This window comes from Massilia sp. PAMC28688 (genome assembly GCF_019443445.1).
GTDB lineage: Bacteria > Pseudomonadota > Gammaproteobacteria > Burkholderiales > Burkholderiaceae_D > Telluria_A.
The window spans coordinates 3,266,227-4,188,972 of record NZ_CP080378.1; the positions used below are offsets into that span (position 1 = coordinate 3,266,227).

A 922,746-nucleotide genomic window follows, 5' to 3' on the forward strand; every position below is an offset into this window, starting at 1 on the left:
ACAAGGGCGCCATGCTGGTCAACCTGGGTGCCTCGTTGGCGCGCGCCGGCAACGATGTCGTCATTGTCGACGCCTGCGAACAGGATTACGGCGTGGCCCAGCGCCTGGGCGTGGACCGCGGTGCCAGCCTGCTCAACGTGGCGCGCCAGGAATGTGGCCTGAACCAGGTTATCAGCCAGGTGCCGCAGGGCTTTAACGTGGTGTCCATGAAGCGCACCCGCAACGCCCACGCCAGCCTGGACGACACGCGCCGCCTGGCCAAGACTTTCGACGTGCTGGTCAAGCAGAGCGGCATCGTGATTGTGGACGGCGAATTCGACGCCAGCGACAGCTTCCCGATCCCCATCATGGGCAACTCCGAAATCGTGGTCCAGGTCTCGACCTCGGCCACGTCGATCACCAATGCCTACGCCCTCATCAAGCGCCTGTCCCAGCAGCTCGGGCGCCGTCCTTTTGGTATTTTAGTCACGGGCGCTACCGAAGCAGAGGCGAAAGTGGTATACGATAATATGTGTGCTGCGGCAAGTCGTTACCTGGCTGTCCATCTGACGTCGATGGGCTCGGTGCCAGCCGACGAATACCTGCATCGCGCCGCGCGCCTTGGGCGGGCGGTGGTCGATGCCTTCCCGCTGGCTGGGGCGTCGGTTGCGTTCCGCCAGCTGGCAGGGCGTTTTGCCATGCAGCGCGGCCGCGCCGGGGGCAGCACGCATTTCGGCACCTAACACTTACGGTGAACATGTACACGGTCAAAGGCAAGAAGACAGACAAGAATGACCTGCTGACGGAACACATGCCGTTGGTGAAGCGCCTCGCCCACCACATGAAGGCCAAGCTGCCGCCATCGGTGGAGGTGGACGACCTGGTACAGGCCGGCATGATCGGCCTGCTCGACGCCATCAGCCGCTATGAGGAAAACCATGGCGCCCAGTTTGAAACCTACGCCGTGCTGCGCATCCGCGGCGCCATGCTCGACGAACTGCGTTCGTCCGACTGGCTGCCCCGTTCGATGCGCCAGAACATGCGCAAGATCGAGGCGGCCATGAGCGCCCTGCAGCAAAAGCTGGGCCACGCGCCGAGCGAATCGGAAGTGGCCAAGTCGCTCAAGCTGTCGCTGTCGGATTACCAGGACATGCTGTCCGACGGCGGCGGCCACCAGCTGGTGTACTACGAAGACTTTCACGGTGAAGAAGGCAATGACAGCTTCCTCGACCGCTACGCGGTTGACGATGCCGATCCGCTGCGCAGCCTGATGGATGGCGACTTCCGCCAAGCCGTGGTGGACGCCATCGAGGCGCTGCCGCCGCGGGAAAAAATCCTCATGGGCCTGTACTACGAGGAAGAACTCAATCTCAAGGAAATCGGCGCCGTCATGGGTGTGTCGGAATCGCGCGTGTCGCAGCTGCACACCCAGGCGGTGGCACGCTTGCGGGCCACCTTACGGGAGCAGGCGTGGACCGGGCCAGCGTAACCGGCATCATTTTCGGCATCGGCGCCCTGATGGTGGGGCAGGTGCTTGAAGGCGGGAGCCTCGGTTCCCTGGTGCAGCCGGCCGCGTTTGCGATTGTCTTTGTCGGCACGGTGGGCGCGGTACTGCTGCAAACCGAGATGCCGACCTTCATGCGCGCCATGCGCATGGCGCGCTGGGTGTTCCAACCGCCCCCTTCGCAGCGCACCAAGCTCGCCGGTGACATCGCCAAATGGAGCCTGCACGCGCGCCGCGACGGCCTGCTCTCGCTCGAACAATTCATGCTCGCCTCGAAGGACGCCTTTATCCAGAAGGGCCTGCGCCTGGTCATTGACGGCATTGCGCCGGACAAGGTACGCAGCCTGCTCGAAACTGACCTGTCGGCCTACGAATTTCGCGAGCGCCAGGGCGCCAGGGTGTGGGAAGCGGGCGCCGGCTATGCGCCCACCATCGGCATCCTGGGCGCGGTGCTCGGCCTGATCCACGTGATGGAAAACCTGGGCGACCCGTCCAAGCTGGGCAGCGGCATTGCGGTGGCCTTTGTGGCGACCGTGTATGGCGTGGGCCTGGCCAATCTGCTGTTTTTTCCGATGGCGAACAAGCTCAAGACCATCATCGCCGACAACGTGGCCCAGTACGAAGTGCTGACCGACGTTTTCCACGACATCGCCGGCGGCGACCATTCGCGCGTGATCGAAGAGCGCGTGGTCTGCCTGCTGGCCCGCGCCGACTGAAGGCGCGCACACCATGGCGCGCAAAAAGTACGAGGAAGAGCACGAGAACCACGAGCGCTGGCTCATTTCCTACGCCGACTTCATCACGCTGCTGTTTGCCTTCTTTGTCGTGATGTACGCCATTTCCTCGGTCAACGAAGCGAAATACAAGGTGTTTGCGGAGTCGCTTGGCAAGGCCCTGTCGGGACGCGGCGCGGTCAACGTGGCCCCCACCACGGCGGCGGTGGCGCCGGCTCCCACCGTGTCGCTCTCGACCCTGGTGCAGCGGCGCCGCGCCGAAGCACTGCGGCGCGAGCGCGAAGTGATGCGCAAGCTGGCCGTCAAGCTGGCCGACACGCTCGCGCCCCTGGTCAAGGAGGGCAAGGTGCGCGTGACCCAGAGCAGCCGCGGGGTGTCGGTGGAGATCAATGCCAGTGTCCTGTTCGATCCGGGCGATGCCACCCTGGCGCGCGAGTCGGACCGCGCCCTGCGCGCACTGGCCGTGCTGCTGCGCGACGATCCGCACGCCATCCAGGTCGAAGGCCACACCGACACCACGCCCATTTCAAGCGGCATTTTCCAGTCAAACTGGGAATTGTCCGCCGTTCGCGCCAGCAGCGTGATACGCTTGTTCAATGAAAGCGGCGTGGATGCGTCGCGCCTGACGGCGGTGGGGCATGCGGCCAACGTGCCGGCCGCAAGCAACGACACCCAGGAAGGCCGTGCACGCAATCGCCGCGTGACGGTCATGATCCTGTCGGCCCTGCCCGATACCACTACCGAAATATCGGCCCGCTGATGCCGATATCCGGACAAGGAGACGAGCATGAAGAAATCTGCAATGACCCTCTCGGCTGTGCTGTTGCTGGCGGCAGCCGCCTGCAACAGCAGGACTGAATCGACGACCAGCCTTGACAACCAGACCCCGGTCACCGCCGGCATCACCGCGGTCACCACAGATAACAAGGGTAGCGCAATGACCGACAACGCGAGTGTGCGCCAGCAGCTGCAGGTCGATGCCAGCGGCGGCAAGGTGGTGGTGAACCTGAAAGTGGAAAACGGCACGGCCAGTCCCGTCTTCGTGCCGAAGGCCGTGTTCGTGGACGATGAAATCTTCCGGCGTGAGTTTGAAGTGACCAACAAGGCCACCGGCGCCGAGGTCGATTACATTGGTCCCATGGTCAAGCGCGGCCCGTTTACGCGCGATGACTTCGTTGCCGTACCACCTGGCCAATCGCTGGCCAACAGCATTGACATCACGCGCAGCTACGACTTCAAACCGGGCACCACGTACGAACTGAAATACGCAGGTGCTTACCTGGGTGATGTGGCGCAGCTCGATGTCACCAGCCCGGTGGCGGTGGCACCGGTCACCTTTACTTTCAACAAGCCCTAAGCCTCCTCATAGCCTCGCATTGCAAAGATGCCGGGTTGCTGCACAGGGTGGGGCTGTTAGCGCTTCAGCACTCTTCAAGTCGCGCTGCCTCAACAAGCGCGCCGCGCCTGGGGACATGCCAGGCAGAGCCGACCCCACCGACTCTCACTTTCCCTGACCGTTGACACCGGGCCTGAGTTGGCCCTTACAGGTCAGCGGTGCCACTGCGCGCCACGCTGGCTGCATGGTGAACACGACAGAATGCACTTGCCTTGCGGTGTAGTTCTACTACGAACGTCGGTTTTTAGCGATATTTTGCGGTCATTCGGCTTGTTATGCACACTAGGTTGGTGTATCTTTGCTACAAACCAAGAATTACACACCACCTGGAAGAGACATGCAGACCGCACTGAAAGCCGAAATTCCGCAAGCCAGCACCTCAATAAAAAAGCCTGCCCTGTCGTTCTGGCAAATCTGGAACATGAGTTTCGGCTTCCTTGGCATTCAGTTTGGCTTTGCATTGCAGCAAGCGAACGTCCCTCGGATCCTCCAGACCATGGGCGCGGAGCCGGACAAGATTGGTTACCTGATGATCGCCGCGCCTTTGGCCGGACTGCTGGTCCAGCCCATCATTGGTTACATGAGCGACCGGACCTGGGGCCGTTGGGGCCGCCGTCGTCCTTACTTCATTCTTGGCGCGGTGTTCTCTGCCCTGGCCCTGTGCGGCATGCCCAATGCGTCCACGTTGTGGATGGCGGCTATCATGCTGCTGATTCTTGACGTGGCGATCAACGTCGCGATCGAACCATTTCGCGCCTTCGTGGGCGATCTCTTGCCAAAGGAACAGGTCACGAAAGGCTTCGCGTTTCAAACCTTCTTTATCGGCATTGGCGCAGTGATTGCCTCGGCCCTGCCTTTTATCCTGACCCATGTGTTTGGGGTGGCGAACACTGGCCCGGCAGGCGAGGTCTCACCGTCGGTGACGCTTGCCTTTTACCTCGGTGCTGGCGCGTTTTTTGGTGCGGTTGCGTGGACCGTGTTCCGCACCAAGGAGTATTCGCCCGAGCAAGTGCGCCTGTATCACCCGGAGGCGGAATCCGTCGAAAAAAGCGGCGGCGGCGTGGCCGGGTTCTTTAGCAACTACCGCCATATGCCCAAGATCATGCAGCAACTGTCTCTGGTGCAGTTCTTTACGTGGTTCACCTGGTTTTCCATGTGGACCTATGCTACCGCGGCCATCACCCAGCACATCTACGGCACCACCGATACCACTTCCGCCCTGTTTAATGAAGGCGCAGACTGGTGGGGCGTGTGCAGCGCCGTCTACAACGCGGCCTCGATTGCCTTTGCCTTCCTGCTGCCGGTGATCGCACGCAAGACCAGCCGCAAGGCAGCCCATGCCCTGGCACTGGCGGTGGGCGGCATGAGTTTTATCGCCATGTATTTTGCGACCTCGCCCGCCATGCTGGTGCTGCCCTTTATCGGCATTGGCCTGGCCTGGGCAAGCACGTTGTCGATGCCTTATGCCGTTCTTGCCTGCGCCATCCCGGCACATAAGATGGGCATGTTCATGGGCATGTTCAACATGTCGATTGTCTTCCCGCAGTTGGTGTCCGGCTTGACGCTGGGATTTTTTCTGACCTACGTTTTCGATGGCCAGGCGATCATGATGCTGATTCTTGCTGGCGTCTCGATGCTGATTGCCGCAATCCTGTCCATGGTTGTGGTCAAGGAATTGGATTGAGCGAATCGTCACAGTGAGCGCCCAGCGTGCTGGCCCCACGCTGCGCTGATCGGCGATTGGCGTTCAGCTAGCGCCAGAAGCGCCACCATGGCCGCGCGTGCGGCCCTGCCGGGTCGCACTGCCAGCCCCCGTAGGTGCCGCCGTGCTGCTCCGACAAGCGCGTGAGCAGGGCGGTGATTTCGCTCATGATGGTGAGCGTGGGGGTCTGCGCGCGCTGGTAGTGCAGCGCGAACGGATGGCTGTCCTGCGCGCTGCCGTCGTCCAGGCTCGCCACCGCAAATCCCGCATCCTCGACCGCCTGCATGAACGCGGCGCGGCCGGTGGCATCGGCAAAGCGCGACACATGGGTCACCGGGCGCGCAATGGCCGGCAGGTCGCCGCGCCTGCCCAGCGCTTCCACCTGCTCCTTGTCGGCCATGAAGCGCAGCGCGCGCCCGCGCGGATAAAGCACCTCCAGATACTGCGTCCACTGGGCGTCGGGCTGGGCCCAGGCATCGACCACATAGCCGGGAAAGGGCGACATGGCCGCCCTGACCACCGCTTCGAGCTGGCTGGACGCGACCGTGTAGAAATAGAATTCGCGCCGCCCTTCGGTGGTGACGCGGCCTGCATACACGGCGCCGTACTGCTCCTTGAAGGTGATGGTGAGGCGGTCCTCGATCTCGGCCAGCACCTCGAATTCGGCATCGGTCGACATGCCGTGGGTGGGGTCGGGCTGGCGCAGGTACAGCCACAGCACCACGATCACGGGGCGCTTGATGTCCGGGGCGCCGGCCTTCAGGGCCAGGTCCAGGTAGACCGAGGCGCTCTTGCCGCCGACCGTACTTTGATAAAAATCCCAGTTGCTCATGCAGCGTCCCGATGGCTCAGGCCTCCATTGTAGCCTTGCATGCCTGGCGCACCGATGAAAAAAGGCGGCACCCCGTTTGCACGAGGCACCGCCCGAAATCCCCAAGCCGGGAAAGAAAAAACGATTAGTTCAGGAAAGGCGTGTTTTCCGCGAAGTATTCGTGGTTGTCCGCATTGTCGAGCGCGCGGGTCGGGTTGCTCGTGGCCAGGCTGGCAGCGGCCGACTGGCCGTAGGCATGATCGTCGGTAGCGGCAACGATGTTGAAGTGCGACAGCTCATGGACCATGGTTCCGCCCTTGGAGTCGGTGCCCGTCATCGGTGCCGACCAGAAGGCGTTGCACACGTAGATCTTGTACGGCTGGGTTGGATACACGTAGGCAAAGTAGGATTGCTTGCAGCTGCAGTCCACCACCACCGGCTTGGTGTCGAGCGCGGCCTTGATGTTGGCAAAGTGCGAGCGTGCCGTGCTGTAGCGCGACGAGGTGTAGCTGCCGAACCATTTCTTGTAGCGGTTACCCACGGTGCCGGCGTTGAGGTAGTTGACGCTGTTATTGGCCATGGTCTTGGCCGCGCTGATGGCCGACGACACGGTGCTGGCCTGGGACGAGGTGCAGTTCGAGAACGACAGGCCCATCGGGCTTGGGTTTTGCTGGTGCTTGGCCATCTCGAACGGAGTGCCGATCTTGGTGCCGCGTGCGTGCAGGCCGTCAATCCACAGCGATACCGGTGCCGATTCGATCTCACCGACTTCGGCGCTGGTGGCAACCACGCCCTTGGCGTCATAGGACCGGGTAAACAGGTTGGCCGACGCTGCATGGTACTTGATCGAATAGTCGCCGGTGACGGTCATGTCGTACAGCGACGAAATTTCCACGCGGGCGGTGTGGGAAGCGCCCGGCTTGAGCAGGAAGTAATCCTTGGCCGTCGGGGCAGGACGCTTGTAGTGGGCGCCCAGGTAAGGCACGTCCACGCCATCGCGCTTGACTTCGAAGATATGCTCTTCGATGCCGGCAAACGGCGTATGCCACTTCAGGACCATCTGCGGCTGGGCCGAAGTATTGGTGATGGTGACTTTCAGGACGACGTCATCATCTTTTTTCAGCGATTGCTTGTCGGCGGCGACGGTGACGGTCACGCCATTGGATCCGGCCTGCGCGGAAAAACATGCAGCGATTGCTGCGATCGATACGCCAGCCTTCACGAATTTCTTAAGGTTCATTTCTGCTCCGATAGATGATCTAGTGGTTTTTATGTGCGCCGGGCCCCTATCAGCATCTCCACATGCCTGAACAAGCGAGCTCGACAAGTCATCGTCACACATTCCGCCAAGCCCGGTAAACGTTGAATCATCGGAAAATGTGACATTTCGACGAATGTTGCACGGATTTGTCTTTTGTTGGTTCTCGAAAGAAACGTTCACGCTTCTCCTATGACGAGAAGATTGTTTTCCTTGAAATTGCGTAAGCACTCTGACAATGGATTGTTAAATTCTGCACAGTTGGTTGGCCAAATAAACTTTTGTTGGTCGATGATGCTGTATGGCATTTGTATGCTTACAACACTGGCCCATTGGACGAAAAAAAACCGGCGCCTTGCGGTGCCGGTCTGGTCTTGATGCCCGTCATTGGCGGGCATTTGGGGGCAGATTTGCTTAGTTCAGTGCCGGGGTGTTTTCGGCAAAGTACTCGTGCGAGTCGGCATTGTTGACCGCCTTGTTCGGATCGCTGATGGCCAGGCTGGCCGCACCCGACTGGCCGTAGACCCAGTCATCGGTGCCGGCAACGGCGGTGAAGTGGCTCATTTCGTGCACCAGGGTGCCGCCCTTGGAGTCGGTGCCGGTCATGGGTGCCGACCAGAATGCCTTGCACACGTAGATCTTGTACGGCTGGTTCGGATACACGTAGGCGTAATAGGTCTTCTTGCAGCCGCAGTCCACCGTTACCGACTTGTTGTCAAACGCATCCTTGATGGCGGCAAAGTTGTTGCGCACCGTGGTGATGCGGCCGGAATCGGCCGCGCCGAACCACTTGGTATAGCGCGCGCCCAGCGTGCCGCCCATGTAGCTGCTGGAATTGTCGGCCATGGTGCTCGCTGCGGCCATGGCACTGGTGATGGTGTTTTGCTGGGTGGTGGTGCACTTGCTGAACGTCAGCGGGCCGGAAGGGGCCGGGTCGGTGGGACGCTTGGCCAGCTGCGACTCGCTGCCGCGCGGCAGGCGGCCATCGATGAAGATGGTGGCGACGTCGGACTTCAGTTCGCCAACGCTCTTTTCATTGGTGCCGAACAGGTTCAGCGACTTGGCGCTATAACGGACCGTGTACTGGCCCGTGATGCTCATGTCGTAGATGTCCGACAGCTCGACCTTGACGGTGTGCGAGGCGCCTGGCTTGAGCAGGTAGTAGTCCGACGCTTTTGGCGCGGGACGCTTGTAGTGGGCGCCAAGGTAGTCCACTTTCTTGCCGTCGCGGGTTACTTCAAACAGCGACTCTTCCACTTCGCCAAAGGCAGTGTGCCATTTCAGGATCATCTGCGGCTGACCCGAGGTGTTGGTGATCGTCAGGCGCATGGTGACGTTGTCGTTCTTACCCAGCATGTTCTTTTCGGCGGCGACCGATGCCGTCACGCCTTTCGATCCTGCCTGAACGCCGGCGCATGCTGCGACGGCCATGAGTGCAACGCTTGCCTTGGCTACGTGATTCCAGTTCATTGTTTTCTCCGAGAGATTGATAGTATGAATTGCGGCGTCCTCCCTGCATCCTGCAACAGGGTGCGCCACTTTTTATATGTAGTTTCCGTGTATAAATATTACTTGTATATACCGGTAACTCATGGGTAATACTCGGACATTCATGCCGATAAGTAAAGTTGATTTGTGTGAATTTGTGATTATTTGCTGAGATTGCCTGTTTTATGGGCGTTCTACAACGCGCGGCTGGCGCCCGGGCGCGTTGCGTGCTAGGCCGTGCGCCGATCGGGCCCTGGGCCCTTGCTCAGGCGCGCACCAGCTTGCGTATCACGCGCTTGACGCTGTCGACGGCCTGGCGCGCCGGCCCGGGCGTGGCATCGGTGAGGCGGCGATTGAAGTGGGGCGTGTCATCCTCTTCCACGCCAAAGAGCTGTTTGCGCTGGCGGCAGGTAAAGCGCCCCAGGTCGGCCGGAATCGCGCTCTTGTACTGCTTCATCCAGAAATGCGAAAACGCATAAATGATGGACTTGCGCACGGTGGCGCTCTTGTTGTCGAGCGCCATGTGCATGACGTGGGTATTGAAAATGATGGCGTCGCCTGCCTGCGGCACGATCTTGACCACGGCCGCCGAATGCTCGTCGCGCAGGCTGGCCGGGCGCGGGTAGCCTGCCGGCAGGCGGTGGCTACCGGGGATGAAGGCCAGGCAGCCCTGGTCCGGCGCCAGGTCTTCCAGGTAGTAGTGGACCTTGGTCAGGAAGTTCAGGCTGTGCTCGTGCGAAAAGCCGGTGACATGCGCCAGGTCGGAGTGAAAGGGCGCGGTAAACGTCACGCCCGGATAGAACAGGCGCGCCGCCGTCTGGGTCAGCTGGATGTCGTCGCCCACCAGTGCCACCAGCAGGGGGAAGATGCTGTCCATGTCGACCAGGTCGACAAACGCCGGGTCCTGGTCGAGCACTTGGGGAATGTCAAAGTAGCCCATGCCAACCTTTTTCGCCTGCGCTGCCGTGGGCGCGCGTGCGCGCACGGCAGCCTGGCCAAAGGCGGTGTGCAGGCGGCGCAGCTGGGCGTCGGGAATGATCTGGCGCAGATGCACGAACCCATGAGTGTCGAACTGCAGCTTGAGGACTTCAATTTCCTGGGGCGTGAACACGTGCGTCTCCTGCTCTCTGGCGGCTCAGGCAGCGCGCCGGCCGCCGGCTTGCGCCCCCGGCACGGCGCGGGCGTGGGATGCGGCCAGCACCGACTGGTACAGCTCGGCCTGGGCAGCCGACGGCGCGGCCCAGGAAAATTGCTCGGCATAGCGGCGCGTGGCGGCGCGGTCCGGATAGGCGGCGCGCAGCTGGCGCAGTGCCGCGGCGAGGCTGGCAGCGCTCAGCTCAGGAAACAGCAGGCCGGCGCAGGGTTCCTGCACCACCTCGACGGTGCCGGGAATGGCGCTGGCCACCACCGGCGTGCCGCAGGCCATGGCTTCGAGCAGCACATTGGCCCAGCCTTCGCGGCGCGAAGCGAGTACCAGCGCGTCGGCCGCCTTGTACAGTTCTGCCAGCTGCGGTTGCCGGACGGAGCCGGCAAAGGTGACGCGCTCGTGCACGCCCAGTTTTTCTGCCAGCTTGCCCAGGCGCGATCGTTCCGGACCATGCCCGGCAATGATGAGCTTAACGTCCGGCATGGCGGCCAGTACCTCGATGGCCAGGTGGTGCCCCTTGGCCTCGATCAGGTTGCCAACTGACAGCAGCGTGAACGATGCCAGCTGCAGCGCCGCCCGTGCCTGTTCGCGCCCGCCCGGGTGGAACAGTGACAGATCCACGCCATTGCGCAGCACCGTGATCTTGTGTTCATCGACGCCCAATTCCACCAGCGCCTGCTTGAGCGAACCCGACACCGTGGTGACGGCACCGGCGTGGCGCGCGGCCCAGGCGATGGCGCGCCGCGACGAGGGCATCTGGCCAAAGACATTGATGTCCGAGCCCAGCGCCTTGATCACGACCGGCTTCTTGAAGTGGCGCCCCAGCATGATGGCGGCCACGCCGTCCGGGTAAAAATAATGGGCGTCAATCACATCGAAGTCGTAGCCCGAATCGATGACCTTGCGCACGGCCGGGATGGCGGCCATGGCCAGCAATTGCGGTGCCAGGCGCTGGCCCACCTTGGGCAGTACCGGGTAGCGCGGATGGCTGATCTGGACACCGTTTTCCTCGCGCTCGCGGACCGAGCGGGCCATGGCGCCATACTTGCCAAACAGGCTGGCCTGGAATGGAAACCAGGGAATCGGCGCGACCACGCGTGCACTGACGGGACTGCTTTCCAGCAGTTTGCCCAGGCTCGTTTTGGTGAAGATGCCGTGCTGCGGCGTTTCGGAATTCGGGTACAGCGTGGTGAAAGTGAGGATTTTCAAGGTCATTCTTCGGCGCAGGGTGATGAGCGGTGCATGCTTTGACCACGCCTGCGCCCGAACGATCAGTGGCCCGGCAAGTTTTCATCAACCGGGTGGCAATTATTTTTTTGATAAGTATGCCTGAAAACCGGAAAAATAGCACGGGGCAAATGCCGATATCGGCGCCATGAGCCCGGGGGGTAGCGCAGGCGAGCGCACGCCTGCCGCTGGCAGCCGGGAAGAAAGGGGGGGAAGGGGGGAAGGGTCAAACAGCGCTGGCGTGGCCAGCGCCGGGTTAGCCGACGACCAGTGGCCGCTTGTTGTTCGCCGAGCTTGTCTGGCCCTTGGGGCCGTACACGCCCATGTCGGCTGCATCGGCAGGGGTGCGCATGGCGGTGATGAGATTTTGATTGTGCGTCATCTGCTTGTTGATGAGCATGCCGTTCACACGGTTGAGTTCCTTGGCTTCGCGCATGCGCGCCAGCGCCTCCTGCCACACGGCCTGCATCGCAGGCTCGTTCTTGGCAGCCAGCCAGCTGTCCATGCCAGCTTCCGAGCCGGGCAGGCCGGCGCCGGCCAGGGCCGCGTGGCGCTGTCCGGCCAGTAGCGCCAGCTGGGAAATATGCGCGGTCTTGACGGGCGTGAGGCTAGCCAGGGTGTCGGTATCGGCCGCCACCAGGCATTGCTGCTCCTGCTTCATCAGGTCGATCAGCGCATCGATCAGCGCCAGTTCGTCATGCAGGGTGGTGTGCGGACTAGTTGCCATGATCAAGCCTTCTATCGCCGGGGTCAGCGCTTACGGGAATGCAGCAGGTCGCGTACCGTTTCCAGCAAGCCGTCCGCCACCTTCTCTGAATTTACCTGGAACTGGCCATCGGCGATGGCCATCTTGATGCGTTCAACCTTCTTGGTGTCGAACACGCCCGTGCTGGTGCCGGCCGCGCTGCTGGCCAAGGCCTGGCCCTGGGAAGACAGGCGCACGCTGTCGGTCGCCGCCGGGGTGGCGGTCGTTGCCTTTTCGGTATTCTTGGCGCCCGCGGCAGGCGTATTGGCCTGCGGCAGGGTGGGAGTACCTTTGATGGGGTCGTTGATTTTCACAGCATTATCCTCTCAGCCTGGAGTGGGAAACTCCTCGTTCTGCTACCAGTAACGGCGTGGCCACCGTAAACTTTAGCGCAAGCTGCAGCATTCTGCACCAATCTGGCTGTCCCGCCTACAAAGCCACTTCGACCAGGCCGCCGGCCCGGGCCACGCCGCTGATGATGGCCCCGCCCGGTGTGCGCACTTGCACCACCTGGCCATCGCTGGCCGTGCCGATGGCCTTCGCTTCGGCCGTGACCTTGAAGCCGGCGCCGCCCGACACCACCCGTACCGATTGTCCCTGCTGCACCACGGGTTTGCTCTTTAACATGTCCGAACGCAGCGGAGCGCCGGCCGCCAGCGACATGCTGCTGGTGCGGCCAATGGCCTGGGCCATGTCGGTGACCACGCCGGCGGGCAGGGCGCCCAGGTCGCCCTTGGCCATGACCAGCTGCGACGCTTCGATGGGCTGGCCCTGGGCCAGCGGCATGGCGGCGGCCACGTAATTGGCCATCACGCTCACCTGGGCTTGAATATACACCGTCCACGCCACCGGCGCCGTACAGCGTACGCCCACTGTCGTTTTTCCCATCACGCGCGCGCCCGGCTGCTGGAACGCTTGCGGGGCCGGGCAGGCAGCAAGGCGCATGCGCCCGTCCACCGCCCCCACCGTGACCGTGACCACGCCGGGCAGCCCGGCACTCTGGGTTTGCAGGTGTTGTTCGGCAATGCTGCGCAGGGCAGACAAGTCCTGGGCCGGCGCTGCCTGCCGGGCAAAACCGGGCTGGGTGGTGAGGCATAACAGGAGGGCGAGAGCAAGTTTCATGGCAGGTGTCCTTGAAGAATGCAGCCATGATAGGCCTCGCGCGAGGCGACCGAACCCATGAATAGCCCCCTTTTAGGCATCCTTATCGCTGGATGAAGATGCCACAAGGCACCGTATTATGAATCCTGTGAGAAAGACTTTATCCGGGAGGCCGACATGTTAGGCAAGCTCAACGAACACATGCGTTTTAATGAAACAGCCCTGAGCCTGCGGGCCCAGCGCCAGCAGCTGCTCGCATCGAACATTGCCAATGCCGACACGCCCAATTACAAGGCGCGCGACATTGATTTCGCCAGCGCCCTGAAAAACGCCGTGGCCCAGAAGGCCGGTGAAGCCAGCGCGCCGCCGGCCGTCATGGCCCGGACCCAGGCTGGCCATCTTGGCAACACGGGCGCCAGCGCCGACTTCCTGCCCAACGGCACGCCGATCCAGTACCGCATGGCAGCCCAGGGCAGCGCCGACAACAATACGGTGGACATGGATGTCGAGCGTAACCAGTTTGCCGACAATGCCCTGCGTTATGAGGCTGCCGTGACGTTCATCAATTCGCAGATCCGCGGCATGATCACCGCCATCCAGGGACAATAATCATGTCGCTCTTTAATATCTTTAACGTTTCCGCCTCGGCCATGAGTGCCCAGGCCCAGCGCCTCAATACCGTGGCCAGCAACCTGGCCAATGCCGACAGCGCCACGTCCGCCAGCGGCCAGGCTTACCGCGCCAAGCAGGTGGTGTTCGAGGCGGTCCAGAGCCAGGGCGGCGGCACCGGCGTGAAGGTGCAACAGGTGATCGAGGATGCCTCGCCCCTGAAGCAGGTATATGACCCCAAGCATCCGTTGGCCGACGACAAGGGTTACGTCGCCATGCCGAATGTGAATGTGGTCGATGAAATGGTCAACATGCTGTCGGCCTCGCGCTCGTACCAGACCAACGTCGAGACGATGAATGCAGCCAAGACGCTGCTGATGAAGACCCTGCAGATCGGTCAATAAGGAACGCCATGAGTACCATCCAGAACGCCCCCGCCTTCGTGTCGCAAGACCTGCTCAACTCGGTCAACGTCAAGAAAAACGCCCCGGCCGCCGGCAGTGTCGAAGCCGACCAGGACAAGTTCATGACGCTGCTGGTCACGCAGATGAAGAACCAGGACCCCTTGAATCCGCTCGACAATGCCCAGGTCACCAGCCAGCTGGCCCAGCTTTCCACGGTCACCGGTGTGAACAAGCTCAACACCACGCTGGAATCGCTCAAGTCCAGCTACCAGTCGTCGGAAGCGCTGCAGGCGGCCAACCTGATCGGCCACGGCGTGCTGGTGCCGGGCGACCGGGTCCAGCTCACCGACGGCAAGGCCATCATGGGCATTGATCTGGCCACCGGCGCCGACAGCGTGCAGGTGGTGGTCACCGATCCCCGTACCGGCAAGGAAGTGCAGACCATCAACATGGGCCCGCAGCAGGCAGGCACCGTACCGATTGCCTGGGATGGGGTGCCCGACCCGAGCCAGGTGGGTGCCGATGGCAAGCCGGTCACCCTGCGCAACGGCAATTACCTCATCAAAGTGGTCGCCGAGCGCGGCGGCCAGGCGCTTACCGATGCCAAGACCTTGTCCTTTGACAGCGTCGGCAGCGTCACCACCAATGCCAAGGACGGCGTCAAGCTGAATTTGCCCAACCTGGGGACTGTTTCCCTGGTTGACATCAAACAAATTCTGTAAGCCCGCATTTACTTTTATTCAGGAGATTCACCATGTCTTTCCAACAAGGTCTTAGCGGCTTGAACGGCGCTGCAAAATCGCTCGACGTCATCGGCAACAACATCGCCAACGCCAGCACGGTCGGCTTCAAGGGGTCGCAAGCCCAGTTCGCCGACGTGTATGCCAACTCGCTCAATGGCGCCGGCGGCAACCAGGCCGGTATCGGCACCAAGGTCTCGCAGATCGCCCAGCAGTTCACCCAGGGCAATATCGAAGCGTCGAGCAATCCGCTCGATATCGCCATCAATGGCGGCGGCTTCTTCCGCACCTCGGCCAACGGCACCACCCAGTATTCCCGCAACGGCCAGTTTTCGCTGGACAAGGAAGGCTTTATGGTCAACGCCCAGGGCGCCAAGCTGACCGGCTTTAGCGCGGGGCCGACCGGCGCCATCCTGGCCGGCTCGCCCGTGCCGATCCAGATCAACACGGCCGACCTGCGGCCGGTTGCCACCACCCGCGTCGACACTGAAATCAACCTTGATTCGGGCAGCCTGGTGCCGGTCACCTCGCCCTTCAATGCGACCGACCCGACCAGCTACAACAAGCAGACCCCGGTGGACGTCTACGACAGCCTGGGCAATCCGCACGTGATGTCGACCTTTTACGTCAAGACCGATGGCGGCGCCTGGGATGTGTACACGGCCGTGGACGGGGTGGAAGTGACCAATCAGCAGGTTGCCGCCGCTGCCCAGGGCGATGCCGCCTCGGTGGCCGCCCGCGCCGCCTACCAGGTCGCCTCGACCACGCCACCGGGCAATACCACCACCCAGGCCATCGCTTACGCCCAGGCCGCGTCCAACGCCGTGGTCGCTGCCGCCACGGCCGCCGGTGCCTCGCCGGCCACGATCACGGCCATCCAGACCGCCGCCACCAGTGCCGGCACCACGGTCGGCATTTCGCCCGATGAAATCGACGCCCTGATTGCCGACGCGGTCAGCGTGCCGCCCGTGCGCACCGGCTACCTGCGCTTTGACAGCGCCGGCGCCCTGTCGACCTCGCTCATGTCGCCACAGACCCTGCCGCTGTCGATCTCGCTGCCGATCTTCCCTTCGACCGGTTCCAACAACACGCTGACGCTGAACATGAACTTCGCCAACTCGACCCAGTATGGCGCGGCAACGAGCGAAAAGAAGACGACCCAGGACGGCTACACCGCCGGCAGCCTGCAGCGCTTTTCCGCCGGCGCCGACGGCATCATCCTGGGCCAGTACAGCAATGGCCAGTCGCACGCGCTGGGCCAGATCGTGCTGGCCAACTTCGCCAACCCCAACGGTCTGTCACCGCTCGGCAACAACGCCTGGGCCGAGACCTCGACCTCCGGTTCGCCACTGGTCGGCACCCCCAACTCGGGCAGCCTGGGCGTGCTGCAATCGTCGGCGGTGGAAAACTCGAACGTCGACCTGACCGCGGAACTGGTCAACATGATCACGGCGCAGCGCGTCTACCAGGCCAATGCGCAGACCATCAAGACCCAGGACTCGGTCCTGCAGACGCTGGTGAACCTGCGCTAATCTGACGTCACGGGCAAGGAAGAACATGGACAAGTTAATCTACACCGCCGCCTCCGGCGCCAAGCACATCCTGGAAAAGCAGGCGACGGCGTCGAACAACCTGGCCAATGTCAATACCACCGGTTTTCGGGCCCAGATCGACGCCTTCCGCGCCGTCCCGGTCGTGGCCGAGGGTACCTTGCCCACCCGCGCCTTTGTCGTCAACAGCGAAGCGGGCACCGATTTTTCGTCCGGCCCGCTGCAGATCACGGGGCGCGACCTGGACGTGGCCATCAAGGGCAAGGGCTGGATCGCGGTGCAGATGGCCGACGGCAGCGAAGCCTACACCCGCCACGGCGCCCTGCAGATGAACCCCAATGGCCTGCTGCAGACGGCCCAGGGCCAGACCGTGCAGGGCGACGGCGGCCCCATTACCGTGCCGCCGGAAGTGTCGGTCACCATTGGCGGCGACGGTACCATTTCGACCATTGCCAGCACCACCAAGCCGGGCGCGCCGACCGTGCTGGGGCGCCTGAAACTGGTCAATCCCGACGAGAACGACCTGGTACGGGGCGACGATGGCATGTTCCGCCTGAAGAGCGGCCAGCCGGCACCGGCCGACCCCGGCGTGGTGGTGGCCGGGGGCGCGCTGGAAGGGTCCAATGCCAACCCGATCGATGCCATGGTGGACATGATTTCCCTGGCGCGCGCCTTTGAAATGCAAATGGGCCTGCTCAAGAACGCCGAGAACAACGCGGCGAAAGCCGACCAGATCCTCGCTTTGAATTGACACCGCAGCGCGCATAATCTTCTCATCGACCGGTGGATCGCGACATGCGCGCTCACCGTAACTGGAGAAGACCATGATTCGTTCCCTGTACATTGCCAAGACCGGCCTGGAAGCGCAGCAAACCCAGCTCGACGTCATCACCAACAACCTGGCCAACGTCAGCACCAACGGCTTCAAGCGTTCGCGTGCCGTGTTCGAGGACCTGCTGTACCAGAACGTGCGCCAGCCCGGCGCCCAGTCATCCCAGCAAACCAATCTGCCGTCAGGCGCCCAGATCGGCTCCGGTGTGCGTACCGTGGCCGTGGAGCGCATCCACACCCAGGGCAACCCGCAGGCAACCGGCAACGCCAAGGATGTCATGATCAACGGCGCCGGCTTCTTTTCGGTGCTGCTGCCGGACGGCACCGCCGCCTACACGCGCGACGGCTCGTTCCAGAGCGACGCCAACGGCCAGCTGGTGACGTCATCGGGCTTTGTGGTGCAGCCTGCCATTACGGTGCCCGCCAATGCGCAATCGATCACCGTGGGCCGCGACGGCACGGTCTCGGTCACGCTGCCCAATACCAGCGCGCCATCGCAGATCGGCACGCTGCAGCTGTCCACCTTTGTCAACCCGGCCGGCCTGGAATCGAAGGGGGAAAACCTGTATGTGGAAACGGGCGCCTCCGGCAGCCCCGGCACCAATACCCCGGGCACCAATGGCGCCGGCGTGCTCATGCAAGGCTATGTGGAAACCTCCAACGTCAACGTGGTCGAAGAGATGGTCAACATGATCACCACCCAGCGCGCCTACGAGATCAACAGCAAGGCCATCACGACGTCCGACCAGATGCTGCAAAAGCTGGCCCAGCTCTGATCACGCCTGACCCATTTTTTCGGAAGAACTCGATGAAACCATTGATGATTGTTGTCCTGCTGGCGCTGGCCGGCTGCGCCGCCACCCCGAGCACCATTGTCGACCGCCCCACCAGCGCGCGCCCGCTGTATCCGGAGGCGCAGGCGCCGGCCAATGGCGCGATCTACCAGGCGGCCGCCTACCGGCCCCTGTTCGAGGATCGCCGCGCCCGTCATATCGGCGACATCATGACCATCAACATCATCGAAAAGACGGCCGCCGTCAAGGCTGGTGCCAGCTCGGGCAACAAGTCCGGCAGCGCCGGCTTTGCCGCGCCCGGCATCATGCGCGGCGTGTTCGGCGCCCAGGTGGCAACGGAAGCGGCCACCAAGTTCTCCGACGCCGACAACCAGAGCGCCAGCAATACCTTCAACGGCACCATCACCGTCACCGTCACCGAGGTGCTGCCCAACGGGAACCTGATCGTGGCCGGCGAAAAGCAGGTGGCCATGAACAAGGGCGTGGAGTTCATCCGCTTCTCCGGCATGGTCAGCCCCGACACCATTGGCGCCGGCAATACCGTGGCCTCGACCCAGGTGGCCGACGCCCGCGTTGAATACCGTACCAACAGCCAGATCGACCGCGCCGAGCTGACCGCCATGGCCTCGCGCTTCTTCCAGTCGCTGCTGCCTTTCTGATGCGAGCCTCCATGAAAATTTCGATCCGCCGACTGTTCCACGTACTGACCCTGGGCGCCATCTGCCTGGTCATGGCCGCGCCCCAGCTGGTGCAGGCCGAGCGCCTCAAGGACTTGACCAGCATTGCCGGCGTGCGCCAGAACCAGTTGTCCGGCTACGGCATCGTGGTCGGTCTGGACGGCAGCGGCGACCAGACCACCCAGACCCCGTTTACCGTGCAGTCGATCGTCTCCATGCTGCAGGCCAAGGGCGTGAACATGCCGCCCGGGACCAGCCTGCAGCTCAAGAACGTCGCGGCCGTGATGGTGACGGCCTCGCTGCCGGCCTTTGCCCAGCCGGGCCAGACCATCGACATCACGGTGTCCTCGATCGGCAATGCCAAGAGCTTGCGCGGCGGCACCCTCATCATGACGCCGCTGCAGGGCGCCGATGGCCAGGTCTATGCCATGGCCCAGGGCAATGTGCTGGTGGGCGGCGTGGGCGCCGCGGCCGGCGGCTCGCAAGTGCAGGTGAACCACCTGGCGGTAGGCAAGATTTCGTCCGGCGCCACGGTGGAGCGCGCCGTGGCATCCAACCTGGGCGAGAACAACCAGATCCGCCTGGAACTGAACACCACCGACTTTGCCACCGCCAGCCGCGTGGTGGAAGCGATCAACAACCACTTCGGTCCCGGCATCGCCACCGCGCTCGACGGGCGCGTGGTGCGGGTACGCTCGCCGTCGTCGTCGGACGCGCGGGTGGCCTTCATCGGCGTGCTGGAAGGGCTGGAAGTGTCGCCCGCCCGGGGCGCGGCCAAGGTCATCCTCAATGCCCGCACCGGCTCGGTGGTCATGAACCAGTCCGTCACGCTCGATTCGTGCGCCATTTCGCACGGCAACCTGTCGGTGACGATCGGGGCCGACAACCAGGTCAGCCAGCCCAATGCCCTGGCCGGCGGCCAGACCGCGGTGACCCAGAACGCCAGCGTGGAAATCAAGAAGGACCCGGGCAAGGTCGTGATGGTCAAGGGTGGCGCCAGCCTGGCCGAAGTAGTCAAGGCCATGAATGCCATCGGCGCCTCGCCGCAAGACCTGCTGTCGATCCTGCAGGCGCTCAAGGCGGCCGGCTCGCTGCGCGCCGACCTTGAAATCATTTAAGCAGCACCGGAAATTCTGAAGGGGAATGCCATGATCGGTCCAAGCAGTGACATGTCCAGCAAGTTCGCGCTCGATACCAAGGGCCTGGGCGAGCTGAAACAGTCGGCCAAGGCTGGCTCCCCGGAAGCCTTGCGCGGCGCCGCCACCCAGTTTGAAGCCATGTTCATCAACATGATGATGAAGAGCATGCGCGATGCCACGCCCCAGGAAGGCATGCTCGACAGCCAGCAGAGCAAGATGTTTACCGGCATGCTGGACCAGCAGATGAGCCAGAACATGGCCAAGCGCGGCATCGGCCTGGCCGACGTCCTGATCCGCCAGCTGTCGGCCCAGGCGGCCGGTGCCCAGGCCCTGGCCATCGGCGCCGAACCTGGCAGCGGGCAAGATCCCCTGGCCATGCCGGAACTGCCCCTGAACCGCATCGGCAGCGAGCCGCTCAAGGCGCCGCCCGTGCACCTGGCCCCATCGACCCCGGGCATCGCGGCCAATGGCCGCCCGCAGGCGCCCCACGTCAGGCAATTCCAGGAAAAACTGGGGGTGCATGCCGATGAAGCCGAGCGCGCCACCGGCATTCCCGCCAAATTCATGCTCAGCCAGGCAGCGCTGGAGACGGGCTGGGGCAAGCGCGAAATCCGCAATGCCGATGGCTCGGTCAGCAACAACCTGTTTGGCATCAAGGCCGGCCCTGGCTGGAAAGGCAAGGTTGCCACGGCTGTCACGACCGAATTCATCAATGGCGTGCCGCGCACCCGGGTGGAAAAATTCCGCGCCTACGATTCTCCGGCCGACAGCTTCAAGGATTACGCCCGTCTCATCACGACCAATCCGCGCTATGAAAAGGTGCTGGCCAATGCCAAGGATGCGGCCGGTTTTGCCCAGGGCTTGCAGAACGCCGGTTACGCCACCGACCCGCAGTACGCAGCGAAATTGACGCGTATTATCAGGAATAACCTGGCGTAAGCATTGCGCCGCGCGCCGGCTGTCTTCAAGTTTTCGGATTTGCTGCCGTAGACAGAGGTACACCAAAGAAAGAACGCTATCATGGCTGGAAATATTCTCAATATTGGCAAAAGCGGATTGTTCGCAGCGCAAGCGGGCATGTCGACGACCGGCCACAATATCGCCAACGCCAACGTGGCCGGCTACAGCCGCCAGCTGGTGCTGCAGGGTGCCGGACCGGGCCAGAATATCGGCAACGGCTTTATCGGCAGCGGCACCCAGGTCACCGACATCAAGCGCTATTCGGACAATTTCCTCAACAGCCAGGTGCGCACGGCCACGGCCTCGAAGGCTTCGCTGGACGGCTTTTACAGCCAGATCAGCCAGGTGGACAACCTGCTGTCGGACACCACGTCCGGCCTCTCGCCCTCGCTGCAAGACTTCTTCAAGGGCGTCCAGGATGTGGCCTCCAATCCATCGTCGGCCGCCTCGCGCCAGGCGCTGCTGTCGAACGCCGACTCGCTGGCCTCGCGCTTCCAGGGCCTGAACGGGCGACTGCAGGAAATCCGCGAAGGCGTCAATAGCCAGATCACCGCCAACGTCACCCAGATCAATTCCTTTGCCGACCAGATTGCCCAGCTCAATGAGCAGATCGGCAATGCCAGCTCGGCAGGGCAGGGCATGCCCAATGACTTGATGGATGCGCGCGACCAGCTGGTGCTGGAATTGAACAAGCAGGTCAAGGCGACCGTGGTCGCGGCCGGCAATAACAGCATCACCGTGTCGATCGGCAACGGCCAGCCCCTGGTCGTGGGCAAGAAGTCGTTCGACCTCACCACCATGAGTTCGCCCACCGACCCCACCCGGGTGGAAGTGGGTTACATCACCGGCAGCAAGGTCGTGCCGCTGGCGGAAAGCTCGCTCAAGGGCGGCGAACTGGGCGGCCTGTTTGAATTTCGCTCCACCTCGCTTGACCGGGCCCAGAATTCGCTGGGCCGCATTGCCATTGGCATAGCCTACAGCGTCAATGAGCAGAACCGGCTGGGCCTGGACCAGGATGGCAACCCCGGCACCAATTTTTTCAAGGAGCCGCAGCCCTTCATCAGCGCCAGCCGCGACAACAACCTGACCAGTACCGCCACCGTTGGCGCCACCATCCTTGATCCCGGCAAGCTCACCCAGAGCGACTATAAGGTGGGCTACGACGGCAGCAGGTACACCATCACCCGCCTGGCCGACAGCAAGCAGACCGTGTTCGTGCCCGATTCGAACGGCAAGCAGTCAATTGACGGGCTGGAGTTTTCCATCAGCGGGCTGTCGGCGGCCGGCGACAATTTCCTGGTGCGCCCCACCATCAATGGCGCTTCGGCGTTCGGCGTGGCCCTGTCCGACCGTTCCAAGATCGCCGCGGCCGCGCCGATCACCACCAATACGCCCAACAGCAATGCCGGCAGCGCCAGGATTTCGGAAGGCACGGTCAGCAAGGATTACCTTGCCAGCCCGCTGTCCGCACCGGTGACCCTGTCCTACAGCGCCGGTACGGGCGGCCTGTCGGGCTTTCCGCCAGGGCAGGGCGTGAGCGTGACGGCCAATGGCGTGACCACCGCGTACGCGGCGGGCACGGCCTCGATTCCCTTCACCGAAGGGGCCACCTATACCTTTGGCGGCGCCAGCGTGAGCTTTACCGGGGCGCCGGCCGACAGCGACAAGTTCACCGTGGGACCGAACGTGAGCGGCGTGGGCGACAACCGCAACATGCGCCTGATCGGTAACCTGCAAACACGCGGCAGCCTCGATGGCGGCACGGCCACCTACCAGTCGGCCTATGCGGAAATGGTGAGCTTTGTCGGCAACAAGACACGCGAAGTGCAGGTCAATGCCAAGGCCGGCGACGCGCTGCTGACCCAGGCCCGCAATGCCCAGCAGAGCGTATCGGGCGTGAACCTGGACGAAGAAGCGAGCAACCTGCTCAGGTACCAGCAGGCCTACCAGGCTGCGGGCAAGGTCATGCAGATGGCCAGCACCCTGTTCGACACCTTGCTGTCGCTGGGCCGCTAACGGATTATCGGGAAAACTATCATGCGTATCGCCACTTCCACCATGTACGAAGCAGGTACCAGCCAGCTCGGTACCCTGCAAAGCAAAATGGCCAGGACCCAGCAGCAACTGGCCACCCAAAAGCGCATGCTCACGGCGGCCGACGATCCGATCGCGTCGGCGCGCGCGCTGGAAGTGACGCAGTCCAAATCGGTCAACAGCCAGTTCGCCGTCAATCGTCAGAATGCCCGCTCGTCGCTGTCGGAAGTGGAGCTCTCGCTCACCAGTGCGACCACGCTGCTGCAGGATGTGCAGTCGCTGGCGGTGAAGGCCAACAATGGCGTGCTGTCCCAGGCCGACCGCGAATCGCTGGCGGTGGAGCTGGAAGGCCACCTGGAAGACATGTTCGGCATTGCCAACAATACCGACGGCTCGGGCAATTACCTGTTCGCCGGCTTCAAATCGAACACGCCGCCGTTTGCCAAGGTGCCCGGCGGGGCCCAGTACATGGGTGACCAGGGCGGGCGCCAGCTGCAGGTGTCGGCCGCGCGCCAGGTCGGCGTGAGCGACTCGGGCAGCGCCGTGTTTGAAAACAACCGCACCGGCAATGGCACGTTCGTCACCAGCGCGCGCGCCGCCAACACCGGCACCGGCGTCATTTCCTCGGGCGCCGTGGTCAATGCGGCCGCCATGCCCAGCACCGCCTACGAAATCACGTTTGCCGGCAGCGGCAGCGCCACCACCTACAGCGTGATCGACAAGAAGACTGGCCTGCCGCCGCCGGATGCGGTCGGTCCCCAGCCGTATTCGCCGGACCAGCAGATTGCCTTTGGCGGCCTGTCGTTCAGCGTCAAGGGCAATCCGGCCGCGGGCGACAAGTTCGACCTCGACCCGAGCAGCAAGCAGTCGGTGTTCAAGACCATGAGCGACATGATCGCCACGCTGCGCGCGCCGGCCGGCAATGCAGCGCAGCTGGCGCAGCTGTCGAATGGCTTGAACAAGGCCACCGAGAACTTGAGTTCCGCGCTCGACAATGTGCTCGGCATCCGCGCCTCGGTGGGCGCGCGCCAGAAGGAACTGGATACCCTCGACGCCGCCGGCGAAGACCTCGACATCCAGTACGCCGCCACGCTGTCGAACCTGCAGGACCTGGACATGGTGGCCGCCATCACGGAATTTACCCAGCAGCAGATGACGCTGGAAGCGGCCCAGAAGTCCTTCAAGTCGATGTCGGGGCTGTCGCTGTTTAACTACATCGGCTAGGGCAGTTCACCCGGCCGCAACGGGCGTGCACAGTTCCACCAGCGTGCCGTCCGGACAGCGCACATACGATACCGATTGACCCCATGGTTGTTGCTGCGGCGCGGCCAGCTCGGTGGCGCCCGCGGCCAGCGCCCTGGCATGGGCCAGTCCCACATCATCCGTCACCAGCGCGATTTCCATGCCGAGCGGCTGGACCGATTCGGATGCGGCCACGTGACCGTCCGGGAAATGCATCTTTCCCAGCGCATGGTCCGCAAAGGCCAGGGTCGTATCCCCCGTCTCCAGTTCGCCGTAGGTGCCCGAGGCATGCAGCATGCGGCGCCGCAGGCCGAAGGCGGTCTCGAAAAAGCGCAGCGAGGCGTCCACCGCGGGGACATAGATGATCGTATAGCCGAATTTCATTGCCACCATCCTGTGTCGTGAAAGACCACACTGTAAGGCCGGCGGCCGCCCTGAGCAAGGGCCTGATGCCGGGATTGGATGCCGCGCCGCGATGGCAGCATGCGCCTTACTGCGCCGGGGGCAAGGGCGCGGGGACACGCGGCAGGGTGGGCGGGGTACGCTCGAATGCCGCGCGCGGCACGCTGCGGCTTTGCTCGATGCCCCGGTTGAACAGGTTTTGCAGCGGCATCGACAGGTAGGGCAAGGTCTGGCTGAGCAGCAGCAGGCCCACGCCGAGCGAGACCGGAAAGCCGATACCGAAGATGTTCAGCTGGGGCGCGGCGCGGGTGAGAATGCCCAGGGCCACGGTGGTGATCAGGAGCGCGGCCACGATCGGCAGCGACAACTGCAAACCCACTGAAAAAATCGTCGCGCCCCATCGCACCACCTGCAGCGACATGCCATTGGCCACGGGCGTGGCCGAAATGGGCAGGCTGTAAAAGCTCTCGGCCAGTACTTCCAGCAAGACCAGGTGGCCATTGACGGCCATGAAGGCCATGGTCGCAATCAAGGCGAGGAACTGGCTGACGGAGGTGGAGCGTCCCCGCGTTTGCGGGTCAAAGGTCGCGGCAAAGCCCAGGCCCATGGTCATGCTGGCCACTTCGCCTGCCATTTCGACGGCGGCAAACACGATGCGCATCGAAAAGCCCATGGCCGCGCCGATCAGCAGCTCCTGGATCAGGATCAGCAAGCCTGCCAGCGACATCGGATCGGCCGCCGGCGCAGCCGGAATGGCGGGCGCGATGGCCAGCGCCAGCATCACCCCCAGCAGTACCTTGGCGGTGCGCGGAAAGCTGGTATTGCCATACAGGGGAGAGGCGGCGATCAGGCCGAGGATGCGCGTGAGCGGCCACAGGACCGAGGCGATCCACATGTTCATCTCGGCAGTGGTAAACGTGAGCATGGCTACGCCGCGGCGGCCCCTAGCCGATCAGGCCGGGAATGCTGGTAAATACCTGGCGCATATAGTCCAGCATGACCGACAGCATCCAGGGACCTGCCACGATCAGGGCGATGAAGATGCCGACCAGTTTTGGAATGAAGGACAGGGTTGCTTCGTTGATCTGGGTGGCGGCCTGGAAGATGCTGACGACCAGGCCAATGATGAGCGCCACCAGCAGCAGGGGCGCGGCCACCATGAGGGTGATCTCCATGGCGTTGCGGCCGAGGGTCATGACGGTTTCCGGAGTCATCGCGCCTCCTAGTAAAAACTTTGCGACAGCGAGCCGAGGATCAGCTGCCAGCCGTCGACCAGCACAAACAGCATCAGCTTGAAGGGCAGGGCGATCACGGCCGGTGACATCATCATCATACCCATCGACATGAGGACGCTGGCCACCACCATGTCAATGATGAGAAACGGTATGAAGATCGCAAAGCCGATCTGGAATGCGGTTTTCAGTTCGCTCGTGACAAAGGCGGGAATGAGCACGCGCAGCGGAATGTCGTCGGGCGTCTGCAGCGCGGGCGAGCGCGAAATCTTCACGAACAGGGCCAGGTCGGCCTGGCGTGTCTGGCGCGTCATGAATTCCTTGAGTGGCTTGACGCCGCGGTCCATGGCCTCGCTCATCTGGATCTGGTTGTCCTGCAGCGGCTTGTAGGCTTCCACATAGATCTTGTCGAAAGTGGGGCCCATGACGAACAGCGTCAGGAACAGCGCCAGGCCGATGATTACCTGGTTCGGTGGCGACGACTGGGTGCCGAGCGCCTGGCGCAGCAGCGACAGCACGATGATGATGCGGGTGAAACTGGTCATCATCAGCAGGGCGGCCGGCAGGAAGGTGAGCGAGGTGAGCAGCAGCAGCGTCTGCACCGGCAGCGAGTAGGCCGTGCCGCCGCCAGGCGCAGGCTGGCTGTTAAAGGCGGGAATGCCCGTCTGGGCCGCGGCCAGGACCGGCACGGCCAGCACGGCCAGGAGCAAGAGCGCGCGGGCGCTGCGTTGGAGTTTATTTGGCATTGCGCTTGTCGATCGTCTGTTTGAGCCACTCGGAAAAACTGGTGGCCGAGGGCGCATAGGGATGGACGGTGGCGCCGGCGCTGCCCCCGGCGCCTGCTTCCGGTTCCTGGCGCGGCATGGTGGCCAGCGCATTGACGCGGCCGGGCGAGGCACCGACCACGATCCACTGGTCGCCCACTTCCACCACCATGATGCGTTCGCGTCCGCCCAAATTGAGCGCGCCGACAATGCGCAGGCCGGCCGCCCCGGACGCGGGGCGCGGGCCGAAGCGCTTCATGGCCCAGGCGAACAGGGCCAGCGTGGCCAGCACGATCGACAGGCCGATAATGGTCTGGATCAGGCTGCCGGCTGAGGTGGCCACGGCGGGCTGCGCCGGTTGCGGCAGCGCTGGCGCCGTGCGCAGGCGCGGCTCGGCGGGCAGGGTAACGGGTGCGGCGGCAGGTGCGTCGGCAGGCGCGGTGGCCGCGGGCAGTGAGGAAGGAGGGGCGGCCGGCGGCGCCTGAGCAGCCGGCGCGGCCGGCACGGCGGCGGCGGGCGCCGGCTGGCGCGCCAGCGCCGGCGCCGCCAGGACGGCGGCGGCAAGCAGCAGTGCCGGCAGCGCCCGCACCATCATTTGTTCAGTTTTCGAATCCGTTCGGACGGCGTGATGATGTCCGTCAGGCGAATACCGAATTTGTCGTTCACCACCACCACCTCGCCCTGGGCAATCAGGCAGCCGTTGACCAGCACATCCATCGGCTCGCCGGCCATGCCGTCCAGTTCCACTACCGAGCCCTGGGCCAGCTGCAGCAGATTCTTGATGGCGATCTTGGTGCGCCCCAGTTCCACCGTTAGCTGGACCGGAATATCGAGAATGAAGTCGATATCGTTGGGCGTTTCGTTCTTGGTGCCCTTGTTCGAGAAATCCTTGAACACGGCCGCGCTGGCCGTCTGGCTTTGCAGGGCTTCGGCTTCCGCCTTGGCCTGCTCGGCAATGGCCGCACCCCAGTCGTCGTCCATGCTGGTGTCGTCTTGGTTGTCGGACATCATTTTCTCCTGCGATTATTTGATTTCGGCATTCGCCAGTAATTTTTCCACTTTTAGCGCATATTGGCCGTTCAGTACGCCATATGTGCAATCCATGACGGGCACGCCGTCCACGGTGGCCTGGATTTCCTCGGGCACTGTGAGCGGAATAATGTCGCCCACCTTCATGTTCAGGATCTCATCGAAGGATGCCTTGCCGTGGCCGAGCACCGCCACCAGTTCCACTTCCGCCACCTGGATTTGCTGCGTCATCAGGCGGATCCAGCGCTTGTCGATTTCCAGCGCCTCGCCCTGCAGGCTGGAGGTGAGGGCGTCGCGGATCGGCTCGATCATCGAGTACGGCATGCAAAAGTGAATCTGGCCCGACACCGAGCCCAGTTCCACCGTGAAGGTCGACGACACCACCACCTCGTTGGGGGTGGCGATGTTGGCGAACTGGGTATTCATTTCGGACCGGATGTATTCAAACTCGACCGGATAGACCGGTTCCCACGACTTGGTGTAAGCCTCGAACACGATATCGAGAATGCGCATGATGATGCGCTGCTCGGTCTGGGTGAAGTCGCGGCCCTCGACCCGGGTGTGGAAGCGGCCGTCGCCACCGAAGAGGTTATCTACCAGCAAGAACACGAGGCCCGGGTCGAACACCATCAGGGCCGTGCCGCGCAGCGGCTTCATGTGCACCAGATTCAGGTTGGTCGGCACCACCAGGTTACGGATGAATTCGGAATACTTCGATACCCGCACCGAGCCCACCGAGACTTCGGCGCTGCGCCGCAAGAAGTTGAACAGGCCCACGCGCAACAGGCGCGCGAAGCGCTCGTTGATGATTTCGAGCGTCGGCATGCGGCCGCGCACGATGCGTTCCTGGGTCGCCAGGTTATAGGTGCGAACACCGGTGGCCTCCTCCGGCGCGGCAGCGTCGTCCTGGTCGCCGTTGACACCCTTGAGCAGGGCATCGACTTCTTCCTGGGAGAGAAAATTATCGGCCATGATCTACTGGATGATGAAGGAGGTAAACATCACGTCCGACACTTCCTGAGGCGGCCCCTTGTCGAAAAAGGGTTGCTTGACCGCCTCGATGATCTCCTTGGACAATTGCTTCTTGCCTTCCACCGTGCTGATTTCCGAAGCCTTTTTACCGGACAGCAAAAGCAGCATGCGGTTGCGCACATGCGGCATATTGGTCTTGATGAGTTCCACCTGTTCCACGCTCGACACCTGCAGCGTGAACTGGATTTGCAGGTACTGCTCCCCATCCTCCGGCTGCAGGTTGACCGTGAACGGTTCAATGACCACGAACTCGGGCTTTTCGGCTTTCTTCACTTCCTTCTGGCCGTCGGATTTACCCTGGGTGAAGAACCAGGCAGCAGCGCCACCGAGGCCAAGCGCAAGCACGGCCGCCAGAATTATGATCAACATTTTCTTGGACGACTTCGGCGCGGCATCTGCCTTGGGATCAGCTTTCATTTTTGGATTCGCTTTCAAGTGACCTCAACGTGCAATGGAATGGAACGTTTCCTCATTATGTCATTATCAGGAAAAAGTGCGCAGGTGCATTCGTTGAAAAGAAGGAAGAAGCCACCTTAGCTCGTGGCTTGAAAGCAGCATAAGATTCCTGGCAGCCAGTTTTTGGCCCGGGTGCTCAGGCGAAGGTGTTGACCAGGCCGGGCAGTTCACCCACGCGCAGCGGCCGCGCCGCCAGCTGGGCTTCCGCCTCGGCCGCGCTGCCGTTGGCCTGTGCCTGGCCGCTGCCGCGGGCCGTGCCTGGCGCCTGATCCTGGGCCTGCTGGCGGGAGCCGTCATCGACGCTCGCGTTGCCAAGCGAAATGCCGCTCTCGCTCATCATTTCGCGCAGCCTGGGCAGGGCGTCTTCCAGGGCCTGGCGTACTTCCGGCTGCGCCGCGCTGAACATGACGTCGGCGTGATCATTGTTCACATTCAGCACCACCTGCATCGGACCCAGGTCCGGCGGGTTAAGCGTGAGTGAAGCGCTCATCTCTTCGCCACCGACCATGTAAATGATCTTCTGGGCCACCTGGGTGTCCCACAGCGCGGTGCCGACGCGGGCGGCAATCTTGTCGCCGGCGGCGGGGTTGACCGCCTGGCTGACGGCCAGGGATGCCTGCTGCACGGCGCCGGTCAGGGGCGCGCTCACCGGCGCCTCGCCCAGCATGCTCTTGAAGCTGTCGTCGCGGCGCAAGCCTGGCGCCAGGTCCGGGGCGGCGCGGGTGAGCGCGGCAGCCGCGTCGGCCGAGGCACGGGCAGGCGGCTCGTCTGCTGCCGAAGTGCGCGCGAACAGCCCCTGATCCGGGTCGGACGCCAGGTCCGCATCGTCAAGCGCTGTCGTGTCCATGCGCGCCATCATGTTGAAAAACTTGCCGTCCTGCGTGCCCTCGGCCGCCAAGGCCGTGCCCTGCGCGCCAGGCATTGCCGCCTGCGCCGTGCCAGGGACGCCGGCCAGTGCCGCCAGCTGGCCTTCCAGGGCCTTGCCGGCGCCGCCAAGGAGCTTGTCGGCGCTGCGCTGGGATGCCTGAGGCGGCTGGTTGAAACTGGCCACCAGGGCCAGCATGTCCACCACCGGATTGACGGCGCCCTCGGCTGCCTTCTCGGCTGCACCCTCGGCTGCACCCTCGGCTGCACCCTCGGCCTCGCCCCGGCGCGCTTTTCCTTCTGCCTTGCGGCCCTGCTCGGCTGCGGCTGCCTGCCTGGCCGGCGCGGCCTTTTCTGCCTTTTCCGCCTTCTCGGCCTTCTCGGCCGCCCTGGCGGTAGCAGGCTTGGGCGCCGGCTCCGTCTTGGCGCTCGGGGCAGGCTGCTGGCGCTGGGCCACTTCCCGGTTCAAGGCTTGATTGAACGAGGGGCCATCCTTGTCCACGGCACCCTGCTTGCCGCGCGCGGGGCTGGGCACAGGGTTGGGGCTGGAAAAATTGATTGAGATCGGCTTTTGCATGGTGTCGGTAGGTGGTCAGCGTTTGTGATAGGCCTGGCGGGCGGCGTGTTCATCCATCTGTTTCTGGTCGCGCTTGTTCTCGAGCTTGAGGGCCTGCTGGGCCGCGCGGTCGTGCAGCGTGCGGTAGGAAAGGCGCTTGCGCTCGCTTTCCTGCCAGGCCGCCTTTTCCTGCGTACTCTTGTACTGCGCATGCTTGATGACTTCGCGCTGGCCATTGATGGCAATGTCGAGCTTGTCCATGAAGGCGATAAAATTGCGGTAAGCCATCGGCGTCATGCCCGCCACCTGGGCACCCTCGAGCCGCATCGCGTAATCATTGCGAAAGCCGTCGAGCATGGTCAGCTTTTGCTGCGCCTCCTCGACCGCCTTCAGCGCCGCGCCCAGGCGCTTGGCGGCGTCGTCCACTTCGCGCTGGGCCAGCTCGATCAGGGTGTCAAGTGCGGAGGTTTTTGCCATAGTGCATTATTGCACTGGCCGGGGCCCGGCAATTACTCGAATAGCGAGGTAAGTTGCCCCAAGCTCTCGAGCATGCCGACCCGTTCGCCGATTTCCTGGGTCAGGAAGGCTTCAATCTTGTCAATCTTGGCAATGGCCAGGTCCAGGGTGGGATCGGTGCCGGGGGCGTAGGCCCCCACGCTGATCAGGTCGCGCGCGCGCTCGTAGCGCGAATACAGCTGCTTGAGCTTGCGCGCCGCCTGCTGGTGGGCCGGCGAAGTAATGCCGTGCATGGCGCGCGAAATGGACTGCTCGATATCGATGGCCGGATAGTGGCCCGCCTCGGCCAGGCGCCGGTTGAGCACGAAGTGGCCGTCCAGGATGGCGCGCGCCGAATCGGCGATCGGATCTTGCTGGTCGTCGCCTTCGGTAAGCACCGTATAGAAGGCGGTGATGGAGCCGCCGCCCACCAGGCCGTTGCCGGCCCGTTCCACCAGCACCGGCAGCTTGGCAAACACGGACGGCGGATAGCCCTTGGTGGCGGGCGGCTCGCCAATGGCCAGGGCGATCTCGCGCTGCGCCATGGCATAGCGGGTAAGCGAATCCATGATCATCAGGACATTCATGCCCTTGTCGCGGAAGTGTTCGGCAATGGCCGTGGTATAGGCCGCGCCCTGCAGGCGCATCAGGGGCGGGGTGTCGGCGGGCGCGGCCACCACCACCGAGCGCGCCAGGCCTTCCTCGCCCAGGATCTGCTCGATGAATTCCTTGACCTCGCGGCCCCGTTCACCAATCAGGCCCACCACGATGATGTCGGCCGTGGTGTAGCGCGCCATCATCCCGAGCAGCACCGACTTGCCGACGCCGGAGCCGGCGAACAGGCCAAGGCGCTGGCCGCGGCCCACCGTCAGCATGGCATTGATGGCCCGGACGCCGACGTCAAGCGTGTCGACGATGGGGGCGCGGTCGAGCGGATTGGCCGGCCGTGTGTTGATGGGGCCACTGTCGCTCGTGTTCAGCGGGCCCAGGCCGTCCAGCGGGCGGCCCGCGCCATCGACCACGCGGCCCAGCATGCCGATGCCGACCGGCAGGTGGCGTGCGCGGTCGCTGGGGCGGCGGCGCGGGTGCATCACGGCGCCGGGGCGGGGAATCGGCGCTTCGACCGGGAACACGCGGGTGCCGGGGACAATGCCCTCGACGTCCGACTGCGGCATCAGGAACAGGCGCTCGCCGTCGAAGCCGACCACTTCGGCCTCCACGTGGGCGCCGCTGGCCATGGGAATGGTGCAGGCCGCGCCCACGGCCAGGCGCAGGCCCACGCATTCCATGACCAGGCCGGCCACGCGCGTGATGCGGCCTGACAGCTGCATGGGCTCGACGAATCCGGCCAGCACCGTGCAGTCGCGCAGGTAAGCGCTCCAGCGGCCGGTGTGGGGATCGCGCTCTTCCCCGGCCATGCTCAGGCCAGCCACTCGACGTCGTTGCGGCCCAGCGAATTGGCCAGGCGCTGCCAGCGCGACGACGCCTGGGCGTCAATCTGGTTGCTGGCCGTGTCGACCTTGCAGCCGCCGCGCTCGATGTGGCTGTCTTCCACGATGCGCCAGCCGCTTTTTTCGAGGTCCTCGCCAATGCCTTCCTTGACGATGTCGGCGTCGAGCGGATGGAGCAGCAGCGTGGCCGGCTGCTGCACCACCGGCAGGTAGCCGACGGCCTCGCGCACCAGCGGGATGATCAGTTCCGGCTTGACTTCCAGCGCCGTGCGCAGCATGCCCTTGGCCAGCTGCAGTGCCAGCTCCAGCACGTCGGTGGCAATGGCCTGGTCGGCCTGGGCCAGGGCGCCGCTGAAGCTCTGGGCTACCGTCTTGAGATGCTCGAGCTCGACCTGCGCCTCGGCCCGGCCGATGGCCAGCCCCTCGGCGTAGCCGGCCTGCACCCCCTGGTCGTGGCCCTGGAGACGGGCCTGCTCGCGCAGCGCTTCCAGTTCGGCCTCGCTGGGTGGCTCGGGCGGGGGCGGGGCGCGCTTGGCCAGCGCGCTGGGGCGGTCGTCGCCGAAGGAATTCATCTCCCAGCGCTGGTAGGCGGTCTGCATCTCTTTTGGCGTATCAGACAAACGAATCCTCTCCTTTTCCGCCCAGGACGATCTGGCCTTCGTCGGCCAGGCGGCGCACGATCTGCAGGATCTGCTTCTGCTGCGCTTCGACTTCCGACAAACGTACCGGGCCCTTGGACTCCAGGTCTTCGCGCATCATCTCGCTGGCGCGCTGGGACATGTTCTTGAAGATCTTCTCGCGCAGGTCCTGCGAGGCGCCCTTGAGCGCGATGATCAGCATTTCCGATTGTACTTCGCGCAGCAAAAGCTGGATGCCACGGTCATCGATATCGATGATGTTATCAAAGACGAACATCTCGTCCATGATTTTCTGGGCCATGTCGTTATCATAGTTCTTGATGTTGTCCATCACAGAACCTTCCTGCTCGCCGCTCATGAAGTTGAGGATTTCGGCCGCTGCGCGCACGCCGCCGAGCGACGACTTCTTGATGTTCTCGTTACCCGACAGGAGCTTGGTCAGCACATCGTTCAATTCGCGCAGGGCGGCCGGCTGCACCCCGTCCAGGGTGGCGATGCGCAGCACCACGTCATTGCGCAGGCGGTCGGTGAAGTTGCCGAGGATCTCGCAGGCCTGGTCGCGTTCCAGGTGGACCAGGATGGTGGCAATGATCTGGGGGTGCTCGTTGCGGATCAGTTCAGAGACCGAGGACGCATCCATCCACTTCAGGCTCTCGATGCCGGAAGCGTCCTTGCCGCCCAGGATGCGCGACAACAGGACCGACGCCTTGTCGTCGCCCAGTGCCTTGGTGAGCACCTGGCGGATATATTCGTCCGAATCGAGGCCCACGGTCGAATTGAGCTCGGTCTGCTGGCGGAACGAATCGAGCACCGACACCACCTGTTCGTGCTGCACCGCCTTCATGGTGGCCATGGCCGCACCGAGCTTCAGGACCTCGCGCGGACCGAGGAACTTCATCACCTCGGCCGCCTCAGTCTCGCCCAGGGCGAGCATCAGGATGGCTGCCTTCTGGATACCATTATCATTCATTCGCGCCTACCCATGCCTTGACTACATTAGCGACGACCCGCGGGTCTTCCTTGGCCAGGTTCTTGGCCATCTGCAGATTCTCGCGATAACCCTGGGCCTGGCCGGCCTCCATTTCCTCGAGCTGGGTGCGGGCGATTTCAGCCTGCACTTCCTCTTCCGGCGTCTGCACGCGCGGCGGCGGCAGCGGCGGCACATCCGAAATCTCGTCCAGCTTGCGCAGCACCGGGCGCAGCATCGGGCGCAGGATGCGGAAGAACAGGTAAGACAATACCACCAGTGCGGCCAGAAACTTCAATCCTTCCTTGATCTTGGCAATGGTGTCGGCATCCTTCCACCACGGGATCGGCTGGGGCGGCGGCACCGGCTTGTCGACGCCATCGAACGGCGCGTTGGTTACGTTGAGCGTATCGCCGCGCTCCTTCGAGTAGCCCATCGCTTCGCGCACCAGGTCATTGATCTGGGCCACCTCGGCCGCCGACAGGGCCTTGACCGTCACCTTGCCCGTCTTTTCATCGACGATGCGGCGATAGTTCACCAGCACGCCGACCGTCAGGCGCTTGATGCCGCCCATGGGTTTCTGCTCGTAGCGGATAGTCTTGTCGACTTCAAAATTGGTGGTCGAATTCCTGCTGGTCGGCCCGGCGGCGGCAGCGGCGCCCGGCTCGGCGGCGCCGCCATCGACCGGTGCCGTGGCAGCGCCCGGAGGCTGGTTCGACAGCGCGCCCGGCACGCCGGCGGCGGCCGTGGCCGACAGGCCCGCTTCCGACGTGGTCTGGCTGCGGATCGACTGCGGCTCGGGCGGCGAATTGGGCTTGTAGCTTTCGGCGGCCGTATCGACCTGCGCGAAATCGATCTCCGCAGTCGCCTCGGCGCGCACATTGCCCTGGCCGACCAGGGGCGTGATCAGGGACTCGACCTGGCGGATGATGCCCTGCTGGATCTGGGTCACATATTTGAGCTGGTTCGGATCGAGCTGCTTGGCCCCATTTTGCTTGCTGGTGTCCGACAGCAGATTGCCGTTCTGGTCCACCACCGTCACGTTCGACACCGGCAGTTCCGGCACGCTCGAGGCGACCAGGTGCACGATGGCGCTGACCTGGGCATGGTCGAGCACGCGCCCGGTCTGCAGGTTGAGCAGGACCGAGGCGGTCGGCTTTTGCTGGTCGCGCACGAACACGGAAGGCTTGGGCAGGGCCAGGTGGACGCGGGCCGAACCGACCGCGCCCAGCGACTGGATGGAGCGCGCCAGTTCGCCCTCGAGCGAGCGCTGGTAGTTGACCTGTTCGTGGAACTGGGACACGCCCAGCTTCTGGTTTTCCATCAGCTCGAAGCCGACATTGCCGCCCTTGGGCAAGCCTTCGGCGGCCAGCTTGAGGCGGGCATGGTGGACCTGATCGGAGGCGACCAGGATGGTGCCGCCGCCCTCCGAGAATTTGTAGGGAATTGCCATCTTGTCGAGGGACGCGGTGATGGCGCCGCCATCCTTGTCGCTGACGTTGGCAAACAGGACACGGTATTCGGGTTGCTGGCTCCACATCCACACGCCGGCCATGATGGCCAGCACCACGGCAATGCCTATGCCGAGCAGGAAATTCTTGCCCATGCTCGTCTGCAAGAACGAAGGACGGGTGTTGCCTGCGAAGTCATCTGCGGTTGCTGCTGCGGCCATAATTGCTTTCCAGGGGCAATGTGCCCAACGAGTCGGTGGATCCCACGGCGCAAGGGCGCATGCAATGGGGCTCAGTGGCAATTATGGCGGGCCTGGTCCGAAATCAAATCCTCAAACAGAGAGGGCTTTCACCCCTTGCTCCAGCGAAATTGTAGCGTAGGGACTGCTATTCTGGCAGCCTGAGATTGCATGTATGGAGAGTGTACATGCGGGTGGAGGCAGTTGTCGCGTCCGCCAGGGCCATGGAACGGGAGAACGACATGAATGTAGGCGCGATCGACAAAGGGCGGATTGAAGCGATGATCGCCCAGCTCAAGGCGGCGGCGACCAAGCCGACCGGTGCGCCGGAGATCGCCCCGGTTGCCGGGGAAGCGGGCACGGCCAAGGTCAACTTTGCGGACGCCCTGAAGAATTCGCTGGGCGAAGTGAGCGAAGCGCAGAACAAGGCCAGCGCCATGGGGCGCGCGTTCACGATGGGTGACGACTCGGTCAGCCTGTCGGACGTGATGGTATCGATGCAAAAAGCGAGCATCGGCTTCCAGGCCACGGTACAGGTGCGCAACAAGATGGTATCGGCGTACAACGAAATCATGAACATGTCGGTATAACAAGCACCCAATCAATTTCCCCACACCAGGGTCAGACCACTTAAACGCACCAAAAACAATTTCCTCACGCCAGGGTCAGACCACTTAAACCTACGAAAATCAATATTTCACGTCAAAATCCACCCTATGTTTGCTGCTCAACGGCATGTTCGTTGCAATCTATTCAGTCGTCGACGGTAGGTGCAGGTCACAGTTGCCGGCTTGCAGTGGCTATGAACCGTTTCCTTGATATGCAATATCTTTTTACTGTCCAGCAGTGAGCCGCCGGCACTAAAAGTGAGTAGGGGAATCGATTTTCGCGGTGGTCTGACCCTGCAGTTGGGATATTTCTTTTGGTGCGTTTAAGTGGTCTGACCCTGGTGGTAGGAAAGTAGTTGGGGTGCGGGCAGTTGAATGCGGTGGGGGCAAGTGTTATGGTTGAGGCGAACTTTCTTCAAGGCGAATATGGCAGAGAAATTGCAGGCAAACGCGCTCGACAGCAGCTGGCTGCCGTCCCATCAGAACGTGAAGGTCTTGTCGCTCGATTGCTTCGATACGCTGCTGTGGCGTAAAGTCAGCGCACCAACCGATGTGTTTTTCAGCCTGGCCCGGAGCGAGGTGTTCACCCGCATGGGCCTGAGCGCGCCCCTGCGTGCCAAGGCCGAGGTGGCCGCGCGCCGCATCAGCTGGATCAATTTTCAGACCGCCGAGGTCTCCCTCGAGCAGATTTACCGCCAGGCCGTCCCCCACGCCAGCGAAGCCGAGCTGGCCGAACTGGCCGCCGCCGAGCTGGCCTGCGAGATCGCCCATTGTTTCGTCTATCAGCCAGTCCATGACCTGATCGTGCAGGCCAAGACGCGCGGCATGAAGGTCATTGTTGTCAGCGATACCTACCTGTCCGAGCAGCAGCTGCGCACCCTGCTGTTTTCCTGCATGCCCGCGCTCGAAGGGCTGATCGACGCCGTCTACGTCTCGAGCGCCCACCTGCTGTCCAAGGGCGACGGCATCTTTCGCAAGATCCTGCCGCAGCTCAAGGTCAAGCCGGAGCAGGTCCTTCACCTGGGCGACAACAAGGATGCCGACCTCCTGAGCCCTTTGCGCTTCGGGATGCAGGCCGCCCACTTCGTGCACCACCACGAAGACACCCGCCGCATCCTCAGCGCACGCCTGCAGGTGGCGGCCCAGCTGCTACCCGAGTTGCATCACCGCGAGCCGGTGCCGAACTACTATCAGGCGCCGGTCGCTTCGTCGCGCCAGCCCGACCAGCTCAGCACCTTCGGCTACGTCAGCCTCGGCCCCATCCTGTATGCCTTCGCCGACTTCGTGCTGCGCGAAGCGGCCCGCCGCGGCGCCGGCGGCCAGGCGGTCAGGATCGGCTTTCTGCTGCGCGACGGCTTCTTGCCCAGCAAGGCCTGCGCCACGCTGGCCGGCGCGCCAGTCGGCACGGAACTCAATATCAGCCGCTTTACCGCCATCGCCGCTTCGCTCGCAACGCGCGAGAGCGTGGTCAGTCTCCTTTCCAAGACTCTGAACCGCGACAACCTCGATGTGCTCACGCGCCAGCTGCTGCTGCCCGGCGCACTGGCCGACAGGATCCTGCGCCAGGCCGCCAAAGCCGACCTCCCCGAACGCGAATTTTCGCGCCTGGTACTGCAGCAGGAAGCGCTCAATACCATCTTTGCGCAGTCGCGCGCGTTTCGCCGGCGCCTGGTCACCCATGTGCGCAAGGTCACCGGCGTGCAGCCGGGCGACACGCTCATGTTCGTCGACCTGGGCTACAGCGGCACTGCCCAGACCCTGCTCAAGGAAGTGTTCAAGCAGGACCTGGACGTGGAGCTGACCGGCTGCTACCTGATCGCCGATGAAGTCATGCCGCATCAGAGCGACCGCAAGGGCCTGATCGACGCCGCCACCATGGATGGCCGCATCGTGCAGGCATTGACGGGCAATTACATTGCCGGCTTCGAGATGCTGTGCACGCAGGACGCGCCAAGCACCGTCAATTACACCGAGGACGGCGACCCGGTATTTTCCAGCACTGCCCTGGGCGGCGCCCAGCAAAGCGCGGTGACCCGCATCCAGCAGGCCTGCCTGCAGTTCATCGCCGACATGCGCGACACGCCGGCCGCCCACAAGCCACGCCCTGAGCCGCGCCAGATGGCACAGGGAGCGGCCATCGACCTGGCGCGCCTGCTGTACTTCCCGACGCCGATGGAACTCGATTGCCTGAACAGCTTCCAGTTCGATTTCAATCTCGGCACCGACAAGACGATGGCACTGTTCGATGCCGACGCCGGCCTGCGCGCCATGCGCACCCAGGGATTTGGCTACATGAACGCGGGCCTGGACGACATGCGCACCAATTACACCATGGAGCTGCGCGCGCTCGATCTGTCGCTGTCGGTGATGCTGTTTTCGCAGAACCGCTTCGGCTTTGACATGCAGCCGGCCAGCGCCTCCTATCGCCAGGAAAAGCTGCAGGTGATGGTCGCCAACGCCAGCGAGCACACCATGCAGGAGTTGGTGGCCACGGCCACCTACGATGGCTTCTTTTCGCTGATCGTGCCGCTGTCGCCATCGTTCAACGTGGGGGTCATGATGGGACAGAATTATGCATGGGTGCAGATCGACAGCGTCCAGCTCATTACCGATAATAATCTCACCCGTGGCACGGACATGGAGCCGGGCGACGCCGTCCTGTTCGACCAGATGCAGCATGCCGACAATGGCCTGTTCCAGGTCGACGCCGGTGGCCTGGTGTACCTGCCCGGCAAGTTCACCTATGGTCCCAAAATGATGTGCCGGATTATCTTCCGCCCCATCGCCTACGTGGCCCGGACCAGCTGAAGGAGCGACGATGGCAACTTCAGACGTGCAGCAGCTGGTGGCAATGTTCGGAGCAGGGCGCGTGCTCTGCGTGGGTGGTAACGATCCGTCCCTGGCCTCGCAGTTGCTCCAGCGCGGCGCCCAGGTAGCGACGGCCGCCGGCATCGAGCAGCTCACCGGCTGGGACAGCGCCGCGCGCTACGATTACATCGTGGTCGAAGCGACGGCCATGATGGAGGTCGGCACGCTGCAGTCGTGCTTCGAGGTGCTCGCGCACGTGCAGGCGCGCTGGGTGGTGGTGCGCTTCGCGGAGCATCGCCAGCTGATCCTGGCCAGCCGCGAAAGCGCGCGCGCGTCATGGGAAAATGCTGCCATCAAGTCCGGTTTCCGGCGTGCCCCGCAGGCGGTGGCGGTGGAGCGCTACCGTACCGAATGCGAAGACGTGCAGGTGCCGATGCTGCTCGAGTTCGAGGTCATTCCCCGCCAGGCACTGGAAGCTTTCCCGTTCGAGCAGCTCATGGCAGAGCGCGATCTGCACATGGACATGTCGCGCGAAGCCGGTGCCCGGGCCGACGCCCACATGGTGCGCTATGCGCTGGCCGCCAGTCTGGTACGCGAGGGCGACACGGTGCTCGACTGCGCCTGCGGGCTGGGCTACGGCAGCGCCATCCTGGCCGCGCAGTCTGCCGGCAGCCGTTTCATCGGCGTGGATATCGACGCCGGGTCCTCGGCCTACGCGAGCGCCAATTTCTCGCAGCAGTATGGGGTCCAATACGTGACCGCCAGTGCCACCGACCTGGCCTTCCTGGAAGACGACAGCGTCGACCTGATCGTATCGTTTGAAACCATCGAGCACTTGCCCGACTATGCCCCGTTCCTGGCCGAAGCGCGCCGGGTGCTGCGTCCCGATGGCCGCATCATCGCCAGTGTTCCCAACCTGTGGGTCGATGAAACGGGGGAGGATCCCAATCCCTGGCACTTCCACTGGTTCGATTACCCCAAGTTCCGCGACACGATGGGCCAGTACTTCCTGCTCGAGGAACGCTGGGACCAGGTGGCGCCGGGCGGCTTCAAGCTGTGGGATTGGCCACGCAGCATGAACAAGCTGGCCCTGGATGCACCGGCGGCGGAAACCGAGTGGCTGATCCTGGTCGGCTCGGTCGACCCGCTGGTCAAGCAATCGGCACGCCCTTTCACCAATCCGGAGGCATGGGGGCGCGACGCCCCGGCCGGATGCGCGGTGGTGGATATCGCCACCCACTACGACAATCCCTGGCTGTACCGCACCCTGGTGCGCATGGGCGACCGCCTGCGCGACCGCGACGCGCTGACCGACCTGGCCGCGCGCGCGCTGGGGCAGGTGCCCATGGCCAGTGCCGACTTTGGCGGCGCGCTCACTGTCCTTGGCTACGCCTTGCTCGATCATCCGCGCTCCGAGCACGTGGCCGACGTTTTGGGGCTGATCGATGCCTACCTTGAACAGGATATCGATAATCCGCACCTGAGGCGCTGGCAGATTTCAGCCGCCTTTGTCGCCGGCCGCCTGGCGATGGCGCGCGGCGAGCGGGATCTGGCGCGCGCCTACCTGGGCGCCGTGGCAGGCGCCGATTTCATGGCCTTCGGCCCGCTCCTGGCCACCAAGACCATTGCCGCTTCTTTCCACCTGGGCGCGATGGCGCTGGCCGACGGCGACGAGGCGGCCGCATCGCGCCATTTCCTGGACGGGACCGAGGCGTGCCGGCGCGCCCTGCACGCGCCTGATCTGAATGCCATTGGCGACCCGGCCGCGCCGTATTCGTTCGGCTTCACAGAGCTGGGCGAAGTGGCCGACATGGGCGCGCAATGCGCCATGGCGGCCAAGCTGCTGCCGCTGCATGCGCGCAGTCCGGGACTGTTCTGGCAGAAGGTCGATACCCGCAAATTCGGGCTGGTGTCGTGGGCGCTGGCGCTGGAAAAGGAAGTGGCGCGCCTGCGCCGGCAGGGCTGATTACGACAGTCCGGCCACGCGCGCATTGCGCTCGCGTTCGAGTTTGGTGATGTAGCGCTGCACCATGGCCAGGTTGCCGCGCGAAATATCGATGAATTCGCAGCCCAGGCGGCGGTTGGTCTTGTTGTTCAACAGTGTCATTTCCAGCGCATTGCGCACCTGCAGGCCGGTGCTGACCATGCCGATTTCCGGCAGGTCGATCTTGCAGTCGCGGTAGGTCAGGCCCATGGTACTGCCCAGCACCAGCTTGTTGTCGAGGATGGCGATGCCGCCGCAGCTGATGTCGGCCAGCGGCACGATGGTGCTGCCACCTCCCAGTTCCGGCGGCAGCGGGATGATGGCGCGCACGGGATTGCTGACCGGCGTGGCCATGCGGTAGAACTCGCGCCGCTGCAGGCGGATCAGCGTGGGCGGAATCTCGGCCACCAGCGCCGGGCCACCGTTATGGGTGGTGCTCTGCATCTGGCCTTCGGTGGAAAACAGGATGCGGATCTTGTCGAGCGTGGTTTCGTACTGCAGTCGCTTCGATTGCAGGATGCGGCGGTTTTGCTCCGGGTCGATCGAGCAGTCGAAATAGACGGTGTTGCTGTCCGGGTCAACGTCCAGGATCGAGGTCACGCATACGTCGGCTTCGCCATGGACCAGCATGCGGATGAGCTGGTTCTTCTCGCCGATGGCGCGCAGCAGGGCCACGATTTCGCGGCGCGAATCGACTTCAAAATCGTGCCAGTTTTCCAACCGAGTATCGTCTGGTGTCTGCATCGGCTCGGCCGCTATGGTGTATCAATGAATCGGGGTGCATCGGTGAGCTTGCTGCCAAGCATTCCTTGTGCGGATTCAACATGATATAGCCAGGCCAGCAGTTCCGCAATCGCGCGGTACAGTGCCGGGGGAATCTGTCGGTCCAGATCAACATTCATTAGCAGCGCGACAAGTTCCTTTGATTCGTGCACGAACACCCCGGCCGCGCCGGCGCGCTCGATGATTTGTTCGGCGATCAGGCCCTTGCCCTTGGCCACCACCTTGGGCGCGCTTTCGCCCTCGCGGTAGGCCAGGGCCACGGCGCTTTGCTGCTTGCGGACGGTCCTGGCGTCAGTCATCATCCGCCCCGCTGCGCGCCATGCCGATCGACAGCGATGACAGCGGCGTGCCGGCCGCCTCCATGGCGCTGGTCAGGCGCGCCGCATGCGCCTTGAGCAGGCTGCCAATGTCGCTTGAGCCGGTCTGGATCTCGATCTGGCACTGGCCACCGGCCATCACCACCGTGGCTTCGATCTCGCCCAGCAGCGGCAGCCGAAAGCGCATGCCGCTGCGCCAGGTGGCCGCTTCTTCCTCGTCCTGGCCGCCGCGCTGTTCGGGCGCATCCTTTTCGATTTCCCAGCGCATGTCCTGGCCCGGCACCAGCTGCCCCTGCCACAGCACGCGCGACTGTTCCTGGCTGGTGAGCTGCAGGTTGATGAACTGGGCGGTGGCCGGGTCGGTCGGCGCCGTGGGCGCGCGCGTGGTCTGGGGTTCGCGCAGCAGTTCACCCATGGTGCGCGTACCCTCGGCCCATTCGGCCAGGTGCGACTCGTAAAACAGGCCGCTCTGGGCCACTGTCTGCTGCAGGCGCGAAGCCAGCTGCGCCGGGTCGGGCGTGCCCTTGGCCATGAGCGGCTCGGTACCCTGCACGGCCCCGCTCTTGTCGCTCGCCTGCTGGGCGGCGGCGAGCACGCTGCTGATGATGCGCCCGGCCGCCGAAATCGCCGGCCCCTGCGTGCCGGGGCCGCCTTCGGCCAGGGCCTGGCCTTCGGTGAGGCTGGCCGCGGCCTGCATGGCGGCGGCCTGCGCCAGTCCCGCCGCCGCGCGCCCTGCCAGCATCTGGCCGGGGGGCGTGTCGGCGCCGTCGCCCTGGGCGCCAGGTGGCAGGTAGATGGTGGCGGGCAGCGCTTCGCCGTCACCGGCGGTGATCTGGAAAGTGGGGCGGGGATTGGTGCTGATCAGGGTGAGCGGCACCTCGGTGCCGACCTGGGAGCCGGGCGGGAGCATCATACGCACCGGGTTGCCGGCCACCTTGACGACAAACTGGCCGTCGGCCAGGCGCGCCAGTACGGCGCCTGTCATCGACTTGCCCAGCAGCGGCGTCATGGAGCGCTGGAAGGCTTCCTGGCGCGCGTCGGCGACGCCGTCGGTGCGCGCGGTGGCGTCAACCTTGCCGACCGGGCGGACAGTGGAGGCGGCGTTAAAGTCCGAACGCAGTTGCATGCTTCAGCCAGCCGCCCGCAGCGGCGTCAGGCGCCGTACGCGCGCGAGAGCTTGCGCTCGGTGCCGGCGTTGTTCATGAGGGCCGCCAGTTCGGCCATCCAGGGTTCGGTCAGACTGCGGATCTCGCGGTCATGGGCCATGATCTGGTGAATGATGCGGATCTTTTTGGCGCGCGATTCGCCCGTCAGGGGAGCGGCAGGCTCGGACGCTTTCAGTGTCTGCACGTGGCCGGCGCAATGGGTTTCCAGTTCGGCCAGGTTTTCCCAGTCGCGCGCCTGGGCCGCGGCCAGCATGCGCCCGGTGATGTCGGACATGGCTTCGTAGATGGCGATGATTTTTTCGGTATTCATCATGGTCAAGCACTCACGAAAGAACTGGCACGTGGGGTGAGGGAATCGAAGGCCGCCATCGGGCGCGGTGCCGCTGCCGCCTGGGCGCCCGGGCCGACCTTGTCGCCAATGGCGTCCCAGGCCGACTTGAGGTCCGACAGCAGCTTGTGCGCTTCCTCGAGCTGGGCCTGGTCGTTGCGCAGATTGGCGCGCAGCAGGCACTGGATGATGTAGCCATACAGGGCGTCGAGGTTGACCGCGATCTCGCCGCCGGCCTTTTTGTCGAGGCTGGCGCGCATGCCTTCATCGACAATCAGGATGGCCTTGGTGATGGCGCGTCCCTTATCTTCAAACTGGCCAGCCTTCATGTGGGTCATGCCGTTGTTGATGGCCGTGAGGGCGCCTTCAAACAGCATGACAATGAGCTTGTGCGGGCTGGCGGCGATGACGCCGGTTTCCAGGCCAACCTTGGCGTAGGCATTGGCGCCACTGCGCGACGATCCAAACATGGCAAATCCTTTCTGTTTACTTCAATTACAGATTGCTGAGCTGTGCCAACTGCTGGGCCAGGTAAGCGCTCGTTGAGTTCATGCGGCTGATGGTCACATCGAGCGCGGTGTACTGGGTGCGATAGCGTTTCTCCACGTCGCCCAGGCGATCGACAATGCGCAGCCGGTTTTCTGCCAGCTGCTTGATGGAGGCGTTGATGCCGTCGGTACGCAGGGTCAGGGGCCCTTCGGTGCCGAGCAGCTTCTCGGTAAATTTGTTGAACTGGTAGGCGTAGCCCTGCGAATAATTGATCGACCCGCGTGCGCCCAGGCCTTCGGCAGTCAGGGACAGGCCTTCGGCCGCGCCAGGGCCGGCCGTGAGCGTGCGCCCGGCGCCGGTCGCTGCCAGCCCGCCAATGGTGCCGGCAATGTCCACCCCCGCCGTGCTGGTCGCGCCTGCCCCCATCAGGTTGGCGCCGCCGGCGTCGCCGGTGATGCTCACGCCCGAGGCGGCGCCGTAACGGTTCGAGGTAATGACCATCTTGCCCGCGTCCTGGGTCACCGTGACGGCCGACCCGGCGCCCGAGAACAGCGCGGTGCCGTTGATCCTGGACTGCACTTCCTTGGCCAGGGCATCGGCATCGGCGTAAGTGCCTTCGCCCAGCGTGACACTGGCCGTTTTCCCATCCAACAGCACTTCGATGGTCTTGTTGGAGGCGTCGATGGTCAGGCCGGCCAGCGTGCTGCCGGTGCTGCGGCCCATGGTGGCCAGCTGCGTGATGGTGACAGCGTAGGAGCCGGCCGTGGTCTTGTCGGTGGCACCCTTGAAGCTGACCAGGCTGTCGGTCGGCTTGCCCACCGATGCAAACAGGGTGGCGATGTCGTCGAAGTTGGTCTCGATGGTTTTCTTGAGCTTGGCCTCGTCCACCGCCATGATGCCGGCCTTGACGGTCACGCCAATTTCGGAGAGCACCGAAAACGCGCTGCTGCCGTTTTCCACGGGCGAGGTAAGCAGGCCGCGCAACTCGGTCTGGATGCTGCGCGCGGTGGCGTCGCCATTGAGGATCGCGCCGGTCTTGGTCGCCTCGTTGTAGGCAGTGAGGTCCTTGAGCGTCTTGTTGATGGCGTTGTAGGCGGTGACAAACTTGTTGACCGATTCGGTCACGGCGGTCGTGTCGCGCCCCACCGTCAGGCTGGTCGGTGTTCCCACATTGGTCTTGGCCAGGTTGAGCGTGACGCCTTCAATCACGCCGCTGGCGTTGTTGCTGGCCGTGCTGATGGCCAGGCCATCGAGCTTGAACTCGGCATTTTGCGCGGCCACCGTTTGCTGAAAGTTCTGCACGCCGGCCGGGTCGTGATTGAGCAGCGACTGCAGGGCGGCGTCGCCGTCCACCGAAATTTTCATGCTCGACGCCTGGCCGGTCGCCGTCTGTGTCAGCAGCAGGCGGTTGGGGGTGGCGCTGCCGTCATTGACGATGGAGGCGGTCACGCCGATGCCGGCCTTGTTGATGGCGTCGCGGATGCCCGACAGCGAAGTGTTGGCAGGGTCGATGGTAACGCTCTTGGCACCCGCGCCCGACGAGGTAAAGGCGGCGCCCGTGTACTTGCCGGTGGCCGCGTCAAGCGTGCCGCCGGTGACGGTGCCAAGGTCAATCGTGATGGTCCCCGCACCGATGGCCGCGCTGGTGCTCACCTGGCCGCTGGACGCCAGTTTCTGGGCCTGGGCCAGCTTGCTGATTTCGAGGGAATAGGTACCGGCTGCGGCGCCCGGGCCGGCGCTGGCTGAGGCGACGGTGGCGTCGCCCATGGCCGCGGTCATGCCCATGAACTTGCGCATGTCGGCCAGGCCCTTGACGGCGGTCTGGAAGGTCGACATGGCGCCCTTGAGCGTGCCCAGGGCCGACAGTTTGGCCTGGAAGGTCGATACTTTTTTGTCGAGCGCGTTGAGAGGCCGCTGCTCGATCGACATCAACTGGCTGACGATCGAGTCGACAGGCAGATTGGAGCCGAGACCAGCTGAGGAAAGACCCACGATTGCCTCCTACGTAAAATTAGAATATAACTTGTTATCGGCAAGTTCCAACCTTACTTTAGAGGGGCATTTACCCGCCATTTCCGCGGCCTTGGCGATTTGTCACGGTTGTCCCCGGCGCGACCGTGACGGCGTGGTCAAGGTGCTATCCATTGCCTGCCTCCCAAAAAGCAAAAACCCGGCCCCAGAAAGGGCCGGGTCGCGGCGTTGCGTCGATGTTGCTGGCGCTCTAGTTGCTTGCGCTTTTTAGTTGCTTGCCGCTGCCGTGATTAGCCGCGCAGCAGGGACAGCACGCCGTTAGGCAGGGAGTTGGCCTGGGCCAGCATGGCGGTACCGGCCTGCTGCAGGATCTGGCTGCGCGTCAGGCTCGCCGTCTCGGATGCGAAATCGGTATCCATGATGCGGCTGCGCGAGGCCGACTGTGATTCGATCGATACCTGCAGGTTGGCCACCACGGCTTCAAAGCGGTTCTGGGTGGCACCGTAGGTGGCGCGCTCCGAGTTCACGGTCTTGAGCGCGGCATCGATGTTGTCGACCACGGTGGCGGTGGCGGTGGCGTTACCGGTCAACACTGCGCGCCCTGCTGCCGTGTTGTCGGTGCCGGCAACAGCGGTAATGGTCGAATCGGTCGACATGTTCTTGGTGACGACAGTCACGCTGTCGTTGGAAGAGGTGCCAGCACCGACCTGGAACGAGAAGCCGGCCGAGGTGGCGTCTGCACCCAGGATCTTCTTGCCGTTAAAGTCGGCGCCGCCCGTAATGCGCTGCACTTCTTTGGCCAGTTCGCCGAATTCCTGGTCCAGGGCTGCCTTGTCGTCCGTGCCGTTGGTGCTGTTCATGGACTGGATCGCCAGCTCACGCATGCGCTGCAGATTGTCGCCGACTTTGGACAGCGAACCTTCGGCCGTCTGGGCCAGGGAGATGCCATCGTTGGCGTTGCGCATGGCCACCGTGTTGCCGCGAATTTGGGACGTCATGCGGTCGGAAATGGCCAGACCTGCAGCGTCATCCTTGGCGCTGTTGATGCGCAGGCCCGACGACAGGCGCTGCAGCGAGGTGGCAAGGGCGCCCTGCGACGAATTGAGGTTGCGCTGGGCGTTCATCGACGCGGTGTTGGTATTGATAAATGCGGCCATGGTAATTCTCCTGACGGTACTGCTATTACTGGGTGGGCGACTGTGCCTGGTTCACTTTGGTGTGCCCTGCTGCTGCCAGGACAGTGACACCGTAGTTATTCAAGGTAACGGCGCGCGCTGCTGAAAGTTTATGGTGGGCAGGCAAATATTCTTGAAGCGGTTAACGAAAAACAGCCCGGCCGACGTCTCGGACCGGGCTGCTGAAGACAGCGTGAAACGGTGATTAGCCGCGCAGCAGGGACAGCACGCCGTTAGGCAGCGAGTTGGCCTGGGCCAGCATGGCCGTACCTGCCTGCTGCAGGATCTGGCTGCGGGTCAGGTTCGCCGTTTCGCTGGCGAAGTCGGTATCCATGATGCGGCTGCGGGCAGCCGATTGCGACTCGATCGACACCTGCAGGTTGGACACGACAGCTTCAAAGCGGTTTTGCGTGGCACCGTAGGTGGCGCGCTCCGAGTTGACGGTCTTGAGTGCGGCATCGATGTTGTCCACCACTGTACCGGTGGCCGTTGCGTTACCGGTCAGTACTGCACGGCCGGCGGCGGTGTTATCGGTGCCGGCAACTGCGGTAATGGTGGAATCGGTCGACATGTTCTTGGTCACGACGGTGACGCTGTCGTTGCTGGAAGTGCCGGCGCCGACCTGGAAGCTGAAACCTGCCGACGAGGCATCGGCGCCCAGGATCTTCTTGCCGTTGAAATCTGCGCCGCCGGAAATACGCTGGACTTCCTTGGCCAGCTCGCCGAATTCCTGGTCGAGTGCAGCCTTGTCGTCCGTGCCGTTGGTGCCGTTCATCGACTGGATCGCCAGTTCACGCATACGCTGCAGGTTGTCGCCAACTTTCGACAATGCACCTTCAGCCGTTTGTGCTAGCGAGATGCCGTCGTTGGCGTTACGCATTGCTACGGTGTTGCCGCGAATTTGCGACGTCATGCGGTCCGAAATGGCCAAACCGGCGGCGTCATCCTTCGCACTGTTGATGCGCAGGCCCGACGAGAGGCGCTGCAGCGAGGTAGCGAGGGCACCCTGCGATGAATTCAGGTTGCGCTGAGCGTTCATCGACGCGGTATTGGTATTGATAAATGCGGCCATGGTAATTCTCCTGACATTACTGCTTGTACTTCTGAGTTGGCAACTGTGCCGTGTGCACCTTGGTGTGCCCCGCTAACTTGGGACAATGACACCGTAGTTGCTCCTGGTAACGACCAGTTTCCCAAAAAGTTTATGGAGAGCATCAAAAAAAATCGCAGCCGGGCCGAAATAGCGGCCGGGCTGCGATGTTTGCATGGCGAAGGAACAAGCTTTCAGCGTGTTCCGGGCGAGCGATCAGCCGCCGCGCAGCAGGGACAGCACACCATTGGGCAGGGAGTTGGCCTGGGCCAGCATGGCCGTGCCGGCCTGCTGCAGGATCTGGCCGCGGGTCAGGCTTGCCGTTTCGGCAGCAAAGTCGGTGTCCATGATGCGGCTGCGGGAAGCGGCCTGCGATTCGATGGAAATCTGCAGGTTCGAAACCACCGCTTCAAAGCGGTTCTGGGTGGCGCCGTAGGTGGCGCGCTCCGAGTTGACGGTCTTCAAGGCCGCGTCGATATTGTCGACCACGGTGGCCGTTGCGGTGGCGGTGCCGGTCAGCACGGCGCGGCCGGCGGCGGTATTGTCGGTGCCGGCAACGGCGGTAATGGTGGCATCGGTCGACATGTTCTTGGTCACGACCGTCACGCTGTCGTTGGTCGAGGTGCCCGAACCGATCTGGAACGAGAAGCCGGCCGAGGTGGCATCGGCGCCGAGGATTTTCTTGCCGTTAAAGTCGGCGCCGCCGGTAATGCGCTGCACTTCCTTGGCCAGCTCGCCAAATTCCTGGTCGAGGGCAATCTTGTCTTCGGTACCATTGGTGCTGTTCATGGACTGGATCGCCAGTTCCCGCATGCGCTGCAGGTTGTCGCCCACTTTCGACAGCGAGCCTTCGGCCGTCTGTGCCAGCGAAATGCCATCGTTGGCGTTGCGCATGGCTACCGTGTTGCCGCGAATCTGGGAAGTCATGCGGTCTGCAATGGCCAGGCCGGCCGCGTCATCCTTGGCGCTGTTGATGCGCAGGCCCGAGGACAGGCGCTGCAGCGAGGTGGCAAGGGCGCCCTGTGAAGCGTTCAGATTGCGCTGAGCGTTCATCGACGAGGTGTTGGTATTGATAAATGCAGCCATGGTCATTCTCCAGATTCTTTAGTACGGGGTGGGCAGCGGTGCCTGGTCACCTTGGTCTGCCTCCGTTTTCCGAGACAATCAAACCGCAGTTATTTCTGGTAACGGTATGCCGGTGGGATAACATGAGCGAGAACAGAAGGGTGTTTACCCCTCAATTCCGGGGATGGCCCCAAGATGCCAAGACAATTACTGAAGGAATGCCTTGCCGACGCTTGTACTTTTGCCGGGGATGGATGGGAGCGGCGACTTGTTTGCGCCATTCATTGCCAGTCTTGACCCCGGCATCACACCCATCGTGGTGCGCTACCCGGACGCGCCCCTCGCCTATGACCAACTGGCCCAGTACGCACGCCGTTTCCTGCCGGAAGAGGGCGAATTTTTCCTGCTGGGCGAGTCTTTCTCCGGCCCCGTGGCAGCGATGCTGGCCGCCCGCTGCGACCACCGCCTGCGCGGGCTGATCCTGAGCGCCGCCTTTATTCGCAATCCCTTGCCCTGGACCGCCCCCGCCGCCTCCCTGGTGCGGGTACTGCCCGTCACGGGCGCGCCGGCCGCCCTCATGACGCGCCTGCTGCTTGGCCGCTTCAGTACGCCGGCCCTGCGCACCATGATTGCTGCATCGCTGGCACAGGCGTCGGCGGCAACCATCCGTGCGCGCCTGCTGGCCATCAGCGCCGTGGATGTATCGCACCAGATGGCCGCGGTGCAGGTCCCGGTTCTCTATCTGCAAGCCTCGCACGACCGCGTGGTGCCGAAGTCGGCCGGGCGCCTGATTGCCCGGCTCCAGCCTGGCGCCACATGCCAGACGCTGCAGGCGCCGCATTTCCTGCTGCAGGCAGCTGCCGGGGAAGCGGCGCGCGCCGTGTACTCGTTCATGCTCGCGCGCCGCGCCCCCGGCTTGCTGCCGCACTACCGGGATTAACCGCCGCGCAGCAGGGACAGCACGCCATTGGGCAGGGAGTTGGCCTGGGCCAGCATGGCGGTGCCGGCCTGCTGCAGGATCTGGCCGCGGGTAAGGCTTGCCGTTTCGGCAGCAAAGTCGGTGTCCATGATGCGGCTGCGGGAAGCGGCCTGCGATTCGATGGAGATTTGCAGGTTCGAGACCACCGCTTCAAAGCGGTTCTGGGTGGCGCCGTAGGTGGCGCGCTCCGAGTTGACGGTCTTCAAGGCCGCATCGATATTGTCGACCACGGTGGCCGTTGCGGTGGCGGTGCCGGTCAGCACGGCGCGGCCGGCGGCGGTATTGTCGGTGCCGGCCACGGCCACGATGGTGGCATCGGTCGACATGTTCTTGGTCACGACCGTCACGCTGTCGTTGGTCGAGGTGCCCGAACCGATCTGGAACGAGAAGCCGGCCGAGGTGGCATCGGCGCCGAGGATTTTCTTGCCGTTGAAGTCGGCGCCGCCGGTAATGCGCTGCACTTCCTTGGCCAGCTCGCCAAATTCCTGGTCGAGGGCAATCTTGTCTTCCGTGCCATTGGTGCTGTTCATGGACTGGATCGCCAGTTCCCGCATGCGCTGCAGGTTGTCGCCCACTTTCGACAGCGAGCCTTCGGCCGTCTGTGCCAGCGAAATGCCATCGTTGGCGTTGCGCATGGCTACCGTGTTGCCGCGAATCTGGGAAGTCATGCGGTCTGCAATGGCCAGGCCGGCCGCGTCATCCTTGGCGCTGTTGATGCGCAGGCCCGAGGACAGGCGCTGCAGCGAGGTGGCAAGGGCGCCTTGTGAAGCGTTCAGATTGCGCTGAGCGTTCATCGACGAGGTGTTGGTATTGATAAATGCAGCCATGGTCATTCTCCAGATTCTTTAGTACGGGGTGGGCAGCGGTGCCTGGTCACCTTGGTCTGCCTCCGTTTTCCGAGACAATCAAACCGCAGTTATTTCTGGTAACGGTGGTTCGCGCGGAATATTGAGCCGACTGATCTTGTGGAATGCCCGTCTTGAGGCAGCTCAGTTGTCTGTTTGAGCTTTCCCTAATCGACGAGAAAAAAGCATGCATTAGTCCGAATAGCGGGGTAATAGTGCTTCTGTTTGACGTTTAAAATCGACGAAAAAAAACCCGGCCGCAAAAGCGGGCCGGGTTGCTGGCGCCAGGCCAGTTGTTACATTAGCCTCGCAGCAGCGAGAGCACGCCGTTTGGCAGCGAGTTCGCCTGGGCCAGCATGGCGGTACCGGCCTGCTGCAGGATCTGGCTGCGCGTCAGGCTGGCCGTCTCGGAAGCGAAGTCCGTATCCTGGATCCGGCTGCGGGAAGCACTTTGCGATTCAATCGACACTTGCAGGTTGGCGACCACGGCTTCAAAGCGGTTCTGGGTGGCACCGTAAGTGGCGCGCTCGGAGTTGACCGTTTTCAGGGCCGCATCGAGGTTGTCGACCACGGTGGCGGTGGCGGTGGCATTACCGGTCAACACTGCGCGCCCTGCTGCCGTGTTGTCGGTGCCGGCAACAGCGGTGATGGTCGAATCGGTCGACATGTTCTTGGTCACGACGGTCACGCTGTCGTTGGAAGAGGTGCCTGCACCGACCTGGAACGAGAAGCCGGCCGAGGTGGCGTCCGCACCCAGGATCTTCTTGCCGTTAAAGTCGGCGCCGCCCGTAATCCGCTGCACTTCTTTTGCCAGTTCGCCGAATTCCTGGTCCAGCGCTGCCTTGTCGTCCGTGCCGTTGGTGCTGTTCATGGACTGGATCGCCAGCTCACGCATGCGCTGCAGGTTGTCGCCCACTTTCGACAGCGAACCTTCGGCCGTCTGCGCCAGGGAGATGCCGTCATTGGCGTTGCGCATGGCCACGGTGTTGCCGCGGATTTGCGACGTCATGCGGTCGGCAATGGCCAGTCCCGCGGCGTCATCCTTGGCGCTGTTGATGCGCATGCCCGACGACAGGCGCTGCAGCGAAGTGGCAAGGGCGCCCTGCGATGAATTCAGATTGCGCTGGGCGTTCATCGACGCGGTGTTGGTATTGATAAAAGCAGCCATTTTAATTCTCCTGACAAATTACTTGGGTGGGCGACATTGCCGCGATACACCTTGGTCTGTCCCGCCGGGTGAGGCGAGCCATTGAAACCGCAGTTGAATCTGGTAACGGTGATGTGCGTCAGAAGTTGATGGTGGGCCCGGCAAATAAAGCCGGCAAATAGTGCTCATGGTTACCCGCGGCGGCTCGCTAAAGCGGCAGGGAAGTGGCATTCTTGATGGCGAAAATAATTTTATTTTTTGCGGGATGAGGCGGGGCAAGCGGGCGCCCGGGTGCCTTGCGCACCACGGGCGTGGTCATTCAGACCAGGTCAGGGCGCGACCACGACCCGGTTCTTGCCGCTTTTTTTCGCTTCATACATGGCCTGGTCGGCCCGTTTGATCAGCGAGGCCTGGTCTTCATTGGGCTGGCGCAGCGCCACCCCGGCCGAGAAGGTGATCAAGAGTTTTTCATTATCGTGCAGGAAAAAATGCTTGGTCAGCTCGCGCTGCACCCGCGTCATGGTCTGGGACGCCGCTTCCACCGTCGTTTCCGGCAGCAGGATCAGGAATTCTTCACCGCCAAAGCGGGCAATGACATCCATGGTGCGCACCGTATCCTTGACGATATTGACCAGGTGCCTGAGCGCATTGTCGCCCGCCTGGTGGCCATACGTGTCATTCAGGCGCTTGAAGTCGTCCAGGTCCAGCAGCGCAATGCACAGCGGCGTGCCGCGGCGGTCGGCGCGCGCGCTTTCGCGCTCGTAGACATCATCGAGCCCGCGCCGGTTGAGGCTGCCCGTGAGCTGGTCTTCCCGCACCAGTTCGCTCATATGCTGCAGTTTCGCTTCCAGTGAATGGATGCGCTGCTCGGCTTCCTGCACTTCCTGGCGCGCCTGGACCATGCGGTCGCGCGCTTCCAGCGCTTCGGCCTGGATGGCGCGCGTTTCCTTGAGCAGCTCGTCGAGAATGCTGTTGAGGTCGTCAATATTGGTGGCCGTGCTGATCTGTTCCGACAAGCCGCCTATCCTGGCCGAAAAGTCTCCCGTGGAACTGGCCACGGAACCGAGGCGGTCGATGAAGGTCATCATCATGTTCTTGACCGTGACTTTTACATCCGACAGGCTGTGCTTGAGCTGGCCTTGCTTGTAGATGACTTCCTTGAGGCTGCGGGTGGCGTCTTCCAGCTGGCGCGGGTCGATCGGGCCGGCAATGAGCGTCTGCACCACGTCGACCTGGCCGCGGATCCAGCTGCCTTCGTCCAGCAGTTCGCTCACGTTTTCCAGCAGCAGGCGCAGCAGGCGCATGAGCAGGTCGTGCTGTTCGGCCACGTCGCCGCTCTTGATCTCGATCTGGTAGCACAGTTGCTTGAGGCGCGCGTTCAGGTCGGCCAGCGCTTCGTCGGAATGGGCCTGCTTGGCCGCCGCGCCCAGCGCCTCGGCTTCGGCCACGATGGCGGGCGAGCCTTCGGCCAGGGCGGCCACGGCAAAGCACAAGGTGCGGCTGAGCATGTCGCGCAGCTGGCGGCTGCCGGCGTTTTCGCCCGGCGGCGCCGCATCGATCAGGCTGGCCTTGCGGAAGTGCTTGTCCACCAGCTGGGCCAGGGTGCGTCCGTAGGAATCCCAGTCGCGCACCTTGCCGGCGCGCTGCAGGCGGCGCCCGAATTCGTGCAGCTCGCCCGGGGTATCGTGCAGGCGGGTGGCAAACTCGGCCAGCATGGCGTCGGCGCCATGGTCCGCCTCAGGCGCCGGCGCGGCAGGCGGCTCGCTGATGCCGGCAATCTCGTTGTAGATGACGGCGTAGTTCTGCGGCGTGGGCGCAATGCGCCCTGCGGCCAGGCGCCGGAAGGCTTCGCGCGCTATCTCGACCGGGTTGTCGGCGGATGGCGCGCCCGCGGGCGCAGCTGGCGGTTTGATAGTTGACATTGTAGTACGCAAGCCTTGGTCAATATGCAGCGATTCTTGCAGAATCGGCGAAAGGCCAGTGTAGCATTGCTTGGGAAAAAGCAATAACGCTTGCGGATGGCTGTGCGCCGCGCCCCTATTCGATCAGCTGGTTCTTGATGGCGTAATGGGTCAGCTCGGCACTGTTTTTCAGTTTCATCTTGACCAGCAGGCGGGCGCGGTATTCGCTGACGGTCTTGACCGAAAGCGACAATTCTTCGGCGATGGCGCTGACCGTCTTGCCGGAGGCGATCATGGTCAGGGTCTGGTATTCGCGGTCCGAGAGCGCGTCGTGCAGCGGTGCTTCGTGGTTGTCGCCAATCGAGCTGGCCAGTTCCTGGGCCAGGGCCGCGCTCACATATTTCTGTCCCGTGGCCACCTGGCGGATGGCCGTGACGAGCTCGCGCGGGGCACTCTGCTTGGTCAGGTAGCCCGAGGCGCCCGCCTTGAGCGAGCGGATCGCGTACTGGTCTTCGCGGTGCATCGACAGCATCAGGACGGCAATGTCCGGGTTTTCCTTCTTGACCTGCTTGAGCACCTCGATGCCGCTGCGGTCGGGCATGGAAATATCGAGCAGCATCACGTGGCATTTCGATTTGCGAAACAGCTGGATGGCATCAATGCCGTTCTCGGCTTCGCCGGCCACGATGATGTCGGGCGACTCGGCAAGGATCTGCTTGAGGCCTTCGCGCACGATGGCGTGGTCGTCGGCAATAAAGACGCGGATGGTGGCTTTTTGTGTCATTGGGACAAGTTACCCGTTTCAGTGGCTGGCTGCATTATCGCCGCTGGCGGCGCATCCAGGCCAATTTTGATGCACACCCGGGTGCCGCCGCCGGCCGCATCTGACAGCGTCATGGTGCCGCCCAGCGCGCGCGCACGCTCGTTCATGCCGCGCAGGCCAAACGAGCCGGGCTTCTTGCGGTCGTCTTCAGCGATGCCTACGCCATTGTCGGCAATATCGAGCACCACGTGCTGGTCCTGGCGGGCCAGGCGCACCGTGACCTGGCTGGCGCGCGCATGCTTGGCGATGTTGGTCAGCGCTTCCTGGAAGATGCGGAACAATGCCGTGGCACGGTCGACGTCCAGTTCAATGTCGGTGCCGCTGCTGGAAAACGCGCACGATATGCCATTTTGTTTTTCAAACTCGCCGCTTTGCCATTCGAGCGCGGCCACCAGGCCAAAGTCGAGCATGGTGGGGCGCAGGTCCAGCGCAATGCGGTGCACGGCGTCAATGGTACGGTCGACCAGGGCATCGACATAGGCGGCGCGCTCGGCCAGCTGCGGTTCGTCCGGCGGCAGGCGCTGGGTCAGCATCATGAGCGCCATCTTGATCGCGGTGAGGTTGCCACCCAGGTCGTCGTGGATCTCGCGCGCAATGCGGGTGCGTTCCTGCTCCTTGACCCGCTCGATGTGGGCCGTCAGTTCGGCCAGCCGCGCGCGCGAGCGCGTCACTTCCAGCTGCTCCAGCTTGCTCGCAGTGATGTTGGTCATGATGCCTTCCCAGTGCACGCTGCCCGGTGGCGAGGGCAGGGCGCGCGGGGTCGAGCGCAGGTTGATCCATTTCTGGTCGCCATACTCCTGCACCCAGATGCGGCCTTCCCAGTTCCAGCCTGTCAGGGCGCGTGCGGAGGCATGCATGGCATCCAGATAGCCCTGGCGGTCTTCCGGCACAATCAATTCCAAAAAGCGTTCGGGATGCTGCTGCAGTTCGGCAGCAGGCAGGCCGAGCAGGGCGGCGCAGCCTTCCGACAGGTAGGGAAAGGATACCGTGCCGTCCGCTTGCAGGATGAACTGGTAGACCAGGCCCGGCGTATTGCTGACGAACAGCTGCATCAGGTCGGCAATATTGGGCGGGACAGGGGGCATCTTGGCTCGATGAAAAGGTGATGCAAGCGATCATACGATAAACTGGCGTGGCCATCCACAGCAAGGAAGCCTGGAATGAAGCGTGTATTGCTGACACTACTGTTATCCGCCCTGGCCGCCGCTGGCAGTGCCAGCCCGGCACGCTATACCGTGGTGACGGTCGATACCAGCGAAGATCAGCTGCAATTGTTTTGGGGCGACGCGGCCGGCAAACCGTTTCGCGGTTTTGCGCCGCTCAATGCCTGGCTGGCGCAGCAGGGCCGGGAGCTCGTATTCGCCACCAACGCGGGCATGTACCATCCCGATTTCTCGCCCGTCGGCTTGCTTGTCATCGAGGGCAGGGAAGTGTCGCCCCTGAACCTGGGCAAGGCGCGTGGCAATTTCTTTCTGAAGCCCAATGGCGTGTTTCTGGTCGGGCCCGATGGCCCCCAGGTGGTGGCCTCTTCCGAATACCCGGCGCTGGCGCGCGGCGTGCGCATTGCCACCCAGTCCGGTCCGCTGCTGCTGCGCCACGGACGGATACACCCCGCGTTCAAGAAAGATTCCAGGTCGCGGCATATCCGCAACGGCGTGGGCGTGGTCGGCAACAAGGCCATCTTTGTCATCAGCGACGATCCCGTGACGTTTCATGAATTTGCCCTGTTCATGCGCGATGAGCTTGGCTGCCGCGATGCCCTCTACCTCGATGGCTCCATCTCCAGCCTGTACGACAAGGAGCAGGGGCGCCAGGATCTGCGCGGCTTGCTCGGGCCCATGATTGCCATTACCGCGCCTCTGGGCGCTCAAGTGATACGGTAATTGCATTGTGCTATTGAAATCCGTATCAAAACGACGCTGCTGCTGCGCGCCGGTACAATGGTGTTATGAATAAAGCATTTGTCAAAGAATCCGATCACGATGACGACGAGGAAGCGCTCGCCCTGGCGCAAGCCATTCCTGCTGGCGCCAAGAATTACATCACGCCGGCCGGCTATCAGCGCATCAAGGATGAGCTGCTCGAGCTGATCGATGTCGAGCGGCCCGAGGTCGTCAAGGTGGTCCACTGGGCCGCGTCCAATGGCGACCGCTCGGAAAACGGCGACTACATCTACGGCAAGCGGCGCCTGCGCCAGATTGACGGGCGTATCCGCTTTCTCACCAAGCGCATGGATTCGGCTGCCGTGGTCGACCCCAGCCTCCATCACGGCAATGACCAGATCTTTTTTGGCGCCACCGTTCAGTATCGCAATGCCGCAGGCGAGGAGCACACCGTCACGATTGTCGGCGTCGACGAACTCGATCCCCTCAAGGGCAAGATCAGCTGGGTTTCGCCCGTGGCACGCGCCCTGACCAAGGCCCGTGAAGGCGACCTGGTCACCTTGCAGACCCCGCTCGGAGCCGAAGAGCTGGAAGTGATCAGCGTGAGCTACCCGGCACCGTCGGCCTAGGCTGCCCGCTGCGGGCAAAAAAACTTGCTCGTTTTGAATCCGAATCGGCAAGCGCTGCGAATAAGTAGTCATACCAATAATATTTGATCTGACTATGACCACTTTACACATTGTACGTCCCGTGATGACACTCCTTGCTTTTGCCTGCGCCTCCGCCTTTGCCGCAGAGGAAACGCAGGAGCCGGCCAAGGTCGTCATTGCCGCCTCCCGCATCAGCCAGATCGGCGTGGCCGATTCCGCCAACAGCGGCGTGGTGACACAGCAGCAAATGGAGGCGCGCACCGTGTACCGCCCCGGTGAACTGCTCGAAGCCACGCCCGGCCTGATCGTGAGCCAGCACAGTGGCGAAGGCAAGGCCAATCAGTTTTATCTGCGCGGCTTCAATCTCGATCACGGCACCGACCTGCGCACCACGGTCGACGGCATGCTGGTCAACCAGCGCAGCCACGCCCATGGCCAGGGCTGGACCGATCTCAATTTCCTGATCCCGGAACTGGCCACGCGGCTGGAATACCGCAAAGGCCCCTACCACGTGGACGAGGGCGATTTTGCCGCCGCCGGGGCGCTGGCCGTGCGCTACGCCGACACGCTGCAAAGCGGCGTGGCCAGCATCGGCGTGGGGCAGAACGGCTTTCGCCGCATGCTGCTGGCCGATTCGCCCAGGGCCGGCAAGGGCAACCTGCTGTACGCGCTCGAGCTGTTCCACAATGATGGCCCGTTCACGCGCGGCGACAACTTCAACAAGGTCAACGCCGTGCTGCGCTACAGCCAGGGCACGGGCGCCAACGGGCTGGATGTGACGGCCATGGCCTACAAGGGCCGCTGGGACGCGACCGACCAGATCCCGCAGCGTGCCGTGAACGACGGCCGCCTGGGGCGTTTTGACGCGGTCGACTACACCGACGGCGGCTCGGCGCACCGCTACAGCCTGTCCGGCAACTGGCGCGCCGATGGCGGGCGCGGCGCGAGCCGCGTGAACGCCTATGTGGTGGCCAATGAGCTCGATCTGTACTCCAACTTCACCTACTTCCTCGACGATCCGCTCAATGGCGACCAGTTCGCCCAGCCCGACCGGCGCGTGACCACGGGTCTGAATGCCGACCATCGCTGGGGAGCGCACCGGATCGGCTTCCAGCTCCAGAACGATAATATTTATAACGGTTTATATGATACCGTCGCGCGCCAGCGCCGCGCCACCACGCGCGAAGACCACATCGTCGAGACCAGCGCCGCCGTGTTCTATGAGGCCAGCAACAAGTGGAGCGACAAGTTCCGCACCGTGGCCGGTCTGCGCATGGACCACTACCGCTTTGACGTATCGAGCGACCTGGCCGCGAACTCGGGCCGCAGCCGCGCCAGCAAGGCCAGTCCCGCCGTGAGCCTGATCTTCGGACCCTGGGCCAGGACCGAGCTTTACGTTAATGCGGGACGCGGGTTTCACAGCAACGATGCACGCGGCACCGTCATTGCCATCGATCCCAAGAGCGGTGAAGCGGTGGACCGCGTGACGCCGCTGGTGCGCGCCACCGGCATGGAGCTGGGCCTGCGCAGTGAATACATCGACGGGCTGCAAAGCTCCTTCTCGCTGTACCGGCTCGATTTTGATTCCGAGCTGGTGTTCGTGGGCGACGCCGGTACTACCGAAGCAGGGCGCCCCAGCCGTCGTACCGGCTTCGAGTTTTCCAACTATTACAGGGCCAGCCGCTACCTCACCATCGATGCCGACCTTGCGTTTGCGCGCGCCCGCTTTCGCGATGCCGATCCGGCCGGCCGCCGCATCAGCGGCGCCGTCGAGGGCGTCGCCTCGTTCGCGCTCGCGTTCGACAATGTGGGCCCGTGGTACGGCGCCCTGCAGTGGCGCTACTTCGGGCCGCGTCCCCTGATCGAATCGAACGCCGTGCGTTCGCGAGCCACCTCCACCATCAACGGGCGCATTGGCTACAACATCAGCCCACGCATGAAAATTGAAGTGGAAGGCTTCAACCTGGCCAACCGGCGCGATTCGGCCATTGACTACTTCTACGAGTCGCGCCTGCGGGGCGAGGCCGAGGCGGTGGAAGACATCCACTTTCACCCGGTGGAGTCGCGCTCGTTCCGCGTGACCTTGAACACGGCGTTTTAGCCTTGCCCCGCGACGGGGCTGATAAACTACGCCTCTTCGATGTTTAGCGGAGTTACCCATCAAGCCCTCGTCCGATCAGGCGCCAGACGACGTTCTGGCCTCCCTTCGCCTTGCCACCGCCGAGCGCCACGCGCTGCTCGATAGCGGCCTGGCCATCGCCAGTGCCGACGCCTCGCTGCAGGACTACCAGCAGCATTTGCGCATGCTGCTGGCGTGGATCGCACCGCTGGAAGCGTGGCTATCCACGTTTGCCGACGGACCGCAGGCCCATCCCATGCTGCCGCCACTGGCGCGCGCGGCGCTGCTTGCCAATGATCTGGCTCACCCGTCCATGCCGCCTGCGCAACCGATGCCATTTGATGACCGGCCATGGCCTGCCCGTGCCAGTGCCGCCTATCGCTGGGGTGTCTGTTATGTGGTGGAGGGATCGCAGCTTGGCGGGGCAGTACTATATCAGCGCCTGAAACAGCAACTGGCGCCCCATCCGCTGTCTTACCTGCAGGGCGAACGGCACGGCCCGGGGCCACGCTGGCGGGCATTCATGCTCGCCCTGCGCGAACAGGTGCAAGGTGAACATGCCATCGCCGAGGCCTGCCGTGGCGCGCGCGATGCGTTTGACCGCATTCTGGCGCTGCGCGCGCCGCAAGATTGCCGTTTCAGCAACGGATGAACACTCCAATGCTGGAAAACGGCTATTAGTTTGACAGCAAATTCCCTGTCAGGATACTCTTCGCTACTGTTCCTATATTAGAACAAGCATAGACAGGCGAACACATGTCCGATGAATTGGCAGCTCCTGGCCAGCCACTGTGGTGCGACACCCCGACCGCTGGCCTGCAGATCAACTCCGTAGCGATCAGTGATGATGGGCAGCGCTGTATTGCCGGCACCTCCGACGAACGCGGGTCCGGCCAATTCGGCGTAGTGTGCTACAACGGGGACGGCAGCTTGCGCTGGCGCGCGCCTTTCGGACCGGCGCAAGGTTATCAAGGCGTGTTCTGGGTGGCGGTCAGCGGCAATGGTGCCGTGGTGGCCGCCGGTGGTGAGATCAGCCAGGGTGGTTCAACCCCAGGCCTGCTCGCCATCTACGATGGCGCCAGCGGCGCCGTGTTGTTCAGTGTCGCGCAGGCCTGGCGTATCAATCAGCTTTGCTTGTCCGCGGACGGCACTACGCTGCTGGCCTGCTACGGCAACACGCTTGCCCTTTACCAGCGTGGCGCCAACGGCTATGCCCTGACCTCGTCGCACGACTTTTCTCCGTTCTCCTGCAATAGCTGCGCCCTGTCGGCGGACGGCACGATGGCCGCTGTCTCATGCCGCAACTACGACAGCGGCCAGGGCCAGGTGGCGGGACTGTCCATCAGCGCAGGTCAGATGAATGTGGCTAGCAGCGTCCCATTTACCACTGGCGCCATGCGGGTAGCCATGCTCCCCAACGGCCAGGCCTGGGCAGCTGCGTTCCGCGATGGCAGCTGCGCGCTGTTCACACAGACCAGCGCTTCCACACCCTTGTGGCATTACCAGCCGTCGGAGCCGGGGCTGGACATCGCCTACGGCATCGATTTGACCCTGACCACGGACGGGCGCGTGCTGCTCGCCTGCGGCGCCAATCTGAATCTGCCGTCGCCATCGCCGCATCTCGGCCTGTTGTACGTGGTGCAGTCGATTGATGGCAGCGACGGCCCGGCAGCGAAACCGCTGTGGCAAAGCTATTTGCAGTACGCCGCCAATCCGGGCGTTTCGCTTGACACCGAAGCTAAATTCGTCACGGCCACCGATGGCAGCCCTGGCAGCGCAAGCAGTGAGTCGCCCGGTAATTTCTACCTCTTCGATGGGGCAAGCGGCGCCGCCGTCTGGACCTGTCCCACCGCGACCATGAACTGGCCGATGGTGATCACTCCCGACGGCGCTGCCATCCTGGGCGGCAGCGATACCGGCAGCGTGTATTACTGGAGCCAGGCTAGCTGATGACCGCAAAAGAGTTTCCGGACGGTGACAATGGCGGACATGACTGGTTAAAACGCTTGCAGGGATCGGCCCTCCTGCGCGCCGTGATGCGCTCGGCGGTGCTGCGCAATATCGCCCTGACCGTACTGTGGCTCGGCGTGTGGCAGCTTGGGCTGCTGGTTGAATACACCGAACATGCCAGCGTCTGGTTTCCGGTGGCGGGTCTGACGTTCTCCGTATTGCTTCTCGACGGCTTGCGCTCGGCGCCCGGCCTGGTCGCCGCCTGTGTGCTCATCACCCTGTGGGTAGGTGACCATTACCAGCTGCCCTTGAGCCACGCGGAGCTGGTGCGAGCGGGCTTGCTGTGGTCAGTGGTCCATATCGGCTCCTACTATGCCGGTGCAAGGTTGCTGCGTACGATTGCGGGGCGGGGCAGCCGCGAACTGCCGATGCTGGTCGTGAGCTTTTTGGGGATCGCTGCCCTGTCGTCGCTATTGGCCACTGTCACAGGCCTGTGGGTGCTGGTGGCAACCAACATGATGCCGGCCACTGATGTGGCGGCGGCGTGGCTGCCATACTGGATCGGGGACCTGGCCGGCGTCATCGTTCTGGCGCCATTCTTCGCCGCTGCCTTGAGTACGCTGAATCCGCAGGCCGCGGTGCGACTGGGCGCCACGTTCACGCTGCAAAATGAACGGCCCACGCCCCGTTTCAAGTACAAGCTGCTGCTCAATCTCGTGCTGATGTTCGGTTCCATGTGGCTGGCGCACGTCACCCGCTCGCCCAACAGCGCCTTTGCGATCTTCTTCCTCGTCATTCCCTACATGTGGATTGCCTGCACCGAGCCGGCGTTCTACAACGTTCTTGGCGTGGCCGTGGGCAGCTTCGTGATCGCGCTGCTGGTCAACGTGTTCGGCCTCAAGGAGTTTTCGATGGTGTATCAGTTCGCCATCAACGTCATCGCGGCCAATACGCTGTTCGGGCTCGCGCTGCCAACGCTCATTGCCGACAATATCAAGCTGCGGCGCGTGGCCGAAGTCGACGCACTGACGGAAGCGGCGTCGCGCAGTTCGCTCGAGCGGCGCGCGCGTACCGATATCGCGCGCTGCCGGGATGCAGGCGAACCGCTGACGCTGATCGTATTCGACATCGACCACTTCAAGCAGATTAACGACTTGTATGGCCACAGCATGGGCGACCGTGCGCTGCGCCAGGTCAGCCTGCTGGCGCAGCAGTGCCTGCGGCCTGCCGACATGCTGGGACGGGTCGGCGGCGATGAATTCGTCGCACTGCTGCCGGGGATCACCGGCGAGGCGGCGCTGGCGATTGCAGAACGCATCCGCGTGCACGTGCACGAGACGGAGCTCGAAGGCGCCCCCTTGATGACGGCCAGTTTCGGGATCTCGCAGATGCATGCCGGCGACAGCTACGGGACCATCTTCGAACGGGCCGACCGGGCGCTGTATCTGGCCAAGCAGCAGGGGCGCAACCGCGCCGCGGTCATCGCCGCCTAGCGTCCGATTTCGGGCCAGTGTACCGTCTGGTGCTACCGCTCGCACCGTCTCACGCTACTGTCTGTTTTTCTCTACCAGTGGCGTGACCACCCAATACAATCGACCACATCCCGTCTGCGCGCGAGCGACATCCTCCACACACCCGACCTATGACAATTCGACATGCCATTGGCAGCCTCTTTGCAGTCTTTTGCACGCTGTCGCCCTGGCTGGCGGCCCAGGAAAGCCAGCCCCACGGTGACGGCGAGGCGCCTATCCAGTCGATCCAGGTCAATGGCGTGCGCGACCCGGCCATGTTGCCGTACGAAGCCATTTACAGCATGCTGAGCAAAGTGGCACAGGTCAGTGACGGCAAGGTAGACATGGCCATCAAAGTGGTCTCTGCCAAGACCATGCAGCCGATGCCCGATCTTGAAGTGGCGCTGCAAGGCGACAAGGATTTCGAAAAGCTGCCATCGACGCCCGATGGTTTCTTGACCGTGCCCCTGAGCCAGGCCCGGGTGGATGACAAGGCGGTGTTTCTGACCAATAAAAAGAAGGGATCGCTGAAGGTCGAATTTTTCTTTGTGCCGCGCCTGCCGGCCGGCCCGCTGCGACTGGGCGACATTGCCGACAGCATCGCCGCGGTCAGGCAGTCTCGCAAGCTCGTGGTTCCGTGGTACTTGCGGCCCTTTTTCCCGTCCATCAGCGAAGTAAGGCTGTGCTATCCCGATGGCAAACAGCACGTCACGATTGCTGACGGCACTCCCGTCGTCCGTCGCGCAGACATCGAGCAAAAGAGCTATATCACCCGTGAACAGATGTTTTGCGCCAGCTTCAACATTGCCGAGGCATCTGCCGCGCGCGATAAGCTGATCACCCTGCCACAGGGATTCAGCGCGCTGTTCCATTAGTCGCCGTCTGCGCTCACAACTTTGATTCATCGCAAATTGCAGTTCTTGCAGCGGGATAGTCTACCGTTGCCACAGTGCATTGTGTGCGGCTTGGTAAGCATGGGTTGGAGGATTGAAATCGAGCATCTGGGGGCAGCACGACCGTGACACCAAGTCTGACATCGGCAATTTTATGTGACTACTGATCCACTGATTGAAGTTCCGTGCAATTACCATTCATATCGTTCATGTCAATGATGTACAATTGTCAATTGTGACGAAATGTTTCGTTAATCGGGCCTGGTGCGTGGCACCCATTTTCTTTAGATATGAACGAAACCGTCGACCAAATCAGCAATGCTCTTGCCGCTATTTCCAGTGCCAGCCGGCTGTACGCACTGCAGATTGGGGATCACGACCAATCCGGGTTCGCAGCTTTAACGGTTGAAGCCTTCTCAGCCCAAGACGCGGTCAACAATATTGCCATCCGTGACGTCATTGCCGTCTCCACCAGTGCCTATATCGATCTTTCCACACTGCTTAGCCAAACGGCTCGGCTGGAAGTCAGCCTGGCGGACGGCAGCCGTACCACGTTTGGCGGCGAGGTCATTGAGGCGCGCATGCTCGGCAGCGAAGGCGGCCTGGCGCGATACGGCTTGCGCCTCGCGTCATGGATGTGGCGCCTGACGCAGGCAAGGAACAGCCGCGTGTGGCAAGACAAGACGGTGATTGACATCGTCGAAGCAGTGTTCGCACCTTACCTGCCAGCCGCGATCTGGCGTTGGAGCGAGGAAGTCGCTGCGTTCATGGACGTGGTCGGACAGCGCAGCTACTGCTGCCAATACCGCGAAACCGACTTCCAATTCGTGCGGCGACTGCTGGCAGAAGAGGGCTTGTCCTGGCGTGCAGAAGATACGGAAGACGGTCCGGGCATCGTGCTGTTTGCCGACAGCACTCAGGATAGCGCCATTGGTGAGGATGCCAGCAGCGCGGCCGATGGTGGCATCCGCTTTCACGGCATCGGTCCTGCCGAACGTCAGGACACGGTGCAGGCGGTGCGCTCGCTGCGCAGCATGGGCGCGTCAATGACGACGGTGCTCAGTTACGACTACAAAGCCAAGAAAATTGTTTGCGCCAGTTCGGCGTCGCGCCTGCAGACGAGCGCACGCCTGCCGTCACTTGAATCGTATGACGTGCCGGGCCAGTATGGCTTTGCCAGCAACGAGCTCGCGCAGCGTTATGCCGACCTGCAGATGGAAGGACGCGAGGCGCGCTGCCAGCTTTGGCAAGGACGTTCCACCGTGCGCACGCTGCGCGCAGGAACCCGCGTCACCATCCATCACATGCCGCTGCAGGACCTGGGTAGCGCCAGCTTCACGGCGCTGCGGGTTTGGAGCGTGGGCGTGAACAACCTGCCGTCGAAGGCAAGGGAGGGGCTGGCGGAATTGTTCGGACCCATCCCGGAGCTGCTCACCAATGTAATGCGGGGCCATGAGGTGCCCGATTTCGAGCTGGTCGTCGCCCAAGCCTACAAGACCGGCTACGCCAACGCGTTCGAGGCGGTGCAGGCCCTTGTACCGTGGCGCCCGCAGCTGCCGGCCAGCGACGGCCGCAGCCACCCGCGACCGACAGCGTATGGCTCGCAAAGCGCAATTGTGGTGGGCGCAGACGGTAGCGACACGCCCACCGGAGCCGATGAACTGTACTGCGACCACCTGGGGCGGGTGCGCATCCGCTATCACTGGCAGGACCACGGCGACGCAACGTGCTGGGTGCGCGTGGCGCAGCGGTCCGCTGGTGGCGGCATGGGTAGCCAGTTCCTGCCGCGCATTGGTCAGGAGGTGCTGGTGCAGTTCATTGACAATAATATCGACAGACCTGTCATCGTCGGAGCGCTCTACAACGGCCAGGGCGAAGGCGGCATCGTGCCCACGCCTGGCGGACAGCCCAATACAGATAATCAAGCCTCGCAGTTTGAGACAGCCGCCGACCATACGCCGTCCGCGCAGGGCAATATCGCTGGAGGTAATAGCCCCGTGTGGCACGGCGCGTCGGCCGACAGCGCAGGCCATCGCAATGCCGCGGCGCAGTGGGGCATTCGCAGCAAGGAGTTTGGCGGCAATGGCTATAACCAGCTGCTGTTTGACGATACGGATGCGCAGGGACGCATTCAGCTCAAAAGCAGCCATGCCGGGACCGAGCTCAACCTGGGCCATCTGATTCACGCGGCCGACAATTACCGCGGCAGCTTCCGTGGACAGGGTGCGGAATTGCGGACCGATGACTATGGCGCGGTACGGGCTGGCGGTGGGCTGCTAATTACGAGCTACAAGCTGGCGCACGCGGCAAATGCGCGCGATCCCGCCGGCGACAACGCACCGGGTATCGCCATGCTCAAGCAGGCGGTGACGATGGCGAAAACGTTCAGCGACGCGGCGGTGAGGCACAAGACCGTGGCACTGGCGACGCATCTGGGAGCGGCGAAAGCGAACAGCAGCGAACTTGATGAGAAGGCGGCGCCCATAGCGGCGTTGATGACTGCAGTATCGGGCATGGTGGGCAGCTATAGCGTGGACGCAGCCGGGGCAGATGCCCACAACAATAGCACCGAACCAACCGACAATAAACTGCCGCATGTGACCGATCCCATTATCGCTATTGCCGGAAAGGCAGGTCTGGGCATGGTCGCGGGAGAAAGCGTCCAGCTGGCAAATGGCGAGGCAGCATCGCTGATGAGCGGCAAGGATAGCCAGTTCGTGACTGGCGGCCAGATGCGTGTGCACAGCGGCCAGGCCATCGGTGTGCTTGGTGGTGCCATGAAAGCGGGGGCGAACGTTATCGGCTTGCAGGTGGTTGCTGCGAAAGATGCCATCAATCTTCAGGCGCAGGGCGACTCGCTGACCGTGCAGGCGCGCGATGAAGTCAACGTTGTGAGTGCGAACGGCCATATTGACTGGGCAGCCGCAAAAATAGTAAGTTTGTCGACCGCTGGCGGCGCCAATATCAAGATCGAAGGTGGCAATATTACCGTCCAGTGTCCTGGGACGATCACAGTGCACGCCGGCGCGAAGAAATTTACCGGTCCGGAAAGGTTGGACTACCCGCTGGCGTCGCTGCCGCGTTCTATATGCGTTGAATGCATGCTGAATGCACGTGCGTCCGGCTCACCATTTGCCATGAAGTGATATGGACCTAAATGACCAAAGTGTTTTGGCGCTACGGGCGCCCGAGACTGATGGAAGCAGTGAGGGCACGCTCTACGGGCTGATTGACCACGCTGCGATTCCGATGCTGACTAGAACGTTGACCCGGATGGGCGTCAGCTGGCAAAGTCTTTTCGAGGGTTCTCGTAACGCCGGTGCTTTGGAGGTGGCACCAATTCTCGTGCCAATTCGCTATCGCGACAATCAACTTATTCCGCATAGCGCGCTGAAATGGGTATGTCAGCGGGGGCAGTTCACCTCATCGCTTTTGTTTTTGGAGTCCAGATTGAGCGCGCCGGAGTTAGCACGACGGCTCGCCTTTCGAATAGATGTGACTTTGCCCGATGATTTCGAAGTTGTCTTTCGCTATTTCGACAGCCGTGTGTTTGAGACAGCAATGGGAATTTTGGACGGTTTACAGCGCAACAATTTTTTGAGCATTGCGACCGCATGGTGGTACGTTACACGGTCCGGGGAGTTAGTAAAGGTTAGTCAGGATTCGGTGGAACCTACTCAAACGGATCAGCCGCTACTACTTAACGTGGCGCAAGAGTCGAAATTTCTTGAGATGAGTGAAGTGGATAATGTGATAGGACTGATTCGAGAATATCTAAACCATCAGTACGAGGCCATTCTTCCTAAAGACCGACATAACGTAATCTCGCGTCACGTCCACGCGGCCCATCAACATGGAATTCAAGCTCCACATGAGCTCGCCCTCTATTGCTGCCTGGTTCTCGAGAATGGCGATGATTACTTTGAATGCGGGCGGGGAAAGGCAGTTTTGATGGAAATGCGGGAAAAATCAATTAATTTGACAGAGGTCGTACAAAATTGCTGAATGTGTCGCGTCGAAATATTGGGCAGTGGCGAATAAGTAAATGTCTTTTTGTGAGTGCAATTATGAATAATAGCCGTGTGCACGTATGGGGCACACCAGTGGTCGTGTCTTTACTTTCATTAGTGGCTGGCTGTGAGCCCGGGGACTCGGAAAACAGGAGCGTTGCCTCGGTAAAGCCGGTCAGTCTGTCAATTGTTGGCTTTAATTATACTAATAGGCCGATCAACGAATTCTTTGTAAACGAAATTGGCGGGGGGAACCTGCATCTTAGTTCGCCTGCGGACGGAGGCGGGGGATCTGTTTGTTGTTTCGACTACTCCCCTGCGTACGGTAAGCGGCCAGTTGAAATCAGATGGACTGTGGGTGCGTGTCTTTATAATACGAGACGGGACCGGTTTGGCGAAAAATTTACAGATATTCATTACTATTTTCGGACTGTCCAGGCACCTATAGCCAAGTACCCGTCTAATCCTCATTTTTTGGAGGTTCATTTTTACCCTGATAATAAGGTAGAAGTAGCTTTGACTGAAAAGCTCTCGTCCCCACGACTTATACTTGCCGAGACCCGTGGAAATCTTGATTCCTCCGAACACTGCGAAAATGACAAAAAGCCGAACTAACCCTGCCTTGGGGGAGAGGTTGCAGCCATCCATGCAACAGTCAGCGACAAATCTTGAGCTTGCCGCAAACTCTAGCTCCCCTGGCCCAGTGTCCCCAACCAAAAAAGTCACTTTGGTTACAGCTGAGGCTAATCTGGCAAAGACGCTCTCGAATAAGGCAGCATTATCGCCTCCGCGAGGTACCTGCTATCAGGTGATCTGGTTCTCTTTCTTTTTCGATGGTACAGGAAACAATCTTACCTATGACGTGGAGAATGGTAAGCACAGCAATGTCGCAAAGTTGTATCGTGCACATGAAGGAAAGAGTAACGTCGGCGGAGTAAAAGATCCCAAAGATCCGAAAAACCCGACAAATTCGATTCACCGCGTTTACATCCCCGGGTTGGGCACATATTTTCCAAAGGTTGGGGATGCGGGTGGTTCAGAGATCGGCTTGGGGACAGGTTTTTATGGGATCGAAAGGTTAAGATTCGCACTGGATGAGTTTGATCTGTACATGGCGGCTCATCTTGCTCTTGCCGCTGATCCGAAAAATAAGATTACGGAAATAAATGTCGCAGCTTTTGGTTTTAGTCGAGGAGCCGCAGCAGCGAGGGCATTCATGAATCTGTTCATTGAGGAAAAATGTGTGCGCAGGAGGGGGAAACTATTCACGGCGGAAGGTGGGGCGCCTGTGAGATTGAGATTCCTAGGGATCTTTGACACTGTGGCATCTGTCGGAGCTCCAATGTCCACAAATAATATGGTCGGTACCGATGCATTAAGGGGAACGACGCGTTCACATATTGATATTCGTCTGAAAAAGTATCCAACGCTTGCGCCACGTATGTTAGCTTTCTCGCACCGGGGCGAAGCAGGGGCTGATCCCGCGCCGGGGCCCTGCAATGGACATTTGGACTGGGGTGACAGACTTAAAATACCCCACGACGTGGAGCATGTTGTTCACTTTATCGCAGGCCATGAAACCAGGAATTCCTTTCCAGTCGATAGCATTTGCGTGGCGGGATCAAATGGAGTCTGGACTAAACCGTCTCACTGGATGGAGTTTGTTTACGCCGGAGTGCATTCCGACGTAGGCGGTAGCTATAGCCCTGGTGAGGGCGGTAAGAACGAATTGGCTGAGACGAAATTTGGCCTTTTAACTTTGGCCCAAATGTACGACTTGGCAATCTTTAAGGGCGGTGTTCCTTTCTTGCCCAGAAAGGCGTGGATGGAAGACCAGCGTAGAGATTTTGCAATGTCACGCGAAGTCATTGAAGATTATCAATACTACATTAACGCTATGAATCCAGCGCAAACCTTGGGAGAGTCGATCATTGAACATATGCGGTTGTATTATGCTTGGCGATTTCACAAAATATATAATAAATATATTGGTCGGGAAAAGGATGATAACGAGTCCAGGAAGATTGATGAGCTGGATAAACGCCTTTTCAAGCGAAAACGGGATAATTTCGCGCAAAGCGAGAAGGAGCTCGAGCAGGCTTATAACCATGCGCGAAGTAATGTTGTTCAAGCAGCCAGGCCCACCCGCTTATTTGAACTGCAGTCGGAAATTCGACGGCGGGTCGTGGCAGCGCAGGCCGAGGAGCGGCAGGCCTACGAAAAGTACCGCAATGTGGCCGCGCGCAACTTTTCCGTTCCAAAAACCGAAGCATTAGAAGACATGATCGACTTCTACGACAAGCAGTTGCTTACTGATGTGCAGTCAATATACGATGCGGTCAGGCACCCGGAGAATGCAGGCCGCAGAGGGTTCACTACCGCATGGGGAACGATGCGCCCATTTTATATTGCTATGGTGCAGGCATACGAGAATGAATTCGTCAGGAGAAAAGGATTGTCCGATGACCGGATCATCGCGTTTTTCGATAAATATGTACATAATTCCATCGCTGGTTTCGGGGCTGACGCGACACTTCCATCTGATCCCCGCGTTGTATATGTGGGAGAAGACTTTAAAGTTAAGTACGCGCTAAACAATTTTCCCCAGGATGTTGCAATGGCCTAAGGTATATCTTCTCGGAGGTATTTGAAATAAAGTTAAGACCAATAGCTGATTCGACCACCGGACTATTCGCATAATCGGCGTGAGCGTCGCCTCCTGCATCCGATGGCGAACCGGGACGGATTGAAGAAATTATTACGAGAATTGAAAAATCCGTTCAAGCCGATCCGCCATTATGACTCGGCGATACATCAGGGCAGGAGCACGTCGAGGAGTTCAGCTGCAGTTCAATTCCGCTCGCGCTCAACCCGCGTCACGCCACTCACCCTGCGCAGATTGCGGATCAAGTGCGCCAGATGCACCCGGTCCTGGACCTGGATCGTAAAGCGCAGCTGGGTCATGACGTGTTCTTCATCCTCGTCCATCCCCACGTAGGAAATGTTGGCGTCGGACTCGCCGATCTCGGCCGCCACGCGGGCCAAAATGCCTCGTTCATTGTTGATGAGAAGGCGGATGCGGCAATCGAAGCGCCGGTTCAGTTCCGCTCCCCACTGCACGGGTATCCAGCGGTCCGGCTCCTTGCTGCGCACGCGCTTGGCGCCGCTGCAGTCGCCCGTATGGACGATCAGGCCCTGGTCACGCCGCAACTGGCCCGTGATCTGGTCGCCCGGAATCGGCAGGCAGCAGGGCGCCAGCTGCACCGCCACGCCTTCGCTGCCGTAAATGGTGACAGGATCGAGTCCCCCGCTCGGCGCACTGGCGCTAGACGGCATGGCCGCCAGATTGTCGTCGATGAGGCCGAAAATGTGGCGGGCAACCAGCGCGGCCATGCGCTTGCCGATGCCAATGTCGGCATACAGCTCATCCATGGACTTGGCGGACGATTCGTTGAGCAGCCTTTCGATCGTCTCGTCCGTCAACTCCGGGTTGATGTTCAGCGTCGTCAACGCCTGGGCCAGCAGTTCCTGGCCCAGCTCCACCGACTCGTTCAGATTGATCGTGCGCAAATGGTGGCGAATGGCCGAGCGCGCCTTGCCTGTGCGAACGAAGGCCAGCCAGGTGGGGCTTGGCTTGGAATCCGGGTCCGTCACGATTTCGACAATGTCGCCGTTGTGCAGTTCCGTGCGCAGCGAGGCTTCTTCGTGATTGATTTTCACCGACACGGTATGGTCGCCAATGCCGGTGTGAATCGTGTACGCGAAGTCGAGCGCCGTGGCGCCGCGGGGCAGGGCGATGATCTTGGACTTGGGCGTGAACACATAGACCGAATCGGGGAACAGGTCAACCTTCACATGCTCCAGGAACTCGGCCGAGTCGCCGGTCTGCTGCTGGATATCAAGCAGCGATTGCAGCCACGCATGCGTGCGCTGCTGCAAGTCCGACAGGTTGGAGTCGCCAGTCTTGTACAGCCAGTGCGCGGCCACGCCTGATTCGGCGGTGCGGTGCATTTCCTGTGTGCGAATCTGGAACTCTACCGGCGTGCCGTAGGGACCAATCAGGGTCGTATGCAGCGACTGGTAGCCATTTAACTTGCGGATCGCGATGTAATCCTTGAACTTGCCAGGCATCGGCTTGTACAGGCCGTGCAAGGTTCCCAACGCAACGTAGCAATTGGCAAAGCTGTCCACGACGATGCGAAAGCCGTACACGTCGAGCACCTGCGAAAACGACAGGCGCTTGTTGCGCATCTTTTTATAGATGCCATACAGCGTCTTTTCGCGCCCATACACTTCGGCCGGCAATTCTGCCGTGGCCAGCGTGTTCTTGACTGACTCCAGGATTTTCTTGACCACTTCACGCCGGTTGCCGCGCGCCGCCTTGACGGCCTTGGACAGCGTGCGATAGCGCAGCGGATACAGGTGCGAAAACGCCAGGTCCTGCAGTTCGCGGTAGATATTGTTCAACCCCAGGCGGTGCGCAATAGGCACATAGACTTCCATGGTTTCGGAAGCAATGCGGCGCTTCTTGGAGTCCGCCATGTGCTCAAGCGTGCGCATATTATGCAAACGGTCGGCCAGCTTGATGAGAATCACGCGCACGTCCGATGCCATGGCCAGCAGCATCTTGCGGAAGTTTTCCGCCTGCGCCTCGATCAGGCTCTGGAATTCGATTTTTTCCAGCTTGGACAGGCCGTCCACGAGGGAGGCGACGGGGGCGCCAAAGCGCTCGATCAGCTCATCCTTCTTGACGTCCTGGTCTTCCATCACATCATGCAGCAGCGCGGCCATGATGGCCTGGGCGTCAAGCTTCCAGTCGGCACAGATTTCGGCGACGGCAATGGGATGGGAAATATACGGTTCGCCCGACTTGCGGACCTGGCCAAGATGCATCTCGTCCGAAAAACGATAGGCTTCCTTGACTTTCTTGAGTTCGGAGGGGCTGAGGTATTCCGCCAGTTTGGCGTTCAGCTGGGTGACTGATGCAACGCCGGGCGCCAATGGCGCGGCGGCATCAGGTTTGTCGGCGGAACGTCGGTTCCGCGACTTGGGCGTGCCTGGGAGTGTCATATCCGTAGGGAAGTTCATACTAGAAGGCTACCAGATAACGGGGGAACACTCTTGTTGCACGCGACAACAAATTACATTGGCACCTTTTTCAGCATTTCGATGCCGACTTTACCGGCGGCGATCTCGCGCAGGGCGACAACGGTAGGCTTGTCCTTGGCTTCGACTTTCGGCGTGTGGCCTTGCAGCAACTGACGAGCGCGATAGGTCGCGGCCAGGGTCAGCTGGAAACGGTTAGGGATACTCTTCAGACAATCTTCAATGGTAATGCGGGCCATGCGGACTCCTAGTGTTTGACAAATTGCGCCGGTCACGATTGTTGCGCGTGGATACCCAGTTGGGCAAAAAGCGAGGCGTTGCGGGCCGCCTGCTGGGCAAAACGGCTGCGTGTCGCTCTGACAATCGCGCTCATCTCGGACAAGGCGACGTTGAACTCTTCATTGATAATAACATAGTCGAACTCCGGAGCGTGAGAGATCTCGCCGCCGGCGGCAAGCAGCCTGCGCTCGATCACGTGCGGTTCGTCCTGGCCGCGCTTGTGCAACCGCTCCGACAGGGCTGCAATCGACGGCGGCAAGATGAAGATGCCGGCCGCTTGCGGAAACTGCTTTTTCACCTGGCGTGCGCCTTGCCAGTCAATTTCCAGCAGGATGTCGGTTCCCGCTTTCATTTCCTTTTCCACCATCAGGCGCGAGGTGCCGTAGTAGTTGCCATGTACTTCGGCCCATTCGAGGAACTCCCCGCGGCCGGCGCGGGCCACGAAATCCTCGGCGGTGGTGAAATGGTATTGCTTGCCATCGGTCTCGCCCGGGCGCGGCTGGCGCGTGGTGGTCGAGATCGACAGCTGGATGCCCGGTTCCTGCGCCAGCAGGGCGTTGACCAGGGTGGATTTGCCCGCGCCCGACGGGGCAGCGACAATAAACAGGCTGCCGGAAAAGCCGTTCGTGACCATAGTGATTTCCAATCTTTACTCCAGGTTTTGCACTTGCTCGCGCATTTGTTCGATCAGCAGCTTCAGTTCCATCGACGCATCGGCCAGTTCCTTGACCGAGGCCTTGGCGCCGAGCGTATTGGCTTCGCGGTTGAGCTCCTGCATCATGAAGTCCAGGCGCTTGCCGACCTGGCCGCCTTTCTTCAGAATGTGGCGCGTCTCCGTCAGGTGCGCCGTGAGGCGCGACAGTTCTTCCGACACGTCGATACGGATGCCGTACAGCGTCACTTCCTGGCGGATGCGCTCGAACGCTTCCTGGCGCGTGAGGGTGGACGGGGTGCCGTGGCCCGCCAGGCCCAGGGCATCCTGCATGCGCTCAATGGCTTTTTGCTGGAACTGTGCAATGACTTGCGGGATCAGGGGAGTGATCCGTTTGACAATGACGTCCATCGCGTCAATACGGGAAATGAGCATGGCTTCCAGGGCCGCGCCTTCGCGCCGGCGGCTGTCGACAAAAGCGGCGACGGTCTTGGCGGTGAGGGCGGCCACGTCGGCCTGCAGCGATTCCTGGCCAACCTGGGCTTCTTCGATCACGCCGGGCCAGCGCAGCAGTTCGGCCACCGTCATGAGGGGAGCGGAAACGAAGTGCTTGGTCACTTCCGACTGCAAGCGCGCCAGGTCGGCGAGCAGGGCGGCATTGAGCGCTTGCGAGCCGCCCGCGACCTTGCGTCCGAACGACAGGCGTGCTTCGACCTTGCCGCGCGTGATTGCGCCCATAATGGCGGCGCGCAGGTCCGGCTCCAGGGCGCGCAGCTCGTCGTTGATGCGAAATTGCAGATCCAGAAAGCGTGAGTTGACACTCTTGATTTCAATCGTGAGGGTGCCAGCCGCGCTTTCGCTCGTGGCTACCGCGTAACCTGTCATGCTAGAAATGCTCAATGGAGTCCCCGGTTTTTATCTTTTCTTTACAAAGCACTGATTTATCCACACAATCGCCGTGTTAAGCAAGGAACCCTCATGGCTGCACAAAATAACGCTCCCTTGCCCGATGGGCTTGAAATTGCCGGATATCGCATTGTAAAGAAAATTGCGTCCGGTGGGTTCAGTATTGTATATCTCGCTTATGACGCCGATGGCAACGCCGTGGCGATCAAAGAATACCTTCCCAGCGCCCTGGCATTGCGGCAGCCGGGCGAGCTCGTGCCGGTCATTTCCAAGCCCAATCTGGCGGTGTTCCGCATTGGTCTCAAGTGCTTTTTTGAAGAAGGCCGGGCCCTGGCCCGCATCTCGCACCCCAACGTGGTGCGGGTATTGAATTTCTTTCGTGGCAACGAAACGGTGTACATGGTCATGGCCTACGAGTCGGGCCACTCGCTGCAAGAGCAGATCGCGCGCCTCGGCGTGAAGGGCAGCCGCCTGAACGAGGCCTTCATCCGCCAGATTTTTATCGGCGTGTGCGCCGGCCTGCGTGAAGTCCATACCAACAAGCTGCTGCACCTGGACCTCAAGCCGGCCAATATTTACCTGCGCACCGATGGCACGCCCATCGTGCTCGACTTCGGTGCGGCGCGCCAGACCTTCAATGCCGACGTACCCAAGCTCACCCCCATGTACACGCCCGGCTTTGCACCGCCCGACCTGTATTCCAAGACCGCGACACTGGGGCCATGGTCGGATATATATAGTATTGGCGCTTCCATGTTCGCGTGCATGGCAGCCTCGCCGCCGCAAGCGGCCGACCAGCGCAAGATTGACGACAAGATGCCCGGCTATTACGAAAAGCTCGCTGCCAATTATTCGCCTGAGCTGATCGACATGGTGCGCTGGTGCCTGGAACTCGATCCGCTGGCGCGGCCGCAAAGCCTGTTCGCGCTGCAAAAGGAATTGTCGCAGCCACGCAAGGCGCCGGCGCCGCCTGCGGCAGAAAAATCCGCAGGTGGCTGGCGCGGCCTGGCCGACCGCTTCGGCATTGGCCGCAAGAAGACCGTAGATTGAATACCTGATCAGAAAGAACAACATGCAATTCTCCGTATATCAGGAAAGCCAGATCGGCGGGCGCAAGATCAACCAGGACCGCATGGGTTACAGCTTCACGCGCGATGCGCTGCTGCTGGTGCTGGCCGATGGCATGGGTGGCCATTTGCGCGGCGAAGTGGCCGCCTCCATCTTCATGCAGACCATGTCGAGCGCGTTCCAGAAGGGCGCCACGCCGTACGTGAAAAAGCCGGAACGCTTCCTGGAAGAGGCGTTCATGGAAGCGCACCAGGAAATCCATCGCTACCGCGCCACCAACAACCTGCCCGACACGCCGCGCACCACGGCCGTGGCGTGCCTGATCCAGCATAACATCGCTACCTGGGCCCATTGCGGCGACTCGCGCTTGTACTGGATGCGGCGCGGGCAGATCCTGGGCCGCACGCGCGACCATTCGCACATCGAGCACATGATCGACAAGGGCATGGCCGATCCGTCCGAGCGTTCGACCCACCCGGACCGCAACAAGCTGTATAACTGCATTGGCGCGTCATCGCTGCCCAAGGTGGACGTGGCGCGGCCTGCCAGCCTGCAGTCGGGCGATGTGCTCATGCTGTGTTCCGACGGGCTGTGGTCGATGCTGTCGGACGAGGAAATGGTCCATCGCCTGAGCACCCAGACCATCGTGCGCGCCATCCCTGACATGATCTCGACCGCCACCGCGATTGCCGGCGACAAGGGCGACAACGCGACCGCGCTGGCCATCATGTGGCAAGGCTCGCCCGAGGTCGAGACCCCGAACGCGCTCAGTGCCGACATGGCCACCGTTATCTCGACCATGATGCTGCCTGAGAACCTGGTGAGCACCACCATCCAGACCAGCACCGAGCCGGAAAACCCGAGCGAGGTCGATGCCTTTAACGACGACGAAATTGAAAAGGCGATCGCGGAAATCCGCGGCGCCATCGAAAAATCCTCCAAAATCATCAATTAAGGTTTCACATGACGTTTGAATCACGCCCCAGCGGCCGCGCCGTAGACCAGCTGCGCGATGTGCGCCTGACGCGCCAGTACACCCGGCATGCCGAAGGCTCGGTTCTGATCGAATGCGGCGACACCAAGGTCATTTGCACCGCCAGCATCGAAGACAAGGTGCCGGGATTCTTGAAGGGCAAAGGGCAGGGCTGGATGACGGCCGAATACGGCATGCTGCCGCGCTCGACCCACACCCGCATGGACCGCGAGGCTGCGCGCGGCAAGCAGTCCGGCCGCACCCAGGAAATCCAGCGCCTCATTGGCCGGTCGCTGCGCGCAGCGTTTGACCTGAACGGGTTTGGCGAGCGCACCTTGCAGATTGACTGTGACGTGCTGCAGGCCGACGGCGGCACCCGTACCGCATCGATCACCGGGGCCATGGTGGCGGCCTACGATGCCTTCAACAAGCTGGTCGAGCGTGGCGCCATTGGCGCGGTGCCGGTCAAGAGTTTTGTGGCAGCCATTTCGGTCGGCGTGTATCACGGCATGCCCGTTTTGGACCTGGATTACATCGAGGACTCAGGCTGCGACACCGACATGAACGTGGTCATGACCGACGCCGGCCACTTCATCGAAGTGCAGGGCACTGCCGAAGGCGTGGCCTTTGACCGCGCCGGCATGAATCGCCTGCTCGACCTGGCCGAAGGCGGCATTGCAGACCTGATCAAGCTGCAAAAATCATCCCTGGGGCTGTAAGGCCTTGTCGGTGAGCGTGATCGTCACGCTCCTGAATTCCTGCTTGTCTTCGGCGGTCGACTTGACATGTTCGCCGCCATCGTCGCTCAGGATCTGCAGGCGATTGGTCTCGGGAATCGCAAACAGCGCTTCCGGGCGCACATCGGCCAGTTCCTCGCGCAGCAGCAGTACCGGCTTGTCTGCCGGCTCGCCGGTCCAGGTGAACAGCGCAAAGCTGCCTTCATCCGCAGGTGGCCCGGCCACGACCAGGTAGCTACCGTTCAACTGTTCCAGGCTGCGCACGGCCAGCCCTTCCAGGTCCAGTTCAATGGCCTGGCCAAACTGCGCGTGTTCGCCTTCGATCACGTCATCGGGATTGAGCAGCGGGATCACCAGTGCCATGCCGTGCGGGACCGGATTGCGCAGACCAATCAGGAGCGTGCCTTGGGGCGTCGCAGCCAGGCCCTCGATATTGAATGCACCATCAGCCTCCGGCGTCTTGCTGGACGCGCCAGCCAGATCGTAGTGCTGCAGGTGCTCCGTGGCCAACATGTCGGCCAGCAGCTCGCGGTACGGTTGCCCCACCGGCTTGACCGTGCCATCGACGATATCGGTGGCAAAAAAGCGGTGGCGCCGGCCCTGGAACTTGCCCTTCTTGTTGCGCCCATGCGAAGAGATCCAGTAGATGCGCTCGCCCACGGTGGCCGTGCCCTCGAGGTCCGATTCCTTGTCCTTTTTGGTGCCCAGGAATTCCGACAAATCGATGACGTCTACCGGATCGCGCTTGCCGCGCTGGTACACCTTGAGCTGGTTGCGCTCGTCGTTGGCGGCCACGAAGCAATCGGGGCCGAGGGGCGCGGCGGCGGAAGCGTCGCACATGCCGCGGTACGTGAACGGCTTTTCAACGCGGGCATGGAATGCTTTGGCGAGAAGCGAAGCGCTGCCGGATGGATGTGTTTTCATAATGACAAGCATACTCCAGATCGGGCGGCGGCCCACGCACCGGTTAAAATACGCACTTCAGATTTTTTAGCGCCCATCATGACCCAACGCCTCGTCCTCGCCTCCAACAACGCCGGCAAACTGCGGGAATTCCAGGAAATCCTGGGTCCCATCGGTTTCACCTTGCATCCGCAGGGAGAATTCAATGTGCCGGAGGCGGAAGAGCCTCATGCCACCTTCGTGGAAAACGCGCTGGAAAAGGCGCGCCACGCGTCGCGCCTGACCGGGCTGCCGGCACTGGCCGATGATTCCGGCGTATGCGTCAATGCCTTTGGCGGCGCGCCGGGCGTGTATTCGGCGCGCTTTGCGGGCGAGCCGAAATCTGACGCGCGCAATAACGAGAAGATGATCGCGGACCTGGCGTCGCACGACGACAAGTCGGCCTATTATTACTGCGTACTGGTATATGTGCGCCACGCAGGCGACCCGCAGCCGGTCATTGCGGACGGACGTTGGAACGGCGAAATCACGCCAGAGGCGCGCGGCTCCAACGGCTTTGGCTACGATCCCCATTTCTTCATCCCGTCACTGGGCAAGTGCGCCGCTGAACTCACACCGCTGGAAAAGAATGCGCTGTCCCATCGCGGCCAGGCCCTGCGCGCACTGGTCGACAAGCTCAAATGATTCCGATCAAAGTCGTCAGCGGCGACAAGGCGCCCGAGCCACGCTCACCGGCGGCAAGCGCGCTGCAGTATCTGCAGCCCGGCACCCTGAACCTGACGGCGTTGCCGCCGCTGTCGCTGTACATCCACTTTCCATGGTGTGTGCGCAAGTGTCCTTATTGCGACTTCAACTCGCACGAAGCCAGGGGCGAGTTCCCGGAAGAAGAATACCTCGCCGCGGTCAGGCTCGACCTGGAGCAGTCGCTGCCCCTGATCTGGGGCCGCAAGATTTATACGATTTTCATCGGCGGCGGTACGCCCAGCCTGATGTCGGCCAAAGGGCTGGACCGATTGATGTCGGACGTGCGCACGCTGCTGCCGCTCGATGGGGCCTGCGAAATCACCATGGAAGCGAACCCCGGCACATTCGAGACCGAGAAGTTCAAGTCCTTCCGCGCCAGCGGCATCAACCGCCTGTCGATTGGCATCCAGAGTTTCAACGCGCGGCACCTGAAGGCGCTGGGACGCATTCATGACGATGGCGAGGCGCGCCGCGCGGTGGAGATCGCGCACGCCAATTTTGATAACTTCAACCTCGACCTGATGTACGCGCTGCCATCGCAAACGCTGGAAGAGGCGCGAGAGGACCTGGCCACGGCCATGGCGTTCTCACCGCCGCACCTGTCGCTCTACCACCTGACGATGGAGCCGAACACGGTCTTTGCCAAGTACCCACCGGCGCTGCCGGACGACGATACCAGCGCCGACATGCAGGACATGATCGCGGTCGCTACCAGGCAGGCTGGATTTGAACAGTACGAGATCTCGGCCTATGCGCAGCCAGGACGGCGCGCACGCCACAACCTCAATTACTGGGAGTTCGGCGACTACCTCGGCATCGGCGCCGGGGCGCACTCCAAGATATCGTTCCCCCACCGCGTGCTGCGCCAGGCGCGCTTCAAGCAGCCAAAGTCGTTCATGGAAGCTGCCGTGAAGGGCAATCCGGTGCAGGAAGAGTACGAGATTTCACGCGCCGACATGGGCTTTGAATTCATGCTCAACACGCTGCGCCTGACCGGCGGTTTCGATCCCAGGCTGTTTGGCGAGCGCACCGGCATGAGCATCACAGCCATCGACAAAACCCTCAATGCGGCGGAGGCCAAGGGCCTCCTGTACCGCGACCACAAGATCATCCGCCCGACCGAACTGGGACTGCGCTTCCTCAACGATCTGCAGCAGATGTTCCTGGGCGAGTAGGCCTGGCGCCTACCTTGACGCGCCAGGCTCGGCGCTCCAGCCGCCACCAAGCACGCGGTACAGCGTCACCTGGTTCTGCAGGCGCTGCAGGTTGGCCTGCACCGCCGCCTGCTGGGCCGCGAACAGCGAACGCTGGGCGTCGAGCAGGTCGAGATAGCTCGAAGCGCCGCTCTGGTAGCGCAGGTCCGACAGGCGGAAGCGTTCCTGCTCCGCTTCAGCCACTGCGCGCTGCGCCCGCAATTGCTCGCTGAACGTGGCCTGGCCGGCCAGTGCATCCGCCACTTCGCGGAACGCAGCCTGGATGCTGCGCTCGTACTGGGCTACGGCGATGTCGCGCCCGGCGCGCGCGGCGCCGAGGTTGGCGCGGTTGCGGCCATAGTCAAAGATCGGCAGCAGCAGGTTTGGCGCGAAACTCCAGCCGTACGAGCCACTCTCGAACAGACCGCTCAGTTCCGTGCTGGCGCTGCCGGCGCTGCCGGTCAGCGTGATGCGCGGGAAGAAGGCGGCGCGCGCCGCGCCAATGTTGGCGTTCGCTGCAACCAGCTGCTGCTCGGCGGCGCGAATGTCCGGGCGTACGGTCAGCAAGTCGGACGGCAGGCCGGCCGGCAGCTCGGTCAGTTCGGTGGACCTGAGCGTGGCATTGGGCGCCGGATTGGCCGGCAGCGTCTGGCCAACGAGAAGGGTCAGCAAATTGGTATCGAGTGCCAGCTGGCGCTGCTGCTGCGCCAGCGTGGCGCGCGCGGTATCGACCAGCGAGACGCCCTGCTGCAGGTCGAGATTGGACACCACACCGTTGTCGTACTTGAGCTGGATGAGCCGCAGCGCATCCTCGCGCGCCTTCAGGGTCTGCTGCGTCAGTGCCAGCAGTTCCTGGTCGGCCAGCGTGGCCAGGTAGGTGTTGGCGACCGAGGCGATCAGGCTGATATGGGTGGCCTTGCGCGCTTCCTCCGTGGCCAGGTACTGGGCCAGCGCGGCATTACTGAGGCTCTTCACGCGGCCAAACAGATCGAGCTCGAAAGAGCTTACCGCCAGCCCTGCGCTGTAGGTGCTGATGGTCGAGTCATTCGGGCCCGGCGTGCGGCTGCCGCTCACGCCAACGCCAACCGTGGGCAGGATATCAGCGCGGCGCACCTGGAACTGGGCACGCGCCTGTTCGATGTTGGCAATTGCCACCCGCAGGTCGCGGTTGTTGGTCAATGCCAGGCCGATGAGCTGCCTGAGGCGCTGGTCGGCAAAGAAGCTTTGCCAGTCCAGGTTGGCCGCCGCCTGGTTGCTGGTGCTGTCGGCCAGCGGGAAGGTGGCCGCCACCGGCGCCGCCGGGCGCTGGTAAGTGGGCGCCAGCGACATGCAGCCAGCCAGGGTCAGTGACAGCGCCAGCGGCCCAAGCTTGTAAATCGTCTTAATCATGCTTTACCTCGACTGCGGGATGAGCGGCACCGTCTTCGTGCGCATACTTCTGGCGCTGACGCTCACTGCCCTTGAAAAGTTTGCGGACGATCACGAAGAACACGGGCACAAAGAACACGCCAAGTGCAGTAGCGGTGATCATGCCGCCCATGACGCCGGTGCCGATGGCACGCTGGCTGGCCGAACCCGCGCCGCTGGCAATCACCAGTGGCAGCACGCCGAGGATAAAGGCGAGCGAGGTCATGATAATCGGGCGGAAGCGCAGGTGGCACGCTTCCAGCGCCGCTTCCACCAGCGTGCGGCCCTGCGCCTGCAGGTCCTTGGCAAATTCGATGATCAGCACCGCGTTTTTCGCGCCCAGGCCAATGATGGTGATCAAGCCCACCTTGAAGTACACATCGTTGGGAAAGCCGCGCAGGTTCGCCGCCAGCAGCGCGCCAAGCACGCCCAGTGGCACCACCAGCAGCACCGCCACCGGAATCGACCAGCTTTCATAGAGTGCGGCCAGGGCCAGAAATACCGCCAGCATGGCAAAGGCGAGCAGGATGCCGACCGTGGAGCCGGACAGCTTTTCTTCGCGCGACTGGCCGGTCCATTCAAACGCGAAGCCGGGCGGCAGCTGGCCGGCGAGGCGCTCCATTTCGTCCAGCGCCTGGCCGGTACTGTAGCCGGGCGCCGCGTCGCCCGAGAGGCGAATGCTCGGGTAGCCGTTGTAGCGCACCGTTTGCATGGGACCTGTCACCCAGCGCGTGGTGGCAAAGGCCGACAGGGGCACGGGCTGGCCGCGCGCATTCATGGCGTTTAAGCGCAGCAAGTCTTCCGGCTGCATGCGCGAGGGCGCATCGGCCTGGACCACCACGCGCTGCAGGCGGCCCGCATTCGGGAAGTCATTGATGTAGGCCGAACCGAGCGACGTCGAAATGGCCGCATTGATCGCGTCGAACGTCACGCCCAGTGCACTGGCCTTGTCGCGGTCAATGTCGAGCTGAACCTGCGGCGCGTCTTCCAGGCCTTCCGGACGCACGCCGGCCAGGATCGGGCTCTGGCCCGCCATGCCCAGCAGCTGGTTACGCGCAGCCATGAGCGCGTCGCGCCCCTGGCCGCCCCGGTCCTGCAGACGGAAGGAGAAGCCGGTGCCGCGTCCGAGCTCCGGGATTGGCGGCGGGCTGATGGCGAAAATGATGGCGTCGCGTACCTGCGACAGGCGGCCACTGATGCGGCCTGCCACCGACGTCGCGTCCTGGCCCTCGCCCTTGCGCTCGTCCCAGTCCTTGAGCGTGATGAAGCCAAGCGCCATGTTCTGGCCCTGGCCCGAAAAGCTGAAGCCCTGGACTGCCACCATGCTGGCCACTTCCGGCTGCTTGAGGATGAATTCCTCGGCCTCGCGCAGGGCACGGCCGGTGCGCTCGAGCGTGGCACCGGGCGGCAGCTGGAAGTTGGCGATCAGCGAACCCTGGTCTTCGTTGGGCAGGAAGCTGTTTGGCATGCGCACAAACAGCAGGCACACCACGCCTATCACGGCCACGAACACGATCAGCGAACGGCCGGTGTGGCGCAGCATTTTGGCCACGAAGCCTTCGTAGTTTTTTGCAGTCTTGCTGAAGCCGCGGTTGAACCAGCCGAAGAAGCCGGTCTTGGCATGGCTGTGGCCAGCTTCCACAGGCTTGAGCAGGTGGGCGCACAGCGCCGGCGTGAGTGTGAGCGCGAGGAAGGCCGAGAACAGGATGGACGAGACCATCACGGCCGAGAACTGGCGGTAGATATTGCCCACCGCGCCGGCGAAGAACGCCAGCGGCACGAATACCGACACCAGCACCACGGTCACGCCGATAATGGCGCCGGAAATCTGGCCCATGGCCTTGCGCGTCGCTTCCAGCGGCGGCAAGCCTTCTTCGCTCATGATCCGTTCCACGTTTTCGACCACCACGATGGCGTCGTCGACCACGATGCCGATCACCAGCACCATGCCGAACATGGTCAGCACGTTGATGGAGTAGCCCAGGGCCAGCAGGGTGCCCAGCGACCCAAGCAGCGCGACCGGCACCACGATGGTGGGAATGATCGTGTAGCGGAAGTTTTGCAGGAACAGGAACATCACCAGGAACACCAGTACCACCGCTTCAATCAGCGTTACCACGACCTGTTTGATGGAGATGTCGACAAAGCGCGAGCTGTCGTATGGGACCGCGTAAGTCATCCCCTTGGGGAAGTAGCGTGCCAGCTCGTCCATGCGGGCGCGCACCAGCTTGGCCGTCTCCATCGCATTGCCGGTGGGGGAGAGCTGGATGCCGATACCGGTGGAAGGCTTGCCATTAAGGCGTGCCGCCGTGGCGTAGCTCTGGGCGCCAAGTTCGATGCGGGCCACGTCGCGCAGGCGCACGCTGGAGCCGTCCGGATTGGCGCGCAGGATGATGTTGCCGAATTGCTCGACGGTGCTCAGCTGGCCCGATACGACGACCGTGGCGGTAATGGCCTGGCCGCCGACGTTGGGCAGGTCGCCAATGGTGCCCGACGATACCTGGGCGTTCTGCGAGCGGATGGCTGCGTTCACGTCCGTGGGCGAGAGGTTGAAGCCGACCAGTTTGGCCGGATCGATCCAGATGCGCATGGCGCGCTCGGTGCCGAACAACTGGGCCTGGCCGACGCCCTTGATGCGCTGGATTTCAGGCAGCACGGTGCGCGAAGCATAGTCGCCAAGCGCGATCGGATCCCATTTCGGGTCGCTCGACGTGAGAATGGTAAACATCAGGAAGTTGGCGCGCGCCTTGTCCACGCGCACGCCCTGCTGCACCACCGCCTGCGGCAGGCGCGGGGTGGCGCGGGCCAGGCGGTTCTGCACGTCCACCTGGGCCAGGTCATCGTTGGTGCCGGTTTCAAAACTGAGCGTGATGGAGCCGGTGCCGTTGGCCTGGCTGATTGACTCCATGTAGATGAGGCCCGGGGAACCGTTCATTTCGCGTTCGATCACGCTGATGACGCTGTCCTCGAGGGTCTGGGCCGACGCGCCGGGGTAGGCGGCATTGATGACGATGGATGGTGGGGCCACTGCCGGGTATTGCGCCACCGGCAGCTGGGTAATGGAGACCGCGCCCACGACCATGATGAAGAGCGCGATGACCCATGCGAAGATGGGGCGGTCGATAAAATAGCGAGCCATTGATAGTCCTGACTAAAATTCGTTAGCGGCTGGCCGCTGGCGCAGGGGCGGCGGCCGCTGGCGCGGGAGCTTGCGCAGTCGCCGGCGCCGACCATGGCACCGGCTTGACCTCGGCGCCCGGTCCCTGGAGCTTCTGGAAGCCGTCGACCACGACCTGCTCGCCATCCTTGAGGCCTTCGAGCACCACCCACTGGCCATCTTGCTGGGAGCCGACGCGGATCGTGCGCGGCTGCGTCTTGCCGTCGGCGCCTACCACCACCACCGTGTCGCCGGAGCTGCCGCGGGTGACTGCCTGCTGGGGGATGAGAATGGCTGCCGGAACCTGGGCCTGGGCCACGCGCACGCGCACGTACTGGCCAGGCAGCAGCATGTTGTCATTGTTGGGTACCTGGGCGCGCAGGGTGACCTGGCCCGAAGTCGGGTCGACGGTCACGTCCGAAAACAGGAGCTTGCCCTTGTGCGTCAGTTCCGAGCCGTCATCCATGATGATCGATACGGGCACGGCCTCGCCTTGGGTCACATTGACGCCGGCCGCGCGGCGCAGGCGCTGCAATTCCGAAGCCGATTGCGTGAAATTGACAAACACGCTGTCGGTCTGCTGGATCACGGCCAGCTGGGTGGCCTCGGCTGCGCTGACCAGGGCGCCTTCGGTGACCAGCGCCCGCCCGATGCGGCCCGCAATGGGAGCGGTCACGCTGGCGTAGCCGGTATTGATCTGCGCGATCTGTACCAGGGCGCGCTGGGCCGCGACGTCGGCCTGGGCGGTGCGCTGGGCCGCGACCACATTGTCGTACTCCTGCTTGCTCACGGCATTGGCTTCGGCCAGCGGCTTGTAGCGGTTGGCCTGGGCGGTGGCCTGGCTCAGGTTGGCTTGCGCCTTGCCAAGATTGGCACGGGCGCTTGCCAGTTGGGCCTGGTAAGGGGCGGGATCAATCTGGAACAGCACCTGTCCCTGCTTTACCTCGCTGCCTTCGGTAAACAGGCGCTTGAGCACCACGCCATTGACGCGGGCGCGCACCTGCGCCACCCGTACCGCTTCCACGCGCCCAGGCAATTCGGACTGCAGCGCCACCGGCGCAGTCTTGACGGTGATCACGCCCACCTGGGGTGGCGGTGGCTTGCCGCCCGGACCACCGGCACCTGGTCCACCGGGAGCCGCATTTTTGTCGCCGCATGCAACCAGCATGCACAGGACGGCGGTCGCAGCGACTGCGCGCGTGGCGAAGGAGGATAATGAACGCATTCGGAAGTTCCTTAAGAATATTGTTGTATTGACCGGACAGATCGGCTGCACGCTGTAATAAGACCCCCGCCACGGTCGATTTGAAATATACTATCACGAATGTATGTTTAATGTTTGGCGCAGGTAATTTGGAGCAAAAAGATGGTTCGCAGAACGAAAGAAGAGGCACTGGCAACACGGCACAGTATTCTGGATGCAGCTGAACAACTGTTCGTGAAACAGGGCGTCTCGGCGACTACCCTCCAGCATATCGCAACGGCCGCCGGCGTGACGCGGGGCGCCATTTATTGGCATTTTGAGGACAAGGGCGAGATGTTCAACGCCATGATGGAGCGCGTCAAAATGCCGCTCGAAGCGGCGCGCCAGCAGATGGAAGAAGCCAACCCGCTCGAACCGCTGCAGGCGCTGCGCGAGCATATGCTGGCGTGCTTTCGGGTGACGGTGGAAAATCCGCAGGCGCGTCGCGTGTTCGAGATCGCCACGCTCAAGATGGAATTTACGGACGAGCTCAATTCGGTGCGCATCCGCCGCAAACAAAACCAGGAAATGTGGATGGCACGGACCGAGGCTGCGCTGCGCGACGGGATCGCCAAGGGCAGTGTGAAAAAGGATGCCGACCCGGTGGCGGTGGCGCTGGGGCTGTGGGCCATTCTCGATGGGCTGCTGCGGCTGTGGCTGCTGGACCAGAGTTTCGACCTGCTCAAGGTGGGCGGGCAGGTGGTCGATACCCACCTGGCCTGCCTCGAAGCGTAAGCGCGGGCGGCCCCGGTGCTCGCCTGCCGCCTGATCAGCGCATGCCGCTGATGATCTGCTTGAGCTTGCCCGAATCGGCGCAGAATGCGCGGATGCCTTCGGCCAGCTTGTCGGACGCCATGGCGTCTTCGTTCATCATGAAGCGGAAGGTCTTTTCGTCGAGCGCGACTTTTTCAATCGACACGGCGCCGCCCTCGCCGCCCAGCTTGCGTTCGACCTTGCCTTCGGTATTGGCCAGCTGCTGCAGCAGTTCCGGGCTGATGGTGAGCAGGTCGCAGCCGGCCAGTTCCAGGATTTGCGAGGTATTGCGAAAGCTCGCGCCCATTACCTCGGTCTTGTAGCCGAACTTGCGGTAGTAATTGTAGATGCGCTTGACCGACTGCACGCCCGGATCTTCCGCCCCCATGTAATCGACGCCGGTCTGCTTCTTGAAGTAGTCGTAGATGCGGCCGACGAAGGGTGAAATGAGCTGGGCGCCGGCTTCGGCACAGGCAATGGCCTGGGGCAGGGCGAACAACAGCGTCATGTTGACGCGGATGCCTTCCTTTTGCAGGATCTCGGCGGCGCGGATGCCTTCCCAGGTGGAGGCGATCTTGATCAGCACGCGCTCGCGGCCGACGCCTTCAGCCTCGTACAGGGCAATCAGTTCGCGGCCCTTGGCCACGGTGGCGTGGGTGTCGAAGGAAAGGGCGGCATCGATCTCGGTGGAGACCCGGCCCGGGATGATCTTGAGGATTTCCATGCCAAAGGCGACCAGCACGCGGTCGATTATTTCACCGGTGGAGAGCTTGGGATGATCCTTGATGGCCTTGTCCAGGATGTGCTTGTACTCAGGCTTTTGCACGGCCTTGAGGATGAGCGAGGGATTGGTGGTGGCGTCTTGCGGGGTGAATTGCTTGATGGACTGGAAGTCGCCGGTATCGGCGACGACCGTGGTGAATTGTTTGAGTTGTTCGAGCTGGTTCATGTTCGCGCCGGTGCAATGAGGTCAAAAAAACATTGTACCTCCGCGCGCGCAAACCGGCGCGCGTATCAGAAGTCGGTGGCGGCCATGAAGGCGGCAACCAGCGATTCCAGGCCGGCCTGGTCCTCGGCGCTGAAGCGGTTCAGCGTGGGGCTGTCGATGTCGAACACGCCCAGCACTTCGCCGTTTTTCAGCAAGGGAATGACGATTTCGGCGTTGGAGGCCGAATCGCAGGCAATGTGGCCAGGGAAGGCATGCACGTCAGGCACCAGCTGCGTGACGCGCTGCGCGGCGGCGGCCCCGCACACGCCGCGGCCAAAAGGAATGCGGGCGCAGGCCACCTTGCCCTGGAACGGGCCCACCAGCAGTTCCTTGCCGTCGCCCTGCTTGTTCGGGCGCGTCAGGTAGAAGCCTGCCCAGTTCAGTTCGGCGATGGTGTCGTAGATGAAGGCGGAAAACTGCGAGGCATTGGCCACCAGATCGCGCTCGCCGTCGAGAATGCTCTCGACCTGGCGGCGCAGCATGGCGTAATCGGGCTTGAGGGCGGCTGCGGGAGTGATGTGCATGGTTGGCCTGGGATAGAGGAAAATGAGGAAAATACAAAGGCCGTATTTTACAAGCTAGCCGATGAACGAATCGAACTGCATGTCGAATTCCTGCAGCGCCTTCTGGGCGTTTTGCATTTTCTTGCGAAATTCCGGACCGCGCTGCAGCGCCAGGCCCACGGCCAGCACGTCGATCACCACCAGGTAGGCCAGGCGCGCCGAGATGGGTGTGTAGGGATCGGTGTTGAAGACCAGGTCGATGGGAATGAGCACTGTGGCCAGGTCCGCCAGCGGGGTGCCGGAGGGCGCCAGCACGATGACGTCGGCCCCGCCGCGGCGCGCCAGTTTGACCGAACGCACCAGGGCCGGGCTGTTGCCGCGCTGCGAAATAGCCACCACCGCGTCGCCTTCGCGCAGCAGCGCAGCGGCGATGCTGTGGATGTTGGGATCGGCGTAGGCCACCGTGGGCACGCCCGAGCGGAAGAACTTGTGCTGGGCGTCGGTGGCGACGATGCCGGACGTGCCCTGGCCGTAGAACTCGATCTTGCTGGCACGCGAAAGGATATCGAGCGCGCGCTGCACGGCTTCGGGATTCAAATTATTGCGCAGGTCCAGCAGCGTGTTGATGGAGCGGCTGCAGATCTTGTTGACCAGGTCCGACGCCAGGTCGTCCTGGGCCGGTGCTTCGTTCACGCCGGGCAGGGCCAGCGCCAGGCCCTGGGCCAGCTTGAGCTTGAACTCGTGCCAGCCATCGTAGCCGAGGGTGCGGCAAAAGCGCACCACGGTCGGCTCGGACACCTGCGCGCTGCGGGCCAGCGCGGTAATGTTCTGGCTGACCGTGGCGGCAGGATGTTCGAGCACTGCCATGGCGACCTTTTTCTCCGATTTGGAGAGCGAGTCGAGCTGGGTGCGGATGGAATCTAACAGCACTGGATTGCGGCCTTTGGCGAAGAGCTGTTGTCAGTCTTCAGGCAGCGCTTCTTCGCGCCACTGAAGACCATCGCGCCCGATCAGGGCACTGGCTGCGGCAGGGCCCCAGGTGCCGGCCGAATACGGGATCGGCACGCTGTCGTCCTCTTCCCAGTGGTCGAGGATTGGTTCAACCCATTCCCACGCCGCTTCCAGCTCGTCGCCGCGCATGAACAGGGTAAGCTGGCCGCGCAGCACGTCCAGCAGCAGGCGCTCGTAGGCGTCCATGCGCGGGGTCTTGAACTGCTCGCGGAAGTCAAGTTCGAGTTCTGCCTGCTTCAGGCGCATGCTGTCGCCCGGCGTCTTGGCCATCAGGTTCATCGACAGGCCTTCGTCCGGCTGCAAACGGATCACCAGGCTGTTTGGCTGGAAGCTGCTGGTTGGCTGGTTGAAGATGGAATGCGGGATCTGCTTGAAGCGCACCACGATTTCGGCCAGGCTGTCCGCCATGCGCTTGCCGGTGCGCAGATAGAACGGCACGCCGGCCCAGCGCCAGGTATCGATTTCTGCCTTGATGGCGACAAAGGTCTCGGTGCTTGACTGCTGCGGCGCATCCGGCTCGTCGCGGTAGCTCGGCACTGCCTTGCCGTCGACATGACCGGAGCGGTACTGGCCGCGCACGATGTTCTGCGCCAGCGTGGTGGGCGTAAAGCGCTTGAGCGAGCGCAGTACCTGCAGCTTGGCGTCGCGCACGGCGTCTGGCGCAATCGAGGTAGGCGGTTCCATGGCCACGATGCAGAGCAGCTGCAGCAAGTGGTTCTGCAGCATGTCGCGCAGTGCACCGGACGTATCGTAGTAACCCATGCGGTTGCCCACGCCGATTTTTTCGGCGATGGTGATCTGCACGTCGGAGATCCATTCACGGCGCCACAGCGGCTCGAACAGGATGTTCCCGAAACGCAGCGCCAGCAGGTTCTGTACCGTTTCCTTGCCCAGGTAATGGTCGATGCGGTAGATCTGCGATTCGGCAAAGACCTTGCCTACTTCGGCGTTGATCTGCTTGGCGCTTTCGAGGTCGCGGCCAAGCGGTTTTTCGAGCACCACGCGCGAATTGGGCGTGGCCAGGCCCGCTTCCTTGAGGTTGTCGCAGATTTGCGCGAACAGGTGGGGCGGGGTGGCCAGGTAGTAGACGCGGGTGAGCTTGTCGTCTGCGCGCAGGGCCTCGACCAGCGGCGCGTAGGTGGAAGCGTCGGTGGCGTTAAGCGAGGCGTACACGATGCGCTGGGTGAAGCGGCTCCAGCCCTTGTCATTGATGGCTGCCTTGATGTGCGGCTTGGACGTGCTCTCGACGGTGGCCAGGAATTCTTCCTGCGACCACTCGTGACGGCCCACGCAGATGATGCGCGCCGTCGGCGGCAGGTCGTTGGCGATATCGCGCGCGTACATCGCAGGGAGCAGCTTGCGCATCGCTAAGTCGCCGCTGCCGCCAAAGAGAACGAGGTCAAAATCGGTAAGAGCCATGGTGTGATCGCAGAGTAGAGGTGCGTGAATGAATGAGTGATAAATGATGCCGCCATCATGCCGATCCTGGCGCACGCAAGGGTGCGGCGCACGCGAACCGGGGTGCCGGCTGGTTGTGTAAATTTACTACATAAATATGTCGCACGCAAGTAATTTTACTACGCAACTGCGGCTCGATCGTCAGGTAAGGGGCAGGCGGATGGTGAAGGTGCTGCCCTGGTCCCGGCCCGGGCTGGTGACGGTCAGGGTGCCGCCATGCAGTTCCACGATGCGGCGGGCGATGTACAGGCCCAGGCCGAGGCCGGTGGCATTGCCCTCGGTCTGCAGGGTAAAGGCGCCGAAGACGTGGTGGATATCGGGTGCGGCTATGCCCTGGCCGCTGTCGATCACGGCAATTTCCACATGCGTCGCGCCGCGCGCGATGGCCAGGCGCAGCGAGCCCCCGGCCGGCGTAAATTTGATGGCATTTAGCAGCAGGTTCCACAGCACCTGCTGCAGGCGGCGGCCATCGGCGGCCAGCGTGATGCTGTCGCCGCGGTCGGCCGGGGTGATGGTAAACAAGATCGCCTTTTCGTGGGCATGGCCCTCGATGGTGGAGACCGCGTCGCGCACCACCCGGCCCAGCGACAGCGCTGTGCGCTCGATCGACATCTGGCCGGTCAGGGTGCGGGCGGCGTCGATCAGGTCATCGATCATGGCCGCCTCCTGGCGCACATGCACGCGCATCGCCCGCAGCGCGCTTTCCACAGGTTCCGGCAGATCGGCGTGGGTCTTCAAGAGCAGCTCCACGCGCATCGACAGCGCCGACAGCGGGGTGCGCATTTCGTGCGATACCGTGGCCAGGAACAGGTCGCGCGTGCGGTTGACGCGCGACAGTTCCCCGATGGTTTCGCGCTGGCGGTCGATGGTATCGACCAGGGTATGAAGCAAGGCGGTATAGGTCTGCATGCGCGCCTGCGAGACCGGCGGCTGCAGGCGCACCTCGTTCCACAGGCGCTGGCCCGAGACGCCAGCCTTGAGCGCGAGCTGCTCGCACTCCATGGGCGAGCTGAAATCGGCAAACACCCAGCCAAAGGTCACCACGCCGTACACCTGCCCGAGCAGCTTGAGGGGAATGGCGTAAACACGCATGCCGCATATGCTGTCCTGCGCCGGCTGGTCGCTGGCCAGCACGCTCACCACCAGGCGCCGTTCGAGCGCAGTGGCTGCACCATCGTCCTTCCAGAACAGGCCACTTTCCAGCAGGCGCGAGGTGCGTGAGGTCATGAAGGGGCCCACCTGGCGGCCGCACTGGATGTCGTAGGCGCACACCGTCAGGCCCGACGCCTGCGCAAACTGGTCCAGCGGCGTGCGCCAGCTGTTCCAGTCGGTTAAGGTATCGTCGGGCAGGGCAATGCTGATCACGGGTTGTCTTGGGTGGGCAGGTCGATCGATTCAGGCATTTTGGTGCCGTTGGCAACGGCGTCCTCGATCGCCGGACTCTGGCGCGAGGGTGAGCGCGACAGCAGGCCATAATACGACGAAAACGGCAACTGCGGGACGGCATCTGAGGGATTGGCGCCCATATCTTCGGGCAGCAGGGACAAACCGCCTTCTCCGATGAGGTATTCGCGCGTGACCTGGCGATTGCGGCTGCCGCGCACCTTGGGAATGGCGATCGCGCGCCGCAAGAGCGTGGAGATCTCCACATAGTTGAGCAGGATGATGTTGTCGACCAGGTGCGAACCCTTCAGTTCCTGGCTGATCTGCGACAGGCCAAGCAGTTCCGGGCTTTCGTAATTGAAGAAAACGGTGGCCAGCCGGTCCTTGCAGTAGGTGGCGATCGCGTAAAGATAATCGGCCACTTCGGTCGGGCTGGTCATTTCGTACACGGCGCAGGAATCGAAGACCACGCAGTCAATCCCATGTTCCTCGATCAGCTTGACGATGCGGTCGAAGTGGACATCCAGTTCCAGTTCCAGGGGTGACTCGTAGTGCACGAACAATTCGCCGCGCTCGATCATGCCCGTCATGTCCATGCCGAGCGAGTCGGCATTGCGCATCAGCTGGCGCGGGTGTTCGTCCAGGCTCACCAGCAGCGTCTTGTGGCCGGCGGCGATGGCCGAGCGCAGGAACTGCACCGACAGTACCGTCTTGCCGGTGCCGGAAATGCCGCTGACCATGGTCACGGAGCCTTCATACAGTCCGCCATCCATCATCTCGTCAATGGCTTCGCAGCCGGTGGACAGGCGCTGGCCGGACGTTGGCTGGTCTTGCGAGACCATGGGACGCGACTGGGCGCGGCGGTAGACGTGAATGCCCTTGCCGCCCTCGATGCGCATGGTGTGGCTGCCGGCGATGAAATCGTGGCCGCGCGACTTGAGCACCGTGAGGCGGCGCTGGACGCGGCGGTTCTTTTCCTCGCGCGTGAGCGAGATGATGGTGTCGAACACGAAGCGTTCGTGGGCCGGCACGGTGCCAAGCGACTCATCGCGTTCGGCCGTCACCAGCGTGGTCACGCCAAGGCGGTTGATGCCCTCGATGAGCAGGTGCAGGTCTTCGCGAAACGGCATGTCATGCATCTCGGCGTACAGGCGCATGGGGGTGAGGCCATCAATGAGCAGGCGCCGGGCGCCCATGTTGCGCAGGGCATCGGCAAAGGCGCCGTCGGGGTTGCGAAATTCGTTGAGCAGCACCGCGGGCGAAGTCTGGATGACCTTGATGCGCCCGGCGTCGATGTGCTTTTGCAGGTCCCAGTTAAAGCCCGCGGCGTCGCGCAGCAGCTTGGCGGCATCGAGTTCGAACGAGACAATCGCCCCGGGTTCGCCACATTGCTCGGCGCCTGCATAAATGAAGCCCAGTCCCAGCGTGGTCTTGCCGGAACCGGGCGCCCCTTCGACCATGAGATTGTTCTGGCGCGGCAGGCCGCCGCGCAGCACTTCATCGAGGCCGGTAATCCCTGTTTTCAGGATCGTGTCCATGTTTAAGTCCTTAAAATGCCGGTGCATCGCGGCAGTGCGATCGGGTGGTCGAGCGGCCTGGCTGGTCCGTCCCGTAAAGTTGCCAGTTTAACAGTTCAGTGTGTTCGCTCGCGCACGTATGACCGCCGGTTACCAGGGCAGGGTAACTGCCGGATCGGAGGCCGGGTGGCGGGGCAGGGCCGCTGCCATGAACTGGGCAAGGCGCTCTTCGTCGAGGGGGCGGCTGTACAAGTAGCCCTGGTACTCGGCGCAACCGGCGCCGGCGATGAAATCATGCTGCTCGCGCGTCTCCACGCCTTCGGCCAGCACCGACAGGCGCAGTGTGCGCCCGAGCGCCAGGATGGTGTGCGCGATGGCCGCGCCCTGCTGGCCGCCGATGGCATCGCGCACGAAGCTCTTGTCGATCTTGAGCTGGCTGAGGGGCAGCCGGTACAGATAGGAGAGCGACGAATAGCCGGTGCCAAAATCGTCGAGCGAAAAGCGCACGCCGGCGGCCTTGAGCTCCACCATCTTGGCAATGGTGCCCTCGACATCGTTGACCAGCAGGCTCTCGGTCAGTTCCAGCTTCAGGCGATGGGGCGAGGCCCCGGTAGCGGCCAGCACCGTCATGACCTGGGCCACGAAGTCGGCGCGGTACAGCTGGTGGGCGCTGACATTGACAGCCATGGTCAGGTGCGACGTGGCCGGGTCGGCGGCCCAGGAGGCGAGCAGGCTGCAGGCCGTGTGCATGACCCACTGGCCCAGGGGCAGGATCAAGCCGCTTTCTTCGGCCGGCGTGATGAAGTCGTTGGGCGGGACCAGGCCGCGCACCGGATGGTTCCAGCGCACCAGGGCTTCGACCCCGGTCATGGCCCCGCCCACCCGGGCCAGCGGCTGGTAATGCAGCAGGAACTGGCCGCTGGTCAGGCCGCGCCGCAGGTCGTGCTCGAGTGCCACACGGTCGGCCAGGCGTGACGCGATTTCGGGGCTGAACATGGCAAAGCCGTTGCGGCCCGCGGCCTTGGCCTGGTACATGGCCAGGTCGGCGCGCTTGAGCAGTTCGTCGGGGGTGAGTGCTTCGCCATCGAACACCGTGACGCCGATGCTGGCGCTGCTGTACAAGGCGATGCCATCGATGTCGAAGCTGGCCGCAAAGCAGGTCAGCAGCTGCCCGGCTGCGTGGCGCGCTGCCTTGTCGGCAGCCTGCGCTTCGGTGCCCAGGTCATCGAGCACGATCACGAATTCATCGCCGCCGAAGCGCGCCACCAGATCGGTGTTGGTGATGCAGCGGCGCAGGCGTGATGCCACCAGCAGCAGCAGCTGGTCGCCCTTCTCGTGGCCCCGGGTGTCGTTGATGCTCTTGAAGTTATCGAGGTCGATGATCAGGAGGGCGCGGTGGCGCTGCAGCTCGCGGTTGGTGCTGACCGCTTCTTCCAGGCGCGCCAGCAGCAGCTCGCGATTGGGCAGGCCGGTGAGCTTGTCGTAGTAAGCCAGGGCGTGGATTTTGTCCTGCGCCATCTTGCGCTCCCGGATATCGAGGAAATAGATGGCCAGGCCCTCCTCGGACGGATAGGCGCGGATTTCTGTCCACAGGTCCAGGGGCGCGTAATACTCCTCGAACGAGGTGGAGCAGTTGGTGGCGATGGCGCGGTGATATTCTTCGTAATAGCGTCCGCCCACGGCCTCGGGAAAGCGGTCCCAGAGACTGGTGCCCAGCACCTGCTCGCGCGGGCTGTGGAGCAGGCGTTCTGCCACCGAGTTAATGAAGGTAAAGCGCCACTGGCGGTCCACCATCACCACGCCGTCGGTGATGCTCTCGAGCGTGGTGGTGAGGCGGTTGGCGAGCAGGCGGCGTTCGTGGTCGGCGTGCTTGGCCGCATCGATATCCTGCAGGGCGCCTTCCAGGCCGGTCACATTGCCATCGGCGTCGCGCACTGCGTGGGCGGTGGCGCGGATCCATTTACGGGTGCCATCGGTGCGCAGGATCTGGACCTCCTCGTCAAAGGCGATGCCGCGTTCGGCGCAATCGAGATAGACCTGGGTGGCGCGGGCGCGCCATTCGGGTGGGTAGTAGGCCAGGGTGTCGGCGGGCGAGGGCGTGGTCCCGTGCGGCACGCCGTAAATATCGCAGACCTCGTTGGACCAGAAGACGCGGTCGGCCGCCAGGTCCACGATGAAGCCGCCCAGGTGGGCAATGCGGCCGGCAATCTGCACCAGCGTGTCATCGGGAATGCGGGGTATCGCGGAACTGGCGCTGGCGCCTTGCTCGGTCATCTGCATATCCTTGGGGGTAGCGTCCGTACATTGTAACGTTCATTGGGTAATGCTGTTCTTTGTTCAGCGCGCCGCCGCCCCCCAATCAATTTCCTCCCACCAGGGTCAGACCACTTAAACGCCGAAAAATCAATTTCCCACAGGCGGGGTCAGACCACTTAAACGCTGAGAAAGCAACGATTTCAGCAACATTTCATGCCGTGGCGACATAGCGAGCGGCGGAAATTGATTGAGGAATATTGCCTCCGGGCAGCCGGAGGCGAAAGCAGACTTGCGCGGGTCCAGCAGAAGCAGGCTTCCAGGGGCGAACTGTGGCCCCGAATGCGGCCCTCGCCCAGTGACATGGCCGGAGCACGCCGCGAAAAATTGCTTTTCGCGGTTTTAAGTGGTCTGACCCTGGCGGTAGGAAATTGATTTTGGTGCGTTTAAGTGGTCTGACCCTGGTTGGAGGAAATTGATTTGGGATGTTGCCTAAGGGACGTACATCGGTTCTTCGCGGCCGGCCACGTCCACCGCCAGCGACAGCACGCATCCTGTCAGCGGATAGGCGGCGCGCTCGGCGTCGCTGCGGCCATGGCTGGCGCTGGTGATGTACAGGCGCCGCAGGTCGTCCCCGCCAAAGGCCACCATCGTCGGGCAGCGTAGCGGCAGCACGATTTCACGCAGCAGTTCGCCGTCCGGCGAAAAGCGCAGCACGCGCCCGCCCTCGAACATGGCGCACCAATAAGCGCCTTCGCTGTCGACCGCGGCGCCGTCTGGACGCCCGCCATAATTGCTGGTCTTGTCGGCCGAGAACTGGTGGAATGCCTGGCGCTCCGATGCTACGCCGCGCGCGGCATCAAAGGCGTAGCGGTCGACCCGGTGGCTGGTGGTGTCGGCATGGTACATGCTGCGCCCATCCGGCGAAAATCCAAGCCCGTTGGAGTTGGTCATGCCGCCTTCCCACTTGAGGCTGACTTCACCCCTTTCGAGGCAGTACATGGCCGCCGCCTGGCGGTCGCGCGGCTCGTAGATGGTGCCGGCCCAGAAGCGCCCGGCCGGGTCGACGCGCCCGTCGTTGAAGCGCGCCACGCTGCTGTCGTACGGCGCCGGGGCGATGGTGGTGACTTCGCCACTGGCCGTGTCAAGGTGGACGAAGCCGCGCCGCAGCGCCACCACCAGGCCTCCATGCGGATGTAGGGCCAGCGCCGATGGTTCGCTGTCCATCCGCCAGGCGCGGTGTTCGCCCGTCAGCGGGTGCACACGGTGGACCGCAAAGCCGCCTATGTCGACCCAGTAGATGTTGCGCTCGGCCGGGTGCCACAGCGGGCATTCGCCGACCTGCATCGGCGCGGCGTGGACTACTTCAAATTCGTCGCTCATGTTCGTGTTCCTGGTATCAGACGGCAGCCTTGGCCATCTGGATCAATCCGTTGGTGGAACTGTCATGCTGCTCCGGCCGCGCAGTGCCCGTCAATTCCGCTTCGATCTGCTTGGCCAGCACCTTGCCCAGTTCCACGCCCCACTGGTCGAAGCTGTTGACGTCCCAGATCACCCCCTGCACAAAGGTCTTGTGCTCGTACAGGGCAATGAGCGCGCCCAGGGTGTACGGGTTCAGGTACTCCATCAGGATGGTGTTGCTGGGCCGGTTGCCGGGGAAGGTCTTGTGCGGCACCAGGCGCTCGATCTCGTCGCCGGAAAGGCCCTGGGCCCGCAGGTCCTGGCGCACTTCGTATTCCGTTTTGCCGCGCATGAAGGCTTCGGACTGGGCGAAGCAGTTGGCCAGCAGCGCGCTGTGATGGTTCGCATATTCGTGCGCGGGGCGCAGGGCGGCGATGAAGTCGATCGGCGTGATGTCGGTCCCCTGGTGAAGCAGCTGGAAGTAGGCATGCTGGCCATTGGTGCCGCAGTCGCCCCACACGACCGGGCAGGTGGGGGTGTCGACCGGTTCGCCGCCGCGCGTGACACGCTTGCCGTTGCTTTCCATGTCGAGCTGCTGCAGATACGCGGGGAAGCGGTTCAGGTCCTGGTGATAGGGCGCGATCGAGAGCGAGCCGCAGCCGAGGAACTGGCGGTTCCAGAATCCGACCATGGCCAGCAGGACCGGCATGTTCTGCGCCAGCGGCGCCTCCTTGAAATGGGTGTCCATGGCGTGGGCACCGGCGAGCAGGTCGCTGAAGTAGCCGTAACCGACCGACAGCGCCACCGACAGGCCGATGGCAGACCACACCGAGTAGCGCCCCCCCACCCAGTCCCAGAATGGGAACATATTGGCCGGATCGATGCCAAAGGCCTTGATCGCGTCCACATTGGTGGAGACGGCCACGAAGTGGCGCGCCAGCGCATCCTCGGACGCGTGCTGCAGGAACCAGGCGCGCGCGGTCTGCGCGTTCATCATGGTCTCGGTGGTGGTAAAGGTCTTGGAGGCGACAATGAACAGCGTGGTTTCGGGGTTGACCCGGCTCAGCGCCGCATCCATGTCGTGGCCGTCCACATTCGATACAAAGTGCATCGCCAGGCGCGGGTGGGCGTACTGGCGCAGCGCCAGGCACACCATCTTGGGGCCCAGGTCCGACCCGCCGATGCCGATGTTGACAATGTCGGTGATCGGCTTGCCCGTATGCCCGAGCCAGGTCCCGGCGCGCACGTCGTCGGTAAAGCTGCGCATCCGCTCCAGCACTGCGTGAATGTCGTCGCTGATGTTTTTGCCGTCCACGACCAGAGCTTCGCTGCGCGGCGCGCGCAAGGCGGTGTGCAAGACAGCCCGATTTTCGGTAAGGTTGATGCGTTCGCCCCGGAACATCGCGTCGCGCCGCGCTTCCACGCCACGCTCGCGCGCCAGTCCAATGAGCAGTTCAAGCGTGCGCGCGTCGATCCGGTTTTTTGAATAGTCTAGAAACAGTCCGGCGGCATCCACCGTCATGCCCGGGAAGCGGTTGGCGTCGGCGGCGAACAGATCGCGCAGTTGCCACTGGCGGGCAGCGGGGGCAAGCTGGTCAAGCGCCTGGTAGCTGGCGCTGGCGGTAAGGGGGCTGTTGAGCATGGCAGTGTTGAGCTGTTAAGAGATTGTCGAATGATACAGGAGATTTACGTAAATTCACTACAAAACGAATGTAGCTCAATCGCGGATCGCTATCCGAGCAGGAAGAGCTCAGCCAGAGCGATACGGGGTTCGGTGATCCTGTGAGCAGTTGAACGCCGTCATGATCGGTAAAAAAATCCGTGGACTGGCATTTTTGTAGTAAAATTTCACAAAACATATTCATAAGGAATGGCCATGGCCTTGCATCCCGTAGTTGAAGCGGTCACCACCCGGATCATCGAGCGCAGCCGACCGTCGCGCGCTGCCTACCTGGCGCACCTGGACGCGGCGCGTCTGCAGGGGCCGCAGCGCGGCGCGCTGTCGTGTACCAACCTGGCCCACGGTTTCGCGGCCTTTCCTGCCAATGACAAGCTGGTGCTGCGCCAGGTGAAGCAGCCTTCGGTGGCCATCGTGTCGTCGTATAACGACATGCTCTCGGCCCACCAGCCGTTCGAGTCCTTCCCGGCCATTATCAAGAATGCCGTGCGCGAGGTAGGCGCTGTGGCGCAATTTGCCGGCGGCGTGCCGGCCATGTGCGACGGCGTGACGCAGGGACAGCCGGGCATGGAACTGTCGCTGTTTTCACGCGACGCCATCGCCATGGGCACGGCCATCGCGCTGTCGCACAATATGTTCGACTCGGCCCTGTACCTGGGCGTGTGCGACAAGATCGTGCCGGGCCTGTTGATCGGCGCGCTGCACTTCGGCCATCTGCCGGCCGTGTTCGTGCCGGCGGGCCCGATGACGAGCGGGATCTCGAACAAGGAAAAGGCCCGCATCCGCCAGTTGTACGCGCAGGGAAAGGCCACGCGCGAAGAGCTGCTCGAGTGCGAGGCCGGGTCCTACCACGCCGCCGGGACCTGTACTTTCTACGGCACCGCCAACAGCAACCAAATGCTGATGGAGATCATGGGCCTGCACCTGCCCGGCGCCGCCTTCATCACGCCCGGCACGCCGCTGCGCGAGGCGCTCACCGCGGCCGCCGCCAGGCGCGCAGTCGAAATTTCGCAGCAGGGCGGCAGCTACACGCCGGTCGGCCATGTGGTGGACGAGAAGTGCATCGTCAACGCCGTGGTGGGCCTGCTGGCCACCGGCGGCTCCACCAACCATACGCTGCACCTGGTGGCCATCGCCAAGGCAGCCGGCATCATCATCGACTGGAATGATTTCGATGAATTGTCGGCCGTGGTACCCATGCTCACCCGGATCTACCCCAACGGCGACGCCGACGTGAATCACTTCCAGGCCGCCGGCGGCCCGGGCTTTGTCATCCGCGAACTGCTCGACGCCGGCCTGCTGCACGACGATGTGACGACGGTACTGGGCAAGGGCTTGCGCGCCCACTGCGCCGAGCCATTCCTCGATGGGGACCAGGCTTACTGGAAGCCGGTGCCCCAGCTGACCGGCGACGACTCGGTACTGCGGCCCGCCGCGGCGCCGTTCGCCCCGGACGGCGGCATGATCCTGGTTAAGGGTAACCTGGGCCGCGCGGTGATGAAGGTCTCTGCCGTCAAGGAGCAGCACCGCATTGTGGAAGCGCCGGCGCTGGTGTTCAATTCGCAGGAAGACTTCATGCACGACTACCAGGCCGGCAAGCTCGATCGCGACTTCGTGGCCGTGATCCGGTTCCAGGGCCCGCGCGCCAATGGCATGCCCGAGCTGCATGCGCTCACCCCTGCGCTGGCCAACCTGCAGGATGCAGGCCGCCATGTGGCACTGGTGACCGATGGACGGATGTCGGGCGCGTCGGGCAAGGTGCCGGCCGCCATTCACGTGTCGCCCGAAATCCTCGCCGGCGGTCCACTGGGCCTGGTGCGCGATGGCGACATCATTCGTCTCGATGCCACCACCGGCACGCTCGAGGCATTGGTGCCGCAGGCCGTGTGGGCGGCGCGCACCCCCGCCGCGGCCGACCTGACCCCGAATCACATCGGCATGGGCCGCGAGCTGTTTGCGATGTTCCGCTCGGCCATCAGCGAGGCGGAAAAGGGCGCCACGACCTTCCCGCTCCCGTCACCGATCCAGACCACTGTGCAGCTGCACGAAGGCACCGATGTGGGCGACATCGTGCCAGGCTCCGACGAAGACTTCCTCATCAAGAACCCAAAATGACCATGACCCTACTCGACATCATGCGCTCGGCGAGCGTTATCCCGGTAATTGCCATTGACGATCCGGAGCATGCCGTGCCGCTGGCGCAGGCACTGGTGGCAGGTGGTATTCGCGTGCTCGAAGTGACGCTGCGCACCGCGCACGGCCTCGGTGCCATCCGCGCCATGGCGCAGGTGCCGGGCGCCATTGTCGGCGTCGGTACGCTCACCCAGGCCGAGGAATTTACCGCCGCGCGCGACGCCGGTGCGGTGTTCGGCGTCTCGCCGGGCCTGACGCCGGCATTGATCGCGGCGGCGCGCAGCAGCGGCTTGCCGCTGCTGCCGGGCGTGATGACGCCGTCCGAAGTCATGGCCGCGCGCGAAGCCGGTTTCCGCCAGCTCAAGCTGTTCCCGGCAGTGCCGGCCGGCGGCGTGGGCATGCTCAATGCCATTGGCGGCCCGCTGCCCGACGTCACGTTCTGCCCCACGGGCGGCATTTCGATCGAGACTGCGCCGCAGTTTTTGGCTTGCAAGAACGTGGCCTGCGTGGGCGGTTCCTGGCTCACGCCAAAGGACGCGATCCAGGCCGGTAACTGGGCCCATATCACGGAACTGGCACGCGCGGCATCGGCCTTGCGCGCCTGAGTCTTAAGGCGTGGCACCACGGCCGCTGGATAGGATGGACCAGATGCCAGGGCCGCAGCCGGCCTTGCATGCTTCACCCTGGCCACTCGCTGCTGCGGCGGCGGGCGGCCGGGGCTGGTGCCAGTCCCACCTGACTCCCAGTAGCAGGATGGCGCCATGATCTTGCCTGTTCGCCGCCGGCGGGTTCCCGGCTGGCGCTTCCTGACCGAAGGCGAAGTCGCCATGGCGTCGCTGCTGTTCAAGGATGCCGTCGACTACAGGCGCGTGCGCATCCACCGCCGGCGCTACATGCCTTTCCAGCCCAGTAACTGCGCGATGACGCCGAACGGTGCCATGTACTTTCATGGGTCGTGCTTTCTCGATGATTTTGCCGTGGGCACGGAACATGCGCGCCACTGGTTCATGCACGAGATGGTGCATGTCTGGCAGCACCAGCTGGGCTATGCCGTGCGCGCCCGCGGGGCGATTCGCCTTGGCCTGCCCTATCACTACGACCTGGACCCCGGCAAGACGCTGGCCGACTACAACATGGAAGCGCAGGGTGACTTGCTGGCCGACTTTTTCGTGCTGCGTCATCTCGGTTCGGCAGCTTCCATGCGCCAGCGGCGCTATGCGGACAGCCTGGCGTTGTACCAGCAGGTACTTGGCCATTTTCTTGCCCACCCCGCCAGCAGGGACAATCTGCCGCGCGATTGTGGACGCCTCCTGACTTTCTTCAAGCGTTCGACGCGGCACGCCCCATAGTGCCGATGCTTCCCCACGGGCCGAAGTGATTGCTCCTGCCGCAACGGGTGCAAGAGGTGCACGAGGTGGTCATCGCGCCCTGCCGCCCGCCCCACCTACTTACGGCAGCAAGTTCCATCCGAGCGGGCGCGGCGTGATCGACTGCGCCCGCCGCAGGCCCTGGCCTGCTCAGCTTTTCAAGGTGGCCAGCTGCGCCTGGGCATCCGATTTTTGTTTGGGGTTCAGCCCCGGCGTGGCGGCCAGCGCCTTTTCAAAGGCGGCAACTGCCTTGGCTTTCTCGCCCAGTGCCTGCTGCGACTGGCCCAGCCGGTAGTGAATGTAGCCGCGCGCATGCTTGGCCAGCAGCGCTTCGAATGCCACCACCGCTTCGCGATGGCGCCCTTGTTCCTGGCGCACGCGCGCCGTCATGAAGGCCGCCTGCTCGCTCTCGGGATACAGGCGCGCCGTTGTCTGCACGATGCGTTCGGCGTCCGCCAGTTTTTTCTCGCTCATGAATTTGCCGGCGATCGAGACCAGCAAGCCTTCGTGGCGCTCGGCCAGCTCCTCGTCGCCGCCCGGACGCGCAGCATTGGCGGTGGCTTCAGCCTTTGCCAGGTTGCCGCCGTGGAGGTCGATCATGCCCTGCATGATGCGCGCGCCTTCAGGCGACAGCGCCGCGGTCTTTCCCGCCAGGTCCACGGCTTTGCTACTGCCGCCGCCCGCAATCGATGGCGCCATCAGGTAAAACTGGAGCAGCGAAAAACGGGCGTCGAGGTTGCGCGGGTCCAGTTCGACCGCTTTCTGGAAGGCGCCGCGGATGTCGCCAGCGTAGCCGATGGCCGACAGGATGCCGCCGGCCATGGCTTTCCAGCCGAGCATCTGGCCCAGCGCCAGATGGCACGGGGAGTGGGATGGATGGCGGCGTACGCACTGCTCCGCATAACCGATCGCTTCCGGGATGCGGGCCTGGTTGCCGCCGCCGGCAATGGCGGAACTGCGCGCTACCAGCGCGTCGGCGTTGGCCGGTTCCCTGGCCAGCCTGGCTGCGGCCGCGCGTTCGACGTCGGCATATTTGCGCGCTTTCATGAGCGCGCTGTATTCATTGGTGCCGGCGCTGGCGCTGGCGGTGGATAACAACAGGACGGTGGCGGCGAGCAGGGAAGGGTTCATGGGCCTTGAAAGTAGCGAGGACGATGCGCGGCCAGGGTGGCCGCGCTGCGGCCTTCAGGATACTGTACTAACGCGCTTGCGCGCCAGTAGCAGCAAGCCCACGCCCATCAGTGCCAGGCTGCCGGGTTCCGGCACTTGCACGGGAGGCGGCAGGCCGCCCGCGCCGGCGCGGGTGACATTGTCGAGGATAAGGAACTGGGCCGGTGTGGAAAACGACACCGAGGTAAAGGCGGTGTCCGATACCCAGCCTCGGAAACGCAGATTTCTGCGCGCTTCGGTGCGCACGACTGTGTCGATGCCGTCGATGGTGACAGTGACCGCAGCGCCGGGATTGAGGGTGCCGAAATCGGCCGCAAAGGCGTGGGTGGGCGCGAAGGACAGGGTCGCGACATTGCCCAGTAATAGCACGGCGCCGCTGTTCCACTGGTAGAGATCGGGCGCATATCCGGGGTCGACCATAAAGGCCAGCTCAGGATAGCGGATGCCGTTGAAGGTCGCTTCGCTCAGCGACAGGAAGCTATTTTCGGGAGCAATATAAGGCTCGACGATTTGCGACGTGGTGGCATCGTTAAATGCTGTTTTGCTGTCATAGACAACCAGGGCGGCATTGGCGCTGCACATGAACAGGGCGCCAATAGCTGCGCATAGGAAATTTCTTGTTTTCATGGAATGGCCTGCGTAAAGTGAGTACCGAGACTAAGCAATCTCCGTACCAGTCGACGCGATGGCCCTGTTTAAGCCGATTTGCCTTGTTGAGGCGCAATCGATGATAAAGAAATGTAAAGCTATTCGACAGTCACTCGGCATAACTCATGCACTCCGATAATGTTGTTGAGTCTCAATTCAAACAGATCCAGCAAGTGGGGATCTCCCACTCGCACCCGCAAATGCACAGCGTTGTTGCGCTCCTTGTTATGCACGCGCAGTGCGCCAAGGTGCAGGCCGCCCCGTCTGGCCGTGGCCAGCACGGCCTCCAGGATATCGAGTGTACAGTCCGGTTCTAGCAAAAAAGTCAGGTCAGCATTCATGAGGAAAGGATACGGCGGCCGCGCCGGAATAGGCTTTCAAAACCTGTGTCGATGCCCAGAAAATAGAGAAGGAGGTTCTGCCGTTGCGGTAAACTGAAGAAGGATCTTCTTTTTAGGGAAAAGGAATGGAAAAAACTGTCGATCTGGACGAAATAGATAGAAAGATATTGCGAGAGCTGCGGCGCGACGGGCGCCTGTCCAATGCCGGCCTGGCCGAAAAAGTGGGCTTGTCGGCCTCCCCATGCTGGAACCGCGTGCGGCGGTTGGAAGAGCAAGGCGTGATTGAGGGTTACACGGTGCTGCTCAATCAGCAGGCGCTCGGGGTGCCGGACACGGTCATGATCGAGGTGACGCTGGACCGCCACGACGACGACACCTTCGCGCGCTTTGGCCAGGCGCTGGCGGACATGCCCGAGGTGCTGGAAGCGTATCTGCTCACCGGCGAATACGATTACCTGATCAAGGTGGCCGTGGCCGGCACGGCCGGCTATGAAGAATTCTTGCGCCGCAAGCTGTACAAGCTGCCCGGCTTGCGCCACAGCCGCTCAACGTTCGTGCTGCGCAGGCTCAAACAGGCCCATTCGCCGGAACCGTAACGCCCCGCGCGCCCGGCACGCCGGGCATGCCTGGTGCCGGGCCCACGGCGTGCAAGACTACACAGTTGCGCCCGGCATGCTTGGCAGCGTACAGGGCCCGGTCGGCAGCGCCGAGCAGGGCGGCGGTATCGGCCCCGTCCTCGCCACTGGCCCGGGTGGCCACGCCCACGCTGATGGTCACGTGGTCGGCATGGCCAGCCATGTCGTGCGCGATATTGAGGCTGACAATCTTGCGCCGCATGGCTTCGGCCATGGCCACGCTCTGCTCGGCATCCATTTCTGGCAGGATCACGGCAAACTCTTCGCCGCCGTAGCGGGCGATCAGGTCGAGCGGGCGCTGCAGCATGGCCGCCAGCGCCGTGGCCACGCGCACCAGGCAGGCGTCGCCCTGCTGGTGGCCATAATGGTCGTTATAGGCCTTGAAACTGTCGATGTCGAGCATGAGCAGCGACAGCGGCGTGCCGGCCCGCTTGGCGCGGCGAATTTCCTTGTCCATGGCGACGTCGAAATGGCGCCGGTTGGCAATGCCGGTCAAGCCGTCGGAAAACGTTTGCGAGCGCAGTTCCAGCGCCTGGTCGCGCAGCAACTGTTCGCGGTGAACCGCCACGCTCACATCGGTGATCTGGATCAGGCACAGGCGCCCGGCGCCGGCGCTGCTGAGCGGGGTGACGGCCACGGCCTGCTGCATGCGTTCGCCACTGGCGGCCGCTGCCGCGCTGCTGTAGAGCTCGAACGGTGCCTTGTGCAGGGTTTGCGACAGCAGCGAGGGCAGGTTGTCGCGCAAGGCCTGGCGCACGGCCCCTTCGATGCGCTTGCCTTTGAGGGCGGGGAAGGTGGCGAAAAAATCCTGGCCCAGCACGGCGTCGGCCCGGTGCGTGGCATGCCGGTCCATCCAGCTGTTCCACAGCACCACCCGGCCCTGCTCATCGAGTCCGATGATGCCCAGGTTGACGGCATCGAGCACGTCTTCCAGCACGCCCAGGCGTGTGGTGTCGCTGTCCCCCATCAGCCCGGTCCCGTGATCGTGGCCAGGTAAATGTCGAGCTGCTCCTGCAAGTCTTGTAGCGCCGTCATGTCGAGGATGAATGCCACGTAGCCGTGGATCTGGTGCGTTTCCAGGATGAAGTCGATATGCAGCATGAGCACGATGGTGTCTGGCTGCTGCCCGTGCACGCCGATGATTTCTTCGCTCGTGCCCACGTGGTACTGGGGGAGCGAGCCGGACAGTTCCTGGGACAGGATGTTGGCCAGCGTGCCCACGCAGGAATTGAGAATGATGTTGCCGATCTCGCTCATGGCCTCCTGTTCCATTTCGGTCAGCTCCTTGAGGGGAACTGATTCGCCCACCATGAGTCGAACGATATCGAGGCTCTTATCCTCGGGGAACATGAGCATGGCTTCGGTGGAAAAGGCACCCTGGTAGCGCTGGCTCACGCCGCACACGCGGGCGCGCTCGCGGTGCCCCAGCATGGCCGCCGCATCTGCCCGGCTCAGGAAGGAAATGGACGGCACCGACATCGTGACCGGCTCGTTGACGATTTCGCTCATCGCGCTGGCAGCGTGGCCGACGCCGATATTGAAAATCTCAACCAGGGCGTCGTGCTGGAGTTCGGTGAGCTTGAACATGGCTAGTCCGGGGCAAGGGCGCCAATGAGGGCGTGAATGCGGCTTTCAGTGATCGGCTTTTCCATGAAGGCGATGCCCAGGTCGGCGGCGCGGTTGCGCGTGGCGTTCTGCACGTTGGCTGTGACAAGGGAAATATGCGCCTGCGGGCACAGGCTGCGCAATTGCTCGGCTGCGGCCATGCCGCCCATGCCGGGCATGTTCACGTCCACCATGATCAGTGTGGGCGCCATGCCCGCCACCTTTTCCAGCGCTTCTTCGCCGCTTGCCGCTTCCTCCACCGTCCAGCCCGGACGGGCGCTGAGGATGAACTGGCGCGCCATCATGCGCGACACCCGGCTGTCGTCCACGACCAGAACTGTCTTGTTGTCGCTCATTGTGCAATCCCCGCATATTCTTTGTGCATGACACATTTTCGCATAAATTTCCCCGCGTGAATGGCTAAAACCCCATCGCTTGCCCGGCCCCGTGTGACGTTCATGCATCTAAGAAAGCGAAATTGCCGCCGGAATGTGATCGGGCGGTGTCCAATCCGCTAAAATGGCGCATTCTGCATTTTTTTTGGCATACGGCCAGCTGATCATGACTCAAGACGAACTCAAGCAAGCGGTAGCGAAAGCTGCCATTCAGTATGTGATCGATGGCGAAATCATCGGCGTGGGCACCGGCTCTACGGCCAATTTCTTCATAGACGAGCTTGCGAAGATCAAGGACCGGATCAAGGGGACGGTGGCCTCGTCCGAAGCAACGGCGGCCCGCCTGCGCGGCCACGGCATGACCGTGTATGACCTCAATGAGGTGAGCGAGATCGCGGTCTACATCGATGGCGCGGACGAAATCACCCCTGCCGGTGCCATGATCAAGGGCGGCGGCGCCGCGCTCACGCGCGAGAAAATCGTGGCCTCGGTATCGCGCCAGTTTATCTGCATTGCCGACGGCTCCAAGCTGGTCGATGTGATGGGCAGGTTCCCGCTGCCGGTGGAAGTGCTGCCGATGGCGCGCAACGCCGTCATGCGCCAGTTGACGGCGCTGGGCGGCCAGCCGCGCCTGCGTCTGAAGGCGGGCAGCGACCAGGCTTTTATTACCGATAACGGCGGCGAGATCCTGGATGTGGCCGGTCTGCACATTACCGATCCGGCCGCGCTGGAAACCGGGATCAACCAGATCGTTGGCGTCATCGCCAACGGCTTGTTCGCGCGCCGCGGCGCCGATGTGTGCCTGCTTGGCACGAGCGAAGGCGTCAGGACGCTGACCTTCGCCTGACCGTGCTGTAACCTTTACTGTAGCCCTTTATTTTCCGGGAAAAACCATGAAGCGATTGATCGTCCTGATGTGCGCCGTCTTACTGGGTGGATGCGCCATGCGCTCCGGCCCCATGCCGGTCTGGGATCCTGCTCTCAAGAGCGCGATGGAAGCGACGCAAAAGGATGGCATCGAACGGGTTCCCTACCGTTCGGGCGTGTCGTCAGTAACGGTGGAGCGCATGGCAGCAGCGGTCGGCTGCAAGGGCGGGCAGGGCGCCGGCCTCATGACCAAGCCGGGTCCGGTTGAAATCTATCGCATGATTTGCGACAACAAGCAGGTGTACATGGCCCGCTGCGAATTCCGTCAGTGCCGGCCGATGATGGCCAATTCGCGCGGATAGCAAAAACGCCGCTGCCCGCTAAGCGCTCGGGCGTGGTCCGACTGCGACCGTCACCGGGATGGCCGTCTTCATGGCTCCAGAGTGGCAGGGCGTCCATGCGTTTCGCACGGTGTTTCATTGGCGCTGAGTGCCCGCTGGCGGCAGCCTGCCTGGCCAGATCGGTCAAGCGTCAAGGGTCAAGGGTGCCAGGGACCTGTTCAGTCACGCCGGGACCAGCAGGTAATTCATGCTTTATTGATTGCCCGGGCCGGGTTGCCCGCCACGGTCACGCCGTCGGCCACGTCGCGCGTGACGACCGCGCCGGCGCCAATGATGGCGTGGTCGCCAATCGTCACGCCCGGTAATATCAGCGCTCCTGCGCCAATCCACACGTTATTGCCAATGACAACCGGGCGGCCGTACTCGAGGCCCTGCATGCGTAGTGCCGGCTCGCGCGGATGGTCGGCGGTCAGGATCTGCACCCCGGGCCGATCAAGGTCATGTCGCCAATGGTCACGGCGACCACGTCCAGGATCACGCAATTGAAATTGATGAAAACCCCGTTGCCCACGCTGATGTTGTAGCCGTAGTCGCAATGGAAAGGCGCTTTGATGATGACGTCGTCGCCCACGCGGGCGAAGCGCTCGGTGAGCAGGGCGTACGCCTGGTCGCGCGTGAGGCCGGCGCGCAGGTTGTAGGCGTCCATCCACCCAGCGGCAGCGGCCTGGTCGGCGCGCAATTCGGGATCCGTGGCCGAGTAAAACTCGCCGCGCAGCATTTTTTGCTTTTCAGTCGAGGTCATCGAGGTTGCATTCAACAGTCGAGCATTGGCCGCGCGGCGCGGCAGATTTACTCTGCCGGCGGGACGTAACCCATGGCGGCGTCGGCCCCTTCGCCAAAGAAGTGCTTTTCCATTTGCGTGGCCAGGTACTTGCGGGCGCGCTGGTCGGCCAGGTTCAGGCGGTTTTCATTGACCAGCATGGTCTGGTGCTTGAGCCAGGCAGCCCATGCTTCTTTCGAGACCGATTCGTAGATCCGCTTGCCCAGTTCGCCCGGGTAAGGGGGGAAATCGAGGCCTTCGGCTTCCTTGTTCAGTTTGATGCATTGAACGGTGCGCGCCATGTGTGCTCCTAAAGCTTGGTGTGAAAAGCCATGATTATAAAGCCATGTGCCGCTGTGCCTATAAGGACTTGATCAGTACCTGGGACTTGCGCTGCCAGTTGTACATGTGCTGGCGGTCCTTGGGCAGTGCATCGACCGTGGCGGGCATGAAGCCGCGCTTCTTGAACCAGTGCGAGGTGCGGGTGGTGAGCACGAACAGCTGCTTGATGCCGAGCGCGCGCGCGCGGTTTTCCACGTGCTTGAGAATACGCTCGCCGTCGCCCTGGGCCTGTACTTCCGGGTTCACCGTCAGGCACGCCATTTCGGCCATCTTTTCGGCCGGGAATGGGTACAGCGCGGCGCAGCCGAAGATCACGCCATCGTGCTCGATGACGGAGAAGTTATCGATTTCGCGCTCGATCAGTTCCCGTCCGCGTTTGACCAGCGTGCCGTCGGCTTCGAGCGGTTCGATCAGTTTGATGATGCCGCCCACGTCTTCAATGGTCGCCATGCGCAGCGACTCCAGGTTCTCGTGCGAGATCATGGTGCCCACGCCGTCGTGGGTGAACAGTTCGAGCAGGGCCGAGCCGTCCATTTCAAACGGCAGGATGTGGGCACGCGGCACACCGCTGTTGCAGGCCTTGATGGCGTGCTGCAGGTAGAACGCGGCGTCGGACGGCAAAAAGCCCGCCTGCAGCACGGCTTCCGCCTGGTGCGACGACAGCTCGCGGATTTCCACCTCGGCCTCGTCGCGCATCATCGGCGTTTCGGTAATGAAGACGATTTTGTCGGCGTGCAGGGCAATGGCGGCCGACACGGCCACGTCTTCCATGGTCAGGTTGAAGATCTCGCCGGTCGGCGAAAAGCCCAATGGCGAGAGCAGCACCACGCTGTCGGTGGCCAGGATGGCGTGGATGGTCTCGGCGGCGACCTTGCGCGTCATGCCGGTCAGTTCGAGGTCGACCCCGTCGATCACGCCAAGCGGGCGCGCGGTGACGAAATTACCTGAGATGATGCGGATGGCAGCATGGGCCATGGGCGTGTTGGGCAAACCCTGGCTGAACGCCGCTTCAATGTCCAGACGCAGTTCGCCGGCGGCTTCCTTGGCGCATTCGAGCGCCGCGGTGTCGGTAATGCGGATGCCGTTATGGAAGCGGCCTTCGACATTACGCAGCGCCAGCTGCTCGGCTACCTGGGGACGCGAGCCGTGCACCACCACCACGCGGATGCCCAGGGCCACGAGCAGTGACAGGTCCTGCGCCAGGACGGGCAGGGCGCCGGCCGTGACGAGTTCTCCCGGGAAGGCGATGACGAAGGTCTTGCCGCGAAAGGCGTGGATATACGGCGCGACGGAGCGCAGCCACTGGACGAATTGGTTAAAGGTTTCCATTTGGCGCATTATAATTCGCTGCGCGTCTTGCGCACCTAAATACGTAAAAAACAATGTCAGAACAGAGCAAGAAGCCACCTTCCGCCACAGCGCAGCCACAACGGTCCGGCGCCACCCGGCCTGCCGGCGCTGCCAAGACGCCCGCTCCGGGCGGGCGGCATGGCGAAGTCCGCGCGCCGCAGGCCAGCACCTCGCCCGTGGTCCGGGACGGTCTGCGCGCACCGGCACGCTCGCCGCAAGGTGCGACCTCGCACGCGGCCAAGGATGGCCAGCGCGCCGAGTCGCGCCCACCGCAGGGCGGCAGCGGCGGCGGGCCGCGCGATGACCAGCGTGGGCAGCGGCCAGCCAGACATGGTGGCACGGGCCCGGCGGAGCGGCAGCCGGGGGGAGGGGCGATCAATCCCGTGATCGCCGAGCGCCTGGCCGAAGCGCGCGCTGGCCTGGCGCGCGGACCGCAGGAGCCGGCTGCATCCGGCGACGCGCCGGCGCCGGCTGGCGCAGGTCAGCAGCGCCCGGGCGGCGCGCGTGGGGCGCGCGAGCGCCAGGGCGGTACGCCCGCAGCGGGCGAGCAGCCGGCGCGCGATGGTGGGCGCGATGGTGGGCGTAATGGTGACCGCAATGGTGACCGCAATGGTGGCCGCGAAGGCCGGGCGCCCCGTACCCGGGCGGCGGGCGAGAGCGCCGCGCGCCAGGTGGTGCGCACGCCGCTGCCACCGATTACCTTTCCGGAAGACTTGCCCGTCTCCGGGCGCCGGGCCGAAATCGCCAGGGCGCTGACGGAAAACCAGGTAATCATCGTTTCCGGCGAAACCGGTTCCGGCAAGACCACCCAGCTGCCCAAGATTTGCCTGGAGCTGGGGCGCGGCCAGAACGCGCTGATCGGCCACACCCAGCCGCGCCGCATTGCCGCGTCTTCCACTGCCAAGCGCATCGCCCAGGAACTGGGCACGGCGCCGGGCGAGCATGTGGGCTTCAAGGTGCGCTTTACCGATACGCTCAAGCCGGGCGCCTGGGTCAAGCTCATGACCGACGGTATCCTGCTGGCTGAAACGCAGACCGACCCGCTGCTCAAGAACTACGACACCATCATCATCGACGAAGCGCACGAGCGCAGCCTGAATATCGACTTTTTGCTTGGCTACCTCAAGCAGCTGCTGCCGCGCCGTCCTGACCTGAAGGTGATCATCACCTCGGCCACCATTGACGCAGAACGCTTTGCCCGCCATTTCGGCACGCCCGGCAAGCCGGCACCGGTCATCGAGGTATCGGGCCGCCTGTACCAGGTGGAGGTGCGCTACCGCCCGGTGGACCGCGACCCAGTGCTGACCGGTGCTCCCGACAGCGGCAAGCCCATGCCCAAGGCCCAGGCGGCGCGCGAAAAGCGCGACCTGATGGATGCGGTGATTGACGGGGTGGACGAAGTGGCGCGCCTGGGTTCCGGCGACGTGCTGGTGTTCCTGCCGGGCGAGCGCGAGATTCGCGACTGCGCCGAAGCGCTGCGCAAGCACCACCCGCCCCATGTCGAAATCCTGCCGCTGTTTGCCCGCCTGTCGGTGGAAGAGCAGGAACGGGTTTTCAAGATCACCAATGCGCGCCGCATCGTGTTGGCTACCAATGTGGCCGAGACTTCGCTCACCGTGCCGGGCATCCGCTACGTGGTCGACGCTGGCCTGGCGCGCGTGAAGCGCTACAGCTTCCGCAACAAGGTCGAGCAGCTGCAGATTGAGCCGATCGCGCAGTCGGCCGCCAACCAGCGCGCCGGCCGCTGCGGCCGCGTGGCCGACGGCGTGTGCATTCGCCTGTACGAAGAAGACGACTTCAATCAGCGGCCCAAATTTACGGAGCCGGAAATTTTGCGCTCGTCGCTCGCTGCCGTCATCCTGCGCATGAAGTCCCTGCACCTGACGGACGTGGAGACCTTCCCGTTCATCGAGCCGCCCCAGGGCCGGGCGATTGCAGACGGCTACCAGCTGCTGCAGGAGGTGGGCGCGGTGGACGAATATAACCAGCTCACGCCACTTGGCACCAAGCTGGCACGCCTGCCGCTGGACCCGCGCGTAGGCCGCATGATCCTGGCGGCGCTGGACAACGCCTGCCTGACCGAAATGCTGATCATCGCCGCTGCGCTGTCGGTGCAGGACCCGCGCGACAGGCCGCTGGAACACCAGCAGGCTGCCGACGAAGCGCACAAGAAGTTCGCTGACGAAAAATCCGAGTTCACGACCTACCTCAAGATCTGGCGCTGGTTCGAGGACGCCATCGAGCACAAGAAAACCAATCGGCAGCTGCAGGAAACCTGCCGCAGCAATTTCCTGTCCCAGGTGCGCCTGCGCGAATGGCGCGACGTGCATTCGCAGCTGCTCACCATCGTCAAGGAGCAGGGCTGGCGCCTCAATGAGATCGCGGCCACGTATGAAAACCTGCATACGGCGCTGCTCACGGGCCTGTTGGGCAATATCGGCTTCAAGTCGGACGATGAACCGGGCGCCGGCTACCTGGGCGCGCGCGGGATTCGCTTTCATGTGTGGCCCGGTTCATCGCTCATCAAGAAGCCGGGCAAGTGGATCATGGCCGCCGAGCTGGTGGAGACGACGCGCCTGTATGCGCGCTGCGTGGCCAACATCCAGCCCGAGTGGATCGAGCGCGTGGGCGCCCATTTGCTCAAAAAATCGTGGGGCGAGCCGCGCTGGGAGAAGCGCCAGGCGCAGGTAACTGCGTCCGAACGCGCCACCTTGCACGGCATTGTGATCTACAGCCAGCGCCGCATCAATTACGGCCAGATGAACCCTGCCGAGTCGCGCGAGATTTTCATCCGCGACGCGCTGGTGGGTGGCGACTACGACACGCGCGCCCCGTTCTTCGCCCACAACCACAAGCTGATCAAGGAAATCGAAAACCTTGAGCACAAGTCGCGCCGGCTTGATGTGCTGGTCGATGATCAGCTCATTTTCGCGTTCTACGACAAGCTCGTCCCTAAGGATATCGTCAATGGTGCCGGGTTTGAAAAGTGGCACAAGGACGCGACCTTGGCAGAACCGAAGCTGCTGTTTTTGAATCGCGAAGAATTGATGCGCCACGAAGCTGCGGGCGTGACCACGGAGCTGTTCCCGAAGATGATGTCGGTGACCGGCATTGAGATGCAGCTGACGTATCACTTCGAGCCAGGCAGCGTGCGCGATGGCGTGACGCTGTCAGTGCCGCTGTTTGCGCTCAACCAGCTGCCACGCGAGCGCATGGAGTGGCTGGTGCCGGGCATGTTGAAGGAAAAGGTGCACCTGCTGCTCAAGTCCCTGCCGCAAAAGCTGCGCCGCCATTGCGTGCCGCTGCCCGACTACGCGGCCAGGTTTTGCGAGCGGGTACACGAAGCAGGCACATTCGGCCGGGGTGACCTGATCGATGCCATCATCGCCGACATCCGCGCACAGACCTCGCTGATGGTGCTCACCAGCGACTTCAAGGCCGAGACCCTGCCGCCGCATCACTTCATGAATTTCAAGGTGATCGATGAACACGGCCGCCAGCTGGACATGGGGCGCAACCTGGCCACGCTGCAGGCCGAATTTGGCGGTCAGGCGCGCCAGAGTTTCCAGAAGCTGGCCGAGGTGTCGGCACCGGCACAGGGCACGCCTGCCGCTGCTGTCTCGGGCAAGGTGAAGCCTGCCGCGCCCGGCGCATCGGCCCGGCCGGAGACGGTCAAGGCCAGCGCGCCCAATGTCAGCCAGCACGTTGGGCTGACATCGTGGACGTTTGGGGAACTACCGGAACTGCTGGAAATCGTGCAGGGCAAGCTGACGCTGATCGGCTTTCCGGCGCTGGTGGACAAGGGAACCCACTGCGACCTGGAAGTGTTTGACGACCCCACTGTGGCCGCGCGCACCCACCGCATCGGCTTGCGGCGCCTGTTCGCGCTGCAGTTCAAGGAACAGCTCAAGTTTGTGGAAAAGAACATACCGGGCATGCAGCAGATGGGCATGCAATTCATGGCCATGGGTTCGCAAGAGGAACTGCGCGACCAGATCATCCAGAAAGCGATCGATATCGCCTGCCTGCAAGATCCCCTGCCCACGGACGCAGCATCGTTCAACAAACGCAAGGATGAAGGCAAGGCGCGTTTGACGCTCCTGGTCAATGAAATCGCGCGCCTCGTGTCGCAGGTGCTCACCGAGTTCCACGGTCTGCCCAAAAAGCTGCAAAACATTAATCCCCAGGCCGCCGCGGATATTCAGTCACAGCTGCAAGGGCTGGTGCACAAACGTTTTCTCATTGAAAACGAGTATGCGCAGCTGGCGCATTTCCCGCGCTACCTCAAGGCGATTAATGTGCGCCTTGAAAAGATGCGGGGCGACGTCAGCCGCGACACAAAACTGATGGCGGAGTGGACGCAATCTGCCAGCCATTTCATGCGCGCAGTCAAGGATCGGATGGCAAGCAAGAATACCGATCCGAAGATGGTGGAGTTTCGCTGGATGCTCGAAGAATTGCGCGTCTCCTTGTTTGCCCAGGAGCTGCGTACGCCAATGCCGGTGTCGGGCAAGCGCTTGCAGAAGGTGTGGGAGTCGATGCAGCGCTAGTGTCAGCGCGTCCTTAACCGGCCAGCGGCAGTGCAGGCGCCGACCAGGCGCCTGGGTTGGTGCCGGCACCCGCGCTCGCGCTGCCGCGAGCCGTCATGCTCGTTCCCTGCGTGGCGTTTAATGCCGCGCCCCCATGCCTGATCCGGCGCCGCCCCGCGTGCCGGCGCCGGTCCTGGCCATAGGCATGCCGCTGCTCGTGGCGTCGGTCCCGTAAAACGCATGGACCTGGCTGGACCAGCCCATGTCGCTCATGTCTGGCCACGCGTCGGGGTCAAAGCCCGGTGCGTTCTGGAGCCGGTCCTTGTCGACGTTGAGCACAAAGCGCTTGTTGACGGTGTCGAGCTGCAAGGCTTGCCATGGAACGGCAAACAGTTTTTCCCCCAGGCCGAGAAAGCCGCCAAAGGCCAGCACCGCATAAGCTACCTGACCGGTGCGCATGTCGAGCATGATTTCTTTGATGTCGCCGAGGTTTTCATCCTGGGCGTTGACCACGTTGTCCCCGATGAGGGTGTCAGCCCCCATCAATGCCGGGCCCGGCCCGTCCCCCATCTTACTGTACATGCCGTAGCGATCGCGTTCTGCATAACTCATCTTGCTCTCCCGAGTGGTTGGTTGTAGTGCCTACACTAGGCGCACACCCCGGGCCGGGTTTGAGATAGCTCAATCGGGCGGGGTAGGCGCGGGCGCGGGCGGCGGTGGGCTCGACCATTTGGCATAGCGCTGCCCACCACGCTGTTGCTTTATTGCAGAATTGGCAGCTTATGCGTGATAGCGCACAGTTGCGCTCATTTCCTTCGAGATATTCTTGATCAAACCCTGGAGAACTTCATGCAATTCGTGTCCGCTCGCTGCAGCAACCCTGGCCCCCTGGCCAAGACCATTCCTACCACCTCGTTTGTCGCGTCGCTGCTGGCCCGGCTGTCTGCGGCCAGGTTTCGATGGTAAAGAAGGCTGCCAATCCCTGGCTGCGCGGCTTGCTGCGTGCCGGGAAGCAGCAACAGCGCGCATTGAGTCGCGTGTTCACGGCCATGGCGGCGGCGCCCAAGCCCGCGCGTGCCACGGCCCGGCCGATACCAAAACCGAAGGCGAAGCGAGTGGCCACTGCGCCGCCGCGCGCGTCTGGCACGGCTGGCGGCGCTGCTGCCGGCACGGCCACCGGTGCGCCTGGCGCCTCGGCTCCACCGATCGGCAAATGGCTTGCGTCCCATTTCACGGGCCCGGCCGACAATAATGCTGTACGACGCCTCAGCTACTGGCTTTACCTTCCCGACAACCCTCCCACACCGCAGGCGCTCCCGCTGATCGTCATGCTGCACGGTTGCGACCAGAGCGCCACCCAGTTTGCCGATGGCACAAGGATGAACCAATGGGCGCAAAAGCTTGGCTATGCGGTGCTGTATCCGCAACAATCACGCGCCGGCCATCCGCACCGTTGCTGGAAATGGTATGACCGCGCCACCCAGCAGGGCGGCGGCGAAGTGGGCTTGATTGTGGGGATGATTGGCAAGGTCATGGCCCAGTATCCTGTCGACCGCCAGCGCATTTATATTTCCGGACTCTCGGCCGGTGCCGGCATGGCGCACATTGTCGCGCTCCATCATCCGGACCTGTTCGCCGCCATTGGCTTGCATTCCGGCCCCCTGTTTGGCGCGGGACACAGCACGCTGGGAGCCCTGGGCGTGATGAAGCATGGCGCCAGCCACCGGGTGGACAGTGCCATCGAGGAAATCCTGCTCAAGAGGCCCGGCTTCCCCGCGCTGCCCACCATGCTGATTCAGGGCGAAGACGATGACGTGGTCCGCCCTGTCAATCAGATCCAGCTCATGCGGCAGGCCCAGCTGGTCAACCGCATGGACCCGGCGCAGCTGCAGTTTGTCACCGCCACCCGGGCTGCCACCCGGGCCAGCAATCCGCACAGCATCCATGACACCCGCCGCGGCAACAAGACGATCCTGCGGGTGGCGCGCATTGACAAGCTCAAGCACGCTTGGAGCGGGGGCGACGCGCGCCTGAACTACAATTGCGCAACCGGTCCCGACGCCAGCAAGATGCTGCTCGATTTTTTCAGCCGCCACCGCCGCGCCTGACACCGGCCCCCTCACTGGGCACGCAGCACCAGCCGGCTGATGCGCTCACCCTTGCCGAAATTGATTTCCACCAGCAACGGCCTGCCACCGCATGGTGCGCGGTATATATACATGCGCTCTTCGCCTTTGGTCCGGCGGCTGAGCAGCTGAAGCTGCGGCATGGCGCCACAACTGCGCAATGCCACACCCATGGCCTGCAGCTGCGCCGGGGGCAGGGCGCCAAGTGCGTTGTCGGTCAGTGCTGAGCGCGGCAGCTGCTCCTGCGCCACGGCCTCCAGCACCGATTGAACCTGCCGGGTGACATCGGGTTCCCTGTCTTCGATTGAGGCAGGTGCCAGCGCCACTGGCTTCTGGGCTTGCGCGCAGGCAGCCAGGACCAGGGATGCCAGCAGGGCCGTAGGTAGATGTCGCATGCCATGACCTTGTCGGAAGAAACACCCATCCTAGTACACATGGCAGGCGATTCGCTTGCCATGTCTTAAATTCGACACCCAACGGTACTTTTGTCCAAATTCAACTTGTTTAGACAACTTTGGGAAAGGCCGTCCTATACTCGCCGGATGCGAGCGCAGCTGTGCTCGATACCCCAATAATTGATCGAATACCTCGACAGGAGACCTTTCAGCATGCGCACCGCTTCTACCCTTATTGCTTCCCTGATCGCGCTGCCTACGCAGCGCCGGCGTGGTCCGCCAGTACCGTGGTGGACAACCTGACCTTGTTTACCAAAACGACGGCAGGTTCGCCGCAGGATGTCTTGCGCAAGCATGCCCACCGTTTCGGCCTGCCTGCCTCGCTTGGCAACCTGGTCCTGACCAAGACCCAGGAATCACTTACGGGCAAGCATTACACGTACCAGCAAATGCTGCGCGGCATTCCCGTGGACCGGGCCGAGATCATCGTATCCATCGGCCATGACGGCAAGCTGCTGAAAATCTTCAATGAAACCAGGCACATTCCCGATGCGGTAGAGGCCAATGCCGTCAACCAGCTGTTCAACCAGGCCCAGATCACGACCGAGCAGGCGCTGGACAAGGGCTGGGCCAATATGAAAGTGCAGCATCCCCTGGTGGCTGTGCCGGCGAGCGACCTGGTGTGGGTGCCCACCAAGGCTGGCGTGCAACTGGCGCGCAAGGTCATTATCGAAGCGCAGATGCCCACCGGCGGCTTTGTGCAATTTTTAGATGCCCACGACGGCAGCCTGATCGATTCCTACTCCACATCGCTGCCACGCACCAACAAGGGTGGCGAGCGCAGCATTGCGGCACGCCAGCGCATGGCCGGGCCGCTACTGGAACGCCGGAGTGCCACCGAAGCGGCGAGGATGAAAGCTGCAGCCCAGCCAGTAGCGATGGGGGCAACTGCCATGGCCGCGTCCGGCATCAACGGCTCCGGTTATGTGTTCGATCCGGACCCGCGCACGGCGCTCAACAATGAGAGCCTCTCCGACAGCTCGCCCGCCTCGGCGTTTGAAGGCGCGTACGCCACCAGGTCGCTGCGCGACCTGACCGTCACGAGCGGCGTGTACCGGCTGACCGGACCTTACGTCAACATCAAGAATATCAAATCGCCCGCCACGGGACCGAGCACCACCACCAACGGCATCTGGACCGCCAAGCGCGGCAACAATGCCTTTGACGACACCAATGTCTACTATCACCTGGATAACAATCAGCGCTACATCCAGTCGCTCGGGTTTACGGGCACGAAGTCGATCATCAACCGCCCGCTCGATGTGGATACGGATGGCGTGAACGGCGACGACAATTCGCATTACAGCAGCGGCACCACCGACTACCTGGCCTTCGGCCACGGCTGCGTGAATGACAGCGAAGACGCGGACGTGATCCTGCACGAATACGGCCATGCCATTCATCGCAACATCAATTCGAGCTGGTCGGGCGGCGATACCGGCGCCATGGGTGAAGGCTTTGGCGACTACTGGGCGGCGTCCCATTCGTACAGCGTGGCCAATGGCAACACGTTCCATCCCGAGTGGGCGTTCAGCTGGGACGGCCACGGTGCCTGCTGGGGCGGCCGCCTGCTCAATCGCACCAATACCATGTACAACAGCAGCAAGACTTACGGGGCACACCAGTCGGTGACGGAAAACGCTGTCACCTTCCAGTCCGACGAGCTGTGGTCGGCGCCCCTGTACGAATCCATGCGGGCGCTGCTGGCAGCTGGCAAGCCACGCGGAAATATCGACAAGATTATTCTGGAAGCCCATTTTGGCCTGGGCAGCAATGTGAAAATGCCGGTCATGGCCACCGCCATCGTTAATGCTGCCAAGAATCTGTTCCCCGCAGACCTGAGCTATGCCAACACCTTCCAGGCCAAGTTTGAGGCGCAAAAAATCCTGAGCCCGGTCATTGTGGGCCCGACCATCAACGAGGTGGAAAGCAACAACACGATTGCCACGGCCAATGCCGTCACCACCAGTGGTACGACCGTCAATGGTGTCATGGGTTCCAGCACCGACGTTGATTTCGTCAAAGTTACCCTGCCGGCTGGCAAAACGCTGACCGCAAAGATGACGCCGAATGCAACGTCGGACTATGACCTTGAGCTGTACAGCGCCAGCGGCACCAGGCTCAGCTCCAGCACGGCTGGCACCGGCGCGGTGGACACCGTGTCGCGCACCAACACCGGCACCACCGCGCTGGTACTGTATGTGAAAACCTACTACTACAGTGGCGGCACCGGCGCCACCAGCGGCAAATACGCGCTGCGCGCCAGCTGGTAACAACCCGTGGAAGCTTGAGTAGTGGCTCAAGCTGCAGTACCTTATCCCCGCTTCGGCGGGGTTTTTTTCGGGCTTGCCCGCCATTTCGGGGCAGTGCGAAGGCCTGACCGGCAAAACGACTGCCGCGCCACCCTCAAGCGGCGCACCGTTGTCTGGACGGGCGATGTAGTGGATAATTCCACCCATGAACGATACCACCACACTTCCCCCCCTCCCGGACCGGCTCTCGATTGATCCGCGCAGCCCTTTTCACAATCCCGACGCGTTTCAGCGTGAAGTAGGCATCAAGCTGAACGACAAGGAACGCACCAATGTCGAGGAATACTGCATCAGCGAAGGCTGGATCAAGGTTGCCGCCGGCAAAACTCTCGACCGCAAGGGCAATCCCATGCTCATCAAGCTCAAGGGCAAAGTCGAAGCGTTTTACAAGTAGATATTGAGAAAGAAGACGTAAAAAAGCCGGCTGGCGCACATGATGGCGCCAGCCGGCTTTTTACTGGGTGGGCCCTCAGTGACCGTGCTCTTCCTCGTACTTGTCGGCCTCGGCCTTGGTCTTGTGAACGATGCCGTCCGGATGCTCCGGCGGCATGTACAGGGTGTACAGGCGCAGCGGCGCCGTCTGCGACTTGTTGATCACATTGTGCTCGGTGCCCGCCGGAATCACCACTGCCGTACCGTCTTCGAGCTTGTGCTCCTCGCCATCGAGAATGGCGACACCATCGCCTTCTTCCACGCGGATGAACTGGTCATGGCCGGTGTGGTGTTCCATGCCGATTTCTTCGCCAGGCTGCAAAGTCATGATGACCAGCTGGCTGCGCTTGGTTGTGTACAGCACTTCGCGAAAATTATTGCCTTCGAGCGTTTTCTGTTCGATGTTGATGCTGTATCCGGACATGCTTCCTCCAAAAGTTGAACTGGTCACATGATTGTATAAGAGCGGGGCCAATGGTGCTGGCGCGCGCGTGTAGCGCGACCTTTCCGGGTCAAACCTTGGCCATCAGTTGCTTTCGTGCCCCTGAGCGAGCGCTACCGGCTGCACGGGCATTGCCTGCCTGCCGACGCTGCAAAAGCCGGCAGCCTGATTCAGCTTGCGCTGGCCACCGGCAGGCGCGCATCCACCCAACCGGTAATGCCGGCCGACATGACCCGGACATCGGTGTAGCCGAGCTGGCGCGCACGGCGCGCAGCCCTCGGCGCCTTGGTGCACAGGGGATTGGAGCAGTAAAACACCAGGCTGGTGTCCAGATCCGCAGGCAGGGCGCTGGCCGCATGGTCCGGCGCCAGGTTCAGCGCGCCCGGCACGTGTGCCTTGCGCCATGCGGCCGGCGCATTGAGGTCAATGATCGTGGGGCTGGCCTCGCGCATGCGTGCATGCAGCTCTCTTGGGGCAATGGTTTTCAATCCCATCAGCATGGCAAACATGGCGCCTCCTATCCGTTAATGCGCACATAGCGCAAGATGGCAGCAAACAGGGCAATGGCCAGCAGGACGCCACCGACCACGCTGGCGTGTTCCAGCGGCGCGAGCAGGGAAGCGAGCATATAGGCCAGGCCGCCCAGGACCAGGCTCCAGCCGGCGAAGCGGCGCGCGGCCTGCTCCTGCGCCGGCGTGCAGCGCACACTGGCCAGCGAGGCGAGGGCCTTGGGGATGGCGTTGGCATATACCACCACCACCGCGCCCAGCAGCGTGCCCATGAGGCGCTGCGACCATTCCACGCTCAAGTGGGCGGGGCTGAGCCAGTTGAGCAGGGCGGCGCCGCCGAGGATGAAAACGGCGCCCAGGACGGAACGGCCAATCGGGTTGGTAGCGGTCATGATTTCTCCTTGTGTGAGGGAACATCCTTGGTGTCCGTTGCAGGCCGGGTGACCTGCAGGCCAAACGCCTGGGCAAAACCGAGCAGCGCGTCTTCCAGCACCGACATCTTGAGACGGTAAGTGATGGTGCGGCCTTGCTTGTCAGCTTCGATGAGGCCGGCACCGACCAGCACGGCAAAGTGCGCCGACATGGTGGGCTTGGACACATCGAACATGTCGGCCAGCTCGCCCGCGCCGATCGGTCCCTTCTGCAAATGCTGGAGGACCGCGCGGCGGGTAGGGTCTGACAAGGCTTTGAAGATTGTGCTCATGCGTCGATTATTAGCTAATCATCGAACAATGTCAATGCTATTTCTCACGCCACCCGCTCATGCAAGACCGGTGGCATTGGTGCGCCGTTCTACGTGCGCTATCGGTACCGGGTGTACCGGGTGCAAGCCCGCTGCCAGCCGCTGCCTGGACACGCGGGCCTGGCCGGCGCCAATGTCACCGGCCGGCCGTCAGGCTGCCGAGGGCTTGATGCCGGAATGGCGAAATTGGCGTTTCTCGACTCAGCGCTGATGCGCGCCGCTTTTTACCGCCGCCTCGTGGGCCGCGGCCAGCGCGGCGTCGCGTTCTGCCACCCTTTGTGCGGCCGGGCGGGCGGTGATCTGCGCTGCATACTCCGCGAACACCGCGCGTTTTGGCACGATGCCAAAATCCATGCCCCAGCGCAGCGCCACGCCCCACAGCACATCGGCCGCCGAGATGGTGTCGCCGAGCAGGTAGGGCGATGATGTCAGCTTGGTTTCCAGCACGCCGAGCATCGTATCGAAGTCGCCATAGGGGGTGTGCATGGGTTCCACCGGTGGGCGCTCCAGAAATCGGTCCACCAGCGCCGGCTCGTAGCAGGCCGCGTAATAGACAAGCCAGCGCAGGTAGGCGCCGCGCCGGGGATCGTCAAGCACGGGCGACAAACCGGCGTCGGGAAAACGATCGGCCAGATGGATGAAGATGGCCACCTGTTCGGTGACCAGCGTGTCGCCATCCAATAAGGCTGGCACTTTTCCAAGCGGATTTATGGCAAGGAAAGGTGGCTGGCGCTGCTCGCCTGCCTTCATGTTCAGGACCCGCAGTTCGTACGGCGCGTTGAGCTCTTCGAGCAGCGTCAGCACGCCGGACGAGCGGCTATGGGGCGCATGAAACAGGGTGATGGGACGATGTGATGTCATGGTTTTCTCCTTCAATGGTTATTCTCGGGGCGGCCGGCGGCGGCCGGTTGAAGACAGAATACGACGACCACCCTGACATCTTTTGTCAGGTATGCGATAGACTGGCTGCATGCGCGCCAGCCGACTCCTTTCCATCCTCACCACGCTGCAGGCGCGCGGCCGTGCCAGCGCGCGGGCGCTGGCCGATGAGTTCGGGGTATCGCTGCGCACCATCTACCGGGATGTCGATGCCCTCAGCGCGGCCGGCATTCCCATCTACAGTGAGCGCGGCAATTTGGGTGGCTATCGTCTGCTGGACGGTTACAGGACACGCCTGAACGGGATCTCGGCCCTGGAAGCGGAGTCGCTATTCTTGAGTGGCTTGCCCGGGCAGGTGGCCGACCTGGGGCTGGGCGCAACGTGTGCCAGCGCACAGGACAAACTGCTCGCTGCACTGCCGGCCGCGATTCGGGCAGGCGCGGGCCGGATGCGGTCGCGTTTTTATTTGGATGTGCCGGGCTGGTTTGACCAGAGCGAACGCCCTGCCTGCCTTTCCCGCTTGGCCGAGGCGGTCTGGAGCGAGCGGCCGATTCATATCCGCTACCGCAGCTGGACGGCCGAGAAAGAACGCGTGCTCGATCCGCTCGGCATTGTGCTCAAGGGCGGCGCCTGGTATCTGGTGGGCCGGACCGGGGCCATTATCCGCACCTACCGTGTGTGCCGCATCCTGCAGCTCGAACTGCTCGAAGGGCGCATCGATACGAGCGAGCAGTTTGACCTGGCATCGTACTGGACCGACAATGCGCGCCGCTTCGTGCAGGAGCATCACCCGGAACAGGCCACGCTCCGTCTCTCGCCGCGGGGCTTGAAGATGATGGCGGCTTTGCTGCCGCCGTTTGCCGTCGCTGGCGCGGCCATCTCGCCACCGCACGAAGACGGATGGTGTACGGTGTCCCTGCCGGTTGGGCCGTTTGAATACGCCGCTCAGGATGTGCTCCGATTTGGCGCAGAAGCGCAGGTGCTCGCACCCGAGCAATTGCGCCAAAAGGTCATGGGAATCGTCGGGCAGCTGGCGGCGGCCTACGCGGTAGCCCAGCCATTGCACACGGGGGAGGCGCAACGGGAAGCTTCGTGAATCGCAGCACTTGGCACCTGCCGGCCCTGCTGCGCATGGTGCGGTTATTCGTCGGGACGCAAGGTCAGTACCCGCACACCGTTGCGCGTCACGGCCACCGTGTGTTCGAACTGCGCGGACAGCTGGCCGTCGCAGGTAACGACGGTCCAGCCGTCCGCCTCGGTCTGCACCTCGCGCTCGCCCTGATTGATCATCGGCTCGATCGTAAATACCATGCCTTCCTTTAGCACCAGGCCCGTTTTCGGCTTGCCCCAGTGGAGGACCTGGGGCGGCTCGTGCATCTCGCGCCCGATGCCGTGGCCGCAGTATTCTTCGACCACGGAGTAGCCGTGCGCCTTGGCGTGCTTTTCAATGGCGTGGCCCACGTCGCCAAGACGTGCGCCGGGTCGCACAGCCTTGATGCCTTTCCACATGGCGTCGTACGTGACTTGTACCAGCCGTTTGGCCGCGGGCGAGACTTCGCCGACCAGGTAGGTCTTGCTTGAATCGGCGAGGTAGCCATTCTTTTCCAGCGTGATGTCGAAGTTGACGATATCACCGCTTTGCAGGATGTCGGCGGTGGAGGGGACGCCGTGGCACACCACGCTGTTGCGCGACGCGTTCAGCGCGTACTCGTAGCCGTACTGGCCCTTGCTGGCAGGGCGCGAGGCGAGGTCGTTCACGATGTAGCGATCCACCAGGTCGTTGACGTCCATGGTCGACATGCCGATCAGGTTCAGCTGGTCGAGGTGGCTGAAGACACGGGCCAGCAATTTGCCCGACTGCGCCATGAGCGCGATTTCTTGCGGACTTTTCGTCATGTCGCCGCGACCCTGACCGCCTGCGGCGCCATGCCTGCCGTTCTCAGCTCGCGGGCGACAATCTCGCTGAAACTGAGCGATGGATTCATTTCGCACAGCATGCCCATCCTGATCCAAAAGGCGGCCTGGCCGTTGATGGAGCGGCAGGTGACGGCGCTGGCCTTGCGCAGCTGGTCGTGCAGCTCTTCATCGATATTGACGATGCCCATACTACCTTTCATATATAAATCGTATATGGATTATATATTGCTGATGAGCTGCGGCGCAATGGAGCATGCGGTAATGGAAAGTGAACCGGTTATTCCGATCCGTTGTCCTTAGCTGCGAGGGGAGGGGCCACGGGTGTCATCACACTTTCTCCAATAGCGGCAGCGCCGTTTTCACCTGCATGATTGACTTTGAGGATGCGGCTGCCAAGTGCGGTGCCGGCGTGGAGGGACATGATTGCCTTGACAGAATGATTTCAGTTTCGTGAATGAACAAAGAGTAACATTCTATGCTGCGGCGGCAGACATTCAGAAAATAAATAGACCCGGCTGTCATAGGGAAAACCCGTGTTTTCCACGGTCATTGCCAGCCTCTTCCGCACAAAACCACCTTGCCAAAAGCGGGTCGGGATAGTACTGTATATCCATACAGTACTTTTCAAGTTGACATCATGAGCACACCCGCATTATCCGCTTCTCCGGAGGATTTGCATCCCTCCCTCTGGCGCGCTTCCCAGCTGGCGCATGCGACCGCGCGCTGTGTCGATACCGGCCACGCCACGCTCTCGTCCCAGCTCCCCGGTGGCGGCTGGCCCACCGGCACCCTGATCGACTTGCTGCCCCAGCAGCCCGGCATTGGCGAACTGCGCCTGCTGCGTCCGGCCCTGCTCAAGGTGGCCAAGCGCCGCATCGTGCTGCTGCAGCCGCCCCATCCACCGCAGGCGCTGGCGCTGGCGGCCATGGGCCTGCAGCCGTCACAGCTGATCTGGATCCGCAGCAGCCGCAGTACCGATGCCCTGTGGGCCGCCGAGCAGGTGCTGCGCAGCGGCAGCTGTGGCGCGCTGCTGTTCTGGCAAAGCCACGCGCGCGGCGAATCGCTGCGCCGCCTGCACCTGGCCGCCCAGGGCGGCGAGACCCTGTTTTTCATGCTGCGCCCGCTGGCGGCGGCCCAGGATTCCTCGCCCGCGCCGCTGCGCCTGTCGCTGCGCCCGGCCGTGGGCGGCCTGGAGATCGGCTTCGTCAAACGCCGGGGACCGCAGCGCGATGCGCCGCTGTTCCTGCCCCTCACACCTTCTTTACTGCAGCGCCATGCGACTTTGGATCGGGCTATCCCTGCCCCAGCTCCCGCTCGAAGTGTTCAGCCCGAACTGGTCGGCTGACAGCGGCAGCGTGGTCCTGGAACAGGAGCGCGTACTGATTGTGTCGGCCGCTGCACGCGCCGCCGGCGTGCAGCCGGGCATGCGCCGCGGCGGCGTGCTCATGCTCATGCCGGAGGCGCGCCTGCACGAGCGCTTGCCCGAGCATGAAGTCCGGGCCATGCACGATGTGGCCATGGCCCTGCTGCAGTACACGCCGCTGGTGGCGCAGGCCGAGGAATCGACCCTGCTGATGGATATCGGCGCCAGCCTGTCCCTGTTTGGCGGCATCCGCGCCTTGTGCCGGCGCATTCGCGCCAATTTGCGTTCGCTCGGTTTCACCGCCTCGCTCAGCTGCGCGCCCACCGCGCGCGGCGCCTGGATGCTGGCGCGGCGCGGTGCCGGCCGGGCGCTGACCATGGCCTCCATGGTGCGGCGCCTGGACCGCCTGCCCAGTGCGCTGCCGCCACCGGCACGCGCCTTTGCCGCCTGGTTCGAAGGCATTGGCTGCTACACGCTGGGCGACATGCGGCGCCTGCCGCGTCCCGGCCTGCAGCGCCGCTGCGGCCGGCCCTTGCTCGACCTGCTCGACGCGGCCTATGGCATGACGCCCGAACTGTTTGACTGGATCGAAGCGCCCACCACCTTCAGCGCCAGGCTCGAATTGTTCGACCGCGTGGAAAACGCCGAGGCGCTGCTGTTCGGCGCCCACCGCCTGCTGTTGCAGATGACGGGCTGGCTGTGCGCGCGCCAGCTGGCCGTGGAGCGCATCGTGCTGCAGCTCGAGCACGAGCGCGGCAAGGTGGCGCGTCCGCCCACCATCATCGAAATCGTGCTGGCCGAAGCGACCTGGCGCGACGAGCACCTGGTGCGTCTGCTCAAGGAGCGGCTGGGCAAGGTGGAGCTGGTGGCGCATGTCATCGGCCTGGTGCTGGAAGCGCCCCAGGTGCAGGCCATGGCGCCGCCGTCGGATTGCCTGTTTCCCGATCCCGGCGGCAGCGAGGATGACCAGCAGCGCATGCTGGAACTGCTGGTGGCGCGCCTGGGGCCGGACAATGTGCTGCAGGCCGCGCCCCAGGCCGATTATCGCCCCGAGCTGGCCAATATGTGGGTGCCGGTGCAAAAGAAGGTGACGATGCGCGCCATGGCGGCCCAGATGCCCCCGGACGTGCTCAGTTTGCCGCGTCCCAGCTGGCTGCTGGCCAAGCCGATTGCGCTCTTGATGCGTAACCACCGGCCGTTCTATGGCTCGCCCCTGAAAATGGCGTCCAACCCGGAACGCATCGAGGCCGGCTGGTGGAGCCAGTCACAGACGCGCGACTATTTCATTGCGGAAGGGCAGGACCACGCCCATTACTGGGTGTACCGCGAACGCATCGTGGGCGCGGCCGAGGATGCCGAGCCGCGCTGGTTTTTGCATGGCTTGTTTGGGTAGGGGCTGTTTTTCCGCCAGCCGGTGCGCCGGCAGCGAGCATGTCGTACGCCGAAAGATCCGAAGCGGCCATGGGAGCCGCCCGGCCATTCGGCGAACAGCGCACTTACTTGACCTTCTCGATTCGCTCCACTTCCACTTTCGGTTTGCCCACCAGGTCCTTGTCAAATTCGCCCAGGATGCGTACTTCCATCTTGTCGTCAATCGGTGTATTGGCAGGCCAGATGTCGTCATCGATCTCCAGGTCGATCTCGCCGCTGCTGTCGGCAAAGCGATAGTCCTCGTCACTGGTGCGACGCACGATGCGCCCTTGCAGGCTCACCATGGTGTCATCTTTTCCCGACGCCATCAGCGCGCGCACGGTGGTCGGGGCAACGGTGGCTGCTGCCTTGTTGGTGGTCACCACCGCGCTCCTGGCGCTGCCCGGCCCGGTGTACTGGGCATACGCTGCGCTGCTTGCGGCGCCAATGAACGCCATGCCAATGATGGTAGCTAATTTCATGTGGTCCTCCTTGGTCGTGTAGGAGCGTCAAGATTACCCTTTTTTCACTTAACCTTCACTTAACGGATCCTCCCGTGCCGGCCTGCTGCGGCACGCCTCGGCCAGCAAGCGCTATGATGTGCTTTTATGGCTTCTGGAAAGTTGTTGTGGTCCCACCGTTTCGGATTCGCACCCTGGGTTGCCTCGAATGGCCGCTATACCGGCGCAGCCGCCTGCGGGCGCTGGCCGAGGCACCGCATGCCTTTGGCAGCACGCTCGCGGCCGAGCAGCACCGGCCGGACGCGCTGTGGCAGGCGCGCCTGATGGCAGCCAGCCCGGCCACCGATTGCCCGCTGGTGGCCGAGCTGGACGGCATGGTAGTTGGCATGGTCTGGGGCAAGATTGACGCCGCCGATCCTTTTCTGGCCCATCTGTATCAGATGTGGGTGGCGCCCGAAGCGCGCGGGCGGGGCGTGGGAGCGGCCCTGATCGAGGCCGTGCTTGGCTGGGCACGCGGTAACGGCGCGCGCGTGGCCCAGCTGGCCGTGAGCGAAGGCAATGAAGCTGCGGCCCGGCTGTACCGGCGCGCCGGCTTTGTTGGCAGCGGCAAGTTCGAGTCCCTCCACGCCGGCTCGGCCATGCGCTCTCAAGTCATGCAGCTGGCGCTCAGCGCAGTGCCCGCGCAGCACGCGCCCGGCCGCTAGCCCGAATATTTCATCAGTAGAGGTCGGCGGTACGTGCCGTAGCGCGTTATTACTGGTATCTGACGCCATTAATAACCGGAGACCGCCGATGCCAAATTGTACCGAAGAACCGATTGAATTGGGGAAAGTTGGGCGGCGCGTGATTGAAGCCGCTTTCGATGGTGGCGATATCGTCAGTGATGGTGGCGCACTTCTGCTTCGGCAGGTCGATCAACGCATCGGTTTGACCAAGGCGATTGCACGGGTATTTGATGACCGTCGTCGCCGTGCCAGCGTGGCACATAGCATGCGCGATCTGTTCGCGCAGCGGATATACGGCCTGTGCTGCGGTTGGGAGGATGTGTGCGACCACAACGTGCTTCGGCGCGATCTGGCGCTGCAAACTGCTGTTGGCCGGGTCAATGACCTGGCCTCGGCACCGACCTTAAGCCGCCTTGAGACTTCGGCGACGCGAGAGCATGCTGCAGCCTTGCACGGCGTACTGCTCGATCAGTTCATCGCCAGCAAATCCGGGCGGCCCAAAGAACTAATCCTCGATATCGATGCCACTCACATGCCATTGCATGGCGCGCAGGAAAAGGCGCATTTCCATCGCTACTACGACAACTACTGCTACCTGCCACTGTACGTCTTCTGTGGCCAGGACATCCTGGCCTGCGTCCTTCGCCCGAGCAGCCGCGACCCGGCCAGCATCCTCAGTGCGTTGATAAAACTGATCACGCGCCGCTTGCGCCAGAAATGGCGCGCGTGCGCATCATCGTGCGCGGCGATTCTGGTTTCTGCCGACCGCAAGCCTTGCGGCGCTTTGAGAAATGGGGCCTGCTCTACATCATCGGCCTGCAGAAGAACGCCGCCTTGCTGCAGCGCGTGGAACTGGCCGAACTGGCTTTGGGCGACATGTATCAAAAGGCCGGCAGCAAGCAACGCATGATCGGTGAATTCGACTACGCCGCCCGTAGCTGGGACCGCGAACGGCGCGTGATCGCGCGGCTCGAACACGACGCGCACGGGCGCAATCCGCGTTTCGTCGTCACCAACCTTAAGGGCGGCCCGAAGGCTTTGTACGAACGCGTATATTGCGCCCGAGGCGAGGCCGAAAACCGGATCAAGGAAGCCCAGCTCGACCTGTTCGGGCGGCGCGCCAGTTGCCACAAGTTCCAGGCCAACCAACTGCGCCTGTTGTTGGCCGCGTTCGCCTATACCTTGATGATCAATCTGCGCCGCCTCGCCCTGGTCGGTACAGAGCTGGCGCGCGCCTGCACGAACACGATCCGCACCAAGCTACTGAAGATCGGTGCAGCGATCGTGCGCAACACGCGGCGTGTGCGTGTGCTACTGGCCTCGCACCACCCTCTTCAACACGTCTTCATCGGCGCCGCCCGCGCGCTTGCTCCGTAGATTCCGTCAGTGCTGTCCACGGCACGCTATAAACAACGTGGGGTAGGGGAAATTGCGTCCTGCGTCGCAGCTTGACACTACAATCGCCCCCCATTCTGATCAAACTAGCGCCAAACCCGTATTCGCGTCGATTTCGCCAACCGCGGAATTCACTGATGAAATATCCGGGCTAGCACGCCGGTAACGCGCGGGCACGCAGGGCGCCAACGTGGCATGATGGCGTTTTGCCCACCAACGCCGCCCATGCCCAGCCAGCGCCACGACTTTCCCGCCGCCGACGGCCAACTGCTTGCCGCCAGCCTGGACTTGCCTGAAGGCGAGGTGAAGGCCTACGCCCTGTTTGCGCATTGCTTCACCTGCACCAAGGATGTGTTTGCAGCGGCCCGCATTGCCCATGGTCTGGCGGCGCGCGGCATTGCCGTGCTGCGCTTCGATTTCACCGGCCTGGGCAGCAGCGAGGGCGAATTCGCCAACACCAATTTCTCCTCGAATGTGCAAGACCTGGTGGCGGCGGCTAACTTCATGCGTGCCGAACTGACCGCGCCGCGCCTGCTCATTGGCCACAGCCTGGGCGGGGCGGCAGTGCTGTCGGCAGCCGGCGCCATACCGGAAGTCAAGGCCGTGGTGACGCTGTGCGCACCCAGCGATCCCTCCCATGTAACGCGCCTGTTTGACGAGCACCTCGATACGATTGAAGCGAGCGGGCAGGCCCAGGTCCAGCTGGCAGGCCGCGCCTTCACGATCAAGCGCCAGTTCCTGTTGGACGCTTCCGAGCACAGGCTGGACGAGAAAATCGCCCACCTCAAACGTGCCCTCCTTGTCATGCATTCGCCCCAGGACAGCACGGTCGGCATCGACAACGCCCTGCACATCTTCAAGGCGGCCATGCATCCCAAATCGTTTGTGTCGCTCGATGACGCCGACCACATGCTGACGGGGCGCGAAGACGCCCAATGGGCAGCGGCCATCATTGCCGCCTGGTGCAGCCGCTATGTGGCATGAGGCTATGTGGCGTGAGGCTATGTGGTGTGAGGCAATCTGGGTAAGGCAATGCGCCCTGCGGCAGTGCAGGGTGGGGCGGGGGCGCAACTAGCAGCCGGCTTCGACCCGCACACCCTGTTCATTGTGGCTGCCCCGGCGCCGGCCGTTGGGGTGCAGGATGCGCGCCGTGACGTGCTGGGCCACCCGGTGCTTGTGCAAGTATTCGCTGGCGGCACTGTCGCCGAGCATGGCATGCAGCACGATGGCCACTTCCACGCGCTGGGCGGTGAGCGTATCGGGGCGGCCGACCGAGCGCAGGGGGCGCGCCACCTGGGCCAGCGCCTGGCGATCATCCTTGGTCAGAATCGAATGCTTCATGGGCGGGGCGAGACGCTTCCTAGCTCAGCACGGCGGCGTCATCATCGCTGCGATGGCGGCCGCCTTCGCTCAGCACGCGCTGGGCAATGCGGGCATCCACGGCCTGGCGCGCCAGATAGGCGGAGGCGGCCGACTGGCCCAGCATGGCGTTGAGAACCAGCCCGACCTGGACGCGCTGGGCAGTAGCGCTGTCCGGGCGCCCGACAGGGCAGGCCGACGGAGAAGCCGCCGAGCCGGAGCTGGCGCCTTGGTCAGCACGCGCGAGAGCGCTGCTGAGGGAGTGGATTAATTGGCTCATGGAACATATATTGCCGAACTCGACAATATGCATCTGTGCGGCATGTCACATAAGCCCGCGCCTGGGAGATTTTCTCGCCGTTTTCGGCTCAATCCTCGTCAAATTCTTCGGCCAGGTTTTTCCAGCCTTTCTTTTTGGCAAAAGCCGCAAATTCCTCCGGCGCTTCCAGCACGATCAGCTTGCGGTCCTGCAGGCCGGGATCGCTGTGCGAGAAGTCAGGACCGGCATAGCCGAGCGCGCGCAGGCGGTCGATCACTGCCTTGACCAGCGTGCGGTCCTTGTACAGGCCGGGCTCGATGTTGGCGGCAAAGTCCACGTATACATCAATGATGCCGTAGCCCTCGTCAAAAATGCGGATGGCCTTGATCTCGTGGGAACGGCCGCTGCTGTCGCTGGCCTTGAACGGGCCGGAGAGCGTAATGTCGGTATCGGTAGTCATGGAAGAAGCATAGCATCAACCCGGCGCGTGCGTCAGCGCTCCACGCGGTTGCGCCCGCCATGCTTGGCGCGGTACAGGGCCTGGTCGGCGCGCTCGTAGGCGTGCTCCAGCGCTTCTTCCTTGTCGGGCCGCAGGAACGCCAGTCCGAGCGACATGGTCACCACCCCGTGCCCGGGATTATGCTCGTGCGCAATGGCCTGCTGCACCAGCAGCTCGCGGATGCGTTCGGCCAGCTCCATGCTTTCGCGCTCCACGCTGGTGACGAACAGGCAGGCGAATTCGTCGCCGCCGATGCGGAAACACAGGTCGCCCGGCCGGTTCAGTGCCCCGCTCAGGGTCGCGCCCACCTGGCGCAGCACCACATCGCCCTGCGGGTGGCCATAGTGGTCGTTATAGCCCTTGAAGCAGTCGATATCGGCCACCAGCAGTGTCAGGGTGCGTCCTTCGCGGTGGGCGCGGCGCTGCTCTTCCATGAACAGCATGTTGAAGTAGCGCCGGTTCTTCAGGCCGGTCAGCGCGTCCGTGATGCTGTCAATCTGTGCCAGGCGGGTGTCGGTGATGTCGGTCGAGACGGCGCAGGTGGCGTACACCTCGCCGCTGTCATCGAACAGGGGGAACTTGACGGTGGCATAGGTGTGCGCGCTGTGGTCGCGGTGGTACACGGTTTCTTCTTCCGTGACGACGCGCCGCTCCCGGGCAGCGCGCTGGTCATTGCGCCACAGCTGGGCCGCAATGTCAGGCGGGAACAGATCGAACACATTATTGCCCACAAACTTGCCCGGCTCGTAGCCTTCGAGCTTGTTGAAATAGCGGTTGGCCATCAACACATTGCCTTCCAGGTCCTTGGTGGAAATGAGCAGGGGCGCGTGGTCGAGGATGGCCGCGTGCAGGCCGGCAGTCGCGCGCAGCGCTGCCAGCTCGCCTTCGAGACGGGTGATTTCATCGAGTGCTGCAGCCAGGGTGGCAGGCGGGACAGTGGCGGTCATGGCGGCGTGAGCAAAAACATAATGGTGCAAGCATAGCCCCAAAGAAGGCCGCACAAAATATTTTTCGGTCCATGGGGCAAAAAATCGTATTTTTCAAGGTCTTGAAAAGCCCTTGTGCTGCCAATAGATTGGACTCAACGGATGCTCCACGGAGGTCCGTCAACTTATCGCTTAACTTTTACAAGGATATTTATCATGCGTACTTTTGACCTTACTCCTCTCTATCGTTCCGCTATCGGCTTTGACCGTCTGGCCAACATGCTGGAATCCCAGCGCGCCGACGCCCAGCCCAGCTATCCACCCTACAACATCGAACTGGTCAGCGAAGACAAGTACCGTATCGTCATGGCGCTTGCCGGCTTTGACCGTTCGGAAGTCGAGATCGTGGCCGAGCGTGACACGCTGCACGTCACGGGCCGCAAGCAGAAGGATGACACGCAGCGCACCTATCTGCACCGCGGCATCGCGGCGCGTGACTTCGAGCAGCGCTTCCAGCTGGCCAACCACGTCAAGGTCACCACGGCCTCGTTTGACAACGGCATGCTGACCATTGAACTGGTGCGCGAAGTGCCCGAGGCACTCAAGCCGCGCAAGATCAATATCGACGGCGTGGACAGCAGCAACAGCAATGTGCAGAAGCTGGAAGAACGCCAGGCTGCATAAGGTAGCGTAAGGCTGCATACGGCGCCTGAGGCGCACGCAGGCCCGCAAGGGCTGCGCGATCAGCAGGAATGACTACAGCAGCAATGACGGGGCGCTCGCAGCATGGGGCGCCCCGTCCCGCGTCGGCTGTTGCGTCGCGTCCCATGCGGCATCGGCTGGCATACAACTTAAGCAAACTCTAAGACTGGTCTTGCATCATAGAACCCATCAGCAAACCCTTTTCACTCCAGGAGCAAGTCATGCGTAACGAAGGTGCTACCACTGTCATCACCGCCAAGCGACTCGTACTCGCACTGTGCGCCGCCGGCGTCGTAGGCGGGGCGGTTGGCGCAATCACGGTTAATCACAACAGCGCTGTGGCCCAGGCGGCACCGGCCGTGTTGGCCGCGGCCCCTGCCGCCGCAGCTTCGGCACCGGTGCCCGGTGCACCTGCTCCGCTGGCAGCCGGCGTGGTCCTGCCTGACTTTACCGCCATCGTTGCGCGCAATGGTCCGGCAGTGGTCAACATCCGCGTGATGGGCAGCACCAAGACGGCCATGGGCCGCCAGGGCATGCCGCAACTGGATGAAAGCGATCCATTCTACGAATTCTTCCAGCGCTTCCAGGGCCCGCAAAATCCGCGTGCCCAGCGCGACAGGCCCGTTTTTGGCGCCGGTTCCGGGTTCATAATCAGCCCGGACGGTGTCATCCTGACCAATGCGCACGTGGTGCGCGATGCCACCGAAGTGACCGTCAAGCTGCAGGACCGCCGCGAGTACCGCGCCAAGGTCCTCGGTTCGGACCCCAGGACCGACGTGGCCGTGCTCAAGATCGACGCCCGCAACCTGCCGGTAGTGCCGGTGGGCCGCTCGAGCGACCTCAAGGTGGGTGAATGGGTACTGGCCATCGGCTCGCCGTTTGGCCTGGAGAGCTCGGTCACGGCCGGGGTGGTCAGTGCCAAGGGGCGCTCGCTGCCTGACGACAGCAAGGTGCCTTTCATCCAGACCGACGTGGCTGTCAACCCCGGCAATTCCGGCGGTCCCCTGTTCAATACCAAGGGTGAAGTGATCGGCATCAACTCGCAGATTTACAGCCAGACCGGCGGCTACATGGGCCTGTCGTTTGCGATTCCCATTGACCTCGCGTTCCGCATCAAGGACCAGATTGTTGCCACCGGCAAGGCGCAGCATGCCAAGCTCGGTGTCGTGATCCAGGAAGTGAACCAGGCCTTTGCCGACTCGTTCAAGCTCGATTCGCCCGAAGGCGCACTGGTGTCGAACGTGGAAAAGGGTGGCGCTGCCGACAAGGCAGGGATCAAGTCCGGCGACGTGATCCGCAAGCTCAATGGCCAGCCGATCATTGCTTCGGGCGACCTGCCGGCCATGCTGAGCACATCCAAGCCGGGCGACAAGGTCACGCTCGATGTGTGGCGCGATGGCCGCATCGTGCGTCTCGATGCACGCCTGGCCAATGCCGACGACAAGGTGGCCGCGGCCGATGTGCCGGACGCGCTGTCGCCCGACAGCAGCTCGCGCCTGGGCCTGGCCCTGCGTCCGCTCGAACCGATGGAGCGGCGCCAGAGCGGCATCAGCGGCGGCCTGGTGATCGAAGATGCCGGTGGTGCGGCAGCGAACGCCGGGGTGCAGCCAGGTGACGTACTATTGTCGGTAAATGGCCGGCCGGTCAATTCGGTGGGCGACGTGCGCGATGTGGTGAGCAAGTCCAGCAAGTCGGTGGCCTTGCTGATCCAGCGCGGTGGTGACAGAATCTTCATTCCGGTGCGGATCGGCTAAGGTCGTTTCCACCCGCAGTGATCAACAAACGGGATAGCGATGCGGTTATTGCTGGTGGAAGACGATACGATGATTGGCGAAGTAGTGCTCGACCTGTTGCGGGCCGAGCACTACGCAGTCGACTGGGTCAAGGATGGCGAAATGGCCGACACCGCCTTGCGCCAGTCGCAAAGCTATGACCTGGTGGTGCTCGACCTGGGCTTGCCCAGGAAAGATGGCCTTGACGTGCTGCGGGCCATGCGTTCGCGCAAGGACCGCACCCCGGTCCTGATTGCCACCGCGCGCGATGCCATCGAGCAGCGTATTGCCGGGCTCGACGCCGGCGCCGACGATTACGTGCTCAAACCCTACGACCTCGATGAACTGCTGGCCCGCCTGCGCGCGCTGTTGCGGCGTGCTGCCGGCCGCGCCGAGCCCGTGTTCGAGCACAATAATATTTCCATCAATCCCGCCACGCGCGAAGTGCTGGTCGATGGCGCCGCCGTGACGCTGTCGGCGCGCGAATGGGCCGTGCTCGAAGCGCTCATTGCCCGGCCCGGCGCCGTGCTCTCGCGCGCCCAGCTCGAAGAAAAGCTGTACAGCTGGCGCGATGAAGTGAGCAGCAACGCGGTGGAAGTGTATATCCATGGCCTGCGCAAAAAGCTGGGCAGTGAACTGATCCAGAACGTGCGCGGGGTCGGCTACATGGTGCCGCGGCCATGATGGTGTCGCATTCGCTGCGCGGACGGCTGCTGTGGTTCCTGCTGGCAGCCATCAGCATTGCCGCCGTGGTCCAGGCCTCGGTGGCGTACCGCACCGCGCTCGACAATGCCGACCAGATCTTCGACTATCACATGCAGCAGATGGCGCTGGCGCTGCGCTCCTCGGTGCCGCTGTCTAACAGTGAAGTGCAGGCCGGGCTGGAGGCCGAGGCCGAGAACAACGAGCTGATGGTGCAGGTGTGGACACCGGACGGGGTGCAGGTGTTTCGCACCGATTCACGCACGCGCCTGCCCCAGCACGCGGTGCTTGGCTTTTCCAACGTTCACCAGAACAAGACCACCTACCGCGTGTTCTCGATCCAGACGCCCACCCAGACCCTGCAGGTGGCCCAGGACATGGCGGTGCGCCGCAATATGGCGGGCAACATGGCGCTGCGCACGGTGGGGCCGATTGCCATCATGATGCCGGTGCTGATGCTGGTGGTGTGGTGGGTGGTGAGCGGCTCGCTGGAACCGGTGGCGCGGGTGCGCTCGCAGGTGGCGGCGCGCCAGGCTGACGATCTCTCGCCCGTGTCCGATGCCGGGCTGCCGGATGAGGTCTTGCCGCTGGTGCAGGAACTGAACCTGCTGTTCGGGCGCGTCAAGACCGCGTTCGACGCCCAGCAGCATTTTGTGGCGGACGCCGCGCACGAACTGCGCACGCCGCTGGCTGCACTCAAGCTGCAGGCGCTGTCGCTGGAACGGGCCGAGAGCGCGGACGCGCGCAGTGTGGCCATCGCTCGCCTGACCGCTGGTATCGAACGCGCTACCCGGCTGGTGGAGCAGCTCCTGATCCTGGCGCGCCAGGAGGCGAGCGATGTGAGCGGGGCCAAGGCGGCGCCGGTGGCGCTGGCCGACCTGGCGCGGCGCGCGGTGGCCGACATGGCCGCGGCGGCGCAGTCGCGCGGCATTGATCTGGGCCTCAAGCGGGCCGATGACACCATCGTCACGGGGCAGGCCGATGCGCTCATGATTCTCATGCGCAACCTGGTCGACAACGCGGTCAAGTACACGCCGCCGGGCGGCACGGTGGACGTGGAAATCGAGCAAGGGACGCTGGGGCCGGTCCTGTCGGTGGAAGACAGTGGGCCCGGCATTCCCGCCGAGGAGCGCGAACGCGTGTTCGACCGCTTTTACCGGGTGGCCGGCAGCGAAGCCAATGGCAGCGGGCTGGGCCTGGCCATCATCAAGGCTATTGCCGAGCGCCACGGGGCCACCCTGACGCTGGGACAATCGGCACGGCTGGGCGGGCTGCTGGTGCAGATCCGCTTTCCAGCCGATGACAAGATTACTTCTTTGAAATCGTCTGCAGCAGCTTGAAGGCTTCAGCCTGGATGGCCGGCTCGGCAGCGTCGAATTCCTTTTTTGCCTTCAGGTAGGCCGGGTTTTTCAATTCCTTGCGTTCGGCCGGCGTCGGCACCGGGCCGCTCGGTTCGCCGTAGCCGCCGCTGCTGTTGTACATGGCGTACACCACCTTCTTGCCGTAGCTGCTGTTGAAGAAGCGTGCCATTTCATTGGCCGTTTCCACGCTGATGACCTTGGCTAAAGGATAGGCCAGGCGCGCGTGGATCTCGGCCGCAGGGACCTTGTCCAGCTTGGCGAACACGGCGTTTTGCTGTTCCGCACTGGCGTAGCGGCTGGTGCCGGCCACGGTGCGCATCATTTTTTCGGCCTGCATGGCGGCCAGCATGTCCTTGAGTGCCTTGACCATGCCGTTGGTCACGACCACTGTACCCGGCTTGGCGGCAGGGGCCGGCGCCTGGGCGTATGAGGGGGAAGAAGCGGCCAGCAGCGTGGCCAGGCCCAGCGTTGTCATCAATTTCATCGTGTTCCTTCAAGTATGCGGTGGCGCGAAGAGCGCATGATAGCAAAACCATCAAGCCGGTGGCCGCGCGGGCGGCGAGTGTGCCACCTCGTGTTAGCGCCTGACGGTACTGTCCGGTTGACAGTGATGCCGGTTGGTAAAGCTGCCTGGATTGCTCCGATGACCACACGGTCATGCCGTTCAGTTGGGCAGCGGCATGGTGCCGCCTGCCACTTACTCCAAACAATAAGTCACTCGAAACAGTCGAGAACAAGTTTTTATTCCGTTTCAGGGCCGCATCAGATAGCTTCATCGGACGCAAAATCCATTCACAAATATTGCCCCATGGCTACATACTTGCTCCACGAGATCAACCAAAGGAGCTTTCATGCCATCTCAAGGCCATCCCTTTCTTTTGCGTACAATTGTGGCAGCCCTGCTCACCTGCGCAGCGTCGGCCCAAGCGGAACAGGGCCCCAGCATCACCATCAGCGGCTTCGGCACTGCAGCGGCAACCATGACCGATAATGCGGACGTGGAATTTGCCCGTGCCAACCAGGTTCGCGGCGCTTCCGACCAGCCGCGCAGCTATATCGATTCCAACCTTGGCCTGCAGGCGACGGCCACCATCAACGAGCGCCTCTCATTGACGGCCCAGGGCATGGCCCGCCAGTACGGTGAGCCAGGCTTTGGCGCCGACCTCACGCTGGCGTTTGCCAAGCTGAAGGTCAGCGACGACTTCGCCGTCCGCGTGGGCCGCCTCGGCTTGCCAGTCTATATGGTGTCGGACTTTCGCAGCGTAGGCTACGCCAACACCATGCTGCGCCCTTCCGGCGAAGTGTATGGCCAGGTGGTCAACGATACCGTCGATGGCGTCGACGTGCTGTATCAGCACGCCTTCGGTGACACCGCGATTACCGCGCAGCTGGGCTTTGGCCACAGCAATGCCGACCTGCGCGATGGCGCCGAGTTCATCCTGCGCAAATCGCTGGTGTTCAATGTCCTTGCCGAGCGCGGCCCCTTTACCGTGCGCGCCGCTTACAGTCAGACCGACGTGACGCTACGCGGCATCACCCCGCTTGACGGCCTGGTCGCGACGCTGCGTGAGGTGGGCATGGCGCAGGTGGCAGACGACCTTGATTTCACCCATGTGCCCGGCAAGTTCAGTTCGCTCGGCTTTACCATGGATCACAACAACGTGCTGATCCAGGCAGAATTGGCAAAGCGTGAGGCCAAGTCGCGACTGCTGATTGAATCGACGACGTCGTGGTACACCATGCTCGGCTACCGCATGGGCAAGTTCACGCCGTATTACTACTACGGCGACACGCGCCAGAATGGCGGGCGCGATTACGCGGGTGTGCCCACCGACGGGCCGCTGGCCGGGCTCGGCTTTGCCGTGCAGTCGCTGGTCAAGGCGCCGCAGCAATCGTCGCATGCCGTGGGCCTGCGCTGGGACTTCCACAAGTCGGCGGCCCTGAAGGTGCAGATCGACCGGATCACGCCGCGCGACGGCGCTGGCCTCTTGACACCGATTAAGCCTGACTTCCACAACACGCCCGTGCACGTTGCCGCCGTCGGCATCGACTTTGTATTTTAAGGAATTAGGATGAGCAAGAACATGTTCAAATTATTGCTGGCGACGGGCCTGTGCGTGTCTACCCTGCCGGCGCTGGCGGAGATCGTCGTCATCGTCAATCCGAAGAATCCCGCAACGCGCATGCTCAACGACCAGGCTGCGCAATTTTTCATCGGCAAATCGTCGGTCTTCACGCCGGTCGAACTCAGCGAAGGCAATGCGCTGCGCGCCGAGTTTCACAGCAAGGTCTTGCAGAAGGATTCGGCACAGATCAAGGCAATCTGGTCAAAGCTTGTCTTTACTGGAAAAGGCGTGGCGCCGCGCGAATTCGCGTCGGTGGCAGAAGTAAAGAAGGCGGTGGCGGCCGATCCGAAAGCCATTGGCTACATCGACAAGTCGGCGGTGGACGACAGCGTCAAGGTCGTACTCAGCGTGCAGTAAGGCGGCACATTCTGCCCCGCACATCCGGCCGCGTGCACCTCAATGTGTGGCGTGCGAGCGGCGCACAGCGCGCTCATACATGATGGCGACCACGCCGCCTGCCACCGGAATCAGAAACCAGGGCAGCAGCAGCCAGATGCTATTGAAAGCGGCAAGGATGGCCCGGCTGGCGAGCCATGCCGCCAGGGTTGCGGCCGCATACGTGCACAGCAGGGTGACAAACCATCTGGTTTTGGCAATCCGGCCGCGCAGGGCGATGAACACCGGCGGTGGCAGCAGCAACAGGCCGATGATGGGACCAAAGATGGAGAAGAGCATGGCGATGACGTCCATGTTGCTCATCGTGGCCCCGCCGGTGCATGCGGCGGCGCATCTGCGGCACCAGGGCGCTGCCCGTCCTGCGCCACGGTGGCGCCTCCCACCAGCACAGCCTGGCCATCGATGCGGGCCAGGAGTGTACACGGGTTGCCGAGATGGGCTCCCTGGTGCACCACGATGTCGCGTTCGAGCCAGGCGCACAGGGCACCGGCGGCAACGCCGGTGGCCGCATCTTCGCGCGCCGGATCGAGGTGGTTGAAGTTGCGGCCCTCAAATTCACTGTCGCCCACGCGGCAGTACACATAGCAGCCGCCCACGCCCTGTTCCTTGCCCCAGTCGACGATGCGCCCGAGCGGCGGCGTCAGCGCGTGCAGAGAAGCGCGGTCGGGCACTTCGATCAGCAGCTTGGTGCTGCCGACCGATGAGAGCAGGGGCGGGGAGGCAAGCCGCAGGCCCGGTTCGCCCAGCAGGAAAGCCGGCAGGCCCGGTTCAATGCCGATCGGCGCCACCGCCTGCTTTCTGACGCGTGCAAAGGTGCCCGCCACCTCCTGGGTCAGCTCCATCATCTGGCCGCGCATGGCGCTCTTGAGCGTGACCGGGCCGCCGTGGCGCTGGCACAGCACGTGGGCGGCCGCCAGGGTGGCGTGCAGGCACAGGGGACTTCTGGCATGGGGATAGTAAAAGTCGGCTTCCCACGGCCCGGCGCCGTCAATGAACACGCAGGCCGGGGCGCCGCTGGCGTCGGCAAAGGCGAGCCGATCGGCCACTGAGGCCGGCCCGTCCTCAATCACATCGGCCACGTTGCCGGCATCCGGCGTGGCCCCGAAACAGCGTACGCGGTGAACCTTCATTGCCCGTTCCTCACAATTTGCGGACACGCCGCGATAGGTTATACTGTACACCCATACAGTAGTCTTTTATGCAACTTACATTGTACGCTTCCCATGCCTTCCGCTACCGTGGCCCAGAGCTTGCCGGATTATGCCCAGCTGTTCTGCCTGACCAATTTTTCCTTTCTGCATGGCGCCTCCCATGCCGAGGAGCTGGTCGCGCGTGCCGTGCAGCTGGGCTATGCCGCTTTGGCCATCACGGACGAATGTTCGCTGGCCGGGGTGGTACGGGCCCATGCGCAAGCCAAAAAGGCGGGCTTGCCGCTGCTCATAGGCGCGCATTTTCATCTGGTCAATGCCGACGGCACGCCGGCCCTGTCGCTGCTGGTGCTGGCGCAAAACCGCAATGGCTACGGCAACCTCTCGGAACTCATCACGCTGGGGCGCACCCGCAGCGAGAAGGGGAACTATCTGCTCACGCCGGGCGACTTTGCCTCGCCTGCGCCGGCCTATGACCATCTGAAGGGCTTGCCGGACTGCCTGGCCATATTGCTGCCGGCCTATCCGGGCTATGACACGGCCGATGTCGACCGCCTGCATACCCAGGCCGCCTGGATGGCGGCCACCTTCCCCGGCCGCTGCTGGCTGGGCCTTAACCTGCTGCACCGCGCCTTTGATGACGCCCACCGCGCCACGGTGGAAGAAGTCGGCTGGCAGCACGGCCTGCCCATCACGGCGCTGGGGCATGTGTGCATGCATGTACGCTCGCGCAAGCCGCTGCACGATACGCTGTGCGCCATCCGCATCGGCAAGCCGGTGGGGGAGTGCGGCTATGCCCTGTCGCAAAATGCCGAGCAGCATTTGCGCGCGCGCCTGCGCCTGGCCAATCTGTACTCGCCGCAGGTGCTGGCCGAAACGCTGCACATCGCCAGCCAGTGCACGTTTTCGCTGGACGAGCTGCGCTACGAGTACCCGGACGAACTGGTGCCGCCGGGCGAGACAGCGGCCGGCTACCTGCGCAAGGAAACCTATATCGGTGCCCATCACCGTTTCCCGCTGGGCATACCGGCGCGGGTGCAGGCCCAGGTCGAGCACGAGCTCGAACTCATCGCCCACCTGCGCTACGAACCCTACTTTCTCACCGTGTACGACATCGTGCGCTTTGCGCGTTCAGCGGGCATTCTGTGCCAGGGGCGCGGCTCGGCGGCCAATTCGGCCGTGTGCTACTGCCTGGGCATTACCGAGGTCGATCCGGCGCGCGGCAACCTGCTGTTCGAGCGCTTCATTTCCAAGGAGCGCGACGAGCCGCCGGACATCGATGTCGACTTTGAACACCAGCGGCGCGAAGAAGTCATCCAGTACATCTACAGCAAGTACACGCGCAGCCGTGCGGCGCTGGCGGCGGTGGTCATCAGCTACCGCCCCAAGAGCGCGCTGCGCGACAGCGGCAAGGCGCTGGGCATTGACCTGGCCATTGTGGAAAAGGTGGCCAAGACCCACCACTGGTTCGACAGCAAGGATGACCTGGTCAACCGCCTGGCCGAATGCGGGCTCGACCCCGATTCCGCCCTGGCCCAGCAGTGGGCCACGCTGGCCCAGCGCCTGCTGGGTTTTCCGCGCCACCTCTCGCAGCACCCGGGCGGCTTTGTCATTGCGCGCGGCAAGCTGTCGCGCCTGGTGCCCATTGAAAACGCCACCATGGCCGAGCGCAGCGTCATCCAGTGGGACAAGGACGACCTGGAGGAACTGGGCCTGCTCAAGGTGGACGTGCTGGCGCTGGGCATGCTGTCGGCGCTGCGCCGCGCGCTCGACCTGGTCAGCCAGCAGCGCGGCAGCGTGTTTTCCATGCAGGACATCCCGGCCGAAGACCCCGCTACCTACGACATGATTTGCGCGGCCGACACCATCGGCGTGTTCCAGATTGAATCGCGCGCGCAAATGAGCATGCTGCCGCGCATGCTGCCGCGCACCTTTTACGACCTCGTCATTGAAGTGGCGGTGGTGCGGCCCGGTCCCATCCAGGGCGGCATGGTCCACCCCTACCTGCGGCGGCGCCAGGGACTGGAGCAAGCTGTCTATCCCAAGCCGGAACTCAAAGTCGCGCTCGAACGCACGCTGGGCGTGCCCATCTTCCAGGAGCAGGTCATGCAGGTGGCCATGGTAGCGGCCGGCTTTACGTCCGGCGAGGCAGACCAGCTGCGCCGCGCCATGGCGGCGTGGAAGCGCAAGGGCGGCCTGGAGAAATACTATGACCGCATTGTCAGCGGCATGCTCGAACGCGGCTACGACCTGGCCTTTGCCGAATCCATCTTCAGCCAGATCCAGGGTTTTGGCGAATACGGCTTTCCCGAGTCGCACGCGGCCAGCTTTGCGCTGCTGGCCTATGCCAGTTCCTGGCTCAAGTGCCACGAGCCGGCGGCCTTCCTGTGCGCGCTGCTCAACAGCCAGCCCATGGGTTTTTACAGTGCCTCGGCACTGGTGCAGGATGGCCAGCGCCACGGCATTGAAGTGCGGCCGGTGGACATTGCCATCAGCGGCTGGGACTGCACGCTGGAACCGAGCGGACGGCCGCAGGCGGCGGTGCGGCTGGGCCTTTCCCTGCAGCGCGGCATGCGGCGTGAAGTGGCGGCCCGCATCGAAGACGCGCGGGCCATCCGTCCCTTTGACAGCGTGCCGGACCTGGCGCGGCGCGCCCAGCTCGACCGCCACGACCTGCAGGTGCTCGCCGCTGCCAACGCCCTGCGTTCGCTGGCCGGCAACCGGCGTGAAGCCCTGTGGCAGGCGGTGGGGGCGGTGCCCGACAAGGACTTGCTGCGGCCTACCTCGCCGGTGGAAGAGGCGCCGGTGCTGGCCGCGCCCAGCGAAGGCGAAGATATCGTGGGCGACTACCGTTCGCAGGGATTGACGCTGGGCCGCCATCCGCTGGCGCTGCTGCGCGCGCGCCTGCTGGAAAAGCGTTTCATGCCGGCATCCACGCTGGGCGAGTACCAGGATGGCCAGCTGGCGCGGGCCTGTGGCATTGTCACCGTGCGCCAGCGCCCGGGTACCGCCAAGGGCGTCCTGTTTGTGACTATCGAAGATGAAACCGGCAACGTCAACGTGATCGTCTGGCCAAGCCTGGTGGAGCAATACCGCAAGGAAGTGCTGGGTGCGACGCTGCTGGGCATTTACGGGGTGTGGCAGCGCCAGGGCGAAGTGCGGCACCTGGTGGCCAAGCGGCTGGTGGACTTGTCACCCATGCTGGGCAGGCTCGATACGTCGAGCAGGAACTTCTGCTGACGTGAACACGGCAGCGGTGCTGTGACAATAAGCCCGGGCGCTTGCCCGCTAAAGAGATGGACGCTTGACAGCCTGTGCCCCGGCGCAAATCCAGACCACGGCAGCCAGGATGGACAGCGCCGCCCCAAAAATCAAGGGGACGGCCAAGCCAGGATTGCGCGACAGGCTATAGGCGCACATGGCCGTTGAGAAAGCGGGCAGCAGCATATGAACGGCCGCGAAGCGATTAAGCGCCTCGACGTTGCCGACGGTCGCATAGTCAATCATGTTCAGCAGCTTGGGACGCAACATGGGCAGCGTGGCACGAATGCAGCGCGGGTTCAAACCGATGCGGCAACTTGCAGCCTGGCGCAGCAGTGCCCTGTCGCGTGCGCCGGCAGGGTGCTGAACAAGCTTCGGCACGCGACCGAGGCAGATGCCATGGCGCTGCGGCCGTGGCACCTGCCTCATTGCGAACCCCACCGTCAGATATTGATGCCGTAATAGCTGTGCACCTGGCTCTTCCACTGCGGATTGGCCATATCCGGCCAGTTGTCGGTATCGAAACCGGGTGCATTGTCGATGCGCTCTTTCTCGATATCGAGCGTGAAGCGCTTGTGCTCGGTATCGAGCTTGAGCGCCTCCCATGGCACGGCAAACAGCTTTTCGCCCATCGACAGCACGCCGCCGCTCGACATCACGGCATACGCAATTTTCCCACTGCGCATGTCGAGCATGATTTCCTTGATTTCGCCCAGGTGTTCGTTCTTCAGATTATGGACATGGTCGCCAATGAGGGTATCGGCACCCATCAGTTCAGGGCCCGGGCCCTTGTGGTTCTTGTCCACATACATGCCATAGGCGTCGCGTTCTTCGTAGGACATGTCGACCTCCACTCGTTAAAAATGCCAGCATGAATCACGGCGCCGCCCCGGTCTGTACGGTGAGTCACGCAGCCATGCACCATGCAGTCTATGCCCCGTTTTTGGCGTTTCGTCGCAAGCAGGCAATCCAACGGGACGGTATTTACTACAGTGGCGCCTGGCTTATACAACAACCTATACCGCAAGGAAAAACATCATGGGCAGAAATCACCTTCACTCCGCACTTGGCACCCTGTGCCTGCTGGGCGTCATGGCCGGTGCCTGGGCTGCGCCCTCGATGCCGGTGACCGTGTCGGTCCACCCGGCCCAGCCGCTCATCGAGCAGGGCAAGGGCGCGCAGCTGCTCAATATCGACTTCAGGATCGACAACCACAGCGCGGACCAGATCGAACTGTCGGAGATCGAAGTGAGCGTCCTGGGCCGCGCCGACAAGCTCGTCGCGCAGTACCGCGTGGGCGCCAACGGCAAGAGCGTGCTGGTGGTGCCGAACCGCCTGGTCGCGCCCGGCAAAAGCGAACTGGTCTTCAATCCCCTGCATAGCTTTCCTGCTGGAATGGACCTGTCGCGCCTGCGGTTCGACTTCAAATTTGATGTGGGCAACGACACCAAATATGAAGTACGCACCCTGGTGTCGCCCAAGCCCTACACGCCGCGCGTCAAACTGTCGCTCCCGCTTGCCGGGCCAGCGCTGGTCCACGATGGCCATGACTTCTACGGCCACCACCGGCGCCTGCCCCTGCTCGATCCCATGGCCCAGGCGCTCAAGTGGCAATCGAATTTCATGCGCTACAGCTACGACTTCGTCATCACGGACGACCAGGGCCGCATGTACAAGAACGACGGCAGCAAAAACGAGGACTGGTACGGGTGGGGGAAACCGGTCCTGGCGCCTGCCGCAGGCAAGGTCATTCGGGCGGTGGCGAATTTGCCCGACAATGCCAAGGGCAAGCGCCCGCCCTTCACGCGTGAGCAGTTCATTGCCGACCCCTCCCTCATGTGGGGCAACCACGTGGAGATAGACCATGGCAATGGCGAGATCAGCATGCTGGCCCACCTGAAAAACGGCAGCGTGACGCTCAAGCCGGGCGACCAGGTCAGCACGGGCCAGAAAATTGGCGAGATGGGTTTTTCCGGCGACGCCTTCCTGGTTCACCTGCATTACGACCTGAAAAACGGTCCCGGCTTTGAGGCTGACGGCTTGCCATCCCCATTCCATGGCGTCGAGCGGCTGCAGGGAGCAGCCTGGAGCGGGGCGCCACACGGCCATGTCGACAGTGGCGATATCGTCAGGCAGCGCCGCCGTTAAGCACCGGCCGCCCACCACTTGCGAGGAAACCATGCACGCCATCACATTGATTATCACCGCCGCTGTCGGCGCCAGCGCAGTGCCTCTTCTGAACGTCCGTGCCAACCAGGCCGGCCGCCATTCTGAAATGCATTGAACGCCGCCTTTGATCCGGCGCCCACGCTGGCCCGGGTCAAGGTGCCGGTCCTGTGGTTCCTGGGCGAGCTGGATCACAATGTGCCGTCGGCGCGCAGCTGCTCGCCGCTGCACGCAGCGCTTCCGCTAACGGCGATATCACGGTCCAGATGCTGCCCGGCACTGGCCATTCTTTCATTCAATCGCGCACCGGCAAACAACAAGGAGTTTGCCACCCACCCATATGGTGGCGGGCTACTGGCGCGCCTTGCAAGCCTGGCTCGGCCTGCGTGGATTTTCACGCAAATAGAGCGGTCCCGGGACATGGCTGGGCGCCATGCGCACAGTGGGCAGTTTCCCGACATTTTTTTGAATGACGTTATCAAAGCAGTAAGCGAATATGCTCAAAGCATGGTTTTTTCGCTATGATTGACGGGTGTCGGGATTTCCCCATGGGCTCACCCATCAATGGATCGGAATCGTATGGATGCCAGACGTCTGCTATGCATTTCAGGGAAATCATCAGGCGCGCACGGCTGCCCGCCGCTGCCTGGCTGGGACGTGGTCAATGTGCACTCGGTCGCATCGGCCCGCAATGCCTTGCGCGAGCGCGGCTTTCGCATCGGGCTGGTGGTGGCCGACGGCCCGCCCGATGTCGATGAACTGGCCGGCTTTCTCGGCGCCCAGCGCGACATGTCGTGGATCGGCCTGTTCGACTCCACCACGCTCGACTCGCCAGCCTGCCGCGATCTGGTGGCCGAATACTTTCACGATTTCCATACCTTTCCTGCCGATCCCCAGCGCCTGAGCCACACGCTGGGCCATGCGCTTGGCTGGACCGCCCTGCGGTCGCGCCGCGAAAGTGGCGTGGCCGAGCGGGCCGGGCCCGCCAACTGCCTGTCCGGCAAGAGTCCGGCCATCCAGACCCTGCGCAAGCACATCGCCAAGATTGCCAAGAGCCGGGCGCCGGTCCTCATCTGCGGCGAGAGCGGCAGCGGCAAGGAATTGACGGCCAACGCCGTGCACGCCATGTCCGAACGTGCGGCCGGCCCTTTTGTCGCCCTCAATTGCGGGGCCATGCCCCCGGCCCTGATCCAGTCCGAACTGTTCGGTTACGAACAGGGCGCCTTCACCGGCGCGGCCAAGGCCCGCGCCGGCTTGATCGAATCGGCAGAAGGCGGCACCATCTTTTTCGATGAAATTGCCGACCTGCCGCTGGACCAGCAAGCCAACCTGCTGCGCTTTTTGCAGGAAGGGACCATTTACCGCATTGGCGCCACGCGCAGCATCAAGGTCAATGCCCGCGTGGTGGCCGCCTCGCATGTGGATTTGCACACGGCCGTGACGGCCGGGCGCTTTCGCGAAGACCTGTACTACCGGCTGCACGTGCTGCCGCTGCAGGTGCCGCCGCTGCGCGAGCGCAAGGCCGACCTGGCCGACCTGGCCTGGCATTTTTTCGAGCTCTACGCACACGAGAAAAATCCCCTGCTCAAGGGGTTCAGCAATAGCGCCCTGGCGGCCATCACCGATTATGGCTGGCCGGGCAATGTGCGCGAACTGATCAACCGGGTGCGGCGTGCCATGGTGCTGGCGGAGGGGCGCCTGATCACGCCGCAAGACCTGGGATTCAAGCCACCGCGCCTGCCAAACGGCGACGCGCTGGGCGATACACGCGTGCGCGCCGAGCGCCAGGCCATCTGCGCCACGCTCGAACAGGCGCGCTACAACGTGTCGCAGGCCGCGCGCGAACTGGGCATTTCGCGCATGACCCTGTACCGCCTGATTGCCAAGCATGGCATTGCAATGAGCCCGTGAGAATTGTCTCAGCCATGTGACACCTCCTTGGGTGACGGAAAAATGGGAATGTCACAGCTACCGTGGGTCACTCCAAGGCTGTCACAACGTGCGCACGGCGATTCTCACTGGCCTGTCTCACTGCTGTTACACCGCATTTCGCTGCAAAAACCTGGCTCTGGTTTGCTGAGTCTGCCTTCATCGCTTTTTCTTTTCAATTCAAACACTTGAGCTCGCTTGGGGCAGGCGGGCATGGTTGATGCTCTTACGTTCTCGCTAGACAAAAAGCGCGGGCCCAACCCGCTTGAATATCTTCTGAAAAATGTGAGGGAACTTCCATGAAACGTACCATCATCACCACCGCGATTGCCCTGGCTTTCGGTGCCCAGGCCTACGCTGCCGACCCTGACAACCGGGTCCGCAATGTCAGGGGTGACAACACCCAGACCCTGACGGCCAACAGCAACCAGTCCGCTGCCGGCGTTGCCGCCAACGACAATTCGAGCGCCAGCCAGGACAACAGCACCCGCGACGACTCCGGCCAAAACAACAGCTCGGGCAATGCCAATGCCAGCGCCATGGGCGCGGCGGCTGCCAACAATGGCGCCACCGCCACCTCCAGCCTGGCCGATTCCTTCAATACCTCGTCGGCCACGGCAACGAGCAGCCTGGTCGGATCGGTCAGTGGCAACACCATCAACCGCATTGGCAACACGGCCACCAACAATGGCAGCAACAATGGCGGCACCGGAAACGGCGGCATGGGGGCAGCCGCCGCCGGCGGCTCGGCCAGCGGCAGCGGCGGCAATGGCGCCAGCGCGACCGGCGGCTCGGCCTCGGCCGGTTCGGCCGGGGGCGCGGCCATGAACGGGCCTGCCAGCACCGGCAGCAGCGCGGTGGGCTCGGCCGCGGCCGGCAGCGGCGGCGATGGCGGCCTGGCATCCGGTGCCATGAGCGGCGCCGGGGCGGCCGGCGGCGCCGGCGGCAGTGGCGGCGCCGGCGGCATGAGCGGCTCGGCCGCAGGCGGGATGACAGGCGCCGGTGGCGCCGGTGGTGCGGCGGCCGGTGGCAACGGCGGCCTGGGCGGGCTGGCACTGGGCGCTGGCGGCGGTGACAGCGGTGCCAACACCACCGGCGCCGGCGGCGCGGGCGGCGCGGCTGGCGCGGCCACGGGCGGCAGCGGCGGGGCCGGCGGCGCCGGCATGGCAGCCGGCGGCGCCGGTGGCGTGGCTGGTGCGGCCATGGGTGGCGCCGGCGGTGCCAGTGGTGCGGCGATGGGCGGCGCCGGCGGTGCCGGAGGCGCCAATGGACCCACCATGGGCGGGGCGGCTGCCACCGGTGCCGATGGCGGCGCCGGCGGCAGTGGCGGCGCCGGCGGCGCGGCCATGGGCTCGTCGGCCTCGGGCAATAACGGCGCCAGCGGCGGCGCCAGCGCCAGCGGAGCCAGCAGCGCCACCACCGGCGCGGCCGGCTCCGGCGGTTTGGGTGGCACGCCCGGCACCAGCGGCAATGCCGATGCCGGCGCGGGCCACAACAGCACGGGCGGTGCCGGCAGCAGCGGCAGCAATACCGTGTCGGCGGGCGACGCCATGGGCGGGGGCGCCGGCAGTGGCGCTGCCGGTGGCAATGGCGGCACCGGCGGCGCCGGTGGCATGGCCAGCAGTGCCAGCGGCGCCGGTGCTGCAGCCGGCGACGGCAGCAGCGGGGCGGCCGGCAGTGGCGCCTCGGCGTCCACCGCGGGCGGCAGCGGGGCCGCCGGCACCAACACCAGCGGCGCCGGGGCCAGCGGCGGCGACGGCACCGGCGGCACCGGTGGGGCCGGCGGCGGCAGCGGCAGTGGCACCTCGGGCGCGGGCGGGGCCGGCGGCACGGCCTCCAGCATGGGCGGCGACGGCGCCGCCTCGACCGCAGGCTCGGGCGGCGCGGCCGGCACCAGCGATGGCGGCACCAGCAATGGCGGCGCGGGCGCCTCTGGCGCGGCAGGCGGCATGGGCGGCTCGACCGGTTCGGCCTCGAATACGGCCGGCAGCGGCGCGGCGGGGGGCAATGCCTCCAATGGCAATGCCGAAAGCGGCGCTGCCACCGTCGGTGACGCCACCGGCGGGGCCGGCGGCGCCGGTGGCAGTGGTGGTGGCGGCAACATCGGCGGCAACGGCGGCGACGGCGGCACCAATACTGCCGGCGACGCCATGGGTGGCGATGGCATGGGCGGCACTGCCGGCGACGGGGGCGCGGTCACGGTCGATGCCGGCACCTTCGACATGTCGCAAACCATGTCCAACGTGGGTCAGTCGGCCGCCGGCATTATGGTCGTGAGCCAGAACAATGGCTTCTCGTCCCTGATCCAGCAAAGCGTCAATGTCCAGTCCAATCTGGCCGTAGGCAAGTAAGGCGACGCTGCGATGCGGGTCCTGGATCCGCATCGCAGTTCTTCAAGGAGACGTGCATGAGAACGCTGATCTTGTTTGTCCTGGCCTTAGGCGTACTGCCCGCCGCCGGTGCCAGCGAGGATGGACCCGGGGCCGCCCCGGGCGGCCCGCTGGCCATACCCGCGCTGCCTTTCCTCGATAGTGTCGCGGCCGAAGGTGAATTGGGCCAGAGCACCGCGGCCAGCATCCTGGCCGCCACCCGCGGCCGGGAAGACACCGCCAGTGCCGTGCTTGGCGGCGTCGTCACCGGCAACAGCGCCACCCAGGTCAGCACCGGGGCCAATACCATTACCGGGGGCGCGTTCGCGAATATGAGCGGCCTGCCCGTGGTAATCCAGAACAGCGGTGCGAACGTGCTGATCCAGAACGCCACCGTCATCAACCTCCAGCTCAGGTGAGCTCATGCGTGCAGCAATCCTCCTGTTTGTTGCCACGCTTTCGTGCCCGCCCGGCCAGGCAATGGACGTGCCCATGCCGGGCGTGGCACATTTTTCCGTCAAGGTCAGCAGCATCGCGGCCCAGCGCTTTGCCACCACGGCGCGCCAGCAGTTCGATTTCAGCTGCGGCTCGGCGGCCCTGGCCACGCTGCTCACCTACCATTACGGCACGCCCGCCACCGAGGCGGCCATCTTCCAGCGCATGTACCAGGATGGCGACCAGGCCCGCATCCGGCGCGAAGGCTTTTCCCTGCTCGACATGAAACGCTATCTGGCCAAGCGCGGCCTGACTGCCGACGGCTTCCAGCAGCCGCTTGACAAGCTGTTCGCGAACCGCCTGCCGGCCATCGTGCTGCTGTCCGAAAACGGCTACAACCACTTTGTCGTGGTCAAGGGTGGCGACAGCGAGCGCGTCCTGCTGGGCGACCCGTCCATTGGCACGCGCAGCCTGCCGCGCGCCCGCTTCGAGGCGCTCTGGCCCAGCAAACTGCTGTTCGTGGTGCACGGTTACAAGGGCCCCGTGACCTTCAACGGCCAGGCCGACTGGCGCGCCGCCCCCGCCGCGCCCCTGGCCCAGGCCGTGGACCGCAACACGCTGACCAGCCTGACCTTGCCACGCCATGGCCCGGGAGAATTCTGATGCCTGCCCTGAATAAAAAAAATGGTTTGCAAAGCTGCTGCACCGCGTTGCTGGCGCTGGCCTCGGCCGGAGCCGCGGCCCAGGACTGGGTGCCGGTCGGGCCAGAGCGCCTGGACGGCCTGCGCGGCGGATTCATCACGCCCGCCGGCCTGCAGGTGTCGCTTGGCATCGAGCGCATCGTCAGTATCAATGGCGACGCCGTGTCGCACGTGACCCTGTTTGCGCTCGGCACGCCCGGCGCGGGCTTGGCGGGAGGCGACGCCGCGCGCCTGGTCCAGCAGGGCGGCAACAACGTGTTTGCCGGCGCGCTGGATCAGGCCGGCGCCACCTTTGTCCAGAATTCCCTGCACAACCAGACGATTCGTACCGATACCCTGATCAGCGCCAACGTCAACAGCGCCGGCCTGCTGCGGGAACTTAATTTCAGCCAGGCCCTGAGCCAGGCAGCCATTACGGCGGCGGGGTCCCGCTGACGCGCTTTTGACGGAGGATAGGCATGCAGGAACAGCGGAGCATTCTTTTGGCCGGCCTTGGCGCCGGCCTCACCCTGGCCGCCGGCTGCCAGGCGGCCGGCCAGGACAGCCAGGACAGCCAGCTACAGGCCCTGGAACAGAAGCTGGCCGCCCAGGCCGGTCAGATCGCACAGCTGGCGCGCGAACTGGCGGCGCAGCGTGCCCTCGTCGAGGAGCAGCGGGCCGCCCTGGCGCGCCTGACGCCGCCGGCGAGCACAGCGCCTGAAGCGCCGCAGGTGGCGGCCACGGCGCCGCAGGAGCTCGACGAGCAGCGAGCCACCGGCGCCCAGGTGGCCGCGGCTCCTGCCCAGCCGGCCCAGCCGGCCCCGCGCCCGGCCCAGCCGGTGGGCCGCACGCCGCCGCGCCGCGACCGCCCACCCGAGGTGCCGCCACTGTTCGAGCAGCCGGGCGTGCTGACCGCGCCCGACAAATACGTGGTCGAACCTGCCCTGCAGTTCGGCTACGCTTCAAGCAACCGCGTGGCCCTGGTCGGCTATACCGTCATTCCCGCCCTCCTGATCGGGCTGATCGATGTGCGCGAAGTCAAGCGCAATACGGTGACCGGCTCGCTGTCGCTGCGCACGGGATTGAGCAAGCGGCTGGAAGTGGAGGCCAAGCTGCCTTATGTGTACCGGTCCGATGCGACCGTCAGCCGCGAGCTGTTTACCGGCACCGCGGTGGAGCGGGTGTTCGATACCAGCGGCAAGCACGTGGGCGACATCGAGCTGGCGGCACGCTACCAGCTCAACCAGGGCGGCGCGGCACGCGCCTATTACATTGGGGGGCTGCGCTTCAAGAGCCGTACCGGACGCGACCCGTTTGACGTCGTCACCGACTGCACCACCCGCTGCGTGGGCGAGAACGTGACCGGCACCGGCCTGCCGCTGGAATTGCCCACCGGCTCGGGCTTTTATTCGCTGCAGCCAAGCCTGACCTGGCTGTTCCCGTCCGACCCGGCCATTTTCTTCGGTTCCGTCAGCTACCTGTACAACTTCGAGCGCAAGAACGTGAGCCGTACCGTGCTCAATGGCGAACGCGAGCGGATTGGCGACCTGAAGGCGGGCGCCGTGGCCGGCTTCAATTTCGGCATGGGCATCGCGCTCAACGATAAAACCTCCATCAGTTTCGGCTATGATCATAGTTCCGTAGCAAGAATGCAACAGAATGGGGCGCCGGTTCCGTCATCCGTGCGCACACAACTGGGCACCTTGGTGATAGGCTACTCTTACCGGCTCGATGCCACACGTACGCTCAATGCATCGGTCGGGGTCGGCGTGACGCGCGACACGCCCGATGTCTCACTCACACTGCGCATGCCTTGGAGCCTCTGAGGAACAATAAATGATGGCAGTGCAGGAGGAAGATGACCTGCTGGCGTACGCCGCCGTGGCCCCCTGGGAGTCGCGCGCCGGCACGTCTGTCGTACTGAGCGCCGGCGGCGCCCTCATGGCCGGGCTGGACGGGCCCGGCACCCAATCCCTGGCCGACTTCATGGCCCTGGTCCATCCGGGCGACCGCGCCCGCCTGGCCGAGTACCTGGGCAGCGAAGCGCGCGCCGGCCACTTTTCCGTCTCGTTCCGGGTCTGCCCGGGAACGGCCGGTCCGCGCTGGCTGACCCTGCGCGGCAGCGTGCTCGATGCCACCGGCGGCGAACTGCCCCTGATCCGCGGCCTCATCGGCGAACGGGCCGACCAGATCCACACCGATACCATTGCCGCCCGCACCCTGAAGGCCATTGACGAAGGCATCCTGACCAGCGATGCCAGCGGACGCATCACCTACATCAACCCGGCCGGCGAAGCCTTGACCGGCTGCGCCGGCCATCAAATCCTGGGCCTGATGGTGGACCGCGCCCTGCATTTTGTGCATCCGGACGGCTCGCCCGAATTCGAATGCGCGGTCCAGCGCTGCCTGCGCCTGCGCCAGACCGTCACCCGCGCGGCCGACTGCATCCTCTCCACCTGCGACGGACGGCGCCTCGTCATCGAGGAAGCCGCCTCGCCCATCATGGGCGCCGACGGGCAGGTCACCGGCGCCGTCATGGTCTTTCGCGACGTGAGCCACGAGCGCCACCTGCGCCAGCAACTGTCCTGGCGCGCCACCCATGACGCACTGACGGGCCTGCTCAACCGGGCCGAGTTCGAGGCCCAGCTCGCCAGCGCCTGCCAGAGCGCGGCTGCCGACGACCATCTGCACGCGCTGCTGTTCATGGACCTGGACCGCTTCAAGATCGTCAATGATACCTGCGGCCACGGCGCCGGTGACCAGCTGCTGCAAATGCTCACCAGGCTCTTGCTGGCGCACCTGCGCGAGAGCGATGTGCTGGCGCGCCTGGGCGGCGACGAGCTGGGCTTGCTGCTGCTGCACTGCCCCATGGACAAGGCCGAGCACGTGGCCAACAATTTGCGCCAGGCAGTGCGCGACTTCCGCTTTCAGTGGGAGGAGCATGTGTTCCAGCTTGGCATCAGCATCGGCATTGCCGGCATCGTGCCGGACGGCTGTCCCGCCCGCGACATCATGAGCCGGGCCGACCAGGCCTGTTACGCCGCCAAGCAGGCGGGGCGTGACTGCGTGCGCATCTACGAGCCGAGCGCCGCCGAGCGCGCCGCCCATGCGGGCAAGGCGGCCTGGATGGCCAAGCTGCGCAGCGCCTTTGAACATGAGCGCTTCCGCCTCTATACCATGCCGATCCGGCGCCTGTCGGCGCCGGGCGACGGCAACGGGGAGGGCGGGCACGAAGAGATCCTGGTGCGCATGTCCACCGAAAGCGATGGCGTGCTGCTGCCCGGCGCCTTCCTGCCGGCGGCCGAACGGCACGAAATGATGACGGCGATCGACCGCTGGGTGATTGACGCGCTATGCCGCTACATGCACCAGCAGCAGCTGGCCGACCCCGGGTGGGGCGCGCTGTGCTCGGTCAACCTGTCGCCGGCTTCCATGAGCGAGCCGGGCATGGCCCGCTTCGTGGCCGACTGCTTTGCCCGCCACGCCGTCACGCCATCCATGTTCTGCATCGAAATAGACGAATCGGCCATGGCGGCGGCGCCCCATGCGGCGCGCGAACTGGTGCAGGAACTGCGCGGCAGTGGTTGCCGCTTTACGCTTGACAATTTTGGCGGTGCCATGTCGTCCTTTGCCACGCTCAAGCAGGTCCCGGTGGACTTCTTGAAAATTGACGGCATGCTGGTACGCGGCAGCGCGAGCGACCCCATGTGCCGGGTGATGGTGCGCGCCATCAGCGATGTGGCCCATACGATGGGCATGCAGACCGTGGCCGGGCATGTGGAAAATGACGACATCCTGCACGCCCTGGATGATTTGGGCATCGATTTCGTGCAGGGGTATGCCATCGGCCAGGCGCAGCCGCTGCCGGAGCGGCGCTACCTCATGCATTGAGGGCTATCAGCGCGGCGCCAGGCCCAGTTGATCAAGCCGCAGCACGATGTCGGCGCGCCGCTCGCGCTTGATGTCCTGCCAGTGGCGCCCTTCGATCGCGCCGATGATCGCGTACAGGGCCAGGATATTGACGCCCGGGATGCGCGCCTTCAGTCTGGCATAGACGTCAAACGGCTCGGCCGCGCGCAGTTGGGCGGGGCAGAGAATCCCGATTTGTTCCAGCCAGGCCGCGGTCACGGGACCGAGTCCCTGCATGTCGATCAGCCGCTCTTGCGCATCCATTGTCATGGCGCCATTCTAGGCCAGTCCCAGGCAATTGTCATGGCGCGCAGCCCGCGCCGGGAACCAAGCCGGGGCAGGGCGGTCCAACCCGGATCACAACCGGTGGTGTGCAGTCATGGCAATCGCCCAATTTATCCGTGCCCACATCGCGGCCATCCTGGACGAATGGGAGCAGTTTGCGCGCAGCCTGCCCATTGCCCGCAAGCTCAGCCGGGAAGCCCTGCGCGACCATGCGCGCGGCATTCTCCTTGCCATTGCCGATGACCTCGAGCGCGAGCAAAGCGCGGCGCAGGCCGAGGTCAAGTCCAAGGGGGGCGGCGTGCCCGTGTCCCCTTCGAGCGCGGCCGGCCTGCATGGGGCCGACCGCCTGGTGGAGGGCTTCACGGTCAACGATGCCATGTCGGAATACCGGGCCCTGCGGGCCTGCATCGTGCGCCTGTGGACGCAGCAGGCAGGGACCGGGCGCGATGGCGCCTGCGCCGACCTGATCAGGTTCAACGAAGCCATCGACCAGGCCTTGACGGACTCCCTCGACGGCTATTCCGATGACCGGGAGCGCCGGGGCCGCTTGTACGATACCTTGCTGTCGGTCTCGCCCGACCTGTCGTTTGTGGTCGATCACGAAGCACGCCTTGTGTACGGCAATGCCGCCCTGGCCAGCGAGGTGGGGGCGCCGCTGAGCGCGTTGCGCGGCCAGCGCCTGGCCGATCTGAACGGCTTTCGTCAGAGCATGCTCGCAGAACATGTGGCGGCCGTGTTCCGCACGCGCGCGGCCACGCTGGGCGAATTCACGCGCCAGCGCAGCGGGCGCCCGGTCACGTATGAATACCTGCTGGTCCCGGTGGGCGGGGCCGAGGAAGCTGTCGAGGCGGTGGCCGGCATTGCGCGGGACATCTCGCAGCGCAAGGCAACGGAAGAAAAATACCGGCGCGGCGCCCATTATGATGATCTGACGGGGCTGCCCAACCGCAACCTGTTCAGCGACCGGCTGCATCACGAAATCGAACGCGCGCGCCGCCTTGGTCTGCCGCTGGCGCTCATGTTCATCGATCTCGACGGCTTCAAACAAGTCAACGATCTGCTGGGCCACCAGGCCGGCGACGAATTGCTGCGCCAGGCGGCGGCCCGTCTGCGGGGCTGCGTGCGCGGCGCCGACACCGTGGCGCGCCTGGCCGGCGACGAATTTACCGTCATCCTCAGCGAAATCCGGCACATGCCCCATGTGTACGTCCTGGCCCAGCATATCCTTGATGAGCTGGCGCGCGAATTCACCCTGGGCGAGCGCAAGGTCGTCATTTCCGCCAGCCTCGGCGTTGCCATCAGTCCCCAGGATGGGGCGGATGCCGCCGTGCTGCTGCGCCATGCAGACCAGGCAATGTATGCGGCCAAGCAGGCCGGCCGCAACCGCTATTGCTTGTTCACGCCCGAAATGCGGCACGCCGCATGGCAGCGCCGCGCCCGCGTTGCCGAACTGCGCCAGGCGATGGCCCTGCATCAGCTCAAGGTCTTGTATCAGCCCATCGTGGCGCTGGCTGACAGAGCCGTCATCGGTGCCGAAGCGCAGCTATGCTGGCAGCATCCGCAACAGGGCCTGCTGGCCTCGTCCAGCTTTGCGGATCTTGCCGCCGAGGCAGGCCTGACGGGCGAGCTGGACGGCCTCGTGATGGCCGACGCACTTTCTCATGCAAAGCAGTGGGCGGACAGCACGGGCACGGCATTTCCCATCAGTATAGAAAGCGCGTCCTTTGTGTTCGATGGGGCAGGCAGCGGGCCGCAGGTGCGCGCCATTATGGACCAGCTGCCCCAGGCGGGCGCCCCGGTGGCGCTGGAAGTGACCGAGGACATGCTGCTCAGCGACGCGCCCGGCGGCCGGGCCATGCTGGCCCAGCTTGCCAGCGCCGGCGTCATGCTGACGCTGGATAATTTTGGCAGCGGCCGTTCGGCGCTGGCCAGCCTCACCTCGTTGCCTCTGGCCGGCCTGCGCCTGGCGCCGGCACTGGTACGCGACCTCGCCCAGACCATGCCCCGATCCCTGGCGCTTGGCATCATTGCCGCCTGTCATGGCATGGGATTGATGGTGGTCGCCGAAGGGGTGGCCACCCCGGAACAGGCGAATTGTTTGCTGGAACTTGACTGCGATTATGCCCAGGGCGACCACTTCTACCGGCCGATGGCGCCGGAGGCGCTGCACAGCCTGATCGTGGGGCCGCAGCCTTGAGGGCAGAAAATACCCGCGCCCGCCGGAGCCTTCGGTGGACGCTTCGCGGCGCGCGCAAGGGCATCAACTGCAGGGTGGATTCCGGATCGCCGGCGCGGGCAAGATAGTTCTGAGTAGAAATAGTGTTGTCGCCGTCGAGACGGCATCCCACTGGCGCGGCGGTGGAAGTTGCCTTGTTTTGCACCAAGGTTTCACGCTTTTAAGGTATAATTTCAATTTCCCGCACGTGCCGTTCGGCACTATCAGCAATGACCAAATTTGTCTTCGTCACCGGTGGCGTCGTGTCTTCCCTTGGCAAAGGGATTGCCGCCGCCTCTCTCGCCGCGATCCTCGAATCGCGCGGCCTCAAAGTCACCATGCTCAAGCTCGACCCGTACATCAACGTCGACCCTGGCACGATGAGCCCCATGCAGCATGGTGAAGTGTTCGTGACCGATGACGGGGCCGAGACCGACCTCGACCTCGGCCACTATGAGCGCTTCATCAGCACCCGCATGCGCAAGGTGAACAACTTCACCACCGGCCAGATTTATGAGTCCGTCATTCGCAAGGAACGGCGCGGCGAGTATCTGGGCAAGACAGTGCAGGTCATTCCGCACATTACCAATGAAATCCAGGATTACATTTACCGCGGCGCCGAAGGCGTGGACGTGGCGCTGGTGGAAATTGGCGGCACGGTGGGCGACATCGAGTCGCTGCCCTTCCTGGAAGCGGCGCGCCAGCTGTCGCTGCGCGCGGGTCGCAAGTCGTCGGCCTTTGTGCACCTGACCCTGGTGCCGTACATCGCATCGGCCGGCGAACTGAAAACCAAGCCCACCCAGCACAGTGTGCAAAAGCTGCGCGAAATCGGCATTTCGCCCAACGCGCTGCTGTGCCGCGCCGATCGCCCGATTCCGGATGACGAGCGGGCCAAGATTTCGCTGTTCTCCAACGTCGAAGAGCAGGCCGTGATCTCGGTGTGGGACGCCGACACCATCTACAAGGTGCCGCAGATGCTGCATGACCAGGGGCTCGACGCCATCATCCTGGAAGCGCTGGGCCTGGAAGCGCCGCCGGCCGACCTGTCCATGTGGACCAAGCTTATTTACGCGCTGGAGAATCCGAAGGAATCGGTCACCATCGGCATGGTCGGCAAGTACGTGGACCTGACCGAGTCGTACAAGTCGCTCACCGAAGCGCTGCGCCACGCCGGCATCCATACCGAAAGCCGCGTCAACATCGAGTACCTCGATTCGGAAGACATCGAAACGCGCGGCTGCGACCACCTGGCCAAGTACGACGCCATCCTGGTGCCGGGCGGCTTCGGCAAGCGCGGCGTGGAAGGCAAGATCATGGCGGCGCGCTACGCCCGCGAAAACGGCATTCCCTACCTGGGCATCTGCCTGGGCATGCAGGTGGCGCTGATCGAATACGCGCGCCACAAGGCCGGCATGGTCAACGCCAATTCGACCGAATTCGATACCGAGACCGACCAGCCGGTCGTGGCCCTCATCAACGAGTGGCAGAACCATGACGGCAAGGTCGAAAAGCGCGACGCCTCGTCCGACCTGGGCGGCACCATGCGCCTGGGCGCACAGACCTGCGCGGTCAACCCCGGCACCCTGGCAGCGGAGATCTATGGTTCCGTGGTCACCGAGCGTCACCGTCACCGCTATGAAGCGAACAACCACTACCTCTCAAGGGTGGAAGCGGCTGGCCTGATCGTATCGGCCCGCACGCCGACCGAAGACTTGTGCGAAATCATGGAACTGCCGCGCGAGGGCGAAAACGCCCACCCGTGGTACATGGGTGTGCAGTACCACCCTGAGTTCAAGTCCACCCCGCGCACCGGCCACCCGCTGTTCATTTCGTTCATCCAGGCCGCCTTGGCGCACAAGGCAGCCAACGCCCACCCGGCAGCGGCCAACAATGGTGCCGCTGCCCTGCAAGGAGATGCAGCATGAAGCTTTGCGGATTCGATGTAGGCCTTGACCACCCGATCTTCCTCATCGCCGGTACCTGCGTGATTGAATCGCGCCAGATGGCGATGGACACTGCCGGCACGCTCAAGGAAATCACCTCCAGCCTCGGCATCCCGTTCATCTACAAGTCGTCGTTCGACAAGGCCAATCGCTCCTCGGGCACCTCGTTCCGTGGTCCCGGCATGGACAAGGGCCTCGAGATCCTGGCCGACGTGCGGCGCGAAATCGGCGTACCGGTGCTCACCGACATTCATTCGATCGAAGAAATCGCCGCCGTGTCCTCAGTGGTCGACGTGCTGCAGACGCCGGCCTTTTTGTGCCGCCAGACCGACTTCATCGTCGCCTGCGCCCAGTCGGGCAAACCGGTCAACATCAAGAAGGGCCAGTTCCTCGCGCCCGGCGACATGAAGAACGTGATCGACAAGGCGCGCCTGGCAGCGAAGGAAGCGGGCCTGAATGAAGACAACTTCATGGCCTGCGAGCGCGGCGTCTCCTTTGGCTACAACAACCTCGTTTCCGACATGCGCTCGCTGGCGATCATGCGCGAATCGAACTGCCCGGTCGTGTTCGATGCGACCCATTCGGTACAGCTGCCGGGCGGACAGGGCACCTCATCCGGTGGCCAGCGCGAGCACATTCCCGTGCTCTCGCGCGCAGCCGTGGCAGCCGGTATCGCCGGCCTGTTCATGGAGACGCACCCCAATCCTGCGCAGGCGCTGTCGGACGGCCCCAACGCCGTTCCCCTTGGCCGCATGAAGGAACTCCTGACCACGCTGGTGCAGATCGACCGCGTCGTCAAGCAGACCGGTTTCCTGGAATCGTCCTTCACCTGATGCGCGGCCCGTCCGCACACGCCACTGCCCATACTTCGGCGGTTCCCCCGGGAGCCGCCCACCATTTTGCTTACCCTTTTGGAGAATAATAATGAGTGCTATCGTTGATATTATCGGCCGTGAAATTATCGATTCGCGCGGCAATCCAACCGTCGAATGCGACGTGCTGCTGGAGTCGGGCGTGATGGGCCGTGCCGCTGTCCCTTCGGGCGCGTCGACCGGTTCGCGCGAGGCGATCGAACTGCGTGACGGCGACAAGAACCGCTACTTCGGCAAGGGCGTGCTGCAGGCCTGCGAGAATATCAATACCGAGATCTCCGAAGCGATCATGGGCCTGGACGCCAACGAACAGGCTTTCCTGGACCGCACCCTGATCGACCTCGATGGCACTGAAAACAAGAGCCGCCTGGGCGCCAATGCCATGCTGGCCGTATCGATGGCCGTGGCCAAGGCAGCCGCTGAAGAAGCAGGCTTGCCGCTGTACCGCTACTTCGGCGGTTCGGGCGCGATGCAGATGCCGGTGCCGATGATGAACGTGATCAATGGCGGCGCCCACGCCGACAACAACCTGGACATCCAGGAATTCATGATCATTCCGGTTGGCGCGCCAAGCTTCAAGGAAGCGATCCGCTACGGTGCCGAGATCTTCCACACCCTGAAAAAAATCCTGCACGAAAAGAAGCTGGCCACCTCGGTCGGCGACGAAGGCGGTTTCGCGCCCAATGTGGCCAACCATGAAGAAGCCATCAAGCTGATCATGCAGGCAATCGAGCAGGCCGGCTACGAGCCAGGCGTGCAGGTGGCCCTGGGCCTGGACTGCGCCGCCAGCGAATTTTTCAAGGACGGCAAGTACCACCTGGAAGGCGAAGGCCTGCAGCTGACCTCCACCGAGTTCACCGACATGCTGGAAACCTGGTGCGACAAGTACCCGATCATCTCGATCGAAGACGCGATGCACGAGGGTGACTGGGAAGGCTGGAAGATCCTCACCGACCGCCTTGGCAAGAAGGTGCAGCTGGTGGGCGACGACCTGTACGTCACCAACACCAAGATCCTGAAAGAGGGCATCTCGAAAGGCATCGCCAACTCGATCCTCATCAAGATCAACCAGATCGGCACCCTGACCGAGACCTTCGCCGCCATTGAAATGGCCAAGCGCGCCGGCTACACCGCCGTGATCTCGCACCGCTCCGGCGAAACCGAAGACTCGACCATCGCCGATATCGCCGTTGGTACCAACGCCCTGCAGATCAAGACCGGCTCGATGTCGCGCTCGGACCGCATGGCCAAGTACAACCAGCTGCTGCGCATCGAGGAAGACCTGGGCGACGTTGCCAGCTACCCTGGCCGCGCCGCGTTCTACAACCTGAAGTAAGCCAGGCTGCGGGCCGGGCAACCGGCCTGCATACGCTCATGCGCCTCATCACGCTCGCCCTCGCGGCACTCCTGATCCTGATCCAGATTCCCCTGTGGCTGGGGAAGGGCGGATGGCTGCGCGTGGCCGAGCTGGAAACCCAGGTCAGCAAGGCGAAGATCCATACCGAGGAGCTCAAGGCGCGCAACGCCAAGTTCGACTCCGAAGTGCGCGACCTGCGCGACGGTACCGGCGCCGTGGAAGAGCGCGCGCGCCTGGAACTGAACATGATCCGCGAAAACGAAGTCTTCGTGCAGTTCCTGCGTCCTGAAGACCCCAAGGAATCGGCCACGCCGCCGCCGCCTCCACCGCCTGCAAAGCCGGATAAGCCCAAGCAATAATCAAGCATCTGTCTGAATGTCGTTGACATTCATGTCATTTCGGCGTTTAATTTCTGTGTTGACAGAAATTGCAGAAATGAGGGAAATATGGCGCTGGGTCCGACCGAACAGAAATTCATCCTGCACTGGGGCGAGATGGGCACGCGCTGGGGTGTCAATCGCACCGTGGCCCAGATCCATGCGCTGCTGTTCCTGGCCAACCGGCCTTTGAGCGCGGAAGACATTGCAGAAGCCCTGGGCGTGGCACGCTCCAATGTCAGCAACAGCATCAAGGAACTGCAAAGCTGGAAGCTGATCCGCGTGACCCACCTGCTGGGCGACCGGCGCGACCACTTCGTCGCCCTGCAGGATGTGTGGGAAATCTTCCGCGTCATTGTGGAAGAGCGCAAGCGGCGCGAAATCGATCCGACCCTGACCATGCTGCGCGAGTGCGCGATTGAAGGCGGCAGCGACAGCGCGCTGGAGCCGGCGTCGCTGGCGCGCATGAATGAGGTGCTTGGTTTCCTTGACATGCTCGGCGCCAGCTACGACGACTACAAGCACCTGCCGCCGGCCACCTTGCAGCGCTTCCTGAAAATGGGCGGCAAGGTGGCGCGCTTGCTGGGCAGCGACGACAAGGAGCCATCATGAGCGATCCTGCGCTGACCCTGTACTACGACGGCAAGTGCCCCTTTTGCCTGGCTGAGATGACCCGCCTGGCGCGCTGGGACCGGGAGCAGGGCAGCGTGCTGGCCTTTGTCGACATCGCGCAGCCAGGCTTCGATCCATCGCCGCTCAAGGCTGGCATGGCCGAGCTCAATGCGCAGCTGTACGCGCTAAGGCGCGATGGCCGGGTGCTGGTGGGTGTGGACAGCATGCTCGCTGCCTACACGCTGGCCGGCCGTGGCTACCTGGTGTGGCCGCTGCGCGCGCCGCTGCTGCGCAGTGTGCTCTCGTTTTTCTACCGCGTCTTTGCACGCCATCGCTACACCATGTCGCGGCTGCTGGGCTACAAGCCGGCATGCGGCACGGACGTGTGCACGCCGGGTAACCCCTTCCTGACCAAACGGAGCAAGCCATGAAGCGCGATAACGTGCGTACCTGGGCGGTGTACCTGACTTATGCCAGCATTGCCGGGCACCTGCTGGTAGGGGCGCTGCTGCCCCTGATCGTGGGTCTGGGCATGTTCGACAGCTACCACCGCGGCATCGAGGCCGCGTTTTACGGGGCCGCCATTCCGCACGGCGCGCGTGCCCATCAGAGCTGGTGGATCTCGCTGTTCGGCCCCACCGTGCAGGCAGCGGCAGTGTGGATGGCGGCCCTGGCCTACCTGGGCGCGCGCCAGCGAAGTGCCTTTGCCTGGGCCGCGCTCATTGCCGGCATCGTGCTATGGGCGCCGCAGGACATGTACATTTCGCTGCTGGCCGGCGCCTGGGCGCATGTGTGGATTGACAGTGCAGCGCTGGTGATCATGCTGCCGCCGCTGGTGGCCCTGTATATCATCGACCGGCAGGTGGCCACGCCATCGGCATCCCATCCGGACGCGAGTGGCTGTCATGGATTCAAGTGAGCTATCGGGCCATGGTTCGCCTGAGCCGCACCGGTGCCAGTGGTCCTGACGACTTCACGGGCTCCATGGACTGGCGCCCGTGCGTAGTTTGCCGCCTCGCCGCACGCATGCTGCGCCCTCGGCGGCTGGCCGAGGCCTGGCCCCTGCGGCTGGCGCCCGGCGAAGTGGCTGGCCTGCTGCCGGACGGCCAGCGCATTTGCCCGCGTAGACGGACCGCGTACGCCTGCGTGTTCAGCCATCCCACGCTGGAGGGCGCTTCGCAGTCTTGCCAATTGAGATACCTCTCGTAACACTTATTACGTGGTGGCGATATCCCTGGGGCAGGCAATAGGGTCTAATGAACTCATGGAAAAAGAAAACGTTCTCGTCCATGTCCCTGAAACGACCCGTGGCAGGGACTTAGCAGTAGCCACTCAAGACAGGAGTTCATATGTTTAACAAAGCCCTCGCATTCGCCGTTACCGCAGCCTGCCTTACGGCCGGCGCCGCGCACGCCCAGTCATATGATTCCCGTCATGACCAGCGTTCGCAGCATTACGACCGTAACGGCAGCTACAACGATGGCAGCCGCCATTACGACAGCCGCCGCGACTATCGCCGCGACCAGCGCCGGGCCGACCGCTACTACGGCAGTCGCGATGGCTACCAGTCGCACTATGACAGCCGCGACTATCGCTATCGCAACAATGGTTACAGCAACGGCCAGCGCTACCACCTGCGCCGCGGCGAGCGCCTGTCGCATCACCACGGCCGACACGTGATGGTCAGTGACTGGCGCCGTCACCGTGGCCTGTACGCCCCGCATCGCGGCCATCAGTGGGTGCAGGTGGGTGGGGATTACGCCCTGGTCGCCATTGCAACCGGCCTGATTGCCTACGTCCTGACCAACTAAATCTCATCCCGCAACCGTGGCGCCCTGCTGGCTCCACGGTTGACTTTGTTGGCACACGTAAATGACAATGCGTCAACTTCATTCCGACTGCCTTCCATGTCACTTGCGCGCGCGTTCCTTCTCTCCTGCCTCCTGCCGGCCAGCGCGTTCGCGGCCGATGCCATCGATCTCAAGTCGCTGGGCGAGAAGGAAGTGCGCGTTGTCGATGTGAGCAAGACCGGCAGCCCCGGCAAGTCCTTCGTGGCCGCCACCATTGTCAATGCGCCTCTGCAGGAAGTGTGCAAGGTTCTGCAGCAGTATGAAAGCTACCCGGCCTTCATGCCCAATACCCACTCGGCCAAGGTTTCACACAGCGCGGCCACGCATGCGCTGGTGGACGTCACGCTCAAGCTGCCGATGGGGAAAATCAAAAAATACCGCCTGCGCATGGAACCAGCTGTCAGCAGCACCAGTTGTGTACTGGCGTGGAAACAGGTGCCTTGGCCTGGCCTGAAGCAGGAAGAAACCATTGCCGATACCACTGGCCAGTGGCATTTGACGCCTCATGGGGCGGGCAGGACTGCCGTGCGCTACAGCGTCTATACCGACCCTGGGCCAATTCCGTTCGGACTGGGCTGGATTGTCGATAGCCTGAGCAAGGACAGCATTCCGCAGACGCTGGAGGGCGTGCGCCGCCGCGTGGTCAAACTGTAAGGAAGGTGATAAGGGCAGTGCGCAGCCGTTGAATTGAAGCGTTGCAGTGGCGAGTGAAGCAGAGAATTCGGATGACCAGTCTGACGCGCTGCAAGCCACTGCACAAGAGGGCGTTGACTTTGTTATCTACTAGATTACACTGTGATTCCAGGGGCGGCGCCAATTGATCACTTCGATTCGTCACAAAGGACTGCGGAAATTTTACGCCGATGGAGACCATCGTGGCATTCCTGCGGAATTCGGCCCTCGAATTGAACGCATGCTCGACCGACTAGAAAGTTGTGTCAGGCCGGAAGATATGAATGTGCCTGGCTTTAGGTTCCATCAGCTCAAAGGTGGGCGTAAAGGCAGCTATGCTGTGTCGGTATCCGCAAACTGGCGTATTACGTTCAAGTTTGAAGGTGAAAATGCGGTAGATGTGGATTTGGAGGACTTCACTGATGAAAACGCTGCGCAATCCTGACCGGCGGCCCACACATCCTGGGGCAGTGCTGCGTGAAGATATTTTGCCGGCATTGAAAATGACACAAACCGAGCTGGCTGAACGGCTTGGTGTCAGCCGCTTGAGCATTTCGGAACTCGTCCACGAGAAGCGCGCCATGTCGCCTGAAATGGCGGTGCGGATCGCGACCTTGCTGAACACATCACCCGAAAGTTGGCTGCGGATGCAGGAAGCTGTAGAGCTGTGGACGGTGAGGCAGAATACAAGCAAATTGGCGTCGATCACGCCGTTGGACCAATCCCGACTGGATCTGGCTGCATAAAGATACGCCTGTCTCCTTGCACTTAACGCAGTCTGACTGTGAACGGTTGGGCTATCGCTGGGACATCAAAGAACCGCCAAGTGGGTGGCTCAAGGAGTTCTTTGATCGACGTGTCGAGTAAGGCCATAAAGGCGGCTCTCGGGCCGATTGCCGTCGTTCAAGTAATCAAACCAGCCAAGCTACGTCCGGCTTCCCGTCAGGGCCGATCACGTAGTCGCCGTGTTGCCACGAATGGTTTCAAGCACACTGCGCACCGGCGCTGGGATCGGCACGGAGCGATTGCTGCTGCGCTCCACGTAGACATGCACGAAGTGGCCAGCGGCGGCCGGCATTTGCTCGTCGTTGCGGTAAATCCCGATCTCGTATCTCACGCTCGAGTTGCCCAGCTTGGCTACCCGAATCCCCACATGGATTGTGTCCGGGAAGGCGACCGGACTGAAATACGAGCAACCCGAGTCGACCACGAAACCAACCACCTCGCCCTTGTGGATATCGAGCACGCCGCGCTCGATCAGGAACTGGTTGACGGCCGTATCGAAGTACGAGTAGTACTGCACGTTGTTGACGTGGCCGTACACATCATTGTCCATCCAGCGCGTGCTGATGGTCACAAAGTGCGGCCAGTCCGAGCGGGGCACGGCGCGCATCTCAGTGCTTCACATCGCTGGCCGGCAGCAGGGCCTGCACCGGTTCATCGCTGGCAAACAGCTGGGCGCAATCGACCTTGTCGAAGTCGTAGTGCTTGCCGCAAAAGTCGCAGTTCACGCCCAGCTGGCCCAGTTCCGCCAGGGCCGAGTCCACCTCTTCGCGGCCCAGCATCTTGAGCATGTTCCCGACCTTTTCGCGCGTGCAGCTGCAGTGAAATTGTGGATGGGCCGGATCGAACACGCGGATGGTCTCTTCCCAGAACAATCGCTCCATCAACGTGTGGATGCCCGTCGAAAGCAGTTCCGGCTGCTTGAGGGTGGAGGCCAGCATCACTGCGCGATTCCACGTTTCCAGGTCTTCCGCTTCGCTTGCCTGCACGGTCTGGTCATCCTTGCCGCTGTGGCGCGGCAGCTTTTGCAGCAGCAGCCCGCGCGAGACCTGCTCGTCGGCGGCCAGCCACAGGCGCGTGTCGAGCTGCTCGGAACGCAGCATGTAGTTTTCGATGACAGTGGCCATGTCCTCGCCGTCGAGCGGGACGATGCCCTGGTAGGGCTGCTGGCCGGGCACCTTGTCGATCGGGTCGAGCGTGATGATGAAGCGCCCGTGCCCGCTTACATTGAGCAGGTCGGTCAGGCTGGCGTCATCGGCAATGACACTGCCCTCGGCCACCTTGGCCGTGGCGCGCAGGCGCAGGTCGGAGTCGCATTCGACCACCAGCAGCCGTACCGGGCCGTCACCATGGATCTGCATGATGATGGCACCATTGAACTTGAGGTTGGCCGAGAGCAGGGCGGCCGCGGCCACCATCTCGCCCAGCACCGTCTTGACGGCGGGCGGGTAGGCGTGGCGGGCCTGGATTTCGCGCCAGGTATCGGATATTTCCACGAACTCGCCGCGCACGGCGGCATTATCGAAGATGAATTTTTGCAGGGTATCTGTGGTATCAGTCGTCATGTCTTATCCGATCTTTTTCAATTCTGTCTTGAACAGCTTGCCGCGCGCCACGTAGCTCGCTGCCGACAATTGCAGGCGCGCCAGGTCGTCCGGCCCCAGCGTGCGCACTGCCTTGGCGGGGGCCCCGATGATGAGGGAGTGATCGGGAAATTCCTTGCCTTCCGTGACCAGCGCACCGGCACCGACCAGGCAACCCTTGCCGATCCTGGCGCCATTAAGGATCACGGCCTGGATCCCGATCAGGGAGCCGTCACCCACCGTGCAGCCGTGCAGCATGGCCTGGTGGCCGATGGTGACGTTCCCGCCGATGGTGAGGGGAAAGCCCATGTCGGTATGCATGACCGTGCCTTCCTGTACATTGCTGCCTTTGCCAATGGTAATGCGCTCATTGTCGCCGCGAATCGTCACGCCGGACCACGCGGAGGCATCTTCTTCCAGCGTGACCTTGCCAATCAAAGTGGCCGAATCGGCCACATAGGCGCTCGGGTGGATGTCGGGGGCATGCTCGCCCAGCTGATAGATGGCCATGGTGTTTTTCTGTCGTAGCGCGGAAATGCGCCATTTTACGCCGTCCGGACAATCCAGACTGACTCTGCGATGTGGGGACACATGCGCCGATCACAATGGGCACCAGTGTGGCCCTGGCGCCTCACCAGCTTATTGTCGCGCGCCTGCTCCGGTATAATAGAACGATCGTACTTTTTTGTTAAGGTCTTGTCATGCTTGCCTCCCGTTCTGAATTCATCACCGTGCGCGGCTTGCGCACCCACGTGCGCCACTGGGGCCGGGAAGGGGCGCCCAAGATCTTCATGGTGCATGGCTGGATGGACGTGGCAGCCTCGTTCCAGTTCGTGGTCGACTGCCTGCAGGGTGACTGGCACGTGATTGCGCCCGACTGGCGCGGCTTCGGCCTGTCCGAGCGCACCCAGTCCGACACGTACTGGTTTCCCGACTACGTGGCCGACCTGGATGTGATGCTGGGCCATTATTCCCCGGATGAGCCGGTCAATCTCCTCGGCCACAGCATGGGCGGCAATGTGGTGAGCCTGTATGCGGGCGTGCGGCCCCAGCGGGTGCGGCGCCTGATCAACCTGGAAGGCTTTGGCCTGCCTGCAACGAGCCCGGAGCAGGCGCCCAAACGCTGGTCCAAGTGGCTCGACGAACTGCACGCGCCGCCCACCTTGCGCACCTACCCGAGCCGCGAAGCGGTGGCGGCGCGCCTGCAAAAGACCAATCCGCGCCTGCCCGACGCGCGCGCGGCCTTCCTGTCGCAGCACTGGGCCGCGCCCAACGCGGCCGGCGAATGGGAGATTCTGGGCGACCCGGCCCACAAGAAGCCGTCGCCGCTGCTGTACCAGGTGGAAGAAGTGCTGGCCTGCTGGCGCCAGATCACCGCGCCCGTGCTGTGGGTGGAGGCCGACGACACCAATATGTGGCAGTGGATGGGCCCCAAGCCGGAAGCGCGCATTGAAATCGACCGCCGCCTGGGACACCTGGCCAAGGTCGATGCGCGCATGATGCCGGACGCGGGCCACATGCTGCATCACGACCAGCCCGAACTGCTGGCAGCCATGCTGGAAGAGTTCCTCGCGGCCGACTGAGCTTGCGCCTGAGCATTTTCTGCAAGCAGCGTACAATGGAGGCTTCTTATTTGTGACGCTGGTAACCGGGTATGAATGTCGATTTGCACTGCCACTCCAATGTTTCTGACGGCGTCCTGACGCCGGAGGCGGTAGCGACATACGCGCACCAGGCCGGGGTCAATGTCTGGTCGCTGACCGACCACGATGAAGTGGGCGGCACCGAGCGCGCGCGGGCCGCGGCGACCGAACTGGGCATGCGGTATGTGCCAGGGGTGGAAATATCCGTCACCTGGGCCGGCAACACCATTCATGTCGTGGGCTTGCAGATCGACACTGCCCACCCGGCGCTGGTGCAAGGACTGGCGGCAACCCGAAGGGGGCGTGACGCGCGCGGGCGCGAAATTGCCGAACAGCTGGCGCTGGCAGGCGTGCCGGGCGCTTATGAAGGCGCACGCAAATACGTGGACAATCCAGACCTGATGTCGCGCACCCATTTCGCCCGCTTCATGGTCGAAACAGGCGTGTGCGCCAGCATCCCGGAAGTGTTCCGCAAGTTCCTGACCGAAGGCAAGCCGGGCTACGTGCCGCACCGCTGGGCCAGCCTGCCGGAGGCGGTCGGCTGGATCAGGGGGGCAGGGGGCATTGCCGTCATTGCCCATCCTGGCCGCTACAAGCTGAGCCAGACTGCGCACGGCGCCCTGTTTGATGAATTCAAGCAGCTGGGCGGGGCGGCCATCGAGGTGGTCACGGGCAGCCATACGCCCGACCAGTATGAAACCTATGCCGAACAGGCGCGCCGCTATGGCTTTCTTGCTTCGCGCGGGACCGATTTTCATGCACCGGGCGAATCGCGCGTCGAATTTTCCCTGCTGCCGCCCTTGCCGCGGGGCGTTACCCCGGTCTGGCACGACTGGTTCTGACCCGCCGCGGGGGCGCCCGCGCTAACGCGCGCCCTTGTAATTTCGCTGACCCAGCCTTATCTTAACGGCCTGACAACTCACTTTCCCGAGCCCGGAGGCTTGCCATGAAACGCATTGTCCTGTTTTTGATGACCAACCTTGCAGTCTTGCTGGTGCTGTCGGTGGTGCTCACCGTCTTTGGCGTGGGCCGCGGCGTGAGCGCAGCCGGCATCAATGTGGGCGAGCTGCTGGTGTTTTCGGCCATTGTCGGCTTCACCGGTTCCATCATCTCGCTTTTGCTGAGCAAGTTCATGGCCAAGATGTCGACCGGCGCGCGCGTCATCGAGCAACCGGCCAATGCTACCGAACAATGGCTGGTGGCCACCGTGCGCAAGCAGGCGGAAAAGGCCGGCATCGGCATGCCGGAAGTGGCGATCTACGAGGGCGAACCCAACGCCTTTGCCACGGGCGCGTTCAAGAATTCGGCCCTGGTGGCCGTATCGACGGGCCTGCTGCAATCCATGAACCAGGACGAGATCGAAGCCGTCCTGGCGCACGAGGTGGCGCACGTGGCCAATGGCGACATGATCACGCTCACTCTCATTCAGGGCGTGGTCAATACCTTTGTCGTGTTCATGGCGCGCGTGGTGGGCTTTTTTGTCGACAAGGTGCTGTTGCGCGGCAATAGCGACCGGGGGCCCGGGATTGGTTACATGGTCACCGTGTTCATCTGCGAAATTTTGTTTGGCCTGGTGGCGTCGATCATCGTGGCCTGGTTTTCGCGCCAGCGCGAGTTCCGCGCCGATGCCGGCTCGGCCAAGCTGCTCGGTTCGGCCGCGCCCATGAAGCGGGCCCTGATGCGCCTGGGCGGCATGCAGCCGGCCGGCCTGCCGTCGGCCATGGCGGCCTTTGGCATTGCCGGCGGTGCCAAGAGCTTTGGCGCGCTGTTTTCCACCCATCCACCCATGGAGGAGCGCATTGCCGCCCTCGACAACCTGCGCCAGTAAATCCTGATGCGCCTAGACCCATGACCCAGTTTTTCCAGATCCATCCCGACAATCCCCAGGCGCGCCTGATCAAGCAGGCGGCCCAGATCATCCATGGCGGCGGGATCGTGGCCCTGCCCACGGACTCCTGCTATGCGCTGGTGTGCCATCTGGATGACAAGGCGGCGGTGGAAAAGTTGCGGCGCATTCGCGGCATCGATGACAAGCATCATCTGACGCTGCTGTGCCGCGACCTGTCGGAGATCGGCAATTACGCGCGGGTGGACAACAAGCAATTCCGTTTTCTCAAGGCCGCCACGCCGGGGCCGTTCACGGTGATCCTGGAAGCGACGCGCGAAGTGCCGCGCCGCCTGTCCCACCCTTCGCGCAAGACCATCGGCCTGCGGGTGCCGGAAAACGCCATTGCCCACGCCCTGCTGGCCGAGCTGGGCCAGCCGCTGATTGGCACCACCCTCATCATGCAGGGCGAGGAAGACGCCATTACCGATGCCGACGCCATCCGCGAACGGCTGGAAAAGCAGCTCGATCTCATCATCGATGGCGGCGCCTGCTCGATGGAGCCGACCACCGTCATCGATCTCACGGCCGAGGCGCCGCAGCTGGTGCGCCAGGGCCGCGGCGACGCCGCCGTGTTCGGCCTGTGAGCCGCCCCGCGGGGCGCCCAGGGCGGCTCTGATAGAATCACCTCCATGACTATCCAAGAGACCGTGTCGACGGTCATCAACGTCGCCATTCCATTGCTGTTCGCCATTTCCTTGCACGAGGCGGCGCACGGCTATGCGGCGCGTTACTTTGGCGATCCGACGGCGGCCAACGAAGGGCGCCTGTCCCTCAATCCCCTGCGTCACATCGACCCCTTCGGCACCGTGATCCTGCCACTGGCGCTGTATCTGACCACCCAGGTGGCGGTCGGTTTTGCCAAACCGGTGCCGGTGGAGGTGAACCGCCTGCGCAACCCGCACCGGCAAATGGCGTTGGTCGCCCTGGCCGGTCCCATGGCCAACTTTGTGATGGGACTTGGCTGGACGCTGCTGGGCCTGATTTTGCTGGCCCTGCGCGTGCCCAGTCCCGACCTGGCCGAAATGATCCGCGCCGGCATCGTCATCAATGCAGCCATGTTTGTGTTCAACCTGATCCCGGTGCCGCCGCTCGATGGCGGGCGCGTGCTGACCGCCATGCTGCCCAAGCCGCTGGCGCTGCGCTTTGCTGCCATCGAGCGCTACAGCGTGGTGCTGCTGGTGATCCTGGTGGTGCTGATGTATAGCCGCGTGCTCGATGGCTTCATGAGCACCGGTATTAGTTTTGTGGCCAAGATATTTCGTCTGATTCTCACTCCCTTTAATATTTTTCTGAACTGAGTCTTTATGTATCCCGATCGTGTCGTTTCCGGTATGCGCCCTACGGGCACCATGCACCTTGGCCACTATCATGGCGCCCTCAAGAACTGGATCAAGATGCAGGCCGAGCAGCCCTGCCTGTTCTTTGTGGCCGACTGGCATGCATTGACCACGCATTACGACGATCCCACCATCATCGAGCGCAGCACCTGGGACATGGTGATCGACTGGCTTGCCGCCGGCGTCGACCCGTCGCAGGCCACGCTGTTCATCCAGTCGCGCGTGCCCGAGCATGCCGAGCTGCACCTGCTGCTGTCCATGTGCACGCCGCTGGGCTGGCTCGAGCGGGTGCCGACCTACAAGGACCAGATCGACAATCTCAGCAACAAGGACCTGGCCACTTACGGCTTTCTGGGCTACCCCCTGCTGCAGGCGGCCGACGTGCTGATCTACCGCGCCACCCAGGTGCCGGTGGGCGACGACCAGGTGCCGCACATTGAAATGATGCGCGAGATCGCGCGCCGCTTCAATCACATGTACGGCAAGGAACCCGGCTTTGAAGAAAAGGCCCTGGAAGCGGTGAAAAAGCTGGGCAGCAAGCGCGCCCGCCTGTACACCGAGCTTCGCACCGAGTACCAGCAGGAAGGCAAGGAAGAGGCACTGGCCCAGGCCAAGGCCATGCTCGACGATGCCGGCAGCCTGTCGATGATTGACCGCGAACGCCTGTTTGGCTACCTCGAAGGCAGCCGCAAGTTGATCCTGGTGGAGCCCCAGGCCAAGCTGACGGCCGACTCGCGCCTGCCGGGCCTGGACGGGCGCAAGATGTCCAAGAGCTATGGCAACTCGATCTCGCTGCGGGAAGACAAGGAATCGGTCACCAAGAAAATCCGCACCATGCCGACCGACCCGGCGCGCGTGCGCCGCACCGATCCGGGCGACCCGCGCCGCTGCCCGGTGTGGCAGCTGCACGAAGTCTATTCCGACGAAGCGACCCGCGAATGGGTGGTCAAGGGCTGCACCACGGCCGGCATTGGCTGCATCGAATGCAAGCAGCCCGTGATCGACGCCGTGCTGGCCGAGCAGGAGCCGATGCATGAACGCGCCCAGCAATACCTGGACGACCCTTCGCTGGTGCGGGCGATTGTGGCCGATGGCTGCGAGCAGGCCCGCAAGCTGGCCCAGGAAACCATGCGGGACGTGCGCGAGGCCATGGGCCTGTCGTACACCTGATGCACGCCGCTGAGCACAAGCCGGCCGAAGCGTCGGCCTGGGTGCGGCGCTGGGCCCTCATGGTGGGCAGCGGCGAAGTGCTGGACCTGGCCTGCGGCTCGGGGCGCCATGCGCGCCACTTCGCCGCGCTCGGTCACCCGGTGCTGGCCGTCGATTGTGACGACGACGCGCTGGCGCGCGCCGCCGGAACCGGCATTACGGTCTTGCAGTACAACCTCGAAGATGGTTCGCCCTGGCCCTTCGAGCCGGAGCGTTTTGCCGCCATCGTGGTCACCAATTACCTGCACCGTCCCCTGTTCAAGAAAATGGCCGCCAGCCTGGCGCCGGGTGGCGTCTTGATCTATGAGACTTTCGCGATGGGCAATGAACGCTTCGGCAAGCCGAGCAATCCCAATTTCCTGCTCGCGCCCGGCGAACTGCTGGCGCTGGCCTCGGCCAACGGCTTGCAGGTCATTGCCTTTGAAGATGGCGTGGTGCAGCAGCCCAAGGCAGCCATGGTGCAGCGCATCGTGGCGGTGGAGCGGGGCTTTGACCGCGAGCGGGCCAGGCTCGACAGCGCTAACGTCTTGTAACAAGGGCGCGGGCGCTATTCTGGGCAAGAATGAACCATATTGGCGGGCGATCCGCTACAATCAGGCTTTTAGTTAACAGCAGCGTAAGAACTTTATGATCAAGGGCAGCATAGTAGCAATCGTCACGCCAATGAACGCCGATGGCAGCCTGGACTACCCGGGCCTGGAAAAGCTGATCGACTGGCACATCGCCGAAGGAACGGACGGCATTGTCATTGTCGGTACCACGGGCGAATCGGCCACGGTCAGCGTGGCCGAGCACTGCGCGCTGATCAAGTTTACGGTCGATCACGCCAGGGGCCGCATCCCCATCATCGCCGGCACCGGGGGCAACTCCACCGCCGAAGCAATCAAGCTGACGGAGTCGGCCAAGGAATCGGGCGCCGACGCGGCCCTGGTGGTGGTGCCGTACTACAACCGTCCTACCCAGGAAGGCATGTACCAGCACTTCAAGGCCATTGCCGAGGCGGTGGACTTGCCCATCATCCTGTACAACGTGCCCGGGCGGACCGTGGCCGACATGTCCAACGACACCATCCTGCGCCTGGCGGCTATCAGCAATATCGTGGGCGTGAAGGATGCAACCGGCAATATCGGGCGCGGTCTGGAACTGCTGCGTAATGCGCCGGCCGACTTTGCCGTGTATTCGGGCGACGATCCGACCGCGATTGCCCTCATGCTATGCGGCGGCGCCGGCAATATCTCGGTGACCGCCAATGTGGCCCCGCGCGCCATGCACCAGATGTGCGCCGCGGCCATGGCAGGCGAGATTGCCAAGGCGGTCGAGATCAACAACAAGGTCATGCCCCTGCACCAGAAACTGTTCATCGAACCGAATCCGGTGCCGGTCAAGTGGGCGCTGGCCGACATGGGCATGATGCCGCCCGGCCTGCGCTTGCCGCTTGCGGCCCTGTCCGCAGAATTCCACGACACCGTGCGCGGCGCCCTGCGCGACGCCGGCGTCCTTCCCGTGGCCTGACCGTAGGTCGGGATCATTTTTCAGACACCAGCTGCTTTTCAGCCCTAACCCAGTTACGACATGACTATTCGCAAGACCACTACATCGGCCCTGGCCATCGCCACCACCTCCGCACTGGTTGTCAGCCTGTCCGGCTGCGGCATGATCAACTCGGTACTGGAACAGGACAAGCTCGACTACCGCGGCGCCAAGAAGCAGCCCAAGCTGGAAGTGCCGCCCGACCTGACCCAGCTCGAGCAGGATAACCGCTACAGCGTACCCGATGGCCGCGGCGTGGCCAGCGTGTCCACCTTCCAGCAGCAGCGCGCCGGCACGGCACCGGCTGCCGCACAAGAAGTGGCAGGCGCCCCGATTGCCCCCCTGACCCTGGACGGCATGCGCGTGGAGCGCGACGGCAACCAGCGCTGGCTGGTGGTCAACCGCACCCCCGAGCAGCTGTGGCCTGAGCTCAAGCGCTTCTGGACCGACAATGGGTTCACGCTCGTGTCCGAGTCGGCATCGGCCGGCACCATGGAAACGGAATGGGCCGAAAACCGCTCCAAGATTCCGCAGGACGCGATCCGCCGCACCATTGGCAAGGTGGCGCCCAACCTGTACAGCGCTGCCGAGCGCGACAAGTACCGCACCCGCGTCGAGCGCACCGCCAACGGCACCGAAATCTACATCAGCCACCGCGGCGCCGAAGAAGTCTTGACCGGCCCGACGCGCGAGTTTGCCACCTGGACCACCCGCCCCAACGATCCCAACCTGGAAGCGGCCTACCTGAGCAAGCTCATGGCCAGCCTGTCGGGCGCGCCTGACGCCAAGGCTGCGCCGGCCATCGAAGCGAAAGTGGCCCAGGCAGTGGCCGCGCCCCAGCGCGCGAAGGTGGTGGGCAATATGGTGCAGGTGGACGAAGGCTTTGACCGCGCCTGGCGCCGCGTGGGCCTGGCACTGGACCGGGTCGGCTTCACGGTGGAAGACCGCGATCGTGCCCAGGGCGTGTACTTCGTGCGCTTTGTCGACCCCGATTACAAGGCAAAGGGCGGTTTCCTCAAGAACTTGTTCAGCTTTGGCGACGCCGACAAGGCCAAGGAAGCGCAGCGTTATCGCGTGGTGGTCAAGCCGGTGGCCGGCAGCGCCAATGCCAGCCAGGTCACGGTGCAGGGCGCCGATGGCGCGGCCGATACGGGCGTGACGGGCACCAAGATCCTCAACCTGCTGTCGGACGAGCTCAAGTAAATCGGGCAGCACGATAAAAGAACCGGCCAAGGCCGGTTTTTTTACGCCCCTGCGCAGCGTGTGACAGGAGGACTGCACCGAGAGGCGGACTGCACGGAGACTGCAGGCGAAAAAAAACCGGCCCCGCAGGGCCGGCTTTCTCAAAGCATTTGCTGAATTACTTGACAGCGTCAGCAGCGGCCGAAGCAGCGGTCGAAGCAGCAGCCGAAGCGGCAGCAGCAGCGTCAGCAGCGGTCGAAGCAGCCGAAGCGGCAACAGCAGCGGCGCCAGCAGCTTCAGTTGCTGGAGTTGCTTCAACAACTGGAGCAACTTCAGTGGTGGTGGTGGTGGTTGCTGGCATTTCGGTTGCAACTGGGGTTGCTGGCGTTACGGTCTCTTCGGTTTTTTTGGTGCAAGCGGTCAGGGCAACAGCCAGCAGGGAGACGATCAGCAAAGATTTTTTCATGGGTTTTTCCTTAATTATCACTAAAAATGAAACGTTGTTGCGATGAATAATTACCGGTAATTATCGCTCGTTAGGGAATTCTCGGTGGCTTTCGTACCTGTTATGGATCCTTACAGACAACGGAAACTTCCTAACCCGATATTATAGCGAAAGATTGTGCTTCGCAATAGCACAATAATGCATATTTGGAAGGTGTTTTCCTAATAATTACGTAAATAAGTTGACAAAGGACGGAGGCTTAGACTTTTTACCAATAAACAGGTATCTGGCCGAATTTTATTCGGCAACTTTCTAACAATTTCTTACAATCCCGTCGTAGTCGCTTGTACTCCGGGCAACGATTCCGCCCAGATCCCGTCAAATCTTTCGCGGCTGATTTCGCAGGCCTGGGCCAAGTCAAACACGGCTTCGCCCCGCATATGGTCGCTGTGAAAGCGGCGTACGATGTGCACGTCGTCGGCAATGCAAAACGAATCGGTCAGCTGGCGCAAGGGGCGGCTGGTGAGGCGGCATTCGATGCGGTGGCTGTAATCTTGCAGAAGGCGCATGAAGCGGGGGCAATTGCGCTCGATATGGCTGCTCTCATGCATGGCCAGACGCAGGTGACCACCGCGCCGCAGGAATTGGCGCAGGGCGGCGTCGGTCTCGCTGCTGCCCAGGGGGAAGACCTCGAAATCCGGGTCGAACATGGTGAGCGTGGCCGTGGCCCGCTCCAGGCATTGCTGGAAGCGGGCGGCGAACTCGGCCCGGCTGTTAAAACGGTGGTCGGAAGCGTCGTCGATCATGGTATCCCCTGTTTGCGGTCAAGTTAAGGCAGTTCCAGCCAGCCGTCCTGATACCAGGTGTACAGTGCTTCCATGACATCGTCGGAGGCGGTGGCGGCCGTGGGGCCGTCCAGGCGCCGCTCATCGGCCAGGATGGCCAGCAGGCGCTTGTCGGCGCGGCTGACGTCGAATGATTCGCCATTGATGAACACGTTCGAGCCGCGGTACAGCATCTGGGTCTTGAGCGACAGGGCCACGCCTTTCCGGGCCACGGCCTGCATGAAGCGGCCCATGGTCAGCGGCGTTTCCGGTCCCGTGAAAAACACATTGTGCTTCGGTTCCGACAAATACTCGCCGACGAAGATCGTCACGTCTTCTTCCGTGAAGCGCACCTTGTTCAATTCTTCGGCAATGGTCGAGAGCATGTGGCGCGGGATTTCGGCCGAATGCTTGGCCGGCTCGAGCTGCGGGTCGGCGTAGCGGCCCGGCAGGTCGATCGAGTCGGCCATAAATTGCAGGAAGGCTTCGCCCAGCTCCTGGTAGGCCGGCGAACGGAAGCCGATCGAATAGGTCATGCAGTCGCCCTCGGCCACGCCGTCGTGCGCGTAGTGGGGGGGCAGGTACAGCATGTCGCCCGGTTCCAGCACGAATTCTTCCTCGGCTACAAAGCCCGACAGTATCTTCAGCGGCAAGCCTTCCACCAGCGTCAGGTCCTGTTGTGCGCTGATACGCCAGCGCCGCTTGCCCTGGGCTTGCAGCAGGAACACGTCATAGGAATCGAAATGGGGGCCGACCCCGCCGCCATCGGTGGCAAAGGAAATCATCAGGTCGTCCAGGCGCGCGTCCGGGACAAAGCTGAACTGGCGCAGCAGCGCGTCGGCGCTCTTGTGGTACAGGTTGGCGCCCTGGACCAGCATGGTCCATTCGCGCTGTGTTGCCGGCGGCAGCGCGTCGAGCGGGCCGTGCTGCATGTCCCACTGGCCATCGGACCGGGTGATCAGGCGCGATTCCACATGATTGAGCTTGGCCATGTCGGCCAGGGTGGCGAGCGGCAGCAGCGGCTTGAAGCCGGGGATGGCCTGGCGGATCAGGAGCGGCTTCTTGTGCCAGTAGTCGCGCAGGAACTCGGCGGGCGTCAGATTGCCCAATAGCGGTAATTTTTTCATGCGTCATTATAACCAGTCCTTATCGGGCCCTGGCGCCTGGGGTTATAATCCGGCGACACACCATTACGAGGAAAGCGCGATGAAGATTGCCAAGAATACGGTCGTGTCGGTCAAATACAAACTGTCCGATGCCCAGAACAACCTGATCGACGACGGCCAGCAGCCGATGGTCTATCTTCACGGCGGTTACGAAAACACCCTGCCCAAGATCGAGGAAGAGCTCGACGGCAAGGAAGAGGGCTACAACGCCACCATCCAGGTTGAACCGGACGATGCCTTTGGCGACTACGACCCGGCCCTGGTCAAGGTGGAGCCGCGCAACCGCCTGCCCGAACCGCTGGAAGTGGGCATGCAGTTCGAAGGCATGCCAGACGCTAACGACGCCGACGAAGAAGCCATGATCTTCACCGTCACCGACATTGCCGACGACAAGGTCGTACTCGATGGCAATCACCCGCTGGCCGGCATGGCCTTGCGCTTTGAACTGACGGTGGTGGGCGTGCGCGCGGCCACCGATGAAGAAATCGCCCACGAGCACGTGCACGGCGCCCATGGCCACCACCATGGTGAAGAAGATGACGGCGACGACGCGGACGAGTTCCGCAGCCATCCCGTGCATTAAGCAGCTAACGGCGCCTCGGGCGCCGTTTGTCGATGGACGGCGAGCCTAGCGTTCGTCCAGTTCAAACATGGGCTCGGCCTCGGGCCTCACCGTCACATGCATCACGCGCGAACCGACGCTGATGTGGCCAATGTTGTCACGCCAGGCGACGGCCGGCTCGGTGCCGTCGGGCACCTTGGCCGTATCGATCAGCAAGACCTTGCCCTGAAATTTCCTGGCCAGCGACACGATCTGCTTGCGCGCCGGCGCAAAGCCATCCTGCACGGCCGGGGCGGGGCGGCCAAAGCGGGCCAGCAATCCAGGTTCTTGCTTGAGAATGTTCACATGGCCTTCTGAGAACAGCACAATGCCGTCCAGCTTTTTACGCCGGGCCTGGCTGAACAGGCGGTTGAGCCAGAAACGGTTGGCCACGGTGCGGTCTTCGTATTCGCTGTTGCGGCCCGCTTCCGGCCGATAGTGATTGTTGTTGGACGGCAGATTGACCGTGGCGTACAGCACCGTGTCCTTGATCCAGTAGGCATTTTCCGCGTAGCTGCGGAACTTGGCGCTGTTGGACAGGCGCGAGAGCTTGAGCGGGCGCGCGCCGACGGCGCTGGTTTCTTCGTACAGCACTTCGCGCAGCCGGTTCATGCGCTCGATCCCGATCGGTCGTCCGGCCGCATTGCGGCAATCCTTCCAGTCGCTGGCCGCCGGCACCACCACCACCGGGCGCCGCGCCGCCACCAGCATGTCGCGCCGGTGCGTGTACAGCTCGTCCGTGCACGGTTCGTTCGCCGCCTTGATGCCCGTGGCCACCACGAACGACAGGTCGGACTTGCGCGTGTTGGCCAGCGCCTCTTCCAGCACCTCGTCGCCCTTGGCACTGGCATACACGTGGCCGATGATGGCAAAGCGATGTTCCCCGCGCGAAGCGGCCGCTTCCGTCCTGGCCTTGGCCTTGGCTTTGTCCTTGTGTTTGTCGTGTCCGGCACCGGCGGCGTGGGCGACCAGCAGGCAGGCGCACACGATCAGCGCCCGCCGCAGCTGCAAGCGGCCTGTCATGACGCCGCCATCCGTTTGAGCTGGTACAGCTGTTCGAGCGCTTCGCGCGGCGACAGGGCATCGGGATCAATCGCTGCCAGCGCCTCGGCCAGGGCCGCACCGGCATCGCCAGCCACCGGCATGGCCGGTTCCGGTTCCACGCAGGGCAGGGCGAACAGGTCGAGCTGCGGGGTGGTGTCGAGCGCCTGCGATTCGAGCCGTGCCAGGTGCTTGCGCGCGGCCTTGATCACGCCCTGCGGCACGCCGGCCAGCTGGGCCACCTGCAGGCCATAGCTCTGCGAGGCCGGCCCGGCCTGCACCGCGTGCAGGAACACGATGCTGTCCTTGTGCTCCACCGCCGACAGGTGCACATTGCTGGCACTGGGGTGGCTCTCGGGCAGCTGCGTCAGTTCAAAGTAATGGGTGGCAAACAGCGTGAAGCTGCGGCTGACATCGATCAGGTGGCGCGCAATGGCCCAGGCCAGGGCCAAGCCGTCAAAGGTGGAAGTGCCGCGCCCCACTTCATCCATCAGCACCAGCGAATGCTCGGTGGCGCCGTTGAGAATGGCGGCCGACTCGGTCATCTCCACCATGAAGGTGGAGCGTCCGCCGGCCAGGTCGTCGGTGGCGCCGATGCGCGTGAAGATGCGGTCAATCGGGCCGATGCAGGCACTGGTGGCCGGCACGTAGCTGCCCACGTAGGCCAGCAGGGTGATCAGGGCCACCTGGCGCATGAAGGTGGACTTGCCGCCCATGTTGGGGCCGGTGATCAGCAGCAGCCGCCGTTCATCCTTGAGCTGGCAGTCGTTGGCGATGAAGCGCTCGATCTGGTTTTCCACCACCGGGTGGCGCCCTTCACAGATATCCAGGCACGGTTCGGCCACCAGGCGCGGGGCGGTCCAGTTATGGCGCACCGCATGCGTGGCCAGGGCGGTGAGGGTGTCGAGCTGCGCCAGGCCCGTGGCAATGGTCTGCAGGCAGGCGATGTGGGGCGCCAGGTCGGCCAGCAGCTGCTCGTACAGCAGCTTTTCGCGCACCAGCGCCTTGTCCTGGGCCGACAGGGCCTTGTCTTCGAACACCTTCAGTTCCGGCGTGATGTAGCGCTCCGCATTCTTGAGCGTCTGGCGGCGCCGGTAGTCCTCGGGCACCTTGTCCGTCTGGCCGTGCGTCACCTCGATGTAAAAGCCGTGCACGCGGTTGTATTCGACCCGCAGGTTGGCAATGCCGGTGCGGGCCCGCTCGCGGATTTCCAGGTCGAGCAGGAACTGGCCGGCGTTTTCGGACAGGCCGCGCAGTTCGTCCAGTTCGGCGTCGAAGCCGCGCGCGAACACGCCGCCGTCGCGCACCATGGCGGCCGGTTCTTCGGCCACCGCGCGCACCAGCAGATCAAGGCAGGCCTCCGGCGTGGCGATGGCTTGGTACACCTGGGGCAGCAAGCCCGGGTCGCCCGGCGCAAAGGCGCGCTGCAGGCTGGCGCGCAATGCCGGCAGCTGGCGCAGGCCGTCGCGCAGGCTGGCCAGGTCGCGCGGGCGCGCCGTGAGCAGGGCAATGCGGGTGGTGATGCGTTCAATGTCCGGCACCTGGCCCAGCGTGGCGGCCAGGGCGCCGTAGGTGTCGCTGTGCGCCAGCGCGCCAATGGCGGCGTGGCGCGCGCGAGCCACGTCCTGGTCGCGCCTGGCATGGTGCAGCCAGTGGCGCAGCATGCGTGAACCCATGGCCGTGCGGCAGTGGTCGAGCAGCGAGAACAGGGTCGGCGACTCCTGGCCGCGGATAGTCTCGGTCAGCTCCAGGTTGCGGCGCGTGGCCGCATCCAGGCCAATGAATTCGTTTTCGGTTTCGGTAATCAAGCCGCGCACATGCTGCAGGCCGCGGCCCTGGGTCGATTGGGCATAGCGCAAGAGGGCGCCGGCCGCGCCAAAGGCAGCGCCCAGGCCATCGGCGCCAAAGCCGGTGAGGGTGGCCACGGCCAGCTGGTCGAGCAGGGCCTTGTGGCCGGCCACGACATCGAAATGCCAGTCCGGCACGCGCTGGGTGTGGGCCAGCGGTTCGTCTTCAAACAGGTCGGCGCCGTCGGCGCGCAGGATTTCTGCCGGGGCGATGCGTTCGAGCTCCTGCTGCAGGCGCAGGCCCACGGTGCGGCTGTCGCCGGAAAACTCCATCAGCTTCAATACGCCGGACGCGAGCGACAGCCAGGCCAGGCCGGCAGTGGCCACTTTGCGCTGGTGCAGCACGCACACGGCCAGCAGGGGACGCTCGGCCTTTTCCGGCAGCAGGTCGGCGTCGGTCAGCGTGCCCGGGGTGACCACGCGCATGACCTTGCGCTCGACCGGCCCCTTGCTGGTGGCCGGGTCGCCAATCTGCTCGCAGATGGCGCACGATTCGCCCAGCTTGACCAGTTTGGCCAGGTAGGGGTCGAGCGAGTGGAACGGCACGCCGCACATCTTGATCGGGTTGCCATTGGCAGTGCCGCGCGCGGTCAGGGTAATGCCCAGGATGCGCGCCGCCTTTTCGGCATCGTCGTGAAACAGCTCGTAAAAGTCGCCCATGCGGTAAAACACCAGCATGGTCGGATAATCGGCCTTGATGCGCAGGTATTGCTGCATCATCGGCGTGATCTTTTCAGCGGCGCTGGCCTTGACCGCGCCAGGGCTGATTTCTTTCGGTACTATCGTCATTGAAGTATTGTGCAGGGGACGGCTTTGATAGCCGCCATTCTACCGCCTCGCGCCGGATGTGTGCCCGTCGTTGCCAGCCGGAATGCGCTGGAATGCCGTTCCCGGGCCTGCAGACCGGCCCCGGCAGCATCCTGTGCCCGAATCGTCAAGCAGTCACTGGCCGGCGGCGCCACTGTTGTACTGAAAGTCATCGCGATTGATTGATTGCGGGATTTCAGGGATACTTGCGGGAAAAAATTGCAGGTACGATCACGATCGGGAGACATGAGCGCAGCAACCACAAGGCAGGCCCGCCGACTAATGGCCATCGCGGCCTTGCTTGCCAGCGGCGCGGTCCTTGGCCAAAGCGGCCAGAGCGGTGCGGCAGACGCGCTCGACCTGCTGGCCCAGGAAAACCAGGTCTATTCGGCCGCCCGCTACACCCAGACCCTGGCCGAGACGCCGGCCAATGTATCGATCATCAGCCGCGATGACATCCGTAGCTACGGCTACCGCACGGTTTCCGACGCGCTCAAGTCCCTGCCCGGCGTGTACGACGCGGCCAGCCAGTGGCCGGCCCTCGGTGTCTCGGGCTTTGCCGTGCCGGGCGACTTCAATTCGCGCATCCTGTACCTGGTCAACGGCATGCCCGTGTACGAGCCGACCTATGGCGGTTTTTTCCTGGAATACCTCGATATCGACAGCGTCGAGCGCATTGAATTCGTCAAGGGCGCCGGTTCGGCCCTGTATGGCAGCGGCGCGGTGCTGGGCATCGTCAACCTGATCACCCACAGCGGCAAGGATGCTGCCGGCAGTACCGCCTCGATCGAGGTGGCCAGCCACCGCTCCGGCAAGCTGTACTATTCCAGCAATGTGCATGGACCGCGCGTGAGCAGCTTTGTCGCCGCCAGCGTGGCCTACACCGGCGGGCGCGATGTCTACCTGCCCGAGTTTGACAACCCGGCATTTAACAATGCCCGCTTTGGCGGTGTCGCGGCCGACAACGACAATGGCCGCACGGCGCGCCTGTTCGCCCGCTATACCATGGGCCGCCACTGGCTTCAGGCCATGCTGGTGGGCGGCAGCAAGCGCGATCCGCTGGCCAGCTATGCCACTGTTTTCAACGGGCGCCTGATGCTGCGCGAGTCGCTCGCCACACTGGAAGCGGGCACCACGCGCGACCTGGGGGAGGGCGGCAAGCTCGATGCGCGCGTGTTCGCCTTTGCCGCCACCGAGCGCGGGGATTATCCGTATGCCACGGCCGGTGCGCGCGGACTCGATGCGCGCTATATCAACGTGTCGGACCTGGCCAGCCGCCAGATTGGCGCCGAAGTCCGCTATGACCGTTTCATCTCGCGCGACCATCACATCCTGGTCGGTATCGAGATCAAGCATATCGGCTACAGCCACCAGGTGGGCGACCAGCCGGGCCTGACGCGCGACGGGGTGTTCAGCGTCGACCGCAGCGACAGCTACATGCAGTGGGCCCTGTTTGCCCAGGATGAAATGCGGCTCGGACCCGGCACCGTGTTTTTGGGGGCGCGCCTGGACAGCTACCACGGCTTTTCAAAGGGGGTGACGTCGCGCCTGTCGCCGCGCATCTCCTATGTGCAGGAACTGTCCCATGGGGTGAGCGGCAAGCTCATTTACGGCGAGGCCTACCGCGCCCCGACCATCTACGAATCGCGCTACCAGGATGGACGGCCGGCGGCGTCGACCATCTGGGCCAATGGCGCCCTGCAGCCGGAGGTATCGCGCTCGCTCGAGGCAATGCTGATCGCGCAGTCGGCCAGCGGCCTGCAGTGGCGTCTGTCCGGCTTTTTCAAGCACCTGCACCGCACCCCGGTACAGGTGTCGACCCCGGTACTCGATCGCGTGGCCTGTAACCTGGGGCCGACCGGCTGTATCCAGTACCGCAATTTCGAGCCGCACCAAAGCACGGTGGGGGTGGAACTCGACATGCGGGTGCGCCAGGGCGACTATGGCGACTACTATGCCTCGCTGGTGCTGCAGCGAGGGCGCGGCGCAGCTGGTGACCTGCCAAGTTCGCCGCGTCAGCTGTTCAAGGCCGGCTACAGCCGCGCGCTCCCCTGGCCCGATCTCGATGCCGGGGTCGAGCTGCAATACACCGGGTCAGTGTATGGCCGCAAGGATGAAGACATTGCCGTGCGCGACCACATTCCCGGCTACCTGCTGGCCGGCGCTGTCGTCAATGCCGTGCGCCTGGGGGACGGCTGGCGCGCGTCGCTGCGCGTGGACAATCTCTTCGACCGCCATTACGACACGGTGGCCTCGCGCGAACTGCACCCCCTGCGCCGCGTGCCAGCCGATGGCCGCCGCTTTTCCCTGCAGCTGCTGCGCGAGTTCTGATGCTGTTGTCGCTGCACCGCCTGTTCGCTTTGCCGCCAGCGCTGATGCTGGTGCTCTCGCTGCTGTGCGGCGGCGCCCGCGCCGACATCATCGTCCTGGCTTCGGATGACAAGGGGGCGGTCGCTGCCGCCACCGTGGCCTTGCAGGGCGCCTACAGCGGCCGGGTGACGGTGCACAACCTGGCCGGCAGCCGGGAACGGGAAAGCCAGATTGTCAGGGACATCAAGGCCTCCAGCGTACAGCAGGTGGTGGCGGTGGGCCTGCTCGCGGCCCAGGTGGCGCGCCAGCGCCTCGACCAGAAACAGGTGGTGTTCTGCCAGGTACTCAACATCGAAGAATTCAACCTGGTGGCGCCGTGGATGAAGGGCGTCAGCGGCATTCCGTCCTTGCCCCGCCAGTTCGCGGCGTGGAAGGCGCTCGATCCCGGCCTGCGCCGGATCGGCCTGATCACGGGCCACCACGCCAGCTACATGGTGAGCGAGGCGCAGGCCGCCGCACGTGCGCTGGGACTGGAACTGGTGCACGTGGCCGTGCCCTCGGACCGCGCCGTGCTCTCGGCCCTGCAGGAGCTGCGCGAACGGCGCATCCAGGGCCTGTGGCTGGCGCCCGACAGCACCATCCTCAGTCAGCGCGCCATTCTGGACGTAATGGCCCACAGCGTACGCCACAACCTGCCGGTGCTGGCTTTTTCCCCGGCCCTGCTCAAGGAAGGGGCCCTGCTTGCCGCCACGGCAGACACGCGCGAAATTGCCAGCGCGACGCTCGACCGGCTCAGGCGCGCTTCGCCCGGCGCCGATCATGTCCCGGGCGAAGCGCTCGAACCCTTGTCGGGTGCCCGCATTACCATCAGTGCCGCCGCGGCGGCGCGCTTCAATCTGACGGTTCCTGCCAGACTGCGCGAGCAAGCCGATGTCCAGTGATACCGGCCAGCGTCCCAGCCTGGTGCGGCGCATGGCGGCCATGCTGTGGTTCGCCGCCGTGCTGGCCTATGTGACCACGCTGGTGTCCATGGTCGCCGGCGCCAACTACCTGATCGAACGCAACCTCGACCAGCAGGCGCGCCAGCTGCTGCCGGTGTTCGACGACTTGAGCGCCCAGGTATTGCTGTCGCCCGAAAGCAGCGCGCGCTCGCGCATCAGCAGCTATGCCTCGCGCATCCCCGACATTGGCCTGGTGCGCGTGTATGACAAGCGCGCTCTGGCCGTGCTGGCCGAATACCGCAAGCCCGGCGGGCCGCATTTCCCCAGGCTCGACGCCAGGCGCGCCGCGCTCATGGCAGCCAGCGGCAGTACCGTCACCGATGTGGACCGCCTGCTCGGGGTAGGGCGCGCGATCCAGGCCTTCGCGCCGGTGCGCCAGGTTGTGCAGCGCAGCGAGCTGCTCGATTTTGGCGTGACGCCGCAGCAGGAGACCAGCGAAACGGTGGGCTACATCGAGATTGGCATGGACTTCGCGCCCTCGCGCAACAGCGTCTACGCCGCCGCCCTGGTTACCCTGGGCGTATTGTCGCTGGTATTGTTCGCGGCCCTGTCGGCCATCATCAGCCGCATGCGCAGCGCGCTGCGCCCCCTGCACAGTCTGCAGGATGCGCTGGCCCGCATTGCCGAGGGCGACTTCGATGCCAGCGTGGGGGATGGGCCGGCCGACCGCGAGGTGGCCACCATCCGCGACGCCATCGGCACCACCATCGTGGCGCTGCGCCAGCGCGAGGCCGAGCGCAACGAGGCAGTACGGGCCAAGGTGCTGGCCGACGAATCGAACCTGGCCAAGGGCACCTTCCTGGCCAATATGAGCCATGAAATCCGCACTCCCATGAACGGTGTGATCGGCATGCTGGAGCTGCTGCTCGGGACCGGCCTGACCGATACCCAGCGCAAGTTCGCCGGGGTGGCGCACAGCAGTGCCGAAAGCCTGCTCTCCCTGATCAACGACATCCTCGACTTCTCCAAGATCGAAGCCGGCAAGCTTGATCTCGAAGCCATTCCTTTCGACCTGCTGCACGAACTGGAAAACGTGGCCAGCGCACAGGCATTGGCGGCCCAGGAAAAGGGCCTTGAGCTGGTGGTCAACTACCCCAGCAGCCTGCCGCACATGCTGGTGGGCGACCCGGTGCGGGTGCGCCAGGTGGTGGCCAACATGGTCAGCAACGCGATCAAGTTCACGCGGGCCGGCCATGTGCTGGTCGATGTGCGCGAGGTGTCGCGCGGCGCCCAGTGCTGCCGCCTGCGCATCGCGGTTACCGATACCGGCATTGGCTTGGCGAGCGACCAGCTCGAATCGATCTTCGACAAGTTCACCCAGGCCGACGCCAGCACCACGCGCCGCTATGGCGGCACCGGGCTGGGACTGTCGATCTGCAAGCTGCTGGTGGAGATGATGAAGGGGACGATCGGCGCCAGCAGCGAGCCTGGCAAGGGCAGTACCTTTTGGTGCGAACTTGACCTGGGCCTGGCCAATGGCGCCGAGCCGGTGGCCGAGGCCGGGGCCCTGGCGGGCCTGCGGGTGCTGTGCGTGGACAGCCATGATGCCCAAAGCGCCGTGCGCATCGAGCATCTGGCCCAGCACGGGATCGTCGCCGAGCGCGTGGCCAGCGGCGCGGCAGCGATGCAGGCGCTGGCCGGGGCGGCGCTGGCCGGGCGGCCCTACAGCGTGGCGCTGGTTGATCACCACCTGCACGATATCGATGCCGAGCTGCTGGGCGAGCGCATCAAAGCCTACCGGGACTGCGCCTCCACGCAGCTGGTGGTGATCAGTTCCCTGTCGGACGCCGCCACCGGCGAGCGCTATGCCAGGGCAGGCTACTCGGCCTTTTTGTCCAAGCCGGTGGCGCAGCAGACGCTGATCGATACGCTAAGAGCCCTGAACGCGTCGCTGGCCATCGGCATTGCGCTGCCGTTCATGCATTTCGGTAGCCCGGCCGGCGGCCCCGGCGTCGACGATGCCGGCGTGGTGGATGATCATGTGCTCGCCGGCTGCACCATCCTGGCCGTGGACGACAATCCGGTCAACCTGCAGGTGGTCAGCCACATGCTCGAGCGCCTGGGCGCGCAGGTGGACGTGGCTGAAAATGGGCGCATTGCCGTGCACATGTTCCTGGCGCGCCAGTACTCGCTCATCCTCATGGATTGCCAGATGCCGGAACTGGACGGCTACCAGGCGGTGGGCGAGATCCGGCACCTGGAAGGCGCCATGCAAGCCACTGCCGGCGGCCAGGGGCGCATTCCCGTGATTGCCCTCACTGCCCACGCGCTGGCCGGCGAACGGGAAAAGTGCCTGGAGGCGGGGATGGACGACTTCCTGACCAAGCCGCTGCGGGCCGCTGAATTGCGCGACAAGCTCCTTGCCTGGCTGCGCCCCGGCGTGGCGGTCACGGCGCCGGTCGACGCACCGGCGCCCGCGCAGGACCCGGTGGCAGAGGCGCGCGCCATGTTCGGGGCCAAGTTCCCCAAGTTTGCGCAGCTGTTTTTGGCCGATGCGCCGCGCCGCGTCGCCGTCCTGACGCAAGCCGTGGGGCGGCACGATGCCGGCCAGGTATCGGAGCTGGCGCACGCCCTGGCCGGCAGCGCCGCAGCCATGGGCGCGCTTGCCCTGTCCGAGCAGTGCAGGGCGCTGGAACTGGCGGCGCGGGCCGGAGACCTGGCGGGCGCCGGCCAAAAGTGCGCGGAAATAGCCGATGAATACGATAAGATCGACGCCCGGCTGCGTGCCATGATGGCAGCGGCGAGCTAATACGGTTATCAATCATGCTGCGACTATCCTTGTTTACTATGTGCGCCCTGCTGGCGGCGGTCCCCGCATCGGCCGAGAAATTCCGGGATGCCGACCTCAAGGCGCTGGTGCCCCAGATCCGCGCCACCTGCCTCAAGCCGAGCGATCGCCAAAGCTGGATGACGGCCCGGCAGCAGGAAAGCGTCTGCGGCTGCGTGGCCGGGAAGATGCATGCCAGCCTGCGCAAGGCCAGTTTCGTCAACACCAGGGCGCCCACGGCAGCGGACAAGAAAAAGTACATGGCGTTTCAGGATGCCGCGCAGCTGGCCTGTACCCAGCCCGTATTCAGGCAGCAGACCTTGCGCAAGGTGCGGCAGGAATGCGTCGCCAAGGCGCCCGGTATCCCCGTCATGCAGGGTCTGAAGCGCCAGCGCCTGGACAAGGTGTGCGGCTGCGTGTCCGAGCGATATGCCCGCACCTGGACACTGGAACTGGTGGCGAAGTATCCCGATACCCGCTCCACCATGGAAGGCTCGCGCGGCCTGTTTGCAGAATCGATTGCCCTGTGCAACGCGCCGCCCGCACGCAAGACGCCCGCACGCAAGAATTAACGGCGCCCGCAGGCGCCGTCTCGCATCGGCCGGGCTGGCCTAGACGCCGCAGTAGGCCGTTTTCACGGTCGTGAAAAACTCGGCCGCGTAGGTGCCCTGCTCGCGCGAGCCATAGCTCGATCCCTTGCTTCCGCCGAAGGGCACGTGATAGTCCACGCCAGCCGTGGGCACGTTCACCATGACCATGCCGGCCTGCGCGTGGCGCTTGAAGTGGGTGGCGTGCTTGAGCGAGGTGGTGACGATCCCGCTGGACAGGCCAAATTCGCTATCGTTGGCAAGAGCGAGGGCGTGCTCATAGCTGTCAGCCTCGATCACGCTGGCCACCGGGCCAAAAATCTCTTCGCGGCTGATCCGCATGTCGTTGCTGCAGTCCGTGAACAGGGCAGGCTGCAGGAAAAAGCCGGGCGTGGCGCACTCCATTCGCTCGCCGCCCCAGGCCAGGGTCGCTCCTTCATCGCGGCCAATGCGGATGTATTCCAGGTCCTGGTCAAGCTGGCTCTGGTCGACGACTGGGCCGATGTCGATGCCCTCACCAAGAGCGTCGCCCACCTTGAGCGTGGCCAGCTTGTCCTTGACGCCCGCAACGAAAGCGCCGTAGATGTTCTTGCCCACGATGATGCGGCTCGATGCCGTGCAGCGCTGGCCGGTGGAGTAGAACGAACCTTGCACCGCGCAGTTGATGGCGGTAGCCAGGTCGGCGTCGTCGAGCACCACCAGCGGGTTCTTGCCGCCCATTTCAATCTGTACTTTGGCCATGCGTCCAATCGCGGCCTGCGCCACCTTGGCACCGGTGCTCACCGATCCCGTGAAGCTGATCGCGTTCACGCGCCGGTCATTGAGAAAGGCCTGGCCCACCACGCTGCCGCGGCCCATCACCAGGTTGAATACACCATTGGGCAGGCCCGCGCGGCTGATGATTTCGGCCAGCGCCCACGCGCTGCCTGGCACCAGCTCGGCCGGTTTGATCAGCACGCAGTTGCCATAGGCAAGCGCAGGGGCGATTTTCCAGGCCGGGATCGCGATCGGGAAGTTCCATGGCGCGATGATGCCGACCACGCCTACCGGCTCGCGCGTGATCTCGATGTCCAGGTTGGGCCGCACCGAAGGCAGCTTGTCGCCACGCAGGCGCAGGCATTCCTGGGCGAAGAATTTGAAGATGGCGCCGGCGCGCGCCACTTCGCCTATGCCTTCCACGCGTGTCTTGCCTTCTTCGCGCGAGAGCAGTGTGCCCAGTTCTTCCTTGCGGGCGATGATTTCGGTGCCGATCCTGTCCAGCGCGTCGGCACGGACCTGGATGTTCGACAGGGCCCAGCCGGGAGCGGCGGCGGCAGCGGCGGCAATGGCCATCTCGGCCTGCTGGGCGTCGGCCTGCGCATAGTGGCCGATGATGTCGGCGGTGTTGGAAGGATTGATGTTGGCCGACGACGTGGCGCCGTCCACCCAGGCGCCGTTGATGTAATTCTGTTTCATGGCTCTCGCTTGGCTATTTGAGAAAAACGAGAGCTTACCACTGACGCCGTCATGCGGCCATGGGACTGTCTGCCCTGTGCCGATTTGGTGACTGAAGGCCGGGCAGGCCGCGCAGCCGCCGGGCGAAAAAAAAGCCGCCTGAAGGAGCAGGCGGCCCAAGAACGGATAACTTTTCTTGTTAGTTCGAACGCTGCACGAAGACCACGGTAGTGCGGGCCGGGATGGTGAAGGTGCCGCTGGCCATGTGGAACTTCGAGGTGCGGGCGACCGGGTCACCTGTCGAATTGATATGGACCGGGTGCAGGCTCAGTTTGTAGCCGCGCAGTTCCGGCACCGGTACCTGGCGCGCCACCTTGTCGGCATTGAACATGACGGTGATGGTCTTGTATTTGGCGTGCTGGTAGCCGCGCCCTTCGAGATGCATGGCGATCACGCCAGGAACCTGGTCCGGCCCCACGTTGAAGAACTTCACGCGCTCGGTCACGTCGGCGGCGGTACGCAGGCGGAACAGCGAGCTGTCGTTGCGGATCTTGAGCAGGTCAATGAAGTAGTCACGCGCCTGAATGATGGCCGCGCTGTCCGGCTTGATCAGGGGGTTCACCAGGATTGGCGAGATGAACTCGTAGTTGGCCCCGTTCACGCCCTGCATCGGCATGCCCACGCCGAAGTTATTGGACTGGTAGGAGTAGTCAAGCTTGTTGAACCAGTCGCCTGCATTGTAGCTGTCGCGGTCCATCGACTTCGAGCGCAGGATTTCCTGGCCCGCGTGGAAGAAGGGAATACCCTGCGACAGCATGTTGATGGCCGTGCCCAGGTTCTGCACACGAACGCGCTCGGCCAGGCTGGTCGATTGCGGCAGCTTGTAGGCGTTGAGATCGAAGAGGGTCTGGTTGTCGTGCGCTTCGACGTAGTTGATGGTCTCCTGCGGGCTGGCCGAGAAGCCGGCACGCTGGCCGAAGTAGTCGATCTCGCTGCTCTTGCGCAGTACGCCGAAACGGTCGGTGAAGCTGTAGTCGCGCAGGGTGCCGGACAGGCCCACCTTGACCAGGTCACCTAAGCGCAGCAGGTCGTCCTTGGACTGATTGCTCATGGCGTTCGGATCGTAATACGCGCCATTGATGAAGCCCTGCTGGCCAACCAATGCCTGGCCACTGTCGCAGCAGCCGCCACCGCGCACTGCATCGCGCAGGCGGTCGTTGAAGGAGCCGATGCCGGTGCCGAACATGTTGGCCTGGCGTGCCTGCACGAAGCGGGCGTCGTTGCCGACGGTGCCGAAGTTCCAGGCTTCGCCATACAGATAGATGTCGCGGCCGGCGGCAGCATCGACTTCGGTCTTCAGGCGGGTGAGCACCGACAGCGGAGCCATGCCCATGATGTCGAAGCGGAAGCTGTCAACCTTGTAGTCACGGGCCCAGGTGGCGACCGAGTCCACCATCAGCTTGGCCATCATGGCGTTTTCGGCGGCGGTGTCGGCGCAGCAGCTGTCGTTGAGGATGGCGCCGCTGGCGTTGAGGCGGTAGTAATAGGTCGGTACGATCTTGTCCAGCACCGACAGCGGGCCTTGCTGCGAGCCGCTGGTGTGGTTGTAGACCACGTCCATGACCACGCTCAGCTTTTGCTCGTGCAGCGATTTGACCATCGAACGGAATTCGCGCACGCGCACTGCGCCGTCGTTGGCATTGGTGGCGAAGCTGCCGTCAGGCGCGGTGTAATGCACCGGGTCGTAGCCCCAGTTGAAGCAGTCGCTGTTCTCGGTGGCGGCGACCGCTGCCTGCTGCTCGGTCGAATTGGCGGCGGCGTTGGGGATGGCCGGCGTGACGCATCCGGTTTCGTCAACGCTGGCAATGTCGAAACTTGGCAGCAGGTGGATGTGGGTCATGCCGGCCTTCTGCAGGGAACGCAGGTGGCGCATGCCGTTCGATTCCAGGTTGGTAAAGGCCATGAACTTGCCGCGGTGGCTTTCCGGTACCGTCATGTCGCTGGCGCTGAAGTCGCGTACCTGCAGCTCGTACAGCGAGATGTCGGTGGGGTGGTCCAGCCTTGGCGTTTCGTGGCTGTCCCAGCCAGCCGGCTTGAGGGCGGGGCTGTCGAGGTTGGCGACAAAACTGCGCTTGCCGTTGGCGTTCAGGCTCAGCGAATACGGATCGGTCACCACGTTGTTTACCAGGGCGTTGCTGGCCCAGCGCGAGATCACGTTGACGTTGTACGTGTAGTAGGCGCGGTTGGTCCAGCTGGCGTCCGGGGCGCGCAACGACCATACGCCGCTGGCGGCATCGCGCGCCATTGGGTAGGTGACAGCGCTGGCAGTGTTCGCATCCGCGTAGATATTGAGCGACACCGATTTGGCCGTTGGCGCCCACAGGCGGAAGGTCGGCACGCCGGCGGCATCGAAGGTGGCGCCAAGTTTTGCGTTGGCGGCAGCACCTGCGAACAGCGAATCGAGCATGCCGGCATGCTGCAGCGAAGTCACCTGCAGCAGGGCGCCGGACGCGTCGAACTGGGCGATGGCAAACTGGCCGGTGACCTTGTCGGCCAGCGAGGCCGCGTCGGCTGCCGACAGGGTCAATGCCGTGTTCGCTGCCAGGTGCGGGAAGGCCGTCTTGAGCGCGTCGGACAGCTGGCCGCCGGAGGCCAGGGTAAAGCTGCCGTCGGCGCCGGTGACGCCTTCGGCCGAGGAGCTGATGCCGCCATTGGCAGCGTAATACAGCTTGTAGGTGCTGGTGGCGGGAGTGCCCGGCCACACCAGGGTGTTGGCCGACAGCCAGTGCGCCTTGGCTTCCGAGAGGTTGCCGAAGATGATCGCAGGCGGGGCGTTGTAGATACGGCAGTCGCCTTCCAGCATCCAGATTTCCTGGCCGCGAGCGGCGATGTCGGCGGCAAAGTCCAGGCCCTGGTCGTTGCCGCAGTTTTTGTTACCGTAGCCGTCGGTGACGAGAAACCAGATGCTGCTCTTGGCGGTGTCGATGGGGATGTCGACGTAGCCGCCAAAGGAATCGGTGCCGGTCATCATGAAGCGGCCGCTGATCCATGCCGGGCTCGGGTTGACGGGACCCCACCACGAATACACGCCCCATTCGGCTTCGTCGCGCTGGGCGCGGCGAAAGTGCATGCGCACGGTGGCTGGCGCTACCGCGGGCACGGAGGCGACGGTAGTGGCCAGGGTACGCGGCTGGGCGGCCTGGGATGAATCGGTAGTGCTGCTGTCACCGCCGCAAGCGGCGAGCAGGGCGGCGCTCGCGCCAGCGGCAAAGATCAGCCGCAGGCGTGAAGTAATACTACGTACGCTACGCATGGAAAGACTCCTCGAAGAGTGATTGGCAAGCGGCGTCCTGTCCTTGATCGTTCGTTTTTGTGACGCCGCCGCTGGGAATGAAGATCCCCTGCATGTAATATTACTACACATCATTTTGAGTTCGGGTGAGTGTTGTAAAAATATGATTTCCGCATGGCATCACAGAAACGCGCTGCGACAGGCGCAGGCAGTGGAAACGGGGCACGGGAAAGGGGGCGGCACAGCAGCATGGCTGTGACCGGGCAAGTCCGGGTGGCTTGCGGGCCACGCGGAAGCGCTCATGCGGCGCAGGAGGAAGGGGCACGTCCGCGCGGGACGTGCGTGGTTCAGCCTTGGGCGATACGCTTGGCGATATGGGCCAGCGCTTCTTCTACCTGATCAATCAGGATCAGGCACAGGTCGCCGTCCTGCAGGCGGGCCAGGGCGGTGTCGATGGCGACGAATTCGCCATTGATTTCGTCGATGTGGGTGGTACGGCTGGCGCCCTCCAGTCCCTGGCGCAGCAGGCCGATCACTTCACCATCGGCGCGGCCGCGCTGGCACTGGTCCTGGTACAGCAGCACATCATCAAAGGCGGCTCCCAGGATTTCAGTCTGCTGGCGGATGTCGACGTCGCGGCGGTCGCCCGCACCGCTGATCACCACCAGGCGGCGCCGGGCCGGCATGTTCTGCACCGCGCCAACCAGGGCGATGATCGCATCCGGATTGTGGCCATAATCGGCAATCACGGTGGCGCCGCGATAGCTGAACACATTGAAGCGCCCGGGTGCATTGTCGCTCTCGCCCTTGAAGTTTGCCAGGCCCGCGCAGATGCGCTCCCACGGCAGGCCCACGGCCCAGGCGGCCGCTACGGAAGCCATGACGTTTTCGACCTGGAAGCCTACCGTGCCGCCGCGGGTGATGGGAATGTCGGCCAGCGCAATCTCGCGTACGATCCCGCCCTCGGCCGCCACCAGCATGGCGCCGTCGACGTACACCACGCGCTGTCCTTGTGCGCGGTGGGTAGACATGATGGGATGGTCGATGTCGGCTGCGAAGAAGGTCACCGCGCCGCGGCAGTTGGCCGCCATCGCTGCCACTACGGGATCGGCCGCATTGAGCACGGCCATCCCGCCATCGGCCACATTTTGCACGATGACGCGTTTGAGCACGGCCAGGTCTTCCAGCGTGGTGATGTAGTTCAGCCCCAGATGGTCGCCCGAGCCGATGTTGGTCACAACGGCCACCTGGCAGCGGTCAAAGGCCAGCCCTTCGCGCAGCATGCCGCCGCGCGCGGTTTCAAATACCGCCGCGTCCACGTCCGGATGGAGCAGGACGTTGCGGGCGCTGCGCGGTCCGCTGCAGTCGCCGCTGTCGATCCTGCGCCCTTCAATGTACACGCCGTCGGTATTGGTCATGCCGGTGCGCAGCCCGGCGGCCGTAAGCAGGTGGGCAATCAGGCGCACCGTGGTGGTTTTGCCGTTGGTGCCGGTGACGGCAACGACCGGAATGCGGCCATCATCGCCCTCGTTGAACAGGGTCGAGATGATCGCTTCGCCCACCGCACGGCCCTTGCCGAATGATGGCGACAGGTGCATGCGCAGGCCCGGGGCGGCATTGACTTCCACGATGCCGCCGTTTTGCTCTTCGATCGGCTTGAGCACGCTGTCGCACACCAGGTCCACGCCGCAGATGTCCAGGCCCACCATGTGGGCGGCGGCGATGGCACGCGCGGCCACTTCCGGGTGGACGTCGTCGGTGACGTCGGTGGCGGCCCCGCCCGTGGACAGGTTGGCATTGTTGCGCAGGATGACGCGCTCGCCCTTGGCCGGCACGGATTCGGCCACGTAGCCCTGGTTGGCCAGGCTTGCAAGCGCAATGTCGTCGAAGCGGATCTTGGTCAGGGAGGTGGCATGGCCATTGCCGCGGCGCGGGTCGAGATTGACCTGGTCGACCAGCTCGCGCACGGTGTGCAGGCCATCGCCCACGACGGTGGGCGGATCGCGCCGCGCCGCTGCAATGAGCTTGTTGCCAATGACCAGCAGGCGGAAGTCGTTACCGGGAAGGTAGCGCTCGACCAGGATGTTGTCGCGGAATTCAGCGGCGGCCGCGTAGCCGGCATCGAGCTGCTCGCGCGTGGTGATGTTGACGGTGACACCCTTGCCCTGATTGCCATCCTTTGGCTTGATCACCACCGGCAGGCCGATTTCCAGCGCCGCCGCCCACGCGTCGTCCGGGCCGGAGACGGTGCGGCCCATCGGCACCGGTACACCGGCTGCGTGCAGCAGCTTCTTGGTCAGCTCCTTGTCCTGGGCGATCGCTTCGGCAATGGCGCCGGTGCGGTCGATTTCGGCGGCCTGGATCCTGCGCTGGCGGCTGCCCCAGCCGAACGTGACCAGGCTGCCGTTGGTCAGGCGCCGGAACGGGATGTTGCGGGCCAGGGCGGCCTGCACGATGGCGCCGGTGGAAGGGCCGAGGCGCACGTCTTCATCGAGCTCGCGCAGTTCGCTCAGGGCCGCTGCCAGGTCGAACGCGGTGTCGGCGGCGGCACTGGCGCACAGTGCTTGTGCCATTTCCATGGCGCGGCGGCCGACCGCTTCCTCGGAATATTCCACTACAACCTGGAAGATGCCCGGTTCCAGCGTGGCCGTGGTATTACTGAAGGTGACGGGGCACCCGGCCTGCGCCTGCAGGCCCAGGGCCGCCAGTTCCAGCACGTGCGCCATGGGAATGGTGTCGTCGTGGCCGGTGGGCTGGAACGGCCCCATGTCCGGGAAGCGCTCGCGCAGGCGAGCCTCGAAGCCGGGCATGTTGCCGACGCATCCTTCCTGCGCGGTGCAGGCGACAACTGCCTCGATCGAGGTGTGGTGGCTCCAGAGGTTAGGGCCACGCAAGGCCCTGACGCGAGATACTTCCATAAACCGTTCATCCTATGAGGGTAAGGCCCACCGCATACCGGTGCTGCCCGCGCCTGGCTTGCCGCCGGGCGTACTAATCTTGACCAGCGCGCTTTATCGGTTGGGCGCCCTGGCGCGCGGATCGAAGGAACGCAGGCCGGCGCCGATCAGGTCCAACGGCACACCGAGCGCCCACGTAGCCGCCACTGCTGCCAGCAGGCTGTCGGGATGCTCGATCACGCCGGGCTTGAGGCTCGCCAGGCTCAGAATGACCGTGTCGCTGCCGCCTTCTATCACCACCAGCTTGCCGTCATGGAGAGTGACCGCCTTGCCGCCTGCGCCTGTGTGCGCCGAGAGCACGGGCAGCGCCGGGTCGAGGCCATAGAAGATCACTTCGCCATCGCACAATTCGGACAGGGCGGCCACCGCAGCATTGGCTGCGTTGAGCACCGCCACGCCCTGGTCGGCAATGACATCGACCTGGGTGCGCACCACGTTGGCCATGGCGTCGGCGTCGTGGATGTAGAATTCGCCCAGCTGCTCAAAGCCGTCCATGTCGGTGACGACGCCGACGCTGCACTTGTCGTAGGCCAGGCCTTCGGCCAGGATCATGCGCGCATTGCTCTCAAAGACGGCCGCCTGCACGGTGCGATTGATCAAGAGGCGCTGGCCTGCTTCCCAGTTGACGGCATTGGCCGCCGTGACCAGGCGCTGATCGAGGAACAGGCCTTCCGAGCTGACCACGCCAGTATGCTTGCCGGTCAGGTGCACCAGGCAGCCCACCAGCTTGGCGATGAGCGCCGTGCCCCGGCTGCCGGTGATGCCGACGATGGGTATGCGGCCGCTTTCCGCCTGGCCGAACAGGTGACCCACGATGGCCGCGCCAATCGGACGAGGTTCGCCCGCGGCCGGTTTGATGTGCGCGAGCAGCCCGGGACTGGCGTTGACTTCGATGATCGCGCCGCGCTGCTCGCTCAGTGGCCGGGTGATGTCTTCGGCCACCAGGTCCACGCCCGCAATGTCCAGGCCAACCACGCGCGCGGCCAGTGCCGCGGCCTGGGCGATGGAAGGATGGACCTTGTCGGTGACGTCAATGGCGACGTTGCCGTTGGGCTGGATCAGCACCTTCTGGCCCGCCTGCGGCACCGAGTAGGCGGTCAGACCCTGGCGTTCGAGCTCCAGGATGATTTCGGCCCCGTGCTGCGGCGCGAGCGCGTTCAAGGGCGCGTCTTCGGTGGTGCCGCGGCGCGGGTCGGTGTTGATCTGGCTGTCCACCAGGTCGATGATGTTGCCCACGCCGTCGCCCGTTACCCACAGCGATTCGCCCTTGGCCGCGGCCACCAGCTGCGAGCCCACCACCAGCAGGCGATGCTCGTCGCCGGCGATGTAGCGTTCCACAATCACCGCTTCGCTGTCGCCCTTGCGCGCGGCCAGGTGGTAAGCCTTGACCACGTCGGCCTCGGTCATGAGGTTGAGCGACACTCCGCGTCCGTGGTTGCCGTCGTAAGGTTTGACCACCACCGGCAGGCCGATGTCCTGGGCTTCTTCCCACGCCTCGGCGGCGCTGCGTACCAGCGCGCCTTCCGGCACCGGTACCCCGCATGCCTGCAGCAGCGTCTTGGTAAGGTCTTTGTCAGAGGCAATCGATTCGGCAATCGCACTGGTACGGTCGGTTTCGGCCGTCCAGATGCGGCGCTGCGCGGCGCCGTGGCCGAGCTGCACCAGGTTGCCGTCAGTGAGGCGCAGGTGCGGAATGCGGCGCTCGGTGGCCGCTTCCACAATATGGTTGGTGGAAGGACCCATGCAATGGTCGTCCACCTTTTCCTTGAGTGCGGCCACGGTGGCGGCCAGGTCGAACGGGGTGTCGTCGATGGCCGCCATCAGCAGCGCGCGGCCCGCCTCAAGCGCGGCGCGGCCCACATGCTCCTCGCGCGTGCGAAAGGCCATCTTGTATACGCCAATGTCGCCGGTGGAACGGGTCTTGCCGAAACCGGTGCGCATGCCGGCCAGGTTTTGCAGCTCCAGCACCACGTGTTCCAGCACATGGCCCGACCAGGTACCTTCCTTGAGACGCTCCAGGAAGCCGCCCCGTTCGCCCACCCCGCAGCGATGCTCGATCAGGCCCGGCAGCCAGGCCACCAGCCGCTCGTACAGGCCCGGCAGTTTGTTGGACGGAAAGTCTTCCAGCAAGCCGATATCGAGCCACGCTTCGATCACGGGGCGGTAGGTCCAGATGTTCGGCCCACGCAGGTGCGTCACGCGCAGGAAATCGATTGCTTTCTTCTTTGTCATTAGATTATTTCTTGATAACAGCGACTGTCACGGTGGTAGCCGCACGGTCTCCGCGCGCCCAAATTGCAGCCTGTCATGTTGTATACTTGCCCTACCGAAGCTTACCGCGCCAAACCAATTTCTGCCAGTATCGAATCCCGGATTGCCTGCCGGGGCATGGCTTACTTTCCCCAGACGATGACATCTACACAATTAATTTCTTCTTCGACAGCTGCCCCCGTGCTCATTTCCTTGTCCGAGGAATGGCAGGCACAAGTCGCGCAGCAGCTTGCTCCGGGGGAAAACGTTCTGGGTGGCATGCAGGTTGACCTTGATGCCCGCCTGCGGTTTAAAAAAGGGATGCTGGTCGTCACCGACCGCCGGCTGCTGGCCCTCGATGCCGGGCAGTCCGCGTGGCAGACGTTTTCATTCCGGCCGGGCCTCGCGCTGCGCCACCACGATCATGCCGGCGTCGGTCACCTGGAACTGTTTGATGACCATGGCCGGCTTGGCGCCTGGCGCTTCACGCTGGGCCAGAACCTGCAAGCGATCCGGCTGCTGGACCATTTTCGCGAGCAGCTTGAAAGCCATCTGACCGGCCGGCCGGTGCACGTGCCCGAGCACCATGTCTGCCCGAGCTGCAAGGCGCCGCTGGCACCGGACGAAGAAGAATGCCCGATCTGCACCAAGGTCCTGTACACGCCGCCGTCCACCTGGACCCTGCTGCGCCTGTGGCGTTTCGCCAAACCGTACAAGTGGCAGCTGGCGCTGGGCTTTTTCCTCATGCTGGCCAGTACCGCGGCGCACATGATCCCGCCCTATCTCACCATGCCGCTGATGGACAATGTCCTGATCCCGTTCCAGAACGGTGAGCAGGTCAATGAACGGCTGGTGTGGCTGTACATGAGCGGCCTGTTTGGCGCGGCGGTGCTGGCCTGGGGGCTCGGGTGGGGCAAGACCTACATCCTGGCACTGGTGTCGGAACGGATGGGGGCCGACCTGCGTTCGGCCACGTATGAACACTTGATGAAGCTGTCGCTTGAATTTTTTGGCGGCAAGCGCACAGGTGATCTGATGTCGCGCATCGGCAGCGGCAGCGACCGCATTTGCGTGTTCCTGTCGCTGCACCTGCTCGACTTTGCCTCCGACGTCCTGATGATCATCATGACCGGCGTGATCCTGTGTTCGATCAATCCGTGGCTGGCCGTGATCACGCTGGTGCCGCTGCCTTTCATCGCCTGGATGATCCACATCGTGCGCGACCGCCTGCGCACCGGCTTTGAAAAGATCGACCGCGTGTGGGGCGAGGTCACCAACGTGCTGGCCGATACCATCCCCGGTATCCGCGTGGTCAAGGCGTTTGCCCAGGAAAAGCGCGAAGCGACGCGGTTTCGCGAAGCCAACCGCCATAACCTGGCCGTCAACGACAAGCTCAATCGCGTCTGGTCGCTGTTCTCGCCAACGGTATCGTTCTTGACCGAACTGGGGTTGCTGGTGGTGTGGGTATTCGGTATCTGGCTGGTGTCGAGCAACGACATCACGGTCGGCGTGCTGACCCTGTTCATCACGTACAGCAGCCGCTTTTATGGGCGACTTGATTCCATGAGCCGCATCGTGTCGGTGACGCAGAAGTCGGCGTCGGCGGCCAAGCGCATCTTCGACATTCTCGACCACGTATCGAGCGTGCCGGAACCGGTCAACCCGGTAAAGCTGGACAAGATCGAAGGGCGCATCGACCTGCGCGAAGTGGGTTTCCGGTATGGCAACCGCGCTGTCAACCGCGGCATTTCACTCAATATCAGGGCCGGTGAATTCGTGGGCCTGGTCGGTCACAGCGGCTCGGGCAAGAGCACCCTGGTCAACCTGATCTGCCGCTTCTACGATGTGAGCGAGGGCGCGATCCTGCTCGACGGCGTCGACATCCGCTCGTTCGCGGTGTCGGACTACCGCCGCAACATCGGACTGGTGCTGCAGGAGCCGTTCCTGTTCTTTGGCACGATTGCCGAAAATATCGCTTACGGCAAGCCGGGTGCCACGCGCGAAGAAATCATCGCCTCGGCGCGCGCGGCCCATGCTCATGAATTCATTCTGCGCCTGCCGCAGGGTTACGATTCGATGGTGGGAGAACGGGGTCAGGGCCTGTCGGGTGGCGAGCGCCAGCGCATCTCGATTGCACGCGCGCTGCTGATCGACCCGCGCATCCTGATCATGGATGAAGCCACGTCGTCGGTGGACTCGGAAACGGAAAAGGAAATCCAGAAGGCGCTCGACAACCTGGTGCAGGGCCGCACCACGATCGCCATTGCGCACCGCCTGTCGACGCTGCACCGGGCCGACCGCCTGGTGGTGCTGGACCGCGGCGTGGTGATGGAAGAGGGCAGCCACGACGAGCTGATGGCGCGCGAGGGCGCCTACTTCCGGCTATACGAAGCGCAGGCGCGCAACGTGGATACCGACATGGACGACAAGGACGAAGACTAGATGGCAGAGACGAATTTTCAGCTGGTGCGCAACAGCTTTGGCAGGCTGGTGCTGACCAACAGCGCCGGCGAAGTATTCGAGGGCGTGTCGCCGGTGCGCGCGTTCCCGATCCAGTCGCCCGACAACGGCATCTCGCTGGTGCTGGGCGATGGCAAGGAAGTGGCCTGGATCGACGAGCTGGCCGCGCTGCCGGCCCAGGTGCGCGAGTTGGTGCACGAAGAACTGGAAGGGCGCGAATTCATGCCCGAAATTATCCGGGTCAAGGATGTGAGCAGCTTTGCCACGCCCTGCACCTGGTATGTCGATACCGATCGTGGCAGCACCGAATTCACCCTCAAGGGTGAAGAAGACATTCGCCGCATCGGCGCCGCTTCGCTGCTGGTGGCCGACAACCACGGCATCAATTTCCTGATCCGGGACATGTTCACGATCGACAAGCACACGCGCCGCATCCTCGACCGCTTCCTGTGATGCCGGCCTTACGTTGCTCACGCTATTAACGGAGAAACTATGCATTACCTGTTGTGCTATGAGCTGGCCGACGATTACCTCGAACGCCGCGGCCAATACCGCGACGAGCACCTGCGCCTGGCCTGGGAAGCGCAGGAACGCGGCGAAATCGTGCTGGCCGGCGCGCTGCCCGATCCCTTCGACAAGGCCATGCTGCTGTTCCAGGGCGACTCGCCCGAGGCGGCCGAGCGCTTCGCCAGGAACGATCCTTACGTGAAGCACGCTCTGGTGACGGCTTACCGGGTGCGCCTGTGGAACACGGTGGTGGGCGACCTGGCCGCCACGCCGGTCCGTCCCTGATCGAAGCTGGCGGGCCTGTTCGCCAAGGCCTGCCCCCGATGCTTCGGCGTGGCCGCGCTGGCGGGCGTCGCCATCGCGCACGGATTGTTATGATCGGTTTTCCGCAAGCCTGGAACCGTGATGCGCATTCTCTGGAGTTATCTGCGGCCGCACTGGCCGCTCGGATTGCTGGCGCTGCTGCTGGCAACTGTCAGCCAGGTGCTGGCCCTGGTCGACCCCATCATCTTTGGCTGGATCATCGATGATTACGCCATCAACCGCGGCACCAAAAGCGATCAGGAGCTGGTGGCCGGGGTGCTGCGGCTGCTGGGCCTTGCGGTGCTGGTGGCGGTGCTCTCGCGCGCGGCCAAGGCGCTGCAGGAATATGTCACGCGCCTGATGGTGCAAAAGCTCGGTACCCAGATGTTCGACGATGGCGTGCGCCAGGTGCTGCGCCTGCGCTTCCAGGAGTTCGAGGACCTGCGCAGCGGCGAGACCCTGTCGCTGCTGCAGAAGGTGCGCATCGACTGCGAACGCGTGATCAATGCCTTCATCAACACCCTCTTCGCGGCGCTGGTCGGGATCAGCTTTCTGACCTGGTACGCGCTGGCGCGCCACTGGCTTTTGGTGCCCGTGTTTTTGGTGGGCGTGCTGGTCATGGGCAGCCTGACGGGCATCCTGAGCCGCGAAATCAAGGGTCAGCAGCGTTCCATCATGCGCGAGACCAACCGCAACTCCGGCTTCATCACGGAGTCGTTTCGCAACGTGGAGCTGATCAAGAGCCTGGGCCTGACGTATCCTGAAATCCGGCGCCTGCAGGCGCAAACTGCCGCCATCTTCAGCCTGGAAATGCGCAAGGTCAAGCGCATCCGTCTGCTCTCGTTCCTGCAGGGTACCACCCTGAGCCTGCTGAAACTGTCGATCCTGTTCGCGCTCCTGTGGCTGATTTTCCGCGACGTGCTCACTACCGGTGAACTCATCGCCATGCAATTCATTTCGGTGGCGATTTTTGCCCCCTTGCAGGAGCTGGGCAACATCATCATTGCCTGGCGCGAGGCTGATGCTTCGCTTGCCAATTTTGCCGCCCTCATGGCCAAGCCGGTGGAACGGCGGCCCGCAGAGCCGGTCGACATCGGGCCGGTCACCACGCTACGTTTCAGTCATGTGACCTTTCGCCACAAGGGGGCCAGCGACGATGCGGTGCATGACGTGTCGTTCGAGGCCGCGCTTGGCGACACCATCGCCTTTGTGGGGCCGTCCGGCTCCGGCAAGTCGACCCTGGTCAAGCTGCTGGTCGGGCTGTATCAGCCGGCAGCGGGCGGGGTGTTCTATAACGATATGCCCACGGACGACTTCCGCTACAACCTGGTGCGGCGCCAGATTGGCCTGGTCACCCAGCAGACCCACCTGTTCGCCGGTACCATCCGCGAAAACATCTGCTTCGTCAAGCCCGATGCCACCGATGCCGACGTGGTGCGGGCCATGGAGCAGGCAGCCTGCGCCTACCTGCTGGACAAGTCGCCGCTGGGACTCGATACCGTCATTGGCGAAATGGGCATGAAGCTCTCGGGCGGCGAGCGCCAGCGCCTGGCCATCGCCCGCGCGCTGATCCGCAAGCCACCCCTGCTCATTTTCGACGAAGCCACGTCGGCCCTTGATTCACTCACCGAAGAACAGGTCAGCAGCACGGTACGCAGCATTTCGCGCCACGGGAGTCAGATCACCATCCTGATTGCGCACCGCCTGTCGACAATCATGCATGCCAACACCATTGTGGTGCTCGAAAAGGGCCGCATTGTGGAGCAGGGGACCCATGCCGACCTGCTGGCCCAGAAGGGCCTCTACTTTGCCATGTGGCGCCAGCAAATCGGTGAGCGGCCCGCGCCGCAGCCTGCCCATGCAGTTGACGACACGCTTGATTAGTCGGGTCGTTGTATCTTAAAATGCCCAAATGAATACTATTGTGGACGACACGGGCCGCCAGCTGGCGGTGCGGATCCGCCTTGAGCGCGATGCGCGCGGCTGGTCGCTGGCCGAGCTGGCCCAGCGCGCGGGGGTGGCCAAGGCAACGGTGAGCAAGATCGAACGGGGGGAGGTCAGTCCCACCGCCGTCATCCTGGTGCGCATTGCGTCGGCATTCGGGCTCACGCTGGCCGGGCTGCTGCTGCGGGCCGAGGGCCATGGGAACGGCGAGCGCGTCTCGCGCGCGGCAGCGCAGCCCGTATGGCGCGACCCGGCCACGGGCTACGTGCGGCGCCAGGTGCTCAGCCGGCCGGATCACCCGCTGGAAATCGTGCAGGTCCAACTGCCGGCCGGCGCCGCGGTGACCTTGCCGGCCGCCTCGTATGTCCATATCCGGCAGGCGGTGTGGGTGCGGCAGGGATCGCTGGTGATTGCCGAAGGGGGTGTGCGCCACAGCCTGGACGAGGGCGACTGCCTGCCGTTCGGGCCGCCATCGGATGTGGAATTTTTCAATGAAACAGCGCTGCCCTGCACCTATGTCGTGCTGCTGGCGCGCAGTTAGGTGAGATCATGGACATTCAAATTCGGCAATTGTGTCAAGGCGATGCGGCCAGCGCGCAGCTGGCACCGCTGCTGGTGACGGTGGTAGCAGGGGGCGGCTCGGTCAGCTTCATGCATCCGCTGCCATTGGAAGAGGCCCGGCATTTCTGGGACGGGGCGCTGGCCTCGGCCGCGCGGGGCGAGCGGGTAATCCTCGGTGCCATGGAGGGCGAGCGCCTGCTCGCTACCACCACCGTATTGCTGTCATGTCCGCCCAACCAGCCGCACCGCGCTGAAATTGCCAAGATGATGACGCTGCCGGCTGCGCGCCGGCGCGGACTTGCCGGCCAGCTGCTGCGCGCCGCCGAAGTACTCGCTGCCCAGCGCGGCAAGACCCTGCTCATGCTCGACACGGCCAGTGAAGGCGGGGCCGCGCGCCTGTATGAAGCGCACGGCTATGCGTTGGCCGGCACCGTGCCCGATTTTGCCCTGAAGCCGCATGGCGGCCTGACGGGTACCATGTTTTACTGGAAGCGCATCGGGGCGCAGGGGCCGTCGGCCTAGCACTGGCGCAGTCTTTTCCCGGTCTTGCCCGCCGCCTGCCGCGATCCATTTGAAGTAGGGAGCACAGCATGGACACTGAATTCCTGTTCGTCACCACCGGCTCGGCTGGCGACCTGTTTCCCTTCCTGCGCATGGCGCAGTCGCTGCGCGCGCGCGGCCACGCGGTGCGCCTGATGGCACCGGCGCTGCATGAGCCGATGGTGAGGCAGGCAGGGATTGACTTTCATGGCACGGCCGCCGACCCGGCCGTGCTTGACGATCGAAACTTGTGGCATCCCATGCGCGGCTTTGGCGTGGTCTGGCGCGCCGTGCGCCCCGGCCTGCGCGAACTGCCGGAGGTGCTGGCACGGTTGACACAGCCAGCGCAATCGGCGCAATCGATACAGCCGGCGCAATCAACACAGCCGGCGCAATCGGCGCAATCGGCCCCAGCGCGCCGCTGCGTCATCATTGCCCATCCGCTGGCCGTGCCCGATGCCGTGCTGGCCCGCGACGGCGGCAGGCAGGGGCAGACGCCGGTCGTGCCAAGTGGCGGCCAGGACAAGCCCGTCGTGGCAGTGGTTGCCGCCTATCTGGCGCCGTCCAATATCGCGACCATCCATGATCCGCTGGTGCTGGGACCCTACGGCGTACCGCGCTGGCTGCCCCACCCGCTGCGGCGCTGGCTCTGGTCAGTGGTCGGAGCACGGGTGATCGATCCCGTGGCCCTGCCGGAGATAAACGCCGCGCGCGCTGCAGCCCGGCTGCCGCCGGCTGCCAGTCTGTTGTCCCTTTTGCGCGATGAGCCGGATTTGTCGCTTGCCCTGTTTCCCCCATGGTTTGGGCCACCCAAGCCCGATTGGCCAGCACCGCTCGTTTGCGGTGACTTTGCCTTGTTCGATCCCGATCCGGATGCCGGGTTCCCGCCTGAGGTAAAACAATTTTTGGCGGAGGGCGAATCGCCCCTGATTTTCACCCACGGTACGGGCAATCGGCAGACCGCCCATTTTTTCGCCTGTGCGCTGGAGGCCACGCTGCAGCTGGGCCGGCGCGCCATCTTCCTCACGCCCCATCGTGACCAGGTGCCGGCGCAGCTGCCGCCGCAGCTGCTATGGCAGTCCTATCTGCCGCTGAAACGCTGCCTGCCGCGCAGCGCCCTGATTGTCCATCACGGCGGCATCGGCACCACGGCCGAGGCACTGCATGCCCGCGTCGCGCAGCTGGTTGTGCCGCTGGCTTTTGACCAGTTCGACAATGGCGCACGGGTGGCCGCGCTCGGCGCCGGCAGCGTCCTGCCGCACGCGCGGCTCACCGCAAGGCGATTGGCCGCAGCCCTTTCCGCGCTGCTGGCGGCGCCGCCACCGCATCTGCCTGGCAGCAGCGGCAACTGGGAGGGCATGGTGGATGCGATCGAACGCCTGGGGGCGGGCAGGGCAGGGAACTAATGAGCAGGCGCGCGAGTCGATAACCAAGTGCGCAGGTGCGCAGGTGCGCAGGTGCGAAGGTGCACCCTGTGTCGCAAGGGGCGTCGCTGAACGAAAACCGAAAGGCAGGCCGAGCATGTCGGCGCGGGAATCTGGTAACAATTTGGCCATTTTCCCGGCTCGGCGAATGGTGCTTATCGGCCATGTTCCAGATCTAACTAGAAAGAATAATTACCGAAATCCAAGTTTTTTGTAACGTTCTTAGCAGTTTGGACATCATGTCACATGCAAAACGCCAGCTTTTGGTATGATGCGCTCAGCAGGACGATTGGAACATGGCTGGAGCTGCATTCCCTAAAGCGAGCCCAAAAGGCTACAAGAAATAGCAACTTTTTGCGAAGACTGTTAAAAGTGTTGTTTTTCCGCGAAATCGACGCATGATCAATTCGTTATGTTCGGTAACGAACCGAGTGCAAGTTGATAAGAAGGAATAATATGTACTCAGCTACGAATTAGTCCTAGCGAGCCATCCCCAAAAACCAATTAGCGAGAGAAAAATATGAAATTTACAAAGCAAGTTGCATCGATGACCGCGATCGCTGCAGCAGCGGTTCTGATGAGCCAGAGCGCTTCTGCTCAGGAATTTGTCAATCCTGACTGGGCTAATAAAGCTATCTATGTCGGCACTGCCATGGGCCAGACGCGCGCCAATATCAATAATGAAGATACCATCCGCGCGTTCAACGCTGCTGGCGGTGCTGCTGTCAATTCGTGGGTCAGTGACGAGAAGGACGTCGGTTTCAAGCTGTTCGTTGGTAAGCAGCTCAACCGTTACTTTTCGGTTGAAGCAGGCTTCTTCGACCTCGGCGATTTCTCGTTCAGCACCAATACCCCGACTGGCACCACCGGCGGCGCGAACCTGAGCTATAAGGGCGTGAACCTGGACCTGATCACTCAGATCCCATTCACCGAGCGTTTCTCTGCCTACACCCGCCTGGGCGTGCAATATGCACGTTCGACCACGGAATTCACCGGCAGCCGCTTTCCGACCAACACCCGCGTGACCGACAAGAACACCAACGGCCGCGTCGGCCTGGGTCTGGAATACAAGTTCACCGAAGCGCTGGCAATGCGCGCTGAAGTAGAGCGCAACCGCATGGACGACGCCATCCGCACCAAGGCCAACGTTGACCTGTACTCCCTGGGCCTGGTCTACAAGCTGGGCCGTCCAGCAGCCGCGCCAGTGGTCTACACCCCGCCGCCAGCCGAGCCAGTCGTAGAAGCACCAGCACCGGCACCAGCACCAGCACCGGCACCAGCACCAGCGCCAGTGCCAACGTCGGAAAAAGTCACCTTCGCAGCTGAAACGCTGTTTGACTTCGACAAGGCTGTCCTGCGCCCAGCCGGCAAGGCTGAGCTGGACAAACTGCTGACCAACCTGCAAGGCATGAACACTGAAGTGATGGTTGCAGTCGGCCACACCGACTCGATCGGCTCGAACGAGTACAACCAGCGTCTGTCGATGCGCCGTGCCGAAGCTGTCAAGGCTTACATCGTATCGAAGGGTGTTGATGCATCGCGCGTGTACACCGAAGGCAAGGGCGAGACCCAGCCAGTTGCGACCAACGCAACCGCTGAAGGCCGTCAGCAAAACCGCCGCGTGAACGTGGAAGTTGTTGGCACCCGTACCGTTACCCAGTAATCGGTCAAGCGTCACCAAGAACCGCCGGGCATTGCGCCCCGGCGGTTTTTTTTTGCCTGTAGATTTATCGGCAATGTTGTTTTGTAAGCATCGGCTTACAGAAGCACAGGATGCGCTTCCCTTCCGTCGCCATGCTCCTGGCTGCGATACTGCATTGTTTATAAAAATGCATATTCAACAGAGGAAACAGCAGATGGGCGAGCGCCTGGGTGACCTGCTTGCGGACTGCGCACACTGCTGCGCCTGCCCGGCGCGCCGGCTGTGCTTTCCCTGGACAACTCCTCATCAACCATCATCGACAGGATCTTCACCAGCATGAACATCACCGAGCAGCGCCTGCTTCGAGGCCGCAATCTCTATTCCGCGCACCCATGTCTTCTCACCGTCATCGATCTGGGGCCGATGCGCGCGTTGTCCACCAGCGCCATCGAAGGCTTTTGCGACACCCTGCTCGAGCTGCTGCCCTCCCTGTACGATCACCGCTGCTCGGCCGGCAAATACGCCGGCTTCGTGCAGGCACTGCGCGCCGGCACCAACCTGGCCCATGTGGTCGAACATGTCACCATCGCGCTGCAGTGCCTGGCGGGTACACCGACCAGCACGGGCCGCACCCATGAAGTGGCCGGCCAGCCTGGCTGCTACCGCGTGGTGTGTTCCTATGAAATCGAGCAGGTGGCCGAGGATGCGTGCGATGCCGCCATCGCCCTGGTCAGCGCACTGGCCCAGGGCAGCCCGGCGGTGCGCGAGCAGCTCGCGCAAGAGCTGGTGCAGCTGCGCCAGACGGCCGAAGACCAGGCCATCGGCACCAGCACCGGCGCCATCGTCCGCGCGGCTGCCCGGCGCGGCATCCCGTACAACCGCCTCACGCCCGAAGCGAACCTGTTCACGCTGGGCTGGGGCGCGCAGCAAAAGCGCCTGCAGGCCACCATCACCGGCGACACCAGCCATATCGCCGTCAACATCGCCTGCGACAAGGAGCTGACCAAGGCGCTGCTGGAAGACGCGGCGGTACCGGTCCCGGAAGGCAGCGTGGTGCGCACGCTGGAACAGGCGCAGCGCGCCGCCGCCCGCCTTGGCGGCCTGGTTACCCTCAAGCCGCTCGACGGCAACCATGGCCGCGGTGTAACCACCCGCTGCGGCACCCCGGAAGACGTGGCGGTGGCCTTTGCGCGCGCCCGCGAACATGGACGCAGCATCATTGTCGAGCGCTTCATCGTCGGTGACGACTACCGCATTCTGGTCGCCGGCGACAGGGTGGTGGCCGCGGCGCTGCGCCGGCCACCCACCGTGGTGGGCGACGGCGTGGCCACCGTGCGCGAACTGGTGGCGCTGGAAAACCGCAACCCGGCGCGGGGCGAGGGCCACACCAACATCCTCACCTTGATTCCCACCGACGGCCTGACCGACACTGCCCTGGCCGGGCAGGGCCTGAGCCTGGACAGCGTACCCGAGGCCGGGCGCCGCGTCATATTGCGCGGTAACGCCAACCTCTCGAGCGGGGGCACGGCCGAAGACGTGACCGACATCATGCACCCGTCCACGCGCGACATGTGCGTGCGCGCGGTACGCAAGATTGGCCTGGATGTGGGCGGCGTGGACCTGGTATGCGCCGATATCTCGGTGCCGCTCGATGGCCGCAACGGCGCCATCATCGAAATCAACGCCGCCCCCGGCATCCGCATGCACGAATACCCGAGCGCCGGCACGCCGCGCGACGCGGGCGAGGCTATCGTCGAGTCCATGTTCGGCGACAGCGACGGCCGCATCCCCGTCATTGCCGTCACCGGCACCAACGGCAAGACCACCACCACCCTGATGATCGATCACGTAGTGCGCACGGCAGGCATCGTTGCCGGCTGCACCACCACCGAAGGCGTGCATGTCAACGGTGTGCGTATCGCGGAAGGCGACTGCAGCGGCTACTGGTCGGCGCGCACCATCCTCGGCGCGCCCGAGGTGGAGTTTGCCGTGCTGGAAACGGCGCGCGGCGGCATCCTCAAGCGCGGCCTGGCCTTTGACCGCTGCGACGTGGCGGTGGTGCTCAACGTGAGCGCCGACCATCTCGGCATGGACGGCATCGATACGCTCGATGACCTGGCCCGTGTCAAGGCCGTGGTCGCGGCCTCCGCTTCGCGCGCCGTGGTGCTCAATGCCGAAGATGCGCGCTGCGTGGCCATGGCAGCCGGCCTGGCCGAAGGCGTCGAGACGATTTACTTCGCCTGCGACAGCGGCAATGCGGTGCTGCAAGCCCATCTGGCCCAGGGCGGCAAGGCGGCCTGGCTGCAGGATGGCTTCCTGATGACGGCCGACGGCGCCGCGCACCATCAGCTCATGCCGGTAGTGGACCTGCCTTCCGCGCTGGCGGGCTGCGCGCGCCACAACGTGGCCAATGCACTGGCCTCGGCCGCCGCCCTGCTGGCAACCGGACTGACGCGCGAGCTGGTCGTGCATGGCCTGCGCAGCTTTGTCAGCGATGGCAAGGGCAATCCCATGCGCACCAATCTGTACGATGTAGGCGGCATCCAGGTCATCGTCGACTATGCCCACAATCCGGCTGCCTTTGCGGCACTGGCCCAGACCACCCGCGCCATGACGGGCGGGCGCACGCATGCCGTGGTGACGTCGCCGGGCGACCGCCGCGATGAAGACTTGCGCGCGATCGGCCAGGTGTGCGGGGCCGGGTTCGACGAAGTGGTGTTTTACGAGTGGCGCAGCGAGGACCGCGGCCGCATACCGGCCCAGCGCGCCATGCTCATGTACGACGCGGCCTGCGAAGCGCGCGAGAGCACCGGTGGCGTCCTGGTGGAACTGGACTGCGGACGCGCCGTGCGCCATGCCCTGTCACGCTGCCAGCCGGGCGACGTGCTGCTGTATGCCTGTGGTTCGTCGGCCCATGAACTGGTACAGGCCATCGCACCGGTTGACCCGGACAGCGCCGCCCGCATTTCTGCATTGATCGACTGAGCGCGGGGCAGGCCTACAGCATGGGCAGGCGCAGCAGGTCCACCGTCTTGCGGATCAGGTAATTGCGCCGGCTGGTATACGGCGGGAAGAACAGCTTGATCAGCATGAGTGGCGAAGATTTCATTACCGCGCGCTCATGCGAGAAAGCCTTGAAGCCAAACACGCCGTGCGCATTGCCCATGCCGGAATTGTTCACGCCGCCAAAGGGCAGGTTGCCGTGCGCGAACTGCGCCACGCAGTGATTGACGCAGGCGCCACCGGAACTGGTGCGCTGCAAGACCTTGTCGATAGTGCCCTGCTGGCGGCTCCAGATGTACAAGGCGAGCGGCTTGGGGCCGGCATTGATGGCCGCCAGCACCTGGTCCAGATTGTCGTAACCCATGATGGGCAGCAGGGGGCCAAAGATTTCCTCGTCCAGGATGGCACTGCCGGGAGCGATATTGTCGAGCAGGGTAGGCGCGATGTAGCAAGCAGCCTCGTCCACCTGGCCGCCGGCCTGGACACGCGCGCCCTTGCCCAGTGCATCGGCCAGCAGGGCCGCCAGGCGGCCCGTATGGCGCCGGTTGACCACGCGCGTCAGGTCGGCGCTGCTTTTTTGCGCGTCCGCACTGTCGCCATAGCGTTCGGCCAGCACTTGCCGGCAGTGCGCGATGAATGCCTCCTTGACCGCGTGGTGAACGTGGATATGGTCCGGTGCCACGCAGGTCTGCCCATTGTTGATGAACTTGCCCCACATGATGGTCTCCGCTGCCAGGCGCAGGTTGGCTGTCTCATCGATGATGGTTGGCGACTTGCCGCCCAGTTCCAGCGTAACGCTGGTCAAGTTCTTCGCGGCAGCGGCCATCACCACCTTGCCGACCGCAGGCGAGCCGGTAAAGAAGATGTGATCGAAAGGTAACTCCAGCAGTGCGCTGGCCGTGGGCAGGCTGCCTTCGAACAAGGCCACCTCATTGCTGGGGAAAACCTCGGCAATGATGCCGGCCATGAGGGCGGAGACGGCCGGCGTCATCTCGGACGGCTTGATGATGGCGGTGTTACCGGCCGCCAATGCCGAGACAAGCGGGCCGAAGCACAGGCTGAGGGGGTAATTCCAGGGCGCAATGATGAGAACGCGCCCGCGCGGCTGGTACTGCACCCAGCCGGACGTGCCGAGCATGGTCGTGGTGGGCCACACGCGCAGTGGCTTCATCCAGCGCCTGAGCCGGCCCAGCACGTGGCGTATCTCTTCCATGACCGGCAAGAATTCCGTCGCCTCCACTTCCGCCGGCGACTTGCGGTAATCCTGGGCAAAGGCGGCGTAGAATTGTTCCCGTCTGGCCATCATGGCGTCGCGCAGCCGCTTGACGCGGGCGATCCGCTCGGCCGCGGTCGATGCGCGCCAGCGCAGGGCCGTTTCCTGCTGGGCGTCGAAAGCGGCGCGCATCTGCACTGCCGGCGCTTCGGCAAGGGGGTGGAGCTGGGCGGCGGTAGCGGGCGAATTCATGCTGGCAATCCAAGTGAAAAAACGGAGGTTCTCAGCCTACCATGCCCTTTGCCCGGAAATTGACAGGATTATTCTAATCCCGGAGGTGTGTCACCTAACGGTTGACATTGCCTCGGGCACGTTAAATGGTGGTATGCGCAAACATCCATCGTCCCCATCCGCCCCCGCCCAGCTTGCAGAGCGTCCGGGATACGTCCAGGTGCGCGGTGCGCGCGAGCATAACCTGAAAAACGTGTCGCTTGACATCCCGCGCGACGCCCTGGTGGTATTTACCGGCGTATCCGGCTCGGGCAAGTCCTCGCTCGCCTTTGGCACCCTGTATGCGGAAGCGCAGCGGCGCTACCTGGAATCGGTCTCGCCCTATGCGCGCCGGCTGTTTCACCAGATGCCGGTACCCGAGGTGGACGATATCGATGGCCTGCCGCCGGCCGTGGCACTGCAGCAGCAGCGCGGTTCGCCCACCACCCGCTCCTCGGTGGGCAGCGTGAGCACGCTGTCGAATTCCCTGCGCATGCTCTATTCGCGCGCCGGCACCTACCCGCGCGGCCAGGAACTGCTGTACGCGGAGTCGTTCTCGCCCAATACCCCGGAAGGCGCCTGCCAGCAGTGCCATGGCCTGGGGCGCGTGTATGAAGTGACTGAAAAGTCGATGGTGCCGGACGACTCGCTCACCATCCGCGAGCGCGCGGTGGCGGCCTGGCCCACCGCGTGGCACGGCCAGAACCTGCGCGACATCCTCGTCACCATGGGTTACGACGTCGATACGCCCTGGCGCGACCTGCCGAAAAAGGTGCGCAACTGGATACTGTTTACCGAAGAGACGCCCACCGTGCCCGTGTACGCGGGCTTCACCCCGGAAGAGACCAGGGACGCGCTCAAGCGCAAGGAAACGCCCAGCTATCAGGGCACGTTCACCGGGGCGCGCCGCTACGTGCTGCAAACCTTTGCCACCACCGAAAGCGCGTCGATGAAAAAGCGCGTCGCGCGCTACATGGTCAGTTCCGAGTGCCCGCTGTGCCGCGGCAAGCGGCTGCGCCAGGAGTCGCTCTCGGTGACTTTCGGCGGGCATGATATTGCCGACATCTCGCGCATGCCGTTGGAACGCCTGCACGCCCTGCTGCTACCCTTTGCCCATGGCGCTGCCGAGCAAAGCAAGAAGGATGCACAGGCCCACCCGGAAAAGCTGATCGTCACACGCCGCATTGCCGAAGACCTGGTAGCGCGCCTGGACGTGCTGCTGGCGCTGGGGCTGGGCTACCTGGCCCTGGAGCGCAGTACGCCGACCCTGTCGCCGGGCGAACTGCAGCGCCTGCGCCTGGCCACGCAGGTGCGCTCCAATCTGTTTGGCGTCGTGTACGTGCTCGATGAACCGTCGGCCGGCCTGCATCCGGCCGATACCGAAGCGCTGCTGACGGCGCTGGCCCAGCTCAAGGCGTCCGGCAATTCGCTGTTTGTCGTCGAACATGCGCTCGATGTGATCCGCCACGCCGACTGGATCGTGGATGTGGGGCCGGACGCGGGCGAACAGGGTGGCAGCATCCTGTACAGCGGCCCGCCCGAGGGCCTCAAGGACGTGCAGCAGTCGCATACACGGCGCTACCTGTTCGACCAGGCGCCGCCGCCGCCGCGCACCCCGCGCCTGCCAGCGGGTTGGCTCAAGCTCGCGGGAGTGAGCCGCAACAATCTCCATGGGCTCGATGTGGACCTGCCGCTGGGGGTGCTGGCCAGTGTGACCGGGGTGTCCGGCTCCGGCAAGTCGACCCTGGTGTCGCAGGTGCTGGTGGATCTGGTAAGCGCCGAACTGGGGCACGAGCCGCCGCCGGAAGTGGAGGAGGGCGACCCGCTTGAACACGTGGAGGTGATTGAGACGCAGGGCCGCATCGTCCACGGCCTGGGCGGCATCAAGCGCCTGATCCGGGTCGATCAAAAGCCCATCGGGCGCACCCCGCGCTCGAACCTGGCAACCTACACGGGATTGTTCGATCACGTGCGCAAGCTCTTTGCCGCGACCAAAATGGCCAAGGCGCGCCGCTACGATGCGGGCCGCTTTTCCTTCAACGTCGCCAAGGGACGCTGCGAACACTGCGAAGGCGAGGGCCAGGTGATGGTGGAGCTGCTGTTTTTGCCGAGCGTGTACGCGCCATGCCCTACCTGCAGCGGCGCGCGCTACAACGCCAAGACGCTGGAAGTGACCTACAAGGAGCGCAACATCGCCCAGGTGCTGGCAATGACGGTGGATGCGGCAGCGGCGTTCTTTGCCGACGAAACCGCGATTGCGCGCTCGCTGGAAGTGCTGCGCGAGGTGGGGCTGGGCTATCTGCGCCTGGGCCAGCCGGCCACCGAACTGTCGGGCGGCGAAGCGCAGCGCATCAAGCTGGCCACGGAACTGCAGCGCGCCACACGCGGCAACATGCTGTACATCCTCGATGAACCGACAACCGGCCTGCATCCGTCCGACGTCGACAAGCTGCTCACGCAACTCGATCGCCTGGTCGAAGCGGGCAACAGTGTCATTACGGTCGAACACAATATGCGGGTGGTGGCCGCCAGCGACTGGGTGATCGATATTGGCCCTGGGGCGGGCGAATCGGGCGGCAAGGTGGTGGCAGCGGGGCCGCCGGGCCAGGTTGCGAAAGACAAGACCAGCAGGACGGCGCCCTATTTGCGTTCGGCCATGAAGGCAGTCGGCAAGTAGGACCAAGGCTAGCCGGTCCGCATGGCACGGCAGGAGGCTTAGGGCGTTCTTAGTGAATCAGCAGGAAGCTGGAATTTGCCAGGACATCGGTGGCCACGAGCAGATAAGTTGCTGCGCTGGCAACGCCAATGTGCAGCGCTGCGATGGTGAATGGGATTAAGCGCATGATGTCCTCCGGTTGTTCTAGCACGTTTCTTGATCGTATGAGCTCATCATAATGGCTATTCTGCAAAGCAACTATCGGTGAACCGTCCGTCGCGCTGTAGGACAAACGCCTGTGGCCCGGCTTTTGGCTGCTTCCTACGTCATTTGTAGGCTGCGTCCTATGGTAGAGCCCAATCGTGCGCCCTACAGTGGTGGTATGACTACACATGACCCCATCCTCCTGAACAAGGGCGTACGTGCCGCCCGCCGCAACAAGATCAGCAAGCTGTTGCGTTCCATTTTTGGCGTCGAGCGTTTGCGCGATGGCCAACAACAAGTGATTGACAGTGTGCTCGATGGCCGGGATACGCTGGCGATCATGCCCACCGGCAGCGGTAAATCGCTGTGCTACCAGATTCCCGCCCGCATGCTCGCGGGCACCACGATCGTCGTGTCGCCGCTGATTTCCCTGATGAAAGACCAGCTCGAGAAGCTGGAAGACATGGGTATCCGCGCCGCCCAGGTCAACAGTAGCCTCAACAAGGAGGAAGAGGACGCGGCCATTGAAGGCATTCGCAACACCACCCACGAAATCGTGTTCTGCACCCCCGAGCGGCTGACCAGTCCTGCATTTCTTGCCGTGCTGCGCGAGATCCAGATTGCCCTGGTCGTCATTGACGAAGCCCACTGCATTTCCCAGTGGGGGCACGACTTCCGGCCCGCCTACCTGGAGATGGCCGCCGCCATCGATGCCCTTGGCAAGCCACCGGTGCTGGCCCTGACCGCCACGGCCACCGACGATGTGGTGGCCGATATCGGCCGCCAGCTGGGACGGCGCGGCATGCATGTCGTCAATACCGGCATCTACCGCCCCAACCTTCACTACAGTGTGGTGCAGGTGACCAATAATGATGAGCGCTACGCCCGTGCGCGCGAGCTGGTGCAGCAGCACGAGGGCACCGGCATCGTCTACGCGGCCACGGTCAAGGCGGCCGAGGAAATGCTGGAAGTGCTCGAAGGCGCCGGCGAATGTGTCACCATTTATCATGGCAAACTGGCCGCCAGCGAGCGCAAGACCAACCAGGACCTCTTCATGTCCGGCGAGCGGCGCGTGATGGTGGCCACCAATGCCTTCGGCATGGGCATCGACAAGCCGGACACGCGCTTTGTCATCCACCTGCAGCTGCCGGCCAACCTGGAGGCCTACTATCAGGAATCGGGGCGGGCCGGGCGCGATGGCGAGAATGCCGACTGCACTCTGCTGTACTTTCAGGATGACAAGCGGGTCCAGCAATTCTTCCTGGTCAAGCATTATCCGACGGGGAATGACCTCAAGATGTTGTATGACAGGGTGTGCGCCCTGGCCGAGGAAAACAAGCTGACCACCGATGACATTGACGAAGCACTGGGCGAGGAGCTGCCCACGGCCAAGCTCAAGGTATGCCTCAAGCTGCTCAAGGATGGCAAGCTGCTGCGCCAGAACCGCAAGCTTGAATTCATCGTCACGGCCAAGGCGCCCACGGCAGCGATCTTCGAGGAGCTGGCGGCCATCTACGCGCAAAAACAGGAACGCGACCGCGAAGCGCTGGAACAGATGGTATCGTACGCGGTAAGCGGCTTTTGCCGCTGGAAGGTACTGCTGGACTACTTTGACGATGAAGTCGACGGCTTTGAAAAGTGCTGCCGCTGCGATAACTGCCTCAATCCCCCGGTGGTTGCCGACATCGCCATTCGCGATGACGAGTTCGAGGTGAGCACGGAGCCCGACGACGCGGGACCGCAGTTCAAGGAAGGCGACAAGGTCAGGGTGCCCAAATATGACGAAGGCACCGTGCTCGGCGTTGCCGGCGACCAGGTCACGATCAGCTTTCCCGACCAGAGCGAGCGCACCTTCCTGATCGACTTCGTCAGCCCAGCCTAAGGAGAATGCCGCGCATGTCAGACATGGTTGTCGTTCGCAAGGAAGGGCTGTACTGCGTGCCGGGACAGTTCTATATCGATCCCTGGCGCCCCGTGGAGCGCGCTGTCATCACCCACGCGCACGGCGACCATGCCCGCGTGGGCCATGGCCATTATCTGTCCACCGCCAGCGGGGTCGGCGTGCTGCGCTCGCGCCTGGGCGAGATTCATATCGACGGGATCGAGTACGGCCACACGGTGGAGCACAATGGCGTGCGCATTTCACTGCACCCGGCCGGCCACGTACTTGGCTCGGCCCAGGTGCGCATGGAGCACAAGGGCGAAGTGTGGGTGGCCTCCGGCGACTACAAGGTGGAACCGGACCGCACCTGCGCGCCGTTCGAGCCGGTGCGCTGCGATACCTTCATCACCGAGTCCACCTTCGGGCTGCCCATCTACCGCTGGCAGCCGGAGCAGGAAATTTTCGACGACATCAATCGCTGGTGGCGCAAGAATGCCGACGAAGGGCGCGCCAGCATCATATTTGCCTACGCCTTCGGCAAGGCCCAGCGCATCCTGTCGGGGCTCGATGCCTCGATTGGCCCCATCATCTGCCATGGCGCGGCCGAACCCCTGAACCGGGTCTACCGCGAAGGCGGGGTGAACCTGCCGCCCACGCGCATGGTGACCGACGTCGACAAGGCCGACATCAAGCGCGCGATCGTGATTGCCCCGCCCTCGGCCGGCGGCACCACCTGGATGAAGCGCTTCGGCGACTACAGCGACGCTTTTGCCAGCGGCTGGATGCAGCTGCGCGGGGCACGCCGGCGGCGCGGCGTGGACCGCGGCTTCATCCTGTCTGACCATGCCGACTGGCCCGGCCTCATGACGGCCATCCGCGCCACCGAAGCGCCGCGCGTCATCGTCACCCACGGCTCGATTCCGATCATGGTCCGCTGGCTGCGCCAGGTGGGACTGGACGCCTCGGGCTTTGATACTGAATACGGCGACGAGGACGACGCGGCCGCCGAGCTGGCGGCGCCGGCGGACAAGGTTCTGGAACCGGAGCCGGGTACGGAAGCGGCGGGCCAGGAGAGCGAGGTGCGCGATGCGTGAATTCGCCCGCCTCTACACCGAACTTGACGAAACCACCGCCACCAACCGCAAGCTCGAAGCGCTGCAAAACTACTTTGGCCGCGCCGCGCCGCAGGACGCCGCCTGGGCCGTGTACTTCCTGGCTGGCGGCAAACCGCGCCAGGCGGTGCCCACCAGGCTGCTGCGCGAATATGCCATTGAATACGCCGCACTCGACGAATGGCTGTTCGACGAGTCGTACAACGCCGTGGGCGACCTGGCCGAGACCATTGCCCACATCCTGCCGCCGCCCACGCGCCGGAGCGATGTGGGCCTGGCCGAGTGGATGCAGGAGCGGGTGGGACCGCTGCGCGGCGCCGATCCCGCCACCATCCGCGCGGCCCTGTTCAGCTATTGGGATGAACTGGAATGGCGCGAGCGCTTCCTGCTCATGAAGCTGATCGGCGGCGGCTTTCGGGTGGGCGTGTCCAAACTGCTGGTCACGCGCGCGCTGTCGGCGCTGGCGGCGGTGGACAGCAAGCTCATTGCGCAGCGCCTCATGGGCTGGACCGACAATACGGTGCGCCCGACCGCTGCCAGCTTTTTGCAGCTGATCGCCGAGCAGTCCGACGAAGAACACAAGCTGCGCGGCGGCCAGCCATATCCTTTCTTCCTGGCGCACCAGCTCCAGGGCGACCCCACCGCGCTGGGCGAGATCGCCGACTGGCAGGTGGAGTGGAAGTATGACGGCATCCGCGCCCAGCTGGTGCGGCGCGGTGGCCAGAATTACCTGTGGTCGCGCGGCGAAGACCTGATCACGGAGCGCTTTCCCGAGCTGGCCGGGCTGCCGCTGCCGGAAGGGACGGTGGTCGACGGCGAAGTGCTGATCTGGACCGAGGTCGATACGCCGGCGCCCTTCGCCGATCTGCAAAAGCGCATTGGCCGCAAGACGCTGTCGGCCAAGCTGCTGGCCGAACTGCCGGCCGTGCTGGTGGCCTACGATCTGCTGGAAGAAGAAGGCGTGGACTTGCGCACCCTGCCGCAGCACGAGCGGCGCACCCTGCTCGAAGCGCTGGTGACCCAGACCGCACGGCCGCAGCTGAAAATTTCCCCCCTGGTCAAGGCCAGCAGCTGGGAAGAGCTGGCGCTGGTGCGCACCGAATCGCGCGCACGCGGGGTGGAAGGGATGATGGTCAAGTCCATGAGCGCGCAGTACGGCGTGGGCCGCACCAAGAACGTGGGCACCTGGTGGAAGTGGAAGGTGGACCCGTACAGCATCGATGCGGTACTGATCTATGCCCAGGCCGGCCATGGCCGCCGCGCCTCGCTCTACACCGACTATACCTTTGCCGTGTGGGATGGCGAGGGCGGCGAGCGCAAGCTGGTGCCGTTTGCCAAAGCCTATTCAGGCCTGACCGACAAGGAAATCGCGGTGGTGGACAATGCGATCCGCAAGACCACGGTGGAAAAGTTCGGCCCGGTGCGCTCGGTGAAGCCGACCATGGTCTTTGAGATCGGCTTTGAAGGCATCCAGCTCTCCACCCGCCACAAGGCCGGCATCGCGGTGCGCTTTCCCCGTATTTTGCGCAAGCGCGATGACAAGCTGGTGGACGATGCGGACTCACTCGACACCCTCAAGGGCCTGCTGGCCGCCTCCAACGCATGAGCAAGAGCGAGATGGCGAAGAGCGTGGACGACTGGTTCGCTGCGCGCGGCTGGAAGGTGTTTCCGTTCCAGCGCGCGGTGTGGAAGGCGGCCGTCAAGGGCGAGTCGGGCCTGCTGCATGCTAATACCGGCGCCGGCAAGACGTATGCAGTCTGGTTCGCGGCCCTGCTGCGCGGTTCGCTTCTCAAACAGCGCAAGGCGGCAGGCTTGCGGGTACTGTGGATCACGCCCATGCGCGCGCTGGCGGCCGACACCCAGCGCGCGCTGGAAGAGTCCAGCCGTGCGCTGGCCCCTGCGTGGACCATCGGCGCGCGCACCGGCGACACCACCTCGGCCGAGCGGGCGCGCCAGTCCAAGCTCTTGCCCTCGGCCCTGATCACGACGCCCGAGAGCCTGTCGCTGCTGCTCAGCCATGCGGCAGCGGCCCAGCAGTTTGCCCATCTGGACATGGTCATCATCGATGAATGGCATGAACTGTTGGGCAGCAAGCGCGGCGTGCAGGTACAGCTGGCGCTGGAGCGCCTGCGCCACTGGCGCGCGGACCTGGTGGTGTGGGGCCTGTCGGCCACCATGGGCAACCTGGCCCAGGCCCAGGACGTGCTGCTGGGGGAGGGCAGAGGCGTACTGGTGGAGGGCGACACGGGCAAGCAAATCGTGGTCGACTCGCTGATCCCGCCAAACGTGTCGCGCTTTCCCTGGGGCGGCCACCTGGGCATCGCCATGCTCGACCCGGTGATCCGCGAGATCGAGGCGTACAGCGCGACGCTGGTGTTTACCAACACGCGCTCGCAGTCCGAGCTGTGGTACCAGAACATCCTCGACGCGCGTCCCGACTGGGCCGGCGTGATCGCCCTGCATCACGGTTCGCTCGACCGCGAGGTGCGCGAATGGGTGGAACTGGGACTGAAAAAGGGGGAGCTCAAGGCCGTCATCTGCACCGCCAGCCTGGATCTGGGCGTGGACTTCCTGCCGGTCGAGCGGGTGCTGCAGATCGGCAGCGCCAAGGGCATTGCGCGCCTGTTGCAGCGCGCCGGGCGCAGCGGGCATGCCCCGGGCCGGGTCTCGCGCGTGACCCTGGTGCCCACCCACAGCCTGGAAATCCTGGAGGCTGCCGGCGCCAAACAGGCCGTGGCCAGCCGCAACATCGAGGCGCGCCTGGTCCCCAACAAGCCGTTTGACGTGCTGGTGCAGCACCTGGTGACGGTGGCCCTGGGTGGCGGCTTCGAATCCCAGGCCTTGTTCAATGAGGTCAAGGGCGCATGGTCGTATCGCCACCTGGCGTGGGAAGAGTGGCAGTGGGCGCTCGACTTCGTGGCGCGCGGCGGCCAGAGCCTGGTCGCCTATCCCGAATACCAGCGCGTGGTGCCCGACGAAGCGGGCGTGTACCGCGTGCCCAATATCGCACTGGGGCGGCGCCATCGCATGGGCATTGGCACCATCGTCTCCGATTCGACCATGCACGTGAAGTACATGAGCGGGGGACGCATCGGCAGCGTGGAAGAGTCGTTCATCTCGCGCCTCAAGCCCGGCGACCATTTCCTGTTTGGCGGGCGTATCCTGGAATTCGTGCGGGTCAACGAGATGACCGCCTTCGTCAAGCGCGCCACCGGTGCGCGCGGGGCCGTCACGCGCTGGCAGGGCGCCAAGATGCCCATGTCGTCGGAACTGGCCCACGCCGCGCTCGAGCAGCTGCGCCTGGCCGCGGCGGGCACATTCATCGGCCCCGAAATGCAGGCCATTCAACCGCTGCTGGAGATCCAGTGCCGCTGGTCGGCCCTGCCCACCATCGACACGCTCGTGGTCGAGAGCATGAAGAGCCGCGAAGGCTACCATTTGTTCATGTATCCGTTTGCCGGGCGTTCCGTGCACATGGGGCTGGCCTCGCTGTTTGCCTACCGTATCGGGCGCACCCAGCCAATCACCTTTTCGATTGCGATCAACGACTATGGTTTCGAGCTGCTGGCAGCCGAACCGGTGGACTGGAAGCTGGTTTTTCGGGGCAAGAGCGGGGCCGATGTGGACTTGTTCTCCACCGCCCGCCTGCTCGAAGACGTGCTCGAGAGCCTGAACGCCACCCAGCTGTCGCAGCAGCGCTTTCGCGAAGTGGCGCGCATTGCCGGCCTGGTGTTCCAGGGCTATCCCGGCCAGCCCAAGAGCGCGCGCCAGATCCAGGCGTCATCCTCCCTGTTTTTCGAAGTCTTCCGCAAGCACGACGCGGGCAACCTGCTGCTGACCCAGGCCCAGCGCGAAGTCATGGAGCAGGAGCTGGAACTGACGCGCCTGCGCGATACGCTCACCGAGCTGCATCAGCGGCGCGTGACTCACTGCGAGGTGGCGCGGGCCACGCCGTTCGGCTTTGCGCTCATGGTCGAGCGCTTCCGCGAAAAGCTGACCACCGAAAAACTGTCGGACCGCGTCAGCCGCATGCTGCGCGAACTGGAAAAGGCGGCCACGCCTTGAGCGCGCGCGAGATCGACCTGGCCGGCGAGCGGGTGCTGCTGCTGGCGCAAAAGGCGCTGTACTGGCCCCATGCCAGCATGCTGGTCATTGCCGACATCCACTTCGGCAAGGCCGCCTCGTTCCGCGCCCAGGGCGTGCCGGTGCCGCGCGGGACCACCACCCAGAACCTGGAGGGGCTCGATGCCCTGATGGCGATCTATCCGACCAGGGAAATCGTTTTTTTGGGGGACTTTCTGCATGCCCGCGCCGCCCATGCCTCCGCGACCGTGGCGGCCATGCTGGCCTGGCGCCGGCGCCATCCGGCACTGCGCCTGACCCTGGTTCGCGGCAATCACGACATGCGCGCAGGCGACCCGTCGGCAGCGCTCGGCATTACCATGGTGGACGAACCGCACACGGTCGGCCCCTTCAGCTTTTGCCACCATCCCGATGTCGCCGCTGCCGGCTACGTGCTGGCCGGCCATGTCCACCCCGTCTATCTCCTGGCCAGCCGCCTCGATTCGCTGCGCCTGCCATGCTTCCTGGTCGGGCCCACCCGCATGATTTTGCCATCCTTCGGCGCCTTTACCGGCGGTTACGTGATTTCCCCCGACGTCCATGAGCGCGTGTACGTTACCTCAGGGGAAGCCATGCACTGCGTACGGTAACGCACGGTGCAGCCTGGCCGTCAGCCGTACCTTGCTGTTTAGAGCTGGCAATGAGTGTTGGACAGTCCCGTGGCCGGCGTTGAACCAACCCTTGAGGAGAACATCATCAAAACCGCTCATACCCTCTTCGCCGCTGTGATGGCCGTCACCCCCTTCCTGTCCCTCTCGCTCGTGACGGCGCCAGCACAGGCGCAGCAATACCAGACAAGTGCGACAGCGGTAACGCCGCGCATCCGTGGCTTCGAGGTCGACGAGGTGCGGCGCCTGCGGCCGGGCACGGAACTGACCTTCAAGCTGTACGGCACCCCGGGCGGGCGCGCCAACCTGAATATCAAGGGCGCGCGGCGCAACCTGGCCATGGCCGAGATCGAGCCGGGCGAATACGAGGGCACCTACACCATCGGGACCCGCGACCGCATCACGCCCACCAGTTCGGTGACGGCCAATCTGCGGGTGGGAAACCTGGTCACCAGCGGCGTGCTGGCCGAGTCGCTGGTGCGGGGCAATACGGTGGCCAGCAATGGCAATCCCCGCATCGAGCGCTTTGATGTGCGGGGTGACAATGACTTAAGCCCTGGCAGCGAGTTGAACTTCACCGTGTACGGCACCCCGGGTGCCAAGGTCGACATGGCGATCCAGGGCGCACGCGGCATCTTCTTTTTGCCCGAGATAAAGCCGGGCGAATATGCGGGCGAATACACGATCCGCCGCGCCGACCGCATTGTTCCCAACAGCGCCGTGACGGCCAATATGCGGATCGGCAACCGCGTCGCCACCACCAAGCTCAACAAGCCTTTGATGGTGGCGTCGGCGCCTCCCGTGCGGGCGGCCAGCACCACCCGTTATTGCCCTGACTGCGCCGTCGTGGAAGCGATCAATGTGGTGCAGGTCGATGGCGAAGGCCACTACCTGGGCACCATCGGTGGCGGCCTGATCGGGGCGGCACTGGGCAGCCAGGTCGGCGATGGCAGCGGCAAGACGGCTGCCCAGATTGCCGGCGCGCTGGGCGGGGCTTACATCGGCCGCAATATCGAGCGCAATTCCAAGCGTACCCAGGTCTATGAAGTGGTGGTGCGCTTTCCTAACGGTGGCACCCAGACCGTGACATACGAAAACGAACCGGCCTTGCGTGTGGGCGAAAAAGTGCGCATCAATAATGGCGTGCTGGAACGGCAAGCCCAGTAGCGCGGCAAGAAAAAACGGCGCCGGATGGGCATCCGGCGCCGTTTCTGTGGAGAGTGCCGTACGGCGTCAGGCCGTGGTGGTGCCGGCCAGTGCCGCGGTGGCGGCTTGTTCTGCAGCATCGGCCTTGGCCTTGTTTTGCTTGGCGCGCGAGCGTGATGGCGGCAGGCGGCGCAGTGTCTTGAGCGCTTCGGCATCCTTGATGCCGATGGTGCGCTGGTCAACGGTGATGAGGCCGATTTCGTTGAATGCCGACAGCGTGCGGCTGACCGTTTCCAGCGTGAGGCCAAGGTAGCTGCCGATCTCGTGGCGCGTCATGCGCAGGTTGAACAGCTTGCTTGAATAGCCCATGGCGGCGAAGCGCTCGGCCAGGGTGACGAGGAAGCGGGCCACCCGGGCTTCGGCCGAGAGGGCACCCAGCATGCCGATCATGGCTTGCTCGCGCACCAGCTCGCGGCTCATGACGCCGTACATGACGTTTTCCAGTTCCAGGTGAACACGCCCGAGCGCGGTCAGCTTTTTAAATGGCAGCAAGATCAGGTCGCAGTCCGACAGCGCCACCGCTTCCGATGCGTAGTGGCGGGTGTGGATGCCGTCCACCCCGAGCATGTCGCCCTTCATGGGGAAAGACAGCACTTGCTCGTTGCCGAATTCGTCGATCAGCACGGTCTTGAGGAAGCCCGAGTTGACGATGTACAGGGTATCGAATGCCTGGCCGATGGTGTGCACCCGCTGGCCGGTCTTGAACTGTACGTGCTGGAACAGCAGTTCTTCGGAATTGACCGAGACCGCTGCGGTAATGTGCAGCAAGTCGCACACTTCCTTGAGATTGGACCAGAGACGGCCCTGGCGCTGGCGGCCTGCTTCCATGGTGGAGGAATGCAAGGTCGACGAAGGGGTGTTGCGGTTGTCAAGCGTTGGCGTGGACAGCATGCTTATCTCCAGGTGAAAAATCTCGTGGGTTCAGGCTGCGGCAAACACGTTGTGGCGGCGGTAAATGGAGGCAACACGCCAGGGCCAACATGATGGGACAGCACGGCTGGGATTAGCTTGCGTCTTCTAGAGTGAACCGCAGGAAAGCCCGAATCGTTGGATTGAGTATGCCAACACGAGTCCGGCATTGATATCAGCGATGGCTGAATCTACCGGTAGGATAGGGCGCGCCACCGTAGGAGTAATCCTAGAAATGCAGCGTGCGCTCATAGGGGAAATGGCGGAAAGGACGATGCCGGAAGGCTGCCTGCAATCGTCGCAGGAATGGCGCTGATTGACGCTTGTCCGCACGAATTTGCTGCAGCGTTGTCTAAAACTATTGGCCTCTTGAACGGGAAGGCTTCAAGAACGAAATGGCGACAGCAGGCGATGCGCCACCGCGTACTGCACCATTTCCGACAGCGAGGTCATGCCCATCTTTTGCATGATGCGGGTCTTGTGCGTGCTCACCGTTTTCACGGACAGGTGCAGGCTGTTGGCAATTTCGGTAATCGACTTGCCGCCCACCAGCAGGGAAAACACTTCAAACTCGCGATCAGACAATTGCTTGTGCAACAGTTGCTCGTTGGGCGTCATGATGTTCAGGGCCAGCTGTTCGGCCACTTCGGTACTGATGTAGGGCCGGCCGGAGGCCACCTTGCGGATTGCCCCCACCAGCTGGGTGCCCGCGCTTTCCTTGGTGAGGTAGCCCTGGGCCCCGGCCCGGATGGCGCGCACGGCGTATTGCTCTTCTTCGTGCATGGTGAGAATAAGGATGGCCAGCTTGGGCGACTCGCTGCGGATCTGGCGGATCAGGTCCACCCCGCTGCGCCCGGGCATCGACAAGTCCAGCAAGAGCAGGTCGAAGCCGCCCTGGCGCACGTGGCTGAGCACTTCAAAGCCATTGATGGCCTCGCCGACGATATCGATGTCAAGCGCGCCGTCGAGGATGCGCTTCAAGCCTTCGCGCATGATCGTGTGGTCGTCGGCAATGACTATTCGTATCATAGGGCAGCAATCAGTGAAAACAGGTTAATGGAGCGAAGCAACAGCGCGCAGGCGCAGCCATAGCCTACTGAACAGCCACCGGTTGCACTACTAGCAGAAATGCTAGCTTGACGGCGCCGCGACCAGGCGGTGGACCAGCACAGGCCTGCTGGTGTGCGACAGCACCTTGTTGGTCACACTGCCGAGCAGCAGCTGGCCCCAGCCGCTGCGCCCGTGTGATCCGATGAAGATGAGGTCGCAATTTTGCTCCTCAGCCACCTCCACGATCTTGAGCGCGGCGCCATCGGCAAAGGCGGTGATGCCCGCGCTTTCCAGGCCCGCATCCCGCGCGGCCTGCACAATGGGCGCCGTGTGCTGATCGCCGGCCTGTTGCATGTGCGCGAAATATTCCTCTTCGCTGGGATAAGCGGGCGGGACAATTTCAACATAGACAGGGTACTGGTAGGCCGGTGCCACATACAGCACCAGCACGCGCGCCTGCAGCTGGCGCGCCAGTTCCACGCCCGCCGTAGCGGTATGCCTGGAGACGGCCGAGCCGTCCGTCGTAATGAGTATTTTCTGGTACATGGCTTGCTCCCGGGCAGACTGCCGACGTATTTTCTGTCAGTGCTGCTTTTTTGCCTATTGATAGAACGCAAACGTTTGATCTGCCTCAAACTTCGTGACAGTTACAAGGTGTTGTTTTGCGCGAATAAAAATTGCCTCAAAGGACTAAAACGCTTGATCTGGCGTTGATTAGATAACAAAATACAACACTCGAACCGTGGAATGCGCCTAGTTGATTGTCGGCCTCGCAAGTTTCGCACACCAATGCAGCGGTCGCCGCGCGCAATGATTTACCTGCGTACGATTGCACTGCTACACTCGCGTAAACGCGGCCTCATTGCCCCGGTTCATGCTCTGCCAAAAACTCGCACGGCACACATTTAGTCAGATCGTAAGATCGTAAAGATTGCGAAATTTTAAATTTATGGAGAAGCAGGTATATGACGGACGCCGCTGATGATTTCGACGCACTATTTGAGGAAGTGTCTGCGCAGCGCACCGCCGGTGCTGCCGCCGCCCCCGCCCCGGCTGCCGCGGAAGATGACATGGAAGCCCTGTTTGACCAGGTCGCTTCCACCCGGCCCCAGCTGGTAGCGGCGCCCGCGCCTGCTGCTGCACCAGAGCCGCCCGCGGCCGGTGGCGATGGCAGCGCCGGCGAAGCCGAGCGCTCGGACAATCCCATGTTTGAACGCCTGGGCGGCATCGTGCGCCTGCTGCACGACTCTCTGCGCGAACTTGGCTACGACAAGGCCCTGACCGAAGCGTCGAGCCAGATCAATGATGCCCAGGACCGTCTCGAATACGTGGCCAGCCTGACCGAACAGGCGGCCAACAAGGTGCTCAATACCCTCGACGAGGGCATGCCGGCGCAGGACGTCTTGTCCAAGCAGGCGCGGGAAATGGAGCAGCGCTGGGATGCCCTGTTTTCAGGCAAGCTCAGCATTGACGAATTCAAGGCCCTGGCCGGCGACGCACGCAGCTTTGCCAAGGCCGTCAATGACGCCACCGAAGCGGAAAAAGCGCGCCTGCTCGACATCATGATGGCGCAGGACTTCCAGGACATTACCGGTCAGCTGATCAAGAAAGTGGTGACCATCACCAAGACCGTGGAGCATGAGCTGGCCGAACTGTTGCGCGACAACGCTCCGCCATCGGTGCGCGAAAAGCTGTCCAAGCCGGCGCTCATGTCCGGCCCCGCGCTGCCGTCGGTGGCCCTGGACCAGGACAATGTGGACGACCTCTTAGCCGATCTGGGATTCTAATGGACGATATGCTCAAGGATTTCGTCGTCGAGGCGATGGATCTGGCAGTCAACGTTGAAGAGCATTTGCTGCGCCTGGAGCGCGATCCGAACAACAAGGAAACCCTCAACGCCGTCTTCCGCTCGTTTCACACGATCAAGGGTGGCGCCGGTTTCATGAATCTGCCGGCGCTGGTGGCGGCCTGTCACCTGACCGAAAACCTGTTCGACGCACTGCGCACCGGCGCTGCGCCGGTGACCCCGCTGGCCATCGAGGCGGCGCTGCAGGCGTCCGGCTTCGTGGCCGACCAGCTCACCGACTTGAACAACGGCGCCTTGCCCGAACAGCTGGCATCGATGCCGGACGCGCTCGAACGCATCCTGGTCGATGCCATCGAAGGCAAGGGCCAGTCGGCGCCGGCGCCAACGCCGGCCCCGGCGGCCCCTGGTGCCTCGGCCCCCGCTGCCATGGCCGCGGCCGCACCAGCGGCGCCCGCCGCCATGGCAGCGGGCGCTGACGGCCTCGATTGGGAAGCCATGTTCGTGGCCGTGGTCCCGCCCGGGACCTATGTCCCCGCGGCCACGGTGGCTTCGGCGGCACCGGCCGCCGCAGCCCCTGCGCCCCAGGCAGGCAGCGCCGCAGGCGACGCTGCCGCAGGCGCGAAGCCGGCCGGCTGGGATGGCGTGGATCGGCGCGAGGAACGGGTGCAGGAATTCCGCGCCGCTTCCGCGCCTGCCAAGGAAGACAGCATCCGTGTTGACGCGGTCAAGCTCGACGCGCTGCTGGAAGTGGCGGGCGAATCGGTGCAGGCAGCCAACCAGGCCGCCGTGCTGCTCGAGCGCCTGCTGCAGTTCAAGTTTGAAGGCGCGGCTGCGACCCTCATGACCACGCTGACCGAAACGCTGGAACGCGCCTCGCGCTATTCGGCCGAACTGCAGCGTGCCACCCTGGCCACGCGCATGCAGCCGGTGGGCCGCCTGTTCCAGAAATTCCCGCGCCTGGTGCGCGAGCTGGCCAAGGACCTGGGCAAGGACGTGGAACTGACCATCGAGGGCGCCGAAACGGAAGTGGACCGCGTGGTGGTCGACAGCCTGTACGACCCGCTGGTGCACATGCTGCGCAACGCCCTCGATCACGGGGTGGAGTCGCCCCAGGACCGCGCCGCTGCCGGCAAGCCGGCCAAGGCCTTCATCTCGCTCAAGGCATGGCAGGAAGCGAACAGCGTCATGATCGTGCTGCAGGATGACGGCAAGGGCATGGACCCGGCCAGCCTGCGGCGCAAGGCGATCCAGAAGGGCCTGATCAACGATAATGCGGCCCAGAGTGACGAGGAAGCCTACCAGCTGGTGTTCCTGCCGGGCTTTTCGACCAAGGAAGTGGCCTCTTCGGTGTCCGGGCGCGGTGTGGGCATGGACGTGGTGAAGACGGCCGTGGAAAAGAACCGCGGTGCGATCCATATCGAATCCTCGCTTGGCCACGGCACCAAGTTTGCCATCCGCCTGCCGATCGAACTGTCGATTGTGCCGACCATGCTGGTGTCGACCTCGGGCGCCGCACTGGCGCTGCCGATGGCCGTGGTCCAGCGCGTGGTCGAACTGCCCGACGAGTTCATGAACGTCGGCGGGGCGCCGGTGCTCAAGGACCAGGGCCGTCCGCTGCCGGTGCGCTCCCTGGCCGCCTCGCTCGGCTACGAGGATTGTTCGGAAAAAGTGGGCATCGTCATCAATGCCCCGCAGCCTTACATCCTGGCCGTGGCCGCGGTGGACGGCACCGCCGACCTGGTGATCAAGCCAATGACGGCCATTGCCGTCGAAGGCATCACCGGCACCGCCCGCTCCGCCGAGGGCGAACTGGTGCTCGTCATCGGCCTGTCCTTCCTGATGGACGGCTGCCGCAGTACCCTGCGCGCCGCGGCGTAAAGCCTTGCACGCCCCCGCGGCCACAGCCGGCGGGGGCGCTGTCCTTTCCTGTCCTGATTCCCGTCCTGTTCCTGCCTGCCCGGCCCGGTGCGCCTGCGTCGCAGCCGCCCGCGTCCTTGACTTCGTTCGCTCACATGATACATATGGCGAACAAAGTTCATGAAAATCGTATCAAAAATTACTAAAGTATCAAAAAGGGGGGCGGCTTACTGCATTGCACAAATATGGCATAATCAACTGAAGAGGCCATTTTTGCGCCGTGACACCGTAGTTCCTTGCCGCCCCCGCCATGATAAAAACGCTCTACGACAAACTCTGGGAATCGCACGTTGTGCGCGCCGACGACGACGGCACCACGGTGCTGTACATCGACCGCCACCTCGTCCATGAAGTGACCAGCCCCCAGGCCTTCGACGGCCTGCGCGCCGCCGGCCGCCCCTTGTGGCGTACCTCGGCCAACCTGGCCGTGGCCGACCATAATGTGCCCACCACCGACCGCAAGGACGGCATCGCCGATCCCACCTCGCGCCTGCAGGTGGAAACGCTCGACGCCAACGCGAAAAGCTATGGCCTGACCTACTTCAACATGAACGACAAGCGCCAGGGCATCGTGCATGTCATCGGTCCGGAGCAGGGCGCCACGCTGCCCGGCATGACGGTGGTGTGCGGCGACTCGCACACGTCCACCCACGGCGCCTTTGGCTGCCTGGCGCATGGCATCGGCACCTCCGAAGTGGAGCACGTGCTGGCCACCCAGACCCTGCTGGCCAAGAAATCGAAGGCCATGCTGGTGCAGGTCGACGGTGCGCTGCCGCCGGGCGTGACCGCCAAGGATATCGTGCTGGCCGTGATCGGCAAGATCGGCACCGCCGGCGGCACCGGTTATGCCATCGAGTTTGGCGGCTCCACCATCCGCGCCCTGTCCATGGAGGGGCGCATGACCATCTGTAACATGGCCATTGAGGCGGGCGCCCGCGCCGGCATGGTGGCGGTGGACGACACCACCATCAACTACGTCAAGGGCCGCCCGTTTTCGCCAGCCGGCCCGCACTGGGACCGCGCGGTTGACTACTGGCGCACGCTGCACTCCGACCCCGGTGCAAAGTTCGACCTGGTGGTCACGCTCAACGCCGCCGACATCAAGCCGCAGGTCACCTGGGGCACTTCGCCCGAGATGGTCACGGCCATCGATGGCCGCGTGCCCGACCCCGACCTCGAAAAGGACGCGGTACGGCGCGACGCCATGGAAAAGGCGCTGGTGTACATGAACCTCAAGCCCAACACGCCGATCGAAGACATCCGCATCGACAAGGTCTTTATCGGCTCGTGCACCAATTCGCGGATTGAAGACCTGCGCGCCGCCGCCGCTGTTGTACGCGGCAAGCACCGCGCCCCGAATGTGCGCCTGGCGCTGGTGGTGCCCGGGTCCGGACTGGTAAAAGACCAGGCCGAGCGCGAAGGGCTGGACAAGATTTTCCGCGATGCCGGCTTTGAATGGCGCGAGCCGGGCTGCTCGATGTGCCTGGCCATGAATGCCGACCGGCTCGAGCCCGGCGAGCGCTGCGCTTCCACCTCGAACCGCAATTTCGAGGGCCGCCAGGGGCAGGGCGGACGCACCCACCTGGTGTCGCCGGCCATGGCAGCTGCTGCCGGCATCACGGGTCACTTTGTCGACGTGCGCGCACTGCGCTGATGAACAACCACCGACGGCGCCAGGCGCCGTCCACCTAGCGAAGTCCATGGAAAAATTCACGATTTACGAAGGACTGGTGGCACCGCTTGACCGGGCCAATGTCGACACCGACGCCATCATTCCCAAGCAGTTCCTCAAGTCGATCCATCGCACCGGCTTTGGCCCCAACCTGTTCGACGAGTGGCGCTACCTGGACCACGGCGAACCGGGGCAGGACAACAGCAGCCGTCCGCTCAACCCGGATTTTGTGCTCAACCAGGCGCGCTACCAGGGTGCGTCGATCCTGCTCACGCGCAAGAACTTTGGCTGCGGCTCCTCGCGCGAACACGCGCCATGGGCGCTCGACCAGTACGGCTTTCGCGCCATCATCGCGCCCAGCTTTGCCGACATTTTCTTTAACAACTGCTACAAGAGCGGCCTGCTGCCCATCGTACTGCCGGAGTCGCAGGTCGATCAGCTGTTCAATGAAGTAAAGGCCTTTCCCGGTTTTCGCCTGGTGGTGGACCTGGAAGCGCAGCGCATTGCCACCGCCAATGGGGCGCTGTCGTACGAGTTCCAGATCGACCCGTTTCGCAAGTACTGCCTCATGAACGGGCTGGACGACATCGGCCTCACGCTGCGCCACGCCGACGAGATCCGCGCCTTTGAAGAGCGCCACCTCGCCGCCCAGCCCTGGCTGGCCAACTCCATCTGATGATACGAACATGAAAATTGCTATTCTCCCCGGTGACGGAATTGGTCCTGAAATCATGGCGCAGGCAGTCAAGGTGCTTGGCGTGCTGGGCGAACGCTTTGAGCTCGAAAGCGCGCAAGTGGGCGGCGCCGGTTACGCAGCGCACGGCCACCCGCTGCCGCCGGCCACGCTGGCGCTGGCCAAGAGCGCCGACGCGGTGCTGTTCGGCGCCGTGGGGGACTACCAGTACGACAAGCTCGAACGCGCCCTGCGCCCGGAGCAGGCCATTCTTGGCCTGCGCAAGGAGCTGGGCCTGTTCGCCAACCTGCGCCCGGCCATCCTGTATCCGGAACTGGCCGGCGCCTCCACGCTCAAGCCTGAGGTGGTGGCGGGCCTGGACATCCTGATCATCCGCGAACTGACCGGCGACATCTACTTCGGCAAGCCGCGCGGCGTGCGCGAATGCCCCGACGGCCCGTTCCAGGGCCAGCGCGAAGGCTTCGACACCATGCGCTATGCCGAAGGCGAGATCCGCCGCATCGCCCACGTGGCCTTCCAGGCCGCGCAAAAGCGCGATCGCCGCGTCACCAGCGTGGACAAGGCCAATGTGCTGGAAACGGGCCAGTTCTGGCGTGATATCGTCACCGACGTGCACAAGGAATACGCCGACGTGGAGCTCGAACACATGTACGTCGACAACGCCGCCATGCAGCTGGTGCGCGCGCCGAAAAAATTCGACGTCCTCGTCACCGGCAACATGTTTGGCGATATCCTGTCCGACTGCGCGGCCATGCTGACCGGCTCCATCGGCATGCTGCCATCGGCCTCGCTCGACGCCAGCAACAAGGGCCTGTACGAACCCTCGCACGGCTCGGCCCCCGACATCGCGGGCAAGGGCATTGCCAACCCGCTGGCCACGATCCTGTCGGCGGCCATGATGCTGCGTTTTTCGCTTGGCAAGGCCGAGCAGGCCACGCGCATCGAAAACGCCGTCAAGGCGGTGCTGGCGCAGGGACTGCGCACGGCCGACATTTACGAAGCGGGCACCACCCGCGTGGGCACGGCGGAGATGGGCGACGCGGTGGTCAGGGCGCTGGCGTAGCGCCGTTTCAAAGAATTTTTTAACCAGAGAGAAGATGATGACTTTAGTTGGCTTGGTAGGTTGGCGCGGTATGGTCGGTTCGGTCCTGATGCAGCGCATGCAGGACGAGGGTGATTTCGCCCACATTGAACCTGTGTTCTTCACCACCTCGAACGCGGGCGGCAAGGCCCCGGCGATGGCGAAAAACGAAACCACCCTGAAGGACGCGACCGACATTACCGAGCTGTCGAAATGCGAGATCATCATCTCCTGCCAGGGCGGCGACTACACCAGCGAGGTCTTTCCGAAGCTGCGCGCGGCCGGCTGGAACGGCTACTGGATCGATGCCGCATCGACCTTGCGCATGAACGACGACGCCGTCATCGTGCTCGACCCGGTCAACCTGGACGTGATCAAGAACGCCATGACGCGCGGCGTGAAGAACTACATTGGCGGCAACTGCACCGTGTCGTGCATGCTCATGGGCCTGGGCGGCCTGTTCCAGCACAAGCTGGTGGACTGGATGACGTCCATGACCTACCAGGCGGCCTCCGGCGGCGGCGCCCAGCACATGCGCGAACTGCTCACGCAATTTGGCACCATCAACGCGGCCGTGCGTCCGCTGCTGGACAACCCGGCTGCCGCCATCCTGGACATCGACCGCGGCGTGCTGGCCACCCAGCACGGCTTTGCGCCGGACGAGATCAAGCAGTTCGGCGCGCCGCTGGCAGGCAACCTGATTCCCTGGATCGACAAGGACCTGGGCAATGGCCAGTCCAAGGAAGAGTGGAAGGCCGGCGCCGAGACCAACAAGATCCTCGGCCTGGGCGATGCTTTCGGCAGCGCCCCGATCCCGGTCGATGGCCTGTGCGTGCGCATCGGCGCCATGCGCTGCCACTCGCAGGCACTGACCATCAAGCTGAAAAAGGATGTGCCGCTCGACGAGATCGTCGACATCATCGCCCAGAACAACCAGTGGGTAAAAGTGGTGCCGAACACGCGCGAAGACTCGGTGCGCGACCTGTCGCCGGCCGCCGTCACCGGCAGCCTGACCATTCCGGTGGGCCGCCTGCGCAAAATGTCGATGGGTGGCGAATACCTGTCCGCTTTCACGGTCGGCGACCAGCTCCTGTGGGGCGCGGCCGAGCCGCTGCGCCGCATGCTGCGCATCATCCTCGACAAGTAACATCGCGCCAGCTGTTCGAGCAAATCCGACAACTAACTCCGACAAGTTAGTTGTTTCGCCTGCCAGATTCTTTGTGATTTTTTCAAGATGACGGACCGGCCACATGTTGTGGCCGGTGTGCGAAAGTCGCCAGCAAAATGCGCGTTTACAGGGACTTACGGGTCACATGTCATCCAAAAGCTTGCATGCCTTAGAGCATGATGATATGTTGAGACTTCCGGGAAACCCTGCTTTCTCGCCAGTCAACTCATAATGCCCCCAACTATGCATTTAAACACTCGCTCCAAGATAACCTCGTTCGCGTTGAAGACCCTCACCAGCGCGGTCGCCAGTGCAGTGTTTCTGTCGTCCGCCGCGTACGCCGCCGGCCTCGGCAAACTCACCGTCATGTCCGGACTCGGACAGCCGCTGAACGCGGAAATCGAGCTCACGTCTGTGTCTGCCGAAGAAGCCAGGAGCCTGTCGGCCCGGCTCGCCCCGGCCGAAGCCTTCCGCCAGGCCAATATCGAATTCAACCCGGCCCTGGCTACCCTGCGCTTTAGTGTGGAACAGCGCGGCAACCGCCAGTACATCAAGATCACCTCGTCGCAACCGGTCAATGAACCGTTTGTGGACCTGTTGCTGGAACTGACCTGGAGCAGCGGCAAACTGGTGCGCGAATACACCTTCCTGCTCGATCCGGTGGACCTGCGGACCACCCAGTCGGCCCAGGTGGCGCCACCGGCGGCCCGCACCCCGGCACCGGCCGCGCCGCGCCCGGTCGCGCGCGCCACGCCGCAAGATGCGGCGCCCGCACCAGTGCCACAGCAGCAAGCCCAACAGCAGCAAGCCCAGCAGCCGCGCCCTGCCACCCAGCAAGCCAATCCGACGCCACAGCGCAGCGACAGCCCGAGCCAGTACAAGGTGCGTCCAGGCGATACCCTGGGCCGCATTGCGTCCGAACTCAAGCCGGTCGAAGTCTCGCTCGACATGATGCTGGTGGCGCTGTACCGCGCCAATCCGGACGCATTCTCAGGCAACAATATGAACCGCCTGAAATCGGGCCAGATCCTGTCGGTGCCCGATACCGCTGCCATCAAGGGCACGGGTGCCGGCGAAGCGCGTGGCGTGGTGGTGGCCCATGCGGCCGACTTCAATGCCTACCGCAACAAGCTGGCAGGGCAGGTGGCCACGGCAGCGCCGGACCGCGCGCCGGAAACCACGCAAAGCACGGGCGGCAAGATCACGTCCAAGGTGGAAGAGCGCCGCACCCCGGTCAATGAATCGAAAGACCAGCTGCGCCTGTCCAAGGCCACCGACGACACCAGCAAGGCCGCCGCCGCGCGTGAAGAAGAGCGCATCGCCAAGGAAAAGGCGCTGGCCGATGCCACCGCCCGCGTGCGCGAACTGGAACGCAACGTCAGCGAGCTGGAAAAGCTCGTCACAGTCAAGAGCCAGGCCGGCGCCGGCGCCCAAAAGCCGGCAGCAGTCGCACCTGCGGCCACGCCGCCAGCGGCGACACCGGCCGCGACGGCCCCGTCCCGGCCTGCCGCCACAGAGCCGGCGCCTGCCGTGACCGAAACGGCCACGCCGGCTGCACCGGCAGTCGTGGCCGAAACGCCGCCAGCGGCCGCCGAAAAGCCGGTCCGCACCCGCAAGAGCGCCAAGCCGGCAGCGGCCGCGCCGGCCGAGCCAACCCTGTTCGACACCCTGGCCGACAACCTGTGGCTGATCCTCGGTGTCCTGGCCGCGCTGGCCCTGGCCGCATTTGCCTTCGTGACCATGAAGAAGCGGCGCGAAGCGGATACCGGTACCAGCAACGAGCCATCGATCCTGGGCGCGCCGACCGACCAGGCCCATTCGCTGTTTGCCGAAACGGGCGGCCAGAGCGTGGACACCAGCAACAGCGTGTTCAACTCCAGCTTCGCACCGTCGGCCAGCCAGCTCGACACCAATGAAGTCGATCCGGTGGCCGAAGCGGACGTGTACATTGCCTACGGCCGCGATGCCCAGGCCGAGGAAATCCTCAAGGAAGCCCTGCGTACCCATCCGGAGCGCTACCCTGTCCGCCTCAAGCTGCTTGAAATCTACGCTGCCCGCAAGGATACGCGCGCCTTCGAAGCCCAGGCAACCGACCTGTACAGCATGACCAAAGGGCAGGGCGACGAGTGGGCCCAAGCCGCTGCGCTGGGTCTGGCCATCGATCCGCTCAATCCGATGTATGCCAGCGCTGCCAATTCCGGTCCCTCGACCGTGATCCCGGCTGCCGCTGCTTCGTCGGTCAGCCTGAACAAGCCTGACGTCATGCCCGATGTGCCGACCGACATGGCCGTTCCTGCCGCCGCCGCGCCGGTCGCTGCCGCCGCCGCCCCCGCTGCCGAAGACCATACCCTGGACTTCGACCTCGGTGGTCTCGGCTTCCAGAACGTTGATGCGACGGCCCAGCCGGCACCGGCGGCCGATGCCAACGACATGGACTTCACCCTGCCCGACGCGGTGACCCCGCAGCCGGTGGCCAAGGCCGATGCGCCGGTGGACATGGATTTCAACATGGACTTCGACGCGCCGGCCGCGCCGGCCGCCCAGCATGCCAAGGCCCTGGACGACATCAGCCTGGACCTGTCGAGCAATGACTTCACCATCGACAGCAAGAATGACCTCGATGGCATGGGCGAGCTGGCCAACTCCTTCATTCCTGGTTCGCCACCGGTCTCGGCCACGCCAGCCGCCGCCGCACCGGCGTCCGGTGACCTCGACCTGTCGGACATGAACTTTGACCTGCCCCAGTCCACGCCGCCTGCACAGCCAGCGTCAAGCTTTGACATGGGCAGCATCGATCTGGACCTGCCGGCCGACAACAACGCCACCGCGCTGCCGGACTTTGGCAGCACCATGCTCGACTCGGGCGACCTGTCGGCCCTGCACACGGAAATGGAGACCAAGCTGGACCTGGCGATCGCTTACCAGGAAATTGGCGACAAGGAAGGTGCACGTGAACTGCTGGACGAAGTCATCAAGGGCGGCAGCGCCGAGCAGGTGGGCAAGGCCAACGCCATGCGTGCCCAGCTGGCATAATCGTCACTGATCATCGTCACTGATCATCGTCACTAAGCACCGTCACTTCGCATGAGAGTACTGGACGCACTTTGAAACGGATAGCATTGGGTGTCCAGTACGACGGTACTGCCTGGAACGGGTACCAGAAACAGCCAGATCGACAGACAGTCCAGGACCAGCTTGAAATCGCGCTCGAACAATTCGGGCGCGTTCCCCTTTCCACCACCTGCGCGGGCCGCACCGATACCGGTGTCCATGCCCTGGAGCAGGTCATTCACTTTGATACCGAACTCGACCGCGCCATGGCATCGTGGGTGCGCGGCGTCAACGCCTTCCTGCCGCCGTCAATTGCCGTGCGCTGGGCCAGCGAGATTCCCGCCCTGCCCGGGCAGGAATTCCATGCCCGCTTTTCCGCCTTTGCGCGCACCTACCATTACGTGCTCTACAATCATCCCGTGCGCTCGCCCCTCTTGGTGGGCCGCGCCGGCTGGACCTTCCGCCCGCTCGACGTCGAGCGCATGCACGCCGCCGCCCAGTGCCTGGTCGGCACCCATGATTTTTCCGCCTTCCGCTCGTCCCAGTGCCAGGCAAAGACGCCGGTCAAGCAGATGCATTCGGTCACTGTGGAGCGGCGCGGTGAAGCGATTGTCTTCACCTTGCGCGCCAGTGCTTTCCTGCACCACATGGTGCGCAACCTGATCGGCTCGCTCATTTACGTGGGCCAGGGCCGCCACGACCCGGCGTGGCTGCGCGACGTGCTCGACGGGCGCGACCGCAATGATGCCGCGCCGACATTCATGCCGGACGGGCTGTATCTGGCCAAAATAGATTACGATCCCAAGTGGGGACTGCCGCAGGACGCGACCAGCCCGTTACCCTGGTTTTGACCATGCCACGCACCCGTATCAAGATTTGCGGCCTCACGCGGCCGGAAGATGTGCGCGCCGCCGTTGCCAGCGGCGCCGATGCGCTCGGCTTCGTGTTCTACCCGAAGAGCCCGCGCTACGTCACGCCCGCCCAGGCCGGCGCCCTGATGGCGGCCGCGCCGCCCTTCGTGTCCACCGTGGCCCTGTTTGTCAACGCGAGTGTGGAGGAAGTGCGGACCGTGGCCCTGGTGGCCCCGTTTTCGCAGCTGCAATTCCATGGCGATGAGACGCCCGAGCAGTGCGCGGCCATTGCCGGCGCCGTCCACCGACCGTTTTTGCGGGTGTTTCGGGTCAGGCCGGACACGACCGGCGCCGATTTGCTAGAATACGAGCAGAAATATCGCGCTGCCAGCCGGCTGTGTTCGGGCCTTTTGCTCGACACCCATGTCGAGGAATATGGCGGCGCAGGAAAGGTGTTCGATTGGTCTCTCATTCCAAAAGATCTCGCGCCTCGGGTCGTTTTAAGTGGTGGCTTGAGCGTAAGCAGCGCGACTGACGCGGTGGTCTCCGTTCGTCCCTATGCCGTCGACATCAGCAGTGGTGTCGAAGCGAGCAAGGGTATCAAGGACGCCCGCAAGATTGCCGCTTTTGCCGCGGCAGTGCGGGCTGGCGACAGCACCATTGAAAGCGAGAATTTCCATGAAAGACGCACCTGAGCGCGCCGCGGCCGCTCCCCTGTTCCAGACTCCCGACTACCAATTTCCCGACGCGCGTGGCCATTTTGGCCCGTATGGGGGCTCTTTTGTGGCTGAAACGCTCAGCCACGCCCTGGCAGAACTGAACGAGGCGTATGCCCGCTATAGCCAGGACCAGGCATTCCTGGATGAATTCCGCTACGAGCTCAAGCACTTCGTTGGCCGTCCCTCGCCCATCTATCACGCCAGGCGCTGGTCCGAGCAGCAGGGCGGGGCCCAGATCTTCTTCAAGCGCGAAGACCTCAACCACACCGGCGCCCACAAGATCAACAATGTGATCGGCCAGGCGCTGCTGGCCCGGCGCATGGGCAAGCCGCGCATCATCGCCGAAACCGGCGCCGGCCAGCACGGCGTGGCCACGGCCACCATCTGCGCCCGCTTTGGCCTGGAGTGCGTGGTGTACATGGGCAGCGAGGATGTCAAGCGCCAGGCCCAGAACGTGTACCGCATGAAGCTGCTGGGGGCCACGGTGGTGCCGGTGGAGTCGGGCTCCAGGACGCTCAAGGATGCACTCAACGAAGCCATGCGCGACTGGGTCACCAACATTGAAAATACCTTCTACATCATCGGCACCGTGGCAGGTCCCCACCCGTATCCGATGATGGTGCGCGACTTCCAGTCCGTGATCGGCGAGGAATGCCTGGTGCAGATGCCGGAAATGACGGGGCGCCAGCCGGACTACGTCATGGCCTGCATTGGCGGCGGCTCCAACGCCATGGGCATTTTCTATCCCTACATCGACGAGAAAAACGTCAGGCTGGTGGGCGTGGAAGCGGCCGGCGAGGGCCTGGACTCGGGCAAGCATTCAGCGTCGCTTACGGCCGGCATTCCCGGCGTCTTGCACGGCAACCGCACCTACCTGCTGCAGGATGAAAACGGCCAGATCATCGAGACCCATTCGGTGTCGGCGGGCCTGGACTATCCGGGCGTGGGGCCGGAACACGCCTGGCTCAAGGATTCGCTGCGCGCCGAGTACGTGTCGGTGACGGACGAGGAAGCGCTCAAGGCTTTCCACGACTGCTGCCATATCGAAGGCATCATCCCGGCGCTGGAGTCGTCGCACGCGATCGCGTACGCGGCCAAACTGGCGGCCACGCTGCCCAAAGAGCAGACCATCCTGGTCAACCTGTCGGGGCGCGGCGACAAGGACATGCACACGGTGGCCGAACGCATGGGGCTTAACTTCGGTTAGACCCGGCGCCTGGCCTGCAGCGTTCCCGCTGTGCGCGGGGACGCATTCACGACGCTCATTCGTATAAACCGTTTGCAAGAATCATAAAATCATCATGTCCAGAATCGCTCCAACCTTTGCCGCGCTCGCGGCCCAGAACAAAACCGGTCTCGTGACCTTCATTACCGCAGGCGACCCGGGTCCTGAAATGACCGTGCCGCTGATGCACGCACTCGTTGCCGGCGGCGCCGACGTGCTCGAACTTGGCGTGCCGTTTTCCGATCCGATGGCCGAAGGCCCCGTCATCCAGCGCGCCTGCGAGCGGGCCCTCGCTTTTGGCGTGGGCATGAAGGACGTGCTGGGCTTCGTGCGCCAGTTCCGCGAAACCAACCAGCACACGCCCGTGGTGCTGATGGGCTATGCCAATCCCATCGAGCGGATCGGCACCGACAACTTCATCAAGGCGTCAAAAGAGGCCGGTGCTGACGGCGCCATCGTGGTCGACTATCCGCCCGAGGAATGCGAAGAATTCGCCGTGGCCATGCGCGCGGCGGAACTGGACCTGATCTTCCTGCTCGCGCCAACCTCCACGCCGGAGCGCATCGCGCAGGTGGCGCGCTTTGGCAGCGGCTTTAGCTACTACGTGTCGCTCAAGGGCGTCACGGGCGCCGGCAATATCGATACCGATGATGTGGCGCGCCGCCTGGCGGCCATCCGCCAGCATGTGAAGCTGCCCATCGGTGTCGGTTTCGGCATCCGCGACGCGGCCACCGCCAAAGCCGTGGCGGCAGTGGCCGACGCGGTCGTCATCGGCAGCCGCATCATCCAGGAAATCGAGGCCACCCCGAAAGAGCAGGTGGTGCAAGCGGTGACGGCATTCGTGGGCGGCATTCGCCAGGCACTGGACAGCTGACCGGCAGGCCAATACTTTCCGCGCTTAAACGGAACGCCACCTCCGCCTGCGCGGGAGTATCATCGGCCCCTGTCGCCCTGCTTAAGTAATTGCCATAAGGCAATGTTTCCGCCTTTATGTTCGACAAGCACGACCTTAACCGCTACACTACCGACCACGAAAGATTTGCCGCAGAGGAGAATGTATGAGCTGGTTGGAAAAACTGCTGCCCCCACGAATCCAGCGCAACGACGCTGCCTCCCGCAAGACCATGCCGGAAGGCCTGTGGGTGAAATGTCCGTCGTGCGAAGCGGTGCTCTATCGCACCGACCTCGAGTCCAATCTGCACGTCTGCCCCAAATGCGACCACCACATGCGCATCCGTGCGCGCGAGCGCCTCGACGGCCTGCTCGACGAAGGCGGGCGCTATGAAATCGGCCAGGAAGCACTGCCGGTCGACACGCTCAAATTCAAGGACAGCAAGAAGTATCCTGACCGCCTCAAGGCTGCCATGGATGCCACCGGCGAAACCGATGCCCTGATCGTGCTGGGTGGCTCCATCATGAGCCTGCCGGTCGTGGTGGCCTGCTTTGAATTTGAATTCATGGGCGGCTCCATGGGCTCGGTGGTGGGCGAGCGCTTTGTGCGCGGCGCCCAGATCGCGCTCGAGCAGAAGGTGCCGTTCATCTGCATTACCGCTACCGGCGGCGCGCGCATGCAGGAAGGCTTGCTGTCGCTGATGCAGATGGCAAAAACCACCGCCATGCTGACCAAGCTGTCCGAAAAGAAGCTGCCCTTCATCAGCGTGCTGACCGATCCCACCATGGGCGGCGTGTCCGCATCGTTTGCCTTCATGGGCGACGTCGTCATTGCCGAGCCGAAGGCGCTGATCGGCTTTGCCGGCCCGCGCGTGATCGAGAATACCGTGCGTGAAAAGCTGCCGGAAGGCTTCCAGCGCGCCGAATTCCTGGTCACCAAGGGCGCAGTCGACATGATCGTTGACCGCCGCAAGATGCGCGAAGAAATCGCGCGCCTGCTGGCGCTGCTGCAAGACCAGGCCGCAGAAGTCATCGCTTAACGGCTCGGCTAACTGCTTGTCCCGGGCGGCGCCTTTCACGGCGCCGCCTTTCCTTCTTGGCTTCAATCCTTCCCATGTCCACACTGCCCACCACCTTGCCCGACTGGCTTGCGCTGCTCGAATCACGCCACGCCGAAGTTCATATCGACATGGGCCTGGAGCGGGTGCGCACCGTCAAGGAGCGCATGGCGCTGGCGTTTGCCTGCCCCGTCATCATGGTGGCCGGCACCAATGGCAAGGGTTCCACCTGCGCCATGCTGGAAGCAATCCTGCTGCGCGCGGGCTACAAGGTGGGCCTGTACATCAAGCCGCACTTCCTCGACTTTAACGAGCGCGCCCACGTCAACGGCGCATTGGCCACTGACGAGGCACTGGTGGCCAGCTTTAACGCCGTCGAAGCGCAGCGCGGCGAGATCGACCTGACCTATTTTGAATTCACCACGCTGGCCATCATGCATCTGCTCTCCGGCGCCGGCATGGACGTGGTGATCCTGGAAGTGGGCCTGGGCGGGCGCCTGGACGCGGTCAATGTGATCGACGCCGATGTGGCCATCGTCACCTCGGTCGACATTGACCACACCGACTACCTGGGCGACACGCGCGAGAAAATCGGCTTTGAAAAGGCCGGCATCTTCAGGCCGGGCAAGGCGGCCATTTGCAGCGACCCGGTGCCGCCGGCGTCGCTCGTGGCGCATGCCGAAGCCATTGGCGCCGACCTGTGGCTGCTGGGCCGCGACTTCAACTACAGTGGCGACAAGCAGCAGTGGAATTACGGTGGGCGCGCACTGCGCCGCAATTCGCTGGCCTACCCGAGCCTGCGCGGTGCCAACCAGCTGCTCAACGCCTCGGCCGCCCTGGCCGCGCTGGAAGTACTGCGCCTGGAGTTGCCCACCGGCGCCCAGGACGTGCGTACCGGGCTGGTGGTGGTGGAGTTGCCGGGCCGCTTCCAGGTGCTGCCGGGCCGCCCCACCGTGGTGCTGGACGTGGCCCACAACCCCCACGCGGCCGCTGCGCTTGGCCAGAACCTGGGGAATATGGGTTTCCATGCCTACACCTACGCCGTGTTCGGCATCATGCAGGACAAGGACATTGACGGCGTGATCGCCCCCATGACCGCCCATGTGGATCACTGGTGCCTTGCCGACTTGCCATCGCCGCGTTCGGCAAACTGTGCTGATCTTGCCGCGCGGCTTGAAGCCTTGCCGGACGGCGACAGCAAGCCGGGCGAGCGCAGCGTGACCAGCTTCCCCGATCCTGCTGCCGCTTTTGCAAATGCGATGAGCCGGGCGGGGGAGAATGATAGAATTGTGGTCTTTGGCTCCTTCTACACCGTTGCCGGCGTGATGGCAGCACGAAAAACCTCACATCACTGAAGATAAACGCATGGGCTTGTTCTCGTTCCTCAATAAAAACAAGCAAGAAACCGCCGGCGATGAAGGCGAGTATGTTTCCCGCGACGATGATGCGCTCGCCGCCAAGGCCCGCTCCAAGCGTGCCTCCAGCGCCAACGAGCCTGCGGCCCGCCGCGGCAAGGAAGGGCGCGCCGCCGCCGATCCTGTCCTGCCCGAGAAAAAACGTGCACGGCGCCGCCTGGTAGGGGCCATTGCGCTGGCGTTGGCAGTCGCCATTGGCCTGCCCATGGTGCTCGATTCCGAACCGAGGCCGCTGGCCACCGACATCGATATCCGCATCCCGTCCAAGGAAAAGGCGCCGCCCCAGCAGTTGCCGGCGCCCGAATCGGCGGCTGCGCCCGTGCCCGCCGCCGAGGCCCTCGACACCAGCGAAGAAATCGTGGACCCGGCCGCCAGCGGGGGAACGCCCTCCCGTGCCAAGCCGGAAACCAGGCCTGACACCAGGCCAGGCCCGAAACCGGACATCATGCCCGAGCCGCGCATTGTCGAAAAGCCGCCGGCCAAGGTGGCGGAAGCCAGGCCTGCCGAGCCCAAGCCGGAAGTCAAGCCTGCTGCCAGGACGGACTCGGAACGGGCGCTGGCGATTCTGGAAAACAAACCCGTGCCCGCGCCGGCAGCGGCCAACCAGAAATATACGATTCAGGTCGTTGCCCTGAGTAATCAGGACAAGGTGGCAGAACTGCAAGCAAAGCTGAAGGCGGCCGGTGTGCCGTCCTTTACCCAGAAGGGCAGCGGCGACCTGGTGCGAGTGAAGGTGGGGCCATTTACCAAGGATGAGAGCGACGAGATTCGCGCCAAGCTGGGCAAGCTGGGTCTGTCCGGCGCCATGGTGGCCAATTAACTTTCGGGAGCGGCCACGCGCGTGACGATTTTCGATTATCTGGTGCTGTTTGTGCTGATTGCCTCGATCGTCATCAGCACCTTGCGCGGGCTGGTGAAGGAAATCCTGTCGCTGGTGAGCTGGATCGTGGCCTTCGTGGTGGCCAATATGTACGGCGCCACGCTCGCGCCCATGCTCCCCGACATCATTCCCGGCGACATGATGCGCCTGATCCTGGCCTTCGTGGCGCTGTTCATCGGCGTGCGGCTCTTGATGGCGCTGTTGATGCTGGCAGTGGACGCCATCATCAAGGCCAGTGGCCTGTCGCTGGCAGACCGCGGCCTGGGCGGCCTGTTTGGCCTGGCGCGCGGCATCATATTTGTACTGGCCGGCGTCATGGTGGCCGGCATGACCGATTTACCGAAACAGGCATTCTGGACCAACGCGCTGCTCAGCCCCATGGCCGAGACTGGTGTGCGCACCGTGAAACCGTTTCTGCCGCCGGCACTGTCGCGGCACGTGACCTTTTGAATTTTTAAAATCAGCAGTACCTACTCCCAGGAGCGCAGCATGTGTGGCATCGTCGGCGTCGTCTCGCATAATCCCGTCAACCAGCTGTTATATGATGCCTTGCTGCTGCTGCAGCATCGCGGTCAGGATGCAGCTGGCATCGCAACCAACCACAGCAGTATGTTTTCCATGCACAAGGCCAACGGCCTGGTGCGCGACGTGTTCCGCACGCGCAATATGCGTTCACTGCAGGGCAATTCGGGCATCGGCCACTGCCGCTATCCCACCGCCGGCTCGTCGAGCGAGGAAGAAGCGCAGCCGTTCTACGTCAATGCGCCGTTTGGCATCACGCTGGCGCACAATGGCAACCTGACCAATCAGGCGCAGTTGAAGTCGGAGATGTTCAAGAACGACCGCCGCCACATCAATACCGATTCCGACTCCGAAGTGCTGCTCAATGTGCTGGCGCACGAAATCCAGGAATCGACCACCGGCTTCACGCTCGATCCCGATTCGGTGTTTACTGCCGTAGCCCAGGTCCACCGCCGGGTGCGCGGTGCCTACGCCGTGGTGGCCCAGATTGCCGGTCACGGCCTGCTCGCTTTCCGCGATCCCTTTGGTATCCGCCCCCTGTGCATTGGCCTGAACGAGACCGAGCATGGCACCGAGTACCTGGTGGCCAGCGAATCGGTGGCGCTCGAAGGCATGGGCTTTCGCTTCCTGCGCGATATCGCGCCGGGCGAGGCGATCTTCGTCGACAACGATGGCAAGCTGCACGAGCGCCAGTGTGCCGACAATCCATCGCTTAACCCGTGCGCGTTCGAGTATGTCTACCTGGCGCGTCCCGATTCGATTCTCGATGGCGCTTCCGTCTATGCCACGCGCCTGAAGATGGGCGAATACCTGGCCGACAAGGTGCGCGCGCAATTCAAGTCCGGCGAAATCGACGTGGTCATGCCGATCCCCGATTCCTCGCGCCCGGCCGCCATCCAGCTCGCGCTCAAGCTGGGCGTGGAGTACCGCGAAGGCTTCATCAAGAACCGCTACATTGGCCGCACCTTCCTGATGCCGGGGCAGGCGATCCGCAGCAAGTCGGTACGCCAGAAGCTCAATGCCATCAGCTCCGAATTCAAGGGCAAGAACGTGCTGCTGGTGGATGACTCCATCGTGCGTGGCACCACCAGCCGCGAGATCGTGCAGATGGCGCGTGAAGCGGGCGCGCGCAATGTGTTCTTCGCCTCGGCCGCGCCGCCGGTGCTGTTCCCGAACGTGTATGGCATCGACATGCCGACGCGCGAGGAATTGATTGCCTACGGCCGCAGCAACGAGGAAGTGTGCCGCGAGATCACCGCCGACGCCCTGGTATACCAGGACGTGGACGCGCTCAAGCGCTCGATCTCGGACGTCAATCCTGCGCTCACCAATTTCGAGGCGTCGTGCTTTGACGGCATCTACGTCACCGGCGACGTCACGCCGGCTTACCTCGACGGCCTGGAGCTGGCGCGCCACAACCCAAGCAAGAAGGCACCGGCCGAAGACGCCGCGCGCACGCAGTTGAACCTGAACCTGGCCAACGCAGAATCGGCTGAATAAGGTGACGCAGGCATGAGCGAGAAGACCAGTTACGGCTTTACGACCACCATCTTGCACAGCGACCGCCAGAAGCCGATCGAGCACGGGTCGCTGCACAAGCCGCTGCATACCTCCGTCACCTATGGCTACGAGGATGCGCGCCAGCTGGCGTCCGTGTTCCAGGGCCGGGAGCCGGGCTTTCGTTACGGGCGCCAGGGCAATCCCACCATCTCGGCGCTGGAGGAGAAAGTCACGCGCATGGAAGGCGGGGTGGCGAGCATCTGCTTTGCCACCGGCATGGGGGCCATTGGTGCCGTATTCCAGGCCTTGCTCAAGGCGGGTGACCACGTGGTGTCGTCGTCCTTCCTGTTTGGGAATACCAACAGCCTGTGGCAGACGGTGGCCGGGCAGGGGGTGGGGGTGGCCTTTGTCGACGCCACCGACGTGGCCAACGTGGAGGCGGCGCTCACCAGTGCCACCCGCATCGTGTTCGTGGAAACCATCGCCAACCCGCGCACGCAGGTAGCCGACCTGGCGCGCATTGGCCAGCTGTGCCGGGAACGCGGCATCCTGTACGTGGTCGACAACACCATGACCACGCCCTACCTGTTCCAGCCAAGATCGGTGGGCGCGGGACTGGTGGTCAACGCCCTGACCAAGGCCATCGGCGGCCATGGCAATGCGCTCGGGGGCAGCCTGACCGATACCGGCGTGTTCGACTGGAGTACCTACCCCAACATCGCCCCGAACTACAAGAAAAATGCCCCCGCCATGTGGGGCATGGTGCAGCTGCGCGCCAAGGCCCTGCGCGACTTTGGCGCGTCGCTGGGCCCGGAAGCGGCCCATCACATCGCGGTGGGGGCCGAAACACTGGCCCTGCGCATGGAGCGCGCCTCGGCCAATGCACTGGCCATTGCCGCCATGCTGGAGGCGGACGAGCGGGTGGCGGCCGTCCATTATCCGGGCCTGCCATCGCACGCCCAGCATGGCGTGGCGCGCGAACTGTTCCGCGCCTTTGGCTCGCTGTTCAGCTTTGAACTGAAAGAGGGCATTGACTGTTTCGATTACCTCAACCGGCTTCAGATCGGCATTTCGGCCAGTAACCTGGGCGACACGCGCACGCTCGTCATTCCGGTGGCGCACACCATCTTTTTCGAGATGGGTGCCGAGCGCCGGGCCAGCATGGGCATTGCCGAATCGCTGATCCGGGTATCGGTCGGCATTGAAGACGCGGCGGACCTGCTGGCCGATTTCGAGGGAGCGCTGCCATAAAGAGGGCGTGGCCGTGGGTTGCGCTGATGCTGGCGGTGCTGCTGGCCTCCTGCGCCGCACCACGCTCGGCAAAGCGGCCGATGGCGCCCAGGGAGCCTGCGATCGCCTTGCTCGGTGACGCGGTCCTCTATGAAGGCACCCTGCGTCCCGATAGCCTGGACCGTATCCGGGCCGTGGTGGGGCGGGCCAAGGTCACAAAGCTGATGATTCGCTCAGGGGGCGGGGAAGTGACAGGCGCCATCCGGGTGGCGCGCTGGGTGCGCGACGCAGGCCTCGATGTGGAAGTCGATGGCGTGTGTTTCTCTTCGTGTGCCAATTATATTTTCCCCGCCGGGCGCAATAAGCACATTGTCGGCGAGGGAATCGTGGGCTGGCACGGGACCATTGAACACTTGATGTACAAGCACGATCAGGGTATTGACCTGGTCGACGCAGAGAGCTTGCCATTCTTTTTCGGGAGACCTTGGCACAGGAGCGCGCGTTTTATGCCGATACGGGCATCAACGGCTTTGCCGGCTGGTTTGGCAAGGTGGCGCCCTATCATGTCGACAATCTGTATTTCATGTCGAAAGAAGACATGGCGTATTTTGGCATGCGCAATCTGCACGTGCGGCCCGATTACCTGGCTACTGACCTGAGCAAGTATCTCAAGCACGATCGGCGCACGATCCGTTTGCTGTCCGTCGACAGGGCCGTGACCAATTCGTCCGACCCACGCTGGCAAGGGAAGGCGCCGGCGCCGTGACCACATGGCATGCGCCGCCGCCACCAGATTGCCGATTCACGCTATGATTTCCCATCACTGTCCGATATCCTGAGGGTTCACTTCATGAAGAAATACCTGCTGTGCCTGAGCCTGCTGATGTGCACTGTCGCGCACGCCGATGATCTGGCCGACGCCAAGGCCTTGTTTGCCAAGAAATCCTATCCCGAAGCGCTCAAGCTCTATACCAAGGCCGCCAATGCCGGCAGCGCCGAAGCGCAGTTGCATCTGGGCGAAATGCACTTGTATGGCGAAGCCGGTGCCATCGACCTGGCCAAGGCCGAGGCCTGGTTCAAGAAGGCCGCAGCCAAGGGCAACAAGACGGCCGTCGCCGCCCTGGAGATGATGAAACAGCGCGAGGTGCGCAAGGACGACATCGCTTACTGGATGTCCAAATACGATGGCGCCGAGCTCAAGTCCGGAAAGTTCCGCTGCCCGGCGCCGCGCATTCCTGCCATGTCCAAGCAGAACGATGAAATCAGCGCCGTGGCCGAAAAAGTGCAGGGCTGGCAGGCGTGCTACAACGGCTTTGTGGAAAACATCAATGCCTCGTCTCCGCTCACCAAGCTGATTCCCAAAGATGTGGCAGACCTGATGACCAAGGACGAAATGGACGCGGCAGGCAAGCACCTGGAAGGCGTGCAGGCACGGATCGTGGAAGAAGCCCGGGTCGGGTCCAAGATGCTGCTGGCCGATTACGCCGCCTGGCGCGATGCGACCGATGCCTATGTCCGCGAGCACAACAAGATGGTGGAAGGCGCCCGCAAGTAAAGCGCCTCCGGGTGCCGGTTTCAGCCGGGCGCCGTCTTGCTGTCATACTCGGCCAGCACCCGTTCAATCGCATCCATGTCGACCGGCTTGGTCAGGTGGCGGTCGAATCCGGCCTGTTCCGACAGGCTGCGGTCACTGTCGGTGCCCCAGCCCGTCAGTGCCACCAGCATCATGTCTGCCAGTTCCGGCATGGCGCGCATGGCCCGCGCCGTGTCGTAGCCATTCATGCCCGGCATGCCGATGTCGAGGAATACGAGCGCCGGCTTGAAATCGGCCGCCACTGCGATCGCCTCGCGGCCGCCATGCGCCATGCGCGTGCTGTCGCCGCCCAGTTCCAGCAGCATGCACAAGGTCTGGGCGGCGTCCACATTGTCGTCCACCACCAGTACCCTGCGCGGACCGGCACCGGCAGCGTCGCCGTGGGTGCGCACCGCCTCGCCGCCCTGGCCGGCACCGGCGCCGGCCAGCGGCAGGCGCACGGTGAACGTGCTGCCCTGGCCGGCCCCGGCACTGGCCACGCTGGCGCTGCCGCCGTGCATGTCCACCAGGCGCCGCACCAGTGACAGTCCGATCCCCAGCCCGCCCTGTGACTGGCCCAGGCTTGCCCCCACCTGGCTGAACATGTCAAAGACACTGTCGAGCGCTTCGGGCGCAATGCCGATGCCGGTGTCGGCAACCTCGATGACGGCGCAGTCACCCGCAGCTGCCATGGACAAGGCAATCCGGCCGCCCGCGGGTGTGTATTTGGCGGCATTGTTGAGCAGGTTGGCCACGACCTGGGCGATGCGCATGTGGTCCACCTCCGCATACAGGGCGCTGGCGGGCAGGTTGACGGCCACCTGATGGTGGCCGGCCTCGATGGCGGGCATGCTCGTTTCCATCGCGCTCGACAGCACCGTGCGCAGGTCGGTGCGGGCTTTTTTGAGATCGAGCTTGCCGCCACTGATGCGCGCGATATCGAGCAGGTCGTCGATCAGGTGCACCATGTGGCCGACCTGGCGCTCCATCATCTCGCGCACCCGGGCCAGGGTGGCCGGATTGTCGCCCGCCATGCGCAGCACGCCCAGGCCGCTGCGGATAGGCGCCAGGGGATTGCGCAGTTCGTGCGCCAGGGTGGCCAGGAAGACGGTCTTGCGCCGGTCCGCTTCCTCCAGGTCTGCCGCCAGGCGGCGCTGGCGTTCGTCGGACTGCCTGCGCGCCGTGACATCGCTAAACAGCAGTGCGACCCTGGTACTGCCTGGCCCGCCAATGCGGGTGGCATACACATCGAACCAGCGCTGCATGGCCTTGGCCTCGCTTTCAAAGCGCACCGCTTCCCCGGTCAGCGCCACCTGCCCGTAGGTATGGATCCAGAACGGGTCGAGGTCGGGGACCAGTTCGCGGACGGTCCTGCCGGTCGCGTTGCGCAGCCCGGTATGCTTTTCGAACATGCTGTTCATCTGCACAAACCGGTAGTCCGCGGGCTGGCCGGCATCGTCAAGCAGGATATCGATAATGCCGAAACCCTGGTCCATGGCTTCGAACACGGTGCGGTAGCGCTCTTCGCTGGCGCGCAATTCCTGCTCGGCCAGTTTGCTTTGGGTGGTGTCGAGCACGATCGCGACCATTCCCTGCACCTCGCCGCGCGAATCGCGCAGGGCGTTGACGCTGCTGGTGGCCGGCAGCAAGGAGCCGTCCCGGCGCAGGTAATGCTTGTCAATCACAAAGCCGATGCCGTCTGATAACAGCTGCTGCATGGCCCTGGCTGTGGCCGCTACCGCGTCAGGCGCCGTGACGCTGACGATGTTCATGCCGATCACTTCCGACAGTGGATAGCCGAGCATTTGCGCAAAGCGGGCGTTGGCAAAGGTGATGCAGCCGGTGGTGTCGAGCTGCACGACGCCGGTGGCGGCCTGGCTGACGATCTTTTCAAAGCGCTCGCGGCTGTCGTACAGGGCAATTTCTGCTTCCTTGCGTGCCGTGATATCCCGTACCGTGCCTGCCAGCTCGGCCGGCGCATCATCGCGCTTTGCCATGGCGCGGCCAAAGAACTCCACCCAGCGCAGCACGCCGTCCGGCCGCCTGATGCGGCCCTGGAAGAAGAAGCGCGCACCGACCACGCCGGCCTGGCTGATTGCCTGGCGAAACCCGGCGGCATCGTCAGGGTGGAGGAAGTCGCTCAGCAGGCGCGCCGCGCTCACCGGGCCGTCGCCCGGCGCCACCCCGAAGATTGCGTAGGGACGGGCATTCTCCCACGTCACGGCGTCGGTCTCGGGCGTCCAGCTCCACAAGCCAAGCTCGGTGGCTTCCGTGGCCAGCAGGAGGCGCTCATGACTGGCGTGCTGGGCTGCCTCCGCAATCTTGCGGTGCGTCTGGTCCACGCCATGGGCGAGCAGGCCGGTCACCCGGCCATCGGCGTCGCGCAGCGCCGCCAGCACCAGGTCCATGAAGCGCTTTTCGAGCGGCATGTCGGGCTTGCGCTGTAGCATCACGGGCATGTCGAACCCGAAAAACGGTTCACCGCTCTGGTACACAGAATCGAGCATTTCAAAGTAACCCTGTCCGGCCACTTCCGGCAAGGCTTCGCGGAAGGGCCGGCCTTCCAGGTTGCGGTTGCCCACTAGCTGGAGGTAGCGTTCATTGATCAATTCAACGATGTGCTCGGGACCGCGCATCACGCAGATGAAGGCAGGGGTCTGGCGCAGGATGTCATTCATTCTTTGATTGGCCGCCTGCACTTGCTTGAACAGTCGTTCGCGTTCCCGGCTCGCTTCGATCTCGGCCGTCACGTCGACGTGCACGCCAATCCATTCAGTTACCTCGCCGTCATCGCCCACTACCGGCACGCCCTTGACATCCATGTCGCGGTAGTGGCCATCGGCACGGCGCAGCCGGTGGCGGGTCTGGAAAACAGTACCCGTCGTCCATGCCCGCTCCCAGTCGCGCAGGGTGCCGGCGCGGTCGTTGGGATGGACCGCTTCCAGCCAGCCTTCGTGCAAGTACTGCGCCGCCGTCTGACCGGTAAAGGCGGCCCAGCTGGGCTGCTCGGTGACCAGGCCACCGGCAGCGGCGCGGTTCCAGACAATGGCGCTGGTGGCAGTGACGAGCGAGCGAAAGCGCGCTTCGCTGGCATGCAGTTCGCGTTCGGCCTGATGGGTGGCCGTCATGTCGCGCGACACGGCCAGCAAATGGTGCGTATGGCCATCGGGCGCCGTCACCTGCGTCACCACCACGTCCCACCATCGGGGGGCGCCCCTGGCAGTGGGGCAGAATGCCTGGAAGTGCCCGGTGCCGCCGGCGGCCGCCAGCGCTAGTGCCGATGCAATTTTCTGATGGCTCTCCGGCGGCCACAGCGACTTCCACTCAGCCCCCAGCAAGCGGGAGACATCGTCAATCTCCATGGCGCACAGGCCGTTCTGGTTCATGGACACGACACGGCCGTCGCAGCTGAGCAGCTTTACGCAGTCGGGACTGCTTTCAAACAGTTGCCAGCCGAGGCTCTGGGCGTGGAGGGCAGGCGGCTCGTGATCGCTCGGCATGGGTGGTGGAATCGCCAGGATAGAGCCGCATGACGCTATCGATCAGCATGGGGATTGATGACATGCCGATAATACATTGCCTGTGCCGGGAAGGGCGCGCCGCAGCGCGCCGGCAGACAAAAAAGGCCGGCATGCGCCGGCCCGTTGGCTGTCAGTGCCAGCTGCGCATCAGGCCGACGGCCAGGCCTTCGAGGGCGAAGTCATCCAGCTCGGGATCGACCTTGATGACCTTGAAGTCGGGATTTTCCGGCAGCAGCTCAATGAGGCCATTGGTTTTCTTGTAGCGCTTGACGGTGACATCCTCGCCAATCCGGGCCACCACGATCTGACCGTTCTTGGCACTGTCGACTTTTTTGACCGCCAGCAGGTCGCCATCCATGATGCCGGCGTCGCGCATGGACCAGCCGCGTACCTTGAGCAGGAAGTCCGGCTTGGCCGAAAACATGGCCGGGTCCACGCTGTAGGTCGCTTCCACATGTTCCTGCGCCAGGATGGGCGAACCGGCGGCCACGCGGCCCACCAGCGGCAGCGCCATCATGAGGGTAGGGGGCACCAGGGGAATGGCTTCCACGCTGGCGCCGACCAGGCGGATGCCGCGCGAGGTGCCGGGCGAAATCTCGATGGCACCCTTGCGGGCCAGCGCCTGCAGGTGTTCTTCAGCCGCATTGGCAGATTTGAAGCCGAGCTCGTTGGCGATTTCCGCGCGGGTGGGAGGAAAACCGGTGTTGTCGATCGCATCCTTGATCAGGTTGAGGATCTGTTCCTGGCGTGGCGTGAGCTTGATCATGGGCTGGGGTGGCTGTTTGTATGAACAGACTGTATTTTTGTACAGTATTTCGCCCAGCGCAAGTGTTAAATGCGAATTTGCCTGAATTTTTTGCAGATTCGGCGGTCCAAAGGGCGATGGAGGCAGAAATGAACCTGAACGATAGGCCAGAAGTCCATGACAAGGCCGATTACGAAGCCGATTTCACCTTGTGGCTGGAGGCCCAGCTACTGCTGCTGCGTGAGCGTCAGTTTGACAAACTTGACCTGGACAACTTATTCGAGGAAGTCGGAGGGATCTTGCGCAGCGAACGTCGTGAGGTGCGAAGCCGACTGGACCTGATTGTTGTGCATCTCCTGAAGTGCCAGTATCAACCACAACGCAAGAGCAAAAGTTGGCTTGCAACGCTGCGGACGCAACGCACCCGGCTGGGAAGGGTGCTGCAAGACAGCCCCAGTCTGCGCCGGCACATTCTCGACTTCGCTCACGAGAACTATCGTGGCTCAGTTGAGCAGGCTGCCGAACAGACCGGACTGGCCAGAGCGATATTCCCGGCAGCGCTTCCTTACAGCGAGGAGCAACTGCTTGACGCTGATTTCGTGCCCTGACCGACCCATAACCTGGAAGCAACACAGGCATTGCCAGCGGTGCGCGAATCGGGTTATAATCGCCGGCTTTCCCTTCCCACACTCGTCTTGACGCCGAGGTGGGCATTTGTTTAAACGTCCCTAAGGAGTGTTGCATGCGTCATTATGAAATCGTTTTTATCGTCCACCCGGACCAAAGCGAGCAAGTCCCGGCGATGATCGAGCGTTACAAGGCCAGCGTGACCACGCGCGGCGGTAATGTTCATCGCGTTGAAGACTGGGGCCGTCGTCAGATGGCTTACTCGATCCAGAAGCTGCCAAAGGCACACTACATCTGCATGAATATCGAATGCGACAACGAGACCCTGGTGGAACTCGAAACCGCGTTCAAATTCAATGATGCCGTGCTGCGTCACCTCACCGTTAAGATGAAGAAGGCTGAAACCACGCCATCGCCGATGATGAAGTCGGTACAACGTGAAGACGCAGCCAAGAGCCACCGCGCTGAAGCCCCGGCTCCAGCAGCAGCGCCAGCAGCCGCGGCCTAATTGTTGTACAGAATCCTGAACCTGATGTGATCTTTTGAATCAACTTCAGTTCGTAGCCCAGATTTGCGAGCGCGATGTCTTGCGCTACACCCCGGCCGGCGTGCCGATCGTGTCCGCCACCCTGATGCACAGTTCGCAGCAGGTCGAAGCAGGGGTGCCCAGGTTGGTCGAGTTTGAAATTGCTGCCTTTGCGGCAGGTGAAATTTCAGGACGATTCAGCCAGGCCGAACTGGGTGCCGTACATCAGTTCACAGGATTTCTGGCCAAGAAGAACCGCAGTAGCAAAAGCCTGGTGTTTCACATCATTGATTTTAGTGCCGCCGCTTAAGCGGAGCACATTTTAGATACAGGAGCCTCAAATGGCATTCGGTAAAAAGTTCGACAAAAACAAGCTCAAGCTGAAAGAAAAGCGCAAACAACAGAACCCACTGTTCAAGCGTAAGAAATTCTGCCGCTTCACCGCCGCCAACGTAGAACAGGTCGACTACAAAGACGTCGATACGCTGAAAGACTTCGTCCAGGAAAACGGCAAGATCATGCCAGCACGCCTGACCGGCACCAAGGCGCACTACCAGCGCCAGGTGGACACCGCCATCAAGCGCGCCCGCTACCTCGCGCTGCTGCCTTACACCGATCTGCACCACGCTTAATTGCTGGCAGACCTACTGGAGAAATCTATGCAAATCATTCTGTTGGAAAAAGTCATCAACGTCGGCAACCTGGGCGACGTGGTCAAGGTCAAGGACGGTTACGCACGTAACTTCCTGATCCCGCAAAAAATGGCTCGCCGCGCGACCGCCTCGGCTGTTGCCGAGTTCGAAGTCAAGCGCGCCGAACTGGAAAAAGCAGCAGCTGCCAAGCTGTCGGCTTCCCAGGCCGAAGGCGAGAAGCTGGGCGGCATGACCATCAGCATCGCGCAAAAAGCCGGTGTGGATGGCCGTCTGTTCGGTTCCGTGACCAACTTCGACATCGCTGAAGCCCTGTCCAAGCAAGGCTTCGCTGTTGAAAAAGCCCAGGTCCGCATGCCTAACGGCCCGCTCAAGACCACCGGCGAGCACGCTGTATCGGTTGCCCTGCACACCGATGTCGTGGTGGACATCACCATTGCCGTGACGGGCGAAGCTGCGTAAGTAAGCTGCCTAAGCAAGCTGTCTGTTGCAATGCACAAAAAGCCGGGTTCGCCCGGCTTTTTTGCGCTTATCTTCCCGTAAATCTGCGCGAAAACTCACCCTTTTATTACAGCCTCTTGACACGAAGCAGGTATAATTCGCGCCATGAATGCCCCATCCGATCCGCAAGTCGACGCCCTCCGTATCCCGCCCCATTCGATTGAAGCAGAACAGTCTGTGATCGGTGGTTTGCTGCGTGATAACGCCGCGTTCGACCGTATTGCGGACATGATGCACGCCGACGATTTTTACCGCTACGACCACCGCATCATTTTCGAGCAGGTCGTCAAGCTCATCAACGCCTCGCGCCCGGCCGACGTGATTACCGTGTTCGAGGCGCTCACCAACATCGGCAAGGCCGACGACGTGGGCGGGTTGCAGTACCTCAATGCGATGGCGCAGAATACGCCGTCGGCGGCCAATATTCGCCGCTACGCCGAGATCGTGCGTGACCGCGGCGTGCTGAGAAAGCTCATCACCGTGGCCGACGAGATTTCCGGCCAGGCCTTCAACCCCCAGGGCAAGGAAGTCAAGCAGATGCTGGACGAAGCCGAGTCCAAGATCTTTGCCATCGCGGAGCAGGGCGCGCGCGGCTCGCAGGGCTGGGTGGCGGTGCAGCCGCTGCTCACGCAGGTCGTGGAACGCATCGATGAGCTGTACAGCCGCGACAACCAGAGCGAGATCACCGGTGTGCCGACCGGCTTCATTGACCTGGACCGCATGACGTCCGGCCTGCAGCCGGGCGACCTGGTGATTGTCGCGGGCCGTCCTTCGATGGGCAAGACGGCGTTCTCGGTCAATATTGGCGAAAACGTCGCCATCGAGGCCGGCTTGCCGGTGGCCGTGTTTTCGATGGAGATGGGCGGCGCCCAGCTGGCCATGCGTATGCTCGGTTCCGTCGGACAGCTCGACCAGCACCGCCTGCGTACGGGCCGCCTGAACGATGAAGACTGGCCGCGCCTGACCCACGCCATCCAGAAGATGAATGAAGCGCAGCTCTACATCGACGAGACGCCGGCGCTCAACCCCATCGAACTGCGGGCCCGCTCGCGCCGCCTGTCGCGCCAGTGCGGCAAGCTTGGCCTGATCATCGTCGACTACCTGCAGCTCATGACCGGCAGCCAGCCGGGCGACAACCGCGCCTCGGAGATTTCCGAGATTTCGCGTAGCCTCAAGGGCCTGGCCAAGGAATTGCATTGCCCCGTGATCGCCCTGTCGCAGCTGAACCGCTCGCTCGAGCAGCGCCCCAACAAGCGTCCCGTGATGTCCGACCTGCGCGAATCGGGCGCGATCGAGCAGGATGCGGACGTCATCATCTTCCTGTACCGCGACGAGGTGTACAACCCCGATTCGCCCGACAAGGGCACGGCGGAGATCATCATTGGCAAACAGCGTAACGGCCCGATCGGCGCGGTGCGCCTGACCTGGATTGGCCAGTACACGAAGTTTGGCAACTACAGCGGCAATCTGGCCCTGTACCAGGGCGACTAAACCACCAGTATCAGTTCATCACGCCGCCGGCACGAGCGGCGAAATCTCAGCAGTATCAATTCGCTTTTAACGGAGAAAGCCATGTTTGGACGTTTGATGCCCACCGAGGGTAAGTTCTTTGAGCTGTTTAACGCACACGCCGATCTGTGCGTGAAAGGAGCGCAGGAAATGGTCGCGCTGATGACCAATTTCGACGACCTCGAAATGCGCACCCACGCCATTGAAGGCATCGAGAAGGAAGCCGACAAGATCACCTATGCGTGCGTCGACATGCTGCACAAGACCTTCATCACCCCGATCGACCGCGACGACATCCATAAGCTCATCACGCGCATGGACGACATCCTGGACTTGATGGAAGACGCGGCCCAGACCGTGTCGCTGTACGACCTCAAGGCCGTCACGCCGGAAGCAAAGCGCCTGGCCGAACTGTCGCTGGCGTGCTGCGAAAAGGTGCAGGCCGCCGTCGCGCTGCTGCACAACATGGACAACTCGCAAAAGATCGTCGCCATCTGCGAAGAAATCGACCGCCTGGAGTCGGACGCCGACCACGTCATGCGCGCTGCCATGTCCAAGCTGTTCCGCGACGAGCCGGACGTGCGCAACCTCATCAAGCTCAAGGCCATCTACGAAATCCTGGAGACGGTGACTGACCGCTGCGAAGATGTGGCGAACATCATCGAAGGCATCATCGTCGAGAACGCGTAAGAAGACAGCGAATGGAAACTATCACCATCAGTATTTATGTGCTGGGAATGCTGATTCTCCTGGCGCTGCTGTTCGACTTCATGAACGGTTTTCACGACGCGGCCAATGCGATTGCGACGGTGGTCTCCACCGGCGTGCTCAAGCCGCAGTCGGCGGTGGCCATGGCCGCCTTTTTCAACTTTATCGCCATTTTCGTGGTGGGCCTGAAGGTGGCCTCGGCAATCGGCAAGGGGACCATTGATCCGGCCGTCATTGACCATTACGTCGTCTTTGGCGCGCTGGTCGGCGCCATTGCGTGGAACCTGATTACCTGGTACTACGGCATTCCGTCGTCCTCTTCGCACGCCCTGATCGGCGGCCTGGTGGGCGCCGCAGTGGCCAAGGCGGGGACCGGCGCCCTGATCGCCGGTGGCCTGTTCAAGACCGTCATCTTCATCGTGGTGGCGCCGCTGCTCGGCTTTGTCCTCGGCTCGGTGATCATGCTTCTTGTGTCCTGGCTGTTCGTCAAATCCACGCCACGCAAGGTCGATACCTGGTTCCGGCGCATGCAGCTGGCATCGGCTGCCGCCTACAGCCTCGGTCACGGCGGCAACGATGCGCAAAAGACGCTCGGTATCATCTGGATGCTGCTGATCGCCTCCGGTCACCTGTCCAAGGATGCGGCCGCGCCGCCGCAATGGGCCATCATTGCCTGCTACGCCATGATCAGCTTTGGAACGCTGTTCGGCGGCTGGCGCATCGTCAAGACCATGGGCCAGAAGATCACCAAGCTCAAGCCGGTAGGTGGCTTCTGCGCCGAAACCGGGGGCGCAATCACGCTGATGATGTCGAGCTTCTTGGGCATTCCAGTGTCGACCACCCATACCATTACGGGCGCCATCGTCGGCGTGGGTTCGGCGCAAAAGATGTCGGCGGTGCGCTGGGGCGTGGCCGGCAACATCGTGTGGGCCTGGATCTTTACCATTCCGGCGTCGGCCTTCATGGCGGCAGTGGCATGGTGGATCGGCAAGCAAATCATGTAAAGGCTGTCGGCCTTGACCCAGAAAGCCGTCCGCTTATCCCGGGCGGCTTTTTTTTGGCCGCTATTTTGCGCACACCTGGCGCACTGTGCGCAGGTCGATCAGGCCTTGCAGCGCCTTTTCGATGCCGTCCATTTTCAGTGTCAGCATGCCCTCTTCCAGGGCGGCGCATAGCAGTTCCGTCACCGGCGCGTGCGACAGCACCAGCTGCTTGACCGGGTCGCTGCCGATCATCAGTTCGTGCAGTCCGATGCGGCCGTTGTAACCCAGGTTGCAGGACGCGCACCCCACGGCGCGGTACAGCGTGTAGCGTCCCTCGGCGTCGGCGTGGCGCTCGCGCCAGCTGCGCAGTACCTCCTGGCGCGCCTGTTCCGCGCCAGCCCTGAAGCGCGCCGTGGGTGTCAGTTCGGCGCAGTATTCCCGCACCAGCAGGTCCATTTCGGCGCCATCAGGGTGATAGGGCTGGCGGCACAGCTGGCACAGACGCCGCGCCAGGCGCTGCGCCAGGATGCCGAGCATGGCGTCGGCAAAGTTGAACGGGTCCATCCCCATGTCGAGCAGACGCACGATCGATTCCGGCGCGCTGTTGGTGTGCAGCGTGGCCAGCACCAGGTGGCCCGTGAGCGAGGCTTCAATGCCGATGCCGACCGTTTCCCTGTCGCGCATTTCGCCGACCATGATAATGTCCGGATCGGCGCGCAGGAAGGCGCGCATGACAGTTGCAAAATCAAGGCCCGCCTTGCGGTTGACCTGCACCTGGCGCAGGCCCTTCTGGGTGATTTCGACCGGGTCCTCGGCAGTCCAGATCTTGGTGTCCGGGGTGTTGAGGTACTGCAGGATGGCGTGCAGCGTCGTGGTCTTGCCGGAGCCGGTTGGGCCACACACGAAGAACAGGCCGTAGGGTTTTTCGATGGCGCGGCGCAGGCGCTCCAGATTGGCGGGCAGAATGCACAGTTGGTCGAGCGGCAGCGCGTCGCCGGCGGCCAGGATCCGCATGACCACGTCTTCCACCCCGCCGGCCGAGGGAATGGTGGCCACGCGCAGTTCGATGTCAAGTGGCCCGTATTTGCTGAATTTGATCTTGCCATCCTGCGGCTTGCGCTTTTCGGCGGTATCAAGGTCGCACATGATCTTGACCCGCGCCACCAGGGCATTGCGGTAGCCCGCAGGGATGTCGATGTAGGGAATCAGGGCGCCGTCCTTGCGAAAGCGGATGCTGGTGCGGCCCGCGCCCGGAAGCGGCTCGATATGAATGTCGGACACGCCCTGGCGGTAGGCATCCATGATCACCTTGTTGACCAGCTTGACCAGTTCCGTCTCCACGGCATCGGCCTCCACCGCTTCCACAGGATCGTCGTCGCTCATCCCGGACAGCAGTTCGCGCAGTGAGCTGCCGTCAATGCGCGCGGCAGTGCCAAAGTACTGGTCCAGCGTGAGCTTGAATTCCGCGCGCGTGGTGACGCAATAGCGCACGGTCGACTTGGGGAAGACATGGTGGACGATACGGCTGGCAGCGGTGCGTTCCGGGTCCAGCGAGAGCACCAGCATGCCATGCTTGTCTTCGTCGAGCGGCAGCCATTGGTTGTCTTCCACGTACTGTGGCTTCAGGTGCCGCAGCAAGGCCACCGGCTTGATGCGGCCGGGCCGGAATGGCTCGTACGGGACCTGGTAATGGCGTGCCAGCGCGCCGCCGATCTGGTCGGGCTTGAGGCTGTAGTCGCGCACCAGCACGTCCTCGATGTGAATGAGCTGCGCGTGGGAGGTTCGCGCGGCCTGCTGCAGCTCAGTTGCCTCAAGCAGCCCGTCTGCCACCAGGCCGTCGTACTTCATCGAAGACACCATCGCTAGCCCGCCGTCAGGTTCCATGTCATGGCTGCCATGATGTGGCAGGGCTGACAAGAAGCCTTGAGCTTAATCACCAGTGCGCGGGTCCGGCTCTCCGTCGTCGTCGACCACTTGCAGGCCTGGCAGACCGTGGGCGTCGAGCAGGTCGAACACGATCTGCGGATGCTGGCGCATGCAGCGCCGAATCGCAGCCGGCACCGACTCGCGGGTGCGGCGGCACAGCCCTGGCAGTTCAACAAGCTCGATGCCCAGACCGAGCACCGTGCGCACGCCGCGGACGCTGGGCGTGATGCGCAGTTCGATGCCAAGCTGGTCGAACATCAGCTTTTGCACGTGCAGCAATTGCCCATAGCTGTCGATGCGGGCAATGCGATCGAGCAGCTTTTTTTCCTGTTCGCGCGTGAGCATGAGCACGCGCTTGTCCGCTGCCGGGTCGCCCAGCAGCAGCTCGCGCTTGCATTCACACAAGCCAGGAGGACATTCAACGCGGATGGGGAAGGGCAGTTCTTGCAGCATGGTCAGGGACAGCAATGCGGAAAAAGCCGATGGAGTGACAGGGTAGCGCCGGGCCGATCCTGCTGTCAAACAATCGCGCAATAAAAAAACCCTGCGCGCCTTGGCGGCGGCAGGGTTGTGGCAGCAGGAACGGCTGCGTGTGCTTTACAGCACTTCGCTGGCGTGATCGGCCAGGCGCGACCGTTCGCCGCGCGCCAGGGTGACGTGGCCGCTGTGCGACCAGCCCTTGAAACGGTCGACCACGTAGGTCAGGCCGCTCGAGCCTTCAGTCAGGTAAGGCGTATCGATCTGCGCGATGTTACCCAGGCAAATGATCTTGGTGCCCGGTCCGGCGCGCGTGACGAGGGTCTTGACTTGCTTTGGCGTCAGGTTCTGCGCCTCGTCAATGATCAAGAACTTGTTCACGAAGGTACGGCCGCGCATGAAGTTGAGCGACTTGATCTTGATGCGTGAGCGAATCAAATCCTGGGTGGCGGCACGGCCCCATTCGCCGCCATCGGAATCGGACTTGTTGAGCACTTCCAGGTTGTCGTCAAATGCGCCCATCCATGGCGACATCTTTTCTTCTTCGGTACCAGGCAGAAAGCCAATGTCTTCACCGACGGGCACCGTGACGCGGGTAACGATGATTTCGTTGTACAGCTTGGTTTCCAGCACTTGCGCCAGGCCGGCTGCCAGGGCCAGCAGGGTCTTGCCGGTACCGGCCTGACCCAGCAGGGTGACGAAATCGCATTCCGGATCCATGAGCAGGTTCAGGGCAAAATTCTGCTCGCGGTTGCGCGCCGTGACACCCCACACATTGTTCTTGTTGTGGCTGAAGTCGCGCAGGGTTCGCAATACGGCAGTCTTGCCATTGAGCTGCTTGACCTGGCCGTAGAAGGGCGCTTCGCCATTTTTCGGCTCGAGGAACACGAACTGGTTCACCAGCAGGCTGGGAATGGTGGGCCCGGTCACGCGGTAGAACGTGGACGAGGTGCCATTCTTGTTTTCCTGCCAGGACTCCATGTCCTTGCCATTCTTGTTCCAGAAGTCGTCAGGCAGCTGCACGATGCCTGAATACAGCAGGTCCGTGTCTTCCAGTACATGGTCATTGAAATAGTCTTCTGCCGGCAAGCCCAGCGCGCGCGCCTTGATGCGCATGTTGATGTCTTTCGACACCAGCACGATGGCGCGGCCCGGCAGTTCCGATTCCAGGTTGCGTACCACGCCCAGGATCTGGTTGTCGGCCTTGCCTTGCGGCAGACCTTCCGGCAGGGTGGGACCATTTTGCAGGCGGGTCTGGAAGAACAGGCGGCCCTTGGCATCCTTGTTGCCCAGCTTGGACAGGGCAATGCCGTCTTCAATGGCGCCATCTTCCAGCGTGCCGACCAGGGCGTCGAGCGTGCGCGATACCTGGCGCGCATTGCGGGCCACTTCCGACATGCCCTTCTTGTGGTCGTCCAGCTCTTCCAGCGTCATCATGGGCAGATAGACGTCATGCTCTTCAAAACGGAACAGCGAGGAGGGGTCGTGCATCAGCACATTGGTGTCGAGCACGAACATTTTCGTCTTGCCAGCCTGGTCTGCAATGCGGCTGGCCTTGCTCTTGACACCGGGCTCGACCGGTTTGTGGCGGGCCGGCAGCGGCGACTCGAGGTCAAGCGGCTGCTTTTCCTTGCCGCGGGCGGCCGGGCGGGCGGCCGGGGCGGGGGCCTGGACCGGCGCTTCCATGGGCGTCAATGCGCCTACCGGTTCCAGTGCCGGCACCGGCACGATTGCCGGTACCACGACAGCGGACGCAGCCTTGGCACGCGAACGGGCCGGCTTGGGCGCTTCGGGCGCTGCTTCCGTGACGGCGGCCAGCTTGGGCTTGACGCTCTTGCCTGGCTCGGCTTTTGGGTAATCTTTGGCCAGCAGTAATGCGGCTGGCGTCGCGGGGAGTTTTGGCAGTGGCATCAGGGTCTCAATCTAAAAGTTTCTTGGAGGATAGCCCGGCGGCGTCGCCGGCAGCAGACGCTGCAGGCAAAGGTCGATGCGGCTTTGCGGATGACACGGGGCTGAACAGGCGCGGCAGGATGCCGGGGCCAGATTGGAGTGATGCAAAAATGCTGACTGTTTGACTCAAAATGGACGGGTCGTCTCGGGTTGTGCTGGGTTGATCAAGGCTGGCTCTGGACAAAGGCCAGCACTTCTTCGGCGTGTTCAGGTACCTTCACGCCACGCCATTCTTTCACCAATTTGCCAGTAGCGTCAAATACAAACGTGCTGCGCTCCACACCGCGCACTTGCTTTCCGTACATATTTTTGTTTTTCATCACGCCAAACTGGTTGCAGACGGCTTCGTCCGGGTCCGAGATGAGCTGGAACGGCAGGCCGAGCTTGGCCTTGAAGCCATCGTGCGAGCGCATGGAATCGCGGCTGATGCCGTAGATTTCCGTGTTCGCCGCGAGGAATTGCTCATGCAGTTCGCGGAAGGCAATGCTTTCGGTGGTGCAGCCGGGCGTGTTGTCCTTGGGGTAAAAATACAGGACGGTGTACTTGGCCGGCCGTCCCAGGAACTGGAATGGCGTACCTCCCGTCATCGCTGCCGTGAAGTCATTATAGGTTGCTGCAGTTGGGCTATCCGCCACGGGTTTCTCCACAAGGGTGCGTCGGCGCTGATTCTATACCCCGCAGCGCAACACGGGTAGGCCATTTATGCCCCGGCAGGATTGATAATCAGGGCCAGGGTGACCTTGCGTCCTTCGCCCATGAGCACGTTGTAAGTGCGGCAGGCGGCCTTGCTGTCCATCGATTCGACGCCAATGTGGCGGCTCGACAGTGCCGCGATCAGGCGCGGGTGCACGAAGCGCTGGCGCTCCCCGGTACCGAGAATGACGACATCGGGCTTGTCAGCCTCGATCTGTTCAAAATGCTCGGCGGTGAGCGATTCAAAATCGGGCGCATCCCAGCGCCGCGGCGGCGTCTCGGGCATGACAATGACGCTGTAGTCATAGCGCTCGGCATTGATTTCGACCCCCTGGTCATCGTAACCGGTGACAGTCTGGTATTGTTTGGTTGTGCTGGCGTGAAGCTTCATGGCGAATACATCGATATGGGAGACGCCAGCATGCCACAAACATCATTAAAGCGCGAATTTTCACGAATCTGCCGCCAAAAGCGGTACAAAGCTGTGCTTCGCGTCCATCGAGAAACTCGGCGGTTGATTAAATGCCCTCCTTTCGGCAGAATGGTATTTTTCGCACTGCAACATAAGCAGGGCATGCCGCTGCCTTAACTTCGCTCTGGACAGGAAACCAACTTGCGACCGATTTTAAAATCGAACAAATTAGACGACGTGTGCTACGAGATTCGCGGGCCTGCGCTGATCAAGTGCAAGCAGATGGAAGAAGACGGCCACAAGGTCATCAAGCTCAACATCGGCAACCTGGCCGTGTTCGGCTTCGATCCGCCGGACGAAATCGTCCACGACATGATCGTCAACATGCATGGCGCGGCCGGGTATACCGATTCCAAGGGCATGTTCGCGCCGCGCAAGGCGGTGATGCATTACTCGCAGAGCAAGAACATCAGCGGTGTCGGCATTGAAGACATTTACCTTGGCAATGGCGCGTCAGAATTGATCGTGATGGCCATGAATGGCCTGTTGAATACCGGCGACGAAGTGCTGGTACCTGCGCCGGACTACCCGTTGTGGACGGCAGCCGTGAGCCTGTCGGGCGGCAACCCGGTGCATTACATCTGCGACGAGCAGGCCGGCTGGTTCCCCGATATCGACGACATGCGGCGCAAGATCACCTCCAATACCAAGGCGATCGTTGTCATCAACCCCAACAACCCGACCGGCGCCCTGTATCCGCGCGAGATCCTGCTGGAGATCGTGGAACTGGCACGCCAGCACCAGCTGATCATCCTGGCCGACGAGATTTACGACAAGGTCCTGTACGACGGCGCGCAGCACGATTCCATCGCCTCGCTGGCCGACGATGTGCTGTTCATTACCCTCAATGGACTGTCGAAGAATTATCGCTCGTGCGGTTACCGTGCCGGCTGGATGGTGGTGTCGGGCGAAAAGCGCCATGCCAGGGATTACATCGATGGCTTGAACATGCTCGCCAGCATGCGCCTGTGTGCCAATGCACCGGGCCAGTTCGCGATCCAGACGGCCCTTGGCGGCTACCAGAGCATCGATGACCTGGTGGGACCGGGCGGGCGCCTGCTCAAGCAGCGCGACCTGGCCTACCAGCTGCTCACCGATATCCCGGGTGTGACGTGCGTGAAGCCAAAAGCGGCGCTGTACATGTTCCCCAAGCTCGACCCCGTGATGTATCCGATCGCGGACGACCAGCAGTTCATCTACGAACTGCTGTCGGAAGAAAAAGTACTGATCGTCCAGGGCACTGGCTTTAACTGGGGTACGCCGGATCACTTCCGCCTGGTGTTCTTGCCCAACTCCGACGACCTGACTGACGCCTGCGGGCGCATTGCGCGCTTCCTTGACGGTTACCGCCGACGCCACGGGCGAGGCTGATATTTACTTACACGAACAGACTATGAAACCCATCAAAATCGGCCTGATTGGCTTAGGTGTCGTCGGCAGCGGCACCTTCAACGTCCTTAAACGCAACCAGGAAGAGATCCGGCGCCGCGCCGGCCGCGGCATCGAGATCGCCATGATCGCCGTGCGCAATGCCGAACGCGCCGAGGCACTGGTGTGCGGCGACTGCGAGATCGTCACCGATCCGTTCCTGGTGGTGGACCATCCGGAGATCGACATCGTGGTCGAACTCATTGGCGGCTGCGACACGGCCAAGGAGCTGGTGCTGCGCGCAATTGGCAATGGCAAGCATGTGGTCACGGCCAACAAGGCGCTGCTGGCGCTGCACGGCAACGAGATTTTTGCCGCGGCCCAGACGCGCGGCGTGACGGTGGCGTTTGAGGCGGCAGTGGCCGGCGGCATCCCCATCATCAAGGCGCTGCGCGAAGGCTTGACCGCCAACCGTATCGAATCGGTATCGGGCATCATCAACGGCACCACCAATTTCATCCTGACCGAAATGCGCGACAAGGGCCTGGATTTTTCCACCGTCCTCAAACAGGCGCAGGCCCTGGGCTATGCGGAAGCCGATCCCACTTTCGATATCGAAGGCGTGGACGCCGCGCACAAGGCCACCATCATGTCGGCCATTGCCTTTGGCATCCCGGTGCAGTTTGAAAAGGCGCACGTGGAGGGCATCAGCAGCCTGCAGGCAATCGATATCAAGTATGCGGAGCAGCTGGGCTACCGCATCAAGCTGCTGGGCATCACCAAGCGCACCGTGGTCGACGGCGTGGAAGGTATTGAACTGCGCGTCCACCCGACCCTCATTCCCGCCAAGGCGCTGATCGCCAACGTGGAAGGGGCCATGAACGCGGTGCTGGTGCAGGCCGACGCCGTGGGCGCCTCGCTGTACTACGGCCGGGGCGCAGGGTCCGAGCCAACCGCGTCTTCCGTGATCGCCGACCTGGTCGACATCACCCGCCTGGCCACGGCGGACCCGGAATACCGCGTGCCGCACCTGGCCTTCCAGCCCAACCAGATGACGGACGTACAGATCGTGCCGATGTCGGAGATCACCACCAGCTACTACCTGCGCGTGTACGTGAAGGACCAGCTGGGCGTGATGGCCGATCTCACGCGCATCCTGGCGGACGCCCGCATTTCGATTGACGCCGTGCTGCAGAAGGAACCGGGCGAAGGCGAAACCCGCACCGACATCATCATGCTCACGCATCAGACGCAGGAAAAGAATATCGATGCGGCGATCGCCAAGATCGAGGCGCTGGAGACCGTGGTGGGCAAGGTGGTGAAGATCAGGCTCGAAAACCTGGCCTGACTGACCGCGGCCAAGTGATGCATGTGATGCACAAGGCGCGCTGGTGACAGGGCGCCTTGTGCGTTTACCGCACCAGGATTTCGCGCGCTTGCGGGTCGCGCCGCTTGACGAAGTCGAGCACCGACTCCACCGTCACCGTATCAATCTGGCCCGCCATCCGGCGCCCGAGGGGATGGTCGTCAAACGAGATGTTGACGGTGAACATGCGCGCGCCGAGGCGCTTGCCGGTCCACACCCGGATGGCCTTTGGCTGATAGCCAGCCAGCTTGAGCCAGCCCTGGGCCGCCGTGCGGCTGGCCGCAGCCAGCGGATCCGAGCTGGCTGCATAGGTCTCCAGCACCCACTGGTTCGAGTTCTGGTACATGGTGGAGAAGGGAAAAGCCAGCATGTTGTAGCGCGGCGAATGCATGCGCGATGCCACCGGCGAGGACAGCGCTTGTGCAATCCGCGCCTGGCTCTCGGGTGAGGGCACCACGATCTTGGCCTCGAACGCAAACAGGTCGTCCAGGAAGAAGTTGGCCAGGCCTTCGTTGAACAGGGCAGATGCATCGGTGCCGCACCGGTTCAGTTCATGCACCACCAGCCAGCGGCCCTGGGGATGGTCGCGCCAGGCAAAAGCGAGGTGCGAGTAGCGCAGGCCGTAGCTGGACAGGTCCTGTCCCACGCGCGCCAGCAGCGCCACCTGGGCACCTGACGCCTCCAGCGCCGCCCGGGTTTTTTCGGCCACCTGCATGGCACTGACAAAGGTGGCAGCGCTGGCCGGCCTGGTCTCGCAGGCACGGCCCGCATGGGCCGGGAAGATGGCGCAACTGAGTATCAAGGCGGCGAACAGGCGCTTCATTTGATCACCGGTGCCTGGTAACGCGACTGGTGCATCAATGCCTTGCCCGCTTCGTTAGGCAGGAAGGCAATCACATCGCCGGCGGCGATCAGTGCATAACCACTGGACATGGTAAGAATCTCCACAGTGCCGCCAACTGCGAGCGATGCCTTGCCAAGCACCGCGCCACTGCCCCTGATCGCGGTACGGCTGGCGTTGGACGCGCCCTTGAGCACGACGGTGACCACGTCGCCGGTTTTCTCGACACTCTCGACCACCGCGGTGCCGGCGGCGCTCAGGGCTTCGCCACTGCCCCAGACAACGAGGACCGATCCAAATACGGACATGTCGGACGGCGTCGAGTTGTTGAGCGCCGTGTAATTTTCGGCGCGGGCGCTGCAGACGGTACACGCCAAGACCAGGCAAACGAGCATTTTCATTGCGACTTCCTTGTATGAGGGAACGGGAGTGATTGTGGCGGGTCGTTTGAGGCAACTCAACAAAATGCTCTACGGTATCGCTTTTATCGAAAAACGGTATTAATATCTGCTACCCAAACAAGAAAGTTCAAATGCATGCCGCACGCAATTACACTGATTGACACCTTGAAGCGCCTGCTGAAGGCCCGTGGACTGACCTACGGCGAACTGGCCGCACGGATTGATATGTCGGAAGCGAGTGTAAAACGCATGTTCTCACAGAAAAATTTCACCTTGCAGCGGCTCGATGAAATCCTCACCGCCAGCGGCATCGAGTTTGAGGAACTGAGCGCCGCGCAGGCGGCACCGGCCATGCTCCAGCATCTCACGCTGGCGCAGGAGCGCGAAATCATTGGCGACCCGCGCCTGCTGGTGGTGGCGGTGTCGGCGATGAACCATATTGGTTTCGACGACATCGTGCGCTACTACGACATGACGGAACTGGAAGTGACGAAGTACCTGCTGCGGCTCGACAAGATCGGCTTTTTGGAGCTGCTGCCCAATAACCGCGTCAAGCTGCTGATCGCGCGCACCTTCAGCTGGATTGCCAATGGCCCGATCCAGACCTACTTCCGGCACGAGGCGGCAGGCGACTATCTGAACTCGCGCTTTGATGGCCCCGATGAAGTGCTGCGGCTGGTGAACGTGATGCTGTCGAAGCAGTCGAGCGTGGCGCTCCTGGAACGGCTCAAGCAGGTGGCGGCAGAATTCGCGCAGCAGCACCAGCACGAGGTGCGCCTGCCCTTGGAGCAGCGCCACGCGATCAGCTTTATCGTGGCCGCGCGGCCGTGGGTGCCGCAGGCCTTCAAGACTTTACTACGCAATCCCTGACTTTTCCTTTATTATTCGTCAACTTTTGCATCCCAACCGACCGAGACCGACATGAGTCAACCAAGCCAGTTCGCCCTGATGGGCCAGCGCCGCTTCGCCCCGTTTTTCTGGACCCAGTTCCTGGGCGCCTTTAACGACAACGTATTCAAGACCGCGTTCCTGGTGGTGCTGACCTACGATGCCGTCAGCTGGACCACGCTCGACCCCAAGATGCTCACCAGCCTGATCCCGGGCCTGTTCATTTTGCCGTACGTGTTTTTCTCGGCCACCGCCGGCCAGATCGCGGAAAAGATGGAAAAGGGGCGCCTGGCGCAGTACGTCAAGATGATCGAGATCGCCATCATGGCGATCGCCGGCTTTGGCTGGCTGACCAAGTCGCTGCCGCTGCTGCTGTTCGCGGTGGTGGGCATGGGCGTGCATTCGGCCCTGTTCGGACCGGTAAAATATGCCTACATGCCGCAGCATCTCAAGCCGGAGGAACTCACCGGCGGCAACGGCCTGGTGGAGATGGGAACCTTTGTCGGCATCCTGCTTGGCCAGGTGCTGGGCGCGGCCCTCGTCCAGTACGCGGGCATTGGCGTGCAGCTCGTTGCCGGCGGCACGCTGGTGCTTGCGATACTGGGCCTGCTGGTCAGCTACCGCATCCCGCATTCGCCGGCCCCCATGCCGGACCTGAAAATCAACCCCAATCCCTTTACAGAAACCATCCGCAACCTGTCGTTCTCGCGCCAGAACCGCACCGTGTTCCTGTCCATGTTGGGCAACTCGTGGTTCTGGTTTTATGGCGCCATGATCCTGTCGCAGTTCCCGGTGTACGCCAAGGATTACCTGCATGGCGACTACAGCGTGTTTGTCGGCCTGCTGACCGTGTTTTCGGTGGGCGTGGGTACCGGCTCGCTGCTGTGCGAAAAGCTCTCCGGCCACAAGGTGGAAATCGGCCTGGTGCCATTTGGCGCCATCGGCCTGTCGATCTTCGGCATTGAGCTGTACCTGGCCAGCATCGCCTATGCCGGCACGGCGGCGGTCAGCATGGCCGGCTTCGTGGCCACGCCGGGCGCGCTGCGCATCCTGTTTGACATCGTCATGCTGGGCGTGTTCGGCGGCCTGTTCATCGTGCCGCTGTTCGCGCTGATCCAGACACGCTGCGACCCGGACCACCTGTCGCGCACCATCGGCGGCCTGAATATCCTCAACGCGCTGTTCATGATCGGCGCGGCCGGTGTGGCCATGCTGATGCACGCCTATGGCTTCACCATTCCGCAAATGTTCCTGGCCACGGCCATTCTCAATGCGCTGGTGGCCGTGTACATCTTCACGCTGGTGCCGGAATTCCTGATCCGCTTCCTGGCGTGGATGCTGATCCATACCATCCACCGGGTGAAAGTGGAGGGCGCCGAGCGCATTCCCGACGAAGGCCCGGCGGTTTTGGTATGCAATCACGTCAGCTACGTCGATGCGCTGGTCATTGGTGCGGCCAGTCCTCGTCCGATCCGCTTCGTGATGGACCACCGCATTTTCAAGACGCCGTTCCTGGGCTGGTTCTTCCGCACCGCGCGCGCCATTCCCATTGCGCCGGCCAGGGAAGACCAGTGGCTCATGGAGAAGGCGTACATCGACATTGCCCAGGCCCTGCACGAAGGCGACCTTGTTTGTATTTTCCCGGAAGGTAAGCTGACCAGCACCGGCGAGATGAGCGAATTTCGCGGCGGGATCGCCAAGATCCTCGAACGCAGCAAGGTGCCCGTGATTCCGATGGCCCTGCGCGGCCTGTGGGGCAGCCTGCTCACGCGCGACCCGGCCAACCTGTTCGAGCGATCCTTTGCGCGTGGCCCGCGTTCGCGCCTGTCGCTGGCCGTTGGCGCACCGGTGGAGCCGCAGCAGGCTACGCCCGAATACCTGCACCAGCAAGTGAGGACGCTGCGCGGCGACTGGAAGTAAGCGCCGCACAAACGCGGCAGCCGCAGCCATGCAAATTGGCTTATCATGTGACAGTCGGGCTGACGCCCCTTTCACGCAAAGGCTGCCGCATCCTCATGAATCGACACGTCCCCGCTGGACCATGAAAATCCGCGCCTATCTCGCGTTGATGGTGGCGGCAATTCTCATTCCCGTCATCTTGTTCTCCACCATTTCGCTGAGCATGCTACTCAAGTCGGAACGCGATGCAGCGCTCAAGGGTGTGCGCGAGACGGCCCGCATCACCCTCGTCAGTGTGGACCGCGAACTGACCAACTCCGAAAGCGCGGTGCGCATCCTGGCCAACTCGCCTTACCTGGAAAGCGGCGACCTGGAAGGCTTCTACCGCCAGGCCCACTTTGCGGACAAGAAAGGCAGTACCTGGACGGCGCTGCTCGACGAATCGGGCCAGCAGCTCATCAACACCAACGTCCCATACGGTACCGTATTGCCGCCGCCGGATGCCGCCAGCGTGCGCGTGCGCCAGGTGCTCGATGCGGGCAAGCCGATGGTGTCGAACCTGATCCGCGGTGTGGTGAGCAAGGTTTTGCTGGTGGCGGTCGACGTACCTGTGACCACCCGCAGCGGCAAGCGCTACATGATCTCCCAGGGCTTTCGGGTTGACCATTTCAACCGCGTGCTGCGCCAGGTGAGTGCGCCGCCGGGCTGGCTGGCCGCGGTATTTGACCGCAACGGATTGACCATTGCGCGCACCAAGGGCGGCGAGATGATGGAGCGGGGCGACGCCCGGCCCGATCTGCGCCAGGCCATCGCCAACCAGACCGAAGGCGTGATCCGCAATGCCAGCGGCTCCAACAAGCGGCTATACACAGTGCTGGAGCGCTCGGCGCTCTCGGGATGGACGGTGGCGGTCGGGGTGCCGGAGGCCGAAATCGAAATGGCGGCCCAGCGCGCGCTCAAGGTATCCATGCTGGGGCTGCTGGCCGCCATCCTGTGCGCGGCGGCGGCCGCCGTGTTCTTTGCACGGCGCCTGTCGCATTCCATCGCCCTGGCGGCGCGCTCGGCCAAGGCCCTCGAACGCGACGAGCCGGTGGGGCCGCCATCGGTGTCCGGCGTGGCCGAAGTGGACCAGGTGCAGGCCGCCATTGCCGCGGCAGCCGTCGTGGTGCGTAATGAAAAGCTGTCGCGCCAGCGCGCCGAGGACCAGCGCGAAGTGCTGTTCGAGCTCGAACACGAGGCTCGTACGCTGGCCGAACAGCAGAACCGCGCCAAGGATGAATTTCTGGCCATGCTCGGACATGAACTGCGCAATCCGCTCGCTGCCATCGTCAACGCCACCAACGTCATGGCGCACAAGGGCATGAGCGAACAAGCCACCGCGCGTGCGCGCGACATCATCACGCGCCAGAGCGGGCACCTGACGCGCATTGTCGACGACCTGCTCGACATGGGGCGCCTCCACTCCGGCAAGATCCTGCTCGAACGGCGCCCCTTGCGGATGGACCTGGTGGTGGAGGCTTACATGGCGGCCTTGGCTGGCACCGCGCGCGCCCAGCCCTATGCGCTGGCGCTGGAGACTGCTCCGGCGTGGGTCGATGCCGATCCCACCCGGCTCGAACAGATCATTGCCAACCTGCTCGACAACGCGCTCAAATATACGCCCGCCGGCGGCAGCATCCATGTCTCGGTCGCGGTCGATGGCGCCGAAGCGGTGCTGGCGGTGGCCGACTCCGGCGTGGGCATCGGCCCGGAATTGATGCCCTATGTATTTGACCTGTTCGTCCAGGGTGCCCGGGCGCTGGACCGGGCCCAGGGTGGCCTTGGCGTGGGGCTGGCGCTGGTGCGGCGGCTGGCCGTCATGCACGGCGGGCGCGTGACGGTGCACAGCCAGGGTACGGGTCTGGGCAGCCGCTTCGAGCTGCGCCTGCCCGTGGTGGACGAGCCGGCTGAAAGCAATGACCTTCCCGACGCGGTACCGGTTTCGCGGCAGAAGGTCTTGCTCATCGAAGACAACGAAGATGCGCGCGAGATGATGTCGATGATGCTGGCGGCCCAGGATTACGAGGTGTCGAGCGCGGTGGACGGCTACGACGGCCTGCGTCAGGCGGCGGAAAACCTGCCGGACGTGGCGCTGGTGGACATTGGCCTGCCCGGCATCGACGGCTACGAAGTGGCGCGCCGCATGCGCGACAGCGAAGCGACGGCCGGCATCCGGCTGGTGGCGCTGACCGGGTACGGGCAGGAGAGCGACCGCGCGCGGGCGTTGGCTGCGGGATTTGACGCCCACCTGGTCAAGCCGGTGGACATGAATCTGCTGCTGGCGGTGCTGGAAGAGGGGAGCGCTACACCACCCGGCGCAGTGCCGGAGGCTTGCCCAAGCGATCACTCGCCAGCCGTTTGATTTCGTCGAAGTCTACTGGCTTGATCAGGTGGTGATCGAAGCCCGCTTCCATGGTGCGCTGGCGCGCGTCGCTCTGGCCCCAGCCGGTGAGGGCAATCATCAGGATGTTTTGCGTGCCGGCCTTGTCGCGGATGCGGCGCGCGGCCTCATAGCCGTCCATGCTCGGCATGCCGAGGTCCATCACGACCAGCTCGGGCATGAATTCGTCCACCGCCTGCACCGCCTCGAAGCCGTCGTAGGCGGTGGCGACGTTGCAGTTTTCGATTTCAAACAAGGCTTGCAGCGAGTCGGCTGCGTCGCGGTTGTCGTCCACCACCAGAACCCGTGGGCGGCGGTCGGCCAGGCTGAGCGCCGTCTCCGGGGCCGGCGTGGCCGGCAGTTTTTCCTCGCTGACCACGGGCAGCGACACGGTAAATTCGCTGCCCTTGCCCAATCCTTCGCTGGTCACACTGACACTGCCACCGTGCATTTCGGCGAACTGCCGTGACAGCGACAGGCCAATGCCAAGGCCGCTCGTGATCTGGCCGGATGGCGGGCGGCTTTGCTCGAACATGGCAAAGATGCGGCTTAACGCTGCCGGTTCCAGGCCGATGCCGGTATCCTTGATATAGATTTTGAGGCAGCCTTTTTCAACCAGCGCGCGTACCGAGATATAGCCGTCGACCGGCGTGAACTTGACCGCATTGGACAAAATGTTGGCCACGATCTGCACCACGCGCGCATAGTCGGCGTTCAGCATGACTTCTTCGTCCGGCATCGCCAGATCAATCTTGATACGGCGCGCTGCGGCAGGCGCGGAGCACAGTTCCATCACGTGATTCATGATGGACGTGAAGCTGGTGACTGCGCGCTGAAGCTCTATCTTGCCGCTATTGATGCGCGCCACGTCGAGCAGGTCGTCAACCAGGCGCGTGAGGTGGGTAACCTGGCGCTCCACTACATCGCACACCTTCTTTACGGGCGCCTGGTCCGGGTACATGTGATTGAGCACGCCCATGGACGTGCGGATGGGCGCCAGCGGGTTGCGCAGCTCGTGGCCAAGGCTGGCGAGGAATTCATCCTTGCGGCGGTCTGTCTCGCGCACCTGGTACTGCTTTTCGCGCGCGCGCAGCACCGATTGCAGCGAGGTGATGAGCGTGAGCGTGCGCACCGGGCGCTCCAGCAAGGTGACGTTGCCCAGCACCCCAATGGCCTGGCGCACCGACAGTGAATCCGGTCCGCGATTGGTCAGCAGGACGATGGGCAGATCCGACCAGTTGGGCTGATGCTGCGCGAATTCGCCCAGCACTTTCAGGCCGCCGTTGGACAGCGCTTCTTCCACCGTGAGCACGGCGCCCACGCCGCGCAGCAGCTCCTCGGCCAGCTGGGCGGCGGTGCCCGTGACCAGGTTGTCGACCCCGGCGAGGGTGAGCATTTTGGAAGCCAGCATGGCATCCTGCCCGGTAGGGGCGTAAATGAGAACGCGTTTTTCCATGGGGCGGTCCGGTCAGTCGTCCAGCACGCCGTCGGCCTGCGAGTCGTCGAAAGTGGGTACGCCGGTGAGGATGCCGTGGAAGTTGGTGAGCACGTCGCCCACCGCGATACCCTGGCTGCTCATGCTGAACAGGCGGATGGTGCGCTCGTGCGGGCCGGCGCGCTTCTTGAAGACCGAGATCGCCTGGCGCACCTTGCCGCGCGCTTCAAAGTAGCGCAGCATGATCACGCCGTCGGCAATGTAGCTGGCGTCCACCGAGGTCGACATCGACATGCCGATCACGCCCGGCTGCACGCCCACCAGCAGCGTTACCACGCCGCGCTGGCCGAGGTAAGTGAGCAGCTCGTGCATATGGGTGGCCAAGAAGCGTTCATCCGGCATGGCCTTGAGGTAGCCGTTCAGGCTGTCGATTACGATTACTTTGGCGCCATCGGCCGCTGCGTCGGTGACCGACTGCATGAATTCACCGGGTGCCATTTCGGCCGGGTCGATCTGCTGAATCTTCAGGCGCCCGCTGTCGAGCGCACCCTGCAGGTCGATGCCAAGGCCGGTGGAACGCAGCAGCAGATTGTTGGCAGCTTCCTCGAACAGGAACATGGCAGCCTTGTCGCCACGCTGGGTGGCCGCGTACACATATTGCGCGCACAAGGAGGACTTGCCGGTGCCGGGTGGACCGGAAATCAGGGTGCTGGTGCCTTCTTCGAGGCCGCCGCCGGTGAGGGCGTCCAATGCGGCGATCCCGCTCGAGAGCTGGCTGCGGGTGGCCGTGACGCGCGACGAGGCGGCGATCAGGCGCGGATACACGCACAAGCCGCCGGTGACGATCTTGTAGTCATGCGAACCGCCGCGAAAGGCGATGCCGCGGTACTTGACGATGCGCACCCGGCGCCGCTCGGAGCCGTAATCCTGGTTGATCAGTTCAAGTGTGATGACGCCATGCGCCACGCTGCGCACCTGCAGGTCGCCGGACAGTGCGGTGCGGTCATCGAGGAACAGGGTGGTGCAGCCTTTGCCGGCCAGGTACTGCTTGAGGGCCAGCACCTGGCGCCGGTAGCGCAGGGGACTTTCGGCCAGCAGCTGCAGTTCGGACAGCGAGTCGAGCACCACGCGCGTTGGCTTGTACTTTTCGATGGCGTCGAGAATGCGCTGGGTGGTCATGCCCATTTCCACTTCGGACGGATGGAAAATGGTGAACTGCTGATCGGGATGAAGGATGTTCTCGTTAGGGATGATGTCCTCGACGTGAATGCCGTCCATCGACCAGCCGTGCGACAGCGCGACGGCCTTCAGTTCGACCATTGTCTCGGCCAGGGTGATGTAGATGACCGACTCGCCATTGCGCACCCCTTCGTGCAGGAACTGCAGCGCGAGGGTGGTCTTGCCCGTCCCCGGCTCGCCTTCGATGAGGAACAGCCGGTCGCTGGTCAGGCCGCCGCCCAGAATGGTGTCAAGGCCCGGCACGCCTGTGGACAGGAAGCGGTTGGTTTCGCTGTTTTGTTGCTCCATGTAACGGGCCTTTGCGACGTGAGGTTTTATATATGCAACTATTCTAATGGGATACTACTGAAACAGGCGCGCGAGAACGGTGCGCTTGTGAACATAACAATACACTTTGTCCTGCTCAGCTGATGGGAGACATCTGCGCAGACTTCTGATTTGGCGCAAGGCGCCAAGGGAATTTTTTCTCAGGCAGATTTTCCGCTTCATGACAGCGCCAAGCTCTGATATAATTCGCAACTCGTCGGGGCGTAGCGCAGCCTGGTAGCGTACTTGCATGGGGTGCAAGGGGTCGGAAGTTCGAATCTTCTCGCCCCGACCAATAGAATCAAAGACTTAGGCCAGCCTCCGTGCTGGCCTTTTTCTCGTTGTAAAGTTTTGATGTGGCTACCCCTACGCATCGGGTAAGTTGTGGCGCCTCTTGATTGGACTCCGGTTTCTCGATGATGAGCAGGTCATCAAGGTAGACTTTGACAAAGAAGAGGTAAGGCAACTATCACGCAACCTTCCCCTTTGTAGAGCAATGCGGCACCGGGATTAACAGCACTGAAACCGTTGGATTTGCGGCAAGAACAGCCAAGCAGAATCCTAGAACATGGCGGTCAGTGGCTTTTCCGAGTTCAGACCTTGAAAAAATGTCTTCTTCTCAAGCTGGTAATTTTCCCAGTTGAGGGACCTGCGGATGATGGCCCACGCAAGAACGCTTTTAAAGAGATCACCGACGAAATGACGAGTGCAGGAGCGGCGGTAAACGACTACGCTGACAAAACATCAATTTTGCAGAAGATCTCGGTCCACTGATTTGCTGTGAGGCTTGCCACCCTTTTACTTCACCATGGTGCGCAAAGGCTCATCGTACTCGACGAACAGCCTCCCGTTGCGAGCCAGCCAGCATTCAGTGAGGCGCTTTGCTTCGAGAGGATTATCGTGAAAAATGCGAACTCGCATGGCGAACACTTTGTCAAACCGCTGGAGTCCTGGATCGAAGGACTCCAGGGACGCCAAAACGAAGGCGGCACGCGATACGTTAACGAACTCTGCGTTTCGCTTGGCCGCTACGGCGATCATTTTTGGTGAGCGGTCTATTCCAACGTAAATGCCGTTTTTGAGCTGCCGACAAATCAGGGAAGCGGCAATGCCATGCCCACAGCCAATCTCGAGAATCCGGTCGTTTGGCTGGACATGCATCGCCTCCACAAACTTTTGAATGCGATTTGACACGGGATGTCTCCTCGTCTCGGCCAGGCGTGGACGTACGCGATCATTGCCCAGTCAAAGGTGGGAAAGATGAACCAGGCAGTACCGCTGTGGTAGAGCTGGTGACTGCCCGGCCTGATCGTCAAGCGTTGCTCGGAAGCAGGACCAGAAATACCAGCGACAGGCCGGCCAACAAGGCCCCCTGAAGACTGAGCACGATTGCGGGAATACGAAGCTCTGTAGGGATTTTCATATCGACCTCACTTTCGTTAGGAGTGCCACCATGTTAAGCCCGGGCCGTTGCGCGATGATGTCGGTGAAAGCTAGACGAATTTGTAGGATCAGTCTGAATTTGCGGCCACGGGAGCGAATGCTTGGCCTCTCGGTATCGAATGTGGGGCGCCGCACAGAGCGCAGCATCAGGGCCTCGTATCTTCGCATGACCAATCAAAGTCAAGGAGCAGCCCATGCCAACCGGATCAAGCCCCAAGCGCGAGCGCGAGTTCAAGGAACTGGAAAGCAAATTCAAGAAGGAACACCGCTACCCCGGCCGGGAAGAGGAGGTGGCCGCACGCATCGTTAACAAGCAGCGCGCGGAACACGGTGAAACCAAGGACGCCAAAGACAGTAAGAAGTAACTCAGGCCGCTATCGCGATATTGTTCTGCGCGGCCCATGCCGACATATCCTGCTTCTTGATGGCCGAGGCCATCAGATCGGGGAATTTGTCTGGCGTGCAGGCAAAGCACGGAATGCCCAGCTGCGCAAAATGGGCAGCGTGGCGCCGGTCATAGCTCGGCGCGCCGCTGTCGTCGAGCGCAAGCAGGGCGATCATCTGCATGCCGCTGGCGGCCATAGCGGCGGCGCGGGAGAGCATCTGTGCAGCGTTGCCGCCCTCGTAGAGGTCGCTGATCAGCACGAAGATCGTTTCCTGGGGGCGTTTGACCAGCCCCTGGCAGTACGCCAGCGCCTTGTCGATATCGGTGCCGCCCCCAAGCTGCGTGCCGAACAGCACCTCCACCGGGTCTTGCAGCAGCGGGGTCAGGTCAACCACGGCGGTGTCGAACACCACCACCTGCGTGCTGACCGCCTTGATGCTCGCCAGGACCGCCGCGAACACGCTGGCATACACCACGGATGGGGCCATTGACCCGCTCTGGTCCACGCACAGCACAATGTCGCGCAAGCTCTGGCTCTTGCGCGCAAAGCCCACGCGCGTTTCGGGAATGATGGTCTGGTAGTCCGCCTGGTAATGCTTGAGGTTGGCGCGAATGGTACGCAGCCAGTTGATCTCGTTGTGCCGCGGACGGTTGTTGCGCGCCGCCCGGTTCAGACTTCCGCTCACGGCTTGCCGCAACGGATTGGCCAACTTGCGCTCCAGCTCTTCCACCACCACGCGGACTACCTGGCGTGCCGTGTCCTTGGTCTTGCGCGGCATCATGTGATTGAGCGAGAGCAGGGTGGCCACCAGGTGCACGTCCGGCTGCACGCTGCGCAGCATTTCCGGCTCCAGCAGCATGCGCTCCAGGCCGAGGCGCTCCATGGCGTCCTTTTGCATCACCTGCACCACGCTGGAAGGAAAATACTCGCGGATGTCGCCCAGCCAGCGCGCGACGTTCGGCGCGGACCCACCCAGGCCGCCCCGTCCCTCCTGCTTGTCGTACAGGGCCGACAAGGTGCGCTCCAGCGCCGCATCTTGTGGCGGCAGTGGCAGGTTGTCCGCTTCGCTCCCCAGCAGCAGGCGCCAGCGCCGTGCCAGCGCCTCCTTTGTGATCTCGGTACTCATGCTGCTTCCTCGGTTGGTGCGCGCGGTCCTGTCAAGAGATGGAGGATGGGCAGCACGAGCGCGGCGCGCTGCTCATCTACTTCGCTGGCCACGGCCGCCTGCGGGAGCGCGGCGCTGCCGTGCACCACACGCTCGCCCAGCTGGCGTCGCTCGGCCGCTTCAAAGGTGGAAAAGGTGCGGCGCAGCAGCGGCAGCAGTTCCACAAAGGCGTCGTCGCTCAGGCCAGCCACCCAGCCGTGCAGGATTTGCCATAAGGCGTCGTTAACGATCAGGAGCAGGCCGCTGCCGCGCAGGAAGCCTTCGAGCCACTCGGCTGTCGCACTCGGGTTGACGGGATTGGTACAGGCCAGCGACAGCGCCTGCGCGCACTGCTCCACGCTCCAGTACTCCTGCTCAAACAGCAGGCGCACGGCGCGCCCGGCGATGAGGGCGTGGGCCTGCAGCCGCACACACTCGGCCAGGGCCGCGTGCCATGCGGCCTTGTGCTCGGGATGTTGCAGCAGCGACAGCGCACTGTCAGCCTGGATCATTTTGCCAAGCAGTGCCTGCGCCGCTTCTTCATTGATGCCGCGTGCGGCCACCGGCAGGGCGATGCAGGCGCGCTGCACCAGACCATCGACCACCGTGCCGACGCTGCCTGTGTCGGTGCCGCGCACATTCCCGTAGCGAAGAACGTTGGCCAGTGGCGCCACCGCAGCGAGCAGCATGCCGGCGTCATGGGTGCCGGCAGCGATGGCTTGCATGCGCTCCATGAGCACCGGTACGGCCAGGCGCACGTCGGCCAGCAGCATGCCTTCGACCAGCGCGGTCAGCTCCGGCAGCTGCTGCACCTGGCTGGCCTTGTGGCGCAAGAAGCCGTCGCACGCCAGTTCCAGTGTCGCGCCCCAGACATTGGCCTCGATGAGTTTCAGTTCGAAGTCCGGTTCCCACGCCAGCACCCAGCGCTCGTGAAAGCTGCCGCTCTTGCCGCTGACGGTGCGGGTCTTGCCCCAGTCGATGCCCAGCAACTGCAGGCGATGCAGGAAGGTGCTTTTTTCGAGCTGGCTTGTCTGGCGCAGGTCCAGGTCCAGGTCCACCTGGTCAGCGCGCGGCGCCATGCGCAGGCGCTTTTGCAGCTGGCGTACGTCCTGCGTCAGGGGCAGCGTGGGCGTGGCCGCGGGCACCGCTCCCAGCCTGTCATTGACGAGCAGCTCGCGCTCGATCAGCCGCAAGGGTGCATCGCTGTCGCCGAACAGCACGCTTTGCAGCGCTTCGAGCAGTTCGCCCAGGCCAGCGCGCGAGCGCTCGCGCAGGCTGGCCAGGGTGTCAGCCAGGCGCAGGGCCTCGATCACGTGCGCCGACGACGCGTCGAGCCCGTGATTGCGCAGCAGGCGCACAGCGTCCGTCAGCCAGTAGATCGATGCCTTGTGCGGCGTGTGCCACAGGTGGTGATACCAGCCCGGCGCCTGCACGCCGGCACCGTAGCCACTGTCAAGACTGAGCCGCCCGTAGGTCCAGGGCGTCCAGGTGGCTGCCACCTTCGCCTTGGGCAGGTCGCTCAGCAGGTCCTTGTCATGTTTGGCGGTCGGCATCTGGCGCAATGCCGGCACGTGCCAGGCGCCGCAGATGACGGCGATGTTCTGGTGCCCCTGCTTGACGGCTTGCCGGATCATCTGGCGCATGTGGGCTTCGCGCTGTGCTTCGCGCGCAGGCAGCGGATCGTTCAGCGCATGGCGGGCCACCGTCATCATTTCTTCGATGGCCGCGAACAGTTCCAGGCTGTCGTGGCGCTGTTCGACCAGGTGGTCCCACCAGGTCTCGGTATCGGCAAAGCCGGCTGCCTGCGCCAGTCCTGCCAGGGCGTCGCCGCTGGAGGAGACCTGGCGCGCCATTTCTTCGTCAGGCTCGTGCACCGTCATGCCGGCGGCCAGCGTGTGCGCCATGGGCAGGTCGATGAAGCGGGTCGGCACGCCATGCGCCTGGCCATATGAGATGGCTTGCCATTCGGGGGAGAACTGCGCGAACGGGAAGTACACGGCGTGCTGCGGCATGGCCGGTACGTAGACCAGCAGGGCCACCGGCGGCTTCATGTCTGCGTCGGCGGCGAGGCAGAGCAGGTCGTCGGCTTCCGGCGGGCCTTCGATGAGGATGGCGTCGGGCTGCAGCTGCTCGAGTGCCTGCGCCAGGCTGCGCGCGCAGCCCGGACCATGGTGGCGGATGCCGAACAGGTGGACCGTCATGTCACAGGACGGCGTGGCAGGCGCGGTACAGGTCTTTCCAGCCTTCGCGTTCCTTGACCACGGTCTCCAAATATTCGAGCATCACCAGGCGGTCCTGCACCGGGTCCTTGACGATGGCGCCGACCACTGACGACGCCATGTCGGCGCCGCGCAGGGTGCCGTCGCCGAAGTGCGCCGCCAGCGACATGCCGTTGGTGACAACCGAAATGGCTTCGGCCGTGCTCATGCTGGCCGATGGTGACTTCAGTTTGATCTTGCCGTCGTCGGTCTGGCCGGCGCGCAGTTCGCGGAAGATGGTGACGATGCGGCGAATCTCCTGCAGTGCCGGTTTTTCGATCGGCAGTTCCAGCGCGCGTCCCAGGCTGGCCACGCGCGTTTCCACGATCTGGACTTCTTCATCGGCGTTGTCGGGCAGGGGCAGTACCACCGTGTTGAAGCGCCGCTTGAGGGCGCTCGACAGGTCGTTGACGCCGCGGTCACGGTCATTGGCGGTGGCGATGACGTTGAAGCCTTTCTCGGCCTGCACGTACTGGTCCAGTTCCGGGATCGGTAGCAGCTTTTCCGACAGCAGGCTGATGAAGCTGTCCTGCACTTCCGACGGGATGCGGGTCAGTTCTTCGATGCGGGCCATCTTCCCGGTGCGCATGGCGCGCATGACGGGGCTGGCGACAATGGCGTCCATGCTCGGGCCCTTGGCCAGCAGCTGGGCATAATTCCAGCCGTAGCGGATGGTTTCTTCCGCAGTGCCGGCAGTGCCTTGCACCACCAGTGTGGAATTGCCGCTGATGGCGGCGGCCAGGTGTTCGGACACCCATGATTTCGCCGTCCCCGGCACGCCCAGCAGCAGCAGGGCGCGGTCGGTGGCCAGGGTGGCCACGGCAATCTCGATGATGCGGCGCTTGCCGATGTACTTGGGCGTGATCTCGACGCCGTTGTCGAGCTTGCCGCCGAGCAGGTAGGTGGCCACCGCCCAGGGCGACATTTCCCAGTTGGGCGGCCGCTGGCGCTGGTCCATGTCTTTCAGCGCGGCCAGTTCATGGGCGTACTGCTGCTCGGCCTGCTGCCTCATGACCGTGTTGCTGTGGGGAGTGCTCATGCGTCGTCCTTTTCCAGAAAGCTCTTTTGCATTGTGTGTCGGAATTCGATGGTGTCGATCAGGGCATCCACCGGGCTGCGCCATTGCGGCCAGCGCTCCCAGCTGTCTTCGGGCCAGCCCTGGCGCACGTAGGCGGGGTCGCTGGCGTCGAGTACCCGCGCCAGCGTGCCGAAGTAGCCGCTGGCGGCAAACGATTGCTGCGGGTTGTCGCGCATGACGCGCTGGGCCGCCACCAGCATCGCGTGCGACAGGGCGGGCGGGAGCGCGTGGCCCAGCGTCTGCGCCCATAAGATGGCGTTGGGCATGCTGGCGCGGTTGTCGTTGCAGTCGTCAAGCCAGGTGCGCACGATGGCTTCCTGTTGTTCCAGCGGCAGCTGGTGAATGGCCGGCATCAGTGCGGCGCCGGGCAAAATGCCGGGATCGTGGCGCGTCACGCCGCCAATCAAGGTGGTCAGCCAGGCGCGCGATTCGTCGCGCGCGGCGCTGAAGGTGTTGGCGCAGGCGTTGACCAGGCCGTGCAACAGCGCGCTGCGAAAGTCGCTTGCGGCCATGATCGCGAGCACCTGCTCGGGCGCCATGTGCCAGTGGCGGCTCCAGTACTCCGGTGGCACGGATTGCATGAGGTCTGCGAGCCATCCGGCCTTCTCGCCCAGCAGGTGATAGCTGCCGCTCCCGGCGCCGTCGCGCTTCATGGCTTTGTCGGCTTTCTCCGGCAGTGTGATCTCGAGCGCAGGCTGCGCAAGGCCGAGCAGGCGTGGCTTGAGGGTGAACAGGGCGCCCAACCGTGCGGCGCAGCGCTGGCTCAGCTGCGAACCGGGCAGGCTGGCCAGCAGTGCCAGCGCGACCGTGCGTACTTCCTTGCGCTTGTCGTCCAGCGCCGACTCCAGGAAGGCTTCATCGTGCTGCGACAGGCCGTGGCGCAGCATGGGCAGCAGCGCGGCGCGGCTTTCGGGCGGTTCCTGGGGCCAGCCTTGCTCGAGCAGGTGCAGGCCGGCGGCGGCATCACGCAGGCGCAGCTGGCGCAGCGCGTCGGTGCGGCGCGCCAGGGTGCCCAGTTCCCATTCACGCTCGAGCGCCTGGTGGGTGCAGGTGGCGGGCGCGTAGGCGTCGCGCCACTGCGGGTGCTGGGCGGTGAGCCACGCACCTCGCGCGCCCAGCACGGCGCTGATGGCCGGCCGCAGGGCGGACGTGCGCACGCCATGGTCGAGGACCGCTGGCAGGGCGCTGTGCGGCAGTGGCACTGCATGCCTGTGCGCCAGGGCCAGCCAGTTTTCCAGCAGCTCCGGGCGAATGCCGCGCAGGATCAGGTGTAACTGGTGCTCCGCAGCGCGGGGGCAGGGTGTTTCAGGTGCGGCTGGCTGGCGCGTCGCCACGCCAGTGTGCGGCTGCAGGCCGGCGCGCTGCCACAGCCTGACCGCGGCCACGACATGCCACAGGCGGTTATCGCGCTGCAGCGGTTCCAGCAGCGCTTGCAGGGCGGGGGCGGAGACGTGGCCGGCCAGCGGCACGCGCTCGGTGCCGGCCAGTATCGCCTTGTGAAGATCGATCTCAAAGCTCATGCGGCACGCTCGACGTCAAGCAGGTGCATGCGGCCGGCGCTGATGACCGACAGTGGCAGCAGCGCGTTGCCGTTCCACAGGCCGAACAGCGTGACGGGATGGCCCCCGGCGATGGCATGCAAGTGCCAGATCTTGCGAAAGGAGGTCGCCAGCGGCACGATCTCGCCGTCTTGCGTGTGCAGGGTCATCTGTTCCTCCGGTTGCAGCGCGATGGCCGGGGTGACCTGGGCCAGCAGCATGGGGCAGCTGTCCAGAAACGGGTTGAGCGCAAGCGCCTGGGCATGGTGCTGCAGGCACGCGGCCAGAGCGGGCGGGTCAAGCGAAAGCGCATGGGCTGGTGCCAGCTGTACGTCGTCGCCCATCACGGCGCGCAGCGGCACCGCGCCCGGGTAGAAATGGAACGTGCCGGCTTGACAGGTGCCCGGCAGAAGCGGCGGGGGCAGCGGCTGGGAGCCGGCCGCGAACTGCAACAGCATGGCCCAGCGGCCCGTGGTGCGCCCGCGCAGGTAGCACGCCCGGCGTGCAATCCGCCCATCGTCCTGGGTGTGGTTGCCCCACACGTCCCAGCTGTCGTGGATGCCGGGCTGGGCCAGCACTTCCTCGTGGCTCATGGACCAGCCGATCGCGGTCTTGACGTCGTGCGCCAATGCCTCGGGTAATTGTGGCAGGCGGCGGTAGGCATCGGCCAGCAAGGCTAGTTGGCCGAGTTCGCCGGCTACTTCCGGCTCCCAGCCGCTGGTGCTGGAACCATAGATCAGCATGCCGACGCGGCGCACGCGTGAAGCAAGGCCCGGCGCTTGTGTATCGACCAGGCGCGCGGCGATGGCTTCCCAGTCGCGTGCGCTTTTGCTGCGCAGACCTGCCAATCCTTCGCGTGCCAGGTCGGCCAGCCAGATATCGAGCACGGCAAGGCCCGATTCGACATTGCCCTGGCGCTTTTCTTGCCGCTTTTGCTGGCTCTGGACCTTGGCGGCCAGTTCTTGCGGCGACAGGTCGGCATGCTGCGTTTCTTTGGCGGCTTTTTTCTCAGAGCGCTGTTCGCGGCTCTTGAACCAGTCGCTCACCCAGGCGGGGAGTGCTGTTTCCGTGAAGGCAGCGCCGTCCGCAGCATACAAGAGGTAAAGGCCAAGCCCGTGCTTGCAGGGGAACTTGCGGCTGGGGCAGGTGCATTTGAATGCCGGACCGGCCAGGTCTATCTGCGCCCGGTAGGGTTCTTTGCCGCTCCCCTGGCACAGTCCCCACAGCGCTTGCGCGTGGCCGCCGAGGCCTGACCATTTGGCGCGGCTGGCCTGGGCACTGCCGGCCTTGGCCGACGAGGCGTCTGGCGCCAGGGCGAGAATCTGGTCTGCGGTGAGAGACATTGCAATACGGGAAAAAAACGATCGCTGATTCTAGCACCATGGTTGAGCAAAAGATAAGGTTTTGTTGCCCATGGCCGAACGTGGCGTTTGGCAGGGTCAAGCGCATGCCAGGCCCGGCTGTAAAGGCTGCTGTGGCAGAACACGCTGCGCACCGTGGCAGCGCCTGGAGCCCATCTGGCGCCGCAGGTCGAGAACGCCACGCCGGATCCAGGTCTTGACCGTGCCCAGCGGCTTTTGAAGCTTTGCCGCCACTTCTTCGTGGGTCAATTCCTGCATGTACGCCAATTCGATCGCCTGGCGTTGGGTAGCGAGCAGTTGGTGCAGACAGCGCGCGACTTCCGAGGTGCGTTGGCGCGATTCCAGCAGGCTACAGGGTGAGTGAGCAATGTTTTCTTCATGCGTGCAGTCGAAGAAAAAATGGTCGTCGGCATTGGCACGCACGCGCTGAGCACGAAAATGATCAAAGGTTTTGTGGCGCACGATGGCGCTCATCCAGGTCATCGGGCTGGCGTGATGGAATTCGTAAGTGTGGGCTTGGCGCCAGATGGCAATCAGGCTTTCCTGCACGATATCATCCACGATGTCGTGCTGACTGGTCAGGCGCATGACGCAGCGCCGCAGACGGGGCGCAACCAGGGTGTACAGTTGGGCAAATGCGCGCGGGTCGGCCCGGGCGCAGGCGGCCAGCAGCGCGGCGAGTTCCGCACTGGCCCGGCCGCTGGCTTGCGGGTTCGTGCGCAACCGGACAAGCGGTTGGATAAGGTCAATCTCGGGTCGCATGGGTGGTTGGTCCTGTTGCGGCGCAGGGCACGCCTGGATAGCCTCCCTGTTATAGGCGGTGTTCCGAATCGCGTATGTGGGGTAGCTAACGTTTGTAAGTAAATGTGAGCGCAACTCCGGGATGCAGGCGGGTCAGTAGCGGGTCGTGAGCGGTATGCCGCATCCATCCTGAAGCATGCGGTACGGATACTGCTGAATGACACGCCATCGCCTTTTCCACTAAGATTGCAGCAGAGGTGATTGATATGACTCCGCAGATTCTCGCTCTCGATATTGCCGGCAATCCGTTTGACTGGATTTCGGCCCAGGACGCTGTCCACTACTACGCCACCAACAAGGTGGCGTGGGAGCTTGGCGACCGTGAATTCCTGTTCCGTGGTGGCGTCTCGAATGCCGGTGTGCTGTCGACGCTGACGGTCAAGCCCATCATTGCCATCTCGGGCAGTGAGCGCATGGCGCGCATTTTGCGGCAGGAGTTGCCACTGGGCGATGACAACAGCTTATTGTTTGCCCGTGACCGTCATACCTGCGCATTCTGCGGCAACGTGTTCGCACGGCAGCATTTATCGCGTGATCATGTGCTCGCACGCAAGCATGGGGGAAAGGATACCTGGACCAATTGCGTGACCGCCTGCAAGACATGTAATCAGGCCAAGGGATCGAAATTCATCCACGATTTCAGGCCGCTGCTGTACGTGCCATACGCGCCATGTCGCTTCGAACATTTCATCCTCAGCGGCCGCCATGTGCTTGCAGATCAGCACGATTACCTGTCGGCCAAGCTTCCCAAGCATTCGCGTTTGCTGGCGTGAGCGCTCCATGTCGGCGCATCCGCCCAGGCGCCGGACAAAAAAGAGGTATTTTGCACAAGAGAATCTGTCCCTGCCCGGGGCGGGGAGTGTCTGCCGCATCCGCCGGGCGAAGGGTCGCGCACGACGTTGGCGGTACTGCGCAACTTGCGTCCCCGTCTGACGGTCCAATGATTGAAACGCTATCGAAGGAGTGCATATGACTAAGAAATTGTTGGTCGGGTTGGCTGCGTTGGCAGTGAGCAGCGTTGGGTGGGCGCAGACGCCGCCTGTTCCTGGCGATCCAAAGACACCCAAGACCATGGCGCTGGAAGCTGGTGCCAAAGTGTTGCAATCGAACACGCCGCTGAAGCCTTTCGATGTCTACATAGTCGGGTTTCATCCGATGAAAGAGCAGCCCGAGCATCAAATGGAGGCGCATCATTACTGTCACCAGGTCAATGAGGATTTTGCTCAGTGCGCCCTGTTTGACAGCAGCACAAAAAACGCGCGGCTCAACGGCGTGGAATACATCATCTCGGAAAAGCTGTTTGCCACCCTGCCGGCAGAGGAACGGGCATTCTGGCATCCTCATAACGGCGAAATTCTTTCTGGCCAATTGATCGCGCCGGGCATTCCTGCCGCTGCCGAGAAAGCCTTGATGCGCCAAAAGATGAACAGTTACGGCAAAACGTGGCACCTGTGGAATACCGGGCACGAAGGCATGGCGGCTGATCAGTTGCCACTGGGACCAGCAAAGCTGGCCTGGTCGTTCAGCCGGGATGGGGAAGCCATTCCCGCGATGATTGAAAGGCGCGACCGGCGAATGGATGTGAGCACGGCGAAAAAGCGCCAGCAGCGTGCCGATTTGCAGCAACTGGCCAAACCGCAAGACGGTGTGGATGCTTTGAAGGGCAAGTTCGGGCGGCCCACGACAGACATTCCCGGGGTGCGAGCTGCCACGGCAGGTGGCAATCCTTGAAGGGGCCGTCCGGGACCGGTGCCTGACTGTGCGACGGCCTCGCGATCGGGCTCCGGCCGCGGACACGGGCTTGCGCCTGGCGAGCGCTGGCAGGTGACTGTTCTCGCCGATGTGCTTGCCCCTGATGTTGGCGCTGCACGGGACGCAGTGGGCGGGTGCACCGGAGAGCCAGGACGGGTGCCTGGACCAGCCAATGCCCCGCGCTGTGCAGGCTGACGGAACCGGCAGGGCAGCGGCGCGCTTATCGCGCAGGCAGCGGCTGGGCCAGCAGTTCTTCCACTGCCGCAATCACGCGCACGGGCGCGACCTTTGCCAGGCAGTCCTGGTGCCCTTCCGGACACACGCTTTTGTGGCAAAGGCGGCAATGCACGTCATGGAACAGGACGCGGCTGGGTACCTGCCACGGTGTGTGCTGGGGATTGGTGAGGGCATACAGGCTGACGATGGGCGTGCCGAGTGCGGCCGCCATATGGGCCGGCCCCGTGTTATTGGCCACCATGACCCGCGCCATGCCGATGACCGCGCCCAGCTGTCCAAGGTTCAGTTCGCCGGCCAGGACGATGACACCAGCGCGGCACTGGGCCGCAATCGCACTGACCAGCGCGCGTTCGGCAGCGTCGCCGCTGAGCAGAATGGGGCACTGCAGGCGTTCATACAAGCCATTGACCAGTTCCACCCACAGATGGGGCGGGTAGCGGCGGGATGGTGCGCTGGCGCCCGGGTGCAGCAGCACGTACCCCATATGCGGCAAGATGCCATGGCTGGCCAGGAGCGCCTGTGCCTGCACCATGGCGGCACGGGGCACCATGAAGGACAGGCTGCTGTCATGCGTTTGCCAGCCCACGCTGGCCACCAGGTCGAGCTGGCGCTGGACCTCGTGGCGCACCATCTGGTCAGGCTCGGCATCCGGAACGCGGTGGGAGATGAGGTGGTAGGCGTTTTCGCGGCAATGTGCCAGGCACAGGGGAATGCCGGCGAGGCGGCACAGCATGGCTGCCGGCAAGGGACTCTGGCTGTAGGAAGTAAAGATCACGGCAGCATCAAAACGTTCGGCCCGCATTGCTTCGATGATGCGCAGATCGTGCGGCAGCCCTGCGCAAGGTGGCTTCATCCAGGGCGCTTCGTAGCGCAGCACGGCGTCAATGTCGGGGACGAAGTCGGCACCGGCAGCGCCGCCAGCGGAAGTCAGGAGCGTGAGCGAGCGCTTCGGGCTGGCTTCCTTGATGGCCCGCAGGGCAGGCGTGCACATCAATACGTCGCCGAGCGAGTCGAGCCGCACCGCCAGCACGTGGCGCGCCTGTTGCCAGTCGGGGGCATTCACCTGGATGCTCCTGCTGCGCCCGCCACAATGCACGCGGCGGCGTAAATGTCGGCCACCACCCGGGTCGGCACGCGGTGCTGGCTGAGCCGCCATTCGGTCTCGTTGCCGCTGTCGATGAGGATGGTGCGGCAGCCCGCACGGTTGCCCGCTTCCACATCGTGCAGGATGTCACCCAGCATCCATGACGCCTGCAAGTCAATGTCGTGCTCGCGTGCTGCCTGGATCAGCATGCCTGGCATGGGCTTGCGGCACAGGCACTCGACCGCGTATGCGGTCACGCGTCCCTGCGGGTGGTGCGGACAAAAGTAAAAGCCGTCCAGTGAAACCCGCTCGCGGAACAGGAGGTCGCCCAGGCGATTCTCTACGGCCACCAGGGCCGTTTCTTCGAAATGGCCGTGAGCAATGCCATCCTGGTTGCTCACCACGAACAGGCGGTAGTCCAGCCTGGCCAGCAGGCGCAGGGCGGCACCGGCACCATTGCACAGTGAAATCCTGCGCGGGTCGGTGTTATGGGGCACGTCTTCAATCAAGGTGCCATCCTTGTCCAGGAAAATCGCGCGGATGCTCATGGCCAGGAAGTCTCGCGCATGGGCAGGACGGTCAGCTCCGCAACAACGCTACCGGCCGACATGAGCAGCACCGCCTGAATGGCAGCGGCCACGTCCAGCGGGTCTTGCAGCGCCGCGGGATCGAGTTCGGGGAAGCGCTCAAGCAGGAAGGGTGTGCGCATCCCGCCGGCCACCACGGCCGTGACCTTGATGCCATGCGGACGCAGTTCTGCATGCAAGGCGTGTGACAGGCCCAGCAACCCCCACTTGCTCGCATGGTAGGCACTGGCATTGGGCCAGGCGCGCTTGGCGGCGGTGGAGGCGATATTGACGATATGGCCGCCCCCGGCCGCGCGCAGATAGGGCGCTACATGCTTGGACAGCAGGAACGGCCCGTTGAGGTTGGTATTGATGACGCGCTGCCACTGCTCGGCAGTAAGTTCCTCGAGCGGCAGGGTCTTATCGGTGCCGGCATTGTTGATCAAAATGTCGAGCCTGCCGAAATGGTCGAAGCCGGCGGCCACGGCCGGTGCCGCGGCAGCAGCGTCACCCACGTCCAGCACCAGTGGCCAGGCCCGCGCGCCCTGCGCGTGCAGGCGTTCGGCCATGGCGGCGGCGCCGGGTTCGTCAATGTCAGTCACGATGATGGCGGCGCCGGCGCCAGCCAGCACCTGGGCCAGTGCGGCCCCCAGGCCGCTTGCAGCGCCGGTGATCATGGCAACCTTGCCGGCCAGCCCAGGCATTTCAGGATGCGGGGGAAACATGGTTTTTTTCCTTCAGGACGTCAATTGCGATGGGAGGGAAGCAACGCCGGCGGCAGTGGCGTAGATGGCTGCCACCTGTCGTGCCACCGTGCGCCAGGTGAAGTACTGGAATGCGCGCCGCATGCCTTCGTCGCCCATATTGCTTGCCAGTTCAGGATTGCTGTGCAGTTGTGCGAGCCGCTCGGCGACGGCCTGCGGGTCGCGCGCGGGAACCAGGAAGCCGGTGCTGCCGTCGACCACGGTGCTCTTGATGCCGCCCACCGCGGCGCCGATGACGGGCCGCGCGCATGCCATGGCTTCCACCGGGGTAATGCCAAAAGGTTCGTACCATGGCGTGGTCACGAACACGTCGGCGGCGCTGTAGAAGTAGCGCAGTTGCGCGCGCGCCTGGCGGCCCAGGAATAGCACATCGCCGCTCACATCAAGCGCGCATGCCAGTGTCCGCAGCCGGCCCAGTTCGGCCGTGTCGGCCTGCTGGGCGCCGCCTTCACCGCCCACCACCAGCAGCAATGCGTCAATGCCGTAGCGCCGGCGCAGCAGGGCCAGGCTGCGCACCACCGTATCGATGCCCTTGCGCGGGACGATGCGGCCCAGCTGCAGCACAATGAAGCGGGCACCGGGCAAGCGCAGGCGCTGGCGCGCCAAGCGCGCAGTGACCGGCCACAGCTCTTGCGGATCGAAGCCGCAGGGGGCGATATCAATCCTGGCGGGGTTGGCGCCGTATAGCTGCACCATGTCTTGAAGGTCTTGCGGGCACTCGGCGATGATGCGGCTGGCGTCGCGCATCAGTGCGCGTTCAATGCCAAGGCGTGCGTTCGGGAAGGCATCGGCCGCGCCCTGCGCCTTGCGCCGCACCTGGTCGAGTGCGTGAAAGGTGATGACGAAGGGTAGGCCAAGTTCCTGGCGCAGGCGCTGCGCCACCATGCCGGACATGAAGAAATTGGCGTGAACAATGTCGTACGACGAATCCTGGCGGCGCGCAAACGCGCTGACGAAACGGGCAAACGCGTCCATGTAGGGCAGCAAGTCCTCCTTGGGTACGTGGTGCGCGGGACCGGCCGGCACATGGATCACCCGGATGCGCTCGCCCCACTGCACCACCTGCGCATTCACCATGCTGTCGCGCCGCGTGAAAATATCCACCTGGCAGCCCGACAGCGCCAGCTCGCGCGCCAGGTGGGCCACATACACATTCTGGCCGCCGCTGTCGATGCTGCCTGGCGCTGCCAGCGGCGAGGCGTGATCACTGATCATGGCGACACGCCGCACCAGGGCTGCGCCAATGCTGGCCGGCAGCGGCTTCTCATTGGGTAACATGCTTGCTCCTTGAGATGTTCTTGTTATTGCAGGATTGACGAGCCACTCAGCCGGAGCCCGGCCGGGCCGGGCCGGTCGCCCCCGTCACTTCGCGCAGGAGGGCATCCCATTCGGCCACAAAGCGGCCAATGCCGAAGCGTTCGCGCGCATACAGGCGCCCCCGTTCGCCCAGCTCACGCGCCAGCCCCGGGTCGCGCAGCAAGCGCTGCATACAATCGACAAGGCGGTCCGGATTGGTGTCAGCAAAGCCGGTCTCGCCGTCACGGATGACAGTGGCGATTTCGGTGGTGGCCAGTGCCACCACCGGCAGGCCCACCATCATGGACTCGATGACAGCCAGCCCCATGCTGGTGTAACGGATGGGATTGAACAGGAATCGGTAGCGCGCGCTGACGGCCGGCAGCCGCTCGTGCGCGATCTCGCCCGGGCCGCCGAGTGCTTCGGCGCCCATGCCGACCAAGTCAAGGGGCACGCGCGCTGCTGCCCCGGCAAAGATGTCGGCGCCCAGGCGCCGTCCGCGCTGCGCCAGGTGGTTGATGACGACCAGGCCGCGCGCGAGCGAACCGCTGTAGCGCACCTGTGGCGGCACCGGTACGCCATGCTCGATCACCCGCACCGGCGAGCGGCCGGTACGCCACATGAGCCGGTTAAAGTGCGACACATGCACCAGCACCACGTTTGGGTCGTCTACCAGGTGTGGCATGTCGGTCGGATGCGCGCGGGGCGGATCGTGCTCGATGTAAATGCGCGGCAAGGCGCGCTGGCCCGCACCGAGCAGCTCGTACTGGTCTTTTTCGTACTGCGGATCGTCCTGGTAAATAATGCAGTCGAAATGATGGTGCCGCACATGGCTGGCAGGCATGTCATGCACATTGGGGCCCCATGCCACGCCAGGCGCCCGGCCGCCATAACCGGGTGGACGGCCCGGCCGGGAGAGGATGTGGAAATGGTGGGGCACCTGGCTCAGGTAGTACAGGTAGCTGCCGTGCGTGTTCCAGGTAAGAATGTGCAAGGGCCGCATGGCTACTCCCGCCACGCCCGACGATGGCAGCACACCCAAGCACTAATTTGTGACGTGCGCATAGTGTTTCCTTATCCTGCCCGGCCGGATGACCCTGGTGATATCAATGATCGCGAGAAAAATTCTCATGTCGCCGGCCCACGTTCCTGCTGCAGGTTCCACAGGCGCGCGTACAAGCCTTTTGTGGCCAGCAATGCGCGGTGGCTGCCTTGTTCGACAATGCGCCCGGCATCCATGACGATGATGTGGTGGGCATGCACGATGGTCGACAGGCGGTGCGCGATGATGAGAGTCGTTCGATCACGCGACAATCGTTCCAGTTCCCGCTGAATGGCGCGCTCTGAATCTGAATCAAGTGCTGACGTGGCTTCGTCAAAAATGAGAATGGGCGGATTCTTGAGCACGGCACGGGCGATGGCGATGCGCTGCTTTTCGCCGCCTGACAACTTGACCCCGCGCTCGCCCACGAGCGTGGCGTACTTGTGGGGCAGGGCATCGATGAACGCATGCACGTGCGCGGCCCTTGCCGCGGCAATGACGTCGGCCTCGGCACTGCCCGGACGGCCGTATGCAATGTTGTAGCCGATGCTTTCATTGAACAATGCCGTTTCCTGTGGCACCACGCCGATGGCAGCACGCACGCTGCCTGGCGACAGCTGCGCCAGGTCCTGTCCATCGATGAGAATGCGGCCGTGCACCGGCGCGTAAAGGGACAGCAGCAAGCGCGCCAGGGTTGACTTGCCGGACCCGCTACGGCCCACCACGGCCAGCGTGCGCCCCGGCGCAATACGGAAGCTGACGTCGCGCAGGATGGGGCGCGACAGTTCGTAGTGAAAGCTGACGTGCTCGAACACCACATCCCCGCTGCGCGGGTCCAGGCGGGGCAGGCCCGGCGGGTCGGGCCGGTCGGGTCGCTCGCGCAACAGGGCAAACAGGCGTTCCGCATTGACCCAGGCGTCGCGCGCTTCGCGGTACACAAAACCGAGGGCATTCAGCGGCAGGCACACCTGCAGGGCATAAGCATTGATGAGGACCAGGTCGCCCACGCGCATGGCGCCGCGCCACACATCGCGTCCGGCCATGAGCATGATGGCCGCCACCCCGCACCCGATGACGGCGCTCTGCCCGACATGCAGGACGAACAGGGCGCGCTGGTTGCCCATGCCCGCGTGTTGCCAGCGTCGCATGATGATGCGGAAACGATCGGCTTCCAAGGTTTCGTTGGCGAAGTACTTGATGGTGTCATAGTTGATAAGACTGTCGGCCAGGTGGCTCTTGGCGCCGGAATCGAGCTTGTTCACCCGCCGCTGATAGATCACGCGGCGGGCCGTGAACACCAGCGTGAAGCCGGCGTAGCCGAGGAACATGAGCACGATGATGGCGCAATACCAGGCGCTGTAGCGGTCGAGCATGACCGCCAGCACCAGGCCGATTTCCACCAGGGTGGGCACCATCGTAAACAAGCCCACGCCCAGCAGGAAAGCAATGCCGCTGGTCCCGCGGTCAATATCGGGCAGCAGGCCGCCGATCTGGCGCCGCGCATGGAAGCCCGCACCCAGCGCATGCAGATGGGCAAACGTCTTTTGCGCGTAGACCGATACCGTGTGCAGCGTCACCCGGGCGAACAGCAGGTCGCGCAGTTCGTTGAACAGGGTGGACAGAAAACGCAGCAGGGCGTAGCCCGCCAGCAGGTACACGGGAAGGCGCAGCAGTTCCTGGGGCTGGGTGAACGCATCGATAATGCGTTTTAACAGCAGCGGTACCGCCACGGTGGCGACCTTGGCAATGATGAGGCAGGCCAGTGCCAGGCCGATGCGCCCGCGATGGCTTTTCAGAACTTGCCACAGGTCGGCTGCCATGCGCGTGCCGGTGCCGCTCGCTTGTAAAGTGTTTTCCATGCCACTTCGACCGCGTCCGCGCGTGCAAGATCCCGTAACTGTGCTGTATCAAACTTTGTGTGAAAAGGCGGCGATTGCCGCGCGCTGCGCTTGAATTTTTTGCGCCAGCTTGTAAGGTGAGCGTCTGCAAGCGGCCGCGCAGGACAGGGAGCTATCATGGTCATACTGGAAATGAACAAGCCAGATGCTGCGCAAAAGGCGCGGCCTGCGGGGCTGTTTGCGATTTTTCTGAACCGCTGGCTGACCGTGCTCGTTACGCTGCGCGATGCCATCGCTTTCGCATACGGCGCGGCGCTCGATGCGCTGGGCCTTCAACAAGCCGGCTGGCGGCGGGCCCCGCACATTGCCGTGACGGCGCGGTCAGCGCGCCGCTGCAGCGGTGCCGCTACCAGGATTGCGGCCCGCATCGCTGCCGACGAAGGTGTCGATCACATCCAGCGTGGGTGCGAGGCTGCGCAGGGGCGCCGCCAGCGAGGCCACCAGGGTCGTATGACTGACGCCATCAAAATACACCTCCTGCACCGTCACGCCCTTGGCACGCAGCTTGTTGGCCAGCGCGCCTGTGTTGCGCCTGGCATTGACCAGATCGTCATCGTTGGCGGCAATCAGCAGGGCAGGCGGCGCAGCCTTGCTGACATGGTGAATGGGCTGCGACGCCGGCGGCGTATTGGGGAAATCAAACACCGGCTTGGTGGTCGGGTTATGAATCGGCAGGAAGTCATAGGGGCCGGCCAGGCCGATCAGGCCGCGCAAGGCCGAGGCGCGCATGCCAAATTTTGCCAGGTAGCGCGGATCGAGCGCCACCATCGCTGCATTGTAGGCCCCGGCGCTGTGGCCCATGACATACAAGCGACTGGGGTCGCCGCCAAAGCGGCTGATCTCGCGCGCGGTCCAGGCCACGGCCCCGGCCGAGTCGTCCAGAAAATCCGGATAGGTCACCTCCGGGTAAAGGCGGTAGTCGGGTATCACCACGACATAGCCGCGCGCGGCCAGGGCCCGCCCGACAAAGGCGTAGTCGCCCCGTTCCCCCTTGACCCAGTTGCCACCCATAAAAAACACAATTACCGGTGCATTGGCTACGCTCTGTTCTGGCGTATAAATATCGAGCTTATGACGCGGGCTGGCACCGTAGGGCACACCCGCACTGGTGCGCAGAGATTTTCCCGGGGACAGGGCATTGAGCGCGCCGAGGGGCGAGCAGGCGGCAAGGGCGCCCAGTACGATGCCGGCGGCAGCCAAGCCCAGCAAGGTGGTTTTCAGCGTGGTCATCGTATTCCCGAAACATAAATTGTCTTGAATTTATTATATCGGTGCAATCGATTGTGCCGCGCTCGGCTGGGTGGCGCTGGCGCGAAGCATGGCGCGGTATTGCACCGGACTCATGCCTGCATGGGCCTTGAACTGGCGGCTGAAGGCGCTGTGGTCCGTGTAGCCACAGGCATAGGCGATGTCGGCAATGCTGTGCTCGCCATCCGATTCCAGCATGGCCATGGCCCCTTCCAGGCGCGACTGCAGCAGCAGCTGGCGCGGCGAAAAGTGGAAGACGCGCTGGAACAGCCGCTCCACGCGCGACAATGACAGGCCCGCCTGGCAAGCCAGTGCTTCCATCGAAATCGGCGTGTGGTAGTGCTGCCGGATATGCTGGGCAATGGCGGCAATCTTGCGGTAGACGGGATGCAGTTCGTCGGCCAGGCCCAGGTCCTGGGAGGTTCCAGCCAGGCCGACGACCGTGCCCTGCTCGTCGCGCAGCGGCACCTTGTGGGTCAGGCACCAGCCGCGCGCGCGGGTGGGATACAGGTGCAGCTCGAGGTGCTTGCACAGGGCGGTTCCGCTTTCCATGACGGCATGGTCCTGTTGCAGATAGGTGTGGGCCAGGTGGGCCGGGTGCACTTCCAGGACGGTCTTGCCGATGATGTCACGCTTGGAGCGCAGGCCGCAGCGGCGCACCAGCGTCGTATTGACGCTCAGGTAGCGGCCTTCGCGGTCCTTGACGAAAAACGCGACATCGGTGAGGGCATCGAACAAGCTCTCCATGGCCGGCAGGTCGACTGAACGCAGCGCGGGGCGCTGATTGAACACGGTACGCATATCCATCGCGAAGCGGCTCCACTGTGGTCAAAACAGCCAGTATAGTTCGGGCGCGGCCATAATGGTCATTGTGCCGATTTGGGCGTTGTATGCCGCGCGGCCGCCGCAAGACTGCGCCGGTAAACCAGACTATGCTGATTGCCTTCTCCATTGAACCTGAAGGATCACCATGTGGCAAGGCGTCATCCCCGCGGTAACCACCAAATTTGACGAAGAGGGCGAGCTGGACCACGCCGAGATGGCGCGTTGCTTTGGCCTCATGATGGACGCCGGCTGCGATGGCTTGATTGCCTGCGGCTCGCTGGGCGAAGGCCCCATGCTGTCGCACGCCGAGCGCCTGGCCGTCCTGCGCCTGGCGAAGGAGGCAGCGGGCAAGCGTCCTGTGTTGCTCACCATCGCGGAAGCGGCCACCCGCGACGCCTGCGCCCTGGCCGCGCAGGCAGCGCGAGCCGGCGCCGATGGCCTGATGGTCGTGCCCAGCACCATCTATCACAGCAACCATCGCGAAACCGTCGCGGCCCTGCGCGCCATCGCGGCGGCAGGAGACCTGCCCGTCATGATCTATTCCAATCGTCTGGCCTACCGGGTTGACGTCAGCTGCGACATGCTCGCTGAACTGGCCGACGACGCCCGCTTTGTCGCCATCAAGGAGTCGTCCGACGATATCCGCCGCAGCACCGATATCATCAACCGCTTTGGCGACCGGTTTGCCCTGTTGACGGGCGTGGATAACCTGGCGTACGAAGCATTGTCCGTGGGCGCGGTCGGCTGGGTGGCCGGCCTAGTGGTGGCCTTCCCGCATGAAACCGTGGCCATCTGGCGCCTGATGCGCGCCGGACGCCAGGCCGAAGCGCTGGCCATCTACCGCTGGTTCCGTCCTTTGCTGGACCTGGATGTCTCGACCTATCTGGTGCAAAACATCAAGCTCGCCGAGGCCCTGGCCATTGGTTCCAGCGAGCGGGTGCGGGCACCGCGTCTGCCGCTGGACGGGGCGCAGCGCCAGCATGCCGAGCGCATCATCCGCACCGCGCTCGAGACCCGTCCGGTGCTGCCTGCCGTCTGACGCGCCAACGTGGACAAGCCCGGCGTGCCGGGCGGGTCTGACGGACGCCCGCGACAGGCGTCCTCATTCAGGCGTGCTCATTCATGCGTCCTCAGTCACGCGTCCTCAGTCACGCGTCCTCAGTCAGCCGTCCTGATCACTGCTTGCGGCCGGCATTGCTGTGCTCACGCTCCTGACGGATCTGGTCCACCTGGCGCGGCTGGTTGACGGTATTGGACAGGCCCGTATCCTCATCCATCTTGCGGTCGGCCGACAGGCTATTGGTGGCGGGACTCATGGGGTAGCTTTCGCCTGCCGCATTCGACTTATTGTTCACCTGCGGCCTGGCCTGCTGCTCATTGCCGGTCTGCGAGCCGGTGCGGCCGGTGCTCTCCGGGCTGTCCGCCCCGCGCTGCTGCGAGCCGATCGGATCCTGGCGCTGGCTGCCCTGCTGGGAGCCGACATTGGTCGAGCCGTTCAGGGTGCCCGATTGCTGTGACTGGTTAAGGTTGTCTTTCTCAACGGTACCGCCGCGCGAGGAAGACACGGATTTTTCATTGCCGCCGTTGTCGGACTGATTGTTTCCCTGGCTGCGCTGGTTCGAATTCATGGTGCCTCCGGTTCTGATTGGTGAAAGGTGGCAACGCCTGCGGAGGAGGGCGCTTGCACCACTCAGTCCGCACAATCCGACCATAGTCGGCGTTGCCAGGGTTCCATCATGCGCTTGCACTCGTCACGCCACCATCAGAACACTACCGGCATGCCTGTAGGACAACGGGCCAGTGGGACAAGCCTGCGGCAGCATGTTTCCCCGTCCACGACGTTCTACATTTCTTCCTAGGCTCTCCGCGGAATTTTCCTATGGCAGTGCCGCCCAATGCTTCCTAAGATGAGTATTGGTCCGGCGTCCGTTCCGGGCTTTGTCCAAGGAGCACATCATGGCAACGAACAAGGAAGGCAATAAGCAAGGCGGCACCAGCAGTCGCGGCTTTGCATCGATGGACCCGCAGCGCCAGCGCGAGATTGCCAGCGAAGGCGGCAAGGCTGCCCATCAAAAAGGAACTGCGCACGAGTTCACATCCGAAGAAGCGCGCCGCGCCGGCAGCATGAGCCATGGCAACCGCCAGGCCGACGACAGCGCTGCCCGCACCGGCGCCAGCAAGCAAGGCGGGCGTGCCGAAGCCGATGCGCAGGGCAAACCCGGGCACGCCGGCCGCCAGCAGGCCGGCAAGCCGTCTGCCGCCCGGAAAAGCGAGGGTGGCGCCAAGCCGCGTTGACAGCCTGGGAGCAACTGCTCCCTTGGCCGCGCTTTGCTTCCGACCTTTGCAATAGGGTAAAATTGCGACGCGTTTTTCAACTTTTGAGGTCAAGTCGTGGCAAAACAAGCGGGTATCCGTGAAGTCAAAGGTCTCACCGTCGCGTGCGATCCGATCGGCAACATGTTGTTGGTAAAGTTCAGCGTTGCTGGCGGCAGCGATGCCTGTGTATTTTTCCCCGCGCATATCGTGTTCTGGCTGCTCGAGCACATGCCGGTCAACCAGGACCCCGATTTGCCGCCACCGGTGCACTATCCGCAGATCGCCCAGCGCGACTGGGATGACCACATTACGCCGCGCGCCGTGAGCGTCAAGTGCCACCAGCACGCCGATGCAGTCACCATGCAGCTCGAGCTGGACCACAAGAGCCCCATGCGTCTTTTGCTGAACCGGACTAACGTGGAAGCCATGCGCCAGTTTCTTGCGAACTACCGGGGCGACCTGATGGACCTCGGGGTGTTCTGACTTCGACTTGCGCGTGAATGCGGGTATGATGCTCTTCTTTGTGAACCACTGACAAAAGGATCATTTCATGCCCATCAAAATCAGCCAGCATTTCGACTCAGGCGCCATCGAGGTTGTCCAGGCCGACAATGCGCGCCAGATCGACCTGAACCTGCGGGCCGACTCGCACGCCGACATCCGCCAGTGGTTCCATTTCCGCCTGCAAGGCGCGCGCGGCGAAGAATGCACCATTCGCTTTCTTAACGCCGGCAAGGCTGCCTATCCCAGCGGGTTCCGTGGCTACCAGGTGGCGGCGAGCTATGACACGGAAAACTGGTTCCGCGTGCCCACCAGTTTTGACGGCCAGATCATGACGGTGACCCACACACCGGAACTCGACAGCGTCTACTACGCCTATTTCGAGCCCTACTCATGGGAGCGCCATTTGCGCCTGCTCGGGGAAGTGGCAGAAAATCCCATCGCCCGGGTGCACGACATCGGCACTACCGTGGACGGTCGCGACATGAACATGGTCGTCATCGGCAACCCTGCGGCGGAGAAAAAGATCTGGGTCATCGCGCGCCAGCACCCGGGTGAAACCATGGCCGAATGGTTTGTCGAAGGCCTCATGGATGCGCTGCTCGACAATGCCAATCCCATTTCGCGCAAGCTCTTGCAGCGCGCCGTGTTCTACATCGTTCCCAACATGAACCCGGACGGCGCGGTGCGCGGCAACCTGCGTACCAACGCCGCTGGTGCCAACCTGAACCGCGAATGGATGACACCGTCGCCCGAGCGCAGTCCGGAAGTGCTGTGCGTCAAGACGAAAATCCATGAGGTTGGCTGCGACATGTTCTTCGACATCCACGGTGATGAAGATCTGCCCTACAACTTCGTGGCGGGCAATGAAATGCTGCAAAATTTCACGCCCGAACGGGACGCCATGCAAAAGGCATTCGTGGACCAGTACATGCTGGCGAGCCCCGATTTCCAGAACGTGCACGGCTACCCGATCAGCAGGTACAAGGAAGACATGCTTACGCTTGCGTCCAAGTACATCGGCCACCACTTCGGCTGCCTGGCGCTGACGCTGGAGATGCCGTTCAAGGATAACGCCAACCTGCCCGACGAGTACACCGGGTGGAACGGCGCCCGCAGCGCCGAATTGGGCAAGGCGCTGCTGCAGCCCATCCTCAGTGCGCTCGCTTAAGCGATGGGCATTGAAATCGAGCGCAAGTTCCTCGTTGTCAGCGATGCCTGGCGCACCCTGGGCCAGGCCGTGCTGCTGCGCCAGGGTTATCTCTCGTCCAATCCGGACCGCACGGTGCGCGTGCGCATTGAAGGCGACACTGGCACCATGACCGTCAAGGGGCGCAGCGAGGGCGCCACGCGCGCCGAATGGGAATATGCGATTCCAGTCACGGAGGCGGCAGAACTACTTGACCGATTGTGCGAGCAGCCCTTGATTGAAAAGTACCGGCGCCGCATTCCCGTGGGCAGCCACGTGTGGGAAGTGGACGAGTTCCTGGGCGCCAATCTGGGCCTGGTGGTTGCCGAAATCGAACTGGGGGCGGAAGACGAGGCGTTCGAGCGGCCGGACTGGATTGGCGCCGAGGTCACGCACGACCGGCGTTACTTTAATTCCAGCCTGATCCGCGCCCCCTATTCGCGCTGGTAGCCGGTTCAGCTGCACCGACGGAAAAAAGGGGAAAGCTTGCTTTCCCCTTTTGTATTTAATGGAAGTGCTCGTTCCCGGGTGGCGCATCTTCCGGCATCTCTGCGTGGACCAGCTCGCCCACGGGATCGGCAAACAGCGGCCCGCCACAATCGTCGCAGTATTCCGCGATGAAGCGCTCGTGATGGCGCTTGATGTGGGTGATGCCCGCTTCGTTGAGGTGGCCCAGGATTTCATCGAGCGGCGCCTTTTGCAGCTCCATCTCCATGCCCGCCGCCAGCAAGCCTTCCACCGGCGTGCCATCCTCGTCCTCCTGTCCGTACAGCGGCCACACAATGCCGTAGATGACGTCGGTTGTCTGGCGCATGGTGAATGCCACGCGGTACTCGTCGATCTGGCCGTCGGCTGCTTCCTCGCCAAAGCCGGCGACCACCGCGCGCAGGTCCGAGGCCTGCACGCCGAGCGTGTTGGTCAGGTAGTGCACGGCGGCGCGGATCGACACCGGGCGGATCAGCTTGTCCGCTTCGCGGCAAGCCACGTAGTAGGCTTCCGGCAGCAGCAGTTCGATGCCGCAGCCTGGCATCAGGCGCGACACGGTGTCGCTGGCCTGCGTCTGCCACTGTTCCAGCGAATTGGCGCGCTCGATGGTGAAATTCATCTGGTGCTGCGGCTCCTGCCAGCGGAACAATGGCGCGCCCAGCGGGGCCACGATGGCCACCAGCAGGTAGCGCGTATCGGCCAGGAAGGGCGCCGTTTCAGCCGCCTTGGCCAGGGGCTTGATGGGCGTGCCCTTGTAGGCTGCCTGGGCCAGCTTGTGGGTGGCGGCGTAGGTTTCGGCATGGCTGCGCGGCAGCTGGTCGATGGCGAACAGGGTGGGCGCCATCGACATGCGCACGCCGTCGGCCAGAAGGTGCGCGCTGAAGTGGGCTGACAGCGTGGCCAGCGTGTCCGGCGGGATGGTGCCGGAGGCAATCGCAAAGCGGGTCCAGGCCAGAATGGGGGCGGCCACGAGCAGCGCCTGGTAGGTGGTATCGACGCCGTCGACCGAGTCGACCATGATGGACGATTCGCTGACCGCTTCCACGCCTTCCATCAGCGTGTCATAAGCGTTGAGGTCTTCCTTGAACAGGGTATTGAGGGTGGTGTCGATGGTGTCCTGGTGCCCGGTCTTGAGCAGCTTCTGGAGCTGGGCATCAAGCTGGCGCTCCAAGGCTCGTTCCTCGACGCGGCTGGCCGCCTGTACGATGGCCTGGCTGATGCTGACCAGGCGCTGGCTCTCGGCCGACAGTTTGGGGGATGAATCTTTCGATGGACGGCGCATGAGGTATAAGGATCTTTAAGTTAAGCATGAGCAGAACTCATGCGGGATCAGTAAATTAGGAACAATGATAAACCCTTATCAGCCCTATTGTAGTGCATTCCGATTCCGGACATGAAACCGCGCGGCGCTGTGCCATTTTGTACGAGTGTGCCTGCATAGGGAGCCCTCAAGCAATGAAAAACGCCAGACAAGCTGGCGTTTCAAATGGGCATTTGCGCTGGCGCAATCAGGTCGAGATTCAGGCCGCGGATTCTTCGGGCACGGTGATGATGGTCTTGCCTGCAAATGCGTTCATCACTTTGGCCTTGCCCTCGGCATCAACCCTGGCCCGCAAGGTGAGCTGTTTGACGCCTTCGACGATGTCGGCGCCATCATCGTCTTCGATGGTGATGTCGACCATCTCGCCAGGGGCATAGTTTTCCGTCGTGACGTGCACATTCAGATCGACATAAAAGCGGGACGCGCCGCTGACAGGCGTTTCGTCTTCGCCATATGACCAGGAGATCGCCGTGCCCTTTTTTTCCTTGTTGCCGGTCTTCTCGTTCGGCGCTGCGGTTTGGCCGGCAGCGCTGGCGGCACTAGCTGCTGCGGCAGTGGCCGGCGCCGCGGAAAATGGCTCAACGAGCGCTTGCGAGGCCGCGGCAGCAGTCGAAGAACCGCCGCCTGTTTCCACGATATCGGTGAACTGGGTTGCAATCAGCGTGGCGCCGCAGGCAGTCTTCAGTAAGCGGCCAGCCCAGCCACCTTCTACCAGCGTTTAAGTCTGTGTAGAGTTTGCGAACGGTAGCAGCGAGTCGATTTTGCTGTTGGGGCAGGTGGGAAGCTTTGCGAGGGTGTCGGCGAGCCAGCGAGCCGGGTCCAGGCCGTTAAGCTTGGCGGTAGCGAACAGGCTCTGGATGGCAGCGGCGCGGCGGCCCGCGCGCTCGGAGCCGGCAAACAGCCAGTTCTTCTTGCCGATGGCGATGGGGCGTATCGCATTCTCGACCGGATTATTGTCAATCGGAAGGCTGCCCGAGCTGGCATAGCACTGCAGCGCCGCCCAGCGCTTGAGAGCATGCTCGATGGCCTTGGCCGTGCCACTGCCAGCAGCGACGCTGCGCTGGGTCGCCACCAGCCAGCCATGCAAGTCGGCCAGCACTGGCATGGCGAGCTGCTCACGCAACGCTGCGCGCTGTTGCGCCGTCATCCCCGCCGCTTGCTGCTCGATGGCGTACAGCTGCCCAATGCGCCGTAGTGCTTCCTCGGCCACCGGGCTGCCGCTAGCAGCGTGGACGTCGAAGAACTTGCGCCTGATGTGGGCCAGGCAAGCGAGCTCGGTGGGGCCTGCCGTAAACAGCGCCTTGTAGCCGACATAGTCGTCCACCATTAGATGGCCGCGCCATTGCTGCAGGAAGGCGCGAGCGTGCGCCCCAGCGCGACTGGTCTGGTAATCGAACACGACGATGCCCGACCCGTCATCGAGTACGTTGGAGCGGTAGGCCCACAGATAGGCGTGTTTGGTCTTGCCGCTGCCAGGATCGAGCTGGCGCACCGGGGTTTCGTCGGCATGCAGGCAACTTCGTTGCCTGAGCAGTTCGGCCAAGCGGTCAGCCAGCGGCTGCAAGGCCACACCGATGCGCCCGATCCATTCGCCGAGCGTAGAGCGGGCCAGTGGCACGCCGTCACGCGCGGCAATCTGTTCGATGCGGTAGAGGGGCAAGTGGTCAAGGTACTTGCACACCGCGATCCAGGCCAGCAGCCCGACAGCGGCCATGCCGCCGTCGATGACGGCTGGCGGGATAGGCGCCGCCGTCACCGTCTCGCAAGGACGGCACGCATACTGCGGGCGGATGTGGCGATGCACGAAGAAGCGCGCCGGTTCCACGTCCAGCTGTTCGCTTACGTCTTCGCCGATCTTGACCAGGTCGGCGCCGCATTGACCGCACAGGCACGACTCGGGCTCATGACGGTGCTCGATGCGTTCCAGATGCGCTGGCAGCGGTTGGCGCCCGGCGCGCTTGCGCTGCCGATTTACGGGGGCCTGCGCTTGAAGTTCCTCGTCGATGGCTGCCAGGTCCGTATCGACCGTTTCTTCAAACAGCAGCCGCTGCGCGCCGACGAGTGCTTCGCTGGCCTTGCCGAAGCGAACCCGCTTGTAGTACGCCAGCTCGTGCGTCAGCGCGGTGATCTTGAAGTCCTTCTCAGCGAGCACAGCGTCGCGCTGTGCCAGCTTGGCCTGCTGCTGCTCGAACAATGCCTGCACCTTCGCCAAGGCGGCAGGAGCGATATCCAGATCGGCGAGTTCGTTGAGCAGGTCCATGGCTCAGTAGTTTACAGAGCACGGACGATGTTTACAAGCGAAACAGTTTACGTCCTCACAGTCGCCACTGCGCTGGTGCCGGTGCCGACAGGCGTTGCCAGTCCACGCCAGCGACCAGCCATTGCCATTGTTCGGCGCTGATCTGCCAGCAGGCGTCGTCAACTTGGGGCCAGACAAACTGGCCCCGGTGCAGGCGGCGCAGGCACATCCACACGCCCGTGCCATCCCAGCAGACCATCTTCAGGCGCGTACGGCGACGGTTGGCAAACACGTATGCCGTGCCATCGCATGGCGGCCGCCCCAGCGCCTGCTGCACATGCAAGGACAGCCCGTCGATGCCGATGCGCATGTCCACCGCTGCCGTCGCCAGCCAGATTGCATTGGCCGACAGCTGCATCAAAGCGCCCGCATCACTTCGGCCAGCCAGCTGGCCGGTATCGCGCCGGGCAGCGTCAAGGTCCAGCCGCGCTCACTACGTAGCGTGATCGTCGGCATCGCCGCCGGCACGCCCACCACCCGCACCGGTAGCAGCGCCGACGTTTGCACACCCGTCAATCGCCGCACCCAGTAGCCGACCTGGCGCGCTGGGAAACCATGTTGGATTGCGTAGGCGCGCTGGGACAAGCCGCTTGCCTGCCATTGAGCTACCCGCTCCTGCCATACCTGCTCGCGTTCCACGTTGTTCACACTGTCCTCCTAAAGTACGAGGGATGCAGTGTGGCCAGTGTGATTAGGAATTCATAGGTGGGCCGGCTGGCCGCTTACAGTCTTCATGCCGGCTACGGCGACACCCTTGCCGTAAAAGGTCGTCGTCAAGACGCCTTCCACGATAGGATACGTGCCCTTGCACTGCGGGCAAGACACCTTGTGACCCATGTAAGCGATGGGTTGGCCATGACAGATATCGGTCAGCGATCCTTCCAGCACCGTGCCGCCGTGATTGGTCGGGTCGCCTTTGCGAATGATTTCACCAGCCATGTGTTGTTCCTGCAAAGTAATCGGCAAGCCGAGAGTGAGGATTATTGTTCCAATGGGACCCGGCAGTTAATGCCTGCCCGAATGGGGCTACCCTTACTGCTGCATAGCGGCAAAGCAGGCAATTCGACCTCTTCAAGAACTTCGTTTTTATCGTTGATGATGTAGCCTTGGCCACCCACGAAATCAGAATCATGGCAGTCTCCGCTGTCACACTGGGAAGTACATCCAATGCACACCAACGCATGCCCGTCCTTGAATGATTTGCACTGGTCGTAGATTGGCGGGACGAGGACGCGGAACGGTGCGCGTTCGTAGTAGCCGCACTTGGAAATCGTCTCATTGTTGGCATCCTTCGCTAAATACCCGAACCGGCCAGTTTCGCCATCAGTTGGCTCGAAGTCGAATTCTAAAACTTGCCCATATCTGTGGCGTAATACCGTTCCATTCCTCAAAATCGTAACCAGTTCCGGCGGATTAGAGATGACAACGGACGTGGAACGCTCGCGACCTATCACTAAGTTTTTCCTGAATTCCTTCTTTACCGTCCTAACCGCGCGCGTCGTGTCGAAGCATTTTCCAGACCACACGCGGTTTACGTTCGTGAGCGGGCATTTGTGCGCTCCTGATGCCGTCGCGACTTGCAGCAGCATGACAAAAATAAAAACGACCCTCATATGCATGGGAGTGCTCATTTCAGTTCCCAAAATTGGATATGTTGAACCTGGACCAAAAACTTCTTCTTAGTTTCCTTGTTTATGCCTACAGTGGTTAGCCAAGGATAGAAGCTACGCGACTGGGGGTCGTCATGATCATTTGCGAAGGCAAGCTTTCGAGCCGTGCCATCCCAAAGAGTGAAATGCCCGGTCGCATTGCTCCAACCTTCCACCTTGAAAACAATAATTCCGTTTTTTGATAGGAGATGCGTCTTGAAAAACTCCGTCGCCTTGGCTTTACGAGCCTCGAACTGGACCGTTAGAGCGTCTTCATCCTCGGCCAGTGCGGTGTCGAGTAATTCGAATGACAACTCCGCGTCAAACCCCTTGAAGCGCGCAACTAACTCGGCACGCAAGTCTGCCACGCGCAGCCAATACCATCGCTTGTCAGCCCCCAATTTGCTCGCCGCGGGATCCGACGTTCTGGATAACCCAAATCCACTTCGAAGGAGGGCATAGGACATTCGAACCGCGCACGTATTCTCCATCCAGGAATGCTTATGGGCGCCCTTAAATTGGTTGCCGATCTTTGTATACAATTCCTCGGTTTCGATTTCCTTTCCTGGATAATGAGTATGCATGTCTGCCCAAGAAGGTCGCCGTGGAGCGATCGATCCGGTGGCGTTGCCTGCGGTCGCTGTAATAGCCAAGTTAACCTTTCGCCTGAAATCCGATATTCAAAGATTAATCTTGTCGCGATTGTAAATGTTTTGCTCTCGACATAAAAAAAGCGCCGGGACGACCGGCGCTTTTAACTTTGCACAAGATTGCGTTAAGCCGCAAGCAGTTGGCGCAAGACAAACGGCAAAATACCGCCGTGCTTGTAGTAGTCGACTTCGATCGGGGTATCGATACGCAGCAGAACCTTCACCTCCTGCACATCGCCATTGGCGCGGTGAATGACCAGGGTAGCGAGCTGCTGTGGCTTGATCTCGCCTTCCAGGCCTTTCAGGTCGAACGTCTCGTTACCGGTGATGTTAAGCGTCTGCACGCTGTCCTCGCCGATAAACTGCAGCGGCAGCACGCCCATGCCAACCAGGTTGGAACGGTGAATACGCTCGAACGAACGGGTGATGACCGCCTTCACGCCCAACAGCTGCGTACCCTTGGCCGCCCAGTCGCGCGAGGAACCAGTGCCATACTCTTCACCGCCAAATACCATGGTCGGCACGCCGTCGGCCACATATTTCATGGCCGCGTCGTAGATCGACATCTGCTCGCCGCTCGGCTGGTGAATCGTAATGCCGCCTTCGACCGCCGAACCATCAGGCTTGGCCGGAATCATGCGGTTCTTGATACGCACGTTGGCAAAGGTGCCGCGCATCATGATCTCGTGATTGCCGCGGCGCGAACCGTACGAGTTGAAGTCTGCCTTCTGCACGCCGTTCGCGAGCAGCCACTTGCCCGCCGGGCCGCTTTCCTGGATCGAGCCTGCCGGCGAAATGTGGTCGGTGGTGATCGAGTCGCCGAACACGCCCAGTGCGCGTGCGCCGGTGATGCCGGTGGCCGCTGCCTTTGGCGTCATCTCGAAGCCTTCAAAGAAGGGCGGCTCGGCGATGTAGGTCGATTTTGGCCAGTTGTACACCTGGCCTTCGGTCGACGACACGTTTTGCCACAGCTTGCCGGGGTTGCCCTTGACGTCGGCGTAGTTCTTCTTGAAGACTTCCGAATTCATGGCGAACTTCATCAGCTGGCCGATTTCCTTCGAGGTCGGCCAGATGTCGCCCAGGTAGACATCCTTGCCGTCCGTGCCCCGGCCGACTGGCTCGCTCATCAGGTCGCGCGTCATATTGCCGGCAATGGCGTACGCCACGACCAGCGGCGGCGAGGCCAGAAAGTTCGAGCGGATGTTCGGGTGAATACGTGCTTCGAAATTGCGGTTGCCCGACAGGACAGCCGACGCGACGATGTCGTGTTCCACGATGGCGGCATTCATTTCCGGCGTCAGGTCACCGGCATTGCCGATGCAGGTGGTGCAGCCGTATGCGGCCACGCCAAAGCCCAGCTTTTCCAGGTATGGCAACAGGCCGGCGGCGCTCAGGTACTCCGTCACTACGCGCGAGCCAGGAGCCAGCGACGTCTTGATGTGCGGAGCCACCGTCAGTCCCGCTTCGACGGCCTTCTTGGCCAGCAGGCCTGCGGCCAGCAGCACGCTCGGATTCGAGGTGTTGGTGCAGGAGGTGATAGCGGCAATCAGGACGTCGCCATTGCGCACCTGGACGCCATTGGCGGTGGTGTAGTGCGACGTCAGGTCCATCGGGTTCTTGTTGAAACCGTTTTCCGTGGTCGGCTTGGAGAACAGTTCCGTAAAGTTGTTCTTGACGTTGCCGATTTCAATGCGGTCCTGTGGGCGTTTCGGGCCTGCCAGCGACGGGGTGACGGTGGCCAGGTCGAGCGCGACGACGCGGGTGTAGTCGATCTCGCCTTCCTGTGGCACGCCGTACATGCCCTGGGCCTTGAAGTAATTCTTGAATGCGACGATTTCTTCTTCGGTGCGGCCGGTACCTTCAAAGTATTCGATGGTCGCGTCATCAACCGGGAAGAAGCCCATCGTGGCGCCGTATTCCGGTGCCATGTTGGCGATGGTCGCGCGGTCGGTCAGCGACAGCGTCTCGGTACCGGCACCAAAGAATTCAACGAACTTGCCAACCACTTTTTCACGGCGCAGCATTTCGGTGATGGTCAGTACCAGGTCGGTGGCGGTGCAGCCTTCGCGCAGCGCGCCGGTCAGGTTCACGCCGATGACGTCGGGAGTCAGGAAATAGACGGGCTGGCCCAGCATGCCGGCTTCAGCTTCAATGCCGCCCACGCCCCAGCCAACCACGCCGATACCGTTGATCATGGTGGTGTGCGAGTCGGTGCCGACCAGGGTGTCAGGGTAGTAGGTGTCGCCGGCCTTGTGCACGCCGCGCGCCAGGTACTCCAGGTTCACCTGGTGAACAATGCCGAAGCCTGGTGGCACCACGCCAAAGGTGTCGAAGGCTTGCATGCCCCACTTCATGAACTGATAGCGTTCCTGGTTGCGCGAGAACTCCAGCTTCATGTTCAGGTCGAGCGCTTTAGGATCGCGGTAGTGGTCGATGGTGACGGAGTGGTCAACCACCAGGTCCACCGGGACCAGCGGTTCGATGTTCTTCGGGTCCATGCCCATCTTGTTGGCGACATTGCGCATCGCTGCCAGGTCGGCCAGCAGCGGCACGCCGGTGAAGTCCTGCAGCACAACGCGCGCAACGACGAACGGGATCTCGTCTGTACGGTCGGCGTTGGGACCCCAGTTCGCCAATTGCCTGACGTGTTCTTCAGTGACCTTCTTGCCGTCGCAATTGCGCAGCACGGATTCGAGAACGACACGGATCGACACCGGCAGGCGCGAGACGTTGACACCCAGGCTTTTCTCCAGCGCGGGCAGCGAGTAGAACTTGCCTTTCTGGCCGGCCGACAGTTTGAAATCCTTGAGCGTGTTCAGTGTGTTGCGGGACATGACCTCTCCTTCAGTGGGGTATTTTGTTATTGACTGCTTGATGACTATTGCTTGATCTCGGGTTCCGTCGCCACGGGCTTGCCTGCAGCAGGCTTGGCATCGGCCGCACCAGGCGGCACACGCGGCTCATACGTTTTGTAGACAGGCTGCGCTGCCGGTGCCGGAGCCGCTGGCGCTGCCGTAGCAGCAGGCGCCGGCACTGCAGGCTGCGCTGCGGGCAACTGGGACGATGCTGGAACCGGCGCTGCTTGCGCTGGCGCCGCCGCAGGGGCCGGCGGCGTAAGCGGAGCGGCTACAGGGCCGGCAGCGGGAGCAGCAGCAGGAGCGGGAGCCGCAGCAGGGGCAGCAGGGGCAGCAGGGGCAGCAGGGGCAGCAGGGGCAGCAGGAGCGGCAGGAGCGGCAGGAGCAGCGGAAGCGGCAGCCGCCGGAGCCGTCGCAGGACGTGCTGGCGCGGCGGGCGCTACCACCGCTGCCGGAGCCGCCGGAGCCGCTGGCGTTACCGCTGGGCTTACCGCGGGCGTGACACCGTTCGCAGGCGCAGCCGCCGGTGCGGCAGGAGCCGCAGCTGGCGCTGGAGCAACCGCAGGCCGTGCAGCTGGTGCAGGAGCAGGCGACACCGGCACAGGCGCCGCCGAGCCGGCCGGCGCCGCGATCAAGGGCTTCACTTCCGGCAGCACGAACTGCATCGGTGCTGCGGCGATAACTGGTGCCGCCGGTGAAGCAATCAGCGGTTTTACTTCTGGCAGCGCACCAGAGGCGAGAGCAAGCGGTGGGGCCACGGCAACCGGGGCAGCCGCCACGGCAACCGGCGCAGCAGCTGTTACAGGCGTAGCTGCAGTCACAGGTGCGGCTGCTGGCACAGGTGCAGCTGCGGCGGCTGCCACCGGCGCCACCGCGACGACCGGAGCGGAAGCCACAGTTGCAGCGACGGGGGCGGCAGCGGCCACCGGGGCCGCAGCAGTAACAGGTGTCGCCGCAGCGGCAGCCAGCGGCGCGGCGGCAATAACCGGCACAGCCGCAGTGACCACCGGTGCAGCCGGCGCAGCACCGGCAAGGAACATCGGATTATCCTGGTCAGTCTTGCACTCGTTCGCCAGCTGGCGATTGAGCTTGGAGTCAAGCAGCATGCCCTTGGCAGGAATGCCGATCCACACCAGGCCGTAATTGCGATTCTCGTAGCGCTGGGCGCCTGTGGTGGTGCCCACCCGCGTCAGGCGGTGCAGGCGCTTGCGCCAGCGAACCGCGATCGAATCGACCTGACTGTCATGACTATAGACCGTCACCACGTTGCCAAGTTCGCAGTTAAACTGCACTACCTTGTTGTCCGTGATATCGGGTTCATCTTCCGGCGTCGTGGCTACTGGCGCGTCGTCATCGACTGCCTTGGCTTTGGCCTTGGGTTTTGCTTTCGGTTTGGCCTTGGCCGTTTTCTTTGCCTCTTGTGCCTGCGCGGGGAGCGCGCATAGCGAACTGCCCGCCACGGCAATGCCAAGGGCGAGCAGGGTTTTGCTAATCAGGTGAGCCATCAGGTGGATTCCGTGTGTGTGTCGTGATTGACAAGTGCGATGGCGGCGTCGGGCAGGGCCAGGCCAGCCAGCTTCGCGCGCTGGAGAACACTCCAATAATAGCGATAGCTGGCGCGGTCGTGCAAGCGCCCGTTTTGGGCGGTCGGACCCCAGTTTGCCTTGATGGCTTCGGTCAGTATGTTGGTGGCTTCGTGTACTTCCGACAAGCGTGGTGTAAAAGCTTTAATGATCGGCTTGATCTGGTCGGGGTGGATGCTCCACATCCGCGTAAAGCCAAACTCGGCCGCGGCGCGCTGGGCATCGTTGGCCACCACGGCCGTATCCTTGATTTCGGTGGTCACATTGTGCGACGGAATCTTGCCATGCGCATGGCAGGCAGCAACGATTTCCAGCTTGGCGCGCACTACCAGCGGGTGCTGAAACTGGCCCGGCGTGCGCATCGCATTTGCGGGAATGGCGCCGTAGTGGGCTGATACAAAATCCATAATGCCAAATGACAGGCATTCAACTTGCGGCAGGGCGGCGATGGCATAGGCATCGCGCAGCGCGCCGTGCGTTTCAATCAACACGTGTACCGGCAGCATGGCCGTGCGTCCGCCCTTGGCGGCATGCTTGTTGATCAATTCGATGGCGCGTGCGACGTCTTCCACGCTGTCGGCTTTTGGCAACACAACATACGCCAGCTTGCTCGCGGCGCCGCCAACGATGAAGGCCACATCGCCTTCGAAAAATTCGCTGGACTGATCGTGCACACGCACGCCGATGCGGTTATGGCAATTGCTCTCGTCGTTGAGCAGGCGCACCACCAGCTGGGCGTGCTCAAGCTCTTCGCCGGCGCTGGCGCCGTCTTCGCAATCGAAGGTGATGTCAAACAGGGGGCCAAGCTCTTGTTGCAGAGCCATCGACTTGCGCATCAGCTTTTCCGAACCGGCGTAGTGATCGCAGGCGGGAAGCAGAAGGGGCTGTCGTTTGCCCTGGAATAAAACCTCGGAAGGATGCATTTTTCTCTTTTCAGCCGTGACGGCGAACGTGACAGCGCCCATGCCGCCTTTGCAAGCGGCACGGGCGCATCCTTACTTAAGCGAGCAGGTGGGCAACGCCCTCGCGCTCTTCGGTCAGTTCCTTGAGCGTGAGGTTGATGCGCTCTTGCGAGAACTCGTCGATGGCCAGGCCCTGGACAATGCTGTACTCGCCGTTGGCTACCGTGACCGGGAAGCCGAACATGGTGCCTTCAGGGATGCCGTACGAGCCATCCGAAGGAATGCCCATGGTGGTCCACTTGCCGTCGGTGCCGACGTGCCAGTCGTGCATGTGGTCGATGGCGGCATTGGCTGCCGAGGCGGCCGAGGACAGGCCGCGCGCTTCGATGATGGCGGCGCCGCGCTTGCCCACGGTTGGCAGGAAGGTGTCGCGGTTCCAGGCGTCGTCGCCGATCATGTCCTTGACCGAGGCGCCGTCAATGGTGGCAAAGCGGTAGTCGGCGTACATGGTTGGCGAGTGGTTGCCCCACACGCACAGCTTTTCGATCGATGCCACTGGCTTGCCGGTCTTGGCCGCAACCTGCGACAGGGCGCGGTTGTGGTCCAGGCGCAGCATGGCGGTGAAGTTCTTGGCCGGCAGCGACGGCGCCGATTTCATGGCGATGTAGGCATTGGTGTTGGCCGGGTTGCCCACCACCAGGACCTTGACGTTGCGCGAAGCAACCGCGTCCAGGGCCTTGCCCTGTACCGTGAAGATCTGGGCATTGGCTTCCAGCAGGTCCTTGCGCTCCATACCGGGGCCGCGCGGGCGGGCGCCGACGAGCAGGGCGAAGTCGGCATCCTTGAACGCGGTCATCGGGTCGGAATGGGCAGTCATGCCGGCCAGCAGCGGGAAGGCGCAGTCGTCGATTTCCATCATGACGCCCTTGAGCGCTTTCTGGGCCTTTTCGTCGGCAATTTCCAGCAATTGCAGGATGACCGGCTGGTCCTTGCCCAGCATGTCGCCGTTAGCGATGCGGAACAGCAGGGAATAACCGATTTGACCGGCCGCGCCGGTGACGGCAACGCGCATTGGGGTTTTAGCCATGTGAATCTCCAAGTGGGAATGAAAACTGTGAAGCCGGTGTCTGCACACCTGTACGCTTGTTCGGAAAACCATAATGATACCAAAACCGGAACCGATACAGCTCTCAGTCAGGGCACCTGCATGGCCGCGCGCGCGTAGGCCGGATGGACCGGGAGTGTAGGCGTGCATGGCCCATCTGTCAATTCATATCATATGTCTTATATAAGACACATAACGTAGAGGGTTTATTACTAGACTGCATCGGTCATTTGTGGTGAAATCAGCGTCTATGAATCCAGTCACCACGCTCCCGAAAGACGCCAATGGTACACCGGCCAGCGGGACCGGCGCACCCGCTACGGGCATGCCCGCTGCCGGTACGCCCGCCGGTGCTGGCGCTGGCGCCGCTGCCATCGCCGCCAGTCCCACCTTCAGCCCCCTGTACCAGCAGATCAAGGCCCTCATCACCCAGGGCCTGCAGTCGGGCGAGTGGAAGCCCGGCGAGATGATTCCGAGCGAAGTGGAGCTGGCCGGGCGCTTCAAGGTCAGCCAGGGCACGGTGCGCAAGGCCATCGATGAACTGGCGGCTGAAAATCTGGTCTCGCGCCGCCAGGGCAAGGGCACGTTTGTGGCAACGCACCATGAGGCGCGGGCCCATTTCCGCTTCCTGCGCCTGATGCCCGACGAAGGCGTGCCCCATCACCCGGAAAACCGCATCATCGAAGTGCGCCGCATGCGCGCGCCGGCTGAGGTGGCGCGCCTGCTGGACTTGAAATCCGGCGACGCGGTGGTCTACATCAAGCGTGTCATGGCCTTTGACGGCGCCCCCACCATCCTGGAAGAGCTGTGGCTGCCGGGCCTGCTGTTCAAGGGTCTCACGGCAGAGCGCCTGGTGGAATACAAGGGGCCCATGTACGGTCTGTTTGAATCGGAATTTGGCACCCGCATGATCCGCGCCAGCGAAAAGATCCGCGCCGTGGCCGCCGATGCCGCCGCAGCCCAGTATCTGCAGGTGGAAGAGGGTACGCCGCTATTGTGCGCCGAGCGCGTTTCGTTTACCTATGGCGACAAGGCGGTGGAACTGCGGCGCGGCATTTACCTGACGGCGCACCACCATTACCAGAACGATCTGTCGTGAGCGGCCTTCGGCGAACCGCGATTGTCCCGCCTTGGTATTGACATCCGGCCCGGCGGTCAGCACGAAATATGCATAGCGATTAAACTGTTTGCTGCTCAAAAATCACACAAAGTTGCGCAATCAGCCGATATTTTTCCTTAAGTGCAATTTAGATATTGGTGCGGCACACAAAAATTGGCGATAATGTCGAGTTGTACATTTACAAGTCAGTCAAGGGGAGGTCTCTTATGTCCGAAGCCGTGAAAGAAGTTCCAAAAAAAGAGCGGCGCGAGTTCCGTAATATTCACATCACGGAATTACCGAATTACCGTTTGCCGCCAGCCGGCTGGGTATCGATCCTGCACCGCGTCAGCGGCGCCGGCCTGTTCCTGGCACTGCCGTTCCTGCTCTACCTGTTCCAGCAGAGCGTGCAGTCCGAAATGACTTACGCCTACATCCGCGGCGTGATGGAAAACCCGCTCGTCAAGCTGGTCCTGCTGGGCCTGATCTGGGCCTATATGCAGCACTTCTGCGCCGGCTTCCGCCACCTGTTCATGGACATGCACTGGGCGCTGGAAAAAGAATCCTCGCGCAACAGCGCCATTGCCGTGCTGGTCGTCAGCCTGTTGCTGACCGCACTGGCCGGCCTCAAACTGTTTGGAGTATTTTAATGGCTAAGAATAACATCGGGCAAAATCGCCTGGTCGTCGGCGCCCACTATGGCCTGAAAGACTGGCTGGCCCAGCGCATCACCGCCATCGTCATGGCCGTCTACACCTTTGTCCTGCTCGGCGCCTTCCTGACCGGTCAGAATTTCACTTACGAAGGCTGGGCTTCCCTGTTTGCCCAGCAGTGGTTCAAGCTGTTCAGCCTGGTCACCTTCCTGGCGCTGTATTACCACGCCTGGGTTGGCATGCGCGACATCTGGATGGATTACGTCAAGCCGGTCGGCATTCGCCTGACCCTGCAGATCATCACCATCCTGTGGCTGGTCGCTTGCGCCTTCTACACCGTACAAATTCTCTGGGGACTGTAATCGTGTCGGCAATTAAAAAAGGTTTACCAACACGCCGCTTCGATGCGGTCATCATCGGCGCCGGCGGCTCCGGCATGCGCGCCTCGCTGCAGCTGGCCGAAGCAGGCCTCAATGTCGCGGTGCTGTCCAAAGTGTTCCCCACCCGTTCCCACACCGTGGCAGCGCAGGGCGGCATCGGCGCATCGCTCGGCAACATGAGCGAGGACGACTGGTACTGGCACATGTTCGACACCGTCAAGGGTGGCGACTATCTGGGCGACCAGGATGCGATTGAATTCATGTGCCGCGAAGCGCCCAAGGTCGTCTACGAGCTTGAACACTTCGGCATGCCTTTCGACCGCAACCCGGACGGCACCATTTACCAGCGTCCGTTCGGCGGCCACACCGCCAATTTCGGCGAAAAGCCGGTGCAGCGCGCCTGCGCCGCGGCCGACCGTACCGGCCACGCCCTGCTGCACACCCTGTACCAGCGCAACGTGCGCGCCCGCACCCACTTCTTTGTCGAGTGGATGGCCATTGACATCATCCGCGACGCCGAGGGCGATTGCGTGGGCGTAGTCGCCCTTGAGATGGAAACCGGCGAATGCATGATCCTGGAAGCGAAGACCACCATCTTCGCCACCGGCGGCGCCGGCCGCATTTTCGCCGCCTCCACAAATGCCTTCATCAATACCGGCGACGGCATGGGCATGGCGGCACGCGCCGGCCTGCCGCTGCAGGACATGGAATTCTGGCAGTTCCACCCCACCGGCGTGTCCGGCGCGGGCGTGTTGATCACCGAAGGCGTGCGCGGCGAAGGCGGCATCCTGATCAACAGCGAAGGCGAGCGTTTCATGGAGCGCTATGCGCCGACCCTGAAGGACCTGGCGCCGCGCGACTTCGTGTCGCGCTCGATGGACCAGGAAATCAAGGAAGGCCGTGGCTGTGGTCCCAACAAGGACCACGTGCTGCTGGACCTGCGCCACATCGGCGCCGACACCATTGAAAAGCGCCTGCCGTCGATTCTCGAAATCGGCCACAAGTTCGCCAACGTGGACGCGACCAAGGAACCGATTCCCGTTGTGCCGACCATTCACTACCAGATGGGCGGCATCCCGACCAACATCTACGGCCAGGTGGTCGCGCCCAAGGATGGCAATCCAGTCGCCATCGTCAATGGCCTGTATGCGATTGGCGAATGCGCCTGCGTGTCGGTCCACGGCGCCAACCGCCTGGGCACCAACTCGCTGCTGGACCTGATCGTGTTTGGCCGCGCCGCGGGCAACCACGTGGTGGCATCGAACCTGAAGCAGAAGGAAAACAAGCCGCTGCCGAAGGATGCCGCCGATTTCGCCATGGAGCGCATGAACCGCCTGGAGACCTCCACCGGTTCGGAAAAAGTGCAGGGCGTCGCCAACGACATCCGCGCCACGATGCAGAAGTATTGCGGCGTGTTCCGTACCGACGCGCTGCTGCAGCAGGGCTACAAGGAAATCATGGTGCTCGACGAGCGCCGCAAGCATGTCTCGTTCAAGGACAAGTCCAAGGTCTTCAACACCGCCCGCGTGGAAGCGCTGGAACTGGACAACCTCATTGAAACGGCCAAGGCCACCATCGCATCGGCCGTGGCACGCAAGGAGTCGCGCGGCGCCCACGCGCACAGCGACTACCCTGAGCGCAACGATGAAGTCTGGATGAAGCACACGCTGTTCTACTCGGAGGGCAACCGCCTTGAGTACAAGCCTGTGATCACCAAGCCGCTGACGGTCGATACCTTCAAGCCGAAACCACGTACTTTCTAAGGTCAGCCATGACACGCACCGTAAAACTGAAAATCTACCGTTACGATCCGGACCGTGACGCCAAGCCGTACATGCAGGACGTGACGGTGGAGCTGCAGGACACCGACAAGATGCTGCTCGACGCCCTGCAGCGCATCAAGTCCGATGTCGATGACTCGATCGCCCTGCGCCGCTCGTGCCGTGAAGGCGTGTGCGGTTCCGACGCCATGAACATCAATGGCAAGAACGGCCTGGCCTGCACCACCAACCTGAACGAACTGACCCAGCCGATCGTGCTGCGGCCGCTGGCCGGCCTGCCGGTCATCCGCGACCTGATCGTGGACATGACCCAGTTCTTCAAGCAGTACGATTCGATCAAGCCCTACCTGATCAATGACTCTATTCCGCCGGAAAAAGAGCGCCTGCAGACCCCGGCCGAGCGCGAAGAGCTCGACGGCCTGTACGAGTGCATCCTGTGCGCCTGCTGCTCCACTTCGTGCCCGTCGTTCTGGTGGAACCCGGACAAGTTCGTCGGCCCGGCCGGCCTCTTGCAAGCCTACCGCTTCATCGCCGACTCGCGCGACGAAGCCACCGGCGCGCGCCTGGACAACCTGGAAGACCCGTACCGCCTGTTCCGCTGCCACTCGATCATGAATTGCGTGGATGTGTGCCCGAAGGGCTTGAATCCCAACAAGGCAATTGGCAAGATCAAGGAATTGATGGTGCGCCGCGCCATTTAAGCGCGGCGAGCTGTTGTTCCAGGCTGTCCCCGCGCGTTCCTGTGCGAACGCGCGGTTTCGTTACCGTAAAAGTACTGTACTGCCGAAATCCGGCAGCGGGAGTATGATGTTGACAAGACGACGGGCTCAAGAGTGACCTCAAGTGTAACTACGCATCAATCCGATCCCGCCAACCGCTCCCGGCTGCGCTGGCGCAGCCGCCGCGGCCTGCTCGAGAACGACATCCTGCTCACCCGCTTCCTGGATGCGCATGAGGAAAGTCTTACCGACGAGGAAGTAGATGCGCTCACGCGCCTGCTGGATCTGGCGGACAACCCGCTCCTGGATCTGATCCTTGGCCGCAGCGAGCCCGAAGGTGACGTCGACCTGCCGCATGTGCGCGCCTTGCTGGCACGCCTGCGCCAGGCTTAACCAAGTTTCGTAATTTTTATTTTGAAGACCTCACCTCCCAAGAAGGAAGTGCCATGAACATCTCTGATACAAAAGCAACACTGTCCTTTTCCGATGGCAGCGCGCCCATCGACATGCCGATCTACAAGGGCACCGTCGGCCCGGACGTCATCGACATCCGCAAGCTGTACGGCCAGACCGGCAAGTTCACGTATGACCCAGGCTTCATGTCGACGGCGGCGTGTAACTCCAGCATCACCTACATTGACGGCGACAAGGGCGAGCTGCTGTACCGCGGCTACCCGATCGAGCAGCTGGCCGTCAATTGCGACTTCCTGGAAACCTGCTACCTGCTGCTGAATGGCGAACTGCCGAACAAGGCAGAGAACCAGAAGTTCAGCGACACCGTCACCAAGCACACCATGGTGCACGAGCAGATGCAATTTTTCTTCCGCGGCTTCCGCCGCGACGCGCACCCGATGTCGGTGCTGGTCGGCACCGTGGGCGCGCTGGCCTCGTTCTACCACGATTCGCTCGACATCAACGACCCGCATCACCGCGAAGTGTCGGCCATCCGCCTGATCGCCAAGATGCCGACCCTGGTGGCCATGTCGTACAAGTATTCGATCGGCCAGCCGTTCGTCTATCCGCGCAACGACCTGTCGTACAGCGCCAACTTCATGCGCATGATGTTCGGTAATCCGTGCGAAGAGTACGTTGTCAACGACGTGCTGGTACGGGCTCTGGACCGCATCCTGATCCTGCACGCAGACCACGAGCAGAACGCCTCGACCTCGACCGTCCGCCTGGCCGGCTCGTCGGGCGCCAATCCGTTTGCCTGTATCGCTGCCGGTATCGCCTGCCTGTGGGGCCCGGCACACGGCGGCGCCAACGAAGCGGCACTGAACATGCTCAAGGAAATCGGCACCGTCGAGAACATTCCTGACTTCATCGCCAAGGTGAAAGACAAGAATTCCGGCGTCAAGCTGATGGGCTTTGGCCACCGCGTGTACAAGAACTTTGACCCACGTGCCAAGCTGATGCGTGAAACCTGCCACGAAGTGCTGGCAGAACTGGGCCTGCAGGATGACCCGCTGTTCAAGCTGGCCATGGCGCTGGAAAAGATCGCCCTGGAAGACGAATACTTCGTCTCGCGCAAGCTGTATCCAAACGTGGACTTCTACTCGGGTATCGTGCAGTCGGCACTGGGTATTCCGGTATCGCTGTTTACCGGTATTTTCGCCATGGCCCGTACCATCGGCTGGATCGCCCAGTGGAACGAAATGATTTCGGACCCGGAGCAGAAGATCGGCCGTCCGCGCCAGCTCTTCATCGGCGCCACCACGCGCGACGTCAAGCCGATCGAGCAGCGTTAAGCGGTACCGGCACTGAGAAAAAAGCGAGCTTCGAGCTCGCTTTTTTCATGGGACGCACTTGCCGCGCAAGAAGGCGACCGGGATGAATGGCAGGGCCAGCAGACCGCCGAAGATGAAGGTGTTCTGGTGCTTGAGGCCATCCTGGCTCAGGCAGCCGGGTTTCTTGGCTGCGATGAAGCCTTTTTCAAAGCGCTCATATTTGTTGAGCTTCATGTCCGGGTTCGAACTCATGGTATAGCGCTCGGGAATGGCGGCCGCCTTGGCTGCGGCCTTGGCCTGCGCGGCTTCGCGCTCGTCGTCGACGATCAGCGTTTCGCGCACGGCGCGCCGGATCACAGTGTCTGACGGCACTACCGGTTTGGCCCAATTGGGTGAAAGCGGCACCGGTTCGCCCGCCGCAGTAGAATCCCCAGTGGTCTCCCGCGTGCCGCCTGGGGCCGGTGCTGCCGGTGCTGCCGGTGCTGCCTGTGGCGGCTGGAGGGGCGCCCTGGCAACGGCGGCTGCCACGTCCTGCGCGCCCAGCGCTGCGGCGAGAATGCCGATGGCAAGATGATGGGACATGAAGATCCTTGGGTGGTGGTGTTGGCCTATTGACACAGATACTACAGGTGACCATGAACAAATGCCCATGTTTTTAAAATAGTTACATTTTTGCGTGAGTGTACAATCAATCGTCTTCCGAACAGGCAATAACAATGAAAAAATTTATTCTTACTCTTTTGCTGCTGGCCGTCAGCGTTGGCGCTCAGGCGCAGAGTGTGCCTCTTGACACGGCTTATCGCAAGCAGATCAACGCCTTTATCGATGAATGGCACGATGATGCGGCCCATGCCCGCATGGCGTACTTTGACAAGATTGCGCCCAACGGCATTTATATCGGCACCGACAAGACCGAGCTGTGGAACCGCGAGCAGTTCAAGGCATGGGCCAAGCGCTTCTTTGACCGCAAATCGGCATGGTCGTTCAAGGCGACCAAGCGCAACGTCTACATGTCGGCTGACAAAAAGTTTATCTGGTTCGACGAACTGCTTGATACCCAGATGGGGCCGTGCCAGGCCAGCGGGGTCATTCGCAAGACCGACAAGGGTTTCGAGATCGAACATTATCAGCTGTCCATTGCCGTTCCCAACGAGGTGGCGGACCAGGTCACCAAACTGGTCAAGGAATTTGAATCGCGCCCGGCGCAAGCCAAGCCCGCGGAGGGCAAGCCAGCTGCGGCCAAGACCGTGCCGAAGGGTTGATGCAGGTGCAGCCGGAGCGGTACGTCGGGCGTTTCGCGCCATCGCCATCCGGCCTGCTGCACGCCGGTTCGCTGGTGGCGGCCGTGGCCAGCTACCTGGACGCCCGGGCCCACCATGGACAATGGCTGGTGCGCATGGAAGATGTGGATGAAGGGCGCGTGGCCGCGGGTGCCGCCGACGCCATCCTCGACCTGCTGCCGCGCCTGGGCATGCAGTGGGATGGCGAGGTGGTGTGGCAGAGCCGGCGCAAGCACCTGTACCAGGCTGCGTTCGAGCGCCTGGGCGCGCATGCCTATCCGTGCGGCTGCAACCGGCGCGAGATTGCCGATTCGCGCCTGGGCGTGGCGCCCGACGGCGCGGCCATCTATCCCGGCACCTGCCGCCACGGCCTGCCGCCGGGGCGCAGCATGCGCAGCCTGCGGGTGCGCGTTCCCGAACCGGGGATGGACGCTATCTCGTTTGCCGACCGTCTGGCCGGCCCGGTCATCCAGCATTTGGCGCGCGATGCAGGCGACTTCGTCCTCAGGCGTGCCGACGGCTTCTGGGCCTATCAGCTGGCAGTGGTGGTCGATGATGCCCAGCAGGGCGTGACGGACGTGGTGCGCGGCGCCGACCTGCTCGACTCCACGCCGCGCCAGATCTACCTCCAGCGCCTGCTGGGCGTGCCGACGCCGCGCTACCTGCACGTGCCGGTGGTCAGAAATGCCGATGGCGACAAGCTGTCCAAGCAGACCGGCGCCACAGCCGTCACCGTCAACAGCGCCGGCGAAGCGCTTGCCGTGCTGCAGCAGTGCGCCCGGTTCCTCGATCTTGACGTTTGCTCCTGCGCCGATGTCCCATCTTTCTGGGCTGCTGCGGCGGCGGCGTGGGCCCGCCGCTTCGTGGCTTAGGCTGCTGCCTTAGCGCTTGTTCGTCCCTTTCTCGTCGTCACTGTGGGACGCTTCCTTCTTCTGGATAGTGATGTTGCCGTCAGCTTCCAGGTAGACGTGGCCCATCTCTTCGAGCTTGCAGTCTGCTTCACGCAGCGCCTCGCTCACTTCCGTATCCGACAGCCGGCATTTCTTGAGCACGTCCTTGAAGATCTTGCCGTTTCGTCCCAGCAGGACCGCCGTGCCGTCGAGCGCGTCGGACATGATCTTGCTGCGGGAAGTCAGCCAGGCCGCGCCCATGTTCAGGCAAACCAATGTGGCGGCCAGGATCAGGCCCCCGCTGACGGATTCCTCGCCGGCCGTGAGCGAGCCTGTTACTGCTTCACTGAGCAGCATCACCACCAGCAGGTCGAAAGGCGTGAACTGGCCGATGGTGCGCCGGCCCGACACCCGCACCATCAGCAGCAGGGCGCAAAAGACCAGCGCAGCCCGGACCACAAGTTCCCACCATGGCGTATCGAGTTCGAACATGACCTGCTCCTGACCGTTGTTGATGTCATATTGTAGAGATCTTCCGGGCCCAACATGCTTTCCCTGGACCAATCGCGCGTGCCAGACTGCGCGTCGCCACGCGGCTTGGTAGCCAGCAAAAGTCGTAAATAATTTGTAAAAAAGCAACGCGTAGCGCAAATATCTTGTGCAATTAATAACGATCAGCAATCATTGATTCGATGTACCTGCCGCGCAGTTTTTCGTGAAAACTCAAGCAGAAGGGGATTGTATGAGACGGTTAATCTTTGTCAGCTGCACCGCGCTGCTTGCCGCAGTGTGCTCATCGGCAATCGCGGTCGAGTGCGCCATGTCAGAAGCGTTCAAGCAGCCAGACAGCAACGCCAGGAAACAGTTGACCTCGGTATGGCAAGACAGTGACGCATCGTCGCTGCTGTTCGTTGAATCGCTCAACGTCAACACCGATGGCACGCGCCGATCCTACAAGGTGGATGATTTCTGGGGCGAAAAAGAAGCCTTCAACAATCTGTGCAATGCGATGAGTGATGCCTGCCGGGGACTCAAAACAGAAGCAGAGCAGCGCGGCCGGCGCATCATCACCCAGACAGCGGCCGCCAACGGGTGGCCCCGTGACCAATTGGCGCTTACGAAAATCTCTTCCTCCATTATTCCCTTCAGAGACGGCAAACCATGCCCGCCCAAAGACGGTTACCTGATATCGGCAACGTCTTTGCACAACCCGGAGGTCCAAGACGTATGCGATATCGACCGCTATGTCGACGCACTGGTCACGCCGGCCCTGGTCCTGCCGAAACCGCCTAAAGGAAAAAACCTGTCGCGATTTGGCAAGCTCAACGCGAAGATTGGCGATCTGGTGGTGGCCATGGTGCCAGGATCGCTGCAGCCGGTGTTTGCCGTGGTGGGCGACCACGGTCCGGCAGACGCCCTGGGCGAGGGATCGATCGCGCTGAACGGTCAGTTACTCGGCAAGACGGCGCTGCCCGTCAATTATCGCGAAATCCGGGGCAGGGCGCCGTATCGGGGGCAGGGCTGGACCGTGCCGAAATCGATTGTGCTGATTTTTCCCGGCACGCGCGACCAGAACGCGCCTTACCTGACGCCAGAGCGCATCAACGCCGCAGCCCGGGAACGCTTTGAATCGTGGGGCGGAGTCGGGCGCATGTACGCGTGCGCGGCAGCCTATCAGGACTGAGTATCGCGCGCTGACGGCTTAACGTCGCTGGCCTGCCTTTGCTGATGGCGCGCCTGCCATGCCCGCAGCCGGGTTTGATAGCGCTCCAGCGCGTCCTCATAGAGGTCCAGGATGCAGGGCGTGCATCCGCTGCGGCAGCAGTCCTCCAGCGCGGGCGGCGCCGGAGGCAGCGGGCAGGGGTCCGTTGCCGGGGGCGGCGGAGCGGGCATTTTTCGTGGTGGTCTGCTCATCGCCACAACTTAATCCACGGCGCTCGGAAAGTCCAGGTGCACCCGGTTAGGAACGGTCCTGCATCGATGTCACGTCAAAATACATGCCGCGTGCATCCTGTTCGCAGCTGCCCGTCATTGTCACGCCTTTCTTGGGCGTCAGGGTCAGGACCGTCCCCACCGCTTTACCGGCACAAGCGGCGTGCGCAGATTCCGGCACCCGGGGTGGCTCCGGTGGCAGCGGCGGAGCTGGCGGCGGCGGTGGCAGAGGAATGGATGCGCCCATGATGGGCGGCGGCGCGGGCGGGGTGGGGGGCGCAGGCAGCGCCTTGCAGCGGCCACGCTCGCTGCCGGTGCTGCACTCTGCGCGCTCGTGCGCCTGGCCCTGCGCGGAAAGGACGAGGGTGGCGCTGATGACGAACATGGTGACATATTTCATGGTGTTTCTCCTGTGGTGGGTGAACTGACAGGAAGCAGTGTGCAGCCCAATTGTGGAGAAATCGTGGGGACGCTATAAATCGAAGCGGTAGCCCAGGCCGTAGACGGACGCGATGGCTTCCGCTTCCGGTAAGACAACGCCAATTTTGCGCCGCAGGTTCTTGATGTGACTGTCAATGGCGCGGTCGGTCACGTCCAGGCTGTCGTGGCGTGCCAGGTCCAGCAGCTGGGCGCGCGAAAACACCTGTCCCCGGCGCCGCGCCATGCCTGCCAGGATGGCGTATTCGCTGGGCGTGAGCTCGAGCACCCGGCCGCCAATCATGATGCGCTGGGCCGGCTCATCCACGTGGCATACGCCGGTCGCAGCGCCGGGCTGGACGCGCCGCAAAATGACCTTGATGCGGGCCATCAGTTCGCGCGGGCTAAATGGCTTGCACAGGTAGTCGTCGGCGCCGCTTTCCAGGCCGAGCAGCCGGTCAATTTCTTCCACGCGCGCCGTGACCATGATGATGGGCACTTGCGAAACGGCGCGCACCGCGCGGCAGACGGCCAGGCCGTCCATCCCCGGCAGCATGAGGTCGAGCACCAGCATGTCCGGCGCCTGCGCGTGCACGGCGGCCATCGCTTCGCGGCCATCGACGAACACGGTTGGCAGGTAGCCGCTGGCGCGTGCATAGTCGGCCATCACGGCTGCCAGTTCCGCCTCGTCCTCGACGATGTAGACGCGCGCGCTCATGGCGCCGCCAGTGTCAGGCGCGCCTGCAGGCCGCCCAGCGGCGAGCGCGCAAAGGCCAGCGCTCCGCCATGCGCCATGGCGATGCGCAGCGACAGCGACAGTCCCAGTCCTGCGCCGCCATGCTGGCGGCTGCGCGACGCATCGACCCGGTAAAAACGCTCCGCCAGATGCTCGAGTGCCGCTTCCGGCACGCCCGGGCCGCTGTCGTCGATCAGCAGTTCCAGCTGGCCGCCATGGCGGCGCGCGCTCATCACCACGCCGGTGCCCGGGCCGCAGTAGCGGATACAGTTTTCAAACAGGTTGGTGAGAATCTGGCGGATGCGGTCAGGATCGGCCACCACGATGCATGGCGCCGCTGCGGTAGCGGCGCTGAACGTCATGGAAGCGGCGGCAAAGCGCTCGGCGAAGCCCTGCGCGTGATCGCAGGCCAGTTGCCACAGGTCGAGCGGGACGGCTTGCAGATCCAGTTCGCCCACATCGGCGCGCGCCAAGGTATAGAGCTGGTCGATCAGCTTGTTCAAGGCCAGCACCTGGCGCAGCATCGCTTCAATGTTTTGCTCACTGGCGGGCCGCACGCCATCCTGCATCGCTTCGAGCTGGGCGCGCAGTACCGACAGCGGGGTGCGCAGTTCGTGCGAGGTGTCGGCTACCCATTGGCGGCGCGACGACTCCACCTGGTCCAGCCTGGCGGCCAGTTGGTTGAAGCTGGCGGCCAGGTCGCCCAGTTCATCGCTGCGCGCGGCGTCGAGCCTGGTCTCGTAGCGCCCCGCCGCCAGTTCACGCGCGCCATGGGCCAGGCGCAGGATCGGCTTGCGAAAGTGGGCCGCCAGCAGCACGGCGGCCAGTGCGCTCAGTCCCACGCTGGCTGCCACGATAATCCACAAGCTGTTCTTCATCCGTTCCATGAATGCGCCCGCCATGGCGTCGCTCGGCAGCGTGGCCTTGGTCACGGCCAGATGGCCAACGACCACACCCGCGGCGACAATGGGCCGCCGCGCGCTGGCGTCGGCGGCCGCCTCTGGCCGGCCGGCCAGGTAGCCGCCGCTGGCGTCGAGCAGCGTCACGCGGTCCTGCAGACCAAGCTCGCTGGCGTTCTCAGGCGCTTGCAAGGGGATCACCGGTGGCGGCAGCGGTGGCGCGACAAAGGCGCCCGGCGGCGGGGGCGGGGGTGCCGGCGCCTCTGGCGCTGGTGGCGGAGGCGGTGGTGCGGGAAGGCCCCGCGCAACCTGCAGGCGCCCCAGTTCCTCGGCAATCCAGCGCTGCCGGGATGGCAGGGCCGATGGCAGGAATTGCCAGCCTCCCGCTTCGCGGTAGCGGCGGCTCAGGTCACCGGAGAGTTCATCGAGCCGATCGAGTTCGATGCCGACCGCGTAATCCGAGAAGCCGCTCATGACGTTGTGCCGCATCAGCATGACCGCTGCCGCCGCCACGGCCACGATGGCCAGCAGGACAGACAGGAACAGGCGATGGCCGATGGACAGTTTCAAACGATTTACCGGTAAGGTCAAATCGCCAGTGTAGCCGGTTTTACAGCTCCGCCCACTGGCGCAGCAGGTTGTGATAGTGGCTGGTCAGTGTGATGACCTCGTCAGCGTCGCCAATGCGCATGCGCAGGCGCTGGATGGTTTGATCCAGTTCATGCAGCATCGACCGCTTGGCGTCGTCGCGCACCATGCTCTGCACCCAGAAGAACGAGCATACCCGGGTGCCGCGCGTGACTGGTTCCACTTTGTGTACGCTGGAGGAGGGGTACAGGATCATGTCGCCGGCCGGCAGTTTCACTTCGTGGGTGCCATAGGTGTCGGTGACCACCAGTTCACCGCCGTCATAATCTTCGGGATTGGCCAGGAACAGGGTGCAGGAAAGGTCGGTGCGCAGGGGCAGGGGACTTCCCGGAACGCTGCGGACCGACCCATCGACGTGGGCGCCGTAATGTTCGCCACCGGCGTAGCTGTTAAAGAGCGGCGGCACGGTGCGCAGCGGCAGCGCCGCCGAGATGTAAAGCGGGTGGCGCTGCAGCGCCGCCAGAATCACCGCGCCCAGTTCCGCGCCCAGTGCCGATGCTTCCGGCAGCTGGCGATTGCGCTTGACCTGGGCACCCTGCGGTCCCACTGTCGCGCGCCCGTCGGACCAGTCGGCGCCATCGAGGGTGCGCCGCATGGCAGCGACCTGGTCGCGGGTCAACACGTCGGGAATATGCAGCATCATGATCAACTACCTTAATAAACGTCGCGCCGGTAACGGCCCTGGGCATCGAGCTGGTCGAGCGTATCCTGGCCCAGCGCGTCAATGAGGACTTCGTGCACGCCGCCGGCCATGCCCTGCAGGCTGCCGCAGACATAGATGGCCGCGCCGTCAGCGATCCAGGCGCGCAGCATGGCGGTGCGCACGGCCAGCAGGTGCTGCACATAGGTGTGTTCGCCGCCGTCGCGCGAGTACGCCAGGTCCAGCTGCTCAAGCGAGCCGGCTTGATGCCACTGGCGCAGTTCATCGCCAAACAGCGCGTCATGGGCGGCGCTGCGCTCACCGAACAGCAGCCAGGTGCGCCCCTGCGGGCGGTTCTTGATGTGCGAACGCAGTCCTGCAATGCCCGTGCCGTTTCCGATCAAGATCATGGGCCGTGTTGCGTTGTCGCCGGCCTGGAAGCGCCGGTGTTCGCGCACGCGCATCCTGATGGTGTCGGCCTCCGCCGCGCCGCTGCACAGCCAGCCGGAGGCCGCGCCGTGCGTGCCGTCTTCATGAACATGCAGTCGCACCACCAGCTCGATGCGTCCGTCGGCCGGAAGGGAGGCAATGGAGTACTCACGCGGGTAATCCGGATCGGCCGGCGCGCTGACCTGTACCAGGTCGCCCGCCTGCCACTGCGGCCGGCTGCCATCGACAGGTTTGAGCCCAAGCAGATACACCGGCGCACCGGCACTGCCGGCGTTGAGCAGCGTGCGTTCCGTGATGCGCCACTGGCCGTAGTCAGGCGCGCTCCAGTCAGGGGCGTCGCTGGTGCCGGCCAGGTGGCTCAGGTGGTGCTGCCAGGTTTCGATGGCCGCCGGCGCCACGCGGTCTGCTTCCACGCGCTCGAACAGCGCCTGGGCGCCCAGCCCGGCCAGTGCGCTGTCGACCCGGCGGCCGAAGCCGCAGTAATGGGAATAGCTGCTGTCGCCCAGGGCCAGCACGCCGTAGTGCAGGTGTCCCAGGTTGGCACGGGTAGTGCTGATCATGCGGGCAAAACGTGCGCCGCTGTCCGGCGGGTCGCCTTCGCCGTACGTGCTGACAATGAACAGGACGCGCTGCGCCGCGCGCAGTTGTTCTTCGTCGAGTGCGTCGAGGCTGGCCACATGCACGCTAAGGCCTCCGGTGGCGAGCGTGTCGCGCGTGCGCGCGGCCAGGTATTCGCCGGTTCCGGTCTGGCTGGCATGGAGCACCAGCCAATCGGCCGTGCCGGTGGCCGTGGCCACGCTGCGGCGGCTGCGCCAGATGGCGGCGCACATGCCGCCATAGGCAAGCAGCATGGTGGCCACGATGGCCCAGCGCGTGGGATCCAGGTTCATCATTGCAGCATGTCGTCAAAGGCGCTGCTGGTGACTTCATGCAGGCCGCCGTCAGTTCGCACGATGAAGCGCGCGGCCAGCTTGCGCGCTTCCGCAAAGCGCAGCCCTGCCTCCGGACCGAGCACCGACAGGGCCGTGGAGAGGGCGTCGGCCGCCATGCATTCGGCATGCAGCACGGTGACCGAAGCCACCTGGTTGCGGATCGGGTAGCCGGTGCGCGGGTCGAGCGTGTGCGAGGCGCGCGCGCCGGCGTATGAAAAGTGCTGGCGGTAGTCGCCGGAGGTGGCAATGGCCAGTCCGTGCAGGGCCGCCACGGTGTCGAGTTGCTGGCCGGCGTCGGGCACCGCTTCCAGCTGGACCCACCATGGCCCGCCATCGGGCTTGACGCCGGCGCCGCGCAGCTCGCCGCCTACTTCCACCAGGTAGTGGTGCACGCCATTGAGTTCCAGGCAGTTGGCCAGCTGGTCCACGCCATAGCCTTTGGCCACCGACGACAGGTCAAGCTGCACGCCCCCGGGCTGCAGGGCCTGGCGGCCGGCCGGATCGAGCTTGAGGCGCGCGCGGTCCTCGCGCGCCAGGATGGCGTGGACGATGTCTGCCGGCGGGGCATAGAAGCCGGCCTCGGTGTAACGCCGCTGCGCGCCGAAACCCCAGCAGTTGACCAGGGCGCCGGCGCAAGGGTCGTAGGCGCCGCCGGAGGCGTCTGCCACCTCCAGCGCGTAACTGAGCACCTTGTAAAAGGCCGAGGGGAGATGGTGCCAGCTGCCCGCTGGCGCCGCGTTAAAGCGGCCCAGGTCGGAGCCGCTCTCCCAATGGCTCATCTGGGCGACGATAATATCGAGCTGGCGCTGCAGCTGCTGCGCCATGCTCTCGCGCAGCCCCGCCTGGGCCGGCGCCAGCACCGCCTGCACCTGCCAGGTGGTCCCCATGGTGTATCCCGACGCCTGCGCCACGGCGCTGCCCGGGGCGGGCAGCTCGGGCGCAATCGACAGCGGAACGAGGACGCGGCGCATGGTGCGTGCTTACTCGGGCAGGATTTCGAGCGTGGCGGCGTAGCTGTAACGGCGGCTCTCGGCCGGGCCGTCTTCCGGCATGCCTTTTTCGGACGTGACCGGGTAGCCCGCGTGCAGCCAGTACATGCCCGGCTTGGGCAGCTTGAGCGACGCTTCGCCCTTGGCGTCCGTGGTCAGGCGCTGCTCACCCAGCACACCGCGATAGCGCACCCCGCCGGGGGTCAAGCTGAACTCGAAATTGGGCAAGGGCTTGCCGTCCAGCTGGAAGCGCCAGGTCGCCGTTTCGCCTTCGCGCATCTCGGTGGGATGTGTCACCGGTACCAGTTCCAGGCCCACACCTGACGGCTTGAGGGCGCCGGTGCTGGCGCGGTTCATGGTCACGAAGGTTTCCAGGCGCGCGTGCGTGCGCATGGTGCGCAGGCCGCTGGCACCGGCCGGTACATCCTTCGCGTAGTCTTCCTCGCTGCCGCGAAAGCGCTTGGTGGCGCCCGCTGCATCCTTGTAGCTGCCCATTACCGCCTTGGTGACCATGGCCACCTTGTAGGTGCCAGGCTTGGTCAGCTTGAGGTCGACGCTGCTGCGCTGCTTGCCCATCAGGGGCGTGGGCACCGGGGTCACCACGCCGTCCGGATCGGTGACGGTGGCGCTGTCCATTTTCAGGGCCACGTGGTCGATGTCGAACAGGCCTTCCGACACGGCGCCGTCAATCGTCACCCACGCTTCCTTGCCTTCGACATTGGTGACCTGGGGCAGCAGCCACGGGCGGTGTGCTGCCGCGTGCAGCGACAGGGTGGCCAGCGCGAGCGCCAGCAGGGTCTTCTTGATCGTCATGTCAGGCCTCAGGGAGTAATTTGCAAAGTAACGGCGCCGAGTTCTTCCTTGCCCTTGGCGCTCAGGGTCTGCTTGCCGGTCAGCGGCAGCTTGAACGGCACGCGCACCAGTTCGCGGCCGCCTGCCTCGCGCGCCGCTTCGATGACCATCTGGTAGTCGCCGGCCGGCAGCTTGTCCAGCTTGGCCAGTTCAGGGCCAAAGCTCAGCTTTTGCTCGCCGGGCGCGCGGGTGGCGCCGCTGACGCCGTCCATGGGCAGCGTCATGTCGCGGCCGGCCTTGCGCCACCAGGTGCGCATGTCCTTGACCCACTTGGTGCCGGCGTTGTCCTTCTTTTTCACGTCATAGAGTACGGCCAGCGTGTTGACCGCCGGCTGCGCCGCGCTTTCGACCCAGATCGCCACATAGGGGCGGTGATATTCCGCCACCTTCAGGCGCGGGATCTCGAATTTGACGGTCATGTCGGCGCCAACGGCCCAGCCGCTGATCATCGGCAGGCTGAGGACGGCCAGGGTGTGATGTAGTTTCATGGAGACTCGGGTAAGTAGGGCTAGTGGGTAAACAAGAGCGCAAGCAGCACCGGCACCAGGATGCCGAAGCCAATCACGGGCCAGGTGGACGGCCGGTTGGCCGCGTGCAGTTTCATGATGAGGAAACCGGTCAGGGAAAACACGATGCAGGCACCGGCAAAGATGTCGATGAACCAGCTCCATACGGGGCCGGTATTGCGGCCCTTGTGCAGGTCGTTCAGCCACGACACCGTGCCCCGGCTGGTGACTTCGTATTCCGCGCTGCCGTCGGCCGACAGCCGCAGCCAGCCATCGCCGCCGGGACGGGGCAGGGGAATGTAGGCTTCGCCGTCGCTCCATTCCGCTTCCAGGCCGTCGACCTTGATGTCAAACGCGGTCGGCACCCAGCCCGCGATGGCCGGTGGCAGCGGCTTGCGTGCGTCTTCATTGGCGTCGGCAAAGGCAGCGAGCCGCGCGGCCAGCGGCGCGGGCAGGGTGGCCTTGCGGTTGACGACCTTGGGGGCCGCCTCGATCTGCGCTGCGTGGTTGAGCGTGATGCCGGTGACGGAAAACATCAGCATGCCCAGCAGGCTGAGGGCCGCACTGATCCAGTGCCAGCGGTGCAGATTCTTGAGCCAGATTGCTCTGCTGGCGCTGGGAATGTGCGGCGTTGGGGTGGGCATCGGGACCTTGGTTGGATTATGCAAAAGTAAATGATAACGATTATCATTTGCATCGTCAACGGTTGGCGCGTTTAATTTTCAATTGGTAACAAGTCCTTGCGTTCATGAATGAGAACTATTATCATTCGCATTCATTTTTCGGCAAGCCACGCTCCCGGCGCCCAGTTCAGGCGGCGCCCGCCCAGCCAGCCCATCGCTTTTTTCATCTTCGCTGGGAGTCATCTTGTCTTACATTCGCAACCGCAAGCACGTATCCGTTCGCCAACCTATTCTGTCGCACTCGCTGATCGCCCTGGCCGCGCTTGCGCCCTTCGCGGCCCATGCGCAGGACGCCGCTGGCCAGGAAAAGAAGCTCAAGGAGCTGACCGTGACCGCCACGGCCGATGTGCCGTTCAAGGCCGACAAGGTGTCCTCGCCCAAGCTCACCGAGCCTCTGCTGGACACGCCCCAGACCATCGCCGTGATCAAGAAGGAACTCATTGCCGAGCAAGGCGCGACCTCGATCATGGAAGCGCTGCGCAATACGCCGGGCATCACGCTGCAGCTGGGCGAAAACGGCAATACCAGTGCCGGCGACACCTTCCAGATGCGTGGCTTTGCCACCCAGACTTCGGTGTTTGTCGATGGCGTGCGTGACCTGGGCCCGGTCAGCCGCGACGCCTTTAACGTGGAGCAGATTGAAGTGTCAAAAGGGCCTGCCGGCGCCGACATCGGCCGCGGCGCCACCTCGGGCTACGTCAATTTGGTCAGCAAGAGCGCGCAGGCCGACAATTTCAACCTGGGGACGGTCAGCATCAACAGCGGCAACAACAAGCGCGTCACGGCCGACATCAACCGTTCGCTCAGCCCGACCAGCGCGGTGCGCCTGAACGTGATGGGCTACGACGGCGGCGTGATCGGGCGCGACCATATCGAAGCGAGCGGCATGGGCGTGGCGCCCTCGCTGGTGTTTGGCCTGGGTACGCCCACCCGCGTCACGCTTGGCACCCAGCACATCCGCCAGGACAATGACCCGGACGGCGGCTTGCCCAGCATTGGCCTGCCGGGCTTTAACAATGTGCGCGATCCGGCCGTCAACGGCGGCCCCCGCGTGCGCACCGAGAACTACTACGGCCTGGCCAGCGACTACGAAAAGATCGACGCCGACATGGCTACCGTGAAGATCGAACACGATTTCGCCGGCGGCGCCAAACTGTCGAACATCTCGCGCTTCGGCAAGTCCAATATGGACCGCATCCTCACCGGCATCAATATCATTTCGGCCGAAGGCCAGCCCGCCAACCCGGCAGCCTGGGTGGTGAGCCGCAGCCGCCAGTCGGTGTTGCAGGATAACGAGATCATGGCCAACCTGACCAACGTCGTCAGCGACTTCACGATCGGCAATGTCGCCCACACCGTGTCGGCCGGCCTGGAACTGCTGAGCGAAAAGCAGCTCTCGACCAACCGCGGCGGCCTGGGCGTGCCCCCACCGGCCAATCTGTACAAGCCCAATGTCCATGATGTGGCGGTGGACCTGGCGCCCGCGCCCAACGGCGCCTACACCCGCGGCAGCACCACCACCGCCGCCGTGTACGCGTTTGACACGGCCAAGCTTACCGAGCAGTTTCACCTCAACGGCGGGCTGCGTGTGGAGCATTACAGCACCGACACCAACAGCGCGGCATTTACCAACAATGCGGTGGTCCCCGGCGACTTGCTGGAAAACTCCGATACCCTCGTGAGCTGGAAGATTGGTGCGCTGTACAAGCCGACCGTGGACAGCAGCATCTACGCGGCCGCGGCATCGTCGAAAACGCCGCCCGGCAGCGCCAACTTTGCCCTGAGCGCCTCGCCCAACAATGTCAACCGCCCCAACACGGCGCCGCAAAATGCGCGCAACGTTGAAATCGGCGGCAAATGGGACGTGCTGGCGAAAAAGCTGGCCCTGACCGCCGCTGCCTACCGCACCGAAAACACCAATGAAATCGTGACCATCGATGCGCAGGCCGGCATCTACGCCCAGACCGGGCGCCGCCGCGTGCAGGGCGTGGAGCTGGGCATGGTTGGCCAGTTCACCCGCGCCTGGAACGTGACGGCCGGTGTCGCCACAATGAAGTCGAAAGTGCTCGAAGGCGGTGTGAGCGGCCTGAGTGCCCAGAATTCGCTGACCCGCTGGTCGCCCGACCTGACCGCCACGCTGTGGAGCAGCTACGCCGTCAACGACAAGTTCACCATTGGCGGCGGCGCGCGCTACGTGTCCGAGCAAAAGCGGGTGGTCGACCCGAACCTGTCGCTGGCGACCCAGAACGTGCCGGAGATCCCCTCCTATTCAGTGCTCGACGCCGTGCTGTCGTACAAGGTGAGCCCGCATCTGTCGCTGCAGCTCAATGTGTACAACCTGGCTGACAAGTTCTACTTGAGCACCCTGAACAATGGCGGCTCGCGCTTTGCGCTCGGCACCGGCCGTTCGGCCCAGCTGACCGCCAATATCGCTTTTTAAGGCGTTCCTGCCTGGCGCGGTCTGTAGCGGCACCGCGTCACTTTTCAGCGCCGTCCTTTCGACGGCGCTTTTTTTTTCTGCAGCGCCCGATGCAAAAAAATCTCCCATTTAGTGGCAGGGCGCCAACGATATTCGCAACAATCCGTGATGCGGTACAATATCGCGTGCTATTCTCACGTGCTCCTCACAGAGTTGACCTGAGCAGTATTAGTCCTTCCCCACAACTTGATGTGCAATCCGCTAACCGGTCAGGCCGTGTCGCGGAAGGTTAGATTAACCCGCCAAACTCGCGAAGCGCGAAGAAAGGTGAGCAAGATGATGAAAGAATCCACCGCGAACTCCTATTTGTTCGGGGGTAACGCGCCGTACGTTGAAGAGCTGTACGAATCCTACCTGGCCAATCCAGGTTCGGTGCCGGACAACTGGCGTGCCTATTTTGACTCCATGCAGAACGTTCCGGCGGTCGATGGCTCCAACAAGCCCGACGTCGTGCATTCCTCCGTCATCGCTTCGTTCGCCGAGCGCGCCAAGCAGGGCCCGATCCGCGTCGTCACCGCCTCGACCGACCCCGACATGGGCCGCAAGCGCGTCGCCGTCACGCAGCTCATCGCCGCCTACCGCTTCCTCGGCTCCCAGTGGGCCAACCTGGACCCCCTGCAGCGCCAGGAGCGCCCCAGCATTCCCGAACTCGATCCCACGTTCTACGGCTTCTCGGATGCCGACATGGACATCGTGTTCAACATCAGCAATACCTATTTCGGCCCCGAGACGGCGTCCCTGCGCGACCTGCTCAACATGCTGCGCGATACCTACTGCCGCGCCATCGGTGCCGAATTCATGTACATCAGCGATCCGGCCGAAAAGCGCTGGATGCAGGAAAAGCTCGAGTCGATCCGCTCCACCCCGACCTTTTCGGCCGAGAAGAAAGCCCACATTCTTGAGCGCCTGACTGCCGCTGAAGGCCTGGAGCGCTATCTCCACACCAAGTACGTTGGCGCCAAGCGCTTTTCGCTCGAGGGTTCCGAATCGTTCATCGCCGCCATCGACGAAACCATCCAGCGCGCCGGCGAAAAGGGCGTGCAGGAAATCGTGATCGGCATGGCCCACCGCGGCCGCCTGAACGTGCTGGTCAACACCCTGGGCAAGTCGCCGCAGGAGCTGTTTGAAGAATTCGAAGGCAAGCACGCCGAAGACCTGCCGTCGGGCGACGTCAAGTACCACAAGGGCTTTTCGAGCGACATCTCGACCGCCGGTGGCCCGGTCCACCTGTCGCTGGCCTTCAATCCATCCCACCTTGAAATCGTCAACCCCGTGGTCGAGGGGTCGGTCAAGGCGCGCATGGAGCGCCGCGGTGACAAGGATGGCAAGCAGGTGCTGCCGATCCTGGTGCACGGCGACGCCGCATTTGCCGGCCAGGGCGTGGTCATGGAAACCCTGAACCTGGCCCAGACGCGCGGCTACGGCACCGGCGGCACGGTCCACATCGTGATCAACAACCAGATCGGCTTCACCACGTCCGACCCGCGCGACGCCCGTTCCACCCTGTACTGCTCGGACGTGGTCAAGATGATCGAAGCGCCGGTGCTGCACGTGAATGGCGACGATCCTGAAGCGGTGGTACTGGCAACGCAAATCGCGATGGACTACCGCGTCGAATTCCAGAAGGATGTCGTGGTCGACATCATCTGCTACCGCAAGCTGGGCCACAACGAGCAGGACACGCCGGCGCTGACCCAGCCGCTGATGTACAAGAAGATCGCCAAGCACCCCGGCACGCGCAAGCTGTACGCCGACAAGCTGGCCGCCCAGGGCACGCTGCCGGCCGACACCGGCGACAAGCTGGTGGCCGCCTACCGCGACGCGATGGACGCTGGCAAGCATGCCATCGACCCGGTCATCACCAACTTCAAGAACAAGTTTGCCGTCGACTGGCTGCCATTCTTGAACCGCAAGTGGACCGACTCTGCCGATACCGCAGTGCCGATGACGGAACTTAAGCGCCTGGCCGCCCGCATCACCACCGTGCCGGAAGGCTTCAAGGTCCACTCGCTGGTCGAGAAGGTCCTGGCTGACCGCGCCGCCATGGGCCGCGGCGAAATGAATCTGGACTGGGGCATGGGCGAACACCTGGCCTACGCTTCGCTGGTCGCATCCGGCTACGCCATCCGCCTGTCGGGCCAGGATGCAGGCCGCGGCACCTTCACCCACCGCCACGCCGTGCTGCACGACCAGAACCGCGAGCGCTGGGACGCCGGCACCTATATCCCGCTGTGCAACGTGTCGGAAAGCCAGGCACCGTTCACCGTGATCGACTCGGTGCTGTCCGAAGAAGCGGTCCTGGCCTTTGAATACGGGTACTCGACCGCAGAGCCAAACGCGCTGACCATCTGGGAAGCGCAGTTCGGCGACTTCGTCAACGGCGCCCAGGTCGTGATCGACCAGTTCATCGCCTCCGGCGAAGTGAAGTGGGGCCGTGCCTCCGGCCTGGTCATGATGCTGCCGCACGGTTACGAAGGCCAGGGACCGGAACACTCGTCGGCCCGTCCCGAGCGTTTCCTGCAGCTGTGCGCAGACAACAACATGCAGGTGGTGCAGCCAACCACCGGCGCCCAGATCTTCCACCTGCTGCGGCGCCAGATGGTACGCCAGTTCAGGAAGCCACTGGTGATCCTCACGCCCAAGTCGCTGCTGCGTAACAAGGACGCGTCGTCTCCACTCACCGACCTGGCCAAGGGCGCCTTTGCCACCGTCATCGGCGAAGTGGACGAGAAGATCGACGCGCGCAAGGTCAAGCGCGTGATTGCCTGCTCCGGCAAGGTCTATTACGACCTGGTCGCGGCGCGCAAGACACGTGCGGCAAACGATGTTGCCATCATCCGTATCGAGCAGCTCTATCCATTCCCGCACAAGTCGTTCGCGGCCGAACTGAAGAAGTTCCCGAATGCGACCGAGCTGGTATGGACCCAGGATGAACCGCAGAATCAGGGACCATGGTTCCAGATCCAGCACAACATCTTCGAGAGCCTGGAAACCGGCCAGCGCCTGGCATATGCGGGCCGTCCGGCTTCCGCGTCGCCAGCCGTCGGTTACGGCGACAAGCACAACGCGCAGCAGAAGGAACTGCTGGATACCGCGTTCTCGAAGCTCAAGGGTTTCATCCTGACGAAATAAGCTCGCCGGCGCCGTGCAGACAGCGCGGCACCCACCAGTTCATTTATCTGCCACCCTGCAATCCAGGGGGGCGCTAAAAATAAGATACGGAGTTTCACATGGCACAAATCGAAGTTAAAGTCCCAGTCCTGTCCGAGTCGGTTGCCGAGGCAACGCTGCTGGCATGGCACAAGAAAATTGGCGAGCAGGTCAGCCGCGACGAAAACCTGATCGACATCGAAACCGACAAGGTGGTGCTGGAACTGCCGGCGCCGGCCGCCGGCGTCATCACCCAGATCGTCAAGGGTGACGGCAGTACCGTGGTGGCGGGCGAAGTGATTGCCATCATCGACACTGAAGCATCGGCCGGCGTGTCGCCGCAGACCGTATCGTCGGCACCGGTGGAAGCGGCACCGACCGCACCGCAAGCTGCCGCGCCGGCAGCACCTGCCGCCGGTGGCAGCAAGGGCGACGTTGCCATGCCTGCCGCTGCCAAGCTGCTGGCCGAGAACAACATGAGCGCTTCAAGCGTGGCCGGCACCGGCAAGGATGGCCGCGTGACCAAGGGCGATGTGCTGGGCGCCGTGGCCGCCAAGCCTGCGGCCGCGCCGGCACCTGCCGCTGCCAAGCCTGCGCTGCAGCAGGTGGCCGCACCGTCGGTCAACCTGGGCGACCGTCCGGAAGAGCGCGTGCCCATGAGCCGCCTGCGCGCCCGGATCGCCGAGCGCCTGATCCAGTCGCAGTCGACCAACGCCATCCTGACCACGTTCAATGAAGTGAACATGCAGCCGGTGATCGACCTGCGCAACAAGTACAAGGACAAGTTCGAGAAAGAGCACGGCGTCAAGCTGGGCTTCATGTCCTTCTTTGTCAAGGCAGCTGTCGCCGCGCTCAAGAAGTACCCGATCATCAATGCGTCGGTCGACGGCAATGACATCGTCTATCACGGTTACTTCGACATCGGTATCGCTGTCGGTTCGCCGCGCGGCCTGGTGGTGCCGATCCTGCGCAATGCCGACCAGATGTCGATCGCTGAAATCGAAAAGAAGATCGGTGAATTCGGCGCCAAGGCCAAGGAAGGCAAGCTGACGCTGGAAGACCTGACCGGCGGTACGTTCTCGATTTCCAACGGCGGCACCTTCGGCTCCATGCTGTCGACCCCGATCATCAACCCGCCGCAGTCGGCCATCCTGGGCGTGCATGCGACCAAGGACCGCGCCGTGGTGGAAAACGGGCAGGTTGTGGTGCGTCCGATGAACTACCTGGCCATGTCGTACGACCACCGCATCATTGACGGCCGCGAAGCCGTGCTGGGCCTGGTGACGATGAAGGAAACGCTGGAAGATCCATCGCGCCTGCTGCTCGATCTTTAATTGACGGGCGCGCTGCCGGTGCGGCGTGCCATTGCTGTGCATTTTGAGAGGTGAATCATGAATATCTCGGACGAAATCAAGCGTTTGCACGACCTGCACCTGGCCGGTGCGCTCACGACGGCAGAATACGAACAGGCCAAGGCCAAGCTGCTCAACGCCTCGGTGGACTTGAGCAAGCCACGTCCCTCCGGCAGCGCGGGCGACGACTTCGTGAGCGAAGTGTCGCGCCTGCGCCGCTCGCGCAGCGACCGCTGGCTCGGTGGCGTGTGCGGGGGGCTGGGCAAGGTCTCCGGCGTCGATTCCTGGATCTGGCGCGTGGTGTTTGCATTCTGTGTCGTCTTTGCCGGCTTCGGCTTCCTGATCTACCTCTTGATGTGGATCTTCGTACCAGAAGAATAAAAGGATTATGTAATGAGCTCTTCAAAACAATTCGACGTGGTCGTCATTGGTGCCGGCCCTGGCGGCTACATCGCCGCCATTCGCGCAGCGCAGCTGGGTTTTTCGGTTGCCTGCATCGATGAATGGGCCAACGCCAAGGGTGGTCCCGCTCCCGGCGGCACCTGCACCAACGTCGGTTGCATCCCGTCCAAGGCGCTGCTGCAGTCGTCCGAGCATTTCGAGCATGCCGGTCACGCGTTCAAGGAACACGGCATCGATGTCGCCGGCCTGTCGCTGAACCTGCCGCAAATGCTCAAGCGCAAAGAGACCGTCGTCAAGCAGAACAATGACGGCATCCTGTACCTGTTCAAGAAGAACAAGGTCAGCTTCTTCCACGGCCGCGGCTCGTTCGCCGGCGCTGCCGACGGTTTGTACACCGTCAGCGTGGCCGGCGCCGCCGCCGAGACGCTCACGGCCAGGCATGTGGTGGTGGCCACCGGTTCCAACGCGCGCGAACTGCCGGGCGCACCATTTGATGAAAAGCTCATCCTGTCCAATACCGGCGCGCTTGCCATTGACGCCGTGCCGGCCAAACTGGGCGTGATCGGGGCCGGCGTCATTGGCCTCGAAATGGGCAGCGTATGGCGCCGCCTGGGCGCGGAAGTGACCGTGCTCGAAGGCCTGCCGACCTTCCTCGGCGCCGTTGACGAGCAGATCGCCAAGGAAGCGCACAAGCTGTTCACGCGCCAGGGCTTGAACATCAACCTGGGCGTGAAGATCAACAGCGTCACCAGGACCGACGCCGGCGTGACGGTCGACTACGCCGACGCTGCCGGCGCGGCGCAAAGCGCTACCTTCGACAAGCTGATCATCTCGATTGGCCGCGTGCCCAATACCATTGGCCTGAACGCCGAAGCGGTGGGCCTGCAGCTGGACGAGCGCGGCTTCATTGCCGTTGACGGCGACTGCAAGACCAGCTTGCCGAACGTATGGGCAGTGGGCGACGTGGTGCGTGGCCCGATGCTCGCGCACAAGGCCGAGGAAGAGGGCGTGGCGGTGGCCGAGCGGATCGCCGGCCAGCATGGCCACACCAACTTCAACACCATTCCGTGGGTGATCTACACCTCGCCGGAAATCGCTTGGGTTGGCCAGACCGAGCAGCAGCTCAAAGCTGCCGGCGTGGCATACAAGGCGGGCACCTTCCCGTTCATGGCCAATGGCCGTGCGCGCGCGCTGGGCGACACCTCCGGCATGGTCAAGTTCCTGGCCGATGCCACCAGCGATGAAATCCTGGGCGTGCACATCGTGGGCCCAATGGCGTCCGAGCTCATTTCGGAAGCCGTGGTGGCGATGGAGTTCCGCGCGTCCGCCGAGGACATCGCCCGCATCTGCCACGCCCATCCATCGCTGTCCGAGGCGACCAAGGAAGCGGCACTGGCGATCGACAAGCGTTCGCTGAACTTCTAAGTCAAAGCAGTACCGCGCCGTCCTCGCGCCGGCGGGAATCTTCGGATTTCCGCCGGCGCGGGGACGCTGCGTTTCAGGATCATCAAGATGAATGTCCAGCAGTTCTACCAGCATGCGCTGGCCCAGCGCGGCTACCAGTCGGACGTGGCCCAGCAAAAGGCCGTGGACCGGTTGCAGCGCGCCTATGAGGAGTGGGCCGCCTACAAGGCCCGACGCTCGTCCACCTTCAAGCGCCTGATCAACCGGCCCGAGGTGCCGCGCGGCGTGTACCTGTGGGGCGGGGTGGGGCGCGGCAAATCGTTTTTGATGGACAGCTTCTATTCGGTGGTGCCGGTGGTGCGCAAGACGCGCGTGCACTTCCATGAATTCATGCGCGACGTCCACCGCCAGCTCGACGACATGAAGGGCGTGGCCGATCCGCTTGACGACGTGGCGCGCAATATCGCGAAAAAATACCGCCTGATCTGCTTTGACGAATTTCACGTCTCCGACATTGCCGACGCCATGATCCTGTACAACCTGCTCTCGGCGCTGTTTGCCAATGGCGTGTCCTTCATCATGACGTCCAATTATGATCCCGACCTGCTGTACCCGGACGGGCTGCATCGCGACCGCATGCTGCCCACCATCGCTCTGCTCAAGGACAGGCTCGATGTGCTCAACGTCGATGCCGGTGTCGACTACCGCAAGCGCGCCCTGGAGCAGGTGGACAGCTATTACACGCCGGTCAATGCCGCGTCCGACGCGGCCCTGCGCGCCGCTTACGCCCGGATCGCCGAGACGGCCGATGAAGATCCGCACGTGCGCATCGAGGGGCGCGAAATCCATTGCCTGCGCCGCGCCGGCGGCATCATCTGGTTCGATTTCCAGACCCTGTGCGGCGGTCCCCGCTCGCAGAACGATTACCTGGACCTGGCCAGCCGCTTCCACACCGTGATCCTGTCGAACATCCCGGCCATGTCGGCGGCCCAGTCGTCCGAGGCGCGCCGCTTCACGTGGCTGATCGACGTGTTCTATGACCACAAGGTCAAGCTCCTGATGTCGGCCCAGGTGCCGCCGGAGGAGCTGTACACGGCCGGTACGCTGTCGAACGAGTTTCACCGGACTGTCTCGCGTATCATCGAGATGCAGTCGCGCGAGTACATGGACACCCAGCGCCGCGGCGCTGCCGAGTCGCTCTCCTGATCCACCACGAGGAACCAGATGATCAACGCTATCCTGACCCGCTTAGCCGCCGCTGCCGCCGCGGCGATGCTCGGCGGCTGCACCAGCATGCTGCTGCCACCCAATGTGACGCCGGTGGTGGCCCCCACCACCAGCATGGCAGAGGCCGAGCGCAAGCTGGCCAGCGTGGCGGCACAGCGCGCCGCCATCGAGGCGCAGTTTGCCGCCAGCGAGCAGGAATGCTACACCCGTTTTTTCGTCAACAGCTGCCTCGGCAAGGCCCGCGAGCGGCGCCGCAGCGCCCTGGCCTACCAGAAGGCGATTGACGTCGAAGCCCAGCACTTCCGGCGCAAGTACGCTGCCGACGAGCGCGACCGCGAGGTGGCCAGGGCAGTTGCGCAATTCGAGGCGGAACAGGCGCAGGTGGCGGCCGAGCAGGCCAGCGCACCGGTGGCAGCGGCGCCGGAGAAGATGCCCAAGCCGGGCCGCCCCACGCTGCAGGAACGGCGCGCAGAACGCGATGCCAGGCTGGCCGAGCGCGCCCGGCGCGAGCGCGAACAGGCGCCGGCACGCGCGGCGCGCGAAAAGGAACTGGAACAGAAGCGCCGCGATTCGGTGCAGCGGCAGCAGGAAATTGCAGACACTATTGCGGAGCGCGACGCGAACAAGGCTCCTCCGGCCGAGGCACGGCCGGCCGGCGCCAATCCGGTCAAAAAGTAGGTTGCCCGGTCAGACGGCGCGGCGCATTTTTTCCACTTTGTAGATCGGCACTTCCTTGGGCGGCTTCACGAACTTGATGATCGCCATGGTGCAGTTGTCGCCCTTGCCCTGGGCCCGCTCGGTAGCCTTGTTGATCAGCATCTCGGAGGCCTGGCGTGGCGTGGTCTTGGTGGTCACGGCGCCCAGTTCGGTATCGGTAAAGAAATGCCACAGGCCGTCGCTGCACAGCAGGAAAGTGTCGCCGGCAACAATGGTGTCGTGCACGCCAATGGTGGTAAACGGGTCCTTGCGGCTGTTGCCCAGCACATTGACAAGCAGCTTGGAATGGCGGTGGTTCTTGGCCGCCTCGGCCGGCAGCTTTTCGCTGGCGACCAGGTGCTCGATGTAGGCCGCGTCGCTGGTGCGCGCCAGGCAGGCACCCTTGACGAAGTGATACAGGCGCGAGTCGCCCACGTGGGCCCACACGGCGCGCCCGTCCGGCGTGATGATCAGGCCCACAAAGGTGCAGTGCGATTCGGTCTTGGTGGTAAACGCATTCATCTTGATGATCATGTGCGTTTCCTGCACGATCTCGCGCAACAGGTTGGCCAGCCGTTCGGTGCTCGGATTGTCGCCCGGCTTGAATTCATCAAACAGCTGCTTGGCCGTATGCAGCACCTGCTCGGAACCGGAGGCGCCACCGAGCAGGCCATCGGACAGCACGGCCAGCACGAAGCCGGGCGCACGGGCACCGGTAAACAGGGCGGTACGGTCATTCTGTTGGGCGCGGCCACCGATGTGCTGGGCGGTTCCCGCTTCGAGCTTATATGGTGTCATAAAGGTCAATTGCTTCCTGGCTGCGTTACCATAGTGCTTTCTGGACTGATTTTCAATCTGTGTTGGCTGCGAGGTCAGCGTATATTAAACTATGCACCGGGAAAGCAAAATGTTGCAAGTGCAAACTATTTACCTACGAACACTTTCCTGTTATCGATTGTAATGCGCTTAGGCCTTGACGCCCCGCGCTTTTGAAATAAAAACCTGTTTGGAACACCACACTATGTCAGACGTCCAGGAAATCCAGCGCCGCCTCATCGAGCTCGACGTGGAACATCGCGACCTCGATGCGGTCATAGACATGCTGACGCTTGACGGACACCACGACCAGTTGCAATTGCGCCGCCTCAAAAAGCGCAAGCTCCAGCTGAAAGACCATATCACCCTGTTGAAAATGCAATTGGTGCCGGACGTTCCGGCCTGATCCGTCTTCGCTCCACCTGATCCGACCTTGACTGATCCTACACTGGCGCCGCAGGCGCCACTCCCCGGCAATGACAGCGCGGCCGCGCCCGCCGTGCCGGCGTCCCCGCCGGGCAAGTACGATGCCGACATCGAACGCCTGTTCGGCGCCGGCGGCCCGCTCGCGCCCGCCGTGGGCAGCTTCAGCCCGCGCCGTTCGCAAACGGAGATGGCCAAGGCCATTGCCAGCGCGATCGCCGACCAGAAAACCCTCATGGCCGAGGCCGGCACCGGCACGGGCAAGACCTTTGCCTATCTGGTGCCGGCACTGCTGTGGGGCGGCAAGACCATTGTTTCCACAGGCACCAAGAATTTGCAGGATCAGTTGTTTCTGCGCGACATACCCACCGTGCGCGCGGCCTTGCAGGCGCCGGTCTCGGTGGCGCTGCTCAAGGGCCGCTCCAATTATGTCTGCCACTACCACCTGGAACGCACGCTGCAAAACGGGCGCATGACCTCGCGCGATGACGTGGGCCACCTGCGCGAAATCTCGCGCTTCATCAAGATGACCAGTTCCGGCGACAAGGCGGAATTGACCAAGGTGCCGGAAAACGCCTTGATCTGGAACCTGGTCACCTCAACGCGCGACACCTGCATGGGCGCCGAGTGCCAGTATTACCAGGATTGCTTCGTCATGAAGGCGCGCCGCGAAGCCCAGCAGGCCGACGTGGTGGTGGTCAATCACCACCTGTTCTTTGCCGACGTGGCGCTCAAGGATACCGGCGTGGCCGAGCTGCTGCCGTCCGCCAACACCATCATCTTTGACGAGGCGCACCAGCTGCCCGACACCGCCACCCTGTTTTTCGGCCAGACCGTGTCCACTTCGCAAGTGCTGGAACTGTGCCGCGACGTGCTGGCCGAGGGCCTGGCCCACGCGCGCGGCGGGCCGGACTGGGCCAAGGTGGTGACGGTGGTGGAAAAGGCGGCGCGCGACCTGCGCCTGGCCTTCCCGCAGGACATCATGCGCCTGTCACTGGCCCAGATCATGCCCTCGTCGGACTTTTTCCCGGCCCTGGCCACGCTCAAGGAAAAGCTGGCCGAGATGATCGATGTGCTGGAGCAAAACGCGCAGCGCGCCGAGACACTGGAACAAGTGCGGGTGCGGGCGGTCGAACTGGCGGCTGCACTGGACGGCTGGAAGGCCGATGGCAAAGGCAAGCTGGTCGAAGGCGACCAGGCCGTGCTGTGGGTGGAAGCTTTTTCATCATCGCTGCAGCTGCACAAGACGCCGCTGTCGATCGCGCCCATCTTTACCAACCAGCGCGAAGGCACGCCGCGCAGCTGGATCTTCACGTCGGCCACGCTGGCCGTCAAGAATGACTTCAAGCATTTTTCCAACCAGATGGGCTTAACGGGCGAACATGCCCAGACCTGGCCCAGCCCCTTCAACTACGAGCAGCAAGGCTTGCTGTACGTGCCGACCGGGCTGCCGGACCCGAACGCCTTTGGCTATACCGATGCCGTGGTCGACTGCGCGCTGCCGGTGATCGAGGCGGCGGGCGGGCGCACCTTTTTCCTGTGCACCACCATCCGGGCCGTGAAGCTCGTGGCCGAGCGCCTGCGAGACGAGTTTGCCAAACGGGGGCTGGACTATCCCCTGTTCGTGCAGGGCGAGCGCGGCCGCACGGAATTGCTGGATTCCTTCCGCAACGCCGGCAATGCCGTGCTGGTGGGCAGCCAGAGCTTCTGGGAGGGCGTGGACGTGCGCGGCGACGCGCTCTCGCTGGTCATCATCGACAAGCTGCCGTTTGCCCCACCGGACGACCCGGTGCTGGCCGCGCGCATCGATGTGATGGAAAAGCAGGGCATGAACGGCTTCATGCACCACACCCTGCCCGAGACCATCATCAACCTCAAGCAGGGAGCAGGGCGCCTGATCCGTGATGAAACGGACCGCGGCGTGCTGATGATCTGCGATCCGCGCCTGATCACCAAATCCTACGGCCGGCGCGTGTGGCAAAGCTTGCCGCCTTTCAAACGCACCCGGCTCGAAGCGGACGTGGTGGCGTTCTTCAGACCACCACAACCATAGAGGCCGACGATGGCAGCGATCCGAACAATTTTCCTGGCCGCAGTGCTGGGCAGTACATCGATCGCGGCCAGTGCCGCCGCCCAGGCGGAGAAGCCGGTGGCGGCGGTGCAGGCCGCCAGCGCCGCCCGGCAACTCGCTGCCATCGCCGAACGCTACTACGACGAGAAGGCTCGCATGGAGCCGCTCAATGCGACGTTTTTCGGCGACAACCGCTTCGACCATTTGTTGCCCATGACGCTGGTGCCGGCGCAGCGGGCGCGCATGTTCGCCTTCCTGCACGACACGCGCGAGGCCCTGATGGGGGTGGACCGCAGCAAGCTGGACGGCACCGATGTCACCAGCTTTGACTTGCTGGTGTACGAGATCAATGACGCGCTGCGCTTCGAACCATGGCGCGATCACCTGATGCCGATGAACCACATGGACGCGGTGCCGGTGGTGGTGGCCAACTTTGGCGGCGGGCAGGGTTCGCAGCCGATCAAGACCGTGGCCGAGTATGAGGCCTACCTGGCCCGCGTGGCGGCCTTGCCGGAATGGATCGATGCAGCGATCAGCAATATGCGTGTGGGCATGCAGGAAAAGCTTGTCCTGCCGCGCGCGCTGGTCGTTTCACTACTGCCTCAAATAAAAACGCTTGCTGCCGCCACGCTGGAAAAGAGTGATTACTACACGCCCATCCACAACATGCCGGCCGGAGTCGACGTGGGCGAGAAGGCACGCCTGAAGGGCGCCTATGGCCAGGCCATCGCGGGCAAGGTGCTGCCGGCGCTGGGCCGGCTGGCGCGTTTCCTGGAAAACGAGTATCTCCCGGCCGCGCGCGACAGTGCCGGCTGGGGTGGCCTGCCCAACGGGGCCCAATGGTACCGCGCCTGGGTTGCCTCGAATACCACCACGGCCATGTCGCCGGACGAGATTCACCGCATCGGGCTGGACGAGATGGCGCGCATCAATGCCGAGTTCAAGAAGGTGGGGCGCAGGATTGGCTACGTCGGCAAGCCTCAGCTGCTGACGAGCTGGATGCTGGCGCAGGAGCGCTATCGCCCGTTCAAGAGCGAGGAGCAGGTGCTGCAGGCCTACCGCGATATCAATGCCAGGGTGGTGCCAAAACTGCCCCAGCTGTTTGCGACGCTGCCCAAGGCGCCGCTCGAGATCCGCCCCGAGCCGCCACTGTCGCGCGCGACGGCGTCCGATCACTACACGCTGCCGGCGGTGGATGGTTCGCGTCCCGGCATCTTCTGGGCCGTCATCAATGATCCCACCCGTTATGGCAGCACGCTCATGACCTCGCTGTTCCTGCATGAAGGCCATCCGGGCCACCATTTCCAGCTCGCCAAGCAGCAAGACCTGCCCCTGCCAAGGTTCCGCAAGAATGGCGGCCACAACGCCTATGTCGAGGGCTGGGCCTTGTATGCAGAGACGCTGGGCAGGGAAATGGGACTGTACGACGATGCCAACGCCTACGCCGGCCACCTGATGCTCGACATGCGCCGCGCCGCGCGCCTGGTCGTCGACACGGGCTTGCACGCCAAAGGCTGGACGCGCGAGCAAACCATCACATTCCTGATGGAGCAGGCCGGCGACAGCGAGGCGGACGCGCGCAACGCGACCGAGCGTTACATGGCCTGGCCTGCCCAGGCGCTGGGCTACAAGGTCGGTGCCATGAAGATCATGGCACTACGCCAGCAGGCCGCCGCCGCGCTGGGACCGCAATTTAATCTGGCCCGCTTCCACGATGCCGTGCTGGCCGAAGGCAGCCTGCCGCTGGGCATGCTGGAAGCGAAAATGCATGCCTGGATTGCGGAGCAGGGCAGGTAATCCACGGCGCCTGGCAGCGGCACGCCGCGGCCTATTTCTGGGGCTGGATCACCACCTTGCCCGTCACCTTGCGCGCTGCCATGTCATCAAGCGCGCTGGCGGTCTCGGACAACGCATAGCGGCCCGAGATGTGCGGCTTGACCTTGCCTTCGGCCATCCAGCCCAGCAGCTGGCGCATGGCTTGCATGTTGGCCTTCGGTTCACGCTTGGCAAACTCGCCCCAGAACACGCCCATCAGCGAGGCGCCCTTGAGCAGCGTGAGGTTGAGCGGCAGCTTGGGAATCTCGCCATTGGCAAAGCCCACCACGAGGTAGCGGCCGCGCCAGCCAATCGAGCGGAAGGCCGGCTCGGCGTAGATGCCGCCCACGGGGTCGTATATCACGTCCGGGCCCTTGCCATCGGTGGCGGCCTTGATCGCCTCGCGCAAGTCCTCGGTGGAATAGTTGATTGTGGCGTCGGCCCCATGCGCGCGGCACACGGCCAGCTTTTCCTCGCTCGAGGCCGCCGCGATCACGCGCGCACCCAGCGCCTTGCCGATTTCAATGGCGGCCAGGCCCACGCCGCCGGCCGCGCCCAGCACCAGCATGGTTTCGCCTGCCTTGAGGGCCGCACGGTCCACCACCGCGTGGTGCGAGGTGCCATAGGTGAGGGTGATGGCCGCTGCCGTATCGAAGTCCATTCCCGGCGGCATGGGCATGATGGCCTGGGCCGGGGCCAGCACCTGCTGGGCAAAGCCGCCCTGCGCAATGAAGGCAATCACCTTGTCGCCCACATTGACGTGGCTGACGCCGTCGCCCACGGCGCGCACCACGCCCGACACTTCGCTGCCCGGTGTAAATGGCAGCTCCGGCTTGAACTGGTACTTGCCCTGGATGATGAGCACGTCAGGGAAATTGACGCCGGCCGCCATCACGTCAATGGCCACCTGGCCCGCGCCCGGTACCAGGTCTTCCAGCTCTTCCACCACCAGTGTGTCCGGCAATCCCCACGCTTTGCAAACTACGGCTTTCATTTGGCGTCTCCCTGTTGTGTTTTGCGAAAATAGTACGACCGTTTCTTTTTTGATTATGCCTGACTTTTCGCGATCTGGCCAAGCCTTCCTTGCCCATTTGCGCGTACGCAAAGCGGTGAGTGACGAGCTTGTTAAAGTCAACGACGCGAGCGCGCCAGTTAGCATTTTGGAAAGGGAGGCTGAAATGGCAATCCGTTACGGCTGTTTCTTCAGTTATGCGCATGGCCGCCACGAACTCATGAACAAGTTCAAGACGGCCATGTCGGAGGCCATCAGCTGCTACCTGGAGCCGCACCTCGACAACGAAGACGAATTATTCATCGACACCGAACAGCTCGGCGGTGGCGACGACATCGATCGCCGCATTGCCCGTGCCATGTGTGAAAGCGTGGCCATGATCCTCATCTACACGCCCAAGTACGAGGCGCACGGCTACACCCGGCGCGAGTACGAGGCCATGCGCATGCTCGAGCAGGAACGCGGCCAGTGGTATCCCATGCCCAGCCAGCTGATCATTCCAGTGATCATGACCATGCACCCGGCCCGGCTGCCGCCGCAAATCACATCGAGTTTCTACGTGGATTTTTCGCATTTCACCATGGCGACGACTGACCTCAAGGCCAATCCCGAATTCCTGCCGGGCATCCAGAGGATTGTCGAACGCATCGTGCTGCACTACCAGTGCCAGAAAAAATTCACGCCGGTGGGTCATGACTGCAACCAATTCGTGCTCCCCGATGTCCCACCTGAATGGCGCGATCTGCCCGATCTTGCCTTCCCCAAAAAATAATAAGGAGCACCAATGGAAATCAAACGACTGTCGCTTCCGCCCATTAATGCGCCGGGCCAGGTGACAAGCTTTTACGCTTACGAAAGCGGTGTGGCGCGCAGTGTTGCGCTGTCCAATACCGCCGTCGTGCTGGCGGGGCGCAACAACGGCACCAGTCCGGTGCTCATGATCGACTGGGACACCGAGGCGCCGGGCCTGCATCACCACTTCGGCCGCGGCGGGCAGCACGATGGGCTGGTGGAATATTTCCAGGCCTGCCGCGACTATCTGGCCACGCTGGGCCGCACCTCGGCCGCGCCGGAAGACACGGCCCTGGCACGCCAGGTGCTCGAGGCCGTGGACTGGGAACCGTACGTGGAGCGGGTGGACGAGAGCCGTCCCCTGTATCTCATGCGCGCGGGCCGCTTTGACGACACCTATGGCGAACGGGCTGCCCAGATGGACTGGGACGGCCTGTTCCAGGCCTGTCCGGCCCTGTTCCGCCAGTTTGGCGAGCACCTGGCGCGGCGCTTCCGCCATGTCCTGATCGATGCGCGCAGCGGCCGCTCGGCCGTGGCCAGCATCTGCACCACCTTGCTGCCGGCCAGGCTGGTGGCCGTGTTCACGCCCAACCAGCGCAGCGTGGAAGGGGTGTGCGGCGTGATCGAGCGCGCCGTCGAGTACCGCTGCAGCCACGAACATGCGCAGCAGCCCTTGCTGGTGTACCCCTTGCCCTCATCGATTGACAGTGCCGACTGCGAGCGGCGCGCCCTGTGGCGCCGTGGCGACGCCTGGCGCAACATCGCGGGCTACCAGAGCGTGTTCGAAGCACTCATGCGCAAGAGTTACAGCCTGGCCAGCGTATCGCTGGACAGTTATTTTGACGAAGTGCAGCTGCAGCAGACCGCTGCCATCGCCGGTGGCGACCATCTCGCACTCGCCCCGCGCCGCGACAGCGACCGCTTTTCGCTGGCGCGCACCGTGGACGCCCTGCTTGAGTGGCTCGAAGAAGGCAGGTTCCCTTGGCAGTCACTGACCGAAGTACGCCTGACGGGCGCCATTGCCGCCGCGCGCGCGCTGGACCATCGCGCCAGCGACAATGCCGTGGCCGTGCCGCTGGCCCGCCACCTGCACGAACTGGGCTGCCTGCAGCGCGACCAGCGCTGCTTTGCCCAGGCAATTGCCTGCTTTGAAGAGAGCTTGTCCATGCGCCAGCACGTGCTCGGCGACGAACACGGCGACACCCGTGCCAGCCGGGCCGAGCTGGCCGCCATGCTGCGCGACAGCGGCAAGCTGGCCGAGGCAGGATTTCTCCACGAATTGCTGTACGAAGACTGCTACCGCCTGCTTGGCGCCGACCACCCCGACACGCTGGCCGCGCGTGCTGCACTGGCAGCGACCTTGTCGGCACTGGGCGAACACGAGCGCGCGCTGGCCCTGCATGAGCAGGTCGTCAGCAGTGCCGAACGCCTGTATGGCAGCAACAGCGCCGCCACCTTCGACAGCCTGGCGGGACGGGCCCGGGCCCTGGCCGCCGGCGGCGAGCCGGGCCGCGCGCGCATGGTCTACGAACGCGTGCTGGAAGGGCGCGAGCGCCTGCTTGGCAGCGAACACACGGCCACCCTCGATTGCGCCAGCGAGCTGGCGCTGGTGCTGTACCACATGGGCGAACATCACCATGCCCGCAAGCTGCAGCAGGATGTGGTGGCCGCGCGCGAGCGCCATTGCGGCCACGACCACCCCCTTACGCTGCAGGCGCGGGCGCAGCTGGCACAGACCCTGGCCGGGCAGCGCGACATCGCCAGCGCGCGCGATGTGCTGCAGGCGCTGTCGGCGGGGCGCGAGCGGGCGCTGGGCAACGAGCACCCCGATACCCTGTCGAGCCAGCTGCAACTGGCCGCAGCCCTGGGCGAGAGCGGCCAGCATGATGCGGCCCGCCTGCTGCAGCAACAGGTGGTGGCCCTGCAGGAAAAAATGCATGGCAGCCATGACTCTTTGACACTGGAGAGCAAGAAGGCGCTGGCAGCGACCTTGTCGCACCAGGGCCACAGCGTCGATGCGCGGCGCCTGGAAGACGCGGTGCTCGACGGCGCGGCCCGGCTCGACGGCTATCCGGCCATGGCATCGGGTCCCCATGATTCCCACGCGGCGGCGGCCGGCCTGCGCCAGGCCATCGAGCAGCAGCGCGACCACCTGGGCCAGGCGGAAACGCTCAGCCAGAAGCTGCAGCAATTGCAACAGCTGATCGATAACCGCAGCGAACGCGAAGCGCGCGAACTGGCCGACAGCCTGCGCAAGTTCGTGCTCAAGCCGGGCGCTTCGCATCCCTTGCGGCTGCAAGGCGTTGAGCTGATCAAGCAAGTGTATCTGCGGGACAACGACAAGGATGCCTTGCTGTCTTTCACGCAAGACCAGGTATCCGCCCTGCAGGAAGCACTCAAGGAAGCGGCCAACGGACGCCCCATGAGCACCTTGTGAGCGCTGCCGGGCAAGAATTTGTGCGCATCGGCGAGCGATCCAACCGTTGCTTCAGGTAAAATCGCTGCATGAGAATTCTTATCAGTAATGACGACGGCTATCTCGCGCCGGGACTGGCGGCGCTGGTCGATGCCATGGCCTCGATCGCCGATATTGTCGTCGTCGCGCCTGACAGCAACCGCTCGGGTGCGTCCAATTCCCTGACGCTGGACCGCCCCCTGTCGATTTACCAGGCGGCCAACGGATTCTATTTTGTCAACGGCACCCCCAGCGACTGTGTGCACGTGGCCCTGACCGGCATGCTCGACTTCCGACCCGACCTGGTCGTGTCCGGCATTAACAATGGCCAGAACATGGGCGACGACACCCTGTATTCCGGCACCGTGGCTGCCGCCACCGAGGCTTATCTGTTCGGCATCCCGGCAATCGCCTTTTCGCAAGTGCATCATGGCTGGGAGCATGTCGACAGTGCCGCGCGCCTGGCGCGCGATATCGTGCTGCGCCGCTTTGACGCGCTGCCGTCGCCCTATCTGCTCAACGTCAACATTCCCAATTTGCCGTATGAAGCGCTGGGGAAATGGATCCCGACCCGGCTGGGCCGCCGTCACCAGGCCGAACCCGTCATCCGTGCCAAGGACCCGCGCGGGCGCGATATTTACTGGATCGGCCCGCCGGGCGGCTGCTTCGATGGCGCCGAAGGCACCGATTTCCATGCCACCGCAAATGGACATGTATCGATCACCCCCTTGCAGGTGGACCTGACCCACAAGACCCAGCTTGAACTGCTGGCCCGGGGCCTGGCATGACGGACAAGCGCAGCACTTTTCCGCTGCCGCTGTCGTCGGTGACCGGCAACGGCAACCAGCCCGGCAGCAAGCCCGGCATCTATGCGCCGGCCAAGGTGGCCACGCCCCAGACCGCCACCCGCAATGCGGCCCACACGGCCGTCATCCAGCCGTATAGTGCGCCCGTGCGCGCCGCCTCGCCTTCCAAATCGCACAGTCAGGCCATGGCGCGCGCCCAGCCGGCGCCGATCGCGTCGCCGCGCCCGGACCTGATGGTGTCGGACGCGATCCGGCGTGCCATGGTGGCGCGCGTGGCCAAACAGGGCGTGCAGGACAGCATGGTGCTGGGCGCGCTGGAGGCGGTGCCGCGCCACCGCTTCATTGACGAGGCGCTCTCGGCCCAGGCATATATTGACGCTTCCTTGCCGATTGGCCATAGCCAGACCATTTCCCAGCCCTATATCGTGGGGCGCATGATTGAAGTGATGCGCAATGGCGGCAAGCTGGGCCGGGTGCTGGAAATCGGCACCGGCTGCGGCTATCAGGCAGCCGTGCTGTCCTGCCTGGCGCAAGATGTGTACTCGATCGAGCGCATCAAGCCGCTGCACGAACTGGCCAAGAACAACCTGCGCCCCATGCGCATCCCCAATCTGCGCCTGCACTACGGCGATGGCATGCTCGGACTGCCGCAGGCGGCGCCCTTTGACGGCATCATTCTCGCTGCCGCGGGTCTGGAAGTGCCGCAGGCGCTGCTGGACCAGCTGGCCATCGGGGCGCGCCTGGTGGCGCCGGTGGGCGAGCGCGTACAGCATCTCCAGCTCATCACCCGCATCGGCAAGGCCGAATGGACCACGGAAACGCTGGAAGGCTGCCATTTCGTGCCCCTGCGCTCCGGCACCATCTGATTGTCCGCTTGACGCCGGGTGCCGCTTGCGCGCCCGAACCGTCCTATATAATGTTGAGATGAAACGAATAAGCCATATTTCCCTCCTGATCATCGCGCTTGGCCTGCTCAGCGCCTGCACCAGTAGTCAGCGCCGCGCTCCGGTGGTCGAACGCAGTCCCCACACCCGTACCATTCCTCCTGCTGCGCCCGAGGCCAAGGATGAGCGCGGATTTTATACCGTCAAAAAGGGCGATACCCTGCTGCGCATCGCGCTGGACTATGGCCAGAATTACCGCGACCTGGTCACGTGGAACAACCTGTCCAATCCGAATGACATCAAGGTGGACCAGGTGCTGCGCGTGGCGCCGCCCGAACAGGTGGCCGGGGTGCAGACCATGCCCGTGCTGACCCCGCCGCCAAGCGAAAAAGTGCAGCCGCCCATTCCCAAGAAGACCAGTCCCAAGGGCGAAAAGCGCCCTTATTCGGATGCGGCCCTGGCCGACCTGCGCGGCGACGGCGCCCCCAAGGAGCCGCGCGCGGCCGACAAGAATGATGCGCCCGATGCGCCACCGGCCAGGCCCGTGGCCAGTGCCACGCCGGGCGCGATTGCACCGGGCGCGGTGGTGACTGCCACCGACGATGAAAAGCTCAGCTGGATGTGGCCGGCCAACGGCAAGATTGTTGCCACCTTCGATGAAGGCAAGAACAAGGGCATCGACATTGCCGGGCGCGCGGGCCAGCAGGTCATGGCTGCCGGTGCCGGTAAAGTCATGTATGCGGGCAGTGGCATCCGCGGTTATGGTAATCTGGTGATTGTGAAGCACAGCAATAGCCTGTTGTCTGCCTACGCCCACAACCGCAGCATCGTGGTCAAGGAAGGCGACACGGTGAGCAAGGGCCAGGTCATCGCCGAGATGGGAGATTCGGACGCCGATTCGGTCAAACTGCATTTCGAGATTCGCCAGCAGGGCAAGCCCGTTGATCCGACGAGGTTCTTGCCCAGCCGTTAGTCTGGCCGTAGTTCGCCGGTTACCGGGGTCCAAGATGACGCATTCGCCGCACCAGTTTGATGAAGATGCCGCTTCGGAAGATGCCATGCTGGACGCTGGCGCAGCGGGCGATGATTTTCCCGACCCGCCGCTGGACGATGCCGACATTGGCGATGACGAGGCGCCCGGCCCCGGCGTGCCGGCCGTCGGCGGCCCGGCCCTGGAGAGTGTCGACGAACTGAAAAAGGTCCTGGCTGCCGAACTGTCCACCGACGCCACCCAGCACTACCTGAACCAGATCGGCACCCGGCCACTGCTCACCCCGGCCCAGGAAGTGCACTATGCCACCCTGGCCAAGGCCGGCGACTTCCCGGCCCGCCAGACCATGATCGAGCATAACCTGCGCCTGGTGGTCTCCATTGCCAAGCACTACATCAACCGCGGCGTGGTCCTGCTTGACATGATCGAGGAGGGCAATATTGGCCTCATGCGGGCGATCGACAAGTTCGAGCCCGAGCGCGGCTTTCGCTTTTCCACATACGCCACCTGGTGGATCCGCCAAAGCATCGAGCGTGCCATCATGAACCAGGCACGCACCGTGCGCCTGCCGGTGCACATGGTCCGTGAGCTCAACCAGGTGCTGCGCGCCAAATACCATCTCGAAGCCCAGCACCACGACGGCAAGGATGCCAGCGCCGAAGACATCGCCCACCTGGTCGGACGCCCGGTGGAAGAGGTACAGGACATCCTGGCCCTGTCCGAACACGCCACGTCACTCGACGCACCGCTCGACAACGATCCCCAGTCCAGCCTCATGGACCTGCTGCCATGCGAATCGGAGGACAGTCCCGACGCCCGCGCCGAGCAGCACGAAATGACGCTGCTGGTACGCGACTGGCTCACCCGCCTGCCGGACAAACAGCGCATTGTCGTGATGCGCCGTTTCGGGCTCGATAACGATGATCCGGCCACGCTGGAAACGCTGGCCGAAGAGATGGGCGTAACGCGCGAACGCGTGCGCCAGATCCAGCAGGAAGCACTCGTCAAGCTTAAACGGGCCATGGCCGCCCGTGGCGTGGTGCGCGATTCGCTGTTATGATGCTGCGGGCTGACGCACTCCCAGCCTTCCCCTGACTCCCTTTTTCGCTCTCATTGCACGCCCGCGCGCGTGGTTTTCGCTATGCACGACACCATCATCGACATCAAATCCCTCGACATGGACGCCCGCGGCGTCGGCCACCTCGCCAACGAGGACGGCTCGCCCGGCAAGGTGATTTTTGTCGAAGGGGCGCTGCCCGGCGAGCAAGTGAGCTACCAGACCTTCAAGAAAAAGAAGAACTGGGAAGCGGCGCGCATGACGGTGCTGCACAAGGCCTCGTCGATGCGGGTTGCGCCTTACTGCCCCCATTTTGACTATTGCGGCGGCTGCTCCATGCAGCACCTGGAACCCTCGGCCCAGGTGGCGATGAAACAGCGCGTCCTGGAAGACAACCTGTGGCACATCAGTAAAGTCAAGGCCGAGAACATCATGCGGCCCATGTACGGGCCTACCTGGGGTTACCGCTACCGCGCGCGCCTGTCGGTGCGCCACGTGGTCAAGAAGGGCACGGTGCTGGTGGGCTTTCACGAGAAGCGTTCGCCCTTTGTGGCCGACATCAGCGACTGCAAGATCCTGCCGCCGCACGTGGCGGCCATGCTGCTGCCGCTGCGCGCCCTCATCGGCGCCCTGAGCATATTCGACCAGGTGCCGCAGATTGAAGTGGCCATTGGCGAAGAGACGGTGGCGCTGGTACTGCGCATCATGGCGCCTCTGGCTGCGGCTGACGAAGTGCTGCTCAAGGCCTTTGCCGACCAGTGGAACATTCAATGGTGGCTCCAGACCAAGGGTCCGGAAACGGCGGCGCCTTACTATCCGCTGGACCGCGAACTGTATTACACGCTGCCCGAGTTTGGCGTGAAGATGCCGTTCAAGCCGGTCGACTTCACCCAGGTCAACCACATGATCAACCGCGTGCTGGTGGCCAAGGCGCTCAATTTGCTGGAGGTGCAGCCGACCGACCGCGTGGCCGACCTGTTCTGCGGCCTTGGCAACTTCACGCTGCCGCTGGCCACCCAGGCGCGTGAAGTGGTGGGCATCGAAGGCAGCACCACGCTCACCGAACGGGCGCTGTTGAATGCCCGCGCCAATGGCCTGTCGGACAAGACCACCTTCTCGACGCGCAACCTGTTCGAGGTCACGGTGGAAGACCTGGTCGCCCTCGGCAAATTCGACCGCATGCTGATCGACCCGCCGCGCGATGGCGCCATGGCCCTGTGCCAGGCCCTGGCCGGCCTGCGCGCCACGCTTCCGGAGCTGCTCCCGAGCCGCATCGTGTACGTGTCCTGCAGCCCGTCCACGCTGGCGCGCGACGCCGGCATCCTCACGCACGAAGGCGGCTATGTGCTCAAGAAGGCGGGCGTGGTCAACATGTTCCCGCATACCTCGCACGTGGAATCGATGGCGGTGTTTGATAAGATTAATAATATATAAATCAATATGTTATGCGCAAAGGCGACGAAAGAACCGCGTCTCCCAAATTGACGGGATTGTCTCCCATAAATTTAAAGTGGGAACATGAAGACCAAAGATACTGTCCAGCCGGGCTTTTTGCTGACCGCTCACAGTATCGACGCCGCCCTCAAGACAGGGCGGCGTCGTCTCTACTGCGTCGAATGCAAGGGACTGGAACTCACCCAGCGCCAACGAGCCAAGCCCCAGTTCCACGATTACTGGAAAGATTGAGGCGGCCAGACCCCCAGGAACTGCCGGTCTGGCTGGGCGAATACGACAAGCACACGCCGCATCTCCTTGCCGTGGTGAGAAAGCTGTGGGAGCAGGCGCATACGCTGCGCAAAGCAGGCGAGCCGGTGTTGCTCGCATACCCAGTCGTTTTAGAAGTTGCTTGAGGTATACCCATTGAGAACCGACCTCTACAGCGAAGTTCGCATGTATCGCTTACGGAGACATTCGTCTCCCAATAGGAGTCAAACGTCTCTTTTTGTGATACAATTTCCCAATGCTCGCAGATTTCCTACTTGGCCAATTCCGTACACGTGTACTGTCGGCCCTACTATTACACCCTGATACAGCATGGCATGTCAGGGAGCTCGCGCGTCGTCTTGATGCTCTGCCGGGTAGTATTAATCGGGAATTGGTCAAGTTGGCAGACGTGGGCATCCTGTCGCGGCAGCACATCGGCAATCAGGTTCACTATCGTGCCAACCGTGACTGTCCTGTGTTTGATGAACTTGCCAGCCTCTTGCGCAAGACCTCGGGGATGGCCTCAGTGTTGACAGAGGCCCTTCAGCCTTTGGCTGACCACATCCAATGCGCGGTCATATTTGGCTCGGTTGCGCGAGGTGAAGAGACGGCCCATTCGGACGTGGACGTGCTTGTTTTGGGGGACATCGGTTTCGGTGATGTAATCGAGGCTCTGCATCCTGCGCAGGATGTAGTGCGGCGCGAAATTAACCCGGTTGTCTACAAAACAGAGGACTTCTGTGCGAAGCTTGCCTCGAACAACACATGGGCGCGTGAAGTAGTTGAGAAGTCTAAACTTTTTCTAATCGGGAATGCAGATGACTTTGCAAAACTTGTTGGCCATCCAGAGTCTCGTTGAGTTCACGGCCCAGCGTGAAGACATTCAGCGTCTGTTGCTTGCGGCTGAACGAAATCTCAACGATGCTGCCGTAACAGCCATCAGTGACGAGAACCGTTTTGATGCTGCATACAAATGCGTGATGCAGTGTGCAATGGCCAGCCTGATGGCAAATGGCTATCGCACCTCAACCAGCAAGCCCGGTCATCACCAGACGGCGATTCAGGCTTTGAGGTTGACAGTCGGCCTGGATGCGAAGAAGGTCGTGGTGCTCGATGGCCTGCGCAAGCAGCGCAACATCAACGACTATGACGGTGACCCTATCAGTCCGACAGTGGTCGAGGAATGTCAGAAGCAGGCCGGCATGCTGTTGACTTATGTCCGCGAATGGCTCAAGGCCAACCACCCGGACTTCTGTTAAGATGAGCCAAGGGATGGGTACGCTCTAAGCCTTGCTCAAATGTCTCCCAATCCAGGTGCTTTGTCTCCCATGATGTAACGGTTAGCTTATGCAATAGTCGTTACTAAACAGTGAGATACAAGTATTTGCGCCATGTTCCCGCACAAGGGGGGCGATTCCCATGCCAGGCTCGATTGTGCGCATGGCCAAGGTGGTGAGGCGACTGGCGCCGTCACCAGGCTCTGCGAAGCCACGCAAAAAAAAGCGGGCGACATGCGCAAGCCTTTGCCTTGTGCCATACTTGCATCTTCCATAACGGGAGGAACATGGCTTTCGAGATCCAGTTGCGGCCCTGCGTGGCCGGCGATGCAGAGGCGCTCGCCCTGATCGGCAGTGCGACGTTTGTGGAGACGTATGCCGATGTGCTACCCGGCCCGCACATCATTGCCCACTGCAGGAAGGCGCACAGCCAGGCGCAGTACAGCGCGTGGCTGGCCGACCCCGCCTACCAGATATGGCTGGCCGAGCTGCAGCCCAACGGTTCGCCGGTCGGCTTCATGGTGGTGGGGCCGCCCGACCTGCCCATGGAGACCACGGACGCCGACCTTGAAATCAAACGCATCTACCTGCTCAGCAAGTTCCAGGGCAAGGGCAGCGGGCGGCGCATGGTGGAAGCGGCAGCCGCCCATGGTGCCAGCCGCAAGGCCGCCCGGCTGCTGCTGGGCGTCTACACCAGGAACCACCCGGCCATTGCCTTTTACCAGCGCACCAGCTTTGGCATTGTTGGCAGCCGCACCTTCAACGTGGGCGGCCACGATTACGACGACCACATCATGGGCCGCCTGCTCTGAGCGGCCCCGGGAGACCTATGCTCAACGCTGCCGCTGTCATACTCTGCCTGCTCGCCATTGCCCATTCGGTGCTGGGCGAGCGCTACATCATCACCCGATTGCTGCGCCGGGACGAGGTCCCCAAGCTATTTGGCAGCAATGTCTTTACCAAGCAGACCCTCCGCTACTGCTGGCACCTGACCACGGTGCTGGGCCTGGGCATGGCCTTGCTGCTGGTGCAAATCGAAAATGGGCAGGGTACGCCGGCCGTGGTGCAGACACTGGCGGTCACGCTGCTGGCCGCGAGCGTCCTGGCAATCGTCGTCACGCGCGCACGTCACCTGTCGTGGGTGGGGTTCGTGATGGCCGGCGTCATCTGCATCCGCTACGCCGGGATGCCAACTTTGTAGGGGCAGGCATGGATCGCGACCTCAGCTGTACTTGTGGCCGTCTGCGCGGCAAACTCAGTAACACGGAGCAATGCACGCGCATCAAGTGCTATTGCGATGATTGCCAAGCCTTTGCCGTATTCCTGGGCAAGCCGGAACAGGTGCTGGACGCCGAGGGCGGCTCTGACATTGTCCTTGCCCATCCGCGGCAGCTGAGCGTGACCGAGGGCGCCGGAGCGCTGGCCTGCATGTCCCTGTCGGACAAGGGCATGTTGCGCTGGTACGCGGCCTGTTGCAATTGTCCCATTGGTAATACGACACGCAACAGGAAGCTGGCCTTTGTGGGCTTGAGCAGCGCCTTTGTCGCCGCCACGCCGCAAGCCATGGATGCCGGCTTCGGCCCGGTCCGGATGCTGGGCTACACCGAACACGCATGGCGACCGGTGCCGGCGCGGCGCTGGCGTGACCTGCTGCCAACGCTGCAATTTGGCGTCAAGCTGCTCAAGGCGCGCCTGTCGGGCAGTTACCGCAACACGCCGTTTTTTGACGCGGCGGCGGCGCCCGTCGTGGCGCCGGTTGTCCTCAGCCCGGCCGAGCGCGCGGCGCTGGCCCGGCCGCGCCCATAAAAAAAGCCGACCCGCAGGTCGGCTTTTTCTCTAGCAACAAACTTAGTCGTTGTTGCCACCCAGACCCAGCAGGCTGAGCAGGTGCGAGAAGATCAGGTACACGTCCAGGTACAGGGCCGTGGCAGCGCGGATGTAATTGGTCTCGCCGCCGTTGACGATCTTTTGCACGTCATACAGGATGTAGGCCGAAAAGATACCAATGGCCATAACCGAGATGACGATCGACAGCGCCGGCATCTGGAACACGAAGTTCGCCAGCGACGCCAGGATCAGCACGATCACGCCGGCAAACAGCCACTTGCCCATCATGGAGAAGTCGCGCTTGGACACGGTGGCGATCGATGCCATCACTGCCAGTACCGAAGCGGTACCGCCAAAGGCCATCATGATCAGCGAGGCGCCGTTGGAAAAGCCCAGCGTGCGGGTGAGCAGGGGCGTGAGCCACAAGCCCATGAAGAATGTAAAGCCGAGCAGCATGACCACGCCCATGGCCGAATCCTTGGTCTTTTCAATGGCGTACATGAAGCCCCAGGCAATGGCCAGGAACAGGATGAAGCCCATGAAGCCGCCAGGAATTGGCAGATTGAACATGACACCCATGGTTGCGCCCAGCACTGTCGGGATCATCGACAGAGCCAGCAGCCAGTAAGTGTTACGCAGGACGCGCTGGCGCACATCCGTCACCGGCATGGCCGGGGTGTATTGTTTATCGAAACTAACTGACATAGTGCCTCCGTAGATAAAAAATGACGCTTTCGTAAAGAATAGCACGGCTGGCGAAAACGGTGCAGAATTGCCGCCAATGCCCACTCTTTGCCGGCGCCACTCTAGCACTTCCCTCTCCCCCGGTGCAATATCCTTCAAATGGGGTGTTCTATGGTAAAATTCAAGGTTGATTGAGTCTTACACTCGACATTAAACCTTTCTTTTTATTGGAGTTTTTACAAATGGCAATCGAACGCACCCTGTCGATCATCAAACCAGACGCAGTTGCAAAAAACGTCATCGGCCAAATCTATAGCCGTTTCGAAGGCGCTGGCCTGAAGATCGTCGCTGCACGCATGATGCACCTGTCGCGCGCTGAAGCAGAAGGCTTCTACGCCGTACACGCTGCCCGTCCTTTCTTCAAGGACCTGGTCGACTTCATGATCTCCGGCCCAGTCATGGTGCAAGCCCTGGAAGGCGAGAACGCGATTGCCAAGCACCGCGACCTGATGGGCGCGACCGATCCGAAGAAGGCAGAAAAAGGCACCATCCGCGCCGATTTCGCTGACTCCATCGACGCCAACGCCGTTCACGGTTCCGACGCTGCCGAAACCGCAGCCGTGGAAATCGCTTACTACTTCCCAGCCCTGAACGTGTATTCGCGTTAATTCGCGTGAATGACTGGCGTCAGCGGCTTTGGCCGGCTGACGGCAAGATGCAGCAACCGCTTGCCCCTGGCTCCAGGCCCCGGCAAGCGGGCTTTTGAACCAACCGGGATTACTATGACGACCCTCACCAACCTGCTGGACTTCGATCCCGCGCAACTCGTCGCTTATTGCGCCGAATTGGGTGAGAAGCCGTTTCGCGCCAAGCAATTGCAGCGCTGGATACACCAGTTCGGCGCCAGCGATTTCAATGCCATGACCGACCTGGCCAAATCCTTGCGCGACAAGCTGGCCACGCGCGCCGAAGTGCGCTCGCCGGCCGTCATCAGCGACAACACGTCCAGCGACGGCACCCGCAAGTGGCTGGTGGATGTGGGCAACGGCAATGCCGTGGAAACCGTGTTCATTCCGGAAGAAAACCGCGGCACGCTGTGCATTTCCACCCAGGCCGGCTGCGCCGTGAACTGCCGGTTCTGCTCCACCGGCAAGCAAGGCTTCAACCGCAATCTGACAGTGTCGGAAATCATCGGCCAGTTGTGGATGGCGGAATTTGAACTGCGCAAAACCCGTGGCATCGAGCCTGGCCCCAAGGGCGAGCGCCAGATCACCAATGTGGTCATGATGGGCATGGGCGAGCCGCTGCTCAACTTTGAGCCGACCGTCACCGCCCTCAAGCTCATGCTCGACGACAACGCTTACGGCTTGTCGCGCCGCCGCGTCACCCTGTCCACCTCGGGCGTGGTGCCCATGATGGACAAGCTGAGCCAGGAAGTGCCGGTGGCCCTGGCCGTGTCGCTGCACGCGTCCAACGACCCGCTGCGCGACGGCCTGGTGCCGCTCAATAAAAAATATCCGCTGCGCGAACTCATGGCGGCCTGCCGCCGCTACCTCGAATTCGCACCGCGCGACTTCATCACGTTTGAATACTGCATGCTCGACGGCGTCAACGACAGCGACGAGCATGCGCGCGAACTGGTGGCCCTGGTCAACGACCCGGTCGTGGGCGTGTCCTGCAAGTTCAACCTGATTCCCTTCAATCCCTTCCCGGAGTCGGGCTTGCTGCGTTCCAAGAATCCCCGGATCAAGGCCTTTGCCCAGGTGCTCATGGATGCCGGCATTGTGACCACCATCCGCAAGACCCGCGGCGACGATATCGACGCCGCCTGTGGCCAATTGGCCGGCGAAGTGCAGGACCGTACCCGCGTGCAGGAGCGCATGGAAAAAATGGCTGAATATAAAGCTAAGTTTGGCGCCGATTTCGGGCGCATTGTGGAGATCCGCTCGTGACGGCGCGGCGCGCCTCGCCCCTGGCGCTGCTGCTGTGCGCGGCCCTGCTGGGCGCCTGCGCCGGGACCGGCAAGCAGCCGCTGCCAGGCACCTCCAGTACCGAACTGAAAACCGCGTCCGACGCCACCGATACCGACAAGCTGGCCTCGATCCGGCTTGAACTGGCCATTGGCTACTACCAGACCGGCAATTACGATGTCGCCCTCGACGAAGTGAAAAAGGCCCTGGCCGCCAGCCCCGACCTGGCCGATGCCTATGGGGTGCGGGCCTTGATCTACACCGCCATGGATGAAATGGTGCTGGCCGACGAAAACTACCAGCGCGCCATGCGCCTGGCACCGAACAATCCGGAGCTACGCAACAACTACGGCTCCTTCCTGTGCCAGAACGGCCGCTACGACCAGGGCCTCGCCCAGTTTCAGGCGGCCCTCAGCAATCCCCGCTACCATTCGCCCGTCAAGGCCATGGTCAACGCCGGGGGCTGTGCCAATCTGGCCAAGAAATTTGACCTGGCCGAGCGCTATTTTCTCGAGGCCCAGAAGCTCGAGCCGGAACTGCCGGCCATTTTTTCCGGCCTGGCCCGGGTGTACTTCCAGCGGCGCGACTACCAGCGCGCCGGATTTTTTATCAACCGCCTGACGCAGCTAAGCAAGCTCGATACGCTGTCAGCCGATGTACTGTGGCTGGCGATCCGGATCGAACGCAAGCTCGGGAACCGCCCCCTGGAGACCAGCCTGGTCACCCAGCTGAGCCGCCGCTTCCCGAACTCGGCCGAGTTTGCCGCGTTCCAGCGTGGTGCATACGATGAGTGAGACAGGAACCACAATGAGTGCAGATCGGGTAGACCAGCCGGTGCCGAACCACGGTATTCCGGGCAAGACCCTTGCGGCCGAGCGCGAAGCGCTGGGCTGGACAGTGGAACAGGTAGCCGACCAGCTCAAGCTGGCCGTGCGCCAGGTAGTCGCGCTGGAAGAGGGTGATTACGCCAGCTTGCCGGGACCGGCCGTGGTGCGCGGCTTCGTGCGCGCGTACGCCAAGATCGTCAAGCTCGACGCGGCGCCCCTGGTGGCCCAGATCGCGCTGGATACGGGCGAAACGGGCGATACCATGTCGACGGCGCCGCGCCGCGACAGCAAGCCGGCCACTTTTTCCCAGTCGCGTTTTCCAACCAATGGCAAGCGCTCCAGCAAGATGCCGCTGCTCGCCATCGGCGGCGTAGTGTTGCTGGTGGCAGCGGCTGCCGGTGCCTGGCAGGCCGGCCTGATCCCGTCTTCGCTGGTGGCGCGCACCGCGCCGGCAGCGCCCGCCGCCGGCGACGCGGTGCTGACACCATTGCCCCCGCCTGTGCAGGACGGCACGCTTACCGCTCCGGCGCCCGCTGCCGTGCCGGCCGATGCCCATCCGCCCGTGATCAACAATGCCGTGCCACTCATTTCGGTGCCGCCGGCCACCCAGCCGGGCGGCACGGCGCCGGTCCCCGGTACCACGCCCGCCGCCCCGGCCGCCGGCGTGCCTGCTGCGGCCGCCCCTGGCGCCCCTGCCGCGGCTCAGGATGCCCTGGTGCTGTCGGTGCGCGAAGACTCCTGGATCGAGGTGCGTCCGGCTCAAAAAGGCCGTCCCCTGTTCTCGGGCCTGGTCAAGGCAGGCACCATTGAAACCGTCACGGTCAAGGAGCCGGTCATGCTCGTCGTTGGCAAGCCCGCTGCCGTCAGCGCCACCCTGCGCGGCGCCCCGGTCGCGCTGCCGGAAGCGCCGGGCGGCCGCGTGGCCCGCATCAACCTTCAGTAAAGCAGGCCCGTAACATGTCTTCATCGAATTTAGCGATTCCTTCCGGCCCCCTGGCGCGCCGCAACAGCCGCAGCGTGCTCGTGTCGCACGGCGAACGCAAGGTGTGGGTGGGCGGCGACGCCCCGGTGGTGGTGCAGTCCATGACCAATACCGATACCGCCGATGTGATCGGCACTGCCATCCAGGTCAAGGAACTGGCGCGCGCCGGCTCTGAAATCGTGCGTATCACGGTCAACAATCCCGAGTCGGCCGCCGCCGTGCCTTACATCCGCGAGCAGCTCGACCGCATGGATATCGACGTGCCGCTGGTGGGCGACTTCCATTACAACGGCCACACGCTGCTGCGCGATTATCCGGACTGCGCGCGCGCACTGTCGAAGTACCGCATCAATCCCGGCAATGTGGGGCAGGGCGCCAAGCGCGACACCCAGTTTGCCCAGATGATCGAAATGGCCGCGCTGTACGACAAGCCGGTACGCATCGGGGTGAACTGGGGCAGCCTGGACCAGGCCCTCCTGGCGCGCATCATGGATGAAAACGCGCTGCGCGAGCAGCCCTGGAGCGCCCAGGCCGTCATGTACGAGGCGCTCATCACCTCGGCCATTGAAAACGCCGTGCGCGCCGAAGAGCTGGGCCTGGCGCGCGACAAGATCATCCTGTCGTGCAAGGTCTCGGGCGTGCAGGACCTGATCGCCGTGTACCGCGAACTGGCGCGCCGCTGCGACTATCCGCTGCACCTGGGCCTGACCGAAGCGGGCATGGGCAGCAAGGGCATCGTCGCCTCCACGGCGGCGCTGTCGGTACTGCTGCAGGAAGGCATTGGCGACACCATCCGCATTTCGCTCACGCCCGAACCGGGCGGCGACCGCACGCGCGAAGTGATCGTGGGCCAGGAAATCTTGCAGACCATGGGCCTGCGCAAGTTCGCACCGATGGTCATCGCCTGCCCGGGCTGCGGGCGCACCACCTCCACCACGTTCCAGGAACTGGCCGACAATATCCAGAGCTATCTGCGCGAACAGATGCCCGAGTGGAAAAAAGCCTATCCCGGCGTGGAAGGCATGAACGTGGCGGTGATGGGCTGCATCGTCAACGGTCCTGGCGAATCGAAGCACGCCAATATCGGCATCAGCCTGCCCGGCACGGGCGAGTCGCCGGCCGCGCCCGTTTTTGTCGATGGCCAGAAAGTGGTCACGCTGCGCGGCGAAAACATCGTGCAGGAATTCCAGGCCATCGTGCTGGCCTACGTGCAAAAAAATTACGGCAAGACAGCGGTCACGGTCTGAGCCGGCTGCGCCTTCACATTCCAAGAACATAAGAGCAATCATCGATGTCCGATAATAAGAAACCTGAAAAGATCACCGCTGTCAAAGGCATGAACGACATCCTGCCGGCCGATGCGCCGCTGTGGGAACTGTTTGAAAACACCGTTCACTCGGTGCTCAAGAGCTATGGCTTCCAGAAAATCGTCACGCCCATCGTGGAAGACACGGCCCTGTTCAAGCGTGCCATCGGCGCCGTGACCGATATCGTGGAAAAGGAAATGTATTCCTTTGAAGATTCCATGAACGGCGACGCCCTCACGCTGCGCCCGGAAGGCACGGCCGGCGTGGTGCGTTCGGTCATCGAACATAACCTGGTCTATGAAGGCCCCAGGCGCGTGTGGTACAAGGGACCGATGTTCCGTCACGAAAAGCCCCAGCGTGGCCGCTATCGCCAGTTTTTCCAGGTGGGCGCCGAAGCGATCGGCTTTACAGGGCCGGACATTGACGCCGAACTGATCATGCTGTGCCGCCGCCTGTGGGATGACCTGGGACTGGAAAACATCGCGCTCGAGATCAATTCCATTGGCGACGCAGCGGAGCGCCAGCGCCACCGCGCCGACCTGATCGCCTACTTTGAAGCCAACATCGACCAGCTCGATACCGAGGCAAAAAACCGCCTGCACGCCAATCCGCTGCGCATCCTCGACAGCAAGAATCCTGCCATGCAGGAGCTGGTCAACAATGCGCCCAAGCTGCTCGACTACCTGGAAGGCGAATCGGTGGCCCACTTCGAAGGCGTCAAGCGCATCCTGGACCACAACAATATTCCCTACAAGGTCAATCCGCGCCTGGTGCGCGGGCTTGACTATTACAACCGCACCGTGTTCGAGTGGGTCACGACCGAACTGGGTTCGCAGGGCACGGTCTGCGCCGGCGGGCGCTACGACCCCTTGATCGAATCGTTCGGCGGCAAGCCGACGCCGGCCGTCGGGTTCGCCATGGGCATCGAGCGCCTGATCGAACTGATGAAGCAGGCCGGCGACATGAGCGAGCCGGCTGCCTGCGACGTCTACATGGTGCACCAGGGCCAGGCGGCGCAGATGCAGGCATTCGTGCTGGCCGAGAGAATTCGCGATGCCGGCCTCGATGTTGTGCTACATTGCGCGGCGGCGAGCGGTCCTGGCAGTTTCAAGACCCAGATGAAAAAGGCGGACGGCGCGGGCGCGGCCTTTGCCGTGATCCTGGGCGACGATGAAATTGCCAACAACACGGCGGCGGTCAAGGCCATGCGCGGCAAGGAAGGCGCGGGCCAGCAGGCCAGCGTGGCGTTTGACGATGTGGTCGACTACCTGGTCGGCCAGATCGTGGGCGATCATGACCACGATCACGAGCACGTGCATTATCATCCGTAAGCGCGCCGCCGGCAGCACCGCATTATTTTAATTACCTCATTACCGACATCAAAGAAGACCATGGCATACGATCACGAAGAACAGGAACAACTAGCAACGCTGCAGGATTTCTGGAAAAAATGGGGCAATCTGATCATGACGGTCCTGATCCTCGTGTTCGGTGCCTACGCAGCCTACAATTACTACAACTACTACCAGCGCAAGCAGGCAGTGGAAGCGTCGGTGCTGTACGACCAGCTGCAGGCCTCGCTGGCCACCAAGGACAACGCCAAGGTGCAGCGCATGGCAGCCGATGTGCAGTCCAAGTACAAGAGCAGCGCCTACGCCCAGATGGCTGCCCTGGCCGCGGCCAAGAGTGCGTTCGACATCAACGACCTCAAGACCGCCAAGGCCCAGCTGCAGTGGGTGATCGACAACGGCAACGATGAATACAAGTCGCTGGCCAGGATCCGCCTGTCCGGCGTGCTGCTGGACGAAAAAGCGTACGATGCAGCCATGCAGCAGCTTGGCACCGGCATCCTGCCACAGTTCGCAGGCGCCGTGTCCGACCGCAAGGGCGACATCCTGGTTGCACAGAACAAGATCGCCGAAGCGCGCGCCGCCTACCTGGCCGCGCTCAACGCGATGGATGACAAGAACCCGGGCCGCCAGCTGGTGCAGCTCAAGCTGGAAGCCATTGGCGGCACCGCCCCCGCGCCGAAGGCTGGTGCGGCCGCTGCGGCTGCTGCATAAGCTGCGCAGCCAGTTCGATTTTCCCAGTGCGGCCCGCCCGTGCCCAAGGTACGGGCGGGCCGTATGCGCTAATCACCGAGTCTGAAACAAGGTACAACACTATGCGTATTACCCAGAAGCTTGTCGGAGTAGGTATGCTGGCCCTGATGGCCGGTTGCTCGACCTTAAATTCGCTCAACCCCTTTGCCTCCAAGAGCAAGGCCACGCCACCGTCGCCACTGGTCGAACTCAAGGCCACCATGGCCGTGCGGACCGCCTGGAAGCTCGACATGGGCAAGTCCGACAACTACGCCTTTACCCCGGCCGTGGTGGGCAATACCGTGATCGTGGCCGGCGCCCCCGGCGCCCTGGCGCGGGTGGAATCGGCCACCGGCCGCCCGCTGTGGCGCATCAAGACCGCCGTGCCGCTGACGGCCGGCGTGGGCTCGGACGGCAATTTCATTGCGGTCGGCGGCGTCAAGGGCGCGGTGCTGGCCTTTGACATGGACGGCAAGCAGCTGTGGAAGCAGCAGGCGTCCAGCGAAGTGCTGTCCGCGCCGGCGGTGGGCGAGGGCGTGGTGGTGGTGCGTTCGATCGACAACCGCATCGTCGGCTATGACGCCAAGACCGGCACCCAGAAGTGGACCGTGCAGCGCGTGGCCCCGCCCCTGACCCTGCGCGGCGCGCCGGGCATGACGGTGAAGGGCAAGGAAGTCATCATCGCCCAGCCGGGCGGCAAGCTGCTGGCCCTGAACCTGGCCACCGGCGCCCCACGCTGGGAAGTGGCGGTGGGCGAAGCGCGTGGCGCGACCGAGCTCGAGCGCGTCACCGACATCGGCGGCGCGCCGGCGCTGCTGGACGACGACGTGTGCGCCGCTTCCTACCAGGGCCGCGTGGGCTGCTTTGACGTGGCCACGGGCGCGCCCCGCTGGACCAAGGAATTGTCTTCGCACGTGGGCGTGGCGCTAGACCAGCGCTTCCTGTTTGCGGTCGACGACAAGGGTGCCATTTCGGCATTCAACCGCGAAGGCGGCTCCAGCGTCTGGAAGAACGACAAGCTGGGCTACCGCAGTGTCTCGACCCCGGTCTCGTATGGCCGCGCCATCGCCGTGGGCGACTACCAGGGCATCGTCCACTTCCTCTCGCGCGAAGATGGCGCCTTTCTTGCCCGTGCGGCGACCGATGGCAGTGCGATCACCTCGCAGCCCGTGGTGGCCGGCACGAATCTGATCTTTCAAACACAATCTGGGACTGTGACCGCGATCGCGGTCGAATAACACCATGAAGCCGGTAATAGCATTAGTTGGTCGCCCCAACGTCGGAAAATCGACTCTTTTCAATCGCCTCACCCGCTCGCGCGATGCGCTCGTGGCCGACCTGCCAGGTCTCACGCGCGACCGCCACTATGGTGAAGGCCGCGTGGGCGAGCGTCCCTTCCTCGTCATTGACACGGGCGGCTTCGAGCCCGTGGCCAAGGAAGGCATCATGTTCCAGATGGCGCTGCAGACCAAGCAGGCCGTGGCCGAGGCGGACGTGGTGGTGTTCATCGTCGACGGCCGCCAGGGCCTGACCCCGCACGACAAGACCATCACCGATTTCCTGCGCAAGTCGGGCCGCAAGGTCATGCTGGTGGTGAACAAGGGCGAGGGCATGAAGTACACGAGCGTCGTGGCCGACTTCTATGAACTGGGCATGGGCGACCCGTATGTGATTTCGGCCGCCCACGGCGATGGCGTGGCCGACCTGGTCGAGGAAGCGCTCAACGAAGCATTTGCCTCGCGCCCGGACGAACCGGAAGAGCTGGAGAAGGCCGACCGCGGCGTCAAGATCGCCATCGTCGGCCGCCCCAACGTGGGCAAGTCGACCCTGGTCAATACCCTGCTGGGCGAAGAGCGCGTGATTGCCTTCGACATGCCGGGCACCACGCGCGACTCGATTGAAATTCCGTTCGAGCGCGATGGCCGCAATTACACCCTGATCGACACGGCCGGCATCCGGCGCCGCGGCAAGGTGTTTGAAGCCATTGAAAAGTTTTCAGTCGTCAAAACACTGCAATCGATTTCGGAAGCGAACGTCGTCATCCTGCTGCTGGACGCCCAGCAAGACATTTCCGAGCAAGATGCCCATATTGCCGGCTTCATCCTCGAATCCGGCCGCGCCCTGGTGGTGGCGGTCAACAAATGGGATGGCTTGCAGTCGGACGAGCGCGATGAAATCAAGATCGACCTCGACCGCAAGCTGGACTTCCTGTCGTTTGCCAAGACCCATTTCATCTCGGCCTTGAAGGCCTCCGGCATTGCCCAGATGATGAAGTCGGTCGATGCGGCGTATGCGGCCGCCACGGCCGACCTGTCCACGCCGCGCCTGACGCGCGCCCTGATCGAAGCGGTGGAAAAGCAGGAACCGAAGCGCAAGGGCTCGATCCGTCCAAAAATGCGCTATGCTCACCAGGGTGGCCAGAATCCACCAATTATCGTGATTCACGGCAACGCCCTCGATGCGATTGGCGAGCCGTACAAGCGCTACCTGGAAAAGCATTTCCGCGATACCTTCAATCTGGTCGGTACGCCGCTGCGGATCGAATTGCGTGTTGGTAAGAACCCGTTTGCCAGAGGGGCAAAATAAGGCCGCCGGCTGGCTGGCCGAACGACAGAAATTTGTAAAACAGGTTACAGTACCCAGGTGACATCATTCGCCTTTTAAGAATGATGGCCTGGGCACTTGAAAACAAGCGAGTCGCCTCCAATTTTTAACTACAACAACATCACGGAGCTGTTATGAGCAACAAAGGGCAATTGTTACAAGACCCATTCCTTAATGCCTTGCGCAAGGAGCACGTACCCGTCTCGATCTACCTGGTCAACGGCATCAAGCTCCAGGGACACATTGAATCGTTCGATCAGTATGTTGTCCTGCTGCGCAATACCGTCACCCAGATGGTTTACAAGCACGCAATCTCCACCGTGGTACCAGCTCGCGCTGTCAATCTCAATCTTGATTCCGAAGCTGAATAAGGCGATGGGCCTCAAGTTAAGCGCGGGAGGCCTATGCGCGCAGCACTAGTTGGCATCGATTTTGGTGCTGGCGACTTCAACGCCAGCGTGGAAGAGCTGGCGCTGCTGGCGCGTTCGGCCGGTGCCGAGCCGATTACCACCATCACTTCCAAGCGCAGCAGCCCGGACGCAGCCTACTTCGTGGGCAGCGGCAAGGCCGACGAAATCGGCCAGGCCTGCGCCGACGACAATCTCGAAATCGTCATCTTCAACCATGCGCTGTCCCCGGCGCAGCAACGCAACCTGGAAAAACGGCTCAATGTGCGCGTGCTCGACCGCACCAGCCTGATCCTCGATATCTTCGCGCAGCGCGCCCAGAGCCACGAAGGCAAGCTCCAGGTGGAACTGGCGCAGCTGCAGCACCTGGCCACGCGCCTGATTCGCGGCTGGACCCACCTTGAGCGGCAAAAAGGTGGTATCGGCCTGCGCGGCCCTGGTGAAACCCAGCTTGAAACCGACCGCCGCCTGATTGGCGAGCGCGTCAAGGCCTTGCGCACCCGCCTGTCCAAGCTACGCAAGCAGCACGCCACCCAGCGCCGCCAGCGTGGCAAAAGCCATACCTTTTCCGTCTCGCTGGTGGGCTACACCAATGCCGGTAAGTCGACCCTGTTCAATTCCCTGACCAAGGCCGGCGTGTACGTGGCCAACCAGCTGTTCGCCACGCTCGACACCACCTCGCGCCGCGTCTACCTGGGCGAGGAAGTGGGCAATGTCGTCTTTTCCGACACCGTCGGTTTTGTGCGCGAGCTGCCGCACCAATTGGTGGCGGCCTTCCGCGCCACGCTCGAAGAAACCATCCATGCCGACCTGCTGCTGCACGTGGTCGACGCGGCCAGCCCGGTGCGCATGGAGCAGATCGAGCAGGTCAATCTCGTGCTGCGCGAAATCGGCGCCGATCATATTCCGCAGATCCTCGTGTGGAACAAGATCGACGCGGCGGGCCTGGAGCCGGCCGTCGAGCGTGATGAATATGATAAAATCAGCCGCGTTTTCATCAGCGCCCATACCGGCGCTGGTCTCGACATGCTGCGCGAGGCAGTCGTTGAAATGGCCCGCACGGCCCCGGGCCAGTCGCATCTGTACCAGGACCAGGATGCAGCGCGGGCCCAGGATGACGATGACGAAGGCGCCCACGATCAAGAGCAGGACGATGCCGATGCCGGAATGACGCCCGACGTCGAACCGGTTGCAATTCAAACCTCCACCAATGCCGGACCACGATAGATGCTTGCTTCAATCATTCAACGCGTCAGCACCATGCTGACGCCCAAAGGGCAGGGCGCCCCGCTGCGCCAGGATGGCAAACGCCCGGGCGAAGGCCCACCGGACCTGGACCAGATGTGGCGCGACTTTAACGCCCGCATCGGCCGCATGTTCGGCGGCAGCGGCGACAACAACAGTGGCCCTGGCGGCTACCGTCCCGACAGCAAGGGCGCTGGCATCACTGCCGGCGTCATTGCCGGTATTGCGGCCGTCATCTGGCTGCTCTCGGGCACCTTCATCGTGCAGGAAGGCCATACGGCGGTGGTCACCACCTTCGGCCGCGTGACCCACAGTGCTCCGGCAGGCCTGAACTGGCGCTGGCCGGCACCGTTCCAGTCGCACGAGACGGTCAATGTCTCGCAGGTGCGCACCGAGGAAATCGGCTACCGCGGCACGGCCCGTACCAAGCAGCCCAAGGAAGCGCTGATGCTGACCGACGACGCCAACATCATCGACGTGCAGTTCGCCGTCCAGTACACCATCAAGGATCCCATTGCCTGGCTGTTCGTCAACCGCGAGCAAGAAGAAACCGTGCGCCAGATCGCCGAAACCTCGATCCGCGAAGTGGTAGGCCGCAACCAGACCGACTTCGTCCTGTACGCGGGCCGCGAAAAGGTGGCCTTCGATACCCAGCAGCTGATGCAGTCGCTGGCCGACGAGTACAAGCTGGGCGTGCAGTTCACCAACGTGACAATGCAGAACGTGCAGCCGCCGGAGCAGGTGCAGGGCGCCTTTGAAGACGTCAACAAGGCAGGCCAGGACAAGGCCCGCGCCAAGAACGAAGGCGAAGCCTATGCCAACCAGATCCTGCCGCAGGCCGAGGGTACGGCCAAGCGCCTGGTGCAGGAGGCCGAAGCCTACCGCACCATGGTGGTAGAAAACGCGACCGGTAACGCGGCGCGCTTTAACCAGGTGTATGCCGAATACCAGAAGGCGCCGGCCGTCACGCGCGACCGCATGTACCTCGACACCATGCAGCAGGTCTTCACCAGCGCCAGCAAGGTGCTGGTTGACGCCAAGTCGGGCAGCAACCTGCTGTACCTGCCGCTGGACAAGCTCATTGCCCAGACCGCAGCCAATGATGCCGCAGTCGGCGCCAAGTCCGGACCGGTGCAGGTGGCACCGTCGGCGGCCGACATGCTGCCGCTGGACCAGGTGCGCCAGCGGGACAACCGCAGCCGCGATGCATCACGTGATCGGGAGAGCCGTTAATGAATCGAGTTGTAACCCTGGTAGTGGCGGGTTTTATCGCCATCATGCTGCTGTCGTCCACCCTGTTCGTGGTCAACCAGAAGCGTCACGCGATCCTGTTCTCCTTCGGTAAGGTGAGCGAGGTGTACAGCGAGCCTGGCCTGTACTTCAAGCTGCCGGCGCCGTTCCAGAACGTGGTTTTCCTCGACAAGCAGGTGCTCACGCTCGACACGCCCGACGCCGAGCGCTTCATCACTGCTGAAAAGACCAACATCCTGGTCGATGCCTACGTCAAGTGGCGCATCGCCGTGCCGCTCAAGTACTACGTGAGCTTCAACGGCGACGAGGCGCGCGCGCGCGACCGCCTGGCGCAGATCGTCAAGGCTGCGCTCAACGATGAAATCACCAAGCGCAGCGTGCGCGATGTGATTTCAGGCCAGCGCGCGGCCGTCATGGCGGCGATTCAGAAAAAAGTGGTGGGCGAGGCGGCGCTGGTGGGCATCGACATTGTCGATGTGCGCCTCAAGCGGGTCGATTATGTCGACGAGATCAATGCCTCGGTCTACGAGCGCATGAAGGCAGAACGCGTCAAGGCTGCCAACGAGCTGCGCTCGACCGGTTCGGCCGAGTCGGAAGGCTTGCGCGCCGAAGCGGACCGCAAGCGCACCGAGATCCTGTCGCGCGCATTCCGCGCGTCCGAGGAAATCAAGGGCCAGGGCGACGCCCAGGCGTCCAAGATCTACGCTGAAGCGTTTGGCAAGAGTCCCGAGTTCTACAAGTTCTATCGTTCGCTCGAGGCGTACCGCGCCTCCTTCAACAGCCATGGCGACGTCATGGTGGTCGACGCGAACTCGGAATTCTTCAAGTACTTCCGCAGTCCGGGTGGCGCCGCGGCGCCGGCCAAGGCCAAGTAAGTACAAGCCGGCACTACAAGCCGGCACGAACACGCACAAGTGAGCAGTGCGAAAAAAAAAGGCGCATGGATTCGATCCCTGCGCCTTTTTTGTCGTCGTTTTATGTGGGCCGCGCCGCTGGGCGCTTATGCCTGCTCTGCCGCCTGGGCCTGCCAGCCGCTGAGAAACGCCGGCGAAGGCAGCGGCCGCGCATACCAGTAGCCCTGCGCTTCGTCGCAGCCCATCGACTGCAGCAGCTCGCCCATGGCGGCGGTCTCGATGCCTTCCGCCACCACCCGGTAGTTCAGCTGATGCAGCAGCACGATCATGGCCTTGACCAGGGCGCCGTCCGGGTTCTGTTCAAGCTGCTGGATGAAGGAGCGGTCGATCTTGACCACATTGGCGGGCAGCTTTTGCAGGTAGGCCAGGCTGCTGTAGCCGGTGCCGAAATCGTCGATGGCCAGGCTGATGCCGGCCGCGCTCAGCGAGCGCAGGGCTTGTTCGGCCTGCACCGGGTTGGTCATGACCGCGCTTTCCGTGACTTCGATTTCCAGCAGCCGTGGCGGCAGGCCATGGCGCTGCAGGCGCGCGATAACGCCCTCTGCAAAGTCAGGCTCGATCAGGTTGGTGGCTGAGACATTGACCGCAACCTGGACCTCCATGCCGGCGTCGCGCCATGCTGCCAGCTGCAGCATGGCCGCTTCCATCACCCATTCGGTGGTGGCGCGGGCGATCGACGTTTTTTCCACGATCGGGATGAACTCCGCCGGCGACACGGGGCCGAGGGTAGGGTGGGTCCAGCGCAGCAGGGCCTCGGCGCCAAGCCAGCGGCCCGTTGCCAGGTCCACCCGCGGCTGGAACACCAGCGAGAGCTGGCCCTCGCTTTCGAGGGCTGCGCTGAAGGCATTGAGCAGCGTGAAACGGCGCTGGTAGGTTTCGTCCTGCGCCGCCGAATACCAGCCCACATCCTGTTCGGCGTCTTCCGCGTCCTGGGCCGCGTTGTGGCAGCGCCGCAGCACGTCCAGGCCATCGGCGGCGCCGGGCACGAAGCTGGCCAGGCCAAAGGTCACCGTGGTGACATAGCGCGCCGCGCCCCACTGGCGGCGCTGCACCAGCCACTGCTTCGCCACGGCGGTGAAGGTGCTGATCTCGGTTCCCGCGTCGGCCACGAAGGCGAACTTGGAGGTGCCCACGTGATAGAGCCGGGTGCCCGGTCCGATACATTGCTTCAGCCAGCCGGCAGCCTGCTCCAGCAAGCCGTCCAGGTAAGACGAGCCCATGACGCGCACCGCGCTGTCGAGCTGCTGGGGCGTGGCCAGGTTGACCACCACGGCCAGCCGCACCGGGCTGTGCGGGTCGAGCCGGGCCAGTTCGTCCACGTCTTCCCGGAACTGGTTGCGGTTGGGCAGGCCGCTCATGGAATCCATGCGCCCGATCGCGTGCTGCAGTTCGATCTGTGTCATCACCATGGCCGCCATGTCCTGCAGCGATGCCAGTTCCTGGGCCGTCACTTCGCGCGGCTCCTGGCCCAGCACGCAGACGGCGCCGAGGCAGTGCCCGTCCGACGTGGTCAGGGGCGCGCCGGCGTAAAAGCGGATGCCCGAGCGCGCCAGCGTGCTGTCGCAAAATTCGGGGTCCTGCAGCAGGTCCGGCACCACCACCACACGGTTATGGTCGGCCACCTGGGCGCAGGGTGCGCGGTAGCGCGGAATCGCATCATGCTCCACGCCGACCTTGGACTTGAACCACTGGCGGTCATGGTCGGTGAGCGACACGGCCGCTATCGGCAGGCCAAACAGCTGCGCGGCCATGCGCGTGATCCGGTCCAGCGAGTCGCTGGGCACGGTGTCGAGAATATTCAGTTTGCGCAGCGCCTCCAGCCTCTGGATTTCGCGCGGCAGGCAGGCTGCATTGGTGGTGGACATGGTGGGAATTTCGGCTCCAGGCAGTTCTCGATGGTCACTCTCAACCTGGAACTGTCAATTTCACGAATAAGTGCAGTAGGGCAATACACTATACCACTGCCTGGAAAACGTTACCTGCCACACCGGAAAAGTGTGGCGGGCGTGCCGCAGAATGTTCCTTCTAATGGGGGCAGGCTTGTCTGGCAGATAAAGCAGGGGTGGGCCGGGGCGCCGGCTGCGATTGTCCGCTTACCAATTTCCTAGGTTGTCTGTTTCAATTTCGGGTAAAATTGATGGTTCGGCGCAGCATTTTGGCCGCCAAACTTTTTTAACCATGCCTTCCGCTTATGCCAAATTGGCTACTGCCTGAACATATCGCTGACGTCCTGCCTTCGGAAGCGCGCAAGATCGAAGAGCTGCGCCGCCTGATGCTGGACAACTTCCGCCTGTACGGATACGAACTGGTCATGCCCCCGCTGCTCGAGTATGTCGACTCGCTGCTTACCGGTGCCGGCCAGGATACCGACCTGCGCACCTTCAAGCTGGTGGACCAGATCTCCGGCCGCATGCTGGGCCTGCGCGCCGACATGACGACCCAGGTCGCGCGCATCGACGCCCACCTGCTCAATCGCGATTCCGTCACGCGCCTGTGCTACGCCGGCAGCGTGCTGCACACGCGCCCGAGCGGCCTGCATGCCACGCGCGAGCCGCTCCAGATCGGCGCCGAAATTTACGGCCACGCCGGCCTGGAGGCCGATGCCGAGATCCAGGAGCTGGCCCTGGCCTCGCTCGCCATGGCCGGCTTTACCGAAGTGCGGCTGGATCTGGCGCACGTGGGCGTGGTGCGCTCGCTGCTGGCAGATGATCCGATCGCTGCCAGGGACGAAGCGGCACTGTACGCGCTGCTGCGCGCCAAGGATACACCGGGGCTGGACGCGATCAGCGCGCACTATGCGCCGGCCACGCGCGCGGCCTTCCTGGCGCTTCCCGGCCTGTACGGCGACATCGATGTGCTGGCCCGCGCGCGCGAGGTGCTGCCGGCCTCGCCCGGCATCACGCGCGCCCTGGCCGAACTGGCGGCGCTGGCCGGATCGGCCCTGGGCCGCGCGCAAGTCGCCATCGACCTGGCCGACCTGCGCGGCTACACCTATGAAAGCGGCGCCATGTTTGCGCTGTACGTGCCGGGCCTGCCCAATTCGGTGGCCAATGGCGGCCGCTATGACCATGTCGGCGAAGCGTTTGGCAGGGCCCGTCCCGCCACCGGCTTTTCGCTCGACCTGCGCGAACTGGCGCGGCTCCTGCCGACTGCCGAACGCAAACATTCGATCTGCGCACCCTGGGGCAATGCGCCCGAGCTGCGCGAGGTCATCGCCGGGCTGCGCAAGGCAGGCGAAGTCGTGATCCAGAGTTTGCCGGGTCATGACAACGAGCAGGACGAGTTCGAGTACGATCGCGTACTTGTCCTCGAAGACGGTAACTGGATTCTTAAAAACTTAGGTTGAGTGTGATGTCAAAGAAAAACGTGGCAAAGAACGTGGTTGTCATCGGTACCCAGTGGGGCGATGAAGGCAAGGGCAAGATCGTCGACTGGCTGACCGATAACGCCCAGGGCGTGGTCCGCTTCCAGGGCGGTCACAATGCAGGTCATACGCTGGTCATCAAGGGCCAGAAGACGGCCCTGCAGCTGATCCCGTCGGGCATCATGCGCGAAGGCGTGGCCTGCTACATCGGTAACGGTGTGGTGGTATCGGTGCCGGACGTGATGCGCGAAATCGACAAGCTCCAGGCCATCGGCGTGGAAGTGGTGTCGCGCCTGAAGATCTCCGAAGCTTGTCCGGCCATTCTGCCGTACCACGTCGCCATCGACGTGGCGCGCGAGGCGGCGCGCGGCGTGAACAAGATCGGCACCACCGGCAAGGGCATTGGCCCGGCCTACGAAGACAAGGTCGCGCGCCGCGCGATCCGCATCGCCGACATGCTCAACGAGACCCGCTTCGCCGAGAAGCTGCGCGAAAACCTCGACTACCATAACTTCGTGCTGACCAACTACCTGAAGGCCGACGCGGTTGACTTCCAGAAGACATTTGACGACGCCATGGCCCTGGTGCCGCGCCTCAAGCCGATGGTCACCGATGTCTCGTCGGCCCTGTACGCGGCCCACAAGGCCGGCGGCAACCTGCTGTTTGAAGGCGCCCAGGGTTCGCTGCTCGACGTCGATCATGGCACCTATCCGTTCGTGACCTCGTCCAACTGCGTGGCCGGCAATGCCTCGGCCGGCGCCGGTGTCGGTCCTGGCATGCTGCACTACATCCTGGGCATTACCAAGGCCTACACCACGCGCGTCGGTTCCGGTCCGTTCCCGTCCGAACTGCCGACCGATGCCGGCGTTGGCCACCACCTGTCCTCGGTCGGCCACGAATTTGGCACCGTCACGGGCCGTGCCCGCCGCTGCGGCTGGTTCGATGCCGCGCTGCTGCGCCGTTCGGTCCAGATCAATGGCGTGTCGGGCATGTGCCTGACCAAGCTGGACGTGCTCGATGGCCTGGAAACGCTGCGCCTGTGCACCGGCTACAAGATCGACGGCAAGGATGTCGACATCTTCCCGGTGGGCGCCGAAGACGCGGGCCGCTGCGAGCCAGTGTACGAAGAGATGCCGGGCTGGAAAGAGAGCACCGTCGGCGCCAAGTCGCTGGCCGACCTGCCTGCCACCGCCCGTGCCTACATCAAGCGTATCGAAGAACTGGTCGGCATCCCGATCGACATGGTGTCCACCGGTCCTGACCGCGTCGAGACCATCGTTCTGCGCCACCCGTTCGAATAAGAGGAGCTGTTCATGACCACCCCACAATCGACTGAAAACGACCTCTGGGTATCCTGGGACGAGTACCACCGCCTGATCGAGCGCCTGGCGCTCAAGGTCTACGAGTCGGGCTGGAAGTTTGACCAGGTGCTGTGCCTGGCGCGCGGCGGCGTGCGTCCGGGCGATGTATTCTCGCGCATTTTCGACGTGCCGCTGGCGATCCTGTCGACCAGCTCCTACCGCGAAGAAGCGGGCACCGTGCGCGGCGACCTCGATATTGCCAAGTACATGACCATGACCCGCGGCCCGCTGGAAGGCAAGATTTTGCTGGTGGACGACCTGGCCGATTCGGGCGTGACGCTGCAGAAGGTCACGCGCCACCTGTCGGAGAATTTCCCCGGCGTGACCGAGGTGAAGTCGGCCGTCATCTGGCTCAAGGGCTGCTCGTCGATCCGTCCTGACTACTACCTGGACGAACTGCCGCACAACCCGTGGATCCACCAGCCGTTCGAGGATTACGATGGCCTGCGCCCGCACCAGCTGGCCGCGTGGATGAAGAAGTTCGACAAGACCGCCTGACTGGCTGCGCTTGCGTGACGTACCATGGAACCGGGCCTGTGCGCCCGGTTTTTTTATACCCGATCCTCTTGACCTGCCATGACCCAGACCTTCATCCAGACCTTCATCCTGCTCATTCTCGTCACTGACCCATTCGGCAACGTACCGCTGTTTGTCAGCGCCATGCAGCAGGTGGCGCCCGAGCGCCGCTGGAAGGTGGTGGTGCGCGAGTGCCTGATCGCCTTTGCGGTGCTGCTGCTGTTCATGTTCTTTGGCCGGCACCTGCTCGCGGCCATGCACCTGTCCGATATTTCGCTGCGCATCGGCGGCAGCGTGATCCTGTTTCTGATCGCGCTGCGCATGGTGTTCCCCCAGCCGGGTGGCCCGTTCGGCACCAGCGAAGATGGCGGCGAGCCGTTCATTGTGCCGCTTGCCATTCCCGCCATCGCGGGACCGTCGGCGCTGGCCACGGTGCTGCTGTTTGCATCCGATACCGCCGCCGACATCATGGTCAATGTGGGCGCGCTGACGGCGGTGGCCGTGGTGTGGCTGGCCGTGTTCCTGTCGGCCGAGCGGCTCCAGAAAAGGCTCGGGCCCCAGGTCATGACGGCCTTCGAGCGTCTGATGGGCCTGATCCTGTCCGCGATCGCCGTCGAAATGTTCCTCGCCGGTCTGAGGGAATTCATCAAGTCGTTGTAGGAGTGCGCAACATAGAGAGAATTTCAACAAGTTATAGATTTTGCATTGTCTTTCTTGTTAGAATTCTCTCTTTGCAACTCTACAAGACGAACATGAAATCCGGACTGCCACTCTTTGCCGCCCTGGCGCTTGCCAGCTCTTGCGCCCATGCCCAGGAGACCTCCAGCAATGTCGAACGTTGCGAGCGCCCCCTTGGCACCATCGCCGTCAGCGAAAACCAGGGTGCCAGCCAGCACCAGCTGCAAAGTTATGGGCTCGGTTCGCCCGTATCCCTGCTGCGCATCATGATCCAGCAGTCGAACTGCTTCACCGTCGTCGAGCGCGGCGTGGCCATGCAAAACCTGCAGGAAGAACGGGCCCTGGCTGCCAGCGGCGAGATGCTCGGGGGCAGCAATATCGGCAAGGGCCAGATGCAGGCGGCCGATTTCGTGATGACCCCCAGCGTGCAGTTCACCGCCGGCGACACCGGTGGCGTCGGCGGCGCGCTCAGCACCTATGGCGGCAAGTTCCTTGGCGGACTGGGCGGCATCGTGGGCGGCATCGCCGGCAATATCAAGTTCAAGGAAGCCCAGACGGCGCTGCTCATTGCCGATGTCCGCTCCGGCATCCAGGTGGCTGCGGCCGAAGGAATGGCCAAGAAGACCGATTTCGGCGTGAGCGGCTGGAACTGGGGTGGAGCAGGGTACTCCAGCCTGGGCGGCTACACCAGCACGCCGGAAGGCAAGATGGTGGCCGCCAGCTTGCTGGACAACTACAACCGCATCGTGGGCACCATCCGCGGCCAGGCCAGCCTGGTCAAGACGCGCAGCCACGCCAGCGGCGTCAACGCATCGGCGTCGACCCGCGAAGGCGTACCGGTGGCAGCCGGCGCCAGCGTGTTCGCGCGCCTGGCAACGGTGAAAGTATTCACCGAGCCGCGCGCAAGCAGCAAGCTCATGGGGACGCTCAAGCGTTCGGAAGAGGCCATTGCCACGGGTGAGGAACGCGATGGCTTTGTGCGCATCGATGGCGAGAACGTGGCGGGCGGCTGGGTGCAGCGCACCCTGGTATCGACAGCGCCGGCCCAGCAATAAATCTGTTTCGCGCGCAAGCGGAGCGCCCTGCAACAGCAGGGCGTTTTTGCTTGCGGCTGCCGGACCTGCCAGTGCGTGACTTTCGTATGGCACACATAATTGCTATGTCATAGCAAATTTATCTTCTCATAGTGGATGTTTCCTCGTATAGTCTTTGGAAGTTATTCAAATAACGTTTAAAAACTATAAAGGAGACATTCATGCGATCCATCTGGCCTGCATTATTGCTGCTGTGCTGTACCGGGGCTGCTGCCCAGAGCATTACCAACTCACTGCGCATTGTCGCGCCGGACGGCGAGTCCACCGTGGCATACGACGCGAACGCCGCCGGGCAGGTCGCTGCGGTGCTGGAAGACGAGCTTGGGCGCCAGCATGGTGTCCTGTTCGAAAAAGGCAGGCTCACCGAACTGAGCCTGCAGGGCGGCTACAGCGATGCCAAGGCGATCAACCAGGACGGCGTGGTGGTGGGTTCTGCCCAGACCCCTGGCCGCCAATGGCGCGCCTATCTGTACGACAAGGCGCACGGCATGCGCCAGCTCGGCACGCTCGGCGGGGCAAGCAGTTTCGGCATGGCCCTTAACCGCGCCGGGCAGGCCGTCGGCTTTGCCGATACGGCGCAGGGTGACTATCATGCCTTCAAGTACATCAAGGGGGAACCGATGCAGGACCTGGGCACCCTTGGCGGCAAGATCAGCTACGCCAGCGGCATCAACAACCTGGGGCAGGTGGTCGGCACCTCTGCCATGCACGACGGCTACCGCCACGCTTTCCTGTACGACGACACGCGCGGGATGATTGACCTGGGCACGCTGGGCGGCCTGTCCAGTTCTGCCGCGGCCATCAACGATGCAGGCGTGATCGTGGGGGCATCGCAGACCCGTGACGGGCGCTGGCACGCCTTTATCCATCAAGATGGGAAGATGACCGACCTGGGCGCGGTGATCGGGCCGGGTGCGAGTTTTGCCACCGATATCAACAACGCCGGCCACGTGGTGGGCACCGTGCTGCGCGGCGACGAGCGCCAGTCGTTTGTCTGGCGCGACGGCCGGCTGACCGTCCATCGCGGCGGCAAGGGTCTGCATCTGACCCATTCCATCAATGACAGCGAGGTGGTGGTCGGGGCCACTTTTGACCGCAAGCTCGATGCAGCCACCATGCCGTCGAAGGCGCGCGCCCTGGTGGTGAGCGGCGGTTATGAGCTGCTGACCCTGATTTTCTCGGTCGTGTTGACCGCCGCTGCCGCGGTGGGCATTGTGTTCTACATCCGGCGCGAAAAACCGCTGCCAAGGCCCGCTTGATGCGCGCGCCAGTCCGGGCGCTGGCCCGGACTGGTCGCCCACGCCGGTCACGCTATTTGCCGAGCATCGACACCACGTTGTCTGCGCCCGGCGCGCCAAAGGCCTGCGTCTTGAGCACATGGAGCTGGTCGCGCACCTGCGCCGCCTTTTCGAACTCCAGGTTCCTGGCGTGGTCCACCATCAGCTTTTCCAGCCGCTTGATTTCCTTGCCAATCTGCTTTTCGCTCATGGACTCGATCTTGGCCGTTTCCTTCGCTTCTTCCAGGGTCTCGCGCGCCTGCTGCGGGCTGTAGACGCCGTCAATGAGTTCCTTGATCTGCTTCTTGATGCCGACCGGCGTGATGCCATTGGCGGCATTAAAGGCAATCTGCTTGGCGCGCCGGCGCTCGGTTTCATCGATGGCCTGGCGCATGGAGTCGGTGATCTTGTCGGCGTACAGGATGGCCACGCCATTGAGATTGCGCGCAGCGCGGCCGATGGTCTGAATCAGGCTGCGCTCGGAGCGCAGGAAGCCTTCCTTGTCGGCGTCCAGCACGGCCACCAGCGACACCTCGGGCAAGTCCAGGCCCTCGCGCAGCAGGTTGATGCCAACCAGGACGTCAAAGGTACCCAGGCGCAGGTCGCGCAGGATTTCAACCCGTTCCACCGTCTCGATATCGCTGTGCAGGTAGCGCACCTTGATGCCGTGGTCGCCCAGGTAATCGGTGAGCTGCTCGGCCATGCGCTTGGTGAGCGTGGTGACCAGTACCCGTTCATCCTTGGCGATGCGGTCCTGGATTTCCGACATCAGATCGTCCACCTGCGACAGCGCCGGCTTGACGATCACTTGCGGGTCGACCAGGCCGGTGGGCCGCACCACCTGTTCCACCACGTTGTCGGCATGGGTACGCTCGTATTCCGCCGGGGTGGCCGAGACAAAAATCGTCTGGCGCAGCTTGCCCTCGAATTCCTCGAACTTGAGCGGGCGGTTGTCCAGCGCCGACGGCAGGCGGAAGCCATAGTCCACCAGGTTGGTCTTGCGCGAGCGGTCGCCGTTGTACATGGCATTGAGCTGGCCTACCAGCACGTGGGACTCGTCCAGGAACATGAGCGCGTCCTTGGGCAGGTAGTCGACCAGCGTAGGTGGTGGCTGCCCCGGCATGGCGCCCGACAGGTGGCGCGAGTAGTTCTCGATGCCCTTGGTGAAGCCGATTTCGGCCATCATTTCCAGGTCGAAGCGGGTGCGCTGCTCCAGGCGCTGCTCTTCAATGAGCTTGTTCTCCTTGCGGAAGAATTCGAGCCGGTCGCGCAGTTCGAGCTTGATCGATTCGATCGCGCGCAGCACCGTGGAGCGTGGCGTGACATAGTGCGAGCCCGGATAGACGGTAAAGCGCGGGATCTTCTGGCGCACGCGGCCCGTGAGCGGATCGAACAGCTGCAGCGACTCGATCTCGTCATCGAACATCTCGACCCGGATTGCCAGCTCCGCATGCTCGGCGGGGAAGATGTCGATGGTGTCGCCACGCACGCGGAAGGTGCCGCGCCCGAAGTCCACTTCGTTGCGCGTGTACTGCATCTGGATCAGGCGCGCAATCACGTCGCGCTGCGCGACCTTGTCCTTGGCGCGCAGCGTGAGGATCATCTGGTGGTATTCGTTGGGATTGCCGATACCGTAAATGGCCGACACGGTGGCCACGATCACCACATCGCGCCGCTCCATGAGCGACTTGGTGCACGACAGGCGCATCTGTTCGATATGCTCGTTGATCGACGAGTCCTTTTCGATGAACAGGTCGCGCTGCGGTACGTAGGCTTCGGGCTGGTAGTAGTCATAGTAGCTGACGAAGTACTCCACCGCGTTCTGCGGGAAGAACTCGCGAAACTCCGCGTACAGCTGCGCCGCCAGCGTCTTGTTGGGTGCGAACACGATGGCCGGCCGGCCCGCCTGCGCGATCACGTTGGCCATGGTGTAGGTCTTGCCCGAACCGGTCACGCCGAGCAGGGTCTGGAACGACAGGCCGTCGTTGATGCCTTCTACCAGGCCGGCAATGGCCGTAGGCTGGTCGCCCGCGGGCGGGAAGGGCTGGTGCAGCTTGAACGGCGAATCGGGAAAGGTGACAACGGTCGGTGCCGGGTCATGTGCAACGGATAGTTCAGCCATACGATCAGACCTTTGTTGGGTTAGAATGGTAGTCCCGCAAGCAGCCCAGTGTTTATAAGGGCCGCTGTCTATACAACTTCAGCCGACAACCAAGTTTATCAGATGACCTCCTCAGCTTCCGCCACCCTTTTCTCGGCCATCGACATGGCCCCGCGCGACCCTATCCTGGGCATTACCGAGGCATTCAATGCCGACACCAACCCGGAAAAAATCAATCTGGGTGTCGGTGTCTATTATGACGACAACGGCAAAGTGCCGCTGCTCGCCTGCGTGCGCAAAGCGGAAGAGATCCTGATGGAGCAGCAGGCGCCGCGCACCTACCTCCCGATCGAAGGCCTGGCAGCCTACGACAAGGCGGTGCAGGAACTGGTATTTGGGGCCGACAGCCAGATTATTCAAGACAAGCGTGCAGTCACGGTGCAGGCCATCGGCGGCACCGGCGCGCTCAAGATCGGCGCCGACTTCCTGCAGCGCTTTTCGCCGGACTCGCAGGTCTACATCAGCGATCCGAGCTGGGAAAACCACCGCGCCCTGTTTGAAAGCGCCGGTTTTACGGTCAACAACTACCGTTACTACGATGCGGCCACGCGCGGTGTCGACTTTGCCGGCATGCTGGCCGATATCCAGGCCATGCCAAAGGGTGCCATCGTGCTGCTGCACGCCTGCTGCCATAATCCGACCGGCGCCGACCTCACGGCCACCCAGTGGGACCAGGTCATTGCCGCCGTGCGTGCGGGCGAACTGGTGCCGTTCCTGGACATGGCTTACCAGGGCTTTGGCAGCGGTATCGCCGAAGACGGCGCGGTGGTGGGCAAGTTTGCCGCCGCCGGCGGGCCGCTTTTGATTTCCAATTCGTTTTCCAAATCGTTCTCGCTGTACGGCGAGCGCGTTGGCGCGCTGTCGGTGGTGGGCGAGAGCGCCGAGGAAGCCGCGCGCCTGCTGTCGCAGCTCAAGCGCGTGGTGCGCACCAATTACTCCAACCCGCCGGTCCATGGCGGCAAGGTGGTGGCCACCGCGCTGACCACGCCGGAACTGCGCCAGCTGTGGGAAGACGAGCTGGCCGGCATGCGCGTGCGCATCAAGGAAATGCGCAACACCTTCGTCTCCAAGCTCAAGGAAAAAGCGCCGGAGCACAACTTTGATTTCGTGCGCGAGCAGGTTGGCATGTTTTCCTATTCGGGGCTGACCAAGGAACAAGTGGGGCGCCTGCGCACCGAGCATTCGATTTATGCGGTTGATACGGGACGCATCTGCGTCGCTGCCCTGAATTCGAAAAATATCGATCGTGTCATTGACGCGATCGCGAAAGTCCTCTAATATCTTGCTTCTTCGGATCGCGCGAATCGTGTGATCCGGATGGCTTCAGGAAATGCGAAGCAGCGGTGCCAGGCTTGACGGCGCCCACTGCAGCGTAGATAATGTTGCCTCTTTTCCCTGATAGCTCAGTCGGTAGAGCGACGGACTGTTAATCCGCAGGTCCCTGGTTCGAGTCCAGGTCGGGGAGCCAGAATACAAAAGGCCACGTTGAAGAACGTGGCCTTTTTCAATTTCCGCTCAGTTTTTCCTCGCCGGCCGCCGCCGCAGCAGGGCGAGCGCGCCCAGGCCGCCGGCCATCAGCAGCAGGCCCGCCGGCTCGGCCACAGCCACCGGTGCCGCGCTGTTTATCATGACGTTATCCATTACGAAGTACTGAGGCAGGTCGGCCATCACGCTGACCCTGTCCACCATGCCGCCATACCCGCTGGCGAGGAAGGCGGCGCTGCCGTTGGTGGTGAGCGAGTCCGAGACCGCTACCAGGCTGCCGTTGAGGAACATGTGAAAACTGACAGTGGCATAGCCGGCGAAATGGGCGCCCTGGAACTGGAAGGCGGTGACGGCCGCGAAAGCATTGTCATTGCTGATATTGAACAGGCGCGTATTGCCCGAGGCGGGCGAGTAGGGCGCTTCCTGGGCGTCTGCATGCTGCCAGCCGGTCCAGCTCAGGCCCCCATATTCGCGCATGCTGCCGCTGCCAGCCAGGTCGTCAAAGGTCAGGATGGCCGCCTGGGCGCCGGGCAGGCACAGCGCGCCGGCGCAGGCGAGGAGAAGGGAAGAAAAAGTCGTCATGGCAGATCCGCAGGAAAAAGTGTGGGCGGACTCCAGCATGCAATCTCGTGCGGCGGAGCAGGATGGCAAACCGGGCCATGTTGCGCTTCCTCAATTGGGCTGTGGCGCCCGGCTGACGCCTGCGCGGCGCAGCATCGCATCTCCCCGCTAGAGTAAACATTCTCCAACAATTCCCTATATAAACTTTGATGAATTGGCAGTAGCTATCTATGATGACGCCTTCGACATAGGCGCAGGGGCGCTTGTCTTGCCAAAATGAGTATCGACCATGAAAAAAATCGCAGTAGCTGCCTTCGCCCTGGCGCTGGCTTCCATGAGCGCGCACGCCCAGACTTATGTCCTGGTCGAGCCAAAGCCTTACCGTTTCCTCGCTGGCGCCGGCCTGACCTTCGGCGGTGACCGCCTTGCCACGGCCGAGTTTGAAGACGGCGGCGAGATCGATATCCGCGCCGGTTCCATGGTGGCGCTGTACGCCGGAGCGGAGTTCGCGGTCAATGACCAGATGGCCTTGCAAGCCAACATCGGTTACCACGTCGATAGCGCAACGGCTTACAATGGCGATATCCGCTTTGGCCGTTATCCTGTCGAACTGCTGGGGTACTACAAGGTGTCGCCCCAGTGGCGCATCGGCGGCGGCGCCCGCTTCGTCAACAGCCCCAAGCTGAGCAGCAGCGGCGCGGGCGACATTGGCGACTTCGAGTTCAAGAACAGCACGGGACTGGTGCTGGAAGGCGAGTACAGCATCAACCCGAGCCTGGGTGTGAAAGTGCGCTACGTCAGCGAAAAATACGAAACCAGGGACTTCGTCAGCAAGCACGATGGCAATCACGTGGGCGTCCTGCTGAATTACTACTTTTAGAATTACTACTTTTAAATAATTGCGCGGGCCGCTATAATGCGGCCTCTTTTCCCTGATAGCTCAGTCGGTAGAGCGACGGACTGTTAATCCGCAGGTCCCTGGTTCGAGTCCAGGTCGGGGAGCCAGAATCATATTTCCTGCGCCAATGCGTGTGAAAGCCGAAAGCCCGCCTCCCTGTGGAAGAGCGGGCTTTTTGCATTCACGGGCGGTCAGCATGACCGTTGCGCAGACCGCGCCTGATATTGTGATGTGCCTGCCGCTGCCCTGTGCTGCCTCATGCCGGCGCGCCGGCACTGGGCTAGCCTGTACGCAGGAGGCCGACCGCAATGAAACTCATCTCTTGGAACATCCAGCGTGGGCGCTGGCACCACGGCACCTGCAACCTGGAGCGCGTGGCGGCCAGCCTGCGCCAGATGGCTGATGCCGATGTGCTATGCCTGCAAGAAGTATCGGCCGGCTACACGGATTTGCCAGGGTCCGACGGGCGCAATCAGTTCATCGAACTGGCGGCGTTGTTGCCGGAATACACGGCGCTGGCCGGGATCAATACCGATACCCGGGTCGCGGGCGGCACCCGCCGGCTGTTCGGCAACATGACCTTGTCACGCCATCCCGTGCTGCAGGTATTGCGCCATGCACTGCCCTGGCCGGTGGACGCCGCCGCCATGAGCATGCAGCGCGGCGCCATCGAGGCCACCATCGATACGCCGTGCGGCCTGTTGCGGGTGGTTAATACCCATCTGGAATACTTTTCACCAATCCAGCGCGCAGCCCAGGTGGAGCGCCTGCGCGAGCTGCACCGCGATGCCCACCTGCAGGCGCTGGCCACGCCGCCTGGCGAGCGTGACAACGGGCCCTTTTGCGCCGTTCCCCGGGCCGCCATGGCCCTGCTGGCAGGCGACTTCAACTTCCTGCCGCAGTCGGCGCAATACTGGCGCCTGCAGGCGCCGTTTGACGAGGGCGTGCCGGCCTGGCAGGACGCGTGGGGCCTGACACATCCGGGCCAGCCCCACGCACCCACGGTATGCGTTCATGACGACACGGCCATTCCATACGCGTTTGACTTCGTGTTCGCCAGCGCCGGCCTGGCCCGCCACGTGCGCAGCATGCGTGTGGTGGAAGGGCACTTTGGTTCGGATCATCAGCCGCTCTTGATCGAGCTGACCTGACAACAAAAAGGCCACGCTTCAACGTGGCCTTGTCGGCTCAGCCCGTCAAAGACGGGCCTGCTTCTGGTCGATCAGCGGCTCAGGTCTTCGTCGTCATCCTGCGGACGCTGCGAGCCTTGGGCCGAACCCTGCGAGCCCGATTGCTGGTTGCCCATTCCCTGGCCGGTGCGGCCGCTCTGGCTTTGCTGGCCAATCTGGCTGTCGCGGTCGCTCAGCTCGTCGCGCTGCTGGCCCTGGCGGCTGCCTGGCTGGGAGCCGGACTGCTGGGAGCCATACTGCTGCGAGCCGGGCTTCTGATTGGCCGACTGCTGCGACCCTTGCTGCTGCTGGCCGCTCTGCTGGGAACCTGTCTTCTGATTGCCCAGGGTGCTGTCCTGGCGGCTGTTGTCCGACTGCTGGTCACGCTGGCCGCTCTGGCCGGCCTGGTTGCCCGAGCCTTTGTTACCGGACTGCTGATTTTGACTCATCTTGTCTTCACCCGACGAGCCCGACTGGTTACCGCCCTGGGGGGTATTGTGGCCGCCTGCTTGGTTCTTGTTCATGATGATCTCCTTGTGTAATTAGAGGCTGAACAAGACATTCGCGATTGAACGTCTGCTCAGGTGAACTCATCTTATCGGCGCCGCCGGCCAGTGTGGTCAGACATTCAGCCTCGCTTTCGTAGGAGTCGCAGCTAGGGGTCTGTAGGAATCGGTCTAGATTTTCTGAGGAAATTGACAGGAAAAATGCCCTGTTTTTGTGCAGCAATCTGCGGTGATTCCCTTGTGCAATGCTGCACGGACAGCTTTATGCGGTGCACAAATTCCCCCCGCAGTGGAGTGACGTTTTACCAGGCGCACGCTTGGATGAACTGAGGAAAATGTCACTACCCTCATGTAGAATACGTGAACATTGTCCTATTGAAATTAGTAATGATTGACGACGCCTCTTCCTGCTCTGTACTGCTGATTGACGACGAGCCGTTCACGCAGGATTTCGTGGCGCACTGCCTGCACGGCTGCACGGGCGTCTCCACCCATTACGATCCGCATTCCGAGCGCGTCGTCGAGCTGGCCCTGGAAGTGGCGGCCACGGTCGTGCTGGTCGATTTGCGCATGCCCGGGGTCGACGGTTTCGACGTGGTGCGCATGCTGCGCGCCCATCCCGACACCGAGCACCTTCCCGTGATCCTGCTGTCGTCCGAAGAAGATGCCGACATCAAGGCCAAGGCCTTTGCCTGCGGCGCTAACGATTACCTGGTCAAGTGGCCCGACGGGCGCGAGCTGGCCGCCCGCCTGCGCTACCACAGCGATGCCTACGTGGCGCGCCAGCAGCGCGACAAGGCCTTCATCTCGCTGCGCCGCAGCCAGGAGGAACTGGCGGCCAGCCAGTCGGCCCTCCACCAGGCCCAGAAAATGGAAGCGATCGGCCAGCTTACCGGCGGCGTGGCGCATGACTTCAACAACGTCCTGCAGATCATCGGCGGCAACCTGCAGCTGATCAAACTGCTGGGTGGCGTGAGCGACAATGCGCGCGCCCGCATCGACATTGCCCTGGCCGGGGTGGAGCGCGGTGCCAAGCTGTCGGCCCACCTGCTGGCATTTGCCCGGCGCCAGCCGCTGCAGGCGGTGGTGGTCAATCCCGGCAGCGTGCTGCGCGACATGGATGAAATGATGCGGCGCGTGCTTGGCCCGCGCGCCATCATCGAGACCGATATCGAAGACCGGCTGTGGAGCATCAATGTCGACCCGAGCCAGTTCAACAACGTCATCCTGAACCTGGCCATCAATGCGCGCGACGCCATGAGCGATGGCGGAACCTTGACCATCCGCGCCGTGAATGTGCCGGCCGGCTCGCCCCTGCTGCCCAAGCAGGCCTGCGGTGACTTCGTGCTGGTGGAAGTGGCCGATACCGGCTGCGGCATGGCGCCGGAGGTGCTTGAGCGGGCCTTTGAACCCTTCTTCACCACCAAGCCCACCGGGCAGGGAACTGGCCTGGGCCTGTCCATGGCCTACGGCTTCGTCAAGCAGTCCGGCGGCGAGATTGTGCTCAAGAGTGAACCCGGCGCAGGCACCAGCGTCAAGATCTTCCTGCAGCGTAGCGAGGCCGAAGCCGACCGCATGGAAGACAGCACCCCGGCGCCCCTGTTCGGCGGCCTCGAATCGATCCTGGTGGTGGAAGACGAGCACGATGTGCGCAGCACCACCGTGGAGCTGCTCTCGGCCCTGGGCTACCAGGTGTACCAGGCAGAAGACGCGGCCAGCGCGGTCGAGGTGATTGACTCGGGCGCCAAGATCGACCTGGTGTTTTCAGACGTAATGATGCCGGGGAAGATGAGCAGCCTGGAATTGTCGAAGATCGTGCGCGCCAAGCTGCCGCAGGCGCAGATCCTGTTCACGTCCGGCTACGCCGAGGGTGTGCTCACGCATGACGGACGCCTGGACCCGGGTGTCAACCTGCTGCAAAAGCCCTACAACGCCGATGTGCTCAGCGCGCGCATCCGCCACCTGCTGCGCCGCCGCAAGCCGGCCAGTGCCACCTCGCACTGACGCCCGCGGCGCCTAGTGCGGCTTGATGTAGCGGTAGGACCCTGGCGGCGGTTCATTGAGCACCGCCCAGAAGATGCCCAGGTCCGCGATGGCGCGCACGAATTCGCCGAAGTCGACCGGCTTGACCACGTACGCATTGACCCCCAGCTCATAGCTGCGCAGCAGGTCCTGTTCTTCCCTTGACGATGTCAGCATCACCACCGGCACGCTCTTGAGCGAGGGCGTGGACCTGATCACCTTGAGCACTTCCAGGCCGTCGACCTTGGGCAGTTTGAGGTCGAGCAGGATGACGGCAGGATTGCCGACCTGGCGCTTGGCAAAGTCTCCCTCGCAGCGCAGGTAGTCCAGGGCTTCGGCGCCGTCGCGCGCGATGATGACTTCGTTGGCCAGCTGGCTTTTTTCCAGCGCGATCAGCGTCAGTTCCAGGTCGTGGGGATTGTCTTCGACCAGTAAAATGGGCTTGAGCATAATGATTTAATCGTTGAGTTCTTTGGGAATACTGAAGGAGAAAGTGGCACCCTGGCCAGGCTGGGACTGCGCCCACACCCGCCCGCCGTGCCGCTCGATGATCCGCCTGACATTGGCCAGACCGATGCCCGTCCCCTGGAAGTCTTCCATCCGGTGCAGGCGCTGGAATACGCCAAACAGCTTGTGGACGTAATCCATGTTGAAACCGGCCCCGTTGTCGGCAACCGAGATGACCCATTCGTGGTCGTTATCCTGCGCGCTGACGCGAATCACGGCCAACTCCTTCTGGCCCGTGAATTTCACCGCGTTCGACAGCAGATTATACAAGGCCAGCTGGAGGAAGCTGGGGTCAGCCTTCAGGGTCGGCAAGGGGCCGATGTCCCATTCGATATTGCGTCCGCGCGTTTCGATGGACAGCTTGTCGAGGCAGGAGCGCACCATGTCGGCCATCGCGATCTCAGTCGGGCGCAGGGCCGCGCGCCCCATCTGCGAAAAGCTCAGCAGGTCGTCCACCAGCTTGCCTGCCAGGCGCGCCGATTCCTTGATGTTCTTGAGGAAGCGCTGGCGCTTCTCCAGGCTGTCGTTGCCGGCCGCTTCGAGCAGCAGGTCGGAAAAGCCGACGATGTGGCGCAGCGGGGCGCGCAGATCGTGCGAGACCGAATACGAAAACGCTTCCAGCTCCTTGTTGGCGCGGCCCAGGTCTTCGGCCAGTTCGGCCATTTGCTCGGCGCGTTCCAGGGCAAGGCCCAGCAGGGCGCTGCGAAACTCCACAGCCATCTCGATTTCGCCGCTGTGCCATGGGGCGCTGGTGCCGTGGATGGTTTCGCGCCAGCTGTCAAAGCTGGTGCGCGGCGAAAGCTGCGGCGGCGTACCGTTCGCCGCCGCCTTGTCGTACGGGTTGCCGGCCCAGTCGATGGTGTGCACGGTCTCGGGCCGGAACCACAACAGATAATGCTTGTGGATGCGCGAGATCGGCATGGCCAGCAGCCCGCTGGCCACCTTGGTGTAGGCCGCCGCCGGGGCGAACACGCGGCTCAGCTTATCGGTGTGGAAGACGTCGGCGTGGGTGTTCATTCCCAGCCATGCCACCAGCTCCTCGATCTGCGCTTCGCCCGGCGCGTCGCCGTGCACCAGCAGGCGGTCGTCGTACAGAACGGCCACGCCGCCGGCGCGCGCGAACTGCAGCAGCGAAGGAAGGACGCTGCTCATGTTGTCGATGAAGTCGGCGCCATGGGTCAGGCCGCCCAGCATCGACACCATCACGCGCCGTACCTCGAGGCGGAACTGCAGTTCGTCCGCGTCTTCACGCGAGCCGATGCACATGGCCAGGATCTGGCCCAGCTGCTCGCAGGCGGTGCGCTTGTCAAAGGCCACCGGGCTGGGCGTATCATGGTGGCACGAGATCAGGCCCCACAGCTTGCCCTTGACGATCAGCGAGACCGACATCGAGGCCATGGTACCCATGTTGCGCATGTATTGGAGGTGGACCGGCGAGACACTGCGCAGCGAGGCGAAGGACAGGTCGGTGGCCTTGCCCGTGACGGGGTTGAGCGGCGGGACCAGGCGCGCCGGCGTGTAGCTGGCGTCCTGGATCAGGCGGATCCGGTTGAGCAGGTACAGTTCGCGCGCCTGGCGCGGGATGTCGGTGGCCGGGAAGCGCTGGCCGAGATAGGAGTGGTAGTCATCGCTGCGGCATTCGGCCAGCACGTGGCCGTGGCCTTCCGGGTCAAAGCTGTACACCATCACCCGGCCGTAGCCGGTCACCGCGCAAATGTCCTGGGCCGCCAGGCGCGCCATTTCCACCACCGTCGACGCATTGTTCAGCTTGAGCAGGAAGTCGCCCACCTTGCGGTACAGGTAGCGCAGATCGGCCGGCCCTTCCTGTTCCGCCTTCTCGAATTCCAGCATCAAGAGGCCATCGTGGTGGTGCGCCAGGACGTCGAAGCGGGCCCCGCGCGCCAGTTCCACGGTACACAGAAAGATGGGACGCTGGCCAACTTCGGACTGGGCCAGTGCGGCCTTGATGCGCTCGGCCAGGCCCGCCCCGAGTAAGTGTGCCAGCGGCTGGCCCAGTAAATCTTCAACGCACACGCCCGTGAGGCTGGACAAATTGTCGCTCGCTTGAAGAACTGTCAACTCTTTTGATAGTGCCAGCAGGAACCCGTGCGGCTGGATGCTGCCGGGGGTGTGGATCGGTTCCTTGTCGCAACTGGACAAGTCAAGATCGTGGGAGGTCGTTGTTACCACTGTCATGAGTATTGCGCGTCGCTCCGAGGCCAACTGCTATTGTTTGTAAAGCGACAAGAACCAGGACTCCAAGGCGATATGGCGGCTTTTTCGGAGAGGGAATTTTACTAGAACAACAGTGTCTGGATCGCACGTTTGCCCGGTTTTTTTGCAAGATGGTGAAGAAAAAACCAGTAGTTATTCTTAAGTTGTGAGTTTCAATGCAGGAGCATCTCGATTGGCAAGGCATGCTACGCTGTGCGGCCCTGTACTTTCACTGCAGCCCATGACCACCTTGCGCCTCATTTTGGGCGATCAGCTCAATCCTCTTCACAGCTGGCTGCAAGAGCGGCGCAGCGATGTCATCTACACACTGATGGAGGTGCGTCAGGAAACCGATTATGTGGTCCACCACGCGCAAAAGGTCATCGCCATCTTTGCCGCCATGCGCGACTTTGCGCGTGCCTTGCAGGAGCAGGGGCACCGCGTGGACTACCTGGCCATTGACGATCCGCGCAATACCCAGTCCATCCCGGGCAATCTCGATCTGCTGCGCGCGCATTACCAGGCCGTTCAGGTGCAGTACCAGGCTCCCGATGAGTGGCGGCTGGATCAGCAGCTGGCCGATTACGCCGTCGCAGCGCCACCCGTGTCGATGGCCGACACGGAGCATTTCCTGACAGCGCGTGATGAGGCACAGCGGATTTTCGCCGGCCGCCACCAATGGCTGATGGAGTATTTTTACCGCCAGATGCGGGTAACGCACCAGGTGCTGGTGGAAAAGGACAAGAAGCCCGCGGGCGGGCAGTGGAACTTCGATCACGACAACCGCAAGCCGTGGCGTGGCGATCCGCCCGAGCCGCTCGACACGCGCGCTCTGCACGATCACTCGGCGCTGTGGGAGACCATCGTGGCAGCCGGCGTGCAAAGCTTTGGCCGGCCGGACGCGGCGCGCATCGTGTGGCCGCTCAACCGCGCCGAGGCGCTGGGACACCTGGACGCCTTTATCCAGCACGGCCTGCCGCATTTCGGCGACTACCAGGATGCCATGAGCAGCAAGGCTTCGCGCCTGTTTCACTCGCTGCTCTCGTTTGCGCTCAACACCAAGATGCTGCATCCGCGCGAAGTCATCGACGAAGCACAGGACGCATGGCGCCGGGGCCAGGCGCCGCTGCACTCGGTGGAAGGCTTCATCCGCCAGATCCTGGGCTGGCGCGAGTACGTGCGCGGGGTCTACTGGGCCAACATGCCGGGCTACCAGGAGCACAATGTGTTCGGCCACACCCAGGCCCTGCCATCCTGGTTCTGGGACGGTAAGACCAGGATGAACTGCCTGCGCCACGCCATCGGCCAGTCGCTCGATGACGCTCACGCCCACCACATCCAGCGCCTGATGGTGATCGGCAATTTCGCGCTGCTGGCAGGCCTCGATCCCAAGCTGGTGCACCAGTGGTACCTGGGCGTCTACGTCGATGCCTTCGAATGGGTGGAGATGCCCAACACGATTGGCATGAGCCAGTTTGCCGATGGCGGCCTGCTGGCGACCAAGCCGTACGTATCGAGCGCCGCCTACATTGATCGCATGAGCGACTACTGCAAGGGCTGCCACTACGACAAGAAAGCGCGCCTTGGGGACAAGGCCTGCCCGTACAATGCGCTGTACTGGGATTTTTTCGAGCGCCATGCCGGCCGCCTGTCGGGCAACCAGCGCCTGGGCATGGTCTACAAGAACCTGGGCAGGATGGATGACGAGGCACGCGCCGCCTTCCGGCTGCGGGCGACCGAATTGCGCGCGCGCCTCGACCAGCTTTGATCAACTCACCGGCATCAACATGACACTGCATATTCAAACGCCATTGATTGAATTGGCCGCGCTCGCCGGCGGCGCCGCGCACCGCACGGTGTGGCTCAAGATGGAAGCGCTGCAGCCGCCAGGCTCGTTCAAGATCCGTGGCATCGGCTTTGCGTGCCAGGAGTATGTGCGGCGCGGGGCGCGCCGCTTCATCTCCTCATCGGGCGGCAATGCCGGCATCGCCGCCGCCTATGCCGGCAGGCGCCTGGGCGTGCCGGTTGTGGTGGTGGTGCCGGAAACGACCACGGCCCGCGCGCGCGACCTGATCGCCCGCGAGCAGGCCGAGATCATTGTCCATGGCGCTTCATTCCAGGAGGCCAATGCGCTGGCCCAGACCATGGTGGGTGCGCACGATGCCTTCATCCACCCCTTTGACGACCCGCTGCTGTGGGAGGGCCATGCCGGCATGATCGACGAAGTGGCAGCTGCCGGTGTGAAGCCCGACGCAGTGGTGCTGTCGGTGGGCGGGGGCGGTCTGCTGTGCGGGGTGGTGCAGGGGATGCGCCGCAACGGCTGGCACGACGTGCCGGTCGTGGCAGTGGAAACGCAGGGTGCCGATTCGCTGGCCCAGGCCATGCAGGCCGGGGCGCCCGTGGAGCTGCCGGCCATTTCAAGCATTGCCACGTCGCTCGGCGCGCGCCGCGTGGCCGGCCAGGCACTGGCCTGGGCCGCCGGCGCGCATCCGGTCCACAGCGTGGTCGTCAGCGATGCCGCGGCGGTGGCCGCGTGCCTGCGCTTCATGGACGACCAACGGGTGGTGGTGGAGCCGGCCTGCGGCGCATCGCTGGCAGCCGTCTACGACGGCGCGCCCCAGCTTGCGGCCTGCTCGAACATTCTCGTTATCGTGTGCGGCGGCGTGACGGCCAGCGTGGCCCAGCTGCACAAGTGGGCAGGCCAGTCCTAAAGGCGATACAGGATGGCCGCAATGCCATCGTAGATCGGATAGGCGCGCTCGCCCGAGCGCGGCCAGCCGAGGACATCGAAGTGGTCGTAGGTGCGGTAGTGGCCCAGGAAATTCCACGTGCCGCGCACTGCGGTGCCGTCGTAATTGCGCACCGGTTGCCCGGCCGGTGAGCGCATGCTCACGGCATTGACCACGCCGTCATTGGGAAACCAGGCGCTGTCCACCGGCACCCGGCCGGGGCCGGACTGGGTGTAGGAACCCAGGCCCCGGCGCGCCAGCGATGGCACAATCCATTCGCCTGCGTACGGTTTGGTCAGGGGCGCCATGTCGGCCCTGGGGTAGTGGTACTGGCGCTGCTGCAGCGGCGCGATCAGGCGGTCGGTCTGGTTGCAGCACCAGGCGCCAGGCTCGGTGGCCGAATTGGCGATTGAAAAATAGTAGACGTGGGGCGAGGTCTTGACCCAGCTGTTAAATTCGCGCGCGCCGTCCGGCCCCATCTCCCACTGCGCCGAATCGAAATTATCCTGGTTCCACAGGCGCGGCGAAAACAGCGGCTGCAGGTAGCTGCGTGCGGTAGGAGCGGGCGCGCGTGCGGGCAGGGGCGTGGGCGCCGGGTCGGCCACGCGCGCAATGCCGGCCGCAAGGTCCATGGCGACCGGGCCAAAATGGCCAATGGCGTCGCGCAGGCTGGTGCCGTTGTGGGGGGCGGAAATGGAAGTGGCGCTGATGACCCAGCCGATCTTGCCGCCCTTGTACAGCTCGCCGTCGCCTTCGTCGCCGTGGGGTGAACCGTTTTCCAGCAACTGGATCAGCGAGCGCATGGTCTGCCCACCCTGGCTGTGGCCGATCAGGTGGATGGGATGCTCGGCATCCCATTGCGGATACAGGGCGGGCGGGTAGTTCCCGGGATTGTTGGCAGGGTCGGCAGCCCAGCACTTGCCGGGTGGGCGGCGCTCTTCGAGGTGCTGAAAATGAATGGTGTGCAGGCGGCCATAATCGACGCAGCCGCCCTTGATTTGATAGTAGAGTTCGGCTGAACGGTCCCAGCTCGAACTGATGGAACCGACTGTCGCCACCAGGATGGTGTGCTGGCCATGGTGCTGGCGCATGTGGCCGGCAATATCGCCGAATCCGCCCCAGTACTTGAAACCGCTGCGCGTAAATTGCTCGGGCCCGAAGCCGAGGAAGCCATGCACCAGCACGATGGGGTAATTATTGGCAGCGCAGGCATCTGGCACCATGAGGGACAAGATGCCCGCCAGAACGATGTTGACGATGCGAAGCATGACGAACTTCCGGACAAAGAGGTCGCCACGATCTTAACGATATTTTTGGGCCCGGTCTTGAAGTAAAACAAACTTTGGCTGAGCCGGGCACCGCTTATGGCGCAGCGCCTTCGGCGTTGGCGGCCATGGTGTCGCTGCCTGCAGTGGCGGCGATGGCACCGGGCGCCCGCGGCTCGCCCTGCCAGACGACATAATCATCCACCGAATATAGCTGGCAGGGCTGGCCGCTTTTTTGGGCGCAGGTAGCCAGGGCGCGCGTGTCCGGCTCTTCGCCTTCCTCGGCCCAGCACCAGGCGCCGCTGGCCGAGACGGCAAACGCGCGCGGCGTCATCTTGCCCAGGTATTCGCGGTAGGCTGCGCGTCCCTGCTCGCTCAGGTAAGGGACGGCGTCGATGTCGTCGACGCGCGCAAAATCGGTGCGCACCGGGCCGGGCAGTTGCGTGACCACATATTTTTCGCGGGTCGGCATGCCCACCTGCTGCAGGAAACGCTCGGCTTCCGGCCACCAGATCTTTTCGCCATCGCGGCTGGCCAGCATGCCATGCGAGTCGCGCTTGAAGATGCCGAATTCGTGCAGGCGCGCGCGCCCGCCGGCGCGGACGAAAGCGGTGTGCATGCGGGCCACGAGGTCGGGCCCGAACAGGGAATCGTTGATCCCGTACATCCACAGGCTGGGCACCTTGTTCGCCTCTCCATAGACACCAAAGGCGCGCACCAGTTCCGCGCGCCAGTCGCATCCGGCCCCATCATCGCGCAGGCCGCCGGCAAAATTGATCAGGCCGCGCACGCCCGGCACCGCCTGCGTGCCCAGGGCAATCGTGGCCAGGCCGCCGTAGGACTGGCCAGCAATGATGATGCGCTGTTCATCAATCCAGGGTTGCGTGCGGGCGAAGGCGATGGTGGCAAGCACGTCCGCCGCCTGCGCCATGCCATTGGCCGTCATGTTGCAGCCATGGTCAGCATAGGTGCCGGTGGAGTTGGCAAAACCCTGGCGCATGGGAACCAGCACCGCGTAGCCGCGCTTGACGAAGGCCGTTGCCATGAAGATGAAGCGGTCGCGCGACTGGTAGCGCGGGTCGCCTGCTTCCTTGCCATGGTTAATGACCAGCAGGGGGAAGGGCCCGGGGCCATTCGGGCGGAACACGGTGGTTTGCAGCCGGGCGCTGTTGGCGGCGCCGGCCGGAATCATGATGACGTGCTCGTTCAGACGAAAATCAATGGGAAGTTCTTGTTCGATCGCCAAGGCCGGGAGCAGGGTGAAGCCGACAACGGAGAAGGTCGCGATGCGATGCGCAACACGGCGCAGGTGGGTCAGTGCGGTACGAATGATGGCTCCCGATAAATTGGATTGCCTGAAGGAATGCATTCGATTCTATGCATGAGTAAATTCATGGGCAATACCCGTTTTGATAATTTTCGCGTAGGAAATCAAAAATAATGATCGTTATCGGTGTTTCGCTTGTGCGTCTGGCAAGCTGCATGGCGCGACAAGCTTGTCCGGCATGGCAAGCTGGTGGAAACTTGCGCGGTGTCATGAGCCGGAGATGGGCGGGCACGGAAAATGCCGAGACACGTCATTCTTTGCCCACACCATGGACACGCCGATCTGCAACGACCCTCAACTGGACAATGGATGCGCGCCCCGCGACACTGGACACAGCTTGTCCAGCCCGTGGACGGTACAGATCGCCACCGGGCGCGCCGGCGACCCCGCTTTCCGCGCCCAATGGCTGTCCCTGGTGGAAGGAGGGCAAAGTGCCCAAAAGCTGTATCAGTTGCCGGCATTTTTCGACGCTATCGCCGACTCGGACGGCGGCCAAGCGCCGGTCGAGCTGGTCACTGTCACCCGGGCCGGGACCTTGCTGGCGGTGGTGCCCGTCCGGTTCGGCGTGCTGGAACTGGCGTTCAATATCGGACCGCTGGTGTTGTGGCGCAAGCAACTTGCAACAATGAGCATGCTGGGCAGTCTCCCGGCCCAGGGCAGCCATCAGGTCCCGCTCGCCCTGGTGGCAAGCGAGGTCCTGGCCTTGTATCCGCAGGCCGCCGCCGTATTCCTGCAAGCATTGCCGCGCGAGGGCGGCCATTGGCAGCAATTACTGGAGGGAAGGGCCCAGGGTGTGCAGCCGGCAATGGTCAGCGACTGGCGCGCCTGCCACACCATGCCGGTACCGCCGTCGGTGGAGGCCTACATGCAGCAGTTCACCAGCAAGAAGCGCTATAACATCAGGCGCCAGGTGCGCCAGTTGGCCGATGCCTGCGGGCCGGTCAGCCTGTCGCGGATCGCGCAGGCGAACCAGATTGATGCCTTGTTTGACGCGCTGGCGCACTTGCTCGACCGCGACGCCGGGGCGGCCCTGCAGCGCCGGCTGACGGTAGACGCCCTCGCGCGCCATAGCTTGCTGTTATGCTACGTGCTGCGCGCGGGCGAAGCGGTGATGGGCGTGATCGTCGCCACTCGCTCATCGAGCGTGCTGCATATTCACAACATCTTTACCAATGAGGGCTACCGTCACCTGTCCGTGGGGGCGACCGTCATGCAACTGGCGATGGAAGATCTAATTGGCATGAACTGTTTTAAACTGATCGACTTCGGTTACGGAACGCCTAAGCATGCGTTCAGCTCATCGCAGCTTCTGGAGATGCGGGCCCAGGTCGCCGTGGTGCGCCGCAGTCAAGCCATCCGCCACCTGTTCGCCGCCCATCAGGCATGTCAAGCCGTGGCCGAACAGCTGGTCGGCCTCGCCAAAAAGATGCGCTCAGCCTGGCGCCGGGCGCGCCGCGCCAGCCAAGCACGGGTGAGCATGTTCCGATGAGCCGGCGTGCCCATTGCCCCCGTTGTACCCGCCCGCTGTCCGCCTGCATCTGCCGCTGGATTACACCGGTGCACAGCGCGGCGCCCTTGCTGATCCTGCAGCATCCGCTGGAAGTGAACAATGCCAAAGGCAGCGCACGCCTGCTGCAGCTCAGTGTCGACCAGGCCGCGCTGGCGGTCGGCGAAAGCTTCGACCCCCAGGCCCTGGCCGCCATGCTGTCAGAGGGTGGCCGCCTGCCCGTGCTGCTCTATCCGGACCTGCCTGGCGAGCGGGAACTCGGCCTGCCGGCGCCGCCGGCCTGCGAACCCGCGCAGATGGCCGACCCCGCCCGTGTGCGCCTGGTGATACTGGACGGGACCTGGCGCAAGAGCCGCAAGATGCTGTACCTGAACCCGGCGCTGCAAGCCCTGCCACGGCTGGCACTGGCGGCAGTGCCGGCAACGCATTACACCATCCGCAAGGCGCACGCGCCGCACCAGCTATCGACCTTGGAAGCTGCCTGCCACGCGCTCGGCCAGCTGCACGGGGACGACACGGCCTTCCTGCCGCTGTTGCAGGCCTTTGATGACTTTGTTGCGCATTTCCATGCTACCTCGGGCAAACTTGCACTATCGGCCAGACACGGATTGGCGAATCGCGCTTGAATCGCCGGAGCGGTGGCCGTAGAATACTGTATGTTTATACAGTTCAGAGGCAGCCGTGAGCGATCCCAACAATCAGTCTGAAGAACGCGTCATGCTGCCGCCGCGGCCGCTGTCGGCTACCAAGGGCAGGGGCGCCGTATCCAATCTCCAGGGGCGGTACGAAGTCAACGGCCGCGAAAGCTTTGACGACGGCTGGACCCATGACGATGAACAGGCCCCACCTTTCAAGACCCAGGTTACGGACGAGTTCGCAAAAACCATCCTGAGCCGCAATGCCTCGCCCGACATTCCATTTGATGTCTCGCTCAATCCCTACCGCGGCTGCGAGCATGGCTGCATTTACTGTTTCGCCCGTCCCACCCACAGCTATCTGGGCCTGTCCCCGGGCCTGGACTTTGAAAGCCGCCTGTTTGCCAAGGTAAATGCGGCCGATCTGCTGCGCCGTGAACTGGCCAAGCCTTCCTATGTGCCGCAGTCCATCGCCATTGGCGTCAACACCGATGCCTACCAGCCTTGCGAGCGCGAATTGCGCATCACGCGCCGGGTGCTGGAAGTGCTGCACGACTGCGAGCATCCGGTGGCAATGATATCCAAGTCATCGCTCATGGAGCGCGATATCGACCTGCTGGCGCCCATGGCGGCCAAGAACCAGGCCATTGCCGCCATCACGCTCACCACGCTTGACCCCGCTATCTCCCGCACGCTCGAGCCACGGGCCGCGGCGCCCGCGCGCCGGCTACGCACCATCCGCACGCTGGCAGAGGCAGGCATCCCGGTCCGCGTGAGCGTGGCGCCTGTCATTCCTTTCGTGACCGAGCCGGAACTGGAGCGCGTCCTGGAAGCGGCGCGCGATGCCGGTGCCGTCAGCGCCCACTACGTGGTGCTGCGCCTGCCGTGGGAGGTCAACCCCCTGTTCCAGCAGTGGCTGGAGGCGCACTTTCCGGAGCGGGCCCAGCGGGTGATGAACCGCGTGCGCGACATGCGGGGTGGCAAGGACTACGACAGCGACTTCAGCAAGCGCATGCACGGTGAAGGCGTATGGGCTGACCTCATCCGCCAGCGCTTCGTCAAGGCTTGCGAGCGCCTGGGCATGGGGTTGCAGGGCAGCCGTTTCGGACAGCTTGATGCGTCCCGCTTCAGGCGGCCGCAAGTGGTGCCGCCCGCCAAGGTCAAGCAGTGTGGCAACGCTACCGGGCAGCTCGACCTGTTTTCCTGACGCGCGCACGCAAATGGAGGCTATAGCGAACCGAGAAAGGCTTCAATAGCAAACACGTGTGGATCGTCCTTGCCCATGGCGCGCAAGGCTTGCGCCAGTTCCATCAGATAGTCACGGTTCGGGCCGCTGGGTCCGTGCGAGGCAGCAATGTGGACGGCAATGTCGTATTCGCTGGCCGGACCGAGGAAGGCGGCGTTGTCGGCGGTGGCAATGTAGACCAGGCCTTCCGTGGTGGTGGCGTCATCAAAGGTGATGTCCGTGGCCAGGCGCAGATAGCCGTTCTTTTCGCGATGATCGAGGTGGGCGAATACCTGCGGCGTGATCAGGTAGGCCATGCCGTCGCAGACGGCGCCGGCCGCGTGCACCAGGGTCACCACCCGGCCGGGAGCCGCTTCGGTTCCCCGGTGGTCGTGCGAGCCCTGCCAGAAGCGGCGCGTCCAGTTGGCAATGCTGGCGGGGCGGCGCTCAATGAATGGGAAGTCCGCCTTGTAAATCAATGAGCCATAGCCGAACAGCCACACGCTGTGGTGGCCGTCGAATTTGTCCATGCGCTGGTTGATGGCGATGGTGTCGTGGGACATGGGTGCCTCTGCAACAATCGTAGGGACATTATAGATGGGGTGCCAATCCGGCGCTGGGCGGTAATCTGCCTGCGGCCAGTGCGGCGCCGTTCTCCGGGCGCCGCGCGCAGGGATTCGATCACTGCAGCGGCAGGTGCCCGCTGTGGCGCTGTGCCGCTGTGCCGCGCTGCCTATTGCCCGGCGCTTATTGCCAAGCCTGCCACCTTCATGCCGCAGTCTCGTTCGGGCGCGGCTGTGGCACCGGAACATTCCAGTCGTGCGCCAGCATGAACTGATGCAGGAATGCGATAAAACTTTCTGCTGCAGGCGAGAGCGAGCGGTTATCACGCCGGTACACAAAAAAACGGCGCGTCAGTTCCGGCTCGTGCAGCTGGCGCATCTGCAGCTGGTGCAGCCTGACAAGCGGTTGCGCGTACGGCAGGCATACCGTAATGCCCAGTCCGGCGGCCACCATGGCCAGGGCCGTGGTCATGAAGGTGACTTCGTTGGCCGGATCAATCTGTACGTCGCGCAGTGCGCCATGCATGTCACTGAGCAGGCGTTCGGTGAACTGGCCCTGCAGCGAGATGAGGGGATAGCCAGCCAGGTCATGCCAGGCAAGCCGCGTGCGCTGTTCCAGCGCATGGCCGGCCGGGAATACCACGGCAAAGGGCATCTCAAACAGCACCGTGGCCGCGATCTGCGCGAGCGCATCGCGTTCCGGTCCAATGCCCAGGTCCACTTCGCCGCTGAGCACCCGTCCCGTCACCTGTTCCACCGCACAATCGACCAGGCGCACCTGGATATCCGGATGGGCCCGGCGATAGCTGGCAATGATCTCCGGCAGCAGTGTGCACGACATCAGTTGCGGCGCGGCCACCCGCACAACGCCTTTTTTTAATTGCGTATGATTGGCGATATCGAGCAAGGCACCATCGAGGTCGTCAATGGTCTTGGAAAACAGCGGGTAGAGTTCGCGCCCAATGTCGGTCAGTGCAATCTTGCGGGTGCTGCGGTCCACCAGCCGGATACCGAGCGTCTGCTCCAGTTCCTTGATCAGGCCCGACAACGCCGCCTGCGTCACGTGCAGGTACTCGGCAGCAAGCGTGAAGCTGCCGGTGCGGGCGAGGGCGACGAAGGCGCGCAATTGGCGCAAAGTGGGATTCATAAGATGATCTGATATATAGCTTTGAAAATATTGTTTGTATGATAGTTCGTTTTGGCCTTTAATAGTGGCAATTACACTGGGAGCACAGCATGCAGATCCAACGAATTCACCATGTAGCCTATCGCTGCAAGGACGCCAAGCAGACCGTTGAGTGGTACGTCAAATATCTCAACATGGATTTTGTGCTGGCCATTGCCGAAGACACGGTGCCCTCGACCGGCGCCTACGATCCTTACATGCACGTCTTTCTCGACGCCGGCAACGGCAACGTGCTGGCTTTTTTCGAACTGCCGTTGCAGCCATCGATGGGCCGGGACGAAAACACCCCGCAATGGGTGCAGCACCTGGCGCTGGAAATCGGCTCCATGGATGAACTGCTGGCGGCCAAGGCGCGCCTGGAGGCGGACGGGATCGACGTGGTCGGGCCCACCAACCACACCATTTTCCAGTCGATTTACTTCTTCGACCCCAACGGCCACCGCCTCGAGCTGTCGGTCAATACCGCCACCGACGAGATGAAGCAAAAGCTCGATGCCGTGAAGTGGGACATGCTCAATGAATGGGCCGAGACCCGCAAGGCGCCCAAGCATGCGGCCTGGATGCACGAGAAGCACTAAGCACACACACGCATCACCAAGGACAGAACAATGAAACTCGCTACACTCAAAAATGGCACGCGCGATGGCGCGCTGGTGGTGGTCAGCCGCGACCTGACGCGTTACCAGAAGGTCCCCAAAATCGCGGCCACGCTGCAGTTCGCGCTCGATAACTGGGACAGCGTGGCTGAACGCCTGCAAGCCGTCTACACGGCCTTGAACGACAACGCCACCTGGGACGCCCAGCCCTTTGCCGAGTCGCTGTGCCACTCGCCGCTGCCGCGTGCCTACCAGTGGGCCGACGGCTCGGCCTACATCAACCACGTGGAACTGGTGCGCAAGGCGCGCAATGTCGATGTGCCGGCTTCGTTCTATACCGATCCCCTCATGTACCAGGGCGGCTCCGACTCGTTTGTGGGCCCGCACGATCCGATCTACGCCTTGTCGGAAGAGTGGGGCATTGACCTGGAAGCGGAAGTGTCGGTCATTACGGGCGACGTGCCGATGGGCGCTACCGTGGAAGAGTGCGCCGGCGCGATCCGGCTGGTCATGCTGGTCAACGATGTCTCGCTGCGCAATCTGATCCCGGGCGAGCTGCTCAAGGGCTTCGGCTTTTTCCAGTCCAAGGCGGCCAGCGCCTTTTCGCCGGTGTGCGTGACGCCCGACGAACTTGGTGGTGCGTGGCAGGACAGCAAGCTGCACCTGCCGATCACCGTTCACATCAACCAGCGGCCCTTCGGCAAGCCCAATGCGGGCGAGGACATGACCTTCAATTTCGCGCAGCTGGTCGCGCATGCGGCCAAGACGCGCGAGCTGGCCGCCGGCACCATCATTGGCTCTGGCACGGTGTCGAACAAGCAGGGCGACCTGCACGGTTCGAGCATTGAAAACGGCGGCGTCGGCTACTGCTGCCTGGCCGAGGTGCGCATGTACGAAACCATCGAGCAGGGCGCGCCCAGGACGTCCTTCCTGCAGTTTGGGGACAATGTACGCATCGAGATGTTTGATGCCGATGGCGCCAGCATCTTTGGCGCCATCAATCAGGATGTGGCCAGGTACGAGGGGCCCACGCGATGAAGCTGTACGACTATTTCCGCAGCTCGGCTGCGTACCGCGTGCGCATCGGCCTCAATCTCAAGGGGCTGGCCTATGACGCCGTGCCGGTACACCTGGTCCGCGACGGCGGCGAGCACCTCAAGCCCGAGTACCGCGCCATCAATCCCAGCGCACTGATACCTGCGCTGCAAGATGGCGGCGCCACCATCACGCAGTCGCTGGCCATCCTGGAGTATCTCGACGAGGTTCATCCGCTGGTGCCAATCCTGCCGCGCGACGCCCTGGGCCGCGCGCGCGTACGCTCGCTGGCGCTGGCCATCGCCTGCGATATTCATCCACTGAACAACCTGCGCGTGCTGCGCTACCTGGTCAAGGAAGCCGGCCTGACCGAAGAGGCGAAAACCGCCTGGTACGTGCACTGGGTGCGCGAAGGCTTTGCCGCGCTCGAAGCGCAGCTTGCAGCGTCGGCGGACACGGGGCGTTTCTGCCATGGCGACATGCCCACCCTGGCCGACATCGTCCTGGTGCCGCAGGTGTTCAACGCCGCGCGCTTCAATGTCGACATGAGCGCCTATCCCACCATGGCCCGTATCGATGCCGCCTGCCGCGCTTTGCCCGCATTTGAGGCGGCCCATCCTGCCAAGCAGGCGGACGCCGAATAGCACACGCCAAGCCCACGCAAAAACGCCGTCCGTGCGCAAGGCAGGGACGGCGTCGTGACAACGGCCGGTGTCAGTGTCAGTGCTTGGCGGTCGACATGTCCGGCTCGGACGGCGTCGAAATCTCTTCCAGCGCCTGTTCGATGCCCTTGGACTGGCTGGTTGCCATGTCGCCCAGCGACACGATGCCAATCAAGCTGTGCGACTGCTGGTCTACAACCGGCACGCGGCGAATCTGCACGTCGCCCATCTGGCCCAGGACTTCATCGACCGACTGGCCTGCGTAGCAGGTGCGCACGTCGGTGCTCATCACGTCGCCCACGCGCGTGCTTTCAGGCGCCTGGCCGGCTGCGGTGGAGCGTACGGTAATGTCGCGGTCGGTGATCATGCCCACCAGCTTTTCGCCGTCGACAACCGGGATCGAACCGACATTGAATTCATCCATCATCTGCGCGGCGCGGCGCACGGTCTCTTCCGGCGAAATGCATTGAACGTCGCGGGTCATTACTTCTTGAATCGTTTGCATCATGAGCCTCCATAGCTAAATGAATATCGAACTGCGATTTCCCTGCGTGGCAGGGTTTTGTCAATAATGCACTTTTTTCGTAAAGTCTGACGCGTGGTTGAAATGGCATTTACAATCGATGCCTTTGGATCGCCTCATCACCGATGTCTTCCAGCATTCCCGCTCCCATCCTTGATGCCTTCGCGCGCGCACATTCTTCGTGGCATCCCCATTTGACCGCTGGCCTGGAAGCAATGATGCGGGCGCAGCCGTCGTACCTGCCGCAGCTTGCCGGGGACGCCTATCTTCCGACTGAGCAGCGCCTGTTCGCCGCCTTTGCGCTGCCGCTCGACAAGGTACGCTACGTGCTGGTGGGCGAGGGGCCGTATCCGCGTGCGGAAAGTGCGACCGGCGTGTGCTTCATGGACGGCGCCGTGGGCGAGTTGTGGTGTGCCTCCGGCCTGTCCAAGCCAGTCAACAAGGCAACGTCGTTGCGCAATTTCATGAAGATGCTGCTGGTGGCCGATCAGCGCCTGCAGTCGGGCAACACCGGCGGTGCTGCCCTGGCGCCCATTGCGGCGCAGCTTGAGGCGCACGGAAATATCAAGACGCTGGCGCAGTTGCAGGACAACCTGATGGCCCAGGGGTTCTTATTGCTGAACGCCTCGCTCGTGTTCCGCCACCATGTTGCGCCGGCCATTGATGCCAAGGCCTGGCTCCCCTTTCTCGACACCGTCTTGCAGGCCCTGCTGCCGGTAGCGCCAACCCTGGTTTTGTGGGGCAAGATTGCCGAGCAGCTCAAAAAGCTGCCCTGTACGGCCGGCTTCCCGCAGGTGGCGTCGGAACACCCCTACAACCTCAGCTTCATCGACCACGTGGACATGCAGAATTTGTTCCGCCCGATGCGCTTGCTGCACTGCGGCGAAAAATAGGGCGTCCGAGACAGGACCCGGCAAATTTGATATACTTGACTAAATCGTTCAACTAATCAGGGCTTTATTTTTCCCTGGCAGGCATCGTGAATGCGCTGCGTGAATGAATTTAGGCAATATTTTAACATGACCGGGGTTGAGATGCGTCTGACCACTAAAGGCCGTTTTGCTGTGACTGCGATGATCGATCTTGCCCTGCGACAGGGCAAGGGACCGGTTACGCTCGCCGGCATCAGCCAGCGCCAGGCCATTTCCCTGTCCTACCTGGAGCAGCTGTTCGGCAAGCTGCGCCGCCACGAGATCGTGGAGTCCATCCGCGGACCGGGTGGCGGCTACAGCCTGGCGCGCCGCGCCGACAAGGTGACGGTGGCCGACATCATCATTGCGGTGGACGAGCCGCTCGATGCGACCCAGTGCGGCGGCAAGGAAAACTGTCACGGCTCGGACGCTGCCACCGGCGCGCGCTGCATGACGCACGAGCTGTGGGCCACGCTCAACGAAAAAATGGTCGACTATCTCGATTCGGTCTCGCTGCAGGACCTGGTCGACCAGCAGAATCACAAGCACGCCGAGCAGGTTGTGGTGGTACACCGCACGCCCGCTGCAGTCGGACAAAATTGAAGCATATTGGAGCAGACCTGATGAACGCACCTCTGGACAAAGAACTCGAGCAGACCTTCGTGACTGCGCCGCACTTCCCCATCTACATGGACTATTCGGCCACCACGCCAATCGATCCGCGGGTGGCGGACAAGATGATTCCCTACCTGCGCGAGCAGTTCGGCAATCCGGCGTCGCGCAGCCACATGTATGGCTGGACTGCGGAAAAGGCAGTGGAGGAGGCGCGCGCCCACGTGGCAGCGCTGGTCGGTGCCGATCCGCGCGAGATCATCTGGACCTCCGGCGCCACCGAGTCCAACAACCTGGCGCTCAAGGGCGCGGCGCAGTTCTACAAGACGCGCGGCAAGCACATCATCACGGTCAAGACCGAGCACAAGGCGGTGCTGGACACCGTGCGTGAACTGGAGCGGGTTGGCTTTGACGCCACCTACCTGGAACCGCAGGACAATGGCCTGATCACAGTCGCTCAGCTCGAAGCTGCCATGCGCCCGGATACCATTCTGGTCTCGGTCATGCTGGTCAATAACGAGATCGGCGTGATCCAGCCAATCGAGGAACTGGCCGCGCTGTGCCGCTCCAGGAATGTCATCTTCCATTGCGACGCGGCCCAGGCCACCGGCAAGGTCGCCATCGACCTGGCCAACAGCAAGGTGGACCTCATGACCTTCACCGCCCACAAGACATATGGTCCCAAGGGCATTGGCGCCCTGTACGTGCGCCGCAAGCCGCGCGTGCGTCTCGAAGCACAGATGCACGGCGGTGGCCACGAGCGCGGCCTGCGTTCGGGCACGCTGCCAACCCACCAGATCGTGGGCATGGGCGAAGCCTTCCGCATCGCCAAGGAAGAAATGGACAGTGAAATCGCCCGTATCACGGCGCTGCGTGACCGCCTGGCCAAGGGCCTGCAGGAAATCGAAGAAACGTACATCAATGGCGACATGGATCACCGCGTGCCGCATAACCTCAACGTGAGCTTCAATTACGTCGAAGGCGAGTCGCTGATCATGGCCATCAAGGACATCGCCGTGTCGTCCGGTTCGGCCTGCACCTCGGCCAGCCTGGAGCCATCCTACGTGCTGCGCGCCCTGGGCCGCAGCGACGAGCTGGCACACAGCTCCATCCGTTTTACCATCGGCCGCTTCTCGACCGAAGCCGACATCGACTTTGCAGTGGACCTGCTCAAGTCGAAGGTCCACAAGCTGCGCGAACTGTCGCCGCTGTGGGACATGTTCAAGGAAGGAATCGACATCAATTCCATCCAATGGGCAGCCCACTAACCGTATTGAATATTCAGGAGTTCTAAAATGGCATACTCGGACAAAGTGTTGGATCACTACGAAAATCCACGTAACGTTGGCGCCTTTGACAAGGGCGACGAGACAATCGGCACCGGCATGGTTGGCGCGCCGGCATGTGGCGACGTCATGAAGCTGCAAATCAAGGTCGGCGCAGATGGCCTGATCGAAGACGCAAAGTTCAAGACCTATGGCTGCGGTTCGGCCATTGCGTCGTCGTCGCTGGTGACCGAATGGGTCAAGGGCAAGACGCTTGACCAGGCGCTGTCGATCAAGAACACCCAGATCGCTGAAGAACTGGCGCTGCCGCCGGTGAAGATTCACTGCTCGATCCTGGCTGAAGACGCGATCAAGGCTGCCGTGTCGGACTACAAGGCCAAGCACCCAACCGCGGCGTAAGCCGGGGTTTCTGCATCACAGCTGGAGAAACTATGGCAATCACACTGACCGAAAAAGCGGCCAAGCACATCAACCGCTACCTGGAACGGCGCGGCAAGGGCATTGGTTTGCGTTTTGGCGTGCGCACCACGGGCTGCTCGGGCCTGGCCTACAAGCTCGAATACGTTGACGAATCGGCGGCCGAAGACAATGTCTTCGAGTCGCACGGCGTCAAGGTATTCGTCGACCCGAAAAGCCTGCCGTACATCGATGGCACCGAGCTCGATTTTACGCGCGAAGGTTTGAACGAAGGCTTCCGCTTCCGCAATCCGCAGGTCAAGGACGAATGCGGCTGCGGCGAGAGCTTCCGCATTTAACGCCTTGACGATGCAGAACCACTTCGACCTGTTCCAGCTTCCCGCGGCCTTTTCCGTGGACATGGCCGCGCTCGACGCGGCATACCGCGATGTGCAGGGCCAGGTCCACCCGGATCGCTTCGTCGGTGCCACCGATGCAGAAAAGCGCGTGGCCATGCAGTGGGCCACCCGCGCCAATGAGGCCTACCAGACGCTCAAGAACCCGCAGAAGCGCGCGCAGTACCTGTGCGAGCTCAATGGCGTGGACCTCGCCACCGAGTCCAACACCGCCATGCCGATGGAATTTTTGATGCAGCAGATGGAATGGCGCGAGGCGCTGGGTGAAGCCCGCTCCGGCGCCGACCTGCCTGCGCTCGAAGCGCTGTCGGCAGAAGTGAAGGCTGACCGCAAGACGCGCACCGCCAGCATCGGCAAGCAGCTCGATGCGGGCGACTTTGAACACGCCGCGCAAGGGGTGAGGGCGCTCATGTTCCTCGACAAATTCGACGAGGAACTGCGTCACGCCTTTGACGCACTCGATCACTGACCGGCCGCACGCGCCGGTCACACCATCGCAGTACTTCCACTTCCGCAGTGGGCCGACTACATAAGAATATATGGCACTTCTCCAGATTTCAGAACCAGGCATGTCCACCGCTCCGCACCAGCACCGGCTGGCCGTGGGCATCGACCTTGGTACCACCAATTCGCTGGTCGCCACCGTGCGCAGCGGCATTCCGGAAGTGCTCAGCGACGAGGACGGCCGCCCGCTGCTGCCGTCCATCGTGCGCTACCTGCCCAATGGCCATGCCAACATCGGCTTCAAGGCGCAGGCGCACCAGACCACGGATCCGAAAAACACCATCGTGTCGGTCAAGCGTTTCATGGGGCGCGGGCTGAAGGACATCGCCTACGCCGAGAACATGCCGTATGCGTTCCAGGATTCGCCCGGCATGGTGCAGATCAAGACCGTGGCCGGCGTGAAAAGCCCGGTCGAAATCTCCGCGCAAATCCTCGCCACGCTGCGCCAGCGTGCCGAAGATTCGCTGGGCGACGACCTGGTAGGCGCGGTCATCACCGTGCCGGCCTATTTTGACGATGCCCAGCGCCAGGCCACCAAGGACGCTGCACAACTGGCCGGCCTGAACGTGCTGCGCCTGCTGAGCGAGCCGACGGCGGCCGCCATCGCCTATGGTCTCGACCACGGGTCCGAAGGCGTGTACGCCGTCTATGACCTTGGCGGCGGCACCTTTGACATCTCCATCCTCAAGCTGTCCAAGGGCGTGTTCGAGGTCCTGTCCACCGGCGGCGACTCTGCCCTGGGTGGCGACGACTTTGACCATCGCCTGTTTTGCTGGATTAACGAGCAGGCCAAGCTGGCACCGCTGTCGGACGAAGACACGGCCACGCTCATGGTCAAGGCGCGCCAGGCCAAGGAACTCTTGTCAACCAATGCCGAGACCATGGTCGACGCCATCCTCAATTCCGGCGAAATCGTGCACGTCAAGGTGACTGCGGAGATTTTCGCCGACATCACCAAGCACCTGGTGGGCAAGACCGTCAACGCCATCAAGAAAGCCATGCGCGACGCCGACGTGTCGGTGGACGACGTGGACGGCGTGGTCATGGTCGGTGGTGCCACGCGCATGCCGCACGTGCGCCGCGCCGTGACAGAATTCTTCAAGACCATCCCGCACGCGAATATCGATCCGGACAAGGTGGTGGCGCTGGGCGCGGCCATCCAGGCCAATCTGCTGGCCGGCAACCGTGCGGCGGGCGACGACTGGCTGCTGCTCGACGTGATTCCGCTGTCGCTTGGCATCGAGACCATGGGCGGACTGGTTGAGAAAATCATTCCGCGCAATTCCACGATTCCCTGTGCCCGTGCCCAGGAATTCACCACCTTCAAGGATGGCCAGACTGCGCTGGCAATACACGTGCTGCAGGGCGAGCGCGAGCTGGTGTCCGACTGCCGTTCGCTGGCGCGCTTTGAGCTGCGCGGCATTCCGCCAATGGTGGCCGGTGCGGCCCGCATCCGCATCACCTACCAGGTCGATGCCGATGGCCTGCTGTCGGTCTCGGCGCGCGAGACGCGCTCCGGCGTCGAGGCGTCCATCGTGGTCAAGCCCTCGTATGGGCTGGCCGACGACGAAGTGGCACGCATGCTGCAGGATTCCTACACCTCGGCGCAGGTGGACATGGTGGCGCGCGCGCTGCGTGAAGAACAGGTGGAGGCCGAGCGCATCCTGCTCGCTACCCAGGCCGCTCTCGATGTGGACGGCGCGTTGCTCTCGCTCGACGAGCGCATGGCGGTCGACGCTGCAATGGCGCAGCTCAAGGAAGTCGCTGGCAGCGATGACGCCGGCGCGATCCACGCGGGCGTGGAAAAGCTGGCGCAGGTGACCGAGGAATTTGCATCGCGCCGCATGGACCAGAGCGTACGCACGGCACTTGCCGGCAAGTCGCTGGACGAAGTTTAAGCATCACGAAAGAGGTTACCCGTGCCACAAATCGTATTTCTTCCCCATCCCGAGTTCTGCCCTGAAGGCGCAGTCATCGAGGCGCCATCCGGCAAATCGGTGTGCGACGTCATGCTGGAAAACGACATCGAAATCGAGCATGCGTGCGACCGCGTGTGCGCCTGCACCACCTGCCACGTGCTGGTACGCGAAGGCTACAATTCGCTCAACGAGCCTGAGGAAAAAGAAGAGGACATGCTCGATCGCGCCTGGGGACTGGAAGCCGTGTCGCGCCTGTCGTGCCAGGCCATCGTCGGCACCGAAGACCTGGTCGTGGAAATTCCGAAGTACACCATCAACCACGCGGCAGAGAAAAATCACTGATCGGAGATGATCATGAGATGGAGCGATATTTCCGCCATTGCGGAAGCGCTGTACGAAAAATATCCCGACGTCGATCCCACCGCCATCCGCTTTACTGACCTGCATAACTGGGTGGTGGGGCTGGACGGCTTTGATGACGACCGCACCCGCGGCGGCGAGAAAATACTCGAAGCGATACAACAGGCATGGATCGATGAAGCGCAATAACGACAGCAAGGCAGCGGAACTGGCGCCGGAAATCCGACCCGGGCAGTCCATCGCGCTGCTGCAGGAACTGCACATCCTCACGCGCGACGGCAAGCTCAATCAGGACAGCCGGCGCAAGCTCAAACAGGTCTATCACCTGTACCAGTTCATCGAGCCGCTGCTCAAGGAACTCTTGCAGGATCATCCCGGCATCTCGCTGGTGGACCACGGTGCCGGCAAGTCCTATCTTGGCTTCATCCTGTACGACCTGTTCTTCAAGAATCTCAACGACGGCTCGCGCATCTACGGCATCGAGACACGCGAAGAACTGGTGCAAAAGTCGACCGAGCTTGCCAAGAAGCTCGGCTTTCCCGGCATGAGCTTCCTGAATTTGTCGGTGGCGCAGGCCACCACATCAAGCCTGCTGCCGGAGCAGGTCGATATCGTGACCGCGCTCCACGCCTGCAACACCGCCACCGACGACGCCATCGACTTCGCGCTCAAGAAGCGTGCCAAATACATGGTGCTGGTACCGTGCTGCCAGGCCGAAGTGGCGACCGTCCTCAAGAAAAACAAGGGCAAGGACCTGGGCAAGAGCGCGCTCACCGAAATCTGGCGCCACCCGATCCACACGCGCGAATTCGGCAGCCAGGTCACCAATGTGCTGCGCTGCCTGCAGCTCGAGGCGCACGGCTACCAGGTCAATGTGACGGAACTGGTGGGCTGGGAGCATTCAATGAAAAATGAGCTGATCATCGCCAGCTACAAGAACCTGCCGCGCAAGCGCCCGTCCGAGCGCCTGCAGGAAGTATTGTCCACGCTCGGCCTCGAAGAAATGGGCGAGCGCTTTTATACCCGGGAATTGACGACATGAGCCACGACGACCAGCAGTGGATTGACCTGCGCAGCGACACCGTGACCTTGCCGGGCGAGGCCATGCGCGCCGCCATGGCCGCGGCGCCCGTGGGCGACGACGTGTACGGTGATGACCCCACGGTCAATCGCCTGCAGAGCGTGACGGCCGAAATGTTCGGCTACGAGGCCGGCCTGTTCGCGCCATCGGGCACCCAGAGCAACCTGATCGCGCTGCTGCTGCACTGCGCGCGCGGCGACGAATACCTGGTGGGGCAGGAAGCGCACACCTACAAGTACGAAGGCGGTGGCGCGGCGGTGCTGGGCAGTATCCAGCCGCAGCCCATCGCCAACCAGCCTGACGGCAGCATCGCCCTGGCGGACATTGAAGCCTACATCAAGCCGGACGACATGCACTTCGCCCGTTCGCGGCTGCTGGCGCTGGAGAACACGATCGGCGGCCGGGTGCTCAGTGCCGAGTACATGGCGGCGGCAACCAGCCTGGCGCACGCGCGCGGACTGGCTACGCACCTCGATGGCGCCCGTGTTTGCAACGCCGCCGTCAAGCAGGGCATCAGCCTGCGCGACGCCGCAAAGGGCTTTGACAGCATATCCGTGTGCCTGTCCAAGGGCCTGGGCGCACCGGTTGGCTCGGTGCTGTGCGGTCCGCGTGAGTTCATCAACGAGGGCAAGCGCTGGCGCAAGATGCTCGGCGGTGGCATGCGCCAGGCGGGCCTGCTGGCTGCTGCCGGCCTGTACGCGCTTGAACACAATGTGCAGCGCCTGGCAGACGATCATGCCAACGCTGCAGAACTGTCGCGCGGCCTTGCAGCCATTCCACAGCTCAAGGTGGCCACGCCCCAGACCAATATCTTTTACGTCGAAGTGCCCCCTGCAGCGGTCGACGCACTGCGCGCGACCTTGCTGCGCGAGCGCATCCGCGCCACCGTTGGCCAGCACACGCGCCTAGTCACGCATCTGAACGTGTCGGACCGGGACGTGGCACGAATCATCTCGGTATTCACCGCATTTTTCCAGGATTGGCGCCCTAGCGCATGAACGACGACTCCACCATCCGCCTCGCCAAACGCGTGGCCGAAATGATTCCCTGCTCGCGCGGCGAAGCCGAACAATACATCGCGGGCGGCTGGATCAGCATTGATGGCGCCGTGGTCGAGGAGCCCGGCGCGCGTGTCGCGGACGAACAGGATGTGACGATCCATCCCGATGCGACGCTGGCCGAAATCCTGCCAGTGACGATCCTCTTGCACAAGCCAGCCGGCGTCAATGCGGGCGTGGGTAGCACCGGCAGCGATCCCATGGCGCTGCTCACGGCCGACACGCTGCTGCAGGCCGAATACGGCAAGCAGCGCTTCCTGCGCCGCCACCTGCACAAGCTGACGCTGTGTGGTCCGCTGGAGACGACGGCAAGTGGGCTGGTGGTGTACACCCAGGATTTCCGCATCGCGCGCAAACTGGTCGACGAAGGCAACCGCGTGGAGCAGGAGTACATCGTCGAGGTCAGCGGCGATATCCGCGAAGGCGGGCTGGCGCACTTGAACCACGGCCTGACCTTCAACGGCAAGGAGATCCCGCCCATGAAGGTGAGCTGGCAGAATGAAACGCGCCTGCGTTTCGCGCTCAAGGGCGTCAAGCCGGGGCAGATTGCCCACATGTGCCGCATGGTCAACCTGACGGTAGTGAGCATGAAGCGCATCCGCATTGGCCGCGTGCCCATGGCCGGACTGCCGGTTGGACAGTGGCGCTATTTGCTTGATCACGAAAAGTTTTGAGCACGCCGCTTCATCTACCGCCAATTGCGCTGAACTGAATTCCCGCGTACCTGTCTTAGCTGTATGGCTAAGACGGAGGCGCCGTGGACCAGATTCAATCAGCCCGACAACACTCACCGGGAATCGTCCGGTTTCCATGGTCTGCAGATTTTCCGCATGTTGTCATCCACGCTGCCGAGTCGGCTGTGAAACAACATCCGGAATATTCCGGTGCCAAGTCAGGCGACGTTACCGCTGCTGCCAAACTTGTTTCTGGAACGATCTCTGCCTTGGCAGTGGACCAACTGCGACAACTCTCTACTGGTTTGACGCCAGTTCTCATCAGCATTCATGCCAAAGAGCGCACAGGCATCAACACCTTGCCGCAAATGCTTGCTGAGTTCTTGGGGGACAAGTTGGGGTGGCAGGTCGAGCAGAATGTGGTGCAGGAAAACGTTGTCAACCATACGGGGGCAGACGGATTTTCGCGCCTGGCGCGTCAGGCGCAGTTTTCCGGGAACGTGCAACCTGGAGACTATGTCATGGTGGACGACTTCATTGGCCAGGGTGGCACGCTCGCGAATTTTCGCGGGCACCTGCTCCGCTATGGCGCAAACGTGCTTTGTGCTACTGTGTTAACAGGCAAGCCGCACTCGGCCCGGCTCCAACAAAGTGCAGAAGATTTAATGCGTTTAAGGGAAAAACATGGCGACCTTGAAACCTGGTGGATTGAGCGCTTCGGTTTCGGATTCGATTGCCTCACCGCTTCCGAAACCCGATACCTCGTCAACACCGCAACTTCACAGCGCATTCGTGAGCGAATCGAACACGCAGCCTGAAGGCCTGCTGGCTGAACGATTCGTCGTCACCTTGTCCAGGGAGCCAACGGTCGAGGACACACCGCGCCTGCTCAGCATGGAAGAGATTGAGGCACTTCGCGCCACCAAACATGCAGTCTCCGAATATGCCGCTCGGCTGCGTGCTGAACGAAAACATGCAAACGAATAAGCGCCTATCTTAGCGCCTGCTCCGCTTGCTGTTACTCGTAAAAGTCTTGGTAAAAAATCCGGGATCCTTGTTGGCGACCCAGCCAATAAAAGTGCGGATTTCTTCCTGCTCGCGCAGCGATTCCCAGGTATGAAAGCGCTGCGCCAATTCCTTTTCGGTAAAGGCGCTGTGGATCTTCCTGTGGCAAATCTTGTGAATCGGAAATTGCTCGCGGCCCTTGAATGATTTGGGCACAAGATGATGCCGGTCGATATTTTCCGTCCCCAGTGCGCGCCCGCATAAGGGGCAGAAATGTTCAGTTACCAAATTTTCCGCCATTTCCCCTCTCCGGCAACGAAGCGCCCTTTACAATGCGGCGTGCATTCCTTTAACCCACATTGAGGCTCAACATGAAATTTCAACAGATGTGCGTGCTGGCGGTCGCTGCGCTGGGCGCGCCTGCTTTTGCCGACGATCTCGACAACGTTCGCAACCTGACCCAGGCCGAATTCGCGCGCCTGTCGAAAGACTTTACCGCAGCGGCCAGCTACAAGGCCGTGGCACCGGCCGAGCCGCTTGGCATTACCGGTTTCGACGTGGGCCTGGAAGTGACTTCGACCAAGATGGAACATGGTGACATCTGGAAGAAGGCGGGCGCCGACAGCTCCACCATCTACATTCCCAAGGTCCATGTTCACAAAGGTCTGCCGTTCGGTATCGATGTCGGCGCCAGCCTGTCGGCCATCTCGGGCACCGACGCCAAGCTGGGCGGCGCGGAAATCAAGTATGCCCTCATCGAAGGCAACACCGCACTGCCGGCCGTGGCCGTGCGCGCGGCGGCCACCCGGCTGTTCGGCGTGGACGAGCTTGACCTCACTACCCGCAGCCTGGAGTTGACGGTATCCAAAGGTTTCTTGAACTTTACGCCATACGCGGGCGTGGGCAAGGTATGGGGTACGCTGACGCCTGACTTTGCCAGTCTGACGGAAGAGACGCCAACGGCGACCAAGATGTATGCAGGCCTGAACATGAACCTGGGTCTTGCCAACCTGGCAGCAGAAGTGGACCGCACCGGCGGCAACAAGTCGGTCAGCGTCAAGCTCGGCTTCCGCTTCTAAGCGTGATGCGCGGCGCGGTTGTCGCGCCGCGTGGACAGTGCCTTGCAGCCGGGCCAATAAAGCTTGATCGTGGGTAACTTGGACGGTAAGCTTTGCTTACTAGCCAAACTACGAGGATTTGATGAGCTCACATTGCGACGGTTGCCCGGCCTGCGAACCACTGAAGGCGGAACTGGCCACCAAGGACCAGGAGATCGCCCGCCTGACGTCGCTGATGCGGCACGATACCTTGACCGGCGTGTTGAACCGGCGCAGCCTGGCTGAACTTGTCGGTGAAGAACTGCAGCGATCCTCGCGCACTGGCCAGCCGTTCTGCTTTGCCATCATTGGCGTCGATCACCTGACCGATATCAATTCCCAACTGGGAAGCAGCACGGGTGATTCGGTCCTGCAAACGATTGCCCGCGAATCTTGCCTGCTGTTGCGTACGCTCGACCGTTTTGGCCGCGTGGAAGGCGACACCTTCGGCATCATCCTGCCCGCCACCTGGCTCCATCAAGGCGTGCTGGCCATGAACCGCTTGAATGCCTTCGTTGCTGCCTTCGACTGGAATACCGTCACCCCCAACCGCACCGTCACATTCTCCACCGGGCTGACCACCAATGCCCCGGCCGAAAAAGCCGAAGCCATGATTGCCCGCGCTCAGGAGGCGCTGGCCATGGCCAAGAAAGAAGGCCGTAACAAGGTAGTCACCTTGGAGCAGGAGTTGCCGGCCAGTTTGTTTGCCGCGATGGATGATTAAACCCTGAATGGGCCAAGGATGATTGGCCAAACGGGCGTGCTTGCACGACGTTGAGGGGAGAGAACAAGAGGCTCAATCCCGCTTCACATTCCCCGGTCCTTTCGTCAGGAAGTGCGTCGCCCCCATCCTTGATGGCCCCCAACGGGTGCTCGAGGGTGCAACGCCGGGATACGCATTGCGTTCCACACTTCGGTCAAGCTAGGCCTGCGTGTCATCCAGCATGCCCTGATGGCCCAACGCGCGGCGCAGCAGCGACCATGAGGCGGTCGATGCACTTTCCACCAATTACTGCACCATGACGATCTCGCACTCCTACCTGGCCGCCTCTCATCCGGCAATTGTAATGGTCGTCCCGCCAGGGAATTCATGGATGCCTCCCACCCACGGCGACCAACTTCTGACCGTCGGGCATACGGGGAAGCTGGAGCTGGGAGCTCACTGGTCAACGGCGTCAAAAGTCCTAAAGTGAAAGCACGTCATAACTTTGGCGGCCCAATGGGAGGAGCCACATCATGACTACTACGTCCGAAAAAATGGTGTTGGTGTGGATACTGCAGAAGCGGTGCGTCCACAGGCCGCCTGAATGGTATCTCCCTTAAGCTAACCGTCAGCTAAGTGTGAAGAGCGATGATGGAACTACGGCTGCAGTAAAGCAGTCGTATGGCAACCGCTTCAAGAATTTCGATCCGTCCTTCTGCAACAACCCAAAAGGAATTGAGATGAAATCACTACTGCGAATCACTTTGCTGGCTTCCGCGGCGACCGTATCCAGTCTGAGCATGGCGCACGAAGCCAACATGCAGAGCAAGAAACCCATCGTCAAGACCACGTGCCAGGACTATTTGGCAATGGACGAGGTGCTCAAGCCAAAATTCATTTATTACGTCGTCGGTAATGCGAAGCGCGGCAAGCCTGAAGCCGTATATTTCGACGTGGATTATGTCGAGAGGATTGTCCCCGCGATTGAAAAGTACTGCCGCGTTCATTTGACGGCTTCGGCCTATCAGAGAGTTATTGCCGAGAGCATTGCGTCGGAGCCGGACAATCTCGGCGCTGAGATAGCAAAGCCGAAATAAGTGCGTTGCCGGGGCGGTCGATCCATCCATTTGGATAGCGGCGGCAAGCCCCTGAACCGTTCATGCGCCCGAAGAATAGCGGAGCGTCGTTCCCTTGCTAACCCCGGGCCAGTATGCAGGCCGGTATTGATGACATGGGTTTCCTGGTGCTTTCCATGGTTCGTTGCCACCCATGCGACTGCGCATGAATTCGGATCAAGTAATTGGAATATCAACCAAATTACATGGAGGATTTATGAACATTATCAGCTCGAGCAAAATTATTAGCGCAACCTTGACAGGCCTACTGCTGGCGTCGGCTCCCGTTTACGCATTCGCGGATGGCATGATTCCCGAAGAGAAACGCACGTCGGCGCCCCCCAAACAAGCGAAAACCGCGGCGCCGGGCAAAGCAGTTGCCCCAGTGTTCGTGTACATGATGGTACCGGTCGAGGTGGCTAACAAGGAGGCTGCCAAGTCTGGTTGTTGGGCGCGAATTTATTCTGGAGCCAACTATTCCGGCGACACCATGACACTGACGGGCCCGCTTGCCATCGCCGACATGAGCGGCCCGTATGGTCTTGATTGGGACGATAAGGTTGACAGCGTGGTAGTCGGCCCAAAAGCGACGCTCACTGTGTACGACAACGAGTCCTTCCGCGATCAGGTAGCGGTATTCGGGCCAGGGCGCAGCGTGCCCGACATCAGCAAGCCTTTGGGTTTCTTTGACGAGTTCGCATCAGTCAAACTGACCTGCGCGCGTTGACAAGCGCGTGGCGCCGGCGTCGCCCTTCTGGACTGTACCCTTGGCAATCATATCCCCTCGGGTCTCAGTTGAGGGATCTGGGGCTGTGAACCGCCAGGGGGCTGCCTGAAAGGTCGCTGCTTAGCCTTGGAAAGGAGCTGTCGGGCGCTCAATCAGCTGTCCAGCAGCGCTGTATCGGTATCGGTCTCGGTACAGCGAGCGCCCACATACTAAAGGATAACGGTTATGACATTCCCTCGCTCCAGTTGTCTGGCCATGGCGCTCACCGTGCTCGGCCTTGGTTTCGCGGCACCCGCCTGGTCGCAAATGCACCAACAGCAATCCGGATCGTATACTGTGCGTAGTAGTACCGTCGGGTCGGATACGCTCTCCGAAGCCTCGGCCAGGGTGCATGGCATCGAACGGTCCCCTACCCGTGGCGTTCTGAATGTAACGGTCACGAAAGGCGGGCAGACCGTGCCTGCAACCGTGGCAGTGGTGGCGCGCAACCTGACCGGGCGAACTCGCCCGATCGGGGTCAAGGAGACAAATGCGAATGGCTATGTTTCCTACACCGGCGTATACGACTTCGTTCATGGGGAAGTTCTGGACTTCACCGTCCGCGCCACCCCGTACGACAGCAAGGAAGTCATCGTCCTAACCTTTCGCGACCGCATGTGGGGCCGTGGCGATCTGCCGGAGACAGCCACGCATCGCTAAGCGTTTAGCCCACGACCGGCTTCCCCTGGTGGAGGGACTGGCGAAATCAACGATTTATCGTTGGCCAGTCCGACCGACCTTAATGTTTCAAGTGAAGGTGGTTGGCGCGCCCTGGGTGATCAACCCACCCTTGGCCAGCTTCGGCAAGGCAATGAGACGGGTACCGGCGAGCCTGTCATGCAGGAACTGGCGATCCTTGTCCAGCAATGCCGTCAGCGCCCACGCCAGCACGTTGGCGCCCAGCAGGGCCAGCTTCATCTTCAGGCTCATGGTCACGAAAAAGCCGATCAGGATGGCCGGCAGCACAAAGCCCCATGCCAGCACATAGCGCAGGATCGCGGTCTTCATCGGCACCGTGGCGTAGCCCACCTTGACCAGCTTGATGCGCCAGGTTTTCATGGCCAGCGTGAAACCGCTGCCTGCCCAGGCATGCACAAAATACGCGCCCAGCACGAGGAACAGGGTGATGGCGCCCGCAGCGACCCGAAATTCCGCAGCCAGGCGCAAGGTCGCAAACGTGAACACGGTCATTCCCAGCAAGGCAACGGCGGTCGCCAGGAAAGTATCGTAGAGCATGGAAATCAGACGGCGTTTGATGCTGGGTGTTTCAACAGACGGCTTACTATTTGACATTGTTTACTGGGGCAGGCTTGATCGGTTCAACCGCGTTCGGCTGGGTTTTTGACGGCAGGTTGGTAACCTGTTTTCTGGCGGCAGCCTCGGCGGCCAGGCGGCGCTTTTCTTCTTCCGGCAACTGCTGATACTGTTCCCACTGGACCGATTTGGCGCTCTTGTCGAGCTTTTTGGTGTTGGTGTAGTTCTCGCGTACCACGCGCCGTTCTTCCGGCGTCAAGCGGATCCAGGCGCGCATGCGCTCGTGCACGCGCTGCTGTTCGTCCGGCTTCATGGTGGAAAAGCGGCTGGCGATGTCCAGCCACTTTTGCTTGCGCAAGCCGTCCATGGCGTCCCATTCCTTGTGCAGGGGTTCCAGCGCCACCTGCTGGGTACGATCAAGTTCTTTCCACAGGGGCTTGTCCAGCGTGACGGTGGCAGGCGCTGCCTGCCGCGCGGCTGCGGGAACAGTCGTGGCGGCGATCAAGGTGCCCAGGGCAATGACCAGGAAGGGGAGGCGGAAATTCTTCATCCTTATTGCGTGCGCTTTTTCTGTTGTTCGAGGTAGGCGTTAAAGCCGGTATCGAGGTAGGCGGTCAGGGGCAGTTCGTCGGACAGCACGGCGGCGTCCAGTTCTGCCAGCTCGGCAATACGCTTTTGTTCTTCGTACTGGTAGATGCCGGCCAGGCCCGTCACCAAGGCAATCAGGGGAACGGCCACGGCCATGCGGCCAAACATGGACAACGAAAAGAAGGAACCCAGGTTGCCGGCCAGCCTGCGTTCAGCAATCATGGCGGGCATGTCGGCTTTCTTGCGGGCCAGCGCCGCCTTGCGCGCTGAAGCGAGGCGTTCGCAAGTTGATGGCGGCAAATGATCGGCATGCTCGTTCAAGGCGTGGCGCACCTTGTAAGCGAAGTTGAGGTCGTCGGAGTTCATAGTTTTATTCCCTTGGCTTTCAGCGCTTCGGCCAGTGCATGCGTTGCACGCGAACAGTGGGTTTTCACACTTCCCTGCGAGCAGCCCATTGCTTCGGCCGTTTCAGCCACGTCCATATCTTGCCAGTAACGCATAAGGAAGGCTTCCCGTTGACGTGTCGGCAGCTTTTGTACTTCCGCGTCAATGATGGTGAGCGTTTGCATGCGTTCGACCAGATCGGCGCTTGATTCCGCAGCGGCCGAGCCGTCCTCCGCTTCCAGCGATTCGAGTATATCAAAGTCCTCCTCGCCTCCATCCTTCTTGCCCATGTTGCCAAAGAGGCTGACCCAGGTATTGCGCACTTTTTCGCGCCGGAAGTAGTCAAGGATGGTGTTTTGCAGGATGCGCTGGAACAGCATGGGCAGCTCGGCCGCCGGCTTGTCGCCGTATTTTTCGGCAAGCTTGATCATCGCGTCCTGGACGATGTCCAGGGCAGACTCGTCCTTGCGCACGGCGTACACGGCCTGCTTGAAGGCGCGCCGCTCGACATTCTCAAGGAAATCGGAAAGTTCTTTGTCTGTGGCCATGCGACGCAGGGTAGGGGTGGTGCTGCTCGGAAAACTGACGCATGCTAGCAAAGAACGGGTCTTTTTGCATTGAATTTAGATATAACTTGACCAAAATGGTGCAGCGCGGTAAGGTTAAGACTGCTTTGCCACCCCGAAGCTGTATGGTCACAACGCGACCGGCACATAAGGCCATCCGCTGCGTGACGTGCTTTCATATGTAGGCAGTTTGCTCCAACCCGTGCCACAAGCGCGAGAGGTTCGCAGTATTCGCTACAGAAACTCACGCCAAACGAGTTGCGCTGAGCGCCGGTTCGTAATTGTCCCTACGGGAAGTGAAAGATCGACGTGACCGCAGAAAAAGGGGAGCTTGAGCATTGTAGCCAGTACGCGTTCGTCGTCAGGAAAGAGCATCCGATCACCTCCCAATGGGTTTTGAAAGGAATGTATCATGAACAACGAAACAACAGCTCCCATCACGGGCGCTGAGATTGTAGTGCGTTGTCTGGCAGAAGAAGGCGTCAAACACGTCTTTGGCTATCCGGGCGGAGCCGTCCTCTACATCTACGACGCCATTTTCAATCAGGATAAATTTCAGCACGTACTGGTCCGCCACGAACAGGCCGCCATTCACGCTGCCGATGCCTATTCCCGCAGTTCCAATACCGTCGGTGTTGCCCTCGTGACCTCCGGTCCGGGCGTGACCAATGCCGTCACCGGCCTGTCCACGGCCTACATGGACTCGATTCCGATGGTCGTCATTTCCGGCCAGGTACCCAGCCACGCGATTGGCCAGGATGCCTTCCAGGAATGCGATACCGTGGGCATCACGCGCCCCGTCGTCAAGCACAACTTTCTCGTCAAGGACGTGAAAGACCTGGCCGCGACGATGAAAAAAGCATTCTTTATCGCCAGAACGGGCCGTCCCGGCCCCGTGCTGGTCGATATTCCCAAAGATATCAGCATGCACAAGTGCGTCTACGATTATCCGAAGGAAATCGAGATGCGTTCCTACAAGCCGATCGACAAGGGCCACGCCGGCCAGATCCGCAAGGCGGTGCAATTGCTGCTGCAGGCCGAGCGCCCCATGATCTACACGGGCGGCGGCGTGATCCTGGCCAATGCGTCGCCCGAGCTGAACAAGCTGGTCGACAAGCTGGGCTTCCCGGTCACCAACACCCTCATGGGCCTGGGCGCCTATCGCGCCTCGAGCGACAAGTTCGTGGGCATGCCGGGCATGCACGGCACCTACGAAGCAAACATGGCGATGCAGAATTGCGACGTCCTGATTGCCATCGGCGCCCGCTTTGATGACCGGGTAATCGGCAACCCCAAGCACTTTGCTTCCAACCCGCGCAAGATTATCCACGTGGACATTGATCCGTCATCGATTTCCAAGCGCGTCAAGGTTGACATCCCCATCGTGGGCAATGTCAAGGAAGTGCTCGTGGAAATGCTGTCCCAGCTCGACGCGGCCGACGCCAAGCCCAACCCGGCCAACATCCGCGACTGGTGGAAGCAGATCAATGAATGGCGCGGCCGCGACTGCCTCAAATATGCCGATTCCGACCTTGTCATCAAGCCGCAGTCAGTGGTGGAAAAGGTATGGGACATTACCGGCGGCGATGCCTTTATTACCTCCGACGTGGGCCAGCACCAGATGTGGGCGGCCCAGTACTACAAGTTCGACAAGCCGCGGCGCTGGATCAATTCCGGCGGCCTGGGCACGATGGGCGTGGGCTTGCCCTACGCCATGGGCGTGCAGATGGCCAACCCTGACGCCACGGTGGCCTGCATTACGGGCGAAGGCTCGATCCAGATGTGCATCCAGGAACTGGCTACCTGCAAGCAGTATCACCTGACGCCCAAGATCATCCTGCTCAACAACCGCTTCCTCGGCATGGTGCGCCAGTGGCAGCAGATCGACTACGGTTCGCGCTATTCCGAGTCCTACATGGATTCGCTGCCGGACTTTTCGATGCTGGCCGAATCCTTCGGTCACGTGGGCATGAAGATTGAAAAGCCGGGCGACGTGGACGGCGCCCTGCGCGAAGCATTCGGCATGAAGGACCGCCTGGTGTTCATGAACTTCATCACCGACCAGTCCGAAAATGTCTGGCCGATGGTCAAGGCAGGCAAGGGCCTGTCCGAAATGCTGCTCGGATCGGAGGACCTGTAATGCGCCATATTATTTCTGTCTTGCTTGAAAACGAAGCCGGTGCGCTCTCGCGTGTGGTGGGCCTGTTCTCGGCACGCGGCTACAACATTGAGACGCTGACCGTGGCCCCGACCGAAGACGCCACCTTGTCGCGCATGACCATTGTCACCACGGGTTCGGACGACATCATCGAGCAGATCACCAAGCACCTGAACCGCCTGATCGAGGTGGTGAAAGTGGTGGACCTGACCGAAGGTGCGCACATCGAACGCGAGCTCATGCTGATCAAGGTGCGCGCCGTGGGCAAGGAACGCGAAGAGATGAAGCGTACGGCGGACATCTTCCGCGGGCGCATCATTGACGTGACCGAAAAGACGTACACGGTGGAGCTGACCGGCAACAAGGGCAAGCTTGACGCGTTCATCGATTCGATCGACCGCGCCTCCATCCTGGAAACGGTGCGCACCGGCGGCTCCGGCATTGGACGCGGCGAGCGCATCCTCAAAGTATAAATAATCTATTTTTGCGCCAAAAAGCGCATAAACAATCTAAAAATTACAGGAAAATAACATGAACGTTTTTTACGACAAAGACTGCGACCTCTCCCTCGTTAAAGGCAAGAACGTTGCCATCATCGGCTACGGTTCCCAGGGCCACGCCCACGCGCAAAACCTGAACGATTCGGGCGTCAACGTGACCGTCGGCCTGCGCAAGGGCGGCGCCTCGTGGAACAAGGTAGAGCAGGCTGGCCTGAAAGTGGCGGAAGTTGACGAGGCCATCAAGGCCGCCGACATCATCATGATCTTGCTGCCGGACGAGAACATCGCCCAGGTCTACAACGAGAACGTGGCCCCCCACGCCAAGCAGGGCGCGGTACTGGCCTTTGCCCACGGCTTTAACGTCCATTACGGCCAGGTGGTCCCGCGCGCCGACCTCGACGTGATCATGATCGCGCCCAAGGCCCCGGGCCACACCGTGCGCGGCACTTACGCGGCCGGCGGCGGCGTGCCGCACCTGATCGCCGTCTACCAGGACAAGTCCGGCGCGGCCCGCGACATCGCCCTGTCGTACGCCATGGCCAACGGCGGTGGCCGCGCCGGCATCATCGAGACGAACTTCCGCGAAGAAACCGAGACCGACCTGTTCGGCGAGCAGGCCGTGCTGTGCGGCGGCGCCGTGGAACTGATCAAGGCCGGTTTCGAGACCCTGACCGAAGCGGGCTACGCGCCGGAAATGGCGTACTTTGAATGCCTGCATGAACTTAAGCTCATCGTCGACCTGATCTACGAAGGCGGCATCGCCAACATGAACTACTCGATCTCGAACAATGCCGAGTATGGCGAGTACGTGACGGGCCCGAAAGTGGTGACCTCCGCCACCAAGGACGCCATGCGCCAGTGCCTCAAGGACATCCAGACCGGCGAATACGCCAAGAGCTTTATCCTGGAAAACAAGGCCGGCGCACCGACCCTGATTTCGCGCCGCCGCCTCACGGCCGAGCATCCGATCGAAGAAGTGGGCGCCAAGCTGCGCGCCATGATGCCGTGGATCGCCAAGAACAAGCTGGTCGACCAGTCGAAGAACTAAGCAGTCCCTGTGCTGTCACCGTCCCTGGCCCGCTTTTCGGCGGGGCAGGGCGGTTCCCGACGGCTAAATTTGCAACTTTTCATGTCAATTAAGCGGCCGAGCCGCAATTCCGGGTAACCTTGGTTCATTGCCAACCATCCGGAGAACCAGAATGTCGCCTAAAAAAGTCGCCCTTATTGCCAGCATGCTGCTTGCCACCACCCAGGTGCAGGCACAGACGCCGTCCGGCACCCTCGTCATTGTGCCCGCCTTTGGCGAAGTCACCCAGGCCAACGACCAGGCCGTTGCGACCTTCATGATCGAGGAGCAGGACAAGGACAAGACCGCGGCCGCCTCGCGCGTGAACCAGAAAATGAAGCAGGGCACCGAGATCGTGCGCCGCGAGGATCCCCAGGCTAAGCTCAAGACCATGGGTTACTACACCTATCCCGTGTATCCGGAAGACCAGCCGCTGCCCCATGGCGTGCCCGCCAACCAGAAGCGCGTGGCTACGGGATGGCGCGTGGGCCAGTACCTGGAAGTGAAAACCACGAATATCGGCAACCTGCCCAAGATGACCGCGGCCGTGCAGAAAGTGCTGGGCTTGAACGGCATCCAGTTTGGCCTGTCCGATGCGGCCACCAGGCAGCTGGACGACAAGCGTATTGCCGCCACTTACCAGAATCTGAACGAGCGCATCGCATCGATTGCCCGCGCCATGGGCCGCAAGCCCGGTGAAGGCTTGATCGAAACCGTGGACTTTGAAGGCAGCGGCAATTATGCCGGCGGCGGCGCCAACGAAGACCGTCCGCAAATGATGGCTGCCATGCGCGGTGCCCCGCAGCAGGAACAGCAAGTGGCCGAACCGAGTTTCGAGCCCGGTGAAACGACCTTGCAGATGCGTGTGGTCGGCAAGGTCCGCTTCAAATAAAAATGATTAAGGGAAAGGTAGAGCTCAAGTAATAGTATCCATTCGCTATCGTCCGGTGCGCCCTCTATAATGGGGGCACATGCAAGCGGCCAGCCCAACCGAAGCGACACCATTACTTGAAACGGATATCTATGCCTACCTTTCCACGACGCAGGAAGCCCGGCCAGCCCAAGCCGAAGACCGGCAAGTTCGCGCGTTTTCGCAGCATTGGGCGGCGCAAGTTCGACGCCGAAGGCAATCCCATCCGCCCGCGCGGCATTTACCTGCTGCCCAACGCGTTCACCACGGCGGCCCTGTTCTGCGGCTTCTACGCCATTGTGCAGGCCATGAACCAGCGCTTTGAATACGCCGCCTGGGCCATTTTTGTCGCCATGATCCTCGATGGCCTCGATGGCCGCGTGGCGCGCCTGACCAACACCCAGTCCGAATTCGGCGCCCAGTACGACAGCCTGTCCGACATGGTCAGCTTCGGCGCCGCGCCGGCCCTCGTGATCTACGAATGGTCCCTGCGCTATCTGCCCGGCAAGTGGGGCTGGATCGCCGCCTTTGTGTACTGCTCCGGCGCCGCACTGCGCCTGGCGCGCTTCAATACCAATATCGAAGTGGTCGACAAGCGCTTCTTCCAGGGCCTTCCCAGCCCGGCGGCAGCGGCCATGGTCGCGGGCCTGATCCTGTTCATCATGGACCTGGGCGCCAGTCCGCGCGAACTGGGCTGGGTTGCCTTTGGCATCACCCTGTTCGCCGGCCTGACCATGGTCACCAACGTACCGTTTTACAGCTTCAAGGACGTCAACTTCCGCAAGTCCGTCCCCTTCATCGTGGTCTTTCTCATCGTGCTGGCGCTGGCGCTGGTATCGATCGACCCGCCCAAGGTGCTGACCTCGATTTTTGTGTTGTATGCCCTGTCCGGTTACGCGGTGTATTTCTGGCGCCTTGCAAAAGGCAGGCCGGTATCGATCGTGCAGACCGACGAGCACCCACTCGACCCGAGCGAGCGCCGCTGACCGACTGCGATGTCGTCTGGCGGTGCCTGCGTTTATTTAGCTTGATCTAGCTACTGGAGCCTGGAGCCGCCATGACGAATTCGAACCGTCTCATCATTTTCGACACCACCCTGCGTGACGGCGAGCAGTCGCCGGGCGCCTCGATGACCCGCGACGAGAAGGTCCGCATCGCGCGTCAGCTCGAACGCATGCGGGTCGACGTGATCGAGGCCGGGTTTGCCGCCGCCTCGCCGGGCGACTACGAAGCCATCCGCGCCATCGCCTCGGCCATCAAGGAGTCCACCGTCTGCTCGCTCTCGCGCGCCAATGACCGTGACATCGAGCGTGCGGCCGAAGCGCTGGCGCCGGCGCCGCGCAAGCGCATCCACACCTTCATCGCCACCTCGCCGCTGCACATGAAAATGAAGCTGCGCATGGAGCCCGAGCAGGTGCTGGAGCAGGCCATGGCGGCAATTCGCTGCGCGCGCCGCTTCACCGACGATATCGAATTCAGCCCGGAAGACGGGAGCCGCTCCGACGAAGACTTCCTGTGCCGCGTGCTCGAAGCGGTGATTGCCGAAGGCGCCACCACCATCAACTTCCCCGACACCGTCGGCTACGCCGTGCCCGAAGTATTTGGCGCCACCATCGCGCGCCTGCGCTCGCGCATCCCCAACTCCGACAAGGCCATCTGGTCGGTTCACTGCCACAACGATCTGGGACTGGCGGTGGCCAATTCGCTGGCCGGCGTGACCATTGGCGGCGCGCGCCAGATTGAATGCACCATCAATGGTCTGGGAGAGCGCGCCGGCAATACCGCGCTGGAAGAAGTGGTGATGGCCCTGCGCACCCGCAGCGACCACTTTGGCCTGCAGCTTGGCATCGACACCACCCAGATCGTGGCCGCTTCCAAGATGGTGTCGCAGATTACCGGCTTTGCGGTGCAGCCCAACAAGGCCGTTGTCGGCGCCAATGCGTTTGCGCACGCCTCCGGCATCCACCAGGACGGTATCCTCAAGGCGCGCGAAACGTACGAGATCATGCGCGCCGAAGACGTGGGCTGGGCCGCCAACAAGATCGTGCTGGGCAAACTGTCGGGCCGCAACGCCTTCAAGGGGCGCCTGCAGGAACTGGGCATCGAGCTCGAATCCGAAGCCGAAGTCAATGCCGCCTTTGCCCGCTTCAAGGAGCTGGCCGACCGCAAGAGCGAAATTTTTGATGAAGACATCATGGCCCTGGTCTCGGCCGAAGATCACGCGCACGAGGGCGAATACTACCGCTTCGTGTCGCTGTCGCAAAAATCCGAGACCGGCGAGATCCCCACGGCCAAGGTGGTGTTTGCCATCGACGGCAAGGAGTACACCTGCGACGGCGAAGGTGATGGCCCGGTCGACGCCACCGTCAACGCCATCGAAAAGGAAGCGGCCAGCGGCGCCGAGCTGGTGCTGTTCTCGGTCAACGCCATCAGCAACGGCACCGAGTCCCAGGGCGAAGTGACCATGCGCCTGTCGCGCTCGGGGCGCATCGTCAATGGCGTCGGTTCCGATCCGGACATCATCGTCGCGTCGGCCAAGGCTTATCTGTCAGGTTTGAACAAGCTCCATTCGAAGATCGAGCGGGTCAATCCGCAGCAGTAATCGCGCCCGCGCATTGCCAGGGCGCGCCTTTACTGATTAAATCGACGTTTTCGTTTTTTGGACACCTTGTGACATCAATCGAGACGATCAGGCGCGCCGTGCTGCGCGTGGCGCCGCGCGCCGCTGCGCTACTTCTGGTGCTGCCGGTGCTGGCCGCCCTCCTCACCGGCAACACGCTGCAGCGGCAGGATGCCGCGTTCAAGGCGGCGATGCAGGGCCAGGATGGCCAGTCCGTCGAAAGCCGCGCGGCCGCGCTGCAGGCATTTGGCGCCACGCCACCGGCCAGCGTGTGCACCACCAGCGGCGACAAGACGCTTGACGCCTTCCGCGCCACCTATTGCCAGCGCTGGTCGGCGCAGTGGCAGCTGGTCATGGCACACAAGGTGGCGCTCGGCATCGCTTATGCGGGGCTGGCCCTGCTGCTGGCAATGGCAGCCGTTTCCCTGTACGTCGCGCGGGCGCGCAATGGCCGCCATGCCGGCGTGGTGACTGCCTTGCGCCTGGCCGCGGGCGGTACGGCGTGCCTGCTGACCATGCAGGCAGCGCTGCTGGCATGGCTGGCGGGGATGGTGCCGGCGCGCCTGTGGCAATTGCCGGCCGCGCCGTTTTCCATCGTGATTGCTGTGGCCTCGATCGTGACGCTCGCCGTGGCGCTGCAGCGCACGCGCCGCGCCGTGGCGCCACCCCTTGCCCTGCATGGCGAGGTGCTCATGCCTGATGATGCGCCAGCCTTGTGGAACCGCATGAAAGACGTGGCAGGGCGGGTTGGCACGGCGCCGCCACGCCAGCTCATTCTCGGCACCACCAGCCAGTTTTTCGCGACCGACGTGCGCCTGGTCGTCAATGGCAAACCCGTGCTGGGCCGGACACTGTTCGCCAGCCTGCCACTGCTCATGCAGCTCGACGCCGACGAGGCGGACGCGCTGTTGGCGCACGAGCTGGCGCAGCTCAAGGACAGCGATGCGGCCATCTGGCCCACGCTGCAGGTGGCCGACCGCTGGCTGGGGGCCGCGTCGCCGTTCACGACGGTGCTGGCGGCGCCGGTCGCCCTGCAGCGCCTGCTGCTTGACCTTGCCCTGCACCGTGTGCAGCGCGAACGCAGCCTGGGTGCCGATGTCGCCGCCGCGCGTGTCACCTCGCCCACGGCCATGGCACAGGCCCTGGTCAAGGCTGCGGGATACAGCGCCTACCGTGCTGGCGCGCCCCACGGGGAGGCGCAGGAGCTGGCCGCAGGGTTGCCCGCGTTTGCCAATGCGGACGATTTTCCGGCCGTGGTGGCGAAAGCTGCTCCGGCTCATCTGTTTAATACCTATCCACCGCTGGCCGAGCGCATCGCCAGCATGGGCGCCTCGCTCACCGCGGCCGGGTACAGCCATGCGATGCTCGCGCGTGGCGCCGGCTGGTGCGATGACATTCCCAATCTGTCCCGGGTCGAGCAGCGCACCTGGGGCCGCGCGCAGGCGGCCTAAGGCTGGACGGTGGGCGCTTGCTCGTCCGGGTCGCACGTGGTGGGGATGGTCGTCGCGCTGCGCTTGAAGACATCATTGCCGCCCATATGGCGGTTGGGCGCGTAAGTCAGGCAGTAGGTGCGGTTGGCCGTGATGACGCGATAGCGCCTGTTTCCCCATCCACCCGGGTCGATGATTTCCTTGATCTTGGGTGCTTCATACCATCGTGGCGGCGCCAGCTCGGCAGCTTCCTCCACGCCTTTGACAAAGCGCTTGTGCGCCGTCATCACCGGCGCGCGTACCAGGCCTTTGGGAATCTGGCCGCGCATATCGCGCTCAATCGCCCCGATGTCGGCGCGGGCCCGCTCCAGCATCTCTCCCGCGCCGGGCGCCTCAAGGGAAGGGGTAAGCGCCGCCGGCGCGGGGGGGATTGACTCGCCCTTCCCGGGCGCGGGCGGCCTTGGCGTCAGCGGCGCAGGTTTGACAGCCCGTGCCGGCGCACGGGGCGCCGCCGGCTGCGCGATGGCCGATGGCGGCGCAGGCGCGGGTTTCTCCTGCACGAACATGAAGACCATGCGCCGTCCCTCGGCAATCTGCTCAGGTTGGGGGCGGCTGAAGAACAGGGCGCCCAGCAGCACGGCATGCATGCCGAGCATGAGCGCAATGGCGCTGTGGCGCTGGTGCCTGTCAGTGGGGGCGAGGGGGAAAGCCATCGCCGGACTATAGGCCAGCGTGTTGTTTTTACCACCCGACAAATAGAAAGTAGCGCCAGGCAAGCCTGGACGGCCCGCGTGACGCTCTTTACGCCAGGCGCTTAGCCGGCCTTGGGCTTGTCTGCTGCGGCGCTGCTGCAGGCCGCGCTCTTGTTCATGCGCGACTCTTCGTCGGCGCCGCGTCCGAGCGAGAGGCCAAAGCCAAAGCGCGTCATGCCGCTGGGGAAAAAGCGGCCTTCGCCGGCCTTGGCCATGTCCATGTCGGAGTTGCCGGCACCGAATTTTGCGTACCTGGCCTTGAGCTGGTTGCTGATTTCCGCACGTGACTCGTTGCTCACGGCCGATGGGAATTCGCGCACGATGGTCGTCACCGTCCAGGCCTGCCTGGACGGGTCGGCCAGGCTCGGCATGAGGCTGATGCCGACGCGGGTGGGCGTGCTGCCGCCGGCGCCGTAGGTGCCGATCAATTCGTTGGAGTGGCAGGCGGCGGCCACTTTGGCCAGGCCGGGGAGGGCGGCGGCGTCGAACTGGTTGGCATGCAAATAGGGCGCCACTTCCGCTCCGGCGCCCGGGTAAGACGACTTGATGACGCGCAGCTTGTCCTCCGACAGCTTCATGCTGCCGGTCGCCTCGGCCTTGTTGTTGATCTTGAAGGCATTGTGGGCAGGTGCCCACTGGATCTTCGACAGTTCTGCAATGCCGTCGCCAAGGCACAGCTCGGTCACGCACGGCAGGCCGCGTTTTTCAAGCTCCTGGCCGCTGGCGGTCGTTTGCAGGAAGAGTAACGGTAGTGCAAGGGCGAGTACTTTGATGGACATGGCAGCTTTCAGGAACGTTGAATGGACGCCGCCGGGGCGCGTCGGCGCGTGTGAATACACATTGATTTAACGTTGTTTGTTGACGCATGTCAACATTTTGAACGGCGGAAGACGTCGCGCGGCAAGGACTGTGGCGCCATCCGTACAAAGCGTTTTTGTTCACATAACGGTAGTGAAAACTTTGCCAAGGCACTTGTGAAAACGCTACCGGGCGAAGGGCGAGGTTCAATCGCGAAAGAAACGCTTTTCTTCGAACATGGGATCGGGCCCGTTCTGCATCATGCGCAGCGTACCACCGCGGTCGAAATGCAGGTGCATCATGGAATTCCACACGCCGCTTTCCTTGTAGCGGTAAGACCAGACTTCCAGGTCCGGCAGGCGCAGCCAGGAGCGTTCGGCCGGGCGGCCGATGGCATGCAGCACGTCGTCCCGCCTTGCCACGCCAATCTGCAAGGTCGCAAATTTTTCTCCTGTTAATACCTGTTCAAACAGCGCCAGCCTGCCGTCCGGCCCCAGCCGGGCCATCCAGGTGAACTGGCCGAAAGGACTGGTGGCGTATTCGAGCACCCGGCCCCGGGCAGACTGGTAGACGGCCGTCGGCTGGCCGAACTTGGCGCGGATGAGCTCGACCGTATCGCCCGGCACCGGCGCCTCGCGCAGCATGCCCGCGCAGCCGGACAGTGCCAGCCCAGCCGCAACCATAGTCGTGAGCAATACTTTTCGCATAAAAACCACCTTTCGCACCATGAATGCCCCATGATGCCCGAGCAAAATGCATTGCGCACTGGCCGCACACGGGGATTTGCACTATACTTGCGGGTCTGGCCATTTTGGCCGGGCTATTAATCGAAGTTCACGGTGCGCAGGGTTGCGACTCTTGCACCGCATGTGAAAGGTAATATCATGACCGTAGAAAACATCAACAAAGCCGCCATCATCGCGGACAATGCCCGTGCTCAAAACGACACCGGCTCCCCGGAAGTCCAGGTCGCTCTGCTGACCGCACGCATCAACGAACTGAACGGCCACTTCAAGGCTCACCAGAAGGATCACCACTCGCGCCGCGGCCTGATCATGATGGTCAACCGTCGTAAGAGCCTGCTGTCCTACCTGAAGAGCAAGGACGCAACCCGTTACCGCGATCTGATCGCCAAACTGGGCCTGCGTAAGTAATTTTTGCGGTCTTAAGGTTTATTGAAAGTGCCTGCGCAGCTTGCTGTGCGGGCATTTTGCATTTGTAAGTCGAAATTATGTAGGAAAGGCAAGAAGTGTTGCCTGTGGTGAGGTGAACGACAGCCCCTGAAAATCTGTCGGCAAATAGAAAGGGATTACCCATGTTTAATAAAGTTACGAAAACCTTCCAGTACGGCCAGCATCAAGTGACCCTGGAGACGGGCGAGATTGCGCGCCAGGCTTCCGGCGCCGTCATGGTGTCGATCGAAGACACCGTCGTCCTGGCTACCGTGGTGGCGCGCAAGGACGCCAAGCCAGGCCAGGATTTCTTTCCGCTGACCGTAGACTATGTAGAGAAAACGTACGCTGCGGGTAAGATCCCTGGCGGCTTCTTCAAGCGCGAAGGCCGTCCATCGGAAAAGGAAACCCTGACCAGCCGCCTGATTGACCGTCCGATCCGTCCGCTGTTCCCGGAAGGCTACCTGAACGAAGTGCAGGTCATCATTCACGTGCTGTCGGTCAACCCTGAGATTGACCCCGACATCGCCGCCATGATCGGCGCCTCGGCCGCCCTGTGCGTGTCGGGCGTGCCTTTCAACGGCCCGGTTGGCGCGGCGCGCGTCGGCTACGCCAACGGCCAGTACATCCTGAACCCGACCACAACCGAACTGAAGACATCGCAGATGGACCTGGTTGTTGCCGGTACCGAAACCGCCGTGCTGATGGTGGAATCGGAAGCCCAGCAACTGTCCGAAGAAATCATGCTTGGCGCCGTGGTCTTTGGCCACGACCAGATGAAGGCCGTGATCGAAGCCATCCACGAACTGGTGCGCGATGGCGGCAAGCCGGAAGTCGAATGGACGGCCCCGCCGAAAAATGAAGCGCTCATTTCGCGCGTGCAGGCACTGGCGGGCGACAACATCAACGCTGCCTACCAGATCCGCGACAAGGTTGCCCGTACCGCCAAGCTGAAGGCCACCTACGCCGAGCTGTATGCCACCCTGGCCGCCGACGCTGCCGCCAGCGGCACCTCGGCCCCGGACAATGCCGACGTCGGCAACGTCCTGTTCGACATGGAGTCGAAGGTCGTGCGTTCGCAGATCCTGTCGGGCGAGCCACGCATTGACGGGCGCGATACCCGCACCGTGCGTCCGATCGCGATCCGCACCAGCATCCTGCCGCGCACCCACGGTTCGGCCCTGTTCACCCGCGGTGAAACCCAGGCCCTGGTTGTGGCCACCCTCGGCACCGCCCGCGACAGCCAGAAGATCGACGCGCTGATGGGCGAGTACACCGACGACTTCATGATGCACTACAACATGCCTCCGTTCGCCACCGGCGAAACCGGCCGTGTTGGCACGCCGAAGCGCCGCGAAATCGGCCACGGCCGCCTGGCCAAGCGCGCGCTGATCGCCGCGCTGCCCAGCCCTGAAGACTTCAGCTACTCGGTGCGCCTGGTATCCGAAATCACCGAGTCCAATGGTTCCTCCTCGATGGCGTCGGTATGCGGCGGCTGCCTGGCACTGATGGACGCCGGCGTGCCGATGAAGGCACACGTTGCCGGCATCGCCATGGGCCTGATCAAGGAAGGCGGCAAGTTCGCCGTGCTGACCGACATCCTGGGTGACGAAGACCACCTCGGCGACATGGACTTCAAGGTAGCCGGTACGCCCGAAGGCATTACAGCGCTGCAGATGGACATCAAGATCATGGGCATCACCAAGGAAATCATGCAGGTCGCGCTGGCGCAAGCGAAGGAAGCGCGTCACCACATCCTCGGTGAAATGCAAAAGGCCATGCCGCACGTGAAGACCGAACTGTCGGACTTCGCACCGCGCCTGATCACCATCAAGATCAATCCGGAAAAGATCCGCGACGTGATCGGCAAGGGCGGCGCCGTCATTCGCGCGCTGACCGAAGAGACGGGCACCCAGATCGACATCAGCGACGAAGGCGTGGTCACCATCGCTTCCGTCGACGCTGCTGCCGGCCAGGAAGCCAAGCGCCGCATCGAAGAGCTGACCGCCTCGGTCGAAGTAGGCAAGACCTACGACGGCGTGGTGCTCAAGCTGCTCGACTTCGGCGCCATCGTCCAGGTCATGCCGGGCAAGGACGGCCTGCTGCACATCTCGCAGATCGCCAACGAGCGTGTGAACGCCGTTGCCGACTACCTGAAAGAAGGCCAGGCAGTGCGCGTCAAGGTCCTCGAGACCGACGACCGCGGCCGCCTCAAGCTGTCGATGAAAGCTGCCGACGGTGTCGAAGGCGCGCCAGCTGCCGTGTAAGCACCACAAGGCTCCGGCCTGAAAAAGACCGCCAGCGCGCAAGCCCTGGCGGTTTTTTTGTCAGCAGATATGTCGAGCAGCTAGACGTCCGGCGGGGCAGCCCGTGTGGCTGCGCTGCGCGCCGCATGCAAAAACCGCGTGACCTCTGGTATATTGCACCCATGCCTGCCATTGACCCCCGCATTGACGCCTATATCGGCGCTGCCCCGCCGTTTGCCCAGCCCATCCTGCATCATATTCGCGCCGTCATCCACCAAGCCTGTCCGCAGGTGGAAGAAACCATCAAATGGAGTCGCCCGCATTTCCAGTACAAGGGGATGCTGTGCCAGATGTCGGCTTTCAAGGCCCACTGCGCACTCGGGTTCTGGAAGGGCAAGCTGCTGTTCCCCGACTCGCCGCAAGAGGGCATGGGCCACTTTGGCCGCATCACCGCCATTACCGACCTGCCGTCTGAAGAAGCGCTGGGTGACATCATCAGGCAGGCCATGAAGTTCAATGACGAGGCAGAGAAGGCGCCGGCGCGCGATCGGCCGGCAGCGCGCGCGCTGGTGGTGCCTGAAGCGATGCAGACAGCGCTGGCGGCCAACGCGCAAGCGCAGGCCAGCTTCGACAAGGGCAGCGCGAGTTTCAAGCGCGAATACGTCGACTGGGTGGCCGGCGCCAGGACGGAGGCAACGCGCGCGCGGCGCCTGCAGCAGGCCGTGGAATGGCTGGCCGAGGGCAAGGCCCGCAACTGGAAATACGAAAAGTGACAAGCCGCTGACACGGCCATGAAAAAGCCGCCGGACCGACATGATGTCGGCCGGCGGCTTGTTTGTTGAACCAGTGCTTACTTGCCTGCTGGTGCTGGCAGGGCGCCGCCCGGTGCGGTGACGGTGAACTGGCCAAACGGCTTGAGCTGCTCGGCCACGGCCGACGGGTCGCCAACCACGACGATCGACTGCTTCTCGGGAGCGAAATACTTCTTGCCCATCTCGCGCACCTGCTCCGGCGTGACCTTCTGAATCATTGGCACGTACTTGCCCAGGAACTCGGGCGGCAGGCCCACCAGCCAGTTCTGCGCCAGCGTTGAAGCCACGGCGTTCTGCAGCTGGTTGCTGAGCAAATAGGTGCCGGCGATGTAGCGCTTGTTCATCTCCATTTCCGGCGCCGGCACCAGCTCGGTGCCGAGGCGGCGGTACTCGCCCTGGAATTCCTTGAGCGCGGCCCCGGTGACCTCGTTGCGCACATCGGCGCCGCCGACGATGCTGCCGCCGTTGCGGTAGGTGCGCGCTCCTGCATACGCACCGTAGGTGTAACCCTTTTCTTCACGCAGGTTCAGGTTCACGCGGCTGCTGAAGCCGCCGCCAATGATGGTGCTGGCCAGGCGCAGCGGCACCAGGTCGTCGGTGGTGGCGGCCATGCCGGGGCTGCCCAGGCGCACGGTCGACTGCACGCTGCCCTCGCGCGGCAGTACCAGGCGGGCCGGCGCCACGCTTGGCGCGGCACTTTGCGGCTCGGGCAGTGCTTCGCCTTCCGCCTTCCAGTCGCCAAACTCGGCCTGCGCCAGCTTCATGGCTTCGGCCGACGTGATGCGGCCGGTGACCACCAGCAGCGCGCGCTCGGGCCGGAAGCGCTTTTTGTGTTCGGCCGCCAGCAGCTGTGCGCTGTTGGCATTGATCGACTCCACGGTCGGCGTGGTGGTGGCGTACGGATGGTCACCGTAAATGGCCTTGTTCAGGGCGCGCTCGGCCAGGTAGCCCGGCTGCGCTTCGGCCGCCTTCAGTCCCTGCAAGGCGTTGGCCTTGGCCAGTGCCACTTCCTTGGCCGGGAACGACGGCGTGCGCGCCACTTCAGCGAGCAGGTCCATCATGGGGGCAGCCTGCGATGCCAGGGCATTGGCATAGACGATGATGCCATCGTGGCTGGAGCCGGCACCGACCGAGCCGCCCATGCCTTGCGCCGCTTCGGCAATGGCGCGCGAATCGCGCTTGACCGTGCCTTCGTTGAGCATACCGGCCAGCATGTTGGCAAAGCCGGCCTGCTGCTTGTCATCGGCGCTGTGGCCGGCGCCGCGTACCGCGAGCACATAGTCGACACGGGGCAGGCCGTCACGCGGCATGACCCAGACCGTCAGGCCATTGGCCAGGGTCTTCTTGTCGATTTTCGGCGCCGGGATCGCCTTGTCCGGGCCAAACTTGGGAACCTGCGAGGCGGCCGGCGCGGCGGGCTTGGTGGTTTCGGTGGCTGCCGCGGCGCCGGCACCATCCTGGGCAAACGCGGCCGGTGTGAACAGGGCGCTGATCGCCAGTGTGAGCATCAGTTTTTTCATGGATGCGCTCCTTATTTCTTTGCAGCGTCAGCCACTGGCGCTGGGGCGGCCGGTGCTGCAGGTGCGGTTTTAGGTGCGACCTTGCGGTCGATGACGGTGCGGTTGGCGCGCGTGAGGTAGGTCGCTGCCACACGCTGCAGGTCGGCCGAGGTCACGCCTTCGATCCAGCCTGGCACCTTGTTGACCACATTCGCGTCGCCCCATACCGTTTGCAGGCGCGCGACGGTGTCGGCGCGGCTCATGAAGCTCTCGAGCGAGTTGTACCAGTCGGCCAGCATCTGGGTCTTGACCCGCTTGAGGGTGGCGGCATCCACGCCGTTCTTGACGACCTTGGCGATTTCCTCGTCCATGGCGGCCAGCAGCGCGTCGGCCGTGGTGGTGGGCTTGTACAGCGCAAAGATGGTAAACAGGGTCGGGCCGTCGTATTCCCATGGGCTGACCAGGCCGAACATGCTGTTCACGTTCAGCGCCAGCTCGCGGCCCTTGACCAGGCCCTGGTACATGGTGGAGGCGTCGCCGCCGGCCAGCAGTTCGCCCAGCACCGCCATCGGGGCCTGGTCGCGGCTACCGCGCGCCGGCATCTTCCAGGCGGCGGCCACGGCCGGCACCTGGGCCAGCGTGTCCTGCTGCTCGATGCGCTTTTCAGCCGTGCCAAGCGGCTCGCTGAAGTCGCCCGATGGCGGGGTGGGGCGCTTGGGGATGGCGCCGAAATACTTCTGGGCCAGGGCAAAGCCCTTGGCCGGCGTCACGTCGCCGGCAATGGCGATCACGGCATTGTTGGGGCCATAGTAATCGCGGTGGAAGGCGCGCACGTCTTCCACGGTGGCGCCTTCGAGGTCCTTGAAGCTGCCGTAGCCGTCGTGGTTGTTCTCCCACTTGTCAAACGCCAGCTGCCCGATGTCGAGCCACATGAAGCCGCCATAGGGCTGGTTCTTGACGTTGACGCGGATCTCTTCCTTGACCACGTCCTGCTGGTTCTTCAGCGTTTTCTCGTTGAAGTCGAGCGTCTTCATGCGGTCCGCTTCGAGCCACAGGATCGAGTCGATTGCCGATACCGGCGCCGCTTCGATGTAATTGGTGAAGTCGGGACGGGTCGAACCATTGTTGCGGCCGCCGCCGCCGGTGATGGTGCTGTCGAACACGCCCTTCGGTGCATTCGGGGTTCCCTGGAACATCAGGTGCTCGAACAGGTGCGCAAAGCCGGTGCGGTTCTTCGGCTCAAGGCGCATGCCCACGTGGTACACCACCGACACGCCAATGGTGGGCGACGAGTGGTCGGGCGAGACGATGACGGTCAGGCCGTTATCGAGTTTCTTGACGCTGACGGGGATCTTCCAGCTGTCGCTGGCGGCGCTGGCCGCGAGCGACAGGGACAGACCTGCCAGTAACAGGGTAATCTGACGCATGTGCATGTGTACCTCTAAAGTGGCCTGGAAAGGTTCGGGCAATGTTCTCGCTTCGCCCGGCGGGAAATCTTAACCGAAGACGCCCCTTGCCGAGCAACTATCGTATATGTATGTTCCCCGCATGAAAAAGCCGCCGGGGCCAGGGCGCCGGCGGCTGAGGTGTTGAGGCGTGCTGCCCGCATGGGGCGCGCAGGCAGTTAGGCTGACCTGGCGCGGCGCCGCACGCTAAAGCCCAGTACGCCCAGGCCGGCCAGCATCAGCCCCACCGGAGCCGGTTCCGGCACGGCGGCAATGGCCGATGGTCCCAGCATCAGGTTGCCGTAGTACTTGCCTGCGGCATTGGTGCTGAGCGCGCCGCTGACCTGCACCGTGTAGCTGCCAGATGCCAGGTTGTCGACATCGAGCAGCCAGCCGGTGCCGGCAGCGGTGGAGCTGCCCACGGTGTTGCCTTTGCTGTCGAGCAGGGTGAAGCCGGTAATGCTCAGGCTCTTGTTGGCACCGTTGCCGAGCGAAAGATCGGCGTTGAAGTCGCCCATCTCGCCGAGCGTGAATTGATAGCGGTTGTGGAAGGTCGCGCCGGCATTGCCGCCGGTGAGGACTTGCTCAAAAGACGCTTTGTTGTCCACCAGCGTGATATCGGTCGTGGTGCTGGCGATCGGTCCCGCAAAAGCTGACTGCGACATCAGCGTGGCCGAGGCCAGTGCGATCGCAGACAGGAAGGCTCTGGATTTATTCATGGTTTGACACCTCAATGAGGGCCTTCAGACGAAGGCTGGGGTTATGCAAGTGAGTGTAGCATTGCGGGTGCCAATGTAGCATCGCCGCCAGGTCCAGCAAGGAGGATGAGGCCGCCTGCTTACAACTTGTAGCAAATTGCAAGGAGTAAAGAGAAGATGCCTGCTGAACAGGCAAGGCGCGCCGTTCATAGGGGACGGCGTCCATTGTCATTTCCGCTAGTAAACGGAATGGATACTCGGGTGCACCGATGTAGGATAATTCCTATCTTTACAGGAGAAACTCAGGCAAGCGCCTGGCCCAGCCGCTTGCCCAGGCATAGCAGCGTGAGCGTGGGCGGCAAGCCCCAGGCGGCGGGAATGACGGAGGCGTCGCACACATACAGTCCCTCGGTCCGGGTGCGCAGGTTGCCGTCCACGCCGTGGCCGATGCGCACACTGCCGCCGGGATGGGCGGCGAAATGCCAGGTCTTGAAGATGTTGCGCGCGCCGCAGGCACGCAGGATGTCGCGCGCCATGCCGATGCCCAGGGCCAGGCGGGCGCGGTCGGGCGCCTGCAGGGTCTTGTCGGCCCAGCGCGGCCCGGTACTGCCGGAAATCTCATCGCGAATCTTGACCATGATCGACAGCGTGCGGCGGTGCGCAAACAGGCGGTCGAGCCGGCCCACCTGCGCCGCGAACGCCTGGTACATGGGTGCCGGCAGGGTGAGGTCGGCCAGCGAGACGCCTTGCGCATCGAGCCGCATGCCGCACGCCATGGGCACTTCGGCCCCGCCCTCCACATCGGGTACGCTACCCATGACGGCCACCACCGGGTCGCTGAAGAATGGGCTGGTGCGGGGCCAGATGCCGGACGCGTGCAGCAGGCGTGGACTGCCGATGCCCCCGGCGGCCAGGACGACCAGCGGTGCCTGCGCCTGCAGCTGCTGGCCGCCGCGCGTGTACTGCACGCCCGCCGCCCGGCCATTGTCGATGATCACCCGCGTGGCGCGGGCGCGATCGATCAGGACGGCGCCATGGCGGCACGCTTCATCAATGAAGTCGCGCGCGCTCCACTTGGCACCAAAAGGGCAGCCGTACACGCAGCGCCAGCAGCCGCTGCGGCAGCTCTGTGGACGGATCATTTTTTCCAGCTTGTGCCAGGTGAAGCCGGCCTCGCGCGCGCCCTGGGCAATGCGCGTGGCCATGGGGCCGATCAGCTGGTCGGGCAGGGGGGCGATGGGCAGCTCGGCGCGCAGTGCGGCCAGGGCGGGGCCCAGGTCCACGCCCAGCGGGGCGAACATGGCTGCCGGGGGATCGGCCGCGGTGGCGAAATTGATGGTGGAGCTGCCGCCGGCGCCCGTGCCCTGGACCAGCAATGAAGCGTCGCGGTGCACAAAGGCGCCGCGCCCCGGCACCGCGGCGTAGCGGGCCATCTGTCCCAGCGTGCCGGTCACCGCTTCTGCGCTGCCTTGTTCCAGGATCAGTACGTGGCGCCCGCGCAAGGCCAGTTCGCGCGCCACGGCCGAGCCGCCCGGACCGCTGCCCACCACGATGGCGTCGTAGAAATCTGGGGTGACCGGATCGGGCATGGGAGCTCTGCAAGGTGAAAGTGCGCCAGTATCGCCTGATCCCCGCTTTTCGTCGACTGGGTGGCCAAAAATGCAGTTCGTCGCAATCCGGTGGAGGCGCGCGGGCGGCGTGGCTATAGTGACTACATCGGCGCACCAGCGCGCACACTTCTTCGGGATTACCATCATGAACATCGCCAACAACATGGAAGCCATCTTTGTCGCCGCCCTGGCCCTTGCAGGCATGAGCGGCATTGCGACCGCCTCGCGCCCCGTGACCACGGAGTCAAGCGTCCAGTCCGGCAAGGTGCAGGCCGTCACCATCAGCGCCAGCCGCCTGACGCTTGCGGAAAAAGCTGCCGCACAATAATCTGGAAAACCCCGCGTGATGCTGGTAGTGTCAGCACCAGCGCGCGTGAATTTGCAACGATAACGATAGCGCAATCGCTGTCCGGAGAGTGTATGACGTATTTATCCCGCCTTGTGCTGGCGCTGGCCGTGTTTGGCTGGTCCGGGGGCTGCCTGGCCGGTGCCGACGATACCGTGTCGCAGTCGCGCACGCTGGACCTGCGCGTGGCGCGGGTCAAGCTCGAAGGCCTGGTCGACCTCAAGCTGCGCCAGGGGCCGGCAGCCACGCTGGTCATCTCGGGCGACCAGGCACTGATGGCCAGGTCCAGCACCCAGGTCGAGGGCGACACCATCACCATCGCCACCGAGGGCAGCGTGATGCGCTTGTCGCGGCGCCAGTTGCTGCGCGCCGAGCTGACCCTGCCACAGTTGCGCGAAGTGGCCTCCGACAGCGTCGGCACGGCCGAGATCCATGGCTTTTCCGGCGACGAACTGGACCTCAAGCTCGATGGTGCGGGGGCCATGCAGGTCCACTGCGCCTATCGCCTGGTCAACGCCGTGCTGGGCGGGGTGGGCAGCATGGAGATCCACGGCACCATGGCCGAAGGCATCGACCTGAACCTGCGCGGCGCCGGCGTGCTTCGCCTGCGCGGCAGCGGCAAGTGGCTCAGGGCCAGCCTGAGCGGACTTGGCAACCTGGACGCCAGGCACTTCCCGGTCGACAGTGCCCAGCTCGACCTGTCGGGCCTGGGCAATGCCACGGTATGGGCGCGCCAGCACGTCCGGCTCGATCTGTCCGGCATGGGATCGGTCACGGTCCATGGCAAGCCGGTGGCCCGCAGCGTCAACGTCAATGGCCTTGGCTCGGTCAACTGGAAGTAAGGCGACCCTGGCACCCTGGCCCCGACACCGAGACATGAAAACACTATTTGTTGCGGTCACCATCGCAATCTGCCTTGCCGGCAACGCATGGGCAGGCTTCAAGGAAGGCGCCCAGGCGTACAACGCCAGGCAGTACGCGCGCGCGCTCAAGGAAATCACCCCGCTGGCCAAATCCGGCCACGCCGACGCCCAGCATCTGCTGGGCCTGATGTACTACATGGGGCGCGGCGTGGCGCGCGACTACCGCCAGGCCCTGCACTGGCACCGCAAGGCGGCCGAGCAGGGCAAGGCCGACGCCCAGTATGTGGTGGGCGCCATGTATTACACGGGCAATGCGGTCGCGGCCGATCAGCGCCAGGCCGTGGCCTGGTTTCGGCGCGCCGCCGAAAAAGGCCATGCCGGGGCCCAGCACGCACTGGCCCTGATGTACCGCTATCACGCGGCCGGGCTGCCCCAGGACAAAGTGCTCGCCTACATGCTGTGGAGCCTGGCCGCCGCCGGCGGCAACACCAGTGCGCTCGAGCAGCGCGCCGAGATCGCCAAGCGCATGACTCCCGAACAAATCGAAGAGGCGCTCGGCATGTCGCGAGCGTGGCGCCCCGGCACCCCCTTACCCACCCGATCACGTACCGGAGAAAATGCATGAGGCGTTGTTTGACACAGTGGACCATCCTGGCGGCGCTGGCAGCGAGCATGGCGCCGGTCCTGGCGCAGGCGGCGAACGCGCCGGCGCCGCTGGCCGACCATCACCAGCACCTGTTTAGCCCGGCAATTGTGGCCGTGGTGGGCCTGCCGCCGGGCAGTCCCAGTTATCTGGGTGCGGCCGATATTGTGGGCTTGCTCGACCAGGCCGGGACGCGGCGCGCAGCCGTGCTGTCGGTGGCTTACATGTATGGCAGCCCCAAGCGCAAGATCGAGAACGAGTACGACAAGGTCAAGGCCGAGAACGATTGGACGCTGTCAGAAACCGAGAAGTTCCCCGGGCGCCTGAAGGCCATGTGCGGCGTTAATCCGCTCAAGGACTACGCCCTGGCCGAATTGGCGCGCTGCGCCGGCGAGGCGCGCTTTGGCCGCGCCATCAAGCTCCACTTTGGCAATTCGGACGTGGAAGTGGACAAGCCGGAACACATGGCCAAGCTCAAGCAGTTCTTCAGCGCCGCCAACGGGCACGGCATGGGTTTGATTGTCCACATGCGCGCGTCGATTTCACTCAAGCGGCCGTACGGCGCGGACCAGGCCAGGGTGTTTTTGGAGCAGCTCATGCCGCTGGTGCCGGACGTGCCGGTGCAGCTGGCCCACATGGCAGGCACCGGCCCCGGCTACGATGACCCGCCATCGGACGCGGCCATGGCCGTCATGGCCGATGCTGCCGCGGCGCGCGATCCGCGCACCCGCAATCTGTGGTTCGATGTGGCGTCGGTGGCTGACGCCGAGATTGCGCCGGCCCATGCGGCCAAGCTGGTCGAACGCATCCGCCGTGCCGGGGTGGGGCGCATCCTGTACGGCACCGACGCGGCCGTGGGCACCAACCTGCGCCCGCGCCAGTCGTGGGAAGCGTTCAGCAAGCTGCCGCTGACGCCAGCCGAGCTGCGCACCATTGCCACCAACGTCGCGCCCTACCTGCGCCAGGATTGAGGCGGCAATGCCGGGTTCCGCCGCCACCTTGGGGCAAAGGAAGGCGACCGGCAGGCACCAAAAAAAAGCCGCTCAATGAGCGGCTTTGTGCATGCTGCCAGAACTATCAGGCGGCGCGCTTGCGGCGGCGTGCCATGGCCAGGCCAAGGCCGCCAACGGCCAGCAGGCCCAGGCTTGCAGGTTCCGGTACTTCACCGATCTGGCCGGCGATTTCATACTGGAAGTTGCCCATCCAGGTGGTATCGGTGCCGGTCCATGCGCTGCACGAGCCGGTCAGGCTGGTGCTCGAGCAGTAGGTGTAGCCTTGCCAGGTCAGGCCAGGGGCGCTGGTGACCGGGGACGTGTAGGTGTAGGCGTCCGAGCCGCTCACTGCCACCAGGCGGTAGCTGGTATTGGCCGACAGGGTCACTGGTGCCACCGAGGCGTAGCGATAGAAGCCGTTCAGGGTGTCGCCGCTCTGGACGCTGGTCGATGCCAGCAGGGTGTTGCTGCCTTCGAGATACAGGCCAACCTGGATGCCACCGGCGGTCACAAAACCATCACCGCCTGCATCGTAGGCGCCCAGGGACAGCACGCTGATGTCTTCCGCGCCCACGGTGAAGCGCTCGCCGAAGGCCCAGCTGCCATTGGTGTAGGCATTGACGTTGCTGACTTCAAAAGCGGTGACGGGTGCTGCGTGCGAGGATGCGGCTGCGCTTGCGCACAGGGCCGCTGCAATAATGTACTTTTTCATGGAAACCCCTTGATTGTTATGGTGTACATACGGGATAGCAATTAGCATGCCACAAAGAAAAACTTTTTAAAAATCAATTACTTGAAAATTCATAATAACAATTGCCTATATAGAATGTAAGGTTTCCCGACATCCAGCTTGACGCGCGCGGAAAACACGCGCGCCGCGCCATCGCCGTACAATCATGGTTTTGACGTGAGCAACCATGCGTGCGATTGAAATCAAGCAATCAGGCGGTCCGGAAGTCTTGCAGCTGTGTGAGCGTCCCCTCCCGCAGCTGGCAAGCGGCGAAGTCCTGATCAGGGTGCATGCGGCCGGCGTCAACCGTCCGGATGTGCTGCAGCGCCTGGGGCACTACCCGGTGCCGGCCGGCGCCTCGGACCTGCCGGGCCTGGAGGTGGCAGGCGAGATAGTCGACGGCGACCTGTCCAGGAGCCCGTTCAAAAAGGGTGACCTGGTGTGCGCACTGGTGCAGGGCGGTGGCTACGCCGAATATTGCGCGGCGCCCCTGCAGCAATGCTTGCCGGTACCGGCCGGCCTGTCCGCCCTGGAAGCGGCCTCGCTGCCGGAAACCTTCTTTACGGTCTGGAGCAATGTCTTCGACCGCGCCCACCTGTCCGGCGCCGACACCCTGCTGGTGCAAGGCGGCACGTCCGGCATCGGCGTGACGGCCATCCAGATGGCAGCTGCCCTCGGTCACCGCGTATTTGCCACCGCCGGCAGTGACGAGAAAGCGCGCGCCTGCGAAGCGCTGGGCGCCGAGCGCGGCATCAACTACCGCACGGAAGATTTCGTCACCGTGGTCAAGGAGCTGACCGGGGGCAAGGGCGCCGATGTCATTCTCGACATGGTGGCCGGCGACTACATCGCACGCGAAATCAATTGCCTGGCCGACGATGGCCGCATTGCCCTCATTGCCCTGTTGGGCGGCGCCAAGGCCACCCTGGACCTGGGCCAGGTGCTGCGCCGGCGCCTGTCGATCAGCGGCTCCACCCTGCGTCCGCGCCCCGTCGCCTTCAAGGCAGCCATTGCCTGGCGCCTGCAGGAAAAAGTCTGGCCCTTGATCGAAGCCGGCCAGATCCGTCCCGTCATTTTCCGCACCTTTGGGCTGGAGCAGGCGGCCCAGGCGCACGCGCTGATGGAAACGTCGACCCATATCGGCAAGATCATGCTCCAGGTTTTGCCTATTGTTTGACCAGCCCTCGCGCGGGAGTTAAAATAGCGGGTTAATTAAATTTGGATTGGTATGCGCCGCAAACTCGTCGTAGGTAACTGGAAAATGAATGGCAGCCTTGCAACGAATGCAAGCCTGCTCGCTGGCATTGCCGAAGGCCTCGGTGAGAACAGTGCTTACTGCGCCGTGTGCGCACCGGCGCCTTACCTGGCGCAGTGCCAGGCGCTGCTTTCGGGCAGCGAAATCGGCTGGGGCGCGCAGGATGTGTCGGCGCACGCTGCCGGTGCCTATACCGGCGAAGTGTCGGCATCGATGCTGGCCGACGTTGGCTGCGGTTACGTCATTGTGGGTCACTCCGAGCGGCGCGCCTATCATGGCGAAAGCAGCGAACTGGTGGCCAACAAGACGGTCGCCGCGCTCGAAGCGGGCCTGACCCCGATCGTCTGCGTGGGCGAAACACTGGCCGAGCGCGAAGCAGGGCAGACCAGCGCCGTGGTGGCGGGCCAGCTGCAGGCCGTGCTGGACGCCATTGGCGAGCGCATGAGCGATATCGTCATTGCCTACGAGCCCGTGTGGGCCATCGGCACCGGCAAGACTGCCACGCCCGCGATGGCGCAGGAAGTGCACCAGCAGCTGCGCGCGCAGTTGGCCGGTCAGAACAAGGAAGCGGCCGAGGCCGTGCAGATCCTGTACGGCGGCAGCATGAAGCCGGACAATGCGGCCGAACTGATGGCGCAGCCCGACATTGACGGTGGCCTGATCGGCGGCGCGGCGCTCAAGGCGTCCGACTTCCTGGCGATCATCGCGGCCGGCAGCGCGCCGGATCAGTAAGCGCAATGGTCATTCGACAAGTAATTAGAAACGCAGTTAACCCTGGAATGGAATTGAAATGAACTCGTTGCAAAATCTGGTTGTTCTTGTGCAGGTTATCTCCGCCCTGGCGATCATCATCCTGGTGTTGCTCCAGCACGGCAAGGGTGCGGACATGGGCGCTGCCTTCGGTTCGGGCGCCTCGGGCAGCCTGTTTGGCGCCAGCGGCTCGTCGAACTTCATGTCCAAGCTGACCGGCGCGTCGGCAGCCGTGTTTTTCGTCTCGACCCTGATCCTGGCCAACTTTGCCAGTGAGCGCGACACCGGCGTGGATGGCGGCATCATGGAGCGCGCGGCCCAGCCAGCACCGGTTACCGGTCCGGCTGCCATTCCCCAGGCCGCTCCCGTAGCACCGGCGCCGGCCGCAGCGGTGCCCCCGGCGCCGGCGGCCACGGTTGCCCCGGCCACCACCGACGTGCCGGCTGTTGCACCGGCCCCGGCCAAGTAAGCTGCCCGGCATTTAGGCAAGCAATACAGCAGTAGCGCCGCGCATGCGGCCAGCGGTAAAAAGAATCAAAGTTTTTAAGTTTTATCCTTGTTATATCGCAAGTTCGCATTGAATACAGCACTGTAACAATGTACAATAGCGGACTTCAATGCCGACGTGGTGAAATTGGTAGACACGCTATCTTGAGGGGGTAGTGGCGCAAGCTGTGCGAGTTCGAGTCTCGCCGTCGGCACCAAGAATGCAAGAAGAAGCCAGCAAGGAGACTGAGTGGTAACTCATGATCTGAGCTGGCTTTTTCACGAGATCAGTCGCTGCGGTCACGGTGCCAGGCTCGATGCCCGGATCGCGCAACCAGGCCCTGCGCAGTCGCTGCGCAGCGTTTATCAACCGATCATTCAATATGGGCTCATCCGTGATCCTCGAAAATTACTTCCCCGTTTTAATGTTTATCCTGGTGGGCATCGGTGTCGGCGTGGTGCCGCAGGTGCTGGGCTATCTGCTGGGCCAGAACAAGCCGGATGCGGCCAAGCTGTCGCCTTACGAGTGCGGTTTCGAAGCCTTCGAAGACGCCCGCATGAAATTCGATGTCCGCTACTATCTGGTAGCGATCCTGTTCATTTTGTTTGATCTGGAAACGGCGTTTTTCTTCCCATGGGGCGTCTCCATGCAGGAATTGGGCTGGTCCGGCTATGTGACGATGATGGTCTTCATCGCCGAGTTCGTGGTCGGTTTTTGGTATATCTGGAAGAAAGGTGCCCTTGATTGGGAATAAGCCATGTCAATTGAAGGCGTATTAAACGAAGGTTTCGTCACCACGACGGCAGACAAGCTGATTAACTGGGCGCGCACCGGGTCAATGTTCCCGATGACGTTCGGCCTGGCGTGCTGCGCGGTCGAAATGATGCACACGGGCGCTGCCCGCTACGACATGGACCGTTTCGGTGTCGTGTTCCGTCCATCCCCGCGCCAGTCCGACGTCATGATCGTGGCCGGCACGCTGTGCAACAAGATGGCCCCGGCCCTGCGCAAGGTCTACGACCAGATGCCCGAGCCGCGCTGGGTCATCTCGATGGGTTCCTGCGCCAACGGCGGCGGCTACTACCATTATTCGTACTCGGTGGTGCGCGGCTGCGACCGCATTGTGCCGGTCGACGTCTACGTGCCGGGCTGCCCGCCGACGGCCGAGGCGCTGCTGTACGGCATTCTGCAGCTGCAGAACAAGATCAAGCGCACCAACACCATCGCTCGCTAATTTATGACAAGCAAAATCGAAAACCTGGCCGCGACGCTGGCCAATGTGGTGGGCGAGGGCGCCGACATCAAGCTGGCGCTGGGCGAAATCACGGTCGTGGTCAAGTCCGCCGCCTACGCCGCCACCATGCTGGCGCTGCGCGACAATGCCGCCACCCGCTTTGACACCATGATCGACCTGTGCGGCGTGGACTACTCGACCTATGGCGAAGGCACGTACGACGGCCCGCGCTTTGCGGTCGTGGTCCACCTGCTCTCGACCGAACTGAACCACCGGGTGCGGGTGCGCGTGTTCGCCCAGGACGACGACATGCCGGTGCTGGCCTCGATCACCTCGATCTGGCGCGCCGCCAACTGGTACGAGCGCGAAGCGTTCGACATGTACGGCATCCTGTTCGAAGGCCACAACGACCTGCGCCGCATCCTGACCGACTACGGCTTCATCGGCCATCCGTTCCGCAAGGATTTCCCGATCACCGGCTTCGTCGAAATGCGTTACGACCCGGAACAGAAGCGCGTCATCTACCAACCCGTGACGATCGAGCCGCGTGAAATCATTCCGCGCGTGATCCGCGAAGAAACCTACGGGATGAAATAATGGCAGAGATTAAGAACTACACCCTGAACTTCGGTCCCCAGCACCCGGCAGCGCACGGCGTGCTGCGCCTGGTGCTCGAGCTCGACGGCGAAGTGATCCAGCGCGCCGACCCGCACATTGGTCTCTTGCACCGCGGCACCGAAAAGCTGGCGGAAACCCGCACCTACCTGCAGTCAGTGCCCTATATGGACCGTCTCGACTATGTGTCGATGATGGCCAACGAGCACGCCTACGTGATGGCGATTGAAAAGCTGCTCGGCATCGAAGTGCCGATCCGGGCCCAGTACATCCGCGTCATGTTCGATGAAATCACGCGCCTGCTCAATCACCTCATGTGGCTGGGCGCGCACGCGCTTGACGTGGGCGCCATGGGTCCCTTCCTGTACGCCTTCCGCGACCGCGAAGACCTGTTCGATGCCTATGAAGCGGTGTCGGGCGCGCGCATGCACGCGGCCTACTACCGCCCGGGCGGCGTGTACCGCGACCTGCCGGACGCGATGCCAAAGCACAAGCCATCGATCATCCGCAGCGCCAAGGCCATCGACGAACTGAACGAACACCGCAAGGGCTCGCTGCTGGACTTCCTGGAAGACTTCAGCCACCGTTTCGTCAAGTACGTGGACGAATACGAAACGCTGTTGACCGACAACCGCATCTGGAAACAGCGTACCGTCGGCATCGGCGTGGTCTCGCCGGAAGACGCGAAAGCGATGGGCTTTACCGGCGCCATGCTGCGCGGTTCGGGCGTGGCCTGGGACTTGCGCAAGACCCAGCCCTACGCCGTGTACGACAAGATGGATTTCGATATCCCGGTCGGCACCAATGGCGACTGCTACGACCGCTACCTGGTGCGCATTGAAGAAATGCGCCAGTCGAACCGCATCATCAAGCAGGCCATTGCCTGGCTGCGCGCCAACCCGGGTCCGGTCATGACCGACAACCACAAGGTGGCGCCGCCTTCGCGCACCGAGATGAAGTCGAACATGGAGTCGCTGATTCACCACTTCAAGCTGTTTACCGAAGGCTTCCACGTCCCGCCGGGCGAGGCGTATGCCGCGGTCGAGCATCCGAAAGGGGAGTTCGGCATCTATATCGTGTCCGACGGCGCCAACAAGCCCTACCGCCTGAAGATCCGCGCCCCGGACTACGCTCACCTGCAGAGCCTGGACGAAATGTCGCGCGGCCACATGATTGCCGACGCCGTCACCATCATCGGCACCCAGGACATCGTATTCGGCAGTATCGACCGGTAAGTATTTGCACGTTGCACTATTGAGGCAAAAAACATGTTGTTATCAGAGCAGTCATACAAAAAAATCGACCGCGAAGTCGCCAAGTTCCCGCCTGACCATAAAGAGTCGGCCGTGATGGCGGCGCTCGCCATTGCGCAGGACGAGAAGGGCTGGCTGCCGCCGGAAGTGATGCAGGACGTGGCCGACTACCTCGGCATGCCTGCCATCGCCGTTCAGGAAGTGGCCACTTTCTACAATATGTACAACGTCAAGCCGGTCGGCAAGTACAAGATTTCCGTCTGCACCAACCTGCCGTGCCAGCTGTCCGGCGGCGAAAAGGCGGCCCAGTATCTGAAGGAAAAGCTCGGCATCGGCTTTCGTGAAACCTCGGCCGACGGCCAGTTCACCCTGGTCGAAGGCGAGTGCATGGGTGCCTGCGGCGACGCCCCCGTCATGCTGGTCAATAACAAGCGCATGTGCAGCTGGATGTCGAACGACAAGATCGACGCCCTGGTCGAGGAACTCAAGAAATGACATCACTCCACAACCGCCACATCGCCCCCTTGATTCTCGCTGGCCTGGACGGCAAGAACTGGCATTTGCAGGATTATGTGAACCGCGGCGGCTATTCCGCCCTGCGCCGCATCCTGGAAGAAAAGATCACGCCGGAACAGGTCATCGCTGAACTGAAGGCATCGTCGCTGCGCGGCCGCGGCGGCGCCGGCTTTCCCACGGGCTTGAAGTGGAGCTTCATGCCACGCCAGTTCCCGGGCCAGAAATACCTCGTCTGCAATACCGACGAAGGCGAGCCGGGTACCTTTAAGGACCGCGACATCATTCGCTACAATCCGCACGCGCTGATTGAAGGCATGGCCATTGGCGCCTACGCCATGGGCATCACCGTGGGCTACAACTACATCCACGGCGAAATCTTTGCCGACTACGACCGCTTTGAAGAAGCGCTGGAAGAGGCGCGCGCCGCCAATATGCTGGGCGATCGCATCATGGGCAGCGACTTCACGTTCCAGCTGCACGCCTTCCACGGCTACGGCGCCTACATCTGCGGCGAAGAAACGGCGCTGCTGGAGTCGCTCGAAGGCAAGAAGGGACAGCCGCGCTTCAAGCCGCCTTTCCCCGCTTCCTTCGGCCTGTATGGCAAGCCGACCACCATCAACAACACCGAGACCTTCGCGGCCGTGCCGTTCGTGATGAACCTTGGCGGCGAAAAGTACGCGGCGCTGGGCAAGCCCAACAATGGCGGCACCAAGATTTTCTCGATGTCGGGCGACGTGGCATTGCCGGGCAATTATGAAGTGCCGCTCGGCACGCCGTTTTCCAAGCTGCTGGAACTGGCTGGCGGCATGCGCGACGGCAAAAAGATCAAGGCAGTCATTCCTGGCGGCTCGTCCATGCCAGTGCTGACGGGCGAGGTCATGATGGCGACCGACATGGATTACGATTCGATCGCCAAGGCCGGCTCCATGCTCGGCTCGGGCGCCGTGATCGTCATGGACGAAACGCGCTGCATGGTCAAGTCGCTGCTGCGCCTGTCGTACTTCTATTACGAAGAATCCTGTGGCCAGTGCACCCCATGCCGCGAAGGCACGGGCTGGCTGTACCGCATGGTCCACCGCATCGAGCACGGCCAGGGCCGCGCCGACGACCTGGACATGCTCAATTCGATCGCCGACAACATCCAGGGCCGCACCATTTGCGCGCTCGGCGATGCGGCGGCGATGCCGGTACGGGCCATGATCAAGAACTTCCGCGAAGAATTTGAATATCACATCGAGCACAAGCGCTGTATCGTGCCCGCTTATATCTAAGGCCAGAGAAATCTCATGGTTGAAATTGAAATTGACGGTAAAAAAGTTGAGGTCCCACCAGGTTCGATGGTGATGGACGCAGCCAACAAGATCGGCACCTATATCCCGCACTTTTGCTATCACAAGAAATTGTCGATTGCCGCGAACTGCCGCATGTGCCTGGTCGAAGTGGAAAAAGCACCCAAGCCTTTGCCTGCCTGCGCCACGCCGGTCACGGCCGGCATGATCGTGCGCTCCAACAGCGACAAGGCCGTGCAGGCGCAAAAGTCGGTGATGGAATTCCTGCTCATTAACCATCCCCTCGATTGCCCCATCTGCGACCAGGGCGGCGAGTGCCAGCTGCAAGACCTCGCTGTTGGCTACGGCAAGTCCAATTCGCGCTACGCGGAAGAAAAGCGCGTGGTGGCGCCCAAGGAAGCCGGTCCCCTGATCTCGATGAACGAGATGACCCGCTGCATCCACTGCACCCGCTGCGTGCGCTTTGGCCAGGAAGTGGCCGGCGTGATGGAGCTGGGCATGCTGGGCCGCGGTGAACATGCCGAAATCACTTCCTTCGTCGGCAAAACGGTGGACTCGGAAGTATCGGGCAACATGATTGACCTGTGCCCCGTGGGCGCACTCACGTCGCGCCCGTTCCGCTACACGGCCCGTACCTGGGAATTGTCGCGCCGCAAGTCGATTTCTCCGCACGATTCGCTGGGCACCAACCTGATCGTGCAGGTCAAGGGTGGCAAGGTCATGCGCGTGCTGCCGCTGGAAAACGACGAGATCAACGAATGCTGGCTGTCCGACAAGGACCGCTTCTCGTATGAAGCGCTGGACAACGATGCGCGCCTGACCAAGCCCATGCTCAAGCAGGGCGGCGTCTGGGCCGAGACCGACTGGCAGACGGCGCTGGAATACGTGGCCCATGGCCTGCGCAACATCAAGCACGAGCACGGCGCCGACAGCATTGCCGCCGTCGCCACCGCCCAGTCGACCGTGGAAGAGTTGCACCTGCTGGCCAAGGCCATGCGCGGCATCGGTTCCGAGCATGTCGACTTCCGCCTGCGCCAGACCGACTTCGCGCTCGACGGCCACATCACCCCTTGGCTGGGCATGCCGATCGCCGCACTGTCCACCGTCAAGCGCGCGCTGGTCATTGGTTCCTTCCTGCGCAAGGATCACCCGCTGGTGGCAACCCGCCTGCGCGCCGCCGTGAAAAATGGCGGCAAGCTGTCGGTGATCCACGCGTCCGACGACGAACTCTTGATTCCTACCGCCAACAAGATCATTGCCGCGCCAAGCGACTGGCTCGCCGCGCTGTCCGACATCGTGTCGGCCGTATCGAGCGCCAAGGGCGTGGCCGCGCCTGCCGGTTTTGACAGCAAGCCATCGGATGCGGCCAGCGCGATTGCCGCCAGCCTCAACACCGGCGACGAGAGCATGCCTGCCGTGATCCTGCTGGGCAACGCTGCCATGCACCACCCGCAAGCGTCGAGCATCTACGCCGCCGCCCAGTGGATTGCTGAGCAGACCGGTGCCAAGCTGGGCGTGCTGACCGAGGGCGCCAACACGGTTGGCGGCTACCTGGTCGGCGCCACCGCCAGGAATGCCAAGGAACTGTTTTCCGAGCCGAAGAAAGCCTACCTGCTGCTCAATGCCGAACCGGAACTGGACGCGGCCAACCCGCAGCAAGCCCGCGCCGCGCTCGACGCCGCTGAAATGGTGGTCGTCATGTCCGCCTTCCAGCATGGCTTTGACTATGCCGATGTGCTGCTGCCGATTTCGCCCTTCAGCGAAACCTCGGGCACCTTCGTCAACTGCGAAGGCCGCGCTCAAAGCTTCAATGGCACCGTCAAGCCGCTGGGCGACACGCGCCCGGCCTGGAAAGTGCTGCGCGTGCTGGGCAACCTGCTGGGCGTGTCCGGTTTTGACTACGACACCTCCGAAGCCGTGCGCGACGAACTGTTCGGCAAGGGCGTGACCGACCTGCGCGACAAGCTCAACAACACCGGCAAGGCGGCACTCAAGCCTGCCACCTTCGGTAGCGCTGCCTCGCTCGAACGCATTGCCGATGTGCCCATCTATTTTGCCGACCCGATCGCGCGCCGCTCCGAGCCGCTGCTGCGCACGGCCGACGCCAACCAGCCGCTGGTCAAGCTGCCATCGGCCCTGGCCGCGCAGCTGGGCGTGCAAGCGGGCGACAAGGTGAAGGTGTCGCAGGGTAACGGTTCGGCCATCCTGATGGCCGGTATCGATGCCAGCCTGCCGGCCAATACCGTGCGGGTATCGGCAGCCCACGCCGCCACCTCGACGCTGGGCGCCATGTTCGGTGCCATCCAAGTAGAAAAAGCAGGGGAGAGCGCTTAATGAGTCTGCCTGAAATGATTGATAGCGTGTATCTCTGGGGCGCTGCCAACACTGGCGTGGTATGGCCCGTCATCTGGACCCTGGCCAAGATCATGTGCGTCCTGTTGCCGCTCATGGGCCTGGTCGCTTACGCCACCCTGTGGGAGCGCAAGCTGATCGGCTGGATCCAGATCCGTATCGGCCCCAACCGTGTTGGACCTGCGGGCCTGCTGCAGCCGATCGCCGACGCCTTGAAGCTTTTGTTCAAGGAAATCGTGGTGCCGGCCAAGGCATCGTCCGGCCTGTTCGTGCTCGGTCCCATCATGACCATCATGCCGGCCCTGGCCGCATGGGCGGTGGTGCCGTTCGGCCCCGGCCTGGCGCTGGCCGACGTCAACGCCGGCCTGCTGCTGCTGATGGCGATCACTTCCATCGAGGTGTACGGCATCATCATTGCCGGCTGGGCATCGAACTCGAAGTACTCGTTCATGGGCGCCATGCGCGCCTCGGCCCAGATGATTTCCTACGAAATTCCCATCGGCTTCGTGCTGGTGGTGATCCTGATGGTGTCGGGCAGCCTGAATATTTCCGATATCGTGGCCATGCAAAACCGCGGCACCGGTGCCGAGATGGGCCTGTCCTTCCTGTCGTGGAACTGGCTGCCCCTGCTGCCCCTGTTCGTGGTCTACCTGACCTCGGGCCTGGCTGAGTGCAACCGCAGCCCGTTCGACGTCGTCGAAGGCGAGTCCGAGATCGTGGCCGGCCACATGGTGGAATACTCGGGCATGTCCTACGCCATGTTCATGCTGGCCGAATACGCCAACATGATCCTGATCGGTACCCTGGCATCGATCCTGTTCCTTGGCGGCTGGCACGCGCCCCTGGCCATCCTCGAAGTCGGTGGCGTGCTGGGTGGCTTCCTGGGCTTCTTCTGGCTCTTTGCCAAGGCCTTCTTCATCGTCTCGCTGTTCATCTGGGTACGCGGCACTTTCCCGCGCTACCGTTATGACCAGATCATGCGCCTGGGCTGGAAAATCTTCATCCCCGTGACGCTGGTCATGCTGGTGGCCGTGGCCACCTTGATGCAGACCCCCTGGAATATCTGGGCCAAGTAAGGAACTTTGAACAATGACTCGTATTAAAGATTTTGTAAGCAGCATGCTGCTGGTGGAGTTGTTCAAGGGTCTGGCGCTGACGGGCAAGTACATGTTCGCGCGCAAGATCACTGTGCAATATCCAGAAGAGAAAACCCCGATGTCGCCCCGTTTCCGTGGCCTGCATGCGCTGCGCCGCTACCCCAACGGGGAAGAGCGCTGCATCGCCTGCAAGCTGTGCGAAGCGGTGTGCCCGGCCATGGCGATCACGATCGAATCGGAACAGCGTGACGATGGTTCGCGCCGCACCACGCGCTACGACATCGACCTGACCAAGTGCATCTTCTGCGGCTTTTGCGAGGAATCCTGCCCGGTCGACTCGATTGTCGAGACCCACGTGCTGGAATACCACGGTGAAAAGCGCGGTGACCTGTACTACACCAAAGAGATGCTGCTCGCTGTCGGCGACCGCTACGAAGGCGAGATCGCCGCCGCCCGCGCGGCCGATGCTCCTTACCGTTAATCCGCACCGCCTGGGATAGTCATGGAATTTAAATCTGTTTTGTTTTACGTGTTCTCGGCGATCATGCTGTTCGCCGCAGTGCGCGTCATCACCGCCAGGAACCCGGTGCACGCCGCGCTGTTCCTGGTGCTGGCGTTCTTCAACGCTGCCGGCATCTGGATGCTGCTGATGGCCGAGTTCCTCTCCATCGTGCTGGTGCTGGTCTATGTGGGCGCCGTCATGGTGCTGTTCCTGTTCGTGGTCATGATGCTCGATGTGAACATGGACAAGATGCGGGAAGGCTTCTGGTCCTATCTGCCGCTCGCCCTCGGCATTGGCCTGTTGATCATCTTCGAGATGGCTGCCGTCCTGTGGCGCGGTTTCCTCGATTTCGAGCAGGCCCCGGCCGCCCTGGCCGCCAATATCGGCGGTACCAAGGAACTGGGCCTGTTGATCTACACCCGCTATATTTATGGCTTTGAAATTGCTGCTGCGATCCTGCTGGTTGCCATCATTGCTGCCGTGGCCCTGACGCTGCGTACCCGCAAGGACACCAAGGCCTTCAATCCGGGCGATGCCGTGCGCGTCAAGCGCAATGACCGCCTGCGCATCGTCAAGATGGATGCCGTGAACCAGCCGGCCATCGACGCCGACAACAAGGCAAAAGCCGAGGCAGCCCTGGCCGCCGCCGAAGCGCAAGACGCTGCCAGCAAGGAGACCAAATGATCGTTTCGCTCCAACATTTCCTGATCCTGGGCGCGATGCTGTTTGCGATCGCGATCGTGGGCATTTTCCTGAACCGCAAGAACGTGATCGTGCTGCTGATGGCCATCGAGCTGATGCTGCTGGCCGTGAACATGAACTTCATCGCCTTTTCGCATTACATGGGCGACGCGGCAGGGCAGATCTTCGTGTTCTTCATCCTCACCGTCGCTGCCGCCGAGGCGGCCATTGGCCTGGCGATTTTGGTGGTGATGTTCCGTAACCTGGACACGATCAATGTGGAAGACCTGGATCGCCTCAAAGGCTGATCGGCTCCTTCGCACTGCTCACACATTCGCTCACACATTCGAATACATAACGATTAAGGTTCAACATGGCGGGTCAACTTCTTAACCCTAACCTCCTTCTTGCCGTACCCCTGGCGCCGCTGGCCGGCGCCATGATTGCGGGCTTGTTCGGTACCAAGTTTTTTGGCAATGTCGTCGGCCGCAAGACTTCGCACACCGTCACGATCCTGGGCGTGCTCATTGCCCTGATCCTGTCGGTGCAGACCCTGATGGCGGTCATGGATGGTGCCAGCTTCAACGGCACCATCTATAACTGGATGACGGTCGGCTCGCTCAAGATGGAGGTCGGCTTCCAGATCGATGCGCTGTCGGCCATGATGATGTGCGTCGTCACCTTCGTCTCGCTCATGGTCCACATCTACACCATCGGCTACATGGCGGAAGACGAAGGCTACAACCGCTTCTTTGCCTACATCTCGCTGTTTACGTTCTCCATGCTGATGCTGGTCATGTCGAACAACTTCCTGCAGCTGTTCTTTGGCTGGGAAGCAGTGGGCCTGGTGTCTTACCTGTTGATCGGTTTCTGGTACAAGCGACCCACCGCCATTTTCGCCAACATGAAGGCCTTTCTGGTCAACCGCGTGGGCGACTTCGGCTTCATTCTGGGCATCGGCCTGCTGCTGGCCTATGCCGGCTCCATGAATTACCAGGAAGTGTTTGCCCGCAAGGATGAACTGGCGCTCCTGACCCTGCCCGGCACCGACTGGATGCTGCTGTCGGTGGCCTGTATCTGCCTGTTCATTGGCGCCATGGGCAAGTCGGCCCAGTTCCCGCTGCACGTCTGGCTGCCTGACTCGATGGAAGGCCCGACGCCAATCTCGGCCCTGATCCACGCCGCGACCATGGTCACGGCCGGCATCTTCATGGTGGCCCGCATGTCGCCCTTGTTCGAATTGTCCGACACGGCGCTCTCGTTCGTGCTCGTCATCGGCTCGATCACCGCGCTGTTCATGGGCTTTTTGGGCATCATCCAGAACGACATCAAGCGCGTGGTCGCCTACTCGACCCTGTCGCAGCTGGGCTACATGACCGTGGCGCTGGGCGCCTCGGCCTACTCGGTGGCCGTGTTCCACCTGATGACGCACGCCTTCTTCAAGGCGCTCCTGTTCCTCGGCGCCGGCTCGGTCATCATCGGCATGCACCACGACCAGGACATCCGCAACATGGGCGGCCTGCGCAAGTACATGCCCATTACCTGGATCACCGCGCTGCTCGGCTCCCTGGCCCTGATCGGGACCCCGTTCTTCTCGGGTTTCTACTCCAAGGACAGCATCATCGAGGCGGTCCATGCCACCACGCTGTGGGGCGCGGGCTTTGCCAACTTTGCCGTGCTGGCCGGTGTATTCGTGACCGCCTTCTATTCCTTCCGCATGTACTTCCTGGTGTTCCACGGCGAAGAGCGTTTCGGAAAAGCGCATACCCATGACCACAGCCATGGCAAGGAGTCGGATGGCCACCACGAAGAAGACGAGCATGGCCACGACGACCATCACCACGGCCTGGCCCCTGGCCAGAAGCCGCACGAGTCGCCGCTGGTGGTGACGCTGCCGCTGATCCTGCTGGCCATTCCTTCGGTGATCATTGGCTTCATCGCGATTGAGCCAATGCTGTTCGGCGACTTCTTCAACGGCGTCATCACCGTGGGCGAAAACCACGCGGCGATGGCCACCCTGAAGGCCAACTGGCATGGTCCGGTCGCGATGGTCATGCACGGCCTGGTGACGCCACCGTTCTGGCTCGCGCTGGCCGGCGTGGCCGCTGCCTACTACTGCTACATGGTCAATCCGCGTGTGCCGGCCTGGTTCTATGCCAAGGGCAAGGCCATCCACACCCTGCTGGACAACAAGTACTACATGGACAAGTTCAACGACGTGGTGTTCGCCGGCGGCGCGCGCCTGCTGGGCAATGGCCTGTGGAACGTGGGCGACAAGGGCCTGATCGATGGCCTCATCGTCAACGGCAGCGCGAAAGTGGTTGGCTGGTTCTCGTCCATCGTGCGCGGCGGCCAGACCGGCTACATCTACCACTACGCGTTTGTGATGATCGTCGGTGTGCTGGCTGCATTGATGTACTTCGTTCCGATCTGGCCTCAATAACAGACACGCAAAGATAAAGACAACATGATGCAGTCTACGATTTCTACTCTTCCTCCGTATCTGAGCCTGGCCATCTGGCTCCCGATCGTGTTCGGTGCGCTGATCCTGTTCATCGGGCGCGACGAAAAGCCGGGCATGACGCGCTGGCTGTCGCTGGCCGGCGCCATCGCCAGCTTCGCCGTCACGCTGCCGCTGCTCCAGCACTTCGACAATGCCGCCCACGGCATGCAGTTTGTCGAGCTGGCGCCGTGGATCGGCCAGTTCAACATTTTCTATTCGCTCGGCGTGGACGGCCTGTCGCTGTGGTTCGTGCCGCTGACCGCCTTCATCACCGTGATCGTCGTGATCTCGGCCTGGGAAGTGATCGAGCGCCGCGTGGCCCAGTACATGGGTGCCTTCCTGATCCTGTCCGGCCTCATGATCGGCGTGTTCACCGCCATGGACGGCCTGCTGTTCTACTTCTTCTTCGAGGCGACCCTGATCCCGATGTACATCATCATCGGTATCTGGGGTGGCGATAACCGCGTCTATGCCTCGTTCAAGTTTTTCCTGTACACCTTCCTCGGTTCGCTGTTGACGCTGGTCGCCATCATCTATCTGTACAACGCTTCGGGCAGCTTCAGCATCCTGGACTGGCACCAGCTGCCGCTCTCCGGGACCGAGCAGACCATGATCTTCCTGGCCTTCCTGGCAGCGTTCGCGGTCAAGGTGCCGATGTTCCCGGTCCATACCTGGCTGCCGGACGTGCACGTGGAAGCGCCAACCGGCGGCTCGGCGGTGCTGGCGGCGATCATGCTCAAGCTTGGCGCCTACGGCTTCCTGCGCTTTTCGCTGCCGATCACGCCGGACGCCTCGATCGCCATGGCCCCGTTCATCATCACCCTGTCGCTGATCGCCGTGATCTACATCGGCCTGGTGGCCCTGGTCCAGAAGGACATGAAAAAGCTGGTGGCTTACTCGTCGATCGCGCACATGGGCTTTGTGACGCTGGGCTTTTTCATGTTCAACCAGATGGCTGTCGCCGGCGGCATCGTGCAGATGATCTCGCACGGCTTCATCTCGGGCGCCATGTTCCTGTGCATCGGCGTGCTGTACGACCGCATGCACTCGCGCCAGATCGCCGACTACGGAGGAGTGGTCAACACCATGCCCAAGTTGGCCGCCTTCATCGTGCTGTTTTCGATGGCTAACTGCGGCCTGCCGGCGACCTCCGGCTTCGTGGGCGAATTCATGGTGATCCTGGGCGCGGTGGAATACAACTTCTGGATTGGCATGCTGGCCGCCACGGCCCTCATCTTCGGCGCCGCGTACTCGCTGTGGATGGTCAAGCGCGTGGTGTTCGGCGAAGTGGCGAACAAGCACGTGGCCGAACTGGTCGACCTGAACAAGCGCGAATTCCTGATGCTGGGCATCCTGGCAATCGCAGTGATCGCAATGGGCGTGTATCCGGCGCCATTCACCGATACGATGCAAACGTCGGTCGCGGACCTGCTCAAGCATGTCTCCGTGTCGAAACTGCCGCAATAAAGACAGATCATGAACGAAACTATTGTTATCACCAATCCCAACCTGGTCCCGGTCTATGCCGAGATCTTCCTGCTGATCGCGGCCTCCGGCATCCTGCTGATCGACATGTACATGTCGGAAGCGCGCCGCTCGCTCGCCTATTACCTGTCGCTGGCGACGCTGGGCGTGTGCGCCTACCTGTCGTGGGTCGACTATTCGGCCGGTACCACCGTCTACACCTTCAATAACATGTTCGTGTCGGACCCGATGGCCAACCTGCTCAAGCTGTTTACCTACCTGTCGGTGGGCATGACCTTGATCTATTCGCGCCAGTACGTGGCCGAACGGGGCATGTTGTCGGGGAACCTGGGCGGCGAGTTCTACGTGCTCGCGCTGTTCGCCATGCTCGGCCAGATGATCATGATCTCGGCCAACAACATGCTGATCATCTACCTGGGCCTGGAACTGATGTCGCTGTCGCTGTACGCGCTGGTGGCACTGCGCCGCGATCATGCCGCCTCCACCGAAGCGTCGATGAAGTACTTCATCCTCGGTGCGCTGGCCTCGGGCTTTCTCCTGTATGGCATCTCCATGCTGTATGGCGCCACCGGTTCGCTCGACATCACGGAAATTGCCAATGCCGCCGCCGCCGCTACCGCCAACCGCACCATCCTGGTGTTCGGCGTGGTGTTCGTGGTGGCCGGCCTGGCCTTCAAGCTGGGCGCCGTGCCATTTCACATGTGGGTGCCGGACGTGTACCACGGTTCACCCACGGCCGTCACGCTGCTGCTGGGCGCCGCGCCCAAGATCGCCACTTTCGCCATCTGCATCCGCCTGCTGGTGGAAGGCCTGCGTCCCATGGCCATCGACTGGCAGCAGATGCTCATGGTGCTGGCCGTGCTGTCGCTGGCCATCGGCAACCTGACCGCGATTGCCCAGACCAACCTCAAACGCATGCTGGCCTATTCCACCATCGCGCAAGTGGGCTTCGTGCTGCTTGGCCTGCTCTCGGGCGTGGTCGCCGGCAGCAGCATCGACCCGGGTGCGCTGGCCATCGGCGCCTACAGCTCGGCCATGTATTACATCATCACCTACGTGCTGACCACCCTCGGCACCTTTGGCCTGATCATGCTGCTCGCGCGCAGCGGCTTTGAAGCCGACGAACTCAATGACTTCAAGGGCCTGTCCAAGCGCAGCCCGTGGTTTGCGGCCGTCATGTCGATCTTCCTGTTTTCGCTGGCCGGGGTGCCGCCGATGATGGGCTTTGCCGCCAAGTTCGCGGTGCTGCAGGCGGTGCTGACTACCGGCGCCGTGTGGCTGACCGTGCTGGCGGTGCTGTTCTCGCTGATCGGCGCTTTCTACTACCTGCGCGTGGTCAAGGTGATGTGGTTCGACGATCCGGTCGACACCAACAGCATCGCCGTGCCGTTCGACATGCGCGCTGTCCTCACCATCAACGGCATCATGGTCGTGGTACTGGGCGTGTTTGCCGGTCCGCTGCTCGCTGCCTGTGCGCGCGCCATGGCCGCCACGCTCGCCACCTGATGCGCCGCTGATGGACGTAACACTGTCGTCCTGGTTGGTGATCGTGATCTCGATCGCGCTCGCCAACCTGCCGTTCTTCACCGAGTCCCTGTTCGGCGTCATTCCCCTCAAGGGCGGACGCAAGACAGCGTGGACGCGCGTGTTTGAGCTTGTTGTTCTATACTTTGCCGCAGGTGCCGTCGCTTACGCGTTCGAAGCCCGGATCGGCAATGTCTTCACCCAGGTCAAAGAGTTTTACATGATCACGGTGCCTCTGTTTGTCGTGCTGGCGTTTCCCGGATTCGTGTGGCGGTACCTGCGCAAGCAGCATCCGCGCGTTGACTAAACACGATTTTTCCGGAGCATGCATGGATTCACTGACAGAGACCCGTATTGACGGACGGGTGGCCTATGATGGCGACTTCCTCAAGGTCTCGCGCGACATGGTGCGCCTGCCCGACGGCTCGCACGCCTCGCGTGAATTCATCCGCCATCCCGGCGCGGTGGTCATTCTTCCCGTGTTCGACGATGGCAGCGTGCTGCTCGAACGCCAGTTCCGCTATCCACTGGGGCGCGTCTTCATCGAATTCCCGGCCGGGAAAATCGACCCGGGCGAAGATACGCTCGCTTGCGCCAGGCGCGAACTGCGCGAGGAAACCGGCTACACGGCCAGTGAATGGCACTTTGTGTGCACCATCCACAACGCCATTGCCTACGCCGACGAACACCTTGACCTGTTCATCGCGCGCGGCCTGACGGCCGGTGAACGCAGCCTTGACGAAGGCGAATTCCTCGAAACCTTCACCGCCACCGTGCCCGACATGCTGGAGCTGATCCGGCGCGGCGAGATCACGGACGTCAAGACCATCATCGGCGCCTTCTGGCTGGAGAAATTCGCCTCCGGCGCCTGGACGCCAGGTTAGCAGCATGAAGGCGCTCCTGCTGCTGGCGGCGGTGTTCTGGCTCGATGATGCCAGCGCCGCCCGCACCCTGTTCCAGGTGCGCTGCGAAGAGACCATGCAGCCGGCCGTGTCGGTGGTGACGACGCGCCAGAACGGTTATACCGTCAACAACACCTACTCCTACCACGACATCACCGCATTCAAGGGCCGCGCCCCCAGGAACGCCTACGTGCTCGGGCTGACGCGCACCGAGTCGCAGATGGACCTGACGATAAACGGCTCGCTGCTGCAGGACCGGCTCTCCGGCTATGAGTGCATCTCGCCCCAGATCACGGTGGCGCTCAAGTACGCGCCCATCATCATCTACATCGGGCGCGAGTTCAAGCCGGGCACCTGCTCGTACGATGAAATTCTTGCGCATGAAATGCGCCATCTCAAGACCTATCTTGAGCATTTGCCGAAAGTGGAGTCAGTGGTGCGCAAGGCGCTGGCCGACCGTTTCAATAACAAGCCCCTGTATGCCATGGCAGGCCAGGCCCGGGCCGCGCTGCAGCGCGAGATCGATACCGGTTGGGTGCCGTACATCAAGCGCGAGCTGCGGCAGGTCGAAATTGCCCAGGCCCGTATTGATACGCCCCAAGAATATGCGCGCCTGAGCAGAGTTTGCAAAGGTGAGGTACAGTCCCTTATCGGACCGGCCAAACGAGCGAGAAGATGACCATGACCGTGCAAGATCCCCGTTATATTGCCCTCATTCCCGCTGCCGGTGTCGGCGCGCGCATGGCGGCAAACGGTCCCAAGCAGTACATGGCCATTGGCGGCAAGCCCATGCTGCGCCATACCATCGATGCCTTCCGCGCCAGTCCCCTGATCACGCACGTGTATGTGGTGGTCAGTGCCGGCGACCCTCACATCGACCAGGTCGCCCCAGGCGAGGGCGTGACGGTGCTGCGCTGCGGCGGCGCCAGCCGCCTGGAATCGGTGCGCAATGCCTTGCGCCAGCTGGGCGAGGTACTGGACGACCACGACTGGGTGCTGGTGCATGACGCCGCGCGGCCGGGCCTGACGCCCGCACTCATTGAAAAACTGATCACCACCGTTGGCGAGCATGCCGTCGGCGGCCTGCTGGCCCTGCCCGTGGTCGACACGGTCAAGCGCGCCGGTGGCAGCGGACAGGCAGCCGCGGTGGGCCCTTCGGTGGCCGCCTCGGTTGCCCGCGACGGCCTGTGGCTGGCGCAGACCCCCCAGATGTTCCGCTACCGGCTGTTGGGCGATGCGCTCGCTGCCGCCACCGACGCCAGCATCATTACCGATGACGCCAGTGCGGTCGAGGCCATGGGGCTGTCCCCGGCGCTGGTGGAAGGTCATCCCTGCAATCTGAAAGTGACGCTGCCTGCCGACATCCGCATCGCGGAAATGTATCTGGCGGCATCCTAGCTACCGTCAACATCTTATTCGAGCACATATCATGGCACTTGCTTCCTACAATCCCACTCCACCGTTTCGTATTGGCATTGGCTACGATTGCCACGCGCTGACCGAAGGGCGCAAGCTCATCGTGGGCGGCGTCACCATTCCCCACAAGACCGGCCTGTTCGGCCATTCCGATGCCGATGTGCTGCTGCACGCCATCATTGACTCCATGCTGGGCGCGGCCGGGCTGGGCGACATTGGCAAGCATTTCCCGGATACCGATCCCATGTTCGCAGGCGCCGATTCGCGCACCTTGCTGCGCGAAGTGGCGCACCGGGTGGTGGCCACCGGCTACACCATCGGCAATATCGACGCCACCATCATTGCCCAGCAGCCCAAGATGGCGCCGCATATCCCGCAAATGGTTTCGCGCATTGCCGAAGACATTGGCGTGTCGCCGCAGCAGGTCAACATCAAGGCCAAGACCAACGAAAAGCTGGGCTACCTGGGGCGCGAGGAGGGCATGGCGGCCGAGTCAATCTGCATGCTGATCAAGAGCGCCTGACAGGTCGCAGCGCACTAGCCGGTGAACGGGCTTGGAACAGAAAGTTGCCGGCGCCGGCAGGCATGCGAGCGCCGTTCGGCCAGCTCCGGTATCATGATCGTTTGCTAACGATCAAGGATGCTCATGCTGGTCTACCTCATTGCCGTCGCCGTTGTTATCCTGCTGCTGGCGGTGCTCGCCGCGCCGGAATGGGTCACCTCCCTCGGGCTGGCCATCGAGCGCCGCATCAGTGGCCTGAAACTGCGCAAGGCGCACGTGGACGGCTTCGATATTCCCTACCTCGACGGCGGCAAGGGCGAAGTGCTGCTGCTGATCCACGGCTTTGGCGGCGACAAGGATAACTTCACCCGCATCGCGCGCTTCCTGACGCCCCATTACCGTGTCATCATTCCCGACCTGCCAGGTTTTGGCGACGCCTCGCGCAATCCCAAGGCCAGCTATACCATGGCCGACCAGGTGGGGCGCATGCACACTTTCGTGCGCCAGCTGGGCATCGAGCGCCTGCATCTGGGCGGCAATTCGATGGGGGGCTTCATCAGCGCCCAGTTCGCCGCGCCCTATGCCCACATGGTCGAGAGCCTGTGGCTGCTCGACCCGGCCGGCACCGCCGCCTCGGTCGACACCCCCATGATCCGCCACTACATGGAAACGGGCCGCAATCCGCTGCTGGTGGAGCGGGTGGAAGATTTTGAAAAGACCATCAGCGCCACCACCCACAAGCGGCCCTTCATTCCCGGCGTCGCCCGTACCGCCATGGGCCGGCGCGCGGTGCGCGACTTTGAGCTGCATACCATGATCATGCGTGCGATGAAACATGAGTCGCCGCTGCTGGAAGTGGCGTTCAAGCCGATGCCCACGCCGGCCCTGATCGTATGGGGTGCCGAGGACCAGGTACTGAGCCCTGCGGGTGCCGAATCGTTCCGCCAGCTGTTTCCCCAATCGCGCGTGATCATCATGCCGGGCATCGGCCACCTGCCCATGCTGGAGGCACCGCGCCAGACGGCGGCCGATTATCTCGCCTTTCGTGAGCAGCTTGCGCGCACCGGCGCAGTACAATAAGGCCACTTGAAAGCACCATACCAGAAAGGACCCGCCATGCCAGTTGATAGCCTGCCGCCCCAGTGCGAGGTGCGGCCGTACGACAAGCCGCTGTTTGCCGATGCCCGCCGCACCGCCAAGGTCAATCTGCCGCCGGGCGCCACGCTGCGCCGCTGCCCGTCCGGCCCCGAGGGCGCCCAGATCATCACCGCGCCCGACAGCGGTGGCACCGAGATGTGTGTCATTTACGAATACGGCGTGGACAACAAGGTCGTGGACGTGGTGCTGCGCATGCAGCGCACCGGGGTGGCAAAATCGCGCGCCGACAAGAGCTGTCCGCCACTCGACTTCAGTGGCCAGGGCTACCCGGGCAAGGACTGGTTCTTCATGTCCGACAATCTGCCGCTGCCCAATGCCTTCAAGGTCAAGGAAACGGTGGAGAAGGGTGGCCTGGCGTTCCTGAACGAGGAAAAAAAGCAGGTCAAGGAGCGCGCCGCCATCGACTATGGCAGCACGCCGCTGCAGGTGGAAAGCATCGCTCCCACCGAGCAGGTGGAATGCCGCCAGACGGCCGGCTTCTTCCAGGGCCGCTATGCGGCCTGCTACCGCGCCAAGGTGTATAACCAGACCATTCGCGGCAACTGGTGGCTGGTGCTGGGCCTGACCAAGGATAACGAGTACAAGATCCTGCAAAGCCTGCGCACGCCGCCCGTGGTACCGGTCAGGCGCAAGCTGCGCTAGTACTACAGGTCAAAGATCAGGCAGGTGGTGGTGGCAAAGGCCAGCAGCTTGCCGTTGGCGTCGGTGATACGGCCTTCGGCAATGCCCACCTGGTTGCCGACATTGACCACCGTGCCTTCGGCCCGAACCGGCCCGGTCTTGTCGGTCATGGCCCGGATATAGTTGACCTTCAGTTCCAGCGTGGTATAGCCCTTGCCGGCGGGGAGCATGGTGTGGACCGAGCAGCCAACCACGGTATCGAGCAGGGTTGCGGCATAGCCGCCGTGCACCACGCCGCTCGGGTTGTAGTGCGCCAGCGTGGGCGTGCCCTGGAATACGACGCTGCCGCGCTCCACCGAAATGGGCACGATGCCCAGCAACTCGGCAATTGGCGCCGGCGGCAGCACGCCTTCGGCAATCGCGCCCATGAATTCCAGGCCGGTGCGTGATTTCAGATCGTCCCGCGTCACCACGCCCGCCGGGGCCAGGCGCGCGCGCATGGCTTGTTCCTGCGCCAGCCACTGCTGGCGCTTATCGCTGTTTTCCATAGCTTCCTCAATTGTCGGTTCAGAGCTGCGCATTTTGCGTGCATATGCACTATAATCGATTTTCGATCTGTGTAGTTGCACCTGAAAGATTCCGCCCGTGCCCCGACCTTCGCCCCAGCCGCTGGAAAAGCCGCTTGGCTGCACCTGCTTCAAGCTGCGCAAGCTCACGCGCGCCATGTCGCGCCTGTACGACCAGCACCTGGCGCAGGCGGGCCTCAAGACCACCCAGTACAGCGTCCTGGTCAACGCCGCCCGCGCCGCCTTGCCGGTGGCCGACATGGCCGATCTGCTGGGACTGGACCGCACCACGCTCACGCGCAACCTGAAGCCGCTCATCGAGTCCGGCTGGGTGGTGTTAAAAAGTGGCAGCGACAGCCGCCAGCGCATTGTCACCATCACCGCCGCCGGCCGCAGGAAGGTGGAGCAGGCTTACGTGGCATGGCGCGCGGCCCAGACGGCCTTTGAACAGCTCATGGGCCGCGAAGCCGTGCGCAGCCTGCACCGGCAGCTTGATACCACCATGCTTCATCTCACCCCCTTGCTCAAGGAAGCCAGCGATGCATAAGCCCGCCCAGGATGCAGTCATGACGCCGCGCGCAGCCTGGTTGTTGATCCTGGCGGCAGCGGCCATCCTCATGATCACCATGGGCGCGCGCCTGACCACGGGCCTGTTCATGTCGCCCATTAACACCGCGACAGGCCTGGGCATTGCTTCCATCAGTTTTGCGATGGCGATCGGACAGTTCGTCTGGGGCGCGGCGCAGCCGGTGTTTGGCGCCGTGGCCGACAAGTGGGGTTCGTCGCGCGTGATCATCGTGGGCGCCTTGCTGCTGGCGGGGGGCACCGCACTGACGCCCTTTGTCGACTCGCAATGGGGCCTGATCCTGTGCATGGGGATCTTGTCGGCGGCCGGCGCCGGTGCCGGCAGCTTTTCGATCCTGATCGGCGCCACCGCCCAGCGCCTGCCGCCCGAGCGGCGCCCGTTTGCGGCCGGCTTCATCAACGCCGGCGGCTCGTTTGGCCAGTTCGTGTTCGCACCCGTCATGCAAGCCATTATCAGCAGTGCCGGCTGGGTCATGGCCATGCTGACCATGGCCGCCACCACGCTGCTCACCATCCCGCTCGCGTGGCCGCTGCGGCGCGGGGCAGGGGTGGCCAAGACCGATGCGCCCAAGCCCGCCCCGGCGCCCGGCATCGGCCTGGGGGCGCAGATCCGCATTGCCCTGCGCGACCGCAACTACCTGCTGCTGCATGCCGGCTTTTTCACCTGCGGCTTTCACATCGCCTTCCTGGTCACCCACCTGCCCGGTGAAGTCGCCCTGTGCAATCTGTCGCCGGAAGTGTCGGCCACCGCGCTGGCCCTGATCGGCCTATTCAATATCGCAGGCAGTTTGAGCGCCGGTGCCCTGTCCACGCGCTACCGCATGAAGTCCCTGCTGGCCCTCATGTACGCCAGCCGCGCCGTCATGATCGCCCTCTACCTGGTGGCGCCCAAGACCGCCATGACCTTCTATGTGTTTGCCGCCGCCCTGGGCTTTACCTGGCTGGCCACGGTGCCGCCCACCGCGGGCCTGATCGGCAAGCTCTTTGGCGTGCGCTACCTCTCCACCCTGTTCGGCCTGACGCTGCTGTCGCACCAGACGGGCGGCTTCTTCGGCGCCTGGCTGGGCGGCCTGTCGTTTGTCACCTACGGCGACTACACCTGGATGTGGTATGCCGACATTGTGCTGGCCCTGGCGGCAGCGCTGCTCAACCTGCCCATCCGCGAGGCGCACGTGGTTCGCGCGCCAGCCGTGGCGGGAGCCTGACATGGCGCGCGACAGCTACGCTTACCGCGAAGTGGCAGTGCAGTCGGTGGCCGATGCCGCCAGCGGCAGGCTGCGCATCCATCCGATTCCCGGCCAGGCTTTTGCACCCTCGCTGCGGGTGCGGTGCGCCAGCGCCATGCGCGATGCGGCCCGCTTTCCGGCCGGTACCCGCTTTCTGGTGTCGGCCAAGCTGACCGACCGGCTGGGCGGCACGCCCTACCTGTACGTGCACCATGGCGACCCGATCGTGGTGCTCAGCGCTGCCGGGGCCAGGAAGTTTCTCGCGCAATTCCGGCGCGGGCGCATTTGAGGGCTTGCACGGCACGCGCAACACGATCATATGAAAGTTGCTACTATCTTCAGCTGAACGCTTTGTCACCAATACGAAAGGAACGTTATGGCTACGAGAAAGATCGCGGTAATCGTCGGCAGTCTGCGCAAGGAGTCGTGGAACCGCAAGGTCGGCAAGGCACTGATCATGCTGGCGCCACCGACTCTCGAGATGGAGATCGTCGAGATCGGCCAGCTGGCCATGTACAACCAGGATGACGACGACGCACCGCCGGCCACCTACACCGAATTTCGCGAAAAGCTCAAGCAGTACCACGGCGTGCTGTTTTGCACGCCCGAGTACAACCGTTCCATCCCCGCCGTGCTCAAGAATGCGATCGATGTCGGTTCGCGTCCCTACGGCCAGAGCGCATGGAGCGGCAAGCCGTGCGCGGTGATCAGCGCCTCGCCCGGCGCCATCGGTGGCTTCGGCGCCAACCACCACCTGCGCCAGTGCCTGGTGTTCCTCAACATGCCGGCCATGCAGCAGCCGGAAGCTTACCTGGGCAAGATCGACACCTGCTTCGATGGCGACCAGGTGAGCGACGAGAAAACCCGCGCCTTTTTGCAGAAATTCATCGATACCTTTGCCGCCTGGGTCGAGCGCAACGCCGACTAGCTTTCCACCTCGCGCCGTGCCAGCGCCGCGGCCGCGGCGGCAAACAGCAGGGCGCCAACCCCCGCGGCCAGGGCCAGGGCTTGCTGGCGGCTGGCCGCTTCGCTGCCCATGACGGCCATGGTGGCATAGGTCCAGGGGTACCACACCCAGTAGCTCGAACTGCCTACCTGGGTGATGCCCATGGTGGCCACCACGCCCACGGCGAGCGGCGCCGTGAGGTTCTGGAAGCGCCAGCTCACGGCATGCTGGATCACCAGCACCGGCAGGCATCCCAGCGTCGCCTTTCCCAGCGCCGCCAGTACCGGAAAGGCAAAGGCGCCGTCCAGGCTGGCACCGGCCGCGCCCAGTACCAGCATCGACAGCGCCGTGCCGGCACCGAGTACCAGGGTGGCGCCAGCGACGAACAGCCATGCCAAAAGCGCCTTGACCGCGAACAGCTGCAGCTGCGTCACGGGCAAGGTCAGCATCAGGCGCCAGGTATGGTTGCGGTGTTCCTGGCCGTTGAGCAAGCCGGTGACGAGGGCGATATACAGGGGCAGCATGAAGTAGCACCACAGGCCGGCGCTGTTTTGCCACAGCCGCAGCCAGTGCGCGGGGCCCATGGCGGCCAGCGGGTACTGCTTGACCAGCATTAGCACATTGAGCGCCACCACCATCAGGGCGATGGCGAACATCATCAGCAGCGCCAGCGAGCGGCGCACCTTGAGCAATTCCACGGCGAGCAGTTTAAGCAGCATGATGCTTCTCCAGAAACCATTGTTCGAGTGACGGCGTGTGGTAGACCGACTGGTACAGGCGAAAGCCGGCGTGCACCAGCAGCGCGTGGACGCGGTCGGCCTGGTGGCGTGCCACGCCGGTCACGCGGACCTGGCCGCTCACGGTGCGCTCGGCCTGGTAGGCGGCACTTTGCAGCAGCTGTTGGGCGCGCGCGGCATCGCTCACCTCTATCGCCAGGGTCCCGGTCTGTTGCGCCAGCAGATCCTCGATCGGCGCCTGCATGCGGATGCGCCCGCCCTTGAGCAGGGCAATGTGGGTGGCCGACTTCTCGATCTCGTCGAGGTTGTGGCTGGACACAAAGACGGTCACGCCTGCCACCGCCGGCAGCGAGCGCAGCAGGGCGCGGATGTCGCGCATGCCTTCGGGATCGAGGCCATTGGTGGGCTCGTCCAGGATCAGCAGTTTCGGCCCACCGAGCAGGGCGTGGGCAATTGCCAGACGCTGCTTCATGCCCAGCGAATACTTGCCGATCTGGCGCCGCGCGGCCCCGCCCAGGTTGACCAGCTCCAGCACGCGCGTGATCTCGCTGCGCGGCAAGCCCTTGATGGTGCAGCCGATGCGCAGCATTTCGGCGCCGCTCAGGTTCGGATACAGGCTCGGCGCTTCCACCAGGGCGCCGATCTGCTGCAAGATGGCGTGGCTTTCGGTGGCAATGTCCAGGTCGAGTACCCGGATGCTGCCGCGGTCGGCGCGCAGCAGGCCGGTGATGAGCCGGATCAGCGTCGATTTGCCTTCGCCGTTATTGCCCAGAAATCCGAAAATGCTGCAGGCCGGGACCGTCAGGTCCAGGCCGTCCAGGACCTGCAGATCGCCGAACGCCTTGCTCACGCCCTGCATCTCAATCACGTGTTGCGCCATGATGGCCTTCCCGATGTTATCGATTTCGCTATCTTAGCCATGTGCTGACCAGGAATATTGCGCCAAGCGACAGGATGCAGTTTTAGCTGGCCGAACGGTCGGCAAGCAGGCGAGGCGCGGGCGGCATGGGGGCGCGCATGTTGACCTGAGGGATGGAAAAATGACGCGCCGCACCAGAATCGCTGCCAGAGTGAACCGGGGGTATGCATAAAGGATTTTTGTGGCGGCGCACCATCGTCTTGTCGTCTTGAACACGTTTGATATATATCAAATGCGGAACAGCTCACTCACCTAGCCTAGTCACCTGTGCTGAACACTCACCGTCAGAATCAAAAGCAAGAACGGGAGTGGTGTCAAATGCGCAATTCGCTACGGCGGCACTACCGCGATGGCCTCGGGTCCCGGTGTGCCAGTGCCGTAATTCATTCTAAAAACGTTTATACAGAGGTGCTCATGTATCCATTCTCTCAACAAGTTACTCCTGCTGTGCGCACCCATCTGGACGCACAGGTATCGTTTCTGAACGATATGTCCAAATCCCTCTTCCAGTCGTTCCAGCAGCTGTGCGACCTGAACATTCAGCTGACCCAGACCATGCTGGAAGAAGCCACCCAGACCAGCCAGAAGCTGCTGACGGCCGACCGCCAGACCGACGTGATCGGCGCAGCCGCATCGCGTGCCCAGCCAGCAACGGACAAGCTGCGCGCCTACCAGCAGCACATTTCGCGCGTGGCCGCCGACGCCCAGGTGCAGCTGGCCCGTGTGGCCGAGCAGCATGTGCAGGAAACCACCCGCACGGCCCGGGCCCTGGCCGATGAAGTGCAGCGGGTCGCCTCGGAAGAAACCGAGCGCAATATGCGCAGCCAGCAGGAAACCATGCGCAAGTTCACCGATCCATTCATGCAAAATGGTTCGCAGCGCGGCAACGGCAGCGGCGCCAGCATGCAGGGCAGCGCCAGCATGCAAAGTGCCCAGGGCGGCAGCAGCCAGAGCGACACCAGTGGCAGCAGCATGGGCGGTGCCAACGTGGGCAGCAGTGCCTCGAGCAGCGGCAAGAGCGGCGCCAGCACGGGCAAGCCTTCGTAAATAGCTGCGCCTAGCGGCCGGGCCCGTCAACAGTTCGCTGTGGCGGGCTTTTCTGCTTTCCGGCCAGGCGCGCCCTGGGCTGAACGTGCCAGGCCGAACAGGGGGCGCACCGGGGCAAGCCGGCGCACGGCTTCCACCACGCCAAAACTGATGCACAAGGTCAGTACCACCAGTACCAGTGCTTCGGCCGGCGGCGCAATGCCTGCAGGCTTGATCAGGTGGGCAATCGAGACAATCAGGGTTTGATGCACGATATACACGGGGAAGACGGCCTGGGTCAGGTAGCGCCGCCCCGGGTTGTCAAAGTTCAGGTGACGACGGGCAAAACCGCAGGCTGCGACGATGGCGCACCAGGCGCAGCTGGCATACACCCAGCGCATGAGGACACGCCAGGCATGCTGTTGCGGGTCCAGCGTGAGGTTTTCGGGCAGGGAATAATAAATGATCAGCGCCGCCCAGCAGGCCAGGGCAAGGCCGAAGGCTGGCCAGCGCAGTGCTTCGACATGCGGCCAGATGTCCACCTGGCGCGCCATCATGGCGCCGAGCATGAACAGGAAAAAATAGTTGGCATGGTTGAACCAGTCATCGAACAGGCCGTGGGTACTGGGAAACTGCGGTGCCAGCAATACCCGGATGATGCCGACCGCAATGGCTGGCAGGACAATGAGCCGCCAGCCCGCGAGCAGCCTGGCAAGCCTCGCCGCACCCCGATCCAGTCGCGGTCCCAGCCGCGCCGCCAGCAGCGCGAACAGCATCGCATACACCCACAAATAAGGCAGGAACCACAGGTGGTTCCAGGTGGGCAAATCCAGGCAGTCGCCCTCCTTGCAAAAGAGCGCATAGCCGCTGACATACAGCCGCATGAAGTCGCCGTAGCTGCCCTGGTACTGCAGCTTTTCGATCACTTCAAAGTAGGCCTGGGGCGGCACGATGACGAGCATGCCGAACACGAGCGGGAGCAGCAGGCGCCAGCTGCGCTGGCGCGCGAACCGGCCGGCAGGAATTTTCGCCAGCATGCAGGACGAAGCCACGCCGGAGACCAGGAACAGCAGGCTCAGGCGCCAGGGCGAGGAAAGCATCATCAGCGGTTCGATTGCATCGCTGGCAGCCGGGCTTTTCACGTGCCAGTCCCAGCTCACGTAGTACATGCCCACGTGGTAGAGGATCAGCAGGAAGAACGCAATGATGCGTAGCCAGTCGATGAAATACAGGCGTGCTTGTGCGGCGTACATGGCATTTTCCGGTGGTGGTTGACCATGCCAGCGTAATACCGGCTGCCGCGCCGCGCGAGCGCAATGGGGCGAGCCGGGATGCCGGTGGGGCGAACCGGAATGGCGTGCCGTCAGCCTGAGAGCAGCGCCAGCACGGCAGCGCTGTACTGGCGGCTGCACGGGACCCGCGTACCGCTGCGCAGCACCAGCTCGCAGTCACCCTTGTCGCGCGCCTCCACCCTGGCCACCTGCGCCAGCTGCACGGCCGCTCTCCGGTGGCAGCGCACAAAGCGGGGGCCTAGCCTGTCCAGCAAGCCGGCCAGCGTCTGGCGCAGCAGCGGGTGGACCGTTGCCGTATGCAGGATCACGTAATTGTCTGCCGTCTCGATCCACTCCAGGGCGTCGAGGGTGACAATCCGCGTGACGCCGCGCTCGGACACGAGCAGCTGGCGCAGTGACTGGCCAGCGTCGAACGCGGGCGGCGGCCGGCGCAAGGCCAGCCGCTCGCGCACCCGCGAGAGCGATCGCTGCAGGCGCGCCCGGTCATAAGGTTTAAGCAGGTAGTCGATGGCGTTGGCGTCGAACGCCGCTATCGCAAACTGGTCGTAAGCGGTGGCAAACACGATCAGGGGCGCAGGCGCCGGCAGTGATGCGGCCAGCTCGATGCCGCTGATCTCCGGCATCTGGATGTCGAGGAAGGCGACATCGGGCTTGAACGACTCCAGCATCGCCAGCGCCTCCACCGCGTCGGCTGCCTGGGCCAGGGCGCACACGCCATCCTCCTGCTCCAGCAGGCGCTGCAGCTTGTCGCGTGCAGGCTGTTCATCGTCCACGATCAGGATGCGCATGGCACCCTCATCTCGGCACATACCCCGGCCGGCTCGCGCTCGGTGAGGGTGACGGCGGCGGCGTCGCCAAACAGCACCGCCAGGCGCTCCCGCAGGTTGGCCAGGCCAATGCCCGGCGCTGACGCCGGCGCCAGGCGCCCGGCATCGTCAAGCAGGGACACGACCAGCGTGCCGTGCTCGCGCCGGCAGCCGATGCTGATGGTGGTCAGGCCGCGCCGGGTCTCCACCGTGTGCTTGAAGATGTTTTCCAGAAGCGGCTGGATGCTCATCACCGGCACGCTGCAGGTGAGGGCGGCATCGTCAATGTCCCAGCTGATCGCCACCCGCCCGGCATAGCGCTCCTGCATCACGCGCGCGTAGCCCTGCGCCAGGCGCAGCTCCGTGGCCAGCGGCGCGGCATGGACATCGCTCACTTCCAGCGTGGTGCGCAGCACCTCGGCCAGCTGGATCAGGGTGGCGTCGGCGCGCTCGACATCGCTGTGCATGAGCGAGGAAATGGTGTTGAGCGCGTTGAACAGGAAGTGCGGCTGCATCTGCTGCGCCAGCCGCTGCAACTGGGCCTGGCGCAGCAGTGCGTTGGCCCTTTCGACCCGTACTTTTTCTTCCAGCAGGCCGCTGTAGGAGAGCCAGCCGAAGCGCACCAGGCAAAACAGGATAATGAAGACCGTCAGCTTGAGCGACTCGTACAGGAAGGTCTCGCCCCATCCCTCATGCTCATACACCTGGCCGGCCAGGGCGTACACCCCGTGCCGGATGCCGAACGCCAGCGGCACGAAAGCGACCCAGTACAGGGGCAGCCAGCGGGCCTGGCGCGCAAACCAGCGCGCCGGCCGCGCCACCAGGTGTTCGTCGCCGCGCGTGAAGTGGTGCTGCACCAGCAGCAGCAGCGTGACGGCCACGAAGGACGAAGTCTCCCACAACACCGGCTGCCAGTAGGCGGTGCCGTCATCGCGGGCGTAATCCTGGACGGCGACCGCCACCATCAGCATCCAGAACAGCAGCCAGCCCGTGGCCAGGATGGCGGCGGGGCGGCGCACCGGCATGGCTTATTGCTCGCCCTTGCTGTCGTCGGCCACCAGGTCGGCGCGCTCGCGGTCCAGCCGGGGCTTGAGCTTTTCCACGTCGCCCATGAACTCATCGACACTGTGATTGGGACTGATGCGCATGTCCGGCGGCAGGATCACCGACATATAGTGGCTGTCGGCCACGCTGCCGGTACGCTGTTCGTTGCTGATCATGACCAGGCCGGAAATGAACAGCGCCAGCACCAGGCAGGTCGCGCCGAATCGCCGCTCATTGTGCGGCTTGACGGTGTTGAGGTGGTAGTACATCATGCCCGCGGCGATCAGGATCAGCACGTGGGAGCTGTAGCGGGTCAGCGCATCGAGCGAATAGCCAAAGGCCAGCACGCTCGAACCTGCCTTGAAGGCGGCCAGCACGGCCAGTGCGGAGCCCAGGATGAACAGGTGGCGTCCCAGGCGCGCGTAGCGGCCGAACAGGCGGTTGGCCAGTGCCCATGCGCCGCCCCACACCAGCGCGCCGCCGGTGGCGTAGGCCAGCACCTGCAGGTAGCGCACCAGCTGAAACGGCTGGGTATCAATCAGCCACTGGTTGGCCAGCGCGATCAGCCAGACCAGCACGATGCCGATCAGGCCCGGTACCAGTCCTTCCCAGCCGTGACGGGTGCGGTCCAGCAGTTCCGGCTCCACGTGGTAGTCGGCAGCGCGCACCCGCAGGCTGGTGTGGCCGAGGCGGAACACGGTGTCGCCATTCATGTCGAGCGTCGCATGGCGCCGGCCGCGGCAGATCACGCCGTTCATGGTGTCGAGGTCGCGCAGCACCATGCCGCCGTCCGGGCCGGCTTCGATGATGGCGTGGCGCGCAGCGGCGTACGGGTCGTCGAGGATGAAGTCATTCTCGTAGCCGCGGCCGAGGCGGATCGGCAGCTCGAGAACGCGGTGCCGGTGCAGCACTTCGCCGTTCAGTGCCAGTGTTTCAATGAAGTAGGGCGGCTTCACTTGCGGCCCCCGCGTCCCAGCGCCTCCAGAAAGGCGCGCGTGGTGCGCACCCCGTTTTCAAACGAGACACCGGCGACATCAAGCCGGCTTTGCAGGCTGGCGCGGGCGTCGTCCGTGCTGGCGGTCAGCAGCGTGAAGTTGTACAGGCCCGCGAACTTGCGGTAGGCGCGTACGCAGGTGACGGCGCGCAGCGGCAGCGTTTTGGTCTTGACGAATTTTTCGGTGCACATGGGCGCCGTCAGGCGCGCGTCGCGGCTGTTGCCAAGGCTGGCGTTGAACTGCTTGCTGGCCAGGACCGAAAAGCGCAGCGGGTCCAGGCTGGCCGAGCGCACGTACTGGTGGGTCATGGACAGGTAGCCGGTCTGCTGCGACTCGGAGACAAAAATCGCGGACTGCATGGCGCAGGCCGTGATATCGGCGGTAAACGTGGCCACGCCCTTGACGTTGGAGCGCCCCCAGCACCGCACCTGGTCCGATTCGCGCACCGGCACCACGTAGGGCCCCATGCTTTTCAGGTCCAGCGGCGTCTCGAGCAGGCGGTTGATCATGGCGCGCTGGTGGGCCAGCAACTGCTCGCCAATGATGGCATTGAAGTCGGACGGCGGATCTTTTTGACCGGCCACCTCGGCCAGCAAGTCTTGCGCATAGCGGATGGGGACCAGGAAGCTGACCGATTCGCCATCGCGCCGCTTCGATACATTGACGCCGGCCACGGCGCCGTCAATGGTCACACTGGGGCCGCCGCTCATGCCGGAATTGATCGGCCCGGTGAACATGAGCTGGTCATAAAAGCTGCGCGAGACGACGCCGTTGTACGAGCCTTCCGAGATGGCGAAGCCCAGGTCCAGCGGATTGCCCAGCGAGTACAGGTATTGGCCCTGGGTCAGCTTGGGCAGTTTTTCCGGGATATTGAAAAAACCGGTGCCGCTGCGGTTCACGCGCACCACGGCCAGGTCATGCAGCACATCGACCGCCATCAGTTCCACCGGGCCGCTCTTGCCGTCGGTGTCGACAAATTCTCCCACGTAGACGTCAGGCTCGATCGCCATCTGCGACACCACATGGTAGTTGGTCAGCACCAGGTTGCTGGTGCCGACCAGGAAGCCCGAGCCAACCGACGACTGGGTGCGTCCATTACGCAGCAACATGCGAATCTGCAGCAGGTCGCCCTTGGCGGCGGAGTAGACTTGCTGGGCGGCGGACGAGGGGGGCGGCAGGGCCGTATTCTGTTCCACTTCGGTGGCGCTCCCGGGCGGCACCTCGGCAGGGGGCGAACCGGGCGGGACCACCTCGGGCGGCACTTGCGGCGGCACGACGGCAGGCACGGCGGGAGCGGCGGGAGCGGCGGGAGCAGCGGGAGCAGGCGCGGCGCGCCCTTTGGCAGGGGGCGTCTTGCCGGCGGCGGCTTGCGCCAGGGCGCCGCCAGAGCAGCCCACGCAGCATACAAGTACGGCGATCTGAATGAATCTCATGCAATCCTTTGGCAAATGCGCTCTTCTTGCCTCCAGCTTACCGTATTTGACCGTTTTAGAGCTCGCCGTCCTGTGCGACGGCGGCATTCTCCTGCGTCATCAGGTGGCCGAGGCGCGCGGCCTTGGTGTCGAGGTAGCCCGTATTGAAGGCGTTGCGGTTCACCAGCAGGGGCACGCGGGCACTGACGGCAACGCCCAGCTTTTGCATGGCATCGATCTTGCGGGGATTGTTGGTCATCAGGCGCAGTGAACGAATGCCGAACTGGTCGAGCATGGGTTTGCACAATTCGTAGTTGCGCGCATCGGCATGAAAGCCCAGTGCCAGGTTCGCGTCCACCGTATCGGCCCCCGCTTCCTGCAGGCGATAGGCGCGGATCTTGTTGACCAGGCCAATGCCGCGTCCTTCCTGGCGCAGGTAGAGCAGGATCCCGCGTCCTTCATCGGCAATTTTCTTGAGCGCCCCTTCGAGCTGGGCGCCGCAGTCGCAGCGCTGGGAAAACAGCACGTCGCCGGTCAGGCATTCCGAATGCACGCGCGCCAGCACCGGTTCGCCATCGCTGATATCGCCCAGCGTCATGGCCAGGTGCTCCTTGCCGCTGGATTTTTCCACGAACGCGTGCAGCGTGAATTGCGCCCACGGTGTGGGAAGCAGGCACGAGGTGGTGTATTCCAAGAGGGGCTGGTCTGGTGCGGACGGCATGGGGTGTTCTCGAAAGCTATTGCTGTACCCGCAAGTGTAACGGAAAACCCGGTCCCCCGTTGGGGCCCGGGCTCTAAATCAGCGCCGCGCCGGCTCAGTAAGGCAGGTCGAATACGAGCACTTCCGCCTCTTGCGCCTGTTCCAGAACCACGCTCGGTTCCCCACGCAGCTTGAGCGCATCGCCATCCTTGAGCGGGGTGCCGTTGACGGTGACGGCGCCGCGCACCACATGGACGTAGCCGGTGCGGCCACTGGCCAGCGCATGTTCGGCCCGCTCGTCGCCGCGCAGGATGGTGGCGTACACGGCCGCGTCCTGGTGGATGGTGACCGAGCCGTCGCGGCCATCGGGCGAGGCGATCAGGCGCAGCTGGCCCTGCTTGGTCTCCGGCGCAAAGTGCTTTTCTTCATAGCTCGGTGGAATCGACTTCACGTTCGGCTCGATCCAGATCTGCAGGAAATGCACGGGCGCCGTTTGCGAGCCGTTGAACTCGCTGTGGCGCACACCGGCGCCGGCGCTCATGCGCTGCACGTCGCCGTAGTGGAGCACCGATCCCGTGCCCAGGCTGTCCTTGTGTTCCAGCGCACCGTCGAGGACATAGGAAATGATTTCCATGTCGCGGTGGCCATGGGTGCCGAAGCCGCCGCCCGGGGCCACCCGGTCTTCGTTAATGACCAGCAGGGGGCCGAACCCGGTGTGGGCCGGATCGCGGTAGTCGGCAAAGGAAAAACTGTGCTGCGATTGCAGCCAGCCATGGTTGGCGGCGCCCCGGTCTTCGCTTTTTCTGATCTCGAGCATGTTATGTCTCCCTGTGTGCAATAATTTCGATGAAGTTGTGTTGCAGTGGTTCCCAGTATATGCCCCCTGCTCGATGTTGGAAAACGAGTAATTTTGTCTTGCATGATCGAAAAAATCGAATGTTAAAGCTCAGCCTGGATGCCGTCCATATCATCGATGCCATCGACCGCCGCGGTTCCTTTGCCAGGGCTGCCCTCGAGCTGCACCGGGTACCCTCGACCATTTCCTATACGGTGGCCAAGCTGGAGGAGGATCTGGGCGTGCAGGTATTCGAGCGCAATGGTCCGCGCGTCACCCTCACCGCTGCCGGGCGCGAACTGCTGCGCGAAGGCCGTGTCTTGCTGCGCGCCGCGCTCGAACTTGAGCAGCGTGTGCAGCGGGTCGCCTCCGGCTGGGAAACGGAGCTGGCCATCGGCATGGATTCCATGTTTTCGGCACGCGCGCTGGGCGCCGACATGCAAGCCTTTTACGGGCTGGCCCGCCACACGCGCCTGCGGGTGGTGCAGGAAACCCTGTCCGGACCGTGGGAAGCGCTGCTCGAACGGCGGGTCGACCTGCTGGTGGGCGTGGCGGGGGAAGGCCCGGCCGGTGGCGGCTATGTGGCGCGCTCCATCGGCGAGATGCCTTTCGTGTTTGCCGTCGCCCCCGGCCATGAGCTGGCGCAGGCACCGGAGCCGCTCGGGCGCGCTGCGCTGCAACAGCATCGCGCCGTGGTGGTGGCCGACTCCGCGCGGCGCATGGCGGCGCGTACTGTCGGCTTGCAGTATGGCCAGGATGCCCTCACCGTTCCCACCATGCAGGCCAAGTTCGATTTGCAGATCGCCGGGCTGGGCTTTGGCTTTTTGCCCGAGCCGTGCGCGCGCCGGGCCATCGACCAGGGGTTGTTGATTGAGAAGCAAGTCGAGGAAGCACGGGCGCCGGAGATCTTCTACATGGCCTGGCGCACGGGGGAAGAGGGCGCGGCCCTCAAATGGTGGCGCGAGCGCCTGCTGCAGGAAACGCTGTTCGCGCGCCTGTGCCGCCACCTGCCCCAAGCGGACATGCCGGACCGACAAGGAAAGAACTGATACCAGTGCGCTCACCTGCGGCCCGACACCGTGCGGACCGACACCATGCGGAACCGGCACCGTGCGGAACTGACATCATGCGGAACTGAAACCCATGGCGGACTAACAACATCTGCACACCGCACCCGCGCGCGTTTGGATAAGTTGGCTTTTACCAATATTTTAGAGGTAACATAAGCACATGGGACTTTACCGCTAATACATGATGACCACTTCGAGCGCAGTTCCACTTCTTTTGTTCCGCGTGCTCGCCAACGAGCGGGGCGCACCGGCAGGCCTGCTCATCGAACCCGGCCCTGGCGATCCCGCCCACGTGCTGCCTTGCCTTGGCGGCCAATCCTTCGCCGGCCTGGCCGGCAAGCTGGGGCGCTATTATCGTCCAGGCCTGGACCCGCTCCTGGCCGGCGCCCTCGATGCGGCCGGGTGGCAGGCACTGGCCGCGGACGCGCTGCTGCGCGCCGACGCTCCGCTCGACGCCCAGCCCCTGCCAAAAGGCGAGCTCCTGATCGACGGTGAGTGGTACATGGCGCCGCCGCCCAAACTGTCAGGCGCCCAGGCCGCATCGCGCGCCTTGTCGCTGCAGCTGGCCCAATTGGTCGCGGCCGATGCGCCCACCAGCGACATCGAAGCGCTGCTGCGCAAGGACCCGACCCTGTCCTACCACTTGCTGCGGCTGGTCAATTCGCTCGGCATGGGCGTGGGCCGGCGCATTACCAGTTTTTCCCAGGCCATCCTCATCCTGGGCCGCCAGCAGCTGCGGCGCTGGGTCAATCTGATGCTGTTTGCTGCCCGCCAGGGCGACCTGCGCTCGGGCATGCTGCTTGCGCGCGTGGCCGTGCGCGCTCGCCTGCTCGAGCAGCTCGCGCGTGCGCACGGTCAGGACAAGCAGGGCCAGGACCAGGCTTTCATCACCGGCATGTTCTCGCTGCTCGGTGTCCTGTTTGGCATGCCGCTGCCGGAAGTGCTCGCGCCCCTGTCCATGAGCGAGACGGTCCACGACGCGCTGATCGGGAACCAGGGTGCGCTGGGCACCATGCTGCAGCTGTGCGCCGCATATGAACAGGGCGACGCCGCCGTCGTGAGCGCCTGCCTGGCGGCGCTGCAGATCGATGCCGCGCAATTCAATGAGGCCGCCGTCCAGGCAACCCAGTGGATGCTGTCGGCAATCGATGGTGCCGGGGCGCCAGCCCATGGCTGAATCGGCGCTCGAGCGGGGTTTGCTGCTGGCGCGGGCGGCGCGCGCGCTGGAAGGCGAAGCGCTGGCCAGCGCGCTCGAACGCCTCGAGGCCGCGCTCCACGAAGCGCAGGCACAGCCGGCGCCGGCGCCGGCGTCTGCCCTGCGCCAGCACGCCGACACCTTCGAGCATGCATCCGGCCCCGTCATCGTGCTTGACCTGGCAGGCTATCTCACCGGCTGGAACAAGGGCGCCGAGGCCATGTTCGGCTACAGCGCGCAGGAAGCGGTCGGCCAGCACATCCTGTTTTTGTACACCGATGAAGGCGAAGACTGCGGCGTGGAAGAACTGTTCCTTGATGCCGGAGCCGACGTGATCGAGGTGCAGCGCCGCAAGAAGAACGGCCAGTCGATCTGGGTGCGCATGTCGCTGTCGATCATCCACGATCAGGGCGGGGAGGCGGCCGGCATGCTGGTCCAGCTCACCCCTGCGGTGGACCACCTGACGGAGGCGGAAAAGACGTTTCTGCACGCGCGCATCATCGAAGACAGCGACCAGGGCGTGCTCATTACCGACTCGCGCGAGCGCATCGTCTCGGTCAACAGCGCCTTTACCCGCATCACCGGCTATTCGCCCCTCGAAGCCATCGGCCAGACTCCGGACCTGCTGCGCGCCAGCATGCACGACGCCACCTTCCGCACCAAGCTGCGCGCGGCCATGACCGGCGACGGCTCCTGGCGCGGGGAAATCATCGGCAAGCGCAAGAACGGGGAATTGTTCCCGCAGTCGGTCACCATCAGCGTGGTGCGCGACGACGCAGGCGCCATCACCCATACGTTTTCGCTGTTCTCCGACATCAGCGTGCACAAGGATGCCGAGGCGCGCATGCAGCGCATGGCCAACTACGACAGCCTCACAGGTCTGCCCAACCGCGTGCTGTTTTCCAGCCTGCTCGGCGACGTGCTGGTGCAGGCGCGCGGCGGCAGCCAGTTTGGCGGCGTGATGGTGGTGGAAGTGGCCCGCATCGGGACCATCAGCGATACGCTCGGCCATGACATTGCCAATGAACTGATCTGCGAGATCGGGCGCCGCTTTCGCCAGGCCCTGCGCGGCGACGACATCCTGGCGCGCCTGGAAGCGAACAAGCTGGCCATCGCCATTGGGCGCATTGAAAAGCGCGAGCATGTGGCCAAGGTGGCGCAAAAGCTGCTCGCTACGCTGGCCGCGCCCATGACCATTGGCGGACACACCCTGCAGGCCGGTGCCCGCATCGGCATTGCCACCTGGCCCGATGACGGCATGGATTGCGCCTCACTGGTGCGCCTGGCCGACGTGGCCATGGCGCGCTGCAGCGATGCCGAGGATTGCCGCTTCCTGTTCTATCACGCCGAGATGGACCAGCGCGCCAAGGACCACATGCGGATGGAGGGCGAGCTGCGCGCCGCGCTGGCGGGCGGTCAGCTGGAACTGCACTACCAGCCCAAGCTGAGCCTGCGCAGCGGGCGCATCGTCGGCGCCGAAGCGCTGCTGCGCTGGCGCCATCCCGAGCGCGGCATGGTGTCGCCCTGCGTGTTCATTCCCCTGGCCGAGGAAAGTGGCCTGATCCTCGATATCGGCAGCTGGGTGCTGGACGACGCCTGCCGCCAGATCCGCCAGTGGCGCGACCAGGGTCTGGACATGCCGCCGGTGGCCGTCAATCTGTCGGCGCGCCAGTTCGATGCCCACCTGCCGGCGCGGGTGCAGGCGGTGCTGCGCAAGCATGGCGTCCAGCCCGGCCAGCTGATGCTGGAAATTACCGAGAGCCTGCTGGTGCAGGGCGCCGACGCCGTGGTCTCGATCATGAACGAACTGGTGGCCATGGGCATGGGGCTGGCGCTCGATGACTTCGGTACTGGCTACTCCAGCCTGGCCTACCTCAAGCGCTTTCCCATCAGTACGCTCAAGATCGACCGCAGCTTCGTGGTGGGCTTGCCGCATGAAGCCAACGACTGCGCCATTGCGCGCGCGATCGTCACCATGGCCCAGCAATTGCGCCAGGAAATCGTGGCCGAGGGCGTGGAAACGGCGGACCAGATGGCTTTCCTGCGCGACCTGGGCTGCGACCAGCTCCAGGGCTACCTGTTCAGCCCGGCTGTTACTGCTATCGAATTTGCCCGCATGAAGCACGACGGCCGGCAGCTCGATATCGCCCGCTAGGACTGCCCCGCAGGGGCGCTGTTCTGGCTCAATCGAATCGCCCTGTTTGGCGCCATCATCAAGCCTTGTCCATGCTGGAGGAGGCCGATGAAGAACATGCGCTGCGAGATCAAGGTCTCGTTCTCGGATCGCAGGTCGCGCAAGGATATGGCAGGCAAGGTTGCCGTAGGACTCATATCGCTGGCCTCACTGGGGCCGGAGGTGGCCACCTGGTATCTGCTCTCGCACGGCGTGCCGCTTGACACCATCGTGCGCGTCATGACCATGCCGCACCGGCGCCGCCGCTAGTGCTGGCGGGTTGACACGCCCGGCCTATTTGCGGGCCGGCAGCGTCCACTTGAGGCCGTGGGTCAGGATGGCCGGTGCCACCGTCAGGTGGTCCTCCCCGTCGAACACGCGGCTGTGGATGCGCAGGCCCGGATACTGGCGCGCCCTGAGGATATTTTCAAAGCGCTTGAGCTCGCCCACCATGTCGCTGCGTTCCGGATGCTCGGGCGAGGGCATTTCCTGGCCGCCCACGGCAAAGAAAATGCGCGCCTTCAAGTCCCGGTGCTTTTCCGCATAGGCTTTCTCGCGCTCGAACATGTGCTGTTTGCCGTACCAGAGCGAAGGACTGCCCATGATGTACTGGTCAAACATGGCGCTGTCGGTAAACAGGATATGCAGGCCCAGCAGGCTGCCATAGGAGTGGCCAACGAAGACCTTGCGTGCCATGTCGGCGCGGTAGCGCTGGGCAATGAGGGGGAATACTTCGCTGGCGATGAAGCGGCGGTACGCCTCGGCCTGGCCAAACTGTGGTGCCCGGCCGCTCTCGTCGGGCTTCAGGTCCGTCTCGGCCGGCTGGCCCGGTGTGTAATCGCGGCGCCGGGCAAAGGTAGGCGAGTCGCCCTGCGAATAGCCCAGCCCGACAAGGATGAAGTCTTCCAGCCCGCGGCCGCCGTCGCCCACCCGCTTGGAGAGGCTGCGCACCAGCGGAAACGCGTAATTGGCATCACTGACGAACACCACCGGATAGCGCCGCGTGGAAGTTTTGTAGCCTTCAGGCAGGCTCACCGCAATTTCGTAGGTGCGCTTGAGCTCTTTCGAGGCCACCTGATGAACGGCCGTATCGGCCATCGCGTAGGGCATCACGGCCCGGGCCGGGGGTGTGGCAGGCGCGGCGGCCGCAATGGCTGCGGTGGCAGAAAGGATCAAGGCACAGATAAACTTGTTCAAGGCGCGCTCCGGTCAATAGCAAGGCGCCATTATTACCTGAAAACTTTGCGCGCGGCACCTTTGGGACGAAGCGGATCGAGCAGGCCGCGCAGGGCGTTATGGTCGAGTTCGTACATGAGGGCGAGCAGGGCGCCCAGCTGCCCCTTGGGAAAGCCTTCGCGGGCAAACCAGCCCAGGTAGTGTCCCGGCAGGTCGGCGATCAGGCAACCTTTGTATTTGCCATACGGCATTTCAGTGTTGAGCAGCAGCTGCAGGTGGTCGGGATTCATTGTTCGCTTGGCGTTCTCACATTGTCGCCCAACACGTCCTGCACATACAGCATGGTCACCAGCACGGCCAGCACGGCCGTCAGGGGCGTGGCCAGGGCCACGCCGGCCAGCCCGAACAGCGTGCCGAACAGTACCTGCATCACGATTGTCAGAGCCGGCGGCAGCGATACGGTCTTTTGCTCGATCAGGGGTTGCAGCAGGTAACCCTCGATCAGCTGGATGATGCCGAACAGGCCAATGGTATACAAGCCCATTTCGGGACTGATGGAGAACGCCAGCAGCACCGCCGGCACGCCCGCCATGAGGGGACCCAGATAAGGAATGAAGTCGAGCAGGCCGGCAATGATGCCGAGAATGAGCGCCAGCGGCACGCCCAGGACCGACAGGCCGATGGCCGTCAGCGCGCCGACCAGCACCATGGAGGCGGCCTTGCCCACCAGCCATTTGGCCAGGGTGCGGCCGATTTCGGTCAGCACTTCGCGCGCGCGCTCGCGCTTGCGCTTGGGCACCAGGGTCACCATGCCCTCGATGTACAGCAAGGGCTTGGCCGCAAAGTAAATGCCAACGAAGGTAATGATGAAGACATTGCCGACGGCGCCCAGGACGCCGGAAAAGAACAGGCCCGCATTGGGCATCATCTGCGTGATCTGCTTGCGCAGCTGTTCGTCGGACGGAATGCCGCCCAGCAGGCGCCGCGCCAGGTCATACTCGCCCAGCTTCTGGCGCAGGTCGGTGAGGGCCTGGGGAACGGCCACCACCAGCTTGTCGGCCTGGTCCGAGATCTGCGGCGCCATCAGGAAGCCACCCAGGCCAATGATCCCGAACATGGTCAGCACCACCAGCGGCAGCGCATACTTGCGCTTGAGTTTGGTGCGCTCGGTAACGACGTTGGACAGTTCAAAGAGCAGGATGGCAAACAGGATGCAGGCAAAGATCAGCAGCAGCGCATTGGCCGAATACCACAGCATGGTCAGCACCAGGGCAAACATGATCACCGTGCCATTGACCAGCACCACGCGGTGCAGGAAGTCGCGTTCCTTGCCCGGCACCGAAACGTCTGCGGTCTTTGGTAGATGGTGGTCGCTCATGGTCGGCTCGATGTGAAATGTTTGTAAAGATTCTAGCAGCAGGATGTGCCGCGCAGCGCACGCACATCAGCCATGCGTGCATAATCTCGCATAAGGAGGATGCATGAGCGATCAATACAATCTGCAGCGCTTTATCCAGGCCCAGGCCCCGGTGTACCCGGCCGTGCTGGCGGAGCTGCGCGCGGCGCGCAAGCAAAGCCACTGGATGTGGTTCATTTTCCCCCAGCTGGCGGGCCTGGGGCGCAGCAGCATGGCGCGCCACTACGCCATTGCCTCCCTGGACGAAGCGCGTGCCTACCTGGACCATCCCGTGCTGGGCGCGCGCCTGCGCGAATGTGTGGCCCTGCTGCAGGCGGCCAGTGGCCGCAGCGCGCACCAGATTTTCGGCGACCCGGACGACATGAAGCTGCATTCCTCTCTCACCCTGTTCGCGCAGGCCGCGCCAGATGAAGCGCTGTTTCGTGCATGCCTCGATCAATACTTCAGCGGCCAGCCGGATAGGGCGACGCTTGCCCTGCTTGCGTAAGGAGCTCCCCTTGTTCTTCACTCGCCTGATCCTGTGCCTGGCGCCGGCATTCCTGGCTGCCTGCGCCACCCCGGCCATTCCCGACACCGACGCCGGCGGCGTGGAGCGCCTGGACATCATCAGCCGCACGCCGGCCTTTGCCGGTGCCCCGTTCGAGGTCGGGGGCGCGTACGAAACCATTGTCGCCGTCGCCCATCTGCGCGCCAATCCGCGCCACGTGGCCAACCGCGGCATCGTCGATATTGACCATGCGCGCGGCGCCGATGGCTGGGTCAGATACAAGACCGATGTCGTCATCACCCGCCCGGTGGAAGCTGCCAGGGCCTCGCGCGTGCTGCTGCTGGAAATACCCAACCGCGGCAACGCGCTGCTGCCGCTGCTGGCCAACGACGCCGCCACCCTGCCGGGCCGGCCGGCATCTGCCGGCAACGGCTACACCATGCGGCGCGGCCACGCCATGGTGTGGGTCGGCTGGCAGGGCGATATACCCCTGGCGCAGAACGGGAGTAAAGCGGGGAATGCAGCGGGCATGCAGCTGCCGCTGGCCACGATCGGCGGCCAGAGCATCACCGGGCCCTCGTTTGCGGAAGTGGTGCCTGACACGGTGGCCGCCGAAGGGAGCATCGAGCTGGCCTATCCCGCAGCCAGCCTGGAGCCGGGGCGGGCCGTGCTGACGGTGCGCGCCCATGCCACGGCGCCTGCCACGACGCTGCCGGAGGCCGCCTGGCGCTATGCCAGTCCGACTTCGGTCGTGTTCACCCGCGCCGCCGGCTTTGACGCTGGCGCCATCTACCGCTTCGCCTACCAGGCCCGTGACGCCCGGCCGATGGGGCTGGGCATGGCAGCGCTGCGCGACGTGACGGCCTATCTCAAACTGGCCAGGGCCGGCAACCCGCTGGCCGATATCCGGCCGGATGTCGCCGTCGCGGTCGGGGTGTCCCAGTCGGGCCGCGTGTTGCGCGACTTCCTGTGGCAGGGCTTTAACCGCGCGCCCGACGGAAGCCGGGTATTCGACGCTGCCATGCCGCTCATCGCGGGCAGCCGCAAGAGCTTTGTCAATGTGCGCTTCGCGCAGCCTGGCCGCTATTCGACCCAGCACCTCGATCACCTCACCTATGGCGACCAGTTCCCCTTCAGCTATGCCGTCACACGCGATCCTGTCAGCGGACGCACCGATGGCATCTTTGCCCGCTGCCAGGCCAGTGCCACCTGTCCCGTGCTGATGCATGTCGACAGCAGCGTCGAGTTCTGGCAGGGCAGGGCGTCGCTGGTGGTGTCGGACGGCGCGGGCCACGACCTGCCCATGCCGCCGTCGGTGCGCACCTATCTCATGTCGTCCACCCAGCATATCGCTGCCGAGCGCCCGGCCACCGGCATCTGCAGGTACCCGAGCAATCCCGCACGCCAGGGACCGGTTGTGCGGGTGCTGCTGGACCATCTGGTGGCGTGGGCGCGCAGCGGCACGGAGCCGCCCGCCAGCCGCTTTCCGCGCCACGCCGACGCCATGCTGACCGCGCCCACGCGCGAGGCGAGCGGTTTTCCGGACCTGCGCGCCATCGGCGTCCACTTCCCGCAGGTGATCAATGAACTGTCCGTGGTTGGGTACGAGGACGGTGTGGCCCGGCCCGACCGCGCCAGGCCCTACCAGCTGCATGTGCCGATGACCGATGCGGACGGCCACGACATCGCCGGCATCCGCCTGCCCGATATCGCCGTGCCACTGGCCACGCACACCGGCTGGAACCTGCGGCGCCAGCCCTTTGCCTCGGGCCAGCTGTGCAACCTGAATGGCTCGTATATTGCGCTGCCGGCCAGCGCACAAGCCGGCGACCCGCGCCCGCCACTGGCGGCGCGCTACCGCTGCCGCATGGAGTACGCCAAGGCAGTGGCCCTGGCCGCGCGTGAGCTGCGCGACCAGGGACTGATGCTGCAGGAAGACGTGGACCGCTATATCGCACGCGCGCTCAACGAGCAGCGCGTCCCGTAGCGCGGCTTTATCCGCGCTTCTGGCGGCCGCGTTCGGACCCCGCGCGCATCAGCGCTTTCCACCTGGACCGCTCGGCAATGCGTTCGAGCGGCGTCTGAACGGCGCGCTGCGTTTCGCGCAGCAGCCTGTGGTAGTTGAGCAGGCGGTCGGGATCCACGCCCTCGCGCACGGCGCAGCCAGGCTCCAGCTGGTGCCGGCAATCGCGGAACTGGCACTGCCCCGACAGTGCCTGAATATCCTCGAATGCGGCCGTCAGGCTTTCTTCGTCGCCGTCCGGGCGCAGCGCGCGCAGGCCGGGGGTGTCGATGATGCAGGCGCCGCCGGGGCACAGGTGCAGCGAGCGCGCCGTGGTGGTGTGCCGCCCACGGCTATCCATTGTGCGAACCGCGCCGGTGGCGGCGGCTGCACCGGCGAGGGTGTTGGTCATGGTCGACTTGCCCGCGCCGGAAGAGCCCAGCATGATCAGCGTCTGGCCCGCACCCAGCCAGGGCGCGAGCGCGTCCGCCGCTGCTGGGCTGCGGCCATCGAGCGCTACCACCGGTACGGCCGCGCCGATGCGTGCCCGGGTCCCGGCAATGCGTTCGGCGGCGTCGTTTGCGTCGGCCTTGGTCAGCACCACCACTGCTGTCACCTGCGCTGCTGCCACCTGCGCAGCGTGCACCAGCGCCAGGTAGCGCTCTACCCGGCGCAGCTTGAAATCGTGGTCAAGTCCCGTTACCAGCAGGGCGGTATCGACATTGCTGGCCAGGCCCTGGCGCCGCCCGTCGGCCGTGCGCCGTGCCAGGTGGGTGACGGGGTCAAGCCGCATGCCCAGCAGGAAGCCGCCGCCTTCAGGCTGGCCAGTTACCCAGTCGCCCACGCACAGGGGCTCGCCGTGCAGCTGGACAGCGCGGGCACTGTATTCGCGCAGCCCGTCGTGGACCACCAGCGTGCGGCGGTGGACCTGGGTAATGCGCAGCAGGCGCGCGCCCGGTGCGCAGTCAAGCGATGGCAACTGGCTGGCGATGGCCTGCGTGAAGCCGATAGTACGAAGCGAAGCGAAATCGAAGTCGATCATGATGAGAGTATTCCCGGATTCGTGATTCCCGCGGCGCGCGCGGAAGCAGCCGGCACGCAAAGGCATGCAGGCACGTGAAAACGGAGGTCGGCGCGCGGTCAGCGCACGGGCACGGCTCTATCGGTACTACGCTACAGGCAGCAGGACAAGCAAATGCGCGATCAGGCGGCCGACAGGAGGGCAATGGCGGACATGGTCATGAATGGCTCCTGTGGCGGTGTGGAAGAGGGCTTGAGGATGGCACGCGCCGGCCTGCGCGTCAAGGCTTGCGCGGTGTGCAACACGAGTTGCGTATAATCGCAAGCTGGCTCGACCCGAACAACATCAGAGAATAACTATTTATGGCTTCATCCAACGACAACATCAGCATGGCGGTGTTCTGCGACTTTGAGAACGTTGCCCTGGGCGTACGCGACGCCAACTACGAAAAATTCGACATCAAGCCCGTGCTTGAGCGTCTTCTGCTCAAGGGCAGCATCGTGGTCAAGAAGGCGTACTGCGACTGGGAACGCTACAAGGGCTTCAAGGCCACCATGCACGAGGCGAACTTCGAGCTGATCGAAATTCCCCACGTGCGCCAGTCGGGCAAGAACTCGGCCGACATCCGCCTGGTGGTTGATGCGCTGGACCTGTGCTACACCAAGTCCCATGTGAACACCTTTGTGATCATCAGTGGCGACTCGGACTTTTCGCCGCTCGTGTCCAAGCTGCGCGAAAACGCCAAGCAGGTAATCGGCGTGGGCGTGAAGCAGTCCACCTCCGACCTGCTGGTGGCCAACTGCGACGAATTCATTTTCTACGATGACCTGGTGCGCGAAGTCAAGCGCGCTGCAGCCAAGCGCGATGAACGCAAGGCGCCGCCGGCACGCAAGTCGTCCGACGAAGGCAGCCGCCGCAAGGAAGAAATGGAGTCGCGCAAGACGCAGGCGATTGAACTGGTGGTCGAGATGTTCGATGCGCTGGTGTCGGAACGCGGCGACAGCGGCAAGATCTGGGCGTCGCTCCTGAAAGATACCCTCAAGCGCCGCCGCCCGGACTTCAACGAAACCTACTACGGCTTCCGCACCTTCGGCAACCTGCTGGAAGAGGCGCAGAAGCGGGGCATGCTCGAATTCGGCCGCGACGAAAAATCGGGCGCCTATGTGTACCGCAGCGCCGCGCCGGCAGCCGATGCGGCAGCGGGTCTGGAGCAGGGCGCCGATGACCAGCTCGACATGCAAGAGCAGCCGGAGCCGGGCGCGGAGGCAGGCCAGGATGTGGAGCTCGAGCAGCGCGAGGCTGCGCAGGACGGCGCCGACGAGCCGCAGGTCCAGCAGGAGCGCCAGCAGCGTCCCCCACGTTCCGAGCCGCGCCGGGGCCGTGGCCGTGGTGGCCGCAGCCAGGGTGCGGTAGAAACGCCGGAGCCGGGCAATGAGCTGCCGAGGCCGCAGGGCGCGCGCCAGGAGCGGCAGGAGCGCCAGCCACGCCCGGCCCGCAATGACGCCCAGCGTGGCCGCGGCCGCGGTGCGCATGTCCCCAGCCCGGTCGATGACGTCCTGCGCGAACAGCAGCAGCACCACCTGCTGGAGCAGCAGCGCGAACGCGAGCGCGACGAGCAGGAACAGTACGAGCCGCTCGATCCGATCAAGGCTATCGAGCCGATCGCGCAAGTGCAGGTCCAGCCCGGGCAGCAGGAGCGTGCCGAGGGTACCGATGCCCGCCGTGGCCGTGGCCGCGGTGGACGCAAGCCGGAGGCGCAGGCCGCCGATGCCGCGCCGGTGACGCAGTCCTTCGCACCCCCACCGCCAGCCGAGAGCGCGCTGCTGGTCTCCCTGGCGCCGGAGGCTCCGGCCGATGCCGATGCCGCAGCGCCGGCGCAGGAAAAGCGGCGCGCACCGCGCAAGACAGCGGCCAAGCGCGCTGCCAAGCCGGCGCCCGCTACCGAGGCTGCGCCGGAGCAGTCCCAGGCCGAACCGGCCGCCGCCACCACGGACGTGGACGCGGCAGCGAAAAAGCCGGCCCGCCGCCGGCCCGCCAAAAAGTCGGCCGAATAAACGCTGCCGGCTGCATTGCGCGGCACAGCGCCTGCATCCCACGCAGGCCCTGTGCCGTTTTATTTGGGGCGTGGGCGTTTGAGCGGCCCGTCCGGCTGCGCCAGGCGGCCCGCCCGCAGCGCGGTCACCGCATTGCCGACAGAGCGTGCCACATTGCGTACCTCTTCCTGGAATGCCGTGTCCTCGTCAAACACCTCGTGGCTTTGCGCGTACGATTCGTAGTAGCCGATGAAGCGGTCCAGCTTTGCAAAGCTGCCTGCATCGATCAAGCCCATCCAGTCCAGCCAGTCGGTCAGGCCACGGCGCGTCATTTCTATGCCCGCCACATCCCCATGCACCACCACGCCGTAGGCGCGGCCGGCCAGATGCTTGGGATAGTCCCAGCCGGCCAGCTCGAGGGCCTTGGCTTCTTCCGGCTTCTTGCCATGGGTTGCGGTGGGGTCGGGATTGCCGCCGTCGGCGCACACCAGGCGGTCGATCATCAGCTTGAGGACCGCCGGCGTCTGGTACCAGTACACGGGCGTGAAAATGATGACGCCGTGCGCCGCCACCCATTTTTCATAGATCTCGTTCATCCAGTCGTTGGTCTGGCGCAGCGAGTGATTCGGGTAGCAGCTGCATGGCCAGTGGCAGAGCGGCATGGCAGTCGATACACAGCCCTTGCAGGGATGGATATGGCGGTCGTAGTCGGAGGTCAGCAGCGACAGGTCGAGGATATCGACCTGCACGCCCTGCGCTTCCAGGATGTCCCTGGCCAGCCCGGTCATGCGAAAAGTCTTGGAGATCTCGCTCGGACAGGTGCCGTCGTTGCGCGCCGAACCATTGATCAAGAGGACGCGCGAGGTGGTCTCCGGCCGCTTTTGCAGCGCCTCGGCCGCCAGGAGCCGGTCGCGCGCCTGTTTCCATTCGATCGACAGCGCGTACTCCGGGTCGTGAAAGCCGTCGCCCGCCCGCACCGTCACCGGCGCCTTGTGCGACGCTTCGTAATTGTCCCATGCGACCTGCTCGACTTGGTCGAGCGCGCCGGCTACAGCCTTGAATGCCGGGTCCATGAAGGAGCGGTGAAATACCAGCTTGAATTCGTTGCGGTCCAGCTTGTCGGGCGCCTGGCCCTTGCGTACGGCAGTCATGATGTTGGTCTTGTCAGGGAGGAACGTCCAGTATGCGCGCGTCCGTTCGCATGCAATGTTCGCTTGATAACGTAGCGGACGAGCATTCCCTGCACGCGCGCGAAAAATGGCGCACACTGGCGTTGCATGTCTGGCACCGCATGACGCTGCCCGGCATTGCCCTTCACCGTATTCAGGAGCCGCCATGCGCCCACTGCATCTTGTTACCGCTTTTGCCCTGGTCCTTGCCACGCTTGGCCCGGCCACGGCCGCCCCGCCATCTGCCGGCCATCCCATTCTCGGCATCTGGCGCCTCACGCTGCCTGACGGCAGCTGCTCCGAGATCTACCGCTTCCGCGGCGATGGCACCACGCTCGTGACCAGCGCCGAAGAAGTGTCGGAAAGCGAGTTTTCCATCCCGGCCCAGCCCAGCCCGAAGGGCTTTTACAAGCTTGAAGACCGGCTGGTCAAGGATAATGGCAAGAAAGACTGCGCGGGGCAGGTCATGAAGGTCGGCACCCGCGTCACGCATTACGTCCACTTCCATCCGTCCGGCTCCATGTTCGTGATGTGCGTGGCCGAGTCGCTCGATGTCTGCATCGGGCCGTTTCGCCGCATGTCGGGCCAGGAGACCTGAGTGATCCGGGTCGGTGTCATTTCCGATACTCATGGCCTGCTGCGCCCGCAGGCGAAGGCGGCACTGGCCGGGTGTGATTACCTGGTCCACGGTGGTGACATTGGCAACGCGGGGATCCTCGAGGAACTGGCCGCCATGGCGCCGCTGACGGTCGTGCGGGGCAATAATGACCGGGCCGGCTGGGCGGGCGCCGTGCCGGACACCGCGCGCCTGGCCGTGGGGCCCGTGATCATTCATGCCATCCACGATATTGCCACCCTGGCGCTCGATCCGGCGGCCGAAGGGATTGCCGTGGTGGTGTATGGCCATTCCCACAAGGCGCGCGTGGACACAAGGAATGGCGTCCTGTTTCTCAATCCCGGCAGTGCCGGTCCGCGCCGCTTTTCCCTGCCGGTCAGCGTGGCCGAGCTGCTCATTGACGGCGCCAGTGTCAGCGCCCGCATCATCGACCTCGATATTTCTTGATCCAGGTCGCATGAAATGCGCCGCCGCCCCTTGATTTGTGGCCGGGAAGTCGCATGTGACACTCGCGCGAGGCTGATGCCTGCGTGCATTTTGTTCACTGTCGGACGGATTTCGCTTACAGTAAGCGTTTGGCCTTCCAACTTTCTTGATTGCCGGAGTATTGATGTCTAACACCGTGTCTGCGACCAAACCCAAATCCCTCGTGCGCCGGGGCTTTGGCATGCTGTGGAGGACCCTCGACACCACCCGCCGGGTCGTGCTCAATCTTGTGTTCCTGCTCATTGTCATCCTTTTACTGTCGGCCATTTTCGGCGGCGGCGCCACGCCTATCGGCGACAAGACAGCGCTGGTGCTCGACCTCAAGGGCGACCTGGTGGAGCAAAATGCGGGCAGCGTGCGCGATGCGCTCATGGGCAACATCAGCGGCGACATTGAAAAGTCGGTGCAGCTGCGCGACGTGCTCGCCGTGCTCGATGCTGCCGCCAAGGACAAGCAGATCAGCAGCGTGGTGCTGATGCTCGACGAATTCGGCAACGCCGGCCTGGCCGGCCTGCACGAAGTGGGCGCTGCCCTGGAGCGGGTCAAGGCGGCCGGCAAGCCGGTGGTGGCATGGGGCGGCAGCTTCGACCAGAAGCGCTACCTGCTGGCATCGCACGCCAACGAACTGTATATGCATCCCATGGGGACGGTCATGATCCAGGGGTTTGGCGGCCACCGCAATTATTACGGCGACGCGCTCGACAAGCTCGGCGTGACGGTCAACCTCATGAAAGTGGGCGAATACAAGAGCGCGGCCGAGCCGTACATCAGCAATGGCCCGTCCAAGGAGGCCCTGGAAGCGGACGCCTACCTGTACAACGCCCTGTGGGAAGGCTACACCGGCGACGTTGAAAAGAACCGCAAGCTGGCACCGGGCGCCATCGGCAAGGTCATCGAGAACCTGCCGGCCCTGATGACGCAGGCGCAAGGCGACGTGGGCAAGCTGGCGCTGGCCAACAAGCTGGTCGATGGCCTCAAGACGCGCGACGAGCTGCGCGACATGATGATCAAGCGCGGCGAATTCGATGACGACAGCAAGTCGTTCCGCCAGGTCGGCTTCCACGATTACCTCTCGCGCCAGATGCCCAAGGCGTTTGGCGACGGTGTGGCCGTGGTGGTAGCCTCCGGCCAGATCACCGACGGCACGGCAGGCCCGGGGGCCATTGGCGGCCTGTCGACCTCCAACCTGATCCGCAAGGCCCGCAACGATGACGCCATCAAGGCCATTGTGCTGCGGATCGATTCGCCGGGCGGCAGCCCGTATGGTTCGGAACTGATCCGGCGCGAACTGGAACTGGCGCGTGCCGGCGGCAAGCCGGTCGTGGTCTCGATGGGCAACGTGGCGGCATCGGGCGGCTACTGGGTGGCCATGGCGGCCGACGAGGTCATCGCCGACCGCTCCACCATTACCGGTTCCATTGGCGTGTTTGCGCTGCTGCCCACGGCCGAAAAGGTGGCCGACAAGCTGGGCATCGACACTGCCGGCCACACCACGACCTGGCTGGCCGGCGCCTACAATCCGCTGCGTCCGATCGATCCGCGCTTTGCCGACATCGTGCAGAGCAATGTCACGCGCATCTATGCCGACTTCATCGCCAAGGCAGCGGTGGCGCGCAAGACCACGCCGGCCAAGATCAACGAAGTGGGCCAGGGCCGCGTCTGGACCGGCCTGCAGGCGCAGGAGCGCGGCCTGGTCGACACCATCGGCAGCTTTGGCGACGCCATCAAGTCGGCGGCCAAACGCGCCAGGCTTGGCGATGATTTCCGCATCGAGTATGTGGAAAAGGACGGCACCGCGTTTGAACGCTTCCTGACCATGTTCGGCGCCAGCACGGCCCAGGCCATCAACATCCAGGTCAAGCTCGGCATGCTGCCCACCGGCCTGCCGGAAGGGACCGTGGCCCAGGTTGGCAAGGACTTGCAGTGGCTGACCGACATGAGCGCCGGCCGCCAGCCGTTCCAGACAGTGACGCACTGCATGTGCGTGGCGCCATGAAGGCAATGAATTTGTAGCGGCTTTGTAACGGCATGTAGCATGCCGGGCAGTGAACGGGACGGGCGTCTGTATGGCAGACGCCCGTTTTTCGTATACGAACGGGCGCAGCATTGTCCCGCCGGCGTCACCTTGATGTGAGATTTGAAACATATGTAAGCGCTGCGACATGCTAGAGTCCTCACCAAATTCGTTGCAACGTATACAAGGAAGAAAATGAACACCACTCCCGTCCGCAGCCGCCGCACCCGCGTCATTGGCGGCATCATCGCTGTTGTCGTGATGGCGCTGTTGGGCGGCCTGGCCTGGTACCTGACCCAGGACGATCAGGGCGGACCCGGGGCGCAGGGTCCTGGCGCCCAGGGCGCCGGCCAGCAGCGCGGCGGGCCGCCCGGTGGCCGCCCGGGTGGACGGGGTGGGCGCAGTGCCACCACGGTGGGCGTAGCCACTGCCGAAGCGGCCGACCTGCCGGTAAGCCTCGATGCGCTCGGCACCGTGACGGCGGCGGCCACTGCCACCGTGCGCGCGCAAGTATCCGGCGTACTGCAGAAAATCAGCTTCAGCGAAGGCCAGCTGGTCAAGGCCGGCCAGGTGATGGCGGTGATCGATCCTCGCCCGTTTGAAATGGCGCTGCTGCAGGCCAGCGGCCAGCGCCAGCGCAATGAAGCGCAGCTTGCCAGCGCCCGCGTGACGCTGGAGCGCTATCGCACCCTGCTGGCCCAGGACTCCATCGCCCGCCAGGAAGTGGACACCCAGGCCGCCCTGGTCAAGCAGCTCGAGGGCACGCTCATGACCGATCGCGCGGCCGAAGGCATCGCACGCCTGAACCTGTCGCACACCCAGATCAAGGCGCCCATCAGCGGCAGGGTGGGCCTGCGCGTGGTCGACATGGGCAACCTGGTGGGCAGCGGCGACGCCAGCGGCATTGCCGTGATCACCCAGCTGGCACCGATCGATGTGGAGTTTGCGGTGCCGCAGGACCGGGTGCCCGATCTGCTCTCTGCCATGGCCGGCGCCGGCAAGCTGCCTGCCACCGCCTATGACCGCACCCGTACCCATGCACTGGCCAGCGGCGCCTTTGCGGCGCTGGACAACCAGGTCGACGTGCAGACCGGCACCGTGCGGGCCAAGGCGCGCTTCCCCAATACCGACCAGCAGCTCTTCCCCAGCCAGTTCGTCAATCTGCGGCTCGAACTGCGCACCGTCAGGGACGCGGTCATGGTCCCGGTCACGGCGGTTCGCAACAGCAGCACGGGCGACTTCGTGTATGTCCTCAACGCTGCCGAGCGCACCGTGTCGGTGCGGCCGGTGACACGCGGCGTGGCGACGGTGGACAAGGTGCAAATCAAGACCGGCCTCGAAGTGGGCGAGCAGGTGATCACCGAAGGGGCGGACCGGCTCAAGGATGGCGCCCCGGTGGTGCTGCCCGGCGACAGGCCGCAGGCAGGCGGCGCGGGGCGCGGCCCACGGGGCGGCCGAGCAGGCGGAGAAGGGCGAGCTGGCGGGGAAGGGCGAGCAGGCGGGGAAGGGCGAGCAGGCGGGGAAGGGCGCAGGGCAGGGGCAGCGGGCCAGGCCCAGTCACCACCGCCGGGCGCTGAGGCAAGCCCGGGCGCGGCGCGGCGATGAATCCCTCGGCACCATTCATCCGGCGGCCGGTAGCGACCTCGCTGCTGATGCTGGCCATCGTGCTGGCGGGCTTGGTGGGCTTTCGCTTCCTGCCGCTGTCGGCGCTGCCCCAGGTGGACTTCCCGACCATCCAGGTGCAGACGCTGTATCCCGGCGCGAGTCCCGAAGTCATGTCGCGCACCGTCACCGCGCCGCTGGAACGGCGCTTTGGCCAGATGGCGGGCCTGGAGCGCATGACGTCGACCAGTGCTGCCGGCGTTTCGGTGGTGACGCTGCAGTTTGGCCTGGGCCAGACGCTTGACGTGGCCGAGCAGGAGGTGCAGGCGGCCATCAACGCCGGCGGCTCGCTGCTGCCGGCCGACCTGCCGGCGCCGCCCGTGTATGCCAAGGTCAATCCGGCCGACGCCCCGGTGCTCACCCTGGCCATCACGTCCGACACGCTGCCGCTGACCGAAGTGCAGAACCTGGTCAATACGCGCCTGGCCCTTAAGATCAGCCAGGTGTCCGGCGTGGGCCTGGTGACGCTGTCGGGCGGCCAGCGCCCGGCCGTGCGGATCCAGGCCGATACCGGCGCGCTGGCCTCCCAGGGACTGGGCCTCGACACCCTGCGCACGGCCATTTCCGGCGCCAACGCCAACAGCGCCAAGGGCAGTTTCGACGGGCCGGCGCGCTCGTACGCCATCAATGCCAACGACCAGCTGCTCACGGTGCCCGACTACGAGAACTTGATCGTCTCCTACCGCAATGGCGCGCCGATCAGGCTCAAGGATGTGGCCAAGGTGGTCGACAGCGCCGAAAACGTGAAGCTGGGCGCCTGGGCCAACCTGAAGCCGGCCATTATCCTGAACGTGCAGCGCCAGCCCGGTGCCAACGTCATCGCCACCGTGGATGCGATCAAGGAACGCTTGCCGGAACTGGCGGCCGGCCTGCCGCCGTCGGTGCGGCTCGATGTCCTGTCCGACCGCACCACCGGCATCCGCGCCTCGGTGCTGCATGTGGAATTCGAGCTGCTGCTGGCCGTAGTGCTGGTGGTGCTGGTGATCTTCGCCTTTTTGCACAGCTTGCGCGCCACCGTCATTGCCAGCCTGGCAGTGCCGATTTCCCTGATTGGTACCTGCGGCGCCATGTACCTGCTCGGCTACAGCCTGAATAACCTCAGTCTCATGGCGCTGACGATCGCCACCGGCTTCGTGGTCGATGACGCCATTGTCATGATCGAAAACATCGCGCGCTACATTGAAAAGGGCGAGGAGCCGATGGCGGCCGCCATCAAGGGCGCGGCGCAGATCGGCTTTACCATCATTTCGCTCACCGTCTCGCTGATCGCCGTGCTCATTCCGCTGCTGTTCATGGGCGACGTGGTAGGGCGCCTGTTCCGCGAATTTGCCGTCACCCTGGCCATCACCATCCTCATTTCCGGCGTGGTATCGCTGACCCTGGTGCCCATGATGTCGGCGCGCTGGCTGCGCAGCCACGAGCAGGACAAGCCGGGCCGCTTCGCCGTGAAGTCGCAGGCATTTTTTGACCGCGTGATCGTGCGCTACGACCAGTCGCTGAACTGGGTGCTGGCACGCCAGGGGCTTACGCTGATCGTGGCGCTGGCCACGCTGGTGCTCACGGTTCTGCTGTACCTGTGGATTCCCAAGGGCCTGTTCCCAACCCAGGACACGGGCCAGCTGCAGGCGCGGGTGGAGATGCGCCAGGCGATTTCGTATGAGCGCATGGCCGAACTGCAGCAGGCCGCGGCGCGCGCCATCCTGGCAGATCCGGAAGTCGAGTCGCTCAGCTCCAACGTGGGTGTGGACGCGGCCAACAACATGATGATGCATACCGGCCGCATGCTGATCAACCTGAAAAAGGGGCGCGGCTCGGACCAGCAGGAGATCATGGACCGGCTGCGCGAGCGTGTCTCCAAGGTGGCGGGGGTGTCCCTGTACCTGCAGCCGACCCAGGACCTGACCATCGATGCCGAAAGCGGACCCACGCAGTACCGGGTGTCGCTCGAAGGCGCGGACAACGCCACCGTGACAGCCTGGGCGCAAAAGCTGGTGCAGCGCCTGCAATCGGTGCAGCAGGTGCGCAATGTGGTAACCGATGCCGGTGCCACGGGGGCTGCGGCGGTGGTCAATATTGACCGCGATACCGCCTCGCGCCTGTCGATCACCGCCGCCGCGATTGATGATGCGCTCTACAGCGCCTATGGCCAGCGCATCGTCTCGACCATCTTCACCGAAACCAACCAGTACCGCGTGATCCTGGAAGCCCAGCGCGATGAGGCCATGTCGGTGGCGGCCCTGGGCCAGCTGCCGCTGCGGGCCGCCAATGGCCAGACCACGCCCCTGTCGGCGGTGGCGACTGTCACCGAGCAAAAGGCGCCCCTGCAGATCACCCATGTGGCCCAGTACCCGGCCACCACCATCGGCTTCGATACCGCGCCCGGCGTCTCGCTTGGCCAGGCGGTGGACGCGATCCGCGCCGCCGCCGCCGAAGCGGGCCTGCCGGCGTCGGTCAGCCTGTCCTTCCTGGGCGCGGCCGGTGCCTACGAAGGGTCGCTGTCAAGCCAGCTGTGGCTGATTCTGGCTGCGGTGATCTGCGTGTACATTGTGCTGGGCGTGCTGTACGAGAGCTACATTCATCCCCTGACCATCCTGTCCACGCTGCCATCGGCCGGGGTCGGCGCCTTGCTGGCGCTGATGATCAGTGGCCAGGACCTGGGCGTGATCGGCATCATCGGCATCATCCTCCTGATCGGCATCGTCAAGAAGAACGCCATCATGATGATCGACTTTGCCATCGAAGCGGAGCGTGAAGAAGGCATGGCGCCGCGCGCGGCGATCCAGCAGGCGGCATTGCTGCGTTTCCGGCCCATCCTCATGACCACGCTGGCGGCCCTGTTCGCGGCCGTGCCGCTCATGCTGGGCTGGGGCGAGGGTGCGGAGCTGCGCCGCCCGCTGGGCCTGGCCATTTTCGGTGGCCTGATCGTGAGCCAGCTGCTCACGCTCTACACCACCCCCGTGATCTATCTCGGCTTTGACCGCCTTGCCACGCGGGCCTCGCGCCGCAAGCAGGACAAGGCGGCCGGAGTGGCGCCGTGAACCTGTCGGAACCGTTCGTCCGGCGCCCGATCGCCACGATCCTGCTGACGCTGGGACTGGCGCTGGCCGGCATCGGCGCCTTTTTCGTGCTGCCGGTGTCGCCCCTGCCGCAGGTGGATTTCCCCACCATTACCGTCAGTGCCTCGCTGCCCGGCGCCAGTCCCGACACCATGGCCACCAGCGTGGCCACGCCGCTCGAGCGAAGGCTGGGCGTCATTTCGGGCGTCAATGAAATGACGTCCAACAGCGGCAATGGCTCGACCCGCATCAGCCTGCAGTTCGATCTGAACCGCAAGATCGACGCTGCCGCGCGCGAAGTCCAGGCGGCCATCAGCGCCTCGCGCGCCGACCTGCCTGCCACGCTGCGCAGCAATCCCACCTACCGCAAGGTCAATCCTTCGGACGCCCCGGTGATGATCCTGGCGCTGACTTCGCGCACCAGGTCGCCGGGCCAGATCTACGAGTCCGTGTCCAACCTGGTCCAGCAAAAACTGGCGCAGGTCGATGGCGTGGGCGATGTGGAAATTGGCGGTGGCTCGCTGCCGGCGGTGCGGGTGGAGCTGCTGCCCTATGCGCTTAACAAGTACGGCATATCGAGCGAAGACGTGCGCGCCGCCATCCAGGCCACCAACGCCAACCGTCCCAAGGGCGCCATCGAAGGCAACGGCCTGCGCCTGCAGATCTACTCCCAGGCCAGCGGCACCAGCAAGGGGCGCAGCGCGGCCGATTACCGGGGCCTGATCGTGGCCTGGCGCGACGGCGCCGGGGTGCGCCTAGATGACGTGGCCGACGTGATCGACGGCGTCGAAAACGTCAATACGCTTGGCCTGTTCAACGGCCAGCCCGCCGTGGTGGTCATCATTACCCGCCAGCCCGGTGCCAACGTGATCGAGACGGTGGACGGGGTGCGCGCCTTGCTGCCATCGCTGCAGGCCCAGCTGCCCCCGGAAATCCGGCTGCAGGTCGCCTCCGACCGCACCAACTCCATCCGCGCCTCGCTGCACGAGATCGAATTCACGCTGGTCCTGTCCATTGTGCTGGTGGTGCTGGTGGTGAGCGCTTTCCTGCGCAGCGTACGCGCCACCATCATCCCGGCCGTGGCCACCGTGGTGTCGCTGCTGGGCACCTTTGGCGTCATGTATGTGCTGGGCTTTAGCCTCAATAATCTCAGTCTGATGGCGCTCACGGTGGCCACCGGCTTTGTGGTGGACGACGCCATTGTGGTACTGGAAAATACCGCCCGCCATATCGAATCGGGCATGGACCGCATGCACGCGGCCCTGCTGGGCGCGCGCGAGGTGGGTTTTACCGTACTCTCCATTTCACTGTCGCTCGTTGCAGTCTTCATTCCCCTGCTGTTCATGGGCGGGCAGGTGGGGCGATTGTTCCGCGAGTTTGCCGTGACCCTGTCGGCCGCCGTGCTCATTTCGCTCGTCATTTCGCTGACCACCACGCCCATGATGTGCGCCCTGCTGCTGCGGCCACGCGACCCGCTGCACAAGCCGGGACGGCTGTCGCGCTGGGCCGAAGCCGGTTTTGACAAGATCCACAGGGCGTATGCGCACTCGCTGGACTGGGCGCTCGACAGCCTGGCGCTGGTCATGCTGATCTTCGTATTCGTGATCGGGCTGAATATCTACCTGTTCAAGGAAGCGCCCAAGGGATTTTTTCCCCAGCAGGACACGGGGCAGATCACGGCCGGCATCCGGGCCGACCAGAGCATCTCGTTCCAGGCCATGCAGGAAAAGCTCAAGCAGCTGGTGGACATCATCGACGCCGACCCGGCCGTGGCTACCGTGGTGGGATTTACCGGCGGCGGACGGGCCGGCGGCGGCTTCATGTTCATCAATCTGAAGCCCGCGTCGGAACGCGACGAAGGCGGGCAGGCCGTGATTGCGCGCCTGCGGCCGCAGCTGGCTCAAATCACGGGCGTGTCGATGTTCCTGAACCCCGTGCAGGACCTGCGCATGGGCGGGCGCCAGTCCAATTCGACCTACCAGTACACGCTCAAGAGCGACAGCAGCGATGACCTGAAACTGTGGGCCGCGCGCCTGGGCGAAGCGATGAAGCGGCAAAGCGCACTGGTCGACATCGATACCGACCTCGAAGAAAACGGGGTGGAGATGTTCGTCACGATCGACAAGGACAGTGCCGCGCGCCTGGGCATCAATCCGCGCGACGTCGACAATGCCCTCTACAATGCGTTTGGCCAGCGCCAGGTCGCCACCATCTACGATGAGCTCAACCAGTACAGCGTCATCATGGGCGTGGCGCGGCGCTATGCGCAGTCGCCCCAGGCGCTCAATGACATCTACGTGCCTTCGCGGACCCCCGCGGCCAGCGGAACGGGGACCGGCACGCCGGCCAACCTGACTGCCGCCCGCGATCCGTCCAGCGGCCAGGCCTTGTCCAGCAGTGCCACCACCATGGTGCCGCTGTCTGCCATCGCCAGCTTTTCCGAAAGCGCCACCGCCACCTCGGTCAGCCACGAAGACGGCGAACTGGCCACCACGGTCTCGTTCAACCTGGCGCCGGGCGCCAACCTGGAACAGGCGCAGGCCGCCGTGAGGCAGGCCGAAGCCGATATCGGCATGCCCACCAATGTGCGCGGCAGCTTTGCCGGCACCGCGCGCGCGGCCGAGGAATCGAGCCGGGAGCAGCCGCTCCTGATCCTGGCGGCCATTGTGGTGATCTACATCGTGCTCGGGGTGCTGTATGAAAGCCTGGTACACCCCATCACGGTACTGTCCACCTTGCCCTCGGCCGGCGTGGGCGCGGTGCTGGCGCTGCTGCTGTTCGACATGGACTTTTCCATCATTGCCCTCATTGGCGTGTTCCTCCTGATCGGCATCGTCAAGAAGAACGCGATCCTCATCATCGACTTTGCGCTGGAGGCGGAGCGCACGCGCGGCCTGTCGCCGGTGGAGGCGGTGCGCGAAGCATGCCTGTTGCGTTTTCGGCCCATCCTCATGACCACCATGGCGGCCGCCCTTGGCGCCCTGCCGCTGGCTATCGGATTCGGGGAAGGGGCGGAACTGCGCCAGCCGCTGGGCGTGGCCATCATCGGCGGCCTGCTGGCCAGCCAGCTGCTCACGCTACTGACAACACCGGTGGTCTACGTGGTGATGGACAAGCTGCGGCGCCGCTCGCCGGTCGAGAGCACGCTTGGCCATCACGCCGATCCCATCAAACCATGAAGAGACTTAGCATGCGCACCTTACGACTACTTCCCCTGGCGCTGGCGGCCGCGCTGAGCGCGTGCGCCGTCGGTCCCGTCCATCAGGTCCCGGTCACGCCATCGCCGCCGGCATTCAAGGAGGCAGCCGGATGGGTGGCGGCGACGCCGGCCGACGCCCTCGAGCGGGGACCATGGTGGACCCTGTTCCAGGACCCGGTACTCAACGAGCTGGTGCCACAGGTGGAGGTGTCGAACCAGAACGTGGCCGCGGCCGCTGCCGCATATGCCCAGGCGCGGGCGCTGGTGGCGCAGCAGCGCGCCGCCCTGTTCCCGTCGGTGTCGCTCGGGCTGTCGGGCGAGCGCGCCGGCGGCAGGGACCGGGACGCGCAGGCAAGCTATCGCCTCAACCTGGGCGGCAGCTGGGAACCGGACGTGTGGGGCCGCCTGCGTTCCGGCGTGACCAGTGCCCGTGCCGGCGCTGCCGCCAGCGCCGCCGACCTGGCATCGGCACGGCTGGCGGCCCAGGGCGAGCTGGCGGCCAACTACTTCCAGCTGCGCCAGAGCGATGCCCAGCGTGCGCTGCTGGCCACCACGATCGACGGTTACGCGCGCGTGCTGCAGATCACGAAGAACCGCTTCGAGGCCGGCATCGCAGGCAAATCCGACATTCTCCAGGCCGAGACCCAGCTGGCCAACGCACGGGTGGAAGAACTTTCGCTCACGCGCCAGCGTGCCCAGCTCGAACATGCCATGGCGATCCTGATCGGCAAGGCGCCCGCCCAGTTTGCGCTGGCCCCGGTGCCGTGGCAGGTGAGCGTGCCCGCCATTCCGGTTGGGGTGCCATCGCTGCTGCTGCAGCGCCGGCCCGATATCGCCGCCGCCGAGCGCGATGTGGCCGCCGCCAACGCGCGCATCGGCATTGCGCGCGCAGCCTACTACCCCAGCATCGGCCTGTCGGGGGCCCTTGGCTCCGGTGGCAGCAAGGTGGGTGACCTGTTCAGTGCGTCGAACCTGCTGTGGTCCTTCGGCACCAGTGTGGCGCAATCGGTGTTCAACGCCGGCGCCACGCGCGCCAGTGTGGCCGGGGCCGAGGCGGCGCACCAGGTGGCCGTGGCGCGCTACCGCCAGACCGTGCTGGCCGCCTTTGGCGAGGTGGAAGACCAGCTGGTGGCCGCCCGCGTGCTGGGCGAGCAGCTGGCCTTGCGCGAACAGGCTTCGCGCGCGGCAGACCAGGTGGAAACCCAGATGCTCAACCGCTACAAGGCAGGGCAGGTAGGCTACACCGACGTGGTGCAGGCCCAGGCCACCGCGCTGTCGGCGCGCCGGGCGCTGGTGCAGTTGCAGGCCGATCGCCAGACCACGGCAGTGGCCCTGATCCAATCGTTGGGCGGAGGTTGGCAAGCTTCGTTAGAATAGCGGGATCATGACGAAAAAATCCCCCACCGCCTCCAAGGCAGCCTCCGCTGCCAAGCCCTGTTTTGAAGTGCGCCGCTCGCCCATCCACGGCAACGGCGTGTTCGCGCGCCGCAAGATCAAAGCGGGCGAACGCATCGTCGAATATGAGGGCGAACGCATCACGTCGGACGAATCGGGCATCAGGGCCGAGGAGGGGGGCGGCCCCGTCAACCATACGTTCTTCTTCTCGCTGGCAGACGGCAACATCATCGATGGGGGCAGCGGCGGCAACGATGCGCGCTTCATCAATCACGCGTGCGAGCCCAACTGCGAAGCCTACGAGGAAGATGGCCGCGTGTTCATCCACGCCCTGCACGATATCGACAAGGGCGAGGAGCTGTATTACAACTATGCCCTCATCTACGAAGAGCGTCACACGGCCGCCGTGAAAAAGCTGTTCGCATGCCGCTGCGGCGCGCCGTCATGTACCGGGACCATGCTGGCGCCCAAGAAGCGCGCGCGCAAGAAGCAGTAGCCGTCCTGCACGCCGGTGGGGCGGCCGCGCGGCCTGCCCCTGTGTCAATACCGCCACGCGAATTGATTTCCCTTCCCCGGCAACAACGATATACTGCCCGCTTGCACTTACATTTCTGGGGTATATCTTGTTGAAATCCATCGCATTGCCCATCGCCTTGTTGAGCGTGTTCGCTACCGCGCATGCAGACGAAGGCCAGTGGCAGCCACACCAGCTGCCGCAACTGAAGTCCGAATTGAAGCGCATCGGGATTACCATTCCCGCTGAAAAGCTGAGCGACCTGTCCAAGCATCCCATGAGCGCCATCGTCTCGACCGGTGGCTGCTCGGCCTCGTTCGTGTCTCCCGACGGCCTGGTGGTGACCAACCACCACTGCGCTTACGGCGCCATCCAGCGCAATTCGACCGCCGAGAACAACCTGATCACCAAGGGCTTCCTGGCCAAGACGCGCGCCGAGGAACTGCCCGGTGGCCCCAATACCCTGGTGTATGTGACGGACAAGCTGGAGAACGTGACCGACCGCGTGCTCAAGGGTTTGTCCGACAAGATGTCGGGCCGCGAGCGCTACGAAGAAGTCCAGAGCCGCATCAAGGCCCTGATTGCAGAATGCGAGACCGACAAGATGTACCGCTGCTCGGTGCCGAGCTTTCACCGCGGCCTGGAGTATTACCGCATTCGCCAGCTGATGATCCGCGATGTGCGCCTGGTGTACGCGCCATCGGACAAGATCGGCGAATTCGGCGGCGACATCGACAATTTCGAGTGGCCGCGTCACACGGGTGATTTTTCCTTCCTGCGCGCGTACGTGGGCAAGGATGGCCGTCCGGCCGAACCGTCGCCCGACAATGTGCCCTACAAGTCCAAGGACTTCCTGGTCGTTTCGGCCGAAGGCTTGAGGAACGGCGACCCGATCCTGCTGGCCGGCTACCCCGGCCGCACCAGCCGCTACAAGCTGCCGACCGAAATCCGCTTCGCGCGCGACGCGAATTTCCCGGCGCGCGTCGGCGACATGCAGGCTGACCTGGCCGTGATCGCGGCCAGCACCACCGGCAGCGATGCCCATGCGGTACGCTACGCCAGCGTGGTCAAGAGCATCAACAACGTGCTCAAGAAAACCCAGGGCCTGCTCGATGGCTTCGCGCGCAAGGACATCGCGGCAATCAAGGATGTGCAGGATGCCGAGTTCCGCGCCTGGTACAACAAGCAGGGCGGCGCGCTGGGTTCCAGGACGCTGCTGACCGACCTCGATGCCCTGATCGCCGCCGACCTGGCGCTGCAGGACGAAGAATTTGCCTGGAGCGTGGCCTCGAACAGCGACCTGCTCAAGAGCGCGCGTACGCTGTACCGCCTGGCCGTTGAGAAGCAGAAGCCGGATGCCAAGCGCGAAGCCGGCTTCCAGGAACGCGACCTGTCGTTCATCAAGGCGCGCCTGAACCGCCTGGAGCAGTCGTTCGTGCCAAGCGTGGACGAAGCGCGGTTCACTGCAGCGCTGCAGCGCTATAACAAGCTGGCCGCCAGGATGCATCCGAAGGGCCTCGATCCGCTGCTGCCGGCGCCGCAGGCCGTGGGCGCACTGTACCGCGCGACGGAACTGGGCGACACCGCCAAGCGCCTGGCATGGGTGGGCAAGGACGTGGATGCGTTCAAGCAGTCCGACGATGCATTCATCAAGCTGGCCGTGGCCCTGCATGACGTGACCATGGACCTGGAAAACCGCCGCAAGGAAATCGACGGTAACCTGGAGCGCGTGATCCCGCAGTACATGGCATCGCTGATCGCTTTCAAGAAGTCGCAAGGCAAGCCGGTGTACCCGGACGCCAATTCCACGCTGCGTGTCACCTTCGGCACGGTGGCGCCCTACACGCCGCGCGATGGCCTGCACAAGGGGCCGTTCACGACCGTGGAAGGCATCGTCGAGAAACACACCGGCAAGCATCCGTTCGACGCGCCGCAGGACTTGCTGGAGGCGATCAAGGCCAAGCGCTTTGGCGTGTTCAAGGATCCGGTACTGGGCACCGTGCCGGTCAACTTCCTGTCCAGCGCGGACACCACCGGCGGCAACTCGGGTTCGGCCGTGATGAACAAGCGCGGCGAACTGGTGGGCCTGAACTTTGACTCGACCTATGAGTCGATCACCAAGGACTGGTACTTCGACAGCGCCATCACGCGCGCCATTCACGTCGACATCCGCTACATGCTGTGGGTGATGAAGGAAGTCGACCAGGCCGACAACCTGCTCAAGGAAATGACCATCAAGTACCCGCGCAAGTAGGTCACTGGACCGGTAGCTACGCCTACCGACCGACAACGCCGCCTCGCGCAAATTGCCGGGGCGGCGTTTTTTTTGTTGTCGCTTCCGTTACAATAGCTGGCCCCAGCCTTCAGGAATCCCATGAACGACCCGATCGACCTTTTCGGCATCACCACGTCCTCCCTCGAACTGATCTCGTTCGTGCTGGCCGTCATCACGGTGGTGCTCAACATCCGCCGCGTGCATTGGGCGTGGCTGTTTTCGATCGTGTCGTCGGCTACCTACGGCGTCGTGTTCTATCAGTCGCTCCTGTATGGCGGCGCGGCCCTGCAGGTGGTGTTCATCGTGGTGTCGGTATGGGGCTGGCACCAGTGGCTGCACGGCGGCGACAAGCATGACCTGCTGCCGGTTACCCGTTCAAGCAAGCAGGTGCTGCTGTGGGCGGGCGCTGCGTGGGCGGTGGGCTTTGTGCTGATTGCCGGCTTCCTGGACCACTATACCGATACCGATGTGCCGTATCCGGAAGGATTCCTGACGGCGGGCAGCCTGGTTGGGCAGCTGCTGCTGGCGCGTAAAAAGGTGGAAAACTGGATCGTCTGGATCATCGTGGACGTGCTGTACGTGGGCCTGTTTGTGTTCAAGGGCCTCAACCTGACCGCGGTGCTGTATGCCGTCTTCGTGGTGCTGGCCTCGATTGGCCTGTCAACCTGGTACCGTCACTCCAGCGACAAACCATGAGCGCTGTCGCGCGGGTAGCGATCCTGGGCGCGGAATCGTCGGGCAAATCCACGCTGGCCGAGGCGCTGGCCAGGCGCTACGACACGCTGTGGGTGCCCGAATACCTGCGCGAGTTCGTCGACCGCGAGGGCCGGGTACCGTTCGAGCAGGACCAGTACGGCATTGCGCGGGTCCAGATGGAGCGCGAGGACGCGGCCGCGGCGCACGCCAATCGCTTCCTGTTCTGCGACACCACGCCGCTGATGACGGCGCTGTACAGCCGCTGGTACTGGGGGCGGGTCGATGACGAGCTGGCGCAGCTGGCGCTGCGCCACGACTACGCCTATACGCTGGTGACGGCGCCCGACACCCCATGGCAGGCCGACGGCCTGCAGCGCGAATCGGAGCAGGTGCGGCAACAGGTCCACGAGCAGGTGATCGAGCGGCTGGCCGAGCGCGGCATCGCGTACCAGCTCGTCGGCGGCAGCCTGCCGGAGCGCATCCTGCAGGCCGGGCGCTACATCCGGGCAGACTGACGCCGCCCGGCGCCTTAGAAGTCGACCTGGGCCGACAGGCGTGCGCGGCGTGGCGCGCCCGGCAGCAGGTAGCCGCCCAGTTCCGGCGTGGCGTCGCGCCAGTAGAACTTGTCGGCCACGTTTTCCACGTGGGCGCGCAGCGTGGTGCGGTAGCCGCCGATGCGGGTGGCGTAGGCCGCGCCCAGGTCGATCACGTGGTAGCTCGGTACGAATACCAGGTTTTCGTCGTCAAACGCCTTTTTGCCGGCGTACTGCAGTACGCCCGTGAGCTTGAGGCCACTGACCGCGGGCACGGAATATTCCAGCAATGCGGTGCCCTTGAACGCCGGGACGTTGGCGGTGCGCTTGCCATCGAACAGGGCGCTGCCCGAACCGCTGGTGCGGGTGTGCAGCGCCATGGCCGATACGCTGTAGTAGAGATCGCGCGTGGCCTTGCCCTGGGCCGCCAGCTCGATGCCGCGGTGGGTCTGTTCACCGGCGCGGACATAGTAATTGTCGGCGTTGGTCAGCTCCTTGCCGCGCTTGAGTTCGAACAGGGCGCCGGTCAGGGTCACGTTGTCGTTGACGACGCCCTTCATGCCCAGTTCCAGCTGCTTGGAGCGGCTGGGTGCCAGCACACCTTGCGCGGTGCGATAGTTCAGGGTGCCAAACGGCGCTTCGCCGCCGTACTCCATGCCATGGGCAACGGTGCCGTACACGATCCAGTCGGTTGCCGGACTGTACACCACCGACAGGTTGGGCAGGGTGAAGCTGGCCTTGTAGTCCGGGCCGCGCTTGATCGTCACGTGGCGCGCGCCGGCATGCACCGTCAGTTCCGGCGTGAGTGTCATCACGTCCTGCACGAAGGCGGCGCGCTCGGTGTCGTGGCGCTGTTCGATGACGTCGCCGGTGCGGGGATTGCCAGGCGCCGGTGGCACGATGCGGTTGCGGTAGATGTTGCTGGCGCCGGCGTAGTCGTACACATAGTCGCCGTAGTACTCGCGCCGTTCCATGTCGGCATAGCCAAATGCCAGTTCATGCTTGATGCCGCCGCTGCGCACGGTACCCTGCACGAGTGCCTGGCTCCCGAACGGCGTCTTGCGCTCGCCTTCGCTCTGGTAGTCGTACACGTCGTAGTCGCCATTGCTGCAGTACCCGGGATAGAAGCCGTCCCCTTCTTCCGAGCAGCCGTAGGGGAAGGCAGTGTAGTCATCGCGCTTGAACTCGTGGCGGTTGGCTGCCACGGTGGCGCGCCAGGCATCGCTGATCCTGTACTCAAAGCGCAGGCCGATATTGGAGCTGATGGTCTCCACCGGACGGGTCCAGGGCTGGTCATTGAGCAGCGTGGCGGCCGACACGTTCGATGGCAGCGCCACGTTGCGAATCAGCTGGTAGCCGGGCGCGGTGATCTGGGACTTGTCCTGGTAGTCCATGTCCAGCTGCACCAGCGCCCGGTCCGACACCTGCCAGTCGAATGCCGCCGAGGCAAAGGTGCGCTCGCCGTCGGCACCCTTGACGTAAGGGCGCAGTTTTTCCGCCGCCGCGTTGAAGCGATAGCCGAAGCGCTTGTCGTCGAATCGTCCGCCCACATCCACCGTGCCAAGCACGGTGCCGCGTTCGCGTACCTCGACGGTGACGGAACGCAGGTCGCTTCTGGTGGGCCGCTTGACGGCGTAATTGATGATGCCTCCCGGCCCCGTGACCCCGGCCTGCATGCCGGCCAGGCCCTTGAGGATTTCGATGCGCTCCTTGTTCTCGAGCGGGATCTGGGTGTCGTTGGAGATGGCGAAACCATCCTTGCGGTAGCTGGTGTTGTTATCGAGCTTGAAGCCGCGGATCGAAAACATCTCGGCATAGCCGACCGCGTTGTACGAGTCGCTCACGCTCGCTTCAAAACGGCTGGCGTCGCTGGTGTTGCGGATGTTCAGGTCCTGCATCTGCTCGCGCCCGATCGACAGGATCGAGGCCGGCGTCTTGAGCAGGGGGACATCGGAAAAGCTGCCCACGCTGGCGCGGTCGGCGGCGATCCACTGACCGGTCACCACCACTTCCGTCATCGGCTGTTCGGTGGTCTGCGCCTGGGCGCATGAAGAGAAAGCCTGGAAAACGGCCAGGGCGATGACGGTGTGCTGCAGTGATGGCGATGACATAGTGTGCTCTTTTGGTCCCGCACCGGCGTGCCGGTGCAATGCTTGAAAACAGCTGGGGCCAGACGGGGGAGGCGGTCAAAGGAGGGGAACTACTTTGCGCTTTCCTTCGCTGGCATTATCCAGATCAGGTACGAAGGGTATCTCTCACCCGGAAAAAACGTGTTCCAGGACCCCTAGCGAATGCAAATTTTATCACATGCGGGCAGCATGGCGCCGCCCGCCGCGCGGCGGCCCTACAGGCTCGCCTCCAGCACCTTGCGGCTGACCTCGAGCGACACGTCGCGGTGTTCGCCCAGCTTGGTGTAGCGGTGCTTTTCAAGGTTGCCCAGCACCGCATCGAGATGGCCGGCGCCGAGCTGGTAGTCGGCCAGGCGGGTCTTGACGCCCATTTGCTCGAAAAATGCCTGCATGCGCGCGATGGCGGCCTCGATGCGCTCGTCCTCGCTGCCGTCGCGAATGTCCCACACCCGCTCGGCGAACTGCAGCAGTTTGGCGCGCTTGGCGTCCTTGCGCTGGCGCAGCATGCTGGGCATGACGACGGCCAGGGTCTGGGCGTGATCGAGGTTGTACAGGGCGGTCAGTTCGTGGCCAATCATGTGGGTGGCCCAGTCCTGCGGCACACCGGCGCCAATCAGGCCGTTCAGGGCCAGGGTGGCGCACCACATGACGTTGGCGCGTACCTGGTAGTCGTCGGGCGCGGACAGGGCCCTGGGGCCTTCTTCGATCAGCGTGAGCAGGATGCCTTCGGCAAAGCGGTCCTGCACCTTGGCGCCCACCGGATAGGTCATGTACTGCTCCATCACGTGGGCAAAGGCATCAACCACGCCATTGCCGACCTGGCGCGCGGGCAGCGAATAGGTCTTGCTGGGGTCGAGGATGGCAAACTTCGGGAACACCTTGCGGCTCATGAAGGCAAACTTTTCCTGGGTCGACTTGCGGGTGACGACACTGGAAGCATTCGTTTCCGATCCCGTCGCCGGCAGCGTGAGGATCACACCCAGGTCCATGGCCTCGCTCACGTTGCTGCCGTATTTTTCAAGAATGGTCCAGGGGTCGTCGGCCAGCAGGGCGCCGGCGGCGATGAACTTGGCGCCGTCAATCACGGAGCCGCCGCCGACGGCCAGCAGGAAGTCGATCTTTTCGGCCTTGACCTGTTCGATGGCGCGCATCAGCGTTTCGTAGCTGGGATTCGGTTCAACGCCGGAAAATTCGCTCACGTGGTGGCCCGCAAGCGCCGCCAGCACTTCGCTGTAGACGCCGTTTTGCTTGATGCTGCCGCCGCCGTAGACCAGCAGCACGCGCGCATTAGCCGGGACCAGCTTGGAGAGCGCGGCGATCTGGCCCTGGCCAAACAGCACCTGGGTGGGATTGTAGAAGTCGAAATTGAGCACGGCGGATCCTTATGCGAGAGACGTAAGGCATCGATTATCGCTCAATCGCGCGCGCACTGCCGGCGCCGGCGCCGCTAGCGCTCGGCAGCTGTCTTGAGCCGGACCAGGCCACGCTCGAAGTCGCGCCCGATCAGGGTATCCATGCTCATGAAAACGCTCATGACCTTGGAGACGAAGGGCATGGGCCCGGACATGGTCCAGACTACCTCGGTGCTGCCGTTGGCGCCATGCATGGCAAAGGTGGTCATGTTCGTCACTGCCATGGGCTCCTTGAATGCGAGCTCGATCACGGCTCTCGAGGGCGGCGCGAATTCAATAATTTCCATCCGCCCGCGCCCGACATCGGAATTGCCGCTCCATTCATAGATGGCGCCCTTGCCGCTGGCCGGGCCGGCAAAGGTGCGCTGCATGGCCGGGTCGAGCTGTTCCCACGGCGACCAGCTTTGCCAGTTGCGAAAGTCGGCCACCAGGGCCATGATTTTTTCCGGTGGGGCATTGACGATAATGCGGCGTTCGACAGTGAAGCTGTCCGGCCTGGTGAGGGCAAGCGCCACGATCAGCGTCAATATCAGCACCAGCGCGATGGCGATCTTTTTCAGCATGGTTGACCCCTGTGTTGTGTCGGAAAGCGCTGGCGTCCTACGCCATGCGTGCCAATGAAGCGCCAAAGATTAGCACAGCGCCCCGGCGAACTGCGATCCGTGCGTTGCTTTGCCGCCGATTTGGAGTACGCTTGACGTATTCGTAACAAGCGCAGGAGATTGTATGTCCAAACCCTATTCTGTCGAGCAGCCGGAACGCAGCGCCGTTGATGCCATGGACGGCATTGTTGCCCTGGAATTTGGCGCCGACTGGTGCGGCCACTGCAAGGCGGCACAGCCCCTGATCCAGGCGGCCCTGGGCGCTTACCCTTCCGTGCAGCATATCAAGGTGGAAGATGGGAGCGGACGCAAGCTGGGACGCTCCCTGCGGGTGAAACTTTGGCCCACCGTCGTGGTCTTACGCCAGGGACAGGAGCTGGCCCGTGTCGTGCGTCCGGCCGATGAAGAAGAAGTCCGGCGCGCGCTGGCAACGGCCGACTAGGGTCCCCTGCAGCGGCCGCCGAGCTGACCCGGACTGCTCTCAAGCCCTGCGAGCCCGCTCCGGCTTGCGGCTGGCGCAATACGTGCAGCGCCACGTCGTGGCAAGGTGTGCCAAGGCCCGTGCTGGTAAGTAAACACTGGATTTCGCTGTCCAAAAAATACTAACAGTGTCAGTACGCCATTTTATGTTACTCTTCGGAAAGTTGACTTTGCGGTACCCGACAGATAACAAGCCCCAGGGATGCCATTATGATTTTTGCCGCTGACACAGAAGAACGCACCTTGCATGTGTTCCCCGATTCGCTCACTGCCGCCTCCTACTGCGACGGTCTCGATGCCGAAGGCATGCTGTTCTGGGACGACCGGGGCCAGCCCCTGGAACCGGAATTCGATGTCCCCAACAGGCACGGCCTGTTCACCTCCAAGAGCGGGGTCTACCACCTGGTGCCGGCCACCAGTGCCGACCTGGCGCCCCTGGCCGAGGTGCTTGACGAGGTCAGGCAGGTGGTGGGCGAGATTCCCTACAATACAATCGCGGGCGTGCAGCAGTACCTGCGCTCCCCGCCGCCTTAGTCCGCTCCCGCCGTGACTTGCGCGGGTTCATGACGGGGGCAGCGGCCAAGGCTCGCCAGGGCCAGTACGACGTCGTGATCGTGGGCAGCGGCTTTGCCGGGCTGTGCATGGGCGTGCGCCTCAAGCAGGCCGGCATCGACAATTTTGTCATCCTCGAGCGCGACGCGGCGTTTGGCGGCACCTGGCGCGCCAACCACTATCCCGGCTGCGCAGTCGACATTCCCAGCCACCTGTACTCCTTTTCGTTCGCACAGAACGCGCAGTGGACGCGCCGCTATGCACGGCGCGAGGAACTGCTGGCCTATACCCGACAGGTCGCCCGTGATTTTGACCTTGAGCGCCACATCATTACAGGCGCCGCACTGCATAGCGCACGCTATGTGGAGCAAGACCATGGCTGGCGTCTGGAGACGGCGGCGGGCGCAATGAACGCCCGGTGCGTGGTGGCGGCAACGGGATCGCTGAACCGTCCTGCCATTCCGCCCCTGCCAGGGCTCGATAGCTTTGCCGGTACGGCCTTCCATTCCGCGCGCTGGAACCACGCCGCCGACTTGCGCGGCAAGCGCGTGGCGGTGATCGGCACCGGTGCCAGTGCCGTCCAGTTCATCCCCGAGATCGTGGGCCAGGTTGCGCGGCTGGACCTGTACCAGCGCAGCGCCCCATGGGTGCTGCCGCGGCCCGACCGCGCCATCAGCGCCCTTGAGCAGCGCCTGCTGGCGCGCTCGCCCCTGCTGCAGCGCTTCTACCGCCTGCTGGTGTACCTGCACCACGAGTCGCGCGCCGCCTGGTATGTACACGCGCCGTGGATGCTCAAGGCAGCCCAGTCGATGGCGCGGCGCCACCTGCACGCACAGGTGCGCGATCCGGCGCTGCGCGCGCGCCTGACGCCCAACTATGCGCTCGGCTGCAAGCGGGTGCTGCTGATGAATACCTACTACCCGGCCCTGGCGCAGGCGCATGTGAACGTCATCACCGATCCCATCGCGCAGGTGCGTACGCACAGCATCGTCAGCGGCGGCCGGGTGCGCGACGTCGATGTCATCATCTTCGGCACAGGCTTTGATGTCGAGCAGGCTGCCACGCCGGCGCAGGTGCAGGGACGGGGCGGTACGTTGTTGTCTGAAGGCGGCAAGCAGGCTTACAAGGGCTGCACCGTGGCCGGCTTTCCCAACTTTTTCCTGATCGCGGGGCCCAACACGGGCCTGGGCCACAATTCGATGATCTACATGATCGAGTCGGGGGCCCATTACGTGCTGCAGGCACTGCTGCACATGCGCGCGCGCGGCCTGCAGTCTGTGGAAGTGAAGGAAGCGGCGCAGCGCCGCTACAACCAGCAGTTGCAGCAGCGCCTGAAAGGCACCGTATGGAGCAGTGGCTGCCGCAGCTGGTACCTGGACAAGGAAGGCCGCAACTTTACGCTGTGGCCCGGTTTCACGTTCACCTATCGGCGCCTGACGCGGCGCTTCGACGCGGACAATTACGACGTGACGTAGCGGGGCGGCGCTGCGCTGCTCTTACGCCACCAGGCGGGCAAAGGTGGCCAGGTCCACATTGCCGCCGCTGATCAGGATGCCCACGCGCTTGCGCCCGACCGGGGCCACGCCATGCAGCGCGGCCGCAGCAGCCAGGCAGCCGGTTGGCTCGACGATCATCTTCATGCGCTCGGCGAAAAACTTCATGGTTTCCACCAGCTGGGAATCCGATACAGTGACAACGTCATCCACGTGGCGCTGTATCACGTCGAAATTGTGGCGGCCAAGGTGCAGGGTCTGGGCGCCGTCGGCGATGGTTTTTGGCACGCCGATGGTCACGATCTCGCCCTTGCGCAGCGATTGCTGGCCATCGTTGCCCGCTTCCGGCTCCACGCCGATCACCCGGCACGCGGGCGACAGCGCCGCCGCGGCCAGCGCGCACCCCGCCAGCAGGCCGCCCCCGCCCAGGCACACCAGCAGCACATCAAGTTCGCCCGCTTCCTCGAACAATTCTTTCGCGGCCGTGCCCTGGCCCGCAATCACGTCCGGATGGTCGTAGGGAGGAATCAAGGTCATGCCACGTTCGCGCGCCAGACGCTGGCCGATTTCCTCGCGGTCTTCCGTGTAGCGGTCGTAGCCGATGACTTCCGCGCCATAGCCTTTGGTGGCCGCCACTTTCAGCGCCGGTGCATCGTGCGGCATGATGATGGCCGACCGGATGCCCAGCAGGCTGGCCGACAGCGCGATCGCCTGCGCGTGGTTGCCCGAAGAGTAGGTCAACACCCCCGCGCGCCGCTGCGCTTCCGAAAAGCGCGAAATGGCGTTGTAGGCACCGCGGAACTTGAACGCGCCCATGCGCTGGAAGTTCTCGCACTTGAAAAACAGCTGCGCGCCGCAGCGCTCGTCGGCAGTGCGCGAGGTCAGGACCGGCGTGCGGTGGGCCACCCCTGCAATGCGCTGCGCGGCAGCTTCGATATCGCGGTATTCGATCATGGTCATCCTGGAGTAGGTGCGTGGTCAGGCGAGTGGCATCACGATCTGGATGCGCAGGCCGCCGCCATCGCGGTTGCTGACATTGAGTTCGGCATGGTGGCGCGTGACCACCCGCTGCACGATGGCCAGGCCAAGGCCCGCGCCATTGGCCTGGCCGCGCGCTGAATCCATGCGTGTGAAAGGCTTGAGCAGCTGTTCGATCATCTCCGGCGGCACCCCGGCGCCATGGTCCTGCATGTCGATGACGGCGCGCTCGCCGTCGGCGCCGGGGGCAGTCTTGCAGCAGATGTCGATGTCGGTGATGTCCTGGCCCTCGGTCTTGCCGTAGCGGCGCGCGTTTTCAATGACGTTGTTGAAGACGCGCCGCAGGTCGATGGCATTGCCCATCACGTGCACGCCGGGCGCAATGTCGGTGCTGACCCGCACGTCGGCAATGCGTTCGGCCTCGCGCGCCACGTCCTGCAGCAGTTCGCTGATATCCACCGGCACGAAGGTGGCCGCCTCGGTCGGCTTGGCGTAGTCGAGGAACTGGCCAATGATGGCATCCATTTGCGCGATATCGGACTGCAAGCCTTCACGCGCGTCCTGACTCAGGTTGGCCATCTCCAGTTCCAGCTGCATGCGCGCCAGCGGCGTGCGCAGGTCGTGCGAAATGCCGGCCAGGATCACGGCGCGGTCCGATTCCACGCGCTGCAGATCGTCCACCATCTGGTTGAAGCTGCGATTGGCCTCGCGCACCTCCTTGGGTCCTTTTTCCGGCAGCGGGGCAGGGCGCTTGCCCTGGGCCATGGCGCGCGAGGCACCCGACAGGCGCGCCAGCGGCTGGTTGACGAGGCTGGAAATAAAGGCCGCGCCCAGCAGCGAGAGCACGCCGACCACGCCGGCCCAGCCCAGCCACTGCACGCCGGTCAGGCCTTCGAGGCGTTCGCGTTCGAGCATGAGCCAGTACTTGTCGTCATCGATGTTGAAGCTGACCCAGAAGCCGGGCGAGCCGTCCACGCGGCTGGAAAAACGTGTGTCCTGTCCCAGCCGCTCCTTCACAATCCTTTCGATGTCGGGCATCAACGGGTTGTCGGGCGGCGGGTCGACCACCTGGTAGTCTTCGAGCGAGAGGATGCGGATGCCTTCATTGCTGAACAGTTCGAACAGCAGCTGGTCGCGCAGTTCGGGCGCCGAATTGATCAGGGCCGTCTTGGTGATGGTGACCACCGACACCACCAGGGCCGCGGTCTGCTGCGCCTGCGGTCCGCGGTGGACGTAGTTGATCATGCCGATCCAGGACGCCATGGAGGTGGCGGTCAGGATGCCAAGCAGCAGGAAGGTGCGCCAGAACAGCCCGCTCCTGAACCAGGCAAGGCGGTTGCGGCGGGGCGGCCTGGCGGGGCGCGGCGGGTGAGCCGGTACCACTAGCGCGGCTGTCCCTCAGGGATGAACACGTAGCCCAGGCCCCACACCGTCTGGATGTACAGGGGCGAGGAGGGATCCGGTTCGATCAGCTTGCGCAGGCGTGAAATCTGTACGTCCAGGCTGCGGTCAAAGACTTCATATTCGCGGCCCCGCGCCAGTTCCATGAGCTTTTCGCGCGACAGCGGCTGGCGCGCGTGGCGCGCGAACACCTTGAGGACGGAAAATTCGCCCGTGGTCAAAGGCACGGTTTCGCCATTTTTTTTCAGCGTGCGGGTGCCCAGGTCCAGCACGAACTGGCCGAATTCAAACGTTTGCGGCGTCTCGGACGGGGCACCGGGGATTTCGTCCGGACCCTTGCGGCGCAGGACGGCGCCGATGCGCGCCACCAGCTCGCGTGGGTTGAATGGCTTGGGCAGGTAGTCGTCGGCGCCCATCTCGAGGCCGACGATGCGATCCACATCCTCGCCTTTGGCGGTGAGCATGATGATGGGCGTCTGGTCGCCGGCCCCGCGCAGGCGGCGGCAGATTGACAGGCCATCTTCGCCGGGCAGCATCAGATCCAGCACCAGCAGGTCGTAACGTTCGCGCAGCCACAGCTTGTTCATGGCCGGCGCGCTTTCGGCCGTGACCACGGCGAAGCCCTGTTCGGTCAGATAGCGGCGCAGCAGGTCACGCAGGCGCACATCGTCGTCCACTACCATAATTTTGGCAGTAGGGCCATTGCTGGCTGCCGGCGTTGTATTGTTGCCTGAATTCTGGGTCGATTGTGGATTCATGTCGCTGTCAAATTTGTCATATTGATGTTGCTATGGTAACGTCTTATCGCCCGATGCGACGCACCAGCTCAAAGGCATTACAAATTATTACAATCTTTACCCAATTCGGCTTATACCAAAAACTGATTGGACATACACTGGGGTCAAGCGGAATCTAGCTTATCTGTTTATAAGGCATCGCGGAAGAGGAATACCATGAATATCGCGCACATGAAAAGCATTGCAGCAGGCGGCAACCGGACAAACCGGCGTGCACTGGTGCGTCCGCTCGTTCGTGCGGCGGCCGCAGGCCTGCTTGGCCTGGCATTGATCGCACCAGCCGCAGGCGCCATGGAGCAGCGCCAGTTTGACGAGGGCCAGACGCGCCAGTTCGAGGACCGCCAGCAGCGCCAGTTCGATGATCGCCAGCAGCGCCAGTACGAAGACCGGCGCCAGCGCGAAGACCAGGACCGCGCCTTCCAGCAGCGTGCCGAAGACCAGCGCCGCCGCCTGCAGGAGCAGCAGCAGTCGCAGCACCAGGAAGGGCGCCGCAGCGGGCGCCTGACCCCGGATGAGCGGCGTGACCTGCGGCGCCAGATCAACGAAGCCGGTGCCGATATCTATTACAGGCAGCGCCGCCGCTGACGCGGTGCGGGCAGGCAGGGAAGCGGGCTACGGCCCGCTTTTTGCATCCGTTGCAACAAGATTGTCATTAACGCGTATCTCGCAAGCACCTTTGTTGGCGTAATCGCCATTTGCAGTAGCACATGCAGGCCGCATCATGTTACGCTACATAAACTTATTTGCCGTTCACCAGCGGGGGGCGGCGATAAGCTTTCAGCGATGGAGTCACCAGTGTCGATCGAGCCTTCAGCGGTCAGTTCAGAGCGTCCCGCCGCCGGCGTGCCCGGCCCGGGCGTGGCCAACTGCATGGTGCAGCGCGCCGACGGCGTGTATGCGGACGCCAGCGTCCTCGGTACCACCATTGCCGCCGCCGTCGACAGCGTGTTTGCGGGCGAGCGCTATTTTGCCGGCCTCGATTACGCCATCTTGCTCAAGCTGATCTACAACCATGGCCCGGACCTGAAGGCGACGGGCGAAGTCATGGTGCGCCTGGCCGACGACATTGTCCCGTTCGACCCTGAAAGGCGCCAGCTGTACCGGGCCGTCAAGCTCAGTGACGGCAAGGCCGAATACCAGTTCGAGCCGGTGGTCATCGTGGACAAGGCCGACCCGTATGGCGCCGGCACCCCGGCCCGGCTCGACATGGATGAATTCATTGCCGACATGTGGAGCAAGGGTATCCGCTTCGGCATCGACATCGCCGCCCTGGGCGCCGCGATCGCTTCCGGCAAGACCGAGCGCGTGACGGTGGCACGGCGCCTCGATCCCGTGCCCGGCATCGACGCCCATATCATTGAAGTGTCGAGTGATCTGCATCGCAGCGACGCCCCGCGCCAGCTGGCCAATGGCAAGCTCGACCTGATGGCGTTCCAGAACCGCTTCCCCCAGATCAAGGAGGGCGTGCGCCTGCTGAAAAAGGTCGCGCGCCAGGAGGGCAAGACCGGGTTCCAGCTGTCGGGCATTGCCATCGAACCGCCGATCCCGAAGGATATCGAACTGTCGCCCATGGCAGGTCCCGGCACCGCCATCGAGATCGGCGCCGAGGGCGAATTTCTGGTCTCCACCCAGAGCGGCTTTCTCAATGCAGACAGCAAGACGCACCAGCTGTCGGTGGGCGACAAGATCGTCAGCCGCGATGGGGTGAGCTCGCGCACCACGGGCAACCTGCAGCTGACGGGCGACTATGAAGAGTTTGGCGAGGTCCAGGAAAAGCGCGTGATCGAAGGCGAAAGCGTCACCATCCACGCCGACGTGTTTGGCAATATCATTTCGCGCGGCGGCACCATCCTGCTCAACCATAATCTGGTGGGCGGCTCGGCCCACAATGCGCGCGGCGACATCCGCATCAAGGGAGTGGCCTCGGGATCGGTGATGCAAACCAGCGTGGGTGAGGTGCACGTGCAGCGCGCCGAGTCGTGCATCATTTCCGGGACCCGGGTCGTGATCGACTATGCGGCCAACTGTGAAATCATGGCCGATGAAGTCATCATTGCCCAGGCCGAGGGCTGCGCCATTGCCGCGCGCAGGATCGAGATTGAAACGGCCGGCCCCCGCAAGCAGGCCGAGATGCAGCTGTTCGTGCTCGAACCGGACAGCGCACGGCTCGACGAGGCCATTGCCGCCGTCGGCGCCAAGGCCAGCGAATTCGGCGCCGCCGCCGAGCGCAGCCGGGCCGAAATGGAGGCGCTCACGAGCGAGCCGGAAGTGCGCAAATACGTGATGCTGGCCTCGAAGATCCGCAAGAATGAGCTCACGCTCACGCCGGAACAGGCGCCGCAGTTCCAGAAAATGGCGGCCAGCGTGGCGCCGGCGCTCAAGGCCATCGCCAAGGTCTCGCTCGAGGTCAAGGCAGCCGAAACGGAGCAGAACGCGGCCATGGAGCTGGTCGAGCAGCTGGTGCAGCAGCGCAAGGAGTACCAGGGGCTGTCCCAGGTCAGCGTGGCCATGTTGTCGGGCGACACGGCGCTGCGGTCCATGACGTTCAATCCCGACGGCAGCACCCTGTATGACTTGCCGGCCAAGGAAATCAAATCCCGCCTGCGCGGCAACACCTTGCCAAGCGAACCCATCATTAGCCAAAGTTCCGGAAAGATTGTGTGGCAAAGCAAATAGCTATGCATGCAGCACCGCATTTGCTACAGTAATGCCAACGCGACCGGGATTCCCATGGCTCAGACACCTGACACATTTGCGCCCCTGGCGGCGCAGGCATCGACTCCCACCGATGAGCTGATCCGCTGCGCCGTTGGTCTGGCGCGCACCTGCCTCGGCATGGAAGTGGGCTTCGTGACGGAGTTTCGCAACGGTGTGCGCATCTTCCGGCATGTTGAATCGGTCGAAGGGTATGTGCCGGTCAAGGCGGGCGACTATGATCCGCTGGACCAGAGCTATTGCCAGCGCATCGTCGACGGCAGCATACCGGCGCTGGTCGAAGATACCCACGCCTATCCCGAACTGCTGGCCATGCCCATCACCGCCGCCCTTGGCATTCGCGCCCACGCGGGCGTGCCGATCTGCTTTAGCGACGGCGCCGTGTTCGGCACCTTTTGCTGCTACAGCCGGGACCCGGCGGTGTCGCTGGGAGCGTTCGACGCGGCCACGCTGCGCAAGTTCGCCGCCCTCATTGGCGAGCTGCTCGAGGCGCGGGTCAAGGGTGAGCGGGCCCACGCCCAGGTGGTCGAGCGGCTCATGATGGTGATCGCGGGCAGCCGCCTGAAGGTGGTGTACCAGCCGGTGCGCGACGTGGCGTCCGACACCGTGGTCGGCTACGAGGCGCTGGCGCGTTTCATGACCGAACCGGTGCGCACGCCCGACGTCTGGTTCGACGAAGCCCATACCGTCGCGCTCGGGCATCGGCTGGAAGTACTGGCCATTGAAAAGGCGCTGCAGGGGCTGGCCCAGATCCCGGCCGACGCCTACCTGGCCCTGAATGTCTCGCCCCAGACCATCCTGTCCGGCGCGCTCGAGGCCGTGCTGCAGGGCGCGCCGCTGGGCCGCCTGATGCTGGAAGTGACGGAGCACGAGTCGATTGCCGACTACACCATCATTTCCGCCAGCCTGGGGCGCATGCGCACCGACGGGCTGCGCCTGGCGGTCGATGACGCAGGATCGGGCTACGCGAGCTTTCGCCACATCCTCAAGCTCAAGCCGGATGTGATCAAGCTCGATCAAAGCCTGATCCGCGATATCGACCACGAGCCCGGGGCGCGTGCGCTGGCAGCGGCCATCATCACCTTCGCTGCCGCCACCGGCAGTACCGTGGTGGCGGAAGGTATCGAAACGCCGGATGAAATGGAAGCGCTGCGCGAGCTCGGGGTCACGCGCATGCAGGGCTATCTGCTGGGGCGGCCCGCGCCGCTGCCGGGGGGCGAGCAGGCTACTCGCTGACCTTGCCGCGCAGCGCCTTGGTCTGCCCGCTGCGGCTCTTGCTGTCGAGCCGGCGCGTCTGCGAGCCGCGCGTGGGACGGGTGGGGCGGCGCACGGCCGGCAGCACGGCCACGCCATCGACCAGTTCCTGCAGGCGCCGGAAGGCATCTTCCTTGTTCTGTTCCAGGCTGCGCGACTGCTGCGCCTTGAGCACCACCACGCCTTCCTGGGTGATGCGCTGGTCGCGCAGCGCCAGCAGGCGTTCCTTGATGTGCAGCGGGAGCGACGAGGCGGCAATGTCAAAGCGCAGGTGGACCGCGCATGACACCTTGTTGACGTTCTGGCCGCCGGGACCCTGGGCCCGGATGGCGGTCAGTTCGGCTTCCTCGCGGTTGACCTGGGGCGTGGCTGCCTGAATCACTGCTGGGCCAGCGGCGCCGCGGCCACGTCCGGCAGCTCGTCGGGAATGGCGTGCAGCTTGTGGTAGCAGGCCTGGGCACTGGCCGACAGGCCGCGGAACAGGGCCGGGTCAGTGCTGTCGGCCTGGCCATGTTCGGCCAGGATGCGCACCTTGGCCAGGTAGTCCGACTGCGCCAGCAGCTGGCCCATGGGCGACACCTGCACGCCCTTGCGCGCCCCGGCCTGCTCGGCAATTGCCTGAACGACCGTGTCGGGAAAATGCCATTCGCGCCCGATGCTGCAGCTTAAGGTACGCGCATCGCGCAGCAGGCTGGCGCAGAACATGGCCGAACCGAGCTGGGTGCCATCCTTGTCGGCCTGGTCCATGATGCGCAGCGTGACGATCAGGCCCACGTACTGCACCAGGCCGGCCAGGAAGGCTTCGAACGGGTCAATGCCCATTTCCTCGGCCAGCATGCGGTTGGCCACGGCGCAGCGCTCGCACTGGTCCCAGATGCGCGGGGCCAGGGCACGCGTGTAGTGACCGGAATGCATGTCGATGATGGGACGGAAGGCCACGCTGGTGATCAGGTGGCGCAGGCCCTCGGTCCCGATCAGCATGACGGCATGCTCCACGCTGGTGATGGTGGTGCCGTAGCTGAGCGAGGAACTGTTGGCCAGCCGGATCACGGCCGCCACCAGCACCAGGTCGCTGGAAATGGTGCGTGACAGCTGGGCGCCTGAAAAATTATCGGTGCGCAGGCTTTGCAGCAGCTGCGGGATCAGTCCCGGCATGCGGCGCACCAGGGCGGCGCCGGACTGCTGCGACTTGACGATGGCCGATACCGCGTCCAGCACCTGGGTTTCTGCCGCCGTCAGGTCGAGCGCGGAATCGCTCTCGGTGCCGAACAGCCAGTTGTGATACACGGTGTTGAGGTCATCGCGCTGGTCGAAAGAGGGACCAAAACCGGATGGCGCCGTGCCTGCCGCCGGACGCGGGGGCGGCGCGGGAGGAGGCGCTTCAGCCGTGGCGGAACCGGGCTGCGCGGAGGGCGCCGGCTGCGAGGCGGGGGGTGAAAAGAGCTGCTGCATCCACTTGAACATACGTCCTCACATTGTCTGTCTTGCCCACGCTGCATTGCCGTTCCATTGTAATGGGTTGGCCATGCATTGCAAGCGCATATGTTCGTATGGAAATATTGACCACACTCAATGCTTGCCACTCGTCATCGGATTAGCATGGGTTTCGACAGCCGCGCCCCCGCCCGAGACGAAAGGACAGACATGTACAGCAGCGATGCAATAGCCGCGCACAGTGGCAAGATGGATTTCCTCAGCTTCCAGCTTGGCGGCCTCGATTATGGCGTGGAGTTCCGCAAGGTCAAGGAGCTGCGCACGCTCAAGTCGCTCGAACGCTTCGCCTCGGACGGCACCCTGGTCAAGGGGGTGGCCGTCTCGCGCGGCGTGATCATGCCGCTGGTGGACATGCGCATGGCCTTTAGCGGCCGCAGTGCGCCGCCACGGGGATCGACCGATGTCATCGTCCTGCAGCTGGCAAACTGCGTGGTGGGCATGGTGGTGGACGGGGTGACGGACGTGGTCGGGATGTATCCGGACCAGATCTCGCAGATCCCCGGCGCCGAGGGCGAAGGGGAGTGCGACTACCTGCTCGGACTGGGCGAGGCGGGCGGCAGACGCCTGATCCTGGTGGACATCGACCGGCTCATGTCGATCCGGCGCGACAGCCCGTGCGCCGAGCAGAAGGTGGCCTGAGCGGGCGCTGTGGTGGTCAGGCAGCCAGGCTGTCGAGCTGTTCCTGCAGTGCCATCCATTCGCCTTCGAGCTGCGCCAGGTCCTTGGCGTAAAACGACTGGTCCGCCAGCAGCTGCTTGAGCTTGGCCTTGTTGGCCGCCTCGTAGATGCTCGACTCGCCCAGCTTTGCATCGACCTCGGCCTTTTGCTCGTTGCGCTTGGCGATCTGCTCTTCCAGGCGCTTGATCTTGTTCTCGATCGGCTTCTTGAGCGCGGCCGTCTTCTGGCGCTGCTCGGCGTCGAGCCGCTTCTGTTCCTTGGCATCCTTCTTGTCCGGCGCCGGCGCTGACGGTGGCGCCACGGCCGACGTGGCCGGGTAGGATGTCTTGTTGTCCTTGCCCGCTGCCGGCAGTACCGTGGTGCCCTTGCCAAGCTTGGTCTGGAACAGCCAGTCCTTGTAGTCGTCCAGGTCACCGTCGAACGGCTGCAGCTTGCCGTCGGCAACGATGATGAACTGGTCGGTGGTGGCGCGCAGCAGGTGGCGGTCGTGCGAGACCACCACCAGCGTGCCCTCGAACTGCGCCAGGGCCATGGTCAATGCTTCGCGCGTTTCCAGGTCCAGGTGGTTGGTCGGTTCGTCCAGCAGCAACAGGTTTGGCCGCTGCCATACGATCAGGGCCAGCGCCAGGCGGGCCTTTTCGCCGCCCGAAAAGGGCCGGATGGAACTGGTGACCATGGTGCCGGGGAAGTTGAAGCCGCCCAGGAAGTTGCGCAGTTCCTGCTCGCGCACCGTTGGCGCGATCTTGGCCAGGTGCCACAGGGGCGACTCGTCGTGGCGCAGCATCTCCACCTGGTGCTGGGCGAAGTAGCCGATCGACAGGCCCTTGCCCATGGTGGCGTCGCCCGTCAGCGGTGCCAGTTCGCCGGCAATGGTCTTGATCAGGGTCGATTTGCCGGCGCCGTTCACGCCCAGAAGGCCGATGCGCTGGCCGATCTGCAGCGAAAACTTGATGCCGCGGACGATGGTTTTCTCGCCCACCGTGTCGCCATGCTCGTCCTTGATGTGGTAGCCGGCGTTGACGTCTTCCATCACCAGCAGCGGATTGGGTGCGGCCAGGGGCTCGCGGAACTCGAACGAGAACTCGGCCGCTGCGCGCAGCGGCGCCAGTTCCTCCATCTTGGCCAGCGCCTTCATGCGGCTCTGGGCCTGGCGTGCCTTGGATGCCTGGGCCTTGAAGCGGTTCACGAACGACTCCAGGTGCGCGCGCTGGCGCATCTGCTTTTCCAGCGCGCCGGCGGCCAGGATCATCTGGGCTGCGCGCTGGCGCTCGAAGCCGGAGTAGTTGCCCGAGTAGCGCTTGAGCTTGCGCTCGTCGATGTGGACGATCACGTTGACGATTTCATCGAGGAAGTCGCGGTCGTGGGAGATGATGATCAGGGTGCCCGGGTAGCGCTTGAGCCAGTCCTCGAGCCAGATGATGGCGTCCAGGTCCAGGTGGTTGGTCGGCTCGTCGAGCAGCAGCAGTTCGGAAGGGCACATCAGCGCCTGCGCCAGGTTCAGGCGCATGCGCCAGCCACCCGAAAAGCTGGCCACGGGCTGCTTCATCTGGTCGAGCGTAAAGCCCAGGCCCAGCAGCAGCTGTTCGCCGCGCGACTGCACGGTGTAGGCGTCGGCGTCGGCCAGGGCGCTGTAGATTTCGCCGATGGCGATGCCGTTGTCGGAGGACTCGGGTTCGGCTTCCAGGCGCGCCAGTTCGGCTTCGAGCTTGCGCAGCGTGACGTCGCCGTCGATGGCGTAGTCGAGCGCCGCGCGGTCCAGGGCCGGCGTTTCCTGGGCCACGTAAGCCATGCGCCACTTGGCCGGAAAGTCGATCTCGCCCTGGTCTGCGTGCAGCTCGTTGCGCAGCATGCCGAACAGGCTGGATTTGCCGGCGCCATTGGCGCCAATCAGGCCGATCTTGTCGCCGGGGTTGAGGGTGAGGTCGACGCTCTCGAGCAGCGGCTTGGTGCCGCGCATGAGGCTTACGTTAATAAAACGGATCATGAAGTGCTTTGTATGGTGAGGGTGAAGGTGCTTACTGCGCCCGGAGCTGCTCGGCGGTCAGCAGAAATACCATGTCGTCGCCCGCGCTGGTGGTCAGCCAGGTCAGGCCAAGGTGGCCAAAGGCCGCTTCGGCGTATTCGGCCTCGTTGCCGATTTCGACCATCAGGATGCCCTGTGGCGTGAGGCGCTCGGCGGCGCCGGCCACGATCTTGCGCACCAGGTCCATGCCATCTTCACCGCCGGCCAGGGCAATCTGCGGCTCGCGCAGGTATTCGGGCGGCAGGCGGCTCATGGAGGCGGAATTGACGTACGGCGGGTTGGTGATGATCATGTCGTATTTCTTGGCCGGCACGTTCTGGTACAGGTCCGAGAGAATCGGGTTGACGCGGCCTTCGAGCTTGTAGTCGGCGATATTGCGCTCGGCCACGGCGATGGCGTCGGCAGAGATGTCGATGGCATCGACCACGCTGCTGGGGAAGGCGTCGGCCATCATGATGGCCAGGCACCCGGAGCCGGTGCACAGTTCCAGGATGTTGTCGACGGCGAACGGGTCTTCCACCCAGGGCGAAAACTGCTGGGCAATGAGTTCGTGAATAAAGGAGCGCGGCACCAGCACGCGCTCGTCGACGTAAAAGGCATAGGTGCCCAGCCAGGCTTCATTGGTGATGTAGGCGGCCGGCACGCGCTCGCTGGCGCGGCGCTCGATCACCTGCAGTACCTGCTGCACTTCTTCCGGCAGCAGGCGGGCATCGAGGAAAGGATCGAGCTTGTCAAGCGGGAGCTTGAGCGTGTGCAGGATCAGGTAGGCAGCTTCATCGAGCGCTTCGGCGCTGCCGTGGCCGAAAAACAGCTTGGCCGTGTTGAAGCGGGTGATGGCATAGCGCAGCAGGTCGCGCGGCGTGGTAAACAGGGTCGTGGTCATGGGCGTTCCTTCAGGCTGGTTTGGCCAGCAGGTTTTCCAGCGTGCGGCGGTAGATGTTCTTGAGCGGATCGATGAAACGCACCTCGATGTGCTCGTCGATCTTGTGGATGCTGGCGTTGGGAGGGCCGAATTCTATCACCTGCGGGCACATGCGGGCGATGAAGCGCCCGTCCGAGGTGCCGCCCGTGGTCGACAATTCGGTCTGGACCCCGGTCTCGCCCAGGATGGCCGACGACAGCGCGTCCGACAGGGTGCCGCGCGGGGTCAGGAAGGGCAGGCCGGACAGGGTCCATTGCAGTTCATAGCTCAGCTGGTGCCTGTCCAGGATGGCATGCACGCGCGCTTCCAGCCCTTCGGCCGTGCTGGCGGTGGAAAAGCGGAAGTTGAAGTCAATCGTCACTTCGCCCGGGATGACATTGTTGGCACCGGTGCCGGCGTGGATGTTGGACATCTGCCAGGACGTTGGCAGGTAGTACTCGTTGCCGCTGTCCCACTGTTCGGCCGCCAGTTCGGCCAGCGCAGGGGCGCACTGGTGAATGGGATTGCGCGCCAGCTGGGGGTAGGCGATGTGGCCCTGCACACCCTTGATGACGAGGTGGCCCGAGAGCGAACCGCGGCGGCCGTTCTTGATCATGTCGCCCAGGATGTGGGCCGAGGTCGGCTCGCCCACCAAGCAGTAATCCATGGTCTCGCCACGCTCCTGCAGGCGCTCGCAGACCACCACGGTGCCGTCGGTGGCCGGGCCTTCCTCGTCGCTGGTAATCAGGAATGCGATCGAGCCCTGGTGGTCCGGGTGGGCGGCGATGAATTCCTGGCATGCCACCACCATGGCCGCGATCGAGGTCTTCATGTCGGCGGCGCCGCGGCCATACAGCTTGCCGTCGCGGTGAGTGGGGGTGAAGGGCTTCGATTCCCATTGCTCGACGGGACCGGTCGGCACGACGTCGGTGTGGCCGGCAAATACAAACACGGGCGCCGTGGTGCCGCGCCGCGCCCACAAATTGGTGACGCCGTTCGATTCGATCGTCTCGCAGACGAAACCGAGCGGCAGGAGCAGTTCGATCAGGCGCCGCTGGCAGCCCTTGTCGTCCGGGGTGATGGACGAGAGTGCAATCAATTCTTCCGTCAGGGCCAGGGTAGGGGACATCTTCACTTGAACAGCTCCGCGTACTGGGCGTCGGAAAAGCCGACACTGAAGCTGCCGTCGCGGTCCAGGACCGGGCGCTTGATGACCGAGGGATTTTCCAGCATGAGGGCGAGCGCGGCATCGCCATCGGTGACGGCCGCCTTGCGTTCGTCAGGCAGCTTGCGCCACGTGGTGCCCTTGCGATTGACCAGGACTTCCCAGCCCAGCTGCTGGAGCCAGGCCGCTACGACGGCGTGATCGAGGCCATGCTTCTTGAAGTCGTGAAAGCCTGCGTCAATGCCGTGCGCGGCCAGCCAAGTGCGCGCCTTCTTGACCGTGTCGCAGTTGGGGATGCCGTATAGAGTCGTTTTCATGAATAGCGGTGTGAAGATCGGATAAGCGTGAGCGCGTAGCGGCCCGGGTGCAGCGCACCAGGACCATCAGACACTGTTTTTACAATGCGGGGGAAGCCGACAGGATACCACAGGGCGCCGATGGCGCCGACGCTCAGGGCTGGGGACGGAAGGTGACGACCCGGTAGAGGTAGGTGGCAACGATGATCAGGAGGACCGACTTGGCAATCGGGTCCATGTAATGGCCTACCTGGGCATACTTGTCTTCCAGAAGATAGCCGGCGGCGGTCAGCAGGCAGTTCCAGGCAAACGAGCCGATCGTCGACAGGGCCAGGAAGGGCAGCAGGCGCATCTCGACCAGCCCGGCGGGAATGGAAATGAAGGTGCGGATGGCGGGTACCATGCGTCCGAACAACACGGCTTTGCGGCCGTGTTCATTGAATTTTTCAACGGCGTGATCGAGTTCGTCACCGGACAGGGTGAACCAGCGCCCATGCGCGCTGGCGAATTTCTTGAGCCTGGCGTGGCCGAACTGCTTGCCTGCGTAATACCACGGCAACGCACCGGCAACCGAGCCGAAGGTGCCGGCAAGCAGGACGGCGGCGAGCGACAGGTCCCCCTTGGCAGCGTTGTAGCCGGCCAGCGGCATGATCATTTCGGAAGGAATGGGTGGGAAGATGCTCTCCAGCGCCATCAGCGCGGCAATGGCCAGCGCGCCGTGGGTTGCGACAAATTCGATCAGCCAGTCAATCATGGTCACCTTTCCTGTTAGCGGGCAGCGCAGTCCGTACTTGCGCAAGCCGTTAATGTCAACTCGTCAAGTTGCAGAGTGTAGCAGCGAACTGAGGCGTCCCATATGTGCCGTGCGGCACGGCAGACGGGGATTTCTTGTAGGAGAGATGCGCAAGCGCATTCTATAAGTGAACTGGTTCACATACATGGTCTTTCCGCGGGCGTATAACGTACTTACGGGCGACACTTCATGTATCGCCTCACTTGAAAGGAGCCTCAAAATGAAACTGAAAACTCATGAAAGTGCGTGGATCGGGGGCGTGTCACTTGCAGCGCTGGTTTTGTTGATGGTCTCGTCCGCACTCGGCTAGAAAGCTCCGTCGCGAAGTGCAGGCATTGCCTGCCGCTACCAAAGCGAGAATACTGGACGTTGTCATGATGCCCAGGTTCTTGCTGCGGTTCCCAGAAGCCGTCACCCTCCATCGCTGCGACCCTGGCGGCGTATCATAAAGGTTCCCATGTTTTTCTTTTTTTCAAACAAGCTCGGCTGCCTTGGGTCGATCGTCATTTCCGCTGTCCTGACGCTGCTGGTGCTGCTTTTCTTTGGCGTGTTGTGAACGCTCAGTCAAGCCTTAAGTCAAGCAGCTTGAACGCGCCTGTCTTCTGCGGGTATCCAAGATGTGATTGCGCGAAACGAACGCGTGATGAGGCCGAATCAGCAGGATTTAGAATTGTCATGTTGCCTGGTAATTTCGGGATGTGACGAAAAAAACGGGCCATGCTGGCCCGTTTTAATTGCAGAAACGCGGATCAGGTATTGAGTGTGAATTCCGTGAAATTCGCGCCTTCTTCGTCTTTCTTTTCTTTCTCGTCCTTTTCCTGGGCGCTGTCGGGGCCATTGTTCAACAGCCACAACAGGTTGGTGGCGGAGTCTGCATTGGCCAGGGCTTCTTCCTGCGTCACCAGGCCACTTTTCACCAGCTGGAACAGGGCCGATTCAAATGATTGCGAACCGGGCGAGAGCGACTTTTCCATCGCTTCCTTGATCTGGCTGATCTCGCCCTTTTCAATCAGGTCTGAAATATAGCGCGTATTGACCATGATTTCGACGGCGGCCTGGCGGGTGCCGCCGGCCGCCGAGCGCACCAGGCGCTGCGAGACGATGGCCTTGACGGCCGACGACAAGTCCTGCAGCAGCGCGGCGCGGTTTTCAATCGGATAAAAACTGATGATCCGGTTGAGCGCGTTGTAGCTGTTATTGGCGTGCAGGGTGGCCAGCACCAGGTGGCCGGACTGCGCATACGCCAGCGCCGCGGCCATGGTTTCCTTGTCGCGGATTTCGCCGATCAGGATGCAGTCCGGCGCCTGGCGCATGGAATTGCGCAGCGCCGTATAAAAGCTGCTGGCATCGCTGCCAATCTCGCGCTGATTGACAATCGATTTCTTGTTCTTGAACAGGTATTCAATCGGGTCTTCCAGCGTGAGAATATGCCCGGCGCGCAGTTCATTGCGGTGGTCGAGCATGGACGCAATGGTGGTCGACTTGCCGGAACCGGTGGCGCCCACCAGCAGCAGCAGGCCGCGCTTTTCCATGATCAGATCAGCCAGTACCGGCGGCAGTCCGAGGTCGCCCAATTGCGGAATAATGGCCGGCACAAAGCGAAATACCGCCGAAATGGTGCCGCGCTGACGAAAGGCCGACAAGCGGAAGCGTCCCAGATTGGGTACCGAAATACCCATATTCAGTTCGTTATCCCGGCGCAGCTCGGCCATCTGCTCCTTCGATGCGATTTCGCTGAGCAAGGCGTCGATATTTTCCGGATCGAGCTTTTGCTGGTTAATCGGAATCAGGTTGCCGTTGATTTTGATGTGGACTGGCGAATTGACTGCGAAGAACATATCCGACGCGTTTTTTTCTTTCATCAGCTGGAACAAACGGTCCATAGCCATGATGGTCTCCTCGGATCTCGTGAATCGACTTCTGTTAAATGCCGCGCAGCAGTTCGTTGATACCGGTCTTGGCGCGGGTCTTGGCATCCACCCGCTTGACGATCACTGCGCAGTACAGGCTGTATTTCCCGTCGTCCGATGGCAGGTTGCCCGACACGACGACCGATCCCGCCGGCACCCGGCCGTAGCTGACCTCGCCCGTGGCGCGGTCATAGATCTTGGTCGACTGGCCGATGTACACGCCCATCGAAATGACGGAATTTTCTTCGACAATAACACCTTCAACGATTTCCGAGCGTGCGCCAATGAAACAATTGTCTTCAATGATGGTGGGGTTGGCCTGCATGGGTTCGAGCACGCCGCCAATGCCGACGCCGCCCGACAGATGCACATTCTTGCCGATCTGGGCACAGGAGCCGACCGTGGCCCAGGTGTCAACCATGGCGCCTTCATCCACGTAGGCACCGATATTGACGTAAGAAGGCATCAAAACCACATTTTTTGCAATGAAACTGCCGCGGCGCGCCACTGCCGGCGGCACCACGCGAAAGCCCCCTTTGGCGAAGTCGTCAGCCGTGTAACTGGCAAACTTGGTCGGCACCTTGTCATAAAACTGCATGGTGCCATCCGAGGTCATGACACTGTTGTTTTCCAGTCGGAACGACAGCAGGACGGCCTTCTTGATCCACTGGTTCACTACCCAGTCGCTGCCGCTTTTCTGGGCAACGCGCAGGCTGCCGTCGTCAAGGCCGGCGATGACGTGGGAAACGGCGTCGCGCAGTTCGGCGCTGCCATTGGCTGGGGTGATGTCGGCGCGCTGTTCCCAGGCGGTGTCGATGATGTTCTGGAGTTGTTGGGTCATGTTCGGTAGGGTTGGTTTTCAGGAGTGCTTCAAGGCATTACAAAACTGGACGATCCGCTGGGCCGCTTCCACGCCCTCATCGACCTCGGCCACAAGCGCCATGCGAATGCGGTTGGTGCCCGGGTTGGCGCCATGGGCTTCGCGCGCGAGGTAGCTTCCGGGCAACACAGTGACATTATAATCAACATGCAGGCGGCGGGCGAATTCGGTATCGGTCAGGCCCGTGCGGCGCATGTCGGCCCACAGGTAGAAGCCGGCGTCGGGCAAGGCGACATCCATGACCTGTTGCAGCAAGGGGGTGACGAGGTTGAACTTTTCGCGGTATTTGGCGCGGTTGTCCTGCACATGGGTTTCGTCGCCCCAGGCGGCAATCGAGGCCGCCTGCACGGGCGGGGCCATGGCGCCGCCGCAATAGGTACGGTAGAGCAGGAACTTCTTGATGATGTGCGGGTCGCCTGCCACGAAACCGGAGCGCATGCCCGGCACATTGGAGCGCTTGGACAGACTGGAAAACACGATCAGGTTGGCATAGGGACGCGCGCCGCCGCTGCGGCCGAGCTGGTGCGCCGCTTCCAGCGCGCCCAGCGGCGCGTTGCTGGTGTGGTAAATCTCGGAATAGCACTCGTCGGCGGCGATGACGAAGCCGTGCTCGTCGGCGAGGGCAAACAGCAGTTTCCAGTCGTCCAGCGGCATGGTGGCGCCGGTCGGGTTGCCTGGCGAACACAGGTACAGCAGCTGGACGTGGTGCCAGATTTCCGGCGGCACGCTGGCGTAGTCGCAGCCAAAGTTGCGGGCCGGGTCGGAATTGACAAAATACGGTTCGGCCCCCGCCAGAAACGCCGCGCCCTCATAGATCTGGTAGAAGGGGTTGGGGCACACCACCAGCGGCGTGGGCTGGGAGGCATCGACCACGCAGTGGGCAATGCCGAACAGCGCCTCGCGCGAGCCATTGACGGGCAAGACCTGGGTGGCGGCATCGAGCGGGGGCAGGCCGTAGCGGTGTTCGAGCCAGTGGGCGATGGCGCTGCGCAGGGCATCGCTGCCGACCGTGGTCGGATAGTTGGCCAGGCCCTGCATATTGTGCGACAGCGCCTTCTGGATAAAGGCCGGGGTGGGGTGCTTGGGCTCACCGATGCCAAGGCTGATGGGCGGGTAGTCGGAATTGGGGGTGGTGCCGGCGAACAGTTGACGCAGCTTTTCGAAGGGGTAGGGGTGGAGCTTGTCGAGGTGTGGATTCACGTCAGTACCAGGTTGTCAGGTCGCGGTTCAGGGCACGGGATTGAATCTCATTATAGGCGACATTGGGCGCCTTCGCGCCAGGCGCCCGGGTTCACCCCGGCCCACTCCTTGAACGCATGGGTGAAGGCGCTTTGCTCCTGGTAGCCGAGCAAAAACGAGATGTCCACCAGCGACAGGCTGTCCTGGCGCAGGTAGTCGGTGGCCAGGGCAAAACGGGCCTGGTCCAGCACTTGCTGAAAGCTCGCTCCCGCTTCATTGAGCTTGCGCTGCAGGGTGCGCGGCGACAGGTTCAGTTCTTCGGCAATCGAGGACAGGCGCACCCGGTCGTGGGCCAGGTTTTTGATGATGGCTGCGTGGACCTGGGCGGCGATGCCCTGGTCGCTGCGGCTGCGCTCCTGCAGCAGCGTTTCGGCATGCTGCTGCAGCACCGGGTACAGGCCCACGTCGGCATTGGGCACCGGCCAGGAAAGCAGCTGGGCATGGAAGTGGACGGCGTTGACCGGCTCGCCGAACAGGGGCAGGTCGCCGAAGATGCGCAGGTATTCCTCGCTGCCTGCGTCGCGCGCATGCATGAACTGGATGCGCGAGGACGGCAGGGCCACGCCGGCCAGCCAGGTGGAAAAGACGCGGATGCCCGCGTACACGCTCTCGACCAGGTGGCGGCTCGCGCCCGGGTAGTTGGAAATCCACTGGTACTGCGCCTCGTCCCCGTCCACCACCAGGGCCGAGCGTCCCAGGTCGTGGGCCAGCTGCTCGTAGCGCATGGTTTGCTGCAGGACCTGGCCAAAGTCGCGGCACGACAGCAGGATCAGGCCATACACGCTGTAGGTGCCCAGCTTGACCCGTTCGCCCACGTGCAGGCCGAAGTGCGGGTCGCCGGCCAGCTCGGCGCCCACGGCCAAAAGACGCACGTAATCGGTGGCGGCCAGCGAATCGGGCAGGGTGCCCTGGGCCAGGGCCGGCACCGCGGCGGCGGCGGCCAGCTGCGCGGCATTGACCCCGCGCGCCTGCGCCGCTTCCAGCAAAGGCTGGAGATAGGAGCCGGTCACACGGCGCGTGTCAGTGCGAAGCGCTGGCATGTTTAAGCAAAGATGTTGTCATAAAAGCGCAATACAGAGAGGCGTCCCGGCGGTAACCTTCCCGCCATGGTAACAGGTCAAGTATAACGGGAAAATTTGATGAGACGGTGGAACGGTTGGGGGGACGATGGCATCGATTTTGCCCTGAATGACGAGGCGCTGGCCTTTTTGCAGCAGCGGATCGGCTCTGGCATTACCAGCAGCGACGCCACCCACGCCCAGGCCTGCGCCCAGCTCAAACACACACGGCTGCCGTGGCACCCGCTGGTGAGCGTGGCCCCCTCCGTGCGCCTGGCCAGTGCGCTGGGACAGAGCCTGCCGGACTGGCTGCGCATGCGCCACGGCCGCATCGATACCGCGCCCGACGGCGTGGCCTTTCCTGAAAGCGCGGACCAGGTGTGCGAGCTGCTTGCCTACGCGCGCGCCAATGGCGCGCTGGTGATCCCGTGCGGCGGGGCCACCAGCGTGGCCGGCCATCTCACGGTGCCGCAGGGCCAGGCCCCGGTCTTGAGCATCAACATGACGCGCATGCGGGCCATGCTCAACCTCGATGTACAAGCGCAGCTGGCCACGTTTGAAGCGGGCGTGCTGGGGCCGGACCTGGAAGCGCAGCTGCGCGCGCACGGTTTCACGCTGGGCCACTTTCCGCAGTCGTTTGAGTATTCGACCCTGGGCGGCTGGGTGGTGACGCGCTCGTCCGGCCAGCAGTCGCTGCGCTACGGGCGCATCGAGCAGCTGTTCGCGGGCGGCCGGGTTGAAACCCCTTCCGGGCGCCTGGAGCTGCCCACCTTTCCCGCCTCCGCCGCCGGCATTGATCTGCGCGAGATGGTGCTCGGTTCCGAAGGGCGCCTGGGCATTCTGACCGAGGCCACGGTGCGCATTTCGCCGCTGCCGGAACAGGAAGCGTTTCACGCCGTATTCTTCCCGAACTGGGAAGCCGCGGTGCAGGCCACGCGCGCCATCGCCCAGGCGCGCCTGCCGCTGTCAATGCTGCGCCTGTCCAATGCCGTGGAAACGGTGACGATGCTGACGCTGGCCGGACACAAACGCCTGATCGGCATGCTGGAAGGCTGGCTGCGCCTGCGCGGCTGCGGCGAGGGGAAATGCATGCTGATGGTGGGCGCCAGTGGCAGCAAGGCGGCCGTGCGCGCGGCCATTGCCGGCGCGCTGGCGCTCGCGCGCGCGCAGCGGGGCATCCACGTGGGACGCAAGATGGGCGAAAAATGGAAGCAGAACCGGTTTCGCAATGTCTACCTGCGCAACACGGCGTGGGAGCACGGCTACGCCATCGATACCGTGGAAACGGCGGTTGACTGGCCTGGCGTGACGGCCATGATGCACGCGGTGGAGGATGCTGCGACCCAGGCCATGGCTGCGCGCGGCGAGCGCCTGCATGTCTACACCCACCTGTCGCACCTGTATGCGCAGGGCGCCAGCGTGTACACCACCTTTGTGTACCGCTTGAGCGGCAGCTTTGATGGCGACCTGGCGCGCTGGCGCGCACTCAAGGGCGCGGTGTCGGAAGCGATTGTGGCCAACGGCGGCACCATCAGCCACCAGCACGGCGTGGGCAGCGACCATGCGCCTTACCTGGAGGCGGAAAAAGGCGCGCTCGGGATGGGCGCCATGGATGCGCTGTTCCGCCATTTTGACGCCGAGCAGCGCATGAACCCGGGCAAGCTGGTGGCCGCATGAACGGCGGCTGGGCGCGCGGCTGGCGTGCCGGCATCCCGGCGCTGGCCGAACGCGAATGGGACCTGCTCATCATCGGCGGCGGCATTACCGGCGCCGGCATCCTGCTGGAAGCGGCGCGCCGGGGCCTGCGGGCGGTGCTGGTGGAGCAGCGCGATTTTGCCTGGGGCACCTCCTCGCGTTCTTCCAAACTGGTGCATGGCGGCCTGCGCTACCTGAAACAGGGGCGCTTCGGGCTCACGCGCGAATCGGTCCGCGAACGCAATGCCCTGATGCGCGAAGCATGCGGCCTGGTGGAGCCGCAAAGCTTTGCCTTTGGCGACTACCACGGCGCCAGGCCCGGGCGCCGCATGTTCCTGCTGGGGCTTGCCATCTACGACCTGCTCTCGGGACGGCGCGAGCGGCATTACAGCAGCGTCACTGATTTTCTGATGCTGGCGCCGAACGTGGGACGCGCCGGCCTGCAAGGCGGCATGTCGTACACCGACGCCAAGACCGATGACGCGCGCCTGGTGCTGCGCGTGCTGCAGGAGGCGCGCAGCCATGGCGGCGTGGCTGTCAACTACATGGCGGCCCGCACCCTGATCAGGGAGGGCGAACGGGTGGTGGGGGCGCGTCTCGAGGACGGCATCGACGGCGCTGCGATCGATATCCGCGCGCAGGTGGTGGTCAGCGCCACCGGCGCGTGGGCCGACCAGCTGCGCGGCCAGACCGGCGCCGGCAAGAAGATCCGCCCCCTGCGCGGCAGCCACCTGATTTTTCCTGCCTGGCGCCTGCCGCTGGCGCAGGCGGTAAGCCTGATGCATCCGGCCGACGGGCGCCCCGTGTTTGCCTATCCGTGGGAAGGCGTCACGCTGGTGGGCACCACCGATGTCGACCACAGTGCTTCGCTGGCCACGGAAGCGGCCATCACGCGCGCCGAAGTGGACTACCTGATGCTGGCGCTGGAGTGCCAGTTCCCGCAGCAGGGACTGGGCGACGGCGACATCCTGGCCACGTTCGCCGGGGTGCGGCCGGTGATCGACAGCGGCCAGGCGGATCCGTCCAAGGAAGGGCGCGACCATGCGGTGTGGATGGACCAGGGGCTGCTGACCGTCACCGGGGGCAAGCTGACCACCTTCCGCGTGATTGCGCTCGACGCGCTGCGCCACGCCAGGTCGCAGCTGCCGCACTGGCGCGACGACCTGGCCCCGTGCCCCGTGTTCGCGCCCAGCCCCTGGCACAGCATGCGCGTGCGCGGGACGCAGCGCCAGCGCCTGGAAGGACGCCATGGCGCGGCGGCAGCGGCACTGGTGGCCGCGGCACTGCCGGGCGAGCTGGAACCGATTCCCGGCACCCAGACCCTGTGGGCCGAACTGCGCTGGGCCGCGCGCTGCGAAGCGGTGATGCACCTGGAAGACCTGCTGCTCAGGCGCACGCGCCTTGGCCTGCAGCTGCGCGGCGGGGGCGTGGACCTGCTGCCGCGCATCCGCGCCACCTGCCAGGGCGAACTTGGATGGAGCGATGCGCAGTGGGAGACCAGCCAGGCCGCCTATCTGGCATTATGGAATGCAAACTACAGCCTGCCGACATGACCCACAAGACCATCCTCTCCATCGACAACGGCACCCAGAGCGTGCGCGCGATCTTGTTCGACCTGCAGGGGAACATCGTGGCCAAGTCGCAGGTGCATCTGCAGGCGTATTTTTCGGACCAGCCGGGATGGGCCGAGCATGATGCCCAAGGCTACTGGCATGCCGTGTGCCGCGCGTGCCAGGGCCTGTGGCAGGAGAGCGGCGCCGACGTGACCAGCGTACAGGGCGTGGCCGTCACCACGCAGCGCGGAACGGTGGTCAACCTGGACGCCGATGGCAAGCCGCTGCGCCCGGCCATCACCTGGCTTGACCAGCGCCGCACCGACACCGTGCCGCCGGTCAGCCGCTGGTGGGCGCTGGCGTTTCGCATCGCCCGCGTCAAGGCGACGGTGGACTACTTCCGGGGCGAGGCCGAGATCAACTGGATCAAGGTCCACCAGCCGGACATCTGGGCGCGCACCGACAAGTTCCTGCTGCTGTCGGGCTACCTCAACTACCAGCTGTGCGGCCGCTTTGCCGACTCCACCGGTTCGCAAGTGGCCTACATGCCCTTCGATTACCGGCGCCAGCGCTGGGCCAGGAAAAGCGACTGGCGCTGGCAGGCGCTGGCGGTGCTGCCGCACATGCTGCCGGAACTGGTGGCGCCGGGCGCGCGCATCGGCGTCATTCATGCCGCGGCGGCCGCCGCGACCGGCATCCCGGAGGGTACGCCGCTGATGGCGGCCGCCGCCGACAAGGCGTGCGAAGTCATCGGCGCCGGCTGCCAGGAGCCGCATGTGGGGTGCCTGAGCTATGGCACCACGGCCACCGTCAACACCACCACCACGCGCTACGTGGAGGTGACGCCCTTCATCCCGCCGTATCCCGCCGCCATTCCCCATGCCTACAGCACGGAAGTGCAGATCTTTCGCGGCTACTGGATGGTGAACTGGTTCAAGGAGCAGTTCGGGCACCCGGAGCAGGCGCGCGCGCTGGCCGAGGACATCGCGCCCGAAAGGCTGTTTGACGACCTGGTGGAGGCCGTGCCGGCCGGTTCCATGGGCCTGATGCTTCAGCCTTACTGGACGCCCGGGATCCGGGTGCCGGGGCCGGAAGCGAAGGGCGCGATCATCGGGTTTGGCGATGTCCACACGCGCGCCCACGTGTACCGGGCGATCCTGGAAGGACTGGCTTACGCCCTGCGCGAGGGCAAGGAGCGCATTGAACGGCGCAGCGGGGTGGCAATCACGGAACTGCGGGTGTCAGGGGGCGGCTCGCAGAGCGACGCGGCCATGCAGCTGACGGCCGACATCTTTGGCCTGCCCACGGCGCGGCCGCACATCTATGAAACCTCGGGACTGGGCGCGGCCATTGACGCGGCGGTGGGACTGGGCCTGTATCCGGACTTTGCCACGGCCATTGGCGCCATGACGCGGGTGGGCAAGGTGTTCTATCCGATTGCAGCCAACCAGGCCATGTACGACCAGCTCTATCGCAGGGTGTACCGCAAGATGTATGCGCGATTGCAGCCAATGTACGGGGAAATTGCGGAAATCACGGGCTACCCGCAGCAGCGCTGACAGCCGCGGGCACTGGCCCGCGGCAGGGCGCAATTACAGCTGGGCGGCGATCAGCCTGGCCAGGATGCCGACGCCTTCGCGGATGCGCTCGGGCGGCACGGTGACGAACGACAGGCGCAGGGTATTGGTTTCCGGCTCGTTGGCGTAGAACGGCGAGCCTGGCACGAACGCCACCTTCGCCGCGATGGCCTGGTCAAGCAGCTTCATGGCATCGATATGCTTGGGCAGGGTGACCCAGATGAACATGCCGCCTTCAGGCCGGGTCCAGGTGACGCCGGCCGGGAACGATTCGGCCATGGCGTCGAGCATGACCTGGCACTGGTTGGCGTACAGGGCGCGGATCTTGGGGATGTGCTGCTCGAGGAAGCCATCCTTGACCACGTCGTACACCACCATCTGGGTCAGCTGCGCCGTGTGCAGGTCGGCGGCCTGCTTGGCCAGCTCCAGGCGGCGCACCAGCGGCAGCGGGGCGACCACATAGCCAAGGCGGATGCCGGGGGTCAGCACCTTGGAGAAGGAACCCATGTAGATCACGCCATCCGGATTCATGTTGAGCATCTTGGGGAAGGGCTCGCCCTTGTAGCTCAGGGCGCCATACGGATCGTCCTCGATGAGGGGAATGCCAAGGCGGGCGCAGGTCTCGACCAGTTCGCGGCGCCGTTCGATGGACAGGCTGCGGCCGGTCGGGTTCTGGAAGTTGGGCAGGGCGTACAGCATGCGCGCGCCTTCGGCCACGGCCTCGATGGACGAGGGCACCAGGCCATCATCGTCGGTGGCAACGGACTTGAATTCGGGGCGGTAGACGGAAAACGCCTGCAGGGCACCCAGGTAGCTCGGGGTTTCCACCAGCACGCGGCTGCCTTCGTCAATCAAGACCTTGCCGATCAGGTCAAGCGCCTGCTGCGAGCCGGAGGTCATCAGGACCTGTTCCGGCAAAATCTTGCACGTGTCGGTGGACAGCGAATTGGCAATCCATTCGCGCAGCAGCGGGTAGCCGTCGGTGGGGCCGTATTGCAGGGCGACCTTGCCGTTTTCGGACAGGACCTTGTCAAAGGCGGCCTTCATGTGCTCGACCGGGAAGGTGGCAGGCGAAGGCAGGCCGCCGGCAAAGGAAATGATTTCCGGACGCTGCGTGATTTTCAGGATTTCACGAATGAACGAGCTTTGCAGCTGGCTGGCGCGTTCCGAAAAACGCCATTCGATCAGTTTTGGATTGTCAATTTTCATGCTGTTCTCACAGGGAAGGGGCCGAAGCATACCCGGCCATTATAGAGGACGCTGGATAAGCGCCCTGATGTGAGCGGCGCCGGGTAAGCGCCGCCCGGATCGGTCATCAGGCCAGCTCGGCCACCATTTCAATTTCAATGCAGGCGCCCAGCGGATTTTGCATCACGCCAAAGGCGGCGCGGGCGTGCTTGCCGGCATCACCAAACACTTCGCCGAGCAGGCTCGACGCGCCGTTGGTGACGATGTGCTGCTCGGTAAATTCCGGCGTGGAATTGACCAGGCTGGTGAGCTTGACGATGCGCTTGACACGGGCAAGGTCGCCGCCGCAGGCTTCCTGCAGGGTGCCGAGCAAGTCGATGACGACGGCGCGCGCGGCCTGCTGGCCTTGTTCGGTGGTGACATTGGCGCCCAGCTTGCCGGCGATGACGCTGCCATCGGCATTCTTGGAAATGTGGCCGGACAGGAACACGAGGTTGCCGCTCTGAACGTACATGACATAGGCGCCAACCGGTGCGGCCGGCGCTTTGAGGGTGATATCGAGCGCTTTGATTTTTTCGTAAACGGACATGGGACTCTCAAGGTTTGTGGGTAGACAAGCTGGCATTGTACGTCGGTCGCGGCGGCACTGCCAGCCGCAGCCGCAGGGCGGCGCCTGGCGCCGGCAACGCCCGGGGCCGGCAACATGGTGATCCGGTTCACGGCCCCAGCAAAATCTGTCCAAACACGCTGGCGTCCACATTGCCACCGGTCAGCGGCAGTCCCAGCCTGCGCTGGCCCAGGGTGCCGGCCTCGCTGAGCTGCATGGCCGCCGCCACTGCCGCCGCGCCGGCCCCTTCTGCCAGGTTGTGCGTGGCGCGATAGATAAGGCGCATGGCACGGGCCACTTCATCGTCGGTCACGGCCAGCACATCATCGGCGTAGGCGAGGATGGCCGGGAGCGAGGCAGGATCGGGCTGGCGGCAGGCCAGGCCGTCGGCCAGCACGGTGCTCACGGGCGCCTCCACGCTGTGGCCGGCGCGAAACGCGCGCTGGTAGGCGGGGGCATGGTGCGACACCACGCCCACGATTTTCACCCTGGAGCGCAGAGCCTGGCGGGCGGCAATGGCGGCGCAGATGCCCGAGCCCTGGCCTATGGGTACCAGCAGCAGATCGAGGTCGGGCTGGGCGCGCAGCAGTTCCAGGTAGCCGGAAGCGACGCCGGCCACCAGGTCCGGGTGCCAGGATGGCACCATGTGCCAGCCTTCGCTGGCGGCCACTTGCTGCGCATGCTGGCGGCACGCCTGGAAGTCGTGACCGACTTCGGTCAGGCGCGCGCCCAGGCTGCGCATGGCCGCGTTCTTCTCCACACTGTTGCCGAAGGGGACGAAGATGCGCGCCTCCAGGCCGTGGCGGCGGGCTGCAAATGCCACCGACTGTCCATGGTTGCCGCGGGTGGCCGCCACCACGGTGCGCACGCCCGGTTCGCGCGCGGCCAGGCGCTGCAGGTAGACCAGGCCCCCGCGTGCCTTGAAGGCCCCCAGCGGCGTGTGGTTTTCGTGCTTGAGCCAGGCTTCGGTGCCCAGCGCCGCATTGAGCAGGGGCCAGCTGTACTGGGGCGTGGGCGGCATGGCGGCATACACGGTGGCGGCGGCGGCATCGAGTTCGGCAAGGTCGGGCAGGTACATGGGGCGCTTTCAGGGAACAGTCGGTGTATCCTAGACTTAAAAACAAGTACAGTCCAAGTACACTTTTCCAACTACTTTCATTTACTGTAGCGGTGACATGACCAATACACACCCGGCCCACGCCCTGGCGCCCTGGCTCTCGCGTGATTCAGGGGAAACCCTGATTGACCAGATTGTCCGGTCGGTGGCCGCCCGCATCGACGACAAGCTGCTGCGCGCCGGCGCCCGCATGCCGTCGATCCGCCGCTTTGCCGCCAGCCATGGGGTGTCCCCGTTCACGGTCGTGGCCAGCTACGACAAGCTGGTGGCCATGGGCTATGTGGAGTCGCGCCGCGGCGCCGGCTTCTTTGTGCGCGAGCGTTCGCCCTTAAATACCGGGCAGCGCTCGGCGCCGGGGGAGAACGAGGCGGCAAGCGAAGCGCACCAGCCGCTGGACGTGGTCTGGCTGATTCGCAACATGTTCCGCGCCACGGCAGAGCAGCGCTCGCCCGGTTCCGGTGTGCTGCCGGCCGCCTGGCTCGATGCGCCGCTGGTGGCCAATGCCTTGCGCGCCGTCACGCGCCAGGGTGCGGCGCCCTTGCTCAGCTATGGCACGCCGCAGGGCTTGCCGGCGCTGCGCCAGCAGTTGCAGCGCAAGCTCGCGGAACTGGAAATTGCGGCCGATCCCGCGCAGATCGTGACCACGGTGGGCGTGACGCAGGCGCTGGACCTGGTGGCGCGCGAATTCACGCGCCCGGGCGACACGGTATTTGTGGACGACCCCGCGTGGTTCCTCATGTTCGGCTCCTTTGCCGCGCTGGGGCTGAAAGTGGTGGGCATTCCCCGTCTGGCAGACGGCCCGGATATCGCGCACCTGGCCGCCATGGCGCAGCTGCACCGGCCCAAGCTGTATGTGATCAATTCCGTGCTGCACAACCCCAGTTCCACGTCGCTGTCGGCGGCCAAGGCATTCCAGGTGCTGCGCCTGGCCGGCCAGCACGGCTTTGCCATCGTGGAAGACGATATCTATTGCGACCTGCACCCGGGCAGCGCGGTCCAGCCGGCCACGCGGCTGGCCGCGCTGGACCAGCTCAGCCACGTGATTTACCTGGGCGGCTTTTCCAAGGTGCTCGCGCCCAGCCTGCGGGTGGGCTTTATTGCCACCTCGCGCGACTGGGCGCAGCGCCTGTGCGACCGCAAGATGCTGACCACCCTCACCACCAGCGAAATCGGGGAGCGGGTGGTGCACAAGATCCTGTCCGAAGGGCTGTACCGCAAGCATGCCGACCGGCTGCGTACCCGCCTCGATGCAGTGCGGGCGCGCACCGTGCGCCAGATGGAACAGGCCGGCCTCAGGGTGGGACAGGCGCCGCCGGCCGGCATGTTCCTGTGGGCCGATGCCGGGGTGGACACCAATGTGCTGGCCGAGCGGGCCATGGGACAGGGCTTGCTGCTGGCGCCGGGCAGCCTGTTTTCACCGAGCCAGCTGCCGTCAAGCTTCATGCGCATGAATGTGGCGGCGATGCAGGAGCCAGCCGTGTGGGAATTTTTGCGCCAGGAGCTGGGGCACTGAAGCCGTTGCCTTGCAATAACATCCCTCAACGCCCATAAACATCGCGTATTGACTGGTATCGCCCGATGGCATTTCCGTGTTCCGGATCTGGCCAGGGGCGCCCGATGCTATCACCGTTTGTCGGTCACACGAGCTGATCTATACAAGTCTTTCAACAGTTTACGGAACAAACAACAAAAGTTGTCTATTTTTGTGAATAAATTGATTCTTGAAAATTTTCAAATACACTCGCTTCACTTGCCGGCCCACCAGGCTGGCAAGAAATTGTACGCAGGCCAAAAGAGACTTGCGGCAAATTGGAAACTATCATTTCTTGGAGAAATACATGATGCAAAGTACCTCGATCGCCAAGGCGGTCAAGCTGTTGGTTGCCACCGTTGCAGTTGGTGTCATGGGCAGTGCCGCAGCAGCAGAAGGCACCACCCGCGTGATCGTCAAGTTCAAGGATGGCCACGGTAACGCCAGCATGAAGTCCGCCGTCAGCGCCATGAAGGGCACGGTCAAGCATGAAATCTTTGGCATGAATGCCATGGCCATTGAAGTGCCGCAGCAGGCGCTCAAGGGCTTGAAGAACAATCCGAATGTGGAATACGTGGAAGAAGACCACAAGCGCTATCCGTCCGCGCTGACCAGCCCGTCGACCGGCAACCCCTACCTGCTTGGCCAGGCCGTACCGTACGGCATCAAGCTGGTCCAGGCTGACCTGCTGCCCGACACCAACGCCGGCAATCGCAGGGTGTGCATCATCGACTCGGGCATCGACCGCGCCCATCCAGACCTCAACGGCAACAGCGCCAACATGACGGGCGTCTACGATTCGGGCACCGGCAACTGGTATACCGACCAGAATTCGCACGGCACCCATGTGGCAGGCACCATCGCCGCTGTCAACAACAGCAATGTGGGCGTGGTGGGTGTGAACAGCAACCGCCGCCTGAAGCTGCACATCGTCAAGGTGTTCGGCGCAAACGGCTGGGCCTATTCGTCGACCCTGGCCTCGGCGGCCAACCAGTGCGCATCGTACGGTGCCAATGTGATTTCGATGTCGCTGGGCGGCCCGTCGTACAACTCGACCGAAAACAGCACCTTTGCCAACCTGGCTTCGCGCGGCATTCTCAATATCGCTGCCGCGGGCAATGCCGGCAATACGGCGATCTCCTATCCTGCCGGCTACACCAGCGTGATGAGCGTGGGCGCCGTGAACGAATACAAGCAGTGGGCGTCGTTCTCCCAGTACAACAGCAAGGTGGAAATCGCTGGCCCGGGCGTGGGCGTGCGCTCGACGGTACCGGGCGGCGGGTATGCCAACTTCGACGGCACCTCGATGGCAACCCCGCACGTGGCAGGCGTGGCGGCGCTGGTCTGGAGCTACTTCCCGACCTGCACCGGTGCGCAGATCCGTACCTCGCTCGGCAAGAGCGCCCAGGATCTGGGTACGGCCGGCCGCGACACCAGGTATGGCTTTGGCCTGGTGCAGGCGCGCGCTGCCTATGACCGCATCCGCAACTATGGCTGCGGCGTGTAAGGTCTGTTAGAGGGGCGGCGCCTGCGGCGCCCCTTGGCCGCTCCAGGGGTCCCCTCGCTTGCGCGAGCGGACCCCTGTCTCGTATGGGCATCGAACATGTTTTCGAGAATGCCCGTTCCCTGTGATGAAAAATGCATGCGAACATCTTGAAATCGGCGGGGGGCGGCCGCATATCGCCTCCATCCGTTCAACCTGTCTCATACGAGGACTTACAATATGGCTGTTGCCGAAAAAGAAACTCTTGGTTTTCAAGCAGAAGTGAAGCAGTTGCTACAACTGATGATCCATTCCTTGTATTCCAACAAGGAAATTTTCCTGCGCGAGTTGATTTCCAATGCATCCGATGCGGCCGACAAGCTGCGGTTCGAGGCGATCAACAACGATGCGCTGTACGGCAATGATCACGAACTGAAAATCAAGGTCTCCTTCGACAAGGAAGCAAAGACCATCACCATTTCCGACAATGGCATCGGGATGAACCGCGAAGAAGTCATTTCGCACCTGGGCACTATTGCCAAGTCGGGCACCAAGGAATTTTTCGGCAAGCTCTCGGGCGACCAGCAGGCTGACGCCGCGCTGATCGGCCAGTTTGGCGTGGGTTTTTATTCGGGCTTCATCGTGGCCGACCGCATCACCGTGGAAACGCGCCGCGCGGGCGCGGCAGCCGATGAGGCGGTGCGCTGGGAGTCGGGCGGCGAGGGTGACTACAGCGTCGAAGCGATCGAGAAGGTCAACCGCGGCACCGACGTGATCCTGCACCTGCGCGAAGGCGAAGAAGAACTGCTGTCGGGCTGGAAGCTCAAGTCCATCATCCGCAAGTATTCGGATCATATTTCGCTGCCCATCGTGATGCAGAAGGAAGAGTGGGACGAAGAGAAAAAGGCAACCGTCGCCAAGGATGAGGTCGAGACCATCAACCAGGCCAGCGCCCTGTGGGCGCGCGCCAAGTCCGACGTCACGCCGGAGCAGTACGCTGAATTCTACAAGCATGTGTCGCACGACTTCCAGGCGCCGCTGACCTACACCCATAACCGGGTGGAAGGGCGCAGCGAATACACCCAGCTGCTGTACGTGCCGGCCCATGCCCCGTTCGACCTGTGGGACCGCAACAAGCGCGGCGGCATCAAGCTGTACGTCAAGCGCGTGTTCATCATGGACGACGCCGAGCAGCTGATGCCGGCCTACCTGCGCTTCATCAAGGGCGTGATCGACTCGAACGACCTGCCGCTGAACGTGTCGCGCGAAATCCTGCAGGAGTCGCGCGACGTCAAGGTGATCCGCGAAGGCTCGACCAAGCGCGTGCTGGGCATGCTGGAAGAGCTGGCCAACGCCGAGGAGCAGGAAAAGAAGGACAAGTACGCCACGTTCTGGAAAGAGTTCGGCCAGGTGCTCAAGGAAGGCATTGGCGAAGACGCGACCAACAAGGACCGCATCGCCAAGCTGCTGCGCTTTGCTTCCACCAGCGGCGAGAACGAAGAGCAGGGCACTTCGCTGGCAGACTACATCGGGCGCATGAAGGAAGGCCAGGAAAAGATTTATTACGTGGCCGGCGAAACCTTTGCCGCGGCCAAGAACAGCCCGCACCTTGAAATCTTCCGCAAGAAGGGCGTGGAAGTGCTGATCATGACTGACCGCGTGGACGAGTGGATGCTGTCATTTTTGACCGAGTTCGAGGGCAAGGAGCTGGTATCGGTGGCCAAGGGTGGACTGGACCTGGGCAAGCTGGAAGACGAAGCGGAGAAGAAGGAACACGAAGAGACCGAAACGGCCTATAAGGAACTGGTCGAGCGCATGAAGGCGGCGCTGGGCGAGAAGGCCAAGGATGTGCGCGTCACGTTCCGCCTGACCGATTCGCCGGCCTGCCTGGTGGCGGACGAAAACGAGTTGTCGGGCAACCTGCTGCGCATGCTCAAGGCAGCTGGCCAGAATGCGCCTGACTCCAAGCCGATTTTGGAAATTAATCCCAACCACCCGCTGGTGACGCGCCTGAAGTACGAAAGTGCCGACAGCGCCCAGTTTGGCGACTGGTCGCATATCCTGTTCGATCAGGCATTGCTGGCCGAAGGCGGGTCGCTGGCCGATCCGGCCACCTTCGTCAGGCGTCTCAACGACATGCTGCTCGCCTCGAGCGCCAGGTAATTCCGGCACCTGCAGGGCTGACAGGAGGGGGCCGCGCGGCCCCCTTTTCACGTGCGGCGGGTCAGTCCCGCCCGGGCCCGTGGCCGAGATGCCGGCAGAATGCTTCGAGCAGCTGGTAGCCCTGGTCCCACTGTCCAAGGCCGCTGTCGCCGTTGACATGGCCCTGGCGGCCGATGTCGGTAAAGGCACTGCCCCAGGCATCGGCAAACTGGCGCGCCCGCGCCGCATCGACAAACGGGTCGTCGGCGCTGGCCACGACATGGGTCGGGAAGGGCAGGCGCTCCATGGGGATGGGGGTGAAGCCATTCTTGTCGACCGGGTAGGAGGCGGCCGCCACATCGGCCGGCGCCACCAGGAAGGCACCGGCGACCTGCAGCTGCGAGCCCGAGCTGGCCCAGTGCGCCACGGTGATGCAGCCAAGGCTGTGCGCCACCAGCAGGGGCGGACCCTCGCAGCGGGCGATGGCAGCGTCAAGTTCGGCCACCCATTCGGCGCGTTCGGGATTGTTCCAGTCGCGATGCGCCACCCGCACCCATTCGGGGTGGCGCTGTTCCCACAGGCTTTGCCAGTGCTGGGGGCCCGAATTCCACAGCCCCGGTACGGTCAATACATTGCACTCCATCTGTTCTCCTGATTGCTGCCAAGTTGTTGGCCCATTCTACGGCCTCTCGAATATTTGAGCCGCCGGGGATTAATTTTGAATCCACAAACGTTTTCTATTCGTAAATGGAGACTTGGAGTTGGCGAAACGTCACTTTCTGCGCACTAAAGACTTTGCATTTATAATCTTTTTCATAAAAATTGTGCTTTTCATTAAGCTTTTGCACCCATGACCGACGCCGCCAGAACGCGTTCCATCCTCATCGTTGAAGACGACGAGAACATTGCCGAGCTGCTTAAGTTCCTGATGGAGCGCCAGGGCTACGAGGTGCACCTGCGCACCGATGGCCACACGGCCCGCACGTTCGTGGAAACGGGAACGGCATTGCCGTGCCTGGTCCTGCTCGACGTGATGCTGCCGTTTATCGATGGCTTTGAACTGGTCAAGCTGATACGTCGGCGCGAAGGCTGGGGCGCGGTGCCGATTGTGATGTTGACTGCCAAGACCATGGAAGCCGACATCGTGCGGGCGCTCGATGCGGGTGCGAATGACTACATCGTCAAGCCCTTTCAACCCAATGAATTGATGGCGCGTGTACGGCGCTATCTGAAAGCAGCATGATGCGAACTTTTCTTGCGGCAGCCGCCGCCTTGTCATTATCTTTGTCCGCGCTGGCGGGCGAGCCGGGGCGCGGCACCGGCGGCAGTACCACCGTGGGCGTCGGCCTCTCCGGTGAAACCCTGGGTGACGGTGTATCGGACTGGAGCGAGCGCTCGGTGCGCGTGCGGCGCGACTTCGAGCGGCGCAAGCTGGTGGAAGCGGGGGTGGCCAGTACGCGCCGCTTTGGCCTGTCGGACCGCCAGGTCAACGGCACCGCCGTGTGGCCCATGGGTGAACGGTTCACCGGCAGCGTGGACGCGTCCTACAGCGGGACCCATCGTATCCTGCCGCGCCATGCCGTTGGCGCGGCCCTGCAGTATGAATTCAGGCCGGCCTGGCTGGTGCGCGGCGGGGCCCGGACCACGCGCTACGCCGAAGCGCGCGTCAACCAGGCATCGCTGGCGCTGGAACACTACTTCAGCGACTACGGCATGACCGTGTCCTGGCTGCCGACGCATGTTTTCGGCGTGACCGCGCACAGTTACGCGCTCCAGGGCGCGTGGTACTACGGTGACCGCGACGCGGTCAGCCTGACCCTGGCGACGGGCCGCGAAGCGAGCACGATCGAGCGCGGCATCGTGGTGCTGGGAAAGGTGGAATCGCTCGGTATAGGCGGGCGCCACGTGCTCTCGCCGGCCTGGTCGGCCAACTACGGCATCAGCTACACGCGCCAGGCCGGCCTGTATACCCGCAAAGGATTGAGTATTGGCCTGGCTTACACATACTGATCCCTTCCTGCGCGCTGCGCTGTGGATCGGGCTGGCGGCGACCGGCCTGATCGCGCTGCTGATACTGCAGATTGCCCTCCTGCGCCTGCGCCTGCTGTCGCGCCGGCGGCGCAGCGCGCAGGTGGTGGCACGCTGGCGGCCCGTGGTCAATGCGGTGCTCTCCGGTGAACGTCCACGCGATCTGCCCGGGCTGGAGCGCGCCGAGGAGGCCGATTTTTTCAAGCTATGGCTGCACTTCCAGGCCAGCCTGCGCGGCGAGGCGCGCGCTGCGCTCAACTGGCTGGCCACGGACTTGGGCTGCGAACAGATCGCACTGCGCCTGCTGGCGCGGGGCGATCGCGGCGAGCGCCTGCTGGCAATCCTGGTGCTGGGTCACCTGGGCCGCGCGGGAGCCGGGCTGCGGCTGCAGGAAACGGCCTTGTCTAGCGACCGGCTGCTGGCGGTCCACGCCTCGCTGGCGCTGGTGCAGATCGATCCTGCGCTGGCAGCGGCATCGATGGCGCCGGGACTGGTGCACAACCCGGCATGGCCCGTGCGCGAAGTGGTGACGGTGCTGCAGGGAGCGCGCGAACAGTGCGCGTCGGTCATGCATGCGTTGTTGGCGCGCTGCGACGCCAGCGCTTTGCCGCGCCTGCTGCAGGTAATGGAAGGCTTGCGCGTCGCGGTGCCGGGCAAGGACCTGCAACGGCTGCTGGCGCATGAGTCGGTGGAAGTGCAGATTGCAGTGCTGCGCATGGTGTCGGAACCCGCCGCGCGCGAGCCGGTGCTGTCGATGCTGGGCCACCAGGACTGGCGCGTGCGCATGCATGCGGCCAAGGCGCTGGGCCGGGTCGGGAGGCGCGAAGATGTGGCGGCGCTCACGCAGCTGCTGTCTGACCGTGAATGGTGGGTGCGCTACCGAAGTGCCCAGGTGATTGCGGGCCTGCCGTTTGTGCAGCCGGACGACATGCGCCAATTGGCGCAGGCCGCGACCGACCGCTTTGCCGGCGACATGCTGCGCCAGGTCATGGCGGAAGGCGCGATGGCCGCATGAATAACAGCCTCATCGTCGATGTCGTTACCTGGTTTGTCTTCGCTTATTTCATTGTTCTGAATGGCGGCTACCTGACGCTTAATCTGCTGTCGATCCTGTCGCTGCGCCGCAGTGAGCACAGGCGGGTGCTTGACGAACTGCCGCAGGCCTATTCGGCGCTTGAAATCCCGATCAGCATCCTGGTACCTGCTTATAACGAGGCCGAGACCATTGCCGCCTCGGTGCGTTCGCTGCTGCAGCTGTCGTATTCGGAATTCGAGATCGTGGTCATCAACGATGGCTCCAGGGATGGCACGCTTGACGCACTGAAGGCGGAATTTTCGCTGCAGGCGTTCCCGGAAGCGCTGCGGGTGCAGATTCCGACGCAGGCGGTCAAGGCGGTGTACCAGTCGGCCGATTACCCCAATCTGCGCGTGATCGACAAGCACAATGGCGGCAAGGCCGATGCGCTGAACGCCGGTGTGAATGCGTCGCGCTATCCGCTGTTTTGCGGAGTCGATGCCGATTCTATCCTGCAGCGTGACAGCCTCCAGCGCGTGGTGCGCCCCTTCCTGGACGACAGTACCATGGTGGCCTCGGGCGGTACCATTCGCATTGCCAATGGCTGCCAGGTGACAGGCGGCTACCTGACCCAGGTGGGCCTGCCGTCCAATCCCTGGGCGCTGTTCCAGGTCGTGGAGTACCTGCGCGCGTTTCTGTTCGGACGCCTGGGCTGGTCGGCCATTTCGGGGATGCTGATCATCTCCGGCGCCTTTGGCCTGTTCCGCAAGGACGTGGTGGTCATGCTGGGCGGGTACCGGCCCAATACCATTGGCGAGGATATGGAGCTGGTGGTGCGCATGCATCGCGTGCTGCGCGCGAGGAAGCAGCCCTACAAGATCGAGTTCGTGGCCGATCCGGTTTGCTGGACCGAGGCGCCGGAAGACCGCCACGTGCTCCGTGCGCAGCGGGTGCGCTGGCAGCGCGGGCTGTCGGAAAGCCTGACCTCCAACTGGGGGCTCATGTTCAGCCGCAATGGCGGCGTGCCGGGGTGGGTGGCGTTTCCGTTCATGGTGCTGTTCGAGTGGCTGGGGCCCATCGTGGAACTGGGGGGCTACATCTTCATGGTGTTCGCGGTCTGGTTTGGACTGGTGTCGTGGGATGCGTTTGCGCTCTTTTTGTTTGTGGCCATCGGGCTGGGGATTTTGCTGTCGGTGTCGGGGTTGCTGCTCGAAGAGATGTCGTTTCATATTTATCCGAGCGGGCGCCATCTGCTGCGCCTTGGCGTGGCCGTGGTGCTGGAAAACTTTGGCTATCGCCAGCTCAATAGCTGGTGGCGGCTGGTGGGCCTGTACAAATGGGCTGCGCAGACTGAATCAACATGGGGCACCATGACGCGCAAGGGAAGCTGGCAGAACAGGCAGTAGTTGCTGGCGGTAGCGGGGTGCGGGCAACTGGCGGGGGACGCCTTGCTGGCCGCGTTTGGCCGCTAACCACTGGCTGCCACTGGCTGCGAACCACTGGCTGGGAACAGCTGCCGCGAACAGCTGACTCGAGCACAGCCCGCTCGGATAATTGGCTCAACGAATTGGCTCAACCAATTGGCTCAATAAACGGGCTCGAACAACTGGCTGCGAGACTGGCCGCGAAATTGGCTTGGAAACCGGTTGTCAATACTCGCTGCGAACACGGGCTGCGAACGCAGGCAGCGAACACTTGCGAATACTCTTTGCGATCACTGGTTGCGATCACTGGTTGGGATCACTTGCGGCGATTACTGGCCGCGAACACCGGTTGCGGACATTGGTCAGGAACATAGTCCGCGAAAATTGACTTTGAATCTTCTGAGAACATCCGGCTGAATAGCAATGGCCGAAGAAAGCAATTGAGTGGGAACCAATCGGCTGAAAACAATCGGCTGAAAACAAGTGGCTGAAAACAAGTGGCTGAAAACAAGTGGCTGAAAACAAGTGGCTGATGAGATTTGGCCGATAACAATCGGATGCCATCATATGGCTCGCTACAGATGAGCCGTCCTAATCTCCCTGCCGCAATTTGTTCCCGCTTCTGCAAGTTTTTACTGGCAGCAGCGGTATCGGCAAAATGCTGCAGGTCCTTGGACTCGTTTTTGCTCGTGCGGCGAGATTCCTGCTGAGCCTGTTCGTACAGCGGAACCCTTGCGCCACCATCCGGTCCAACATGTAGTTCTGGTAGTCCCGCATCCTCATATTCACGGGAGACGAGCATGTTTGAGCCCAAGCTCTTATACATCGAACCAAACACCCGCGCTGCGGTGTTGCGCATGCTAAAGGCGCGTCGCGATAACCGCAGTCTGGCAGAAGTGGTCGAGGAAACCCTGCAAGCATGGCTGGAACGGGCCAGCTGCCAAGACCCGCCCGCCGCCCAGGAAGCGGCGCGCGGCTACCAGTGGAAAAGCCTGTTCCTCCCCAACGGTACGCTGGTGCGCTTCGACTATCGGCGCCAGACCTACAACGCCGAAGTACGCGGCGACAGGCTGATGTACATGGGCAGGTCCTATTCGCCGCGCGCGCTGCTGCTTCACGTTACCGGCACCGTGCGCAATGCCTGGCGCGAGCTCTGGCTGCGCGGTCCTGATGATTTTCGCTGGCATCTGGCGGACACGCGGCGCTATCTCCTGCGTCGCACGCCAACGGGACGCCGACCGCGCGGCGTGGACGCTGCGAGCTATTACTTGAAGCACATCTTGGGATCGCGCGGGCGCACACTAGATACTTCAGCATCAGAATGCCATGATGCCAATGAAAGTGGCCCTGGCGATTTGGGAGCTGCGGCCGTATTCGAGGATGCCGATTTTCCTGAAGATGGCAGCAGCTGCACCAATCCGGATCAACCGGGCAGCAGTCTCTGCGGCACCGAAAAAAAATCGTGCAGCAGCCCGCTGGACCAACATGAAGACCGCATCGGCCAGGCACACGGCACGGCCGCCCAGAGCCCTGTCCAACCTCGGCGCTCCGAAATGACTCCCGCGCCTGGGTCGCCGCTGCGCTCTGGAATGCTGGTCATGGGAGGTCCATGGGAAAACAATTCCCGCGCAGGCAGGCTGGGTTCATTCCTGTATCGGGACGACATCGTAAGAAAGGACCAGCCGGACCTCACCTGGAACCGGGGCGGCGGTTGGCATGCCCACGCAGGCCGGGCCGGGCCGCGCGACCGACGCCATTGCAATTACCTCAATGGATTGATGCAATCAAGGACAGCGCCGATCGCCAGTCCCACATCTGGTCCCGGTCCGGAGCCTGGTCCCGGTCCTGTTCAAGGTGCTGGTCATGACGCGGGACCGGAAGCCAGGCTCGGGCTGGGTCCGAGTTCTAGTCCTGGTGCCTATCCCGATGCTGGTGCTGGTTCTGGTTCTGGTCCTGGTCCTGGTTCTGGTCCTGGTCCTGGTGCTGGTACTGATTCCGATACCGATTCCGATACCGATACTGGCTGGTGCTGGTCCTGACGCCGTTCCCAATACAAACCCAATCACGATCCCGGCGCCAGCCCCTGCGACCGCGCTACAGCGCTGTGCGTAACGCGAACAGTTCCGGGAACAACACCACGTCGAGCATCTTGCGCAGGTAGCTCACGCCCGCCGTGCCACCCGTGCCGGTCTTGAAGCCAATGATGCGCTCCACGGTCGTCACATGCCGGAAGCGCCAGAAGCGGAAGGCGGTCTCCAGGTCCACCAGCTTTTCGGCCAGCTCGTACAATGCCCAGTGCTGCGTCGGGTCCTGGTACACGCCAAGCCACGCGGCCTTAACCGATTCGTCGTGGCGGGTGGGCTGTGTCCAGTCGCCATTGAGGCGTTCCGGCGCAATCGCAAAGCCGCTGCGTGACAGCAGCATGACTGCCTCGTCATACACCGACGGCGCATTGAGTTCACGCTCCAGAATCGCATGGGCTTCCGGAGCTGTGGAGTGAACGGTGAGCAGGGAAGGGTTTTTATTCCCTAAGATGAATTCCAGTTCGCGGTACTGATACGACTGGAAGCCCGACGACGCCCCCAGAAACGGTCGGATCGCCGTGTACTCCGGCGGCGTCATGGTCGCCAGCACGTCCCAGGCATGCACCAGCTGGTCCATGATGCGTGCCACGCGCGCGAGCATCTTGAAAGCCGGGGGCAGCTCGCCCGCGCGCAGGTTCACGCGCACGGCCTGCATTTCATGCAGCATCAGCTTGAGCCACAGTTCACTGGTCTGGTGCTGGATGATAAAGAGCATCTCGTTGTGATTGGGCGAGCGCGGATGCTGGGCATTGAGGATCTGCTCCAGGCCCAGGTAGTCGCCATAGCTCATCGCCTCGCTGAAATCCATCTTGGCGCCGTGCCAGCTCATTGGGCACTTCTGTTCGTCGGACATGGGTTTGCCTTTCAAGTAACGGCGCTGCGCTGCGCGGTCACATCGTAATCCTGGTGGTCGAGGATGTGCTGGAGGATCTCCACGGCGTCCCATACATCGGCAAAGCTGGTGTACAGGGGTGTGAAGCCGAAACGCATGATGGCCGGCTCGCGGTAGTCGCCAATCACGCCGCGTGCGATCAGCGCCCGCATCACTGCGTAGCCATGCGGGTGGGTGAAGCTGACCTGGCTGCCGCGCCGTGCATGCTCGCGCGGGGTCACCAGCGCCAGAGGATGGCCGCCGCAGCGCGCCTCCACCAGCGTGATGAATAGGTCGGTCAGGGCCAGCGACTTGGCGCGAATGGCGTGCATGCTGGTCTTCTCGAATATCTCCAGCCCGCACTCGACCATCGCCAGCGACACCACCGGCTGCGTGCCGCACTGGGCGCGCCCTATGCCCTCACACGGCGCGTACTGAGGCGCCATCGCAAACGGTGTGGCGTGACTCCACCAGCCCCACAGCGGCTGGTGAAACCGATGCTGGTGCCGTGCAGGCACCCAGATAAACGCGGGCGCACCGGGGCCGCCATTCAAATACTTGTATGTGCAGCCAACGGCCATGTCGGCGCCGGCCGCATGCAGGTCCAGCGGCACGGCGCCGGCTGAATGGGCCAGGTCCCACACTATCAGCGCACCCTGGGCATGGGCGTGGGCCGACATGGCAGCCATGTCATGCTGGTAGCCGGTGCGGTAGTTGACATGGGTGAGCATGACCAGCGCGGTCTCGCTGTTAATGGCAGATGTCAGCTCGTCCACCGAGTCGACCAGGCGCACCGTGTAGCCGCGGTCGAGCCATGTGGCCAGTCCCTCTGCCATGTAGATGTCGGTCGGGAAGTTGCTGCGCTCGGTGACGATCACACGCCGGCCAGCGTGCTCGCCCGCCGCCTGCATGTGCAGCGCCGCCGCCAGCGCCTTGAACAGATTCAGCGAGGTGGTGTCGCCCACCACCACTTCCCCAGCTTGTGCGCCCAGCAGGGGAGCGAGGCGGTCACCGAGCCGCTTGGGCATGTCGAACCAGCCGGCGCTGTTCCAGCTGCGGATCAGGTCCGTGCCCCACTCCTGGGCGATGACTTGCTGGGCGCGCGGCAGGGCAGCACGGGGCATCGCGCCCAGGGAGTTGCCATCGAGGTAGATGACGCCCTCGGGCAGGGCAAACAGCTGGCGCAGGGGTGCAAGCGCGTCGTCGGCGTCACGCGCCAGACAGTCGTTACGGGTCATCATGGGCCTTAACATACTTGAAGCCTCAAATACTTGAGGGAAGGGCAGCAGTTTAACAAGTTTTCACCTGACAGTGACAGGATAGGCGCCATCATCAGGGTGCAGGTCGAATCCCTGTCTGAAATGATGTCTGCTTTGTAAGCAATGCCGCCCACAGTCCGCGCCCGAATTTTTTCTAAATTTTTTTGAAAAGTGCCCTAAAGTTTTCGCCACCCGCACCGTTACCGATTCAGACAGGCGGAGAAGGGCTTCAAAAATATTTTGAAATTACCCTCAAGTTCTCCGAAAGTTTGACGTAACCGGTACAGGACGACGAAAAAGCCACTATTTTTTCCGTGCGTGCCGGCGTAGTTCCTACAGAAAATCATCGCTCATTCCGCCCTGTTATCATAGGGGCGCGACAATGATCCGTCAGGGTTTGTCAGACAAACTCCTACGGCGCTATCTCGTTTACTCGTACCTGAAATACAGCCGGCGACCTATTCCTGATTTGTTGCCTCAGGTCCAGAATGTATCTCATCGGCAATAGGACACGGCGTCCGGAACGGTGCCGACACTAACGGATTCTAGGAGATGGACATGACTGCGAACGATATGATGGCTGAAATTCGGGATGCCAACCTCAGCTACCTGATGCTTGCGCAACAGATGATTCGTGCTGACAAGGTCACTGCGATTTTCCGTCTTGGCATCGGCGCCGAAATTGCCGACCTGATCGAAAACATGAGCAATGCCCAGATCCTCAAGCTCGCCGGCGGCAACATGATGCTGGCCCGCTTCCGCTTTGACGACGGCGCCATCCTCTCCATGCTGACCAATTACAACAAGGACCGGGTGCTGGCCCAGTCCCACGCCGCCATCCTCATGGCTGGCCAGCCAGTCGAAGAAATTGCTTAAACGGACATCGCTCAGGTTGTCCCTGGCGGGGCAGCGTGCATAATCAGGGCCATCGATCCTTAACGAAGCGCCAGCGACGGAGAGCGCGTTCATGAGCAAAAAAAGTGTGGTGACGGAAGCGCAGGAAATTCAGCTGGCGATCGAACTGATCCAGCTTGGCGCCCGCCTCCAGCTGCTCGAAACCGAAGTGTCCCTGTCGCGCGAACGCTTGATCAAGCTGTACAAGGAACTCAAGGGCGCCTCGCCGCCCAAGGGCATGCTGCCGTTTTCCACCGACTGGTTCCTGACGTGGCAGCCCAATATCCATGCTTCACTGTTCATCAATATCCATAAATTCCTGGTCGACCATGCCGGTGCCACCGGTATCGAAGCGGTCATGAAAGCCTACAAGCTGTACCTCGAACAGATGCCGCCCGAGCCGGGCGAGGAGCCGCTCCTGTCGCTCACGCGCGCCTGGACCCTGGTGCGCTTTTTCCACAGCAAGATGCTGGCCATGGCCACTTGCAAGAAATGCCAGGGCAAGTTCGTGGTCAATTGCATGGACCTCAATGCCGACTACCTGTGCGGCCTGTGCCACATGCCTTCCCGCGCCGGCAAGACCAAGAAGTCGCGCGATGCGGCCGCGGCGGGCAACGACGCGTGAGGCGCCTCCCGGTTCCCATGCGCGAGGGCAGGGCGTGAGCCTTGCCCTTTTTCGTATCTGGCGCGCCCCTGCCGTGCAGGCGCTGCTGCTGCAGTGCGCCGCCTTTCCGCTGACCCTGCTGTGCGTGTATGCGCTGGCGCGCGCGGGACTGCCGGTCGGCGACGTGACGGTGGCACTCGTGCAAGGGGGGCTTGCCGCTTCGCTCACGCGCTGGCGCGGCCTGGCCGTGTGGTGGATCGGCATCGAGCTGGTGTTTCCCCTGGCGCTGGTGCAGGCACTGACCCTGGCCATCCCGCCGGCCGTATTCCTTGGCCTGTTCCTGTTCCTGCTGGTCGTGTACTGGTCCACTTTCCGCACCCAGGTGCCGTATTACCCGTCCGGGCGCCGCGTGTGGGACGAGGTGGCGCAGCTCTTGCCCGCTGGGCGCCCGGTGCGCGCCATCGACATTGGCAGCGGCCTCGGCGGGCTGGTGCTGGAACTGGCGCGCCGCCGCCCCGATGCCCGCGTCGACGGGATCGAACTGGCACCCCTGCCGTGGCTGATCGCGCGCCTGCGTGCGCTTGCCATGCCTGGAAAACGGGTCCGTTTTCTGCTTGGCGATTATGAAGCATTGGACTTTGGCCAATACGATCTGGTGTTCGCCTACCTGTCGCCGGCAGCCATGAGCGCCCTGTGGCACAAGGCGGCGCGCGAAATGAAAACAGGCAGCATATTGGCCAGTTATGAATTCTTGATAACGGAAAAAACGCCGGATCTTAGCATTGTGCCAAAGGGCCGGGGACCATCGCTTTATGTATGGCACTTTTAGGCGACAAACCCGGCGTTTTCCCTTGCCCGGCACGCATTTGCAAGCTATTGTAGTTACCGTACGTAAATTAATTGCGCCCGTCGTTGCCGATCTTTTGGCATTTTGCATACCTTGTTTTCAGTATGAAAATGTTGATCGGGCACCGGGCCGTTTTCACTTGGGGAGTCAGCGCTTTTGTTAGTCATTGTCGGATACATCATCGTGTGTGTGTCGGTGTTCGGCGGCTTCGCATTAGCCGGCGGCCACCTGGCCACGCTGTTCCAGCCCATCGAATTGCTCATGATTGGCGGCGCGGCGCTGGGCGCATTTTTCGTCGGTAACAACGGCAAGGCAATCAAGGCAACGATGAAGGCTTTGCCTTCGCTGTTCAAGGGCTCGCGCCACACCCGGGAACTGTACATGGAAATGATGTCGCTGCTGTTCGACGTCCTGTCCAAGGTGCGCAAGGAAGGCTTGATGTCGATCGAAGGCGATATTGAAAAGCCCGAAGACAGCCCCGTGTTTTCCAAGTATCCGGGCGTGCTAGCCGACCACCACATCGTCGAATTCATGACCGACTACCTGCGCCTGATGGTGTCCGGGAACATGGATGCCTTCCAGATCGAAAACCTGATGGACAATGAAATCGAGACCCACCACCACGAAGGCGCCGTGCCGGCCCACGTGATCGCCAAGCTGGGCGACGGCCTGCCGGCATTTGGCATCGTGGCCGCGGTGATGGGCGTGGTGCACACGATGGAATCGGTGGGCATTCCCCCGGCCGAACTGGGCATCCTGATCGCCAAGGCGCTGGTGGGCACCTTCCTCGGCATTTTGCTGGCCTATGGCTTTGTCGGCCCGCTGGCCAACCTGCTGGAACAGAAGCTGGAAGAAGAAGCGAAGATGTTCCAGTGCGTGAAGGTGACCCTGCTGGCCAGCCTGAACGGCTACGCGCCGGCGCTGGCGGTGGAATTCGGACGCAAGGTCTTGTACTCGACGGAGCGGCCAACCTTCGCCGAGCTGGAAGACCATATCAAGAAGTCCAAGGCCAAATAAGGTTAAGCAAGGCCGGTTAAACCAGGCCGAGTCGGTACCAGACCAAGAACGAGCACGCAAGAAAAGAGCGAAGGTGCAAGCCATGAACAATCCACGCACGATGCGCTGCCGGGGTGCCTATGTCCGATGAGGGAATGCGCCCGATTATCGTCAAGCGCATCAAGAAGGGCGGCGGCGGCCACCATGGCGGCGCCTGGAAGATCGCGTACGCCGACTTCGTCACGGCCATGATGGCCTTCTTCCTGCTCATGTGGCTGCTCGGCTCGACCAGCAAGGGTGACTTGCAAGGCATCGCCGAATATTTCGACAATCCGCTCAAGGTGGCCATGTCGGGCGGCTCGGGCAGCGGCGACAGTTCGTCCGTGATCCAGGGGGGCGGCGCGGACCTGTCGCGCCGCAACGGCCAGGTAAAAAAGGGCGACACGGCGCCGGAAAAGAAAACCTACGACCTCAAGGCGGCCAAGGCCCTGCTCGAGGCCGAGGAAGCGGGCCGCCTGAAGGCACTCAAGGCCAGGATCGAGGCGACCATCCAGGCCAACCCGCTGCTGCGCAAATATGAAAAGCAGCTGCTGCTCGATATCACCAGTGAAGGCTTGCGCATCCAGATTGTCGATGAACAGAACCGTCCCATGTTCGCCACCGGCAGCGCCAGGCTCAATGATTACACGGCCGAGATCTTGCACGTGATCGGGATGGTGCTCAATGAAGTGCCGAACCGGGTCGGCCTGTCGGGCCATACCGATTCAACGCCCTACATGACCGACACCGGCTACAGCAACTGGGAACTGTCGGCCGACCGCGCCAACGCGTCGCGCCGGGCGCTCGTCATCGGCGGCATGAGCGACGCCAAGATCCTGCGCGTGGTCGGTCTGGCATCGGCCGCGCACCTGGACCGCAAGGACCCGTTCAATGCCATCAACCGCCGCATCAGCATTATCGTGATGAACAAGCGCACCGAGGAAGCGGTGCTGCGCGATGGCGCCTCGCTTGACGTGCCGGGCGAACCGGCGGCCGCGGCCCAGGCGCTGGCGCCGCTGGCCCCGGGCAAGCCCGGCGCGCCAGAGGCGCAGCCCTGAACGGCGCTTATTGGAGAACCCGCATGACCAGAAAAAAAATCCTCGGTTCGCATGTCAAGCGCCTGCTGTCGGGCGTCTCGGACCACGGCAAGCGCCATCTGACCGAGGTCGAGACCGACCTGGTACAGACCGAGCTGCTGCTCGAGGAAGCCATCGACAAGCTCACCACCAGCTTCATGGCCATCCATGCCGCCGTCGGCGAACGCCAGGAAGCGATCGACCTGCTGCTGGCCGGCGGCACGCCCAGCGCGCAGCAATGTGCGCACCTGGGCGCCATGGCGGGCGAAGTGGGCGCGCACGTGAACACGGCCATCACGAGCATGCAGTTCCAGGACATGACGAGCCAGCTGATCGACCGCACCATCAAGCGCGTGACCGGCCTGCGCGCCTTTCTCGGTACCCTCGGCGCCCATGGCGCTGCGGTGGCTCCCGAGAGCGACAGCGAGGAAATCGTGGAGCTGCTGGGCAAAGTCAGCATGGCGCTGGCGATCCAGTCGCTCGAACTGCGCAGCGTGCTGCGCAAGGCAGTGACCCAGCAGCACATGGAAAGCGGCGACATCGAACTGTTCTGACGGCGCCCATGGTCGCAGCGTCAGTCCACTTATTAACAAGGGCATGTGCCCGGAACTACCCCAAGCAGGAGCAATGATGGCTAAAACAATACTCGCAGTCGACGATTCCAGTTCCTTGCGCCAGATGGTCGCCTTCAGCCTCAAGGCCGCCGGATATCTGGTGGTGGAAGCGGTCGACGGCCAGGATGGCCTGGAAAAGGCAAAGCTGCAGTCGGTCGACCTGGTGCTCACCGACCAGAACATGCCGCGCATGGACGGCCTGACGCTGATCAAGCATCTGCGCACGCTGCCGACCTATGAAAAGACCCCGATCCTGATGCTCACCACCGAGTCGTCCGACGAAATGAAGAACAAGGGCCGGGCGGCCGGCGCCAACGGCTGGCTGGTCAAGCCTTTCGACCCGCAGCGCCTGATCGAAGTGGTCAAGAAGGTCATCGGCTAAGTGCCGGGAGCACGAGATGCATCGAGAAATTGACGGAGCCCCATCATGACGATCGATATTAGCCAGTTCTTTCAGGTCTTCTTCGATGAAGCCGAAGAGCTGCTGGCTGAAATGGAGCGGCTGCTGCTGGCGGTCGATGTGAGCGCCCCCGACGCCGAAGACTTGAACGCCGTGTTTCGCACCGCGCATTCGGTCAAGGGCGGCGCCTCCACCTTCGGCCTGACCGACATGAGCGACGTCACCCACGTGCTCGAGTCGCTGCTCGACCGCATCCGCAAGGGGGAGATGGCGCTCACCGGCGAACACGTCGATGCCTTCCTGGCGGCCAAGGACATTCTCAAGATGCAGCTCGACGGCCACCGCAACGGCGCCCCCGTGGACCAGGATGCCGTTGCCAACGTGCGCATGATGCTGCAGGAGCTGTCGCAGGACGTGGTGCCGGTGGCAGCGCCGGCGCCATCGTTCGTGCAGGCTGCCCCGCGCGCCAGCGTGGGCCCGGGCGGACGGCGCTACCGGGTCGAACTGCCGCCGCTGCCGCAGCGCGACATCAATGCCCTGGTGGCCGAACTGGGCCTGCTGGGGCGCGTGTCGCTGGTGCCCATGGGCGGCGAGCGCCACGCCATCATCGTCACCACCCACGAGTCGCTCGACGACATCGTGGCCATCTGCTCGTTCGTGCTCGACCCGGCCGACCTGAAAATGTTCGAGGCCCCCGCGCTCACGCCCGAACAGCGGGCCATCGAAGACCAGGCCCGCGCCAAGGTGGAGAACGAGCAGGGGTATGGCTTTTTCGACGCCGTCGACGAAGCGCTCTCGCCCGAACCGAGCGACGAGGACCGCGGCTACGGCTTCTTCCAGCCGATCGAGATGATCCGCGCCGCCGCCGGCATCGTCGATGCGGCGCCGGCCGACCCCCGCCCGGCTGCCGCCGCGCCGCGCATCGAGCCGCTGGAAATGAACGAGCCGCTGCTTGACAGGAAGGGCGGCAAGAAGGATGACAAGGCCGCCGCCAATGCCGAATCGTCCTCGATCCGGGTGTCGATTGAAAAGGTCGACCAGCTGATCAACCTGATTGGCGAACTGGTGATCACCCAGGCCATGATCGAGCAGCGCAGCGACGGGCTTGACCCGATGGTGCACGAGCGGCTGCTGGCCAGCGTGAGCCAGCTGACCAGAAATACGCGCGATCTGCAGGAAGCGGTCATGTCGATCCGCATGATGCCGATGGATTTTGTATTCTCGCGCTTTCCGCGCATGGTGCGCGACCTGGCGACCAAGCTTGGCAAGAAGGTTGACTTCATCACCCACGGCGCGGCCACGGAACTGGACAAGGGCCTGATCGAACGCATCGTCGACCCGCTGACCCACCTGGTACGCAACAGTATCGACCATGGCATCGAGCTGCCGAACGCCCGCGTGGCCGCCGGCAAGACCGAGGCCGGGCGCCTGTTCCTGTCGGCCGGCCATCAGGGTGGCAATATCGTCATTGAAGTATCGGACGACGGCGCTGGCCTGAACCGCGAGCGGATTCTGGCCAAGGCGGCCCAGAACGGCTTGCCGGTGGCCGACACCATGAGCGACAGCGAAGTATGGCAGCTCATTTTCGCGCCCGGCTTTTCGACCGCGGAAACCGTGACCGATGTCTCCGGGCGCGGGGTCGGCATGGATGTGGTCAAGCGCAATATCACGGCCATGGGCGGGTCGGTGGAAATCCGCTCGGCCAAGGGCTTTGGCACCACCATTTCCATCTCGCTGCCGCTCACCCTGGCCATCCTCGATGGCATGTCGATCCGCTGCGGCGATGAAATCTACATCCTGCCGCTCGGCTTCGTGGTCGAATCGCTGCAGCCGGCGCCAGAAGACATCAAGGAAGTCGCCGGCCGCGGCCGCGTGATCAAGGTGCGCGGCGACTACCTGCCGCTGGTGCCGCTGCACCAGATGTTTGGCATCGTGCCGCGCCACACCAATCCCTGCGACGGCATTGTCGTCATCCTCGAGTCGGACGGGCGCAAGTGCGGCCTGTTCATCGATGAACTGGTGGGGCAGCAGCAGGTGGTGGTCAAGAACCTCGAATCGAATTACCGCAAGGTGACCGGCATTTCCGGCGCCACCATCCTCGGCGACGGCGGCGTGTCGCTGATCCTCGATGTGTCGGCCCTCATGCGCTCGTCGCGCCAGCTGGCCGACGACGCCGTTTCCTTACCCTAGCTCCCAGGTATTACGCAACACTTCACTCATTATTGAATAGGATTTCATCATGTCCATGACCATGCAATCGTCCAAGTCCGGTGACGCCAAAGAAGGCGCCGGCAGCGAATTTCTGGCCTTTACGCTCGGCTCGGAAGAGTACGGGATCGATATTCTCAAGGTGCAGGAAATCCGCGGTTACGAAGCCGTGACCCGCATTGCCAACGCCCCGGAATTCATCAAGGGCGTGATCAACCTGCGCGGCATCATCATTCCCGTGGTAGACATGCGCATCAAGTTCAAGCTGGGCACGCCCGTGTACGACCAGTTCACGGTTGTGATCATCCTGAACATCGGTGGCCGCATCATGGGCATGGTGGTCGACAGCGTCTCGGACGTGACCACGCTCACGCCCGACCAGGTCAAGCCGGCCCCGGAAATGGGAACCGCCTTCAATTCCGACTATCTGGTGGGACTGGGCACGGTCGATGAGCGCATGCTCATCCTGATTGATATCGACAAACTGATGTCCTCAGGCGAAATGGGCCTGATCGACAAGATCGCTGCCTGAACGGGGCGGCAGGCGAAGCAGGAGAAAACATGAACTTGCGCAACTTTAAGATCGGCACCCGGCTGGCCATCGGCTTTGGCAGCATCCTATTGATCCTGGTGGCGATGGTGGTGCTGACCAACGTCCTCAATTCCCGGAACAAGAGCAATCTGCTCGAGCGCCTGAACGAAGCGACGGTCCAGAACCAGCAGGTGGGCGCCATGAAAAGCGCGATGCTCGAGAGCGGGATCGCCATGCGCAACATCGGCTTGCAGTCGGACATGGAGCTGATGCAGAAGGAACAGGACAAGGTCAAGGCCCAGGCCCGCCGCTACGCAGAAGCGCGCTCCAGGCTGCAGGCCATGCCGCTCGACGAGAACGAGAAAAAGGTGCTGGCCGATATCGCCGCCGTCGACCGCCAGCTCGACACCGCCTTCCAGGAAGCCAGTGCCCAGGTACTGGCCTTCAATACCGAAGGCGCGACCAAGATCATCTCTAGCCGCATCGACCCGCTCAACAGCCAGGCGCTGGCCCATCTGAACCGGCTCGAGCAGCTGGCCGACAGCGCCACCCGCGCCACGCTGGCCGAATCGGTGCGCGCCGACCGCCAGCTCCAGAGCGTGCTGTATGCCCTCGGCCTGGCCGCCGTGGTCCTGGGCGTGGTGCTGGCGCTGGTCATCACCCGCACCATTGTCGCCCCCCTGCATGGCGCGGTGAAGGTGGCCAAGAAAGTGGCCTCGGGCGAACTGACGTCCCAGGTCCAGGTACAGGGCAGGGATGAGACGAGCGAACTGCTGCAGGCGCTCAAGGACATGAACGAGAGCCTGTCGCGCACCGTGGGCGAGGTGCGCACCGGGACCGACCTGATCACCACTGCCTCGCAGGAAATCGCCTCCGGCAACGCCGACCTGTCGGCCCGTACCGAGACCCAGGCCAGTTCGCTGGAAGAAACGGCCAGTTCAATGGAAGAGCTGACCAGCACCGTCAAGCAGAATGCCGACAATGCGCGCCAGGCCAATCAGCTGGCCGTGTCGGCCTCCTCGGTGGCGGAAAAGGGCGGCTCGGTGGTGGCCGAAGTGGTCGACACCATGGGCTCGATCAAGGAAAGCTCGCGCAAGATTGTCGACATTATCGGCGTCATTGACGGCATTGCCTTCCAGACCAATATCCTGGCCCTGAACGCGGCGGTGGAAGCGGCGCGCGCCGGGGAGCAGGGCCGCGGCTTCGCGGTGGTGGCCTCCGAAGTGCGCAGCCTGGCGCAGCGCTCGGCCGGCGCGGCCAAGGAAATCAAGGCCCTGATCGGCGACTCGGTCGACAAGGTTGATGCCGGCAGCAAGCTGGTGGACGAAGCCGGCCAGACCATGGACCTGATTGTCACCTCGATCCGCCAGGTGGCCGACATCATGGGCGAAATCACGGCCGCCACCCAGGAGCAGAGCAACGGCATTGAAGAAGTCAACCGTGCCATCACCCAGATGGACGAAATGACCCAGCAAAACGCCGCGCTGGTGGAGCAGGCCGCCGCTGCCGCCGAGAGCATGCAGGAGCAGTCCGGCAAGCTGGCGACTGCCGTGAGCATTTTCAAGTTAAATGGCGATGAACAGCGCCAGGCAGCGCCGGTGCGGCCTGCCGCGACGGCGCCGGTGCGTCCGCCCGCGCGTGCGCGCAGGGTGGCCCAGGCCGGGCCGGCGCCGTCGGCGCCGCCGGCTCCTGCCACCGCCCGCCCCAAGAAGCTGGCAGCGGCAGCACCGGCGGACGACTGGGAAGAGTTCTGACCAGTGTTTTACCTGGCTCCGGCCCGGCCACGGCCCGGCGCTGCAGGGCAGGCAGCGCTGTGGCCCCGGGCCACGCTCGATCAACACAACAAGGTACCCGCAATTGAAATCTGAAACGGTCAAGGAATTCGACTTCACCCGGGGTGACTTCGAACGCGTGCGCGTGCTGATTTACCAGCGCGCCGGCATCTCTCTGGCTGACAGCAAGCAGGAAATGGTCTACAGCCGCCTGGCGCGGCGTCTGCGCGCCACCGGGATTGCCAGCTTCGAGCGCTACCTCAACGAACTCGAAGGCGGGCGCCTGGGCGAAGAATGGGAGTCGTTCACCAACGCCCTGACCACCAACCTGACCTCGTTCTTTCGCGAGGCCCATCATTTTCCCCTGCTGGCCGAGCATGTGCGCGCCAGGCGCGACGAGCCGCTCACCATCTGGTGCTCGGCCAGTTCGACGGGCGAAGAGCCGTATTCGATCGCCATGACGGTGTGCGAAGCGTTCAACACCCTCACGCCCAAAGTGGAGATCATTGCCACCGACATCGACACCAATGTGCTGGCGGTGGGCGAGCGCGGCGTGTACGCCATCGACCGCATCGACAAGATGGCGCCCGAACGGGCGCGCCGTTTTTTCTTGCGCGGCAAGGGCGAGCAGGAAGGCATGGTGCGGGTGCGCCCGGAACTGCGCCAGCTCGTCACCTTCAAGCACCTGAACCTGCTGGCCGACAAATGGCCGCTGACGGGCCCTTTCGACGTCATCTTTTGCCGCAACGTGATGATCTATTTCGACAAGGCCACCCAGCGCAAGATCCTGTCGCGCTTTGTGCCGCTGATGAAGCCTGATGCCCTGCTGTTTGCGGGCCACTCCGAGAACTTCCTGTACGTGTCCGACGCGCTCAAATTGCGTGGCAAGACAGTGTACGAACTCGATCCGCGCCGTGTGCCGCGCGACAGGCAGTGAAAGGATCGACCATGGCTCTCGACGCTAAAGAACACTTCGCCACCAACATCTATTACGACCGCACCTTTGACTGCGACGCGGCCAAGATCCTGCCGGGCGAGTACTACTACACGGCCAAGGACATGCTGATCGTGACGGTGCTCGGTTCCTGCGTGTCGGCCTGCATCCGCGACCGCGTCACGGGCCTGGGCGGCATGAACCATTTCATGCTGCCCGATGGCGGCAACGACACCAACAGTCCGGTGTCGGCCTCGATGCGCTACGGGACCTTTGCCATGGAAGTGCTGATCAACGACCTGCTCAAGTCAGGCGCCCGGCGCGAGAACATGGAAGCGAAGGTATTTGGCGGCGGCGCCGTGCTGCGCGGCTTCACCGCCATCAACGTTGGCGAGCGCAATGCGGCGTTTGTGATGAATTACCTGAAGACTGAAAAGATCCGCGTGATGGCCGAAGACCTGAACGATGTCCATCCGCGCAAGGTGTATTTTTTCCCGCGCACCGGCAAGGTGCTGGTCAAAAAGCTCATGCAGGCCCACAACGACACGCTGGCGCGGCGCGAACTCGATTACGCCAGCCGCCTCAAGGTCGAGCCGGTGGGCGGCGCGATCGACCTGTTCTGAAAGACTGAAGATGACTATCAAGGTACTGATCGTGGACGATTCGGCGCTCATTCGCAGCGTCATGAACGAGATCATTTCGCGCCAGCCGGACATGGAAGTGGTGGGCGTGGCGCCCGACCCGCTGGTGGCGCGCGAGCTGATCAAGCAGACCAACCCGGACGTGCTCACGCTTGACGTCGAGATGCCCAAGATGGATGGCCTGGATTTTCTCGAAAAGCTCATGCGCCTGCGGCCCATGCCGGTGGTGATGGTGTCCTCGCTGACCGAGCGCGGCTCGGAAATCACCATGCGCGCGCTGGAACTGGGGGCCGTGGAATTCGTCACCAAGCCCAAGATATCGATCCAGAGCGGCATGCGCGAATACGCCGACCTGATCGCCGACAAGATCCGCGCCGCGTCCAAGGCGCGCATCAAGCCGCGCACCATCGCCAGCGGACAGCATGTGGCCAGCGCGCTGCCGCAGCTGCGCAATCCCCTGACCTCGTCGGAAAAGCTGATCATCATTGGCGCCTCGACCGGCGGCACCGAAGCGATCCGCGAGTTTCTCATGCAGATGCCGTCGGACTGCCCCGGCATCCTGATCGCCCAGCACATGCCGGAAGGCTTCACCACCTCGTTCGCGCGCCGCCTCGATTCGCTGTGCAAGATCAGCGTGCGCGAAGCGGCCGGCGAGGAGCGCGTGCTGCCCGGGCATGCCTACATTGCGCCGGGCCACTCGCACCTGCTGCTGGGCCGTTCCGGCGCCAACTATGTGACCCGGATCGAACAGAGCGAACCGGTCAACCGGCACCGCCCGGCGGTGGACGTGCTGTTTCGCTCCGCGGCCCAGGCGGCAGGCAAGAATGCCGTGGGCGTGATCCTGACCGGCATGGGCAAGGATGGGGCGGCCGGCATGCTCGACATGAAGCAGGCCGGGGCCTACAACTTCGCCCAGGATGAAGCCTCGTGCGTCGTGTTTGGCATGCCGCGCGAAGCCATCGCCGTGGGCGGGGTGCACGAAATTGGCGCGCTGACCGATCTGCCTGGCATGGTCCTTGGCTATCTGGCAACGCAAGGCAGCCGGGCGTTGCGTGTTTGAACGGATTCACGTGATTTCACCGGCGCTTTGTTCGCTCTGCAGCAACAAAAATGCTATCCTTAAGTCTGCTTGTGCAGTCTATCAATAACCACAGTAAGAGAATCAACGGAGTAATTCATGGCTGATCCAAAGATGCGTTTTTTAGTGGTTGACGATTTCTCAACGATGCGCCGCATCGTCCGCAACCTGTTGAAGGAACTGGGCTACTCCAACGTCGATGAAGCTGAAGATGGCGTCATGGCTTTGCAAAAGCTGCGCAGCGAGCCATTCGATTTCGTGGTGTCGGACTGGAACATGCCGAACATGGATGGCCTGACCATGCTGCAGAACATCCGGGCCGACCCCGCCCTGGCCAAGCTGCCGGTGCTGATGGTGACGGCGGAAGCGAAAAAAGAGAACATCATCGCCGCGGCCCAGGCCGGCGCCAACGGCTACGTGGTCAAGCCCTTCACGGCCGCCACGCTGGACGAAAAGCTCAACAAGATTTTCGAGAAACTCGAAAAAGTCGGAGCGTAAGGTGGGCGCTGCGAGCACCGGCGCGACCGCCTTGCCGGAGGAGTCGGCGGTGGACATGGCCACGCACGACGAATTCCTGAGCCGCATCGGCCACATGACGCGGGCGCTGCACGAAAGCCTGCGCGGCCTGGGACTCGACAAGCTCATCGAAAAGGCTGCCAGCGACATCCCCGACGCCCGCGACCGGCTCGATTACGTTGCCCGCCTGTCGGAGCAGGCCGCCCAGAAGGTGCTCAATGCCACCGACGCGGCCGCGCCCCTGCAGGACCGTATCGAAAGCGGCTCGGCCGATCTGGCGCAGTCGTGGCAAGCCTTGCTCGATGCGCCCGCCGGCGACGAGCAGGCCTGGCGCGCACTGGCCGCACGCACGGTGGCCTCGATGCAGCAGACGCGCGCCGACACGGCCCAGACCAGGGCCTACCTCATGGACATCATGATGGCCCAGGATTTCCAGGACTTGACGGGGCAGGTGATCACCAAGGTCACCACCATTGCCCAGGACCTGGAAAAGCAGCTGGTGCAGATGCTGGTGGACTACGCGCCGGCCCAGGTCAAGCGCGAGCTTGACAATGGCTTGCTCAATGGCCCGCAGATCAATCCGGTGGGCAACCATGACGTTGTCTCCAACCAGGGCCAGGTCGACGATTTGCTCGACAGCCTGGGTTTCTAACGGCGCCGCCGGCGTGATTACACGCTGGCAGCGGCAGCGATATTACTTAGCGATTTTAGACAATGCACGAAACAAATTTTATCGTCCGCGAACCGCTTCTCGATCCCAAACAGCGTGTGATCGGTTATGAACTGTCGTGGCAGCAACAACAGAACCAGCAAGTGACCGATGCCGACCTGGAAGCCCTGATCGGCTTCGTGGCGGAAAACGTCAATCATGAAGAGCATGGCTGGCTGTTGCGTGACAAAAAACTCTTTCTCGACGCGGTACCGGACATGCTCTCCACGGACGCCCTGTTCGCCATGCCGCCGGAAAAAACCGTCCTGACCATGAAAGCGTCGGACCTGGCCGATCCGGACACCCTGTCTGCCGTGCAAGGCTTGCGCGCCGGCGGCGTGGGCATTTCCATCCGCGATGGTGACTTGAAGCACCTGGGTGCGAATCTGGCCATGAGCGCCTCGCACATTGAAGTGCGCTTTGCCGGCGCCGACGTGGCTGGCCAGGCGCGCAGCCACGCGGGCGCCCAGCAAAATGGCGTACGCATGGTGGGCCGCCCGGTTGAAACCTGGGAAGACTTCGACGCCTGCGCCGCGCTCGGCTATGACGCCTTTGTCGGCAAGCTGCACCTGACGCCGCGTCCCGGGGCGCCCGTCAAGGGCATGAATCCGGCCCAGACCATCATCTTGCAGCTGATGCAGATGGTGCAAAAGAACGAAGACATTCCCAAGATCGAGGCCGTGCTCAAGCGCGACCCGGCGCTGTCGTACAAGATGCTGCGCTTCATCAACTCGGCCGGTTTCGGCGCCACGCGCGAGATCCAGTCGCTGCGCCAGGCCATCACGATGATGGGCTACGCGCCGATGTACCGCTGGCTGACGCTGCTGCTGGCCACGGCCAGTACCAGTGGCTACTCGCCGGTGCTGATGGAAACGGCGGTGGTGCGGGGGCGGCTGACGGAACTGCTGGGAATCAAGGCCCTGCCGCGCAGCGAAGCGGAAAACCTGTTCGTGGCGGGCATGTTCTCGCTGCTGGACCGACTGCTGGGTCTGCCGATGAAGGAAGTGCTTGACACCATCCAGCTGCCTGATGAAGTGGTGCGGGCGCTGCTGACGCGGGGCGGCATGTATGGTCCCTACCTGGCGCTGGCCGAAGCGTGCGAACTCAATTCCAACCTGGTGGCCTCGCTGGCCAAGAGCCTCAACATCGACCCGGTTGACGTCAACAAGGCGCACCTGTCGGCGCTGGCGTGGGCGCAAAACGTGACCACCTGATCGGGTGGAAACGCCACGAAAGCCAGGCTTCGCAAGAAGTGCTGGCTTTTTTTGCGGCCTGAACGGCACCATCATCCCGAAACAATTTCCCCCAACCAGGGTCAGACCACTTAAACGCGCAAAAATCAATTTCCTAACGCCAGGGTCAGACCACTTAAACGCGCCAAAAACAATTTCCTAACGCCAGGAAAATAGGCTTGAATGCGCGGGAATCAATTTCCTGGAACCTGTCTTTGCTGAATAGCCGGAAAAGCCAGGTCAAAACTGGCGGGCAGGCAAGCGCGGTAGCGCGCCAGATTGCCATGCAAGGCCAGATCATATCTCCGGGTAAATGAATGAGTAGCGCTCGCGCAATTCTCGCCGGTTTTTGATGAGCCGGGACAATTGATTTCGGCCCGTTTAAGTGGTCTGACCCTGGCGAGGGGAAATTGATTTTGATTCGTTTAAGTGGTCTGACCCTGGTGGTGGGAAACTTAATGGGGTAGAGTTGCGGCCCATTCCGGGTCTAGATGAACTGGATGCCCACGCCCCACAACAGATACAGCGCGGGCGCACCAAGGAGGAGAGCGCGCACGAGGCGGACCGTGCGGGCAGACGCTGTCAGGGCCACGCGGTTGGCGCAAAGCAGCGCGCCGGCGATCACCGCTCCCAGCGCCGGCACCAGCGAGAGCAGCAGCGTCATCTGCTTGCCCAGGGTGCAGCCTCCCTCGAAATTGCTCTGGCAGGGCGTGAACACGTCCAGGGCCATGCGCACTACCCAGTAGGCACAGAGCGCGTAAAGCGCCGCCAGGAGCAGCACGGCAAGCCAACTGAACAGCCGTTCAGCCTTGGCCACCTGGCCAGGTGAGGCTGGCGTCATCAAATTTCGAGGTTGTCGATCAGGCGCGTGGTGCCCAGCTTGGCCGCCGCGAGCACGACCAGCGGGGCGCCCTGGGCCAGGTCGCCCGCCGTCGGCGGCTGCAGGTCAATGCGCTTGCGGATGGAGATGTAATCAGGCTTCCAGCCGCGGCCGGCCAATTCTTCCATGGCCTTGTGCTCGAGCTGGAATACGTCCAGATGACCCGCCCGCACTTCGCCGGCGACGGCGTTGAGCACCTGGTACAGCGCAGGCGCTTCGGCACGCTCGGCATCGCTCAGGTACATATTGCGCGAGGACAGCGCCAGCCCGTCTTCGGCACGCCAGGTTTCGGCGGCGATGATTTGCGTCGGCAATGCAAACTGGCGGCTCATGTTGCGGACCATCATGAGCTGCTGGTAATCCTTCTTGCCGAAGACGGCGACCTTCGGCTGCACGCAGGAAAACAGCTTGAGCACGATGGTGGTCACGCCGGTGAAAAAGCCGGGACGGAACTCGCCTTCCAGGGTGTTGCCGAGGTCGTCCGGAGGCCGCACCCGGAATTCCTGCGGCTCCGGGTACAGATCTTTTTCCGTCGGCGCGAACAGGACATAGACCCCTTCCTTTTCCAGCTTTTCGACGTCGGCCTGGAAGGTGCGCGGGTATTTGTCGAAGTCTTCGTTGGGCCCGAACTGGAGACGGTTGACGAAGATCGACGCGACCACCGGGTCGCCGTGCTTGCGCGCCAGGCGCATCAGCGACAGGTGCCCTTCGTGCAGGTTACCCATGGTCGGCACGAAGGCGGTACGCAATTGCCCGCTCAGCTGGTCGCGCAATTCTTCAACGGAAGAGATGATTTTCATTGGGTAAATCCTGGGTAAGGGTAGGGGGGCGGCAAATTTAAGCGGGAGAATAGGCCAGGCGCACGTAGATCGGTGCAAATGGCTCGGCCTGGGTAATTTCTATCAGGGTTTCCTTGGCCAGTTCCAGCATGGCGACAAAGTGGACCACGACGATCGGTACCCCATGCTGGCCTTCGAACAATTCGCCGAATTCGACAAAGCGTGACGATTGCAGGTGGCGCAGGATGGCCGTCATGTGTTCGCGCACGGACAGTTCTTCGCGGCTGATGCGGTGATGCTGGACCAGGGTGGCGCGCTTGAGCACGTCAAGCCAGGCTTGCTGCAGATCGGCGGGTACCACCTCCGGCCAGGTCGGAGTATTGCTTTGCTCGATGAAGAGCTGGGGCCGCACAAAGTCGCGCCCTTCCTGGGGCAGGGCGTTCAGGTCGTGGGCGGCCAGCTTGATCTGCTCGTAGTCGAGCAGGCGGCGCACCAGTTCGGCGCGCGGGTCGCCCGCCTCTTCATCGTCGCTCTTGCGCTGGGGCAGCAGCATGCGCGACTTGATTTCGATCAGCATGGCGGCCATGAGCAGGTATTCCGCGGCCAGCTCCAGGTTGTGCAGACGGATCTGGTCCACATACTTCAGGTATTGCAGGGTGACCTGCGCCATCGGGATGTCGAGGATGTTGAAGTTTTGCTTGCGGATCAGGTACAGCAGCAGGTCAAGCGGGCCTTCGAAGGCATCCAGGAAGATTTCCAGCGCGTCCGGGGGAATGTACAGGTCGCTTGGCATGCGCAACAGCGGCTCGCCATACAGACGGGCGATGGCAGCATCGGCAGGCGGTGCGGCATCGGCAGGCGGTACGCCAGCTGCCGCCTCGGCCATCGCATCGGCTGCGTCGGCCGCCGGGGCATCGATCACGGCAGTGTCAGCGGACCCGTCGAGCTCGCCGGGCGGGGCGCCGGCCCCCTGGTCGGGCACCATGGCTGGGCGGGGCGCTTACAGCTTGTTCTGATACACGTAGGCTTGCTGCTTGACGCGCGACGCGTTGCGGCGATCGAGTTCATCGAGCGTCAGCGGCGCTTTGTCCCACAGCAGGGAACGGCCTTCCTGCTGGCCTTGTTCAATGGCCGGATTCTTCGCCTTGAGCTCGGCGATGAAGCGCGTGTGCTCCGATTCATACATCGAATGTTGTTTGGAAAATTTCATAATATGAGAAGTTAATGCGATGAACGCTATTTTACCGCAGTGCGGCATGGCGGCACCGATTGGCGGGCGGCGCCGTCACACCGCCGTACGCGGTGCGGCAGCGCTGCCTGCTTAATCCGGGTGCAGGGCGTTGAGCTGGCGCGCCACGATGTCGTGGTTGAGCCACAGCACGGGGCCGATCTGCTCGGCGGCGCCGTGGAACATCAGGGGGCCGGCCGCTTCCAGTACCAGCGCGCTCAGGTGGTCGGTAATGAGGGCCTTGCGGTCGCTGTGCAGCCTGGTGATTTCTTCGGAGGTACCGATCATGACCTCAGCCAGCGCCGGGGTATTGTCCATGGGCCAGGCGCCAAAGTCGCGGAAGCTGGCGCTGGTGGCGTCGTTGTTGTAGGTTTCAATCATGTCGATGATGGTTTGCAGGGCCACGCCTTCCTGCAGCAGGGCCTGGCAGGCATCCCACTGCTGCTGGGCCCACTTGCCGCCGCCTTCGCGCTTGAGCGCCGACAGCAGGGGGAACAGCGACAGTTCCACGCCCACGAAGATGTCGGAGGAATTGGTGCGGATTTCCGGGCAGTTGAAGACAGTGGCGTGGATGCCCTGCGCCCAGGCGGCCGAGGCCACGCTTTCCAGGCGCATCTTGGCGTAGCCCTGGGTGTAGTTGGTGTACGTTTGCCACTGGTACTTGCCGTCGATCAGGATCTCGGTGCCATGGTAGCCATAGGCCGTGTAGCGGGCGCTGCCGCCGGTGGCTTCCATGCGCGCGCGGATGGCGGCGCTGGCGGTGATGAGGTGGCCCAGGGTATTGGCGGTGACTTCATCGAAGTTCATCAAGATCAGCTTGCCCAGGTCGCTGTCAAGCAGGGCGCGCGACGACATGAAGCGCTCGCCGCGACCCTTGTAGATGCGGTTGGCGATGGCCAGGAAAGCCTTGATGCGGGGAATGCCGCCGGCCATGGTGTGGGCGAAAAAAACGTTCTTGCCGTCCGGGATCAGCTTGTCGATCTCGGCCATGACGGTGGCGGCGGAGCTGGTAAAGCGGCGCACGCCGGCTTCGCGGCAGCGCTCGATCTTGGCCCAGTCCAGTTTGTCTTCCTGCCAGCTCTTGAGGGTAATCCCGGACAGCATTTCCGTCGGGTTTTGCTCGCCTTCCGGCGCGTCCATGTCGAAGCCGGCCATGAGTGGCACGTTGATGATGCGCCCGCCCAGCTTTTCTTCCGCCTCGGCCAGTTCTTCCGGGTTCAGCGCGCGCAGCACGCCATGGTCGTCGCGCCGGCCCACGGTAATGCCAAGGATGGTCATGCCGGCCTTGCGCGCTTCATCGATCAGTCCGTTCACATAGCCGCGGCCGAACAGCTCGCCAAACAGGACGAAGACGTCGCCCTGGCGAAACATGGACGAATGGGGAATGTGCCTCAGGGAAGTCAATTCGGTCATAGTAGTGTGCACTCTAAAGGTCAATGAGCGGGTGTCTGGCCCGTTGTTGTTGTGGTCGGCTTACGCTATGCAAACGCGACATTATAGCGCCGCCGACGCCGTCGTCAGCGTGATTTTCCCGCGTCCTGGCCGCTAGTGATCCAGGTAGCGGCGCATGACACGCGGGGCCGGTTCGGCCGGGTTCGTATGGGAATAGTCGAGTTCCTCGGCCAGTTCGAAGGCATAGGCCGCGTACAGGTCCAGCAGCCGCGGCTGGTCGCTGCGCACGGCCAGGCGCAGCTCGTGCGTGTTGCTGGCCAGGGCGTGGTGGATCACCGCTTCCAGCAAATGCTGGGAAAGATTGCGCCCGCGACAGTGGGGCAGCACGCCCATGCGCCGGATTTCCCAGGTGGCGGAATCTTCATCGTGGGGGGCAAAGCGCACGGAACCGACAGGCGTGCCGTCGAGCAGCAGGATAAAGGCGCCGCCGCTGCGCAGCTCGTCGCGCACCCGCTGCGCCGTTTCCCGGTGGCCGCTGGAGGTGACCGGTACCTTGCCGGCCCAGGCCGCGCGCGTGAGGCTGGCGATGAGCTCGGCGTCGACGATGCCGGCTTCGCGCACCATGATGCTCATGCCGGTACCAGCCCGGCCCATGCAGCCGCGGGTTCGCCCATGCCTAGCGGATGCGCATGCCCGGCTGGGCACCCGGCCATGGTTCGAGCAGGTACAGGCCGGGCGCCGCTTTTTCGTCGGCTGCCGAGGCGCACAGCACCATGCCTTCGGAAACGCCAAATTTCATCTTGCGCGGCGCCAGGTTGGCCACCAGCACGGTCAGCTTGCCGATCAGCTGTTCAGGCTGATAGGCCGACTTGATGCCGGAGAAGACATTGCGGTGGCGGCCTTCGCCCACGTCCAGTGTCAGGCGCAGCAGCTTGTCGGACCCGTCCACGTGCTCGCAATGGACGATTTTGGCGATGCGCAGGTCGATCTTGGTGAAGTCGTCGATCTTGATCTCGGGGGCCAATGCCTCCACACCTTCTACCTTTGCCACGGCGTCGCTGCTGCCAGCAGGTGCGGCGGCGGCCGGCGCGCCGGCGGGCGCAGCAGCGGGCTTGTCGAACAATTCTTCGACCATCTTGGCGTCGACCCGGGTCATCAGGTGGTTGTAGGCGCCGATCGTGCGGCCAAGCATGGTGTCGTACACGGCGGCGCCACTGGTGTCGCCCCACGCGAAGCCGTCGTCGCGCAGAAATTCGCCCACGCGCGCGGCCACCTGCGGCAGCACGGGCGAGAGCATGATGGTGAGCTGGCGGAACAGGATCAGCGCCGTGGTGCAGACATCGTGCAGCTCGGCATTTTTCTCCGGGTCCTTGGCCAGGATCCATGGCTTGTTCTCATCGACGTACTGGTTGGTGATGTCGGCAATTTCCATGATCTCGCGCAGGGCCTTGCCGTATTCCCGTGCGTCGAAATTGGCGGCGATGCTGGCCTGGCGCTCGGCGCCGTCCACCGTCAGGGCGCGGCTCAGCCACTGCTGGGCCTGTGGCGAGAGGCGCGCCGCCAGCTTGCCGTCAAACTTCTTGGCAATGAAGCCGGCGCAGCGGCTGGCAATATTGACGTACTTTCCGATCAGGTCGCTGTTGACGCGGGCCACGAAATCGTCGCCGTTGAAGTCCAGGTCTTCCACCTTGGAATTGAGCTTGAAGGCAATGTAGTAGCGCAGCCATTCCGGATTCATTTTCAAGTCCAGGTAGCGCAGCGGCGAAATGCCGGTGCCGCGCGACTTGGACATCTTTTCATTGTTGACCGTCAAGTGGCCGTGCACGTTGACCTTGAGCTTGTCAATGATCGGATGCTGGGCAAAATTGAGCATGGCCGGCCAGAACAGCAGGTGAAACGAGACAATGTCCTTGCCGATAAAGTGCACTTGTTCGGTGGCCGGATCATTGAGCAGGGCATCGAAATCGATCCCTTGCTTGCTGCAGTAGTTTTTCAGGCTGGCCAGGTAACCCACCGGGGCGTCCAGCCACACGTAGAAAAACTTGCCCGGCGCATCGGGAATGGGAATGCCGAAGTAGGGCGCATCGCGCGAAATATCCCAGTCGGCCAGCTTTTCGCCGGATTCGCCCAGCCATTCCGACACCTTGTTGACCATTTCCGACTGCAGGCGGCCCGGGGTGTTGAGCCACTCCTTGAGAAAGGTGAAGCAGCGCGGGTCGGACAGGGCAAAGAAATACTGTTCGGACGGCTTGAGAATGGGCGTGGAGCCGGTGAAGACCGAGAACGGGTTCACCAGTTCGGTGGGCTGGTAAGCGGCCCCGCACACTTCGCAATTGTCGCCGTACTGGTCCTTGGCGCCGCACTTGGGGCACTCGCCCTTGATGTTGCGGTCGGCCAGGAACATGCCCTTGACCGGGTCGAAGAAGCGGTCCACGGTCTTGGTCACGATCAGGCCGGCGTCGCGCAGCTTGCGGTAGATGCCCTGCGACAGCTCGACGTTTTCGGGCGAGTCGGTGGAGTACCAGTTATCAAAGGCGATATGAAAGCCGTCCAGGTATTGCTGGCGCCCGGCGGCAATCTTGGCCACGAAATCCTGGGGCGTGATGCCTTCCTTTTCGGCCGCAATCATGATCGGGGTGCCGTGGGTATCGTCGGCGCAGACGAAATGGACTTCGCGCGGGCGCTGGCCGCCATGGCCATCCCCATCGCGTTGCATTCGCTGAAAACGGACCCAGATATCGGCCTGGATGTACTCCATCATGTGGCCGATGTGGAAGGCTGCGTTAGCGTAAGGCAGGGCGGTGGTGACGAACAGCTTGCGGGTCATGGTTGCGCTTTTTGATGAGTATTGGAAAAAGAGTAGCGCATTTTACCAGCGCTTGGGATCGGTGAGCACGGTCCGCCGGCCGGCTTTGCCCTTTTTGCAGGGAGGGCAGGGGCGATTTGCGCTAAACTGCGGGCCTTACTTCCGGAGATTTTCATGAGCATCACAGTAGAAGACGTCAAGGCACGGCTGGCCGAAGTCATCGATCCGACCACGCACAAAGACCTGGTTTCATCGAAAAATATCAAGAACGTCAAGATCGACGGCGCCGACGTGACGCTCGACGTCGAGCTGGGCTATCCCGCCCGGAGCCTGCTGGGCGCGATTGAAACGGCGGTGCTGGCGGCCCTGCAGAGCCTGCCGGGAATCGGCAAGGTGCGCGCCAACGTGACTGCCAAGATCATTTCCCATACCGTGCAGCGGGGCTTGAAGATCATGCCCAATGTGAAGAACATCATTGCCGTGGCTTCCGGCAAGGGCGGGGTGGGCAAGTCGACCACGGCCGTGAACCTGGCGCTGGCGCTCGCGGCCGAGGGCGCCAGTGTCGGCATCCTGGACGCCGATATCTATGGCCCGTCGCAGCCGATGATGCTGGGCGTGTCCGGCCAGCCCATCACCAAGGATGGCAAATCGATGGAGCCGATGGAAAACCATGGCTTGCAGGTGTCCTCGATCGGCTTCATGATCGATCCGGACGAGCCGATGGTGTGGCGCGGTCCCATGGTCACCCAGGCCTTGCAGCAATTGCTGGAACAGACCAACTGGCGCGACCTGGACTACCTGATTGTCGACATGCCGCCGGGCACGGGCGACATCCAGCTGACGCTGTCGCAAAAGGTGCCGGTCACGGGCGCCGTCATCGTCACTACCCCGCAGGATATTGCCTTGCTGGACGCACGCAAGGGCTTGAAGATGTTTGAAAAAGTCGGCATTCCGATCCTTGGGGTGGTGGAAAACATGAGTACGCATGTGTGCTCGAACTGCGGTCACACCGAAGCGATCTTCGGACACGGCGGCGGCGCCAAAATGTGCGCCGACTTTGGTGTCGAGTTCCTCGGCGCCTTGCCCCTGACCATGGCCATCCGGGAGCAGACCGATTCCGGTACCCCCACGATGGTCGCCGAACCCGATGGGCCGGTGGCGCAGATCTACAAGGAGATTGCGCGCAAGGTCGCGGTAAAAATTGCGGAAAAGGCCAAGGATATGACGTCCAAATTCCCAAGCATCGTGATCAAGAACGACTAAGGCCGCGGTCGGGCTGCACCTTCAACGGTGGGCAGTGGGGCGCAAGGTCGCAATGAACAGGCGTGCGCCCTGTGCGCCGGTGCTGCCGGCGGCAGCGCGACTCGCAACCGCCCCGCCGCGATGCATTGCCGGGGCGCGGCCTGATCGCCGCGATCATTCCCGTATCGGCCAGCTCGATCCTGTAGCGCTTGCCTTTGCTGCGCCACCATTGAATGATCATGAAGACAACCCATCCTGTCAGCTTCGCTTGTCGCGTTAGCAATTCGCCTGCGTGCGCCAAGTTTCTCCGCGCCGGGTGCTGCATCACCATGCCATTGCGCGTGCGCCACCACCCGGCGACCCAGTCCCGCAGATTGCCCTTTGTAAAATCTCGGCATCGCTGTGCCGTTAAAACTTGCACAACGCCGTTCAATCGAACACAGCCGAGATAACGCGGCAGTTCAACACTTTGGCAGGCCGTTTCCCATGGGATACTTTCTATCAGCAAGTGAGCGCAGTGATGCGGTCGCATTCGATAGACCTTTTAGGAAATGACTTTCATGATCAAATCTTTACGCTTCGCTGTTGTCTCCACTTCCGCCTTCCTGGGACTGGGTTTTGCGGCCAGCGCCGCTGCCGCCACCTTGAACGTGGGTCCCGGCATGACCTATTCCACCCCGTGCCGCGCCTTTGCGGCCGCTGCCGCGGGCGATACCATTCTCATCAACGCCGGCACCTATGCCGGCGACGTGTGCGGAATCTACAAGCACAATCTGATCATTCGCGGCGTTAACGGCCGTCCGAAAATCGATGCAGCCGGCCGCAATGCCATGGGCAAGGGAACCTGGGTGGTCGTCGGTAACAACATCACGGTGGAAAATGTTGAGATGACGGGGGCAAAGGTGCCGGACCGTAATGGCGCCGCCATTCGGCTGGAAGGCACCCACTTCACGCTGCGCCACAGCTTCTTGCACAACAATGAAAACGGCATCCTGACCGGCGCTAACCTGAACAGCAACATCCTGATCGAGCATTCGGAATTTGGCCGCAATGGCGCCGGCACGGGCCAGACCCACAACCTGTATATCGGCACGGTGCGTACCCTGACCTTCCGCTATAACTTTTCGCACGACGCCCACGTGGGCCACAACCTGAAGTCGCGCGCCCAGACCAATCATATTTTGTATAACCGCTTCTCCAGCACGGCGCCCGGCCAGACCGGCACCACCGCCAGCGGCCAGCCAAGCTATGAAATCGATCTGCCCAATGCCGGCCTGTCCTACGTGATCGGGAATGTGATCCAGCAGCCGGCCGCCAACCAGAATCCATCCATGATTTCGTACGGTGTGGAAGGGGCGAATAATCCAAACCATCACTTGTATGTGGTCAACAATACCTTCCTCAATGACGACACGGTGCGCGGCACGTTTGTCCTGGTGGGCAGTGGCGTGAGCAAGCCGGTGCTGATGCAGAATAATATTCTGGCTGGTACCGGCGCGCTCAGCAACCGCACCAATGTGATCCAGAAGACCAACTACCGGTCAGTGGCGCCCGGTTTTGTCAACCGCGCCACCTACGATCTGCGTCCCACCGCCAGTGCGCTGGTGATCGACGCCGGTTCGGTGCCGGGCGTGTCCGTCACTGGCGCTTCGCTCAAGCCTGTGGCTGGCTACAAGCATGTCAGTACTGCCATTGCACGCCCGGTGACCGGCGCGATCGATATTGGCGCCTACGAGGCCACCTCGGTCGCCCCGTAAGCCTCCCTGGGCGCTGGGCCGGCGCGGCAGTTCATTTCAACACCCCGCATGCTGCTGCCTGCGGGGTGTTTTTACTTGCGCGCGGCGCTGCTCTTATGCCTTGCCGAGCCAGTAGGCCTCCGCCTTTTCCCACACCAGCTCACCCACCCGCTGTCCCAGCACGCGGCCATCGCGGTCGGCGGCCGGAAAGTGGATGCCGGCGTAAATGCGCGACTGGCCGGCCTCACATGCGGCGGTGGTAAAGGTATCCCAAAACAGGTGAACGTCGGCGGCAGGCGCGGCCGGTTCGGTCACCAGCGAGCGGGCCGCGATGGTGACGCCGTGCCTGAAGCTATCGCTGCCGGTAAAGCGGCGCAGGATCACTGCCGACGCCGAGCTGTAGGTGCTGTGCCCGGACACATGGTCAGGGAAGGGGGGCGAGGCCACTGCCGGGCGCTGGAAGGGCATCCATGCCTGGCCGGCAATCGGACGCAGGCCGCCGGCGGGACCTTCGGGGCCGTATCCGTCGATGGTGCGCCCTGCCAGCAGGTAGCGTACGGCCGTGATGGGCCGCGCCGAATCATAGGCCCGTTTGGCGTCCCATGCGGCAATGCCTGCATCGAACAGGGCGTTGGCGAGGGCGAAGAACATCCGGACGTCGGCCTGCTCGGTGTGGTGGTCGCGCGCCGAGACAAACTGGGCGAACTGGCTCCAGTGGCCGACCGGCAGTTCGCCGCTGGCGCCGCCGGCCCAGTATTCGGCGCTCGCCTTGTGCACATCGGTCAGGGCCAGCTGCACGGCCACGATCTCTTCGGCCTGGGCGGCAAACAAGGCGCTGCCAAAGGCCGCCGGCGCCGGCGGACGAAACTGGTCGCCCCGCTCGAGGGCGAAGGGGCGCACGCTGCCCCAGAATGGGGTGGCGTAGGTCTGGATGCGCAGGGCGCCGCCGGCATCGCGCCAGGCGAGCGGCTGCCAGCGGTCGGGCCGGGCGATGGCGTCGCGCGGGGTGTCCTGGCCAATCAGCAAAGGGGCATTGTTCGGGGTGTAGCCGGTATAGTCGGCATAGGCAATGCCGCTGGCGCTGCGCGTACCGAGCTGGTTGGCGCCATCGCCATGCATCCACGCCAACAAGGCTGCGGCCGAGAGTAGCCCCACGCCCTGGGGAAGGTGGGGCTCGGTGACCGCCGGCGCGGGCTCGTAGCCCAGTGCCTTCAGATGCGCATCGAACACCTCACCCTGGGCGGGGAACAGGTCGCGCAGGACACCGTGGGCGGCATAGCTGAGCGCCATCACCTGGTAGGGCAGGGTATGTTCGGCGGCCGGCCGCCGCATGGCGGCGCCGTGGCGGGTGCTGAGCGCCACCGGGTCGTAGGCGGCCCAGGCGTTGAATATGGCGGTATGGACAATGGCCAGCACCCGCGAGGCCACCGTGGGCGGCATGGCGGCCGTGCGGGTGGCGGACAGGGCGACATTGTTCCAGCTGACGGTCACGCGGCTGGCTGGTGGCGGCGGCGCGGCAGGGTGGGGCGCCGGCGCTCTGGCGCCAGCGCTGGTGCCGCCACCGCCGCCACAGGCGGCCAGGGCACCGCTGATGGCAGCGCCAGTGGTAAAACGAAGAAAGGTACGGCGTTCCATGATGTTCTCGCATAGATGGAAGGTTGCCGGCGCGCTAATGCCGTTGGGGCGCACGCGCTCGCGGAGTCATTCCAGTATCGGGAGTGGTTCCGGCGCCGGTGTTGAGCAGGCTCAGGCTTGGCTGCACGATCGAGGCTGGCGTTTCCCGCCGGCAGGCTGAACTGTTTGCAAAGCAAGGGCCACGGCTGCCGGCGGGCAGGCTGTAAAATAGTGGTTTTCTTTTCTGTGATTGCGCCATGACCGTCGTTCGCACCCGTTTTGCTCCCAGTCCCACCGGCTACCTCCACCTGGGCGGCGCCCGCACTGCCTTGTACAGCTGGGCTTATGCGCGCCACTTCGGCGGCACCTTTGTCCTGCGTATCGAAGACACGGATCTGGAACGCTCCACGCCCGAGGCGGTACAGGCCATCATTGAAGGGATGAACTGGCTGGGCCTGCACCATGACGAGGGCCCCTTCTACCAGATGCAGCGCATGGACCGCTACCGCGAAGTGGTGGGGCAGATGCTGGAAGCGGGCACGGCGTACCTGTGCTACAGCTCGCCGGAAGAAGTGGAAGCAATGCGCGAGCGCATGCGCGCCGCCGGCGACAAGCCGCGCTACGACGGTACCTGGCGCCCGGAGCCGGGCAAGACGCTGCCGGCCGTGCCGGAAGGGCGCAAGCCGGTGGTGCGCTTCAAAAATCCCCTCGATGGCGAAGTGAGCTGGGACGACGTGGTCAAGGGCACGATTACCATTTCCAACCGCGAACTCGATGATCTTGTCATTGCCCGTCCGGATGGCACGCCCACCTACAATTTTTGCGTGGCGGTCGACGACTGGGACATGCAGATCACCCACGTGCTGCGTGGCGACGACCATGTCAACAACACCCCGCGCCAGATCAATATCCTGCGCGCCATCGGCGCACCGCTGCCGCTGTACGGCCACCTGCCCATGATCCTGGGTGCCGATGGTGAAAAGCTGTCCAAGCGCCACGGCGCGGTGAGCGTGATGGATTATCCGGCCAAGGGTTACCTGCCGGAAGCGATGCTCAACTATCTGGCCCGCCTGGGCTGGAGCCATGGCGACGATGAAGTGTTTTCCATGGAGCAGTTCTGCGCGTGGTTCAATACTGATCACCTGACCCGTTCTGCGGCCCAGTTCAACAATGAAAAGCTGGCCTGGCTGAACAACCATTACATCAAGCAGGCGGACAATGCCCGCCTGGCCAGCCTGGCGCGCCCGCTGATGGAAGCGCAGGGCGCTCAGTTTGACGGCGCCCCTGACCTTGGCGCGGCGCTGGGCCTGATGAAGGAGCGCGCCAGTACCGTCAACGAACTGGCCGAGTCGGCCATGCTGTTCTTCCGCACCCCGCAGCCTGACGCGGCCCTGGTGGCCCAGCACCTGACGCCTGCCGTCAAGCCGGCCCTGTCCCAGTTCGCCGAACGTCTGCGTACGGTGGAGTGGAGCAAGGAAGCCGTGGCACCCGTGATCAAGGAAGTGCTTGCCGCGCATGGCTTGAAGATGCCGCAGCTGGCCATGCCCTTGCGCCTGGCGCTCACGGGCCAGCTGCAGACGCCGGCCATTGATGCCGTGATTGTTTTGTTCTCACGCGAAACGGTCCTGGCGCGCCTGCAGAACTTTCTTTGATTTTCTCGCTTTTGGGCCTTTGCATAATGCAAGTGTGTAGGCTATAATTTCGCTTCTTCGCCGGACGGGGGTATAGCTCAGCTGGGAGAGCGCTTGCATGGCATGCAAGAGGTCAGCGGTTCGATCCCGCTTACCTCCACCAAGATGTTCTGGTGAAACGCGAAGAGTGTGAAAGTCGTACTGTAGTAAAATTTGTTCCGGGTCCCCATCGTCTAGAGGCCTAGGACATCACCCTTTCACGGTGAGTACTGGGGTTCGAATCCCCATGGGGACGCCAAGGTTTAGCAGGCAGAAGTGTGCGTATCACTCCAGGCCCTGACAAGTCAGGGTTTTTTGTTGGTGCGGCGCGAAAGCAGTACAGTAGGACATAGGTCAGGATGGCATTGCCATCGTTGGACAGGTTTCTGTCCCCATCGTCTAGAGGCCTAGGACATCACCCTTTCACGGTGAGTACTGGGGTTCGAATCCCCATGGGGACGCCAGTTAATGCAGCAAGGGCCACGGCACTTGCGATTATGCTGGACGGGGGTATAGCTCAGCTGGGAGAGCGCTTGCATGGCATGCAAGAGGTCAGCGGTTCGATCCCGCTTACCTCCACCAATTTTGTAGTTGCAGTAGAAACGTTTTAGGTCCCCATCGTCTAGAGGCCTAGGACATCACCCTTTCACGGTGAGTACTGGGGTTCGAATCCCCATGGGGACGCCAGAATGCTGGTATGCAAAAAGCCGCCTTGTGCGGCTTTTTGCATGGTGCTGCGTGGCGTGCGCTACCAGCGCCCGAAGCCGCCCATTTGCGTGAGCGGGTGCAGGTGCAGCGGCTGCATCTGATGCATCTGCTGCATCTGCTGCATCTGCATTTGCTGTAACTGCTGCTGCATCGGGTGGGGCATCGCTTGCTGCGCGCCCAGGAGGCTGCCCAGCCCTGCCGCCGCTCCCGCACCGGCCTGACTTCCTCCCATCAAGCTACCCATCAGGTCCAGGCCCTGGGCTGCGAAAGCACCGTAAGGATTGCCGAATGCTGCATGACCCAAGGCGGCATGACCCAGGGCCGCATGACCCAAGGCGGGATTGCCAAAGGCGGGATTGCCCAGCGCACCCCCGCGCTGGCTCCCCAGCAGCGAGGCGATGGCGCCGGCCGCGGCACCGATCCCGGTGCCCATGTCCGCTCCCGCCTGCAAACCGACGGCCACGACAGCATCCGGCAGGCCGGCGCCGACCCGGCTCGGGTCTGCCAGGCTGACGGGCCGCGCGCTGGCGCGCAACACCTGGAACAGCCGTTCGACGCGCTCGGCCGTGCGCATCCTCAGTGCGCCCTGGAACTGCGGATGATGGGCCAGCACCAGCGCCGCCAGGCCGGTGATGTGGGGCGCGGCCATTGACGTGCCATCCCAGGCTGCGTAATTGTTGGGCGGGACAGAGGAGGGCACGGCCACCCCCGGTCCGCACACGCCGATCTGCGGCCCGAAGCAGCTGAAGCTGGCACTGAAAAAGCCATTGGCATCGACATCGGCAGTGAGCGTCTGCGCGTGGTAACTGTCTGGCGGAAATTCACCGAGTTTGCCGATGGCGCCCACCGCCAGCACATTGGGCGAGGACGCGGGGTATTGCACCGGCCCGCCCGAATTGCCGGCCGCCACAATGCAGGCAATCCCGGCGCGGCGCGCGCGGATGATTTGCTGTTCCAGCGCTTCGGACGGCTCGGCCCCGCCCAGGCTGAGGTTGACCACATCGATCTGCTTGTCGATGCAATACTCGAGCGCGTCGATCAACTGGCTGACCTGGCCGCCAGGGAACAGCTTGCAGACGTGCAGCTCGGCCTCCGGCGCAAAGCCGCGGATGCCGGACGCCAGGTCGGCCCCGCCAATGACGCCCGCGCAGTGGGTACCGTGCCCGAGCACGTCTTCGTTCCAGGTGTCGGGACTGGTTTTTTTGTTGACAATGTCAAAGCCGGCCCGGATGCGTTGCAGCTCATCGTGCGTGGTGGCCGCGCCCGAATCGATGACGGCAATCTTGACCCCCTGGCCGCGATAGGTGGAGGGCAGCTGGTCGAGCCGCATGGCCCGCTGGCCCCAGCCCAGGGTTTTCTGGCGCGGCATGCCGGCCAACCCGGCCCAGTCCGACAGGGCGCGCAGTCCCACCACGTTGATGTCGTCGGCCGTGATGTCGGGATCGCGCTGGTAAAAGCTCCAGTGGTCCAGCCGGGGCTTGACGTACAGGGCGCGGACCGAGGCCGCCGTTTCACCAAACAGGGTCAGCGTCACCTGGCCGCTGGCATCCGTGACGGCGGTGGCCGGCAGCATGCTGCCAAACAGCGACACTTCGGCATCGGGCAGCGGCGCGCCGTCCCGGCCCAGGACCTGGACCACGGCCGTGAAGGCGGGCCCGGCGTGGGGAATCACGCTGGTGGTAAAGCCCGGCTGGTACTGCACATCCATGAGCCCCAGGTACTGGTCGCGTTCGACCACCAGCCGGCCCTGGGCCTGCTGCTGGAGCACGCCGGCCTTTTGCTCGGTCATGCGCGCCACCAGCACGCCCTGGCCACCGGCGGCGCCGTCGGCCAGCATGCCAACGATATTGCGCGGACCCACGGTGTCGATCACTTCGATGTCGGGGCTGTTGCGTAGTGCCTGTTCGATCGCCGACAGCGACAGGGGCGCAAAGCCCATGGGGCTGAAGCCGTCCGGCTGGCGTGGCGCGATGAGAAACTGCTTTTTACGCTCGCCCACCGTGCGGCTGGCGCCGCCCTCGGTGCGGCCGGGCGCCGCGCCGGAGGCGGCGCCATTCGGGCCGGCGGCACTGGCGGGGCGCACCTCGCCATCGCCGCCCGCACGGGCGTCGGTACTGGTGCGCGCGGGACCGCGCCGCTCGCCGGCGCTGCTGTCCGGCCCTTCCGTTGATGTGTCTGGCGGCGCAACGGGACCGCTTTCAGGATTTTTCGGCATGGGATTTCCTTTCTGAGCGATGCAGGAAGTGCGCCGTCTTGTCCAGCAGGGACAGGGGGCGATCCCGCTCGATCGCGATATGAGGGGAGTGGCGGAAGCGCTGCTCGAAAACGGGAGCCTGGTCGGCGCACACGGCGATGACGGCCGTGTGGGGGCGCCCGGCCGGGCCGATGGTGTCGACCACCTCAAAGGCAGGCTCGGCGGTTATGCCGGCGAGGAACTGTGCCAGCGTGTCATCGTCGGCGCGGGCGCGCACGATAAAGCGAATAGTGTCCATGTGGCTCTCCTTGGGGCGGCTCCCGCCGTGGGGGCGCAAGCCGCGCTTGCCGTTCAGGCAGGACGAATCAGTGCAGGGTCGGCTCGCCGCCATACTGCATGCCGGCACCGGCGCCAAGCTGCTGGCCGGTACCACCCTGGCCCATCAACGGGCTACCCTGTCCCAGCGCGTCGGGGCCGAACGGCAGGCTCTGGCTACCCATGTAGGGCGAACACATGCCGCTGCCAAATTGCGCGGCAAATGGATTGCGCTGTCCGAGCAGGTTGCCGAAGATGCCTTGCGGCGCCAGCTGGGCCATCTGCGCAGCCTGCAGTTGCTGGGCCTGGATGTGCTGGCTCACCGGGTCGGCGCCGAACGGCAGCATCTGGCCGATCTGGCCTGCCGCCCCGCCAATGGTGCTGCCCAGGCCCGCATTGCCGAACATGCCGCCGATGGCGCCACCGAGGGGCCGCCCCACCTGGCCGATCAGGTTGCCGAACCACCCTTGCGGACTGAACTGTTGTGAAGGCTGGCCCATTTGTCCCGCTTGGGCGCTCTGTCCCATTTGCTGGAGCTGTTGCTGCAGCTGCTGCTGTTGCTGGAGCTGCTGCTGCTGCTGCCACTGCTGCGCGAGCTGTTGCTGCTGGATTTGCTGCAGCTGCTGGCTGATCGGATCGGCGCCAAAGGGCAGCATGCTGCCCAGCTTGCCGGCCACGCCGCCAATGGTGCTGCCCAGGCCGGCATTGCCGAACAGGCCGCCGATGGCGCCGCCCAGCGGCTGACCCACCTGGCCAATGATGTTGCCCAGCCAGCCCTGGGGCGCCAGCTGTTGCTGTTGCGCCTGCTGTGCATAAGCCAGTGATACCGGATCGGCCCCGAACGGCAGCATGCTGCCGAGTTTGCCGGCCACGCCGCCAATGGTGCTGCCCAGGCCCGCGTTGCCGAACAGGCCGCCAATGGCGCCGCCCAGCGGCTGGCCCACCTGGCCAATGATGTTACCCAGCCAGCCCTGGGGCGACAGTTGTTGCGCCTGCTGCGCCTGCTGTGCATAAGCGAGGGCCACCGGATCGGCCCCGAACGGCAGCATGCTGCCGAGTTTGCCGGCCACGCCGCCAATGGTGCTGCCCAGGCCCGCGTTGCCGAACAGGCCGCCAATGGCGCCGCCCAGCGGCTGGCCCACCTGGCCAATGATGTTACCCAGCCAGCCCTGGGGCGACAGTTGTTGCGCCTGCTGCGCCTGCTGTGCATAAGCGAGGGCCACCGGATCGGCCCCGAACGGCAGCATGCTGCCCAGTTTGCCGGCCACGCCGCCAATGGTGCTGCCCAGGCCCGCATTGCCGAACAGGCCGCCGATGGCGCCGCCCAGCGGCTGGCCCACCTGGCCGATGATGTTGCCCAGCCAGCCCTGGGGCGCCAGCTGTCCTTGCTGGGCCTGCAACTGCTGAAGCTGTTGCAGCTGCTGCAGCTGCTGCAGCTGCTGCAGCTGCTGTAACTGTTGAATCTGCTGCTGTGCCTGGGCCGCCGCTACCGGGTCGGCGCCGAAGGGCAGAAAGGCGCCGCCTATGCCGCCGGCGCTCTGGCCGATCTGCCGCCCCACGTTGGCATTGCCCAGCAGGCTGCCGATGCCGCCGCCGATCAGCCCGCCGAGAGGCGCACCGAGCAGGCTGCCAAACAATCCTTGTGGCGCCAGCTGCGCGCCCGTGCCGTAGTTCTGATAACCAGTCATGACTCACTCCATTCTTCTAGTGGCAGGCTGCGCCATGTCCCCGGCCGGTCCTTCATCCTTGTTCATTCTTGCCGGACCGGCGGCTTCCCTACGGGCATGCCACAGCAACTGCCCATTGCAGAATCGCGGGGCGGACCGGTAAGGGCAGTCCGCCCCGCGCACACGCCAATGTGATGTCATCCGGAGCGCGGGCGTGCGGGCGCCGCCCTTGTGCATGCGGCTGCGCCTGCGCCCCGCGTCCGGCATTGGTGACGATTGGACCGGTCTGCGCCAATAAGGTTTTGATAATTTGAGTGTTCATTTAACGGTGACTTGCGGTTGGTATCCGGGCGGCAGGTTCAGGTAAAATGGCGCGCTTCCCACCGGCCTTGACCCCATGCTTCCAACCACCTCCGCACCGACCCTGGCGATCTTTTGCAAGGTGGTCGACAATTACGGCGATATCGGCATTTGCTGGCGCCTGGCGCGCCAGCTGCAGGCCGAGCATGGCGTGGCCGTGACCTTGTGGGTGGACGATCTGGCCAGCTTTCGCCGCCTGTGTCCGGCCGTGGACGCGCAGGCTGAGGTGCAGCTGGTCAGCGGCGTGCTGGTTCGCCACTGGCATGGGCAGCCCGGTCCCTTCGGCCCCGCCGACATTGCCGACATCGTCATTGAATTTTTCGCCTGCGACATTCCAGAAGCCTATATCGCCGCCATGGCCCAGTGCCAGCCGCGCCCCGTCTGGCTCAACCTGGAAGGCTTGACGGCCGAAGCATGGGTGGAAGGCTGCCACACGCTGCCCTCGACCCATCCGCGCCTCAAGCTGGTCAAGCATTTCTTCTTTCCAGGCTTCACCGACAAAACGGGCGGCCTGTTGTGCGAAGCGGGCCTGGAGCAAGCGCGCGCGGCCTTTCAGGGCGACAGCGCGCAGCGCACGCTGTTCCTGCGCAGCCTGGGCGTGCCCGAGGCCGAGCAGGACCACACGCTGGTGTCCCTGTTCTGCTATCCCGATGCACCTGTCGCATCCCTGTTTGCCCAATGGATGCAGGGCAGTGCACCCATCACCTGCCTGGTGCCGCATGGCGTGGCCGGCGCCGCTGTCGGCCAGTTCCTGCAGGCGCCGCCGCAAGTGGGCCAGGCTGCCACCCGCGGCGCCCTGACGGTACGGGTCATCGACTTCGTCTCCCAGCCCGACTACGACAAGCTGTTGTGGTCCTGCGACCTGAACTTTGTGCGCGGCGAGGATTCCTTTGTGCGCGCCCAATGGGCGGCGCGGCCATTCATCTGGCACATTTATCCGCAGGACGAGAACCTGCATCACAAGAAGCTGCGCGCCTTCCTGGCGCGCTACGGCCAGGCTGACACGGCAGCTTTGGCGCTGGCCTGGAATGGCGCCACGCCCGTCCCCGACTGGCACGCCCTGTGGACGGCGTGTCAGCGGGCCATGCCGGCCATGGCGCCGCACTGCGAAGCGTGGCAGCGCAGCATGGGCCGGCACGGCGACCTGGCCGGCAATTTGCTGCGCTTTGCCGCCGCCATTGGTCCGACAAGCACCAAATCTCAGGTATAATGCCCGGTTAATTTCTCGTGTATTTTTATTCGATCAAACGTAGGCTTCCGGTCCACTCGGCCAGCAGGCGACAGATGATTTTTACGCAACCCACTTTTTACGTACAATTTTTATGAAACCTGCAAAAGAAATTCGTGTTGGCAATATCATCATGGTCGACGAAAAGCCTTGGATCGTGCTGCGCTCCGACGTCAACGGTTCGAGCCGCACGGGCTTCACCTACAAGTGGAAGCTGAAGAACCTGCTGACCAATAGCCCGATGGAAAACGTGTTCCGCGGCGACGACAAGTTCGACGTGGTGGTGCTCGACAAGAAGCCGGTCACCTACTCGTACTTCGCCGATCCCCTGTACGTGTTCATGGACGCCGATTACAACCAGTACGAAATCGAAGAAGAAAACCTGGGCGAAGCGCTCAACTACCTGAAAGACGGTATGGAATGCGAAGCCGTGTTCTACAACGAGAAAGCCATCTCGGTCGAACTGCCAACCACCATCCAGCGCAAGGTGGCCTACTCGGAGCCGGCGGTCAAGGGTAATACCTCGGGCAACGTGCTCAAGGAAGCGAAGCTGGAAAACGCGATCGAAGCCCACCAGCACACCGTGCAGGTGCCACTGTTCGTGTCGACCGACGACGTCATTGAAATCGACACCCGCACCAACGAATACAAGCGCGTGGTGCGCAACTGATCGCGCCTCCCGCAGCATCGTATTGACGAAGCGCGCCCGTCATGACGGGCGCGCTTTTTTTTTCGCCTGCATGCGCCATTGCGCCCAGGCACTGCTATGCTGAACCCTGTTTTTTAACGAATGGGGACAGCATGGATCGCAGGGATTTTGTGGGACTGGGCATGGCAGGGACGGCAGCATTGGCCATGGCCGCAGGCGCGGTGGCGGCGCCGGTGCGCGCCGGCAGCGTGCTCGAAGCAGGTGTGCTGGAGCAGCAGGCGCTGATGCAGTCCGGACGCCTGACGTCGCACGCGCTGGCCAGGCAATACCTGGCGCGCATCGCCGCCGTTGACAAGGCCGGCCCCCGCATCAATGCCGTGATCGAACTCAATCCCGATGCCCTCGCCATTGCCGCGGCAATGGATCGCGAGCGCCGCGCCGGCAAGGTGCGCGGCCCGCTGCACGGGATCCCGGTCCTGCTCAAGGATAATATCGCCACCGCCGACCGCATGAGCACCACGGCCGGCTCGCTGGCGCTGGACGGTGTCGAGGTGGTGCGCGATGCGCACGTGGCGGCGCGCCTGCGCGAAGCGGGCGCCGTCATCCTGGGCAAGACCAATTTGTCGGAATGGGCCAATATGCGCTCCACCCGTTCCACCAGCGGCTGGAGCGCGCGCGGCGGCCTGACCCGAAATCCGTATGCGCTCGACCGCAACACGAGCGGTTCCAGTTCCGGTTCGGCCGCTGCCATGGCGGCCAGCCTGGCGACCCTGGCCGTGGGCACGGAAACGGATGGCTCCATCGTGTCGCCGGCCTCCACCTGCGGCCTGGTCGGCATCAAGCCCACCCTGGGCCTGGTCAGCCGCAGCGGCATCATCCCGATTGCCCACTCCCAGGATACGGCCGGCCCCATGACGCGCAGCGTCTCCGATGCCGCCTTGTTGCTGGCGGCCATGGCCGGCGTGGATGCGCGCGACGCCGCCACCGCCGGCGCTGATGGCAAGGGCGGCTTTGCCGACGCCTTGAAGCCGGGCGCCCTGCGCGGCAAGCGCCTGGGCGTGGCCCGCAACTACTTTGGCCGCCACGATGGCAACGATGCCGTCATCGAGCAGGCCCTGCAGGTGCTCAAGGCACGCGGCGCCATCCTGGTGGACGTGATTGTCCCCAACACCAGCAAGTACGATGCCACCGAAGTCGAAGTGCTGCTGCAGGAATTTGCACCGGGCCTGGCGGCCTACCTCAAGGATTATGCGCCATCGGCGCCGATCAAGAACATGGCCGACCTGATCGCCTACAACCTCGCCAACCGCGCCAGGGAAATGCCGCATTTCGGACAGGAGCACCTGGTGGCGGCCAACGCCCGTGCCGGCCTGGAGAGCAAGGAATACAAGGAAGCCCTGGCCAACAACCACCGCTACGCACGCGCCGAAGGCATTGACCAGGTCATGCGCGAACACCAGCTCGACGCCCTGGTCGCGCCCACCGGGGCCCCGGCCTGGCTGACCGACTTCATCAATGGCGACCACTACGGCGGCAGCTTTTCGTCGCCTGCGGCCGTGGCCGGCTATCCGCACGTGACCGTGCCGGCCGGCTTCGTGCATGGCTTGCCGGTGGGGCTGTCGTTTGTCGGTGGCGCCTGGAGCGATGCCGCACTCATCGCGATGGCCTACGACTTCGAGCAGGCGACCCGGCACCGCAAGGCGCCGCGCTTCGCCGCCTCGGCCAGCAAGGGGTGATCAGGGCGCCAGAGAAACGGATGAGGCAGGGCAGGCCGTGGGCCTGCCGCAGGTCAAGACTTGCTGCTTTGCTTCCTGGCCCGTTCAAAGGCCGGTCCCCACAAGGGGTGGCCATGTTCGCCCGGCTGCAGGTCAAACGACGGGTCGAGCTTGAAGGCTTTTTCAAACGCCTGGCGGCACAGCGTCGTGCGCGAAGTCACGCAATAGCTGAACGCCATGTACTTCAGTGCCTGCAGATGGCCGGCCCTGGTACCGCCGGCGATCTCGGGCGCCGACAGGCGCTTGATGGCATCGTTGAACTGGCCCTTGTTGTACAGCTCGATCCCTTCGCGCAGGCTTTGCTGTTCTTCGCTGGCGCGGCTGCCGGCGGGCGGGTTCGGGTTGCCGGGCGAGCCGGGCGCCGGACGGCTGGCCTGGGAAGGCGCCGTGGCAGGCTTGGCGGCCGGGCCGTCAGGCTTGATGCCCACCATGGGGCCGACCGTCTCGCAGCCCGTCAATGCGAGGGTCGCTGCGATTGCAAGAAAGAGTGTGCGGGAAATGGATGGGCTCATAGGCAGAATGATAGTGTGTTTATTTTGCTCGCGCTGCGAAATCATGTTCAATCGTGCCTGACTTGTTCTTGGCGAGATTCACCTCAACAAAATAATCAGGGAAGTTCGGATTGACCACGCGAATCTTGTGTTGGCCGGCCGGCAGCACCAGGCGCTTGAGCGGCGGGCTCACGCCTTTTTGCTTGCCATCGACATAGATCGTGCCCCATGGCTTGATCTGCAGCCGGTAGCTCGCTGTTTCCGGCTTGGTGTCCGCCGGGGCCGGGCTGGCCGGGGGCGTTCCCAGGATCGCATCCACGCCAGGCTGGTCGGCTGCGGGAGCGGCCGCCACCGCCTCGTCCAGCGCCGCGGCCGGCGTGACGTTGTCGGCCGTGGGCGGTGGCACGGGGGCTTCCACCACGGCCGGCGCGGCGTCCGGCAGGGCCGGTGCGGCGTCCGGCAGCACCGGCGCGTCGGCCTGTACCACCGGCATGACCGTGTCTGACGGCGTACCCATCAGCCAGCTGGCGCCAAAGCCGATGATCACCATGACCGACAGCGCCAATGCCGCGCGCGACATCCACTTGGGAGCCGGCTTGTGGATCGCGCTGGCGGCGGCCGCGGCCTTGGGGACGATCCGTTCGGGCCCAGGCGCGGGCGGCGCCGCAGCCGGTTTAGGCGTCGGCAGTGCACCGGTGGTCTCGGCCGGGGCGGTCGGGGTACTGTTCTGGGGCAGGCGGTCAAGCGTGGCAAAGCGCTGGGTGTTGCCGCTCGGGCGCACCCGCGGCGCGCCGGACGACTTGATGCCCAGCAGTTCGCGGAAGGCATCGATGGTCTGCGGCCGTTCGTGCGCCATGACCGCCAGTCCCTTGTCGATGGCGGCCAAAAATTCCGTACTGTAGCCATCGACTCCGCGCACGGCCAGCGGCGCAATCGGGTCTTTCACCATGCGCGCGATCGAGGTCGCCGGCGGCTCCTTCATGATGGCGTAGTAGATCACCGCCGACAGCGAATAGATGTCGGTGTAGGCGCCCTGGTCGAGCGAGGCGTCACCCGCATACTGCTCCACCGGCGCGTAACCGGGCTTGAGGATCACGGTAAGGCCGCGCGTGCGATCGCCAATGATCTGGCGCGCCGAGCCAAAGTCGAGCAGCACGGCGTCGCCGTTTTCCTGCACGATGATATTGTCGGGCGACACGTCGCGGTGCAGGATGCGCATGGTGTAGAGCATCTCCAGCGCTTCCAGGATCTGCTGCAGGATCTTGCGGCACCACGCTTCGTTGACCACTTCCGGCGCGTGCGTGACGATGTCCTTGATGGTCTGGCCATCATAGTACTGCATGGCGGTGTAGGCGGTCTGGTTCTGTTCCCAGAAGCGGTATACCTTCACCAGCGAGGGATGGTCGAACTGGGCCAAAAAGCGCGCTTCATTGATAAAGCTCTTCAGGCCCACATTGAAGGTTTCCTGATGGCGCTCGGCGCGCACCAGGATGCTGTGGTCATCGGCGCGCGTGGCCAGCACGCCCGGCATGTATTCCTTGATCGCCACGTGGCGCTGGAGCGAATGGTCAAAGGCGATATACACAATCCCAAAGCCCCCTTCGCCCAGCACGCCCGTGATTTCAAAGTCGTGCAGGCGGGTGCCGATGGGCAGGCAGTTTTCCGAACCGGCGATGGCTTGCGCGTTCATGCTCCCGCCTTGTGTACCAGGATGGCGTAGGCGGAATAATTATCCCGCACCTTGCCACTGTTGATGATGTTGTCGTCGGCCAGGCGGCACATGGCGGCCAGCCACTGCTCGCAGCTGGACGCTTGCGACAGCGTGCGTTCCATGTCAGCTTCCATGACCCATTCCCACAGCCCGTCGCTGCACAGCAGCAGGGCGTCGCCCGGCAGCAAGGTGGTGGCGCCGGCCGACAGCTCGATCTGGGTATCGCCCTCGGCGCCAATGGCGGCAAACAGGATATTGCGCTGCGGATGGCGGCGCAGCTGCTCGGCGCGGGCATAGCCGGCGTCGATCAGCTGCTGGGTCAGGCTGTGGTCCTTGCTCATTGCATGCAGGCGAGCATTGCGGAACAGGTAAATGCGGGTGTCGCCCAGGTGGGCCCACAGGGCCTGGCCGCGCGCGCGGTCCACCAGCAGGGTGGCCACGGTGGTGCTCATGTCGGCATAGCGGGGCGTTTGCAGCTTGCGCCTGGCCACTTCGCCGCTGGCGCTGGAGGCATAGCCGAGCAGGGCGTCGCTGCCGAAGCGCGGGTTGTCCTGGAAGGCATTGAGGATGGCGTCCACCACCACGCGCGAGGCCACTTCGCCGCCTTCGTGGCCACCGGCGCCGTCGGCTACCACGAAGCAGGCCAGCGGGTCGCGGAAGGTTTCGCCCACCGTGTCCTGGTTGGTGGCGCGCTGGCCGATATCGTTAATCCTGGTCCATGACAGGTCGATCGGCACCTGGTCAACCATTGTCGCTGCCCGCGTTGCGCTCGACTTCCTTTTCGTAGGCGTCCAGGAAATCGGCGCCGAACAGGGTCTTGAACTGGTCCTGCGATTCGCCCGCCACGCCATGGTGCTGCTGGCAGTACATGTCCCACAGGGCTGCCTTGCGCTTGAACGGCACGATCGCAAACAGGGGATTGGCTTTCAGGTTCGTTTCAATGCGTTCCGGGCGCAGGCGGCGGATCACCTTGTCCATGCTGGCGCGGGTGCCGACCACCACGCCTTTCTGGTGACCGCGCAGGTCGCGGTAAGCGTCTTCGATCGATTCGAGCGGCTCCATAAAGCCGGGCATCTTCTTGCGCAGCATCTGGGTCAGCACGGTTTCACTGTCCGGGAAAAATTTCAGCGGGTTGTTGTTGCGCATGACGACCACCGTCACGTCGGCCTTCACTTCCTGCTTGACCAGCGAGCGCAAGGCCAGCAGGTCGATCGTGCCTTGCAGGCAACTATTCATCAGCTTGCCAAGCAATTCCATCAATTCGGGAGTCAGTGATCCGATCGCGTCGGACGGAATGCCCGCGCCACGCAAGAATGCCTGTTTCAGGACTTCACGGTCATCGGCTACGACTTCGTTATTCATTAGCATGGGATCCTGAGAATGTGATGTTTATTCGCAGCAATAATGCCAGATTTGGGCAGGCCGGTCACCTTCCACACGCGCTTATTTCACAGTTGCCGGGAGAACGTACATCCCAGCCCACACAACTTGCCCTGAACTGACAGGACTGTCAATGTTTTACACATCGAATCATGCCTGCGAAACAACGTTGTAATTACACAACTCCGGCCCTCAAACGGCGATGAAACGCATCTTGAAGCTGCGCCCCTTGATATTGCCAAAGTCAGGGCCCAGCCTGTTGCCGGCGTTGAGGCGGCGAAAGGCCTGGTCCGCTACCCGGCGATCCAGTGCCACATAGGTCATGAACTCAAACACATTGATCTTGCCCACCTGTTCCTTGTCCAGGCCGGCGTCGCCCGTGAGCGCGCCCAGCAGGTCGCCGGGGCGCAGCTTGTCCTTCTTGCCACCCATGATGCACAGCGTGACCATGGGTGCGGGCGCAGCTTCTTCCGCGTCGCCGCCAAGCTCGTCCAGCGCGTGCCACTGCACCGGCGCATTCTGGTATTGCTCGATCAGGCGCACCCACTTTTTCTCGTTCGGTGCGCACAGCGTCAGGGCCAGGCCCGACTCGCCTGCGCGGCCGGTGCGGCCCACGCGGTGGATGTGCACTTCCGTATCCTTGGACACATCGGCATTGATCACCGCGCCCAGGTTGGCAATGTCCAGGCCGCGCGCGGCAACGTCGGTTGCCACCAGCACCGAGCAGCTGCGGTTGGCAAACAGGACCAGGATTTCGTCGCGCTCGCGCTGCTCCAGTTCGCCGTACAGGGCCAGGGCCGAGAAGCCCTGGGCCCGCAATTCCTCGGCCAGTTCCCGGCAATGCACCTTGGTATTGCAAAAGGCCAGCGCCGATACCGGCTTGAAGTGCTTGAGCAGGCGTCCCACGGCCGCGTCGCGCTCGTCGAAATCGACTTCGTAGAAGCGCTGCTCGATCTGGTCGCCCGCATGCTGCGCTTCCACGATCACTTCCACGGGATTGTGGAGGAAGCCTTCGGTGGCCTGGCGGATGTCGTCGGGATAGGTGGCCGAGAACAGCAATGTCTGGCGCCGCTTGGGGCAGGCGCTGACGATGCCGGCGATCTCGTCGTAAAAGCCCATGTCGGTCATGCGGTCCGCTTCATCGAGCACCAGGGTCTGTACCTTGGACAGGTCGAGCGTGCCGCGTCCCAGGTGGTCGCGGATGCGGCCCGGGGTGCCCACCACGATGTGCGCACCATGCTCGAGCGAGGCGGCCTGGGGGCGCGTGGGCGCACCGCCCGTGAGCGTGAGCACCTTGATGTTGCCTTCCCCGCGCGCCAGGCGGCGCAGCTCGTTGGCCACCTGGTCGGCCAATTCGCGCGTGGGGCACAGCACCAGGCCCTGCACCGCGAACCAGGCCGGATTGAGCTTGTGCAGGATGCCGATGCCAAACGCTGCCGTCTTGCCGCTGCCGGTCTTGGCCTGGGCGATCAGGTCGCGCCCTTCGAGCACGTGCGGCAGGCTCTTGTCCTGGATAGTCGTCATCGCGTGGTAGCCAAGCGTGGCGAGGTTGGCCAGGAAGCTTGGCGTCAAGGGCAGGGTGGTAAAGGCAATTGGAGTCATGTGATGCGGGCCGTGAAAAATGGGACGGCCCCAGTCTAACAGAGGCGCGTCAGGCGGCAGCCCAGATGGGCAGGCCGGTCAGGTCGGTGTGGTCGTCGCGGCGCCAGACGGGCAGGCCGCTGGCATCGGTTTCTTCGAGCAGTTCAAGCTGCTCCTGCTTGACAATGATCTTGCGCCGCCGCGGCACCGTGGTGCGGCGTGCTTCGGCTGGAGGGTGCATGAGGTCGGTAGCCGGGCCAAAGCCGGGCAGGTCGAGCGTTGCGTGGTCTTTTTTGTCTCTCATCTACAGCGCCGGAAAAGCAAAGGCCCGGCTGCGCGAGTCGGGCCTTGTTCGATTTTTGCGAGGGCGCAGTATAGCAGCCCGCGCGTGCTTTGCGGGGCGGTTTTTCCGCGCCCGCCCACGGGCCGCATCACCCCCGGCGGGCTTTGACAACCCCGGCGCCGCCTTAGCGAACGTGGTAAATATGATAAGGTTGTCATAAATGCTGTCTCGTGACACAATCGTGCGGCCACGGCCTTGAATCCCTGTTGATCCCGACTGGAGCACCTTCACCACAACAGCCACCTTGCCACCGACCCTGCGGGCAGCCGCCCGCCACCCATGTCAAACCACCCTGCGCGCAGCGGCGCGAGGGCGTCCCACGACGATCGTACTGGACTGGACACACCGCAATGAGCAATCGAACCACCTCGGCCGCCTGGGTGAAAGGCATCGGCGGCCTGTTTCAGGATGAAGGGCTGAACGTGCGGGAACTGTTCAGCGATATTGGTCTGGACATGGCGGCGCTGGACGACCCCCACATGCGTTTGCCGACCGACCAGGTCAGCTTGTTGTGGGAGCTGGGCGTGGCGCGCTCGCACAACGCGCTCATTGGCATCGCGGCGCCGCGCTCGTCATCGCTGGCCACCTTTGACGTGGTGGGCTACGCCATGATGTCCTGTCCCAACCTGCTCGCCAGCCTCGAGTGCCTGGTGCGCTATCTGCGCGTCGTCAGCGAAGCGGCCACGCTGGTCCTGCAGCAGCAGGGCGAGGACTGGTCGATTGCGCTGACGCTCTTTGGCGGCGACATCATCGTGCCGCGCCAGCGCTGCGAATTTGACCTGCTCACGCTGCTGTCATTCTTGCGCTGGATTGCGGGCCGCCGCATTCGTCCGCTCCAGGTCGAATTCACCCATCCCCAGCCGGATGCGCCGGACCAGTACGAAGCCGCGTTTGAAAGCCCGGTGCGCTTTAACGCGCCGGCCAACCGCATGGTGCTGGCCGGGGCCGACCTGGCGTTGCCGCTGCCCACCCACAGCCCGGCGCTGGAAAAATTCCATGCCCAGTTTGCCGGCCAGTGCATGACGCGCCTGGACCACAAGAAAATCACCCGCCTGACGGGAGAACTGATTGCCCACAAGCTGTTGGGATGGGAGCCGCGGCGCGAGGAAATCGCCCGCCTGCTGTGCCTGGGCGACCGCACGCTGCGCCGCCGGCTGGAAGAGGAAGGCACCACGTTCCAGAAGGTGCTGGACGACACCCGGCGCGAACTGGCGCAGCAATATTTTGCCCAGCAGCGCTACTCGGTGGGCGAAATTGCCTACATGCTCGGCTTTGCCGACCAGGGTACCCTGTTTCGCGCCTGCCGCCGCTGGTTTGCCGTCTCGCCCCGGCAGTACCAGTCGCGCTTCGCGCCCATGCGGCCACCGCTGGCGCGCGCGTCTTCAGCTTGACGGCGGCGGCATCCTGCTCAGGATTTCCTGGGCCCGCTCGGCCTTTTGCTGTGGCGTCAGGTGGGTCTCCTTGTCTGCCGCCATCAGGGCGATCAGCTGGCGCGTGGTTGCTTCTTCGGCCCCGAACATGGCGCGCGCCGCCTCCGCGCCCAGGTAAGACACGCGCAGCGTGTGCAGGCTGTCGAGAAGCTTGAGGCCGTCGCGTTCGTTCTCCGGCGCGTTTTCCGGCGACACGGTATGGCTGAGCGCCTTGGTGTATTGCTGGAACTGCGCGGCCAGCACCTTTAGTTCGGCGGCCGCCTGGGCCGGCAAGCCGGCGCTGATCTTGTCCAGCGCGGCCTGCATGGCCACGGGATCTTCCTCCAGCAGCAGCTTTTCCAGGTTGGCGTGGGTGTCGCTGTTCAAAATCAGCCGGCCGCGGCTGTCAGCGGAAAAACGGGGTGGCGACATGGTGCTCAAAGGTGACTCCATGGTCAGGGAGGGGCCGGCCGGCAGGGGCGCCAGCCAGGGCGCACCGGCTCCCAGCGGCGACTGGGCATAGGCGTCGCCGGCAGCCGCAGCCGCCCCTTGCGGGGCGGCCTGCGCGCCGGCCTGGGGATCTGGCGACGCGGCCGCGGCGCGCGCCTCCACGCTCCCCGGCGCGTCGTAGAACAGGCGGACAAGCAGCCAGATGAGTCCCGCGGCAGCGGCGACAGCAAGCGCAGCACGCAGCCATTGTTTCGTGTTGTTCATGTTCGCTCCAGGGGTAAATGCCGCGGGAAGGTTCGCTCAGTGTAGGACAGCGCTGCCGGATCAGAAAGGTCCGGTGGAGCGGAACGTCGAGAAGCGGCTGTCGCCGTTGAGGAACTGGCTGTAGCGCGTGTCGCTGTCGAGGAAGCGCTTCATCCACGCCACCTGGGTGTAGCTGGCCGGCTGGCTGGCCGTTTTCGGGAAGTTGTGATCGGCGCCGCGGATCACGCCCAGCATCTTGCGGGTGGTGCCAGGCGTGGCGTTATAAAAGCTGGTGGACATGCTGGGCGGCGCCACGCCGTCGGCGCTGCCGGCCAGGTAGGACATCGGCACTGCCGAGCTGCTCACATTGCTGCTCTGGGCCCATGGCGCAAATGCCACGCCGCCCTTCAGGCCAGGGGTCATGCCCGCGGCCAGCATGGCGCCGCCGCCACCCATCGACCAGCCGGCCACGCCCTGGCGGCTGATGTCCATCTTGCCGGCCACGGGACCGGTGGTGAGCGCGGTGACGGTACGCAGGGCGGCCAGGATCTGGTTGGCGCGGCTCGGCGGGAAGTCGTACGTGCTCTTGGTATTGATGGTCACCACCACGAAGCCATGCGTGGCCAGGCGGCGGCTGATGGCCGCAATCGAGGACTGGGTCGCGGTAAAGCCCGGGCACACCGCAACGACGGCATATTTGCCGGCCGTGTTGGGCGAGTACACGGTGCCGCCGCCAAAGCCGGTGCCGGACACCGACTGGGTGGACACGGCGTACGGGCCGTCAGCCTGGACGCTGGCCAGGGTGGGCGCAGGGCCGTTTTCGACCGCCAGCGCGTGGCCGGATGAGAGCAGGCCGGATGCGGCCAGCAGCGCGGCGGCAAGGCCCATGGCCGGGTGTTTGAATCGTTGCATTGATTTTCTCCTGATATGCGATGAATGGATGTGTCTTCGTGTGACTTCCTGATCGGTAAAGGATGGGAGAAACGGGTCTGGGCCCGCTGCGGGCGGCTGCGCGCCGCGCCGTGATTCCAATGCCTTTACGATATTGATTGTGAACATGAATGCAACAGGCGTCAGTGGCTGCCGTGGCCAAATTACTGGCTTTGCGCGGCCAGCCGGTGGCCATCGGGAAGCGTGCAGCAGGGAAGGGGCAGATGTGTGCGCTACGGACGGGCACAAAAAAGCCGCGTCATCCCTGGCGGGACCGCGGCTTCAGTGGTGTTGCTGTGTTCTGGTTGCGGGGACAGGATTTGAACCTGTGACCTTCGGGTTATGAGCCCGACGAGCTGCCAGACTGCTCCACCCCGCGGAAGCAATTATATAGAAGAGGGCGCCAGAGCGCAAGGATAGTCAGGAAATAGTCAGGCGCCACAGCGACGTGAGCTCGGCCGAACGCGCCGCATGCAGCGGATCGTCGCTGTCGCTGGCCTTGGGATGGGTGGGCCGCACGTCGATTTTTTCCTGCACGGCCAGGCCGCCCTCGGCGATCCAGGCCATCAGCTCGGCGCGCGGACGCAAGCCCAGGTGCTCGGCCAGGTCGGACAGGATCAGCCATGCTTCGCCACCGGGCGCCAGGTGGGCCGCGACGCCGGCCAGGAAGGCGCGCAGCATGCGGCTGTCCGGATCGTAAATGGCGTGTTCGATGGACGAGCTCGGGCGCCCCGGCAGCCAGGGTGGATTGCAGACAATCAGGTCGGCGCGGCGCTCCGGGAACAGGTCGGCCTGCATCAATTCCACCTGCCGCTCCAGGCCCAGGCGCTGCAGGTTGTCGCGCGCGCAGCTCAGGGCGCGTGCATCCATGTCGGTGCCCACGATGTGCTGCAGGCCGCGTTTGGCCAGCACCGCGGCCAGCACGCCGGTACCGGTGCCGACGTCAAAGGCCACTTTGGCACCGGGCGGCAGCGGCGCATTGGTCACCAGCGCCACGTATTCGCCGCGAATGGGCGAAAAGACGCCGTAATGCGGGTGGATGCGCTCGCCCAGGGCGGCAATCTCGACGCCGTTCTTGCGCCATTCGTGGGCCCCGATCAAGCCCAGCAGCTCACGCAGCGACGCCACGAAAGGCTCCTCGCCGCGCCCATAGGCTTCATTGCAGGCCAGCTGCACGTCGGGCGCGCGGCGCAGGGGAATGCGGTAATCGGCATCGAATGGAATCAGCAGCATGGCCAGCGTGCGTGCGCGCTGCGACTGGGCCTGGCGATGCAGGTGAAAGGCTTCGGCCGGACTGGCGGGCACCCTGGCTGCCTTGGCCTTCTTGCCCTTGCCGCCCTTGTGGTCGGTGCGCCGGGCCAGGGCCGAGAGCAGCTGGCGCGCATTCTGGAAGTCGCCCCGCCACAGCAGCGCCGTGCCTTCGCAGGCCAGGCGGTAGGCCACGTCGGCCGGGGTCTTGTCGTCGGCGATGACGACTTTTTTCGGTGCCGGCATGCCGCTCTCGGAGCGCCAGCGGGCCGAGCGCGTTTCGCCGCCCTCGGTCCAGTGGATGCGGGCGGGGGCGTCGGCGGGGGAAGCTGGGAGCATGGTGGCGATCAAAAAAAGGGGCGAGCGCGGGCAGCGCTGCAAAGGCGCCATTATACGTCGCCAGCGGGGCCGGTCAGGCGGAAATGGCGTCGCCCAGGGCCGGGCTGCCGTAGGCATTGGCCACGGCCCTGGCGCGTTCGGCAGGGGCCACGTCCGGGGTGTCGGGCCGCGCGCGCGGGGCCAGCAGGGCGGCGCGGTCCACCAGGCGCATCAGGCGCAGGTTCAGGCTGCCGCTGGCGTCGCCATCGGACACATCGGTGCGCAATTCGCGGCTGAGCAGCTTGAACAGGTCTTGCAGGCCGCCGGGGAATTTGATCGCCGGCAGCGGTTTGCCGGTCAGGACCAGCACATCGGGCATCTGGATGGGAGGCGCCTTGGTGCGCAGTTCGCCTTCGGCATTGCTGGTGTACTTGACGGCCACTTCAAAATCGAAGCGCTGTCCTTCGCGCGTGACAATCTCGCCCACGCCGTAGAAGCTGGCGTTCTGGCTCAGGTCCAGCTGCGCGCTGCGCGGTTCGCGTTCGCCGGCGCCCCCTTCGAGCGCACGCGCCTGATAGGAACTCATGTTGTACGACACCGCTGCCGTGCTGGCAGTGTCGCCAAACATGTTCCTGGCGATACTGCCGATCAGGTTCTGGGCCGATTCGCTGGTGGACACCGGCGCCTCGCTGCGGGCCTCGATGGCCTGGCGCGACAGCCTGACGATGTCGTCGGGGAGCGCAACCGGGTCCACCACGGGGAGGGCCGCGGCGATCTTGCCACTGACCGGCACCGGCATGCCCGCAGTTCGTCCCGCCGCTTGCGGCAAGGCAGGCAGAATGGGCGAAGCAGGCGGGCGGGGGCCCGAAGCAGGTGGCAGGGACATGGCGGTTATCAAAAGCTAAAGTGGTGGGTATCACGAGAGGTAACGGCGCCCCTTAGAAGAACTTTAGCTTTTTTTCGAAAATTTTTTAGTGGTGGTGGCTCCAGCTGCCATCGATCGACTGCATGAACGATTCCACGGCATCCTTGCTGCCGGTGGCATAGCGGCGCGGTTCACCGCAGGCGCATACGCCAAGGTAAGGCTGGATGTGCGAACAGGCCGACACCTTTTGCAGGACAACTTTGACGGGCTTGGTGCATTTGGCGCATTTGAAGGTGAGGAAGCGGGCAGGTTTGGTCATGAGCGGGGCCGGTGCGTGAAAAAGCGCGCATTTTATCATCCAGGCCGGCGTCAACCTCGGTGTCAGGGCTGCGTTAACTGGGCAGGGCCGCGATTATCTGCGGCCAGCTGCCTCGTGAACTGGATTGTGCGATGAACAAGCCACAGCAACCCACCAAGGAAAGCGTCCGCAACTGGTTGCGCACGCGCGCCGAACGCCGCTGCCCGCCACCGGACCCGGCGCAGATTCGCCGCGAGCTCGGCTGGGAGCTGATCAAGCCGGTGCCGGAGCGTAAGCGCTGAGGCGGCATAAGGCGCCGTTTCACGAGATCAAGCGTGCTTGCGCCTTGCCTTTTCTGCTTGAAGAATCGACGTGCATTCCTTGGTGGTAGGGATTGTGCGGCCGGTGACGATGTCATGCCATCCGCCGCAGTCAGGATCGGGACAGCCGCACACTGTCGTTCTCACCGGGTGGCCTGCCAAACCTTCCCGCTTTTGTCGGGCATTGGCGCGTTCTGCGCTTTTGATAATGCTCAAAGGGGAGGCGGGGTTTGCTGGCGCGACTGTTGAAAGCGGGTCGTTCTCACTTCAGGATGGCAAATCCTCCATCAAGGACACGGGCTGGAAACGCTACAGCTGATGTTGGGCCATGCTGACCTGGATCATGTTGATCCCTACCTCCAAGTCGACAAGAAGAAATTGCGCCAAGAATTCGCAGAGGCCTTATGACTTTTCTGTCGCTACAATGTATCTACAATCTGGTTGACAAGGATGTTTGACGGAATCTACAATGTATCAACATCAGGAGGGTTTATGGAATTGTCAGTTCAGAAGTGGGGCAACAGCGCGGCGGTCCGGTTGCCTACTGAGTTGCTTGCCCTGCTCAAGGTGACGTTGGGCGACAAGCTTAGTGTCAATGTGCAGCCAGAAGGAGTATTGCTTAAGGCTGCCCGTCCGTCGTATTCGCTCGCCGAGCTGGTGGCTCAATGCAACCTCTCAGCACCAGAGCCATCCGACATGGCTGCATGGTCCCATGTTCAGCCTGTGGGCCGTGAAGCGTGGTGAAGCGCGCTAAATTTGGGCGTGGCGACATCGTCATGGTGAGTCTCGACCCAACCGAAGGGCATGAACAGCGAGGATTGCGGCCTGCCTTAGTGCTTTCTGCGACAGCATTTAATGCGCTAGGCTTAGTTTTAGTTGCGCCGATAACCCAAGGCGGAGACTTCGCCCGCCATGCTGGATTTGCCGCGTCGCTGGACGGTGCAGGCACTAAGACGCAAGGAGTTGCGTTGGTAAATCAGATTCGCATGCTCGACTTGGAAGCAAGAAAGGCTAAACGAGTCGAAACAGTGCCGGAGTTCGTTGTGGAAGATGCGCTAGCGCGTTTGCGCGCAATTACCGACTGAGGAAAATCGGGCCATGCAATTCCTATTCAAAATCGCAGACGTGTACTTCGTCAAAGAGCGTGGCGCGATCCTTTTTCCCGGCGTGCCATATTCTCTCCCGCGCGCAGTCCAGGTTGGTGCAGCTATTATTATTGAACGCCCCGATGGTTCGCGCATTGAGACCACGATCAAGGGGTTCGAAATGATCCGCTCTATTGTGCCGTTGGAGCATGCTCCCTTTTTCGTACCCAGACACATCGGCAAGAGCGATTTGCCGCTAGGGTCGCAAGTTTTTCTTGCGGAGGATGCCGCCTTCGATCGTGGCTCCGTTAAACCGCCACGCTGTAATGCCTGCTCTTCTCCCGCCGTCGTGCGCCTGATCTATGGGCTGCCGGATGCAGAGGCCATGCTAGCGGTGAAAGGTGGCCAAGCGATCCTAGGGGGCTGTGACATTTTCGAGACGGCTGCCCAGTGGCATTGCACCAAGTGCAAAGCTGAATGGGGCGTATCTGAATGGACTCCAATCATCAGAAAAGCAAATGACCAGGCCGAGGCGAAGCGAACGCTGCAGGACGCCGAAGCCCTGTCTCGCGGCACTTTGAGCGCTTCGGTAGGCGATGGCGGCTTGGTTCGATGCCCCTACTGTCGCCGATCCTTCGATGTTCGGTCAAACATGTCCTGGAACGGAAAGCGTCATAAAACGTGTGGGACCTATCTCACACTATCAACACAGCCGCCCCGATGACTTTGGCACACCGAAAGGCATGCGGCAGCTTTACCGGCGTCGTTGCGTGTATGACCCAGTCCGGCTCGCTGGGATACCAAGGAAAATCGATTGGCCCGCGTTGAGGCCCTCTGCAAGTATGGGAAGTGGTGGGTGCTCATACTTGCGGGTGAATTCAGACGAAGGATCGTCTCTGCCGACTGCTGCTGCATCGGCGCACGACACCGGGGCTCTCTGGATCGGAAGCGAGATGTCGACCTGCTCCAAACGTAAAGGAAAATCGTATGCCGGATAAACTGACAAGGGAACAGGCGGAGAGGCTTGCAGACGAACTGCTGGCAAAAGAGCCGCGCTGGATCGATGGAAAATTGGTCAAGACACTGACGGCGATTGCCGACGAATACCCGGTCCAGCCTGTACGTCACGAGTCTTGGTCGAGTGATCCAACTTCGCCGCTGTATCACATGTACATATTGAACGATAACAGATAAGCGGCGCGTGCCGCCCTCAAAGTAAAAGACCATGAACAAATTTGAAGACCCTGTCTTGGTCAAGGCGTATGAGTCGCTGACCGCGAGCTTTTTCATGAAGGACAAAATTCTTTACCTACCGTCAGGCGAAAGATCGACCAGCAATAAGGCCGCAGAACTTTTTTGGATGGGGTTCGACGGTGTGCATCGTTCAGGTGGGTGGGATTCCGACGCTAAGCGGAGCATTGGCTACGCCTACTGGCGAGCTGGCCAAGATGCCGTCAAATTGCGCCCGGAAAAGTTGAGCTAGATAGGAAAAATATGATGAGCAATGTGGTTCACTTCCCTGGCGATCTTCGCCCGCCAGTGTTTAAGATTCGGGCTCAAATTGAGGTTTGGCGTAGCGACGATCCAGGCCGAGTACCCACGATGATTTTGTGCGAAGAGGTGGTCACGACAACGCCCAATAGGCTAGACATGGAGGCCATTGCTCGGAGTAAGGTGTTAGCGGGCCTGTCGCAGCTCGGTGTGATACTACTAAGGTGGACTATCATATGTGGTCGGTTGAGTTCTTCGCTTCAAGGTCGCGGGCGTACACGGGCGCGGTGCTCGATGTGAAACCTGAGTCGGTGCCCGCGAGCGACGCCTTGGTGACCAAAGAACAGGCCGTTCGCGGCCTAATTTATCTGCCCTACGATCTTGCGGAGCAGCGTGAAGTGTACGGCGCTTAATCCCTCGGAAAAGATGTATATGGAACAGACCGACAGGATGCGGTTGGGTGCCACAGTATTTCTCGCCATGGTGGCGTTCATCAGATCGCGAAGGGGCCTCCAGAAGAACGGCGCGCTGGCAGTATCGTTGAGTTTATTGCTGTCCATAGGACTGTACGTTACGGGTTTGGACGTAGCAGCCCAAGTGGTGAAATGCTTGGCTGTTGCGATAGCCTTCGGGCTCATCCTCAAGGAACGTCAATGGAAGCGCGACAACGAATAGGAAAAGTGCGGCGCTGATTTCGCGTCCGCGAAACTGAATTGACGAACCGCGCCCGGGTGGCGCCGCAGCTGGCCGGTGCCGGCGCAAGGGAAATATGGGACAAGCAAAAGACCGAGGTACTGCAGAGCAAAGGGCACAGAGTGCGCATGAGAAGCGGCGAGAGGGGCTACAGCCAGTTGATATCGATGAACTTCGCGCGGCTCATGATGTACCGGCAGATGCGGAATTCGTTGGGTTCGTCGTTTGGCTGCGTGAACGCGATGAGTTTCTAGTGCGCCTGGATGAACGTGGGGCTACGGCACGGTCTTACGGTCGCCTGGTCGACGCGGCCGTGCTGTTCCGCACATGGGATGACGCCGCGCCTCACGCCGTAGCATGCAAGCACCCGGCCATCGTAGCCGCTGCATTCGACATGGGCAAACGCATGATGGTTATCGGTGGCTGAGTCAAGGAAAAATATGCCGGAAAGCTTTTATCACGTTCTTGCCGCTGTAGGTGATGCACCAGCGCAGGTGCTTTTCTCTGACATGACTCAGAAGGAATTGGTTAAAAATTTTGTGACACCTTACAGGCGCGACAAAGCATTCTTCGCAGGCACGCAGATCGTGAACCCGTCGGAGCTGAGGACGGTACGAATAATTGAAACCGCAGGGCGAGAAGCGGAAGAACGCGAACGGATCAACTTGGCGAGTTTGGCGCAAATCGAAGAAGGGAATCGTAGCTCTGGTGTGATTATTTGCAGTATCGGCCAAGGGTACGAACCGGAAGATTTGCAAGACGCTGGCGCGGACGTGACCCGCATGCATCTGCGTGCTGGACCGGGTTCTTCAACTAGCATATGGGGTCTATCCAAGACAGTCGTGGGTTGGACGCTGGGGATCGCTGCTGGTGTCATTGTGACTGGTTTAGCAAAGTGGCTTGGACTTGCGTAGGTAAAGGAAAAATATGCCAAACGAAAGCTGGATTAAACATGCGTACCCGCTTCAGCAGATCACTATCAAACTGCAAGGTACACGGCACAGCAGCCGAGAAAATGTGATCAACCAACTTGAAACCGTACTTGCACGGCTCAAGAGCGGCGATGTGACTGGCGCCTCACACGACTACGATTTCGGCTACCAGTTTGATGTCCACTTTCGCACGCGAAAGTTTAGCACCAAGGAAAAATTCTGCGCCCATGGCGCCCCGAGAGCCGGCCGGTATGCCGGCGAGAGTAAAGCTAATGAGTGATGACTTTGAAGTAAAAATTTCCCCGCTTTCGCAGCGGATCGAGCAACAGGGCAAAGGAATCGACGTGCAGATCTACGAAGATGGCTCGGGTGGTTGGTTACTGGAAGTGGTAGACGAATTCGACAACTCGACAGTGTGGGATAAGCCGTTCGCGACAGACCGAGATGCTATGAATGAACTGCAAGAAGCGTTGCTCGAAGAAGGAATTGGCGCTTTAGTCGGGCAGCCGGGCAACGGATAACGGCCGAGAGCATGCGCAATCCGTAACCTGTGCCAAATCCGCGCTTCGGCGCCCACTACCTGGCCGACCGGCCAGCAGGGGAAGCGAAAGATACAACGCGCATCCAACAGCCAATGAATAACGCTTCATGAATCCACTTGAAAAATTCATCGCTTTCGTCGCCGCCGTCTGCATCGTCTCGGTCGCCAGTGGTTCGCCCTCGGTCGCAGTCGTGGTCCTGATGATCGTCGGCGTGTTTGTGTGGTTTGGTTTAGTAGGGCAATCCAAACGGCGCGAGGAGCGCCAGAGGCGCATCGAGGAACACATCGTCGAGCTTGCGCGAAAGCGGCAACAGCTGTGTTTTAATGCCGGCTATGGCGTGACCGACAAGAGTAGGTGGAATAAGGAAATGCGCGCTTTCATGCGAAATGTGCTGCAGTTCCCGACCGCCGGCAAACAGATGCAGCCTCAAGTGGAGGCGATTATGGTAGAGATCGACGAGATGGTCCTCGCACACATTGCAGAGGCAGGTCCGACTACGGGCTATGAGCCAGATATGTCCGGTACCGACTACGAAGCCTTTTGTGCCGAGCTCTTGCGGGGATTAGGGTTCGACGCCGAGCTGACGCGCACGACGGGGGATCAGGGCGCCGACATCCTCGCTAGTCGCAACGGTGAACGTTTCGCCATCCAATGCAAGCGCTACAGCGGCAGTGTTGGAAACGCCGCCGTTCAGGAGGCCATCACAGCTCGCAGTTTCTACGACGCCGATCACGCGGTGGTGGTTAGCAATGCCCAGTACACGATAGCCGCGAGGCAGCTTGCGGGGAAGGTAGGTGTCTACCTGTTGCACCACGACGACCTGTCTTCATTGATGGCCCGGCCACCAACATCGATCTGAAGAAGGCGGCACTGTGGCCCCAATCAATTGCGAAGATGGGTCTGAATGCTCGCTCCTAAACCCGAGAAAAAACACGATGCTGAACGAACTGGAACCGGACCTGCGTGAACTGATTGAATTGGTGCGAGCGGCCGAGAATTATGGCGTGACGATGGCCGCAGCCGCACTGGTAGGTGCACCGTTAGAGGCCAGTGGCCAGGCGATTGCATAGCGCCAACGGAAGGGCCAACGCATCGCGCATTTGCGCGTCAAATGGAACATCTGACCCAAGGAAAATTTCGCGGACGCGAAAAAAGGAAAACATGCTTCTTCCATTAAACTTATCCCTAACGACACAGCAATCGTTCGAGGTGATGATTGCTGTCCGTTCCCAGGAAGGCCCGCATTTGGAATTTAAGCGGGAGTTACCATCCATATGGGACAACTCTACGAAGCATGAATTCCTTGCGGACATTACCGCCTTTGCGAATGCGGGCGGTGGCGATCTTATTTTCGGGATTGCTGAGAACAACGAAGCGCAAGCCTCCGCCATTGTCCCGCAGCACCATTCAACAGATCAAGAAGTTCGTAGGTTGCAGGACTTTCTGCTCAATCAATGCGAACCCAGAGTGCTTGGTGTGCAGTTCCACGCAGTCGACGTCACGATAGATGGGGTGGCCGGTGCCGTCTTTGTGGCCCGGGTACCCCAAAGCTGGCAAGGGCCTCATCGCGTCAAAACCAATAATCATTTCTATGTCCGCGATGGTCTTCGTAAGCGCCAACTGGATATCCCAGAGATCCGGGCTATGTTCTTGAGAACTGCCGAACAAGCGAGCCGAGTGCGCGACTTTCGATCCGAGAGAATTGCAAAAGTGCTAAGCGGCGAAGGGCCGCATAGGCTAGCACCTGGGCCGATTTTAGCCATTCACGTAATTCCCACTCAGTCAGTATTGGGCTCGGTGCGGGTCGATCCCGTTTTTTATACAGATCAATCTGCGCTGCCGGTTCTTGGAACGAACTCAGAACGCGCCCGGATTAACTTAGACGGGGCACTCGGCATTAGAAGCGCAGGTTCAGATGGGGAGGCCAAAGGCTACACCCAATTATTCAGAAACGGCTTTATAGAGTCAACGCATGTCCTGACGGTAAGAACTGGCGAAGAGAAAGCTGTTCTTCCAAGTATCTGGTTTGAGCAGTGCGTGATGGACTTCGTAAAGGCGTTTTACCGTGAGCTGAAGCGGCTTGAGGTGGACACTGAATCCGCCGTAATGATATCGTTGATCCATGCCGACAAAACTGTTTTGGGCGTTTCAGATCTATACAGTTTCCACGAGCCACATCAAAAACACTTTGATCGTTGCAACGTAATTCTTCCCGACGTGGTTGTACCTTCAGTCGAAAATCTGGCGTCGTCATTGCGGCCCTGTTTCGATCTGATCTGGCAGGCTGCTGGCTTTTCCGGGTCTTCCAGTTATGATCAAAATGGGGAGTGGCGGCCAAGGCAAGGTGGGCGTTAAGCTGCATTGAACACGCAGAAAGCCATAGCTAACGCATGACATCTAAGCGCCGCCACCGTGCAGAAGCGACCTGGATAGGAAAATAGCCCACCGCAGCGCCCACGGCCCGTTGGACGGCCTATGGCCTTAAGGCTCAGCGTGGTGCCAGCGAGAGAGAGAATGAACCAGAGTTTTAAAACCATGGCTTCGTCGGGGAGGTCCTTCCGACTCAGCTTGCACCAGACACCTACTGCTCCGACATTTTCCTCTGCGAGGGCTTGAGGTATTTGCATACCGAAAACGAATTGCACGTGTTCAAATTACCAGTGGACCACCCTGGCCATGAGGCGTTTCGGGGTACCAGCGGTGCCCCCATCGTCGATATGCAGAGGCGCATTGTTGCGTTGGTATGTAGCGGAGACGCGGAACAAGGCTTGACCTATGGAATTTCGATAGGTGTCTGCAAGGTTTGCCTGGATTACTATTGCGAAGCCGCGGAAAATCACTTTCGCGTGCGAAAGCGCAGCAACCAAGGAAAATATGAATCCCGAACAGATTCAGGCAGTAACAGACGCAGCCAAAGCTATGCTCGAAAAAGGAACTTGGTCGGCCACGTGATGGTCACGCAAATCGGGGATGATCTAAACCTGCGTTGTACCGCTTGCCAAGCTGAGGAGACGGTGAGAGATGTCTCTGACAAATGTCGTCCTCAAAAATTCACCTACTTTCCTGCAATGATGGAGGCCGGGAGTACGTAAAGTGTGAAACATGCGGCAAGGTTCACGACCGAGTCGTCCCTGGCGCCAGGTAAGGAAAAATATGAACGTCAACGACATCACTGATGAAGAACACCTAACCCTGCAGCGAGTCCACGGGGCCAAGATTGCAGTGGTCAAGTAATTTCGGACACATCATATGTGGCTTCGCTAGGGGCGATGCACTGCGGCGATCCCGGTTACCCTTATCTCACTGCACCGTTACCGTGCTGGACCCGCCGCCCGACGGCTGGACCAGTACCTTGGTGGCGATGCGCTCCGTCATTTCCTGCACATGCGAGATCACCCCTACCTTGCGTCCCATCGATTGCAGGCCATCCAGGGCATCCATGGCCACGCGCAGGGTTTCGCTATCCAGGCTGCCAAAACCTTCATCGATAAACAGGGACTCCACCCGCACCCGGTTCGACGAGAGCGACGCCAGCCCCAGCGCCAGCGCGAGCGAGACCAGGAATGATTCACCGCCCGAGAGCGAATTGACCGATCGGATTTCGCCGCCCATGTCCTGGTCGCGCACCAGCAAGCCGAGCGATGGCCCGGCCGCCGTCGTGATGCGCTCGAGCCGGTAGCGCTTGGCCAGGTGCTGCAGATGGCTGTTGGCGTAGCCAAGCAGCACGTCAAGCGTAAACTGCTGCGCGTAATTGCGAAACTTCTTGCCGTCCGCCGATCCGACCAGCTCGTTAAGCCTGCCCCAGCGCAATTCGATCTGCTCCTGCTGCTCGATCTGCGCCATCATCGCCTGCGCAGTGCGGCGCCGCTCCTCGTCCTGGGCGATCTGCAGCGCGCATGCCGCCGCTGCTTCCTGAGCCTGGCGCCGCTCGGCGTCAGTCTGTTCCAGCGCGCCCGCCAAGGCTTGCATGTCGGTCTCGCCGGCGGGCGCAGACTGCTGATGCGCCACGCACTGCGCGCGCCGTTCGGCCAGCACGGTGGCCGCGCGTGCCATGGCCTCGTCCAGCGTCTGCAAGGCGCGGCGTTCGGCAAGCAGGCTTGCATGGTCGAGGGCGAGCAGCTGGCTCAATGCCTGCTGGTCTGCGATACCGTCAGCTTTGGCCAGCCATGCGGCAAGCGCCTCGCTTGCTGCGGCTGCCTGCTCGCGCATGGATGCAAGGCGCGCGGCAAGGAGTTTTTGCGATTCGAGCACACGCGTTTCGGCCTGCGCCGCTTCCTGCGCCGCCAGCTGGCGCGCGGCGAGGGCGCTGCGCGCCTGCGTGACAGCGGCGGCTAGTTCGCGCTCGATGTCTGCCGTGGCGCGGCCGTCCCACAGCAGGGCGCGCTGCTTCTGGCGCGCGCCGATGTCGCCGTCGATCTGCTGGAACTGGAGCGCGGCGGCCTGTTCGCCCGCTTCCGCCTGGGCCACGCGCGACCGGGCGCTGGCCAGTTCCAGCGCGAGGGCCGCCAGCCGGGAGCCGCGTATGCCATGCTGCTCAGACTGGGTAAGCCATTGCGCCGCTTCCGCTGCGCGTGCGCTGTGAAACTGCGCCGGATCGGCGCGCCATGCCGCCCGTCCGCCGGCTGCCAGCAAGACGGGGTCGAGTTCATCGAGCAGCCGCGCCAGTTGCGCTTCGAGCTGGGAATGGCGCTCGGCCAGCGCGGCCAGGGCCGCTGTCGCCTTGATCTGCTGGGCACTGGCGGCGGCAGCCTGTTCGCGCGCCGCTGTCAGTCTGGCGGCGCTGCGGTCGTAGGCTTGCTGCGCCATGTCGCGTGCCTTGGCCGCGTCGCGCGCAGCCTGTTCCTGCGCTTCCAGCGCCTGAAACTGTTCCTTCACGTGTGCGCGCAGCTCACTTAGCCACGCACCGCGTTCCTCTTCGCCCGGCGCTTCCGATGCGAGCTGGCAGGCTTCCCACGCCGCCTGCATGCGTTCCAGGTCTGCACGTCGCTGCGCCAGTTCCCGCGTCACGACTTGCTGCTCGCTTTCGTGGCGCGTCACCAGCGCCCGTTGGGCAGCCTGGGTGGATGCATTTTCCTGTACCAGTTCACGGCAGTGGGCCACCTCCTGCCGCAGGCTTGCAAGCATGCCGTGCAAGACCGGCTGCTCGTGCTGATACGGGTGCTCGCCGCTGCCGCATACCGGGCATGGCTCGCCATCGGCCAGGGTTGCGCGCAGTTCGACCACACTGCGGGCGCAAGCCAGTTCCGCAGCTTGCAGCGAGCGTTCGGACTGGGCGAGCGCTGCGTTCAGGGCAGGGCTCTCCCCGGCCGCCACGGTGAGTGCGCGAGCCGCAGCGGTGACGGCGCCGGCAAGTGCCGCTGCCTGCTCTTCGACTTGCGCCAGGCGGGCGTGGGTGTCCGCCAGCGCCGTCCACCTGCCTTCGGCGGCGACGATTGCTTCGCGCCGCCCCTCCAGATGCTGGCGTTCATCGCGCAACCGGTCGGCATCTATCGCTGCCAGGCTGGCGCTGGTTTGCTGGCGTGCCGCCTCCAGTGCTGCCAGATGCGCGCTGATGTCAGCCAGGGCCGCGTTGCTTTGCTGTTCCATGTCGCTGGCCTGTTGGCACTTTACGTGTGCCTCGTCGCGCTCCATGCCCACTCTTGCCAGCTGCGCCGCGCTGTCCTCGGCCTGTGCCAGCAGCGACTCCCAGCGCTGCCACTGGCGCGCCAGTGCTTCCCATCCGGCGTGCGCTGCCAGCCACTCGGTGGCAATAGCCTGTTCGTCGCTCGTGCGTGCCTGTTCTGCGCTGCGCTCCTGTGCCGCGCTGCGCTCCTGCGCCAGCTCGCGCCTGGCCGCGTCGAGCCGGGCGCGGGCAGCGGCATGGGCCGGCGCGAGCGATGCCATGCCCGCGTCGAGCGCCTTGGCCAGGTCCAGGTCGGGTCCTGCCCGCAACTGGGTCTGCTCGGCCTCCTGCAGGGCAGCCGTGGCAGCGGCGACGGCGCCTGTGCCTTGCTCCTTCTCGCTGCGTGTCTGCAGCAGCTGGGCGTCGGCCTGGCGCGCTGCGGCCTCGGTGGCGGCGATTTCATGTGCCAGCCGTGTGCACTCGGCCTGCAGCGGGCGGGCCGCTTCCGCCGTGTCGCGCAAGGCCAAATGTTCGCGCCGGGGCGCCGCGTCCTGGCATGCCTGGCGGGCCACGTTCAGCGCCTGCTCGGCTTGCGCTTCGTTCTGGCGCAGTCTGGCCGACTCCTGGTGCCAGCGCAGCTGCTGTTCCAGCCCCGTCTTGCGGGCGTCAGCCAGTGCCAGCGCCGCTTGCGCGGCCGCGCCTTGCGCGTCGAGACTGCAGCGCGCTTCCGCCGACAGGGGAATCTGATCGGACAGACGGCTTTTCAGTTGCTGCAAGGCTTGCTGCTCGGCCTTGTAGCGCTCATGGGCGCGGCGTGAGATGACGGAGTAGATCGCGCTGCCGGTCAGCGTTTCAAGCAATTCGCCGCGATCGTTTTCGTCCGTTTTCAGGAACGCCGAGAATTCATTTTGCGCCAGCAGCACGGCGCGCGTGAACTGGTCGAAGGTCAGGCCGATGCACTTGACGATTTCGGCCGCCACTTCGGTCTTGGTGCCGCCCAGGGCGGTCAGCTCCGGCAGGCGGTACAGCGTCATGCTGGTCGGCTGCAGGGCGCCGCTGGCCTTCCTGTATGAGCGCCGCACGCTCCAGCGCGCGCGGTAGCGCCGGTTGTCGTTGCCGACAAAGTCGACTTCCGCATGCCCTTCGGCGGCGCCGCGGCGCAGCAGGGTACGCGGGTCCTGCGCCGCCACGGTGGTCGCGCCCACATCCGGCAGCGGACTGCCACCGCGCAGCATGCGCGGGGTGGCGTCGTACAGGGCCAGACACAGAGCGTCGAGCAGGGTGGTCTTGCCGGCCCCCGTGGGACCACTGATGGCAAACAGGCCGGCCGACGCCAACGGTTCCTGTTCGAAGTCGACCACGAATTCGCCGGCCAGGGAGGCCAGGTTGTTACCTCCAATGCGCAGGATCTTCATGCACTGCCCTGCATGGCCAGCAATTCGGCAAAAGCGCGCAGCTGTTCTTCAGGCGCTTCGCTGCCATGCCTTTGCAGGTAGAGGCGGCGGAAGATGTCGTCCGGCTGCAGCTGTGCCAGCTGGTCCAGCGACATGGCCGCACCTGATTCGCCTGCATCGAGCTGCTTGCGGGTCGGCTCGATCTTGGCCAGGCGTACCGGCTTGCCGCGCAGGGCCGCCTCGATCCGCCCGCGCAGGCCCGGTTCGGGCGCGTCGAGCAGCACGCGCACTTCCAGGTAGGGCTGCAGGTGCGGCGCGCATTGTTCCAGCTCCAGCGCTTCGAGGGCAGCCAGTACCTGATCCAGGGGTGCGGGACGTGGCGGCACGCGCATCAGCTGCACCGCGCGCGGCACCATCAGCGGCGTCACCTCGCGCGCCACGCCGCCTTCCAGGTCGATGCGCAGTACCTGGTGCTGGTACTGCACTTCCGAAAACGACAGGGGCAGGGGACTGCCGCAGTAGCGCAGGTGTTCTTTTTTACCGACCCGCTGCGACAGGTGCAGGTGGCCAAGCGCGGCATAGGCGATGCCGGGATCGAACATCGCCGCCGGCAGCGCTTCGGTATTGCCGATCACGATGCGCCGTTCCGAGTCGGTTGACGCGGTGCCGTCGACCATGTGGCAGTGGCCCATGGCGACGATGGCCTGGCCCGGCTGGCGGCGTGACGAGGCCAGGGCGTAGGCCTGCTGGTACAGCAGCGAAATGCCGCCCAGGTACGGGTCGAGCGGCGCCGCGCCGTCTTCCGCGGCCGGCATGCGCGGCACGTCGCCCGGGCGCAGGAAGGGAATGGCCAGGCACAATGCGCCCACGGAGCCGTCGGCCGCGTGCAGCGGCACCAGGTGGCGCTCCACGTCGATCTCGCCACTTGCAGTACGCAGCACGTGGCCAATGACGTGGGTGGCGTGGGCCTCCAGCAAGGGGCCGGGCGCTTCCAGCCGCCCGGGTGAATCGTGGTTGCCGGCGATGACGACGATATCGAGCTGCGGCGCGCGCGCACGCGCCTGCTGCAGGAAGCGGTACAGCTGCTTTTGCGCGGCCGATGAAGGATTGGCGGTATCGAACACGTCGCCCGCGATGAGCAGCGCATCGACCTGCTCGGCCACGATGGTATCGAGCAGCCAGTCGAGGAAGCACTGGTGTTCGTAGCTACGTTCGTAATTGTGCAGGGTCTGGCCGAGGTGCCAGTCCGAAGTGTGCAACAGCCGCATGTGGTCGCTTGATGAGGGGATCAGCGTTTACTATAGCGTAGTCAGCTCGCGCTTCGCCAGGTATTGCGTCCGCCATCCTTGGCCTGGTACAGAAGCCGGTCCGCTTCCTTGATCAGGCCATCCGGATCGAAGGCGCCCCTGCAAAAGTAGGTCAGGCCGATGCTGGCCGAGATCGAGACTGTGACGCCGTCAAGTTCGAACGGCGCCTGCATGGCTGCCACGATTTTAGCGGCCAGGTGATCTGCATCTTCGCGCCGGCCAAGGCTTTCCGCGATGACGGTAAATTCGTCGCCGCCCAGGCGCGCGACGCTGTCGCTGGCACGCAGGGCCTGGGCCAGGCGCGCCGAAAAGGCCGTGAGCAGGTCGTCGCCCACCTGGTGGCCGTAGGTATCGTTGACCCGCTTGAAATGGTCGATATCGAGGTACATGAGCGCCATCAGGCTGCCGTCGTCGATACTGGCGCGCATGGCGTCGCCGAGCTTGTGCAGGAAGCCGGCGCGGTTGGCCAGGCCCGTGAGCGGGTCGATCTGGGCCAGCTTGAGCAGGCGCTTTTTTTCCCGCTTTTGCGGCGTGATGTCCTGGCGCATGACGTGAAAGCCGATGACCGTCCGGCCGTCGTCACTGCGCTGCGGGATATAGGTGACCTCCAGCGTGCGTTCAAAGCCTTCCTGGCCGTCCTGTTCCTCGAAGGTGACGGTTTCGCCGGCCAGCGCGCGCTGCAGGTATGGCAGCAGCGCCGCATAGCGCTCCGACCCAATGGTGTCCTGCACGGTCATGCTCAGCACGGCGATGCCGTCGCGCCCGAATTCACGATCGTATGCCCGGTTGTGGAAGCGGTAGACCAGCCCCGCATCGATATAGGCCACCATGGTCGGCAGCGTGTCGGCAATGGTGCGCAGGCGCGCTTCGCTTTCGCGCATCGCCAGTTCAGCGTCGCGCAGCACCGTGATGTCGTCCATGGAGCCGATGAAGCCTTCAATACGCCCGCCAATGCGGATGGCGGCGATCTTGGTCGACACCCAGAGCATGGCGCCATCGGTGCGCCGGCAACGCGTCACGCGCTCGAAGGGCTCCTCGTGGCTGCGCTGGTGTTCAAAGGCCGCGGGCATGTGGGCGCGCTCGTTTTCCACGAACGCCGCCAGCCAGCCCAGGCCCAGCGACTGGTCGCGCGTCAGGCCCGTGATGGTCTGGAAGCGGCGGTTGACGTAGATGCAGTTGCCGCGTACGTCGGTGCGCACGATGCCCATGGGCGAGGCGTTGGTGACGGCGGCGAGGTGGGCTTCGTTGGTGCGCAGATTCTGCTCCTGCTCGCGGCGCACGGTGATGTCTTCGGCGATGCATAAAATGAATTCGACCCGGCCGCCGTCATCGAACAGCGGCACCGAGATGGTTCGCAGATAGCGGGTGCCGCCATCGGGACTGACCAGGGCGCGCTCCGGGTCTTCGTGGACCGTGGGGTTGGCCAGCATGAGCTGGTCGTCGGCGCTGCGGCACAGCGCGAAGTCGGGCGGGAACACGTCGCTGCACTTGCTGCCCACCACGTGCGCGGCGCTGTAGCCGGTGGCCGCTTCGGCGGCCTTGTTCCAGGCCATGATCACTCCGTGGCTGTCGTCGCGCATGCTCCGCACCGCGATCAGCAGCGGCAGGTGGTCCACCAGCGACTGCAGGAAGCTGCGGCTGTTGTGGATGTCGATTTCGGCCAGCTTGCGCGCCGTGATGTCGCGCGAGGTGACGGCCACGCCATCATCGAGCGGTACGATCTGGTGGTGAATCCAGCGCGGCGCATCCTGGTCCAGGCGGATCTGCGCTTCTTCTTCCACCGGCCGCCCGCCCCGGAACACTTCCACATAGCGCTCGAAAAAGCCGGTTTCGCGGTAGCGCGGCAGCAGCTCGAAAGCCCGCTGGCCGATGAGCGCACTGCGCGGCCGCCGGAACAGGGCCGCACCGCGGTCGTTGATGTCGACAATGACGAAGTCTTGCACCGTATCGGCGCCGGGGGGCCAAGCCTGCATGATCAGCACGCCGTCAAAGCTGCCATCGGCGGCGGCGCGCAGCGTGGCCTGTGCCTTGCGCGCAGCCTCGTTGCTGGCCCGAAGCTCAGTACTTTGCCGCATCAGGAGGGCCACGATGGCAGCGATCATGAGGCTGGCCACGCCGGCAACGCCCAGGTACTGGATGCGATGGCGGCGGTAGCGCTCCAGCGCCACGGCGCGCTCGATCCCCACCACCGCCGTCAGGCCATAGCGTGGCACCGGCGCCTGGCTGTACAGGCGCGCCGTGGCGTCCAGGGGCCGCCCGGCCAGCACTTCATCGGAAGAGGCGCCGGCCGCGCGCCGCGGACGAAATCCCAGCGGACCGCTGGAAAACAGGCGCTCGCCAATGCGCCCGGCGCTCAGGAGGCCATCGCGCGTGGTCAGGATCTGCGCCCCGCGCTCGCCCACATCGATGCGGTCGTAGTCGTCAATGAAGAGGTTGGGATCGATGAGCATGACGAGGGCGCCGTCGAACTGGCCGCCGCGCTGGTTCAGGCGGCGCGCCACGCGGATGTTCCAGTGCCCGGTGCCGCTGTCCACGACCACGGCCGAAACCAGCGGCGCGTTGCCGCCGCCCGCCGCCAGCGACTGGAAAAATGCTTCCTGGCCCAGGGGCGCGCGGCCGAAGCCATGCAGCGCATCGGTCACCTCGCCATTGCGGTCAAGTACAGCCATCGGCAGTTCCAGCCGCGCCGGCAGCACCGAATCGAGCAGGCCACCCTGGCGTGCAAAGGCGGCAAGGGGGAAGGCGCCGCCGCTCTCTTCGTGCTTGAGGCTGAACAGCTGGGTGGCATGATCGCTCTGGCGCAGGACGTGGGCCACATGTTCGGACAGCACGCGCGCTAGCTGCTGGCTGTGCGCCACGCCTTCGTTGCGGCTCGCTGCCCGTTCCAGGCGTAGTTGTACCGACACCGCGATCCACATCGCCACCAGCAAGGCCAGGGCGAAAGCGGGCAACAGGGCGACCTGAAGCAGGCGCCGTACGGAGGTGCTGATCGTGCTCGCTGAACCAGTCAAGTGTGCCTTTCGCGGGCGAATCGTGTCGCTTTGATTGTATTCTGGCCGAAAAATAGTTGCCGCGCGCGATATACGTATTAAAAAATTCCGTGGTGGTAACAAAAACAATTGCAAACGGTGTATTGTTGGCAGAATATGAAGATGACTGAACTGACCCTGACGCCAGCGCAGGCGAGGGCGCTGCACCTGGCCGCGCAAGGCATGCTGCAACCGCGGCGCAGCAAGGCGCGCAAGGACGACGTGCTGGCAGCGATCCGGCGCATGGGCGTGCTGCAGATTGACACCATCAGCGTGGTGGCGCGCAGCCCCTATCTAGTGCTGTGGTCGCGCCTGGGCGATTATGAGCCGGCGTGGCTGGACCAGCACCTGGCCGAGGGAAGACTGTTCGAATACTGGGCGCACGAGGCCTGCTTTGTCCCCATCGAAGACTATGGCTTGCTGCGTCACCGCATGCTCGATCCGGCCGCCATGGGCTGGAAGTATTCGGCCAGCTGGATGCGCGAGCGCGCCGCCGAAGTGGCGGCCGTGCTGTCCCATATCCGGACCAGCGGCCCCACGCGCTCGGCGGACCTTGGGCGCAGCAACGGCCAGGCAGGGGGCTGGTGGGACTGGAAGCCGGAAAAGCGCTCGCTTGAAGTGCTGTTTACGTCCGGTGCCCTGATGATCGCCAGGCGTCACAATTTCCAGCGCGTGTATGACCTGGCCGAGCGCGTGCTGCCATCGTGGGACGACAGCCAGCTGCCGTCCATGGAAGATGTGCGGCGCCGGCTCGCTCTGCAGGCGGTGCGCGCGCTGGGTGTAAGCAAGGCCGCCTGGGTGGCTGATTACTACCGCACGCGCAAGCCGCATGCAGACCTGGCGGCCCTGGTGGAGGAAGGCTGCCTGCTGCGCGCGGCGGTGCAGGGCTGGGACGAGCCGGTGTACGTGCACCGCGATCATGCCGACCTGGCGCTGCGGGCCGCCGGCGGCGCGCTCACGCCCACGCTCACCAGTGTGCTGTCGCCTTTCGATCCGATTGTGTGGGACCGGCGCCGGGCCCTCGAACTGTTCAACTTTGATTACCGGCTGGAGTGCTACACCCCGGCCGCCAGGCGCCGCTATGGCTACTTCACGCTGCCCATCCTGCGCCGCGGTGCCCTGGTGGGACGGGTGGACGCCAAGGCGCACCGGCGCCAGGGCATCTTTGACATCATCAGCCTCGAACTGGACGCCGGCGTGCGCGCCAGCGAGCGCCTGGCTGCCGATATCGCCCAGGCACTGGCGCGCTGCGCGCGCTGGCACGGCTGTCCCGAGCTGCGCATCACGCGCACGGTGCCGGCGCTGTTCGGGCCCATGCTGGAGGCCGCGCTGTGAGCCTGCCGGCGGCGCCGCGCGCGCTGGTGGACCGGTATGGCGTGGCCGCTATCGGGCGTTTCACGGGGCTGGCCGACAGCTTCGCGTGGAGCGCGCTGGCGCCGCCGTTTGCGCGCAGCCGTTGGTGGCGGCACTTTCATCACAAGCGCTGGCACTACGTGGCCCTCGCTTGCGAGGACGTGTTTGCGGCGGTGGCCATCGTCGACCTGGGCTGGACCAGTACCGCCTTTGCCTATGCTTTTGACCGGCGCCGGCGGCGCATGCTGGCCTCGTTCTCGCGCGACGGCCTGCCCGGCATGGGCGCGCGGGTGGCCGCCAACGCTTCCGGCAGCAGCAGCTTTGCTTCTGCGCGCTGCCGCATCCGGGTGGAGTGCGGCGCCCTGTCACTGCGCTGTGGCGGCTTTGACATCGATGCGCGCTGGGAGGTGGGGGCGCCATTCCTGCTCGCCAGCGGAGCGGTGGCGGGCGGATCGCTGCACGCCACCCAGAAATCGGGCGGCATGGCGCTGCGTGGCACCTTGCGCGCAGGCGGCACGGTGGCCAGTCTCGACGGTGGCGTTGCCAGCATTGACTATTCAAGCGGCCTGCTGGCCCGCGACACCCAATGGCTGTGGGCCAGCGCCCACGGCAAGGGGGTGGGCTTTAACCTGCAGGCAGGGTATTTTGGCGACCAGGAAAACGCCCTGTGGCTCGATGGCCACATTATTGCCCTTGATGCTGCTCAATTTACCTACGATGCCGCACGCCCCATGGAACCCTGGCACATCGCCACGCACGATGGCTTGCTCGACCTGCGTTTCACGCCCGAAGGCATGCGCGCCGACCGGCGCAACCTGATGGTGGCCGCCAGCCGCTACGTGCAGCCGATTGGCACGTTCAGCGGCACCGTGCGGGCCAGCCGGGCCAGCAGCGCGGTGGAAGTCAGGGAATTGCTTGGAGTTACCGAAGACCACGTTTCGCGATGGTGATGGCTTGCGATATATCAAACCGGTGCTGTCGGCGCTCTTTACACTAGCTGTTCCGGGTTGATGAAAAAGTTCATAAAGAACAACACCAAACCCGTTGTACAACAATAATCCCGGCCTGGCCCGTATTAGCAACGGCGCCGGCGCATGAGGCACTTTCTGAGGAGAGAGAATGTTAACGGCGACATATACCCTGGTGGCACTTTCGGTCGAGCAAGCAAAAGTCCGGAGCAGTCTTCAATCCCTGCAACAACTACTTGAGACAAATTTCATCCACCAGAGTTCCCTGACGCCGGGCCAGGTCAGCTACGCATGCGATGCAGTCAAGCGCCTGTACGAAAGCTGTCACTGGCGCAAGCTCGACATGTTCCTCATCCCCGCCATCCGCAAGGCCACCAGCGGCGCTGACGAACTGCTGGGCACGCTTGACCAGCTGGGCCATGCGGCGGCCGAGGCCGTCGGTGTGCTGGCCATTCGCCTGGGGTCGGTCGCCATCGATACTGCCGCCAGGGTCGCCCAGTTCTGCGACGCAGTGGACGCGTTCTGCAGTGCCACGCTCAGGCGCCTGGACATCGAGGAAAACAGCCTGTTCCCGGTGGCGCGGGCCGTCATTTCTGGCGAAGCATGGTTTTCCATTGCCAACCAAATGCTGGCGCACGACGCCTACGTGCAGGAGTCGCGGCCCATCAAGCCGGTGCGGCTGTTTGCCGAACCCCCGGCCGAGGCGGGCCAGTCACACCGGTCCGATGCCCATTTGGTACATTGACAGTATTATTTTTCGCTACTTCCCGCAGTGCCAGCAGCGACGATCTGCAGGGGAGCGGAATAGCTGGTAATGACGCCCGTTCTTGCTATGATGACGGTTTTGAATGATTGATTGCACGTCATGTTCGAATTCCTCTTCAAGCGGCCGGGCGACAAATCTTCCAGCGGTGCCAAGGCCAAGCCGGCAGATCCTGCAGCACCGGGCGCCAACAGCGCGACCCCGGCCAAGACTTCCCCTGCCGCCAGGGCGGGCGATAGCGCCAGGGCGGTCGAGAGCGCCAACGCGGTTGGCGCCGCAAAAGCGGCCGGCGCGGCGGCGCGCGAAGCGCAGGCCCAGCGCATGGCCGGCCTGCGCGGCGACGAGTCCGGCGCGGCCGACTTCATTTTGCAGTGCGACTTTTCCGAGCTGCGTCTGGCGGCAGCAGAACATATTCATTCGCGCGAGCAGCTCGAGCGGGTCTACACCGGCATTCGCAACACCGACCGCCGCGTGGCCAAGCTGATGCAGTCGCGGCTCGATGCCCTGCGCCACCACGATGCTGAACTGCAGCGCGGCCAGGCTTGCATCGACCAGGCGACCCAGCTGGTCAGCGACGACAAACTCACTCCCAACCAGGTAGCCGACCTGGACCGCAAATGGTCCGTGGTCAAGGCGCCGGAACTGGCAGGCGTCTTTGACGAGCTGCGTGCAAGGCTGGGCCAGCGGCTGGAGCGCCAGGTCATGCTGCAGCGGGCCATGATCGACCGCCTGGGACAGGTGCGCAAGCTCGCCGCCAGTGCCCTGAGTGCCGCGGAGATTGCCGCCGAGCTGCAACAGCTGGCCCAGGCCCAGCAGGAAGCGCTGGCAGCGCCCGAACATCCTTCACTGCCGCGCAGCCTTACCAATGAGTTTGCCAACGAGCACGCCCGCGTGGCGGCCATGCTGGCCGACATCGAACAGGGCCAGGCGGCAGCGGCCAGGCGCGAAGCCGTGCTGGCCGAGTGGCAGGCGGCGCCGGCCGGGTCGCTCAATGCCGAACAGATGCACAAGACCTGGCGCCAGCTGCCGGCGGCGCCCGAAGCGCTGGCCGACACGCTGCGCCAGCGATTTGAACAATTGCTCACCACCATACCCGCACCCGCACCTGCCGCGGACGCGCCCGCGCGCACCGAGCCACGCAAGAAGGGACAGGCGCAGGCGCCCGATCCGGCCTTCATCAGCAAGCTCGAAGCGATGGAAGCGGCGCTCCAGCATGGTTCGCTGGGGGCGGCGGCCGACATGGACAAGGCGCTCAAGGACAGCCGCGGCGTGCGCCTGACACCGGCATTGTCGGAGCGGCTGGTGCACGCGCGGGCCGAGCTCAAGCGCCTGTCCGACTGGGCGCGCTGGGGTGGCAATGTGTCGCGCGAAGAATTGATCAAGGCGGTGGAAACGCTGTCCACCCAGGCGCTGTCGATGAGCGAACTGGCCAAGAAAGTGGGCAGCATGCGCGACCGCTGGAAGTCGCTCGATACGCTGAGCGGCGCCGCGCCCAAGACCTTATGGGAACGCTTCGACCAGGCCTGCACGGCCGCCTATGCGCCCGCTGCCGCCCACTTCAAGCACCTGGCCGAGGAGCGCCACAGCAATGCCGCCAAGGCCGAAGCCCTGATCGCGGAAGCGGCCGGCGAGGCCGAGCGCATTGCCGGCAGTGCCACCGTGGACTGGAAGCAGATGGCAGCGACCGTGCAGCGCCTGCGCCTGGCCTGGAGCCACCTGGGCGCGATCGACCGCAAGGACAAGAAGCGCCTGGACCAGGCCTTTGCCGATGCGCTCAATGTGCTGCAGGCACCGCTCGAAGAGCAGCGCAAGGATGAAGTATCCGGGCGCGAGGAAATGATCGCCCAGGTCACGGCGCTCAATCCCCAGGACCGTCATGCCCTCGACACGCTCAAGGCCCTGCAGGAGCGCTGGCAGGAACACGCGCGCGCCGTGCCGCTCGAGCGCAAGACCGAGCAGGCGCTGTGGCAGCGCTTTCGCGCCGCGTGCGATGCCGTCTTCGCCCGGCGCAAGGAACACGCCCACGCGGCCGACGCCGAGCGCCGCGCCCACCAGGAGGCCAAGGAAGCGCTGTGCGCACGGCTCGAGGAAGCCGCCGCCACCGCCACGGCGGCCACCGCCGCCAGGCTGCTGCGCGACGCTGCCGCCGAATGGCACGCCATTGGCCCGGTCCCGCGTGCCAGCGAAGCAAAGGTGGAAAAGCGCTACCAGGCCGCCGTTGCCGCCATCGGCGAGCATGCCGAAGCTGCCAAGCGCGATGCCAGCCGCGCCCAGGCCAGCGCCCTGCGCGACAAGCTGGCGCTGTGCCAGCAGATGGAGGCGCAGCTTGCCGCGCCCGCCGGCAGCGGCAGCGGCAGCGACTGGACTGCGCGCTGGAGCGCGCTGCCGGCGGTGTCAGGCGAGTACGAGCGCGTGCTCAAGACCCGATTCGATGCCGCGCTGGCGGCGCTTGAAGCGCAACCTGAACAACGCCGGGAGTATGCCGCCAGGCTCGAGCAAAACCGCCCGGCGCTGCTGGAGGAAGTGCTGCGCCTGGAGATTGCAGCCGGCATTGACAGTGGCGCCGAGTTCGCGCGCGATCGCCTCAAGCTGCAGGTGCAGTCGCTGCAATCGTCGCTCAAGTCCGGGCAAAAGCCTGACACGGCGGCCACCCGGTTCCTGGAACTGTGCGCGCTGCCGGCGCTGGCCGACGAGCGCACCATCTCGCGCATCGACCACCTGTTTGCGCGCATTGCAAAGGATGGCAAGTGAGCGGCACGAGCACCAGTGTGCGCATCCAGGCAGGGGACTTTGACCTGTCCACGGAGATTGCCGCGCTGCGCCGGCAAGACCCTCGCGTGGGCGCGGTGGTCAGCTTCCTGGGCACGGTGCGCGACATGAACGAGGGCGCATCGGTCGCCTGCCTGGAGCTCGAACACTATCCCGGCATGACGGAGCAGGCCATCGGCGCCATCGTGGCCCAGGCCAGCTGCCGCTGGCCCCTGTTTGCCGCCCGCGTGATCCATCGCGTGGGACCCTTGCACCCCATGGACCAGATTGTGCTGGTGGCCTGCACCAGCGCGCACCGGGGCGATGCGTTTGCGGCCTGCGAATTCATGATCGATTACCTCAAGACGGAGGCTCCGCTGTGGAAAAAGGAGCAGACCCCGCAGGGCGCGCGCTGGGTTGACGCCCGCGTCACCGACGACGCCGCCCTGGCCAAATGGGCCACGCGCTGAGTTTTGCCGCCGTCGGGCTGGGTGCGGCACTCGGTGCATGGCTGCGCTGGGGCCTGGGCCTGTGGCTGGCGGGCATGCACGACAAGGTGCAGCTGGGGACCCTGGTGGCCAACCTGTCCGGGGGCTATCTGGCGGGGCTGGCGCTGGCTTTTTTTGCGGCCACGCCGGCCGTCGCAGCCGAGTGGCGCCTGTTTGCCATTACCGGTTTGCTGGGCGGCCTGACCACGTTTTCCACATTTTCGGGCGAAGCCATGCTGCTGCTGCAGCGCGGCGAGCATGGCTGGGCGCTGGCGCATTCGGCGCTGCACCTGGCCGGATCGATTATTTGTTGTATCGCCGGGTATGCCACCTGGCGCTTGGTATCGTCGTAGTGCACCCACCTCAGGAGAACCGCATGTCCGCACCTATTTCGCCCCGTCCAACCGCAGCCTTTGTCGGCGCGTCCTGGCTGGCCCTTTTCGTTGGCGCCATTACCTACGTCTCCGGCTTGTGGAACGCGCAGATGGCGTTGAACGAAAAAGGCTACTACTTCACGCTGCTCATGTACGGCCTGTTTGCCGCCGTGTCGCTGCAAAAATCGGTACGCGACCGGCTCGAAGGCGTCAAGGTCACCGGCATCTACTTTGGCCTGTGCTGGATTTCGCTGCTGCTGTCGGTGCTGCTGCTGACCATCGGCCTGTGGAACGCGACGCTGGCGCCAAGCGAAAAAGGCTTCTATGCCATGTCCTTCGTCCTTAGCCTGTTTGCCGCGGTCGCCGTGCAAAAGAACGTGCGCGACGTGGCGCTGGCCGACGAGCACAATCCACCGGTTGCCATGAGCAAGGAATAAAAAAAAAGGCGCGCTGCCGTGGCAGTGCGCCTCTTGTTGCGCTTAACGCAGCGTCAGGCTGTTCTTGATGGTCACACAGCGCATGTCGTCCTCGCGCTTTTCGCGCAGCGAGCGGGCGGTAAAGGCCGACAGGTCGCGATACTCGGCAATAGCCTTGTCCAGCCGTGCCACACTGTGCTCCGAACACCCGAGCGGGATCATCGTTTGTGCATAAGAGCGCATGAACACGGGCCCTGCCGCCTTGTCGATGGCCGGCAGGCGCGCCAGGCGCGCGGCGGCGCTGGCCTCGGACAGGGCCTGCTGCTCCGGCATGTACAGGTAGCCCATGGCGGTGCGCAGGCGCGGGAACGGCACCTTGGTGCTGGTGTCGTCGATGGCCGCCAGCCACTCGCCCTTGACGGCGGCATCGGGCCGCACCACGCGCGCGGCCAGGGCTTCGGTCTGGCCCGCGTCGGACTTGTCGCGTGCCAGTTCGGCATCAATCAGGGCCGCGCTGCCGGGATGATCGAAGCGGTTCAGCGTGCGGATCAGGTCCCAGCGCAGGTCCTGGTCCAGCGGCACGCCCGGTATCACGGTGGCGCCTGACAATACGGAAGCCAGTTTGTCCAGCCCCCGCTTGTCTGATGCGACCTGCTCGTACAGGCCCAGCCAGCGGCGCGCAAAGTCCGGCTTGCTGCGATTCGCCTGCACCCCAGTCCAGCTCATTGTTTGCAGCGACGCCAGGGTGGTGGCCACATAGGCGGGATCGGCGTTGGCCGCCCGCAGCAGGTTGACGCCGGCCGAGGTCTTGTTCAGCACGTCGCCCAGCAGCACATAATCGTGCTCGCTGCCGGCGTTGTCGATCACCGTCTGCAGGAAGGCGTTGAGGGGATACTTGCCATCGCGTACGCCGTCCCACAGGCTTTGCCACAGCATGGCGCGCAGCAGCGGGTCGCGCACCGTGCCCAGGTGCTTGCCGGCGGTGGCGAACGAGCGGCCGTCGAGCTGCACTTTCACGAAGCCCCAGTCCTGGTAGTTCGGGTACACCAGGTCCGGGCAGGCCGCGCCCACCATGCCGGGAACGGCGGTGGAGGCGCCCTTGTAGATGACCGGTATATTGCGCGTCAGCTTCATGTTCTTGCCGCGCATGGTGAAGGCGGCCACCTGCACGCGCTGCTCGCGCAGCGTGTCCAGTCCCGGCCGGGCGACGCCCTGGTCGAGCGTGAAGCTGGCCACCTTGCCGCCTTCGCAGCGGTAGTTGGCGGTGAGGGTGTTCACGCCTGCCTGGTACAGCCACTGCTCGGTCCACGGGCCCAGGTCGCGCCCGGCCGTCTTGCCCAGCGTGCCGATAAAGTCTTCCAGCTTCGCGTTCTGGTACTGGTACTTGACCAGGTAGTTATGCACGCCCTTGCGGAACACCTCGTCGCCGAGCAGGTGGCGCAGCTGCTTGAGCGTGGACGCCCCCTTGGAATAGGTGATGGCATCGATATTGTCAAAGGCGTTCGCGCTCGACGGCACCGGCACTTCGATCGGATGGGTGGCCGGACTCTGGTCCTGGTGGTAGCCGGCCTGCTTGTCGTTGATGTAGAACGAGCGCCAGGCGTGCTTGAATTCCGTCGATTCATGCAGGGCGTGGGTGGCCATGAAGGAGGCGAAGCTTTCATTGAGCCACAGGCCGTTCCACCAGTCCATGGTCACCAGGTCGCCAAACCACTGGTGGGCCATCTCGTGCAGGATGACTTCGGCCAGGCTCTCGCGCTGGGCCGCGGTGGTGGCGCCTTTCTGCACGAAGCCGCGCTCGGCGAAGGTGACGGCGGCGGCGTTTTCCATGGCCCCGTACAGGAAGTCCGGGACGATCAGCTGGTCGTATTTTTCAAACTGGTAGGGAATGCCGAAGTACTGGTCAAAAAATACCAGGCCGTTTTTGGTGTACCTGAACCAGTCCGCGGGATTGACCTGCGAGGCCACCGACTGGCGGGCGAACAGGCGCATGGGGTACTTGCCGCTTCCGTCTTCCCATACCTTGTAGGGGCCGGCGTGCAGGGAAAAATTGTAGGAGCTGAGCTGCTTACTGGCCGGGAAGGTCCAGCGCCGGGTGGCGCCCAGGTCTTCAATCTTCGTTTCGCGCGTGGTCGATACCACCGTCCAGTCGCTCGGCGCTACCACCGTGGTGGCGTAGGTGGCCTTGATGTTGGGCTGGTCGAACAGGGCAAACATCTGGCTGGCGGCGGCGGGCTCGAAGTGGCTGTAGGTGTAGACCCGGCCATCGGCGGCATCGACATTGCGGTGCAGGCCCTCGCCATTGGTGCTGTGCAGGCGCGTGTAGCTGACCGACACCGTATTGCGCCCGGCCACCAGGTCCTTTGGCGCGACGGTAATGAACCAGTTGTTGTACTGTGGTGTGACCGGCTTGCCATTGACGGTCAGTGCGGTGATGGTCCCCTTGTTGAGGTCGATCGTGAGCGGCTGATCGGTATCCTTGAGGTCAAAGCTGATGTGGCTGGTAGCGGAGAAAGTTTCCTTTCCGGTCAGCTCGAACGACAGGTCGTAGGCCACGTTCGATACCCGGGCCGCGCGCGCCATGGCGTCGGCCTGGCTCAGGTAGGCATTCTCGGCGCGCGGGGCGGCGGCCAGGGCGGCGGGGCCGGCAAACAGGGTGCCGATCACGGCCGCCACTGTCAGGATGCGTGGAAGGTGCTGCATGAAGTCTCCTCGTTTTTGTATTTGCACTGGTAGTTCCATTGATTCATTGCATTGATTCATTGCATTATTCAGAAGATAGTAACACCGCAATTCGCGCTGTGGGACATGCATATATCTTGAAAAACTTTTGGCTGGCCCAATCTTGTTTTCAATTCAAAAACATCATCAGGGAGCACGACCATGCGTCAAGACAAAATGACCACCAAGCTGCAGGAAGCGCTGTCCGATGCGCAAAGCCTGGCGGTGGGCAACGATAACCAGTACATCGAGCCGGTTCACCTGCTGACCGCCTTGCTCAACCAGGACGATGGCGGCGCGCGCTCGCTGCTGCAGCGCTCGGGCGTGAACGTGGGCGGGCTTGCCAGTGCGCTCAAAAGCTCGCTTGAGCGCCTGCCCAAGGTGTCCGGCCATGGCGGCGAGACCCAGGTCAGCCGCGAATTCATGGGCATGCTCAACCTGGCCGACAAGGAAGCGCAAAAGCGCGGCGACCAGTTCGTGTCCAGCGAAATGGTGCTGCTGGCCCTGACCGAAGACAAGTCCGACGCCGGCAAGCTGGCGCGCGAGCAGGGCTTGTCGCGCAAGTCGCTGGAGTCGGCCATCCAGGCCGTGCGCGGCGGCGAGGCGGTGCAGTCGGCCGACGCCGAAGGCCAGCGCGAATCGCTCAAAAAATACACGCTCGACCTGACCGAGCGCGCCCGCATGGGCAAGCTCGATCCCGTCATCGGCCGCGACGACGAGATCCGGCGCGCCATCCAGGTACTGCAGCGCCGCACCAAGAACAATCCCGTGCTGATCGGCGAACCGGGCGTGGGCAAGACCGCCATCGTGGAAGGGCTGGCGCAGCGCATCGTCAATGGCGAAGTGCCCGATTCGCTCAAGGGCAAGCGCGTGCTCTCGCTCGACATGGCGGCCCTGCTGGCCGGCGCCAAGTACCGCGGCGAGTTCGAGGAGCGCCTCAAGGCCGTGCTCAAGGAGCTGGCCCAGGATGAAGGCCAGAGCATCGTCTTCATCGACGAGATGCACACCATGGTGGGCGCCGGCAAGGCTGAGGGCGCCATGGATGCCGGCAACATGCTCAAGCCGGCGCTGGCGCGCGGCGAACTGCATTGCGTGGGCGCGACCACGCTGGACGAATACCGCAAATATATCGAAAAGGATGCGGCGCTCGAACGGCGCTTTCAGAAAATCCTGGTCGACGAGCCCAGCGTGGAGGCGACCATCGCCATCCTGCGCGGCCTGCAGGACAAGTACGAGCTGCACCACCAGGTGGAAATCACCGACCCGGCCATCATCGCCGCGGCCGAGCTGTCGCACCGCTATATCACCGACCGCTTCCTGCCCGACAAGGCGATTGACCTGATCGATGAAGCGGCCTCCAAGATCAAGATCGAAATCGACTCCAAGCCGGAGGTGATGGACCGCCTGGAGCGGCGCATCATCCAGCTCAAGATCGAGAAGGAAGCGGTCAAGAAGGAAAAGGATGAATCCTCGCTGCGCCGCCTGGACCTGATCGATGAAGAGATTGCGCGCCTGGAGCGCGAGTACAACGACTTCGAGGAAGTGCTCAAGGCCGAAAAGGCGATGGTGCAGGGGACCAGCCATATCAAGGAAGAGATCGAACGGGTGCGCCTGCAGATGGACGAGGCGACCCGCAGCAGCAACTGGCAAAAGGTGTCCGAGCTCCAGTACGGCAAGCTGCCCGAACTCGAAGCGCAGCTAAAGAGCGCCGAAGCCGACACCGCGCGCCAGGGCGACACCAAGATGAAGCTGCTGCGCACCCAGGTGGGCGCCGAAGAAATTGCCGAAGTGGTCTCACGCGCCACCGGCATTCCTGTTTCGCGCATGATGCAGGGCGAGCGTGACAAGCTGCTGCACATCGAAGAAAAGCTGCATGAGCGCGTGGTGGGCCAGGACGAAGCCATTGTGGCCGTGGCCGACGCCATCCGCCGTTCGCGCGCCGGCCTGTCGGACCCCAACCGCCCGTATGGTTCCTTCATGTTCCTGGGGCCGACCGGCGTGGGCAAGACGGAGCTGTGCAAGGCGCTGGCCAACTTCCTGTTCGATACCGAGGAACACATGATCCGCATCGACATGAGCGAATTCATGGAAAAGCATTCGGTGGCAAGGCTGATCGGCGCGCCGCCCGGTTATGTGGGCTACGACGAGGGCGGCTACCTGACCGAGGCAGTACGGCGCAAGCCCTACAGCGTGATCCTGCTCGATGAAATCGAGAAGGCGCATCCGGACGTGTTCAACGTGCTGCTGCAGGTACTCGATGACGGCCGCATGACCGATGGGCAGGGACGCACGGTGGACTTCAAGAATACCGTGATCGTCATGACCTCCAATCTTGGCTCGCACAAGATCCAGTCGATGGACAGCGATGACCCGGGCGTGGTCAAGCTGGCCGTCATGGCGGAGGTGCGCTCGCATTTCCGGCCCGAGTTCATCAACCGCATCGATGAAATCGTCGTGTTCCATGCGCTCGACGACAAGAACATTGGCTCGATCGCCAAGATCCAGCTCAAGCACCTGGAGCAGCGCCTGGCCAAGATGGACATGACGCTCGACGTGTCGCCGGAAGCACTGCAAAAGATCGCCGAAGCGGGCTACGATCCGGTGTATGGCGCGCGCCCGCTCAAGCGCGCGATCCAGCAGCAGATCGAAAATCCGCTGTCCAAGCTGATCCTGTCCGGCCAGTTCGGTCCCAAGGACCAGATTCCGGTGCGCGTGAAGGATGGCCACCTGGTGTTTGGCGATACGGCCGCTGTGGAACTGGAAAAGGCGTAAAACGACATGGGGAGCACCAGGCTCCCCATTTTTTTTTGTCTGCACGCCCGGGCGCGCAGGTGCTCATGATGCTCGCTTGGCTCAGGCCGCGGCCTGCTCCTCGGTCATCACGCTGTCGGGCTTCATCAACAGGAGCTGGTCCTTCAGGACACTGAACCTGAGCGGCGTATCTAACTGGCGGATCTCGCCGTCGGTGGCGACCTTGATTTTCTTGCGCGTACCGTACAGCGTACGCTGCTTGACAGTGAGCGTTTCAAAACTGAATGCCACCAGGTTGCGGGCGCCACCGAGCTTGCCGATGGCGCCGCGCAGCATCAAGCCCATCATGCCGAGCCGTCCGACCGACCGTGGCGCTATGGCGGCCAGCTTGCCGTCTTCCAGCGCTGACGACAGCGGTTCGATGCCCAGCCGTTCCATTTGAAAGCTGTTGTTGCCCACGAACAGCACCGCAGTGCGCATGGTGCGCGTCTTGCCGCCTTCGTCCAGGCCAATGCGCAGGTACTGCGTGCGCCCGAGGGCAGTCTTGAGCATGGACAGCAGGGCCACCACCCGGCTGCGGCCAAACTGCTTGGTGTCTGCCTCGCGTTCCTCGATGATCTGGGGATACAGGCCGATGCTGGCGTTGACCAGAAAAATCCGGTCGTTGACCAGGCCCACCTGTACCGGCTGCAGGCGCGATGCGAGCAGCGCCTGCACTGCCAGTTCCAGGTCTTCCGGAATCCCGTGAGCGCGCCCGAAATAGTTGAATGTTCCCTGCGGCAGCACGCCGAAGGGGCAGCCCGCGTCCACGGCCTTGCCGGCCACGGTATTGATGGTGCCATCGCCGCCGGCAGCCACCAGGATGCCGCCGCTGGCCACGGCTTGCCGGGTCAGCTCGTCTGTAATGGCGTCGAGCCGGGCCGGATCTTCCACCACGCGCAGGGTGAAGGCGCGCCCGGAACGGTTCATCACCTCCTCGATGGTGCTGCGCCGGGCAGCGGCCTCTTCATTGCCCGAGCCGGCGTTCAGGACAATGAAAAACGGGGCCGTCCCCAGATTGTCAGGGAGCTTCATGGTGCAAGGTGGGACCGAGGACCGTGCGCAGGTCGGGGATGCGGGGGCCTACTTGCTCGATGGCAGCTGCAAGCTGTTCCCGGCTGCACTGGAATTGTTGGGTCCAGTAGACCAGTTCTGCCTCGACCAGCATGTTGATGCGGTCGTAATCTTGCGGGTTGGGTTCTAGCACATTGTCTGACACGGTCATTCTCCTGTCGGCGCACGGCGCGCCCATGGGCCGGACAATGCCATGAAAGTGTTGTTTATTCAGTACGCTGTCGCACGCTCGCGGCCCGGAGGGCTGCCCCGCGCTGGCAGGCAACTGCTGCGCTGGTCCAGTGGCGGCCGCTGTGCGGGCGGCCTATCCGCTAGAATCAACGCATCTTCAACCACCGGCCTCACTACCATGACCTTTGCCACGACCGATCTGTGCGACGACCATCCGCAACTGCTGGAAAACGGCTGCCTTGCCGTGCTGCCGCCCGTGTTCCGCCATTTTGGCAAGGCCCGTACCTTTTGCGGCCGCGCCACCACCCTCAAGGTATTTGAAGACAATGCCCTGGTGCGCGCCACGCTGGAGGCGCCCGGCAATGGCAATGTGCTCGTGATCGACGGCGGCGCCAGCATGCGGCGGGCGCTGGTTGGGGGCCAGCTGGGATTGCTGGCCCAGAACAATGGCTGGGCCGGCATCGTCGTCAACGGCTGCGTGCGCGACAGCGATGAACTCGATGCCTGCGAGGTCGGCATTCGTGCCCTGGGCGTCCATCCTCAAAAAAGCAGCAAGAAGGGCGAGGGCGAGCGCAATACCCGGGTGATCATCAGCGGGGTGCCCGTGTGCCCGGGCGACTGGGTGTATGCCGACGCCGATGGGGTGCTCATTGCGCAGCAAAAGCTGGCCTAGGCGGGCGGGTTTTCATCAGGCGGGAAGGGCGTTTCGCATCATGAAAGCGGGTCCGGGGCGGGGCATCTCGCGGCATCTCTTTTGCTGAAACTCCCTTTCGCATCGCGGGAAAGAAAAAATAAGCCATTGATTTGCAAGACAAATAATTTGCTTATGTGTCTTATATAAGAGTCTTGTTGCGTTGCGCAATTGGGCCTATGATTTCTACAACGGCATCCTCAACCAGACACCAGGAGAACACCATGGCAACTCGTGAACAGCAAATCGCAGCCCTGCAGCAAGACTGGGAGACCAATCCCCGCTGGAAAGGCGTCGTGCGCAACTACACGGCAGCCGATGTGGTCAAACTGCGCGGTTCGCTTGTGATCGAGCATACGCTGGCCAGGCGGGGGGCGGACAGGCTGTGGCAGCTGTTGAACAACGAGCCCTTCGTCAACGCCCTGGGCGCCATGACGGGCAACCAGGCCATGCAGCAGGTCAAGGCCGGTCTGAAGGCCATCTACCTGTCGGGCTGGCAGGTGGCGGGCGACGCCAACGTGGCCGGCGAAATGTATCCCGACCAGTCGCTGTACCCGGCCAATTCCGTGCCGCTCGTGGTTCGCCGCATCAACAACACCTTCCAGCGTGCCGACCAGATTCAATGGTCCGAAGGCAAGGGTGACATCGACTTTTTTGCCCCCATCGTGGCCGATGCCGAAGCCGGCTTTGGCGGCGTGCTCAATGCCTACGAGCTGATGAAGGCGATGATCGATGCGGGCGCCGCCGGCGTGCACTTCGAAGACCAGCTGGCATCCGTGAAGAAGTGCGGCCACATGGGCGGCAAGGTGCTGGTGCCCACCCGCGAAGCGGTGGAAAAACTGACCGCAGCGCGCCTGGCGGCCGACGTGATGGGCACGCCAACCCTGGTGATCGCCCGCACCGACGCCGAAGCGGCCGACCTGCTCACCTCCGACGTCGACGCCAACGACCAGCCGTTCTGCACCGGCGAGCGCACCGTGGAAGGCTTCTACAAGGTGCGGCCCGGTCTGGAGCAAGCCATTGCGCGGGCCCTGGCGTACGCCCCCTTTGCCGACCTGGTCTGGTGCGAAACGGGCAAGCCCGACCTGGCTTTTGCCAAGCAGTTTGCCGAGGCCGTACATGCCAAATTCCCCGGCAAGATGCTGGCATACAATTGCTCGCCATCGTTTAACTGGAAGAAGAACCTGGACGACGCCACCATTGCCAAGTTTCAGAAGGAGTTGGGCGCCATGGGTTACAAGTTTCAGTTCATTACCCTGGCTGGCTTCCACGCCCTTAACTACGGGATGTTCAACCTGGCCCACGGCTACGCCAGGCGCCAGATGTCGGCCTTCGTGGAATTGCAGGAAGCCGAATTTGCCGCCGCCGACAGGGGTTTTACGGCCGTCAAGCACCAGCGCGAAGTGGGTACCGGCTATTTCGATGCCGTCACGCAGACCATCCAGCAGCACCAGAGTTCCACCACGGCCCTGCACGGCTCGACGGAAGACGCGCAATTTTTCGATGAGAAGAAAGTGGCGTAAGCACGCGCTCTAGCGTCAATTAGTAGCCGCACCGGTGTTCGCGCCGCTGCGGCTTTTCTTTTGGGCCCAGCCCCAGCCATCCTGCCGACAAGCGTCTTGTGGGCGGTCGACGGCCCCCTCTAATTCCACCAAGAATGTTGTATTTAATCCATAAAAGTTTCTTCTAGGGGTTTCTTTTTGTCATGCAAGTTGCGAAAATAGTAGTTGCTTTATCGTAATTACAAATAATGCAGAGACATACTTTGCAGTCCATTCCAGGGAGCCCTTAATCATGAAATGTATTCCAGTCCTCGTCGTCGCCCTTGCTTTGGCCGGTTGCGCCACCGTTCAGGCCCCCAAATTCGCTGCACCGAGCACCATTCTGGCACCCCAGCCCATCGCCGGTACCACCGGCAAGTACCTGTCGCCATTTACCGAAGACGGCACCGTGACGGCGTGGGTGGAAAAGGGCCGTTCGGCCAAGGCCGGTTCGGCAGTCGGCGGCTTCCTGGGCGCCCAGGTCGGCCAGAAGATGGCCAGCCAGATTCCCTTCGTGGGCGGCATGATCGGCCAGAGCGTCGGTGAGTATGCGGGCCGCGCCGTGGCCCTGAAAATGGTGGGCGGTGAAGAATTCATCCGCGCCAACTCCGACATTTCGTTCGCGACCGTGCAGGATCTGGCGGTCTACATGTACGCCACCAATTCGGCGCACAAGGATTACGCAGAGGCGCTGGCCCTGACCCAGGAAATCTACCCTGAGCTCAAGACCGCCTATTTCCCGGCGATCGCCAAAGCGCCGACCCGCCAGTAATCACGGAGCCTTCATGAAATATTCACTCTCCAGCATTGCCTGCGTGTGCCTGCTTGCAGGCTGCGCTTCCCAGCCCACGCTCAATAACAGCGCCGGCCGCGCCACCGTGTACCAGGACGTCAACAGCGTGTCGTCCACCATGGCCGGCGTGGGGATGGAATCGCAGGATATCGTGTCGATGACCGACAAGATGGTGCGCGACATCCTGTCCAATCCCCAGATCGCCGGACGCAGCACCCCGGCCCGCGTGATTGTCGATTCGGCCTACTTTACGAACGACAGTTCCTCGCGCATCAACAAGAATTTGATCACCGACCGCCTGCGCGTGGAACTGAACCGCGCCGCCGCCGGCCGCCTGGTGTTCGTGGCCCGCCACTACGGCAGCATGGTTGCCAACGAGCGCGATGCCAAGCGTGCAGGCGAGCGTGACGGCGGCACCATCCGCAGCACCAAGGCCGTGGCCGGCGGCGACTTCCGCCTCGGTGGCCGCATTGCCTCAATGGACGCCAACCAGCGCAGCACCGGCATGGTGTCGCGCTACCACCAGATCACGTTTGAACTGGTGGACCTGGAGTACGAGACCATTCCCTGGAGCGGCATCTATGAGTTCAGAAAAGAAGCCCAGGATGACATCCTGTACCGTTAAGCGCTGCGCGGCGCTGGCGCTGCTGGCCTGCATGGCCAGTGGTGCTGCGCATGCCGATTACGCGGCCGAACGCAGCCGCCTCAAATCTGCCGTCCCCAAGGACGCAGTGCTGTACACCCTTCAGGCCGGGGTGGCGGCGCTGGCAGAAAAACAGGATGGCGAGGCCGCTGCCCTGTTTGATTCGGCGCTCGACAAGATCGAAGGCATGTACGCCAACACCGAGAGCGCGGCCAGGGCACGCTCGCTGTGGTACGAGGAAGGCGCCAAGGACTTCAAGGGCGAACCCTACGAGCGCGCCATGGCCTTCTATTACCGCGGCCTGCTGTACCTGGCCGAAGGCGACTATGAAAACGCGCGCGCTTCCTTCCGTGGCGGCTTGCTGCAGGATGCCTTTGCCGAGGAAGACCAGAACCGCGCCGATTTCGCCAGCCTGATGCTGCTCGAAGGCTGGGCCAACCAGTTGAACGGCGATGCTGCCCAGGCGGCCGACGCCTACAAGGAGGTCACCGCCCTGCGCACCGGCTTTGTGGCGCCGCCCGAAGGCGCCAACCTGCTCATAGTGGCGGAGCTGGGCGGCAGTCCACGCAAGCTCGGCGACGGTATCGGCAACGCCGAAATCGTGTACCGCCGCGCCAAGCGCACACCCGAGCGCAGCGCCACGGTCACGCTGGACGGCCAGCCCCAGGCACTGCTGCCGATGGAAGACCTGTACTACCAGGCCATCACGCGGGGTGGGCGCCCGATCGACCGCATCATCAATGGCAAGGTCGCGTTCGCCGCCACCACGGCGAAGGTGGGCGACGTGCTCGGCACCATTGCCTCGGAAGGCAATGTGCTGCGCGCAGCCTATGGCGGCACGTCCGGACGGGCGCTGGGCGGGCTGGCGGCGGTAGGTGCCATTGCATCGGTCATTTCGGCCAACGTCAAGCCGCGCGCCGATGTGCGCTACTGGAACAACCTGCCGGAGTCGCTGCATATCCAGGCGCTGCGTGCGTCTGCCGCGCCGCGCGACATCGCAGCCCTGCTCAAGGATGAAGCAGGTAATCCGGTTGCGCTCGACACGGTCGTCATCCGCCAGTTCCGCGACAAGAACGGCAACGGCCTGGTGTGGATCAAATCACGACATTAATCAAACGAGGGAAACCCCATGAAAACCATTCTTTCCGGCGCCTGCGCGCTGCTGTTGCTCGCTGGCTGCCAGACCCCGTATCAAGAAGGCGCCCAGATGGGCGTGCGCGTCAACGCCCCGAACGCGGCCAATGCGCGCGTGCAGTACGACCAGGTGGTCATCCTCGACCGGGTCTTGCAAAACAGCAAGAACGGCAAGATCGCCATTGAAGCCCAGGGGGCGCGCCGCACCGCCACCGGCACACTGCAGGTGATCGTCACCATCCGCAACCGCACCGACCATCAGCAGGTGCTCGAAGCGCGTACCAGCTACTTTGACAGCGGTTTTGCGCCGACCGAGAAGCCGTCGGGCTGGAGCCGCATCTTCCTCGAGCCAAACGGCGTGGCCAGCTATACCGAGTCCTCCATGGGCGCGGCCAATGTGGCGCACTACTACGTTGAAGTGAAGGAGGCACGCTGATGAGGGCAATCGTGCTGGCCAGCCTGATGCTGGCCGCGGGCGCAGGACAGGCCCAGGTCATGGCAGCGCCGGAGGCGATCGCACGCGGCGCTGTCCCGGCCGCCGTGCCGATGGATGCGGCCGAGGCCGGCATGCTGGTGCAGCCTTCTTCTGCCGGCAGTTTCCGTCAATGGTATGCAGGGCAAAAGCGTCCGGCACTGGTCGTCTATTTCGACAAGCGCCTGGACCAGCTGCCGCCAGGCTGGACCGGCGAGACGCGGTTGCTGATCGAGGAAAGTGGCCAGTACGGCAAGGATGTGGAAAAGCGCAAGCTGACCGTGGGCGTGCAGCACAACACGGCCGTGGCGTCGGCCCAGCGCAGCCAGTTCGCCACCCTGGTCGAGCAGGCCCTGCAGCAGGAATTGAAGCGCGAGCAATTCAAGGTCCTGGATGGCGCGGTGCTGCACCGCAAGCTTGCAGCCACCCAGCCGGGCGAGGGCAGCGACATCGAGTACGATTCGCTGAAGAAATCGGTGCGCCTGGTGCTCGAGGTGCAGCTGGCCTTTATCGATGGCGGCGCCGAGCTGCTGGGCGCCATGAAGGACATTCACAGTGGCGATATCGTGGCCACCGTGCGCATGCCGGTGGAAGGCGCGCTCGACACGCGCGAGGGCATCGACCGCGCAGCACGCCGCCTGGTGCAGCGTTTGCTGAAAGAAAAGGCGTAAGCACAGCCGCGATGCGCCCGGCTTGCCGGTTCTGGGGGATAATGGAGGTTTGGCGGCTGCTTGCCGCCTGCCTTCACCCCGAACTGGAATACCCTATGTTAAGTTACCGCCACGCCTTTCACGCGGGTAATCACGCCGACGTCCTGAAGCATTTCGTCCAGCTCCAGCTGCACGCATACATGAATCAGAAGGACACGGCCTACACCTATATCGACACCCATTCCGGTGCCGGCGTGTACGCGCTCGATGGCGGCTATGCCTCCAAGAATGCCGAGTACGAGACCGGCATCGGCCCCCTGTGGGAACGGACCGACCTGCCGCCCGGCCTGCGCGAGTATGTGGACCTGGTCAAGGGCCTGAATCCGTCGGGCAAGATGCGCTACTACCCGGGCTCCCCGTTTTGCGCCGACAAGGCCATGCGCGAGCAGGACCGGCTGCGCCTGTTCGAGCTGCATCCGGCCGACAGCAAGATCCTGGCCGATAATTTCCGCAAGGTCGAGGCGCACCTGGCCGAGCAGGGCATCCGCGCCACCACGCGCGGCAAGCGCATCCTGGTCGAGCGCGGCGATGGCTTCCATGGCATGAAAACCCTGCTGCCGCCGCCGTCGCGCCGCGCCCTGGTGCTGATTGACCCGCCGTACGAAGACAAGCAGGATTACCGCAAGGTCCGCGATGCCCTCGACGATGCCCTGGGACGCTTCCCGAGCGGCATGTATGCCATCTGGTACCCCGTGCTGCAGCGTATGGAATCGCGCCAGTTTGCCGACAAGCTCAAGCGCCTGCCGGCCAAGGAGTGGCTCAACGTCACCCTCACCATCACCACCCCCGGGCCCGACGGCTTTGGCCTGCACAGCAGCGGCATGTTCATCATGAATCCGCCGTACACGCTCGAACCGATGCTGCGCCAGGTCATGCCCTACCTGGTCCAGGTGCTGGGCAAGGATGCCGGCGCCACCTACCTGATTGAAAAAGGCACCCAGGTCACGGGCAACGCCACGGCGCGCACGGTCAACGGCACGCCGCGCATGCCTGTTGGCAATGCCCGCCGCGCCAGCCCGACCGCAGGCACGGGCAGCCTGCGCCTGCCGGGCCAGGCACCGGCCGGGACGCCCGCCGCCGTCAAGGGGCCGGGCCGGGGTCCCGCTGCCCGGAGCGGCGGCAGTGCCCGCCCGGGCGGTGGCAAGCCCCCGGTCAAGGGCGGTACAGGCCGCCCTTAGTCATCAAGCTGTAGTATAGTTATTGCAATGAAGCGCCGCGTGGGCGCTTCATTGCTTATGGATGTAGACATGTTGACCGAAGCTCCCCCCGATGTAGTACTGCCCACTGACGACTTTTTTCTTGCTCGCCAGCCAATTCTTGGACGCAACCAGCGTCTGGTGGCGTTCGAGCTGCTGTTTCGCAGCGCCGATTCGCCCGAAGCCAATGTCGTCGATCACGCGGCGGCTACGGCCGCCGTCATTTCGCATGCTTCCCAGCTGGGCATGCAGCGCGTGGTGGGCGAGCGGCTGGCCTTCATCAATGTCGATGAGGTCGTGCTGATGAGCGACTTCGTACGCTTTTTGCCGCACGACAAGGTTATCCTGGAAATCCTGGAAACGGTCAAGGCCACGCCCGACGTCGTCGCGCGCGTGGTCGCCCTGCGCGAACTGGGCTTCAAGTTTGCGCTCGATGACGTGATCGGCAGGTCGGACGATATTGACAAGCTGCTGGCCCTGGTGGACGTGGTCAAGATCGATGTCCAGGCCGTGCAAGCGATCGACCCGCACAGCCTGCCGGCCCTGGTCAAGCTGTTTCGCGAACCGGGCCGCAAGCTGCTGGCGGAAAAGGTCGAAACCGTGGAAGAGTACGAGATGTGCATGGCGCTCGGCTTTGAATACTTCCAGGGCTATTATTTTGCCCGTCCCGCCATCCTGAGCGGCAAGACCATTGCCCCATCCGAGCTGGTCATCCTCAACTTGCTGCAGCTGATCAATTCCGATGCGGACGACCACGACCTGGAAATGTCGGTCAAGCGCGACCCCCTGATCAGCCTGAACCTGCTGCGCCTGGTCAATACCCCGGCTGCCGGTGCGCGCCGCCATATCGATTCGCTGTCCGAAGCGCTGGTGGTGCTGGGCCGCGAACAGTTGCAGCGCTGGCTGCAAATCCTCTTGTACGCCACGCCGGGCGCGAATGTCGAACTCAATTCTCCGCTGCTGCAAATGGCCACCACGCGCGGCAAGCTGATGGAGCTGATGACGCGCAAGCTGCCCCCGCCTCGGCGCAGCAGCGCCGAAGCCGGCTTCACGGTGGGCATCATGTCGCTGATGGATGCCCTGTTTTCCATGTCCATGCGCGACATTCTCGACGCGGTGGCCGTGGCGCCGGACGTGCGCGCCGCCCTGCTCGAGCGCGAAGGCATGCTGGGCGAAATGCTGCGCATCGTGGAAATGCTGGAAAACCCCAAGCGCGGTCCTCAGCTGTCGCGCTCGCTCAAGGCGCTCGGCCTGACCGTCAAGGAAGTGCGCGACATTGAACTTGAAGCCTTTAGCTGGGTCAATCAACTGGTGGTTTGATGCAGCCGCCAGGCCGGCCCTGCCGGTTGTGTTGTGCCGCTTACTGGGCCAGCAACAGGAACACGGTCGGCTTCTTGTGAAAGTCCGGCGCCTTGCCTGCCGCTAGCTGCGCCTTCCACTGGGTGGCCGTGTGGGTGCGGATCGACTCCGTCGGCAAGCTCAGGTCGGTAGCCACGCAGATCAGCGTCGTGCCCTGGCAGGCGGCGGCCAGCGCGTCGAGCATGGCGCCGTTGCGGTAGGGCGTTTCAATCATGAGCTGGGTTTGCCGCTCCGCGCGCGAACGCTTTTCCAGTTCGCCAATGCGGCGGATGCGCTGCGCCGCGTCCGTGGGCAGGTAGCCATTGAAGGCAAAGCTCTGGCCATTCAAGCCACTTGCCATCACGGCCAGCAGCAGCGACGACGGACCCACCAGGGGCCGCACGGTAATGCCATGCGCATGGGCCAGGCGCACCAGGTCGGCGCCGGGATCGGCCACGGCCGGCACGCCCGCTTCCGACACCAGCCCCGCATCGCGGCCCGCCAGCAAGGGCGCCAGCAAAGCGGCCAGGGCGGCGGGCGGCGTATTGACATTCAGTTCGCTGATCGCGATCTCCTGCAAGGGCTTGGCCAGCGGGTGATTGACGGCTATTAATTTGAGGAAGGCACGCGCCGTCTTGGCGTTCTCGGCCACGAAATAGTCGAGCCTGGACGTCAGGGCTTGCACCTGCTCGGGAATGATGGACGCCAGGGCGCCGGCCTCGACCGTGCCGAGCGTGTTGGGAATTAAGAATAAGGTGCCGGGCATGGTGCTCAGTTGCTGAAAAAGTGAAAACCGGCGCGGCGCAGCATGCCGGTCAGGGCGATCAGGGGCAGGCCGGTCAGGGCCGTGGGATCGCTGCTGTCAATCCGTTCCAAAATGGCAATGCCCAGGCCCTCGTTCTTGGCGCTGCCGGCGCAATCATAGGGTTGCTCGATCCGCAAATAGGCGTCGAGTTCGGCGTCGGGCAGGTCGCGGAAGGTGACGAAGGTTTGCACATTCTCCAGCTCGGCACCTCCGGCCGCGTCCACCACGCACAGGGCCGTATGGAACACGACGCGCCGCCCGCGCATGCGCTGCAGCTGGGCCAGCGCCGCCGCGTGGCTGCCCGGTTTGCCGATCTGTTCGCCATCGAGCGTGGCCACCTGGTCCGAGCCGATCACCACGCTGCCGGGGGCGCGGGCGGCCACCGCCTCGGCCTTGGCGCGGGCCAGGCGCAGGGCGGTCGCCTGCGGCGCCTCTGCCGGCAGGGGCCGCTCGTCTAGCTCGGGCAGCATGACCGCGAACGGCAGGCGCAGGCGCGCCAGCAGTTCGCGCCGGTAGGCCGAACTTGATGCAAGAATCAGACGGGAAGGGGAGTTAGTTGGTATCATTGCGGCCTTGTGCGGTCAAACCGCGCTAAGTCTTTGACTTGGCAGCGGCAAGCCTGTTATTATCGCAGGTTTTCCGGGGAAAATTTCTGCAATGAGCGCTTTTGTCATCGACGCTTTCGAGTTTTGTCGAAGCAACGGCCATCGCGACGGTGTCACGCCGGTCGCCGAAATGAGCCGGTTAAACAAGGATTGTGCCGACCAGTCGGGCCACGTGAGCTGGGCTGTGGATGGTGCAACGAGCAAGCAGGGCTATCCGCAAATGACGCTGTCGGTTGCCGGCACCGTCCAGCTGATGTGCCAGCGCTGCCTGACGCCGTTCAGCTACGAGATGCAGTCGTCCACCGTGCTCATGCTCGGCAAGGATGATGCCCATGCCGACGAAATCGAGGAAGTGATTGCCGACGAGAGCATTGACGTCATCGTCGGCAGCCGCCAGTGCGATATCCGCGACCTGATCGAAGACGAGGCGCTGCTGGCACTGCCGCAAGTGCCCAAGCACGATGTGTGCCCCGACAGTAAATTGCTGGACGTGCTCAAGAGCGAGAAGCCATCGCCCTTTGCCGGCTTGAAGGACTTGAAGTCCGAGTAAGACAGAATAAGCAGGACGTAAAAAACGTGTCAAACGCGTGTTGTAGTCGAGTATGGCATCAAGCAGGAAATGTAAGACAGCGTTAAACATGTCGGTAAATTAAATTGCCGCTGGGATACTCGATTCGCATGTATTTGCCGGTCGAATGTGTTAGAATTTTAGAACTTATGTATTAGGAGTCATCATGGCAGTTCAGCAGAATAAGAAGTCCCCATCCAAGCGCGGCATGCACCGCTCGCACGACTTCCTGGTCGCGCCACAGCTGGGTATCGAGCCAACCACGGGTGAGACGCACCTGCGTCACCACATCAGCCCGAACGGTTTCTACCGTGGCCGTAAAGTACTCAAGACCAAGAACGACGAGTAATCGACGTCTTCTCATTGAGTAAGATGAAAGCGGGGCTACGGGAATTTTTACGTCGCGCCGCTTTTTCTTTATTACCGGCTGCAAAGCACCCTTGCGGCCCGTCATTTCGAATAAAGCAGACTCTGACTGGCAGTCGCCAGCTGACAGAGCGCACCCTGCCGCCTGTGCTCGTGAGCATGGCCCCGGGCCTGCGGTATGAATCCACCAAATGACAATTAAAATTTCCATTGACTGCATGGGCGGCGACCATGGCCCGTCGGTCACCATACCCGCAGCGTTTGCCTTCGTCCAGCGCGAGCCCGAGGCCGAACTGATCCTCGTTGGCCAGGAAGAACGCGTGCGCGCGGAATTGCGCAAGTGCAAGGCCGAGGACCACCCCCGTCTGTCGGTCGTGCACGCTTCCGAGGTGGTGGAGATGGATGATCCCATCGAAGTCGCCCTGCGCCGCAAGAAGGATTCCTCGATGCGCGTGGCAGTCGAACTGGTCAAGGAAGGCCGGGCCCAGGCCTGCGTCTCTGCCGGCAATACCGGCGCCCTGATGGCCGTGTCACGCTACGTGCTCAAGACCATGAGCGGGGTCGACCGTCCCGCCATCTGCATGACCATGCCCAACCAGAAGGGCGGTCCCACCTACATGCTGGACCTGGGCGCGAATGTCGATTGCGAACCGCATCACCTGCACCAGTTCGCCATCATGGGCTCGGTGCTGGTGTCGGCCATGGAAGGCATCGAGCGTCCCACCATTGGCCTGCTCAACGTGGGCCACGAAGAAATCAAGGGCAACGACCTGGTCAAGGCCACCGCCAGGCTGCTGCGCGACGACCACGAGCGCGGCGTGCTCAATTTCTTTGGCAATATCGAGGGCAATGACATCTTCAAGGGCACGACCGACATCGTCGTATGCGACGGTTTTGTCGGCAATGTCACGCTCAAGGCCGTGGAGGGCCTGGGCCGCATGGTCAAGAGCGCCCTCAGCTCGGAATTCCGGCGCAATCCGATCACCATGCTGGGCGCGCTCATCTCGCGCGGCGCCCTCAAGAATTTTGGCAACCTGGTCAACCCCTCGCGCTACAACGGCGGCACGCTGCTGGGCCTGCGCGGGCTGGTCTTCAAGAGCCACGGCAGCGCCGATGCCTATTCCTATGGATGGGCAATCAAGCGTTCCTTCGATGCAGCGAAATACAATGTGCAGGAGCATCTCTCGGAGAAGATCGCCGAACTGATGCCGCGCGCGCCTGAAGCGGAAGCGGCAGGCCCAACCACTTAGTAGGACGGTAAGCAATGACTTTGTATAGCAAAATTATCGGCACCGGCAGCTACTTGCCCCAACAACGCGTGACCAATGCCGACCTGACGGCGCAGCTGGCCGCCAAAGGGATTGAAACCTCGGACGAGTGGATTGTCTCGCGCAGCGGCATCTCGGCGCGCCACTACGCGGGCGCAGATGAACTGTCGTCCGACCTGGCGGTCAACGCGGCCCGGCGCGCGCTCGAGATGGCCGGCTTGCAGCCCGACCAGATCGACCTGGTCATCGTCGCCAGTTCCACGCCCGACTTTTACGGCAGCTTTCCCAGCACCGCCTGCATCGTCCAGCAAAAGCTGGGCATGCACAACAGCAGCGCCGCCTTTGACGTGCAGGCCGTGTGCAGCGGCTTTGTGTACGCCGTGTCGGTGGCCGACGCCTTCATCAAGGCCGGGGCCCACAAGCACGTGCTGGTGATCGGGGCCGAAGTGTTTTCGCGCATCCTCAATTTCGAAGACCGCACCACCTGCGTGCTGTTTGGCGACGGCGCCGGCGCCATCGTGCTGTCGGCGTCCAGCGCGCCGGGCATCTTGGCCACCAAGCTGCATGCCGACGGGCGCCACGCCAACATCCTGTCGGTGCCGGGCAGCCTGGCCGGCGGCGCCATTGCCGGCAGTGCCTTCCTGTACATGGACGGGCCGGCCGTGTTCAAGCTGGCCGTTTCGGTCCTGGAACAGGTGGCGCACGAAGCGCTGGCCCATGCCGGCATGCAGGCCTCGGACATCGACTGGCTCATTCCCCACCAGGCCAATATCCGCATCATGAAAAGCACGGCCAAAAAGCTCGACCTGCCACTGGAAAAAATGGTGGTCACGGTCGACCAGCACGGCAATACCTCGGCCGCCTCGATTCCCCTCGCACTCGACATTGCCGTGCGCGATGGCCGCGTGAAGGCAGGCGACAACGTCATGATGGAAGGCGTGGGCGGCGGCTTTACCTGGGGCGCCGTGCTGGCGCGCATGTAGCGTCCCTTCGCGCCGCCGATTAGAACTAGTATTCCACCCCGGTTGCCGGCGGCGTGACCGATCGCCGTGACCGATCACCTATTTTGGAGTAATTCTCAGGATGAGTAATTTCGCATTCGTATTCCCCGGCCAGGGTTCGCAGGCCGTCGGCATGCTCAATGGTTTCGCCGGCAATCGCGTGGTGGAGCAGACCGTGCGCGAGGCCAGCGAAGCCCTTGGTCTCGACCTGGGCAAGCTGATGGCGGAAGGCCCCAAGGAAGAGCTGGACCTGACCACCAACACCCAGCCCGTGATGCTGACCGCGTCCGTGGCCGTGTACCGGGCCTGGCTGGCCGCCGGTGGCCCGGTCCCGTCCGTGGTGGCCGGCCACAGCGTGGGCGAATATGCCGCCCTGGTGGCAGCCGGCGTGATCGCGTTCAAGGATGCCGTGCCGCTGGTGCGTTTTCGGGCCCAGGTGATGCAGGAAGCGGTGCCGGTCGGGCAGGGCGGCATGGCCGTGGTGCTGGGCCTGGGCGCCGACGAGGTGCGCGCCGTGTGCGCCGCCGCCGCGGCCGAACAGGCCGGCAGCGTGGTGGAAGCCGTCAACTTCAACGAGCCGACCCAGATCGTCATCGCCGGCCATACCGATGCCGTCGAGCGCGCCTGCGTCCTGGCCAAGGAAAAAGGCGCCAAGCGCGCCATGAAACTGGCCGTGTCGGCGCCATTTCACTCCTCGCTGCTGCTGCCGGCCGGCGAACGGTTGCGCCAGTACATGCAGGAGCTGCCCTTTGGCGCGCCGCAAATCGACTTGATCAACAACGTTGACGTGGCTATTGTTAACGATCCGGCAGCCATCAAGGATGCCCTGGCGCGCCAGGCAGCCGGCGCGGTGCGCTGGGTGGAAACCATGCAGAAGCTGGCCGCAGGCGGCATCACCCAGATCATTGAAAGCGCACCGAGCAAGGTGCTCATCGGCATGGCCAAGCGCATCGATGCGGGCCTGGTGGGCGAAGCACTGGTGGACCAGGCCGCCCTGGAGCGGGTACTGGCCAGCGTCCAGGCGCCGCAGGCAGGCGCGTAAATCCAGGCCCATACAGCAAACTCATAATAAGGATCAGCATGAATCTCGACAAGCAAGTGGCACTCGTGACCGGCGCCTCGCGCGGCATTGGCCAAGCCATCGCGCTGGAACTGGCACGCCAGGGCGCCACCGTGGTGGGTACCGCAACCTCCGAGTCCGGCGCCGCCGCCATCAGCGCCTATCTGGCAGAATTTGGCGGCAAGGGCGTGGTACTGAACGTGACGGATGCGGCCAACTGCAGCGCCGTCATTGACGAGGTGCAAAAAACCTGCGGCAGCCTCTCGATCCTGGTCAACAATGCGGGCATTACCCAGGACCAGCTGGCCATGCGCATGAAGGATGAGGAGTGGGACAGCGTGATTGCCACCAACCTGACCGCCGTGGGCCGCCTGTCGCGCGCCGTCCTGCGCGGCATGATGAAGGCCAAGCACGGCCGCATCATCAACATTACTTCGGTGGTCGGCTCGGCCGGCAATCCGGGCCAGATGAACTATGCGGCCGCCAAGGCCGGCGTGGCCGGCATGAGCCGGGCGCTGGCGCGCGAGATCGGCAGCCGCAACATCACCGTCAACTGCATCGCCCCCGGTTTCATCGATACCGACATGACAAAAGCGCTCAGTGCGGACCAGCACAGTGCCCTCTTGACGCAGATCCCGCTGGGCCGCCTCGGTGCGCCGCAAGACATTGCCCATGCGGTGGCCTTCCTGGCCGGTCCCCAGGCTGCCTACATCACCGGCACCACCTTGCACGTCAACGGCGGCATGTACATGAATTAAGTGTCAGAATAGTCATCCGCGGCTGCCCCGTGGCGCCTTGCGGGTGGGTGTGATTGATTGAATTGAAATGAGTTAGCAGCACGTTCGGTGGAATTTCAAACAGAAGCCGAAATTAGTTTTTCAACGCGCAAACCTGATAAAATGCGCGCACTTTCCGTAACACACACAATGGAGCCATAACATGTCGGATATCGAACAACGCGTTAAAAAAATCGTCGCTGAGCAGCTGGGTGTTGCAGAAGTCGACATCAAAATCGAGTCCTCGTTCGTTGACGACCTCGGCGCCGATTCCCTCGACACCGTCGAACTGGTGATGGCACTGGAAGACGAATTCGAAATGGAAATCCCTGACGAGCAAGCCGAGAAGATCACGACCGTGAAGCAGGCTATCGACTACGCGACCGCGCACGTCAAGGCCTAAGTTTTAGTTGTTTCGGGAGAATCGCTTGAGTCGTTCACGCAACCGTCGTGTCGTTGTTACCGGCCTGGGCTGCGTTTCACCAATTGGCAACACGATTGCCGATGCGTGGAGCGCGGCACTGGCCGGCAAGTCGGGCATCACCAGCATCACCAAATTTGATCCATCCCCGTTCTCGACCCATATCGCGGGCGAGGTCAAGGGCTTCAATGTCGAGCAGTACCTGCCCGGCAAGGATGCTCGCCATATGGATACCTTCATCCATTTCGGCATGGCCGCCGGAATCCAGGCCTGGCAGGATTGCGGCCTGGCGGTCACCGAAGAAAACGCCGACCGCATTGGCGTGATCATCGGTTCCGGCATCGGCGGCTTGCCGCTGATCGAGGAAACCAAGGAAGAATTCACCAAGCGTGGCGCGCGCCGCATTTCGCCCTTCTTCGTGCCGGCCTCGATCATCAACATGATCTCCGGGAATTTGTCGATCAAGTACGGCATGCGCGGTCCCAACCTTGCCATCGTCACGGCCTGCACCACCGGCCTGCACAGCATTGGCGCGGCCGGCCGCCTGATTGAATATGGCGACGCCGACGTCATGATCGCCGGCGGTGCCGAAGCGACCATTTCGCCCCTGGGCCTGGGTGGTTTCGCTGCCGCCCGCGCTTTGTCGGCGCGCAATGACGATCCGGCCACGGCCTCGCGTCCCTGGGACCGCGACCGCGACGGTTTCGTGCTCGGTGAAGGCGCCGGTGTCATGGTGCTGGAAGAGTACGAGCACGCCAAGGCGCGCGGCGCAAAGATCTACGCCGAGCTGCTCGGGTTCGGCATGAGCGCCGATGCCTATCACATGACCTCGCCCGTGGAAGACGGCGCCGGTGCCAGCCGCTGCATGAAAGCTGCCCTGGCCAACGCCGAAATCAATCCGGACCAGGTGCAGTATGTGAATGCGCACGGTACCTCGACGCCCCTGGGCGACGTGGCCGAAGTGATGGGCCTGAAGATGACGTTTGGCGAGCATGCCCACAAGCTGGTCGTCAATTCCACCAAGTCCATGACCGGCCACCTGCTGGGCGGGGCGGGCGGACTGGAGGCGGTATTCACGGTACTGGCCATGCACCACCAGGTGTCGCCGCCGACCATCAATATCTTCAACCAGGACCCGGCCTGCGACCTCGACTTCTGCGCCAACACGGCGCGCGACATGAAAATCGATATCGCTGTCAAGAACTCGTTCGGGTTCGGCGGTACCAACGGCTCGCTGGTATTCGGCAAGTTCTAGCCGCTACAAAAAAAGCAGTATTTCAGCTGAACCATCGGCGCCCCATCCTGTCAAAGGATTGGGCGCCGATTTCTTTTGGCCGCCGATCATGCCACGCATCCCTCCCGGGGACACGCCGGCGTGATCGCGCCATCGTCATTCGCGTGCATGTTGGCGCGCCCATGTAGTGAGCAGTTCCTGCAATTGCGGCTCTTCCTGTCCTGTCCTGGTGCTGCATGCTCATTGCGGTCAACGCCGTCATTCATCCGTCGCGCCTGTTGCGTCTGGCGTTGACGGCGTTCGCCCTTGGGATGGCGTTTGCTGGTGGCTCTGTGCTGTGGATGGCCATCGCGTTTTCCGGTTCCGGCGCAATTGGCGCGGCCTGCCTCGGCACGGCCGTGCTGGCCGCGCGCGCCGTGTACACGCTTCCAAATGCGCGGGTCCTTGATATATCTGGACTCGGTGAGATGCGCCTTTCGGTACAACGGAAGCTTGCGGCGGCAGATGGCGGGGAGGCGCTGGTGCTGCTGCCTGGTTCGACCCTGTGGGCGCGCCTGCTGGTGCTGCGCCTGGGCCGGGAAGACGCGCAGCGTGAACGGGCGGGCAGGAATGCAGTGCTCATCATCCTGCCAGACAGCGTGACAGCCGACGAGTTCCGCCGGATTGCCATCGCCGTCAGGATGATTGCCGGACGGGACAATAAATTTTTCGAGAATAACAAAATTTTTTGAACTTATTGCAACGGGCCAACTCTATAGACATAGGAGTGCCCGCGGCGGCAGCCAAGAGGGCATTGTCAGTGACGACAGAACGCGAGTGTGATCAACTGCTGGTTGAGCGCGTCCAGGCTGGTGAGCTCCAGGCATTCGACCTGTTGGTCGGCAAGTACCAGCGCAGGTTGATGCGGCTGGTATCACGCCTGGTGCATGATCCGGCCGAGGCCGAAGACGTAGTACAGGAAACCTTTATCAAGGCGTATCGTGCCTTGAGGCATTTTCGAGGAGATTCCGCGTTTTATACGTGGTTATACCGCATAGGAATCAATACGGCAAAGAATTTTCTCGTCACGCAGGGCAGGCGCACGCCGACCTCGACAGAGGCTGATGCGGAGCGCGCCGAAGGGTTTGACGATGCGGACAGTTTGCGAGATATCAACACACCGGAGTCCATGTTGGCCAGCAAGCAGATCGCGTTTACAGTCAATGCAGCAATGGAAGCCTTGCCGCTGGAATTACGTACGGCAATCGTCCTGCGCGAAATTGAAGGTTTGAGCTACGAAGAAATTTCCGAAGTCATGGCTTGCCCCATCGGTACCGTGCGCAGCCGCATTTTCCGGGCGCGCGAAGTCATTGCCGAAAAGTTGAGGCCGCTTCTCGATTTACCGGTTGACAAGCGACGGTAAGTGTAGCGATGATCGTAATACTCGGTTAGTTTTGGTCACTTACCCAGCAGGAAAATTCCGATGGACACGCACAAGAAAATCCGCGAGCACATTTCCGCCCTCTCCGACGGCGCCCTTTGCAGCACCGATCTGGAGCTGGCCATGGCGGCCATGCAGACAGAAGACGGGCGCCAGGCCTGGCATCTGTACCACCGTATCGGTGACGTGTTGCGTGCCCAGGCCACGCCGGAACTGTCCGACAGTTTCGCCAGCAAGCTGGCGGCGCGCCTGGCCGAGGAACCCTTGCCGCTGCGCCGCAACCCCAGGGTCCAGGGCGAAGCACGCCCCGGCGGCCCGTCGGTGCACCTGATGCCGGCCGGGCAGGGCGAGCCGGCCATGGCCTGCGAGGCCGGCCCGGAAGGCGTGGCCGTGTCCCACACCAAGCCTGCCATCATCAGCGTTTCCTGACGCCGGCCGGCGCCCGTTCCCGGCCCCGCGGGGACGGTCGCACGCCTGCGTGACCTTTTCGGCCGCGTCCGCCTTCCTGCCTGCCTGCCTCATCCTTCCTCCTGCCTGCTGTCCGCCTGCTGTCTGCCGCCCGCCAAGGGCCGCCCCCCGGTCCGTCCGCGCGGCGTGCGTGTGCCGCTTTCCACGTCCTGCCGATTTGGCTTACCATATCGCCAAGACAAACCCTCCACCTCGGACTCCATGACCATGACCATTTTCGCCGGCCGTCACTGCGTATTTGCCCGTGTTTCCGCCATCATGCTTGCCGCTGCCCTGGGAAGTACAGTCAGCACCGCCGTGGCCCAGGTGGCCGCGCCGCCCGCCGCGCCCGCGCCTGCCGCCCGGCCCCTGGTGACGGGCTTGCCTGACTTTACCGACCTGATCGACAAGGTGGGGCCGGCCGTGGTCAATATCCGCACCACCGAAAAGATCCGCCAGGGCGCCGGTCCCGGCGGCGGACCAGATGAGGAAATGCAGGAATTGCTGCGCCGCTTCTTTGGCGGCCAGATTCCCCGCTCCGCGCCGCGCCCGCGGCGCGGCGGCCCGGACCAGATCCAGCGCGGCGTGGGCTCGGGTTTCATTATTTCCGGTGACGGCTATGTGCTCACCAATGCCCACGTGGTCGAAGGCGCGGACGATGTCATCGTCACCCTGACCGACCGCCGCGAATTCAAGGCCAAGGTGCTGGGCGCCGACAAGCGCTCCGACGTGGCGCTGCTCAAGCTCGATACCACCGGCCTGCCGCACCTGACCATTGGCGACCCCAACCGCATACGGGTGGGCGAGTGGGTCATTGCCATCGGCTCACCCTTTAACCTCGACAACACCGTCACGGCCGGCATCATTTCGGCCAAGTCACGCGATACCGGTGAATTCCTGCCCCTGATCCAGAGCGATGTGGCGGTCAACCCGGGCAACTCGGGCGGTCCCCTGATCAATATGCGTGGTGAAGTCATTGGCATCAATTCCCAGATTGCCACCTTGTCCGGCGCCTACAACGGCATTTCGTTTGCCGTCCCGATCGACGAAGTCATGCGCGTGTCGGACCAGCTCAAAAAGAGCGGCAAGGTCACGCGCGGGCGTATTGGCGTGGAAATTGGCGAAGTGAGCAAGGAAGTGGCCGAATCGCTGGGCCTGGGCCGGGCACGCGGCGTGGAAGTGGCGCGCGTGGAGGCGGGCGGGCCGGCCGAAAAAGGCGGCATCAAGGTGGGCGACATCATCCTCCAGTTCAACGGCGTGAGCGTGGAGCGCGCCAGCGACCTGCCGCGTCTGGTCGCGGCGGCGCCCGTGGGCAGCCGCGCGCAAGTGACCGTCTGGCGCAAGGGCAGCGAGCAGCAGATCCCCCTGACCATCGTGGCGCTGGAAGAAGACACGGGCAAGCGCGCCGTGGTGCCAAAGAAACCCAAGCCCGAGCAGGCGCCCAATGCCATGGGCCTGGTGGTGTCGGACATGAGCGCCGCCCAGAAAGCCGAGACCCGTGGCCAGGGCGGGGTGGTGGTGGACAGCAGCGAAGGGGCGGCCGCCCGCGCGGGCTTGCGTGCCGGCGACATGATCTTGCAGCTCAATAATGTCGAAGTAAAGGATGCGCGCCAGTTCAATGCCATGGTGGCCAGGCTAGATCCCAAACGCAGCGCGGCGCTGCTGGTGCGCCGGGGCGAGACCACGCAGTTTGTCGTGATCCGTCCGCGCCAGTGATGCAGACACTTCCCTTCACGCTGTATTCGCGCGCCTGGTGCCATCTGTGCGATGACATGCTCGCCGCCCTGCTGGCCCTGCAGACCGAGCAGCAACGCTTCGCGGTCGAGGTCATCGATGTCGACGCCGACCCGGCCCTGGTGGCGCGCTTTGACGAACTGGTGCCGGTGCTGTACGGCCGGCTCGACCAGCCGGAGCTGTGCCACTACTTCCTGGACGAAGGGGCGGTGCGCGCCTACCTGGCGGCCCAGCCTGTGTCAATTTAGCAATATTCGACCCAGGCTGCGCATAAACCGGGCTTTCTACCCTGAAATCCGGTAAAATGCGGGGTCGAAAAAGCTCCTGTCACCCACACAGTTCTTGCACGACAAGGCGCTCGCCTGGGGATGCCATCCCCCTGGGAGCGCTTTTTTGTCGCTCTCTGGTCGCACCGACACGTCCGGCCGGCGTCGTCCCTCCTTTTTGGCTTTGAATTGCATTAATGAACAACATACGTAACTTCTCCATCATCGCCCACATCGATCACGGCAAATCGACCCTGGCCGACCGTATCATCCAGATCTGCGGCGGCCTGTCCGACCGCGACATGGAAGCCCAGGTGCTCGATTCGATGGATCTGGAGCGCGAACGCGGCATTACCATCAAGGCCCAGACGGCGGCCCTGCATTACAAGGCCAAGGATGGCATTGTCTACAATCTGAACCTGATCGATACCCCGGGCCACGTCGACTTCAGCTATGAAGTGTCGCGCTCGCTCTCGGCCTGTGAAGGCGCGCTGCTGGTGGTCGATGCTTCCCAGGGCGTGGAAGCGCAGACGGTGGCCAATTGCTACACGGCGCTCGACCTGGGCGTGGAAGTGGTGCCGGTGCTAAACAAGATTGACCTGCCGCACGCAGACCCCGCCAACGCGATTGCCGAAATCGAAGACGTGATCGGCATTGACGCGGCCGACGCCGTCAAATGCTCGGCCAAGAGCGGCCTGGGCGTGGAAGACGTGCTCGAATCCCTGATTGCCCGCGTGCCGCCGCCCAAGGGCGACCCGGACGCGCCGCTGCAGGCGCTCATCGTCGACTCCTGGTTCGACAACTACGTGGGCGTGGTGATGCTGGTGCGCGTGATGAACGGCACTTTGAAACCGAAGGAAAAGATCCAGCTGATGGCCACCGAATCGGTGCAGCTCGTCGAGAGCGTGGGCGTGTTCAGCCCCAAGTCGCAGTCCTTGCCGCAGATTTCCGCCGGCCAGGTGGGCTTTGTCATTGCCGGTATCAAGGAATTGAAGGCGGCCAAGGTGGGCGACACCGTCACCCATGCCGCCAAGCCGGCCGCCGCGCCCCTGCCGGGCTTCAAGGAAGTGCAGCCACAAGTGTTTGCCGGCCTGTTCCCCGTCGATTCGCACCAGTACGATGCCCTGCGCGACTCGCTTGAAAAGCTCAAGCTCAACGACGCGGCCCTGATGTACGAGCCGGAAGTGTCGCAGGCGCTGGGATTTGGTTTTCGCTGCGGCTTCCTGGGCTTGCTGCACATGGAAATCGTGCAAGAGCGCCTGGAGCGCGAATTCGACATGGACCTCATCACCACGGCGCCGACCGTGGTGTACGAAGTGATCATGCGCGACGGCAGCATGGTGCGCGTGGACAATCCGTCCAAGATGCCGGACCCGTCCAAGATCGAGGAAGTACGCGAGCCGATCGTGACCGTCAACCTGTACATGCCGCAGGAATACGTGGGTTCGGTCATTACCCTGTGCATCGGCAAGCGCGGTATCCAGATGGACATGAGCTACCACGGGCGCCAGGTCAAGCTGATCTACGAAATGCCGATGGCTGAAATCGTGCTCGACTTCTTTGACAAGCTCAAGTCCACCTCGCGCGGCTATGCCTCGATGGATTACGAGTTCAAGGAATACCGCGCATCGGACGTGGTCAAGGTCGACATGCTGATCAACAGCGAAAAGGTCGATGCCCTGGCCATCATCGTGCACCGCGCCAACAGCCAGTTCCGCGGGCGCCAGGTGGCGGCCAAGATGCGTGAACTGATTCCGCGCCAGATGTTTGACGTTGCCATCCAGGCTGCCATCGGCAGCAATGTGATTTCGCGTGAAAACGTCAAGGCACTGCGCAAGAACGTGCTGGCCAAGTGCTACGGCGGCGACATCAGCCGCAAGAAGAAACTGCTGGAAAAGCAAAAGGCCGGCAAGAAGCGCATGAAGCAGGTGGGTTCGGTGGAAATCCCGCAAGAGGCATTCCTGGCAATCTTACAAGTGGACGATAAATGAGCTTTCAAGTAATTCTCAGTAATTTTGCCCTGATCCTGTTTGTCTTGATGGTGGTAACGGGCATCATCTGGTGCTTCGATGTGTTCGTTCTGGCCAAGCAGCGCCGCCGCGCCGCCGATGCCGCCCTGGCCGAATACGATGCGCGCGTGGCCAAGCTCGTCGCTGACGGCGTCAAGCCCGACAGCAACAGCAATGCCCGCGCCGAACTGGAAATGCGCCACCTGCGCCAGCCTACCTGGATCGAGTATTCCGGCAGCTTCTTCCCCGTCATCGCCCTCGTGTTTTGCCTGCGCTCCTTCCTGTACGAGCCGTTCAAGATTCCCTCCGGGTCGATGATCCCGACCCTCGTGATCGGCGACCTCATCCTTGTCAACAAGTTCACCTATGGCATTCGCCTGCCCATCATTAACAAGAAGATCATCGAGATCAATGATCCGCAGCGGGGCGACGTCATGGTGTTCAAATACCCCAAGGATTTGAGCCAGGATTACATCAAGCGGGTGATCGGCGTGCCGGGTGATAAAATCACCTATGAAAACAAGCGTCTCACCGTCAATGGCAAATTGGTTGCGTACACGCAACTCGACGATTATTTGCATAATGATACGGTCATGTACGACAAGCAGTTTGTCGAAAACCTGGGCGGCAAGCCGCACCGCATCCTGAACCGCGAGTCCGCGCGCCCTGTCAATGACGAGCAAGTGGAGGAATTTCTCAACAAACAGGCCTGTGAATATGGCGTGGAGAAATTTACCTGTATCGTACCTCCTGGCAATTACTTTATGATGGGCGATAACCGCGATGACAGCGCCGACAGCCGTTACTGGGGATTCGTTCCCGACAAGAACATTGTTGGCAAAGCGTTTTTTGTTTGGATGAATTTCAGTCATCCGACGCGCATCGGCGGAATTGACTAGTTAAAGGAAATTCTCATGAACGGTTCCAAGCTCTCCCTGCACGCCCAACGCGGTGTTTCCCTGTCCGGCCTGCTGGTGGTCCTGGCTGTGCTCGTTGTCGTGGCCGTGCTGGCCATGAAAGTGGTGCCAACCTATACCGAGTACCTGTCGGCCAAGGATGCCATTGCTGCTGCCAAGGCCACCAATGGCACCCCCAGCGAGATGAAGGGCGCATTCGTGCGCGCTGCCGATATCAACAACATCCGCGCCATCAAGTCGAGCGACCTGATCATCGAGAAGGTCGATGGCCAGTCCGAAGTGTCGTTTGACTACGATGCCGTCGTGCCGCTGTTTACGAACGTGAAGCTGGTGATCCGCTACGCTGCCACCACGGCCGCCGACGGTGTCGTTCCCGACCGCGAAGAAGCGGACCCCGAGAAAAAATAAGGCTTCCCCACCACCAATGAATCTACAGTTATTGCAGACACGCTTAGGGTACACGTTCCAGGATGCTGGCCTGTTGCAGCAAGCCTTGACGCACCGCAGCCATAGCAGTCTGCATAACGAACGCCTGGAATTTCTGGGCGACTCGATTCTGAACTGCGTGGTGGCATCGGTGCTGTACGAACGCTTCGCCAGCATCGACGAAGGCGACCTGTCGCGCCTGCGCGCCAACCTGGTCAAGCAGCAATCGCTGTACGAAATTGCCCAGAAGCTGGAACTGTCGCAATTCTTGCGCCTGGGCGAGGGCGAGCTCAAGTCGGGCGGTTTCCGCCGCCCCTCGATCCTGGCCGACACCCTCGAAGCCTTGCTGGGCGCAATTTTCCTCGACGCCGGCTTCGATGCCGCGCGCGACGTGATCCGCGCCTTTTACATTCCCATCCTCGACTCGGTGGACCCGCGCACCCTGGGCAAGGATGCCAAGACCCTGCTGCAGGAATTTTTGCAGAGTAAGAAAATCTCGCTGCCGACCTACAACGTGGTGGCCACGCATGGCGCCGCGCACAGCCAGGAATTTGAAATTGAATGCCTGGTGCCCAAGCTTGGCATCCAGGTCTACGGCCGCGGGGGCAGCCGCCGCGCCGGCGAGCAGGCCGCCGCCAAGCTGGCCCTGGAAGTGGCCCAGCAAGCCATGGCCAAGACCCCGGCCGCCGCCCGCAAGACCAAGCCGCGCGCCGCCCAGCTCAAGCTGGCCGGCATCGCCACCATCCAGGGCGGCCCGCCACTGGCCGATGAAGCCGACAGCCAGTCACCGGTCCCGGTGACCGTCGCGGCCAAGCCGGCAGAAGCCAAGGCGCCCAAACTTACAGAAACGAAGTCAGCATGAACAGCCCAGCTCCCCAAGATCCCTTCCGTTGTGGCTACATTGCCATTGTCGGCCGCCCGAATGTCGGCAAGTCGACCCTGATGAACCAGCTCATCGGCGCCAAGGTGTCGATCACCTCGCGCAAGGCGCAGACCACGCGCCACCGCATTACCGGCATCCAGACCTTGCCCGACGCCCAGTTCATTTACGTCGACACGCCTGGTTTCCAGACCCGTCATTCCAATGCCCTGAACAAGACGCTCAACAAGACCGTCACCAACACCCTGATCTCGGCCGACGTGATCCTGTTCCTGGTCGAGGCCGGTACGTTCGGCCCGGCCGACCAGCAGGTGGTGGACCTGCTGCCTAAGGATGTACCGGTCATGCTCGTCATTAACAAATCCGACCGCGTCAAGGACAAGGCGGCCCTCATGCCGTTTGCCCAGCAGGTTGCGGCCAAGCACAACTTTGCCGCCATCGTACCGGTGTCGGCCAAGCTGCGCTTCCAGCTCGATGCCCTGCAGGAGGAAATCAAGCGCTTCCTGCCCGAGAACGAGGCCATCTTTGGCCCGGACGACATCACCGACCGCAGCGAAAAATTCCTGGCGTCGGAAATCGTGCGCGAAAAGCTGTTCCGCCTGGTGGGCGATGAATTGCCCTACACCAGCACGGTCCTGATCGAACAGTTCGAGCAGGAAGGCGACCTGCGCCGCATTTTTGCCGCCATCCTGGTCGAACGCGACACCCATAAGTCCATGGTCATCGGCAACAAGGGCGCGCGCCTGAAAGAGGTGTCCACCCAGTCGCGCCTGGACATGGAAAAACTGTTTGGCGGCCCCGTGTACCTGGAAATCTGGGTCAAGGTTAAGTCCGGCTGGGCCGACAACGAAGCCGGGCTGCGCGCCTACGGCTACGAATAGGCACGCCGGGACCGGCCACGCCCCACATGCCCGCCACTGACGCCGACGCGACTGCTGTCGCCGCGCCCGACGCGGCGCCGGCGGCCGGCGTGGCGCCAGGCCCGGCCGCCGGCAAGCGCGCGCGCCCCGTGCGCAGCCCGGCCGCCGGCGCCGGGCGCGTGAGCGGCCAGCCCGCCTTTGTGCTGCACAGCTATCCCTACAAGGAAACCAGCCTGATCGTGGACATGTTCACGCGCGACCATGGCCGCATCGGTCTGGTGGCCAAGGGCGCCAAGCGCCCGCATTCCAAGCTGCGCGGCGTGCTGCAGACTTTCCAGCCGCTGCAGGCGGCGTGGAGCGGCAAGGCCGAACTGCGCACCATGATTGACGCCGAATGGGTGGGCGGCATGCTGCCCCTGGAAAAAACCGCGCTCCTGTGCGGCTTTTACCTTAACGAGCTGCTGGTCAAGCTGCTGGCGCGCGACGATCCCCATCCCGCCCTGTTCGACCACTATGTCTCGACCTTGAACCAGCTGGCGCACAATGAACCTGCACCCATCGTCTTGCGAAAATTCGAAAGAGCCTTACTTAAGGAGACGGGGGTGGCGGCCGACCTGACCCGCTGCACCGCGACCCGCGCGCGCGTGCTGCCGGCGGCGGACTACGTGGTGGACCCGGAACGCGGTGCGCGCCCGGTGCAGGCGGCCGATACCTGGCCGGTGGTGAGCGGCAAAACCCTGCTCGACATGGAGCGCGAAGACTACGCCGACCCCGCCACCCAGGCCCAGAGCAAGCAGCTGATGCGCTTTTTGCTGGCGCACCACCTGGGCGGCGCGCCGCTGAACACTCGCCAGATCCTGATCGACCTGCTGCAGTTATAACCTTTACGAAAAGAGCGCCATGAGCTTTCTGCAACCATCCGGCCCGGTCATCGACCTGGGCGTCAATATCGACCACGTGGCCACGCTGCGCAACGCGCGCGGCACGGTGTACCCGGACCCGATCCGCGCGGCCCTGATGGCCGAACAGGCCGGCGCCGACGTCATTACGCTGCACCTGCGCGAAGACCGCCGCCACATCAAGGATGCCGACGTGGTGGCCCTGCGCCCGCAGCTGGCCACGCGTATGAACCTGGAAGCGGCCGTGACGCAGGAGATGATCGATTTCGCCTGCGCCATTCGTCCCCAGGACGTGTGCCTGGTGCCGGAGCGGCGCGAGGAAGTGACCACCGAGGGCGGGCTCGACGTGATCCGCTACTTCAACCAGGTCGAGAAGGCCGTCAGGCAGCTGCAGGGCGAGGGCATTCGCGTCAGCTTGTTCATTGATGCCGACGAGCGCCAGATCGCCGCCGCCGCTGACCTGAAAGCCCCCGTGATCGAACTGCATACGGGGCGCTACGCCGAAGCCCACGGCGACGAGCTGGCGTTCGAGCTCGAACGCATCAGGGCCGGCGCCCGCTTTGGCGTTGAAAAGGGCCTGGTGGTCAATGCCGGCCACGGCCTGCACTACACCAACGTGCAGGCCATTGCCGCCATTGCCGACATTCGTGAACTGAACATCGGCCACGCCATCGTGGCGCACGCGATTTTCGCAGGCTGGGATAATGCGGTGCGCGAGATGAAAGCCATCATGACGGCGGCGCGTCTTGGCGTGTCGCTGGCCCGCACTGCATGATTTACGGGATCGGCACCGACATCGTCCAGATCGCGCGCATCGAGGCAGCCCTCGCGCGCGGGGGCGATCGGTTTGCCGAAAAAATCCTGGGGCCTGACGAACTGGCCCAGTTCCATGCCCGGCGCGAGCGCAATGACGTGCGCGGGGTGCGCTTCCTGGCCACGCGCTTTTCAGCCAAGGAAGCGTTTTCCAAGGCGCTCGGCCTGGGCATGGTCATGCCCATGGCGTGGCGCAGCGCGCAGCTGGTGACCGCAGCATCCGGCAAGCCTGGCATGGTGTGCAGCGGCGAACTGGAAGCGTTCATGCGCCAGCACCGCCTGGATGCGCAAGTCAGTGTCAGCGACGAAGCAGACTACGGCGTGGCCTTTGTGATCATCACGCAGCGCGCCGCAGCAGAAACAGAGTAAAAGGTTATTGGTATGTCAGATGTGACCCCGGACGCGCGCGCGCAGGTACTTGCCACCGTCAACAAGCTGCCCAACCTGCCGGGCGTCTACCGCTACTTCGACGCGGCCGACAACGTGCTGTACGTCGGAAAAGCGCGCGACCTCAAAAAGCGCGTGTCGAGCTACTTCCTGAAAAACCTGGCCAGTCCCCGCATCGCCATGATGGTCGAGCGCATCGCGCGCCTGGAAACGACGGTGACGCACAGCGAGGCCGAAGCGCTGATCCTTGAGAGTAACCTCATCAAGTCGCTGAAGCCGCGCTATAACATCCTGTTCAGGGATGACAAATCCTATCCCTATTTGAAGATCACCGCCGGCGACATCCCGCGCATGGCCTACTACCGCGGTGCGGTGGACAAGAAGAGCCAGTATTTCGGCCCCTTCCCGAGCGCGTGGGCGGTCAAGGAATCGATCCAGATCCTGCAAAAGGTCTTCATGCTGCGCACCTGCGAAGACAGCGTGTATGCCAACCGCACGCGCCCCTGCCTGCTGCACCAGATCGGACGCTGCAGCGCGCCTTGCGTTGACCTGGTCAAGAAAGAGGATTACCAGCTCGATGTCGACAATGCTGCCAAGTTCCTGCGCGGGCGCCAGAGCGAAGTGATGGCCGACCTGGAAGCGAAAATGCACGCCTTTGCGGGCGAGCTCAAATTCGAGCAGGCCGCCGCCGTACGCAACCAGATCCAGGCCCTGGCGCGCGTGCTGCACCAGCAAAGCATGGACACGGGCGGGGGCGATGCCGACGTCGACATCATTGCCGTGGTGGTGCAGGGCGGGCGTGCCTGCGTCAACCTGGCCATGGTGCGGGGCGGGCGCCACCTGGGCGACCGCGCCTACTTCCCCACGCATGTGAACGAGGCCGCCGCGATTGCCGAAGGCTCGATCGAGTGCGAAGTGCTGGCGGCCTTCCTGGCGCAGCATTACAGCGAAAAGTTCGTGCCGGGCACGCTGATTCTGAATATCGAATTCGACCAGCCGGCGCTCATGCTGGCGCTCACCGAGCAGTGCGGCCACCGCATCAACCTGATTTTTCAGCCGGGTGGCCAGCGCCGCCAGTGGCTGGAGATGGCCCAGAAGGGCGCCGACATCTCGCTGGCGCGCCTGCTGTCGGAAGAAGGGTCGCAGCAGTCGCGCACGCGCGCCCTGGCCGAGGCACTGGCGCTGGAGACCGAGGACCTCGACACCTTGCGCATCGAATGCTTCGACATCAGCCACACCCAGGGCGAGGCGACCCAGGCCTCGTGCGTGGTGTTCCACCACCACGCCATGCAAAATGGCGAATACCGGCGCTACAACATCAACGACATCACGCCGGGCGACGATTACGCCGCCATGCGCCAGGTGCTGCTGCGGCGCTATGAAAAGGTGGCCAACGGCGAGGGCGTCATGCCCGACGTGGTACTGGTCGACGGCGGCAAGGGGCAGATTGAAATGGCGCGCCAGGTGTTTGCGGAGCTGGGCCTTGATATCAGCCTGATCGTGGGCGTGGCCAAGGGGGAGGGGCGGCGCGTGGGCCTGGAAACGCTGATGTTTGTGGACGGGCGGCCGTCCCAGGAGCTGGGCAAGGAATCGGCGGCGCTGATGCTGGTGGCCCTCATTCGCGACGAGGCGCACCGCTTCGCCATTACCGGCATGCGCGCAAAGCGGGCCAAGACGCGCCAGACCTCGCGCCTGGAAGAGATCGAGGGCATTGGCGCCAAGCGGCGCCAGAAGCTGCTGGCGCGCTTTGGTGGCCTGCGCGGCGTGGTGGGCGCCAGCGTGGAAGACCTCAAGTCGGTGGAAGGCATCTCGACCCAGCTGGCCGAGGAGATTTACCGCCAGCTGCATTGAGGGCAAGCCGGCCGCTGCGCCGAATGTAGTGAACTGGTGAAATATGCATTGACCATGTAGACTAGCGGCGCAAGTATCCATAACACTGACAAGTCCCTGCGCCTCTATGCCTTTCAATATTCCGATCCTCCTGACCTGGCTGCGCGTTGCGCTCATTCCGCTGGTGGTCGGTGTGTATTATTTGCCTGTTCACTGGCTGCCGCGTTCCGACCAGGACCTGGCGGCCACGCTGGTCTTCATCATTGCTGCCGTCACCGACTGGTTTGACGGCTTCCTGGCACGGCGCTGGAACCAGACCTCGGCCTTTGGCGCCTTTCTCGACCCGGTGGCGGACAAGCTGATGGTGGCCGGCGCGCTGCTGGTGCTGGTGCACTTGCAGCGGGTGGACTACTTTATCGCCTTTATCATCATCGGGCGCGAGATCGCCATTTCGGCCCTGCGCGAGTGGATGGCGCAGATCGGCGCATCGCGCTCGGTGGCGGTCAGCTCGATCGGCAAGATCAAGACGGCCGCGCAAATGATTGCGATCCCGCTGCTGCTGTTCCATGACACCGTCTTCAAGGTGGTCCACACGCGCCTTCTGGGAGACTACCTGATCATCCTGGCTGCCGTGCTGACCGTGTGGTCCATGTTTTATTACATGCGCCTGGCCTGGCCCCTGATCAAGGAAAAGGCGGGCGACACGCTGTGAAGCGGCTTTGATGATTTAGCGCTGGATTCAACCTTGACAGGCCGTCCAGATCATCTATAATGCCTGCCTGTTGTGACGACACAAGTGTAACGCGGGAGTAGCTCAGTTGGTAGAGCGCAACCTTGCCAAGGTTGAGGTCGAGAGTTCGAGACTCTTCTCCCGCTCCAGAATTTTAAGTAGTGTCGTCAGGTTATCCTTGGAAAGCAGTCAAGTTTCTGCGATAATCGTTGTCTTGCAAATGCGGGAGTAGCTCAGTTGGTAGAGCGCAACCTTGCCAAGGTTGAGGTCGAGAGTTCGAGACTCTTCTCCCGCTCCAGTGATCTGGAGTTTGCAGCAAGTAGTGAAAGTAAGGCTCCAATGCGGGAGTAGCTCAGTTGGTAGAGCGCAACCTTGCCAAGGTTGAGGTCGAGAGTTCGAGACTCTTCTCCCGCTCCAGAATTCAAAAGGGAAGCCCGGCTTCCTTTTTTTTACTCCGCAAGGAGTAGTTCCAGTCCTCTGGCGAGGTAGCAAAGAGGTTATGCAGCGGCCTGCAAAGCCGTTTAGACGGGTTCGATTCCCGTCCTCGCCTCCAGAATAAAGCAGTACAAAAAATTATCCGCTTCGGCGGATTTTTTTTGCCTGCGATTTCGCGAGGCATCGTCCCAACTGCTGTCTCCACCAGATCCCTTCTTGTCCCCCGCACGCGTCAGCCCAGGACCGTATTGAGCGGACAGCCCTCGGCCCGGAACTCCGGGGTGTGTCGTTAATTTCATAAGTTCACTCCCTTTGGCACTTCATCAAACGGAAGTGTCCACAGAACTCAAGCTGCCTCAATACGGCATGCGGAGTTATTCGACAGTCAGAACGTTCTTGAATGAACAAGCTCGAATCGGGAGTCAACGGACAAATCAGGGAGTCTTATACATTCGGGGATCAAAAGTGAACGGGCGAATCTCAGTTAGGCTAACTCGGGCGAATTCTGGATGCTGCGGATTGAGCACGATGTTAGTTTCTTCGTTCACTATAGCCGAGGGCACACGCATTCCAACATGAGTCAAGCCACTTAGCCACTGGCCACCGAACGCTTGGGCGCTAGTGGATGTAGGCATGGCATCCCATCCCATCGGCAGGGCGGATATGTCAGGCTCAAAAAGCGCGCAATCGTCCGGAACATCAATTGCAACCAGCACTTGCGGAGGGAGCGCCCCACTAGCAATGTGTACAAATTTTTCAAGCGACGAAATGGCAATTGTGCTCCCACAGTACAGGGCCGGCATGCCAATCGGGTTCCAACGTCCACCATACATTGAGGTGCCGAGGCAAGCACGGTCCAAAGCATATTTCCTCTGGGCGATACGCCAAAACCTCATGCAGCACCACCAGTCGCAATGGCATTCAGCACTTGGCGAACTGACATTGCACCTGGTTCGGTGTCGAGATAATCCATGGGCGGCGTATTCATAAACGTACGATTTGGACTCCGGAGCCAGGATTTTGCCGCAGCGTCATCTTCGAACACGTCAATCGCCATGTGGGCCACATCAGCTAGGCGCCAAATGCGCTCCGAGACGCTCGCATCGACTGCCGCTTGCTTTTGTACTAGACGCGCGGCGGTGGACTCTGGAAGCCTCACTATCGTACGAATTTTGCTTACAGGAACCTCAAAATACTCGCTAGCTTCCTTCAGTACGCTGGCCGGGAACCCTTTTCGTATCGCGACAATTGCGTCATTTCTATTCGCAGCGAACTTTTCTACTAACTCTGCGAACACTGAGGATCTGGGCGGGCCATCAACCGAGGGATGTGCCCAGAGCTCCCACTCATCGTCGACCTCGTGCGCCTCCAGAGACGCACCACGGTCCGAACCAGCTGCCACACCAGATTCTTGGCGTCTGAGCACCAAAGGGGCTGCATGGTGAGTGTCTGGATGTTCTGGGGTTTCCTCGACCGTTTTTTGTTTAGCTGTCACAGTAGTTCCCGTGACACGAACAGTTTTTTTGGTCGACTGGGTACCAATCAGGCCGAAATTCGCTAACTTTTGCGGCTCTTTTTGTTGAGCGGACTTTTTAGCCGAAGGCGGGCGCACGGGTTTCGACATGATGGACCTCCAGTTGAGAGTCTATAGTACCTCTGGTGAGAGGTTCAAGCAACCGCAGTTGTATGAGGGGCGTGGCGGGAACAGGCAATCGACGCACTGACCCAGCCCGGGGGAAAGCCGGCCACGGCAGCGGAGATCAAGCAGGAGCACCGGCTGGTAAAGGAGTTGGGGCGGGAGATCCGGCGCAAAGACAAGGCCTTGGTGCAGGCTGCAGACCTACTGGCGCTATCAAAAAAGCCGAGGCGATCTTGAGCAGGTACGCGGCCGAGGACGCGATCTTCCTTGAGACTTATCCGCGCCAGCCTCGCACAGCGCCACGCCAAGGCCCCATTTTTCTGTTATATCGTGCAATGAAATTTCATCATGTGGATAACTGTGCCCCATCTGCGATATCATTATGGTTTCGAGCGGTCGATTGCCGCACCAACGATTCGCCCTGACCGCAAGACGGACAGCCGGATTGATTCCCAAAATCGCGAATTACCCATTCGCCAGAACCGAGCAAAAGCCCATGAGCAGTGATCAAACCATTATCTACACGCTGACTGACGAGGCGCCACTGTTGGCCACTCACGCCTTCCTGCCTGTTGTTACGGCATTTGCCAAGCCGGCCGGCATCAAGGTCGAGCCGAGCGACATTTCGGTCGCGGCCCGCATCCTGGCGGCGTTTCCGGAAAAGTTGAGCGCCGAGCAGCGCGTGACCGACTCCATGATTGAACTGGGCAAGCTGACGCTGCGCCCGGAAGCGAACATCATCAAGCTGCCCAACATCAGCGCCTCGGTCTCGCAGCTGCGCGCTGCCATCAAGGAACTGCAGGACAAGGGCTACGACATTCCTGACTATCCGGAAGATCCGCAAACCGAAGAAGAAAAAGCCATCAAGCTGCGCTATGGCAGCTGCATCGGTTCGTCCGTCAATCCGGTCCTGCGCGAAGGGAACTCCGACCGCCGCGCCCCGCGCGCCGTGAAGGAAGCGGCCAGGAAGTCCCCGCACGCCATGGGCGAATGGTCGCAGGCCTCGCGCACCCACGTCTCGCACATGACCAAGGGTGACTTCTACCACGGCGAAAAGTCGATGACCATCAACGGCGCGCGCGACGTCAAGATGGAACTGATCACCAAGAGCGGCAAGACCATTGTGCTCAAGCCAAAGGTGTCGCTGCAAGATGGCGAAATCATCGATTCGATGTTCATGAGCCGCAAGGCGCTGCTGGCCTTTTACGAAGCCCAGATCGAAGACGCGCACAAGACCGGCGTGCTGTTCTCGCTGCACGTGAAGGCAACCATGATGAAGGTGTCGCACCCGATCGTGTTTGGCCACTGCGTGCGCATGTTCTACAAGGAAGCGTTCGAGAAGCACAAGGAACTGTTCGACAGCCTGGACGTCAATGTCAACAACGGCATGGCCGACCTGTATGGCAAGATCGCCACCTTGCCGGCCTCGCAGCGCGAAGAAGTCATCCGCGACCTGCACGCCTGCCAGGAACACCGTCCGGCGCTGGCCATGGTCGATTCGGCCAAGGGCATCACCAACTTCCATTCGCCCAACGATGTGATCGTCGACGCATCGATGCCGGCCATGATCCGCGCCGGCGGCAAGATGTACGGCGCCGACGGCCGCCTCAAGGAAGTCAAGGCGGTGATCCCGGAGAGCACCTTTGCCCGCATCTACCAGGAAATCATCAATTTCTGCAAGACGCACGGCGCGTTCGATCCGAGCACCATGGGCACCGTGCCCAACGTGGGCCTGATGGCGCAGAAGGCGGAAGAATACGGTTCGCATGACAAGACGTTCGAGATTGCCGAAGAGGGCGTGGCCAACATCACCGACCTGGCCACGGGTGAAGTGCTGCTGACCCAGAACGTGGAGCAGGGCGATATCTGGCGCATGTGCCAGGTCAAGGATGCGCCGATCCAGGACTGGGTCAAGCTGGCCGTGACGCGCGCGCGCAATTCCGGCATGCCTGCCGTGTTCTGGCTCGATCCTTACCGTCCGCACGAAAACGAGCTGATCAAGAAGGTCAACACCTATCTGAAAGACCACGATACCGAAGGCCTGGAAATTCGCATCATGTCGCAGGTACGGGCCATGCGCTACACGCTCGAGCGCGTCAGCCGCGGCCTGGACACCATCTCGGTGACCGGCAACATCCTGCGCGACTACCTGACCGACCTGTTCCCGATCCTGGAACTGGGCACCAGCGCCAAGATGCTGTCCATCGTGCCGCTCATGGCGGGCGGCGGCATGTACGAAACCGGTGCCGGCGGTTCGGCTCCCAAGCACGTGCAGCAGCTGGTGGAAGAGAACCACCTGCGCTGGGATTCGCTGGGCGAATTCCTGGCGCTGGCGGTGAGCTTCGAGGACATGGGCCTCAAGACCGGCAACAAGAAGGCGACGGTCCTGGCCAACACGCTCGATGCCGCGACCGGCAAACTGCTGGACAATCGCAAGTCGCCATCGCCAAAGACGGGCGAGCTCGATAACCGGGGCAGCCAGTTCTACCTGTCGCTGTACTGGGCGCAGGAACTGGCCGCCCAGCAGGACGATCCTGAGCTGGCCGCCTACTTCGCACCGCTGGCCAAGTCGCTGGCCGCCAATGAAGACAAGATCGTGGCCGAGCTGCTCGAAGTGCAGGGCAAGCCGGCGGACGTGGGTGGCTACTACAAGCTCGATGAAGCGAAGGTGGCCGCTGTCATGCGCCCTAGCACGACATTTAACGGCGCGCTGGAAGCGCTGGGAGCGTAACCAGGCAGGCGCGCAACGGCGGTGCGTGCCCGCGCCCGCCCGCCGCCGGCATTGCGATGCCGGTTCACACCCGATAGCCCACCAATGTGTGGGCTTTTTTCATTGTTTGGGCAGCATGGCGTCCAGCAGCAGGCCGTGTTCGGCACCGGTTTTGCAGTAGATCAATGTCCTGACTAGAGAAAAAGCAAGAATGTAAGACTTTGCTGCTTCGACGATCAGGAGATGATATGGGTCGGTCAGACAAGAGGTGGTGGCGCCGGCTTGCCGCCTGCGTGGTGGCGATGGTGGGGGCAGGGGGAGGGGGATGCGGCGGCGATCGAAGCGAGCCTGACGCCGGCATCGCCTTGCACGTGTTGTCAAGTGCCCCCCAGCATGTGTCGGGCGGCGATGCACGCATTGCCGTCAAGGCGCCTGCCACGCTGGCCGACTCCCTCGTGTTCACGCTCAACGGCGAGCAGGTAAGCCCGCCAATGGCGCGCACCGCCGACGGGGTGGAAGGCGTTGTTTCCGGCCTCGTCAATGGCAGGAACCGCCTGGCGGTGCGTGCGGCGCGCTTTTCGGCGGCCATCACCCTGACCAACCATCCCGTCACGGGCCCCATCTTCAGCGGTCCCCACCAGCAGCCGTTCATTTGCCGGACGCAGGAGTCGGGACTTGGCCAGCCTCTGGTCGATTCCCTGGCAGGCCCGGGCCATCCCGTGTTTGCCCAGGGTGGCATGGAGCTCATCGGCTACAGCCGGCTGTGCAGCATGGCGACCCGCATCGGCTACTTCTACTACACGGGCAGCGGCTTCAAGCCTTTTGATCCGCTCACCGGCTACGGCGCGCCACCGCCCGACATGGCGAGCACGACAGTCAACGGTGCCAGCGCACCGTTCGTGGTGCGGGTCGAGGTGGGCACCATCAACCGCTTCCTGTACACCATTGCCACGCTGGCGCCATTCGCAGCGCCCGGCGGCGTGCCGCAGCAGTTCGACCGCTCCGCCTGGAACGGCAAGCTGGTCTACTGGCTGCGGGGCGGTGTGGGCATTGGTCATCAGCAGGGCACGGCAATGTGGTTCAACGCTGGCCTCAGTGGTTCCGAACGGCGGGTACTGCCTGCCATCCTGGCCCAGGGGTATGCCCTGATTGCGTCATCGGGCAACGAAACAGGGGTGCATTACAATCTGCGCCTGGCCGAAGAGACGGCATTGATGACCAAGGAGCGCTTCATCGAGGTGTACGGCAGACCCAGGTGGACGATTGGTCTCGGGGGATCGGGCGGGGCGGTGCAGCAATATGCCTTTGCCCAGAACCGGCCAGGCTTGCTCGACGGCGGCATTCCCATCCAGTCCTATCCCGACATGGTCACCCAGGTCACGCCGATTGCCGACTGTCCCTTGCTGGAGCAATACTTCCGCGACGAAGTGGCGCGCGATCCTGCCTCGCCATGGGCGCGCTGGAGCCGGCGCAGCGTGATCGAAGGCATGCACGCCAGCGACACCGAGCTCAACGAGTTGACCGGCACGCCGGGCACGAGCGAATGCATCAATGGCTGGCATGGGGCGATCCCGACCGTACTCAATCCGCTGTACAAGGATCCCCGGTATGAGGCCGCTGCCGCGGCGTACGGCTATCCGGCCGCTGCGCTGGCCGGCGTCCGGTGGACCCACTGGAACGACCTGGCCAACATCTACGGGGTGGACAGCGACGGCTTTGCACCCACCACGGTGGACAATGTGGGGGTGCAGTACGGCCTGGCTGCGCTGGCCCAGGGTGCGATCGATGCCGACCAGTTCCTGCGCCTGAATGCCTGCGTGGGCGGGTGGAAGGCGCAGCGCGAATTTCTGCCCTGGGAGGCAGGGGGCGACCCCTTCGATGCGCGCAACATGCACCGCTCGGCCACGTGCCGCGAGCCGGCAGGCGAGGTCGCGCCCCGCCACGCGGGCAACTTGCGCGCGATCCGGGCCGCGTATGCGTCCGGCCATGTGTTTTCCGGGCGGCGCCTCGGCATACCGATGATTGACCTGCGGCCCTACCTGGAGCCACAGCTGGACATGCACAATGCTCGCCAGGCCTTTTCAATCCGGGCCCGGCTGCGGGAAGCTGGCCGCGGCGCACATACGAACCAGGTGATCTGGTTTACGGGCGGCGCGGCCAGCCTGCCCGCCAGTGTCACCGACGCCCTGGCCCTGATGGACCGCTACCTGAGCGGCGGCCAGGCGCCTGCCGACTTTGTCGACCGGTGTGTCAATGCCGGTGGCGAGCTGATTGCCGCCGGGCCGGCGGTCTGGGACGGCATCCTGGACCGCAGGCCGGCCGGCGCCTGCACGGCGGCCTTTCCCATCTATGCCAGCCCGCGCATGGTGGCCGGCGAGTCAATCCGGGGCGACACCTTCAAGTGCGCGCTCAAACCGGTGCGTACCGCGCTGGCCGACGGCAGTTACCCGGCCACCGTGCGCTTCACGGGCCCGCAGCAGGACTGGCTGGCCAGGATTTTCCCGCAGGGCGTGTGCGACTACCGGTTGGCGGGGCAGGGCAGCTAACGGGAACAGCCGGTGTGGCGGCGCAGACGACAGGCGCCTCTACTTTCCTGCTGGAATCAGACTTTTTGGGTTCGATCCAGGCCGGTTTCCTGTAATATCGCCTCAAGCACTCGGTACTTCAGGCATTTGTGATCATCCCGTACAGTTTTGGTAGCACCCTGGCCACGAAAGCCGGGACCGAAGGACCAGCCATGACCAGGCGGCTTCTGCGCGCCTGTACGCTGGTTGCCGTGACGGCCCTGGGCGCGCTGCCGGCGGCGGCTGCCACCCTCACCATGGCCTGCGATTCCATCGGCCACGGCAGCCAGGTCTGCGCGGACGGGGTCAGGGCGTGGGAGCGCAAAACTGGCCACAAGGTCAAGATGCTGTCGCTCCCCGCATCGTCGTCCGAGCGCCTGGTGCTGTACCGCCAGCTGCTCGCTGCCGAGTCGCCCCTGCTTGACGTGATGACGATCGACATCGTCTGGCCTGGCATCCTGGCCGACTCGCTGGTGGACCTGCGGGCGGCGGCCGCTCCCACCATCGGGCAACACTTTCCCGCCATCGTCAGGAACAATACCGTCAACGGCCGCCTGATTGCCATGCCCTGGTTTCTCGACACCGGGCTGCTCTACTACCGCAAGGACTTGCTGGAAAAGTACAAGCAGCCCGTGCCGGCCACCTGGGACGCACTGGCCGCCACGGCGCGCCTGATCCAGAAGGGTGAGCGCAAGAACGGACAGGCGCTAATGTGGGGCTATGCCTGGCAGGGCAGCACTTACGAAGGGCTCACCTGCAACGGGCTCGAATGGATTCTCAGCCACGGGGGCGGTACCATCGTTGCCCCTGGCGGCGCCGTCACGGTGGACAATCCGGCCACCATTGCCGCCCTGCGCATGGCCAGGAGCTGGATTGGCGACATCTCGCCGCCGGCGGTGCTCGGCGCCCGCGAGGAAGAATCGCGCGCCATGTTCCAGAGCGGGCAGGCGGTATTCTTGCGTAACTGGCCCTATGTATGGTCCGTGGTCAACGAGCCGGACAGCCCGGTGCGTGGCAAGGTCGGCATCGCCGTGCTGCCGCGCGGGCCGGGCGGGGAGGCCGGAACCACGCTGGGCGGACATCAGCTGGCCGTGTCGAAATTTTCGCGCCATCCCGCGCTGGCCATTGACCTGGTGCTGTTCCTGACCGGTAAGGACGAGCAGAAACGGCGCGCCATCCTGCTGGGACGAAACCCGACCATCGGTGCCTTGTACCGGGATCCGCAGCTGCTGGCCGTCAATCCCTACCAGGAAATCCTGCGCGCGGCCGCGGCGGGGGCGACCCCGCGTCCCTCCACCGTGACGGGGCGCAAGTATGAACAGGTCAGTGACGAGGTCGCCAGGACCGTGCATGGTGTGCTGGCCGACGGCAAGGATCCTGCCTTCAGTGTCAAGGCGCTCGCGGCCACGCTCGATACGATGCATACCGGCGGGCGCTGGTAAGCCGGCATTGCCCACCTTACAAGCCGGTCCAGGCAGGAACGGCGCACCACCCGGCACACCGTTGCGAGGGTGCTAACGGCTCGCGGCGGCATGCGTTACATGAATTCCACAAAGCCTGAAATTAGCGCAGAGCAACAGAAAATTCCTGTAGTATCACGCTTGAAAATACCGTTTGTCAGGCATCTGTGATTATCTTGTCCAGTCTTAGCGCGCGTGTGCGGCCCTTGCTTTCCTCGACGTGGCGCTGGCTGCCCGCCGTGGCGGCCGTGTTGCTGGCCGGTGGCGCGCCGGCTGCGGCGGCTACCCTGACCATGGCCTGCGACTCCATCGGCCATGGCGGGCGGGTGTGCGAAGAGGGTGTGCGGGCGTGGGAGCGCAAGACCGGCCACCGGGTCAAGATGCTGGCGCTGCCGCCTTCATCGTCCGAGCGCCTGATCCTGTATCGCCAGCTGCTCGGCGTGCAGTCCCCGCTGGTCGATGTGCTCACCATCGACATTGTCTGGCCCGGCATCCTGGCCGATTCCCTCATCGACCTGAGCAAGCCGGCCGCGTCCACCATCCAGGACCATTTCCCCGCCATTGTAAAAAACAATACGGTGGACGGCCGCCTGATCGCCATGCCCTGGTTCACCGATACCGGCCTGCTGTACTACCGCAAGGATTTGCTGGCCAAGTACAAGCGGCCCATTCCCACGACCTGGGCCGAACTGACCGCCACGGCACGCCTGATCCAAAATGGCGAACGCAGCGGCGGCAACAAGCGCATGTGGGGCTATATCTGGCAGGGCCAGCCATACGAGGGGCTGACCTGCGATGCGCTCGAATGGATCCTCAGTCACGGCGGCGGTTCCATTGTGGAGCCGTCCGGGGCCGTCACGGTTGATAACCCCGGCACCATTGCCGCCCTGCGCATGGCAAGGAGCTGGATCGGCGACATTTCGCCCACCGCCGTGCTCAGCGCGCGCGAGGAAGAGTCGCGCGCCATGTTCCAGACGGGCGACGCGGTCTTTTTGCGCAACTGGCCGTATGTCTGGTCGGTCGTCAATGCGCCCGACAGCCCGATCCGCGGCAAGGTTGGCATCGCGGCACTGCCGCGCGGGCCCGGCGGGCAATCCGGTACCACCCTGGGCGGGCACCAGCTGGCAGTGTCAAAATATTCGCGCCACGCCGACCTGGCGATTGACCTGGTCCTGTTCCTGACCAGTCGCGCCGAGCAAAAGCGGCGCGCCCTGGCCCTGGGCGTGAGCCCCACCATCGGCAGCCTGTACCAGGAGGAGCAATTGATCGCCATGAACCCTTACCAGGAAACGCTGCGCGTGGCGGCGGCCAGCGCCACGCCGCGCCCCTCCACCGTCACTGGCCGCAAGTATGAGCAGGTCAGCAAGGCCGTGTGGCGCACCGTGTCGGGCGTCATTGCGGAGGGCAAGGATCCTGCATCGAGCGTCAAGGCGCTCGAGACGAACTTGAACAGCATGCATAAAGAACGCACATGGTAGGCGCATACAACAGTAAATCCGGACTCACGCGCACCGGCTTTCGCGGCGTGATGACGGCCGCGGCGCTGCTGTGCGCCTTTGGCCTGCTCATGATGGCAAGCTGGCACCTGCACCTGGTACGCCTGATCCAGTGGCACCCGGATTACGCCCCCATTCAGTACAACGCCGCCTTTGGCCTGTTGACGAGCGCGATGGGCCTGATGGCGCTGACGGCCGGGGCGCGCCGCATTGCCGCCTTGTGCGGCGCGCTTGGCGTACTGCTGGCCACGCTGACGCTGCTGCAGTACGCATTCGGCCTGGCGCTCGGTGTCGATACGCTGTTCATTAATTCCTATCTCACCGTCCACACCTCCACGCCGGGCCGCATGGCACCGAACGCGGCGGTGTGCCTGGCCCTGGCCGGGCTGGCGCTGCTGTGCCTGGCCGGGCGCCGCCCTGCCGCCAGCGCGGTGGCGGGCGTAGCCGCCGTGCTGTGCGGCGCCGTGGCCGCGCTCGCCGTGGCAGGCTACGCGGGCAAGGTCACCATGGCCTATGGCTGGTTCGGTTTCACGCACATGGCCTTGCCGGCGGCACTGGCGTTTCTGCCCCTGTCCTGGGCCCTGCTGATGCACTGCGCGCAGCGCTGGGAAACGCACCCGCGCCTGCGGCTGGTCTGGCGTCCGCTGCTGGTGGCCGGCGCCATGAGCGCCATGACCTGCGCCATGTGGCTGAGCCTTCTTGACGCGGAGCGCGCCCAGCTCCAGCGCAACGGCAAGGACGAGCTGGTCAAGCTGATTTCGCGCGTGACCGCCCCGGTCGAGTCGCGCATTGCGGCGCTGGGCCAGATGAAGCGGCGCTGGGAGTTTCGCGGCGCCACCCCGCGTGCGGAATGGGAAGCCGACGCGGCCGTGCTGCAGGAGTCGCCTGGCTACTTCCGGGCCATCGAGTGGGTCGATCCCGAGCGCGTGGTGCGCTGGGTGGTGCCGCTCAAGGGCAACGAAGCGGCGCGCGATATGGACCTGGGCGCCGAACTCAATGGCCTGGCCGCGCTGGAAGTGGCGCGCTTCAAGCGTTCACTCAGCGTCACCCACGTGGTCACGCTGGCCCAGGGCGGCGAAGGCTTCATGGCGATCCAGCCCCTGTTTGCCGGACCCCGCCTGGACGGCTTCATTGTCGGCGTGTTCGAGGTGCAGCCGATGCTCGCGCGCGCCATCGGCCAGGGCGAGTTTGCCAACGGTTATGCAGTCCAGGTGTTTGACGGCGAGCGCAAGCTGTTCGGCCAGCACGACGCGGTCCTGCCGGCGGCCGACCTGATCCATGAAGGGACAGTGCAGTTCCATGATGTGCGCTGGCAGGTGCGCATGTGGCCGACCGAGGCCCTGGTGGCGCGCCAGTCCTCGTCGCTGCCGTGGACCGTGCTCGGCACCGGCCTGTTTGTGGCACTGCTGCTGGGCCTGATCATGTTCCTGATCCGCGTGGCCAATGAGCGCGCCCAGGAACTGCGCACCGAAATCGGGGAACGTATCCGCGCCGAGCAGGAAAATGCCCTCCTCATTTCGGAGCTGGAAGTCGTCTTTGCCAACGTCATTGTGGGCATCGCGCTGATCAAGAACGGACGCACGGTGCGCTGCAATACGCAGTATGCCGACATTCTCGGCTACCAGATCGAGCAGGTGGCAGGGCAAAGCGTGGCGCCCCAGCACCCGAGCGAAGTGGTGGCGCGCGAGATGGGCGAGGCGGTGGCCGCCGCCCTGCGCGCCGGCCAGTCGTTCACGGTCGACCTGGAACTGGTGCGCCACGACGGCACCCGCTTCTGGGCCGCCTGCTTCGGCAAGGCGCTTGACCCGGACAATATCGACAAGGGCACGGTCTGGGTACTGGAAGATATTTCTGCGCGCAAGCAGGCGGAAGAACAATTGATTTACCTGGCCCAGCATGACGCCCTGACGGGCCTGGCCAACCGCACCATGCTGGGCGACCGGCTCAACATGGCCGTGAACCGGGCCGCGCGCCACCAGGACCAGATGGCGGTGTGCTACATCGACCTGGACCGCTTCAAGTACATCAACGATACCTTTGGCCATGATATCGGCGACCAGCTGCTGCTGGCCGTGTCCCAGCGCCTGCTGGGGTCGGTGCGCGATACCGATACGGTGGCGCGCCTGGGCGGTGATGAATTTGCGCTGGTGCTGTCCGAAGGCGTGGACCCGGAGGTCGTGGCCACGGTCCTGCAGCGCATTATCGACAATATCTGCGCGCCACTGGAACTGGGCGGCCATCCGATCACCGTCAGCGGCAGCATTGGCGTGGCCATCTATCCGCAGCACGGACTGGACTCCCAGACCTTGCTCAAGCACGCCGACGAAGCCATGTACGATGCCAAGCAGGCCGGGCGCAACAACTGGCGAGCCTATGCGCCGCCGGTGGCGCAGGTGGCCTGACGCCGCTCAGCCTTTCTGCGACTGCGCCATTTCCATGGCGGGCAGGGTGACGGTGAGAATGGACGACACCTGGCCGATCAGCTCGGCCGCCTGCTGGCGCACCTGGCCCATCTGCATGACCGACAGTTCGGCCTGGCGCACGGCTTGCTGGATCAGCGTGCGGCGCTGCTGCAGCACGTCGAGCAAGGTCGCGTCCTGCGCGCGCCCGGCCAGATCGGCCACCACTGCCAGCGCGACCCAGTGCAGCGTCAGCTCCCGGGCCGAGGCGTCGAGCCGGTGGGTGGCCGCTTCGCTGTCCTGCATCAGCTGCTGCAGCGCGCTGCGCGCGGCCACGAGATCGGCCTTGTGCCGGGCAGGGGAGGTGGCGCGCCCGAACAGCTTGCCCAGCATGCCGGCCGGCGCCCGGGTACTGTCGAGCACCGCCTCGATCAGCGTGGGCACTGCCAGCTGGGCGAAGCTGCGCACCATTTCCGTGACCGGCTGCAGCAGGGCGGCCTGCTCCATGAGGGGCGTTTCGGCCCAGTCCGTCACCAGCGACAGTTTCACCGGCAGGATGCGGCGAAACAGGGCTGCCAGGCGCTGCTCCGAGTGCGCGAACAGGGCTGGATAGCCGGCCCGTGCGGCCGCCAGGGCGTCGCGCACGGCAGCGTGGTCTTCGCTGTCGAACAGGGCGCGCGGCGCTGCCTTGGCAAGCGCCGGCGATGGCGGCACGCTGTCGGGCAGGTCATCAAAGGCCAGCGCCCGCGGCGTGGTGGCGGCAGGGGCCGGCGCGGCAGGCTCGTCGCCGAGGTCAAATGCTTTTGGCCCGGACGGCTCTCTGGCGCCAGGGCCAGGGACGGGCGGCGCTTCCTCGTCTCCGAAGTTAAATGCCTTAGGCGTGTGATCTGTCATCGGGCAGTTTGTCGGCAGCAGGAAGGCGTCGTCTGGAAAGGGCTCCGCAGGGAGCCCGTGGATGCTTATACGGTGCCGCCAAGCTTGCGGATAAAGGTCGCCAGGCTGAGCTTGAAGCCGGCGCCCACGGCCTGGAAGCGCCATTCGCCATCCTTGCGGTACAGCGAACCGAATTGCAATGCCGTCTTGTCGGAATAGTCTTCATTCAGGTCGTATTTGACCAGCTCTTCACCCGTCTCGTCGTTGTACACCTTGACGTAGGCGCCGTTGACGCGGCCAAAGTTCTGGCGGCGCGCTTCGGCGTCGTGGATGGTGACGATGATGGGCAGCTCGACAACGCTTGGCTCCACCCGCGCCAGGTCGACCGTGATGACTTCATCGTCGCCTTCGACGTCGCCGGTGCGGTTGTCGCCCGAGTGCACCACGGCGCCATCGGGCGAGGTGGTCTGGTTGTAATAGACGAAGTGCGCGTTGCTGAGCATGACCGGATCATCGGCGGCGTTCTTCTTGCACAGGAACACCGACGAATCGAGGTCGAAGGGGGCGCCGTCAGTGGCATTGACTTTCCAGCCCAGGCCAATGCGCACGCGCTTCAAGCCAGGGGCGGTTTTTTCAAGATTGATGCGATGGCCGGTTTCGAGAGTGGTCGACATGGCTTTCCTTATTTTGCTAATTTGGTAAGACTGACATTTTCCTTGGAATCCGGCGTGCTCGCAAGGGGCGCCTGCCGTGCCTACATTTGCGGGGAGAAGCGCGCGATCAGTTCGCGTTCCAGTTCCTGCAGCTTGGGCAGCTCGTCCTTGCGGCGCTGCTGGCCTTCTTTGGAAATCTGTTCGAGCTTGTCGAAGGCCGTGATCAGCTGGGTCTGCACGTGCTGGGCCGTCTCCAGGCTCACGAGCGAACGCTGCTTGACGCGGGCGACCGACTCGGTGTTTTCAAGCAGCATGTCGGCCTGGGCGCGGAAGGCGGCGTCAGTGGCGTCGTAGGCGGCATTGGCCACCTGCGCGCTCTGCTTGGCTTCGAGCTGCAGCAGGTACAGCGAGAACACATTGCGCCACGCGGGAATGGACACGTTGACAATGTCGGTAAAGGTGTCGGTGAGCGAGCGCGCATTGTCTTGCGACAGGCGGATTTGCGGCACCATCTGGGTGGCCATGAGCATGGCCCGGCGCAGGTCGTCGATGCGCTTTTCGAGCCGCTCGTGGCGGCGCTTGAGTTCGGTGGCCTGCTGCGCTTCGAACGCGGTGGTCGGCGCCGGTTGCTGGGCGATGGCCTCGGCCAGCTTGGCAGCCCAGGCTTCGCCCTTCTTGACGTCCGCGTCCAGGCCCTGGTAATACACTTCCAGCCCCTTGTACATCTCGTCAAAGTCCTGGATGCGGCCCTTGTGGACATTGGCGTGGCGCGTCATTTCCGCCACCAGCGTGTCCATGCGCGCTTCCACCACCTGGTATTGCGACAGCATCTTTTCCTTGACCGAGCCGAACATGCCCGTCACGCGCGAGAGCAGGCCGCCGGACTTGAGCTTGGCCGGGTCCAGTCCCTTGGACGTGGCGATCAGTTCATTGAGCTGGGTGCCGAACACATCGGCGTCGGAGGCGCGCACCGTGCCCAGCAGCTTGGCTGAAATCTTGGCCACGCCGGTGCCGGTGGAGCCACCGAGCGACTCGATGGCCTTGTCGTCAATGCCTGAAATGTCGACCCGCACCGCCGGCGCCGCGCTCGCTTCCGGGCGCATGGCCGGCAGCGTGTCCGCGCTCACGAATGGGGAGGTCAGCGGCGGCAAGCCCGGTACAGGATCCTTGGCCGGCGCCGGCGGGACCTGCGCTTCTTCGTCGGAGGAGAACAGCGGTTTCATAACTTCCCTTCAGGTTTAAAATGACAACTGTGATAGCTTACCACTGGTCCCCCCGCAGAGCGAGCATCCTGGTTTTTTTGGCGCCATAGGGGGATTGGCGTCCCCGGGCGCCGCCGCGCCGGCGGGCGGCAATGGCGCGGATGGTTTTCCTTGGACAGCCGGCCTGGACTTCGGTACCCTGCCTGCATGAGAACCGTCAATTCCTTCGTTTCAAAATTTGCAATCCTGGCCGGCTTGCTGGCCGGTGTGGCGCCCCCGTCGCTGGCGCAGGACAGGCCGGCCACCGCCGCCGCCATCAGGGCGCACATTGACAAGGATCGTACCCAGGTCATCCCGGTCTTGAGGGCGGCGCTGGCCAACAAGGACATGGACGTGCCGGACCGGCTGTGGGCCATTGCGCAGCTGGCGGCGACGCTGGACAGGTCACTCAAGTACGAGGAAGCGCTGGCAATGATCCGGCAGGGCCAGCAGGAAGCGTCCGCCATGCCGATCGAGCGTGTGGCGTTCACGCGCCAGGCAATGCAGATTTACAGCAATACTGACAAGCACCAGCTGGCCCTGGCGGAATACATGAAAATTGCCCCATTGCTGCCCACGCTGTCGGGCAAAAGCGGGCAACTGGACGGCCGGGTGGAAGCTGCGCGCGCGTGGATGGCGGGCGGCAAGGTAATGTCTGCTCTGGGCCAACTGCCCGAAGCGATGGATCTGCTGGTGCGCGCGCTGAACGTGTTTGACGCGAGCGCGGGAGGTGAAGGGGGGCAGGCAGAAAGCCTCAATCACATCGCCCACGTCCACTACAAGAGCGGCAACCTGGAGGCAGCGGTACGCGATGCCCAGCGCGCGATCGACATTGCCGAGAAAGCGGGACTGACCGACCAGCTGGCCGGCCTGTACATGAGCCAGGCACACTTCATGTCCCGGCAGGGCAAGGTGGAGCAGCAGTACCAGGCCCTGATGCGGGCGCGAGAACTGGCGCAGCAGGACGATAACGCGTTCAACCTGGCCGTCATCACCACCAACCTGTCGGACGTGGCGCTGCAGCGGGGCGATTACCGCGCCACGCTGCGCTTCGTGGAAGAAGCCATTCCGCTGGTGGAGCGCTCGGGCGACCGCGAATCGCTGCTGGTGTGCTGGGTCAACAAGGGCATCGCCCTGAACCGGCTGGGCCAGCGCGAGGGCCTGGACCTGATCCGGAAGGCGATTGCCGAATTTACCACCACGCCGGGCCAGCAGAATGTGGCGGCCGAAGTGCAGGGGGTGCTGGCCGAGGAACTGGCCCGTAACGGCGACTTTGCCGCTGCCTATGCGGCCGCCATGGACTTCAAGAAGCGCAGCGATGCGGTGCGCAGCGCGAGCGACCAGAAACGCATCGCCGATTCGACCGCCCGCTACGAAGCGGACAAGAAGCAGCGCCAGATCGAGGTGCTGGAACAGGAGCAGCGCGGGCAAAAGCGCATCCAGATGCTGTGGGTGCTGGCCGGCGCCCTCGGCCTGCTGACCACCGTGGTCCTCCTGATCAGCCGAGTCTACCTCAAGCGCGCCTACCGCACCGTGGCCGAGATGTCGCTGGCCGATCCGCTCACGGGCCTGCGCAACCGGCGCTACCTGGCCAGCCGCATCGAGGGCGACCTGGCACAGGGCCTGCGCCAGCGTGCCACCCAGCGCCTGCAGGGAAAGGCGGTGGGGCAGAACGCCGACATCGTCTTCATCATGATCGACCTGGACCACTTCAAGGCCGTCAATGACGAGCATGGGCACGCCGCCGGCGACGCCGTGCTGCGGCAGTTTTCGGCCATCCTCATGGAGGAGGTGCGCGATTCCGACACCGTGGTGCGCTGGGGCGGCGAGGAATTCCTGATCATGGCCAGGCAGGCTTCGAGTGCAGACATTCACCTGCTGGCAGAGCGCATCCGTGCCCGCGTGGCGGGACACCGCTTCGATATTGGCCAGGGGACGGTGCTGTCGAAGAGCTGTTCGATCGGCTTTGCCACCTATCCCTTCCATGCGCCCGAAGCGGCGCAGGCGCGCTGGGAAGATGTGGTGTCGCTGGCCGACCAGTGCCTCTATGCGGCCAAGGCGAGTGGGCGCGACATGTGGGTGGGCGTGGTCCATCAGGCTCCACTACAGGCCCCACCAGCGGCGCCGCCGCATGCGGCAGATGTGCGCCAGGGCCTGCAGGATGGCAGCTTGCAGCTGTGGCACAGCGCCGGACGGGAAGTGCGCTGGCCGGGCGAGCATGCCCCACAGCGCGGCGCCTGAGCCCGGGACAAGACCGGGTCGGCCGCATGCGCGCTTGCGCCATGGGCGTCGCCACTGCTTGCCCGGCAGTCATGCCACATGTCATCTCACCAATACGCGTGTCAATTGCCAAGGGGACAGCCAAATTTACGGGGATCAGTTAAACTCGGCACATCCCTGTGAATAAACTGCCATGAACATTCTTCAACGCAACAACGTGACCGTATCCGGCAGCGGACCGGTCACCATGATTTTTGCCCATGGCTTTGGCTGCGACCAGAACATGTGGCGCCTGCTTGCCCCTTGCTTTGCCGAACGTTTCACGACCGTGACCTTTGACCTGACCGGCAGTGGCCGCTCGGATCTGTCGGCCTACGACCGCGCGCGCTACGACAGGCTGGAAGGGCATGCCAGCGATGTCCTCGCCATCCTGGACGCCATTGATGCCGGGCCCGCGGTGATCGTGGGCCATTCGGTCAGCGCCATGGTTGGCCTGCTGGCGGCGATCGAGCAGCCCCGGCGGTTCCTGGCGCAGGTCATGGTGGGGCCGTCGGCCTGTTACCTCAACGATGGTGAATACCTGGGCGGCTTCAGCAAGGCCGATATCGATGAGCTGCTCGACACCATGGACATGAATTACCTGGGCTGGTCGAGCGCCATGGCGCCCACCATCATGGGCGCGCCTGACAGGCCGGCGCTGGCCGAGGAACTGACCAACAGTTTTTGCCGGACCGACCCGGAAATCGCCAAGCATTTCGCGCGCGTGACCTTTACTTCCGATTACCGCTCCGTGCTGCCCAGGTCGCAGGTGCCGGCCCTGATTTTGCAGTGCAGCGACGACATCATCGCGCCCCTGACGGTGGGGCAGTACATGCATCGCACCATGCCCATGAGCGAGCTGAAGATCATCGACAATGTCGGCCATTGCCCGCACCTGAGCGCGCCATCGGCCAGCTTTGACGCCATCGATTCCTTCCTCAAGCGGCTGGGCGTGTAAATGGCCATGGGCCCGCCAGCCGATCAATCGTGGCAGTGGGAAGCCCCATGCGGCATGCTGATCACGGATGCCCGCGGCAAGGTCCTGCGCGCCAACGCCACGCTGAGCCGCTGGCTCGGCTATGCCGAGTCCGAGATGGCGCAGTTCCAGCTGGCGCAGCTGCTGACCGTTGGCGGGCGGCTGTTTCACCAGACGCACCTGGCGCCGCTGCTGCAAATGCAGGGTTCCGTGGCAGAAGTGCAGCTGCAGCTGCGCCACCGCGACGGCCAGGCGCTGCCGGTGCTGGCGGCCATCGAGCGCGGCGCCGACGCCGAGGGCAATCGCGTTGATCACCATGCCTTCATGGTGGCGGCGGACCGCCGCAAGTATGAACAGGAGCTGCTCGGTGCGCGCCAGCGCGCGGAGGCGGCACTCGAGGAACGCCGCGCGGCCCTGGAATCGCTGCGCCAGAAGGAGCTGGAACTGCGCAAGGCGAACGAGCAGCTCAAGCTGATCGACCTGCGCAAGGACGAGTTCCTGGCCGTGCTGGCGCACGAGTTGCGCAACCCCCTCACGCCCATGCGCAGTGGCCTGGACCTGCTGGCCATGCGCAACAACCAGGATCCGGTGGTGCAGCGCGTGCTGGGCGTGTTCGACCGCCAGGTCGCGCTCATGTCGCGCCTGGTGGAAGACCTGATGGATGTCTCGCGCATCGGCAAGGGCAAACTACAGCTCAAGCGCGAGCCGGTGCTGGTGAGCATGCTGGTGCGCCATGCGGTGGAACTGGCCACGCCGCTGTTCAGCAAGGCTTCGCAGACGCTGCACGTGGCGGCAGGTGCCGACTGCACGCTCGATGGCGACCCGGTGCGCCTGACCCAGATGCTGGTCAACCTGCTCAACAATGCTTCCAAGTACACCCATGCGGGCGGCTCGGCCTGGATCAGGTTCGAGCGCCAGGAGAACGAGGCCGTGATCACGATTCGCGACACCGGCATTGGCCTGGAACCGGAGCGGCTGTCGGAAGTATTCACGCTGTTTTCGCAAGTGGACAGCGCCACCGAGCGGGCCCAGGGCGGCATCGGCATCGGCCTCGGGCTGGTGAAGGGCATCGTCGAACTGCACGGCGGCGCGGTGAGCGCCCACAGTGCCGGCCTGGGTCACGGCAGCGAGTTCGTGGTGCGGCTGCCGGTGGCGGCGACGCCCCCCGGCGCCTTGACGCCGGCCGAACGTTCCACTCAGTCGGCCGGATAGTACAAGCCAATCTGCGCGCGGATGGTGTCGAGCAGGCCCATGATCGCAAGCGTGTCATCGTGGCGCATGTGCGGGCTTTCAATCAAGCCTTCGCGCAGGCAGCGGCCAGCTTCAAGCGCCTCATGCACGTAACCGTTGCCCAGAAATGGCGTGGCGATCGTGCGCACGGTGCCGTCGGCCGTTTTGACCGTGAGCGACTCGGTCAGGTGGAACATGGCATTCATGCGCACGTTGCCAAGCGTTCCGGAGACCGTCAGTTCGCACGGCGTGCGGGCCCGCAGCGAGCAGCTGCATACCGACATGGCGCCGCTTGCGTGCTTGAGCGAAAAGCCGGTGGTGTGGTCGATGCCGCCATCGGTCAGGAAGGCCTGCGCCCGCACCGATTCCACAGGCCCCAGCAAGGCGCAGGCAATCGACAGCGGGTAGATGCCCAAATCGAGCAAGGCGCCGCCGCCCAGTTCGCGCTTGTTGACCCGGTGCTCCGGGTCGAGCGTGGCGGCAAAGCCGAAATCGGCGTGGACCTGGCGCACCGTCCCGATCTCGCCGCTGGCGATGATGCGGCGCACCTCTTCGAGGGCGGGCATGAAGCGGGTCCACATCGCTTCCATCAAAAACAGCCTGTTCGCACGCGCCAGCGCCACCACTTCCCGCGCCTGGCGCAGGTTCATGGTGAAAGGCTTCTCGCACAGGACCGCCTTGCCGGCCCGCAGTACCATCAGCGCGTTGTCTGCATGCATGGGGTGGGGCGTGGCGATGTAAATGATGTCCACGCCGCTCGCATCGGCCAGCGCCTCGTAGCTGCCGTAGCTGGCAGGATTGCCGAATTCTGCGCCAAAGGCGCGCGCACTGTCTGCGCTGCGCGAGCCGACAGCGGCCAGGACGGCGCCCGGCGTTGCCATCAAGGCGGTGGCAAAGGCGCGCGCAATGCCGCCGGTTCCCAGGATGCCCCAGCGAATGGGATTGTTCGTGGCCTGCATGTTCATAGCGTGGGATCGCCTTTCAGGTAAGCCTTCAGGGCGTCCACCACCAGCTGGTGGTCCTCGGGCCCGGGCAGGCCGGATACGGTGATGGTGCCAACGTGGCCGGCGCCCCTGACGGATAGGGGGAACGAGCCGCCGTGCGCCGCGAAGTCGCGCGTGTCCATGGTGGGGATGTTGTCATGGTCGCCGCCATTGCTGCGCACTTGCGTATGCACGAAAAAAGAGCTGTGGCCGGTGCGGTTGACCAGGTTGCTCTTGCGGCGGATCCAGTCGGCGTGGTCCCTGGTCGTGCCTTCCATGCCGTGGTAAAAGAGCTGGTTGCCGTTGCGCGTGATGTCGATGGCAACCGACTTGCCGGCAGCGCGTGCCATCTTCACCAGCTGCATGCCGATGTCCAGCGCAGTGGCGCTGGTGAAGCTATCAAACTGCAATGCCTGTTCCTGGCGTGCCAGCGCGGCCAGGCTGGGGTGCTGTTGGTCCATACCGTTCCCGTCTTGTCTGCTCAGTTCATCGAGCGCCGCCGTCACGTAGACCAGTGGCGCGTTCCAGTTGATGGCCACCTCGTTGCTGGCGTAGCTGCACACATGGTCGAGGTACGCCAGGGCCGGCAGCTTGCTGGGGTAGGGTGGACATTCGGCCTTATCCTGCTGCATGGGATTGGGCCCGCCGGCCAGAAAGCCTGGTATCGGCGCGGCCACCTGGTCGCCGACCGAGGGCCGGTGGTGAGGGTGCAGGGGCGTGCGCTGGCCAAAGCCGGTCACAAAGGAGTAGCCCAGCGGGTTGCGGCCCAGGACGTAGTCCAGGCCCGATTGCGCCGCCTGCAGGTAATCGTCCTTGGGTTTGATGCGGTAAGCCTGCAGCAGCAGCATGGACTGGTTGAGCGCCACCGCACCGCTGCCCCACACAAAATCCGGCGCGCGCATGGCGACCCGGTAGCCGGATGCCTTCCATGCGCGTGCCAGGTTGTCGGCATGCTCGCCGCTGCGCTTTGCTATCAGGGCGCGGTCGGCGATGGCGGGCAGGCTCGCGCGGTGATGGGCCAGCGACATCCAGGCCAGGGCGTCAAGCTTGTCCCATTCCAGCAGCGACGTCACACCCTGCGCCGGCTTGAAGGCGCGGTAGTAGTCGTCCTGACGGGTGCTGATGAACAGTTCGGCCGCTGCCCATGCCCACTCGTCGTCGAGCTGTTGGTCGCCGTATTCGCCAGTGAGGACGCCGTCCGGATTCTTGAACGTGGCGCTGGGGTTGGCACGGGCCCAGCGCCACGCTGCCTCGGCCGCTGCCAGCATGCGGGCCGACAGGCCGGGCAGCTTGTGTTCATACGGCGTCATGACGCGGCTGGCTACTGCCATGGTGGCGGCAAAGTTGAGCGCGGCCGACGTGCTCTTGGCCGTGACGTAGCGGGGCGCCGCCATGGCCTCGGCCGGCATTACCATGGCGTCGAAGGTCAGGTTGGTGAGCTTGTGGTACACGCCGCCGTCCGCCGGGTCCTGCATGGCCAGCATCCACGCCAGGTTCCACAAGGCTTCGTCGAGAATGTCCGGGATGCCGTTGCCCGATTCCGGAATGCCGACCTCCTGGTCCTGGAAGTAGCGCGGAAAGTGCTCCAGCGCGGCCAGCAGGGTAAAGGTGGCGATGCCGGAGCTGGGCATGTACTTGTTGTAGTCGCCCGCGTCGTACCAGCCTTTGGGGGCGGCGATCACGGTGCCTGCGGGGCGGCCAATGGATGCGGCAGTGGCGTGCACCAGCACCTTGTCGTCCGGATGGCCGGCCCCGCGTGCATAAATACCGGCGTGGCGCGCGTCCAGTGCAGTGCCGGACCGGTTGAAGTAGTAAGCCTTGAGCGCTGCCGCGTTCAGACTGCGGTAGGGAGCAGGCTGGATCGCGAAACCGGCCGATGGCGCCAGTCCTGCCACTTCCAGCCGGTAGGTGCCTGGCGCGCGCAGGGCTGAAAAATCGGCAATGCGCACCGTTTCACCGGACGGCTCCCAGAGCGAGGGTTTGCCCAGCGCGCCGCGCAGGACGGCTTTGCCGGACGCGGTGTCGATGACGGCGAACTGCTTGGCCGCCCCGGCCGGCACTACCGCCACCTTGCTTGCCGCCGGCGCAAAGCCGAGCTGGTTGACCCGCACCGCTGGCGGATTGGCGGCGGCGGCAGCGCCGCTCAGGAGCAGTGTAAAAAGCGGGGCCTTCATGCCGGCACCGCCTTGGCCGCACCGCTGCTGTCCGGCGCTGCCTCTGCATGGTGAAAGGGCGCGTACCAGGTGGCGATGAACGAGGGGATGGTCGCCGCCATCACGAACCAGAAGTAGCCGATATAGCCCATTGCCTCCTGCAGGTGGCCGCTGGCCACGCCGGTCACCAGGCCGCACAGGCCCATGACGCCGGTGCCAAATGCATAGTGGGTGGTGGTGTATTTGCCCGGCGCGAGCTGCTGCATCAGGTAGATCATGAAGCCCACGGAGCCGAAGCCGAAGAAGAATTTTTCAATGATCACGCCGGCGCCGATGACCAGCAGGCTGGTGGGCAGGTAAATACTCATGAGCAGGAAGGTCACGTTGGGGATGTTCACCGCGCAGCACAGGATGAACAGCGTGGGCTTGAGGCCGCGGCGCGCCACATACAGGCCGCCCAGCAGGGACCCGAGCAGCACCGCAGCCAGGCCCCAGGTGCCGTAGACGATGCCGAGCACTTCGTTCGATAGCCCCAGTCCCCCTCTGGACGCAGGGTCCACCATGAAGAAGGGGCCGATCTTTTCCAGAAAGCCGATGCTGAGTCGGAACAGGAAGGCAAAGGCGATCATGCGCCAGACGCCCGGCTTCTGGAACAGCGTGACAAAGGCGTCGGCCAGGATGCGGCCCGCATCGCCCACGCTGGAAGGCGTGTTGGCGGCGCGCGCACCGTCCGGCATCACGCGCGCATGCCAGAGCGCCATCAGCAGCACCATGCCGGCGACAAGGAAGAAAATGACGCGCCAGGCGTCGATCCATTGCGGTCCGAATACGCTGGCGTCGTGCCCGAACACGTCCGTGTGCAGGCGCCCGCTCAGCCACACCATGCCGCCGGCGGCGACAATGGGACCGACATTCCAGGACAGGCTTTGGATGCCGCAGTACAGCGACTGCGTGCGCGCGTCGAGCGAGGTGACATACACGCCGTCGCTGGCGATGTCCTGGGTGGCGCCCACGAAAGAGAGCGCAAAGAATATCGCCATCAGGAAGGCCATGTAGTCGGGCAGCGCCATGGCCAGCGCCACACCGGCGAAGCCGGCACCAATGAGCACCTGCGCGCACAGCACGAAAAACTTCTTGGTGCGGTACATTTCAACGAAAGGGGCAAACAGGGGCTTGATGGTATAGGCCAGAATCAGCATGCTGGAATACTGGGCGGCCTTGCCATTGTCCATGCCAAGATTCTTGAACATGATGGCCGTCACGCTGGTCAGCATCACATAGCCGAGTGCCATGGTGAAGTAGCCGGTGGGGACCCACCACAGGGGCGAGATGTGCTGCTTACGCGCGTGCATGATGTGGCTCCAGGTTGGGCGCCGCCCGCAAGGCGTGCGGCGCCATGCCGGGCCTGTCGGACAGATGATCGTTCAGGATGGCGGCTGCGCCCAGCAGGGCAGGATTGGGCGCGATGATCAGCATAGTCGGAATGCGGGCGGTAAAGGAAGAAAAGCGTCCCTTTTTTTCAAACCGCGCCCGGAACGGGGAACTGGCAAAGTAGGGGCCCAGGCGCGGTACCACGCCCCCGCCAATGTATATGCCGCCAGTTGCGCCCAGGGTGACGGCCAGGTTGGCCGCCACGGTGCCAAGCATGCCGCAGAAGCAGTCGAGCGTTTCGCGGCACAGCTGGTCGCTGCCTTCCAGGCCGCGCTCCACGATGGCTGGCGTGGACAAGCCGGAGTCGATGGCGAGGCCGCGGCTGCGCGCCAGCGCCTCGCGAATCAGTGCAATGCCCGGGCCCGACACCATGCGCTCGGCCGACACATGTTCGTAGCGCTGCCACAGGTAGCGCAGCACCGCCACTTCCCGCTCGTCGGACGGCGAAAAGGCCACATGTCCGCCTTCGCTTTGCAGCGGCACCCAGCGCCCCGCAGCCGGCACCAGGCCCGAGACGCCCAGTCCCGTGCCGGCGCCCACCAGGCCAAGCACGCCGCCGGCGCTGGCCTGGCCGCCGCCGACCTTGAACAATTCGCCCGGCCCCAGCGCCGGCAGGGCCATGGCCAGGGCGGTGAAGTCATTGACCATCAACAGTGTATCCAGGCGCAGCTCGCGCCGTGCGGCGGCGACCGAAAACGCCCAGTCATGGTTGGTCATCTTGATGGCGTCGCCGGCCACCGGATTGGCAATGGCAATGACTGCGTGGCTGGCGCTGGCCTGCACGGCATCAAGATAGGCGCGCGCCGCATCTTCAAAGCGCGGGTAGGCGGCGCACGCCAGCGTTTGCTGGGCCACCACGCAGCCCGGGGCGATTTCCAGCGCGAAGCGGGCATTGGTGCCGCCGATGTCGGCCAGCAGGCGCGGCCCGCCATTGTAGGACCCCTGGATCATGCGGCCTCCCTGCCAGCGCGCTGATTGATGAAATTGCGGTACCAGATCGCGCTGTCCTTCAGGGTGCGCCGCTGGGTCGCGTAGTCCACGTGGATGATGCCGAAGCGTTTGGCGTAGCCGGAGTTCCATTCAAAATTGTCCAGCAGGCTCCACAAGAAGTAGCCCTGCACATCCACGCCCTGCTGCATGGCGTCGAGCAGGGCGGCCAGGTGCGCCTGCACGTAGGCGATGCGCCTGGCGTCGGCTACCCGCTCGTCCTGTACCAGGTCGGCGCTGGCCATGCCGTTTTCGGTGATGTAGATCGGGGGCAGGTCATATTCGCCCTTGAGCTTGAGCAGCAGTTCGCGCAAGCCCTGCGGATAGATTTCCCAACCCATGTCGGTCACCCCGTCGCGCGCCGGCGGCGGCACCGGCGGGGTGGCGGCGCTGCACCAGGAGCGGAAGTAGTAGTTGCAGCCCAGGAAGTCGATCGGCTGGCAGATCACTTCCATGTCGCCGGCCTGGATCACGGGAGCGTCGGCGCCGTGGGCGCGCAGCGCCAGGGCCGGATAATGACCCTTGAAGATCGGGTCCATGAACCACTGGACCGAGCGCGCATATTCGAGTTCTGCCATGGCGCGGTCAGCGTCGGAATCGGTGGCCGGGTCCGCGGTCCATTGATTGAGCACGATGCCGAGCCTGGCGCCGGGGTCCTGCGCGCGCATCGCGCTCATGGCCAGGCCGTGCGACAGCAGCAGGTGGTGCGACACCTGGATGGCTTGACGCGGGTCCGCCACGCCCGGCGCAAACTGGGCATTGCCATAGCCAAGATTGGCGCTGCACCACGGTTCGTTGTGGGTGGCGATGGCTTCCACCCGGTTGCCAAAGCGGCGTGCCACTTCGCGCGCATAGTCGGCAAAGCGGTGGCAGGTATCGCGATTGAGCCAGCCGCCATCGTCCTGCAGAGCTTGCGGCAGGTCCCAGTGATACAGCGTCACGTGGGCCTTGACGCCGCGTGCGGCCAGTTCCGTCAGCAGGCGGTCATAGAAGTCGAATCCGGCCTCGTTCCACGCGCCTTTGCCGTCCGGCTGCACGCGCGGCCAGGCAATCGAAAAACGGTAGGCGTCCACGCCGAGCGCCGCGATCAGGCCCACGTCCTCGCGGTAGCGGTGGTAGTGGTCGCAGGCGACAGTGCCGTCACTGTGGTCCTTGATGTTGCCCGGCTGGCTGCAGAAGGTGTCCCAAATGGACGGGCCCTTGCCGTCGGTGCTGGACGCCCCCTCGATCTGAAAGGCGCTGGTGGCGACGCCCCATGTGAATGGCATGGGAAATTGGTTGGTGATGTTCATATGATGTCGTATCGTTGGCGCGAAGAGCAGGGCGGGAATGGGAGAGCCTGCAGGCCCTCCCCGCGTTTGCACGAGGCTTAGAAATCAAAGCCGGTGTTGATGCCGATCGTGCGTGGGCTCTTGTACTGCGACAGCCACGGCCCCATGCCGTTAAAGGCGCTGGTCTTGATCTTTTCGTCGCTTACATTGCGCACGAAGGCATCGACCCACCAGCCTCTGCTTGACTGGTAGCGCAGGCCAAGGTCGGCACTGGCGTGCGCCTTCTGCTGGTCTTCCGGGCCCAGGTTGAACACCGACAGCTCCACTTCGGACTCGTAGCGCGCCGTGATGCGCGGTATCAGCGTGGCACCATCGGCCATGTGGAAGGTGTGCTGGTACTGGACCGTGGTGGAGAAGGTTGGCGCGTGCGGCATCTTGTTGCCGCTCACGTCCAGGCAGGTCGCAAAGCTGGGGTCGACCACGCAGGTTGGCAGTGCATAGTCATTGGAGCCGGCAACCAGGGCGCCCAGTTCGGCCTTGAGCACCGCCAGCGTCACGGACAGGCGGTCGTCGGGCGTGATGCGGGCCGCGATTTCCGATTCAAAGCCATACACCGTCGCGCCTTCTGCATTGGTGATCGACAGGCCGCGGCTGCCGTCGGTGAAATTGACCGGTGAATTGAACTGGAAATCCTTGAAGTCCGAGTAGAACAAGGCATTGTTGACCTTGACCTTGCCGCCCATGAAAGTACTCTTGGAGCCGATTTCATAGTTGGTGAGGGTCTCCGGTGCGTACGTCAGGCCGCGGTCCTGCACCCCGCCGGACTTGTAGCCGGTGGCGATGCTGGCGTAGATCATGTGATCCTTGCCCAGTTCGTAGTTGGCGCGCAGCAGGCCGGTGACCTTGCTGCCATTGAATACTCCATCATTGCCCGGCACGTCGGCAGCGAAACCCTGGCCCGGCTGGCGCGGGTCCATCGATGGATTCAATGGCAGCTGCGGCACGTCGCCGCCGCGCCAGGTGTAGGCGCGCCCGCCCACATTCTCGCGCCGGTCCTTGGTGTAGCGCAGGCCGCCGGTCAGGTGCAGGGCGTCGCTCACGTTCCACGTAGCCTGGCCGAAGGCGGCCGAGGAGGCCACGGTTTCTTCCGGCTGGATGAAGGAGCCCTGCCAGCCAACCGTGCCTTCCTGGGTACCATTGAAGATCGGGATGTCGAAGCGGATGTCATTCTTTTCGGCCGCGTAGTACAGGCCAAGCTGCCAGTCCACGGTCTTCGCGCCCAGCGACTGCAGTTCCACTTCATGGCTCTGGCTGCGGTAGTTGGAGTCGACCGTGGTGTGCTCCTGCCAGGTGGCGCCCGAACGCACGCTGGTGGGAATGCGCGCGCCCCCGTCCTGGTCAAAGCGCATCGAACCCTGGTAGGTGGAAAAGCCGCCGATGTAGTTCATGGCCATGTCATCACTGAGCTTGTACTCAAGGCGGGTGCGCACATTGTGGCTGTCGCGATTGATCCACGGCGCGCTGTCGGACAGGATGGACCAGTGCTTTTCGCCGGCGCGCGGCTGCTGCATCAGGTTGGCGCTGGGAGTGCCACGGTCGGAGAATTTTTCGTAGGCGATGTTCCACTTCACGGCAGGGGTGATGTGCCACAACAGGCTGGCGCGGAAGGCGGTCTGATTCTGGGCGTTGTATTTCTGGTTCCCGACGGCGAACAGGTTGCCGTTGATGGGGCGGAACGCGGCAGGATCGCCGCCGGCTGCTTCAAAGGCGGCGCGCTGGTCGGCAATCGGCACGCCCTTGAAAGTCTGGTAGTCGGTGTAGCCATCGTGCTGCTCGTGGACCACGCCGATGCGCAGGGCCGCCGTCTCCCCCAGCGGGACATTGAAGGCGGCGCGCGCGCCGTAGCGGTTGTAGTCGCCGATGCCCGCTTCGACCGAACCGGAACGGCTGTTCAATTCCGGCTTGACGGTCTGGATGTTGACCGCGCCCACGGTGGAGTTGCGGCCCCACAGCGTGCCCTGTGGCCCGCGCAGTACTTCGATCGATTCAATGTCGAACATGAGGGCGGTGGCGCCTTCGGCCCGCGGCGAATAGACATTGTCCACGAACGACGCCACTTCCGGGTCGGCATACTGGGTCTTGGCGCTGTCGTTGCCGATGCCGCGCAGCGTCATGGTGGTCACGCCATGGTCGCCCTGGGCCGTGGCCTGAAAGCCCGGGACCAGCGCCACCACGTCAAGCATGGTCTGCACGTGGTTGTCCTGCAGCGTTGCGGCGCTGAGCGAGGTGATGGCGATCGGTGTTTTTTGCAGGCTGGTGGAGCGCTTGGTCGCGGTCACCACCACTTCCGGGATTTCCTCGGTATTGGTGGCCTGCACCTGCTGCGGGCTGGACGCGCTCTGGGCCTGGACCGCGCCGCTACCGGCAATCAGGGTCAGGATCGCCAGGTGGATCGGGACGGCGGAACGCCGGAAGGGGTGAGATGCTGCTGTTTTCATGCTGTCTCCAAAGGAATGATGTTTATCTGCACCGATTTATTGTTTTATTCGTGAAACCGATTTCACACGTTGTGAAAACGATTTCATGGTATATTCCATTGGAGTGAAATGTCAAAGCAAATATGACTCGATGTTCAAATTCCTACAGATTTGCCGTGCCAGGAGGTTTTTGTGAAAAGTTTTCATAACGTGCTGATCGTCGGTGGCGGGACGGCCGGCTGGCTTACAGCCGCCTTTCTGGCAAAGACCCTGGGTGCGCGCGGCGAGGGAATCAGGTTCACCTTGCTGGAGTCGCCCGAAATCGGCACTGTTGGTGTGGGAGAGGGCACCTTCCCGTCGATTCGTGGCACGCTGGCGGCCATCGGCCTTGATGAAGCGACCTTTGTGCGGGAGTGCCAGGCCACCTTCAAGCAGGGTGTCCGGTTTGACCACTGGGTACGCGCGCCGGGCACTCCTGGGCCAGACCACTACTTTCATCCCTTCAGCCATCCCAGCCAGCGGCCAGGCTGCCCTGAACTGCTGCCCTACTGGCTGCGCGGCGTGGGCGGCCACGGGGTGCCGTTCGCGCAGGCAGTCACCATGCAAAAGCGTGTGGCAGACCTGGGGCGGGGGCCTAAACGCCCTGGCGATCCTGACTTTGCAGGGCCCATGAATTACGCCTATCATTTCGACGCGGGGCGCTTCGCCACGCTGCTGGCCAGCCACGGGCGTGCATTAGGTGTGCGCCATGTGCTGGGCAATGTGGAGCAGGTGGAGCTGGACGAGCTGGGCGCCATTGCCCGCGTCCGCACGCGCGAGCATGGTGCGCTCAGCGCGGACCTGTACATCGATTGCACCGGCTTTCGGGCGCGCCTGATCGGACAGGCACTGGGCTCGCCCCTGCGCCGGCTGGACGATGTGCTGTTTGCCGACCGGGCGCTGGCCATCCAGGTGCCGTATGCCGATCCCGCCGCGCCCATCGCGGCCTATACCATCTCCACCGCGCACGAGGCAGGGTGGAGTTGGGACATCGGGCTGCAGCAGCGGCGCGGAGTAGGCTATGTGTATTCGAGCCGCCATACCAGCGACGAGCGCGCGGCCGAGGTACTGCGCCGTCACATCGGGCCGGCCGGCGCCGGGCTTGAGGCGCGCCAGCTCACACTGCAAACGGGCTACCGCGAAACCCAGTGGATCCACAACTGCGTGGCGGTAGGCTTGTCCGGCGGCTTCCTGGAGCCGCTCGAAGCCTCCGGCATCGGCATGATCGAGACGGCGGCTTATCTGATCGGCTACCTGTTTCCGTTCAACGGCGATACGGCCCCGGTGGCGCGCACGTTCAACCGCCTCATGCGCGAGCGCTACGAAAGGGTGATGGACTTCATCAAGCTGCACTACTGCCTGACGCAGCGCACCGACAGCCGCTTCTGGATCGACAATACCGACCCGGCATCCATGCCCGCCTCACTGCGCGACAAGCTGGCGATGTGGCGCGCGCGCCCTCCCAACCGGCTCGATTTTGTCGCCGACGTGGAGATGTACCCCACCTCCAGCTGGCAGTACGTCCTGTATGGGATGGAGTTTGACACGCGGCTGCATGCCAGCGCGGGCGACGAAGCGCGGCGCAAGGATGCGGCGCGCGAGTTCTGCGCCATTGCCGAACTGGCGCAGCACGCCGCCGCCGACCTGCCGTCCCACCGCGCGCTGGTCGAGCATTTCTGTTCCCGCAATGTGGGGCGATGATATAGTGGCGGCCATCGCACAGCGCCCGATCTTCATGAAAAACGACGAGAGCAGCACTACCACCTTGCAGGAAGTTGCCGATGCGGCCGGGGTTTCGCCGGCCACCGTGTCGCGTTTTTTGAATGGCACCGCCAAGGTGGCCGACGACAAGCGCCGGGCCATCGAACGGGTCATCGAAGAACTCAATTACAAGCCCAACCGCCTGGCCCAGTACCTGAAGTCGGGCTCCACCCGCACCATCGGCGTGCTGACCCAGTCGCTGGAAAGCGGCTACTTCAACAAGACCATGACCGGCATCGAGGATGTGATGAAGGCGGCCGGCTATGCGCTGCTGATCATGAGCGGCCACTGGCACGCCGACGAAGAAGCCGAGCATGTGGAACTGCTCATTGGCCGCCGCGTGGACGCGGTAGCTATCCTGACCGGGAACATGACCGATGCCCAGATCATGGCCTTTTCCAGGCGCGTACCCATCGTGGCGTTTGGTCGCAAGCTTGACAGCGAGCGCGCCATTGGTTTTTGCCTGGACAACTACAGCGCCGCGTGCGACGCGGTGCAGCTGCTGATCGAGCAGGGGCATCGCAGGATCGCCTTTATCGCCGGACCGGACGACCAGGAAGATGCGCGCGCGCGTCTGGCCGGCTACCGCGACACGCTCGCGCGCCACAGGATCGAGGTGGTGCCGGAGCTGATCGTGCCTGGCGACTTCCAGGAGTCGGGCGGCCTGCTCGCGGTCAACCAGCTGCTGGCGTCAAAGCAGCGCTTCACCGCCATCTTCGCGGCCAACGATCTGACGGCCTACGGTGCGCGCCTGGCCCTGTACCGGCGCAGCATCCGCGTGCCGGACGACATATCGATCATCGGCTTTGATGACCTGCACAGCTCCATGTACACCACGCCGCCGCTGACAACCGTGCGCCAGCCCCTGTACGAGGTGGGCACCGCGATTGCCAACCTGATGCTGCCGATGATCGGCCAACCGGGCGCGCAGGTGGAACTGCCCACGCTGGAACTGGTGGTGCGCGAGTCGGTGCGCAGGATCAGCTAGCGGGCCAAGTCTCATGCAGGCGCCCGGCACCGGCCGTCTCGCGCCATGGCTAGTTTGTTCGCGCAACCACAGGGCGATGCGCTAGTAGAGCCGACAGTCAGCAAAGCCGCTATTCCACGGGCCGGGGGCCGGCCTGCCCGCAGGCATGTTGGGCCCGCCGCGTCGCCGCCACGCGCGCACGCAGCACCGGGACCAGTTCGTTCTCGAACCATGGATTTTGCTGGAACCATGGCGTGTTGCGCGGCGAAGGGTGGGGCAGGGGAAAATAGGCCGGCCTGTATTCGCGCCAGGCGCGCACGGTCTCGGTCAGCGACGGCTTGCGCTCACGTCCAAGAAAATGCTTTTGGGCGTGCAGCCCGATCAGGATAGTGAGCGCGATGTCGGGCAACTGCAGCAGCAGCTGGTCCAGCCACAGTTCGGCGCATTCCTTGCGCGGTGGCATGTCGCCCCCGGCACCCCGCCCTGGATAGCAATAGCCCATTGGAATGATGGCAAACTGCGCGGGGTCGTAAAAGTCGGCAGGCTCGACGCCCAGCCAGGAACGCAGCTTGCGGCCGCTGGCGTCGTCGAAGGGAATGCCGGAGGCGTGTACTTTTGACCCCGGTGCCTGGCCGACGATCAGCACCCGCGCCTCCTTGCCGGCCTGTAGCACGGGACGCGGCCCGTGCGGCAGCACCGCCTCGCACGCGCGGCAGTCGCGGACATCGGCCAGCAGGTGCTCCAGGGTGACGTAGCGCAGCGGTGCTGCTTGCTTATTCATCGGTTTCCTCGGGCGCCGGATAGGTAATGGTGCAGCATTGCACGTGCGCAAACGGCGTGAGCTTGTGCGGCCGCCGTTTGGCGCCCGACACGATATGTTCCACCTGCAGCCCGCGCACCAGCAGGGCGTCGCCGATCATGGAACGGTGGCAGCGCCAGGGCACCGATTCGGCGCACATGAGCACGCAGCGTCGGGTCTGTGCCAGCGCCACCAACTGCTCCACCGCCGCGTGAAATTGCGGCGACTGCATGTGATCGGCATAGCCGCGAAAAGAGGCATTGCGCCAGCCGGTGTTGGTCGAGGTCTTGCTTGCATGGCGCAGGCCGCCCAGGTCCTGAAAATACTGGTACGCGATGCCGGCCGGCGCCAGCGACTGCGGCAAGGCATCCTGATTGTACTGGGGATTGTGGCGCGAGCGCGGCACCGTCCGCACATCGACCACGCAGTCGATCCCGTTGGCCGTAAGCAGCGTGACAAATTCGGTCAATGGCCGGGTGGAGTGCCCGATGGTGCATACGAGGAGGGGCGCCGTGCCGGCTGCAATATTTGTCATGCTTGTCTCCCGCTTCAGTCATGTCGTTGACCGTATGATAGTGGGGCTGAGATGGAGGTGTCGCATGCTCGCCCGAAGCGGAGTATCATTTTGGCCAGGACCAATGCGCCAGGAAGAGGGTCGTGGAAAAAGCTGACATATATTGCCCCAAATGCGCGTGGCGCCCGCAGGCGCTGGACCGGTGGGCGTGCGTGCCTTCGTGCGGCACCGTGTGGAATACCTTCTGGACGCGCGCCGTGTGTCCCGGCTGCGGCGTCAAGTGGCCGGCCACGGAGTGCTTCGGCTGCGGCGCTTATTCGCCGCACGAAGCGTGGTATCACTATCCCGACCCGGGGCAGCAGGAGCAGCGCGAGGGGCAGGCGCGCGAGGAGGAAGTGAGCGGCCTGTAGCAGGCCGCCCGCGCCCTCGTCAGCCTTGCCGGTCGGGCGGCGCGTCGCCTTTTGGCGCCTGGGCGCGGTTGGGCAGGCGCTTGCGCGGCAGGTTTTTTTCCAGGATCGCCCACAGGATCAGCGCGTACGACAACAGGCGGATCAGGTAGTGGAAGGGCTCGTCTTCATGCACGTCCACCCACAGAATGGCCGCATACATGCGGTGCCCCGCCTGCACCGCAAATGACAGGGCAAAGTACAAGAAGAAGCGGTCGCCCGAATCGCGCCAGAAGCGCAGGAAGAACAGCGCAATGACCAGCGAAGCGATGGTGATGGCGCCTGACAAAAGTTCAGCCATGTGCGTCAGTCCTTTTCATAGATCAGGCCATACAACAGCATGACGACGGCGGCCAGGGCGCTCAGGTGACGGATGAGGAGCAAATTGGCATCCGGCAGCACCAGCTTGTCAATCACGAGCACCAGGTTGTTGACCGTCATGACGGAAAAGCACAAGCCGCTCCAGAACAGCAACCGGTGGCCACTGCTGCGATAGCTTTGCAATAGCAGCCAGGCGCAGGCAAACGACGTCAGCGCGCATAAAATATAAATGATTTCCGACATGGTCAGCTCTCCTTGCGCAAATTGAACGCGTCGGCAAATTGTTGGGCCTTGCGTGCGAGTCTGGAGTGGATCAGATGCGTGATTTCCACCAGGTTGGTGGAATACTGGTGGGCCACGGCATCGACCATCTCACGCATGTCGGTAGAGCCGTCCTGGAAGCAATACACCGGTTCCGGCTCGACGCACTGGAGCATGCCGGCATCGGACAGGTACACCACGACATCGCGCGCTACAGACGGGGGCACGTACAGGCGCTGGGCGACTTCCGTGATGGACCAGCAGGTCGGTGCCGTCGAGCGCAGCAGCATCAGCGCCTCCAGATGGGGCACGGACGGTATGCTCGTCAGAATGAAACGCCGCACCTCTGGTGGAATTTCATTTTTTTCCATCGTTACCAAGTGGAACAGTTTCGTTCCGGAATATTGAATAAGACCGGCATCTTATACGGTAAGACGCCGCGAAACCAAGGGTGTTTCAACGGAATTCGGCTTTTTTTGCTTCCTTTGCGCAAGGCGCGATTTGCTAATGGGATGCTAAGTGTTGGTCACTACCATTGTCGAGCCGGACCGTTCGCCTGCCCGGTATGCGGCCTGCCTGGCCGCTGCCCACAGCGGCTGCACCATCGCGGCAGTGACGCCCGTTTTTCCGTCCTGCACCCCGTCCCTGCGCCCATTTCGAAAGTACGCTGTTGTCTATGAAGTCATTCCTGCGCGGCTTGCTCATTGCCGCTGCCGTGTCACTTGCCACGTCGCTGTCGCCGGCGGTCATGGCCAAGAAGGGGGCCGCACCCGCGGCCGAGAGTGCGCGCAAGGCCGACGCCGGTGCCCGCAAGGCAAAGCCGGTGCGCCGCAAGGCACGGCCGGCGCGCAAGTATGCCCAGCGCATCGCCCGCATGGGCATGCTCAAGTCGAGCGCCGTGCTGGTGCTGGACGCGGCCAGCGGCAAGGTCCTGTATCAGAAAAACGCGCGCCGGGTCATGCCGATTGCCTCGGTCACCAAGCTCATGACGGCGCTGGTGGTGCTCGAATCGGGCTTGAACCTGCGCGAAAAGCTGACAGTCTCGGACGCGGACGTTGACCGGCTCAAGTATTCGTCCTCGCGCCTGCGCGTGGGCACCCGCCTGAGCCGCAACGACATGCTGCATATCGCCCTGATGAGTTCTGAAAACCGTGCCGCCTCGGCACTGGGCCGCCACTATCCCGGCGGCAAGGCAGCGTTCGTGCGCGCCATGAATGCCCGCGCCCGCGCCCTGGGCATGAAGCGCACCCGTTTCGTGGAGCCGACCGGCCTGTCCAGCGCCAATGTGTCGTCGCCCGAAGACCTGGCCAAGCTGACCATGGCCGCCCAGCGCCAGCCCTTGATCCGCCGCTTTTCCACCGACAAGCTGCACGTAGTGGCGCAGGGGCGCAGTTCCACCACTTACCGCAACTCCAACCGTTTGATCGCCGGTGGCAAGTGGCGCATCGGCATCCAGAAAACGGGCTATATCAGCGAGGCGGGCCGCTGCATGGTGCTCCATGCCACGGTCGGCGGACGCGCCGTCGTCATGGTGTTTCTTGACGCCCATGGCAAGTTTGCCCGCGCGCAAGACGCGGCCAGGGTGCGTACCTGGCTGGCGCAGCATGCCCAGCCGCGATCTTGACGGTGCTGTTCAATTGCCGCATCCGGCTGTCAGTTTGGGGCTACTGGTAGCCGATTGTACGCGACAGTCGAGCGACGCTAACCATCAGACTGCTTTCGCCCTTACCCGACGTTCACGGCTCCGCTTAAGGCTGAAAGTACCGTACTACTTGTAGTGACCTGCGTTTGAAACGGGCCCGACCAGCATTCCAGCCGATTCTCGGCCAGGAATAACTGCAACTGAAGCCCCCCTCAAACCAGCATTAGCTGCAAATGAACCTGCATTTATCCGCGCCGACCTGCATTCCTTCGCCGCGAACCGGCATTATCTGCAACTGACTTGTAACCAAAAAAGATCGGCCCGCTGCACGCATTACGCGGTCGTCATCTGAGTTGCTTCGATGTCGATGAATGCTCCTGGGGTGCGGCTGGCCTGCTTCAGCAATCCAACCTGGGGCCCCCGCTTACATCCGCTATCTGCGATACGCCTTCCCGTACTTTCCGCCGAGTTTGCCTTTTGCCCAGTCAGCCATCAGATCGTAAAAGCCCGTAGTAATACGAGTATGCTTGCGCGAAAAATCGGCCGCTTGCTCGTAATTCCACATGCCGTGGTCTGTATCGGGGAAGATATACATTGAGATGTCCTGACCTTTTTTACGCAAATTCGACAGCCGCTCTACGGTCAGCGCAATAGGGGCTTGCCGGTCTTCATCTGCCAATGCCCACATGTGCGGCACATCGACATTTTTTAGGACTTGCATGGGATTTTGCGACCAGTCGACACCCAGCTTATCTAATTGCGGTACGCCATTTTTTCGCAGATCATCCACGGACATACTCAAGTATACGCCGGTGTACCCACCCTTTACAAAAGGAAACCAAACTTCTTTTCCGAATTTATTCTGGAATTCTGCAAGCTCGTCCAGGCCCTCCTTGTATCCAGACCTCACCAGTCGTCCCGTTATATCCGTCGCCGCCTTGGCCTTGGCAAGGATGTCGTCGCCATAGCCGCGATCCCGCAATTCCTTCGTGACTTGAGCAGCATCTTGTTCTGCGATGTCAACGACCAAGCCGTAGCCGATGCCGAGAAACTCTGCCTTGGCACTCACCGCCGCGAGCGGGGCGATCCACCCACCTTGGCTCAAGCCGATCAGTCCGAAACGACCGAAGCGGCCCTCCGCCAGCCGTTTTGCTTCGCGCGACGCCGCTACTAGGTCATCGGACAGGCGCGGAAAGTTCTGCGTATATTCTCCCTCGGAAAGGCCAGTGCCGCGCTTGTCATAGACGAACACCGAGACACCCCGTCCCAACATTTGGTAGGGATCGCGCCCGCGATCAATCCAGCCGCCATCTTCCGAACCATGTGCGTAGATGACAAGTGGCGTGTTCTTTCCCGCGCCCGGGGGTTCCATCAAGCGGCCGGCGAGCATGACGCCGTTTGACTCGAATCGCGTATTCGATTCAGCAACGGCAACTTTTGGCCAGGTCTGCTTTGCGCCAACAAGAACCGCACCTTGTCCACACTCGACCAGCGCGTTGGCATGCTGCGTGTTGCCGACAATCCCGTCGCTAAAAGTATAGTCAAATCCTCTGTCCGCTTTAGTAATAGCGACGAATGTCGCCTTATTCATTCGGAAAATACCCGTCTCACAAGGAGCTGATCTAAATGGGTTAGACGCGGTGCTTGCATGTTCAAGCGATCTATTATCGTGAATTGATGCGCCAGTCACCTTGGCCTCTGACACGCTCTTAATATCCTCGGCGAAGGAGACGGAACCTGCCAGCAGGGATGCGGCTAACAGGGCGGACGACGGTATTTTCATGGGTTCTCCAGTAGGAATGATTGTAAGAAATGTTATGCGATAGCGTCGTTACCAATTCACAAAATCCGATGAACAAGAGAATTTGATGGCTCAAACCGAGAATTCCGGTATTAGCCGCTGATTAATCACAGAGATTTCCTTCTAGGTGACGTAGTTTTCCGAATTTTGCGGTTGTCCCTCAATTGAGCCGCTCTACCGTACTTTCCAAGAAACGAGGGTTTGTTGCACTCCCGCGAGCGGCCGGCGTGCGGCGGGCATCCCAAGCACACCGACAATCCACAATCCCTTTCCAATATTCAAAGTCCAGCTATACTGAATTTTCGTGATTTATTGGACAAGTCGCCATGCTGATCGGCTACGCCCGTGTATCCACCGACGACCAGAACCTGGACTTGCAGCGCGATGCGTTGCAAGCGGCTGGCTGCGAGCGGGTCTTTGAGGACATGGTGAGCGGCGCGAGGGCGGACCGCTCCGGGCTGGCCACCCTCATGAGCATGCTGCGTGCCGGCGACACGGTGGTCATCTGGCGGCTGGATCGGCTGGGCCGGTCGCTCAAGAACCTGATCGAGCTGGTGGAGCGACTGGAGGCCACCAAGGTCGGGCTGCGCAGCCTGCAAGAAAATATCGACACCACGTCGAGCGGCGGTAAGCTGGTCTTTCACCTGTTCGGCGCACTGGCCGAGTTCGAGCGCAACCTGATCCGCGAACGGACACAGGCCGGACTGGTTGCGGCGCGCGCGCGCGGCCGCATGGGCGGGCGGCCGAAGCGACTAGACCCGGCCAAGCTCGCGCTTGCCCTTAAACTGCACCGGGAGCGGAATCATACCGTTGAAGAAATCTGCAAGATGATGGGAATTTCAAAATCCACGCTCTACAACTATCTCGACAAGGCTGAGAGCGATGGCGGCCGGGTGGCGTAAGCAGATCCCGGTCGAATCGCTGCTGCAATTGCGGCAGCGGCTTGACCGTCTGCCTCACAAAAGTCCGGAGCGTGCGGCCCAGGTGCGCGCCATGTCCGAACTGTACGGCATCTCCACCACGTCCGTGTATCGCGCCCTGAAGGATTTTCTGAAGCCACGCGTAATCCATCGCACCGATCACGGCAAGCCGCGCGTGCTGCCGAAATCCGAACTGGAGAGGTATTGCGAACTAGTTGCGGCCCTCAAGCTGCGCACCACCAACAAGCAGGGCCGCCACCTGTCCACGAAGCGCGCCATCGAGCTGTTAGAGGAATATGGTGTCGAGACAGCGCAGGGGCTGGTACGCTCGCCACAAGGCGTGCTTACGCGCAGCACGGTCAACCAGTACCTCACACTTTGGCACCTCGACCAGCCGCGTCTACGCCGGCAACCGCCAGCTGTGCGCTTCCAGGCCGAGCACAGCAACGACTGCTGGCAATTCGACATGTCGCCGTCCGACCTCAAACGGATCGACAAGCCGGACTGGATCGAACCTGGCAAGGGCGAGCCGACGCTGATGCTGTACAGCGTCGTGGACGACCGCAGCGGCGTGGCCTACCAGGAGTATCGCTGTGTCTATGGCGAGGATGCGGAGTCGGCGCTGCGGTTCCTTTTCAACGCGATGGCGGCGAAGGCCGACCCCGAATACCCGTTCCAGGGGCGGCCACTGATGATCTACCTGGACAACGGCCCTGTCGCCAAGAGCCGCGTATTCCAGAATGTGATGCACGCGCTGGGCATCGAGTGGATGACACACATCCCTGCCGGCAAAGACGGCGAGCGGGTCACTGCGCGCTCCAAGGGGAAAGTCGAGCGACCGTTCCGCACGGTGAAGGAAGCACACGAGACCCTGTACCATTTTCACAAGCCGGAAACCGAGCAACAGGCCAACGAATGGCTGTTGCGCTACCTGATGCGCTACATTCGCCAGGATCATCGCTCCGAGCAGCATTCGCGCATCGAGGACTGGCTCGCCAACTTCCCGAGCGGCGGCATCCGGGAGATGTGCGCCTGGGAGCAGTACTGCCGCTTCGCCCGTGAGCCAGAGCGGCGCCGGGTGGGCGTAGACGCGCGCGTGTTGGTCGAGGGCACCAGCTATGAAGTCGAGCCGGACATGGCCGGCGAATATGTGCTGCTGCTGTGGGGGCTGTTCGACAACGAACTGTACGTCGAGTACGAAGGCGTGCGCACTGGCCCCTACTACCCGGTCGCCGGCCCGATCCCGTTGAACCGCTATCGCGCCTTCAAGCGCGGCGCGGCCGACGTGCGCGCCGACCGTATCCGCACTCTGGCCGACCAGCTCCAGCTGCCCATCGAGGCGCTGGCCGGCAAGGAGCTGCACTTGGCTCCACTAAATCTACCAGGCGAATTACCGATCCAGCCCTTCGACGCCGAGGCGCACGAATTTCATTTTGCGAACGTCATCGCCGCCAAGCTGGCGATTGCGGACGAGCTGGCCAGGCCGTTGGCCAAGCTGTCGCAGGATGATCGCGCCGTCATCGACCAGGTGCTGAGCGAGACGCTGACGCGCAGCATCGTGCTCGCGCGCATACGAGATTATTTCCGAAACAAGAAGACTGGAGAGGACCATGCGAGTTGAAGTGATGCAGTACTACGGGCTGACGCAGCCGCTTAGCCAGGCCGGCTACTACGAAACCGACCACCACAAGCAGCTTATCAAGGACATCAAGGGCGCTACCCTTGAGGGACGGCTGATCGCCGTCTGCGGTGTTGTCGGCAGCGGCAAGACAGTCACGCTGCGCCGCCTCCAGCAGATTTTGAAAGACGAAAACCGCGTGGCTGTCGCCAAGTCACTGTCGGTGGAAAAGCACAGCATCAAACTGGCCACCTTGATCTCCACCCTCTACTACGACCTGACGCAGGACAAACAAGTGCAAATTCCCAAGCAGAGCGAGAAGCGCGAGCGGGAATTGCAGGAGATCGTCAAGAAGGGGAAGCGGCCCGTGGCGCTGTTCGTCGACGAGGCGCACGACCTGAACGGCCACACCCTCATCGGCCTCAAGCGCCTGATGGAAGTGGTCGAGGATGCAGGCGGCCGGCTGTCGGTGATTCTGGCCGGCCATCCGAAGCTGCGCAACGACCTGCGCCGCCCGACCATGGAGGAAATCGGCTACCGCACCGACATCTTCACGCTCGATGGCATCGCCGGCAGCCAGCGCGAATACATCCTGTGGCTGCTTGGTGCCAGCTCGGCCCCGAACACCGATCCCGAGTCGATCCTGAACGGCGAGGCCATCGATATCCTGGCCACCAAGCTGCGCACACCGCTGCAAGTCCAACTGCACCTGACACTGGCACTCGAAGCGGGCTACCAGACGGGCGAGAAGCCTGTCACGGCCGCGCTGGTGGAAACCGTGCTGTCTCGCCAGCTTGACGATCTGGAGCCCACCCTGACCCGCCACGGGTACAGGCTGAAGGACATGGTCGAACAGTTCGACGCCAAGCCGGCGGAAATCCGTGCGCTGTTCAACAACAAACTCGAACCGGCGCGCACTGCGGAGCTGCGTGACCGGATGCTTGCCGCTGGCCTGCCCATCTGATTCTGCCCATGAAATTCAAACAATTTACGGTCGCGTCCTGCTATTCGTCCTTCATGCTGCCGCACGTCCTGTTCGTGGAAGAGCTGGAAGCGCGGAAGAAGGCGGTCATGAGCTGCTGCCTGGCGTGGAACATCAGCCTGTTTCCTAGCGACGAGCAGGAGGACCACATCGAGCGGATTTGGCAAATGGTCGAGGCCGACAACCAGGAGGCACCGCCTCCCGGTCTGGAACAGGGATTCAAGCAGGACCTGCGCATGCTGGTCGCACAGAAACAGGAGCTGTTTCCGTGGACGCATACGAATATCCCAAAGGCGGACTTGATCGGAGCGGGCGTCCACGATGTATTGATGATCGCAACCGGCACCGGCACGGCCGAGGAAATCGAAATCCTTGCCTGGCCGAATCCGACCGGATTGCCGCTCATTATCGAGCACCTGCGGAGCATCCAGAGCAACACTGCCGCCCAGGTCGGAATGCTGGAGCAGGCCAGCCGCACCCCTGGAGCATTCACCGACATCGAGGCAACTCAGATGACGACGGCGTATTGCGTGCAGCGGGCCGATCTGGTCGGCTACCAGCGCATCCTTACGGTCTGGCGCGACACCCAGCCAGCGGCGAGCGTCAAGCGCGTAATCGGCCACTGGCTGGGTGTGCTGGCCGAAATCGAGGCCGATAGCAAGGCGGTGTTGAACATCCTGGTCAGTTGCAGATAATGCTGGTTCGCGACGATGAAATGCAGGTCGGCGCGGATAAATGCAGGTTCATTTGCAGCTAATGCTGGTTTGATGGGGGCGTGAGTCGCAGTTATTCCTGGCCGAAAATCGGCTGGAATGCTGGTCGGGCGCGTTTCAAATGCAGGTCACTACATTTAGACGTGGCCCCACGGGCCGTGTCGTTTTGTTGATCCCGTGCTGCCAGTTGGCCTGCGTGCGGCCACACATGAGTAACAGACTCCCGGCCGTGAGGTCGAGCTTGACCATCTGCGAGGTTCGCTTGTGTTTCAGAACAAACGTTCTCGTGTCGCCGAAGCTCACGGACGCGATGGCTGGCTCTGGCCCCAGTTCAGGTTCGTCGTCGCTGTGCATGCCTATGCTGTCGCGACCATCGCGGTAGTAGTTGAGCAGCACGCTGTTGAAACAAAGGCCGGTGACATTCTCCACAACAGACTGTATTTGCTGCACCAAGGGTGAGCACGGCCCAGCCGGCATCATCACCCCCGAATATGTGTAATCGGCTGCGCCTTGCCACGATGTCAAACGCGGCTGAAGGAACCGCTTGCCCAACACAGTGATGGAGTCGGCGCGCCACGCTGTCTCGTCGATCAGCTGAGCCAAGATCGCGTCGTTGTCGAGCTGAAGCGGCAACTGCTCCATCATGAACAACTCGCCATCCGGAAGTGGAATGGGAAGTAAGGACTCCCCCGTAGCAAACAGATCGAGCATCGGCGCCCCCGCTCCACCCGCCCCTGGTTGACCACTGTCTTCCGCGCATGCCAACGCTTTTTTCTTCGCAAACATTTTTGTCTCCTTTAGACTGTTAGAAGTGATTGTCGTCGCCAGGGTTTCCCCTGGCTTTGCAAGATGTCTGAGCCGGAAGTTGATTTTGACCTTGGTGTTGGTGATTCATGTTGGTATCCCCTTTTCGCAGTGTCCTTGCTTCGCTGAGTGCCTTTCGCCGTGCTTGCCCGTAGGAAGGCCAGCCGTGAGAGGCGGGGGGCAAGGGCGGCACCGGAGGCTGCAGCGCAAGCGAGCGCAGCGAGTGCGAACGGGCGAGGATGACGGGGCCGCAGGCCCGGACGCTTGCTGCCCGCCGCGGCTGGCCTACCTTCCAGGGCATGCGAAAGGACTCGGGCGCAGCAACCACCAGCAACGATCCCAACATGAGCTCAATCTGGACGGTCACGCCGTCGGGAGGGGGAGTGGCCCACGCCTGGTCAAATCTTCCCATCCAGCGAAGTAAATTTGACCACACCCTCGCATCACTAAGTCGTTGAAAAATGACGATTCTTCATTCTGACCCGTCCAGATTTACCTCGCGCTGTCGCGAACTAAATTTGAGACCCGCCGACGGCGCGAACTAAATTTGATACTCGCCGAAGACGCGTGGCTCCTCCCTAGGACAACACCGCAGTCGACCGTACTGCACTCTCGTTGTTCCCGTACCTTCGACGCCTTGCGCGCCAGCTCAACCTCTCGTCCGGTTCTGTCGGATTTCTTCGACACTGAGCATCTAACGGGCTTGACACCATGAGCCGCTCCAGCGGCACCAGATTAGGAAAGCTGTCGACCGGGTGCGCCATTAGGATGTTCGTGACATACGGGTAGGTGGCGAGGTATCGCATGTATGCAAGTGAACATTATAGCGATAATGTCCATAGACCTGGACGTTTCGTGAGGAACAAAAGGCGGCCCTTACTGTTCCGACGCGGCCCGGGACGCGATTAAGCGAGGCACGAAAAGGCGATCTTCCGCACCAACGTTCACCGCACTCGACTGCGCGGTGCCTCTCCCCGCCAGCGAATTCCTTCAACGAGATGTCCTCCTTAGCTAGTTCAGGGCTGGCGTAGAGTCGTCGACTCGCTACAGGGTCGAAATTGTCGTCGAGGTCTCCATTTAAGCCAACCATGCCACTTACTTAGGGTGGGGCGTCAAAAGCTTCAGCGGCAATTTCCGTTCGGCCGGGTCTTTCACCATCTTCCGCGTCAACGGTGCGAGGTTGCCAACGGAACGCGGCTGCTCCGCTGTTTCGACACTATCCAGAATGTGATAAATCCATGCTTGAGAAATATAATTAAAAAATTCTGTTCGAAAGATTTCGAGAGAATGTATGGAAGATAAGTGTGCTAGAGCGCAATCTGACACGCTTGAGTAACCATCTATCGTTCAATCGTCTGGCCTCGATGGAGCAGAACATGATGCATCTCGATCGCAGCGCGCCGCAGGCAAGCTCGTAGGGACCGTCGAACTGAAAAGAGCAGTGCGATAATCTTTAATTTAGAAGATTGACAAACAAATCATTTGGGAACTCTGTTATAATTTTCACTTCCTGCTTATCCAAGCAGAGGTTTCAAGGGTTGTCGTCCATCACGGTTCCCCCCTATATCTTGCGACCTGCAAAGATTCTCGCGCACTGCGTCATTTGTGCGACACATGATTTATTCCCTAAACGCTGTAGTTAACCGTCCCAATTCTGGTCCGGGTGGATTGCATCGTTCGTTTAATCGAAATCGTTTAAGAGATAGTATGTCTTTGTATAATCCAGGTCGGGGGCCAATCGCATTCGTTTCCGTCGGCGTGCTGCTGGCCAGTCATGGGAATGCCCAGCAACCGCCGGCCGCGCCGGCCAAGCCGGACGCCAGTGCCATGGCGCGGGTGACGGTGTCGGGTACGGCCGATTTCGACGACCGCAAGGAAAGCACGGTGGCGCGCAGCGTCGTCACCCAGCAAGATATTGTCAAGTTTGGCGACAGCACGATCGAAGACGTGCTGCGGCGGGTTCCCGGCGTGACCGTGGGCAGCGCGGCCGGGCGCAGCGATGAGATCCGCTTGCGCGGTCTGGCCGGCGGCTATACGCAAATCCTGCTCAATGGCGAGCCGGTCGCACCGGGCTTCTCGATTGGCTCGATTTCCCCGGTCAGCATCGAACGCATCGAAATAACGCGCGGCGCCACGGCCGACATGAGTGCCCAGGCCATCGCTGGTACCATCAACATCGTCCTCAAGCAGCGCGTCGCGGCCAATGGGCGCGAAGTCAAGGCGGCGCTGTCCGGTTACCGGGACAATCCCTCGGGCTTTTTGGACGGACAAGTTTCCGGGCGCCGGGGCGCGCTGTCGTATGCGCTCACGGGCGGCCTGAGCAGCGCTAAAAATACCTTTCCCTCGATCATAGAACAAAGCGGCGTCGATGCTGCCGGCGTCCCGGTGCTGCAGCGAGTCTCCACCAAGGTCGAATCCGGTCGCATCGACACCGTCAACTTGGCGCCGCGCGCCGACTGGAAACTCGGGGCGGACAATCTGAGCGCCGATGCCCTGCTGCAGTACCGCAAAACCCGCGGCAGCGTCCTGGACAGCCGCGCCAGCCTCCTGGGTGTTCCCGCCTTGTACGCCGGCAACGACCTGCAGATCGAGATGGATACTACCATCGCGCGCTCGCGGCTATCCTGGAGCCGGGCCGGAGGCAACAATGCCAGGCTGGACGTCAAGCTGGGCTTGAGCTACAACCGCCGCAAGGTGGTCAACGATTTTTATGGCTTTGACGCGGACGGCAACACCGTGCTCGACGAAGACACCGATTCTGACGCCATCGACCGCAGCGTAAGTCCGAGCGGAAAATACCGCCTGCCGTATCTGCGTGACCATGCCATCGTTCTGGGCTGGGACAGCGAATTGAGTCAGCGCTCTGAAAACCGCGTGCAACGCCAGCAGGCGCCGGCCGGCTACCCCGCCCGCAATCTGGACGAACAGTACGATGCCCGTGTGGCCCGGCTGGCCGTGTTCGCACAGGACGAATGGCAGATAGCGCCCGGCTGGTCGGCCTATCTGGGCCTGCGCTGGGAGGGCTTGCTGACCCGCAGCCAGGCCAATGTGCATGCCGACGTCAGCAGCCGCTCCAGCGTGGTCAGCCCGGCCCTGCAAACGGTCTGGCAACTGCCCGGCAGCAAGAAGGACCAGGTTCGCCTTGGACTGAGCCGCACCTACAAGGCGCCCACTACGCGCGACCTGATGGCGCGCCGCTATGTGGCCAACGACAACACACCCACCACCCCCGATTTCCAGGGTAATCCATCGCTGCGCCCTGAGCTGGCGTGGGGTGTCGATCTGGCCTACGAACATTATCTGGGCGATGCCGGCATGATCAGTATCAGTGCCACCGCCAGGCGCATCGACGACATCATCCTGTCGCGCATGGGATTGGTAAACAACGTATGGGTGTCGACTCCGGAGAACAATGGCGACGCCAGTACCCGCGGTGTGGAAATGGAAGGCAAGCTCAGCCTGGCCAAACTCAATAAAGCATTTCCCGAACTGGACTTGCGCGCCAATATCGCGCGCAACTGGTCGACCGTGCATGCCGTGCCCGGACCGGATAACCGGCTTGATAAACAAATCGAAATCAGCGCCAATGTCGGCGCCGACTATCGGTTTCGGAATCTTCCTTTGACATTGGGCGGCAATTGCGGCTGGCAAAGCGGCGGCGCGGTGCGGCTGTCGGCCACCCAAAGCGCCAGCTACAGCCCGAAACGGGTGCTCGATGTGTACGGTTTATGGAAGGTCGACGCCCGTTCCCAGTGGCGCTTTACCGCGTCCAATCTGCTGCACCAGGACTATGCGGTGGGCGCGAATTACTTTGACGCGAGCCAGCGCCTGCGTCAGCTCAGCGTCAGCCCAAGCTATGCCGTGCTGCGGGTTGCCTTTGAAATGAAGATTTGATATTTCCCTGAAGCCGCCCATCGCGCAACCTGCGGACGGGCCAGCCAACCGGCATGTGACCTTCTAGCTTCGTACTGACTCGATAACAATGAACATCACCATTCCCCAGATGGTCGAGCGCGCCGCGCATGCCACACCGCACGCCTGCGCCGTGGCCGTCGCCTCGGACGGCCCCACGCTTTCGTACGCTGAACTGAACGGACGCGCCAATCAGCTCGCGGCTCATCTGCGCGCCGCCGGCATCGGCCGCGGCGCCTTGGTGGCCATCCACCTGGAGCGCTCGCCAGATCTGATCGTGGCGGTGGTGGGCGTGCTCAAAAGCGGCGCCGCTTTCGTGCCGCTGGCCACCGACCAGCCGGCTGAGCGGCTGCGCGGTTTCATGCTCGACACGGCGACGCCCCTGTTGATCACCAGCAGTGCTCTGGCGCCGTTGCCCGCCACGGCCGCCGCCACGCTCGACATCGTGCGCGACTGGCCTGCCATCGCCCAACACGGCGATGGCGACGTCGCCGTGTTGGGCCAGGACCAGGACGTGGCCTTCTGCATCTATACCTCCGGCTCGACGGGCGTGCCGAAAGGTGTGCTGATTCCGCACGCAAACATTGCTAACTTGCAGAAGGCGCAGGCGGAATGGTTCCAGGTCGGGCCTGCCGACCGGGTGCTGCAGTTTGCCTCGTTTGGCTTCGATGCGTTCGTGTTCGACCTGGTGATGGCCGTCGGCGCCGGCGCCGCACTGGTGCTGCGCCCACCCGAGCTGGACCAGCGCCTGGCCGACGCCATGGCCGCCGCCGGCGTGACGATCGCGACCTTGCCGCCCGCCTGGCTGGCGCACGCCGACCTCACCCGCGTGGCCAGCCTGCGCTGCGTGATCACGGCAGGCGAAGCGTGCCAGGCCAGCCATCTGCGCCGCCTGCCGCCGGGGTGCGCCTTTTTCAATGCCTATGGTCCCACCGAAACGACTATCTGGGCCGCCAGTTGCCAGGTCGACCCGGCCGCCGGTCCCGATAGCGAAGTGCCGCTAGGCCGCGCCGTCGCCGGCGCCAGCCTGTACCTGCTCGACGAAGACGGCCGCCCGGTCGCGCCCGGCGCGGCGGGCCAGATCCATATCGCTGGCGCCGGACTGGCGCGCGGCTACCTGAACCGCCCCGAGCTGACGGCGGCAGCGTTCATCCCCGATCCGTTCGGCGCGCCCGGCAGCCGCCTGTACCGCACCGGCGACCAGGGCCGTATGCTCGCGGACGGCCAGATCGCTTTCCTGGGCCGGATCGACCACCAGATCAAGTTGCGCGGCCTGCGCGTGGAGTTGGGCGAAATCGAAAGTACGCTGTTGCGCGTCGATGGTGTGCGCGCGACCGTGGTGGTGGTACGGGCCGACGCCGCCGGCGAGGCGCGCCTGGTGGCGTACCTGGTCGCGGGCGCGGCTGCGAACGCGCTCGCAAACCCAGCTGCCAACGGCGCTGCGGGCGGGGGCGGGTTGGCGCGCCACGGCGCCCTGCGCCAGCAGCTGTTGCGCACGCTCCCCGACTACATGGTGCCGACCGCCTGGGTCTGGGTGGACGCGTTGCCCCTGACCCCAAACGGCAAGGTCGACCGCAATGCGCTGCCAGTTCCGGACACTTCGCGCGACAGCCTGGGCAGCGCATACGCGGCGCCGCGCAGCGCCACCGAGCGCCTGCTGCTGACCCTGTGGAGCGAGGTGCTCAAGTTCCCCCAACTGGGTATCCACGATGGCCTGCGCAGCCTGGGCGGGAGCTCGATGCAGGCGGTCTCGCTGGGCTTTCGCGTGAACCGCGCGCTGGGGGGCGGGCGCCGGCTGCCAGCACCGGTGGGCAACTGCACCATCGCCGAGTATGGCGCGCTGCTCGACGCCGCGCTGGCCGCCAACGCTGGCGCCCAGGTGAGCGCTGGCGCGCTGCCGGCGCACCGCGACGGCGCCTCGTACGCCCAGCAACAGGTGTGCTTCCTGGAGCAGCTGGGCGAGGGCTGGCGCGCCTACCGCTGCCACGCCCGTTTCCGCCTGCTGGGAACACTCGACGTGGGCCACCTGGAAGGCGCCCTGAACGCCCTGGTGGCGCGCCACGAGATCCTGCGCACCGGTTTTGAGCTGGCCGAGGGCCGTCTGCGGCGCCGCGTGGTGCCCGAGGTGCGCGTGACGCTGCCGTATCTGGACTTGGCGGCGCACGGACCGGCCGAGCGTGCGCGTGCACTCGACGCCGTCATGGCCGATCATCTGGCCCATCGCTTCGACGTACGCACGCCGCCGCTGGTGCGCTGGCACCTGGTGAAACTGGCGGCGCATGAACACCAGCTGATCCAGTCCGAACACCACAACGTGCATGACGGGCAGTCGTTCCGCATCTTGCTGTCCGATCTGGCCGAACTGTACAGCAGCTTGCGCCAGGGCCGGACATCGCGACTGCCGCAGATCGAAGCGCACTACAGCGATTTCTGCGCCGAAGAAGCCATCTGGATGGCCTCGGCCGATTTCAGCGCCCAGATGGATTCCTGGGCCGAGCGCCTGGGCGGCTTCGATGAGCAGCTGCGCCTGTTTCAAGACCGAAAGTCCGGCAGCGCGCAACGCTTCGTTGGCGCCCAGCTGCGCGTAGCAGCCTCGGTCGGCCTGTTCGACCAAATCAACCGCAGCGCCGCCGCCCATGGAGTATCGCGCTATGTGTTCATGCTGGCCGCGTTCGCCGTCCTGTGCGCCCGCCATGGCAGGCAGCAGCAGTTCCTGATCGGCAGCGCGCTGGCCAACCGCGCCGACGCGCGCTTCCAATGGACCACGGGGATGTTCGTCAGTATGGTGCCGATTCCGTTTTCGATCGATGCGCACCAGCCGTTTGCCGAGCTGTTGCAGGCGGTGGCGCGCGACACCGACTTTGCGCTGGCCCACAGCGCCGTGCCGCTTGGCGAAATCGTCAAGCGCCTGGGCTGGTCGCAGCGCCTGCAGGGTGACGCCCCGTTCAATGTCGGCTTTTCATTTCACGATTCTCTGGACGCCGCGCCGCAGTTCGACGGCCTGCAGGTGGAGCTGGAAGAAGCACTGGCCAACGGTTCGTCCAAATTTGACCTGAGTGTGGTCGGCATCCTGGGCAACAGCTCCGCTGCCCAGCCGCTGGAACTGGTCTTTGAATACAACACCGACATGTTCGAGCGCGCCGCCGTCGAGGATCTGGCGCAGCACTACCTGGTGCTGCTGGACGCGGCTAGCGAAGCGCCACAGCGTGCCTTGTGGCAGCTGCCCTTGCTGGGACAAGCGCAGCTGGCCGCCCTGCGCGCACTCGGCACCGGCGCCGCGCGCCCGCTGCGCCAGCTGGGCGTGCATCAGCTGTTCGAGGCGCAGGTTGGGCGCGATGGCGCGGCGGTCGCGCTCGAATTCGGCGCGGCCCGCTTGAGCTACGCCGAGCTCGATGCCAGGGCTAACCAGCTGGCCCATCAGCTGCGCGCCTTGGGCGTCGGGCCGGATGTGCTGGTAGCCATTTGCGCCGAGCGCAGCCTGGAGATGGTGATCGGCTTGCTGGGCATTCTCAAAGCCGGCGGCGCCTACGTGCCGCTAGACCCGGACCATCCGCCCCGGCGCCTGGCCTACATGCTGGAAGACTGCGCCGCGCCCGTGCTGCTCACCCAGCAGCATCTGCTCAAGCGACTGCCGGCCAGCGCGGCGCATACCCTGTGTCTAGACAGCCAGTGGGACAGCATCGCCACCCACCCGCGCAGCAGCGCGGGACTGGACGTGCTACCCCAGCAACTGGCCTATTGCATCTACACGTCCGGCTCGACCGGCCAGCCCAAGGGCGCGCTCAACACGCACCAGGGCGTGGTCAACCGTCTGGACTGGATGCAGCACCAGTATGGACTGAACGGCAGCGACGCCGTCATGCAGAAGACCCCGTTTTCCTTCGACGTTTCGGTGTGGGAGTTTTTCTGGACCCTCGCCAGCGGCGCCAGGCTGGTGATCGCCCAGCCCGACGGGCACAAGGATCCGGCCTATCTGGCCAGCCTGATCGCGCAGTGCGACATCACGACGGTTCACTTCGTGCCGTCCATGTTGCCAGCCTTCTTGGATTTCACCGACGCCAGCCGCTGCGCCAGCCTGCGCCGCGTGTTTTGCAGTGGCGAAGCCTTGCCCTACGCCGTGCAGCAGCGCTTTACGGCGCTGCTGCCGTGCCAGCTGCACAACCTGTACGGACCGACCGAAGCGGCGGTCGACGTGACCTATGTCGACTGCACAGCGGCGCGCCCGGACCGCAGGGTGCCGATCGGCCAACCGCTGGCCAATACCTGCATCCATCTGCTGGACGCCCAGCTGCAGCCGGTACCGGTCGGGGTCGCCGGTGAGCTCTTTATCGGCGGCATTCAGCTGGCGCGCGGCTACCTGCGGCGCCCCGACCTTACGGCGGAAAAATTTATCCCCGATCCGTTCGGCGCACCCGGCAGTCGCATGTACCGCAGCGGCGACCTGGCCCGCTATCTGCCCGATGGTCATATCGAATTTCTGTCCCGCCTGGACCACCAGGTCAAGATCCGCGGCCTGCGCATGGAGCTGGGCGAGATCGAAGCGGCGCTGTTAGGCTGCGCCGGGGTAGGCGCGGCCGGGGTCATGGCCGAGCCGGACGGCGCCGGCGCGCTGCGCCTGGTGGCCTACGTGGCCGGACCGGAGCCGGGGGCCTTGAACGGCGCGACCCTGCAGGCGCAATTGCTGGCCAGTTTGCCAGACTATATGGTGCCGGCCCTGTATGTCGCGCTGGAGGCCCTGCCGCTCAACGCCAGCGGCAAGCTCGATCGTCAGGCGCTCTCGGCCGCACCTTCGGCCCCTTCCACGCCCCCCGCCGCAGCGCCCATTGCCAACCGGGGCCAGGCGGCACATCCGCCCACACTACAGGCGACGCTGGAGATCCTGCATAGCGTCATGCCCGGCACCGCGCTGGCGCCGCAGGACGACCTGTTCGCCAAGGGCCTGCATTCGATCGCCATGATGCGCTTCGTGGCCCAGTGCCGCGAACGCATGGGCGTCACCCTCAAGGTGCGTGACGTGTACAAGATGTCGACGGCACACGCCATTGCCGAGGCGATCCAGGCGGCCAGGGCCGTGGCGCCATGAGGAATGTGCTGAACCTGCCGCAAGCGGGCGCCGGGCCCGCGCCCCACCTGAGCGCGCCGAGCGCGCACGGCTGGTCGTTCTGGCGCGTGCTGGAATGCCGCTCGGCCGGCTTCCCCGCAGCAGCCGTGCTGGGCTTTGCCGACCCCGACTGCGCCGCTGCCGCCGATGCCCTGGTCCGCGCCCGGAGCGACGCGCTCGATGCCTGGAACGGGGTGCGCGCCGGCGTCAAGGCGCGGATCAAGGCGATGCTGGACGACGTGCGCCATGACCCGCCCGCCAGTGCCCGCCACCGCCAACTGCAACAAGAGATTCTGGCATTGCGCGCCGACGCCAAGGCTATCGACCGGCGCCAGTTCAGCGCGGCGTTTTGTGCGCGCACGCCACTGCAGACCGTGCAGGCGCTGCGCGCTGCCGAAGCGAGCCGGCAGCTGGCTGCCGCGCGCTACGACGCCAGCGTGGCCGCCGCCCACAAGCGCAGCCGCGACTGTGCCAGCGCGTTTGCCCGCACGCCGCGCTTTGCCGAGGCGGTGACATGGCAAAATCCGCTGGCGGCCCACAGCGCCGTTGCGCTGCTGGCCACGCCGTCGGGCGACGGCGCCGGGGCTGCCCGGCTGCGCCGCAGCGAGCAGCTGGTCGCCATGTATGCGCAGCGCTACTGCACCAAGAACGACACCATTGGCTTTTTCGGCCCGGTAGGCTGGGCCACTCTTGGCGACGGGCCGGAGCCGATCCGCTATCACTGCGAAGCGCACTTGCTGGCGCGCCGCAGCGTGTATTTCGAGGACTGGGCGATCCAGGCCCTGGCCGCGCGCTTGTCGGCCCGGCCCGCTCTGCGCCAGTGGTGCACGCCGCGGCGCATGCCGTATCTGCGCCTCGAAGGGGTGACCTTGCATTTGCCAACCGGCGCCGCCACGCGCCTGAGCGACGAACAAGCGGCCGTGCTGGGCGCTTGCGACGGCCAGCTCACGGCCGCCGCGATCGCCGCTGCGCTCACGGCCAATCCCTTCCTCGACTTCAACAGCGCGGACGAGGTGTATGCCATCATGGAGGAACTGGCAGCAAGCCAGCGCCTGGCCTGGGGCTTTGCGGTATGCGCCAGCGACGCCTGGCCGGAACGCCATCTGCGCACCCAACTGCAGGCGATCACCGACGACGCGCAGCGCCTGCCGGCGGTGGCCGCGCTCGACGCGCTGGAAGCGGCGCGCGCCGCTCTGGCCGCCGCGGCCGGTGACGCCCGCGCCGTGGCCAGCTCATCCGCGCAGCTGGGGGCCGTATTCGAGCAGGTCTGCGGCCTGCCTTCGAACCGCCGCGCCGGCGAAACCTACGGTGCGCGTACGCTCGCATACGAAGACTGCCAGCGCGCTATGAGCGTGCAGCTGGGCACGCAGCTGAGCGCACCTCTGCAGGCCGCGCTCGACCCGGTGCTGGCCAGCGCGCGTTGGTTCTGCTACCAGCTGGCGCTCGGCTTCGGGCTGGCTTTCGAGGCGATCTTCGAGCGCCTGGCGCGCGCCGACGGCGCACTCAACTTCACCGCTTTCTGGGCCGACGCCCAGGGGCTGTTCTTCGGCGCCGCGGCGTTCGATGCCAGTGCCATCCAGGCCCAGCTGTGGGAGCGCTGGGAAGCCATTTTGGCCGCGCCGGCGGTGCGCCCATGTGTGCAGCACGACAGCGCCGCCGTCATGGCCGCCATCGGGGCCGCTTTCGACGTGCCGCACTGCGGCTGGCGCGCCGCTTGCCACCAAAGCCCGGACGTGATGATTGCCGCTGCCGACGTGGACGCTGTCGCGCGCGGCGAGTACCTCTTCGTGCTTGGCGAACTGCACTTGGGCCTGAACACGCTGATGAACCATTCTGCCGTCAACCAGTTCGACGAGCCCTGGCGCCTGCTGGCGATGCTGGCCGCCGATCGCGGCGCCCCACGCATCATGCCGTGCCTGTCGCGCGCCGGCACGCAGCAGCCGATCCGGGTGCAGACCGTACTCGAACCAGGGGTTGACATTGAGCTGTGTTTTTCGCACGACGCGCGCCCGCTCGATCCGGCCAGCGCGCTCGATATCGGCCAGCTGGTAGTGCAGCGGGAGCAGGGCGGCGCCGCTTTGGTGGTGCAAACGCGTGATGGCGCGCGCAGTTTCGCGCTGCTGGACGTATTCGGCGAGCTGCTGTCCGGTTTCGCCGCCGACAAATTCGCGCTCCTGGCCCACGCGCCGTACCGCCCGCGCATCGCCATCGACCGCCTGGTGGTGCAACGTCAGGCCTGGCGCTTCAGCTGCGCCGAGCTGCCCTTCGTGGCATGCACCGACAGCGCTGCCGCGTTTCTGGAGGCGCGCAGCTGGCGCTTGGAGCGCCAGCTGCCGCGCTGGGTGTTCGTCAAGACGCCATGGGAGCAAAAGCCCTTCTATCTCGATTTCGACAGCCCCCTGTACGTGTGGCTCCTGGCGCGCCAGATCCGCAACGCCCAGGATGGCGGCGTGGACTGCGCCACCCTGATCGGCATGAGCGAAATGCTGCCGGCTCACAGCCAAGCCTGGCTGAGCGACGCCGAAGGCCATACCTACACCAGCGAGTTGCGAATCGTGGCGATCCATGCCGACGATGCGAACGCGTTCACCCATCAGGCAGGAAGGCCATGATCAAGCCAGACGCCGACCCGGCGCCAGCGGCGCCAGACGCCCCCGGCACGCCACTGCCGGCGGCCGCGCTGCGCTTCATCGTCAGTCGCGGGCTCAGCAGCCTGGGCACCACGCTGACCACGTTCGGCCTGAACGTTTGGGTGTTCCGCGAGACCGGGTCGTACGCGTGGTTCGCCTGGCTGGCCATCCTGGCGGGATTGCCCAGTTTGCTGTTCGCGCCCTTTGCCGGTGTGCTGGCGGACCGCTGGAATAAAAAGTCATTGCTGCTGTCGAGCGACGTGGTCTCCATGCTGGCCATTTCGCTGGCCTTGCTGTGCCTGGCCGCCGGCAAGCTCAACCTGGCGGTGGTGGCGCTGGTCACACTGGTGCTTGCCCTGGCGTCGGAGCTGCGCTGGTCGGCCCTGAGCGCGGCGATCGCGCTGGTGGTGCCGCGCGCCCATCTGGGCCGCATGAATAGCCTGCAGCAATCGTTCCGCGGCATCAGCGTCATGCTGGGGCCCGTGTTGGGCGCCGGGGGCCTGGATTACTTCGGGCTGGGCGCGCTGCTGGCGCTCGACATGCTCAGCTACCTGATCGGCATTGTCGGGCTGTTGGGCGTGACCATCGCGCGCGCCCCGGCCGGTGCCGCGCCGGCCTACACCAGCTTCTGGCATGAACTGAGCTTCGGCTTTGGCTGGGTGTTCGCGCGCGCCGGTTTGCGCCGCCTGCTGCTGTTCTTCATGGCGATCAATATCGGAGTGGCCGTGTTCAGCGTAACGTTCGCCCCGTATGTCCTGTCGTTCGCCTCGAGCTACGTGCTCGGCGCCAGCCTGGGCCTGCAAGGCGCCGGCGCAGTGGCCGCGGGCATGCTGCTGGCGCGCTGGCGCATGCCCGTCAGCGACCAGAACGCGATCGTCTGGGGCGCGCTGAGCTTCGGCCTGTGCATGGTGGGCTGGGGCCTGTGGCGCGCGCCGTGGATGCTGGGCGGCGCTGCCTGCGCTTTCGGCGTGCTCACCACGATCATCATGGCGGCGAGCCAGACCGTGTGGCAAATGCACGTGCCGCCAGCTATCCAAGGCAAGGTGTTTGCGGTGCGCACCGTGCTTTCGTTCGGCCTGGCCCCCCTAGCCATCCTGGGTTCCGTGCCGCTCGCCGGCACCGTGTTTGGCGCCCTGCTGGAGCGCTGCGGCATGCTGGCAGCGCTGTGGGGGCAGGGACCCGGTGCGGCAATCGGCCTGATGGTATCGGCGCTGGGCATTGGAGTGAGCCTGTGCGCCCTGGCGTTGCTGGCGGCCGGCGGCCTGCGGCTGGGGGCCGGCAGCGGGACCGATGCCCCGCCGTCCCCCGCACCCGAACCGCAGCCGGCCAGCCGGCTGGCACCCAAGTGAGGCCCCTCGTGACCCATCCAGAGACCATCATGCCATCGGCAATCACAACCGTTCCCTTGACCATTGCCCAAAACGGGCTGTGGTTCCTTAGCCAGGTCGACGAGCACGCCAGCGCTTCGTACAATATGGTATTCGCATTCGAGTCGGCGGGCGCGCTCGACGCTGGGCTGATGCGCACGGCGCTGGCGCAGATGACGGACCGGCACGAGGTGCTGCGCGCCGCGGTCCGGGCGCATGGGGGTATCGCTCAGCTGGAGGTGGCCGCGCCCGGCACGGCGCTGGAGGTGCCGCTGTACCGCGTCGCCGGCAGCGTGCGTGAGGTGGCCCGGTCCGAGAGCGCGACGCCGCTCGACCTTGCGCGCCTGCCTTGCTACCGCGCGCTGCTGGTCGAGGCGGGCGCCGAGCCCGGTGGCCTGGTGCTGTCGATCCCCCACCTGATCTTCGACGATGCTTCGGCCACCACCTTCTTTGACGAACTGGCGCAGCGTTATTGCGCGCTGGCGCAGTACAGCGCTTTGCCGGCCGCGCCCGCGGCAGCGAGCTTGCACCAGATCGTGCAGCGCGAGACGGCGTACAGCGCCAGCCCCGCCGGACGCGCCGCCGTGTCGACGGTGGTGGCGCGCCTGCTCGGCATGCCCGCCCGCCTAGCGTTGCCGCGGCGGCGAGCGGCCAGCGCATCGCTGCAGGCTTGCCCGGCTGCGAGCACCAGCATCTTGCTGCCGCCGCAGACGCTGGCGCAGGTGCACGCGGCGGCCCGACGCATGCGCGTGACTCCGGCCGCCATGTACCTGGCCGCTTACCAAATTCTGTTGTCGCGTTACAGCGGCCAGAACGACTTCGGCATCGTCATGCCGGTGGCCAACCGGGGCGCGCCGGCCGTGCAGTACTGCCTGGCGTACCTGATCAACCTGTGTGTGGTGCGGGCCCAGCTTGATAACGTTCAAAGTGTCGGCGCGCTGGTGGCGTCGGTCAGCGACCAGTTGATGGATCTGCAGGACGAAAACGAAGTGCCGTTCCCGCTCATCGCCAAGCAGCTGCGCCGCGCCGGGCAAGATGTGCGGGGGGCCCTGTCGCAGATCGGTTTCAACTACCTGCGCAGCGGCCGGCAAGGGTGGCAGTTCGGGGCCCACCACCTGAACGCCGTCGAAGTGGCGCCGGCTTACCTGAAAAATGAATTCAAGCTCGACGTGTTGGAGTCGGAGCAGGGCGCGCGCTGCCTGTTTCTGTACGACCGCAACGGCTTCGAGCCGGCCCTGGTCGAGCGCATGGCCGGCCACTACGCTGTCCTGCTGAACGCTGTCGCTGCCGATCCGTTGTGCGCGCTCAAACGCCTGCCGATGCTTGGCGCCGCCGAACAGGACCGTCTGCGCGCCTGGAGTGGCGCCGAACTGAGCGTGGCCGCCGCCTGCGCCGGCGTGCACCTGCTGTTCGAACAGCAGGCGGCGCGCACGCCGGGCGCGCGCGCCCTGCTATGGGGCGAGCATTGCCTCAGTTACGGCGAACTTGACGAGCGCGCCAACCAGTTGGCACATCACCTTCGCGCGCTGGGCGTGCTGCCCGACACCCTGGTGGCGCTGTGCGTCGAACCCGGCCCCGAGATGGTGGTCGGCATGCTGGCCATCCTCAAAGCCGGCGCCGCCTATGTGCCGCTGGACCCGGACTATCCGCCCCAGCGCCTGGCCTACATGCTGGACGACTGCGCCGCCACCGTGCTGCTGACCGAGCAGCACCTGCAAGCGCGGCTGCCGCGAAGGCTGGCGCACACCGTGTGCCTGGACGCCGCGCGCGCCGCCATTGCCTGCCATCCCACTTACGCCACCGGTGTGGCCACGCCGGGGCAGCGGCTGGCCTACTGCATTTACACGTCCGGTTCCACCGGCCAGCCCAAGGGCGCCGTCAATACCCACGCCGGGGTGTCCAACCTGCTGCACTGGTATCGGCATGGTCCGGCCAGCCTGGGCCGGGACGACCGGGTCATGCTGGCCAGTTCGCTCAGCTTCGACCTGACCCAGAAGAACATCCTCGGCACCCTGGCCGCCGGCGCCACCTTGATCATCCCGCAGGGACCGGCCTCCGACCCGGACAGCTTCCGGCGCGCGCTGCAACAGCACCAGCCGACCCACGTCAACTGCGCCCCGTCGGCCTGGCGCGCCTACGCCGCCGGCCTGAGCAGCCATGGCGCGCTGCGCCGCGTGGTGCTGGGCGGCGAAGCCATCGACGCCACTTTGGCGGCTGACCTGGCCGACGCCGGCCTGGACCTGGTCAATTCCTACGGGCCCACCGAATGCGCCGACGTGGCGCTAAGCTACCTGAACGCGGCCGCGGCCGCGCGCACCGACGTCCCGCTGGGCCGGCCCATCCCGGGCGTGCAGGTGTATATCGTCGACGGCGCCAACCAGCCGGTACCGGCCGGCGTGGCCGGCGAAATCTGCATCGGCGGGGCAGGGGTGGCGCGCGGCTACTGGCGCCGTCCCGATCTGACGGCCGAGCGCTTCGTGCCCGATCCGTTCGGCGCCCCCGGCAGTCGCATGTACCGCAGCGGCGACCTGGGGCGCTGGCTGGCCGATGGCAGCGTCGCCTTTCTGGGGCGCCTCGACCACCAGGTCAAGCTGCGCGGCATGCGCATCGAGCCGGGCGAAATCGAAGCGGCGCTGCTGCGCTGCCCCGGGGTGGGCCAAGCGCTGGTGATGGTGCGCGAAGACCAGCCGGGCGAGCAAAAGCTGGTCGCCTACGTCACCCGGGTCACAGGCGCCGGCGCGGCGCCGGCGCCGGCCGTCCTGCACGCCCAGCTGGCCGCCAGCCTGCCGGCCTACATGCTGCCCGGCGCATGGGTGGTACTGGACACGCTGCCGCTGAACCCCAACGGCAAGACCGACCGCGCCGCCTTGCCCGCGCCGGACGCCAGCCATTACGCCGCCGCGCCGGCCTATGTGGCGCCGCGCAGCGCCCAGGAACGGCGCGTGGCCGCCATCTGGGCCACGCTGCTCAAGCTGGCGCAAGTGGGCCTGCAGGATAACTTCTTCATGCTGGGCGGGCACTCGCTGCTGGCGGCCCAGGTGCTGTCGCAGGTGGGGGATCAACTGGGCATGGCGGTGCCGATGCGTCTGCTGTTTGATGCACCCACGCTGGCCGATTTTGCCCACGCGCTCGACCTGCTCGCGGCACAACCGGGCGCCATCGCGCCCCGCAGCGGCCCAATTCAACGCCAAGCCCGTGGCCGGGCCACACAGCAATCTCACTAACCTCATCAAGGACCCATTATGGACAACAGCGTTTTCATGGTCGTGATCAATCACGAAGAGCAGTACTCGATCTGGGCTGATGACAGCGCGCCGCCGGCCGGCTGGACGGCGCTGGGCGTCAAGGGCAGCAAGCAGGACTGCCTGGACTACATTCGCACGCACTGGGTCGACATGACGCCAGCGAGCCTGCGCCAGGCACTGGCAGGCTGACGCGACAGCGCCGCGCCGATCTCATGACAATGGCCCCTACCATGACCGACCGCTTTTGCACCTCGTTCGCGCAGCAGCGCCTGCTGTTTTTGGATGACTACGAATCCGGCACCAGCTTGTATAACATTGCGGCCGCCTGGCGCCTGCAAGGCCCGCTCGACGGGGCGCTGCTCGAACGCAGTCTGAATCTGGTGGTGGAACGGCATGAATCGTTGCGCACCACGTTTGCTTCGGATGGGCCGGCCGGCGAAGGCGGCGCGCAGCTAATCGCCGCGCAACTGACCGTGTCGATCCCCCGGCACGACCTGTCGGCGTGCGCCCATCCTGAACGGCAGGCGCGCGCCATGGCGCAGGCCGAGGCCCAACAAAGCTTCGACCTGAGGCGCGGGCCGCTGCTGCGCGCGCGATTGCTTGCGCTGGGAGCGCAGCAGCACATTTTCCTGCTTACCCTGCATCACATCGTCAGCGACGGCTGGTCCATGGGCGTGCTAATGCGCGAATTGAGCCTGTGCTACCGCGCGTTGCGCGCGGGGACTGCACCGGCGCTGGCGCCGTTGCCCATCCAGTATGCCGACTTCGCCATCTGGCAGCGCGACCATCTGCAGGGCGAGCGCCTGCAAACCCAGCTGGCGTACTGGCAGCGCACGCTGGACGGTGCCGCGGCGGCGCTCGAATTGCCCACCGACCGGCCCCGTCCCGCTGCGCTCACGCATCGGGGTGCCACGGTCGATTTTGCGCTAGACGGCGCACTTCATGGCCACCTGCGCGCGCTGGCCGGGGCCGCCCGCGTCAGCACCTTCATGGTCGCCGCCGCCGCCTTGAACGTGCTGCTGCAGCGCTACACGGGGCAGCGCGATATCTGCATTGGCTATCCTGTCGCCAACCGCAGCGATCCCGATGTGCAGGGCCTGATCGGCTTGTTCGTCAACACGCTGGTGCTGCGCACGCGCATCGATGACGAACACACCTTCGCCGCGCTGCTGCAGCAGGTGCGCGACGCCGTGCTGGACGGTGACGCCCATCAGGATGTGCCGTTCGAGCGCCTGGTGGAAGCCGTGCGTCCGCCGCGCCAGCTGAACCGTACGCCGCTGTTCCAGGTCATGCTGTCGTTCTACGACACCGGCGCCGAGGGCGGTCTCGACCTGCCCGGTCTGAGCAGCAGCATCGTGCCCGTCGCCAGCACCGGCGCCAAGTTCGATTTGTCGGTGGAGCTGATGGTGCGCGATGGCGCCTTGTACGGCGTACTCGAATACAACACCGACCTGTTCGACCATGCGACCATCGAGCGCATGGCCGGCCACTACGCTGTCCTGCTGAACGCTGTCGCTGCCGATCCGTTGTGCGCGCTCAAACGCCTGCCGATGCTTGGCGCCGCCGAACAGGACCGTCTGCGCGCCTGGAGTGGCGCCGAACTGAGCGTGGCCGCCGCCTGCGCCGGCGTGCACCTGCTGTTCGAACAGCAGGCGGCGCGCACGCCGGGCGCGCGCGCCCTGCTATGGGGCGAGCATTGCCTCAGTTACGGCGAACTTGACGAGCGCGCCAACCAGTTGGCACATCACCTTCGCGCGCTGGGCGTGCTGCCCGACACCCTGGTGGCGCTGTGCGTCGAACCCGGCCCCGAGATGGTGGTCGGCATGCTGGCCATCCTCAAAGCCGGCGCCGCCTATGTGCCGCTGGACCCGGACTATCCGCCCCAGCGCCTGGCCTACATGCTGGACGACTGCGCCGCCACCGTGCTGCTGACCGAGCAGCACCTGCAAGCGCGGCTGCCGCGAAGGCTGGCGCACACCGTGTGCCTGGACGCCGCGCGCGCCGCCATTGCCTGCCATCCCACTTACGCCACCGGTGTGGCCACGCCGGGGCAGCGGCTGGCCTACTGCATTTACACGTCCGGTTCCACCGGCCAGCCCAAGGGCGCCGTCAATACCCACGCCGGGGTGTCCAACCTGCTGCACTGGTATCGGCATGGTCCGGCCAGCCTGGGCCGGGACGACCGGGTCATGCTGGCCAGTTCGCTCAGCTTCGACCTGACCCAGAAGAACATCCTCGGCACCCTGGCCGCCGGCGCCACCTTGATCATCCCGCAGGGACCGGCCTCCGACCCGGACAGCTTCCGGCGCGCGCTGCAACAGCACCAGCCGACCCACGTCAACTGCGCCCCGTCGGCCTGGCGCGCCTACGCCGCCGGCCTGAGCAGCCATGGCGCGCTGCGCCGCGTGGTGCTGGGCGGCGAAGCCATCGACGCCACTTTGGCGGCTGACCTGGCCGACGCCGGCCTGGACCTGGTCAATTCCTACGGGCCCACCGAATGCGCCGACGTGGCGCTAAGCTACCTGAACGCGGCCGCGGCCGCGCGCACCGACGTCCCGCTGGGCCGGCCCATCCCGGGCGTGCAGGTGTATATCGTCGACGGCGCCAACCAGCCGGTACCGGCCGGCGTGGCCGGCGAAATCTGCATCGGCGGGGCAGGGGTGGCGCGCGGCTACTGGCGCCGTCCCGATCTGACGGCCGAGCGCTTCGTGCCCGATCCGTTCGGCGCCCCCGGCAGTCGCATGTACCGCAGCGGCGACCTGGGGCGCTGGCTGGCCGATGGCAGCGTCGCCTTTCTGGGGCGCCTCGACCACCAGGTCAAGCTGCGCGGCATGCGCATCGAGCCGGGCGAAATCGAAGCGGCGCTGCTGCGCTGCCCCGGGGTGGGCCAAGCGCTGGTGATGGTGCGCGAAGACCAGCCGGGCGAGCAAAAGCTGGTCGCCTACGTCACCCGGGTCACAGGCGCCGGCGCGGCGCCGGCGCCGGCCGTCCTGCACGCCCAGCTGGCCGCCAGCCTGCCGGCCTACATGCTGCCCGGCGCATGGGTGGTACTGGACACGCTGCCGCTGAACCCCAACGGCAAGACCGACCGCACCGCCTTGCCCGCGCCGGATGCCAGCCATCACGCCGCCGCGGTTACCTATGTGGCGCCGCGCAGCGCGCAGGAGCGGCGCGTGGCCGCCATCTGGGCCACGCTGCTCAAGCTGCCGCAAGTGGGCCTGCAGGATAACTTCTTCATGCTGGGCGGGCACTCGCTGCTGGCCGCCCAGGCGGTGGCGCAAATCCGCCAGCAGCTGGGCGTGGAGATCGCGCTGAAGCGCTTTTTTGGTGCCGCCACGCTGTCCGATCTGGTCGCGGGGCTGGCCGGCGAGCCGGCCGCAGCGTCGCCCGCCATTGTGCGCGCCACGCGCAGCGGTCCCGTTCCCGCCTCGTTCGCGCAGCAGGGGCTGTGGTTCCTCGACCAGTACCAGCCCGGCGGCGACGCCTATAACATTCCCAGCGCGTGGCACATCCATGGCGCGCTCGACGCGGCCCTGCTCGAGCGCAGCCTGAACGCCGTCGTCGAACGCCACGAAGCGCTGCGCACCAGCTTCGCGCTCGAGCGCGGCACGCCTGTGCAGCGCATCGCCTCAACCCTGCCACTGGACCTGGCCCTGCTGGACCTGTCGGCACGCCCCGATGCCGCGACCGATGCGGGCCATCTGGTACGGCAGGAAGCGGCGCAGCCGTTCGATTTGGCGCGCGGGCCGTTGCTCCGGGCCCGCCTGCTCAAACTGGCCCAGGACGAGCATGTTTTCATGCTGACGCTGCACCATATCATCGCCGACGGCCGCTCGCTGGGCGTGCTGATGGACGAGCTGGGCGAACTGTACCGGGCCGGGCGCGCCGGTAGCGTGCCCGCCCTGGCGCCGCTGCCACTGCAATATGCCGACTTCGCCCTGTGGCAGCGCGCCTACCTGCAAGGCGCGCGCCTTGAGGCGCAACTGGCGTACTGGCAGGCCACGCTGGGCGGCGCCCCCCCCGTGCTGGAGCTGCCGCTCGATCATCCCCGTCACGCCGTGCTCACCCACCGCGGCGCAGCGGTGCAGTTCGATCTGGGGCCGGCGCTCACCGGGCGCATGCAGGCGCTCGCCCGCCAGCGCCGCGGCACGCTGTTCATGGTCGCCGCGGCGGCGTTCAATGCGCTGCTGCACCGGTATACGGGCCAGAGCGACGTGTGTATCGGCTACGGCGCGGTCAACCGCCAGCACCCCGGCCTGGACAGCCTGATCGGCTACTTCGTCAACACCCTGGTGCTGCGCACGGCGGTCGATGCAGCGCAATCGTTCGACTCGCTGCTGGGCCAGGTGCGCGACGCCGTGCTCGACGGCGACGCCCACCAGGATCTATCCTTCGAGCGCGTGGTGGAAGCACTGGGTCCCGAGCGCCGGCCCGGCCATTCGCCCCTGTTCCAGGTCGCGCTGTCGTTCAATCATGGCGCCGGCGGCGTGATCGACGTGCCGGGACTGACGTTCGAGCGCATCGACGCAGCCCTTGCGGTAGCCAAGTACGACCTGACGCTGGTGCTGGCCGATCGCGATGGCAGGCTGGACGGGGCGATCGAATACAACACCGCGCTGTTCGAGCCGGCCACCATCGAGGCGATGGCCTCAAGTTACGTGGCGCTGCTGGAGGCGTTCGCGGCGCATCCGCACACTTTGTTGCAGGATGTGGCGCTGCCCGATGCCGACCGGCGCCGCCAGGCCCTGCAGGCACGCCTGCAGGCCGGCCCGCACGCCGCTGCCGCGAGCGCTCCCGCGGCAGCCTGCGGCGCGCCGCAGGGCGACCTGGAACAGGCGCTGGCGCAGATTTGGACGCAGGTGCTCGGGCGGGAGCAGATCGGCCGCAACGATAATTTCTTCGAGCTTGGGGGGCACTCGATGCTGGCGGTGGTGATGCTGGCTCTAGTGGGCGAGCTCGGTCATGCGGTGGAGCTGGCGCAGCTGTTCGCGAACCCAACGTTGCGCGGCTTGGCCGCGCTCATCGACACGCCGCCCACGCCGCACTGCGCGCCCGTTTGCCTGGTGCCGCTGCGCGCCGAGGGCACCCTGGCGCCCCTTTTTCTGGTGCAGCCGCACCAGGAAGAACTGGGGTATGCCAGCGCGGTAACGGCGCAGTTGGACGCTGCCATTCCCCTGTATGGCCTGGCGGCGCCGGCCGGCGCGGTGCCGGCCGGCGGCATTGCCGCCATGGCGCACGAATTGCTCGCAGCCATGCGCCACGTGCAGCCGCAGGGTCCCTACCGGCTGGCCGGCTGGTCCGCTGGCGGCACCATCGCGTATGAAATGGCGGCCCAGCTGCGCGCGGCGGGCGAGGCGGTGGCGCTGCTGGCCCTGATCGACACCAGCTGCGAATACGGCACCGAATACCGGCGCTCGGCCGGCGCGGCGCGCGCCTGCGCCCCCGACTTCAGCGAGGCGGACGCGATTTTGCTGACCCTTGCCGACGAGGTACCTGAGGTGGCCCGGGAGCAGCTGCAGGCGCTGAGCGCCAACGGCGAGATCGACGCGATGCTGGAGCTGTGCCAGCAACTGGGCGTGCTGCCCGCCGGTCAAGACGGGGCAGCACTGCGCGCCCATGTGGCACGCCGGCGCGCCCTGATGGCTGCCCTGTACGGCTACGCGCCGGCGCCGCTGGACGTGCGGCTCACGCTGTTCATTGCCACCAATGAAGCGCGCACCGACGCCGACCTGGGCTGGGGCGCCATCGCTGGCGCGCGGCTGGACCCGGTGCGCCTGCCCGCCTCGCACCAGAGCATCGTGCGCGCCCCGCATGCCACCGCACTGTCACGGGCGCTCGCCGCGCGCCTGAACACAGCGGCGCTGCGCGCGGCCTAGGAGCGAACCATGCCGACCGATTTATTACTATACCGACACCGTAGCTGTCGCCCCATTTGCCCTAAAAGGAGAACGCCGTGCTGATTACCCACCTCGGGAAAACCCCGCGCATCGACCCCAGCGCTTATATCGCGCCCAACGCCGTCATTTGCGGCGACGTCACCGTCGGTCCCGGCTGCCGCATCCTGTTCGGCGCCCAAGTCATCGCCGAGGGCGGCGCCATCTTCATCGGCGCCGAGTGCATCGTGATGGAAAACGCGGTGCTGCGCAGCACCGCGCGCCACGCGCTCAGCGTGGGCAACAACTGCCTGATCGGCCCCAACGCCCACGTGGTCGGCTGCACCATCGAAGACGAGGTCTTCGTGGCCACCGGCGCTGCCGTGTTCCATGCGGCGCGCCTTGGCAAGGGCTGCGAAGTGCGCATCAACGGCGTGGTGCACCTGCGCACCGAGGTCGCGGCGGGCGATACCGTGCCGATCGGCTGGGTCGCAGTGGGCAGCCCGGCCCAGTATTTTCCGGCATCTGAACACGAGAAGATATGGCAATTACAAATGCCATTGGACTTCCCCCTGACGGTGTACGGCCTCGATCGGGCCGACGCCAGCATGGTGGCCATCACCCGCGCCATGTCGACCATGCTGGGCACCCATCTTGATGATGTGGACGGCTAGCGGGCGCGGGACCGCGTTGTGCGCTGCTCCGGCGGCAGCCTGGCGCATGAATTTACCCCTGTTGAACTTTAACCTGACCTGAAGAGCACCATGACGAACGAAAACGTAGATTACGGTCTGACCCCTGACGAAATTGAATTCTTTTTCAAGAATGGCTACGTTAAGCCATTTAAAGTGTACGAGCCGGAGGAGATGGAGGCACACTGGAAAAAAGTGCGCCTGCAAACACTCAACCGCAAGCACGCCGTGTATGGCGAAAACACCCTGTCGAACGGCAAAAACAACAACCTGGCCAACTACGACCGCCACCTCGACATTGGCTTTCTGGGCGACCATGTGTGCCACCCGAAGATCGTGCACAAGGTGCGCAGCCTGATGGGGCCGAACCTGCTGTGCTGGAAAAGCGAATTCTTTTCGAAATACCCGGGCGACGCAGGCACCGATTGGCACCAGGCCGAGTCATTCGCGGGCGTGGCCGGGCGCCCCCATATCGAATGGCCCGACAATGCAGAGCGCAAGGGCACGCTGACGGCGTGGTGCGCGTTCACCGACGCCATGATCGACACGGCCTGCCTGGCCATCGTGCCCGGCACCCACAACATGATGTTCTACGACGAGACCAAGCGCCTGGTGTTCGACCCGGAACGCAACAACAACCTGGTCAAGAACGGCGTGCATCGTGGCCTGTGGGGCTATGACTACCGCGATTTGCAGAAGGACCCGAACTGGGTGCCGGACGAATCGCAGGCCGTGTACCTGGAAATGAAACGGGGAGAAGTCGTCATTTTCTGGTCGACCGTGCTGCACTCGTCGCTGCCGCACTTGGGCAAGACCCAGGAAATGCGCCTGGGCTTTTCGTCGCGCTACGTGCCGCCGGAAGTGCGCATCCATCCCGACTCGGACGTGCTCACCGAGTTCGGCGGCGAGGTGAGCCTGGAGAACTACGGTGCGATCGTCGTTGCTGGCGAAAACAACTATACGCACAACAAGATCCGCGACACCAACATGCTGGGCCAGCCTTTCAAGCGCGTGTGAGCGGCGGGGCAACGGAGACATATCGATGAACCACTTCCAGGAAGGCACCGTGCCGCACGCGGTCGTGACAGCGATGGCCTACACGCTCGGCGAAACCGAGTACGCTTACAGTGATGTCGTCAATCTGGACGACTTCCTGAAGGCGAACAATTTCCCGAACCTGCCCTCCCTCTTCGGCTGGGGCAAGTACCGCAAGACGGCCAGCGATATCTTCGACCTGGCCATCGACACGGCCCGCAAGTCGCTGGCAAGCAGCGGCGTGGCGCCGGCCGACGTCGACCTGGTATATGTCTGTTCCACCTGCTTTCCGGGTGACGAGGTCGAGCACATCAAGTACAACGTGCGCCTGCTGGCGGCCCTGGGGCTGTGCAACGCGTATCCGATCGGCATCACCCTCAACAACTGCACCAGCTTCCTGTCGGCCATTGCGATGGCAGCTTGCCTGGTGCGGGGGGGACGCTACCGGAACATTCTGATCGTCACGGCCGACAAGGTCTACGACGAGACCATCCGTTTTCAGAATTTCGCCTTGCTCAGCGACGCTGCCGCCAGCTGTCTCGTCACCGCGCAGGAGACGCCGGGCTTCGCCCTGGTGAACGAGCGTTTTCTGTCGAGTGCCGACCCAGTCGAGCACAACCGGGGCAAGGACGATTCTCCGTTGTACAGCCGGGTCTGCAACGAATTGCTGGACGGCGCGCGCCTGAGCGCCCGTGACGTCAAGAAGGTTTTTACCAGCAATATCTTCAGGCCCATCACTCAGCTCAAGGAAACCAAGCTGGGGTTTTCCAAAGACCAGCTGCACCTGGAAAACGTGAGCCGCTACGGCCACTGCTTTTCGGCCGACACGCTTATCAATCTGGTCGATTACAGCGCCACCAACGGCTTCGCCAGTGGCGAGCACATCGTGATGTCGGCCGATGCGCCCAACCTGCGGGCCAGCCTGCTGTTGCGGCGACTGGCGTGACGGGGCGGTGCACCGCCCCGACCTTTTAATTTTTTTACTGAGGGAAACACTATGGATTGTGTCATCGAAAAAACTGCAGCAAATGCCGGCGCTGCGCAGGAGCGCACCGCGATCCTCACCGACATATGGAAAACCATCCTGAACGTCGACAGCGTCGGCCTCGACGTCGAATTTTTCGACATCGGCGGCAACTCGATCCTGCTGCTGGCCATGCTGGAAATGGTGCAGGAAAAACTGGGCAAGGAAGTCGCCCTGGAAGACCTTGCCGAAGGCATTACGATCGAAAAGATCGATTCCTTCCTGGTTGCCTGATGCTCGCCATGTCCGCCGCCGCGCGGCTGGCTCCGGAAGAGGGTTACCACTTTCGAGCCGCCGATGCGGCCGACGCGGCCGCGCTGCTGGCGGCCGGGTCGCCCGGTCCGAACCACGCGCTGATTCTGGCCTACAGACACCCCTCGTTGGCGGTGCTGTTCCAGGAAGCGGGCTCTTCGCAGGCGCCGTACGGCCTGCACGTGTGCGTCGACAGCGATGGTCGCATTGCGGGCTGGGCCTGCCGCTACCGCTTCAACGGCCGGGTCGGCTATGCCGGTTCGGCTCAGATCGTCATCGACCAGGATGAAGATCGTTTCAGCGTTCTGGTGGCCCAAGGCTTGTATGCCCGGCTGGAAGAGGATTGCCTTAGTGCCGGCGTGCACACGGTGGTCAGTACCGTCCACGCCAGCATGAGCAACGCGCTGGCATGGCACCGGGGCGCCGGCTTCTCCCCGTGCGGAAATATCGTGCTGGGAGACCAGCAACGGCTGTACCTTTTTTCCAGGAGCATCGCCTGACATGATCCGGATCGCAACGATACACGATGTCGACGCCATGGTCGATGTCTACAACCAGGCCGTCACGGACGAGGTGTACGCCAACTGCGACGACGTGCAACAGCCCGGCCCCGCCTTTGCGGACGCCTATTTTTTCGGCAGCGAGCGCTACATCGTGCTGGTCAAGCTGGACGAGGAGGGCGTGATGCTCGGTTGGGGAGCGCTGAAGAAATTTTCGGCGCGGCCGTACGACCCTGCGATCGCCGAAGTGGCCGTGTATATCGAGCGCGCCAGGCGCTCGCGCGGGCTCGGCATCCGCCTGCTGCAGCAGTTGATCGTGCACGCCACCGGCGCCGGCTTCGACTCGCTGATGGCCGTCATCGTGGGCAAGAACGTGCAGAGCATCCGCGGCAGCGCCTTATGCGGCTTTACGGAAGTGGTGCGCCTGCCGTCCATTGCCCGCCTGTACGGCGGTGCGGTCGACATGGTGTGGATGCAAAAAATGCTGGCGCACACCAGCCGGCCCGACCGGCAAGAACCAATTCACCCTATCCACATACCTAGGAAATCGCAGTGACTTCAATCGTAGACAACTCATACCAATTAGGCTACTTCCGCGACAACGACGACAGTCTGCGCCGGCTCAAGGCGCAGGCGTCGATCGTGCTGGACCAGGAGATCGCGCACCTGCGCGCGGCCGGGCTCGCCGACCACCAGCATGTGCTCGACATCGGCTGCGGACCGGGCATCATCTCGAGCGCCATTGCCATGCGCACGACGCCGCGCCGCCTGGTGGCCGGCGACGTCAATGACATCAGCATCGCCGAGACGCGCCGCCAGTTCGACACAAACGGCATTGCCAATGCCGAAGTCAAGCAGCTCAACGTGTACGACGAGTCGATCGCCGAACTGGGCAAATTCGATTTCGTTTACTCGCGCCTGCTGTTTCAGCACCTGTCCGACCCGATCCGCGCCATGGCCAATGTCCGCGCCAGCCTGGCCGACCAGGGTCGCTTCTGCATTTGCGACATCGATGACAATTGGCTCAGCATTGCGCCCGCTACACCGGCGTTCGAGGCCTTCATCGCGCGCGCCGGCCAGGCCCAGGCCCAGCGCGGGGGCGACCGCCACGTGGGCAGCAAGCTGGCCAGCTACATGAAGCAGTCCGGATTTGCCGACATCCAGAGCAGCGTGCTGATGGTGACGACCGACATGATCGGCAAGGATGCCTTCTGCGATCTGGTGTTCGGCTACAAGCTCGAATGCATACCGGACGCCGAGCTGGCCACCGCCAGAGAGGAACTCGACCGGATCCGCGAGCATATTTTTGCGCCGGAAGGGTGGGCGGCAGTCGGCGTGTTCTTCGTCTCCGGCCAGCGGGCCGGCACCGCCGCGCCGGGCGCGTAAGGTTCATCGGGCAGGGCGCCGGCGCCGCACATGCTGCGCCGGCGCCCTGCCATCTCTATCGGAAGCAATCAGGAAGCGACGACGCACATGAGACTCATCGACGGACACACCCACGTGGCATCGACCCATTTCATTCCCACCGAATTCATGGATGGGATTGTCGATAACATGATGGAACAGATGCACCTGTCGCCCGTGCCCGTGGCGCGCGAGCGCGCCATGGCGCGTTTGCTGGCGGGCTACCAGGATCATGACGCGGACATCCAGGTGCGCGAAATGGACAAGCTGGGCATCGAAAAATCGGTGCTGCTACTGCCTGATTTCACCTATGCGCTCAAGGGCAACGCGTATACCGTGGACGAGATGTTCGCCCGCCACTGGCACATCCTGCAGCGCCATCCCGGCCGCTTCGAGGTGTTCGCCGGGGTTGATCCGCGCTGGGGGCGCGACGGCCTGTCCACGTTCCAGCGGGGGGTGGAGCAGTATGGCTTCCGCGGCCTGAAGCTGTATCCGCCGTGCGGCTACCAGGCCGACGACCCGGCCCTCACGCCATTCTACGAGTATTGCCAGGAACATCACCTACCGGTGCTGCTGCATACAGGCCCCACCTCGCCCGTGCTGGCGTTCGGCCCGGCCGTGCCGATGCACGTGGACGGACCGGCCCGCAGGTATACCAACATCAGCTTCATCCTGGCGCACGGGGCTGTCAATTACCAGGAAGAATGCGTCAACCTGTGCCGTTACCGGCCGAATGTGTACCTGGACCTGAGCGGGGCCCAGTGGAGCGCCGCCAATCTCCTCCACCTGGCCGATTTTCTCAAGCTGTTTTCGAACGGAATCAACCACAAGATCATCTTCGGCACCGATTGGCCCATCAATAAATATCACCTGAACAGCACGATGATCGACCTGCTGCGCAGCGAAGACCAGGGCCGCACCCGGGTACCGGCGCGCGAGGCGCAGCTGATCCTGGCTGGCAATATCGAACGCATCCTAGCGAAGGTCCGGGTGGCACGCCCCGCGGCCGACGGCGCGGCGGCGTGATGCTTGCGCCCGCACAGACTGGCTTTACCCAACATTCATGAGGAGTAGCAACTTGCCCGATTTACCTGAACCCACCGCCCGCGCCAGCTGTGCCGACCTGATTGCCCTGTTGCGCACCAACGCGCAGCGCAGCATCACCTATTACAGCGGCAAGACCGCGCACGAGGTCAGCTTCGGCCAGCTGCACCGGCAGGTCAACGATGCCATTGCCGTGCTACAGGACTACGGCGTGGCCGCGGGAGACCGGGTAGGGGTGGTGGCGGCCAACGGCCAGGCCGCCCTGTTGATCGATTTGGCGCTGCTGGGCGCGCACTGCACCGTGGTGCAGCTGCCCGAGCGCGCGGTAGCCGCCACGCTGGCCATGGTCGGCCCCGACAACCTGGACTACCTGATCGTCGAGAGTGATAGCCACGACAGTGGCGCCATGGCACAGTTCGAGCCGGCCGGACAGGTCGCGGGCCTGGCACTGTACGGCCGCGCCGGCTTGTGCACGCAGCCTGCGTCGCCCAAGCTGATGGGCGCTCCGGCCCTGATTTTTTCCTCGGGCACGTCCGGCAAGATCAAGCAGATCGTCGTCAACCCCGTCGGTGTGCTGCATAACGCCACCGTGTTTTTCAGCGCCTTCGCGCCGCGGCCCGACGACCGTTTCATGATCTTCCTGCCGCTCTCGAACTACCAGCAGAAACTGCTGATATACGGCTGCATTTTGTACGGGATTAGCATCTGCCTGACCGACACGCGCCATGTGATGGCGGCCCTGCGAAACTGCCCCAGCACCCTGTTCCTGGCGCCGCCCATTTTCTATGAATCGGCCTGGCAACTGGCCGGCGCAGGCGCCGCGGACGCGGCGCACAAAGCGACCAGCCTGCGGGCGTTCTTCGGCGGCGCCATGCGCATCATGTGGTCAGGCATGGCGCCGATCGCCCCGGCCATCCTGGAAGACTACAAGTGCGCCCAGGTTCCCCTGTACGAAGCGTACGGCATGACCGAATATGGCCCCATTTCCAGCAACCTGCCGGGCCGCAACGTGATCGGTTCGGTCGGGCGGCCGCTGGCCGAGGGCAGCGTGCAGATTTCCGAGGCCGGCGAAATCATCCTGCGCCCGGACACCGCGCTGACCACCGGCTACCTCGCCGAGCACCCCGACGACGAGCGCGCCGTGTACACGGAAGAGGGCGCCATTGCCACGGGCGACCTGGGCTATTTCGACGATCAGGGCTATCTGTTTATCCAGGGCCGCAAGAAGGAGCTGTTGATCACCTCGGCCGGCTACAAGATTCACCCGCAGTCGGTGGAGCAGGCCTTTCGCGACCTCGATTTTGTCCTGCACGCGGTGCTGATGGGAAACGGCAAACCATATTTGGGCTTGCTGCTCATCGTCGTGGCGCTCGACGACGCGCTACGCGCCCGGGTCAATGCGCGGGTGGCTCGGCTCAACGCCGACGAGTGCAAGCTGTTTCCCATCAAACGGCTGCTGATTCGGACAGGAAATTTTACCTGCGAGAACGGCATGCTGACCCGGAACATGAAGCTGAACCGCACCGCGATTGCCCGTACCTACGAACAGGAACTGTTTTGCTAGCCTGCGCGGCCACCCGCTCTCATCCCCGACCGACGACTTTATGAATCATCACTTTTTTCTCGCATTGATAGGATTTATCGCGCTGCCGACGCTGTTGAGCAGACTATGCCGGATCGATAAAATCTTTCCACTTGTGTTCGTGCAACTGATTGTCGGGCTGCTCATGCAATCGAGCGGCGCCCTGGCTTGGCTGGCCCGGCACGACATGAACCTGACCACGGGCCCACTGGCCGATTCGCTCAACGGCTTGGGCTGGCTGGGCATTTGCCTGCTGATTGCGCTGACCGGGTCCGAGTCGGCGCCCCGGGGGGGGGACGGCAAGGCCTGGCAGTTCATTCCCGTGAGCGTGGTGGGCTTTTCCGGCACCTGCCTGATCGGCAGCGCAGTCGGCTACGCGCTGGCGCTGCGCTATCCGAGCCTGCTGGGACCGAATGCCGACATTGGCTTGTTCTCGTTTGCCATCGGGCTGGCCCTGTCGGTGACGGCCTTGCCGGTGCTCGTGTCGATTTTGCGCGAGACGGGCCTGGCCGGCAGCACCATCGGCAACCTGGCCACCAACAGCGCCATGCTCGACGACCTGTGGATGTGGGTGGGCCTAGCGGTGATCTTGTCGCTATCGAACGGCAGCGGCGCCCATCCGGCCGGGCTGCTGGCGGCGCTGGCGCTGTACCTAGTGGTGATGATCGGGCCGGTGCGCTACCTGCTGCGCCGCTGGTGCTTGGCCGCCGCGGGACGCAGTGCCAGCGACAGGATCATCGTAGCCGTGTCGCTTGTGTTCCTGTCGGCCGTGTGCACCGACTACATCGGCTTGCATCCGATGCTGGGCACCTTCGTAGCCGGCGCCATCCTGCCGCGCGAAGTGCTGGCGGACTGGCGCGATTCGCTGCTGCACTTCAGCCATATCATGCTGCTGCCGTTCTTCTTCATCATGACCGGGCTGCGCCTGAGCATCGAGGTGCAGGGGCAGTCGCTGATCGAGCTCACCCTGATTGTCACGGCAGCTGCCGTGTTGAGCAAGTTTTTCAGCATCAGTGCGGTCGCCCGCGTGCTGGGTCATTCGTGGCGCAGCAGCTTCGCGCTGGGCAGCCTGATGCAATGCAAGGGCCTGATGGAGCTGGTCGCCATTAACATCCTGCTCGATGGCGGCATCATTTCCGGCCCCATCTTCTCGGCGCTGGCAATCATGGCATTGCTGAGCACCTTGATCACGGCCCCGCTGATGAAAGGAATGCTGGGCGCGCCGGCACCGGTCGCGCCGCTGTCGGGCGTGCCGGCGCAGACTCCCTAAGCCCATGCCGCTCGCCCATCCCCGGATTGAGACCTTGTTTCCGATTTTTTATTTGCGCTACTTCGAGGGCCCGCTATGCCACTGACATTACCCACCGGAGCTACCCGTTCCGGTATTTGCGCCACGGTCGGTCTGCCGCTTGCACGCAGCGTGCTGGCACTGCACGACCTGACCGACCTGGACTGCATGGAGAGATCGCGCCAGGCGCGGCATGCCGACCTTTTTCTCAACTTCGACATGCTCACCTCGTGCAACCTGCGCGATTTCGCCCGCGTCAGCCTGTACCTGAAGGCCAACGGCGACGCCCTCTGTGAAGCCGAACCGCTGCGCCTGATCGTGCAGGCGCTGGGCCACTGGGCCAGTTTCGACTATCCGGCGGCGCGGCGAGATTTTGTCGCTCACATTGCCCGCTACGACTGTGACGTGCTGGCAATCTTCATGCTGCACATGCTGGATTTCTGCACCGGCCGCACGGTCGAGCTCATTGACGTGCTCGACCGCGCCGACGAGCGGGCGCTGGCCGAGGGCGGCCTGTACCCGTATTATCTGGCCATCAAATCATTTGTGCTGTGCGAACGGGGCGACTATGACAGCGCGCTCGAGCATGGCCTGGCCTCGTTCGGGCTGGAACGCGACAATATCTACGCGGTGCATGCCGTCATCCACGCGTACCACGAGCTGAAGGACGATGCCAGCATCATCGCCTTTCTGCGCGAGCACGAGCATGGCTGGATCGACAACCCCGGAATGCGCATGCACGTCTACTGGCACAAGGCGATCGCCGAGCTGGGCCAAGGGCAGCCGAGCCGCGCGCGCGCCTCGTTCGACCACTTCGCATCGATGCGAGCTTGCTCGCAAGCAGATCAGGACCTGGACATTGTGGGTTTTCTGTGGCGTCACAAGATGGCCTATCTGAACGATCACCGTTACGATGCGCTGTGGCGACAACTGGCGGATCGCTGGACCGGTTGCATCGGCGCGTCGATCTCGTACTTTCACGACTTGCACGCGGCGCTGTGTTTCTGCGCCGCCAACAAGCCTTTCCTGATCAAGAAAATGATCTACCGCAGCGATGGGGTAGGGGTGCCTTACGACGCGCACCAAGTGGGCGTGGCCATCCTGAGGGCGGTTTATCACTACTCGGCGGGCAATTACGCCGAGACCGTTTCTATCTTGGAATCGACGCTGGCGCAGTGGCCCAAGATCGGCGGCAGCGGCGCCCAGCGCGAGCTGCTGTCGTTGACACTCCGCGATGCACTGTTACGCTGCCGTACCGCCTCGCCCAAGGTACACCAGCCCGCGCCGGCGCTGAGCCACCACGCAATCACGGCCGTCACCGGCCTGACTTACTGATGTCCGGCATCTTGCCACGCATCGCCGACAAAGCCATGAGAAGGACACTGACATGATGGTAGCAACACCCGACAATCTTCCCGTCTACCGGCTGCTGACGGGACCGGACGACGCCGGATTCTGCGAGCGCGTCAGCGCGGTGCTGGCGCAAGGCTATGTCTTGCACGGCGGCCCGGCGGCGACGTTCGACGGCGCCCGGGTGATCGTCGCGCAGGCCGTCATCTGGCCCCACGTGGTAGTGACGGCGCCGGGCTCGCCGGCGCAGGACAGACCGGCATGACCGAGCGCCAATCAAACGAGCCCCAATGGCCGACCGTGGTGCCGGGCGGATTATGAGCGGGCTGCACCCGGGCCGGGATGGGCGCGTTGTTGCTGCCCTCGCGCCTGCGTTGAACATCTACCTGGTGCCGCTCGAGGCCGACGGGTTTGCGCTGGAGCATTTCAACGAAGCCGGCATTACCCTCCCACCCCAGATTGTGCGCAGCGCCCCGATCCGGCAAATCGAATATTTTTACGGGCGGCTGGCGGCGCGAAGGGCGCTCGTGCAGCTGGGGCTACCCGATGCCCAGATCGGCACCGGCCCCATGCGCGAGCCGTTATGGCCGCGCGGCGTGACCGGCAGTATTTCCCACACCCGGTACCTGGCTGCCGCCATCGCTGCGCCGGCGTCCGCGCACGGCGCCATCGGCATTGATATGGAAACGGTCATCGGCCCGGCACTGCGCCCGGTGCTGATATCGACAGCAGTGTCGCCGGCCGAGATGGACTATCTGTCCGGGCTGCAGCTGGAGCACCCCATGGACTGTCTGCTGACCTTGGTGTTTTCTGCCAAAGAAAGTTTTTTCAAAGCTGCGTTCCCGAAGGTCCGGCGCTATTTCGACTTCGATGCTGTGGAGCTGCGCGCGTTCGACGGCGCGGCCCGTACACTGACGTTCGAAGTGCGTGAAGAGCTGTGCAATTGCTTGCGCGAGGGCGACGTCCGGGTGGTGTGTTACGACATGATCAACGCCGACACGGTGTGTACCCATTGCATTTATGGATTCGAGCAGGAACTGCCGGTCGAACTGGTGTGGTGCCGGGTATGAATTTCCGACTTCGTCGCTTCGTTGTGTTAATTACTTTTACGATACTTACCGGCTGTGGGGGAGAGGGAGACGCGAAGCCCGCGAATACTGCGCCTACTGCTAACGCAGGGCCGGGACAATCTGTGGATGCTGGCTCGGTCGTAACCCTGAGTGGCATTGCAAGCGTAGATACCGAAAAGCAGCCGCTCACGTACGCTTGGCAAATCGTCACTAAGCCTGAGGGTAGTCAGGCAACACTGTCCAACGCTAGCTTAGCGACTCCGACGATAACCGCAGATATCGCAGGAAACTACACAATTTCTTTGGTGGTCAACGATGGGCAGCTGAGTAGCACAGCGTCCAGTGTCGGCGTCAGTGCGAAAGTATCCAAAAATCAGTTTTTGACGTACATCGCGACGAAGACCTGCATCACCTCTCCGCGAATTTACGTAATTGATCAACACATCGTCTTTGTAACCGGCAACACGGGGTGCTCTGATATTGAGCCCATCGCTGTTTTCGAAAGCATACCCGAGAAGCAGGTCTGTTTTGGTGCCACGTTCGCTCAAGGGCGCAGTTGTACGGACGCGAAGTACAATGATATTTTTATGACAGCTGCAGCTAACCGCTTGAACCCTAGTCTGGGCCTTACAGGACGAACCGTGGAACTCATTCACCCGTAAAGGCGGTTATTGGAATGAATTCGCGCCGATGTCTGGGAAATTCCTAGAGCTTCTCAAGCTGTCGGGCCGCCATCGCTCCATGTTGTGGATCAGCGTTTAGCCTGTCTCGTCGGCATGCAGGCAACTTCGCTCCCTGAGCAATTCGGCCAGCCGGTCCACTAGGGGCTGGGAGGCCACGCCGACACGCCCGATCCACTAGCGGCCATGCCGCCGTCAATTATTGCCAGCGGGACCGGGGCTGCCATGCCGTCACCGTCCCGTAAGGTAGGTAGGGTCGTACACCTCCGGGGGCTCGGGTAGGATGCAACCGGTTCGTCTGAAGGTTCTTTTAACTAGAGTTCTCGCCGCCAGGGCCGAGGACATATGTCCGGCACAGCCGTTTGCGCTTCGAAGGCCTCGCTACGGTCATCACCGCTGCTCGTCAAATTCTCCGCCGCACGGCCTAGAGTAACATCATGTCCTCGCCGTCGGGCTACTAGGGACCATTTAGCCCACCTTATCGGCAGTATCGCAGGTGTAGGCCACGCTAAATCCATACTCAGCTTTGAGCTCGGGGCAATCCCAGTAAAGAGTCTGATCCGTGCGGTGATTGAAGTGCAGCGTCTTGTCACGTTTGTCGGCAATCACGCGTGCAATGGCGCTGCGATCTGGATGGCCAAAACGATCTCCGTTCGATGAAAAAAGTAAATGCGAGCACTCGACATTGTTAAGCAGTTTTTCCGTAACATTGCCCTTGCTTCCGTGGTGAGGAAGTTTGAAAACGTTCAGTTTATGGGGGGAGCGTTCCTCCAGTCGCGTCAGCGAGTCCATCAGGACTGCCGGAAACGCGTCGGCACTAAAAAGTCCTCGCCATTCGCCCACCGCAGCGATGAATGCAATACTGCTGCCATTAGCCGGAGCGGCGTCCAATTGGGGATTGATAGCCAGCGACGTCGCAATGGCGAGGTCGTCCCCAAGTAAGTCATCCGCGACTTCGACATGCGCGTACGGTTCGCCTAGGTCGTCATCATTCTCCAGTCCGGCCGGGGTGCACTCGCAGGGCCATTCCAAGGCGAACCGCTGGAGTTGTACCGGGCCTGGAGAGAGTAGGGTAATGGACAAGCATCCGAATGAATAGCTGGGCAAGCTTTTTTCGCCAGGAACGGAAACGGCATCTCCATTGAAGCTCGCATTCCATACCTCCGTAAGGTCGTCACTGCTGAGCAGGCTCGTTACAGCGCTCCAACGTAACTGTTAGCACAACCTACCCCAATGGTAGCAAACGGGCCGTTTCGATATCGCGTGCAGGCGTTACGTCGTCAAAATGCGAGTCCGGTGAACGTGCGAAATTTACGTCGTCCACATCTTGCAGCCGAAGCTATCGACATACCCGTGTCGCCGATGATGTGGTAACTCAGTTTGACCCGGGGTGGTCCATTTTGGACGAGAATCGGTCATCCATGACCTGTCTATAGGTCAATTGAGGAGTAAGCCTGGGTCAAGATGGTGTTGGCACCACGCGTACCGGAAGCCCACCGCCTGCTCATCAATGACCTCTGCGGCCTGGATCCTAATGCTCAACTAATAGTTCGCGACTGAAAAAGGCCGTTGAGCCGGCGCGCGCCTTTGGGTCGACGCATTGGGCGCGGAACTAGCGCCCAGGATCGACCAGCCCTAGCTTTGCACTGCGACCTGATCTGCGACTGTTAAGAATGCGGACTGCTTGCGATTCCAACGCGCGCGACAATTAGGATCCGTTAGCGCCTCGAGTAACGCGGCGTGGTATTCGTATTGATTTCGATCAAACCCTTTGACCCTGTGATAGTCGCTGTGAAGCATTTCCATGCCCCGCGATACGACTGTGCGATGGATATCCACCTGCGACGGCTCCGTCGTTCGGGGATTCTTGAACGCGCGCTCACAAATTCCACGGTCCGCGGAATGGTGGCGCCGGCAAGCTAAGGGGCGCATGCTGTAAATGCTGCAGCTGCCCTCCTGGAGGAAGCTGCAGGCAATATTCATGGTTCTATGGCGATCTTTTCCGAGGCCTTTTACCGCCATAACGTATTTGCGCACCGACGAAATCAGGGCCTCACGTTTCGCGTAGGACCACGTCTGAACTTCGTCGACGATTCCAAATACCTCTAGGGGCGTAACATAAACGTGATAATGGCAACAAAAGTCGCAGCCATTGCCACAGGCGACCTTGGCTGTTGATCCGCTCGCCAGGGTGTCGATCCGTTTATAAATTGGAATTAGCTTGCGGCGTGCAGGACCCTTCGCAAGGTTGTCATACGTATGACACACCAGTTTCATCTCCGATTGGGCGAGTTGTACTGCAGCGCGAACGAGCTGTTCAGGAAGGTCCACTTACTACTCCTTTGATGAGATTCTGCTTGGATTGACCAAGTAAGTTGCTATACATCTATCCAAACACAAAACGGCCATTGAAAGCGCGATAGATGCACGCTGCGGGCTTTCTTTCGGCCGCGTTCATTGGCCGACGACGCTATGTTGTCGCCGGTCGATTGTCCGTTATCCGGAACTTCAATCACAAATGCCGAGCCCCCGACGACCGCCATCAGTAGACGGCTTGGCCCGACGATCACTATATCTAGATTTTGAGCGCTCAAAAATGTCAAGTTTTCCGTACGGCGGAGAGGAAGTGCCCGACCAACGGAAGCGAATTTGCCCAATCGTGGAAAGTTTGGAAGCAAAAGTGCCCGACACCTGCGATCAATCCACGCCAGCACCTAGGGACTTGCCAGCCGCCGACCGTCACCCGATCGCGCAGATCATCATGGATACCGAGTCTGATCCCCGTTGGCCGGGCAAAATCCCCCACCCCTGGCCGGGTCAAAATCCCCCACCTCCTGACCGTTTAGCGCCGCCGTAAAGCCGGCGCCTGGTCGTCGGAGAGCAATCCCGCTGGCAGGACGTAATCTTACCCCTTCGACCATCGAAGGGGGCATGGAGGGTGAACGTCTTGAAACCAAACAAACGAACCACAGTGGCCACGCTGTTGGCCACCGGCACTAGTCAGCGCGAGATAGCGCGGCTCACCGGGGTAGACCGTAAAACAATCCGCCGCCTGGCATTGGACCGCACGGGACCAGAGCCAAATTCCCCCACCCTGGCCACCGGCGCAGCTGCACCGAATTCCTCCACCCCGGCCACCGGCTCTGGCGTTGAAATTCCCCCACCCCGGCCACCGGCAATCGACAGCGGACCGCAATCGCTGTGCGAACCACACCGCGTCTTCATCGAGGCCCAGCTACGCCTGCGCCGCAACTACACGTCGATCTACCAGGACCTGGTCGACCAGTTCGGTTTTACGGGCCGCTACAACAGCGTCAAGCGCTTCGCCGGCCGGCTGGTGCAGCGCGAGCCGGAGCAGTTCGACCGGCTTGAGTTCGGGCCCGGCGAGGAGGCCCAGGTCGACTACGGTGAGGGCGCACTGACGCGCATCCCCGGCAGTGACCGTTACCGCCGGCCGCGCCTGTTCGTCATGACCTTGCGCTACTCGCGGCGCAGCTTCCGCCGCGTGGTCTGGAACTCGTCGAAGGAGACCTGGGCTCAGCTGCACGAGCAGGCCTTTCGGTACTTCGGTGGGACCACCGCTTACGTCGTACTCGACAACCTCAAGGAAGGCGTCATCAAGCCCGATCTGTACGAACCGGAACTGAACCCCGTCTACAGGGACGTGCTGGCCTACTACGGCGTCGTCGCCGACCCTGCCAGGGTGCGCGATCCCAACCGCAAGGGGACGGTCGAGAACGCGATCCAGCATACCCAGAGCACCGCGCTCAAGGGCCGGCGCTTCGAGACCATCGACGAGCAGAACACGTTCCTGGAACAGTGGGAAACCAAGTGGGCCGCGCCGCGCATCCATGGCAGTGCCAGGCGACAGGTCGAGGCCATGTTCCAGGAGGAGCGCGCCCACCTCGGTGCGTTGCCGCTGCAGGGCTTCGGCTACTTCACCGAATGCGAACGCACCGTCGCCGACGACACTTGCATCCGCATCGACCATAGCAGCTACGCGGCACGCCCGGCGAAGATCGGCAGCCGGGTGCTGGTGCGCCTGTTCGAGCGCCACGTCGAGATCCGCGACCGCCTCACGCTGGCCCTGCTGCGCACGCACCCGCGCGCTCAGCGCCCTGGCAGCGTGCTGCTGCCCGACGACGAGCGGCCCTTCAACCCCTCGCGCGAGACGCGCCGCATCCTGGCGCAGGCCGGCGACATCGGCGACGCCACGTTGGCGCTGTGCCAGCAATGGTTCGAGCATGAAGGCAGGGTGGGCCAGCGCAAGCTGCGCGGCGTGGTGGGCTTGGCCAAGCGCTTCCCGCGCCGCCTGATCGATCAGGCGTGCGCTCAGGCCCTGCAGGAGAACGTACGCAACTACAAGTCGATCAAGAACCTCACCGAACGCCTGCTGGCGAAGGCGCTGGCCGAGATTGACGCGCCACTGCAGGCCGAGCTGGATCTGGAACAGCACCATCCACTGATCGGCGAAGGTGAGGACTACGCCGACCTGTTTGCGCGCGCGGCCACCGCCAGCGCCGCCATTGATACGACCAAGGAGACACCATGAGCATGAGCATGAACGAAATCGAACGCGCCCTGCGCGAGCTGCGCCTGTCCGGCATCCGCGCCACGCTTGACACCCGCATCCTGCAGGCACAGGCTACCCAGGAGCCCTTCCTCGACACCTTCGCGCTGATCTTGCAGGACGAACTTGACCGGCGCCGCTCGCACCTGATGGAGCGGCGTTACAAGCAGAGCGGGCTCGATGAGCGCATGTCGCTGGCTGACTTCGACTGGCGCTTCAACCCCAAGGTGCCAAGGGCTGCGTGCTTCGATCTGCACACACTCAAGTTCGTCGCCGAGGGGCAGAACGCGCTGATCATCGGCCGACCGGGTACGGGCAAGAGCCACATCGCCAAGGCGGTGGCCTACCAGGGCACGCTGCAAGGGCACAACGTGCGCTACCTGGAGGCCGATGGCGCGTTCGCCGCCTACGCGCTCGGGAGCGAGGACGAGCAGCGGCAGCAGTTACGCACCCTGGTAGACGCCGACCTGCTGGTGCTGGACGATCTGTTCCTCGCGCGCCGCATCAGCGACAAGGCCGGCGAGCTGCTACAGACGCTGGTGCACCAGCGCTACAAGCTCAAGCGCAGCATCGTGGTCACCTCCAACCGGGTCGTGCAGGACTGGGGCAAGTACCTCGGCGACAACACCATGGCCACCACCATCCTTGACCGGCTCATGCATCGGGCGCACATCCTTGAGTTCGAGGGGAAAAGCTACCGGCTGAAGGAGGCAGCGTCACGGCTGACGCGCTTGACGTCTGCCGACGTTAAGCAGGACTGACAAAGCTGCCGGCAGGAACATGGACTACAATCCGGACTGTCCTGCCTGGGGGAGTTTGACCTGGCCAAAGGTGGGGGAATTTAACCTGGCCAACGGGGGAGCTGCGTGACCGGATGCTTGCCGCTGGCCTGCCCATCTGATTCTGCCCATGAAATTCAAACAATTTACGGTCGCGTCCTGCTATTCGTCCTTCATGCTGCCGCACGTCCTGTTCGTGGAAGAGCTGGAAGCGCGGAAGAAGGCGGTCATGAGCTGCTGCCTGGCGTGGAACATCAGCCTGTTTCCTAGCGACGAGCAGGAGGACCACATCGAGCGGATTTGGCAAATGGTCGAGGCCGACAACCAGGAGGCACCGCCTCCCGGTCTGGAACAGGGATTCAAGCAGGACCTGCGCATGCTGGTCGCACAGAAACAGGAGCTGTTTCCGTGGACGCATACGAATATCCCAAAGGCGGACTTGATCGGAGCGGGCGTCCACGATGTATTGATGATCGCAACCGGCACCGGCACGGCCGAGGAAATCGAAATCCTTGCCTGGCCGAATCCGACCGGATTGCCGCTCATTATCGAGCACCTGCGGAGCATCCAGAGCAACACTGCCGCCCAGGTCGGAATGCTGGAGCAGGCCAGCCGCACCCCTGGAGCATTCACCGACATCGAGGCAACTCAGATGACGACGGCGTATTGCGTGCAGCGGGCCGATCTGGTCGGCTACCAGCGCATCCTTACGGTCTGGCGCGACACCCAGCCAGCGGCGAGCGTCAAGCGCGTAATCGGCCACTGGCTGGGTGTGCTGGCCGAAATCGAGGCCGATAGCAAGGCGGTGTTGAACATCCTGGTCAGTTGCAGATAATGCTGGTTCGCGACGATGAAATGCAGGTCGGCGCGGATAAATGCAGGTTCATTTGCAGCTAATGCTGGTTTGATGGGGGCGTGAGTCGCAGTTATTCCTGGCCGAAAATCGGCTGGAATGCTGGTCGGGCGCGTTTCAAATGCAGGTCACTACAACTACTTGCACCTAAACCCTCGTTCAATTTTTGCTAGGTCTGCTGGCGTCAGACTTTGCATAGTTTTCCTATCCAAGTAATTCTCCTCTTCGCGGACGAGTACGAACTTCCCATCTGACTGCTCATGCCAAGCAAGAAATCCACAATGAAGGTCAATCTCGGCAAATTTACTCGTGAAATCTACTGCGGCATACAGACCCGGCGGAACTTGTGGCGGATCTCGGTACCAAGTCACATTGGAAATCACGCGCTGCCTGACCGGGCCGGCCTTGACGTTAAAGGCTGCCGCCCTGTCCCTCCATGTCGAAAAGGATATGCTCTGTCTCATACTGGGAGACATCAAGTCATAAGCGCCGGAGTGGCGACCGTGATCCTTAGCGTCGAAGTACAGCTGTGTTTGCTGTTCTACGCGTCTTACCTGCTCTGGCGTTGCAACGTTCGATGAGCTGGCTTGAGTACTTGTCGACGGGACTGCAGATGGGGGAAGGCCGCACTCAACGTCCTGCCGCAGCACGAGTATGGTCGGCTTACCTTTCGCTCCCGAGACCGGTTCTTGCAGGTCAAAGGCATACCTACCGAAAGATGCGCGCTTCGGCGCGCACAGGGCGGCAGCTTTCGCCATTAGCTCTTCCTGTCCGGCAGTCACAGTGCCACTGCGGTAGCTCTTCAAAGTTAGAAGAAAGCCGACGTCACCTTTAGGCTGGACATCAATCGCTGACGGTGCGATTACTGCCTTTTGTTCTGCCCGTGCGCAAACTGCTCCTGGGATGGCAGAGGTGGCCAATACCATGACGACCGATCTCGCAATTTTCATTTATTGAACCCTCGATTATCTAACAAGTCGCCGACCGTCACGGTCGGCTGCTACCGCCCCAGAGCCGCACTTCAGGCGATCTATTTGGTGCGCGATTCTGGCAATTCGTAAAGCGCGCCGAGGTCAAGAAGGTAATGACCAACGATTCTCCTGTCTGGGACGCCGACAACAACAGTTAGATAGGTATTGTCCCTTGGGACTGGAATCCCGATATGCTGATATTGCTGATCGCTCGTCTCATAGATGTGCGCTACCCGCCACTCCCATGCAGGGCAGTTGTGGTATTCGGCGTCAATGATGGGGTCCGCATAGCCCCATAAGTCCACGATCTCCGCCGCGCTACCCGTGACATCGCACATAGGTGGTCGAAAGGTAGCGTTGTACTCCTGTTCTTGCATGGGTTTGGGTATTTTATGCATGGGCGCCAATGGATACGCAATTCCTGTTAGAAAATACGAGTGTCTGCTTCTGGCTGATCTCGGCCTTTGGCACATGATATCAGTTGCCAAGAAGGAAAAATACTAGACGGCCTCGACGGGTTTCTGTCGCGCCTAAGTTGACCTTCGTTACCCTGCGTCGTCAATTAGACGAAGCATCGATTTTCTTCTACGCCCAAGGCACGCTGCGCGTGAAACTGCTGGCCGATGACGTAGCTACGCCCCAGCTCCAGCACCTGCAGAGGCGGATAATTCGCATGCGCAATCCCATCCCAGCGCTGCGGCAAGCGTCCCGGCAGCATGCCTGCACGAATCGGTCGATCTTTCAAGCTGTCACCGATCCGCGCCGCCAGTGTGGCCGGGAAGCGCCCCAGCAGGCCATAGCGCGATCTCACGATCCCGTCCAAGGAGGGTGCGCCATTCAATCCCCGCTCCAGGCAATCCAAGTCGCCCATGACCGCGTAACAGCATGAAGTTACAAGCGCGAGTAGTGCTTCAGGCGACATGTCGTTATCAGAAAACGTGATGCTCACCTCAGGTTCTAGGAACCACTTCAGACACGGCGCCTCTGCCGACAGCGACAGCCCTGCCGCTCCATCCGAGCATATCAATTCCTCGACGACGCCGGTGCACTCGATTTCCCATGACTCGGCGGGCCGGTCGCCATCAAGGTGGATTATCACCTCTAATTTGAGGTCATCGTCGAACCAGCTGGCGTCAACGATTCGGATCCAACCGTCATCATCATTCTCAGCAAGTAAATCCAGTAAAGCTTGCATGTGGTACTCCATAGTTTAAGAAGGACGCCGCGTTACTCTCGCATTGCGCCGCACCGCGAAAGCATCACCGTCCAGCGCGACAACACAGCAACCGATGGTCCGCCTTCGCCCCAAAAGCGGACGCAATCTATTCCGGTGCGTCGCTGGCGACACGCGTCAATCTCATACCTGCGTCTACGTCTCCAGCAAGTTAGCCTGAACGGCTAATCCCATTGTTCCTTTACCGCCGGGTCTGCGGGGCCCCATCGGGGACCAGTGACATTCCCCCTAACAGGCCACCGATCTCATCAGACCCAGCAAGCTTCCGATCTTCCGCCAAAAACGCAAGCATGGCGAGGTAAGCTTGTTGACCGGTTGGCGACTTCATGTGGATCTCCTGGTAAACACCTCAGCCTATTCAACTTCTCGTCAACGCTGCTCATGGCCTAGGCCGGCACTATGATGCCTAGGCGTCCGGTGATAGCGGCAAGGTGCGACGCTCCAGCTCGCCCGCCTGATGTAAGTCGCGAAGTACCGAGTCGACAACTCCGGCGCTCAGCTCACTTACCACGATCATATGGAGTTCTCCAAGATGTACTCTGGCCGAACTTCCATGGGCGAAGTTACCCACTCGACTGAGCAGATCAGGGGTTACAAAGAATAGCCAACGCCTCTCAGTGGGAAACACGATTGTGACCTCGACGCAGGACTGCAGCGGGAGCGCGATCGGGTCATCAATAGTGTACTGAAGCATAGCGTTCTCGGAGGTAGGGAATAGCAGCTCTTGCCCGAAAGCGAACGGTCAATGCGCCAAGGCTACCGGATTGGTTGTCCACCAGGAGATTTTTTCGATGGGCGCCGCGCCCATGCGAAAGTTTGTTACCAGGGCCGGACGCTGCCCGACAAGCGATGATAACACCTTGTCAAGTGGAAACATCCTGCATTGCGAATGGGTTCTGTTAGGCGCTCTAAGTATTTGCTAAGTAAGAACTCTTATTATCTTGACAGTACCGGCTACCCGGATCGCATGCGCTGCAACGATCCGGGGCCGGCCTGTGGCTCAATAACGATACCAACAAGAGGTCTACCATGGATGCAAAAATTCTCGGATGTGTGATGACGGCGCTGGCACTGGCCGCCTGCAGTTCGCCTGTGAAACTCAACGATCCTGCACCGGCACCAGCCGCGGCAGCGCCGGCCCCGGCACCCCAGGCCGGGGTGGCGGCGCCGGTTGCGGCCGGGGCGGTCGATCCGCTGGCCGACCCCCAGGGCGTGCTGGCCAAACGCAGTGTGTATTTTGACTATGACAGCTATGTGGTGCAGGATGCGGGCCGCAGCGTCGTCAGCAACCATGGCAACTATCTGAGCGCCAACAAGGGCCGGCGCGTGGTGATCCAGGGCCATACCGATGAACGCGGCGGCACCGAGTACAACCTGGCACTGGGCCAGAAGCGGGCCGAAGCCGTGCGCCAGTCGCTGCTAGCGCTCGGCGTCGCCCCGGCCCAGATGGAGGCAGTCTCGATGGGTGAAAGCAAGCCGGCCGCAACCGGCAGTGGCGAGGAAGTCTGGGCCAAGAACCGCCGCGCCGATATCGTCTATTGATGCAGCCGGCGCCGGCGCTTGACCGGCATGGCACAAGGCCCGCGTCTCACCAGCGCGGGCCTTGTGCCATCTTGCGCCGGCATGCGGTGCCTGCTCAGCGCGGCACGGAATGCATGCTGCGGGCCGGTGGCGGGGCCGGTTCGGACTTGTCGGCCTCGGACGCGGTGCCCGGGGTGCGCGCGGGCCGCACATGGTGCAGTGTCTGCGTCGGGTAGGCAAAGTCGAGGCCGTGGCCGGCGAAGTACTCGATCAGCGCCAGGTTGATTGCTTGCTGAAGGTCCATGTACACCTGGTAGTCGGCACTGTTGACGTAGTACACCACCTCGTAATCCAGCGAGGACGCGCCAAAGCCCTTCAGGTGGGCGCGGTCAAACCGTGCCTGCCCAAGCTGGCCAATGATCTCGCCGATCACTTCCGGCAAGGCGCGCAGCTTGCCGATGTCGGTCTCGTATGTCACGCCCACGGTAAAGGCAATGCGGCGGGTCTGCATGCGCTTGTAATTATGGATGCGCGCCTTGAGCAGGTCACTATTGGAAAAGATGATCTGTTCCCCGCCCAGGCCGCGCAGGCGGGTGGTCTTCAGGCCGACATACTCGACCGTGCCTGACACGCCGTCGACGGTAATGAAGTCACCCACCATGAACGGCTTGTCGAGCACGATCGAGAGCGAAGAAAACAGGTCGCCCAGGATATTTTGCAGGGCCAGCGCCACCGCAATGCCGCCGATGCCGAGGCTGGCTACGAGCGTCGTGATGTTGACGCCAAAGTTGTCAAGCACCATCAGCAATATTACGAGCCAGATGGCGGCCCGCACCACAAAGCCCAGCGCCGCGGTCGAGGTGGTGTTGGCCACGTCCTCGCCCACATGGCGCATGCGGTAGCGCTTGAGCCATTCCTTGACGCTCAGGTCGCCCCACAGCGCCACCTGCAGGAACAGGCCCACCATCGCGCAGCGTTGTACCAGCAGGGCCGCGCCCGGCGTGAGCACCAGCATCTGGGCGCCGGCATACAGGGCCACTGCCGTCAGGAACAGCTTGCCGGTCGATTCCACCACCGCCACCGCGATGTCGTCGAGGTAGGTGCTGGTGCGCCCGGCCAGGGTGGACAGGGCGCGCACGGCCACCTTCTTGACCAGCATGGCCAGCAGCCAGGCGGCCAGGGCCGCGCCCAGGGCCATGCTCCAGGCCCGGATATCGTTACCGAGAAAATAATAGTGCATCAACTGTCCTTCCTGACAGGACGGGCCGGGCTGCGGGGCGCGCGCGCCGCACCGGGCGCGGTGGCCCGCCAGAACATTTCGCACGGGCGGCCATCGTACTGGGCCCGTTCGATGGCCTCGCGCATGCCGTCGTCGCTGCCAAACAGGACCGGCACCTGCGAGACGTAGTGGCGCAGCAGGCGCATCTTGCCTTCGACGTCGACCGGCACAAAGAAGCGCTGGCCCGGCTCGAGCTGCAAACGCGCCAGGGCCGCGGCCGGGTTGTCGCCCCCGCCGCGCCCGCTGTCCGGGTTGGCCACGTAGGGAAAGTCTTCATAGAACAGGAGGCTGGCGCCGGCGGCAGCCAGGCGCAGCGCCACCCGCGCCGTGATCTGATGGTCGACATGGTCGCCGATGCCAAGCGGGCTGACCAGCAGGATCGGCCCCAGGTCCAGGCAGATGCGGCGCAGCAGCTGGTGCAGCTCTTCCACGTACGCATTGTCGTCGGCATGCGGCGCCACCCAGCGCTCGCGCGCGCTGCGGTAGATGAGCTTGTCGGTGCGCAGGCTGCGCCGGTAGATCGCATCCGGAAAACTCAGATGCACGAAGGCGGCATCGATCGAGTGCATGGCGGCGATGTCTTCGGCGCGCCGGATGCGCGGGCTGACATGGCCCCGGCGCGGCGGCAGGCGGCGCGTGCCGTCGGCCGAGAGCAGGGGTGGCGGGTTGCCGCTGCATAGCGTGACCACCAGTGTCGGCACACCCTGCAGGGCGTGCAGCAGGCCGCCGCAGCTGAGCGCGGCGTCGTCCAGGTGGGGCGAGAGGATCACGACCCGCTCGTAGGCGTCGAAATCGATCAGCTCGAGCAGGCTGGCCGCCGTCATGCGGGCCACCTGATCATGTCGCCATAGCGGCTGCGCGCCGCATCGAGCATGCGCGCGGCCACCGTCACGTCGCCCACCAGCGGATTGGCCGCCAGTGCCGCCACCCGGGGCACCGTGGCGCAGCCGGCCGCGGCCCGCGCCGCCAGGCGCTGATAGTGTTCCAGCCGCACTGCCAGCGCGCAGAACGATTCCGGCAGCGCCGGCGCGATCATGCGTTCAATCCCATGGCGCGAGACGCGGGCATGGGTTTCAATCACGGTGTCGTCGGCAAACCAGGCGGTGGCGCCGCAGTTGGGCAGGTTGAGCACCAGTTCGTGCGGATGGTCCGAGCACAGTGCGCCGATCACATGGGCGGCCATGTCGCCAAAGCCGCCGCCGCCGCGAAACAGGCGCAGCTGCGGCGTTTCCTGGTCGGCCTGCTCGGCAAAATGCGCATAGTAGCGCGGCAGGGAGGCTGCCACCACATCGCTGCGCGGGCCCACCCGGCGCGCCTGCTCCACGAAGGCCTGGGGGTAGAGGTAGTAGGGCAGGTAAGAATTGGGCCAGCAGCCATTGGCTTCGGCGCGTGCCAGCTCCAGGCTGAAATTGAAACGCAGCTGGTGCTCTTCATCGAATTCTTCGGGCGCGCTGAGCGTATCGGGCAATTCCTGCAGCGGCACGCCGTCAAACGCCAGGTCGCTGTACCAGGTGGCGTGGTTCAAGCCCACGCAGCGCGATTCCGGCACCCCGGGGTGGCCCAGCGCCTGACCCAGGGCTTCGAGGTCTTCGTCGGACTGGTCGCACATGCCGATCACCTGCACCTTGCCATGGTTGACCAGGGCCTGGGTCACGATGTTGCTGGGGTTGGTGTAGTTGAGCAAGATGGCGCCGGGCGCCAGTTCGGCCATGGCGTCGGCCACGGCCAGCGCTTCGGGCACCGAGCGCAGGGCATAGAAAAAGCCGCCCGGGCCCACGGTTTCCTGGCCCGGTATGTCAAATTCCAGGGCCAGGGTTTCGTCCACGCGGCGCGCCGCCAGCCCCCCCGGGCGGGTGGAATTGAGCACCAGGTCGGCGCCGCGCACGGCGTCCTCGAGGGTGGCTGCCGATTCGACCACGAAGGCGGCGCCTTCGCTGCGCGCCATGCCTGCGCACAGGCGCGTGACCAGGGCCAGGCGTTCGGTATCAATGTCATACAGGCGCACGGTGCGCAGGGCCAGCGAGCTGCTCTGGCGGATGAGCGACTGCACCAGTCCCGGGGTATAGGCACTGCCGCCGCCCAAGATGGTCAACGTTTCCATGGAATCTCCTCAATAAGCTTGGCAATGCGCGCTGCTTCATGCAGCAGCCCGCCCTGTTGCTGGATCATGTGGGCGGCGGCGCAATTGCCAAAGGCAAGCGCCTGGGCCGGGCGCTGGCCGCGGATCAGTGCCGCCAGCACGGCGGTGCAAAAGGCGTCGCCGGCCCCGGTACTGTCGATGATCGGCACCACGCCCGCTTCGGCCGTCACGGCTTCGCCTTCGAGCACGCCAAAGGCGCCGGCCGCACCCAGCGTGACCACCACCGAGTGCGCGGCCCCGCCCAGCAGGTGCGGCGCGTCGTACAGGTCGGCGCAGGCGGTGGCCGCTTCTTTCTGGTTGAGCACCAGCAGGTCCCACGGCTGCCCCCGCAGGTGGGCCAGCTCGGCCAGGCGCTCCGGGCGCCAGCTGGCGCTCACGGCCACGCGGGTGCCGGCGGCACGGGCCCGGGCCAGCGGCGCGGCCAGGCGCTGCGCTTCTTCCAGCCCTGGCACCAGAATCCACTTTGCCGCCGGCAGGGTAGTGACGCGGTCAAGCACCTCGAACCGGGCGGCACTGACAAAGGCGCGCTCGCCGGCATCGGTCAATACCAGCGACACGGCCGGATTGTCGGGCGCCGGCCAGGGCAGGAGCGTAAAGCCCAGGCGCGCGGCCAGGGCGCCCAGCGCCAGGTCGGCCATGCCCTGGCCGGCGGGCGCGCACAGCCCCACCTCCAGGCCCAGGGCCGCGGCCACGCTGGCATTGTTGGCCGCCCCGCCAAAGCTGAGCGTCAACGCATCGACGAAGACCTCTTCGCCACCGGCCGGCGCGGCCGCGCGCGGCACGAACACGTCCAGGTAGGCCATGCCCGCCACGAGCAGCTCCATCACGCGGCCTGGTCGAGCACCGGCGGCGGCACCGGGATGCGGCGCGCGGCCTGTTCGAAGTCGCTTGCCCAGCGCGCCACGTCATGCTCGGTGATGATGGCCGCCATGCGGGTGGTGCGGTAGGCCCGCTCGTCGGCCCCCATGGTCAGCGCCTTGTTGAGGGAGGCGATCATGGAGTTGGTGTCGTAGGGATTGGTCAGCACGGCGCCATGCAGGTCGACCGCGGCGCCGGCGAACTCGGACAGGATCAGGACGCCCGAACGCGACAGCGCTTTTTTGGTGGCGATGAATTCCTTGGCCACGAGGTTCAGGCCATCGCGCAGCGGCGTGATCCACGCCACGTCGCAGGCGGCGTAATGGGCAATGACATCCTCGAACGGCAGCGAGCGGTAAAAATAGCGCACCGGCACCCATTCCAGGGTACAGAAGCGGCCATTGATGCGCCCCACGATGCGGTCCACTTCCAGGCGCAGGCTCTCGTAGATTTCCATCCCCGGCGCGGCCGGCGTGATGATGTTGATCAGGGTGACCTTGCCCAGGTATTCGGGATGCTCTTCCAGCAGTTTTTCAAACGCGGCCAGCTTTTCCAGCGACCCTTTCACGTAGTCCAGGCGCTCGATGGAAATGATCCCGGTCACGCCATTGAGGTAGCGCTCGATGCTGGCGGTCTTGCTGGCCACCGGCGCCGATGCGGCCAGCTGCGCGATCAGGTCGACATCGGTGCCCACCGGATGGGCGCCCACGCCGAGCTCGCGGTCGCCGACCTTGATGGCGGTGGTCACGGTATCGACCCCGAGCGCGCAGCCATAGGTGAGAAAGCGCGGGGCGCAGCGCTCGCTGGACAGTACCTCGACCGGGGCAAAGGAGCGCACCGCATCGACAAAGTTCTCGACATAGCGGGGTATATGAAAGCCCACGTAGTCGCACTGGAGCAGGCTGCCGATGATGTCGCGGCGCCATGGCAGGATATTGAAGATGTCACTCGACGGGAACGCCGTGTGATGGAAAAAGGCCAGCCGCAGGTCCGGGCGCAGGCGCCGCAGGTAGCCCGGCACCATCCACAGGTTGTAGTCATGGATCCAGACCAGTGCCCCTTCGGCCGCTTCCAGCGCAGTCTGCTCGGCAAAGAGCCGGTTGACTTCGAGGAATCGCTCCCACTGGGCCTGCTTGAATTCGGCGCGGTCGGGGAAGGAGAAAATGATGGGCCAGAATGCTTCCTTGGAAAACTTCTTGTAGAACAGGTCCACGTCTTCGGCGGTGAGGGCAATGCGGGCCGCGTGCAGGTTGGGATAGCGTCCGCTGTCGACCTGCACGTGCTGCACGAAGCCTTCCGGATCGCGGCTTTCCTGCTGCGACCAGGCCACCCAGCTTCCCTTGCGCGCGCCGGCAAACGAGCGCAGCAAGGTGGGAATGATGCCATTCGGGCTCTTGGGGGCGCGCTGGTGGCACACGCCATCTTCGATGATTTCATCAAACGGCAGGCGGTGGTAGACCATCACCAGGTCGGCGTCGCCGCGCACGGCAACAGCCAGCTCTTCGAGCGGAGTCTGTTCGGCCAGCTTGCGGTGGTACACCAGGCCCTGCAGGATGCCGCCGCAGCCTTCTTCGCTGGCGATGTGCACGCGCGGACGGCGCCGCACGGCGTCGACCAGGGCCGGCTCGGCGCCGCCCACGACAATGCCACGGAAGGGCCCGTGCAGCATGGACAAGTCATTCAAGGTGTCGCCGGCCGTGACGATATCGGCCGGGTCGATGCCCTCGGCCTCGGCCAGCGCCAGCAGGGCCGAGCCCTTGCCCACGCCGCGCGGCAGCACGTCGAGGTAGCGGCCGGCGGAAAACAGCAGGTCGCAGCCCAGGTCGGCCACGGCCTGGCGCAGGGCCGGCGTAATGCCGCCTTCGGTCACGATGAAGGAACAGCGGCGCTCCTGCGGCACGCTCTGGCGCTGCAGGGAAAACCCGGCCAGGGCGCGCAGCACGGCTTGCGAGCCGGGCCAGCGCGCGGCAATGTCGTGCTGGATCGGTTCCACCGGGCGCAGGTCGGCGTGGACCACGGTGGCGCCGACGTCGGCAATGATGTAGTGAGGGCGGGGAATGGTAGGGTCACTGAGCAGCGGCATGATCGATTCGAGGCTGCGCCCGGTGACGAACACGATCCTGGCGCCGGACTGGGCGTCGCTGAACAAATCGCGGATCCGGCGCCGGCTGTCGTGGGTGCCTGCGAGCAAGGTTCCATCGAGGTCAGTGGCGAGTATCAATTTGCTGAGCGGGGCAACGGCGCTGGTATGGTTCCAGCAATCCCTTTGTATCACTGTCATGGCGGATGATCCTTATTTTGTGGGCGGTGCGCGTGCGGGGAACGGCGGCAAGCGTCGCCGTACCTGCAGGCAATGGGCGGCACGTGGTATCCGGCTGGGCGGAATGGGCACCTATGAGCGGGCCGCGCAGAGGCGGCACGCCGCGAGATCCAGGTGCATAGGGCTGTCTTGTGTTGTTACTGGCAAACTTTGCCTGACTCGACAGCACATGGCCCAGCGTAACAAAGAAAAATTAGCGTTGTCTTAGCGTGCGCGGCTTCCGGTCGGCGCCGGGGGGCGCGGCCAGGCAATCGGAAGCCCTCTGGCTAGCTGCCGTATACCCGCATGAGCAGCCAGGCGGGCATGCCCAGGAACAGCAGGGCATGGCTGGCATGGTGCAGCGCGCGCCGGATGGCAATGGCGCGCCCGGGCCGCACGGCCGCGGCCACCAGGGTCGCTGCCGCCACCGCCAGGCGCAGGGCGGCATCGCACAGGGCCACGCCGATGGCCCACGCGGCCCACCAGATGGCAAACGCGCTCAGGTAAGCGCGCAGGCCGAAGGTGTAGTACTCGCCGAACGCGCCGCCATAGGCGATGTGCTGCTGCAGGTGGAAGGCGGGAATGGCCAGCGCCAGCGACAGCAGTGCATACCGGACCAGCGGATGGTCCAGGCGCGAGCGCCGCACCGCCACGCTGGCATGCACATAGGCATCGATCAGCACCCGGGCCGGGGTGCGCGCGCCCACCGTGGGGCAGCCCGCCCGGGCCAGGGCCGCCGCCAGCAGCTGGGGGTGGGCCGTGGCCAGACCATAGTGCCAGCGCCGGCCCGACGCCAGGTGCAGCGACAGGCCCGGGCAGGGCAGGAGCAGGCGCCACAGCTGCACGGCGGCGATATCGGCCAGCGCCAGTGTCTCGCGCGCGCGCCCGCGCGTGACCACGACCTGCCCGTTGTCGATCGCCGCGCGAGCCGCGAACAGGTACAGCACGCACCACGACGCGGCCAGCGGGGCGAGGATGAAGGTGGCAAACATGCGCGCCTGCGCCAGCGTGTTCAGGCGCAGTGCCTCGTTCTGCAGCAGGGCCACGCACAGATAGGCCAGGCCGGCGCCGGCCACGGCCCGTAGCAGGCCGGCAATGGCGCGCGCCGCCGGAGTGAGCAGCGCCACCTGCAGCGGCCCGTCCATGGCCAGCTCGGGCCCGGCGCTGCTGCGCGGGCGCCACCGGCGCAGGGCCGACCAGGCACCGAGCGCGGCCAGGAAGACCATCGCCGCGCGTCCCACCCAGTCACCCCAGCGCATCACGAGCGTCATCGCCGGCTTGCGCGGCGCCACGTCGCCAATGACCAGTGTGCGTTCCCCCATGCGGCTGCCGGCCAGGACGCTGCCGCTGGCATCGATGACGGCACTGTAGCCGCTGGTGGTGACGCGGAACTGGGGCAGGCGCGTTTCAATGCTGCGAAAGGCCGCCGCGCTCTGGTGCAGCTGCGCGCCCAGTGTGCCTGCCGTGAACCAGGAATCGTTGGACATGGTCAGGATGGCCTGCGCGCCCAGGCGTGCGCCATTGATGGCCAGCGTGCTGTCGACATCGTCAAAACAGATCAAAGGCAGCACGGGAATCTCGCGCCCATCCTTGAGCAGCAGGGGAAACACGCGCGCGCCATTGCCGCTTTGCCAGTTGCCGGTCCATGGCAGGGTGCGCCGCAGCTGCGCGCTGTCGAGCCAGCGGGGAACGTATTCGGTCAGGGGGAATAATCTGGTCTTGCGGTAAAAGCCCACCAGTCCAGTGCCGGGCTGGACAAAGGCGGCGGCGTTGTATTCCCCGGCGCTGTCGCGGTCATAGGTGCCAAAGACAAAGGGCACGCCGGCGGCGCTGACAGCGTCCAGGATGGCGCGGTCAAACGCGGCTCCCGCTTCGCTGCGGGGCTGGCCGAAGGTGGTGGGATAGACGGTTTCGGACCACAGCACCGCGTCGGCCCCCTGGCGCTCGACGGCGTCATAGCTCATGGCCAAATGCGTGCCGAGCACCTCGCGCACCACGGCATAGCTGCCTTTTTCCTGGCGCTGGCGTTCGTAGTTGACGATATTGGCCTGAATCAGGCCCACGCGCAGCGGCTTGGCGTCGCTTGACGGCATGCCGGCCAGCACCAGCGCGCCATACCCGGCCAGCAGCAGCGGCACCGCGCCGGCCAGTGCCAGCGGGCGGGCGCTGGCACGCAGGCCCTGCCTGCGGCGCGCCAGCGCCGCTGCCAGCGCTTCATTGGCCAAAAGGAGCAGCAAGGTCAGGCCGGCGGGCCCGCCCAGGTCCGCTCCCTGGCGCAGCAGGCGGGCCGGATGCAGGCCGTAGCCCAGCGTGTCGCCCAGCAGCTTGGGCACCAGCCACTCCAGCCCAACCCAGGCCGCCGCTGCCGCCAGCGCCGCCAGCGCTGCGCCGTGCTGGCGCAAGGTTGCGTGGCGCACCAGCGCATAGGCCAGGAACTGTGGCTGGAACAGGGGCGCTGCCAGCAGCAGCAGGCCCAGCCCGGCCCCCGTGCCGATCTGGGCGTAGTCGCCAATGGCCATGCCGAACCAGGCAAAGCCGGCGCCGGTAAAGGCCACCGCCATGGCCCAGGCGCGCAGCAGGGCGCCAGCGACGCTCGGGCAGGTATCCAGATTGCGCAGCCACGGCACCAGAAAGACGAAGCCGAAGACCCATCCACCGCGGACATAGAGGGCAGCCAGGACGGCGCTGGCGGCAATGGCCGCGCCTGCGCGCACGGCCGGGTTCGAAAATGGAAGCATGGGATTCAGCGGCTTGGATTGTTGGGGTCGTTTGGTGGCGGGATGACGATGCGCCGGATCGGCAGCCCGGGCGGGGCCAGTTCCGGCGGCACCACGCGGTTGGCCGGCATGGCAAGGGGTTGCCCGTTGGGGCCGGTCAGCTGGAAGTCGGGCGCGAACATCAGGATCGCTTCGATGCGCTGGCCATCGTCGGTTGCCTGGTGATGGCGGACATAGCCCTTGGGCAGCGCGAAGTCTTCCGGCACGGCCAGGCCCACCAGCGGCGGACTGGTGCCCGGCGGCAGAAAGGCGCCCAGGCCCGAATGAATCCCGCGCTGGTGCAAGCCGTCGATGACCTGCGCCATGGTGGGCCGCTCGCCGCGAGCCAGGTAACTGCTCAGGTCGCGCGTCGGGTCGGCGTCGCCTTCAGGCAGCACCGGCAGCGCGCCCGGCTGCTGGCTCGGCGGCTGGCCGGCAGACTGCGGCAGGTAGGGCTCGGGAGCAGGGGCCGGCGCCGGCGGCGGTGCCGCGGCCAGTTCCGGCGCGCGCAGCGTGGGCGCCCACAGCAGCCATAAGCCCGCCGCGCCGGCCAGTGCCAGCACGATGGCAATGGCCAGGCGGGCGCGGGAAGGGCGGCCGGCTCCGTTGCCGGAACTGGCCGCTTGCTTGCGAGGTGGCGTGTTCAAAAAGCGCTTCCCCTGACTTTATGGCGCCGCCGGGTTGAAGGTGGACACGGCCCAGCCGATGCGCTCATGACCGAACTGGTTCCAGATCGGATTCTTGCCGCCGCTGATGGTGCTGTAGCGCGCCGCTCCGCTGCCGCTGGACGATCCAAACAGGCCAGCCCTGATGGTACTGCCATTGTAGGTCGGGTGGGTATCGTCGGACTGGATGTAGTCATAGCTGCTGCTGGCCGACACAAAGTGCGTGTTGGCGTCGCGCAGCGTGCCGCGCAAGGTGGCGGTAATGCGCGCCACGTAGCTCGCCTCGGTTTCACCGGCCACGTAGCGCAGGGCGTCCGAATCAATGCGTCCGTCGCCGTTGCTGTCATAGTCAGCCGCCATGTACTGGGCAAAGTTGTCGGCGCACTGGAAGCCTTTTTGGCGCGCCACATCGCACATCATGAAGTTCATGCGCGCCAGCGCCGGCAGGAACTTGTCCTGCATCTTGACGGTGGCGCCAGTGCCGGCGTCGCGGCAGGAGCTTTGCACATTGTCCGTGGCATAGCCGGGATAGTGAAGATTGGAAATGACTTTGAGCTTGACGCCCGGATAGGCGTTGGCGTTGATGAAATCCATGGCCGCCGTCACGTAGCGCTTGCAGCTGTTTTCGGCCGCCGTCAGGCCGCTGTAGTCGCAGGTCCCGGTCTGCTTCTTGAACGCCGAGCGGGCCTGCAGGCCGTCATTGCCGCACATTTCAAAGGTCACCACCCGGGTATTACTGGCCTGCATGTACGCGCGCTCGGCCACGATCTTGTTGTCGTACACATCGGCGGCAACGGCCCCGGACTTGGTGCGGCGCACGCTTTCCACGTCGGTGCCCCACTGGGCCGAGAGGTATTCGGCGTTGACCACGGGGGCGGCATACTTGGCGGCGCTGGTGACGGAACCGTTATAGCCGGCGTAGATGGAGTCGCCATAGGCCACCGTGCGGTAGCGCGTGCTGGTGCTGGCGCGGTCGATGGTCCAGGAAGCGTTTTGATTGAGGGTGCTGGCCCCTGCCGGTGCCTGCGCGAGCAGGGCCAGGGCCGGTAGCAGAACAGACAAGGAACGACGAAAGCGAATGCTCATGTAGTGTCTCCTGATTGTAATTGGCTGTTGTGGTGATCCCGGTTTCTGCGAAACCGTACTGCTCAGCCAATGTATTTCAATCTGAAAAACAATGCTAATGTTGCATTCGTGTTCAGGGAAAAACGTTTAAAAATTGCAAAACTGTTGTATGGTTGCCGCGCGCGGCCGGGCCTGGCTGCGCCAATCAGGTAGCATGGGGTGGGACAGGAAACCATGGGCGCAAGCGGCCATCACGCCTGTCGCTGCGACCGGCGTGGGCGCCAAGTGCTTGATATTGAACAGCAAAGGAGCAAAACGCGGAGGCGGTTGCGGTGACGGGCCGCAGGCCGGCCCAGGCTTGTCAGGTGATCAAGCCGGGCTGCTGCAAAGCCTTGTCATGCCGGCAAGGGCGCCTGGCAGCTCATACCGGCATGGGACTGTTGGCGTTGAGGTCCACGAAGCCGCGAATCAAACGGTAAGCCTTCCACAGCCAGACAATGCCCCACACCGCCAGCGCGATCGGAATGCCGATGAAGGTCAAAAACAGGACGCCGACCACCACCATCCACACCACATACCACCAGAACGAGCGGATCATCCAGGTGTGATGGCTGTGCACCATGGTGCCCTCGGTCTCCGCGCGCTTGCTGTAGTTGATAATGACCGGAATGATCGACAGCAGGCCCAATGAAAAGAAGAAAGTGACCGCGTGCACCAGATACAGCAGGCGGGCGGTATTCTTGGCGTCGGCAGTGCGGCCGTCGAGGACGAGTTGCTGGTTCATGATGGTTCCTTTCAAAGTTGGCGCATGCGGCTGTATGCCGTTGACGCCTTGCATTCTGATTCCCGCACCCCCTTGACGCAACGGCAATAAAGTTCGCGTTTAACCGCGCGCGGCGCGCCGCCGGTCCGGGATGGCGCCATCGTAGACGGCGGCCGATGGCTTGCGGATCTTGCCTGGCGGGCGGGAAAATATTTCCTGGGTGAGACTGTCCGGCAGCCCCGCCTCGCCGGCGTAGCGCTGGGCGGCATGTTGCTGGAAAGCGGCCCGGGTCAGCACTGCAATATCCACCAGTTCGGCCGTCTTTTGATCAGTTCTGCGATTCATAGGCTTGTGCAATCTGAACGCGGCCCGGCAACCGGCGCGCCCGTATCAGTACGAGTCCCGATTATGCAGGCAGGCAGGCCTTGGCAGTGTTGGACACCTCACTTATGGCCGATACTGCAGGCACGCCTGACATGGCCGGGGGCGCCGCATCAGTGACTGGTGGCCCCTGCCGGCAGTGCAGCCGCGGCCAGGCGCAAGATATCGTCCACGGCCGAGAGCTGGGTAGGCTTGGTCAGATGGTGGTCAAAGCCGGCCTCGCGCGTGCGGGCGCGGTCTTCTTCCGATCCCCAGCCCGTCAGGGCAACCAGGCGCACGTCCGCCAGCGCCGGTACGCCGCGCATCTCGCGCGCCACTTCCAGGCCCGTCAGGCCGGGCATGCCGATGTCGAGGAAGGCGATGTCGGGGCGCTGGGCAATGGCCCGGGTGAGGGCGGCATGGCCGTCATGCACCACCGTCACGCTGTGGCCGCGCAGCTCGAGCAAGGTGGCCAGGATGTCGGCCGCGTCGATATTGTCGTCGGCCACCAGGATCTCGAAGCAGTGCCCCGGGCCCTCGTCGGCGCAGCCCTGGGTCGGGGCCGGGGCCGCAGCGGCGCCGGCAGCGAGCGGCAGCGTGATCTCGAAGGCCGTGCCCAGGTCCTTGCCGGCGCTGCGGGCCTGCACCCGGCCACCGTGCAGCTCGGCCAGCTGGCGCACGATCGACAGGCCGATGCCCAGTCCGCCCTGGGCACGGCCCAGGTTGCGGCTGACCTGGCTGAACATGTCAAATACCGACGGCAAGGCTTCTTCGGGGATGCCCACGCCATTGTCGGTGACGGTAATGCACACCGCGTCGCCATCGCGCCTGGCCGAGATGGCAATCTCGCCGCCTTCGGGCGTGTACTTGGCGGCATTGGTCAGGAGGTTGCCCGCCACCTGGGCAATGCGCACCGGGTCGGCATAAATCAGCAGGTCTTCTTCAGGCAGGCTGGCCTGCAGGCGGTGGCGGCTGCTGGTCATGAGCGGCATGCTTGCCTCGATGGCGGTGGTGAGCACATCCTGCAGGCGCACCGTGTCCTTCTTCAATTCGATCTTGCCGCTGGTGATGCGCGCCACGTCCAGCAGGTCATCGATCAGGTGCACCATGTGGCTGACCTGGCGCCGCATCATGTCCGACACGCGCAGCACCGTGGCCGGATTTTCCGCACTGAGGCGGATCACTTCCAGGCCGCTGCGGATCGGCGCCAGCGGGTTGCGCAGCTCGTGCGCCAGCACCGCCAGGAATTCGCTCTTGCGCCGGCTCGCTTCCGACAGTTCGGCTGCCAGGCGGCGCAGGTCTTCGTCAGCCTTGCGACGCGCGGTGATGTCGGAAAACAGCAGGGCCACGATGCGGCTGCCCGGCTCACCCAGGCGCGTGGCATACACGTCGAACCAGCGACCCATGGCGCGCGCTTCCTCCACGAAGCGTATCGCCTCGCCGCTTTCGGCGACCCGGGCGTAGCGTTCCACCCAGCCGTGGTCAAGCTCGGGCACCAGTTCGTAAATCGTCTTGCCCACCGCATCCTGGCCCAGGCCCGTCTGCTTGGAAAACACGGGATTGACTTCGATGAAGCGGTAGTCGGCCGCCTGGTCGTTGGCATCGTACAGGATCTCGATCAGGCAGTAGCCTTCATCCATGGACGCGATCAGCTGGCGATAGCGCTCATCCGACAAGCGCGCCGCTTCCTCGTAGCGCTTGCGTTCGGTAATGTCGATGCCATGGACCATGATGCCGCTGATCTCGCCATCGGTATTGCGCAGCGCCACGTAGACAAAATCGAGCAGGCGCTCGTCAAACCTGCCATCGCTTTGGCGCACCGATACCGGCACGCTGTTGCCGACGTAAGACTGGCCGGTGCGAAACACATTGTCGAGCAGCGCGATGAAGCCCTGAGAAGCCACTTCGGGCAGCACCTCGCGCACCGGGCGGCCGAGGATGGCCGCACTCTTGCCGATCAGCTGGTAATAGCGCTCGTTGGCCATCTCGAACACATGGTCCGGTCCCTGGAGCGTGCACATGAAGGCCGGAGCCTGGTGGAAAATGCTCTGCAGGCGCGAGCTGAGCACCTCGGACTCCTTGAGCAGGCGTTCGCGCTCGATTTCGCCCAGCATGCGCGCGGTGGCGTCGCTGAAAATCTTCACCAGCGACTGCGCGGCGCCGGCATCGTCGCGCACGGCAATGGTCACGCCGTCGGCGTAAAAGCGCTTGCCATCCTGGCGCTGGTGCCAGCGCCGGTCCGGGGCGCGGCCGGTGGCCAGGGCCATGGCCCGTTCCAGCGCCGGCTGGCCGGCGGCCCGGTCTTCTTCGCTAAACAGGAGCGCAATGTCCTGGCCGCAAATCTCGCCCGCTTCCCAGCCCGTGATGCGGGCCGCCGCGCCGCTCCAGTCCGTCACCAGGCCTTCGGGCGTCATTTCAATGAAGGCATACTCCTTGGCGTTTTCCAGGATCAGGCGGGTGCGCTCGTTGCTGGCCTTGATCTGGGCCGCATGCAGGGCTTGCTGCATTTCTTCGATCTGGCGGTTCTTGACGTGCAGCTCGACAAAGAAGCGCACCTTCGAAACCAGGATGATGGGATTGATGGGCTTGGACAGATAATCCACGGCCCCCACGGCGTACGCCTTTTCGATCGGGAATTCACGGGGATCGGACGCCGTCACGAAAATGATGGGCAGGCTGCGCGAGCGCCGCCGCTCGCGGATCAGTTCGGCCACTTCCATGCCATCCATGGTCGGCATCTGCAAGTCCATCAGCACCACGGCAAACTCGCTGTGGAGCAGGTGGCGCAGCGCTTCGCGCCCCGAGTTGGCGCGCACCACACGGCAGCCGAGCGGTGCCAGCATCACTTCCAGGGCAAGAAGATTGGCCGGTTCGTCATCGACGATCAATACCTGGGTTTGCTGCATGCGCACTTTCTAGGGCAGGTGCGGTGAATACCTGGCTAATGGGGTTGGACGGGACGCCATTGTAGTCCGTCTGGCAATTATTGTCGCCGGGGATGGTTTCAAGAGGACGCCTGCTGCTGCAGCCGCTTGACACACCTGTCCTCCTACCCGGGGCGCAGCAGCGACGAGTGGCCGCCCAGGGCCAGCGGCAAGGCCCGCGCCCAGCGGTTGGACGAGAGCGAAAAGGTGAGCGAGCGCACCTGGTGGTACCAGCCCGCCGGCACATACAGCATGTCGCCGGGATGGACGATCACTTCGACCAGCGCGGCGTGGCGGGCCAGCGGAAAGCGCGCGTAGTCGGGCGCTTCCGGGTCGAAGGGCGAACCGAACAGGATGGCATTGGCCTGGCGCGGGTACAGGAACTGATCGTGGTGGGGTGGCGCCAGGAAGATGCGCTTGCTGCCCCACACCTGCGCGAAGATATTGTCGTCGTAATCGCAGTGCAGGGGCGTGACGGTGCCGGCGGGGCCCACCCAGAAACGGGGCGGGCCCATCTTGTCGAACCACGATGGCCAGTGGCACAGGGCATTTAACTGGCGCAGTTCCAGGTTGCCCAGGTAAGGAGGCAGGGCCTGGCTGCCGGCGTCAAGCAGGTCCAGGTAGGCCGCCATCGTCATGTCCTGCATGGCGCGGTCGGGCGCGAAGGCGGTATGGATGTAGTCGCCCACGCGGGCGCGTACCGGCAGGTGCCCAAAGCGCTCGCGCAGGCTGGCCGGCCCCAGCGCCGACAGCGGCCAGCGCTGCACCAGTCCCGTGACCAAAAACGGCAGGCCGCGCGCGGCGCGGGCCCGGAACGCATCCCCGTCCGGCGCCTTGACGCGCTCGAGCTCGCTGATGGGGGGCAAGTCGCGCGCCGCATGCCGGATCGCCTGGCGCATGGCCTCGATCGAGCTCACGCCCCGCACCTGCGCATCCCTGTCCTCGCGCGCAGCCTTGCGCGCCGCGTCCTGCTCCGGCGTGGCCGCCGGCTCCGGGCGCGGGGGCAGCCGCGGGGCTGCGGGGGCCGGGCCGTGGGGCCTGTCGGTGTTGTCAATGCCCATCCAATTGCTCCTTCCGTTTGCTTCGGCATGCTGGTTTTACGGCGTGACAGCATAGCGCATGGCCGCGCGCCGGGCCAGATGCGGCCTGATCACGCACGTCAACCCGTCATGATCCATGGTGAACCTGGACTGTGGCATCGACAAATGCTCCTTTTATTGCAGAGCACGTTAAAAAAATTCTCCTGGAAATGTTGCAGACCGTTGTATTTCGAGAATTGTCTCTTATAAAATTTATATTGAACGGCTGAGAAGCGTAGTATCGAATTTGCATAAAAATGCAAAGGCCTGGTTCAGGCTTCTCTAAACCAAAAGCAGCATATCCAAGGGATGATCCATGAAAAAATTACTAAAGAGTTCGCTTTGTTGTATTGCTTTGGTGGCATCAACTGTGCACGCAGGTGAAGTCGGTACGGCAACAAGGGAGGATGTGACACTGGCCACCGAGGCTGCCGACTTCTTCCAGTATGCAGACGGCGTCAATCCACAGGGAAATGCAGGGTCAACAGGCTTTGACGGCGCCTTTGACGCCTACGGGGACGGTGCATGGCAAAAGATGGCCAAGGTAACGCAGGCCGGCGACGCCTATCCCCTGACCTATGAGGCGTCCGACTTCCTGGGCAAGTTCAGCTTTACGTTCACCCTTGTCGATGGCAAGAACGGCACCTGGTCGATCACCAACACGGACCTGCTCAATGATTTGACGCTGGACCTGGTATTTGCCATGCACGTGGGCGGCGGCAGCGGCGCCTGGCTGTTTGACGACCAGTTCATCGCGTCCGGCCAGACGCTGCAAGGCACCTGGGTGCAGAACATGGTCAATGGACGTCAGCAACGTGTCACTGATTTTTCCAACCTGACCTTCTTCGGACGCGACCTGGTGCCCAGCATTCCCATTGTCGACGTTCCCGAGCCGGCAACCTTTGCCACGCTGGCCCTGGGTTTTGGCCTGATGGGTCTGGCACGCCGGCGCAGGCAGACGTAAGCTTTTTCCGGGCTTCCCGCACGGCCGGCTCCACAACAGCCGGCTTTTTTTTGCCTGATGACGCTACAGGGCAACCGTGCGGTTGCGGCCTGCTGCCTTGGCAGCGTACAGGGCGCGGTCGGCGCGCTCGATCATGTCGTCAACCTGCTCGCCGCTGCGGTAGCGCGTCATGCCGGCGGAAAAGGCCACGCGCAGCTGCGGCGCCTGCGCGCTGGCCTCGGTCTCGACCAGGGCAGCCCTGAGGCGCTCGATGCCGATGTTGGGGTCGCCCGGCGGTGACGCCGGCAACAGCATCAGGAACTCTTCGCCACCCCAGCGCGCCACCATGTCGGTGCTGCGCAGCTGGGCGCGGGCCTGGCCGGCAAAGCATACCAGCGCCTCGTCGCCCACCCGGTGGCCGTAGGTATCGTTGACCTTCTTGAAGTGATCGATATCGGCCAGCGCCACGAAAAAACCCGGCCCGCCCCGGGCCTGGCGCGCGATATGTTCGTCGAGCAGGCCAAGCATGCGGCGCCGGTTGGGAAGGCCAGTCAATTCGTCGTGGGTGGCCACTTTCTGGATATGTTCCAGGGCCGATTCGAGCGCCACTTTCTGGCTGCGCAGGCGGTCGCGCATGCGCGAGAGCTGGACCGAGAGCGTGGAAATGACGGGCAGCACGGTGGCCATCATGGCAAAGTAAATCAGTTCCAGCCGGGCAGGGTAGAACGCAGGATCGGCATGCGCGCACCAGGCCATGACGGCGCCCATCATGGCACTGGTATAAAACATGAGCAGCCGGACATTGCGCGGACCCATGTCGAACATCCCGAAAAACATCACCATGGCCAGGAAGATGAGATTGGCGGCATGGGCCGGACCGCTGACGGCGTAGGCAATGCCAATCAGGCTCTGGGCCACGAGCGCTTGCGGCAGGGCCAGCGAGGGCTCGGCAAAACGCAGGTTCAGGCCACTGCGAACCATGGCATAGAAGCTTAGCGCCGTGAGCGCGCACAGCAGACCGAGCACCTTGACCGCGCCGGCCTCAAAAACCTCGAACACCACGCCGTAGCCCAGCAGGGCCAGGCAGACGGTGTACATGGCCGCCGTCATCAGTACCATCGTCACGCGGCGGCGCTGGCGAAAGTCGTCGGTAAGGACCAGCGTGGCAATGCGGCCAAGCGCGGCAGGCCACCGGCGTTGGGTGCTGGTCGTCGCTGGAGGGGTGGTCATGAGGGGGAAATGTCAGGGCATGAAAGCGTTTGCCCATTATGCGGCAAAGAAACGTGCCGGCCCAGTCTTTCGCCCCTGCCGACGGGGCGTTGTGGCGCCGCGGCGTAAAAGTTACCGGCGCGCACACACGGGGGATTCTTTCTGGTATATTCTATTTCTACAAGGCAAAATTCCAGGCACTGTGCCGGCGTGCCTGCCGACGGCCAACACCCGGGCGCGCGGCCCGGGCTGTTGTGCTGAACGATCAGCGGCGCTGCAGCCGCCATTGCTGGTTGGCGGCGTTATTGACGGGATACTGGATGACCTGGGCGCCGTCGGCCTGGTTGGACGCCTTGACGTCCAGCACCATGCCGCTTAACTGGTTGGCCACCGTGTAATAGCCGGCGGCCGGGCTCGCAAAGCGCCACTTCTGGCCCGCGCCTGCCCAGTAATCCCATTGGGCGATGTCGGTGCCGGCCCGGGTGGAATTGCCATAATTGTCCAGGCTGCGCCGGCTGTTGGCATTGATCACGCTGTAGTAGCCATCGCCGTGTCCCATCACATACCAGGACTGGTGCTTGCCGCCGTTATCGGTGAACTGCTGCGCCAGCGCGCCGTTGGATGTGGAGGCGCCGGCAATCGTGAGCGCCTTGCCATTTAAGCGCGACTTGAAGGCATACAGGCCGTCGCTGATGCCGCCGCAGCCGGCAAAGCTGCTGAAGTTGCGGTTGAGTACCGGCCAGTCGCCGCTGTAGCTCATCTTGTGGAATTGCAGCTTGGCATTGCCGTTGTCGTTCAGGTCATAGTAGTGGGTGGAGACGAAATTGCAGCCATCCTGCTTGAGGACGCCCACATGGCCGGGGCCCTTGAAGCGCCCGTCCACGTTGGCCATGACGGTGCGTGTACCGGAGTAGGGCCCGGTGACGCTGGTGGCGCGCTGCACTTCGACCGAGTAGGTGCTGTTGACGCCATCGCAGCATTTGCCGCGGTTGACGAACAGGTAGTAGTAGCCGCCGTTGCGCACGATATAGGGCGCTTCGATGTCGGTGTGGCCACCGGCCCAGATCTTGGTCACCGGACTGGCAAGCTTGCCCGTGGCCTGGTTGATTTCGGCCACGCCAATCCCGCCGAACCACGAGCCATAGCTCATGTAGACCTTGCCGTCGTGGTCGCGAAACAGGGCCGCGTCGATGGCATTGATTTCGGAGCGCCCGCCAAACGACTCCACCACGATGCCCAGGTCTTGCCAGTTGGGGTTTTTCAGCGACGCCGAGCGCGCCACGCCGATGGCCGACGTGGAGGTGCCGAAGGTGGAAACGGAGTAGTACATGTAGTAGTAGCCGTTCATGTGGATCAGGTCCGGTGCCCAAAACGATCCCTTGAAGTCGGGGATCTTGGTCTTGATCCACGCCGGCCAGCTGCCAAACACCGGCGCCGGGCCACCGGTCCAGGTGACCAGGTCTTTCGAGGTCGAATACCAGATGCCGGTGCCGGTCGTGAAGTTGAAGTAGGTGTCGCCATCCTTGGTGATGGTGCCCGGATCATGCGCGTTCTGCAGTCCGGCAAGGTTGACGGCCGATGCCGGAAGCGCGGACAGCGCAAGGCAGCTTGCGAATACAAGGTTTTTCATAAGTCTCCTGACGATGGTTTTTTTTATGGGTGCAGCAGGAGAGAGCTTAGGAGCTTGTCAAGACTTTCACCAATGAATTTTTTTAAGGCTGCGATACCCGTTTTGGTATCGCAGGCAAACGAGTTCAGGGTGCCAGTTTGCCCGCCCACAGTTTTTCAATCAGCGCCGTGGGCCAGCCCTGGCGCTCTTCCGGGCCGCTGACGCAATCGTCCTCGGCATCGGCAAGATTGAGCAGCTCGGGCGGCAGGGCACGGGCCGAGGCTGTGCAATAAAACGTGCGTACAACGGGACGTGTGTAGCTGTGCTTGTTTTGTTCCACCACCACGGCCAGGCGCGCCGATTTGAGCCGCACCAGCGAGCCGGTCGGATAGATTCCTACCACTTCGATGAACGAAGCGAGCACCTTGGGGTCAAAATGGCCTTTCCAGGAAATCATTTTGGCCAGCGCATCGGCCGGATCCCAGCCGCGCTTGTAGGGCCGGTCGGAAGTGACGGCATCGTAGACGTCACACACGGCGCTCATGCGCGCCAGGAGGGCGATCTCCTGGCCTGACTGGCCAGCCGGATAGCCGTTTCCATCCATCCGTTCGTGGTGGTGCAGGCACGCCTGACGCACCTGCTCGCTCACGCCCCCGTGCAGCAAGGCGGCATAGGCATGCTCGGGATGGCGCTTGACGGTGGCAAACTCCTCATCGTCGAGCGCGCCCGGCTTGTTCAGGATATCAAGGGGAATCTTGGCCTTGCCGATATCATGCAACAGGCCGCTCAGGCCCGCTTCGCGCACATCGGCCTCGGTCAACTTCATGGCCTTGGCCAGCGCCACCATGAGGGCGCACACGGCCACTGAATGCATGTAGGTATAGTCGTCATCGCTCTTCAGGCGCGCCAGGCTGATCAGGGCGCCTGGATGGCGCTCGACCGAGCCGACGATATCGTCCACCAGGCCGGCGCACACGTCCAGATCCACCACCTTGCCCAATCTTGCCTGGGAAAACATGGCAACGATGGCGTGGCGCGCGGTGCCGCACAACTTGGCGGCATTGCGCAGCTCATCGTCCATGCTGAGCGGCGCATGCAGGCTTTGGCGGGTTTTCTGACGATTGGTGACCAGGTGGGGCGTGCCGCGCACGGCCGGCAGCACCGGCGCCGGACCAGCCACATCGCGGCCAAGACTGACATCGATCCAGCATTCCTTGACCCCGCTCGCGCGCGCCGCGGCGAGGTCGGCCGGATTGTCGAGCAAAAAACGCGAGGTCCAGAACGGATTGGACAGCCAGGCGCCCTCGAAGCGCACCAGGAACATGCCTAGCTGAAGCTGCTTGACCCGAATTTTTTTGACGCGCTCTGCCACGGTGTAATGCCCACAATGTCGGGCCCTTGTTTCACGGCGCAACGTGCGCCATGAATCGGACCTTGGCGACAGCTTGACGGTTGCTGAGGTGCAAGTCAAGTCCGCAAAGCAACATTTCGTGTTATAAGTGAAACAAAACAACAGCAATGCGCACCCCGCACCCCGCGATGCACTTTAAGCGGCCAGGCTGGCGTTGACGATCAGGTCCAGCTTTTCCTGGTCGATGGCAAAGTTACGAATGCCTTCAGCGAGCTTCTCGGTGGCCATGGCATCCTGGTTCAGCTGCCAACGGAAGGCGCTTTCCGTCAGCGCCGCCGGGCGCGCCTGGGCTGCCTGTTCGGCGTGCAGCTTGCGCGCCAAAGGCCCCGTCTGGGCAGCGAGCTGATCGAGCAGGGCAGGGGCGATGGTCAGGCGGTCACAGCCGGCGAGCGACTGGATTTCCCCGATGTTGCGAAAGCTCGCGCCCATGACCACGGTGGCGAAGCCGCTGCGCTTGTAAAAGTCGTAGATCTGGCTCACCGAGATCACGCCCGGGTCCTTCGCGCCGGCGAAATCGGCGTCCGGCGTTTTCGCCTTGTGCCAGTCCAGGATGCGGCCGACGAAAGGCGAAATGAGGTACACGCCCGCTTCCGCGCAGGCCTGGGCCTGGCACATCGCAAAGAGCAGCGTCAGGTTGCACTGCACGCCTTCGCTTTCCAGCACGCGCGCGGCGGCAATGCCTTCCCAGGTCGAGGCGATCTTGATCAGAATGCGCTCGCGCGGCACGCCTGCTTCCTGGTACATGGCCACCAGTTCGCGCGCCTTGGCCAGCGTGGCATCGGTGTCGAACGACAGGCGCGCATCGACTTCGGTGGAAACGCGGCCCGGGACGTGCTTGAGGATTTCCGTGCCCAGGATGACGGCCAGCTTGGCCGTTGCGCCTTCGAGCTGCTGTTCGGGCGGGCGGTTGGCGCGTGCCCACGCCACCGCCTGGGCCAGCAGGCCCTGGTAGCGCTCCAGGCGGATGGCCTGCAGCACCAGCGAAGGATTGGTAGTGGCATCCTGGGGCGCAAACTGGGCGATGCTGTCGACATCGCCGCTGTCGACCACCACGGTGGTCATGCTCTTGAGTTGTTCTAGTTGGTTGGACATGGGCAGCTTGTAGGTACTTGGTAAAAGGGTTAGCGGAAGTAGTCGTTTTCCACGCCATGCACGGCCAGCACATCCACGCCCGCCATGCCGGCGCTGGCGGCAGCCTGCAGGCCGAGCGCGGAGTCTTCAAACACCACGCAGCGTGCCGGCGCGGCGCCCAGCAGTTCGGCGCAGCGCAGGAAGGTGTCGGGCGCCGGCTTGGGATGGCGCACCTGGTCGGCGCCCACCACATGGTCAAAGTAGCCATCGAGCCCGCACAGGGCCAGGATCTGGCGCGCTTCGCCGGTGTAGGCGCCGGTGCCCACGGCCATCGGCGTGGCGCCGTGATACTGCCTGACCACGCCGGCGAGCGCCGTGGCCTTGACGTGGCGCGCCATATGCTCGCGCACGAACGCTTCCTTGAAGCTGTTCATGGCCTCAAGCGGGGTGTCCACGCGGCAGCCGAAATGGCCGATCAGGTGTTCCAGGGTGCCGATGGTGGGTACCCCGGCCAGGGAACGCATCAGCGGCGCATCGAGCGGGATGCCATAGCGTTCAAGCGTGGCGCGCCACGCCAGTTCATGCAGCTGGCCGCTGTCGACCAGCGTGCCGTCCATGTCGAAAATGAGCGCTGAATAGTGTCCGTACATGCGCCTTATACGCCGTCCTTCAGATGATAGTAGGCGGCATTGTGGCGCAACTCCGTCTTCAGGCCGCGCACGCTGGTGTCCGCGCCGATGACCACCGCTTCGATGCCGGCAATGTCGGCCCAGTCCAGCGCTTCCTCGGCCGTGATGCCTTGCGTGTAGGTGCTGTGATGGGCGCCGCCGGCATGGATCCACGCCGCTGCCGCCACCTGCAGGTTGGGACGCGGCTCCCACAGTGCCTTGGCCACCGGCAGCTTGGGCAGCTCCTGCTGCGGCGCCACCGTGTCCACTTCGCTGATGATCATGCGGAAGCGCTGGCCAAGGTCCACCAGCGAGATGCACAGTGCGGGACCGGCCTTGCCGGTAAACAGCAGGCGTGCGATGTCGTTGCGGCAGCCGATGGTGTGCAGGTGCACTTCCAGTGTCGGCTTGTCGGCAGCGATCGAGGGGCACACTTCCAGCATGTGCGCGCCCAGCACCTGGTCGGTGGCGCCAAAGTGGTAGGTGTAGTCTTCCATGAACGAGGAGCCGCCCGGACGGCCCTGCGACATCACCTTGGCGATGCGGACCATGGCCGCGGTCTTCCAGTCGCCTTCGCCGCCGTAGCCGTAGCCCTGCGCCATCAGGCGCTGGGTGGCCAGGCCCGGCAGGTTGGTCAAGCCGGTCAGGTTTTCAAAGCAGTTGGTAAAGGCGCCAAAGCCGCCTTCGGTCAGGAAGGAGAGCATGCCCAGTTCCAGGCGCGCTTCGTTCTTGAGCATCTGGAACTGGTGCTGGTCGCTGAGCACCGATGGCGCGATGTCATAGGCTTGCTTGTAGACTTCGATCTGGCTGGCCACCTGCTCGTCGGTGACCGCGTCCACCACTTTCTGCAGGTCGCCCAGGCCATAGGCGTGTACCTCGTAGCCAAACTGGATTTGCGCGGCGACCTTGTCGCCGTCGGTCACGGCCACCTGGCGCATGTTGTCGCCAAAGCGCGCCACGCGCAGGTTGCGGCTCTCGTGCCAGCCCATGGCCACGCGGCACCAGCTGTCAATTTCCAGCTGTACCGCCGGTGCGGCCCAGTGGCCCACCACCACCTTGCGCTCCTGCTTCAGGCGCGTGCTGACGTGGCCGAATTCACGGTCGCCGTGCGCGCTCTGGTTCAGGTTCATGAAGTGCATGTCGATGTCGGCAAAGGGCAGCTCGGCATTGAACTGGGTGTGCAGGTGCATATAGGGCTTGGACAGCACCGACAGGCCAGCGATCCACATCTTCGCCGGCGAAAAGGTATGCATCCACAGGATCAGGCCAACGCAGTTGGGATCACTGTTGGCAGCCTGGCACACCGACAGGATTTCGCCCGGTGACTTCACCACGTCCCTGGCCACGATCCTGATCGGGATGTTGCGCGACTCGGTCAGCGCGGCGGCGATCTGGCCGCTGTTGGCAGCGACCTGCTGCAACACACCGGGGCCATACAGATGCTGCGATCCTGTCACCAGCCAGACTTCTTTTTCGCCGTAGGTTTTCATGTTGGGTTCCTTGAAGATAGTTATAAGTGATATTGTTATTTCTGGCCGTAGTAGGCGTTCTTGCCGTGCTTGCGCAGGTAGTGCTTGTCCGTGATGGCCTGCTTGAGCGGGCCGGTATCGGCCCTCAGGGTGCGCGTGAGATAAGCCATGCGCGCAATCTCTTCCAGGATCACGGCGTGGGACACGGCATCGTGCGCATTGCGTCCCCACGTGAAAGGTGCGTGGCCGGCAACGATCACCATCGGCGCCTCCATCGGATTGCGCCCGCGGTAGCACTCGGTGATCTGCACGCCGGTTTCTTCTTCATAGTCGCGCGCGATCTGCTCGTCGGTCATCAGGGCGGTGCACGGAATGTCCCCATAGGCGTAGTCGGCGTGGGTGGTGCCGAAGCAGGGAATGGCCTGCTGCGTCTGCGCCCACGCAGTGGCGTAGGTGGAATGGGTGTGCGTGACGCCGCCAATGGTATCGAAATGGCGGTACAGGTGCGTGTGGGTCTTGGTGTCGGAAGAAGGGCGCAGGCGGCTGTCGACCACGCGGTTTTCCAGGTCTACCAGGACCATGTCTTCGGCGCGCAGCTGGTCGTAGGCGACCCCGCTTGGCTTGATGGCGATGATGCCGGCGGCGCGGTCGATCTGCGACACATTGCCCCAGGTGAGTACCACCAGTTTGCGCAGGTGCAGTTCCATATTGGCTTCGTACACCTGGCGCTTGAGTTCAAGGTGGCTCATCGCACGCCGCCTTCCACGTATGCGCCCAGGGCCAGGTACTGGCGATACAGGGCGTCGTACCGGGCCGCAGCCGCAGGGTCGGGACGGTAGGTCTTGCACACCGGGGAAGCCAGGGCCTGCTGGGCGCTGGCCACGTCCGCGTAGACGCCGCCGACGGTGGCGGCAAAGATGGCAGCGCCCAGGGCGCAGCTTTGTTCGCTCTCGAGCACATCGACCTGGCAGTTCCAGACGTCGGCGCACAGCTGCACGATGAAATCGGACTTTTTCGAAATGCCGCCGATGACGACGACCGAATCGACCGCCACCCCTTCGGCCCGGAAGCGCTCGATGATGGCGCGCGCGCCAAAGGCGGTCGCTTCCACCAGGGCGCGGAAGACCTCCGGCGCGCCGCTGCCCATGGTCAGGCCGCTGATGGCCATCGACAGGCGCTGGTCGGCGTCCGGCGTGCGGCGGCCGTTGACCCAGTCCAGCGCGGTGATGCCCCCGGCGCCGGGCGCCAGCTTGCTGGCCGCCTCGCCCAGTGCGGCCAGGGTGCGCTCTTCAATTTCGGCCTGCAAGGCGGCCTTGCTTGCCTCGTCCAGCAGCGCGCTTGACGCAATCAGGTTGGCCAGCGGCCAGTTGACGAGGGACTTGAACCAGGCATACAGGTCGCCAAAGGCCGACTGTCCTGCCTCCAGGCCGACCATGCCCGGCACCACCGAGCCGTCCACCTGGCCGCAGATGCCGCGGATCGCCTTGTCGTTGATGTCGCTGTAGCTGGCCACCGTGATGTCGCAGGTGGAGGTCCCCATGATCTTGGTAAGCACGCCCGGCTTCACGTTGGCCGCCACGGCGCCCATGTGGCAGTCGAAGGCGCCAAAGCCGACCGGCGTGCCTTCGGGCAGGCCGAGGCGCTCGGCCCACTCGCGCGTGATGCGCCCGCACAGCTGGTCGGCCGAGAAGGTTTGCGCCGGCAGGCGGTCGCGCAGGCCGTCAAGGAGGGGATCGATGGCGGTGAAGAATTCATTGGGCGGATAGCCGCCCCAGCTCTCGTGCCACATCAGTTTGTGGCCGGTGGCGCAGCGGCCCATGCGCAGGCGCGAGGGGTGGGTGGTGCCGGTGATGACGGCGCTGATCCAGTCGCAATGCTCGACCCAGGTGTGCGCGGCGGCGGCAACGGCTGCGTCTTCACGCAGCACGTGCAGCACCTTGGCCCAGTACCATTCGGATGAATAAATCCCGCCCATGTAGCGCAGGTAGGGCGTGTACGAGGCGCTGGCGGCAGCGGTGATCTGCTCCGCTTCCACGATGGCAGTGTGATCCTTCCACAGCACGAACATGGCGTTGGGATTGTCCGCAAACTCGCTCTTGAGCGACAGCGCCACGCCGTCGGCGTCAAGGGCGATGGGGGTGGAACCGGTGGTGTCGAAGCTCACGCCAATGACTTCGCTGGCCGCCCCCGCGGGTGCGCGCTGCCACAGGCCGGCCAGCACCTGTTCCAAACTCTCCAGGTAGTCAAGCGGATGCTGGCGGAAGCGGTTGCTGGCAGGGTGGCAGTAGAGGCCCTGCTTCCAGCGGGGGAATTCAATCACATGGCTGGCCACTTCGGTGCCGGCGTGGGCATCAACCAGCAGGGCGCGAACGGAATCGGATCCATAGTCCAGACCGAGGGCATAGGACGTCATAACTCTACCTTCTCTTTACACGTTATAGGAATTGCAAAATCAGTGTAAAGCGATTGATGATCCCCATCTAATCAAAAAATTTCTCTTATCGATACGTTTTTGGATATCTCTTCGTAGAGGCTTACCTCCAGAAAATAAATCTTGAGGAAGCCAACGTGTAAAATCGCCAAGTCAAGTTTGAAAACTTGTGTTTAGAGGTGGAAACATATGATGGATTCCTTCGCGCGCTATCCCAGCCTTGCTGGCAAAGTGGTGTTTGTGACGGGCGGCGGCTCGGGCATCGGGGCCGATATTGTGGTGGCCTATGCACGCCAGGGTGCGCTGGTGGCGTTTGCCGACCGTGATCGCGACGCCTCCCTGGGCCTGGTGGCTGCACTCGAGGCCGAAGAGGTTCAGACGCCACTGTTCATCGAGTGCGACCTGACCGATATGGACCGGCTCAAGGCAGCCATTGCGCAAGCGGTGAGCCGCTTCGGCGACATCGACATCCTGGTCAACAACACGGCCAGCGATGCCCGCCACGCATTTTCGGCGGTCACCCCGGAACACTTCGATGCTGCCGTGGCGATCAACCTGAAAGTGGCCTTCTTCGCGTCCCAGGCAGTCGTGGACGGCATGGTGCGCAAGGGCGGGGGATCGATCATCAATCTTGGCTCCTGCAGCTACAGGAAACGCATCGGCGGCTACGCCGCTTACGCCACGCTCAAGGCTTCCGTCATTGGTCTGACGCGCAGCCTGGCGCGCGAATTCGGTCCCGGCATGGTGCGCGTCAATACGCTCACGCCCGGCTGGGTCATGACACCGCGCCAGCTGGCCCAGGTCATCGACGCCGAGGCGGGGCGCCAGCTCGACGCCGATCAATGTCTCCCAGGCAGGCTGGTAGGCACCGACATTGCCAACATGGCATTGTTCCTGGGCGCTGCAGACAGCCGCATGGTCACTGCCCAGGAGTTCGTGGTGGACGCCGGCTGGTCCTGAAAAATTAACAGGAAATAAATTCTTGTATCGTAATCGCAACGATTCGCGTCGAAAATTCCCCTCAACAATTAATGTTCTATGGAACGATTGAGTCCGACGAGATAATCAGATTTCTCATAGTAAGTACAGCCATTTTCTGGACAAAAAAACGGTGTTTCAGCGGCCGGTGCCATGCAAGCTTAGATATCTTTTTCGATATCAAAAACCGGAAAAAATTGATTGGATTGTATTTTTACATGCCCCTAACATGATTTCTCAGCATGTCATTGCATGCCAGTTGATTCACCAAAATAACTAGAACGCCCCAGGAGATATATGAAGATTTCTGCCAGTGCCGCAGCGTCGGCCATGCCTTGCCAAAGCCCATCGCTCAAGACCCTCGTGGTGACCCTCGCCGGTGCCGGACTCATCGGTAGCGCTTCCGGTGTCTGGGCCCAGGCCGCCACGCCTGCCACCCCGGCGGCAGCCGAGCCGACCGTCGTGACCGTGACCGGTGTCCGCCAGGCTGCCCGTAGCGCACAATTGATCAAGCAAAACGCCGAGCAGGTGCTCGACTCCATCGTTGCCGAAGATATCGGCAAGTTCCCGGACAAGAACGTCGCGGAAATCCTGGGCCGCGTCACCGGTGTCCAGATCCTGCGCGGCGCCGGTGAAGCCGGTACGGTTGTCATCCGCGGCCTGGGCAACGTGGGCACGCTGCTCAACGGCCGTGAAGTATTTACCGCCGCTAACCGCGGCATCGTCCTGTCCGACATTCCGGTCGCCATGCTGCAGCGTGTGGATGTCTACAAGTCGCAGGGCGCAGACATGGTCGAAGGCGGTGTCGCCGGCGTGGTGGACGTGCGTACCTTCAAACCATTCGATTTCAAGGATGACGTGATCGCCGTTGCCGCCCGCGTGGAGCACCGCGACAAGGCCGATTCCTACGATCCCAACCTGTCGATGATGGCATCGAAGCGCTGGAAGGGCGCCTACGGCGAAATCGGCGCCCTCGGTGGCCTGTCGTACCAGCGCGGCCGCTATCACGACGAAACCTCGTGGGTGTCGCCACCAATGCTCATCGATGGCGGCGTCGAAGGTGCACGCGCAGTTGGCCGCGTCATGAACACGGGCGACCGCAAGCGCCTGGCTGTCAATGGTGCCCTGCACTGGCGTCCGAGCTCGGAAGTGGAACTGTACGCTGACATTTTCAGCACCAAGATCGACCACGTTTCGCAAAGTATCTTCTTCGTCGGCGACCTGCCTATCAACAAGGGTGGCACGGTCACCACCGTCCCGGGCACCAACTACCTGCGCAGCATCTCGCACCCGGGCGCCAGCGAATTTACGCTCAGCTCCACCCAGGCCCGCGACGACCTGTCGATGGGTACCCAAAGTGCGGTGGGCGGGCGCTGGGATGTCGCGCCAACGGTGCGCGCCACGGCCGAATTCGTCCGCACGGTCAGCAACTACCGCCAGGACAACCCGATCGTCGACGTGGTCGACTTTGCAGTCAAGCCGATGGAAGCGGGTATCCGCGACGGCGGCGGCTATGTGGACTACCCCGGCTACAACATGGGCAACCCGGCCAACTGGAACCTGTTTGGCTTCTTCGACAACCACAACGATGCCAAGGGCCGTGCCAACGACCTGCGCAGCGACGTGACCTGGGATCTCGAAGAGCGTGATGGCTGGCTCAAGGAAGTGACCGGCGGTGTGCGCTTTGCCGACCGCAACGCCCGTGCGATCCGCGAACTCAATGGCTACATGCCCGCCCCAGGCGGTATTTCGGCAGCATCGCTGCCGGGCATGAGCTGCCTGTCGCCGGCCACCGGTGGCGACTACGGCATGAACCAGTTCTATGCGCCTTGCCACACCTTCCTTCTCGAGAACACCTCGGCCGTGCGCGCCGCCTTCGGCAGCCCTGGCCGCACCCCGGACGATCCGATGTCCTTCTTTGAAGCGCGTGAAAAGACGGCGGCCGTCTACGTCAAGGGCAAGTACGGCTTCAATATCGGCCCGGTACCGGTCGATGGCAATGTCGGCGTGCGCGTGGTACGCACCAACATGAGTATTGACGGTAATTCGCGCAGCGGCGACGCCCAGATCACGCCTGTCAATGTGGACACCAGCAGCACCGATGTCCTGCCAAGCATGACGCTGCGTGCCAAGTTCCGCCAGAACCTGATTGGCCGTTTCGTGGCCGGCAAGACGATTGAGCGAGCCGCCTTTGGCGACTACAACCCTGGTCTGCGCCTGTCCACCGTTACGCCGACCACCCCGGCCACTGGCAGCTCGGGCAATCCAAACCTCAAGCCGCAGGAAGGCCGCAACCTCGACCTGGCGCTGGAATGGTATTTCGCACCAACCGGTTCCATCACCGGCACCGCATTCAAGCGCGAATTCAAGAACTACATCCGCCGCAGCGGCATGGATGAAGTGCATGGCGGCGTGACCTACCGCGTGGACCGTCCGTACAACACGGTGGAGGGCGAACTGGAAGGCTTCGAACTGGCTTACCAGCAGTTCTACGAAAAGCTGCCAGGCTGGCTTGGTGGACTGGGCCTGCAGGCCAACGTGACGTACATGAAGGGTGGCCTGACCGAAGTTGACCGCGCGACCCAGCGACTGGTGACCAACGACTTCGCCGGCATGTCCAAGCTTCAGTACAACATCGTCGGCCTGTACGAGCGCGATGCCTGGTCGGCGCGCGTGGCCTACAACTGGCGCGACAAGTTCGTGGCCGAGTACGACTACCGTGCATCCGGCTTCAACCTGATGGTTGCCCCGATCAAGACGCTCGACGCTTCGCTGTCGTACAAGATCAACACGAAGGTGACGCTCACCCTCGATGGCACCAATCTGCTCGATACGCCGTACAACGACTACCACGGCGTGCCGCAGCTGGCACGTGACATCCGCCGCTTTGACCGCACCGTCGGCCTGTCGCTGCGCTGGAAGAACTAAGCCTGGCTAGTTAAGGAAAGCATCAGGAGGCGTTGCAGGGGAAATCCGGCAACGCCTTCTTGTTGTAAGGAGAGAGAAAAATGAAAACGCAAAAACTGTCAGTGCTGGAAAAGGTAGGCTTCGGCGCCGGCGACATGGCCCTGAACGTGGTGATCTCGTCGATGATGCTGATCATCACGTTCTTCTATACCGATATTTACGGACTGCGCACTGAAGACCTGGCGCTGCTGTTCGTCGCCGTCAAGGTGGTGGGCGCCGTGGCCGACCTGGTCATGGGCCAGCTCACCGACCGGTTCACCTCGCGCTTCGGGCGCTACCGTCCGTGGCTGCTGCTGCTCGCCGTCCCGTATGGCATCAGCGTGGTTTTTGTGTTCACCACCCCCGACTGGGGCTACAGCGCAAAGCTGATCTGGGCCTATGGCACCTACATCCTCATGACACTGATGACGGCGGGTGTGGGCATTCCATACATTTCACTGATCAGCGGCCTGACCAACGATCCCAAGGAACGCCTGTCGGCCAACGGCTACCGCCTGTTCTTTGCCAAGATCGGCGCCTTCATGGTCACCATCATCGTACCGATCCTGGCAACGCGCTGGGGCGACGGCGATCCGGCGGCCGGCTACCAGGCGGCCATGGCCCTCATGGCGGCGATGGGCGTGGTGCTGTTCCTGTTCTGCGTCTTTACCACCACCGAGCGCGTGATCCACGTGGTGGAAAAGCAGTCGCTCACCGAACAATTCAAGATCCTGATGCGTAACGACCAGTGGCTGGTGCTGTGCGGCGTGTGCGTGACCGGCACCATCGGCTACGTGGTGCGCGGCTCGGTCGCCATGTACTATGCCAAATACTACCTGGGCGGCGATGACGCCGTGGTCTCGGCCTTCCTGTCCATTGGCGTGGCGGCAGCGATCCTGTCGATGGTCGCCTCGACCTGGGTCACCAAGTTCTATTGCAAGGTCAAGCTGTTTCGCAATACGCAGCTGGCTGTGGCAGCGATCAGCGTGCTGATTTACTACGCTGTCAAGCCGGGCGACATCATGCTTGCCTTTGTCCTGTACTTCATCCTCTCGTTCGTGGTGGACCTGCATGCACCGGTGTTCTGGTCGGCCATCGCCGAGACCATCGACTACGGCCAGGTGAAAACCGGCAAGCGCGTCTCCGGCTTTGCCTTCGGCGGCATCTCGGTGTGCCAGAAGGCCGGCATGGCGGTGGCCGGCGGCCTGGTGGGCGTGCTGCTTACCTTCTTTAACTATCAGCCCAACGTCGCCCAGACGCCGCTGGCGCTGACCGGCATTGCGCTCATGCTGACCGTGATCCCGGGCTTCTTCCATCTGCTGATGGGCATGCTGATGTTCAAGTACCGCATCAGCGACGATTACTACGGCAACGTCAAGACCCAGCTGCGCGACAGCGGCTACCTGACTACCTGATCCTGAATACGACATCGACTTCACCATGCAAAAACTGACACCACTGATACCGCAGCGCGCCGATCCGCATATCTTTCGCCACAGCGACGGCTATTACTACTTCACCGCTTCGGTGCCGGCCTTCGACCGCATCGAACTGCGCCGCGCCGCCAGCATTGAAGCGCTGGCCGACGCCCCGACTGTCGATGTCTGGATCAAGCCCGACAGCGGCGCTTACAGTGAACTGATCTGGGCGCCGGAGCTGCACTACAACCAGGGCGCCTGGTATGTCTACTTTGCCGCCGCGCCAAGCCGCGACATCAAGGACAAGCTGTTCCAGCACCGCATGTACGCCATCCGCAATACCAGTGCCGATCCGCTGGAGGGCCAGTGGGAGTTCATGGGCCAGATCGACACCGGCATCGACACCTTCTGCCTGGACGCGACCACCTTTACCCACAAGGGCACGCTGTACTATGTATGGGCGCAGAAGGACAAGGAAATCGAGGGTAACTCGAACCTGTACATCGCTCCCATGTCCACGCCCTGGCAGCTGGCCGGCCCGCCGGTCATGCTGAGCAAGCCGGAATTCGACTGGGAGACGCGCGGCTTCTGGGTCAACGAAGGCCCGTCGGTCCTGCAGCGCAACGGCAAGGTCTTCATCAGCTACTCGGCCAGCGCCACCGACGAGAACTATGCCATGGGTCTCTTGTGGGCAGATGCAGACGCCGACATGCTCGATCCGGCCTCCTGGACCAAGTTGAAGGAACCGGTTTTGCGCAGCTGCCATGAACACGAAGTGTTCGGGCCGGGCCACAACAGCTTTACCACAGCCGCCGATGGCGAGACGGTGATGCTGGTGTACCACGCCCGCACCTACACCGAGATCGTGGGCGACCCGCTGTGGAATCCGGACCGCCACACCTACGTCAAACCGCTGCGCTGGGACGATGCGGGCATGCCCGTATTTGGCCGCGCTTCGATCGCCTGAGGCGCCAATGCTGGGCACCCATATCGACAGCGCCTCGTTCGGCACGCTGCCAGACGGCCGCGAGGCGCAGCTGTACACGCTGGTCAACCGCAACGGGCTGGTGGTCAAGATCACCAACTACGGCGGCATCATCACCGAGCTGTGTACACCGGACCGGGACGGCTTCTTCACCGACATCACCCATGGTTACGACAGTGTGGCGCCGTATGTCACCGACAGCCCGTATTTTGGCGCGCTGATTGGCCGCTTCGGTAACCGCATCGCCGGCGGACGGTTTGAACTCGACGGCCGCACGGTGCAGCTGGACGTGAACGACGGCGTCAATCACCTGCACGGCGGCACCGACGGCTTTCACAAGGTGCTGTGGAGCGCCGATCCCTTCCAGGGTGATGGATTCTGCGGGCTGCGCCTGTCGTACCTGAGCCGCGACGGCGAGCAGGGCTATCCCGGCAACCTGGCGGTGACGGTGGTGTATACGCTGAACGACCACAATGAGCTGGAAGTGGACTACCACGCCGTGACCGACCAGGCCACGCCGGTCAACCTGACGCAGCATGCGTACTTCAATCTCGCCGGCCATGGCAGCATCCTGTCGCACGAATTCGAGATTGACGCAGATGGATTTTTGCCCATCGATGGCGGCCTGATTCCCACCGGCTGCATCGCACCGGTGGAAGGCACGCCGTTCGACTTCCGCAAGCCGCGCAAGATTGGCGAGCGTATCGACGAGCCCCACGAACAGCTGGCCAATGGCAGCGGTTACGATCATAATTTCGTGCTCAATGAACGCACCAGGGCAGGGAAGAAAGCGGCCGTGACGGTACGCGATCCTTCGTCCGGCCGGGTTCTCGAATTATTCACCGACCAGCCGGGCGTGCAGCTCTACAGCGGCAACTTCCTGGATGGCTCCCTGACGGGCAAGGGCTGGAAGTATGGGCACCGGGGCGGCTTTTGCATCGAGCCGCAGCACTTCCCGGACGCGCCCAACCAGCCGCAGTTTGCCGGCACGATCCTGCGCCCGGGAGAGGAATACAAGGCATTCGCACGTCTGCGCTTCTCGGTGGACCAGGGTAGCTAGGTCCGGCGCCATTGACCGCGTGCAGGATGTCGATGCCGCCCCATGACTGGCGGGCGCCAGGCAAAGGCCGGTGCAGCCTGCGTTACGTGCGCCGCGCTCTCGCTTGGGCGAGTGTTTGCCTGGAGGTGGTTCTGGTATCCTGAGCTGCCTGGCGCTTATTTGCTAAATAGTTATGCACCGATCAGTGAGGACCATGTGGCAACGCTTTGTGCGTAGCCAAGACCAGGCGACTGGCAGCGAATGCGCCATCTCGAGCTGGCATTTTTGCGACAACCAGCATGATGCTGATGAATGCGCGCGGCTGGTCGTGGCCGGCGCTAAACGCGCTACCGCTCCTTCGCTGTGGTCCCTGGAGCATGCCAACGAGGGCCCGCCGCAAGCGGGAGACCTGCATGTCATTACCAACTGGGCTGGCATCGCACAGTGCATCATTCGCGTCACCGACGTTGAAATCATCGCCTTTGATGCCGTCTCTGAAGCACATGCGCGCGAAGAGGGCGAGGGCGATGGCACACTGGCCTGGTGGCGAGACGCTCACTGGGCGTACTACCATCGGGAACTGGCTGGCACCGGATACCATCCTCGCCGCGATATGCCCATCATGTTCACGCGCTTCGAGTGCGTGTTCCCCATCCCGACCTGATCACCAGGCGCTTACGCCTGCCGCTAGTTAGGCAACGGCCAGTGTAAATACTTTCCTCGGATCAAATGCAGCATATCGATTTTGCTATCGGTAGCACGCAAAAAGTGATTTGAAAGATATCTGTTAGCCACTTACTATCCCTCACAGACTGACGCGCCATAAGGCGTGCATTCATAAGAATAATGGGAGATGAGATGTCTGACAAAAAAATGCCGAAGCTGCGCTCGGCCGAATGGTTTGGAACCCAGGACAAGAATGGGTTCATGTATCGCAGCTGGATGAAAAACCAGGGAATTCCCGATCACGAATTCCAGGGCAAGCCCATCATCGGCATCTGCAATACGTGGTCTGAACTGACTCCCTGCAACGCCCACTTCCGCCAGCTGGCCGAATACGTCAAGCGCGGCATTCTCGAAGCGGGCGGCTTCCCGGTCGAATTCCCGGTCTTCTCCAATGGCGAGTCCAACCTGCGCCCGAGCGCGATGCTGACCCGTAACCTGGCCAGCATGGACGTCGAAGAATCCATGCGCGGCAATCCCATGGATGCCGTGGTGCTGCTGGTCGGCTGCGACAAGACCACGCCGGCGCTCCTGATGGGCGCAGCCAGCGTGGACCTGCCGACCATCGTCGTGAGCGGTGGCCCCATGCTCAACGGTAAATTGAATGGCAAGGACATCGGCTCCGGCACGGCGGTCTGGCAGCTGCACGAGCAGATGAAGGCGGGTAGCATCACGCTGCACCAGTTCATGTCCGCCGAATCGGGCATGTCGCGCTCGGCCGGTACCTGCAACACCATGGGCACTGCTTCCACCATGGCCTGCATGGCCGAAGCGCTGGGCACCTCGCTGCCACACAACGCCGCCATCCCTGCGGTCGACTCGCGCCGCTACGTACTGGCCCACATGTCGGGCATCCGCATCGTTGAAATGGTGCGCGAAGATCTGCGCCTGTCCAAGGTGCTCACACGCGAAGCGTTTGAAAATGCGATCCGCGTCAACGCCGCCATTGGCGGCTCCACCAATGCCGTGATCCACCTGAAAGCGATTGCGGGCCGCATCGGCGTGCCGCTGGAAATGGAAGACTGGACCACCATCGGGAAGGGCACACCGACCATTGTCGACCTGCTGCCATCGGGCCGCTACCTGATGGAAGAATTCTATTACGCCGGTGGCCTGCCGGGCGCCATCCGCCGCCTTGGCGAAGGCGGCCTGCTGCCGCATCCTGGCGCACTGACCGTCAATGGCCACAGCCTGTGGACCAACTGCGCCGAGGCGCCGGTCTATAACGACGAAGTGATCCGCACGCTCGAAAAGCCGCTGCTCGCCGACGGCGGCATTTGCATCTTGCGCGGCAATCTGGCGCCGCGCGGTGCGGTCCTCAAGCCATCGGCCGCTACCCCGGCACTGATGCAGCACACCGGCAGGGCAGTGGTGTTTGAAGACTTTGAGCACTACAAGGCGCGCATCGTGGACCCGGACCTGGACGTGGATGCCAACTCGATCATGGTCATGAAGAACTGCGGCCCCAAGGGCTATCCCGGCATGGCCGAAGTGGGCAACATGGGCCTTCCGCCAAAGCTGCTGGCCCAGGGCGTGACGGACATGGTGCGCATCTCCGACGCGCGCATGAGCGGCACTGCCTACGGCACCGTGGTACTGCATGTGGCACCGGAAGCGATGGCCGGCGGTCCCCTTGGCATCGTGCGCGATGGCGACATGATCACGCTTGACTGCGCCGGCGGCAAACTCAATCTGGACATCAGCGACGAAGAAATGGCAGAGCGCCTGGCGGCACGCGCCATCTCGCAGCCGGAAGGTCCAAAGGGCGGCTACCAGCAGCTCTACATCAACCATGTGCTGCAGGCCGACGAAGGCTGCGACTTCGACTTTTTGGTCGGCAGCCGCGGTTCGGCCGTCCCCAAGCATTCGCACTAAGAACAATCAAATAGAAGGAGCGCACATGCTGCTCGTGCAATTCAAAGACAAAGAAGGCGACCGCCATGTTGGCGTGGTCGAAGGTGCCAACCTGCGCATCATCGACGGTTTCCCCACCACTTACGCGCTGGCCCAGGCCGCGGTAGCGCGTGGCCTCAAGCTGGCGGCGCTGGCTGCGCTGGAAGCTGGCCCCACGGTGGTATCGTACGAAGAAGTGGCCAGCCAGGGCCGCCTGCTGCCGCCACTGGACCATGCCGATGACGCCCACTGCTACGTGACCGGCACCGGCCTGACCCACCTTGGCAGCGCCGATACGCGCGACGCCATGCACAAGAAGATTGGCGGCGATGTCGCCACTCTGAGCGACAGCATGAAGATGTTCCGCATGGGCGTGGAAGGCGGCAAGCCGGCCGAAGGCGAGAAGGGCGTGCAGCCGGAATGGTTCTACAAGGGCGACGGCTCGGTGGTGCGCGCCAGCGGCGAAGCCTTGCCCATGCCCGAATTTGCACTCGACGGCGGCGAAGAGCCTGAAATCGCCGGTTTGTACGTGATTGGCCAGGACGGCCAGCCACTGCGGCTCGGCTACGCCATTGGCAATGAGTTCTCGGACCACGTGACCGAGCGCGAAAACTATCTGTACCTGGCGCACTCCAAGCTGCGCGCATGCGCCGTGGGCCCGGCGCTGCTGGTAGGCGAACTGCCGGCCCACATCGCCGGCACCTCGCGCATCCGCGACCGCGACGGCCTGGTACGCTGGGAAAAAGCCTTTGTCAGCGGCGAGCAGAATATGTCGCACACCATCGCCAACCTCGAATATCACCACTTTAAGTACGGCCTGTTCAACCGTCCGGGCGATGTCCATATCCACTTCTTTGGCACCGCCACGCTCAGTTTTGCCGATGCGGTCACGGTGCAGCCGGGCGAAAGCTTTGAAATCGAGTCGCCCGTCTTCGGGCCAGCCCTGCGCAACAAGCTCGCTGTCGTTCCCACCGCATTTTCGAAAGTGAAGCCATTATGATCATTACCGGCGAAGCGTTCATCGGGGGCAAGGCCGTCATGGGCGGCGGCTCCTCGTTCCAGGCATACAACCCATCGCTGCGCGCGCACATGGAGCCGGCATTCGGCATGGTCACGCGCGAGCAGATCGACCAGGCTTGCCAGCTGGCGAAGGCCGCGTTTGACGCGTTCCGCGCACTGAGCGACGAGGCCCGCGCGGCCTTTCTGGACGCCGTGGGCGAACAGATCATGGCGCTCGGCGACGCGCTGATCGAACGCGCCATGGCCGAAAGCGGGCTGCCGCGCGTGCGCCTGGAAGGCGAACGGGGTCGCACCGTCAACCAGCTCAAGCTTTTCGCCACACTGCTGCGCGAAGGGTCGTGGCAGGATGCGCGCATCGACAGCGCGCTGCCCGAGCGCCAGCCGCCGCGACCTGACCTGCGCATGCGCATGGTTGGCGTGGGCCCGGTTGCCGTTTTCGCAGCCAGTAACTTCCCGCTGGCGTTTTCGGTTGCGGGCGGCGATACCGCGGCAGCGTTTGCAGCCGGCTGCCCGGTGGTGCTCAAGGCCCATTCGGCCCACCCCGGCACCTCCGAACTGGTGGCACGCGCCATCGTGCGCGCCGTGGAACAGTGCGAGCTGCCGGCCGGCGTATTCGCCCTGCTGACGGGCACCGGCAACGGCATCGGCCAGGCGCTGGTCGCGCATCCGGCGATTCAGGCGGTCGGCTTCACCGGCTCGCGCAGCGGCGGCGTGGCGCTGATGGGCGTGGCGGCCGCGCGCCCGCAGCCAATTCCCGTCTACGCCGAAATGAGCAGCATCAATCCCTTGCTGGTTCTGCCAAACGCGCTGGCCGCACGGGGCGAAGCCATCGCAGCCGGCTTCGCCGCTTCGCTCACCATGGGCGTGGGCCAGTTCTGCACCAACCCGGGCCTGGTCCTGGGCATCGCCGGCGAAGACTTCGACCGCTTCGGCCAGCAGGCCGCCGCGGCGCTGCAAGGCTTTGAAGCGGCCACCATGCTCACGCCAGGCATTGCTGAGAGCTACCAGGTGGGCGTCACCGAGATGTCGGCGCATGAGCGTGTCGAGGTGTTGGTGAACGGCCAGCATGCCGAGTGCAAGGGCGCCGCCGCGTTGTTCAAGACCAGCGGCGAAAGCTTCATGGCCGAGCACAAGCTGCATGGCGAAATGTTCGGTCCGGCGTCGCTGCTGGTAGCTTGCCGCGACGAGGCAGAGCTGCTCGCCATTGTGGAGCAGCTCGAAGGCCAGTTGACCGCGACATTGCAAATGGACCAGGGCGACTACGAACTGGCACGTTCGCTGCTGCCGGCGCTGGAGCGCAAGGCGGGCCGCATCCTGGCCAATGGCTTTCCCACCGGCGTGGAAGTGTCCAGCGCCATGGTTCACGGCGGTCCGTTCCCGGCCACGTCGGACGGTCGCAGCAGCTCGGTCGGTACGGCGGCCATCACGCGCTTCCTGCGCCCGGTGTGTTACCAGAACCTGCCGCAGGAGTTGCTGCCGGAGTCGCTCAAGGACGGCAGCGGGCGCCAGGTCTGGCGCCGCCGCGATGGCGAGCTTACCAAAGAGTGAGCAAGCCGGCAGCAAGCATATAAGAACAATCAGCGGTACCAGGAGACAGCATGAACAAATCGGCAAGCTACGCCTCCCTTCGGGGACGGCGGGTTTTTGTCACGGGCGGTGGCAGCGGGATTGGCGAATCCATCGTCACCGCCTTTGCAGAGCAGGGTGCGCACGTCGCCTTTGTCGACATCCAGCGCGACGCCAGCCTGGCCCTGTGCGAGCGCATCGCGGCAGCCGGCCACCCGGCCCCGCTGTTTCGTTATTGCGACATCACCGATGTCGCCGGTCTGCAGGCCACGATGGAGGAACTCAGCACCCGCATGGGCGACTTTGATGTCCTCGTCAACAACGCTGCCAACGATCACCGCCACGACCTGGAAAACGTTTCGCAAAGCGAGTGGGACCGCTGCATCGCCGTCAATCAGCGCCCCATGTTCTTTACCAGCCAGGCCGTGGTTCCGGGCATGAAGCGCAATGGCGGCGGTTCCATCATCAACCTCAGCTCCGTGTCGTGGCGCGTCAAGGGCGGGGGCTATCCCGTGTACGTGACCACCAAGGCGGCCGTGGTGGGACTGACGCGCGCACTGGCCCGCGACCTTGGCCAGCACAGGATTCGCGTCAATACGGTCACGCCAGGATGGGTGATGACGCAGCGCCAGGTGGACCTGTGGGTGAGCGACGAGGACAGGCAGGAGATGGCGCGCGTGCACTGCCTGCCGGGTGATCTGCTGCCGCACCACATCGCATCCATGGTGCTGTTCCTTGGCGCCGATGACAGCGCGATGTGCACGGGCCATGACTTCGTGGTGGACGCCGGCTGGACCTGACCGGCCCCCGCACGGAAAAATCTCAAGGCCCGGAAAACGCCCATGGACATTCTTCAGAAAACGCTGTTTGCCACCCTTGCCCTGCTTGGTGCCAATGCGCAGGCGCTGGACAGCCCGGACAAGCGCATCAGCGTCAAGGTTGGCCAAACCGATCGCAAGCAGCTGACCTACACGGTCTTGCGCGACGCGCGGCCAGTTGTTCTGCCATCAAGCCTGGGCCTGCAGCTGGCCGACGCTGACCTGGCTTTCGGCCTCACGCTTGGCACGCCGTCCATGGTCAGGGCGGTAACGGACCGGTACGAGATTGCGGTTGGCAAGAAGCGCCACGTCACTTACCGCGCCAACGAGCAGGTTTTCCCGATCCGCAATGCACAGGGCCAGAAGATGGACCTGGTGTTCCGCGTATCCAACGATGGCGTGGCCTTTCGCTATGTGGTCAAGGGCGCCGGGCGCAAGCAGTTTGTGAGCGAAGCGACCAGTTTCGCCTTCAGTGCGGATGCCAGGGCATGGCTGCAGCCCATGCAGGTGGCGCAGACCGGCTGGATGAACACCAATCCGGCCTACGAAGAGCACTACCAGCGCGAGATCCCCGTCGGCACGCCATCGCCCTCGAAGGCAGGCTGGGTGTTCCCGGCGCTGTTTCGCACGGGCGACACCTGGGTGGCGCTGACGGAAGCGAACATGGACGGCAGCTTCCACGCCTCGCGCCTGCAGGCCGGGTCCCCTGATGCCACCTATCGCATCGGCCTGCCCATGGCCGAGGAAAAGACCACCGGTGGGGAGCTTTTGGCCAGCACCACCGGTGACATGGTCACGCCGTGGCGCGTCATTGCACTAGGTTCGCTGGCCACCGTCATGGACTCCACACTGGGTACCGACCTGGCCGCACCGGCCATCGCATTTGAAGCATCGAAAGTCAAGCCCGGGCATGCCTCCTGGAGCTGGGCCCTGCTCAAGGATGACGCCACCGTCTACGATGTGCAGAAGAAGTTCATCGACTACACGGCCGACATGAAGTGGGATTACGCGCTGGTCGATGCCGACTGGGACCGCAAGATCGGCTACGAAAAAATGCGCGAGCTGGCCAAGTACGGCGAAGGCAAGGGCGTGGGCATTCTGGTCTGGTACAACTCCTCCGGGGAGTGGAACAAGACCGACTATTCGCCCAAGGGCGCGCTGCTCACCGCGGCCCAGCGCAAAAGGGAATTTGCGCGCATGAAGGAGATGGGCATCAAGGGCCTGAAGATCGATTTCTTCCCCGGCGACGGCGTCTCGGCCATCAAGTATTACGTTGATCTGCTCAGGGACGCGGCAAAAGCTGGCCTGCTGGTCAACTTCCATGGCGCGACCCTGCCACGGGGCTGGGCCCGCACCTATCCCAATTTCATGACCGCTGAAGCGGTCAAGGGCCTGGAATTTACCACCTTCACCCAGGCCGACCAGGATGCCGTGGTGCGCCATGCAGCCATGCTGCCATTTACCCGCAATTTGTTCGACCCCATGGACTTCACCCCCATGGTGTTTGGGGATATTCCGACCATCAAGCGCGCAACGCGCAATGGCTTCGAGCTGGCCCAGTCGGTCCTGTTCCTGTCCGGTATCCAGCACTTTGCCGAGACCCCGGACGGCATGGCAACCGCGCCGTCCTTCGTCAAGCGCTTCCTGCAGGAGCTGCCCGGCAGCTGGGACGACAGCAGGTTCGTTGCCGGTTACCCGGGCACGCACGTGGTCATTGCGCGCCGGGCGGGCGACACGTGGTACGTGGCTGGCCTGAACGCGGACGACAGCGAGCGCACCGTGGCGCTGGACCTGTCGTTTCTGGGCCGGCGCAAGGGCACCTTGATTACCGACGGCGCCAGCGAGCGCGCCTTTATCACATCCAGTATCACAGCCGGAAGTACCAGCATCACCATCAAGCCACAGGGCGGGTTCGTGGCCGTATTCAGATAAGATTCAACAGGAGACCAGCATGAACATCATCAAGCAAAGCATTGCCATCATCGGCTTCGTCGCTGCCAGCGCAGTACCGGCATTTGCCGCCGTTACCGTCACCATCGACGCCAACAATCCCGGACCGGTCATCAACAAGAACGTGTATGGCCAGTTTGCCGAGCACCTGGGCACCGGCATTTACGGCGGCATGTGGGTGGGCCCCAATTCCAAGATCCCCAACACCAAGGGCTGGCGCAACGACGTCGTTGGCGCGCTGAAGAAGCTGCAGGTGCCGCTGGTGCGCTGGCCAGGCGGCTGCTTCGCTGACGAATACCACTGGAAGGACGGCATCGGCCCGCGCGCCAAGCGCCCGGTCAAGGTCAATACCAACTGGGGCGGCGTGGAAGAAGACAACGCCGTCGGCACCCACGAATTCTTTGACCTGATCGACCTGCTGGGCGCCGACGCCTATGTCAACGGCAACCTGGGCTCGGGCAGCGTGCAGGAAATGTCGGAGTGGCTCGAATACCTGACCTCGGACAGCAAATCGACCCTGGCCAACCTGCGCCGCAAGAACGGCCGCAATGAGCCATTCAAGGTTGCATACTTCGCCATCGGTAACGAAGCCTGGGGCTGCGGCGGCAACATGACGCCTGCCTACTACACGGACCTGTACAAGAACTACTACAACCTGATGAAGGCACCGGCCGAGAGGCGTCCAAAGTTCATCGCCAGCGGTGGCAATGACTACGACACCACCTGGACCGATACCCTCAGCCGCGAACTGAAGGGCCGCACCGACGCCATCAGCTTCCACTACTACACGGTGCCAACCGGCGTATGGGAGAAGAAGGGCGCTGCGACCGGCTTTGCCGAAGACCAGTGGATTTCGACCCTGGCCAACACGCTCAAGCTCGATGGCATGATCAAGAATAACGTGGCCAAGCTGGACAAGAACGATCCGGAGAAGAAGATCGGCCTGTTCGTCGATGAATGGGGCACCTGGTACGACGTGGAGCCGGGCACCAACGCGGGCTTCCTGTTCCAGCAAAACACGCTGCGCGACGCGCTGGTGGCGGCCTTGAACTTCAACGTCTTCCATGAGCATGCAGAGCGCGTGCAGATGACGAACATCGCGCAGATGGTCAATGTGCTGCAGGCGATGATCATCACCGACAAGGACAAGATGCTGCTCACGCCAACCTACCACGCGTATTCGATGTATGTGCCGTTCCAGGGTGCGACCACCTTGCCGGTCAAGCTCGAGAACAATACGCCCTATACCCTGGGCCAGGTAAGCGTGCCGGGCATCAGCGCTTCGGCAGCGCGCGCCAAGGATGGCAAGACCTATCTGTCGCTGGTCAATACCAACCCCGGCAAACCGACCGACGTGGTGATCAACATGGCTGGCAAGAAGATCGCGGGCGTCACGGGCCGCTTGCTCACCGCCGAGAAGATGGATGCCCATAACACCTTCGCCAACAAGGAAGCCGTGAAGCCTGTGCCAATGACGGCCCGCGCCAACGGCGGCCAGATGACGGTAACCGTGCCGGCCAAGTCGGTCATCGTGGTGGCAGTGGACGCTTGACCATGACGAAGATGCTCCTGGGCGCAAGCGCCCTGGCAGCTGCGATGGCCCTTTCCGCCTGTGGCGGAGGGGGCGGATCGTCCGCACCTGCCCCGACACCAGCACCCACGCCGACGCCGACGCCAACGCCGACGCCAACGCCAACGCCAACGCCAGCGCCCGTGGTCACCTTCGCCAACGTCAGCGTGCATGATCCCTCGCTGGTCAAGGTTGGCAGCGACTTTTACGTGTTCGGTTCCCACGGCGCCGCTGCCAAGACCACGGACTTCATGAACTGGCTGAAGGTGGCAGATGGTGTCAACGCCGCCAATCCCCTGTTTAACAACGTCACGACCGAGCTAGCCGAGGCGTTTGCCTGGTCCCAGGTGACCGGGCTGTGGGCGGCGGACGTGATCCAGCTTGCCGACGGCAAGTTCTACTTCTACTACAACACCTGCAAGGGCGACTCGCCCCGCTCCGCCATGGGCGTGGCAGTGGCCGACAAGATCGAAGGCCCGTACGTCAACAAGGGCATCTTCCTCAAGTCCGGCATGTGGGGGCAGGTGAGCGAAGACGGCGTGAATATCTATGACGCCCAGAAGCATCCGAACGCGGCCGATCCTGACGTCTTCTTCGACAAGGACGGCAAGCTGTGGATGGTGTACGGTTCCTACTCGGGCGGCATCTTCATCCTGGCCATGGACCCGGCCACGGGCAAGCCACTGCCGGGGCAGGGCTACGGCAAGCATCTGATGGGGGGCAATCACAGCCGCATCGAAGGCGCGTATGTGCTGTACCACCCGGCCCAGGACTACTATTACATGTTCACGTCCTTTGGCGGCCTGGATGCCACGGGCGCGTACAACATGCGCGTGGCACGCTCACGCACTCCGGACGGTCCCTACCTCGATGCGGCTGGCAAGGACATGGCGCAGGTCAAATCCAACCCGGCCTTGCCCCTGTTTGACGACGCCAGCATTGCACCGCATGGCCAGAAGATCATGGGTAACTTCCAGTTCACCGGAACGACGCTGGGCTATGTATCGCCGGGCCATAACTCGGCATATTACGATGCCGCGACCGGGCAGAGCTTCCTGGTGTTCCACACCCGCTTTCCCAACACCGGGGAAGCGCACGAGGTGCGCACGCACGAGATGTTCATCAACGGCGCCGGCTGGCCCGTGGTCTCGCCGCTGCGCTATGCGCCGCTGGCGAAGAGCCCGGCCCTGGTGAGCACCGTTACCAGCAAGGAGGCCGAAGGCAGTTACCAGCTGGTCAACCATGGCAAGGATATCTCGGCATCTGTCAAGATGTCGCAGGCCGCCAGGCTCAATGCCGATGGCACCGTCTCGGGCGCTGTCAGCGGTACCTGGGTCCATGACGGGGCCAACAAGATGAGCATCACCCTCGCTGGCGGCGGCGCCTATTCCGGCGTGTTGTCGCGCCAGTGGAATTCACATGCCAACAGCTTCGTGGTAACTTTCACGGCGCAGTCGAACGAGGGCGTGTCCATCTGGGGCATTCGCTCGGGCGAGTAAGCGTGACGGCATCCCTGCGAAGGGATGCCGGCTTTTTTTCAGAACAAGGAATCATGAACATGACAACACTGCTGCGCACCGCCGTTATCCTGCCGCTGTTTGCGGTGCTGGGCGCCTGCCAGGCTGTCCAGGTGGACGTGCATGACCCGGTCATGGCGAAGCAGGGCAATACCTACTACTTGTACAGCACCGGACCGGGCATCACGTTTTACAGCTCCACCGACATGAAGAACTGGACGCCGGAAGGCCCGGTCTTTGCCAACGCGCCGGCCTGGGCGCGCAAGGCTGCGCCAAGCTTCAATGGCCACGTGTGGGCCCCGGACATTTATCAGCACAAGGACAAGTACTACCTGTACTACTCGGTGTCCGGCTTTGGCAAGAACACGTCAGGAATTGGCGTGGCCACCAATACCACGCTCGATCCGCGCGCGCCTGGCTACCGCTGGCAGGACCAGGGCATGATCCTGCAATCGGTTCCCAACCGCGACGAGTGGAACGCCATCGATTCGCACGTCATCGACGATGCGGACGGCACGCCGTGGATGTCCTTCGGCTCCTTCTGGAGTGGCCTGAAGCTGGTCAAGCTCGATGCCAGCCGCACGCGGCTGGCTGAACCCCAGGAGTGGCACGCCATTGCCAGCCGCGCGCCCTCCGACCGCAAGGCCGATCCCGCCTCGCAGGCCGGCGTGCATGAAATCGAAGCGCCGTTCATCTTCAAGAAGAACGAGTACTACTACCTGTTTGCATCGTGGGGCCTGTGCTGCAAGGGCAAGGACAGCACCTATCACGTGGTGGTGGGACGGGCTAAAAACGTGACCGGCCCTTACCTGGACAAGGACGGCAGGAGCATGCAGGCGGGCGGCGGCTCGCTCGTCATCGCCGGTGACAAGGACTGGAAGGGCCTGGGGCACAACAGTGCCTACACCTTTGACGGCAAGGATTACCTGGTCCTGCACGCCTATGAAACGGCTGACAAGTATCTGCAAAAACTCAAGGTGCTGCCTATGGCCTGGGACAAGGACGGCTGGCCCGTGGTCGACCAGAAGGACCTGAATCGCTATCAAAGCACGCGCCTGGCGAAGCCATCCAAATGATTCTGCGCCTGCTCACTGCCGTAGTTCTTTTCGCTGCGGCCGGTGCGCCGCACGCCGCGCCCGCCCAGCTGTTCCCCCTCAGTGATGTGCGGCTGACGGCAGGACCCTTCCTCGACGCGCAGAATACCGGCCAAGCCTATCTGCTGACGCTGGACCCGGACAGGCTACTGGCGCCTTTCCGGCGCGAGGCAGGCCTGCCGCTGCCCAAGCCGAGCTACGGCAACTGGGAGTCGTCCGGCCTGGACGGTCACATGGGCGGCCACTACCTGTCGGCGCTGGCGCTGATGTATGCGTCCACGGGCGATGCGGAAATGCTGGCACGGCTGAACAAGTTCATCGCCGGCCTGCGCGAAGTGCAGCAAAAGAATGGCGATGGCTACATCGGTGGCATCCCTGGCGGCGCCACCCTGTGGCAGGCGATCGCCCGCGGCGAAATGCAGGCCGATAACTTCTCGGTCAATGGCAAGTGGGTCCCGTGGTACAACCTGCACAAGATGTTCGCCGGCCTGCGCGACGCCCATCAGCACGCGGGCAGCAAGGATGCGCGCGCCATGCTCATTGCCTTGTCCGACTGGACGCTGGCGCTGACGGCAAGACTCACGCAGGAGCAGATGCAGGCGATGCTGCGCAGCGAGCATGGCGGCATGAACGAAGTGCTGGCCGATGTGGCACGCCTGACCGGTGACGATAAGTACATGGCCCTGGCGCGGCGCTTCTCGCACCAGGCCATCCTGGACCCGCTCGCACGCGGGGAAGATCAGCTCAACGGGCTGCACGCCAACACGCAGATTCCCAAGGTGATCGGCTTCAAGCGCATTGCAGACCTGACCGGCGAGCGCCGGATGCAGGATGCGGCGCGCTTTTTCTGGCAGACCGTGCACGACAAGCGCACCGTTGCCATCGGCGGCAACAGCGTCAAGGAGCACTTCCACGATACGAAGGACTTTTCGTCCATGATCGGCGAAGTGGAGGGGCCGGAGACCTGCAATACGTACAACATGCTCAAGCTGTCCGGCATGCTGTTCCTCACCGACCCCAGGGTCGCCTATACTGATTACATCGAGCGCGGCCTGTACAACCACATCCTGGCGTCGCAGCGGCCAAAGCGGGGCGGCTTTGCGTACTTTACGCCCATGCGCCCGAATCACTATCGCGTGTACTCACAGCCCGAGCATGCCATGTGGTGCTGTGTGGGATCGGGCATCGAGAGCCACGCCCGCCATGGCGAATTCATTTACGCCCACGATGGCAATTCCCTGTATGTGAACCTGTTCATCGCCTCCACGCTCACCTGGCGCGACAGGAACGTGCGTCTGACCCAGGCCACCCGCTTTCCCGACCAGGCCAGTTCCCGCATCACGGTGCATGATGACGCCGCGTTTGCACTCAAGATCCGCTATCCGCGCTGGGTGGCCGCCGGTGCGCTCAAGCTGCGTGTCAATGGCAAGCCCTATCGCTACAAGGGCGGTCCGGGCGACTACATCACGCTCGATCGCCAGTGGCGCCCGGGCGACCGCATCGATGTCAGCCTGCCGATGACCACGCGCCTGGAGCAGATGCCCGATGGCTCGAACTATTACGCGGTGCTGCACGGCCCTATCGTACTGGCGGCAAAGACGGCGCCGTTTGCCAACGAAAAGCTCAGTTTTCTGGCCGACGATTCGCGCATGGGGCACATCGCCTCCGGTCCGGTCTGCGAACTGTCGGCTGCGCCCATGCTGGTGAGCGACACCAAGGATTTCATGCACAGGTTCCGGCCCGTGCGCGGCGAGCCGCTGACGTTTTCGGCGCCCGGCCTCATTCGCGGCAAGGATGCCGGCTCACTGCGCCTGATTCCCTTCTTCCGCCTGCATGAGTCGCGCTACACCATCTACTGGCCGTATTCCACGCCGGCCGATGCCGAGCTGCTGCAGGCGGCCACCGCCATGGCCGAAGCGGAGCGGCTGGAGCTGGACGCACGCACCGTCGACCAGGTGGCGCCCGGCCAGCAGCAGCCGGAATCGGACCATGGCTTCAAGGGCGAGGGCGCCGAAGCGGGCGTCAACGGCGCGCGCCACTGGCGCCACGCGACCGGCTGGTTCAGCTACGAGCTCAATGACCCGAAAGGCGAAGCCAGCATACTGCGCCTGACCTTTGCCAGGGGCGACGCCGGGCGCCGCTTTGACATCGTTGTCGACGGCGTCAAGATCGCCGGCGTGACCCTGGGCGCGCCCGAGGGCGAGGACTTCTACACGGTCGACTATCCTGTCGCGCCGGCCAGGCCGGGCAGCAAAATGACCGTCAGGTTCGTCGCCCAGCCGGGCTCCATCGCGGGCGGGCTGTATGGGCTGCGGCTGCTGCGTTGATATCACTATTGATATCGATCACTGCAAAAAAATGATTGGATGGTTATTGCATTTTCTCCTACTATTGTTGACATAAGAAGGGCTTGCCTATATCGGCCCGCCACCAACTGGAGACTTGCCATGACCATCCGCAGAACATTTCTGGGCGCAGCCGTGCTCGCCATCTTTGCCACCACCGCCGGCAGCGCCCTTGCCAACAAGCCGCTTGTGATGGGTTTTTCGCAGGTGGGCGCCGAAAGTGAATGGCGCACCGCCAACACCCGCTCGATCAAGGAAGCGGCCAAGAAGGAAGGCATCATCCTCAAGTTTGCCGATGCCCAGCAAAAGCAGGAAAACCAGGTCAAGGCGATCCGCTCCTTCATCGCCCAGCGCGTCGATGTGATTGCGTTCTCGCCCGTGGTGGAATCGGGCTGGGACACGGTGCTGCGCGAAGCGCGCAATGCCAAGATCCCCGTGATCCTGACGGACCGCGCCGTCAACGCCGCCGACAAGACGCTGTACACCACTTTCATCGGCTCGGACTTTGTGGAAGAAGGCCGGCGCGCCGGGCGCTGGCTGGTGGAGCACGCCAAGAAGACCCCGCAGCGCACCCTCAACATCGTCGAACTGCAGGGCACCGTCGGTTCGGCCCCGGCGCTGGACCGTCAGAAGGGCTTTGCCGAAGCCATTGCCGGCCATCCGAACCTGAAAATCGTGCGTTCGCAGACCGGTGACTTCACCCGCGCCAAGGGCAAGGAAGTGATGGAAGCGTTCCTGAAGGCACAGGGCAAGAACATCAACGTGCTGTACGCGCACAATGACGACATGGCCATTGGTGCCATCCAGGCCATTGAAGAAGCAGGCCTGAAACCGGGCAAGGACATCGTGATTGTCTCGATTGACGGGGTCAAGGGCGCGTTCGAGGCCATGATGGCTGGTAAGCTCAACGTCACGGTGGAATGCAGCCCCCTGCTTGGCCCCCAGCTGATGAAGGTAGCCCGCGACATCAAGGCCGGCCGTCCGGTACCGAAACGCATCGTCACGGAAGAGGGCGTGTTCCCGGCCGAAGTGGCGGCCAAGGAATATCCAAACCGCAAATACTAAGCGGCGGTGCCAGTGATGACTGCTACCGTACAGGCCGCTCCGGTACTGGAGTTGAGCGGCATTTTCAAATCCTTCCCCGGGGTCAAGGCGCTCACCGACGTGTCGCTGCGTCTGTTCCCTGGCGAAGTCCACACGCTGATGGGGCAGAACGGGGCCGGCAAATCGACTTTGATCAAGGTGCTCACGGGTGTCTATACGCCCGAGCGCGGCACCATTTCCCTGGCCGGCCAGCCAATTGCGCCGCGCTCCACGGCGCAGGCCCAGGACCTGGGCATCAGCACCGTGTACCAGGAAGTAAACCTGTGCCCCAACTTGTCGGTGGCCGAAAACATCTTCATCGGCCGCTATCCACGCAAGTTCGGCATGGTGGACTGGCGCGGCATGCGCGAGCAGGCGCGCCGCCTGCTGCTGCAGCTGCAGATCGACATTGACGTCGAGGCCCAGCTGTCCACCTTCCCGCTGGCGATCCAGCAGATGGTGGCAATTTCGCGGGCGCTCAATACCTCGGCCCGCGTGCTCATTCTCGACGAGCCCACCTCCAGCCTGGACGAAGCGGAAGTGCAGCTGCTGTTCGGCGTGCTGCGCCGCCTGCGCGAGCAGGGCATGGCCATCCTGTTCGTGACCCACTTCCTGGACCAGACCTACGCCATTTCCGACCGCATTACCGTCATGCGCAATGGCGAGCGCGAAGGCGAATACCTGTGCAGCGAGCTGTCGCGCCTGGCCCTGGTCAACAAGATGATTGGCGTGGCCGCCGATGCGCCCGAGGCTGAACCGGGCGCCGGCCTGCCCGGCGCCAGCCGCAGCGCGCAACCCTTCCTGCAAGCGAAAGGCCTGGGCCGGCGCGGCGTGCTCAATCCGCTCGATATCGACATCCACCAGGGTGAACTGCTGGGCCTGTGCGGCCTGCTCGGTTCCGGGCGCACCGAGGCGGCGCGGCTGCTGTTCGGGGCCGACAAGGCCGACAGTGGCAGCATTGCCGTGGGCGGGCGCAGCAGTGTGTTCAGTTCCCCGCGCGATGCGATTGGGCACGGCATTGCCTTCTGTTCGGAAGACCGCAAGCACGAAGGCGCAATCCTGGAACTGTCGGTGCGCGAAAACGTCATTTTGGCACTGCAGGCGCGCATGGGCATCCTGCGCGCCATTCCCTACAAGCAGCAGGTGGCAATGGCGCAGGATTATGTGAAATGGCTGGGTATCAAGACAGCCGATGTGGAAACACCCATCGGCACCCTGTCAGGCGGCAATCAGCAGAAAGTGCTGCTGGCGCGCTGGCTGGTCACCGATCCCACGCTGCTGATACTGGACGAACCGACGCGCGGCATCGATGTGCGCGCCAAACAGGAAATCATGGATTACGTAAGCAATTTGTGCCGGAAAGGGATGGCGATCCTGTTCATCTCGTCCGAACTGCCCGAAGTTCTGCGCTGCAGCGACCGGCTGGTCGTCATGCGCGACCGCAAGGCTTGCGGCGAATACCAGCGCGGCGAGCTCGATGACAGCTCGGTGCTGCAAGTAATTGCAGGAGAAGCCGCATGAGCCAAGCCTTGAATATGACAGCGCCGGCCGGTGAAGGTTTTTTTGCGGCGATGCTGCGTCATCAACTGTTTCGCCCGCTGGCGGCTCTGGCAGCTCTCCTGCTGATCGACCTGATCGCCATCCCGGGCTTTTTTCATCTGGAGTTCAAGGACGGCCATTTGTATGGCAGCCTGATTGACATCGTCAACCGCGCCGCACCGCTCATGCTAACCGCGCTCGGCATGACGCTGGTAATTGCCACGCGCGGTATCGATATTTCGGTCGGCGCCGTGGTGGCCCTGTCCGGCACGGTGGCAGCCATGCTCATTGGCGGCACCATGGAAATGCGCGACGGCGTGCCGCACTATGTCAGCAATATTCCCATGGTGTGGGCCCTGTGCGCCGCGCTTGGTGCGGCGGTCCTGTGCGGCGCCTGGAACGGTTTGCTGGTTGCTACGGTGGGCCTGCAGCCCATCGTCGCCACCCTGATCCTGATGGTGGCCGGGCGCGGGCTGGCCCAGCTGCTGACGGACGGCCAGATCGTCACCGTCTATTACCAGCCCTTCTTTTTCCTCGGCAGCGGCTACCTGTTTGGCTTGCCGTTTTCGCTGACGATTGTGGCCGTGGTATTCATTGCCACCGCCTTCCTGATGCGCAAGACGGCGCTTGGGCTGTTCATCCAGGCGGTCGGCATCAACCCGGTGGCGGCGCGCCTGGCGGGTCTCAAGACGGCGGCGCTGATCTTTTTCGTGTACGTGTTTTGCAGCGCCTGCGCCGGCCTGTCCGGACTCATGATTGCCGCCAACATCAAGAGTGCGGACGCCAATAACGCCGGCCTCATGCTTGAACTGGACGCCATCCTGGCCGTCACACTGGGCGGCACCTCGCTGGCCGGCGGCAAGTTCAGCATCGCGGGCAGCCTGATCGGCGCGCTGATCATCCAGACCCTGACCTACACCATCTACTCGCTGGGCGTTCCGCCGGAAGTGAACATGGTGGTCAAGGCCATCGTCGTGTTCCTGGTCTGCATTTCCCAGTCGCCCGAATTCAAGAAAATGTTTGGCCGCAGGAGGGCAGCATGAACGCATTGACGGCCAAGCCGTATTTCACTTCGCTCGTCACGGTGCTGTTGCTGGTCATGATGTTTGTCATCGGCGGCGCCACCTATCCCGGCTTCCTGTCGCTGCAGGTGGTACTGAACCTGCTGATCGACAATGCCTTCCTGCTCGTGATCGCTGTCGGCATGAGCTTTGTCATCCTGTCCGGCGGCATTGACCTGTCGGTGGGCTCCGTGCTGGCCCTGAGTACCATGATGGCGGCAGCGCTCATGAGCAAGCTGCAATGGCCACCGGTACTGGTGATTGCTGTGGTGCTGTTGCTGGGCGCGGGCTTTGGCGCCGGCATGGGCGCGCTGATTCACTACTTCAAGCTGCAACCCTTCATTGTCACGCTCGGCGGCATGTTCCTGGCGCGCGGCCTGTGCTACCTGATCAGCATTGATTCCATCACCATCGAAGACCCGCTGTTTGTCGCCATGTCACAGACCCAGCTGCCGTTCTTTGATGGCTTCGTCTCGCCTGGCGCCGTGATTGCGCTCGCCGTGCTGCTCCTGGCCGTGGTGCTGGCCCACTTCAGCGCCTTTGGCCGCGCCGTGTATGCGATCGGCGGCAATGAACAGTCCGCCCTCATGATGGGCTTGCCCGTGGCGCGCACCAAGGTGCTGGTCTACGCCTTCAGCGGCCTGTGCGCCTCGCTGGCGGGCGTGCTGTTCTCGTTCTATATGCTGTCCGGCTACGGCCTGCATGCCCAGGGCACCGAGCTCGACGCGATTGCCGCCGTGGTCATTGGGGGCACCCTGCTCAGCGGCGGCTACGGCTATGTGGCCGGCGCCTTGTCCGGTGTGCTGGTGCTCGGCGCAATCCAGACCCTGATTGCCTTCGATGGCACGCTCAGCTCGTGGTGGACCAAGATCGTGATCGGCGCCTTGCTGCTCGTGTTCTGCCTGGTGCAGCGCGTCATGACTTTCGGCGCTGCGCGCCGGCTATAAAATACTATAAACACACAGGAGAGAAAGCATGCATCAGTTGTTCCGTACGTCCATTTCCCTGGCCCTCGCTGCTGTCGTGGCAGGCTGTGCCGGCCCTGAAGCGGTCGCCCCGGCGCGCGACGGCAACCCGATTGTGACCAACATCTTCACGGCCGATCCGGCCGCGCTGGTCGACAACGGGCGCGTCTACCTGTATGTAGGCAAGGACGAAGCGCCTGCCGGCGGCAAGGAATATGTGATGAACGAGTGGCGCGTGTATTCCAGCTGCGACATGCGCAACTGGGTGGACCATGGCTCGCCGGTACGCTATTCCAGCTTTGCCTGGGCGGGGCGCGATGCCTGGGCCGCCGATGTCACCAAGCGCAACGGCAAATACTATTTCTATTCCACGGTCGACCACAAGACCATCCCGGGCAAGGCGGTTGGCGTGGCCGTGTCCGACAGCCCGACCGGGCCCTTCGTCGATGCCTTGGGCAAGGCGCTCATTTCCAACGACATGACCAAGCATACCGACATCATGTGGGATGACATCGATCCGGGCGTCTTCATCGATGACGATGGCCAGGCGTACATTTACTGGGGCAATACGGTCCTCAAGTATGCCAAACTCAAGGCCAATATGATCGAGCTGGACGGCCCGATCGAAACCATCAAGCTGGAAAACTTCACGGAAGCGCCCTATGTGCACAAGCGCGGTTCGACCTATTACCTGAGCTACTCGCGTCACTTCCCGGAAGAGACCGTATACCAGATGGGCCCGAGCCCGACCGGCCCGTGGACCTATGGCGGCCTGATCATGGAAAAGAACAGCAACGTCAAGACCATTCACCAGGCCATCGTCGAATTCAACGGCAAGTCCTACATTTTCTATCACAACGGTAAATTGCCAGGTGGCGGCGAGTTCCGCCGTTCGGTGGCGGTGGAAGAGATGCGCTATGAGCCGGACGGCAAGATTGCCTTCGTGCCCCAGACTGCGCAAGGCCCGGCCGTCAATCCGAGTCCTGGCTGCAGCACGGCGAAATGATGTGCCCAAGGCCACAATTGAGGGTGTTCAATATTTGCCGTGTTAACATTGCGGTATGGATACCCTGAACCCGAACTGGTTTTTGCGCGCGCGCCTGAAGACGCGCCAGCTGCTGCTGCTCATCGCCCTGGACGACCACCGCAATATCCACCGTGCGGCCGATGAATTGCACATGACACAGCCGGCCGCGTCCAAGCAGATCAAGGACCTGGAAGAGATGCTGGACGTGCGCCTGTTCGACCGGCTGCCGCGCGGCATGGAGCCGACCATTTACGGCGAAACCATGATCCGCCATGCGCGCATGGCACTGACCAGCCTGTCGCTGGCGCATGACGATATCGTGGCGCTCAAGGCGGGCCTGACGGGCCAGGTGGAAGTGGGCGTGATCATGACGCCGGCCATGGCACTGCTGCCGCGCGCCATTGCCGACGTCAAGGCCCAGGCCCCCTTGCTGCGCATTGGCGTGCACATGGAGCACAGCAGTCTGCTGATCGACCGTTTGCGCCGCGGCACGCTGGACTTCATGATCGGCCGCATCCTCGAACGCGACGACAGCCTGGGCCTCATCTACGAGGAACTGACCGAAGAGCCAGCCTGCGCCGTGGCGCGGGTAGGGCACCCCTTGCTGGAACAGGACAAGCTGGCCATTGGCGACATGGTCAACCTGCCGTGGATCCTGCCGCCGCACGGCAGTATCCTGCGCCACCGTTTTGACATGATGTTCCGCAAGGCCGGCTACGAGCCGCCATCGAATGTGGTCGATACGACGGCCCTGCTGCTCGTGACCGCCTTGCTGCAGCAGACCGATTCCCTGCATGTGATGCCGCTTGAGGTGGCCAGGTATTATGCTTCCCTGAACGTGCTGGCGATCTTGCCGATCGAACTGCCCTGCAGGATGGATGCCTTTGGCATCATTCGCCAGAAGGAGCACTTGCTGGCGCCGGGCGCCGAGCTGCTGCTCGCATCGGTACGCAGTGCTGCGGCTGCCATGTATTGACATGTGACGCTGCCGCCTGGCAGGGGCAAGCGTGTCAAATATCAAAACAACATTCCTCTTGTCGGACCTAAATAGTCTTTTTGACAATTTCGCTCGCCGGTCGCGATAAGATTCCCGCCGCACACATCGGTCCCGCCCGTCCAATGGGCGGGGCGGACCCTTCGTATTTCTCGTCCTTTCAGCTGTCGCATATTTGCACAGTTTGGGTTTTGATCTGCCTTAAACTTTCACTGTGGCGGCGAAATTTTCTTTTGAGTTCCTTCCCAAAGAGAAAATTTCCTCCGTTAAAATTTTCTACAGTGCTATTGTTTCCTTTGCTATATTCCATTGCAACTCTTCATTATTGCGAGAGTGCAGGCTGCCACAAGCGGCCGTGATACCTAGACCAATAAATCAAATCATAAGGTGTGAGACACATGAATCGTCAATCGAAACCGGCTGCGGCCTTTCTCAAGAACTTGCTGTGCGCTTCGGTGCTGGGTGCATGCGGCGTGCTGGCCGCGCCTGCCCAGGCTGCCCTGCTCACGTTTGATGCCGCGCAAAACGTTGTCACCCCCGTGCTCAACGCGGGCGACACCGCCTACAACACGGGCGATGCCTTTACCGAAGGCTTGTTTACGCTGCAGGTTTTGAATAACCCCACGGCAGCAGCCGATGAATACGGCGCGGTTGGCGCCATGATTGATTCGGACAATGCCATGGCCTGTACCCTGACCGCCTGTCCTGTTGGCAACGGCAGCGTGTACTTTGGCGGGCTTAATGACGGCTGGCTGAACATCACCATTGCCGGCGCCGCCGGTTTCCGTGTCGCTGGCCTGGACTACGCCTTTATCGCACCGCTGGCGGGCCTGCAGGATTTCAGCTATGGCCGCCTGATGCTGACCGGCACCACCGCCGATGGCAGCATCATCACCACGGGCGCCGATTTCCCCGGCCAAAACCTCGACGGCCGCTTTGTCTTTGACGCCTTCATGGTGGACTCGGCCTTCCGCAGCACCACGCTGACCAGCCTGGCCATTGGCGCCTGCCTGTTTGACGGCAACGGCGACTGCGTGTTTGAACGCGAACTGGTCCAGAACCAAGCGCAGTTTGCCATCGATGACCTGAACCTGAACGTGATCCCGGAGCCGTCGTCCTATGCCCTGATGTTGCTCGGCATTGCGGGCCTTGCCGCTTTCTCCCGCCGCCGCGCTTGAGCGCCCGCGTAACCTTTCACAGGACTAATCCATGAAACTGCGCCCAATTTCCCTCGCCATCGTCGCGCTGCTCTCGAGCGCTGCCCTGACTGCCTCCGCCGACACCGTGCGCCGCTCGTACATTGTGCAGCTCGCCGACAAGCCGGTCGCTTCCTACACCGGCGGCGTCACCGGCCTGCCGGCCACCAAGCCGGCCGCCGGCCAGCCCCTGAACGTGAGTGCTGCCGACGTCCAGAACTACATCACTTACCTTGACCAGAAACAGAGCAGCGTGCTCTCGACCGTGGCCGCGGCCCAGGTCACCCACCGCTACAAGGTGGTCTTCAATGGCTTTGCCGCCCTGCTGACCGACGCCGAAGTCAAGGCGCTCAAGGGCGACCCGGCTGTTGCCGCCATCAACGCCGACGAAGAGCGCACCCTCGACACCAATTACACCGGTGGCTTCCTGGGCCTCGACAAGATGCCTGACGGCCTGTGGAACCAGCAGCCCGGCGGCAAGGGCAAGGCTGGCGACGGCATTGTCATCGGTATCGTTGACGGCGGCATCTGGCCGGAGAACAAGGCCTTTGCCGACCGCGTCGATGGCAACGGCAACCCGACCTTTGACGGCGCTGGCAGCCTGGTCTTTGACGCGCCGCCGGCCAGCTTCAGCGGCGCCTGCCAGACTGGCGAAGGCTTTACCGCCAGCCATTGCAACAACAAGCTGATCGGCGCGCGCTACTTCAACAGCGGCTTCCTCTCCAGTGGCCGCTCCCTGCACTGGAGTGACTTCGTTTCGCCGCGCGATTCGGTCGACGGCCCGAGCGGCAAGGGCGGCCACGGCACGCACACCGCCAGCACCGCCGGCGGCAATGCCAACGTGGATATCGCCATCAATGGCGTTCAGATGGGCAAGGCCAGCGGCATCGCGCCCCACGCACGCATTGCGGCCTACAAGGTGTGCTGGACCTATCCCGATCCGAGCAATCCTGACGGCAGCGGTACCCGCAATTCCTGCTTCAATTCCGACAGCGTGGCGGCGATCGACCGCGCCGTGCTCGACGGCGTGAACGTCATCAACTTTTCCATCAGCGGTTCCCAGACCAGCGTGACCGATCCCGTGGAACTGGCCTTTTTCGGCGCCGCGGACGCCAACGTCTTTGTCGCGGCCTCGGCCGGTAACAGCGGCCCTAACAACCAGGTGGCCCACCTGTCGCCGTGGATCACGACCGTGGGCGCCTCGACCCACAACCGCCTCAACGGCGCCACCGTCACGGCCGGGAATGGCAACAGCTATGTTGGCGCCTCGCTCAATGAAACGGCGCTGACCAATGTGCCCGCCATTGCCGCGCGCGACGCCGGCGTGGTGCCGTACGACAGCCTGAGCGCGGCCGACAAGCTGGCCCGCCGCCTGTGCTACACGGCAGCCGACCGCGTCACCTTTGGTGGCACGGCAGCATCGGCGCTCGACCCCAGCCGCGTGAGCGGCAAGATTGTCCTGTGCGAGCGCGGCAACACGGCCCGGACCGAGAAGAGCCGCGCCGTCTCTGATGCCGGCGGCGCCGGTATGGTGCTGGCCGACAACGGCGCAGGCCTGGTGGCGGAAAAGCACAGCGTGCCTACCGTGCACGTCTCCAGCGCTGCCGGCAGCGCACTGCTTTCGTATATCCAGGGTACGCCCGGGGCCACGCTGTCGCTGTCCACCTGGAGCCCGCAGGTCGGTTCCACGCCGGCACCGGTGATGGCTGGCTTCTCTTCGCGCGGTCCCAACAAGGGCTTTGCCAACATTCTCAAGCCAGACCTGACCGCGCCCGGCGTGGACATCATCGCCGCTGTGACGCCGGTGCATGACCAGGCTGAGCGCGACAGTATCGCGAGCGGCAGCCTGGTGCCTGGCGCGGCCTGGGCTTCCTACAACGGCACGTCCATGTCCAGCCCGCACGTGGCCGGTCTGGCCGCGCTGCTCAAGCAGCTGCATCCGACCTGGTCGCCTGCGGCCATCAAGTCGGCCCTGATGACCACCGCATCGAACACCTTCAACGATGGCTTGCCCGGCTTGCAGAACGGCCGCCTGCCATTTGGCCAGGGTGCGGGGCATGTGGTGCCGAACATGGCCACCAACCCGGGCCTGGTGTATGACGCCAGTACCACCGACTACATCCGCTACCTGTGCGGCGCGCGCCTGGTGGCCCCGGCCACCTGCAACGTGACCGGCAGCATTGCCGACTACAACCTGAACCTGGCTTCGCTCACCGCTGCCAGCGTGCTGGGCAAGCTGACCATGACGCGCACGGTCACCAACGTGAGCGACACCGCATCGACCTATACGGCAGCGGCAACCCTGCCTGGCTTTACGGTCGCGGTGGCGCCGTCGACCCTGACGCTTGCCCCTGGAGCCAAGGGTACCTACCGTGTCACCCTGACTCGCACCACCGCACCAATGAACGAGTACAGCTTCGGTTCACTCGAGTGGCGCGATGGCACCCACGTGGTCAAGAGCCCCCTGACTGCCCGGGCGCAGGCGTTCGTGGCGCCACCGCTGCTCAAGAGCGAAATGGTGACCGGCAACTCGGTGTTTACCGTCGGTTCCGGCTTCAGCGGCAAGCTCACGGCCGCCAAGGGTGGCCTCAAGCCGGCCACCCTGATGACCCAGACCGTGGCGCAGACCAATGCGGCGGACGGCGGCCTGGCCGAATGCCGGGCAGGCGGCTCGGCCGGCGTGGTGGCCACCGCGGTGACGGTACCGGTCAACACGATGATGATGCGTTTCTCGCTGCGTGACGTTGACACCAGCGGCTTCCAGAGCGGCGGCACGGACGACCTCGACCTGTTCCTGCTCGACGCGGCGGGTAACCAGGTGGGCTACAGCGGCACGGCCACGTCTAACGAAATGATCACCCTGATGGCACCTGCGGCCGGCAACTACCGCCTCTGCGTGGCTGGCTACGCACCGCGCAACGGCAGCTCCACCTACACGCTGGCATCGTGGGTGGTCGGTTCGAGCGATGTGGGGGGCAACTTCAAGGTGGCATTGCCATCGAGCGTCTTCACCGGTGGCACGGCTTCGGCTGTCGCGAGCTGGTCGTCCCTGACTCCCGGCCTGCGCTACATGGGCGTCATCCAGTACCTGATGAACGGTGCCACGCCGCTGAGCTACACGCTGGTGGAAGTGGACGCCACCAATCCGGTGCCAACGGCCACGGCGGCTGGCAAGATGGCAAAGGAAGGCCTGCCAGCCGGCGGCGCCGACTAAGCCCGCCTGGCCTGATCCGCGCTGGCTGAGGCCGGCCGAATTGGCATCGCACGAAACGCCGCGTCCTGGCTGGATGCGGCGTTTTTTTTTGGGGTGCCCGGAGCGGCGTCGCCGGGCTCGCCCCGGAGCGTGGTCATCAACGAGATCGCTACGGTGACCCGGCAGAACGCGGCGCTGGTCGAGCAGGCCGCCGCCGGCCCCATTCAAGCGCAGTCAGCGCGCCTTGCAGGCGGTCAGCCTGGTCAGGGTGGCGCCGGCGCGGGTATTTGGAGCGCCTAACAAAACCTCTCGACATACCTCCAACAGATGAGTGAGCAGGCGAGCGAAAGAAACGCTTGGTGGATGTCCGCTTGCCGTTCATAACGGATGCGCAATCTGCGAAAACGGTGTCGCCACCCCGGGGTACGTTCAACGACCCAACCCCACCTGCCGGGCCTTTCGCGTGAATCGACCCCGTCGCGTGCTATCCGTATTGAGATTCCTCGCCGGCGCAACCAGACTCGATGTGCTATCGAAGCGTACGCTCGATCAGCGTGCAGCTTATCTGGACGTTTCCGCGCACGGCCGGGTAGGCCTTTAACAGCTGGGATCGATTCTACGAGTGGAATGAGGAGGCGCGAATCATTACCTGAGCGCCGGTGATTTTAGCCACGAGGGGCAGGCCACGCTGAAGGTCATGCCGCTGCCGCACCCAAGCTCACGCGGCAGGTATTCCCAAGGTATTCCAGTTTTAAGAACAAATAGAATGCCCGTGAGGGACCTTCGTGACACAACCTAGTTTCACATCTCAATGTCACAAGTTGCTTCTAAGTCAGTCCCCCATCGCGAAGAGAAGCTTTTTGGCTAACTGGGCTTCAGCGACTAGTTCAAGCAGTTGCGTAATGATCTGTTTGAGTTCCTCCACCTGAACTGTTTTCCAGTCTTCGGCTTCCAATGACTGAACCTCGCCAAGCCAACCTGTGAGGACGCGGAAGTTGCCGCTCCTCTCGGAGAGGTCTAACCTGGCTATTTCAAGCTCTTGAATCGCCACGAGTTTGCTAGACACTCGCGAGCCGCTGGAAATACTGCTTTTCATATTCGACCGGCGATAAGTCATTGCTGAAGCTGTGCCGGCGCTTTGGATTGTAGAACATCTCGATGTAATCGAAGACATCCTGCTTTGCTTCTTCCCGTGTGCCGTAGCTCTTGCGCTTGATTCGCTCCCGTTTTAGCAGCTGAAAGAAGCTCTCGGCTACGGCATTATCGTGGCAGTTCCCGCGCCGGCTCATGCTCTGCTGCAGGTTATGCTCGTCCAGGAAGTCGCGCCAGTCGTAGCTGCTGAACTGGCTGCCTTGATCGGAATGCACCATCACCGTATCCTTGGGCTGCCGACGCCAGACGGCCATCAAGAGTGCATTCATCGCCAGCTCGCGATCGATTCGGGAGCTCATTGACCAGCCGATCACCTGACGTGAAAACAGGTCCAGTACAACCGTAAGATAGAGCCAGCCTTCGTATGTGCGAATGTACGTGATATCCGTTACCCAGACGCGATTCGGTTCCTGCACATCGAACTGGCGTTGCAGATGGTTAGGCGCCACCAGGGAAGGGGCACCGCCGCGTTTGTATTTCCGCTTGGCGTAGCCGGTTTGCGAACGAATCCCGGCCGACCGCATAAGACGGTGGACGCGATTGATACCGCACTGTTCACCGAGCTCGCGCAGGTCGTCGCTGACTTTGCGGTAGCCGTACACGCTGCCGCTCTCGAGCCATGACTCCTTAATGGGAACCAGGAGGCGCTTGTCTTCCCTGGCGCGGCGGCTTTCAGGGTTCAGGCGCCAGGCATAGAAGCCGCTTGGGTGCACATCGAGCACTTTGCACAGCCGGCGCACTGGAAATTGGTCCTGTAACTCAGCAATTAAGGTGTACCTTACCCGGACGTCTTGGCAAAGTACACCGCGGCCTTTTTCAATATGTCACGCTCCTCCGTGACGCGCTTGAGCTCGGCCTTCAGGCGCCGCATTTCGTCGGACTGAACGTCGACAGCCTTGCGCTGCGCCTCGGGCACGCCATAGCGCTTCGTCCACGCATACAGGCTATGGATGCTTACCCCGAGCCGCTCCGCTACTTCGCTCGCTGGATGCCCACGCTGGGCTACTTGCTTGACTGCTGCAATCTTAAATTCCTCTGTGTACCGCTTGCCGCTCATATATTCTCCTTGTGCCCGATATTATGGCTCGGGAGTGTCTACAAATGTCGTGGCGATTCAAATATTAGCGGCACGACGACAATCGTGCTCAATGCAACGACGAGCATTGCTGAAGGTTTCACAGCGCGGTCCAGTCTCGCATGGCGTTCTTAGTGCCCACTTGAAGCGTCATAAATTTCCGTGTGCGCCAACCAAGACGGGATCTGCTCGCCCCGCAAATGGCTGATTCTGGTCGGCAGTTCCCGATTGTACTCGACGAAATGCGGCTAACCATCAGGCCGCCTCTGCCCCAAAGCTGACCTTCGCACCGGCCTCAGCCGTGGGAACTTCTTGACTGAGTACTCCATGGCGAAGCTGACAATTCAGGCCATTCTGCTGCCTCAGCCTTATCGGCTTGTGAGTTAGCGGATTATTGAGCAAAGCCCTGCGATCGCGAGGCACAGCAACCCAGCTGCGCGCAGGCGTGGTGACGCGGGAAGACTTTGTCGGTAGAAATCGACCAGCCTTGCGAATTCTTCGTCCCTTATCCGCTTTGGGAGGGCAAAGACGAGCGCGTACCGTAGGCCTAGGAGTAGCGTTAAGAGTGCCAAGGACATGGTTACGGTAAATGCGAAATACCACCCAGGCTCGCCGGCGGAGAAAGTGATCACATCACCGCGTCGTGACAAAGTTGTGATCGCGCCTTCACGCCAACTAAACCATGTTTTATGCGTAAGATATACGCCGATGCTTAGCAACATAGCCGCGTAACCTAAGCAACGGATCGAACCGTTGCGGACGAAATTAGGAAAAATAATCATGTCAAACAGGTTACCTGGTGCGAGCTTAATGACTCGGAGAAGTCAGGAATGCGGCACTTGGGAAAGACCGCTTTTGGCCGATACCAAGCCTGTCGGCCGATGATAGCAGCTTGCCCCCCCGGAAAGCACCCAGTTAAACTGACGAGTGACCGGAAACGCCCCAAAGCTGACACTCGAACCTAGAAAAAATCAGCACCTTGCAGTGCACTGCGACGTTACAAACGCCGTGCGCTGAAGTAAGGTAATGGGCATTCACTGCAGTAGTCCAGAACCCGAGCGCCCCTGGACAGTCACTTGCGATGGCGACGCCGCAGTTGGTTGGATTGGCGCGCGCTGTGGGCATTTTGGCGCACCCTGGACATCAGTTCTACCATCGCCTAAGCCTTCGCTTCCAGGAAACTAAAAGCTCTGTCAGGTACGTCCTGCGACGAATCGGCGGGCCGTGGTAGCGCCTGCGAGAAAGAATATAAAGAAGCAGGTGTATCTCGTCCCCGTCATCCATATTGATTCGCTATGCCCCAACGACAAAATTAGCGCCGGCGCGACCACAACTGGTATCCAATCAAAGAGCCAGAGGCGCTTCAAACCGTAGCGAATATTCCTGTCCGGTGACGCAAGTACTCCAACAACAATGGATACCCCCAAGACTGCGGCGAAAAATCCCCCATCATCGGCCCCTCCATTCCATAGGATTCCGTACGCGCCCAAGGTGAGGACCGTGCTGGCTAGTAGTACGACTATCAGTTGTTTAAAGTTTTTCATTGTTCACCAAGTCGTTCCGCCACCCACAGTGATCGTTTCGCCCGAGCCCCCAAATCCACCATTACCCGAGCCCCCAAATTCGCGCTCACGCTCGGGTGTCATCACTTCCTCTTATTTTCGAATGTCTGCTGTTAGCCGATTCCTGCATGTTGTGACAGCCAGCTGTCGACCCCAAGCGCGCTGCCGCGCTTTTACATCACCGACATCCAATCGTGACGATCTAGCTCGGCTATAAACAAATCCAGACTCTGATGGTCGAGAGTAAGCGGCCAGCCCAGCCACCTTCTACCAGCGTTTAAGTCTGTGTAGAGTTTGCGAACGGTAGCAGCGAGTCGATTTTGCTGTTGGGGCAGGTGGGAAGCTTTGCGAGGGTGTCGGCGAGCCAGCGAGCCGGGTCCAGGCCGTTAAGCTTGGCGGTAGCGAACAGGCTCTGGATGGCAGCGGCGCGGCGGCCCGCGCGCTCGGAGCCGGCAAACAGCCAGTTCTTCTTGCCGATGGCGATGGGGCGTATCGCATTCTCGACCGGATTATTGTCAATCGGAAGGCTGCCCGAGCTGGCATAGCACTGCAGCGCCGCCCAGCGCTTGAGAGCATGCTCGATGGCCTTGGCCGTGCCACTGCCAGCAGCGACGCTGCGCTGGGTCGCCACCAGCCAGCCATGCAAGTCGGCCAGCACTGGCATGGCGAGCTGCTCACGCAACGCTGCGCGCTGTTGCGCCGTCATCCCCGCCGCTTGCTGCTCGATGGCGTACAGCTGCCCAATGCGCCGTAGTGCTTCCTCGGCCACCGGGCTGCCGCTAGCAGCGTGGACGTCGAAGAACTTGCGCCTGATGTGGGCCAGGCAAGCGAGCTCGGTGGGGCCTGCCGTAAACAGCGCCTTGTAGCCGACATAGTCGTCCACCATTAGATGGCCGCGCCATTGCTGCAGGAAGGCGCGAGCGTGCGCCCCAGCGCGACTGGTCTGGTAATCGAACACGACGATGCCCGACCCGTCATCGAGTACGTTGGAGCGGTAGGCCCACAGATAGGCGTGTTTGGTCTTGCCGCTGCCAGGATCGAGCTGGCGCACCGGGGTTTCGTCGGCATGCAGGCAACTTCGTTGCCTGAGCAGTTCGGCCAAGCGGTCAGCCAGCGGCTGCAAGGCCACACCGATGCGCCCGATCCATTCGCCGAGCGTAGAGCGGGCCAGTGGCACGCCGTCACGCGCGGCAATCTGTTCGATGCGGTAGAGGGGCAAGTGGTCAAGGTACTTGCACACCGCGATCCAGGCCAGCAGCCCGACAGCGGCCATGCCGCCGTCGATGACGGCTGGCGGGATAGGCGCCGCCGTCACCGTCTCGCAAGGACGGCACGCATACTGCGGGCGGATGTGGCGATGCACGAAGAAGCGCGCCGGTTCCACGTCCAGCTGTTCGCTTACGTCTTCGCCGATCTTGACCAGGTCGGCGCCGCATTGACCGCACAGGCACGACTCGGGCTCATGACGGTGCTCGATGCGTTCCAGATGCGCTGGCAGCGGTTGGCGCCCGGCGCGCTTGCGCTGCCGATTTACGGGGGCCTGCGCTTGAAGTTCCTCGTCGATGGCTGCCAGGTCCGTATCGACCGTTTCTTCAAACAGCAGCCGCTGCGCGCCGACGAGTGCTTCGCTGGCCTTGCCGAAGCGAACCCGCTTGTAGTACGCCAGCTCGTGCGTCAGCGCGGTGATCTTGAAGTCCTTCTCAGCGAGCACAGCGTCGCGCTGTGCCAGCTTGGCCTGCTGCTGCTCGAACAATGCCTGCACCTTCGCCAAGGCGGCAGGAGCGATATCCAGATCGGCGAGTTCGTTGAGCAGGTCCATGGCTCAGTAGTTTACAGAGCACGGACGATGTTTACAAGCGAAACAGTTTACGTCCTCACAGTCGCCACTGCGCTGGTGCCGGTGCCGACAGGCGTTGCCAGTCCACGCCAGCGACCAGCCATTGCCATTGTTCGGCGCTGATCTGCCAGCAGGCGTCGTCAACTTGGGGCCAGACAAACTGGCCCCGGTGCAGGCGGCGCAGGCACATCCACACGCCCGTGCCATCCCAGCAGACCATCTTCAGGCGCGTACGGCGACGGTTGGCAAACACGTATGCCGTGCCATCGCATGGCGGCCGCCCCAGCGCCTGCTGCACATGCAAGGACAGCCCGTCGATGCCGATGCGCATGTCCACCGCTGCCGTCGCCAGCCAGATTGCATTGGCCGACAGCTGCATCAAAGCGCCCGCATCACTTCGGCCAGCCAGCTGGCCGGTATCGCGCCGGGCAGCGTCAAGGTCCAGCCGCGCTCACTACGTAGCGTGATCGTCGGCATCGCCGCCGGCACGCCCACCACCCGCACCGGTAGCAGCGCCGACGTTTGCACACCCGTCAATCGCCGCACCCAGTAGCCGACCTGGCGCGCTGGGAAACCATGTTGGATTGCGTAGGCGCGCTGGGACAAGCCGCTTGCCTGCCATTGAGCTACCCGCTCCTGCCATACCTGCTCGCGTTCCACGTTGTTCACACTGTCCTCCTAAAGTACGAGGGATGCAGTGTGGCCAGTGTGATTAGGAATTCATAGGTGGGCCGGCTGGCCGCTTACGGTCGAGATCGAAAACGGCACAAAAGCCGCCTTTTCGATGTTGCTCGACCTCATGGACGCGGGTGACCCCCGGTGCACTTTCAAGGAACAAGCGTAACGTATCTGCCGTGTCGTTAGGATCGTATCGTTGTCGTCGCATGAACCGCTGAGCTTGACGCATCGTTGCCTTTCCGCTTTGTGCTTTGTAGTGCTCCGACAGACCGCTTCTGGCCCAGGCTGTGTAAAAACGCAGAAAAATTTGGCGTGAGAAAAAATCGACCCTCCAGAACGGCCGCTACGCGATTTTCTCGGTGCGGAGAATGGTCACCCTACCCATGAAATTTACATGCTTCTGCGTTTTTACACAGCAAAGTCCCGTTGCCTAACACGCTTACGCCGTCGACGACTCCGTAAGAACGCATGCGTTCTTCGATTTCTGCAAGGGGTGTAGCGTTTTCTAGTTCCCACGCAAGGCGAATTTCCATACTCGATTGATGTCGCTGAAATTGCAGAAAAAGGTTCACTAAACTTGTCGGGCACAGACCCGCTGGGAAGGTCCGCTTCTGGCCGAAATCAGACGGATACAAAAATCGCGTCGAGCGCGGCTTTTAGTCGTTCGTCGTCATCAACAAGGTGACGGTACTTTTCAAACGAAAGGGTACCGTCATTAACCTGCTTTTCCAAAAATATAGCTAGCCTCCATGCATCGGGATCATTCTTATCGAAGTCAAAGTCAATGCCGCCGACATCTGAAGTCCGGTAGACGTTGACTCCGATTCCATGGGTATAAAAGAACCAGGTCGTTCCGGGAATCTGATGAGTGCCCCGAAACTCGCGACGCAGGATATCCTGTGGATCATCCAAGTCAAATGATCTCTTTAGTAGCTCCTTGGCCCAAGCCATTTCCGCATGCCACAAAGGGATTATGCCCCGGAGCAGCCGTACATCCTCGTTGAGGTTGGGCAAGCTATTGGTTTGAACCATTCCGCTCCCTTATCGATTGGATAAAGCTCATGCTGACTTTGAGTAATTTGCTCAGGGGGTGCCGCGCCACGACCGTCCGATTCTGCCCGTTCTCGGCCGTTCGTCACATGATATCAGTTGCCCATACGTAAAGTTCGCAGCCGGCCTCGACAGGCAGCTATCGCCCCAAAGCGGACATGTAGCAATCCGACCTTGTCGTTTACAGCGCCCGGCGCTGGCCGTGCGCCAAGCGCCTTTTGTCGCGACTATGACCACAGAAGCGCAGTTATTGCTCGGCCTGTGGCCAGCCAATGAGCCAGAGCTTCTTTGGCTGACGCAACACTAACTGTGGAGGCGAGCGAAGCATTGAACGTTGACCCATCCTCATCAAAGAATACCGCTTCACCCCGTGGAACCGTCGTGACATCCCGAAAGGAACCATAGTGCTCCCTGTGTTCGTCGAGGCGCACGTATGCGCGCCCTGCGCAAAGCCAAACGTAGAAGTTGCCGTAGTCGGCATGATCGCGAATGTCCGCGACATATATGACAGCCGTCTCATCGTCCACGCCAGAGACTACAGTCGATGCCTCCACCGCTTCAGCTACAGAAAATTTCTGCAATGTGGGCTGTGGTTGAAAGCGTGTGATTTCAATCTCGTACATATGTATGCCTAGCGAAATGGCGGCTCAACGAACGACGGCTTCTGGCCGAGGCTGTGTAAAAACGCAAAAACACAAAATTTTCGTGGGTCGGGTGACCATTGCCGGCATCGAGAAAATCGCGTAGCGGCCGTTCTGATGGGTCGATTTTTTCTCGCGCCGAATTTTTATGCGTTTTTACACAGCCTGGGCCGATCTCGGCCGTTCGACACATGATATCAGTTGCGAGAATGCAAAAGTGGGAGACGGTCTCTACAGGCAGCTACCGCCCCCATAGCGGACGTCAGGCACTAACCGCTTGCGTCAGTTGCTCGACGTCTTGAAAATCACGCAGCGCTACATTAAAGCTGTATTCCATGTCGATGGCATTTAGATCTATGGGGAGCGCTCTCTGAAGCTCCAGCGCAAAAACTAGCGAGCATGGGTTCAGCCCCTCAGCGGTAATGGTCTCCGCATCTTTGCTTAGACGGATGATCGTGCTTGTTCCTGCATATCCATACTCACACTCGAAGATCGCGCCAATGAAGTCTCCACGCCTCGCGTTCGTCGTGCCGTTCATTGCCACGATAGCGCTGATCGTCGACTCAACGGCGAACTTCTGATCTTCGCCAATGAAAATTAACAGTTTTGTCATAGTTGGAAATGCCTGTAGGTCCGCTTCTGGCCGATCTCCGACGTTCGGGATAGGATAGCAGATTGCCCACGGGAAAAGCTGGCATGTGTCACGACAGGCAGCTTCCGCCCCAAAGCAGACGTTTCGGCTCAAAAGGCGAGGCCGCATCCATGCGAGCTCTTGACCGAATACCTCCGGGCGTGAAGCTGTCGGCCGTTTGGCTGACGAGAGGTGTTCAAGAAAGCTGCAAAAGACGATTCTTCAACATTTTCCAAGCCATATCACGATTTAAATGACCATTTCGTTCTTCCGAGCACTCAACCATAATTCCAGAAGGTAGATGCGTAATCCGAACGCAACATTTTGTATTGACCAAGCCCTTTGGCAATAGGAATCCAGCTGCCACGGGAACGCGAAAGGTTTCGATGCGCGCAACTGTTGGATCAAAATTTTCGTTATCCGCAATGGAAAAAATTCCCATGTTCGTATTCCAAAATTACTCGCGGTATGAATTGCAGGATCGAATACTGATTCTCGGGTATAAATTCGTAAATAACTCGTGGTTTGCGTGAGGTTCCGCTTTTGGCAGCTGAAAGCGGCCTGCCGCGGGATGATAGCACCTTGCCAAGTGGAAAGCATCCTCAACGTCTACGACCCACCACAAGCTAGCGAGTAGGAGTTTTGTTAGGCGTTCTTAGCCCGGCGGGGCGCTGCACGCGGCGTAGTCGGTATCGAACCAGCCTTGCGGCTCGCAGGCACCGCTGCCAATTGCCTGTACCCGCGCGCGCCGCTGCAGGTGGGCTGCCGCGTTGCGCACCGGGTGCAGTTCGTTAGGCGCGCGAATCATGCCGACCAGGCCACTGAATTCGGCTTGCGTCAGCTGCGCCAGCGGTTTTCCCATCAGCGCTGCGGAAGCCTGTGCCAGGCCGCGCAGCTGCATGCCTTGGTGCCGGCCCATGTATACCTGGTCCACAAACAGCGCAAGCTGCTCGTCCTTGCTCATGTGCGCATCGAGCACCAGCGCCGTGACGTCGCGCCCCAGGTCAATCTTTTTGCAGCAGGCGAACACGCGCCGGTACAGCGCCTGCAGCGTGCCACGGACGCCGGTCAACTCCGTGCGGAACAGGAAAACGTCGCGCGCCAGCGACGAGGTGAGGGTGGTCGCGCCCTGGCCGTTCGCCAGGCTGAGCCCATGGTGCGAGCGGAAGGTGGGGTCCTCGATCTGCAGCAGCAATGCGCTTTGCCGGGGTGTGAGGAGCGAGGGCGCGTGCGCCACCGGGTGCCGGGCCAGGATGGACTCGATCGACGATGCCGCCCAGATGGCCACGGTGGACAAGTACACGGCGATGAAAACGCTCATGCCGATCAGGATGCGGCGCAGGGAGTGACGCATGATGCCTTTATGGGAATTGAGCGCGCCATTGTAGATGACATCGTCCATCAATCAAGGCCTGGCGGCGCGAATCGGCGCTGTGCGCGCCCCGGATGCTATGCTTCGCGCAGTTTTGTTCAATGAGATGCGCATGAACCGAGGTATGACCCCTGCAGCAAACCCGCTGCCTGCACAATTGCGCGCGTGCGCACTCGATTGCCTGACCGAGGCCGACCCGGCCCGCAAGGTCGGTGCGGTGGCCGCCATGGCGGGCGCGTTCAAGGCCGGCCAGCTCGATATCGACCCGGGACGGGCCCTCGCTGCTGCCGCGCCCATCCCGGGGCGGCCAATGCGCCCGGAGCTGGTCGCGCCGCGCCTCGTGGGCCGGCGCTCCATGGTGACGGTGGAGGGACGGGCCATGCTGATACACGCGCTGGCGCACATTGAATTTAACGCCATGAACCTGGCCTTGGACGCGATATGGCGTTTTCCCGCCATGCCGCCGGAGTACTACGCGGACTGGCTGCGCGTGGCAGCCGAGGAGGCGACCCACTTCGACATGCTGGCAGGCCACCTGGCGGTGCTCGGCCACGCTTATGGCGACTTTCCCGCGCACGACAGCCTGTGGGAGATGGTGGGCAAGACCTGTGACGATGTCCTGGCGCGCATGGCGCTGGTGCCGCGCACGCTGGAAGCGCGCGGGCTCGACGCGATTCCGCCGCTGCGCGCCAAGCTGGCGCAGGCAGGCGACATGGCAGCGGCCCGCATCCTCGACATCATCCTGCGCGACGAAGTGGGGCATGTGGAGGTGGGCAACCGCTGGTACACCCACCTGTGCCAGGAACGGGGGCTGGAGCCGCGCGCGACTTACGCGGACCTGGCAGTGCGCTACGAGGCGCCGCTCATGCGCGGTCCTTTCAATATCGAGGCCCGGCGCCGGGCCGGTTTTACGGAAGCAGAACTCGCGGCACTGACTGAAAGCGCTGGCAGTGCGCTCCATCACAACCCAGCCGGGTAGCCAAGTGTCAGCGATCCCGCTCGCAGTTCATGTATGATTTTGCTATTAAATCATCTCGGGGAAATCACTTGAAAACTGTACCGCTGATTATGCTCGCGCTCACCCTGGCCGCGTGCTCGAGGCAAGAAGCTGCCAATCCGCTCGATTCCGTTGCGCGCCGTACCTGCATGGATACCATCGAGTCCCGTGCCACCAACCGCGATTCTGTGGCCTACGGCGACGACATGCCGGTCGAACGCAGCAAACCCGACGGCCAGATGAATGTGACGGTCAAATTTTCTGCCAAAAATGAAATCGGCATGGCCTCGAACATCGTCGCCAACTGCGTGGTGAGCGCCGACGGCAAGACCTTGGTCAGCATCGCCACCAAGGAAGGCCGTTGACGGCAGCCCGGCACGCCATGGGGGCTTCACAGTCAATGCACATGACACTGCCATACTGGCAGTTTGCTATCAATTGACCCGATCATGCCATTTACCCCGTTTCACCTCGGCGCCGGCGCGCTGTTCAAGGCTGCCGGCGGCCGCCATGTGAGTTTCCTGGTCTTCGGCGGGGCGCAGGTGCTGATGGACATCGAACCGCTGATCGGCATCATCCAGAACAAGCCGGTCCTGCATGGCTACACGCACACCCTGGCCGGCGCGCTGGCCATCGGCGTGCTTGCGGCGCTGATCGGCCGCCCCCTCAGCGCCGCGGTGCTGCGCATGAGCCAGGTCCCGCACTATTACCTGACCTGGCGCGCGTCATTCGCAGGCGCCTTGCTCGGCACCTTTTCCCACGTGGGGCTGGACGCCCTCATGCATCACGACATGGCGCCGTGGTGGCCGTTTTTCGCCGGGAATGACCTGCTCAGGATCATTCCGCTCGATGTGCTGCACATTCTGTGCGTGATGCTGGGCGCGCTGGGCGGCGCCCTGGTCGCGCTGCGGGCGCAGCGCGAGGGCTTTGTGTAACACCCGGCCAGGATCATTTTTTGCGAATCTTGTTGTGGATGTCATTGACGGCCATCAGGCCCGCCGATCCGTAAAACTTGTGATACTCGGCGACCATTTCACCATGGATGATGACGGGATCGGCGGCCACATACTTCTTCGCTTCTTCAATGTCGGATGTGGCAAGCACAAACAGCCCGCGCATATTGTTCACGCCATCGAGCGGGCCGGCCAGGGCCAGCTTTTTTTCACTGGCTAATTTGTTGATGTTGGCGAAATGGCCTTCGAACATCCTGGTTCGTTCCGGGCCGGCTTCCATTTTCTTCGGCCCCGTTTTCAGCAGGACCAGCACATAAGAGCGCATGCCATCGTCGTTGCCTCCCAGGCTGCTGGCCAGTTCCGGGTCTTCGGCCTGCTTGAGTGGCGCGGCCGGCGTGGCCTGCTGCGCCCACGGCGCGGCCCATGGCGTGATCAGGGCGGCCAGCAAGGCCAACTGGGCGAGTTGTCGCATGATGAATTCCTTATGAGTTGAACAAGGAGATTTTAGCCCAGTCACAGTGCATCTTTCGATTTTTGATGCAGGTCAAGGATTTTGCGCGGCCTGATCCTTAGACTCGCACCATGTTTTCATTGGAGCAGTCATGCATGCACAGCAATCGGCAATTGCCACCCGTCCCCTGGAATTTGATCCGGGCCTGATCCGCAGGCTCACGGCCTCGGGGCCGCGCTACACGTCCTACCCGACAGCGGACCGCTTCAACGAGCGCTTCGCCTACCGCGACTACCTGCAGGCGGTCGCCGGCCGGCGGACCCAGGGCAGCACCCACCCGCTGTCGCTGTACGTGCATATCCCGTTCTGCGACACCGTCTGCTATTACTGCGCTTGCAACAAGATCGTGACGAAAAACCGCGCCAAGGCGGCCACCTACCTCAGTTATCTCAAACGCGAAATCGAGATGCAGGCACGTCTGTTCGCGGGCATGAACCAGGTCGAGCAGCTCCATTTCGGCGGCGGCACGCCTACCTACCTGTCCGACGCGCAGATGGACGAGCTGATGGAGCACCTGCACCGCAGCTTCCAGTTTGCGCCCGATGCCAGTGGCGAGTATTCGATCGAAGTCGATCCGCGCACCGTGTCGCGCGAGCGCATTCATCGCCTGCGCGGCCAGGGCTTCAACCGCATCAGCCTGGGCGTGCAGGATTATGATCCGGACGTGCAAAAGGCCGTCAACCGCATCCAGCCGGAGCATGAAACCCAGGCCATCATTGAAGCGGCGCGCGAAGCGGGATTTCGCTCGGTGAGCATTGACCTGATTTACGGCCTGCCCAGGCAAAATGAGACCACCATGGCTGCCACCCTGGCCAAGGTGATCGCGGCCAGCCCCGACCGCATCGCCATCTACAATTATGCGCATCTGCCGCATCTGTTCAAGCCACAGCGCCGTATCGTGGAAGCGGATCTGCCCGACGCCGAAACGCGCCTGGCCATGCTGGGCTTGTGCATTGACACGCTGCGCCAGGCAGGCTACCTGTACATCGGGATGGACCATTTCGCCAAGCCGTCCGACGACCTTGCCATCGCCCAGCAGCAGGGCCGCTTGCACCGTAACTTCCAGGGCTATTCCACGCACGCCGACACCGATCTGGTGTCATGCGGCGTATCGGCCATCAGCGCTGTTGCGGCCACCTACAGCCAGAACGTCAAGACGCTTGACGCCTACTACGAAGCGCTGGACCGCAACGAGCTGCCGGTGGTGCGCGGCATCCGCCTGAACATGGACGACGCGCTGCGCCGCGCCGTCATCCAGATGCTGATGTGCCAGTTCGAGCTGTCCACCAGCGCCATTGAGCAGGCATACCCGATCAGCTTTGCCGACTATTTCGCCCCCGAGCTCGAACGCCTGCGCAAGCTCCAAGCGGACGGCCTGGTGTCCATGGAACCGGGCTGGATCAGCGTGACGCCACGCGGCCGGGTCCTGATCCGCAATGTGTGCATGGTGTTTGACCGCTACCTGGCCCCGCGCACCGAAGGCCCGCGCCACTCGCGTACCATCTAGCACAGGCTTGCCAAGTGAATCTGTTTCCATTTTTCGTGGCGGGACTGGCAGCGAGCGTGCATTGCGTCGGCATGTGCGGGGGGATCGTCAGTGCGTTTTCCCTGGCGCCGGCGCGCCGCTTTCCGGTCGCCGTGGTCACACACACGGCGCCCGCCGCCAGCGCGGCCCTGGCCCGCTCGCTGGCCTACAACGCCGGCCGCATCGGCAGCTATGCCATGGCTGGCGCCATCGCGGGCGGTGCTGCGGGCGGGGCGCGGATGCTGGCCGGCGGCGCGGCGCTGCAGACGGCCGGACTGTGGATGGCCAATCTGCTGCTGCTGGCCATTGGCCTGTACCTGGCGGGGGCACTGCCGCTGCTGGCGCGGGTGGAAAAATCGGGACAGGGCCTGTGGCGCCGCATCCAGCCGCTGACACGCAGCCTGCTGCCGGCCGATACCCCGTTCAAGCTGGCAGCGCTTGGCGCGCTGTGGGGATGGCTGCCGTGCGGGATTGTCTACAGCATGCTGCTCACGGCCATGCTGGCCGGCTCGGCGCAGGGCGGTGCCCTGGTCATGCTCGCCTTTGGCCTTGGCACGCTGCCGGTGCTGGCCACGCTCGGCGCGGCCGGCGGCGAACTGCAGCGCTACCTGCAGCGGCGTGCCTTTCGCATGGGCGCCGGCGCCCTGATTGGCGCCTTTGGCCTCCTTGGCCTGTGGCGCGCGTGGCATGGCGTGGCGGGCGGCTGGCTTGACGTGCTGTGCCTGACGGCGGCGCCATGAGCGCGGTGCTGGCACCGGCCAGCTGCTTTCATTGCGGCCTGCCCACGCCTGCCGGCGCCGCCTGGGCGGTGGCGGTCAATGGAGCGAGCCGGCCCATGTGCTGCCCAGGCTGCGCTTCGGTGGCGCAGGCCATCGTCGACGCCGGCCTGGATGACTATTACACCACGCGCGACGCGTTTCCCGCCACCGCCGAGGGACCGGCCCTGGTGCCGCCGGAGCTGGCGCTGCTCGACGCCGAGCCGCGCTTGCAGGGATCGCAGGGCGCCACCGTGGACGCCATTTTCGCCATTGACGGCATTCGCTGCGCGGCCTGCATATGGCTCATCGAGGGGCGCCTGGCGCGCCTGCCGGGCGTTCTCAAGGCCGATGTCAACGTGGCCACGGAGCGGGTGTACCTGCGCTGGGATAGCCGCTGCAAGCCAAGCGACATTGCCGCGGCGCTCAAAAAGATTGGCTACGACGCCTATCCCTGCTTCAGCGGGCGCCAGGAGCAGCAGCGCGAGCAGTCGCGCAAGCGCCTGTTCCGCCAGCTGTTCGTGGCGGGCCTGTGCATGATGCAGGTGATGATGTACGCACTGCCGGCCTACATCGCCGACGATGGCACGATGGACGCCGACATGCACTCGCTCATGCGCTGGGCCTCGCTGCTGCTTACGCTCCCGGCGCTGTTGTATTCCGCCCAGCCGTTTTTTGCCGGCGCCTGGGCCGGCGTGCGGCGCCGCATGCCGGGAATGGATGTGCCGGTGGCCATTGGCCTCGCGGCCGCTTCGGCCGCCAGCATCCTTGCCACCTTCACCGGCGAGGGCGAGGTCTATTTTGACTCGGTGACCATGTTTATCTTCCTGCTGCTGGCGAGCCGCTATCTGGAGCAGCAGGCGCGCCACAGGGCAGGCCGCGCGCTGGAGCAGCTGCGCCATGCGCTGCCCGCGTCGGCCACGCGCCTGGCGGGCTATCCGCAGTCGCGCGTGGGCGAGGTCGTGGCTGCGGCTGACCTGCGCCAGGGCGATGCCATCATGATCGCCCCCGGCGAGGCGGTACCTGCCGACGCCACCCTGATGGAGGGCGAGGCGCAACTGGACCAGTCGCTGCTGACCGGCGAAAGCTGCGCCGTGGCGCGCGCCGTTGGCGACCTGCTGCCGGGCGGCGCGGTCAACCTGGCGCAGCCGGTGGTGGCGCGCGTGGCATGCGCGGCCAGCGACAGTACGCTGGCGCGTCTGGTCAACCTGGTGGAAAGTGCCGCTGCCGGCAAGCCGCGCATTGTGCTGTGGGCGGACAAGCTGGCAGCGTGGTTCGTGGCCGGCCTGCTGCTGTTTGCGCTGGCCGTGTTTGCCGTGTGGTGGCAGCTTGACCCGGCCCGCGCGTGGCAGATTGCCATTGCCGTGCTGGTGGTGTCCTGCCCCTGCGCGCTGTCGCTGGCGACACCAAGCGCGCTGGCGGCGGCCACCGGCGCCCTGATCGAGCGCGGTGTACTGGTGGTGCGCCCGCACCTGCTGGAAACCATGCACCGCGCCACGCATGTCATCTTTGACAAGACCGGAACGCTGACCGAAGGCCGCCCGACACTGCGCGCCACGCAGGCGCTGGGCCACTTCAGTGAAGGCACCTGTCTTGCGATTGCCGCGGCGCTGGAAGAGGGCAGTACCCATCCTTTCGCAGCGCCCCTGCGCGCGGCCGGGGCGGGCCATGGCATGCTGGCCACCGGCTTGCGCAGCAGCGCGGGCCTTGGTGTTGAAGGCAGCATTGAAGGTGTGGCGTACCGGCTCGGTACTGCGCACTTTGCCGCCGGCGCGCAGCGCGCCGGCACCCCGGGCGTGAGCAGCATTTACCTGGGCAGCGAGGGCGTCCTGCTGGCGCGCTTTGATTTGGCCGACAGGTTGCGCAGCGATGCCGCAGACGTGGTGCGCCACTGCCGCGAACGGGGGCAAAGCGTCATCCTGCTGTCGGGCGACGCGCAGCCGATCGTCGACAGTGTCGCCGACGAATTGCACATCACCCGTGCGCTGGGCGGCCAGCTCCCGGACGACAAGCTGGCCTATGTCCGGGCGCTGCAAAAGAGTGGGGCGGTGGTGGCCATGGTGGGCGACGGTATCAACGACGCCGCGGTGCTGCGCGCGGCAGACGCCTCGTTTGCCATTGGTGGCGGCGCTGCGCTGGCCCAGCTCAATGCGGGCTGTGTGCTGGTGTCGGGCCGCCTGGGCGCGTTCGACGACACGGCGCGCATGGCCGCGCGCAGCATGCGCATCATCGGCCAGAACCTGGCCTGGGCCATGGTGTACAACGTAATTGCCATTCCGGCAGCGGCGCTTGGCCTGGTCAGTCCATGGCTTTCTGCTGTCGGCATGTCCGCCAGTTCGGCGCTGGTGGTGATGAATGCACTGCGCCTGCGCCGCGCCAATACAAGATAAAGGTCACATCATGGAATCGCTGTATCTGCTGGTGCCGCTGTCGCTGGTTATCGTGGCGCTGGCCGCCTGGATCTTCTTTGGCGCCGCCGACAGCGGCCAGTTCGATGATCTCGAAGGCCCCGCGCTGCGCGTGCTGCACGACGACGACGCGCAGTGACACTAAACGTTCTCATCTGGGCGTTTTTGATTCACATCAAGGATTTTTAAGGTCCAGAAATTTACTCTTCTGCTGTCATCGTTGTTTTCAGTGGAGAGCTTTTGTGGACCGAGATTTAAATTACAACTACAAGATCGTGCGCATGTTCACGATTGCCACCGTGGTGTGGGGCGTGATCGGCATGCTGGCCGGTGTCTTCATCGCCGCCCAGCTGGCGTGGCCCGCACTCAATTTCGATGTGCCCTGGTTGAGCTACGGGCGCCTGCGTCCACTGCATACCAACGCCGTCATCTTCGCCTTTGGCATCAACGGTCTGTTCGCCACGTCCTACTACGTGGTGCAGCGTACCTGCCAGGTGCGCCTGTTCTCGGACACGCTGTCGGCCTTCACCTTCTGGGGCTGGCAGGCGGTGCTGGTGCTGGCCACTATCACCCTGCCCATGGGTTTCACCCGCGGCAAGGAATACGCGGAGCTGGAGTGGCCCATTGCCCTCCTGATCACGGTGGTGTGGGTGGTCTACGCGGTGGTCTTTTTCGGCACCATCATCAAGCGCCGGGTGCAGCACATCTACGTGGCCAACTGGTTCTTCGGCGCCTACATCATCGCCGTGGCACTGCTGCACGTGGTCAATGGCGCGGCCATGCCGGTCACGCTGTGGAAATCCTATTCGGCCTACTCGGGTGTGCAGGACGCCATGATCCAGTGGTGGTACGGCCACAATGCGGTCGGCTTCATCCTCACCGCCGGCTACCTGGGCATGGTCTACTACTTCATTCCCAAGCAGGCCAACCGCCCCGTGTATTCGTATCGCCTGTCGATCGTCCACTTCTGGGCCCTGATCTTCACCTACATGTGGGCCGGCCCGCACCACCTGCACTACACCGCACTGCCTGACTGGACCCAGTCGATCGGCATGGTGTTTTCGCTGATCCTGCTGGCACCGTCGTGGGGCGGCATGATCAACGGCATGATGACGCTGTCTGGCGCCTGGCACAAGCTGCGCACCGATCCGATCCTGAAGTTCCTGATCGTGTCGCTCTCGTTCTACGGCATGGCCACCTTTGAAGGCCCGATGATGTCGATCAAGACCATCAACTCGCTGTCGCACTACACCGACTGGGGCATCGCCCACGTTCACGGCGGCGCGCTGGGCTGGGTGGGCTTCATCACCATGGGTTCGATCTACTACCTGATTCCCCGCCTGGCGGGCAAGAAGCAGATGTACAGCACTCAACTGATCGACGTGCACTTCTGGGTCGCCACCATCGGCATCGTGCTGTACATCGCCTCCATGTGGATTGCCGGCGTGATGCAGGGCCTGATGTGGCGCGCGGTCAATCCGGACGGCACCCTGACCTACACCTTCGTGGAAAGCGTCAAGGCGACCTACCCGTACTACGTGATCCGCTTTACCGGTGGCTTCCTGTACCTGGCGGGCATGCTGGTCATGGCCTACAACACCTGGCAGACCATGCGCGGCACGGTGGTATCGCCCGCGCGCATTGCGCAGCCGGTTGCCGCCCACGGCAAGGTCCATGAAGAGACCTTTGCCTGAACCACCAACTTACTTAACACAAGCAGGAGCATTACATGAAGTTCTCACATGAGTGGATCGAAACGAAGCCCTGGCTCCTGATCGGACTGGTGTTGCTGGTCATTTCGATTGGCGGCCTGGTGGAAATCGTTCCGCTGTTCTTCCAGAAGTCGACCACGGAGCCGGTGGCGGGCCTGAAGCCATATTCGGCACTGCGCCTGATGGGGCGCGATGTGTATGTGCGCGAAGGCTGCTACAACTGCCACTCGCAGATGATCCGTCCGTTCCGGGCCGAGACCGAGCGCTATGGCCACTACTCGGTGGCCGGCGAGTTTGTGTATGACCGCCCGTTCCAGTGGGGTTCCAAGCGCACCGGCCCGGATCTGGCGCGCGTGGGCGGGCGCTACTCGGACGACTGGCATCGCAGCCACCTGGACAACCCGCGTGACCTGGTGCCGGAATCGAACATGCCGGGTTACCCGTGGCTCGCCAAGGCGCGCCTGAAGCCGGAGGAAGTGACTGCCAAGATGCGCGCCCTGCAGCGCCTCAATACGCCCTACAGCGAAGAGGACATTGCCAGGGCCCCGGCCGAACTGGTGGACAAGACCGAGCAGGACGCGCTGATCGCCTACCTGCAGGGCCTGGGCACCCAGATCAAGACGAGAAATTAACATGGCTACCAACCTTCTAGACAGTGCAAGCAGCATCATGACCCTTATCAGCTTCCTTACCTTTGTCGGCATCCTGCTGTGGACCTTCGCCGTCAAGCGCAACCGGGACTTCGACGCCCAGGCGGCCATGCCGTTCGCCGACGAGCCAGCGGAGGCTGACCATGGCTGACTTTACCCACGTATTCTGGGACTACTTCATCGGTCTCATCACCATTGCCTCCATCCTCGGCTGCGCCGTCTTGCTGTGGTCGCAGTCGGTGGTGCGGGTGCAGCCCGGCACCCACAGCGACGGCACCACCGGCCACCTGTGGGATGAAGACCTGACGGAACTGAACACGCCACTGCCACGCTGGTGGATGTGGCTCTTTTATATCACCATCGTCTTTGCGCTGGCCTACCTGGTGCTGTACCCCGGCCTGGGCAGCTATGCGGGCAAGCTGGGATGGCAGTCGGCCGGAGCCTACAAGGAGGAACTGGTCAAGGCCGGCGCCCAGTACGATCCCCTGTTTGCGGGGTATGCAAGGCAGCCGATCGAAAAAGTGGCGCACGACCCCAAGGCGCAGATGATCGGCGAGCGCCTGTTTTTGACCTATTGCGCCGGCTGCCACGGCTCCGATGCGCGCGGCAACAAGGGCTATCCCAACCTGACCGACCGGGACTGGCTCCATGGCGGCAGTCCGGACGCCATCAAGGCCAGCATCATGCGCGGGCGCACCGGCGTGATGCCGGCCATGGCCAGCGCGCTGGGCTCGGAGCAGGATGTGCGCGATGTGGCCCATTACGTGCGCAGCCTGTCGGGCGCACCGGCCGATCCGATCCGCAGCGCCTTTGGCAAGGCGCGCTTCGGTGCCTGCATGGCCTGCCACGGTCCCGGCGGGCAGGGCAACCACACCATGGGCGCGCCCAACCTGGCCGACAAGATCTGGCTGTACGGCGGCAGCCAGGAGTCGATCATGGAATCGATCCGCAGCGGGCGCTCCAACACCATGCCGGCGTTTGACGACTTCCTCGGCGAAGGCAAGGTCCATGTGCTGGCCGCCTATGTGTGGAGCCTGTCGGCCGATCCTGTCAAGCTGGCACAAAAATGAACGCACCGGAAGCGAAGGTCATTCGCATGTACGCCGCGCGGGAAGAGATTTACCCGCGCGAGGCGAAGGGCCGCTATGCAAGCCTGCGCTGGGCTTGCGTATGGATGACGCAGCTCGTGTTCTACGGGATCCCGTGGCTGAACTGGAATGGGCGCCAGGCCGTGCTGTTCGACCTGGCCGCGCGCAAGTTTCATATTTTCGGACTGGTGCTGTGGCCCCAGGACTTCATTTACCTGGCCGCGCTGCTGATCATCAGCGCCTGGCTGCTGTTCCTGGTGACGGCCATCGCGGGCCGGGTGTGGTGCGGCTTTGCCTGCCCGCAGACCGTGTACACCGAGATCTTCCTGTGGATCGAGCGCCAGTTCGAAGGCCCGCGCAGCGCGCGCATCCGGCTCGACCGCCAGCCATGGTCGCTCGAAAAGCTGGCGCGCAAGGGGGGCAAGCATACGGCCTGGGGCCTGGTGGCGCTGTGGACCGGTATCTCCTTTGTCGGCTACTTCACGCCAGTGCGCTCGCTGACCGCCTCCATCGCCACGCTCGGCCTGGGCCCATGGGAGTGGTTCTGGGTCGGCTTCTATTCGCTGGCAACCTACGGTAACGCCGGCTGGCTGCGCGAACAGGTATGCAAGTACATGTGTCCCTATGCGCGCTTCCAGAGTGCGATGTTCGACAAGGATACGCTGATCGTCACCTACGATGCCGAGCGCGGCGAACCGCGCAATGCGCGTCGCGGCAAGGACAGCGGCGACTGCATCGACTGCACCATGTGCGTCCAGGTGTGCCCGACCGGGATCGACATCCGCAAGGGCCTGCAGTATGAATGCATCGGCTGCGCGGCCTGCATCGATGCCTGCAATGGCGTGATGGACAAGGTCGGCCTGCCGCAGGGTTTGATCCGCTATTCCACCAGCCAGGCCCTGGCCCGCCACTGGGACGCGCGCCAGATCAGGCGCCGCATCCTGCGCCCGCGCGTGCTCATTTACACAGTCTTGCTGAGCCTGTTCGCGGCCGGCTTCGTGATCGCGCTGGCCAGCCGCACCCCGCTCAAGGTGGACGTGATCCGCGACCGCGGCTCGATGGGGCGCGAACTGGACGAAGGCCGGATCGAAAACGTGTACCGCCTGCAGGTGATGAACACGGCCGAACAGGCGCACCGCTTCCGCGTCTCCGTGGGCGGCCTGGCTGGCATTGCCGTGGACGGCGAGGCGCACACGTCGATCGAGGGCGCCGCCACGCGCGCCATTGCCGTGCGGGTGCAGGCACCAAAGGGGGATCTGAAGAGCGGCTCGCATCCCATTCAATTTACGGTCAGCGCCCTCGACGACCCGGCCCTGCGGGTGGTGGAAGACGCGGTCTTCATCATCCCGCGCTAGAAAGTACATCATGCAAACTCAGTTCCCCTCCCTGCCCTGGTACCGCCATCGCTGGCCATGGCTGCTCATGCTCGGCCCCTTCATCATTGTCATTGCCGGCGTCATTACCGGTGTCCTGGCCTGGCAGCGCCAGGATGCGATGGTGGTGGACGACTATTACAAGCGTGGCAAGACGATCAACCTGGACTTGCGGCGCGATGACGCCGCACTGGCACGCCGGCTGGCGATCAACTGGCACTACGATGCCGGCAAGGGCGTATTGACGGGCCGGCTGAGCGCGGCCGGGGAAGCGGTGCGCGCGCCGTTTCGCATCCACCTGGCCCATTCCACGCAGCCGAGCAAGGACTTGACGCTCGACGTTTTCCCGAACGCTGACGGCAAATTCACGGTGGCGCTGCCGGCCCTGGTGCAGGCGCGCTGGCAGGTGACAGTCGAGGGCGGGGCGCGCGAATGGCGCCTGCGCAGCCAGTGGCTGTATCCGGCCCGCGCCGAGGTCCGCATCACGGCCGTGCCCCAGCCCGGATAGTGCGCGCACCGGACAATTTTGCGCTTGATGGCAATGATGGCGCACGGTAAGCTTAGTCATCCTTATCAGCTTCCGGATTGCCTGGAATACGTTGCCGATGGTCACTAAGACACGCCTGTCCGTCGTCCTGGTCGATGACAATGAACTGACCCGCGCCGCCTTGCGGCTGATGATTGCCGGGGACGCGTATGAGATCGTTGGCGAGGCTGCCAGTGGGCGCGCTGCCATTGAGCTAATCCTCAGGCTGCGTCCCGATATTGTGTGCCTGGACATCCAGATGCCGGACATTAACGGCCTCGATGTACTCGAATCGATCAAGGATGCCCATCCTGCCATGGTGGTCCTGATGGTTACGTCGAGTAACGATTTGCCCACCATCAAACGTGCGATTTCCCGGGGCGCGGCCGGTTTCATCGTCAAGCCATTTACCATGGGCACCGTGCAAGATAGCATGGACAAGGCCGCTGCCTTGCGGCGCAGGGCGCCCGGGTGAACGGCAGCGCGCCCAGAATTGTCGCGCTAGCCCTCGTTTATTTCCTGGCCGCGCAGCTGGGGATGCTGCTGGCGTTCGCCGATACCAATGTCACACCCGTGTGGCCGGCATCGGGCCTGGCATTGGCTGCCCTGGTGCTTGGCGGGCGCCGGCTCTGGCCGGGCATCCTGATTGGCGCGTTTGCGGCCAACCTGCTTGGCTTTGCGGGCGACGCGGCGCTGGACTGGACCCGCGCCGTGCCGCTGTCGCTCGTCATGGCCGGCGGCAACACGCTCGAAGGCGTGCTGGGCGCCTGGCTGTACCGGCGCCTGCGCAGTGAGGGCCCGCTCGTCACCATGGTCAACGTGAGCCGTTTTGCCCTGGTCGCGGTGGTGGTATCGACGGTCGCGGCCCTGGTCGGCACACTGTCGCTGCGCAATGCCGGGATCATCACTGCCGCCGAAGAATGGACGATTCTCTCGACCTGGTGGCTCGGTGACGTGGCCGGCATCCTGATCGTGGCGCCGGTGTTCCTGGTGTGGCGCGCGCATCGCGCCGGTGGGACGGGCCGCGGCGCCGAACTGGTACTGTTCTTTTCTGTGCTGGCGGCCCTGGTGTGGGGCATTTTCAGTCACCGCTTCAGCGCCGACGATTCCCCGCGCTGGATCGCCTATCTGCTGGTGCTGACCGTGGGCTGGACTGCCTACCGCTATGGCGCCCGCATCACCACGCTGGCCAGCCTGCTGATGGGGGCGGCCGCCACGGTGGGCACCACGCGCGGCCTTGGGCCGTTTGCCACCGGTACCCTGAACGATGCGCTGTTCGCCATCCAGTCCTGCGTGGCATTGTGCAGCGTGGTGGGACTGGTCCTGTGCGCCGACATCGACGCCATGCGCAGACGCGAGCATGGCGACCCGGTACGGCGCCGTGTGGTGTTTCACTGGTCCACGCTGTTCCTGTGCCTGGGCGTGACCATGCTGGTCTGGCAGCTGGTGTCGAGTGCCACCGAGCGACGTGCGCGCGACGATTTCGACAGCATTGTCGAAGGTGTGCGCCAGCGCCTGGGCGAACGGCTGACCGCTTACGAGCATGGCTTGCGCAGCTCGCGCGCGCTGTTTGCCGCCTCCGATGTGGTGAGCCGCGAAGAGTGGCACAAGTTCGCCGATGGCATGGACCTGCCGCGCAATTACCCCGGCATGCAGGGTCTTGGCTACGCCGCCATTGTCGATGATGCGGGCCGCGCGAGGCTGGAAGCGCAGGTCCGCGCCGAAGGCTTTCCGGCTTACCGCGTCTGGCCCGCGGGCGAACGCGGCCAGTATGCTGCCATTGTCTACCTGGAACCGTTCAGCGTGCTCAACCAGCGTGCCTTTGGCTACGACATGCTGAGCGAGCCGGAGCGGCGCGCCGCCATCGAGCGGGCGCGCGATTCCGGGCAGGCAGCCGTCACCGGGCAGGTGACGCTGGTGCAGGAGGCGGGCGCAGTCAGACAGCCCGGCTTTTTGATGTATGTGCCGGTCTACCGCAATGGTGTGGCGATCAATGCGGGTAATCGCCGCCAAGCGTTTGACGGCCTGGTATACGCGCCGTTTCGCATGCACGATTTCATGCGCCGCATCAGCAGTACCGTGCAAGGCCAGGTGCATCTGGAGATTTTCGATGGCGGCGGCACCCGGCCCGGTGATCTCATGTTCGCCACCTCGCACCCGTCGCCGGCGCAGATGCGAGCCTACCCCAACGCACTGACCAGCGTACTGCCGGTGGACCTGCCGCAGCACCAGTGGACCATGCGCGCCGTGGCGCTGCCCGGTTTCGAGGCCACGGTGGACCGCCAGAAGGCGCATATCGTGCTGGTGGCCGGCACCATCATCAGCCTGCTGTTTTTCGGCGCCGCGCGCACGCTCACCGCGCGCCATGAATTGGTCACCAGCATGGCCGAAGACATGCGCAGCGCGCTGCTGCAGTCCGAGCGCGCCTACCAGTCGATGTTCGATTCGGCGCTGCAGTTTTCGATTGTCGCCACCGACCTGGCGGGGACCATCACCGCCTTCAGCAGCGGGGCGGTACGCATGCTGGGCTACCAGCCGGCGGAACTGGTGGGCATTGAAAAGATGAACAAGTTCCACCTGCCGGCCGAACTGGCGGCGCGCCAGGCCGAGCTTGCGCAGGAACTGGGGCGCACGGTCGATGCCGACGAAGTGCTGACGGCGCGGGTGCGCCTGGGCCAGGCCGAAGTGCGCGAGTGGACCTATGTGGGCAAGAACGGCGAGCAGTTTCCCGTCAGCCTGGCCGTGACCCTGATTCATGACGCCAGCGGCAAGGTGAGCGGCTTTTTGGGCGTGGCCTACGATATTTCCAGCCAGCGCAGCATGCAGGACATGCTGATCCGGGCCAAGGAAGGGGCAGAAGCGGCCAGCCGCGCCAAGACTGATTTCGTGGCCAACATGAGCCATGAGATCCGCACCCCGATGAACGCGGTACTGGGCATTACCCATCTGCTGGGCAAGACTGCGCTGGCAGCCGAGCAGCGCAAATATGTCGACATGATCAGCAATTCAGGCCGGGCCCTGATGGCCATCCTCAACGATGTGCTCGATTTTTCCAAGATCGAGGCCGGGCGCATGGACCTGTCGCCCACCGCTTTTTCCCTCGACGACCTGCTCGACACGCTCGGGTCGATCATGACCGTCAATGCCGGCGACAAGCCGATCGAACTGGCGGCCTACGCCATGGCCGATGTGCCGCGCCAGCTGGTGGGCGACACGCTGCGCCTGCAGCAGATCCTGTCCAACCTGCTCACCAACGCGCTCAAGTTCACCGAACAGGGTGAAGTGGCGCTGGTGGTCGAACTCGAAGAGCGCTTTGATGCGCGTGTCACGCTGCGCTTTTGTGTGCGCGATACCGGCATCGGCATGGATGCCGAACAGCAGTCCAGGCTGTTTTCAGCCTTTACCCAGGCCGACGCCTCCACCACCCGGCGCTTTGGCGGCACGGGACTGGGGCTGGCCATTTCGCGCAGCCTGGCCGAACTCATGGGCGGGACCATCGCCGTGACCAGCACGCCGGGGTCGGGCAGCGTGTTCTGCCTGACCGTGACACTTGGCATCGATACCCAGGTCAAGGAAGACGTGCTGGCGCCATCGCTGCGCAAGTTGCGCCTGTTGATCGTCGATGACAGCCCGACCACCGTCGCTGCCCTGGAACAGCTGTGCCGCGCGGCCAACTGGCGCACGGTCTCGTTCAGCGACAGCGGCGCCGCCCTCGAGTACGTGCAGACGCTGGACCCTGGCGCCATGCCGTTCGACGCGGCCCTGGTGGACGCCAGCCTGGAAGGGGACGCGGCCAGCCGGCTGACGGCGGCCCTGGCCGGGATCTGCCGGCGCGCCGGCAAGCCGCTGCTGGCACTGCAGGCGCCGCACGCAAGGGCCACGGCGATGGCCACGGCGATGGGCGAGAGCAGTGGGCCGGTGGTGCTCAAGCCAGCCACCGCGCGCAGCCTGCGCCAGGCCATGCAGCAGGCGTTTGCACCGCCCGCGGCCGCGCGCAGCGGCATGCCGGTGGCGGCGCCGCGCCAGCGCCTGGCGGGCGTGCGCATGCTGCTGGCCGAGGACAACGACCTCAATCAGTTCGTGGCCCGCTCCATCCTCGAGGCTGAGGGTGCGCAGCTGCATATCGTCGGCGATGGCGCGGCGGCGGTTGACGCGCTGCGCGGGCCGGAGCGCTTCGACCTGGTGCTGATGGACGTGCAGATGCCGCGCATGGATGGCCTCGAAGCCACCCGCATCATCCGCCAGGAGCTGGGCCTGACCTTGCCGATCGTGGCCATGAGCGCGGGGGTGATGGTGGCCGAGCGGGAGCATTGCTCGGCAGCCGGGATGAGCGCCTTCGTGGCCAAACCGCTCGACCCGGCCGGATTCGTGCCAATCTTGCTGCGTCAGCTTGGAGCGGCGCCGGCGCCGGCACCGGTGGCGCAGCTAAGCGGGGTGTTCGATGTCTCCAAGCTGGTGCGCATGAGCGAAGCCAATGGCTCGCGCGCCGGGCTGGTGGCCATGATCGGCAAGGCCATCAAGGCGGCGCAGGCGCAGCGTGCCGAAATCCCGGACCTGTATGCGGCAGGCGATGTGGCGAGCGTGCTGCGCCGCCTGCACGATTTGCGCGGCACGGTGGGCATCCTGGGCGCCAGCGATTTTGCACAGGCCTCGCTGGCACTGGAAAGCGCCTTGAGGGAGCAGGGCAGGCACAGCGAGCCGCAGTTCGATGCCATGCTGCGCGAACTGGACCGGGCGCTGGGCGTGGCCCAGGCCTGGTGGCGCCAGGCCGACCCTGGCGCGGCAAAGGAATAGGCAAGGGGCGCAGCTCAGGCCCGGCGCACGACCACAATCAGGAGATAGGGCTGCACTGTTCGGTACCCGCGGCCATGGCCCGCATGCGGGCCGGGTCGAGAATGGTCATTGCGCGCTTGTCCACCGCCAGCAGGCCCTGCTTTTTGAAGCGTGACAGGATGCGGCTGATGCTCTCGATGGTCAGGCCGAGGTAGTTGCCGATGTCTTCCCGCGACATGCGCAGCTGGAACGACTGCGCCGAATAACCGCGGGTGGCATAGCGCGTCGATAAATTGGTGAGGAACACGGCGAAACGTTGTTCCGCGCGCATATTGCCCAGCAATAGCATGACATTTTGCTCACGCGTGATTTCCTGGCTCATGATGCGGTGGAAGTGGCGCAGCAGCGTGGGCACCTGGCCAAACAGGTCTTCCAGGTGGGCAAAGGGAATTTCGCAGACTTCGCTGTCTTCCAGGGCCACCGCGTCGCAGTGGTGGCGGTCGCCGCTGATGGCGTCCATCCCCAGCAGCTCGCCGGCCATCTGAAAGCCCGTGATCTGCTGCTCGCCGGCGGCATTGACCTGCAGCGTCTTGAAGTGGCCGAAGCGAATTGCATACAGGTTGCGAAACGGCTCGCCCATCTGGTACAGGCGTTCGTCGCGCGCCACCCGGCGCCGCTGGCCGATGATGCTGTCAAGCCGCACCATGTCCTTTTCGTCCAGCCCCATTGGCAGGCAAAGTTGATGCATGCTGCAGGCACCGCAGCTGGCCTTAAGCGCGGGAACATTTAAAGGGATCAGGGCGGTGGATTCATTCATGGGCACATGATACCGCAGGGGGCAGGCCGGTGGCGCCCCAAATTGGCCATGGCTACCGTGCCGGAGCGCTATTTCCGAGCAATTGTGCGCGCTGGCATCGAACTTGGCCGGTGTAAAATTGGCATATGATAAATATGGAATTACCGACCGATCCGGCATCCATGCCCGCCTTCCTGACCGGTGGCGGGCGCATGGCGCAGGAAATTGCCAATGCCAACTGGGCCGGGCATCCGCTCGGGCCGATTCACCAGTGGCCGGCCGCACTGCGCACGGCCTTGTCCATGATGCTCAATTCCCACACCCCGTCCTACCTGGTGTGGGGCAGCGAGTACTATGGCTTTTTCAACGATGCCTATATACCGCAGCTGGGGCTCAAGGCGGACGGCGCCCTCGGTGCGCGCTTTCGCGACACCTGGGCCGAAGCGTGGGACGTGGTGGGCCCCATTGCCGAGCGCGCCTTTGCAGGCGAAGGCAGCCACTTCGAGCAGATGCCCATTGTGGTCGAACGCTCGGGTTTTCCGGAGCGCTGCTATTTCACCTTTTCATACAGCCCGGTGCGCGACGAACACGGGGATGTGGTGGGGGTGCTGTGCAGCACCACCGATGTGACGGACCTGACGCGGGCCCTGAAGGCGTCGCGCGAGCTGGAACAGCGCCTGCAGCTCTCGCTCGACGCTTCCGGCAATATCGGCACCTGGAGCGTGGACCTGGCATCGAACATGACGTATGTGGACGAACGCTTTGCCCGCCTGTTCCATGTCGATGCCGAAGCGGCGCGCGGCGGGCTTGACCTGTCGCGGTTTACCAGCATGATCGATGCCAGGGACCGGGACCGGGTGCTGGCAAAAATCGCCGCCGCCATGGCCAGCGGCGAGCTGTATGAAGCTGAATACCGCCTGCCCCAGTCTGACCGGGCCGAGGTGTGGGTGATGGCCAAGGGGCGGGTGTTCGAGGATGCCGTGAGCGGACAGCGCCGCTTTGCCGGCGTCGCCGTGGACATCACGGAGCGCAAGCGCCAGGAGCAGTCGCTCAAGGAAAGCGAGGCGAAATTTCGCACCATCGCCAACGCCATGCCGCAGATGGTCTGGTCGACGCTGCCGGACGGCTTTCACGACTACTACAACCAGCAATGGTATGACTTCACGGGCGTGCCCCAGGGCTCGACCGATGGCGACGCCTGGAACGGCTTGTTCCACGCCGAAGACCAGCCGCGCGCCATGGCGCTGTGGCGCGCCTGCCTGGCCAGCGGCGCCGTGTACGAAATCGAATACCGGCTGCGCCACCACTCCGGCCACTACCGCTGGGTACTGGGGCGGGCCCTGCCAGTTCATGACGAACAGGGCGAGATCATCCGCTGGATGGGGACCTGCACCGATATCCATGCCCACAAGGCCGCCCAGGAAGAGCTGCGCAAGGCCAACCAGCAAAAGGATGAATTCCTGGCCATGCTGGCCCATGAACTGCGCAATCCGCTGGCGCCGATCAGCACTTCGGCGCAGCTGCTTGGCCTGCCCAGCGTGAGCGCAGCGGCCATCAAGCGCGCCAGTGAAGTCATTACGCGCCAGGTCACGCACATGACCGGCCTGATCGACGACCTGCTGGACGTGTCGCGCGTCACGCGCGGCCTGGTCACCCTGGCCGACGACCTGTGCGAGCTGGAACCGATCGTCAGCAGCGCCCTGGAACAAACCCGCCCCCTGGTCGATTCGCGCGGCCACCAGCTGGTGCTGCACATGCCGCCCGGGCCGGTGAGCGTGCGCGGCGACCGGATTCGCCTGGTGCAGGTGATCGCCAACCTGGTCAGCAACGCCGCCAAGTACACGCCGCAGCGCGGACGCATCGAAGTAGCGCTGCACGCGGACGAGGAGCAAGTGCGGATCGAGGTGAGCGACAACGGCAGCGGCATCGAGGCCGACCTGTTGCCCCAGGTGTTCGACCTGTTCACCCAGGGCTACCGCACGCCGGACCGGGCCCAGGGCGGCCTGGGACTGGGGCTGGCACTGGTCAAGCATATCGTGGCCCTGCACGGGGGCAGCGTCACCGCGCACAGCGAGGGCACGGGACGCGGCGCCACCTTTACCGTGACCTTGCCGCGCCACGCCGGCAGCGCGCCCGGCGCCGTGGCCGGTACCGGCAGTCCGGCAAGCGCCAAGGCCTTGCGCATCATGATCGTGGACGATAATGTGGACGCGGCCCAGACCCTGGGCGCGCTGCTGGAAAGTGAAGGCCACGCCGTATCAATTTATTACGAAGGCTCGTCAGCCCTGCAGGCGGCCAGGCGCGACGTGCAGGATGCCTTTATCCTGGACATTGGCCTGCCCGACATGGATGGCTATGAACTGGTGCGGCGCATCCGCGCGCTGCCCGGCGCGGCCCAGGCCCGCTTCATTGCCCTGACCGGGTACGGGCAGTCGCACGACCGCGGCCTGGCGCTGGCGGCCGGCTTCGACCACCATTGCGTCAAGCCCGCACAGCCGGACGACATGCGGCGCTTCCTGCACGGCTGAAAAGGGGACGGTGGCGCAAGGCGGCGCGCCCACTGTCGTATGCCGTCCACAAGGGTGGCCGAAAGCCGCGCCCCTTTTTTTCTTGCTTGCGTATAGTGGTACTTATACACTGGCAACAAAAAATGACGATCCCGACCCTCTCCCCAAGTGCGCGTGACACGGCGCCAGGACCGCACGCCGCCGAGACGGCCACGGAAGGGGCGTTTTTCAGCCTGTTCCTGGACCATCCACAGCCCATGTGGATCTATGAACTGGGCACGCTGCGCTTCATGGCGGTCAATCCGGCAGCCCAGCGCACCTATGGCTACAGTGCCGAGGAGTTTTCCGGCATGACCCTGGGCGACCTGCTGCCGCCATCGCAGCAGGCGCGCTTCTTCGCCTTCCTGGACCAGGCCCCGGCTCCCGGAGACAGCGGGTCGGCGCTGTGGTCCCACCGCTGCAAGGATGGTGAGCTGATCGACGTGCAAGTCACCGCCCATGCCCTGGAATTTCGCGGCAGGCGCTGCCGCTTTGTGTTCGCCAACGATGTTTCGGCCATGCTGCGCGTGGAGCGTGCGCTGTACAAGTCGGAACAGCTGCAGCGGCGCCTGATCGATACCTTGCCGCACCAGATCTTCTGGAAGCATCCGGACCACAGCTACGCCGGCTGCAACGTGGTGTTCGCGCGCGCGGCCGGACTGGATCATCCGGACCAGGTGGTGGGCAAGCGCGACCAGGATTTTCCGTGGGCCCACAATGCCGACCGCATCCGCACTGAGGACAGCGCCATCATGGCGACCGGCGTGCCCATGCTCGAATTCGAGGACCAGCTGATGGAGCGCGATGGCCGCCTGCATGACTACGTCATCACCAAGCTGCCCCTGTACGACCAGGAAGGCGCCATCATCGGCGTGCTGGGCACCATCGAAGACGTCACGGCGCGCAAGCTGGCACAAAAGACGCTGCGTTTGCAAAGCAGCGCCGTCGAATCGAGTGTCAATGCCATCGTCATCACCAGTGCCCGCGACGGCAGGCACCTGGTCGACTACGTCAATCCCGCTTTCACGCGGGTGACCGGGTATGCCAGTGCCGACATCCTGGGCCGCGACTGCCGCATCCTGCAGCGCGGCGACACCGACCAGGGCGCGCTCGCCCTGCTGCGCGCCGCCATCGACGAAGGACGCGAAGCGACCGTGGTGCTGCGTAGTTACCGCAAGGATGGCTCGCTGTTCTGGAACGAGCTGCGGGTGGCACCGGTACGCGAAGAGGGCGGCCAGGTGAGCCACTGGGTGGGTGTCATCAGCGACATTTCCGCCACCCTCAGCTACCAGGCCGAACTCGAACACCAGGCCAACCATGACGCGCTCACGCGCTTACCCAACCGGAACCTGTTCAACGACCGCCTGGACCAGGCCATTGCCTTTGCCGGCCGCTACGGGCAGGCGTTGTGGGTGGTGTTCATTGATCTCGACAACTTCAAGCTGGTCAACGATACCCTCGGCCACGCCATGGGCGACCGCCTGTTGCAGACCGTGTCGGCGCGCCTGAGCCAGCGCCTGCGCCAGAGCGACACCGTGGCCCGCCTGGGCGGCGACGAATTCATGCTACTCCTGATGGACCACCAGGAGCCGCGCCTGACCGAGGCCGTCATCGCCGAGCTGCTGCAGTCGGTGTCGGCCCCGGTGCGCCTAGACGACCATGAACTGACGCTCACCTGCAGCATCGGCGTGTCGGTCTACCCCAAGGATGGCAGCACGGGCGCCGAGCTGCTCAAGCATGCCGACATGGCCATGTACCAGGCCAAGGGCGCGGGGCGCAACCAGCAAAAATTCTACGCCGCCGAGATGGATGAAAAGCTGAGCGAACGGGCGCTGATTGAAAAGCACCTGCGCCATGCCGTGGCGCGCGGCGAGCTGGTGCTGCACTACCAGCCGCGCGTGCACCTGCATACGGGCCGCGTGACGGGGGTGGAAGCGCTGGTGCGCTGGCAGCATCCGGAGCTGGGCATGGTGCCGCCGGGGCGCTTCATCGCCATTGCCGAGGAAACCGGCATCATTGTCGAGATCGGCCACTGGGTGCTGGGCGAAGCCTGCCGCCAGGCCGTGCGCTGGCTGGCGGCCGGCCTGCCGCCCATGCACATGGCGGTCAATGTGTCGGCGCGCCAGTTCCGCAAGGCCGGTTTTGCCAGCGACGTGGCTGCCAGCCTGGCTGCCAGCGGCATGGCGCCGGCCCTGCTGGAACTCGAAATTACCGAGAGCATGATGATGGATAACGTCGAGGAAGCGGTGCAGACGCTGGTGGAATTGAAGCGCTCGGGCGTCAAGCTGTCGATCGACGACTTTGGCACCGGCTACTCGAGCCTGAGTTCCCTGCGCCATTTTCCACTCGACTTCCTGAAAATCGACCAATCCTTCGTGCGCGACATGCTGAGCGACCGCAATGGCGAAGCCATCGTGCGCTCCATCATCGCGCTCGGGCACAGCCTGAACTTTGAAATCATTGCCGAGGGCGTGGAAACGGCGCCGCAGCTGGAATACCTGCGCGCCAGCGGCTGCGATGAAATGCAGGGCTACTTCTACAGCCGGCCACTGGCCGCGCCGGCACTCGAAGCGCTGGTGCGCGAGCGCAATAGCTAGTGGGAAATTCGGACGGCTAGTCGGCCACCGGTGCCACGCAGATCTGGTTGCGCCCGTTCTGCTTGGCCTCGTACAGCATGGCATCGGCGCGCAGGAACAGTTCGTTTTCGCTCTTGTACTGGGGATAGGCCGCCATGCCCCCGCTGAAAGAAAAGTGGCGCACTTCATTCTTTTGCGTTTCAAACGGGATGGCGCCGAAGGCCTGGCGCATGGCGTCCAGCCTGGCCCAGCCCTCTTCGAGCGTGCAATCCCAGAACACGACCACGAATTCCTCGCCGCCGAAACGGCTGAGCAGATCGCGCTCGCCGATGTGGGGCGCCAGGGTCAGCGACAGGCGCTTGATGACGATGTCGCCGAAGTAGTGGCCCCAGGTATCGTTGATGGTCTTGAACTTGTCGATGTCGACCACGCCAAAGGCCAGCGGGCGTTCTTCGCGGGCGGCCTGACGGATCAGTTCCTGGGCTTTTTTCTGCAGGCCGATCTTGTTGAGCAGGCCGGTGGCGCGGTCCTTGCCGATCAAGTCCTTGTTGACGCGAATCTTGTTGGCGCGATTGGCCAGCTGCCCGGACAGCACGTCGGCATCGGTCACGAGCAGCACTTCATCAAAGCCGCTGGCCAGGGCGCGCCGGGTCAGGGCCGCGTCGGGCAGGCGCTGGAGCATGGTGATTTCGCGCACCGGGTCGGCTTCTATATTTTTCTGCAAGACGCGCACGATCGCTTCCGTGCGCTCATATTCGGCATCGGTAATGAGCACGATATCGGGCTGCAGCTCCTTGACGCGCAAGTGCAGGGTCTGGGCGTCGGCGTGGTGGAGCACCTCGATGCGGTGCTGCAGCAGGAAGTCTTCGTCCAGACCGACCGGCTCGCCCAGGTACATTACGCGCACCAGGTCGCCGCGCTTTCTCTGGACGAACAGGGTGAACAGCTTGTCGACCAGCACATCGTTGGCGATCGGCTTTTCTGCATAGGCGAGGCAATTGCTGTCGACCAGGCGCTGTTGCAGCAGGAAGCGCCCGCCCTGGCGCACGGTCTGCAGGTAGACGTAGCTCTGGCCGCTGGGCAGGCGCTGGAGCAGTTCGCCCAGCTGCAGCGTCTTGCGGCTGTCGTGCATGTCCGACTGCATATTGTGCAGGGCGTCGAGGTCGACGACGAACAGGGAATTGCCGATATCGTTATCGACGGCCATGACGAAATCCTGGACTTCGTCAAAGAAAATGATCTCGAAATCGTATTTGTGCGCGCACAGGAGCAGCTCGGCCTGATTATCCTTGATGAAAAACGTCTGCGACAACAGCATCACATGGTTCTTGTAAAGCGGCGTATCGCTTGGCATGTCAGGTTGGCTCACTTGTGCAAAATGGGTATTTTATCCGTGCAACCCCACCATACACAAGAAACGGGTTTTGTGCAGCACATCGGTGCCGGCCCCGCTGTGCGACGAAGGCCACGGCGCCTGGCGCGGCGCTGTACGCCGCTGGGCCTGGCGGCTATTACGGGCAAGGCGCGCCCCGTGGGTGGGGCGAGCGCGCGGGACTGGCAGTTGTGCGGCGCCCGGGTGGCGCACCGGGGTCTGGCGGGCACTGGTGGCGCAGGCGGCCGCGGCTTGGCTTCGACCAGGGGCAGGCTGGGCGCGAGGCGCGGCGGCGGGGCGGGCGCACGTGCCTGCCGAGCGCAGAAAGGCAATCACCGCCTGCAGTGCGAACAGGCATTCGATCAGGACCTTGAGGCCAAGGGGGCGATTCTGGTCGGAAAGACGCACTGCGGCGGCAAAGGCCCATTGTCCGAGGCGCTCGCGGTTTGCCTGGAAAGGCGCGAGGAGGTGCAGGACAGCGGGAAGGGTGGCGGTATTCATGACGGAAACTTTTGCAATGTGGATCAGGTGCATCCATTAGACCTGAAGCGTAGCGCGAGCGATGTCATCCGGCTGCGCCGCCCCCTGTAGGAGAGCAGCGCGCCACCGTGGCAGACAGTCCCCCACGGCAACTCACAAACAGCCTACATCCTATTAACCCGACTCAATTTCCTTACACCAGGGTCAGACCACTTAAACGGGGAATCTGCAACTAATTGCCTATCGAGAGGCATTTCGACGCATCAGCGTTCCTTCGCGCCATAGAGGTTGCCCGGGACCACAAAAATCATGCTGTAGGCCAGCGAAAACCCCGCTGACAGCGTAAAGCAATGCAAAAAGTTGCGCTGCCGATCCTCGCAGTGTAGAGGCTATCCTAGGATCAATTGATTTTGCCGCTTTTAAGTGGTCTGACCCTGGCAATAGGAAACTTTTTTTGGCGCGTTCAATGCCGACGGTTTCGCGCGGATAATGTTGGGGGGCGTGCTCGCGGCCGCCAGGCGTGTCGTTGCTGGCTGCTAGCTGCTTCCGTCGGCCAGAGCGAAGCAGTTGCGGCCGGCTGCCTTGGCGCTGTAGAGCGCCGCGTCGGCGCGCGCGCCCAGCAAGGCGGCATCGGCTGCAATGCCGTCGCTCCAGGCCACGCCGATGCTGGCCGTAACGGCGCGGCGGGTATCGCCCAGCGTGAACGGCGCCTCCATGGCGGCGACGATCTTGGCGCCGACCACGGCGCATTCGGCTGGCGCATGGATGCCTTCCAGGATGACGGTGAATTCATCACCGGCCAGCCGGCACACGATGTCGCTCTTGCGCACTGCCGCCACCAGGCGGCGCGCGAATTCCTTCAGCACTTCGTCGCCCAGCGCATGGCCAAGCGTGTCGTTGATGGCCTTGAAATGGTCCACGTCCAGGTACATCAGCGCCAGGCCTTCGCGCTTGCGGCTGGCGCGCTTGATGGCCCCGGCCAGGTGGGTGTCGTAGCAGCGCCGGTTGGGCAGGCCCGTGAGGGCGTCGGTCATGGCCATCGCCTTGAGCTGCTTTTCATGCTCGCGCGCGGCCGTTACGTCAGTGGTCAGGATATACGCACCCACCACTTCGCTGCCGCGCAGGTGCGGCACGAACAGGCTGTGGACGGTGCGCGGGGTGGTGGGGGTATTGAGCTTCATGTCGCCTTCGACCTGCTGGCCCGCCAGGCAGGCCGCCAGCGCCTGTTCCGGAGCGCCCGCATAGTCCGGACCCAGCACGTCGTACACGGTCCTGCCAATCATCTGCTGCGGGGCGATGCCCAGCCACTTGATGTGCATGGCATTGGCAAAGCGAAAGCGCTTGTCCTGGTCGATGTAGGAGATCAGCACCGGCAGGTTGTCGGTGATCAGGCGCAGCCGCTCTTCGCTGTCGCGCTGGCGCAGTTCGCTCTCCCAGCGCGCGGTGATGTCGAAGGCCATGAAAAAGAACCCGTCGGCCACGCCGTCGTCGTCCAGGTTGGGAATGAATGAGGCCTGGTAGCGTACCAGCCTGCCGTCCACTTCGATCTCATCGTCAAACCGGGCGCGTTCGCCGGCCAGTGCCGCGGCCAGGTAAGGTGCCAGCTTGGCATATTCCTGCGCACTGTAGGCCGATGCCACGCTGCGCCCGATCAGCGCGGCCACGCTCTTGCCGTAAAAGCGGGTCGCCATCGAGTTGAGAAAAACGAAGTTGCCGTCCTTGTCCACCTGGCCGATCACGGCCGGCAGGTTTTCGGTAATGGCGGCCAGGCGCTGCTGGCCGGCCTCGAGCTGGCTGCGGGAATCGGCCAGCTCCGTCACATCCGACAGCGCCACCACCGCGCCCAGCAGCTCGCCCCGGGCATCCTGCATGCGCCGGCCGCTGGCCAATAGTTTGCGCGCCGGCCGGTCCTTGGGAGCGATGGTCAGGGCAGCATTCTGGACCCGCTCTCCCTGCCAGGCCCGGAACAGGGGAATGTCGGCCTGCGCCAGGCGCTCGCTGCCGCCGGCGTCGTACAGGTCGTAATGGGCCGCCCAGTCCTGCGGGTCGAGTGCCTCGGCCGGCAGGCCGTGCAGCTCGCGTGCTGCGCGGTTGAACATGGTGATGCGCCCGCCGGCGTCGCAGGCCACCACGCCCACGTCGACCGAGTCGAGGATGGCGTCGAGCAGTTCTTCCTTTTGGGCGAGCGCCCGGCGCGCCAGTTCGCGGTCGGTGATGTCGTGCAAAAAGGCGCCGAAGCAGACCGCGTCGCCGGCGGCGAAGGAATTGATGGTCATCTCCACCGTGATCTCGTCGCCGCCGCGCGTGACGGCCGGCAGCTCCAGGCGCTGGTTCAGGACCTTGGCCTGCCCCGTGGCCAGCATGCGCGCCATGCCCTGGCAGTGCGCCGCGCGCAGCCGTTCGGGGATGATCACGTCGGCCAGGTCGCGGCCTGCCACCTCGTCGCGGGACCAGCCGAAAATGCGCTCGGCTGACGGGTTCCAGTCGATGATATGGCCTTCGGCATCAATGCTGATAAAGGCGCTGAAGGACGATTCGACAATGGTGCGAATGCGTTTCTCGCTGGCGCGCAACGACTTGTCCAGTTCGCGCCGCTGGGCGATTTCGTGCTTGAGCGCTTCATTGGCGTCGCGCAGGGAGCGGGTGCGCTCGGCGATGCGCTGTTCGAGGTCGGCATGCAGTTGCGCGAGTTGGCGCTCGGCCGCTTCGCGCGCGCGCGTCATGGCGCCCTTGTTGATTTCGTCTTCCACCAGCGCCGCCAGTTCCGCCAGCCGTTCGCTCTCGGCCGCGCCAAACGGGCGCGCCACCTGGTCGATGATGCACAGGGTGCCGACGGCGTGGCCATCCAGGGCGCGCACCGGCGCTCCGGCGTAAAAGCGGATGTAGGGCGCGCCGGTGACCAGCGGGTTGTCACGAAAGCGCGGGTCGAGCAGGGCGTCATGCACCACCATCAGCTCGCCCTGGCCTACTGTGTGACTGCAAAAGGCATGGGATCGCGGGGTCTGCACCGTGTCCAAGCCGGCGCGCGACTTGAACCATTGGCGCTTTGCGTCGACCAGCGTCACCAGCGCAATCGGGACCTGGAATGCGGCGCACGCGAGCCGGGTGAGGCGGTCGAAACGCGCCTCCTGCGGTGTGTCGAGCAGCCCCAGTTCGCACAGCGCCTGTACCCGGGCGGCGTCGTCAAAACCCTGTTTATCCATTGCGGTCATCCAGTCTTGGGACAGGCTGTGGCATGGGGCGGTCAGCGTGCCGGTGGCAGCTTGTGGCCCCTTGGATGCAGAATACCAGACTCGGGCAACAATGTTGTCGCGGATGTGCAGTTGCTGAAATCACCATGGACGGGACCCTCGGGTGTGGTCTTTCATGCATGGCGAATTGCCAATCTGTGTTGCGGAACTGCGAAAGTTGTTTGCAAAGTTGCTCTCAAACTACATTTTTGTGGCCTCAATGCATTTAGAAGCAACGAATCTGCGCTATATTCACGGCGTCGACACCCAGCCCACCGTGTCCGGATATTAACCTTGCCATCGTACAGCGTACAGGCAGGGCAACGTAGATGGAAAATTGCGATGTCGGCAAAGCGGCCCGCTGGACTGAAAAGACACAATCAACTGACGGCCCTGGAGCCGCGCATGCTGTTTGACGGCGCCGCGCTGGTGGCCTGGGATGCGGCCGACGCACCTGCCATGCCGGATCCGGCCATCGCCGCCGCGCCCGCCGAACTGGTCTTCATTTCACCCGAAGTGCTCGACATCGATGCCATTGTCCAGGCCTTCGGTCCTTCGGCCGAGGTCATCACGCTCGATGCCGGCAGCGACGGCCTTGACCAGATCAGCCGGGCGCTGGAAGGGCGCAGCGGCGTGGGCGCCATTCACCTGGTGGCGCACGGCGCGCCCGGCTTCATTGCGCTGCCCGGCCAGCCGCTCAACGGCGCCACGCTCGACGCGCGCGCCGCGCAGGTGGCCCTGTGGTCGCAGGCGCTGACGGCCGATGCTGACATCCTGGTCTATGGCTGCGACGTGGCAGCCTCCGAAGGCGGGCTGGCACTGCTGGGACAATTGGCGGCGCTGACCGGCGCCGATGTCGCCGCTTCCACCGACGACACCGGTGGCGGCAACTGGACGCTTGAATTTTCCACCGGCGCGATCGACACCCAGGCCGTCTTTTCGGCCGGCCGCGGCGACCCTGCCACCTATGCCCCGCGCCTGGCAACCATTGACCTGGGCGGCAATACCGGCTGGACCACGATCATGGTCGGCGCCGGACGCGACCCGTATGGCGACAGCCAGGCCGGCGCCGCCGACACCGACATCATTGGCGACGCCACCCACGGTTCGCTGTACACGGCCTACGACGACAAGGGGACGGCCAGTGTGGCCGACGACACGCTGGTATTTCGCATGCGTATCGACAATCCCACCAGCAGCACCAATTTTGGCGGTGTGGCCATTGTCGGCATGGATGCCAACCTGGACGGCAGGATCGACCTGTTCTTTTCGGTCGATGGCCGCAACAACGGCCAGGCCGTGCGCCTGCTCGATCCGGGCACCGGCGCCAACCTGTCACCAAGCACCACGTCCACCTCGGCGCTGCCAACCGGCTGGCTGCCCAATAACGGGGTGTATGGATTCACACCCGGCACCTATTCAGTGGTGGCGGTATCGGCTGCCACCGACCCCAACTGGGGCCCATCGACCCTGGGCGGCAGCGCCAGCGATCTGACCGGGCGTGGCGGGACCGATGTCTTTGTCAGCTGGCGCGTGCCGATTGCCGACATCGCGCTGGTGCTGGCCAAGCCTTCACCGACCGATCGCAGCGGCACCGGTCCGCGCGGCAGTACCGGCATTGCCGGCTATGGCAAGGACACCGTCGTCCAGTACATCAGCTTTACCCAGACCCAGACCGGCCCAATCAACGGTGACCTGAATGGGGTGGGGCCAAGTTACGACAAGAACGCCAGTTTCGCCTCGCTCGGCACGTTCACCTCGCCCATGTCGGCCAGTAACCCGGTGCCGGACGGTTTGTCGGTGACGATCCGCGAACCGGTCGGCGATGGGCTGCTGGCCGGGGCTGGCGCCGGCAGCGAGGCTTCCAGCGTGACGCTGCACGGCACCACCAAGGCCAGCATCGGCTCCACGGTGGCCCTGGCCATCAGCGACGGCGCTGGCGGCAGCACGACGGCCAGTGCCACCGTGGTAGCCGGCATCAATGGTCTGAACACATGGAGCGTGGGCGGCGTGGACCTGTCCGGGCTGGCCGAAGGCACGCTCACCATTACCGCATCCGTGGTCAATAATGGCGTCACTGCCAGTGACAGCGCCAGCGTGATGCTGGACAAAACCGGCCCCCTGGTCGGGATCACCCAGCTGGCCGGCACCACCGCCGGCAGGCCGCTACTGAGCGGCACCACGGACTTGCCCGACGGTGCCCAGCTGACCCTGACGCTCGACCCGGACAACAATGCCGCCAGCGCCAATCTGGTGTACCAGGTGCTTGTCTCGGGCGGCGCCTGGACCCTCAATACCGCCACCGCCACGCCGCTGTCGGGCAGCATGCCGGCGGCCGGGCTCACCCCCACCACCAAGATCACGGCCACCGCCGTTGATGCGGCCGGCAACCGCAGCGGCGCAGTGGCGCTGAACGTGCCAACCGTGACCAGCCAGGTGACCGGTTCCACGCTGCCCGTCATTGGAGGGGCCTGGACCAATATCGCCGGCGATGCGATCAGCGTGCGCCTGTATGCCGATAACGGCGGCAGCCCCGGCGCACTGCTGGCCGTGTACACACCTTCGCTTGCCGCTGACAGCTGGAGTGTGAACCTGGCCACGGCCAGCATGGAAGGCGGCGGCACGCTGGGCGCACTGGCGCCGGATGCGCTGTATCACGTGGTGGCGACGGTGGCGCGCGGGGGCAGCAGCGTGAGTGACACCAGCAGCGGCGAGCTGGCCATTGTCGGCGGCCCAGCCATCGCCATCCATGACCATGACGGTGCCGACGATGGCGCCGCCACGTCGGGCGTCGCGCGGCCGGTCTTTTCCGGCACCTCCACCGTCATCAGCGGTTTCATCAACCTGCTGATCGACCCTGCCGGCAACGGCACCGGTGACCAGATCCGCTACGCGGTTGCCACCGACGCTGCTGGCAACTGGACGCTCGACACCAGCATTGCCCAGCCGGTGGCGGGCTTCATGCCGGTCGCGGGCCTGTCCGGCGCCGCCCTGGTCACCGTGACCACCCCGCTCGACGCCAGCGGCCAGAGCGCCACCGACACGCTGGCACTTGACACCGTCATCGCCGGTATCCGCATCGGCACCTCGGCGCTTGACGCCAGCGGCGTGGAGTCGGTCATTGCCAACGGTGGGGCCGAGTCCATCATCATCGCCGGCGACCGTATCTTCAACAAGGCCGAGGACAATGCCGTGGTGGTCAGCGGCAGTACCACCAACGTCGCCGTCGGCAGCACGGTGACGATCACCGTCAGCGATGGCATCACCACGTTGAGCAAGGCCGCGACGGTGGCCGCCGATGGCAGCTTCACGCTGGCCGGCGATGCGTTCGATGTGTCGGGCCTGAAGGATACCTCGCTCGTGTTTACTGCCAGCGCAGGCGGCGCCTCGGCGGTCAAGGTGGCCTCGCACGATGCCATCGCCCCGCAGATCGTGCTCACCACACCGTCCACGGTCAAGGCCTCGTCGGCCACGGCTTTTGGCAACGTGGCCCTGCCGGCCGGCTCCATCGTGCGCATCTGGACCAGCATCGACGCCACCGTCCTCAATGCCACGGTGGACGCGAATGGCGATTTTTCCGCCTTGCTGACCCTGCCCAACGGTAATGGCAACGTGACCATCTATGCCGCCTCCACGGCCACTGACGTCGCTGGCAACAAGGTGATGCAGACTTCCCAGACCGTGGCGTACCAGAATCCCAACCTGTCACCGCCTGCCATCAGCGTGGTGGGCGTGACCGGCACCGGCGGTGCCGACACCACCATTACTTCGGGCGAGATTGGCGGGGGCATTACCATCAGCGGGACCGTCGCCGGCACCGCCACGTCAGCCAGCGGCACGATTGTCGTTACCGTCAGCGATGGCAGCATCACCAGGACCAGCGGCGAGGCCGGCATGGCGCTCACGCGCTCGGGCTACAACTGGAGCCTGGCCATGGCTGCCCACCTGGTCGATGACTTCAACAATGGCACACTGGTCATCACGGCCCAGCTGACCGACCATATCAGCGGCGGTGGTGGCGGTACCACGTTCATCGTCAAGGACGTGGCGCAGCCTACGCTGCTGCTGGTGACCGGCACCCCCTCGATATCGATCACCACGCCGATCGATGCCAATGGAATCATCAACGCTGCCGAAGACGACGCCGTGACCATCAGCGGCTACGCAGTCAACGCCACCGGCGGCCTGGTCACCGTGACCGTGTCCGACGGTGACGCGAGCACCATCGATCCCACCGCTACGGCCAGCGTCGGCACCGACGGCCGGTGGTCGGTGACGGGCATGAACCTGTCGCCGCTCAAGGATGGTTCGCTCACCGTGTCGGCAGTGGTGGACCCGGATCGCAATGCCGCCACCAGCAACAGCGCCAGCACCAGCGCCACCGTCTGGCACGACAAGACCGCGCCGCTGCTGCACATTACTTCGGCGGCCACGGTTGGCAATGCCAATCCCTTCATCAGCGGTACCAGCACCGACCTGGCTGCCGGAACCGAGGTGACGGTCACCATCAACACCGACCGCGCCGGCGCGCCGGAGGCCACCTATACCACCACCGTGCAGGCCGACGGCAGCTGGCGCGTGGCCTCACAGGTAGCCACCCCGGTCAACAGCCTCATTACCGTCAGCGCCTCGGACGCAGCCGGCAATGCGGCCCAGGTCAGCGCCACCGCCGTTGCCATGCTCTCGAGCGATACGGGCGGCAGCGCCAGCGATTTCATCACCGCGACCCGTGCCCTGTCATTTGGCGGCTACGCCGGTGCAGGCCAGACCGTTACCGTCAGCCTCAATGGCGGCCAGATCGGCAGTCCCGTGACGGCCGGCGCTGACGGCGCGTGGACGCTGAACTACACCGGGGTGCAGCTGGCCAACGGCAGCTATACACTGCAGGCGAGCACCGTTTCGGCAGGTGGCACGGCGCTCGCCACCCAGGTCGTGGTGATCGATTCCAGGACAGTGGCTATTGGCGCCGTCTCGCTTGACAGCGGCGCCAGCGCGGCCGACTACATCACCGCCGATGCCAGCCTGATCATCAGCGGCAGCGCCACCAGCGGCGCCGAGGTGACCGTATGGGCCACCGACAGCAGCGGCACTGAAGTATTTCGCCAGCTGGCCGGCGCCACCGGCGGCGTCTGGAGTATCGACCGCAGCGGCAGCGCGCTGGCCGATGGCGTGTACACGCTGCGCGCCTCGGTCACCGATGCTTCTGGCCTCACCACCACGGTAAGCCAGGCGCTGGTCATCGACACCCGGGCGCAGATGGGCCTGACCACCAACTACCGCAGCGCCGACAGCACGCCCATACTGTCCGGTACCAGCGATATCGGCAGCGGGCGCGCCATCAGCGTGACCGTGGCCGTTGCCGGGGGCGGCAGCTACACCTATGCCACCAGCGTGGGCACCGACGGCACCTGGCGCGTGGACACGGGCAGCGTGGTGCCGGCCGGGCAGGGCGCCATTGTCACCTATGCCGATGGCGCGGCGCTGACCATCAGCGCCAGTGGCAGCGACATTGCCGGCAACGTGGCCTCGGCCAGCAAGGCGATGATCATCGACCTGGCGGCGCCGGTCATCGGCATTACCACGCACCTGGACTACACCGGTGCCAACACGCCGGACGGCACCCTCAGCGCGGCCGAGGATACGGCCGTCATCCTGCGGGGTACCACGGTCAATGTCGCCGACGGCAGCGTGATTGCACTGACCATCACCGACGGCACCATCACCTACGCCGATACGGCCGTCGTCAGCGGCAACGCCTGGCAGGTACCGGCGCTCAATCTGCGCGCCCTGGCCAACGGGACCATCAGCGTGACGGCCATCTACATCGATGACAGCGGCACGCCGTTTTCGGCGCTGGCCACCGTCCTGCACGACAAAACTTTGACCGGCAACAGCGTGAGCATCGACAGCATCAGCACCGACACGGGCGTGGCCGGCGACTTCGTCACCAGCGACAATACGCTCGTGTTCCGCGGTGGTGCGGCGGCCGGCGCGAACGTCAGCGTGCGCCTGGCCACGGGAAGTGGCAACGTGTTTTCCACCTCGGTGCAGGCCGATTCTGCGGGCAACTGGAGTGTCGATTACCAGGCCAGTGCCCTGGGCGACGGCAGTTACACCCTGGCCGCCCAGGTGGGTGCCGGCGCCATTGCGTCGCAAGCCATCGTAATCGACACTGCCGCGCCGCTTGGCGCGGTCACCGTCGACAGCCCGGTGGTCACGTCCGACAGCACGCCGCGCCTGACGGGCAGCGCGGTACTGGGCGCAGGCCAGGGCCTGACGGTCACGGTCAATGGCAGAACCTACACGGCAGGAGATGGCCAGCTGTCGCTGGCCGGTACGGCCTGGACGCTCGACATACCCGCTGCCCATGCGCTGGCAATTGGCGGCCCGAACGCCGGTTTCGACGGCGTCTACCAGGTTGTGGCGAGGATCACCGACCTGGCGGGCAATGCCGTCACTGACGCCAGCAGCAATGAACTGACGGTGGCAGATGCCTCGGCCCCGGTGGTCGACCTGGATCCGTCCGATGGCGCGACCATCAATCACAGCGTCACCAGCACCATGGGCGCAGCCGTGAGCCTGGACGACAATGCGGACCCACTGACCGTGGTCGAAGCAGGCAACCGCCTGCCGCGCCTGACGCTGACAGCTGGCGGCATCCTGGACGGTGCCAGCGAAAAGCTCATTTTCGGCAGCACCGTGGCCGCGGCCGATGGCAGCGATGCCACGGCTGCGCTGGGCGATATCGTGGTCGGCGGCGTGCGGGTTGCCATTTCCTTCGCCGCCGGCAGCTTCACCATCGAGCGCCATACGTTCACTCCCTTGACCGCCGCCGAAGCGCAGGCGGTCCTGCGCGATATTCAGTACAGGAACGACCTGGCAGGGGCGGCGACGGCCGGCGTGCGCACCTTTGGACTGGGAGCTGTCGATGACCTGTCCAACAGCGCCGTGCTGGCCAGTGTCGCAGTGAGCGTCACTGCGGCCGTGGCCGCACCGGCGCATACTGTCGTCATCGCCACGCTTGCCGATGATGTGGCCCCGCTGACGGGCAGCGTCAGCAATGGCGGCGTCACCAACGATACCGCGCCTGTACTCGCCGGCAGCGTGTCGGCGCCGCTCGGCGTGCACGAGGTGGTGGCGCTTTACCGCGACGGTGTGCGCATCGGCACTGCCGCCGTCACGGGCACCAGCTGGTCCTACGCCGACAGCGCCCTGGCCGACGGCGCTTCCTACAGCTACAGCGCGCGGGTGGAAAACACGGCAACGACAGCCAGCGGCGCCGCATCGGCAGCCTATGTCATCACCATCGATACCAGCGCGCCCGCACAGACGCTGGACGTGGTGTCCATGTCGCGTGACACCGGGACTGCACACGACTTCATCACCGCAGATGGCGCCGCCGGCCGCACCGTCAGCGGTACCCTCTCGGCGCCGCTTGGCAGCGGCGAGGTACTCGAAATGAGCGCGGACGGTGGCGCGACCTGGCAGGCGGCCAGCGTGACCGGGACCGCATGGACAGTGCTCGACAGTGCAACCCACACCGGCAACTGGACCATCATCGGCCGCGTCACCGACGCTGCCGGCAATGCCTCCGTGGCCGGCACGCGATCCGTGGTCTTGCAGGTGGCTCCGGCGCAGGGTGTGAGCATCATCAGTGTTACCGATGACGTGGCGCCGCTGGCCGGAATCGTCGCCGACGGCGGCGTGACGAACGACCAGGCGCCGCTGCTGGCAGGCAGCCTGTCGGCCCCGCTCGCGGCCAATGAAGTACTGGCGGTGTATCGCAATGGTGTGCGCGTGGGCAGCGCTGCAGTCACTGGCCTGTCGTGGGAATATGCCGATGCCATGCTGGCCGATGGCGCAAGCTATCGCTACAGCGCGGTGGTGGAAAATACCGTGACGGCCGCCAGCGGCACGGCGTCCGCGACGTACCTCATTACCGTGGACGCGAGCGCGCCGCTGCACGTAGTGAGCATCGGCGCCATGACGCGCGATACCGGGCAGGCAGGCGACTTTGTCACCAGCGACGGCAATGCCGGCCGCGTCGTGACGGGCAGCCTGTCGGCGCCGCTCGCAGCCGGCGAGATGCTGGAAGTGAGCATGGATGGCGGTGCCAGCTGGGCTGCGGCCAGCGTGACGGGCAGCAGCTGGCAGGCGACCGATGCCATGGCACATGGCGCCAACTGGATGATCCAGGCGCGTGTCGTGGATGCGGCCGGAAATCCCGGGCCGCTCGCTGTCCGGCAAGTCACGCTGGCGCCGCCGGAGGTGACGCCACCAGAACCGCCGCCAGCGGTGACGCCACCGGTGGAGCCACCGGTCGTTGCGCCGCCTGTGGCGCCTCCGGTGGTGGAGCCGCCGGTCGTGGAACCGCCCGCTGTCACGCCACCGGTGGTCACGCCTCCGGTAGTGGAGCCGCCCGCAGTCACGCCGCCGGTCGTTACGCCTCCGGTCACGCCGCCGGTCGTTACGCCTCCGGTCACGCCACCGGTCGTTACGCCGCCGGTGACACCGCCAGTGGTCAGGGTCCCGATCGTCGTCACCACCCCGGAGCCGGTGAGCCAGGTGCCTGTCGCCCCGGCTGCCCCTGTGCCGCCGGTCGCCGGCGTGACACAGGCGGCGCCCGTTCCCGCGTTTGCATCGCCTGCAGCGGCACTTTCGGATGCCGCCCCGGCTGCGCTGGACACCAGTGCGCTGGCGCCGGGAGCGGCGCTGGTTGCGAACGGCATCCCCGCGCCAGGGGTGCAGGCAGTGGCCCTGTTCGCGCAGGCGGCCGCGCCGGCAATGGTGTTCGATATCGACACCGGCAATGCCGCATTCGGCAGCAGCGGCGCCTTGTCGACCTTGCGCGGCACCGACATTGGCGCCGGCTTCGCGATCAGCGTGCGCCAGTCCGAGGGAGCGGCGCTTGGCAAGGATGCGCTCAAGCTGGTCTCTGCGGTGGTCAAGATTGAAGCGGGCCTGGTACCCGACAGCGACTTGCTGGAGCTGTCCATCGCTTCGCCCAACATCACCGCCACCTACGACCCGTCTACCGGCACGCTGACGCTGGCCGGCGCTGCCAGCGCGGCTGAATACGAACAGGTGATCCAGGGCGTGAAGCTGCGCGAAGCCGATGGCGGCGACGTCAAGGACAAACGCACGATCCGCTTTACGATCAAGGCAGAAGGCGGCCAGACCCAGAGCGGAACCAAGGAATACCGCGGCCCGGGCAGTGCGCCTTCGGCCGCCGTCGATGCCGTCAAGCCGGGCAAACCGGGCTTCATGGCGCAGATTGCAAAGGCCGCCGCCAGGCAGACCGAGGGCCGCGACAAGCTGGTGGCCCTCGCCAATCGCCCATCATGACCAATACACGCTACAGGAACCATTGCATGTTCAAGAAAATTTTGCCGCTTGCCGTTGCCGCCGCCCTGACCAGTGGCTGCACGGTGGTCCCGCTGGCCAGTACTTCCGGCGAGCGCCAGGCGCGGGTGACGCAGGACCAGGCGGCCATGTTCCGCGACCAGGAACCGGTGAGCGGTGAGCTCAGTTTTGCCGATGTGCTGGCACGCGCCTACAAGTACAACCTGGAGACGCGCGTCAAGCTGATGGAAAACGCGCTCGCGCGCAGCCAGCTCGATCTCGGTTTTTACGACATGCTGCCGCGCCTGACCGCAGCGGCGGGCTACACCACCCGCAGCAATGACCCCGGCGGCACGGCCATGAACCTGCGCACCGGCCAGGTGCAGACCGATGTCTCGGTGGCGCAGGAACGCACGCGCCACACCGAGCAGCTGACGCTGTCGTGGAATGCCCTTGACTTCGGCCTGTCGTACGTGCGCGCGCAGCAAAGCGCCAACCAGGTGCTCATTGCCGAGGAGCGCCGCCGCAAGACCATGCAGAACATCACCCAGGAAGTGTATACCGCCTACTGGCGTGCGCTGGCCGCGCAGCGCTTCTCGGCCGACATCGACCGCCTGCATGGCGTGGCCGAAGCGGCGCTCGCGGACTCGCAGCGCATCGAGGAAAAGCGCCTGATGCCGCCGATGCAGGCGCTGGTCTACCAGCGCGGCCTGCTGGAGATCGTGCAGCAGCTGCGCCTGCGCCGCAACGAGCTTGAGGGGGCGCGCATGGAGCTCGCCGCGCTCATGAACCTGCGTCCCGGCGCCGCCTTTCGCCTGAAGGACGATGGCGCCGAGCCGGCGCTGCCGCCTGCCATGGACGCCGCAGCCATCACACGCATGGAAGACCATGCGCTCATGCACCGCGCCGAACTGCGCGAGGAAGACTACCGCAAGCGCAACAGCGCCCTGGAAATGCGCAAGGCGGTGCTGTCGGTGCTGCCGGGCCTGTCGTTTGACACCGGTCTGCAGCATGATTCGAACAAGTACCTGTACAACAATAGCTGGTATGAATCGGGCCTGCGTGTGTCGTTCAACCTGTTCAAGGCCTTTTCGCTGCCGGCGGCCAGGCGCCAGCACGAGGCGCAGATGAAGGTGGACGACATGCGCCGCGCCGCGCTGGGCATGGCGGTGATGACGCAGGTGCGCATCTCGGCCGAGCGCTACCGGCAAACGGTGGAGGAGTACACGCTGGCGCAGCGCCTGGATGGCATCGACCAGCGCATCAACGCCCAGATGGCCAATGCGGTCAAGAGTTCGTCCGAGAGCGAGCTCGAAGCAATCCGCGCCCAGGTGCGCTCTGTGCTTTCGAGCCTGCAGCGCGCTTATTCGCAGGCATCGATGCAGGCGGCGCATGCACGCATGCTCAATTCCATCGGCGTGGATCTGGCCGTGCCGCAGCAGGCCGGGAGCCTGGCCGAATTTTCCACCAGCCTTGACCAGGGTCTGAAGAACTGGACGGTTGACGGCATCGTGGGCGGAGGCGCCAAATGATGCGTTCGCTGCAGGTGGGCGCGTGCGTGATGGCGCTGGCACTGCCGGCGGCGGCCCAGGTGCGCCAGGCCGCACCGCCGGCCGATGCCATCCGCGTGCTGCTGGTGGCGGAAAACGAAGCCGTCATCTCCAGCCAGGTGGCCGCGCGCGTGGTATCGCTGCCCGCTGCCCTGGGCAGCCGTGTCAGGAAGGGCGATATCCTGGTGCGGTTCGATTGCGCAGAGCAGGCCGCGCGCCTGAACATGTCGGAAGCGGAGCTGCTGTCGGCCAGGGAAACGAACGCCAGCAAGCAGGAGCTCAAGGCGTATCGCTCGGCCAGTGAGCTGGACGTGCGGCTGGCGCAGGCCGCCGTGACCAAGGCGCAGGCCCAGGTCAATGTGGTCAAGGCGCAGATGGGCTACTGCAGTATCAGCGCACCGTTCAGCGCACGGCTGGTCAAGCTGCGGGTGCGCGCCCACGAAACGGTGGCGGCAGGCCAGCCCCTGCTGGACCTGGTGGACAACAGCAGCTTCCGCTTCCAGCTGCATGTGCCGTCGCGCTGGCTCAGCTGGCTGGGGGAGGGCACCGCTTTCAATATCACGGTCGATGAAACCGGCAAGACTTACCCGGCCAAGGTCAAGGTAATCAATGGCCGCGTGGACCCGGCCAGCCGTACGGTCGAACTGACCGGTGTCATCGCGGGCAAGCATCCCGAACTGATTGCCGGCATGAGCGGGAGCGCCAGGTTCAATGAGCGCTGACGGCCAGCCTGGCGAGAGCGTGCTGGCCCATCTGCTGGCGCTGGCGCGCGATGTGACCCAGGCCAAAAGCGAAGACCTGGCGTCGTACGCCATCGTCAACCAGACCTTCCAGCTGCTGCCGTATCACATGGCTGCCTTGTGGCGGCCGGGCGACGACGGTGGCGGACGCATCACGCATGCCAGCGGACTGGCGAAAATTGAGGCGGACAGTCCCTTTGTGATGTGGCTCAATGCGCTGGCGCTCGCACACCTGGCGGGCGGCGCCGGGAGCGCTTCGGCACCCGCGCAGCTGAGCGCTGCGAGCGTTCCTGAAAAGCTGGGCAGCCAGTGGGCCGAGTGGCTGCCCGCGCACCTGCTGTGGATGCCGCTGCCGTCGCCTGCCGAACCGTGGCCGGGCGTGCTGCTGTTGGCGCGCGAGACGGCGTTTGACGCGTCCGAAGTGGCGCTGCTGGGCGAGGCTGCGGGGTTGTATGGCCACGCCCTGTGGGGCTGGCAGCGCCGGCACCGCAACTGGCGGGCGCGCCTGCGGCAGCTGGCCGCAAGGCGCCGCGTGCGGGTGGGTGCCCTGCTGGCCGCATCGGTGCTGCTGCTGCCATTACGCCTGTCGGTGGTGGTCGACGGTGAAGTCATTGCCCAGGCGCCGATCGTGCTGGCGGCGCCTGCCGATGCGCCGATCCGCGAGGTGATGGTGCGTCCCAACCAGGCCGTCAAGGCAGGCGACGTGCTCTATGTGCTCGACGACGCCGGGGTGCGCAACCGCCTGGCGGTGGCGGCCAAGACGCTGGAAATCGCGCGCGCCGACTGGCTGCGATCGAGCCAGAAGGGCTTCGCCGACGAAGCGTCACGCTCCGACGTGGCGGCGCTGTCGGCGCGCATCGAGGAAAAGCAGGCGGAACTGGGCTACCTCAAGGAGCTGTCGCAGCGCCTGACGGTGAGGGCGCCGGCGGCCGGGGTGGTGGTGTTTTCCGATCCGCTCGACCTGGTAGGCAAGCCGGTGGTGACGGGCGAGCATGTGATGACGCTGTCCGACCCGGCCCGGGTGGCGCTCCAGGCCTGGCTGCCGCCGGCCGACGCGATCGCGCTGGCGCCGGGCGCGCAGATGAGCCTATCCCTGTTTACCGCGCCCCTCGGGTCGGTCCAGGCCACGCTGGAAGACAGCAGCTACGAGACTGAGATTGCACCCCAGGGCCACAGTGCCTTTCGCCTGCGCGGGCGCTTCGCGCCGGGCGAGGCGCCCCAGCTTGGGCTGAAGGGCACGGTGCGCCTGTATGGCGAGCGCGCACCGCTGATCTATCACATGCTGCGCCGGCCGCTGGCGGGCATGCGCCGCCTGCTGGGAGTCTAGCGTGCCACTGCCACCGCACTTGCCGCCGCTGCGCGACGACATCGAGATCTTCGCGTCCGGCGCCTCGTCCTCCGGCGCGCCCGCGTGGCGCCTGTACGATCCGGTGCGCAATCGCTTCTTTCAGATTGGCGAGGCCGAATTCCAGATGCTGGCGCACTGGCAGCTGGCCACACCGGCGGCGCTGCTGGACGCCGTGGCCCGGGCCATGCCGCTGGCGCCCGACGAGAGCAACCTGGAAGCACTGCTGCTGTTCCTGCACGGGCACCAGCTGCTGGCACGGCGCGACCGCAGCGCCACCGCCGCCCTGGGCGCACTGGCGCCGAAGCCGCAGCGCTGGTATGCCTGGCTGCTGCATAACTACCTGTTCGTGCGTATCCCGCTGGCCAATCCGGATCGCCTGTATGCCTGGCTTGCGCCGCGCCTGACATGGCTGTTCCGGCCCGGCTTCTGGCTGCTGGTGGCGCTGCTCGGGGTGACTGGCGCGGCCCAGGTGATGGCGCAATCGGCCCGCTTTGGCGCCACCTTCAGCTACGCATTCAGCCTGGAAGGGGCGCTCTGGATTGCGCTGTCGCTTGCCCTGCTCAAGTCATGCCATGAGATCGGACACGGGGTGGCGGCCAAGCGCCACGGTCTGCGCGTCACGCGCACCGGGGTCGCGCTGCTGGTCCTGTGGCCGGTGTTGTATACGGATGTGAACGATATCTGGAAGCTGTCCGACTGGCGCGCGCGGTTCCAGGTCAGCGTGGCCGGCATTGCCACCGAATTGGTGTTTGCCGTGGCGGCGACCTGGGGCTGGCTGCTGCTGCCCGAGGGGCCGCTGCAAAGCGCCATGTTCATCATTGCCGGCACGGCCTGGGTACTGTCCCTGGCGATCAATCTCAATCCCTTCATGCGTTTTGACGGCTACTACCTGCTGTCGGACCTGCTGGATTATCCCAATCTGCAGGAAGCCTCGTTTGCAGCGGCGCGCTCGCTGGTGCGGCGCTGCCTGGGCCTGCGCGAACCTGCCCCGGGCAGGGCGCTGGCTGCCTATGGCCTGGCAACCTGGGTGTACCGGGTGGTGCTGTTCCTGGGCATTGCCTACTTTGTGCTGCTGAGTTTCCCACCCCTGCTCGGGGTACCGCTGGCAGTAATTGAAATCGGCTGGTTCATCGCGCGCCCGGTGCTCGCCGAGCTGGCGCTGCTGTGGCCGCGCCGCGGGGAGGTCACGCGCGCGCGCCGTGGCGCCATTGGCGCCGCCGCGGCCCTGGTGGCCCTGCTGGCGGTGCTTCCCTGGTCGTCGCGGGTCAGCGCGCCGGCCTACCTTGCCTGGGCCGCGCGCGAGTCGGTGTTTGTGGCGGCCAGCGCGCGTGTGAAAGCGGTCCACGCGCGCAATGGCGATGTGCTCAAGGCGGGCCAGGTCGTGCTGGAGCTTGAGTCGCCGGAACTGGACTCGCGCCTGGCCCTGGCGCAGGCCCGCGTGCGCGAGGCGCAGGCGCGCCTGGACAAGGCGGCCAGCGGCGCTGCCTCGTTTGACCAGTCCGATGTGCTGCAGCAGACCCTGGCCGAACGCATGGTCGAACGCGACAGCGTGCTGGCCGATATGGAGCGGCTGACGGTGCGTGCCTCGCGCAGCTGTGTGGTGCGCGATCTGGCCTCGCACGTGGTGGCGGGGCGCCGGATCAGGGCCGGTGGCAAGGTCGCCACGCTGCTGCCGGCCGGCGCGGCGGCACCTCAGCAGATTACCGCCTATGTGCGGGAAGACGATGTACAGCGCCTGGCGCCCGGCGCGGCGGTGCGCTTTTATCCCGATGGCGATCCGCTGACGGTGGTGCGGGGCCGGGTGCGCACGGTGGGCGTGGGGGCCAGCGCCGGCGTGGGGGAGCGGGCACTGACATCGCTGTCGGGCGGGCCGCTGCCGGCGCTGCAGACGGCCCATGGTGAACGCCTGCACGGCGCCTTTTACGCGGTCGACGTGGACGTCGAGACTCCCATGACCACCATGCGCAGCACCGTGACCGGCACCATCCAGATCACGTCCTCGTCGCATAATCCGGTCATGGACCGCATGCGTGCCGCCATGGCGGCGCTGAACCGCTACCTCGCATTCTGACCGGCTGTTACTGTGCCGGCGGGTACACCCGCTGGCGCGTGAAATCCCAGCGCGCGGGCTTGCCAAAGGCCGGTTCGGCAACGGTGGCGTTAAAGCTGTTTTCGGCGCGCTTCATGCGCCGCTCGAGCACCGCATCCGGCGCCGGCGATGGCCCGGGCCGGAACACGTCGGTGCGCACATCCTTGCCGGCCCCTTCCATGGTCATGGTCAGGGTGCGTGACGTGGGGTCGAAGCGTACCCCCATGCCGCCGGTATTGAGGTCTTGCAGATACAGGCCGCTGGCGTGCTGGCGCACCACCCACCAGTCAAAACAGGCGTCGCCCGGCCAGCTGGCCCACTGGCACGAAAAGTACAGCACCAGGTGCTGGGCATCGAGACGCCTGACCTTGAGGCGGGCCTTGGTGTACACCCACCTGGCGTCGGGCGCCGAGGTGGACGATACCAGCGTGTAGTGCGCCACCATCCGGTCGGCCGCTTCGCTCACGCTGACGGCACGCGCCGGCGCGTGAAGGGACAGGGCCAGCCCCATGAGCATCGCCATTGCGGCAGCGCCGGCTCCGCCGGCACGCGGTGCCGGCCTTGTCGGAGGGGGCATTTGCGAGGAAAATCCGCCGTTGCAGACGATCGGCCACAGCGGCATGGCATGTTGTACTTGCTTCATGTTATAAAGTGGGCCGCAGGTTAAAGTTGAGAGAACAATAACAGCATCACCGGTGCCTTGCACCGGCATTCAAAGGCAAGATTGACCATGACTCGCAAATATCTGGACATGAACCAGCACGACGCACTATACACCGTGGCCCGCCGCTACCCTGGCGGGCTGGAGGCACTGGCACGGGAAATGGGCATTTCCGCCAATGTCTTGCGCAACAAGCTCTCGCCCACCATTGCTTCGCATTATCCATCGTTCGAGGAAGTGTCGATCATCGTCGAGCATTGCCACCGGGGCGGCGTCGCGGAAGCGCATTTGCCGCTCCATGCCTTGCTCATGCGCCATGGCATGGCCGCCTTCGTGGTGCCACAGCCGGAACAGGCCAGCCGCGACGACCTGTCGCAAACCGTATGCCGGGTCATGAGCGAGGTGGGCGCCGTGGCCGAGGCGGTGTCGAGCGCACTGATGGATGGCGTGGTGACGACTGCCGAAGCCGACCTGATCGAGCGCGAATTCCACTCGGCCCTGTCGGCCCTGGGTGCCTGGCGGGCCCGCCTGAAGCTGCAGGGAGCCGGCGGCGCTTAACCGCGCGCGCCCGAGCCGGAAGGGCGCAGGGAACGCAGGAACAGGCCCAGGCCGCCAATGGCCAGGACGAGGATGGCGAGCAGTTCAAACGCCGACATGGTGCGCAGGCTCATGTTGACCGATGAGATCACGCCCATCACCAGGGCCGCAAACGAGGCTATTGCAAGGAACCAGCCCAGGTAATTTTTGCTGTTGTAAAAGACCATGCCGACGCCGATCATCAGGGGAATCAGGATCATGCCGCCGGTAATGCCGAAGCCGGCGCCAATGCCGAACAGGCGCGTGCCCATGCCAAAGTTGGACGACACCACAATGCCGTTGAGCAGCATGTAAAAGCCGCCGCACATCATGATCAGCCCCAGGAAAAACTGGCCGCTGCCCCCACTTGTTCCACCTGCACCATTCATGATTGCGCTCTCCCGCGTGTGTTAAAGACGCCATCATAGCAAACAAGGTTGCGTGGATTACATGTTTTTCATAGGTAATAATGAGGGTGGATTACCGCCGCCGGCGCCGTCCGGGGCCGCCTAGGCGGGCGTGTCGGCCGGCAGGACGCGCAGGATTTCCTGCATCAAGTCCTTGAGTGTGACCACGCCGAGCAGGTGCCCGTCTTCGGTCACCGCCACCGACTCGACCTGGTGCTCGGTGAGCTGGCGCGCGACGTCTTCGACCGTTTCGTGGGGACTGACTTCAAAGTGCTTGATGCGGCAGATTTCCCATGCCTGCACTGCCTTGGGGTTCTTGTTTTCAAAGTGAAACTGCGCCAGTTCGGCCGCGCCAATCATTCCCGCGATGATGCCGTTGGCGCCCATGACGGGCGCGCAGCTCAGGTGCTGTTCGGCGAAAATTTCTTCCACCCGGGCCACGGAATCCTCGTCGTGCACGGTCCACAGCTTCGGCTCCATGACTTCGGCAATGGGCCGGTGAACGGTGGAGACGAGCGCGGCAGCGCCGTCGGCCATGGGCGGCGCGTGGGCACCCACCACGGTAGGGTCGACCGGCTCGAGCGTGAGTCCCAGGCCGGTATTAAGGCGGCGCTCGGGACCAGTGTAGGGCATGGCAGCAGTGTTCACGGCACGTCTCCTGTGGTGGTGTCAGGCGAGCTTACCCCCGCACCGGCGCTGACTCCGTTCGTTAGCGTACGGAATCTATCGTTGGTCATGAAACTTCCGCGCCGCCTTGCCATCCAAACCTCAAGGCTGCACGAAAAAGCGGTGACGGATGCCGAGCGCGGTATCACACCCCGGAATCTTCATTTACAGGCCGCAATTTGGCAGGAATACGCCTACAGCACTGGCGCGGGTGCACCTATTCCCCCGGCAGCTGGGGCGTCCTACCATATTGCCTCCATCAAGCGATATGAGGCAAAAATACCATGAAAACAAGCACGACTATCCAGATGTCCCTGGTTCTTGCCGCCGCCCTGGGCCTGACGGCCTGCAAAAATGACAGCAACCACAGCACCCTCGATCCTGATCAGGGCAACACCGCCAATATGGCTGGCACCGGAGCGGGCAACACCACCACCGGTGCGACGGGTGGCAGTGCCACTTCGCCCGGCTCGAACGTTGGCGCCATTCCCGGTGTCAGCGGCGGCGTGGTGGAAGGCAGCACGGCCACCGGCAGCAATGACATGGTCGGCAGCGCCGGGACCGGTGCCACGGTCACGTCCGGCAGCAACATGAACGGCGCCACCGGCAGTGGCGACACCAGCGGCATGCCGGGTAGCTCGCCGATCGGCACCAGCGGTGCAGGCGCTGCTGCCGGGTCTGCCAACACGCCGCCGCCACCCCGCACCGGCGACACCCAGCAGTCGACCTATCCAAGCCGTTAACGCAGCACTCATTCACTGACCACCAGGAGGAATACATGCTCTCTCGACTCATTACCGTCGCCGCGCTCGCCGTTGGCGGGGCCGTACTGGCAAAACAACTGAAAAAAAACAAGGGACAGTCGTCCGATTCGCATGTCAGCGAAAGCGTCGACGTCAATGTGCCGGTGCGCGTGGCTTACGACCAGTTCACCCAGTTTGAAGAGTTTCCCCGCTTCATGGACAGCGTCCACGAAGTGCGCCAGCTCGATGACAAGCGCTTGCACTGGAAGGCCACGGTCTTTGGCAAGGCCATCGAATGGGATGCCGAAATCACGGAACAGCGCCCCGACCAGCTTATTGCCTGGCGCAGCACGTCCGGCACGCCCAATGGCGGTACGGTCACCTTCAAGAGCCTGTCCAGGTCGCGCACCCGCGTCACGCTCGAGATGTACTACGAGCCGACCGACGGGGTTGAAATGGTGGGCGACGCGCTCGGTGCCGTGCGCATGGAGGCCCGGGGCAACCTGAAGAAATTCAAGGAAATGATCGAGTCGCGGGGCCAGGAAACCGGGGCCTGGCGCGGCACCATCACCCAGGACGCGGGCAGCAGCGCCACGCAATAAGGCCTGGGCTGCGCTATTTGTTGATGACGAGTGACAGGCGCTTGACACCGGAAGGCGGCATGCTGCCTTCCGCGCGCACCCGGTTGCGCCCACTTGCCTTGGCCAGATAGAGGGCGCGGTCGGCCGCGTCAATCAGTTCGGACGGCACCATGCCCTCGATCGGCACCAGGGCGTGGACGCCGCAGCTGACGGTCACGCTATGGGCCCGGCCCGGCACGTGGGTGAGCTTGTGGGCCGCCACCGACTTACGGATGGCTTCGGCCACGGCAATGGCGCCCCGCAGTCCGGTACCGGGCAGCAGAATGGCAAATTCTTCGCCGCCCAGGCGCGCCGCCAGATCGTGACTGCGACGGCGCCCGCCGTGGATGCGGGCTGCGACAAATTTCAGGCATTCATCCCCGGCGGGGTGACCGTACAGATCGTTATATTTCTTGAAGTAATCGACATCCAGAATAATCAGGGCCAGCGAGCGACCCTCGGCCATGGCGCGGTCGAATTCCCGCACAAGGCGGGTGTCAAACTGGCGCCGGTTGGCAATGCCGGTCAGGGCGTCGCGCAAGGCCTGCTGCCGCAGGGAGCGGCTCTTCTTGACCAGCAGCTTTTGCAGATTGCGCCGTTCCTTCTCGAGCTGGTCACGCAGCGAGATCTGGCTGTACAGGCGTACGCCCAGCCACAGCTGGATCAGCATCAGCAGCGACACCCCGGCGGTGGACAGATAGGCGCTGTCCCACCAGCGCGCCAGGATCTCATCGGTGGAGCGGGACACCGCGATCAGCAGCGGGTAGCCGGGCACGTTCTGGTAGCTGTACAGGGTAGGCGCTTCGCTACTGCCGGCCGGCGGTCCGACTATCCTCGATCCGGCCGGGCCGGCACCGCGGCGCACGGCGAACAGCGTGCTGTTGCGTATGTCGCGTCCCACATCATGGTTGCGCGGCAGGGTATGAAGCAGCTGCCCCGATTCCAGGGCCAGCACCACATTGCCGCGGGTGCCCGGCTGCATGCCTTGCAGGCCGCGCAAGTGTCCGATCCGGATCAATGCCATGGCCACGCCCCTGAAGCTGCCATCGTCGGCAGTGAGCGGACGCGACACCGGCAGCAGCCATTGCGACGACGCGGCGTCCCGCAGCGGGCTGCCGACGAATAACTGGGCTGCCGGCAGATAGCGGTGCTGCACGAGATGGCTGTTGATGGTGGCGGCAGGCACAGCCGCCCCTTCGCTCGCCAGCAAGGCCGCGCCATCGTCATCGTATCCGGCCAGAGCGTGCAGCAGGGGAAGGCGGCGCAGGCGCGCGGCCAGGTAGTCATCGAGCGGCGCCGGTTCGCCCAGCATGCTCTCGCGCTCGAGCCGTTCGCCCAGGTCGAGCAGGGTCAGGTCAACCTTGTCCAGATCCTGGCTCACCTGCTCGGCCAGCGCGCTGGCCAGGTTCGACGCGGCCGTGGCCGCCTCGTCCAGTTGCATGGCGCGGGCCGTGTAGACGCTCCAGCCCTGCATGCCCCCGAGCGACAGGCACACCAGGGACAAGAAGACGATGGCCCACAAGGTCACCGGGCGCTTCTGGTGATCGAGCTGGGACAGGGAGGCGAGGATTTGTTCCGGCTTCATGTGCCTGCAAGGGGCGGGCATGGGTGCAGCCGGCGCGGAAATGGGGTTAGGGGCACGTGCACATTGATTGGATAGAAACCACCCATCTTAGCCGAAACATTCCTGCGGGCGGTGGTTTTGCAATGTTTTTTATTGGACAGCACCCAGTTTATATTTGCGCAATATTTTGGCGTAGGTGCCATCGGCAGTCATCTGCTTCATCGCCCCCTGGAGCAGGGCTGCGTCGCCCTCGGTGAAGTCGAGGGAGCCACCCAGCCAGGTGGCGGTTTCGCGCACCGGAGCACTCATGACGAAACGTTCCGCCCGCTGCCCGCGCAGCAAGGCGATGAAAATGTCGCGGTTGCCCACTACGGCGTGCACAATGCCGCGCTGCAGCAAGCGCAATGCTTCCGCCACCGATGAGGCTTCCACGACCCGATAGCCTTGCTGCTGCATGGCGCCCACCATGAGCGAGCCGCGCAGGATGGCGATCCGCAAGTGCTTGCTGCGCTCGGGGGCGGCGGCATCGAATGAACTGCCTTTCAGGCTCAGGAACAGGAATGTTTCGCGGTACAGGGGGGCGAGCCAGCGATAGCGCGCTTCGCGCTCGGGCGACCGGGTCAAGGGAAAGATGGCCGTGCGCGGCGTGGAAACCGATAGCAACATGGCGCGCCGCCATGGCACGAAGGATACCGCGAACGGGATCCCGGTCCGCCGCCCCAGTTCCAGCACCATTTCATGCTGGGCCCCGGCGCCGAGCGGACTGGCGGCCATCGCCATGGGCGGCAATTCACTGGTAAGGACGGTAACCGGTGCATGGGCAAGCGCCGGGCGCAGCAGGCACGGCAACAATACCAGCAGGCAGCAGCACAACGTATGCCTCCAGGCCATGATGGATTCCAATTGACTGTCGTGATTCATTGTAGCGCCATGCCGACTTGTAGCGCACACCTCATGACTGATAGTAGCGGTGGCGGCACTATATGCATGCCTTAAAGATTTGCTCAAAAGTTTCCCAGAGCGCGTAAAATTCTCTCGCGAAGCACATCGACGACAGTTGCGCAGGCCATTGCAGTCAATGTCAATACATTCATTGGTGTGCCATTGTTATCTACTTCGAGGATTTTGTATGCACCATATCCGCACCGCCGTGCTGGGCGCCTGCCTTGCCGTATCCACCCTGGCCGCGCCAGCCGTCGCGCAGGACGACAAGGTCGACAAGGGTCACCCCCTTGTGGGCCAGACCGACAAGCCGCAAGCGGCCGCGAAGGCGGAGCCGGACGGCAAGGATGCCAAGAAGTGGGATGTCAACAAGCCCCCCGGCCAGGCGCACCAGGTCCAGATCGATACCCGCACCGGTACCTGGATGACGGTGGACGTCAGTCCTGATGGCAAGCATATCGTGTTCGACCTGCTGGGCGACCTGTACCTGCTGCCGATCACGGGCGGCCAGGCCAAGGCATTGACCCACTCGATGGCATGGGAAATGCAGGCCCGCTTTTCACCCGATGGCAAGCAGATTGCCTATATGTCGGACGGCGCCGGTGGCGACAATATCTGGGTCATGGATGCCGATGGCAGCAATGCGCGCGAAGTGAGCAAGGAAAAGTTCCGCCTGCTTAACAACCCCGTGTGGCATCCGAATGGCAAGTTCATAGCCGCCCGCAAGCATTTCTCCGGTACGCGCTCGCTCGGGTCGGGCGAAATCTGGATGTACCACGCCCAGGGCGGGAGCGGGGTGCAGCTCAATGAAAAGCCCAACTGGCAAAAGGACCTGGGCGAACCGGCCTTTTCGCCGGACGGACGCTACCTGTACTACTCGCAAGATACGACGCCCGGCACCGTCTTTGAATACAACAAGGATTCCAACGGCGAGGTGTACACCATTTTCCGGCGCGACCTGGTGGGCGAGAAAACCGCGCCCTTTGTCAAGGGCCATGGCGGCGCCGTGCGTCCCACTCCCTCGCCCGACGGCAAGTACCTGGCCTTTGTGCGCCGCGTGCGCAACCAGTCGACGCTGTTCATCAAGGATCTGGCCACCGGCAGGGAAACCCCGGCCTGGGACGGGCTGGAGCGCGACATGCAGGAAGCCTGGGCCATTCACGGTGTCTATCCTGCCTTCAGCTGGATGCCCGGCAGTAAGGAAATCATCGTCTGGGCCAAGGGCAAGATCTGGCGCGTCGATCCATTCGCCAGGCGCGCCAGCGAAATTGCTTTCCATGTCAAGGATACGCGCGAAGTGCGCGAGGCCGTGCGCTTCCAGCATGCGGTGGCGCCGGAGGCGTTCGATGTGCGCCAGCTGCGCTGGGTCAATGTGTCGCCCCGAGGCGACAAGGTGATCTACTCGGCGCTGGGCCACCTGTACCTGCGCAGCCTGCCCAATGGCGAACCGAAACGGCTGACGCGCCAGCAAGAGCACTTTGAATATTTCCCCCGCTTTTCCCGCGACGGGCAGCGGGTCGTGTTCGTGACCTGGAACGATGAGCAGCTCGGCTCAGTGCGCACCATCGACCTCAGGAGCGGCAAGGAAACGACGCTCACGACCAGCCCCGGCAAATACATCGAACCGACTTTCTCGCCTGACGGCAAAGAGGTGTTCTTTGTCAAGAGCCGCGGCCGCAGCCTGCTCAGCCCCTGGCATGGCCTGGACACCGGCGTCTACCAGGTCAGCGCCAGCGGCAACGGCAAGCCGGTGCAGATCACCGACGATGGGCGCGCGCCCCAGTTCGGCGCCGATGGCCGCCACCTGTATGTGACCCGCACCACCTCCACCGGGGAAGTCGATTCGTTCACCTCGCTGGTCCGCATCCGGCTCGACAAGTACGAGGAACACACCATTGCCAAGGGCGAGTTTGTGACCAATTTTGCGCTGGCGCCGGACGGCAACTGGCTCGCTTACGGCGAACGCTTTCACACCTGGGTGACGCCGCTGCCGCTGGCCGGCAAGACGCTGACCATCGGCGAAAAGACCGAAGGCATGCCGGCGCGCCAGCTGGACCTCGATGCGGGCGACTACCTGCACTGGAACGGCAACAGCACGGCCCTGCATTATTCATTGGGCGACGAACTGTTTTCGCGCGAGCTGAACCGCGCCTTCGCTCCGGCCCACAGTGACCCCAAGCTGGAAAAGGCGCGCCTGGAAGCCCTGACCCGGGCGCCTGGCCTGAAGATCGGCTTCCGGGCCCGCGCCAGCGAACCGGCGGCCACGGTCGTGATCGACGGCGCCCGCATCGTGACCATGCGGGGCGACCAGGTCATCGACAATGGCCGTATCGTGATCAAGGGCAAGCGCATCGCCGCCATCGGCAGCGCCGCTGAAGTGGCCGTGCCCGCCGGCGCCACCCGCATCGACGCCTCCGGCAAGACCATCATTCCTGGCCTGGTGGATGCACACTGGCACGGTGCGATGGGGGAGGATGGCATCGTCCCGCAGCAGAGCTGGGTCGATTATGCGGGCCTGGCCTTTGGCGTGACCACCGTGCACGATCCTTCAAATGATACCGGCACCGTCTTCACCCATAGCGAAATGCAGCGCGCGGGCCGGCTGGTGGGACCGCGCATCTACTCGACCGGCACCATCCTGTACGGGGCCAAGGGGAATTTCAGCGCCACCGTCAACAGCCTGGACGACGCCATGACCCACGTGCGCCGCCTCAAGCAGGCCGGCGCCATCAGCGTCAAGAGCTACAACCAGCCGCGCCGCGAGCAGCGCCAGCAAATCCTGGAAGCGGCACGCCAGACCGGCATGATGGTGGTGCCAGAAGGTGGTTCCCTGTTCCAGCACAATATGACGATGGTGGTCGATGGCCACACCGGTGTCGAGCATGCAATCCCGGTGGAAAACGCGTATGACGATGTCAGGCAGCTGTGGTCGCAGACCCGGGTCGGCTATACGCCAACGCTGGTGGTGGCCTACGGCGGACTCGATGGTGAACACTACTGGTATGCCCGCACCGACGTGTGGCGCCATCCGCTGCTGTCGCGCTACGTGCCCAAGTCGGTGCTCGAGCCGCGCAGCATCCGGCGCGAGACTGCACCGGACGAAGACTTTAACGTCGTCAAGGTGGCGCGTACGGCCACCGAGCTGCAGCGCGCCGGCGTGCCGGTCAATATCGGTGCCCACGGCCAGCGGGAAGGCCTCGGCGCGCACTGGGAAATGTGGACCCTCGTCATGGGCGGCATGACGCCGCTGGAAGCGATCCGCGCGGCCACGATTAACGGCGCGCGCTACCTGGGCCTGGAGCGCGATGTGGGTTCGCTGGAAGTTGGCAAGCTGGCCGACCTGGCCATCATTGATGGCGACGTGCTCAGCGACATTCGCAAGTCCGACCGGGTGCAGCACGTGATGATTGGCGGACGCCTGTACGAATCGGCCACCATGAACGAAGTGGGCGCCACGCCCAGGGCGCGCAAGGCTTTCTTCTTTGAAGGCGAAGGCGGTGCCAGCGCGCCGGTGGAAGGGCACGCCCACAGCCACGGGGAAGGGCGCCACTGAGCCTTCCATGGCGGCCTGAACGCTGACAGGGGACGGCTGGTGCCTGTGCCCCTGCGCTGTCAGCGCATGGCCGGCTTCATCAGCTCGGCCACTGCCGCACTGCCGGCATCATGGGCCTGGCGCGTCTCGAGCGAGAGAAATCCGCCGATGGTGGCCTGCACCATGCTTTCCACGATTTGCTCGTGGCTCAGGCGCTTGTCGCGCAGCAAAAATTCCACCGTCGGGTCGCAAGCCCGGGAGTACAAGGTGTAGACCAGCACATCGTCCGGCACCAGGGGGTTGAGCGCGCCCTGTTCGCGCGCCAGGGCAACGAGCTTGTGGAAGCGCTTGTCCACCCGCAGCGCCACCGTGATGTAGTCCAGATTGAGCATCAGGTTGCGCTGCAGTGTCTTGCTGGTCGATGGCAGGTGCGGCACGCCACCCTGGAGGCGCAGTTGCAGCGACCAGGCCAGGATGCGCCGGATCTTGTCGATCGCCGGCCAGTCTTCCCCGTAACTGTCGAGCTCGGCCATGGTCAGGTTGAGCAGGCGCACCATGGCCGCCGCCGCCAGTTTCTCCTTCGAGGAAAAGTGCTTGTACAGGCTGCCCTTGGCAATGCCCACGCGCTCAGCCACATCATCCATCGTCATCAGGTCGAAACCCTTTTCCGACAGCAGTGAATTAGCCGCCAGGATGATGGCGTCTTCACGCGCATCGAATTGCTGTTTTTTAAACGGTATACGAAATTCCATACAATTTTTGCACGAATAAAAACTCTGTAGTATATTTCGTGACCGGTCAGTCACGAAATGAATGGGTAGTCAAATTGTAACCCGTCAAGGCGCCTGGAAGATTGGCCCGGGCATTTTTTAATCGACGACGTCACGCTGGTGCACGCTACCAGCTTTTTGAGGAGAGTTGAAATGCATATCAGGAATTTTTTGAAAGCAGGACTGGCCGCGCTGGCCATGCTCGCCACTCTTTCTGCCTGTGGTGGGGACGACGATGATGCACTGTTTCCCCCCGCTCAGGGCAATATTGCCGAGGTAGCGAAAGAAAAAGGCTTCAATTCGCTGCTCGCTGCCGTCACCAAGGCCGGCATTGGCAGCACCCTGACCGCCAGCAACGCCCAATTGACCGTGTTTGCCCCAACCGACCAGGCATTTACCGACCTGGCCCGGCAACTGGGCTTTGCCGACGCCGGTGCCATGGTCAATGCCTTGCCCGCCCCGGCCCTGCAAAGCATCCTGACCTACCATGTACTGGGCACCAAAAAGCTCGCCGCCGACCTGGTCGCCGGTGGCGCCACCCAGAACACCGCCTACACTTTTGCCAACGCGCCGGCGCGCCTGAGCTTTGACTTCACCAGCGGTGTCAAGATTACCGATGCCGCCTTGACCACCGCTACCGTGGTGACGGCCGATGTGGCGGCCAGCAATGGCGTGATCCATGCGGTGGACAAGGTACTGGTGCCGCCCGGCGTGCTCAACGTTGTCCAGATGGCGCAAGTCAATCCGCAATTTACCTCGCTCGTCAGCGCCGTGGTGGCTGCCAACCTGCAGGGCACGCTGAGCGGCGCCGGTCCCTTTACGGTCTTCGCGCCGGTCAATGCCGCGTTTGCCGCCGCGCCCCAGAACCTGACAGTGCCCCAGCTGACCACCGTGCTGACCTACCATGTACTGGGCAGCCAGGTGTTGTCCTCGGATATTCCGTTCGGAACGCCGGTTGCCACCGCCGCCGGTCAAGCCATCACCATTCTGGCCGGCACTGCGCCGACCATCCGCGATACCACCAACGTGCAGGCCAGGATCGTGGCCGTGGATGTGCGGGCAAGCAACGGCGTGATCCACGTCATCGACAAGGTGCTGATACCAGTGCTCTGAGGCTGGCTGAACTGACCATGCAGTGGCCCGCCTCGCACGCGGGCCGGCTTATTGCACGGCCACCTGATCGTACCCGCCCGGCGCCAGCTGCATCAGGCACACCCCGTGCCCGAACGGATCGGCCAGGGTGACAATGCGCCCCCAGCGGTGGTTGCGGGGCGCGCTTTCCTGGACGGCACCGGCGGCCACGGCCCGTGCCAGCGCCGTGTCCAGGTCATCAACGCAAAAGTCCAGGTGCACGGGAGTCCAGTGGCGGCTGAACGTACGCGCCACGCCCGGTCCTGTCAGGCTGCCGGCGTCCTTGGTCAGCAGGTGGACCAGGGCGCCGGCCCCGGCCATTTCGGCCACCGCCCCGTCAAACAGACGACGCACCAGGTGCAGGCCCAGCGCGCTGTAAAACGTGATGCCCCGTTCCAGATCGTCCACATCGATATTGATATATATCTGCATGTTTGCTCCTTGTATCAGGGTTTCCCTGGCTGGCCTGTGCCGCGTCATGCGCATGCAACAGTCGCCGTGGCGCTTTCGGTACATACCATCGTGAGCTTTGGCGTAAAATTGCCTGTCCCCATCATGAAACTTGTCACATGGATCAGCAAGCTTGTCCCGGAACCCGTCCATGAGAAATGCTGCCGCAATGCCGCTGGCCTGCCTGATGGCTTGCCTGATGCTGGCCGGTTGCGCCTTGCCTTCACTCGAAACCCGCGTGGCGAGCACTGCGCTGCCCGTGCACGCCGACACCCGCATTGGCCGCGCCATCGCGCCCCTTGCCCAGGACAAGGATGGCTTGACGGGCGTGCATGCCCTGGTCGATGGCCGCGACGCCTTTGCCGCGCGCATGATGATGGCGGACGCCGCCGAGCGTAGCCTCGACATCCAATACTACATCTGGCGTAACGATACCACTGGCTTGCTGTTGCTGGACGCCTTGCGCGCTGCGGCCGGGCGCGGGGTGCGGGTGCGCCTGCTGCTCGACGATAACAATAGCGCCAGCCTCGACCCTGCGCTGGCGCTGCTGGACGCCCACCCGAATGCCGAAGTGCGTCTGTTCAATCCCTTTGCCTTTCGCACGGCCCGCCTGTTGGGTTTCCTGACCGATTTCAAGCGCCTGAACCGGCGCATGCACAACAAGTCCTTCACCGCCGACGGCCAGGCCACCATCGTCGGGGGCCGCAACGTGGGCAATGAATATTATGATGCTACCGGCGAGGTCCTGTTTGCCGACCTCGATGTGCTGGCCGTGGGCGCCGTGGTGGGGGCAGTGCAGCGCGACTTTGACCGCTACTGGAACAGCCGCTCGGCCTATCCCGCCGGCTTGCTGCTGACCAGGTCGCAGCAGGGCGACGCGGCCCGCCTCGATGCGCGCCGGGCACGCCTGGCGGGCAACCCGGGTGCCCAGGCCTACCTGCGCGCCATGCGCAGTTCCACCTTCGTCACGCAGCTTACCGAGCGCACGCTGCCACTGGAATGGGTGAAGGTGGAACTGGTCAGCGACGACCCCGACAAGGTGCTTGGCGCCTCGCCCGAAGCCGGCGTTGCTTACCAGCTGCCCCCCAAATTCGGCGAACCGCTGCGCCAGGTGGACTTGGTGTCGCCTTATTTTGTCCCGGGCGCCAACTGGACGGCACGCTTTGGCTTGTTGGCGCGCAACGGTATCCGGGTGCGCATCCTGACCAATTCGCTCGAGGCGACCGACGTCCCGGCGGTCCACGCCGGCTATGCGCGCTGGCGCCGCTCCCTGCTGGCCGATGGGGTGCGCCTGCTCGAACTCAAGCGCAGCTGGCCCCAGCCAACCGAGGCGCGGCGCACGCTGGGCGGCAGCTCCGGCTCCAGCCTGCATGCCAAGACCTTTGCTGTTGACCAGTCGCGCATGTTTGTGGGGTCCTTCAATTTCGATCCGCGCTCGGCCGACCTGAATACGGAGATGGGCTTCATCATCGACAGTCCGGCCCTGTCGGCGCGCATGTCCGAGGTACTCGACAAACAGATCATGGCGCGCGCCTACGAGGTGACGCTGACGCCGCAGGGACGCCTGCAGTGGCACGAGCAGGGCGAACGCGGCATGATGGTGCACGACATCGAACCCGGCACCACCCTGTGGCAGCGCGCGACGGTGCAGTTCATGTCGCTGCTGCCGATTGAATGGATGCTGTGAGAAAGGGGGAGGGAGAATGACGATGGAACCCGTGTCAGGCAAGCGCCGCGTGGTCCTGGCCGGCGCATGCATCGCGGCCGCCGTGCCTGCCGCTGCCGCCGCTGCTGCTGTCTCTGCTGCTGCCTCCGTTGCTCCTGCCCCGCGCCATGCGCGCTTGCGCGTGATGACCAGCCACCTGCCGCCCTTGTCGGTCGAACACGATGCGGGCCGCCCCGGCGCGCTGTACGAACTGGTGGCCGAGCTGTGCAGGCGCACGGGGCGCACCTTACAGGCGCAGTTTGTGCCCTGGAAGCGTGCCATCCACCTGGCCAGCAGCAACCGCGCCACGGCCATTTTCCCGCTCACCCGGACGCCCGGACGCGAGCGCCATTTCCGCTGGCTGGTCTCGCTGTACGACGAGCATTACGTGTTCCTCACCCCCCGCGGGCGCGCCTTTGACGTGCGCAATCCGGAAAACATGAAGGACATGCGCATCAGCCTGATCCGCGGTTCATCGCTCACCGAGTCGCTGGTGCAGATGGGCTACCGGAACATTGTGGAGGCGCGCTCGGTGGACGAAGTCCATCGCTTCCTGGTGGCAGGCATTGCCGATGCTGCGTTCGGCGAGCGCAATATTGTGCGCAATTCCCTGCGCAGCCGCGCCGCCCTGGACGAGTTCGACGTGAGCGAACCGGTGCGCCGCACCTCGGCCTGGCTGGCCGGCTCGCTTGACTTTACCGAAAGCGACGCGGCCGGCTTCGAGCGCGCCATGCTAGCCATGAAGGCCGACGGCACCCACCAGGCCATCCTCAAGCGCTACCAGCTGGGATAGCGCTGCCGGGCCTCAATGCAGTTCCGTTGACGAGCTGTGGATGGTGGCCGAATGGCGCAGGTTGGCGCCGCCCGGGGTCAGGCTCGCTTCCAGGCGGCCCACCGCTTCCATGATCCTGGCCGGGTCGGCGTAATGCGCCATGTGGCCAACCCCATCTTCTATGATCAGCTCGCTGTGCCGCACTTCATTGTGAAAACGGATGGCGTGATCGTGCACATCCACAATTTCGTCGCCATTGCCCGCCACCACGGCAATGGGCAGCGTCAATTCCTTGTAGCGCTCGGACAGGCGCTTGGCTGCCGGAATCATCATGGCGGTCTCGGCCGCGCTGGCGCCCAGCTGTCCGGGCCGCAGGGCTAGCCATTTCGGCAATTCCTGGAAGCGTTCCGGCACCGGGGCCGGTGCAAACATGCGTTTGACCAGGCGCGGCCACAGCATGGCCGCCAGCACGGGCGCCACCGTATGGCGCAGCAGCTGGCCGATGCCGGGAATGGCCGGGGCCGCCATCAGGGGCACATCCGCGCGCGTGGTCGGGTAGTAGTAACCCGACATAAGCGTGATGGCGCGCACATATTTGGGATAGTTGAGCGCCATCGCCAGCGTGACCAGGGTGCCCCAGGAGTGCCCGACCACGATAGGACGCTCCACGCCCATCTTGTGCAATGCCTGGTAGAACAGGCGCGCCTGCTCTTCCGGCGTCCAGTCGAGCTTGCCGGGCCGGTCGCTGTAGCCAAAGCCCGGCCGGTCAAAGGCAATGACCCGGTAGGGCCGCGCACCGCTGTCGAGCAAGCCGCTCAGATCGAAGTCGTTGGAAAACAGGCCATTGCCATGCAGCAGTACCAGCGTGTCGCCCTGACCCCGTTCCACATAATGCAGGCGAACGCCCTCGACCTCGACGAAGTTGCCCTGGGGCGGATTGTCGCGCTCGGCGCTGCGCTGTTTGGCCTGCGCATACAGGAACGATGCGGCCAGGCCGGCCACGCCGAGCAGCGCGGCCGTCTGCAAGGCGCTCGGTCCGCGCGGTGAACGGGTTGGAATGACAGTACGCATGGCAATTTCCTTTCTAAGAGAATAGATCCTTCCACACCCGGGGCGGGAAGCATGTCATTCCGATACTGTGGCCCGGACGAAGTTTCGCGGTCTGTGCGCCACTCAACTGTCAGGCGCGCAACGGTACTGGTTTCATCAATTGACAGTCACTTGGTCACGAACCATACTGAGAGGCAAATTTTGTTTCCAGGGTATGCATGAAAACGCTCTTGTCGATCTGTCTTGCCTCGCTGCTCATGGCAACGGGTGGCGCGGTGCGCGCCGGTCCGGCGGAAGTCATGCAGGTGATCGAGCAGCATCGCCAGCGCGGCTTCGTCGCGCCCGCCATCGCCATTGACGAGCTGCTCAATGCGGGAAAGGGTATCGACGGCGCCCCGGTCGAATTGCGCATGCGCTACCACAATGCGCTGGCGCAACTGTATGTGGCGGAAGAAAACCATCCCCGTTTCAAGGCGCAACTCGATGCCCTGGCGCGCATGGAACGCGAGGAAAACTGCACACCATGCGGACACTACAAGCTGGTGCGCGAAATCCATCACGCCATGCGGGTGCAGGATTCCAGGAAGGCTCGCGCGCTGGCAGGCGGCCTGGATCACATCAAGAGTGCCGACAAGCATTTGATGCAGGCCGTGCATTACACCCGGGCAGGCGTGCTCGACAGCTCCGGCAACCATGCGCGCGCGCTGGAAGAGGCCATGCTTGCCTCGCGCCTGGCGATCGAGATCAACAACCCGGCCGAGCAGGTACGCACCCTCAACATGATGCTGCTCTCGAACGTGGCGCGCGGCGACCTTGAACGCGCAGGCAGCCTGGCGCGGGAAGCCTACGCCCTGGCCGAGCGGATTGGTTTTGTCTACATGCTGCCTTACATTCGTGGCAATGAAGGCTGGGTGTTTTCTTCCAAGGGTGACAAGGTCAACCAGCTACGGGCGCTCAATGACGTGCTGGAAATTACCCGGAAGTACAAGAACATGGCCGACTCGGAGCTGATCGCACTGGTCAATCTGGCCGAGTACCACGCTACGGCGCGCGAATTCAAGCAGGCAGCGCTGCTGGCCGAAGAGGCCATTGCGCTGGCCGACAAGGTAGGCAAACCGATTGCCAAGGGCGTCGTGCTGGGGACCCTGGGACAGGCCCAGATCGGCATGGGCGAATTTGAACGCGGTGTTGCCACGACTGAAGAAGGGCTGAAGGTGCTGGAACAGGCCGGCGCCAGCAGTTACCTTGTCAAATCCTATGCGATGGCCGCCGAGTCGTACGAACAGGCAGGGCGTCCGGCCCAGTCGCTGGCTGCCCTGCGCAAATTTGTCACCATGAGTGAGGAAGCGAACCAGAAGGCGCGGGAAAAGGCCATCACCGAAGCGCAGGAAAAATTTTCGGGCGAACGCAAGGACCACGAAATCGAGCGCCTGTCGCTGGAAAATGCCCGCCGCCAGGCCGAAGTGGCAGCACGCGCGTGGCAGCAGCGGCTATGGGCCACGGCTGCAGTGGCGCTGGCGCTGGGTGCGGTGCTGCTGATCCAGATGGTCTCGCGCGCCCGGCGCCGCAACCGTGTGCTGGAAGACAGCAATGCGGTGCTCAGCGACCAATCGGTCCACGATCCCCTGACCGGTGCCTACAACCGCCGCCATTGCGCCGAACTGATGGGCCAGCAGCAGCTCATGCTGGCCAATAAGTCGCGCGACCGCAACTGCAAGGCCAGCGTTGGCCTGATGCTGCTTGACGTCGACCACTTCAAGCGCGTCAACGATACCCACGGCCATGCGGCCGGCGACCAGGTGCTCATTGAAGTGGCGCGCCGCCTGCAGCAGCTGGTGCGCCAGCATGACGTGGTGGTGCGCTGGGGTGGCGAAGAGTTTGTGCTGATCCTGCCCGGCACGTCGACCGACGGCATGCTGGTGCTCGCCGAGCGTGTTCTCAACACGGTAGCCGAGCAAAGCGTACCGGTCGGCGCAACCGAGATCCCGGTGACGGTGTCGGCCGGCTGCGTGTGCTATCCGCTGCTGCCGGGCCAGCACTGGGAAGATGCCCTGAAGGTGGCCGACCTGGCCATGTACATGGCCAAGCAGGGCGGGCGCAACCGCGCCGTGTGCGTGATGCAGGTCGAGCAGGGCGTCACGTCGGAGGCGCTGCTGACCGACCTTTCCGGGGCCGCAGCCGGCGGCCAGGCAACGCTGCAGACCATCATGGGGCCGGTGTCGCGCCAGGAGCGCGAGACCATCATGGCCATTTGAGGCCAGTAGAATACCCCCTCTAGTTCAATGGCGTATATGTGGGTCGTCGAACATACGTGACTGATCCGGGTTGCCATACTGGTGTCAATTGAACTGCATTGACATCCCATGAAAACCATCGCTACCAAATCCCTCGTTGTCCTGGTCGTCGCCGTGGCGACCGTGCGCAGCTACGTCACGCTGGCGCTGCACACCCGCGTGCTGCCGCAGCATCTTGCCTGAGGATCGATCATGACTACGCCAAAACAAGGTTCCCCCGCCCGGCTTGACCGCGAAGTCGAGCGTGAGCGTGAAGAGCGCCACAAGAATGACGAAGCCAGGTCCGGCTTGTCGCTGGACGATGACTTTCGGGTCAAGGATGCCCGCGACAGTGCCAGTTCCGGGCAGTTGAACCGGCAGCGCAGCCGCTAGGCAGATTATTCTGAAGGGTGGAATCGGCCAGTGAAAACAGCGGCCGGCCATGCGCGGATATCTTTTTTGACGGTCAAGTCCGTCCTCATGAATTAACCGGTGCTGCACTGGCCTACAGGCCGCGCTCGAGCGTCATCACGCGCGCGCGATATGCCTCCTTGAGGCGGTACAACTGTGCGGGGCGATGGGCCCCGGCGGCGCCAAAGGCGCCTTCCACCGCTTCGAGCATGTCCATCTCGCCCATCTTGCGGCGAAAGCTTACCTTGTTCAAGGCTTCGCCCATCAGCAGTTCGTACATGCGCTGCAATTGCGGCAACGTGAAGACGTCGCCGGCGAGGAAGCAGGGCAGGGACGAGTAGTGGCTCTTGCTGCGCAGGCGCGCCACCGCTTCGCTCACGATCTGGCCATGGTCAAAAGGCAGCTCCGGCAGTGCGGCCACGGGAACCAGCGACAGGCGGCCCGCCGCGGCGGGACCAATCATCTCGAACGGCACCAGCGCGTAGTGCGCCACCGACAGCGACCAGCCGCGCGGATCGCGCTGCGGACCGGAAAAGGTCGCCAGCTGTTCCAGGTAGGGTGGCGTGAAGCCGGTCTTGGCGCGCATCACGCGCATGGCCGCATCGAACACGCTGGCGTCTTGCGCGTGTACATAGCCGCCGGGCAGGGCCAGCCGGCCTGCGAACGGGACATGTTCACGCTCGCTCAGCGCCACCATCAGCTGTTCCTGCTCGATTGTCAGCAGCACCACGTCCACCGTGCAGATCACTTCACCCATGCATTCTCCCGTGACGGCCCGAGGCGGCGCCGGATCATCTTGTTTCACAAAGTATCCCATACTTAGTTGCAAAAGTAAATTAAGTGGTTTATGCTGGGAGCACAGTACGAAAAGGACAAGTCATGAAGCGCAACCTGCATCTGCTCATTATCGATCCACAAAACGACTTTTGTGACCTGCCGCCGGCATACCTGCCCGCCGGTGAGTCGCCCGCCTTGCCGGTTCCGGGCGCGCATGCCGACATGCAGCGCGTGGCCCGCCTGATCGACCAGGGGGCATCGGGCCTGGCGGCCATCAGCATCACGCTTGACTCGCACCACCGCATCGACGTGGCCCATACCACCTTCTGGATGGACGCCGCGGGCGCTGCGGTGGCGCCTTTTACGCAGATCACCCTGGCCGATTTGGAGCAGGGCCGCTATGCCCCGCGCGACGCCGCAGCCCGTCCGCGGGTGCTGGACTACCTGGCCGCGCTCGAGCGCGCGGGACGCTACCAGCTCATGGTCTGGCCCACGCACTGCGAAATAGGATCATGGGGCCACAATGTGCATGCCGACGTGCGTACGGCCTACAACCGTTGGGAGGAAGCGACCCTGCGCACCGTGCAGAAAGTGAGTAAGGGTACCAATCCCTGGACCGAGCACTACTCGGCCATCCAGGCCGAAGTCCCGGACGCAGGCGACGCCAGTACCCAGGTCAACAGCGCCTTCATCGCAGAATTGCGCAAGGCGGACCGCGTCTATATCACCGGCGAAGCGGGCAGCCACTGCGTCAAGGCGACCACCGAGCATATCGTCGAACACTGGGACCAGAACCAGCTGGAGCGCCTGGTGCTGGTGATCGACTGCATGAGCCCCGTGAGCGGGTTCGGCGAGCAGCACGACAGCTTTGTGCGCGCCATGCGCGAGCGCGGTGTCACGCTTGCCCAGGCCAGCGACGTGGCTGCCGAACTGCTGGACAACGCGCCTTGAACGCGCCCTCATGACCTCTACTCATCTTCTTATGACACCAATTGTCCGCAGCCTGCTCGAGACCGACCTCTATAAATTCACCATGTGGCAGGCACTCCTGCACAAACATCCTTCGGCCCAGGCCGAGTATGCATTCGTGTGCCGCAACGAGCCGGCCTATCCGCTGGCAGAACTGAAAGCGGACGTGGAGCGGGAACTGGATCATCTGTGCCAGCTCTCGTTTACGCTGGAGGAAATTGACTACCTGCGCTCACTGCGCTTCATCAAAAGCGACTTCGCCGATTTTTTGACCGTGTTTCGCTTTCAGCGCCGTTTCATCGAGGTCAGCACCGATGGCGGCACGCTGCTGATCCGCGCTGCCGGACCCCAGGTCCACGTGATGGGCTTCGAGATTTACGTCCTGTATATCGTCAACGAACTGTATTTCCGGCGCTTTGACCAGGATGCGGCGCTGGCCGAAGGACGCAAGCGGCTGGCGGCCAAGATCACGCTGCTGCGCGCGTTTGCCGAAGAAGCGCCGTGCCGCCATCCCTTCGAGTTCTTCGACTTTGGCGTGCGCCGCCGTTTTTCCGGCGCCTGGCATGAGGAAGTCGTCGCCACCCTGGCGCGCGAAGTGCCGGATTATTTCAAGGGCACGTCCAACGTTTACCTCGCCATGAAGTACAAGCTGGTCCCCATCGGCACCATGGCCCACGAGTACCTGCAAAGCTTCCAGTCCTTTGGCGTGCGCCTGCGCGACTTTCAGAAGGCGGCCCTGGAAGACTGGGTGCAGGAGTATCGCGGCGACCTCGGTACCGCGCTGACCGATGTGGTTGGCATGGATGCCTTTTTGGCCGACTTTGACCTGTATTTCGCCAAGCTGTTCGACGGCTTGCGGCACGATTCCGGCGACCCGGTGGAGTGGGGTGAAAAGGCGCTGGCTCATTACGGGAAACTTCGCCTTGATGCCCATACGCGGCGCCTGGTGTTCTCCGACGGGCTGGATCTGCCTACCGCGTTTTCGCTGTACCGCCATTTCGCCGACCGCACCATGACCGGCTTTGGCATCGGCACCAATCTGTCCAACGATGTTGGCGTCAAGCCGCTTAATGTCGTGATGAAGCTGATGTCCTGCAATGGACAGCCGGTGGCCAAGCTGTCCGATTCGCCGGGCAAGACCCTGTGCAAGGACGAGACCTTCCTGGCCTATCTGCGCCAGGTCTTCAACCATCAAATGGACGCATCATGAACATGGACGTAGCAGTAGTAATCGGACGCTTTCAGCCTTTTCATTGCGGTCACGAGGCCTTGCTGCGCAAAGCGCTGGCGGTCGCGCCCAGGGTCGTGGTCGTGCTGGGATCATCGTTCCACGCGCGCAGCGCCAAGAGTCCTTTCAGCTGGCAGGAACGGGCGGCGATGATCGAGGCTGTGCTCAGTGACGAGGAGCGCAAGCGCGTGGCATTTGTGCCGGTGCGCGACTACCAGGACGATGTGCAGTGGGCCCAGGTGGTGCAGCAGTCGGTGGAAGCTGCAGTGCCGGACGCGGCCCAGGTCGCGGTGGTGGGGTTCTACAAGGATGCGTCGAGCTACTATCTCAACCGCTTTCCCGAGTGGGAAACGGTGGCTGTCGAGGCCCCGGGCCAGGTCGACGCGGCCGATATCCGGCGCGTGTATTTCGAGGCCGACGATATCGACATCGCCCTGAGTGTGCTGGAAAAGAGCGTGCCGCCGGCAGTGCGCAGCTTCCTCAAATCCTGGGCGGTGCTGCCTGACTACGCAGCGCTGGCGGAAGAACACGCATTCGTGCAAAAGTACAAGGCCGCATGGAGCAAGGCGCCATACGCACCCATCTTTTCCACGGTGGACGCTGTCGTGATCTGCGCGGACCACGTTTTGCTGATCAAGCGCGGCGGCTTTCCGGGCAAAGGCCAGTGGGCGGTACCGGGTGGCTTTGTCGAACAGCGCGAGCGGCTGCTGCAGTCGACCCTGCGTGAGCTGGAAGAAGAGACCAAGCTTGCCGTGCTGGCCTCCACCATGGAAGCGGCGCTGGTTGATGTGCGAGTGTTCGACAATCCCGACCGCAGCCAGCGCGGCCGCACTATCACCCACGCCCATTACTTCGAGCTGCAGTCGGACACGCTGCCCAGTGTGGAAGCGTCGGATGATGCAGCGCTGGTGCAGTGGGTGGCCATTGCCGACCTGGGCGACATGGAAGAGGAATTCTACGAAGACCATTTCATGATTCTCGACTACCACCTTCACGTAAGCAAAGACCGGCAAGTCACTGTTTAATCTCTATCAGCGCATCGCGCGCGATCACTGATCCGAAAGAGGTAGCCAAGCAGCGATCGACGAAAGCCTGAGCCCAGGTGTAGCGAGATGAAAGGATCTTATTCCGTGCGCCGGAAAACCCGGCTATCGGGATGCGATAGGTGACTCGGAACGTGATACGGGTTTTTCGGTGTCAATTGCACAGCCGTATCAAAATCAGCGGGCGGATAAGCAGATACCCTATACTATTCCGTCCGGGACGATAGATGAACATCTTCTATCCAGCTTGCCCTCTCACTCTTTTGATCTCACCATGACTATTTTTTCCGCATCAGTTTTCGACGCCACCGTGATCTACGACGGACACGAATTGTTCAAAGGGCAGGGCGCAGCCAGCGTCTGGGCCGAGAAGGTCGCAAAGGAACTGGAGATCCCCGTCACCGTGCAGAAAATCGGTACCGGCTGGGCGCTGGTGGGAAGGGTGGACGGGGTTGACTGCAAGTGGGGAGTGATTGGCCAGCGATTGGGACGTCTCGCGCAGTAAGGGTCGGGCTAGCCCTGTTAATATCAGTGAGTGATCTTGCCCCCGTATAACCGGACACAGCCTATCGTCTAATTAGCGCCGCTTTCCTGAGCCCGGCGTGCCAGCTCCCTCCTGAACATGCGAGGCGATTTTAACTTCAACGATGAGTGCGGATGAACCTCATTGAAATGGGTAAAGGCGTCTGGCAGTTGAGCGAGAACGACTTCGGCGTTGCTGCGGTCCATCATGCTCACGTAGTCCCGTTTAAACGTGTTCACAAAGCTCTCGGCGATACCGTTCGACTGCGGACTGCACACCGGTGTGTGTACCGGCTCGATGCCCATCTCCCGCGCCAGAGCATGCGTTTCGTGGGCGCGGTAGGCGCCACCGTTGTCGCTCAAGAACTCCAGCCTCGTCTCGCCAACGCTCGCCTGGCCAAATCGCGCTTCGACCGCTTCCACCAGCATGTCACGCACCGGCTCGCCCGGCAGGCCCCGTTCAGCCCATGCGCGCCACGCAATGATCTCGCGGTCGCAGCAATCCTTCATGAACACGCCAGTGACGACTTCGCCGTTGTCGCAAGCGATCTCGAAGCCGTCCGAGCACCAGCGCTGATTCGGTTCGGCGACGCCAACGACGCCATCGTGCACGCGACCGCTGACCGGCCGCTTTGGCGCCTTCTGCAGCAGAAGTCGGTATTCCTTCATCACTCGGTAAAAGCGCTTGTGGTTGATCGCTTGCAGGCCCATCAAGGCGCGCGTGCGGTTGACCAGAGCGCCGGCCCGGCGGTAACCATAGGTCGGCAGCGCGGTGATCTCGGCGCGCACAGCGTCGACCAGAATGGCATCGGCAGGCTGGTGGAACGTTTGTACCGTACGACCGTCGACCCAGTCGGCAGAACGTGCCAGCATCAGCGTAACGTGAGAGCGCGCCACGCCCAGAGCAGAACAGACCGGCTTCACTGGTCGTCCTTGCCCAACAAGGGCGAGCGCGCAATCCACTTTTTTTCGCGAGCGAACTCGACTGCCTCCTTCAAGATCTCCGCTTCCATCGTTTTCTTGCCGAGCATGCGCTGCAGCTGGGCGATCTGGGCACGGGCGGCAGCCAGTTCGCTGGCCGGCACCACCGACTCACCCGCGGTGACCGCGGTGAGTGCGCCTTCGCGTTCGAGTTTGCGCCAATTGAACAGCTGGCTGGCCCCAACGCCATGCTTGCGGGCCACCAGTGACACGTTCATTCCGGGCTCGTATGTCTCGCGTACCAGCGCCGCTTTTTCATCGGCAGACCAGCGCCTGCGGCGCTCCTGGGATACCGTCACCACTTCGATTGTTTGCTTGTTCCTAGTCATAAACACAGTCCTATTCCTATCCGTAAGAATAACGCATAGGCTGTGTCTGGTGAATCAGGGGGCTATCTCAGTGAGTCACATCACCATTTACGGTCTACGAACCAATGGAGAAGCGGAGTCCTTTATATTTTTTTTAGTAAGTTTGTGACCCTGACCGGGGGGCACTATGGAGTGGACTCGGAAAAAACGATGATCTCCGGAGGTCCAGCCACGCCTGCCGAAGCATGGCGGGGCCGTTTCATCCTCAAACGTAGAACCTGTTTTACCAACAGCTCGCTTTATACAGCACCTAGTACTAGGGAGGCGCTGATCAATTGACGATTTCAGCGGGTTCCCGAAATTTGGAGGAATCGACCTCGCCGAAGAATCGCGACGCGCTTTTTCGGGGCCGTTTCTGCCGGGTTTTCAACGAAATTGCAGTATTCCTTGCGCCTTTCGGCACTCAGGACACTCTTCGGGTTTCAGTGATCGTAAATCGCCGGCCGGCCAGCACCAGATTGGCGAAGCCGAACAGTGTGAACAACTGGGCGGTGTTCTTCGCCAAGCCACGGTAGCGCGTCTTCCGATGACGGAACAGGTTCTTGATGACATGAAATGGATGCTCGACTTTCGCGCGCACGCTCGCCTTGAGATGCTCAAGCTTTTCGGTCATGCGGCCGAGCTTGTTCTTCGGCAGCGCCTTGCGTTTGGCGCGCTTCATCGCCACGTGCCAGGTCACCGGTTTGCCGATGTTCTCGGCCCGCTTTTCAACGCCCTGATAACCGGCGTCGCCAAAGGCCGCCACTTCATCGCCGTGCAGCAGAGCGTGTGCTTGCGTCACATCGGAGACATTGCCAGCGGTGCCCACGACGGTATGCACAAGGCCCGATGCAGCGTCAACGCCGATGTGCGCTTTCATCCCGAAATGCCAGTCATTGCCCTTCTTCGATTGGTGCATTTCCGGGTCGCGCTCGCCGTCTTTGTTTTTGGTCGACGGTGGCGCGGCAATCAAGGTGGCATCCACAATGGTCCCTTCGCGCATCATCAATCCTTTGGCCGCCAGGTGCGCGTTGATCGCTTCGAAGATCTTCTGCGTCAGCCCCTTTGCTTCGAGCAAGTGGCGAAACTTGAGCAGCGTCGTCGCGTCCGGTGCGCTCTCGCGATTGAGGTCTATACCAACAAAAGCGCGGATCGCCTGGCTGTCGTAAATGGCGTCCTCAATACCCTCATCGGACAGACCAAAACACTGCTGGGCCACATACATGCGCAGCATGCGCGCCAAGCCGATCGGCGGACGGCCTGCACCAGTCACCTTCGGATAGTGCGGCTCGATCAGCTTATGCAGCTTGCCCCACGGCGTCGCCACGTCGATCTCAGCGAGGAAGCGGTCGCGGCGCGTCAGCTTCTTCTTAGCGGCGTACTCAAGGTCGGAAAAGCTCTTTTGCATGATCGATGGCGGCGCGGTGAAAGTACCGGTATTGTCTCAGGTCTGGCTGACGATGGAAACGTCCGCGCTTGAATTAATCAGCGTCTCCCTAGTTCAAAAGATGAGCACAATATATCTTAAAGCGTCCGCATTTTGGCAATCTGGATAACCGCGCTTGATTCAAGCTCTGCGATAGATGAGTAGGTTCCCCCCAGTTCATCCCATACCGAGTTTGGTATTTTCGAGAATACAGAGGGTGACGCCACCATAAATTTTGCGCAGTCCGGAGGTTTTTTGCCACTATTATCCGGTACAAAGTATTGGTGTTTACAGCTATCGTGCGCGAATATCATTTGTTGAATTTTCTGTTCTTGGGAAAGATAGTAAAAAGGATCTCCGCTACTTGGGACTGGATGTTCATAGAGCTGCCCGTCCTTTCCTTGGTAAGCATTCACCCTCTGGCCCGAGCTGTTTTCGTAAGTATTGTGGTGAAAGGGAATATTGCTTCGCTCTCCGGCTGTATTAACCGAAATCCACTTGACGTTTCCACTGATTTGATCTGGGTCGCCGATGAGTTCGTCTACGCTGCCCTTTAGTCTCAATATTCCGTTTGGCGGTACTCTCACCGCGTCACCCAATGGATCGGTTTCTGTCGCCGCGCCATCTTTCTGGTCGAAGAAGACGAATACCGGCCCGGTGAAGTCTGCAGGCACTAAATAAACAAGTGATCTTTTCACGGGATCTTGGCTTCCAAGAAAATAATGCAGTGCCGCCGCGCAGAGCAGAAACACGAGTATTTTTGGATTCATTCCCGGGATCATTTTACTCCTCCTCTAACTTAATATCGGCAATCTCACATTTGTTGTGAGCGTCATACCAACCGCCGTTGGGGTCACGAGTGATGCGCATTGTGCTTTGCTAGCGGCATGAAAAATGATGGCGTACAGAGTTCCGTTGCAATGCGGTTGCAATGGTCGCGTATGCGGGATAGATAGTCGCAACGCAATTTGGCGGTAGGCAATCGTGGCTCTGGCTCGACCGCTGGACAAACTGGACTGAATTGGGACGGCAATTACGTTTGGAAATCGAGAACAAAATATAGCAAGATCCTTTCTCCCGAGAGGCACGCGAATCCTGGAACCTCCTTACCGGAAGGAAGGGTTGCGCTGTAAAATCGACACGGGTTCTTTGATTTGCCTATCGGAGTGTTCATCAGAATGCGTTTGGAAGTATCGCTCAACCAGTGCCGAACAGCGTTTGGGGGCGGGTAATCCATTTCGATCCGTGTAGTATCTTCAAACCATCGCCTATCTAGCGGAGATATTTCTGCAACTAGCATCGTCGATTCATAGTTAGTTCCATAGAAGCCAGGAATAGGGTCCGGGTACTCGAACTCCTCCCATTTGACAGAATCATATTGAATCGGAAGGTTGATTATATTCCTCAGCCCTACTTTATTCGTCGACGGCTCCTTTGTTGTAGGGATGTCGGGTGCGCATCCCGCGAGTAACACCACAAGACAAATGAAGAATGCACGTGGGAAACGGTTAGAATTGAGTTTCATATCAATGAACTGACTGTAGCGTTCTAGCTTGCGAAATCGAGGATGAAATATAGAAGTGCTTTTTGGTCAGAAAGGCAAGCATAGCCAACTACTGGCGCGCCAGATTCGATGGTCGTTGAGTAATATCTGCAAGGATTATCTGGTTTGCCTATGGGGGTCTTCTTCAGAATGTTCTTCGAGGAGGCGGTAAGCCATTGTCTGATCGCATTTTGCGCAGGATATTCCATTTCAATTGTAGCCGTGCTCTCAAACCAGCGTCTATCCACTGGCGAGACTTCTGCGATGAGCAACGTCTTTTCATAGTTGTACGCCACGAACCCGTTTGTTGGTTCGGGATAGCGAAACACTTCCCAAGTGGCAGTCTGAAATGGAATCGGAAGCTTGAGGACATTTCGAAGTGCGGCTAGATCAGTTGACGGGTATGGTGCAATGTCAACCTCAGGTGTACAAGCCGTAATAGCCAGCACCATTCCACAACTCGCCCCAGTTTTAAAACGAAGATTGAACAAACAGACTCACTTTCTCAGTAGTTCCACTATCTGCCTATGCCGGTGCGAAGATCGAAAGTAGCCTGTTTAATCATGAGGGTAAGAGAAAATAAGCGGCTTTTCCGGTGTCGGTCCTGTGAACGACACACCCAAGCGTGATGCACAGAAACTTTCGATCTCGTTCCACCGGTCATTAAGACGCGGGCTGCTTAGAACACCTTCGTCCGGGAAGTTGTAGCGCAAAGCTTCCACCACGGCATATCTTACCGATTCTTCCCGCTCATTTACCCAGTAGGTCTTAAGATCACTTCTCAAAAGCGGACACAGCACAGCCAAGCTCTTCTTTGTTCCGATTAGACCCAAAGTTTCAATGACGGGAACGACATGTTTGCCGTCGCGCGCCGCCCCGACATCATAAAAATCGTTCTTCGGCGCAGGAGGAGCTTCCTCGATAGCTGTATTTAGTTTTGCCAAGAAGCGTGACTCTAGATCAGTATCGCCAAGTGCGGCTTGCGCGATTTGTACATGGCGGATTTGCTGCTCGTCCATTTCGGCGTCGGCTGCAAGAGCGATTACCATCGGAAGGCTGTCTAAAGCTTTAGCCTTCGCCGCTATCAAAAGAAAATGCGGGTTCTTCGCTTTAAGGGAATTAATAATAATTTCTTTTGATTCAAATAGGTCTTCCGGACGGCAAAAGTGAAGTAGCGCCCGGCGCGCTGCAGCGGCTGCGCGGTCACGTTTGGCAAAGCCTTCAATCATCAACATTTTGATAATGTTCGAGTCGCGGATGACTCGTCGCTGTCCTTGTGTTGGAGTATCCATTTGTAAACCAATCTTCACGAGGAGGGCGACAAATTGCGCGCGCGCTTCACTGTCGGAGCGTTCAAGCACTCGACGGAGATTTTCGGCAGAAAGTGGTTTCAGCCTTTGGTTCACAATGATCGACGCCGCTATATCGTCTAACTGTGCTGGGCTAGCAGTTAGCACGCGGTGTACGAGATCTGAGTTGTTTGGGCGCAAAATATTTCCCTTCGCGTTTGATGCAATATAAAGGCTCAGGATTGTCACAGTGAAAAATATTGTTTGATGCGCGATGCTTTTGCCTAGTTTCATTCAGTCTGTCCTATTCTCGCGGCACCGAATCCCATTGGTTTTGAGTCCCTTGGCTCCGCTTCAGAGTTCGCGGACAATATCGAAGGCGATAATCTTTGAAGGCATTGACGTAGTGCATCATATTGGTTTCATCGACAATATCTCTCAAGTCGAGCGCGCGATGGACTACCTCATGTACCACGACCCACTTGAGCGAGTCTTTCTCGGCGTGCTCTTCTTGGACAAACATTAGTCCCGATCCCGCGATTCCCTGCGCTGGGTACCGTATAATTGTTCCGGGCTGATGAGTAAACTTCAACGGCGTTGCCAGAATTCCGATATTGCCGTCGACAAATTTTACTAGGACTGACTCTTTGGTGACACCATCCCCAATTTCCACAGTCTTTCCGGCAATGAATGTCGATCCCGCTATGGTGACTGTAGTGCTACCTGCTAGCGCCGTATTACCGAGGAAATAGGCGAAGTCAATTTTCTTGACCACAATTACCCGATAGTGGGTTTCGGCAAAGCTTTCTAAAAGTTTATCAAAAACTTTTACCATCGGGCCACCGTCATTTCCCATGTCGTAAACTAGCGCATCGCCTGCTGCGCCCTTAAAATCAATATGGGTTACCCTATTTTGCCCATTTAGATTTTCCATTTCCAGTCTCGCGACAGCGTCCTTCAAATACTTGTTTGCTTCGACCCCGTGGGCGGCGTAATCAATATCTGGCCATCTTAGTGCAGTCCCCGGCCTCCCAAAGTCAGAAAATTTTGCAATAACTACTTTTGCTACGAACTCCTCGTAAACGTGGATCGATAATGTAGCAAAAACCTCTTTCGATAGGCAACGAACCGTTGCTGAAAGGGTAGTGGACGCCTTCACATGCTCCCCGGCGTCAATGCGAAGGTCAAACTTAGTCGTGGCGGGTGGCGGCGTGGCTGTGCAGATCTTGGGATTTGCTGTATTAAATTCAAAATCGCTGCTATCTGCACCGCCCTCAATGTGCACTGCCACAAAGGTATGCCCGGTGCTCATTACGGAAAGATGGTTGTCGGCATCTTCATATGGCGTGTCGTAGTCATCAAAGCCGTACATTTGATTTGCGGAAGCGGAGAAGGTTACTTTAGCGACCGTTATACTGACAGTCTTTGATTTTTTGGAACCGTCATGTGCCGTACGCGTTACGGTGATCGTTTCGCTGTCGCGGTCTGTTCCGGGAGTGTCGAGAGCACCGACAAAAATTTGATTCCCGCTGCTGTTTTCCAGCTTGATTTTTGAGCTATGAGTGCTCCAATGAAAAGTTCCTGGCAGATCGCCAGGGAGGTCGGCCGCACTCATTGCCACGCGGCTGCCCACTTTCATGATCCTGCAGCGAGCAGTGACTACGAAATCTTCAGAGACACGACCTCTCAATCGGACCTCCTTGCGTTGGGTGTTGTCGATCGGTGAGGTGAGCGAGCTGCCGAGTATTTTTAATTTTTCCATTAGACGTAAATGTCCTCCACCATCAGAGATAACGCCTCTGGTTCGGCGCTCTGTACGGCATGCGTACACCCCAGGTCGTCCGTAATGCCGTCTTGAAAACTTCCGTCGGCGAGTTTGATCCGATAAGGAAGATTGGCCATGGGTTGGCCGTCGGCATCCGTGATTACGAAAGCTTCATCGAACAATTTCAACCGGCTATCGGGAAGGCCCTTCAACGTGGGAACTTTCGTGCTTCCTCCGTCGAAAGGATGCTGCCCGCCTTTCACCGTAAAGTTTCCAGGACACGCGAAAGTGATATTGCCCCCTTCAAGCGTGATAGACGATTGCCCGGCTTGCAGAACAATCTTTTCCTTGGCCTTGATCTCAATCGCGCCGTTCACCGAAATGACCGTAATCGCCTGATCGGCCAGAATCTCCAGCTGATCCGTGTGCGCCTGCAGCGACACCGGTCCATTCGCAGCGATCGCCTGGATCCCGCCAGTGTGTGAAAACATGGTCGCCGCATTCGCCGCCACCGACGCGACCGTGTGCGCCGCTGCCACATGCAGGTCCGACTGCGTCGTCCATTGCAGCTGCTCGCCGGCGTACAGCGCCGTGGAGGCCGGGGTAGCCAAGTTGATCGACGCCGCCGACGCCATCAGCACAACTGGCGACGCGAATTTTTCAACCGGCTGCGATGCATCGAGTTCCCGCGAACCAGCCAGGGTTTTCGAGGCATCCTGACCATTGACCGCGCCACCATATTTGCCGTTCGCGTCTGGATCGATCTTCGCGATTAAATCGGCGTGCGACTTTGCCGCATCATCGCTGACGAGCGCCTCTTGTTCTCTCGCTGCGTCGCCTAGCGTGGTGCCCAAATCCTCAGCCCCCTTGAGCAAGGCGACAGCCTCCTGCGCATCCATCTGTGTTGAAGCGACACCGCTGCCTATCGCGCGCGCGCTGGTCGACAGCAGCACGCCTCCACCACCGCGTACCACGCCCCAGGCATCGGTGCGCAGCTCGAACCCGCTGCCGCGATAGCTGCCACGCTGCGCGGAAGAGGGCTGCTGCGCGATCAGATAACCGAGATTGAGCTGCGTGGCAGCCGTACTGCTGGCCAGCCGTGTGCGTACCTGCCCGGTCGTGTCATCAATCTGCCATTGATTAAAACCGCTGCCATTAAAATTATGACTATGGATGCCCGACAGCGTGCCGGCATGATTTGCACCAGAATCCGCACCGGCCGAAAACGGCGGCAGGTCGGCGCCTGTATAAAGCTGCGCGACGACAATCGGCCGGTCCATGTCGCCTTCAATGAAGTCGACCAGCACTTCGGTGCCGATTCGCGGTGTGAACTGCGAGCCCCAATTGGGGCCCGCCAGCGCCTCCGCCACGCGCACCCAGGTGCCTGACGTGTCATCCCCTGGAGCGTGGCCTTTCTCGTCAGTGTTATGCGCAACACCGCCGGGATTGGCGGCCATGCCGCGCTGCCACGCAAACTGCAGCTTGACGCGATGATCGCGGCTGGTCGTTGCCACCGCCTCCGGCAGCCCGACGATCAGTGCCGTCTGTGGCCCGAGCGCGGTCGTGGCCTGCGGTGCTGCTGCCCGCGCCGGCACCATGGCCACGCAGTCCCGCACGCACGCGAACGTATTGCGGTAAGTGCCAGCTTCAACGGCGTGGCGCGCGTCCTTGATCTGCGAGGCGAAGTTGTTGCGGGCGTGGTGCTCCACCCACAACACCTTGAAGCGCGTCTCGCCCTGTGCAACATGATCGTGCTGGGTGAGGTCGAATGCGTAACCGGCAGCCAGCCTGCGCACAGCGCCCGCGCCGGCATAGGTCTTGTTGTCAAGCTCCAGGGCCTTGAGCATCAGCTCACTGTGCGAATCGGCCATGTCGTTATCGCTGGCGATCCGTTCGCCGCTGCCATCATAGATGGCGATATCGGGCAGTTCGCCGGCATCGAGGTGCGACTGCTGCTGCGCCGCCGGTGCCAAGAGCTGATCGGGATCCCAGCTGCTGATACTCACAGCGTTGGCCTGCACCTGGCGGCGCGCCCGGAATTGGTCTATTGCGTCGTCGGCCTCGGTGGCGCGCACGCCGTGAAAGCGAATGCGGTCGCCCCCGGGCGTCGCCGGTGCAAGCGCAGTGCTGTCAAAGAAGATGACGCGATGGCGCGCGTGTCCGTCACCGCCAGCACTGTCGTCATCTGCCTGGTCATGTTCAAAGCGCCAGTTCAAGCCTTCGGTGGCCAGCAGGCGCGTCAGGAAATCGTAGTCGCTCTCGCGGTACTGCGTCACGATCGGCCGTTGCGCAAGTGGCTGCGTGATGTCGAAGTCAAAGCGCACTTGCGGGTAGTCGGCCAGCAGCTCGCTCACGATCTCCTGCACGTTCTTGTCCTGGAAAATGTAGCTGTCGCGCCGGTGCGCGAGCATCGACAGCGCAGGCTCCAGACGCAGCTTGTAGCGTGCCACGCCACCGTCAGCGCCTTGCCACGCAGCGTGGGTGCAGATGCCGTGCCACGTGCGGCGACTGCCGTCAGGCTGCAGCAATCCAATGGTCAGTTCCTCTCCCAGGAACACGCTCAGGTCCAGGTCCGTCGAGACGCTGAGCGCATCGACATCGAACATGAACAGCTCGTTGACAGCCTCGCGGCCGTGCATCGTTTCTGCCATCAGCGACTCCGGCAAACCGCGATCCTGGGCGCTGGCCAGCGTGAGCATGCGCGCGTGCTGGCTCAGGCCGGTGCACAGCATGCCAAGAGTGGAGAGGTCGATGCTTATGTCCATGCGGTGGGATGGTTTGGTCGTGAAAGGGGAAACTGCATTGGCGCGTTCTCGCGGAACGGAATGCCATGCTAAACAAATGACAAGATTAACTATTGTACATGAACGACAGGCGGACTGGGAACTTGTCGTTACAAAGAATGCCTCAAGGCCACTGCCTTAAGGCATCAAGAGTGCGGGGATATGAGGTGCGTCAAGCTTGCGCGCGACCGTCAAGGCGCGCGCGCAACAGGACGATTACGGAAGTGTGATGGTCAGATTGGCAGCTTTTGGCGCGAGCTTGACCACGTCGTTGTAAGCGGCGATGCTTTGCTCGGTATTGCTGCTCAGCGATGCGCGCAGGCCGATATAGCCCAGGATGCAGATCAGGCCAAAGACCGAGCACAGTACCCACAGCGGCAGGTCGCTGCGCAGCTTGTGGACAATCGCGTCGGGCCGCTCGGCATGCGGGGCAAAGCCGCCTCGCTTGCCCTTCATGTTGGCGATCTCGTCGCCCAGGCGTGCGGTCAGGTAGTTGAGTTTTTCCGTTCCTTCGATGATGTACTTGCCCTGGAAGCCCAGCAGCAGGCACATATGAAAAACTTCCAGCGCCTGCAGGTGCACGCTGCCGCGCGCGCGCAGCGACTCCAGGCGGTTGAAGAAGTTTTCGCCGGCCAGCTGGTCGCCGAACAGCACCAGCTGCAGCGGGCGGCGCGCCCAGTCGTCACGAATCGAAAACGATGAGCGCAAAATGATCTCGTCCACGGCCGCGCAGAACGCGTACTTGGCCGCGTCGATGTCGTCGGCGGACGCATTCTGCTTCTTCGCACCGCGCCCGAATTCGTCCAGGAACTGCGCCATCTTTTGCGCGAAGTCGGCATTGTCCTGGGGGCCATTGCCGTTCTTGAGCATGAAGAGGGCATAGAAGCCGTCATACATCAGGTCGAGCAGGGTTTGCGGTGCTGCGCTTTGCGCCGGTGCCTGGGCGCTGGCGCCGATCAGGGATGGTGCGGTCATCGAGGTCATTGAGTCAGTCCTTCGGTTCAGGAGGTTACGGCTACGAGTTCGAGCGACAGTTCGCGCATGCCGGATGGGACGTAGATCGAGATCGACTGCGCCTGCAGCATGCGCTCGTACATCTGGCCTTTCGCTTCAATCGTGAAGTACACGGTGTCGGGGCGCACCGGCACCGCTGCCGGCACCTGCGGCGCATGCTGCAGGCGCACGCCCGGCATGGCCGAGAGCACGAACTTTTCGACGTCGTCGGGCGCGCCGACCTTAAAGCGCAGTGGCACCACATCCACCAGTTCGACCGCCGTCATGTCGGCCGATACCGCAAGATAGAAGGTGGTCTTGTCATCTATCTTGCCAGAATCGAGCATGCCGATGTAGTAGGAAGGCCTGACTTGCGTCAAGGCAATAGCGAAGTACTTGGACGATATTACGGTGTCCAGCAGCTCACGAATGATCATATGCAGCTTCGCAAAGCAGGGTCCCGGATCGTTATGCACGTAAGCCGGCAGGTCGGCCAGTGTCCAGCTCTTGGAAAACGTCATCAGGCCGCCGGCCACGCCCAGCAACTGTTCGTACAGCCGCTCCGGATGCAGGGCCGGATGATGGAAGTAGTGCGCCAGCGAGGCATAGGCCGAACTGGCGGTATGGAGCAGCCAAAACGACGACATGTCGCCGGAGCGAAACTCGATCACATTCTTGCTCGGTTCGCGGTGGTGGCCGTACAGCGCGCTGACCTTGGCCTGCAGGGCATCGATCAGGCGGCGCAGCTGAAGGAACAGGATCGGCGCTGCGCGCACCGACAGGCTAGGCGGCACGAAGGTCGGATCGACCTCGAAGCCGCCGGTGGCCACGCGGCGCAGGCGCACCAGCGGGAAGTGGACGTAGGAGTCGCGCGGCTCGAATTCGGACACCAGGCGCACGGTCTTTTTCAGGTACGACAGCTGCGCCTGGGCCGCCTGCGTGTACAGGTCGGGCGTGTCGCGGTTGTCCTGCACGAAGCGGGCCGCATTCGATGGCTGGCCGCCTTGGCCGAAATTGCCGCCGAAAGGCTTGAAGGCGGGCAGGGCGGCGTAGTAGGTCACGCTCTGCTGCGATTGCAAGAGGCCCGACAGGTCCACCGTTTCCGGCAGGTCGTCGGCGCCCGGTGCGTCGTACAGTTCGCCGTCCTGGAAGCGCAATGACAGCTCCAGCACCCGCAGCGCATTGTTGGACAGCGCATCGCGGTCCAGCTGCAGCTGGTTGACGCCCCACGCGTAAGGATGGATGGCCTTCAGGCTTTCATGCAGGCGATGCTCGTGATACTGATCCTGCTGCTGGAAGTGCTGGGGGCGCAGGAACAGGCCCTCGCCCCAGAGTACTTTGCTCGTCATGTAATTAAGCCTTGTTGTTTGTCGAAAATGCAAGTATGCTTCGCGTTCATTACTGAAAGGATAACATTTCCAGCGGAAATAAGCACGGAAAGATGGCAGCGAATCGTGCCGATATGCACAAAGTGAGTTTTTGTGACATTCATTTGGATTTATTATTTTTTGATTATGTGCTAACGTGTCGCCTTAGTAAATATTTCATTCTAGACATTGTTTTCACGCCACTTGTTTCTGAGGACCTGCATGACCACCTTTATTCCCCTGTTTCGCGCGCTGGGCACTGCCGCCCTGATCGCTTCCCTTGCCGCGTGTACCGCGACTGCTCCTGTGGCGCCGCCGGCGGTGCCCAAATTGTCGGACATGCTGGCGCAAGCGTCGCAGGCCGAAAAGACTGGTAACAAGGAACAGGCTGTGACCTTGTGGAAGCAGGCCGCCGCCGCCCACCCGACCGACAAGACCCCCTGGGGCAATGTCGCCAAGACGCGCTTCGATTCGGGCCTGTACGGCGAAGCCATCATGGCGGCGGAGGAAGTGCTGATCCGCGACCCCAACGACAAGGCCGCGCACAGCATCATTGCCACCAGCGGCGTACGCCTGGCAACCAAGTCGGTGGGCGCCCTGAGCCGCATGAATGGCTTCAGCGGCTCGCTGCGCACGGAATCGCAGCAACTGGCTGACACGCTGCGCGCCAGCCTGGGCCTGGAAGAAGGCAAGGTCATCTTTGCGGAGAAGGAAAAAGAAGTCAAAGAACCGGTTAAGCGCAGCAGCAAAGGCAGGACCGTCAAGAACAAGGCTGGCGCCAAGGAAAGCGCCAAGGGCGGCGACGAGCTGCTCGACATCTTCAAATAACCCGTACAACGCCATCCTTAAGGAAAAATCATGTCCAAAGAAAGTGTCCAAAAACGCCTCAACAAGGTTCGTCCACCGCGCGTGCAGATGACCTATGACGTTGAAATCGGTGACGCGATCTCGAGCAAGGAACTGCCCTTCGTGATGGGCGTTGTCGGCGACTTCGGCGGCAATTCCGAAGTCGAGCAAAAGCGCCTGAAGGACCGCAGCTTCGTCAACATCGATCGCGACAATTTCGATGAAGTGATGAAGGGTGTGGAGCCGCGCGCCGCGTTCAAGGTCGACAACACGCTGTCGGACGAAGGCGGCAAGTTCGGCGTGGACCTCAAGTTCACCTCCCTCGAAGACTTCCGTCCCGAGTCGGTGGTGCAGCAGGTCGAGCCGCTGCGCAAGCTGCTCGAAGCGCGCACCAAGCTGGCCGACCTGCGCAACAAGCTGGCCGGGAACGACAAGCTCGAAGACATCCTCAACGATGTGCTCAGCAACACCGAAAAACTGGCCCAGCTCGGCCAGGACAACGCCAAGAAAGAAGACTGAACATGTCCGCTCAACTGAATCAAAGCGCCGCCACCACCCACACCACCGAGATGGGTCTGCTCGACCAGATCGTCGAAGAGAGCAAGGTCGCCAAGTCGAGCACCGAGCACGCCCGCGCCAAGGACCTCATTTCGGAACTGGCCTCCCAGGTCATGGATGGCACGGTCGTCATGTCCAACAACCTGGCCGCCACCATCGATGCGCGCGTGGCCGAACTTGACCGCATGATTTCGGCGCAGCTCTCGGCCGTGATGCATGCGCCCGAGTTCCAGAAACTTGAGTCCAGCTGGACTGGCCTGAACTACCTGGTCAAGAACTCGTCGACCAGCCAGAACCTGAAGATCAAGATGCTCAACGCGACCAAGAAGGAGCTGGTCAAGGACTTCCAGAGCGCCCTCGAATTCGACCAGAGCACGATGTTCAAGAAGGTCTACGAAGAAGAATTCGGCACCTTCGGCGGTGCCCCGTTTGGCGCGCTGCTGGGCGACTTCGAAATCACGCGCCAGCCCGAAGACATGTACTTCATCGAGCAGATGTCGCACGTGGCAGCAGCGGCCCACGCGCCGTTCATCTCGGCCGCCTCGCCCGAACTGTTTGGCCTGGAGACTTACAGCGACCTTGGCAAGCCGCGCGACCTGTCCAAGGTATTTGACACCGTCGAATACGCCAAGTGGAAGTCGTTCCGCGAATCGGAAGACTCGCGCTACGTCGGCCTGACGCTGCCGCGCTTCCTGGGCCGCCTGCCATTCAACCCGGCCGATGGCGCCACCACCGACGGCTTCAATTTCGTGGAAGACGTGGACGGCACCGATCACCAGAAGTACCTGTGGTGTAACGCCGCCTACGCCTTTGGCACCAAGCTGACCGGCGCTTTCGAAGACTTCGGCTGGTGCGCTGCCATTCGCGGCGTCGAGGGCGGCGGCCTGGTGGAAGACCTGCCGACCCACACCTTCAAGACCGACGAAGGCGAAGTTGCCCTCAAGTGCCCGACCGAGATCGCCATTACCGACCGCCGCGAAAAAGAGCTGTCGGACCTCGGCTTCATCTCGCTGGTGCACTGCAAGAACACCGATTACGCCGCCTTCTTTGGCGCCCAGTCGGTCCAGAAAGCGAAAAAATACCAGTCCGACGCAGCCAACGCCAACGCGGTGCTGTCGGCCCAGCTGCAGTACATCTTCGCCGTATCGCGCATTGCCCACTACATGAAGGCCATGATGCGCGACAAGATCGGAAGCTTTGCATCCGCATCGAACGTGGAAGACTTCCTCAATCGCTGGTTGACCCAATACGTTCTGCTCGACGACAACGCAAGCCAGGAGCAAAAGGCCCAGTTCCCGTTACGCGAAGCGTCGGTGCAAGTGCAGGAAGTACCTGGTCGCCCGGGTGTCTATCGTGCTGTCTCATTCCTCCGTCCTCACTTCCAGCTTGACGAGCTATCCGTTTCACTCCGACTGGTCGCGGAGCTACCTGCATCGACCAAATCGTAATACCCATAAACCACTGAAAGGAACACAATGGCAATCGACGTCTATCTGCAAATCGACGGCATCAAAGGCGAGTCGACCGACTCCGTTCACAAGGACTGGATCGAGTGCAAATCGGTCGCATGGCAAGTGCTGCAGCCAAAATCGGCAACCGCATCGACCGGTGGTGGCCACACTGCCGAGCGTACGGAGCACAAAGACATCGTCGTGACCAAGCTGGCCGACCTGGCAACGCCGCTGCTGCTGCAAAACTGCTCGTCGGGTAAAACCATCCCGAAGGCAAAGTTCGTCTTCCTGCGCGCTGACGGCAAGGGCGAGCGCATCAAGTACTTCGAAATCGAACTGGAAAACGTACTGATCAGCAGCGTGGCACCAGCTGTTGCCCAGGGCGACATCCTGAGCGAAGAAGTGGCACTGAAGTACTCGCAAGTGAAGTGGAAGTACACCCAGCAGAAGGTTGGCGGCGGTTCGGGCGGTAACACCTCCGGCGGCTGGAACCTGGCGCAAAACAAAGTCGTTTAAGTAGCACACACGGGGTACCGATGAAGGGGTTCACGCCTGGATTATTCGACCGACTGATGGATAGTCCGGTCAGCGGTGCCAGTGGCACGGTCATGCGCATGTCGGTCGAGGACCTGAAGGACTCGGTCGCACGTGATCTTGAAGCGCTGCTCAACACCCGCACGGTAATCGAGGAAGTTCTGCTCAAGCGGTATCCCGAATGTAGTCGTTCGATCTACACCTACGGCCTGAATGACTTTGCAGGCCGTTCCCTCTCCAGCCCCGACGACCGCGCCTATATCTGCATGTGCCTCGAAAAGGCCATTGCCCGGCACGAGCCGCGGCTGCGTAACGTCAAGGCGTCGCTGGAGATCAGGGAAGAGTCCATCAACAGTCTCAATTTCGCCATTACCGCTCTGATGGTGGTGAGTACCTCGCAGGAACCGGTCAACTTCGACGCCGTCCTGCAGCCATCGAGTCTGCATTACACCATCAGCAAGGCGCGCCGGGCAGCGTCTGCGGGAGCCTGAGTTTGGAACAATTATTACCGTATTACGAGAGGGAGCTCGGATTCCTTCGCCGTTACTCGCGCGAGTTTTCAGAGCGCTACCCCAAGATCGCCGGCCGCCTCCTGATTGGCGGCGAGGTGTGCGAAGATCCGCACATCGAGCGCATGATCGAGTCGTTCGCGCTGCTCAATGCGCGCGTGGCCAAGCGCCTCGACGACGACTACCCGGAATTTACCGAAGCCCTGTTCGAGGTCCTGTACCCGCACTACCTGCGCCCGTTTCCCTCGTGCTCGATCGCGCGCATGGATTTTGCGGGCGCCGCAGCCCAGCTGACCACCGCCAGCACCATCGCGCGCGGCACCCAGCTCACCACCCGTCCCGTGCGCGGCGCGGCCTGCACCTTCCGCACGGCCTATCCCGTCACCGTGGCTCCGCTGGCACTGTCGGCGGCCTCGTTTGCGGCGATCATCGACACGCCCGAAGCTGTGCGCCCGCCGCCTGGCGCCACCTCGAGCGTTTCCATCACCATTTCCAGCACCGCCGAGCAGGTTTCGGTATCGCAGCTGAACCTGGACAAGCTGCGTGTCTTCATCGATGGCGAGCCCTCGTTTTGCGCGGCCCTGCGCGATGCGCTCTTCATGCGCACCGTGGCTGCCTACGTCGAAGCGGACGACAGCGGACGCTGGGTCCAGCTGCCGGGCATTCCTGTCAGCGTGGCCGGCTTTGACGAAGACGAATCGCTGATCGACTTCTCGGCCCGTTCGCACACCGCCTACCGGCTGCTGACCGAGTACTTCTGCTTTCCCGAGAAGTTCAATTTCTTCGACATCGACCTGTCCATGCTGGGCGCCCTGGTACCGATGGGCGCGCGCTCGCTCACGCTGCACCTGGCACTGTCGGGCATGCGTACCGACTCGAACACCGCGCGCATCCTTGGCACCCTGTCGACCAACAACGTGCTGCTCGGCTGCACGCCGGTCGTCAACCTGTTTCGCCAGCGCGGCGAACCGATTCGCCTCACCCATACCACCGCCAGCTATCCGGTGCTGGCCGACGCGCGCCGCGCATTCGCCTACGAAGTGCAATCCATCGACTCGGTCAAACTGGTGCGCCAGACGCCGCAGGGCGAATCGATCGTCCAGTTCCGCCCGTTCTACTCGCTGCGCCACGGCCAGACGCCGGAAAAAAGTGGCCACTACTGGGTGGCGCGGCGCGACGAAACGCTGGGCGAGCGCAGTCCCGGCTTCGAGACCCAGATTTCGATCGTGGACATCGACTTCGACCCGGCCGAAGTGGAAACCGACACCCTGAGCCTGGAGCTCACCTGCACCAACCGCGACTTGCCGGCGTCGCTGGCCTACGGCCTGCGCGGGGGCGACCTGTTCCTCGAAGGCGGCTCCAGCGTGCGCTCGATCAGCTTTTTGCGCAAGCCGACGGCGTCGCACCGCTTCGAGCGCGGACGCGGTGCCCACTGGCGCCTGATATCGCACCTGTCGCTCAACCACCTGTCGCTGACCGACGGCGGCCTGGACGCCTTTCGCGAGATGCTGACACTGTACGACCTGCCGCGGTCGCCGTCTTCGCAGCGCCAGATTGGCGGCATCGCCGCCATTGCGCACAAGGCGGCCAACGCCTGGCTGCCGGGGAATCCATTCGCCTGCCTGGTGCGCGGAGTGGAAGTGCGCCTGACGGTGGACGAAGAAGCGTTTGTCGGCAGCGGCATCCACGCCTTTGCCCACATCATCGAACGCTTCCTCGGCCTGTATGTGCACGCCAACAGCTTCACCCAGCTGGTCATGGTATCGAATAAATCTGGAGAAGAGCTATTGAAATGCACGCCACGAAGCGGCGATTTGAGCCTGCTGTAATCGAACGCCTGTTTCAGGAACCGTACCGCTTCGAATATTTCCAGGCGGTGCGTACGCTCGAACTGTGGCTCAAGCGCCATGGCACGGCGCAGCAGGGCATGGTGGCCAACTTCCTGCGCTTCCAGAATTCGACCTCGCTCAACTTCCCGGCCAGCCAGATCGAATCGATGCAGACCGAGCCGCGCGAGATGCAGCGCGACGCGCGCTCGCTTGGCGCCGCCCTCAAGGACGCCTCGCTCAAGTACGTCCGCCTCACGCCCACCTTCATGGGCCTGTTGGGCGGCAATGGCGCGCTGCCGGCGCACTACACCGAGCGCATTGCCGCCCACGTCTTGTACGAAAAGGACGAAGGCCCGCGCGCCTTTCTCGACACGTTCTCCAACCGATCGCTGGCCCTGTTCTATGAAGCCTGGCGCAAGTACCGGCTCGAACTGAAGTACCAGGTCGACGGCAAGGACACCTTCTTGCCGCTGCTGCTGTCGCTGGGCGGGCTTGGCAACGAATCGCTGCGCAAGCGCCTGACCGACGACGAAGGTGGCGGGGTACTGGACGAGTCGATCGGCTACTTCGCCGCCGCCATGCGCCACCGGCCTGCGTCGGCCGTACAGATCTCGCGCGTGCTGGGCGAATACTTTGGCCAGAACGTGCACGCCGAGCAGTTCATCGGCTGCTGGTACGACGTGCCGCCGGGCCAGCAGACCATGCTCGGTGGCGCCAATGCAGTGCTGGGCGCGGGCGCCATGTCCGGCTCGCGCGTGTGGCAGCGCGACCTGCGCATGCGGCTCGTGATCGGACCGCTGGACCGCGACAGCTTCGACGCCTTCCTCCCGGGCGGCAAGGCTGCGCGCGCGCTCAGGAGCATGCTCACCATGTTCACCGGCGTGACCATTGAATACGAAGTGCAGCTCGTGCTGCGCGCGGCCGACGTGAAGGGCGCGGCCCTGTCGGACGATAGCGGCGGGCGGCTGGGATGGGACAGTTTCCTCATCACCAGCGCCCAGTCGCAGGACCGCAAGGACGTGCGTTACGAAATCCATGCAGTGTAATTAAACGAGAAAACAACCCGAGGACTCCTGAATGAGCATCAACCTGAAAACGCTGATCGGCAAACTGAATGAAACCAGCCGCACGGCCGCCACCCGCGCCGCGAGCATCTGCGTCTCGCTCGGCCAGTTCGAGGTCGACCTTGAACACCTGTTCCTGGCACTGCTGGAGCAGCCCAAGAGCGACTTTGCCATCATCGCGCGCCAGTGCGGCATCAGCCCCGGCATGCTGGAAGCGGACCTGCAGTCCGAAGTCCAGCGCCTCAAGGCCGGCAATACCCGCACGCCGGTGTTCTCGGCGCGCCTGCCGAAACTGTTTGAAAACGCGTGGCTGATAGCCTCGCTCGACCTGCAGTCCGGCCGCCTGGCCGAGATCCGCAGTGGCCACCTGCTGCAGGCGCTGCTGACCGACCCGGAACTGGCGCAGCTGGCATACCGCGGCTCCAAGCTGTTCGACAAGTTCGACCTCGATCAGATCAAGCATAATCTCGACAAGATCGCCGCCGGCTCGCAGGAGATCGTCGTCAACCAGCCGGTGGCCAAGGGCGAGGAGGGCGGTTCGGACCCGGTGGGTGAAATGACCGCGCAGGCCGGCACCAAGACCCCGTCGCTGGACCAGTTCACCACCAACCTCACGCAGCGTGCGCGCGAAGGCAAGGTCGATCCCGTCATCGGGCGCGATACGGAAATCCGCCAGGCGATCGACATCCTGATGCGGCGGCGCCAGAACAACCCGATCCTGACCGGCGAAGCGGGCGTGGGCAAGACCGCCGTGGTCGAAGGCCTGGCGCTGCGCATCGCCACCGGCGACGTGCCGGACGTGCTCAAGGGCGTCGAGATCCACACGCTGGACATGGGCCTGCTGCAGGCTGGCGCCAGCGTCAAGGGCGAGTTTGAAAATCGCCTGAAGAACGTCATCGACGAAGTCAAGAAAAGTCCGCACGCGATCATTTTGTTCATCGACGAAGCGCACACCATGATTGGTGCGGGGGGCGCGGCCGGCCAGAACGACGCGGCCAACCTGCTCAAGCCAGCGCTGGCGCGCGGCGAGCTGCGCACCATCGCCGCCACCACCTGGGGTGAATACAAGAAATACTTTGAAAAGGACGCCGCCCTCGCGCGCCGCTTCCAGGTGATCAAGGTGGAAGAGCCGAGCGAAGAACTGGCATGCGCCATGCTGCGCGGGATGGCGCCCCTGATGGAAAAGCACTTTGGCGTGCGTGTGTACGACGAAGCGATCACCGAAGCGGTGCGCCTGTCGCATCGCTACATCATGGGGCGCCAGCTCCCGGACAAGGCCATCAGCGTGCTCGATACAGCCTGCGCCAAGGTGGCACTGGGCCAGAACGCGACTCCTGCGCTGATCGAAAACTTGTCGCGCAAAGTCGAGCGCATCAGCGCCGAAGTGGCCTCGCTCGAACGCGAGCAGGCTTCGGGTGGAGCCCACGCGGTGCGCCTGAAGGAATTGATCGCCGAGCGCACCGCGCTGGCCGAACAGCAAAGCGCGTTGTCTGCGCGCTGGGACCAGGAAAAAGCGCTGACCGCCAAGATCATGGACGGCCGTCGCGCGCTCGAAGAGAGCGACAAGAAGGATCCGAGCCAGGCCAAGGATATTCAGTCGATGATGACCGAGCTGCGCGCGCTGCAGGGCGAAACACCGATGGTGCCGGTGCAGGTCGATGGGCACGTGGTGGCGGAAATTGTCGCCGGCTGGACTGGTATCCCGCTGGGCAAAATGGTCAAGGACGAAATCAAGACAGTACTCAAGCTCAAGGACCTGCTCGAAGAGCGCGTGCTGGGGCAGCCATACGCGATCGAAGCGGTGGCGCAGCGCGTGCGTACCTCGCGCGCCAACCTGGATGACCCGAACAAGCCGAAGGGCGTCTTCCTGTTCGTCGGACCATCGGGCATTGGCAAGACCGAGACCGCGCTGGCCCTGGCCGATGTGCTGTACGGCGGCGAGCGAAAGCTCATCACCATCAACATGAGCGAATACCAGGAAGCGCACAGCGTCTCCGGTCTCAAAGGTTCGCCACCGGGCTATGTTGGCTATGGCGAGGGCGGCGTGCTGACCGAAGCGGTGCGCCGCAATCCATACAGCGTGGTGCTGCTCGACGAAGTGGAAAAAGCGCATCCCGACGTGATGGAGCTGTTCTTCCAGGTGTTTGACAAAGGCGTGATGGATGACGCGGAAGGGCGCGAGATCGACTTCAAGAACACCATCATCATCCTGACCTCGAACGTGGCCTCGAGCGCCATGATGAACGCGTGCCTGAACAAGACGGCTGAAGAAATGCCGACGCCGGAAGCGCTGGAAGAGCTGATTCGTCCGCACCTGATGAAGCAGTTCAAGCCCGCGTTCCTGGGCCGCCTGAAGGTGATTCCATACTACCCATTGGGCGACGACGCGCTGGTGCAGATCATCGAACTGAAGATGCGCAAGATCCAGCAGCGCATCGCGGCCAATCACAAGGCGGAGCTGACGTATGACGAAGCGCTGGTGGAAGCGGTGCTGGCGCGCTGCACGGAAGTCGATTCGGGCGCGCGCAACGTCGACAACATCCTCAACGGCACGCTGCTGCCCGAGATAGCCGAATCGGTACTGGCGAAGATGGCGGAGGGCGCCTCGATTGCCAAGATCAAGGTCAGCGCCGACAAGAAGGGGCAATTCAAGTATTCAATCAAATAAGCGCAGTACCGATCGAGGGGGCTCAGTCACGTCACCCGTGCCTGGGCTTTTTTTTAGCCCAACAAACCGTTCTCACCCCGGGGTCAGACCACTTAAACCCACTAAAATCAATTTCCTCACGCCAGGGTCAGACCACTTAAAGCGCGATTTTGCAATTAATTTCCGCGCGACTAATGAAAGACTTTGCGTAGAACAAGAAAAAGATGAATTGAGGGATATTTGGAAAGGTGTGCTTCCTTATCGAAGCATTTCGTCCGGCAAAAGCATGTCTCGCCCGGTACCGAGGGGCCTGAACAAGCCGGTGTAAGACATTTTTCTGGTGGCTGTGCGGATTTTTTTTGCCCGATTATTTTCGTGCAGATTTAAGAAGGCTGATAGACAGCTACAGCTGTTTCCTTATATCAGGTCTACGAGCTTCGGGCGTGGTGCTGACCACGATTTAAGATGCAAAATATTGCTTTTGATGTGTTTAAGTGGTCTGACCCCGCCTGTGGGAAATTGATTTTGGTGCGTTTAAGTGGTCTGACCCCGCCGGTGGGAAATTGATTTGGCGTAAGGCGCGAGCGCAGCAATAGCCACGTCGCGCCGGTTGCATCGCACGCGCAAGCGCCGTTTTATTCGGGAGATTTCACGCCCAGCAGTTCTTCAATGTGCGCCATCGATGCTTCGTCCTTGACCACGGAGCGCAGCCAGTCGTGCAAATTCTGCTGGCCGGCGTCGGCCGCCTTGTCGGCAAAGTACGATACCGGGCTATGCGGCTCGGTGCGGCGGAAGAACTCGGCCACCGCACGCAGTTGTGCCAGTGCCTGCGCGCGGTTGGTGATCGCGCCAGGCGGTCCCGATGGCCCTTGCGGCGCGATGTAAGGCATGCCCTGGTCGTTCGAGATAGTGCCGTACTGCTCGCCCGCCGGCGCCACATCGTCCACCGCGACGGCAGCCACCGTCGGCATCAGGTGCATCATGTTCGATACCGCGTCGCGCGCGGCCGAGAAGCCCGGACTGTCGCGGCCCAGCCGCTCGTCGGCGGACTTTTCGAACTTGAGCAGCGCTTCCATCAGGTACAGCGCGTCGGCCGCAAAGGTGCTGCGGAACTGAGGCGAATTGGCACGCTTGGCGCTGTCCATATCCGACAGTTTGTTATCCGGATCGTTCGGATTCTTGCGTGCCTTGTCGAAGTCGAGCGTGGTGTAGCGCTTGCCATTGCCATCCGTGACCGGCATTTCCTTGAGCAGCGCCGGGATCCGCGACAAGATCCAGCTCAGGTTCCCGATGCGCTGGTCATGGTCGTCGCCGTCCGATTCCGGGTACAGGCCGATATCCCAGTAATCATCGAGCAATCCAGCCAGCACCAGCAGGCCCTCGGCCAGGCCGCGCATGTGGTGTTTTTTGGCGCCCGCTTCCGACAGCCATACCGCCAGGCGCAGGTCCTTGGTCCGCTTTTCGAGCAGGGCGCTGCAGCTCTTGACGACAAAGTCCCAGTCGGCTTCTTTCAGTTCGGTGACCCATTCGCCCTGGTCGAGCGATGGGTCGTCGAACTTGCGCGCCTTGGCAATGGCGTCCAGTTCGGGAGCAAACGACAGGTCCTCGCCAGCTGGCTGGTTATCGCTGATGGGGTTGAGCAGTTGATCGGCTACAAACATGATGTCCTCTATATGCGGCGACGCTTACTGCGCCAGCCTGAATTCGATGCGGCGATTGCGCGCGCGCCCTTCCGGGGTGTCGTTACTGGCAATTGGCCGGTCGGAGCCCTGGCCGGTGGCGCTCATTAGGTCGCTGTTGATGCCACGGTCTGCCAGGTAGGTCTTGACCGCTTCGGCGCGTGCCTGCGACAGGTTCTGGTTGCTGGCCCGCAGCCCCTGGTTGTCAGTGTGCCCGATCAGGTCCACTTTGCGGTCCTTCAGCTTGAGCATGGCGGCCGCCATTTCGTCGAGAATGGCGCGACCGGCCGGCGTCAGTGTGGCTTTGCCGCTTTCAAATTCGATGGTGCGGTTGGCCAGCGTCGTGTCGAGCACACTCTGGTCAGCCGCTGATACGCGCAGGCCGTTGCTGACGGTGTAGGTGGGATTGAGGCTGGTGGCGACGTTGCTGGCGATTTTCTGGCGCACCGCTTCGTTGGCCACTTCGCCCTTCAGGCTCACGGCATTGCCATCAATCTTGAGCTGCCCGCGCGTGATCTGCTTGAGCTCAGGCGTGATGAGCTTTGCAACATAGCCGTTCCAGTTGGGTGGCAGGGTGACAGAGCCAACGCTGATCTGGTCGACCACGAGGTTGGCGCCGTAGACTTCGCGCAGCTTGGCCAGGACCGATGCCTTGCTCGCTTCGTCGGGGACGGTGCCGGTAACGACCACCTGGCCCGGCTGGACCAGCGTGTTCTGGGCCCGCGCCGGGGCGGAGTAAGCCAGGGCGAGGCTAAGTGTAAGTGCGGAGAGGGTTGCTAGTTGACGCATGATCAGCTTCCGATAAACGCCGCGCGCAGCGAATCAAGCGCGGATTTGAGTGACAGTGTGGGCTGGCTGAGATAGGTGGAGAGCTTCTTGACGGCGTAGTCGTCGTTCACCTGTTCTTCCACCCAGTCCAGTTGGTCGAACGCGATATGGCGCTCGGCGCCGGCCTGCGGGTCCATGATGGCGCGCAGCGTCTGCGCCGATGCCCCGCTAAAGCCCAGCACCAGCACCGGCTTGCCGCCAATGCGCGTGATGAACAGTGCCAGTTCAAAGTCGGCGCGGGCCAAAAATGGGGTGATCAGGTGCATCCAGAATGCGGCTACCAGATTGCGGTACATGGGGTCGGTGGGCAGCGGCAGCAGCAGGCTCTTTTCGAGGCGGCTGGAGCTGCTGGCCATGACCGGCTGCAGCAGGAAACCCAGGGCCAGCAGCACCTGGCGCACCGAGCCCGGAAAGCCGGATTGGGTCAGCAAGGCGTCGAGTGCGCCGACTGTTTGCAGATCCAGGAAATCCTGGAAGGCGGCGTCGTAGGCGGTGGAGCGCAGGTCAACTTCGATGATGTGGCTGGCAGCGGCCTGCAAGGGCGCTGCGGCATCGCTGGCACCGGTCACGCTGGTGCTCAGTGCCTCCAGGCGGTTCCACAAGCGATTCAGTACCAGCGGCGCGTCCGGTACAAAGGTGGCCGGATCGGGCACTTCCATGGTGCTCATCATCAGAAACGGGAAACGGCGGCTGGACTGGTCGCTGCTGGCCACAATATGGCCGGCGATGGCGTGCCGGCGGCGCGGGCCGATGAAGGCGAAGTGCAGCGGCGAGACCGCGTCGTAACTGAGCTTCCAGCGCGCGTCCGATGCCATCAGGTCCATGGCCTGCGCCAGCCAGTCGTCGAGCACCTTGATTAATGCAGGGTTGTCGCTGCCCTTGACGAAGTCGCCGCGGCTGGGGATCTTGCCGAAGTAGCCAACCGCCGTTGGGGTAGGAGCACGCATCATTGCGCACCTCCTGTTGCCGGCGCGGCAATGGAGGCGGTCACAGGCTCCGGTGCCGGTGCGGCGGCGATCACCGACTCAGGTAGACGCAGGCTCTTGAATACGACGGTGCCGGCTGGCCGCGGCGCGGGCGGCGCTGCTCTCCTGACGCCCAGGCTCTTGAGGTTGGCCACCACTGTGACGCCGGCGCTTTCCCAGGTCAGTTTGAATACGCCGCTATCGACACGCTCGCGCTT

Annotated in this window: 825 protein-coding genes, 14 tRNA genes, 4 pseudogenes and 1 riboswitch (2 of these 844 cut by a window edge); of the genes and pseudogenes, 513 read left to right on the plus strand and 330 right to left on the minus strand. The window is 63.4% G+C overall.

The window, feature by feature from the left end:
• From KY495_RS14565 to KY495_RS14590, 6 genes are all read left to right on the plus strand, one after another.
• Positions 1-722, plus strand: the 3' portion of a protein-coding gene (locus KY495_RS14565) for an antiactivator of flagellar biosynthesis FleN protein (protein WP_219880121.1). Its footprint begins 100 nt before the window's first position; only the last 722 of its 822 coding nucleotides appear in the window; the start codon falls outside the window, past its left edge; its stop codon occupies positions 720-722.
• A 14-nt stretch (positions 723-736) separates the two neighbouring features.
• On the plus strand, positions 737-1,468 hold the full coding sequence (locus KY495_RS14570; RefSeq protein ID WP_219880122.1) for an RNA polymerase sigma factor FliA: 732 nt from the start codon (positions 737-739) through the stop codon (positions 1,466-1,468).
• A complete protein-coding gene (locus KY495_RS14575; RefSeq protein ID WP_219880123.1) occupies positions 1,450-2,199 on the plus strand; it encodes a flagellar motor protein in 750 nt (249 codons plus the stop codon). Before KY495_RS14570 ends, KY495_RS14575 begins: the two co-directional genes overlap by 19 nt.
• A 13-nt stretch (positions 2,200-2,212) precedes the next feature.
• Positions 2,213-2,977, plus strand: coding sequence for a flagellar motor protein MotD (gene motD / locus KY495_RS14580; RefSeq protein ID WP_219880124.1), 765 nt, complete (start codon positions 2,213-2,215; stop codon positions 2,975-2,977).
• Positions 2,978-3,004: 27 nt separating this feature from the next.
• Entirely contained in the window at positions 3,005-3,574 is a 570-nt protein-coding gene (locus KY495_RS14585; protein ID WP_219880125.1) for a hypothetical protein, read from the plus strand.
• A 337-nt stretch (positions 3,575-3,911) separates the two neighbouring features.
• Complete coding sequence (locus KY495_RS14590) at positions 3,912-5,297, plus strand: MFS transporter (RefSeq protein ID WP_229518309.1); 1,386 nt, start codon at positions 3,912-3,914, stop codon at positions 5,295-5,297.
• 67 nt (positions 5,298-5,364) lie between these two features.
• Here KY495_RS14590 and KY495_RS14595 read toward each other — a convergent pair whose 3' ends face one another.
• From KY495_RS14595 to flgA, 8 genes are all read right to left on the minus strand, one after another.
• The gene (locus KY495_RS14595) at positions 5,365-6,147 is read right to left on the minus strand and encodes a DUF695 domain-containing protein (protein ID WP_219880126.1); all 783 of its coding nucleotides are present in this window, start codon (positions 6,145-6,147) and stop codon (positions 5,365-5,367) included.
• Positions 6,148-6,271: 124 nt separating this feature from the next.
• A complete protein-coding gene (locus tag KY495_RS14600) occupies positions 6,272-7,366 on the minus strand; it encodes a M35 family metallo-endopeptidase (protein WP_219880127.1) in 1,095 nt (364 codons plus the stop codon).
• A gap of 432 nt (positions 7,367-7,798) precedes the next feature.
• Positions 7,799-8,854 (minus strand): M35 family metallo-endopeptidase, encoded by a 1,056-nt coding sequence (locus KY495_RS14605; protein WP_219880128.1) that lies wholly within the window; start codon positions 8,852-8,854, stop codon positions 7,799-7,801.
• 283 nt (positions 8,855-9,137) lie between these two features.
• The gene (locus KY495_RS14610) at positions 9,138-9,983 is read right to left on the minus strand and encodes a phytanoyl-CoA dioxygenase family protein (RefSeq protein WP_219880129.1); all 846 of its coding nucleotides are present in this window, start codon (positions 9,981-9,983) and stop codon (positions 9,138-9,140) included.
• Positions 9,984-10,007: 24 nt separating this feature from the next.
• Positions 10,008-11,228, minus strand: a complete 1,221-nt coding sequence (locus KY495_RS14615) for a glycosyltransferase family 4 protein (RefSeq protein ID WP_219880130.1) — start codon at positions 11,226-11,228, stop codon at positions 10,008-10,010.
• Positions 11,229-11,502: 274 nt separating this feature from the next.
• Positions 11,503-11,973 carry a flagella synthesis protein FlgN gene (locus KY495_RS14620; RefSeq protein WP_219880131.1) on the minus strand — a complete coding sequence of 157 codons (471 nt, stop codon included), beginning with the start codon at positions 11,971-11,973 and terminating at the stop codon, positions 11,503-11,505.
• Between the two features lie 23 nt (positions 11,974-11,996).
• Complete coding sequence (flgM, locus tag KY495_RS14625; RefSeq protein WP_219880132.1) at positions 11,997-12,305, minus strand: flagellar biosynthesis anti-sigma factor FlgM; 309 nt, start codon at positions 12,303-12,305, stop codon at positions 11,997-11,999.
• 115 nt (positions 12,306-12,420) lie between these two features.
• The gene (gene flgA / locus KY495_RS14630) at positions 12,421-13,113 is read right to left on the minus strand and encodes a flagellar basal body P-ring formation chaperone FlgA (RefSeq protein WP_219880133.1); all 693 of its coding nucleotides are present in this window, start codon (positions 13,111-13,113) and stop codon (positions 12,421-12,423) included.
• A gap of 156 nt (positions 13,114-13,269) precedes the next feature.
• Between flgA and flgB the strand changes: the two genes are divergently transcribed.
• The 11 genes from flgB (at position 13,270) to flgL (ending at position 24,054) form a co-directional block, all read left to right on the plus strand.
• A complete protein-coding gene (flgB, locus tag KY495_RS14635; protein WP_219880134.1) occupies positions 13,270-13,701 on the plus strand; it encodes a flagellar basal body rod protein FlgB in 432 nt (143 codons plus the stop codon).
• A 2-nt stretch (positions 13,702-13,703) separates the two neighbouring features.
• The gene (flgC, locus tag KY495_RS14640; protein WP_219880135.1) at positions 13,704-14,105 is read left to right on the plus strand and encodes a flagellar basal body rod protein FlgC; all 402 of its coding nucleotides are present in this window, start codon (positions 13,704-13,706) and stop codon (positions 14,103-14,105) included.
• 8 nt (positions 14,106-14,113) lie between these two features.
• Complete coding sequence (locus KY495_RS14645) at positions 14,114-14,827, plus strand: flagellar hook assembly protein FlgD (RefSeq protein WP_219880136.1); 714 nt, start codon at positions 14,114-14,116, stop codon at positions 14,825-14,827.
• A gap of 32 nt (positions 14,828-14,859) precedes the next feature.
• Entirely contained in the window at positions 14,860-16,377 is a 1,518-nt protein-coding gene (locus KY495_RS14650) for a flagellar hook protein FlgE (RefSeq protein WP_219880137.1), read from the plus strand.
• Between the two features lie 25 nt (positions 16,378-16,402).
• Complete coding sequence (flgF, locus tag KY495_RS14655) at positions 16,403-17,146, plus strand: flagellar basal-body rod protein FlgF (RefSeq protein WP_219880138.1); 744 nt, start codon at positions 16,403-16,405, stop codon at positions 17,144-17,146.
• 73 nt (positions 17,147-17,219) lie between these two features.
• A complete protein-coding gene (gene flgG / locus KY495_RS14660) occupies positions 17,220-18,002 on the plus strand; it encodes a flagellar basal-body rod protein FlgG (RefSeq protein ID WP_219880139.1) in 783 nt (260 codons plus the stop codon).
• 32 nt (positions 18,003-18,034) lie between these two features.
• A complete protein-coding gene (locus tag KY495_RS14665) occupies positions 18,035-18,679 on the plus strand; it encodes a flagellar basal body L-ring protein FlgH (protein WP_219880140.1) in 645 nt (214 codons plus the stop codon).
• Positions 18,680-18,690: 11 nt separating this feature from the next.
• The gene (locus KY495_RS14670; RefSeq protein ID WP_374040957.1) at positions 18,691-19,815 is read left to right on the plus strand and encodes a flagellar basal body P-ring protein FlgI; all 1,125 of its coding nucleotides are present in this window, start codon (positions 18,691-18,693) and stop codon (positions 19,813-19,815) included.
• A 30-nt stretch (positions 19,816-19,845) separates the two neighbouring features.
• Positions 19,846-20,775 carry a flagellar assembly peptidoglycan hydrolase FlgJ gene (gene flgJ, locus KY495_RS14675; RefSeq protein WP_219880142.1) on the plus strand — a complete coding sequence of 310 codons (930 nt, stop codon included), beginning with the start codon at positions 19,846-19,848 and terminating at the stop codon, positions 20,773-20,775.
• Between the two features lie 81 nt (positions 20,776-20,856).
• Positions 20,857-22,812 (plus strand): flagellar hook-associated protein FlgK, encoded by a 1,956-nt coding sequence (gene flgK / locus KY495_RS14680; protein ID WP_219880143.1) that lies wholly within the window; start codon positions 20,857-20,859, stop codon positions 22,810-22,812.
• A 21-nt stretch (positions 22,813-22,833) separates the two neighbouring features.
• Complete coding sequence (gene flgL / locus KY495_RS14685; RefSeq protein WP_219880144.1) at positions 22,834-24,054, plus strand: flagellar hook-associated protein FlgL; 1,221 nt, start codon at positions 22,834-22,836, stop codon at positions 24,052-24,054.
• A gap of 6 nt (positions 24,055-24,060) precedes the next feature.
• Here flgL and KY495_RS14690 read toward each other — a convergent pair whose 3' ends face one another.
• From KY495_RS14690 to fliF, 14 genes are all read right to left on the minus strand, one after another.
• Positions 24,061-24,456, minus strand: coding sequence for a VOC family protein (locus KY495_RS14690; protein ID WP_219880145.1), 396 nt, complete (start codon positions 24,454-24,456; stop codon positions 24,061-24,063).
• A 106-nt stretch (positions 24,457-24,562) separates the two neighbouring features.
• Positions 24,563-25,399, minus strand: a complete 837-nt coding sequence (gene fliR / locus KY495_RS14695) for a flagellar biosynthetic protein FliR (RefSeq protein WP_219880146.1) — start codon at positions 25,397-25,399, stop codon at positions 24,563-24,565.
• 19 nt (positions 25,400-25,418) lie between these two features.
• Positions 25,419-25,688, minus strand: coding sequence for a flagellar biosynthesis protein FliQ (fliQ, locus tag KY495_RS14700; protein ID WP_219880147.1), 270 nt, complete (start codon positions 25,686-25,688; stop codon positions 25,419-25,421).
• Positions 25,689-25,696: 8 nt separating this feature from the next.
• Entirely contained in the window at positions 25,697-26,452 is a 756-nt protein-coding gene (gene fliP, locus KY495_RS14705) for a flagellar type III secretion system pore protein FliP (protein WP_219880148.1), read from the minus strand.
• Entirely contained in the window at positions 26,442-27,065 is a 624-nt protein-coding gene (gene fliO / locus KY495_RS14710; protein ID WP_229518310.1) for a flagellar biosynthetic protein FliO, read from the minus strand. The genes fliP and fliO overlap by 11 nt, the downstream gene beginning before the upstream one ends.
• Positions 27,062-27,478 carry a flagellar motor switch protein FliN gene (gene fliN, locus KY495_RS14715; protein ID WP_219880149.1) on the minus strand — a complete coding sequence of 139 codons (417 nt, stop codon included), beginning with the start codon at positions 27,476-27,478 and terminating at the stop codon, positions 27,062-27,064. The genes fliO and fliN overlap by 4 nt, the downstream gene beginning before the upstream one ends.
• A gap of 15 nt (positions 27,479-27,493) precedes the next feature.
• Positions 27,494-28,471 (minus strand): flagellar motor switch protein FliM, encoded by a 978-nt coding sequence (gene fliM, locus KY495_RS14720; protein ID WP_219880150.1) that lies wholly within the window; start codon positions 28,469-28,471, stop codon positions 27,494-27,496.
• Between the two features lie 3 nt (positions 28,472-28,474).
• Positions 28,475-28,948 carry a flagellar basal body-associated protein FliL gene (fliL, locus tag KY495_RS14725; RefSeq protein ID WP_219880151.1) on the minus strand — a complete coding sequence of 158 codons (474 nt, stop codon included), beginning with the start codon at positions 28,946-28,948 and terminating at the stop codon, positions 28,475-28,477.
• 175 nt (positions 28,949-29,123) lie between these two features.
• Positions 29,124-30,428, minus strand: a complete 1,305-nt coding sequence (locus KY495_RS14730) for a flagellar hook-length control protein FliK (protein WP_219880152.1) — start codon at positions 30,426-30,428, stop codon at positions 29,124-29,126.
• 15 nt (positions 30,429-30,443) lie between these two features.
• Positions 30,444-30,884: a flagellar export protein FliJ gene (fliJ, locus tag KY495_RS14735; RefSeq protein ID WP_219880153.1), complete on the minus strand. Its 441-nt coding sequence runs from the start codon at positions 30,882-30,884 to the stop codon at positions 30,444-30,446.
• A gap of 32 nt (positions 30,885-30,916) precedes the next feature.
• Positions 30,917-32,320: a flagellar protein export ATPase FliI gene (gene fliI / locus KY495_RS14740; protein WP_219884259.1), complete on the minus strand. Its 1,404-nt coding sequence runs from the start codon at positions 32,318-32,320 to the stop codon at positions 30,917-30,919.
• Positions 32,321-32,322: 2 nt separating this feature from the next.
• Positions 32,323-32,973 (minus strand): flagellar assembly protein FliH, encoded by a 651-nt coding sequence (locus tag KY495_RS14745; RefSeq protein ID WP_229518311.1) that lies wholly within the window; start codon positions 32,971-32,973, stop codon positions 32,323-32,325.
• Positions 32,966-33,961, minus strand: a complete 996-nt coding sequence (fliG, locus tag KY495_RS14750) for a flagellar motor switch protein FliG (RefSeq protein ID WP_219880154.1) — start codon at positions 33,959-33,961, stop codon at positions 32,966-32,968. Before fliG ends, KY495_RS14745 begins: the two co-directional genes overlap by 8 nt.
• Complete coding sequence (gene fliF / locus KY495_RS14755; protein WP_229518312.1) at positions 33,954-35,630, minus strand: flagellar basal-body MS-ring/collar protein FliF; 1,677 nt, start codon at positions 35,628-35,630, stop codon at positions 33,954-33,956. Before fliF ends, fliG begins: the two co-directional genes overlap by 8 nt.
• A gap of 260 nt (positions 35,631-35,890) precedes the next feature.
• Here fliF and fliE point away from each other — a divergent pair, with 260 nt between their 5' ends.
• From fliE to KY495_RS14770, 3 genes are all read left to right on the plus strand, one after another.
• Positions 35,891-36,238, plus strand: a complete 348-nt coding sequence (fliE, locus tag KY495_RS14760; RefSeq protein ID WP_219880155.1) for a flagellar hook-basal body complex protein FliE — start codon at positions 35,891-35,893, stop codon at positions 36,236-36,238.
• A gap of 444 nt (positions 36,239-36,682) precedes the next feature.
• Positions 36,683-39,064: an HAD family hydrolase gene (locus tag KY495_RS14765; RefSeq protein WP_219880156.1), complete on the plus strand. Its 2,382-nt coding sequence runs from the start codon at positions 36,683-36,685 to the stop codon at positions 39,062-39,064.
• 10 nt (positions 39,065-39,074) lie between these two features.
• A complete protein-coding gene (locus KY495_RS14770) occupies positions 39,075-41,030 on the plus strand; it encodes a bifunctional 2-polyprenyl-6-hydroxyphenol methylase/3-demethylubiquinol 3-O-methyltransferase UbiG (RefSeq protein ID WP_219880157.1) in 1,956 nt (651 codons plus the stop codon).
• Here KY495_RS14770 and KY495_RS14775 read toward each other — a convergent pair whose 3' ends face one another.
• From KY495_RS14775 to KY495_RS14815, 9 genes are all read right to left on the minus strand, one after another.
• Positions 41,031-41,792: a flagellar brake protein gene (locus tag KY495_RS14775; RefSeq protein WP_219880158.1), complete on the minus strand. Its 762-nt coding sequence runs from the start codon at positions 41,790-41,792 to the stop codon at positions 41,031-41,033. It abuts the gene before it with no gap.
• An 11-nt stretch (positions 41,793-41,803) separates the two neighbouring features.
• The gene (locus KY495_RS14780) at positions 41,804-42,133 is read right to left on the minus strand and encodes an EscU/YscU/HrcU family type III secretion system export apparatus switch protein (RefSeq protein ID WP_219880159.1); all 330 of its coding nucleotides are present in this window, start codon (positions 42,131-42,133) and stop codon (positions 41,804-41,806) included.
• Positions 42,123-43,274, minus strand: coding sequence for a flagellar hook-length control protein FliK (locus KY495_RS14785; RefSeq protein WP_219880160.1), 1,152 nt, complete (start codon positions 43,272-43,274; stop codon positions 42,123-42,125). The genes KY495_RS14780 and KY495_RS14785 overlap by 11 nt, the downstream gene beginning before the upstream one ends.
• A 26-nt stretch (positions 43,275-43,300) precedes the next feature.
• Positions 43,301-43,627 (minus strand): flagellar protein FliT, encoded by a 327-nt coding sequence (locus tag KY495_RS14790; RefSeq protein WP_229518313.1) that lies wholly within the window; start codon positions 43,625-43,627, stop codon positions 43,301-43,303.
• Between the two features lie 2 nt (positions 43,628-43,629).
• A complete protein-coding gene (fliS, locus tag KY495_RS14795; protein WP_219880161.1) occupies positions 43,630-44,112 on the minus strand; it encodes a flagellar export chaperone FliS in 483 nt (160 codons plus the stop codon).
• 25 nt (positions 44,113-44,137) lie between these two features.
• Positions 44,138-46,123, minus strand: coding sequence for a flagellar filament capping protein FliD (fliD, locus tag KY495_RS14800; RefSeq protein ID WP_219880162.1), 1,986 nt, complete (start codon positions 46,121-46,123; stop codon positions 44,138-44,140).
• Positions 46,124-46,392: 269 nt separating this feature from the next.
• The gene (locus tag KY495_RS14805; RefSeq protein WP_219880163.1) at positions 46,393-47,259 is read right to left on the minus strand and encodes a flagellin; all 867 of its coding nucleotides are present in this window, start codon (positions 47,257-47,259) and stop codon (positions 46,393-46,395) included.
• 223 nt (positions 47,260-47,482) lie between these two features.
• Positions 47,483-48,349, minus strand: a complete 867-nt coding sequence (locus tag KY495_RS14810; protein ID WP_219880164.1) for a flagellin — start codon at positions 48,347-48,349, stop codon at positions 47,483-47,485.
• A gap of 234 nt (positions 48,350-48,583) precedes the next feature.
• Positions 48,584-49,453 carry a flagellin gene (locus KY495_RS14815; RefSeq protein ID WP_219880165.1) on the minus strand — a complete coding sequence of 290 codons (870 nt, stop codon included), beginning with the start codon at positions 49,451-49,453 and terminating at the stop codon, positions 48,584-48,586.
• A gap of 247 nt (positions 49,454-49,700) precedes the next feature.
• Between KY495_RS14815 and KY495_RS14820 the strand changes: the two genes are divergently transcribed.
• Complete coding sequence (locus tag KY495_RS14820; RefSeq protein WP_229518314.1) at positions 49,701-50,372, plus strand: serine aminopeptidase domain-containing protein; 672 nt, start codon at positions 49,701-49,703, stop codon at positions 50,370-50,372.
• On the opposite strand, the gene KY495_RS14825 is transcribed toward KY495_RS14820, so the two are convergent.
• From KY495_RS14825 to KY495_RS14845, 5 genes are all read right to left on the minus strand, one after another.
• Complete coding sequence (locus tag KY495_RS14825; RefSeq protein WP_219880167.1) at positions 50,369-51,238, minus strand: flagellin; 870 nt, start codon at positions 51,236-51,238, stop codon at positions 50,369-50,371. The two genes, KY495_RS14820 and KY495_RS14825, sit on opposite strands and share 4 nt — an antisense overlap.
• A gap of 319 nt (positions 51,239-51,557) precedes the next feature.
• Entirely contained in the window at positions 51,558-52,424 is an 867-nt protein-coding gene (locus KY495_RS14830; protein ID WP_219880168.1) for a flagellin, read from the minus strand.
• A 308-nt stretch (positions 52,425-52,732) separates the two neighbouring features.
• The gene (locus tag KY495_RS14835; protein ID WP_219880169.1) at positions 52,733-54,325 is read right to left on the minus strand and encodes a GGDEF domain-containing protein; all 1,593 of its coding nucleotides are present in this window, start codon (positions 54,323-54,325) and stop codon (positions 52,733-52,735) included.
• A gap of 115 nt (positions 54,326-54,440) precedes the next feature.
• Positions 54,441-55,088 carry a response regulator transcription factor gene (locus tag KY495_RS14840; RefSeq protein ID WP_219880170.1) on the minus strand — a complete coding sequence of 216 codons (648 nt, stop codon included), beginning with the start codon at positions 55,086-55,088 and terminating at the stop codon, positions 54,441-54,443.
• Complete coding sequence (locus KY495_RS14845; protein WP_219880171.1) at positions 55,085-56,212, minus strand: sensor histidine kinase; 1,128 nt, start codon at positions 56,210-56,212, stop codon at positions 55,085-55,087. The genes KY495_RS14840 and KY495_RS14845 overlap by 4 nt, the downstream gene beginning before the upstream one ends.
• Positions 56,213-56,287: 75 nt before the next feature.
• Between KY495_RS14845 and KY495_RS14850 the strand changes: the two genes are divergently transcribed.
• The 3 genes from KY495_RS14850 to KY495_RS14860 all read left to right on the plus strand — a co-directional run bounded on the left by KY495_RS14850 (position 56,288) and on the right by KY495_RS14860 (position 59,761).
• Complete coding sequence (locus tag KY495_RS14850; RefSeq protein ID WP_219880172.1) at positions 56,288-57,010, plus strand: phosphodiester glycosidase family protein; 723 nt, start codon at positions 56,288-56,290, stop codon at positions 57,008-57,010.
• A 65-nt stretch (positions 57,011-57,075) separates the two neighbouring features.
• On the plus strand, positions 57,076-57,639 hold the full coding sequence (gene greB, locus KY495_RS14855) for a transcription elongation factor GreB (RefSeq protein ID WP_219880173.1): 564 nt from the start codon (positions 57,076-57,078) through the stop codon (positions 57,637-57,639).
• A 124-nt stretch (positions 57,640-57,763) separates the two neighbouring features.
• A complete protein-coding gene (locus KY495_RS14860; protein WP_219880174.1) occupies positions 57,764-59,761 on the plus strand; it encodes a TonB-dependent receptor in 1,998 nt (665 codons plus the stop codon).
• Positions 59,762-59,813: 52 nt separating this feature from the next.
• Here the strand turns inward: KY495_RS14860 and KY495_RS24090 are convergent, their stop codons facing one another.
• Positions 59,814-59,957 (minus strand): hypothetical protein, encoded by a 144-nt coding sequence (locus KY495_RS24090; RefSeq protein ID WP_229518315.1) that lies wholly within the window; start codon positions 59,955-59,957, stop codon positions 59,814-59,816.
• On the opposite strand from KY495_RS24090, the gene KY495_RS14865 reads away from it, so the two are divergent.
• The 8 genes from KY495_RS14865 to KY495_RS14900 all read left to right on the plus strand — a co-directional run bounded on the left by KY495_RS14865 (position 59,910) and on the right by KY495_RS14900 (position 70,769).
• Positions 59,910-60,431 (plus strand): biliverdin-producing heme oxygenase, encoded by a 522-nt coding sequence (locus KY495_RS14865; protein WP_374041011.1) that lies wholly within the window; start codon positions 59,910-59,912, stop codon positions 60,429-60,431. The genes KY495_RS24090 and KY495_RS14865 overlap by 48 nt on opposite strands.
• Positions 60,432-60,535: 104 nt before the next feature.
• Complete coding sequence (locus KY495_RS14870) at positions 60,536-61,729, plus strand: WD40 repeat domain-containing protein (RefSeq protein ID WP_219880175.1); 1,194 nt, start codon at positions 60,536-60,538, stop codon at positions 61,727-61,729.
• Positions 61,729-63,222 (plus strand): diguanylate cyclase, encoded by a 1,494-nt coding sequence (locus KY495_RS14875; RefSeq protein WP_219880176.1) that lies wholly within the window; start codon positions 61,729-61,731, stop codon positions 63,220-63,222. Before KY495_RS14870 ends, KY495_RS14875 begins: the two co-directional genes overlap by 1 nt.
• Positions 63,223-63,371: 149 nt before the next feature.
• Entirely contained in the window at positions 63,372-64,115 is a 744-nt protein-coding gene (locus tag KY495_RS14880; protein WP_219880177.1) for a hypothetical protein, read from the plus strand.
• 308 nt (positions 64,116-64,423) lie between these two features.
• A complete protein-coding gene (locus tag KY495_RS14885) occupies positions 64,424-67,279 on the plus strand; it encodes a type VI secretion system Vgr family protein (RefSeq protein WP_219880178.1) in 2,856 nt (951 codons plus the stop codon).
• Position 67,280: 1 nt separating this feature from the next.
• Positions 67,281-68,138 (plus strand): DUF4123 domain-containing protein, encoded by an 858-nt coding sequence (locus KY495_RS14890; RefSeq protein WP_219880179.1) that lies wholly within the window; start codon positions 67,281-67,283, stop codon positions 68,136-68,138.
• A gap of 62 nt (positions 68,139-68,200) precedes the next feature.
• Positions 68,201-68,758: a DUF3304 domain-containing protein gene (locus tag KY495_RS24385; protein WP_219880180.1), complete on the plus strand. Its 558-nt coding sequence runs from the start codon at positions 68,201-68,203 to the stop codon at positions 68,756-68,758.
• A 31-nt stretch (positions 68,759-68,789) separates the two neighbouring features.
• Positions 68,790-70,769, plus strand: coding sequence for a phospholipase effector Tle1 domain-containing protein (locus KY495_RS14900; protein WP_219880181.1), 1,980 nt, complete (start codon positions 68,790-68,792; stop codon positions 70,767-70,769).
• A gap of 224 nt (positions 70,770-70,993) precedes the next feature.
• Here the strand turns inward: KY495_RS14900 and KY495_RS14905 are convergent, their stop codons facing one another.
• The 4 genes from KY495_RS14905 to KY495_RS14920 form a co-directional block, all read right to left on the minus strand.
• A complete protein-coding gene (locus KY495_RS14905) occupies positions 70,994-73,213 on the minus strand; it encodes a bifunctional (p)ppGpp synthetase/guanosine-3',5'-bis(diphosphate) 3'-pyrophosphohydrolase (RefSeq protein ID WP_229518316.1) in 2,220 nt (739 codons plus the stop codon).
• Positions 73,214-73,284: 71 nt separating this feature from the next.
• Complete coding sequence (gene rpoZ / locus KY495_RS14910) at positions 73,285-73,488, minus strand: DNA-directed RNA polymerase subunit omega (protein ID WP_026172382.1); 204 nt, start codon at positions 73,486-73,488, stop codon at positions 73,285-73,287.
• A gap of 32 nt (positions 73,489-73,520) precedes the next feature.
• Positions 73,521-74,162, minus strand: a complete 642-nt coding sequence (gene gmk, locus KY495_RS14915) for a guanylate kinase (RefSeq protein WP_219884264.1) — start codon at positions 74,160-74,162, stop codon at positions 73,521-73,523.
• 15 nt (positions 74,163-74,177) lie between these two features.
• Positions 74,178-75,065, minus strand: a complete 888-nt coding sequence (locus KY495_RS14920; RefSeq protein ID WP_219880183.1) for a YicC/YloC family endoribonuclease — start codon at positions 75,063-75,065, stop codon at positions 74,178-74,180.
• 93 nt (positions 75,066-75,158) lie between these two features.
• On the opposite strand from KY495_RS14920, the gene KY495_RS14925 reads away from it, so the two are divergent.
• From KY495_RS14925 to rph, 3 genes are read left to right on the plus strand one after another with little or no spacing between them, the layout of a single operon-like run.
• Positions 75,159-76,136 carry a serine/threonine-protein kinase gene (locus KY495_RS14925; RefSeq protein ID WP_219880184.1) on the plus strand — a complete coding sequence of 326 codons (978 nt, stop codon included), beginning with the start codon at positions 75,159-75,161 and terminating at the stop codon, positions 76,134-76,136.
• Positions 76,137-76,158: 22 nt separating this feature from the next.
• Positions 76,159-77,109, plus strand: a complete 951-nt coding sequence (locus tag KY495_RS14930; protein ID WP_219880185.1) for a PP2C family serine/threonine-protein phosphatase — start codon at positions 76,159-76,161, stop codon at positions 77,107-77,109.
• An 8-nt stretch (positions 77,110-77,117) separates the two neighbouring features.
• Complete coding sequence (gene rph, locus KY495_RS14935; RefSeq protein ID WP_219880186.1) at positions 77,118-77,846, plus strand: ribonuclease PH; 729 nt, start codon at positions 77,118-77,120, stop codon at positions 77,844-77,846.
• Here rph and KY495_RS14940 read toward each other — a convergent pair.
• Positions 77,829-78,788: a DUF3616 domain-containing protein gene (locus tag KY495_RS14940; protein ID WP_219880187.1), complete on the minus strand. Its 960-nt coding sequence runs from the start codon at positions 78,786-78,788 to the stop codon at positions 77,829-77,831. The two genes, rph and KY495_RS14940, sit on opposite strands and share 18 nt — an antisense overlap.
• Positions 78,789-78,866: 78 nt before the next feature.
• Between KY495_RS14940 and rdgB the strand changes: the two genes are divergently transcribed.
• Complete coding sequence (gene rdgB, locus KY495_RS14945) at positions 78,867-79,451, plus strand: RdgB/HAM1 family non-canonical purine NTP pyrophosphatase (protein ID WP_219880188.1); 585 nt, start codon at positions 78,867-78,869, stop codon at positions 79,449-79,451.
• Positions 79,448-80,686, plus strand: coding sequence for a radical SAM family heme chaperone HemW (hemW, locus tag KY495_RS14950; RefSeq protein WP_219880189.1), 1,239 nt, complete (start codon positions 79,448-79,450; stop codon positions 80,684-80,686). Before rdgB ends, hemW begins: the two co-directional genes overlap by 4 nt.
• Before the next feature lie 9 nt (positions 80,687-80,695).
• Here the strand turns inward: hemW and KY495_RS14955 are convergent, their stop codons facing one another.
• The 3 genes from KY495_RS14955 to KY495_RS14965 are packed head-to-tail and all read right to left on the minus strand — an operon-like array spanning position 80,696 to position 86,493.
• Positions 80,696-82,093: an efflux transporter outer membrane subunit gene (locus KY495_RS14955; RefSeq protein WP_219880190.1), complete on the minus strand. Its 1,398-nt coding sequence runs from the start codon at positions 82,091-82,093 to the stop codon at positions 80,696-80,698.
• Positions 82,086-85,250, minus strand: a complete 3,165-nt coding sequence (locus tag KY495_RS14960; protein ID WP_219880191.1) for an efflux RND transporter permease subunit — start codon at positions 85,248-85,250, stop codon at positions 82,086-82,088. Before KY495_RS14960 ends, KY495_RS14955 begins: the two co-directional genes overlap by 8 nt.
• Before the next feature lie 22 nt (positions 85,251-85,272).
• Positions 85,273-86,493, minus strand: a complete 1,221-nt coding sequence (locus KY495_RS14965; protein ID WP_219880192.1) for an efflux RND transporter periplasmic adaptor subunit — start codon at positions 86,491-86,493, stop codon at positions 85,273-85,275.
• Between the two features lie 213 nt (positions 86,494-86,706).
• On the opposite strand from KY495_RS14965, the gene KY495_RS14970 reads away from it, so the two are divergent.
• Positions 86,707-87,246, plus strand: a complete 540-nt coding sequence (locus tag KY495_RS14970; protein WP_229518317.1) for a TetR family transcriptional regulator — start codon at positions 86,707-86,709, stop codon at positions 87,244-87,246.
• A 34-nt stretch (positions 87,247-87,280) separates the two neighbouring features.
• Here KY495_RS14970 and tal (KY495_RS14975) read toward each other — a convergent pair whose 3' ends face one another.
• The 9 genes from tal (KY495_RS14975) to pgi all read right to left on the minus strand — a co-directional run bounded on the left by tal (KY495_RS14975) (position 87,281) and on the right by pgi (position 99,420).
• Positions 87,281-88,213 carry a transaldolase gene (gene tal, locus KY495_RS14975; protein ID WP_219880194.1) on the minus strand — a complete coding sequence of 311 codons (933 nt, stop codon included), beginning with the start codon at positions 88,211-88,213 and terminating at the stop codon, positions 87,281-87,283.
• 65 nt (positions 88,214-88,278) lie between these two features.
• Positions 88,279-88,776: a GAF domain-containing protein gene (locus KY495_RS14980; protein ID WP_219880195.1), complete on the minus strand. Its 498-nt coding sequence runs from the start codon at positions 88,774-88,776 to the stop codon at positions 88,279-88,281.
• Between the two features lie 54 nt (positions 88,777-88,830).
• Positions 88,831-89,685 carry an SIS domain-containing protein gene (locus KY495_RS14985; RefSeq protein WP_219880196.1) on the minus strand — a complete coding sequence of 285 codons (855 nt, stop codon included), beginning with the start codon at positions 89,683-89,685 and terminating at the stop codon, positions 88,831-88,833.
• A 30-nt stretch (positions 89,686-89,715) separates the two neighbouring features.
• Positions 89,716-91,185, minus strand: coding sequence for a glucose-6-phosphate dehydrogenase (gene zwf, locus KY495_RS14990; protein ID WP_219880197.1), 1,470 nt, complete (start codon positions 91,183-91,185; stop codon positions 89,716-89,718).
• A 180-nt stretch (positions 91,186-91,365) separates the two neighbouring features.
• Entirely contained in the window at positions 91,366-92,589 is a 1,224-nt protein-coding gene (locus KY495_RS14995; RefSeq protein ID WP_219880198.1) for a sensor histidine kinase KdpD, read from the minus strand.
• Entirely contained in the window at positions 92,586-94,145 is a 1,560-nt protein-coding gene (locus KY495_RS15000; protein WP_219880199.1) for an ATPase domain-containing protein, read from the minus strand. The genes KY495_RS14995 and KY495_RS15000 overlap by 4 nt, the downstream gene beginning before the upstream one ends.
• A 129-nt stretch (positions 94,146-94,274) precedes the next feature.
• Positions 94,275-96,398, minus strand: a complete 2,124-nt coding sequence (locus KY495_RS15005) for a bifunctional diguanylate cyclase/phosphodiesterase (protein WP_219880200.1) — start codon at positions 96,396-96,398, stop codon at positions 94,275-94,277.
• A gap of 471 nt (positions 96,399-96,869) precedes the next feature.
• Positions 96,870-97,760 (minus strand): SMP-30/gluconolactonase/LRE family protein, encoded by an 891-nt coding sequence (locus tag KY495_RS15010; RefSeq protein WP_219880201.1) that lies wholly within the window; start codon positions 97,758-97,760, stop codon positions 96,870-96,872.
• Between the two features lie 16 nt (positions 97,761-97,776).
• Complete coding sequence (gene pgi / locus KY495_RS15015; RefSeq protein WP_219880202.1) at positions 97,777-99,420, minus strand: glucose-6-phosphate isomerase; 1,644 nt, start codon at positions 99,418-99,420, stop codon at positions 97,777-97,779.
• A 234-nt stretch (positions 99,421-99,654) separates the two neighbouring features.
• On the opposite strand from pgi, the gene edd reads away from it, so the two are divergent.
• From edd to KY495_RS15030, 3 genes are all read left to right on the plus strand, one after another.
• Complete coding sequence (edd, locus tag KY495_RS15020) at positions 99,655-101,571, plus strand: phosphogluconate dehydratase (RefSeq protein ID WP_219880203.1); 1,917 nt, start codon at positions 99,655-99,657, stop codon at positions 101,569-101,571.
• Positions 101,568-102,194: a bifunctional 4-hydroxy-2-oxoglutarate aldolase/2-dehydro-3-deoxy-phosphogluconate aldolase gene (eda, locus tag KY495_RS15025; protein ID WP_219880204.1), complete on the plus strand. Its 627-nt coding sequence runs from the start codon at positions 101,568-101,570 to the stop codon at positions 102,192-102,194. Before edd ends, eda begins: the two co-directional genes overlap by 4 nt.
• 156 nt (positions 102,195-102,350) lie before the next feature.
• Complete coding sequence (locus KY495_RS15030; RefSeq protein ID WP_219880205.1) at positions 102,351-102,938, plus strand: Rhs element Vgr protein; 588 nt, start codon at positions 102,351-102,353, stop codon at positions 102,936-102,938.
• Between the two features lie 168 nt (positions 102,939-103,106).
• Here the strand turns inward: KY495_RS15030 and KY495_RS15035 are convergent, their stop codons facing one another.
• The 3 genes from KY495_RS15035 to KY495_RS15045 all read right to left on the minus strand — a co-directional run bounded on the left by KY495_RS15035 (position 103,107) and on the right by KY495_RS15045 (position 105,115).
• Entirely contained in the window at positions 103,107-104,087 is a 981-nt protein-coding gene (locus KY495_RS15035) for a lipopolysaccharide assembly protein LapB (RefSeq protein ID WP_219880206.1), read from the minus strand.
• A gap of 54 nt (positions 104,088-104,141) precedes the next feature.
• Positions 104,142-104,753: a PEP-CTERM sorting domain-containing protein gene (locus tag KY495_RS15040; protein ID WP_219880207.1), complete on the minus strand. Its 612-nt coding sequence runs from the start codon at positions 104,751-104,753 to the stop codon at positions 104,142-104,144.
• 119 nt (positions 104,754-104,872) lie between these two features.
• On the minus strand, positions 104,873-105,115 hold the full coding sequence (locus tag KY495_RS15045; RefSeq protein WP_219880208.1) for a hypothetical protein: 243 nt from the start codon (positions 105,113-105,115) through the stop codon (positions 104,873-104,875).
• Between the two features lie 125 nt (positions 105,116-105,240).
• On the opposite strand from KY495_RS15045, the gene KY495_RS15050 reads away from it, so the two are divergent.
• Complete coding sequence (locus KY495_RS15050; RefSeq protein ID WP_219880209.1) at positions 105,241-105,711, plus strand: Lrp/AsnC family transcriptional regulator; 471 nt, start codon at positions 105,241-105,243, stop codon at positions 105,709-105,711.
• Here KY495_RS15050 and KY495_RS15055 read toward each other — a convergent pair.
• Genes KY495_RS15055 through KY495_RS15065 form a run of 3 tightly spaced genes read right to left on the minus strand, consistent with a single transcriptional unit; the run spans position 105,683 to position 107,711 of the window.
• A complete protein-coding gene (locus KY495_RS15055; protein ID WP_219880210.1) occupies positions 105,683-106,717 on the minus strand; it encodes a sensor domain-containing diguanylate cyclase in 1,035 nt (344 codons plus the stop codon). The two genes, KY495_RS15050 and KY495_RS15055, sit on opposite strands and share 29 nt — an antisense overlap.
• On the minus strand, positions 106,717-107,337 hold the full coding sequence (locus KY495_RS15060; protein WP_219880211.1) for a chemotaxis protein CheC: 621 nt from the start codon (positions 107,335-107,337) through the stop codon (positions 106,717-106,719). Before KY495_RS15060 ends, KY495_RS15055 begins: the two co-directional genes overlap by 1 nt.
• Before the next feature lie 2 nt (positions 107,338-107,339).
• Positions 107,340-107,711, minus strand: a complete 372-nt coding sequence (locus tag KY495_RS15065; RefSeq protein ID WP_219880212.1) for a response regulator — start codon at positions 107,709-107,711, stop codon at positions 107,340-107,342.
• Positions 107,712-107,916: 205 nt separating this feature from the next.
• On the opposite strand from KY495_RS15065, the gene rpiA reads away from it, so the two are divergent.
• Positions 107,917-108,597 (plus strand): ribose-5-phosphate isomerase RpiA, encoded by a 681-nt coding sequence (rpiA, locus tag KY495_RS15070; RefSeq protein ID WP_219880213.1) that lies wholly within the window; start codon positions 107,917-107,919, stop codon positions 108,595-108,597.
• Between the two features lie 46 nt (positions 108,598-108,643).
• Positions 108,644-108,979 carry a hypothetical protein gene (locus KY495_RS15075; RefSeq protein ID WP_219880214.1) on the plus strand — a complete coding sequence of 112 codons (336 nt, stop codon included), beginning with the start codon at positions 108,644-108,646 and terminating at the stop codon, positions 108,977-108,979.
• 224 nt (positions 108,980-109,203) lie between these two features.
• Here KY495_RS15075 and KY495_RS24390 read toward each other — a convergent pair.
• The 3 genes and pseudogenes from KY495_RS24390 to argA all read right to left on the minus strand — a co-directional run bounded on the left by KY495_RS24390 (position 109,204) and on the right by argA (position 111,449).
• Positions 109,204-109,760, minus strand: a pseudogene (locus KY495_RS24390) (sugar O-acetyltransferase).
• A 47-nt stretch (positions 109,761-109,807) separates the two neighbouring features.
• Positions 109,808-110,080 carry an oxidative damage protection protein gene (locus KY495_RS15090; protein ID WP_219880216.1) on the minus strand — a complete coding sequence of 91 codons (273 nt, stop codon included), beginning with the start codon at positions 110,078-110,080 and terminating at the stop codon, positions 109,808-109,810.
• 58 nt (positions 110,081-110,138) lie between these two features.
• The gene (gene argA, locus KY495_RS15095; protein ID WP_219880217.1) at positions 110,139-111,449 is read right to left on the minus strand and encodes an amino-acid N-acetyltransferase; all 1,311 of its coding nucleotides are present in this window, start codon (positions 111,447-111,449) and stop codon (positions 110,139-110,141) included.
• A 53-nt stretch (positions 111,450-111,502) separates the two neighbouring features.
• Between argA and hrpA the strand changes: the two genes are divergently transcribed.
• Positions 111,503-116,020 carry an ATP-dependent RNA helicase HrpA gene (gene hrpA, locus KY495_RS15100; RefSeq protein WP_374040958.1) on the plus strand — a complete coding sequence of 1,506 codons (4,518 nt, stop codon included), beginning with the start codon at positions 111,503-111,505 and terminating at the stop codon, positions 116,018-116,020.
• Positions 116,021-116,137: 117 nt separating this feature from the next.
• Here the strand turns inward: hrpA and KY495_RS15105 are convergent, their stop codons facing one another.
• Positions 116,138-116,611, minus strand: coding sequence for a PRC-barrel domain-containing protein (locus KY495_RS15105; protein ID WP_219880218.1), 474 nt, complete (start codon positions 116,609-116,611; stop codon positions 116,138-116,140).
• Between the two features lie 347 nt (positions 116,612-116,958).
• On the opposite strand from KY495_RS15105, the gene KY495_RS15110 reads away from it, so the two are divergent.
• Positions 116,959-118,107 carry a PHB depolymerase family esterase gene (locus KY495_RS15110; protein ID WP_219880219.1) on the plus strand — a complete coding sequence of 383 codons (1,149 nt, stop codon included), beginning with the start codon at positions 116,959-116,961 and terminating at the stop codon, positions 118,105-118,107.
• 11 nt (positions 118,108-118,118) lie between these two features.
• Here KY495_RS15110 and KY495_RS15115 read toward each other — a convergent pair whose 3' ends face one another.
• Entirely contained in the window at positions 118,119-118,520 is a 402-nt protein-coding gene (locus tag KY495_RS15115) for a hypothetical protein (RefSeq protein WP_219880220.1), read from the minus strand.
• A 305-nt stretch (positions 118,521-118,825) separates the two neighbouring features.
• On the opposite strand from KY495_RS15115, the gene KY495_RS15120 reads away from it, so the two are divergent.
• On the plus strand, positions 118,826-120,853 hold the full coding sequence (locus KY495_RS15120; protein ID WP_229518318.1) for a M4 family metallopeptidase: 2,028 nt from the start codon (positions 118,826-118,828) through the stop codon (positions 120,851-120,853).
• A gap of 184 nt (positions 120,854-121,037) precedes the next feature.
• Positions 121,038-121,286: a DUF3297 family protein gene (locus KY495_RS15125; RefSeq protein ID WP_219880221.1), complete on the plus strand. Its 249-nt coding sequence runs from the start codon at positions 121,038-121,040 to the stop codon at positions 121,284-121,286.
• A gap of 75 nt (positions 121,287-121,361) precedes the next feature.
• Here the strand turns inward: KY495_RS15125 and KY495_RS15130 are convergent, their stop codons facing one another.
• From KY495_RS15130 to KY495_RS15150, 5 genes are all read right to left on the minus strand, one after another.
• Positions 121,362-121,748 carry a cupin domain-containing protein gene (locus KY495_RS15130; RefSeq protein WP_219880222.1) on the minus strand — a complete coding sequence of 129 codons (387 nt, stop codon included), beginning with the start codon at positions 121,746-121,748 and terminating at the stop codon, positions 121,362-121,364.
• Positions 121,749-121,936: 188 nt separating this feature from the next.
• Entirely contained in the window at positions 121,937-122,275 is a 339-nt protein-coding gene (locus KY495_RS15135; protein WP_219880223.1) for a rhodanese-like domain-containing protein, read from the minus strand.
• An 8-nt stretch (positions 122,276-122,283) separates the two neighbouring features.
• The gene (locus KY495_RS15140; RefSeq protein WP_219880224.1) at positions 122,284-122,667 is read right to left on the minus strand and encodes a hypothetical protein; all 384 of its coding nucleotides are present in this window, start codon (positions 122,665-122,667) and stop codon (positions 122,284-122,286) included.
• Positions 122,664-122,978 (minus strand): metalloregulator ArsR/SmtB family transcription factor, encoded by a 315-nt coding sequence (locus KY495_RS15145; protein WP_219880225.1) that lies wholly within the window; start codon positions 122,976-122,978, stop codon positions 122,664-122,666. The genes KY495_RS15140 and KY495_RS15145 overlap by 4 nt, the downstream gene beginning before the upstream one ends.
• 240 nt (positions 122,979-123,218) lie before the next feature.
• Positions 123,219-123,878: a glutathione S-transferase family protein gene (locus KY495_RS15150; RefSeq protein ID WP_219880226.1), complete on the minus strand. Its 660-nt coding sequence runs from the start codon at positions 123,876-123,878 to the stop codon at positions 123,219-123,221.
• A gap of 109 nt (positions 123,879-123,987) precedes the next feature.
• On the opposite strand from KY495_RS15150, the gene KY495_RS15155 reads away from it, so the two are divergent.
• Entirely contained in the window at positions 123,988-124,992 is a 1,005-nt protein-coding gene (locus KY495_RS15155; protein WP_219880227.1) for a YafY family protein, read from the plus strand.
• 44 nt (positions 124,993-125,036) lie between these two features.
• Here the strand turns inward: KY495_RS15155 and map are convergent, their stop codons facing one another.
• Together map and KY495_RS15165 are read right to left on the minus strand one after the other, a co-directional pair.
• Positions 125,037-125,792, minus strand: coding sequence for a type I methionyl aminopeptidase (gene map, locus KY495_RS15160; RefSeq protein WP_219880228.1), 756 nt, complete (start codon positions 125,790-125,792; stop codon positions 125,037-125,039).
• Complete coding sequence (locus KY495_RS15165; RefSeq protein WP_219884267.1) at positions 125,789-126,001, minus strand: ParD-like family protein; 213 nt, start codon at positions 125,999-126,001, stop codon at positions 125,789-125,791. Before KY495_RS15165 ends, map begins: the two co-directional genes overlap by 4 nt.
• Positions 126,002-126,450: 449 nt before the next feature.
• Between KY495_RS15165 and imuA the strand changes: the two genes are divergently transcribed.
• Both imuA and KY495_RS15175 read left to right on the plus strand, forming a co-directional pair.
• Positions 126,451-127,158, plus strand: coding sequence for a translesion DNA synthesis-associated protein ImuA (gene imuA / locus KY495_RS15170; RefSeq protein ID WP_219880229.1), 708 nt, complete (start codon positions 126,451-126,453; stop codon positions 127,156-127,158).
• On the plus strand, positions 127,088-128,569 hold the full coding sequence (locus KY495_RS15175; protein ID WP_219880230.1) for a DNA polymerase Y family protein: 1,482 nt from the start codon (positions 127,088-127,090) through the stop codon (positions 128,567-128,569). The genes imuA and KY495_RS15175 overlap by 71 nt, the downstream gene beginning before the upstream one ends.
• Positions 128,570-128,672: 103 nt before the next feature.
• Here the strand turns inward: KY495_RS15175 and KY495_RS15180 are convergent, their stop codons facing one another.
• Complete coding sequence (locus tag KY495_RS15180) at positions 128,673-129,068, minus strand: YgiW/YdeI family stress tolerance OB fold protein (protein WP_219880231.1); 396 nt, start codon at positions 129,066-129,068, stop codon at positions 128,673-128,675.
• Between the two features lie 146 nt (positions 129,069-129,214).
• On the opposite strand from KY495_RS15180, the gene KY495_RS15185 reads away from it, so the two are divergent.
• The 3 genes and pseudogenes from KY495_RS15185 (at position 129,215) to KY495_RS15195 (ending at position 132,151) form a co-directional block, all read left to right on the plus strand.
• On the plus strand, positions 129,215-129,751 hold the full coding sequence (locus KY495_RS15185) for a GNAT family N-acetyltransferase (protein WP_229518319.1): 537 nt from the start codon (positions 129,215-129,217) through the stop codon (positions 129,749-129,751).
• An 88-nt stretch (positions 129,752-129,839) separates the two neighbouring features.
• A pseudogene (locus KY495_RS15190) lies at positions 129,840-131,149 on the plus strand (IS1380 family transposase).
• Positions 131,150-131,392: 243 nt separating this feature from the next.
• A complete protein-coding gene (locus tag KY495_RS15195; protein ID WP_219880232.1) occupies positions 131,393-132,151 on the plus strand; it encodes a S9 family peptidase in 759 nt (252 codons plus the stop codon).
• Between the two features lie 87 nt (positions 132,152-132,238).
• On the opposite strand, the gene KY495_RS15200 is transcribed toward KY495_RS15195, so the two are convergent.
• The 4 genes from KY495_RS15200 to KY495_RS15215 all read right to left on the minus strand — a co-directional run bounded on the left by KY495_RS15200 (position 132,239) and on the right by KY495_RS15215 (position 134,231).
• Positions 132,239-132,508, minus strand: a complete 270-nt coding sequence (locus tag KY495_RS15200) for a hypothetical protein (protein ID WP_219880233.1) — start codon at positions 132,506-132,508, stop codon at positions 132,239-132,241.
• A 19-nt stretch (positions 132,509-132,527) separates the two neighbouring features.
• On the minus strand, positions 132,528-132,806 hold the full coding sequence (locus KY495_RS15205; RefSeq protein WP_219880234.1) for a hypothetical protein: 279 nt from the start codon (positions 132,804-132,806) through the stop codon (positions 132,528-132,530).
• An 88-nt stretch (positions 132,807-132,894) separates the two neighbouring features.
• The gene (locus tag KY495_RS15210) at positions 132,895-133,245 is read right to left on the minus strand and encodes a hypothetical protein (protein WP_219880235.1); all 351 of its coding nucleotides are present in this window, start codon (positions 133,243-133,245) and stop codon (positions 132,895-132,897) included.
• Between the two features lie 32 nt (positions 133,246-133,277).
• Positions 133,278-134,231, minus strand: a complete 954-nt coding sequence (locus tag KY495_RS15215; protein WP_219880236.1) for a sensor domain-containing diguanylate cyclase — start codon at positions 134,229-134,231, stop codon at positions 133,278-133,280.
• A 195-nt stretch (positions 134,232-134,426) separates the two neighbouring features.
• Between KY495_RS15215 and KY495_RS15220 the strand changes: the two genes are divergently transcribed.
• From KY495_RS15220 to KY495_RS15235, 4 genes are all read left to right on the plus strand, one after another.
• Positions 134,427-134,894, plus strand: a complete 468-nt coding sequence (locus tag KY495_RS15220) for an Hsp20 family protein (protein ID WP_219880237.1) — start codon at positions 134,427-134,429, stop codon at positions 134,892-134,894.
• A 239-nt stretch (positions 134,895-135,133) separates the two neighbouring features.
• Positions 135,134-136,666, plus strand: coding sequence for a DegQ family serine endoprotease (locus KY495_RS15225; RefSeq protein ID WP_219880238.1), 1,533 nt, complete (start codon positions 135,134-135,136; stop codon positions 136,664-136,666).
• Between the two features lie 39 nt (positions 136,667-136,705).
• Positions 136,706-137,368, plus strand: coding sequence for a response regulator transcription factor (locus KY495_RS15230; protein ID WP_219880239.1), 663 nt, complete (start codon positions 136,706-136,708; stop codon positions 137,366-137,368).
• Positions 137,365-138,726: an ATP-binding protein gene (locus KY495_RS15235; RefSeq protein WP_219880240.1), complete on the plus strand. Its 1,362-nt coding sequence runs from the start codon at positions 137,365-137,367 to the stop codon at positions 138,724-138,726. Before KY495_RS15230 ends, KY495_RS15235 begins: the two co-directional genes overlap by 4 nt.
• Here the strand turns inward: KY495_RS15235 and KY495_RS15240 are convergent.
• Positions 138,695-139,231, minus strand: a complete 537-nt coding sequence (locus KY495_RS15240) for a hypothetical protein (RefSeq protein WP_219880241.1) — start codon at positions 139,229-139,231, stop codon at positions 138,695-138,697. The two genes, KY495_RS15235 and KY495_RS15240, sit on opposite strands and share 32 nt — an antisense overlap.
• A gap of 367 nt (positions 139,232-139,598) precedes the next feature.
• Here KY495_RS15240 and KY495_RS15245 point away from each other — a divergent pair, with 367 nt between their 5' ends.
• Together KY495_RS15245 and KY495_RS15250 are read left to right on the plus strand one after the other, a co-directional pair.
• The gene (locus KY495_RS15245; RefSeq protein ID WP_219880242.1) at positions 139,599-140,810 is read left to right on the plus strand and encodes a porin; all 1,212 of its coding nucleotides are present in this window, start codon (positions 139,599-139,601) and stop codon (positions 140,808-140,810) included.
• A gap of 21 nt (positions 140,811-140,831) precedes the next feature.
• On the plus strand, positions 140,832-141,230 hold the full coding sequence (locus tag KY495_RS15250) for a hypothetical protein (protein ID WP_219880243.1): 399 nt from the start codon (positions 140,832-140,834) through the stop codon (positions 141,228-141,230).
• 39 nt (positions 141,231-141,269) lie between these two features.
• On the opposite strand, the gene KY495_RS15255 is transcribed toward KY495_RS15250, so the two are convergent.
• Together KY495_RS15255 and KY495_RS15260 are read right to left on the minus strand one after the other, a co-directional pair.
• On the minus strand, positions 141,270-141,563 hold the full coding sequence (locus tag KY495_RS15255; RefSeq protein ID WP_219880244.1) for a hypothetical protein: 294 nt from the start codon (positions 141,561-141,563) through the stop codon (positions 141,270-141,272).
• Positions 141,564-141,568: 5 nt separating this feature from the next.
• The gene (locus tag KY495_RS15260) at positions 141,569-142,399 is read right to left on the minus strand and encodes a PhzF family phenazine biosynthesis protein (RefSeq protein WP_219880245.1); all 831 of its coding nucleotides are present in this window, start codon (positions 142,397-142,399) and stop codon (positions 141,569-141,571) included.
• 93 nt (positions 142,400-142,492) lie between these two features.
• Between KY495_RS15260 and KY495_RS15265 the strand changes: the two genes are divergently transcribed.
• A complete protein-coding gene (locus KY495_RS15265; protein ID WP_219880246.1) occupies positions 142,493-145,657 on the plus strand; it encodes an error-prone DNA polymerase in 3,165 nt (1,054 codons plus the stop codon).
• A 48-nt stretch (positions 145,658-145,705) separates the two neighbouring features.
• Here the strand turns inward: KY495_RS15265 and KY495_RS15270 are convergent, their stop codons facing one another.
• Both KY495_RS15270 and KY495_RS15275 read right to left on the minus strand, forming a co-directional pair.
• The gene (locus tag KY495_RS15270) at positions 145,706-146,164 is read right to left on the minus strand and encodes a hypothetical protein (protein ID WP_219880247.1); all 459 of its coding nucleotides are present in this window, start codon (positions 146,162-146,164) and stop codon (positions 145,706-145,708) included.
• Entirely contained in the window at positions 146,122-146,520 is a 399-nt protein-coding gene (locus KY495_RS15275; RefSeq protein WP_219880248.1) for a PRC-barrel domain-containing protein, read from the minus strand. The genes KY495_RS15270 and KY495_RS15275 overlap by 43 nt, the downstream gene beginning before the upstream one ends.
• 196 nt (positions 146,521-146,716) lie before the next feature.
• Here KY495_RS15275 and KY495_RS15280 point away from each other — a divergent pair, with 196 nt between their 5' ends.
• The 9 genes from KY495_RS15280 to KY495_RS15320 all read left to right on the plus strand — a co-directional run bounded on the left by KY495_RS15280 (position 146,717) and on the right by KY495_RS15320 (position 157,148).
• Positions 146,717-147,826, plus strand: a complete 1,110-nt coding sequence (locus KY495_RS15280; RefSeq protein WP_219880249.1) for a M23 family metallopeptidase — start codon at positions 146,717-146,719, stop codon at positions 147,824-147,826.
• Positions 147,827-147,958: 132 nt separating this feature from the next.
• Positions 147,959-148,369 carry a hypothetical protein gene (locus KY495_RS15285; protein ID WP_219880250.1) on the plus strand — a complete coding sequence of 137 codons (411 nt, stop codon included), beginning with the start codon at positions 147,959-147,961 and terminating at the stop codon, positions 148,367-148,369.
• 54 nt (positions 148,370-148,423) lie between these two features.
• Positions 148,424-149,755, plus strand: coding sequence for a sigma-54 dependent transcriptional regulator (locus tag KY495_RS15290; RefSeq protein ID WP_219880251.1), 1,332 nt, complete (start codon positions 148,424-148,426; stop codon positions 149,753-149,755).
• A gap of 317 nt (positions 149,756-150,072) precedes the next feature.
• Positions 150,073-152,124 carry a hypothetical protein gene (locus tag KY495_RS15295; protein ID WP_219880252.1) on the plus strand — a complete coding sequence of 684 codons (2,052 nt, stop codon included), beginning with the start codon at positions 150,073-150,075 and terminating at the stop codon, positions 152,122-152,124.
• 56 nt (positions 152,125-152,180) lie between these two features.
• The gene (locus KY495_RS15300) at positions 152,181-152,561 is read left to right on the plus strand and encodes a hypothetical protein (protein ID WP_219884411.1); all 381 of its coding nucleotides are present in this window, start codon (positions 152,181-152,183) and stop codon (positions 152,559-152,561) included.
• Positions 152,562-152,565: 4 nt separating this feature from the next.
• A complete protein-coding gene (locus KY495_RS15305; protein ID WP_219880253.1) occupies positions 152,566-153,240 on the plus strand; it encodes a C39 family peptidase in 675 nt (224 codons plus the stop codon).
• The gene (locus tag KY495_RS15310; RefSeq protein WP_219880254.1) at positions 153,240-153,713 is read left to right on the plus strand and encodes a hypothetical protein; all 474 of its coding nucleotides are present in this window, start codon (positions 153,240-153,242) and stop codon (positions 153,711-153,713) included. Before KY495_RS15305 ends, KY495_RS15310 begins: the two co-directional genes overlap by 1 nt.
• Before the next feature lie 23 nt (positions 153,714-153,736).
• Positions 153,737-155,083, plus strand: a complete 1,347-nt coding sequence (locus tag KY495_RS15315; protein ID WP_229518320.1) for an acetate kinase — start codon at positions 153,737-153,739, stop codon at positions 155,081-155,083.
• Positions 155,084-155,093: 10 nt separating this feature from the next.
• On the plus strand, positions 155,094-157,148 hold the full coding sequence (locus tag KY495_RS15320; protein ID WP_219880255.1) for an EAL domain-containing protein: 2,055 nt from the start codon (positions 155,094-155,096) through the stop codon (positions 157,146-157,148).
• Between the two features lie 6 nt (positions 157,149-157,154).
• Here KY495_RS15320 and KY495_RS15325 read toward each other — a convergent pair whose 3' ends face one another.
• Positions 157,155-157,436 (minus strand): TfoX/Sxy family DNA transformation protein, encoded by a 282-nt coding sequence (locus KY495_RS15325; RefSeq protein ID WP_229518321.1) that lies wholly within the window; start codon positions 157,434-157,436, stop codon positions 157,155-157,157.
• A gap of 109 nt (positions 157,437-157,545) precedes the next feature.
• Between KY495_RS15325 and KY495_RS15330 the strand changes: the two genes are divergently transcribed.
• The 12 genes from KY495_RS15330 (at position 157,546) to KY495_RS15390 (ending at position 168,095) form a co-directional block, all read left to right on the plus strand.
• Positions 157,546-159,648: a bifunctional diguanylate cyclase/phosphodiesterase gene (locus KY495_RS15330; protein ID WP_219880256.1), complete on the plus strand. Its 2,103-nt coding sequence runs from the start codon at positions 157,546-157,548 to the stop codon at positions 159,646-159,648.
• 248 nt (positions 159,649-159,896) lie between these two features.
• Entirely contained in the window at positions 159,897-161,591 is a 1,695-nt protein-coding gene (locus KY495_RS15335; protein WP_219880257.1) for a CTP synthase, read from the plus strand.
• Positions 161,588-162,442 carry a 3-deoxy-8-phosphooctulonate synthase gene (gene kdsA, locus KY495_RS15340; protein WP_219880258.1) on the plus strand — a complete coding sequence of 285 codons (855 nt, stop codon included), beginning with the start codon at positions 161,588-161,590 and terminating at the stop codon, positions 162,440-162,442. The genes KY495_RS15335 and kdsA overlap by 4 nt, the downstream gene beginning before the upstream one ends.
• Positions 162,443-162,533: 91 nt before the next feature.
• Positions 162,534-163,817 carry a phosphopyruvate hydratase gene (gene eno / locus KY495_RS15345; protein ID WP_219880259.1) on the plus strand — a complete coding sequence of 428 codons (1,284 nt, stop codon included), beginning with the start codon at positions 162,534-162,536 and terminating at the stop codon, positions 163,815-163,817.
• Between the two features lie 38 nt (positions 163,818-163,855).
• On the plus strand, positions 163,856-164,197 hold the full coding sequence (gene ftsB / locus KY495_RS15350; protein WP_219880260.1) for a cell division protein FtsB: 342 nt from the start codon (positions 163,856-163,858) through the stop codon (positions 164,195-164,197).
• A gap of 87 nt (positions 164,198-164,284) precedes the next feature.
• Positions 164,285-164,827, plus strand: coding sequence for a GbsR/MarR family transcriptional regulator (locus KY495_RS15355; protein WP_219880261.1), 543 nt, complete (start codon positions 164,285-164,287; stop codon positions 164,825-164,827).
• Positions 164,824-165,258: a thiol-disulfide oxidoreductase DCC family protein gene (locus KY495_RS15360; protein WP_219880262.1), complete on the plus strand. Its 435-nt coding sequence runs from the start codon at positions 164,824-164,826 to the stop codon at positions 165,256-165,258. Before KY495_RS15355 ends, KY495_RS15360 begins: the two co-directional genes overlap by 4 nt.
• On the plus strand, positions 165,255-165,746 hold the full coding sequence (locus KY495_RS15365; RefSeq protein ID WP_219880263.1) for a cell division protein: 492 nt from the start codon (positions 165,255-165,257) through the stop codon (positions 165,744-165,746). Before KY495_RS15360 ends, KY495_RS15365 begins: the two co-directional genes overlap by 4 nt.
• Before the next feature lie 430 nt (positions 165,747-166,176).
• Positions 166,177-166,638 (plus strand): RcnB family protein, encoded by a 462-nt coding sequence (locus KY495_RS15375; protein ID WP_219880264.1) that lies wholly within the window; start codon positions 166,177-166,179, stop codon positions 166,636-166,638.
• A 96-nt stretch (positions 166,639-166,734) separates the two neighbouring features.
• Positions 166,735-167,331, plus strand: coding sequence for an SRPBCC family protein (locus KY495_RS15380; protein ID WP_219880265.1), 597 nt, complete (start codon positions 166,735-166,737; stop codon positions 167,329-167,331).
• A 163-nt stretch (positions 167,332-167,494) separates the two neighbouring features.
• Positions 167,495-167,794, plus strand: coding sequence for a type II toxin-antitoxin system RelE/ParE family toxin (locus tag KY495_RS15385; RefSeq protein ID WP_219880266.1), 300 nt, complete (start codon positions 167,495-167,497; stop codon positions 167,792-167,794).
• A complete protein-coding gene (locus KY495_RS15390; RefSeq protein WP_219880267.1) occupies positions 167,772-168,095 on the plus strand; it encodes a HigA family addiction module antitoxin in 324 nt (107 codons plus the stop codon). The genes KY495_RS15385 and KY495_RS15390 overlap by 23 nt, the downstream gene beginning before the upstream one ends.
• A gap of 206 nt (positions 168,096-168,301) precedes the next feature.
• On the opposite strand, the gene KY495_RS15395 is transcribed toward KY495_RS15390, so the two are convergent.
• From KY495_RS15395 to KY495_RS15405, 3 genes are read right to left on the minus strand one after another with little or no spacing between them, the layout of a single operon-like run.
• The gene (locus KY495_RS15395; protein ID WP_219880268.1) at positions 168,302-168,742 is read right to left on the minus strand and encodes a thioesterase family protein; all 441 of its coding nucleotides are present in this window, start codon (positions 168,740-168,742) and stop codon (positions 168,302-168,304) included.
• 1 nt (position 168,743) lies between these two features.
• Positions 168,744-169,697, minus strand: a complete 954-nt coding sequence (hslO, locus tag KY495_RS15400) for an Hsp33 family molecular chaperone HslO (protein ID WP_219880269.1) — start codon at positions 169,695-169,697, stop codon at positions 168,744-168,746.
• Positions 169,698-169,700: 3 nt separating this feature from the next.
• Positions 169,701-170,225, minus strand: coding sequence for a gamma carbonic anhydrase family protein (locus KY495_RS15405; protein ID WP_219880270.1), 525 nt, complete (start codon positions 170,223-170,225; stop codon positions 169,701-169,703).
• 191 nt (positions 170,226-170,416) lie between these two features.
• On the opposite strand from KY495_RS15405, the gene KY495_RS15410 reads away from it, so the two are divergent.
• From KY495_RS15410 to bamC, 9 genes are all read left to right on the plus strand, one after another.
• Positions 170,417-171,298 carry an alpha/beta fold hydrolase gene (locus KY495_RS15410; protein ID WP_219880271.1) on the plus strand — a complete coding sequence of 294 codons (882 nt, stop codon included), beginning with the start codon at positions 170,417-170,419 and terminating at the stop codon, positions 171,296-171,298.
• 71 nt (positions 171,299-171,369) lie between these two features.
• Positions 171,370-172,200 carry a 3',5'-nucleoside bisphosphate phosphatase gene (locus KY495_RS15415; RefSeq protein ID WP_219880272.1) on the plus strand — a complete coding sequence of 277 codons (831 nt, stop codon included), beginning with the start codon at positions 171,370-171,372 and terminating at the stop codon, positions 172,198-172,200.
• Positions 172,201-172,304: 104 nt separating this feature from the next.
• Positions 172,305-173,186 carry a protease HtpX gene (gene htpX, locus KY495_RS15420; protein ID WP_219880273.1) on the plus strand — a complete coding sequence of 294 codons (882 nt, stop codon included), beginning with the start codon at positions 172,305-172,307 and terminating at the stop codon, positions 173,184-173,186.
• A 20-nt stretch (positions 173,187-173,206) separates the two neighbouring features.
• Complete coding sequence (locus KY495_RS15425) at positions 173,207-173,830, plus strand: L-threonylcarbamoyladenylate synthase (protein WP_219880274.1); 624 nt, start codon at positions 173,207-173,209, stop codon at positions 173,828-173,830.
• Between the two features lie 45 nt (positions 173,831-173,875).
• On the plus strand, positions 173,876-174,544 hold the full coding sequence (locus KY495_RS15430) for a site-2 protease family protein (RefSeq protein ID WP_219880275.1): 669 nt from the start codon (positions 173,876-173,878) through the stop codon (positions 174,542-174,544).
• Positions 174,545-174,550: 6 nt separating this feature from the next.
• On the plus strand, positions 174,551-175,753 hold the full coding sequence (locus KY495_RS15435) for a tryptophan--tRNA ligase (RefSeq protein ID WP_219880276.1): 1,203 nt from the start codon (positions 174,551-174,553) through the stop codon (positions 175,751-175,753).
• Positions 175,753-176,325 carry a bifunctional 2-polyprenyl-6-hydroxyphenol methylase/3-demethylubiquinol 3-O-methyltransferase UbiG gene (locus tag KY495_RS15440; protein WP_219880277.1) on the plus strand — a complete coding sequence of 191 codons (573 nt, stop codon included), beginning with the start codon at positions 175,753-175,755 and terminating at the stop codon, positions 176,323-176,325. Before KY495_RS15435 ends, KY495_RS15440 begins: the two co-directional genes overlap by 1 nt.
• Before the next feature lie 94 nt (positions 176,326-176,419).
• Complete coding sequence (gene dapA, locus KY495_RS15445; RefSeq protein WP_219880278.1) at positions 176,420-177,304, plus strand: 4-hydroxy-tetrahydrodipicolinate synthase; 885 nt, start codon at positions 176,420-176,422, stop codon at positions 177,302-177,304.
• A gap of 60 nt (positions 177,305-177,364) precedes the next feature.
• Positions 177,365-178,525 (plus strand): outer membrane protein assembly factor BamC, encoded by a 1,161-nt coding sequence (bamC, locus tag KY495_RS15450; protein WP_219880279.1) that lies wholly within the window; start codon positions 177,365-177,367, stop codon positions 178,523-178,525.
• A gap of 157 nt (positions 178,526-178,682) precedes the next feature.
• Here the strand turns inward: bamC and KY495_RS15455 are convergent, their stop codons facing one another.
• The 3 genes from KY495_RS15455 to KY495_RS15465 all read right to left on the minus strand — a co-directional run bounded on the left by KY495_RS15455 (position 178,683) and on the right by KY495_RS15465 (position 180,900).
• Positions 178,683-178,970 (minus strand): hypothetical protein, encoded by a 288-nt coding sequence (locus KY495_RS15455; protein WP_219880280.1) that lies wholly within the window; start codon positions 178,968-178,970, stop codon positions 178,683-178,685.
• A 302-nt stretch (positions 178,971-179,272) separates the two neighbouring features.
• Complete coding sequence (locus tag KY495_RS15460; protein WP_229518323.1) at positions 179,273-179,755, minus strand: hypothetical protein; 483 nt, start codon at positions 179,753-179,755, stop codon at positions 179,273-179,275.
• A gap of 23 nt (positions 179,756-179,778) precedes the next feature.
• On the minus strand, positions 179,779-180,900 hold the full coding sequence (locus KY495_RS15465; protein WP_219880281.1) for a cupin domain-containing protein: 1,122 nt from the start codon (positions 180,898-180,900) through the stop codon (positions 179,779-179,781).
• A gap of 79 nt (positions 180,901-180,979) precedes the next feature.
• On the opposite strand from KY495_RS15465, the gene KY495_RS15470 reads away from it, so the two are divergent.
• Positions 180,980-181,522, plus strand: a complete 543-nt coding sequence (locus tag KY495_RS15470) for a peptidylprolyl isomerase (RefSeq protein WP_219880282.1) — start codon at positions 180,980-180,982, stop codon at positions 181,520-181,522.
• A gap of 45 nt (positions 181,523-181,567) precedes the next feature.
• Here the strand turns inward: KY495_RS15470 and KY495_RS15475 are convergent, their stop codons facing one another.
• Positions 181,568-182,563 (minus strand): hypothetical protein, encoded by a 996-nt coding sequence (locus tag KY495_RS15475; RefSeq protein ID WP_229518324.1) that lies wholly within the window; start codon positions 182,561-182,563, stop codon positions 181,568-181,570.
• On the minus strand, positions 182,560-185,217 hold the full coding sequence (gene mutS / locus KY495_RS15480) for a DNA mismatch repair protein MutS (RefSeq protein ID WP_219880283.1): 2,658 nt from the start codon (positions 185,215-185,217) through the stop codon (positions 182,560-182,562). The genes KY495_RS15475 and mutS overlap by 4 nt, the downstream gene beginning before the upstream one ends.
• A 264-nt stretch (positions 185,218-185,481) precedes the next feature.
• On the opposite strand from mutS, the gene KY495_RS15485 reads away from it, so the two are divergent.
• The 4 genes from KY495_RS15485 to KY495_RS15500 are packed head-to-tail and all read left to right on the plus strand — an operon-like array spanning position 185,482 to position 191,885.
• On the plus strand, positions 185,482-187,566 hold the full coding sequence (locus KY495_RS15485; RefSeq protein WP_219880284.1) for a TonB-dependent siderophore receptor: 2,085 nt from the start codon (positions 185,482-185,484) through the stop codon (positions 187,564-187,566).
• The gene (locus tag KY495_RS15490; RefSeq protein WP_219880285.1) at positions 187,566-188,486 is read left to right on the plus strand and encodes an ABC transporter substrate-binding protein; all 921 of its coding nucleotides are present in this window, start codon (positions 187,566-187,568) and stop codon (positions 188,484-188,486) included. The genes KY495_RS15485 and KY495_RS15490 overlap by 1 nt, the downstream gene beginning before the upstream one ends.
• Complete coding sequence (locus KY495_RS15495; protein ID WP_219880286.1) at positions 188,476-191,295, plus strand: hybrid sensor histidine kinase/response regulator; 2,820 nt, start codon at positions 188,476-188,478, stop codon at positions 191,293-191,295. The genes KY495_RS15490 and KY495_RS15495 overlap by 11 nt, the downstream gene beginning before the upstream one ends.
• Before the next feature lie 14 nt (positions 191,296-191,309).
• The gene (locus KY495_RS15500; RefSeq protein ID WP_219880287.1) at positions 191,310-191,885 is read left to right on the plus strand and encodes a hypothetical protein; all 576 of its coding nucleotides are present in this window, start codon (positions 191,310-191,312) and stop codon (positions 191,883-191,885) included.
• A 39-nt stretch (positions 191,886-191,924) separates the two neighbouring features.
• On the opposite strand, the gene KY495_RS15505 is transcribed toward KY495_RS15500, so the two are convergent.
• From KY495_RS15505 to cphA (KY495_RS15520), 4 genes are all read right to left on the minus strand, one after another.
• A complete protein-coding gene (locus tag KY495_RS15505) occupies positions 191,925-193,355 on the minus strand; it encodes an aldehyde dehydrogenase family protein (protein ID WP_219880288.1) in 1,431 nt (476 codons plus the stop codon).
• 178 nt (positions 193,356-193,533) lie between these two features.
• Positions 193,534-196,647 carry a pullulanase-type alpha-1,6-glucosidase gene (pulA, locus tag KY495_RS15510; protein WP_219880289.1) on the minus strand — a complete coding sequence of 1,038 codons (3,114 nt, stop codon included), beginning with the start codon at positions 196,645-196,647 and terminating at the stop codon, positions 193,534-193,536.
• Between the two features lie 326 nt (positions 196,648-196,973).
• A complete protein-coding gene (cphA, locus tag KY495_RS15515) occupies positions 196,974-199,544 on the minus strand; it encodes a cyanophycin synthetase (protein ID WP_219880290.1) in 2,571 nt (856 codons plus the stop codon).
• A 93-nt stretch (positions 199,545-199,637) separates the two neighbouring features.
• The gene (gene cphA / locus KY495_RS15520; RefSeq protein ID WP_219880291.1) at positions 199,638-201,815 is read right to left on the minus strand and encodes a cyanophycin synthetase; all 2,178 of its coding nucleotides are present in this window, start codon (positions 201,813-201,815) and stop codon (positions 199,638-199,640) included.
• A gap of 297 nt (positions 201,816-202,112) precedes the next feature.
• Here cphA (KY495_RS15520) and KY495_RS15525 point away from each other — a divergent pair, with 297 nt between their 5' ends.
• From KY495_RS15525 to KY495_RS15560, 8 genes are all read left to right on the plus strand, one after another.
• On the plus strand, positions 202,113-204,275 hold the full coding sequence (locus KY495_RS15525) for an ABC transporter ATP-binding protein (protein WP_229518633.1): 2,163 nt from the start codon (positions 202,113-202,115) through the stop codon (positions 204,273-204,275).
• Positions 204,276-204,746 (plus strand): DUF1854 domain-containing protein, encoded by a 471-nt coding sequence (locus tag KY495_RS15530; RefSeq protein ID WP_219880292.1) that lies wholly within the window; start codon positions 204,276-204,278, stop codon positions 204,744-204,746.
• 39 nt (positions 204,747-204,785) lie between these two features.
• A complete protein-coding gene (locus KY495_RS15535; RefSeq protein WP_219880293.1) occupies positions 204,786-205,085 on the plus strand; it encodes a YciI-like protein in 300 nt (99 codons plus the stop codon).
• Between the two features lie 120 nt (positions 205,086-205,205).
• Complete coding sequence (locus KY495_RS15540) at positions 205,206-206,987, plus strand: ABC transporter ATP-binding protein (protein ID WP_219880294.1); 1,782 nt, start codon at positions 205,206-205,208, stop codon at positions 206,985-206,987.
• A 28-nt stretch (positions 206,988-207,015) separates the two neighbouring features.
• Positions 207,016-207,588 carry a helix-turn-helix domain-containing protein gene (locus KY495_RS15545; RefSeq protein ID WP_219880295.1) on the plus strand — a complete coding sequence of 191 codons (573 nt, stop codon included), beginning with the start codon at positions 207,016-207,018 and terminating at the stop codon, positions 207,586-207,588.
• An 8-nt stretch (positions 207,589-207,596) separates the two neighbouring features.
• Positions 207,597-208,130 carry a GNAT family N-acetyltransferase gene (locus KY495_RS15550; RefSeq protein ID WP_219880296.1) on the plus strand — a complete coding sequence of 178 codons (534 nt, stop codon included), beginning with the start codon at positions 207,597-207,599 and terminating at the stop codon, positions 208,128-208,130.
• A 68-nt stretch (positions 208,131-208,198) separates the two neighbouring features.
• The gene (locus KY495_RS15555) at positions 208,199-209,554 is read left to right on the plus strand and encodes a nucleotide disphospho-sugar-binding domain-containing protein (RefSeq protein WP_219880297.1); all 1,356 of its coding nucleotides are present in this window, start codon (positions 208,199-208,201) and stop codon (positions 209,552-209,554) included.
• Positions 209,555-210,092: 538 nt separating this feature from the next.
• Positions 210,093-211,235, plus strand: a complete 1,143-nt coding sequence (locus KY495_RS15560) for an OmpA family protein (protein WP_229518325.1) — start codon at positions 210,093-210,095, stop codon at positions 211,233-211,235.
• A 158-nt stretch (positions 211,236-211,393) separates the two neighbouring features.
• On the opposite strand, the gene KY495_RS15565 is transcribed toward KY495_RS15560, so the two are convergent.
• Positions 211,394-211,552 (minus strand): hypothetical protein, encoded by a 159-nt coding sequence (locus KY495_RS15565; protein ID WP_219880298.1) that lies wholly within the window; start codon positions 211,550-211,552, stop codon positions 211,394-211,396.
• Between KY495_RS15565 and cphA (KY495_RS15570) the strand changes: the two genes are divergently transcribed.
• Positions 211,551-214,199, plus strand: a complete 2,649-nt coding sequence (gene cphA, locus KY495_RS15570) for a cyanophycin synthetase (RefSeq protein ID WP_219880299.1) — start codon at positions 211,551-211,553, stop codon at positions 214,197-214,199. The two genes, KY495_RS15565 and cphA (KY495_RS15570), sit on opposite strands and share 2 nt — an antisense overlap.
• Positions 214,200-214,212: 13 nt before the next feature.
• Here the strand turns inward: cphA (KY495_RS15570) and KY495_RS15575 are convergent, their stop codons facing one another.
• Positions 214,213-215,682, minus strand: coding sequence for an aldehyde dehydrogenase family protein (locus KY495_RS15575; RefSeq protein WP_219880300.1), 1,470 nt, complete (start codon positions 215,680-215,682; stop codon positions 214,213-214,215).
• Positions 215,683-215,815: 133 nt separating this feature from the next.
• Here KY495_RS15575 and uvrA point away from each other — a divergent pair, with 133 nt between their 5' ends.
• The 7 genes from uvrA to KY495_RS15610 all read left to right on the plus strand — a co-directional run bounded on the left by uvrA (position 215,816) and on the right by KY495_RS15610 (position 227,451).
• Positions 215,816-218,377 (plus strand): excinuclease ABC subunit UvrA, encoded by a 2,562-nt coding sequence (gene uvrA, locus KY495_RS15580; RefSeq protein WP_219880301.1) that lies wholly within the window; start codon positions 215,816-215,818, stop codon positions 218,375-218,377.
• A gap of 361 nt (positions 218,378-218,738) precedes the next feature.
• On the plus strand, positions 218,739-220,442 hold the full coding sequence (locus tag KY495_RS15585) for an ATP-dependent DNA helicase RecQ (protein WP_219880302.1): 1,704 nt from the start codon (positions 218,739-218,741) through the stop codon (positions 220,440-220,442).
• A 14-nt stretch (positions 220,443-220,456) separates the two neighbouring features.
• The gene (locus KY495_RS15590; RefSeq protein WP_219880303.1) at positions 220,457-221,536 is read left to right on the plus strand and encodes a ligase-associated DNA damage response exonuclease; all 1,080 of its coding nucleotides are present in this window, start codon (positions 220,457-220,459) and stop codon (positions 221,534-221,536) included.
• Positions 221,529-223,160, plus strand: coding sequence for an ATP-dependent DNA ligase (locus tag KY495_RS15595; RefSeq protein ID WP_219880304.1), 1,632 nt, complete (start codon positions 221,529-221,531; stop codon positions 223,158-223,160). Before KY495_RS15590 ends, KY495_RS15595 begins: the two co-directional genes overlap by 8 nt.
• Entirely contained in the window at positions 223,157-225,619 is a 2,463-nt protein-coding gene (locus KY495_RS15600) for a ligase-associated DNA damage response DEXH box helicase (protein WP_219880305.1), read from the plus strand. The genes KY495_RS15595 and KY495_RS15600 overlap by 4 nt, the downstream gene beginning before the upstream one ends.
• Complete coding sequence (gene pdeM, locus KY495_RS15605; RefSeq protein ID WP_219880306.1) at positions 225,616-226,266, plus strand: ligase-associated DNA damage response endonuclease PdeM; 651 nt, start codon at positions 225,616-225,618, stop codon at positions 226,264-226,266. The genes KY495_RS15600 and pdeM overlap by 4 nt, the downstream gene beginning before the upstream one ends.
• Positions 226,267-226,335: 69 nt before the next feature.
• Complete coding sequence (locus KY495_RS15610) at positions 226,336-227,451, plus strand: glycine zipper 2TM domain-containing protein (protein ID WP_219880307.1); 1,116 nt, start codon at positions 226,336-226,338, stop codon at positions 227,449-227,451.
• 66 nt (positions 227,452-227,517) lie between these two features.
• Here the strand turns inward: KY495_RS15610 and KY495_RS15615 are convergent, their stop codons facing one another.
• The 3 genes from KY495_RS15615 to KY495_RS15625 form a co-directional block, all read right to left on the minus strand.
• On the minus strand, positions 227,518-228,318 hold the full coding sequence (locus KY495_RS15615) for a Crp/Fnr family transcriptional regulator (RefSeq protein WP_219884276.1): 801 nt from the start codon (positions 228,316-228,318) through the stop codon (positions 227,518-227,520).
• A 465-nt stretch (positions 228,319-228,783) separates the two neighbouring features.
• A complete protein-coding gene (locus KY495_RS15620) occupies positions 228,784-229,428 on the minus strand; it encodes a response regulator transcription factor (protein WP_219880308.1) in 645 nt (214 codons plus the stop codon).
• Between the two features lie 102 nt (positions 229,429-229,530).
• Positions 229,531-229,995, minus strand: a complete 465-nt coding sequence (locus tag KY495_RS15625; RefSeq protein WP_219880309.1) for a universal stress protein — start codon at positions 229,993-229,995, stop codon at positions 229,531-229,533.
• Between the two features lie 419 nt (positions 229,996-230,414).
• Here KY495_RS15625 and KY495_RS15630 point away from each other — a divergent pair, with 419 nt between their 5' ends.
• From KY495_RS15630 to KY495_RS15720, 19 genes are all read left to right on the plus strand, one after another.
• Positions 230,415-231,236 (plus strand): protein phosphatase CheZ, encoded by an 822-nt coding sequence (locus KY495_RS15630; protein WP_219880310.1) that lies wholly within the window; start codon positions 230,415-230,417, stop codon positions 231,234-231,236.
• Positions 231,236-233,134 carry a chemotaxis protein CheA gene (locus tag KY495_RS15635; protein WP_219880311.1) on the plus strand — a complete coding sequence of 633 codons (1,899 nt, stop codon included), beginning with the start codon at positions 231,236-231,238 and terminating at the stop codon, positions 233,132-233,134. The genes KY495_RS15630 and KY495_RS15635 overlap by 1 nt, the downstream gene beginning before the upstream one ends.
• A gap of 289 nt (positions 233,135-233,423) precedes the next feature.
• Complete coding sequence (gene leuC / locus KY495_RS15640; RefSeq protein WP_219880312.1) at positions 233,424-234,827, plus strand: 3-isopropylmalate dehydratase large subunit; 1,404 nt, start codon at positions 233,424-233,426, stop codon at positions 234,825-234,827.
• Between the two features lie 46 nt (positions 234,828-234,873).
• Positions 234,874-235,521, plus strand: coding sequence for a 3-isopropylmalate dehydratase small subunit (leuD, locus tag KY495_RS15645; RefSeq protein WP_219880313.1), 648 nt, complete (start codon positions 234,874-234,876; stop codon positions 235,519-235,521).
• Positions 235,522-235,531: 10 nt separating this feature from the next.
• Positions 235,532-236,602: a 3-isopropylmalate dehydrogenase gene (gene leuB, locus KY495_RS15650; RefSeq protein ID WP_219880314.1), complete on the plus strand. Its 1,071-nt coding sequence runs from the start codon at positions 235,532-235,534 to the stop codon at positions 236,600-236,602.
• Between the two features lie 37 nt (positions 236,603-236,639).
• Positions 236,640-237,767 (plus strand): aspartate-semialdehyde dehydrogenase, encoded by a 1,128-nt coding sequence (gene asd / locus KY495_RS15655; RefSeq protein ID WP_219884277.1) that lies wholly within the window; start codon positions 236,640-236,642, stop codon positions 237,765-237,767.
• A 264-nt stretch (positions 237,768-238,031) separates the two neighbouring features.
• Entirely contained in the window at positions 238,032-240,821 is a 2,790-nt protein-coding gene (locus KY495_RS15660) for a FimV/HubP family polar landmark protein (protein WP_219880315.1), read from the plus strand.
• Between the two features lie 71 nt (positions 240,822-240,892).
• Positions 240,893-241,690 (plus strand): tRNA pseudouridine(38-40) synthase TruA, encoded by a 798-nt coding sequence (truA, locus tag KY495_RS15665; protein ID WP_219880316.1) that lies wholly within the window; start codon positions 240,893-240,895, stop codon positions 241,688-241,690.
• 2 nt (positions 241,691-241,692) lie between these two features.
• Entirely contained in the window at positions 241,693-242,385 is a 693-nt protein-coding gene (locus KY495_RS15670) for a phosphoribosylanthranilate isomerase (RefSeq protein WP_219880317.1), read from the plus strand.
• A complete protein-coding gene (gene trpB, locus KY495_RS15675; protein WP_219880318.1) occupies positions 242,369-243,616 on the plus strand; it encodes a tryptophan synthase subunit beta in 1,248 nt (415 codons plus the stop codon). Before KY495_RS15670 ends, trpB begins: the two co-directional genes overlap by 17 nt.
• A gap of 94 nt (positions 243,617-243,710) precedes the next feature.
• Positions 243,711-244,508, plus strand: a complete 798-nt coding sequence (gene trpA / locus KY495_RS15680; RefSeq protein ID WP_219880319.1) for a tryptophan synthase subunit alpha — start codon at positions 243,711-243,713, stop codon at positions 244,506-244,508.
• 184 nt (positions 244,509-244,692) lie between these two features.
• The gene (gene accD, locus KY495_RS15685) at positions 244,693-245,565 is read left to right on the plus strand and encodes an acetyl-CoA carboxylase, carboxyltransferase subunit beta (RefSeq protein ID WP_219880320.1); all 873 of its coding nucleotides are present in this window, start codon (positions 244,693-244,695) and stop codon (positions 245,563-245,565) included.
• 74 nt (positions 245,566-245,639) lie between these two features.
• Positions 245,640-246,938: a bifunctional tetrahydrofolate synthase/dihydrofolate synthase gene (gene folC, locus KY495_RS15690; RefSeq protein ID WP_219880321.1), complete on the plus strand. Its 1,299-nt coding sequence runs from the start codon at positions 245,640-245,642 to the stop codon at positions 246,936-246,938.
• A gap of 10 nt (positions 246,939-246,948) precedes the next feature.
• Entirely contained in the window at positions 246,949-247,818 is an 870-nt protein-coding gene (locus KY495_RS15695) for an SPOR domain-containing protein (RefSeq protein WP_219880322.1), read from the plus strand.
• A 21-nt stretch (positions 247,819-247,839) separates the two neighbouring features.
• Positions 247,840-248,328, plus strand: a complete 489-nt coding sequence (locus KY495_RS15700) for a CvpA family protein (RefSeq protein WP_219880323.1) — start codon at positions 247,840-247,842, stop codon at positions 248,326-248,328.
• A 39-nt stretch (positions 248,329-248,367) separates the two neighbouring features.
• Positions 248,368-249,900 (plus strand): amidophosphoribosyltransferase, encoded by a 1,533-nt coding sequence (gene purF / locus KY495_RS15705; protein WP_219880324.1) that lies wholly within the window; start codon positions 248,368-248,370, stop codon positions 249,898-249,900.
• Positions 249,901-249,912: 12 nt separating this feature from the next.
• Positions 249,913-251,151, plus strand: coding sequence for a cystathionine gamma-synthase family protein (locus KY495_RS15710; RefSeq protein ID WP_219880325.1), 1,239 nt, complete (start codon positions 249,913-249,915; stop codon positions 251,149-251,151).
• A 463-nt stretch (positions 251,152-251,614) separates the two neighbouring features.
• Positions 251,615-251,896 carry a hypothetical protein gene (locus KY495_RS15715; RefSeq protein ID WP_219880326.1) on the plus strand — a complete coding sequence of 94 codons (282 nt, stop codon included), beginning with the start codon at positions 251,615-251,617 and terminating at the stop codon, positions 251,894-251,896.
• An 84-nt stretch (positions 251,897-251,980) separates the two neighbouring features.
• Entirely contained in the window at positions 251,981-252,685 is a 705-nt protein-coding gene (locus tag KY495_RS15720; RefSeq protein WP_219880327.1) for a tetratricopeptide repeat protein, read from the plus strand.
• 20 nt (positions 252,686-252,705) lie between these two features.
• On the opposite strand, the gene KY495_RS15725 is transcribed toward KY495_RS15720, so the two are convergent.
• Positions 252,706-256,203 (minus strand): PAS domain-containing protein, encoded by a 3,498-nt coding sequence (locus KY495_RS15725; protein ID WP_219880328.1) that lies wholly within the window; start codon positions 256,201-256,203, stop codon positions 252,706-252,708.
• A 151-nt stretch (positions 256,204-256,354) separates the two neighbouring features.
• Positions 256,355-256,990 (minus strand): transcriptional repressor LexA, encoded by a 636-nt coding sequence (gene lexA, locus KY495_RS15730; protein ID WP_219880329.1) that lies wholly within the window; start codon positions 256,988-256,990, stop codon positions 256,355-256,357.
• 128 nt (positions 256,991-257,118) lie between these two features.
• Between lexA and KY495_RS15735 the strand changes: the two genes are divergently transcribed.
• The 8 genes from KY495_RS15735 to KY495_RS15770 all read left to right on the plus strand — a co-directional run bounded on the left by KY495_RS15735 (position 257,119) and on the right by KY495_RS15770 (position 262,494).
• Complete coding sequence (locus tag KY495_RS15735) at positions 257,119-257,577, plus strand: DUF29 domain-containing protein (RefSeq protein ID WP_219880330.1); 459 nt, start codon at positions 257,119-257,121, stop codon at positions 257,575-257,577.
• Positions 257,578-257,711: 134 nt separating this feature from the next.
• Positions 257,712-258,104: a 30S ribosomal protein S6 gene (rpsF, locus tag KY495_RS15740; protein WP_219880331.1), complete on the plus strand. Its 393-nt coding sequence runs from the start codon at positions 257,712-257,714 to the stop codon at positions 258,102-258,104.
• A gap of 34 nt (positions 258,105-258,138) precedes the next feature.
• The gene (gene priB, locus KY495_RS15745) at positions 258,139-258,432 is read left to right on the plus strand and encodes a primosomal replication protein N (protein WP_219880332.1); all 294 of its coding nucleotides are present in this window, start codon (positions 258,139-258,141) and stop codon (positions 258,430-258,432) included.
• Between the two features lie 31 nt (positions 258,433-258,463).
• The gene (gene rpsR / locus KY495_RS15750) at positions 258,464-258,754 is read left to right on the plus strand and encodes a 30S ribosomal protein S18 (RefSeq protein ID WP_008450941.1); all 291 of its coding nucleotides are present in this window, start codon (positions 258,464-258,466) and stop codon (positions 258,752-258,754) included.
• A gap of 27 nt (positions 258,755-258,781) precedes the next feature.
• Positions 258,782-259,234: a 50S ribosomal protein L9 gene (gene rplI / locus KY495_RS15755; RefSeq protein ID WP_219880333.1), complete on the plus strand. Its 453-nt coding sequence runs from the start codon at positions 258,782-258,784 to the stop codon at positions 259,232-259,234.
• Positions 259,235-259,378: 144 nt separating this feature from the next.
• Positions 259,379-260,764: a replicative DNA helicase gene (locus KY495_RS15760; protein ID WP_219880334.1), complete on the plus strand. Its 1,386-nt coding sequence runs from the start codon at positions 259,379-259,381 to the stop codon at positions 260,762-260,764.
• A gap of 81 nt (positions 260,765-260,845) precedes the next feature.
• Positions 260,846-261,472, plus strand: a complete 627-nt coding sequence (locus KY495_RS15765; protein ID WP_219880335.1) for a DUF47 domain-containing protein — start codon at positions 260,846-260,848, stop codon at positions 261,470-261,472.
• Between the two features lie 11 nt (positions 261,473-261,483).
• The gene (locus tag KY495_RS15770) at positions 261,484-262,494 is read left to right on the plus strand and encodes an inorganic phosphate transporter (RefSeq protein ID WP_219880336.1); all 1,011 of its coding nucleotides are present in this window, start codon (positions 261,484-261,486) and stop codon (positions 262,492-262,494) included.
• A 60-nt stretch (positions 262,495-262,554) separates the two neighbouring features.
• Here the strand turns inward: KY495_RS15770 and KY495_RS15775 are convergent, their stop codons facing one another.
• From KY495_RS15775 to KY495_RS15795, 5 genes are all read right to left on the minus strand, one after another.
• Positions 262,555-264,321, minus strand: coding sequence for a GspE/PulE family protein (locus KY495_RS15775; RefSeq protein ID WP_229518327.1), 1,767 nt, complete (start codon positions 264,319-264,321; stop codon positions 262,555-262,557).
• Positions 264,322-264,402: 81 nt separating this feature from the next.
• On the minus strand, positions 264,403-264,852 hold the full coding sequence (locus KY495_RS15780; RefSeq protein WP_219880338.1) for a hypothetical protein: 450 nt from the start codon (positions 264,850-264,852) through the stop codon (positions 264,403-264,405).
• Positions 264,853-264,996: 144 nt separating this feature from the next.
• Positions 264,997-266,787 carry a PhoH family protein gene (locus KY495_RS15785; protein WP_219880339.1) on the minus strand — a complete coding sequence of 597 codons (1,791 nt, stop codon included), beginning with the start codon at positions 266,785-266,787 and terminating at the stop codon, positions 264,997-264,999.
• Positions 266,788-266,990: 203 nt separating this feature from the next.
• Positions 266,991-267,461, minus strand: coding sequence for a peroxiredoxin (locus KY495_RS15790; protein ID WP_267876158.1), 471 nt, complete (start codon positions 267,459-267,461; stop codon positions 266,991-266,993).
• Positions 267,462-267,526: 65 nt separating this feature from the next.
• The gene (locus KY495_RS15795) at positions 267,527-267,910 is read right to left on the minus strand and encodes an Mth938-like domain-containing protein (RefSeq protein WP_219880340.1); all 384 of its coding nucleotides are present in this window, start codon (positions 267,908-267,910) and stop codon (positions 267,527-267,529) included.
• Between the two features lie 222 nt (positions 267,911-268,132).
• Between KY495_RS15795 and KY495_RS15800 the strand changes: the two genes are divergently transcribed.
• Together KY495_RS15800 and KY495_RS15805 are read left to right on the plus strand one after the other, a co-directional pair.
• Entirely contained in the window at positions 268,133-269,362 is a 1,230-nt protein-coding gene (locus tag KY495_RS15800) for a pyridoxal phosphate-dependent aminotransferase (protein WP_219880341.1), read from the plus strand.
• A gap of 22 nt (positions 269,363-269,384) precedes the next feature.
• Positions 269,385-270,707 carry a homoserine dehydrogenase gene (locus KY495_RS15805; RefSeq protein ID WP_219880342.1) on the plus strand — a complete coding sequence of 441 codons (1,323 nt, stop codon included), beginning with the start codon at positions 269,385-269,387 and terminating at the stop codon, positions 270,705-270,707.
• 64 nt (positions 270,708-270,771) lie between these two features.
• Here the strand turns inward: KY495_RS15805 and KY495_RS15810 are convergent, their stop codons facing one another.
• Positions 270,772-271,548, minus strand: a complete 777-nt coding sequence (locus tag KY495_RS15810; protein ID WP_219880343.1) for a DUF2145 domain-containing protein — start codon at positions 271,546-271,548, stop codon at positions 270,772-270,774.
• Positions 271,545-271,967 (minus strand): hypothetical protein, encoded by a 423-nt coding sequence (locus tag KY495_RS15815; protein ID WP_219880344.1) that lies wholly within the window; start codon positions 271,965-271,967, stop codon positions 271,545-271,547. Before KY495_RS15815 ends, KY495_RS15810 begins: the two co-directional genes overlap by 4 nt.
• Before the next feature lie 135 nt (positions 271,968-272,102).
• Between KY495_RS15815 and KY495_RS15820 the strand changes: the two genes are divergently transcribed.
• From KY495_RS15820 to KY495_RS15830, 3 genes are all read left to right on the plus strand, one after another.
• Positions 272,103-272,837 carry a helix-turn-helix transcriptional regulator gene (locus tag KY495_RS15820; protein WP_229518328.1) on the plus strand — a complete coding sequence of 245 codons (735 nt, stop codon included), beginning with the start codon at positions 272,103-272,105 and terminating at the stop codon, positions 272,835-272,837.
• 51 nt (positions 272,838-272,888) lie between these two features.
• Positions 272,889-274,775: an MFS transporter gene (locus KY495_RS15825; protein ID WP_219880345.1), complete on the plus strand. Its 1,887-nt coding sequence runs from the start codon at positions 272,889-272,891 to the stop codon at positions 274,773-274,775.
• A 121-nt stretch (positions 274,776-274,896) separates the two neighbouring features.
• Positions 274,897-277,155 carry a hybrid sensor histidine kinase/response regulator gene (locus KY495_RS15830; RefSeq protein ID WP_219880346.1) on the plus strand — a complete coding sequence of 753 codons (2,259 nt, stop codon included), beginning with the start codon at positions 274,897-274,899 and terminating at the stop codon, positions 277,153-277,155.
• Here the strand turns inward: KY495_RS15830 and KY495_RS15835 are convergent.
• Positions 277,097-278,629 (minus strand): response regulator, encoded by a 1,533-nt coding sequence (locus tag KY495_RS15835; RefSeq protein ID WP_219880347.1) that lies wholly within the window; start codon positions 278,627-278,629, stop codon positions 277,097-277,099. The two genes, KY495_RS15830 and KY495_RS15835, sit on opposite strands and share 59 nt — an antisense overlap.
• 12 nt (positions 278,630-278,641) lie before the next feature.
• Entirely contained in the window at positions 278,642-280,135 is a 1,494-nt protein-coding gene (locus KY495_RS15840) for an ATPase domain-containing protein (RefSeq protein WP_219880348.1), read from the minus strand.
• Positions 280,136-280,371: 236 nt separating this feature from the next.
• Here KY495_RS15840 and KY495_RS15845 point away from each other — a divergent pair.
• Positions 280,372-280,448 (plus strand) — tRNA-Pro (locus tag KY495_RS15845).
• A 503-nt stretch (positions 280,449-280,951) separates the two neighbouring features.
• Here KY495_RS15845 and KY495_RS15850 read toward each other — a convergent pair.
• Positions 280,952-281,398, minus strand: coding sequence for a trans-aconitate 2-methyltransferase (locus tag KY495_RS15850; protein WP_374041012.1), 447 nt, complete (start codon positions 281,396-281,398; stop codon positions 280,952-280,954).
• Between the two features lie 392 nt (positions 281,399-281,790).
• Between KY495_RS15850 and KY495_RS15855 the strand changes: the two genes are divergently transcribed.
• On the plus strand, positions 281,791-281,961 hold the full coding sequence (locus KY495_RS15855) for a hypothetical protein (protein ID WP_219880350.1): 171 nt from the start codon (positions 281,791-281,793) through the stop codon (positions 281,959-281,961).
• Between the two features lies 1 nt (position 281,962).
• On the opposite strand, the gene KY495_RS15860 is transcribed toward KY495_RS15855, so the two are convergent.
• The 6 genes from KY495_RS15860 to KY495_RS15885 all read right to left on the minus strand — a co-directional run bounded on the left by KY495_RS15860 (position 281,963) and on the right by KY495_RS15885 (position 290,123).
• Positions 281,963-283,108 (minus strand): VWA domain-containing protein, encoded by a 1,146-nt coding sequence (locus KY495_RS15860; RefSeq protein WP_219880351.1) that lies wholly within the window; start codon positions 283,106-283,108, stop codon positions 281,963-281,965.
• Positions 283,105-285,327 carry a DUF5682 family protein gene (locus KY495_RS15865; protein ID WP_219880352.1) on the minus strand — a complete coding sequence of 741 codons (2,223 nt, stop codon included), beginning with the start codon at positions 285,325-285,327 and terminating at the stop codon, positions 283,105-283,107. The genes KY495_RS15860 and KY495_RS15865 overlap by 4 nt, the downstream gene beginning before the upstream one ends.
• A gap of 1 nt (position 285,328) precedes the next feature.
• Positions 285,329-286,423, minus strand: coding sequence for an AAA family ATPase (locus KY495_RS15870; RefSeq protein WP_219880353.1), 1,095 nt, complete (start codon positions 286,421-286,423; stop codon positions 285,329-285,331).
• Positions 286,420-287,982 carry a DUF5691 domain-containing protein gene (locus KY495_RS15875; RefSeq protein ID WP_219880354.1) on the minus strand — a complete coding sequence of 521 codons (1,563 nt, stop codon included), beginning with the start codon at positions 287,980-287,982 and terminating at the stop codon, positions 286,420-286,422. The genes KY495_RS15870 and KY495_RS15875 overlap by 4 nt, the downstream gene beginning before the upstream one ends.
• Positions 287,979-289,343, minus strand: coding sequence for an SWIM zinc finger family protein (locus tag KY495_RS15880; protein WP_219880355.1), 1,365 nt, complete (start codon positions 289,341-289,343; stop codon positions 287,979-287,981). The genes KY495_RS15875 and KY495_RS15880 overlap by 4 nt, the downstream gene beginning before the upstream one ends.
• Before the next feature lie 96 nt (positions 289,344-289,439).
• Positions 289,440-290,123 carry an RNA polymerase sigma factor gene (locus KY495_RS15885; protein WP_219880356.1) on the minus strand — a complete coding sequence of 228 codons (684 nt, stop codon included), beginning with the start codon at positions 290,121-290,123 and terminating at the stop codon, positions 289,440-289,442.
• A gap of 245 nt (positions 290,124-290,368) precedes the next feature.
• On the opposite strand from KY495_RS15885, the gene KY495_RS15890 reads away from it, so the two are divergent.
• Both KY495_RS15890 and KY495_RS15895 read left to right on the plus strand, forming a co-directional pair.
• Positions 290,369-290,935, plus strand: coding sequence for an HNH endonuclease (locus KY495_RS15890; protein ID WP_219880357.1), 567 nt, complete (start codon positions 290,369-290,371; stop codon positions 290,933-290,935).
• 196 nt (positions 290,936-291,131) lie between these two features.
• Positions 291,132-291,893, plus strand: coding sequence for an OBAP family protein (locus KY495_RS15895; RefSeq protein ID WP_219880358.1), 762 nt, complete (start codon positions 291,132-291,134; stop codon positions 291,891-291,893).
• A gap of 241 nt (positions 291,894-292,134) precedes the next feature.
• Here the strand turns inward: KY495_RS15895 and KY495_RS15900 are convergent, their stop codons facing one another.
• The 9 genes from KY495_RS15900 to KY495_RS15940 form a co-directional block, all read right to left on the minus strand.
• Positions 292,135-293,214: a glycosyltransferase family 9 protein gene (locus KY495_RS15900; RefSeq protein WP_219880359.1), complete on the minus strand. Its 1,080-nt coding sequence runs from the start codon at positions 293,212-293,214 to the stop codon at positions 292,135-292,137.
• The gene (locus KY495_RS15905) at positions 293,211-293,783 is read right to left on the minus strand and encodes an HAD-IIIA family hydrolase (protein WP_219880360.1); all 573 of its coding nucleotides are present in this window, start codon (positions 293,781-293,783) and stop codon (positions 293,211-293,213) included. The genes KY495_RS15900 and KY495_RS15905 overlap by 4 nt, the downstream gene beginning before the upstream one ends.
• Positions 293,780-294,526, minus strand: a complete 747-nt coding sequence (locus KY495_RS15910) for an SDR family oxidoreductase (protein WP_229518329.1) — start codon at positions 294,524-294,526, stop codon at positions 293,780-293,782. Before KY495_RS15910 ends, KY495_RS15905 begins: the two co-directional genes overlap by 4 nt.
• 12 nt (positions 294,527-294,538) lie before the next feature.
• On the minus strand, positions 294,539-295,843 hold the full coding sequence (locus KY495_RS15915; RefSeq protein WP_219880361.1) for a glycosyltransferase: 1,305 nt from the start codon (positions 295,841-295,843) through the stop codon (positions 294,539-294,541).
• A 46-nt stretch (positions 295,844-295,889) separates the two neighbouring features.
• A complete protein-coding gene (locus KY495_RS15920) occupies positions 295,890-296,864 on the minus strand; it encodes a glycosyltransferase family 4 protein (protein ID WP_219880362.1) in 975 nt (324 codons plus the stop codon).
• Positions 296,865-296,989: 125 nt separating this feature from the next.
• Entirely contained in the window at positions 296,990-298,762 is a 1,773-nt protein-coding gene (locus KY495_RS15925; RefSeq protein WP_219880363.1) for an ABC transporter ATP-binding protein/permease, read from the minus strand.
• Between the two features lie 48 nt (positions 298,763-298,810).
• Positions 298,811-299,077 carry a hypothetical protein gene (locus KY495_RS15930; protein ID WP_219880364.1) on the minus strand — a complete coding sequence of 89 codons (267 nt, stop codon included), beginning with the start codon at positions 299,075-299,077 and terminating at the stop codon, positions 298,811-298,813.
• A gap of 45 nt (positions 299,078-299,122) precedes the next feature.
• Positions 299,123-300,031: an alpha/beta hydrolase gene (locus KY495_RS15935; RefSeq protein ID WP_219880365.1), complete on the minus strand. Its 909-nt coding sequence runs from the start codon at positions 300,029-300,031 to the stop codon at positions 299,123-299,125.
• Between the two features lie 33 nt (positions 300,032-300,064).
• Positions 300,065-300,856, minus strand: coding sequence for an AraC family transcriptional regulator (locus tag KY495_RS15940; RefSeq protein WP_229518330.1), 792 nt, complete (start codon positions 300,854-300,856; stop codon positions 300,065-300,067).
• 163 nt (positions 300,857-301,019) lie between these two features.
• Here KY495_RS15940 and KY495_RS15945 point away from each other — a divergent pair, with 163 nt between their 5' ends.
• Positions 301,020-301,913, plus strand: a complete 894-nt coding sequence (locus tag KY495_RS15945) for a dihydrodipicolinate synthase family protein (RefSeq protein WP_219880366.1) — start codon at positions 301,020-301,022, stop codon at positions 301,911-301,913.
• Between the two features lie 136 nt (positions 301,914-302,049).
• On the opposite strand, the gene KY495_RS15950 is transcribed toward KY495_RS15945, so the two are convergent.
• Positions 302,050-302,502 carry a hypothetical protein gene (locus tag KY495_RS15950; protein WP_219880367.1) on the minus strand — a complete coding sequence of 151 codons (453 nt, stop codon included), beginning with the start codon at positions 302,500-302,502 and terminating at the stop codon, positions 302,050-302,052.
• Between the two features lie 328 nt (positions 302,503-302,830).
• Here KY495_RS15950 and KY495_RS15955 point away from each other — a divergent pair, with 328 nt between their 5' ends.
• From KY495_RS15955 to KY495_RS15970, 4 genes are all read left to right on the plus strand, one after another.
• Entirely contained in the window at positions 302,831-303,169 is a 339-nt protein-coding gene (locus KY495_RS15955) for a KGG domain-containing protein (RefSeq protein ID WP_219880368.1), read from the plus strand.
• 96 nt (positions 303,170-303,265) lie between these two features.
• Positions 303,266-303,673 (plus strand): hypothetical protein, encoded by a 408-nt coding sequence (locus tag KY495_RS15960; protein WP_229518331.1) that lies wholly within the window; start codon positions 303,266-303,268, stop codon positions 303,671-303,673.
• Positions 303,674-303,740: 67 nt separating this feature from the next.
• The gene (locus KY495_RS15965) at positions 303,741-304,862 is read left to right on the plus strand and encodes a M14-type cytosolic carboxypeptidase (protein ID WP_219880369.1); all 1,122 of its coding nucleotides are present in this window, start codon (positions 303,741-303,743) and stop codon (positions 304,860-304,862) included.
• A gap of 3 nt (positions 304,863-304,865) precedes the next feature.
• Positions 304,866-305,330 carry a CYTH domain-containing protein gene (locus tag KY495_RS15970; RefSeq protein WP_219880370.1) on the plus strand — a complete coding sequence of 155 codons (465 nt, stop codon included), beginning with the start codon at positions 304,866-304,868 and terminating at the stop codon, positions 305,328-305,330.
• 55 nt (positions 305,331-305,385) lie between these two features.
• Here KY495_RS15970 and KY495_RS15975 read toward each other — a convergent pair whose 3' ends face one another.
• The 12 genes from KY495_RS15975 to KY495_RS16030 form a co-directional block, all read right to left on the minus strand.
• Positions 305,386-306,648 (minus strand): DUF2863 family protein, encoded by a 1,263-nt coding sequence (locus KY495_RS15975; RefSeq protein WP_219880371.1) that lies wholly within the window; start codon positions 306,646-306,648, stop codon positions 305,386-305,388.
• A 238-nt stretch (positions 306,649-306,886) separates the two neighbouring features.
• Positions 306,887-307,321, minus strand: a complete 435-nt coding sequence (locus KY495_RS15980) for a hypothetical protein (RefSeq protein WP_219880372.1) — start codon at positions 307,319-307,321, stop codon at positions 306,887-306,889.
• Between the two features lie 84 nt (positions 307,322-307,405).
• Complete coding sequence (locus tag KY495_RS15985; protein WP_219880373.1) at positions 307,406-308,947, minus strand: IS66 family transposase; 1,542 nt, start codon at positions 308,945-308,947, stop codon at positions 307,406-307,408.
• A 55-nt stretch (positions 308,948-309,002) separates the two neighbouring features.
• Positions 309,003-309,344: an IS66 family insertion sequence element accessory protein TnpB gene (gene tnpB, locus KY495_RS15990; RefSeq protein WP_219880374.1), complete on the minus strand. Its 342-nt coding sequence runs from the start codon at positions 309,342-309,344 to the stop codon at positions 309,003-309,005.
• A complete protein-coding gene (locus KY495_RS15995) occupies positions 309,344-309,634 on the minus strand; it encodes a hypothetical protein (RefSeq protein ID WP_219880375.1) in 291 nt (96 codons plus the stop codon). Before KY495_RS15995 ends, tnpB (KY495_RS15990) begins: the two co-directional genes overlap by 1 nt.
• Before the next feature lie 51 nt (positions 309,635-309,685).
• Positions 309,686-309,925: a PAAR domain-containing protein gene (locus KY495_RS16000; RefSeq protein WP_219880376.1), complete on the minus strand. Its 240-nt coding sequence runs from the start codon at positions 309,923-309,925 to the stop codon at positions 309,686-309,688.
• A gap of 41 nt (positions 309,926-309,966) precedes the next feature.
• Entirely contained in the window at positions 309,967-310,617 is a 651-nt protein-coding gene (locus tag KY495_RS16005) for a hypothetical protein (protein WP_219880377.1), read from the minus strand.
• Complete coding sequence (locus tag KY495_RS16010; RefSeq protein ID WP_219880378.1) at positions 310,614-311,288, minus strand: T6SS effector amidase Tae4 family protein; 675 nt, start codon at positions 311,286-311,288, stop codon at positions 310,614-310,616. Before KY495_RS16010 ends, KY495_RS16005 begins: the two co-directional genes overlap by 4 nt.
• A gap of 122 nt (positions 311,289-311,410) precedes the next feature.
• Entirely contained in the window at positions 311,411-314,119 is a 2,709-nt protein-coding gene (gene acnA / locus KY495_RS16015; RefSeq protein ID WP_219880379.1) for an aconitate hydratase AcnA, read from the minus strand.
• 44 nt (positions 314,120-314,163) lie between these two features.
• Positions 314,164-315,645, minus strand: coding sequence for a hypothetical protein (locus KY495_RS24310; protein WP_307728191.1), 1,482 nt, complete (start codon positions 315,643-315,645; stop codon positions 314,164-314,166).
• A complete protein-coding gene (locus KY495_RS16025) occupies positions 315,645-316,646 on the minus strand; it encodes a CoA ester lyase (RefSeq protein ID WP_219880380.1) in 1,002 nt (333 codons plus the stop codon). The genes KY495_RS24310 and KY495_RS16025 overlap by 1 nt, the downstream gene beginning before the upstream one ends.
• Before the next feature lie 76 nt (positions 316,647-316,722).
• Positions 316,723-317,712 (minus strand): malate dehydrogenase, encoded by a 990-nt coding sequence (locus KY495_RS16030; RefSeq protein WP_219880381.1) that lies wholly within the window; start codon positions 317,710-317,712, stop codon positions 316,723-316,725.
• Between the two features lie 343 nt (positions 317,713-318,055).
• On the opposite strand from KY495_RS16030, the gene KY495_RS16035 reads away from it, so the two are divergent.
• From KY495_RS16035 to KY495_RS16065, 7 genes are all read left to right on the plus strand, one after another.
• Entirely contained in the window at positions 318,056-318,829 is a 774-nt protein-coding gene (locus KY495_RS16035) for a GntR family transcriptional regulator (protein ID WP_229518634.1), read from the plus strand.
• 227 nt (positions 318,830-319,056) lie between these two features.
• Positions 319,057-319,479 carry a succinate dehydrogenase, cytochrome b556 subunit gene (gene sdhC / locus KY495_RS16040; protein WP_219880383.1) on the plus strand — a complete coding sequence of 141 codons (423 nt, stop codon included), beginning with the start codon at positions 319,057-319,059 and terminating at the stop codon, positions 319,477-319,479.
• On the plus strand, positions 319,479-319,844 hold the full coding sequence (gene sdhD / locus KY495_RS16045) for a succinate dehydrogenase, hydrophobic membrane anchor protein (RefSeq protein WP_219880384.1): 366 nt from the start codon (positions 319,479-319,481) through the stop codon (positions 319,842-319,844). The genes sdhC and sdhD overlap by 1 nt, the downstream gene beginning before the upstream one ends.
• A 2-nt stretch (positions 319,845-319,846) precedes the next feature.
• Positions 319,847-321,625 carry a succinate dehydrogenase flavoprotein subunit gene (gene sdhA / locus KY495_RS16050; protein ID WP_219880385.1) on the plus strand — a complete coding sequence of 593 codons (1,779 nt, stop codon included), beginning with the start codon at positions 319,847-319,849 and terminating at the stop codon, positions 321,623-321,625.
• An 8-nt stretch (positions 321,626-321,633) separates the two neighbouring features.
• Entirely contained in the window at positions 321,634-322,344 is a 711-nt protein-coding gene (locus tag KY495_RS16055; protein WP_219880386.1) for a succinate dehydrogenase iron-sulfur subunit, read from the plus strand.
• Between the two features lie 132 nt (positions 322,345-322,476).
• Positions 322,477-322,755, plus strand: a complete 279-nt coding sequence (locus KY495_RS16060; protein WP_219880387.1) for a succinate dehydrogenase assembly factor 2 — start codon at positions 322,477-322,479, stop codon at positions 322,753-322,755.
• Positions 322,756-322,808: 53 nt separating this feature from the next.
• Positions 322,809-324,110 (plus strand): citrate synthase, encoded by a 1,302-nt coding sequence (locus KY495_RS16065; protein WP_219880388.1) that lies wholly within the window; start codon positions 322,809-322,811, stop codon positions 324,108-324,110.
• A gap of 45 nt (positions 324,111-324,155) precedes the next feature.
• Here the strand turns inward: KY495_RS16065 and KY495_RS16070 are convergent, their stop codons facing one another.
• Positions 324,156-324,671 (minus strand): hypothetical protein, encoded by a 516-nt coding sequence (locus KY495_RS16070; RefSeq protein ID WP_219880389.1) that lies wholly within the window; start codon positions 324,669-324,671, stop codon positions 324,156-324,158.
• A 134-nt stretch (positions 324,672-324,805) separates the two neighbouring features.
• Between KY495_RS16070 and KY495_RS16075 the strand changes: the two genes are divergently transcribed.
• On the plus strand, positions 324,806-325,351 hold the full coding sequence (locus KY495_RS16075) for a nuclear transport factor 2 family protein (RefSeq protein ID WP_219880390.1): 546 nt from the start codon (positions 324,806-324,808) through the stop codon (positions 325,349-325,351).
• Entirely contained in the window at positions 325,351-326,241 is an 891-nt protein-coding gene (gene gluQRS / locus KY495_RS16080; protein ID WP_219880391.1) for a tRNA glutamyl-Q(34) synthetase GluQRS, read from the plus strand. Before KY495_RS16075 ends, gluQRS begins: the two co-directional genes overlap by 1 nt.
• A gap of 9 nt (positions 326,242-326,250) precedes the next feature.
• Here gluQRS and KY495_RS16085 read toward each other — a convergent pair whose 3' ends face one another.
• Positions 326,251-326,751 (minus strand): DUF421 domain-containing protein, encoded by a 501-nt coding sequence (locus KY495_RS16085; RefSeq protein WP_219880392.1) that lies wholly within the window; start codon positions 326,749-326,751, stop codon positions 326,251-326,253.
• Between the two features lie 250 nt (positions 326,752-327,001).
• On the opposite strand from KY495_RS16085, the gene KY495_RS16090 reads away from it, so the two are divergent.
• A complete protein-coding gene (locus KY495_RS16090) occupies positions 327,002-327,943 on the plus strand; it encodes a glycoside hydrolase family 75 protein (protein ID WP_219880393.1) in 942 nt (313 codons plus the stop codon).
• Here KY495_RS16090 and KY495_RS16095 read toward each other — a convergent pair.
• From KY495_RS16095 to KY495_RS16140, 10 genes are all read right to left on the minus strand, one after another.
• A complete protein-coding gene (locus tag KY495_RS16095) occupies positions 327,934-328,173 on the minus strand; it encodes an oxidoreductase-like domain-containing protein (RefSeq protein ID WP_219880394.1) in 240 nt (79 codons plus the stop codon). The two genes, KY495_RS16090 and KY495_RS16095, sit on opposite strands and share 10 nt — an antisense overlap.
• Positions 328,174-328,219: 46 nt before the next feature.
• The gene (locus tag KY495_RS16100; protein ID WP_219880395.1) at positions 328,220-328,591 is read right to left on the minus strand and encodes a hypothetical protein; all 372 of its coding nucleotides are present in this window, start codon (positions 328,589-328,591) and stop codon (positions 328,220-328,222) included.
• A gap of 72 nt (positions 328,592-328,663) precedes the next feature.
• Positions 328,664-329,326 (minus strand): response regulator, encoded by a 663-nt coding sequence (locus tag KY495_RS16105; protein ID WP_219880396.1) that lies wholly within the window; start codon positions 329,324-329,326, stop codon positions 328,664-328,666.
• Entirely contained in the window at positions 329,323-330,813 is a 1,491-nt protein-coding gene (locus KY495_RS16110) for an ATP-binding protein (protein ID WP_219880397.1), read from the minus strand. Before KY495_RS16110 ends, KY495_RS16105 begins: the two co-directional genes overlap by 4 nt.
• A 40-nt stretch (positions 330,814-330,853) precedes the next feature.
• Positions 330,854-331,534: a Fe2+-dependent dioxygenase gene (locus KY495_RS16115; protein ID WP_219880398.1), complete on the minus strand. Its 681-nt coding sequence runs from the start codon at positions 331,532-331,534 to the stop codon at positions 330,854-330,856.
• Between the two features lie 11 nt (positions 331,535-331,545).
• Positions 331,546-332,874, minus strand: coding sequence for a sulfite reductase subunit alpha (locus tag KY495_RS16120; protein ID WP_307728192.1), 1,329 nt, complete (start codon positions 332,872-332,874; stop codon positions 331,546-331,548).
• Positions 332,871-333,884: an FAD:protein FMN transferase gene (locus tag KY495_RS16125; protein ID WP_219880399.1), complete on the minus strand. Its 1,014-nt coding sequence runs from the start codon at positions 333,882-333,884 to the stop codon at positions 332,871-332,873. Before KY495_RS16125 ends, KY495_RS16120 begins: the two co-directional genes overlap by 4 nt.
• Positions 333,885-333,893: 9 nt before the next feature.
• Positions 333,894-334,715, minus strand: a complete 822-nt coding sequence (locus KY495_RS16130; protein ID WP_219880400.1) for a DUF4198 domain-containing protein — start codon at positions 334,713-334,715, stop codon at positions 333,894-333,896.
• 8 nt (positions 334,716-334,723) lie between these two features.
• Positions 334,724-335,242 (minus strand): DUF2271 domain-containing protein, encoded by a 519-nt coding sequence (locus KY495_RS16135; protein WP_219880401.1) that lies wholly within the window; start codon positions 335,240-335,242, stop codon positions 334,724-334,726.
• Between the two features lie 20 nt (positions 335,243-335,262).
• Positions 335,263-335,904: a PepSY-associated TM helix domain-containing protein gene (locus KY495_RS16140; protein ID WP_219880402.1), complete on the minus strand. Its 642-nt coding sequence runs from the start codon at positions 335,902-335,904 to the stop codon at positions 335,263-335,265.
• A 223-nt stretch (positions 335,905-336,127) separates the two neighbouring features.
• Between KY495_RS16140 and KY495_RS16145 the strand changes: the two genes are divergently transcribed.
• The 7 genes from KY495_RS16145 (at position 336,128) to KY495_RS16175 (ending at position 346,635) form a co-directional block, all read left to right on the plus strand.
• Positions 336,128-338,383: a catecholate siderophore receptor Fiu gene (locus KY495_RS16145; protein ID WP_219880403.1), complete on the plus strand. Its 2,256-nt coding sequence runs from the start codon at positions 336,128-336,130 to the stop codon at positions 338,381-338,383.
• A 315-nt stretch (positions 338,384-338,698) separates the two neighbouring features.
• Positions 338,699-341,554, plus strand: a complete 2,856-nt coding sequence (locus KY495_RS16150) for a 2-oxoglutarate dehydrogenase E1 component (protein WP_219880404.1) — start codon at positions 338,699-338,701, stop codon at positions 341,552-341,554.
• A gap of 98 nt (positions 341,555-341,652) precedes the next feature.
• On the plus strand, positions 341,653-342,906 hold the full coding sequence (gene odhB / locus KY495_RS16155) for a 2-oxoglutarate dehydrogenase complex dihydrolipoyllysine-residue succinyltransferase (RefSeq protein WP_219880405.1): 1,254 nt from the start codon (positions 341,653-341,655) through the stop codon (positions 342,904-342,906).
• Between the two features lie 57 nt (positions 342,907-342,963).
• Positions 342,964-343,305: a PspC domain-containing protein gene (locus KY495_RS16160; protein ID WP_219880406.1), complete on the plus strand. Its 342-nt coding sequence runs from the start codon at positions 342,964-342,966 to the stop codon at positions 343,303-343,305.
• 12 nt (positions 343,306-343,317) lie between these two features.
• The gene (gene lpdA, locus KY495_RS16165) at positions 343,318-344,751 is read left to right on the plus strand and encodes a dihydrolipoyl dehydrogenase (protein WP_219880407.1); all 1,434 of its coding nucleotides are present in this window, start codon (positions 343,318-343,320) and stop codon (positions 344,749-344,751) included.
• An 87-nt stretch (positions 344,752-344,838) separates the two neighbouring features.
• Positions 344,839-345,936 (plus strand): cell division protein ZapE, encoded by a 1,098-nt coding sequence (zapE, locus tag KY495_RS16170; RefSeq protein ID WP_219880408.1) that lies wholly within the window; start codon positions 344,839-344,841, stop codon positions 345,934-345,936.
• An 18-nt stretch (positions 345,937-345,954) separates the two neighbouring features.
• On the plus strand, positions 345,955-346,635 hold the full coding sequence (locus KY495_RS16175) for a hypothetical protein (RefSeq protein WP_219880409.1): 681 nt from the start codon (positions 345,955-345,957) through the stop codon (positions 346,633-346,635).
• A 9-nt stretch (positions 346,636-346,644) separates the two neighbouring features.
• Here KY495_RS16175 and KY495_RS16180 read toward each other — a convergent pair whose 3' ends face one another.
• Positions 346,645-347,451 (minus strand): PP2C family serine/threonine-protein phosphatase, encoded by an 807-nt coding sequence (locus KY495_RS16180; protein ID WP_219880410.1) that lies wholly within the window; start codon positions 347,449-347,451, stop codon positions 346,645-346,647.
• Positions 347,452-347,674: 223 nt separating this feature from the next.
• Here KY495_RS16180 and KY495_RS16185 point away from each other — a divergent pair, with 223 nt between their 5' ends.
• From KY495_RS16185 to KY495_RS16195, 3 genes are read left to right on the plus strand one after another with little or no spacing between them, the layout of a single operon-like run.
• Positions 347,675-347,875 carry a YdcH family protein gene (locus KY495_RS16185; RefSeq protein WP_219880411.1) on the plus strand — a complete coding sequence of 67 codons (201 nt, stop codon included), beginning with the start codon at positions 347,675-347,677 and terminating at the stop codon, positions 347,873-347,875.
• Between the two features lie 27 nt (positions 347,876-347,902).
• Positions 347,903-349,945 (plus strand): ATP-dependent DNA helicase, encoded by a 2,043-nt coding sequence (locus KY495_RS16190; protein ID WP_374040959.1) that lies wholly within the window; start codon positions 347,903-347,905, stop codon positions 349,943-349,945.
• Positions 349,946-349,954: 9 nt separating this feature from the next.
• Entirely contained in the window at positions 349,955-351,760 is a 1,806-nt protein-coding gene (locus tag KY495_RS16195) for a DUF885 family protein (RefSeq protein ID WP_219880412.1), read from the plus strand.
• A 31-nt stretch (positions 351,761-351,791) separates the two neighbouring features.
• Here KY495_RS16195 and KY495_RS16200 read toward each other — a convergent pair whose 3' ends face one another.
• Complete coding sequence (locus KY495_RS16200) at positions 351,792-352,772, minus strand: NADPH:quinone oxidoreductase family protein (RefSeq protein ID WP_219880413.1); 981 nt, start codon at positions 352,770-352,772, stop codon at positions 351,792-351,794.
• A gap of 184 nt (positions 352,773-352,956) precedes the next feature.
• Here KY495_RS16200 and KY495_RS16205 point away from each other — a divergent pair, with 184 nt between their 5' ends.
• The 13 genes from KY495_RS16205 to KY495_RS16265 all read left to right on the plus strand — a co-directional run bounded on the left by KY495_RS16205 (position 352,957) and on the right by KY495_RS16265 (position 364,562).
• The gene (locus KY495_RS16205; RefSeq protein WP_219880414.1) at positions 352,957-353,562 is read left to right on the plus strand and encodes a toll/interleukin-1 receptor domain-containing protein; all 606 of its coding nucleotides are present in this window, start codon (positions 352,957-352,959) and stop codon (positions 353,560-353,562) included.
• Positions 353,563-353,574: 12 nt separating this feature from the next.
• Positions 353,575-356,019, plus strand: coding sequence for a tetratricopeptide repeat protein (locus KY495_RS16210; protein ID WP_219880415.1), 2,445 nt, complete (start codon positions 353,575-353,577; stop codon positions 356,017-356,019).
• 68 nt (positions 356,020-356,087) lie between these two features.
• Positions 356,088-356,825, plus strand: a complete 738-nt coding sequence (surE, locus tag KY495_RS16215) for a 5'/3'-nucleotidase SurE (protein WP_219880416.1) — start codon at positions 356,088-356,090, stop codon at positions 356,823-356,825.
• A complete protein-coding gene (locus tag KY495_RS16220; RefSeq protein WP_219880417.1) occupies positions 356,822-357,709 on the plus strand; it encodes a protein-L-isoaspartate(D-aspartate) O-methyltransferase in 888 nt (295 codons plus the stop codon). Before surE ends, KY495_RS16220 begins: the two co-directional genes overlap by 4 nt.
• Positions 357,710-357,767: 58 nt before the next feature.
• Positions 357,768-358,700, plus strand: a complete 933-nt coding sequence (locus KY495_RS16225; RefSeq protein WP_219880418.1) for a peptidoglycan DD-metalloendopeptidase family protein — start codon at positions 357,768-357,770, stop codon at positions 358,698-358,700.
• A 34-nt stretch (positions 358,701-358,734) separates the two neighbouring features.
• A complete protein-coding gene (rpoS, locus tag KY495_RS16230) occupies positions 358,735-359,778 on the plus strand; it encodes an RNA polymerase sigma factor RpoS (RefSeq protein WP_219880419.1) in 1,044 nt (347 codons plus the stop codon).
• An 81-nt stretch (positions 359,779-359,859) separates the two neighbouring features.
• Entirely contained in the window at positions 359,860-361,209 is a 1,350-nt protein-coding gene (gene rlmD / locus KY495_RS16235; RefSeq protein WP_219880420.1) for a 23S rRNA (uracil(1939)-C(5))-methyltransferase RlmD, read from the plus strand.
• A gap of 84 nt (positions 361,210-361,293) precedes the next feature.
• Positions 361,294-361,461: a hypothetical protein gene (locus tag KY495_RS16240; protein WP_219880421.1), complete on the plus strand. Its 168-nt coding sequence runs from the start codon at positions 361,294-361,296 to the stop codon at positions 361,459-361,461.
• A 274-nt stretch (positions 361,462-361,735) separates the two neighbouring features.
• Positions 361,736-362,338: a nucleotidyltransferase domain-containing protein gene (locus KY495_RS16245; protein ID WP_219880422.1), complete on the plus strand. Its 603-nt coding sequence runs from the start codon at positions 361,736-361,738 to the stop codon at positions 362,336-362,338.
• Positions 362,298-362,738, plus strand: coding sequence for a DNA-binding protein (locus KY495_RS16250; protein ID WP_219880423.1), 441 nt, complete (start codon positions 362,298-362,300; stop codon positions 362,736-362,738). Before KY495_RS16245 ends, KY495_RS16250 begins: the two co-directional genes overlap by 41 nt.
• 305 nt (positions 362,739-363,043) lie before the next feature.
• The gene (locus KY495_RS16255) at positions 363,044-363,568 is read left to right on the plus strand and encodes a GNAT family N-acetyltransferase (RefSeq protein ID WP_219880424.1); all 525 of its coding nucleotides are present in this window, start codon (positions 363,044-363,046) and stop codon (positions 363,566-363,568) included.
• Positions 363,569-363,585: 17 nt separating this feature from the next.
• Complete coding sequence (locus KY495_RS16260) at positions 363,586-363,957, plus strand: hypothetical protein (RefSeq protein WP_219880425.1); 372 nt, start codon at positions 363,586-363,588, stop codon at positions 363,955-363,957.
• Positions 363,958-363,965: 8 nt separating this feature from the next.
• The gene (locus KY495_RS16265) at positions 363,966-364,562 is read left to right on the plus strand and encodes a DUF6151 family protein (RefSeq protein ID WP_219880426.1); all 597 of its coding nucleotides are present in this window, start codon (positions 363,966-363,968) and stop codon (positions 364,560-364,562) included.
• A gap of 42 nt (positions 364,563-364,604) precedes the next feature.
• On the opposite strand, the gene KY495_RS16270 is transcribed toward KY495_RS16265, so the two are convergent.
• Positions 364,605-365,288 carry a Bax inhibitor-1 family protein gene (locus KY495_RS16270; protein ID WP_219880427.1) on the minus strand — a complete coding sequence of 228 codons (684 nt, stop codon included), beginning with the start codon at positions 365,286-365,288 and terminating at the stop codon, positions 364,605-364,607.
• Between the two features lie 221 nt (positions 365,289-365,509).
• On the opposite strand from KY495_RS16270, the gene ndk reads away from it, so the two are divergent.
• The 13 genes from ndk (at position 365,510) to hflC (ending at position 378,816) form a co-directional block, all read left to right on the plus strand.
• A complete protein-coding gene (gene ndk, locus KY495_RS16275) occupies positions 365,510-365,935 on the plus strand; it encodes a nucleoside-diphosphate kinase (protein WP_126074279.1) in 426 nt (141 codons plus the stop codon).
• Positions 365,936-366,049: 114 nt separating this feature from the next.
• Entirely contained in the window at positions 366,050-367,219 is a 1,170-nt protein-coding gene (gene rlmN / locus KY495_RS16280; RefSeq protein WP_219880428.1) for a 23S rRNA (adenine(2503)-C(2))-methyltransferase RlmN, read from the plus strand.
• Positions 367,216-368,031 carry a type IV pilus biogenesis/stability protein PilW gene (gene pilW, locus KY495_RS16285; protein ID WP_219880429.1) on the plus strand — a complete coding sequence of 272 codons (816 nt, stop codon included), beginning with the start codon at positions 367,216-367,218 and terminating at the stop codon, positions 368,029-368,031. Before rlmN ends, pilW begins: the two co-directional genes overlap by 4 nt.
• A gap of 13 nt (positions 368,032-368,044) precedes the next feature.
• The gene (locus KY495_RS16290) at positions 368,045-369,007 is read left to right on the plus strand and encodes a helix-turn-helix domain-containing protein (RefSeq protein ID WP_219880430.1); all 963 of its coding nucleotides are present in this window, start codon (positions 368,045-368,047) and stop codon (positions 369,005-369,007) included.
• Between the two features lie 14 nt (positions 369,008-369,021).
• Positions 369,022-370,293 carry a flavodoxin-dependent (E)-4-hydroxy-3-methylbut-2-enyl-diphosphate synthase gene (gene ispG, locus KY495_RS16295; protein WP_219880431.1) on the plus strand — a complete coding sequence of 424 codons (1,272 nt, stop codon included), beginning with the start codon at positions 369,022-369,024 and terminating at the stop codon, positions 370,291-370,293.
• Between the two features lie 44 nt (positions 370,294-370,337).
• Positions 370,338-371,684, plus strand: coding sequence for a histidine--tRNA ligase (gene hisS / locus KY495_RS16300; protein ID WP_219880432.1), 1,347 nt, complete (start codon positions 370,338-370,340; stop codon positions 371,682-371,684).
• A 60-nt stretch (positions 371,685-371,744) separates the two neighbouring features.
• Entirely contained in the window at positions 371,745-372,416 is a 672-nt protein-coding gene (locus KY495_RS16305) for a tetratricopeptide repeat protein (protein ID WP_219880433.1), read from the plus strand.
• 101 nt (positions 372,417-372,517) lie between these two features.
• Positions 372,518-373,672, plus strand: coding sequence for an outer membrane protein assembly factor BamB (bamB, locus tag KY495_RS16310; RefSeq protein WP_219880434.1), 1,155 nt, complete (start codon positions 372,518-372,520; stop codon positions 373,670-373,672).
• Between the two features lie 4 nt (positions 373,673-373,676).
• Positions 373,677-375,020: a ribosome biogenesis GTPase Der gene (der, locus tag KY495_RS16315; RefSeq protein WP_219880435.1), complete on the plus strand. Its 1,344-nt coding sequence runs from the start codon at positions 373,677-373,679 to the stop codon at positions 375,018-375,020.
• A 152-nt stretch (positions 375,021-375,172) separates the two neighbouring features.
• Complete coding sequence (gene hfq, locus KY495_RS16320) at positions 375,173-375,409, plus strand: RNA chaperone Hfq (protein WP_026354376.1); 237 nt, start codon at positions 375,173-375,175, stop codon at positions 375,407-375,409.
• 33 nt (positions 375,410-375,442) lie between these two features.
• The gene (gene hflX, locus KY495_RS16325; protein ID WP_219880436.1) at positions 375,443-376,672 is read left to right on the plus strand and encodes a GTPase HflX; all 1,230 of its coding nucleotides are present in this window, start codon (positions 375,443-375,445) and stop codon (positions 376,670-376,672) included.
• Positions 376,673-377,923, plus strand: a complete 1,251-nt coding sequence (hflK, locus tag KY495_RS16330; protein ID WP_219880437.1) for an FtsH protease activity modulator HflK — start codon at positions 376,673-376,675, stop codon at positions 377,921-377,923.
• Positions 377,923-378,816 (plus strand): protease modulator HflC, encoded by an 894-nt coding sequence (gene hflC / locus KY495_RS16335; RefSeq protein WP_219880438.1) that lies wholly within the window; start codon positions 377,923-377,925, stop codon positions 378,814-378,816. Before hflK ends, hflC begins: the two co-directional genes overlap by 1 nt.
• A gap of 125 nt (positions 378,817-378,941) precedes the next feature.
• On the opposite strand, the gene KY495_RS16340 is transcribed toward hflC, so the two are convergent.
• A complete protein-coding gene (locus KY495_RS16340; RefSeq protein WP_219880439.1) occupies positions 378,942-380,720 on the minus strand; it encodes a GGDEF domain-containing phosphodiesterase in 1,779 nt (592 codons plus the stop codon).
• A gap of 326 nt (positions 380,721-381,046) precedes the next feature.
• On the opposite strand from KY495_RS16340, the gene KY495_RS16345 reads away from it, so the two are divergent.
• The 6 genes from KY495_RS16345 to KY495_RS16370 all read left to right on the plus strand — a co-directional run bounded on the left by KY495_RS16345 (position 381,047) and on the right by KY495_RS16370 (position 387,127).
• Positions 381,047-382,201, plus strand: a complete 1,155-nt coding sequence (locus KY495_RS16345) for an ATP phosphoribosyltransferase regulatory subunit (RefSeq protein ID WP_219880440.1) — start codon at positions 381,047-381,049, stop codon at positions 382,199-382,201.
• 5 nt (positions 382,202-382,206) lie between these two features.
• Complete coding sequence (locus KY495_RS16350) at positions 382,207-383,520, plus strand: adenylosuccinate synthase (RefSeq protein WP_219880441.1); 1,314 nt, start codon at positions 382,207-382,209, stop codon at positions 383,518-383,520.
• A gap of 12 nt (positions 383,521-383,532) precedes the next feature.
• Positions 383,533-384,078 carry a phosphoribosyltransferase gene (locus tag KY495_RS16355; RefSeq protein ID WP_219880442.1) on the plus strand — a complete coding sequence of 182 codons (546 nt, stop codon included), beginning with the start codon at positions 383,533-383,535 and terminating at the stop codon, positions 384,076-384,078.
• A 78-nt stretch (positions 384,079-384,156) separates the two neighbouring features.
• A complete protein-coding gene (locus tag KY495_RS16360) occupies positions 384,157-384,756 on the plus strand; it encodes a MarC family protein (protein WP_219880443.1) in 600 nt (199 codons plus the stop codon).
• A 92-nt stretch (positions 384,757-384,848) separates the two neighbouring features.
• Complete coding sequence (locus KY495_RS16365) at positions 384,849-385,829, plus strand: CsgG/HfaB family protein (RefSeq protein WP_219880444.1); 981 nt, start codon at positions 384,849-384,851, stop codon at positions 385,827-385,829.
• Positions 385,830-386,029: 200 nt separating this feature from the next.
• A complete protein-coding gene (locus KY495_RS16370) occupies positions 386,030-387,127 on the plus strand; it encodes an HAF repeat-containing protein (RefSeq protein WP_219880445.1) in 1,098 nt (365 codons plus the stop codon).
• 52 nt (positions 387,128-387,179) lie between these two features.
• Here KY495_RS16370 and uvrB read toward each other — a convergent pair whose 3' ends face one another.
• Complete coding sequence (gene uvrB, locus KY495_RS16375; RefSeq protein ID WP_229518332.1) at positions 387,180-389,267, minus strand: excinuclease ABC subunit UvrB; 2,088 nt, start codon at positions 389,265-389,267, stop codon at positions 387,180-387,182.
• A gap of 102 nt (positions 389,268-389,369) precedes the next feature.
• Here uvrB and KY495_RS16380 point away from each other — a divergent pair, with 102 nt between their 5' ends.
• Both KY495_RS16380 and KY495_RS16385 read left to right on the plus strand, forming a co-directional pair.
• The gene (locus KY495_RS16380; protein WP_219880446.1) at positions 389,370-390,584 is read left to right on the plus strand and encodes an amino acid aminotransferase; all 1,215 of its coding nucleotides are present in this window, start codon (positions 389,370-389,372) and stop codon (positions 390,582-390,584) included.
• 114 nt (positions 390,585-390,698) lie between these two features.
• A tRNA-Asn gene (locus KY495_RS16385) sits at positions 390,699-390,774 on the plus strand.
• A 47-nt stretch (positions 390,775-390,821) separates the two neighbouring features.
• On the opposite strand, the gene KY495_RS16390 is transcribed toward KY495_RS16385, so the two are convergent.
• A complete protein-coding gene (locus tag KY495_RS16390) occupies positions 390,822-391,373 on the minus strand; it encodes a hypothetical protein (protein ID WP_219880447.1) in 552 nt (183 codons plus the stop codon).
• A 268-nt stretch (positions 391,374-391,641) separates the two neighbouring features.
• Here KY495_RS16390 and KY495_RS16395 point away from each other — a divergent pair, with 268 nt between their 5' ends.
• From KY495_RS16395 to KY495_RS16405, 3 genes are all read left to right on the plus strand, one after another.
• Entirely contained in the window at positions 391,642-392,232 is a 591-nt protein-coding gene (locus KY495_RS16395) for an outer membrane beta-barrel protein (RefSeq protein WP_219880448.1), read from the plus strand.
• 49 nt (positions 392,233-392,281) lie between these two features.
• A tRNA-Asn gene (locus tag KY495_RS16400) sits at positions 392,282-392,357 on the plus strand.
• Positions 392,358-392,558: 201 nt separating this feature from the next.
• A complete protein-coding gene (locus KY495_RS16405) occupies positions 392,559-393,401 on the plus strand; it encodes an endonuclease/exonuclease/phosphatase family protein (RefSeq protein WP_219880449.1) in 843 nt (280 codons plus the stop codon).
• Positions 393,402-393,472: 71 nt separating this feature from the next.
• Here KY495_RS16405 and KY495_RS16410 read toward each other — a convergent pair whose 3' ends face one another.
• The gene (locus tag KY495_RS16410; protein WP_219880450.1) at positions 393,473-393,943 is read right to left on the minus strand and encodes a hypothetical protein; all 471 of its coding nucleotides are present in this window, start codon (positions 393,941-393,943) and stop codon (positions 393,473-393,475) included.
• A 369-nt stretch (positions 393,944-394,312) separates the two neighbouring features.
• Between KY495_RS16410 and KY495_RS16415 the strand changes: the two genes are divergently transcribed.
• Positions 394,313-395,929, plus strand: a complete 1,617-nt coding sequence (locus KY495_RS16415) for a response regulator (protein ID WP_219880451.1) — start codon at positions 394,313-394,315, stop codon at positions 395,927-395,929.
• A gap of 12 nt (positions 395,930-395,941) precedes the next feature.
• On the opposite strand, the gene KY495_RS16420 is transcribed toward KY495_RS16415, so the two are convergent.
• Entirely contained in the window at positions 395,942-396,397 is a 456-nt protein-coding gene (locus KY495_RS16420; RefSeq protein ID WP_219880452.1) for a response regulator, read from the minus strand.
• Positions 396,398-396,403: 6 nt separating this feature from the next.
• Positions 396,404-398,650: an ATP-binding protein gene (locus tag KY495_RS16425; protein WP_219880453.1), complete on the minus strand. Its 2,247-nt coding sequence runs from the start codon at positions 398,648-398,650 to the stop codon at positions 396,404-396,406.
• 259 nt (positions 398,651-398,909) lie between these two features.
• Between KY495_RS16425 and KY495_RS16430 the strand changes: the two genes are divergently transcribed.
• Complete coding sequence (locus KY495_RS16430) at positions 398,910-400,436, plus strand: cryptochrome/photolyase family protein (protein ID WP_219880454.1); 1,527 nt, start codon at positions 398,910-398,912, stop codon at positions 400,434-400,436.
• 19 nt (positions 400,437-400,455) lie between these two features.
• Positions 400,456-401,379 (plus strand): pyridoxal-phosphate dependent enzyme, encoded by a 924-nt coding sequence (locus KY495_RS16435; RefSeq protein ID WP_219880455.1) that lies wholly within the window; start codon positions 400,456-400,458, stop codon positions 401,377-401,379.
• On the opposite strand, the gene KY495_RS16440 is transcribed toward KY495_RS16435, so the two are convergent.
• Positions 401,376-402,665: a triacylglycerol lipase gene (locus KY495_RS16440; protein WP_219880456.1), complete on the minus strand. Its 1,290-nt coding sequence runs from the start codon at positions 402,663-402,665 to the stop codon at positions 401,376-401,378. The two genes, KY495_RS16435 and KY495_RS16440, sit on opposite strands and share 4 nt — an antisense overlap.
• A 94-nt stretch (positions 402,666-402,759) precedes the next feature.
• Complete coding sequence (locus tag KY495_RS16445) at positions 402,760-404,031, minus strand: dienelactone hydrolase family protein (protein ID WP_219880457.1); 1,272 nt, start codon at positions 404,029-404,031, stop codon at positions 402,760-402,762.
• A gap of 226 nt (positions 404,032-404,257) precedes the next feature.
• Between KY495_RS16445 and KY495_RS16450 the strand changes: the two genes are divergently transcribed.
• The 3 genes from KY495_RS16450 (at position 404,258) to KY495_RS16460 (ending at position 407,338) form a co-directional block, all read left to right on the plus strand.
• Positions 404,258-405,478: a GNAT family N-acetyltransferase gene (locus KY495_RS16450; RefSeq protein ID WP_219880458.1), complete on the plus strand. Its 1,221-nt coding sequence runs from the start codon at positions 404,258-404,260 to the stop codon at positions 405,476-405,478.
• Complete coding sequence (locus KY495_RS16455) at positions 405,475-406,122, plus strand: tRNA-uridine aminocarboxypropyltransferase (protein WP_219880459.1); 648 nt, start codon at positions 405,475-405,477, stop codon at positions 406,120-406,122. The genes KY495_RS16450 and KY495_RS16455 overlap by 4 nt, the downstream gene beginning before the upstream one ends.
• A 91-nt stretch (positions 406,123-406,213) precedes the next feature.
• Positions 406,214-407,338: a PA0069 family radical SAM protein gene (locus KY495_RS16460; protein ID WP_219884286.1), complete on the plus strand. Its 1,125-nt coding sequence runs from the start codon at positions 406,214-406,216 to the stop codon at positions 407,336-407,338.
• A 20-nt stretch (positions 407,339-407,358) separates the two neighbouring features.
• Here the strand turns inward: KY495_RS16460 and KY495_RS16465 are convergent, their stop codons facing one another.
• Both KY495_RS16465 and KY495_RS16470 read right to left on the minus strand, forming a co-directional pair.
• On the minus strand, positions 407,359-407,919 hold the full coding sequence (locus tag KY495_RS16465) for a gamma-glutamylcyclotransferase (protein WP_219880460.1): 561 nt from the start codon (positions 407,917-407,919) through the stop codon (positions 407,359-407,361).
• A 205-nt stretch (positions 407,920-408,124) separates the two neighbouring features.
• A complete protein-coding gene (locus KY495_RS16470) occupies positions 408,125-409,066 on the minus strand; it encodes a LysR family transcriptional regulator (RefSeq protein ID WP_219880461.1) in 942 nt (313 codons plus the stop codon).
• Between the two features lie 89 nt (positions 409,067-409,155).
• Here KY495_RS16470 and KY495_RS16475 point away from each other — a divergent pair, with 89 nt between their 5' ends.
• From KY495_RS16475 to maiA, 3 genes are read left to right on the plus strand one after another with little or no spacing between them, the layout of a single operon-like run.
• A complete protein-coding gene (locus KY495_RS16475; protein ID WP_219880462.1) occupies positions 409,156-409,683 on the plus strand; it encodes a VOC family protein in 528 nt (175 codons plus the stop codon).
• Positions 409,684-409,713: 30 nt separating this feature from the next.
• Complete coding sequence (locus tag KY495_RS16480) at positions 409,714-410,739, plus strand: fumarylacetoacetate hydrolase family protein (RefSeq protein WP_219880463.1); 1,026 nt, start codon at positions 409,714-409,716, stop codon at positions 410,737-410,739.
• A complete protein-coding gene (maiA, locus tag KY495_RS16485; RefSeq protein WP_219880464.1) occupies positions 410,736-411,380 on the plus strand; it encodes a maleylacetoacetate isomerase in 645 nt (214 codons plus the stop codon). Before KY495_RS16480 ends, maiA begins: the two co-directional genes overlap by 4 nt.
• A gap of 76 nt (positions 411,381-411,456) precedes the next feature.
• Here maiA and KY495_RS16490 read toward each other — a convergent pair whose 3' ends face one another.
• A complete protein-coding gene (locus KY495_RS16490) occupies positions 411,457-411,882 on the minus strand; it encodes a CBS domain-containing protein (protein WP_229518333.1) in 426 nt (141 codons plus the stop codon).
• Positions 411,883-412,046: 164 nt separating this feature from the next.
• Between KY495_RS16490 and KY495_RS16495 the strand changes: the two genes are divergently transcribed.
• The 14 genes from KY495_RS16495 (at position 412,047) to KY495_RS16560 (ending at position 422,125) form a co-directional block, all read left to right on the plus strand.
• Entirely contained in the window at positions 412,047-412,814 is a 768-nt protein-coding gene (locus KY495_RS16495) for a uracil-DNA glycosylase (RefSeq protein WP_219880465.1), read from the plus strand.
• A 141-nt stretch (positions 412,815-412,955) separates the two neighbouring features.
• Positions 412,956-413,435, plus strand: coding sequence for a Fe-S cluster assembly transcriptional regulator IscR (gene iscR / locus KY495_RS16500; RefSeq protein WP_219880466.1), 480 nt, complete (start codon positions 412,956-412,958; stop codon positions 413,433-413,435).
• 20 nt (positions 413,436-413,455) lie between these two features.
• Positions 413,456-414,712 carry an IscS subfamily cysteine desulfurase gene (locus KY495_RS16505; protein WP_219880467.1) on the plus strand — a complete coding sequence of 419 codons (1,257 nt, stop codon included), beginning with the start codon at positions 413,456-413,458 and terminating at the stop codon, positions 414,710-414,712.
• Between the two features lie 27 nt (positions 414,713-414,739).
• The gene (gene iscU / locus KY495_RS16510; RefSeq protein WP_219880468.1) at positions 414,740-415,129 is read left to right on the plus strand and encodes a Fe-S cluster assembly scaffold IscU; all 390 of its coding nucleotides are present in this window, start codon (positions 414,740-414,742) and stop codon (positions 415,127-415,129) included.
• 32 nt (positions 415,130-415,161) lie between these two features.
• Complete coding sequence (gene iscA / locus KY495_RS16515; protein WP_219880469.1) at positions 415,162-415,485, plus strand: iron-sulfur cluster assembly protein IscA; 324 nt, start codon at positions 415,162-415,164, stop codon at positions 415,483-415,485.
• Between the two features lie 10 nt (positions 415,486-415,495).
• Positions 415,496-416,011: a Fe-S protein assembly co-chaperone HscB gene (gene hscB, locus KY495_RS16520; RefSeq protein WP_219880470.1), complete on the plus strand. Its 516-nt coding sequence runs from the start codon at positions 415,496-415,498 to the stop codon at positions 416,009-416,011.
• 70 nt (positions 416,012-416,081) lie between these two features.
• Complete coding sequence (gene hscA, locus KY495_RS16525) at positions 416,082-417,944, plus strand: Fe-S protein assembly chaperone HscA (protein ID WP_219880471.1); 1,863 nt, start codon at positions 416,082-416,084, stop codon at positions 417,942-417,944.
• A 21-nt stretch (positions 417,945-417,965) separates the two neighbouring features.
• Complete coding sequence (gene fdx / locus KY495_RS16530) at positions 417,966-418,307, plus strand: ISC system 2Fe-2S type ferredoxin (RefSeq protein ID WP_219880472.1); 342 nt, start codon at positions 417,966-417,968, stop codon at positions 418,305-418,307.
• A gap of 12 nt (positions 418,308-418,319) precedes the next feature.
• Positions 418,320-418,514 carry a Fe-S cluster assembly protein IscX gene (gene iscX / locus KY495_RS16535; RefSeq protein WP_219880473.1) on the plus strand — a complete coding sequence of 65 codons (195 nt, stop codon included), beginning with the start codon at positions 418,320-418,322 and terminating at the stop codon, positions 418,512-418,514.
• Entirely contained in the window at positions 418,501-419,367 is an 867-nt protein-coding gene (locus tag KY495_RS16540) for an SAM-dependent methyltransferase (protein ID WP_219880474.1), read from the plus strand. Before iscX ends, KY495_RS16540 begins: the two co-directional genes overlap by 14 nt.
• Positions 419,364-420,404, plus strand: a complete 1,041-nt coding sequence (ltaE, locus tag KY495_RS16545; RefSeq protein ID WP_219880475.1) for a low-specificity L-threonine aldolase — start codon at positions 419,364-419,366, stop codon at positions 420,402-420,404. Before KY495_RS16540 ends, ltaE begins: the two co-directional genes overlap by 4 nt.
• Positions 420,401-421,138 carry an rRNA pseudouridine synthase gene (locus tag KY495_RS16550; protein ID WP_219880476.1) on the plus strand — a complete coding sequence of 246 codons (738 nt, stop codon included), beginning with the start codon at positions 420,401-420,403 and terminating at the stop codon, positions 421,136-421,138. The genes ltaE and KY495_RS16550 overlap by 4 nt, the downstream gene beginning before the upstream one ends.
• 83 nt (positions 421,139-421,221) lie before the next feature.
• Complete coding sequence (locus KY495_RS16555) at positions 421,222-421,956, plus strand: phosphoribosyltransferase (RefSeq protein WP_229518334.1); 735 nt, start codon at positions 421,222-421,224, stop codon at positions 421,954-421,956.
• On the plus strand, positions 421,931-422,125 hold the full coding sequence (locus KY495_RS16560) for a hypothetical protein (protein WP_219880477.1): 195 nt from the start codon (positions 421,931-421,933) through the stop codon (positions 422,123-422,125). Before KY495_RS16555 ends, KY495_RS16560 begins: the two co-directional genes overlap by 26 nt.
• A 9-nt stretch (positions 422,126-422,134) precedes the next feature.
• On the opposite strand, the gene KY495_RS16565 is transcribed toward KY495_RS16560, so the two are convergent.
• Entirely contained in the window at positions 422,135-422,359 is a 225-nt protein-coding gene (locus KY495_RS16565) for a hypothetical protein (protein ID WP_229518335.1), read from the minus strand.
• 155 nt (positions 422,360-422,514) lie between these two features.
• On the opposite strand from KY495_RS16565, the gene KY495_RS16570 reads away from it, so the two are divergent.
• From KY495_RS16570 to KY495_RS16590, 5 genes are all read left to right on the plus strand, one after another.
• The gene (locus tag KY495_RS16570; RefSeq protein WP_219880478.1) at positions 422,515-423,222 is read left to right on the plus strand and encodes a hypothetical protein; all 708 of its coding nucleotides are present in this window, start codon (positions 422,515-422,517) and stop codon (positions 423,220-423,222) included.
• A gap of 121 nt (positions 423,223-423,343) precedes the next feature.
• Positions 423,344-423,964: a GGDEF domain-containing protein gene (locus KY495_RS16575; protein WP_219880479.1), complete on the plus strand. Its 621-nt coding sequence runs from the start codon at positions 423,344-423,346 to the stop codon at positions 423,962-423,964.
• A gap of 719 nt (positions 423,965-424,683) precedes the next feature.
• Positions 424,684-425,040 (plus strand): HdeA family protein, encoded by a 357-nt coding sequence (locus KY495_RS16580; protein ID WP_219880480.1) that lies wholly within the window; start codon positions 424,684-424,686, stop codon positions 425,038-425,040.
• A 235-nt stretch (positions 425,041-425,275) separates the two neighbouring features.
• The gene (locus KY495_RS16585; protein ID WP_219880481.1) at positions 425,276-425,785 is read left to right on the plus strand and encodes a beta/gamma crystallin domain-containing protein; all 510 of its coding nucleotides are present in this window, start codon (positions 425,276-425,278) and stop codon (positions 425,783-425,785) included.
• Positions 425,786-426,010: 225 nt separating this feature from the next.
• The gene (locus KY495_RS16590; protein WP_219880482.1) at positions 426,011-426,484 is read left to right on the plus strand and encodes a DUF4426 domain-containing protein; all 474 of its coding nucleotides are present in this window, start codon (positions 426,011-426,013) and stop codon (positions 426,482-426,484) included.
• 87 nt (positions 426,485-426,571) lie between these two features.
• On the opposite strand, the gene KY495_RS16595 is transcribed toward KY495_RS16590, so the two are convergent.
• The 4 genes from KY495_RS16595 to KY495_RS16610 are packed head-to-tail and all read right to left on the minus strand — an operon-like array spanning position 426,572 to position 428,598.
• Positions 426,572-427,117: an RDD family protein gene (locus tag KY495_RS16595; protein ID WP_219880483.1), complete on the minus strand. Its 546-nt coding sequence runs from the start codon at positions 427,115-427,117 to the stop codon at positions 426,572-426,574.
• Positions 427,107-427,628, minus strand: coding sequence for a DUF3106 domain-containing protein (locus KY495_RS16600; protein WP_219880484.1), 522 nt, complete (start codon positions 427,626-427,628; stop codon positions 427,107-427,109). Before KY495_RS16600 ends, KY495_RS16595 begins: the two co-directional genes overlap by 11 nt.
• 2 nt (positions 427,629-427,630) lie before the next feature.
• Positions 427,631-428,032, minus strand: a complete 402-nt coding sequence (locus KY495_RS16605; RefSeq protein WP_219880485.1) for a DUF3619 family protein — start codon at positions 428,030-428,032, stop codon at positions 427,631-427,633.
• Positions 428,029-428,598: an RNA polymerase sigma factor gene (locus KY495_RS16610; RefSeq protein ID WP_219880486.1), complete on the minus strand. Its 570-nt coding sequence runs from the start codon at positions 428,596-428,598 to the stop codon at positions 428,029-428,031. The genes KY495_RS16605 and KY495_RS16610 overlap by 4 nt, the downstream gene beginning before the upstream one ends.
• Before the next feature lie 430 nt (positions 428,599-429,028).
• On the opposite strand from KY495_RS16610, the gene KY495_RS16615 reads away from it, so the two are divergent.
• The 7 genes from KY495_RS16615 (at position 429,029) to KY495_RS16645 (ending at position 437,321) form a co-directional block, all read left to right on the plus strand.
• Positions 429,029-430,756 carry an acetolactate synthase 3 catalytic subunit gene (locus tag KY495_RS16615; protein ID WP_219880487.1) on the plus strand — a complete coding sequence of 576 codons (1,728 nt, stop codon included), beginning with the start codon at positions 429,029-429,031 and terminating at the stop codon, positions 430,754-430,756.
• A complete protein-coding gene (ilvN, locus tag KY495_RS16620; protein WP_219880488.1) occupies positions 430,756-431,247 on the plus strand; it encodes an acetolactate synthase small subunit in 492 nt (163 codons plus the stop codon). Before KY495_RS16615 ends, ilvN begins: the two co-directional genes overlap by 1 nt.
• A 58-nt stretch (positions 431,248-431,305) precedes the next feature.
• Complete coding sequence (gene ilvC / locus KY495_RS16625; RefSeq protein WP_219880489.1) at positions 431,306-432,322, plus strand: ketol-acid reductoisomerase; 1,017 nt, start codon at positions 431,306-431,308, stop codon at positions 432,320-432,322.
• Positions 432,323-432,473: 151 nt separating this feature from the next.
• A complete protein-coding gene (locus KY495_RS16630; RefSeq protein ID WP_219880490.1) occupies positions 432,474-433,232 on the plus strand; it encodes an SIMPL domain-containing protein in 759 nt (252 codons plus the stop codon).
• A gap of 131 nt (positions 433,233-433,363) precedes the next feature.
• The gene (gene pssA / locus KY495_RS16635) at positions 433,364-434,236 is read left to right on the plus strand and encodes a CDP-diacylglycerol--serine O-phosphatidyltransferase (protein ID WP_219880491.1); all 873 of its coding nucleotides are present in this window, start codon (positions 433,364-433,366) and stop codon (positions 434,234-434,236) included.
• Between the two features lie 71 nt (positions 434,237-434,307).
• Complete coding sequence (locus KY495_RS16640; protein ID WP_219880492.1) at positions 434,308-435,852, plus strand: 2-isopropylmalate synthase; 1,545 nt, start codon at positions 434,308-434,310, stop codon at positions 435,850-435,852.
• 68 nt (positions 435,853-435,920) lie between these two features.
• Positions 435,921-437,321 carry a M48 family metalloprotease gene (locus tag KY495_RS16645; RefSeq protein WP_219880493.1) on the plus strand — a complete coding sequence of 467 codons (1,401 nt, stop codon included), beginning with the start codon at positions 435,921-435,923 and terminating at the stop codon, positions 437,319-437,321.
• Here KY495_RS16645 and KY495_RS16650 read toward each other — a convergent pair.
• From KY495_RS16650 to KY495_RS16660, 3 genes are all read right to left on the minus strand, one after another.
• Positions 437,318-438,013 (minus strand): hypothetical protein, encoded by a 696-nt coding sequence (locus KY495_RS16650; RefSeq protein WP_219880494.1) that lies wholly within the window; start codon positions 438,011-438,013, stop codon positions 437,318-437,320. The genes KY495_RS16645 and KY495_RS16650 overlap by 4 nt on opposite strands.
• 101 nt (positions 438,014-438,114) lie before the next feature.
• Complete coding sequence (locus KY495_RS16655) at positions 438,115-438,831, minus strand: hypothetical protein (RefSeq protein ID WP_219880495.1); 717 nt, start codon at positions 438,829-438,831, stop codon at positions 438,115-438,117.
• Between the two features lie 225 nt (positions 438,832-439,056).
• A complete protein-coding gene (locus KY495_RS16660; RefSeq protein WP_219880496.1) occupies positions 439,057-439,557 on the minus strand; it encodes a hypothetical protein in 501 nt (166 codons plus the stop codon).
• A 177-nt stretch (positions 439,558-439,734) separates the two neighbouring features.
• Here KY495_RS16660 and rpsO point away from each other — a divergent pair, with 177 nt between their 5' ends.
• The 3 genes from rpsO (at position 439,735) to KY495_RS16675 (ending at position 443,041) form a co-directional block, all read left to right on the plus strand.
• Complete coding sequence (gene rpsO, locus KY495_RS16665; RefSeq protein ID WP_073214802.1) at positions 439,735-440,004, plus strand: 30S ribosomal protein S15; 270 nt, start codon at positions 439,735-439,737, stop codon at positions 440,002-440,004.
• 161 nt (positions 440,005-440,165) lie between these two features.
• The gene (gene pnp, locus KY495_RS16670; RefSeq protein ID WP_219880497.1) at positions 440,166-442,289 is read left to right on the plus strand and encodes a polyribonucleotide nucleotidyltransferase; all 2,124 of its coding nucleotides are present in this window, start codon (positions 440,166-440,168) and stop codon (positions 442,287-442,289) included.
• Positions 442,290-442,450: 161 nt separating this feature from the next.
• Positions 442,451-443,041, plus strand: a complete 591-nt coding sequence (locus KY495_RS16675) for a YdeI/OmpD-associated family protein (protein WP_219880498.1) — start codon at positions 442,451-442,453, stop codon at positions 443,039-443,041.
• 77 nt (positions 443,042-443,118) lie between these two features.
• Here KY495_RS16675 and KY495_RS16680 read toward each other — a convergent pair whose 3' ends face one another.
• The 4 genes from KY495_RS16680 to KY495_RS16695 form a co-directional block, all read right to left on the minus strand.
• Positions 443,119-444,600, minus strand: a complete 1,482-nt coding sequence (locus KY495_RS16680; RefSeq protein ID WP_219880499.1) for a pitrilysin family protein — start codon at positions 444,598-444,600, stop codon at positions 443,119-443,121.
• Between the two features lie 11 nt (positions 444,601-444,611).
• Positions 444,612-446,006 (minus strand): pitrilysin family protein, encoded by a 1,395-nt coding sequence (locus KY495_RS16685; RefSeq protein ID WP_229518337.1) that lies wholly within the window; start codon positions 446,004-446,006, stop codon positions 444,612-444,614.
• A 197-nt stretch (positions 446,007-446,203) separates the two neighbouring features.
• Complete coding sequence (locus KY495_RS16690; protein WP_219880501.1) at positions 446,204-446,743, minus strand: FxDxF family PEP-CTERM protein; 540 nt, start codon at positions 446,741-446,743, stop codon at positions 446,204-446,206.
• A 281-nt stretch (positions 446,744-447,024) separates the two neighbouring features.
• Entirely contained in the window at positions 447,025-448,311 is a 1,287-nt protein-coding gene (locus KY495_RS16695) for a GMC family oxidoreductase N-terminal domain-containing protein (protein ID WP_219880502.1), read from the minus strand.
• Positions 448,312-448,477: 166 nt separating this feature from the next.
• On the opposite strand from KY495_RS16695, the gene KY495_RS16700 reads away from it, so the two are divergent.
• The 4 genes from KY495_RS16700 (at position 448,478) to KY495_RS16715 (ending at position 451,155) form a co-directional block, all read left to right on the plus strand.
• On the plus strand, positions 448,478-448,660 hold the full coding sequence (locus KY495_RS16700; RefSeq protein WP_219880503.1) for a hypothetical protein: 183 nt from the start codon (positions 448,478-448,480) through the stop codon (positions 448,658-448,660).
• A gap of 92 nt (positions 448,661-448,752) precedes the next feature.
• Positions 448,753-449,520 (plus strand): GIN domain-containing protein, encoded by a 768-nt coding sequence (locus KY495_RS16705; RefSeq protein WP_219880504.1) that lies wholly within the window; start codon positions 448,753-448,755, stop codon positions 449,518-449,520.
• Between the two features lie 34 nt (positions 449,521-449,554).
• Entirely contained in the window at positions 449,555-450,166 is a 612-nt protein-coding gene (locus KY495_RS16710; RefSeq protein WP_219880505.1) for a tetratricopeptide repeat protein, read from the plus strand.
• Positions 450,163-451,155: an amidohydrolase family protein gene (locus KY495_RS16715; RefSeq protein WP_219880506.1), complete on the plus strand. Its 993-nt coding sequence runs from the start codon at positions 450,163-450,165 to the stop codon at positions 451,153-451,155. The genes KY495_RS16710 and KY495_RS16715 overlap by 4 nt, the downstream gene beginning before the upstream one ends.
• Before the next feature lie 106 nt (positions 451,156-451,261).
• Here KY495_RS16715 and KY495_RS16720 read toward each other — a convergent pair whose 3' ends face one another.
• On the minus strand, positions 451,262-451,888 hold the full coding sequence (locus tag KY495_RS16720; RefSeq protein ID WP_219880507.1) for a PEP-CTERM sorting domain-containing protein: 627 nt from the start codon (positions 451,886-451,888) through the stop codon (positions 451,262-451,264).
• A 205-nt stretch (positions 451,889-452,093) separates the two neighbouring features.
• Here KY495_RS16720 and KY495_RS16725 point away from each other — a divergent pair, with 205 nt between their 5' ends.
• The 25 genes from KY495_RS16725 (at position 452,094) to KY495_RS16845 (ending at position 474,069) form a co-directional block, all read left to right on the plus strand.
• Positions 452,094-453,083: an NAD(P)H-quinone oxidoreductase gene (locus KY495_RS16725; RefSeq protein WP_219880508.1), complete on the plus strand. Its 990-nt coding sequence runs from the start codon at positions 452,094-452,096 to the stop codon at positions 453,081-453,083.
• A gap of 51 nt (positions 453,084-453,134) precedes the next feature.
• Positions 453,135-453,893: a triose-phosphate isomerase gene (gene tpiA / locus KY495_RS16730; RefSeq protein ID WP_219880509.1), complete on the plus strand. Its 759-nt coding sequence runs from the start codon at positions 453,135-453,137 to the stop codon at positions 453,891-453,893.
• Positions 453,894-453,951: 58 nt separating this feature from the next.
• Positions 453,952-454,380 carry a preprotein translocase subunit SecG gene (gene secG / locus KY495_RS16735; protein WP_219880510.1) on the plus strand — a complete coding sequence of 143 codons (429 nt, stop codon included), beginning with the start codon at positions 453,952-453,954 and terminating at the stop codon, positions 454,378-454,380.
• 150 nt (positions 454,381-454,530) lie between these two features.
• Positions 454,531-454,615 (plus strand) — tRNA-Leu (locus KY495_RS16740).
• 177 nt (positions 454,616-454,792) lie between these two features.
• Positions 454,793-455,152: an NADH-quinone oxidoreductase subunit A gene (locus KY495_RS16745; protein WP_219884290.1), complete on the plus strand. Its 360-nt coding sequence runs from the start codon at positions 454,793-454,795 to the stop codon at positions 455,150-455,152.
• A gap of 3 nt (positions 455,153-455,155) precedes the next feature.
• Positions 455,156-455,632, plus strand: coding sequence for an NADH-quinone oxidoreductase subunit B family protein (locus tag KY495_RS16750; protein WP_073213022.1), 477 nt, complete (start codon positions 455,156-455,158; stop codon positions 455,630-455,632).
• A gap of 3 nt (positions 455,633-455,635) precedes the next feature.
• Positions 455,636-456,229, plus strand: coding sequence for an NADH-quinone oxidoreductase subunit C (locus KY495_RS16755; RefSeq protein WP_219880511.1), 594 nt, complete (start codon positions 455,636-455,638; stop codon positions 456,227-456,229).
• Positions 456,229-457,482, plus strand: coding sequence for an NADH-quinone oxidoreductase subunit D (locus tag KY495_RS16760; protein WP_219880512.1), 1,254 nt, complete (start codon positions 456,229-456,231; stop codon positions 457,480-457,482). The genes KY495_RS16755 and KY495_RS16760 overlap by 1 nt, the downstream gene beginning before the upstream one ends.
• Before the next feature lie 33 nt (positions 457,483-457,515).
• Positions 457,516-457,995 (plus strand): NADH-quinone oxidoreductase subunit NuoE, encoded by a 480-nt coding sequence (nuoE, locus tag KY495_RS16765; RefSeq protein ID WP_219880513.1) that lies wholly within the window; start codon positions 457,516-457,518, stop codon positions 457,993-457,995.
• Entirely contained in the window at positions 457,992-459,287 is a 1,296-nt protein-coding gene (gene nuoF, locus KY495_RS16770; RefSeq protein ID WP_219880514.1) for an NADH-quinone oxidoreductase subunit NuoF, read from the plus strand. The genes nuoE and nuoF overlap by 4 nt, the downstream gene beginning before the upstream one ends.
• Positions 459,288-459,302: 15 nt before the next feature.
• Positions 459,303-461,639, plus strand: a complete 2,337-nt coding sequence (gene nuoG, locus KY495_RS16775; protein WP_219880515.1) for an NADH-quinone oxidoreductase subunit NuoG — start codon at positions 459,303-459,305, stop codon at positions 461,637-461,639.
• Positions 461,639-462,733 (plus strand): NADH-quinone oxidoreductase subunit NuoH, encoded by a 1,095-nt coding sequence (nuoH, locus tag KY495_RS16780; RefSeq protein WP_219880516.1) that lies wholly within the window; start codon positions 461,639-461,641, stop codon positions 462,731-462,733. Before nuoG ends, nuoH begins: the two co-directional genes overlap by 1 nt.
• Positions 462,734-462,746: 13 nt before the next feature.
• Positions 462,747-463,235 carry an NADH-quinone oxidoreductase subunit NuoI gene (nuoI, locus tag KY495_RS16785; RefSeq protein WP_219880517.1) on the plus strand — a complete coding sequence of 163 codons (489 nt, stop codon included), beginning with the start codon at positions 462,747-462,749 and terminating at the stop codon, positions 463,233-463,235.
• Between the two features lie 21 nt (positions 463,236-463,256).
• Positions 463,257-463,940: an NADH-quinone oxidoreductase subunit J gene (locus KY495_RS16790; RefSeq protein ID WP_219880518.1), complete on the plus strand. Its 684-nt coding sequence runs from the start codon at positions 463,257-463,259 to the stop codon at positions 463,938-463,940.
• The gene (gene nuoK, locus KY495_RS16795; protein WP_219884291.1) at positions 463,940-464,245 is read left to right on the plus strand and encodes an NADH-quinone oxidoreductase subunit NuoK; all 306 of its coding nucleotides are present in this window, start codon (positions 463,940-463,942) and stop codon (positions 464,243-464,245) included. Before KY495_RS16790 ends, nuoK begins: the two co-directional genes overlap by 1 nt.
• Positions 464,246-464,310: 65 nt before the next feature.
• The gene (nuoL, locus tag KY495_RS16800; protein WP_219880519.1) at positions 464,311-466,380 is read left to right on the plus strand and encodes an NADH-quinone oxidoreductase subunit L; all 2,070 of its coding nucleotides are present in this window, start codon (positions 464,311-464,313) and stop codon (positions 466,378-466,380) included.
• 24 nt (positions 466,381-466,404) lie between these two features.
• Entirely contained in the window at positions 466,405-467,907 is a 1,503-nt protein-coding gene (locus KY495_RS16805; protein WP_219880520.1) for an NADH-quinone oxidoreductase subunit M, read from the plus strand.
• A gap of 9 nt (positions 467,908-467,916) precedes the next feature.
• Complete coding sequence (gene nuoN, locus KY495_RS16810) at positions 467,917-469,431, plus strand: NADH-quinone oxidoreductase subunit NuoN (protein ID WP_219880521.1); 1,515 nt, start codon at positions 467,917-467,919, stop codon at positions 469,429-469,431.
• Positions 469,432-469,441: 10 nt separating this feature from the next.
• A complete protein-coding gene (locus tag KY495_RS16815; protein WP_219880522.1) occupies positions 469,442-469,756 on the plus strand; it encodes a DUF2818 family protein in 315 nt (104 codons plus the stop codon).
• A 22-nt stretch (positions 469,757-469,778) separates the two neighbouring features.
• Positions 469,779-470,333, plus strand: coding sequence for an NUDIX domain-containing protein (locus KY495_RS16820; protein WP_219880523.1), 555 nt, complete (start codon positions 469,779-469,781; stop codon positions 470,331-470,333).
• Between the two features lie 4 nt (positions 470,334-470,337).
• Entirely contained in the window at positions 470,338-471,030 is a 693-nt protein-coding gene (locus tag KY495_RS16825) for a hypothetical protein (protein ID WP_219880524.1), read from the plus strand.
• A complete protein-coding gene (gene ispD, locus KY495_RS16830; protein WP_219880525.1) occupies positions 471,027-471,749 on the plus strand; it encodes a 2-C-methyl-D-erythritol 4-phosphate cytidylyltransferase in 723 nt (240 codons plus the stop codon). The genes KY495_RS16825 and ispD overlap by 4 nt, the downstream gene beginning before the upstream one ends.
• 31 nt (positions 471,750-471,780) lie before the next feature.
• On the plus strand, positions 471,781-472,290 hold the full coding sequence (gene ispF, locus KY495_RS16835; RefSeq protein WP_219880526.1) for a 2-C-methyl-D-erythritol 2,4-cyclodiphosphate synthase: 510 nt from the start codon (positions 471,781-471,783) through the stop codon (positions 472,288-472,290).
• Between the two features lie 123 nt (positions 472,291-472,413).
• Positions 472,414-473,349, plus strand: coding sequence for an alpha/beta fold hydrolase (locus KY495_RS16840; RefSeq protein WP_219880527.1), 936 nt, complete (start codon positions 472,414-472,416; stop codon positions 473,347-473,349).
• A gap of 36 nt (positions 473,350-473,385) precedes the next feature.
• Positions 473,386-474,069, plus strand: coding sequence for a hypothetical protein (locus KY495_RS16845; protein WP_219880528.1), 684 nt, complete (start codon positions 473,386-473,388; stop codon positions 474,067-474,069).
• A gap of 2 nt (positions 474,070-474,071) precedes the next feature.
• Here KY495_RS16845 and KY495_RS16850 read toward each other — a convergent pair whose 3' ends face one another.
• Positions 474,072-474,596: a PaaI family thioesterase gene (locus KY495_RS16850; RefSeq protein WP_219880529.1), complete on the minus strand. Its 525-nt coding sequence runs from the start codon at positions 474,594-474,596 to the stop codon at positions 474,072-474,074.
• A gap of 97 nt (positions 474,597-474,693) precedes the next feature.
• Here KY495_RS16850 and KY495_RS16855 point away from each other — a divergent pair, with 97 nt between their 5' ends.
• The 4 genes from KY495_RS16855 (at position 474,694) to KY495_RS16870 (ending at position 477,353) form a co-directional block, all read left to right on the plus strand.
• A complete protein-coding gene (locus tag KY495_RS16855) occupies positions 474,694-475,161 on the plus strand; it encodes a MarR family winged helix-turn-helix transcriptional regulator (protein ID WP_229518338.1) in 468 nt (155 codons plus the stop codon).
• Entirely contained in the window at positions 475,154-476,404 is a 1,251-nt protein-coding gene (locus KY495_RS16860) for an MFS transporter (RefSeq protein ID WP_229518339.1), read from the plus strand. The genes KY495_RS16855 and KY495_RS16860 overlap by 8 nt, the downstream gene beginning before the upstream one ends.
• Before the next feature lies 1 nt (position 476,405).
• Positions 476,406-476,714 carry a hypothetical protein gene (locus tag KY495_RS16865; protein WP_219880530.1) on the plus strand — a complete coding sequence of 103 codons (309 nt, stop codon included), beginning with the start codon at positions 476,406-476,408 and terminating at the stop codon, positions 476,712-476,714.
• Between the two features lie 87 nt (positions 476,715-476,801).
• Positions 476,802-477,353, plus strand: coding sequence for an NADPH-dependent FMN reductase (locus KY495_RS16870; RefSeq protein ID WP_219880531.1), 552 nt, complete (start codon positions 476,802-476,804; stop codon positions 477,351-477,353).
• Here the strand turns inward: KY495_RS16870 and KY495_RS16875 are convergent.
• Both KY495_RS16875 and KY495_RS16880 read right to left on the minus strand, forming a co-directional pair.
• On the minus strand, positions 477,350-478,090 hold the full coding sequence (locus KY495_RS16875) for an ABC transporter permease (RefSeq protein ID WP_219880532.1): 741 nt from the start codon (positions 478,088-478,090) through the stop codon (positions 477,350-477,352). The two genes, KY495_RS16870 and KY495_RS16875, sit on opposite strands and share 4 nt — an antisense overlap.
• On the minus strand, positions 478,080-478,988 hold the full coding sequence (locus KY495_RS16880; protein ID WP_219880533.1) for an ABC transporter ATP-binding protein: 909 nt from the start codon (positions 478,986-478,988) through the stop codon (positions 478,080-478,082). The genes KY495_RS16875 and KY495_RS16880 overlap by 11 nt, the downstream gene beginning before the upstream one ends.
• 453 nt (positions 478,989-479,441) lie before the next feature.
• Between KY495_RS16880 and KY495_RS16885 the strand changes: the two genes are divergently transcribed.
• Entirely contained in the window at positions 479,442-480,074 is a 633-nt protein-coding gene (locus tag KY495_RS16885) for a phasin family protein (protein ID WP_219880534.1), read from the plus strand.
• 26 nt (positions 480,075-480,100) lie between these two features.
• Here the strand turns inward: KY495_RS16885 and KY495_RS16890 are convergent, their stop codons facing one another.
• The 7 genes from KY495_RS16890 to KY495_RS16920 form a co-directional block, all read right to left on the minus strand.
• Positions 480,101-481,306, minus strand: coding sequence for an acyltransferase family protein (locus KY495_RS16890; protein ID WP_219880535.1), 1,206 nt, complete (start codon positions 481,304-481,306; stop codon positions 480,101-480,103).
• A 110-nt stretch (positions 481,307-481,416) separates the two neighbouring features.
• On the minus strand, positions 481,417-482,133 hold the full coding sequence (locus KY495_RS16895; protein WP_219880536.1) for a LytTR family DNA-binding domain-containing protein: 717 nt from the start codon (positions 482,131-482,133) through the stop codon (positions 481,417-481,419).
• Positions 482,121-483,176 carry a sensor histidine kinase gene (locus KY495_RS16900; RefSeq protein WP_219880537.1) on the minus strand — a complete coding sequence of 352 codons (1,056 nt, stop codon included), beginning with the start codon at positions 483,174-483,176 and terminating at the stop codon, positions 482,121-482,123. The genes KY495_RS16895 and KY495_RS16900 overlap by 13 nt, the downstream gene beginning before the upstream one ends.
• 3 nt (positions 483,177-483,179) lie before the next feature.
• A complete protein-coding gene (locus KY495_RS16905; RefSeq protein ID WP_219880538.1) occupies positions 483,180-484,151 on the minus strand; it encodes an FHA domain-containing protein in 972 nt (323 codons plus the stop codon).
• On the minus strand, positions 484,148-485,623 hold the full coding sequence (locus KY495_RS16910; RefSeq protein WP_219880539.1) for a S1C family serine protease: 1,476 nt from the start codon (positions 485,621-485,623) through the stop codon (positions 484,148-484,150). The genes KY495_RS16905 and KY495_RS16910 overlap by 4 nt, the downstream gene beginning before the upstream one ends.
• Before the next feature lie 55 nt (positions 485,624-485,678).
• On the minus strand, positions 485,679-486,323 hold the full coding sequence (gene ribA, locus KY495_RS16915) for a GTP cyclohydrolase II (protein WP_219880540.1): 645 nt from the start codon (positions 486,321-486,323) through the stop codon (positions 485,679-485,681).
• A 94-nt stretch (positions 486,324-486,417) separates the two neighbouring features.
• Complete coding sequence (locus tag KY495_RS16920) at positions 486,418-487,119, minus strand: pirin family protein (protein WP_219880541.1); 702 nt, start codon at positions 487,117-487,119, stop codon at positions 486,418-486,420.
• A 119-nt stretch (positions 487,120-487,238) separates the two neighbouring features.
• Between KY495_RS16920 and KY495_RS16925 the strand changes: the two genes are divergently transcribed.
• The 4 genes from KY495_RS16925 to KY495_RS16940 all read left to right on the plus strand — a co-directional run bounded on the left by KY495_RS16925 (position 487,239) and on the right by KY495_RS16940 (position 491,845).
• On the plus strand, positions 487,239-488,186 hold the full coding sequence (locus KY495_RS16925; protein ID WP_219880542.1) for a LysR family transcriptional regulator: 948 nt from the start codon (positions 487,239-487,241) through the stop codon (positions 488,184-488,186).
• Positions 488,187-488,388: 202 nt separating this feature from the next.
• Complete coding sequence (locus tag KY495_RS16930; RefSeq protein ID WP_219880543.1) at positions 488,389-489,384, plus strand: EAL and HDOD domain-containing protein; 996 nt, start codon at positions 488,389-488,391, stop codon at positions 489,382-489,384.
• Positions 489,377-491,557: a bifunctional diguanylate cyclase/phosphodiesterase gene (locus KY495_RS16935; RefSeq protein WP_219880544.1), complete on the plus strand. Its 2,181-nt coding sequence runs from the start codon at positions 489,377-489,379 to the stop codon at positions 491,555-491,557. The genes KY495_RS16930 and KY495_RS16935 overlap by 8 nt, the downstream gene beginning before the upstream one ends.
• Before the next feature lie 87 nt (positions 491,558-491,644).
• Positions 491,645-491,845, plus strand: a complete 201-nt coding sequence (locus tag KY495_RS16940) for a hypothetical protein (protein ID WP_219880545.1) — start codon at positions 491,645-491,647, stop codon at positions 491,843-491,845.
• A gap of 24 nt (positions 491,846-491,869) precedes the next feature.
• Here the strand turns inward: KY495_RS16940 and KY495_RS16945 are convergent, their stop codons facing one another.
• The 3 genes from KY495_RS16945 to KY495_RS16955 are packed head-to-tail and all read right to left on the minus strand — an operon-like array spanning position 491,870 to position 494,129.
• The gene (locus KY495_RS16945; protein ID WP_229518340.1) at positions 491,870-492,772 is read right to left on the minus strand and encodes an alpha/beta hydrolase; all 903 of its coding nucleotides are present in this window, start codon (positions 492,770-492,772) and stop codon (positions 491,870-491,872) included.
• Between the two features lie 32 nt (positions 492,773-492,804).
• On the minus strand, positions 492,805-493,041 hold the full coding sequence (locus tag KY495_RS16950) for a DUF3820 family protein (protein ID WP_219880546.1): 237 nt from the start codon (positions 493,039-493,041) through the stop codon (positions 492,805-492,807).
• Positions 493,038-494,129 carry an AI-2E family transporter gene (locus KY495_RS16955; protein WP_219880547.1) on the minus strand — a complete coding sequence of 364 codons (1,092 nt, stop codon included), beginning with the start codon at positions 494,127-494,129 and terminating at the stop codon, positions 493,038-493,040. The genes KY495_RS16950 and KY495_RS16955 overlap by 4 nt, the downstream gene beginning before the upstream one ends.
• A gap of 103 nt (positions 494,130-494,232) precedes the next feature.
• Here KY495_RS16955 and KY495_RS16960 point away from each other — a divergent pair, with 103 nt between their 5' ends.
• Both KY495_RS16960 and KY495_RS16965 read left to right on the plus strand, forming a co-directional pair.
• A complete protein-coding gene (locus tag KY495_RS16960) occupies positions 494,233-494,655 on the plus strand; it encodes a DUF1810 domain-containing protein (protein ID WP_219880548.1) in 423 nt (140 codons plus the stop codon).
• Between the two features lie 10 nt (positions 494,656-494,665).
• Positions 494,666-496,642 (plus strand): alpha/beta hydrolase domain-containing protein, encoded by a 1,977-nt coding sequence (locus KY495_RS16965; protein ID WP_219880549.1) that lies wholly within the window; start codon positions 494,666-494,668, stop codon positions 496,640-496,642.
• 7 nt (positions 496,643-496,649) lie between these two features.
• On the opposite strand, the gene rsgA is transcribed toward KY495_RS16965, so the two are convergent.
• Complete coding sequence (gene rsgA, locus KY495_RS16970) at positions 496,650-497,699, minus strand: ribosome small subunit-dependent GTPase A (RefSeq protein ID WP_219880550.1); 1,050 nt, start codon at positions 497,697-497,699, stop codon at positions 496,650-496,652.
• A gap of 341 nt (positions 497,700-498,040) precedes the next feature.
• Between rsgA and KY495_RS16975 the strand changes: the two genes are divergently transcribed.
• Positions 498,041-499,732 carry an NYN domain-containing protein gene (locus KY495_RS16975; RefSeq protein WP_219880551.1) on the plus strand — a complete coding sequence of 564 codons (1,692 nt, stop codon included), beginning with the start codon at positions 498,041-498,043 and terminating at the stop codon, positions 499,730-499,732.
• Between the two features lie 59 nt (positions 499,733-499,791).
• Here the strand turns inward: KY495_RS16975 and KY495_RS16980 are convergent, their stop codons facing one another.
• Positions 499,792-500,862 (minus strand): flavodoxin family protein, encoded by a 1,071-nt coding sequence (locus KY495_RS16980; protein WP_219880552.1) that lies wholly within the window; start codon positions 500,860-500,862, stop codon positions 499,792-499,794.
• A 184-nt stretch (positions 500,863-501,046) separates the two neighbouring features.
• On the opposite strand from KY495_RS16980, the gene KY495_RS16985 reads away from it, so the two are divergent.
• The 11 genes from KY495_RS16985 (at position 501,047) to KY495_RS17035 (ending at position 517,308) form a co-directional block, all read left to right on the plus strand.
• Positions 501,047-501,478: a hypothetical protein gene (locus KY495_RS16985; protein WP_219880553.1), complete on the plus strand. Its 432-nt coding sequence runs from the start codon at positions 501,047-501,049 to the stop codon at positions 501,476-501,478.
• The gene (locus tag KY495_RS16990) at positions 501,479-501,943 is read left to right on the plus strand and encodes a metallophosphoesterase family protein (protein WP_219880554.1); all 465 of its coding nucleotides are present in this window, start codon (positions 501,479-501,481) and stop codon (positions 501,941-501,943) included.
• Between the two features lie 163 nt (positions 501,944-502,106).
• Entirely contained in the window at positions 502,107-503,978 is a 1,872-nt protein-coding gene (gene sppA / locus KY495_RS16995) for a signal peptide peptidase SppA (RefSeq protein WP_219880555.1), read from the plus strand.
• Positions 503,979-504,191: 213 nt separating this feature from the next.
• The gene (locus KY495_RS17000) at positions 504,192-505,601 is read left to right on the plus strand and encodes an efflux RND transporter periplasmic adaptor subunit (RefSeq protein WP_219880556.1); all 1,410 of its coding nucleotides are present in this window, start codon (positions 504,192-504,194) and stop codon (positions 505,599-505,601) included.
• On the plus strand, positions 505,598-508,696 hold the full coding sequence (locus KY495_RS17005; protein WP_219880557.1) for an efflux RND transporter permease subunit: 3,099 nt from the start codon (positions 505,598-505,600) through the stop codon (positions 508,694-508,696). Before KY495_RS17000 ends, KY495_RS17005 begins: the two co-directional genes overlap by 4 nt.
• Positions 508,693-511,893, plus strand: a complete 3,201-nt coding sequence (locus KY495_RS17010) for an efflux RND transporter permease subunit (RefSeq protein WP_219880558.1) — start codon at positions 508,693-508,695, stop codon at positions 511,891-511,893. The genes KY495_RS17005 and KY495_RS17010 overlap by 4 nt, the downstream gene beginning before the upstream one ends.
• 11 nt (positions 511,894-511,904) lie before the next feature.
• A complete protein-coding gene (locus KY495_RS17015) occupies positions 511,905-513,290 on the plus strand; it encodes an efflux transporter outer membrane subunit (RefSeq protein ID WP_219880559.1) in 1,386 nt (461 codons plus the stop codon).
• 7 nt (positions 513,291-513,297) lie between these two features.
• Positions 513,298-513,804: an SET domain-containing protein gene (locus KY495_RS17020; RefSeq protein WP_219880560.1), complete on the plus strand. Its 507-nt coding sequence runs from the start codon at positions 513,298-513,300 to the stop codon at positions 513,802-513,804.
• A gap of 127 nt (positions 513,805-513,931) precedes the next feature.
• Positions 513,932-516,076: a S46 family peptidase gene (locus tag KY495_RS17025; RefSeq protein ID WP_219880561.1), complete on the plus strand. Its 2,145-nt coding sequence runs from the start codon at positions 513,932-513,934 to the stop codon at positions 516,074-516,076.
• Between the two features lie 120 nt (positions 516,077-516,196).
• The gene (gene pnuC, locus KY495_RS17030) at positions 516,197-516,793 is read left to right on the plus strand and encodes a nicotinamide riboside transporter PnuC (RefSeq protein ID WP_219880562.1); all 597 of its coding nucleotides are present in this window, start codon (positions 516,197-516,199) and stop codon (positions 516,791-516,793) included.
• Positions 516,790-517,308: an AAA family ATPase gene (locus tag KY495_RS17035; RefSeq protein ID WP_219880563.1), complete on the plus strand. Its 519-nt coding sequence runs from the start codon at positions 516,790-516,792 to the stop codon at positions 517,306-517,308. The genes pnuC and KY495_RS17035 overlap by 4 nt, the downstream gene beginning before the upstream one ends.
• Before the next feature lie 14 nt (positions 517,309-517,322).
• Here the strand turns inward: KY495_RS17035 and KY495_RS17040 are convergent, their stop codons facing one another.
• The 3 genes from KY495_RS17040 to KY495_RS17050 form a co-directional block, all read right to left on the minus strand.
• Complete coding sequence (locus KY495_RS17040) at positions 517,323-519,437, minus strand: TonB-dependent siderophore receptor (RefSeq protein ID WP_219880564.1); 2,115 nt, start codon at positions 519,435-519,437, stop codon at positions 517,323-517,325.
• An 84-nt stretch (positions 519,438-519,521) separates the two neighbouring features.
• Positions 519,522-519,622, minus strand: a riboswitch (TPP riboswitch).
• Between the two features lie 48 nt (positions 519,623-519,670).
• Positions 519,671-520,828 carry an iron-containing alcohol dehydrogenase gene (locus KY495_RS17045; RefSeq protein WP_219880565.1) on the minus strand — a complete coding sequence of 386 codons (1,158 nt, stop codon included), beginning with the start codon at positions 520,826-520,828 and terminating at the stop codon, positions 519,671-519,673.
• A gap of 74 nt (positions 520,829-520,902) precedes the next feature.
• Entirely contained in the window at positions 520,903-521,430 is a 528-nt protein-coding gene (locus KY495_RS17050; RefSeq protein ID WP_219880566.1) for an SRPBCC family protein, read from the minus strand.
• A 163-nt stretch (positions 521,431-521,593) separates the two neighbouring features.
• Between KY495_RS17050 and KY495_RS17055 the strand changes: the two genes are divergently transcribed.
• From KY495_RS17055 to KY495_RS17065, 3 genes are all read left to right on the plus strand, one after another.
• Entirely contained in the window at positions 521,594-521,911 is a 318-nt protein-coding gene (locus KY495_RS17055) for a thioredoxin family protein (protein WP_219880567.1), read from the plus strand.
• A 248-nt stretch (positions 521,912-522,159) separates the two neighbouring features.
• Complete coding sequence (locus tag KY495_RS17060) at positions 522,160-522,483, plus strand: hypothetical protein (RefSeq protein WP_219880568.1); 324 nt, start codon at positions 522,160-522,162, stop codon at positions 522,481-522,483.
• A gap of 29 nt (positions 522,484-522,512) precedes the next feature.
• Positions 522,513-523,976 carry an NAD(P)/FAD-dependent oxidoreductase gene (locus KY495_RS17065; RefSeq protein WP_219880569.1) on the plus strand — a complete coding sequence of 488 codons (1,464 nt, stop codon included), beginning with the start codon at positions 522,513-522,515 and terminating at the stop codon, positions 523,974-523,976.
• Positions 523,977-523,997: 21 nt separating this feature from the next.
• Here the strand turns inward: KY495_RS17065 and KY495_RS17070 are convergent, their stop codons facing one another.
• Genes KY495_RS17070 through ompR form a run of 3 tightly spaced genes read right to left on the minus strand, consistent with a single transcriptional unit; the run spans position 523,998 to position 527,056 of the window.
• Entirely contained in the window at positions 523,998-524,948 is a 951-nt protein-coding gene (locus tag KY495_RS17070) for a threo-3-hydroxy-L-aspartate ammonia-lyase (RefSeq protein ID WP_374040960.1), read from the minus strand.
• A 24-nt stretch (positions 524,949-524,972) separates the two neighbouring features.
• Entirely contained in the window at positions 524,973-526,355 is a 1,383-nt protein-coding gene (locus KY495_RS17075; RefSeq protein ID WP_229518341.1) for a sensor histidine kinase, read from the minus strand.
• The gene (ompR, locus tag KY495_RS17080; RefSeq protein ID WP_229518637.1) at positions 526,355-527,056 is read right to left on the minus strand and encodes a two-component system response regulator OmpR; all 702 of its coding nucleotides are present in this window, start codon (positions 527,054-527,056) and stop codon (positions 526,355-526,357) included. The genes KY495_RS17075 and ompR overlap by 1 nt, the downstream gene beginning before the upstream one ends.
• Positions 527,057-527,326: 270 nt before the next feature.
• On the opposite strand from ompR, the gene KY495_RS17085 reads away from it, so the two are divergent.
• From KY495_RS17085 to KY495_RS17095, 3 genes are all read left to right on the plus strand, one after another.
• A complete protein-coding gene (locus KY495_RS17085; RefSeq protein ID WP_219880572.1) occupies positions 527,327-527,755 on the plus strand; it encodes a hypothetical protein in 429 nt (142 codons plus the stop codon).
• 210 nt (positions 527,756-527,965) lie between these two features.
• Positions 527,966-529,846, plus strand: coding sequence for a flagellar assembly protein A (locus KY495_RS17090; protein ID WP_219880573.1), 1,881 nt, complete (start codon positions 527,966-527,968; stop codon positions 529,844-529,846).
• A gap of 54 nt (positions 529,847-529,900) precedes the next feature.
• Positions 529,901-531,121, plus strand: coding sequence for an EAL domain-containing protein (locus KY495_RS17095; RefSeq protein ID WP_219880574.1), 1,221 nt, complete (start codon positions 529,901-529,903; stop codon positions 531,119-531,121).
• Here KY495_RS17095 and arfB read toward each other — a convergent pair.
• Together arfB and KY495_RS17105 are read right to left on the minus strand one after the other, a co-directional pair.
• The gene (gene arfB / locus KY495_RS17100) at positions 531,111-531,521 is read right to left on the minus strand and encodes an alternative ribosome rescue aminoacyl-tRNA hydrolase ArfB (RefSeq protein WP_229518342.1); all 411 of its coding nucleotides are present in this window, start codon (positions 531,519-531,521) and stop codon (positions 531,111-531,113) included. The two genes, KY495_RS17095 and arfB, sit on opposite strands and share 11 nt — an antisense overlap.
• Positions 531,518-532,603, minus strand: a complete 1,086-nt coding sequence (locus tag KY495_RS17105; protein WP_219880575.1) for an HDOD domain-containing protein — start codon at positions 532,601-532,603, stop codon at positions 531,518-531,520. The genes arfB and KY495_RS17105 overlap by 4 nt, the downstream gene beginning before the upstream one ends.
• Before the next feature lie 180 nt (positions 532,604-532,783).
• Here KY495_RS17105 and KY495_RS17110 point away from each other — a divergent pair, with 180 nt between their 5' ends.
• Positions 532,784-533,272 (plus strand): chemotaxis protein CheW, encoded by a 489-nt coding sequence (locus KY495_RS17110; protein ID WP_219880576.1) that lies wholly within the window; start codon positions 532,784-532,786, stop codon positions 533,270-533,272.
• 16 nt (positions 533,273-533,288) lie between these two features.
• On the opposite strand, the gene KY495_RS17115 is transcribed toward KY495_RS17110, so the two are convergent.
• From KY495_RS17115 to KY495_RS17155, 9 genes are all read right to left on the minus strand, one after another.
• Positions 533,289-535,295 carry an ATP-binding cassette domain-containing protein gene (locus KY495_RS17115; RefSeq protein ID WP_219880577.1) on the minus strand — a complete coding sequence of 669 codons (2,007 nt, stop codon included), beginning with the start codon at positions 535,293-535,295 and terminating at the stop codon, positions 533,289-533,291.
• 31 nt (positions 535,296-535,326) lie between these two features.
• On the minus strand, positions 535,327-536,217 hold the full coding sequence (gene prmB / locus KY495_RS17120) for a 50S ribosomal protein L3 N(5)-glutamine methyltransferase (RefSeq protein ID WP_219880578.1): 891 nt from the start codon (positions 536,215-536,217) through the stop codon (positions 535,327-535,329).
• 10 nt (positions 536,218-536,227) lie between these two features.
• Positions 536,228-537,364 (minus strand): succinyl-diaminopimelate desuccinylase, encoded by a 1,137-nt coding sequence (dapE, locus tag KY495_RS17125; RefSeq protein WP_219884297.1) that lies wholly within the window; start codon positions 537,362-537,364, stop codon positions 536,228-536,230.
• A 2-nt stretch (positions 537,365-537,366) separates the two neighbouring features.
• Complete coding sequence (locus KY495_RS17130) at positions 537,367-537,717, minus strand: ArsC family reductase (RefSeq protein WP_219880579.1); 351 nt, start codon at positions 537,715-537,717, stop codon at positions 537,367-537,369.
• Between the two features lie 133 nt (positions 537,718-537,850).
• Entirely contained in the window at positions 537,851-538,450 is a 600-nt protein-coding gene (locus tag KY495_RS17135) for a DedA family protein (protein WP_219880580.1), read from the minus strand.
• A gap of 788 nt (positions 538,451-539,238) precedes the next feature.
• Positions 539,239-540,378: a PilT/PilU family type 4a pilus ATPase gene (locus KY495_RS17140; RefSeq protein ID WP_219880581.1), complete on the minus strand. Its 1,140-nt coding sequence runs from the start codon at positions 540,376-540,378 to the stop codon at positions 539,239-539,241.
• Positions 540,379-540,412: 34 nt separating this feature from the next.
• Complete coding sequence (gene dapD, locus KY495_RS17145; RefSeq protein ID WP_219880582.1) at positions 540,413-541,240, minus strand: 2,3,4,5-tetrahydropyridine-2,6-dicarboxylate N-succinyltransferase; 828 nt, start codon at positions 541,238-541,240, stop codon at positions 540,413-540,415.
• 18 nt (positions 541,241-541,258) lie between these two features.
• Positions 541,259-542,479 (minus strand): succinyldiaminopimelate transaminase, encoded by a 1,221-nt coding sequence (dapC, locus tag KY495_RS17150; protein ID WP_219880583.1) that lies wholly within the window; start codon positions 542,477-542,479, stop codon positions 541,259-541,261.
• A gap of 50 nt (positions 542,480-542,529) precedes the next feature.
• Positions 542,530-543,558 carry an AraC family transcriptional regulator gene (locus tag KY495_RS17155; protein WP_219880584.1) on the minus strand — a complete coding sequence of 343 codons (1,029 nt, stop codon included), beginning with the start codon at positions 543,556-543,558 and terminating at the stop codon, positions 542,530-542,532.
• A 99-nt stretch (positions 543,559-543,657) separates the two neighbouring features.
• Between KY495_RS17155 and KY495_RS17160 the strand changes: the two genes are divergently transcribed.
• From KY495_RS17160 to KY495_RS17170, 3 genes are read left to right on the plus strand one after another with little or no spacing between them, the layout of a single operon-like run.
• Positions 543,658-545,253: an FAD-binding oxidoreductase gene (locus KY495_RS17160; RefSeq protein WP_219880585.1), complete on the plus strand. Its 1,596-nt coding sequence runs from the start codon at positions 543,658-543,660 to the stop codon at positions 545,251-545,253.
• Positions 545,250-546,824, plus strand: a complete 1,575-nt coding sequence (locus tag KY495_RS17165; protein ID WP_219880586.1) for a glycerol-3-phosphate dehydrogenase/oxidase — start codon at positions 545,250-545,252, stop codon at positions 546,822-546,824. Before KY495_RS17160 ends, KY495_RS17165 begins: the two co-directional genes overlap by 4 nt.
• On the plus strand, positions 546,821-548,383 hold the full coding sequence (locus KY495_RS17170) for an FGGY-family carbohydrate kinase (protein WP_219880587.1): 1,563 nt from the start codon (positions 546,821-546,823) through the stop codon (positions 548,381-548,383). Before KY495_RS17165 ends, KY495_RS17170 begins: the two co-directional genes overlap by 4 nt.
• Before the next feature lie 33 nt (positions 548,384-548,416).
• On the opposite strand, the gene KY495_RS17175 is transcribed toward KY495_RS17170, so the two are convergent.
• The 3 genes from KY495_RS17175 to KY495_RS17185 form a co-directional block, all read right to left on the minus strand.
• Positions 548,417-549,610: a PLP-dependent aminotransferase family protein gene (locus tag KY495_RS17175; protein ID WP_219880588.1), complete on the minus strand. Its 1,194-nt coding sequence runs from the start codon at positions 549,608-549,610 to the stop codon at positions 548,417-548,419.
• Positions 549,611-549,716: 106 nt separating this feature from the next.
• Positions 549,717-550,178: a RidA family protein gene (locus KY495_RS17180; protein WP_219880589.1), complete on the minus strand. Its 462-nt coding sequence runs from the start codon at positions 550,176-550,178 to the stop codon at positions 549,717-549,719.
• 127 nt (positions 550,179-550,305) lie between these two features.
• Entirely contained in the window at positions 550,306-551,274 is a 969-nt protein-coding gene (locus tag KY495_RS17185; protein ID WP_219880590.1) for a threonine dehydratase, read from the minus strand.
• Between the two features lie 97 nt (positions 551,275-551,371).
• Between KY495_RS17185 and KY495_RS17190 the strand changes: the two genes are divergently transcribed.
• The 3 genes from KY495_RS17190 to htpG all read left to right on the plus strand — a co-directional run bounded on the left by KY495_RS17190 (position 551,372) and on the right by htpG (position 556,490).
• The gene (locus tag KY495_RS17190; RefSeq protein WP_219880591.1) at positions 551,372-552,826 is read left to right on the plus strand and encodes a PLP-dependent aminotransferase family protein; all 1,455 of its coding nucleotides are present in this window, start codon (positions 551,372-551,374) and stop codon (positions 552,824-552,826) included.
• 325 nt (positions 552,827-553,151) lie between these two features.
• Entirely contained in the window at positions 553,152-554,351 is a 1,200-nt protein-coding gene (locus KY495_RS17195; RefSeq protein ID WP_219880592.1) for a S8 family peptidase, read from the plus strand.
• Positions 554,352-554,567: 216 nt separating this feature from the next.
• Complete coding sequence (gene htpG / locus KY495_RS17200; RefSeq protein WP_219880593.1) at positions 554,568-556,490, plus strand: molecular chaperone HtpG; 1,923 nt, start codon at positions 554,568-554,570, stop codon at positions 556,488-556,490.
• Positions 556,491-556,551: 61 nt separating this feature from the next.
• Here the strand turns inward: htpG and KY495_RS17205 are convergent, their stop codons facing one another.
• Entirely contained in the window at positions 556,552-557,112 is a 561-nt protein-coding gene (locus KY495_RS17205) for an alpha/beta hydrolase (protein WP_219880594.1), read from the minus strand.
• A 207-nt stretch (positions 557,113-557,319) separates the two neighbouring features.
• Here KY495_RS17205 and KY495_RS17210 point away from each other — a divergent pair, with 207 nt between their 5' ends.
• Genes KY495_RS17210 through KY495_RS17225 form a run of 4 tightly spaced genes read left to right on the plus strand, consistent with a single transcriptional unit; the run spans position 557,320 to position 560,918 of the window.
• Positions 557,320-557,712: a response regulator transcription factor gene (locus KY495_RS17210; protein ID WP_219880595.1), complete on the plus strand. Its 393-nt coding sequence runs from the start codon at positions 557,320-557,322 to the stop codon at positions 557,710-557,712.
• A complete protein-coding gene (locus KY495_RS17215; RefSeq protein ID WP_219880596.1) occupies positions 557,709-558,479 on the plus strand; it encodes a YaiO family outer membrane beta-barrel protein in 771 nt (256 codons plus the stop codon). Before KY495_RS17210 ends, KY495_RS17215 begins: the two co-directional genes overlap by 4 nt.
• On the plus strand, positions 558,457-559,512 hold the full coding sequence (locus KY495_RS17220; RefSeq protein ID WP_219880597.1) for a HEAT repeat domain-containing protein: 1,056 nt from the start codon (positions 558,457-558,459) through the stop codon (positions 559,510-559,512). The genes KY495_RS17215 and KY495_RS17220 overlap by 23 nt, the downstream gene beginning before the upstream one ends.
• The gene (locus tag KY495_RS17225) at positions 559,509-560,918 is read left to right on the plus strand and encodes a glycosyltransferase family 2 protein (RefSeq protein WP_219880598.1); all 1,410 of its coding nucleotides are present in this window, start codon (positions 559,509-559,511) and stop codon (positions 560,916-560,918) included. The genes KY495_RS17220 and KY495_RS17225 overlap by 4 nt, the downstream gene beginning before the upstream one ends.
• Positions 560,919-561,252: 334 nt before the next feature.
• Here KY495_RS17225 and KY495_RS17230 read toward each other — a convergent pair whose 3' ends face one another.
• On the minus strand, positions 561,253-561,738 hold the full coding sequence (locus tag KY495_RS17230; RefSeq protein WP_219880599.1) for a hypothetical protein: 486 nt from the start codon (positions 561,736-561,738) through the stop codon (positions 561,253-561,255).
• Between KY495_RS17230 and KY495_RS17235 the strand changes: the two genes are divergently transcribed.
• Complete coding sequence (locus KY495_RS17235; RefSeq protein WP_219880600.1) at positions 561,737-562,975, plus strand: hypothetical protein; 1,239 nt, start codon at positions 561,737-561,739, stop codon at positions 562,973-562,975. The two genes, KY495_RS17230 and KY495_RS17235, sit on opposite strands and share 2 nt — an antisense overlap.
• Before the next feature lie 55 nt (positions 562,976-563,030).
• Here the strand turns inward: KY495_RS17235 and kynA are convergent, their stop codons facing one another.
• Together kynA and kynU are read right to left on the minus strand one after the other, a co-directional pair.
• Complete coding sequence (kynA, locus tag KY495_RS17240) at positions 563,031-563,966, minus strand: tryptophan 2,3-dioxygenase (RefSeq protein WP_374040961.1); 936 nt, start codon at positions 563,964-563,966, stop codon at positions 563,031-563,033.
• Complete coding sequence (gene kynU / locus KY495_RS17245) at positions 563,885-565,132, minus strand: kynureninase (protein WP_219880602.1); 1,248 nt, start codon at positions 565,130-565,132, stop codon at positions 563,885-563,887. Before kynU ends, kynA begins: the two co-directional genes overlap by 82 nt.
• A 576-nt stretch (positions 565,133-565,708) precedes the next feature.
• On the opposite strand from kynU, the gene flhD reads away from it, so the two are divergent.
• From flhD to KY495_RS17325, 16 genes are all read left to right on the plus strand, one after another.
• Positions 565,709-566,026, plus strand: a complete 318-nt coding sequence (gene flhD, locus KY495_RS17250) for a flagellar transcriptional regulator FlhD (protein ID WP_219880603.1) — start codon at positions 565,709-565,711, stop codon at positions 566,024-566,026.
• 91 nt (positions 566,027-566,117) lie between these two features.
• Positions 566,118-566,669, plus strand: coding sequence for a flagellar transcriptional regulator FlhC (gene flhC, locus KY495_RS17255; RefSeq protein WP_219880604.1), 552 nt, complete (start codon positions 566,118-566,120; stop codon positions 566,667-566,669).
• 34 nt (positions 566,670-566,703) lie between these two features.
• Positions 566,704-567,477, plus strand: a complete 774-nt coding sequence (locus KY495_RS17260; protein WP_229518343.1) for a trans-aconitate 2-methyltransferase — start codon at positions 566,704-566,706, stop codon at positions 567,475-567,477.
• Between the two features lie 174 nt (positions 567,478-567,651).
• On the plus strand, positions 567,652-568,512 hold the full coding sequence (gene motA / locus KY495_RS17265; protein WP_219880606.1) for a flagellar motor stator protein MotA: 861 nt from the start codon (positions 567,652-567,654) through the stop codon (positions 568,510-568,512).
• Positions 568,513-568,631: 119 nt separating this feature from the next.
• Positions 568,632-569,588 carry a flagellar motor protein MotB gene (gene motB, locus KY495_RS17270; RefSeq protein ID WP_219880607.1) on the plus strand — a complete coding sequence of 319 codons (957 nt, stop codon included), beginning with the start codon at positions 568,632-568,634 and terminating at the stop codon, positions 569,586-569,588.
• A 23-nt stretch (positions 569,589-569,611) separates the two neighbouring features.
• Positions 569,612-570,160 (plus strand): chemotaxis protein, encoded by a 549-nt coding sequence (locus tag KY495_RS17275; RefSeq protein WP_219880608.1) that lies wholly within the window; start codon positions 569,612-569,614, stop codon positions 570,158-570,160.
• A 76-nt stretch (positions 570,161-570,236) separates the two neighbouring features.
• The gene (locus KY495_RS17280; RefSeq protein WP_219884298.1) at positions 570,237-570,602 is read left to right on the plus strand and encodes a response regulator; all 366 of its coding nucleotides are present in this window, start codon (positions 570,237-570,239) and stop codon (positions 570,600-570,602) included.
• 45 nt (positions 570,603-570,647) lie between these two features.
• Positions 570,648-572,810, plus strand: a complete 2,163-nt coding sequence (gene cheA, locus KY495_RS17285) for a chemotaxis protein CheA (RefSeq protein WP_219880609.1) — start codon at positions 570,648-570,650, stop codon at positions 572,808-572,810.
• A gap of 49 nt (positions 572,811-572,859) precedes the next feature.
• Positions 572,860-573,360, plus strand: coding sequence for a chemotaxis protein CheW (locus KY495_RS17290; RefSeq protein WP_219880610.1), 501 nt, complete (start codon positions 572,860-572,862; stop codon positions 573,358-573,360).
• Positions 573,361-573,389: 29 nt separating this feature from the next.
• Entirely contained in the window at positions 573,390-575,114 is a 1,725-nt protein-coding gene (locus tag KY495_RS17295) for a methyl-accepting chemotaxis protein (RefSeq protein ID WP_219880611.1), read from the plus strand.
• A gap of 103 nt (positions 575,115-575,217) precedes the next feature.
• Positions 575,218-576,069: a CheR family methyltransferase gene (locus tag KY495_RS17300; RefSeq protein WP_229518344.1), complete on the plus strand. Its 852-nt coding sequence runs from the start codon at positions 575,218-575,220 to the stop codon at positions 576,067-576,069.
• 11 nt (positions 576,070-576,080) lie between these two features.
• Positions 576,081-576,689: a chemoreceptor glutamine deamidase CheD gene (gene cheD, locus KY495_RS17305; protein WP_219880612.1), complete on the plus strand. Its 609-nt coding sequence runs from the start codon at positions 576,081-576,083 to the stop codon at positions 576,687-576,689.
• A 10-nt stretch (positions 576,690-576,699) separates the two neighbouring features.
• Entirely contained in the window at positions 576,700-577,767 is a 1,068-nt protein-coding gene (locus tag KY495_RS17310; RefSeq protein WP_219880613.1) for a chemotaxis response regulator protein-glutamate methylesterase, read from the plus strand.
• Between the two features lie 117 nt (positions 577,768-577,884).
• A complete protein-coding gene (cheY, locus tag KY495_RS17315) occupies positions 577,885-578,283 on the plus strand; it encodes a chemotaxis response regulator CheY (RefSeq protein ID WP_219880614.1) in 399 nt (132 codons plus the stop codon).
• 1 nt (position 578,284) lies between these two features.
• Entirely contained in the window at positions 578,285-578,953 is a 669-nt protein-coding gene (cheZ, locus tag KY495_RS17320; protein WP_374040962.1) for a protein phosphatase CheZ, read from the plus strand.
• Between the two features lie 62 nt (positions 578,954-579,015).
• Positions 579,016-580,224, plus strand: a complete 1,209-nt coding sequence (locus KY495_RS17325; protein WP_219880615.1) for an EAL and HDOD domain-containing protein — start codon at positions 579,016-579,018, stop codon at positions 580,222-580,224.
• A 505-nt stretch (positions 580,225-580,729) separates the two neighbouring features.
• Here the strand turns inward: KY495_RS17325 and KY495_RS17330 are convergent.
• The 7 genes from KY495_RS17330 to metG all read right to left on the minus strand — a co-directional run bounded on the left by KY495_RS17330 (position 580,730) and on the right by metG (position 587,348).
• Positions 580,730-581,083 (minus strand): hypothetical protein, encoded by a 354-nt coding sequence (locus KY495_RS17330; RefSeq protein WP_219880616.1) that lies wholly within the window; start codon positions 581,081-581,083, stop codon positions 580,730-580,732.
• Positions 581,083-581,922, minus strand: coding sequence for a pantoate--beta-alanine ligase (gene panC, locus KY495_RS17335; protein WP_219880617.1), 840 nt, complete (start codon positions 581,920-581,922; stop codon positions 581,083-581,085). The genes KY495_RS17330 and panC overlap by 1 nt, the downstream gene beginning before the upstream one ends.
• A gap of 37 nt (positions 581,923-581,959) precedes the next feature.
• Positions 581,960-582,787, minus strand: coding sequence for a ScpA family protein (locus tag KY495_RS17340; RefSeq protein WP_229518638.1), 828 nt, complete (start codon positions 582,785-582,787; stop codon positions 581,960-581,962).
• 114 nt (positions 582,788-582,901) lie between these two features.
• Positions 582,902-583,111 carry a DUF3460 family protein gene (locus KY495_RS17345; RefSeq protein ID WP_219880619.1) on the minus strand — a complete coding sequence of 70 codons (210 nt, stop codon included), beginning with the start codon at positions 583,109-583,111 and terminating at the stop codon, positions 582,902-582,904.
• 111 nt (positions 583,112-583,222) lie between these two features.
• Entirely contained in the window at positions 583,223-584,542 is a 1,320-nt protein-coding gene (locus tag KY495_RS17350) for a hypothetical protein (protein WP_219880620.1), read from the minus strand.
• A 132-nt stretch (positions 584,543-584,674) separates the two neighbouring features.
• Positions 584,675-585,154, minus strand: coding sequence for a GNAT family N-acetyltransferase (locus tag KY495_RS17355; protein WP_219880621.1), 480 nt, complete (start codon positions 585,152-585,154; stop codon positions 584,675-584,677).
• A 43-nt stretch (positions 585,155-585,197) separates the two neighbouring features.
• On the minus strand, positions 585,198-587,348 hold the full coding sequence (gene metG / locus KY495_RS17360; RefSeq protein ID WP_219880622.1) for a methionine--tRNA ligase: 2,151 nt from the start codon (positions 587,346-587,348) through the stop codon (positions 585,198-585,200).
• Between the two features lie 153 nt (positions 587,349-587,501).
• On the opposite strand from metG, the gene apbC reads away from it, so the two are divergent.
• Entirely contained in the window at positions 587,502-588,590 is a 1,089-nt protein-coding gene (apbC, locus tag KY495_RS17365) for an iron-sulfur cluster carrier protein ApbC (RefSeq protein WP_219880623.1), read from the plus strand.
• 539 nt (positions 588,591-589,129) lie between these two features.
• Positions 589,130-590,326, plus strand: coding sequence for a hypothetical protein (locus tag KY495_RS17370; RefSeq protein ID WP_229518345.1), 1,197 nt, complete (start codon positions 589,130-589,132; stop codon positions 590,324-590,326).
• Between the two features lie 93 nt (positions 590,327-590,419).
• Here the strand turns inward: KY495_RS17370 and KY495_RS17375 are convergent, their stop codons facing one another.
• Positions 590,420-591,940 carry a vanadium-dependent haloperoxidase gene (locus KY495_RS17375; protein WP_219880624.1) on the minus strand — a complete coding sequence of 507 codons (1,521 nt, stop codon included), beginning with the start codon at positions 591,938-591,940 and terminating at the stop codon, positions 590,420-590,422.
• Positions 591,941-592,176: 236 nt separating this feature from the next.
• On the opposite strand from KY495_RS17375, the gene gltX reads away from it, so the two are divergent.
• The 6 genes from gltX to KY495_RS17405 all read left to right on the plus strand — a co-directional run bounded on the left by gltX (position 592,177) and on the right by KY495_RS17405 (position 594,276).
• Positions 592,177-593,571: a glutamate--tRNA ligase gene (gene gltX, locus KY495_RS17380; protein WP_219880625.1), complete on the plus strand. Its 1,395-nt coding sequence runs from the start codon at positions 592,177-592,179 to the stop codon at positions 593,569-593,571.
• Positions 593,572-593,637: 66 nt separating this feature from the next.
• Positions 593,638-593,713 (plus strand) — tRNA-Ala (locus tag KY495_RS17385).
• 59 nt (positions 593,714-593,772) lie between these two features.
• Positions 593,773-593,848, plus strand: a tRNA-Glu gene (locus tag KY495_RS17390).
• A 129-nt stretch (positions 593,849-593,977) separates the two neighbouring features.
• Positions 593,978-594,053: transfer RNA gene (locus KY495_RS17395), tRNA-Glu, on the plus strand.
• Positions 594,054-594,095: 42 nt separating this feature from the next.
• Positions 594,096-594,171: transfer RNA gene (locus KY495_RS17400), tRNA-Ala, on the plus strand.
• Positions 594,172-594,200: 29 nt separating this feature from the next.
• Positions 594,201-594,276, plus strand: a tRNA-Glu gene (locus KY495_RS17405).
• Positions 594,277-594,337: 61 nt separating this feature from the next.
• Here the strand turns inward: KY495_RS17405 and KY495_RS17410 are convergent.
• From KY495_RS17410 to KY495_RS17420, 3 genes are all read right to left on the minus strand, one after another.
• Complete coding sequence (locus KY495_RS17410; RefSeq protein WP_219880626.1) at positions 594,338-596,512, minus strand: S8 family serine peptidase; 2,175 nt, start codon at positions 596,510-596,512, stop codon at positions 594,338-594,340.
• On the minus strand, positions 596,496-596,789 hold the full coding sequence (locus KY495_RS17415) for a hypothetical protein (RefSeq protein WP_219880627.1): 294 nt from the start codon (positions 596,787-596,789) through the stop codon (positions 596,496-596,498). Before KY495_RS17415 ends, KY495_RS17410 begins: the two co-directional genes overlap by 17 nt.
• 67 nt (positions 596,790-596,856) lie before the next feature.
• Entirely contained in the window at positions 596,857-598,494 is a 1,638-nt protein-coding gene (locus tag KY495_RS17420) for a hypothetical protein (RefSeq protein WP_219880628.1), read from the minus strand.
• Between the two features lie 376 nt (positions 598,495-598,870).
• Between KY495_RS17420 and earP the strand changes: the two genes are divergently transcribed.
• From earP to KY495_RS17435, 3 genes are all read left to right on the plus strand, one after another.
• Complete coding sequence (earP, locus tag KY495_RS17425; protein WP_219880629.1) at positions 598,871-600,043, plus strand: elongation factor P maturation arginine rhamnosyltransferase EarP; 1,173 nt, start codon at positions 598,871-598,873, stop codon at positions 600,041-600,043.
• A 112-nt stretch (positions 600,044-600,155) separates the two neighbouring features.
• Positions 600,156-600,731, plus strand: a complete 576-nt coding sequence (locus KY495_RS17430; RefSeq protein ID WP_219880630.1) for an elongation factor P — start codon at positions 600,156-600,158, stop codon at positions 600,729-600,731.
• Positions 600,732-600,862: 131 nt separating this feature from the next.
• Positions 600,863-602,446 (plus strand): amidase, encoded by a 1,584-nt coding sequence (locus KY495_RS17435; RefSeq protein WP_219880631.1) that lies wholly within the window; start codon positions 600,863-600,865, stop codon positions 602,444-602,446.
• Between the two features lie 53 nt (positions 602,447-602,499).
• On the opposite strand, the gene KY495_RS17440 is transcribed toward KY495_RS17435, so the two are convergent.
• The 6 genes from KY495_RS17440 to KY495_RS17465 form a co-directional block, all read right to left on the minus strand.
• On the minus strand, positions 602,500-602,997 hold the full coding sequence (locus tag KY495_RS17440; protein WP_219880632.1) for a TssQ family T6SS-associated lipoprotein: 498 nt from the start codon (positions 602,995-602,997) through the stop codon (positions 602,500-602,502).
• Between the two features lie 19 nt (positions 602,998-603,016).
• Entirely contained in the window at positions 603,017-604,666 is a 1,650-nt protein-coding gene (locus tag KY495_RS17445; RefSeq protein ID WP_219880633.1) for a serine/threonine-protein kinase, read from the minus strand.
• The gene (locus KY495_RS17450; RefSeq protein ID WP_219880634.1) at positions 604,663-605,436 is read right to left on the minus strand and encodes a PP2C family serine/threonine-protein phosphatase; all 774 of its coding nucleotides are present in this window, start codon (positions 605,434-605,436) and stop codon (positions 604,663-604,665) included. Before KY495_RS17450 ends, KY495_RS17445 begins: the two co-directional genes overlap by 4 nt.
• Positions 605,429-606,049, minus strand: coding sequence for a type VI secretion system-associated FHA domain protein TagH (gene tagH, locus KY495_RS17455; RefSeq protein ID WP_219880635.1), 621 nt, complete (start codon positions 606,047-606,049; stop codon positions 605,429-605,431). Before tagH ends, KY495_RS17450 begins: the two co-directional genes overlap by 8 nt.
• Positions 606,050-606,259: 210 nt before the next feature.
• Positions 606,260-607,669, minus strand: coding sequence for an ATP-dependent RNA helicase DbpA (gene dbpA, locus KY495_RS17460; RefSeq protein ID WP_219880636.1), 1,410 nt, complete (start codon positions 607,667-607,669; stop codon positions 606,260-606,262).
• Between the two features lie 49 nt (positions 607,670-607,718).
• Entirely contained in the window at positions 607,719-607,952 is a 234-nt protein-coding gene (locus KY495_RS17465; protein WP_219880637.1) for a hypothetical protein, read from the minus strand.
• Between the two features lie 389 nt (positions 607,953-608,341).
• Between KY495_RS17465 and KY495_RS17470 the strand changes: the two genes are divergently transcribed.
• A complete protein-coding gene (locus tag KY495_RS17470; RefSeq protein WP_219880638.1) occupies positions 608,342-609,382 on the plus strand; it encodes an AraC family transcriptional regulator in 1,041 nt (346 codons plus the stop codon).
• On the opposite strand, the gene KY495_RS17475 is transcribed toward KY495_RS17470, so the two are convergent.
• From KY495_RS17475 to KY495_RS17500, 6 genes are all read right to left on the minus strand, one after another.
• On the minus strand, positions 609,374-610,114 hold the full coding sequence (locus KY495_RS17475) for a lipase chaperone (RefSeq protein ID WP_219880639.1): 741 nt from the start codon (positions 610,112-610,114) through the stop codon (positions 609,374-609,376). The genes KY495_RS17470 and KY495_RS17475 overlap by 9 nt on opposite strands.
• A 60-nt stretch (positions 610,115-610,174) precedes the next feature.
• Positions 610,175-611,005, minus strand: a complete 831-nt coding sequence (locus KY495_RS17480) for a S9 family peptidase (RefSeq protein WP_219880640.1) — start codon at positions 611,003-611,005, stop codon at positions 610,175-610,177.
• A 320-nt stretch (positions 611,006-611,325) separates the two neighbouring features.
• Positions 611,326-611,402, minus strand: a tRNA-Met gene (locus KY495_RS17485).
• 41 nt (positions 611,403-611,443) lie between these two features.
• Positions 611,444-612,610: a class I SAM-dependent methyltransferase gene (locus KY495_RS17490; RefSeq protein ID WP_219880641.1), complete on the minus strand. Its 1,167-nt coding sequence runs from the start codon at positions 612,608-612,610 to the stop codon at positions 611,444-611,446.
• Between the two features lie 73 nt (positions 612,611-612,683).
• Entirely contained in the window at positions 612,684-613,475 is a 792-nt protein-coding gene (locus tag KY495_RS17495) for a hypothetical protein (protein WP_219880642.1), read from the minus strand.
• Positions 613,476-613,560: 85 nt separating this feature from the next.
• Entirely contained in the window at positions 613,561-613,773 is a 213-nt protein-coding gene (locus KY495_RS17500; protein WP_219880643.1) for a hypothetical protein, read from the minus strand.
• Between the two features lie 131 nt (positions 613,774-613,904).
• Here KY495_RS17500 and KY495_RS17505 point away from each other — a divergent pair, with 131 nt between their 5' ends.
• The 15 genes from KY495_RS17505 (at position 613,905) to KY495_RS17570 (ending at position 621,170) form a co-directional block, all read left to right on the plus strand.
• The gene (locus tag KY495_RS17505) at positions 613,905-614,054 is read left to right on the plus strand and encodes a hypothetical protein (RefSeq protein ID WP_219880644.1); all 150 of its coding nucleotides are present in this window, start codon (positions 613,905-613,907) and stop codon (positions 614,052-614,054) included.
• 510 nt (positions 614,055-614,564) lie between these two features.
• Positions 614,565-614,816 carry an AbrB/MazE/SpoVT family DNA-binding domain-containing protein gene (locus tag KY495_RS17510; protein ID WP_219880645.1) on the plus strand — a complete coding sequence of 84 codons (252 nt, stop codon included), beginning with the start codon at positions 614,565-614,567 and terminating at the stop codon, positions 614,814-614,816.
• Positions 614,810-615,157, plus strand: coding sequence for a type II toxin-antitoxin system ChpB family toxin (locus KY495_RS17515; RefSeq protein ID WP_219880646.1), 348 nt, complete (start codon positions 614,810-614,812; stop codon positions 615,155-615,157). Before KY495_RS17510 ends, KY495_RS17515 begins: the two co-directional genes overlap by 7 nt.
• A gap of 13 nt (positions 615,158-615,170) precedes the next feature.
• Complete coding sequence (locus tag KY495_RS17520; RefSeq protein WP_219880647.1) at positions 615,171-615,881, plus strand: hypothetical protein; 711 nt, start codon at positions 615,171-615,173, stop codon at positions 615,879-615,881.
• 263 nt (positions 615,882-616,144) lie between these two features.
• Positions 616,145-616,351: a hypothetical protein gene (locus KY495_RS17525; RefSeq protein WP_219880648.1), complete on the plus strand. Its 207-nt coding sequence runs from the start codon at positions 616,145-616,147 to the stop codon at positions 616,349-616,351.
• A 31-nt stretch (positions 616,352-616,382) separates the two neighbouring features.
• Positions 616,383-616,640: a hypothetical protein gene (locus tag KY495_RS17530; protein ID WP_219880649.1), complete on the plus strand. Its 258-nt coding sequence runs from the start codon at positions 616,383-616,385 to the stop codon at positions 616,638-616,640.
• A gap of 244 nt (positions 616,641-616,884) precedes the next feature.
• Positions 616,885-617,061, plus strand: coding sequence for a hypothetical protein (locus tag KY495_RS17535; protein WP_219880650.1), 177 nt, complete (start codon positions 616,885-616,887; stop codon positions 617,059-617,061).
• A 19-nt stretch (positions 617,062-617,080) separates the two neighbouring features.
• A complete protein-coding gene (locus tag KY495_RS17540; RefSeq protein WP_219880651.1) occupies positions 617,081-617,323 on the plus strand; it encodes a hypothetical protein in 243 nt (80 codons plus the stop codon).
• A 38-nt stretch (positions 617,324-617,361) separates the two neighbouring features.
• Positions 617,362-617,595 carry a hypothetical protein gene (locus KY495_RS17545; protein WP_219880652.1) on the plus strand — a complete coding sequence of 78 codons (234 nt, stop codon included), beginning with the start codon at positions 617,362-617,364 and terminating at the stop codon, positions 617,593-617,595.
• A gap of 186 nt (positions 617,596-617,781) precedes the next feature.
• Positions 617,782-618,255: a hypothetical protein gene (locus KY495_RS17550; RefSeq protein WP_219880653.1), complete on the plus strand. Its 474-nt coding sequence runs from the start codon at positions 617,782-617,784 to the stop codon at positions 618,253-618,255.
• 13 nt (positions 618,256-618,268) lie between these two features.
• A complete protein-coding gene (locus tag KY495_RS17555) occupies positions 618,269-618,553 on the plus strand; it encodes a hypothetical protein (protein WP_219880654.1) in 285 nt (94 codons plus the stop codon).
• Complete coding sequence (locus KY495_RS17560) at positions 618,546-618,794, plus strand: hypothetical protein (protein ID WP_219880655.1); 249 nt, start codon at positions 618,546-618,548, stop codon at positions 618,792-618,794. The genes KY495_RS17555 and KY495_RS17560 overlap by 8 nt, the downstream gene beginning before the upstream one ends.
• A gap of 127 nt (positions 618,795-618,921) precedes the next feature.
• On the plus strand, positions 618,922-619,674 hold the full coding sequence (locus tag KY495_RS17565; RefSeq protein ID WP_219880656.1) for a restriction endonuclease: 753 nt from the start codon (positions 618,922-618,924) through the stop codon (positions 619,672-619,674).
• Between the two features lie 76 nt (positions 619,675-619,750).
• Positions 619,751-619,885: a hypothetical protein gene (locus tag KY495_RS24235; RefSeq protein WP_267876159.1), complete on the plus strand. Its 135-nt coding sequence runs from the start codon at positions 619,751-619,753 to the stop codon at positions 619,883-619,885.
• A gap of 91 nt (positions 619,886-619,976) precedes the next feature.
• The gene (locus KY495_RS17570; RefSeq protein ID WP_219880657.1) at positions 619,977-621,170 is read left to right on the plus strand and encodes a helix-turn-helix domain-containing protein; all 1,194 of its coding nucleotides are present in this window, start codon (positions 619,977-619,979) and stop codon (positions 621,168-621,170) included.
• 945 nt (positions 621,171-622,115) lie between these two features.
• Here KY495_RS17570 and KY495_RS17575 read toward each other — a convergent pair.
• From KY495_RS17575 to KY495_RS17585, 3 genes are read right to left on the minus strand one after another with little or no spacing between them, the layout of a single operon-like run.
• Entirely contained in the window at positions 622,116-625,832 is a 3,717-nt protein-coding gene (locus tag KY495_RS17575) for an AAA family ATPase (protein ID WP_219880658.1), read from the minus strand.
• Positions 625,829-627,079, minus strand: coding sequence for an exonuclease SbcCD subunit D C-terminal domain-containing protein (locus KY495_RS17580; protein ID WP_219880659.1), 1,251 nt, complete (start codon positions 627,077-627,079; stop codon positions 625,829-625,831). The genes KY495_RS17575 and KY495_RS17580 overlap by 4 nt, the downstream gene beginning before the upstream one ends.
• Before the next feature lie 41 nt (positions 627,080-627,120).
• Positions 627,121-630,129: a PAS domain S-box protein gene (locus KY495_RS17585; protein WP_229518346.1), complete on the minus strand. Its 3,009-nt coding sequence runs from the start codon at positions 630,127-630,129 to the stop codon at positions 627,121-627,123.
• A gap of 141 nt (positions 630,130-630,270) precedes the next feature.
• Between KY495_RS17585 and KY495_RS17590 the strand changes: the two genes are divergently transcribed.
• From KY495_RS17590 to yiaA, 7 genes are all read left to right on the plus strand, one after another.
• The gene (locus tag KY495_RS17590; protein ID WP_219880660.1) at positions 630,271-631,482 is read left to right on the plus strand and encodes a winged helix-turn-helix domain-containing protein; all 1,212 of its coding nucleotides are present in this window, start codon (positions 630,271-630,273) and stop codon (positions 631,480-631,482) included.
• The gene (locus tag KY495_RS17595; RefSeq protein WP_219880661.1) at positions 631,479-632,450 is read left to right on the plus strand and encodes a DUF2804 domain-containing protein; all 972 of its coding nucleotides are present in this window, start codon (positions 631,479-631,481) and stop codon (positions 632,448-632,450) included. Before KY495_RS17590 ends, KY495_RS17595 begins: the two co-directional genes overlap by 4 nt.
• Before the next feature lie 169 nt (positions 632,451-632,619).
• Positions 632,620-633,213: a hypothetical protein gene (locus KY495_RS17600; RefSeq protein WP_219880662.1), complete on the plus strand. Its 594-nt coding sequence runs from the start codon at positions 632,620-632,622 to the stop codon at positions 633,211-633,213.
• A 120-nt stretch (positions 633,214-633,333) separates the two neighbouring features.
• On the plus strand, positions 633,334-635,982 hold the full coding sequence (locus tag KY495_RS17605) for a DUF349 domain-containing protein (protein WP_219880663.1): 2,649 nt from the start codon (positions 633,334-633,336) through the stop codon (positions 635,980-635,982).
• Complete coding sequence (locus KY495_RS17610; RefSeq protein WP_219880664.1) at positions 635,979-636,449, plus strand: molybdenum cofactor biosynthesis protein MoaE; 471 nt, start codon at positions 635,979-635,981, stop codon at positions 636,447-636,449. The genes KY495_RS17605 and KY495_RS17610 overlap by 4 nt, the downstream gene beginning before the upstream one ends.
• A complete protein-coding gene (crcB, locus tag KY495_RS17615) occupies positions 636,434-636,820 on the plus strand; it encodes a fluoride efflux transporter CrcB (protein ID WP_219880665.1) in 387 nt (128 codons plus the stop codon). Before KY495_RS17610 ends, crcB begins: the two co-directional genes overlap by 16 nt.
• 23 nt (positions 636,821-636,843) lie before the next feature.
• Positions 636,844-637,278 carry an inner membrane protein YiaA gene (gene yiaA / locus KY495_RS17620; RefSeq protein WP_219880666.1) on the plus strand — a complete coding sequence of 145 codons (435 nt, stop codon included), beginning with the start codon at positions 636,844-636,846 and terminating at the stop codon, positions 637,276-637,278.
• Between the two features lie 42 nt (positions 637,279-637,320).
• Here the strand turns inward: yiaA and pepN are convergent, their stop codons facing one another.
• Entirely contained in the window at positions 637,321-639,960 is a 2,640-nt protein-coding gene (gene pepN, locus KY495_RS17625; RefSeq protein ID WP_219880667.1) for an aminopeptidase N, read from the minus strand.
• Between the two features lie 180 nt (positions 639,961-640,140).
• Here pepN and clpB point away from each other — a divergent pair, with 180 nt between their 5' ends.
• Positions 640,141-642,750: an ATP-dependent chaperone ClpB gene (clpB, locus tag KY495_RS17630; protein WP_219880668.1), complete on the plus strand. Its 2,610-nt coding sequence runs from the start codon at positions 640,141-640,143 to the stop codon at positions 642,748-642,750.
• Positions 642,751-642,831: 81 nt separating this feature from the next.
• Here clpB and KY495_RS17635 read toward each other — a convergent pair whose 3' ends face one another.
• Together KY495_RS17635 and KY495_RS17640 are read right to left on the minus strand one after the other, a co-directional pair.
• Positions 642,832-643,803, minus strand: a complete 972-nt coding sequence (locus KY495_RS17635; protein WP_219880669.1) for a diacylglycerol kinase family protein — start codon at positions 643,801-643,803, stop codon at positions 642,832-642,834.
• On the minus strand, positions 643,790-643,987 hold the full coding sequence (locus KY495_RS17640) for a DUF3606 domain-containing protein (RefSeq protein WP_229518347.1): 198 nt from the start codon (positions 643,985-643,987) through the stop codon (positions 643,790-643,792). The genes KY495_RS17635 and KY495_RS17640 overlap by 14 nt, the downstream gene beginning before the upstream one ends.
• Positions 643,988-644,191: 204 nt before the next feature.
• Here KY495_RS17640 and rraA point away from each other — a divergent pair, with 204 nt between their 5' ends.
• From rraA to KY495_RS17685, 9 genes are all read left to right on the plus strand, one after another.
• Positions 644,192-644,686: a ribonuclease E activity regulator RraA gene (gene rraA, locus KY495_RS17645; RefSeq protein WP_219880671.1), complete on the plus strand. Its 495-nt coding sequence runs from the start codon at positions 644,192-644,194 to the stop codon at positions 644,684-644,686.
• Positions 644,687-644,928: 242 nt separating this feature from the next.
• Positions 644,929-646,227 (plus strand): isocitrate lyase, encoded by a 1,299-nt coding sequence (gene aceA, locus KY495_RS17650; protein WP_219880672.1) that lies wholly within the window; start codon positions 644,929-644,931, stop codon positions 646,225-646,227.
• Positions 646,228-646,498: 271 nt separating this feature from the next.
• The gene (locus KY495_RS17655) at positions 646,499-647,017 is read left to right on the plus strand and encodes a hypothetical protein (protein WP_219880673.1); all 519 of its coding nucleotides are present in this window, start codon (positions 646,499-646,501) and stop codon (positions 647,015-647,017) included.
• A 13-nt stretch (positions 647,018-647,030) separates the two neighbouring features.
• Positions 647,031-647,663: a penicillin-binding protein activator LpoB gene (locus KY495_RS17660; protein WP_219880674.1), complete on the plus strand. Its 633-nt coding sequence runs from the start codon at positions 647,031-647,033 to the stop codon at positions 647,661-647,663.
• Complete coding sequence (locus KY495_RS17665) at positions 647,644-648,792, plus strand: tol-pal system YbgF family protein (protein WP_219880675.1); 1,149 nt, start codon at positions 647,644-647,646, stop codon at positions 648,790-648,792. Before KY495_RS17660 ends, KY495_RS17665 begins: the two co-directional genes overlap by 20 nt.
• 18 nt (positions 648,793-648,810) lie before the next feature.
• Positions 648,811-649,251: a hypothetical protein gene (locus KY495_RS17670; protein WP_219880676.1), complete on the plus strand. Its 441-nt coding sequence runs from the start codon at positions 648,811-648,813 to the stop codon at positions 649,249-649,251.
• Positions 649,251-649,958 (plus strand): hypothetical protein, encoded by a 708-nt coding sequence (locus tag KY495_RS17675; RefSeq protein ID WP_219880677.1) that lies wholly within the window; start codon positions 649,251-649,253, stop codon positions 649,956-649,958. The genes KY495_RS17670 and KY495_RS17675 overlap by 1 nt, the downstream gene beginning before the upstream one ends.
• Before the next feature lie 95 nt (positions 649,959-650,053).
• On the plus strand, positions 650,054-651,175 hold the full coding sequence (locus tag KY495_RS17680) for a 23S rRNA (adenine(2030)-N(6))-methyltransferase RlmJ (protein WP_219880678.1): 1,122 nt from the start codon (positions 650,054-650,056) through the stop codon (positions 651,173-651,175).
• Between the two features lie 69 nt (positions 651,176-651,244).
• Positions 651,245-652,513, plus strand: coding sequence for an EAL and HDOD domain-containing protein (locus KY495_RS17685; protein ID WP_219880679.1), 1,269 nt, complete (start codon positions 651,245-651,247; stop codon positions 652,511-652,513).
• Between the two features lie 40 nt (positions 652,514-652,553).
• Here the strand turns inward: KY495_RS17685 and KY495_RS17690 are convergent, their stop codons facing one another.
• Positions 652,554-653,297: an SAM-dependent methyltransferase gene (locus KY495_RS17690; protein WP_219880680.1), complete on the minus strand. Its 744-nt coding sequence runs from the start codon at positions 653,295-653,297 to the stop codon at positions 652,554-652,556.
• A 5-nt stretch (positions 653,298-653,302) separates the two neighbouring features.
• Positions 653,303-653,902 carry a Maf family nucleotide pyrophosphatase gene (locus KY495_RS17695; protein ID WP_219880681.1) on the minus strand — a complete coding sequence of 200 codons (600 nt, stop codon included), beginning with the start codon at positions 653,900-653,902 and terminating at the stop codon, positions 653,303-653,305.
• A 91-nt stretch (positions 653,903-653,993) separates the two neighbouring features.
• Here KY495_RS17695 and KY495_RS17700 point away from each other — a divergent pair, with 91 nt between their 5' ends.
• The 27 genes from KY495_RS17700 to KY495_RS17830 all read left to right on the plus strand — a co-directional run bounded on the left by KY495_RS17700 (position 653,994) and on the right by KY495_RS17830 (position 674,806).
• The gene (locus tag KY495_RS17700) at positions 653,994-654,491 is read left to right on the plus strand and encodes a DUF177 domain-containing protein (RefSeq protein ID WP_219880682.1); all 498 of its coding nucleotides are present in this window, start codon (positions 653,994-653,996) and stop codon (positions 654,489-654,491) included.
• A gap of 184 nt (positions 654,492-654,675) precedes the next feature.
• Positions 654,676-654,858, plus strand: a complete 183-nt coding sequence (rpmF, locus tag KY495_RS17705) for a 50S ribosomal protein L32 (RefSeq protein ID WP_008449924.1) — start codon at positions 654,676-654,678, stop codon at positions 654,856-654,858.
• Between the two features lie 208 nt (positions 654,859-655,066).
• Positions 655,067-656,125: a phosphate acyltransferase PlsX gene (gene plsX, locus KY495_RS17710; protein WP_219880683.1), complete on the plus strand. Its 1,059-nt coding sequence runs from the start codon at positions 655,067-655,069 to the stop codon at positions 656,123-656,125.
• 14 nt (positions 656,126-656,139) lie between these two features.
• The gene (locus tag KY495_RS17715) at positions 656,140-657,126 is read left to right on the plus strand and encodes a beta-ketoacyl-ACP synthase III (RefSeq protein WP_307728196.1); all 987 of its coding nucleotides are present in this window, start codon (positions 656,140-656,142) and stop codon (positions 657,124-657,126) included.
• A 100-nt stretch (positions 657,127-657,226) separates the two neighbouring features.
• Positions 657,227-658,186 (plus strand): ACP S-malonyltransferase, encoded by a 960-nt coding sequence (gene fabD / locus KY495_RS17720; RefSeq protein ID WP_219880684.1) that lies wholly within the window; start codon positions 657,227-657,229, stop codon positions 658,184-658,186.
• Positions 658,187-658,224: 38 nt separating this feature from the next.
• Positions 658,225-658,962 carry a 3-oxoacyl-ACP reductase FabG gene (gene fabG, locus KY495_RS17725; RefSeq protein ID WP_219880685.1) on the plus strand — a complete coding sequence of 246 codons (738 nt, stop codon included), beginning with the start codon at positions 658,225-658,227 and terminating at the stop codon, positions 658,960-658,962.
• Between the two features lie 181 nt (positions 658,963-659,143).
• Complete coding sequence (gene acpP, locus KY495_RS17730; protein WP_018059410.1) at positions 659,144-659,383, plus strand: acyl carrier protein; 240 nt, start codon at positions 659,144-659,146, stop codon at positions 659,381-659,383.
• Between the two features lie 25 nt (positions 659,384-659,408).
• A complete protein-coding gene (gene fabF, locus KY495_RS17735; protein WP_219880686.1) occupies positions 659,409-660,656 on the plus strand; it encodes a beta-ketoacyl-ACP synthase II in 1,248 nt (415 codons plus the stop codon).
• 215 nt (positions 660,657-660,871) lie between these two features.
• Positions 660,872-661,366 (plus strand): hypothetical protein, encoded by a 495-nt coding sequence (locus KY495_RS17740; RefSeq protein ID WP_219880687.1) that lies wholly within the window; start codon positions 660,872-660,874, stop codon positions 661,364-661,366.
• A 68-nt stretch (positions 661,367-661,434) separates the two neighbouring features.
• Positions 661,435-662,037 carry an RNA polymerase sigma factor RpoE gene (rpoE, locus tag KY495_RS17745; protein WP_219880688.1) on the plus strand — a complete coding sequence of 201 codons (603 nt, stop codon included), beginning with the start codon at positions 661,435-661,437 and terminating at the stop codon, positions 662,035-662,037.
• Positions 662,038-662,097: 60 nt separating this feature from the next.
• Positions 662,098-662,484, plus strand: a complete 387-nt coding sequence (locus KY495_RS17750) for a sigma-E factor negative regulatory protein (protein ID WP_219880689.1) — start codon at positions 662,098-662,100, stop codon at positions 662,482-662,484.
• A gap of 246 nt (positions 662,485-662,730) precedes the next feature.
• Entirely contained in the window at positions 662,731-664,218 is a 1,488-nt protein-coding gene (locus KY495_RS17755) for a Do family serine endopeptidase (RefSeq protein WP_229518348.1), read from the plus strand.
• Positions 664,218-664,484 (plus strand): glutaredoxin family protein, encoded by a 267-nt coding sequence (locus KY495_RS17760; RefSeq protein WP_219880690.1) that lies wholly within the window; start codon positions 664,218-664,220, stop codon positions 664,482-664,484. The genes KY495_RS17755 and KY495_RS17760 overlap by 1 nt, the downstream gene beginning before the upstream one ends.
• Positions 664,485-664,699: 215 nt before the next feature.
• On the plus strand, positions 664,700-666,493 hold the full coding sequence (gene lepA, locus KY495_RS17765) for a translation elongation factor 4 (RefSeq protein ID WP_219880691.1): 1,794 nt from the start codon (positions 664,700-664,702) through the stop codon (positions 666,491-666,493).
• Complete coding sequence (lepB, locus tag KY495_RS17770) at positions 666,490-667,410, plus strand: signal peptidase I (RefSeq protein WP_219880692.1); 921 nt, start codon at positions 666,490-666,492, stop codon at positions 667,408-667,410. The genes lepA and lepB overlap by 4 nt, the downstream gene beginning before the upstream one ends.
• A gap of 15 nt (positions 667,411-667,425) precedes the next feature.
• On the plus strand, positions 667,426-667,836 hold the full coding sequence (locus KY495_RS17775) for a DUF4845 domain-containing protein (RefSeq protein WP_219880693.1): 411 nt from the start codon (positions 667,426-667,428) through the stop codon (positions 667,834-667,836).
• A 16-nt stretch (positions 667,837-667,852) separates the two neighbouring features.
• Positions 667,853-668,716, plus strand: coding sequence for a ribonuclease III (rnc, locus tag KY495_RS17780; protein ID WP_229518349.1), 864 nt, complete (start codon positions 667,853-667,855; stop codon positions 668,714-668,716).
• Entirely contained in the window at positions 668,713-669,615 is a 903-nt protein-coding gene (gene era / locus KY495_RS17785; RefSeq protein ID WP_219880694.1) for a GTPase Era, read from the plus strand. Before rnc ends, era begins: the two co-directional genes overlap by 4 nt.
• Positions 669,616-669,641: 26 nt before the next feature.
• Positions 669,642-670,475, plus strand: coding sequence for a DNA repair protein RecO (gene recO / locus KY495_RS17790; protein ID WP_219880695.1), 834 nt, complete (start codon positions 669,642-669,644; stop codon positions 670,473-670,475).
• A gap of 19 nt (positions 670,476-670,494) precedes the next feature.
• The gene (gene pdxJ, locus KY495_RS17795; RefSeq protein ID WP_219880696.1) at positions 670,495-671,268 is read left to right on the plus strand and encodes a pyridoxine 5'-phosphate synthase; all 774 of its coding nucleotides are present in this window, start codon (positions 670,495-670,497) and stop codon (positions 671,266-671,268) included.
• Positions 671,265-671,675 (plus strand): holo-ACP synthase, encoded by a 411-nt coding sequence (gene acpS, locus KY495_RS17800; RefSeq protein ID WP_219880697.1) that lies wholly within the window; start codon positions 671,265-671,267, stop codon positions 671,673-671,675. Before pdxJ ends, acpS begins: the two co-directional genes overlap by 4 nt.
• A gap of 12 nt (positions 671,676-671,687) precedes the next feature.
• Positions 671,688-673,544: an excinuclease ABC subunit UvrC gene (gene uvrC, locus KY495_RS17805; RefSeq protein WP_219880698.1), complete on the plus strand. Its 1,857-nt coding sequence runs from the start codon at positions 671,688-671,690 to the stop codon at positions 673,542-673,544.
• Positions 673,545-673,650: 106 nt separating this feature from the next.
• A complete protein-coding gene (pgsA, locus tag KY495_RS17810; protein ID WP_219880699.1) occupies positions 673,651-674,235 on the plus strand; it encodes a CDP-diacylglycerol--glycerol-3-phosphate 3-phosphatidyltransferase in 585 nt (194 codons plus the stop codon).
• Positions 674,236-674,326: 91 nt separating this feature from the next.
• A tRNA-Gly gene (locus KY495_RS17815) sits at positions 674,327-674,402 on the plus strand.
• A 73-nt stretch (positions 674,403-674,475) separates the two neighbouring features.
• Positions 674,476-674,551: transfer RNA gene (locus tag KY495_RS17820), tRNA-Gly, on the plus strand.
• Between the two features lie 43 nt (positions 674,552-674,594).
• Positions 674,595-674,670 (plus strand) — tRNA-Gly (locus tag KY495_RS17825).
• A gap of 62 nt (positions 674,671-674,732) precedes the next feature.
• A tRNA-Cys gene (locus KY495_RS17830) sits at positions 674,733-674,806 on the plus strand.
• 316 nt (positions 674,807-675,122) lie between these two features.
• On the opposite strand, the gene KY495_RS24395 is transcribed toward KY495_RS17830, so the two are convergent.
• Together KY495_RS24395 and KY495_RS17840 are read right to left on the minus strand one after the other, a co-directional pair.
• Positions 675,123-675,584: an RES family NAD+ phosphorylase gene (locus tag KY495_RS24395; RefSeq protein WP_219880700.1), complete on the minus strand. Its 462-nt coding sequence runs from the start codon at positions 675,582-675,584 to the stop codon at positions 675,123-675,125.
• On the minus strand, positions 675,581-676,312 hold the full coding sequence (locus KY495_RS17840; RefSeq protein ID WP_219880701.1) for an antitoxin Xre/MbcA/ParS toxin-binding domain-containing protein: 732 nt from the start codon (positions 676,310-676,312) through the stop codon (positions 675,581-675,583). The genes KY495_RS24395 and KY495_RS17840 overlap by 4 nt, the downstream gene beginning before the upstream one ends.
• A gap of 511 nt (positions 676,313-676,823) precedes the next feature.
• Between KY495_RS17840 and KY495_RS17845 the strand changes: the two genes are divergently transcribed.
• The 5 genes from KY495_RS17845 to KY495_RS17865 all read left to right on the plus strand — a co-directional run bounded on the left by KY495_RS17845 (position 676,824) and on the right by KY495_RS17865 (position 686,959).
• Positions 676,824-679,058: an NADP-dependent isocitrate dehydrogenase gene (locus tag KY495_RS17845; RefSeq protein ID WP_219880702.1), complete on the plus strand. Its 2,235-nt coding sequence runs from the start codon at positions 676,824-676,826 to the stop codon at positions 679,056-679,058.
• A 350-nt stretch (positions 679,059-679,408) separates the two neighbouring features.
• Positions 679,409-681,583, plus strand: a complete 2,175-nt coding sequence (locus KY495_RS17850) for a DUF6351 family protein (protein ID WP_229518639.1) — start codon at positions 679,409-679,411, stop codon at positions 681,581-681,583.
• Positions 681,584-681,774: 191 nt separating this feature from the next.
• A complete protein-coding gene (locus KY495_RS17855; RefSeq protein ID WP_219880704.1) occupies positions 681,775-683,043 on the plus strand; it encodes an ABC transporter substrate-binding protein in 1,269 nt (422 codons plus the stop codon).
• Positions 683,044-683,267: 224 nt separating this feature from the next.
• Complete coding sequence (locus tag KY495_RS17860; protein ID WP_219880705.1) at positions 683,268-684,539, plus strand: ABC transporter substrate-binding protein; 1,272 nt, start codon at positions 683,268-683,270, stop codon at positions 684,537-684,539.
• The gene (locus KY495_RS17865; RefSeq protein WP_219880706.1) at positions 684,533-686,959 is read left to right on the plus strand and encodes a diguanylate cyclase domain-containing protein; all 2,427 of its coding nucleotides are present in this window, start codon (positions 684,533-684,535) and stop codon (positions 686,957-686,959) included. Before KY495_RS17860 ends, KY495_RS17865 begins: the two co-directional genes overlap by 7 nt.
• A 6-nt stretch (positions 686,960-686,965) precedes the next feature.
• Here the strand turns inward: KY495_RS17865 and KY495_RS17870 are convergent, their stop codons facing one another.
• The 3 genes from KY495_RS17870 to KY495_RS17880 form a co-directional block, all read right to left on the minus strand.
• Complete coding sequence (locus KY495_RS17870) at positions 686,966-687,850, minus strand: hypothetical protein (RefSeq protein ID WP_219880707.1); 885 nt, start codon at positions 687,848-687,850, stop codon at positions 686,966-686,968.
• A gap of 65 nt (positions 687,851-687,915) precedes the next feature.
• Positions 687,916-688,503, minus strand: a complete 588-nt coding sequence (locus KY495_RS17875) for a TerD family protein (protein ID WP_219880708.1) — start codon at positions 688,501-688,503, stop codon at positions 687,916-687,918.
• Between the two features lie 80 nt (positions 688,504-688,583).
• Positions 688,584-689,705 (minus strand): toxic anion resistance protein, encoded by a 1,122-nt coding sequence (locus KY495_RS17880; RefSeq protein WP_219880709.1) that lies wholly within the window; start codon positions 689,703-689,705, stop codon positions 688,584-688,586.
• Between the two features lie 186 nt (positions 689,706-689,891).
• On the opposite strand from KY495_RS17880, the gene KY495_RS17885 reads away from it, so the two are divergent.
• The 3 genes from KY495_RS17885 (at position 689,892) to KY495_RS17895 (ending at position 694,170) form a co-directional block, all read left to right on the plus strand.
• Positions 689,892-691,964, plus strand: coding sequence for a diguanylate cyclase (locus tag KY495_RS17885; RefSeq protein ID WP_219880710.1), 2,073 nt, complete (start codon positions 689,892-689,894; stop codon positions 691,962-691,964).
• 172 nt (positions 691,965-692,136) lie between these two features.
• Complete coding sequence (locus KY495_RS17890; RefSeq protein WP_219880711.1) at positions 692,137-692,940, plus strand: alpha/beta fold hydrolase; 804 nt, start codon at positions 692,137-692,139, stop codon at positions 692,938-692,940.
• A gap of 6 nt (positions 692,941-692,946) precedes the next feature.
• Positions 692,947-694,170 carry a HAMP domain-containing sensor histidine kinase gene (locus KY495_RS17895; protein ID WP_219880712.1) on the plus strand — a complete coding sequence of 408 codons (1,224 nt, stop codon included), beginning with the start codon at positions 692,947-692,949 and terminating at the stop codon, positions 694,168-694,170.
• Here KY495_RS17895 and KY495_RS17900 read toward each other — a convergent pair.
• The 6 genes from KY495_RS17900 to KY495_RS17925 all read right to left on the minus strand — a co-directional run bounded on the left by KY495_RS17900 (position 694,155) and on the right by KY495_RS17925 (position 703,511).
• Complete coding sequence (locus KY495_RS17900) at positions 694,155-695,147, minus strand: Gfo/Idh/MocA family protein (protein WP_219880713.1); 993 nt, start codon at positions 695,145-695,147, stop codon at positions 694,155-694,157. The two genes, KY495_RS17895 and KY495_RS17900, sit on opposite strands and share 16 nt — an antisense overlap.
• 2 nt (positions 695,148-695,149) lie before the next feature.
• The gene (locus tag KY495_RS17905; protein ID WP_219880714.1) at positions 695,150-697,345 is read right to left on the minus strand and encodes a heme-degrading domain-containing protein; all 2,196 of its coding nucleotides are present in this window, start codon (positions 697,343-697,345) and stop codon (positions 695,150-695,152) included.
• Positions 697,342-698,676 carry an MFS transporter gene (locus KY495_RS17910; protein ID WP_219880715.1) on the minus strand — a complete coding sequence of 445 codons (1,335 nt, stop codon included), beginning with the start codon at positions 698,674-698,676 and terminating at the stop codon, positions 697,342-697,344. The genes KY495_RS17905 and KY495_RS17910 overlap by 4 nt, the downstream gene beginning before the upstream one ends.
• On the minus strand, positions 698,663-699,706 hold the full coding sequence (locus KY495_RS17915; protein ID WP_219880716.1) for a glucokinase: 1,044 nt from the start codon (positions 699,704-699,706) through the stop codon (positions 698,663-698,665). The genes KY495_RS17910 and KY495_RS17915 overlap by 14 nt, the downstream gene beginning before the upstream one ends.
• Complete coding sequence (locus KY495_RS17920; protein ID WP_219880717.1) at positions 699,703-701,034, minus strand: GH1 family beta-glucosidase; 1,332 nt, start codon at positions 701,032-701,034, stop codon at positions 699,703-699,705. The genes KY495_RS17915 and KY495_RS17920 overlap by 4 nt, the downstream gene beginning before the upstream one ends.
• 77 nt (positions 701,035-701,111) lie before the next feature.
• Positions 701,112-703,511, minus strand: coding sequence for a TonB-dependent receptor (locus tag KY495_RS17925; RefSeq protein WP_219880718.1), 2,400 nt, complete (start codon positions 703,509-703,511; stop codon positions 701,112-701,114).
• A gap of 171 nt (positions 703,512-703,682) precedes the next feature.
• Here KY495_RS17925 and KY495_RS17930 point away from each other — a divergent pair, with 171 nt between their 5' ends.
• On the plus strand, positions 703,683-705,230 hold the full coding sequence (locus tag KY495_RS17930) for a tryptophan halogenase family protein (RefSeq protein ID WP_219880719.1): 1,548 nt from the start codon (positions 703,683-703,685) through the stop codon (positions 705,228-705,230).
• A gap of 34 nt (positions 705,231-705,264) precedes the next feature.
• Complete coding sequence (locus KY495_RS17935; protein ID WP_219880720.1) at positions 705,265-706,278, plus strand: LacI family DNA-binding transcriptional regulator; 1,014 nt, start codon at positions 705,265-705,267, stop codon at positions 706,276-706,278.
• A 109-nt stretch (positions 706,279-706,387) separates the two neighbouring features.
• Here KY495_RS17935 and KY495_RS17940 read toward each other — a convergent pair whose 3' ends face one another.
• On the minus strand, positions 706,388-707,038 hold the full coding sequence (locus tag KY495_RS17940; protein ID WP_219880721.1) for a uracil-DNA glycosylase family protein: 651 nt from the start codon (positions 707,036-707,038) through the stop codon (positions 706,388-706,390).
• Positions 707,031-707,591 (minus strand): DUF488 family protein, encoded by a 561-nt coding sequence (locus KY495_RS17945; protein WP_219880722.1) that lies wholly within the window; start codon positions 707,589-707,591, stop codon positions 707,031-707,033. The genes KY495_RS17940 and KY495_RS17945 overlap by 8 nt, the downstream gene beginning before the upstream one ends.
• A gap of 122 nt (positions 707,592-707,713) precedes the next feature.
• Between KY495_RS17945 and KY495_RS17950 the strand changes: the two genes are divergently transcribed.
• The gene (locus tag KY495_RS17950; protein ID WP_219880723.1) at positions 707,714-707,980 is read left to right on the plus strand and encodes a hypothetical protein; all 267 of its coding nucleotides are present in this window, start codon (positions 707,714-707,716) and stop codon (positions 707,978-707,980) included.
• A 19-nt stretch (positions 707,981-707,999) separates the two neighbouring features.
• Here KY495_RS17950 and KY495_RS17955 read toward each other — a convergent pair whose 3' ends face one another.
• The 3 genes from KY495_RS17955 to KY495_RS17965 are packed head-to-tail and all read right to left on the minus strand — an operon-like array spanning position 708,000 to position 708,909.
• Positions 708,000-708,317 (minus strand): DUF5985 family protein, encoded by a 318-nt coding sequence (locus tag KY495_RS17955; protein WP_219880724.1) that lies wholly within the window; start codon positions 708,315-708,317, stop codon positions 708,000-708,002.
• 5 nt (positions 708,318-708,322) lie between these two features.
• Positions 708,323-708,580, minus strand: a complete 258-nt coding sequence (locus tag KY495_RS17960) for a DUF5985 family protein (protein WP_219880725.1) — start codon at positions 708,578-708,580, stop codon at positions 708,323-708,325.
• Positions 708,581-708,582: 2 nt separating this feature from the next.
• The gene (locus KY495_RS17965; protein ID WP_229518350.1) at positions 708,583-708,909 is read right to left on the minus strand and encodes a hypothetical protein; all 327 of its coding nucleotides are present in this window, start codon (positions 708,907-708,909) and stop codon (positions 708,583-708,585) included.
• A 365-nt stretch (positions 708,910-709,274) separates the two neighbouring features.
• On the opposite strand from KY495_RS17965, the gene pbpG reads away from it, so the two are divergent.
• Complete coding sequence (gene pbpG, locus KY495_RS17970; protein ID WP_219880727.1) at positions 709,275-710,222, plus strand: D-alanyl-D-alanine endopeptidase; 948 nt, start codon at positions 709,275-709,277, stop codon at positions 710,220-710,222.
• Between the two features lie 451 nt (positions 710,223-710,673).
• On the opposite strand, the gene KY495_RS17975 is transcribed toward pbpG, so the two are convergent.
• Positions 710,674-712,023: a S9 family peptidase gene (locus KY495_RS17975; protein ID WP_219880728.1), complete on the minus strand. Its 1,350-nt coding sequence runs from the start codon at positions 712,021-712,023 to the stop codon at positions 710,674-710,676.
• A gap of 344 nt (positions 712,024-712,367) precedes the next feature.
• On the opposite strand from KY495_RS17975, the gene KY495_RS17980 reads away from it, so the two are divergent.
• From KY495_RS17980 to KY495_RS17995, 4 genes are read left to right on the plus strand one after another with little or no spacing between them, the layout of a single operon-like run.
• Positions 712,368-712,943 carry a recombinase family protein gene (locus KY495_RS17980; protein WP_219880729.1) on the plus strand — a complete coding sequence of 192 codons (576 nt, stop codon included), beginning with the start codon at positions 712,368-712,370 and terminating at the stop codon, positions 712,941-712,943.
• A 4-nt stretch (positions 712,944-712,947) separates the two neighbouring features.
• Positions 712,948-714,582 carry an IS481 family transposase gene (locus tag KY495_RS17985; RefSeq protein ID WP_219884305.1) on the plus strand — a complete coding sequence of 545 codons (1,635 nt, stop codon included), beginning with the start codon at positions 712,948-712,950 and terminating at the stop codon, positions 714,580-714,582.
• Complete coding sequence (locus KY495_RS17990; protein ID WP_219880730.1) at positions 714,572-715,543, plus strand: ExeA family protein; 972 nt, start codon at positions 714,572-714,574, stop codon at positions 715,541-715,543. The genes KY495_RS17985 and KY495_RS17990 overlap by 11 nt, the downstream gene beginning before the upstream one ends.
• 8 nt (positions 715,544-715,551) lie before the next feature.
• Positions 715,552-716,256: a hypothetical protein gene (locus KY495_RS17995; RefSeq protein WP_219880731.1), complete on the plus strand. Its 705-nt coding sequence runs from the start codon at positions 715,552-715,554 to the stop codon at positions 716,254-716,256.
• Between the two features lie 135 nt (positions 716,257-716,391).
• Here the strand turns inward: KY495_RS17995 and KY495_RS18000 are convergent, their stop codons facing one another.
• Positions 716,392-717,060 carry an alpha-ketoglutarate-dependent dioxygenase AlkB gene (locus KY495_RS18000; protein ID WP_229518351.1) on the minus strand — a complete coding sequence of 223 codons (669 nt, stop codon included), beginning with the start codon at positions 717,058-717,060 and terminating at the stop codon, positions 716,392-716,394.
• Positions 717,061-718,785: 1,725 nt separating this feature from the next.
• On the opposite strand from KY495_RS18000, the gene KY495_RS18005 reads away from it, so the two are divergent.
• The 21 genes from KY495_RS18005 (at position 718,786) to KY495_RS18105 (ending at position 751,109) form a co-directional block, all read left to right on the plus strand.
• Positions 718,786-720,972, plus strand: coding sequence for a TonB-dependent siderophore receptor (locus KY495_RS18005; protein ID WP_219880732.1), 2,187 nt, complete (start codon positions 718,786-718,788; stop codon positions 720,970-720,972).
• Between the two features lie 88 nt (positions 720,973-721,060).
• Positions 721,061-726,073, plus strand: coding sequence for a non-ribosomal peptide synthetase (locus KY495_RS18010; RefSeq protein WP_219880733.1), 5,013 nt, complete (start codon positions 721,061-721,063; stop codon positions 726,071-726,073).
• Positions 726,070-728,703: a lantibiotic dehydratase gene (locus KY495_RS18015; RefSeq protein ID WP_219880734.1), complete on the plus strand. Its 2,634-nt coding sequence runs from the start codon at positions 726,070-726,072 to the stop codon at positions 728,701-728,703. The genes KY495_RS18010 and KY495_RS18015 overlap by 4 nt, the downstream gene beginning before the upstream one ends.
• The gene (locus tag KY495_RS18020; protein ID WP_219880735.1) at positions 728,700-730,070 is read left to right on the plus strand and encodes an MFS transporter; all 1,371 of its coding nucleotides are present in this window, start codon (positions 728,700-728,702) and stop codon (positions 730,068-730,070) included. Before KY495_RS18015 ends, KY495_RS18020 begins: the two co-directional genes overlap by 4 nt.
• A 29-nt stretch (positions 730,071-730,099) precedes the next feature.
• A complete protein-coding gene (locus tag KY495_RS18025) occupies positions 730,100-733,312 on the plus strand; it encodes a non-ribosomal peptide synthetase (RefSeq protein ID WP_219880736.1) in 3,213 nt (1,070 codons plus the stop codon).
• A gap of 18 nt (positions 733,313-733,330) precedes the next feature.
• Positions 733,331-733,522 (plus strand): MbtH family NRPS accessory protein, encoded by a 192-nt coding sequence (locus KY495_RS18030; protein WP_219880737.1) that lies wholly within the window; start codon positions 733,331-733,333, stop codon positions 733,520-733,522.
• A 23-nt stretch (positions 733,523-733,545) separates the two neighbouring features.
• Positions 733,546-739,209, plus strand: a complete 5,664-nt coding sequence (locus KY495_RS18035; RefSeq protein ID WP_219880738.1) for a non-ribosomal peptide synthetase — start codon at positions 733,546-733,548, stop codon at positions 739,207-739,209.
• A gap of 77 nt (positions 739,210-739,286) precedes the next feature.
• On the plus strand, positions 739,287-739,880 hold the full coding sequence (locus KY495_RS18040; RefSeq protein WP_219880739.1) for a gamma carbonic anhydrase family protein: 594 nt from the start codon (positions 739,287-739,289) through the stop codon (positions 739,878-739,880).
• Between the two features lie 90 nt (positions 739,881-739,970).
• Positions 739,971-740,915 carry a chlorinating enzyme gene (locus KY495_RS18045; protein ID WP_219880740.1) on the plus strand — a complete coding sequence of 315 codons (945 nt, stop codon included), beginning with the start codon at positions 739,971-739,973 and terminating at the stop codon, positions 740,913-740,915.
• 25 nt (positions 740,916-740,940) lie between these two features.
• Positions 740,941-741,879, plus strand: coding sequence for a hypothetical protein (locus tag KY495_RS18050; protein ID WP_219880741.1), 939 nt, complete (start codon positions 740,941-740,943; stop codon positions 741,877-741,879).
• A gap of 51 nt (positions 741,880-741,930) precedes the next feature.
• Positions 741,931-742,191 (plus strand): phosphopantetheine-binding protein, encoded by a 261-nt coding sequence (locus KY495_RS18055; RefSeq protein ID WP_219880742.1) that lies wholly within the window; start codon positions 741,931-741,933, stop codon positions 742,189-742,191.
• Positions 742,191-742,709, plus strand: coding sequence for a GNAT family N-acetyltransferase (locus KY495_RS18060; RefSeq protein WP_219880743.1), 519 nt, complete (start codon positions 742,191-742,193; stop codon positions 742,707-742,709). Before KY495_RS18055 ends, KY495_RS18060 begins: the two co-directional genes overlap by 1 nt.
• Before the next feature lies 1 nt (position 742,710).
• A complete protein-coding gene (locus KY495_RS18065) occupies positions 742,711-743,265 on the plus strand; it encodes a GNAT family N-acetyltransferase (protein ID WP_219880744.1) in 555 nt (184 codons plus the stop codon).
• Positions 743,262-744,095, plus strand: a complete 834-nt coding sequence (locus KY495_RS18070; RefSeq protein ID WP_219880745.1) for a class I SAM-dependent methyltransferase — start codon at positions 743,262-743,264, stop codon at positions 744,093-744,095. Before KY495_RS18065 ends, KY495_RS18070 begins: the two co-directional genes overlap by 4 nt.
• Before the next feature lie 87 nt (positions 744,096-744,182).
• The gene (locus tag KY495_RS18075; RefSeq protein WP_219880746.1) at positions 744,183-745,139 is read left to right on the plus strand and encodes an amidohydrolase family protein; all 957 of its coding nucleotides are present in this window, start codon (positions 744,183-744,185) and stop codon (positions 745,137-745,139) included.
• A gap of 52 nt (positions 745,140-745,191) precedes the next feature.
• Complete coding sequence (locus KY495_RS18080) at positions 745,192-746,721, plus strand: AMP-binding protein (RefSeq protein ID WP_219880747.1); 1,530 nt, start codon at positions 745,192-745,194, stop codon at positions 746,719-746,721.
• 40 nt (positions 746,722-746,761) lie between these two features.
• Positions 746,762-748,009, plus strand: a complete 1,248-nt coding sequence (locus KY495_RS18085; protein WP_229518352.1) for a cation:proton antiporter — start codon at positions 746,762-746,764, stop codon at positions 748,007-748,009.
• A gap of 150 nt (positions 748,010-748,159) precedes the next feature.
• Positions 748,160-749,362, plus strand: a complete 1,203-nt coding sequence (locus KY495_RS18090; RefSeq protein ID WP_219880749.1) for a hypothetical protein — start codon at positions 748,160-748,162, stop codon at positions 749,360-749,362.
• A 52-nt stretch (positions 749,363-749,414) separates the two neighbouring features.
• Entirely contained in the window at positions 749,415-749,642 is a 228-nt protein-coding gene (locus KY495_RS18095; RefSeq protein WP_219880750.1) for a DUF1737 domain-containing protein, read from the plus strand.
• Positions 749,643-749,667: 25 nt separating this feature from the next.
• On the plus strand, positions 749,668-750,447 hold the full coding sequence (locus KY495_RS18100) for a 4'-phosphopantetheinyl transferase (protein WP_219880751.1): 780 nt from the start codon (positions 749,668-749,670) through the stop codon (positions 750,445-750,447).
• The gene (locus KY495_RS18105) at positions 750,444-751,109 is read left to right on the plus strand and encodes a PKD domain-containing protein (RefSeq protein WP_219880752.1); all 666 of its coding nucleotides are present in this window, start codon (positions 750,444-750,446) and stop codon (positions 751,107-751,109) included. Before KY495_RS18100 ends, KY495_RS18105 begins: the two co-directional genes overlap by 4 nt.
• A gap of 102 nt (positions 751,110-751,211) precedes the next feature.
• On the opposite strand, the pseudogene KY495_RS24400 reads toward KY495_RS18105, so the two are convergent.
• The 3 genes and pseudogenes from KY495_RS24400 to KY495_RS18115 form a co-directional block, all read right to left on the minus strand.
• Positions 751,212-751,396, minus strand: a pseudogene (locus KY495_RS24400) (hypothetical protein); the annotation flags it as partial.
• Between the two features lie 199 nt (positions 751,397-751,595).
• Positions 751,596-752,210, minus strand: coding sequence for a hypothetical protein (locus KY495_RS18110; RefSeq protein ID WP_219880753.1), 615 nt, complete (start codon positions 752,208-752,210; stop codon positions 751,596-751,598).
• Between the two features lie 552 nt (positions 752,211-752,762).
• Positions 752,763-753,458: a YkgJ family cysteine cluster protein gene (locus KY495_RS18115; protein WP_219880754.1), complete on the minus strand. Its 696-nt coding sequence runs from the start codon at positions 753,456-753,458 to the stop codon at positions 752,763-752,765.
• Between the two features lie 607 nt (positions 753,459-754,065).
• Here KY495_RS18115 and istA point away from each other — a divergent pair.
• From istA to KY495_RS18130, 3 genes are all read left to right on the plus strand, one after another.
• The gene (gene istA / locus KY495_RS18120) at positions 754,066-755,679 is read left to right on the plus strand and encodes an IS21 family transposase (protein ID WP_219880755.1); all 1,614 of its coding nucleotides are present in this window, start codon (positions 754,066-754,068) and stop codon (positions 755,677-755,679) included.
• A 2-nt stretch (positions 755,680-755,681) separates the two neighbouring features.
• Positions 755,682-756,458, plus strand: a complete 777-nt coding sequence (istB, locus tag KY495_RS18125) for an IS21-like element helper ATPase IstB (RefSeq protein WP_219884141.1) — start codon at positions 755,682-755,684, stop codon at positions 756,456-756,458.
• 148 nt (positions 756,459-756,606) lie between these two features.
• A complete protein-coding gene (locus KY495_RS18130; protein ID WP_219880731.1) occupies positions 756,607-757,311 on the plus strand; it encodes a hypothetical protein in 705 nt (234 codons plus the stop codon).
• Between the two features lie 155 nt (positions 757,312-757,466).
• Here KY495_RS18130 and KY495_RS18135 read toward each other — a convergent pair whose 3' ends face one another.
• Both KY495_RS18135 and KY495_RS18140 read right to left on the minus strand, forming a co-directional pair.
• Entirely contained in the window at positions 757,467-758,279 is an 813-nt protein-coding gene (locus KY495_RS18135; protein WP_219880756.1) for a DUF4019 domain-containing protein, read from the minus strand.
• A 583-nt stretch (positions 758,280-758,862) separates the two neighbouring features.
• Positions 758,863-759,495 carry a hypothetical protein gene (locus tag KY495_RS18140; protein ID WP_219880757.1) on the minus strand — a complete coding sequence of 211 codons (633 nt, stop codon included), beginning with the start codon at positions 759,493-759,495 and terminating at the stop codon, positions 758,863-758,865.
• A 1,068-nt stretch (positions 759,496-760,563) separates the two neighbouring features.
• On the opposite strand from KY495_RS18140, the gene pal reads away from it, so the two are divergent.
• Positions 760,564-761,076 (plus strand): peptidoglycan-associated lipoprotein Pal, encoded by a 513-nt coding sequence (pal, locus tag KY495_RS18145; RefSeq protein WP_219880758.1) that lies wholly within the window; start codon positions 760,564-760,566, stop codon positions 761,074-761,076.
• 94 nt (positions 761,077-761,170) lie between these two features.
• Here pal and KY495_RS18150 read toward each other — a convergent pair whose 3' ends face one another.
• The 12 genes from KY495_RS18150 to KY495_RS18205 form a co-directional block, all read right to left on the minus strand.
• Positions 761,171-762,295, minus strand: coding sequence for a mechanosensitive ion channel family protein (locus tag KY495_RS18150; RefSeq protein ID WP_219880759.1), 1,125 nt, complete (start codon positions 762,293-762,295; stop codon positions 761,171-761,173).
• Positions 762,295-763,158: a PIG-L deacetylase family protein gene (locus KY495_RS18155; RefSeq protein ID WP_219880760.1), complete on the minus strand. Its 864-nt coding sequence runs from the start codon at positions 763,156-763,158 to the stop codon at positions 762,295-762,297. Before KY495_RS18155 ends, KY495_RS18150 begins: the two co-directional genes overlap by 1 nt.
• Entirely contained in the window at positions 763,155-764,435 is a 1,281-nt protein-coding gene (locus KY495_RS18160; protein ID WP_219880761.1) for a hypothetical protein, read from the minus strand. Before KY495_RS18160 ends, KY495_RS18155 begins: the two co-directional genes overlap by 4 nt.
• Positions 764,423-765,298: a carbohydrate kinase family protein gene (locus KY495_RS18165; RefSeq protein WP_219884307.1), complete on the minus strand. Its 876-nt coding sequence runs from the start codon at positions 765,296-765,298 to the stop codon at positions 764,423-764,425. Before KY495_RS18165 ends, KY495_RS18160 begins: the two co-directional genes overlap by 13 nt.
• A complete protein-coding gene (gene ggpS, locus KY495_RS18170) occupies positions 765,298-767,613 on the minus strand; it encodes a glucosylglycerol-phosphate synthase (protein ID WP_229518354.1) in 2,316 nt (771 codons plus the stop codon). Before ggpS ends, KY495_RS18165 begins: the two co-directional genes overlap by 1 nt.
• A gap of 305 nt (positions 767,614-767,918) precedes the next feature.
• Positions 767,919-770,369, minus strand: coding sequence for an apolipoprotein N-acyltransferase (gene lnt, locus KY495_RS18175; protein ID WP_219880762.1), 2,451 nt, complete (start codon positions 770,367-770,369; stop codon positions 767,919-767,921).
• Positions 770,370-770,374: 5 nt separating this feature from the next.
• Positions 770,375-771,034, minus strand: coding sequence for a hypothetical protein (locus tag KY495_RS18180; protein ID WP_229518355.1), 660 nt, complete (start codon positions 771,032-771,034; stop codon positions 770,375-770,377).
• Between the two features lie 18 nt (positions 771,035-771,052).
• Complete coding sequence (locus KY495_RS18185; protein ID WP_219880763.1) at positions 771,053-772,138, minus strand: SGNH/GDSL hydrolase family protein; 1,086 nt, start codon at positions 772,136-772,138, stop codon at positions 771,053-771,055.
• Between the two features lie 400 nt (positions 772,139-772,538).
• Positions 772,539-772,901: a hypothetical protein gene (locus KY495_RS18190; protein ID WP_219880764.1), complete on the minus strand. Its 363-nt coding sequence runs from the start codon at positions 772,899-772,901 to the stop codon at positions 772,539-772,541.
• A 99-nt stretch (positions 772,902-773,000) separates the two neighbouring features.
• On the minus strand, positions 773,001-773,225 hold the full coding sequence (locus KY495_RS18195; RefSeq protein ID WP_219880765.1) for a hypothetical protein: 225 nt from the start codon (positions 773,223-773,225) through the stop codon (positions 773,001-773,003).
• A 149-nt stretch (positions 773,226-773,374) separates the two neighbouring features.
• The gene (locus tag KY495_RS18200; protein WP_219880766.1) at positions 773,375-776,146 is read right to left on the minus strand and encodes a response regulator; all 2,772 of its coding nucleotides are present in this window, start codon (positions 776,144-776,146) and stop codon (positions 773,375-773,377) included.
• Positions 776,147-776,289: 143 nt separating this feature from the next.
• Positions 776,290-777,225: a cupin-like domain-containing protein gene (locus tag KY495_RS18205; RefSeq protein ID WP_219880767.1), complete on the minus strand. Its 936-nt coding sequence runs from the start codon at positions 777,223-777,225 to the stop codon at positions 776,290-776,292.
• Between the two features lie 427 nt (positions 777,226-777,652).
• Between KY495_RS18205 and KY495_RS18210 the strand changes: the two genes are divergently transcribed.
• Positions 777,653-778,207, plus strand: coding sequence for a PEP-CTERM sorting domain-containing protein (locus tag KY495_RS18210; RefSeq protein ID WP_219880768.1), 555 nt, complete (start codon positions 777,653-777,655; stop codon positions 778,205-778,207).
• Positions 778,208-778,270: 63 nt separating this feature from the next.
• Here the strand turns inward: KY495_RS18210 and KY495_RS18215 are convergent, their stop codons facing one another.
• From KY495_RS18215 to KY495_RS18250, 8 genes are all read right to left on the minus strand, one after another.
• Positions 778,271-779,416 carry a diguanylate cyclase gene (locus KY495_RS18215; RefSeq protein WP_219880769.1) on the minus strand — a complete coding sequence of 382 codons (1,146 nt, stop codon included), beginning with the start codon at positions 779,414-779,416 and terminating at the stop codon, positions 778,271-778,273.
• A gap of 244 nt (positions 779,417-779,660) precedes the next feature.
• Entirely contained in the window at positions 779,661-781,025 is a 1,365-nt protein-coding gene (locus KY495_RS18220; protein WP_219880770.1) for a family 43 glycosylhydrolase, read from the minus strand.
• Between the two features lie 124 nt (positions 781,026-781,149).
• The gene (locus KY495_RS18225; RefSeq protein ID WP_229518356.1) at positions 781,150-782,376 is read right to left on the minus strand and encodes an HD-GYP domain-containing protein; all 1,227 of its coding nucleotides are present in this window, start codon (positions 782,374-782,376) and stop codon (positions 781,150-781,152) included.
• Positions 782,377-782,550: 174 nt separating this feature from the next.
• Positions 782,551-783,507 carry a transaldolase gene (gene tal / locus KY495_RS18230; protein ID WP_219880771.1) on the minus strand — a complete coding sequence of 319 codons (957 nt, stop codon included), beginning with the start codon at positions 783,505-783,507 and terminating at the stop codon, positions 782,551-782,553.
• A 29-nt stretch (positions 783,508-783,536) separates the two neighbouring features.
• Positions 783,537-784,136 (minus strand): beta-phosphoglucomutase family hydrolase, encoded by a 600-nt coding sequence (locus KY495_RS18235; protein WP_219880772.1) that lies wholly within the window; start codon positions 784,134-784,136, stop codon positions 783,537-783,539.
• Between the two features lie 5 nt (positions 784,137-784,141).
• The gene (gene araA / locus KY495_RS18240; RefSeq protein ID WP_219880773.1) at positions 784,142-785,644 is read right to left on the minus strand and encodes an L-arabinose isomerase; all 1,503 of its coding nucleotides are present in this window, start codon (positions 785,642-785,644) and stop codon (positions 784,142-784,144) included.
• Positions 785,645-785,679: 35 nt separating this feature from the next.
• On the minus strand, positions 785,680-786,372 hold the full coding sequence (locus tag KY495_RS18245) for an L-ribulose-5-phosphate 4-epimerase (protein WP_219880774.1): 693 nt from the start codon (positions 786,370-786,372) through the stop codon (positions 785,680-785,682).
• Complete coding sequence (locus KY495_RS18250; protein ID WP_219880775.1) at positions 786,369-788,036, minus strand: ribulokinase; 1,668 nt, start codon at positions 788,034-788,036, stop codon at positions 786,369-786,371. Before KY495_RS18250 ends, KY495_RS18245 begins: the two co-directional genes overlap by 4 nt.
• A gap of 210 nt (positions 788,037-788,246) precedes the next feature.
• Here KY495_RS18250 and KY495_RS18255 point away from each other — a divergent pair, with 210 nt between their 5' ends.
• The 23 genes from KY495_RS18255 to KY495_RS18365 all read left to right on the plus strand — a co-directional run bounded on the left by KY495_RS18255 (position 788,247) and on the right by KY495_RS18365 (position 820,995).
• Complete coding sequence (locus tag KY495_RS18255) at positions 788,247-789,014, plus strand: SDR family NAD(P)-dependent oxidoreductase (protein WP_219884311.1); 768 nt, start codon at positions 788,247-788,249, stop codon at positions 789,012-789,014.
• A gap of 315 nt (positions 789,015-789,329) precedes the next feature.
• Positions 789,330-791,960, plus strand: a complete 2,631-nt coding sequence (locus KY495_RS18260) for a TonB-dependent receptor (RefSeq protein WP_219880776.1) — start codon at positions 789,330-789,332, stop codon at positions 791,958-791,960.
• Positions 791,961-792,040: 80 nt separating this feature from the next.
• Positions 792,041-793,393: an MFS transporter gene (locus KY495_RS18265; protein WP_219880777.1), complete on the plus strand. Its 1,353-nt coding sequence runs from the start codon at positions 792,041-792,043 to the stop codon at positions 793,391-793,393.
• A gap of 25 nt (positions 793,394-793,418) precedes the next feature.
• Positions 793,419-794,363, plus strand: coding sequence for a family 43 glycosylhydrolase (locus KY495_RS18270; RefSeq protein ID WP_219880778.1), 945 nt, complete (start codon positions 793,419-793,421; stop codon positions 794,361-794,363).
• A gap of 7 nt (positions 794,364-794,370) precedes the next feature.
• Positions 794,371-795,441 carry an aldose epimerase family protein gene (locus tag KY495_RS18275; RefSeq protein WP_219880779.1) on the plus strand — a complete coding sequence of 357 codons (1,071 nt, stop codon included), beginning with the start codon at positions 794,371-794,373 and terminating at the stop codon, positions 795,439-795,441.
• A 193-nt stretch (positions 795,442-795,634) separates the two neighbouring features.
• Positions 795,635-796,084, plus strand: a complete 450-nt coding sequence (locus KY495_RS18280; protein ID WP_219880780.1) for an ASCH domain-containing protein — start codon at positions 795,635-795,637, stop codon at positions 796,082-796,084.
• Positions 796,085-796,278: 194 nt separating this feature from the next.
• Complete coding sequence (locus KY495_RS18285) at positions 796,279-798,018, plus strand: IlvD/Edd family dehydratase (protein WP_219880781.1); 1,740 nt, start codon at positions 796,279-796,281, stop codon at positions 798,016-798,018.
• Positions 798,019-798,043: 25 nt separating this feature from the next.
• Positions 798,044-799,036, plus strand: a complete 993-nt coding sequence (gene araD1 / locus KY495_RS18290; RefSeq protein ID WP_219880782.1) for an AraD1 family protein — start codon at positions 798,044-798,046, stop codon at positions 799,034-799,036.
• A complete protein-coding gene (locus tag KY495_RS18295) occupies positions 799,033-800,604 on the plus strand; it encodes an aldehyde dehydrogenase (NADP(+)) (RefSeq protein WP_219880783.1) in 1,572 nt (523 codons plus the stop codon). Before araD1 ends, KY495_RS18295 begins: the two co-directional genes overlap by 4 nt.
• A gap of 50 nt (positions 800,605-800,654) precedes the next feature.
• Positions 800,655-801,422, plus strand: a complete 768-nt coding sequence (locus tag KY495_RS18300; RefSeq protein ID WP_219880784.1) for an SDR family NAD(P)-dependent oxidoreductase — start codon at positions 800,655-800,657, stop codon at positions 801,420-801,422.
• A gap of 42 nt (positions 801,423-801,464) precedes the next feature.
• A complete protein-coding gene (locus KY495_RS18305; RefSeq protein ID WP_219880785.1) occupies positions 801,465-803,372 on the plus strand; it encodes a glycoside hydrolase family 97 protein in 1,908 nt (635 codons plus the stop codon).
• A 19-nt stretch (positions 803,373-803,391) separates the two neighbouring features.
• A complete protein-coding gene (locus KY495_RS18310) occupies positions 803,392-804,942 on the plus strand; it encodes an alpha-N-arabinofuranosidase (protein ID WP_219880786.1) in 1,551 nt (516 codons plus the stop codon).
• 2 nt (positions 804,943-804,944) lie between these two features.
• On the plus strand, positions 804,945-806,459 hold the full coding sequence (locus tag KY495_RS18315) for a glycoside hydrolase family 43 protein (protein WP_229518357.1): 1,515 nt from the start codon (positions 804,945-804,947) through the stop codon (positions 806,457-806,459).
• A 59-nt stretch (positions 806,460-806,518) separates the two neighbouring features.
• Positions 806,519-807,553: an arabinan endo-1,5-alpha-L-arabinosidase gene (locus tag KY495_RS18320; protein WP_219880787.1), complete on the plus strand. Its 1,035-nt coding sequence runs from the start codon at positions 806,519-806,521 to the stop codon at positions 807,551-807,553.
• Positions 807,550-809,898, plus strand: coding sequence for a glycoside hydrolase family 127 protein (locus KY495_RS18325; protein ID WP_219880788.1), 2,349 nt, complete (start codon positions 807,550-807,552; stop codon positions 809,896-809,898). Before KY495_RS18320 ends, KY495_RS18325 begins: the two co-directional genes overlap by 4 nt.
• Before the next feature lie 120 nt (positions 809,899-810,018).
• Positions 810,019-810,981, plus strand: coding sequence for an ABC transporter substrate-binding protein (locus tag KY495_RS18330; protein WP_219880789.1), 963 nt, complete (start codon positions 810,019-810,021; stop codon positions 810,979-810,981).
• Positions 810,982-810,996: 15 nt separating this feature from the next.
• Positions 810,997-812,520 (plus strand): sugar ABC transporter ATP-binding protein, encoded by a 1,524-nt coding sequence (locus KY495_RS18335; protein WP_219880790.1) that lies wholly within the window; start codon positions 810,997-810,999, stop codon positions 812,518-812,520.
• Positions 812,517-813,581 (plus strand): ABC transporter permease, encoded by a 1,065-nt coding sequence (locus tag KY495_RS18340; RefSeq protein ID WP_219880791.1) that lies wholly within the window; start codon positions 812,517-812,519, stop codon positions 813,579-813,581. The genes KY495_RS18335 and KY495_RS18340 overlap by 4 nt, the downstream gene beginning before the upstream one ends.
• Positions 813,578-814,546, plus strand: coding sequence for a galactofuranose ABC transporter, permease protein YjfF (gene yjfF / locus KY495_RS18345; protein WP_219880792.1), 969 nt, complete (start codon positions 813,578-813,580; stop codon positions 814,544-814,546). The genes KY495_RS18340 and yjfF overlap by 4 nt, the downstream gene beginning before the upstream one ends.
• Positions 814,547-814,574: 28 nt before the next feature.
• On the plus strand, positions 814,575-815,570 hold the full coding sequence (locus KY495_RS18350; protein WP_219880793.1) for a glycoside hydrolase family 43 protein: 996 nt from the start codon (positions 814,575-814,577) through the stop codon (positions 815,568-815,570).
• Between the two features lie 55 nt (positions 815,571-815,625).
• The gene (locus KY495_RS18355) at positions 815,626-816,567 is read left to right on the plus strand and encodes a LysR family transcriptional regulator (RefSeq protein ID WP_219880794.1); all 942 of its coding nucleotides are present in this window, start codon (positions 815,626-815,628) and stop codon (positions 816,565-816,567) included.
• A 416-nt stretch (positions 816,568-816,983) separates the two neighbouring features.
• Positions 816,984-817,763: an NF038120 family PEP-CTERM protein gene (locus tag KY495_RS18360; protein ID WP_219880795.1), complete on the plus strand. Its 780-nt coding sequence runs from the start codon at positions 816,984-816,986 to the stop codon at positions 817,761-817,763.
• Between the two features lie 31 nt (positions 817,764-817,794).
• Positions 817,795-820,995 (plus strand): S8 family peptidase, encoded by a 3,201-nt coding sequence (locus KY495_RS18365; protein ID WP_219880796.1) that lies wholly within the window; start codon positions 817,795-817,797, stop codon positions 820,993-820,995.
• A gap of 275 nt (positions 820,996-821,270) precedes the next feature.
• On the opposite strand, the pseudogene KY495_RS18370 reads toward KY495_RS18365, so the two are convergent.
• The 11 genes and pseudogenes from KY495_RS18370 to KY495_RS18420 all read right to left on the minus strand — a co-directional run.
• Positions 821,271-821,760: pseudogene (locus tag KY495_RS18370) on the minus strand (transposase); the annotation flags it as partial.
• 46 nt (positions 821,761-821,806) lie between these two features.
• Complete coding sequence (locus KY495_RS18375) at positions 821,807-822,025, minus strand: hypothetical protein (RefSeq protein ID WP_219880797.1); 219 nt, start codon at positions 822,023-822,025, stop codon at positions 821,807-821,809.
• Between the two features lie 7 nt (positions 822,026-822,032).
• Positions 822,033-823,183, minus strand: a protein-coding gene (locus KY495_RS18380; protein ID WP_219880798.1) for an IS3 family transposase whose coding sequence is annotated in 2 segments (ribosomal slippage) — positions 822,033-822,943 and positions 822,943-823,183 — 1,152 coding nt in all. Because the reading frame shifts where the segments join, the coding sequence is not laid out codon by codon here.
• 1,857 nt (positions 823,184-825,040) lie between these two features.
• Positions 825,041-826,582: an IS66 family transposase gene (locus KY495_RS18385; protein WP_219880373.1), complete on the minus strand. Its 1,542-nt coding sequence runs from the start codon at positions 826,580-826,582 to the stop codon at positions 825,041-825,043.
• 55 nt (positions 826,583-826,637) lie between these two features.
• Complete coding sequence (gene tnpB, locus KY495_RS18390) at positions 826,638-826,979, minus strand: IS66 family insertion sequence element accessory protein TnpB (protein ID WP_219880374.1); 342 nt, start codon at positions 826,977-826,979, stop codon at positions 826,638-826,640.
• Positions 826,979-827,269 (minus strand): hypothetical protein, encoded by a 291-nt coding sequence (locus KY495_RS18395; RefSeq protein ID WP_219880375.1) that lies wholly within the window; start codon positions 827,267-827,269, stop codon positions 826,979-826,981. The genes tnpB (KY495_RS18390) and KY495_RS18395 overlap by 1 nt, the downstream gene beginning before the upstream one ends.
• A 630-nt stretch (positions 827,270-827,899) precedes the next feature.
• Positions 827,900-828,310, minus strand: coding sequence for a hypothetical protein (locus KY495_RS18400; protein WP_219880799.1), 411 nt, complete (start codon positions 828,308-828,310; stop codon positions 827,900-827,902).
• A gap of 245 nt (positions 828,311-828,555) precedes the next feature.
• Positions 828,556-828,951, minus strand: coding sequence for a hypothetical protein (locus KY495_RS18405; protein WP_219880800.1), 396 nt, complete (start codon positions 828,949-828,951; stop codon positions 828,556-828,558).
• Positions 828,952-829,231: 280 nt separating this feature from the next.
• Complete coding sequence (locus KY495_RS18410) at positions 829,232-829,582, minus strand: hypothetical protein (RefSeq protein WP_219880801.1); 351 nt, start codon at positions 829,580-829,582, stop codon at positions 829,232-829,234.
• A gap of 214 nt (positions 829,583-829,796) precedes the next feature.
• Positions 829,797-830,042, minus strand: coding sequence for a peptide chain release factor-like protein (locus tag KY495_RS18415; RefSeq protein WP_219880802.1), 246 nt, complete (start codon positions 830,040-830,042; stop codon positions 829,797-829,799).
• 213 nt (positions 830,043-830,255) lie between these two features.
• Positions 830,256-831,002 carry a transglycosylase domain-containing protein gene (locus KY495_RS18420; RefSeq protein WP_219880803.1) on the minus strand — a complete coding sequence of 249 codons (747 nt, stop codon included), beginning with the start codon at positions 831,000-831,002 and terminating at the stop codon, positions 830,256-830,258.
• Between the two features lie 94 nt (positions 831,003-831,096).
• Here KY495_RS18420 and KY495_RS18425 point away from each other — a divergent pair, with 94 nt between their 5' ends.
• From KY495_RS18425 to KY495_RS18435, 3 genes are all read left to right on the plus strand, one after another.
• On the plus strand, positions 831,097-831,951 hold the full coding sequence (locus tag KY495_RS18425) for a ferritin-like domain-containing protein (protein ID WP_219880804.1): 855 nt from the start codon (positions 831,097-831,099) through the stop codon (positions 831,949-831,951).
• Between the two features lie 68 nt (positions 831,952-832,019).
• Entirely contained in the window at positions 832,020-832,334 is a 315-nt protein-coding gene (locus tag KY495_RS18430) for a hypothetical protein (RefSeq protein ID WP_219880805.1), read from the plus strand.
• Between the two features lie 84 nt (positions 832,335-832,418).
• Positions 832,419-832,904 (plus strand): metal-dependent hydrolase, encoded by a 486-nt coding sequence (locus tag KY495_RS18435; RefSeq protein WP_219880806.1) that lies wholly within the window; start codon positions 832,419-832,421, stop codon positions 832,902-832,904.
• Positions 832,905-832,917: 13 nt separating this feature from the next.
• Here KY495_RS18435 and KY495_RS18440 read toward each other — a convergent pair whose 3' ends face one another.
• Entirely contained in the window at positions 832,918-833,394 is a 477-nt protein-coding gene (locus KY495_RS18440) for a YciI family protein (RefSeq protein WP_219880807.1), read from the minus strand.
• 130 nt (positions 833,395-833,524) lie between these two features.
• On the opposite strand from KY495_RS18440, the gene hemN reads away from it, so the two are divergent.
• From hemN to KY495_RS18500, 12 genes are all read left to right on the plus strand, one after another.
• Entirely contained in the window at positions 833,525-834,940 is a 1,416-nt protein-coding gene (hemN, locus tag KY495_RS18445) for an oxygen-independent coproporphyrinogen III oxidase (protein ID WP_219880808.1), read from the plus strand.
• Between the two features lie 14 nt (positions 834,941-834,954).
• Positions 834,955-835,698: a sulfite exporter TauE/SafE family protein gene (locus tag KY495_RS18450; RefSeq protein ID WP_307728197.1), complete on the plus strand. Its 744-nt coding sequence runs from the start codon at positions 834,955-834,957 to the stop codon at positions 835,696-835,698.
• Positions 835,695-838,103: a heavy metal translocating P-type ATPase gene (locus KY495_RS18455; protein ID WP_219880809.1), complete on the plus strand. Its 2,409-nt coding sequence runs from the start codon at positions 835,695-835,697 to the stop codon at positions 838,101-838,103. The genes KY495_RS18450 and KY495_RS18455 overlap by 4 nt, the downstream gene beginning before the upstream one ends.
• Positions 838,104-838,113: 10 nt before the next feature.
• Positions 838,114-838,260: a cbb3-type cytochrome oxidase assembly protein CcoS gene (gene ccoS / locus KY495_RS18460; protein ID WP_219880810.1), complete on the plus strand. Its 147-nt coding sequence runs from the start codon at positions 838,114-838,116 to the stop codon at positions 838,258-838,260.
• Between the two features lie 103 nt (positions 838,261-838,363).
• On the plus strand, positions 838,364-839,815 hold the full coding sequence (ccoN, locus tag KY495_RS18465) for a cytochrome-c oxidase, cbb3-type subunit I (protein ID WP_219880811.1): 1,452 nt from the start codon (positions 838,364-838,366) through the stop codon (positions 839,813-839,815).
• 35 nt (positions 839,816-839,850) lie between these two features.
• A complete protein-coding gene (ccoO, locus tag KY495_RS18470) occupies positions 839,851-840,465 on the plus strand; it encodes a cytochrome-c oxidase, cbb3-type subunit II (RefSeq protein ID WP_219880812.1) in 615 nt (204 codons plus the stop codon).
• A gap of 1 nt (position 840,466) precedes the next feature.
• Positions 840,467-840,634, plus strand: coding sequence for a cbb3-type cytochrome c oxidase subunit 3 (locus tag KY495_RS18475; RefSeq protein ID WP_219880813.1), 168 nt, complete (start codon positions 840,467-840,469; stop codon positions 840,632-840,634).
• On the plus strand, positions 840,627-841,553 hold the full coding sequence (gene ccoP, locus KY495_RS18480) for a cytochrome-c oxidase, cbb3-type subunit III (protein ID WP_219880814.1): 927 nt from the start codon (positions 840,627-840,629) through the stop codon (positions 841,551-841,553). Before KY495_RS18475 ends, ccoP begins: the two co-directional genes overlap by 8 nt.
• A complete protein-coding gene (gene ccoG, locus KY495_RS18485; RefSeq protein ID WP_219880815.1) occupies positions 841,550-842,926 on the plus strand; it encodes a cytochrome c oxidase accessory protein CcoG in 1,377 nt (458 codons plus the stop codon). Before ccoP ends, ccoG begins: the two co-directional genes overlap by 4 nt.
• A 10-nt stretch (positions 842,927-842,936) precedes the next feature.
• The gene (locus KY495_RS18490) at positions 842,937-843,452 is read left to right on the plus strand and encodes a FixH family protein (RefSeq protein WP_219880816.1); all 516 of its coding nucleotides are present in this window, start codon (positions 842,937-842,939) and stop codon (positions 843,450-843,452) included.
• Positions 843,453-843,549: 97 nt separating this feature from the next.
• Positions 843,550-843,945, plus strand: a complete 396-nt coding sequence (locus tag KY495_RS18495; protein WP_229518358.1) for a response regulator transcription factor — start codon at positions 843,550-843,552, stop codon at positions 843,943-843,945.
• On the plus strand, positions 843,942-848,264 hold the full coding sequence (locus KY495_RS18500; protein ID WP_219880817.1) for a CHASE domain-containing protein: 4,323 nt from the start codon (positions 843,942-843,944) through the stop codon (positions 848,262-848,264). Before KY495_RS18495 ends, KY495_RS18500 begins: the two co-directional genes overlap by 4 nt.
• 37 nt (positions 848,265-848,301) lie before the next feature.
• Here the strand turns inward: KY495_RS18500 and fnr are convergent, their stop codons facing one another.
• On the minus strand, positions 848,302-849,060 hold the full coding sequence (fnr, locus tag KY495_RS18505) for a fumarate/nitrate reduction transcriptional regulator Fnr (RefSeq protein WP_219880818.1): 759 nt from the start codon (positions 849,058-849,060) through the stop codon (positions 848,302-848,304).
• 134 nt (positions 849,061-849,194) lie between these two features.
• Here fnr and KY495_RS18510 point away from each other — a divergent pair, with 134 nt between their 5' ends.
• The gene (locus KY495_RS18510; RefSeq protein WP_219880819.1) at positions 849,195-851,567 is read left to right on the plus strand and encodes a PAS domain S-box protein; all 2,373 of its coding nucleotides are present in this window, start codon (positions 849,195-849,197) and stop codon (positions 851,565-851,567) included.
• A gap of 122 nt (positions 851,568-851,689) precedes the next feature.
• On the plus strand, positions 851,690-854,182 hold the full coding sequence (locus tag KY495_RS18515) for an EAL domain-containing protein (RefSeq protein WP_219880820.1): 2,493 nt from the start codon (positions 851,690-851,692) through the stop codon (positions 854,180-854,182).
• 16 nt (positions 854,183-854,198) lie between these two features.
• On the opposite strand, the gene KY495_RS18520 is transcribed toward KY495_RS18515, so the two are convergent.
• The 3 genes from KY495_RS18520 to KY495_RS18530 form a co-directional block, all read right to left on the minus strand.
• A complete protein-coding gene (locus KY495_RS18520; RefSeq protein ID WP_219880821.1) occupies positions 854,199-855,515 on the minus strand; it encodes a diguanylate cyclase in 1,317 nt (438 codons plus the stop codon).
• A 33-nt stretch (positions 855,516-855,548) separates the two neighbouring features.
• A complete protein-coding gene (locus tag KY495_RS18525) occupies positions 855,549-856,067 on the minus strand; it encodes a hypothetical protein (protein ID WP_219880822.1) in 519 nt (172 codons plus the stop codon).
• Between the two features lie 482 nt (positions 856,068-856,549).
• The gene (locus KY495_RS18530) at positions 856,550-859,216 is read right to left on the minus strand and encodes a PAS domain S-box protein (RefSeq protein WP_219880823.1); all 2,667 of its coding nucleotides are present in this window, start codon (positions 859,214-859,216) and stop codon (positions 856,550-856,552) included.
• Between the two features lie 432 nt (positions 859,217-859,648).
• On the opposite strand from KY495_RS18530, the gene KY495_RS24240 reads away from it, so the two are divergent.
• Genes KY495_RS24240 through KY495_RS18555 form a run of 5 tightly spaced genes read left to right on the plus strand, consistent with a single transcriptional unit; the run spans position 859,649 to position 874,294 of the window.
• Positions 859,649-868,588: an Ig-like domain-containing protein gene (locus tag KY495_RS24240; RefSeq protein ID WP_219880824.1), complete on the plus strand. Its 8,940-nt coding sequence runs from the start codon at positions 859,649-859,651 to the stop codon at positions 868,586-868,588.
• A gap of 26 nt (positions 868,589-868,614) precedes the next feature.
• Positions 868,615-870,117: a TolC family protein gene (locus KY495_RS18540; RefSeq protein WP_219880825.1), complete on the plus strand. Its 1,503-nt coding sequence runs from the start codon at positions 868,615-868,617 to the stop codon at positions 870,115-870,117.
• Positions 870,114-870,857: an efflux RND transporter periplasmic adaptor subunit gene (locus tag KY495_RS18545; RefSeq protein ID WP_219880826.1), complete on the plus strand. Its 744-nt coding sequence runs from the start codon at positions 870,114-870,116 to the stop codon at positions 870,855-870,857. The genes KY495_RS18540 and KY495_RS18545 overlap by 4 nt, the downstream gene beginning before the upstream one ends.
• On the plus strand, positions 870,847-872,202 hold the full coding sequence (locus tag KY495_RS18550) for an efflux RND transporter periplasmic adaptor subunit (protein WP_219880827.1): 1,356 nt from the start codon (positions 870,847-870,849) through the stop codon (positions 872,200-872,202). The genes KY495_RS18545 and KY495_RS18550 overlap by 11 nt, the downstream gene beginning before the upstream one ends.
• Before the next feature lies 1 nt (position 872,203).
• Complete coding sequence (locus KY495_RS18555; protein ID WP_219880828.1) at positions 872,204-874,294, plus strand: HlyD family efflux transporter periplasmic adaptor subunit; 2,091 nt, start codon at positions 872,204-872,206, stop codon at positions 874,292-874,294.
• A gap of 7 nt (positions 874,295-874,301) precedes the next feature.
• On the opposite strand, the gene KY495_RS18560 is transcribed toward KY495_RS18555, so the two are convergent.
• The gene (locus tag KY495_RS18560) at positions 874,302-874,835 is read right to left on the minus strand and encodes a hypothetical protein (RefSeq protein ID WP_219880829.1); all 534 of its coding nucleotides are present in this window, start codon (positions 874,833-874,835) and stop codon (positions 874,302-874,304) included.
• Positions 874,836-875,042: 207 nt separating this feature from the next.
• Here KY495_RS18560 and KY495_RS18565 point away from each other — a divergent pair, with 207 nt between their 5' ends.
• Entirely contained in the window at positions 875,043-875,531 is a 489-nt protein-coding gene (locus tag KY495_RS18565; RefSeq protein ID WP_219880830.1) for a phage regulatory CII family protein, read from the plus strand.
• On the opposite strand, the gene KY495_RS18570 is transcribed toward KY495_RS18565, so the two are convergent.
• Positions 875,528-875,938: a hypothetical protein gene (locus KY495_RS18570; RefSeq protein ID WP_219880831.1), complete on the minus strand. Its 411-nt coding sequence runs from the start codon at positions 875,936-875,938 to the stop codon at positions 875,528-875,530. The two genes, KY495_RS18565 and KY495_RS18570, sit on opposite strands and share 4 nt — an antisense overlap.
• 120 nt (positions 875,939-876,058) lie before the next feature.
• The gene (locus tag KY495_RS18575; RefSeq protein WP_219880832.1) at positions 876,059-876,604 is read right to left on the minus strand and encodes a cyclic nucleotide-binding/CBS domain-containing protein; all 546 of its coding nucleotides are present in this window, start codon (positions 876,602-876,604) and stop codon (positions 876,059-876,061) included.
• 302 nt (positions 876,605-876,906) lie between these two features.
• On the opposite strand from KY495_RS18575, the gene KY495_RS18580 reads away from it, so the two are divergent.
• A complete protein-coding gene (locus tag KY495_RS18580; RefSeq protein ID WP_219880833.1) occupies positions 876,907-877,365 on the plus strand; it encodes a hypothetical protein in 459 nt (152 codons plus the stop codon).
• Positions 877,366-877,400: 35 nt separating this feature from the next.
• On the plus strand, positions 877,401-877,967 hold the full coding sequence (locus KY495_RS18585) for an SRPBCC family protein (RefSeq protein ID WP_219880834.1): 567 nt from the start codon (positions 877,401-877,403) through the stop codon (positions 877,965-877,967).
• A 13-nt stretch (positions 877,968-877,980) separates the two neighbouring features.
• Here KY495_RS18585 and KY495_RS18590 read toward each other — a convergent pair whose 3' ends face one another.
• On the minus strand, positions 877,981-879,570 hold the full coding sequence (locus KY495_RS18590; RefSeq protein WP_219880835.1) for a diguanylate cyclase: 1,590 nt from the start codon (positions 879,568-879,570) through the stop codon (positions 877,981-877,983).
• Positions 879,571-879,699: 129 nt separating this feature from the next.
• Positions 879,700-880,440: an ABC transporter substrate-binding protein gene (locus KY495_RS18595; RefSeq protein ID WP_219880836.1), complete on the minus strand. Its 741-nt coding sequence runs from the start codon at positions 880,438-880,440 to the stop codon at positions 879,700-879,702.
• Between the two features lie 238 nt (positions 880,441-880,678).
• Between KY495_RS18595 and KY495_RS18600 the strand changes: the two genes are divergently transcribed.
• Positions 880,679-884,044 (plus strand): amidohydrolase family protein, encoded by a 3,366-nt coding sequence (locus KY495_RS18600; RefSeq protein WP_219880837.1) that lies wholly within the window; start codon positions 880,679-880,681, stop codon positions 884,042-884,044.
• 59 nt (positions 884,045-884,103) lie between these two features.
• On the opposite strand, the gene KY495_RS18605 is transcribed toward KY495_RS18600, so the two are convergent.
• Positions 884,104-884,775, minus strand: coding sequence for a TetR/AcrR family transcriptional regulator (locus tag KY495_RS18605; RefSeq protein ID WP_219880838.1), 672 nt, complete (start codon positions 884,773-884,775; stop codon positions 884,104-884,106).
• 171 nt (positions 884,776-884,946) lie between these two features.
• Between KY495_RS18605 and KY495_RS18610 the strand changes: the two genes are divergently transcribed.
• Entirely contained in the window at positions 884,947-885,906 is a 960-nt protein-coding gene (locus KY495_RS18610; protein WP_229518359.1) for a fasciclin domain-containing protein, read from the plus strand.
• A gap of 48 nt (positions 885,907-885,954) precedes the next feature.
• On the opposite strand, the gene KY495_RS18615 is transcribed toward KY495_RS18610, so the two are convergent.
• Positions 885,955-886,356, minus strand: a complete 402-nt coding sequence (locus KY495_RS18615) for a VOC family protein (RefSeq protein ID WP_219880839.1) — start codon at positions 886,354-886,356, stop codon at positions 885,955-885,957.
• A gap of 169 nt (positions 886,357-886,525) precedes the next feature.
• Between KY495_RS18615 and KY495_RS18620 the strand changes: the two genes are divergently transcribed.
• Positions 886,526-888,061, plus strand: a complete 1,536-nt coding sequence (locus KY495_RS18620) for a phospholipase D family protein (RefSeq protein WP_219880840.1) — start codon at positions 886,526-886,528, stop codon at positions 888,059-888,061.
• A gap of 22 nt (positions 888,062-888,083) precedes the next feature.
• Positions 888,084-888,872, plus strand: a complete 789-nt coding sequence (locus tag KY495_RS18625; RefSeq protein WP_229518360.1) for an ABC transporter substrate-binding protein — start codon at positions 888,084-888,086, stop codon at positions 888,870-888,872.
• 12 nt (positions 888,873-888,884) lie between these two features.
• Here the strand turns inward: KY495_RS18625 and KY495_RS18630 are convergent, their stop codons facing one another.
• Positions 888,885-889,922 carry an alpha/beta fold hydrolase gene (locus KY495_RS18630; RefSeq protein WP_219880841.1) on the minus strand — a complete coding sequence of 346 codons (1,038 nt, stop codon included), beginning with the start codon at positions 889,920-889,922 and terminating at the stop codon, positions 888,885-888,887.
• A 197-nt stretch (positions 889,923-890,119) separates the two neighbouring features.
• Here KY495_RS18630 and KY495_RS18635 point away from each other — a divergent pair, with 197 nt between their 5' ends.
• The gene (locus KY495_RS18635) at positions 890,120-892,156 is read left to right on the plus strand and encodes a GGDEF domain-containing protein (RefSeq protein ID WP_219880842.1); all 2,037 of its coding nucleotides are present in this window, start codon (positions 890,120-890,122) and stop codon (positions 892,154-892,156) included.
• Positions 892,157-892,387: 231 nt separating this feature from the next.
• The gene (locus tag KY495_RS18640; protein ID WP_219880843.1) at positions 892,388-892,567 is read left to right on the plus strand and encodes a hypothetical protein; all 180 of its coding nucleotides are present in this window, start codon (positions 892,388-892,390) and stop codon (positions 892,565-892,567) included.
• Positions 892,568-892,679: 112 nt separating this feature from the next.
• Here KY495_RS18640 and KY495_RS18645 read toward each other — a convergent pair whose 3' ends face one another.
• The gene (locus KY495_RS18645; RefSeq protein WP_219880844.1) at positions 892,680-893,342 is read right to left on the minus strand and encodes an NUDIX domain-containing protein; all 663 of its coding nucleotides are present in this window, start codon (positions 893,340-893,342) and stop codon (positions 892,680-892,682) included.
• Between the two features lie 122 nt (positions 893,343-893,464).
• Between KY495_RS18645 and KY495_RS18650 the strand changes: the two genes are divergently transcribed.
• From KY495_RS18650 to KY495_RS18665, 4 genes are all read left to right on the plus strand, one after another.
• Positions 893,465-894,313, plus strand: a complete 849-nt coding sequence (locus tag KY495_RS18650) for an isochorismatase family protein (protein ID WP_219880845.1) — start codon at positions 893,465-893,467, stop codon at positions 894,311-894,313.
• A gap of 31 nt (positions 894,314-894,344) precedes the next feature.
• Positions 894,345-895,541 (plus strand): nicotinate phosphoribosyltransferase, encoded by a 1,197-nt coding sequence (pncB, locus tag KY495_RS18655; RefSeq protein WP_219880846.1) that lies wholly within the window; start codon positions 894,345-894,347, stop codon positions 895,539-895,541.
• Positions 895,538-896,584 carry a bifunctional nicotinamide-nucleotide adenylyltransferase/Nudix hydroxylase gene (locus tag KY495_RS18660; protein WP_229518361.1) on the plus strand — a complete coding sequence of 349 codons (1,047 nt, stop codon included), beginning with the start codon at positions 895,538-895,540 and terminating at the stop codon, positions 896,582-896,584. Before pncB ends, KY495_RS18660 begins: the two co-directional genes overlap by 4 nt.
• A 292-nt stretch (positions 896,585-896,876) precedes the next feature.
• A complete protein-coding gene (locus tag KY495_RS18665; RefSeq protein ID WP_219880847.1) occupies positions 896,877-897,107 on the plus strand; it encodes a hypothetical protein in 231 nt (76 codons plus the stop codon).
• A gap of 68 nt (positions 897,108-897,175) precedes the next feature.
• On the opposite strand, the gene KY495_RS18670 is transcribed toward KY495_RS18665, so the two are convergent.
• The 9 genes from KY495_RS18670 to tssK all read right to left on the minus strand — a co-directional run bounded on the left by KY495_RS18670 (position 897,176) and on the right by tssK (position 909,600).
• A protein-coding gene (locus tag KY495_RS18670) for an IS3 family transposase (protein ID WP_374040963.1) occupies positions 897,176-898,434 on the minus strand; the annotation gives its coding sequence in 2 pieces (ribosomal slippage) (positions 897,176-898,086 and positions 898,086-898,434; 1,260 coding nt in all).
• A 442-nt stretch (positions 898,435-898,876) separates the two neighbouring features.
• Positions 898,877-899,860, minus strand: a complete 984-nt coding sequence (locus KY495_RS18675) for an IS5 family transposase (RefSeq protein ID WP_219880848.1) — start codon at positions 899,858-899,860, stop codon at positions 898,877-898,879.
• A 116-nt stretch (positions 899,861-899,976) separates the two neighbouring features.
• The gene (locus KY495_RS18680; protein WP_219880849.1) at positions 899,977-900,660 is read right to left on the minus strand and encodes a hypothetical protein; all 684 of its coding nucleotides are present in this window, start codon (positions 900,658-900,660) and stop codon (positions 899,977-899,979) included.
• A gap of 766 nt (positions 900,661-901,426) precedes the next feature.
• Positions 901,427-901,873, minus strand: coding sequence for a hypothetical protein (locus tag KY495_RS18685; protein ID WP_219880850.1), 447 nt, complete (start codon positions 901,871-901,873; stop codon positions 901,427-901,429).
• A 105-nt stretch (positions 901,874-901,978) separates the two neighbouring features.
• On the minus strand, positions 901,979-903,004 hold the full coding sequence (locus tag KY495_RS18690) for a hypothetical protein (protein ID WP_219880851.1): 1,026 nt from the start codon (positions 903,002-903,004) through the stop codon (positions 901,979-901,981).
• 10 nt (positions 903,005-903,014) lie between these two features.
• Complete coding sequence (locus KY495_RS18695; RefSeq protein ID WP_219880852.1) at positions 903,015-904,472, minus strand: hypothetical protein; 1,458 nt, start codon at positions 904,470-904,472, stop codon at positions 903,015-903,017.
• Positions 904,472-907,240 (minus strand): type VI secretion system Vgr family protein, encoded by a 2,769-nt coding sequence (locus KY495_RS18700; RefSeq protein WP_219880853.1) that lies wholly within the window; start codon positions 907,238-907,240, stop codon positions 904,472-904,474. The genes KY495_RS18695 and KY495_RS18700 overlap by 1 nt, the downstream gene beginning before the upstream one ends.
• Before the next feature lie 234 nt (positions 907,241-907,474).
• Positions 907,475-908,242: a type IVB secretion system protein IcmH/DotU gene (icmH, locus tag KY495_RS18705; RefSeq protein ID WP_219880854.1), complete on the minus strand. Its 768-nt coding sequence runs from the start codon at positions 908,240-908,242 to the stop codon at positions 907,475-907,477.
• A 17-nt stretch (positions 908,243-908,259) separates the two neighbouring features.
• A complete protein-coding gene (gene tssK, locus KY495_RS18710; protein WP_219880855.1) occupies positions 908,260-909,600 on the minus strand; it encodes a type VI secretion system baseplate subunit TssK in 1,341 nt (446 codons plus the stop codon).
• Positions 909,601-909,840: 240 nt separating this feature from the next.
• Here tssK and KY495_RS18715 point away from each other — a divergent pair, with 240 nt between their 5' ends.
• From KY495_RS18715 to tssH, 8 genes are read left to right on the plus strand one after another with little or no spacing between them, the layout of a single operon-like run.
• Complete coding sequence (locus KY495_RS18715) at positions 909,841-910,446, plus strand: M48 family metallopeptidase (protein WP_229518363.1); 606 nt, start codon at positions 909,841-909,843, stop codon at positions 910,444-910,446.
• 27 nt (positions 910,447-910,473) lie between these two features.
• A complete protein-coding gene (tssB, locus tag KY495_RS18720) occupies positions 910,474-910,983 on the plus strand; it encodes a type VI secretion system contractile sheath small subunit (protein ID WP_219884320.1) in 510 nt (169 codons plus the stop codon).
• 2 nt (positions 910,984-910,985) lie between these two features.
• Positions 910,986-912,470, plus strand: coding sequence for a type VI secretion system contractile sheath large subunit (gene tssC / locus KY495_RS18725; protein ID WP_219880856.1), 1,485 nt, complete (start codon positions 910,986-910,988; stop codon positions 912,468-912,470).
• Positions 912,471-912,497: 27 nt separating this feature from the next.
• Positions 912,498-912,989: a type VI secretion system tube protein Hcp gene (locus tag KY495_RS18730; RefSeq protein ID WP_219880857.1), complete on the plus strand. Its 492-nt coding sequence runs from the start codon at positions 912,498-912,500 to the stop codon at positions 912,987-912,989.
• A 20-nt stretch (positions 912,990-913,009) separates the two neighbouring features.
• Positions 913,010-913,498 carry a type VI secretion system baseplate subunit TssE gene (gene tssE, locus KY495_RS18735; RefSeq protein WP_219880858.1) on the plus strand — a complete coding sequence of 163 codons (489 nt, stop codon included), beginning with the start codon at positions 913,010-913,012 and terminating at the stop codon, positions 913,496-913,498.
• A 2-nt stretch (positions 913,499-913,500) separates the two neighbouring features.
• On the plus strand, positions 913,501-915,345 hold the full coding sequence (tssF, locus tag KY495_RS18740; RefSeq protein WP_219880859.1) for a type VI secretion system baseplate subunit TssF: 1,845 nt from the start codon (positions 913,501-913,503) through the stop codon (positions 915,343-915,345).
• Positions 915,309-916,391, plus strand: a complete 1,083-nt coding sequence (gene tssG, locus KY495_RS18745; protein ID WP_219880860.1) for a type VI secretion system baseplate subunit TssG — start codon at positions 915,309-915,311, stop codon at positions 916,389-916,391. Before tssF ends, tssG begins: the two co-directional genes overlap by 37 nt.
• Before the next feature lie 31 nt (positions 916,392-916,422).
• Complete coding sequence (tssH, locus tag KY495_RS18750) at positions 916,423-919,077, plus strand: type VI secretion system ATPase TssH (RefSeq protein ID WP_219880861.1); 2,655 nt, start codon at positions 916,423-916,425, stop codon at positions 919,075-919,077.
• A gap of 614 nt (positions 919,078-919,691) precedes the next feature.
• Here the strand turns inward: tssH and tssA are convergent.
• The 4 genes in view from tssA to tssM are tightly spaced (at most 24 nt apart) and all read right to left on the minus strand, a layout consistent with a single transcriptional unit that may run on beyond the window.
• Positions 919,692-920,717 carry a type VI secretion system protein TssA gene (gene tssA, locus KY495_RS18755; RefSeq protein ID WP_219880862.1) on the minus strand — a complete coding sequence of 342 codons (1,026 nt, stop codon included), beginning with the start codon at positions 920,715-920,717 and terminating at the stop codon, positions 919,692-919,694.
• A gap of 24 nt (positions 920,718-920,741) precedes the next feature.
• A complete protein-coding gene (locus KY495_RS18760; RefSeq protein ID WP_219880863.1) occupies positions 920,742-921,524 on the minus strand; it encodes an OmpA family protein in 783 nt (260 codons plus the stop codon).
• 2 nt (positions 921,525-921,526) lie between these two features.
• Entirely contained in the window at positions 921,527-922,513 is a 987-nt protein-coding gene (gene tagF, locus KY495_RS18765; RefSeq protein ID WP_219880864.1) for a type VI secretion system-associated protein TagF, read from the minus strand.
• On the minus strand, positions 922,510-922,746 hold the final stretch of the coding sequence (tssM, locus tag KY495_RS18770) for a type VI secretion system membrane subunit TssM (RefSeq protein WP_219884321.1). It continues 3,582 nt past the right edge of the window; only the last 237 of its 3,819 coding nucleotides appear in the window; its start codon lies beyond the right edge, outside the window; its stop codon occupies positions 922,510-922,512. Before tssM ends, tagF begins: the two co-directional genes overlap by 4 nt.

Bases quoted from the DNA above. Each gene is read 5' to 3' on its own strand.
- KY495_RS14570 (WP_219880122.1), top strand. From the start codon at position 737: ATGTACACGGTCAAAGGCAAGAAGACAGACAAGAATGACCTGCTGACG.
- motD (WP_219880124.1), top strand. From the start codon at position 2,213: ATGGCGCGCAAAAAGTACGAGGAAGAGCACGAGAACCACGAGCGCTGG.
- KY495_RS14585 (WP_219880125.1), top strand. From the start codon at position 3,005: ATGAAGAAATCTGCAATGACCCTCTCGGCTGTGCTGTTGCTGGCGGCA.
- KY495_RS14595 (WP_219880126.1), bottom strand. From the start codon at position 6,147: ATGAGCAACTGGGATTTTTATCAAAGTACGGTCGGCGGCAAGAGCGCC.
- KY495_RS14600 (WP_219880127.1), bottom strand. From the start codon at position 7,366: ATGAACCTTAAGAAATTCGTGAAGGCTGGCGTATCGATCGCAGCAATC.
- KY495_RS14605 (WP_219880128.1), bottom strand. From the start codon at position 8,854: ATGAACTGGAATCACGTAGCCAAGGCAAGCGTTGCACTCATGGCCGTC.
- KY495_RS14620 (WP_219880131.1), bottom strand. From the start codon at position 11,973: ATGGCAACTAGTCCGCACACCACCCTGCATGACGAACTGGCGCTGATC.
- flgA (WP_219880133.1), bottom strand. From the start codon at position 13,113: ATGAAACTTGCTCTCGCCCTCCTGTTATGCCTCACCACCCAGCCCGGT.
- flgB (WP_219880134.1), top strand. From the start codon at position 13,270: ATGTTAGGCAAGCTCAACGAACACATGCGTTTTAATGAAACAGCCCTG.
- flgC (WP_219880135.1), top strand. From the start codon at position 13,704: ATGTCGCTCTTTAATATCTTTAACGTTTCCGCCTCGGCCATGAGTGCC.
- KY495_RS14645 (WP_219880136.1), top strand. From the start codon at position 14,114: ATGAGTACCATCCAGAACGCCCCCGCCTTCGTGTCGCAAGACCTGCTC.
- KY495_RS14650 (WP_219880137.1), top strand. From the start codon at position 14,860: ATGTCTTTCCAACAAGGTCTTAGCGGCTTGAACGGCGCTGCAAAATCG.
- flgF (WP_219880138.1), top strand. From the start codon at position 16,403: ATGGACAAGTTAATCTACACCGCCGCCTCCGGCGCCAAGCACATCCTG.
- flgG (WP_219880139.1), top strand. From the start codon at position 17,220: ATGATTCGTTCCCTGTACATTGCCAAGACCGGCCTGGAAGCGCAGCAA.
- KY495_RS14665 (WP_219880140.1), top strand. From the start codon at position 18,035: ATGAAACCATTGATGATTGTTGTCCTGCTGGCGCTGGCCGGCTGCGCC.
- KY495_RS14670 (WP_374040957.1), top strand. From the start codon at position 18,691: ATGAAAATTTCGATCCGCCGACTGTTCCACGTACTGACCCTGGGCGCC.
- flgJ (WP_219880142.1), top strand. From the start codon at position 19,846: ATGATCGGTCCAAGCAGTGACATGTCCAGCAAGTTCGCGCTCGATACC.
- flgK (WP_219880143.1), top strand. From the start codon at position 20,857: ATGGCTGGAAATATTCTCAATATTGGCAAAAGCGGATTGTTCGCAGCG.
- flgL (WP_219880144.1), top strand. From the start codon at position 22,834: ATGCGTATCGCCACTTCCACCATGTACGAAGCAGGTACCAGCCAGCTC.
- KY495_RS14690 (WP_219880145.1), bottom strand. From the start codon at position 24,456: ATGAAATTCGGCTATACGATCATCTATGTCCCCGCGGTGGACGCCTCG.
- fliR (WP_219880146.1), bottom strand. From the start codon at position 25,399: ATGCTCACGTTTACCACTGCCGAGATGAACATGTGGATCGCCTCGGTC.
- fliQ (WP_219880147.1), bottom strand. From the start codon at position 25,688: ATGACTCCGGAAACCGTCATGACCCTCGGCCGCAACGCCATGGAGATC.
- fliP (WP_219880148.1), bottom strand. From the start codon at position 26,452: ATGCCAAATAAACTCCAACGCAGCGCCCGCGCGCTCTTGCTCCTGGCC.
- fliO (WP_229518310.1), bottom strand. From the start codon at position 27,065: ATGATGGTGCGGGCGCTGCCGGCACTGCTGCTTGCCGCCGCCGTCCTG.
- fliN (WP_219880149.1), bottom strand. From the start codon at position 27,478: ATGTCCGACAACCAAGACGACACCAGCATGGACGACGACTGGGGTGCG.
- fliM (WP_219880150.1), bottom strand. From the start codon at position 28,471: ATGGCCGATAATTTTCTCTCCCAGGAAGAAGTCGATGCCCTGCTCAAG.
- fliL (WP_219880151.1), bottom strand. From the start codon at position 28,948: ATGAAAGCTGATCCCAAGGCAGATGCCGCGCCGAAGTCGTCCAAGAAA.
- KY495_RS14730 (WP_219880152.1), bottom strand. From the start codon at position 30,428: ATGCAAAAGCCGATCTCAATCAATTTTTCCAGCCCCAACCCTGTGCCC.
- fliJ (WP_219880153.1), bottom strand. From the start codon at position 30,884: ATGGCAAAAACCTCCGCACTTGACACCCTGATCGAGCTGGCCCAGCGC.
- fliI (WP_219884259.1), bottom strand. From the start codon at position 32,320: ATGGCCGGGGAAGAGCGCGATCCCCACACCGGCCGCTGGAGCGCTTAC.
- fliG (WP_219880154.1), bottom strand. From the start codon at position 33,961: ATGAATGATAATGGTATCCAGAAGGCAGCCATCCTGATGCTCGCCCTG.
- fliF (WP_229518312.1), bottom strand. From the start codon at position 35,630: ATGGCCGCAGCAGCAACCGCAGATGACTTCGCAGGCAACACCCGTCCT.
- fliE (WP_219880155.1), top strand. From the start codon at position 35,891: ATGAATGTAGGCGCGATCGACAAAGGGCGGATTGAAGCGATGATCGCC.
- KY495_RS14765 (WP_219880156.1), top strand. From the start codon at position 36,683: ATGGCAGAGAAATTGCAGGCAAACGCGCTCGACAGCAGCTGGCTGCCG.
- KY495_RS14770 (WP_219880157.1), top strand. From the start codon at position 39,075: ATGGCAACTTCAGACGTGCAGCAGCTGGTGGCAATGTTCGGAGCAGGG.
- KY495_RS14775 (WP_219880158.1), bottom strand. From the start codon at position 41,792: ATGCAGACACCAGACGATACTCGGTTGGAAAACTGGCACGATTTTGAA.
- KY495_RS14780 (WP_219880159.1), bottom strand. From the start codon at position 42,133: ATGATGACTGACGCCAGGACCGTCCGCAAGCAGCAAAGCGCCGTGGCC.
- KY495_RS14785 (WP_219880160.1), bottom strand. From the start codon at position 43,274: ATGCAACTGCGTTCGGACTTTAACGCCGCCTCCACTGTCCGCCCGGTC.
- KY495_RS14790 (WP_229518313.1), bottom strand. From the start codon at position 43,627: ATGATGAATACCGAAAAAATCATCGCCATCTACGAAGCCATGTCCGAC.
- fliS (WP_219880161.1), bottom strand. From the start codon at position 44,112: ATGTTTGGATCGTCGCGCAGTGGCGCCAATGCCTACGCCAAGGTTGGC.
- KY495_RS14805 (WP_219880163.1), bottom strand. From the start codon at position 47,259: ATGGCCGCATTTATCAATACCAACACCGCGTCGATGAACGCCCAGCGC.
- KY495_RS14810 (WP_219880164.1), bottom strand. From the start codon at position 48,349: ATGGCCGCATTTATCAATACCAATACCGCGTCGATGAACGCTCAGCGC.
- KY495_RS14815 (WP_219880165.1), bottom strand. From the start codon at position 49,453: ATGGCTGCATTTATCAATACCAACACCTCGTCGATGAACGCTCAGCGC.
- KY495_RS14825 (WP_219880167.1), bottom strand. From the start codon at position 51,238: ATGGCTGCATTTATCAATACCAACACCTCGTCGATGAACGCTCAGCGC.
- KY495_RS14830 (WP_219880168.1), bottom strand. From the start codon at position 52,424: ATGGCTGCTTTTATCAATACCAACACCGCGTCGATGAACGCCCAGCGC.
- KY495_RS14835 (WP_219880169.1), bottom strand. From the start codon at position 54,325: ATGTCAACTATCAAACCGCCAGCTGCGCCCGCGGGCGCGCCATCCGCC.
- KY495_RS14840 (WP_219880170.1), bottom strand. From the start codon at position 55,088: ATGACACAAAAAGCCACCATCCGCGTCTTTATTGCCGACGACCACGCC.
- KY495_RS14845 (WP_219880171.1), bottom strand. From the start codon at position 56,212: ATGCCCCCTGTCCCGCCCAATATTGCCGACCTGATGCAGCTGTTCGTC.
- KY495_RS14850 (WP_219880172.1), top strand. From the start codon at position 56,288: ATGAAGCGTGTATTGCTGACACTACTGTTATCCGCCCTGGCCGCCGCT.
- greB (WP_219880173.1), top strand. From the start codon at position 57,076: ATGAATAAAGCATTTGTCAAAGAATCCGATCACGATGACGACGAGGAA.
- KY495_RS14860 (WP_219880174.1), top strand. From the start codon at position 57,764: ATGACACTCCTTGCTTTTGCCTGCGCCTCCGCCTTTGCCGCAGAGGAA.
- KY495_RS24090 (WP_229518315.1), bottom strand. From the start codon at position 59,957: ATGCTGCTGGTAGTCCTGCAGCGAGGCGTCGGCACTGGCGATGGCCAG.
- KY495_RS14870 (WP_219880175.1), top strand. From the start codon at position 60,536: ATGTCCGATGAATTGGCAGCTCCTGGCCAGCCACTGTGGTGCGACACC.
- KY495_RS14875 (WP_219880176.1), top strand. From the start codon at position 61,729: ATGACCGCAAAAGAGTTTCCGGACGGTGACAATGGCGGACATGACTGG.
- KY495_RS14880 (WP_219880177.1), top strand. From the start codon at position 63,372: ATGACAATTCGACATGCCATTGGCAGCCTCTTTGCAGTCTTTTGCACG.
- KY495_RS14885 (WP_219880178.1), top strand. From the start codon at position 64,424: ATGAACGAAACCGTCGACCAAATCAGCAATGCTCTTGCCGCTATTTCC.
- KY495_RS14890 (WP_219880179.1), top strand. From the start codon at position 67,281: ATGGACCTAAATGACCAAAGTGTTTTGGCGCTACGGGCGCCCGAGACT.
- KY495_RS24385 (WP_219880180.1), top strand. From the start codon at position 68,201: ATGAATAATAGCCGTGTGCACGTATGGGGCACACCAGTGGTCGTGTCT.
- KY495_RS14900 (WP_219880181.1), top strand. From the start codon at position 68,790: ATGCAACAGTCAGCGACAAATCTTGAGCTTGCCGCAAACTCTAGCTCC.
- KY495_RS14905 (WP_229518316.1), bottom strand. From the start codon at position 73,213: ATGACACTCCCAGGCACGCCCAAGTCGCGGAACCGACGTTCCGCCGAC.
- rpoZ (WP_026172382.1), bottom strand. From the start codon at position 73,488: ATGGCCCGCATTACCATTGAAGATTGTCTGAAGAGTATCCCTAACCGT.
- gmk (WP_219884264.1), bottom strand. From the start codon at position 74,162: ATGGTCACGAACGGCTTTTCCGGCAGCCTGTTTATTGTCGCTGCCCCG.
- KY495_RS14920 (WP_219880183.1), bottom strand. From the start codon at position 75,065: ATGACAGGTTACGCGGTAGCCACGAGCGAAAGCGCGGCTGGCACCCTC.
- KY495_RS14925 (WP_219880184.1), top strand. From the start codon at position 75,159: ATGGCTGCACAAAATAACGCTCCCTTGCCCGATGGGCTTGAAATTGCC.
- KY495_RS14930 (WP_219880185.1), top strand. From the start codon at position 76,159: ATGCAATTCTCCGTATATCAGGAAAGCCAGATCGGCGGGCGCAAGATC.
- rph (WP_219880186.1), top strand. From the start codon at position 77,118: ATGACGTTTGAATCACGCCCCAGCGGCCGCGCCGTAGACCAGCTGCGC.
- KY495_RS14940 (WP_219880187.1), bottom strand. From the start codon at position 78,788: ATGAAAACACATCCATCCGGCAGCGCTTCGCTTCTCGCCAAAGCATTC.
- rdgB (WP_219880188.1), top strand. From the start codon at position 78,867: ATGACCCAACGCCTCGTCCTCGCCTCCAACAACGCCGGCAAACTGCGG.
- hemW (WP_219880189.1), top strand. From the start codon at position 79,448: ATGATTCCGATCAAAGTCGTCAGCGGCGACAAGGCGCCCGAGCCACGC.
- KY495_RS14955 (WP_219880190.1), bottom strand. From the start codon at position 82,093: ATGATTAAGACGATTTACAAGCTTGGGCCGCTGGCGCTGTCACTGACC.
- KY495_RS14960 (WP_219880191.1), bottom strand. From the start codon at position 85,250: ATGGCTCGCTATTTTATCGACCGCCCCATCTTCGCATGGGTCATCGCG.
- KY495_RS14965 (WP_219880192.1), bottom strand. From the start codon at position 86,493: ATGCGTTCATTATCCTCCTTCGCCACGCGCGCAGTCGCTGCGACCGCC.
- tal (WP_219880194.1), bottom strand. From the start codon at position 88,213: ATGAACCAGCTCGAACAACTCAAACAATTCACCACGGTCGTCGCCGAT.
- KY495_RS14980 (WP_219880195.1), bottom strand. From the start codon at position 88,776: ATGCACATCACTCCCGCAGCCGCCCTCAAGCCCGATTACGCCATGCTG.
- zwf (WP_219880197.1), bottom strand. From the start codon at position 91,185: ATGGCTCTTACCGATTTTGACCTCGTTCTCTTTGGCGGCAGCGGCGAC.
- KY495_RS15000 (WP_219880199.1), bottom strand. From the start codon at position 94,145: ATGGACACGATCCTGAAAACAGGGATTACCGGCCTCGATGAAGTGCTG.
- KY495_RS15005 (WP_219880200.1), bottom strand. From the start codon at position 96,398: ATGACCGAGCAAGGCGCCAGCGCCAGTTCCGCGATACCCCGCATTCCC.
- KY495_RS15010 (WP_219880201.1), bottom strand. From the start codon at position 97,760: ATGAGCGACGAATTTGAAGTAGTCCACGCCGCGCCGATGCAGGTCGGC.
- pgi (WP_219880202.1), bottom strand. From the start codon at position 99,420: ATGCTCAACAGCCCCCTTACCGCCAGCGCCAGCTACCAGGCGCTTGAC.
- edd (WP_219880203.1), top strand. From the start codon at position 99,655: ATGGCCTTGCATCCCGTAGTTGAAGCGGTCACCACCCGGATCATCGAG.
- eda (WP_219880204.1), top strand. From the start codon at position 101,568: ATGACCATGACCCTACTCGACATCATGCGCTCGGCGAGCGTTATCCCG.
- KY495_RS15030 (WP_219880205.1), top strand. From the start codon at position 102,351: ATGATCTTGCCTGTTCGCCGCCGGCGGGTTCCCGGCTGGCGCTTCCTG.
- KY495_RS15035 (WP_219880206.1), bottom strand. From the start codon at position 104,087: ATGAACCCTTCCCTGCTCGCCGCCACCGTCCTGTTGTTATCCACCGCC.
- KY495_RS15040 (WP_219880207.1), bottom strand. From the start codon at position 104,753: ATGAAAACAAGAAATTTCCTATGCGCAGCTATTGGCGCCCTGTTCATG.
- KY495_RS15045 (WP_219880208.1), bottom strand. From the start codon at position 105,115: ATGAATGCTGACCTGACTTTTTTGCTAGAACCGGACTGTACACTCGAT.
- KY495_RS15050 (WP_219880209.1), top strand. From the start codon at position 105,241: ATGGAAAAAACTGTCGATCTGGACGAAATAGATAGAAAGATATTGCGA.
- KY495_RS15055 (WP_219880210.1), bottom strand. From the start codon at position 106,717: ATGGGGGACAGCGACACCACACGCCTGGGCGTGCTGGAAGACGTGCTC.
- KY495_RS15060 (WP_219880211.1), bottom strand. From the start codon at position 107,337: ATGTTCAAGCTCACCGAACTCCAGCACGACGCCCTGGTTGAGATTTTC.
- KY495_RS15065 (WP_219880212.1), bottom strand. From the start codon at position 107,711: ATGAGCGACAACAAGACAGTTCTGGTCGTGGACGACAGCCGGGTGTCG.
- rpiA (WP_219880213.1), top strand. From the start codon at position 107,917: ATGACTCAAGACGAACTCAAGCAAGCGGTAGCGAAAGCTGCCATTCAG.
- KY495_RS15075 (WP_219880214.1), top strand. From the start codon at position 108,644: ATGAAGCGATTGATCGTCCTGATGTGCGCCGTCTTACTGGGTGGATGC.
- KY495_RS15090 (WP_219880216.1), bottom strand. From the start codon at position 110,080: ATGGCGCGCACCGTTCAATGCATCAAACTGAACAAGGAAGCCGAAGGC.
- argA (WP_219880217.1), bottom strand. From the start codon at position 111,449: ATGGAAACCTTTAACCAATTCGTCCAGTGGCTGCGCTCCGTCGCGCCG.
- hrpA (WP_374040958.1), top strand. From the start codon at position 111,503: ATGTCAGAACAGAGCAAGAAGCCACCTTCCGCCACAGCGCAGCCACAA.
- KY495_RS15105 (WP_219880218.1), bottom strand. From the start codon at position 116,611: ATGAGTTATGCAGAACGCGATCGCTACGGCATGTACAGTAAGATGGGG.
- KY495_RS15110 (WP_219880219.1), top strand. From the start codon at position 116,959: ATGGTAAAGAAGGCTGCCAATCCCTGGCTGCGCGGCTTGCTGCGTGCC.
- KY495_RS15115 (WP_219880220.1), bottom strand. From the start codon at position 118,520: ATGCGACATCTACCTACGGCCCTGCTGGCATCCCTGGTCCTGGCTGCC.
- KY495_RS15125 (WP_219880221.1), top strand. From the start codon at position 121,038: ATGAACGATACCACCACACTTCCCCCCCTCCCGGACCGGCTCTCGATT.
- KY495_RS15130 (WP_219880222.1), bottom strand. From the start codon at position 121,748: ATGTCCGGATACAGCATCAACATCGAACAGAAAACGCTCGAAGGCAAT.
- KY495_RS15135 (WP_219880223.1), bottom strand. From the start codon at position 122,275: ATGTTTGCCATGCTGATGGGATTGAAAACCATTGCCCCAAGAGAGCTG.
- KY495_RS15140 (WP_219880224.1), bottom strand. From the start codon at position 122,667: ATGACCGCTACCAACCCGATTGGCCGTTCCGTCCTGGGCGCCGTTTTC.
- KY495_RS15145 (WP_219880225.1), bottom strand. From the start codon at position 122,978: ATGAGCACAATCTTCAAAGCCTTGTCAGACCCTACCCGCCGCGCGGTC.
- KY495_RS15150 (WP_219880226.1), bottom strand. From the start codon at position 123,878: ATGACATCACATCGTCCCATCACCCTGTTTCATGCGCCCCATAGCCGC.
- KY495_RS15155 (WP_219880227.1), top strand. From the start codon at position 123,988: ATGCGCGCCAGCCGACTCCTTTCCATCCTCACCACGCTGCAGGCGCGC.
- map (WP_219880228.1), bottom strand. From the start codon at position 125,792: ATGACGAAAAGTCCGCAAGAAATCGCGCTCATGGCGCAGTCGGGCAAA.
- KY495_RS15165 (WP_219884267.1), bottom strand. From the start codon at position 126,001: ATGGGCATCGTCAATATCGATGAAGAGCTGCACGACCAGCTGCGCAAG.
- imuA (WP_219880229.1), top strand. From the start codon at position 126,451: ATGAGCACACCCGCATTATCCGCTTCTCCGGAGGATTTGCATCCCTCC.
- KY495_RS15175 (WP_219880230.1), top strand. From the start codon at position 127,088: ATGCGACTTTGGATCGGGCTATCCCTGCCCCAGCTCCCGCTCGAAGTG.
- KY495_RS15180 (WP_219880231.1), bottom strand. From the start codon at position 129,068: ATGAAATTAGCTACCATCATTGGCATGGCGTTCATTGGCGCCGCAAGC.
- KY495_RS15195 (WP_219880232.1), top strand. From the start codon at position 131,393: ATGCCCAGCCAGCGCCACGACTTTCCCGCCGCCGACGGCCAACTGCTT.
- KY495_RS15200 (WP_219880233.1), bottom strand. From the start codon at position 132,508: ATGAAGCATTCGATTCTGACCAAGGATGATCGCCAGGCGCTGGCCCAG.
- KY495_RS15205 (WP_219880234.1), bottom strand. From the start codon at position 132,806: ATGAGCCAATTAATCCACTCCCTCAGCAGCGCTCTCGCGCGTGCTGAC.
- KY495_RS15210 (WP_219880235.1), bottom strand. From the start codon at position 133,245: ATGACTACCGATACCGACATTACGCTCTCCGGCCCGTTCAAGGCCAGC.
- KY495_RS15215 (WP_219880236.1), bottom strand. From the start codon at position 134,231: ATGACCGCCACTGTCCCGCCTGCCACCCTGGCTGCAGCACTCGATGAA.
- KY495_RS15220 (WP_219880237.1), top strand. From the start codon at position 134,427: ATGCGTACTTTTGACCTTACTCCTCTCTATCGTTCCGCTATCGGCTTT.
- KY495_RS15225 (WP_219880238.1), top strand. From the start codon at position 135,134: ATGCGTAACGAAGGTGCTACCACTGTCATCACCGCCAAGCGACTCGTA.
- KY495_RS15230 (WP_219880239.1), top strand. From the start codon at position 136,706: ATGCGGTTATTGCTGGTGGAAGACGATACGATGATTGGCGAAGTAGTG.
- KY495_RS15235 (WP_219880240.1), top strand. From the start codon at position 137,365: ATGATGGTGTCGCATTCGCTGCGCGGACGGCTGCTGTGGTTCCTGCTG.
- KY495_RS15240 (WP_219880241.1), bottom strand. From the start codon at position 139,231: ATGAAATTGATGACAACGCTGGGCCTGGCCACGCTGCTGGCCGCTTCT.
- KY495_RS15245 (WP_219880242.1), top strand. From the start codon at position 139,599: ATGCCATCTCAAGGCCATCCCTTTCTTTTGCGTACAATTGTGGCAGCC.
- KY495_RS15250 (WP_219880243.1), top strand. From the start codon at position 140,832: ATGTTCAAATTATTGCTGGCGACGGGCCTGTGCGTGTCTACCCTGCCG.
- KY495_RS15255 (WP_219880244.1), bottom strand. From the start codon at position 141,563: ATGGACGTCATCGCCATGCTCTTCTCCATCTTTGGTCCCATCATCGGC.
- KY495_RS15260 (WP_219880245.1), bottom strand. From the start codon at position 142,399: ATGAAGGTTCACCGCGTACGCTGTTTCGGGGCCACGCCGGATGCCGGC.
- KY495_RS15265 (WP_219880246.1), top strand. From the start codon at position 142,493: ATGCCTTCCGCTACCGTGGCCCAGAGCTTGCCGGATTATGCCCAGCTG.
- KY495_RS15275 (WP_219880248.1), bottom strand. From the start codon at position 146,520: ATGTCCTACGAAGAACGCGACGCCTATGGCATGTATGTGGACAAGAAC.
- KY495_RS15280 (WP_219880249.1), top strand. From the start codon at position 146,717: ATGGGCAGAAATCACCTTCACTCCGCACTTGGCACCCTGTGCCTGCTG.
- KY495_RS15290 (WP_219880251.1), top strand. From the start codon at position 148,424: ATGGATGCCAGACGTCTGCTATGCATTTCAGGGAAATCATCAGGCGCG.
- KY495_RS15295 (WP_219880252.1), top strand. From the start codon at position 150,073: ATGAAACGTACCATCATCACCACCGCGATTGCCCTGGCTTTCGGTGCC.
- KY495_RS15300 (WP_219884411.1), top strand. From the start codon at position 152,181: ATGAGAACGCTGATCTTGTTTGTCCTGGCCTTAGGCGTACTGCCCGCC.
- KY495_RS15305 (WP_219880253.1), top strand. From the start codon at position 152,566: ATGCGTGCAGCAATCCTCCTGTTTGTTGCCACGCTTTCGTGCCCGCCC.
- KY495_RS15310 (WP_219880254.1), top strand. From the start codon at position 153,240: ATGCCTGCCCTGAATAAAAAAAATGGTTTGCAAAGCTGCTGCACCGCG.
- KY495_RS15315 (WP_229518320.1), top strand. From the start codon at position 153,737: ATGCAGGAACAGCGGAGCATTCTTTTGGCCGGCCTTGGCGCCGGCCTC.
- KY495_RS15320 (WP_219880255.1), top strand. From the start codon at position 155,094: ATGATGGCAGTGCAGGAGGAAGATGACCTGCTGGCGTACGCCGCCGTG.
- KY495_RS15325 (WP_229518321.1), bottom strand. From the start codon at position 157,436: ATGACAATGGATGCGCAAGAGCGGCTGATCGACATGCAGGGACTCGGT.
- KY495_RS15330 (WP_219880256.1), top strand. From the start codon at position 157,546: ATGGCAATCGCCCAATTTATCCGTGCCCACATCGCGGCCATCCTGGAC.
- KY495_RS15335 (WP_219880257.1), top strand. From the start codon at position 159,897: ATGACCAAATTTGTCTTCGTCACCGGTGGCGTCGTGTCTTCCCTTGGC.
- kdsA (WP_219880258.1), top strand. From the start codon at position 161,588: ATGAAGCTTTGCGGATTCGATGTAGGCCTTGACCACCCGATCTTCCTC.
- eno (WP_219880259.1), top strand. From the start codon at position 162,534: ATGAGTGCTATCGTTGATATTATCGGCCGTGAAATTATCGATTCGCGC.
- ftsB (WP_219880260.1), top strand. From the start codon at position 163,856: ATGCGCCTCATCACGCTCGCCCTCGCGGCACTCCTGATCCTGATCCAG.
- KY495_RS15355 (WP_219880261.1), top strand. From the start codon at position 164,285: ATGGCGCTGGGTCCGACCGAACAGAAATTCATCCTGCACTGGGGCGAG.
- KY495_RS15360 (WP_219880262.1), top strand. From the start codon at position 164,824: ATGAGCGATCCTGCGCTGACCCTGTACTACGACGGCAAGTGCCCCTTT.
- KY495_RS15365 (WP_219880263.1), top strand. From the start codon at position 165,255: ATGAAGCGCGATAACGTGCGTACCTGGGCGGTGTACCTGACTTATGCC.
- KY495_RS15375 (WP_219880264.1), top strand. From the start codon at position 166,177: ATGTTTAACAAAGCCCTCGCATTCGCCGTTACCGCAGCCTGCCTTACG.
- KY495_RS15380 (WP_219880265.1), top strand. From the start codon at position 166,735: ATGTCACTTGCGCGCGCGTTCCTTCTCTCCTGCCTCCTGCCGGCCAGC.
- KY495_RS15390 (WP_219880267.1), top strand. From the start codon at position 167,772: ATGAAAACGCTGCGCAATCCTGACCGGCGGCCCACACATCCTGGGGCA.
- KY495_RS15395 (WP_219880268.1), bottom strand. From the start codon at position 168,742: ATGCGCGCCGTGCCCCGCTCGGACTGGCCGCACTTTGTGACCATCAGC.
- hslO (WP_219880269.1), bottom strand. From the start codon at position 169,697: ATGACGACTGATACCACAGATACCCTGCAAAAATTCATCTTCGATAAT.
- KY495_RS15405 (WP_219880270.1), bottom strand. From the start codon at position 170,225: ATGGCCATCTATCAGCTGGGCGAGCATGCCCCCGACATCCACCCGAGC.
- KY495_RS15410 (WP_219880271.1), top strand. From the start codon at position 170,417: ATGCTTGCCTCCCGTTCTGAATTCATCACCGTGCGCGGCTTGCGCACC.
- KY495_RS15415 (WP_219880272.1), top strand. From the start codon at position 171,370: ATGAATGTCGATTTGCACTGCCACTCCAATGTTTCTGACGGCGTCCTG.
- htpX (WP_219880273.1), top strand. From the start codon at position 172,305: ATGAAACGCATTGTCCTGTTTTTGATGACCAACCTTGCAGTCTTGCTG.
- KY495_RS15425 (WP_219880274.1), top strand. From the start codon at position 173,207: ATGACCCAGTTTTTCCAGATCCATCCCGACAATCCCCAGGCGCGCCTG.
- KY495_RS15430 (WP_219880275.1), top strand. From the start codon at position 173,876: ATGACTATCCAAGAGACCGTGTCGACGGTCATCAACGTCGCCATTCCA.
- KY495_RS15435 (WP_219880276.1), top strand. From the start codon at position 174,551: ATGTATCCCGATCGTGTCGTTTCCGGTATGCGCCCTACGGGCACCATG.
- KY495_RS15440 (WP_219880277.1), top strand. From the start codon at position 175,753: ATGCACGCCGCTGAGCACAAGCCGGCCGAAGCGTCGGCCTGGGTGCGG.
- dapA (WP_219880278.1), top strand. From the start codon at position 176,420: ATGATCAAGGGCAGCATAGTAGCAATCGTCACGCCAATGAACGCCGAT.
- bamC (WP_219880279.1), top strand. From the start codon at position 177,365: ATGACTATTCGCAAGACCACTACATCGGCCCTGGCCATCGCCACCACC.
- KY495_RS15455 (WP_219880280.1), bottom strand. From the start codon at position 178,970: ATGAAAAAATCTTTGCTGATCGTCTCCCTGCTGGCTGTTGCCCTGACC.
- KY495_RS15460 (WP_229518323.1), bottom strand. From the start codon at position 179,755: ATGATCGACGACGCTTCCGACCACCGTTTTAACAGCCGGGCCGAGTTC.
- KY495_RS15465 (WP_219880281.1), bottom strand. From the start codon at position 180,900: ATGAAAAAATTACCGCTATTGGGCAATCTGACGCCCGCCGAGTTCCTG.
- KY495_RS15470 (WP_219880282.1), top strand. From the start codon at position 180,980: ATGAAGATTGCCAAGAATACGGTCGTGTCGGTCAAATACAAACTGTCC.
- KY495_RS15475 (WP_229518324.1), bottom strand. From the start codon at position 182,563: ATGACAGGCCGCTTGCAGCTGCGGCGGGCGCTGATCGTGTGCGCCTGC.
- mutS (WP_219880283.1), bottom strand. From the start codon at position 185,217: ATGACGATAGTACCGAAAGAAATCAGCCCTGGCGCGGTCAAGGCCAGC.
- KY495_RS15485 (WP_219880284.1), top strand. From the start codon at position 185,482: ATGAGCGCAGCAACCACAAGGCAGGCCCGCCGACTAATGGCCATCGCG.
- KY495_RS15490 (WP_219880285.1), top strand. From the start codon at position 187,566: ATGCTGTTGTCGCTGCACCGCCTGTTCGCTTTGCCGCCAGCGCTGATG.
- KY495_RS15495 (WP_219880286.1), top strand. From the start codon at position 188,476: ATGTCCAGTGATACCGGCCAGCGTCCCAGCCTGGTGCGGCGCATGGCG.
- KY495_RS15500 (WP_219880287.1), top strand. From the start codon at position 191,310: ATGCTGCGACTATCCTTGTTTACTATGTGCGCCCTGCTGGCGGCGGTC.
- KY495_RS15505 (WP_219880288.1), bottom strand. From the start codon at position 193,355: ATGAAACAGAATTACATCAACGGCGCCTGGGTGGACGGCGCCACGTCG.
- pulA (WP_219880289.1), bottom strand. From the start codon at position 196,647: ATGCGTAGCGTACGTAGTATTACTTCACGCCTGCGGCTGATCTTTGCC.
- cphA (WP_219880290.1), bottom strand. From the start codon at position 199,544: ATGGAAGTATCTCGCGTCAGGGCCTTGCGTGGCCCTAACCTCTGGAGC.
- cphA (WP_219880291.1), bottom strand. From the start codon at position 201,815: ATGACAAAGAAGAAAGCAATCGATTTCCTGCGCGTGACGCACCTGCGT.
- KY495_RS15525 (WP_229518633.1), top strand. From the start codon at position 202,113: ATGCAGGTTGACCTTGATGCCCGCCTGCGGTTTAAAAAAGGGATGCTG.
- KY495_RS15530 (WP_219880292.1), top strand. From the start codon at position 204,276: ATGGCAGAGACGAATTTTCAGCTGGTGCGCAACAGCTTTGGCAGGCTG.
- KY495_RS15535 (WP_219880293.1), top strand. From the start codon at position 204,786: ATGCATTACCTGTTGTGCTATGAGCTGGCCGACGATTACCTCGAACGC.
- KY495_RS15540 (WP_219880294.1), top strand. From the start codon at position 205,206: ATGCGCATTCTCTGGAGTTATCTGCGGCCGCACTGGCCGCTCGGATTG.
- KY495_RS15545 (WP_219880295.1), top strand. From the start codon at position 207,016: ATGAATACTATTGTGGACGACACGGGCCGCCAGCTGGCGGTGCGGATC.
- KY495_RS15550 (WP_219880296.1), top strand. From the start codon at position 207,597: ATGGACATTCAAATTCGGCAATTGTGTCAAGGCGATGCGGCCAGCGCG.
- KY495_RS15555 (WP_219880297.1), top strand. From the start codon at position 208,199: ATGGACACTGAATTCCTGTTCGTCACCACCGGCTCGGCTGGCGACCTG.
- KY495_RS15560 (WP_229518325.1), top strand. From the start codon at position 210,093: ATGAAATTTACAAAGCAAGTTGCATCGATGACCGCGATCGCTGCAGCA.
- cphA (WP_219880299.1), top strand. From the start codon at position 211,551: ATGAACATCACCGAGCAGCGCCTGCTTCGAGGCCGCAATCTCTATTCC.
- KY495_RS15565 (WP_219880298.1), bottom strand. From the start codon at position 211,552: ATGCTGGTGAAGATCCTGTCGATGATGGTTGATGAGGAGTTGTCCAGG.
- KY495_RS15575 (WP_219880300.1), bottom strand. From the start codon at position 215,682: ATGAATTCGCCCGCTACCGCCGCCCAGCTCCACCCCCTTGCCGAAGCG.
- uvrA (WP_219880301.1), top strand. From the start codon at position 215,816: ATGCGCAAACATCCATCGTCCCCATCCGCCCCCGCCCAGCTTGCAGAG.
- KY495_RS15585 (WP_219880302.1), top strand. From the start codon at position 218,739: ATGACTACACATGACCCCATCCTCCTGAACAAGGGCGTACGTGCCGCC.
- KY495_RS15590 (WP_219880303.1), top strand. From the start codon at position 220,457: ATGTCAGACATGGTTGTCGTTCGCAAGGAAGGGCTGTACTGCGTGCCG.
- KY495_RS15595 (WP_219880304.1), top strand. From the start codon at position 221,529: ATGCGTGAATTCGCCCGCCTCTACACCGAACTTGACGAAACCACCGCC.
- KY495_RS15600 (WP_219880305.1), top strand. From the start codon at position 223,157: ATGAGCAAGAGCGAGATGGCGAAGAGCGTGGACGACTGGTTCGCTGCG.
- KY495_RS15615 (WP_219884276.1), bottom strand. From the start codon at position 228,318: ATGGAAGCAGGCCGCCAGCGCCAGGGCCGTCTCTGGTCCAATCTCAAG.
- KY495_RS15620 (WP_219880308.1), bottom strand. From the start codon at position 229,428: ATGATACGAATAGTCATTGCCGACGACCACACGATCATGCGCGAAGGC.
- KY495_RS15625 (WP_219880309.1), bottom strand. From the start codon at position 229,995: ATGTACCAGAAAATACTCATTACGACGGACGGCTCGGCCGTCTCCAGG.
- KY495_RS15630 (WP_219880310.1), top strand. From the start codon at position 230,415: ATGACGGACGCCGCTGATGATTTCGACGCACTATTTGAGGAAGTGTCT.
- KY495_RS15635 (WP_219880311.1), top strand. From the start codon at position 231,236: ATGGACGATATGCTCAAGGATTTCGTCGTCGAGGCGATGGATCTGGCA.
- leuC (WP_219880312.1), top strand. From the start codon at position 233,424: ATGATAAAAACGCTCTACGACAAACTCTGGGAATCGCACGTTGTGCGC.
- leuD (WP_219880313.1), top strand. From the start codon at position 234,874: ATGGAAAAATTCACGATTTACGAAGGACTGGTGGCACCGCTTGACCGG.
- leuB (WP_219880314.1), top strand. From the start codon at position 235,532: ATGAAAATTGCTATTCTCCCCGGTGACGGAATTGGTCCTGAAATCATG.
- asd (WP_219884277.1), top strand. From the start codon at position 236,640: ATGACTTTAGTTGGCTTGGTAGGTTGGCGCGGTATGGTCGGTTCGGTC.
- KY495_RS15660 (WP_219880315.1), top strand. From the start codon at position 238,032: ATGCATTTAAACACTCGCTCCAAGATAACCTCGTTCGCGTTGAAGACC.
- KY495_RS15670 (WP_219880317.1), top strand. From the start codon at position 241,693: ATGCCACGCACCCGTATCAAGATTTGCGGCCTCACGCGGCCGGAAGAT.
- trpB (WP_219880318.1), top strand. From the start codon at position 242,369: ATGAAAGACGCACCTGAGCGCGCCGCGGCCGCTCCCCTGTTCCAGACT.
- trpA (WP_219880319.1), top strand. From the start codon at position 243,711: ATGTCCAGAATCGCTCCAACCTTTGCCGCGCTCGCGGCCCAGAACAAA.
- accD (WP_219880320.1), top strand. From the start codon at position 244,693: ATGAGCTGGTTGGAAAAACTGCTGCCCCCACGAATCCAGCGCAACGAC.
- folC (WP_219880321.1), top strand. From the start codon at position 245,640: ATGTCCACACTGCCCACCACCTTGCCCGACTGGCTTGCGCTGCTCGAA.
- KY495_RS15695 (WP_219880322.1), top strand. From the start codon at position 246,949: ATGGGCTTGTTCTCGTTCCTCAATAAAAACAAGCAAGAAACCGCCGGC.
- purF (WP_219880324.1), top strand. From the start codon at position 248,368: ATGTGTGGCATCGTCGGCGTCGTCTCGCATAATCCCGTCAACCAGCTG.
- KY495_RS15710 (WP_219880325.1), top strand. From the start codon at position 249,913: ATGAGCGAGAAGACCAGTTACGGCTTTACGACCACCATCTTGCACAGC.
- KY495_RS15720 (WP_219880327.1), top strand. From the start codon at position 251,981: ATGAAGAAATACCTGCTGTGCCTGAGCCTGCTGATGTGCACTGTCGCG.
- KY495_RS15725 (WP_219880328.1), bottom strand. From the start codon at position 256,203: ATGCCGAGCGATCACGAGCCGCCTGCCCTCCACGCCCAGAGCCTCGGC.
- lexA (WP_219880329.1), bottom strand. From the start codon at position 256,990: ATGATCAAGCTCACGCCACGCCAGGAACAGATCCTCAACCTGATCAAG.
- KY495_RS15735 (WP_219880330.1), top strand. From the start codon at position 257,119: ATGAACCTGAACGATAGGCCAGAAGTCCATGACAAGGCCGATTACGAA.
- rpsF (WP_219880331.1), top strand. From the start codon at position 257,712: ATGCGTCATTATGAAATCGTTTTTATCGTCCACCCGGACCAAAGCGAG.
- rpsR (WP_008450941.1), top strand. From the start codon at position 258,464: ATGGCATTCGGTAAAAAGTTCGACAAAAACAAGCTCAAGCTGAAAGAA.
- rplI (WP_219880333.1), top strand. From the start codon at position 258,782: ATGCAAATCATTCTGTTGGAAAAAGTCATCAACGTCGGCAACCTGGGC.
- KY495_RS15760 (WP_219880334.1), top strand. From the start codon at position 259,379: ATGAATGCCCCATCCGATCCGCAAGTCGACGCCCTCCGTATCCCGCCC.
- KY495_RS15765 (WP_219880335.1), top strand. From the start codon at position 260,846: ATGTTTGGACGTTTGATGCCCACCGAGGGTAAGTTCTTTGAGCTGTTT.
- KY495_RS15770 (WP_219880336.1), top strand. From the start codon at position 261,484: ATGGAAACTATCACCATCAGTATTTATGTGCTGGGAATGCTGATTCTC.
- KY495_RS15775 (WP_229518327.1), bottom strand. From the start codon at position 264,321: ATGAAGTACGACGGCCTGGTGGCAGACGGGCTGCTTGAGGCAACTGAG.
- KY495_RS15780 (WP_219880338.1), bottom strand. From the start codon at position 264,852: ATGCTGCAAGAACTGCCCTTCCCCATCCGCGTTGAATGTCCTCCTGGC.
- KY495_RS15785 (WP_219880339.1), bottom strand. From the start codon at position 266,787: ATGCCACTGCCAAAACTCCCCGCGACGCCAGCCGCATTACTGCTGGCC.
- KY495_RS15795 (WP_219880340.1), bottom strand. From the start codon at position 267,910: ATGAAGCTTCACGCCAGCACAACCAAACAATACCAGACTGTCACCGGT.
- KY495_RS15805 (WP_219880342.1), top strand. From the start codon at position 269,385: ATGAAACCCATCAAAATCGGCCTGATTGGCTTAGGTGTCGTCGGCAGC.
- KY495_RS15810 (WP_219880343.1), bottom strand. From the start codon at position 271,548: ATGAAGCGCCTGTTCGCCGCCTTGATACTCAGTTGCGCCATCTTCCCG.
- KY495_RS15815 (WP_219880344.1), bottom strand. From the start codon at position 271,967: ATGAAAATGCTCGTTTGCCTGGTCTTGGCGTGTACCGTCTGCAGCGCC.
- KY495_RS15820 (WP_229518328.1), top strand. From the start codon at position 272,103: ATGCCGCACGCAATTACACTGATTGACACCTTGAAGCGCCTGCTGAAG.
- KY495_RS15825 (WP_219880345.1), top strand. From the start codon at position 272,889: ATGAGTCAACCAAGCCAGTTCGCCCTGATGGGCCAGCGCCGCTTCGCC.
- KY495_RS15830 (WP_219880346.1), top strand. From the start codon at position 274,897: ATGAAAATCCGCGCCTATCTCGCGTTGATGGTGGCGGCAATTCTCATT.
- KY495_RS15835 (WP_219880347.1), bottom strand. From the start codon at position 278,629: ATGGAAAAACGCGTTCTCATTTACGCCCCTACCGGGCAGGATGCCATG.
- KY495_RS15840 (WP_219880348.1), bottom strand. From the start codon at position 280,135: ATGGAGCAACAAAACAGCGAAACCAACCGCTTCCTGTCCACAGGCGTG.
- KY495_RS15855 (WP_219880350.1), top strand. From the start codon at position 281,791: ATGCCAACCGGATCAAGCCCCAAGCGCGAGCGCGAGTTCAAGGAACTG.
- KY495_RS15860 (WP_219880351.1), bottom strand. From the start codon at position 283,108: ATGAGTACCGAGATCACAAAGGAGGCGCTGGCACGGCGCTGGCGCCTG.
- KY495_RS15865 (WP_219880352.1), bottom strand. From the start codon at position 285,327: ATGACGGTCCACCTGTTCGGCATCCGCCACCATGGTCCGGGCTGCGCG.
- KY495_RS15870 (WP_219880353.1), bottom strand. From the start codon at position 286,423: ATGAGCACTCCCCACAGCAACACGGTCATGAGGCAGCAGGCCGAGCAG.
- KY495_RS15875 (WP_219880354.1), bottom strand. From the start codon at position 287,982: ATGAGCTTTGAGATCGATCTTCACAAGGCGATACTGGCCGGCACCGAG.
- KY495_RS15880 (WP_219880355.1), bottom strand. From the start codon at position 289,343: ATGTCTCTCACCGCAGACCAGATTCTCGCCCTGGCGCCAGACGCCTCG.
- KY495_RS15885 (WP_219880356.1), bottom strand. From the start codon at position 290,123: ATGCGACCCGAGATTGACCTTATCCAACCGCTTGTCCGGTTGCGCACG.
- KY495_RS15890 (WP_219880357.1), top strand. From the start codon at position 290,369: ATGACTCCGCAGATTCTCGCTCTCGATATTGCCGGCAATCCGTTTGAC.
- KY495_RS15895 (WP_219880358.1), top strand. From the start codon at position 291,132: ATGACTAAGAAATTGTTGGTCGGGTTGGCTGCGTTGGCAGTGAGCAGC.
- KY495_RS15905 (WP_219880360.1), bottom strand. From the start codon at position 293,783: ATGAGCATCCGCGCGATTTTCCTGGACAAGGATGGCACCTTGATTGAA.
- KY495_RS15910 (WP_229518329.1), bottom strand. From the start codon at position 294,526: ATGTTTCCCCCGCATCCTGAAATGCCTGGGCTGGCCGGCAAGGTTGCC.
- KY495_RS15915 (WP_219880361.1), bottom strand. From the start codon at position 295,843: ATGTTACCCAATGAGAAGCCGCTGCCGGCCAGCATTGGCGCAGCCCTG.
- KY495_RS15920 (WP_219880362.1), bottom strand. From the start codon at position 296,864: ATGCGGCCCTTGCACATTCTTACCTGGAACACGCACGGCAGCTACCTG.
- KY495_RS15925 (WP_219880363.1), bottom strand. From the start codon at position 298,762: ATGGAAAACACTTTACAAGCGAGCGGCACCGGCACGCGCATGGCAGCC.
- KY495_RS15935 (WP_219880365.1), bottom strand. From the start codon at position 300,031: ATGACCACGCTGAAAACCACCTTGCTGGGCTTGGCTGCCGCCGGCATC.
- KY495_RS15940 (WP_229518330.1), bottom strand. From the start codon at position 300,856: ATGGATATGCGTACCGTGTTCAATCAGCGCCCCGCGCTGCGTTCAGTC.
- KY495_RS15945 (WP_219880366.1), top strand. From the start codon at position 301,020: ATGTGGCAAGGCGTCATCCCCGCGGTAACCACCAAATTTGACGAAGAG.
- KY495_RS15950 (WP_219880367.1), bottom strand. From the start codon at position 302,502: ATGAATTCGAACCAGCGCAGCCAGGGAAACAATCAGTCCGACAACGGC.
- KY495_RS15955 (WP_219880368.1), top strand. From the start codon at position 302,831: ATGGCAACGAACAAGGAAGGCAATAAGCAAGGCGGCACCAGCAGTCGC.
- KY495_RS15965 (WP_219880369.1), top strand. From the start codon at position 303,741: ATGCCCATCAAAATCAGCCAGCATTTCGACTCAGGCGCCATCGAGGTT.
- KY495_RS15970 (WP_219880370.1), top strand. From the start codon at position 304,866: ATGGGCATTGAAATCGAGCGCAAGTTCCTCGTTGTCAGCGATGCCTGG.
- KY495_RS15975 (WP_219880371.1), bottom strand. From the start codon at position 306,648: ATGCGCCGTCCATCGAAAGATTCATCCCCCAAACTGTCGGCCGAGAGC.
- KY495_RS15985 (WP_219880373.1), bottom strand. From the start codon at position 308,947: ATGGACCTGCTCAACGAACTCGCCGATCTGGATATCGCTCCTGCCGCC.
- tnpB (WP_219880374.1), bottom strand. From the start codon at position 309,344: ATGCAGCTGTCGGCCAATGCAATCTGGCTGGCGACGGCAGCGGTGGAC.
- KY495_RS16000 (WP_219880376.1), bottom strand. From the start codon at position 309,925: ATGGCTGGTGAAATCATTCGCAAAGGCGACCCGACCAATCACGGCGGC.
- KY495_RS16005 (WP_219880377.1), bottom strand. From the start codon at position 310,617: ATGAGCACTCCCATGCATATGAGGGTCGTTTTTATTTTTGTCATGCTG.
- acnA (WP_219880379.1), bottom strand. From the start codon at position 314,119: ATGTCCCGCAACACACTGAACACGCTCAAGGATTTCAAACTGTCGGCC.
- KY495_RS24310 (WP_307728191.1), bottom strand. From the start codon at position 315,645: ATGGCTCACCTGATTAGCAAAACCCTGCTCGCCCTTGGCATTGCCGTG.
- KY495_RS16025 (WP_219880380.1), bottom strand. From the start codon at position 316,646: ATGCATCCTTCCGAGGTTTTATTCCAGGGCAAACGACAGCCCCTTCTG.
- KY495_RS16030 (WP_219880381.1), bottom strand. From the start codon at position 317,712: ATGGCTAAAACCCCAATGCGCGTTGCCGTCACCGGCGCGGCCGGTCAA.
- KY495_RS16035 (WP_229518634.1), top strand. From the start codon at position 318,056: ATGCCCGCTGCCGGTACGCCCGCCGGTGCTGGCGCTGGCGCCGCTGCC.
- sdhC (WP_219880383.1), top strand. From the start codon at position 319,057: ATGTCCGAAGCCGTGAAAGAAGTTCCAAAAAAAGAGCGGCGCGAGTTC.
- sdhD (WP_219880384.1), top strand. From the start codon at position 319,479: ATGGCTAAGAATAACATCGGGCAAAATCGCCTGGTCGTCGGCGCCCAC.
- KY495_RS16055 (WP_219880386.1), top strand. From the start codon at position 321,634: ATGACACGCACCGTAAAACTGAAAATCTACCGTTACGATCCGGACCGT.
- KY495_RS16065 (WP_219880388.1), top strand. From the start codon at position 322,809: ATGAACATCTCTGATACAAAAGCAACACTGTCCTTTTCCGATGGCAGC.
- KY495_RS16070 (WP_219880389.1), bottom strand. From the start codon at position 324,671: ATGTCCCATCATCTTGCCATCGGCATTCTCGCCGCAGCGCTGGGCGCG.
- KY495_RS16075 (WP_219880390.1), top strand. From the start codon at position 324,806: ATGAAAAAATTTATTCTTACTCTTTTGCTGCTGGCCGTCAGCGTTGGC.
- gluQRS (WP_219880391.1), top strand. From the start codon at position 325,351: ATGCAGGTGCAGCCGGAGCGGTACGTCGGGCGTTTCGCGCCATCGCCA.
- KY495_RS16085 (WP_219880392.1), bottom strand. From the start codon at position 326,751: ATGTTCGAACTCGATACGCCATGGTGGGAACTTGTGGTCCGGGCTGCG.
- KY495_RS16090 (WP_219880393.1), top strand. From the start codon at position 327,002: ATGAGACGGTTAATCTTTGTCAGCTGCACCGCGCTGCTTGCCGCAGTG.
- KY495_RS16095 (WP_219880394.1), bottom strand. From the start codon at position 328,173: ATGAGCAGACCACCACGAAAAATGCCCGCTCCGCCGCCCCCGGCAACG.
- KY495_RS16100 (WP_219880395.1), bottom strand. From the start codon at position 328,591: ATGAAATATGTCACCATGTTCGTCATCAGCGCCACCCTCGTCCTTTCC.
- KY495_RS16105 (WP_219880396.1), bottom strand. From the start codon at position 329,326: ATGAGCGCGCGCGTCTACATCGTCGAGGACGAGGCGGAACTGGCAGCC.
- KY495_RS16115 (WP_219880398.1), bottom strand. From the start codon at position 331,534: ATGATGCTGCATATTCCCGACGTGTTGACCCGCGACCAGGTCGCTGCC.
- KY495_RS16120 (WP_307728192.1), bottom strand. From the start codon at position 332,874: ATGATGAACCTGGATCCCACGCGCTGGGCCATCGTGGCCACCATGCTG.
- KY495_RS16125 (WP_219880399.1), bottom strand. From the start codon at position 333,884: ATGCGCCGCGTCCTCGTTCCGCTGTCGATTGCGCCCGAGCTGCCCGCC.
- KY495_RS16130 (WP_219880400.1), bottom strand. From the start codon at position 334,715: ATGACGATCAAGAAGACCCTGCTGGCGCTCGCGCTGGCCACCCTGTCG.
- KY495_RS16135 (WP_219880401.1), bottom strand. From the start codon at position 335,242: ATGAAACTACATCACACCCTGGCCGTCCTCAGCCTGCCGATGATCAGC.
- KY495_RS16140 (WP_219880402.1), bottom strand. From the start codon at position 335,904: ATGCCCACCCCAACGCCGCACATTCCCAGCGCCAGCAGAGCAATCTGG.
- KY495_RS16150 (WP_219880404.1), top strand. From the start codon at position 338,699: ATGATGAAAGAATCCACCGCGAACTCCTATTTGTTCGGGGGTAACGCG.
- odhB (WP_219880405.1), top strand. From the start codon at position 341,653: ATGGCACAAATCGAAGTTAAAGTCCCAGTCCTGTCCGAGTCGGTTGCC.
- KY495_RS16160 (WP_219880406.1), top strand. From the start codon at position 342,964: ATGAATATCTCGGACGAAATCAAGCGTTTGCACGACCTGCACCTGGCC.
- lpdA (WP_219880407.1), top strand. From the start codon at position 343,318: ATGAGCTCTTCAAAACAATTCGACGTGGTCGTCATTGGTGCCGGCCCT.
- zapE (WP_219880408.1), top strand. From the start codon at position 344,839: ATGAATGTCCAGCAGTTCTACCAGCATGCGCTGGCCCAGCGCGGCTAC.
- KY495_RS16175 (WP_219880409.1), top strand. From the start codon at position 345,955: ATGATCAACGCTATCCTGACCCGCTTAGCCGCCGCTGCCGCCGCGGCG.
- KY495_RS16180 (WP_219880410.1), bottom strand. From the start codon at position 347,451: ATGACACCATATAAGCTCGAAGCGGGAACCGCCCAGCACATCGGTGGC.
- KY495_RS16185 (WP_219880411.1), top strand. From the start codon at position 347,675: ATGTCAGACGTCCAGGAAATCCAGCGCCGCCTCATCGAGCTCGACGTG.
- KY495_RS16195 (WP_219880412.1), top strand. From the start codon at position 349,955: ATGGCAGCGATCCGAACAATTTTCCTGGCCGCAGTGCTGGGCAGTACA.
- KY495_RS16200 (WP_219880413.1), bottom strand. From the start codon at position 352,772: ATGAAAGCCGTAGTTTGCAAAGCGTGGGGATTGCCGGACACACTGGTG.
- KY495_RS16205 (WP_219880414.1), top strand. From the start codon at position 352,957: ATGGCAATCCGTTACGGCTGTTTCTTCAGTTATGCGCATGGCCGCCAC.
- KY495_RS16210 (WP_219880415.1), top strand. From the start codon at position 353,575: ATGGAAATCAAACGACTGTCGCTTCCGCCCATTAATGCGCCGGGCCAG.
- surE (WP_219880416.1), top strand. From the start codon at position 356,088: ATGAGAATTCTTATCAGTAATGACGACGGCTATCTCGCGCCGGGACTG.
- KY495_RS16220 (WP_219880417.1), top strand. From the start codon at position 356,822: ATGACGGACAAGCGCAGCACTTTTCCGCTGCCGCTGTCGTCGGTGACC.
- KY495_RS16225 (WP_219880418.1), top strand. From the start codon at position 357,768: ATGAAACGAATAAGCCATATTTCCCTCCTGATCATCGCGCTTGGCCTG.
- rpoS (WP_219880419.1), top strand. From the start codon at position 358,735: ATGACGCATTCGCCGCACCAGTTTGATGAAGATGCCGCTTCGGAAGAT.
- rlmD (WP_219880420.1), top strand. From the start codon at position 359,860: ATGCACGACACCATCATCGACATCAAATCCCTCGACATGGACGCCCGC.
- KY495_RS16240 (WP_219880421.1), top strand. From the start codon at position 361,294: ATGAAGACCAAAGATACTGTCCAGCCGGGCTTTTTGCTGACCGCTCAC.
- KY495_RS16245 (WP_219880422.1), top strand. From the start codon at position 361,736: ATGCTCGCAGATTTCCTACTTGGCCAATTCCGTACACGTGTACTGTCG.
- KY495_RS16250 (WP_219880423.1), top strand. From the start codon at position 362,298: ATGACTTTGCAAAACTTGTTGGCCATCCAGAGTCTCGTTGAGTTCACG.
- KY495_RS16255 (WP_219880424.1), top strand. From the start codon at position 363,044: ATGGCTTTCGAGATCCAGTTGCGGCCCTGCGTGGCCGGCGATGCAGAG.
- KY495_RS16260 (WP_219880425.1), top strand. From the start codon at position 363,586: ATGCTCAACGCTGCCGCTGTCATACTCTGCCTGCTCGCCATTGCCCAT.
- KY495_RS16265 (WP_219880426.1), top strand. From the start codon at position 363,966: ATGGATCGCGACCTCAGCTGTACTTGTGGCCGTCTGCGCGGCAAACTC.
- KY495_RS16270 (WP_219880427.1), bottom strand. From the start codon at position 365,288: ATGTCAGTTAGTTTCGATAAACAATACACCCCGGCCATGCCGGTGACG.
- ndk (WP_126074279.1), top strand. From the start codon at position 365,510: ATGGCAATCGAACGCACCCTGTCGATCATCAAACCAGACGCAGTTGCA.
- rlmN (WP_219880428.1), top strand. From the start codon at position 366,050: ATGACGACCCTCACCAACCTGCTGGACTTCGATCCCGCGCAACTCGTC.
- KY495_RS16290 (WP_219880430.1), top strand. From the start codon at position 368,045: ATGAGTGCAGATCGGGTAGACCAGCCGGTGCCGAACCACGGTATTCCG.
- ispG (WP_219880431.1), top strand. From the start codon at position 369,022: ATGTCTTCATCGAATTTAGCGATTCCTTCCGGCCCCCTGGCGCGCCGC.
- hisS (WP_219880432.1), top strand. From the start codon at position 370,338: ATGTCCGATAATAAGAAACCTGAAAAGATCACCGCTGTCAAAGGCATG.
- KY495_RS16305 (WP_219880433.1), top strand. From the start codon at position 371,745: ATGGCATACGATCACGAAGAACAGGAACAACTAGCAACGCTGCAGGAT.
- bamB (WP_219880434.1), top strand. From the start codon at position 372,518: ATGCGTATTACCCAGAAGCTTGTCGGAGTAGGTATGCTGGCCCTGATG.
- der (WP_219880435.1), top strand. From the start codon at position 373,677: ATGAAGCCGGTAATAGCATTAGTTGGTCGCCCCAACGTCGGAAAATCG.
- hfq (WP_026354376.1), top strand. From the start codon at position 375,173: ATGAGCAACAAAGGGCAATTGTTACAAGACCCATTCCTTAATGCCTTG.
- hflX (WP_219880436.1), top strand. From the start codon at position 375,443: ATGCGCGCAGCACTAGTTGGCATCGATTTTGGTGCTGGCGACTTCAAC.
- hflK (WP_219880437.1), top strand. From the start codon at position 376,673: ATGCTTGCTTCAATCATTCAACGCGTCAGCACCATGCTGACGCCCAAA.
- hflC (WP_219880438.1), top strand. From the start codon at position 377,923: ATGAATCGAGTTGTAACCCTGGTAGTGGCGGGTTTTATCGCCATCATG.
- KY495_RS16340 (WP_219880439.1), bottom strand. From the start codon at position 380,720: ATGTCCACCACCAATGCAGCCTGCCTGCCGCGCGAAATCCAGAGGCTG.
- KY495_RS16345 (WP_219880440.1), top strand. From the start codon at position 381,047: ATGCCAAATTGGCTACTGCCTGAACATATCGCTGACGTCCTGCCTTCG.
- KY495_RS16350 (WP_219880441.1), top strand. From the start codon at position 382,207: ATGTCAAAGAAAAACGTGGCAAAGAACGTGGTTGTCATCGGTACCCAG.
- KY495_RS16355 (WP_219880442.1), top strand. From the start codon at position 383,533: ATGACCACCCCACAATCGACTGAAAACGACCTCTGGGTATCCTGGGAC.
- KY495_RS16360 (WP_219880443.1), top strand. From the start codon at position 384,157: ATGACCCAGACCTTCATCCAGACCTTCATCCTGCTCATTCTCGTCACT.
- KY495_RS16365 (WP_219880444.1), top strand. From the start codon at position 384,849: ATGAAATCCGGACTGCCACTCTTTGCCGCCCTGGCGCTTGCCAGCTCT.
- KY495_RS16370 (WP_219880445.1), top strand. From the start codon at position 386,030: ATGCGATCCATCTGGCCTGCATTATTGCTGCTGTGCTGTACCGGGGCT.
- uvrB (WP_229518332.1), bottom strand. From the start codon at position 389,267: ATGGCTGAACTATCCGTTGCACATGACCCGGCACCGACCGTTGTCACC.
- KY495_RS16380 (WP_219880446.1), top strand. From the start codon at position 389,370: ATGACCTCCTCAGCTTCCGCCACCCTTTTCTCGGCCATCGACATGGCC.
- KY495_RS16390 (WP_219880447.1), bottom strand. From the start codon at position 391,373: ATGACGACTTTTTCTTCCCTTCTCCTCGCCTGCGCCGGCGCGCTGTGC.
- KY495_RS16395 (WP_219880448.1), top strand. From the start codon at position 391,642: ATGAAAAAAATCGCAGTAGCTGCCTTCGCCCTGGCGCTGGCTTCCATG.
- KY495_RS16405 (WP_219880449.1), top strand. From the start codon at position 392,559: ATGAAACTCATCTCTTGGAACATCCAGCGTGGGCGCTGGCACCACGGC.
- KY495_RS16410 (WP_219880450.1), bottom strand. From the start codon at position 393,943: ATGAACAAGAACCAAGCAGGCGGCCACAATACCCCCCAGGGCGGTAAC.
- KY495_RS16415 (WP_219880451.1), top strand. From the start codon at position 394,313: ATGATTGACGACGCCTCTTCCTGCTCTGTACTGCTGATTGACGACGAG.
- KY495_RS16420 (WP_219880452.1), bottom strand. From the start codon at position 396,397: ATGCTCAAGCCCATTTTACTGGTCGAAGACAATCCCCACGACCTGGAA.
- KY495_RS16425 (WP_219880453.1), bottom strand. From the start codon at position 398,650: ATGACAGTGGTAACAACGACCTCCCACGATCTTGACTTGTCCAGTTGC.
- KY495_RS16430 (WP_219880454.1), top strand. From the start codon at position 398,910: ATGACCACCTTGCGCCTCATTTTGGGCGATCAGCTCAATCCTCTTCAC.
- KY495_RS16435 (WP_219880455.1), top strand. From the start codon at position 400,456: ATGACACTGCATATTCAAACGCCATTGATTGAATTGGCCGCGCTCGCC.
- KY495_RS16440 (WP_219880456.1), bottom strand. From the start codon at position 402,665: ATGCTTCGCATCGTCAACATCGTTCTGGCGGGCATCTTGTCCCTCATG.
- KY495_RS16445 (WP_219880457.1), bottom strand. From the start codon at position 404,031: ATGCATTCCTTCAGGCAATCCAATTTATCGGGAGCCATCATTCGTACC.
- KY495_RS16450 (WP_219880458.1), top strand. From the start codon at position 404,258: ATGGACACGCCGATCTGCAACGACCCTCAACTGGACAATGGATGCGCG.
- KY495_RS16455 (WP_219880459.1), top strand. From the start codon at position 405,475: ATGAGCCGGCGTGCCCATTGCCCCCGTTGTACCCGCCCGCTGTCCGCC.
- KY495_RS16460 (WP_219884286.1), top strand. From the start codon at position 406,214: ATGCTGCCGCCGCGGCCGCTGTCGGCTACCAAGGGCAGGGGCGCCGTA.
- KY495_RS16465 (WP_219880460.1), bottom strand. From the start codon at position 407,919: ATGTCCCACGACACCATCGCCATCAACCAGCGCATGGACAAATTCGAC.
- KY495_RS16470 (WP_219880461.1), bottom strand. From the start codon at position 409,066: ATGAATCCCACTTTGCGCCAATTGCGCGCCTTCGTCGCCCTCGCCCGC.
- KY495_RS16475 (WP_219880462.1), top strand. From the start codon at position 409,156: ATGCAGATCCAACGAATTCACCATGTAGCCTATCGCTGCAAGGACGCC.
- KY495_RS16480 (WP_219880463.1), top strand. From the start codon at position 409,714: ATGAAACTCGCTACACTCAAAAATGGCACGCGCGATGGCGCGCTGGTG.
- maiA (WP_219880464.1), top strand. From the start codon at position 410,736: ATGAAGCTGTACGACTATTTCCGCAGCTCGGCTGCGTACCGCGTGCGC.
- KY495_RS16490 (WP_229518333.1), bottom strand. From the start codon at position 411,882: ATGACCCGCGACGTTCAATGCATTTCGCCGGAAGAGACCGTGCGCCGC.
- KY495_RS16495 (WP_219880465.1), top strand. From the start codon at position 412,047: ATGTCTTCCAGCATTCCCGCTCCCATCCTTGATGCCTTCGCGCGCGCA.
- iscR (WP_219880466.1), top strand. From the start codon at position 412,956: ATGCGTCTGACCACTAAAGGCCGTTTTGCTGTGACTGCGATGATCGAT.
- KY495_RS16505 (WP_219880467.1), top strand. From the start codon at position 413,456: ATGAACGCACCTCTGGACAAAGAACTCGAGCAGACCTTCGTGACTGCG.
- iscU (WP_219880468.1), top strand. From the start codon at position 414,740: ATGGCATACTCGGACAAAGTGTTGGATCACTACGAAAATCCACGTAAC.
- iscA (WP_219880469.1), top strand. From the start codon at position 415,162: ATGGCAATCACACTGACCGAAAAAGCGGCCAAGCACATCAACCGCTAC.
- hscB (WP_219880470.1), top strand. From the start codon at position 415,496: ATGCAGAACCACTTCGACCTGTTCCAGCTTCCCGCGGCCTTTTCCGTG.
- hscA (WP_219880471.1), top strand. From the start codon at position 416,082: ATGGCACTTCTCCAGATTTCAGAACCAGGCATGTCCACCGCTCCGCAC.
- iscX (WP_219880473.1), top strand. From the start codon at position 418,320: ATGAGATGGAGCGATATTTCCGCCATTGCGGAAGCGCTGTACGAAAAA.
- KY495_RS16540 (WP_219880474.1), top strand. From the start codon at position 418,501: ATGAAGCGCAATAACGACAGCAAGGCAGCGGAACTGGCGCCGGAAATC.
- ltaE (WP_219880475.1), top strand. From the start codon at position 419,364: ATGAGCCACGACGACCAGCAGTGGATTGACCTGCGCAGCGACACCGTG.
- KY495_RS16550 (WP_219880476.1), top strand. From the start codon at position 420,401: ATGAACGACGACTCCACCATCCGCCTCGCCAAACGCGTGGCCGAAATG.
- KY495_RS16570 (WP_219880478.1), top strand. From the start codon at position 422,515: ATGAAATTTCAACAGATGTGCGTGCTGGCGGTCGCTGCGCTGGGCGCG.
- KY495_RS16575 (WP_219880479.1), top strand. From the start codon at position 423,344: ATGAGCTCACATTGCGACGGTTGCCCGGCCTGCGAACCACTGAAGGCG.
- KY495_RS16580 (WP_219880480.1), top strand. From the start codon at position 424,684: ATGAAATCACTACTGCGAATCACTTTGCTGGCTTCCGCGGCGACCGTA.
- KY495_RS16585 (WP_219880481.1), top strand. From the start codon at position 425,276: ATGAACATTATCAGCTCGAGCAAAATTATTAGCGCAACCTTGACAGGC.
- KY495_RS16590 (WP_219880482.1), top strand. From the start codon at position 426,011: ATGACATTCCCTCGCTCCAGTTGTCTGGCCATGGCGCTCACCGTGCTC.
- KY495_RS16595 (WP_219880483.1), bottom strand. From the start codon at position 427,117: ATGTCAAATAGTAAGCCGTCTGTTGAAACACCCAGCATCAAACGCCGT.
- KY495_RS16600 (WP_219880484.1), bottom strand. From the start codon at position 427,628: ATGAAGAATTTCCGCCTCCCCTTCCTGGTCATTGCCCTGGGCACCTTG.
- KY495_RS16605 (WP_219880485.1), bottom strand. From the start codon at position 428,032: ATGAACTCCGACGACCTCAACTTCGCTTACAAGGTGCGCCACGCCTTG.
- KY495_RS16610 (WP_219880486.1), bottom strand. From the start codon at position 428,598: ATGGCCACAGACAAAGAACTTTCCGATTTCCTTGAGAATGTCGAGCGG.
- KY495_RS16615 (WP_219880487.1), top strand. From the start codon at position 429,029: ATGAACAACGAAACAACAGCTCCCATCACGGGCGCTGAGATTGTAGTG.
- ilvN (WP_219880488.1), top strand. From the start codon at position 430,756: ATGCGCCATATTATTTCTGTCTTGCTTGAAAACGAAGCCGGTGCGCTC.
- ilvC (WP_219880489.1), top strand. From the start codon at position 431,306: ATGAACGTTTTTTACGACAAAGACTGCGACCTCTCCCTCGTTAAAGGC.
- KY495_RS16630 (WP_219880490.1), top strand. From the start codon at position 432,474: ATGTCGCCTAAAAAAGTCGCCCTTATTGCCAGCATGCTGCTTGCCACC.
- pssA (WP_219880491.1), top strand. From the start codon at position 433,364: ATGCCTACCTTTCCACGACGCAGGAAGCCCGGCCAGCCCAAGCCGAAG.
- KY495_RS16640 (WP_219880492.1), top strand. From the start codon at position 434,308: ATGACGAATTCGAACCGTCTCATCATTTTCGACACCACCCTGCGTGAC.
- KY495_RS16650 (WP_219880494.1), bottom strand. From the start codon at position 438,013: ATGGCTTTCCCCCTCGCCCCCACTGACAGGCACCAGCGCCACAGCGCC.
- KY495_RS16655 (WP_219880495.1), bottom strand. From the start codon at position 438,831: ATGTCCATCAAAGTACTCGCCCTTGCACTACCGTTACTCTTCCTGCAA.
- KY495_RS16660 (WP_219880496.1), bottom strand. From the start codon at position 439,557: ATGCGAAAAGTATTGCTCACGACTATGGTTGCGGCTGGGCTGGCACTG.
- rpsO (WP_073214802.1), top strand. From the start codon at position 439,735: ATGACCGTAGAAAACATCAACAAAGCCGCCATCATCGCGGACAATGCC.
- pnp (WP_219880497.1), top strand. From the start codon at position 440,166: ATGTTTAATAAAGTTACGAAAACCTTCCAGTACGGCCAGCATCAAGTG.
- KY495_RS16675 (WP_219880498.1), top strand. From the start codon at position 442,451: ATGCCTGCCATTGACCCCCGCATTGACGCCTATATCGGCGCTGCCCCG.
- KY495_RS16680 (WP_219880499.1), bottom strand. From the start codon at position 444,600: ATGAAAAAACTGATGCTCACACTGGCGATCAGCGCCCTGTTCACACCG.
- KY495_RS16685 (WP_229518337.1), bottom strand. From the start codon at position 446,006: ATGCGTCAGATTACCCTGTTACTGGCAGGTCTGTCCCTGTCGCTCGCG.
- KY495_RS16690 (WP_219880501.1), bottom strand. From the start codon at position 446,743: ATGAATAAATCCAGAGCCTTCCTGTCTGCGATCGCACTGGCCTCGGCC.
- KY495_RS16695 (WP_219880502.1), bottom strand. From the start codon at position 448,311: ATGCCCGATCCGGTCACCCCAGATTTCTACGACGCCATCGTGGTGGGC.
- KY495_RS16700 (WP_219880503.1), top strand. From the start codon at position 448,478: ATGAACATCGCCAACAACATGGAAGCCATCTTTGTCGCCGCCCTGGCC.
- KY495_RS16705 (WP_219880504.1), top strand. From the start codon at position 448,753: ATGACGTATTTATCCCGCCTTGTGCTGGCGCTGGCCGTGTTTGGCTGG.
- KY495_RS16710 (WP_219880505.1), top strand. From the start codon at position 449,555: ATGAAAACACTATTTGTTGCGGTCACCATCGCAATCTGCCTTGCCGGC.
- KY495_RS16715 (WP_219880506.1), top strand. From the start codon at position 450,163: ATGAGGCGTTGTTTGACACAGTGGACCATCCTGGCGGCGCTGGCAGCG.
- KY495_RS16720 (WP_219880507.1), bottom strand. From the start codon at position 451,888: ATGAAAAAGTACATTATTGCAGCGGCCCTGTGCGCAAGCGCAGCCGCA.
- KY495_RS16725 (WP_219880508.1), top strand. From the start codon at position 452,094: ATGCGTGCGATTGAAATCAAGCAATCAGGCGGTCCGGAAGTCTTGCAG.
- tpiA (WP_219880509.1), top strand. From the start codon at position 453,135: ATGCGCCGCAAACTCGTCGTAGGTAACTGGAAAATGAATGGCAGCCTT.
- secG (WP_219880510.1), top strand. From the start codon at position 453,952: ATGAACTCGTTGCAAAATCTGGTTGTTCTTGTGCAGGTTATCTCCGCC.
- KY495_RS16750 (WP_073213022.1), top strand. From the start codon at position 455,156: ATGTCAATTGAAGGCGTATTAAACGAAGGTTTCGTCACCACGACGGCA.
- KY495_RS16755 (WP_219880511.1), top strand. From the start codon at position 455,636: ATGACAAGCAAAATCGAAAACCTGGCCGCGACGCTGGCCAATGTGGTG.
- KY495_RS16760 (WP_219880512.1), top strand. From the start codon at position 456,229: ATGGCAGAGATTAAGAACTACACCCTGAACTTCGGTCCCCAGCACCCG.
- nuoE (WP_219880513.1), top strand. From the start codon at position 457,516: ATGTTGTTATCAGAGCAGTCATACAAAAAAATCGACCGCGAAGTCGCC.
- nuoF (WP_219880514.1), top strand. From the start codon at position 457,992: ATGACATCACTCCACAACCGCCACATCGCCCCCTTGATTCTCGCTGGC.
- nuoG (WP_219880515.1), top strand. From the start codon at position 459,303: ATGGTTGAAATTGAAATTGACGGTAAAAAAGTTGAGGTCCCACCAGGT.
- nuoH (WP_219880516.1), top strand. From the start codon at position 461,639: ATGAGTCTGCCTGAAATGATTGATAGCGTGTATCTCTGGGGCGCTGCC.
- nuoI (WP_219880517.1), top strand. From the start codon at position 462,747: ATGACTCGTATTAAAGATTTTGTAAGCAGCATGCTGCTGGTGGAGTTG.
- KY495_RS16790 (WP_219880518.1), top strand. From the start codon at position 463,257: ATGGAATTTAAATCTGTTTTGTTTTACGTGTTCTCGGCGATCATGCTG.
- nuoL (WP_219880519.1), top strand. From the start codon at position 464,311: ATGGCGGGTCAACTTCTTAACCCTAACCTCCTTCTTGCCGTACCCCTG.
- KY495_RS16805 (WP_219880520.1), top strand. From the start codon at position 466,405: ATGATGCAGTCTACGATTTCTACTCTTCCTCCGTATCTGAGCCTGGCC.
- nuoN (WP_219880521.1), top strand. From the start codon at position 467,917: ATGAACGAAACTATTGTTATCACCAATCCCAACCTGGTCCCGGTCTAT.
- KY495_RS16815 (WP_219880522.1), top strand. From the start codon at position 469,442: ATGGACGTAACACTGTCGTCCTGGTTGGTGATCGTGATCTCGATCGCG.
- KY495_RS16820 (WP_219880523.1), top strand. From the start codon at position 469,779: ATGGATTCACTGACAGAGACCCGTATTGACGGACGGGTGGCCTATGAT.
- KY495_RS16825 (WP_219880524.1), top strand. From the start codon at position 470,338: ATGAAGGCGCTCCTGCTGCTGGCGGCGGTGTTCTGGCTCGATGATGCC.
- ispD (WP_219880525.1), top strand. From the start codon at position 471,027: ATGACCATGACCGTGCAAGATCCCCGTTATATTGCCCTCATTCCCGCT.
- ispF (WP_219880526.1), top strand. From the start codon at position 471,781: ATGGCACTTGCTTCCTACAATCCCACTCCACCGTTTCGTATTGGCATT.
- KY495_RS16840 (WP_219880527.1), top strand. From the start codon at position 472,414: ATGCTGGTCTACCTCATTGCCGTCGCCGTTGTTATCCTGCTGCTGGCG.
- KY495_RS16845 (WP_219880528.1), top strand. From the start codon at position 473,386: ATGCCAGTTGATAGCCTGCCGCCCCAGTGCGAGGTGCGGCCGTACGAC.
- KY495_RS16850 (WP_219880529.1), bottom strand. From the start codon at position 474,596: ATGGAAAACAGCGATAAGCGCCAGCAGTGGCTGGCGCAGGAACAAGCC.
- KY495_RS16860 (WP_229518339.1), top strand. From the start codon at position 475,154: ATGCATAAGCCCGCCCAGGATGCAGTCATGACGCCGCGCGCAGCCTGG.
- KY495_RS16865 (WP_219880530.1), top strand. From the start codon at position 476,406: ATGGCGCGCGACAGCTACGCTTACCGCGAAGTGGCAGTGCAGTCGGTG.
- KY495_RS16870 (WP_219880531.1), top strand. From the start codon at position 476,802: ATGGCTACGAGAAAGATCGCGGTAATCGTCGGCAGTCTGCGCAAGGAG.
- KY495_RS16875 (WP_219880532.1), bottom strand. From the start codon at position 478,090: ATGCTGCTTAAACTGCTCGCCGTGGAATTGCTCAAGGTGCGCCGCTCG.
- KY495_RS16880 (WP_219880533.1), bottom strand. From the start codon at position 478,988: ATGGCGCAACACGTGATTGAGATGCAGGGCGTGAGCAAGGCGTTCGGC.
- KY495_RS16885 (WP_219880534.1), top strand. From the start codon at position 479,442: ATGTATCCATTCTCTCAACAAGTTACTCCTGCTGTGCGCACCCATCTG.
- KY495_RS16890 (WP_219880535.1), bottom strand. From the start codon at position 481,306: ATGTACGCCGCACAAGCACGCCTGTATTTCATCGACTGGCTACGCATC.
- KY495_RS16895 (WP_219880536.1), bottom strand. From the start codon at position 482,133: ATGCGCATCCTGATCGTGGACGATGAACAGCCTGCACGCGACAAGCTG.
- KY495_RS16900 (WP_219880537.1), bottom strand. From the start codon at position 483,176: ATGCCGGTGCGCCGCCCCGCCGCCATCCTGGCCACGGGCTGGCTGCTG.
- KY495_RS16910 (WP_219880539.1), bottom strand. From the start codon at position 485,623: ATGAGATTCATTCAGATCGCCGTACTTGTATGCTGCGTGGGCTGCTCT.
- ribA (WP_219880540.1), bottom strand. From the start codon at position 486,323: ATGCCGTCCGCACCAGACCAGCCCCTCTTGGAATACACCACCTCGTGC.
- KY495_RS16920 (WP_219880541.1), bottom strand. From the start codon at position 487,119: ATGCTCGAGATCAGAAAAAGCGAAGACCGGGGCGCCGCCAACCATGGC.
- KY495_RS16925 (WP_219880542.1), top strand. From the start codon at position 487,239: ATGTTAAAGCTCAGCCTGGATGCCGTCCATATCATCGATGCCATCGAC.
- KY495_RS16930 (WP_219880543.1), top strand. From the start codon at position 488,389: ATGATGACCACTTCGAGCGCAGTTCCACTTCTTTTGTTCCGCGTGCTC.
- KY495_RS16935 (WP_219880544.1), top strand. From the start codon at position 489,377: ATGGCTGAATCGGCGCTCGAGCGGGGTTTGCTGCTGGCGCGGGCGGCG.
- KY495_RS16940 (WP_219880545.1), top strand. From the start codon at position 491,645: ATGAAGAACATGCGCTGCGAGATCAAGGTCTCGTTCTCGGATCGCAGG.
- KY495_RS16950 (WP_219880546.1), bottom strand. From the start codon at position 493,041: ATGAATCCCGACCACCTGCAGCTGCTGCTCAACACTGAAATGCCGTAT.
- KY495_RS16955 (WP_219880547.1), bottom strand. From the start codon at position 494,129: ATGAGCGACCACCATCTACCAAAGACCGCAGACGTTTCGGTGCCGGGC.
- KY495_RS16960 (WP_219880548.1), top strand. From the start codon at position 494,233: ATGAGCGATCAATACAATCTGCAGCGCTTTATCCAGGCCCAGGCCCCG.
- rsgA (WP_219880550.1), bottom strand. From the start codon at position 497,699: ATGATCGACTTCGATTTCGCTTCGCTTCGTACTATCGGCTTCACGCAG.
- KY495_RS16975 (WP_219880551.1), top strand. From the start codon at position 498,041: ATGGCTTCATCCAACGACAACATCAGCATGGCGGTGTTCTGCGACTTT.
- KY495_RS16980 (WP_219880552.1), bottom strand. From the start codon at position 500,862: ATGACTGCCGTACGCAAGGGCCAGGCGCCCGACAAGCTGGACCGCAAC.
- KY495_RS16985 (WP_219880553.1), top strand. From the start codon at position 501,047: ATGCGCCCACTGCATCTTGTTACCGCTTTTGCCCTGGTCCTTGCCACG.
- sppA (WP_219880555.1), top strand. From the start codon at position 502,107: ATGTCTAACACCGTGTCTGCGACCAAACCCAAATCCCTCGTGCGCCGG.
- KY495_RS17000 (WP_219880556.1), top strand. From the start codon at position 504,192: ATGAACACCACTCCCGTCCGCAGCCGCCGCACCCGCGTCATTGGCGGC.
- KY495_RS17005 (WP_219880557.1), top strand. From the start codon at position 505,598: ATGAATCCCTCGGCACCATTCATCCGGCGGCCGGTAGCGACCTCGCTG.
- KY495_RS17015 (WP_219880559.1), top strand. From the start codon at position 511,905: ATGCGCACCTTACGACTACTTCCCCTGGCGCTGGCGGCCGCGCTGAGC.
- KY495_RS17020 (WP_219880560.1), top strand. From the start codon at position 513,298: ATGACGAAAAAATCCCCCACCGCCTCCAAGGCAGCCTCCGCTGCCAAG.
- pnuC (WP_219880562.1), top strand. From the start codon at position 516,197: ATGAACGACCCGATCGACCTTTTCGGCATCACCACGTCCTCCCTCGAA.
- KY495_RS17035 (WP_219880563.1), top strand. From the start codon at position 516,790: ATGAGCGCTGTCGCGCGGGTAGCGATCCTGGGCGCGGAATCGTCGGGC.
- KY495_RS17040 (WP_219880564.1), bottom strand. From the start codon at position 519,437: ATGTCATCGCCATCACTGCAGCACACCGTCATCGCCCTGGCCGTTTTC.
- KY495_RS17050 (WP_219880566.1), bottom strand. From the start codon at position 521,430: ATGCTGAAAAAGATCGCCATCGCGCTGGTGCTGATATTGACGCTGATC.
- KY495_RS17055 (WP_219880567.1), top strand. From the start codon at position 521,594: ATGTCCAAACCCTATTCTGTCGAGCAGCCGGAACGCAGCGCCGTTGAT.
- KY495_RS17060 (WP_219880568.1), top strand. From the start codon at position 522,160: ATGATTTTTGCCGCTGACACAGAAGAACGCACCTTGCATGTGTTCCCC.
- KY495_RS17065 (WP_219880569.1), top strand. From the start codon at position 522,513: ATGACGGGGGCAGCGGCCAAGGCTCGCCAGGGCCAGTACGACGTCGTG.
- KY495_RS17070 (WP_374040960.1), bottom strand. From the start codon at position 524,948: ATGATCGAATACCGCGATATCGAAGCTGCCGCGCAGCGCATTGCAGGG.
- ompR (WP_229518637.1), bottom strand. From the start codon at position 527,056: ATGGTAGTGGACGACGATGTGCGCCTGCGTGACCTGCTGCGCCGCTAT.
- KY495_RS17085 (WP_219880572.1), top strand. From the start codon at position 527,327: ATGAATATCGCGCACATGAAAAGCATTGCAGCAGGCGGCAACCGGACA.
- KY495_RS17095 (WP_219880574.1), top strand. From the start codon at position 529,901: ATGGCTCAGACACCTGACACATTTGCGCCCCTGGCGGCGCAGGCATCG.
- KY495_RS17105 (WP_219880575.1), bottom strand. From the start codon at position 532,603: ATGTTCAAGTGGATGCAGCAGCTCTTTTCACCCCCCGCCTCGCAGCCG.
- KY495_RS17110 (WP_219880576.1), top strand. From the start codon at position 532,784: ATGTACAGCAGCGATGCAATAGCCGCGCACAGTGGCAAGATGGATTTC.
- KY495_RS17115 (WP_219880577.1), bottom strand. From the start codon at position 535,295: ATGATCCGTTTTATTAACGTAAGCCTCATGCGCGGCACCAAGCCGCTG.
- prmB (WP_219880578.1), bottom strand. From the start codon at position 536,217: ATGACCACGACCCTGTTTACCACGCCGCGCGACCTGCTGCGCTATGCC.
- dapE (WP_219884297.1), bottom strand. From the start codon at position 537,364: ATGTCCCCTACCCTGGCCCTGACGGAAGAATTGATTGCACTCTCGTCC.
- KY495_RS17130 (WP_219880579.1), bottom strand. From the start codon at position 537,717: ATGAAAACGACTCTATACGGCATCCCCAACTGCGACACGGTCAAGAAG.
- KY495_RS17135 (WP_219880580.1), bottom strand. From the start codon at position 538,450: ATGATTGACTGGCTGATCGAATTTGTCGCAACCCACGGCGCGCTGGCC.
- KY495_RS17140 (WP_219880581.1), bottom strand. From the start codon at position 540,378: ATGGCTATGGACCGTTTGTTCCAGCTGATGAAAGAAAAAAACGCGTCG.
- dapD (WP_219880582.1), bottom strand. From the start codon at position 541,240: ATGACCCAACAACTCCAGAACATCATCGACACCGCCTGGGAACAGCGC.
- KY495_RS17155 (WP_219880584.1), bottom strand. From the start codon at position 543,558: ATGCCAGCGCTTCGCACTGACACGCGCCGTGTGACCGGCTCCTATCTC.
- KY495_RS17160 (WP_219880585.1), top strand. From the start codon at position 543,658: ATGAGACGGTGGAACGGTTGGGGGGACGATGGCATCGATTTTGCCCTG.
- KY495_RS17165 (WP_219880586.1), top strand. From the start codon at position 545,250: ATGAACGGCGGCTGGGCGCGCGGCTGGCGTGCCGGCATCCCGGCGCTG.
- KY495_RS17170 (WP_219880587.1), top strand. From the start codon at position 546,821: ATGACCCACAAGACCATCCTCTCCATCGACAACGGCACCCAGAGCGTG.
- KY495_RS17175 (WP_219880588.1), bottom strand. From the start codon at position 549,610: ATGAAAATTGACAATCCAAAACTGATCGAATGGCGTTTTTCGGAACGC.
- KY495_RS17180 (WP_219880589.1), bottom strand. From the start codon at position 550,178: ATGTCCGTTTACGAAAAAATCAAAGCGCTCGATATCACCCTCAAAGCG.
- KY495_RS17185 (WP_219880590.1), bottom strand. From the start codon at position 551,274: ATGTACCTGCCCGACCTTGCCGAACTCGATGCCGCCGCCGCCACCGTG.
- KY495_RS17190 (WP_219880591.1), top strand. From the start codon at position 551,372: ATGACCAATACACACCCGGCCCACGCCCTGGCGCCCTGGCTCTCGCGT.
- KY495_RS17195 (WP_219880592.1), top strand. From the start codon at position 553,152: ATGATGCAAAGTACCTCGATCGCCAAGGCGGTCAAGCTGTTGGTTGCC.
- htpG (WP_219880593.1), top strand. From the start codon at position 554,568: ATGGCTGTTGCCGAAAAAGAAACTCTTGGTTTTCAAGCAGAAGTGAAG.
- KY495_RS17205 (WP_219880594.1), bottom strand. From the start codon at position 557,112: ATGGAGTGCAATGTATTGACCGTACCGGGGCTGTGGAATTCGGGCCCC.
- KY495_RS17210 (WP_219880595.1), top strand. From the start codon at position 557,320: ATGACCGACGCCGCCAGAACGCGTTCCATCCTCATCGTTGAAGACGAC.
- KY495_RS17215 (WP_219880596.1), top strand. From the start codon at position 557,709: ATGATGCGAACTTTTCTTGCGGCAGCCGCCGCCTTGTCATTATCTTTG.
- KY495_RS17225 (WP_219880598.1), top strand. From the start codon at position 559,509: ATGAATAACAGCCTCATCGTCGATGTCGTTACCTGGTTTGTCTTCGCT.
- KY495_RS17235 (WP_219880600.1), top strand. From the start codon at position 561,737: ATGTTTGAGCCCAAGCTCTTATACATCGAACCAAACACCCGCGCTGCG.
- KY495_RS17230 (WP_219880599.1), bottom strand. From the start codon at position 561,738: ATGCTCGTCTCCCGTGAATATGAGGATGCGGGACTACCAGAACTACAT.
- kynA (WP_374040961.1), bottom strand. From the start codon at position 563,966: ATGGGACGCCGTGGAGATCCTCCAGCACATCCTCGACCACCAGGATTA.
- kynU (WP_219880602.1), bottom strand. From the start codon at position 565,132: ATGATGACCCGTAACGACTGTCTGGCGCGTGACGCCGACGACGCGCTT.
- flhD (WP_219880603.1), top strand. From the start codon at position 565,709: ATGACTGCGAACGATATGATGGCTGAAATTCGGGATGCCAACCTCAGC.
- flhC (WP_219880604.1), top strand. From the start codon at position 566,118: ATGAGCAAAAAAAGTGTGGTGACGGAAGCGCAGGAAATTCAGCTGGCG.
- motB (WP_219880607.1), top strand. From the start codon at position 568,632: ATGTCCGATGAGGGAATGCGCCCGATTATCGTCAAGCGCATCAAGAAG.
- KY495_RS17275 (WP_219880608.1), top strand. From the start codon at position 569,612: ATGACCAGAAAAAAAATCCTCGGTTCGCATGTCAAGCGCCTGCTGTCG.
- KY495_RS17280 (WP_219884298.1), top strand. From the start codon at position 570,237: ATGGCTAAAACAATACTCGCAGTCGACGATTCCAGTTCCTTGCGCCAG.
- cheA (WP_219880609.1), top strand. From the start codon at position 570,648: ATGACGATCGATATTAGCCAGTTCTTTCAGGTCTTCTTCGATGAAGCC.
- KY495_RS17290 (WP_219880610.1), top strand. From the start codon at position 572,860: ATGTCCATGACCATGCAATCGTCCAAGTCCGGTGACGCCAAAGAAGGC.
- KY495_RS17295 (WP_219880611.1), top strand. From the start codon at position 573,390: ATGAACTTGCGCAACTTTAAGATCGGCACCCGGCTGGCCATCGGCTTT.
- cheD (WP_219880612.1), top strand. From the start codon at position 576,081: ATGGCTCTCGACGCTAAAGAACACTTCGCCACCAACATCTATTACGAC.
- KY495_RS17310 (WP_219880613.1), top strand. From the start codon at position 576,700: ATGACTATCAAGGTACTGATCGTGGACGATTCGGCGCTCATTCGCAGC.
- cheY (WP_219880614.1), top strand. From the start codon at position 577,885: ATGGCTGATCCAAAGATGCGTTTTTTAGTGGTTGACGATTTCTCAACG.
- KY495_RS17325 (WP_219880615.1), top strand. From the start codon at position 579,016: ATGCACGAAACAAATTTTATCGTCCGCGAACCGCTTCTCGATCCCAAA.
- KY495_RS17330 (WP_219880616.1), bottom strand. From the start codon at position 581,083: ATGACGCCAGCCTCACCTGGCCAGGTGGCCAAGGCTGAACGGCTGTTC.
- panC (WP_219880617.1), bottom strand. From the start codon at position 581,922: ATGAAAATCATCTCTTCCGTTGAAGAATTGCGCGACCAGCTGAGCGGG.
- KY495_RS17340 (WP_229518638.1), bottom strand. From the start codon at position 582,787: ATGGCCGAGGCGGCAGCTGGCGTACCGCCTGCCGATGCCGCACCGCCT.
- KY495_RS17345 (WP_219880619.1), bottom strand. From the start codon at position 583,111: ATGAAATTTTCCAAACAACATTCGATGTATGAATCGGAGCACACGCGC.
- KY495_RS17350 (WP_219880620.1), bottom strand. From the start codon at position 584,542: ATGACCGAATTGACTTCCCTGAGGCACATTCCCCATTCGTCCATGTTT.
- KY495_RS17355 (WP_219880621.1), bottom strand. From the start codon at position 585,154: ATGAGCATCATGGTGCGCGAAGCCGGCATCGTCGACGCCGAGCTCATC.
- metG (WP_219880622.1), bottom strand. From the start codon at position 587,348: ATGACCCGCAAGCTGTTCGTCACCACCGCCCTGCCTTACGCTAACGCA.
- apbC (WP_219880623.1), top strand. From the start codon at position 587,502: ATGAGCATCACAGTAGAAGACGTCAAGGCACGGCTGGCCGAAGTCATC.
- KY495_RS17370 (WP_229518345.1), top strand. From the start codon at position 589,130: ATGATCAAATCTTTACGCTTCGCTGTTGTCTCCACTTCCGCCTTCCTG.
- KY495_RS17375 (WP_219880624.1), bottom strand. From the start codon at position 591,940: ATGGAACGCCGTACCTTTCTTCGTTTTACCACTGGCGCTGCCATCAGC.
- gltX (WP_219880625.1), top strand. From the start codon at position 592,177: ATGACCGTCGTTCGCACCCGTTTTGCTCCCAGTCCCACCGGCTACCTC.
- KY495_RS17410 (WP_219880626.1), bottom strand. From the start codon at position 596,512: ATGCCGAAAAATCCTGAAAGCGGTCCCGTTGCGCCGCCAGACACATCA.
- KY495_RS17415 (WP_219880627.1), bottom strand. From the start codon at position 596,789: ATGGACACTATTCGCTTTATCGTGCGCGCCCGCGCCGACGATGACACG.
- KY495_RS17420 (WP_219880628.1), bottom strand. From the start codon at position 598,494: ATGACTGGTTATCAGAACTACGGCACGGGCGCGCAGCTGGCGCCACAA.
- earP (WP_219880629.1), top strand. From the start codon at position 598,871: ATGCTTCCAACCACCTCCGCACCGACCCTGGCGATCTTTTGCAAGGTG.
- KY495_RS17430 (WP_219880630.1), top strand. From the start codon at position 600,156: ATGAAACCTGCAAAAGAAATTCGTGTTGGCAATATCATCATGGTCGAC.
- KY495_RS17435 (WP_219880631.1), top strand. From the start codon at position 600,863: ATGGATCGCAGGGATTTTGTGGGACTGGGCATGGCAGGGACGGCAGCA.
- KY495_RS17440 (WP_219880632.1), bottom strand. From the start codon at position 602,997: ATGAGCCCATCCATTTCCCGCACACTCTTTCTTGCAATCGCAGCGACC.
- KY495_RS17445 (WP_219880633.1), bottom strand. From the start codon at position 604,666: ATGAACGCGCAAGCCATCGCCGGTTCGGAAAACTGCCTGCCCATCGGC.
- KY495_RS17450 (WP_219880634.1), bottom strand. From the start codon at position 605,436: ATGGTTGACCAGGTGCCGATCGACCTGTCATGGACCAGGATTAACGAT.
- tagH (WP_219880635.1), bottom strand. From the start codon at position 606,049: ATGAATAACGAAGTCGTAGCCGATGACCGTGAAGTCCTGAAACAGGCA.
- dbpA (WP_219880636.1), bottom strand. From the start codon at position 607,669: ATGACTCCAATTGCCTTTACCACCCTGCCCTTGACGCCAAGCTTCCTG.
- KY495_RS17465 (WP_219880637.1), bottom strand. From the start codon at position 607,952: ATGAGAGACAAAAAAGACCACGCAACGCTCGACCTGCCCGGCTTTGGC.
- KY495_RS17470 (WP_219880638.1), top strand. From the start codon at position 608,342: ATGAGCAATCGAACCACCTCGGCCGCCTGGGTGAAAGGCATCGGCGGC.
- KY495_RS17475 (WP_219880639.1), bottom strand. From the start codon at position 610,114: ATGAACAACACGAAACAATGGCTGCGTGCTGCGCTTGCTGTCGCCGCT.
- KY495_RS17480 (WP_219880640.1), bottom strand. From the start codon at position 611,005: ATGCAACGATTCAAACACCCGGCCATGGGCCTTGCCGCCGCGCTGCTG.
- KY495_RS17490 (WP_219880641.1), bottom strand. From the start codon at position 612,610: ATGCTCCCAGCTTCCCCCGCCGACGCCCCCGCCCGCATCCACTGGACC.
- KY495_RS17495 (WP_219880642.1), bottom strand. From the start codon at position 613,475: ATGTCCCTGCCACCTGCTTCGGGCCCCCGCCCGCCTGCTTCGCCCATT.
- KY495_RS17500 (WP_219880643.1), bottom strand. From the start codon at position 613,773: ATGACCAAACCTGCCCGCTTCCTCACCTTCAAATGCGCCAAATGCACC.
- KY495_RS17505 (WP_219880644.1), top strand. From the start codon at position 613,905: ATGAACAAGCCACAGCAACCCACCAAGGAAAGCGTCCGCAACTGGTTG.
- KY495_RS17510 (WP_219880645.1), top strand. From the start codon at position 614,565: ATGGAATTGTCAGTTCAGAAGTGGGGCAACAGCGCGGCGGTCCGGTTG.
- KY495_RS17520 (WP_219880647.1), top strand. From the start codon at position 615,171: ATGCAATTCCTATTCAAAATCGCAGACGTGTACTTCGTCAAAGAGCGT.
- KY495_RS17525 (WP_219880648.1), top strand. From the start codon at position 616,145: ATGCCGGATAAACTGACAAGGGAACAGGCGGAGAGGCTTGCAGACGAA.
- KY495_RS17530 (WP_219880649.1), top strand. From the start codon at position 616,383: ATGAACAAATTTGAAGACCCTGTCTTGGTCAAGGCGTATGAGTCGCTG.
- KY495_RS17535 (WP_219880650.1), top strand. From the start codon at position 616,885: ATGTGGTCGGTTGAGTTCTTCGCTTCAAGGTCGCGGGCGTACACGGGC.
- KY495_RS17540 (WP_219880651.1), top strand. From the start codon at position 617,081: ATGGAACAGACCGACAGGATGCGGTTGGGTGCCACAGTATTTCTCGCC.
- KY495_RS17550 (WP_219880653.1), top strand. From the start codon at position 617,782: ATGCCGGAAAGCTTTTATCACGTTCTTGCCGCTGTAGGTGATGCACCA.
- KY495_RS17555 (WP_219880654.1), top strand. From the start codon at position 618,269: ATGCCAAACGAAAGCTGGATTAAACATGCGTACCCGCTTCAGCAGATC.
- KY495_RS17560 (WP_219880655.1), top strand. From the start codon at position 618,546: ATGAGTGATGACTTTGAAGTAAAAATTTCCCCGCTTTCGCAGCGGATC.
- KY495_RS17565 (WP_219880656.1), top strand. From the start codon at position 618,922: ATGAATCCACTTGAAAAATTCATCGCTTTCGTCGCCGCCGTCTGCATC.
- KY495_RS24235 (WP_267876159.1), top strand. From the start codon at position 619,751: ATGCTGAACGAACTGGAACCGGACCTGCGTGAACTGATTGAATTGGTG.
- KY495_RS17570 (WP_219880657.1), top strand. From the start codon at position 619,977: ATGCTTCTTCCATTAAACTTATCCCTAACGACACAGCAATCGTTCGAG.
- KY495_RS17575 (WP_219880658.1), bottom strand. From the start codon at position 625,832: ATGAAGATCCTGCGCATTGGAGGTAACAACCTGGCCTCCCTGGCCGGC.
- KY495_RS17580 (WP_219880659.1), bottom strand. From the start codon at position 627,079: ATGCGGCTGTTGCACACTTCGGACTGGCACCTCGGCCAGACCCTGCAC.
- KY495_RS17590 (WP_219880660.1), top strand. From the start codon at position 630,271: ATGACTGAACTGACCCTGACGCCAGCGCAGGCGAGGGCGCTGCACCTG.
- KY495_RS17600 (WP_219880662.1), top strand. From the start codon at position 632,620: ATGTTAACGGCGACATATACCCTGGTGGCACTTTCGGTCGAGCAAGCA.
- KY495_RS17605 (WP_219880663.1), top strand. From the start codon at position 633,334: ATGTTCGAATTCCTCTTCAAGCGGCCGGGCGACAAATCTTCCAGCGGT.
- crcB (WP_219880665.1), top strand. From the start codon at position 636,434: ATGGGCCACGCGCTGAGTTTTGCCGCCGTCGGGCTGGGTGCGGCACTC.
- yiaA (WP_219880666.1), top strand. From the start codon at position 636,844: ATGTCCGCACCTATTTCGCCCCGTCCAACCGCAGCCTTTGTCGGCGCG.
- pepN (WP_219880667.1), bottom strand. From the start codon at position 639,960: ATGCAGCACCTTCCACGCATCCTGACAGTGGCGGCCGTGATCGGCACC.
- clpB (WP_219880668.1), top strand. From the start codon at position 640,141: ATGCGTCAAGACAAAATGACCACCAAGCTGCAGGAAGCGCTGTCCGAT.
- KY495_RS17635 (WP_219880669.1), bottom strand. From the start codon at position 643,803: ATGAAGCTCCCTGACAATCTGGGGACGGCCCCGTTTTTCATTGTCCTG.
- rraA (WP_219880671.1), top strand. From the start codon at position 644,192: ATGACCTTTGCCACGACCGATCTGTGCGACGACCATCCGCAACTGCTG.
- aceA (WP_219880672.1), top strand. From the start codon at position 644,929: ATGGCAACTCGTGAACAGCAAATCGCAGCCCTGCAGCAAGACTGGGAG.
- KY495_RS17655 (WP_219880673.1), top strand. From the start codon at position 646,499: ATGAAATGTATTCCAGTCCTCGTCGTCGCCCTTGCTTTGGCCGGTTGC.
- KY495_RS17660 (WP_219880674.1), top strand. From the start codon at position 647,031: ATGAAATATTCACTCTCCAGCATTGCCTGCGTGTGCCTGCTTGCAGGC.
- KY495_RS17665 (WP_219880675.1), top strand. From the start codon at position 647,644: ATGACATCCTGTACCGTTAAGCGCTGCGCGGCGCTGGCGCTGCTGGCC.
- KY495_RS17670 (WP_219880676.1), top strand. From the start codon at position 648,811: ATGAAAACCATTCTTTCCGGCGCCTGCGCGCTGCTGTTGCTCGCTGGC.
- KY495_RS17675 (WP_219880677.1), top strand. From the start codon at position 649,251: ATGAGGGCAATCGTGCTGGCCAGCCTGATGCTGGCCGCGGGCGCAGGA.
- KY495_RS17680 (WP_219880678.1), top strand. From the start codon at position 650,054: ATGTTAAGTTACCGCCACGCCTTTCACGCGGGTAATCACGCCGACGTC.
- KY495_RS17685 (WP_219880679.1), top strand. From the start codon at position 651,245: ATGTTGACCGAAGCTCCCCCCGATGTAGTACTGCCCACTGACGACTTT.
- KY495_RS17690 (WP_219880680.1), bottom strand. From the start codon at position 653,297: ATGCCCGGCACCTTATTCTTAATTCCCAACACGCTCGGCACGGTCGAG.
- KY495_RS17695 (WP_219880681.1), bottom strand. From the start codon at position 653,902: ATGATACCAACTAACTCCCCTTCCCGTCTGATTCTTGCATCAAGTTCG.
- KY495_RS17700 (WP_219880682.1), top strand. From the start codon at position 653,994: ATGAGCGCTTTTGTCATCGACGCTTTCGAGTTTTGTCGAAGCAACGGC.
- rpmF (WP_008449924.1), top strand. From the start codon at position 654,676: ATGGCAGTTCAGCAGAATAAGAAGTCCCCATCCAAGCGCGGCATGCAC.
- plsX (WP_219880683.1), top strand. From the start codon at position 655,067: ATGACAATTAAAATTTCCATTGACTGCATGGGCGGCGACCATGGCCCG.
- KY495_RS17715 (WP_307728196.1), top strand. From the start codon at position 656,140: ATGACTTTGTATAGCAAAATTATCGGCACCGGCAGCTACTTGCCCCAA.
- fabD (WP_219880684.1), top strand. From the start codon at position 657,227: ATGAGTAATTTCGCATTCGTATTCCCCGGCCAGGGTTCGCAGGCCGTC.
- fabG (WP_219880685.1), top strand. From the start codon at position 658,225: ATGAATCTCGACAAGCAAGTGGCACTCGTGACCGGCGCCTCGCGCGGC.
- acpP (WP_018059410.1), top strand. From the start codon at position 659,144: ATGTCGGATATCGAACAACGCGTTAAAAAAATCGTCGCTGAGCAGCTG.
- KY495_RS17740 (WP_219880687.1), top strand. From the start codon at position 660,872: ATGCTCATTGCGGTCAACGCCGTCATTCATCCGTCGCGCCTGTTGCGT.
- KY495_RS17750 (WP_219880689.1), top strand. From the start codon at position 662,098: ATGGACACGCACAAGAAAATCCGCGAGCACATTTCCGCCCTCTCCGAC.
- KY495_RS17755 (WP_229518348.1), top strand. From the start codon at position 662,731: ATGACCATTTTCGCCGGCCGTCACTGCGTATTTGCCCGTGTTTCCGCC.
- KY495_RS17760 (WP_219880690.1), top strand. From the start codon at position 664,218: ATGCAGACACTTCCCTTCACGCTGTATTCGCGCGCCTGGTGCCATCTG.
- lepA (WP_219880691.1), top strand. From the start codon at position 664,700: ATGAACAACATACGTAACTTCTCCATCATCGCCCACATCGATCACGGC.
- lepB (WP_219880692.1), top strand. From the start codon at position 666,490: ATGAGCTTTCAAGTAATTCTCAGTAATTTTGCCCTGATCCTGTTTGTC.
- KY495_RS17775 (WP_219880693.1), top strand. From the start codon at position 667,426: ATGAACGGTTCCAAGCTCTCCCTGCACGCCCAACGCGGTGTTTCCCTG.
- rnc (WP_229518349.1), top strand. From the start codon at position 667,853: ATGAATCTACAGTTATTGCAGACACGCTTAGGGTACACGTTCCAGGAT.
- era (WP_219880694.1), top strand. From the start codon at position 668,713: ATGAACAGCCCAGCTCCCCAAGATCCCTTCCGTTGTGGCTACATTGCC.
- recO (WP_219880695.1), top strand. From the start codon at position 669,642: ATGCCCGCCACTGACGCCGACGCGACTGCTGTCGCCGCGCCCGACGCG.
- pdxJ (WP_219880696.1), top strand. From the start codon at position 670,495: ATGAGCTTTCTGCAACCATCCGGCCCGGTCATCGACCTGGGCGTCAAT.
- acpS (WP_219880697.1), top strand. From the start codon at position 671,265: ATGATTTACGGGATCGGCACCGACATCGTCCAGATCGCGCGCATCGAG.
- uvrC (WP_219880698.1), top strand. From the start codon at position 671,688: ATGTCAGATGTGACCCCGGACGCGCGCGCGCAGGTACTTGCCACCGTC.
- pgsA (WP_219880699.1), top strand. From the start codon at position 673,651: ATGCCTTTCAATATTCCGATCCTCCTGACCTGGCTGCGCGTTGCGCTC.
- KY495_RS24395 (WP_219880700.1), bottom strand. From the start codon at position 675,584: ATGAGGTTTTGGCGTATCGCCCAGAGGAAATATGCTTTGGACCGTGCT.
- KY495_RS17840 (WP_219880701.1), bottom strand. From the start codon at position 676,312: ATGTCGAAACCCGTGCGCCCGCCTTCGGCTAAAAAGTCCGCTCAACAA.
- KY495_RS17845 (WP_219880702.1), top strand. From the start codon at position 676,824: ATGAGCAGTGATCAAACCATTATCTACACGCTGACTGACGAGGCGCCA.
- KY495_RS17855 (WP_219880704.1), top strand. From the start codon at position 681,775: ATGACCAGGCGGCTTCTGCGCGCCTGTACGCTGGTTGCCGTGACGGCC.
- KY495_RS17865 (WP_219880706.1), top strand. From the start codon at position 684,533: ATGGTAGGCGCATACAACAGTAAATCCGGACTCACGCGCACCGGCTTT.
- KY495_RS17870 (WP_219880707.1), bottom strand. From the start codon at position 687,850: ATGACAGATCACACGCCTAAGGCATTTAACTTCGGAGACGAGGAAGCG.
- KY495_RS17875 (WP_219880708.1), bottom strand. From the start codon at position 688,503: ATGTCGACCACTCTCGAAACCGGCCATCGCATCAATCTTGAAAAAACC.
- KY495_RS17880 (WP_219880709.1), bottom strand. From the start codon at position 689,705: ATGAAACCGCTGTTCTCCTCCGACGAAGAAGCGCAGGTCCCGCCGGCG.
- KY495_RS17885 (WP_219880710.1), top strand. From the start codon at position 689,892: ATGAGAACCGTCAATTCCTTCGTTTCAAAATTTGCAATCCTGGCCGGC.
- KY495_RS17890 (WP_219880711.1), top strand. From the start codon at position 692,137: ATGAACATTCTTCAACGCAACAACGTGACCGTATCCGGCAGCGGACCG.
- KY495_RS17895 (WP_219880712.1), top strand. From the start codon at position 692,947: ATGGGCCCGCCAGCCGATCAATCGTGGCAGTGGGAAGCCCCATGCGGC.
- KY495_RS17900 (WP_219880713.1), bottom strand. From the start codon at position 695,147: ATGCAGGCCACGAACAATCCCATTCGCTGGGGCATCCTGGGAACCGGC.
- KY495_RS17905 (WP_219880714.1), bottom strand. From the start codon at position 697,345: ATGAAGGCCCCGCTTTTTACACTGCTCCTGAGCGGCGCTGCCGCCGCC.
- KY495_RS17910 (WP_219880715.1), bottom strand. From the start codon at position 698,676: ATGCACGCGCGTAAGCAGCACATCTCGCCCCTGTGGTGGGTCCCCACC.
- KY495_RS17915 (WP_219880716.1), bottom strand. From the start codon at position 699,706: ATGATCCAGGGGTCCTACAATGGCGGGCCGCGCCTGCTGGCCGACATC.
- KY495_RS17920 (WP_219880717.1), bottom strand. From the start codon at position 701,034: ATGAACATCACCAACCAATTTCCCATGCCATTCACATGGGGCGTCGCC.
- KY495_RS17925 (WP_219880718.1), bottom strand. From the start codon at position 703,511: ATGAAAACAGCAGCATCTCACCCCTTCCGGCGTTCCGCCGTCCCGATC.
- KY495_RS17935 (WP_219880720.1), top strand. From the start codon at position 705,265: ATGAAAAACGACGAGAGCAGCACTACCACCTTGCAGGAAGTTGCCGAT.
- KY495_RS17940 (WP_219880721.1), bottom strand. From the start codon at position 707,038: ATGAATAAGCAAGCAGCACCGCTGCGCTACGTCACCCTGGAGCACCTG.
- KY495_RS17945 (WP_219880722.1), bottom strand. From the start codon at position 707,591: ATGACAAATATTGCAGCCGGCACGGCGCCCCTCCTCGTATGCACCATC.
- KY495_RS17955 (WP_219880724.1), bottom strand. From the start codon at position 708,317: ATGGCTGAACTTTTGTCAGGCGCCATCACCATCGCTTCGCTGGTCATT.
- KY495_RS17960 (WP_219880725.1), bottom strand. From the start codon at position 708,580: ATGTCGGAAATCATTTATATTTTATGCGCGCTGACGTCGTTTGCCTGC.
- pbpG (WP_219880727.1), top strand. From the start codon at position 709,275: ATGAAGTCATTCCTGCGCGGCTTGCTCATTGCCGCTGCCGTGTCACTT.
- KY495_RS17975 (WP_219880728.1), bottom strand. From the start codon at position 712,023: ATGAAAATACCGTCGTCCGCCCTGTTAGCCGCATCCCTGCTGGCAGGT.
- KY495_RS17980 (WP_219880729.1), top strand. From the start codon at position 712,368: ATGCTGATCGGCTACGCCCGTGTATCCACCGACGACCAGAACCTGGAC.
- KY495_RS17990 (WP_219880730.1), top strand. From the start codon at position 714,572: ATGCGAGTTGAAGTGATGCAGTACTACGGGCTGACGCAGCCGCTTAGC.
- KY495_RS17995 (WP_219880731.1), top strand. From the start codon at position 715,552: ATGAAATTCAAACAATTTACGGTCGCGTCCTGCTATTCGTCCTTCATG.
- KY495_RS18000 (WP_229518351.1), bottom strand. From the start codon at position 717,060: ATGTTTGCGAAGAAAAAAGCGTTGGCATGCGCGGAAGACAGTGGTCAA.
- KY495_RS18005 (WP_219880732.1), top strand. From the start codon at position 718,786: ATGTCTTTGTATAATCCAGGTCGGGGGCCAATCGCATTCGTTTCCGTC.
- KY495_RS18010 (WP_219880733.1), top strand. From the start codon at position 721,061: ATGAACATCACCATTCCCCAGATGGTCGAGCGCGCCGCGCATGCCACA.
- KY495_RS18015 (WP_219880734.1), top strand. From the start codon at position 726,070: ATGAGGAATGTGCTGAACCTGCCGCAAGCGGGCGCCGGGCCCGCGCCC.
- KY495_RS18020 (WP_219880735.1), top strand. From the start codon at position 728,700: ATGATCAAGCCAGACGCCGACCCGGCGCCAGCGGCGCCAGACGCCCCC.
- KY495_RS18025 (WP_219880736.1), top strand. From the start codon at position 730,100: ATGCCATCGGCAATCACAACCGTTCCCTTGACCATTGCCCAAAACGGG.
- KY495_RS18030 (WP_219880737.1), top strand. From the start codon at position 733,331: ATGGACAACAGCGTTTTCATGGTCGTGATCAATCACGAAGAGCAGTAC.
- KY495_RS18035 (WP_219880738.1), top strand. From the start codon at position 733,546: ATGACAATGGCCCCTACCATGACCGACCGCTTTTGCACCTCGTTCGCG.
- KY495_RS18045 (WP_219880740.1), top strand. From the start codon at position 739,971: ATGACGAACGAAAACGTAGATTACGGTCTGACCCCTGACGAAATTGAA.
- KY495_RS18050 (WP_219880741.1), top strand. From the start codon at position 740,941: ATGAACCACTTCCAGGAAGGCACCGTGCCGCACGCGGTCGTGACAGCG.
- KY495_RS18055 (WP_219880742.1), top strand. From the start codon at position 741,931: ATGGATTGTGTCATCGAAAAAACTGCAGCAAATGCCGGCGCTGCGCAG.
- KY495_RS18060 (WP_219880743.1), top strand. From the start codon at position 742,191: ATGCTCGCCATGTCCGCCGCCGCGCGGCTGGCTCCGGAAGAGGGTTAC.
- KY495_RS18065 (WP_219880744.1), top strand. From the start codon at position 742,711: ATGATCCGGATCGCAACGATACACGATGTCGACGCCATGGTCGATGTC.
- KY495_RS18075 (WP_219880746.1), top strand. From the start codon at position 744,183: ATGAGACTCATCGACGGACACACCCACGTGGCATCGACCCATTTCATT.
- KY495_RS18085 (WP_229518352.1), top strand. From the start codon at position 746,762: ATGAATCATCACTTTTTTCTCGCATTGATAGGATTTATCGCGCTGCCG.
- KY495_RS18095 (WP_219880750.1), top strand. From the start codon at position 749,415: ATGATGGTAGCAACACCCGACAATCTTCCCGTCTACCGGCTGCTGACG.
- KY495_RS18100 (WP_219880751.1), top strand. From the start codon at position 749,668: ATGGCCGACCGTGGTGCCGGGCGGATTATGAGCGGGCTGCACCCGGGC.
- KY495_RS18105 (WP_219880752.1), top strand. From the start codon at position 750,444: ATGAATTTCCGACTTCGTCGCTTCGTTGTGTTAATTACTTTTACGATA.
- istB (WP_219884141.1), top strand. From the start codon at position 755,682: ATGAGCATGAACGAAATCGAACGCGCCCTGCGCGAGCTGCGCCTGTCC.
- KY495_RS18130 (WP_219880731.1), top strand. From the start codon at position 756,607: ATGAAATTCAAACAATTTACGGTCGCGTCCTGCTATTCGTCCTTCATG.
- KY495_RS18135 (WP_219880756.1), bottom strand. From the start codon at position 758,279: ATGAAAATTGCGAGATCGGTCGTCATGGTATTGGCCACCTCTGCCATC.
- KY495_RS18140 (WP_219880757.1), bottom strand. From the start codon at position 759,495: ATGCAAGCTTTACTGGATTTACTTGCTGAGAATGATGATGACGGTTGG.
- pal (WP_219880758.1), top strand. From the start codon at position 760,564: ATGGATGCAAAAATTCTCGGATGTGTGATGACGGCGCTGGCACTGGCC.
- KY495_RS18150 (WP_219880759.1), bottom strand. From the start codon at position 762,295: ATGCACTATTATTTTCTCGGTAACGATATCCGGGCCTGGAGCATGGCC.
- KY495_RS18155 (WP_219880760.1), bottom strand. From the start codon at position 763,158: ATGACGGCGGCCAGCCTGCTCGAGCTGATCGATTTCGACGCCTACGAG.
- KY495_RS18160 (WP_219880761.1), bottom strand. From the start codon at position 764,435: ATGGAAACGTTGACCATCTTGGGCGGCGGCAGTGCCTATACCCCGGGA.
- KY495_RS18165 (WP_219884307.1), bottom strand. From the start codon at position 765,298: ATGGAGCTGCTCGTGGCGGGCATGGCCTACCTGGACGTGTTCGTGCCG.
- ggpS (WP_229518354.1), bottom strand. From the start codon at position 767,613: ATGACAGTGATACAAAGGGATTGCTGGAACCATACCAGCGCCGTTGCC.
- lnt (WP_219880762.1), bottom strand. From the start codon at position 770,369: ATGCTTCCATTTTCGAACCCGGCCGTGCGCGCAGGCGCGGCCATTGCC.
- KY495_RS18185 (WP_219880763.1), bottom strand. From the start codon at position 772,138: ATGAGCATTCGCTTTCGTCGTTCCTTGTCTGTTCTGCTACCGGCCCTG.
- KY495_RS18190 (WP_219880764.1), bottom strand. From the start codon at position 772,901: ATGAACCAGCAACTCGTCCTCGACGGCCGCACTGCCGACGCCAAGAAT.
- KY495_RS18195 (WP_219880765.1), bottom strand. From the start codon at position 773,225: ATGAATCGCAGAACTGATCAAAAGACGGCCGAACTGGTGGATATTGCA.
- KY495_RS18200 (WP_219880766.1), bottom strand. From the start codon at position 776,146: ATGCAGCAAACCCAGGTATTGATCGTCGATGACGAACCGGCCAATCTT.
- KY495_RS18205 (WP_219880767.1), bottom strand. From the start codon at position 777,225: ATGGGCATTGACAACACCGACAGGCCCCACGGCCCGGCCCCCGCAGCC.
- KY495_RS18215 (WP_219880769.1), bottom strand. From the start codon at position 779,416: ATGACCACCCCTCCAGCGACGACCAGCACCCAACGCCGGTGGCCTGCC.
- KY495_RS18220 (WP_219880770.1), bottom strand. From the start codon at position 781,025: ATGAAAAACCTTGTATTCGCAAGCTGCCTTGCGCTGTCCGCGCTTCCG.
- tal (WP_219880771.1), bottom strand. From the start codon at position 783,507: ATGTCCAACCAACTAGAACAACTCAAGAGCATGACCACCGTGGTGGTC.
- KY495_RS18235 (WP_219880772.1), bottom strand. From the start codon at position 784,136: ATGTACGGACACTATTCAGCGCTCATTTTCGACATGGACGGCACGCTG.
- araA (WP_219880773.1), bottom strand. From the start codon at position 785,644: ATGAAAACCTACGGCGAAAAAGAAGTCTGGCTGGTGACAGGATCGCAG.
- KY495_RS18245 (WP_219880774.1), bottom strand. From the start codon at position 786,372: ATGAGCCACCTTGAACTCAAGCGCCAGGTGTACGAAGCCAATATGGAA.
- KY495_RS18250 (WP_219880775.1), bottom strand. From the start codon at position 788,036: ATGACGTCCTATGCCCTCGGTCTGGACTATGGATCCGATTCCGTTCGC.
- KY495_RS18255 (WP_219884311.1), top strand. From the start codon at position 788,247: ATGGATTCCTTCGCGCGCTATCCCAGCCTTGCTGGCAAAGTGGTGTTT.
- KY495_RS18260 (WP_219880776.1), top strand. From the start codon at position 789,330: ATGAAGATTTCTGCCAGTGCCGCAGCGTCGGCCATGCCTTGCCAAAGC.
- KY495_RS18265 (WP_219880777.1), top strand. From the start codon at position 792,041: ATGAAAACGCAAAAACTGTCAGTGCTGGAAAAGGTAGGCTTCGGCGCC.
- KY495_RS18270 (WP_219880778.1), top strand. From the start codon at position 793,419: ATGCAAAAACTGACACCACTGATACCGCAGCGCGCCGATCCGCATATC.
- KY495_RS18275 (WP_219880779.1), top strand. From the start codon at position 794,371: ATGCTGGGCACCCATATCGACAGCGCCTCGTTCGGCACGCTGCCAGAC.
- KY495_RS18280 (WP_219880780.1), top strand. From the start codon at position 795,635: ATGTGGCAACGCTTTGTGCGTAGCCAAGACCAGGCGACTGGCAGCGAA.
- KY495_RS18285 (WP_219880781.1), top strand. From the start codon at position 796,279: ATGTCTGACAAAAAAATGCCGAAGCTGCGCTCGGCCGAATGGTTTGGA.
- araD1 (WP_219880782.1), top strand. From the start codon at position 798,044: ATGCTGCTCGTGCAATTCAAAGACAAAGAAGGCGACCGCCATGTTGGC.
- KY495_RS18295 (WP_219880783.1), top strand. From the start codon at position 799,033: ATGATCATTACCGGCGAAGCGTTCATCGGGGGCAAGGCCGTCATGGGC.
- KY495_RS18300 (WP_219880784.1), top strand. From the start codon at position 800,655: ATGAACAAATCGGCAAGCTACGCCTCCCTTCGGGGACGGCGGGTTTTT.
- KY495_RS18305 (WP_219880785.1), top strand. From the start codon at position 801,465: ATGGACATTCTTCAGAAAACGCTGTTTGCCACCCTTGCCCTGCTTGGT.
- KY495_RS18310 (WP_219880786.1), top strand. From the start codon at position 803,392: ATGAACATCATCAAGCAAAGCATTGCCATCATCGGCTTCGTCGCTGCC.
- KY495_RS18315 (WP_229518357.1), top strand. From the start codon at position 804,945: ATGACGAAGATGCTCCTGGGCGCAAGCGCCCTGGCAGCTGCGATGGCC.
- KY495_RS18320 (WP_219880787.1), top strand. From the start codon at position 806,519: ATGACAACACTGCTGCGCACCGCCGTTATCCTGCCGCTGTTTGCGGTG.
- KY495_RS18325 (WP_219880788.1), top strand. From the start codon at position 807,550: ATGATTCTGCGCCTGCTCACTGCCGTAGTTCTTTTCGCTGCGGCCGGT.
- KY495_RS18330 (WP_219880789.1), top strand. From the start codon at position 810,019: ATGACCATCCGCAGAACATTTCTGGGCGCAGCCGTGCTCGCCATCTTT.
- KY495_RS18335 (WP_219880790.1), top strand. From the start codon at position 810,997: ATGACTGCTACCGTACAGGCCGCTCCGGTACTGGAGTTGAGCGGCATT.
- KY495_RS18340 (WP_219880791.1), top strand. From the start codon at position 812,517: ATGAGCCAAGCCTTGAATATGACAGCGCCGGCCGGTGAAGGTTTTTTT.
- yjfF (WP_219880792.1), top strand. From the start codon at position 813,578: ATGAACGCATTGACGGCCAAGCCGTATTTCACTTCGCTCGTCACGGTG.
- KY495_RS18350 (WP_219880793.1), top strand. From the start codon at position 814,575: ATGCATCAGTTGTTCCGTACGTCCATTTCCCTGGCCCTCGCTGCTGTC.
- KY495_RS18355 (WP_219880794.1), top strand. From the start codon at position 815,626: ATGGATACCCTGAACCCGAACTGGTTTTTGCGCGCGCGCCTGAAGACG.
- KY495_RS18360 (WP_219880795.1), top strand. From the start codon at position 816,984: ATGAATCGTCAATCGAAACCGGCTGCGGCCTTTCTCAAGAACTTGCTG.
- KY495_RS18365 (WP_219880796.1), top strand. From the start codon at position 817,795: ATGAAACTGCGCCCAATTTCCCTCGCCATCGTCGCGCTGCTCTCGAGC.
- KY495_RS18385 (WP_219880373.1), bottom strand. From the start codon at position 826,582: ATGGACCTGCTCAACGAACTCGCCGATCTGGATATCGCTCCTGCCGCC.
- tnpB (WP_219880374.1), bottom strand. From the start codon at position 826,979: ATGCAGCTGTCGGCCAATGCAATCTGGCTGGCGACGGCAGCGGTGGAC.
- KY495_RS18400 (WP_219880799.1), bottom strand. From the start codon at position 828,310: ATGGTTCAAACCAATAGCTTGCCCAACCTCAACGAGGATGTACGGCTG.
- KY495_RS18405 (WP_219880800.1), bottom strand. From the start codon at position 828,951: ATGTACGAGATTGAAATCACACGCTTTCAACCACAGCCCACATTGCAG.
- KY495_RS18410 (WP_219880801.1), bottom strand. From the start codon at position 829,582: ATGACAAAACTGTTAATTTTCATTGGCGAAGATCAGAAGTTCGCCGTT.
- KY495_RS18415 (WP_219880802.1), bottom strand. From the start codon at position 830,042: ATGGGAATTTTTTCCATTGCGGATAACGAAAATTTTGATCCAACAGTT.
- KY495_RS18420 (WP_219880803.1), bottom strand. From the start codon at position 831,002: ATGGACGATGTCATCTACAATGGCGCGCTCAATTCCCATAAAGGCATC.
- KY495_RS18425 (WP_219880804.1), top strand. From the start codon at position 831,097: ATGACCCCTGCAGCAAACCCGCTGCCTGCACAATTGCGCGCGTGCGCA.
- KY495_RS18435 (WP_219880806.1), top strand. From the start codon at position 832,419: ATGCCATTTACCCCGTTTCACCTCGGCGCCGGCGCGCTGTTCAAGGCT.
- KY495_RS18440 (WP_219880807.1), bottom strand. From the start codon at position 833,394: ATGCGACAACTCGCCCAGTTGGCCTTGCTGGCCGCCCTGATCACGCCA.
- hemN (WP_219880808.1), top strand. From the start codon at position 833,525: ATGCATGCACAGCAATCGGCAATTGCCACCCGTCCCCTGGAATTTGAT.
- KY495_RS18455 (WP_219880809.1), top strand. From the start codon at position 835,695: ATGAGCGCGGTGCTGGCACCGGCCAGCTGCTTTCATTGCGGCCTGCCC.
- ccoS (WP_219880810.1), top strand. From the start codon at position 838,114: ATGGAATCGCTGTATCTGCTGGTGCCGCTGTCGCTGGTTATCGTGGCG.
- ccoO (WP_219880812.1), top strand. From the start codon at position 839,851: ATGAAGTTCTCACATGAGTGGATCGAAACGAAGCCCTGGCTCCTGATC.
- KY495_RS18475 (WP_219880813.1), top strand. From the start codon at position 840,467: ATGGCTACCAACCTTCTAGACAGTGCAAGCAGCATCATGACCCTTATC.
- ccoP (WP_219880814.1), top strand. From the start codon at position 840,627: ATGGCTGACTTTACCCACGTATTCTGGGACTACTTCATCGGTCTCATC.
- ccoG (WP_219880815.1), top strand. From the start codon at position 841,550: ATGAACGCACCGGAAGCGAAGGTCATTCGCATGTACGCCGCGCGGGAA.
- KY495_RS18490 (WP_219880816.1), top strand. From the start codon at position 842,937: ATGCAAACTCAGTTCCCCTCCCTGCCCTGGTACCGCCATCGCTGGCCA.
- KY495_RS18495 (WP_229518358.1), top strand. From the start codon at position 843,550: ATGGTCACTAAGACACGCCTGTCCGTCGTCCTGGTCGATGACAATGAA.
- fnr (WP_219880818.1), bottom strand. From the start codon at position 849,060: ATGAATGAATCCACCGCCCTGATCCCTTTAAATGTTCCCGCGCTTAAG.
- KY495_RS18510 (WP_219880819.1), top strand. From the start codon at position 849,195: ATGGAATTACCGACCGATCCGGCATCCATGCCCGCCTTCCTGACCGGT.
- KY495_RS18515 (WP_219880820.1), top strand. From the start codon at position 851,690: ATGACGATCCCGACCCTCTCCCCAAGTGCGCGTGACACGGCGCCAGGA.
- KY495_RS18520 (WP_219880821.1), bottom strand. From the start codon at position 855,515: ATGCCAAGCGATACGCCGCTTTACAAGAACCATGTGATGCTGTTGTCG.
- KY495_RS18525 (WP_219880822.1), bottom strand. From the start codon at position 856,067: ATGCACCTGATCCACATTGCAAAAGTTTCCGTCATGAATACCGCCACC.
- KY495_RS18530 (WP_219880823.1), bottom strand. From the start codon at position 859,216: ATGGATAAACAGGGTTTTGACGACGCCGCCCGGGTACAGGCGCTGTGC.
- KY495_RS24240 (WP_219880824.1), top strand. From the start codon at position 859,649: ATGCTGTTTGACGGCGCCGCGCTGGTGGCCTGGGATGCGGCCGACGCA.
- KY495_RS18540 (WP_219880825.1), top strand. From the start codon at position 868,615: ATGTTCAAGAAAATTTTGCCGCTTGCCGTTGCCGCCGCCCTGACCAGT.
- KY495_RS18545 (WP_219880826.1), top strand. From the start codon at position 870,114: ATGATGCGTTCGCTGCAGGTGGGCGCGTGCGTGATGGCGCTGGCACTG.
- KY495_RS18550 (WP_219880827.1), top strand. From the start codon at position 870,847: ATGAGCGCTGACGGCCAGCCTGGCGAGAGCGTGCTGGCCCATCTGCTG.
- KY495_RS18560 (WP_219880829.1), bottom strand. From the start codon at position 874,835: ATGGCGATGCTCATGGGGCTGGCCCTGTCCCTTCACGCGCCGGCGCGT.
- KY495_RS18565 (WP_219880830.1), top strand. From the start codon at position 875,043: ATGACTCGCAAATATCTGGACATGAACCAGCACGACGCACTATACACC.
- KY495_RS18570 (WP_219880831.1), bottom strand. From the start codon at position 875,938: ATGAATGGTGCAGGTGGAACAAGTGGGGGCAGCGGCCAGTTTTTCCTG.
- KY495_RS18580 (WP_219880833.1), top strand. From the start codon at position 876,907: ATGAAAACAAGCACGACTATCCAGATGTCCCTGGTTCTTGCCGCCGCC.
- KY495_RS18585 (WP_219880834.1), top strand. From the start codon at position 877,401: ATGCTCTCTCGACTCATTACCGTCGCCGCGCTCGCCGTTGGCGGGGCC.
- KY495_RS18590 (WP_219880835.1), bottom strand. From the start codon at position 879,570: ATGAAGCCGGAACAAATCCTCGCCTCCCTGTCCCAGCTCGATCACCAG.
- KY495_RS18595 (WP_219880836.1), bottom strand. From the start codon at position 880,440: ATGGCCTGGAGGCATACGTTGTGCTGCTGCCTGCTGGTATTGTTGCCG.
- KY495_RS18600 (WP_219880837.1), top strand. From the start codon at position 880,679: ATGCACCATATCCGCACCGCCGTGCTGGGCGCCTGCCTTGCCGTATCC.
- KY495_RS18605 (WP_219880838.1), bottom strand. From the start codon at position 884,775: ATGGAATTTCGTATACCGTTTAAAAAACAGCAATTCGATGCGCGTGAA.
- KY495_RS18610 (WP_229518359.1), top strand. From the start codon at position 884,947: ATGCATATCAGGAATTTTTTGAAAGCAGGACTGGCCGCGCTGGCCATG.
- KY495_RS18615 (WP_219880839.1), bottom strand. From the start codon at position 886,356: ATGCAGATATATATCAATATCGATGTGGACGATCTGGAACGGGGCATC.
- KY495_RS18620 (WP_219880840.1), top strand. From the start codon at position 886,526: ATGAGAAATGCTGCCGCAATGCCGCTGGCCTGCCTGATGGCTTGCCTG.
- KY495_RS18625 (WP_229518360.1), top strand. From the start codon at position 888,084: ATGGAACCCGTGTCAGGCAAGCGCCGCGTGGTCCTGGCCGGCGCATGC.
- KY495_RS18630 (WP_219880841.1), bottom strand. From the start codon at position 889,922: ATGCGTACTGTCATTCCAACCCGTTCACCGCGCGGACCGAGCGCCTTG.
- KY495_RS18635 (WP_219880842.1), top strand. From the start codon at position 890,120: ATGAAAACGCTCTTGTCGATCTGTCTTGCCTCGCTGCTCATGGCAACG.
- KY495_RS18640 (WP_219880843.1), top strand. From the start codon at position 892,388: ATGACTACGCCAAAACAAGGTTCCCCCGCCCGGCTTGACCGCGAAGTC.
- KY495_RS18645 (WP_219880844.1), bottom strand. From the start codon at position 893,342: ATGGGTGAAGTGATCTGCACGGTGGACGTGGTGCTGCTGACAATCGAG.
- KY495_RS18650 (WP_219880845.1), top strand. From the start codon at position 893,465: ATGAAGCGCAACCTGCATCTGCTCATTATCGATCCACAAAACGACTTT.
- pncB (WP_219880846.1), top strand. From the start codon at position 894,345: ATGACACCAATTGTCCGCAGCCTGCTCGAGACCGACCTCTATAAATTC.
- KY495_RS18660 (WP_229518361.1), top strand. From the start codon at position 895,538: ATGAACATGGACGTAGCAGTAGTAATCGGACGCTTTCAGCCTTTTCAT.
- KY495_RS18665 (WP_219880847.1), top strand. From the start codon at position 896,877: ATGACTATTTTTTCCGCATCAGTTTTCGACGCCACCGTGATCTACGAC.
- KY495_RS18675 (WP_219880848.1), bottom strand. From the start codon at position 899,860: ATGCAAAAGAGCTTTTCCGACCTTGAGTACGCCGCTAAGAAGAAGCTG.
- KY495_RS18680 (WP_219880849.1), bottom strand. From the start codon at position 900,660: ATGATCCCGGGAATGAATCCAAAAATACTCGTGTTTCTGCTCTGCGCG.
- KY495_RS18685 (WP_219880850.1), bottom strand. From the start codon at position 901,873: ATGGTGCTGGCTATTACGGCTTGTACACCTGAGGTTGACATTGCACCA.
- KY495_RS18690 (WP_219880851.1), bottom strand. From the start codon at position 903,004: ATGAAACTAGGCAAAAGCATCGCGCATCAAACAATATTTTTCACTGTG.
- KY495_RS18695 (WP_219880852.1), bottom strand. From the start codon at position 904,472: ATGGAAAAATTAAAAATACTCGGCAGCTCGCTCACCTCACCGATCGAC.
- KY495_RS18700 (WP_219880853.1), bottom strand. From the start codon at position 907,240: ATGGACATAAGCATCGACCTCTCCACTCTTGGCATGCTGTGCACCGGC.
- icmH (WP_219880854.1), bottom strand. From the start codon at position 908,242: ATGACCTCGATGACCGCACCATCCCTGATCGGCGCCAGCGCCCAGGCA.
- tssK (WP_219880855.1), bottom strand. From the start codon at position 909,600: ATGACGAGCAAAGTACTCTGGGGCGAGGGCCTGTTCCTGCGCCCCCAG.
- KY495_RS18715 (WP_229518363.1), top strand. From the start codon at position 909,841: ATGACCACCTTTATTCCCCTGTTTCGCGCGCTGGGCACTGCCGCCCTG.
- tssC (WP_219880856.1), top strand. From the start codon at position 910,986: ATGTCCGCTCAACTGAATCAAAGCGCCGCCACCACCCACACCACCGAG.
- KY495_RS18730 (WP_219880857.1), top strand. From the start codon at position 912,498: ATGGCAATCGACGTCTATCTGCAAATCGACGGCATCAAAGGCGAGTCG.
- tssE (WP_219880858.1), top strand. From the start codon at position 913,010: ATGAAGGGGTTCACGCCTGGATTATTCGACCGACTGATGGATAGTCCG.
- tssG (WP_219880860.1), top strand. From the start codon at position 915,309: ATGCACGCCACGAAGCGGCGATTTGAGCCTGCTGTAATCGAACGCCTG.
- tssH (WP_219880861.1), top strand. From the start codon at position 916,423: ATGAGCATCAACCTGAAAACGCTGATCGGCAAACTGAATGAAACCAGC.
- tssA (WP_219880862.1), bottom strand. From the start codon at position 920,717: ATGTTTGTAGCCGATCAACTGCTCAACCCCATCAGCGATAACCAGCCA.
- KY495_RS18760 (WP_219880863.1), bottom strand. From the start codon at position 921,524: ATGCGTCAACTAGCAACCCTCTCCGCACTTACACTTAGCCTCGCCCTG.
- tagF (WP_219880864.1), bottom strand. From the start codon at position 922,513: ATGATGCGTGCTCCTACCCCAACGGCGGTTGGCTACTTCGGCAAGATC.